Source organism: Ekhidna sp., assembly GCF_039940915.1.
Classification (GTDB): domain Bacteria; phylum Bacteroidota; class Bacteroidia; order Cytophagales; family Cyclobacteriaceae; genus Ekhidna.
In genome coordinates, this window is sequence record NZ_JBDVFO010000003.1 from 514,813 (window position 1) to 1,270,315 (window position 755,503).

Annotated in this window: 671 protein-coding genes, 5 tRNA genes and 3 pseudogenes (1 of these 679 cut by a window edge); 341 read left to right on the forward strand and 338 right to left on the reverse strand. The window is 40.7% G+C overall.

Going from position 1 to position 755,503, the window contains the following annotated elements:
• From ABJF57_RS17265 to ABJF57_RS17290, 6 genes are all read left to right on the forward strand, one after another.
• Positions 1-209 carry the final stretch of a DoxX family protein gene (locus ABJF57_RS17265; protein ID WP_462232587.1) on the forward strand. Its footprint begins 247 nt before the window's first position, so only the last 209 of its 456 coding nucleotides appear in the window; the start codon falls outside the window, past its left edge; it ends in the stop codon at positions 207-209.
• A 3-nt stretch (positions 210-212) separates the two neighbouring features.
• The gene (locus tag ABJF57_RS17270; RefSeq protein WP_462232588.1) at positions 213-761 is read left to right on the forward strand and encodes an NADPH-dependent FMN reductase; all 549 of its coding nucleotides are present in this window, start codon (positions 213-215) and stop codon (positions 759-761) included.
• Positions 762-823: 62 nt separating this feature from the next.
• Entirely contained in the window at positions 824-1,660 is an 837-nt protein-coding gene (locus tag ABJF57_RS17275; protein ID WP_462232589.1) for an NmrA family NAD(P)-binding protein, read from the forward strand.
• Between the two features lie 249 nt (positions 1,661-1,909).
• Positions 1,910-2,515, forward strand: coding sequence for a recombinase family protein (locus tag ABJF57_RS17280; RefSeq protein ID WP_462232590.1), 606 nt, complete (start codon positions 1,910-1,912; stop codon positions 2,513-2,515).
• 6 nt (positions 2,516-2,521) lie between these two features.
• Entirely contained in the window at positions 2,522-3,670 is a 1,149-nt protein-coding gene (locus ABJF57_RS17285) for a hypothetical protein (RefSeq protein ID WP_462232591.1), read from the forward strand.
• Positions 3,671-4,240: 570 nt separating this feature from the next.
• Entirely contained in the window at positions 4,241-4,735 is a 495-nt protein-coding gene (locus tag ABJF57_RS17290) for a hypothetical protein (protein WP_462232592.1), read from the forward strand.
• A gap of 274 nt (positions 4,736-5,009) precedes the next feature.
• Here the strand turns inward: ABJF57_RS17290 and ABJF57_RS17295 are convergent, their stop codons facing one another.
• Genes ABJF57_RS17295 through ABJF57_RS17305 form a run of 3 tightly spaced genes read right to left on the reverse strand, consistent with a single transcriptional unit; the run spans position 5,010 to position 8,522 of the window.
• Complete coding sequence (locus ABJF57_RS17295; protein WP_462232593.1) at positions 5,010-5,897, reverse strand: hypothetical protein; 888 nt, start codon at positions 5,895-5,897, stop codon at positions 5,010-5,012.
• Positions 5,894-6,598 carry an AAA family ATPase gene (locus tag ABJF57_RS17300; protein WP_462236340.1) on the reverse strand — a complete coding sequence of 235 codons (705 nt, stop codon included), beginning with the start codon at positions 6,596-6,598 and terminating at the stop codon, positions 5,894-5,896. The genes ABJF57_RS17295 and ABJF57_RS17300 overlap by 4 nt, the downstream gene beginning before the upstream one ends.
• A 4-nt stretch (positions 6,599-6,602) precedes the next feature.
• Positions 6,603-8,522 (reverse strand): integrase catalytic domain-containing protein, encoded by a 1,920-nt coding sequence (locus ABJF57_RS17305; protein ID WP_462232595.1) that lies wholly within the window; start codon positions 8,520-8,522, stop codon positions 6,603-6,605.
• 91 nt (positions 8,523-8,613) lie between these two features.
• Between ABJF57_RS17305 and ABJF57_RS17310 the strand changes: the two genes are divergently transcribed.
• A complete protein-coding gene (locus tag ABJF57_RS17310) occupies positions 8,614-9,084 on the forward strand; it encodes a helix-turn-helix domain-containing protein (protein WP_462232596.1) in 471 nt (156 codons plus the stop codon).
• Here ABJF57_RS17310 and ABJF57_RS17315 read toward each other — a convergent pair.
• Both ABJF57_RS17315 and ABJF57_RS17320 read right to left on the reverse strand, forming a co-directional pair.
• A complete protein-coding gene (locus ABJF57_RS17315; RefSeq protein WP_462232597.1) occupies positions 9,058-10,071 on the reverse strand; it encodes a helix-turn-helix domain-containing protein in 1,014 nt (337 codons plus the stop codon). The two genes, ABJF57_RS17310 and ABJF57_RS17315, sit on opposite strands and share 27 nt — an antisense overlap.
• On the reverse strand, positions 10,055-10,681 hold the full coding sequence (locus tag ABJF57_RS17320; RefSeq protein WP_462232598.1) for a recombinase family protein: 627 nt from the start codon (positions 10,679-10,681) through the stop codon (positions 10,055-10,057). Before ABJF57_RS17320 ends, ABJF57_RS17315 begins: the two co-directional genes overlap by 17 nt.
• 173 nt (positions 10,682-10,854) lie before the next feature.
• Here ABJF57_RS17320 and ABJF57_RS17325 point away from each other — a divergent pair, with 173 nt between their 5' ends.
• The 10 genes from ABJF57_RS17325 to ABJF57_RS17370 all read left to right on the forward strand — a co-directional run bounded on the left by ABJF57_RS17325 (position 10,855) and on the right by ABJF57_RS17370 (position 24,124).
• Positions 10,855-11,271: an HYC_CC_PP family protein gene (locus tag ABJF57_RS17325; protein ID WP_462232599.1), complete on the forward strand. Its 417-nt coding sequence runs from the start codon at positions 10,855-10,857 to the stop codon at positions 11,269-11,271.
• Positions 11,272-11,360: 89 nt separating this feature from the next.
• Positions 11,361-15,176 carry an efflux RND transporter permease subunit gene (locus ABJF57_RS17330; protein WP_462232600.1) on the forward strand — a complete coding sequence of 1,272 codons (3,816 nt, stop codon included), beginning with the start codon at positions 11,361-11,363 and terminating at the stop codon, positions 15,174-15,176.
• Entirely contained in the window at positions 15,173-16,396 is a 1,224-nt protein-coding gene (locus ABJF57_RS17335; protein ID WP_462232601.1) for a TolC family protein, read from the forward strand. The genes ABJF57_RS17330 and ABJF57_RS17335 overlap by 4 nt, the downstream gene beginning before the upstream one ends.
• Positions 16,397-18,190, forward strand: a complete 1,794-nt coding sequence (locus ABJF57_RS17340) for an efflux RND transporter periplasmic adaptor subunit (RefSeq protein ID WP_462232602.1) — start codon at positions 16,397-16,399, stop codon at positions 18,188-18,190.
• Between the two features lie 27 nt (positions 18,191-18,217).
• Positions 18,218-18,709: a DUF3347 domain-containing protein gene (locus tag ABJF57_RS17345; protein ID WP_462232603.1), complete on the forward strand. Its 492-nt coding sequence runs from the start codon at positions 18,218-18,220 to the stop codon at positions 18,707-18,709.
• Positions 18,710-18,711: 2 nt separating this feature from the next.
• Entirely contained in the window at positions 18,712-19,272 is a 561-nt protein-coding gene (locus ABJF57_RS17350; protein WP_462232604.1) for an AraC family transcriptional regulator, read from the forward strand.
• 71 nt (positions 19,273-19,343) lie between these two features.
• Positions 19,344-21,830, forward strand: coding sequence for a heavy metal translocating P-type ATPase (locus ABJF57_RS17355; protein WP_462232605.1), 2,487 nt, complete (start codon positions 19,344-19,346; stop codon positions 21,828-21,830).
• A 10-nt stretch (positions 21,831-21,840) separates the two neighbouring features.
• The gene (locus ABJF57_RS17360; RefSeq protein WP_462232606.1) at positions 21,841-22,437 is read left to right on the forward strand and encodes a DUF2911 domain-containing protein; all 597 of its coding nucleotides are present in this window, start codon (positions 21,841-21,843) and stop codon (positions 22,435-22,437) included.
• Positions 22,434-22,901, forward strand: a complete 468-nt coding sequence (locus ABJF57_RS17365; protein WP_462232607.1) for a TlpA family protein disulfide reductase — start codon at positions 22,434-22,436, stop codon at positions 22,899-22,901. Before ABJF57_RS17360 ends, ABJF57_RS17365 begins: the two co-directional genes overlap by 4 nt.
• Positions 22,898-24,124 carry an exo-alpha-sialidase gene (locus tag ABJF57_RS17370; protein WP_462232608.1) on the forward strand — a complete coding sequence of 409 codons (1,227 nt, stop codon included), beginning with the start codon at positions 22,898-22,900 and terminating at the stop codon, positions 24,122-24,124. Before ABJF57_RS17365 ends, ABJF57_RS17370 begins: the two co-directional genes overlap by 4 nt.
• A gap of 26 nt (positions 24,125-24,150) precedes the next feature.
• Here ABJF57_RS17370 and ABJF57_RS17375 read toward each other — a convergent pair whose 3' ends face one another.
• Positions 24,151-24,813 carry a metal-dependent transcriptional regulator gene (locus ABJF57_RS17375; RefSeq protein WP_462232609.1) on the reverse strand — a complete coding sequence of 221 codons (663 nt, stop codon included), beginning with the start codon at positions 24,811-24,813 and terminating at the stop codon, positions 24,151-24,153.
• A gap of 85 nt (positions 24,814-24,898) precedes the next feature.
• On the opposite strand from ABJF57_RS17375, the gene ABJF57_RS17380 reads away from it, so the two are divergent.
• The 14 genes from ABJF57_RS17380 to ABJF57_RS17445 all read left to right on the forward strand — a co-directional run bounded on the left by ABJF57_RS17380 (position 24,899) and on the right by ABJF57_RS17445 (position 38,025).
• Positions 24,899-26,092, forward strand: coding sequence for a di-heme oxidoredictase family protein (locus tag ABJF57_RS17380; protein ID WP_462232610.1), 1,194 nt, complete (start codon positions 24,899-24,901; stop codon positions 26,090-26,092).
• 2 nt (positions 26,093-26,094) lie between these two features.
• Positions 26,095-26,526, forward strand: a complete 432-nt coding sequence (locus ABJF57_RS17385) for a Rieske (2Fe-2S) protein (protein WP_462232611.1) — start codon at positions 26,095-26,097, stop codon at positions 26,524-26,526.
• A complete protein-coding gene (locus ABJF57_RS17390) occupies positions 26,523-27,755 on the forward strand; it encodes a hypothetical protein (protein WP_462232612.1) in 1,233 nt (410 codons plus the stop codon). The genes ABJF57_RS17385 and ABJF57_RS17390 overlap by 4 nt, the downstream gene beginning before the upstream one ends.
• Positions 27,756-27,758: 3 nt before the next feature.
• Positions 27,759-28,160 carry a Fur family transcriptional regulator gene (locus tag ABJF57_RS17395; protein ID WP_420575394.1) on the forward strand — a complete coding sequence of 134 codons (402 nt, stop codon included), beginning with the start codon at positions 27,759-27,761 and terminating at the stop codon, positions 28,158-28,160.
• A 47-nt stretch (positions 28,161-28,207) separates the two neighbouring features.
• Positions 28,208-28,606 carry a hypothetical protein gene (locus ABJF57_RS17400; protein WP_462232613.1) on the forward strand — a complete coding sequence of 133 codons (399 nt, stop codon included), beginning with the start codon at positions 28,208-28,210 and terminating at the stop codon, positions 28,604-28,606.
• Between the two features lie 203 nt (positions 28,607-28,809).
• Entirely contained in the window at positions 28,810-33,183 is a 4,374-nt protein-coding gene (locus ABJF57_RS17405; protein WP_462232614.1) for a CusA/CzcA family heavy metal efflux RND transporter, read from the forward strand.
• A 10-nt stretch (positions 33,184-33,193) separates the two neighbouring features.
• Positions 33,194-34,390, forward strand: coding sequence for an efflux RND transporter periplasmic adaptor subunit (locus tag ABJF57_RS17410; RefSeq protein ID WP_462232615.1), 1,197 nt, complete (start codon positions 33,194-33,196; stop codon positions 34,388-34,390).
• Positions 34,380-35,012 (forward strand): cation transporter, encoded by a 633-nt coding sequence (locus tag ABJF57_RS17415; RefSeq protein ID WP_462232616.1) that lies wholly within the window; start codon positions 34,380-34,382, stop codon positions 35,010-35,012. The genes ABJF57_RS17410 and ABJF57_RS17415 overlap by 11 nt, the downstream gene beginning before the upstream one ends.
• A gap of 2 nt (positions 35,013-35,014) precedes the next feature.
• Positions 35,015-35,902 (forward strand): cation diffusion facilitator family transporter, encoded by an 888-nt coding sequence (locus ABJF57_RS17420; protein ID WP_462232617.1) that lies wholly within the window; start codon positions 35,015-35,017, stop codon positions 35,900-35,902.
• Positions 35,903-35,981: 79 nt separating this feature from the next.
• Complete coding sequence (locus ABJF57_RS17425; protein WP_462232618.1) at positions 35,982-36,356, forward strand: ArsR/SmtB family transcription factor; 375 nt, start codon at positions 35,982-35,984, stop codon at positions 36,354-36,356.
• On the forward strand, positions 36,353-36,982 hold the full coding sequence (merTP, locus tag ABJF57_RS17430; RefSeq protein ID WP_462232619.1) for a mercuric transport protein MerTP: 630 nt from the start codon (positions 36,353-36,355) through the stop codon (positions 36,980-36,982). The genes ABJF57_RS17425 and merTP overlap by 4 nt, the downstream gene beginning before the upstream one ends.
• Before the next feature lies 1 nt (position 36,983).
• Complete coding sequence (locus ABJF57_RS17435) at positions 36,984-37,196, forward strand: GDCCVxC domain-containing (seleno)protein (protein WP_462232620.1); 213 nt, start codon at positions 36,984-36,986, stop codon at positions 37,194-37,196.
• A gap of 38 nt (positions 37,197-37,234) precedes the next feature.
• Entirely contained in the window at positions 37,235-37,651 is a 417-nt protein-coding gene (locus tag ABJF57_RS17440) for a hypothetical protein (protein WP_462232621.1), read from the forward strand.
• Between the two features lie 11 nt (positions 37,652-37,662).
• Complete coding sequence (locus tag ABJF57_RS17445) at positions 37,663-38,025, forward strand: glyoxalase superfamily protein (RefSeq protein WP_462232622.1); 363 nt, start codon at positions 37,663-37,665, stop codon at positions 38,023-38,025.
• 15 nt (positions 38,026-38,040) lie between these two features.
• Here ABJF57_RS17445 and ABJF57_RS17450 read toward each other — a convergent pair whose 3' ends face one another.
• On the reverse strand, positions 38,041-38,286 hold the full coding sequence (locus tag ABJF57_RS17450) for a helix-turn-helix domain-containing protein (RefSeq protein ID WP_462232623.1): 246 nt from the start codon (positions 38,284-38,286) through the stop codon (positions 38,041-38,043).
• Between the two features lie 87 nt (positions 38,287-38,373).
• Between ABJF57_RS17450 and ABJF57_RS17455 the strand changes: the two genes are divergently transcribed.
• From ABJF57_RS17455 to ABJF57_RS17510, 12 genes are all read left to right on the forward strand, one after another.
• Complete coding sequence (locus ABJF57_RS17455; protein ID WP_462232624.1) at positions 38,374-38,592, forward strand: hypothetical protein; 219 nt, start codon at positions 38,374-38,376, stop codon at positions 38,590-38,592.
• A 36-nt stretch (positions 38,593-38,628) separates the two neighbouring features.
• Entirely contained in the window at positions 38,629-38,802 is a 174-nt protein-coding gene (locus ABJF57_RS17460; protein WP_462232625.1) for a hypothetical protein, read from the forward strand.
• A gap of 3 nt (positions 38,803-38,805) precedes the next feature.
• Positions 38,806-39,507, forward strand: a complete 702-nt coding sequence (locus tag ABJF57_RS17465; protein WP_462232626.1) for a metallophosphoesterase — start codon at positions 38,806-38,808, stop codon at positions 39,505-39,507.
• Positions 39,508-39,580: 73 nt separating this feature from the next.
• Positions 39,581-39,730 (forward strand): hypothetical protein, encoded by a 150-nt coding sequence (locus tag ABJF57_RS17470; protein WP_462232627.1) that lies wholly within the window; start codon positions 39,581-39,583, stop codon positions 39,728-39,730.
• A gap of 795 nt (positions 39,731-40,525) precedes the next feature.
• Positions 40,526-40,753: a DUF2188 domain-containing protein gene (locus ABJF57_RS17475; RefSeq protein WP_462232628.1), complete on the forward strand. Its 228-nt coding sequence runs from the start codon at positions 40,526-40,528 to the stop codon at positions 40,751-40,753.
• A gap of 4 nt (positions 40,754-40,757) precedes the next feature.
• Complete coding sequence (locus ABJF57_RS17480) at positions 40,758-41,987, forward strand: cyclic GMP-AMP synthase DncV-like nucleotidyltransferase (protein WP_462232629.1); 1,230 nt, start codon at positions 40,758-40,760, stop codon at positions 41,985-41,987.
• Positions 41,971-42,423, forward strand: a complete 453-nt coding sequence (locus ABJF57_RS17485) for a hypothetical protein (protein WP_462232630.1) — start codon at positions 41,971-41,973, stop codon at positions 42,421-42,423. The genes ABJF57_RS17480 and ABJF57_RS17485 overlap by 17 nt, the downstream gene beginning before the upstream one ends.
• 18 nt (positions 42,424-42,441) lie before the next feature.
• A complete protein-coding gene (locus tag ABJF57_RS17490; protein WP_462232631.1) occupies positions 42,442-43,437 on the forward strand; it encodes an adenylate/guanylate cyclase domain-containing protein in 996 nt (331 codons plus the stop codon).
• The gene (locus tag ABJF57_RS17495; protein ID WP_462232632.1) at positions 43,434-43,949 is read left to right on the forward strand and encodes a Pycsar system effector family protein; all 516 of its coding nucleotides are present in this window, start codon (positions 43,434-43,436) and stop codon (positions 43,947-43,949) included. The genes ABJF57_RS17490 and ABJF57_RS17495 overlap by 4 nt, the downstream gene beginning before the upstream one ends.
• A gap of 9 nt (positions 43,950-43,958) precedes the next feature.
• Positions 43,959-44,990, forward strand: a complete 1,032-nt coding sequence (locus ABJF57_RS17500; protein ID WP_462232633.1) for a CBASS cGAMP-activated phospholipase — start codon at positions 43,959-43,961, stop codon at positions 44,988-44,990.
• Positions 44,991-44,993: 3 nt separating this feature from the next.
• Positions 44,994-45,590, forward strand: coding sequence for a cyclic GMP-AMP synthase DncV-like nucleotidyltransferase (locus tag ABJF57_RS17505; protein ID WP_462232634.1), 597 nt, complete (start codon positions 44,994-44,996; stop codon positions 45,588-45,590).
• A gap of 50 nt (positions 45,591-45,640) precedes the next feature.
• A complete protein-coding gene (locus ABJF57_RS17510; protein ID WP_462232635.1) occupies positions 45,641-45,976 on the forward strand; it encodes a hypothetical protein in 336 nt (111 codons plus the stop codon).
• A 133-nt stretch (positions 45,977-46,109) separates the two neighbouring features.
• Here ABJF57_RS17510 and ABJF57_RS17515 read toward each other — a convergent pair whose 3' ends face one another.
• Positions 46,110-46,268 (reverse strand): hypothetical protein, encoded by a 159-nt coding sequence (locus ABJF57_RS17515; protein WP_462232636.1) that lies wholly within the window; start codon positions 46,266-46,268, stop codon positions 46,110-46,112.
• A gap of 505 nt (positions 46,269-46,773) precedes the next feature.
• On the opposite strand from ABJF57_RS17515, the gene mraZ reads away from it, so the two are divergent.
• From mraZ to ABJF57_RS17605, 18 genes are all read left to right on the forward strand, one after another.
• Positions 46,774-47,217: a division/cell wall cluster transcriptional repressor MraZ gene (gene mraZ / locus ABJF57_RS17520; protein ID WP_462232637.1), complete on the forward strand. Its 444-nt coding sequence runs from the start codon at positions 46,774-46,776 to the stop codon at positions 47,215-47,217.
• A gap of 104 nt (positions 47,218-47,321) precedes the next feature.
• Positions 47,322-48,236 carry a 16S rRNA (cytosine(1402)-N(4))-methyltransferase RsmH gene (rsmH, locus tag ABJF57_RS17525; RefSeq protein ID WP_462232638.1) on the forward strand — a complete coding sequence of 305 codons (915 nt, stop codon included), beginning with the start codon at positions 47,322-47,324 and terminating at the stop codon, positions 48,234-48,236.
• Positions 48,237-48,291: 55 nt separating this feature from the next.
• Positions 48,292-48,654: an FtsL-like putative cell division protein gene (locus ABJF57_RS17530; protein WP_462232639.1), complete on the forward strand. Its 363-nt coding sequence runs from the start codon at positions 48,292-48,294 to the stop codon at positions 48,652-48,654.
• The gene (locus ABJF57_RS17535; RefSeq protein ID WP_462232640.1) at positions 48,651-50,750 is read left to right on the forward strand and encodes a penicillin-binding protein; all 2,100 of its coding nucleotides are present in this window, start codon (positions 48,651-48,653) and stop codon (positions 50,748-50,750) included. The genes ABJF57_RS17530 and ABJF57_RS17535 overlap by 4 nt, the downstream gene beginning before the upstream one ends.
• Complete coding sequence (locus tag ABJF57_RS17540) at positions 50,750-52,201, forward strand: UDP-N-acetylmuramoyl-L-alanyl-D-glutamate--2,6-diaminopimelate ligase (RefSeq protein WP_462232641.1); 1,452 nt, start codon at positions 50,750-50,752, stop codon at positions 52,199-52,201. The genes ABJF57_RS17535 and ABJF57_RS17540 overlap by 1 nt, the downstream gene beginning before the upstream one ends.
• A gap of 110 nt (positions 52,202-52,311) precedes the next feature.
• Positions 52,312-53,487, forward strand: coding sequence for a phospho-N-acetylmuramoyl-pentapeptide-transferase (gene mraY, locus ABJF57_RS17545; protein WP_462232642.1), 1,176 nt, complete (start codon positions 52,312-52,314; stop codon positions 53,485-53,487).
• Positions 53,487-53,855: a hypothetical protein gene (locus ABJF57_RS17550; protein ID WP_462232643.1), complete on the forward strand. Its 369-nt coding sequence runs from the start codon at positions 53,487-53,489 to the stop codon at positions 53,853-53,855. Before mraY ends, ABJF57_RS17550 begins: the two co-directional genes overlap by 1 nt.
• Complete coding sequence (murD, locus tag ABJF57_RS17555) at positions 53,855-55,234, forward strand: UDP-N-acetylmuramoyl-L-alanine--D-glutamate ligase (RefSeq protein ID WP_462232644.1); 1,380 nt, start codon at positions 53,855-53,857, stop codon at positions 55,232-55,234. Before ABJF57_RS17550 ends, murD begins: the two co-directional genes overlap by 1 nt.
• Complete coding sequence (locus tag ABJF57_RS17560; protein WP_462232645.1) at positions 55,231-56,382, forward strand: FtsW/RodA/SpoVE family cell cycle protein; 1,152 nt, start codon at positions 55,231-55,233, stop codon at positions 56,380-56,382. The genes murD and ABJF57_RS17560 overlap by 4 nt, the downstream gene beginning before the upstream one ends.
• A 26-nt stretch (positions 56,383-56,408) precedes the next feature.
• Complete coding sequence (gene murG, locus ABJF57_RS17565) at positions 56,409-57,488, forward strand: undecaprenyldiphospho-muramoylpentapeptide beta-N-acetylglucosaminyltransferase (protein WP_462232646.1); 1,080 nt, start codon at positions 56,409-56,411, stop codon at positions 57,486-57,488.
• Complete coding sequence (gene murC, locus ABJF57_RS17570; protein WP_462232647.1) at positions 57,488-58,885, forward strand: UDP-N-acetylmuramate--L-alanine ligase; 1,398 nt, start codon at positions 57,488-57,490, stop codon at positions 58,883-58,885. Before murG ends, murC begins: the two co-directional genes overlap by 1 nt.
• Entirely contained in the window at positions 58,878-59,636 is a 759-nt protein-coding gene (locus tag ABJF57_RS17575; protein ID WP_462232648.1) for a cell division protein FtsQ/DivIB, read from the forward strand. Before murC ends, ABJF57_RS17575 begins: the two co-directional genes overlap by 8 nt.
• A gap of 65 nt (positions 59,637-59,701) precedes the next feature.
• Positions 59,702-60,997, forward strand: coding sequence for a cell division protein FtsA (gene ftsA / locus ABJF57_RS17580; protein WP_462232649.1), 1,296 nt, complete (start codon positions 59,702-59,704; stop codon positions 60,995-60,997).
• A 70-nt stretch (positions 60,998-61,067) separates the two neighbouring features.
• A complete protein-coding gene (locus tag ABJF57_RS17585) occupies positions 61,068-61,397 on the forward strand; it encodes a four helix bundle protein (RefSeq protein ID WP_462235970.1) in 330 nt (109 codons plus the stop codon).
• Between the two features lie 73 nt (positions 61,398-61,470).
• On the forward strand, positions 61,471-63,027 hold the full coding sequence (ftsZ, locus tag ABJF57_RS17590) for a cell division protein FtsZ (protein ID WP_462232651.1): 1,557 nt from the start codon (positions 61,471-61,473) through the stop codon (positions 63,025-63,027).
• Positions 63,028-63,376: 349 nt separating this feature from the next.
• Positions 63,377-63,745: a hypothetical protein gene (locus ABJF57_RS17595; protein WP_462232652.1), complete on the forward strand. Its 369-nt coding sequence runs from the start codon at positions 63,377-63,379 to the stop codon at positions 63,743-63,745.
• Positions 63,746-63,861: 116 nt separating this feature from the next.
• Positions 63,862-64,215 (forward strand): hypothetical protein, encoded by a 354-nt coding sequence (locus ABJF57_RS17600; protein WP_462232653.1) that lies wholly within the window; start codon positions 63,862-63,864, stop codon positions 64,213-64,215.
• Between the two features lie 140 nt (positions 64,216-64,355).
• Entirely contained in the window at positions 64,356-66,572 is a 2,217-nt protein-coding gene (locus tag ABJF57_RS17605) for a DUF5916 domain-containing protein (protein ID WP_462232654.1), read from the forward strand.
• A 186-nt stretch (positions 66,573-66,758) separates the two neighbouring features.
• Here ABJF57_RS17605 and ABJF57_RS17610 read toward each other — a convergent pair whose 3' ends face one another.
• A complete protein-coding gene (locus tag ABJF57_RS17610) occupies positions 66,759-67,493 on the reverse strand; it encodes a lysophospholipid acyltransferase family protein (protein ID WP_462232655.1) in 735 nt (244 codons plus the stop codon).
• A gap of 110 nt (positions 67,494-67,603) precedes the next feature.
• Complete coding sequence (locus ABJF57_RS17615) at positions 67,604-70,063, reverse strand: ABC transporter permease (protein ID WP_462232656.1); 2,460 nt, start codon at positions 70,061-70,063, stop codon at positions 67,604-67,606.
• Positions 70,064-70,288: 225 nt separating this feature from the next.
• Here ABJF57_RS17615 and ABJF57_RS17620 point away from each other — a divergent pair, with 225 nt between their 5' ends.
• On the forward strand, positions 70,289-71,455 hold the full coding sequence (locus ABJF57_RS17620) for a thioredoxin family protein (RefSeq protein WP_462232657.1): 1,167 nt from the start codon (positions 70,289-70,291) through the stop codon (positions 71,453-71,455).
• Positions 71,456-71,527: 72 nt separating this feature from the next.
• A complete protein-coding gene (locus tag ABJF57_RS17625; RefSeq protein ID WP_462232658.1) occupies positions 71,528-73,906 on the forward strand; it encodes an ABC transporter permease in 2,379 nt (792 codons plus the stop codon).
• 38 nt (positions 73,907-73,944) lie between these two features.
• Here ABJF57_RS17625 and ABJF57_RS17630 read toward each other — a convergent pair whose 3' ends face one another.
• The 4 genes from ABJF57_RS17630 to ABJF57_RS17645 form a co-directional block, all read right to left on the reverse strand.
• Complete coding sequence (locus tag ABJF57_RS17630) at positions 73,945-76,347, reverse strand: ABC transporter permease (RefSeq protein WP_462232659.1); 2,403 nt, start codon at positions 76,345-76,347, stop codon at positions 73,945-73,947.
• Between the two features lie 171 nt (positions 76,348-76,518).
• Positions 76,519-77,262, reverse strand: a complete 744-nt coding sequence (locus tag ABJF57_RS17635; protein WP_462233166.1) for a succinate dehydrogenase/fumarate reductase iron-sulfur subunit — start codon at positions 77,260-77,262, stop codon at positions 76,519-76,521.
• 21 nt (positions 77,263-77,283) lie between these two features.
• Entirely contained in the window at positions 77,284-79,293 is a 2,010-nt protein-coding gene (locus ABJF57_RS17640) for a fumarate reductase/succinate dehydrogenase flavoprotein subunit (RefSeq protein WP_462232660.1), read from the reverse strand.
• Positions 79,294-79,305: 12 nt separating this feature from the next.
• Positions 79,306-79,974, reverse strand: coding sequence for a succinate dehydrogenase cytochrome b subunit (locus ABJF57_RS17645; RefSeq protein ID WP_462232661.1), 669 nt, complete (start codon positions 79,972-79,974; stop codon positions 79,306-79,308).
• A gap of 222 nt (positions 79,975-80,196) precedes the next feature.
• Between ABJF57_RS17645 and ABJF57_RS17650 the strand changes: the two genes are divergently transcribed.
• The 11 genes from ABJF57_RS17650 (at position 80,197) to ABJF57_RS17700 (ending at position 91,602) form a co-directional block, all read left to right on the forward strand.
• On the forward strand, positions 80,197-83,088 hold the full coding sequence (locus ABJF57_RS17650) for a T9SS type B sorting domain-containing protein (protein ID WP_462232662.1): 2,892 nt from the start codon (positions 80,197-80,199) through the stop codon (positions 83,086-83,088).
• On the forward strand, positions 83,067-83,483 hold the full coding sequence (locus ABJF57_RS17655; RefSeq protein WP_462232663.1) for a thiol-disulfide oxidoreductase DCC family protein: 417 nt from the start codon (positions 83,067-83,069) through the stop codon (positions 83,481-83,483). The genes ABJF57_RS17650 and ABJF57_RS17655 overlap by 22 nt, the downstream gene beginning before the upstream one ends.
• Positions 83,484-83,521: 38 nt before the next feature.
• Entirely contained in the window at positions 83,522-84,400 is an 879-nt protein-coding gene (gene fabD, locus ABJF57_RS17660) for an ACP S-malonyltransferase (protein ID WP_462232664.1), read from the forward strand.
• Positions 84,401-84,548: 148 nt separating this feature from the next.
• Positions 84,549-85,211 (forward strand): (d)CMP kinase, encoded by a 663-nt coding sequence (gene cmk, locus ABJF57_RS17665; protein ID WP_462232665.1) that lies wholly within the window; start codon positions 84,549-84,551, stop codon positions 85,209-85,211.
• Positions 85,201-86,091, forward strand: coding sequence for a 4-hydroxy-3-methylbut-2-enyl diphosphate reductase (locus tag ABJF57_RS17670; protein WP_462232666.1), 891 nt, complete (start codon positions 85,201-85,203; stop codon positions 86,089-86,091). Before cmk ends, ABJF57_RS17670 begins: the two co-directional genes overlap by 11 nt.
• Before the next feature lie 140 nt (positions 86,092-86,231).
• On the forward strand, positions 86,232-87,590 hold the full coding sequence (locus ABJF57_RS17675) for a Na(+)-translocating NADH-quinone reductase subunit A (RefSeq protein ID WP_462232667.1): 1,359 nt from the start codon (positions 86,232-86,234) through the stop codon (positions 87,588-87,590).
• Between the two features lie 6 nt (positions 87,591-87,596).
• Positions 87,597-88,787, forward strand: coding sequence for an NADH:ubiquinone reductase (Na(+)-transporting) subunit B (locus tag ABJF57_RS17680; protein ID WP_462232668.1), 1,191 nt, complete (start codon positions 87,597-87,599; stop codon positions 88,785-88,787).
• Positions 88,774-89,514, forward strand: a complete 741-nt coding sequence (nqrC, locus tag ABJF57_RS17685; RefSeq protein WP_462232669.1) for an NADH:ubiquinone reductase (Na(+)-transporting) subunit C — start codon at positions 88,774-88,776, stop codon at positions 89,512-89,514. Before ABJF57_RS17680 ends, nqrC begins: the two co-directional genes overlap by 14 nt.
• Before the next feature lie 3 nt (positions 89,515-89,517).
• Positions 89,518-90,231: an NADH:ubiquinone reductase (Na(+)-transporting) subunit D gene (locus ABJF57_RS17690; RefSeq protein WP_462232670.1), complete on the forward strand. Its 714-nt coding sequence runs from the start codon at positions 89,518-89,520 to the stop codon at positions 90,229-90,231.
• 99 nt (positions 90,232-90,330) lie between these two features.
• Entirely contained in the window at positions 90,331-90,942 is a 612-nt protein-coding gene (gene nqrE, locus ABJF57_RS17695) for an NADH:ubiquinone reductase (Na(+)-transporting) subunit E (protein ID WP_462232671.1), read from the forward strand.
• 105 nt (positions 90,943-91,047) lie between these two features.
• Complete coding sequence (locus tag ABJF57_RS17700) at positions 91,048-91,602, forward strand: porin family protein (protein ID WP_462232672.1); 555 nt, start codon at positions 91,048-91,050, stop codon at positions 91,600-91,602.
• A 211-nt stretch (positions 91,603-91,813) separates the two neighbouring features.
• Here the strand turns inward: ABJF57_RS17700 and ABJF57_RS17705 are convergent, their stop codons facing one another.
• From ABJF57_RS17705 to ABJF57_RS17810, 22 genes are all read right to left on the reverse strand, one after another.
• Positions 91,814-92,533, reverse strand: a complete 720-nt coding sequence (locus tag ABJF57_RS17705; protein WP_462232673.1) for a DUF547 domain-containing protein — start codon at positions 92,531-92,533, stop codon at positions 91,814-91,816.
• A gap of 104 nt (positions 92,534-92,637) precedes the next feature.
• Positions 92,638-93,270, reverse strand: a complete 633-nt coding sequence (locus tag ABJF57_RS17710) for a CPBP family glutamic-type intramembrane protease (protein WP_462232674.1) — start codon at positions 93,268-93,270, stop codon at positions 92,638-92,640.
• A 71-nt stretch (positions 93,271-93,341) separates the two neighbouring features.
• Positions 93,342-95,192 (reverse strand): PLP-dependent aminotransferase family protein, encoded by a 1,851-nt coding sequence (locus tag ABJF57_RS17715; RefSeq protein ID WP_462232675.1) that lies wholly within the window; start codon positions 95,190-95,192, stop codon positions 93,342-93,344.
• 108 nt (positions 95,193-95,300) lie between these two features.
• Complete coding sequence (locus tag ABJF57_RS17720) at positions 95,301-95,633, reverse strand: hypothetical protein (protein WP_462232676.1); 333 nt, start codon at positions 95,631-95,633, stop codon at positions 95,301-95,303.
• Between the two features lie 56 nt (positions 95,634-95,689).
• Positions 95,690-96,481 (reverse strand): cation transporter, encoded by a 792-nt coding sequence (locus ABJF57_RS17725; RefSeq protein WP_462232677.1) that lies wholly within the window; start codon positions 96,479-96,481, stop codon positions 95,690-95,692.
• Between the two features lie 60 nt (positions 96,482-96,541).
• Positions 96,542-97,258 (reverse strand): DUF2927 domain-containing protein, encoded by a 717-nt coding sequence (locus ABJF57_RS17730; protein ID WP_462232678.1) that lies wholly within the window; start codon positions 97,256-97,258, stop codon positions 96,542-96,544.
• A 220-nt stretch (positions 97,259-97,478) separates the two neighbouring features.
• Complete coding sequence (locus ABJF57_RS17735) at positions 97,479-97,955, reverse strand: hypothetical protein (RefSeq protein ID WP_462232679.1); 477 nt, start codon at positions 97,953-97,955, stop codon at positions 97,479-97,481.
• Between the two features lie 219 nt (positions 97,956-98,174).
• Positions 98,175-99,017, reverse strand: coding sequence for an NmrA family NAD(P)-binding protein (locus tag ABJF57_RS17740; RefSeq protein WP_462232680.1), 843 nt, complete (start codon positions 99,015-99,017; stop codon positions 98,175-98,177).
• Between the two features lie 17 nt (positions 99,018-99,034).
• On the reverse strand, positions 99,035-99,538 hold the full coding sequence (locus ABJF57_RS17745; protein ID WP_462232681.1) for an anthrone oxygenase family protein: 504 nt from the start codon (positions 99,536-99,538) through the stop codon (positions 99,035-99,037).
• Between the two features lie 2 nt (positions 99,539-99,540).
• The gene (locus tag ABJF57_RS17750) at positions 99,541-99,885 is read right to left on the reverse strand and encodes a hypothetical protein (protein WP_462232682.1); all 345 of its coding nucleotides are present in this window, start codon (positions 99,883-99,885) and stop codon (positions 99,541-99,543) included.
• A 106-nt stretch (positions 99,886-99,991) separates the two neighbouring features.
• Positions 99,992-100,978 (reverse strand): AraC family transcriptional regulator, encoded by a 987-nt coding sequence (locus ABJF57_RS17755; RefSeq protein WP_462232683.1) that lies wholly within the window; start codon positions 100,976-100,978, stop codon positions 99,992-99,994.
• A gap of 13 nt (positions 100,979-100,991) precedes the next feature.
• Positions 100,992-101,546 (reverse strand): hypothetical protein, encoded by a 555-nt coding sequence (locus tag ABJF57_RS17760; protein WP_462232684.1) that lies wholly within the window; start codon positions 101,544-101,546, stop codon positions 100,992-100,994.
• Positions 101,547-101,646: 100 nt separating this feature from the next.
• Entirely contained in the window at positions 101,647-102,147 is a 501-nt protein-coding gene (locus tag ABJF57_RS17765) for a hypothetical protein (protein ID WP_462232685.1), read from the reverse strand.
• Between the two features lie 296 nt (positions 102,148-102,443).
• On the reverse strand, positions 102,444-102,860 hold the full coding sequence (locus ABJF57_RS17770; protein WP_462232686.1) for a BrxA/BrxB family bacilliredoxin: 417 nt from the start codon (positions 102,858-102,860) through the stop codon (positions 102,444-102,446).
• Positions 102,861-102,894: 34 nt separating this feature from the next.
• Positions 102,895-103,227: an iron-sulfur cluster assembly protein gene (locus ABJF57_RS17775; protein ID WP_462232687.1), complete on the reverse strand. Its 333-nt coding sequence runs from the start codon at positions 103,225-103,227 to the stop codon at positions 102,895-102,897.
• Positions 103,224-103,655, reverse strand: coding sequence for a SufE family protein (locus ABJF57_RS17780; RefSeq protein WP_462232688.1), 432 nt, complete (start codon positions 103,653-103,655; stop codon positions 103,224-103,226). The genes ABJF57_RS17775 and ABJF57_RS17780 overlap by 4 nt, the downstream gene beginning before the upstream one ends.
• Positions 103,655-104,893 (reverse strand): aminotransferase class V-fold PLP-dependent enzyme, encoded by a 1,239-nt coding sequence (locus tag ABJF57_RS17785; RefSeq protein WP_462232689.1) that lies wholly within the window; start codon positions 104,891-104,893, stop codon positions 103,655-103,657. The genes ABJF57_RS17780 and ABJF57_RS17785 overlap by 1 nt, the downstream gene beginning before the upstream one ends.
• Positions 104,893-106,068 carry a Fe-S cluster assembly protein SufD gene (gene sufD / locus ABJF57_RS17790; protein WP_462232690.1) on the reverse strand — a complete coding sequence of 392 codons (1,176 nt, stop codon included), beginning with the start codon at positions 106,066-106,068 and terminating at the stop codon, positions 104,893-104,895. Before sufD ends, ABJF57_RS17785 begins: the two co-directional genes overlap by 1 nt.
• 2 nt (positions 106,069-106,070) lie before the next feature.
• Positions 106,071-106,826 carry a Fe-S cluster assembly ATPase SufC gene (sufC, locus tag ABJF57_RS17795; RefSeq protein WP_462232691.1) on the reverse strand — a complete coding sequence of 252 codons (756 nt, stop codon included), beginning with the start codon at positions 106,824-106,826 and terminating at the stop codon, positions 106,071-106,073.
• Positions 106,826-107,263, reverse strand: a complete 438-nt coding sequence (locus ABJF57_RS17800; RefSeq protein WP_462232692.1) for a four helix bundle protein — start codon at positions 107,261-107,263, stop codon at positions 106,826-106,828. Before ABJF57_RS17800 ends, sufC begins: the two co-directional genes overlap by 1 nt.
• A gap of 38 nt (positions 107,264-107,301) precedes the next feature.
• Positions 107,302-108,747 (reverse strand): Fe-S cluster assembly protein SufB, encoded by a 1,446-nt coding sequence (gene sufB, locus ABJF57_RS17805; RefSeq protein ID WP_462232693.1) that lies wholly within the window; start codon positions 108,745-108,747, stop codon positions 107,302-107,304.
• 100 nt (positions 108,748-108,847) lie between these two features.
• Positions 108,848-109,309: an Lrp/AsnC ligand binding domain-containing protein gene (locus tag ABJF57_RS17810; RefSeq protein ID WP_462232694.1), complete on the reverse strand. Its 462-nt coding sequence runs from the start codon at positions 109,307-109,309 to the stop codon at positions 108,848-108,850.
• 403 nt (positions 109,310-109,712) lie between these two features.
• Here ABJF57_RS17810 and ABJF57_RS17815 point away from each other — a divergent pair, with 403 nt between their 5' ends.
• The 3 genes from ABJF57_RS17815 to ABJF57_RS17825 all read left to right on the forward strand — a co-directional run bounded on the left by ABJF57_RS17815 (position 109,713) and on the right by ABJF57_RS17825 (position 113,296).
• Positions 109,713-111,401 carry an AMP-binding protein gene (locus ABJF57_RS17815; protein WP_462232695.1) on the forward strand — a complete coding sequence of 563 codons (1,689 nt, stop codon included), beginning with the start codon at positions 109,713-109,715 and terminating at the stop codon, positions 111,399-111,401.
• A 3-nt stretch (positions 111,402-111,404) separates the two neighbouring features.
• A complete protein-coding gene (locus tag ABJF57_RS17820) occupies positions 111,405-112,283 on the forward strand; it encodes a DUF3078 domain-containing protein (RefSeq protein WP_462232696.1) in 879 nt (292 codons plus the stop codon).
• 86 nt (positions 112,284-112,369) lie between these two features.
• Positions 112,370-113,296: a sterol desaturase family protein gene (locus tag ABJF57_RS17825; RefSeq protein WP_462232697.1), complete on the forward strand. Its 927-nt coding sequence runs from the start codon at positions 112,370-112,372 to the stop codon at positions 113,294-113,296.
• A gap of 283 nt (positions 113,297-113,579) precedes the next feature.
• Here the strand turns inward: ABJF57_RS17825 and ABJF57_RS17830 are convergent, their stop codons facing one another.
• From ABJF57_RS17830 to ABJF57_RS17840, 3 genes are read right to left on the reverse strand one after another with little or no spacing between them, the layout of a single operon-like run.
• The gene (locus ABJF57_RS17830; protein ID WP_462232698.1) at positions 113,580-114,482 is read right to left on the reverse strand and encodes a mechanosensitive ion channel family protein; all 903 of its coding nucleotides are present in this window, start codon (positions 114,480-114,482) and stop codon (positions 113,580-113,582) included.
• Between the two features lie 44 nt (positions 114,483-114,526).
• Complete coding sequence (locus tag ABJF57_RS17835) at positions 114,527-116,635, reverse strand: ComEA family DNA-binding protein (protein ID WP_462232699.1); 2,109 nt, start codon at positions 116,633-116,635, stop codon at positions 114,527-114,529.
• Positions 116,632-117,441, reverse strand: a complete 810-nt coding sequence (locus tag ABJF57_RS17840) for a PorV/PorQ family protein (RefSeq protein WP_462232700.1) — start codon at positions 117,439-117,441, stop codon at positions 116,632-116,634. The genes ABJF57_RS17835 and ABJF57_RS17840 overlap by 4 nt, the downstream gene beginning before the upstream one ends.
• A gap of 55 nt (positions 117,442-117,496) precedes the next feature.
• Here ABJF57_RS17840 and ABJF57_RS17845 point away from each other — a divergent pair, with 55 nt between their 5' ends.
• A complete protein-coding gene (locus ABJF57_RS17845; protein ID WP_462232701.1) occupies positions 117,497-118,111 on the forward strand; it encodes a toxin-antitoxin system YwqK family antitoxin in 615 nt (204 codons plus the stop codon).
• On the opposite strand, the gene ABJF57_RS17850 is transcribed toward ABJF57_RS17845, so the two are convergent.
• Positions 118,108-119,514 (reverse strand): POTRA domain-containing protein, encoded by a 1,407-nt coding sequence (locus ABJF57_RS17850; RefSeq protein ID WP_462232702.1) that lies wholly within the window; start codon positions 119,512-119,514, stop codon positions 118,108-118,110. The two genes, ABJF57_RS17845 and ABJF57_RS17850, sit on opposite strands and share 4 nt — an antisense overlap.
• 99 nt (positions 119,515-119,613) lie before the next feature.
• Here ABJF57_RS17850 and yidD point away from each other — a divergent pair, with 99 nt between their 5' ends.
• On the forward strand, positions 119,614-119,832 hold the full coding sequence (yidD, locus tag ABJF57_RS17855; RefSeq protein ID WP_462232703.1) for a membrane protein insertion efficiency factor YidD: 219 nt from the start codon (positions 119,614-119,616) through the stop codon (positions 119,830-119,832).
• 28 nt (positions 119,833-119,860) lie between these two features.
• Here the strand turns inward: yidD and ABJF57_RS17860 are convergent, their stop codons facing one another.
• From ABJF57_RS17860 to ABJF57_RS17900, 9 genes are all read right to left on the reverse strand, one after another.
• The gene (locus ABJF57_RS17860) at positions 119,861-120,685 is read right to left on the reverse strand and encodes a peptidylprolyl isomerase (protein WP_462232704.1); all 825 of its coding nucleotides are present in this window, start codon (positions 120,683-120,685) and stop codon (positions 119,861-119,863) included.
• A gap of 84 nt (positions 120,686-120,769) precedes the next feature.
• Positions 120,770-121,810: a hypothetical protein gene (locus ABJF57_RS17865; protein ID WP_462232705.1), complete on the reverse strand. Its 1,041-nt coding sequence runs from the start codon at positions 121,808-121,810 to the stop codon at positions 120,770-120,772.
• A 426-nt stretch (positions 121,811-122,236) separates the two neighbouring features.
• Complete coding sequence (locus ABJF57_RS17870; protein WP_462232706.1) at positions 122,237-122,719, reverse strand: VOC family protein; 483 nt, start codon at positions 122,717-122,719, stop codon at positions 122,237-122,239.
• A 153-nt stretch (positions 122,720-122,872) separates the two neighbouring features.
• On the reverse strand, positions 122,873-123,502 hold the full coding sequence (locus ABJF57_RS17875; protein ID WP_462232707.1) for a hypothetical protein: 630 nt from the start codon (positions 123,500-123,502) through the stop codon (positions 122,873-122,875).
• Positions 123,503-123,549: 47 nt separating this feature from the next.
• Complete coding sequence (locus tag ABJF57_RS17880) at positions 123,550-123,753, reverse strand: hypothetical protein (RefSeq protein WP_462232708.1); 204 nt, start codon at positions 123,751-123,753, stop codon at positions 123,550-123,552.
• Positions 123,754-124,017: 264 nt separating this feature from the next.
• Positions 124,018-125,844 carry an NAD(+) synthase gene (gene nadE, locus ABJF57_RS17885; protein ID WP_462232709.1) on the reverse strand — a complete coding sequence of 609 codons (1,827 nt, stop codon included), beginning with the start codon at positions 125,842-125,844 and terminating at the stop codon, positions 124,018-124,020.
• The gene (rnc, locus tag ABJF57_RS17890) at positions 125,841-126,566 is read right to left on the reverse strand and encodes a ribonuclease III (protein ID WP_462232710.1); all 726 of its coding nucleotides are present in this window, start codon (positions 126,564-126,566) and stop codon (positions 125,841-125,843) included. The genes nadE and rnc overlap by 4 nt, the downstream gene beginning before the upstream one ends.
• Positions 126,566-127,819, reverse strand: coding sequence for a beta-ketoacyl-ACP synthase II (fabF, locus tag ABJF57_RS17895; RefSeq protein WP_462232711.1), 1,254 nt, complete (start codon positions 127,817-127,819; stop codon positions 126,566-126,568). The genes rnc and fabF overlap by 1 nt, the downstream gene beginning before the upstream one ends.
• A gap of 28 nt (positions 127,820-127,847) precedes the next feature.
• Positions 127,848-128,084, reverse strand: a complete 237-nt coding sequence (locus tag ABJF57_RS17900; RefSeq protein WP_089358163.1) for an acyl carrier protein — start codon at positions 128,082-128,084, stop codon at positions 127,848-127,850.
• Positions 128,085-128,198: 114 nt separating this feature from the next.
• Here ABJF57_RS17900 and ABJF57_RS17905 point away from each other — a divergent pair, with 114 nt between their 5' ends.
• From ABJF57_RS17905 to ABJF57_RS17930, 6 genes and pseudogenes are all read left to right on the forward strand, one after another.
• Positions 128,199-128,627, forward strand: a complete 429-nt coding sequence (locus ABJF57_RS17905) for an IPExxxVDY family protein (RefSeq protein ID WP_462232712.1) — start codon at positions 128,199-128,201, stop codon at positions 128,625-128,627.
• Positions 128,628-128,640: 13 nt separating this feature from the next.
• Entirely contained in the window at positions 128,641-130,071 is a 1,431-nt protein-coding gene (pyk, locus tag ABJF57_RS17910; RefSeq protein WP_462232713.1) for a pyruvate kinase, read from the forward strand.
• A gap of 231 nt (positions 130,072-130,302) precedes the next feature.
• The gene (locus ABJF57_RS17915; protein ID WP_462232714.1) at positions 130,303-130,548 is read left to right on the forward strand and encodes a thrombospondin type 3 repeat-containing protein; all 246 of its coding nucleotides are present in this window, start codon (positions 130,303-130,305) and stop codon (positions 130,546-130,548) included.
• Between the two features lie 64 nt (positions 130,549-130,612).
• Positions 130,613-130,840, forward strand: a pseudogene (locus tag ABJF57_RS17920) (thrombospondin type 3 repeat-containing protein); the annotation flags it as partial.
• Between the two features lie 66 nt (positions 130,841-130,906).
• Positions 130,907-131,095 (forward strand): annotated as a pseudogene (locus ABJF57_RS17925) (thrombospondin type 3 repeat-containing protein); the annotation flags it as partial.
• Positions 131,096-131,122: 27 nt separating this feature from the next.
• A pseudogene (locus ABJF57_RS17930) lies at positions 131,123-132,379 on the forward strand (thrombospondin type 3 repeat-containing protein); the annotation flags it as partial.
• A 58-nt stretch (positions 132,380-132,437) separates the two neighbouring features.
• Here the strand turns inward: ABJF57_RS17930 and ABJF57_RS17935 are convergent.
• The 7 genes from ABJF57_RS17935 to ABJF57_RS17965 form a co-directional block, all read right to left on the reverse strand.
• The gene (locus ABJF57_RS17935; protein ID WP_462232715.1) at positions 132,438-132,596 is read right to left on the reverse strand and encodes a hypothetical protein; all 159 of its coding nucleotides are present in this window, start codon (positions 132,594-132,596) and stop codon (positions 132,438-132,440) included.
• Positions 132,597-132,971 (reverse strand): DUF423 domain-containing protein, encoded by a 375-nt coding sequence (locus tag ABJF57_RS17940; protein ID WP_462232716.1) that lies wholly within the window; start codon positions 132,969-132,971, stop codon positions 132,597-132,599.
• Positions 132,971-133,585, reverse strand: coding sequence for a hypothetical protein (locus ABJF57_RS17945; RefSeq protein WP_462232717.1), 615 nt, complete (start codon positions 133,583-133,585; stop codon positions 132,971-132,973). Before ABJF57_RS17945 ends, ABJF57_RS17940 begins: the two co-directional genes overlap by 1 nt.
• 106 nt (positions 133,586-133,691) lie before the next feature.
• Positions 133,692-133,880, reverse strand: coding sequence for a hypothetical protein (locus ABJF57_RS17950; protein WP_462232718.1), 189 nt, complete (start codon positions 133,878-133,880; stop codon positions 133,692-133,694).
• 94 nt (positions 133,881-133,974) lie between these two features.
• The gene (locus ABJF57_RS17955; protein ID WP_462232719.1) at positions 133,975-137,106 is read right to left on the reverse strand and encodes an ATP-binding protein; all 3,132 of its coding nucleotides are present in this window, start codon (positions 137,104-137,106) and stop codon (positions 133,975-133,977) included.
• 88 nt (positions 137,107-137,194) lie between these two features.
• Positions 137,195-137,875 carry a nitroreductase family protein gene (locus tag ABJF57_RS17960; protein WP_462232720.1) on the reverse strand — a complete coding sequence of 227 codons (681 nt, stop codon included), beginning with the start codon at positions 137,873-137,875 and terminating at the stop codon, positions 137,195-137,197.
• Entirely contained in the window at positions 137,876-139,513 is a 1,638-nt protein-coding gene (locus ABJF57_RS17965; protein WP_462232721.1) for a dipeptidyl-peptidase 3 family protein, read from the reverse strand. It abuts the gene before it with no gap.
• A gap of 118 nt (positions 139,514-139,631) precedes the next feature.
• Between ABJF57_RS17965 and ABJF57_RS17970 the strand changes: the two genes are divergently transcribed.
• The 5 genes from ABJF57_RS17970 (at position 139,632) to ABJF57_RS17990 (ending at position 144,967) form a co-directional block, all read left to right on the forward strand.
• Positions 139,632-141,254 carry a M28 family metallopeptidase gene (locus ABJF57_RS17970; RefSeq protein ID WP_462232722.1) on the forward strand — a complete coding sequence of 541 codons (1,623 nt, stop codon included), beginning with the start codon at positions 139,632-139,634 and terminating at the stop codon, positions 141,252-141,254.
• A 107-nt stretch (positions 141,255-141,361) separates the two neighbouring features.
• Entirely contained in the window at positions 141,362-142,576 is a 1,215-nt protein-coding gene (locus ABJF57_RS17975) for a thrombospondin type 3 repeat-containing protein (RefSeq protein WP_462232723.1), read from the forward strand.
• 61 nt (positions 142,577-142,637) lie between these two features.
• Positions 142,638-143,210 carry a RidA family protein gene (locus ABJF57_RS17980; protein WP_462232724.1) on the forward strand — a complete coding sequence of 191 codons (573 nt, stop codon included), beginning with the start codon at positions 142,638-142,640 and terminating at the stop codon, positions 143,208-143,210.
• Positions 143,211-143,257: 47 nt separating this feature from the next.
• Positions 143,258-143,878 carry an FISUMP domain-containing protein gene (locus ABJF57_RS17985; protein ID WP_462232725.1) on the forward strand — a complete coding sequence of 207 codons (621 nt, stop codon included), beginning with the start codon at positions 143,258-143,260 and terminating at the stop codon, positions 143,876-143,878.
• 9 nt (positions 143,879-143,887) lie between these two features.
• Positions 143,888-144,967: a BamA/TamA family outer membrane protein gene (locus ABJF57_RS17990; protein ID WP_462232726.1), complete on the forward strand. Its 1,080-nt coding sequence runs from the start codon at positions 143,888-143,890 to the stop codon at positions 144,965-144,967.
• Between the two features lie 16 nt (positions 144,968-144,983).
• Here the strand turns inward: ABJF57_RS17990 and ABJF57_RS17995 are convergent, their stop codons facing one another.
• From ABJF57_RS17995 to ABJF57_RS18005, 3 genes are all read right to left on the reverse strand, one after another.
• On the reverse strand, positions 144,984-147,338 hold the full coding sequence (locus ABJF57_RS17995; RefSeq protein ID WP_462232727.1) for an ABC transporter permease: 2,355 nt from the start codon (positions 147,336-147,338) through the stop codon (positions 144,984-144,986).
• 117 nt (positions 147,339-147,455) lie between these two features.
• Positions 147,456-148,889 (reverse strand): pyridoxal phosphate-dependent decarboxylase family protein, encoded by a 1,434-nt coding sequence (locus tag ABJF57_RS18000; RefSeq protein WP_462232728.1) that lies wholly within the window; start codon positions 148,887-148,889, stop codon positions 147,456-147,458.
• 44 nt (positions 148,890-148,933) lie between these two features.
• A complete protein-coding gene (locus ABJF57_RS18005; protein WP_462232729.1) occupies positions 148,934-149,728 on the reverse strand; it encodes a carboxypeptidase-like regulatory domain-containing protein in 795 nt (264 codons plus the stop codon).
• A gap of 194 nt (positions 149,729-149,922) precedes the next feature.
• Between ABJF57_RS18005 and ABJF57_RS18010 the strand changes: the two genes are divergently transcribed.
• Positions 149,923-150,279: a hypothetical protein gene (locus ABJF57_RS18010; protein WP_462232730.1), complete on the forward strand. Its 357-nt coding sequence runs from the start codon at positions 149,923-149,925 to the stop codon at positions 150,277-150,279.
• A 9-nt stretch (positions 150,280-150,288) separates the two neighbouring features.
• Here ABJF57_RS18010 and ABJF57_RS18015 read toward each other — a convergent pair whose 3' ends face one another.
• From ABJF57_RS18015 to ABJF57_RS18030, 4 genes are all read right to left on the reverse strand, one after another.
• Complete coding sequence (locus tag ABJF57_RS18015) at positions 150,289-151,677, reverse strand: mercuric reductase (RefSeq protein ID WP_462232731.1); 1,389 nt, start codon at positions 151,675-151,677, stop codon at positions 150,289-150,291.
• Between the two features lie 133 nt (positions 151,678-151,810).
• Positions 151,811-152,227 carry a hypothetical protein gene (locus tag ABJF57_RS18020; RefSeq protein WP_462232732.1) on the reverse strand — a complete coding sequence of 139 codons (417 nt, stop codon included), beginning with the start codon at positions 152,225-152,227 and terminating at the stop codon, positions 151,811-151,813.
• Positions 152,228-152,308: 81 nt separating this feature from the next.
• Positions 152,309-153,613: a DEAD/DEAH box helicase gene (locus ABJF57_RS18025; RefSeq protein WP_462232733.1), complete on the reverse strand. Its 1,305-nt coding sequence runs from the start codon at positions 153,611-153,613 to the stop codon at positions 152,309-152,311.
• Positions 153,614-153,989: 376 nt separating this feature from the next.
• The gene (locus ABJF57_RS18030; protein WP_462232734.1) at positions 153,990-154,403 is read right to left on the reverse strand and encodes a DUF1761 family protein; all 414 of its coding nucleotides are present in this window, start codon (positions 154,401-154,403) and stop codon (positions 153,990-153,992) included.
• A 393-nt stretch (positions 154,404-154,796) separates the two neighbouring features.
• On the opposite strand from ABJF57_RS18030, the gene ABJF57_RS18035 reads away from it, so the two are divergent.
• On the forward strand, positions 154,797-156,908 hold the full coding sequence (locus ABJF57_RS18035) for a M1 family metallopeptidase (protein ID WP_462232735.1): 2,112 nt from the start codon (positions 154,797-154,799) through the stop codon (positions 156,906-156,908).
• 67 nt (positions 156,909-156,975) lie between these two features.
• On the opposite strand, the gene ABJF57_RS18040 is transcribed toward ABJF57_RS18035, so the two are convergent.
• The 17 genes from ABJF57_RS18040 to ABJF57_RS18120 all read right to left on the reverse strand — a co-directional run bounded on the left by ABJF57_RS18040 (position 156,976) and on the right by ABJF57_RS18120 (position 183,877).
• Positions 156,976-158,601, reverse strand: a complete 1,626-nt coding sequence (locus ABJF57_RS18040; protein WP_462232736.1) for a serine hydrolase domain-containing protein — start codon at positions 158,599-158,601, stop codon at positions 156,976-156,978.
• Positions 158,602-158,666: 65 nt separating this feature from the next.
• Positions 158,667-159,806 carry a helix-turn-helix domain-containing protein gene (locus ABJF57_RS18045; RefSeq protein WP_462232737.1) on the reverse strand — a complete coding sequence of 380 codons (1,140 nt, stop codon included), beginning with the start codon at positions 159,804-159,806 and terminating at the stop codon, positions 158,667-158,669.
• 22 nt (positions 159,807-159,828) lie between these two features.
• Positions 159,829-160,185: a SiaC family regulatory phosphoprotein gene (locus ABJF57_RS18050; RefSeq protein WP_462232738.1), complete on the reverse strand. Its 357-nt coding sequence runs from the start codon at positions 160,183-160,185 to the stop codon at positions 159,829-159,831.
• A 66-nt stretch (positions 160,186-160,251) separates the two neighbouring features.
• Positions 160,252-162,471, reverse strand: coding sequence for a M1 family metallopeptidase (locus ABJF57_RS18055; RefSeq protein ID WP_462232739.1), 2,220 nt, complete (start codon positions 162,469-162,471; stop codon positions 160,252-160,254).
• 151 nt (positions 162,472-162,622) lie between these two features.
• Entirely contained in the window at positions 162,623-164,557 is a 1,935-nt protein-coding gene (locus ABJF57_RS18060) for a S9 family peptidase (RefSeq protein WP_462232740.1), read from the reverse strand.
• A 104-nt stretch (positions 164,558-164,661) separates the two neighbouring features.
• A complete protein-coding gene (locus ABJF57_RS18065; RefSeq protein WP_462232741.1) occupies positions 164,662-168,279 on the reverse strand; it encodes an ABC transporter permease/M1 family aminopeptidase in 3,618 nt (1,205 codons plus the stop codon).
• 23 nt (positions 168,280-168,302) lie between these two features.
• Positions 168,303-169,193 carry an ABC transporter ATP-binding protein gene (locus ABJF57_RS18070; RefSeq protein ID WP_462232742.1) on the reverse strand — a complete coding sequence of 297 codons (891 nt, stop codon included), beginning with the start codon at positions 169,191-169,193 and terminating at the stop codon, positions 168,303-168,305.
• 216 nt (positions 169,194-169,409) lie between these two features.
• Positions 169,410-169,811, reverse strand: coding sequence for a GNAT family N-acetyltransferase (locus tag ABJF57_RS18075; protein ID WP_462232743.1), 402 nt, complete (start codon positions 169,809-169,811; stop codon positions 169,410-169,412).
• Between the two features lie 94 nt (positions 169,812-169,905).
• Complete coding sequence (locus tag ABJF57_RS18080) at positions 169,906-173,040, reverse strand: WD40/YVTN/BNR-like repeat-containing protein (protein WP_462232744.1); 3,135 nt, start codon at positions 173,038-173,040, stop codon at positions 169,906-169,908.
• Positions 173,041-173,059: 19 nt separating this feature from the next.
• Positions 173,060-175,696, reverse strand: a complete 2,637-nt coding sequence (locus tag ABJF57_RS18085) for a M14 family metallopeptidase (RefSeq protein WP_462232745.1) — start codon at positions 175,694-175,696, stop codon at positions 173,060-173,062.
• A 105-nt stretch (positions 175,697-175,801) separates the two neighbouring features.
• On the reverse strand, positions 175,802-178,393 hold the full coding sequence (locus tag ABJF57_RS18090; RefSeq protein WP_462232746.1) for an ABC transporter permease: 2,592 nt from the start codon (positions 178,391-178,393) through the stop codon (positions 175,802-175,804).
• Positions 178,390-178,722: a PadR family transcriptional regulator gene (locus ABJF57_RS18095; protein ID WP_462232747.1), complete on the reverse strand. Its 333-nt coding sequence runs from the start codon at positions 178,720-178,722 to the stop codon at positions 178,390-178,392. Before ABJF57_RS18095 ends, ABJF57_RS18090 begins: the two co-directional genes overlap by 4 nt.
• Before the next feature lie 75 nt (positions 178,723-178,797).
• Positions 178,798-181,410 carry an ABC transporter permease gene (locus ABJF57_RS18100; RefSeq protein ID WP_462232748.1) on the reverse strand — a complete coding sequence of 871 codons (2,613 nt, stop codon included), beginning with the start codon at positions 181,408-181,410 and terminating at the stop codon, positions 178,798-178,800.
• Positions 181,407-181,745: a PadR family transcriptional regulator gene (locus ABJF57_RS18105; RefSeq protein WP_462232749.1), complete on the reverse strand. Its 339-nt coding sequence runs from the start codon at positions 181,743-181,745 to the stop codon at positions 181,407-181,409. The genes ABJF57_RS18100 and ABJF57_RS18105 overlap by 4 nt, the downstream gene beginning before the upstream one ends.
• Positions 181,746-181,945: 200 nt before the next feature.
• On the reverse strand, positions 181,946-182,365 hold the full coding sequence (locus tag ABJF57_RS18110) for a CBS domain-containing protein (RefSeq protein ID WP_462232750.1): 420 nt from the start codon (positions 182,363-182,365) through the stop codon (positions 181,946-181,948).
• Between the two features lie 21 nt (positions 182,366-182,386).
• A complete protein-coding gene (gene ppk2, locus ABJF57_RS18115; RefSeq protein WP_462232751.1) occupies positions 182,387-183,262 on the reverse strand; it encodes a polyphosphate kinase 2 in 876 nt (291 codons plus the stop codon).
• A gap of 105 nt (positions 183,263-183,367) precedes the next feature.
• A complete protein-coding gene (locus tag ABJF57_RS18120; protein WP_462232752.1) occupies positions 183,368-183,877 on the reverse strand; it encodes a metallophosphoesterase family protein in 510 nt (169 codons plus the stop codon).
• A gap of 53 nt (positions 183,878-183,930) precedes the next feature.
• On the opposite strand from ABJF57_RS18120, the gene ABJF57_RS18125 reads away from it, so the two are divergent.
• The 3 genes from ABJF57_RS18125 to ABJF57_RS18135 all read left to right on the forward strand — a co-directional run bounded on the left by ABJF57_RS18125 (position 183,931) and on the right by ABJF57_RS18135 (position 186,374).
• Entirely contained in the window at positions 183,931-184,461 is a 531-nt protein-coding gene (locus ABJF57_RS18125) for a thioredoxin family protein (RefSeq protein WP_462232753.1), read from the forward strand.
• Positions 184,462-184,541: 80 nt separating this feature from the next.
• On the forward strand, positions 184,542-185,288 hold the full coding sequence (locus tag ABJF57_RS18130) for a head GIN domain-containing protein (RefSeq protein WP_462232754.1): 747 nt from the start codon (positions 184,542-184,544) through the stop codon (positions 185,286-185,288).
• Positions 185,289-185,354: 66 nt separating this feature from the next.
• A complete protein-coding gene (locus ABJF57_RS18135) occupies positions 185,355-186,374 on the forward strand; it encodes a tetratricopeptide repeat protein (RefSeq protein WP_462232755.1) in 1,020 nt (339 codons plus the stop codon).
• Here ABJF57_RS18135 and ABJF57_RS18140 read toward each other — a convergent pair.
• A complete protein-coding gene (locus tag ABJF57_RS18140; RefSeq protein ID WP_462232756.1) occupies positions 186,359-187,069 on the reverse strand; it encodes a hypothetical protein in 711 nt (236 codons plus the stop codon). The two genes, ABJF57_RS18135 and ABJF57_RS18140, sit on opposite strands and share 16 nt — an antisense overlap.
• A gap of 74 nt (positions 187,070-187,143) precedes the next feature.
• Here ABJF57_RS18140 and ABJF57_RS18145 point away from each other — a divergent pair, with 74 nt between their 5' ends.
• From ABJF57_RS18145 to ABJF57_RS18190, 10 genes are all read left to right on the forward strand, one after another.
• The gene (locus ABJF57_RS18145) at positions 187,144-187,785 is read left to right on the forward strand and encodes an NUDIX hydrolase (protein WP_462232757.1); all 642 of its coding nucleotides are present in this window, start codon (positions 187,144-187,146) and stop codon (positions 187,783-187,785) included.
• Positions 187,786-187,852: 67 nt separating this feature from the next.
• The gene (locus ABJF57_RS18150; protein WP_462232758.1) at positions 187,853-188,002 is read left to right on the forward strand and encodes a hypothetical protein; all 150 of its coding nucleotides are present in this window, start codon (positions 187,853-187,855) and stop codon (positions 188,000-188,002) included.
• 282 nt (positions 188,003-188,284) lie between these two features.
• The gene (gene fsa / locus ABJF57_RS18155; RefSeq protein ID WP_462232759.1) at positions 188,285-188,941 is read left to right on the forward strand and encodes a fructose-6-phosphate aldolase; all 657 of its coding nucleotides are present in this window, start codon (positions 188,285-188,287) and stop codon (positions 188,939-188,941) included.
• 51 nt (positions 188,942-188,992) lie between these two features.
• The gene (locus ABJF57_RS18160) at positions 188,993-189,196 is read left to right on the forward strand and encodes a fructose-6-phosphate aldolase (protein WP_462233167.1); all 204 of its coding nucleotides are present in this window, start codon (positions 188,993-188,995) and stop codon (positions 189,194-189,196) included.
• Positions 189,197-189,205: 9 nt separating this feature from the next.
• Positions 189,206-189,916, forward strand: a complete 711-nt coding sequence (locus tag ABJF57_RS18165) for a cell division ATP-binding protein FtsE (RefSeq protein ID WP_462232760.1) — start codon at positions 189,206-189,208, stop codon at positions 189,914-189,916.
• Positions 189,917-190,024: 108 nt separating this feature from the next.
• Positions 190,025-191,266 (forward strand): DEAD/DEAH box helicase, encoded by a 1,242-nt coding sequence (locus tag ABJF57_RS18170; protein ID WP_462232761.1) that lies wholly within the window; start codon positions 190,025-190,027, stop codon positions 191,264-191,266.
• 3 nt (positions 191,267-191,269) lie between these two features.
• Positions 191,270-192,313 carry a saccharopine dehydrogenase family protein gene (locus ABJF57_RS18175; RefSeq protein WP_462232762.1) on the forward strand — a complete coding sequence of 348 codons (1,044 nt, stop codon included), beginning with the start codon at positions 191,270-191,272 and terminating at the stop codon, positions 192,311-192,313.
• Positions 192,314-192,398: 85 nt separating this feature from the next.
• Positions 192,399-193,625 carry a caspase family protein gene (locus tag ABJF57_RS18180; RefSeq protein WP_462232763.1) on the forward strand — a complete coding sequence of 409 codons (1,227 nt, stop codon included), beginning with the start codon at positions 192,399-192,401 and terminating at the stop codon, positions 193,623-193,625.
• A 276-nt stretch (positions 193,626-193,901) separates the two neighbouring features.
• On the forward strand, positions 193,902-195,497 hold the full coding sequence (locus ABJF57_RS18185) for a hypothetical protein (RefSeq protein ID WP_462232764.1): 1,596 nt from the start codon (positions 193,902-193,904) through the stop codon (positions 195,495-195,497).
• Positions 195,494-196,945, forward strand: coding sequence for a DUF5723 family protein (locus ABJF57_RS18190; protein ID WP_462232765.1), 1,452 nt, complete (start codon positions 195,494-195,496; stop codon positions 196,943-196,945). Before ABJF57_RS18185 ends, ABJF57_RS18190 begins: the two co-directional genes overlap by 4 nt.
• On the opposite strand, the gene dinB is transcribed toward ABJF57_RS18190, so the two are convergent.
• Positions 196,934-198,028: a DNA polymerase IV gene (gene dinB, locus ABJF57_RS18195; protein ID WP_462232766.1), complete on the reverse strand. Its 1,095-nt coding sequence runs from the start codon at positions 198,026-198,028 to the stop codon at positions 196,934-196,936. The genes ABJF57_RS18190 and dinB overlap by 12 nt on opposite strands.
• A gap of 210 nt (positions 198,029-198,238) precedes the next feature.
• Here dinB and ABJF57_RS18200 point away from each other — a divergent pair, with 210 nt between their 5' ends.
• From ABJF57_RS18200 to ABJF57_RS18235, 8 genes are all read left to right on the forward strand, one after another.
• The gene (locus tag ABJF57_RS18200) at positions 198,239-199,885 is read left to right on the forward strand and encodes a TldD/PmbA family protein (RefSeq protein ID WP_462232767.1); all 1,647 of its coding nucleotides are present in this window, start codon (positions 198,239-198,241) and stop codon (positions 199,883-199,885) included.
• 20 nt (positions 199,886-199,905) lie between these two features.
• The gene (locus ABJF57_RS18205) at positions 199,906-201,222 is read left to right on the forward strand and encodes a TldD/PmbA family protein (protein ID WP_462232768.1); all 1,317 of its coding nucleotides are present in this window, start codon (positions 199,906-199,908) and stop codon (positions 201,220-201,222) included.
• Between the two features lie 147 nt (positions 201,223-201,369).
• Positions 201,370-202,002: a DUF4159 domain-containing protein gene (locus tag ABJF57_RS18210; RefSeq protein ID WP_462232769.1), complete on the forward strand. Its 633-nt coding sequence runs from the start codon at positions 201,370-201,372 to the stop codon at positions 202,000-202,002.
• 21 nt (positions 202,003-202,023) lie between these two features.
• Positions 202,024-203,010, forward strand: coding sequence for an AAA family ATPase (locus tag ABJF57_RS18215; protein ID WP_462232770.1), 987 nt, complete (start codon positions 202,024-202,026; stop codon positions 203,008-203,010).
• A gap of 1 nt (position 203,011) precedes the next feature.
• Entirely contained in the window at positions 203,012-203,875 is an 864-nt protein-coding gene (locus ABJF57_RS18220) for a DUF58 domain-containing protein (protein ID WP_462232771.1), read from the forward strand.
• Positions 203,875-205,032 carry a BatA domain-containing protein gene (locus ABJF57_RS18225; protein WP_462232772.1) on the forward strand — a complete coding sequence of 386 codons (1,158 nt, stop codon included), beginning with the start codon at positions 203,875-203,877 and terminating at the stop codon, positions 205,030-205,032. The genes ABJF57_RS18220 and ABJF57_RS18225 overlap by 1 nt, the downstream gene beginning before the upstream one ends.
• Positions 205,029-207,260, forward strand: a complete 2,232-nt coding sequence (locus ABJF57_RS18230) for a hypothetical protein (RefSeq protein WP_462232773.1) — start codon at positions 205,029-205,031, stop codon at positions 207,258-207,260. Before ABJF57_RS18225 ends, ABJF57_RS18230 begins: the two co-directional genes overlap by 4 nt.
• On the forward strand, positions 207,257-208,921 hold the full coding sequence (locus ABJF57_RS18235; protein WP_462232774.1) for a hypothetical protein: 1,665 nt from the start codon (positions 207,257-207,259) through the stop codon (positions 208,919-208,921). The genes ABJF57_RS18230 and ABJF57_RS18235 overlap by 4 nt, the downstream gene beginning before the upstream one ends.
• 58 nt (positions 208,922-208,979) lie before the next feature.
• Here ABJF57_RS18235 and ABJF57_RS18240 read toward each other — a convergent pair whose 3' ends face one another.
• Complete coding sequence (locus tag ABJF57_RS18240) at positions 208,980-209,762, reverse strand: hypothetical protein (protein ID WP_462232775.1); 783 nt, start codon at positions 209,760-209,762, stop codon at positions 208,980-208,982.
• Positions 209,763-209,978: 216 nt separating this feature from the next.
• Positions 209,979-210,230, reverse strand: coding sequence for a helix-turn-helix domain-containing protein (locus tag ABJF57_RS18245; RefSeq protein ID WP_462232776.1), 252 nt, complete (start codon positions 210,228-210,230; stop codon positions 209,979-209,981).
• A gap of 31 nt (positions 210,231-210,261) precedes the next feature.
• On the opposite strand from ABJF57_RS18245, the gene ABJF57_RS18250 reads away from it, so the two are divergent.
• Complete coding sequence (locus ABJF57_RS18250; RefSeq protein WP_462232777.1) at positions 210,262-210,480, forward strand: helix-turn-helix domain-containing protein; 219 nt, start codon at positions 210,262-210,264, stop codon at positions 210,478-210,480.
• A gap of 161 nt (positions 210,481-210,641) precedes the next feature.
• Here the strand turns inward: ABJF57_RS18250 and ABJF57_RS18255 are convergent, their stop codons facing one another.
• Positions 210,642-211,331 (reverse strand): CPBP family intramembrane glutamic endopeptidase, encoded by a 690-nt coding sequence (locus ABJF57_RS18255; protein WP_462232778.1) that lies wholly within the window; start codon positions 211,329-211,331, stop codon positions 210,642-210,644.
• A 144-nt stretch (positions 211,332-211,475) separates the two neighbouring features.
• On the opposite strand from ABJF57_RS18255, the gene ABJF57_RS18260 reads away from it, so the two are divergent.
• On the forward strand, positions 211,476-211,973 hold the full coding sequence (locus tag ABJF57_RS18260; RefSeq protein WP_462232779.1) for a hypothetical protein: 498 nt from the start codon (positions 211,476-211,478) through the stop codon (positions 211,971-211,973).
• Positions 211,974-212,037: 64 nt separating this feature from the next.
• Here ABJF57_RS18260 and ABJF57_RS18265 read toward each other — a convergent pair whose 3' ends face one another.
• From ABJF57_RS18265 to ABJF57_RS18310, 10 genes are all read right to left on the reverse strand, one after another.
• Complete coding sequence (locus ABJF57_RS18265; RefSeq protein ID WP_462232780.1) at positions 212,038-212,415, reverse strand: hypothetical protein; 378 nt, start codon at positions 212,413-212,415, stop codon at positions 212,038-212,040.
• A 123-nt stretch (positions 212,416-212,538) separates the two neighbouring features.
• Positions 212,539-213,666, reverse strand: coding sequence for a helix-turn-helix domain-containing protein (locus ABJF57_RS18270; protein ID WP_462232781.1), 1,128 nt, complete (start codon positions 213,664-213,666; stop codon positions 212,539-212,541).
• A gap of 67 nt (positions 213,667-213,733) precedes the next feature.
• Positions 213,734-214,252: a GNAT family N-acetyltransferase gene (locus ABJF57_RS18275; protein ID WP_462232782.1), complete on the reverse strand. Its 519-nt coding sequence runs from the start codon at positions 214,250-214,252 to the stop codon at positions 213,734-213,736.
• A 29-nt stretch (positions 214,253-214,281) separates the two neighbouring features.
• Entirely contained in the window at positions 214,282-214,821 is a 540-nt protein-coding gene (locus tag ABJF57_RS18280; RefSeq protein ID WP_462232783.1) for a dihydrofolate reductase family protein, read from the reverse strand.
• Positions 214,822-214,824: 3 nt separating this feature from the next.
• On the reverse strand, positions 214,825-215,478 hold the full coding sequence (locus ABJF57_RS18285) for an NAD(P)-dependent oxidoreductase (RefSeq protein WP_462232784.1): 654 nt from the start codon (positions 215,476-215,478) through the stop codon (positions 214,825-214,827).
• Positions 215,479-215,582: 104 nt separating this feature from the next.
• A complete protein-coding gene (locus ABJF57_RS18290) occupies positions 215,583-216,335 on the reverse strand; it encodes a type 1 glutamine amidotransferase domain-containing protein (RefSeq protein WP_462232785.1) in 753 nt (250 codons plus the stop codon).
• Between the two features lie 78 nt (positions 216,336-216,413).
• Complete coding sequence (locus ABJF57_RS18295) at positions 216,414-217,445, reverse strand: helix-turn-helix domain-containing protein (RefSeq protein ID WP_462232786.1); 1,032 nt, start codon at positions 217,443-217,445, stop codon at positions 216,414-216,416.
• Positions 217,446-217,461: 16 nt separating this feature from the next.
• Complete coding sequence (locus ABJF57_RS18300; RefSeq protein WP_462232787.1) at positions 217,462-219,111, reverse strand: amidase family protein; 1,650 nt, start codon at positions 219,109-219,111, stop codon at positions 217,462-217,464.
• A 20-nt stretch (positions 219,112-219,131) separates the two neighbouring features.
• Positions 219,132-220,493 (reverse strand): M28 family peptidase, encoded by a 1,362-nt coding sequence (locus ABJF57_RS18305; RefSeq protein WP_462232788.1) that lies wholly within the window; start codon positions 220,491-220,493, stop codon positions 219,132-219,134.
• Positions 220,494-220,630: 137 nt separating this feature from the next.
• Entirely contained in the window at positions 220,631-221,260 is a 630-nt protein-coding gene (locus ABJF57_RS18310; RefSeq protein ID WP_462232789.1) for an alpha/beta hydrolase, read from the reverse strand.
• Positions 221,261-221,296: 36 nt separating this feature from the next.
• On the opposite strand from ABJF57_RS18310, the gene ABJF57_RS18315 reads away from it, so the two are divergent.
• Together ABJF57_RS18315 and ABJF57_RS18320 are read left to right on the forward strand one after the other, a co-directional pair.
• Entirely contained in the window at positions 221,297-221,872 is a 576-nt protein-coding gene (locus ABJF57_RS18315; RefSeq protein WP_462232790.1) for a porin family protein, read from the forward strand.
• A 33-nt stretch (positions 221,873-221,905) separates the two neighbouring features.
• The gene (locus tag ABJF57_RS18320) at positions 221,906-222,484 is read left to right on the forward strand and encodes a porin family protein (RefSeq protein ID WP_462232791.1); all 579 of its coding nucleotides are present in this window, start codon (positions 221,906-221,908) and stop codon (positions 222,482-222,484) included.
• 52 nt (positions 222,485-222,536) lie between these two features.
• Here the strand turns inward: ABJF57_RS18320 and ABJF57_RS18325 are convergent, their stop codons facing one another.
• Positions 222,537-223,778 carry a DUF819 family protein gene (locus ABJF57_RS18325; RefSeq protein ID WP_462232792.1) on the reverse strand — a complete coding sequence of 414 codons (1,242 nt, stop codon included), beginning with the start codon at positions 223,776-223,778 and terminating at the stop codon, positions 222,537-222,539.
• Between the two features lie 212 nt (positions 223,779-223,990).
• Between ABJF57_RS18325 and ABJF57_RS18330 the strand changes: the two genes are divergently transcribed.
• Both ABJF57_RS18330 and ABJF57_RS18335 read left to right on the forward strand, forming a co-directional pair.
• A complete protein-coding gene (locus tag ABJF57_RS18330) occupies positions 223,991-224,674 on the forward strand; it encodes an outer membrane beta-barrel protein (RefSeq protein WP_462232793.1) in 684 nt (227 codons plus the stop codon).
• A 19-nt stretch (positions 224,675-224,693) separates the two neighbouring features.
• Positions 224,694-225,731, forward strand: a complete 1,038-nt coding sequence (locus ABJF57_RS18335; RefSeq protein ID WP_462260601.1) for an alkane 1-monooxygenase — start codon at positions 224,694-224,696, stop codon at positions 225,729-225,731.
• On the opposite strand, the gene ABJF57_RS18340 is transcribed toward ABJF57_RS18335, so the two are convergent.
• Together ABJF57_RS18340 and ABJF57_RS18345 are read right to left on the reverse strand one after the other, a co-directional pair.
• Positions 225,728-227,998: a DUF5916 domain-containing protein gene (locus tag ABJF57_RS18340; RefSeq protein WP_462232795.1), complete on the reverse strand. Its 2,271-nt coding sequence runs from the start codon at positions 227,996-227,998 to the stop codon at positions 225,728-225,730. The two genes, ABJF57_RS18335 and ABJF57_RS18340, sit on opposite strands and share 4 nt — an antisense overlap.
• The gene (locus ABJF57_RS18345) at positions 227,985-228,407 is read right to left on the reverse strand and encodes a tellurite resistance TerB family protein (protein ID WP_462232796.1); all 423 of its coding nucleotides are present in this window, start codon (positions 228,405-228,407) and stop codon (positions 227,985-227,987) included. The genes ABJF57_RS18340 and ABJF57_RS18345 overlap by 14 nt, the downstream gene beginning before the upstream one ends.
• Positions 228,408-228,649: 242 nt before the next feature.
• Between ABJF57_RS18345 and ABJF57_RS18350 the strand changes: the two genes are divergently transcribed.
• From ABJF57_RS18350 to phhA, 9 genes are read left to right on the forward strand one after another with little or no spacing between them, the layout of a single operon-like run.
• Complete coding sequence (locus ABJF57_RS18350; RefSeq protein ID WP_462232797.1) at positions 228,650-230,038, forward strand: anthranilate synthase component I family protein; 1,389 nt, start codon at positions 228,650-228,652, stop codon at positions 230,036-230,038.
• A complete protein-coding gene (locus ABJF57_RS18355; RefSeq protein ID WP_462232798.1) occupies positions 230,035-230,607 on the forward strand; it encodes an anthranilate synthase component II in 573 nt (190 codons plus the stop codon). Before ABJF57_RS18350 ends, ABJF57_RS18355 begins: the two co-directional genes overlap by 4 nt.
• Complete coding sequence (gene trpD / locus ABJF57_RS18360) at positions 230,604-231,596, forward strand: anthranilate phosphoribosyltransferase (protein WP_462232799.1); 993 nt, start codon at positions 230,604-230,606, stop codon at positions 231,594-231,596. Before ABJF57_RS18355 ends, trpD begins: the two co-directional genes overlap by 4 nt.
• Positions 231,596-232,381, forward strand: a complete 786-nt coding sequence (gene trpC / locus ABJF57_RS18365; RefSeq protein ID WP_462232800.1) for an indole-3-glycerol phosphate synthase TrpC — start codon at positions 231,596-231,598, stop codon at positions 232,379-232,381. The genes trpD and trpC overlap by 1 nt, the downstream gene beginning before the upstream one ends.
• Positions 232,378-232,998 carry a phosphoribosylanthranilate isomerase gene (locus ABJF57_RS18370; protein WP_462232801.1) on the forward strand — a complete coding sequence of 207 codons (621 nt, stop codon included), beginning with the start codon at positions 232,378-232,380 and terminating at the stop codon, positions 232,996-232,998. Before trpC ends, ABJF57_RS18370 begins: the two co-directional genes overlap by 4 nt.
• Positions 232,995-234,179: a tryptophan synthase subunit beta gene (trpB, locus tag ABJF57_RS18375; RefSeq protein WP_462232802.1), complete on the forward strand. Its 1,185-nt coding sequence runs from the start codon at positions 232,995-232,997 to the stop codon at positions 234,177-234,179. The genes ABJF57_RS18370 and trpB overlap by 4 nt, the downstream gene beginning before the upstream one ends.
• 2 nt (positions 234,180-234,181) lie before the next feature.
• Positions 234,182-234,952 (forward strand): tryptophan synthase subunit alpha, encoded by a 771-nt coding sequence (gene trpA / locus ABJF57_RS18380; protein ID WP_462232803.1) that lies wholly within the window; start codon positions 234,182-234,184, stop codon positions 234,950-234,952.
• A gap of 3 nt (positions 234,953-234,955) precedes the next feature.
• Entirely contained in the window at positions 234,956-235,963 is a 1,008-nt protein-coding gene (gene aroF, locus ABJF57_RS18385) for a 3-deoxy-7-phosphoheptulonate synthase (protein ID WP_462232804.1), read from the forward strand.
• A 1-nt stretch (position 235,964) separates the two neighbouring features.
• A complete protein-coding gene (gene phhA / locus ABJF57_RS18390; RefSeq protein WP_462232805.1) occupies positions 235,965-236,693 on the forward strand; it encodes a phenylalanine 4-monooxygenase in 729 nt (242 codons plus the stop codon).
• On the opposite strand, the gene ABJF57_RS18395 is transcribed toward phhA, so the two are convergent.
• Entirely contained in the window at positions 236,690-238,021 is a 1,332-nt protein-coding gene (locus tag ABJF57_RS18395) for a SprT-like domain-containing protein (RefSeq protein ID WP_462232806.1), read from the reverse strand. The genes phhA and ABJF57_RS18395 overlap by 4 nt on opposite strands.
• Before the next feature lie 484 nt (positions 238,022-238,505).
• Here ABJF57_RS18395 and ABJF57_RS18400 point away from each other — a divergent pair, with 484 nt between their 5' ends.
• The 3 genes from ABJF57_RS18400 to ABJF57_RS18410 all read left to right on the forward strand — a co-directional run bounded on the left by ABJF57_RS18400 (position 238,506) and on the right by ABJF57_RS18410 (position 243,372).
• Positions 238,506-239,987 carry a dihydrolipoyl dehydrogenase family protein gene (locus ABJF57_RS18400; RefSeq protein WP_462232807.1) on the forward strand — a complete coding sequence of 494 codons (1,482 nt, stop codon included), beginning with the start codon at positions 238,506-238,508 and terminating at the stop codon, positions 239,985-239,987.
• Between the two features lie 176 nt (positions 239,988-240,163).
• Positions 240,164-242,476, forward strand: coding sequence for an ABC transporter permease (locus ABJF57_RS18405; RefSeq protein WP_462232808.1), 2,313 nt, complete (start codon positions 240,164-240,166; stop codon positions 242,474-242,476).
• 137 nt (positions 242,477-242,613) lie between these two features.
• Positions 242,614-243,372: a DUF481 domain-containing protein gene (locus tag ABJF57_RS18410; protein WP_462232809.1), complete on the forward strand. Its 759-nt coding sequence runs from the start codon at positions 242,614-242,616 to the stop codon at positions 243,370-243,372.
• A 98-nt stretch (positions 243,373-243,470) separates the two neighbouring features.
• On the opposite strand, the gene ABJF57_RS18415 is transcribed toward ABJF57_RS18410, so the two are convergent.
• Both ABJF57_RS18415 and ABJF57_RS18420 read right to left on the reverse strand, forming a co-directional pair.
• Entirely contained in the window at positions 243,471-243,908 is a 438-nt protein-coding gene (locus tag ABJF57_RS18415; protein WP_462232810.1) for a hypothetical protein, read from the reverse strand.
• Positions 243,909-244,074: 166 nt separating this feature from the next.
• Positions 244,075-245,430 (reverse strand): cell envelope integrity TolA family protein, encoded by a 1,356-nt coding sequence (locus tag ABJF57_RS18420; RefSeq protein ID WP_462232811.1) that lies wholly within the window; start codon positions 245,428-245,430, stop codon positions 244,075-244,077.
• 475 nt (positions 245,431-245,905) lie between these two features.
• Here ABJF57_RS18420 and ABJF57_RS18425 point away from each other — a divergent pair, with 475 nt between their 5' ends.
• Positions 245,906-251,257, forward strand: coding sequence for a T9SS type A sorting domain-containing protein (locus ABJF57_RS18425; RefSeq protein WP_462232812.1), 5,352 nt, complete (start codon positions 245,906-245,908; stop codon positions 251,255-251,257).
• 74 nt (positions 251,258-251,331) lie between these two features.
• On the opposite strand, the gene ABJF57_RS18430 is transcribed toward ABJF57_RS18425, so the two are convergent.
• The 3 genes from ABJF57_RS18430 to ABJF57_RS18440 all read right to left on the reverse strand — a co-directional run bounded on the left by ABJF57_RS18430 (position 251,332) and on the right by ABJF57_RS18440 (position 254,728).
• On the reverse strand, positions 251,332-251,667 hold the full coding sequence (locus ABJF57_RS18430; protein WP_462232813.1) for a hypothetical protein: 336 nt from the start codon (positions 251,665-251,667) through the stop codon (positions 251,332-251,334).
• Positions 251,668-251,737: 70 nt separating this feature from the next.
• Positions 251,738-254,395 carry an ABC transporter permease gene (locus ABJF57_RS18435; RefSeq protein ID WP_462232814.1) on the reverse strand — a complete coding sequence of 886 codons (2,658 nt, stop codon included), beginning with the start codon at positions 254,393-254,395 and terminating at the stop codon, positions 251,738-251,740.
• The gene (locus tag ABJF57_RS18440; RefSeq protein ID WP_462232815.1) at positions 254,396-254,728 is read right to left on the reverse strand and encodes a PadR family transcriptional regulator; all 333 of its coding nucleotides are present in this window, start codon (positions 254,726-254,728) and stop codon (positions 254,396-254,398) included.
• Between the two features lie 364 nt (positions 254,729-255,092).
• Between ABJF57_RS18440 and ABJF57_RS18445 the strand changes: the two genes are divergently transcribed.
• From ABJF57_RS18445 to ppk1, 3 genes are all read left to right on the forward strand, one after another.
• The gene (locus ABJF57_RS18445; RefSeq protein WP_462232816.1) at positions 255,093-255,926 is read left to right on the forward strand and encodes an ion transporter; all 834 of its coding nucleotides are present in this window, start codon (positions 255,093-255,095) and stop codon (positions 255,924-255,926) included.
• A 118-nt stretch (positions 255,927-256,044) separates the two neighbouring features.
• Positions 256,045-256,983: a malate dehydrogenase gene (gene mdh / locus ABJF57_RS18450; RefSeq protein ID WP_462232817.1), complete on the forward strand. Its 939-nt coding sequence runs from the start codon at positions 256,045-256,047 to the stop codon at positions 256,981-256,983.
• A gap of 83 nt (positions 256,984-257,066) precedes the next feature.
• Positions 257,067-259,163 carry a polyphosphate kinase 1 gene (gene ppk1 / locus ABJF57_RS18455; RefSeq protein ID WP_462232818.1) on the forward strand — a complete coding sequence of 699 codons (2,097 nt, stop codon included), beginning with the start codon at positions 257,067-257,069 and terminating at the stop codon, positions 259,161-259,163.
• Positions 259,164-259,218: 55 nt separating this feature from the next.
• On the opposite strand, the gene ABJF57_RS18460 is transcribed toward ppk1, so the two are convergent.
• From ABJF57_RS18460 to ABJF57_RS18495, 8 genes are all read right to left on the reverse strand, one after another.
• The gene (locus tag ABJF57_RS18460) at positions 259,219-259,617 is read right to left on the reverse strand and encodes a DoxX family membrane protein (RefSeq protein WP_462232819.1); all 399 of its coding nucleotides are present in this window, start codon (positions 259,615-259,617) and stop codon (positions 259,219-259,221) included.
• A gap of 79 nt (positions 259,618-259,696) precedes the next feature.
• Positions 259,697-260,086 (reverse strand): hypothetical protein, encoded by a 390-nt coding sequence (locus ABJF57_RS18465; RefSeq protein ID WP_462232820.1) that lies wholly within the window; start codon positions 260,084-260,086, stop codon positions 259,697-259,699.
• Positions 260,087-260,416, reverse strand: coding sequence for a PadR family transcriptional regulator (locus tag ABJF57_RS18470; RefSeq protein ID WP_462232821.1), 330 nt, complete (start codon positions 260,414-260,416; stop codon positions 260,087-260,089).
• A 48-nt stretch (positions 260,417-260,464) separates the two neighbouring features.
• The gene (locus ABJF57_RS18475; RefSeq protein ID WP_462232822.1) at positions 260,465-263,083 is read right to left on the reverse strand and encodes an ABC transporter permease; all 2,619 of its coding nucleotides are present in this window, start codon (positions 263,081-263,083) and stop codon (positions 260,465-260,467) included.
• A gap of 235 nt (positions 263,084-263,318) precedes the next feature.
• Positions 263,319-264,323, reverse strand: a complete 1,005-nt coding sequence (locus ABJF57_RS18480) for a hypothetical protein (RefSeq protein WP_462232823.1) — start codon at positions 264,321-264,323, stop codon at positions 263,319-263,321.
• Between the two features lie 165 nt (positions 264,324-264,488).
• Entirely contained in the window at positions 264,489-267,140 is a 2,652-nt protein-coding gene (locus ABJF57_RS18485; RefSeq protein ID WP_462232824.1) for a TonB-dependent receptor, read from the reverse strand.
• 8 nt (positions 267,141-267,148) lie between these two features.
• On the reverse strand, positions 267,149-268,027 hold the full coding sequence (locus ABJF57_RS18490; RefSeq protein ID WP_462232825.1) for a FecR family protein: 879 nt from the start codon (positions 268,025-268,027) through the stop codon (positions 267,149-267,151).
• Positions 268,028-268,030: 3 nt separating this feature from the next.
• Positions 268,031-268,546 (reverse strand): RNA polymerase sigma factor, encoded by a 516-nt coding sequence (locus ABJF57_RS18495; protein WP_462232826.1) that lies wholly within the window; start codon positions 268,544-268,546, stop codon positions 268,031-268,033.
• 106 nt (positions 268,547-268,652) lie between these two features.
• Between ABJF57_RS18495 and ABJF57_RS18500 the strand changes: the two genes are divergently transcribed.
• A complete protein-coding gene (locus ABJF57_RS18500) occupies positions 268,653-269,102 on the forward strand; it encodes a hypothetical protein (RefSeq protein ID WP_462232827.1) in 450 nt (149 codons plus the stop codon).
• Positions 269,103-269,148: 46 nt separating this feature from the next.
• Here the strand turns inward: ABJF57_RS18500 and ABJF57_RS18505 are convergent, their stop codons facing one another.
• Entirely contained in the window at positions 269,149-269,988 is an 840-nt protein-coding gene (locus tag ABJF57_RS18505; RefSeq protein WP_462232828.1) for a M57 family metalloprotease, read from the reverse strand.
• A 248-nt stretch (positions 269,989-270,236) separates the two neighbouring features.
• Here ABJF57_RS18505 and ABJF57_RS18510 point away from each other — a divergent pair, with 248 nt between their 5' ends.
• The 4 genes from ABJF57_RS18510 (at position 270,237) to ABJF57_RS18525 (ending at position 275,781) form a co-directional block, all read left to right on the forward strand.
• Positions 270,237-273,014, forward strand: a complete 2,778-nt coding sequence (locus ABJF57_RS18510) for a S8 family peptidase (protein WP_462232829.1) — start codon at positions 270,237-270,239, stop codon at positions 273,012-273,014.
• A gap of 143 nt (positions 273,015-273,157) precedes the next feature.
• Positions 273,158-273,790, forward strand: coding sequence for an RNA polymerase sigma factor (locus ABJF57_RS18515; protein ID WP_462232830.1), 633 nt, complete (start codon positions 273,158-273,160; stop codon positions 273,788-273,790).
• A complete protein-coding gene (locus tag ABJF57_RS18520) occupies positions 273,780-274,586 on the forward strand; it encodes an anti-sigma factor family protein (protein ID WP_462232831.1) in 807 nt (268 codons plus the stop codon). Before ABJF57_RS18515 ends, ABJF57_RS18520 begins: the two co-directional genes overlap by 11 nt.
• Before the next feature lie 25 nt (positions 274,587-274,611).
• The gene (locus tag ABJF57_RS18525) at positions 274,612-275,781 is read left to right on the forward strand and encodes a hypothetical protein (protein WP_462232832.1); all 1,170 of its coding nucleotides are present in this window, start codon (positions 274,612-274,614) and stop codon (positions 275,779-275,781) included.
• A gap of 65 nt (positions 275,782-275,846) precedes the next feature.
• On the opposite strand, the gene ABJF57_RS18530 is transcribed toward ABJF57_RS18525, so the two are convergent.
• Positions 275,847-276,182 (reverse strand): single-stranded DNA-binding protein, encoded by a 336-nt coding sequence (locus tag ABJF57_RS18530; protein ID WP_462232833.1) that lies wholly within the window; start codon positions 276,180-276,182, stop codon positions 275,847-275,849.
• Between the two features lie 179 nt (positions 276,183-276,361).
• Between ABJF57_RS18530 and ABJF57_RS18535 the strand changes: the two genes are divergently transcribed.
• A complete protein-coding gene (locus ABJF57_RS18535) occupies positions 276,362-276,721 on the forward strand; it encodes a hypothetical protein (protein WP_462232834.1) in 360 nt (119 codons plus the stop codon).
• Between the two features lie 62 nt (positions 276,722-276,783).
• Entirely contained in the window at positions 276,784-277,023 is a 240-nt protein-coding gene (locus ABJF57_RS18540; RefSeq protein ID WP_462232835.1) for a CDGSH iron-sulfur domain-containing protein, read from the forward strand.
• Positions 277,024-277,096: 73 nt separating this feature from the next.
• On the opposite strand, the gene ABJF57_RS18545 is transcribed toward ABJF57_RS18540, so the two are convergent.
• Entirely contained in the window at positions 277,097-277,462 is a 366-nt protein-coding gene (locus ABJF57_RS18545; protein WP_462232836.1) for a hypothetical protein, read from the reverse strand.
• 359 nt (positions 277,463-277,821) lie between these two features.
• Here ABJF57_RS18545 and ABJF57_RS18550 point away from each other — a divergent pair, with 359 nt between their 5' ends.
• From ABJF57_RS18550 to ABJF57_RS18560, 3 genes are all read left to right on the forward strand, one after another.
• On the forward strand, positions 277,822-281,667 hold the full coding sequence (locus ABJF57_RS18550; protein WP_462232837.1) for a S8 family serine peptidase: 3,846 nt from the start codon (positions 277,822-277,824) through the stop codon (positions 281,665-281,667).
• Positions 281,668-281,770: 103 nt separating this feature from the next.
• On the forward strand, positions 281,771-283,009 hold the full coding sequence (locus ABJF57_RS18555; protein WP_462232838.1) for a metal-dependent hydrolase family protein: 1,239 nt from the start codon (positions 281,771-281,773) through the stop codon (positions 283,007-283,009).
• Positions 283,006-283,461, forward strand: coding sequence for a methyltransferase family protein (locus ABJF57_RS18560; RefSeq protein WP_462232839.1), 456 nt, complete (start codon positions 283,006-283,008; stop codon positions 283,459-283,461). The genes ABJF57_RS18555 and ABJF57_RS18560 overlap by 4 nt, the downstream gene beginning before the upstream one ends.
• Positions 283,462-283,717: 256 nt before the next feature.
• Here the strand turns inward: ABJF57_RS18560 and ABJF57_RS18565 are convergent, their stop codons facing one another.
• The gene (locus ABJF57_RS18565) at positions 283,718-284,098 is read right to left on the reverse strand and encodes a hypothetical protein (RefSeq protein WP_462232840.1); all 381 of its coding nucleotides are present in this window, start codon (positions 284,096-284,098) and stop codon (positions 283,718-283,720) included.
• A gap of 152 nt (positions 284,099-284,250) precedes the next feature.
• On the opposite strand from ABJF57_RS18565, the gene ABJF57_RS18570 reads away from it, so the two are divergent.
• Entirely contained in the window at positions 284,251-284,607 is a 357-nt protein-coding gene (locus ABJF57_RS18570) for a SnoaL-like domain-containing protein (protein WP_462232841.1), read from the forward strand.
• A gap of 110 nt (positions 284,608-284,717) precedes the next feature.
• Here the strand turns inward: ABJF57_RS18570 and ABJF57_RS18575 are convergent, their stop codons facing one another.
• The 3 genes from ABJF57_RS18575 to ABJF57_RS18585 all read right to left on the reverse strand — a co-directional run bounded on the left by ABJF57_RS18575 (position 284,718) and on the right by ABJF57_RS18585 (position 290,058).
• Positions 284,718-285,674: a YheT family hydrolase gene (locus ABJF57_RS18575; RefSeq protein WP_462232842.1), complete on the reverse strand. Its 957-nt coding sequence runs from the start codon at positions 285,672-285,674 to the stop codon at positions 284,718-284,720.
• A 138-nt stretch (positions 285,675-285,812) separates the two neighbouring features.
• Complete coding sequence (locus ABJF57_RS18580) at positions 285,813-286,388, reverse strand: hypothetical protein (protein WP_462232843.1); 576 nt, start codon at positions 286,386-286,388, stop codon at positions 285,813-285,815.
• A 214-nt stretch (positions 286,389-286,602) separates the two neighbouring features.
• Positions 286,603-290,058: an amidohydrolase family protein gene (locus ABJF57_RS18585; protein ID WP_462232844.1), complete on the reverse strand. Its 3,456-nt coding sequence runs from the start codon at positions 290,056-290,058 to the stop codon at positions 286,603-286,605.
• A 261-nt stretch (positions 290,059-290,319) separates the two neighbouring features.
• On the opposite strand from ABJF57_RS18585, the gene ABJF57_RS18590 reads away from it, so the two are divergent.
• The gene (locus ABJF57_RS18590; protein WP_462232845.1) at positions 290,320-291,966 is read left to right on the forward strand and encodes a family 16 glycosylhydrolase; all 1,647 of its coding nucleotides are present in this window, start codon (positions 290,320-290,322) and stop codon (positions 291,964-291,966) included.
• A gap of 12 nt (positions 291,967-291,978) precedes the next feature.
• On the opposite strand, the gene ABJF57_RS18595 is transcribed toward ABJF57_RS18590, so the two are convergent.
• From ABJF57_RS18595 to ABJF57_RS18640, 10 genes are all read right to left on the reverse strand, one after another.
• Positions 291,979-292,866: a glycoside hydrolase family 17 protein gene (locus ABJF57_RS18595; RefSeq protein ID WP_462232846.1), complete on the reverse strand. Its 888-nt coding sequence runs from the start codon at positions 292,864-292,866 to the stop codon at positions 291,979-291,981.
• Positions 292,867-292,892: 26 nt separating this feature from the next.
• Positions 292,893-295,235, reverse strand: a complete 2,343-nt coding sequence (locus tag ABJF57_RS18600; RefSeq protein ID WP_462232847.1) for an MFS transporter — start codon at positions 295,233-295,235, stop codon at positions 292,893-292,895.
• A gap of 11 nt (positions 295,236-295,246) precedes the next feature.
• Complete coding sequence (locus ABJF57_RS18605; protein ID WP_462232848.1) at positions 295,247-296,746, reverse strand: glycoside hydrolase family 30 protein; 1,500 nt, start codon at positions 296,744-296,746, stop codon at positions 295,247-295,249.
• Between the two features lie 10 nt (positions 296,747-296,756).
• Complete coding sequence (locus ABJF57_RS18610; protein ID WP_462232849.1) at positions 296,757-298,037, reverse strand: glycoside hydrolase family 17 protein; 1,281 nt, start codon at positions 298,035-298,037, stop codon at positions 296,757-296,759.
• A 4-nt stretch (positions 298,038-298,041) separates the two neighbouring features.
• Positions 298,042-301,482 carry a hypothetical protein gene (locus ABJF57_RS18615; protein WP_462232850.1) on the reverse strand — a complete coding sequence of 1,147 codons (3,441 nt, stop codon included), beginning with the start codon at positions 301,480-301,482 and terminating at the stop codon, positions 298,042-298,044.
• A 100-nt stretch (positions 301,483-301,582) separates the two neighbouring features.
• Positions 301,583-303,535, reverse strand: a complete 1,953-nt coding sequence (locus ABJF57_RS18620) for an immunoglobulin-like domain-containing protein (RefSeq protein WP_462232851.1) — start codon at positions 303,533-303,535, stop codon at positions 301,583-301,585.
• 26 nt (positions 303,536-303,561) lie between these two features.
• Positions 303,562-304,413 (reverse strand): glycoside hydrolase family 16 protein, encoded by an 852-nt coding sequence (locus ABJF57_RS18625; RefSeq protein WP_462232852.1) that lies wholly within the window; start codon positions 304,411-304,413, stop codon positions 303,562-303,564.
• Positions 304,414-304,441: 28 nt separating this feature from the next.
• Positions 304,442-305,653 carry a hypothetical protein gene (locus ABJF57_RS18630; RefSeq protein ID WP_462232853.1) on the reverse strand — a complete coding sequence of 404 codons (1,212 nt, stop codon included), beginning with the start codon at positions 305,651-305,653 and terminating at the stop codon, positions 304,442-304,444.
• 18 nt (positions 305,654-305,671) lie between these two features.
• Complete coding sequence (locus ABJF57_RS18635) at positions 305,672-308,821, reverse strand: glycoside hydrolase family 2 TIM barrel-domain containing protein (RefSeq protein WP_462232854.1); 3,150 nt, start codon at positions 308,819-308,821, stop codon at positions 305,672-305,674.
• A 368-nt stretch (positions 308,822-309,189) separates the two neighbouring features.
• Positions 309,190-311,988: a helix-turn-helix and ligand-binding sensor domain-containing protein gene (locus ABJF57_RS18640; protein ID WP_462232855.1), complete on the reverse strand. Its 2,799-nt coding sequence runs from the start codon at positions 311,986-311,988 to the stop codon at positions 309,190-309,192.
• Between the two features lie 192 nt (positions 311,989-312,180).
• Here ABJF57_RS18640 and ABJF57_RS18645 point away from each other — a divergent pair, with 192 nt between their 5' ends.
• On the forward strand, positions 312,181-314,052 hold the full coding sequence (locus ABJF57_RS18645) for an alpha-amylase family glycosyl hydrolase (RefSeq protein WP_462232856.1): 1,872 nt from the start codon (positions 312,181-312,183) through the stop codon (positions 314,050-314,052).
• Positions 314,053-314,107: 55 nt separating this feature from the next.
• On the opposite strand, the gene ABJF57_RS18650 is transcribed toward ABJF57_RS18645, so the two are convergent.
• The 7 genes from ABJF57_RS18650 to ABJF57_RS18680 all read right to left on the reverse strand — a co-directional run bounded on the left by ABJF57_RS18650 (position 314,108) and on the right by ABJF57_RS18680 (position 328,587).
• Positions 314,108-314,512, reverse strand: coding sequence for a hypothetical protein (locus ABJF57_RS18650; protein WP_462232857.1), 405 nt, complete (start codon positions 314,510-314,512; stop codon positions 314,108-314,110).
• Positions 314,513-314,714: 202 nt separating this feature from the next.
• The gene (locus tag ABJF57_RS18655; RefSeq protein ID WP_462232858.1) at positions 314,715-316,568 is read right to left on the reverse strand and encodes a glycoside hydrolase family 13 protein; all 1,854 of its coding nucleotides are present in this window, start codon (positions 316,566-316,568) and stop codon (positions 314,715-314,717) included.
• A 3-nt stretch (positions 316,569-316,571) separates the two neighbouring features.
• A complete protein-coding gene (locus tag ABJF57_RS18660) occupies positions 316,572-319,397 on the reverse strand; it encodes an alpha-amylase family glycosyl hydrolase (RefSeq protein WP_462232859.1) in 2,826 nt (941 codons plus the stop codon).
• Positions 319,394-322,708 (reverse strand): VCBS repeat-containing protein, encoded by a 3,315-nt coding sequence (locus tag ABJF57_RS18665; protein ID WP_462232860.1) that lies wholly within the window; start codon positions 322,706-322,708, stop codon positions 319,394-319,396. The genes ABJF57_RS18660 and ABJF57_RS18665 overlap by 4 nt, the downstream gene beginning before the upstream one ends.
• Before the next feature lie 72 nt (positions 322,709-322,780).
• The gene (locus ABJF57_RS18670; protein WP_462232861.1) at positions 322,781-323,902 is read right to left on the reverse strand and encodes a SusE domain-containing protein; all 1,122 of its coding nucleotides are present in this window, start codon (positions 323,900-323,902) and stop codon (positions 322,781-322,783) included.
• A gap of 10 nt (positions 323,903-323,912) precedes the next feature.
• Positions 323,913-325,517, reverse strand: coding sequence for a RagB/SusD family nutrient uptake outer membrane protein (locus ABJF57_RS18675; protein ID WP_462232862.1), 1,605 nt, complete (start codon positions 325,515-325,517; stop codon positions 323,913-323,915).
• A gap of 4 nt (positions 325,518-325,521) precedes the next feature.
• Positions 325,522-328,587: a SusC/RagA family TonB-linked outer membrane protein gene (locus ABJF57_RS18680; protein ID WP_462232863.1), complete on the reverse strand. Its 3,066-nt coding sequence runs from the start codon at positions 328,585-328,587 to the stop codon at positions 325,522-325,524.
• Between the two features lie 211 nt (positions 328,588-328,798).
• Between ABJF57_RS18680 and ABJF57_RS18685 the strand changes: the two genes are divergently transcribed.
• The 7 genes from ABJF57_RS18685 (at position 328,799) to pfkA (ending at position 339,494) form a co-directional block, all read left to right on the forward strand.
• Positions 328,799-329,818, forward strand: a complete 1,020-nt coding sequence (locus ABJF57_RS18685) for a LacI family DNA-binding transcriptional regulator (RefSeq protein ID WP_462232864.1) — start codon at positions 328,799-328,801, stop codon at positions 329,816-329,818.
• Between the two features lie 134 nt (positions 329,819-329,952).
• Positions 329,953-332,352, forward strand: coding sequence for a glycoside hydrolase family 31 protein (locus ABJF57_RS18690; RefSeq protein ID WP_462232865.1), 2,400 nt, complete (start codon positions 329,953-329,955; stop codon positions 332,350-332,352).
• The gene (locus ABJF57_RS18695; RefSeq protein WP_462232866.1) at positions 332,327-334,651 is read left to right on the forward strand and encodes an alpha-amylase family glycosyl hydrolase; all 2,325 of its coding nucleotides are present in this window, start codon (positions 332,327-332,329) and stop codon (positions 334,649-334,651) included. The genes ABJF57_RS18690 and ABJF57_RS18695 overlap by 26 nt, the downstream gene beginning before the upstream one ends.
• A gap of 6 nt (positions 334,652-334,657) precedes the next feature.
• Entirely contained in the window at positions 334,658-335,992 is a 1,335-nt protein-coding gene (locus ABJF57_RS18700) for an alpha-amylase family glycosyl hydrolase (RefSeq protein ID WP_462232867.1), read from the forward strand.
• A gap of 11 nt (positions 335,993-336,003) precedes the next feature.
• Entirely contained in the window at positions 336,004-337,533 is a 1,530-nt protein-coding gene (locus tag ABJF57_RS18705; protein ID WP_462232868.1) for an MFS transporter, read from the forward strand.
• Positions 337,534-337,545: 12 nt separating this feature from the next.
• The gene (locus ABJF57_RS18710; RefSeq protein ID WP_462232869.1) at positions 337,546-338,511 is read left to right on the forward strand and encodes an ROK family protein; all 966 of its coding nucleotides are present in this window, start codon (positions 337,546-337,548) and stop codon (positions 338,509-338,511) included.
• An 11-nt stretch (positions 338,512-338,522) separates the two neighbouring features.
• Positions 338,523-339,494, forward strand: a complete 972-nt coding sequence (pfkA, locus tag ABJF57_RS18715; protein ID WP_462232870.1) for a 6-phosphofructokinase — start codon at positions 338,523-338,525, stop codon at positions 339,492-339,494.
• Here the strand turns inward: pfkA and ABJF57_RS18720 are convergent.
• The 6 genes from ABJF57_RS18720 to ABJF57_RS18745 all read right to left on the reverse strand — a co-directional run bounded on the left by ABJF57_RS18720 (position 339,491) and on the right by ABJF57_RS18745 (position 344,146).
• Entirely contained in the window at positions 339,491-339,868 is a 378-nt protein-coding gene (locus ABJF57_RS18720) for a hypothetical protein (RefSeq protein WP_462232871.1), read from the reverse strand. The genes pfkA and ABJF57_RS18720 overlap by 4 nt on opposite strands.
• 24 nt (positions 339,869-339,892) lie before the next feature.
• Entirely contained in the window at positions 339,893-340,222 is a 330-nt protein-coding gene (locus tag ABJF57_RS18725; RefSeq protein ID WP_462232872.1) for a tetratricopeptide repeat protein, read from the reverse strand.
• Between the two features lie 101 nt (positions 340,223-340,323).
• Positions 340,324-341,298 (reverse strand): beta galactosidase jelly roll domain-containing protein, encoded by a 975-nt coding sequence (locus ABJF57_RS18730; protein ID WP_462232873.1) that lies wholly within the window; start codon positions 341,296-341,298, stop codon positions 340,324-340,326.
• The gene (locus tag ABJF57_RS18735) at positions 341,295-341,792 is read right to left on the reverse strand and encodes an aspartyl protease family protein (protein WP_462232874.1); all 498 of its coding nucleotides are present in this window, start codon (positions 341,790-341,792) and stop codon (positions 341,295-341,297) included. The genes ABJF57_RS18730 and ABJF57_RS18735 overlap by 4 nt, the downstream gene beginning before the upstream one ends.
• Before the next feature lie 111 nt (positions 341,793-341,903).
• Positions 341,904-342,587: a response regulator transcription factor gene (locus ABJF57_RS18740; protein WP_462232875.1), complete on the reverse strand. Its 684-nt coding sequence runs from the start codon at positions 342,585-342,587 to the stop codon at positions 341,904-341,906.
• Positions 342,584-344,146 carry a sensor histidine kinase gene (locus tag ABJF57_RS18745; RefSeq protein ID WP_462232876.1) on the reverse strand — a complete coding sequence of 521 codons (1,563 nt, stop codon included), beginning with the start codon at positions 344,144-344,146 and terminating at the stop codon, positions 342,584-342,586. The genes ABJF57_RS18740 and ABJF57_RS18745 overlap by 4 nt, the downstream gene beginning before the upstream one ends.
• A gap of 26 nt (positions 344,147-344,172) precedes the next feature.
• Here ABJF57_RS18745 and ABJF57_RS18750 point away from each other — a divergent pair, with 26 nt between their 5' ends.
• Positions 344,173-344,580, forward strand: a complete 408-nt coding sequence (locus ABJF57_RS18750; RefSeq protein ID WP_462232877.1) for a DoxX family membrane protein — start codon at positions 344,173-344,175, stop codon at positions 344,578-344,580.
• A gap of 22 nt (positions 344,581-344,602) precedes the next feature.
• Positions 344,603-345,115 carry a GNAT family N-acetyltransferase gene (locus tag ABJF57_RS18755; protein ID WP_462232878.1) on the forward strand — a complete coding sequence of 171 codons (513 nt, stop codon included), beginning with the start codon at positions 344,603-344,605 and terminating at the stop codon, positions 345,113-345,115.
• Here ABJF57_RS18755 and ABJF57_RS18760 read toward each other — a convergent pair.
• The 5 genes from ABJF57_RS18760 to ABJF57_RS18780 all read right to left on the reverse strand — a co-directional run bounded on the left by ABJF57_RS18760 (position 345,112) and on the right by ABJF57_RS18780 (position 350,387).
• Entirely contained in the window at positions 345,112-346,443 is a 1,332-nt protein-coding gene (locus ABJF57_RS18760) for a hypothetical protein (protein ID WP_462232879.1), read from the reverse strand. The two genes, ABJF57_RS18755 and ABJF57_RS18760, sit on opposite strands and share 4 nt — an antisense overlap.
• Before the next feature lies 1 nt (position 346,444).
• A complete protein-coding gene (locus ABJF57_RS18765; protein WP_462232880.1) occupies positions 346,445-347,350 on the reverse strand; it encodes an AAA family ATPase in 906 nt (301 codons plus the stop codon).
• A gap of 116 nt (positions 347,351-347,466) precedes the next feature.
• A complete protein-coding gene (locus ABJF57_RS18770) occupies positions 347,467-348,105 on the reverse strand; it encodes a transglutaminase-like domain-containing protein (RefSeq protein WP_462232881.1) in 639 nt (212 codons plus the stop codon).
• 7 nt (positions 348,106-348,112) lie between these two features.
• On the reverse strand, positions 348,113-349,273 hold the full coding sequence (locus tag ABJF57_RS18775) for a methionine aminotransferase (RefSeq protein WP_462232882.1): 1,161 nt from the start codon (positions 349,271-349,273) through the stop codon (positions 348,113-348,115).
• 67 nt (positions 349,274-349,340) lie between these two features.
• A complete protein-coding gene (locus ABJF57_RS18780; RefSeq protein ID WP_462232883.1) occupies positions 349,341-350,387 on the reverse strand; it encodes a response regulator in 1,047 nt (348 codons plus the stop codon).
• 124 nt (positions 350,388-350,511) lie between these two features.
• On the opposite strand from ABJF57_RS18780, the gene ABJF57_RS18785 reads away from it, so the two are divergent.
• Positions 350,512-350,706 (forward strand): PLD nuclease N-terminal domain-containing protein, encoded by a 195-nt coding sequence (locus tag ABJF57_RS18785; protein ID WP_462232884.1) that lies wholly within the window; start codon positions 350,512-350,514, stop codon positions 350,704-350,706.
• On the opposite strand, the gene ABJF57_RS18790 is transcribed toward ABJF57_RS18785, so the two are convergent.
• Complete coding sequence (locus ABJF57_RS18790; RefSeq protein WP_462232885.1) at positions 350,687-351,979, reverse strand: PAS domain-containing sensor histidine kinase; 1,293 nt, start codon at positions 351,977-351,979, stop codon at positions 350,687-350,689. The two genes, ABJF57_RS18785 and ABJF57_RS18790, sit on opposite strands and share 20 nt — an antisense overlap.
• A gap of 123 nt (positions 351,980-352,102) precedes the next feature.
• Here ABJF57_RS18790 and ABJF57_RS18795 point away from each other — a divergent pair, with 123 nt between their 5' ends.
• Both ABJF57_RS18795 and ABJF57_RS18800 read left to right on the forward strand, forming a co-directional pair.
• Entirely contained in the window at positions 352,103-352,549 is a 447-nt protein-coding gene (locus ABJF57_RS18795) for a universal stress protein (protein WP_462232886.1), read from the forward strand.
• A complete protein-coding gene (locus ABJF57_RS18800; protein ID WP_462232887.1) occupies positions 352,530-354,899 on the forward strand; it encodes a heavy metal translocating P-type ATPase in 2,370 nt (789 codons plus the stop codon). Before ABJF57_RS18795 ends, ABJF57_RS18800 begins: the two co-directional genes overlap by 20 nt.
• On the opposite strand, the gene ABJF57_RS18805 is transcribed toward ABJF57_RS18800, so the two are convergent.
• From ABJF57_RS18805 to ABJF57_RS18820, 4 genes are all read right to left on the reverse strand, one after another.
• Complete coding sequence (locus ABJF57_RS18805; protein WP_462232888.1) at positions 354,892-355,728, reverse strand: sulfurtransferase; 837 nt, start codon at positions 355,726-355,728, stop codon at positions 354,892-354,894. The genes ABJF57_RS18800 and ABJF57_RS18805 overlap by 8 nt on opposite strands.
• Positions 355,729-355,737: 9 nt before the next feature.
• The gene (gene trxA, locus ABJF57_RS18810; protein WP_462232889.1) at positions 355,738-356,031 is read right to left on the reverse strand and encodes a thioredoxin; all 294 of its coding nucleotides are present in this window, start codon (positions 356,029-356,031) and stop codon (positions 355,738-355,740) included.
• A 92-nt stretch (positions 356,032-356,123) separates the two neighbouring features.
• Complete coding sequence (locus ABJF57_RS18815; RefSeq protein WP_462232890.1) at positions 356,124-357,215, reverse strand: adenylate/guanylate cyclase domain-containing protein; 1,092 nt, start codon at positions 357,213-357,215, stop codon at positions 356,124-356,126.
• Between the two features lie 41 nt (positions 357,216-357,256).
• Positions 357,257-358,645 (reverse strand): MBL fold metallo-hydrolase RNA specificity domain-containing protein, encoded by a 1,389-nt coding sequence (locus ABJF57_RS18820; RefSeq protein WP_462232891.1) that lies wholly within the window; start codon positions 358,643-358,645, stop codon positions 357,257-357,259.
• A gap of 135 nt (positions 358,646-358,780) precedes the next feature.
• Between ABJF57_RS18820 and ABJF57_RS18825 the strand changes: the two genes are divergently transcribed.
• On the forward strand, positions 358,781-359,236 hold the full coding sequence (locus ABJF57_RS18825; protein WP_462232892.1) for an OsmC family protein: 456 nt from the start codon (positions 358,781-358,783) through the stop codon (positions 359,234-359,236).
• A 38-nt stretch (positions 359,237-359,274) separates the two neighbouring features.
• Here ABJF57_RS18825 and ABJF57_RS18830 read toward each other — a convergent pair whose 3' ends face one another.
• The 3 genes from ABJF57_RS18830 to ABJF57_RS18840 form a co-directional block, all read right to left on the reverse strand.
• Positions 359,275-359,658 carry a hypothetical protein gene (locus ABJF57_RS18830; RefSeq protein ID WP_462232893.1) on the reverse strand — a complete coding sequence of 128 codons (384 nt, stop codon included), beginning with the start codon at positions 359,656-359,658 and terminating at the stop codon, positions 359,275-359,277.
• A gap of 82 nt (positions 359,659-359,740) precedes the next feature.
• Positions 359,741-360,475, reverse strand: a complete 735-nt coding sequence (ric, locus tag ABJF57_RS18835; protein ID WP_462232894.1) for an iron-sulfur cluster repair di-iron protein — start codon at positions 360,473-360,475, stop codon at positions 359,741-359,743.
• Positions 360,476-360,484: 9 nt separating this feature from the next.
• A complete protein-coding gene (locus ABJF57_RS18840; RefSeq protein ID WP_462232895.1) occupies positions 360,485-360,931 on the reverse strand; it encodes a hypothetical protein in 447 nt (148 codons plus the stop codon).
• A gap of 209 nt (positions 360,932-361,140) precedes the next feature.
• Between ABJF57_RS18840 and ccoS the strand changes: the two genes are divergently transcribed.
• The 17 genes from ccoS to ABJF57_RS18925 all read left to right on the forward strand — a co-directional run bounded on the left by ccoS (position 361,141) and on the right by ABJF57_RS18925 (position 377,901).
• Entirely contained in the window at positions 361,141-361,317 is a 177-nt protein-coding gene (gene ccoS / locus ABJF57_RS18845; protein WP_462232896.1) for a cbb3-type cytochrome oxidase assembly protein CcoS, read from the forward strand.
• Positions 361,293-363,461 carry a cytochrome-c oxidase, cbb3-type subunit I gene (gene ccoN, locus ABJF57_RS18850; protein WP_462232897.1) on the forward strand — a complete coding sequence of 723 codons (2,169 nt, stop codon included), beginning with the start codon at positions 361,293-361,295 and terminating at the stop codon, positions 363,459-363,461. Before ccoS ends, ccoN begins: the two co-directional genes overlap by 25 nt.
• 10 nt (positions 363,462-363,471) lie before the next feature.
• Positions 363,472-363,672, forward strand: coding sequence for a CcoQ/FixQ family Cbb3-type cytochrome c oxidase assembly chaperone (locus ABJF57_RS18855; protein WP_462232898.1), 201 nt, complete (start codon positions 363,472-363,474; stop codon positions 363,670-363,672).
• Entirely contained in the window at positions 363,650-364,723 is a 1,074-nt protein-coding gene (locus ABJF57_RS18860) for a cbb3-type cytochrome c oxidase N-terminal domain-containing protein (protein ID WP_462232899.1), read from the forward strand. Before ABJF57_RS18855 ends, ABJF57_RS18860 begins: the two co-directional genes overlap by 23 nt.
• 93 nt (positions 364,724-364,816) lie before the next feature.
• A complete protein-coding gene (ccoG, locus tag ABJF57_RS18865; protein WP_462232900.1) occupies positions 364,817-366,244 on the forward strand; it encodes a cytochrome c oxidase accessory protein CcoG in 1,428 nt (475 codons plus the stop codon).
• 180 nt (positions 366,245-366,424) lie between these two features.
• Entirely contained in the window at positions 366,425-366,847 is a 423-nt protein-coding gene (locus ABJF57_RS18870; protein WP_462232901.1) for a FixH family protein, read from the forward strand.
• Entirely contained in the window at positions 366,844-367,524 is a 681-nt protein-coding gene (locus ABJF57_RS18875; RefSeq protein ID WP_462232902.1) for a sulfite exporter TauE/SafE family protein, read from the forward strand. The genes ABJF57_RS18870 and ABJF57_RS18875 overlap by 4 nt, the downstream gene beginning before the upstream one ends.
• Positions 367,525-367,668: 144 nt before the next feature.
• Complete coding sequence (gene hemN, locus ABJF57_RS18880) at positions 367,669-369,012, forward strand: oxygen-independent coproporphyrinogen III oxidase (protein ID WP_462232903.1); 1,344 nt, start codon at positions 367,669-367,671, stop codon at positions 369,010-369,012.
• Positions 369,013-369,114: 102 nt separating this feature from the next.
• On the forward strand, positions 369,115-369,534 hold the full coding sequence (locus ABJF57_RS18885; RefSeq protein ID WP_462232904.1) for an RrF2 family transcriptional regulator: 420 nt from the start codon (positions 369,115-369,117) through the stop codon (positions 369,532-369,534).
• 135 nt (positions 369,535-369,669) lie between these two features.
• Positions 369,670-370,140 (forward strand): c-type cytochrome, encoded by a 471-nt coding sequence (locus ABJF57_RS18890; protein ID WP_462232905.1) that lies wholly within the window; start codon positions 369,670-369,672, stop codon positions 370,138-370,140.
• A 19-nt stretch (positions 370,141-370,159) separates the two neighbouring features.
• Positions 370,160-370,723, forward strand: coding sequence for a fasciclin domain-containing protein (locus ABJF57_RS18895; RefSeq protein ID WP_462232906.1), 564 nt, complete (start codon positions 370,160-370,162; stop codon positions 370,721-370,723).
• A gap of 19 nt (positions 370,724-370,742) precedes the next feature.
• The gene (gene nosZ / locus ABJF57_RS18900; protein ID WP_462232907.1) at positions 370,743-372,704 is read left to right on the forward strand and encodes a Sec-dependent nitrous-oxide reductase; all 1,962 of its coding nucleotides are present in this window, start codon (positions 370,743-370,745) and stop codon (positions 372,702-372,704) included.
• Between the two features lie 73 nt (positions 372,705-372,777).
• Positions 372,778-373,794: a nitrous oxide reductase accessory protein NosL gene (locus ABJF57_RS18905; protein WP_462232908.1), complete on the forward strand. Its 1,017-nt coding sequence runs from the start codon at positions 372,778-372,780 to the stop codon at positions 373,792-373,794.
• Between the two features lie 10 nt (positions 373,795-373,804).
• Entirely contained in the window at positions 373,805-375,196 is a 1,392-nt protein-coding gene (locus ABJF57_RS18910; RefSeq protein WP_462232909.1) for a nitrous oxide reductase accessory protein NosL, read from the forward strand.
• A 1-nt stretch (position 375,197) separates the two neighbouring features.
• Positions 375,198-376,427, forward strand: coding sequence for a nitrous oxide reductase family maturation protein NosD (locus ABJF57_RS18915; protein WP_462232910.1), 1,230 nt, complete (start codon positions 375,198-375,200; stop codon positions 376,425-376,427).
• Positions 376,424-377,122: an ABC transporter ATP-binding protein gene (locus ABJF57_RS18920; RefSeq protein WP_462232911.1), complete on the forward strand. Its 699-nt coding sequence runs from the start codon at positions 376,424-376,426 to the stop codon at positions 377,120-377,122. Before ABJF57_RS18915 ends, ABJF57_RS18920 begins: the two co-directional genes overlap by 4 nt.
• Complete coding sequence (locus ABJF57_RS18925) at positions 377,119-377,901, forward strand: ABC transporter permease subunit (protein ID WP_462232912.1); 783 nt, start codon at positions 377,119-377,121, stop codon at positions 377,899-377,901. Before ABJF57_RS18920 ends, ABJF57_RS18925 begins: the two co-directional genes overlap by 4 nt.
• Positions 377,902-377,906: 5 nt before the next feature.
• Here ABJF57_RS18925 and ABJF57_RS18930 read toward each other — a convergent pair whose 3' ends face one another.
• Positions 377,907-378,446: a cysteine dioxygenase gene (locus tag ABJF57_RS18930; RefSeq protein WP_462232913.1), complete on the reverse strand. Its 540-nt coding sequence runs from the start codon at positions 378,444-378,446 to the stop codon at positions 377,907-377,909.
• A 180-nt stretch (positions 378,447-378,626) separates the two neighbouring features.
• On the opposite strand from ABJF57_RS18930, the gene ABJF57_RS18935 reads away from it, so the two are divergent.
• The 10 genes from ABJF57_RS18935 (at position 378,627) to ABJF57_RS18980 (ending at position 400,364) form a co-directional block, all read left to right on the forward strand.
• Positions 378,627-379,541, forward strand: coding sequence for a universal stress protein (locus tag ABJF57_RS18935; protein ID WP_462232915.1), 915 nt, complete (start codon positions 378,627-378,629; stop codon positions 379,539-379,541).
• A gap of 7 nt (positions 379,542-379,548) precedes the next feature.
• Positions 379,549-380,394 carry a universal stress protein gene (locus ABJF57_RS18940; protein WP_462232917.1) on the forward strand — a complete coding sequence of 282 codons (846 nt, stop codon included), beginning with the start codon at positions 379,549-379,551 and terminating at the stop codon, positions 380,392-380,394.
• Positions 380,395-380,719: 325 nt separating this feature from the next.
• Positions 380,720-382,414: a tetratricopeptide repeat-containing sensor histidine kinase gene (locus ABJF57_RS18945; RefSeq protein ID WP_462232919.1), complete on the forward strand. Its 1,695-nt coding sequence runs from the start codon at positions 380,720-380,722 to the stop codon at positions 382,412-382,414.
• A 161-nt stretch (positions 382,415-382,575) separates the two neighbouring features.
• Entirely contained in the window at positions 382,576-384,444 is a 1,869-nt protein-coding gene (locus ABJF57_RS18950) for a tetratricopeptide repeat-containing sensor histidine kinase (protein WP_462232921.1), read from the forward strand.
• A 701-nt stretch (positions 384,445-385,145) separates the two neighbouring features.
• Entirely contained in the window at positions 385,146-388,460 is a 3,315-nt protein-coding gene (locus ABJF57_RS18955) for a hypothetical protein (protein WP_462232923.1), read from the forward strand.
• A 24-nt stretch (positions 388,461-388,484) separates the two neighbouring features.
• Positions 388,485-388,952: a lipocalin family protein gene (locus tag ABJF57_RS18960; RefSeq protein ID WP_462232925.1), complete on the forward strand. Its 468-nt coding sequence runs from the start codon at positions 388,485-388,487 to the stop codon at positions 388,950-388,952.
• Positions 388,953-388,965: 13 nt separating this feature from the next.
• Positions 388,966-397,599 carry an Ig-like domain-containing protein gene (locus ABJF57_RS18965; RefSeq protein ID WP_462232927.1) on the forward strand — a complete coding sequence of 2,878 codons (8,634 nt, stop codon included), beginning with the start codon at positions 388,966-388,968 and terminating at the stop codon, positions 397,597-397,599.
• Positions 397,600-398,099: 500 nt separating this feature from the next.
• Positions 398,100-398,648, forward strand: a complete 549-nt coding sequence (locus ABJF57_RS18970) for an REP-associated tyrosine transposase (protein WP_462232929.1) — start codon at positions 398,100-398,102, stop codon at positions 398,646-398,648.
• Positions 398,649-399,032: 384 nt separating this feature from the next.
• A complete protein-coding gene (locus ABJF57_RS18975; RefSeq protein WP_462232931.1) occupies positions 399,033-399,749 on the forward strand; it encodes a hypothetical protein in 717 nt (238 codons plus the stop codon).
• 135 nt (positions 399,750-399,884) lie between these two features.
• The gene (locus ABJF57_RS18980) at positions 399,885-400,364 is read left to right on the forward strand and encodes a hypothetical protein (protein WP_462232933.1); all 480 of its coding nucleotides are present in this window, start codon (positions 399,885-399,887) and stop codon (positions 400,362-400,364) included.
• 203 nt (positions 400,365-400,567) lie between these two features.
• Here ABJF57_RS18980 and ABJF57_RS18985 read toward each other — a convergent pair whose 3' ends face one another.
• Positions 400,568-400,987, reverse strand: a complete 420-nt coding sequence (locus tag ABJF57_RS18985; protein WP_462232935.1) for a c-type cytochrome — start codon at positions 400,985-400,987, stop codon at positions 400,568-400,570.
• Between the two features lie 391 nt (positions 400,988-401,378).
• Between ABJF57_RS18985 and ABJF57_RS18990 the strand changes: the two genes are divergently transcribed.
• A complete protein-coding gene (locus ABJF57_RS18990) occupies positions 401,379-403,730 on the forward strand; it encodes an ABC transporter permease (RefSeq protein ID WP_462232937.1) in 2,352 nt (783 codons plus the stop codon).
• A gap of 280 nt (positions 403,731-404,010) precedes the next feature.
• On the opposite strand, the gene ABJF57_RS18995 is transcribed toward ABJF57_RS18990, so the two are convergent.
• The 3 genes from ABJF57_RS18995 to ABJF57_RS19005 all read right to left on the reverse strand — a co-directional run bounded on the left by ABJF57_RS18995 (position 404,011) and on the right by ABJF57_RS19005 (position 407,364).
• Positions 404,011-405,084, reverse strand: coding sequence for a serine hydrolase domain-containing protein (locus ABJF57_RS18995; RefSeq protein ID WP_462232939.1), 1,074 nt, complete (start codon positions 405,082-405,084; stop codon positions 404,011-404,013).
• Positions 405,085-405,178: 94 nt separating this feature from the next.
• The gene (locus ABJF57_RS19000; protein ID WP_462232941.1) at positions 405,179-406,228 is read right to left on the reverse strand and encodes an AraC family transcriptional regulator; all 1,050 of its coding nucleotides are present in this window, start codon (positions 406,226-406,228) and stop codon (positions 405,179-405,181) included.
• An 89-nt stretch (positions 406,229-406,317) separates the two neighbouring features.
• Positions 406,318-407,364: a helix-turn-helix domain-containing protein gene (locus ABJF57_RS19005; RefSeq protein ID WP_462232943.1), complete on the reverse strand. Its 1,047-nt coding sequence runs from the start codon at positions 407,362-407,364 to the stop codon at positions 406,318-406,320.
• A 95-nt stretch (positions 407,365-407,459) separates the two neighbouring features.
• Between ABJF57_RS19005 and ABJF57_RS19010 the strand changes: the two genes are divergently transcribed.
• The 7 genes from ABJF57_RS19010 (at position 407,460) to ABJF57_RS19040 (ending at position 417,013) form a co-directional block, all read left to right on the forward strand.
• Positions 407,460-408,308, forward strand: coding sequence for a CPBP family intramembrane glutamic endopeptidase (locus ABJF57_RS19010; RefSeq protein WP_462232945.1), 849 nt, complete (start codon positions 407,460-407,462; stop codon positions 408,306-408,308).
• A 145-nt stretch (positions 408,309-408,453) separates the two neighbouring features.
• Positions 408,454-409,455, forward strand: a complete 1,002-nt coding sequence (locus ABJF57_RS19015; RefSeq protein ID WP_462232947.1) for a helix-turn-helix domain-containing protein — start codon at positions 408,454-408,456, stop codon at positions 409,453-409,455.
• A 79-nt stretch (positions 409,456-409,534) separates the two neighbouring features.
• The gene (locus ABJF57_RS19020; protein WP_462232949.1) at positions 409,535-410,689 is read left to right on the forward strand and encodes a pyridoxal phosphate-dependent aminotransferase; all 1,155 of its coding nucleotides are present in this window, start codon (positions 409,535-409,537) and stop codon (positions 410,687-410,689) included.
• A gap of 432 nt (positions 410,690-411,121) precedes the next feature.
• Positions 411,122-412,876: a tetratricopeptide repeat protein gene (locus ABJF57_RS19025; protein WP_462232951.1), complete on the forward strand. Its 1,755-nt coding sequence runs from the start codon at positions 411,122-411,124 to the stop codon at positions 412,874-412,876.
• A gap of 87 nt (positions 412,877-412,963) precedes the next feature.
• Positions 412,964-413,320, forward strand: coding sequence for a T9SS type A sorting domain-containing protein (locus ABJF57_RS19030; RefSeq protein ID WP_462232953.1), 357 nt, complete (start codon positions 412,964-412,966; stop codon positions 413,318-413,320).
• A complete protein-coding gene (locus ABJF57_RS19035; RefSeq protein WP_462232954.1) occupies positions 413,317-416,253 on the forward strand; it encodes a G8 domain-containing protein in 2,937 nt (978 codons plus the stop codon). Before ABJF57_RS19030 ends, ABJF57_RS19035 begins: the two co-directional genes overlap by 4 nt.
• Positions 416,254-416,365: 112 nt before the next feature.
• A complete protein-coding gene (locus tag ABJF57_RS19040) occupies positions 416,366-417,013 on the forward strand; it encodes a transglutaminase-like domain-containing protein (RefSeq protein WP_462232956.1) in 648 nt (215 codons plus the stop codon).
• A 111-nt stretch (positions 417,014-417,124) separates the two neighbouring features.
• On the opposite strand, the gene ABJF57_RS19045 is transcribed toward ABJF57_RS19040, so the two are convergent.
• Both ABJF57_RS19045 and ABJF57_RS19050 read right to left on the reverse strand, forming a co-directional pair.
• The gene (locus ABJF57_RS19045) at positions 417,125-419,026 is read right to left on the reverse strand and encodes a tetratricopeptide repeat protein (protein ID WP_462232958.1); all 1,902 of its coding nucleotides are present in this window, start codon (positions 419,024-419,026) and stop codon (positions 417,125-417,127) included.
• A 60-nt stretch (positions 419,027-419,086) separates the two neighbouring features.
• Entirely contained in the window at positions 419,087-419,884 is a 798-nt protein-coding gene (locus tag ABJF57_RS19050; RefSeq protein WP_462232960.1) for a helix-turn-helix transcriptional regulator, read from the reverse strand.
• Between the two features lie 190 nt (positions 419,885-420,074).
• Between ABJF57_RS19050 and ABJF57_RS19055 the strand changes: the two genes are divergently transcribed.
• Positions 420,075-420,470, forward strand: coding sequence for a hypothetical protein (locus ABJF57_RS19055; protein ID WP_462232962.1), 396 nt, complete (start codon positions 420,075-420,077; stop codon positions 420,468-420,470).
• Positions 420,471-420,487: 17 nt separating this feature from the next.
• Entirely contained in the window at positions 420,488-420,622 is a 135-nt protein-coding gene (locus ABJF57_RS19060) for a YgaP-like transmembrane domain (protein ID WP_462232964.1), read from the forward strand.
• 56 nt (positions 420,623-420,678) lie between these two features.
• On the opposite strand, the gene ABJF57_RS19065 is transcribed toward ABJF57_RS19060, so the two are convergent.
• Both ABJF57_RS19065 and ABJF57_RS19070 read right to left on the reverse strand, forming a co-directional pair.
• The gene (locus tag ABJF57_RS19065) at positions 420,679-421,821 is read right to left on the reverse strand and encodes a serine hydrolase domain-containing protein (protein ID WP_462232965.1); all 1,143 of its coding nucleotides are present in this window, start codon (positions 421,819-421,821) and stop codon (positions 420,679-420,681) included.
• A 187-nt stretch (positions 421,822-422,008) separates the two neighbouring features.
• Positions 422,009-423,055 (reverse strand): tetratricopeptide repeat protein, encoded by a 1,047-nt coding sequence (locus ABJF57_RS19070; RefSeq protein ID WP_462232966.1) that lies wholly within the window; start codon positions 423,053-423,055, stop codon positions 422,009-422,011.
• Positions 423,056-423,319: 264 nt separating this feature from the next.
• On the opposite strand from ABJF57_RS19070, the gene ABJF57_RS19075 reads away from it, so the two are divergent.
• The 5 genes from ABJF57_RS19075 (at position 423,320) to ABJF57_RS19095 (ending at position 427,682) form a co-directional block, all read left to right on the forward strand.
• Complete coding sequence (locus ABJF57_RS19075) at positions 423,320-424,432, forward strand: sensor histidine kinase (RefSeq protein ID WP_462232968.1); 1,113 nt, start codon at positions 423,320-423,322, stop codon at positions 424,430-424,432.
• A gap of 287 nt (positions 424,433-424,719) precedes the next feature.
• A complete protein-coding gene (locus tag ABJF57_RS19080; RefSeq protein WP_462232970.1) occupies positions 424,720-425,946 on the forward strand; it encodes a tyrosine-type recombinase/integrase in 1,227 nt (408 codons plus the stop codon).
• Positions 425,943-426,377, forward strand: coding sequence for a hypothetical protein (locus ABJF57_RS19085; RefSeq protein WP_462232971.1), 435 nt, complete (start codon positions 425,943-425,945; stop codon positions 426,375-426,377). The genes ABJF57_RS19080 and ABJF57_RS19085 overlap by 4 nt, the downstream gene beginning before the upstream one ends.
• A gap of 46 nt (positions 426,378-426,423) precedes the next feature.
• Positions 426,424-426,645 (forward strand): helix-turn-helix transcriptional regulator, encoded by a 222-nt coding sequence (locus ABJF57_RS19090; protein ID WP_462232972.1) that lies wholly within the window; start codon positions 426,424-426,426, stop codon positions 426,643-426,645.
• A 596-nt stretch (positions 426,646-427,241) separates the two neighbouring features.
• Positions 427,242-427,682, forward strand: coding sequence for a hypothetical protein (locus ABJF57_RS19095; protein WP_462232974.1), 441 nt, complete (start codon positions 427,242-427,244; stop codon positions 427,680-427,682).
• Here the strand turns inward: ABJF57_RS19095 and ABJF57_RS19100 are convergent.
• On the reverse strand, positions 427,679-427,909 hold the full coding sequence (locus ABJF57_RS19100; protein ID WP_462232976.1) for a helix-turn-helix domain-containing protein: 231 nt from the start codon (positions 427,907-427,909) through the stop codon (positions 427,679-427,681). The two genes, ABJF57_RS19095 and ABJF57_RS19100, sit on opposite strands and share 4 nt — an antisense overlap.
• Before the next feature lie 106 nt (positions 427,910-428,015).
• Here ABJF57_RS19100 and ABJF57_RS19105 point away from each other — a divergent pair, with 106 nt between their 5' ends.
• Positions 428,016-428,633 (forward strand): OB-fold protein, encoded by a 618-nt coding sequence (locus ABJF57_RS19105; protein ID WP_462232978.1) that lies wholly within the window; start codon positions 428,016-428,018, stop codon positions 428,631-428,633.
• Between the two features lie 109 nt (positions 428,634-428,742).
• Here ABJF57_RS19105 and ABJF57_RS19110 read toward each other — a convergent pair whose 3' ends face one another.
• From ABJF57_RS19110 to ABJF57_RS19130, 5 genes are all read right to left on the reverse strand, one after another.
• Positions 428,743-429,639: a haloalkane dehalogenase gene (locus tag ABJF57_RS19110; protein WP_462232980.1), complete on the reverse strand. Its 897-nt coding sequence runs from the start codon at positions 429,637-429,639 to the stop codon at positions 428,743-428,745.
• Positions 429,640-429,650: 11 nt separating this feature from the next.
• Entirely contained in the window at positions 429,651-430,064 is a 414-nt protein-coding gene (locus ABJF57_RS19115) for an acyl-CoA thioesterase (protein WP_462232981.1), read from the reverse strand.
• 1 nt (position 430,065) lies between these two features.
• Complete coding sequence (locus ABJF57_RS19120; protein ID WP_462232983.1) at positions 430,066-431,091, reverse strand: cupin-like domain-containing protein; 1,026 nt, start codon at positions 431,089-431,091, stop codon at positions 430,066-430,068.
• 15 nt (positions 431,092-431,106) lie between these two features.
• Positions 431,107-434,412, reverse strand: a complete 3,306-nt coding sequence (locus ABJF57_RS19125) for a P-loop domain-containing protein (RefSeq protein WP_462232985.1) — start codon at positions 434,410-434,412, stop codon at positions 431,107-431,109.
• A 148-nt stretch (positions 434,413-434,560) separates the two neighbouring features.
• Complete coding sequence (locus ABJF57_RS19130) at positions 434,561-434,686, reverse strand: hypothetical protein (RefSeq protein ID WP_462232987.1); 126 nt, start codon at positions 434,684-434,686, stop codon at positions 434,561-434,563.
• Between the two features lie 108 nt (positions 434,687-434,794).
• On the opposite strand from ABJF57_RS19130, the gene ABJF57_RS19135 reads away from it, so the two are divergent.
• The 8 genes from ABJF57_RS19135 (at position 434,795) to ABJF57_RS19170 (ending at position 448,422) form a co-directional block, all read left to right on the forward strand.
• The gene (locus tag ABJF57_RS19135) at positions 434,795-438,208 is read left to right on the forward strand and encodes a VIT domain-containing protein (protein WP_462232989.1); all 3,414 of its coding nucleotides are present in this window, start codon (positions 434,795-434,797) and stop codon (positions 438,206-438,208) included.
• Positions 438,209-438,295: 87 nt separating this feature from the next.
• A complete protein-coding gene (locus ABJF57_RS19140; protein WP_462232990.1) occupies positions 438,296-440,194 on the forward strand; it encodes an ATP-binding protein in 1,899 nt (632 codons plus the stop codon).
• On the forward strand, positions 440,184-444,368 hold the full coding sequence (locus ABJF57_RS19145) for an NACHT domain-containing protein (protein WP_462232992.1): 4,185 nt from the start codon (positions 440,184-440,186) through the stop codon (positions 444,366-444,368). Before ABJF57_RS19140 ends, ABJF57_RS19145 begins: the two co-directional genes overlap by 11 nt.
• Positions 444,369-444,531: 163 nt before the next feature.
• On the forward strand, positions 444,532-444,744 hold the full coding sequence (locus ABJF57_RS19150) for a hypothetical protein (protein ID WP_462232994.1): 213 nt from the start codon (positions 444,532-444,534) through the stop codon (positions 444,742-444,744).
• Positions 444,745-444,756: 12 nt separating this feature from the next.
• Positions 444,757-446,292 (forward strand): hypothetical protein, encoded by a 1,536-nt coding sequence (locus tag ABJF57_RS19155; protein ID WP_462232996.1) that lies wholly within the window; start codon positions 444,757-444,759, stop codon positions 446,290-446,292.
• 15 nt (positions 446,293-446,307) lie between these two features.
• Positions 446,308-447,093: a hypothetical protein gene (locus tag ABJF57_RS19160; RefSeq protein ID WP_462232997.1), complete on the forward strand. Its 786-nt coding sequence runs from the start codon at positions 446,308-446,310 to the stop codon at positions 447,091-447,093.
• Positions 447,094-447,117: 24 nt separating this feature from the next.
• Positions 447,118-447,774 carry a hypothetical protein gene (locus ABJF57_RS19165; RefSeq protein WP_462232999.1) on the forward strand — a complete coding sequence of 219 codons (657 nt, stop codon included), beginning with the start codon at positions 447,118-447,120 and terminating at the stop codon, positions 447,772-447,774.
• A 27-nt stretch (positions 447,775-447,801) separates the two neighbouring features.
• Positions 447,802-448,422: a DUF2441 domain-containing protein gene (locus ABJF57_RS19170; protein ID WP_462233000.1), complete on the forward strand. Its 621-nt coding sequence runs from the start codon at positions 447,802-447,804 to the stop codon at positions 448,420-448,422.
• Between the two features lie 109 nt (positions 448,423-448,531).
• On the opposite strand, the gene ABJF57_RS19175 is transcribed toward ABJF57_RS19170, so the two are convergent.
• Positions 448,532-448,605, reverse strand: a tRNA-Ile gene (locus tag ABJF57_RS19175).
• Positions 448,606-448,758: 153 nt separating this feature from the next.
• On the opposite strand from ABJF57_RS19175, the gene ABJF57_RS19180 reads away from it, so the two are divergent.
• Both ABJF57_RS19180 and ABJF57_RS19185 read left to right on the forward strand, forming a co-directional pair.
• A complete protein-coding gene (locus ABJF57_RS19180) occupies positions 448,759-449,394 on the forward strand; it encodes an HAD family hydrolase (RefSeq protein ID WP_462233002.1) in 636 nt (211 codons plus the stop codon).
• On the forward strand, positions 449,387-450,607 hold the full coding sequence (locus ABJF57_RS19185; RefSeq protein WP_462233004.1) for a site-2 protease family protein: 1,221 nt from the start codon (positions 449,387-449,389) through the stop codon (positions 450,605-450,607). Before ABJF57_RS19180 ends, ABJF57_RS19185 begins: the two co-directional genes overlap by 8 nt.
• On the opposite strand, the gene ABJF57_RS19190 is transcribed toward ABJF57_RS19185, so the two are convergent.
• Genes ABJF57_RS19190 through ABJF57_RS19215 form a run of 6 tightly spaced genes read right to left on the reverse strand, consistent with a single transcriptional unit; the run spans position 450,604 to position 457,937 of the window.
• Positions 450,604-450,903, reverse strand: a complete 300-nt coding sequence (locus tag ABJF57_RS19190; protein WP_462233006.1) for a rhodanese-like domain-containing protein — start codon at positions 450,901-450,903, stop codon at positions 450,604-450,606. The genes ABJF57_RS19185 and ABJF57_RS19190 overlap by 4 nt on opposite strands.
• Positions 450,900-452,735, reverse strand: coding sequence for a T9SS type A sorting domain-containing protein (locus ABJF57_RS19195; protein WP_462233008.1), 1,836 nt, complete (start codon positions 452,733-452,735; stop codon positions 450,900-450,902). The genes ABJF57_RS19190 and ABJF57_RS19195 overlap by 4 nt, the downstream gene beginning before the upstream one ends.
• The gene (locus tag ABJF57_RS19200; RefSeq protein ID WP_462233010.1) at positions 452,732-453,580 is read right to left on the reverse strand and encodes a PASTA domain-containing protein; all 849 of its coding nucleotides are present in this window, start codon (positions 453,578-453,580) and stop codon (positions 452,732-452,734) included. Before ABJF57_RS19200 ends, ABJF57_RS19195 begins: the two co-directional genes overlap by 4 nt.
• A 33-nt stretch (positions 453,581-453,613) precedes the next feature.
• The gene (locus ABJF57_RS19205; RefSeq protein WP_462233012.1) at positions 453,614-456,619 is read right to left on the reverse strand and encodes a choice-of-anchor J domain-containing protein; all 3,006 of its coding nucleotides are present in this window, start codon (positions 456,617-456,619) and stop codon (positions 453,614-453,616) included.
• On the reverse strand, positions 456,561-456,839 hold the full coding sequence (locus ABJF57_RS19210; RefSeq protein WP_462233014.1) for a NifU family protein: 279 nt from the start codon (positions 456,837-456,839) through the stop codon (positions 456,561-456,563). The genes ABJF57_RS19205 and ABJF57_RS19210 overlap by 59 nt, the downstream gene beginning before the upstream one ends.
• 3 nt (positions 456,840-456,842) lie before the next feature.
• Positions 456,843-457,937 (reverse strand): Mrp/NBP35 family ATP-binding protein, encoded by a 1,095-nt coding sequence (locus ABJF57_RS19215; RefSeq protein WP_462233016.1) that lies wholly within the window; start codon positions 457,935-457,937, stop codon positions 456,843-456,845.
• 107 nt (positions 457,938-458,044) lie between these two features.
• Here ABJF57_RS19215 and dnaG point away from each other — a divergent pair, with 107 nt between their 5' ends.
• Genes dnaG through surE form a run of 4 tightly spaced genes read left to right on the forward strand, consistent with a single transcriptional unit; the run spans position 458,045 to position 462,654 of the window.
• Complete coding sequence (dnaG, locus tag ABJF57_RS19220; protein ID WP_462233018.1) at positions 458,045-460,078, forward strand: DNA primase; 2,034 nt, start codon at positions 458,045-458,047, stop codon at positions 460,076-460,078.
• A 3-nt stretch (positions 460,079-460,081) separates the two neighbouring features.
• Positions 460,082-461,281: a bifunctional 3,4-dihydroxy-2-butanone-4-phosphate synthase/GTP cyclohydrolase II gene (locus tag ABJF57_RS19225; protein WP_462233020.1), complete on the forward strand. Its 1,200-nt coding sequence runs from the start codon at positions 460,082-460,084 to the stop codon at positions 461,279-461,281.
• The gene (locus ABJF57_RS19230) at positions 461,278-461,880 is read left to right on the forward strand and encodes a hypothetical protein (protein ID WP_462233022.1); all 603 of its coding nucleotides are present in this window, start codon (positions 461,278-461,280) and stop codon (positions 461,878-461,880) included. The genes ABJF57_RS19225 and ABJF57_RS19230 overlap by 4 nt, the downstream gene beginning before the upstream one ends.
• Before the next feature lie 3 nt (positions 461,881-461,883).
• Positions 461,884-462,654 (forward strand): 5'/3'-nucleotidase SurE, encoded by a 771-nt coding sequence (surE, locus tag ABJF57_RS19235; protein WP_462233024.1) that lies wholly within the window; start codon positions 461,884-461,886, stop codon positions 462,652-462,654.
• A gap of 8 nt (positions 462,655-462,662) precedes the next feature.
• Here the strand turns inward: surE and ABJF57_RS19240 are convergent, their stop codons facing one another.
• From ABJF57_RS19240 to ABJF57_RS19275, 8 genes are all read right to left on the reverse strand, one after another.
• Positions 462,663-463,115 (reverse strand): hypothetical protein, encoded by a 453-nt coding sequence (locus ABJF57_RS19240; RefSeq protein WP_462233025.1) that lies wholly within the window; start codon positions 463,113-463,115, stop codon positions 462,663-462,665.
• Positions 463,116-463,207: 92 nt separating this feature from the next.
• Positions 463,208-463,600 carry a helix-turn-helix transcriptional regulator gene (locus ABJF57_RS19245; RefSeq protein ID WP_462233026.1) on the reverse strand — a complete coding sequence of 131 codons (393 nt, stop codon included), beginning with the start codon at positions 463,598-463,600 and terminating at the stop codon, positions 463,208-463,210.
• Positions 463,597-464,880 carry a tetratricopeptide repeat protein gene (locus ABJF57_RS19250; RefSeq protein WP_462233028.1) on the reverse strand — a complete coding sequence of 428 codons (1,284 nt, stop codon included), beginning with the start codon at positions 464,878-464,880 and terminating at the stop codon, positions 463,597-463,599. Before ABJF57_RS19250 ends, ABJF57_RS19245 begins: the two co-directional genes overlap by 4 nt.
• A 71-nt stretch (positions 464,881-464,951) precedes the next feature.
• On the reverse strand, positions 464,952-466,472 hold the full coding sequence (locus ABJF57_RS19255; protein WP_462233030.1) for a bifunctional GNAT family N-acetyltransferase/carbon-nitrogen hydrolase family protein: 1,521 nt from the start codon (positions 466,470-466,472) through the stop codon (positions 464,952-464,954).
• 32 nt (positions 466,473-466,504) lie between these two features.
• Positions 466,505-467,440 (reverse strand): lipid A-modifier LpxR family protein, encoded by a 936-nt coding sequence (locus ABJF57_RS19260; protein WP_462233032.1) that lies wholly within the window; start codon positions 467,438-467,440, stop codon positions 466,505-466,507.
• An 11-nt stretch (positions 467,441-467,451) separates the two neighbouring features.
• Positions 467,452-468,330, reverse strand: coding sequence for a cation diffusion facilitator family transporter (locus ABJF57_RS19265; RefSeq protein WP_462233033.1), 879 nt, complete (start codon positions 468,328-468,330; stop codon positions 467,452-467,454).
• A gap of 13 nt (positions 468,331-468,343) precedes the next feature.
• Positions 468,344-469,669, reverse strand: a complete 1,326-nt coding sequence (locus ABJF57_RS19270; RefSeq protein WP_462233035.1) for a dihydrolipoamide acetyltransferase family protein — start codon at positions 469,667-469,669, stop codon at positions 468,344-468,346.
• A gap of 51 nt (positions 469,670-469,720) precedes the next feature.
• The gene (locus tag ABJF57_RS19275) at positions 469,721-470,965 is read right to left on the reverse strand and encodes a competence/damage-inducible protein A (RefSeq protein WP_462233037.1); all 1,245 of its coding nucleotides are present in this window, start codon (positions 470,963-470,965) and stop codon (positions 469,721-469,723) included.
• Between the two features lie 70 nt (positions 470,966-471,035).
• Between ABJF57_RS19275 and ABJF57_RS19280 the strand changes: the two genes are divergently transcribed.
• Together ABJF57_RS19280 and ABJF57_RS19285 are read left to right on the forward strand one after the other, a co-directional pair.
• The gene (locus tag ABJF57_RS19280) at positions 471,036-471,749 is read left to right on the forward strand and encodes a DUF4197 domain-containing protein (protein ID WP_462233039.1); all 714 of its coding nucleotides are present in this window, start codon (positions 471,036-471,038) and stop codon (positions 471,747-471,749) included.
• 26 nt (positions 471,750-471,775) lie between these two features.
• The gene (locus ABJF57_RS19285) at positions 471,776-472,336 is read left to right on the forward strand and encodes an EF-hand domain-containing protein (protein ID WP_462233040.1); all 561 of its coding nucleotides are present in this window, start codon (positions 471,776-471,778) and stop codon (positions 472,334-472,336) included.
• Here the strand turns inward: ABJF57_RS19285 and ABJF57_RS19290 are convergent.
• Positions 472,307-475,042, reverse strand: coding sequence for a triple tyrosine motif-containing protein (locus tag ABJF57_RS19290; RefSeq protein WP_462233042.1), 2,736 nt, complete (start codon positions 475,040-475,042; stop codon positions 472,307-472,309). The genes ABJF57_RS19285 and ABJF57_RS19290 overlap by 30 nt on opposite strands.
• Positions 475,043-475,095: 53 nt before the next feature.
• Between ABJF57_RS19290 and mtgA the strand changes: the two genes are divergently transcribed.
• Positions 475,096-475,767: a monofunctional biosynthetic peptidoglycan transglycosylase gene (gene mtgA / locus ABJF57_RS19295; RefSeq protein WP_462233044.1), complete on the forward strand. Its 672-nt coding sequence runs from the start codon at positions 475,096-475,098 to the stop codon at positions 475,765-475,767.
• Here mtgA and ABJF57_RS19300 read toward each other — a convergent pair.
• From ABJF57_RS19300 to ABJF57_RS19325, 6 genes are all read right to left on the reverse strand, one after another.
• Positions 475,761-479,858 (reverse strand): S8 family serine peptidase, encoded by a 4,098-nt coding sequence (locus tag ABJF57_RS19300; protein WP_462233045.1) that lies wholly within the window; start codon positions 479,856-479,858, stop codon positions 475,761-475,763. The two genes, mtgA and ABJF57_RS19300, sit on opposite strands and share 7 nt — an antisense overlap.
• Positions 479,858-480,652, reverse strand: a complete 795-nt coding sequence (locus tag ABJF57_RS19305; RefSeq protein WP_462233046.1) for an SDR family oxidoreductase — start codon at positions 480,650-480,652, stop codon at positions 479,858-479,860. Before ABJF57_RS19305 ends, ABJF57_RS19300 begins: the two co-directional genes overlap by 1 nt.
• Positions 480,633-481,034, reverse strand: a complete 402-nt coding sequence (locus ABJF57_RS19310; RefSeq protein WP_462233048.1) for a hypothetical protein — start codon at positions 481,032-481,034, stop codon at positions 480,633-480,635. The genes ABJF57_RS19305 and ABJF57_RS19310 overlap by 20 nt, the downstream gene beginning before the upstream one ends.
• A gap of 7 nt (positions 481,035-481,041) precedes the next feature.
• Positions 481,042-481,542, reverse strand: a complete 501-nt coding sequence (locus ABJF57_RS19315) for a dihydrofolate reductase (RefSeq protein ID WP_462233050.1) — start codon at positions 481,540-481,542, stop codon at positions 481,042-481,044.
• Positions 481,543-481,701: 159 nt separating this feature from the next.
• Positions 481,702-482,628: a methionyl-tRNA formyltransferase gene (gene fmt / locus ABJF57_RS19320; protein ID WP_462233052.1), complete on the reverse strand. Its 927-nt coding sequence runs from the start codon at positions 482,626-482,628 to the stop codon at positions 481,702-481,704.
• A gap of 27 nt (positions 482,629-482,655) precedes the next feature.
• Entirely contained in the window at positions 482,656-483,822 is a 1,167-nt protein-coding gene (locus ABJF57_RS19325) for an aspartyl protease family protein (RefSeq protein ID WP_462233054.1), read from the reverse strand.
• A 431-nt stretch (positions 483,823-484,253) separates the two neighbouring features.
• Here ABJF57_RS19325 and ABJF57_RS19330 point away from each other — a divergent pair, with 431 nt between their 5' ends.
• Positions 484,254-485,114, forward strand: coding sequence for an oxidoreductase (locus ABJF57_RS19330; protein WP_462233056.1), 861 nt, complete (start codon positions 484,254-484,256; stop codon positions 485,112-485,114).
• Here ABJF57_RS19330 and ABJF57_RS19335 read toward each other — a convergent pair.
• Entirely contained in the window at positions 485,111-486,016 is a 906-nt protein-coding gene (locus ABJF57_RS19335; RefSeq protein WP_462233058.1) for a LysR family transcriptional regulator, read from the reverse strand. The genes ABJF57_RS19330 and ABJF57_RS19335 overlap by 4 nt on opposite strands.
• A gap of 107 nt (positions 486,017-486,123) precedes the next feature.
• Between ABJF57_RS19335 and ABJF57_RS19340 the strand changes: the two genes are divergently transcribed.
• Positions 486,124-487,056 carry a DMT family transporter gene (locus tag ABJF57_RS19340; RefSeq protein ID WP_462233060.1) on the forward strand — a complete coding sequence of 311 codons (933 nt, stop codon included), beginning with the start codon at positions 486,124-486,126 and terminating at the stop codon, positions 487,054-487,056.
• 2 nt (positions 487,057-487,058) lie between these two features.
• A complete protein-coding gene (locus ABJF57_RS19345) occupies positions 487,059-487,433 on the forward strand; it encodes a hypothetical protein (RefSeq protein ID WP_462233061.1) in 375 nt (124 codons plus the stop codon).
• Between the two features lie 9 nt (positions 487,434-487,442).
• Here ABJF57_RS19345 and ABJF57_RS19350 read toward each other — a convergent pair whose 3' ends face one another.
• From ABJF57_RS19350 to ABJF57_RS19375, 6 genes are all read right to left on the reverse strand, one after another.
• Positions 487,443-487,622, reverse strand: a complete 180-nt coding sequence (locus ABJF57_RS19350) for a hypothetical protein (RefSeq protein ID WP_462233063.1) — start codon at positions 487,620-487,622, stop codon at positions 487,443-487,445.
• A gap of 7 nt (positions 487,623-487,629) precedes the next feature.
• Positions 487,630-488,313 (reverse strand): hypothetical protein, encoded by a 684-nt coding sequence (locus tag ABJF57_RS19355; protein ID WP_462233065.1) that lies wholly within the window; start codon positions 488,311-488,313, stop codon positions 487,630-487,632.
• 5 nt (positions 488,314-488,318) lie between these two features.
• On the reverse strand, positions 488,319-488,687 hold the full coding sequence (locus ABJF57_RS19360) for a VOC family protein (protein ID WP_462233067.1): 369 nt from the start codon (positions 488,685-488,687) through the stop codon (positions 488,319-488,321).
• Positions 488,688-488,700: 13 nt separating this feature from the next.
• The gene (locus ABJF57_RS19365; RefSeq protein ID WP_462233069.1) at positions 488,701-489,570 is read right to left on the reverse strand and encodes a pirin family protein; all 870 of its coding nucleotides are present in this window, start codon (positions 489,568-489,570) and stop codon (positions 488,701-488,703) included.
• 11 nt (positions 489,571-489,581) lie between these two features.
• On the reverse strand, positions 489,582-490,496 hold the full coding sequence (locus tag ABJF57_RS19370; RefSeq protein WP_462233071.1) for a glutaminase: 915 nt from the start codon (positions 490,494-490,496) through the stop codon (positions 489,582-489,584).
• A gap of 126 nt (positions 490,497-490,622) precedes the next feature.
• Positions 490,623-491,771, reverse strand: coding sequence for an exo-beta-N-acetylmuramidase NamZ family protein (locus ABJF57_RS19375; protein ID WP_462233072.1), 1,149 nt, complete (start codon positions 491,769-491,771; stop codon positions 490,623-490,625).
• A gap of 62 nt (positions 491,772-491,833) precedes the next feature.
• Here ABJF57_RS19375 and ABJF57_RS19380 point away from each other — a divergent pair, with 62 nt between their 5' ends.
• Positions 491,834-493,051, forward strand: a complete 1,218-nt coding sequence (locus ABJF57_RS19380) for an ABC transporter permease (RefSeq protein WP_462233074.1) — start codon at positions 491,834-491,836, stop codon at positions 493,049-493,051.
• Here the strand turns inward: ABJF57_RS19380 and ABJF57_RS19385 are convergent.
• Both ABJF57_RS19385 and ABJF57_RS19390 read right to left on the reverse strand, forming a co-directional pair.
• Entirely contained in the window at positions 493,048-493,782 is a 735-nt protein-coding gene (locus tag ABJF57_RS19385; protein WP_462233075.1) for a polyprenol monophosphomannose synthase, read from the reverse strand. The genes ABJF57_RS19380 and ABJF57_RS19385 overlap by 4 nt on opposite strands.
• An 81-nt stretch (positions 493,783-493,863) precedes the next feature.
• The gene (locus ABJF57_RS19390) at positions 493,864-495,249 is read right to left on the reverse strand and encodes a type III PLP-dependent enzyme domain-containing protein (RefSeq protein WP_462233077.1); all 1,386 of its coding nucleotides are present in this window, start codon (positions 495,247-495,249) and stop codon (positions 493,864-493,866) included.
• Positions 495,250-495,403: 154 nt separating this feature from the next.
• On the opposite strand from ABJF57_RS19390, the gene ABJF57_RS19395 reads away from it, so the two are divergent.
• The 7 genes from ABJF57_RS19395 (at position 495,404) to ABJF57_RS19425 (ending at position 505,004) form a co-directional block, all read left to right on the forward strand.
• The gene (locus ABJF57_RS19395; RefSeq protein WP_462233079.1) at positions 495,404-496,348 is read left to right on the forward strand and encodes a dimethylarginine dimethylaminohydrolase family protein; all 945 of its coding nucleotides are present in this window, start codon (positions 495,404-495,406) and stop codon (positions 496,346-496,348) included.
• Positions 496,329-497,264, forward strand: coding sequence for a citrulline utilization hydrolase CtlX (gene ctlX, locus ABJF57_RS19400; RefSeq protein ID WP_462233081.1), 936 nt, complete (start codon positions 496,329-496,331; stop codon positions 497,262-497,264). The genes ABJF57_RS19395 and ctlX overlap by 20 nt, the downstream gene beginning before the upstream one ends.
• Positions 497,265-497,279: 15 nt before the next feature.
• Positions 497,280-499,064, forward strand: a complete 1,785-nt coding sequence (argS, locus tag ABJF57_RS19405; RefSeq protein ID WP_462233083.1) for an arginine--tRNA ligase — start codon at positions 497,280-497,282, stop codon at positions 499,062-499,064.
• Positions 499,065-499,071: 7 nt separating this feature from the next.
• Positions 499,072-499,959, forward strand: coding sequence for a 1,4-dihydroxy-2-naphthoate octaprenyltransferase (gene menA, locus ABJF57_RS19410; RefSeq protein WP_462233085.1), 888 nt, complete (start codon positions 499,072-499,074; stop codon positions 499,957-499,959).
• A 97-nt stretch (positions 499,960-500,056) separates the two neighbouring features.
• Positions 500,057-500,902: a universal stress protein gene (locus ABJF57_RS19415; protein WP_462233086.1), complete on the forward strand. Its 846-nt coding sequence runs from the start codon at positions 500,057-500,059 to the stop codon at positions 500,900-500,902.
• A 3-nt stretch (positions 500,903-500,905) separates the two neighbouring features.
• Positions 500,906-504,061 carry a caspase family protein gene (locus ABJF57_RS19420; RefSeq protein ID WP_462233088.1) on the forward strand — a complete coding sequence of 1,052 codons (3,156 nt, stop codon included), beginning with the start codon at positions 500,906-500,908 and terminating at the stop codon, positions 504,059-504,061.
• Between the two features lie 55 nt (positions 504,062-504,116).
• The gene (locus ABJF57_RS19425; RefSeq protein ID WP_462233090.1) at positions 504,117-505,004 is read left to right on the forward strand and encodes a TraB/GumN family protein; all 888 of its coding nucleotides are present in this window, start codon (positions 504,117-504,119) and stop codon (positions 505,002-505,004) included.
• A gap of 3 nt (positions 505,005-505,007) precedes the next feature.
• On the opposite strand, the gene ABJF57_RS19430 is transcribed toward ABJF57_RS19425, so the two are convergent.
• Genes ABJF57_RS19430 through ABJF57_RS19440 form a run of 3 tightly spaced genes read right to left on the reverse strand, consistent with a single transcriptional unit; the run spans position 505,008 to position 507,351 of the window.
• Positions 505,008-505,376: a DUF1801 domain-containing protein gene (locus ABJF57_RS19430; protein ID WP_462233092.1), complete on the reverse strand. Its 369-nt coding sequence runs from the start codon at positions 505,374-505,376 to the stop codon at positions 505,008-505,010.
• Positions 505,373-506,062: a response regulator transcription factor gene (locus tag ABJF57_RS19435; protein ID WP_462233093.1), complete on the reverse strand. Its 690-nt coding sequence runs from the start codon at positions 506,060-506,062 to the stop codon at positions 505,373-505,375. Before ABJF57_RS19435 ends, ABJF57_RS19430 begins: the two co-directional genes overlap by 4 nt.
• Positions 506,059-507,351 (reverse strand): sensor histidine kinase, encoded by a 1,293-nt coding sequence (locus tag ABJF57_RS19440; protein WP_462233095.1) that lies wholly within the window; start codon positions 507,349-507,351, stop codon positions 506,059-506,061. Before ABJF57_RS19440 ends, ABJF57_RS19435 begins: the two co-directional genes overlap by 4 nt.
• A 144-nt stretch (positions 507,352-507,495) precedes the next feature.
• Here ABJF57_RS19440 and ABJF57_RS19445 point away from each other — a divergent pair, with 144 nt between their 5' ends.
• The 7 genes from ABJF57_RS19445 to ABJF57_RS19475 all read left to right on the forward strand — a co-directional run bounded on the left by ABJF57_RS19445 (position 507,496) and on the right by ABJF57_RS19475 (position 512,688).
• The gene (locus ABJF57_RS19445; protein ID WP_462233097.1) at positions 507,496-508,389 is read left to right on the forward strand and encodes a sulfurtransferase; all 894 of its coding nucleotides are present in this window, start codon (positions 507,496-507,498) and stop codon (positions 508,387-508,389) included.
• Positions 508,389-508,910 (forward strand): YeeE/YedE thiosulfate transporter family protein, encoded by a 522-nt coding sequence (locus ABJF57_RS19450; protein ID WP_462233099.1) that lies wholly within the window; start codon positions 508,389-508,391, stop codon positions 508,908-508,910. Before ABJF57_RS19445 ends, ABJF57_RS19450 begins: the two co-directional genes overlap by 1 nt.
• A complete protein-coding gene (locus ABJF57_RS19455) occupies positions 508,907-509,494 on the forward strand; it encodes a YeeE/YedE thiosulfate transporter family protein (RefSeq protein ID WP_462233101.1) in 588 nt (195 codons plus the stop codon). Before ABJF57_RS19450 ends, ABJF57_RS19455 begins: the two co-directional genes overlap by 4 nt.
• Positions 509,481-510,080: a rhodanese-like domain-containing protein gene (locus tag ABJF57_RS19460; RefSeq protein ID WP_462233103.1), complete on the forward strand. Its 600-nt coding sequence runs from the start codon at positions 509,481-509,483 to the stop codon at positions 510,078-510,080. Before ABJF57_RS19455 ends, ABJF57_RS19460 begins: the two co-directional genes overlap by 14 nt.
• A 16-nt stretch (positions 510,081-510,096) precedes the next feature.
• The gene (locus tag ABJF57_RS19465; protein WP_462233105.1) at positions 510,097-510,972 is read left to right on the forward strand and encodes a TolB family protein; all 876 of its coding nucleotides are present in this window, start codon (positions 510,097-510,099) and stop codon (positions 510,970-510,972) included.
• Between the two features lie 4 nt (positions 510,973-510,976).
• Positions 510,977-512,362 carry an aminotransferase class V-fold PLP-dependent enzyme gene (locus ABJF57_RS19470; RefSeq protein ID WP_462233106.1) on the forward strand — a complete coding sequence of 462 codons (1,386 nt, stop codon included), beginning with the start codon at positions 510,977-510,979 and terminating at the stop codon, positions 512,360-512,362.
• Positions 512,363-512,460: 98 nt separating this feature from the next.
• Positions 512,461-512,688: a hypothetical protein gene (locus ABJF57_RS19475; RefSeq protein WP_462233108.1), complete on the forward strand. Its 228-nt coding sequence runs from the start codon at positions 512,461-512,463 to the stop codon at positions 512,686-512,688.
• A 217-nt stretch (positions 512,689-512,905) separates the two neighbouring features.
• On the opposite strand, the gene ABJF57_RS19480 is transcribed toward ABJF57_RS19475, so the two are convergent.
• A complete protein-coding gene (locus tag ABJF57_RS19480) occupies positions 512,906-513,100 on the reverse strand; it encodes a peptide chain release factor-like protein (RefSeq protein ID WP_462233110.1) in 195 nt (64 codons plus the stop codon).
• A 273-nt stretch (positions 513,101-513,373) separates the two neighbouring features.
• Between ABJF57_RS19480 and ABJF57_RS19485 the strand changes: the two genes are divergently transcribed.
• Positions 513,374-513,712 (forward strand): PadR family transcriptional regulator, encoded by a 339-nt coding sequence (locus ABJF57_RS19485; RefSeq protein ID WP_462233112.1) that lies wholly within the window; start codon positions 513,374-513,376, stop codon positions 513,710-513,712.
• Positions 513,705-516,302, forward strand: a complete 2,598-nt coding sequence (locus tag ABJF57_RS19490; protein WP_462233114.1) for an ABC transporter permease — start codon at positions 513,705-513,707, stop codon at positions 516,300-516,302. Before ABJF57_RS19485 ends, ABJF57_RS19490 begins: the two co-directional genes overlap by 8 nt.
• Before the next feature lie 60 nt (positions 516,303-516,362).
• Here the strand turns inward: ABJF57_RS19490 and ABJF57_RS19495 are convergent, their stop codons facing one another.
• The 7 genes from ABJF57_RS19495 to ABJF57_RS19525 form a co-directional block, all read right to left on the reverse strand.
• Positions 516,363-516,575 (reverse strand): YgaP family membrane protein, encoded by a 213-nt coding sequence (locus tag ABJF57_RS19495; protein WP_462233116.1) that lies wholly within the window; start codon positions 516,573-516,575, stop codon positions 516,363-516,365.
• Between the two features lie 155 nt (positions 516,576-516,730).
• On the reverse strand, positions 516,731-517,354 hold the full coding sequence (locus tag ABJF57_RS19500; RefSeq protein ID WP_462233118.1) for a Crp/Fnr family transcriptional regulator: 624 nt from the start codon (positions 517,352-517,354) through the stop codon (positions 516,731-516,733).
• A 78-nt stretch (positions 517,355-517,432) separates the two neighbouring features.
• Positions 517,433-517,747, reverse strand: coding sequence for a hypothetical protein (locus tag ABJF57_RS19505; RefSeq protein ID WP_462233120.1), 315 nt, complete (start codon positions 517,745-517,747; stop codon positions 517,433-517,435).
• Between the two features lie 86 nt (positions 517,748-517,833).
• On the reverse strand, positions 517,834-518,568 hold the full coding sequence (locus tag ABJF57_RS19510; protein ID WP_462233122.1) for an SDR family NAD(P)-dependent oxidoreductase: 735 nt from the start codon (positions 518,566-518,568) through the stop codon (positions 517,834-517,836).
• A gap of 89 nt (positions 518,569-518,657) precedes the next feature.
• The gene (locus ABJF57_RS19515; protein ID WP_462233124.1) at positions 518,658-519,734 is read right to left on the reverse strand and encodes a flavin monoamine oxidase family protein; all 1,077 of its coding nucleotides are present in this window, start codon (positions 519,732-519,734) and stop codon (positions 518,658-518,660) included.
• 64 nt (positions 519,735-519,798) lie between these two features.
• Complete coding sequence (locus tag ABJF57_RS19520) at positions 519,799-520,662, reverse strand: helix-turn-helix transcriptional regulator (RefSeq protein WP_462233126.1); 864 nt, start codon at positions 520,660-520,662, stop codon at positions 519,799-519,801.
• 15 nt (positions 520,663-520,677) lie between these two features.
• Positions 520,678-522,417, reverse strand: coding sequence for an ABC transporter ATP-binding protein (locus tag ABJF57_RS19525; RefSeq protein ID WP_462233128.1), 1,740 nt, complete (start codon positions 522,415-522,417; stop codon positions 520,678-520,680).
• Between the two features lie 66 nt (positions 522,418-522,483).
• Here ABJF57_RS19525 and ABJF57_RS19530 point away from each other — a divergent pair, with 66 nt between their 5' ends.
• The gene (locus tag ABJF57_RS19530) at positions 522,484-523,134 is read left to right on the forward strand and encodes a lysostaphin resistance A-like protein (RefSeq protein ID WP_462233130.1); all 651 of its coding nucleotides are present in this window, start codon (positions 522,484-522,486) and stop codon (positions 523,132-523,134) included.
• Between the two features lie 24 nt (positions 523,135-523,158).
• Here the strand turns inward: ABJF57_RS19530 and ABJF57_RS19535 are convergent, their stop codons facing one another.
• Entirely contained in the window at positions 523,159-523,848 is a 690-nt protein-coding gene (locus ABJF57_RS19535) for a Dph6-related ATP pyrophosphatase (RefSeq protein WP_462233132.1), read from the reverse strand.
• Positions 523,838-524,161: a TraR/DksA family transcriptional regulator gene (locus ABJF57_RS19540; RefSeq protein ID WP_462233134.1), complete on the reverse strand. Its 324-nt coding sequence runs from the start codon at positions 524,159-524,161 to the stop codon at positions 523,838-523,840. The genes ABJF57_RS19535 and ABJF57_RS19540 overlap by 11 nt, the downstream gene beginning before the upstream one ends.
• Positions 524,162-524,254: 93 nt before the next feature.
• Between ABJF57_RS19540 and ABJF57_RS19545 the strand changes: the two genes are divergently transcribed.
• Positions 524,255-525,022, forward strand: coding sequence for a hypothetical protein (locus ABJF57_RS19545; RefSeq protein ID WP_462233136.1), 768 nt, complete (start codon positions 524,255-524,257; stop codon positions 525,020-525,022).
• Positions 525,023-525,070: 48 nt separating this feature from the next.
• Here the strand turns inward: ABJF57_RS19545 and ABJF57_RS19550 are convergent, their stop codons facing one another.
• From ABJF57_RS19550 to ABJF57_RS19580, 7 genes are all read right to left on the reverse strand, one after another.
• Positions 525,071-525,403 carry a cupin domain-containing protein gene (locus ABJF57_RS19550; RefSeq protein ID WP_462233138.1) on the reverse strand — a complete coding sequence of 111 codons (333 nt, stop codon included), beginning with the start codon at positions 525,401-525,403 and terminating at the stop codon, positions 525,071-525,073.
• A 3-nt stretch (positions 525,404-525,406) separates the two neighbouring features.
• A complete protein-coding gene (locus ABJF57_RS19555) occupies positions 525,407-525,877 on the reverse strand; it encodes a YybH family protein (RefSeq protein WP_462233140.1) in 471 nt (156 codons plus the stop codon).
• A complete protein-coding gene (locus tag ABJF57_RS19560) occupies positions 525,874-526,230 on the reverse strand; it encodes a hypothetical protein (RefSeq protein ID WP_462233142.1) in 357 nt (118 codons plus the stop codon). The genes ABJF57_RS19555 and ABJF57_RS19560 overlap by 4 nt, the downstream gene beginning before the upstream one ends.
• 16 nt (positions 526,231-526,246) lie before the next feature.
• Complete coding sequence (locus ABJF57_RS19565; protein ID WP_462233144.1) at positions 526,247-526,837, reverse strand: 3'-5' exonuclease; 591 nt, start codon at positions 526,835-526,837, stop codon at positions 526,247-526,249.
• Positions 526,830-528,320, reverse strand: a complete 1,491-nt coding sequence (gene nhaC, locus ABJF57_RS19570) for a Na+/H+ antiporter NhaC (protein WP_462233145.1) — start codon at positions 528,318-528,320, stop codon at positions 526,830-526,832. The genes ABJF57_RS19565 and nhaC overlap by 8 nt, the downstream gene beginning before the upstream one ends.
• Before the next feature lie 107 nt (positions 528,321-528,427).
• Complete coding sequence (locus ABJF57_RS19575) at positions 528,428-529,741, reverse strand: ABC1 kinase family protein (RefSeq protein ID WP_462233147.1); 1,314 nt, start codon at positions 529,739-529,741, stop codon at positions 528,428-528,430.
• A complete protein-coding gene (locus ABJF57_RS19580) occupies positions 529,741-530,397 on the reverse strand; it encodes a hypothetical protein (RefSeq protein ID WP_462233149.1) in 657 nt (218 codons plus the stop codon). Before ABJF57_RS19580 ends, ABJF57_RS19575 begins: the two co-directional genes overlap by 1 nt.
• Positions 530,398-530,537: 140 nt before the next feature.
• On the opposite strand from ABJF57_RS19580, the gene ABJF57_RS19585 reads away from it, so the two are divergent.
• Positions 530,538-532,331 carry an ATP-binding protein gene (locus ABJF57_RS19585; protein WP_462233151.1) on the forward strand — a complete coding sequence of 598 codons (1,794 nt, stop codon included), beginning with the start codon at positions 530,538-530,540 and terminating at the stop codon, positions 532,329-532,331.
• A gap of 205 nt (positions 532,332-532,536) precedes the next feature.
• A complete protein-coding gene (locus ABJF57_RS19590) occupies positions 532,537-536,223 on the forward strand; it encodes a beta strand repeat-containing protein (RefSeq protein ID WP_462233153.1) in 3,687 nt (1,228 codons plus the stop codon).
• Here the strand turns inward: ABJF57_RS19590 and ABJF57_RS19595 are convergent.
• Positions 536,215-536,289, reverse strand: a tRNA-Pro gene (locus ABJF57_RS19595). The genes ABJF57_RS19590 and ABJF57_RS19595 overlap by 9 nt on opposite strands.
• 545 nt (positions 536,290-536,834) lie before the next feature.
• Here ABJF57_RS19595 and ABJF57_RS19600 point away from each other — a divergent pair.
• From ABJF57_RS19600 to ABJF57_RS19620, 5 genes are read left to right on the forward strand one after another with little or no spacing between them, the layout of a single operon-like run.
• Positions 536,835-537,131, forward strand: a complete 297-nt coding sequence (locus ABJF57_RS19600) for a hypothetical protein (RefSeq protein ID WP_462233155.1) — start codon at positions 536,835-536,837, stop codon at positions 537,129-537,131.
• 5 nt (positions 537,132-537,136) lie between these two features.
• Positions 537,137-537,775, forward strand: coding sequence for a pyridoxamine 5'-phosphate oxidase family protein (locus ABJF57_RS19605; RefSeq protein ID WP_462233157.1), 639 nt, complete (start codon positions 537,137-537,139; stop codon positions 537,773-537,775).
• The gene (locus ABJF57_RS19610; protein ID WP_462233158.1) at positions 537,756-538,061 is read left to right on the forward strand and encodes a GNAT family N-acetyltransferase; all 306 of its coding nucleotides are present in this window, start codon (positions 537,756-537,758) and stop codon (positions 538,059-538,061) included. The genes ABJF57_RS19605 and ABJF57_RS19610 overlap by 20 nt, the downstream gene beginning before the upstream one ends.
• Positions 538,062-538,064: 3 nt before the next feature.
• On the forward strand, positions 538,065-538,490 hold the full coding sequence (locus ABJF57_RS19615) for a (4Fe-4S)-binding protein (RefSeq protein ID WP_462233160.1): 426 nt from the start codon (positions 538,065-538,067) through the stop codon (positions 538,488-538,490).
• A 28-nt stretch (positions 538,491-538,518) separates the two neighbouring features.
• The gene (locus ABJF57_RS19620) at positions 538,519-539,376 is read left to right on the forward strand and encodes a hypothetical protein (protein WP_462233162.1); all 858 of its coding nucleotides are present in this window, start codon (positions 538,519-538,521) and stop codon (positions 539,374-539,376) included.
• Positions 539,377-540,028: 652 nt separating this feature from the next.
• Here the strand turns inward: ABJF57_RS19620 and ABJF57_RS19625 are convergent.
• A tRNA-Met gene (locus ABJF57_RS19625) sits at positions 540,029-540,102 on the reverse strand.
• A gap of 136 nt (positions 540,103-540,238) precedes the next feature.
• Between ABJF57_RS19625 and ABJF57_RS19630 the strand changes: the two genes are divergently transcribed.
• From ABJF57_RS19630 to ABJF57_RS19660, 7 genes are all read left to right on the forward strand, one after another.
• Entirely contained in the window at positions 540,239-540,622 is a 384-nt protein-coding gene (locus ABJF57_RS19630) for an START-like domain-containing protein (RefSeq protein WP_462235222.1), read from the forward strand.
• Between the two features lie 62 nt (positions 540,623-540,684).
• Complete coding sequence (locus tag ABJF57_RS19635) at positions 540,685-542,364, forward strand: LptF/LptG family permease (protein WP_462235220.1); 1,680 nt, start codon at positions 540,685-540,687, stop codon at positions 542,362-542,364.
• 38 nt (positions 542,365-542,402) lie between these two features.
• The gene (gene rpsO / locus ABJF57_RS19640; RefSeq protein ID WP_462235226.1) at positions 542,403-542,672 is read left to right on the forward strand and encodes a 30S ribosomal protein S15; all 270 of its coding nucleotides are present in this window, start codon (positions 542,403-542,405) and stop codon (positions 542,670-542,672) included.
• Positions 542,673-542,754: 82 nt separating this feature from the next.
• Entirely contained in the window at positions 542,755-544,914 is a 2,160-nt protein-coding gene (gene pnp / locus ABJF57_RS19645; RefSeq protein ID WP_462235218.1) for a polyribonucleotide nucleotidyltransferase, read from the forward strand.
• 109 nt (positions 544,915-545,023) lie between these two features.
• Positions 545,024-545,974, forward strand: a complete 951-nt coding sequence (gene trxB / locus ABJF57_RS19650; protein ID WP_462235216.1) for a thioredoxin-disulfide reductase — start codon at positions 545,024-545,026, stop codon at positions 545,972-545,974.
• 242 nt (positions 545,975-546,216) lie between these two features.
• Positions 546,217-547,860 (forward strand): ATP-binding protein, encoded by a 1,644-nt coding sequence (locus tag ABJF57_RS19655; protein ID WP_462235214.1) that lies wholly within the window; start codon positions 546,217-546,219, stop codon positions 547,858-547,860.
• 92 nt (positions 547,861-547,952) lie between these two features.
• Positions 547,953-548,402 carry a globin domain-containing protein gene (locus ABJF57_RS19660; RefSeq protein WP_462235213.1) on the forward strand — a complete coding sequence of 150 codons (450 nt, stop codon included), beginning with the start codon at positions 547,953-547,955 and terminating at the stop codon, positions 548,400-548,402.
• 143 nt (positions 548,403-548,545) lie between these two features.
• Here the strand turns inward: ABJF57_RS19660 and ABJF57_RS19665 are convergent, their stop codons facing one another.
• A complete protein-coding gene (locus ABJF57_RS19665) occupies positions 548,546-549,544 on the reverse strand; it encodes a hypothetical protein (RefSeq protein ID WP_462235211.1) in 999 nt (332 codons plus the stop codon).
• An 81-nt stretch (positions 549,545-549,625) separates the two neighbouring features.
• On the opposite strand from ABJF57_RS19665, the gene ABJF57_RS19670 reads away from it, so the two are divergent.
• Positions 549,626-550,216: a hypothetical protein gene (locus ABJF57_RS19670; protein ID WP_462235209.1), complete on the forward strand. Its 591-nt coding sequence runs from the start codon at positions 549,626-549,628 to the stop codon at positions 550,214-550,216.
• A gap of 2 nt (positions 550,217-550,218) precedes the next feature.
• Here ABJF57_RS19670 and ABJF57_RS19675 read toward each other — a convergent pair whose 3' ends face one another.
• The 4 genes from ABJF57_RS19675 to ABJF57_RS19690 form a co-directional block, all read right to left on the reverse strand.
• Positions 550,219-550,983 (reverse strand): patatin-like phospholipase family protein, encoded by a 765-nt coding sequence (locus tag ABJF57_RS19675; RefSeq protein WP_462235207.1) that lies wholly within the window; start codon positions 550,981-550,983, stop codon positions 550,219-550,221.
• A gap of 92 nt (positions 550,984-551,075) precedes the next feature.
• Complete coding sequence (locus ABJF57_RS19680; RefSeq protein WP_462235205.1) at positions 551,076-552,368, reverse strand: amidohydrolase family protein; 1,293 nt, start codon at positions 552,366-552,368, stop codon at positions 551,076-551,078.
• A gap of 6 nt (positions 552,369-552,374) precedes the next feature.
• On the reverse strand, positions 552,375-553,727 hold the full coding sequence (locus tag ABJF57_RS19685) for an amidohydrolase family protein (RefSeq protein ID WP_462235204.1): 1,353 nt from the start codon (positions 553,725-553,727) through the stop codon (positions 552,375-552,377).
• A gap of 23 nt (positions 553,728-553,750) precedes the next feature.
• On the reverse strand, positions 553,751-555,460 hold the full coding sequence (locus ABJF57_RS19690) for an amidohydrolase family protein (protein ID WP_462235202.1): 1,710 nt from the start codon (positions 555,458-555,460) through the stop codon (positions 553,751-553,753).
• Positions 555,461-555,635: 175 nt separating this feature from the next.
• On the opposite strand from ABJF57_RS19690, the gene bshB1 reads away from it, so the two are divergent.
• Positions 555,636-556,352 carry a bacillithiol biosynthesis deacetylase BshB1 gene (bshB1, locus tag ABJF57_RS19695; protein ID WP_462235200.1) on the forward strand — a complete coding sequence of 239 codons (717 nt, stop codon included), beginning with the start codon at positions 555,636-555,638 and terminating at the stop codon, positions 556,350-556,352.
• Positions 556,353-556,356: 4 nt separating this feature from the next.
• Here the strand turns inward: bshB1 and ABJF57_RS19700 are convergent, their stop codons facing one another.
• Both ABJF57_RS19700 and pdxH read right to left on the reverse strand, forming a co-directional pair.
• A complete protein-coding gene (locus ABJF57_RS19700) occupies positions 556,357-557,544 on the reverse strand; it encodes a glycosyltransferase family 2 protein (protein ID WP_462235198.1) in 1,188 nt (395 codons plus the stop codon).
• Positions 557,544-558,188: a pyridoxamine 5'-phosphate oxidase gene (gene pdxH / locus ABJF57_RS19705; RefSeq protein ID WP_462235196.1), complete on the reverse strand. Its 645-nt coding sequence runs from the start codon at positions 558,186-558,188 to the stop codon at positions 557,544-557,546. The genes ABJF57_RS19700 and pdxH overlap by 1 nt, the downstream gene beginning before the upstream one ends.
• A 67-nt stretch (positions 558,189-558,255) precedes the next feature.
• On the opposite strand from pdxH, the gene ABJF57_RS19710 reads away from it, so the two are divergent.
• From ABJF57_RS19710 to ABJF57_RS19725, 4 genes are all read left to right on the forward strand, one after another.
• Positions 558,256-558,840: a MiaE family protein gene (locus ABJF57_RS19710; RefSeq protein ID WP_462235194.1), complete on the forward strand. Its 585-nt coding sequence runs from the start codon at positions 558,256-558,258 to the stop codon at positions 558,838-558,840.
• Positions 558,840-559,418: a YqgE/AlgH family protein gene (locus ABJF57_RS19715; RefSeq protein ID WP_462235192.1), complete on the forward strand. Its 579-nt coding sequence runs from the start codon at positions 558,840-558,842 to the stop codon at positions 559,416-559,418. The genes ABJF57_RS19710 and ABJF57_RS19715 overlap by 1 nt, the downstream gene beginning before the upstream one ends.
• A 50-nt stretch (positions 559,419-559,468) precedes the next feature.
• Entirely contained in the window at positions 559,469-561,571 is a 2,103-nt protein-coding gene (locus ABJF57_RS19720) for a DUF349 domain-containing protein (protein ID WP_462235190.1), read from the forward strand.
• A 67-nt stretch (positions 561,572-561,638) separates the two neighbouring features.
• Positions 561,639-561,712 (forward strand) — tRNA-Thr (locus ABJF57_RS19725).
• A gap of 270 nt (positions 561,713-561,982) precedes the next feature.
• Here the strand turns inward: ABJF57_RS19725 and ABJF57_RS19730 are convergent.
• Positions 561,983-562,690, reverse strand: coding sequence for a LytR/AlgR family response regulator transcription factor (locus ABJF57_RS19730; RefSeq protein WP_462235188.1), 708 nt, complete (start codon positions 562,688-562,690; stop codon positions 561,983-561,985).
• Complete coding sequence (locus ABJF57_RS19735; protein WP_462235186.1) at positions 562,690-563,700, reverse strand: sensor histidine kinase; 1,011 nt, start codon at positions 563,698-563,700, stop codon at positions 562,690-562,692. Before ABJF57_RS19735 ends, ABJF57_RS19730 begins: the two co-directional genes overlap by 1 nt.
• A 209-nt stretch (positions 563,701-563,909) precedes the next feature.
• On the opposite strand from ABJF57_RS19735, the gene ABJF57_RS19740 reads away from it, so the two are divergent.
• A complete protein-coding gene (locus ABJF57_RS19740) occupies positions 563,910-565,286 on the forward strand; it encodes a S41 family peptidase (protein WP_462235185.1) in 1,377 nt (458 codons plus the stop codon).
• 368 nt (positions 565,287-565,654) lie between these two features.
• Positions 565,655-566,092 carry a hypothetical protein gene (locus ABJF57_RS19745; RefSeq protein ID WP_462235183.1) on the forward strand — a complete coding sequence of 146 codons (438 nt, stop codon included), beginning with the start codon at positions 565,655-565,657 and terminating at the stop codon, positions 566,090-566,092.
• Position 566,093: 1 nt separating this feature from the next.
• Here ABJF57_RS19745 and ABJF57_RS19750 read toward each other — a convergent pair whose 3' ends face one another.
• The 8 genes from ABJF57_RS19750 to ABJF57_RS19785 all read right to left on the reverse strand — a co-directional run bounded on the left by ABJF57_RS19750 (position 566,094) and on the right by ABJF57_RS19785 (position 575,747).
• Positions 566,094-568,508: an ABC transporter permease gene (locus ABJF57_RS19750; protein WP_462235182.1), complete on the reverse strand. Its 2,415-nt coding sequence runs from the start codon at positions 568,506-568,508 to the stop codon at positions 566,094-566,096.
• A gap of 85 nt (positions 568,509-568,593) precedes the next feature.
• Positions 568,594-569,379, reverse strand: a complete 786-nt coding sequence (locus ABJF57_RS19755; protein ID WP_462235181.1) for a M48 family metallopeptidase — start codon at positions 569,377-569,379, stop codon at positions 568,594-568,596.
• Positions 569,376-569,861, reverse strand: a complete 486-nt coding sequence (locus ABJF57_RS19760; protein ID WP_462235179.1) for a DUF4870 domain-containing protein — start codon at positions 569,859-569,861, stop codon at positions 569,376-569,378. The genes ABJF57_RS19755 and ABJF57_RS19760 overlap by 4 nt, the downstream gene beginning before the upstream one ends.
• On the reverse strand, positions 569,858-570,442 hold the full coding sequence (locus ABJF57_RS19765; RefSeq protein ID WP_462235177.1) for a DUF4389 domain-containing protein: 585 nt from the start codon (positions 570,440-570,442) through the stop codon (positions 569,858-569,860). Before ABJF57_RS19765 ends, ABJF57_RS19760 begins: the two co-directional genes overlap by 4 nt.
• Positions 570,443-570,785: 343 nt before the next feature.
• Positions 570,786-572,954: a S9 family peptidase gene (locus ABJF57_RS19770; RefSeq protein WP_462235176.1), complete on the reverse strand. Its 2,169-nt coding sequence runs from the start codon at positions 572,952-572,954 to the stop codon at positions 570,786-570,788.
• A 128-nt stretch (positions 572,955-573,082) separates the two neighbouring features.
• A complete protein-coding gene (locus tag ABJF57_RS19775; protein WP_462235174.1) occupies positions 573,083-573,973 on the reverse strand; it encodes a 3-hydroxybutyryl-CoA dehydrogenase in 891 nt (296 codons plus the stop codon).
• 4 nt (positions 573,974-573,977) lie between these two features.
• Positions 573,978-575,042 carry a class II fructose-bisphosphate aldolase gene (gene fbaA / locus ABJF57_RS19780; RefSeq protein WP_462235173.1) on the reverse strand — a complete coding sequence of 355 codons (1,065 nt, stop codon included), beginning with the start codon at positions 575,040-575,042 and terminating at the stop codon, positions 573,978-573,980.
• A 372-nt stretch (positions 575,043-575,414) separates the two neighbouring features.
• Positions 575,415-575,747 (reverse strand): DUF6249 domain-containing protein, encoded by a 333-nt coding sequence (locus ABJF57_RS19785; RefSeq protein ID WP_462235171.1) that lies wholly within the window; start codon positions 575,745-575,747, stop codon positions 575,415-575,417.
• Between the two features lie 126 nt (positions 575,748-575,873).
• Here ABJF57_RS19785 and ABJF57_RS19790 point away from each other — a divergent pair, with 126 nt between their 5' ends.
• Complete coding sequence (locus tag ABJF57_RS19790) at positions 575,874-576,419, forward strand: RNA polymerase sigma factor (protein WP_462235169.1); 546 nt, start codon at positions 575,874-575,876, stop codon at positions 576,417-576,419.
• Positions 576,416-576,754: a hypothetical protein gene (locus tag ABJF57_RS19795; RefSeq protein WP_462235167.1), complete on the forward strand. Its 339-nt coding sequence runs from the start codon at positions 576,416-576,418 to the stop codon at positions 576,752-576,754. The genes ABJF57_RS19790 and ABJF57_RS19795 overlap by 4 nt, the downstream gene beginning before the upstream one ends.
• 6 nt (positions 576,755-576,760) lie before the next feature.
• Here the strand turns inward: ABJF57_RS19795 and ABJF57_RS19800 are convergent, their stop codons facing one another.
• Complete coding sequence (locus ABJF57_RS19800) at positions 576,761-577,153, reverse strand: VOC family protein (RefSeq protein ID WP_462235165.1); 393 nt, start codon at positions 577,151-577,153, stop codon at positions 576,761-576,763.
• 88 nt (positions 577,154-577,241) lie between these two features.
• Entirely contained in the window at positions 577,242-577,472 is a 231-nt protein-coding gene (locus ABJF57_RS19805) for a hypothetical protein (protein WP_462235163.1), read from the reverse strand.
• 278 nt (positions 577,473-577,750) lie between these two features.
• Here ABJF57_RS19805 and ABJF57_RS19810 point away from each other — a divergent pair, with 278 nt between their 5' ends.
• The 9 genes from ABJF57_RS19810 to ABJF57_RS19850 all read left to right on the forward strand — a co-directional run bounded on the left by ABJF57_RS19810 (position 577,751) and on the right by ABJF57_RS19850 (position 588,723).
• On the forward strand, positions 577,751-579,808 hold the full coding sequence (locus ABJF57_RS19810; protein WP_462235161.1) for a carboxy terminal-processing peptidase: 2,058 nt from the start codon (positions 577,751-577,753) through the stop codon (positions 579,806-579,808).
• Between the two features lie 48 nt (positions 579,809-579,856).
• Complete coding sequence (locus tag ABJF57_RS19815; protein ID WP_462235160.1) at positions 579,857-580,765, forward strand: DUF4097 family beta strand repeat-containing protein; 909 nt, start codon at positions 579,857-579,859, stop codon at positions 580,763-580,765.
• Positions 580,766-580,882: 117 nt separating this feature from the next.
• The gene (locus tag ABJF57_RS19820; protein WP_462235158.1) at positions 580,883-582,862 is read left to right on the forward strand and encodes an OPT family oligopeptide transporter; all 1,980 of its coding nucleotides are present in this window, start codon (positions 580,883-580,885) and stop codon (positions 582,860-582,862) included.
• Between the two features lie 138 nt (positions 582,863-583,000).
• Positions 583,001-585,430, forward strand: coding sequence for an ABC transporter permease (locus tag ABJF57_RS19825; RefSeq protein ID WP_462235156.1), 2,430 nt, complete (start codon positions 583,001-583,003; stop codon positions 585,428-585,430).
• Positions 585,431-585,554: 124 nt separating this feature from the next.
• Positions 585,555-587,039, forward strand: coding sequence for a sodium-dependent transporter (locus ABJF57_RS19830; RefSeq protein WP_462235154.1), 1,485 nt, complete (start codon positions 585,555-585,557; stop codon positions 587,037-587,039).
• Between the two features lie 20 nt (positions 587,040-587,059).
• Positions 587,060-587,143 carry a MetS family NSS transporter small subunit gene (locus ABJF57_RS19835; protein WP_462236345.1) on the forward strand — a complete coding sequence of 28 codons (84 nt, stop codon included), beginning with the start codon at positions 587,060-587,062 and terminating at the stop codon, positions 587,141-587,143.
• A gap of 83 nt (positions 587,144-587,226) precedes the next feature.
• Positions 587,227-587,697: a pyrophosphohydrolase domain-containing protein gene (locus ABJF57_RS19840; protein WP_462235151.1), complete on the forward strand. Its 471-nt coding sequence runs from the start codon at positions 587,227-587,229 to the stop codon at positions 587,695-587,697.
• A 32-nt stretch (positions 587,698-587,729) separates the two neighbouring features.
• Positions 587,730-588,326: an SGNH/GDSL hydrolase family protein gene (locus ABJF57_RS19845; protein ID WP_462235149.1), complete on the forward strand. Its 597-nt coding sequence runs from the start codon at positions 587,730-587,732 to the stop codon at positions 588,324-588,326.
• On the forward strand, positions 588,319-588,723 hold the full coding sequence (locus tag ABJF57_RS19850; RefSeq protein WP_462235147.1) for a DoxX family protein: 405 nt from the start codon (positions 588,319-588,321) through the stop codon (positions 588,721-588,723). Before ABJF57_RS19845 ends, ABJF57_RS19850 begins: the two co-directional genes overlap by 8 nt.
• Positions 588,724-588,755: 32 nt before the next feature.
• On the opposite strand, the gene ABJF57_RS19855 is transcribed toward ABJF57_RS19850, so the two are convergent.
• On the reverse strand, positions 588,756-589,220 hold the full coding sequence (locus ABJF57_RS19855) for a hypothetical protein (protein ID WP_462235146.1): 465 nt from the start codon (positions 589,218-589,220) through the stop codon (positions 588,756-588,758).
• A 132-nt stretch (positions 589,221-589,352) separates the two neighbouring features.
• Between ABJF57_RS19855 and ffh the strand changes: the two genes are divergently transcribed.
• The 3 genes from ffh (at position 589,353) to ABJF57_RS19870 (ending at position 593,618) form a co-directional block, all read left to right on the forward strand.
• Entirely contained in the window at positions 589,353-590,681 is a 1,329-nt protein-coding gene (ffh, locus tag ABJF57_RS19860) for a signal recognition particle protein (protein ID WP_462235224.1), read from the forward strand.
• Between the two features lie 107 nt (positions 590,682-590,788).
• Positions 590,789-591,637, forward strand: coding sequence for a universal stress protein (locus ABJF57_RS19865; protein WP_462235144.1), 849 nt, complete (start codon positions 590,789-590,791; stop codon positions 591,635-591,637).
• An 88-nt stretch (positions 591,638-591,725) separates the two neighbouring features.
• Positions 591,726-593,618, forward strand: coding sequence for an AAA domain-containing protein (locus ABJF57_RS19870; protein ID WP_462235142.1), 1,893 nt, complete (start codon positions 591,726-591,728; stop codon positions 593,616-593,618).
• 86 nt (positions 593,619-593,704) lie between these two features.
• On the opposite strand, the gene ABJF57_RS19875 is transcribed toward ABJF57_RS19870, so the two are convergent.
• A complete protein-coding gene (locus ABJF57_RS19875; protein WP_462235140.1) occupies positions 593,705-594,685 on the reverse strand; it encodes a pyruvate dehydrogenase complex E1 component subunit beta in 981 nt (326 codons plus the stop codon).
• 149 nt (positions 594,686-594,834) lie between these two features.
• Positions 594,835-596,598, reverse strand: coding sequence for a tetratricopeptide repeat protein (locus tag ABJF57_RS19880; protein ID WP_462235139.1), 1,764 nt, complete (start codon positions 596,596-596,598; stop codon positions 594,835-594,837).
• 147 nt (positions 596,599-596,745) lie between these two features.
• Here ABJF57_RS19880 and ABJF57_RS19885 point away from each other — a divergent pair, with 147 nt between their 5' ends.
• Positions 596,746-596,958, forward strand: a complete 213-nt coding sequence (locus tag ABJF57_RS19885; protein WP_462235137.1) for a PspC domain-containing protein — start codon at positions 596,746-596,748, stop codon at positions 596,956-596,958.
• Between the two features lie 3 nt (positions 596,959-596,961).
• Here ABJF57_RS19885 and ABJF57_RS19890 read toward each other — a convergent pair whose 3' ends face one another.
• From ABJF57_RS19890 to hisS, 4 genes are read right to left on the reverse strand one after another with little or no spacing between them, the layout of a single operon-like run.
• A complete protein-coding gene (locus ABJF57_RS19890; protein WP_462235135.1) occupies positions 596,962-597,948 on the reverse strand; it encodes a glycosyltransferase family 2 protein in 987 nt (328 codons plus the stop codon).
• Complete coding sequence (locus ABJF57_RS19895; RefSeq protein WP_462235133.1) at positions 597,949-598,281, reverse strand: YbaB/EbfC family nucleoid-associated protein; 333 nt, start codon at positions 598,279-598,281, stop codon at positions 597,949-597,951.
• Between the two features lie 7 nt (positions 598,282-598,288).
• Complete coding sequence (locus tag ABJF57_RS19900; protein ID WP_462235132.1) at positions 598,289-599,911, reverse strand: gliding motility-associated C-terminal domain-containing protein; 1,623 nt, start codon at positions 599,909-599,911, stop codon at positions 598,289-598,291.
• A gap of 29 nt (positions 599,912-599,940) precedes the next feature.
• A complete protein-coding gene (gene hisS / locus ABJF57_RS19905) occupies positions 599,941-601,296 on the reverse strand; it encodes a histidine--tRNA ligase (RefSeq protein ID WP_462235130.1) in 1,356 nt (451 codons plus the stop codon).
• Between the two features lie 142 nt (positions 601,297-601,438).
• Between hisS and ABJF57_RS19910 the strand changes: the two genes are divergently transcribed.
• On the forward strand, positions 601,439-601,789 hold the full coding sequence (locus ABJF57_RS19910) for a hypothetical protein (RefSeq protein WP_462235128.1): 351 nt from the start codon (positions 601,439-601,441) through the stop codon (positions 601,787-601,789).
• A 108-nt stretch (positions 601,790-601,897) separates the two neighbouring features.
• Here ABJF57_RS19910 and ABJF57_RS19915 read toward each other — a convergent pair whose 3' ends face one another.
• The 4 genes from ABJF57_RS19915 to ABJF57_RS19930 all read right to left on the reverse strand — a co-directional run bounded on the left by ABJF57_RS19915 (position 601,898) and on the right by ABJF57_RS19930 (position 605,187).
• Entirely contained in the window at positions 601,898-602,779 is an 882-nt protein-coding gene (locus ABJF57_RS19915) for a hypothetical protein (RefSeq protein ID WP_462235126.1), read from the reverse strand.
• Between the two features lie 108 nt (positions 602,780-602,887).
• The gene (locus ABJF57_RS19920; RefSeq protein WP_462235125.1) at positions 602,888-604,162 is read right to left on the reverse strand and encodes a hypothetical protein; all 1,275 of its coding nucleotides are present in this window, start codon (positions 604,160-604,162) and stop codon (positions 602,888-602,890) included.
• Positions 604,163-604,182: 20 nt separating this feature from the next.
• The gene (locus tag ABJF57_RS19925) at positions 604,183-604,689 is read right to left on the reverse strand and encodes a DUF4199 domain-containing protein (protein WP_462235123.1); all 507 of its coding nucleotides are present in this window, start codon (positions 604,687-604,689) and stop codon (positions 604,183-604,185) included.
• A 60-nt stretch (positions 604,690-604,749) separates the two neighbouring features.
• Positions 604,750-605,187 carry a helix-turn-helix domain-containing protein gene (locus tag ABJF57_RS19930; RefSeq protein ID WP_462235122.1) on the reverse strand — a complete coding sequence of 146 codons (438 nt, stop codon included), beginning with the start codon at positions 605,185-605,187 and terminating at the stop codon, positions 604,750-604,752.
• A gap of 35 nt (positions 605,188-605,222) precedes the next feature.
• On the opposite strand from ABJF57_RS19930, the gene ABJF57_RS19935 reads away from it, so the two are divergent.
• Positions 605,223-605,624, forward strand: a complete 402-nt coding sequence (locus ABJF57_RS19935) for a DoxX family protein (protein WP_462235120.1) — start codon at positions 605,223-605,225, stop codon at positions 605,622-605,624.
• Positions 605,621-606,196: a toxin-antitoxin system YwqK family antitoxin gene (locus ABJF57_RS19940; protein WP_462235118.1), complete on the forward strand. Its 576-nt coding sequence runs from the start codon at positions 605,621-605,623 to the stop codon at positions 606,194-606,196. Before ABJF57_RS19935 ends, ABJF57_RS19940 begins: the two co-directional genes overlap by 4 nt.
• Here ABJF57_RS19940 and ABJF57_RS19945 read toward each other — a convergent pair.
• Together ABJF57_RS19945 and ABJF57_RS19950 are read right to left on the reverse strand one after the other, a co-directional pair.
• The gene (locus ABJF57_RS19945) at positions 606,185-606,919 is read right to left on the reverse strand and encodes a VIT1/CCC1 transporter family protein (protein ID WP_462235117.1); all 735 of its coding nucleotides are present in this window, start codon (positions 606,917-606,919) and stop codon (positions 606,185-606,187) included. The genes ABJF57_RS19940 and ABJF57_RS19945 overlap by 12 nt on opposite strands.
• Positions 606,920-607,339 (reverse strand): hypothetical protein, encoded by a 420-nt coding sequence (locus ABJF57_RS19950; protein WP_462235115.1) that lies wholly within the window; start codon positions 607,337-607,339, stop codon positions 606,920-606,922. It abuts the gene before it with no gap.
• 54 nt (positions 607,340-607,393) lie between these two features.
• On the opposite strand from ABJF57_RS19950, the gene ABJF57_RS19955 reads away from it, so the two are divergent.
• Genes ABJF57_RS19955 through ABJF57_RS19965 form a run of 3 tightly spaced genes read left to right on the forward strand, consistent with a single transcriptional unit; the run spans position 607,394 to position 609,622 of the window.
• A complete protein-coding gene (locus tag ABJF57_RS19955; protein ID WP_462235113.1) occupies positions 607,394-607,594 on the forward strand; it encodes a hypothetical protein in 201 nt (66 codons plus the stop codon).
• A gap of 31 nt (positions 607,595-607,625) precedes the next feature.
• Complete coding sequence (locus ABJF57_RS19960) at positions 607,626-608,663, forward strand: D-alanine--D-alanine ligase family protein (RefSeq protein WP_462235111.1); 1,038 nt, start codon at positions 607,626-607,628, stop codon at positions 608,661-608,663.
• A 59-nt stretch (positions 608,664-608,722) separates the two neighbouring features.
• Positions 608,723-609,622 carry a sterol desaturase family protein gene (locus ABJF57_RS19965; protein ID WP_462235110.1) on the forward strand — a complete coding sequence of 300 codons (900 nt, stop codon included), beginning with the start codon at positions 608,723-608,725 and terminating at the stop codon, positions 609,620-609,622.
• Here the strand turns inward: ABJF57_RS19965 and ABJF57_RS19970 are convergent.
• Both ABJF57_RS19970 and ABJF57_RS19975 read right to left on the reverse strand, forming a co-directional pair.
• Positions 609,579-609,875, reverse strand: coding sequence for a rhodanese-like domain-containing protein (locus ABJF57_RS19970; RefSeq protein WP_462235108.1), 297 nt, complete (start codon positions 609,873-609,875; stop codon positions 609,579-609,581). The genes ABJF57_RS19965 and ABJF57_RS19970 overlap by 44 nt on opposite strands.
• A gap of 88 nt (positions 609,876-609,963) precedes the next feature.
• Positions 609,964-611,145: a cytochrome-c peroxidase gene (locus tag ABJF57_RS19975; protein ID WP_462235107.1), complete on the reverse strand. Its 1,182-nt coding sequence runs from the start codon at positions 611,143-611,145 to the stop codon at positions 609,964-609,966.
• A 575-nt stretch (positions 611,146-611,720) separates the two neighbouring features.
• On the opposite strand from ABJF57_RS19975, the gene ABJF57_RS19980 reads away from it, so the two are divergent.
• The 4 genes from ABJF57_RS19980 (at position 611,721) to ABJF57_RS19995 (ending at position 617,438) form a co-directional block, all read left to right on the forward strand.
• Entirely contained in the window at positions 611,721-613,589 is a 1,869-nt protein-coding gene (locus tag ABJF57_RS19980; protein WP_462235105.1) for a choice-of-anchor I family protein, read from the forward strand.
• Positions 613,590-613,612: 23 nt separating this feature from the next.
• Positions 613,613-614,683 carry a hypothetical protein gene (locus ABJF57_RS19985; RefSeq protein ID WP_462235103.1) on the forward strand — a complete coding sequence of 357 codons (1,071 nt, stop codon included), beginning with the start codon at positions 613,613-613,615 and terminating at the stop codon, positions 614,681-614,683.
• An 8-nt stretch (positions 614,684-614,691) separates the two neighbouring features.
• Positions 614,692-615,138, forward strand: a complete 447-nt coding sequence (locus ABJF57_RS19990) for a hypothetical protein (protein ID WP_462235101.1) — start codon at positions 614,692-614,694, stop codon at positions 615,136-615,138.
• Positions 615,139-615,251: 113 nt separating this feature from the next.
• The gene (locus ABJF57_RS19995; RefSeq protein ID WP_462235099.1) at positions 615,252-617,438 is read left to right on the forward strand and encodes a methyl-accepting chemotaxis protein; all 2,187 of its coding nucleotides are present in this window, start codon (positions 615,252-615,254) and stop codon (positions 617,436-617,438) included.
• A gap of 34 nt (positions 617,439-617,472) precedes the next feature.
• On the opposite strand, the gene ABJF57_RS20000 is transcribed toward ABJF57_RS19995, so the two are convergent.
• Genes ABJF57_RS20000 through ABJF57_RS20015 form a run of 4 tightly spaced genes read right to left on the reverse strand, consistent with a single transcriptional unit; the run spans position 617,473 to position 623,797 of the window.
• On the reverse strand, positions 617,473-618,219 hold the full coding sequence (locus tag ABJF57_RS20000; RefSeq protein WP_462235097.1) for a tRNA1(Val) (adenine(37)-N6)-methyltransferase: 747 nt from the start codon (positions 618,217-618,219) through the stop codon (positions 617,473-617,475).
• A gap of 16 nt (positions 618,220-618,235) precedes the next feature.
• Positions 618,236-620,860 (reverse strand): ABC transporter permease, encoded by a 2,625-nt coding sequence (locus tag ABJF57_RS20005; RefSeq protein WP_462235096.1) that lies wholly within the window; start codon positions 620,858-620,860, stop codon positions 618,236-618,238.
• Entirely contained in the window at positions 620,853-623,474 is a 2,622-nt protein-coding gene (locus ABJF57_RS20010; RefSeq protein WP_462235094.1) for an FtsX-like permease family protein, read from the reverse strand. The genes ABJF57_RS20005 and ABJF57_RS20010 overlap by 8 nt, the downstream gene beginning before the upstream one ends.
• Positions 623,471-623,797, reverse strand: coding sequence for a PadR family transcriptional regulator (locus tag ABJF57_RS20015; RefSeq protein WP_462235092.1), 327 nt, complete (start codon positions 623,795-623,797; stop codon positions 623,471-623,473). Before ABJF57_RS20015 ends, ABJF57_RS20010 begins: the two co-directional genes overlap by 4 nt.
• 119 nt (positions 623,798-623,916) lie before the next feature.
• On the opposite strand from ABJF57_RS20015, the gene ABJF57_RS20020 reads away from it, so the two are divergent.
• Both ABJF57_RS20020 and ABJF57_RS20025 read left to right on the forward strand, forming a co-directional pair.
• Entirely contained in the window at positions 623,917-624,339 is a 423-nt protein-coding gene (locus ABJF57_RS20020) for a hypothetical protein (RefSeq protein ID WP_462235090.1), read from the forward strand.
• A complete protein-coding gene (locus ABJF57_RS20025; RefSeq protein WP_462235088.1) occupies positions 624,339-624,545 on the forward strand; it encodes an RNA-binding S4 domain-containing protein in 207 nt (68 codons plus the stop codon). The genes ABJF57_RS20020 and ABJF57_RS20025 overlap by 1 nt, the downstream gene beginning before the upstream one ends.
• Positions 624,546-624,552: 7 nt before the next feature.
• On the opposite strand, the gene ABJF57_RS20030 is transcribed toward ABJF57_RS20025, so the two are convergent.
• From ABJF57_RS20030 to ABJF57_RS20060, 7 genes are all read right to left on the reverse strand, one after another.
• Positions 624,553-624,915 (reverse strand): VOC family protein, encoded by a 363-nt coding sequence (locus ABJF57_RS20030; protein WP_462235086.1) that lies wholly within the window; start codon positions 624,913-624,915, stop codon positions 624,553-624,555.
• A gap of 132 nt (positions 624,916-625,047) precedes the next feature.
• Entirely contained in the window at positions 625,048-626,247 is a 1,200-nt protein-coding gene (locus ABJF57_RS20035) for a BaiN/RdsA family NAD(P)/FAD-dependent oxidoreductase (protein WP_462235084.1), read from the reverse strand.
• A gap of 38 nt (positions 626,248-626,285) precedes the next feature.
• Complete coding sequence (locus ABJF57_RS20040; RefSeq protein ID WP_462235082.1) at positions 626,286-628,637, reverse strand: ABC transporter permease; 2,352 nt, start codon at positions 628,635-628,637, stop codon at positions 626,286-626,288.
• Positions 628,638-628,816: 179 nt separating this feature from the next.
• Complete coding sequence (gene pth, locus ABJF57_RS20045) at positions 628,817-629,374, reverse strand: aminoacyl-tRNA hydrolase (RefSeq protein WP_462235080.1); 558 nt, start codon at positions 629,372-629,374, stop codon at positions 628,817-628,819.
• Between the two features lie 60 nt (positions 629,375-629,434).
• A complete protein-coding gene (locus ABJF57_RS20050; protein ID WP_462235077.1) occupies positions 629,435-630,088 on the reverse strand; it encodes a 50S ribosomal protein L25/general stress protein Ctc in 654 nt (217 codons plus the stop codon).
• A 24-nt stretch (positions 630,089-630,112) separates the two neighbouring features.
• A complete protein-coding gene (locus ABJF57_RS20055; RefSeq protein ID WP_462235076.1) occupies positions 630,113-631,042 on the reverse strand; it encodes a ribose-phosphate pyrophosphokinase in 930 nt (309 codons plus the stop codon).
• A 61-nt stretch (positions 631,043-631,103) separates the two neighbouring features.
• A tRNA-Gln gene (locus ABJF57_RS20060) sits at positions 631,104-631,176 on the reverse strand.
• Positions 631,177-631,564: 388 nt separating this feature from the next.
• On the opposite strand from ABJF57_RS20060, the gene ABJF57_RS20065 reads away from it, so the two are divergent.
• The 3 genes from ABJF57_RS20065 to ABJF57_RS20075 all read left to right on the forward strand — a co-directional run bounded on the left by ABJF57_RS20065 (position 631,565) and on the right by ABJF57_RS20075 (position 634,264).
• On the forward strand, positions 631,565-632,425 hold the full coding sequence (locus ABJF57_RS20065; protein ID WP_462235074.1) for a helix-turn-helix domain-containing protein: 861 nt from the start codon (positions 631,565-631,567) through the stop codon (positions 632,423-632,425).
• Between the two features lie 96 nt (positions 632,426-632,521).
• Entirely contained in the window at positions 632,522-633,430 is a 909-nt protein-coding gene (locus tag ABJF57_RS20070) for a ligand-binding sensor domain-containing protein (protein WP_462235071.1), read from the forward strand.
• 108 nt (positions 633,431-633,538) lie between these two features.
• On the forward strand, positions 633,539-634,264 hold the full coding sequence (locus tag ABJF57_RS20075; RefSeq protein ID WP_462235069.1) for a dienelactone hydrolase family protein: 726 nt from the start codon (positions 633,539-633,541) through the stop codon (positions 634,262-634,264).
• 367 nt (positions 634,265-634,631) lie between these two features.
• Here ABJF57_RS20075 and ABJF57_RS20080 read toward each other — a convergent pair whose 3' ends face one another.
• From ABJF57_RS20080 to ABJF57_RS20100, 5 genes are all read right to left on the reverse strand, one after another.
• On the reverse strand, positions 634,632-635,939 hold the full coding sequence (locus ABJF57_RS20080) for an amidohydrolase family protein (RefSeq protein ID WP_462235067.1): 1,308 nt from the start codon (positions 635,937-635,939) through the stop codon (positions 634,632-634,634).
• A gap of 96 nt (positions 635,940-636,035) precedes the next feature.
• Positions 636,036-636,800: a LytTR family transcriptional regulator DNA-binding domain-containing protein gene (locus tag ABJF57_RS20085; protein WP_462235065.1), complete on the reverse strand. Its 765-nt coding sequence runs from the start codon at positions 636,798-636,800 to the stop codon at positions 636,036-636,038.
• A 161-nt stretch (positions 636,801-636,961) separates the two neighbouring features.
• A complete protein-coding gene (purL, locus tag ABJF57_RS20090; RefSeq protein WP_462235063.1) occupies positions 636,962-640,639 on the reverse strand; it encodes a phosphoribosylformylglycinamidine synthase in 3,678 nt (1,225 codons plus the stop codon).
• Positions 640,640-640,695: 56 nt separating this feature from the next.
• Complete coding sequence (locus ABJF57_RS20095; protein WP_462235061.1) at positions 640,696-641,226, reverse strand: TlpA family protein disulfide reductase; 531 nt, start codon at positions 641,224-641,226, stop codon at positions 640,696-640,698.
• Positions 641,227-641,234: 8 nt separating this feature from the next.
• The gene (locus tag ABJF57_RS20100) at positions 641,235-642,023 is read right to left on the reverse strand and encodes an alpha/beta hydrolase (RefSeq protein WP_462235059.1); all 789 of its coding nucleotides are present in this window, start codon (positions 642,021-642,023) and stop codon (positions 641,235-641,237) included.
• A 156-nt stretch (positions 642,024-642,179) separates the two neighbouring features.
• On the opposite strand from ABJF57_RS20100, the gene ABJF57_RS20105 reads away from it, so the two are divergent.
• The 6 genes from ABJF57_RS20105 to ABJF57_RS20130 all read left to right on the forward strand — a co-directional run bounded on the left by ABJF57_RS20105 (position 642,180) and on the right by ABJF57_RS20130 (position 651,721).
• Positions 642,180-642,803, forward strand: a complete 624-nt coding sequence (locus tag ABJF57_RS20105) for a TetR/AcrR family transcriptional regulator (protein WP_462235058.1) — start codon at positions 642,180-642,182, stop codon at positions 642,801-642,803.
• A gap of 7 nt (positions 642,804-642,810) precedes the next feature.
• The gene (locus tag ABJF57_RS20110) at positions 642,811-644,154 is read left to right on the forward strand and encodes a TolC family protein (RefSeq protein ID WP_462235056.1); all 1,344 of its coding nucleotides are present in this window, start codon (positions 642,811-642,813) and stop codon (positions 644,152-644,154) included.
• A gap of 4 nt (positions 644,155-644,158) precedes the next feature.
• On the forward strand, positions 644,159-645,334 hold the full coding sequence (locus ABJF57_RS20115; protein WP_462235054.1) for an efflux RND transporter periplasmic adaptor subunit: 1,176 nt from the start codon (positions 644,159-644,161) through the stop codon (positions 645,332-645,334).
• A 3-nt stretch (positions 645,335-645,337) separates the two neighbouring features.
• Positions 645,338-648,838, forward strand: a complete 3,501-nt coding sequence (locus ABJF57_RS20120) for an efflux RND transporter permease subunit (RefSeq protein WP_462235052.1) — start codon at positions 645,338-645,340, stop codon at positions 648,836-648,838.
• 158 nt (positions 648,839-648,996) lie between these two features.
• Positions 648,997-650,229 carry a metallophosphoesterase gene (locus ABJF57_RS20125; RefSeq protein WP_462235051.1) on the forward strand — a complete coding sequence of 411 codons (1,233 nt, stop codon included), beginning with the start codon at positions 648,997-648,999 and terminating at the stop codon, positions 650,227-650,229.
• Positions 650,230-650,401: 172 nt separating this feature from the next.
• Complete coding sequence (locus tag ABJF57_RS20130) at positions 650,402-651,721, forward strand: YihY/virulence factor BrkB family protein (RefSeq protein ID WP_462235049.1); 1,320 nt, start codon at positions 650,402-650,404, stop codon at positions 651,719-651,721.
• Here the strand turns inward: ABJF57_RS20130 and ABJF57_RS20135 are convergent.
• Genes ABJF57_RS20135 through ABJF57_RS20150 form a run of 4 tightly spaced genes read right to left on the reverse strand, consistent with a single transcriptional unit; the run spans position 651,716 to position 653,722 of the window.
• Entirely contained in the window at positions 651,716-652,210 is a 495-nt protein-coding gene (locus ABJF57_RS20135) for a thioesterase (protein ID WP_462235047.1), read from the reverse strand. The genes ABJF57_RS20130 and ABJF57_RS20135 overlap by 6 nt on opposite strands.
• A gap of 4 nt (positions 652,211-652,214) precedes the next feature.
• Positions 652,215-652,718, reverse strand: a complete 504-nt coding sequence (locus ABJF57_RS20140) for a hypothetical protein (protein ID WP_462235046.1) — start codon at positions 652,716-652,718, stop codon at positions 652,215-652,217.
• A gap of 14 nt (positions 652,719-652,732) precedes the next feature.
• Positions 652,733-653,122, reverse strand: a complete 390-nt coding sequence (locus ABJF57_RS20145; RefSeq protein ID WP_462235045.1) for a DUF1987 domain-containing protein — start codon at positions 653,120-653,122, stop codon at positions 652,733-652,735.
• A gap of 36 nt (positions 653,123-653,158) precedes the next feature.
• Entirely contained in the window at positions 653,159-653,722 is a 564-nt protein-coding gene (locus ABJF57_RS20150; protein WP_462235043.1) for a SiaB family protein kinase, read from the reverse strand.
• A gap of 415 nt (positions 653,723-654,137) precedes the next feature.
• On the opposite strand from ABJF57_RS20150, the gene ABJF57_RS20155 reads away from it, so the two are divergent.
• From ABJF57_RS20155 to ABJF57_RS20165, 3 genes are read left to right on the forward strand one after another with little or no spacing between them, the layout of a single operon-like run.
• The gene (locus tag ABJF57_RS20155) at positions 654,138-656,039 is read left to right on the forward strand and encodes a sensor histidine kinase (RefSeq protein ID WP_462235041.1); all 1,902 of its coding nucleotides are present in this window, start codon (positions 654,138-654,140) and stop codon (positions 656,037-656,039) included.
• Between the two features lie 29 nt (positions 656,040-656,068).
• Positions 656,069-657,316 carry a response regulator gene (locus ABJF57_RS20160; RefSeq protein ID WP_462235039.1) on the forward strand — a complete coding sequence of 416 codons (1,248 nt, stop codon included), beginning with the start codon at positions 656,069-656,071 and terminating at the stop codon, positions 657,314-657,316.
• Positions 657,317-657,323: 7 nt separating this feature from the next.
• Positions 657,324-657,563 carry a hypothetical protein gene (locus ABJF57_RS20165; protein WP_462235038.1) on the forward strand — a complete coding sequence of 80 codons (240 nt, stop codon included), beginning with the start codon at positions 657,324-657,326 and terminating at the stop codon, positions 657,561-657,563.
• A gap of 5 nt (positions 657,564-657,568) precedes the next feature.
• On the opposite strand, the gene ABJF57_RS20170 is transcribed toward ABJF57_RS20165, so the two are convergent.
• Entirely contained in the window at positions 657,569-659,506 is a 1,938-nt protein-coding gene (locus ABJF57_RS20170; RefSeq protein WP_462235036.1) for a SpoIIE family protein phosphatase, read from the reverse strand.
• A gap of 140 nt (positions 659,507-659,646) precedes the next feature.
• On the opposite strand from ABJF57_RS20170, the gene ABJF57_RS20175 reads away from it, so the two are divergent.
• Positions 659,647-660,090 (forward strand): DUF302 domain-containing protein, encoded by a 444-nt coding sequence (locus ABJF57_RS20175; protein WP_462235034.1) that lies wholly within the window; start codon positions 659,647-659,649, stop codon positions 660,088-660,090.
• Here the strand turns inward: ABJF57_RS20175 and ABJF57_RS20180 are convergent.
• Positions 660,077-660,637, reverse strand: coding sequence for a DUF2911 domain-containing protein (locus ABJF57_RS20180; RefSeq protein ID WP_462235032.1), 561 nt, complete (start codon positions 660,635-660,637; stop codon positions 660,077-660,079). The genes ABJF57_RS20175 and ABJF57_RS20180 overlap by 14 nt on opposite strands.
• Before the next feature lie 86 nt (positions 660,638-660,723).
• Here ABJF57_RS20180 and ABJF57_RS20185 point away from each other — a divergent pair, with 86 nt between their 5' ends.
• Positions 660,724-660,981 (forward strand): hypothetical protein, encoded by a 258-nt coding sequence (locus ABJF57_RS20185; protein ID WP_462235031.1) that lies wholly within the window; start codon positions 660,724-660,726, stop codon positions 660,979-660,981.
• Here ABJF57_RS20185 and ABJF57_RS20190 read toward each other — a convergent pair.
• On the reverse strand, positions 660,978-661,343 hold the full coding sequence (locus ABJF57_RS20190; RefSeq protein WP_462235029.1) for a DUF3127 domain-containing protein: 366 nt from the start codon (positions 661,341-661,343) through the stop codon (positions 660,978-660,980). The genes ABJF57_RS20185 and ABJF57_RS20190 overlap by 4 nt on opposite strands.
• Before the next feature lie 49 nt (positions 661,344-661,392).
• On the opposite strand from ABJF57_RS20190, the gene ABJF57_RS20195 reads away from it, so the two are divergent.
• The 7 genes from ABJF57_RS20195 to ABJF57_RS20225 all read left to right on the forward strand — a co-directional run bounded on the left by ABJF57_RS20195 (position 661,393) and on the right by ABJF57_RS20225 (position 666,283).
• The gene (locus ABJF57_RS20195; protein WP_462235028.1) at positions 661,393-661,533 is read left to right on the forward strand and encodes a hypothetical protein; all 141 of its coding nucleotides are present in this window, start codon (positions 661,393-661,395) and stop codon (positions 661,531-661,533) included.
• Positions 661,520-661,978, forward strand: a complete 459-nt coding sequence (locus ABJF57_RS20200; RefSeq protein ID WP_462235026.1) for a DUF2452 domain-containing protein — start codon at positions 661,520-661,522, stop codon at positions 661,976-661,978. Before ABJF57_RS20195 ends, ABJF57_RS20200 begins: the two co-directional genes overlap by 14 nt.
• A gap of 333 nt (positions 661,979-662,311) precedes the next feature.
• Positions 662,312-663,088, forward strand: coding sequence for a hypothetical protein (locus ABJF57_RS20205; protein ID WP_462235024.1), 777 nt, complete (start codon positions 662,312-662,314; stop codon positions 663,086-663,088).
• Positions 663,089-663,172: 84 nt separating this feature from the next.
• Complete coding sequence (locus ABJF57_RS20210) at positions 663,173-663,967, forward strand: hypothetical protein (RefSeq protein ID WP_462235022.1); 795 nt, start codon at positions 663,173-663,175, stop codon at positions 663,965-663,967.
• Between the two features lie 13 nt (positions 663,968-663,980).
• A complete protein-coding gene (locus ABJF57_RS20215) occupies positions 663,981-664,520 on the forward strand; it encodes a YceI family protein (protein ID WP_462235021.1) in 540 nt (179 codons plus the stop codon).
• Entirely contained in the window at positions 664,507-665,367 is an 861-nt protein-coding gene (locus tag ABJF57_RS20220; RefSeq protein ID WP_462235019.1) for a DUF5777 family beta-barrel protein, read from the forward strand. The genes ABJF57_RS20215 and ABJF57_RS20220 overlap by 14 nt, the downstream gene beginning before the upstream one ends.
• Before the next feature lie 49 nt (positions 665,368-665,416).
• Entirely contained in the window at positions 665,417-666,283 is an 867-nt protein-coding gene (locus ABJF57_RS20225; RefSeq protein ID WP_462235018.1) for a hypothetical protein, read from the forward strand.
• 24 nt (positions 666,284-666,307) lie between these two features.
• On the opposite strand, the gene ABJF57_RS20230 is transcribed toward ABJF57_RS20225, so the two are convergent.
• Positions 666,308-668,704 carry a TonB-dependent receptor gene (locus ABJF57_RS20230; protein WP_462235017.1) on the reverse strand — a complete coding sequence of 799 codons (2,397 nt, stop codon included), beginning with the start codon at positions 668,702-668,704 and terminating at the stop codon, positions 666,308-666,310.
• A 56-nt stretch (positions 668,705-668,760) separates the two neighbouring features.
• Here ABJF57_RS20230 and ABJF57_RS20235 point away from each other — a divergent pair, with 56 nt between their 5' ends.
• On the forward strand, positions 668,761-669,750 hold the full coding sequence (locus ABJF57_RS20235) for a YheT family hydrolase (RefSeq protein WP_462235015.1): 990 nt from the start codon (positions 668,761-668,763) through the stop codon (positions 669,748-669,750).
• Here ABJF57_RS20235 and msrB (ABJF57_RS20240) read toward each other — a convergent pair.
• The 6 genes from msrB (ABJF57_RS20240) to ABJF57_RS20265 all read right to left on the reverse strand — a co-directional run bounded on the left by msrB (ABJF57_RS20240) (position 669,713) and on the right by ABJF57_RS20265 (position 674,472).
• The gene (gene msrB / locus ABJF57_RS20240; protein ID WP_462235013.1) at positions 669,713-670,207 is read right to left on the reverse strand and encodes a peptide-methionine (R)-S-oxide reductase MsrB; all 495 of its coding nucleotides are present in this window, start codon (positions 670,205-670,207) and stop codon (positions 669,713-669,715) included. The genes ABJF57_RS20235 and msrB (ABJF57_RS20240) overlap by 38 nt on opposite strands.
• Positions 670,208-670,281: 74 nt before the next feature.
• Complete coding sequence (locus ABJF57_RS20245) at positions 670,282-670,800, reverse strand: DinB family protein (RefSeq protein ID WP_462235011.1); 519 nt, start codon at positions 670,798-670,800, stop codon at positions 670,282-670,284.
• A 34-nt stretch (positions 670,801-670,834) separates the two neighbouring features.
• Entirely contained in the window at positions 670,835-671,299 is a 465-nt protein-coding gene (locus ABJF57_RS20250) for a GNAT family N-acetyltransferase (RefSeq protein WP_462235009.1), read from the reverse strand.
• Positions 671,299-672,495 carry an L-2-hydroxyglutarate oxidase gene (gene lhgO / locus ABJF57_RS20255; protein ID WP_462235008.1) on the reverse strand — a complete coding sequence of 399 codons (1,197 nt, stop codon included), beginning with the start codon at positions 672,493-672,495 and terminating at the stop codon, positions 671,299-671,301. The genes ABJF57_RS20250 and lhgO overlap by 1 nt, the downstream gene beginning before the upstream one ends.
• Before the next feature lie 81 nt (positions 672,496-672,576).
• Positions 672,577-673,056: a hypothetical protein gene (locus ABJF57_RS20260; RefSeq protein ID WP_462235006.1), complete on the reverse strand. Its 480-nt coding sequence runs from the start codon at positions 673,054-673,056 to the stop codon at positions 672,577-672,579.
• Between the two features lie 105 nt (positions 673,057-673,161).
• Entirely contained in the window at positions 673,162-674,472 is a 1,311-nt protein-coding gene (locus ABJF57_RS20265) for a M24 family metallopeptidase (protein ID WP_462235004.1), read from the reverse strand.
• Positions 674,473-674,729: 257 nt separating this feature from the next.
• Here ABJF57_RS20265 and ABJF57_RS20270 point away from each other — a divergent pair, with 257 nt between their 5' ends.
• Complete coding sequence (locus ABJF57_RS20270) at positions 674,730-675,242, forward strand: RNA polymerase sigma factor (RefSeq protein WP_462235002.1); 513 nt, start codon at positions 674,730-674,732, stop codon at positions 675,240-675,242.
• Positions 675,235-676,119 (forward strand): hypothetical protein, encoded by an 885-nt coding sequence (locus ABJF57_RS20275; RefSeq protein WP_462235001.1) that lies wholly within the window; start codon positions 675,235-675,237, stop codon positions 676,117-676,119. Before ABJF57_RS20270 ends, ABJF57_RS20275 begins: the two co-directional genes overlap by 8 nt.
• A 66-nt stretch (positions 676,120-676,185) precedes the next feature.
• Here ABJF57_RS20275 and ABJF57_RS20280 read toward each other — a convergent pair whose 3' ends face one another.
• From ABJF57_RS20280 to ABJF57_RS20290, 3 genes are all read right to left on the reverse strand, one after another.
• The gene (locus tag ABJF57_RS20280) at positions 676,186-677,058 is read right to left on the reverse strand and encodes a LamG-like jellyroll fold domain-containing protein (protein ID WP_462235000.1); all 873 of its coding nucleotides are present in this window, start codon (positions 677,056-677,058) and stop codon (positions 676,186-676,188) included.
• 232 nt (positions 677,059-677,290) lie between these two features.
• Positions 677,291-678,160, reverse strand: coding sequence for an RDD family protein (locus ABJF57_RS20285; RefSeq protein ID WP_462234998.1), 870 nt, complete (start codon positions 678,158-678,160; stop codon positions 677,291-677,293).
• A 107-nt stretch (positions 678,161-678,267) separates the two neighbouring features.
• A complete protein-coding gene (locus ABJF57_RS20290) occupies positions 678,268-679,440 on the reverse strand; it encodes a retropepsin-like aspartic protease (protein ID WP_462234996.1) in 1,173 nt (390 codons plus the stop codon).
• A gap of 116 nt (positions 679,441-679,556) precedes the next feature.
• On the opposite strand from ABJF57_RS20290, the gene ABJF57_RS20295 reads away from it, so the two are divergent.
• The gene (locus ABJF57_RS20295; protein WP_462234994.1) at positions 679,557-680,015 is read left to right on the forward strand and encodes a winged helix-turn-helix domain-containing protein; all 459 of its coding nucleotides are present in this window, start codon (positions 679,557-679,559) and stop codon (positions 680,013-680,015) included.
• A 110-nt stretch (positions 680,016-680,125) separates the two neighbouring features.
• Here the strand turns inward: ABJF57_RS20295 and ABJF57_RS20300 are convergent, their stop codons facing one another.
• Together ABJF57_RS20300 and ABJF57_RS20305 are read right to left on the reverse strand one after the other, a co-directional pair.
• Complete coding sequence (locus tag ABJF57_RS20300; RefSeq protein ID WP_462234992.1) at positions 680,126-680,659, reverse strand: DUF5946 family protein; 534 nt, start codon at positions 680,657-680,659, stop codon at positions 680,126-680,128.
• Between the two features lie 11 nt (positions 680,660-680,670).
• Positions 680,671-680,892, reverse strand: coding sequence for a helix-turn-helix domain-containing protein (locus ABJF57_RS20305; protein WP_462234990.1), 222 nt, complete (start codon positions 680,890-680,892; stop codon positions 680,671-680,673).
• A 134-nt stretch (positions 680,893-681,026) separates the two neighbouring features.
• On the opposite strand from ABJF57_RS20305, the gene ABJF57_RS20310 reads away from it, so the two are divergent.
• Both ABJF57_RS20310 and ABJF57_RS20315 read left to right on the forward strand, forming a co-directional pair.
• Positions 681,027-681,206: a hypothetical protein gene (locus ABJF57_RS20310; RefSeq protein WP_462234989.1), complete on the forward strand. Its 180-nt coding sequence runs from the start codon at positions 681,027-681,029 to the stop codon at positions 681,204-681,206.
• Positions 681,206-681,553 carry a hypothetical protein gene (locus ABJF57_RS20315; protein WP_462234987.1) on the forward strand — a complete coding sequence of 116 codons (348 nt, stop codon included), beginning with the start codon at positions 681,206-681,208 and terminating at the stop codon, positions 681,551-681,553. Before ABJF57_RS20310 ends, ABJF57_RS20315 begins: the two co-directional genes overlap by 1 nt.
• Positions 681,554-681,643: 90 nt before the next feature.
• Here the strand turns inward: ABJF57_RS20315 and ABJF57_RS20320 are convergent, their stop codons facing one another.
• The 13 genes from ABJF57_RS20320 to ABJF57_RS20380 form a co-directional block, all read right to left on the reverse strand.
• Positions 681,644-682,099, reverse strand: a complete 456-nt coding sequence (locus ABJF57_RS20320; protein WP_462234985.1) for a hypothetical protein — start codon at positions 682,097-682,099, stop codon at positions 681,644-681,646.
• A 393-nt stretch (positions 682,100-682,492) separates the two neighbouring features.
• Positions 682,493-682,702 (reverse strand): hypothetical protein, encoded by a 210-nt coding sequence (locus ABJF57_RS20325; protein WP_462234983.1) that lies wholly within the window; start codon positions 682,700-682,702, stop codon positions 682,493-682,495.
• A gap of 204 nt (positions 682,703-682,906) precedes the next feature.
• On the reverse strand, positions 682,907-683,422 hold the full coding sequence (locus tag ABJF57_RS20330; protein ID WP_462234981.1) for a DUF4760 domain-containing protein: 516 nt from the start codon (positions 683,420-683,422) through the stop codon (positions 682,907-682,909).
• A gap of 224 nt (positions 683,423-683,646) precedes the next feature.
• A complete protein-coding gene (locus ABJF57_RS20335) occupies positions 683,647-683,937 on the reverse strand; it encodes a type II toxin-antitoxin system RelE/ParE family toxin (protein WP_462234979.1) in 291 nt (96 codons plus the stop codon).
• Positions 683,934-684,167 (reverse strand): hypothetical protein, encoded by a 234-nt coding sequence (locus ABJF57_RS20340; protein WP_462234977.1) that lies wholly within the window; start codon positions 684,165-684,167, stop codon positions 683,934-683,936. The genes ABJF57_RS20335 and ABJF57_RS20340 overlap by 4 nt, the downstream gene beginning before the upstream one ends.
• Positions 684,168-684,655: 488 nt before the next feature.
• The gene (locus ABJF57_RS20345) at positions 684,656-685,057 is read right to left on the reverse strand and encodes a RidA family protein (RefSeq protein WP_462234975.1); all 402 of its coding nucleotides are present in this window, start codon (positions 685,055-685,057) and stop codon (positions 684,656-684,658) included.
• 156 nt (positions 685,058-685,213) lie between these two features.
• The gene (locus ABJF57_RS20350; protein ID WP_462234974.1) at positions 685,214-685,660 is read right to left on the reverse strand and encodes a hypothetical protein; all 447 of its coding nucleotides are present in this window, start codon (positions 685,658-685,660) and stop codon (positions 685,214-685,216) included.
• Positions 685,661-685,771: 111 nt separating this feature from the next.
• Positions 685,772-686,110, reverse strand: coding sequence for a hypothetical protein (locus ABJF57_RS20355; RefSeq protein ID WP_462234972.1), 339 nt, complete (start codon positions 686,108-686,110; stop codon positions 685,772-685,774).
• A gap of 132 nt (positions 686,111-686,242) precedes the next feature.
• Positions 686,243-686,977, reverse strand: coding sequence for a lysostaphin resistance A-like protein (locus tag ABJF57_RS20360; protein WP_462234971.1), 735 nt, complete (start codon positions 686,975-686,977; stop codon positions 686,243-686,245).
• Positions 686,978-687,409: 432 nt separating this feature from the next.
• Entirely contained in the window at positions 687,410-687,940 is a 531-nt protein-coding gene (locus ABJF57_RS20365) for a hypothetical protein (RefSeq protein WP_462234969.1), read from the reverse strand.
• 470 nt (positions 687,941-688,410) lie between these two features.
• On the reverse strand, positions 688,411-689,424 hold the full coding sequence (locus ABJF57_RS20370; RefSeq protein WP_462234968.1) for a hypothetical protein: 1,014 nt from the start codon (positions 689,422-689,424) through the stop codon (positions 688,411-688,413).
• 243 nt (positions 689,425-689,667) lie between these two features.
• Complete coding sequence (locus ABJF57_RS20375) at positions 689,668-690,390, reverse strand: hypothetical protein (protein WP_462234966.1); 723 nt, start codon at positions 690,388-690,390, stop codon at positions 689,668-689,670.
• Positions 690,391-690,636: 246 nt separating this feature from the next.
• Positions 690,637-691,065, reverse strand: a complete 429-nt coding sequence (locus ABJF57_RS20380) for a hypothetical protein (protein WP_462234964.1) — start codon at positions 691,063-691,065, stop codon at positions 690,637-690,639.
• Positions 691,066-691,333: 268 nt separating this feature from the next.
• On the opposite strand from ABJF57_RS20380, the gene ABJF57_RS20385 reads away from it, so the two are divergent.
• Both ABJF57_RS20385 and ABJF57_RS20390 read left to right on the forward strand, forming a co-directional pair.
• Complete coding sequence (locus ABJF57_RS20385; protein WP_462234963.1) at positions 691,334-692,554, forward strand: parallel beta-helix domain-containing protein; 1,221 nt, start codon at positions 691,334-691,336, stop codon at positions 692,552-692,554.
• Complete coding sequence (locus ABJF57_RS20390) at positions 692,551-693,594, forward strand: SO2930 family diheme c-type cytochrome (protein ID WP_462234962.1); 1,044 nt, start codon at positions 692,551-692,553, stop codon at positions 693,592-693,594. The genes ABJF57_RS20385 and ABJF57_RS20390 overlap by 4 nt, the downstream gene beginning before the upstream one ends.
• On the opposite strand, the gene ABJF57_RS20395 is transcribed toward ABJF57_RS20390, so the two are convergent.
• Entirely contained in the window at positions 693,578-694,603 is a 1,026-nt protein-coding gene (locus ABJF57_RS20395) for a hypothetical protein (protein ID WP_462234960.1), read from the reverse strand. The genes ABJF57_RS20390 and ABJF57_RS20395 overlap by 17 nt on opposite strands.
• Positions 694,604-694,682: 79 nt before the next feature.
• Positions 694,683-697,796, reverse strand: coding sequence for a WD40/YVTN/BNR-like repeat-containing protein (locus tag ABJF57_RS20400; RefSeq protein ID WP_462234958.1), 3,114 nt, complete (start codon positions 697,794-697,796; stop codon positions 694,683-694,685).
• Between the two features lie 160 nt (positions 697,797-697,956).
• Between ABJF57_RS20400 and ABJF57_RS20405 the strand changes: the two genes are divergently transcribed.
• A complete protein-coding gene (locus ABJF57_RS20405) occupies positions 697,957-698,568 on the forward strand; it encodes a hypothetical protein (protein WP_462234956.1) in 612 nt (203 codons plus the stop codon).
• On the opposite strand, the gene msrB (ABJF57_RS20410) is transcribed toward ABJF57_RS20405, so the two are convergent.
• The gene (gene msrB, locus ABJF57_RS20410; protein ID WP_462234954.1) at positions 698,565-698,957 is read right to left on the reverse strand and encodes a peptide-methionine (R)-S-oxide reductase MsrB; all 393 of its coding nucleotides are present in this window, start codon (positions 698,955-698,957) and stop codon (positions 698,565-698,567) included. The two genes, ABJF57_RS20405 and msrB (ABJF57_RS20410), sit on opposite strands and share 4 nt — an antisense overlap.
• A 152-nt stretch (positions 698,958-699,109) precedes the next feature.
• On the opposite strand from msrB (ABJF57_RS20410), the gene ABJF57_RS20415 reads away from it, so the two are divergent.
• From ABJF57_RS20415 to ABJF57_RS20425, 3 genes are read left to right on the forward strand one after another with little or no spacing between them, the layout of a single operon-like run.
• A complete protein-coding gene (locus ABJF57_RS20415; RefSeq protein ID WP_462234952.1) occupies positions 699,110-700,303 on the forward strand; it encodes an efflux RND transporter periplasmic adaptor subunit in 1,194 nt (397 codons plus the stop codon).
• A 12-nt stretch (positions 700,304-700,315) separates the two neighbouring features.
• Entirely contained in the window at positions 700,316-703,525 is a 3,210-nt protein-coding gene (locus tag ABJF57_RS20420) for an efflux RND transporter permease subunit (protein WP_462234951.1), read from the forward strand.
• Between the two features lie 21 nt (positions 703,526-703,546).
• Positions 703,547-704,932, forward strand: a complete 1,386-nt coding sequence (locus tag ABJF57_RS20425) for a TolC family protein (RefSeq protein ID WP_462234949.1) — start codon at positions 703,547-703,549, stop codon at positions 704,930-704,932.
• 1 nt (position 704,933) lies between these two features.
• Here the strand turns inward: ABJF57_RS20425 and ABJF57_RS20430 are convergent, their stop codons facing one another.
• Together ABJF57_RS20430 and ABJF57_RS20435 are read right to left on the reverse strand one after the other, a co-directional pair.
• Entirely contained in the window at positions 704,934-705,305 is a 372-nt protein-coding gene (locus ABJF57_RS20430; RefSeq protein WP_462234947.1) for a hypothetical protein, read from the reverse strand.
• 42 nt (positions 705,306-705,347) lie between these two features.
• Positions 705,348-706,685 carry a D-alanyl-D-alanine carboxypeptidase gene (locus ABJF57_RS20435; protein WP_462234946.1) on the reverse strand — a complete coding sequence of 446 codons (1,338 nt, stop codon included), beginning with the start codon at positions 706,683-706,685 and terminating at the stop codon, positions 705,348-705,350.
• Between the two features lie 135 nt (positions 706,686-706,820).
• Between ABJF57_RS20435 and ABJF57_RS20440 the strand changes: the two genes are divergently transcribed.
• Together ABJF57_RS20440 and ABJF57_RS20445 are read left to right on the forward strand one after the other, a co-directional pair.
• Entirely contained in the window at positions 706,821-708,104 is a 1,284-nt protein-coding gene (locus ABJF57_RS20440; RefSeq protein WP_462234944.1) for a cation:proton antiporter, read from the forward strand.
• 82 nt (positions 708,105-708,186) lie between these two features.
• A complete protein-coding gene (locus ABJF57_RS20445) occupies positions 708,187-708,813 on the forward strand; it encodes a GOLPH3/VPS74 family protein (protein ID WP_462234942.1) in 627 nt (208 codons plus the stop codon).
• 31 nt (positions 708,814-708,844) lie between these two features.
• On the opposite strand, the gene ABJF57_RS20450 is transcribed toward ABJF57_RS20445, so the two are convergent.
• From ABJF57_RS20450 to ABJF57_RS20470, 5 genes are all read right to left on the reverse strand, one after another.
• A complete protein-coding gene (locus tag ABJF57_RS20450; protein WP_462234940.1) occupies positions 708,845-709,282 on the reverse strand; it encodes a hypothetical protein in 438 nt (145 codons plus the stop codon).
• 3 nt (positions 709,283-709,285) lie between these two features.
• Positions 709,286-710,365, reverse strand: coding sequence for a potassium channel family protein (locus ABJF57_RS20455; protein WP_462234938.1), 1,080 nt, complete (start codon positions 710,363-710,365; stop codon positions 709,286-709,288).
• A 73-nt stretch (positions 710,366-710,438) separates the two neighbouring features.
• On the reverse strand, positions 710,439-711,995 hold the full coding sequence (locus ABJF57_RS20460) for a glycine betaine ABC transporter substrate-binding protein (RefSeq protein WP_462234936.1): 1,557 nt from the start codon (positions 711,993-711,995) through the stop codon (positions 710,439-710,441).
• Positions 711,992-712,783 (reverse strand): ATP-binding cassette domain-containing protein, encoded by a 792-nt coding sequence (locus tag ABJF57_RS20465; protein WP_462234934.1) that lies wholly within the window; start codon positions 712,781-712,783, stop codon positions 711,992-711,994. The genes ABJF57_RS20460 and ABJF57_RS20465 overlap by 4 nt, the downstream gene beginning before the upstream one ends.
• Positions 712,784-712,873: 90 nt before the next feature.
• Positions 712,874-713,677, reverse strand: a complete 804-nt coding sequence (locus ABJF57_RS20470) for an exonuclease domain-containing protein (RefSeq protein WP_462234932.1) — start codon at positions 713,675-713,677, stop codon at positions 712,874-712,876.
• A 164-nt stretch (positions 713,678-713,841) separates the two neighbouring features.
• Here ABJF57_RS20470 and dnaB point away from each other — a divergent pair, with 164 nt between their 5' ends.
• A complete protein-coding gene (dnaB, locus tag ABJF57_RS20475) occupies positions 713,842-715,371 on the forward strand; it encodes a replicative DNA helicase (protein WP_462234930.1) in 1,530 nt (509 codons plus the stop codon).
• Positions 715,372-715,448: 77 nt separating this feature from the next.
• A complete protein-coding gene (locus ABJF57_RS20480) occupies positions 715,449-716,429 on the forward strand; it encodes a quinone oxidoreductase family protein (RefSeq protein WP_462234928.1) in 981 nt (326 codons plus the stop codon).
• A gap of 5 nt (positions 716,430-716,434) precedes the next feature.
• Here the strand turns inward: ABJF57_RS20480 and ABJF57_RS20485 are convergent, their stop codons facing one another.
• The 3 genes from ABJF57_RS20485 to ABJF57_RS20495 are packed head-to-tail and all read right to left on the reverse strand — an operon-like array spanning position 716,435 to position 717,765.
• Positions 716,435-717,022 carry a YdeI/OmpD-associated family protein gene (locus ABJF57_RS20485; RefSeq protein WP_462234926.1) on the reverse strand — a complete coding sequence of 196 codons (588 nt, stop codon included), beginning with the start codon at positions 717,020-717,022 and terminating at the stop codon, positions 716,435-716,437.
• A 9-nt stretch (positions 717,023-717,031) separates the two neighbouring features.
• Positions 717,032-717,355 carry a tetratricopeptide repeat protein gene (locus ABJF57_RS20490; RefSeq protein WP_462234924.1) on the reverse strand — a complete coding sequence of 108 codons (324 nt, stop codon included), beginning with the start codon at positions 717,353-717,355 and terminating at the stop codon, positions 717,032-717,034.
• Between the two features lie 23 nt (positions 717,356-717,378).
• Positions 717,379-717,765 carry a hypothetical protein gene (locus ABJF57_RS20495; protein WP_462234922.1) on the reverse strand — a complete coding sequence of 129 codons (387 nt, stop codon included), beginning with the start codon at positions 717,763-717,765 and terminating at the stop codon, positions 717,379-717,381.
• Between the two features lie 142 nt (positions 717,766-717,907).
• Between ABJF57_RS20495 and ABJF57_RS20500 the strand changes: the two genes are divergently transcribed.
• Positions 717,908-718,489: a DinB family protein gene (locus ABJF57_RS20500; protein WP_462234921.1), complete on the forward strand. Its 582-nt coding sequence runs from the start codon at positions 717,908-717,910 to the stop codon at positions 718,487-718,489.
• Here ABJF57_RS20500 and ABJF57_RS20505 read toward each other — a convergent pair.
• The 5 genes from ABJF57_RS20505 to ABJF57_RS20525 are packed head-to-tail and all read right to left on the reverse strand — an operon-like array spanning position 718,486 to position 722,306.
• Positions 718,486-718,734, reverse strand: a complete 249-nt coding sequence (locus ABJF57_RS20505) for a SemiSWEET transporter (RefSeq protein WP_462234919.1) — start codon at positions 718,732-718,734, stop codon at positions 718,486-718,488. The genes ABJF57_RS20500 and ABJF57_RS20505 overlap by 4 nt on opposite strands.
• A gap of 4 nt (positions 718,735-718,738) precedes the next feature.
• Entirely contained in the window at positions 718,739-719,707 is a 969-nt protein-coding gene (locus ABJF57_RS20510) for a YpdA family putative bacillithiol disulfide reductase (protein ID WP_462234918.1), read from the reverse strand.
• 20 nt (positions 719,708-719,727) lie between these two features.
• Positions 719,728-720,249 carry a hypothetical protein gene (locus tag ABJF57_RS20515; RefSeq protein ID WP_462234916.1) on the reverse strand — a complete coding sequence of 174 codons (522 nt, stop codon included), beginning with the start codon at positions 720,247-720,249 and terminating at the stop codon, positions 719,728-719,730.
• A 21-nt stretch (positions 720,250-720,270) separates the two neighbouring features.
• Entirely contained in the window at positions 720,271-721,500 is a 1,230-nt protein-coding gene (locus ABJF57_RS20520) for a serine hydrolase domain-containing protein (RefSeq protein ID WP_462234914.1), read from the reverse strand.
• A 5-nt stretch (positions 721,501-721,505) separates the two neighbouring features.
• Positions 721,506-722,306 carry a helix-turn-helix domain-containing protein gene (locus ABJF57_RS20525; RefSeq protein WP_462234912.1) on the reverse strand — a complete coding sequence of 267 codons (801 nt, stop codon included), beginning with the start codon at positions 722,304-722,306 and terminating at the stop codon, positions 721,506-721,508.
• Positions 722,307-722,793: 487 nt separating this feature from the next.
• Here ABJF57_RS20525 and ABJF57_RS20530 point away from each other — a divergent pair, with 487 nt between their 5' ends.
• The 5 genes from ABJF57_RS20530 to ABJF57_RS20550 are packed head-to-tail and all read left to right on the forward strand — an operon-like array spanning position 722,794 to position 727,249.
• Positions 722,794-723,531, forward strand: a complete 738-nt coding sequence (locus ABJF57_RS20530) for an electron transfer flavoprotein subunit beta/FixA family protein (RefSeq protein WP_462234910.1) — start codon at positions 722,794-722,796, stop codon at positions 723,529-723,531.
• Between the two features lies 1 nt (position 723,532).
• Complete coding sequence (locus ABJF57_RS20535) at positions 723,533-724,483, forward strand: electron transfer flavoprotein subunit alpha/FixB family protein (RefSeq protein ID WP_462234907.1); 951 nt, start codon at positions 723,533-723,535, stop codon at positions 724,481-724,483.
• Complete coding sequence (locus tag ABJF57_RS20540; protein WP_462234906.1) at positions 724,483-725,064, forward strand: bifunctional nuclease family protein; 582 nt, start codon at positions 724,483-724,485, stop codon at positions 725,062-725,064. Before ABJF57_RS20535 ends, ABJF57_RS20540 begins: the two co-directional genes overlap by 1 nt.
• A gap of 3 nt (positions 725,065-725,067) precedes the next feature.
• Complete coding sequence (locus tag ABJF57_RS20545) at positions 725,068-726,378, forward strand: NupC/NupG family nucleoside CNT transporter (RefSeq protein ID WP_462234904.1); 1,311 nt, start codon at positions 725,068-725,070, stop codon at positions 726,376-726,378.
• A 7-nt stretch (positions 726,379-726,385) separates the two neighbouring features.
• Positions 726,386-727,249 (forward strand): FKBP-type peptidyl-prolyl cis-trans isomerase, encoded by an 864-nt coding sequence (locus ABJF57_RS20550; RefSeq protein WP_462234902.1) that lies wholly within the window; start codon positions 726,386-726,388, stop codon positions 727,247-727,249.
• On the opposite strand, the gene ABJF57_RS20555 is transcribed toward ABJF57_RS20550, so the two are convergent.
• The 6 genes from ABJF57_RS20555 to ABJF57_RS20580 form a co-directional block, all read right to left on the reverse strand.
• Entirely contained in the window at positions 727,250-728,545 is a 1,296-nt protein-coding gene (locus tag ABJF57_RS20555) for a hypothetical protein (RefSeq protein WP_462234900.1), read from the reverse strand.
• Positions 728,511-729,044, reverse strand: a complete 534-nt coding sequence (locus ABJF57_RS20560) for a hypothetical protein (RefSeq protein ID WP_462234898.1) — start codon at positions 729,042-729,044, stop codon at positions 728,511-728,513. The genes ABJF57_RS20555 and ABJF57_RS20560 overlap by 35 nt, the downstream gene beginning before the upstream one ends.
• Positions 729,034-729,564, reverse strand: coding sequence for an RNA polymerase sigma factor (locus ABJF57_RS20565; protein WP_462234896.1), 531 nt, complete (start codon positions 729,562-729,564; stop codon positions 729,034-729,036). Before ABJF57_RS20565 ends, ABJF57_RS20560 begins: the two co-directional genes overlap by 11 nt.
• A 127-nt stretch (positions 729,565-729,691) precedes the next feature.
• A complete protein-coding gene (gene pckA, locus ABJF57_RS20570; RefSeq protein ID WP_462234894.1) occupies positions 729,692-731,305 on the reverse strand; it encodes a phosphoenolpyruvate carboxykinase (ATP) in 1,614 nt (537 codons plus the stop codon).
• Between the two features lie 110 nt (positions 731,306-731,415).
• Positions 731,416-732,909, reverse strand: coding sequence for a sodium:solute symporter family protein (locus ABJF57_RS20575; RefSeq protein WP_462234892.1), 1,494 nt, complete (start codon positions 732,907-732,909; stop codon positions 731,416-731,418).
• A gap of 31 nt (positions 732,910-732,940) precedes the next feature.
• Complete coding sequence (locus tag ABJF57_RS20580; protein ID WP_462234891.1) at positions 732,941-733,513, reverse strand: hypothetical protein; 573 nt, start codon at positions 733,511-733,513, stop codon at positions 732,941-732,943.
• Positions 733,514-733,735: 222 nt separating this feature from the next.
• Between ABJF57_RS20580 and thrA the strand changes: the two genes are divergently transcribed.
• Genes thrA through thrC form a run of 3 tightly spaced genes read left to right on the forward strand, consistent with a single transcriptional unit; the run spans position 733,736 to position 738,384 of the window.
• Complete coding sequence (gene thrA / locus ABJF57_RS20585) at positions 733,736-736,165, forward strand: bifunctional aspartate kinase/homoserine dehydrogenase I (protein ID WP_462234889.1); 2,430 nt, start codon at positions 733,736-733,738, stop codon at positions 736,163-736,165.
• A 9-nt stretch (positions 736,166-736,174) separates the two neighbouring features.
• Positions 736,175-737,098: a homoserine kinase gene (locus tag ABJF57_RS20590; protein WP_462234887.1), complete on the forward strand. Its 924-nt coding sequence runs from the start codon at positions 736,175-736,177 to the stop codon at positions 737,096-737,098.
• Positions 737,095-738,384 carry a threonine synthase gene (gene thrC, locus ABJF57_RS20595; RefSeq protein WP_462234886.1) on the forward strand — a complete coding sequence of 430 codons (1,290 nt, stop codon included), beginning with the start codon at positions 737,095-737,097 and terminating at the stop codon, positions 738,382-738,384. Before ABJF57_RS20590 ends, thrC begins: the two co-directional genes overlap by 4 nt.
• Positions 738,385-738,458: 74 nt before the next feature.
• Here the strand turns inward: thrC and groL are convergent, their stop codons facing one another.
• On the reverse strand, positions 738,459-740,093 hold the full coding sequence (gene groL, locus ABJF57_RS20600) for a chaperonin GroEL (RefSeq protein ID WP_462234884.1): 1,635 nt from the start codon (positions 740,091-740,093) through the stop codon (positions 738,459-738,461).
• A gap of 31 nt (positions 740,094-740,124) precedes the next feature.
• The gene (locus ABJF57_RS20605; protein ID WP_348278675.1) at positions 740,125-740,403 is read right to left on the reverse strand and encodes a co-chaperone GroES; all 279 of its coding nucleotides are present in this window, start codon (positions 740,401-740,403) and stop codon (positions 740,125-740,127) included.
• Between the two features lie 198 nt (positions 740,404-740,601).
• Here ABJF57_RS20605 and ABJF57_RS20610 point away from each other — a divergent pair, with 198 nt between their 5' ends.
• Positions 740,602-741,309, forward strand: a complete 708-nt coding sequence (locus ABJF57_RS20610) for a hypothetical protein (protein WP_462234882.1) — start codon at positions 740,602-740,604, stop codon at positions 741,307-741,309.
• A 120-nt stretch (positions 741,310-741,429) separates the two neighbouring features.
• Here the strand turns inward: ABJF57_RS20610 and secG are convergent, their stop codons facing one another.
• From secG to miaB, 5 genes are read right to left on the reverse strand one after another with little or no spacing between them, the layout of a single operon-like run.
• The gene (secG, locus tag ABJF57_RS20615; RefSeq protein WP_462234880.1) at positions 741,430-741,807 is read right to left on the reverse strand and encodes a preprotein translocase subunit SecG; all 378 of its coding nucleotides are present in this window, start codon (positions 741,805-741,807) and stop codon (positions 741,430-741,432) included.
• Entirely contained in the window at positions 741,808-743,709 is a 1,902-nt protein-coding gene (locus ABJF57_RS20620) for a hypothetical protein (protein ID WP_462234878.1), read from the reverse strand.
• A 38-nt stretch (positions 743,710-743,747) separates the two neighbouring features.
• Positions 743,748-744,272: an LptE family protein gene (locus tag ABJF57_RS20625; RefSeq protein WP_462234876.1), complete on the reverse strand. Its 525-nt coding sequence runs from the start codon at positions 744,270-744,272 to the stop codon at positions 743,748-743,750.
• The gene (locus ABJF57_RS20630) at positions 744,253-745,536 is read right to left on the reverse strand and encodes a sigma-54 interaction domain-containing protein (RefSeq protein ID WP_462234875.1); all 1,284 of its coding nucleotides are present in this window, start codon (positions 745,534-745,536) and stop codon (positions 744,253-744,255) included. The genes ABJF57_RS20625 and ABJF57_RS20630 overlap by 20 nt, the downstream gene beginning before the upstream one ends.
• Positions 745,533-746,990 carry a tRNA (N6-isopentenyl adenosine(37)-C2)-methylthiotransferase MiaB gene (miaB, locus tag ABJF57_RS20635; RefSeq protein WP_462234873.1) on the reverse strand — a complete coding sequence of 486 codons (1,458 nt, stop codon included), beginning with the start codon at positions 746,988-746,990 and terminating at the stop codon, positions 745,533-745,535. The genes ABJF57_RS20630 and miaB overlap by 4 nt, the downstream gene beginning before the upstream one ends.
• 77 nt (positions 746,991-747,067) lie before the next feature.
• Here miaB and ABJF57_RS20640 point away from each other — a divergent pair, with 77 nt between their 5' ends.
• Complete coding sequence (locus ABJF57_RS20640) at positions 747,068-747,583, forward strand: gamma carbonic anhydrase family protein (RefSeq protein WP_462234871.1); 516 nt, start codon at positions 747,068-747,070, stop codon at positions 747,581-747,583.
• Between the two features lie 2 nt (positions 747,584-747,585).
• Positions 747,586-747,933: a phage holin family protein gene (locus tag ABJF57_RS20645; protein ID WP_462234869.1), complete on the forward strand. Its 348-nt coding sequence runs from the start codon at positions 747,586-747,588 to the stop codon at positions 747,931-747,933.
• Here ABJF57_RS20645 and ABJF57_RS20650 read toward each other — a convergent pair.
• Positions 747,924-748,847, reverse strand: a complete 924-nt coding sequence (locus ABJF57_RS20650) for a PorP/SprF family type IX secretion system membrane protein (protein ID WP_462234867.1) — start codon at positions 748,845-748,847, stop codon at positions 747,924-747,926. The genes ABJF57_RS20645 and ABJF57_RS20650 overlap by 10 nt on opposite strands.
• 11 nt (positions 748,848-748,858) lie before the next feature.
• Entirely contained in the window at positions 748,859-755,425 is a 6,567-nt protein-coding gene (locus ABJF57_RS20655) for a T9SS type B sorting domain-containing protein (protein WP_462235985.1), read from the reverse strand.
• Positions 755,426-755,503: the final 78 nt, after the last annotated feature.

Consider the following 755,503-nt stretch of genomic DNA (forward strand, 5'->3'; position numbering starts at 1 on the left):
TATGGTCTTTGGCAATTGTCGGACTTTTTACAGGGATCGTTTTTACCACTCATTTAGAGCATGGGTTTTTCATGAACTGGTACGGAAATCAAGCTGGTGAAGGCTATGAATATGCGCTACTGATTATTGGTATTGCGGTGGCAGTGCTAATTAATGGAAGTGGAAAATATGCACTGGATTCTCAATTAGTAAAACTTTTAAACAGATAAAAAATGAAAAAGATCATAGCACTTGGAGCAAGTAGTAGTCGTAAATCCATTAATAAAACACTTGCCATTCATGCAGCCAGTAAAGTGGCTGATACTTTTATGACCGTAATTGATCTAAACGATTATGAACTGCCATTATATAGTGTTGATTCAGAAGAGGAATTTGGGATACCTGAAGGTGCGAATAAATTCAACGATATCATCGAATCCGCAGATGGATTAGTGATTTCTCTGGCAGAACATAATGGTACATACACCGCAGTCTTTAAAAACCTTATTGACTGGCTTACCAGAATTGATATGAAAGTATGGAAGGGAAAACCGGTCCTGTTGATGGCAACTTCCCCAGGGAATCGAGGTGGTGCAACTGTTCTTGCTGCAGCTAAATCTTACTTTCCGTTCATGGAAGGCAATATAATCGCTGATTTTTCCTTCCCCTCTTTTTACGAAAACTTCTCGAATGCAGGGATCACGAATACAGAGTTAGCATCAAAGTTGGATGAGAAAATAGTGCTTTTTGAGCAAGCATTAGCGGAAGTAGAAACTGTTTAATCTGTCAAACTAAAAAGAATCTGAACAACACAATTTTCTAACACTATAAATCATAATACAAAATGAAACACAACATCTTAGTAATCGGAGGTACCGGTAAGACTGGTCGCCGAGTAGTTGAAGGCCTAAATGAACTTGGCCACAATGTAAAAGCAGGTTCAAGAAACGGTACTCCATCCTTTGCCTGGGAGGACTATTCCACCTTTGCTCCAGCCTTGAAAGGGATGGACAGGGCATACATCGTATACTATCCGGATCTTGCTGTGCCTGGAGCAAAAGAGGCGATCAAGGCCTTAACGGAGGCAGCTCTTAAAGAAGGACTTCAGAAAGTAGTATTATTGTCTGGCAAGGGCGAAAAAGAAGCAGAGGCATGCGAAGAAATAGTGGCAAATTCAGGGTTGAACTATACACTAGTAAGAGCTTCATGGTTTAATCAAAATTTCAGTGAGGGTGCATTCCTCGATTTTATACTTTCTGGTCAGGTAGCATTACCTATGCCAGATGCAGAGATTCCTTTTGTAGATGCTGATGACATTGCAGAAGTGGTTACCAAAGTACTGGTAGATGACAGCTACGATGGACAAACCATTACGGTGACCGGCCCTAGAAAAATGACTTTCAAAGAAGTGGTGGATACCATGTCGAAAGGTATCGGACGAAATCTTCAATACATTCCAATATCTATAGAAGAATTCAAAGAGGGAATGAAAGCGGCTGGTCTTCCAGACTCTTACATTTGGTTGTTTGGCTATCTGTTTCAAGAAGTCCTTGGCAATCCCGATAATCAGGAAGTCTCCACTGACGTACAGAAGGTATTGGGACGACACTCTACCGATTTTACCGACTATGTTGAAAAAACGGTGGTCACAGGTATCTGGAATCTGGAAGTTGCTATTTGAAAATCAAGGAGGACTACTCAGAATGAGTAGTCCTCTTATCAATATAAGACTTTCCATTGGAATTTCTTCTAATAATTGGATCCATACATCTGCATATCTAGTTAAGGTGATATCCAATTTTTAACTCAATGTCCTTAAAAAACGGTGGTTTGATGAAACACTTTTAAACCATATCAAATCTTACTACCTTCTGTCTCATAAACTCGTCTCACGAATGAGTTTCACAAATAGACGTTTAATAAAACTCAAATGAAGGTAGGTTATGCACGAGTTTCCACTCAAGATCAAAAGTTGGAGCTCCAAACAAATGAACTCGAAAATTACGGATGTAAGAAGATCTTTAAGGAGAAAAAGAGTGCAATTAAGGATCGTCCGGAGCTGGATAAACTTCTGGCTCACTTGAGATCAGGAGATGTAGTAGTTGTTTGGAAGCTGGATCGACTTGGTAGATCACTTCGACACTTGATTGACCTTGTAGCTAAGTTCCGAGAAATGGAGGTAGACTTTGTGAGTCTCAGCGATAGCATTGATACAACTACCGCACAAGGAAGACTGATCTTCAACATATTTGCCTCATTTGCTGAGTTTGAAAGAGAACTCATTAGCGAACGAACTAAAGCAGGACTCAAAGCCGCTCGAGCAAAAGGTAGAGTAGGGGGTAGGAAACCAGGGCTTACCGATGAAGCTAAGACAAAAGCTTGGGCAGCGCATCAACTTTACGCGAATGGAGAAATGACCATTTCTGAAATTTTAAAACAGTTAAATGTGAGTAAAGCGACTTTTTATAGATATCTTGATTGGGCAAAAAATAATTTCAAAGACAAACCAAAAAGAAAAGCCAGAAGAACTAATTAATTGGATATGGACTGTCTTATCACCGAATATATGGGCTTTCTAGAGCAACCAATTAAGCTTAGTGATCATGTTACACTTGATAATCCGAAAGCTGATTACGAAATAAAGTTATTAGCGAATTACATTAAATATTCCCAAGAAAACGCATTTGTAAATCCAGGACTTAAATGGGAATTCCCATTGGAATCAAATGAAAATAATTCTGTTAGTTGGACGAGTTTGAAAAATCATTTGGTTGAGGGAAACTATAAGAACAGCCCTTTTATGGATGAGTTAAAAAATCTCAATCCATTCGAATTCTTAGCAAAGCATGTGGTCATACTTAGATATGATGATTTTGGGTTCTACAAATATCATCTTCAACACAGCAGTGAAATATCATCTGAGAATTCAGAAAGCCCTGTCACTAAAGAGTACATCAGTTTGCAAGAACTAAAGAATCAAAGCATAGAAAAAGCCATTTCAGAATCATATTTCGTTTCACTTTTAAAAGATGATGGCTTTCAAGATTATGAGTCTTTCATTTTAGGAGGAAAAGGAAGATCACTGGCAGCTCCTCGGATGGATTTTGATCTAAATATGCATCTGTATTGGTGGGTACGACATTTGAATAATCCTGTGGATGACCACTACCACAAAAACCATATTCATGATCAATTAGGAGAACTAAAGAAATACTACAAATTCTCAGAAAAAATAAGATCAGATAAAACTTTAAGATTTATTTCAAGATCACTTAAGTCAATTGATAACTCGAATTCGAGGCTCAATATAATTGCACTTGTAAGCATGTTAGAGGTTTTAGTAATTAAAACACCAGACGCTAATAGGTATCATATTGAGGATTCCATAAGAAAGCAGTTTATTCTTAAGATTGGAATATTAATGTCCGAATATGATAAGAGGATTCGTTTAGAAGAGTTGAAGTCAAAAGTAAAAATTCTTTATGATCAAAGATCCAATATAGCTCATGGTAATTTCGAATCTTTCGAAAATGTGGCTAAAAAGAGTAAAACGGCAAATAAGAACAGAATAGAGGTAGATATTGAAGAATACACATTTGAGTTGGAAAGATTTGCCAGATATTTATTGAAAGGTGTCTTATGGGTCTATTTGTCCAATAATGAGAAAATTCACTTCATTAAGAATAATTAGTCTCACAAAACGAATAAAAATTGAAAAATGAACAAACGATAATAGCATTCTACAATACAGCGAGAACAGAAATCTTGACAAGAATAAAGTTGCGAGATAATACTCTATTGTTTTTTATTGGAATATCCTCTACAATTTTCGCAATCCCACTAGTGTTTGGAGCGAAAAGCAATTTACTCCTAATAATACCGTACTTAAGTCTTGGTATATCACTAATCATTGCGCAGCATAATAATATAATAGGTTCATTAGCTGCGTATCTAAATACAGAATTCTCTAAAGTCAAAAAGAAGGTTGGGATTTCACACTGGGATGATTCAGTTTTTCTGCATGATTTTCATAGACATGCTATGCTATATCGTTCGTTTGGTCATCTAACAATACTACTTCTCCCAACAGTTATAAGTCTTTACCAAAACAAACCCATGATTAATGGTACATGTGGAGAAATGTTGTTGTTCTGGAGCTCAACACTATCAGCTTTCATGGTGATATACCTTTCAGTAGCTTCACATGTTACTAGACGGCGGCTAATCAAATTGAAAGGAAAAGTCTCATAAACGAACTAGTATGCCAGAAAATATTGCACCTCAACCCAAAAACTTGATAGCATTTAAAACAATATGTCAGTCTAAATATATTGGCTATAGTATGGCTAGTTATGGGATGACACAAGTGTCAAAGGATCTACAAGAACTAGAAGGATATAATCCAGAAGGAATGTTTCAAATAGGGAGTGATCCTAAAAAACCAATAGCAGAAATAAAGAATAGGAATGCAATGTTGGGAATGCAAAAGAATGGACCATTTAGCCAGATGATCGGTATGAATATCATAGTGTCGATCTACACCATGTGGGAGGAAGTTTGGAGAAAAAAGATTGCAGAAGAATTAAAGTTAGAAAATAAAAATGAAGTAGGCTGTGATGTTATGGGTGAAGTAAATAGAGTGAGGCAGGCAATTGTCCACCATGACTCTTTTCCTATTGACGATTTTAAGCCAACTATTTTTGAATGGCCTCTAACTGAAGAGGGACGCTTTTGGTTTACAAGTAAGAGAGCTTGAAAATTTACAGATAGCAATTAATACAATGCAGGTTTATAAAAGAGATTAAAAAATCAGTCTCACAAAACGAACCATCAGACTCCTTTCATCACTTTTTCTTAGATACACGACATTTCAATAGGTGATACACTACATTTTAATTGGTGCTCTACAGTGCTGTGTGGCTCCAATTGATTTGCCCTATAACTTGGCTAATATGTCATTTGATTTGCCCTTTTTCTTGGTTTGATATTCAAATGAATTGCCACTTATGATTTTTTCAAAAAAAAGAAGCTTATGATGTAGCCTCTCGAATTTCTGATGTCATACGGTTGAACTCGTCAGGGCTTATTTGTATTGACCTGTTTTTGATCAATTTTCTAAACAATTCGACTACCTCATATTTTCTATTGTATTCAGGCTTGTTTAATAGGTACATTCTTAGGTCATAAGCCCTATGCCAGACCTGCTGATTAAAAATCACTTGATGTTGAAAAAAAGCGAAAATGTAGTTTAACATACTCAAAATCCGGGTTAGAGACATTTTACTAATTTTAACTAATAGTCTGGGTTCAAGCTCTTTCCTTTTGGGAGAATTAACTAAATAGTCTGTGATCTGAAGCAGATAGGAACAATCATATTTTTCTGAACTAATAAGATCCATAACAAGCTCCTTTGCTCGCTTATAAGATAATGATTGAACCTTTGCCCAGGTCTCAGTGGTGCAAGAGTTCAGTGCACAGGCAAGTATCAGCTCATACATAATAATTCGATCTCTAGCTGACATTTTTTTATTCATAAAATGATCAGAAATAGAACCTAGTATTGATGGCAGGTTTGGTAAGTCCATAAGCAAAAATTTATCTGTTTTAAGAACTTGAATGCTGGAATTTTCGATGGCCCTTGGAACCTTGTATTTGGGTCCATTATAGAAATTATACAATCTGACATTCCACCCTTGGAAAAGGGCGAGATACATTTCGTAAATGAGGTCGAGATCCGCATCATCAACAAGATCTATTAGTTTAAATTGAGGTCTGAGATCGAGTGTTTTAATCTCTTTTCTCCATCTGTGATATTTCGGATTCTTAGTCACTCTATAAGGAAATTCACCAAACTCAGATTTGCTTATTGCTATTGGTGAATCAGTGATGGGACAAGTAATTAGATAAATCTCTTTCATTCCACTAATTCTATCCCTTCCAACTTCTTTTCTAATATGTCATCAGCGATTCGTAAGTCTCGTGTAGTTCTATAAAGATTAGAGATGAATTGAGAATCGTAAATTCCTTTATCATTACAAATTAGTTTTAGATCTCTGTGAGTGGTTTCTTTTAATCGGACCCTATTAGTACCAATCCGAGATAATAGCTCATTAATTCCAGGAATGCTCTCCTTTTGCCATTTGCTTAAATCCAATTCAATGGAAGGGGGTCCAACTAAAACTAATCCAGCTGTTGAATGAATATTGTCCCATATCTGCCTAAGAAATGGAAGATATAGTCTATTGAAATTCCCAAACTCATCTATTATTATCAGACTTATATCATTGCGGTCATTGATAATGTAAGATGATCTTTCAATTAAATAATGGATGTACTTGGTCTTTAACTTAGTAATATCAAGCCGTTCGTTTTCTGCCAACTCATGAAGAAATTTTGCATAGAATATCTTTGGTGGTTCTCCTACATCTACTTGAAAGTACTTTATGCCTTCCGATGTGATAGCAATATCCCTTGAAGCTGAAGACTTACCATAGCCATTTTGGCCGGTGATTAGACTTAAACACTTCTTCTTTATTGTATAGTTGATCCATTTATTAATAAGTAGATAATTGGAGGTAGGTAGCACTTCGTAGTCAAGTTCTAAATCAGTTACTAACATGTCATTAAAGTTTAGGAGTTGGTAAGGCATTTACTTCAGGAGTTTCACTTGCTTTTGAATCCTGATTCTCCAACTCTTCATAAAGGAATTTTTCGTATGCTTCATTAGCCTCTTCTTTGGAAGATGTTATGGCCGGAAATATTGAATTGGAAGATTCGAACTCATGAAGCTCTTGTCGGTTTTCTTTGACTTTGCTACCACAATATTCTCTAAAGTCTTTGTTCTTCTTTATTTGATTGAATTTGGATGGGTCATGTTCAGAATAATTGCGTTTTAATTGACATTTTTCTATGAACTCATCACCATCAAATAGAAACACGTGCTCAGGGTGATTTGAATGATAAAAGACCTGGATTACAGACCCATTCCATTTTGCACGATTCTGATTTTTGTCGATTGCGTATTCTTTATTGTTCTGGATAATTCGGGATCTTCTGACTTTCTTATCTACACTACTCCAACACAACCTTGCGATCTGTTCTTCATTAATAGTCTTTGCATCAAGTATTTCGCCTAGATTATGTTTTTGCTCAGGAGACTTCTCTTTGGTAATGGTACAATTCCACTTATTAATTATTGTAGAAATAAGATGTCTTAGTCTGTCTTCAGACAGCAGCTTCTTCTTCTTTTTTGTAATAGTTTGGTATTTGTCTCTACGCAAAACATGGTCTTTAGATTTAGCATGCATACTTAAACCGAGGTAATCGGGATGATTTCGAACAATTTGAACATTTAGATTAAAGTTGAAATTTTCAACAGTTCCCTTAGCATTCGGAAAATCAGGTAAATGTTCTCTCCAGAGGGTCCCGAAATACTTATTGCTTAGATCGCGAAATTCCTGAAAGTCATTCGATTGATGAGAAGAGGATTTATCTACAATCACACATGCTGGCATATAACTATGGACTTTTAGCATCATGTGAAATGCATCGAGAACGAGCTGGGTATCTTCTCTTTTTCCAATACTGTATCCAAGTATCATTGATGAGAACACATCAATAATGACATAAAGTATCAGAAACTTCGGATATTCTGAACCTTCTTCATAATATGGTATTTGGAATCTGGTACCATCGGCTTCTACCACTTGGAATTTGTATTTTGGTTTTTGTCTTCTGATATATGGTTCAAGGTTCTCCTTGAAGAATTTATAACCATACCTATCCTCAGCTGTTAGATTCTCCATCTTCTTGGTAATCAGTCTGAGTAAACTTGAATATGAAATTCTTTGTCCTGGACCACAGGACTTATTCATTATAGACAGAATTTCTTTTTTCAGATAACCTTGTGACAAGAGGTCCATTGCTTTTAGCTTATGCCATTTGGTTACTTTTCGAACTGACAGATTTGAATTTCCTTCGGATCCGTGAATGATCAATTCAGGGAACCTCTTTCGAGAATTAAGAATCTGGCGTAGCTTTCGTCTAAAAGAATCAAGATCTTCATAGTATTCAATTTTCAAGTTCCTTAGTGCTTTATATAACCAAAGCATTGTCCCTCTTTTTCCTTTATTTGATATATACATCTCACAGCATTTATGAAGGATGGAATGCTTCTTGGCGTATTTCTCACATTTGTCCTTTTTGAAATTCTGATAGTGAACTAGGAAATCCTTATACCCTTCTTTCAAAGCGGTAAGAAGATCAATGGTCTGCATCCCATTCAATGGGCTAAGTGGTTGAATGACATTAAGATCTACAGATAGATCGCACTTCAATTTTTTTCTAATCCTGTCAGGAAGCGAGACCAAATCAATGAATGTCTCATTTTGGTCAGTCTTCCAGAAGCATTTCCATTGCGCGGACTTTCCATTTAGATAATCTTGAATACCATTTTCTATTTCTTCAGAGGAAGAGCCTAGTTTTTCAAGTTCGTTTGAAGCTATATAATTATTGCCATCAATTGTGATTAGGGTTGGATTCATAACTATAAGTTTTGATTAGGGGAGTAAATAGTCCAAAACTTCTTTCACTTACAGTCAAATTGGTCGGCAAAGTATTTCCGAAAGCTAGCTATTGTCTACTGTAGTAGACAGAAAGTTGATTTATGACCTATTTTTGTCTACTATGGTAGACGAGGTGCTTGATAAAGAAGCGATTGGATTCAGGATTACAGAGGCTAGAGCTCGTTTGAGATTGTCCGTAGAAGAACTTGCGGATGTAGCTGGTTTAAATAGAGCTTCTATGTATAAATATGAAAGAGGAAAGTCTCCTGGGAAAGTTTATTTTGAAACATTGGCAAAAATTTCAAATGCCTTGCAAGTAGACTTGATGTGGCTTTGTTACGGTGATATTGATCGTTCGGGTGAAATTAGGTTACAGCTTGAGGATTCTTACAAGAAAATTTATGACCTTCCTTGGCCTTACCAAGTTCAGATATTGAATCTGATCGAAATGATGGATGATCACTCTAGTTCAAGACAAAGAAAAAATGATCATTATAGTAATATGTCTTCTTGGTTAACTTTCGATGGGAAGAAAACTTGAGATATCTAATTTAAGAACTGAGGCAAGTTTTCTTATTGTATCAGTATAATGGGAACATTTTTCATTTTCAACATTATAGATAGTTCTAACAGATAGATGGCACAATTTAGCCAATCTGGTTTTAGTCATACATTGTTTCTCTCTAGCTTTCTTGAAAACATCTCCTCTGTCAACCAACTCTATTTTAGTTTTTAGACTTTCTGAGGTTTGGGTGGAAAGTAATGGACTCTTATAGCCTAGCCTTTTACGTAGACTTTTTTTAGGTCCGCTTGGAAAGAATAAGCCATAGGGACTTTCCTCAACTGTTCCATTATAGACCGGGTAATTTTCAAAATTGTACTTAATGAAATTATAGGTTATTGGATCATGTTTTATCCAATTATCGAATTGTGAATAGCTAACAACAAGATCATTGTAGGATAGAAGGGATTCAAATATTGCTTCCATGTACAATTTCATGTTCTCTAGAGTTAAAAAGTATGAAGGATGTAAAAAACTAAATCCATCACACCACAACGCCTCAATTGAATATGTATCACTATCAAGTCTAAAGGACTGATCATATATTCGAGAATAAAAGTCGATCGGGTAGCTGAACATCAACCGAGTTTCTTTTCCAAGACTTATATTAAGGGAATAGGAACTTACATTTGAGAGGTTTGTGACTTCAATGTTTCCATGGGAAATTCCGGAACCATAAAAATGATGATTATCTAACTCTTTCTTTAGTGAATAGGCTTCACTAATGTCAATTTTTAGTTCATCAGCCAGAACAAATTCACTAAAGAAGCAACCGTTACGACTTTCGTATTCCTCTTCTACATTTTTGATATCATCGATTAAGTCACCATAGTCAATATATAATAGAGATTTTGCTAGAACATTTAGCGCTCGACTTGTAGAAAGATCAAATCTTTTCCTAATCTTATTCGCAGCAAAATTTCTGAGGTATTCTACGCAATCAAAATCTTTAAATGTATATATCAAGCCCATAATCTTTGACTTTCTTAATTGTATTAGGAGAACACTTGCATAACTTCTGGATCTCCCTTGAAGAATATCCCTTATTCAAGTACTTCTGTATATCAGAATGCTTAGACAGAAATTTCTCTTTTGATTCTATAGATCCAATTTTTCTACCGGTGGTTAGTCCATTCGCTTTTCGCGCTTTAATTCCAGACTTGATTCGATAGCTCATTTGCTCACTTTCCAATCTGGCCAGGTCAGCCATGATAGTAACTATTAGTTTAGTGAATATCTCACTTGAGGACTCTGACTTGTTTATTGTGGTACCCAAATTATGAATATAAATAGCAATCCCTAGTTGCTTAAGTTCTTCAATTAACCCTAGTACCTCATGAGTATTTCTCCCAAGTCTTGAAACTTCAGATACCATTATGCATTCAATATTGTTTGGCTTCAGGTAGGAGAGAGTCTTCTGAAGAATCGGACGATCAGAAACTGATACAGAGAATCCAGAAATTTTTTCAGAAAAAACTTTGGTTATCTCAAATCCAGCTAATGATTTCATTTCATTGACCTGACGAGAAGTGGATTGGTCTTTGGTTGAGACTCGGGTATATAGAATTGCTTTCATGTTATCATTTAAAGATAAGCTATAATAATAACATCGAAGTGTAGTTGAAATTTGTTTAAGTACTTTCTATGACACGTTTATGTAACAGAGTTTAATTGATAACGACAAAATCATATAACTCTCTTCCATAATTCTGTAAATCCTTCCTTTTTGCTTTTCGTATATTTGCTAAGTTGAAAAAAGTTGTATCCATATCACTCGCACTCCTGATGCTTACAAGTCATCTGGGTTTTGCTGTAGGCACTCACTACTGTGGGGGACTAGCAGTTGAAGCCAAATTGATGATTGGGCACGAGCATCTGGACTGTGGCATGGCAGATATGGATAAAGAATGTGAGAGCAAGTCAGATGGAAAGACCTATCTGGATAAAACTCCTTGCTGCGAGAATGAATACCTCAGCGTAGAAGTTGAGGATGAGTTTAAGCTAAGTGTAGAGCAAACATCTTTGAATATTGATTTTGCTGCTGTATTTGTTGTCTCATACCTACATGTCTTTTCTGCTGATCAGGAAAACCCACAATTAACGGAGTACGGCCCACCTCTGGTGACAGAGGACATACCGATCCTTCACCAGGTCTTCATCATATAATACGCTTAATATGTTCCTGACAAATATGTCAGGTCGGGCAGATCATGCCCATTTTGAACTGATGTCTCAGTTTCAACTCAAAACATATTATGCTCAATCGATTCATAAAATACTTTTTAGAAAATAGGCTAGTTACAGTCCTTATCCTTATTGGCTTCATTGCCTGGGGGATTGTGACTGCACCGTTCGGGTGGAAGGTTGGCTCATTGCCTTCTGATCCTGTGCCTGTGGATGCCATTCCCGATATCGGGGAGAATCAACAGATTGTATTCACCCAATGGCAAGGGAGGTCACCTCAGGATATTGAAGATCAGATATCCTATCCATTGACTACCTATCTCTTAGGTATCCCAGGTGTAAAATCCATCCGAAGCTCATCCATTTTTGGCTTTTCCAGTATCTACATCATTTTCAATGAAGACATTGAGTTTTATTGGAGTAGATCACGAATTCTTGAAAAACTCAATTCCATTCCATCTGGCCTATTGCCAGAAAGTGTTCAGCCAACACTCGGCCCAGATGCCACAGCTCTTGGTCAGGTGTATTGGTACACCATAGAAGGAAGAGACAAGAATGGCAACCCAACCGGAGGATGGGATCTGCATGAGATCAGAACCGTTCAGGATTTCTATGTAAAGTATGGGTTAAATGCAACCAAAGGAGTTTCAGAAGTAGCCTCCATAGGCGGATTTGTTCAGGAATACCAAATCGACGTAAATCCGGATGCGCTTTTGGCATATAACATCCCGCTGCATCGAGTCATGACGGCTGTAAAGCAATCCAACAAAGATGTTGGCGCAAAAACCATTGAAATAAACCAGGCTGAATATCTGGTCAGAGGTTTGGGCTACATCAAGTCTGTTGAAGATCTGGAGAAAGCAGTTGTTGCTGTTCAAGACAATGTACCTGTCCGGGTTATGGACATTGGTCGTGTATCGCTTGGCCCGGCTACTCGAAGAGGATTACTAGATAAAGACGGGGCTGAAGTGGTCGGTGGAGTGGTGGTCGCCAGATATGGTGCAAATCCACTGGAGGTCATCAACAATGTGAAGGACAAGATTAAGGAGATCGCTCCCGGTCTTCCAAAGAAAACACTCGCGAATGGGAAAGAGAGCCAGCTAACCATTGTGCCTTTCTATGATCGATCCCAATTGATTTATGAAACACTGGGCACACTTGAAGAGGCACTTTCATTGGAAATCCTGATTTCGATTCTGGTAGTGATTGTTATGGTGTACAATCTAAGAGCCTCATTCCTGATATCCAGTATTTTACCCATCTCGGTGCTTATGGTGTTCATTGCCATGCGCTATTTTGGTGTAGATGCCAACATTGTGGCACTGTCCGGAATCGCTATTGCCATCGGTACGATGGTCGATTTGGGGATTATTCTCTCCGAAAACATCATCAAGCATCTGGATGAAGCTCCGGCGGATCAAAAGTTAATCACCACGATTTACAATGGTTCAGCTGAGGTAGCAACTGCCATACTCGCAGCGGTCTCAACCACCATTGTCAGCTTTATTCCTGTGTTCACCATGCAGGCTGCTGAAGGTAAGCTATTCGGCCCACTGGCCTTTACCAAAACCTTTGCATTGGTTGCAGCGCTAATCGTGTCACTATTGATTTTACCAACGCTGGCTTACTGGTTCTTTGGAGCCAGAATTAAAAATGAGAAGGTGCAACAAGTCGTAAACCTTGGCTTGATCCTCATAGGGATAGTGGGGTTAGCATTCGGCCAGATTTGGGGTGGTATCATGTTGCTACTTTTCGGATCACTGGTTTTCTTCAAAGCTTGGTATAAAAGAAAAGAACGCCCTCAAAAATGGTACAATGGACTATTAAACAAGGCGGAGCTTATTCTGGCTGTCGTCGGTGTGGTTTGGTTGCTTGGTAAATATTGGTTGCCTCTTGGAGCAGGGAAAAGTGTATTTACGAACGTGCTTTTTGTTGCGCTTCTGATTGGTGTTATTCTGGGAGCATTCACGTTGCTTCAATATTACTACAAGTCGATACTAAAATGGTGCCTGGCCAATAAGGTCAAATTCATGCTCATTCCAACTTTTCTAATCCTCTTAGCAGCCAATATCTGGCTAGGATTCAGCTCGGTATTTGGCTTTGTATCCAAAGGATTTGAGGCGATGGGTGTTGAGGTTCAGTCCTCCAAAGTCTGGTCGACATTCGCTCATGCTTTTCCTGGTGTTGGCGAAGAGTTTATGCCATCACTTGACGAAGGAAGTTTCTTGCTTATGCCTACTTCCATGCCACATTCAGGCATTGAGTACAATCGAAAAGTGGTTGGCCAGCTGGATATGTTGCTAACCAATATTCCCGAGGTGGATCTGACGGTCGGTAAACTAGGTAGAGTTGAGTCAGCATTGGATCCTGCACCCATTTCCATGTATGAGAATGTGATCAATTATAAGTCGGAATACATGGTGAACCAAAGTGGTCGAAGGGTACGATTTAGAGTTGATGACGATGGGCGTTTTGAGTTGACCGATGGAACATTCATCAGCAATGAAGATGCGCTACAAAAAGGGATCAAGCAATCCCAACTGATTGAAGATGACAATGGAAAGTATTTCCGCAACTGGCGACCTGAAATTCAGTCTCCGGATGATATCTGGAATGAGATCATCAAGGTGACCAAAATACCTGGCGTGACTTCCGCTCCGAAGTTGCAGCCGATCGAAACCCGATTGGTTATGCTTCAAACAGGCATGCGAGCTCCAATGGGAATCAAAGTATATGGGCCTGATTTGCAGACGATACAAGATTTCGGTTTGCAACTGGAGGAGATCCTTAAACGAGTTCCATCAGTGAAAACAGAAGCTGTCTTTGCTGACAGAATAGTTGGGAAACCTTACATGCATCTCAACATTAACAGAGAGCAAATCGCTCGATATGGACTCAATATTGAAGACGTTCAACAAACAATTGAAACTGCCATTGGTGGTATGAAGGTCACCACGACAGTTGAGGGGCGAGAACGATTTCCTGTACGAGTTAGGTATCCTAGAGAGCTCCGAGACGATCCCGAATCTCTAGCCAAGGTATTGATTCCAACTCCGACAGGAGCACAAATTCCACTTGGGCAGTTGGTGGACATTGAATATGTGAGAGGGCCACAAGCCATCAAAAGTGAAGAGACTTTTCTGGTCGGGTATGTCCTCTTTGATAAGCGAGATGGCTATGCAGAAGTGGATGTGGTGAATGATGCTCAGCGTACTATCCAAGAGCGAATTGATAGTGGGGAGTTGGATGTACCCTCCGGAATCAGTTACAAGTTCTCAGGGAGCTATGAAAACCAGGTAAGAGCTGAAAAGCGATTGGCCATCATTGTTCCTGTGGTGTTGGGGATCGTATTCTTGATCCTTTATTTCCAATTCAAATCCACGACCACTTCACTGATGGTTTTCACCGGAATCGCCATGGCATTTAGTGGTGGATTTATCATGATCTGGCTTTACGGGCAAGATTGGTTTTTCAACTTCTCCTTGCTAGGAGTTGACTTTAGAGACCTTTTTCAGATTAAAACCATCAACCTAAGTGTAGCGGTGTGGGTAGGTTTTATCGCCTTATTTGGAATAGCCACGGATGATGGGGTCTTAATGGGCACTTATCTGGATCAAAGTTTTGATCGGAACAGAACAAAAACGATCCCTGAAATACGTGAGGCTGTTGTAGAAGCAGGGTTACGGAGAATCCGACCAGCTGTGATGACTTCTGCCACGACCATCATTGCCTTGCTTCCAATTCTTACATCTACCGGAAGAGGATCTGATATCATGATCCCTATGGCAATCCCAGCCTTTGGAGGAATGGCCGTGGCGGCAATCACATACTTCGTGGTGCCGGTACTGTATTGTATGCGTGAAGAACGAAAATTGAATAAGCAATGAAAAAGTATCTAATCATAGTGATGACCTTAAGTGTGGTGCTTCCAGGAAGTGCTCAAACTTTAGAGGAATACTTTCAAATTGCAGCGGAAAACAATCCAGGACTAGAAGCCAAATACAAAGCTTTCGAGGCAGCATTGGAACGCATCCCTCAGGTTAACAGCTTACAGGATCCAACCTTTTCATTTGGATATTTTATCTCTCCGGTTGAAACTCGAGTTGGCCCACAAAGAGCACGTTTCTCACTCACTCAAATGTTCCCTTGGTTTGGAACATTAAAAGCAAGCGGTGATGTAGCTACCCTGAATGCAGAAGCTCAATATCAGGTCTTTTTGGATGCTCGGAATAAGCTTTATTATCAAGTTGCGGCGGCCTACTATCCGCTCTATGAATTGGATAAATGGATTGTGCTGGAAAGTGAGAATGCAGAAATCCTTGAGTCATACAAGACCATTGCAACCACTAGGTTTGAAAATGATCAAGGGACATTGGTTGATGTACTTAGAGTGGACATCATGCTCAAGGATGCATTAACCAATTTGGAAATTCTCAGAAAGAAAAAGCAACCATTGGTGACCTCATTCAACAAGCTCTTGAATAGAGAAGAGCATGCTGAAGTGGTAGTTACAGATTCCCTATTGGTCACTGATTTGGCAGTCAATCGAGATTCATTACTGGCCAATAATCCTGTCTTGGATGAATTGGAAATTCGATTGGAAGCGAGCATGAAGCAAGAGGTGTTAGCTGAGAAGCAAGGCTTACCAAAGCTGGGAGTGGGTTTGGATTATGTGATTGTAAGTGAACGTACCGATATGTCAGTTCCAGACAATGGCCAGAATGCTTTGATGCCAATGGTCACTGTGGGTATCCCCATTTTTAGAGGAAAGTACAAAGCGGCAAAGAAAGAAGCCCAGCTGATGCAGGAAAATTATTCCCTTCAAAAGGAGGATCGAATCAATCAGCTCATATCCGGATATGAAATGGCTGATTTCGACAGAGTAAAACAAATGGAACTCCTTCAGCTCTATGACGCACAAATTGCTGAAACGCAGCAGGTGATTAATCTCCTGCTTTCTGCCTACGGGAACTCAGGAACAGCATTCGAAGAGGTATTGCGTACGCAACAACAACTCTTAAAGTATAAAAAAATGAAGGCTACAGCGATGATGGACTATCACGTTGCAGTGGCCAGGCTTAATTATTTGACAGCTAAAAAATATTAAATGAAAATTTCAATAAGAACACTAATCATTGTAATTGTAGCGACCCTCGCAGGTGGTTTGCTGCTTGGATGGGTTTTTTTTGGTGGAAGTTCGGAAGCAGAACATTCGCACACTGAAGTCATCAATGGAGAGACCGTTTGGACATGCTCTATGCACCCCCAGATTCGACAAAATGAAGCAGGCGCTTGTCCGATATGTGGGATGGATCTCATTCCATTAGAAGACGACAATGGAGAAGGTATTGATCCTATGGCCATTACCATGTCACCTACTGCGATGCAGTTGGCCAATGTTGTTACGGCAATTGTAGGTAGTGAATCGGCGATGAAAACCATTCGATTGAATGGCAAAGTGCAGGAGGACGAGCGATTAATCTTCAGCCAGACTACACACTTTCCCGGAAGGATTGAAAAGCTTGCTGTGAATTTTACAGGAGAGTATGTCGGTAAGGGAAGCGTGATTGCAAGTTTGTATTCACCCCAGTTGGTAACTGCTCAGGAAGAGCTGTTCGAGGCTTATAAAATCAGAGAAAGTCAGCCCAATTTATATCGAGCGGCCAGGGAAAAGCTGAAGAACTGGAAGCTGACCGAAACTCAAATAGATCAGATTATATCTACAGGGAAGACACAGGATCAGTTTCCAGTACTGGCGGATCAATCAGGATACGTAACCAACAGGAAGGTCAATCTTGGCGACTATGTCAATAGAGGGCAAACCCTTTATGAGATTGCCAATCTATCCAGAGTTTGGGTGCAATTCGATGTATATGAAAGTGACCTGTCTTGGATCAATAAAGGTGATTCAATTCAATTCAATATTAGTTCACTACCAGGGCAAACTTTTAAAGGCAAGATTGATTACATCGATCCTGCGATCAATCCCAAAACGCGGGTGACAAAAGCTAGGGTAGTTGTCCAAAACAGTGCCGGAGTATTGAAGCCTGAGATGTTTGCTTCCGGCGAGGTTAAAACTCAACTAGGGAAGATGTCAGATCAATTGACAGTACCTAAATCAGCAGTAATGTGGACAGGAAAACGATCCGTAGTTTATGTGAAACTATCCTCAGATCAGGGGTTGCATTTTAAAATGCGTGAAGTGACACTCGGCTCGGCACTAGGAGATGCTTACATCATTGAAAATGGATTGGAACTAGGTGAAGAAATCGCTGTAAATGGAACGTTCAGTATTGATGCTGCAGCTCAGCTTGCAGGCAAGCCATCGATGATGAGCCCGGAAGGTGGAGCTGCTATGACAGGTCATGATCATGGTGGAATGAGCCAAGGATCTTCTCAAAGCAAAAATCAAATGAGCGAGTTGCAAGTGAATGAATCCGAACAAACGTATGAAAGTGATCCTCTATTTAAGGAGCAACTTCAAGTTGTTTTTTCAGCCTATCTACCGGTAAAGGATGCGCTCATAGAAAGTGATGTGAATACAGCAGCCAAGAAAGTTGAAAACCTTCAGAAGGCTATTGATGAAGTAGATATGAAGTTGGTAAAAGATGAAGCACACATCGAGTGGATGAAAGACTTGGACATACTTCAGAAATCCACTGAAGGTATTCAAAATGAAACTGATCTGGAAAAAGCTAGAATGATGCTCTCGCCCTTGAGCGATCAATTATTTCATACCCTAAAAAAATATCAGGTAGAAGTAGGTGGCTATCGTCAATACTGTCCAATGGCCTTTGATTTTCAAGGAGCATTTTGGTTAAGTGACTCTGATGAAATCTTGAATCCTTATTTCGGGGACGCCATGCTCACCTGCGGGAATGTGGAAGAAGAACTTAAATAATGAATTAAACTTTTAAACTTAAATACGATGAAAACAACACTATTGACACTTGGGCTCGCATTGGCGATTGCTTCTTGCAGCTCTACAAAAAAGGAAGAGAAATCGGAAGCCAAAGAAGTGGCTAAAACTGAAGCAACAGAAGCATCTTCTGGCATTTCTGACTACATGTCGCTAAAAGATGCTTTGGTTCAAACGGACGCTTCAGCAGCAAAGAATGCAGCATCTAAACTCGCTGAATCTGCAACCAATGAGAACTGGAATGCTGACATTGTTGAGGCTGCAAAAACAATCGCATCCAGTGACGATGTTGAAGCCCAACGCACATCCTTCAAAACGGTGACGGATGGCCTGATTGCTTCACTGAAAGCCAATGATTCAGAAGATGGAGTCTATGTGCAGTACTGTCCAATGGCTTTTGACAATACAGGAGCAAGCTGGCTAAGTATGTCCGATCAAATAAGAAATCCATACTTCGGTGACAAAATGTTGAAGTGCGGAAAAGTAACTGAAGCACTGTAATCATGACTACTCTCCACATCAAAAACATGGTTTGTGATCGCTGCAAAAAAGTGATCAAAGACGAGTTGACCAATCTCGGTGTGGAAGTGCATGCTATTGAATTAGGAGTAATTGATATTGATTCAAAATCAGTTGATCTTGAATCCATCGTTAATGCCCTTGAAGCACATGGTTTTGAGCTAATTGAAAACAAAGAAGAGATTCTTGTTGAAGGGGTAAAGGTATTTCTTATCTCCATGATTGACCAGCTTCCTATTCAAAGAAAGAACAAGCTTTCGACCATGATTTCAGATGAATTGGGAAGGGATTATTCATCACTAAGCAAAGTCTTCTCTCAAAGGGAACACATTACCATTGAGAAGTATTTCCTAAGATTGAAACTCGAGAAGGTTAAGGAGCTGATTCAGGATGGTTCCCATTCCTTTTCTCAAATTGCTTCCATACTTGATTATTCCAGCATCAATCATTTATCTGGGCAGTTCAAACAAGAAACAGGACTTAGTATGTCAGAGTACAAGACCATGTTTCAATCGGATAGAAAACCTCTTGACAAGATTGTGTAAATCAAATCCATGATTATGAAATCGATTCAGTTACACACCTCCGAACTTTGTTTCATTAATCTACGAATAAGATGAAACACACATATCAAATTTCAGGAATGACCTGCAATGGTTGCAAGAGTCATGTAGAGAAAACGCTCAAAGCAGTTGAGGGTATCTCCGATGTTGCCGTTGATTTAGCAAATAAGGAAGCGGTTGTTCAAATGGAGTCTCATATTCCAATTGAAACACTTAAAGAAGCCTTGCAAAAGGAGGGAGATCGCTATGACATTCACCTTCCAGGGTCACATGAGCATCATCACCATCCAATGCCAAAAATCAAAAAAAAGAACACTGGAGGATCTGGCAAATACTATTGTCCCATGCTATGCGAAGGAGATAAGAAATATGACAAGCCAGGGGATTGTCCTAAGTGCGGAATGGATTTGGAAAAGGAAGAAAGTTCGAAAACCATTTACACCTGCCCGATGCACCCTGAAGTAGAGCAGGATCATCCGGGATCATGTCCGAAATGCGGAATGGACTTGGAACCGAAAAAAGCCTCTGCTGATGGTGGTTCGGAGGAACAGAAAGCATACAAGAAAATGCTGACCAAGTTCTGGATTTCGGTGGCTTTTACACTACCTGTCTTCTTCATTGCCATGAGCGAGATGATAGGTGTTTCTTTATCCGAAATCGCAAGCGAAAAGACCTGGGGTTGGGTGCAGTTTGCTTTAAGTACACCAGTGATCTTTTACTCGTGTTGGAATTTCTTTGTGAGAGGGTACAAATCAATCATCAACCGCTCGCCAAACATGTGGACTCTCATCACATTGGGAGCTGGAGCTGCATACCTGTTTAGCATTTTTGCCTTGCTGTTTCCTGACATTTTCCCTGATCAATTCAAATCTGAGGGAGGAGCTGTTCACTTATATTTTGAAGCTGCAGTTGTCATTCTTACCCTGATTCTATTAGGACAATTATTGGAAGCAAAAGCAAGAAGTCAAACCAATTCTGCCATCAAGGAGCTTCTCAACCTTGTACCACCTGAAGCAACGGTCATTAGAGATGGTGAGGAAATGACGATTCCATTGGAACATATGAAGCTGGATGATATCATTAAGATTAAACCTGGTGAAAAGATCCCTGTAGATGGTGAGATAACCGAAGGAAAAAGCAGTATCGATGAATCGATGATCACAGGTGAACCTGTTCCCGTTGAGAAATCGGAAGGAGATCAAGTGATAGGGGGGACGATCAATGGTACCAGCTCCTTTCAAATGAAAGCGCAGAAAGTAGGAAGTGATACACTACTATCCCAGATCATCGAGATGGTCAATAAAGCCAGTCGGACAAAGGCACCCATTCAGAATCTGGCTGATAAAGTGTCCAGCTATTTTGTTCCTATCGTCGTTACGATTGCCATCATAGCTTTTGCCGTATGGGCGATTTGGGGCCCTGATCCTAAGTTGGTTTATGCTTTCACCAGCGCCGTGACCGTGCTAATCATTGCCTGTCCGTGTGCATTAGGATTAGCTACTCCCATGTCCATAATGGTGGGAACAGGAAAAGGTGCGAAGCAGGGGATTTTGGTAAAGGATGCAAGAGCCATAGAAGAAATGCACAAGGTGACCACACTGGTCATTGATAAAACGGGAACGATAACACAAGGGAAGCCATCCTTGCAGGATGTTCAGTCAATTACTGATAAACATAATGCGGACGACATTCTTAAGAATGTCGCTTCACTCGAATCAAGTAGTGAACATCCATTGGCACATGCCATTGTTGAGGGTGCTGTAAACAAAGGATTGAAGCCTCAGAAGGTTGACGATTTTAACTCCATTACTGGTAAAGGCATTACCGGCAAAGTAGATGGACTCCATATAGCCATTGGCAACAAAAAGCTCCTGGAGGAATTTGATTTAACACTGGATAAGGAGCATGATGAAGATGTGAAGCAAAGACAGCTGGAAGGGCAAACGGTCATGTTTGTAGTGATTGATAAGGAGGTAGCCGGGTTCATCAGCGTGGCTGACCCAATCAAAGAATCATCCGCTGATGCCATTAAGCATTTGCAGGACCAAGGACTGGAGGTGATTATGCTCACTGGTGACAATAAGAATACAGCCAAAGCGGTTGCAGATAAGCTTGGATTAGATGGATACGAAGCGGATCTCTTACCGGAAAACAAATACGAGAAAGTCAAAGCGCTCCAAGAAGAAGGAAAAATTGTAGCTATGGCAGGTGATGGAATCAATGATGCCCCGGCACTTGCACAGGCCAATGTAGGAGTTGCTATGGGTACAGGTACGGATGTAGCTATTGAAAGTGCAAGTCTTACACTGGTTAAGGGAGAATTGGATGGGATTGTGAGGGCTCGGAAGTTGAGCACAGATGTAATGAGAAACATCAAGCAGAACCTGTTCTTTGCTTTCGTGTACAACATGCTAGGTGTACCAATAGCCGCAGGAGTGCTTTTTCCTGTATTTGGTCTTTTGTTGAGTCCGATGCTTGCTGCATTGGCCATGAGCCTCAGCTCCGTTTCAGTAATAGGTAATAGTTTAAGATTAAGATAAAATAAAAACCATGAAGACGACAGCACTAACACTTACAATTTTCGCATTGCTTTTTAGTTGTGGAAGCCCTGGTAAAGGTGAGCAAGAAAGCAGTGAAAAAGATTCTCATGCAAACCATGAGCATGAAGCTAAAAAAGAGGACACAAAGAAAAAACCACTGAGTCCCCGAACGGCTTCCATGGCGATGGTGGGTGGTAACCATGTCCACATTGATTATGGATCACCAAGTAAAAGAGGTCGAATGATCTTCGGAGGATTGGTCGGCTATGGCACAGTTTGGGCAACCGGAGCACACAAGGCCACCACCATTTCTTTTGATAAAGATGTGATCATCAACAGCGTAGAAATTCCAGCAGGGAAGTATGGACTGTTCACCATTCCTGGTGAAGAAGAATGGACAATCATTATCAGTAAAGACTGGGACATGCACCTTGCGGATGATTACGATCAGGCAAATGATATGGTTCGGGTGTCAACTCCGGTTCAAAAGCTGGATAAAGTTGTAGAGTCCTTAACTTTTGAGGTCAGTGAAATCGACGATAAGAATGGACAAATCACCATTAAATGGGATCAGACGGCTGTGGCGTTTGATGTTGAGAATCAATGAAAAAGCTGCTAATCATTTCGTTTTTACTAATTGGTTTGATTTCCTGTCAACCGGAGAAGGACACGTTTATCGGTAAAATCAAACTGGCAGATTTGAAAGGTGAAACGCTGGACAAAGAGCAATTCAAAAACAAAATTGTCATTCTTAATCTTTGGGCTACATGGTGCACTCCTTGCATCAGGGAAATGCCCGATCTGGTGAAGATGCAAAATGAATTGCCGGGTGACTTTGTGTTACTCCTAGCATCGGATGAATCACTTGAAAAGATTCAGCAATTCAACGAAAGACGACCTTTTGACCTCACGTTTGCTCAAATTCAAACTTCTGTAGAATCTTTAGGCGTCTATTCTTTGCCAACTACTTTCATTATTGGAAAAGATGGTAAGCTATTAGAAACACTTGTTGGCGCACGGAAATGGGATAGTCTTGAACAAATTGAACAACTTAAAACCTACCTGAAATGAAATTATTAAGCGCATTAATCATAGCTTCCTTACTGCTTTTATCTTGTCAGCAAAATCAAGAAAAGGCAACAGAAAACCCTTCACTCCAAAGTATTGAGTCCCCTACTGGGAGCAATGCTTCTTTGCCTTATTTGACCAAGGGAGGTGACAATTTACTGTATATGTCCTGGGTAGAGAAAGGGGATTCGGGTTGGATTGACCTGAAGTATTCTGTCTTGAGAGATGATGTTTGGCAAGATCCCGAGGTAATTGCCTCAGGAAACAACTGGTTTGTGAATTGGGCGGACTATCCCATGATGGCAGTGGATAAGCAAGGAAATATGATTGCTCATTTTCTGGCTAAGAGCTCTTCAGGAACCTATTCCTACGATGTGAATGTGGTCTATAAGCCAGTCGGGGGCGAATGGTCGGAACCGATTATTCCCCATGATGACGGCACACCAACAGAGCACGGATTTGTAACCATGCTACCTAAGAATGACGGAACGTTCCTACTTTCCTGGCTGGACGGTCGCAATACCGGAGGTGGTGATCACGATTCCGGCGATCACGGAGGTGGAGGAGCAATGACGATCCGGACAGCCACATTGGATATGATGGGTAACCTAACACAGGAAGCAGAGCTCGATTCTCGCGTATGTGATTGCTGCCAGACAGGAGGCGCAATGACCCCAGGTGGACCTGTAATCGTTTACCGTGATCGCTCAGAGGAAGAAATGCGAGATATGTCCTTTGTAAGATTTGTTGGAAATGATTGGTCTGAACCTAAGACGGTTAACTCAGATGGATGGAAGATTGCAGGATGTCCGGTAAATGGCCCTAGAATAGATGCTTATGAAAACACAACAGCTACAGCCTGGTTTACAGCTGCTGAGGGAATTGCCAAAGTGAAGGTTGCTTTTATGGATGATTCGGGAGCATCCTTTCAGGAGCCAATTATAGTGGACGATTCCGTTTCGGTAGGTAGAGTGGATATTGTTATGATTGACAATCAATCAGCCTATGTGAGTTGGCTTGACCTGGAAGGAGAAACACCATTTATTAAATTCAGAAAAGTATCAAGAGATGGTTCTCTGAGTGATAAGGTAGTTGTATCCGAAACCAGTGCATCCAGAGGAAGTGGATTTCCTCAGATGGAAATCGTTGATGATACGTTGTATTTCGCCTGGACGAGAATTGAGGAAGATAAAACTTCGGTCTCCCTTTCTCAGTTTAAATTCTGAAACATGTTCAACCAGTGTTGAAGCCGTTACAGGTTGGGTGAAACATACACATTCTCAGCAACCTTTTGAGAAACCATTCGAGTTTCTCCTTCGATTTCAACATCCAAAGATCCATCAAACTCGTGATGTGATTTGATAAGGATTTTACTATTGATCACAAGTCCCAATTGGGTGATGTGCTGAAGGAATGCCGGAGAATCATTCTTAACCCCAACAACTTTTAGCGGCTTGCCGACTGATTCATTTTCTAAAGTGGTTTTATGCATTCCTCTAATCTTGCCATTGGCATCCGGTATTGGATCACCATGTGGATCATACTCAGGAAAACCCAGAAGCTTATCTAACTGATCTACTAGTTTTTTGGACTTAATGTGTTCCAGTTGCTCGGCTACCTCATGAATTTCATCCCAGGTAAATTCCATTTTCTCCACCAGAAACGTTTCCCACAATCGGTGTTTTCTTATCACAGCAAATGCAATTGTTTCACCCTCTTTCAGCAGTGATATAGCACCGTATTTTTTGTAATCAATGAATCCCTTTTCTTTTAGCTTCTTTAGCATACTACTCACCGTAGCAGGAGATATTCCAAGATGACTCGCAAGTTCATTGGTACCAAGTTCCTTCCCGTTTCGATCCAGATTTAGGCTGTATATCGCTTTCAGGTAATTCTCCTCTGTGATAGTGATCATGTTTCAAAAGTAAGTATCGCATGCCTTATTTAAAAGTTTGATATGTCTAACTTTAATTAATAGATTTGTATAAAATTATTTTGAGATGAATAAAATAATAGTATATCTGAGCATTGTCACTTTTGTGTTGGTTATTTCATGTGAAGAAATGATACCAGCTGCTCCTGCTGAAAATGAGCTGCTGGATGGCCCTACAGAAGGTTTATCTCATTCAGAACAAAGACAATTTTTGGATGGAGATATTGCGTTTAATGACGAGGTGTTTTCAGTGGAAAATGGACTTGGACCAGGCTTTGTTGCCACGTCCTGTGGAAGCTGTCATGCAGGAGATGGCAAAGGTCATCCTTTTACCACGCTCACTAGATTTGGTCAATCACTACCAAACACATTGCCGGATTTATCTATTGGAGGTCCTCAACTTCAAAATAGAGCAATACCAGGGTTTGAACCCGAAAAGCTGCCAGATGGTGTTCCATTCATGAAGTTTACTCCACCGGCTGTCACTGGGTTAGGATTCCTTGCAGCACTGTCAGATCAACAGATTCTGCAGAATGTCGATTCTCTTGATGAAGATGGTGATGGTATTTCTGGTAAACCAAATTACATAACACCACCAGACTACTTTGAACAGAAATCATTTCATCAACCTGTCAATGGTAAAATAATTGGACGTTTTGGGAAGAAAGCTGCGGCTATTGATCTACTTCAGCAGACCGTAGGTGCCTACAATCAGGATATGGGAATTACTTCCACTTTTGAGCCCATTGATCCTTACAGCCAGCTTTCTACCGACCCGGAAGTTACGGATCAAACGATTCGTGATGTGGTCTTTTATCTCAAAACATTAAAGGCTCCTATTCCTAGATCAGAAGAAAACACAGTAGTACTACGAGGGAAGTCGATATTTACCCAAATTCAGTGCGCCTCATGTCATATCCCTGAATGGACAACCCCAGAGTCTGATATCGAAGCATTATCGAATAAGACATTCTACCCATACACTGACTTGTTGCTGCATGATATGGGTCCAGGGCTAGATGATGGTGCCACCGAAGGATCTGCTGAAACATACGAATGGCGGACTCCACCCTTATGGGGCTTGGGGCTTTCGCCCAATTCGCAAGGTGGATCATTCTTCTTAATGCATGATGGACGAGCTAGAAGTATTGAAGAAGCTATCCTGCTTCATGGCGGAGAAGCCGACAACAGTAAAAATCAATTTGTCTCTCTTTCTGAAGATGATAAAGAGGCACTCATTAAGTTTCTCAAATCCCTTTAGATATGGATCGCAGAGAATTTGTCAGGAAATGCGGAATGGGCTGCCTTGGGATAGCGGCGACAGGTTTACTCCTTGAAGGATGTGCTGGAACCCGCTACATTTCCGGCAACATAGATGGCTCCTATCTGAGTCTGTCTGAAGCAGCTTTTTTGAAAGAGGAAAACAACTATTTAAAGTATGTAGTGGTGCAGAATGAGTCATTACAATACCCGGTGGCTGTTTTCCGCTTCAATGCCAATGAATACAAAGCATTGCTCATGAAATGCACACACCAAGGCACGGAACTTCAGGTATTTGGAGACCGCCTACAGTGTCCTGCTCATGGAAGTGAGTTTACACAAGACGGGAGTGTTCAAAATGGCCCGGCGGATACATCGCTTAGAAGTTTCCCAATTATAAAAGAAAGTAAAACACTTAAAATCGATTTATCATGAGGAAGTTTGGTTGGATACTTATAACAATAACATCTCTGCTTTCGATAGATGCAAAGGCTCAAATAGACAGTACGTTACTCAAGCGTACACCAGTTGATACGGCAAAAAACCAGCTTAATATGGATGCTGTTTACAACAGACCTTTTCTGCAGGTTGGTAAGTTGCCGGTATCAGTAGGTGGATATATTGAGGCAGATTATGGATACATTGGTGAAGATGGTGTGACAGATGGTCATAGCTTCCGAGTCCCGCGAATGACGCTTTTTGTTGCTTCCTCAATACATAGAAAAATCAAGTTTCTTTCTGAGATTGAATTTGAGGAAGGCGGAGAAGAGGTAGCCATAGAGTTTGCGGCACTTGACATCAGTATGCATCCTCTTTTGAATCTACGTGGCGGAATAGTGATGAATCCAATCGGAGCATTCAATCAAAATCATGACGGACCTAAATGGGAGTTTGTGGATCGCCCAATAGCTGCAACGGATATGCTGCCAGCAACCTGGAGTAATGTTGGCTTTGGACTTTATGGTAAATATTACATGAAAGAATGGGCATTTGGATATGAAGCCTACCTGACCAATGGATTCAATGAAGCCATTATCAATAACGGAGAGAATCGCACCTTTTTACCCGCATCTAAAGAAAACAAAGAGCGGTTCGAAGAATCCTCTAACGGAGAGCCATTGCTGACAGGAAAAATAGCCGTAAGGCATAACAAGGTTGGTGAAATTGGCCTTTCATATATGGGAGGTATTTACAACACCTATGAAGAAGACGGTTTGATATTGGATGATAAAAGGAGACTGAACGTATATGCTATTGATTTTAATACGACAATTCCTGTAACCAAGACCTTTATTGTCGGTGAATGGGCGTGGATAAATATCGATGTGCCTAGTACTTTTTCTCAGCAATTTGGGGATCAACAAAAAGGAGGTTTTGTAGACTTTGTTCAGCCGATTCTTACAGGGGATTTGTTTGGCTTCAATAACGCTTCTTTCAATGTTGCTATGCGTTTGGAATATGTTGATTGGAATGAGGGGACATTCCGTGAAACAGGAGGAAATATCGGAGATGAAATTTGGGCAGTTGTTCCGGCGATAAGTTTTCGCCCCACCGCCCAGACAGTGATTCGATTAAACTATCGATTCATGGAACAAACCGATATTCTGGGCAATCCACCTTCTAAGATCTCAGGTATCCAGTTTGGCGTTTCTTCGTATTTTTAGTCAATGCTCGAACAAAAACTTGAAAATAGAGACATCAAACCAACAGCCATGCGGCTGTTAGTACTCAGAAAGCTCGTAGAATCAGGAGCAGCAATAAGTCTCAGTGATCTTGAAACAAAATTTGAACGGGCAGATAAAGCTACGCTTTACAGAACTCTTAAAACCTTTGAAGACAAGAAGCTCATTCACAGTATTGATGATGGAACCGGTGCGGTGAAATATGCGCTCTGTGAAGAAGGCTGTGAATGCGAACCACAAGATCAGCACATTCACTTTCATTGCGTGGGGTGTGGTGAAACGTATTGCCTAACTCAGTCAAAAATCCCTCAAACAAACATTCCAACAGGTTTCAAGGCAGCCAGTGCCAGCATGGTCTACAAAGGCACATGCGCGAACTGCTCCTAAAACAATGCAAACAGGTTGCATACCTAAATTATTACATTTGTTGTTAGATGAAGCGTGTGATATCCATATCATTGTCTCTGATTTTCGTGATCCAGATCCTTGCTCCCAACATGGACATGTGTTGTGAATTACAGAAACTCCCTGCACTTTTTGAGCATTTTGAAGAACATAAAGCTTTTGATGGAGATTCATTTTTTGAATTTATAGTCGAAGACTATGTTCACCATGATGATAATAGTGAGGGTCATCATGACCATGATAAGGATGACGATCTTCCGTTTCACGGTCAGCATCAGTGCAATCATGCACCCGTTTATGTTACCCATAATTTCTCAAACATAGAATTAGGGGACAAAACTTTTTCCATTCAATCTAAAGGTAGTTTTTACCAGTTTTCAGTTTCTTCTGAGTATCTGGAGAAGCCAATTCAGCCTCCTCAGGTCTAATTTTTCGGACACCTTATTTAGCCAAGCCAATCTGTATGCATTCGCTCATACAGTTGTAGTGTCCGCATGTCTGGTAATTAGCCAATAAACGATAGTAACCCTGAGAAATCTGCCCTCATTTTCCGACGCAGAGTATGGGAACTTCAGCCTAAAGGCTAACGCCCTGCGATTAAATCATTTAGAATTTCTAAATCCAAAATAAAATGCTGGATAAAATCATTCACTTTTCAGTGAAAAACAAACTGATTATTGGCCTACTTACTTTGGGGTTAATAATCTGGGGAGGCTATTCTCTTACCCAATTACCAATTGATGCTGTCCCTGATATAACTAATAATCAGGTTCAGGTCATTACGACATCACCTTCTTTAGCTGCCGAAGAAGTAGAGCGGCTCATTACGTTTCCCATTGAAATAACCATGGCAACCATACCTGATATTGACGAAATCAGGTCATTTTCCCGCTTTGGATTATCGGTGGTGACCATAGTCTTTAAAGAGAATGTAGATGTTTACTGGGCACGGCAACAGGTAAACGAACGCATGGCCGAGGTACAATCCCAAATACCACCAGGGGTCGGAACGCCAGGCATGGCTCCTATCACCACCGGTCTTGGAGAAATCTATCAATATGTGGTAGGTACATCTCCGGGTTACGAAGACGAATATGACGCTCGCGAGTTAAGAACTATCCAGGATTGGATAGTGCGCAGACAACTGCTAGGTACGCCAGGTGTTGCCGATGTGAGCAGCTTTGGAGGCCATCTCAAGCAATTTGAAATAGCTATTAAACCTGATATGCTCAAAGCAATGAATGTTTCCATTGCAGATATATTTCAGGCACTTCAGGAGAACAATCAGAATACTGGCGGGGCATATATTGAAAAGAACCTGAATGCTTACTTCATTCGAACAGAGGGGCTGGTTGGAAATCTTGAGGATATCAGAAATATCAACATTCGTACGAATGAAAATGGCATTCCAGTGCTCATTAAAAATGTTGCCACCGTGCAGCTGGGAAGTGCGGTGCGATATGGCGCCACTACCCGGGATGGAGAGGGTGAGGTGGTCAGTGCCATCGTAATGATGCTGAAAGGAGAGAACTCTGCTGAGGTAATAGAAAACGTCAAAACAAGGATCGAACAAATTAGAAAAACCTTACCAGAAGGAGTGACCATTGAGCCGTTTTTGGATCGTACCAAGTTGGTTAACACTGCCATTGGAACAGTCACAAAGAACCTGGCAGAAGGAGCCCTAATTGTCATATTCGTTTTGCTCTTGCTACTTGGAAATATGCGGGCCGGCTTAATAGTCGCATCTGTTATTCCCTTGGCACTTGTCTTTGCCTTTGGAATGATGAACTACTTCGGAGTTTCCGGCAACCTGATGAGTCTTGGAGCCATTGATTTTGGATTGATTGTAGATGGTGCAGTCATCATCGTAGAGGCTACTTTGCATCACCTTGGATTATTAAAATTTGGAAGAAAACTGACGCAGGATGAAATGGATTTGGAAGTCTATAAGTCCGCGAGTAAGATTCGGAATTCAGCAGCATTCGGTGAGATCATCATCCTTATCGTGTACCTACCTATTCTGGCTCTGGTTGGTACGGAAGGGAAAATGTTCCGGCCAATGGCACAAACTGTAAGTTTTGCAATCCTGGGCGCATTCATCTTGTCGCTTACTTATGTTCCAATGATGTCCGCCTTATTTCTAAGCAAAAAGACCGAATACAAGAAGAATATCTCAGATAAAATCATGGACTTCTTCCATCGGCTCTATGACCCCATTATTCGTTGGGCCATGCACAAGAGAATACCTCTCCTTGGGGTAGCGGTGGGACTTTTTGCAGGTTCACTTTGGCTTTTCTCTAACATGGGAGGCGAGTTTATCCCAACGTTGGAAGAAGGGGACTTTGCGGTGGAAACACGGGTAATGACTGGAAGCTCACTGGAAAACACTATAAAGGCAACCACTCAGGCGGAGAAAATACTGCTGGATCAATTTCTTGAAGTAGAGCAAGTGGTATCCAAGATTGGAGCTGGGGAGATACCAACAGATCCTATGCCCATTGAGGCCGCCGACCTTATGATTATTCTGAAAGATAAGAGTGAGTGGGTTACGGCATCCAATCGCGAAGAACTAGCTAACAAAATGGCGGAAGCTCTAGAGGTAATTCCAGGAGTAACCTTTGGTTTTCAACAACCGATTCAAATGCGATTTAATGAACTGATGACGGGTGTACGACAGGATGTAGCAGTAAAGATTTATGGAGAAAATCTGGACGATTTATCGGAGTACGCTAATCAAATTGGAAGTATTGCTTCAGGAGTAGAGGGTGCGGTTGACCTGTACATTGAAGAGGTAACAGGAATTCCTCAAATCGTCATCACCTACAAAAGGGATCAATTAGCCAAGTATGGATTAAGCATACTTGATGTGAACCGATCAGTTCAGGCTGCATTTGCCGGAGCGTCTGCCGGACTTGTATATGAAAATGAAAGGCGTTTCGATTTGGTGGTTAGATTGGATAAGGCCAATCGAAATGACCTAGAGTCGGTGAGAAACCTGTACATCTCACGAAAAGACGGACACCAAATTCCATTGTATCAGGTCGCCAATGTGGAGATCGAAGACGGGCCTTATCAAATTCAACGTGATGATACGAGACGAAGAATCTTAGTAGCCTTCAACGTTCGAAACAGGGATGTAGAAAGTGTGGTGACGGAGCTTAGAAAGAAGATTGATCAGGCAGTAGTATTTGCTCCTGGCTACTCTATCTCATACGGAGGTCAGTTTGAGAATCTGGTTGAGGCTCGTCAAAGACTCGCAGTGGCTGTTCCACTTGCGCTTCTGCTCATCTTTGTACTGCTATACTTCACGTTCAAGTCGGTTAAACAAGGAATTCTGATTTTCACAGCTATTCCTTTGTCGGCAATTGGAGGAATAGTGGCACTTTATCTGAGAGGAATGCCTTTTAGCATCTCAGCAGGCGTTGGGTTTATTGCCCTCTTTGGAGTGGCCGTGTTAAACGGGATCGTTCTGATTTCAGAATTCAATCACCTGAAGAAGGACGGTGTTTCGGATATCTTTGAACGAATCTACCAGGGCACAAAAACGCGGTTGAGACCGGTGATTATGACCGCCGCAGTTGCGTCTCTTGGGTTTCTACCAATGGCCTTATCTCAGTCAGGTGGTGCAGAAGTGCAGAAGCCATTGGCCACAGTGGTCATTGGAGGGCTGATTACAGCTACTTTCCTGACCCTGATCGTACTGCCGATACTCTATTACTATTTTGAAAAAGGATGGAAGGTGAAACCCGGAGCTGTGTTACCCATCCTGTTCGTAGGGGTTTTCATGCTCCAATCTCAGGTGCAGGCACAGGAAAGCCAGTCTCAATATTACACATTGGATGAGGCCATAGAGATTGCTGTAAAGAACAATCCAACACTACGGGCAGCAGACTTAAAAACCCAACAGGAAAGGACATTGAAGGGTGCTAGTTGGAACCTGCCTAAGACTGATTTCAGTCTAACGCACGGGCAGTACAACAGTGTGTTTAACAATGACAACCAGTTCAATGTGAATCAATCCATTGCTTTTCCAACTGTTTACTCAAATCAATCCAAATTGGCCAGTGCCAAAATTGAATCGAGTGAGTGGAGGGAAGCAATTACAAAAAATGAATTGGTTCAGAAGGTGAAATCTACCTGGTATGGACTGCTGATGGAAAAGAATAAAAGGAGGCTTCTTCTGGAGCAGGACAGTATCTATCAAAGTTTTTCACGAGCAGCCAATTTGAGATACCGGACAGGAGAAACCAATTTGCTTGAAAAGGCTACTGCAGAATCTCAGGTTGCAGAAATCAAAGTGATGTTGGAACAAAACAAATCTGACATTGAGATCTATCAAACGTCACTAAAAACGCTTTTGAATACCGATTTATTGATTGATCCGGCTGGTGATAGTTTAATCCAAAGGGAAGTCGAATCATTGATTGCTGAAGCAGATGTGGACGATAATCCTACATTGGCCTGGTTCAGGCAGCAAATAGCAGTTGCCGAGAAAGAGAAGTCTTTGGAGAAATCCAAACTGATGCCTGACCTGATGGTTGGTTATTTCAACCAATCCCTCAATGGCCCCAACCAGGACATCAATGGAAATCCGGTTAATTTCGGTTCAGGTGATCGTTTTACAGGATTTCAGGTAGGTATCTCCATTCCCATATTTGGTGCAAAATCCCAGGCATCTGCCATCAGGACGATTGAACTGAAAAAACAGGAAAATGAAGCATTGGTTCAATCCGCGAGCAACGAGTTGGAGGGACGTTTGCAATCACTGTTGCAGCAATACTATAAATTTCAAAATAGTCTCAGCTACTATCAGACGAATGCGCTTCCACAAGCGGAGTTAATTCTGAAGCAAGCGCAAAAAGGGTTTCAAAGCGGAGACATAGGGTACGTCGAGTATACCCAGGGGCTCAATAGATCCCTAAGTGTCCGGTTTAATTATCTGGACATCCTCAACCAATACAATCAGACAATTATCCAAATCGAATTCATTTCAGGAATTCAATAAAAAAGAAAAAATGAAAACTATATATCAATATATAAACAAGGCATTGGCGATCACTCTTATGGGTGCAGTCATCATTTCATGTAGTTCAAAGACAGTCGAGCAGACTGAAGAACATCATGAAGAGGAAAACCGCATAGAGCTAACCCAGACCCAATTTGATCAGGCAAATATCAAAATCGGATCGATTGAAAAGCGAGTCATGGGCTCAGAACTGCGCGTGAATGGCGTCATTGACGTTCCACCCCAAAGCAACATCTCGATTAATATGCCCTATGGTGGATTTGTGAAATACACAGAAATGCTTCCTGGAACTTCAGTGAGAAAAGGTCAGCTTTTAGTGACCATTGAAAATCCTGAATTCATTCAGTTTCAACAGGAGTATTTGGAAAGTCTGGCTAATCAGGAATTTCTAAAGGCTGAATTTGAACGACAGCAGGAGTTGTACAATGAGAAGGTTGCCTCCGGGAAAAGTTTCCAGCAAGCCAAGAGTGCTTTTCTTGCTAATGAAGCTCGAATAAAAACCATGGAAGCACGACTGAAAATGATCGGGTTAAATCCATCTAAAATCGGCGAGGGAAACGTGGCGTCATTTGTCAGCATCTACTCACCGGTGACAGGTCAGGTGAGAGAGGTGTACACCAATGTAGGCAAATACATCAATCCGCAGGATGTAATTATGGACATCACTAACTCAGATGATCTGCATGTTGAGCTGACGGTTTATGAAAATGATATTCCACTGATTAAAAAAGGTCAGAGAATTCGTTTTTCACTAGCCAATGCTCCTGATCAGTGGCGGGAAGCTGAGGTTTTTCTCGTGGGCAGTGGTGTGCGTGAAGACCGTTCGGTTACAGTTCACGGTCACCTGATGGAAAAAGATAAAGACCTGCTTCCAGGAATGTATGTATCAGCAAAAATTGAAACCGGCAGTAATGAGACCTGGGCAGTTCCAGAGGAATCAATTGTAAGATTTGGAGGCAAACATTACGTTTTTTCGCTGAGAAATAAGCGTATTGAAAACGAGGTGAGTATGTATGATTTCGAAATGATTGAGATTATCAAAGGGTTTGATGAAGATGGATTCACGCAGATAAGTTTGATAAACTCCGCCATTGATATCACCTCGATTGATTTGGTCACTCAAGGTGCTTTTACCGTACTGGCAAAAGCTAAAAATACCGAAGAAGAAGGAGGACATGGACACTAAGCTTCTAAATAGAGCATATGTACTTAGCCTGATCACCATCTTCTACAATCTGATAGAAGGTGGTGTGGCTACCTTTTATGGAGCACAAGATGAAACCCTGGCACTCTTTGGGTTTGGTCTTGACAGTTTTGTGGAAGTGCTCTCAGGTATCGGTATAGCTCACATGATCTGGAGGATGAACAGAAATGAGGTTTCCGAGAGAGATTCATTTGAAAGAACTGCATTGAAAGTGACTGGTTCAGCATTCTACTTATTAACAGCGGGCTTGATTTTCGGGGCAACCAATAGTCTGTATCATGGATCAAAACCTGAAACCACTATGATTGGAATTGTATTATCAGTTTTATCTATTCTGACAATGTACTTCCTTTATAAAGCAAAATTGGATGTAGGCCACAAACTCAATTCGGCACCAATTATCTCTGATGCCAATTGCACCAAAACATGCTTCTATCTTTCATTCATCCTGTTAGGCTCAAGTCTAGCTTACGAGATTTTTTCTATCCCTTACATTGATGCCATCGGAAGTTTGGGTATTGCGTGGTATGCGTTTAAGGAAGGAAAGGAAGCATTTGAAAAGTCAAAGGGTAATGGACTTAGTTGTAATGATAACTGTTGTTGAAAATGGGACATAATCACGATCATTCACATAATCAGAAAGAAGGCAATGTTAAAGTTGCCTTCTTCCTCAACCTGAGTTTCACCATTATTGAAGTCATTGGTGGGCTCTATACCAATAGTTTAGCAATCCTTTCAGACGCATTGCATGATCTGGGAGATAGCCTCAGTTTGGGACTCTCATGGTACTTTCAAAAGCTCTCCAAGAAAGGAAGAACAAAGAAGTTTTCTTATGGATATAAGCGGTTTTCTCTATTAGGTGCTATCATCAATTCTATCGTTTTAGTTGCCGGATCCATATTTATACTCACGAAAGCAATTCCTGAACTTTTCAATCCAGGAGAAACCAACGTTCAAGGGATGCTCTATCTCGCTATTTTGGGAATAGTGGTCAATGGAGCTGCTGTTTTGAAACTCCGAAAAGGTGAATCTCTGAATGAAAAGGTTGTTTCATTACATCTATTGGAAGATGTCTTGGGATGGTTAGCAGTGCTTATTGGTAGCATCATCATGATGTATACTGATGCTCCATTTATAGACCCGCTACTATCTGTTCTTATTTCCCTTTTTGTACTGTACAATGTCTATAAGAACCTACATAAAAGCATGCTCGTAATCCTGCAGGGTATCCCCGAGGATGTGTCTCTGGAGGATATCAAAGAGAAGCTGAAAGACATTTCGGAAATCACTGATGTGCATGATAATCACGTTTGGTCTTTGGATGGGGAATACAATATCCTTACGATCCATCTAAGGTTGGACAAAGACTACAAACTTTCCGAGCAGACCAAACTCAAGGAGAAAGTACGATCACAACTCAAAGATGAATCCATTAATCACATCACGATAGAGTTTGAAGGGCAGAACGAGAATTGTGAGCTGGAGGCTTGCTAATACCAATATTTTAGCATTCTCTTAAATACTGAACCTTTCCCTGTACCTTTCGTTTTAGTAATTACTAAAACATTAAAAGATGAGCAAGACCTGTATTAGAGTATTGGCGGATCCCGTCCAAATTAAGGAATGCAAGGAATCACTGAATCAACTTAATGATCAGCTTGATCAAGCAACTCAGATATTCAATCTTTCAGGAAACCCAATGAGGTTGAAAATTCTCTTTCTATTGCACAAAGAAGGAGAAATGTGTCCTTGCGACCTGAGCGACATTCTGGATATATCTGTGGGAGGAGTTTCACAGCATTTACGTAAGCTAAAGGACGGGAAGCTTGTCAAAGACAAGAAAGTAGGCCAAACGGTCTTCTATTCTCTGGTAGGAACCAATATTCAGATTATCAAACCAGTGTTGGATGGCTTGCTACAGCAGAATCAAAAAGAAGTAATCTCATGAGTACGACAAATCTATCTTCAAAAAGTGCCAGTGCAGGACTGTTTGCAGCAATCGTAGCTTCACTATGCTGCATCACACCTGTGTTTTCATTACTGGCTGGTATCGGTGGCATTGCAGCCACTTTCTCTTGGATGGAACCATTCAGGCCATATCTGATAGGCTTGACTATCGGTATTTTAGGTTTTGCCTGGTATCAGAAACTAAGACCCAAATCCGCAGAAGAAATAGCTTGCGAATGTGAAACGGATGAGCAATCATCTTTCTGGCAATCAAAAAAATTCTTAGGAATCATTACAGTCTTTGCAGGCTTAATGCTCTCGTTTCCCAGCTACGCACATATTTTCTATTCCAATGGTGGAAACCAGACACCTTCAGCCTTTATTGAACAAGACACAACCAAAACAAATAAGATTGTCTTAGACGTAAAGGGAATGACCTGTGCAGGTTGCGAAGCTTCAATCGAACATGAGGTTGGGATGCTTCAGGGTGTGAAGTCTGTGGATGCCATCTATGCGGAAGGTTCTGCAACCATTGAGTATTTACCATCTAAGCTCGAAGAAAAAACAATCATAGAAGCAATCAATAAAACGGGATACACAGTAATTGAGAAACCAAAAGATCAATAGGATGGAAGAAGAGATAACATTAGAATCAACGATCACTTGCCCTAACTGTGGACATCAGAAGGAAGAAACCATGCCTACGGATGCATGCCAGTACTTCTATGAATGTGAAAATTGCAACCAGGTGCTGAAACCTAAACCGGGAGATTGCTGTGTGTACTGCAGTTATGGGACTAAGAAGTGTCCACCGGTGCAAAATGGAACGTGTAATTGCTGATTATGGATGCAGGTCAAAAACCGGTTTACAAGGCGCGCATGATAGGACGAATTTTCAGATTCTGCCTTGGACTATTCTTTGTTACAGAAGTTTGGCCAGTGTATCGTGATGTTAGTTGGGAGGGGGTCTTTATAAGACTTTCATGGGCTATCGGCCTTCTTGCTTTTTATGCCCTGATTCATTTCGTTATCGTTCGGTTTACACCTAAAATAGATCGTGTGATCGGAGCTGTTTTGGCTTTTGGCCCCTTCCTTGCCGTTTTCTTTTTTGGATATGGAGGACCAGCCGCTACTGGGGCTTTAACTTTTCTATCCGCATCCTTGATACTAGCAGGTATCCGAGCAGATCCGGGCTGTGAAGTGATGACAATACCAGCTATCTTTTCAGGTAAGCATACGCATTTAGCATGCCTCCTTTTCTCTCCCATCGATTGGTGTGAGAGAAAGATGGATTAAAATAGATTGATATGGAAGCCTCTGAAGTAATACCAATACTCAGGATATTTGACTATCAAAAAACAATAGAGTTTTACGTAGATTGGTTAGGATTTAAGATTGATTGGGAACATCGCTTCCATGATGATGCACCAATCTACATGCAAGTTTCAAACGGTGGTATAATACTACACTTGTCAGAACATCATGGCGATTGTTCTCCTGGAGCGAAAGTATTTATAAACTGCAAAGGCTTAAAGGAATTCCATAAAGGCCTAAAAAAGAAGAAATACAAATACAACAACCCCGGCATTAGTAAGGCTCCATGGGAGGATTTGTGCATGGAGGTTAATGATCCTTTCCACAACAAATTGGTGTTTAACGAGAAGCAGTAAAGCAATTTCACGCTTCTATCTCTTTGATCTAACTTTTGAGATTAGTTCTTCAGGATTAATATCTAACCGATCAGCAATCTTGAAAAGAGTAGTTAAGGTTGGTTGTTTATGCCCATTTTCCAGTCTCGAAATATGAGTTGCGTGAGATTTTATGGCATGTGCTAGTGCTTCTTGAGAAAGCCCATTAACTTCTCTAAGTTCTTTCAAAACCTCACCAAATGCCTTTATGATTTGCTCATCTGTCACGAAAAGCAAATTCATTCTTATGAAGACTTTACACCATAGCCTAAAGGGCAAGATGTAATTTAGTTTTTATATATTGGGCGCTTTTTATAGACGGTTTACCAAATGCGATTTAAGAAATTTTTAAGTGAAAGATCAAGTCCCAAGAATGGAAAGTATAGAACCATCAATGTAGATGGAGACCTTCATCATTTCTTCAAACAAACAGCGAATCATTATAATATAGCCTTATCTGATTTGATCTATAACGTATTGGAAAATTGGAAACAGGAGTATCAGGATGATATTAAAAATGATATAAGAAAACGTTTGGAGAGTAAGTAAATGTCCACAAGTAAAGTTTTAAGACCGGTAATTATTATGCATAAGGGAGAGGCTTTGAATGGTTTCTTTCATCGATTTGTTTATTCTTATTCCAGCTATCACAGTGAAACGCAAGCGCTGATTGAACTCGACGATGGAAGACTGAGATACTTTGATCCGTACTTTGTCCGATTCACGGATAGAAAGGAGGAGAAGAATCAAAAAGGATAAGTTTTGAACAACCACTCAAGAACGTTGGTTTTAGGGGATATTCATGGAAATGTAAAAGCACTGAATCAGTGTCTCGAGAGATGCAACTTTGATTCTAATATAGATACTTTGATTCAATTGGGAGATGTGGCTGATAGGTTTCCTGATACAGCTAAAGTAGTTGAGCGTCTTCTGGAGTTTAAGAATCTCATTGCAATTCGAGGTAATCATGATGATTGGACCAACAAATGGTTCTCTACTGGAATACAAGATTCTTCATGGTTGGCCAATGGGGGACAGGATACAATTGACTCATATAAAATCGAGAAAGTTGATCTTGATACACATAAGAAATTCTTTAGGGAAATTCAAATCAACCATTACATTGACAGTGAAAACAGAATCTTTGTTCATGGTGGGTTTACTCAACCAAAAGGACCTGAATATGATCTAATAAAAACTCAATGTCTTTGGGATCGGAGTTTGTGGAATGAAGCAATCATTGGTCAAAAACTAAGTAGACAGCCACATATTCTATCCGGATTCAAGGAAATCTACATTGGCCACACCCCAACTCTAAATTGGCATCAAGAGGAGCCAATGAATATTTTCAACGTCTGGAATCTGGATACTGGAGCAGGACATTCTAATGGCAGATTAACAATAATGGACATTGACTCTAAGGAATTTTGGCAGTCTGATTTGGCAGGTACGCTTTATCAATAGCTTTGCAATTTTTTTACATATACCTAAATGAGTATCTTACTAGTAAATTATTGTTCACCAAATATTCATAGAAATGGCTGTAAAACATACACCTACAAACGAAGTTCATAAAGGATACAAAGGAGGAACCACAGGTTGTGGATTCGATACCAAAGAACATCCTGACCATTGGGTTAGCACAACTGAAAGAATTACATGTGCCAAAAATGGTTGTGCAAATTAATTTCTAAAGTAGCTAAAGGCTGATTTCTTATGGATTTCAGCCTTTTTTACTAGTCAGATCAGTACTCGAAAAACATATCGTATTGCTTTTCAAGCAATTGCGAAATATGGCCTTTGTTTTTACAAGACCATACTGGACAGGGTCATAGCGGTTAAGCTTACTATAATGGGTCTTGACACTAAGAAGTATTAGCAATCTGATTTATAATTGAGCCATGACTCAAAAAGAAGGGCGGATACAATATTACAAATCAATAATTCTAAGTTTGGCAAAAGCTAGTATGCTATTGCCCTTACTTATAGTTTTTGCTGCTACTAAAATAACTCATGTAAACAGACCATTTATCCACATTTTAATAGTTGGTTTGATTTTTCTGTTTGTACTCAGCTTATTATTTCTAATTAGAAATCTGATCAATTTGAGAAAGCTGGTGAATCAAAATCCCTGAATCGTATATGTGTTTCTTTAATATACGGTGACTAATTTGACATGACATTGCTAATATGTCATGCTATTTCCTCTGCCATTATGACGCAAAACGATTCTATATAAAAACATACAAAGATTAATTAGGAATATAGTAATAATTACTAGTTAAATCTAAGTATTGGCACGGGGTTTGGGAAATTTGGAACGACCCGTAACAACGTAAAGGGAGTCGACAAACTAGCCCTATACGTTGTGATAATTAGTTGATCCTACGGGCTTCATAACGAAGCGGCAAAAGTAATAGTTCTTCATACAATTACAAATCTTCTTCCTTATTGGATCAACTCTATTTGATCGAGAAGATTAATGAAAAAGAAAAACTATTATGTCGTAACCAATCCTCTAGGAGGTTGGTCGGTAAAACGCGAAGGAAGCAGTAAAGCTTCATCTGTAACAAAAACTCAATCAGAAGCAATAGAAATTGGTAGAAATCTTGCCAAAAAAAGCAAGGGAGAACTTACGATTCAGGGCAGAGATCGAAAGTTCAGAGAAAAGAATAGCTATGGAAATGATCCAAGAAACGTAAAAGGTTGACCTTATGGAGTATCTGAATTTTGAACAGAAAAGACAATTCAATGAGATACTTCAATTTCTTGGAGAATCATTGGATATAACACAAACTCAATTTGACGCAGCGGTTAGAAGTTATAATGTAGTGGGTGAATGGTTATCTAGCCCCGAGTCACAATTATATCGATATCGACCTGAGATTTTACCTCAGGGTTCATTTATGCTGGGTACAATGATTCGCCCAATTAATGAAGATGATGACCTGGACATTGACCTAGTGTGTAGGCTTGAAGGTAAGCAGTCATCCTGGACTCAGGCAGATGTGAAGGCGATTGTTGGTAATCGCTTAGCAGATCACGGAACACTAAAGAAACTCCTTGAATTACCGGATGGTAGAAGGTGCTGGACATTGCAATATTATGATTCTGCAAATTTCCACATGGATGTATTACCGTCGGTCACAAGCACTGGGTATAGGATTCTGATGGAAAGGACCTTAACCGAAGCAGAAGCAAGTGCAGAATCATTAGCAATTAGAATCACAGATAAATACGAGGATAACTACAAAACAGATTCAATTCCGAAAAATTGGCCAAAAAGTAATCCGTTCGGATATGGAATATGGTTTGAAAGCAGAGCTAGAATCTCCGGAAGGGAGATCAAGTTAATGACGGAAGCTGTTCAGCCAGTTCCCAAATACCAAAAGAACAAGTTGCCACTTCAAAGAGTGGTCCAGATACTTAAAAGGCACAGGGATATTATGTTTAATGGAGATGAGGACAAGCCAATATCTATCATAATAACCACCCTTACAGCGAGAGCCTACCAACAGGAAACGGACATATATGAAGCACTTCAAAATGCTCTAAATCGTATTCCTGCATTCATTGAAGAACGGTGGTCAGAAAAGCATCAACGAAATATCAAATGGATTCCAAATCCAGTGAATCCGGAAGAAAACTTTGCCGACAAATGGCCTGAAAAACCTAAGAAGGAAGAGAATTTTTATAAGTGGTTGTTCCAGGTTAAAAATGATATCTCTGAAGCAATAGGGCAATCCTCAATGACATCAATCATGGAATCACTGAAACAGCCATTTGGAGAGAATTTATTAAACGAGGCTTTGGGCGGATATGGTAAAAGCTTATTGCACCAGAGAGAAAGTGGAGCGATGAAAATGGCAGCCAGTACAGGAATAGTAGGAGAAGTAGGAAGAACAACAGTAACTCAACACAATCCATATGGGAAGAGCAAGTAGGATATCGTTGTTAATTCAAGCGGGGACATTGAAATCTTATTTCCCAAATTCTCAAATAATCAGAAAGGGAGAACAAGAATTGAGGTGGACCCATACTGTAACACCTACGCCCTTAAGTAAATCTTACACAATCTCCCTACACTATAAGTATGGCAAGGGTGCCAAGGTTTATGTTTTGCATCCAAAGCCCCTAACCCTAGCTCGAGGCAAGAAGTTGCTCCCACATGTGTATAGTACACCCGAACAACGCCTGTGCCTTTACTATCCGAAGTATCGTGAATGGACACCTTCGAGATTGTACGTGAGAACATTGATTCCATGGGCATGTGAATGGCTTATTCACTATGAGATCTGGTCGGTGACCGGAGAGTGGTACGGTGGTGGCATAGATCATGAAAATGAAGCCGAAAAAACAGAAATGAACAATGCCGCTTGAGAAACCAAATAGGATATAATGTCATTTAAAAACCTGATCGATGATGTGAGTAACACAGTGGATGATGTTGTGAATACCAATTTTGAGTATTACACAACTAAAGCTGTGCCTTCATCCGAGGATGGTGATTTGACATTAGAGAGGGGAGCCGCCAAGAAAGGAAAAGTGTTAGATACGTGCGTCCTATTCGTAGATATCCGTAATTCTGTTGCGCTTACTACCAAACACCATCGTCTAACCATGGCGAAAATTTACACCGCCTTTACAAAGGCGATGGTAAAAGCTGCATCTGCACATGGAGGCTTTGTTAGAAATGTGATCGGTGATCGGGTCATGATCGTCTTCCCTCCGAAGAATTGCTTTGAGAATGCAATGGACTGTGCCATTAGTATTAATCATATATGCGACAAGGTTATTAATCCAAAATTCCCAACCGTTGACTTTAAATGTGGCATAGGTATTGATTATGGAAAGATCCGAGTCATAAAAGTCGGTCAGAGCAAACAAGGGAAAGAGCGAGGTGAGAACAAAGGTCTGGTTTGGGTAGGGCCTGTGGCTAACCAGGCATCACGTCTTACGGACAGGGCAAATAAAGCAGAGGATAAAACAACCTATGAAGTCAACTACTTCGCATGGAATCCTGGTTCTCTTTTCAATTACATGACGCTACCAAACATTTTTGGTGGCTTACAGCCTCAAAGCGAATCCAAAATACCGCCACATTTTTCCAGTAGCGCCACCAAGAAAATTATGTCTCCAGCTGAATTTTCGGATTCAATTGGAGTTAATAAGGATGGAACAATCAGCATCTCCGGGGGTAAATATCTGAGTCACCAAAAGAAAACTAGAACGATCACTTATCCACCCATTCTTATGTCAGAGGCAGTCTATAAAGGGTTTGTAAAGGAATGTCCGAAGCGAAAGCATTCACTTTGGAAAAAGCAATCACATCGCATTGACGATGTAAATACTGATTTGTACGGTGGTAATATAATTTGGAAAAATCTACTATGAATAAGGAATTATTAGAAGTTTTTAAGAACGTAAATGATTGGCTCAAATTCGCTGAGGCAAAGAACGCAATGCTTATCGCATTGAATGGAGCAATTCTCATTGGAATTAGTAAAATAAGCGATTCGGTACTTTTTGACTTTACTCCATTTTTCTGGACAGGATATTTGTCGCTAGCTAAAGTTATGCTCCTTTTTTCCATGACTGTTTCGTTGCTCTCTTTTGTCCCACGCATTAAAATGAAGGGAGGACTTTACGAGCCAAACTCAGGGAGCAACCGCTGGTTCTTTGAATACTTGAAAACATTAGCCAAAGAGCAAATCGTTGAGGAGATAACAGGTCAAAAACCAAGTCGCAATCAGCTTGAAATAGATTTAGCTGAGCAGATAAGACAAAACTCTCTTATTGCCAGCAGCAAGTACTCCCTGTTTTCGATTGCTATATGGCTTACAGTAGCATCGGTGATTTCAATTCCAATTGCTGGGCTTTTCGCTCTGTATTTATATTTAAGTTAATAGGTTGCTATGGAAAAACCCTTTAAGATATTGTCAATAGATGGTGGTGGAATAAGAGGTGTATTTCCAGCCATGTTTCTAGCCAAGCTGGAAGCAGAACTGAAAGCCAATGGCAAAAAAGATTGGCAGATCTTCCAGAATTTTGATCTCATTTGTGGCACCTCAACTGGTGGCATTTTGGCAATCGCTCTGGCACTTGGCATTCCAGCCCAGGAATTGCATAAGCTATACCTAGAGAACGCACAATCAATATTTGGAAAAAACTGGAAGTTTTTACGGTTTTACAAGAGATGGATTAAGGGATTAGGATGGTCAGTTCACAGCAGGAATTCTCTAGAGACTTTAATTCAGGAAAAATTCAAATCGGCCAACGGTGATGAAGATCCAAGAATTGCTGATTGTAAAACTGCAATCTGCGTTCCTATTTATGACTTACTCAACGGCCATCCGTCTGTTTTGAAAACCAAACATCATGATGCTTTCAAAAGAGATTTTCACATTCCGGCATACAAAGCAGCTCTTGCAACTTCTGCTGCTCCTACATATTTCAATCCATACACTTCTGAATACAAGGACTTAAATGAAATTGAAAGTCCATTTTCAAATAAGGTGGATGGTGGTGTTGTTGCCAACAACCCAACCTTACTCGGAATACTTGAAGCCCAGGAAGCTTTTGACCAGAAGCTTGAAAATATTCGAGTGCTCTCATTAGGTACTGGGCATCAAAAATTTACAGATGGAAAGAGAAGGCATAGATGGGGTATTACCTACTGGTTAAGTAAGACCAGATTGATAGACTTGTTTATGCAGGCTCAGTCTCAATTAGTAGAGAATCAAATCAGTTTAATGCAGCTAGGTATTGATAAAAGGCTTCAAGAAAATCCAAGGTTTAAATACACTAGGATAAATACTGAACTATCGGGGTCGCTGAAAATTGCGCTGGATGAAACAAGTAAGGACAAACTCAAAAAACTTAGTGAGAAAGCAGCATTTGAGTTCGGAAATCATGGAAGTGACGTGATTAAAACTTTTTGTGAATAAGTTATGAGTAATAAAAGAATAGAAAATCTTATTGCGCTTGGAGTTTTGACTTTGCTTGGTGGTTTAGTGTATACAGCTACAAGAAAGAAGTTTGTAATCACCCATGAATCAAACTGTGACGAACTGCTAAAGAGATTCAATAAGCTAGTTGATATTCATCCGGAGAAAGTCGCCAACCTCAGGAGGGCGCATGAAACAATTCGAAATAAAATAGAGAGTTACTTCTATCATAAAACCAATCTGCCAATCCCCGAATTCTATATTCAGGGATCATACAAGATGAAAACAGTTGTAGAGAATAGAAATATTAAATGCGATGTGGATTTGGCCGTTATCTTTCCAGAATATCCTGGTGTCAAACTTGAAACGCTCCAAAATCATATCAAAAGTGCTCTCAGAAATCACACCTCAAGAGGGGTTGTCAATAAAACTCCGTGCGTCCGACTTACTTATGTGAGAGACTTTCATATTGACCTTCCAATCTACTTCAAGGATCGGTACGGCAAAATGTATTTTGGTTCTCGTGGAACTGGCATCCGTCTGATCCGAAAGCTTTTGTTGAGTGGTTCAAGCATAAAACTGCCAATACACCACAACTGATTAGAATCATAAGATATTTAAAGGCTTGGGCAGATCATACCAAATCAAAAATGGGGATTAAATTTCCGAGTGGTTTAGCACTTTCATTATGGGCAATAGAATATTATAAGCCTTCATCAAGAGATGATATTGCTCTTTTTAATACTTGCTCCAGTATTCTAAATTATTTGAATGAAAACTTCAAAAACCAATGGCAGGCCAAAATGCCAGTAGCTCCAGGTGATAATGTACTAAGTAAGCTTAACAAAGCAGATAGATCAGCTTTTTATAACGAACTTAAAGAGATGGTTGCTTTAATGTCAGAAGCTGTTAGTGCAATTAGCCAGGTAAAAGCTAGACCTAAATGGAATCGAATATTTGGTAGTAGATTCAGAGGGTTGAATTAAATGGTAGTCCGAGAATAGTGATTTCTTGGTCAACATTCTAACTGAGTTATTCAACATTCAATGATATGGTACACAAAAGTTGAAACAATACTCTTATTGAGTTCAATAACTTTTCTTTTGTTAACCGAGATGTCTAGACATTTTGACGATTGTCTTGATTCAGATTATCAACTCGGATTTTATTAATAGCTCTAGCTGCATTTTTTTGAGCAATGAGTTCCTTCTTAGAGTACTTTCTGGGTACTCTATCAGCTTTTAGATCTTCTATAGTGGAAAAGAATTCAATTTTCATTTATTGTGAAGTTAGCAAATCAACTTAGGCCTTTAGAATTTTAACCATTTTTTAGTGGACTCTCCTGTGTACGGAATCTATTGAGAATTAAGTGTGAATATTTTCTCCTAGTAAAGTGAACATTTTCATTTGTGCATGATATGTTATCATTTAAGCCTTGAAGTCGGCTTTTTTAAGAAACACTACATTTTAACTGGTGATACACTACAATTTAATTGGTGCTGCACAGTGCTCTACACTACACTTACCACCAAAAACCCCACGATCTCCCACCAAAATCTATTTCCCACACTTTTCCCTTAAATTTTCTTCGAAAACAGCCTGATCAGTAGATAAATCCATATCTCACTGACTTTCAATTCATTCCCCTATGCTATAAAATCAATGATTTAGGTGCAATAATGAACTTTTTTTACGTTCTGTGTATGAAAGTGGGAGAAAGTGGAGGAAAATAGGAAAAGTTGTTTACATTTGTCTCGGTGGTTTATATTTTTCAAGGCTCAGTATGACGTTTTTTACAAGCGAGTATGAGTGTAAGTTGGATACTAAAGGAAGGTTGGTCTTGCCTGCAAAGATCAAGGTCAACCTTCCGGAGGTCTCCACTGCAGAACTAGTAATTCGGAAGGGATTCGAGCCGAACCTAATCCTCTACCCAATGGTGGAGTATAAAAAAATACACCACAAGATCTCATCACTTAGTGAATTCAATCCTGAGCAGCGAAAGCTGAAAAGGAATTTTTTCAGGAGTATCGCCCAGGTGGAGTTGGATAGTGCAAGTAGGATACTGGTACCCAAGACGATGCTTGCTCATGCGCAGATAGACAAAGAAGCAATTCTCATCGGCATGGGCAACTATATAGAAATGTGGAATCCGGAAGTGTTCAATAAGCACCTCATCGAAGATGCAGACGAATACTCAGAGTTAGCACAAAAGTTCTTAGATGAATAATGTAGGGTCACAAGAAGCAAGTTGTAAGCTTCAATTTTTGAAGCTTGGTAATTTGTTGAGTTGGATCATCGAGTCTTGCAGCTTGCAACTAAAAACTTGCAGCTATGTATCATAATCCTGTCATGTTGCAAGAATGCCTTGGCGGATTGGATATAAAACCAGATGGAGTATATGTAGATGTGACCTTCGGAGGTGGCGGTCATAGCAAAGCAATACTCGAAAGATTAACAACCGGACACCTCATTGCTTTTGATCAGGATGCAGATGCTGAGAAAAATGCACGAACGCTCGAATTGTCGGGCAAACGTTCTTTTACATTTATTGAGTCGAATTTCAGATTTCTGAAAAAGTACCTCAAACTACATGGCATCACGGAAGTAGATGGCATACTGGCGGATTTGGGAGTAAGCTCCCATCAGTTCGATGAGCCAGCGCGTGGATTCACCATTAGGGCAGAAGGTGTGTTGGATATGCGCATGGATCAAGCCGCAACTAAAAGCGCCAGGGATGTAGTAAACGAGTACGATGAAAAGGATCTGATACATATTATGAGTGCATACGGCGAAATCAGAAATGCACGAACCCTCGCAAGAGAGATTGTGAACTTCCGAATGAACCAACCCATCGAGACCAACGAGCAACTGAAGGCAATAGCCATGAAGAATGCGCCTAAAGGTCGGGATCTCAAATACCTCGCACAGGTCTTTCAGGCCATTCGAATTGAGGTAAATGAGGAGTTGGAAGCACTCAAGGAATTTTTAATACAGGCTGGCGAAGTGCTAAAGGCAGAAGGCAGGCTGGTGGTGATGAGTTATCACTCACTGGAAGACAGACCGGTTAAAAATTTCATCAATAAAGGAAACATTAAAGGGGTCGATGAAAAAGACTTTTATGGGAATCCAATCAGGGTGTTGGACCCGGTGAACCGTAAGCCCATCGTTCCCGAAGCGGCAGAAATAAAAGAAAACAGCAGAGCGAGAAGCGCTAAGCTGCGTATTGGCAGAAAAAGAAGCAAGTAATAAGCCTTAAGCCACAAGCTTGACTTGGAACTTGCAGCTTGAACTTGTAACTAAGATGAAAAACACCTACAAATTACCCCAAAGAGAAGAGCGAGGAGGCTTATTCCGTCTCATTAATCGCTTTCTACGCATGGACAGCTCCATGAGCGAGGTGATACACGTGCGTTTTCTTCCCCAAATTCTATTTCTGGCATTCTTGTGTCTGCTATATATCGGAAACCGCCACTACGCGGAAAAGAAAGTTCGGGATATCAACAACCTGGAAACAGAAGTTGAAGACCTGAGAGCAGATTATACGACTCTGAAAGCGGATTTCATGTATGAAAGCAAGCAATCAGAGGTGGCAAAACGAGCCAAGGAGCTCGGTTTAAAAGAGAGCAAAGAGTCACCAGTATTGATAAGGGAAGTACAAGAGTGAGCATAAAAAAAGACATAGTACTACGCGTTCGCATCGCTTTTATCCTCACCTTTTTGGTGGCAGGATTGGTTGTGTTTCGCATCGCTAAGATCCAATACATAGAAGGAGATGAGTGGAGAAGCATGGGGGAGACCCTGGGCATTCAGGCGATGAATGTGAAAGCCACGCGGGGCAATATCTATGCGGACGATGGCAGCTTACTAGCTACCTCACTACCATTCTACCGATTGGCACTTGACCCATACCTACCATCCAATGGTCTTTACAAAAACAACATTGATTCACTCAGCTATTTACTCGCACGCTACTATAAAGATTTAACGCCCACCCAATACAAACGCAAAATTGATGATGCGCGTAAAAAAGGTAGACGATACCTCACGCTGAATAGAAAAGAAATAGGCTATCAGGATAAGAAGCTGATGGAAGAATGGCCTTTATTCAGAGAAGGACGTCTCAAAGGAGGAGTTTTATTCGAAAAAGTAGAAAAGCGCTTTCTACCATTTTCGCATTTAGGCATACGAACCATTGGTAGTGTAAATGCCAATGATAGAGGAGTGGTGGGACTAGAGTACAGTTTCAATAGGCAGCTTGCTGGTGTAAATGGGAAAGGACTGTATCAAAAAATGGCTGGGGGAGGCTGGAAGCCAATCTATGATGGTACGGAGAGACGTCCAGTCGATGGCTTGGATATTCAGACAACAATCAATGTAGACCTTCAGGATGTGACAGAGTCTGCGTTGCTCAACGAGCTACAAAAGCACGAAGCAGATTACGGCGTAGCAATTGTCATGGAGGTAAGTACAGGAGAAATCAAAGCGATATCGAACCTGAGTCGCAATAGCGAAGGCGATTACTACGAAAGATACAATTATGCGGTTGGTAGTCAGGGGTCTCGCGAGCCAGGTTCCACCTTCAAGCTGGCCAGCATGATTGCCTTGTTAGAAGAAACGGACATTAAGCTTGCCGATTCCTTGGATACCGGTGATGGTAAACTTGAGTTTTTTGATAAAACCATGCGCGACCATAAGCCAGGTGGCTTTGGAAAATTGACGATTCAGGAGGTGTTTGAGAAGTCTTCAAACATAGGAGTAGCTAAGCTGGTATCGCACTACTTTGGAAATGAACCAGAGAAATTTGTTAATTATTTGAAACGGATGAATCTTCATCAACCACTTGATTTTCAGATGGTTGGTGAGGGTAAGCCTTACATCAAAGACCCATCAGACAGCACATGGAGTGGAGTGAGTCTGCCATGGATGTCACACGGCTATGAGCTAAAAATGACACCCCTGCAGATGTTGACACTTTACAATGCAGTAGCCAACAATGGCAAGATGGTGAAGCCTATGATTGTGAAAGGTGTAATGAAAGCGGATCGGATGGTCGAAGAATTTGATACAGAAATTATCAACGAACGCATTGCTTCAAAAGAAACACTGGCGCAATTAAAATTGATGATGGAAGGCGTGGTGGAACGTGGCACTGCAAAAAATATTAATCACAGCCACTATAAAATTGCAGGTAAAACAGGTACTGCTAAAAAAGTAAAAAATGGCCGCTATGTGAAAGAATACTACACCTCGTTTGCAGGTTACTTTCCAGCGGAAGCACCAAGATATAGCTGTATTGTGGTGATCGACAACCCAAAAGGTTTCCAGATTTATGGTAGCGATGTATCTGCTCCGGTCTTCAAAGAAATCGCGGATAAAATCTACTCACTGGAACTGGATATGCATGAAATAGGTACGCAGGAAAGAACCTTCGTGACGGGAATTTTCCCTTACATAAAATCAGGAAAACGTGATGAATTGACAATGATTTGCAATGAATTGGGCATTTCCAATCATGCCAAATCAGAGGCTGAATGGGTGAAAACTTCTGTGATCAACGATGCAGTGTATTGGAAGGGCAATGACATCAAATATGAGGTAGTACCAGATGTGAGAGGCATGACATTGCGTGATGCAATATATGTATTGGAAAACCTGGGACTGGAAGTAAAAGTCAACGGTCGAGGACGTGTTTCCACGCAATCCATGACGCCAGGAGGCAAGATTACCAAAGGTGCCACCATTAAACTTCAGATGAGCTAATGCAGACGCTGAAAGACATATTGTTTGGAGTATCACTCAAATCCATCACTGGAAACAGAGATGAGAAAATTGAAGGGATAGCATTTGATTCTCGCAAAGTTCAGAAAGGTTCGCTTTTTGTTGCCGTAAAAGGTTTGACAGTAGATGGTCACGATTACATCGAAAGCGCTATCGAAAGCGGAGCTAAGGTGATTGTGTGTGAGCAAATACGAGAAGATCTCGGAAAAGATATTACAGTCGTTCAAACAGATGATTCAGCGGAAGCACTTGGAATCGTAGCTTCTAATTTCTATGGAAGACCGTCAGAAAAAATTAAGCTAGTAGGTATTACGGGCACAAATGGGAAGACCACTTGTGCTACGTTGCTGTTCGAGCTTTTCCAAAACCTGGGTTACTCAGTGGGCTTACTTTCTACCGTAGAAAATAAGATTAACCATAAGGTCCTATCTGCCAGCTTTACTACTCCGGATGCAGTGCAACTCAATGAGCTTTTAGTTGAAATGGTTAAAAGTGGATGTACGCACTGTTTTATGGAAGTAAGCTCACACGCCCTGGTGCAGCAGCGAGTTGCAGGCATTCATTTTGCCGGAGGTGTTTTCACTAACATTTCGCACGATCACCTGGATTATCACAAAACCTTTGATGAATACATCGCAGCGAAGAAACGTTTGTTTGACGGACTTACCTCAGAATCCTTTGCGCTTGTCAATGTAGATGACAAGCGAGGAGCGGTTATGCTCCAAAACACCAAAGCTGCTAAGCATCGAATGGGCATTCGCTCCATGGCAGACTATAAAGTACGCATCATTCACAATACACTCCAGGGACTGGAACTCAACTTTGACGGAGTAGATGTGTGGTTTAAGCTCATTGGCAAGTTCAATGCCTATAACCTACTTACAGCATATGCGGTTGCCATGCTCTTAGGTGAGGAAAAAGAAGACACGTTGAGTGCCCTCTCTACTACTTCTGGAGCAAGCGGTCGATTTGAGAAAGTAGAAAATAAGTCAGATGTGATGGCCATTGTTGACTATGCCCATACGCCGGATGCTTTGGAAAATGTGCTGAAGACAATAGACGACTTACGAACCAAAAACGAAACACTGGTAACTGTGATCGGGTGTGGCGGTGATCGTGACAAAGCGAAACGCCCGAAGATGGCTGATATCGCTTCACGTCTTAGCGATAAAATCATCCTAACATCTGACAATCCAAGAACCGAAGACCCCAAGCAGATTTTAGAGGAAATGAAGGCAGGGATCCCCAAGTCAAAAGAGCGAAATGTGATGGTGATTGAGGATCGCAAAGAAGCCATCCGTACAGCTTGCAACTTGGTGAATGATAAAGATATCATCCTGGTGGCTGGAAAAGGTCACGAAGATTATCAGGAAATAAATGGAGAGCGTCATCATTTTGATGATCGTGAGGTTCTGGGCGAGTTATTGAATTAAATGAAAAAGTTTTTAGAAAATATCTCTAGAAGTATATCCCCCTTACAAGGGGGGCGTGTTAGGTTGTGTGTTAGCTGGGGGATGTTTGACCTTAAACAATTTAATAAGGAATGCTGAACTACATATTTGAATATTTGGATCAAATAGACTTCCCGGGAGCGGGACTGTTCCAGTATATCTCATTCCGAGCAGGTATGGCAGCACTGTTTTCCTTGTTGATTACCATCACATTCGGAAAGCAACTCATCAATATGCTAAGACGATACCAGTTGGGAGAATCGATCAGAGATTTAGGACTTGAAGGCCAAATGGAAAAGAAAGGCACACCTACCATGGGAGGTATCATTATCCTCTCAGGAATCGTTGTTCCTACACTTTTATTTGCAGATTTAAGCAATATCTACATCCTGCTTTTAATCATTTCCGCAGTATGGATGGGTGCCATTGGTTTCCTGGATGACTATCTGAAAGTAAAAAAACAAAACAAAGAAGGCTTGCGAGGTAAGTTCAAAATCATTGGTCAAATAGGGCTAGGGTTATTGGTTGGCCTTGTGATGGTTTTTCATGAGGACATTGTAGTGAGAGACTTCTCAGGAGAAGCATTCAAAGACGAAAATTCATTGCTTACCACGATTCCCTTTGTAGCCAACAATGAATTTCAATACGATTGGTTGCTGCCAGAATTTCTAGCAGATTATTCATGGATACTCTATGTAGTCGTTGTGATCTTCATCGTGACAGCCGTATCCAATGGAGCCAACATTACGGATGGTCTTGATGGCCTGGCTGCCGGCACATGCGCAATCATTGGATTGACACTTGCCGTACTCGCATACGTTTCTGGTAATGCGATTTTTGCCGACTATCTGAATATCATGTTCATTCCTAACACAGGAGAACTCGTGATTTTTTGTACGGCTTTTGTGGGTGCATGCATTGGTTTTCTCTGGTACAATGCCTATCCAGCACAAGTGTTTATGGGAGACACCGGAAGCCTGTCGTTGGGAGGGATTATAGCCGTGCTTGCTTTTGTCATTAGAAAAGAATTGTTGATTCCGGTGCTCTGCGGGATTCTCGTAATTGAGAACCTTTCGGTAATCATTCAGGTCGCTTATTTTAAGTATACCAAAAAGAAATACGGTGAAGGAAGAAGAGTCTTTTTGATGTCTCCACTCCACCATCACTATCAAAAGAAGGGAATACATGAAGCCAAAATCGTAGGTCGATTCTGGATCACGGGTATTCTCTTGGCCATTTTCACACTTGCAACTTTAAAAATCAGGTAATGACAGTTACAGAAATTCATGAACTAAACGAAAAGTTTCAGAAAAGCGCAGTACAGCTTTCTGAGCTAATACCTTCCGGCTCATTGGTACAGGCCACCTCCATGGTGATTAGATGTGCTCGAAAAATTGACGATCAATTTTCAAAGCTACTTGCAGCATCTTCAGAAGCAGCATTTGGTCAGATTATGAGCTTGTTGGAGGACGAAACAGACGAAGTATTGTTCATCCTTGATCAGCTTGAGATTGCTAATAAAAAGCAGCAAATCAGCTTGATTAACGATTTTCTAAAGCAGGGGTACAACCTGATAGCATTGTACTCGAAATGCTTTGATTACATCATTGACAAAAAAGTAAAAGAAGAAGAATAATGAATGAACGCATAGTCATATTAGGCGGTGGTGAGAGCGGCGTAGGTGCGGCCATACTTGCTCAGCAGAAGGGCTATGAAGTATTCCTGTCTGATGGCGCAAACCTGGCTTCTGAGCGAAGAAGAGTGTTGAAAAGCCAAAGGATCGATTTTGAAGAAGGTGGTCACTCAGAGGAGCTTATCATGAATGCTTCTTTGGTGGTAAAAAGTCCTGGAATCCCTGATTCAGCACCTTTGATTCAAAAACTAGTTGCAAAAAACATTCCTGTCATTTCAGAAATTGAGTTCGCTTATCGGTTCATAGACAAAGCAAAAGTGATTGCCATTACTGGCACAAATGGTAAGACAACCACGTCTTTATTGACGTATCATTTATTGAAAACTGCTGGCTATAAAGTAGCACTGGGAGGAAATATTGGAAGAAGCTTGGCTGCATTGGTGGCTGAAGGTGGCTTTCACTATTATGTGGTCGAGGTAAGTAGCTTTCAGTTAGATGGAATTGTTAATTTTCGACCGGATGTAGCGGTGCTGTTAAACATCACACCTGATCACCTGGACAGGTACGATAATAACTTCAATAAGTACGTAACATCTAAGTTCCGAATCGTCGAAAATCTAACCAATGAACAAGCATTTCTTTATTGTGCTGATTCTGAGCCTGTTTCTGAGGAAGTAAGCCGTCGAAAAGTTGAAGCGAGCAAGTTTGCAATGACCGCTTCCAATAACGACAAGCTCAGCGCGTACCTCAAAGATGAACATCTGATTTTCAACTATCAGTTTAAGAAAGACGAGAGGCACTATCAGATCCCATTGTCTGAAATTTCGCTCATAGGTAAGCACAACATGGTCAATAGCATGGCTGCTGTGCTAAGTGCACTATGCATGGAAGTACCCATAGAAAAAGTACTCAAAGGGTTAAAGAATTTTAAAAATGCTCCTCACCGGTTGGAATTCGTGAAGGAAATCAATGGTGTTGCATACATCAATGATTCTAAGGCTACCAATGTAGATTCTGTCTACTACGCCCTTGATGGAGTAAAGGGCAATATCATTTGGATCGCCGGAGGCATAGATAAAGGCAACGACTACTCTCAGCTTGAGCAGCTAGTAAAGAAAAAAGTGAAAGCGCTTATCTGCTTAGGAAAAGATAATCAGCCGTTGACTAGCTTCTTCGGATCGCAGATTGACCAAGTCACTGAGGTAGATAGTGCGAAACAGGCCGTAGAGCAAGCGTGCCAATGGGCTGAAGAGGGAGATGTGGTCTTACTATCACCGGCTTGTGCAAGCTTTGATTTATTCAGCAACTATGAAGATAGAGGCGATAAGTTCAAACGAGCAGTCAACAAGTTGAACAAGACACTAAAAATGAACGAGGCATGAACGAAGTAAAAAATTGGGCATATCGAAATCTGAAAGGAGACCCGATGATTTGGTTCATCGTACTTATCCTTTCCTTGTTTAGCATATTAGTGGTGTACAGTGCTACCGGCAGCTTGGCTTACAAGCTCAGAGATGGTAACACGGAGTATTACCTGATAAAGCATTCAGCGTTGGTCATTGTCAGCTTACTGGCCGTTTGGCTGGCGAGTCGCATTGATTTTCGTTACTATTCCAGAATATCAAAACTAGTTCTATGGCTATGTGTGCCATTATTGTTATTCACGTGGGCTTTTGGAACAAACATCAATGAAGCATCCAGATGGTTGACCATACCGGTGATTAACCAGGCATTTCAGCCATCAGATTTAGCGAAGCTTGCTTTGTTGGTGACCTTGGCGAGTATGCTAGCGAAGCGCCAAAATTCGATTGAAGATTTTCAAAAAGCCATTGTGCCAATGCTTTTCTGGATAGGCCTCATCTGCGGGTTGATCGCATTAACGAATTTCTCTTCTGCGATTCTGCTATTCCTAACCTGTATGCTCGTTCTTTTCATCGGACGTGTGCCAATCAAATATCTGGCGATGCTAGTGGTGATTTGCGCCTCATTCGGATCCGTGGCCTTCATGGTGGGACAAAGAGGAGGTACAGCCATTTCCAGGGTAGAAGATTTCATCAATAATGACACGCCCTATCAGGCAAAGCAAGCGTACATCGCAATAGCTTCCGGGGGAGTGATAGGAAAAGGCCCTGGCCAAAGCGATCAACGAAATTTCTTACCCCATCCATATTCAGATTTTATTTATGCGATCATTTTGGAGGAGTACGGCCTCATTGGAGGAATCACGATATTGTTTTTGTACCTCGCCCTACTGTATAGAGGAATGAAAGCAGCGGAAGACAACGATCGGGCCTATGGCGGATTATTGTCTGCCGGACTCAGTTTTGCACTTGTGATCCAGGCATTGGTAAACATGGGCGTAGCAGTAGGATTGGGTCCAGTTACAGGTTTAACACTTCCTTTCATAAGCATGGGAGGTACCTCTCAGCTTTTTGCAGGTCTTGCATTAGGAATTATCCTTAGTGTAAGTCGAGGAGAGATTGATCAGTTTGGAAATATTATTGGCAATCAATATAAAGAAGCAGCATAATCGAAAAGGAACGAACATATCGTATCATGATTAGCGGTGGAGGTACCGGAGGGCACATATATCCTGCCATCTCAATAGCTCAGGCACTGAAGGACACACTTCAGCATGTAGAGATTCTATTTGTAGGAGCTAAAGGGAAGATGGAGATGGACAAGGTGCCGGCTGCAGGCTTTGAGATAGAAGGCCTCTGGATCAGCGGTATTCAGCGGAAGATTACAGCTGGTAATCTGATGTTTCCTTTCAAGCTGGTATCAAGCATCATCAAGTCATACGGACTACTGAAAAAATTCAAGCCGGATGTGGTCGTAGGTGTAGGTGGATATGCAAGTGGCCCATTGCTGTATGCGGCAACAAAAAATGGAGTGCCAACACTTATTCAGGAACAAAACTCTTACGCAGGATTGACGAATAAATGGTTAGCAAAAAAAGTACATACCATTTGTGTGGCTCATGGTGGCATGGAGAAATATTTTCCTGCTGATAAACTTGTGGTCACCGGCAACCCTGTTAGAAAAACCATAATGCTGAATCCCAACCGAAAGGATGAAGCATACAAATACTTTGAGCTAGACAGTACCAAACCGACACTTTTGGTCATTGGAGGAAGCCTGGGCGCACGAACACTGAACGAAAGTGTAGTTGCAGGATTGGAAAAGTTGAAAAATGAAGGAGTACAATTAATCTGGCAATGCGGGGGATTTTATCATGAGGAAATGGTGGAGCGCGCGGAGGGTCAAGGTGGAAAGGTCATTTTGAAAGATTTCATCTTCCAGATGGACTTTGCCTATGCATGTGCCAATGTGGTCATCTCAAGAGCAGGAGCTCTTTCCATTGCAGAATTGATGCTTACAGGCAAGCCGTCCATTTTGGTGCCTTCTCCGAATGTAGCAGAAGATCACCAAACGCTGAATGCAAAAGCACTTGTGGATAATGAAGCAGCTGAGATGGTGAAAGACAATGAAGCAATGGATCAGCTGATTGGTGAAGCAATTGAACTAGTAAATGATAAGAAAAGACAAGAAACTTTAGCCAAAAATATACATGATATGGCGCATGAAAATGCAGCCGTTGACATTGCAAATGAAGTAATTAAACTCATTGCCTAATGGAGTTAAAAGAAGTAAATAGCGTCTATTTTATCGGTATCGGTGGTATCGGAATGAGCGCATTGGCCCGTTGGTTCCATGCCAAGAAAACGCTCGTAGCAGGCTATGATAAGACCGAGTCTGACCTTACGAAGCAATTGGTTGAGGAAGGAATGGATGTACACTATGAGGATCAATTGGACCTGATTCCGGAGGCATTTCTAGAGAAAGAAGGCACGTTAGTGGTTTATACGCCAGCCGTTCCAGCTGACCATATGGAGTTGAATTACTTTCAGGATAATGGATTTCATGTGAAGAAACGTTCCGAAGTGCTCGGTATGATCACAGACAATCACTTCACAATCGCAGTAGCCGGTACTCACGGCAAGACAACGACCACTTCCATGATTGCTCATCTATTAAGTGTCTCAAGAAAAGGGTGCTCGGCATTTGTGGGAGGCATTATGACCAACACGGGTACTAACCTGATGATAGGAGATTCCAATGCTCCTGTAGTAGTAGAAGCGGATGAATACGATCGCTCGTTCATGCAATTGAATCCCAATTACACAATCATTACATCACTTGATCCAGATCATTTAGATATCTACGGCGATGAAACGGCAATGCTGGATACATACGAAGAGTTTGTAAAGAAAACACCTAAGGATGGGAAGGTATTGATGTATTCTGAGGCTGGGTTCAAAATCAATCCTGGAAATAAGTACACCTCTTACGCTATCCGGAATGGAGATGCTGTAGCAGACGCACTTCGAATCGTAAATGGGGCTTTTGTTTTCACCTACCGATACGGAATGGAGAAAATATCGGATGTCTATGTGGAATTGCCAGGGTATCACAATGTGGAGAATGCGCTGGCTGCCATCACCGTGGCTTTGGATTTGGGGATGGACGGCAAAGAAATTCGTAAGCGAATGAAAACCTATGCAGGTGTAAAACGAAGGTTTGAATATGTGTATAGAAGCCCACATATAACATTGATAGATGACTATGCGCATCACCCGGAAGAGATAAATGCGTTCTTAAAGTCCGTTAGATCATTGGCTGGAAAACGAAAGATTACTGCAATTTTTCAACCACACCTCTATTCCAGAACAAGAGACTTCAAAGCGGCTTTTGCAGAAGCGTTGGATAAATCAGATGAAGTGATCTTACTAGACATCTATCCAGCAAGAGAAGAACCAATCGATGGGATTAGCTCAAAAACCATTTTTGAGTTGATGGACAATGAAAAGAAAGTCATGGTTTCGAAAGAAAACCTCTTAGATGAATTGGACAAGCACAACCTGGATATCGTCTTGACCATTGGAGCAGGGGATATTGATCGTGAGGTTCCTAAAGTTGCGCAGTATCTGAAGAATAAGTTCGAACCTAAAACGGAAGAAGAAGATGAGTAAGGAAGAAAAGAAAAACATACTGATCTATTCGTTTAGTGGATTATTGTTGCTTTCGCTCATCACGTTTGCAGGGATCAAAAACAACAGCCGTAAAATCGATGAAGTAAATGTGGAAATCCTGGAACAGGACGGAATCTTCTTCACGGATCAGCTAGAGATCGTCGATTTGATGACGGACAAAAGCGCGGACTATGTGATAGGAGTAGAGATGGGAGATATTGAGCCGAAAGTACTGGAGGAGCGAGTGGAGTCAAATCCATTTGTGAAAGATGCTCAGGTATACAGAGACTTGAAAGGAAACCTTCAAGTGAGAGTGGAGCAGAGCAAACCAATCGCTCGACTGTTCATCAATGGTAAGAATGACAGATACATTGATTCTGACGGTAGAGTCTTACCCATCAATGCCAAGCATACAGCAAGAGTCCCCCTCATGGAAACGGACTTTGAGTTTGGATGGGAAAATAACCTGAACGAGAGCACGTACGGCACTCAAGTATTTGAGCTATTGATGTACATAGAGAAAAATGAGTTTTGGAAAGCTCAGATAGCACACATCCTCATTAAAAAGGACGGAGAGATTGAATTGTATCCGCAGGTAACAAAGCAAACAATCGAATTTGGAATGCCTGTGGATTTTGATAGAAAGTTTTCAAAATTGATGACTTTCTATAAAGAGATTTTACCCAAAAAGGGCTGGAACACTTACGACAGAGTAAATCTGAAGTTTGAAAATCAAATTATTTGCGAATGACCAGCATAGTTGGAAATATCATAATAAAGCTAATGACTAGTTACTAATAACTAATTACTAAAGAAATGGAAGATAAAATCATCGTTGGATTAGACATAGGCACCACAAAGATCTGTGCCATTGTCGGAAAGAAAAATGAATACGGAAAGCTCGAAATCTTGGGCATGGGCAAGGCTGTGTCTGATGGTGTGATCCGAGGAATCGTAACAAACATTGACAAGACCGTACGCGCAATCGAGAAGGCCATTGCAGAAGCAAGTGAGCAGTCAGGGATTGATATTGGAGTTGTCAATGTAGGTATCGCAGGACAGCACATTAAAAGTGCCGTGCATCATGGTGGAATTACGCGCGAAGACGCGGAAGGTGAGATCACAATAGAAGATTTGGCTCGACTCAATAGCGACATGCACCGCATAGTCACTCCTCCAGGCAGCGAGATCATTCATGTGATGCCACAAGACTACATCGTGGATTACGAAGATGGAATCATGGATCCTGTAGGAATGACTGGGGTGAAGTTGGAAGCCGACTTCCACATCATCACAGCACAGACCAATGCGATCAACAACATAAACAAGTGTGTGAAAAAGGCTGGGCTCCAGATTGAGAATCTCATTTTGGAACCACTCGCGTCCAGCCTTTCTGTTTTAAGCGATGAGGAAAAGGAAGCCGGCGTTTGTCTGGTTGACATTGGAGGTGGCACTACAGATGTAGCTGTCTTCTACGATAACATCATACGCCATACGGCAGTTATCCCTTTCGGGGGTAACATTATCACCTCTGACATCAAGCAAGGGTGCATGGTAATGGAACATCAGGCCGAACTACTAAAAACCAAGTTTGGTAAGGCCATTTCTGAGGAAGCAAGTCCAAATGAAATAGTATCCATACCAGGCTTGCGAAACAGGCCTCCGAAAGAGATCTCAATCAAGAATTTGGCTCATATTATTGAAGCTAGAATGGAAGAGATCATTGAGCTTGTGCATACTGAGATTATAAGCTCCGGCTACAACAAGAAGCTTGCAGCTGGTATTGTGGTAACAGGTGGTGGTTCACAACTAACCAACCTGAGCCAACTCTTCGAGTACATGACTGGGCTGGATACACGTATTGGCTATCCGAATGAACATCTGGGTAGAAGCAAGGTAGATGCAGCGAAGAGTCCAATGTTTGCGACTACAGTCGGTTTGGTGCTCTCTGGATTCAAGGCTTTGGATATCCGACAGGCTCGGTACTCCGAATCACCTGCTTTTAAAGGGGAAGGCAAAAAGAAATTAAAGCAAGGCAACAAGTTTTTTTCCAACATTTTGGAAAAAACCAAAGGCCTTTTAATCGATGATTTTGATGATAAAATTAATTAGTAACGAGTCTTTAGTTACTAGTTGCTATCGATGAGTTACTAGTTGCGAGATGAAGAATTTTAAACAGTTAATGATTTGGCAGAAAGGAATGGAGATTTGGAAAGAGACATATTTGGTTACACAACAATTGCCCACGGAAGAGAAGTTTGGGATTATATCTCAAATGAATAGAGCTGCAGCTTCAATTCCTGCTAATGTGGCAGAAGGAGCGAGTCGGGATAGCCAAAAGAATTTCAATCGATTTCTTCAGATAGCCTTAGGATCAAGCTTCGAACTTGAAACATTTGTTTCAGGAATCAAAATGCTTGCCTTCGTAGATCAAGAGGTGTCAATGAAACTATCTGATCTAATTGTAGAAGAACAAAAGATGCTAATGGCATTTATGAAAAAACTTAAATAGTAGTTGAGAGTCACTGGTTTTGAGCTGCGAGACAGCTAGAAACTAACAACTAACAACTCCAAACTTTATAACTATGGCAGAAAATATGTATCAATTCGACTTACCGTCACATCACAAGTCCATCATCAAGGTGGTAGGCGTAGGTGGTGGCGGCAGCAATGCAGTTAATCACATGTACAGCCTTGGGATCAAGGATGTAGAATTTGTGGTTTGTAACACCGACCATCAGGCACTCGAAAGTAGTGCAGTACCAAACAGACTGCAGATTGGCAACAATCTGACCAGTGGTTTGGGAGCTGGAGCGAATCCCGAGAGAGGCAGAAATGCAGCTATCGAAAGCAAAGAAGAAATTCGGGATCTACTCTCACAAGACACAAAAATGATCTTCATCACCGCAGGAATGGGTGGTGGCACCGGTACAGGAGCCGCCCCGGTCATCGCACAGGTGGCAAGTGAGCTGGATATCCTGACCGTGGGAATCGTCACTGCGCCATTTGCTTTTGAAGGAAAAAAGAAAATGAAAGCGGCTGAGGAGGGAATCAAGGAGCTGAAGAAGTACTGCGATACCGTGCTCGTAATCATGAATGATAAGCTGCGAGAGATTTACGGCAACCTTTCAATCAGTGAAGCATTTGCAGAAGCGGACAACGTATTGACCACTGCTGCAAAAGGAATAGCGGAGATCATCACCGTTCCAGGGTATGTAAATGTTGATTTTGAAGATGTGAAAACAGTGATGAAAAATGCTGGACCAGCTGTAATGGGATCATCTAAGACAATAGGTGATAACAGAGCAAGAAGAGCAGCAGAAGAAGCACTCAACTCTCCATTGCTGAACCAGCAAGACATCTATGGAGCAGAGAAAATTCTTCTTTCAATCATCTCTGGTGAAGAAGCAGAGCTTCAAATGGACGAGCTCACAGACATCACGGATTACATTCAAGAGTATGCAGGTGATGAAGCTGAGGTGATCTTTGGTCACGGCGTGGATAGCAGCTTAGGTGAAAACATTCGCGTAACAGTCATCGCTACAGGCTTTGGTAAGGTGGATGAGGAAGGTGAGTACATTTCTAAAGATGAAGAAGCTCGCAGGTTTGACCTTAACTCGCAACGTGAAATCGATGAAAGCAAGAAATCAGGAAACACCTCTGACTTCATGTTTGAAATCGAAAAAGAAAAGGATACGGAAGGAGTAGAGGATTGGAACTATGAATTCAGCTCGCTGAAAGACGAGATAAAACGAGAAGTAGAAGAAGAGGAGCAACGTCACATCCAACCCACTGAGCAATCTTCCTTTGAGTTCGATTTCACAAGTGCCTTTGACAATGAAGAGGAAAATCTACATGAGGATGAGGTAGATATTGAGGATGCTTTTGCATCAACTCCAAGCTCTAAGCAGGTGCGTTTAGCGCAGGAACGAGCGGAGCGGGAGGAGATATTTACCAGTAAGAAGTTCGAGATGGCTACCGAAGAGTTTAAAGAACGATTGGATGTTCCGGCGTATGAGCGTAAGCAGGTAAAACTTCAAAATGTCCCTCACTCAGCAGAACGTAATATTTCAAAGTTCAACTTGAACGAGGAAAATCAAATTTTAGGAAACAATAAATTCTTGCATGATAATGTGGATTAAAATCTGAAGGATTTTAATCCATCCCGAGCCTTTGCGAGGGATCTAAGAAATGGTTAACGTAGGTGTTAGTCATACCTGTCCCGTACTTGATACGGGATCAAGCCGGACGTGATCCGGTATTCTGCCAAGAATCAGCCCCGGCCAAGGTCGGGGCTTGATTATTTTATACACCTAATTTTTGCTACACTAGCAATTTTCGGATGAAAATGAGATTTTGCTTGAATTATTATGTGAGTCTTAGCATAACTAAAATGTGCGTGCTGTACTAATTTGCAACGGTCTTCTTAAGTTTGATTTCAAAATATAATTTTGAAAAATTGATATGGTTAAAAAACTAAAAACATCTTGTTTGTTTTTTATTTTCTTCATTTTAAGTTGTGCAGAGGACGATACGGTCAGTATTTCTATTGAAGATCGATTACCCGGAGGTGTACTACTTACCCGTGTAGAATTAGCGCTTGAGTCTGAAATTCTGAAAAGGGATTATATTGATTTGGAGTATAATGATGAAAATCGACCCATCAGAATTATTGACATTATTGAATCTGATAGTAATGAAGATGGAATTATTACTGATGATGAAAAATCAGTTATTGAATTTAGAATTACTTACGAGGGAGATCATATAGTGAATTATACACTCTCATCAAATTATTTATTAATTAATCTAATATCAACGACCTTCGAATACGATGAGCAGGGAGCACTTATTTTTTAGAGGAAGTTTATTCGGATCAGATAGGTACACACCGCGTATTTAGAGATACATATTCTTACACAGACGGATTGTTAAGCTCATTAAGCAAACAATCAGGAATAGGGGAGACCAAAACCTTGGCTATACAGGATCTAGAAAACGCAAATAATCAACCCGATATACAAAATTTTACATATAATGGAGAAAATATTTCTACGATGAAGGATGGACTTGATTTAGAGGTATATACATACGACAAAAGTGTGAACCCTCTCCAAGGAAATTTTGTGTTTACACTCCTTTTGGCTCGCGGCTATTCTCCACTAAGCGAAGTGTTGGAATTCGTCAATACAAATAATGTCAAATCAATAGCATATCCAAATTCTGCCGAGCTTGAGCGAACTTTCGACTATACATATAATGAAGATGGATTGCCGTTGGTGGTTAATTTTGGAAGAAATACTTCTGATGTAACTTTCACTTACGAATAGTTATATCCCTAGTCACCAAAGGACTCTTATTACAAAGGAGTAGTTAGATGATGGTAACAGTGATTGAACGATCCTCAATATTCTATGAACGGTCAAAAACGCACTTCTCTAAAAGCTACTTTTGCAGTTCTTAAGAAGTGATGAGGATACAACTACAACTAACCATTTTGCTTTTCTGTGGAGTGGTCACACACATTTTCGGTCAAAGCATAGAAATACGTCGCATATCGGAGGCAATCAAAATTGATGGAGTCGCGAATGAACCGGCATGGATAGAGGCAGATTCGGCTTTTCACTTCACCCAAAACTTCCCTACTGATTCCCTTCCTGCTGCCGCACAGACAGTAGCCAAAATAGTGTACGATGACGAAAACATCTATGTGTTGGGAATTATGCACAATAAGCCAGAACCAAGAGGATACGTAACACCTTCGCTGAGGAGAGATTTTAGAGGTGCGGCGAATGATAGTTTTTCTGTCATTTTTGATACATTTTCTGATAGAACGAATGGAGTACTTTTTGGAGTAAATCCTTTTGGCGTGATGAGAGAAGCGCTGATTACGAATGGAGGATCGGGCGGTGGAAGCTTCAGCCTTGATTGGGACAACAAATGGTATGCAGAAGCCAAACAGTATGAGGGGTACTGGGTGGTGGAGATGTCGATTCCGTTCAAGACACTCCGGTTTGCAGAAGACGAGGACTCATGGTTAGTAAACTTCTACCGAGTGGATAGTGAGTATGCAGAGCGTAGTGCATGGGCGCCTGTGAGGCTGAATTTTCCGATTTTTAACCTGGCCAATAACAGAGAGATGCTTTGGGACAAGCCAACGATGAAAACAGGTACGAACGTCTCTGTTATCCCGTATGTAGCAACAAACACCGAACGAGATTTTGAAGAGGGGACATCCAATGACCTGGATGCATCCTTTGGATTTGACTTAAAATATGCGGTCACTTCAGGACTGAACCTGGATGTCACGGTCAATCCTGATTTCTCTCAAGTGGAGGTTGATCAGCAGGTGACCAATTTAGATCGGTTTGAGATCTTCTTTCCTGAGCGTCGACAGTTCTTTCTAGAAAACGCCGATTTGTTTTCTGGTTTTGGAAATGGCCGAACCCGCCCTTTCTTCTCTCGAAGAATTGGTATCGCTATTGATACAGTCACTGGACAAAATATTCAAAATAAAATCCCAGTCGGCGCACGATTGAGTGGGAAAATAAACAACGATTTACGCATTGGTGTACTTTCAATGCAGGCTGCTCAAGACAAATCAATTGGATTGCCATCCTACAATTATTCCATGGTCAGTTTGCAACAGAAGCTGTTTAGCCGATCAAGTGTCAATATGTTTTTAGTTAACAAACAGACTTTCGAATCGAAAGAATCGTATGCCAGTAGCACTTTGAGTGAATACAACCGGACTTTAGGGATGGAATATGTACTAGCCAGTGCGAATAATGTTTGGAATGGTAGATTTTTCTACCACCGATCTTTTGATGTAGTGCAAGGAGAACAGCCATTCTCCGCGGGAGTCACCTTGAACTACAACATTCAACGATGGTCGGTGGATGTCTTCTCTCAGATGGTGGGTGAGGGATACAACCCAGAGGTTGGTTTCGTGAGAAGGAATGACATTAGACAATTAGCTACAACCGTCCAGTACCGATGGTTCCCTTCAAAAGGAAAAGTGCAGAGACATGGGCCGGGCTTTGATTTTGACATGGTAGGAAACGATTCATATGGTTTCCTGGATTGGGATTACAACCTTCTCTACAACATTGATTTCAGAAATACAGCAAACTTCAGAATGCGTCTAAGACGCCAATACACCTATCTGTTCAACTCATTTGACCCAAGCGGCTCAGACAGTGTAGAGCTACCAGCGGATTCTGAGTATACCAATTTTCAATTCATCGCCTCATACCAATCTGATCAGCGTAAAAAATTCTTCTACAACCTGAGCACCAGATCAGGTCAATACTTCAATGGAGATCGAATTAACCTACAAGGATCCATTGGCTTTCGATATCAGCCATTAGGATTTACATCCATCGATTTTGCATACAATCGAATCATCCTTCCTGAACCCTACACCACGACTTCCTTGTACCTGATAGGCCCACGGTTTGATTTCACCTTCTCTCGAAATATCTTCTGGACCACCTTTGTGCAATACAACAGTCAGATTGAGAACTTAAACATCAATACCCGCTTCCAATGGAGGTTTAAGCCCGTTTCTGACATCTTCCTGGTGTACACCGACAACTACTTCGCCACACACGAAGGAGGGTTCAGCATCGGTCAGCCGCGTACAAGAGCATTGACGTTCAAGATTACCTATTGGTTGAATTTGTAGGGTACGTAAAATATTGTGTTCATGCCTAACCTGATCCGGCATCTTCGAGAATGCAAGTGGCAAACTTCGTCAGGAAGAAATGCGTACCCATTCAGTTCGTTTATTTCTAAGTTCGGTAGTCAAGATGGTTCTACCTTCTTGCTCTTCCAGCGTTATATTCATCCAGACAACACTTTATTTGGTCGTTTATGACTCCTTCGGGTGATCCTCCCCAATCGCCACACCCATTTTCTTTATCAAGATCTCGACAGAGTCATTTTCGTAATCAATATCAAGTGGCTGGCCGAATTTCAGCGACAACTCAGAACCTTTTTGGAGCCTCTTCAAGCCTGTCTTGTCAAAGGCCTTACGAAAGCCATCTACACGAATCGGAATAACAATAGGTTTATGTTGCTTGATAATGTGAGCTGTCCCTTTACGAATAGGAGCACCGGCTCTGGTTGTTCCTTGCGGGAATGTAACCACCCATCCATCTTTGATGGCCATCCCGATGGATTTAGTATCGTCAGGTTTCACCTCTCGCTTGATCATCTCATCTCCTTTTCGCCACGAACGATCCACAGACACTGCTCCACCGATTGCGAGAATTTTTGGTAGGAATCCCTTTTCCATCGTTTCGCGTGCAGCTACATAGTACACATTGACTTTGGGGTTTTTTAAATAACTGCTGTCTTCTACGGAATCAATTTGTCCATTTAACGCCGCGAACATGGCATGAAACATTGCAATGACATCTGTAAAGATGGTTTGGTGATTGGCAATGAAAAGCACGTTTTCTTCAGGCACTTCGGTGAGCACCTGACTTCCGGAAATAATGACTCGGTTGGGCTTTAGCAAATGCCAGCGCACCAATCTTCCCACAGTCTGGAATATTTTTTTCTTGATCCATACGGATTGGCCAAACACATTTTTCTTCGACATGATATTCCTAATTCAAGGTTCGAAAATAGTTAATGGTTACTGATAAAAAGAAAAACCCCGCAATATGCGGGGTTCGCCCTAGTAGAGTAAGTCAGTGATTGGGCGTTTCTTTATTCCGATCGAAGCGAGTCTACCGGATTAGTTTTTATTGTTTGCAATACTTTGGTCGAAATGCTGAACAAGGCCAATCCAACAACAAAGGCTATGGGAATGGTAACAAACCAAAGTCCAAGGTCTATGCGGAAAGTATATTCATTGAGCCAACTCGACATGATGAACCAAGCGATAGGTGCACTAATCAGACAGGCCAGGCTTACCAAAGCCAGATACTCTTTCGAAAGTAGCATGAGCAAGTTCGAAGCGCTTGCACCCAGCACTTTCCGTATGCCAATTTCTTTGGTACGCTGCTGAACGCTAAAGGAGGTAAGCCCAAATAAGCCCAGACAAGCGATGAGGATGGCCAGTACAGAAAATCCCGAAAATATCTTACCAAAGCGAATGTCCTCTTTGTATTGCTGATCAAAGGCAGAGTCCAAGAAGAAGTAATCCATTTGATAATCAGTGTATACTTTGTTCCATTCAGATTTTACACTTGACACCAGGCTGGCCAATTGATCACCCTTGGAATCAGTTGATTTTTCATCGAGTCTCAACTTGATGAAATAGTATTCTGTCCAGGAGCTGAGGATGTAGGCAATAGGTGTATAGTCGTTGTGAAGTGAAGTATGGTGATGATTTTCAAGAACCCCTTGCACTTTTAGCGGAGGTCCGTAAAAACCTGCAATCTCAGCACCCAAAGCATCTTCTGGATTAGAAAAACCGAGCATTTCGGCAAGTTTCACATTAATCACCACATCTCCTTTGGTCCATGGATCATCTCCTTTTCTCAATGCTCTTCCGGCTACAACATCAATTCCAAAAAACTTAGGGAAATCTAAATCCATCGATACTAACCCTGTAGCTACAGTTGTTTCTTTGGATTGATTCTTTAAATACAGTCCGGCTTGCCACCCTACAGGTTCACCTGGGATTTCTCCAGCGTTGGAGATTTCTTTTATTCCCGAATAGTTTAATAATTCCGTTTTAAAGGTGCTGAAGCGCGCTAAATCCTCGCGCTGCTCTGATGTGACATTGCCTGGTGGCGATTTGATTACCAGAACGTTTTCAATATCAATTCCCAAATCTGCTTCACGCATGTAGTTGATTTGGTTGTACACCGTAACAGTGCCTGCTATTAGAATAAAGGTGATCATAAACTGCACAAAAACCATGCTTTTGCGCATCTTCACGCCACCTATTTTTCCACGGTTGCCTACCAAAATATTCACGATATTCATGGTCTTCAACAAAATGTATGGGTAGAAGCCAATAAGTAAAGTACCGATCGCTATCAAGCCGGATAGAAGTGCAAAAACTTCCATGTCCAGCAGCGCCGATACAGGAAGGCCAGTGACTTCAATCAAATACTTTTCTGCTGTCTGAGTCAATAATATGGCCAATCCAAAAGCAATGATGTTCATGACAAAAGCTTCCAGAATGAAAAGCTGCGTAATTTGACGCATGCTTGAGCCCATGCATTTACGAATGCCCATCTCTTTCAAACGCTCCATGGTTCTTACCAGAGACAGGTTCATATAGTTGATCCAGGCAATGATCAGGATAATAACAGCTATGAAACTAAGAACAAATACAGTTTTGCTATCGACACCTTCACCATATACCCACGCGCTTTGTGCATTCAAATGAATGTCAGTCAATGACCTTAAATAATAATCGACAGCATATCCACTGGCAGCATAGGACTCCTCAGAGTTTTCTTTGTGCAGTCGGGTAACGTCATCCATGATGGCCACCGGATCTGCATTTTCTGCTAGAAGCAAATACGTGATGAGGCTACTGGATACCCAACTGGTTCTGGCTTTGGTGTAGTTATCCATGGATGGGTAGGAGATGAGCAGTTCAAATTGAATATGCGATGATTCAGGAATATCTTCGATTACTCCCAGAAGCTCATATTCATGTGCCCCTGTATTTCCACTCAGCGTAAAAGTTTTCCCAATAGCAGCCTCAGGATCATCAAAATATTTTCTGGAAGCTTCCAAAGTAAGGATGGCTGTTTGAGGCTCATCGAAACGTGAGGCGCTCCCGGCAATGAAATCAAAACTGAACAGGTCAAAGACTCCTTCATCAGCAACAAATACACCTGGTTGTTCAAAGTTGACAAGCCGATCTAAATCTTTATAAATGATGGTATTGTTTGCATAGGTATAATCAAAAAAGCGTGCTACTTCCTTAACCAGGGGTGATTGATCACGCAAGGTTTCACCCAACATGGACGGAGCAGTAAATGACTGACCCAATTGCTCCCCATTTTTGAAGGCTTCTGCTTCTAGCCGATAAATACGATCCGCATTGGCATGGAAAGAATCAAATGAGGTGTGAAAATTCACATACTGGGTAATGACTAGACAAGCAGCCATCCCAAGTGCAAGCCCGAGTATGTTGATAAATGAAAAGATTTTGTTGCTCCGAATTTGACGGAAAATCGTAATCAAATAATTTTTTAACATGTCGATTTTGGTTTTGGTTAACCTTTAAATGCCAATCTGTGTGCCAAGGATTGTATTTGGTTGATAATCAGTATTTTATGTATTTTCTGATTTTATCGAAATGTGCGATTTTGAACAAAATAAACCGGATATCGAACAAGCCTAAATCGAAGAAGAGAAAATCATTGCATTTGAATTTGTAAGGATCGCCTTTTGAAATAACCTTAAAAGGATGAAATTTCCGGTATGAAGAAATTGATGTTCATTTTCTGCGCATTACCCATGGTGCTGCATGCTCAAATCAAGTTTGAAGAAGGTACATGGGATGAAGCTGTGGCCAAATCCCGAATGACAGGAAAGCTGATTTTTTTAGATGCATATGCTACTTGGTGTGAACCTTGCGCAGAGATGGAGGAATATACATTTACAGACTTGGAGGTCGCCAATTTTTTCAATGAAACATTCATAAATGTTCGGATGGACATGGAGAGTTACCCAGGAGTGGAGCTAGCAGAGCAATACGCCATTGGAGTGTTTCCTTCCTATCTTTTTATTGACTCCAATGGGGACGTTACGCACAGAGGTTGTGGAGCAATGGATGGCAATGAATTTTTACAACTTGGAAAGGAAACCACTGATCAAAACCTCACACTCGCGTCATTTGAAAGTAGGTACGGAGGAGGAGAACGATCAGCCAACTTTATGTTGAGTTACCTTGAATTACTTGAATACGCCTGTCTGGATGCAGAACGATTTGCTGTCGAGTACTTAAGAGGAGTTGAGCCAAGTCGACTAACAGAAGAAACACCATGGGAAGTATTTGCAGCATATCAGTGGGATATCTACGGACGTGAGTTTCAATACTTACTGGAAAATAGAGATCTGTATGAAAAAGAAATAGGGAAGGAACAAGTAGATGCCAAGCTCTATGATACCTACCTGGCACAATATCAAGAAATATTTGAGGCAGAAGAGCTCCATGATTTCGGCATGAGAGCCTTAATTCATGCCATTGAGGATGTTACATTCTCAGGATCTGATACGCTTAAATTGATGATGAACTTGCATCATGCTGAATTTACTGAAAACTGGAGTGACTATGCTGGCTATGCCATTGAGCTTGTAGGAATGACAGAAGTGGATGATCCTGAACAACTCAACGAACTGGCTTGGAAGTTTTATCTTTTTGTGGACAACAAGAATCAGTTAGAAATTGCATCTTCCTGGGCACAACAAGCTGTAGACAAGCAGCCTGAGCCCTCTGTCATTGACACCTACGCTTCGATCCAGTACAAGCTGGGGAATAGAAAAAAGGCGGTGGAGCTTGAGAAACGTGCGTTAGAACTTGCCAAAGAACTGTATGATGATATTTCGCACTACCAATATCAGCTGAAGAAGTTTGAGGGCGGCTAGTTAAAATTTACCCGCATGCAACATTCTGCAAATGGTTAGGTCTCTTATGTATTGATACCAACCATTAACGCAATGTTTAAAAATACATTTCTTACCTCTTTCAGGGCTTTATGGAACAGTAAAAGCACCTTTTTTCTCAACATTCTTGGACTATCCATCGGTATTTGCGCGTGCATTCTAGCCTACCTGCACGTCGATTACGAGTTGAGCTATGACACACACTATTCCCGAAAATCCCAACTTCATCGCGTAGTTGTTGGAAACATGGAGACCGGCGAAGGCTGGGTGAAGGTTTCTGCTCCTGTACCACCTATGCTAAAGAAAGACATTCCTGAAATTGAAGCATTTGCACGTCTAACAGAGTACTCTTACAATAAGAAAGTAGCGGTAAACTACGGCGATGTGGTCTTCAATGAGCCACAAGTATTCCTGGCTGATCCAGCCATTTTTGAAATGATGGATATTGAATTCATTCAGGGTGGGGTTAGCTCAGAGGTGCCAAAGAAATCCATGTTTATTTCTGAAACCATTGCGAATAAGCTGTTCAAGGATGTGAATCCGATAGGAGAAGTGTTGACTGTCAATGGGGATGCTGACTATACCATCAAAGGAGTATTCAAACCTTTGCCAGTCAATAGTCACCTAGAAATGGACTACATCGTACCTTTCTCTAACCTTGAAGATGTGTTGGCCTACACAAGTCTCACATCCAATTGGGGGCAATTCAATTACTTCGCCTATGTACAACTGACACCATCAGCCAATTTCTTTGAGGTAGTCAACAAAATTAAATCAACAGTTGTCGAATTTGGAGATGATCAGGAGATGCGTTTTGAGGAACTAACCCTACAGCCAATTGAAGATATCCACTTTCAAGCAAGCGATGGTAATGTCAAAGCTTCGTATGATACAAGATACTTATTCATCTATGTGTCCATTGCATTGGCGATTTTCATCATCTCAGTCATCAATTTCTTGAATCTATCCATAGCCAGCTCTACCAAACGCATAAAAGAAGTAGGAATTAGAAAAGTGATGGGGGCAAGCAGAAAGCAGATTGTAGGTCAGTTTGTAGTGGAGGGTCTCATCCTTTCTACGGTTTCCATTCTGTTTGGGATTATGCTCTCGGAAAGTGCACTTCCATTCATCAATAACTTGGTTGGCTCGCAGAGCTCACTGGATCTTACTGATCCATTGCTAATGTCTATGCTGGTGGGATTGGTGTTTTTTATTGCATTCATTGCTGGACTCTATATTACATTTTTTGTGATCTCCTTCCATCCGATTACAGCCTTGAAGGGAGCCATCAAAATGGGATCAAAAGGCAATGGATTTAAGAATGGGCTATTGATTGCTCAATTTGTAATGTCCAGTGTATTGATCATTTCTTCAGTGCTGATTTACAAGCAGTTGAATTACCTGCAAACTACGGAACTAGGGTTGGATGAAGAGCAAGTATTGACAATCGAATTGTTCGATGAAAAGTCAAGGACAAAAATGAAGGCGCTTGCCAGCGAGCTGGAGCAAATTCCAGGAGTGATTAGCACCGGCGCCTCGCGTTTTACACCTGGTAGCCCCAATTGGAATCAGACGGTTTCATGGCCTGGGCAAAAGGAAAACGTCAACTGGCACATCATTGAGGTAGGGCCGGGTTTTCTGGAGACTTACGGCGTGTCACTAGCAGCGGGCGATATCCAAGCTGTCAATGCGCAAATCGAAACTGCTTCGTACGTCTATCTGGTAAATGAAGCTGCCGTTGAATCAGCACAATTCGAAGAACCGTTGGGACAAGTGATTGCAGCACATGGAAGTCAGTCTAACGCACCGATTCAGGGTGTTGTTAAAGACTTCCACTATCAATCGCTTCACAGTTATATCGAGCCTATGGTGATGAGAGTGTTGGATGATTCCAGGCATAATATGCTGTCATTAAAGCTGTCGAGTAACGACTATACCCGGCTATTGAATGACATCAAAGAGGCCCATGCTGAAGTTTTGGGCAATGTGCCGTTTGAGTATGCTTTCGCGGATGACCAATTTGAGGAGCTCTACAAGGTAGAAGAACAGACTACACAATTGATTGGGTTGCTGACAGGTGTAGCGGTGATGCTCGCAATTTTAGGAATGTATGCGCTATTAAGTTTCGCTGTGAAGGAACGAACTAAAGAAATCGCCATTCGAAAAGTACTGGGGATAAGGCTGTATGGTACGCTGTTTTTACTAAGCAGTAAATACCTCAAGCTGTTGATGGTATCTAATGTAGTTGGACTTGCCGTGACTTGGTATTTGATTGATCAATGGCTGGCCAACTTCAGCTATCACATTCCACTGAACATTTTCAACATGGCACTCATCTCACTTTCTACGTTCATGATTGTGATTGGAGTGGTTTGCTCGAAGGCATTTCAAACGGAAAGAATCAATCCGACAGATGCATTGAGAAATGAATAAATGAAGAGCGCCCGAGTTGTCAGGCGCTCGATCTAGTCTCATTCGTCACGTAAGGAATTTACTGGATTGGACAATGCTGCACTGATGGATTTGTAGCTGACTGCTACCATCGCAACAATAAGGGCACCCAATCCTGCAAAAACGTATACCATGAGATTGTCCATTCCCCATAAGTCTATGCGATACTGAAAATCACTGATCCAGTTTTTAAGGAAGTAGAAGGCAATGGGCCATGCTATGATATTGGCCAGAATAATGAGTAGTACAAACTCTTTCATCAAAAGCTGCACGATTTGACGTATCGTTGAGCCAAGTACTTTTCTTACACCGATTTCTTTTTTACGCTGTTCCACCATGAAGAATGAAAGACCGAATAAGCCAAGCGCTGAAATGATGATGGAAAGCCCCGTAAAGACATTTACCAGATTAGCAAATAGTTCATCAGATGCAAAAATTTCGTCAAATTCCTGATCAAAGAATTGATAATCAAAAGGATAATTGGGAAAGGTACGGTTCCATTCTGCTTCCAGAAAATCCAAAGTCCCTCGCATATTTGTAGGGCTCACTTTTAAAACCAAAGTGTTATTTGGACCTGGGTTATAAAAAATCATCAAAGGTTCAATCTTGTGCCTCATACTTGAAAAGTGAAAATCTTTTATCACGCCTATTACTTTTCTGCTGGTATTATTATTGCCGAATAGGAGGTTCTTACCCACCGCTTCATCCCACCCGAGAGACTCCATCATTGCTTCGTTGATAATGATCGATTCTTGTTGGTCAGATGCAAATTCCGGATCGTAATTTCTTCCAGCAGCAAGCTCCATTCCCATGGCTTCAACGTAATGTTCATCCATAGACATAGCGCTCACAATCCATGGCTCATCCTGACTGCCTCCTTCCACATTGACTCCTGTACGACCAAATGTGCTTCCAGGCATATTGTTGGAGTATGCTGTGGCTGTGATATTGGAATTGTTATCCAATAGTTGCTTATAGCTATCCATCCCACTGTTAAGTCCAGGGTCACCAATGTTGATGTTGATTACCTGCTCCTTCTCAAAACCCAAATGTTTATTTTTGATGTAGTCAATTTGTTTTGAAACAATCAATGTTGTGCAGATCATCCCAATTGCAGCTACAAACTGTAGGACCACCAGGGTTTTCCTGAGCCAAATTCCTTTGGAGCTGGTCTGAAATCGACCCCTCAATATGTTCACAGACTTAATACTGGACAGGATGAAAGAAGGGTATACTCCTGCAAGTACGCCAATCACAATAGCCAGCAATGTGTAACCCACCATCAGCAGCGGTTCATTACTGATAAGTGTTAGAAAATCTATGTCCAGGTTTATGTCAGTGTAGGAGGTAATGATGAATACCAATCCCAGTGATAGTATCATGGCAGCTATAGCCATAAGAATAGATTCAATCATGTGCTGACCAATTAAGAGTGCTTTAGAGCTACCTACTACTTTTCTAATCCCTACTTCTTTAGCTCGTGTGGTCGATTGTGCGGTCGTTAAATTAACAAAGTTAAATGCAGCGATAAGCAGGATGAACAAAGCAACACCTGATAGTGCCATCACATAGACTTGATCCCCCTTATTGATGTGGTAGTAGTCGAATAAGATGCCCGCAGAACCTAGGTGAATCTCTTCAAGTGGCTGAAGCTGAGGTATCCAAAAGTCATTCACATCATTGGCAAGTGCAATATCTGCCATTTTCTTTTCCACCTCTTCTTCGTCTGCGCCTTTCGCTAGAACAGCATATCCGAGCATTCCTAAACCACCCCAGGAGTTGATGTACTGAGCGAAAGATGAATCCGACTGAGCTGGATACAATGATAATAATGCATCAAAACCCAGATGAGAATTTTGAGTAATATCATCCATGAGACCAACCACCTCCCACGATTGATCATTGATGGTTAACACCTGTCCTATGCTTTCCTGGTCAGTGCCGAAAACTTTCTCAGCGTAAGCATCAGTTAAGATTAGTTTGTGCGGCTGATTGAATTTTTCAAGTGCTTCTTCTCTATTTCTGACAGGCAAATCGAAAATTTCGAAGAAATCATTTTCTACGTATAGCGCATACTCTGAGTAATATCCCTGATCCCCTTTTTCCATGCGTTGCTCTCCCGCATACATCATTCTGGAAGCAATTTCAATTTCTGGAATCTCCAATTCAGCAGCTTCAGGCATTCTTGGATTTGAAATAGCTACTTGATTACTCGTCACCCCTAAAGCTTCGTCTACTGTCGTAAACCGATAGGTTCTGTCAGATTTTGCATGCCATCTATCGTAGGAGATTTCGTTGAATACAAACAACGAAAGCATAACAAATGTGGAAAAGCCTAAAATCAGGCCAAATGCATTGATTGAAGTAGAAAGCTTGTTCTTCTTAAAGCTCCTAATTGCGATGATGATAAAGGTCTTGAGCATAGTATTGATTATTATGGTTAGTTTAATCTACCCACAATACTCAAGCAGTGCAATGATGGTTACATAGATGGATTTGGCTTAGGATGGGGGGTGTTAAGAAAATGTTAAAGCCATTTGGACATAAAAAAAGTCTGCTCGATGAACAGACTTCAAATAAAAAACTTCTAATTCCTAGCTAATCCCGCTTTTCAAGTATTCGCGGTTCATACGCGCGATATTCTCAAGCGATATTCCTTTTGGACATTCCACTTCGCATGCTCCTGTATTTGAGCAATTCCCGAACCCTTCTTCGTCCATTTGCTTCACCATATTTTCTACACGTTCCTTAGCTTCAACTTTGCCTTGAGGGAGAAGCGCAAGTTGCGACACTTTCGCGGATACAAAGAGCATGGCAGACGCGTTTTTACAGGTAGCAACACAAGCGCCACATCCGATGCAAGTAGCTGCATCAAATGCTTTATCAGCATCGTGTTTATTGATAGGTATCGCATTTGCATCTTGGGTATTTCCAGAAGTATTCACACTTACAAACCCTCCAGCATTCATCACTCTGTCAAACGCACTTCTATCTACCACCAAGTCTTTAATAACAGGAAAAGCCTTGGCCCTCCAAGGTTCAATGTAGATTGTCTCTCCATTTTTAAATTCGCGCATGTGCAGCTGACACGTGGTGATTTCTCTCCCAGGACCATGAGCTTCACCGTTTATATACATTGAGCAGGTACCGCAAATACCCTCACGGCAGTCATGATCGAATGCTACGGGCTCTTTGTCTTCGGCAACAAGTTGCTCATTTAAGATGTCCATCATTTCCAGAAAAGAGCTGTCAGTAGAAATACCAGAAACCTGATACGTTTCCATATTACCCTTTTCCTTATCGCTTTTCTGTCTCCAGACCTTTAGTGTTAGATTCAATTCTGTTGCTGACATAATATCTTATTTATAAGAACGTGTTTTCAGTTCTATGTTTTCGTATTTCAAATCCTCTTTGTGAAGCTTAGCTTTCGATGGCTCTCCGGTATATTCCCATGCAGCCACATAGGTGAAGTTTTTATCATCACGCATAGCCTCACCTTCCTCGGTTTTATGTTCTTCCCGGAAGTGCCCTCCGCAGGATTCTTTTCTTTCCAATGCGTCCCGCGCAAATAATTCTCCCAATTCAAGAAAGTCTGCTACACGTCCGGCTTTTTCGAGCTCCTGATTTATACTATCTGCTGAACCAGGAACACTCACTTCCTTCCAGAATTGCTCACGAATTTCCTTGATCTCAGCAATAGCTTCTTTCAGACCTTTTTCATCACGCGCCATTCCTACCTTATTCCACATTACCTTACCAAGACGCTTATGGAAATAGTCCACCGAGTGCGAACCTTTGTTATTGATGAAAAAATCAATTTGTGCCTGGACACTTTTTTCTGCTTCTTCAAACTCCTGCGAATCGGTAGGAATTGCACCTGTTCTGATATCATTGGCTAAATAATCTCCGATAGTGTATGGAAGCACAAAGTAGCCATCTGCCAATCCTTGCATCAGAGCAGATGCTCCCAATCTATTAGCTCCATGATCAGAGAAGTTTGCTTCACCTATTGCATAGCATCCTTGAATGGTCGTCATTAAGTTATAATCCACCCAAACTCCACCCATGGTATAGTGAACGGCCGGATATATCTTCATTGGAGTTTCATAGGGATTGTCGGCAGTAATCTTCTCATACATCTGGAAAAGGTTGCCGTATTTGGTTTCTACGACTTTAGTACCCAGCTTTTTGATATCTGCTTCAGTAGCGTTATGAATACCCTTGACATTTACTTCTTCCTGCCCATATCGCATGATTGCAGCGCTGAAGTCAAGATAAACTGCTTCACCGGTTTCGTTCGTTCCTACACCGAAACCCGCATCACAACGTTCTTTTGCAGCTCGTGAGGCCACATCTCTTGGCACAAGGTTGCCAAATGAAGGATACCTTCTTTCCAGGTAATAATCTCTATCTTCTTCTTTCAGATCTGTTGGCTTCATCTTACCAGCTCTGATGGCCTCCGCATCTTCTTTTTTAGCGGGTACCCAAATTCGACCATCGTTTCTCAAGGACTCCGACATCAAAGTCAATTTGGATTGCTGATCACCGTGCTGGGGGATGCAAGTAGGGTGAATCTGTGTAAAACAAGGATTAGCAAAGTAGGCACCCTTCTTGTGTATTTTCCATCCAGCAGAAACATTCGATCCCATTGCATTGGTAGATAGAAAGAAGACATTGCCATACCCGCCTGATCCAACCACTACGGCATGTGCAGAATGTCTTTCTAGTTCTCCAGTAACCAGATTTCTTGCAATGATTCCTCTAGCTTTTCCATCGACCATTACTAGATCCATCATTTCATGACGGTTGTACATGGTGATTTTCCCTTTTCCTATCTGACGTGACATGGCAGAATAGGCTCCAAGAAGAAGCTGCTGTCCAGTCTGTCCTTTCGCATAAAAGGTTCTTGAAACTTGAACACCACCAAAAGACCTATTGTCTAGCAAGCCACCATAATCTCTTGCGAATGGTACGCCTTGAGCCACACACTGATCAATAATATTAGCAGACACTTCTGCAAGCCTGTATACATTAGCTTCTCTGGATCGATAATCCCCACCTTTTACAGTATCGTAGAAAAGGCGGTAGGTAGAATCACCATCACCTTGATAATTTTTGGCCGCATTGATGCCACCTTGAGCCGCAATTGAGTGTGCGCGTCTCGGTGAATCTTGATAACAAAATGCTTTAACGTTGTAACCAAGCTCAGCAAGAGTTGCTGCAGCTGATCCTCCAGCCAACCCCGTTCCTACAACGATCACATCTATGGATCGTTTGTTGGCAGGGTTAACCAATTTGATGTTGTTTTTATGATTGGTCCACTTTTCAGCTATTGGACCTTCAGGTATTTTAGAATCTAATGTTGACATGCCTCTTATTTCTTAAAGGGAATTGACGTAATGAAAAACAGCGATAAAAATGAAGCCTATCGGAATCAAGATCGCATAAGCACGACCAATTTTCAGGATGGCCGGAGTGTATTTATCGTGACGTGCTCCCATCGATTGGAAAGCAGATTGAAAACCATGCATTAAATGCAAAGCAAGAAACACGAATGAAAGACAGTATACAACCACTCGGCCAGGATTTGTAAACATGTGCACGACTTCATCATAGTAACGATCTGGGTTTTCAGGCTTTACCTCTATGTACTTATAGTTCATTTCAGGAATCCAGAAGTCGTAAAAATGGAAAAGAAGAAACAAAAGTATGAATAGCCCACTCCAAATCATGTTTCGGGACATCCAGGAAGAATTCGCCGCTCCATTGTTCTTTGCGTATTTTATCTCTCTTGAATTTCGATTCTTAATTTCCAATACAAATCCCATGATGAAGTGAAAAGTCACTCCTAGCATGAGAATTGGCTGCATCACAAATTGAATGATGGCATTAGTCCCCATAAAATGGGAAAGCTCGTTAAAAGCTTTTTCACTAAACACCGAAGTGAAATTTATTGTGAAATGCTGCAATAGAAATATGATCAGGAAAAGCGCAGAAAGTGCCATAGCGAATTTCCTGCCGATACTGCCTGAAAAAAGTTGCTTGCTCATTTATAATAGGGTTATTGGATTTTCATCAAAGGTAATTTCTCAAAGCTAGTCTGGCAATCTAATTTTCTTTTTTGACTCGTTCTAAATAATAATATCCTTGACAGCTAGGTAACAAAACATTTATATTGTTTAAAAAGATAACCAATGCAGCACAATTCTTGTTCGGTATTTGTTCGTTGTGTATCAAAAGCATTTAGTTTTACAAAGTTATAACTTACCAATATGCGGTATATTAAGTATTTGTTCGTTTGCATCTTCTCAATAGTGGCTATTACATCTAAAGCCACACACATTCGTGCGGGAGAGGTTATCGCAAGGCGTGTATCAGGCCTTACCTATGAATTCACTTTTTTTGGATACCGTGATGTAGAAGGCGTTCCATTTGGTCAGGGAATATTTGACTTTGGAGATGGGAATTTCTATGGGGACGACCCAGAAGAAGTCATTCCATGGTCAGAGGATAGAGAATTGTTGGGTAATGGAGTAGAGCGATGGAGGTTTACTTTGCGCTATACGTATGCTGGAGGCTCCAATTACCTGGTTAGCTATAAAGAGGATTTCAGAAACGCGGATATTCAAAATATCTCTGGCTCAATAAGCACTTCTTTTTATGTAGAAACATTAATAGTTGTAGATCCATTAATTGTAAATAGTACCCCATTTTTTACGGTCCCTCCAATAGATCAAGGGGTAGTAGGTGGAATATTCGAGCACAACCCCGGAGCATTCGATCCGGATGGTGACAGCCTTTCATATTACTTCACCACACCTAAGCAAGACGAAGGTCTAATTGTGAATGGCTATCGATCATTGATTAATTCAGAATTTTATGATGATTTTGAAGCGGGCAATCAGACAAAAGATGCACGCCCAACCTTAACAATTGATCCTCTGAACGGTACGTTGGTTTGGGATGCACCTGGAGGAGCAACCATTCCCGATCAGGAAAATAGAGAATTTAATGTGGCTTTTGTCGTAGAAGAATGGAGAAGGATTAATGGACAACTTGTGCGACTTGGCTTTGTCACACGGGATATGCAGATCATCATTTGGAATTATGACAATGATCCACCCGAACTTGAAATACCAGAGGATACATGTGTCGTTGCTGGAGAAACAATCACAGGTATCATTACAGGAACAGACCCAGATGGCGACCCTGTGAAAATTGAAGCCTTTGGAGGTCCGTTCGAAATAAGCCCGGGAGCAACTTTTTCTCCGGATCCAGCTACATTTCAAGGCCCTCCGGCGGTATTGGATTTTCAATGGACAACTGATTGTGGACAAGTCCGAATTGCACCGTATGAGGTTCAGTTCAAAGCAACAGATTCACCCACTATTCCAGGGATAGCTAATCCTCCCGGACAGGTAAATTTTGAAACTTGGCGTATTACGGTAGTAGGTCCCGCTCCAACAGGATTAATTGCAGATACCCAGCCCGGAAGAAGGATACAACTCAATTGGGATGACTATGCTTGCACAAATGCAGACTCAATACAAGTTTGGAGGAGGGTTGGAGAGTTTGATATAGATCCAACATGTAATCCGGGGATACCAGAAAACTCTGGCTATGAACTAGTAGAAACTCTCAATATTTCTGAGACTTCTTTTCTAGATGATAATAACAGCTTGGGGCTTTCGCCAGGGTCTAAATACTGCTACAGACTGGTGGCTACTTTTCCATTACCATCAGGAGGAGAGAGTATTGCGTCAGCGGAGGCATGTGATAGCCTGGTGGTCGATGTTCCAACAATCACAAATGTGGACATAAAGTCTACGGGAGCGACTGACGGAGAAATAGAGGTTAGGTGGACACCTCCATATGAAATAGATGCAAGTGCATTTCCGCCAACGTATACCTATGAAGTATTGCGTAAGGAAGGTCAGAGTTCGGGTGGAACATTTACTTCTGTAAGAGCGCCTTCAACCGACACCACTTTTATGGATGCTGGACTGAATACGGAGAATCTATCTTATTCGTATAAGATTGTACTCTATGATAATACAGATCAGGCGATAGATACTTCCCAACAGGCATCGTCTGTAAGATTGGAACCTGTCCCGCTTATAGGAGCCATAAGAATCAATTGGGAAGCAAATGTGCCATGGTCAAATACGGTGCAGGCATTTCCTTATCACTACATTTATCGAGACAATGTCTCAAGTGGAGACTTGAGTGCAATTCAGTTAATCGATTCAGTTGATGTTACCCTGGAAGGATTGTCCTATTTAGATGATGGGAGATTCAATGGCATAACATTGGATGAAGAAATTGAGTATTGCTATTTTGTTACCACCAATGGTTCGTATGGGAATGACATTCTACCAGAGCCTTTAATTAACAATTCTCAGATTATTTGTGCTCAGCCCAATGATACGATTCCTCCATGTGCACCCATATCTATAACATTTAATTCTAGCCTGAGTTGCGAAGTTCAAGCGGCTTGTCAGACACGAGCAGGTAGTGCCGGTGTTGGTCTTGTAAATGCCTTTTCCTGGAATTTTGATCTGGATATTGCCTGTGATAACGACATTCAATTTTTCAGGATTTATTCATCAAGCAATGGCGAGGATGGTGACTTCACACTATTAGAAGAAACCCAAGACACCGAATTTTTTCACAATGACTTAAATACGCTGGCCTTTTGTTATTACGTCACATCAGTTGATCGATCTGGAAACGAAAGCATGATAAGTGAAGTGATTTGCAATGACAATTGTCCGCGCTATGTTTTGCCAAACGTGTTTACTCCAAACGGAGATGGCAAGAATGATTCATTCATGCCAATGCAAACACCGGGAGATTGTCCTCGATTTGTAGAACGGGTCGTTTTTAAAGTTTACAACAGAGCAGGCACCGAAATCTTTAGCCATGATTCGTCAGAACCTGAAGAAAGTATATTTATTGAGTGGGATGGTTCGCTCAAAGGCGGCACCTACGTGCCAAATGGCGTTGAATTTCCGGATGGAACACAAGTAGACGGAGTAGTTCGAGATGGGAGCAATGAACTGCCAGCTGGCATTTATTACTATTCTGCTGAAGTAACCTATTCCGCACTGAACCCTGAAGATCGAATAGAAGTTATTAATGGATGGGTTCAAATCATCCGATAGCAAAACCTGTCATCCTTTTTGACGGAGTATGTAATCTTTGCAATACTTCCGTTCAGTTTGTGATTGATCGAGACAAAAAGGATCAATTTCTTTTTGCTTCACTGCAGTCGAGCTATGCAAAAGAAGTATTACCTGAAAGTCTTTCGGATTCTGATGCACTTCAAAGTATAGTACTCATATCTAAGGATAAAATAATTACCAAGAGCAGTGCAGCTCTCACGGTAGCCAAAAGCCTTTCCGGCCTCTGGCCAATGATGTACCTGTTTATGATTGTTCCACGTTTTGTACGGGATTGGATATATGATATTGTAGCCAAAAACAGGTACAAATGGTTTGGAAAGAAAGATATTTGCATGATTCCGTCACCGGAACTTAAAAGTCGATTTATTGATTGATTTGATTGCCTACTTTTGCATGCTATAAAAATTAACCTATGAGCAAAGCATACGTTTTCCCTGGACAGGGGGCCCAGTTTTCAGGAATGGGCAAAGAACTTTACGAAAACCATTCATCAGCGAAAAAATTAATCGATCAGTCCAATGATATTCTTGGATTTGATATTAAAAACATCATGTTTTCAGGGTCAGATGCAGAGTTGAAGCAAACCAAAGTGACTCAGCCTGCCGTCTTCATACACAGTGTTGTCGCAGCACTTACATCCGATGATTTTGAGCCTGATATGGTTGCTGGGCATTCTTTGGGAGAATTTTCTGCACTTGTAGCAAATGGAACACTAAGCTTTGAGGATGGCCTTTCGTTGGTTTCCAAGAGAGCCAAGGCAATGCAAAAAGCATGTGAGATGCAGGAATCTACGATGGCAGCTGTACTAGGCTTAGAAGATTCAATCGTAGAGCAAGTATGTTCAGAGACCGATGGAGTAGTAGTAGCCGCAAATTATAATTGCCCGGGACAGCTGGTAATTAGTGGGGAAGTGGCGGCAATAAACGCAGCATGTGAAAAGTTGAAAGAAGCTGGCGCTAAAAGAGCCTTGGTACTTCCAGTTGGAGGAGCTTTTCACTCTCCTTTGATGGAGCCAGCACGAGAAGAATTAGCAGAAGCGATTCAAAACACAACCTTCAGTAGTCCAAAATGCCCGGTGTATCAAAATGTAGATGCGAAAGGGTATTCAGAAGTAGATAGCATCAAGAAGAATCTTGTTCTTCAGCTAACATCTCCTGTGAGATGGACACAATGTGTACAAAATATGATCACTGATGGAGCATCAAGCTTTACTGAATGTGGGCCGGGCAAAGTATTACAAGGTCTTGTAAAGAAAGTAGATAGGGAAATGATTGTTTCAGGTATTTCGTGAGATTCTCAAGGATCATATTGATTCTATTTTTTGGAGCAATTATCATTGGTTCTGAAGGTTGCCGCAAGAGGCCCTCTTCTTCCCACCAAAAAAATAAAAAGAAGATAAAAAAAGGTAAACCAATACCTTGTCCCATAAAAGATTGTAGATGAATATAGTTATCGCCATTGATGGATACTCAGGTACTGGAAAAAGCTCTACGGCCAAACAAGTAGCCTCTCGCTTGGGTTATACATATATCGATAGCGGTGCTATGTATAGAGCTGTTACATATTTTTTTTTAAAGAATAAGGTTGACTTCAACAAGGAAAAGTACCTTGATGAGAGTTTGAGGAAATGTTCAATAGCATTTGAGGGAAGTTCCATACTCTTAAATGGTGTCAATGTTGATCACGAAATCCGGACGATGGAGGTGAATGAAAATGTGAGCGCTGTGAGTGCCATATCGGAGGTTCGATCCAAACTCGTTGAACAACAGCGAAAAATGGGCGAAGAGAGAAGTGTGGTGATGGATGGTAGGGATATTGGTACGGTTGTCTTTCCTGAAGCAGACTTGAAGATATTTATGACCGCTGATGTCGATATCCGGGCAGAAAGAAGAAGAAGAGAGCTAGAGAAAAAAGGAATTCATGAGTCAATCCAAACCATTAGGAAAAATTTGGAGGAGCGTGACCTGCTTGATAGTACACGAGAGGATAGTCCACTGACAAAGGCGAGTGATGCAAAAGAGATTGATACATCTCATCTAACTTTGAATCAGCAGATTGATAAAATTGTTGCATTAGCAGAATCCATAATTTATGCAAGTTGAAATAGACGAAAATTCCGGTTACTGTTTTGGAGTAGAATTTGCCATTCAGATGGCCGAAGATGAGATGGCGGAAGGACAAGAATTATATTGTTTAGGGGATATTGTCCATAACTCAATGGAAGTGGAAAGACTTTACAATAGGGGACTCCGAACAATTACCAGAGAAGAGCTCAAAGACTTGAAGGATTGCAAAGTTCTGATCAGAGCTCACGGAGAACCACCAGAAACCTATCAGATCGCTATTGAAAACAACATAGAGCTTGTTGATGCATCATGCCCAGTTGTCCTAAAGCTTCAAAACAGAGTGAAAAATGCTTATGATCTGGTAAAAAGTAAAGATGGGCAGCTTGTAATATATGGCAAACCAGGACACGCTGAGGTCATTGGCCTTACAGGTCAGACGTCTAATGAAGCCATAATAATCACTGATATAGATGATCTGGAGAAAATAGATTTTTCAAGACCAGTGACACTCTACTCGCAAACCACCAAAAGCACCAAGGGTTTCTATTTCATGAAAGAAGAGATAGAAAAACGCATTGAAAATAAGGGGACTCTTTCCGTAGCTGATGATTTCAATGCCAACGATAGTATTTGCAGACAAGTGTCGAATAGAGAGCCACACATGGAGAAATTTTCACAAAAGCATGATGTAATCATATTTGTTGCCGGTAGGAAGAGCTCCAATGGCAAAGCCCTATATAATGTTTGTCTTTCATTCAATCCCAGAAGTTACTTTGTAGAAAGCGAGAAGGAGATTGACCTGTCTTGGATACAATCAAATGATTCAATTGGGATTTGTGGAGCAACATCGACTCCAACTTGGTTGATGGAGCAAGTAGCCAGCTTCCTTAGAAATAATGAGCCTGTAACCGTTTAATTTATCAAACCAATTGCTAAAAAATTAGTTTCTTTTCCTAGAGCCAACGAATACACTATTTTATTGGAATTTTGACGGGGGTTAAATCTGATATTGATTAAGTTTGCCTCGTTTTTTAGACGTTCTCCCAAGTAAGAAATATGTCTCAGACAATTAAGCTGAAAAAAGGTTTTAACATAAACCTAGCCGGAAAGGCAGAAAATAAAACAATTGAAGTCACTCAGCCGGACACATTCGCGCTAAAACCAACCGATTTTAGTGGCCTAAGCCGACCCAAACTTGTTGTGAAGGAAGGTGATAATGTAAAAGCCGGAACGCCTGTTTTCTTCGAAAGAAATGTAGAAGATATCCTTTATACTTCACCAGTAAGTGGAGAGATTGTGGAAATCAAAAGAGGCGAAAAAAGAAAAGTACTTGAAGTAAAAATCTTAGCCGACAAGCAGATTGAATTTGAAAAATTCAAAACCTATTCTGCTTCAGAAATTGATGGTCTTTCGAAAGAAGACGCACTTGAGCAGTTGAAGCAGTCCGGCGGATGGGTGAATATCATCCAAAGGCCTTATGGATGTGTTGCAAATCCGGACGATAGCCCAAAGGCAGTTTTTATTTCAGCATTTGATAGTAGTCCATTAGCACCCGATTATTCATATGTCCTTCAAGGACAGGAACAATTTTTTCAAGCTGGTATAGATGTACTAAAGAAGTTTACCTCTGGTATCATTCATCTGAATGTTGATGGGGCAGAAGAGGTTTCGCAACTTTTCTCAAACACCAAGAATGTTCAACTAAATAAAATAAGTGGTCCGCATCCTGCGGGCAATGTAGGAGTTCAAATCCATCACATTGACCCTATTGCAAAAGGAGATATTATTTGGACATTGAACCCGATTGGAGTAGCGATGATTGGTAAGCTGTTCATCGAGGGTGTTTATGATACTTCCAGATTGGTAGCACTCACAGGTTCACAAATGAAGGAAAGAGGCTATGCGAAGTTATATGCAGGTGCGTGCTTGAATAAGCTTGAAGTAGAAGGAGAAGACAATCGATTCATCTCAGGCAATGTGCTCTCTGGTGAAGGAGTTGGAGCTGAGGGCTACCTTGGATATTACCAGAATCAAGTTACCGTAATCCCAGAAGGAAAGTATGAAGAATTCCTTGGCTGGATTTTGCCAAGTAAAAAGAAGCTCAGTTTCCATAAGGCATTCGGAATGTTGACTTTCCTCAATGGAAAAGACAAAGAATTTGAAGTAGATACTAATACGCATGGTGAAGAGAGAAATTTCGTGATATCCGGAGCATTTGAAGAAGTGATGCCGATGGATATTCTACCGACGTACCTATTCAAAGCGATCATGGCGGAAGATTACGATGACATGGAAGCTTTGGGTATTTATGAAGTGGTAGAGGAGGATGTAGCGCTATGTGAGTTTATTGATATTTCTAAAAACCCTCTTCAAGAAATACTTAGAGAAGGAATTGAATTAATTAAAGAAGGATAAGCAGGAATGAAATTTTTGCAGAACAAATTCGATCAGATAAAGCCACTTTTTGAAAAGGGAGGCAAATTCGAGAAGTTCCACACCATCTATGAGGGACACCGGACAATCTTTTTTGCACCGGATATCATCACTGGGAAGAAAGGAGCCCAAATCAAGGATGCCACGGACCTCAAGCGATTGATGTTTACCGTAATCATCGCCATGATTCCATGCCTGATCTTCGGAATGTGGAACGTGGGTCACCAACATTTCATAGCTACTGGTGTAGAAGCTTCAATTCTTGACAAATTCTGGATAGGCATCCTGAAGGTTGTGCCAATCATCGTGGTATCATATGGAGTGGGCCTTTTGACTGAATTCATTTTTTGCGTGATCTACAACCGTCCCATAGAGGAGGGTTTTTTGGTTACCGGAATGTTGATTCCATTGATCATGCCTGCAACAATTCCACTTTGGCAAGTGGCCATGGCCACAGTTTTTGCAGTGGTTATTGGTAAGGAAGTATTTGGTGGTACAGGAATGAATATTCTCAATGTGGCACTTACGGCTCGTGTATTCTTATACTTTGCATACCCTTCTCAGATATCAGGAGATGTTTGGACATATTTGGGTGACAAAACCCCAGTAGACGGATTTTCAGGGGCAACGATTTTGGCCTATGGCGCAGAGGCTGCCGCCAATGGAACCGATATGATGCAAGCAGTATCAGGGCATTGGTATGCAGGAATGTTTGATTTCTGGAACCTGTTTGTAGGAATCATCCCAGGAAGTATTGGAGAAACATCTGTGATCATGTGTTTGATCGGAGCATTTATTCTCATTGCCACTGGCGTAGGTAGCTGGAAGATCATGCTGAGCGTAGTGCTTGGAACATTGGCAATGGGCGGCTTGTTCAACCTTACAGGAGGAAATAGTTTCATGGAAATGCCAGCTTACTATCACTTAGTAATCGGTGGGCTTGCCTTTGGAGCTGTGTTTATGGCTACTGATCCGGTAAGTGCCTCGCACACAGAAACAGGAAAATGGATCTACGGATTCCTTATCGGAGTGATTACGGTATTGATTCGGGTTGTAAACCCGGCATATCCGGAAGGTATTATGTTGGCGATCTTGTTCATGAACGTGTTCGCCCCACTTATTGATTTTTATGTTGTAGAAGCAAACAAAAAACGAAGATTAAAACGTGCGACAGTCTAATTTATATGTGATTCTATTTGCCATTGGTCTTACCGTGGTATTTGGAGGTGCACTTTCCCTTACCTCAGTAGGGCTGAAGCCATTGCAAGACAAGCAAGTGGAATTGGATACCAAGAAGAAAATTCTTGGAGCTGTGATGGATATCTCAACCATCGAAGATCCCAATGAGATTCTTAGAATCTATGGCGAAAAAGTAAAATCAATAGTTGTCGATATCAATGGAGATGAAGTCACGACTGATGCTAAAGGAAATCCAATTATAGCTGAAAAGGTAAATATTCAGAAAAATTCAAAGTTGGATCCTGAAGATCGCAATTACCCTGTTTTCATATTTTTGGATGACTCTGGAGCGATTGAATCTTATATTTTTCCAACGTTTGGATCAGGCCTTTGGGATTGGGTTTCCAGCTACATCGCGCTTGAAGGAAATCTAAATACCATTAAGGGGATCGCATTCGATCATAAGAGTGAAACACCAGGTCTGGGGGCAAGAATTACTGAGCCAAAAGTGCAGAATCGATACATCGGTAAGCAGATATACAATGCACAAGGTGAACTTATGAGCATCACCATGGTGAAAGGTGAAGGAAATACAGGTCTTGGTGATCACGAAGTTGATGGAATGTCAGGTGCTACCATGACAGCAAAAGGACTCAATGCCATGCTGGAAAAATACCTGGAATGCTATTCCGCATTTATCGAAAAAACTAAATCTCAAAACAGCTAAAATATGAGTACTGAAGTAGCAGAAGTGTCAGAAGAAGCAGCTGTAGCATTAAAAACAAAAGAGCCTGCAGAGCCCTTATTCTCAAAAAGAAGAAAGCGAATTGTATCAGATCCTCTCAATGAGGATAATCCCATTACGGTACAAGTTTTGGGTATTTGTTCAGCTTTGGCTGTAACTGTTCAGTTCAAGCCGACAATGATCATGTCTATTGCGGTAATCTTTGTTATCGTATTTTCAAACCTCATTACCTCGGTAATGCGGAAGATCATACCAAACAGAATCAGAATTATCGTACAGCTTGCAATCATCGCAACTTTGGTAACACTGGTGAGTGAAGTGTTGAAAGCGTATAGCTACGACATGTATAAAATCTTAGGAGCTTATGTTGGACTAATCATTACAAATTGTATTGTGATGGGTCGTCTGGAAGCATTTGCAATGGCAAATAAACCATATGATTCCATCTTAGATGGATTTGGTAGTGGTTTTGGTTATGCATGGATTATTCTAGTTGTGGCCTTTTTCAGAGAATTACTGGGTGGAGGTACGGTATTCATAGGTACGCCACTTGAGTTTGATGTGTACGGATCATTAGGAGGACTCTTAGGAACCACACTTCAAACCAATGGTTTGATGGTTGATTCCATTGGAGCATTCATTCTTCTGGGAATGATCATTTGGATTCAAAGAAGTAAAAACGGTTACGTAGAGCACTAACCTAGCGCCTTCGGGTGCATTGAATGAAAATAAAACAGATATCTAAATAATTAGTATCAAAAAGAGTGACCTGAAAGTTGCTCAGAGAAAGACAAGAATATGGAAGCAATTAATATAGCTATTAAAGCGATTTTCATTGATAATATGATCTTTACATACTTTCTAGGTATGTGTTCCTTTTTGGCCGTGTCAAAGAAGGTAAAAACAGCCGTTGGATTAGGAATGGCCGTAATCTTTGTTCTTACGATTACAGTTCCAATTAACTGGCTGATTCAGGAAAAGGTATTGAAAGAAGGTGCGCTAGCCTGGTTGGGAGCTGACTTTACGAGCATTGACCTTACATTTCTTCAGTTCATCATATTCATTGCGGTAATTGCGGCAATGGTACAGCTTGTTGAGATGGTCATTGAGAAATTCTCACCATCTCTTTACGGCTCACTCGGTATATTCTTGCCATTGATTGCGGTAAACTGCTCAATTTTAGGATCATCACTTTTCATGGTTCAAAGAGACTATACAATCGTAGAAGCTACAGCCTTTGGCTTTGGTTCAGGTACAGGTTTCTTTCTTGCCATCATCGCACTAGCAGCCATCCGTGAAAGACTCAAATACTCACATGTACCTGACGGTCTGAAAGGATTGGGCATTACCATGCTTATCACCGGCCTCATGGGCTTAGCTTTCAAGTCATTTATTGGCGTAGCTCTTTAAAATCTTTATATTCAACAAAAAAGGGTGTCTTTCACCCTTTTTTTATGTCTTTTCTTTAGGTGTCTAGCACCTTTTATTTTACTAATACAAAACAAAAAAAACATTATGAAAAAGACTTTACTAACTCTTTCTCTTGCATTTATCTCAGTCGTGGCGTTTAGTCAGGCATCTGTATCTGTAGGAATCAAAGCAGGGGCAAACTTTGCAAACACCAATATTTCAGGGTCTGAGTCTATTACAGCGTTGCACGCTGGTGCTTATGGCTTATTTAAGTTTGCCAACCTTGGAGTACAGCCAGAAGTATTGTTCTCAAAGCAAGGTTCTAGCTTCAGCGGTGGAGGTGAAGTAAACCTGGACTATGTGAACATACCTGTGATGTTAAAATTTTATTTACCTGCAGGTTTAAATCTCCAGGCTGGACCTCAGTTTGGAGTTCTGTTAAATGCAGAAGACGAAGATGGAACAGACTTGAAGAATGGACTAAAGAATTCAGACCTTTCAGCAGCTCTAGGTGCAGGATGGGATGCTCCATTTGGATTACAAGTTTCAGCCAGATACGTATTGGGTTTATCTGACCTTAATGATGGCATTGGTAGCGAAGTGAAAAACAAAACTTTTCAACTTTCAATAGGCTACAGTTTATTCAAGCTAGGAAAATAGACGTTTAAAGAAAACTATCGAAGAGAGCCGGAGCATTTTGCTTCGGCTTTTTTTGTGAAGCAGGAATTACATCCGATTCTTCTCGGTTCCTGATATTAGATAGAACGAGGATGAAAGCTAGCACTATGCCTCCAATGACAATCAATATTTGCTTTCGGTTACTCAAGGTTAGGTTTCTTAGATAAACATCCAGGAATCCTAAACCCTTATTTCAACGATCATTTAGCGTCCAGTCGTATTCTTGAAATTCAACTTTGTAGTCAGTTGGGACTTTATAAAACCTGTACAGATTTACATATTGAAGCAAGGATCCTGCAGCTTCATTGAATTGGTCACTATACCAATCGAAGATTTTATTGAGCGTTACCTTTTTGTTTTGCTCATCTACATAGACGTAGTTTGGACGATCGATAATCAGTGATGCTCTAAACTTTAGCTGTTCTTGAAGTTTATCTGGATAGAAGGCGTTATCATACAAAAAGGGACAACTCCTTGCACCACAGCCCAAAGCAAAATGTATTCTGGGGTCTTTTGTTGGTCCTATAAGTCGCGTGAATTCGATACCATCGAGGGTGATCGCTTCGCCCGCTACCTTGAACGTTTTCACCTTAAAAAAACCCTTGACGTCCATTGGGCTGTTGATTGGGTAGTTGTCTGTGATCTGTTTTATTACAAGAATGTTATAAGCATTGATATAAAAGGCAGTTTGATGATCTTGCGTAGAATCTTTCGGGTTGTAGTTGGCGATTGCATTTACGAGTGCATTCAATCGCCCAGGATTCGTTTTCAGCTTTTCATAGTCCACCAGGCCGAATACAACCTCGTCTAAAAGGAAGCTATTGAATTTGTTAAATATTGTGGTAGTATCGCGGGATTGTCCGAAAGAACAAATCGAACATGCTGTACCTAAAATGAATAAAAACTTTCTCATACCTGTTAGCAATATAGAAATAAAACGGTGCAGGGAAAATTTGTTAGATGGCCTGCATACATTATGATGTGAAATGTATTTCACCAGACATCATGAAGGGAAAATTAATTTAATAAAGGGCTGAAAACCTCCAAAAATGGATCTTTATTAACAACTGTATAATAAAATATGGCACCCAGCCAACCATGAAATATCCCAAGAACGAAAAGATTTCGTTGCCTAAGGTGGATGTAAGTATAGAATATCGATAAAATAAACGTCCCAATCATCAGCCAGGTGTAAGGATAGTGAAGCGCTCCAAATAGTGCCGAGGTGACGATAATGATGGTAGTGCTTTTAAGATTTTTTAGTTCTTGCATATTTCCGGCTACCAGTGACATGAGCAGGAATTGCTGAAGGGTACCGAAAAGAGGGTAGAGGATTAGAATCGGTATGATGTGCCAATGAACGTTTAGCGTATGTTGAACACTCCCGATAATCAGACATGCAATTATGGCCGATATCCCAAACGGGAGTACTTTTTTTAGCACTTCTGTGAAATTATCTCTTCTAAAACCCCACTCTTTGGTTATGGTTGGGTTTTGTTTGATTCGTGTATATATGTAGGTCCCCCAAAAGGCAAAAAGAATGAGAATGAATAGTAGGCGCTGATCAAGTATGTCATAAAAGAGAAACTTGCCTAAGACAGTGATAATGACGGAAACTATTTCGAATTTTTGATACTTCCTGCGGTGCATAAAGTGTAAGCGTATCGTAAATGAGGCATTAAAAATTGATTAACGCAAAAAGATCATAAGGTGTATGGGATTTAGTCAGTAATCGAGTGAACAAAATCAGAAAAAACCTTTTTGTGCCGTTCAAGATCCATATGTGCTGAAAGTGCTACGCGAGCAATGTAGTCTTTATCGCCCTCCTTGGTTGTGCCTTGAGTAGATGTTGCAGGGATCGTCCAGTAGCACCCTTTTAATTGTCCATAACTCACACAATACTTACTTTCATGTGGAATTTGGGTGATCATTGAATTAATCAGTTGATGATTCAATGCTCTCTTATAAGCTTCTCTTTCTTCAGCGGTATTTCCCTTGGTAGGAAGATCCAGCGAAAAAACGGATGGGGTAAATCCTTGTTGGGCCAAACTTTCAGAAACAAAATTAATTTTCGCCTCTGGAAGTTTATCGCTGATGAAGTTTACAAATTCCCGAGTATGCTTATAGGCAGCACTTATTCTTTGATTCATAGATGGTAATTGCTTAGCTAGTATCTCCATTTGCAGATCGGTAGCTTCGTTATCACAAAGTCTAAGATGTAATCCGATTTTTCCCATCAATGCCTTGGCTTTCTCGTTTCCTACGCAATAGCCAGCAGTACACAGTCCACCACTTGGGAATTTGGATCCGCTTACATAGGATATAGCTCTGACGGATGATAGCGTTGCGTCTTTACCTAGAAAGTGCACATTTGGACAAAATGTTTGATCTAGAATAAATACTGGATCAATGGCAACATGATCAGTTGCAGTTTTTCGTTCTCGAGTTAAGACCTCTTTCAATTGAATCAGATCTGGAACTTCAACTCTGGGGTTGGTAGGGATTTCGGCAATGATGTAAGGGACGGCATCTTCGGCGGCAATGTCATCCAAAATGGTGTCAATACTTTTAGCCATGTCATTACCATCATCTACAGGTAGATCCACTACTTCCACATGATCGATGCAGGCAGCAACTCTTCTGGCTTGATCATTTGTGCCACCATAGCAGTTTGGGGGAACCACAACTTTGATCGCCTTCCCCTCATGATTTTCCAACGCATCTTGAGTGAGCCCCATCATTATCGCGTATTGAACAGAAAGTCCACTAGAGCCAACCAATGCATCAATGTCTACATCAGTAATGCTCTTGACTGAATCTAAAACCAATTTTTTATCAATCGCAATATCACCTGTGCTGTTGCTTAAAGCAGACTGTCCTGTTAGTAGTTTTAAAGCAGACAGGCAATTGGCTGGCGTCATGGCAATGGTTTCTCGCCTTCTTACATGCTGAATTTCGGAGATGTACTTTTCATTTAGCTCGCCATTGACGGAAACGACGCTTCCAAGATGAGCATAGCTGTTAATATAAAAGTCGATAGCAGGTGCAAGTCTGGTCGCGCCAATTGTATCTTTCTGTGAAAAGAAGATAATACTCCCATCAAATGGAGGAATTCCCTCTTGGCTTTCAATCTTTTCTAATTCACATCCATACCCATAAACGTTTCGTACTACTTCTATGTCAAAGTCGGCGGGTAGATCATCGGTATAAGCGAGAAGGGTGTTTTTTTTCTCAAACAAGTTCTTTCTTAGAATGGCTAAAATCGGAATGGTTTGAGAAGAAAAACTGATTACGTTTTCTGATTTCAGGCTATTTATGTGAGCAATACTCCATTCTAGGATACAGGACAAAGGATGACCCAGGCGAATATAATCGTAAGCTGTAGGTAATTCGCTGAGTGCGTGGGGTTGGGCATTGCCGGCGCTGAATAAATGCTCAAACTGATCTAGGAATTGAGTTTTAGCTAATGACTCATCATAGATATCCAATCTATGAGTCGTTAGATTAAGCCAGTCAGATGGCATATTATCTAATACCTCCTTGATGTAATTCAGTATTTTATCTTCTCTCATATTGTTCACCTTTTTCGAAAGGCCGAAATTATATATTAATTGTATTTTTTTTCGGAGAGTTAAGGCGTTTTGTCGCGTGGGATAAGCTGACTAAATCCAGTCTGTATTTCATCCGTCATCTTTGAAAATAGCCTTATCCCAATTTCTTAATTCATAATATTTGGCTTTAGGTTTCCCAGTCCAACCATTGATGCCTTTTCTTGGCAGAACAACAAGGTGTATCCATAAGACCGGCAGGTATAAAAGACCATATGTGATTAATGCGATTTTTTGTCCAAAGAAATGAGATAGACTGATGACAAGAATGAGAGCCACTACATATTTAATGAGCTTTCTTATTTTAGGTGTTCGCTCTTCAAAGTGACCCAAAAGAATATGTCCCAATGCGATGGAGCTACTAACTATCGAAATTTCAAACCAAATCGTATTTGTATCCCACATTTTGAGTTGTTCTTTATTGCCAAGTCCAGATAGTGCAAGCCGCTAGGCTTTCGTTATTATCCAAGTTTTAGAATGCGCCTTGCACCTTGAATGATCAAAAGAAACACAATGGTTCCAATGATCAAATCCGGTTTGTTCGAGTCTAGCCAGTTCACCAAGATTCCAGCCGCAATTACTCCTAAATTAATGATTACATCATTGGAAGTAAATATCATGGTTGCCTTCATATGTGCCTCTTCTTTGCTTTTCGACTGTTGGAGCACATAGAGACAAATCCCATTGGCGAGTAGGGCAAAGATTGAGATGACAATCATGGTTGTGAAGTTTGGTAGCTGCTCTGCTCCGAGAAACCGTCTAAGTACTTCTGCAAACCCGATAATTGCTAAGACTATCTGAAAGTATCCTGCCAGCTTGGCAATTCGTTTCTTCCTTATAATTGTCCCCCCTACTGCGAAAAGACTGATACCATAAACAAATGAGTCAGCCAACATATCTAAACTGTCTGCAACCAAACCCATTGATTTTGAAATCAACCCTGTTGTTATTTCGATTAGAAAAAAAACAAAATTGATGATCAGGACAGTCCAAAGTAGCCTTTTTTGGTTGGTGTTTTCTTCAAATTCAACTTGATGAGTTTTTTCAGTAGACAATTTATGCCCGCCTAAATTCAGTTCGAAGACGGATCGTTCGATTTGATCTAGTTGACCTCTATGGAATACCGTTAATCTCCGATTGGGAATATCAAAGTCCAGATTGGCAATGCTGGATATCCCATCTAAGTTGGTTCGAATCAAACTCTCCTCCGAGGGACAGTCCATTTTTGGAATTTCGAATATTGTCTTCTCCATTTACTACTTACTTCCAACTGGAACTGTCTGCATGAAGCCTTACTAAAGTGGAATCAAGGATTAATTCACAAACTTTTCAGCTGATAATATGCGTCGCAAGATACCATCTGTTTGACTCTCATTGAACCCGATTCCCATTTGTGGATGATAGAGTAGTCTGATTAGATCTTTATCAATTTGAGCATATTCTGTAACCTTAGTTGAGAAACTCTGCTGGAAAATGCTTTCCGAATATAAATGTGAATCTCTAGCTAAGCCCAATGATTGGGTTAATTCCTCTCTCAGCAGATGTTTTTGCTCAGTTTCATTAGCTCTGAAAATGTCAACGTACATATATCCTGTAAATAGCTGGTTTGACCCATTCCAAAAAACGCTGAATAAACCAAAATTGGATGAAATAAGATTTGACAATGATGGAAATATTTCAGCATAAGAATCCCCGGAACCGAAATAGATATAGTAGTTGGACTGAAGTGTGTCACTCACGAGTTCAATTTGAAAATCGGTGGTGGACAATTCATTAATCTCGCTGATTATTACATCCAATTCTGTCAGAAGTTCAGGTGTGGGACTCCCACCAACAAATACGTTCATGTCATTTTTCCAGCGCCTTGTAACCCTGGTTGCATTGCCAAATTCAAATCCCAATGCCACTTCTTTGAAGTAATCGATGACGCTTAAGTCATACGTGCTAAGGTTAACTGACGCCTCATCATCTTTGGAACAGGATACTAAAAAAAAACTTATTGATAATAGAACTAGTACACTCTTTTTCATTGTCTTTCCCTTTTAATGTCAATGTCTGATATGTCCACTACACATTCATGCCTTGCGATGATACTAAGCTAGCGGCTAGATCCAGTTACAATTATAAGAAAGGATGTCTAGAGGAGCAGACTTACTCTTGGGAATGCCTGACATCCGCGACACGAACATTTGTGATCATTTATGTTAAGGTTTTAATATTAACATTGGTAATCGCAGATACCCTAAATCATTACGATGAAGATTTACGATAGTGTATGAATGCAAGAGTCATCGAGCCTAATAAAAATCCGGGAATGATCTGAACTAAGGATCCGTAGATCACTTGGTTGAACAGTGCTTCTTGGAAGGTATTAAAATATAGACCGTAATGTGTCCCCATTTCCAGATGGGAGTCAAGCCACCAAAATAGGGCTACTGGAAATCGGGATATTGGTGAAAATAGTATTAAGCCTAAAAGTAAGACAAGATATGCCTGTTTTTCATCAGAAAGTTTTACTCCCCAGTAAATTGAAAAACCTAAGGTGAGCCAAAGTAAGCCCAAAAGGAAGATGGCATATTCAGGTAGTCCCAATACTTCCAGAAAGAAACGAACGGGCGTAAGAAACATGGCAATGACAATTGGCCACTTCACCAGATCAATGGCTTGCTTAAGCATGCTATTGACATTGCTTGATGGTGGTGTTTTAGATGCTATTCCTGAACTCATAATTTGATAGTTGATTTCAGGGTAAAGCTAATTTGTGAATTGATCAAGCCTTACGTAACCTTCATGACATCTTTACGACATCTTTCAAGCTAATTGTGTGGTAGCTTAAATTATGATAGAGGCTTTTTTAACCAATTTATTGTAGCTCAAAAAGACATTTATCGATATTTCAGTTTTTTGATAAAAAGGGGGCTACTAGATTAATAGCCCCCTCTCAGTCTAGGTTTGTTGCATTACTTCTTGATTCCAAACTCCTGTAGCCATTGTGCTTTCTACATATTCTTTGAAGTCTATCGCTTTTCTTCCAAGTACTCTTTCTACATCATCTGATACTACCTGATTGTCGGCGTTGCCTAAAACCTCCTTGAATAAATAACCAAACAGCCACACATAAGAGTCCGGTAGTCCAGCGGCTTTCATTCCTTCTTTGAACTCTTCAATGGAGATCGGAATGTATTGGATGTCCCTTCCAATCTCCTCGGCCATGATTCTTACGACCTCTTTAAAAGTCATTTTTCTGGGTCCGGTCACTGTGATAGTTTCACCATTGTAGGAGTCATCGATCAATACTTTCGTGACCACATCTGCAATGTCATCTACATCTACGAATGGTATTTCTGCGTCTGGCATGGGTAATGCTACCTGGCCTGCTAGTATAAAATCCAGGAATGCTCCTTCGCTGAAGTTTTGGTTGAACCAGGATGCCCTGACAAGTGTGTAGTTGAGGCCTGAGTTGGCAACAATTTGTTCACAGATCTCTGCTTCGGCTTCCCCCTTTCCAGAGAGCAATACTACTTTTTCGAGTCCTTCTTTTAGTGCAGCTTCTGTTAAAGCAGCGATCGCCTCTTTGGCTCCTGGTACTGCCAGGTCTGGATAATAAACAATATAAGCTCTATCCATTCCTTTTAAGGCAGGACCAAAAGTTGAGTAGTCTTCCCAATCGAAAGCAGGAGTGCCTTTTCGCGAACCGACTTTTACCTGGTGACCCAGCTGAGTCAATCCTTCTACTACTCGGCGACCAGTCTTACCGGTTCCTCCGATTACTAATACATTGTGTTTCATTTAGTTATTATTTGAGTTTATATTTTTTTTGTTTGAATAAGGAGCGCTAGCACAGCAAGCACGAAAGAAAGCACCGAAAATATTGTTCGGATCAAATGCAGTTTGTTCCAGCCAGTCTCATAAAATTGTCTGAATGCGGTTATCTTTTGAGCGCTGATCTCACCAGTTTTCAGAACATCGAGTTGATTATTTAATGGGACATTTCCCAATACAGTTACTCCAAATGTCCCTATCAGATAAGTCATAGTAGCTACCAGCATTAATCCAAATGTCCATTTATTAGTATGGAATTCGTAAATGCTTGAAGCGCTTAGAAATATCAGGCTACCAAAAAATATTAGGAAAAATGCAGGATTAAGTATCGCCCGATTGATTGATTGCATTGTTTCGAGATAGTTGACATCCATGACTTTTTTTGTTCCTGGTATTACGGATACTTGCCATGCATAGAATAAGCCTGCCGATAGTCCAGTGAGAACGACTGCTCCAAAAAAGACAATAGATTTTATTGATACATCCATGATTAGAATATTTGCTGAGTGAAAAGCCATTTTTCAAGTTTGCTGTATTCTTCGCCAGTAAGTTTGATCTCATTGCCCTTAGGCATTTTGCGTTCGATGAAGACCATCTTGTAGATTTTAGGTGCACGTTTCACCATATTCTTTTCTTTGAAAATCATAAGGGGATTTTTCTTTCGGTGGCAGACATTGCATTTGGTATCGAGAATTTTAAAGGCCTCTTTTTTTAGTAGGTCAGTCGCAAATGATTGTTCTAATGGATATTCCACTGTGCTATTAAAAGCACTTAACAGAATGAAGCCGGAGAGCAGAATTCCAAACCAGCGTATTGTTTTGAATCTTGTTTTCATTTTAGTTCGTCATTGATTACGACTGTAAAATTGAAAATCCAGGACTTCTTATACTTGACACTTTGTGCCAATCATTTGACACTTTAAGCCAATATGTGAGAAAAGATCAGCTTTTTCGGAATTCGACCGGTGCAAGACCCGTCCAACGTTTGAATGCACGGTTAAAAGCGCTTTGCTCGGAGAATCCGGTTTCAAAAGCAATTTCGGCAATGCTTCTAGATGAGTTTTTTAGGAGGTTTTTAGCAACGCCCTCTTGCGTTTTTTTGATAAGATCTCTGAAAGAGACACCAGCCTCGGAAAGTCTGCGTGTTAAGGTTCTATTACTCATCCCCATGTGTTCTCCAACTTGATGAATGCTGGGTATGCCACTCGGTAGTGAATCCTTTATCAGTTTTTCTACATCGAAGGCAAGCTTATTTCCAACAACTTTCAGTCCCTTGGTTTCTTCCTCTACTCTTTCTAAGAGGAAACGATTGATGCTAGTATCAGCCTTTGCTGTCCTGGTTCTTAAGTCTTCAGTTTTATAAGTGATTGAATAATACGGCTGATTAAAAAGCACAGGGCATTGAAAAGCTTCCTGATAGCTTCCTAAATCTTTTGGCGGTTTATGTTTGAAAGAAACTTGAATAGGGAGAATGTTCTTTTCAGTCATGGCTTGAAGTACCACAACTGTTGCTGATAAGCTAGCCTCCGTTGATAACTCCAAGCCTCGTCTATGCGCTTCTCTATTCAAATGAACATGGGAGAGGTCTCCAGCTTCTTCAATTTGCCATATAAACATATTTGAGAGAAGCCTAAAATAGCGTTCACTTCTTTCAAATATTTCACCAGCCCATGAACAAGTTCTCCAGGAAAGACCCAATACGCCATAATCTTCTATTTTCATTTGCTGACCAACTCTGACCGAAAATCCAGGTCCAAGTTTTTCATCAAGCAGTTCATGGATAGCGAAGAATTCATCTGCTGGAATGGCTTGTAAATCACCTATGGTGTCTATGGGTGTTGGAAGATGCATGAAATCATCTCTAGACATGCCTTCTGCAATGGCACAGTTCAGCATTTTACGATAAAGATTGATTGAGAAGTATTTCATTTCTCCTACTAAGTTATTTCAATAAATACCTTTCAGCATCATCAAGCGCATCTAAGAACTTTTCAGATGTGTCAAAATACTTAATGCTATTTTCTTTGCAGGAAATCTTTATTTGCCGACTATGAACCATCATGTTTTTCACATGATCTAAGATGTATTCATCAGATTCAGCTACCAGCCAATCTTTTTCTTTGTCACTGAAATTCCTTACTTCATGCAATTTTCTATAAACATCAACATCAGTAAAGCCAAGGAAGCAGATGGTCAGCTTATCGGGATGTTTTTTAGATAATTCTACGATTAGTTCGGGGAGTATGGCTTCTCCTTCAATGACACAATCGGTTTCCGCATGAATCATACTCTCCAGCATGGCTTTCAAAAAGCTCCATAATCTTTGAGCTATTTCATATGGAAATAGTTTGTCATGAATGCCGTACTCAGGGATGCCGTTGGTAAATCCCATCATGATCCAATCCAGAGAGATGTATGGAATGCGCTTGCGGACTGATATTTTTTTTGCAGTTATTGTCTTTCCCGATCCGGATGCTCCGCTGATGATGTATAGCACGATATGGTCTCTAGCTCTTTGTGATTTTCTATTTTATGTGCCATAACAGTTTGGCCATGTAACGTAGGCTTGTGTGTACCTAGAGTCTTAGCTACCTATTTTAACTCATCAAATCAACAGTCTCTAAAAATAGATTTCCTTTTATATAAAATCTACGACCTCCTATTGACATCATTGGCTCCCCTTCCAGGTATTCTTCCATTTCAAGCTTTGGAATAATTTCATTTCTTTTCTTGTCAAAAATTAAACAAGAACCATTCTCTAAATGGCTAGCTAATACATATATGCCATCATTAGGCCGTGTTAGGTAATCCGTCATCAATAAAACATCTTGATTATTTGAGTCTTGAATTGCCTGTAGTTTAATTTCATCATACCTTTTGAGTACGCCAAACGGATAGGAGTCAATGTATGTATTAAAATCTGTTTTAATCAAATACTCACTGTTTTCGAACAGAATAACTGTATTTGCGAAAAGAGTAGGGTTGTCATCTGTCAGAAGGTCAATCGACAGAAGGTTCAAATCATTCACTTCTTCCTTGTCACATCCTGCTATCAAAAGCGTCATCAATACAAGGAGAGATATTTTATTAATGCTCATCTTTAGCTGAATTATAATTTCACTTAATGGGTAAATTGATTTTGCGTGCCTCATCAAAAAAAATCAAAAACCATTATATCATTGGAATGATGTTCTTCAAGATACTTTAAAATTTTGATAGATTTTAAAAATCTTCTTTCAGAGAAAACACTCACCATTCAAAAGTAGAACTCTGATAAATCAGTAGACCCGTCCGTCTAAAAAAACAAAACCCCTCATCCGAAGCTCGAATGAGGGGGTAAATGTTTTAGCATTTTTTTGCTAAAACCTTAATATTATTGGCTGCCGCCTCGCGACTAGCAGAATTCGGCGTATACCTGCTCAAGGTGATCGGCGATCATCTCGGCAGACCTTCCTTCGATGTGGTGTCGCTCCACCATGTGAGCCAACTCACCATCTTTGAATAGCGCTATTGCAGGTGAAGAAGGAGGGAAGGGAAGCGTAAACTCACGCGCTTTTTGCGTGGCATCCAGGTCAAATCCAGCAAATACTGTTGTTAAGTTATCTGGCTTTTTCTCAGACTTGTCCAAAGACAATAAAACACCAGGTCTGCACGTGCCAGCGGCACATCCACACACAGAGTTGATCACTAAAAGAGACGTTCCTTTGTGATCAGTCAAGTGACCTTCAACTGCTTCCGCAGAAGTCAATTCTTCAAAACCATTCTGAGTAAGTTGAGCTTTCATCGGAGCTACTAATTCCGCAGGGTACATATTCGTATTGTTTAATTATTCAAATTCAAATTTTCTACATAAAACCCAGTTCCAGTTTTGCTTCTTCAGACATCATATCTGTAGCATAGGGTGGATCGAAGGTCAATTCTATATTCACATCGTTAACACCTTTCACTTCCTTCACGTTCATTTCTATTTCACTAGGAATACTTTCTGCCGCAGGACAGGAGGGAGAGGTTAGTGTCATCACAATCTCCACATTATTGATCGGTAGAATGTTGATTTCGTAGATCAGTCCAAGCTCATACACATCTACAGGGATCTCAGGATCATAGACTCCTTTGATCGCACGGATGATGTCTTCTTTCAATGCCAGGGTATCGTTCGTTGATTTCGTTTCGCTCATGATTCTTGTTTTGCTGAAAGCGCCAGTGCATACATTTTCATTTGCTTAATCATCGCCGCAAATCCATTGGATCGTTGCGTTCCGATAAAGCGATCCATTCCTATTTGCTTAGGAAAATAGATTTCTGCATTTAGAACACTTGCCGGAGACGATTGATTCAACGTCCGTACCAGTAAGCTTACTAAACCTTTGGTAATGGCGGTATTGGAGTCTGCTTTAAACTGAACGCGCTCATTGTCTAGTTCAGCTGTCATCCATACTTTAGATTGACAGCCTTTCACAATATGATCGTCAATATGATCCTCTTCTGGAAGTTCTGCAAGCTCAGCACCTAACTCCATGATATAGTCCAGAGTCATCTCCATATCTCCATCCAACATGGCAAACTCTTCGATGATCTCCTCCTGACGTTGCTTGATTAAATCCATTACTTGAAACGCTCTACAATTTTCTGCAAGGCATCACAGAAAATGTCAATTTCTTCTTTCGTATTGTAAACTGCAAATGAAGCCCTGACGGTTCCGTCTATTTTCAGAAAGTCCATCAAAGGCTGAGTGCAATGATGTCCTGTACGCACGGCTATCCCTTTTACATCCAGCAGTTGACCCAGGTCATATGGATGTACATTCTGCATGAGAAATGAGATAACACTGGCTTTATTGTCAGCAGTTCCGATGGGTGTGAAGCCTGGAATCTGTTGCAGCTTGTCCATCGCATACTCGAGCAACTCGTTCTCGTAGGCCTGAATGTTTTCATGCCCGATATCATCGATGAAATCCATTGCGTATTTGAAAGCGATGACTTCTCCGATGTTGGGTGTGCCGGCTTCAAATTTGTATGGGATATCGTTGAAAGTCGTGCCGCTGAAAGACACATCTTTAATCATTTCGCCACCTCCCTGGTACGGAGGTGTTGCTTCCAAAATATCTCTTCGGCCGTATAGGATGCCGACTCCTGTTGGACCGTACATTTTGTGACTAGAAAGTGCTAGAAAATCACAATTGAGTTCTTGCACATCCAGCTTGACATGAGGAGCAGCTTGTGCTGCATCTATCATCGTAGTAGCTCCGTGCGCGATAGCAAGGTCTATTATTTCTTTAATCGGATTGATGGTCCCAAGCGAATTGGAAACATAGTTGACAGCTACCACTTTTGTTTTAGCACTCAACAATCGCTTGTACTCATCCATCAAAATTTCACCCTTTGCATTGATAGGGATCACTTTGATGATGGCACCTGTTCGTTCAGCCGCAAGTTGCCATGGCACTATGTTGGAGTGGTGCTCTAGTTGCGAAATGAGTATTTCGTCTCCCTTTTTAAGGAATTTGGAACCCCAGGATTGAGCGACAAGGTTGATGCTTTCTGTGGTTCCTTTTGTAAAGATGATTTCATCAGCTTCTTCAGAGTTGATGAATCGGTGAACCCGCTCTCTCGTGGCTTCAAATGCTTTAGTGGAACGCTCGGCTAGCGTATGGATGCCTCTGTGGATGTTTGCATGATCCTTTTCATAGAACTCAACCAAAGCGTCTACTACGTTCTTCGCTGTTTGAGAGGTGGCTGCATTGTCAAAATAGATCAGTGGCTTGCCATTCACCTCCTGATCAAGCACAGGGAATTGTGCTCTGATTTTCGCAATATCTATCGCTGTTGTTGTTATTGCCGACATCAGGTAAGTTTTTTATCGATCAAAGATTGTATTTCATTCCTTACCGACTCAACCTTCACATGCTCCATGGTTTCCAGAGCAAATGCATTTAAGATCATTGCTTTTGCATTTTTCTCATTAATGCCGCGAGCTCTTAAGTAAAAAATGGCATCCTCATCCAACTGTCCGGACGTGCACCCGTGTGAGCACTTGACATCATCTGCCCAAATCTCCAGTTGAGGCTTGGTATGCAAGGTAGCATCCTCCGAAAGAAGTATGTTGTTGTTGGATTGGAAAGCATTCGTTTTCTGCGCATCCTGTCTCACATAGATTTTTCCATTGAATACACCGGTAGACTTTTCATCTAGAATGCCTTTATACAGCTCATTACTATAAGAATTGGGCTTCATGTGGTCCACAGAGGTATTATTGTCCACATGTGATTTCTTATCCAATAAGAACAAGCCATACATGTGACCTTCACAGTTTTCACCTTCCAGGTTGATGGTCAGATTGTTTCTTACCACTGCTCCTTCAAAAGAGAACGTGTTGTTGTAGAAATGAGAATCTCTTGAAACGCTGGCAACTACCGTTTCGTGGCTAAATGTTTCGGCATTGTAATTCTGTACTTTCGTATGATAGCCGAAGGCATTCTGACCAACAGAAAATTCAATGTACGAGTTAGTGAAAGTATGCGTATTAGTTGGAGTAATCAACTTTTCGATGATTCGAAAGGTGTGTCCATTCTCCACTTTCACCTTGATTCGCGGATTAGAGATTCCATTTGTATTGAAATGATATATAAATACTGGAGCATCGTACCCGGAGGTGAGACGTATCTCTTCTTTGGCATAGGCCGTATTCAGCAAACTAAACGGGTCATGTTTACCCTCCGTTACTTCACCAGTTTCAACATTGAGTTTATCAGAAATTCTAGATTGTTCTTTCGAAAGTTCCCCATTGATGAAAACGAGATGGCTTCCTTCTTCTTTGTAAAGTTTCGTAGCGTCTACTGCACTTTCACCACTCATCTCAAATGAGACATTCTTTTCGAGCAGTGAAGTGATGGGTGTAAACTTATAAGCCTCCGATTTTTTATGAGGCAACCCAACCTCACTGAGCATCTTGAAAGCTTCTTTCTGAACCTGATTGCCTTGAAAAGTGGCTTTTAGGTTTTCTAATATGGTCGATTCCATGATCATACCGCAGCTACTTCTTCTTTGATCCAATCGTACCCTTTCTCCTCGAGTTCGAGTGCCAGGCTTTTATCTCCAGACTTTACGATTCTACCTTTATACAGTACATGTACATAATCAGGCACGATATAATCCAACAATCGCTGGTAGTGAGTTACTACTATAGTTGCTGTTTTTTCTGTTTTGAGTTTGTTTACTCCATCAGCAACAATTTTCAACGCATCAATATCAAGGCCTGAATCGGTTTCATCCAAAATTGAAAGCGTTGGCTCAAGCATCGCCATTTGAAAGATTTCATTTCGCTTTTTCTCCCCTCCGGAAAAACCTTCATTCAGTGATCTGCTCAACAAAGCCTGGTCTATGTCCACAAGCTTCATCTTTTCTTTCATCATCTTAAGAAAATTTACGGCATCCAGTGCTTTCTCTCCCCTTGCTTCTCTCACTTGGTTGAGTGCAGTCTTTAGGAAGTTAGTTGTAGAAACTCCCGGAATTTCCACCGGGTACTGAAAGGCCAGGAAGATGCCTTTTTGAGCTCGCTCTTCAGGGCTAAGCTCCAATAAATCTTCGTTGTTGAAAGTGACTGAACCTCCGGTGACAGCATAATCTTCTCTACCAGCAAGTACGGATGCTAATGTACTCTTACCCGATCCGTTTGGACCCATGATAGCATGTACTTCACCAGCTTTGACTTCCAGATCAATACCCTTCAATATTTCCTTATCCTCTATCGAGGCTTGTAAATTTTTAATTGAAATCATTATTTCAGTTCAACGTTTTTTGTTTTCAGTTCAATTTTTTCCCGCTCCCTAGAAAATTTGGAACCCCTAAAATCAGAGTTCTTTAAATAATTCATAAAACCAGCTATCAATTTGCTGATCTCTAATGTTAAATCATGCAATTCCTGAAACTCATCTTCAGAAAGATAACTTCGATCTTTTGCACGATAAAGCTGTGATCTAACTTCACCGCAAGAAGCTTTGGCGATTGAAAGAAATTGATTAAACTCTCTATTTCCATTCCTTTCAAAACCCTCTGCAATATTGTCCATTACCGAACCTGAAGATCTGTTAATTTGATTAATCAACTCATAATCCTTAACAGTCGAATCATTAATTAGTTTTTCAGATATCAATAAGCAAAGTTCTCTTGATAGTTGCCAAGATTTTAAGTCTTCAAATTTTGTGATAGTTGCCATTACTTTTAACTATTAAACTTTAGACTTTGAACTTACGCTTATCCAACACTACCCTCAAGGGTCAATGCCAATAGTTTTTGTGCTTCTACCGCAAACTCCATAGGGAGCTTGTTCATTACTTCTTTTGCAAAGCCATTTACAATTAAAGCCACAGCCGTTTCTTCATCGATGCCTCGTTGCTGGCAATAGAAAATCTGATCTTCACCAATTTTAGAGGTAGTTGCCTCGTGCTCTACTTGTGCTGACTTATTTTTAATGTCTATGTATGGGAAGGTATGTGCTCCACATTTGTCACCCATTAATAATGAGTCACACTGGGAGAAATTACGTGCCCCTTCGGCTCGCTTCAATACTTCCACTTGCCCGCGATAACTGTTTTGCGATTTTCCCGCTGATATTCCTTTGGAAACAATCCTTGAGCGAGTGTTTTTACCGATGTGTACCATTTTGGTACCGGTATCTGCTTGCTGATAGTTGTTTGTAACGGCCACTGAGTAGAATTCACCTACGGAATGGTCTCCTTTCAAAATGCAAGATGGATACTTCCAAGTCACAGCAGATCCCGTTTCCACCTGCGTCCATGAGATTTTAGCATGATCGCCTGCACAGATTCCTCGCTTGGTAACGAAGTTGTAAATTCCGCCTTTGCCATTCTTGTCGCCCGGATACCAATTTTGTACGGTAGAATATTTTACTTCAGCATTTTTGGTAGCATAAATCTCCACCACTGCGGCATGCAATTGATTTTCGTCTCGCTGTGGAGCTGTACAACCCTCCAGGTAGCTAACGTAACTGTCGTCATCTGCTACGATAAGTGTTCTTTCAAATTGACCTGTATTTGCAGCATTTATCCTGAAATAGGTGGATAGCTCCATTGGACATCTGACACCTTTAGGAATGTAGCAAAACGATCCATCTGAAAACACTGCCGAATTGAGCGCAGCAAAGTAATTATCGTGTATGGGGACCACAGATCCTAAGTATTTTTTGATCAATTCAGGATGTTCTTGCACAGCCTCACTGAAAGAACAGAAAATTACGCCGAGCTCAGATAACTTATCCTTAAATGTGGTAGCCACTGATACAGAATCAATCACCGCATCTACAGCCACACCTGTCAATCTTTTTTGTTCTTGAAGGGAAATTCCCAGTCGTTCGAATGTCTTAAGCAATTCAGGATCTACTTCATCCAGATTTTGAGGCTTCTTACCCTGCTTGGGAGCAGAGTAATATCGGATGCCCTGATAATCAACCTTAGGATAGTTGATGTTTGCCCAATTAGGCTCTTTCATTTGCTTCCACTGAGCAAATGCTTTTAAACGCCAGTCAAGCAACCATTGCGGTTCTTCTTTTTTGGCTGAAATGAAACGAACAATGTCTTCGTTGATACCCAAAGGAGCCTCATCAGCTTCAAAGTCTACAGACCAGCCATGCTCATATTCTTTGGAGGTAAATTCTTCTAATATTTGATCGTCAGTACTCATTAAAATTTACTTCGTTTCGATGTGCAAAGGTACATCTTATTTATAGTAATTCTAAATAAGAACAAGGAACTTGCAATAAGGTTCAACGCAAGACAAATTTCTAAAAAATGAGGTGCTTATTGACACTCTCTTCTAGTGAAATGAAGGTTTCCGTACTCTCTATGCCATCTACTTTTTGAATTTTATCATGAAGGACATCTTTAAGATGAGAGGTGCCTTTGCAGTAGATTTTGCAAAAGATGTTGTAGTTGCCTGTGGTATATCTAATTGTGGCTATTTCTGGAATTTCTTTTAACTCCGCCACAACCTTATCATAGAGCGAGCTTTTCTCCAGGTAAATTCCCAGAAAACACGTGATATCGTAGCCCAGTTTTTCGTAATCTATTTTCAGTGTAGTACCCTTTACAATGCCCATGTCTTCGAGTTTTTTCATTCTCACATGCACAGTACCACCGGAGACAAATACTTTTTTCGCAACCTCGGTGTAAGGCATCTTGGCATCTTCTGAGAGAATATTCAAGATTTTGAGGTCTACATTATCAATCTCGTAATTTTTACTCATAATAGTTAATGTTAATTTCAATTTTTATAATAAAATAGATATTTAACTAAATTAAATGTATTTATTTCGCTAATTTATTGAATTATTTTCAATAAATATAGCATTATTGTACATTTGAATCATCAAACACACTGTAGAGTGGTGAAACTGGCAGACATGCCCTCCTCTCTCGGGGGTGGAGATAAGGGATAAATCCCAGTAAGTTCTCTCTCGATCTTGAATTGGGAGAGAGCGTCTGGGGCTAACTGCTCCGTGGAGGTTCGAATCCTCCCTCTACAGCTTTTGGGTTAATGTTGTTTATTTAGGTCTTGGTAGGGGTGCCAAGGCCTTTTTTATTCGCTAATGCTTTTTCAGTAAGACGCATACCTTATCTTTATCAGCTTTAAATCAACCCCGTCCCAATATGAAGACACAACCATGGCATGCGAGCTACCCTGAAGGTGTAAGCTTAGAGATAAACCCCGATAGCTACAGCTCTTTGTCAGAAATGGTTGATGAGCGCATAAGGCAATACAGTGACTTAGTTGCGTTTGAAAATATGGGCAAGGAGATGACTTTTTCGGAGCTCGGACAAGCCATTGATCAGTTTGCTTCTTATTTACAGAATGATACCAATTTAAAAAAGGGCGATAGAGTAGCCATCCAAATGCCGAACTTACTACAATATCCGGTAGCACTGTATGGCATACTGAAAGCTGGAATGGTGGTTGTCAATACAAACCCGCTGTACACGCCAAGCGAGATGCTTCATCAGTTCAATGATTCTGGAGCCAAGGCGGTGGTCATTGTTGAAAATTTCGCATCCAACCTGGAAGAGATTCTTAAAGAAACCCAGATCGAAACGGTCATCGTCACCAAAATTGGAGATTTAATTGGAGGGCTTAAAGGCAGCATCGTAAACTTCGTCGTGAAGAATATAAAAAAAATGGTGCCTCCATATAGCCTTCCTGATTCGATTTCTTTTAAAGAGGTTCTCAAACTAGGTGCTCAGAAAGCACCCTTAAAAGTGGATACCGAGAGTTCAGAGATCGCATTTTTGCAATATACCGGAGGTACCACAGGAGTGTCCAAGGGAGCCATGCTTACTCATAGGAATGTCATTGCAAATATGGAGCAGGTGTGTGAGTGGATGCTTCATGGTGGATTGGAAGAACGAAAGGAAATATTCATCACGGCGCTACCGATGTATCACATATTTGCATTGACTTGCAATGCGTTGATGACTGTTAGAATAGGGGCGAGAAATGTATTGGTGACGAACCCAAGAGACATGAACGCGTTCCTCAAAGATTTAGGAAGACATCAGTGGTCGATTCTGACAGGAGTTAATACTTTATTTAATGGCTTGCTCAATCAGCCTAAGTTTAAAGATTTAGATTTTTCAAAGGTTAAATTTTCGTTTGCCGGAGGTATGGCGCTCCAGAAATATGTAGCAGATAAGTGGATGGAAGTGACTGGAACACCGGTTTCCGAAGGCTATGGTTTAACCGAAACTTCACCAGTGCTGACGGCCAACCCGCTGAGAAAAGATGCGGAGCCAGGATATATTGGTATGCCGATACCGAGTACTGAAGTGGTGATATTAGATGATGATGGTAAAGAGGTAAAAACAGGGGAAAGGGGGGAGCTGTGTGCAAGAGGACCACAAGTATTTCAAGGCTACTGGAATCGGCCGGAAGAAACAAAGAACTGTTTTCATGAAGACTGGTTTAAAACGGGAGATATTGCTGTGATAAACGAACAAGGCTTCTTTAAAATAGTTGATCGTAAGAAAGAGATGATTTTGGTGTCTGGTTTCAATGTCTATCCAAATGAGATTGAAGACTGTATTGCGCTCAATGAAAAGGTGCTTGAGGTTGGGGCGATCGGAGTTCCTGATAAGAAGTCAACCGAGGCAGTCAAGGTTTACATTGTAAAGGCAGATCCCAGCTTGACCGAAGAAGAAATTCTGGAACATTGCAAAGAGAACCTAACGGGATATAAAAGGCCAAAATACATTGCTTTCACTGACGAATTACCAAAATCCAATGTGGGCAAAATTTTGCGAAGAATATTGAAAGAAAACGATTTAAAAACAAACACTTACGATTAAAAAATGAAATTAAAAATTACCGCCCTACTACTTTTTTTTGGCTCTGCCCTAATGGCACAAAATGCTCAAGACACTACCTATTGGACCATTGGAGGAACCAGTTCCTTGACTTTTTCTCAGGTCTCTTTGACCAACTGGGCAGCGGGGGGGCAAAACTCAGTGGCTGTTAATTCCAATTTCAGCATTTTCGCCAACCGTGTAAAAGGCAGAGGTAAATGGGAAAACTCAATGGATTTAGCATACGGATTGATTAAGCAAGGGTCCGCTGGGTTTAGTAAGTCAGACGACCTAATCAATATTGTGACAAAATATAGTTACCAGATAACCCGAGATAACGGGAAATGGTTTTACAGTGGCCTGATGGATTTTAGGACGCAATTTTATGAAGGTTTTGATGCAGAAACAGGGTTAACAAAAATATCCGATCTCATGGCACCTGGATACCTCACACTGGGACTTGGTATTTCCTATGATCCCAGCGACAAACTAAGCTTTAGTTATATTCCTTTAACCGGTAAATTCACTTTCGTCACTGATCAAGAGCTTGCTGATCAAGGAGCATACGGAGTTGATCCGGGGAGCAATTCACGAGCGGAATTTGGTTCTTTCTTTCGGGCAAAATATAAAAATGACATTTTCGAAAGTAAGCTTGAATTGTTTACCGGATATACAGAGAACGTGGGAGAAATAGATGTGAACTGGCAGAATGCACTCGTTATGCAATTAACTAAAGTGCTATCTATGAATGTCTTTACGCAGTTAATTTATGATGAAGATATTCTGATAGAAGGAGATGATGGAGAGACAAAGGCGCGTGTACAATTCAAAAGTGTGCTAGGAGTCGGTCTGACCTATGGTTTTGGTAAAAACCTATCAGAATAATTATTTAACATCTTAAGCTAAGCACATAGCAAAAAATAAATTAACCTTGTCGCCTGAATTGAAAACCAAGCTTTAAAAATTAAGATATGCCAGAATTTAATGTAGGGGATAACATGATCTATATATTCCCGATCCTTCTTCTTTTCATGGTTGTGGAATACTTTATGGCCAAGCAGGACTATGAGTTGAAGGATTCGCTAGCTGGATTCGGAATTGCTTTAGGAGCGGCCTTCATTTCTTTTTTTACAAAGGCATTCACAGTAGCGGTTATTTTTCAAGGCCTCTTCGAACTTTTCGAACCGCTGAGAGTTGAATACCTGGGATATGATACCATCGGTTGGGCTTGGTGGGCCTGGGTATTGGCCATCGTGGCAGATGATTTTAACTTCTACTGGCATCATAGATTGAGTCACACTGTGAGACTTCTTTGGGCAGCACATGTGCCACATCACTCATCTAAAAATTACAATTTTGCGGTAAGTATAAGGAATGGTTGGTTTATCACTTTTTATAAACCGATTTTTTGGATTTGGATGGCGTGCGTTGGCTTTGAGCCAATTATGATAGGCTCTGCACTTATCATAAATGCCACCTATCAGTATTTCTTACATACAAAGCACATTGGATCTCTTGGATTTATAGGGAAGATTTTTAACAACCCGCATGTTCATGCAGTACATCATTCAAGCAATGTTGAATACCTTGATAAAAATCATGGAGGCATCTTACTTATCTGGGATCATATATTTGGTACCTGGCAAAACACCATCAAAGGCGTGGAGCCACAGTATGGTATATTAAAGTCGCCAGATACTTACAATCCTATCCGATTAAATACGCACATATTTGAAGACATCTTTCATGATCTAAAGAAGGCAAAAAATGTGAAGGAAGTCTTTATGTACATATTTGGCCCTCCAGGATGGAGTCCGGATAATAGCACATTGACGGTGAAGCAAATACAGGCAGGGGAATCCCCAAATGAGGACGAGTCTGCCACGGCGGCAGCTTAATATGTAAAGTCAGAATCATAGTTGTGGCGTGTATACGAAATGTATACTCAATCCTCAAGGCTAAAATTTGAACAGAGCATATCTCTATCGAATTTTAGGCCATGATTGTTATTGACTTCTTGATTCAGATTTCCCAAAGGCTAACAAGTCTCTTAGCTAAATTGATGGAAGCTATATCATTAACTCTAGTGATGTTTTTACTTATTCTTTTGATGATACTCAATAAAATGGTTTCCTATGATAGGTTCCAGAAGAACATTAAGTAAGCATGGAATTGCACATCCTATTTACTTTGTAATACTATATCAGTATCGGACTTAATGTGAATATCACGCTGAGGGAATGGAATTTCTATTCCTTTTTCTTTCAGCTTTTCAAAAATGGAAAAATAAAGTTCACTCTTTAGTTTTCTAGGCTTATCTGTATAGGTAGATGTCCAAATGGCTAACGTAAAATTCAAAGAGTTATCACCAAACTCATCAAAAAACACGTGTGGTGCAGGGTTTTTGAGTACATGCTCATTTTCATCAGCCACTTTCATTAAAACGTCTCTGACCTCATCGGGATCCTCTTTGTAGCTCACACCTACAGGTATGTCGAAACGGATGTTGCGATCGTTGTGACTCCAATTGATTACCCTTGACGAGATAAACTCTGAATTTGGAACAATGATGGACACATTCTCATTTGTAAGTATCGTAGTTGCTCTAACGGAAATATTAATGACATCACCTTCTGTATCACCGACGACAATTCGATCTCCCACCTTAATGGGTTTTTCAAAAAGAATGATGATTCCTGAAATAAAATTGTCCGTAATGTTCTGCAATCCAAAACCAATCCCAACACCCAAGGCACCTGCCAGCAAACTCAACGAGCTCATATCTATTCCAGCGCTTTGAATAATGAAAATTGAGCCAATGAACATGATCATCACACGAGTGATCAAGCCAATTGAGTTTCGTGCGCCCCGATCCATGTTAGCCTTTGCGAGAATTTTATTGACTAAAAGGTTTCTAAATCGCTTCGCAATGAATGTCAGGAGGATGAAGCTTATCAGGAAGTATATAATCGTTCCTAAGGTGATTTTACTATCTCCAAGGTTGAAGAGGTTAGTGGTAAATATTTCACCAACCTTGCTTAAAAAGCTTATGATCTTATCCCAGAAAGTCTGTAATGATTCCATTTGGCATGTTTGTGTAAGTAAACCTAAGATAGAACAAGTAGAAATCAGAATTTCACTCGCAGCATTGCTTTGATTTCGGAAGCTGTGTCTCCAAATGAAGTGTCCAAAGAAGACCCTATGAGATTGGCTACACCGAATGCTCCAGGGAATGTGGTTTGTGCATAACGAATCCAAATGGAGATGTTTTTTATTGGATCATATCGCACCATGGCATAGGTTCTTACCCCAGAGCCATTGTAGGCTGGAATGGAAAAAGCATAGAGTACATCACTTTCATACACGTATTGTGCATTGTCAAAATCATCCGTTTCAAACATGGCCATGCGTGTATTAAATTTCAGCTTCCAGACGCTGAAATTTACGTCCTGAACAATAGCAAAACCTTTGGTAAATACACCGTTTTCGTCTTGCGTACTACTTTGCACTTTCGTTTTCAGCTTTAGCCATGGACGAAGTTCATAGTCTATGTTGAAAATGTAATTTCGTTTGATCTGATCTGCTAATATGTTCAGGTTTTCATCAGCAACAGTTACCTGCCTATTCTGCTGCCTTGCTTGCACATATACCGATATTTGCCGTGATGGGAAGTGAGAATATCTTACCAACCATTCCTGGCCTACCGAAGGTGCTTCTGTGCGAAACTTAAGCCATGGAAATTTAAACCTATCGTAATATGCATTCAACTTATGCCTTCGATTGGGTTTGATAGAAATACCCCAGTATGTACCTTTTTCATTGATGTTTCTTGAGTTTTCCGAAAAAGCATTGCCATAAAATGAGTGAAAATCACGGTCGTAGTTTCGCAGTACCATGGCCATATCTACCGTACGAGAAAGACTAGCAACTAATCCGCCGACAGCCCCAATGCCACCGCTTTTTGAGCGAGCTGCCTCTCCGAAGAACGTGAAGTTTTGCCAGGTATAATGTGCGTAAGCTGAGGTAATGTAATTGTGATCGCCTTTAAATTCAAATTGATTGTAATTATTGGGTCTCCTCTGAAGAGGTTTGCTGTACTGGCTATTAAGTCCAGAGATTCCAATGGTAAACCTGCGATGTGGTGAATATTGTATTACCGCGCCAAGTGATTGTTCCTCGATTTGATTTTTAGTTGCCAACTCTTGAGGTGTTCGATGAAATCCAGTGTTTTGAATAGAGTTTACAAATTCTTCGAAATCAGAAAAGGTGGTGTCGGTTTGAATATTGCCGTCTTGTCTAAGATTGGAATAGAATAGGGTAAACTCAAAATCTCCTTGCTTTCTGGTGACTCCTGCGCCTCTAAAAAAACCAGCTTCTAACACCGATGTGTATGGCCGAATGCCTAAGCTATTTCTTTTTGTAGTGTTGACTGTTTCTGCACCTTTTCCAGCGTTGAACCCAGCTCCAAAGACAACACCTTGGCCTATTTGCATTTGAAAATCTCCAAGCATGATTTTTTCAAATCCAAACTTGTTTTCTAGCATCAGGTGATAGGAGTAGAAATCGAAACCCTGCTGGCCATCATCGAATGTAAATTGCTCTCCATTGTCTTTCTCAAAGGTGAATCCAAGACTGAAATCATTGCGATGACTGCTTCTAAATCGTCCGTAAATTTTGTTCTGAGAGCCTTGATACCTTGTAGGTGGAGTCGTCACCGTATCAATGACATTATTATCCACGTCACGAATGAAAGTAGTATCTAGCGGCAAAGCCGCTGTGTACCCTATTTGCTCTTCCAATCGTCTGGAAAAGCGCAAAAGAAAATAATTATTTTCTTCCGTCAACATTCGTTTGATGAGGGGACGTGTATCAGTAAGTGATTCCTTTACGGTAACAAAAGGTAGGAGCAGACGAATGGTTTCGAGATCAATTTCAGGAACAGCTTGCAGCTCATTGATTGATAGAAAATTTCCAAACTTATCGCGATAGGAAAAAAAGCTGGACAGTTGGGCTGGACTGAGAACATACAGTGATGCAAGCTCTTCTGGTTTTACATTATTGAGGTTCAGCTTGTTACTATAATAGAGCAACAATGATTCATAAATATCCTCATAGGATACATCCTCATCCTGAACCTGAAACAAGCGTTCTGCGAAATCTTCTAGATTGATCTCTTCATTTTGAGCGAAAGAAAAAAATCCAAATGTAATCAGCAGTATGGTGAGCCATCTCCTCATTTTTTGAATGAAAAGGCTACTGACATTTCATGAATATTTCCCAGCTTAGAATCATTGGAAAAACCGTAATCAAACTTCAGATTTTTGGGATGGAACCCAACACCAAAAGCACCTATAAATGGCTGTGTACTGATTCCGGTTCTGACAAACACTTTTTCTACAATTCGATACTCAATCCCGGCTTTGAATACCTCTTCGAAATCCAAATCTTTTTCAACTTCCATGTTCAGCATCAACTCGTCGCTTGGGCGATAAGAGAAACCTCCTTTCATTACAGTGGGAATTCGCTCGCCTGTTTCTGAGTCAAATTTTGCTTGGTTGAGATTGAAAATGTGAGCGCCAAAATGTAGCTGTGGAGAGATTTCCGCAATCCCACCAAACTGTATAGCCAGTGCCTGACTCGTCCCAACAGTGGAAATGTTGTATTGGAGTAAGTCCACACCTAAAGACAGGCTCACCATCTGTATTTTATTCCCAACCGCAAGATGAATGCGTTGTTCGCTGTAGATATCGTCACCAAACTTATAGAATCCGACCCCTGCATTTCCAATGTCAGTAGTGTATATGGCTCCTGCCCCGACCACTTGAAACTGACTGACACCATAACGATTTTGGTATGCTGCAAAAGCGGCATGATCTTCGACACCACCTAGCCCACCAATATTATTAAATAGGCTGTATTCATCAGATAAGGTGAGGGAGGCTCCTGCCATCCCGGCACTTCTCCCACCAAGGTTGAAAGACCCAACCTGAGCATGGATTGAAATAGCAAACATGGTGAGCAGCAGCAGCAGGCTAGATTTCATAGATGCAAAATATGCATTTGGCAGCTTTAATTCAATAATAGTAAATTAAGTACCCATGAAAGTTTTAATGATCATCCTGATAAGTGTTACTGCAATTCGTTTGTATGCGCAAGTGGATACCATCCGTTTTGAAAATGGACAGGTAAAAGCAGTCGGAATATCCGGTGTTTCCGGTAAGTCGGGAGTTTGGAATTACTATTATCCCAATGGTGGGGTTAATAGTATACTCAGTTATCAGCGAAACGAATTGAATGGTCGTCAGCAGTATTATTCTTTTGATGGTAAGCTCATTGGTTTGGAATTCTATCAGGATGGATTGTTACAAGATACAGCTAAATACTATTATCCTTCAGGTCAATTGGAGAAGTATGGAATCTACAGAGATGGACTATATAAAGGTGTGTGGAGTTTTTATTACGAGAATGGTAACCTGAAGAGAAAAGGAGTGTATGAAGAGGGAATACCGATGGGACATTGGTCCTTCTATTTTGAAAACGGGGAGGTGAATCAAGTAGGAATGCTCATTGACGGATTAGAGGATGGGTTTTGGGTGTATCACGACGAAGATGGAAGCCAACTTTATGAAGGATTTTGGAAGAAAGGAGAGAAAGTAGGGCAGTGGTATCGCTATAAAAAAGGGAAGAAGAAGCCCTGGAAAAAGTTTAATTAGAGGAGTGACAGGAAGTTGATAAAGAAGTTGGTTTCACCCTGACCTGTCCGAGATAATTCAAATCTAAAAGTTAAGTCATTGACGATGACTAAGTCAATACCAGCTCCAAGGCTGTACAAGTATTGATCAGAGAGTAGATCGCTCCCATCATAATTGGGGTATCCAACAGCATAGCCCTGATCGAAATAAACCTTTCCATAAATAGCGATGGGAAAAGTTTGAAACTGTCTGACAGGCATCACTTTGCTGACGTCATATTTCCTTCTGAAAAGCTGATGTTTGAATTCATTTCTTTGCAAAACATAAGAACTTGCTTCAATAATTCTGAGGTCATAGCCACGAAGGACTTCCTTTAGGAAACCGATCGAATAATAATTGAAATAGCTACGGTCTTTTGCCGGAAAAGTGCTCAAGCCAGAAATGTCTGCAACCAAAAAGAAATTGTCTTTGAGCTCCCAATACTTTGTGAGACTTAACCGTGCCCTCCAAAAATCTACACCGTCATTGTATAAACCCAGGCCATGCTTGAATAAACCAGCCTGATACCGTTCACCATTTGTGGGATAATTTCGATTGTTGCGTTTGTCCCACACGTAAGTATATCCAAGCCAAAGGTGTTGCTGCTGCGTTCTGCCATCTCCAAGGTAGTTTGGGTTTATGCGCGCAATGGTGTCTGCAACATCCAGGCGAGTGTGTCCCAATGTAGTTAAGTGAAAGGAATAGAATGAGCTTCGGTAGGAGTGACGAACAGAAGTTTTATATGCGCGTCTTAGCACATCCTCTTGAGAGGAAGTGAATCGACGGATGTTTTCCCTCGTTATGACTGCCACGTTCTTGGTTTCGAAGTAACTTGTACTTACTCGCAAACCGTTTCTTTGCTTCTTGTCTATGTATGGAATGCTGTATCGAAGATTTACTACGGTTTCGAAACCTGTCTGTAGCCAGAGTCTAAGTACTTCACCTCTACCTCTAAAGTTGAACTGTGTGAGCTTAATTCCGTAATTGACACGGCTCAGGTCGCGATCGCGATTTACCCACCAATCATTGAAATTTCTATCAACCAAACGAAAAATGGGAAGCGGATAAAAGTACCAGCGTTCATCTACCGTTATTTTTATTTCAGTTGATCCACTCGAAGCATTGATCAGTTCAATTGATACCTCGTTGAAAAGATTGGTATTGTAGATGCGATTTCGATCCCATACGAACATACTATCCAACTGGTATCGCTGATAGGTTCCCCCTTTTTCAAAACTCAATTCTCGCGTGATCATTTGAGGTTTGGTCCGGAAGTTTCCCTCAATGATTATTTCATCGACGGTGAGGAGATCAGTAGAGTCTTGTTGACAGTAGATAAACTGACTGAAGCCACAGAAAACAAAAGTGAGTAGAAATCTTTTCAAATCATTCAATCAGAATTTGGACCGCTATTCTAAGCGGCTGAGGTGCAAACAGAATGATTTTTTAGTCTGCTTGCAAATTTGATTGCTACTTTTACACGCGTGAATAGAATCCTTAAGAAGATCCTTATTTTCCCGATCTTGGTGTATCAATACTCGATCTCTCCGCTATTTCCTCAGTCTTGCAGATATACACCCACCTGCTCACAGTATGCAAAAGAGGCGATTCAAAAGTATGGATGGAAAGGGTTTATCATGGGATTGAAGCGGATTGCCAAATGTCACCCATGGGGTGGAAGTGGCTATGATCCGGTAGAGTGATTAATCTCAGGCGTAGTAACCGAAATAGCTATTCGGTTATAATCTCTGTCTTAAGTATGCGTACATCCTTAAGCGGGCGATCCAAATCGTTGGTTGTTACTGCTGCAATGGAATCGATCACAGCAAGGCCTGAAACGACCTCTCCAAATACGGTATAGTTCTGATCCAAGTGAGGCGTACCACCGATGGTCTTATAAACTTCACGATGAGCATCGGGAATCTGGTATGGTTCGAAATCCTCATAATCCTTCGCCAACTCTCTGAATCTACTGTTTATGGTGCTGAAGGTTTTCCAATCTTCGGCTTCTATGGCAACAATTAGCGAATCTAGCTGATCCGTATAGACGGAATCATGTTTAATGTGGTATTCAGCTAGCCATCCATTTATTCTTGTTTCAGCCCGGTTGAGTAAGCTATCGTTGAAAACCTTTCCTTGCACAATATAGAATTGGGTGCTACTTGAAACACGATTCGGGTGTCCACCACGTGCAGCGGCTAACACTCCTTTTTTGTGAAATAGCTTAGGAGTAATTTCGGCTGGTATGTTATAAGGAAGGTCGCCACTACCTAATGTGTCTCCCTGCTGAGCGGTTTTGCTGTTGATATCTCCGCCTTGAATCATGAAATTCTCAATTATCCGGTGAAAAAGAACACTATCCAGCACTCCGTCAGATACAATTTTGATGAAGTTATCTCGGTGTAATGGTGTTTCGTTGTAGAGCTGCAAGACAATGTCTCCTTTGGTTGTGATCAATTTCACTTTTGTAAGAGGTGGGGTAGTCTCTGTTTCTTTGTTTTCTGTAGTACATCCAATCAATATGATTGAAATAGACAGGTAGGTTAGGAATTTCATAGGAGTAGAAAGTTTGGTACTCGAAAGATAGTATGTTAATTGATACAATCTCTAGTTCTCAGTTACCTCGGATTGAATTTAGGGCTAAAATGCCTGATTCATTGTCAATTGAACATGTTTGATTTTATTCAAAATGTATTTTTTGGGGAGATTCCACATAAAAGATATAAGCATAAAGAGGACAATGATTCTGTATGTTTTCTTGAAGTATTCTCTTTGAGATGAGTTACTAATCACCGCCAGAGCCATGATAAAAAGAGGAGATGTAAATGGAAATAAAATTCGAAAATCAAAATTATCAAAGGGGATAATGATCTTTAAAAGAACGATTCCTACCAGATACCCAACGCTAATATTTAATAATGCTTTGGCTCCTGAATTGAGCTTGAGGGGGCGATTCAAATAGCTTCTTTTTTTTACGAGTAAAAAAATTGTAAATGATTGGATGATGATTGATGAAACAAACAGAAAGTCGAGATTTTCATTGTTAAAATTGTAGTTGCGAGCAACATTAATTTCATTGAAAAGTGCTTGAAAGAGAAGTTTAGTAAACTCAAAAAAAGTCTGATAACCTAGATGGATTCGTTGAGTGCCTGTGAGATAGCCGCTCGATAATTTGTTATCGTACAAATACCAAAGCGAGAATATGGAGGAGGCTACAATGGCCGCAAAATAGGAATAGGATAATTTCCTTACACCATTCAGAAAATATTTTAGACCATATAGCGCAACAATAAAGATGTAAATGACTCCTACGTATCTAAATAAAAAAAGAAAGATCAAGCATATAGTGAGAGTAATTGAGGATCGAAAAGGAGAGTAGTTTTCAGATTTTGTAATTGTATAAGCAAGGAGGAAAACAAAAAAAATGAATGGAGTTTCTGACCATGTTTCGGATATCACCTCCAAGGATCCATATGAGAAAAAGGACAGAGCAAGAAACCATGCTTTCTTACCATGCCAATTATATAAAAGAATAAATAGCAGACCCAGAAATATAAAATTTACAATTTTTGATGAAACGAGAGGAGACGTTTTTGTGCAAAAACTAACCAATGCTATGCTCACTGGGTAACCTACTGGCCATGTGTAAAAGCCTTTCTTAATTTTACTTAGTCTTGACAAAGTAATGCTTTGCGACATCACGCTTCTAATAGCATTACACCGGTTTAGGTAATGTTCTGAATCGGGCGTAGTATAATGAGTTGGATGAACTGCAATTCGGAAGGAAACTATGGCAATTATTGCGACATAAACTAATGCAAGTAAACGCTTTTCGGAAGCTATTTTCATGAATCATTGCGGGTAGTATCATATGCATTACCTCACGGGATTGTGAATTTTTTGCTATCCGAAAGGGAGGAGAGATACTTTTACCTTTTATTAAGTTAAGTAGTGGTGTTGTCAACGAATTTAACAAGCAGAGGAAACTCTAAAAGTCTGAAATGAAAAGACTATGTATACAAAAAGTAGACACAGAAATTAAATCGCCGAAAAACCATCTTCATGCTCTTCCCTTGTTTCAAAATTGAATGTTTTTGTGAAGTCTGGCTACTTTTCGAAGATTTGAATCCTATTGCCGTCGGGATCAGTAATAATGACCATTTGTTTTCCACTAATGGGGTCATTCACGATGCCCCCGTAAAAATCAATTTTTGAATTATTAAAATGATCCATCCAAGACTGAAAATTGATGACGCGAAAACCAATCTTAAAGAATCCCTGAAGACGTGTTTTTGAGTTGTAGTCAGGGATTGCTTCTTGAGGATTTACAGCTCTACTAAGCTCGATTAATTCCAAAAGTGTTTCACCTTTCTTGAGGTTTGATTGCTTAAAACCTCTTTCCTCCATCATATCAATCTTGTTGAGCACTTCAAAGCCAAGGATTTTCGAATACCACACAATTGAGGTATCCATGTTTTCGACGATGACTGCAGTGAAAAGTGCTTTGAGTTCTAAATCAGAAACCTCCTGACAATAGTTGAGATAAGGCACACATGACAGCAACATAATGGTTAGTAGCTTTTTCATCATAAATAAGTTACTTATGAAAAGATAAACTCCTATTAAAAGTTAAGGTTCTATTTCAGAAAGCTCCTCCATATACCCACCACTCAAAATAGGGAAACGGTACCAGGGGGGAAAGCTGATCTGAATTAAAATTGACGAAGTTGATTGATGTTACTATTATTTTTTTGCAAAAACACCATAGCACACATTGATAGAATTTAAATTCCGAATCTTTAGTTCAGAAAATTCGATCCAGGAATCTCCATAAATTGATCCTCTGATAAATGTTGATTTAGAGTTGTATTTCTCTGATAGATAAACTTTAAAACGCAGCTTATCATCTTTACTTAATTCTGATTTAATTCTAGTCGACACAAATATTCCTTCCTTAGGAAACTCAATATCAATATTATCGCTAGTTGTTATGACCTGCTTCTTTTTACTCAAGGGTAGTACTTTGGCATTTACTGTATTGATCAGTTTGGTGGGGCGATCATTAAATTCATAAAAATTTAGTTCTATTTCGCACTTATCGGGCAGATCATTGTTTACCATGAGATAAACGTCACTTATTCTGGAATATTCGCTGGAATTTCTAATAAAAACTCCGATCTCGTAATTCTGATAAAGACTAAATGTGAAGTTCTCTTTTTTTAGATATCCGATTTTTGTGGTCCGCACTTTGTTTTCACCAAAAACAACAACCTCATCCAGAGTGACATTTGCGACATAGGTGGTGTCTTTTAGATTTTGAGATTGTGCCATATATGTGGCGCACAGGAAAATAAAAATTGTAGTATTTTTCATATTTATAAGGGTATGAACCCGAAATAATCGGGTTCAATGAATTGACTTTAATTGCAATCCGATTTCCAGCGAATCCAGAATCTATATGTATCAACACATTCTACGTATCCGAATTCATTTGGAATTCGCACAGTTTCCTTTCCCCAGAATTTAGCTTCTGCATTCACTGTAAATCCAAGCATAAATACTGAAGAAAAAACCCCGATAAGTACTCCCTTTTTTAGTTTCGATAGTGATTTAACTTTTTCCATTATAATTATTTTATGAGTGTTCTCTGCTCTTAGAGAGTAGAGGTTGGGATTTATTCCCAATGGTGCTCAGAATAATTATACTTCACTACTCATTAAGTTTAAATACTCGTTAAGCGAGTGACTTTTCCTTTCGGTTTAAAAATTCCCAAACTATAATTTTCATGATGTATTCTTGCAAAGACCACCGATTGAAAAATTCCATATAATTAATACAGGTACATAAGAAATAGTGTATACAAATGGTTTACATCTGTAATTATTCACTTAAAATTCTTCCAACTCCTCCATATACCCACCACTCAAAATAGGGAATCGGTACCATGAACGCGGGTCAATGTTGAAGTCATCGAAGTGGAAGCTTGGGGCATAGCGTTCACGTTTCCATTGATTCCTTGTCCAGAGACGAAAGAACTTCTTGATCCAGTCTTTGAGGTTTTCTGGATCATATTCATGGTTGAGTGATGCAAAGACTTGCCTGGGTGATTGACCTTTGAGAATCGCTTCGCGTTCTATTCGCATCAAGACTTCATAGGGCATCAAGTCTTCTTCATCCGTTTGGTGCTGATCTTCGGGTCTTAGCTCTGCAGTCGGAGTTAGTCTGTTTACGTCGTTGAGCCCATCAAAGCCAAGCTCATTTTCAGCATATCTCAACCATTGCAATACAAAATATTTATCTACTCCAGCAATGGGAGAGATGCTTCCGCTGGTGTCTCCATCCATCGTGGCATAGCCGACATCTCCCTCACTTCTATTAGAGGTAGCCAGCAATAGCTTGTGCTCCAGATTTGCCAACATCCATATGATCGGGGAACGGGCGCGTGCCTGGATATTTTGTAGGGTGATGTCGTCTTGCTCCCAAGTCAGGTTTCTGCCAATCGCAGCTTCAATGGTGGAGCGATATTGGTCCACTTCATCATCAATGTTCCAGTTGTAGAAAACAGCTCCTAAACTACCTGCAAGGTTTTTTGCAGAGTTGAAAGTAGCAGCTGACGAATTCCCTGTAGCCTGATATGCTGTTGTGAGCAATTGACTGGTGATTTCTTTTGCTGTATCGCCCATTAACTTAAATCCGAGCTTACCCTCCAATTTTTCTTTACCCAATTGATCAAGTCCTGTCCGAACAGCAAAACTTACCAGAGTTGCAATTGTACTGGAGTCGGCGCCACCGCTCAGGGATAGTACAAAGCCTTTGCTTCTACTTTTCCGACAGTAGTCAAACAGTGCCAAAGATGCGGCATGCGAGAATTCTTCGTTTTGATTTTTGTAGTCTTCCTTGATGTTTGCTGTTGCTGTATCAGCATCGAAATCAACTTCCACTGCCAGCAATCGATAATCGTGAAACCAAAGACGATGGTTTCTTCCGATCAAGGTTCCTTTTTGCGCAATGAGCACGTCTCCATCGTAGATCATTCTGCCAGCTTCATTACCTAGTAGGTTGGCATAAAGGTAAACACAATCAAAAAGCTGAGAGCTTTTGGTTACTAACTCTTCGCGAAATGTTGCTTTTTTAAAAGCAAAATGAGAGGCGCTTGGATTCAGAATTAAGTCAACTTTCGTGTTTAGGTGCTCACATGGACGGTCAGGCTGCCAGGCATCTTCACAAATTTCAAACCCAATCGTGAGGCCTTTAAAATTGGCAGTAATGTGTCCCAAAGGATACTTCTTGCCTCCGATCTCTATTTCTGATGTTTTGCCCGAAAGCCAGGGCGTAAACCATCTGTGTTCGTAGTGAACCCCATCGTTGGCTAGTTTTTGTTTGGCATAAAATCCGTGTATTTCGCCATCAAATAGGAGACAAGTGGTATTGAAGATTTGATTTTTGTGCCGCAGGGGAAGACCTACGGTCGCGGCGATTCCGTTGGTATATGGAATGATCTCAAGCAGTTTTTCGAGAGCAGTTTCTGGCAGCCATTGGCTAAGAAATAGGTCTTCGCACCCATAACCAGTAATGCACAATTCAGGTAAGCAAAGGATGTCAACTTTTTCTTCCTTCGCCTGTTGAATTGCTGAAGTAATGTTTCGAAGATTATTTGCCCAATCAATTGGGGTCTGATTGAGGCAAGCACCTGCCAGCTTTAGTCTACGACTCATTGGTCTAAGTTAAGGTCCACGTAGGTCTTTTGGGCTGCATCCTGCTCAGCTTTTTTCTTACTGAATCCAAAGCCTTTCGACATGGCTTGATCATTGATGAAAATTTGAGCAGTAAACTTTCGGTCTTCTTCGTCTATGATCTCAAATTTCAAATCTTTGTTTTCCTTTTGAGACCACTCCAATAATCTACTTTTATAATTGGTGATTTTGGAAACCAGTTCCTCTAAATCGTAGTGCGGTTTTATGAGTTTTTTAATAATGAAGCGCTTGCTGTACTCAAATCCATGATCTAAATAGACAGCCCCAATCAATGCTTCCATGCAATCTCCATATACTGAGCGATGTGCTCTTGAATTTTGATTGTACTGTACAAGCTCTTTCAATCCTATTTTTTGGCCAAGTCTATTCAGCGATTCACGATTCACGATTTTAGCCCGTATTTCGGTAAGAAAACCCTCCTCCTTAAAAGGATATTTCATGTAGAGGTATTCGGCGATAATCATGCCCAAAATAGCATCTCCCAGATACTCTAGTCGCTCATATGAATTTTTGATCCCTTGCTCATTGATGGAGGCAACGCTGCTATGACGCATAGCCTGCTTATAAAGCGCCAAATTGATCGGAGATCTTCCAGTGATCAATCTAAAGGACTGACGAAGTTTTTTTTCGGATTTTAGTGAATTGAGTAGTCGGCCCGATAATCTTTTCGGAAACGAAGACACTAGCCTTTGTATTTGCCGATGATGATGGAAGTATTGTGACCGCCAAATCCAAAAGTGTTACTCATGGCAATGTTTACTTCTCTTTCTTGGGCCTTGTTGAAGGTAAGGTTCAACTTAGGATCAATTTCAGGATCGTCTGTAAAATGGTTGATTGTAGGAGGTACAATCCCCTTTTCAATGGCCATTAGGCAGGCAATAAATTCTACAGCGCCTGCGGCACCAAGCAGGTGGCCGGTCATGGATTTTGTAGAGCTTATATTCATCCTTTCGGCGTTACCACCGAACACACGCTGTGCGGCTTTTATTTCACCAGCGTCACCCAGTGGGGTGGATGTTCCGTGTGTATTTAAATAGTCGATCTTATCCGCAGTAAGACCGGCATCAGCAAGTGCATTTTTCATGACCAGCTCAATGCCTGTACCCTCAGGATGTGGTTGTGTGATGTGATATGCATCAGCTGACATGCCACTACCCAGTACTTCAGCATAAATTTTAGCTCCTCGAGCTTTCGCATGCTCCAATTCTTCAAGCATAATTGCTCCGGCTCCTTCACCAAGCACAAATCCATCCCGATCTTTATCGTAGGGCCTGGATGCTGTTTCTGGAGAGTCGTTTCTTTCAGAAAGCGCTTTCATGGCATTGAATCCTCCAATACCAGATTCTATAACGCCAGCTTCTGATCCACCAGTCAAGATAGCATTTGCCTTACCCAATTGGATATAGGCGTAGGCATCTGTAATGGCATTGTTAGAAGAAGCACAAGCTGATACGGTAGCAAAATTTGGTCCCATAAATCCATATTTAATGGAAAGAAGACCTGGAGTAATGTCCGCAATCATTTTGGGAACAAAGAATGGATTGAAGCGAGGGGTGCCATCGCCTTTGGCAAAGTTCATCATTTCATCCTGAAACGTGCTGAATCCACCAATTCCTGACCCCCAGATTACACCAATACGCGATTTGTCAACACTGTCAAGATCCATTCCTGAATCCTGTATCGCTTGCTCACCTGTGACCATCCCATACTGGGTATTAGGATCCATTTTGCGAGCTTCTTTTCGATCTAGAAAATCTGTCGCTTGAAATCCTTTAACCTCACAGGCGAATTTTGTGCGGAACTTTTCGGTATCAAAACGAGTGATAGGAGCCGCACCGCTTACACCTTTGGCCAAAGAATCCCAATATTCATCTTTAGTATTTCCCAAAGGGGTAAGGGCACCAATTCCGGTTACAACGACTCGTTTTAATTCCATAGGTTTTTAATAAGCTAAGTTGGTTGACTTACTTAACGTTTTCTTCTAGATAAGAGATAGCATGACCTACAGTGGCTATGTTTTCTGCCTGGTCATCAGGGATAGAAATGTTGAATTCTTTTTCAAACTCCATGATCAACTCTACTGTATCAAGAGAGTCAGCTCCTAGATCATTGGTGAAGCTTGCCTCTGGAGTTACCTCAGACTCTTCTACACCTAGTTTGTCAATAATGATTGACGTTACTTTTTGTGCTATTTCAGACATTTTTGTAATGTTTGGTTAAAAATGAATTGCAAAGAAATATATTCTCAAACTAAAATCAAATTAGTCTTCGAACACTTTATCTGTTGCGAATTTAGGTCTTAGCTTGCACTTTCTATGAAGAAAAACAAATTAGATAGTGGTTATGCCATTGATTTTGAATTGTTTGGCCTTGTTTGCAACAAAAAAGAATACAAGCTTGCATGGAACTTAAACAAGGCTCTTGATATTACTTTGATCAAACAAGACGATATAAAAATCGAATATGCTGACAATACGTCCATTTTGATCTCCAATTATTCGTTTGAGACAGATTTTGTTTCGATCGAACTTCTTCAAAATAAATTGGTTGGAAGCGGGAACATTAAGACCAAACTACTGATGCCAGAACTCAAACAATTTGACTTCCTATTGAAATTCAGGGATCGGACGGATGAGCTTACTTTCGAAAACGTTAGCGTAAGAATTAAGAGTATTTCAGTTGTTGAGTATGCAATGAGGCTTAAATTTGATTCTTTAAAATCAAAAGAAAACCTCCTCTATTAATAATAATTACTATATGAGTTCAATCACAAAACGAACAAAAATTGTAGCGACTATTGGTCCTGCAAGTAATAACAAAGAGACCATTACTAAATTAATTGAGGCAGGAGCTAATGTTTTGAGGTTGAATTTTTCTCATGGCACACATGATGATCATAAGAAAGTGAAGGGATATATCCGCGAAATAGGCAAAGAGAAGGATTATCATGTTGGCATTCTTCAAGATTTGCAAGGCCCTAAGATTAGAATAGGACTCATGAAAGATGGCGGGGTGGAGATCAAAGATGGTCAGGAACTGATCATAACTACCAATGACCAAGAGGGCGATGATAAACAAGTGAGCACCGTATACAAAGAGATTGTAAATGATGTAAAGGCTGGCGATACCATTCTGATAGATGATGGAAATATTGAGTTGAAAACACTAGCTGTATCCAACGATAGGGTAGTGACAGAAGTCGTTCATGGGGGTGTTTTAAAATCTCGCAAGGGAATTAATTTACCAGATACTGCGGTGTCGGCTCCCTGCTTAACGGAAAAAGATTTAGCAGACTTAACCTTTGGACTATCTCAGGATTTGGATTGGGTGGCATTGAGTTTTGTTCGAAAGGCAGATGACATTAGGCAACTCAAAAAGATCATTGCTGATGCAGGAAAAGATACCAAGGTAGTAGCCAAGATCGAAAAGCCTGAAGCGCTAAAAAACATTGATGAAATCATTGAGGAGACGGACGCAATAATGGTGGCTCGTGGAGATCTAGGGGTTGAAATTCCTATGCATGAAGTACCGCTGTGGCAGAAGAAGATTGTTGAGAAATGCAATCAGGCCGCAAAGCCGGTAATCATTGCTACTCAGATGATGGAAAGCATGATTGAAAACCCTCGACCAACACGAGCAGAAACAAATGATATAGCGAATGCGGTGATGGACGGAGCAGATGCTTTGATGCTTTCAGCAGAGTCTGCCGCAGGTAAATTTCCAATTGAAGCCGTGCAGAAGATGTCTGAAACTATAATGGCGGTTGAGACAGAAGCTGATTCCATTTACAACAAGTATTACGATAAGCAGTTTGAATCAAGCACACGAGCAAACGACCTCCTCATCCGCGCAGCATGCAGATTGGCTGAGAATACGGGTGCACGAGCATTAGTCTGCATGACTAAATCAGGCTATACAGGATTTAGGACAGCTATGCATCGATCACGAGCTGGCATCTATTTATTTACGAATAATGAAAAATTACTTCATCAAATGTGTTTGGTATGGGGTGTGAAAACCTTTTATTATGATTCGCACGAAAACATTGATGATACACTGGTTGAAATAGAAAAGAAATTAATCGATACTGGAAATCTCAAAAAGGGAGATATTTTCATTAATACTTCTTCTATGCCGCAACATTGGCATGGCCACACCAATATGATGAAAATTCAGGTGGTGGAGTAGGCTTATTTTTCAAAATTCTTTTTGAACCCACTTTGGTTAATTCATTTGGTGTTGAGTTTGCACCAATGATCAATGCCTAAGAATAAAGTCCATTTTCTCTATTAGTATATGACTAGTATCATTTTAGGTAGACATTTAGTAAGCCTACCTTCTTAATCCTCCATTTAATAATGGTCGCGTTTGAAAGTTCTCTATCATTCGAATCTGAAATTGAACTTTATCAAATAAGCAATGAGAAAAAACTTAAAAAGATTCCTTTGGATGGTGACTTTTACTTCGATCATTATGTCTTGCAGTAAAGATGAGAATCCTGGAAATCCTGATACAGATGGGGACAAAATTGAAAATAATGAAGACAACTGTCCTGAGATAACCAATGCGAATCAGGCTGATGCGGACAAGGATGGGATTGGAGATGTGTGTGATGAAGACCTGGATGGAGATGGAGTAAATAATAGCGTGGATAACTGTCCTTGAAACACCCAACCAAGATCAGTCAGATATTGACAAAGATGGCATTGGTGATGTATGTGATAATGACATTGATGGCGATGGTATCGAAAATAGTGAAGACAATTGTCAAAACACACCAAATGCAGATCAGGCTGACACCAATAAGGATGGCATTGGAGACGCTTGTCAAGATGACCTGGATGGTGATGGCGTAAATAATGTTGAGGACAATTGTCCAGGAACGTCTAATGCAGACCAGGCGGATGCCGATCAAGATGGTATTGGAGATGTGTGTGATGACGATCTGGATGGAGATGGAGTAAGTAATGGTGAGGATAACTGCCCTGAAACAGCTAATTCTGATCAGTCAGACATTGATGGAGATGGTATTGGAGACGCTTGTGATGATGATGTGGATGGGGATGGAGTAGTCAATGCTGAAGACAACTGCCCCGAAATCCCCAATCCAGATCAGGCAGATACGAATGATGATGGTATCGGAGATGCATGTCAGGATGACTTGGATGGAGATGGAGTAATCAATGACGCTGACAACTGTCCTGATATACCTAACGCTGATCAGGCTGATTTTGATCAAGATGGAATAGGTGATGTATGTGATGAAGATTTGGACGGAGACGGAGTAAACAATGATATTGATAATTGTCCTGAGATGGCCAACGCAGATCAGGCAGATGCAGATGATAATGGCATTGGAGATGCTTGCGATTCTGGCTTAGTACTTCCTATTTCCTATACCTTATCTAGCTATTTAGACGTGAATATGGAGAAGCGATCAAATGAAAATAGTGCTTATGATCTTGTTTCGCCACTTCCGTCAGATTTGTTTTCAAGTACAACCTATGCCCCTTCTGAGGACAATGTTTTGGTGAAAGCTAGCTATGGCCCCAGGTTTCTGTCCTACCAAACCTCCACACTTCAGCAAGATTTGCATGGCGGGATTGATTTTAGTGATCAATTGACATTTAATGGGATTTCATATCATTGTCCAGATTCTGATGAACCATCAAACCCTACTTTTCCAGGGCCTATTTACAGTGCTTGTGCAGGAGTCGTTTACAACTTCAGAGAAGAGAAAAATGATATTTATATCAAATGCGATGAGCCTTTGCGCTATGCCGATGGTACGGAAGTAGATGTGAGGATGGTATACAGACACCAAAGTTACGTTGAGCCAAAGTTTAGAATTGATTCAGGCGATGATGATGTGCCGGTCGCGAAAGGAGAGATGCTTGGATACATGGGCTCTAAAGGAGCCTCAACTTGCCACCTTCACTGGGATTTGCGAGTAGATGGAGAATATATTCACCCCGGTCGCCTTCTTGATCCCAATGTGTCTGCGTACTATAAAGCGCTCAAGGATCCGAATGATGTATACATCACTTTGTTAGGGTATGATGAAACAAGGAAAGAGGCTTACATTCGTATTGCTCTTCGGGGTAACGTGCTTTCCCTAGTCGAAATTCGTGTTGACAATGAGCAAATGGGATTGAGCGGTGTTTTGAACTTTGAACAAAGACAAACCATTGATGCAGCCTCAGATAGAGATACGCCTCATGTAAATGCTTCATTGTCGATCTTTTCGTATCCGTTCAATGGTCACAGCAAAATCTCCAGTCTTTATGAAGGTCGCAAAGATGATTTTCATAAGGATTATCCTGGCAGCACAGATCACCCCAATCATTACTATCCCATCGCCGAAAGTGGGCATGAGCTTTTTGGGTTGCCTTCCAAAGTGTACGATGTTGTGGTCAGGAATGTAGAGGAGTCACATCTGTCGCATTTCAAAATAGCCCTATTGGATGTTTACGGGAATACAATTGAAACTGACTAGGTAATCTTTCTTTAGATAAACAAAAAAGGATTGGACTCACCAATCCTTTTTTTCTGTGCTAGAAAACGAAAAAGGCGAGAAGCATTGTAATAATCAATACAATGGCAATCCATCGGTAACCGATGCTGAATTCAGCAAATTCGTATTGACAAATAGGGCAGACCTTACTTTTGTTATCTACCTCCATTGCACAAGAAGGACATTCTTTTGTACTCATTTAGTGTGTTTTTAAAGCAGTCATTAAAAGGAAGAACCAGCCCAAAATAAAGAGAAGACCCCCGATAGGCGTAATGGCTCCAAGCCACTTCATGCCAGTAAAGCAAAGCAGGTACAATGATCCTGAAAATATCAGAATGCCAAATGTCATGCTGTACCCAGCATAATTGAGCCACTGACTTTCATACTTGATCATTAACAGTGCTACACCGACCAATGCCAATGTGTGATAAAACTGATATTGTACTGCAGTTTGAAAAGTGGCAAGTGTTCCATCTGTGGTCAATTTATCTTTTAGCGCATGCGCTCCAAACGCACCTATGCTAACGGCTAACATTCCAGAAATGGAAGAGATAATAAAAAAAAGTTTATGCATTATTCCTTTAATCGAAAGTAGTTGGGGATGCTGAAAAGAGCAGCTTCTGGCGAGATATCTACACTCACTTCAGTGGCAATGGTTTCGATGTTGCGATCACCTAATTTGGCTTTACGTTTGAGTACAAGCCCTCTCCAAATCCACATTTCCTTGATGGCCTTTCCTTCAAAAGTCCAGACCTGACATTTTCGTCCATCAAGCGTTGAATCAGCTTGTTGAGTGCCTCCCATAGAGAACAAAATAGCTTCAGAAACCTGACTTGGATCTTTATATGAGGCCTGCTGACTCCATTTCACATCTTTTCTGAGTAAATAAGTTGAATCATCTGGACTGAGGCGATATGCAAAATCACCGTCTATTATTTCATAAACTGTCTGTGTACTGGAGATCCCATAAAGTTCGAAAGTCATTTCCTGTTGGCGTAAACTCGTCCAACCATAATTGTCAAAAGTCATCATTTCTTGACCCTTTGCGTCACCAGATATTTCATACATGATCTGCGCGCTCCTTATTTCATATTTTTTTAAATCGTTGGCTCTAAGGTCACTTGCATTCCTTGCTTGAGAGAAGCTTAAAAACGGAATTAGCACGAGTAGAATGGTTAATATTCTCATGATGGAAAATGGGGTGTTTGTGTAAAGATAAAAAACCCTGACGTCCTGAAGATTTCAGGGGTCAGGGTTTGTCAACCAGCTATAGTCAAAATCCCTAGTCAGGGGATTATCTTAGTCTCGATAATTGACACTTATTCAATTCAGAGACAATTTTTATCAACGTTCTTTCAGAGGCGTCGCGGAATCGTTCGAGTGCGAGAATCTCGTTGGGTTTTCCGGACATTGTCGTTTGGAATTCTTCATAGCTTCCAAACTGATACGATTGAGCTGAGGTGTTGTACCAAATTACTTGCATGGTGGTGGCATTTATTTGATTTTGACATATCGAAGGTGAGAAGGTTTAATTTATGATTCCTGCCAACTTCCTTTCAATTCCTGCCAATCTGTACTTAAGAAGCTAAAACATCTTTAAATGAGTGCCCAAAGCGTTTTTTATATTGAGTAGAAAACGAACTTACATTGTTCATGCCAATTATTTGTGCTGCTTCCGTCGCTGTTCGTACCTTATTGTTCGTCAAATAGTTTTCCAAAAATTGCCAGCGCACTTCTTTAATCAATTCATAAGGAGTGAGGCCGGAAATCTTCTTGATCATCCGGTAGACTTTTCTTTCGCTGGCGGCCATTTCGTCGGCAAGGTCAAGCACAGAAAGGTGCGGATCGTCAATTCTTTTGATAATTAAATTTTCGAGCCGCGACATGATGTTCTTTTCAAATTCCTCAGCGCTTTCACCATACAGTTTGGAAAGTGTCTTGCTACTATCCCAATCGCGTTGCATGATATGCTGGATTTTTATCATAAGTTCATCCTTATCGAAAGGCTTACTTATCACATCTTCCGCTCCCTTTGATATTAAATCCAGCTTTTCTTTTCGATCTGTGCGTGCACTCACCACAACTATCGGAATTTTTTTCAATTCCTTGTCATTTTTCAACTGATCTACCAATTCAAATCCATCCATGTATGGCATCATCAAATCTGTGATGATCAGGTCAATTTTTTCTGATTGAAGTATGTCAAGTGCACTTGCGCCATTAGCAGCTAAATAGATTCGAAAATCAGTGTTGAGAATGCTTTGCAGGTAAGATCTTAGTTCTTTGTGATCTTCAACGATTAACACAGCTTGAGCTTCGCTATCTGTGTTTTTGATGCCAGGTACTTGCAAGCGATCTTTCTCTTCTTGCAAATCCATCCATAAAGAATTCCGCGTGATCACATCAAGTGAGCGTTCAGGAATAATGGCTTTGGATATCCAGTCACTCTTCTTGAAAGGAAAGCGAATGGTGAAAACCGAGCCATTTTCAGCGCTAGAGGCATTGATCGTTCCACCATGCAACTCCACCAGCTCCTTAACAAGCGCCAGACCTATGCCTACACCGGCTTGAGAGGTTGTAGTTGCTGAAGATTGATAATATCGATCGAAGATCAAGTTGAGGCTTTCTTTCGGAATACCAGGACCTGAATCTGAGATCACGATTTCCAGGTGCTGCTTATCTGTATTTACCTGCACATCTACAGCGCCATTTTCAGGAGTGAATTTGATGGCATTGGATAAAAGGTTATAGATGATTTTTTCGAACTGATGTGGGTCAATTTGAAGGGTAGTTTCATCTTCGGCGTGGGTTGTAAATTTCAGTTCGATGGATTTAATGTCCGCCGCACTGCTAAACATTTTCGTGAGCAACCTTAGGTATGGGACAATTTTGACGTATTGTAATTCGAGTGTGATTTTACCTTCTTCCAGACGAGTCAAATCCATGATTTCATCAGCTAGATAAAGCAAACGCTTGCCATTCTTGATGCCCAAGCGTAGAAGCTCTTTGGACTCTTTATCCAATATATCATAGTCACGTTCAGTGATTTTATCCAGCGATCCCAATATTAAAGTCAGGGGCGAACGAAGGTCGTGTGATATGTTGGCAAAAAAACGAGTCTTTGCTTGATCCAGTTCTTTTAGCTTGGCGGATTGCCCCTCAATTTTTAGGAGTAATTCCTTGCGGATAATTAGTTGTTTTCGAAGTATCAGCGCAATAGAAAAAAGAAGAACTACAATCGTCCCTATCGAGATTATGATGAAGTTTTGAGATCGAATTTTTTGCTGCTGCAATGCCGTTTCTGATGCTAATAGTTGATTTTTAGCTTCAACTTCTAGTAGCTCAAATTCATTTTGCATTAGTCCGATCTCAATGGATTTGTCCTCTGTCCACAAAGAATCTTGATATGAGCGATAGAGTTCATGATTTAATAGGGCATTTTCATGTTGATTCAATCCTTTATAGCTCTTATAGAGCAGGCCATAAAGCTGAACGATCCAATTTTTCACTCCTACGTCTAAAGCAATCTCCAATCCTTTTTGTGTTGACTGAATTGCCTCCCTATATTTTCCCAAGGCAACGAGCACTTCGCCTCTGTTTTTGTAATACTCATAATCTTCGCCAGATCCATCCTTGCCAATTATGCCAATTGCCTGATCATACCAATACAATGCACTATCATTCATAGCATGGTCTTGATAAACCCAACCTCTCCTGATTTGAAAAATCCATTTGAGCACATCATGACTGATGGAGTCACTTTTCGCCTCCATTTGATATGATAGATCTATAGCTTCTCTGAAAAGCCCTTGCTTGTTATGATTTTCAATTAATAGTACATGCGTGAAGAGGAAATCATCAAACTTGCTGTGTGTCCTGTCAATCTCAATGACTTCCAATATGGCCTTCTCAGATTCTTCAAAAGCATCTACCTCCTGATAAGCCATGGCCAAGTTAGTCAGTCGGTTTGCTAAAATTCTCGGATCCGAATTCTTACCAGCCTTTCTAAATATGCGTATTGACTCCAGGTAGTACTCTATGGCTTTGGGATAATTTTTTTGATTTTTGAAGATGATTGCAATGTTGTTATATGATTTAGACATCCGTGCTGAATCGTTGACCTTTAAGTATTGTTGCAATGCAGCCTTATAATACTCAAGTGCTTCTCTATGATTGCCTCTGTAAAAGTTTGCTACTCCTAGTGCATTGTTAGCGTCTGCTATCGATTGAGGAAGATCATTCGCACTAGCCAAATCCAAGGCCTTGTGATAAGATTCTTCAGCTTTTTGATAGTTGTCATCTGTGCGTCTGTAGTAATACCCCTGATCGATATAGCTCTTACAAGCGAAGGCAAAATCTTTAATTCTACTAGCCAATCGAACAATGGTGTCCGTTCTGATCGCCAAAAAAGATCCAGAACTACCATCAAAAAAATCAATCTCGTTTTTTAGCTGCAATGCTCGGATCCATCTGGCAGAATCTTTCCTTTCAACAAGCAGCAATGCTTGTTCTATGGCGGGGTTGGCGATCTTAAAATTTCTCACATTGTTGTCAGCAGAATCATACCAATATTCAAAATCCTGTGTGAAGGATAAAAATGGGATTATAATGAATGAAAGGAGTGTTAAACTTCTCATGACCATGGTGGCTTGCTGACTAAAGGTAAAAAAAGCTCCCATGAATAGATCAAGGAAGCTTATTCTACCCACGGTGTTATGCGTGATTAGGTGGATTTCGAAGTAAATGTATAAGTAGGAGTTTTAGCAATCCTGCCAACTTACTTCAATATCCTGCCAATCATTCGTAAAACACTGCGACATCTTCTAGCGGCTTTCTGGCAAGGTCTGGAACGTAAACCTCATCCTTCGGATATCCGATAGGGAGGAGGAGATACGGACGCTCATTGTCTGGGCGGTTTAGAATTTTTGTAAGAAAATTCATTGGAGAAGGTGTATGAGTAAGTGTAACCAACCCAGCTTTGTGAATCGCTGAGATAATCATTCCGCAGGCAATACCTACCGACTCGTTCACATAGTAATTGTTATTCTTCTCTCCGTTTTCCATCTCAAACACACGCTTAAAAATGATCACTAGCCATGGAGCTTCTTCCAGAAAAGGTTTGTTCCAATCTGTGCCTATTGGTTCCAAATCTTTGATCCATCGCTCACTCATGCGACCATGATAGCTGTCATATTCTTCTTTTTCGGCCGCTTCCCGTATTGCTTTTTTAATAGCTGCATTCGAAATAGCGCAAAAAGTCCAGGGCTGCTTATGTGCACCAGATGGTGCCGTTGACCCAGCCATTATCAGATGCTCGATTAGTTCCCTGCTTACCGGCTTATCAGAAATGTCCCGCACGGTTCTACGCGTGTCTAGCCATTTATAATAGTCCTTTGCTCTTTTTTCCGCCTCTTCTGGGCTGTAAATGTCACGCTCATACGAAACATGAGGATGACCGTTGATCTCTCTTTTTTCCATTTATAATCCTAATACTTCAACACCTTGTTCAAATACAATATCCACCGGGATGTTTTTTTCCGATAGCCTGTCTAATTCAGATTGAAGAACTTCTCCAATTTTTCCATTTTCTTCTACCAATTGAGCTACCCCATCATAGTCACCATTACCTTGAAGGGTCAGAATTTTTTCAGATAGTGCATCCATGGCTTCTTTCATTCTATCAAAGTCAACTTGGTAGGTCCCTGTTTCTGCATCTTTTGAGAAAGCTCCATATTCATTAAAAAAATTGAATCTAATCATATTGGCCTTGCCATGCGAACTAGCGGCTCCAAATCTGACGGATCTGAAAATGCCGGCCATAAAGGTGACATAGTAATCATTCAGGTCCCCTTCGATTTCTCCTTTTTCATGCAATTGTGTGATCATGTACAACCCGAGAATATCAGCTTTACCTTCTTCAAGCGCTGAGGAGTGTTCCTTCAGCGCACTACGAACCGTACCTTTTCCATTGATGGTGTTCTTGATTCCCAAACCATGTGCAACCTCATGAAACATGGTATTTCCAAAAAATGCATCAAAAGTGATGTGCTTGCGTTGATCAGCGTGAATTAATACATCAGCGATGGGAACAAGAATATTATCAAATTTTGCTTGCATTGCATTCTTAAGCTGAAGCCTCCTGGATCCTTTTGCTAGCTGGACTTCCTCGTCGTTTGGAAGGTTGATGGCGATGGTTTTCGACCCTGAATTACAATCGCCGGCGTAGTACACCACATCATATGCATTGAGGTCTGCATCAGTACCAGGTGTTTCAGCTTTGTATTCATCTGCGACAGGAAGTCCAGCCTGAAGTTCAGGCAAGAAAGCAGCATATTTTGCCAGCCTATCGCTCCAACTTTTATCTTTTATGAGCACATAGGCTTCATGTGCGGCTTTGTAGTTGTAGAGCTTGTCCTCATAGTTTTCAATGGGGCCTACTACGAAATCAAGCCCATTGTTTTTCATGTCCATCCATGCCATATCGCTCGGCTGATATTCATCATTCAATAGAGCGTTAGCTCTGAGACTTAAATATTTTTTAAGACCTTCATCTTCTGCAAGTTCGGCACATTGGCGAAGTAAACTTGAAGCTCTTTGTACCTGCTCAGAAAACATCTCATAAAAAGGGACAGCAATAAGGTTGCCTGATTTGTCGCGGCGAATAAAGGTGTAAAGACTTGCTTTTCCCTCAAGATCTGCAGCTTCAAATTCTTCTTTCGTCATATCTATGGGGTAGTAGTTTGCACCCTCAGGTTTAGCACCTACTCCATCCAGAAAGGGCTCATTGTTTGCGAGGCGATCCCATGGACCATAATTTATGTGCACATATTTTTTAGTGGCTGGATCTGTGAGCGAACTCAATAATGAATCTTTTTTACCATAAGCTTCATACCAGAAAAGCTCATTCATGATTTTCGAGACCTCAATCATTAATGGAATCATTTGCTTTTCATTCTCGCTCAATTGATCAAGATTACTTGTCAATTTAACATTCTTATAAATGGCCACCTTCTGTTGCATTGTAGTTAGCTCGGCAACTTTTTCTTCTGGCTTTTCTGGTGCAGCACATTGGCTTACGATCAGACCAATGAGTCCCAGTGTCAATATCTTTTTCATAATAGCTTTACTTGAAAGGTTAGGAACTTTCGAAGTTAAAAAGAATCTGGTTGCTCCAAGTTGTTCATCTCCCACTTCTTTTATTTGAATTAAATTGGCGGTTTGAAAATACCTAACTATGAAGAAAAAATTAGCTATTCTTTCTCTGGGAGCAGTCTTGCTTTCGTGTAAGACAAGTTCCGAAACATCAACGCCAGAAATATCCGAAGAATCACTTCAGACGCACATAGAAGTACTTGCATCTGATGATTTTCAAGGAAGGAAGCCTTTTACGGAGGGCGAAATTAAAACCGTGAACTACTTGGTGGATCAATTCAAGGCTTTTGGCTTGGAGCCGGGCAATGGAGATTCTTACACACAAGAGGTGCCGCTTGTTGAATTGACAGCAAAACCATCAGAAACCATGACAATCGAAGGAAATGGGAAGAAAATTGAGCTTGCAGTATTGGATGAATTTGTCGCCTATACTGAACGTGTAGTAGAAAACACTTCCATTGAGGCTTCAGAGCTTGTTTTTGCCGGTTATGGTGTTGTGGCTCCCGAATATAATTGGAATGACTATGAAGGACTGGATGTGAAAGGAAAGACGGTGGTTGTCTTGGTTAATGATCCAGGGTTTGCATCCGAAGATTCTACCCTTTTCAAGGGAGAAACCATGACCTACTATGGTAGATGGACGTACAAATATGAGGAAGCTGCACGTCAGGGGGCTGCCGGCTGCTTGATAATTCATGAGACAGTTCCTGCTGGATATGGATGGTCAGTCGTGAGAAATTCATGGTCGGGCGCCAGTTTATATTTAGATCAGACAGGTGGATCGTATCAACCGGAGGTTTTGGGATGGATTACCAGAGACGCTGCGATCAGAATTTTTGAAGCGTCAGATGTAGACATGAAAAACTATGCTGCAAGATCTAGGAGTGAAGATTTCAAGGCTATCAGCCTAGGGTTGAATGCTTCGGTAGCTGTAACCAATGAGATTAAAAGAGATCAGTCAAGAAATGTCGTTGCAAAGATCACTGGATCTGAAAAACCTGATGAATACATTATTTACTCAGCGCATTGGGATCATTTAGGTGTAGGCCCTGAGATAGATGGAGATACGATTTACAATGGCGCTCACGACAATGCATCGGGAACGGCAACCATGCTTGGTATTGCTGAGGCCATGGCTCAAATGGATCAACCGAAGAGATCGGTAATTTTTCTGGCGGTCACTGCTGAAGAACAAGGGCTTTTGGGTTCGAAGCATTATGCGCAAAATCCCATCTATGCACCAAAACAAACCGTTGGAAATATCAACATGGACGGAATCACTTCATTTGGTCCAATGAAAGATCTCACAGTGGTAGGGTATGGGCAATCGGAGTTAGAAGATATTGCGGAGAAAATTGCAGCTAAGCAGGGGAGATACATCATTCCTGATCCTGATCCAGGTAAAGGATACTTCTTTAGATCTGATCATTTTCAGTTTGCTAAGATTGGAATACCTGCATTATATGCTTCTGGATCTTATGAACATATGACCAAAGGAGTAGAATATGTGGATAGTCTGAATTTGATATACTTGAATACCCAATATCATCGACCTCAGGATGAATATCATCCGGAAAGCTGGACCTTTGACGGCATGGCTTTGGATGGAACTTTACTCATGGAGGTAGGCTTGCAATTGGCGAACTCCGATGAATGGCCGAAATGGAAGGAAGGATCGGAGTTTAAATCCATTCGAGAAAAATAGCATCAGTATACAAATCGTAATCAAAGCAGTATTGTCTATGATAGTACTGCTTTTTTGTGAAAAGGAAATCTATACTAGCAGAGTTGTATAACCCAACTAGTATTAAAATGAAAAAAACACTTTCTATCATAGGAATGGTAATTCTGTTTCTTAGCTCTTGCGGTGGTGATAATACGCCAACTGTGAAGATGGATGATGATGAGATTCCGATTCTTGATTCTGATGGTGATGGAGTTGGAGACGAAGTTGACAATTGCATAGATGTGCCAAATCCAGATCAAGCAGATTCAAATGGAGACGGAATTGGTGATGCATGTACTATTGTTTCAGAAAACTCAGCATACTTCTCAAACCCAATGCCCTGGACAACCGAGATTGGAGATGCTACTGTACATGCAAACTCAGCCAACATCATCAGTTTTTTGAGAGGACGGGCCGAATCTAATGATCTGTTCCCGCTTACGAATGGAGTATTCCAGATTGACTTTACATCTCTGCATATTGTAAAAGCAGATGCTAATTCACCAAAAATGCCATTTGATGAGTTTGTTGAATTACAATATGGTGATTGGTATGGCGATCCGCCGTGCGATAAGCTTAGGGAAATTCCAATACCTGCGTCTGCCCGAATTGAAGGAGTAGAAGGTCTGGTATGCGCTGAAAATTTGAGTGAGGATTGCCATTTAATTGTTCATGATGTCGATAATAAATTGCTATATGAGGTGTTTCACGCAACTGTGATTAATGGAGAACGAGTAGGAGGACTGTGTCCGGTGGTCTGGGATTTGGAATACGACTATAGCAGTAAATTAAGAGGCCTACAGTGCACAAGTGCGGATGCAGCAGGACTTCCAATAGCTCCTTTGCTGGTTACCGCAGATGAAATTGCAGCCGGTGAAATAAAGCATGCACTTCGAATAATTTTGAAGAACAATAACATGCGAGCTGGATTTTTTGTACCTCCGGCAACACATGCTGGGGGACCTTCTTCTCAGAATGATGACGCTCCTAAATATGGAATGAGGTTTAGGTTGAGATCGAATTACCCGCTTGATCAATTGGGAGAATCAGGGAAGGTCATTGCCAAAGCATTGCAGGAGTATGGTGCAATTCTAGCCGACGGAGGTAGTATTCCTTTTACATTTATGGCGGATCATTACAGCCAAAATAAGTACGATCAGTTTGATGATTTTGGACCTAAAATGTTTGAAGATTTATTAAGCATTGAAGATTTTGAAATTGTAGCTACAGAAGAACCAGTAGTGCTGACTCGCGATTGCGATGAGTTGTTCAGATCTCAAAAAATACTGGATTTACTTTAGTTATTCATACGGATTCGCAGATGTCGTGTAACTTTATTCGTACATAAAATACCTACAACCTATGAAACCTTTATTGTTTTTTCTTCCAGTGATCTTCCTAATAGTTTCTTGTGATCATCAGCATGAACATACACATGATGAAGTAAAAGAAGAGGTCGCAGAGCTTTACAACTATGATGTAGAGAATAGAATAGAGGAGATGGGAATTACTCTAAAGGAACCAGCTGCACCTGCCGGCAATTATGTGAACGCTGTTAGAACAGGAAATCTTGTTTTCATGGCGGGTAAAGGGCCTGGTCTTCCTGAGGGTGGATACGTCACAGGTAAAGTTGGAGGTGATTTGTCTGTAGAAGATGGATATGAAGCAGCTAAACTTGTAGCTCAAGCACAACTATCAGCTTTGAAAGCGGAGATTGGGGATTTAAATAAGGTGGTGAGAATAGTGAAAGTTTTAGGAATGGTTAACTGTGCCCCTGATTTTGGCAATCAGCCAGAGGTGATCAATGGCTTTTCCGACACGATGGTTGATGTATTTGGTGAGCGAGGAAAGCATGCTCGTGCCGCTGTAGGTATGGCATCTTTACCGCGGAATATCGCCGTAGAAATAGAGATGATTGTAGAAGTACGAGACTAGGTTTCAATATTTATTAAATTTGGAATTCAATCGCCAACAAAACTCATATGAAAGCTAAATATTTTATCGCCACATGCCTGTTTTTCTTTAGCGTAACGTTTGCTTCTGCGCAGAGTAAAGAAGAAAAGAGTAAGAAATTTTCACATAAAATGGGAACATACACCGACTCCAGAGATGGTAAAGTGTATCAGACAATCACCTTTATACGTGAGCATAATGGCAGAGAGATTACTCGAACCTGGTTTGCTGAGAATGTGAGATTTAATGTGCCAGGTTCTAAGGCTTATAGTAACACCAGCGAGTATGCAACCAATTTTGGTAGGCTTTACAATTATGAACAAGCCAATCTAGCTTGCCCTGATGGATGGCATGTACCCACTATTCATGAGTGGAAACACTTGTTCCATTTCTTTGGAGGATGGCATCATTCGGGTAAATATCTGATCGAAGGCAAAGCCAGTGATATGGATATGAAGTTTGGTGGCTTTGGACAACCGGATGGTACCTTCAAAGGAATTGGGGTACATGGCAACTGGTGGGATAATGAATTAAAGGATAGCAATTCTGCAGGTATAATCACGTTGAAGAAGGGTGATGAAAATATCTATCACTCGAAAGTCGGGGACAGCCACTACCTAAGCTGCCGATGCGTGAAATTTCATAATTAAAATCCTTTCGTGTACCGAGGTTTAATTGTTCTCTTGTTATTTCCTTTTTTTGGTTATTCTCAGCAGTCAGATTCCACTGCTAATGAAAGCTCTTTTGCTATTTTTCCGGCAATCAGCTACGCTCCTGAAACAAGTTTGCAGTTTGGAGGTGCGGCCATTTGGGTATTGGGAAATTCAGATACTTCACAGTCAAGCTTTCAACGCCAGTCAACTTTAACACCCTTTTTTATTTATACAATCAAGAAGCAAGCGATTGCTGCGGTGAATTTGGATTACTATTTTCCCAGTGGAAAGAATTTGACAGCATCCATGCGTTACTACAATTTCCCGGATTCCTACTATGGAGTAGGTAATGATAGAGACCCTGATGTTTCTGAGATGTATACGAATCGTTTTTTTCAGATTGAAGGACAATTGCTGCATCCCTTCAATGAAAAGGTATTTGTTGGAATAGCCTTTGATTTTCATTTCACTTCTTTGCGAGAAAAGATTCCGAATGGCATGCTCGAATCAGACGCACCTGTAGGATTGGAGGGAGGAAATGTCGCGGGAATAGGCCCTTCGTTCCGCTATGACACACGAGATTATACACTATATCCTACCAAGGGATACTTTATCTCCAGCCGTTTGTTATTCAATGAAATAGGTGATTTTAGTTTCACCAGCTACTTGGCAGATTTTCGAAAATATATCGATTTGAAAGACCAAAAACACATTTTGGCTTTTCAGTTTAGGACTCAGCTCACTTTTGGCACTGGCACACCCTTTTACAAGCTTCCACAACTCGGCGGAGATGAGCGATTGAGAGGAATTGCTAATGCCAGTTTGTATCGAGATCGACAAATGATGTATACCCAAGTTGAGTATCGAAGACCCCTGTTTTGGCGTTTTGGCATGACGCTATTTGCAGGAATAGGGGATGTAGCTTTCGATGTAGATGATTTTAATCCATCGGAGTTTAAGTATGTGGCAGGTATAGGTGGTCGCTTAGCAATTATTCCAGAACGCAGGCTAAACGCACGATTAGATATTGGAATAGCCCGTGGAGGTCAAACGGGTATTTACATTGGCATAAGTGAAGCTTTCTAGGGTCACCACAGCTCAATCACTCACTCCGAAGGCTCATAACTGGGTTCTTTAGTGCGGCTCGAATAGACTGCCAGGAGATAGTAATTAATCCCAAAGCCAGCGCAATTCCACCACCCAATACAAACGGCATCCAACTTAAGTCAACTCGATAGGCATAGTTTGACAGCCACTCCTGAACGACATAGTATGCAACAGGAGAAGCAATGATGAATGCGATGAGGATTGGCTTGGCAAAGTTCTTTGACAGTAACCTGGTCACGCTGGCAATGGAAGCTCCAAGCACTCTTCTAATTCCAATTTCTTTGGTTCTCCTTTCAGCAGTAAAAATGGACAAACCATATAGTCCCAAACAAGAGATAAACATTGCAAAGACCGTGAAAATTAAAACGGACTTTGAAAGCACTTTCTCTCGCTCAACAAGTCTTGCAAAGTTTTCATCTAGAAAATAGTAACTCGGATTTCCAGGTGCCTCCAACTCAATCCATAATTGATTGATATCAGCAATCAACTCATCTGAATGTCTTCCCGAAAATTTAATTGTCAAATTGTTTTTGTCGTCAGTGCTCAGACTCAACATTGCAGGCTCTACTTTCTTTTTCAAAGATTCATAGTTGAAGTCGCTAATCACGCCGATGATTTTGTATTGGCCATTGCTCAGTGTTTTACCAACAGGATCATCCAACTCAAGTTCTGCTACTGCTGATTCATTGAGGATTAGTGCGGCAGTATCTGAAGCAATACGCTCAGAAAAATTTCGTCCTTCTAAAAGACGAAAACCTATGCTCTCCATTAAGTCTTCGTCACCTGAAAACTGCTGTACGTACACCTCTTTTTCTTCATTGTTCTTAACTGAAGTTATTGAAAGGGTGCTGCTGTTTGCGGGAACGCGATCATTGATACTGATCTTATCTATGTAGGATTTCCTTAACAGTTCTTCTTTTAAAACTTTTCCCTGATTGGGAAGGGAGCGGATGTTGTCTACAACCATCACATTGTCGAAATCGAATCCCATGTCTTTGGTTTCGATGAATCTCAATTGATTATAAATAAAGATCGCCACGATAAGCAAGCAGATGGAAATTGAAAATTGAAAAAGGACAAGTCCATTCCTTATGTTACCCTTCTCACCCGTATCTAATTTCCCTTTCAGTACGTTTACCGCTTGAAACCTGGTAATGTATATCGCAGGATATACCCCTGCTAAAACACCAAGTACAACAGCGCCTACAAATACCAGCAAAAGCTGAGATGGATTTACGAATAGGGTTTTCAAAAGCTCTAACCCTGTTATCTTTTCGAATGTAATCAAGAATAATTCGCCTACCCCAAGAGCTAATACTGCTGCTATGAGACAAATTAAAATGGATTCCATGGTGAACTGTAAAATCAATTCACCTCGGTTCGTGCCAAGCGATTTTCTAATACCTACTTCTTTCGCACGTGTGGTGGCTCTGGCAGTAGAAATGTTAATGAAATTGATACCTGCCAAAAGCAAAATAAGCATAGCGATGCCTGCGAATACTTGAGTGGTCTGACTATTGCCGACTGGAGAAGGCTCAAACTTAAGCTCAGAGTTTAGGTGAATATCAGCAATCGCCATTGGTAAGAATTTGTATATCCCGCTGGCTGTGAACTCTTCCACCGATTGATCCGGTGCAAATTGGGCTTGTATTTCTTTTAGCTGATCATTCAATATTTCATTCAAACGTTCCGCAGGATTTTCTCCTTTCATTTTAACATATTGGTACGATGAAGCGGAAGTCCATTGAAGGTTTGATGGAAGTTGCAAAGAAAACCACATGTTTGCAGGGATGTGCGAACGACCTGTGATATCCACAACTCCAGTGACCCGGTAGGTTCTGGTGTCATCTTTTATTTGAAGTGTTTCACCCACTACATCTGTTCTGCCAAACAGCTTTAGCGCAGTGTTTTTTGTCAACACCACTGTGTTTGGCTGATCCATTGCTGTGCCAGCATTCCCATCTAGAAAATCGTATGAAAACACTTTGAAGAAATCTTTATCAGCCTTTAATCCCTTGTCTACGGCCATTTCCTGATCGTTGATTACAAAAACAACGTCTCCTTTTGAGCCCATAGATGTCGTGTACTCCACATCAGAATAAGCTTTGAGTTTTTCATTTAAAATATCTGGTCCTATAGACATGTCACCGATGTTGAAGAAATTAACCCCAACCCGAAAGATTTTGTCTGATTGCCTGAAATGATGATCGTAACTGTATTCCTGATGGACCCATATGCCGATGACCAGTGTGCAGGCCAGCCCGACCGTAAGCCCGAAAATATTGACGAATGAATAGGTAAAATGTTTGCGGATGTTTCTCAAGGAAACGAGTAGGTAATTTCTGAGCATGGCAGTTGAGTTTGGAGACTGTACGATTAAATATCTCCATGCGATGCTTAAAACGCTAATTATTAAGATTTTTTAACAGTGCGTTAAATTACAATACAGCACTTAACCAGGGCAAAATCATCTGCTGAGTAGCTGTTGAGTTTTTTCTTGTACAATCTCGAGAAGTAGTTCGATTTTTGATTTGTGCGTTCTGAAGACAACGACGGCCACACGTATCCAAAATATGCCATGAATAGTCGTAGACGACAAAAAAATGCGACCATCATCCTGGATCGCCTTTATCAGCCGCTCATTGAAATGGTTAGCATCACCCTCACTAGGAATATATCTAAAAATGGTAATGGATAGATCTGGAATAGGTCCCACTTCAAACCTATTTATCGCTCCCAACTCTTGTCGAAAATATTGAGCCAATAGCATTTTTTCTTCAAGAGCTGCACGAAAAGGTTTCAGCCCAAATAGTTTCAACGGTAGCCACATGCGAAGGCCTCTGAAATGTTTGGTGAGTTCGGGCGATACATCTGCAGCATTTACCTCACTATCTGAATCTATCAAGTCCTGCAAATAGTCAGCTGTATAGCGATGTGCCTTGTAAAGTGCCTTCAGGTTTTTAATCAAAACAGCACCAGTTCCAAACGGGAGGAATAGGCTCTTGTGAGGATCTAAAGTGATTGAGTCAGCTTTTTCTATTCCTTTGGTTTGCTCCCTTATCGTCGGCAATAGTCGAAAAAAGCCTCCGTAGGCAGCATCTATGTGAAACCAGATTTTATGCTTTTCTGCGATGGTGCTCATTTCTTCAATAGGATCAATGGTGCCCGTATTTGTGGTGCCTAATGAAGCGTTAATGAAAAAAGGTATTAAACCGTTGGCGATATCTGTTTTTATGACCTCACTCAGTTTTGATACATCCATTCGAAAAGAATCATTTACTGGCAAGTAGCGAAGCTGTGCTTCTCCCAATCCAGCTATTCGCAGTGCTTTTTGCAAAGAATGATGAGTCTGATCTGAAAGGTATACCACGAGTTTATCAAAATCCCGAGCTTTGACATCTTTGGCTTCTCTAGCGGTGACTACAGCGATGAGATTGGAGATGGATCCTCCGGAGGTAAGGTTGCCGGTTGCAGTTGATGGAAACCCCATGAGCTCATTCATCCACCCAATGAGCATATTCTCCATGCGTGCAGCACCCGGAGCTGGAAAGTAGATGCCCGCATACTTATTACTTATTGCTGCCAGGTAATCCCCAAGCGCAGAAGGGTAGAGGCCTCCACCGGGCACATATCCCATATGTCCACCAGATGCCGCATTGATCCCATCTTTCTCGACATGCTTATGAATGAATTGGAGTAGTTCATTCATAGCAGTAGGATGATCATGAATCTCATCTGGAATTGCCTGTGCCGGATTTTGAGTGAAAGCATCGGCTTCTTCCAAATCTGAAAGAAAGCGGTTGCTATGGTCAAAGACTTGTTGCGTGAGCTGAGTCAGCGAACTATCGCTAGGTTCTAGCTGGCGAGCAACTTCTTCAAGAGCTTGAATTTTTTTGATCATCGACATCAAATTTAGCCAAGAAGTTGATCTGCAGAGAACTTAAATCAAGCGCCTGGATTGTAGCGGTGATTGCCAGAGTCGCTCTTCTTTTCTTTGAATTCCTCGAGAAGTGCCATCATATTTTCATGAATATCAAAGAGTGAAGTTTCTATCAGATACTTTGGAGTGAACTTACAAAAAGCAATAAAATCGGTCAATTCATCTCCTGTCAATTCAGTTTCCGCTGCAACCCAATCCCGACTAAACTTGCGATAGGCGACACGCTCCATCTCCTTTTGCGCGAGGATTTTTTGTAATTTTTTCTGTTCCTTCCCTTTTTTGGTGAGACCTCCCATGTCGAAACTTATGGCAATGGCAGGGGCGTGATAATCAGGTGGTCTTACTTTTGTTTCGTTGGCAGGTAGATCATATGCATTTAGAGGGATGGCGTCCAACCCGAACACAACAAGGCTTGAATCAATGGGTTGACTATCGATGATCAATTGTTTAAATCTCCAGTATTCAGGAAAGACATTTACCTCAACCTCGGCCAGCTGGGTGGCTGCTGGAGAGAGATGAAAATAGATCACTTCGGTTCGCTCACCATTTGGAATTACATAGGTGAGGGATTTATATCCAACATAGGTTAATTCAAGCGAATCTCCTGGTTGAACTGGGATTTTGAAGGTTCCGTTTGGATTGGTATTGGTGAGTAGACCTGCTTGCAGATTTCTGATATGGACGCCAATCATTTCGTCCGCTGAAGCAGAATCAGTAACTACACCGTAGAGGTAATTCCGTTGGGAATACCCGCACAGCGAAAGGAAAATAAAGAATGAAATTAAGGTTATTCTCACCATTCAAATATCAATAACGAAGAAATGAAAGGCTAATTATTAAGATTATTTAACAAGTGATGAACCCAGCAATGAAAATTTTTCTCAAAAAAGAGTAGGGTAAAACACTTTATAATTTTTTATTGTTTATACTGTAAATCCATTATTTGTGTATTTTCATACCCGGATTTAATTGTCGCCAAAATAAAGTGCTCGCTATGGCTATATCTTACATCACTCATAATGATAAGCGTATTCTGTATGTTGATTTAACGGAATCGAAAACGGAAAAACGCTCGTTGGAATTATTGGAAGAAACCAAGGATGCTTACCTGGCGTCCAGTACCAAATTACTTGTATTGGTTAATACTGTGGGTGCCTTTGTAAATCCTGTGGTAAGCAATAAAATGAAGGAATACGGTAAAATGTATTTTAAAGATCGTGCCGAAAAGCGAGCTTTTGTTGGAATACAAGGGTTGAAGAAATTGATTCTGAAGGCATACATTACGATGGTTGGAGGCAATATTCGTGTTTTTGACGATATAGAAAGTGCCAAAGAGTATTTGGTGAGTTGAATTTAACTTTCACAAAGTCTCGTCTTTTTCTTTCACCTCTTTGATGCCATCTAAAATCCAAGGCATAAGTTCAGAAACTGTGGGATGTACCAATACAACCTTGCGATAATAGGCACAAGGTATGTTAGAATGCATAATAGTTGCAAACATATTGATGATCTCGTCTCCCCCAACTCCCAATATTGAGGCACCCAATATCATGTCTGTGTCTGCATCTACCAGCAACTTGGTAAATCCCTTGGTTTCTCCCATTTCTTTGGCTCTGCTGATTTTATCCATCGGCCGCACAGCTTTCAATACCCTTTTACCGCTTTTAATCGCTTCTTTTTCGGTCATTCCTACACGACCCAGAGGTGGATCTGTAAATAGGCCATAGATCAAGTTCCGCCCACTTAGCTTTCGATCCCCTCCGAAAAGCCTATCCAAAACAATTTCTGCATCGTTGACAGCCGTGTGTGTGAAGCCACCGTGACCGTTGACGTCACCCAACGCATAGACACCCTTTTCTGCAGTTTCACAATAGTCATCTACCTGAATGTACCCGCGAGCATTCACTTCTATCGATGTGTTTTCTAAGTTCAAAGTGTCGCTATTTGGGAGTCTACCCGCAGCGACTAGCAACTGATCGCCAGCCAAGGACTTGGATTGACCATTTTGCTCAATGGTGATTTCTTTGGAAGTTCCATTTTGACTGATGTCGAGTGTGTTGACGCCAGTATATACTTCTATTCCCTCTTCTTCAAGAAAGTCTTTCACAGCCTGTGCAATATCAGCATCCTCACGAGGCATTAATTGATCAGAACGTTGAATGAGACTGACCTTAGCTCCAAACCTCCTGAACACTTGTGCAAACTCAACGCCGATGTATCCGCCACCAATGATCATTAGATGATTCGGCACTTCCTTTAAGTCTAGTAAACCAGCACTGTCTAACCACTTTATCTGATCCAATCCTGGAATAGGAGGTGCGCTTGGACGGGTGCCAACATTGATGTAAATGTTATCTGCTGTATATCTATTACCATCCACCTCAACTTCTTTTGCACCGACAAACTGTCCTTTTCCACGAATTAACTCCACATTGGAAGTCCCTTTCATCCAGTTGGTGAGACCATTACTTCCTCCATTTCGGATTTCATTCATGCGAGCACTTACGCGAGCGAAATCTAACGTTAAGCCATCTAAGTCAAAACCATAAAAGTCCCCTCTTTGGGCTTGATGAAATACTTTGGCACTGGCTACTAGTGTTTTGGTAGGAGTACATCCATAGTTTACACAGCTGCCACCTACTTTATCAGCTTCGATTACACCTATGGAATCTCCGGTAGGTATAAGTTTCCCTAAAAGTGTTCCCAAAGCCTGTCCTGTACCAATAATGAGATGATTAAAGTGAGTCATGATTTGTATGTTTAGAATAGAAAGCTACGAATTAAATAGGTTTTTGCTATGGTATATAGCCATGCTAACAAATTGCAATTTTGCTTCCTGAACCCAGGTAGTGCCTCAAAATATCATGAAATAGCCAGAAGTCTTAATCGATGATATGATCAAACGATTGATAGATGAATTCAGTGGTTGAAGAGTCTTCCACTATGTCAAACTTTAAGTTTGTAAATTCTGCTCCTCGGTAAGTGACACCTTTTTTCTCTCTAACATCTCCTAACTTCGTCCAGTGATTCATAGTCAAATCAAGAATGGCGCATAATCCATCACCTTGGATGTAAAATGATAAATACTCTTTCCCATTCCTGGTTTCATATTTTTGAAGCCAATAGGTCAATTTGGCTTGATCCGTGCTTTGCAGTTGTTGAACCAGCTCCGCTTTGTATTCGCTTGATTCTGGCGTACTATTTTCAAATATGGAATTTGTGTTGGCGCAATCTGGACGCTCGCACGAAATAAAAACAAGTGTAAAAACAGTTAAAGTGATGTTGATTAGCTTTTTCATATCACATATAAAGCTACAAAAAAAAGCTATTTGGATAGTCGAGATGCTAACGATTGCCAGAAGCTTGGAAAATTGTACTGCTTAGATCTGAGAGATGCGTACTTTTTTCTTCTTAATGCGTGTGTTGTTGAGTGTGTCAATGGCCGCTTTCATTTTTGAAGCATCTATGGCAACAAATGCACAGTCTTGTTTGATTTCGATCACACCAAGTTGATCCTTGGAAAGGTGAACCTGCTTGAAAAAAATACCGGCTATATCTCCTTTAGATATTTTATCCTTCCGGCCGCCTGAAATGTATAGCGTCCGCCACTTTGAAGGTGAGAGTTGTTTGACCTGACTTAGCGTTTCAATTTTAGCGCTTGTAACGAAATCAGGGAGTGGCTCTTTTTCCCACTGCAAAATGTAGGCTGTTCCTTTGGTGTTCATTCTGGCAGTTCGTCCATTTCTGTGAGTGAATTCCTCGCTCTTTTGAGGCAGCTGGTAGTGTAGAATGAATCCCAATTCAGGGATGTCGAGTCCTCGCGCAGCAAGATCTGTTGCTACAATGAGCTGATGGGTGCCGTTTCGGAATTTTATAAGTGTGCGCTCTCGATCGATTTGTTCCATGCCGCCATAGAAGCATCCATGACTGATTTTATGAGCTTCGAGGTGGGCACTAACGCGCTGAATCGTGTCCTTGAAATTGCAAAAAATGATGCCTGGCTGGTTGCCAATATGGCTGAGCGCTGCAACGAGAGGGTTGAGTTTATCCTTATCTGGAGATAGGATTCGCTTGATTTTCAGTTGGGACGTGCCTTGTCCTAAGTGGTTGACTGTTATTGGATTTTTAAGTCCAACAAATGAAGGAATGGGTACTCCTTGCGTGGCGGAGGTTAGGATGCGTCTTTTTACGTTGTGCAGCGAACTGATGATTTCTTTCATCTCGTCCTCAAATCCAATTTCCAGAGACTTGTCAAATTCATCTAGAACAAGCGTTTTGATGTCTCTAGTAGGAAAGTTTTTGTAATGTATATGATCTGAGACCCTTCCAGGTGTCCCAATCAAAATAGCAGGCCGGTGCTTCAACTCGATTTTATCCTTAGAACCCGTGCGACCTCCATAGACTGAATTTACCTTGTATCCTGTTCCCATTTCTCGCACAACAGATTCTATTTGAATGGCCAACTCCCTGGATGGTACAAGAATCAATACCTGTACTTCGGTGCAATCAGCATCAAGATTTTTTAAAATAGGGAGAAGGAATGCGACCGTTTTACCTGTTCCTGTAGGAGAGAGCAGCACCAAATTGCTTGATGACTCCAGCGCCACAGAAGCTTCTTCTTGCATTGGGTTTAGCTTCTCTATGTTGAGCTTTGCAAGAATATCTTTTTGGCTTTTGATGGACATAGAATAACTGAAAAGGAATGATGATTACAGTAGGTGTATAATATGCAAAGATATGGATTAGTGCAGCTATATTTTTTGCAATCATATTTTCATTCGTCTCTCACAAGTTTGACAAACGAAGGATGATGCTGTTGCATGGAGGTGAGGAAGTTGAATCTTCAAGGAGGGAGGCAGACCTGTTATATAGAGCGCAAGAATCTACTAAAGATTATCCGGAGTGATACCACTACATTGGCGGGATGCTTAATGTGCTTGTCCCCAAGCTACCTGTGAGAGGAAAGGGACTAACTCCACAGTAAGTACCGTCATTCCAAACCTGATGAAGGAGAGTAAAGGAATCCCATAACCGTTTGGAGGAGATTGCTTAGGGGCAGACTTATTTCTTAATCATTCCTCCTACTATTGCTCCAGCTACTGTCCAACCGATAATTATCTGCGAAAGACCCACAGCATAGAGTTGTAAATCATGCAAAGGAGAAAAAACGAGTGGATACGAAACCAGCGGCAATCCAAAACCTATCACGGCCTTCAGGCTTGCAGAGATGCCTGCACGAATTCCTGGTTCTCCCTTTAAACGAATAATCAAGCTTATTCCCCAGGCAATAAGTAAGGAAATTAGAACTCCACCGATGTACCAAATAGGATTATCATTCGCATATTCTTCAGCGGTGTATCTGTGAGCTGAGATTTGAACGTCCCTAAAAAGAAGTCCATACCAAATACCGCCAAAAGTGCTGAGGAAAATGGAAGCTAGGATAATTGAAGAGGGACGTATGCTTAATTTTTGCATAATGAAGGTTTCTGATTAAGAACGAGTGATTACTTAGATGATAAGTTTGATACTAGATGCAGCTTGTATTTTGAAGGTTGCTTGGCGCGGTTGCAATTGTAAAAATGCCTAAAGCGACACAGTAATCTGTACCGTCCGAGCTTGAGAAAGGAGGGTGAAGGAATCCCATAACCGTTTGGATGAGATTGCTTCGGTCATGCTTCCCTCGCAATGACATGGAAGATTTTAATGCTGCCTTTTCAAAAGACTTAAGAAAAAAGCAAAATAGATGTGTATCAAATATGTCGTTTCTTGGATACTCTCTCACACCGCATTCAGCCTTTTTGATAAGCGGCCACTGCTATGCTGCAACAATTTGTTTTCTTTACGCCTCCTAATAAAAACTTAAACCCTATGAGATTACTAACAACACTTATCACCTTGACGCTTTGCACGTCACTCATGGCACAAGAGCAGCGCATGTTCATGCCTAAAGAGATGAAGCAAGCGTATGACAAAGGCACCCGATCGTATGACGGGAAGCCCGGCGCAAATTATTGGCATAACACTGTGGACTATGAGATTAAGGTTTCCATTGATCCTGAAACGCGGGGTATCGATGGTGAATCCAAAATCACGTACACAAACAATAGCCCAAATGACCTTACCAGAATCGTTGTGCGCTTGTATAACGATGTGTATCGTAAAGGAAATCCACGTGCATCAAGAGTAGACGAACGCGATATCGATGATGGCGTAACGTTAAATATGGTGCAGGTGAGAGGAGACTCTGTAGACATGGCCAGCAGAGCTTTTTCACGAAGTGGAACAAATATTTCTATTCGACTGACTGAGCCACTTAAGAGCGGCGAAAGCATTGATCTGGCCATCAACTGGGAACAGTTTGTGCCTTACACCAACAGAAGAACGGGAGTTGCAGACAGCACGTCTTTCTTCGTAGCATACTGGTATCCACAAGTAGCTGTATACGATGATGTTTTTGGGTGGGATACCCAGAACTACTCGTTCAGAACAGAGTTTTACAACAACCTGGCTAACTTCAATGTGGAGTTTAGCGTGCCTAAGTCTTTCACCATTTGGGCGACAGGAGTGTTGCAAAACCCGGACGAGGTGTTCAATGCTGATATTCTTGATCGATACAATACAGCTCAAACTGCCACTGAGCCAATGGACATCATGAACGGTGACGACCTTGAAGGTGGATTTGAGCATAAGTCCGGAACATGGAAGTTCAAAGCAGACGAAGTTCCAGATTTTGCCTTCGCAATGAGTGATCACTATGACTGGAATGCTGCTTCACAAAAAGTGGATGGCAAAGATGTATTGATCAGTTCGGTATATCCTTCTGGAAATCCTCAAGCATTTGCTGCGATGACACCCAATCAGCAAAAAACGATGAAGCATTTCTCTGAAGACATCCCAGGTGTACCCTACCCGTATCCAAGATTTACAACGTTCATCGGGCTCGGTGGAGGAGGTATGGAGTTTCCAATGATGGCATACAATGGTGGCCCTGGCCTAGGGGTAACGGTGCACGAAATGTACCACATGTACTTTCCAATGTATGTTCGAGTGAACGAACGAAGATTCGCATGGATGGATGAAGGATGGGCGGACTACATCACTTCATTGGTGACCAGCAGATTTTTCAGAAATGATAGCTCTGATCTTTTCACTAACTACAAAGGAAGCGTAGGAGGGATGCAAGGACAATACGAAGACGTGCCTTTGTTTACTTCCTCACAATTCATGGATGGAACAAATTATGGCTACTCTGCGTATCCGCTGCCTGCTTTCATTTACTCCATGTTGCATTATCACTTGGGTGACGAAATGTTCTTCAAAGCGTACAAAGAATACATTAACCGTTGGGCAAAGAAGTCTCCAATTCCGTTCGATTTCTTTTACACATTTGAAGATGTAAGTGGACAAGACCTGAGCTGGCTATGGAAGCCATGGTTCTTTGAGTATGGCTATCCCAACGTAAGAATTGATGGCTTCAAAAAGGATAAACTGACGGTTTCGAATTTGGGTAACCGACCTGTGCCTGTGAAGGTTGAGGTGAAGTATAACGATGGCACGGATTACGAAGTGTCCATGTCTGGAAAGACGATGGCTGGAAAAGATAAGTTTGAGGTTTCCATTCCAAATTATAAGGAAGTGGAATCAATCTCTGTGAATGCAAGCCTTCCTGATCTGGATGACACTGATAACTTTTATCCCCCATTAAAAGATCGAATGGCAAACGTGGAGGTACCTGATTATGTCTATGGGTCGTACAATATTGCGAACTTCAACATAACCGCAACCATGAAAAATGAAGATGGTTTGGTGAAAATGCAATTGCCAGCTGCAGGGATGAATGTAGTGGTAATGCCTAAGGAAGATACGTGGGAGTCATTGGATGGTCAAATTGTGATTAAGTTTGACAATAGCGGTGAAAAAACAGGCATGAGCATGGAATTGAAACAATTCGGTGTGACGGTGCAAGGAACAAAAGAATAGCTAAACTAACCTAAGCTAGAACGGCCCTCTCTGCATTGGCGGAGAGGGCTTTTGTGTTCTTCACACGCTATTCTGTTGTACGGGTAAAAAGGACGTTTCTATTCCGGTTGCTGTTTAGCAGCAGCTCGGAAACCCGGGTATCTTCCTGGCCGACTTTCGCCCGATAGTTACCAAACCAAAATACATCCGGTTCAAAAATCTGAATGCTATATTCATTCTGGCCTTTTGTAACCAGGTATTCCTTGTCTTTCACATATTTTACCTCTAAGCGCACATCCAATTCAGAGTTGTAATAGGTGCCGTTGAGTTTTTCATAATCATAACCTTCCCAGGTAATATCTTCCTTGGTGAGGGTATACGAATCATGGGTGGGGTAATACGCTGTGATTTGCATGCCCAATTTTGGGTCGATGGTAAATGCCTGCTGAAAGGCCGGGTCGTTGATTTCATGGTAGATGTTTCCTTCTTCATGCTCAATCGCGACAGGGTTCCGGTCTGCTCTTTCCAGGAAGAGTGTATCTGATCTCATGACGAAGCGATAGTAATAGCCACCGGGTGTCTTGTACGTACCCAGAAGGGAATCTATCGAAACAAAAGCTTCGACGGTTTGTGGCTTTCTTGGCTTAGGTGACGGAGCGATAGCACCGGTAAGGATCTGGTAGCATTGCTCAGTTACATAGCTTGCTAAGATGTTGGTGTAGTTGGTCATCACCACGATGGTGAGGTTTTCTTCGGTGTAGCGTGCAAATGTGGCGCCATAGGCTCCGGTCGATCCGTGGTGAAAGGACCTGCCATCTTCGAATTCAAGACCATAGCCATATCCCTCAAAGGTGCCGACTATCGGGCTTTGACTTTTTTCCATGGTTTTTGCAGTGAGGAAATCACTTTCCTGTTGTTGGATCATCACTTCCCAGGCCAGTTGATCCGGCAAGGTGGTGAATAACGCACCATCACCAATCAAATCTGTATTCCATTCATACATTCGGTACTTTTTCCAAAATCCGTAAGGAAGGACGCGGCGGGGAATATCAGTATGGTCCGGTTCAAAGCCCGTGCTGGTCATGCCCAGATTATTGAAGAGGTCGTCCGAATAGTCTTTGAATGATTTGGAGGTCACCTGTTTGATGATCTCTGTGAGCAGGAGATAGTTTGAGTTGCTGTAGATGTGCTTACTTCCCGGCTCAAAGCTGAGTTGTTGTTGCTTCATGAGCATGTCTATTGCGTCTTGGTTAGATAGCGTCTCTTCCCACCAGGTGATGCCTTGCAGGTTCCATAGTTCATACACATCCCTAATGCCACTAGTATGCGTAATTAGGTGCTGTATTTGTATCTCTTCATTGATATCCGGGTAGAAATCAGGCAGGAATTTTCGAATATCATCTTCCAGGTTGATTTTACCTTCCTCTATTAACGTTAAAACAGCAAGCGCAGTAAACTGCTTCCCGCTGGAGGCATAGTTGAAACGTGATTCTTTACTCAGCGACGTTTTCTTTTTCAGGTCGGCATACCCGGCATACGATTCGTAAATGATGGCTCCATTTTGTATAATACCTATCGCAAGGCCGGGAGCGATCTTTTCAGCGAGCTGTTCGTTGATCAATTTATCCAGCTTTTTCTTGGTTTTGCTGTCAATTTGTTGGGCTTGCCCAAGGAAAAGTAGTCCAGTGAATAATGTTAGTAGAATGAATTTCATGAGTTTTTTGAAGATAAAATTGATGTTCCTAGCTGATCATTTCGCTCCAAATCATGATTTGACACCTATTTGTTAGCCTTTTTCAGGTAATCATTTGGCGTGATTCCCATTCTATTCTTAAAAACCCGATTGAAGGTGCTCTTGGAATTGAAGCCACAATCCATGGCCAGAGCGAGCAATGTGAAATGTAGATGGTCCTCATTGTCAATTCTTGCCTTGAGAGCCTCCAGACGAGCTTCGTTCACATAGTCGTTGAAATTCATCTCAAAACCTTGATTGATGGATTGAGAGATGATACGTGGATTGGTTTTTAAGTGGCTGGCAACATCCTGCAGTGTTAACCTTGGATTTTTATATGCACTGGCGTCTACAACATAGGCATGAATTTTAGCTTTCCATTTCTCAACATCTGCAATGATCAGCTCCTTTGTTTGATTTTCCTCTAGACGTGGAGAGGGGAGTTGATAGGCAAATGAAGCAAGTATTCCATTGGTATAGCCAGCGAAGGTGATGTAGTAAAAAGTACATGCGAATATCAGGTAGTACCACCATTTTAGCCCAAAGTCTCCCCAGTTGGGAAGTGCTAGCATAAACAGCACTCTCAATGCCAAGATGAAAATGAGGGAGAGGAGGAATCGCTTAAGCCAACCGTAGGTAATATTTTCAGCAAAACTCACCTCGTCTAAAATCCGAGCCTTATACTTCTGATAATTTTGATAGCTGGACGTGGTGTATGCAAGAATGGAGATAGTTCCAGTGATTTGATACCAGGGAGAAAGATCTTTGTCTTTACCATCGGCATAAAAGTAAAACTCATCGAGTATGAAAAAGTCCACAACAAAGACCAGCAAGCTATACAGGAAGTACAACGTTGATGGCAGAAAATGGAGGTATGCTTTTCTGTCTAGCGTGAACCCTGGTTTGATGAGGCTTTGTACATAGAAGTAAATAACCGGGCCGATTAGAAAGAGCTGGTGAAATGGAAAAAAGAATAAAAACTCCCGGTAGCCGTCCATTGCATACCAACTTGAATGGCCAAGCATCCATGGGGCGATATATAGACAGGAAAGAAATACCAGTAGCGAAAGCCACTTTGATGAGCTTTCATTCGCTCTGCGAGACTGAATCAGAAGAGCCATGGAAAAAATGATTCCCTGACCAAAATAAATCAATAGTAAGGCTGTCTTGTAATAGATTCCTGGCATCCAACAGCAAGATAATGGAGGCTTACTTGTTGTCTACATACTGAAAAGGAATTCCAGCCTTATTTTCTAAATCTTCTCCCAGCTCTTTGTGGTCTTCGTCCCCTGCGTCGCTAAACCATCGGATCAGTAGCATAGCGCCCATGGCTTGCTTATCCTTTAGAGTCAGCATCAGCTGATACAGGCATTTCATGGTGCCTGTGTCAAAGTGTTCCAGTTTTAGTTCGACGACAAACGTAGGAACGGTCGTATTCTTAATTTGCTCTATGATTGGCAGGTAGAAATCCTGAACATCTCGCATGAGCGATCGGCCTTCAATTTTAAGCAATCCGGTTTGAGTATTAAATCTTATTCTTGGTAAAATATCTCCATCATCAGTCATAAGCGGGTGGTTTCTATCGGTTGATGTTTTATCTCTTCAAATAACCAGTAAGCGTAAAGTAACTTACTAATCCTTTTTCATTTCCTCAAATTTATCATTTTGCTTCGGTCTTGGGAAAACATTGTTCTCAAGATTTACATCCGGCAGCATTTGATTTGGATCTATTGCAACATTTACAACTTCCTTAGTCTTTAAAAAAGTCTTTGTCACTTCAGCTTCATTGAGTCTCCATATTTCTGCTGGGAGTTGCTGTACTTCTTTGGTGCCATCTGCATAGGTCCATTCGATTATCACTGGCATCACTAGCCCTCCTTTGTTCTGAAGTTTAAGTTCATAAATGTGTTTTCCGGACAGCTGATCTCTCATTTGTCCCTCATCCAGTCTGCTTAAAAATTGTCTATAGGTGCTACTGCTGGTAGGAACCATGGTGAATGGCTGTGGGCCATCAGAGAAACCTTCACCTTTTGCTCCACTTCCTGAACCCGATATGCGTTTACTATTCCCTTTTATTTGTTTGTTTTCAACAACGGCCTGTTCCTCTTTTAGCTGAAACCATTTCACATCTGCCAGTTCGATATCAACTGTCTCGGTGGTGAAAAACCATCCTTTAAAAAACCAATCCAAATCTGTGGCCGTGCCGTCTTCCAGTGTTCGAAAGAAGTCTGATGGGTTGGGGTGCTTGTATTTCCAGCGGTTAGCATACTCTTTGAACGCAGCATCGAAAAGCTCTTTTCCAACGATGGTTTCTCTAAGCATCTGAAGTCCTACTGTGGGCTTTTGATAGAAGTTGGCTCCCATTTGGAAGAGCAGGTCATTGTCTGAATTTGTCATGATTGGGCGGAGTGTTTTCTGATCGCCCATCATGAAAGGTATGATGTCTTTTGGGGTAGTGCTGGACCATTGGGGGTATCGCTCAGCTAGTGTTCGCTGGTGTAGAAATGTATTTAGCCCTTCATCCATCCACATCCACTTTCGCTCATCTGAGCTTACGATCATTGGAAACCAGTTGTGACCAACTTCATGGATAATCGTACTGGTCATGCCTCGTCTGGCCTGCTCGCTGATTTGACCATCTACGGGACGACCGCCATTGAAAGAGATCATCGGAAACTCCATTCCAATGTTGGAGGTGTTCACGGAAATTGCTACAGGGTATGGGTAGTCAAATGTTGCCTCTGAATAGACCTCCAAGGCTTGCTTTACACCATTGGTTGATTCCTCATTCCATACAGGCATTCCTTCATTCGGATAGAACGACATGGCCATTACTGTATTGGTTGGCAACTCAACTGCAATGGCATCCCAAATGAATTTTCGTGAGCTGGCAAAGGCTACATCACGCACATTCTCAGCCCTAAATTTCCAGGTTTTGGTACCTGATTTCTTCGTTTGCTCATTCTTTAGTGCTTCTTCAGGGGTGATGATGAACAGTTGCTCATCAAAAGATTTGCGTGCTTTTTCCATTCGATCTCTTTGGATCTTTGTCAATACTTCAGACTCATTGATAAGTGTACCCGTACCCGCTACGATGTGATCTTTTGGAACAGTTAATTCCACTTCATAGTCGCCAAATTCAAGGGCAAACTCACCCAGGCGTCTGAATTGCTTGTTTTGCCAGCCTTCTGTGTCGTTGTATACAGCCATTCTCGGAAACCAATGACCCAATAAAAATACCTTATTGTCATCCTCAGGGAAATATTCGTATCCTTCTCTGGATAGTAAAAATTGTGCACGATCGGTTATGTAGTTTTTCCATTTAATGGAAAAAATGATGTTCTCTCCTGATTTGAGTAACTCAGGTAGATTTATGCGTAACAGCGTGTTGTTTACGATATATGGTAAGTCAGCGCCATTGACATCTTTTATTGATTGAATATCCGTTCCGGCTGGAAAGTCGATCGGCCGAACCAGGTATTGCATCTGAAGTGAATTGATGGAATCACGAACCCCTCCCAAAACATCGCCGAAATCTTCATTTCCTTTTCGATTGACATTTTGTTCAATGTTTAGCCATAAGAAACTGAGGTCATGTGGGGAGTTGTTGAAGTAGGTGATGGTTTCTTCCCCAAGCAAATCGTTGGTGTTTTCATCAATGGATGCTTTTATTTTATAATCAGCTCTTTGCTGCCAGTAGTTTTCACCTGGAGCTCCTGATGCTGTGCGGTAAGCGTTTGGCGGAGCGAGTAAACGATCGATGGCATTGAATTTCCCAGAATATCCTGGTACATCCTGAGCGTTCGAAAGAATGGAAGTGGCCAGAATTGAAACTACGATTAAGAACCTCATACTTATAAATTTCTCGGAAGTTACACCAGGAAAGATTTTGTAAAAAGAAGGATTACACCGGTGGTCGTGCTGCACGTTCAATTTTTTGGGACATCACTTTTAAGCATAAAAAAAGGCAGCCATAAGCTGCCTTTCCTTGAGTCTTTGAGTTCTAAAGTCTTCCAGAAGCTGTTGCTTCACTAGTGCCTTCACCCTTAAGGTATTGGTCAAGAAATTCTTTGACTTGCCCATATCCCTTGATTTCATTTTCCTTTTTGCGGAAACCATGCCCTTCATCGTCGAATATGATGTATTCCACTGGAACGCCATTGGCCTTCACTCCAGCTACAATCTCGTCTGATTCTACCTGAAGTACCCGCACATCATTGGCACCTTGTAGCACCATGAGCGGCTTAGTCACATTTTGTGTATGAAAGAGCGGAGAGATATTATATAGACGAACTGAGTCTTCGGTGGTTGGATCTCCCAACTCATCATAGAGCGCTTTTCGGAAGCTTTCCCAGTATGGAGGGATTGACTTTAAAGTCCTTAACCAATTAGTTACACCAAAAATATTGACACCCACATCAAAAGCTTCTGGCTCAAAGGCAAGAGCTGCCATGGTCATATATCCACCATAGGAGCCTCCGATGATTCCCACCTTTTCCATGTCGATCACTCCAGTGGCAGCCAGGTAGTCTTTACCAGACACACAGTCTTTTAGATCCTTATCTCCATGGTTTTTATCATCCAGGTGATTGAACTCCTTTCCGTACCCACTGCTTCCGCGATTGTTAACCGCCAATATTGCATATCCATGATTTACCAAGTATTGGATCAACGCGAAATAGCTAAGCCTGGACTGTCCACCAGGACCGCCATGAACCCACACTAAAGCAGGAACCTTGTTGGCTTCAGACGCTTGCTTAGGTTGATAGTATATGGCCGGAATTTCCAGTCCATCAAACGATTTATAGCGAACTGCTTTTCCTTCTACCAGATCATTGGCAGCAATTTCAGGGTTGAGGGTTTGCGTTAGTTTTTTCAACTCTTCGGTCTCAAAATTGTACACGTAGATGTTGCTTGGAGAAGCAGATGTACTCACCGTCAACCGAGCCATTTTTTCACTTTTGGAAATGTTGACAGATGAAATGCTGCCGCCTTTTATTTCTGGAAGTGCTACTTCTTCACCACTTTCCTGGTTAATAATTTTGACAACCGTCTTCGCATCTTCATTGATGCCAATTACCCGATACTTTTCATTCCAGGAATCGTAGGCGTACCAAACGTCCCAATTGGACTCAAATTCTTTTTCTACTTCACCTGTTTCCAAATTTCTCTTGGCCAGGTAAACAAAGTCAGAACCTTCGTCGGTAGTGTAGAAGAGTGTTTGGTTGTCTAAACTGAAGAATTGTGGGCTGTATGTAGCATCGCCTTCATGTTCAGAAATATCTGTTTTCTCACCGGTTTCACGATCAAATAAGTACATTTTTCCATTCGCACTCGTAATGGTTTGTGTGAGCGCATAGAATCGTTCATTAGGAGAGATGGCACCTACATTCAATCCATCATTGTTTTGATAGATGATCTCGCTGATCGGAGATTCGTCATCTACAGATGAAATCTGCATTTCATAGATGTCCATGAATCGAGGATCACGCTTGTTAGAGGTCAGATACATGCTCTGTTCATCTCTGCTCCAACCCCAGAATCCATTTCGCACACTATCTCCAGGTGTTAAATCTTTGGACTGACCTTCAGTGGTGAGCATAAAAACCTTGAAGTTTTCATTCCCCCCTTCATCAAAGGAATAGACCATTCGATTGTCGTTAGGAAAATAAGACTGACCAAAATACGATTCTTGCGTTGAGTTGGTCATCTGGGTTTTTTCACCAGAGGCGACATCAATTTCATAGACATTGTATATGCCGGACTCATTGCTATTCACAAGTAATTTGGATTCGTCCGGAGAAAAACTTCCCCCACCAATATTCACATTTTCATAGAATTGATTGATGGTGTACTTGGTTACTTCAGGTACTTCATTGGATGGTGAGCTACAGCCAATGAGTACCGCAAAGGCTAGTAGTGATAGTGTTTTTTTCATGATTTAAGTAGGTTAAATGTGTGTATGAAGTTACGCATAATTTGAAGTGAAAGAAAAAAGGCAGCTAATGTGTAGCTGCCTTTTTAAACTAGTTAGTCCTTCCTTTAAGTTGAAGTACCTTCAGATACCCCTTTGGTATTGTCTGTTGGGTTTCTGTCTATCAGTTTATTTAATGGGTCTACACCTGCAGAAGAGGGCTTCTGATCAACTTCAATCTCCAGCGAGGTTTCATCTCCGGTAAACTTATGTTTCTTCAGATAGATGAGCTTTTCATCTCCATCTTCGCCTGTTGTATAAACCCCCACATCGATCCAATCGCTGATGTCCACTTGTGTAGAGAAGCCCAAGCTGTCAGATTCCATTTTCTTGGTGTTCAGGTCCAGTTTAACGAGATACTTATCGTCAGCTACTTCAGTATAAGTGGCTTCATCTACTTTGTTTTCATACAAGATGATGCGATCAAAGAAATCAGTAATCACGCTTTGCATGCTGTCCTGTGTCACCTCTCGCAGATATCCAATCAGGTCAATTGTGGTTGCGTAGCGACCGTTTCGTTCCAGCGATCCAAATCCCCAATCTGCAATCAATCGTTCCAGAGCAACATTCACACTATCTTCTCCAATGTAATCCTGTAGGGCATACATAATATTGGCACCCTTGCCATAGTGAATGTATGCTTGATTTTCAGCGAGTGCCAACGGCATTTCTTTCTTTTGCTCGGTTGTACGTCCCTGTAAGTATCTATTGAGCTCTTCTTTCAAAAACTCCTTAAGATGCTCTTGAGGATATTGCTGCTTCATCACCATCAGCGCAGAATACTGGGAGAGGGTTTCAGAGAGTACTGCACTTCCTTGAACATTAGCTGGAAACAATTGATGACCCCACCACTGATGTGCAAGCTCATGAGCCGTCACGAAGTAAGTGACATCCACATCATCTTCTTCCTCAATTTTTACCATGAAACCAATGGCTTCTGAGAATGGAACAGTATTAGCGAAAGATTGAGCGAATGAGGCATATCTTGGGAATTCCAAAATCCTCATCTGACGATACTGATACGGGCTAAAGTTTTCTGAGAAATATTTGAAGGAATGCTTCATTCCTTTCATCATACTTTCCAGGTTGTACTCGTGTCCTTCGTGATAGTAGATCTCCAGGTTTATGTCTCTATCAGTAGAATCATTCAATGCAATGGACGTTTGGTCCTGTACTTTCGTGTATCGTGCAGATACTATGTTGAAGAAAGGCATCATGTCCTGATCCATTTTATAATGGAAATAGCGTCTGCCATTTTCTTCCCACTCCATTTGCAAATATCCCGGCGCAATGGCAATCTGATCTGGCACTGTGCCAACGACGATTTCAAAGTCAATACCGTGTGAATCGTCACTGATGAAGTTTTGACCCAATCCAATCTGATTGTCACGTTGCATCATGCGCTCTTTAGGCTCTAGATCATTGTCTTTTCTGTCATCGTCGCTTGCCAATTCATTGCCCGAACCGTACCCAATGCTAGGGAAACTGGTGTTGTTTAAAAATGTGCCATTAAAAACAATGCTTGTGTTTGACCCTGACTCTTTGAATCCTACAGTATTGTAGGCAAACTTGAAGTTGAGTTCTAGTGAATCACCAGGCAGCAGTGGCTCATCTAATTCGTGTATATAATACCTATACTCATTGTAATTTTCTGCGATAGTAGTAGATCTGCTAAAGGTCACAGTTTCATAGGTGAGATCCTCATCCAGCCCTAACTGTAAGTGGATGCTACTAATGGGCCCATCCTCATAGTTTTTGAGTGTGTAGGTACCTTCCATGCTGTAATCTCTATCGTATGGATAAAGCTCAGCTTTGACATCCATTCTGGTTATTTTAGGCTGAGCGATGAACTCATATTTTTTGAGTGCGCGCTCATAATCTGCCTGCAAAGCTTCTTGTTCATCTGAGTTCCTATAGGTGTTCTCAATATTGGTGTTATAGAAAATGTAACAACCTGACATTAGGAAGGTTAAAAACGTGGTGATGATCAGTGTGAGTATCGGTCTAGATAACCTCATTTTACCCACATGCCATCTCCATTTCATTGCTGCTTCAGAGCCTCGCACAGCGAATACCACTGCCACCCCGAAAAGGAAAATACTGAATGCCATCCAATACACATCAAACCAGGAGAAACTCTTTACAAAATGCCCATATCCATTCATTTCTGAGTAGGTCCCTAAACTAGCACTGCCAAACTGGAACAGACTGTGCTCCAATCCTAGTAGGTCCATCACTCCAGTAGCAATAAAGAATACAATCACTACGGCATGTCCAAGGAATTTATTGTTGACCATCACCTGGACAAAGAATGCCAACAGCGAGAATAAAATCACAAAAGAGGTAGTCTCCGAGAACATCGTAGAGAAATATACAGGTAGGTCAAACTTATAGTATCCTTTGAAAGCTTGAATTACAACACCAGACCCAATAAGTAGGAGGTTAAGTATTACAAAAACCAACTGTAATCCCAGAAACTTGCTGATGAGGCAGATGAAATCAGGCATGGGTAATGCATCTTGAATGAGATTGATTTTCACATCTCGCTCTCGCCACACCAATTCTCCAGAGTAGAATACCAGTATAATCAAAAAGAATAGTCCGAATGCACCTGTTATTAATTCCACCATCAGATAGGTGGTAGGGTAGGTGTATGTGCCAAATACTCTTCCTAAGAAAAAGGAGTTAACAATCATTATGAAGAACCCAAATAGAACGATTGCCCTAAATGGGATGCCTCCAGTTACTGTTTTGAAGTAAAACCAGGTTTGCTTCCTCAATTGTAAAAGGTATGTTCGAAATCCGAAATTGAAGTTGACGGAAGGAATGATAACATCTGTTTTTGAGGCGCTTTCTTCTTTTGCAGTCTTCTTCTTGAACCATGATTTCCTCACTACATTGAAACTGAATGAGAAGTATCCAACAAGCAAGGTCACGATTCCCACCCCCATCCACATCAATCTGTTCCACATGACAACCCCGGTAAATGGAACGACCATGTTATTTTGTTCGGCGACAGTCCAGTATTGAATGCTGTTTCGAATAGTTCGTATTGCAAATGGATCGATTAAAGCTGCGATGGATCTATTGTCTACTTCTCTGGTCAAAATAATGGCTATCTGATATACTGCAAAGAGCAAAATCCATTGTGCATAAACGGTTACCATTTTTCTTGAAAGTGCACCTGTGATGAAGAAAAGTGCACTTGAAAAGAAAAGGTTAGGGATAACAATGGTTAGAAATGGATGCAGGTAGTTATATAGGTTGAAGGAGAGCATTTTATCCTTATCGGGATTGAAAAACTCACCAAGCATAAATCCCAGCATCATGCCTCCAAATACAAATAACACAACAAGGAATGACCCTAAGAAACGCCCGACTAAATAGTCAAACTTGGTAATTGGAGTAGTGAATAGCATGGACTCTGTATTGTGCTCAAAGTCTCTTAAAACAGCTACTCCCATTATTGCCGAAGTGATCATCATCATGATCCCTGATAAGATTGCCATCATATTCGCGATGGTAGTCGGTGAATTTTCCTTCACCAGACCTGATCCTCCACCTACCTGAATAATATCAGTACTCATAGTCAATACGGCCATGAGAAATAGAATCGCGAAGTAGACGTAAGTAGCAGGTCTTTTTTTGCGGTACTGAAGTTCGAATTTTAATATTTTAAACCACATGATTGTATTCTTTTAGTTGGAGATTACGCTGGCACAGCTTCTGTTTGAGAGGTAAGAATATGAGAGAAATACACATCTTCCAGGTCAGCTTCTACACTTTCAAATGATGAGTCTGGGCTAGCATCTGCTAAGACATGGATTTCTGGCTTTCCGGCAATCAATCGATCAGAAATCACCGTGTACTTGCCCTTGTACTCTTCCAATTCTGCCTTCTCTACTTTTTTTCTCCACACTTTTCCTTGAATCTCATTCAAGGCATTCGTTGGACTTCCTTGGTAGAGTACGCTTCCTTGATTGATGATGGCCATGTTAGTACAAAGCTCTTTCACATCATCAACAATGTGTGTACTCAATATCACCACAGTGTTTTCTCCTAATTCACTCAATAGATTTAGGAATCGGTTTCTTTCGGCGGGATCAAGGCCTGCTGTGGGTTCATCTACGATGATGAGCTTAGGGTTAGATAGCAATGCCTGAGCAATTCCGAATCGTTGCTTCATCCCACCTGAGTAGCCCCCCAGGTTTTTCTTTCGCGCTTGCCACAGATTTGTCTTGTGAAGGAGGCTTTCTACGAGTTCTTTTCGCTCCTTGTTGTTGGCAACTCCTTTTAAAACTGCCAGGTGATCCAATAGCACTTCGGCGCTTATTTTTGGGTATACGCCAAACTCCTGAGGTAAGTACCCCAAGATCTTTCTTACTTCATCTTTTTCTTTGAGCACATTCAGATCGCCTAGAATGATGCTTCCTGTATCGGGTTCCTGAAGGGTAGCGATGGTTCTCATCAAGCTTGATTTACCTGCACCATTGGGGCCTAAGAGACCAAACATGCCGGTTGGGATGTCTAGCGAGACGTCATTAAGCGCGCGGACACCATTTGAGTAAGTCTTTGAAAGGTTTTTGATAAGTAGATTCATAGGATAGCGTTTTTATTCTGATAATAGGATGCACGAAGCACTCGATAGGTATCAATTTATTTTATCAAATTGATAATTGGAGCATTTATATGATAAATGGCTGTAAAGGGGAGGGCAATAGCTTTTATCATCCCAGGGTGAGTGTGAATTAACTAAGCATCAGTTAGTTATAAATAGTGTTAAATAAGAATCTTTAATCCTGGTAATGTTATTTACTCAGAACGTACAGTTTAATATTCTCGGAACTATCTGGAAGTTTTGTGTATCCTGAGTGAACAAATCCCAGTTTTCAAGTACCCGGCAGGAACCAATATTTTCATCATTTGTGATGGCACTTACATAGGCTAGCCGATACTTCTCAAATGCAAGCTTGACCATGGTTTTCGCACCTTCGGAAGCATAGCCTTTTCCTTCATGCATGGCGCGGAAGGCATATCCAACATCAATGCCTTCCGCGCCATCACGGTCGTGGAGGCTGCACGTACCAACAGCTACGCCGGTCTCTTTCTCGATCATGACATGGTTTACAAATCCCTTTTTGGTTAAATCGGGATGCATACGTTCGTTCATGTATCTAAGTGCATCTATTTCCGAATAAACACCTCGATCGCCAATCATTTGATGTCACTTCGAGGTGTTCATAAGCTTTTGTAGAAATCCAGCAACTTCTGGAGTAATGTGCCTTAGGAGCAGTCGTTCCGTTTCCATGTTACTATTCTTCCAATATTACTGCTGGTAAGTTTAGTTGCTTATACAAATTATTGAAGGCTTTCAATTCCACATCGATCAGCTGTTCTCTACGCTCAGCATATGATTGCCACGCTACTTTCAGGTCTTCGTAGCGGTCCTTGGCTCCAGTGGTTACACGAGGGTCTGCAACATCGATGAAGCTTTTAAGACTCATCAGCTGCGTGTTGAGTTTGTTTTCAAAGTTGATTACATCCTGAAAGGTTTTTTGCTTCGGTTGAATCAATTCATTTTCCCACTTTTCAATCTTAGCAACCAATGCCTTAGCCGTATCCAGTAGATCTTTTGCTTCTTCATTTTCTTTTAGCAATTTCTGATATCCATTGAGTTGTTTTTTGGCTGAACGCATTGTGTTAACACTTTCATGCATATCCTTGATCATTAACTCTATGGATGTCAGCATATTCTGCTGTTCAGTCCAGACCGTTTCAGGATATTCTTGTCCGGGAACCTGTAAAACATTCACTGCAATGTTGATGGTATCGTTTTCTCCACTCAAACGAATACCATATATTCCTGGCGACACTCTTGAGCCTGTATAATCACCGAAGGCAAATACTCCATCGACAGCAGGCAAGGTCTCTCGCTTAAAATCCCAGGTAAAACGGTTGACTCCTTTTTTTGCCGGAAGCAATGAAGAGGTAGGAGGGCCACCTTGCCAGGTCTTGAATTCTTCATCCTTCTGGTTTGAATATTCCCTAATAACATCCTCACCATCTAGAATTTCTATTTTCAGCATGATGCTATCTGGAAGTTCATCAGATAGAAAATAATCGAATGTGACCCCTGATGGTGGGTTCTTACCGGCATCCAGTGGAGCACTTCCTGCAAGAATCCGGTACTGGTTTTCCTTTGCGTAAAGGCCACCAAATATCTTTCCTTGTCCGGCAGTCTGCTGAATGGCACTCAAATCATCCAAGATCCAAAAAGACCTGCCGGCAGTAGCTGCGATTAAGTCATTTTGCCGAATGGTTAAATCATTGATAGGCACCAGCGGAAGGTTTAGCTGAAACTTAGCCCAGTTGCTGCCGTCATCATCTGAGATATACAGTCCAGTTTCTGTTCCAGCATATAGCAAACCTTTGACTTTAGTATCTTCTCTGATTACCCGAACGAATCCATTGGAATCATCCAAACCATTCGTGATTTTGGACCAACTTACTCCATAGTCATTGGTCTTGTAGGCCAGTGGCGTTAGGTCGTTGAACTTGTATCTCATCACTGCGATATAAGCAGTAGCCGGATCGTGGGGAGAAACCTCTATTGAGTTAATGATTCCTTCTTCCAGGCCCTTTGGTGTTACGTTCGTCCAATTCTTGCCACCATTTTTGGTAATATGTACTAACCCATCATCAGAGCCAGCCCATAGAACTCCTTTTTCATGAGGTGACTCCACCAAATACATTAGTGTGTTGTAGTTTTCTCCACCAGCAGCTTCATTGGTATAAGGCCCTCCGCCAGGACCCTGCCTGGTGGTATCGTTTCTCGTGAGGTCCGGAGAGATGGTTTCCCAGTTTTGACCGCCATCGGTTGTTTTGAAAACGACATTACCAGCGTGGTAAATTGTATTTGGATCATGGGGCGATGTGATGATTGGTGCATTCCAGTTGAATCGATATTTGAAGTCTTTGGGAATGCCACTGAGTCGTTCCTCAGGATATTGCATGATTGGCTTTCCTTCGTCTGTCGCCTTTACCCATCGCTCGATGATGCCTTGGTAGCAGCCGCCATAGATTACTTCGGGTTTTTCGGGATCAAATGCCAAATAGGCACTTTCACATCCAGCCACCGAATACCAGTCTTTCCAGCCAATGCCCCAGCTGTTGGTTCGGCTAGGAACGGCAATAGCTGAGTTGTCTTGTTGGCCACCATACACATTGTAAGGAACCTGATTGTCGGTGATGACTCTGTAGAATTGTGCAGTGGCTTGATTTTGTTGTGTTGACCAGGACTTGCCACCATTTAGTGATACATTGCCGCCACCATCATTGGAGTTGATCATCCACTTGTTATTAGTAGGGTTGATCCAAAGATGATGATTGTCACCATGTGGGGTAGACATATTCTGAAAGCTTTTGCCACCATCTATTGACTTCATTGCTGGTGCATTAAGTACATAAACTTTGTTTTCATCCTGCGGATCAGCAAAGACCTCCATATAATACCACGAACGTGTAATCAATACTCGATTGCTATTGATCTGGCTCCACTTCTTTCCTGCATCGTCTGAGCGGTAAAGCCCGGATTTGCTTCCCTCTGCCTCGACTATTGCAAACACACGATTAGCATTTGCTCTTGATACAGAGATGCCGGCTTTCCCAAATTCTTCGGGAAGTCCTTCTTCCATCTTTTCCCAATTTTCGCCTGCATCTACAGACTTGTACAATCCGGAATTGGGTCCTCCAGAGGATACGGTCCATGGATAGCGCTGATGTTGCCACATAGCCGCATAGAGAATCCGCGGATTATTCATATCCATGGATAGGGATGATGCTCCAGAATTATCTGCAACGAAGAGCACTTTTCTCCAGGTCGATCCTCCATCGGTAGATTTGTAAATACCACGGTCAGGTGTCGGTCCATAGAGTGCCCCTTGCACCGCCACATAAACCACATTCGGATTGGATGGATGGATGACTACATCGGAGATGTGCATGGATTTTTCTAAACCTATATGTGCCCAGGTTTTACCCGCATCGGTACTCTTGTATATGCCATCTCCACTTGAAGTCATAACCCCACGAACGGCATGTTCGCCCATGCCTGCATAGATCACATTAGGATCTGATTCTGAGACGGCTATAGCTCCAACAGTTCCAGTATTTAACTGCCCGTCTGAAATGTTTTTCCAAGTAATACCTGCATCATTGGTTTTCCAGATACCTCCACCTGTTGTTCCCATATAGTAGGTCATGGGATCCGATACAACCCCAGTAGAAGCGACACTTCTACCCCCACGAGTAGGACCAATGTTTCGCCACTTCATTCCTTCGTAAAGCGAAGCGTCTAGTCCAGAAGGCTCTGATTTTTTTTTCTTTTTCTGAGCATCTACTGCGAGAATCGAGCAGCAGCTTAAAAGGATAATTAGTAATTTTTTCATGGTGTAGGTTAAGTTGTTTTTAGAATCCAGGTAAAATCATCACTGCATTTTGCATCATTCGTGATGGCCCCAACCAAAACATCCGATACTGGGTGTTGTCTATTAAGTAGACGATTTTCCCCTGACCCAAACTGGCCACACCAGCAAATGCTTGTCCAGCTATGTGATCTAAATTCTCATTTGAAGCATAGCCTGCAACGAGTAGCTTGGATGGGTCTTTATGGTAATATCCTACTGTCTGAAACTTGTCTGAAGGTTTTAATACATCAGTCCCAAACCTCAATGAATACAGCGTTGATTTGAGACCAAAGGCAAGTGGGTGTGTGGTGTCAATGGAGGAGTTTATCGCTGAACCGGGAACTCTTCGCTTACCAAAATAATCTTCTCTATCGGCATATTTCAGGTAGCTTCTTTCATCGCTGCTGTCCTTAGGAGACTTTTTCATTTCTACTTCCACGATTTTGGAGTTTTCTTTTGTGAAGAATGGTGCTGCACTTTCGGTCGCGATGAGTGTTCCACCGTTTTGCACCCATGCTTTTATTAGCTCTTGTTGTTTCTCACCAAAGAGTGCCTTTAAAGTTGCTCCGCCACCAGGTAGGATGAGTACGTCATAATCTTTCAGGTCAGCACCTCCGAACCTAAACCCTTGCTTCGGTAGGCTTGTTTGTTCCAGTGCAGTGGTTCTGATTCGCTCAATAGGTAACTCAGTGATCCAGTCAAAGAGGAAGTAGATTTGACCACCGGTATAAGAGCTGAATGGTGGATCTACCATCATCGCAATTTTTGGTTGTTTAACAGGTCGGTTACCTGAGTTGGCCAGGTCCTGACCGCTTAGCATTCTTCCGGAATTGAAACCGACAATTTTTACGCCTGCTTCTTTAGCTATTGCCACTATATCACGATCTATGGAAGCAGCTTTCTCACGATTTCTTCCTTTCAAGACAATCAAAGATCCGGCAGGGAAGCTTATATTCCCATCACTAAATGGCTCTTCAGCTGAGCGCACGTTGTATTTTTTAGCCCAAAGTTTGGCGAGTGCTTTTGGCGCATCTCTTTGTGACCAGTCAACGACATAGGCATAGCGAGCTTCTGGATTTATTACTTCTCCATTCGAAGCAAGCATTTCACTCACCTCCATCATATCCGCAGAAAAAGAACCGCTGGTAGACCATGCATCCAGATTGTAAGCAATTGGAGCTGACCAGGTGGCCATATCATACATGACAGAATCTTCAATGGCCATGTTTCGCTCCATGATGCTGTTGATGAAAAGTGTGCGAGGCTGATCTGCAGGGACGATGAAAGTCCCTTTAGTCAACGTTTTTTTGGATATGGATCCTGTTCTATAATCCTTTGCACTGCTTACTTGAAAGTTACTGTTCGCTTGATATACCTTCACTCCATTTCGTTTAAGCACATTCACTACTTCATTGGCATACATGTCCTGACCAGAGAAGAAATAGGCTTTGGTGTTGGTTTTGCTATTCGAAGGTTTCCAGGCATCATAGCTGTACTTTAGTAGGGATTGTCGATTCTCAGCCGAAGCTTTGATCGTCGCAATCGAAGTGGTGTAATGATCGAATATACGCTGGCGTAGTGTAAGGTTGTAGCCGTCATTTGTTTCCACGATTCGTCCACCTGCGGAATGACCGCCCTGTTCTGTCAGCATACCAATGGCACCCATTACACTCGGCCAGCTGGATCCATATCCGGGGTAGAAGAAGTCAAAAGCATCACGGGTAAAGTAATTGATCTGGTGTTTGTCAAATTGAGCGACATTGGCATCACCGAAAACTTTAGACCATGACTCATAAGAGTTTGGAAGAAGCTTATTTCTTGGAGTAGTGCCCGGCATGGTGAAGTAGTTGGAGTTATATCCTTGCTCGTGGTAGTCTACATGGACTTGTGGCATCCATTTTTGGTATTCGTCCGTGTGGCCTCTGGATTCAGGATGTACGCCCCAAATCCAATCTCTATTTAAATCAAACCAATAGTGATTGGTCCTTCCTCCAGGCCATCCTTCAAAGTGTTCCAAGTCTCTTGGTTCCACACCTGGTCGTTTGATACGTTTCATTGATTTGTACCAGTACACATATCGATCTCTTCCATCGGGATTGATACAGATGTACATAATGATCACAGAATTCTTTAGTACATCCATCGTTCCAGAATCTGTGGCTGCAGCCATTCGGTAGGCTACTTGCATCGCTGCTTCCGAGGAAGAAGCTTCATTGCCATGAATGTTGTAAGAGAATGAAGTGAAAACGGGTTGATCATCTAGAATAGTTTGTGCTTCAGCGGAAGTAGCATCGAGTAATTTTAAATGTGTTGCCTGAATCTGATCGATGTTTTGGATGTTTTCTTCTGATGAAATAACAAGATTGATTAGCGGTCGATCTTCGTAGGTCTTGCCGTATTCATTGTAAAGCACTCTTGGTGATTCTTTAGCCAGCTGCTTATAATAGGAAACAATATGCGCATATCCGGTAAAATTCTCACCCAGCTCATAACCTAGAAAATCTTCGGGTGAGCTGATAGATGAGTTGTTTGGTAAGTCAGGTTCGAACGAAAAACGCTTGTTATCTACAACCTGTGGTTGCGCTATAGCAATGGAAAGGACGCCTGAAAGCAGGAGTGAGGTGAGTATTCTCTTCATGATCTTTTAGGTTTTAAGAAAGATCATGAAGATACTAACACCACACGACTTAAAATTTATGATTGCCCTTGAGAAGTATAAAAATATGATGGGCGGTGAGGAAGGCTACTCATTCCTGATAACCTCAGTTGGATTAAGTCTGATAACTCTAAGTGATTGTATTGCCACAAGGAGCAAAATAATGGCAGCCGTGAGTATGAGATTGACAGGGAAAATCTCGTAGGGGACGTTGATTCGGTAGGCAAACCCCGACAGCCAGTAGTCCATTATCCAAAAGCTCAGCGGCCATGCAATGACATTAGAAATAAGGGCAATCCAGATAAACTCTGTAGAGAGTGTTCTGATTATTTGAGTGCCATTGGCGCCAAATATTTTTCTAAGTCCGATCTCTCGAAATCTCCTGATTGTATTGAAGGTGGAGAGACCGAGAATACCTATTGCAGCAATAATGATGGCAGTGATCATGGCAAAAATGGATAAACTGCTGATGACTTTTTCTTCCCGATAGAGTTTTGCATACTCCTCATCCAGAATTTTTGATTTCATCGTGAAAAAGGGCTCAAACTGATCGTACTTTTCTTCAATATAAGCGATGGACTCAGAAGGCTTGTTTTGGTCATATCGGATGTAAAAGGTTCCAGTGTTTTCTGGCTTTACTTGATATATGATGGTGGGAATTAATGATTCATGCAGTGATTGACTGTTGAAATCTGGAATGATACCAACAATCCTGCACTTCTGTCCATAGATTTGAATGTGCTGACCAATAGGGTTTGTCAGGTTCATACGTTCAAGTGCTGTCTCTGTAAGAATTATTTGTTCAGAGGTGTCAGATGGATTGAAATATGTTCCTTCTATGATGTCCAATTCAAAAACTCTCAAGAGTCCATTTTCTGCTCCAATGGGCTTGAATTGAGTTTTTTCATCAGGGTCTTTGCCGCCCCAGGATACTCTATCGGTAATTCTACTTGCAGCTATCATATTTGCATTACAGGCGCCAATTTCACTCACTAAAGGACTCTGTTTCAGTTCATCTACAAAGGCTTTGTAATTTCTAATGTGACTGAAGGTGGGCTCCATCACCAAAATACCTTTCCTATCATATCCGGTACTTAGGTTTTGCAGATAGTCAAGTTGCATGTAGAATACACTCGTTAGCAGAATAATTACACCAGAAATACTGATCTGAGTGATCGTTAACCATCTTCTGATGTTTCGTTTGCCTCCGCCTTTGAAAGGTATATTTTTCAATACACTTATTGGATTGAACCTTGACAATACCAAGGCAGGATAGATTCCAGAAAGAAGTGTAGTCACCAGGATGATGGTCAACACTTTTATGATGAATGCTTTATTTAGAATGAATTGAATCTCTTCATCAATAAGTTGATTTAAGTACGGCACAAACAAGTAGGCTACGAGCAATGCCACAGTGGAAGAAATGATAACTTTTAATAATGTTTCTATCAAAAACTGGAAGTGAAGAGACCTTTTACTAGCTCCATTGACTTTTCTTACACCAATTTCTTTGCCACGAAGTGAGGATTGAGCGGTAGTTAAATTGATAAAATTGACCATTGACATTGCCAGAATAAATATTGCGAACAGACCAATTATTCGAACATAGGAGGCAAGCCCGCCAGAAGCTTTCCCGTTTTTGAAGTTACTGAATAAATGAGCTTTAGTCAGCGGGTGCAAAATGACACTTTGGTTTTCATATTTATCCGAGATCGGCAGGGAGTTAATTTGCTCCTCTACCAACTGAGCATCATTGTTTTTTAAACTCATATAAGTGATGAAGGAATATTGTTTCATGTTTTCTTCCTTTTGCCCCCAGAGGGAGTAAGCAAGCTGAAGTGGTGCGATAAATTCGAATTGAAGAGAGGAAGTAGGAGGTACGTCTTTGTAAACGGCAGATATAGTGACCTTAAAATGATTATCGACTAGATACTCCATGCCAACAGGGTTAACATCTCCGTATAGTTTTTTTGCCACAGATTCTGACAAAGCAATACTTGTCGGGTTTGTCAGTGGACTTAATTCGCCACTAAGTATCTCAAAATCAAATATTTTAAAAAATGAAGAGTCTGCAAAGATCCCTTTGCTATAAACACACGGTTTGTTTTCATCTACTTTAAAACACTGTTCTGATGGCCATCTCCAATTTGAAATAATTCGCGTAACATGCTCAATATCGGAGATGCTTTGTTTTGCCTGTTCGGTCACCTCAAGAATAGCTCCCGTTGAGGTCTGTGTTTCTCCACTGCTGTAGCTATTGGTCATAACCTTGTAAATGCGATCTTTTTTGACATGAAATTGATCAAAGCTTTGATGGTAGTTTACCCACGTCATCGCCAGGAATACGACGATTAGTCCAAATGATAACCCAAGCATATTGATTGAGTGATGAACCGGTTTCCTTATTAGCTGACGAGAGAATGTCTTCAATGTATTTTTTAACATGGCTAAATGGTTGAGTGTAGTTGAGTTTCTTTTTAGTGCAAATGGTCGAATGAAATTGATTGTATTGATCCAGTACTTATAGTTTGATTTCGTCTTACTGTGCTTCTCTCTGTCCAATTGGTATTGCTCGAAAAGGTCACCTCTGATGGGCTCGACCCATTCCTCTTTGCAGAAAAATTCGAGAAATTTATCTGCTAGTCTTGGAGGGGTATGATTGGGCTGATGCCGACTCATAACTTTTTCCAGGCTAGCTCTGGTATTTGATTCCACAGTGTATTTCTGAGCGAGCGATTGTACTCTATTGCTTGCTTTCCGGAAGCTGTAATCTCGTAGAGCTTTTTCCTTCTGCCACCCCTTTCGTGCGTGGCATCAGCAAGGTGCGATTTAAGAAACCCTTTGTCTTCCAATCTGCTAAGCGCAGAATGAATCGCACCAATGGCTGGTGACCTTTTCGTTTGATCTGCTATTTCTTGCTTTATGGCAAGTCCGTATGCATTAGGGTAGAGGACACCTATGATTAATAGTACAAGTTCCTCGAATTCTCCTAGGTGGGTACCTTTCATTTTATATCAATTTTCGTAAATGTAGAATAAATACATTTCCTACAAATACGAAAATTGATAAAAGAGGTTTTATTGCTATTCGTCTTTCAGTGCTTTGGAAGGGTTTGCAATGGCAGCTTTATAAGATTTAGCACTTACCACCAGCCAGGTGAGAGCGAGTATTATTAGCACAGGAAGTGCTAATAAATACCATGAAAGCTCTATTCTGGTAGAATATCCTTGAAGCCAGTCTGTTAACCAATAGAAAGCTGCACCTATACCGATCAAACTACCTGCTAGAACAAGTTTTGTAAAATCTTTAATGATCATGTTTATCAAAGATGAAATGGTAGCTCCCATCACTTTTCTTACCGCAATTTCTTTGTAGCGCTTTTGGAGTACGAAGGTAGTGAGAGCAAATAGCCCTAAGAGCGCTATGAAAATTGCCATACCCGAAAAAGTGGTGAATATCATACCAAATCTTCGTTCGCTTTCGAATTGCAACTGAAAGGTGTCGTCAAGAAATCGAGCTTCGAATGGATAACCTCCAGCTACTTTTGACCATTCTCCCTCTACATCTTCAAATACCTTTTTAAGGTTTTTATTGGAAAACTGTACCAGAATATAGTTTTGATGATAAATTCCAATTTCATAGCTGGGTGAGCCATGTCGGATGATCAGTGCATCCACATTTCTTTTGAGGGAGGAGTAGTTAAAATCTTTAACGAGCCCAATCACGGTATATATTTTATCATCTCGTTTTAGTTTTTTACCTACCGGATCTTCCCATCCCAGTTCTTTTGCGAGTGCTTGATTGACAATGACGCAGGCAGTGTCAGGTACAAAATTTTCTTTGAAAAAGCGACCGTCAAGAAGCTCCATGTTAAATACTTGTTCCGCACCGGGAGCCATGAATACGTTATTTGGACTAAATGACAACCCACTCTGATTAGGTACGGAATACCCATAATCAGGAAAGCCGTAAAATGGAACATTGCTGGATTTACTTACGTGTTTGATGTAAGGGTTTTTCTCCAATTCCGCTTTCAATACATCGTATTTTCCTTCCAACTGGACACCATTTTTTACGACTAAGGTATTGCTTATGTCGATTCCAATATCCTGCGATTGCATATACTCTACTTGGAAATAAATAACCAATGTGATGGCTATGAGAAAGACCGATGTTGCAAATTGGAACGCAACAAGAATGTTTCTGAAGGTCTGTTTTCCAGCTTTAGCGACACCGCCTTTTAATGCCTGTATGGGATTGAACCTAGCCATAATATAGGCTGGATATCCACCTGCAAGAGGACCCACGATGAGCAAAAGAACGGCCAAAACAGCCATGCTTTCGAAAGTGAAAAGGTCAGAACTCACAAAAACTCGTTGAGTTAATTGATTGAAAAGGTTGACGGAGAGTATTGCTAAAATGCATGCAAAGATTACTGAAATGAGCGTGATCAACATGGATTCGGTGAGGAACTGTAAAATGATGTTTTTCTTCTGTGATCCTAAAGATTTCCGGATTCCTACTTCCTTGGATCGAACAGATGAACGTGCGGTAGACAGGTTGATGTAATTGATGCAAGCAATCAGAAGGATGAAAAGTGCAATCAAGCTAAATATCAAAATACTTTCTTGATCTCCTTGAGATCCCATGCTGAAATGGGGCTTTTGGAGATGTATATCCAAAACGGGAACCATGGTGAATGCAAAATTCCTGTTGGGATACTCTTTTTGTAACGCTTCAAAAGACTCATGCCCTGTGTATTCGATGTAATCAGGACCTACTTTTTCAGCATAGAGATCAGCCAAAAGAATGGATACATCACTAGGGTTTGACATTTCTTTTAGTTTGAGATACGTGAAAGTGTTGTTGCCACTCCAATAGTATTTCCCTTCAGGATCGACAGGATTTGCAACAATGTATTCGTAAGGAATATGAGTGTTTTTAGGAGGATCAGCAACAATGCCAACTACTTTGAATTGATCCCCATCAATTTCAATAACCTGATCCATTGCAGCAACGTCAGCAAAAAATTTAGCAGCCAGGGTCTCTGTGAGAATTACATGATCTGGTTCTGTCAAAGCATATTCCAAACTTCCTTGAAGCAGTTGAATATCAAATACTTTAAGAAAATTTTCATCAACCCATAAACCACCATCCTGGAGTATTCCTTGATCACCAACCTCCAAAAACGATTCAGATAGTCCGTTTAATTTGGTCGCAGCTTCAGTTTGAGGTATTTCTGCCTGAATGGTTTGTGCAAGTAGTGTAGGTGTCCAACTTCCATTGTCACCGTTGGCTACTCGATACATTCTGTCTACATCGGGGTAGAAGTTGTCATAGCTTTTCTCATGGAAAATGTACATGGAAATAAGCAGTGCAGAAGCGATGGCCACCGCCAGTCCTGAAATATTGATTGCAGTGTAGCTTTTCTGCTTTATTAATGTCCTTATGGCAACTTTTAAATAGTTTTTGATCATGGCAAGAGTTGTTAGTTGTTCGAAATCGTCTAGTCCTTTTAAATATCTTAATCTGAAAAACCGTATCGTATTCAATCCGAAGTGAAACTTGGCTTTTCGTGTTTCACCCTCTCTTTGAAAGAGCTCATATAAATCCCCTTCAATCTGTTCCAGGTATCTTTCTTTGTAGAAAAACTGAAGAAAACGCAATGCCCATTTTGGTGGTGAGTGTTTCTTCATGTATATCCTAAAATCGTTTTTGGAATTTGCTTAAATAGTTCATTTCGTGTTTCATGAACATAAGTGATAGCTTTTGATCCCTCAGCAGTGATTCTGAAAAGACGTTTGCGTCTGCCGCCCCGTTCAGCGCTGGCTCCTCCCATGTAAGAAGACACAAATTCTTTCTTTTCCAAACGGTCAAGTACAGTATGTACAGCACTTATATTCACTTTTCTTCCGATCTGATCCTGGATTTCATCCATCACTTTCACACCGTAAGCCTCTTCATTGAGTATTCCGACGATCATGAGCACCAGCTCCTCCAGCTCTCCCAATTGATATGATTTGGTTTTCATAGTTCTGGCTTGCTATTGATTTTTTTCATAAATGTAAATCAAATCAATACAAGATTGAAGTCTTATTTCTTTTATAGATGTAAATGAAATGTGAAGGTTGCACGAAATGCAAAAAAAAATGTGGCATTCCCCTTTTAAAGATGGAATGCCACAAAGCTTGCAGGCCGCTAAGCAAAGGAGCTTCTATGATTTAGCTTCTTTTAAAATTGATCAATGAAATAGTTGATAATGTCCGTAGTGGTAATTATCCCTACCAGTTTTTCATTTTCAACAACAGGAAGCGCATGAAACTCTCGCTTGGCAAAAACTTCCGCGGCGTCCTTTATGGTATCATGTGGGTTCACAGTTTCGGGGCTGTGCTTCATTACCTGATTAATGGATAGCATATCAAATATTGCTTCGTCTGATCCTGCCTGCTCATTCCCAAAAGTATTTCCGAAACTGATTCTTAGTATATCTGTTTGACTCAGAATCCCGATCAATTTCTCACCAGACACCACCGGGATATGCCGAATGTGATGCTTGTTAAACAAGTCATTGGCCTCCTTAAGTGAATGTGTAATATTTACTGTTTGAACGTCTTTAGTCATTACGTTCTCTACTTTTTCTCTTTTTTTCATAATTGTATTTGTTAAATCAGTTTAATCACTACTAGCCGCTGCCCGATGAAACCGGCTGGCAATTTCCGGATCAGGATCCAACGAAATGTTTGCCAAATCTTTTCCTTCATAGTTCAGATGATTCAGTACATACCGGATAGTTTCTAGACGTGCTTTCTTTTTATTATTGGCCTCTATAATGATCCAGGGGCTGTAAGACATATGGGTACGGGAAAACATTTCTTTTTTGTATTTGGTGTAGTCATCCCAGTGCTCCTGAGCCTTTTCATCAATTGGGCTGAGTTTCCATTGTTTGAGAGGGTCATCTTTCCGTGAATCAAATCGCTTTTTCTGCTCGGCCTTGGAAATTGATAGCCAGAATTTGATAATTTCTACTCCATCCTCATAAAGCATATGTTCAAATTCGGGAACCTGAAGTAGGAAAGTCCGGTACTCGTCCTCAGTACAAAAGCCCATCACCGGCTCTACCACAGCCCGGTTGTACCAGCTTCTATCATAGAAAGTAATCTCTCCAGGATTGGGAAGAGTGTTCACATATCGTTGGAAATACCATTGCCCTTTTTCTACCTCTGTGGGTTTGCTCAATGCCACCACTCGCATCGCACGAGGATTGAGGTGTTCAATGAACCTTCTGATGTTTCCGCCCTTGCCCGCAGCATCACGCCCTTCAAAAATGATGGCTACTCTGCGATTCTTTAAATGAACATCTCTTTGAAGCTTTACAAGTTCTATTTGTAACTGCTTGAGTTCATGCTCATAATTGAGCGAAAACATTAATTTCTCAATGTCATGATTTTTTTCTTTGAGAATTCTCTTAATTCCCTGGGCAGAATTTATTCGCTGTAAATCTTCTGCCGTAAGGTCGAGTTTTGCTGTCTCGCTATTTTTATCCGTCATCGCCTTATCATTGATTAATACAACCAAGATATGGATGGGCAATAGTGCTGGGAAGGATAAACATCACCTGCACCTTTGATTAAAATCAATGAAATCAATTTCGTGTTATTGATCGAGGGATTTCGCTCTTGGGCCCATCTCAATCACTTCAAGATTTTTGATTTCACCATTAACTAAATCGAATCGTAGCAGTGTTTTGATTTTGTGAAAGCCATGTTTTCCTGCTGCCCCAGGATTCATGAATAGTAGGTTGTTGACCTTATCGGGCATTACTTTCAAAATGTGGGAATGACCACATACCAACAGTTTGGGATGGTATTTTTTTACATAAGAGAGCACCTTTTTATTATACTTTGGAGGTTTATTGGCTATATGAGTGATCAGAATACGAACTCCTGATCTTTCAAATACCTCTCCTTCCTGGCATTCTTGTCGCAGTGCACCTCCATCAATGTTGCCCCACACAGCGATTGTTGGTTTAAATTTTTTCAGTTCCTCCAACACGTCCATGGTGCCAATATCTCCTGCATGCCAGATTTCATCTACCCCTTCAAAATACTTGAATATTTTAGGATCCAAATAACCGTGCGTGTCAGATAGGAGACCGATCTTCATTTTTGATATCTTTGTAGTGAAACTAATTCAGGGTGCTTACCCGTTTCATAGTTATGAGAGCACTAAAATATTTATTTGTTTCTTCAATTCTTTTGGGACTTTCATCTTTCGATATTCCCAAAACAGAAGAAGTAAAGTGGTTAACATTTGAGGAGGCCATTGCACTCCATGAAAATAATCCTAAAAAACTGTTAATTGATTTGTATACAGATTGGTGTGGATGGTGCAAAGTGATGGACAGAAATACCTACGGTAAAAATGAGATTGCCAAGTACATCAATGAAAATTTCTATGCTGTAAAATTCAATGCTGAGCAGAAAGAGTCTGTTGAGTTCAGGGGACATACCTTCAATTTTGTTTCACAGGGAAGGAGAGGAGTTCATGAGTTAGCCGCGGCATTGACAAGAAACCAGCTAAGCTATCCTACGACAGTCTTTATGGATGAGGACCTTCGAATCATACAACCCATTGCTGGCTATCTGAAACCCGAGCAGATGGAACCCATCCTTTTATATATCGGTGGCAGTCATTACACAACTACTGAGTGGGAGGAATTTAAGAAAAACAATAAAACCTCGCTCTAGCTGCAACCTTTCTGTTTTTTCTAAATCTATAGTGTTAGATTATGAGGGTAAAACTCACCTAACTTTAAAATAGAAAAGACATGAAAAAATCATTTTTAGTAACAATACTTGGAATTCTTGTAGCAGGAGCAACATTTGCTCAGTCTGAGGAAACAAGAAACTTGGGGTCATTTTCGGAAGTATCCGCGCACGAAGGAATTGATGTTTATCTGAAAGAAGGAAATAAGGAGGAGGCTCGCATTGTCTCAGATAGTCACGATTTAGACGAGGTATTGACAGAGATCAGTGGCGATCGGCTAAAGATTCACTTAGAAGGAAATAATCATAGAAACATTGATGTAAAAGTCTATGTGACTTATAAGTCCATCAATAGTATTTCATCTTCATCAGCGTCTTCCATTACATCGGAGGGAACCATTGATGCCAATGGATCAGATTTTGAGGTTGATGTATCAAGTGCCGGAGATATTGATGTGAGCATCGAAAATGCAGACGAAGTATCAATTGATGCTTCCAGCGCTGGAGATGCACGATTGAAAGTACAAGCCAATGAAATTGAAGCAGATGTTGCCAGTGCAGGCGATATTGAAGTAGAAGGAAAAGTAAAGAAACAAGATATAGATGCTAGCAGCTCAGGTGATTACGATGCTTACGATGTTGAAAGTGAAGAGGCTTATGCTTCTGCTAGCAGTGGAGCATCGATTAGGGTAAATGTAAGTTCTAAACTCGATGCAAGAGCTAGCAGTGCCGGCTCCATAAAATACAAAGGAAGTCCAAAATACCTGGATGCCAACTCTAGCAGCGGAGGTTCTGTAAGGAAATACTAGGAATCTAGTGAAAACAAAAAAAGGCCTGCATACTTTTGTGCAGGCCTTTTTTGTTTTCAACCTTACATGAAAAAACTACCATTCCTTTTTGTTTTTTTCTTTTGCCTTACTGGATGCGAATCCTCTGAGGAACGGACGCAAAGATTTTTCCACATGGGAAACAAAGCGCTTAGTGATGGAGCGCTTGATCAAGCCATAGAATTTTACAATCAATCGCTGAAAGAAACGCCCAACTATGCTGCCGCTTTGAATAACAGGGGTGTGGCAAGAATAGAATCAAATCATCCATATGAAGCAATATTGGATTACAATGCTGCAATTAAAATTGAACCGGAATACCTCGATGCACTATTTAATCGAGCGTATGCATATGAAGAAATTGGACAGTTTAAAAATGCCTTAAAAGATGTAAATAGTATTCAGGATATAAGGCCAGACTCCGCATTTGTTTATTTCTACAAAGGCCTGGTACATACGAAGATGCGGGATTATGAGGATGCGCTTATAAATTTTAACATAGCGGATAGCTTGAATCCTTCGAATCCAGAGACCATGATAAACATGGCCACCATCTACTACTTCCAGCAGAAGTATGAAACCGCAGAAGGTTTGGTGGGTGAAGCACTCACTTTGAGTTCGGAAGATGCAAACGCATTTAGCCTTTTGAGCTTAATAGAGCTTCAGAGGGAGAATTATGCATCTGCCCTGGCAGAAATCAACCGAGCATTAGATGTTGTTCCTGGAGAACCATATTTCTTGAACAATAGAGGGTTTATTTATTTGGAAATGGATAGCCTTGATGCTGCTATTGAAGACATCAATAGAAGCATTGTTATAAATCCAAAAAATGGATGGGCCTATCGAAATAAAGGAATCTACCTCTCAAAAAAAGGGGATGATAGTGGAGCGATAAGATTGCTCAATAGAGCAATACAGTCCAACGAGTTCATAGATGAGGTGTATTTCTACCTAGGCGATGCACACGAAAATATGGGTGATTTGTCTTCCGCATGCGAGTCGTGGAAAAAAGGAGCAGAACTAAATGAACACTCCAGCCAGAGGAAGGTTGATCAAAAGTGTGACTGATTCTTTTTAAAAAGCAACTGAAATAGCGACACGGTATGGCTAAAGAAAATAGCCGGAACTATGAAAGTTGGGAGCAGTACGTATGGAAAATAAAATATTCCTAAGTTGGCTACCTGACCGCCTGACGGAGTAAAAAAGTAGGGCATATACCCAATAGCCAACTGCACAATATGTATAAGCAAACCCAAAGCGACAACATTCCAAATAATTGCTCCAATTCTGTTTTTACTCGCTCCAACAAGAAAGACAGCAGCGAAAGGTGCTGATATGCCGGAAATGATATCCAGGTTCACGCCTTCAAACGTCATGTCCATTGGCATAGCTCTTGAAACAGCTAGCCACCAAATCACCATTTCTACAGGTACACGAACGATGTGTATGTAGTGAAGCGTGGTGATGGGCATATTAAGAAGTACAGTGCGTGATTTGCGCCACAAAAAAGCAATGACAATAGCGGCCAAAGGCACACCTGCCATTAAGGGAAGTCTGGGTACACCAGATAGGTTTGTGAAATACCCGTTCAAAGTTTGAACACTCACAAAAAATATCCAACCAACAAGTAAGACGATGACCAGAGTGGTAGTAATGTTTTTCTTCTTAGAAGTGGCAGCACTGATGGAGTAATACAAGAAGCCAAGTACTGCTATTACAATAGCAATAAAGGTAGCAGCAACGTAACTTGGCACATCTTCCATTGAGGTGATTAGGGATGGTAGTTCAATATAATTATAAAAGCGAAATGAACAAGTCATGCTTAATTTGCATCTAAATGAATTTCGATGAACTGACCAGATTCTTGGAGAAGCGTGTGCAATTATCCATGCCAGGAGAAAGTGCGCACCAAATAATGAAGCCCAAATTGCCCAATGGTGCTCCTTTGAAGATGAGGCATGAGGTTCCACCTCGCAAGGGGGGAGTGCTCATTTTATTGTATGAGGATCAGGGGTTGATACACTTCCCGCTTATTCAAAGACCAAATTATGATGGCATTCACAGTGGCCAAATGGCGCTTCCTGGGGGAAGATTCGAGGAAGAGGATCTCGATCAATATCAGACAGCCCTGCGTGAAACTCATGAGGAAATAGGAGTGCACCATGAGCAGGTGAAAATCATCGGCAACTTGTCAGAGTTTTTTGTGGCTGCCAGTAACTACATGGTTTTGCCAGTGATAGGTAGGATCGATTTTAAACCAAGATTTGTGCCTGAACCCAGAGAAGTGCATGACATTATTACGCCACCAATCACTGATTTGATCGATCCTAACAAACTCAAAGAAAAGGAGATCACTGTAAAAAATGGCTTCAAAATGCAATGCCCATACTTTGATTTAGAAGGACGCACGGTTTGGGGAGCCACAGCAATGATGTTAAGTGAAATGGTTCAAATTCTCAATGAATTTCCAGATAAGTAATAGTTCCATCATTAAAAGATAACTTTCAATTTCCAGTTGAATGATGTGCAGATCTTACTTTTGAATCATGGAAGCATTCGAGCGAGAATACCAGGATGAGTGCTCTGATTTTGATGATAGGTTGGAGCTGGAAGAGCTTTGCATTCAAGAGAAAGAAGAAGAATCAGAGCCATTAAAGGAGGAAGATTTGTTTTATCGACATCTGGAAGAATACTAATCCAAAATAATCCTTACATCATACTAATCTATTTACTAATTTTGCAGCGGCAAACGGGTACGACCAGCTCCTGTTTAATCCCCCAGGACCTGACGGTAGCAAGGGTAGACGGTTGTAGCGGTGCGATGCTTCGTTTGCCATTTTTAACTTCCTAAACGGATGAAATGTCCACCTTTCAATTTGTTTACGACATATTAAGATGCGAGAAGTCTCTTTCATTTATGAAGTCGCGTTATCTTATCTCGGACATTCCACGTGCCAACCTTTTAAAACAAAAAACACATGAAATTTTTCATCGATACCGCAAACCTTGACGAAATACGAGAGGCTCAGGATTTGGGCGTGCTTGATGGTGTAACTACCAATCCTTCACTGATGGCTAAAGAAGGCATCACTGGAGAAGCAAATATTTTGAAGCACTACAAAGACATTTGTGACATTGTAGATGACAATGTGAGTGCAGAAGTAATAGCCACGGAGTACGATAAAATGGTCATTGAAGGCAAAGAGTTGGCAAAGATTGATGACAAGATCGTGGTGAAGATTCCTATGATAAAAGACGGAGTGAAAACAATCTCTGCTTTGTCCGCGGAAGGAATCAGAACAAACTGCACCCTGATTTTTAATGCTGGACAGGCAATTCTTGCTGCTAAAGCAGGAGCGAGCTATGTTTCTCCATTTATCGGACGTTTGGATGATATTTCAATGGATGGACTTGCCTTGATAGAGCAAATAGTTGGCATTTATGATAATTATGGATTTGAAACAGAGGTATTGGCCGCTTCAATTCGTCATAACATGCATTTGATTCAATGTGCCGAAATAGGTGCCGATGTTGCTACATGTCCGCTGAGCGTCATAACCGGTTTGCTGAAGCATCCGTTAACAGATTCAGGACTTGAAAAGTTTCTAGCAGACTACCAAAAAACGAACAAATAATTTAATTCCTAGTTGATGATGGAAGCCCTAGATTTAATTAGTTTAGAAGAAATGTACATCATCAAGGTAAAAGGAAAAGCAAAAATTCCTGATTACATTCAAATACGTGATCGGGATTTCGTTTTGGTTGCCTATTTCAGAACAGATCGACCATTGAAACGAATGGATAAATTTGGCCTTGAAGGTAAAGACGAGGAATTGAAGACGCTGATCAAGAGCTTGCCGTATGGTAAGCTTCAAAAGCTAGAGATATAACTATTAAGAATGTCATTTTCTGAAGAACCAATCGTTAGAGTTTCAAATGCTTCTATTTTTCAGGAGGACCACACAGTTTTAAGCGAGCTCGACTTTACCATTGATAAAAGCGAATTCGTCTACCTGATTGGACGAACGGGAAGCGGGAAATCTTCCTTGCTAAAGACACTTTATGCCGACCTACCACTTCGCTTGGGACATGCAGAAGTGGTTGGGTTTCCAGTGAACCGTATTAAATCCAAAGATGTACCCTTTTTAAGAAGAAAAATCGGAATCATTTTTCAGGATTTTGAGCTCTTTTACGATCGAACCATAGCCGAAAATCTGACATTTGTGATGAAAGCCACAGGTTGGAAAGAGCCTGCCAAAATGAAGAATAGGATCGCAGAAGTACTGATGCGGGTTGGCTTGGGAGCTGTTTCGGCTAAGATGCCACATCAGCTATCCGGGGGAGAGCAGCAGCGTGTAGTGATCGCCAGAGCAATGATCAATGAACCGCAAATTTTATTCGCGGACGAGCCTACTGGTAACCTTGATCCGGACGTAAGTGACGGAATTTTAAAATTATTTGAGGAAATCAATAACAGCGGCACCGCTGTATTCATGGCCACTCATAATCATAAATTTATTGAGAAGTTTCCTCACCGGGTACTCAAATGCGAAAGTGGTCGCATGCTAGATTCTTCCAAAGAGAAATTCGAACTTAGTGGTTGGTATTGATATATCAGAACATAGTAACATAACATCTCCCTCATTTTTTTAGACGTACCTTTGCCATTCACTAGAAATGACTCTTGTCACTCAGAGGCGTTTCTTCAAACAGTCTTTATGTCGTTTAATTCATTGGGTTTGTCCCAACCCTTGCTGAAGGCCATCAGTAAAAAAGGATATTCGGAGCCTTCACCAATTCAGTCTAAGGTTATTCCAGTGATTCTGGAAAAAAGTGATGTGTTGGCATCAGCGCAAACAGGTACTGGAAAGACTGCAGGATTCACGCTGCCTTTGCTTCAACTTTTATCCGATGGGGAGATTTTCAGAAAGCGCCCTGTGAGAGCACTCATTCTTACACCTACGCGCGAGTTGGCAGCACAGATATATGATAATGTAAGAGCCTATGCTGCATATATGGATATTCGATCAGCAGTTATTTTTGGAGGTGTTAAGTCAAACCCTCAAATAGCGGCACTTAAGAATGGAGTCGATGTATTGATAGCGACTCCTGGAAGGCTTCTCGATCTGCACAACCAGCATGCTTTATCACTACATAAAGTAGAAATATTGGTTCTGGACGAAGCAGATCGAATGCTTGATATGGGTTTTCAGAGAGATATCAATAAGATTCTGAACCTGCTCCCACCTAAGAGACAAAACTTACTTTTCTCAGCCACTTTTTCAAAAGAGATTAAAGGCTTAGCGAATGCATTCATGAAGCGTCCGAAGTACGTGGAAGCGACGCCTGAAAATACAACTGTAGAAAAAATCAATCAACTGGTTTATCGAGTTGATAAAGTACGAAAGACGGAATTGATTTTGGATTTGATCGCTGGAGGCAAATGGCAACAAGTCCTTGTTTTCACCAGAACTAAGCATGGAGCTAACCGGTTGACAGAAAAAATGATCAAAGCCGATATCAGTGCAGCAGCAATCCACGGCAATAAAAGTCAAGGCGCGCGAACCAAGGCGTTGGATGGTTTTAAGAAAGGAAACGTAAGAGTTTTAGTTGCGACAGACATTGCGGCACGAGGTTTGGATATACCTTTACTCCCACATGTGGTTAATTTTGAATTACCCAATGTGCCGGAGGATTATGTGCATCGAATTGGACGTACAGGACGAGCAGGAGCTAGTGGAATAGCATTATCATTGGTAAGTTTAGAAGAGCTTGAATATTTAAGAGACATACAGAAACTAATAGAAATTCAAATTCCAACAGAGGAAGTCGAAGGGTTTGAACCCACAGAGAAGAATAGTGATTTGCCACCATCCACAAAAAAGAAGAACTTTAAGCCACCACGATCAAAACATAAGCACAAGAACTTTAGAAGTAAGAAGAAGCCCAAACACAACTAAACAATGAACAACCTCCTTATTTATGGCGCTTACGGATACACTGGTCGTTTGATTGTGGACGAATGCCTTAAGCATGGAATCAAGCCCATTATAGCCGGCAGAAGTGCTGATAAAGCCATGGCTTTTGCCAATAAACACGACTTGGAATATGATGTATTTGAGGTGTCAGAAAAAGAAAAACTCGAGAATTGGCTTAGACGAGGTAATGTAGTTATTCATTGTGGAGGACCATTTATTCATACAGCTAAAGAAATGGTGGAGGCTTGCCTAGCTACGGATACCCACTACCTCGATATTACTGGCGAGTTCCAGGTTTTTGATCTCATAAAGGAGTATAGCGAAAAGGCCAAGGAAAAGAATTTAATGCTAATGCCAGGAGCAGGCTTTGATGTAGTACCATCCGATTGTCTTGCAAAACATCTGCATAATAAGCTCCCGGACGCAAAAGATTTAAAACTAGCCTTTGTTAGCAAAGGAGGTAGGCTCTCCAGAGGCACGGCTAAGACCATGATTGAAAATCTGGGAGATCCACAGATGAGGAGAAGAGAAGGGAAGTATGAAGGCATTCCGATGGGAAAGTCCGTTCGAGATATTGACTATGGGGATTTTACGCAACTGTCAATGGGTATTTCATGGGGCGATGTTTCTACAGCCTATCATAGCACAGGTATCCCCAATATCGAAGTATTCTCTGGAACGGATCAGCAGCAAATCAATAAGGTGAAGAAAACTCTTCGTATGTCATTCATGCTGAAGTCTCGAATGATTAAAAACTTTCTGATACGCCAAATGGACAAACGACCTGATGGCCCAAGGGAAGAAAAAAGAGACGCCTCATGTATGTATTTGTGGGGAGAAGCCAGTAATGGTGACACGACGATTGAGGCGAGAATGAAAACCCCAAATGGTTATACACTTACTGCTAAGTCTTCGGTTTTGATTGCTCAAAAAATCTTTAACGGAAACTACAAAAATGGTTTTCAGACTCCATCTTCCGCTTACGGTGAGGGGCTTATTCTTGAGGTCGAAGGCTGCTTCTTTTTATAGAGAAAAATCAGAACTTGAGCATAGATGTAGCAGACTTTTGTCGAAAGATACAGCTGTTCAATTCGAAACTCCGTAACTTAAAGTCATGAGATGCACCCTTATCACCTTATTCGTTACGCTCTGTTCAATCACCCACGCCCAAGACATAAATATTTCTGGTACCTGGCTTGGTACATCCACCTTTCTTAAAGAGCATACTCAGCTCAAATATGAATTGACCCAAAAGGATAATCGAATCACAGGCTTTGTTTATGCAAAAAACCTAGAGAAGAAAGATTCCATCAAAGCAAGAGTAGAGGGCAGAATTAAAGAGGGAAAAATCACACTCGAGGGTAAGGAAATCATCTATAAAACAGGTGTTGCGTGTATGGCAAAAAATGAATTGACCTATCAATTAAATGAAGGTAGAGAAAGCCTCACAGGTAGATGGAAAGGAGATATCAAGCTGAATACATGTGCACCACTGGTATCGGGTAATGTTGCCCTTTTTAAAGAAATACCAGTTACGGAATCACCGCAGGTAGCTCAAAGTCAGGCAACCCCGACTACCCCAATGGCAGAAAAAGACGCTGTAGGTAAAGCACTGATCAATGAATTGGGTAAAAGAAAATATTACGCATTGATCATTGGTGTGAATAATTATCGAGACGATGAAATTCAGGACTTAGACAATCCAATCAATGATGCTGAACAGCTGGCAGGTGTGCTTACCTATCACTATGCCTTCGATCAGGAAAATGTAACTGTGCTGGAAAACCCGCGGAGAGAGGATATCATCAAAGCCCTGGACAACCTTACGGGTGTTGTTACAGAAAAAGATAACCTGCTGATATTCTATGCTGGTCATGGTATCTGGAATGAGCAATTAAATCAAGGGTACTGGCTACCTAGCGATGCTTCATTAGACTCCAAATCTTATTGGTTGTCCAATAGTACGCTTAGAGATTACGTGGGAGGCATCAACTCTAAGCATACGCTGTTGATATCTGATGCATGTTTTAGTGGCGGCATACTTAAAGAACGAGCAGTTTTTGGCAATAGTAGAGCTGTTTTGGAAGTGTATAAACTCCCAAGCAGAAAGGCAATGACTAGCGGAACACTAAAGACGGTGCCTGATGAAAGTGTATTCATTGAATATCTGTTAAAGAACCTGATTAATAATCAATCTCCGTTGCTTTCAGCGGATCAGCTCTTCCGACATTTTAAAACAGCCGTAATCAACAATAGTCCCAATGGTCAAGTGCCACAGTATGGACCCATTTCACAGGCAGGAGATGAAGGAGGAGATTTCATTTTCCTTAAGCGCCAGTGAAGTTTTTTATTTAATTTGCGTTTAAAGCTACCCCCAAATATTTTCTTCTCTTTTGAAATTCTCTAAGTCTAGATGACTAAGAAATAGAAATTCAATATTGAGATCTACCTTTCAGGACGAACTCCATATTAGGGACGATCAATAAGCGTTTTCTACTGCCCGTACGGAGTAGGGTTTTTCTAGTTTTGCTCTTCTATTTAGTTGAACTGAGGAAGTTCAAAAAAAAATTCACCACCTTTTTTTCCATGTTAAAATTTGAATTTATTTAAATCATTTATGAATAAATTTTTAAGAACATTCCTGCTTCTGTTGATAACTGAAGGTTGTGATTTTGGTTCTATAGAACTGGACAAAGTGAAGGGGCCTTCGATTGATAACGCTTTTGCTATTAACCTTGGTAATATTAAATACACTGTAGGCGAGCTCATTGATGATTTGGAGGATGAAAGCCTGGAGGTAACCGAAGGAAGTGATTTTTCTATGTCATTTATCTTCAGAGATACCTCCTTTTTTGATGACGTAGATTCGTTTGTTGAAGTAGGCGAAATCACAAATACGGATAGCTTTTCACCATTTGATGTTGATATACCCGCCATAGGGACCGAAGCGACAGTAACAATTCCAACGAAAAATTTTGAATTTGAATTTAACCCTGAAAATGGAGAACGATTGGATTCAACTTTTTTCAGTGGAGGGACGCTGACATACACGCTTTCCTCAGACTTTGATATTGAGATTGATTATATCCTCACATTGAAGGATGTGAAAAATTCGGATAATGAACCTCTTATTTTCGATCGAACGTTACCAGCAATATCCTCGTCAGATTCTCAATCCAGATCATTAGCCGGCCTTAAGAATGTATCGCGGCGAATAGGGTCTTCAAATATTTTTGAAGTGGCTCTGGACATGACGCTTCACATTCCTGCTGGTAAGACTATTAATGCTTCAGATGAGGTTGCTATAGAACTCGCATTTATTGATTCGCAGTTTTCAGCGCTTTTTGGAGATTTCGGGTCTGATCCTGTGGAGGTTCAAAAAGACAGTATCCTTATTTCTGCTTTCGACGAGTTCAGTGAAAATGGTCTTGCCCTAAATAATCCATCAATTACGATGGATTTTGTAAATACGTTTGGGGTCGAACTAGGGGTCTCCTTGGATGAAATCACTTCTTTCAACGCAGATAATTCAGAATTAACACTTGCTGGATCGGTCGTTGACAATAATCAGTTTGTTGATGCCCCCAACAATACACAGCTAGGACAAGGAGTAAAATCTTCATTCAGTATAGATAAATCCAATAGCAACATCGATGAGTTGCTGAATACTACCCCAAACAAAATGGTGTTTGATTTAACGGCAATACCAAATCCTCCCGCGTCTGATAACATAAACAATTATTTGACTGACAGTAGCTATGTTGAGATTGTGACGACTGTTGAAATTCCTTTAGATCTTAAGATGGATGGATTTTCAAAAGAGTTTGAGCTTTCGGTTTCGGGCTCTGACCTCAACGATGCAGACTCCTTAAAGATTAACATCGAGGTAATCAATGAAATACCCTTTAATGGATTGCTGAATCTATCTTTCATAGACGATGACGGAAATGCACTCTACACCCTTGCTGAAATTGCGCTAATTACGTCTCCTGAAATAGGAATAGATGGACGAAGCACGGAACCAACGATCACCTTGTCTTCGGTTGCACTTGATGAGGAAGGAATTGATGCTTTCCTTAATTCAACTGAGGTGATTGCCTCCATGAGCATATTTACTTTGGGACATCAGGATGGTGATTTTGTGAAAATCTACTCCGATTATCTACTCGAAATTCATTTAACTGCCGAAGGAAAAGCAAGTATTGATTTATGAAAAGAATAACTAGCGTACTCGCAATCGGAATCTTGATTGTAAATATATCCAATGCTCAATCGGACCTGGGATTTTATCATATGGGCTCTTTGACCCCACAATCAAGCATTAATAACGCAGCATTTTTTCCTGATGCTGAGTTTTATTTCTCCTTGCCGGTTCTTTCTGGGATCAATACAAAGCTGAACAGTGAGCTTAGCTACAATCAGCTAGTGAGACCAATAGAAGGCACTGATTCAGTTCAGGTTGACTTGCAAAGTGCCTTAGCTAACTTGAAAGAGGGTGATAATGTGCGATTGAGGGGAGATGTATCATTGTTTCAATTTGGCATTAGAAGTGGAAATAAAGCATTCACACTTTTTGCAAATCTTAGATACGAGGGAGGTTTTAATTATCCGGTCAATTTCCTAAACTACTTTGTTTATGGGAATGGAAATTTTATTGGTCAGCAAATAGAAGAAAAACAGCTCAAAGGAGGTGGAATAGCCTATCACGAAATAGGACTTGGCTATTCACAAGATATCGTGGTGGCAACTGACAAGCTATTGCGAATAGGAGGTCGAGTCAAATACCTACATGGAATTGCTCATGCAAGCGCAGCAGACAATGCGACGATGACAATGTTTACTGATCCCGATTCGTATGACATAAATGTACAGTTCAATAATGCGACATTCCGTACAGTGGGTTTCAATGAATTGGAAGCAAATGACCCAGCTGGCTACATTATTGGATTTGGAAGCAATGATAATAAGGGGTTTGCCATTGACCTGGGAGCAGAAATGCAAATAAATGAGAGACTTAGTGGATCATTGGCAATCAATGACTTAGGTTTTATCAATTGGAAGCAAGACATAGAAAATCATACGCTGAAAAGCAGTCAAATAACTTTGGGTGGTTTTGATGACATCAACGATATTGATCTAACAGAAGCATTGGAGGATAGTCTGGATGCATGGAAAGAAACCACAATCGATCAAACACAATTCAAAACAAGCGTTGGCGCCCGACTACTGATGGGAGCTAGTTATTCGATTAGTAATAAGGGGACAATATCAGGTTCGTTGGCATATAATCAATCTTCATACTTCTTGACAGAAGTAGGTTTCGGTGTAGGCTATACCCATCGGTTTGGAAAAGCTCTTACGCTATCAACCACCGTTTCTAAAGATCAATTTAGGCAAGTCAAAGTAGGTGGAGGCTTTGCTGTGAGAGTAGGGTCCTTGCAGCTATATGGAGCATTTGACGATGTGTTAAATGCTGCCAGAAGTGCTGGTGATTTAACAGGTATGGACGCAAGAATAGGGATCAATTTTCTGATAGGAAGAAGCAGCGGAGGCAAGGATCGAAAAGCCCCTACAGAAAAAGAAGAATTAAGCCCCTTTCCTCCCGAGTACGATTTGGATCACCTCATTGATGACTCAGAAGAATCAGATTCAAAACTCTAGTGTTAGTTGACTAGGTTCTACTGGTTCTTCATCTTTCCTGAAGTTAGAAATCCCAACTCCAATCAGTCGAATACCTTCGTCATTGAGGAGATCTTCCGTCATGAGCGAAATGGCTAAATCAACAAACTGAGCTTCTTGGTTTACGCTTTGCTCCAGCGTTTTACTTCTGGTAATTTGTCTGAAATCTGCGTACTTAAGCTTGAGTGTCAGCGTATGTCCATCACTAGCCTTGCTTCGCTGATACCGATCGAAAGAGATATGCGCTATGCGATCAATCTCATTTAAAATATCAGCCATTTCAAGGAGGTTATCTTCAAAAGTTCGTTCTGCACTTACGGATTTGGTTTCCCGCACAGGCTGCACACTTCTTGTATCTACTGCTCGCGAGATGTTGTAGTAATATTGTCCTGACTTCCCATAGCGAAGTTTTAGATCCTCTAAGCTTTTTTTTCGAAGATCTTTTCCAGTGAAAATTCCTGCCTTCACCATTTTTTCGGCAGTCACTTTGCCAATGCCGTAAAAACGATGCACCGGTAATGAAGCCACAAAGTCTTCTGCATCTGCTGGAAGGATCACATACAGCCCATCCGGTTTGTCCATGTCCGAAGCTGTCTTTGCAAGAAATTTGTTATAAGATATTCCGGCTGATGCTACGAGTCCCGTGCGCTCCATTATTTTCATTTTGATCTCTTTTGCAATGAGCGTCGCAGAGTTTAAACCAATTTTATTCTCAGTAACGTCAAGGTAGGCCTCATCCAACGAGAGAGGCTCTACAAGATCCGTGTATTCGAAAAAAACTTCACGTATTTGACTGGAGAACTCTTTGTATCGAGAAAATCTGTGTGGTACGAATATCAACTGCGGACATTGCTTTGCGGCTTTAGCAGAAGGCATCGCTGATTTCACGCCATACTTTCTGGCTTCATAACTAGCTGCAGCGACTACACCTCGTTGTGAGTTGCCACCTACTGCCACAGGTTTCCCTCTCAGCTCTGGATTGTCCAGCTGTTCTACTGACGCATAAAACGCATCCATATCAATATGAATGATCTTTCGGTAGTCCACAGGTGCAAAGTAAATCATGCGAGTGACAAGGGTATGTCACTCATGTGTAAGAAGTGAAGCTCTTTTATATCAATGGAATGCTTCGGGACGATGATGCCATATTTATTACCACTTACGTAAAAATGATTCCATTCTCTCATAAGTTTTTCTAACTTCCATACAAAGGGTCAATTAGATTTTTCTAATCAAACCAAATTAAAAAGTATAATCAACTTAAATAATAACGCTTTGAAAAGAAGAGATTTTATTCAGATTGCGGGTCTTGGAGCTGGTGCAGCAATGCTTCCTTTTCCAATGATGGGTCAATCCGTTCCGTTAGAGGCATTATTAGCTGATGGTATCGATGTTAGACAAAAGAAAATACTTTCTGATGTAGGACTAAATGCAGCTAAGTCAGCCGGTGCCAGCTATGCAGATGTAAGAATTGGGAGGTATCTCAATCAGTTTGTTTTCACTAGAGAAGACAAGGTACAAAATGTGGTCAACACCGAATCTTTTGGAGTCGGAGTACGCGTAATAGCCAATGGCACATGGGGTTTTTCGTCTACCATTGATGTAACACCGGATGGTATCAAGAAGGCGGCCGAAATTGCAGTGCAAATTGCAAAGGCCAATAGTAAAATTCAGAAAGAACCTGTAGTGCTAGCTCCGGTAGCATCACATGGAGAAGTTTCATGGAAAACACCAATCAAGCGAAATGCCATTGAAGTTCCAATTACCGAAAAAGCAGACCTTTTGCTGACTGCAAATGCTGCGGCTATGGAAAAAGGAGCCAATTATGTCAATTCGGCAATTTTTCAAGTAAATGAGCAGAAATACTTTGCATCTACAGAAGGGTCGTATATCGATCAGGATGTGCATCGTATATGGCCATTCATGCAAGTAACGGCCATCGACCCGAAAGCAGGGAAGTTCAAGTCCCGTCAAGGACTTAGTGCCCCAATGGGACTTGGCTATGAATACATGGAGCCCGATCCTAATGAAACCATAGAGGGTCCTGGTGGCGTGAAAATGTTTAGAAATAGATACGACATCATTGCTGATGCAACAGATGCCGCTATTCAGGCCAAAGAAATGTTATCTGAAAACACAAAATCCGTAGAGCCAGGAAAGTATGATTTAGTGTTAGAACCAAATCACCTCGGACTTACGATTCATGAATCTGTAGGCCATCCGCTTGAACTGGATCGTGTATTGGGATATGAAGCCAACTATGCCGGTACTTCCTTTGCCACACTTGACAAATGGAAAACCAAGAAATTTGAATACGGAAGTAAGCTCGTAAATCTGGTAGCTGACAAGAAACAGGTGGGATCACTTGGCGCTGTTGGATACGATGATGAAGGAGTCGCTTGCAGGGAATGGGATCTTGTAAAAGAGGGCGTGCTGGTAAACTACCAGGCTATCAGAGATCAAGTGCATATGATTGATCAAAAAGAATCTCATGGATGCTGCTACTCGCAATCATGGAATGATGTACAGTTTCAGCGAATGCCAAATGTCTCACTTCGTCCGGGTAAGGAGAAGTTATCAACAGCAGATATGATCAAAGATGTTGAGAAGGGAATTTACATTGCGGGCAGAGGATCATATTCCATTGATCAACAGCGATACAATTTCCAATTTGGAGGCACGGTATATTATGAAATTAAGAACGGAGAGATTGCAGGAATGCTAAACGATGTTGCTTATCAGTCCAATACACAAGAGTTTTGGAATTCGTGTGCAGCTATTTGCGATGAATCAGACTATCGAATGTTTGGTTCATTTTTCGATGGTAAGGGACAACCTTCCCAGATCAGTGCAGTATCACATGGGTCGTCTACCACACGGTTCAATGGTATTAATGTGATTAACACAGGTAGAAATATTTGATCAAATAAGACAATAAGACAATGGCAATATATACGAAAGAAGAAGCGAAACAAATCTTAGATAAGACGCTTTCCTATTCCAAGGCTGAAACCTGTGAAGTCAACCTTAACGGTAACAATAGCGGTAATATCAGGTATGCGCGAAATACAGTATCAACGGCTGGATATCAAAACAATCAAAACCTGGTTATTCAATCAAGCTTTGGCAACAGGGTAGGTGTAGCCACGCTGGATGAGTTTACGGATGATGCAATAGCAAGGGCAGTGAAAACTTCGGAAGAACTGGCCAAACTAGCTCCGGAAAATCCAGAATTCATGCCGCCCCTGGGACCACAGGCATACGATGAATCCAAGGAGTATTTTGAGTCTACGGCGAAAATCACACCTGATTATCGAGCAGAGGTAGCTTCAAAGAGTATCGAACCTGCAAGAGCTAAAGATGTAACATCTGCAGGCTTTCTTAACGATTCAGCGAATTTCGGTGCAATGGCAAACAGCAATGGCTTATTTGCTTACAACCAGTCTACAAGCTTGAACTTCACTGTGACCATGCGATCCAATGATGGCACAGGCTCAGGATGGGTGACAAGAGATGTAAACGATGTAAACAATTTTAATGGCGAAGAAGCTTCAGCTATCGCTATTGATAAGGCGCTTCAATCGAGAAATGCTAAGGCGATAGAGCCTGGTAAATACACAGTGATCCTTGAGCCGGCAGCCTCTGTGCAGCTTCTCAACAACATGTTCGGATCCTTCAATGCCAGAACGGCTGATGAAGGCAGAAGCTTCATGTCGAAAGAAGGTGGCGGAACGAAGTTGGGAGAGAAAATAGTTGATGAAAGAATCAATATTTACTCGGACCCTCAAAATCCTCTGGTACCAGCTCCTACATGGAATGGAAGCGGTCAGGCGGTTAAGAAGATGGATTGGTTGAAGGAAGGTGTGGTTAAAAACCTTGCTTATTCAAGATTTTGGGCGAAGGAAAAAGGAGTGGAACCCGTACCATTCGCACAAAATGGGATCATGGAAGGTGGAGATGCCTCCCTCGAAGACATGATTAAGGATACGAAAAAAGGCATCCTTGTGACACGTTTGTGGTACATCCGTACGGTAGATCCGCAAACATTGCTCTACACAGGTTTGACACGCGATGGAACATTCTTCATTGAGAATGGTAAGATCAAGCATCCGGTAAAGAACTTCCGTTTCAACGAAAGTCCCATTATCATGCTGAATAACCTGGAGACCCTGGGACAGCAAGTAAGGATCAATGGAAATTTGATTCCTTACATGAAGGTGCGTGATTTCACGTTCACCAGCTTGTCAGATGCAGTTTAATTGTATAATTCAATAGGTAAGGCTGCTCATGTCATGTGAGCAGCCTTTTTTAATGGCTAAAAATTGATCTTAATCCTTCCAATCAACCACTGGTAAATTTCTAAATGGAGATGGAATTTGAAACACGTAATTTGGTGTTAGATGGATATGCGAAAGATCAGTAAAAACAACCCATTCTTTTTCACCCGACTCCAATACGAGTCTGGGGATTGGGACGTAGATCAGCGCATGCCATCAAATATCCTGCATTCATTAGTGCAGTACACAACCATTCCGGTAGATACGGTTGAGAAAATTGTGCCGCTGAGTAGCAATGAGCTTTTCGAATCACCCTTCTGCTACCTGTCCGGCCATAAGCTGGTACAGTTTACAAGTGACGAAGCTGCCAACTTCAAGTCCTATGTTGAGAATGGTGGCTTTGTGTTCGTAGATGATTGCAATCATGACATTGAAGGTCTTTTTGCAAAGTCTTTTGAAACACAGATGGAAGACTTGTTTGGTGCTGGCGAGCTCAAAAAGATTCCCAACGATCACATCTTGTACCGAAGCTTTTTTGAGTTTGACGGCCCACCTGCCACCTCTCAAGAGCTGAATGGCTGGGGGGACGATCTAGTGCATGATTATTTGAAGGCCGTGGAAGTGAACGGGAGGATCGGAGTGCTCTATAGCAATAAAGATTATGGTTGCGAATGGGATTATGATTTTAGAAATAAACGCTGGTATAGAATTGATAATACACGATTTAGTGTCAATATCATCACCTACGCATTGACAAGCTGATGGCTTGAATAGATTTTAACGATGGATAAAAACTTAGATAAACTAGAAAAAGAAGTGAGCGGCCTTGTAGCCAAGCTTCAAACACTCAAGCAGGAGGTTCATAAGGTTGTCGTGGGACAGGAAGAGGTGATGGATCAACTCATAATCGGTATGCTTGCTGGTGGCCATGTTTTGCTCGAAGGCTTGCCTGGATTGGCTAAGACGCTGATGATTAAATCACTGGCCAAAGCACTGAGTCTCGATTTCAATCGCATCCAATTCACACCCGATTTGATGCCTACAGATATCTTGGGAACAGAAGTGATTGAGCAAGACGAGAGTGGCCATAAATCATTCAAATACATTCAAGGACCGGTATTCACCAATGTGTTACTGGCGGATGAAATTAACCGTACTCCGCCCAAGACTCAAGCGGCACTGCTGGAAGTGATGCAAGAGTATAAGGTCACCTATGCAGGTAAAGATTACCGGATGGATCGTCCGTTTTTTATGCTTGCAACACAAAACCCATTGGAACAATCTGGTACTTTCCCATTGCCGGAAGCCCAGGTAGACCGCTTTCTGCTGTATGTGAAGATTGGCTACCCTACGGAGCAGGAAGAAGAAGAAATTTTGAAGCTGACAACAGGAAAGATGCCTGACTCCATAAAAGCCGTGCTGAAGGGAAAAGAGATCATTCGTCTGCAAGAGCTCGTGAGAGAAGTATTTATTTCAGATGATTTGATCAAAGCGATCAGTCAGCTGGTAAGATCTACGCGTCCGGACACCAGTCAGGTGAAGCAGGTGATTGACTATGTCGATTTTGGAGCCGGTCCACGGGCAGGACAGGCCGTAATCATGGCAGCAAAGGCGCACGCATTGATGAATGGTCGTTTTTCAGTAACTCCCGGTGATATCAAAGCAATTCTATTGCCGGCGTTGCGACACAGGATACTGCTCAATTTCAAAGCTGAGTCAGAGAAAAAGACAGCAGACAATCTCTTAGAACCTTTCTTGAAGACTATTTAGAATGGCAGAGAGCCTGTTTCAGATCGACCCAGAGATTTTATCATCCATTCATGAATTTGACTGGGCGATTCGATCACTTGCAATGGGTGAGTATCATGGGATCAAACGGAGCAGACGGCTGGGTACAGGCATGGAATTCAGTCAGTACAGACCCTACAGTCAGGGAGATGACCTGCGGCAGCTTGACTGGAAAATGTATGCACGTTCAGATAAATTTTATATCAAGCAGTCCGAGGTAGAAACCAACATAGACGTCACGTTCATGATCGACACTTCTCGATCAATGAATTACGAGGAAAATGGCTGGTCAAAACTAGACGCTGCTAAAATGCTATGTGGTGTTCTGGCTTACGTCGCACTTCAAAACGGAGACTGGATCAGTCTGGCCGATGGAGTAAATATGAAATCAGGGAATGATAAAAAACATTGGAATCGCTTCTTGTTGAGCTTGCAAAACCTGACAGAGACTGTTCAGTTTCAGCAGCCATTCATCGAGCAACGCAAGTCCAAAGAATTGTTTGTATTCATAACGGACATGTATGACGAGGAAGAGGAGATGATGCAATTCATTCGATCATTGAAATCGTCGAGAAATGAGGTCATCATATTCCATCTTATGGGGGCCAGGGAAGAATCACTCGATTTCGGAAATGCTGTGAAGTTGAAAGATCTGGAAACCGGTGTAGCTACTCAATTGAACCCGCAAGTATTAAAGGATACCTATCAAAAGCGGGTGAAGAGTTGGAAGAAGGAATTGGCAGATGAATTTCTGTCCGCAGGTATCGACTATCATTCGATTGATTTTACGGTTCCGATTGCATTACTGATCAATGCATTCATCCATCGAAGAAAAAGTTTATTGTAATGTCATTTTTAACTCCATTTTTTCTGATTGGTCTGGGTGCCCTGCTGGTACCCATCATCATTCACATGTGGAGTAAGGATGCTAAGGAATCTGTGGCCTTTGGTAGCCTTCGTTTTTTAAGAGAAACAGAGACGAGAACCACGCGTTCCATTATGCCTAGTCAATGGTTACTGCTTGTTTTGAGGCTCCTGATATTGACCTTGATTGTTTTCCTACTTGCAGACATGCAGCTCGCATCAGATCAGGGTAAAGCATCACGAATGTATCTGGTAGATCAGTCTTACAAAGACAGTGAACTTGTTCAGCAGTTGATGGATACGGTGGAAGAGGGAGTGGAAGTACGATGGCTAGCAAATGACTTTCCTCACATTGTTGATCAACCCTCAAGTGCGTCAAATACAGATTATTGGAATTTGTTGAGCAATCTCCCAACGGCGAGTGCTGAATGCCTGATTGTTATTTCCCCGCTGCATCAAAGAGCTTTTGTCGGTAAGCGAAAGAATTTGTCCTCGATTTGCCAATGGATCAAGCCTCCAGATAAAGTGAAGACCAATCAACTGGCCGCATTGTCGAAGAGTTCGAATTCATATGCCTTGACAGCTTCATACGATGAATGGTCTACAGACTATGAATTAGTCAATGCAAACGGAGGGGAGCCGATTGAAATATCCTACTATTTGCAGGTGGACGAACCATACAGGAAACTCGGGCAAGTCTTTCGGGCAGCTTTAGCTGCTATTCAGAACGTATCCATGGTTACCGTGAAGCGTGTAGAATCAATGGAGCAAGCTGACTGGGTCATTTGGCTTTCCGATGTTCCTGTAGCGACTCCAGAACGCATCATTGTGGTGGATAATCGCGTATTCGGGATGAAACAGTTGGGCAAGTATTTACGAGTCAATGGAAGCCTTTCAAGTGAAGAGGCGATTCAAATGGAGCTTCCTCGTAAACTACTGAATGTCTTTGTAGACAACCATTTTGCTGGAGAAATTGATGAACGATTAACCATGGATTTAAAGGCGTTTGCGTATAAGAAGGATGAAGCTGGAACCTTGAATGAGACTGAAGATGCCTCTTCCTTTTTGTGGATAGTATTGATCACTATCCTTTTGCTAGAGCGATGGCTGAGTTTTAAATCAAGTGCTGCTTCAGTATGATTAACTCAGCACTACATATCATTCAAAAGCGTTGGAAAATACGAATTTTCCTGAAGTGCCTTGCCTGGACTTTACTTATTGTGGGACTTGTTGTGTTGATGAACATGCTTGGTGAAATTCAGTGGTATTGGATAGCGGGATTGAGCACTTTATTCATTCTCTTCATTGTACTCGAATTGCGACGACTTCCGTCACAGGAGGATCTGATAAGCCTGGTCAATAAGCAATACGATCCTGCAGAATACAGTACTGATCTTCTTTTTCAAACACCAACGGGAGAGCTTCAATCACTGCAACAGGCGCGAGTCAATGCAGCATTGGCGCAGCAACTGCCTACGTTTCAGTACCCGGTTTATTGGAGGGATTTGCTAATGGTTGGTGCATTGCTCATTGTTAGCTTAACGGGATACACACTGCTAAGTGGTTTTACTGGAGTTGAAGGCAATGATTCATTTGTCGACACAAAAACAACTGCGAATGGAGGTGTTGTTCCTTCATCGGATTCCACCTTTCTGTCCAGCTTTCGTCTTTACTCTTCTCCTCCGGCATACACGGGTATGCGAACTAAAAAGCATCAGTCGTTTGATCTATCCGTTCCGGAGCAATCGGCGATTAGTTGGGAATTAAAATTTAATGGTGAACCTCAAGCGGTATGGTTGCGCTTCAGTAGCGGAGATAGTTTGGTCGCTTCGTTAAATAAGGGAACGCATAAAGTCCGAATCAAAACCCTAAAGAGCAGTTTATATACCCTCAACTACATGGATAAGGATGGTCAGCTGATTTCTTCACCCTACTATGAGCTCAATGTGATACCGGATGAAAAACCGGAAATTGTTGTGACTGGCATCCCTCCATTCCAACGATTGGATTATCGCAAAAATCTCAGGATCGATTTGAACGTGTCAATTTCAGATGACTATGGGTTGACAAGTGGATACATTGTAGCAACCATCACCAAAGGCTCCGGTGAATCGGTAAAATTCAGGGAACAGAAGATTTCATTTCCTCGAAGAGTACAAGGTAGAAAGATTGTGTATCCGGTTTCATTCGATTTGGATGAGCTGGACATGGAGCCGGGGAATGAGCTGTATTTCTATGTTACGGCCTTCGACAACAAACAACCAACCAATCAGCAAGCCAGAACGGATACCTACTTCATCATTTTAACCGATACAACTGAAGTGGAGTTTTCCTTGCAAGGGGCCCTAGGTGTAGACTTGATGCCTGATTTTTTCAGGAGTCAGTTGCAGATCATCATTGACACCAAGAAACTCATTGAAGAAAAAAAACAACTGTCAGCTCATGATTTTAATTCTAAGAGTAACGCCCTTGGATACGATCAAAAACAACTGCGCTTGAAGTATGGACAGTTCATAGGCGAGGAAGAAGACAGTGGGTTGGAGGTGGCCGAAGAACCTGTGGAGCCTGGTGCAGGAGAAGATGTGCTCACTGAATTTGGTCACGATACCGATGCAGAAAACGAAGAAGGCCAGTGGATGGATCGTGGCACAGAAGCTGACGATCATGATCACGAGCATGAAGACGCAGCAGAAGAAAATAGTCTTCTTGAACAATTCATGCACAACCACGAGGATGAAGAAACCGCTACTTTTTATACACAATCCCTTAAGTCTAAGCTGCGAGCAGCGCTCAATGAAATGTGGGATGCAGAATTGTATCTCCGTTTGTATGAACCTCACAAGTCATTGCCCTATCAGATGAAGGCACATGAGCTGTTGAAAGAAATCAGGAATCATGCACGTATCTATGTTCAGCGCATCGGATTCGATCCGCCTCCGGTAAATGTGGATGAGAGTCGCTTGACAGGTAAGCTGAAGAAACTTAACCAAAACCCATTTGAAGATGTGATAGAATCAGAAATGAGCTATCCATCCATTCGCAAAGCCATCCAGTGGATAGATGAGGTAAGATTCAAGACGATTGTGTGGGACGCTAATGCCAAAGCCGTAATGCAAGCGGCAGGAGATGAACTTGCCGGGTTGGCGGTGGAAAACCCCGGAAAATACCTTACCGCACTGAATCAATTGAAAACACTCCTCGGCAAGGAACAGCTGGACGAGACAGACACCAATGGCTTGACGAAGCTGAAAAACGTAATGGAAGCCGCAATCCCACAAGAGAACACCTTACCGCTCGGTAATGATCGAGCAGAGGATGCGTATACAGAGGCATTCATCGAGTCACTCACAAACAGCGGCAGCCGATGATGTACGAGAACGTTCCAGAATGGTGGATACTTTTAATTGGTGTGGCATTGCTTTCGTTACTCATTTTCTGGGACGTTCAATCACTTGGAAAGAGACGAAGGGTGTGGCGCTTGTCCGCCAACGCACTCATTGTTGTTTGCTTTTTGGGATTGTATCTGAAACCCTATGTTGAAGCCAGAGCCGATCGCATCAAGATAGCGTTACACACAGCATCTGAGTTCCCCATTGAGGCCGATAGTCTTCTAAAAAGGGGATTCGAAATCATAGATTTTGACACGTACTTAAAATTCAAATCTACACGGGTGATTGAGGAAATGATCGTGTTAGGGGATGGACTAGAAACCTGGGAGCTGAGTCAGGTGGCACACACGTTTGAATATTTGGAGTCAAAACGGAGAAAGGAAGGACCGCTGGAAGTCAGTACGAATGAAGCTGTAACGAATACGCGCACACCAATCACTTTTCGAATTGCGGCAAATGATCCAATGGATATCCACTTGTCCGGGACAGGTATAGGACGTTCGATGAAACCACTCAATACCGATAGCGAAACGGTCACTTTCGATGTAAATCCTCAGGTGGCCGGCAATCTGACGTATGAACTCATTGGTGTGCGGGAAATAGACACCTTATTTAAAGAAATCGTACCAATGAAGGTGCGCGAACGAACGGGATTTAGTACGCTGATACTGACCAGTGCACCCTCTTTTGAAATTCGATTTTTGAAGAATCTTCTGAAAGAGGAAGGCTACGGTGTAGCGGAAAGACTGCAAGTGTCTAAAGAAACCTTTCGTGAGTCCTTTTCCAATTTGAATAACCGATCGTTGAAGCGATTATCCAGGTCGCTATTGCAGGACTTTAAGGTCCTGGTATTGGACAAAGAAAGTTACGATGAGCTATCGTACAGTGAGAGGCAGAACCTTAATGCCGCACTGAAAAAGGGGACTTTGGGCATTATCTGGCTGGATGATGCCTCCAATGCCTGGTTGAGAACACGAACGACTGCAACACAAACACTTACCTTAAAAACTAACCAGCAATCGGTTGAACTTGATAAATCTATTTCATCCATCGGATACGATCAGCAGGTTAAGGTTCAAGGAAATGTTATTGGGCATGTGCATACGGAAGGATTGGGCAAAGTGCTATTGCCTTTGCTGGATGCCACATATCAGCTACAGCTAAAAGGCCATGATCAGCTGTACAGGGAATTGTGGAATGCCTTGCTTCAGCCCATAGTAGGAGCGGAGATGGTGGAGGTGGACATAAGCATTCCTAACTTCCCCAGAGCTGATGAACCAACAACGTTTGCTTTTCGGACTGAGGGAGAAGAACAGGTTTACCTGGATTTCACGCGGTTAGCGATCAAAGAAAAATGGCATCAACCAGGAGTGTTTACGAGCATGGGCTGGCCGACAGGGCGAGGGTGGAGTGAACTCAAGGTAGGAGAGCAGACGCATACCTTCTTCGTGTATGGCTCAGCAGACTGGCAAGCACAAAAGGCGCAGCAAAAGCGTGAGCAAACGACAGTTTTTGTGAGTCAGAACAGTGATTCTGAAGTTCAAGTAATTAAAATTCAGCAGCCTGTTTCGAAATGGATCTTCTTCTCAGTGCTTGTGCTGGCGTTTGGATTTTTGTGGATTGAGGGGAGGCTGGGATAGAGCTTATGCTTCAGTTTTAAAGAGTAGTACATGTAGAAAATTGCATTGCTGAGAGTTATTATTCATAATATTCATATGAATAATACTTAAACCTAGAAAAGCCACTGTTGAAGGGGTAAAGCTCTCTGAGTTCTCGTATTGCGAGATTATTATTTTCATCATAGGTCTTAATAATTTCTTTTAAATGTGTTTCTACAGGTTCTAATCCTGGATAACCAAAAACATCTGTCCGTACATTCAATCCATTCTCAAAGGAATGTTGTTCGTACCAAAATGGCGTACTGTCTCTGGAGAACTTAGTTTCTCTTACTAAGTTTCCAGAATCGTTGTATTTGTTTAGAATATAATATTCCAGCTCATCAGAATCTTTTTCATACTTCTCAATTATTGATAATACATCATTTTCATATTTGAAAAGGGAGTAATCAGATGAACTTAATTGAGGGTATTCTCGGTGTTCTTTTTCCTTTTTACCATCATTTGAATACGCGTATGTGTAATTGATCAAACTGATAAAACCAGAAGGCGAATTATTATTTGCGCTAAAGTGCTGAATTCCTTCTAATTGTCCTTGAGAATTATATGTGTACAAATCGTAGTTAAACAACTTTACAATTTCCTCACCTTCATACGTTGAAAGCGAAACTTTGCTAATTCTACCTTCTTCATCATACACATATTCACTAACACTGCTACTTGATGCGGTAGTACTTACTCGTGTAATGATTCGTTTAAGTTTTCCACTATGTATGCCATTCTCCAAAGAGTCATCTTCCTGGCAACTTGAACCTAAAATTGCAATGGCAATGAAAACAGGAAGGAAGAGTTTTGATGGTTTCATTGGATTGATTCTTCAGTTGTCAATGAGAGGATTGCTATTGATTTTTACTCTTTCAGACTTATACGTAATGTCCTGATATGATGCTTTGACTTTTTGCCTTGTACTAAGGTAGCCGATTTGAGGATTAGTTTCAAGCATTAGGTATTCATTAGAATTCATACAAAAGTGACCGTATTTGCAGGCTAGAACGAGGGGGTGTAATCAGAAGAACTGCTGCTAATCTTCTGTTGATAGCAGCTCAGCTACTTGTATTTTCAAGCCATTGGCTATTTTCATTAGGGTAAGTAAACGTGGATTTGTCTGGCCTTTCTCAATCTTATACAATTGAGTTCTACCAACCTCACAAAATATTGCAAAAGCTTTTTGCTCAAAGCCTTTAGCTTCCCTTAAGCGTTTGATTTTCAAGCCTAAAGCGGTCAAATATTTTTGTTCTGTGTTCACTATTGCGAATATGGAGTTTTCTTTCATTACATTTGTTCGCTATAACGAACAAATAGAAATGGATAATTGCAATGACTTACTCAAGAGGATAGGAATTCAGGTAAAAAAGATAAGAACGTTGAGGCATTTAACTGTTAATCAACTTTCTGAAATGAGTGCTGTTGATGAGGGTTTAATCGTTCAACTAGAATGTGGAGAGCTTGACTGTGATTTGGTGACCTTGTTTCACATCGCAGATACACTCGGGGTAAAAGTCAAAGACTTAATGACTTTTTGATTTTAGAACAGAGCTAGGAAGCAAAAAGCATCTCTAATTTAGTTGGTTGAGATATGATCTTGACTTCTTTTAGCTGAATTGATAGGTGCAGGTTAGGAACCAGCGTCTACTCACGACATCAAATAGCACTCCTTATCAGAAGTATTATCGATCTTTCACGTTTAAAATTTATCAGCCATGGACATGGTATTGAGCATGATATGCGCAAAGATTAAGGGCCACAAGTTCCTGCCCGTTACTACATAGACGATACCAAAGACCAGCCCGATTAAGCCGGTAGTCATGGAACGCTCGGATAAATCGTACGAATGACGAAACCCGAATATGGCAGCCTGCATCAATACTGCCAATACAGCAGAAAAAGGCACTTTTGAGAACAAGGACTGGAACCGATTGAGTGAGAACCCCCGATCCTGCAACTCCTCCAGGAATGACTCAATCCACACGGCAGTAAGGATGGAAACAATAGCAATAACAGTGCTTTGTGCCTTACTCATGTTTGCACTTGCTGCTGATTCGCCGCTACTTGGGAACATATCTGCCAAGAAAATTTGGAAAAGCATTATGGAAAGAACCGTACCGGCAAGCGTTACTGCCACGATAATGAAAAGCCTTTGATAGTTTTTGGGTTTCGTCAAGCCAAGATCTTTCCAGGACTGCTTTCTATAGTACAGCAGCGCAGTGGCCAGACCTACCGTGGAGATTGATTTGAATAATCCATTGCCCCAAAAACCGAGGCTATCGAAATAGATTGTTCGCACGAAAAACATGAGGCCGAGAAAAAGAAGAAGGTCGATCAGTGCCGCGAATGGACTTACCTGATTTGTAGTTGGATTAGGTGTATTCCTCAAGGTTCAATTCTTTAAAGTGATCTTTGGAATTATTAGTCTAGCTAGATGCAGATTTATTACAATGGTTACATTTTTTGATTCTAAATCACACTTAGGGTGTAACCTTTTACTGGCACTCAAGTACTTCTATAAAACAAACTCAAGATGAAAAAAATCACATTACTGTTGCTCGTTGCTTGCATCTCATTTTACGGATTTGGACAAGACACCGAAAAGGAATCCAAAAAAGCAGGTCTGAAAAAGATCACAAACAATTCCCAGTTCTCCATATTCTCGGAGCTCGCTGAATTGGAAGAACTCGTTGAGCTATCAGCTTTGTCGGAGCTGTCTGAACTGTCTGAATTAGCGGAGCTTTCGGAGCTGTCTGAATTGGCGGAGCTGTCTGAATTGGCGGAACTGTCTGAACTTTCGGAATTGTCTGAGCTCTCCGAGCTTACCGAGCTATCTGTCTTAGCAACGGAAGCTGTGATTGTAGACCTTTCGAATTTACAGATTGAATTGAGTACGGAAATGATGGAGCTATTCGAAGACTTAGAGGATTATTCCACCTACGATGTAGATATAGACCTGGATGTTGATTTTGATCAAATAAATAAAAAGGTAAAAGAAGCCGTAAAGAAAGCAAAAGATGATAACGAGTAAGATTTAACCATCAAGGCATATCGCTTAGCTATGCCTTGATGGTATTTAGTTTAAAAAGAATTCATCATTCTTTCGTGGCTACCCAGACCGCTAAAAAAGCTCGATCAACAGCAAGGGTGGTTCCATAGAGTTTTCCATCTCTATAGTAGAACGAGCTGTTGTAATTGCCGCTATTGTCACCGGACATCAAAGCCCCATAGATTGTATCTGTTTGTGTGTTGATATGCCCGTTTTTGAGTTTCACACCTTGCCTGTAAAACGTTCCTTTCAGTTTGTTGTCCTTTACACTCGTGATCTCCATCATAGCGAAATTGTCATCTGTCGTGTTTTGCGGACTCATGTCGAGTTTCCAGGTTCCAATTAGTACGTCTGTTGATGTTTGTGCTTGAACGTCAATGCTGACAAATAGCAAAGTGATTGTCATTAAAATAATTGCTTTCATAATCGTTTTGAGTTTTAAAAATTATGAAGCAATGCTCATTCATGAGGATGTTAAAAACGTCCCAATTATCGAATTGAAACCTATTTAAGTGCTTGTTCTGGTCTCAATTTGGGAATTGACACCTTAGATTTTCCGTTTAAGCTCGCTTGGTGCAATGCCCAAATGCTTTTTTACCGCGCGATTAAAAGAAGATTTTGAGTTGAATCCAGCATCATATGCAAGTGAAAGGAGGGTGTATTTGTTATTCACAGGATCTTTGATCAATTGCTCTATTTCTTTCACCCGATATTCGTTTATGTAATCAGTGAACGACCTATGCAGTATTTCATTGAGCGTTTTGGTAAGCAGGTAAGCTTTGATTTCTAGCTGCTCTGAGAGTGTGGTCAAAGTCAGCTCCGCATCTTTATAAGGCTTCTCCTCATGCATCAATTTTTGCAACTGTTCGGCCAACTTCTCCAGTTGCGTTCGTTCTGGATCAGATAGTTTTTTTCGCACCTTTAAAACACGCTGATCACTTCGAATAATGCTTGATATACCAAACCAATAAATCAGGATGGCCATTCCAATAAAAAAGGGATAGAAGTAGAAGCGAGTAAAGTAATAGTAATCTGTGCTGACAGTCGTTACATAAATGACCAGGTCCAGAATCAGAATCAAAAGCACCACCGCGTAATAAGTACCAAATGATTTCACCAGATTCTTTACCCATTTAAAATTCTTTTGATCCACCTCATTCGAATCAAGCTGTCTTAAAAGCCGCATGGATCGGTAGGAGAAATAAATAATCAGTAGGCTTGCTATGATCGGAACTGTTGAATAGTTACGCCAGTAGGCGTATCCGTAGTATCCAAGCCAAGAGAGACTTTCCCTGGTACCGTCCCAAAAGAAGTTTTGAGAGCGAACATAAATACTGCAAATAATCTGAATGACAATGGGAGTAATTACCCAACGATCCTTTTTCTCAAATCGGTAGAAAGGTTTCGCCTGTGCTTTTACATAAAGAAACAATAAAGGGCCATATGCCCAACTAAGATCCAGTGTCAAATGATACCAGGTGTCGTAGTAGCCAATCCCGAAAAGCCTTAATACCTGATTTAACAGCCCATAGGAAAGCGTAATTAGGAGTAGGGCTTTATATCTGTTTGCAACCCAACCTTGGTTGGATTTACGCCAGAGAATTATCGCAAAGGCAACTCCTTGAGTAAGACCAATACAAAGTATAATGGCTAAAACACTGGTCAGTGAATCCATGCTTGTAAATATGCATGGAAAGGTTGATTTGAGCCAAAACAACCAATTCTTTTATCTTGGATTAAGATTACTTACTATCAGCTTTTCTTTCCAGGGAATACAAGCGGATGTGTTCGGAAAGGTGGGGCAGATCGGCGTAGCCTTGCTGAACAAAGCCTAATTTTTCCAGTAAGCGACATGAACCGGTGTTTTCCTCATTGGTAATGGCGTGTATTTTGGATTGATCATAGACATTGAATGCATGATTAACCATGGCCTTTGCCCCCTCAGCAGCATACCCATTGCCTTCAAATTGTGGTAGAAGAGCATATCCGACATCCATTCCTACTACACCCTCTCGGTTATGTAGACTGCACGTGCCTACCGATGCACCGGATGCTTTTTCGATCATTACATGGTTCACAAACCCTTTGACTTTTAGATCAGGATGCATGCGGTCTTGCATGTATTGGATCGCATCCGCCTCAGATTGAATCTTTCTATCGCCAATGTGCTGATGCCATTTGGACGTATTCATGAGCTGGTATAAGAAAGACGCATCTTCTTCTTGAATAATTCTCAGGTATAATCTCTCGGTTTGAATCATGGGTTGTGATGATAATATTCGAATCCTTCTTACCGCTTCCTTACAAAATGATTTTGGATCAGCTGACCGAAGTATACTTTAGACGCTACAAGATCAAATGCCAGCTCCTTGGGAAATTCAGAAAAAAGCGAAGGCCCACCTCCTAGAACGATGGGGAAGGTGGTGATGATCATTTCATCAATCAGATCTTCGGTAAGAAAACTTTGAATGGTGTGCCCACCATCAATGTAGAGCCTAAGGTGTCCTTGCGCATGTATCTGTTGTAATACTTCTCTCAACGTGCCTTTGACGAGGAAAGCTTTCCCCTCATGGCTTTTGGGCATTTCCTTCAGCGAATTGCTCAATACAAAAACTGGCTTTTGATACGGCCACTCTACATCAAATCCAAGCACCGTTTCAAAGGTATTTCTTCCCATTATCAGTGCATCGATATCATTGGTGAACGCATAGTAGCCCATTTCTTCCCCTTCCGGAATTGAGATGGAATCGAGCCAGGCGATTCCATCGTTTCTATCTGCTATCCTGCCATCCAGGCTTGTTGCGATGTAGACACTGTTTTTCTTTTCCATGATTTATGCTTTTGAGATTATTACTTTTTGGCCGATCAAATCATCCGCCTTTAGGCAACCTACCAGATACCGAGCGACACTCAAGCGATTGATGGTCAACGATGGTTTCGGCTGATTACCGTAGGTTTCCCGAATGTGTTGCTTCCTTTTTGAATTGGTTAAGCCGACCGGACGCACGATCGTCCAATCCATTTTAGAGCCTTCAAGCAGCTTTTCTTGTCTTTCGTGATCCGAATAAGCTACTCCAATGTTGCTATGGTCAATAAACCATCGAAACCAGCCTGGAAGATATTTTTTGGTTTCTGCGACTCCCCAGGCGGAGCATATGACGATTCGTTTTATGCTGTTTGCCTCTGCAACTAGCATCAGCTGACTCATTACCGTAGAAAGGTACTCCCGTGGTGTTCTCAGACTTGACCAAGGAAAGTCGGAAGTTCGGGAAATGTTCAATACACTGATGATCGAATCGCATGAATGAATGGCTTTTTTCAGGTCATCTGCGTTACTGGGATCTCCTTCAAATACAGTCAGTTCTTCCCTTTTCTCTATACGCTCAGGTTTGCGTGCAAGACAATGCACATGATATCCAGAACTGAGTGCATCGTCCAGCACCTGTTTTCCTGTTCTTCCTGTAGCGCCAAGTAGGAGTAGTTTCACTCACTAAAATTACGCAATTGACGGGTTAGAAATGAACGAAAAAGACCCCATTACAAATCACTTGCAACAGGGTCAGCAACGAACTTAAACCAATGTGTAATTCACTATTTTTCGAGTCGTGCGATTACAGCTTGTGCTACTAGCGCAGAGGAGGTAGGATCTTGTCCGGTGATGATCTTGTCATCCACTTCCAAATATCCATCCCACCCCTCCGTGGAGTAGTTGAATGTGCCTCCGTTCTTTTGTATTTGTTCTTCTATGGAGAAGGGAAACTCTTGAAAATAAGCAGCTTCTTTATTCTCAAAGAGATCTGGAAACCCATTGATGTTCTTCCCGGCAACCAAAAATGTACCATCCCCTTTGACGATGTTGGCAATGCCAGCAGTGCCGTGGCATACCGCTGAAACAATCCCCTCCTCCCGAGCATAAATGTCAACCGCTATTTTTTGAATGAGCTCATTGGAAGGAACCCCGAACATCGCACTACCGCCACCAGCGTAAAAAATGGCCGCATAGCTTTCAGGGGTTACCTCTGTGGGCTGTTTTGTGAATTCCAACTTATCCATGAACTCACCATCATAGAGGTATTTTTTCAGCAAGGTGTCGGAGTATATGTATCCAATGGGAACGGCACCACCTTCCGGACTGATGAAATCAACCGAATAGCCTGCCTGGTCAAATACATCATACGCGAATACAATCTCTGCAAAATGATTGGCAGTATTGATGTCAGAGGCTCCATAGTAATGTGCGTTGGAAACAACAAATAGAATTTTCTTTTCAGACTGCTCTGCTGAATCTACAGAACAGGCGCAAACCAATGCGGGAAGGAAAAGGAGATGCAGGTATGATTTCATGACTTTTTTGAAGCAAGGATAGCATTCCAGATATTGCAGGGCGCTTCGCTTTATAAGTCAGGAATACGGATTTATAAATCAAGACTCGTGTGATTCCTTGAATTTTGCAGGAGTGGTGCCGGCTATTTTTTTAAATGCCGTGTAGAACGTGGATTTAGAATTGAACCCACATTCATATCCTATGGATTCAAGCTTGAGGTGTGAGTCACTCTTGATTAATTTTTTTGCTTCTGTGATTCGATATTCGTTGATGAAGATGGTGAAATTCTTATTCAGGTTATCGTTGATAAACTGAGACAGGTAGTGGGGAAGGATGTTGAGTTTTTTGGCTACCTCGGACATCTTAAGGTTCGCATCTTTGAAAAGCCGCTCATTTTCCATCAACTCGTTTAGTCGCCGTTGAAGTTGTTGAGCTTCAGCCTCATCTATCTTCTTATTTCCATACTTGACATGTTTGTTCAGAAATCCTGGGTCTTTTTTACGAGTGAAAAACAGCAGGAGAATCAGTAAATAAAAAATAAAAGTGAAGGATAAAGCACCCACAATGTAGGAGGTGTAGTTTACCGTATTATACGCAATCCAAATGAGGGAATTGCCGATGTAGATGCTGACGATCCACACTTCCATGGTAGACAATCGGACGTTTCTTTTGAAAAGATTTTTAAGCGTCTCTCTTAATAGAAATCCTGAAAAGATCAAGTAGATGAGCCACACGAAATAGATGGTGTGAAAAAGGTAATACCAGAGGTCATCATGCCACGGAAATAAGACATCAATTGTCGAAATAATAATCAGAAGTGGGAGGTAGTGGATTTTCCAATTTAAAGTTTTGTCCGGTTGCATGATGGACTTTAAATAGAAATAGAGGGATGGACCAATGAATAGACATGCAGACATGCCAAATTGTAAGAAGCCTCCCCACATATGATCACTGAAGTATAAAAAAACCGATTTGCCAATGCGGATACTCAATGCCAGGAGTAGGACTCCAAGGAAATAATTCGAGCGGTGCTTAGGCTTAGCAAAAAAGAGAAAGTACAGTCCAATGACTAGCCCGTTAAAGGCGCCCAACGCGCTGAAAAAGAATAATATTTCGCGACTAAACTCCATTAATTAGTCTAGTTTGTCATTGATACTTAGTAGGCAACACTCTGGCTTTCGTCGCTTGCTCAAATGCGTACGCAACTTTTAGTAGCTCGGCCTCTTGGTAAGGTCGACTGATAAAGGTGAGTCCCATCGGGCGTCCGTTTTCCCGATAGCCCATGGGTATAGTTAGGCACGGGTAGTTAGCAGCTGCCGCATGCCCTGCATTCCAGTTGTTGATTGAGAGTACAAAATCCAACTCATTAGGAGTGATGGCTGCTTCAAAGAAGTCTTTTCCTGCTTTTCGTAAGCGAATGCGCAAAGAGTCGAGACCTTCATCGCTGTAATTTGCCTCAAGGATTCGTGCAAAACGTCCTTGCCCGTACGGGATACGAACGGTAGAGTCATCAGCATTGTAAGCTACAATTTCCTCAATGGACCTGGGACGGATCTCTGCCGGTGCATAGGAATTGAGGTAGTCTGGGAGGTCACGGCGCATGTCTGCGCTTAGCAGTTCGCCAAAACCTTCAAAATCCATTTCCACTGGTTCGAATTCAATCGCAATGCCACCCAAAGCAATGATCTGATCAACATTCGCTTGATAAAGAGAGTCTTCCATGAAGCTCTTGTTTACTCCAAATCGAATACCCTCCAATGTACCATTTGTCACTTCTTCCCAATAAGCTTTACCTGAGCGATTACCTTTAGTTGCTGGATCATCCATGTCTTCACCCGTCATGGCAGATAGAAAGATGGCGTTATCAATGACGCTTTTGGTCATGGGACCAGGAGTATCCAGTGTGCTGGAAAGTGGCACAATCCCATTTCTGCTGAGAAGACCTGTTGTTGGTTTCAACCCGACCAAAGAACTAGCACTTGAGGGGGAGAGGATGGAGCCAGAAGTCTCTGTGCCTACAGCCACAGCTGCATAGTTTGCGGCAATAGCTGATCCACTACCGGAACTTGACCCTCCGGTATCATGCACTTTACGTCCATAGGGATTTAGCGTTTGACCACCTACAGCACTGTACCCATTTGGACAGCCCAGACATAAAAAGTTGGCCCACTCACTCAGCGTTGTTTTGCCCAGAATGATACCACCTTTGTCTTGTATGCGATTCACAATGAAAGCATCTGCGGCCACATTTTGCTGAAGAAGGTGGGTGCCAGCAGTGGTTGGAAGTCGCTCGAAGTTGATGTTGTCCTTGAGGAGCACTGGTATTCCATAGAGTGGGTGGTCACTTTCCGACTTATTTCGATCACATTGACGTGCGGTTTCTACCGCATCCGGGTTGATGGAAATGATATTGTTGAGGTAGCTTGTAGAATCATTTTCGTACTTAGCTATTCGGTAGAGGTACCACTGGGTTAACTGCTCATAGGTGAGTGCGCCAGACTGGATGTGAGACTGTAGCGTAGGAATGCCCTGATCCAAGATTAAAGAAGACAACGATTGATAATCTTCAGCTGAAAAGTAAGCAATCTGATCTGCCACATTTTTCCAAATCTTGTTTTTATCTGTAATACGTGATTGAATTAGCTTATATCGCATGCGCTGCGATTCATGCGCACTGTTTGCTTCTATCTCTGATGACTGATCATACGGTACCCAAGGTTTGATAACCGTCTCAGGTTCGCTGGTACATGAGGCTAATATCAATAGAAGAATGAATGGAAATGGACTTTTTTTCATGACTTTACTTTTAAACATAACTACTTGAGACCTTCCTGATCCAATAAGTACATCATTGCGCTCATACTGGCTGCTCCGAGCTCTAATTCTCGTTGATCCACGGCTTCAAACACATCAGCGGGAGTATGATGATAGATGAAATATTTTTGTGTGCTGGGTCTCAATCCGATCAGTAATGTGCCTTGCGATCGAAGCGGGCCAATGTCTGCTCCTCCTCCGTTTTGCTCAAAATCCCACACACGATAAGGTAGGAAGTAGTCCCTCCATTGTTTGATTTTAGCTTTTTGCTCATCAGTGCCAGAGGAGGAAAAACCCAATGGCTGAAACCCTCCAGAATCAGACTCCAATGCCGCAATGTGGTTTTCACCTTTTTCTTTGGCTACTCGTGCATACTCTGTGCCACCACGAAGACCATTTTCCTCATTCATCCACATCACCGCTCTTAGGGTTCTTTTTGGGGAAATATTCAACGCCTTGAAAAGTCGCACAGCTTCGATGGCTTGCATACAGCCACTGCCGTCATCGTGCGCACCTTCTCCTACATCCCAGGAGTCCAGGTGACCACCCACAGCGATGATTTCATCGGGAAACTCGGAACCTCGAAGCTCCCCAATTACATTGTAAGAAAGGATGTCTGGCAGTTGTTGGCAATGCGTTTCTATGTAGACATTTAGTTTTTGTTCTTTTAGCACTTCACTCAATCTGTCAGCATCATTGGTGCTGATTGCGACAGCTGGTATTTGATTGATGAGTGCTTTGTACCTCAATGATCCAGTATGAGGGATGTCATCCTGACGGTTAGTCACCGAGCGTATAATGATCGCCTTAGCTCCATATTTAGCGGCTTCAGATGCTCCTGATGATCGTTGCACCACAGCGCCACCATATGCACCAAAGGTATTGATGATGGTGGGATCCATTTGCCCGTTATAGAATACGATCTTTCCTTCAACTTTTTTGCCCAGCTGGTTTACCTCATCGATACCACTTACTTCAATCACATCGGCGAGTACACCCGCTGTTCCTGTGCCTACGGAATTACCAAGTGCCAGCGCATTCATCTCGAATGTGCCATGCTTCTCAGAATTGATTGCACGCACCACCTCTTTTTTTCCTCGTACCCAGTGTGGTACCATGACCGGTTGCAGGTATACAGTATCAAATCCGTAAGATTCCATCAACTGCTTGGTGTATTCTACTGCCGCAGCTGCTTCAGGAGAGCCGGATAGCCGATTGCCAATCTCTTTGCACAGTACACGAAGATCTTCGTAAACCCGACCATTGGTCAAAGCTTCATCATAGATCTGTTTGATCTTATCCGTGTGATCCTGCGCAAATGTTACCGATGGAACTAAGAAAAATAGAATTAGAATTCGCTTCATGCTAAGAGGTTTTAGCGTGAATTTAATTCAAATGGAATTCTCTTAGCTATTCAAGTGCTTTTGTCCGATTTTCTTCATGCCTTGAGGGATTCCTTCAATCTGTCTTGGGCAATCTTTATCAATAAGATTCAACGCAATTATATGAAATTAAGTAAGCCTGGCATTACTCGATGACCTCCATCATACCAGTGCAATTCCGGAGTTCTACCTAAAGCCTTTTTCACTACTTCATTTTGTTGAGGTATCATTTCGTCTTTAAAGTAAATATCCTGTTTACTGGTATAGTAATGGACACCTTCTTCACCTGTAAGGTATTTCCAGTCTTCAGGTTGTGTATCGGGAGGGAAGGTGCCAGCCCAAATGATCATTTGACCGAAAGGAATTTTAGCATGAGCAGCATAGCGACCCATGGTAGCGGTACCTTGAGAGAATCCGAAATAAACCAGCTTCTTTCCTGAAATATCCCCAACAGTATTTAAAACCTCATCGATGTATGAATACTGATTTTCTATTTCAGTCAGACGATCTTCTTTGGTCATCCAGGAAGCACCGACACGCCCATAAACGCCCTCCAGGTAATACTTAGAAAGACCTTGAGGGGCAATAATGAAGTTTTTCTTGGGATCGAGATCTTTAAACTTCCGAATAAAATACTCTGCTAACTGTCCGTACCCATGGAAAACCAACCAAACCCTTTCGGTTTCTTCAGTCAAATCGTTGAGTGTGTAATAAGAGGTTTTGATTGAAATTTCGAGATGGTGTTGCATGGGTTTCTTATACTTGCTTAACTAAGCTGTGAAGCAATGAAAAATCTTTGTTTTATTTTAATGCTCGTCTCTTTTTGTGCTGCTGGTCAGCGCATGGGTTTGAAGGCAGGAGTAAATTTAGGCAAGCAAAAAATCATATCACAAGGGGTAACAATTAATTCAGAATCAAGTGTTCTCTACATGGGAGGATTTTTCATCAGCGATAAGATCTCTGATGAACTTTCACTAGGAGGAGAGCTTGTCTATAGTGTCGATGGCGGCAAATACAACTTTACCGGGCTAGGTTTTGGAGGTGTCATTACCCAGCGGTACCATTACCTATCCATTCCGGTTCTTCTTAAATACCATGCTTCAGAATATTTCAACATCAATGCTGGACTACAAGCAGGGTATCTGTTTAAGGCGGAGGAAGAGAGCCTTGGAACGACCGGAGACTTTACATCAGATGCCAGAAAAATCAATGTAAGTGTGGTTTTTGGCGCGGAAGCCAACCTCAGAGCATTCGATCTGGGCTTTCGTTATATCCTCGGACTGTCCAATATCAATGATACACCTGACCCTCTTGAAGTAAAACTATCAACCATTCAAATATATTTAGGACAAACGTTCTGAATTGATCACAACTAACCAATCAAAAATTCGCTTATGAAAAAGTTTATCTACCTAATCTGTTTATTGGTCCTGACCAGTCTCTCTTATTCGCAAAAATCTGGATTTAAGGGAGGATTGAATATTGGAAATGAAAAAGCAACACAAGGTGGTATTTCTGGTACCGCAGATCCTAAGCTGTCATTTATGCTAGGCGTTTATACGGAAATAGAGCTGAGTGATCAGTTGTTTCTGGGTCCCGAGTTGATATACAGTGTTGATGGCGGTCAAATAGGTATTTCAGGAACTACCGTGAGAGACAATTTCAGTTACTTGTCGGTTCCGTTTTTGCTAAAGTACTACGCCAATGAGCGATTCAATATTCATGCTGGCCCACAGTTGGGTTTTTTACTCTCTGCGAAAGTTAAAGGGAATGGGGGATCAGCGGATATCTCTTCGTCTTTAAAGAAAACAAATTTCAGTCTTGCATTCGGAGTAGAAGGCGACCTGGGAAATGTAAACTTGGGGGCAAGAATGATTCTTGGTTTGAGCAATATTGCCAATGATCCCAATGCATTTGGTGATGTAGAGTATACATTAAACACCATCCAACTCTATTTCGGCATTCCATTTTAGGTAGTACCGCAAAGAAGAAGAAAGGCTTGAATTTTCGTTCAGGCCTTTTTTATTACCCTGCTACCGCTTGCATCATAAGTCCACATAAGTAAGCACCATATGTACCTAGCACATATCCCAGCACAGCCATCAATACACCTACTGGTGCAAGTGAGGGGTGGTACTCCGAAGCAATAACGGGAGCTGAAGCCGCTCCTCCAACGTTAGCTGTACTGCCAATTGCGATAAAAAAGTACGGTGCCTTGATGAGCTTTGCCACAAGGGCTAGTAAGAGAACATGGAAGAGAATCCATGTGATTCCCAAAAAGAAATAACCAGGATTTGAAAAGATGGCTAAGATGTCCATGTTCATACCAATGGTTGCCACTAATATGTAAATAAAGGCTCGACCAATGCGCGAAGCTCCAACACCTTCCAGCTCTCTCGCTTTTGTGAAGGACAGAATAACTCCTAACGTAGTAGCTATGACCACAATCCAGAAAAATCCGGAAGTAAGACTGTATTGTTGCAGGCTGGGAAACTGCTTGAGATAAGGCACAATCAGATCTGAGCAAAAATGAGCGAAACCTGTGCAGACAAAACCAATCATAAGAACTTTCATTAAGTCTGTGAGATCTGGAATTCTTGTGACGCTTGCTTGGTAATTCTCCATTTTCTTTTTCAATGCGTCGATGGCAGATGAATCAGCCTTCAGTTTTCTATCAATAAACTTGCTGACAGCTACTCCGGCAATCAAAATACCCAGCCATGAAGTACCTACAATGATGTCTACAGTGATCATTGTCGAGAACAGTTCATCACTCACCTCAAATACTTCTTTCATGGTGGCTTGGTTTGCACCACCACCAATCCACGATCCGGCAATAGTCGTCATGCCACGCCAAACTTCATTGGGAGCTACGCCACCGACCAAATCAGGCGCTATCCATGAAAATAGGATGATCGTAAGAGGCCCACCTATCATGATTCCTACCGTTCCAGTAAAGAACATGATTAGGGCTTTGGATCCCAGTTTAGCAATTTCTTTTAAGTCCACACTGACAGTCAATAACACCAAACTAGCTGGTAGTAGGTACCTTGAAGAGACAAAATAGAGGTTGGAGTTGGAAGGGTCAATCAATCCAAAAGCCTTCATGAGTGAAGGAAGAAAATAGCACACAAGTAAGGCGGGCACATAGGTATAAAACTTTTTCCAGAATGGATGATCCAATGATGAAGTATAAAAAACTGCTCCAAGCATGAGCATAAGTATTCCGAAAATTACGGCATCATTTGTGATGAGTGCTTGATTCATAGTTAAGTGAATTAGGTTCAAGAATAAGCATTATACTTGAGCATATCCATCTTTATTATATTTTTGAAAAAAAAACACAATTGGTGTAAGGTAGGAGACGAAAAAACCAACCCTTGGAACCTTGAATGTTTTAGATGATTTGCTCAACGAATACTACCTGATTTTAGCTGCATGATGAATAGACAAAGAAAACGCTTAAAGAGAAAAGTTAAATGAGGATTGTATGGCTGATCTGTCTTGTATTGACAGTTAACGTAGGGGTGGCACAAACGACATATGTGGGAGTGAAAGCAGGGGGACATGTTTCAAATGCATTTATAGAGCACACCATCTTTAATCTCAACCTTAATTCTACTTTTCTGCCGGGCATCAATGGTGGAGCTTTCGTAAGATATGTGCCTAAGCCGGGCAAGACCGTCCTTAACTCGGGGATTCAATTGGGTGTCAATTATGTCCAAAAAGGGTGGAAGCAAACATTTTTAACAAACGAGCCTAGCTATACTGCTCGCATGAACTACCTCGAAATTCCCCTTGAAGGATTCGGGTATTTTGGTGGACAAAATAAATATTTCATTTCTGCTGGATTCTACATGGAAGTGCTGATGAGCGTAGATAAAGATGCTGAACCCGATGAAACCAATACAGGTGGGGCAGATTTCTATACGTATGATGAAAGCCGTGATCGTGACCTTGGATATGGAGCTAGACTTGGAGGCGGGGTTTTCAGAGATTTAGCTATCGGCACTTTTCAGGTAGAGGGATTCTTTAGCTATAGTTTCAGTAACTTTATTAACCCTGGTGACTTGACCACTGAAACTCCGGATCTTTCCAATCATTGGATGGTGGGGTTCACCGTCGGGTATATGATTGCCATAGGAGGAAATAAAGATGAATAGCCTTAGCTCACTTAAATACATGAACGTGCTTATTTTACCAGCACTGGCATGGATTAGTTTTAACACAACCGGCTGGCTTACCTATCTACCACTTTTCGAGTCCTTTCTTCTAATCCCGCTAATGGAATTGGCGTTTAAGCCCAATGCTGAAAACCTCACTCCTGGAAAAGAAGACCAATCAAAAGATGCTGCTATCTATGACTTGCAACTCTATGTCATGGTGCCGATTCAAATAGCATTACTGGTCACTTTTCTATTCTCAATGCAGGAAGCCGGCCTAACCCTGGTCGATAAGATTGGCCGCATTACTTCAATGGGTCTGATGTGCGGTGTCATAGGAATCAATGTAGCACATGAGCTGGGACACCGAAAAACTCGGTATGAACAATTCATGGCAAAATGCCTATTGCTCACCTCGCTGTATATGCATTTCTTCATAGAGCACAACCGTGGGCATCATAAAAATGTAAGTACCAAGGAAGATCCATCATCCGCCAGGTATGGAGAGATTTTATATACTTTTTGGGTGAGGTCGGTGGTTTTTGCCTATCTGTCCGCGTGGAGTCTTGAAGCAAAAAGGCTGAGAAAAAAAGGGAAACCTGCATTTTCGTTCCGCAATGAAATGCTGCAATTTCAGATCATCCAGGTACTGTTTACCGTTGCTGTCGGATTATTGTTCGGATGGATAGTGATGGGTTACTTCATTTTGGCAGCAGTGATGGGATTTTTACTGCTTGAGACCGTAAACTACATCGAGCATTATGGTCTTGAGCGAGATAAGAAAGGGGACGTGTATGAACGAGTAATGCCGCATCATTCATGGAACTCCGATCACAAACTGGGACGAATTATTTTGTTTGAATTATCAAGGCATTCTGATCATCACTACATAGCCAGTAGAAAATATCAAATACTCAGACACATCGAAGAAAGTCCGCAGATGCCTACAGGGTATCCAGGCATGATGATTTTAGCGATTATTCCCCCTTTGTGGTTTTCAATCATGAATCCACGCATTAGAAAGATAAAGAAGGAAAGCCTAGCTCAAGCCGCTTAGAGGCTTAGCCAATAGTTGATTTTAAAAACAATCGCTCGATTACGTGTTTGAAAGCCATCTGTGATGTAATTATCTGTGTAAACCAGAAAGATGTCAGATACCGGCTTAAATCTCCATTGAAATCGCGAGTTATGACCAAGATTCTCTGTCTGAGAATTGTATTGTACAAAAGTGGTAAAGAAGAGGTTATTGCTCAATGTCAAATCAAACCTTGGTCCAATCAAATACAAATCGACATTTTCGAAAGGATCTGGCAATGAGATGCGGTTGAATTCCCCATTTAGCTGGATTTGCATGATCGGTGGAAGTCTGAACGTTAACCCTAATTCGGCATTGAATCTCTTTACATTGAAGAAACCTCCATTTCTAACCGAAGCTCTTACTACGAAGTTTTTTCTTCTATCGGAACGATAAAAGATGCGATAACTCGTCCAGCTATGTTCCGTATTCTCAGCGAGTTCATTGTCCCCAGAGCGTGATGGATCAAAAGACGAAGTGAGTGAAACAAAATTCCAATTTCCTCCTATCTCTAGGTAAGAGGTATTGAGAAACGAAAATCGATACTCTAAACTCGCATCATTATCCAATCTGTCCCAGTCATTGGTTAATACACCGCCAAAATTAATCCTTGGTCCGTGGCGCTGAAGCTGATTTCCTTCTCGAGTAAAGAAATTGTACTCTGTTCCAGTACCGTAATTTGTTACACCAGTCCTTGGTACGAACCCCACTTCTGCATTGTGATTTTCGCCAACTCGCTGGAAATTTGCTCGCACACTGAATTCTGGCTTGCGATAACGTAAGAAAGCCCCGGTTGCATATTTTTTGTCAGCACTTACATTTGGATCTACTGACCTGTGGTAGAAAATATCACCTTCCCAGCTGTTATCAACTGTGGCAAGGTTATAATCCAATCCAAACACATAGTTGTATTCGCTTAGCGTAATCAATGTGTCTTCTGCGGCAATTGGATTACCAAATTCATCCTGCAATTCCCCTGTATTTATCAAGGTTGTCGTGTCGTATGCTACAGCGGAGTTGCCTAAATTATTCCTACCAACGAATATGGCGCTGAGCCTGGACCGATTGAAAATTTGCCGTTCAAGGACTGCTACTGCATAGTTTTGAGCTGGAGATATTTCAGCAGCGGTAGCGTCTTCATTAGTAACCATGTTCAAGGCACCAATGCGCCATTTACTACCTATCTTCCCACTCAATCGAGCTCCTGCTACAATGGGAACATTTCGGCGTGTATCACCAGAACCTTGGATTCCTATTCTTCTGGAAAAGAAAGGCCTGGATCGTCCAAATCCACCCTCAGCAAACAAATCTTGATTTTCGAGAAAGAATTGTCTTCGTTCTGGAAAGAAAATCTCAAAGCGTTGAAGATTAGTGACCTGCTGGTCGACCTCCACTTGCGAAAAGTCCGGATTGAAGGTCAAGTCTAAGTTGAGAGAACTAGACACCGCAACTTTCGCATCAAACCCTGCTTCAAAATCAGATTGGGTAGATTCATTTTCTTCATGGTTTTTGCCAGCACTCGCAGCGACGTAAGGGATCACTGTCACATTCGATCCTGCAGATTTTGGCGGAATATCCCAGTTGAGCTGACCCGAAAAAGTCATATTACTCGGCCGGTACCCTTGGGGTACTTGAACCCAGGCACTTTGTACGTTACTCTTCAGATTATTTCTAAGAACCTGAATATTCCATTGTGCCACGTTATTGTATCTGATGGTTTTAAATGGAATTGAAATCTCCGTTGACCAAAAATCCGCCCCTTGATGCACTTGACTATACCATTTGTTGTCCCAATCATCTCGTACTTGCCCACCTAGCAAGACAAGTCCTTCACGTTGAACATTGTTAGGCGTTACCTGAAATGTGAATCCATTGGTCTTATCATTATACGGGTCAATATAAACAGCTACATTATCGTTGGACCCCCAATTGAAATCTCTTCTAAGCGTAGTGGAGATGTAATTGCCGTCGCTGTAATCATAGCATACAATTCCGATTATGATGGCCTTGTCGGTATAAGTAACCATGAATTGGGTGCTGTCTTTTGCTAGCGTATTGTCCGTGGGAAAAGTTTCAACAAACCCTCCACCGCGAGGTAACTTAGACCAGATAGCCTCGTCTAGCTTTCCATCTATAATGATTGATTCATCAGCACGCGACACCTCATAAATGACCTTATCAGGTGCATTTTGAGCGTTACTTGTAAACCATAAAATAGATAGAACGAAAAGTAATTTACTCCTCGTCATTGCTATCCATAGGGATTAGATGCTGGTCGGCTATGGACCTTAGGAAACTTTTGTTTGAATTGATGCTCGGATCTTTATAAATATATGCAGAAAGATCAGCGATTACCCCTGGTTTGTATCCAAGATTCAATGCCAACTTTTCACAAAATTTAATTTCATTCGAATGAACCTTACCATCTGCCTTCATCATTCGGATGATGTTAAACAGGTAATTGAATTTTTCATCTGCCGGCAGACCTTTCAGTTTAGGAATAGGAAGTGGATTGTTAACAATCTCAGCAGTTTTTTCCTCAGAAACACCAAGTCCATCAGCAATGAACATGATCAATCTGAATTCTTCTTCAGCAACTACATTGTCGGCCTTAGATAAGTGAGCGAGTATACTTATTTGTTCTTCATGCGATAACATGACGGAAATTTAGTTTAAAAACATCAATAGCTGGAAGGTCTTTTACAAGTGGTTGTAAAAAGATAACAAAATTTTCACTCAACTTGTTTTTTAGAACAAAATACATTTAGCTTAGCGGTAGAATGAAAACAATCAAAACATATTGGTGGTGGAGAAGCAATAATCGTTGTTGACGAGCCACTGCTGTGTTTAAAAAAATATAAACCCTGACAGTTTCGTCAGGGTTTTTTTTGTTTATATCTATGAAGAAAATTCAGATTAATACGCGTGAACGCAAGATTTTGGCGGATACCATCACCCCGGTGAGTATCTACTTGAAGTTGCGTGATCGCTTTGCCAACTCATTTTTACTCGAGAGCTCTGATTATCACGGAGCAGAAAATAGCTTCTCGTACATCTGCTGTTCGCCCTTAGCTTACCTGAAAGCTGACGCAAAAAACATTGAGTGTAAGCTGCCCGACCAAAATCCAAAAAAATATGAATCGAAAGATTTAAAAGTAGAAATTGAAGGCTTTGTGAGTTCTTTTGAATCCAGCAATTCTTCCGGTTTTATTCGATCGGGATTGTTTGGGTATTTTAATTATGACGCAAAAGGCCAGTTCGGTGATTTAAAACTAGAAGAGGTAGATGAGTCAATACCAATTGCCCAATATCATTTATTTAAGTTCATCATTGCGCTTGATCACTTTAAAAACGAATGCCATATAATTGAGTCTTACGTAGACCAAGCGGATGACAAGCTCTTTGAAGAAGTGGTTGCTTTGATTCAGCAAAGAAACATTCCCGGATACCCTTTCAAAACTACGGGTGAAAAAACATCGAATAAGTCGGATGAGGAATACGTAGAAATGGTAAAAAAAGGTATCCATCATTGCCATGTGGGAGATGTATTTCAAGTTGTTCTATCAAGGAATTTCAAAATTCCATTTCAGGGAGATGATTTTCAGGTATATCGAACGCTGCGTTCAGTAAACCCGTCACCTTATTTGTTTTATTTCGATTATGGTGGATTTCGCATTTTTGGTTCTTCTCCTGAAGCACAAATTGTATTGAATGATGGAAAAGCAGAAATACACCCGATAGCGGGTACTTTTAGGCGAAGTGGGAATGATAAGGCAGATTCAGAGTTGGCTGAAAAGCTGCTCAAAGATCCAAAAGAAGATTCCGAGCATGTCATGCTTGTAGACTTGGCGCGAAATGACCTCAGCAGAAGTTGCGAAGACGTGAAAGTGGAAACTTATAAGGAAGTGCAATACTATTCGCATGTGATACACCTGGTATCCAAGGTAGTAGGAACGATAAAGGATGAAGCTTCATTTATGGATATTGTCGCAGAGACTTTTCCAGCCGGCACCCTTTCGGGAGCACCGAAAATTCGAGCCATGGAAATTATTGAAGAAAATGAGCATACCCCACGAGGGTTTTACGGAGGAGCGGTTGGTTTTATGGACTTCAAAGGCAATTTCAATCATGCTATTATGATCCGAAGCTTCATGAGTAAAGACAATACATTGAAATTTCAGGCGGGAGCAGGCATTGTAGCTCAGTCCAAACCTGAAAATGAGCTTCAAGAAGTGTTTAACAAAGTGAGTGCTTTAGAGCATGCAATTAAGGAGGCAGAACAATTATGAAAAAGGTATTAGTCATAGATAATTACGACTCTTTCACCTATAATCTGGTTCACATTCTGAGAGAGCTGGGGGTAGGAGATCATATGAAAATTGTCAGGAATGATCAATTTGAGATGGAAGAGGTTGATGCTTATGATCAGATTTTACTTTCTCCAGGTCCTGGACTTCCAGAAAATGCTGGACTGATGCCCAAAGTGATTGAGCGGTTTGCCTCATCAAAGAACATACTTGGAGTCTGTTTGGGACATCAGGGAATAGGCGAGGCTTTCGGAGCAAAGCTTTTCAACCTTCCACAGGTATATCATGGTATGGTTACACCAGTGGAAATCACATCGGAGGATCTTCTCTTTAAAGACTTGCCTAAATCTTTTAGTGTGTGTCGGTATCATTCCTGGGTAATAGAAAAGGGAAGCCTTCCAGATTCTTTGGAAGTGACGGGAGTCGCTGAAAATGGAAATATCATGGCGATAAAACATAAGGAGTACAATGTGCGAGGGGTTCAATTTCATCCAGAATCGATTATGACAGAGCATGGTAAAGTATTGATGCAAAACTGGATAGCGTTATGAGAGAGATATTAAACAGATTAATCAATAACCAGGCGCTTTCTCGAGCGGAAGCTAAGGAAGTACTGAGAGGATTAGCTACGGGTTTGTATAACAACAGCCAGATAGCTTCTTTCCTGACCGTTTATTTGATGAGAGCTATACGTGTTCAGGAGTTGGAGGGATTTAGAGATGCGATGTTGGAATTATGCAATAAAGTTGACCTTGATGGATACAACGCTATTGATGTTTGTGGAACGGGAGGGGATGGAAAGAATACATTCAATATATCTACCATCTCTTCTTTTATTGTAGCTGGAGCAGGAGTGAATGTAGCAAAACATGGTAATTATGGGGTGTCATCAGTCAGCGGGTCATCAAATGTTTTAGAATATCTCGGTGTGAAATTTTCGGGCGATACAGACCAGATGAAACGTTCGATCGACCATTCAGGTCTATGCTTCATGCACGCTCCTTTGTTTCATCCAGCCATGAAACATGTAGCTCCCATTCGAAAAGAATTAGGGATAAAGACCTTTTTTAATATGCTTGGTCCAATGGTGAACCCCTCTTTTCCACCCAATCAACTTGTTGGGGTTTTTAGTTTGGAACTGGCGAGGTTATATGGATACCTCTATCAAAATACAGACAAGCAATTTTCAATTGTTCATTCATTGGATGGATATGATGAAATTTCGCTCACGAGCGATTTTAAACTGATATCTAATAATACAGAAGAACTCATTTCTCCAGATGCACTTGGATTTGACACATTGCAGCAAGAGCAGCTGCACGGTGGGGAATCTATCAAGGATGCTTCGGATATTTTCCAGTCAATACTTGGTGCAGAAGGTAATGAGGCGCAAAATAATGCGGTATTGTCAAATGCCGGACTTGCAATAGCTACTGTGAAACAAATACCATTTGTCGAAGGTATTAACGAGGCGAAAGAGTCGCTATTCGGCAAAAAGGCACTTCAATCATTTGATAAATTTTTAAGCATAAACAGTTAATGGACATTCTTTCCGAGATAATCGAGACCAAAAGAAAAGAGGTTGCTACCAGTAAAGAACTCTATCCGGTAAAACTGCTGGAAAACAGCACATTTTATGAAGCAAAGTCGGTTTCTTTTAAGAAATACCTGCGGCGTGAAGATAAGTCAGGGATCATAGCAGAGATTAAGCGAAAGTCTCCGTCAAAAGGGGTGATTAATGGACATGTTTCTGTTGAGCGGACTTCCATAGGCTATATGCAGGCAGGAGCCTCGGGGCTCTCTATCTTAACGGATCAAACCTATTTCGGGGGTTCAGCGGAGGATTTAAAAGTGGCCAGGTCATATAACTATTGCCCCATTCTTCGAAAAGATTTTGTGATAGATGAATATCAGGTTGTGGAAGCAAAATCCTTGGGTGCTGATGCGATCTTATTGATAGCGGCAGTTTTGAATAAAGCCGAAATAGAAAAATTAGGATCATTGGCGCAAAGCTTGGGGATGGAAGTATTGCTGGAAGTGCACAACAAACTAGAACTAGAACAAAGCATCACCGATAAAGTGGATTTGATTGGAGTGAACAATCGGAATCTTAAGACTTTCGAAACGGACGTAAAGACTTCATTCGACCTGGCTGAATCTATCCCTTCTCAATTTTTGAAAGTTTCCGAAAGCGGTATTGCTGATCCGGAAGTGATCAAAAAACTAAAGAAACATGGCTTTGAAGGGTTTCTTATAGGTGAAACATTTATGAAAAGTGGCAGACCTGAAAAAGCTGCTAAAGAATTTATAAAGCAATTGTTATGAGTGAGCTAAAACTAAAAGTCTGTGGCATGCGGAATCCTGAAAATATTCAGGGTTTGGTAGAGCTAAAGCCAGACTTCATGGGATTCATTTTTTATTCCAAATCACCAAGATATGCTGATGAAATGGACGAAGACTTGATCATGCGCATACCATTGAGTATTCAAAAGGTTGGAGTCTTTGTGAATGAATCGCTGAGCCAGATTGTAGAAATAGCCGGTAAATACGGATTAGAATACATTCAACTGCATGGAGATGAAGATTTATCTTTTGCCAATGCGCTAAAGGAGAAAGGCCTTAAAGTGATTAAAGTCTTTAGGGTAATGGATTCGATCCCATTCTTCGCAAAGAATTATGAAGGAATCGCAGACTACTTTCTTTTTGACACTGCTTCCATTAATTATGGAGGTTCTGGCCGTCATTTTGATTGGAACATTCTGAAAAATTATAACCTAAAAGTGCCATTCCTACTGAGTGGGGGTATACAGTTGGAAGATGTTTCGAAAATAAAATCCATGGAGATCGAACAACTCATTGGTGTGGATGTAAACAGCCGTTTCGAAATCGAACCTGGGATGAAAGATCTAGAAAAACTTAGAGAGCTAAAGTCTGCACTATGAGTCGATACAATGTAGATGAAAAAGGTTATTACGGGCAATTTGGGGGCGCATATATTCCAGAAATGCTTTATCCCAATGTGGAAGAATTGCGGAAGAACTATCTGGAGATCATTAATTCTAAAGATTTTAAAAATGAGTTTGATCAACTGCTTAAAACCTACGTGGGACGGCCAACACCTTTATACTTTGCTTCAAGGCTATCAGAAAAATACAGCACAAGAATTTACCTAAAGCGTGAAGACTTGTGTCATACGGGTGCGCATAAAGTAAACAATACCATAGGCCAGATCTTGTTGGCAAAGAGGCTTGGCAAGTCGAGGATTATCGCTGAAACAGGAGCAGGTCAGCACGGAGTTGCAACAGCCACTGTGTGCGCATTGATGGGATTGGAGTGTGTGGTGCATATGGGAGAAGTAGATATGGCGCGACAAAAACCCAATGTCGAACGAATGAAAATTTTGGGTGCCGAAGTAAGACCCGCCACCTCTGGAAGCAAAACATTGAAAGATGCTACGAATGAGGCCATGCGTCATTGGATTAATCATCCAAATGATACGCACTACATCATTGGGTCAGTGGTTGGTCCACATCCATATCCCGATATAGTGGCCCGATTTCAATCTGTGATAAGCGAAGAAATACAAAAACAACTGCAAGAAGTGGAAGGCAGAAACACGCCAGATCATGTTATCGCTTGCGTGGGAGGAGGGAGCAACGCTGCAGGTGCTTTCTATCACTTCTTGGACGATGACGCTGTTAACCTTATTGCCGCGGAGGCCGCAGGAATGGGTGTAGCTTCAGGTAAATCAGCAGCCACAACCACATTGGGCAAACCCGGTGTTTTGCATGGAAGCAAAACGATCCTCATGCAGACAGAAGATGGACAGGTGGTCGAGCCATACAGTATTTCAGCTGGATTGGATTACCCTGGTATCGGACCAATGCATGCACATCTTTTTTCATCCGACCGAGGAGAATTTTTCGGGATTACCGATGAGGAGGCTATGATAGCGGGAGTTGAGCTCAGTAAGTTGGAAGGAATAATTCCAGCTATAGAGTCTGCTCATGCGCTAGCTGTTTTTGGAAATCGCAAATTTGGCAGAGACGAGGTTGTTGTACTAAACCTCTCAGGAAGAGGAGATAAAGATTTGGAGACCTATATCAAATGGGGAAAATATTGATCATGGATAATAGAATAGATCAAGTTTTTAAAGAAAAAAAGGATATCCTAAATGTGTATTTCACGGCAGGGTATCCAAATTTGGATGACACCATTCAAATAGCCAGGTCGCTGGAAAAAGCAGGTGCGGACATGTTGGAAATTGGTATGCCTTTTTCTGATCCTGTTGCCGATGGGCCTACCATACAGGAGAGTTCCCAACGCGCACTTGAAAATGGAATGAGCATCAAGCAGCTTTTTGAGCAGCTGCAAAGCTTGCGTAGCGAAGTGTCCATTCCTGTGCTATTAATGGGGTATGTAAACCCTGTTATTCAATTTGGGATCGATCGTTTTTGCGAAAAGTGTCAGGAAGTCGGTATTGATGGCTTGATCATTCCAGACCTTCCAATGCAAGCATATTTAGACAACTATTCATCCAAATTTAAGAGCGCAGGAATTCATAACATCTTTCTCATAAGCCCTAATACTTCGGAGGAAAGAATTAAGCAGATAGATGAAAAGTCTGGAGGATTCATTTATGTGGTTTCTTCTTCCAGCATTACAGGTGCTAAGTCTGGTGTACAAGAGGGACAAGTTGAGTATTACAAGCGAATCGAATCCATGCAACTAAATACACCGAGTTTAATCGGCTTTGGGATATCAGATCATGAAACATTCTCAACAGCATGTACATATGCGAGCGGGGCGATTATTGGCAGTGCATTTATAAAGCAATTAAAAGAAAACCCTAGCGATGAAGGAATCAGGGGTTTTGTAGAAAAAATAAAAGGTTAGCAAATGATCATACAGTTAGAAAAAGGAACAAATGGGGAATTGACAGCTTTGGTGGAAAAAGAGCTGCATGCCTTAAAGTACAAAACTACCAGAGTACAAACGCAGTACGGAAACTACCTCATTGGAACTGGAAAAAAGCAATTTGACATCCGAAAAATTGGTCATTTAGAGGGCATCAAAGACATACATGTAGTATCAGATGACTACAAACTCGTTTCAGCGAAATGGAAGGTTAATTCAACCGTCATAGATTTGGGCGATGATATTAAAATTGGTGGTGGAAATTTTTCATTGATGGCGGGTCCATGCAGCATTGAAGGAGAGGAGAATATCCTAGACACAATCAATTTTCTGAAAGCCAATGATATTAAGATCATGAGGGGCGGAGTATATAAGCCGCGTAGCTCACCGTACTCATTCAGAGGTCTGGGCATAGATGGGCTAAAACTTTGGTACAAGCTGGCGAAAGAGAATGGAATAAAGATCATCTCAGAAGTGATGCAGGTTTCTCAAATCGAAGCTATGCATGACTATGTAGATATCTTTCAGGTAGGGGCTAGAAATACCCAAAACTACAACCTGCTTGATGAATTGGGTAGGGTGGATAAACCCGTAATGATCAAACGCGGGATTTCCGGGACAATTGATGAATTGCTCTACAGTGCAGAGTACGTATTTTCGGGAGGCAATGAGCGTCTTCTTTTGTGCGAGCGTGGAATACGCACCTATGAGCGGGCGTCACGAAATACTTTCGATATAAATGCCATTCCAATACTCAAGGAGAAATCTCATCTTCCAGTAATTGCTGATCCTTCACATGGGATTGGGATCAGGGATCATGTAGGGTCAATAGCGATGGCTTCTACCATAGCTGGTGCAGATGGTGTCATCTTTGAGACGCACTGCCGTCCTGAAGAGGCTTTTTCAGATGGACAACAAACACTTGATTACCATGAGGCAACCCAACTAATAGATAAATTAAGAATTCTAAACAGCATGGCTGAGAACTAGCATGAGACAGATTTACGAAAACTATACGGAAGAGGATTTTGAAGTATGGAAGATATTGTATGACAGGCAAATGAAGCAATTTCCTACGCACGCGAGTCATGCCTATCGTGAAGGATTAGAAATTGCAAATTTCGAGACGGGAGTCATTCCCGACTTCAAGGAAACCAATGAAATATTACAGGATACAACCGGGTGGCAACTAGCGGTGGTTCCTGGAATCGTTCCTGATTATACTTTTTTTGAATTGATGGCCAATCGCCGATTCCCAGCGACCACCTGGTTGAGGAAAATGAAAGAGCTGGATTACCTGGAAGAACCAGATATGTTTCATGATGTGTTTGCACATGTCCCACTTTTGACCAATCAACATTTTGTTGATTTTCTGGAAGCATTGAGTAAAATCGGATTGAAGTATGTAGGCAATGAGTACGCAATTGAGCTACTCTCAAGAGTGTATTGGTTTACCGTAGAGTTTGGGTTGATACAAGAGAAAGAAGGCTTGAGAATATATGGCGCAGGAATACTTTCTTCGGCAGGAGAAACTAAGTTTTCATTGAGTGACGAACCACCTAAGCATGCATTTAGCGTGAGGCATATGTTGGATACAGCGTATCGAAAAGACAAGTTTCAGACCGAATACTTCATAACTGAATCGTATGAGCAATTATATGAAAGCATACCGGAGATAGAGCTCTTATTGAAAAAGCAGGTTGATTTGGTAGACGCTTAGGTTTTGTCGTCGGGATACTTTGTGATGCTTTCTTTCGGAAAATTCTTCTTGAAGTCCTTCTTAAGCTGCTTATTTTTATCCAGTCTGTTTGTTAACTCATGAATTCTGTAAAGTATCCTGTAATGATTTGGATTTGATGGGTCAAAGTTCTTCGTAGCAAACAAATAGCTTATTTCAGCAGCTTCTGATGCAGTAAGGTTGTAGAGGAAATTATTCAGTGCTCTGGTCTCGTCAGGATAACTCTTTGTATTACGCTTAACATATTTTGGAAGTATTTCATCATTTTTTGCCAATGCTATTTCATACATCATTCTGCTTATGTGAAAATCAATGTCGCTGATGGAGTCAGATATTTGCTTCAGTTGAAGAGCAGTGTGAACACCGAAATCATACAACTCATATTTATAAAAGGAATTGATCAATTCGAGTTTTGATCGATCGATTAAGGATTGGGGTAATGGCGTTGAAGCGACTTCAATTGGGTTTTTAAAAGCGCGTAGCTGCTCAAGTCTCAAATCCACATCAGGATGAGTGGAAATTGAATCACTATTCAAAAGGTGATTGAAGATGTTGTCGGTTTGCTGTTCTTTTTTAGTATTTAGCCAGCGTTTTTTAAAAGGTAATTCATCAAATATGAATTCGTCGAAAAGGTTTCTGTTTAGCGGGTAAGGAGCTTGATAAACAGATTTTAATTCTTCTAATACTTGCAAGCCACCCACTTTGCTGAATCCACAATTATAAAACATCTCCATCGCTAATGAATCTGCCTGCAATTCATTTCCTCGACTGTTTTTAAAAAAGTTAGTGAACCAGGACTGAACGAATTGCAAGTCCTCGAGGGTCATATTTCCTTCAGGAATCTTTTTCAAACGTTTCATTACAGGCCTATATGAATTTCTGTCAATGTGATTTTCAATTCTTTGTTTAAGGTGCTCTAAATGATAATGAGCCATTTCATGTGCCAAAATAAATGCAAGTTCCTCTTCACTTTGAGCACTTGCGATAAGACCAATATTCAGTATAATGGTGCCCTCTCCATAGGACGCAGCATTGAGTAAGCCATCTCTTTCAATCAAAATCTTCTTAACGGGCTTAATCGTTGGGTTGCATGCTGCCATTTTATGGTATAGAGAATAAACCAACTGGTTTATTTCTTCATCATTGATTAAATATTCGTTTAGAACAAGGTAGATCAGGTAGTTGGTTGTCTGTCTGTAGATGGATTCATGGCCGCTCCCGTCCGGATAATTCTGCGAGACCAATTCATCTCTTTTTTGTTTTCTAAGCTCAGCGATAAGTTCCTTCGAATCTTCATTGAACAATTTCATTGTTGAGCCTTGAGGAAAGGCGGTGGTGCTCACCAATATCAAAAAGCTAATCTTGAAAAACCGATGCAAATTCATGTGGATAAATAAGTGGAAAAGTAGGGTAAAACTTGTTGAAAACTAGGTAGTTACAATTTTTGGAAGCGTAAAATTATGAACTACATTAGTAATATCAAACAAGGGATAGGAAAGGGAAACGTAAGTTTCCAGTCGGACAAAGGGAAGTTGATTTTAAGTTTGGCTTGGGTCAGCGAAGTTTGAAAGACTGTGGAGGAAATGCGACCGCAGAGGCAACTCTCGGAAGCACGTCCAACAGCAACCGAACAGTAGTTTGAGGTATTGCAGTTGCTTCGGCAGTTGCAGTATTGAAAGGGTGAAGAATCAATCATGATTCCTCACCCTTTTTGTTTTTTATACTCCTCAGAAAAGTACCCTCCAATTAAATGGCTCAAATTCTTATCTTTAGGGAAACAATCGCCTAGTTATAATGAGGAAATTTGACGTCTGTGTCATAGGTGGTGGCCCTGCAGGATATGCAGCAGCCATGAGAGCCATCGATTTTGGGAAAAGTGTTGCGCTTATAGAAAAAGACAAACTGGGGGGTGCTGGTATTCACCAAGGGGCACTGTGGAGTAAAACTTGGTGGGAAATTTCGCGCGAGGCGAGAATGATCAACCTGCATGGAAATGCTCTCAACGTAGGAAGCACTGAATTTAGCTTTGAAAAGGTGAAAGGCGAAGTTACTGACGCTGTGGATGAGCGAGTGAACCTGCTTACTCATCACATGGAAAACATTAACCTTGGGTATAACGAGGAACTCTTTGAATACATTCACGGAAAGGCAAGTGTCAAAGGGAAGAATACCGTGGAGGTCTCTGGAAATGGACACGATCAAACTTTAGAAGCAGAGTACATTGTGCTTGCAACTGGGAGTGTCCCTAGAAAGCTACCTCATTTACCTATCGATGAAGAGCATGTCTTCACTTCAGATGGTCTTAATAATCTCTCCAAGTTTCCTAAGTCCATTGTGATTGTAGGGGCTGGGGTGATCGGTTGTGAGTTTGCGACCATATTCTCCAATTTTGGACATACCAAAGTTCACTTGATCGATAAAGGAGATCGTATTCTACCTTTCGAAGATGAAGATGTAGTGAAAGTCATTGAAAAAAATCTTGAGGAGAAAGGGGTTCTTATCCATCGCAATTCGAAACTCATTGAAATGAAAGTGGATGAAAATGAAGTAGTCTACATCCTTGAATACAATGATGGAACTAAAGAGAGTTTTAGGGTGGAGAAAGGTTTGATTTCCATTGGAAGAGTGCCTCAGTATGATAACCTACTCAACGAAAACCTGGGTGTAGAAGTAGACAATCGGGGAATCAAAGATGACCTTACGCAAACTTCCGTTTCAAACATATATGCCGTAGGAGATATCACTGCAGATATCTCATTAGTGAATGTAGCAGAGCTCGAAGGCCGATATGCAATCGAGCGCATTTTTGGCAAACCAGAACAACCCCTGATTTACAAGAATATTTCTACCATCATGTTTCTGGATCCAGAAGTAGCGGGGGTAGGAATGAATGAAATACAAGCCCAACAAGCAGGTCTGGAGTATAAATTGGTAAGCCTCAATTACGGCACGATCCCACGAGCCATTGCTATGAGAAATACGGAAGGATTTATTAAGGTACTTGTCACCAATGATGAGGAGATGAATATTTTGGGGATGAGGGTAGTTGGTGAGCATGCATCCAGTGCAATACAGGCTGTGGCACTGCTGATCTCTCAAGACAAAAGCATCAAAGAGCTTGCAGAACTCATTCATCCACATCCATCGATCATAGAAGGTATTCAGGAATGCGGGAGAATCCTGATGGGCAAACCGCTGTTCAAGCCACGTGTACTCAGAGATGCCATCAGGTGTCAAGTATGGGATGGCAAATCCTATCAGGATTTAGTAAAGTGATTGAATTTTTCCTGAACAACTCATCAGGTGGCACTATTGATTTTAGTACCCTTCAATCCTTCTAGGCCTCTCATTTATATTTTAGGATATAATTTCATCACATTTCAAACCATCCGTCACTGATGACTTGATCCGATGTTCAAAAGGGATGTTATTTATCTATAAACGTGAATCTTATGTTCAAGAATTTTATAGTAAGTGCCATCCGTAGCATCCGTAGGCAAGGTGTAGTATCGGGAATTAGCATTTTTGGCTTAGCTTGTGCCTTATCTGTTTCATTGCTAATTATTCTTTATGTAGTAAAAGAGTTTTCATACGATAAGTTTGAGCAATCCAGTCAAATTTATCGTCTTGAGCTTAAGCAGATTTCAGATCAATCCCCCAAATGGGCAATTAGTCATTACAATACTGTAAAGGAGATATCGTCCCGTTCTTTGGACATTACAGAAGTAATGTTTTATAAGAAGAGGTTTCAAGTCACTAAGGTCCAAGTTGAGGATAAGAAATTTTATGAGAGAAATGTAGTGGTCAGCAATTCGCAGTTTGCATCATTTACAGATCTCAAAATGCTGTATGGAGATAAGAAGAAAGTGCTTACTAATCCGAATGAAGTAATACTCTCAAAAGATTATGCCGAAAAATACTTCGGAAATGGGGATGTACTGGGGCAGGTTATTGTCGTAGATACAGCTTCATACCTAGTGTCTGGAGTATTTGAAACTACTAAACCATCCCATCTGTCAGCTGATGTGATAATCTCGGAATCTGAAAACGTAGATCTGCGATGGCTTCATACGTATATCAAAATAAGGGAAGGAGCTGACCTGGCTCAAGTTCTTGATGATATAAACAATAATGCGCCCGAACTATCTGGTGTGTTTTACAACGATACAGAATATGATATAATCAATATACAGGATATCCATTTTAAGTCGACCTCTAAGTTCCAGCTTGGGGCAGGAGGAAATATTGACACAGTTAATGTTTTACTTGGAATAGGGATATTGATATTAGTAATAGCGAGTATCAATTTTATTAACCTAACATCAGCGGTTTTTGCAAAGGCAGAAAAGGAGTCTGCAATTCGAAGGGTTTTGGGATCTAGCAAATTGCAGTTGCTTCATCGATTTTTTGTTCAATCGGGGTTATTGTTGATGGTTTCGATCTTCCTGGGTATTGGATTTTTTCTTCTGATGACACCCATGGCCAATAATGCATTGGATCTAAAGCTTGATTACAATGAATTGAATTTTTCGTGGCTGTCCTTAGCTGTGCTAGCAATGGTTATTGTGTTTGCATTCACTAATGTGCTTACGATAACATGGCGCTCGAAAGAAAACAGCTCTCAATTAATTGAGAAGAAACAGGTTGGTATGAACTTCTTAATGGTTTTCCAATTTGCATCTGCTATTATGCTAATAGTTGGTACATTTTTAGTTAGGGATCAATTGAACTACCTGCACAATAAATACCTTGGATACGGCGATGATGCTTTGTTGTTTGTCACTTTGGACGATCAATCACTTTGGACGAATACCACTGAATTTAGAAAACGTTTCGAAGCTCATCCTGCTGTGCTCTACACATCTTCGATTATGGGAGCCCCTGGTGATCCGTCTATGATGGGGAATCAAAATGCCTGGGCCGAGGGTATGGCGCAAGGAGAAAACATATTTATTCCCTTGTATGCCGGCGAAGAAGAATTTGTGGAAACAATGGGCCTGAATCTTATAGCAGGATCAAACTTCAATCAAGGAGTGAACGCCAACGACTCAATCGCAGGAATACTTGTAAACGAGACAGCGGTCCAGCAATTCGGTTGGGAAGAACCCATTGGTAAAAGAATGCGTATTTCAGAATCTCCTTGTCGTGTGGTTGGAGTTGTTGAAGATTTCCATTTCCTCGATTTACATCAGCCTATCGGTCCTCTCGTGATTGTTTTTAGGCCTAACAACCACAACATTGCAGTTAGGATTAACAGAAATGGACTTGATTCCGCCCTTGACTTTATTGAGGAGGAATGGAAGGGTATAGATCAAGAACATCCATTTAACTACTTTTTTCTTAAGGAAAATTTTGAAAGACAATACCAGAGCGAGGCCCGTCTCATCCAGGTGTTGAATGCGCTTTCAGTTTTAGCACTTGCTATATGCGCAATTGGAATTTTAGGCATGGTGATACTGATAATGGATGAGCGAACCAAAGAGATTGGTGTAAGGAAGGTGTTGGGTGCTAGCATATATCAAATCATCCTTTTGCTCAATAAGAAAGTATTGATTTTGCTGATCACGGCCAATATAATTGCATGGCCTTTCGCATATTATCTTGGTAACAACTGGTTACAGTCATTTGCGTACCGGACCAATATTGGGGTGATGGTTTTCTTGATCGCTTCGGTGATTATTGTTTCGATTGTGTTGATAACAATAAGCTTTCATAGTGTGAAACTTGCACTTAAAAATCCAGTTGAGTCATTGAGGCATGAGTAGGTGATTGGTTATTAGGACTGTTGAGGTTTTGTATAGGCGTCTTGCTGATTTTTTTGGTCTATCATGGATAGTTTTGAACTTCAGAATTACTCTTTGAATACTAAATCTGACTTGCTTATTACCATTCATAGGTTCAAATGAAAAAAGTATTACTTCTCTTACTTTTTCTCCCACTATTGCTCTCTGCACAAATAGATGAAAGTGATACACTTAAAATCAAAGCTGGACTTTCTTTGACCGGTTTTTGGCAAAGGGGGAATGTTCAAACTTCCATTTTTAGGGGAAGGACTGATTTTAGCGTAAGACCCTGGAAGAAATGGGTCTATAAAAACACCAATTCTTATGTCTATCAAGCGTTTGGGAAAGAAAAGGCTGATGAAGATATACTGAGTCTCAACTTCCTATATTTCAATCCACAACGAAAAGTCTACCCACTGGCCTTAGCTTTCATGAGCACTAATTTCCGAAGAGCCATTGATTCGCGTTACTTGATAGGTGCTGGAGCGACGTTTCAGGTGTTAAGAAAGGAAGAAAAGAGACTTAAATTTTCGTTGACCTTTGAGTATGAAGCAACCGCGTTTGATCAGACGAATTTCAATCAACCTGAATTTAATGGAAAGCGGAACATCAACACTGTTCGCGGCACTCTATGGATAAATGGTAAGTACCATTTATTTGATAAAAAACTCATATTAAGTCATGAGAGTTACTATCAGCCATCCCTAGAAGACAGGGAAAATTACCGATGGCGTGCAGAAGTGGGATTAGAAGTGCCCTTGTGGAAGTTTTTGAACTTTACGATCAATTACATTGATACATTTGAAAGTATTGTCATCGAGAATCAAGTGCAAGGAGATCAATTTTTGACTTTTGGTGTTAAGCTGAAGAGTTATTGATATCGACAAAGAAAGAGGCTTTCGCCTCTTATGTTGGTTCCTAACTTTATGTTTCTATAAGGATTTAAGCTTGCGCACAAGCCATGTTTATTAAATACTTAGCTTATGATTAATTCAATGTGATGCTGCTCAGCAGATGTTTTTAGCAAGTCTAAAAGCTCCTCAGATCGTTTGTAACCTGCGTTGTATTTAATAAACTTTCTACCCTTGCTCAACTTAAATTCAATTTTGGACGGTTTAAGTGTAATGCTTTTAATTTCCTTCCAATGCAGTGTTGTTAAAGATCCCATATAATATGGTCTGAATTCGATTACTTCTGCGGTTACTCGCAGAATTGCAGCATGTTTTGAGTTGGTTGAAAAACCGAATATTAATTGAGATCCATTCAGTAGGCTAAATACAATTATTAAAGTCCCTAAAATAAAATGGAACGATTGAGGTTGATTATTTGCTAAGGTTGCTATTCCTAGAGTCGTGAAAACCACGGTTGTAAATATGATACTACCCTTTGATTCTAAGAATATTGATTTTTCCATTCCAATTGGATTTTAAAAGCCAATGCTTTGCAAACAAGCAGTAAGCTAAATTATTCAAAATTTAATTCTTGATCCAATTACTTATGTTGCATTCCTTTTTGGGCTTCATTTAGTCCATCACTAATGATACTTGAGTAACAAAAAAAAGAGGCTTTCGCCTCTTACGTTAGTTTCCAAATTTTGCATTGTCTGCGGTCAACTGTTTTGCCATAGCCGCTCCGATAAGGGATTCCAGGGGAGTACCGCCGCTATCTTCTCCACCAATAATCATGGTAGAAGGGAACGTAAGTTTAGACAATTCAGCTGCCACCCCCACAGATGTTTTATACTGCCATTCAGCTCTTTCCTGAGGTGTGAGTCCAGCAATCACCAACTTCGCGTTTTCGTAAGCCTTAGCATCTGCTGAGACTTTTTTCTGCTGTGCTTTCAATCGTTCTGTCTCCAACGCAATCGCTGCTAATTGCTTGTTCGTACGCTCTTGCTTAAGCTTCGTTTCGATCGCAATCAATTGTTTTACTTGCTCCTTTTCCTGAGTTACACGCTCACCAGCCTTGTCTCGCTCACCTTCAGCAATAATTCTGGCCTGAGCAGCTTTTGCAGTTTCCACCTTCTGCTGTTCTATCTGTCGCTTAGCAGATTCATCCCGCTGTGCTTCCAATCTTTGCTTGAATATTGGCTCAAGTACCACATCGTCTACAATTACCTGAGAAACAATGATGTTGTTTTCTGTAAGTTCATGAGGGATACGTTTTGGGAGCCCATTCAAAAGAACTTTCTCTACCGTATAACTCGTACGAACTTCCTTGATGGCACGATCTGTATTCGATTGTTGTACATCATTAAATACAGTATCTCGATGCTCAATTTTAATTACGGCATAAGCACCATCTTTCAATTGCTCATCCAAGGTCTGACGGAAACTTTGAGCTTCACCAGAAATGTAGTCTTGAGCAGCGTACATATATCCCGTATTGTTGGTTTGCTCACGTATGGTAGGAATCAGGGTGTTTTGCACCAGATTATCCATCGTACGATACTTGATTGCTAGTGTTATGAAATCATTTTCGTTAGTAGGGAGTTGAAACCTGCCTGAGATTTTCACTTCTGCCGTTACCTGATCAATGAATCGAATAGGAATTGGCTTCATCAAGCCCTCAATGTCCTTTATTTCATCTCCGGGGTCTACCACTTTCACGTCAATGTATTTCTGCCAGGGCACCACTTTTGCAAATCCACGATACTTGATCCCCTGACTCATCACTACGTCGCTTTGCCCTGTTGGATATACAAGAAAGTACTGATATCCGGGCTCAGCCCAAAAGAACATGTAAGGAAGCATGGCAAACATGATCCCCATCGCTGCAATCACCAAGGATATTTTCTTGGTAAACATGAGAAAGAAGGGGGGAGCTTTTCGTCGTATTAAAACACTGTCTTCAAACTGATCTTTATCACTCAGTTGAGGGCGTAGATAAAACATAAATAATCCAAATAGGAGAATAATAATTCCAAGTAAGATCATGGTTTTCAAAATTTAAAGGTTAAACATCATTTTATAATTTGTATAGTTGCATTTACAAATACATAGTGTATCTAACGCGGAATAATTATTTATGGTTACATATTTTCAGAAATATATTTTGTTATTATTCAATAATCGAACTATAATTCTTAATTAAGCACATAATCAGTTTATAATTTCAATTATTAATATATGGCTAAAATATTCACTTGTTTAGGTTTGGGAGTGAAATTGAGAAACATCCACTAAGCTTCAAACTAATCACGCAGATGTGTAGTTGGATTAACGAATGTGTGATTATGAAACTCTCTAGGTGTGGGAAGTCTTTTTTTATAGTGAGTGATTATTAGATCATTTTGAGAAAATGATATGACTATGGCGTGAAAGAATTTGCAAATGTTTCCAATTCTTAATGATTGAAATTTAGACTTCTCATTGAATTTCAGTACTTTAACTGAGTATAAACTCACCAGTTATGATTTCACTTAATTCCACCAGCTTAAGTGATGCACTTTCTTCCGCAAAAACTACCGCACGATTTTCGGTAATGCGTATTGGAATGGCGTTACTTTTTCTTTGCATTTTTTCTTCACAAATTTTATCGCAAGTACTTATCAATGAGGTCGTAACAGATCCCCAGCAGGATTGGAGTACCAATGGTTTTGATGGTACCATCGGAGCAGGATCAATTGATTCTGACGATGATTGGATAGAACTCTATATCACCGCTAATGGATTAAATCTCACAGGATGGACGATCGAATTGATTGATGGAACAGATGTGTCTGGCACGATAGCCGCAGGCGGCGCTTTTACAGTTTCAAATTACATCTCTTCAACAGGTGGCTCATTTACGGATACAGATGCAGGCGATTACATCGTGTTAGGAGAGTTGACCACTGGTGCAATTAATGAAACGGTGACAGTGGTGTTAAGAAATAATTCCGCCACATTAATAGACCAAGTGATTATTGCCTCGGGATCGGGTACAATGTTTACAGGATCTGCAAGTAGCGTTACGAATGAGTCGGTTTGTCGTATTCCCAATGGCCAGGATACGGATGTGGAGGCTACTGATTTTGTAAAGACCAGAGCCACATTGGGAGCTAATAACTCTCCGACTGGAGTAGTTCTAATTAATGAAGTGGTTACGAATCCTAGAACGGACTGGAGTACTAATGGATTCGATGGCACTGATGGCGGGAGCACCATTTCAGCAGTAGATGAATGGATTGAATTATATATTGGAACAGCGGACTTGAACCTCACCAAGTGGACATTCACAATCGACGATAGTAACGGTTCTTTTTCAGGGGATTTGACAAGTACAGGTGCCTTTGATGTGGTAAACTATATAGGTAGTGGCGACTTTACACAAACGACAATTGGAGATTATGTGGTGCTGGGCAATCCGGATGGTTCTAACGACATGAATACCAATGTTTACATTCGTTTGTTTGATGCAGAAGGAACGCTGATTGACGATGTGGAGATAGGAGACAATGAGGAAGGGGATGCGGTGGACGATGGAGCACCCAACAGTTTAGGGAGCACCGTCGCAAATGAATCTGTCGCCAGAATCAGCAATGCATCGGATACTGATGTGGATGCTGTCGATTTTCAAGGTGTGGTATCTACGCTTGGCACTCAAAACGGATTAATGAATGTATTTGTAGACGCAGCAGCAGCTGATGATACTGGCCTTGGAACGGTTGGTGATCCGAAGCAGCTGATCCAGTCAGGCATAAACCTTGTGCTATCAACAGGAACAGTGACAGTCGTAGGCGGAGACTATTCCGAAAACTTGACTATTTCAAAATCCCTTACACTCAATGGAGCAAACCAGGGAACTGCCGGGAATGGAACTAGAGCAACGGAATCACGCATAGACCCTGGCTCATTGTCAACGGCCATGACAATCACAGCAAATGATGTGACGGTTGATGGTTTTCAAATAGGGACGGATGCGAGCACTTCAAATGCAAGCGAAGGAATCAATGCTACAGTGAGTGGAGGCATTACCATCTCCAACAACATTGTTCACGCCAATAGTAGAGGAGTATCTGTAGTTGGATCAGCCAGTGGCACCGTGGATGTATCGGCCAATCATGTGTCAATGTTAGCTGTCGAGGATGTGAATAATATTGGAACAGGAAGCATTGGGATTATCCTTGCATCTATATCGGGTGATGCAGATGCCAATGTGACAAGCAATGACATCTCCAACGCTGGTATAGGAATCTCCACCTACGCCTTAACTTCTTCTGTAGAAGCTGTAATAGATGGTGGAACTTATACAGGCTGTATGCTTGGCATACTTCCCGGTAACTTTGATGGAATTGGAGGATTTAGCGCTTCTACGCTGACCATTCAGAATCTGACCATGTCAGGTTTTGTAACAGATGTAACAGTGACAAGTCCGGATACCGAAGCTGGTATTTATGTGGTATCTGCCGGCGGAGCAGCAGCTGATGACCTCACAATCACAATAGACAATGTAGATATCTCAGGAGTTGGAAATGGAGCATCTAATAATTCTGGGATTATTATTGGAGACTTTCCGGACGCATCTAACGGAGCAGGAATAGATGCAACCATTACAAATAGCAATATTCACGACAATGAAAACCGTGGTATTTATTCAACTGGAGCTGATGCTGTTACCAGCGTCACGCAATGCACGATTACTGGAAATGGATTTGATCCACACGGTTCTGGGAGCCTGGGCTACAGTATTATAGCCAGAGATGATGCAACCATTAATGTTAGCAATTGTACGATTGCTAATGCAAGCAGTCAGACAAACCTATCAACAGAGGGAATTCATGTTTCTTCAGACCCTACTCCAGGGGATGGGGTTATTACAGTTACAAATTCAACGCTTAGTAGTAACGGAAATGGAACCATAGCTGGACAATCAGGAATTAATTTATCTGGTAATTACTTTAGCACAACAGATGAAGCTACAATTTTATCTCTCGTAGGAAGTGGAAATGATTTCACTCCTTGGCTTGCTTCAGGAACAGACACCGATTTGGTAACCAATGGATTCCAGGGAGATTTTAGTGACTTAATTGTTGGAGTTTCTGGTGCTCAGACAGGTGCTTCAGGCAGAATAGAGGAGGGTATAAGCCTGACAGATGCCGGAGGTACAGTGACAGTAAATGCAGGTACATATCCGGAATCGTTGACAATAGCTAAATCTCTTACCCTTAATGGTGCCAATCAGGGAACTGCTGGTTCAGGCACCAGAGTGACTGAGACCATCATCGAGCCTGCGAGCGCAAATGTTGGAATGACAATTGGGGCGACAGATATTACCATTGATGGGTTTCAATTTGGTACTGATAATGCAAATTCCAATCACACTACTGCAATTTCGAACACCGGATTCACTGGATTTACTGGAAACAACAATCGGATTTTTGCCAATTCAAGCGGTGTACTCATCATCGGTATCTCATCAGGTGCAGTGAGTTTGTCAAGTAATTACGTCGAAATGCTAGGACTTGCGAATCCATTAGTCGCCACCTCAGCCAGTATAGGTCTGGGTATGATAAATGTTAGTGGTACCGCTGATGTTGATTTTATTGACAATGATATTAACACAGCAACCTATGGCATAGCCACTTTTGGATTGACTTCAAGTACGATTTCGGAGATAAATGGCGGCTCATACAGTGGATGTACGATAGGAATTAGTTCCAGCAACTTCGATGGTTCAGCCTCCTTCAGTGCTTCTACTTTAAATATTTCAAATGTGACAATGGCGGGTTTTGCAGGGCCTGATGGTGGCATAACAGGAGCTTCTGGCATACCTCAAGCGGGTATTTATGCGTTTACCACCGCGTCAGCTCCATCTACAGCTCATGATTTGACCATTAGCGTTGATACCGCAGATATTTCGGGTGTGGGCAATGGTGCTACGGATTATGCTGGAATACTTGCGGCAGATTTTTTCGATACGGATCCTGCGCTGGAGGTTACGGATGACAAGGGTATTTCGTTGACGGTCTCAAACTCTAACATTCATGACAATACCAATAGGGGGGTGCATTCACGTGGTGCTGATGCTGTGGTTAATATCAATACTTCAACCATAGCCAGTAACACAAATGCTGGAGGAGTAGTTTTTGCTAAAGGCACTTTGAATATCAATAACTCATTTATTGTGCTCCCATCATCAGGTGCTACATCGGGCCTTCTTGCCCAAACAGGTGGTCAAATTACAGCCAATAGTTCCAATTTTGATTTGAATGGTAACGTAGACGGCTCCACGCTCATTGCAAATATTCAAGACCCTGCAGATGATGAGACAATAAATGTCTCTGGATCATGGCTTACCTCGACGGACGAGACCACCATTCTTTCACTCCTTGATGAATCCGATACGGACTTTTCTCCTTGGCTCACTTCAAGCACAGATACTGACGGAACCGCGCTCGGTTTTCAGCCAGATTTAAGCGGCCTGAACGTTGGGACAGGCGGATCTCAAGCAGGAGGATTGTTGACGGAGGCACATGACCTATTGGATGCTGATGGAACGATCAATGTTAATGCCGCTACTTATGCAGAAACACTCACAGTTTCTAAAAATATTTCAATTGTGCCTGCCTCAGGAACCAGTATTGATGATGTGGTATTGAATGGAGGAAACCTAAACGTAATGGGCAATACCATTACCGTTAACACCTCCCTAACCATGACTAACGGTGTTTTTGATATCGATCAGGAAGATAGTGATAAATCAGACGATCCGGTGTTTATTCTCCCCACAACTGTCAATGGCTCTTCATACGATGATAATACCCATTTCGAAGGCAGAATTGAAGCCTCAGTGACCGGAGCATCAAGCTTCACTTTCGAAGTTGGAGATGAAGGTGCTTATCGTCCCGCCACGCTTACACCAACCACTACCACTACCTTTCAGGTTGCCCATATAGCGGAAGCAACACCGGTAGGAGGGGGTGCCACTAATCCCGACATTATCAACTTGATTGGAGATGCGGGAAATCCATCAGGGACTATTGAAAGTGTACTTAACTTCAGGTATTGGGATATAGATGTAACAGCAGCTGGCCCACCGGGAGTAACCAATGTAGCGTTGCAGATATCCTCGGGGGATAATGCAACCGACCCAACTTTTCTCGGTATGACCCGTTTTGATGGAGCTGACTGGGTTGTTTTGTCTCTTGCAACGCCTTCAAGTGGATCTGACCCATACATTATTACTGGTCAGACAAGCAGTTTTAGTGAATTTTCTATCTATTCGACTAGTTCCACTGCCAATCCACTTCCTGTAGAATTAATTGACTTTGTGGGAAGCAAAGATGGCGGAGATGTCCAACTGAAATGGTCTACATTGACAGAAATCAATTCGCACTACTTCGAAATTGAAAGAAGCAGGGACGGAGTTGCTTTTGATCCGATAGGTCGAGTTTCATCCAATGGGAACAGTAATCAACGCCGTGATTATCGATTTTTAGATAATCAGGTAAAGTCTGGAGTTTATTATTACCGGCTGAAAATGGTTGATGTAGATGGGTCTTTTGAATACTCATCAGTTATTCTTATAGCACCGGACCTTTCAGACGCAAGAATTGTGATGTATCCAAACCCAGCGTCGGATTACATTCAAATGGAGGGTATTGAAGCCAGCCACGTAAGGCAGCTGACTTTCTATGATTTAAGTGGGAAAATTCATAAAATGATTACTTCACTAGAGACTCCTTCAATCCAAATCGCAGATATCCCTCAGGGACATTACCTTCTCAAACTTGAGATGGTAGATGGAAGTGTTTTTGAAGGAAAGGTTCTGAAAAAGTAGGATATCGTTCTGATCGCATTTTTAAATTAGTTCCAATTTGGATAGCCCATTGATGATGCTAACTGATGCCTATGTTATCTCTTCCGCTCAATATATTCATCCATTCTAGATAGCAGTCTCCACCATTCTGAGTTATCTGATCGGAAGTTTCTTATAGCTCCGGCGCGTACCAGAATTTTTCTAAGTTCATCGTCATCAAAGCCACCCAGGTGTTTTTTCAATGTTTCGAATGAACGATCGGTGTATGATTTATGATTCAGAAAATGCTTGACCGTACTTTCCGCCATAAACTCCGTTTTGTTTTCCTCCCTTTTCAATTTGATCTCCTGACCAAAGCGTTGCCTCTGCACAAGTAGTGTAATGAGACCACCTACAATTGTGCCAGCAAGTGAGAATAGTGCCGTTTCCATAATTATTCTTTCGTCAAAAATAATCCTCGACGCAATTCTTAATAGCTCTTTTGTGAAAAAGGTGTTGATTTCATTCCATTCTCAAAGCTTCGGAAGGATTGATGTGTGATATTTTCAGTGATTGGATGCTTATCGAAATGAAAGTAACGGCAATTACTGCTAGTCCTGACAATAGAAAAATGACTGGATTAAGATCTGTTTTATAGGCAAACTCATTTAACCAATCTCTGAGCAACCACCAGGCAATGGGCGATGCGATAATTGTGGCAATACCGATCAATAGAATGAATTTTTTAGCAACCAGTAGAATGATATTTAGAGAAGATGAACCAAGTACTTTTCTAATGCCCATTTCTTTGAAGCGCTTCTGAATTACCAGTCTCGTCAATGCTAGCAAACCAAGCCAAGCGATAAACAGTGAGAAACCCGCTGCATAATTGATGATGGAACTGTATCGCTTTTCTTCCTTATACTTTTGGTTCAAAATATCATTGACATAACGCATTTCAAATGGAAGATGACCCATGGTTTCTTGCCATGCAGACTTTAGAGTTGTTGCAATTTCAGAAGCGTTGCCTGGTGCTACACGAATGACAGCTGTGAAAAATTGCGGTGGCCATACGTAGGAAGATATTCCAGATATGCCTTCAGTAATAGGGCCAACTTCTTTCGCTAAAATAAGTGGCTTCACTTCACTATGGAGTGAGTTGAAATTGAAGTCTTTTACTACACCGATGATTTCATGCGTTCGTTTAAAGTCCTTCCCTGGAATTTGCATGCCTAAAGGATGCTCCCAACCCATCTCTTTGACGAGGGCTTCATTCACAAGGATGGATGTTCCGGTATCGTCTTTCCGAAAGTCTCTGCCTTCAACGATTTCCAATTGCATGGTTTTTATATAGTCTGAGGTTACAAGATTGAAATTCAACTTGAGCACTGGAGCATCTAGCTGATCAAATGAAAAAATTGTCCAATGAAGTACCGACATGGTAGTCATCGTCGCAGCAGTGCTGACCACTCCTGAGCTCTGCGCTAGTTCATGCTTGAATCGATCAAAAGCAAGTGCAGCTTCATCTTCGTTGAGGTTACTTGGTAGTTCAATCTCAACAAGTTGATCTTTTTCAAAACCCAGAGATTTGTTACTGATGTAGTTCATCTGCCCCCTAAAGACGATCGTGCCGATGATTAGGCCAACGCAAAAAGTAAATTGGATGATCACCATCACGTTTCTTGTAAGACTACTTCCTCCAACCGACAAAGTTCCTTTTAAGGCATGTGTGGTTTTTAGCCCTAGTATTACTCCAGAAGAAATGGCACTTGATGTAAGTGAAATGATACCAATTAACATCAGCATAAATCCTATCAATTCAGTGCTTAAATGAAAACTCAGTGAGGCATTGGTAAGAGCGTTGAAAACGGGTATGAAGTAATAGCTGCCGATGAGCGAAACAGCACCAGCCAATAATGTGAGAAGAAGAACTTCTAAAAACAGCTGGGCAGATAGCTGACGCTTATATGCCCCCATTGTTTTTTTTATTCCGAATTCCTTAATTCGATTGAGCGATTGACTGCTTGTAAGCATGATGAAATTAAGAACAGCAATGATTATTACAAGAAGGGAGAGCCCAGCTAATATGTACACATAGTCAGGATTGTAGGTGGTAGCTTCTCCATTTTTTTTACCAAACTTGGGACTCCACCAGTAGAGGGTACTTATGGGCTGAAGTTTGATGTCTATTTTGTTATCCTGCTCAGTGATCTGAGCCATCCGCGCAAAGGTTTCAGTGAGCAAATCTTCGTATGCCATAAGATTCGCGTTGGGCTCCAGTTTCAAGTAGGTTTCGAGGAACGAGATATCATAACCTTTTAGGAATTCGGGATCAGAGATCATCTTTTCCATGTGATCGATGTGAATGATCAGATCAAAGGGTAGGCTGTTTTGACCTTCTACAGGATCTACCACCGCGGAAACCACATACGTATGAGACGCTGCACCTGAAGTTATTTCTAGCTCCTTTCCAATGGGGCTAGAAATCCCAAAGTATTTTTCAGCCATCTTGGGGCTGATTACTACCTGGGAAATGTTGGTGAGTGGTTTTTGATCACCCTCGATTATGGGGAATGAGAAGATGTCAAAAAAATCAGGATCCACATGTGTGATCTTTTCTGTGAAGGTTTCAGACCCCTTTTTTACATATCCAGATCCAGAAATTAGGCGAGTGATGTGTTTGATGGATGGGACCTCATTCCTCAGATCTACCGTGAGCTGATTACCTGTGGTGTTATTCCATGATATGAGTTCATTCGTTTCTCTATTTTTTATCTGCTTTGTAAATCGGTAGATAGATTCATGCTCATCATGGAAAGAGTCATGATTGAGTGCATTTTGTACATAGAAAAAAACAAGGAGTCCAAACATGATGCTCAAAGCCAATCCTAAGACATTAATCAAAGAATAGAATTTGTGTTTTCGCATGTTGCGAAGTGCAAGAAGTAGATTGATTCGTAGCATAGCACTATTTATGAGTTGAGTTTTTGAGTTTCGTAATAAGATTCCTGGACGGAAAAATCGAAAAGCATTCCATAGTAAGCGTCTATTTGACTTGAATTTGGAATACTGTTCCTTATCTCTCAGGTACTGCTCCCAAACATCGCCAATGATACTTTCGGCAAGTTGCGGGGGACAGTAAGAACTTATCAGCCGGATGATCCACTTTGGAGGCTCCATCTAGGCAATAGAGAATTTTAAATCAGGAATAAGAGCCCACAACTCTTGACGTTGTGCCTTCAAAGATTGAAGCATCTGTAATCCAGCATTTGATGCTGTGAATATCCTTTTTCGCCTTCCGCCTCTCATGTTTGAGGCTCCTCCCATTTCGGAACTAACGTAGCCTTTATCTTCCATTCGATACAAGGTGACGTGTACTGCGCTAAGGTTGACTTCACGCCCTATTTTATCACGAATTTCATCAACAATGGCGTTTCCATAGGCATTTTCACCTAACAAAGCGACCATTGTCAATACCAGTTCTTCAAATTCTCCCAGGTATTCTTTCTTCATTACTATACATTTTGTCAAAGATATACGCATTTGTATATACTTTGTTATAGAAATGGTAAAACTTATCATTCAAAACTTTTAGATCGAGATGGTAAGCTCACCTATAAACATAAGTTTTAGTTATGCTTTTCATAAGAAATATAAATAATGATTTATGAACAATATTCACTTGTTTTGCGTCTAATCAGGAGGTTGGATAGAACGATAAGAAATAGGTGGAGCGCTTAAACCTGTATAAGATTACGGGAGGTCTGAAGTAGTTTAAATATGGACAATAAAGATAAGTTGTAGTAGAGTAGTAGGAGAGTGTTTCAATTTTTGATCACTCTCCTTTTTTAATTTTCTCATCACCTAAATCGTTTCAATGCATATTCTCACTATATCATACTCAGGTACACTTCGGGAAAGTCTTCGGATTTTCTTCGAATCAAGAATTTTTCAAACGGTTATTACAGCTATTATCATCATCAATTCCATTTTGATAGGGCTGGAAACATCAGAAGCTATCATGTTGAGTTATGGTAGAATTATTGACGTGATAGACCTCACCATTCTGGTTTTATTCTCCATAGAGATTTTGCTCAAAATTTTTGTCTACAAATTCGGTTTTTTTAAAAATTCATGGAATGTATTTGATTTTCTGGTGGTTGCCATTTCGCTGGTTCCGGCGGCAGGTTCATTTTCGGTATTCAGAGCCCTTCGAATTATTCGAACGCTCCGTCTGCTGCGGAGTATCCCAAAGCTGAGACTCATCATTGAGTCATTGGTAAAATCATTGCCAAGTATTGGTTGGATAGCGGTGTTGCTAGGCATTGTTTTCTATGTCTTCTCAGTGATTGGTGTAAACTTATTTGGTCAGCTTTATCCGGCTTATTTTGGAGATATGAGTAAGGCCATTTTCACACTCTTCCAGATAATGACGTTAGAAAGCTGGTCTTCCGCTATAGCAAGGCCAGTAATGGATGGGGTGGCATTTGCGGGTGTGTATTTTGTCACATTCATTCTTATCGCCACATACACGACCCTAAATATCTTCATTGCCATAGTGGTAAATACCATGAATGAGGTTTCGCTCAAAGACCTGAAAGAGGAGGAACAACATATCAAGGACTTTGTGACAGAACAAAACCTTAAGCTCGAACAAAGACTCATTCAAATTCAGAATGATCTATTGAAAATCGCTGAGAAGAGTAATTGACGGCAACCTTACTATTCGCATTATTAGAAGGCTAAATACCATTGTTTAGTCATTTTTCTCCCCTCAAATCACTACTTTTGCGCTTGAAAATTATATCCCAATTCAAAAAAAATAGATCATGAAAGTAACCGTCGTAGGCGCTGGAGCCGTAGGTGCAAGTTGTGCCGAATACATCGCAATTAAAGATTTTGCAGCCGAAGTTGTACTTATTGATATCAAAGAAGGCTTTGCGGAAGGTAAGGCCATGGATTTGATGCAAACCGCATCTCTCAATGGATTCGATACCAAAATCACAGGTACTACAAACGATTACTCCAAAACTGCCAACAGTGACGTTGCGGTAATTACCTCAGGTATTCCACGAAAACCTGGCATGACGCGAGAAGAGTTGATTTCTACCAATGCTGGTATTGTTAAGTCAGTGGCTGAAAATTTGATCAAACATTCACCAAATGTGATCATCATTGTTGTTTCCAATCCAATGGATACAATGACCTACCTGGCACACAAAGCGCTCGGACTACCCAAGCATCGAATCATCGGAATGGGAGGAGCACTAGATTCTGCACGATTCAAATACAGACTCTCTGAAGCATTGGATTGCCCGGCATCTGATGTAGACGGCATGGTGATTGGTGGTCATAGCGATACAGGCATGATTCCTCTAACACGATTAGCTACAAGAAATAGTGTACCTGTTTCTAAGTTCTTGAGTGAGGATAAGTTGAATTATGTATTGGAAGAAACGAAAGTCGGTGGTGCTACGCTTACCAAGCTTCTTGGAACATCTGCATGGTATGCACCTGGAGCTGCGGTTTCTGCCATGGTTCAGGCTATTGCCTGCGACACCAAGAAAATGTTCCCTTGCTCTTGCCTGCTTGAAGGCGAGTATGGATTGAATGATCTAGCGATTGGAGTTCCTGCGATCATTGGCAAAAATGGTATAGAGCAGATTGTGGAAATAGAGCTCGACGGTGCTGAAAAAGCAAAATTAGAAGAAAGTGCTGCTGCTGTAAGCAAAACCAATGGTGTGCTTACGGAGATGAATATCGTATAATTCATAGATACTGAGATAAGTTCAGAGTGACTATTTGGATTTTTTCTGATAGTCGTTCTGAACTTTTTTCAGATCTTTCCTAAATGCAAAATACACAAGAACTCATCGGTAAAAGTGATCTGATCAGTCGGGATCTTAGCTGGCTGCAGTTCAATCAGCGTGTATTGGATCAGGCAAGAAAGGAAAAGCGAAACCTTTTCGAAAAGCTCAAGTTCTTAGCCATTACTTCGAGCAATGCAGACGAGTTCAACATGATTCGTGTAGGTAGTTTGTATAATTACCTGGATTTCGGCAATGACCGGGTAGACTACTCCGGGCTTCAATCCATTCCATTCAAAAATGAGTTGCTCGCAGGTTTAAAAGAGTTTGGTAAGCAGCAAAATCAGCTTTTCCTTGACCTCAAGCCGTCATTTAAAGAGCACAATTTTGAGATCAAAGGGTATGATGAGCTAGACGAGAAGCAACAAAAGTCCGCGAGCAAGTATTTCGAGAAGACCATCTTCCCGATGCTGACGCCCATGGTTTTTGACCCTTACCATTCCTTCCCGATTTTGATGAACAACATCTTGATTTTTGGAGTGGTCACCAAGACATTGAGATCGAAGGAAAAAAAGAAGATGTCCTTCATTCAGTTGCCACAAAACCTACCCCGATTTTACGCAATCAACGATAAAGAAAAAGTCATCTTTGTTCCGATTGAAAGGATTGTGAAACAGCACATGGATCGCGTTTTCAAAAACGTTGAAATCATTTCCAGTTCCTTGTTTCGTGTAACGCGAAATGGAGATTTTACCCTTGAGGAATCTGAAGACATTGAAGCCAACTTTTTGGAGGAGATGAAGAAAAAACTCAAAACCCGAAAGACCGGCAGGGTGGTGAGATTAGAAGTAGGGGAAGAGGCTGACCCATGGTTGATAAAGCAACTTAAGAAGCGCTATGAAATAGATAACGAGAATGTCATTGTATCACCTGTAGGATCCATGGTAGACTTTACAGGTCTATGGCAGATTGTTAATCAAGAAGAATTCAATTCGTTTAAGCCCATCCGCTCTAAACCTACGGCTCCTATAAGCATGACAGATGTGGAGCATCAGGACATGTTCAAGATTCTCAAAGAAAGAGATATCCTGCTGCACCATCCTTACAATACTATTGAACCTCTGTTGGATTTGTTGGAACAAGCGGCCGAAGATCCACATGTGCTGTCGATAAAGCTCACCATTTATAGACTAGCAAAAAACAGCCGGGTTGTTGAGGCTTTACTCAATGCGGCAGAAAATGGAAAACACGTTTCAGTACTGTTCGAGGTGAAAGCACGTTTCGATGAGGAGAATAATATGAAGCAGGCACAAAAGCTTCAGAAAGCGGGATGCTTCGTGATTTATGGCGTGGGGTCTTTGAAGACACATACCAAACTCCTTTTGATTGTTAGAAAGGAAAAGGAGAAGGTGAATCGTTTTGTGCATATGGGCAGTGGTAATTACAATGAAGCTACCTCTAAGCTCTATACCGATCTGAGCTTGCTGACTTCTGATGAATCTTATGCAAATGATGTGCAGGAGTTTTTCAACGTAATCACTGGCCATTCCATGCCTGAAGATTATGATAACCTCATCACCGCACCTATGCAGATGCGTCGTGACCTTATAGCACTCATTAATCATGAGCGTGAAAATGCCCTTGCTGGTAAAGCAAGCGGTATTGTAATCAAACTTAATTCGCTGCAAGATAAAGATGCCATTTATGCATTGTACGATGCATCTAAAGCAGGGGTGCCTATCAAACTCATCGTGCGTGGGATTTGTAGCCTTCGGCCTGGTAGAGAAGGCTTGAGCGAGAATATTACCGTTCGATCTATTGTAGGAGAGTACCTTGAGCATTCAAGAATTTTCTACTTCCACAATGACGGAGATTCAAAAGTATATTGTGGCAGTGCTGATATGATGGTTCGCTCATTCGACAGGCGTTTGGAATCGCTATTCATCATCCGTGATCCGTTGCTTAAGCAACAAGCCGTTAATATACTGGCTTATAACCTTAAGGATAATGTAAACTCCTATGAGATGAATGAGGATGGTTCCTATATCCATTTAGAGCCAAATGGTGACAAGGCTTTTGATATTCATCAGGAATTTTATAAGGTGAAGCGAGAGTCTATTATGCAGGCGCAGCTGTTTTAAATAAACAAAGCCCACCTCTGGTGAGCTTTGTTCTTCGTTTAAAAACGTTCCGGTCTTACTTCTTTTGAAAAATACCTTTGAAGTTTTCCTTATATGCGTATGCTAGGAAGAGATTCGCTAGAAAAACGAAAATCGCAATAGGGAGTCCAGATGGTTCCATTGATGCATGGACAAAAAAGATGTTTAGTGTTATAGGCCCCAATACCGCAATTGCAAGGGGTACATAAAATCCACTTAGGAGAAGCACACCAGCTAGTACTTCAGTGGCCTTTAAGAGCGGGAAGAAATATCCTGATGCCATCAATCCACCCATAAACGTTACCAAGTCGCCCTCCATTGGAGGTGGTGGAAGGAAATTTAGAAAGCCATTTAGGCCAAATACCAAAAAGATTAGGCCCATGAGATAGCGAACTACTGTAGCAGCGATTCTCAATGATTTGTTTTCTGTTGTCATAATACGTGTTGGTTAAAGTATTTACATTAAATGTACATACATACAAATGATTTTGCAAGATCATTTCCAATGAGAAGTGCTAAAAGTTCTCACAATGCCGGATCATGCGATTGATAAATCGGGTGTTTTGAGGATCGTCGAACCGGATGAAACATCCATCGCTTTCCAATCTTAGCCTCCCATCGAATCTAATATTTAAAGATTCGAAAGGCATGATCCATGAATAGGATTGTAGTTTATGTCGAAAGTGAAGAATAATGCCTTTCGGTCTTAGTTCGATGTTTGCAGATGAGGTGTAATGATCAGCGTTCATATACTTCTTATACTGCTTACTTATGTCACTTATGGTCATTCGGCGCGAGCCAATACCACCCATCCTTAATCGTTGCTTCCATGAAAATGAATGGCCTAAAGTTGTGTCTATTTTTCGGGTAGTTTCTTTGTCTGAATAAGATGTATCGAATATCATCTAATTATTGAATGCCACTCCGGGTATTTCATCCCAAATAGCATTTCGTTGTTCCTTCACCTGTTGCAACACTTTTTGACCAGCTTTTGTTACTTGAAACAGGTGCTTTCTTCTTCCGCCTCTTTCCGATGTGGCTCCAGCATACCGTGAATCTACATAACCCTTGGACTGTAAGCGTGCCAAGGCTGCATGGACGGTACTTATGGTAATGGATCGATTGCAGCGTTTCCTAATTTCTTTCTGAATCGCAACTCCATAAGCTTCATCGTAGAGTAGCGCGACTGTTAGCATGATTAATTCTTCTAATTCGCCAAGATTTGTTCCTTTCATACAATGGTCTATTTATTGGTTGTATTTGAGCTGTACTACGTTCAAAAGCTATTCTCTATTTAAGGTCTTGGCCGGGTTTGTGTTGGCAGTTCGTATTGACAATCCACTAATTATGACAATGCTTATAAATAGGGTGAGCAGCCCGGCAATGACGAATGCAAACATGTCGATAGATATTTTATAAACAAATTGATCCAGCCACTGAGAGACAAGGTAATAGGCAAGAGGAGCCCCAATGAAGAAGCTAATGCCGATGATTAGCACAAACTGCTTGTTGATCAGTGAAACTATCGATGATACAGTGGCACCAAGTACTTTTCGGATGCTGATCTCTTTTTGTCTTTGTTGCAGAATGAGTGCAGTGAGACCATAAAGTCCTAATCCGCAAAGCAGAATACTTATGATGGAATAGATGGTAGACATACCCAGCAGTTGGGTCTCTTTTTGATATTGTTCATTAAACCATTGATCTACAAAGTAGAAATCGATTGGAGTTCTATTTGCCAACCCATCCCATACCTCAACTATGTATGCGATCGTTTCGCGCTGGTTGGTTCCGGAGATCTTCACGGAAGTATTCCAGATCGTGCTCGTATTTAGATACAATATGGACGGTTCGATTGAGGCAGTTGCTAATGAGTTGTAGTGGAAATTATTCACCACGCCTATGATGGTTGCCGGTTCTCCTTCCTCACTGAATCGAATATGTTTTCCAATTGGATCCTCCCATCCGAGATGATCCACCATGGCTTGATTAATGACCAAGTTGTTGGAGTCTGCCAGCGATCGCTTAAAGAATGTACGACCATAGTTCAGTTCCATGCCGTAGGTGTCAAAAAAGTCTTGATCTACCCCGAATATCCGAGTGGACACTTCGTCTGTATATCCTTCAGGAAAAATGGTGGTGGAAAAAGTCCCTGAGCCGATGGCGGATCTGGATGTTGAAACGTACTCAATGTTTGGGTTTTTCAATAATTCTGCTTCAAAGACATCAATTTTTTGATCAACCTCATTGTTAACATCTATTACCATCACTTGCTCTTTGTCAAAACCCAATGGCTTATTTTTCAGGTAGTTAGTTTGTCGGATAACGACGATAGTACAGACGATCAGAAAAATGGAAATTGCATATTGCAAGGTCATGAGTACTTTTCTGAACCACCCGGTGGAGCCAACCGATGATGATCTTTGAAGGATGATCGATACAGGCGGGGAAGAGAGCATAAGCGCAGGATATAAACCTACAAAAAGACTGATCACAAGAATAAATGATAAGGCGGCACCAATTACGATTGGCTGAAACAAAGCTGAAATAGCAAGGTCTTTGCCAAGCAGTGGATTTAGGTAGGGGATGATAATCACCAAAGCTATAAAGCTGGTGATCGTGGCAATGGAAGTGCTTATGAATGTTTCAGTTATAAAACGACCCAGTAGCTGTTGTCTGGTCGATCCCATCACCTTTCTAATTCCCACCTCGGTGTGAGATTCTGTCGATCGCGAAAGCATGATATTTACGTAGTTCACGCTAGCAATGAGAAATACTAGTAATGCCGAAAAAGCCAGGGTATAAACGAAGGTGATACTTCCAGCTTTCATTCCTCTTCCATTTTGAATGTCTTCCCCGTAGAGATACATTTTGTTTAAGGGTAGCAACTTTAGCGTATACACGTCTGCGCGTTCTTCAAAATGTTTATTCATCATATCAGGCAGTTGCGCTACCACTGATTCAGGGTTGGCACCTTCTGATAATTTGATAAAAGTGAAAATACCCTGAGCCAACCAATTGTTCATCCAGCGATAGGCAAGTGGGCCTACTCCAGGGACAGTTGTACTCCAGGATATAAGCGCGTCAAACTGCAACGATGACCGTCTGTCCACATCAGCGAAAACACCGGTGACGGTATAGTTCATATCATGAAGTCCTACCACGACCTCTCCTATTGGATTTTGGTTGCCAAAAATTGCCTTTGCTAACGATTCGCTGATGACAATGGATGAAGGTGCTGCTAGCACCGTTGCAGGATCACCCTTAAGCAGAGGGAAGTCGAAAAATCGGAAAAAAGAGGAATCAGCGAAGTACAGATTTTCTGTCCCAAAATTATTTTGATCAAAAGAGATGGTTGCTTTGGAAAACCAGGGACATAACCTTACAAATTCCTGAATTTCCGCATACTCTGCGGTCATTGTTGGCCCCATCATCCCTGACGTTTCATAGGTTAAACGATCAATGCCTTCAGCTGGATTTACATAGTGTTTATACAAGCGATATGTCTTATCAATGTCACCATGCTGCTGATCATATTGCAATTCATCAAAAATGTACACCATTGCAAATAGTGAGCAGGAGATCGCCGTGATCAATCCAATAAGGTTGATGGCGAAGAACGATTTATGCCTTTTCAGTGAGCGAAGGGATGTCAGTAGGTAGTTGGACCAGATTGCTTTCATGTTAGATACTCTTTTAGAACGTTTTTTGAATCGCATCCTAAAAAAACCAATGGCCTGCATGAGGTATATTATTCTGGCTTTTCTAAGACCTTTCAATTCTACATTTTCAAAGAATAGTTCTTCCAGATCGCCGGAAATACCTTCGAATAAATAAGGCTCGCAGTATCGATTGATTAATCGTTTAATCCAACCTGGAGGTCTGATTTTGTGCTGCTTCATGTCGTTAATAACTCTCCATTATCCGTAAGGTTACTAAATCTTTCGTATATGTAGAAATTGATATAGTGGATGTGTAACGAGTTAATTTTTAATATGTTTCGTTTTTGTAGAAATTGATCATAAAAAAAGACTCAGCATTTAGCCGAGTCTTTGATTTATGAGTTTACTTAATCAGTGAAGGTAAAAGAAAGGAGCCCTGGAATCAGACCAGGAGCTCTTTAACCAACCAATTAAATTAACTACCACATTCTTCTTCCCAATCTTTCCAGATTTGGCCTAAGTCTACTTCTTCTGATTTTCCATTTTCTGTCACAGTCACAATGTTGTCGCAGGTTCCATCCCCATAATTAATACTATAGGTTCCAGTCTGATCACCCACCGTATAACTTCCAGATTCTTGTCCGCTTACATATATCCAGGTATCTTCAGATTCACAACTAAAATCATAGAAAAGGGGAGTGTCAACTTTCGACGTGAATGATTGCCCAGTGCTTACAGATATGGATTCAGATCTGCTTTTCACAGTGTAACCATCCTGGTCAACTTCTTCTGATCCTTGAGCTACATAGTCCACTTCAACCAGTCGTTCGCCAGTTGAAACTTCCTCCGTTGAATCATGACCATATTCCATATAACTGGTACGTAAGTCTGCGCTGAATTCGTATGTCGCATTGTAGTTGGCAGAATCTGCAGGCTCGGATGTTTTAGTTGCTTCTCCCCATGTTCCACTGTAGCTATGTGTGCCATCAATGGTCCAGTCATGTCCACCAAAATTGGTATATGTAGCTGTGGAGCTAAAGCTGGATTCGTTGTAAGTCCCTTTTTCAACAAGCTTACCTTTCAGCCATTCTCCGTAGTAGTCACACCCATCACCAAAGTCTAAAGTAAATGTGTAGTTTCCGTTACCATCATCTTCCCAGGTTTCTATTAGGCAAGAAGGCGGAGTGTTTGTTGAGTCTGAAGAGGCTTTTGCCGAACTTCTGAACATTTTTGATGGAGATGACGATTGGTTGGCTCTTCCATTTCTTCCATTCTGAAAGTTTCCATAGAGAGCTCCCATTGGACCACCTATTCCATTTCCTCTCAATTTGTTTACTGCAGAATTTGAATTTACCAATAGGTTTTGAGCGACAATATTTTCTTGATCAGGATTTACCAAGTCCGTATTTTCTTCACATGACCAAACCAGCATAGCTACTGCGATCCATATTGAGGCGACAATTGTTTTTTTAGTTTTCATATGCAATTTTTTTTTGTTTAATGGCACACACTGTGGTCATGTTGAATTTCCTCTTTTTGTTTTAAGAAAACCATGTTGACTGCAGACATTTTCCGTGTGCTGATAATGGTACATGTAATCCGAAAATTACCCTACCGAAAAAATGGAAAAACAAGAAAACTATCCTTAAAAGCGGATATTAATGAAGAAATTAGGTGTGAAACCAAGTAAGTATGTGTCAAGAGGAACGACTACTAGTTCATCAGAAGCGCCGGCCACCTCACTTTGTTCGCCAAAGACATACCGAACCGTAAATTTTCTTGACCTGATGTTTCTATGATCCAGGACATTGAAGAATGTGACGCCAGATTCGCAGACTAAACTTCCAATATTGAACGTGTATTTGGCGGAAATATCTAACCGCTTATATGCAGGAAGTCTTGCTTGATTAATGCGCGTGAGATCGTAGAATGATACGGAGTCATTGGTTATGTTAAATTCTGGATTGGCAGGGGTATATGACTGTCCTGAACCAAGAAGAAGAACACTCGAGAATTCCCATTTTCCAAATTTGATAATATTTGTAAAATTCAGTTCATGTCTTTGGTCTTGACTGGAAGGATAGGGGTTGTTTTGATTGCGGTACCAAAATGAATTTTCGGAGCGACCCAAAGAGTAGCTGATCAATGATGTAAATGTTTTATCCCTATACTTTAGGAATACGTCCAATCCTTCGGAGTTGTTTTCTCCTGATAAATTTAGCTCCTGAAGCCTTAAGGCGTCAATTATTTCAGGTGGCAAGACCAGAAACTGACTTTCAATTATTCCTTCCGTTTGTTTATTGTAATATTCAACATCCAGCGACCATTTGTCCCAATTATAATTCCCTCCAAAAATGAAATGAGTACTTCTCTGTACAGGAATAATTCTGTCATCTGCTAAAATCCAGTAGAATTGATCAGAGTTTTGTAAGATGGATAGCGACGTTTGGGTGATGTACTGGTGATGAAAAGAAGCTGCCCCTTTGAGTGCAAAACGGTCAGTGACTTTTATGCCTAAATCAAACCTGGGTTCGAGGTACCACTTGTCGGTTGGTTCATAAAATGATGATCTTAAGCCAAGGTTGGCTGTGATGTCCTTTTTTCTAAATTGGTAGTTGCCGTAAAGACTCACAATATTGGCTTCTATTTCCAATGTGTCGCTGTAGCTCTCCGCTGATGAAAGCTCTTCGAAAAACCCCTGACTTGTTCGGTATTTCGTGGATAGAGAATTGAGCTCAATGCCTCCAGAAATAATATTTTGATCATCAATATCTATTTCATTGTGCGATTTAAGGGTTACATCACCCACAGAGCTTTCAACACCATAGTTGAAATAGGTGAGGGCAGAGTTGGCGGCAATGCTGTCCCCGACAAAGGCCACATCTTGAAAAAATGTCTGTGTGATCGATAGCGATTCTTCCTCTTTGTACTCAGAAGCACTCAAAGTAGTACTGTTAAACCATTGCGGGTTCAATTGACTTTTCAAATTCAAACTTATTCCCGCATTGCTCCAATCTGACAAATCCAGAACAGCATACTCTGAGAAACCGTCTCCGTCCACATAGTTTGCGGAGTAGTTGTCTTCGCTCACATAAAAGTTCACATCAAAAACAGAATTGTGACTGAATCGGTGTTGAACTTTTGCGTTGATATCATAAAATCTGAGAGAAGGAGATAGCCCTAAGCTGTTCAATTCCGGGCTTATTGACTCCAGGTAGTTTTGTCGGTTGGAAGTTAGAAATTCCTGATAGAGGTCGGAGTTGATTATATCCGTAAAAGATTGCCTAAAGGCGACTAGAGCGGAGGTCTTCCGGCTGATCGGGATTTTTAAAGTTGTATTAAATGATAGCATATTTAAACCGGCGCTCCCGTTGAACCCGTCGGCACCACCATTTTTGCCAGCTACGTCTACCACTGAAGAGACTCTCCCTCCATACCTAGGTCCAAATCCTCCTTTGTATATACTTACATTGTTAATGGCATTGGGGTTGAGGGTACTGAAAATGCCGAAGAAATGATCAAGGTTGTATAAAGTAAACCCATCCATCAAAATCAGGTTCTGCGAAGGTAAACCGCCTCTCACCACAAGGCCTGAGGAAGTCTCGTCAGTGGCTCTTACACCAGGTAAAAGCTGCAATGTTTTAAATACGTCTGTTTCACCTAGCATGGGTAGAGAGCTGAATTGTTGTGGGTTGAGACTGAAAAAAGAAGGCGCAGGATTGAAGTTGTCAACTTCAGCAGTCAAGACTACTTCAGGTAGCTCCTGCGGATTTTGATTCATCCTGATTTTTAAATTTTCTTGATTCGGATGGACCCGCAATTCAAGCTTTTCGTATCCTATGTAGCTGATTGTTAAGGTCAGCGTGTCTTCAGTAGGAGGTAGGTTGAATCGGCCATTTTGAGAGCTAAGTGTGCCATTCGAACTTGTTTGCACGTGCGCAAATGCCAGAGGCTCACCACTTGAGTCATCCAATACTTGTCCGATTATCGGACTCTTTGGTTTTACTTTTCTTTTGTTTGGTATAATTAAATAAATGCCATCTGTCAGCTTTAAATCGAATGGTTGATCTTCGAAAATTGCACTGATGAGTTCTGCACGTGTTTTAGCCTTGATGTTTTTTGTCAAGGTGTGCTTAGACAACTCTCGTGGACTGTAGGAGAACTTTAGATTATAATTCTTGGAAAGCGATTTAATGACACTTGTCAACGATTCATTCTCGATCGTTAGATCAAAATTTTGCTGTGCAAAGCAGATTGCAGAAGCAAATAAAAAAATTGTGGTAGTAAGTGGTCTCATAGGTGACCCTATTCAGGTTCCTTAATTGCATAAGTGCCGCGTGTTGTCTGCTCATAGTCCAGACCCAAAGGAAGGCATACCATATCAAGTGCGCCTTCAATATTCTTGTTTGTGAAGTATCCATCGAATAAGTAATCAATGGAGTCTGGCAATGTTACTTTCACATCGAACTGCCTTTCGACTTCAAGCAAAACACTCGAAAGCCTCTGGTCACTGAAATAGAAAATACCAGCTTGCCATCTTCCCACCAGCTCTTTGTCCAGGGAAGTACGTTTTACAGTGTCTGCATCTAATCTTATAGACTCTCCCGGAGTAATTGACTCGCTCACTGATTTAGAGGGGATTTCCACTCTCACCTTCCCGGTTTTGCAAGCGACCTCAAATGTAGAATCACGAGCAAACACGTTAAATGAAGTACCTAAAACTTCGACTGACCCGATGGCTGTGTTTACGGAAAACTTCCCACCCTTGACTACTTCAAAGAATGCTTCTCCCTGCAAACTCACCTTCCGATCCCAATTTTCTGCATAGCTAATAGTGGAATTTGCATTTAGAATGACTTGCGAGCCGTCTGGTAATTCTATTGTCTTTGACTCAGCAGCCAATGTGCTTGAATGGATAGCAGCTGGCACACTCTTCTCATTCGATAAAAACACAACCGAGGCAATCAGGAGTAGAGAAGCAGCAACACTTAGGTATTTCCAAAGAGGGATCGCCGTTTTCTTTTCTTCACCTAAATGCTCTTCTATTTTATTCCAAATATCTTCCTTAGTCTTACTTTGTGGCATGCGGATATGAGAAGACTTTTCGAGAAACTCGCCAATCTCATCATTCACGTCATTTGATTCGTGATTTAGTAGGTCCTTATATTTTTCTAAATCATCCATTCGTTAAATCTTCATTCCCAGACTCTCCCTTATGATACTTAGTGTTTTGCTCATCCGCTTTTCGATTGCCTTCACACTCAAATCAAGTCTCTCAGCAATTTCTGCGTATTTCAATTTATCTATTCTATTCATCAAAAACACTTCTCTACAATCAGCAGGTAGACGCTCAATGACAGTGTTTAACTTTTCCTCAAATTCAGCTTCTTCCATTTGAAATTGTGGAGATGCGGTATTTGAAGAGATTTGAACATTGGCTGATTTTTGATGCTCTCTTACTACCTTTTCATGGTTGAAATGATTCATCAGTAAGTTATTTGCTATGGTAAATAACAAACTCTTCACCGTTTCCATTTGAATATTATCTCTTTTGCTCCAAACCTTAATGAAGGTTTCTTGAACTAAATCATTTGCCAAGTCCATGTCACCACTTTTATAATACAAAAAACCACGTAAACTCTCGAAATACTCATCGTAGAGTTCTTTCAGTTCATTTTTGGTGATTGTGCGGGTGACTTTCATTTGAGTAATCCAACTCAAATATACATGCCTCCCCACATCATTTCTTTATAGATACAGTTCAAATGAATTTCACCCTACTGTTTTTTAGAATTAAGTTTGATTTTATATGATTTCTAAGACGAAAATTCGCAAGGCTTTCCTCGATTTGTTAACTCAAAAAATAACAGATATTAAAGTAGAGCTTGAGGCCATCAGAGAGTCTGCTACATCGGAGACTAAGAGCAGTATGGGCGACAAGTATGAAACCAGTCGAGAGATGATGATGCAGGAGCGAAATCGGTTAGGATCTCAGATGGAAGTCTTTTTGAACCAGATCGCAGCTTTGAACACAATTAACCTCGAAAAAAAGTATGATAAAGTGTCCTATGGTTGTTTGGTGCAAACAGAACAGGCAACCTTTTTCATCAGTGCAGCTGTTGGCCCACTTACGTTGGAAAACCAATCGGTTTTTGCGGTTTCTGGAGAGGCCCCGCTGGCAAAAGCAATGATGGAGAAAAGCAAAGAAGATTCTTTCTTTTTCAACGGTAAATCATTTAAAATCAAGGATATAGCATAAATAAGCCGACTCGAGAGCCGGCTTATTTGAGGGCGATCTTTGCAGATTAGTAAAGGTATTCCAAAGCTACAATGTCGAAGTTTCCAAACTCTCCATCTTCATTTGCAGCGAAGCAAGAAAGCATGATTGAGTTAGCATCAAAACCGGAAGGAGTTCCAGGAATTAGGATGGCTCCAACACCTCCGCTACCTTCATTTCCACCAGTTCCACATGAAAGGGATCTGTTGAAATAGTCGGTGTGACGAAGACCAACAGAATGACCCATTTCATGAGTGATTACATGTTCTGTTGTGTTGGTACCGAAACTGCTTGTGCCTGACTGAATTTGGATGAATTTGTGCGGGTTTCCACCGGAAGGAAATCCAGCAGATCCACCTCCACCTCCACTTACTCTATACACCACCATGTCATAAGACTGGAAATTGGTGCCAAAAGCAAGAGTGAAATTCAAACCGATATTCAATCTGTTATAGTTGTTTACGGCCCACTGTAGTGCAGTTCGCATGGTATTATCCAGCGCGTTTGACCCACCGGTGTACCCAAGTACGGTAATGGTTTGATTATTACTCACAAGGTTGTTGGTTCTGTATTGCTCACCAACAGCACCAATATGAGCAACATCGCTATCAAGCATGTCTCTCATTTGATGTTCAGGGATCAAGATATCGCCCTCCAGCTGATATTGCTTACTTGATTCTCCTGTAATAGGATTAAGATGATTGACTACTTGAATATCACTCACGTCGAATCCAAGGTCAGAAAACTGTGCCAAGACTTCATCAGAAATCTCCTCTGTTTGTGGTCCATCCTCTGTAGAACAAGAGGTGAAACCGAATGCTAGAAACATGACTAGCACGCTCCATAGCGCATAATTTAATCTTCTCATAATTATATTAGGTTAAACATTTACAGGCAATATAAAATTCTGTTTTTACAATTAAAAACAACATTCTATTTTTTTATCAACATTATCAGTTGATAATCAGAATATTATTTGGCTATTTAATATTTTATTCAAATTAATATTCTTCATTGATTCATATTTGAGCTTTTTTTATTACAAAATTTGATCTTATCGTAGAATTATATTCTTTCATCGAAGATATCCTGTCTTTTATCTAATTTGCCAAACCTATGAGAGGGATAGTTTTAAGTATGTTAGCGATTGTTTGGTCAATCGCTGGATTTACACAAAAACGTGATGATTGGAAGCTAGTTGTTGAGGATGAAATCACATCTTCAGACCTCATCGATACAGTGCGTACTTTTTTGATTGAGGCGAGCGGGCCAGTAATAAAGCAATCACAGATAAACTATGAGATTTTAAGATCGATTGACGAAAATCACCATGTGGTGAATGGAAGATATGCTGGAGAGTTTGGCAAAGCCTGGAAGGTTAATGATACATGGAAGTTGAATTTGGATGAACATGCTAAGGTTCCTTACTTCTATCTCGTCACTACTGAAAATTTCGATCGTTCGGCATTGAATTCTTTTGAGGTTGTCCACCAATATGCATCCCACAATACGATTTTAATTAAAGGAAATAGGGAGGAAATGATGCAGTTCCTTTCTAATCCTGATGTTATTCACATAACCAATAAAGTCTATGAACCATTTACGGAAAGCAGGGTGATTGATATGAACCTCAATCCCAATTTGGTAAACAAGATTCATCACAACTTCCCCCTGCTGAATGGTTCCACGGAAACAATCTCCATCCAGGAAAATAACTTCAATGTCACAGACATTGATCTTTTGGGGAGATCACGGGTGTCTGGTTTGGAAAGTGAAGTCGTAGATAATCATGCGACTGAGATGGCAACCGTAATTGCGGGTGCTGGCAACTCGTTCATCACGGGTAGAGGAGTCGCAAGCGAAATTACGATCACCTCTTCAGACTTTAGTGATGCCATGCCTGATACGGATCAGCACTATCAGGATTTTGGAATTAAAACACAAAACCACTCGTATGGAATTACCAGAGCAAGTGAATACGGTGTTGAAGCCAGAGCATTTGATCAGAGTGCGTTTCAAAACAGAAGCCTATTGCATGTGTTTTCAAGTGGAAATGAAGGATTACAGCTTTCTGCAGATGGTATGTACGAAGGAATTGAAGGATTTGCTAACCTTACCGGAAACATCAAAATGACTAAAAATGCATTAGTCGTAGGATCTGTGGATACAGTTGGGAATGTTCCCTCATTCGTGTCCAGAGGTCCCGCATACGATGGTAGAGTCAAGCCAGAAGTTGTCGCGTACAGTATGGTGGGTAGCTCAAACTCGGCAGCCTTGGTTTCTGGCATATCAGCCCTTTTACAGCAGCAGTATGCAGAAATAGAAGCTGGTGATTTGCCTTCTGCTTTGAATAAAGCCCTGCTGGTTAATGGAGCGAAAGATGTTGGACCACCAGGACTTGATTTTTTATCTGGATATGGTAGTGTGGATGCGTGGGGAAGTTTACAAGCACTGAGAGATCGTCAATTTGATGGAGGCACCGTGGGCATGGGGGCAGTTGAATCATTTACGTTGAATATCCCAGCTAATGCCATCAATCTGAAAGTCACGCTTTGTTGGACGGATTTACCGGCCAATGTAAATGATTTTCCAGCACTCGTCAATGACCTTGACTTAAGACTAATGGACGAAGACGGAGCGCCTACACTGCCATGGGTACTCAATGAGAATGCAAACGCTACTGATTTGGCAAAGGAGGCATCAAGGGGTATTGATGTGTTGAATAATGTAGAACAGGTAACAATTTCAGATCCGCTGCTAAGCTATACCATTGAGGTCGAGGGTACGAGTGTGTCAGAATTTCAGGACTTTTACATTGTCTGGCAATACGATACGGTCGATTCCTTTGAGTGGGATTTTCCAACAGGAAGTGACAACATGCCTTACAATGGAGAGACAGGCTCTTATTTTAGATGGAGCACGACCATGAATGGTATGGGGACACTCACATATTCAAACGATGATACAAATTGGACAACGCTAGCATCAGATGTTGATTTAGCAGCGGGCCATTGGCGATGGAATAATCCACCAATCGTAAATGATGAAGTAAGAGCCAGAATGGAAATAGGAGGAGAGGTTTTTGAAACAGATATTTTCACTATTTCCGAACCGCTCTCAGCTAAAGTAGGATTTAATTGCGGCGATTCTGTGATGTTAAGGTGGGATGTCTCACCAAATGCGATGGATTATACCATTTCGAGTCTTGGTGAAAAGAATATGGAAGAATTTGCAACGACTGCAGATACATTTTTAGTTATCCCTGATAAAGGAGTTTTTGCAAGTAGGCAATTTTCCATACAGCCTAACCTCCCCAGTGGTAAGCAGCTTTTACCAACACCAGCCTTTGATTATACACTTCAAGGTGTTGAATGCTATGTTTTCTCTTTCTTTCAATCAATTGCGCTTGATACGGGCATATACCTGAATTTATCTCTGGGAACTACCGCCGGGATTGAGCGGATTGTTTTTGAACGCTTTGAAAGTGATTCATATAAAGAGATTGGAGGCATACCGGATGTAAGTAAGGAGGAGTATGCTTTTCTGGACGAGATGCCCAATCAAGGATATAATGAACATAGAGCTACCATTTATTTCGCAAATGGGCGTGAACTGACACTTTCTGCTGGAACATCTTTCTATTTAACAGAAGTACCCCTACGAATCTTCCCCAATCCTATTCAAGCCGGCGAGCCATTGAATATCATAACCAAGGAGTTTGAAAATCGAATCTCAAAGTTGGAGTTGGTGGACCATCTAGGCGCTCTGGTATACAGTCGACTCATCAACGGCTCTCAAGATATCATTCCAACAGACGCTTTGAAATCGGGTATCTACTTTTATCGCCTGATTGCAGATGATAATACGTACTCCGGTCGTATCCTGATTCGGTAGAAAGTGAATATTTAATCACTGATTCACAGATGGTTACGATTTATTTTCATTTTTTTTGACTTAATTAAAACTTTTTTTGAATTAGGATTATCCTTGAATAAACCTAACAGTATGAGAAATAGTCAAGATAACAATCCGGAGTTATGCATGCGAATCAGATAAGTCAGGCAATGGTACCCCTGGAATCCCTGATAGAGAAAGCAATGACTGGTGATGAGGTGTCATTTAATCAGCTGGTGAACCTGTGGTATAAGCGTATTTACAATTATGCCCTTAAGCAATGTTCACACAATGATGTTGCAGCTGATATCACTCAACGAACCTTTATTGCGGTTTTCAAGAATCTCAAGAAGCTGAAGGACGTGGGGAGCTTTAAACCTTGGATTTATCGGATTGCCACCAACTTTTGTCACCAGGAAGGACGGAAAATATCCAATTCAAAAACGGTTCCATTCACAGTGACTCAGAACGATGAAGGTGATACTAGAATCAACGAAGAAGGGGAGGCAGAAGGAATTTATTTTAATCCGGAGATGAGCTACCAGCAGAAGGAATTAGAAAAGATATTGTTTGGCTGTTTACAGGAATTACCAAAAGACCAAAGAAGCGTGATTATCATGAAGGAATACGAAGGAATGAAATTTAGGGAGATCGCTGAAACGCTGGATACTTCAGAGAATACCATAAAGACCTGGCTATACAGAGGATTGAAATTATTGAAACAGCAGTTGGAAGAAAAGAATATTACGAAAGACACATTAAGCTATGAACTATAAACCAGAAGAATCGACATTGATCGCTTACCTCTACGGTGAGTTAACTGCTGAAGAGCAGAAGAAAGTGGAAGCATACCTTTCTGGAAATGAAGAAGCCAGAAAAGAACTAGATGAACTGAGTGAAACCCTGTCCATCATGGGGCAAGTGAAAGATAAGGAGGTGGACATTCCGACCTTTACTTTCGATCAATCATCAAAGATTGTTGTGAGTGGGGCATCGGCTTTCGGTTATTGGCAAAAATCATTAGCGATTGCCGCTAGCATAGCGCTTGTGTTATTCATCGGCTACATCACGCGGTTTAATGCCTCGTATGATGGTGATGGATTTCAGCTCGCATTTGGCAGTCAGAATGAAGGCTATAACCAAGAACAGGTTGAGTCTATGATTGAATTAGCCATTGCGAAAAATAATAACACTCTAGATCAAAAGTTTGCCAGCACAGAAGCTGGTATGAAGGAGTACGTGGCTGATAATAGTCAATCACTCCAAACCCAGTTTGTGAGCAATATGGATAAGCGATCGCTATCTGAGGCTGATTTTGAACAACAGAAAAGAGTGTATTTATCTCAATTGAAGCAGTTAGTTGAAAACTCTGAGCTCGCACAGAAAAAGTATACCGATGAGGTAATGACTGATTTTGCCATTTTCCTTGATATTCAGCGACAAAATGATCTACAGGTCATTCAAACCCGCTTTAATAATCTACAGGATAATGCGGAGTTGAATCAGTTTCAAACGAATCAGATCCTAGCAAATCTGATATCATCAGTAGATGGAGGCTCTAACCAATATTGAATTAAAGGATTAAAAAAATAAGAAAATGAAAATGACTAGAAAAATTGTACACATAATCATGCTATTCGCCTTCAGCGTAAGCATTTCTTTTGCCCAATCGATAGATGAAGAACGGATGGAGCGTGATTTGAAAGTTGCTGAAAACATCATCAACACCTTGTCAAGCAATGATGGCAGAAGGGGACTTTTTAGCAACATCGAAAGTAACTACATGGAAGGGTATGGAGTGATTTTTAACTTACCCAGGTCGAGATATATCTATGCCACTACCGTGAAAGGCACGTCCGTTTACTCAAGTCAAGGCATTGCTTACATTTCATCTGACGATGATGACGATGAAGATGATGAAGTTGTGGCTGTAGCAGAAGAGAATGAGAGGCGAAAATTACGCGAAGAACAAGATAGAAAAGCCCAGAAAGCTAAAGAAGATTATGAAGAGCAAAAGAAGAAATCGGAAGAGGAGTTTAAAAATCAAATCATTGTTTTCTTGGTAGACTATGCTGACTTAATTGGTCAGCTGAAACCTTCTGATAAAATAGTAGTCCAGTCAAATGGAAACAACGGTAGCCTGTATTTCTCTGGCAGACAATCGCGGAGTGAGAATAAGCAAAATGCATTTTCAGCGCAAATATTGAAAAGTGATTTGATTGCATATAAATCGGGGAAAACCAATCGGGATGCGACCATCAAAAAGATTGCTTTCACCTCTGATGAGAACAATGAAATGTCTAAAGATTTGGAGCTTTTCTCAACCATCTTTGCAAGACTCTACGAGCCGGACCTGTCATCTACGTACTATATCTCATCACGATCCATTGGGTATACAAACCTGGAAGGGTATGGAGTCACTTTCAATATGAAAGTATACTCATCTAGCAACAATGATGGCTTGCACACCATTCGAACAACCGGTGAAGGTGGTTTGACTCAGGAAGAACGCAACGATAAAGTAAACGCTATGTATCCTGATTTCGAAAAGTCATTCAAAGAAAACCTGCTGGATTATGGGCGTACAATAAAGAGCCTGGAGTCAGATGAGAACGTGGTTTTCAGAGTGAAACTTACCGAATGTAAAGGCTGTGATATGCCAAAAGAAATTGAAGTTGCTGTGAAGATGAAAACACTGCAGAGCTTTGATAAAGGTTCTATTTCCCGTGAAGAGGCGCTAAAGCAAATTTCTGTGAAAAGGAAGTAGACTTATTTCATACGCAAGTCAAAACCCATCAGAGAATAGCTGATGGGTTTTTTTTATGCTGGTAGCTAATCCTTTTTCCCGAGCATTAGTAACTCATTCAGACTGATTTCGGTGATGTATTTGTTCTCACCATCCTTCTCATAGGAGCGATTGATTAGTTTTCCTTCTAGAGCTATTTCGCTACCTTTTTTCAGGTAGTTTTCGACAACCTCTATCTTTTTTCCCCATACCACTACATTGTGCCATTGAGTGTCCGTGACTTTCTCTCCACTATTGTTGTAGTAGGTTTCATTCGTGGCTAGCGAAAAACTGGCCATCTTTTTACCACTTTCAAAGGTTCTTACCTCCGGGTCATTGCCCAACCTCCCAATTAACCGAACACTGTTTCTAAGATTTGTCATAATACTAAAATTTTGAATTGCTAAAACTCCACCCTGTATAAGCAGAGATGTCGATTGACAGATGCAAAGGTTTGAATGCGGATGATTATGAGTCGGTTCATAAGCGTTTGTAGTCGTTTGTATACCATTTGTAGTCGTTTGTAATTGAATTTATTTCAGACAACCGATAGTTTAGAATCATGGAAAATAGACATTGCCTGGAATGCGGTAAACCTGTTTATGGTCGTGTAGACAAGAAATTCTGTGCCGATTCTTGTCGGAATTCGTACAACAACAAAGCCAATGCCGCGTCCACAAATTACATGCGAAATGTGAACAATACATTAGCAAAAAACAGACGAATTCTTGCTGAGCTAAACGCCAATAAGAAAAGGGAAGTGCACAGAGATCAGCTCCTAAGAAAAGGATTTGATTTCGATTTGTATACACAGACATACACTACCCAGGAAAATGAGATCCATAGGTTTTGCTATGAGCAGGGCTATATGTTGCTTGATGATGGTCTGGTTTTTTTAATAAAACGTAAAGATGATAATTGAAGAAGGATGCCTTTTTTAAAACAAAAACCGGAGTTGTGGCTTTACTATATAAACAATCACAAGTGAAACCCATTATCTCCGACAAACAACCAAAGCCAATAGAATTAGAACAGGGCAAAACGTATGCGTGGTGCTCGTGTGGTCAATCCACCAGTCAGCCTTTTTGCGATGGTTCCCATGCTGGAACAGCATTCTCGCCCAAGATTTTTAAAGCGGAAGAAACCAAGACAGCATACATGTGTATGTGCAAGCATTCGGAGAATCCTGTTTTCTGCGACGGCACACATAAGACATTGGACTGAGGCTGAAGAAATTTTAGGAAATTAAGAAATGCAGCTATGAAAAGGGCAGTCTCAAAAAGGGGCTGCTTTTTTGCTACCACGTGGCGTGATCCAGCTCTGCGTCAATAACCGTTGTGGAATCTTTTACGATTTCAAAAGGATTGCAAAAGCAGGTGTTGGGACATTGCATCAATGTGCAGACCACACGATCTCCATCCCCTAGGAAAAGGCTGTATTTGCCAGGAGGTAGAAGAACTTCATATGTGCCATCATTGTTTGATTGAATTTGCTTCACCAGCAACTCCTCCGTGTAAGTTTCGGTGAGACTTGAGATAAATACCGCGGTTGAAATAGGTCTTGGTTCACACGGTTTTACACCCGGGCCAGGCATGCAATTTCCTTCATACACTCCAATGGTTCCTTTCAAGGTTCCGTAGGTATCCTGTTGGGGCTGTGCCATGCATGAAGAGAGTAACAATGTAAAAAGTGTCAAGTACCCTAGTGTAATTAAGCGCATACCGGTTTTATCCTTAAAAACGTTGATTATTTCATAATTTACCAATTTTCATCTATTTAAATCTATTATTCATCGATAGAACGAAACAATTATTATCAGTTGATAATCCACTTTATTCTAACTATAATACAAATTATCAATTGATGAATTCATTTTTTATAATTTAAAAGAATAAAATACTGTATTATATATATTATTTAAAATTTTATTTTAATTACGCATTTTTACAACGTAGGTTATTGGAAGTCCCTGCAAAATACCCTTATATTGGTGGGATTAATTAGAAACCTAATCGTTTTATTATGAGAAGAAACAAGCGACAGGTAAAGGCGTTGTTGCTCGCCTTTGCAGTGTCCACTATGACCTCTTTTGCCCAAACTCCACAGGAAAGGCAAGAGATTAGCAACAGATACGACAAATCAAAACTTACACAACTTCAAAGCGTCTTCAAGGATAAAGAAGATAAGCGACGAGCTCAGGCCATAAACATGGCATCCCTTCGAGGTTGGGAAATTTTAAAAGCAAATACGGATGGATCAGTAGATGAACTCATTGCAGTATCACGCGACGGTCAACCAATTTACTACACGGTATATAATGAAGATGCGGCCAGATCTACCCGGGCAAATCACCTTAACATTGGCGGTTCACTTGGCTTGAGTTTGGATGGTCAAAACATGACAGCCCATGTATGGGATGGAGGTCCTACTCGCGTTACGCATCAGGAATTTGATGGACCTGGAGGAAACAACCGTGTTTCCATCAATGATGGTGTTGCTGCGCTGAATGGAAATAGCTTCCATGCCCAGCATGTGACAGGAACAATCGTAGCCTCAGGTGTTCAAGCTGCAGCTAAAGGAATGGCTCCTCAGGCAGATGCGCTAACACACGATTGGAACAACGACCTATCTGAAGCTACAGCCGAGGCTGCTGCAGGAATGTTGCTGTCCAATCACTCCTATGGCTTTAGAGCCAGTTTGGTACCTGACTGGTATTTTGGAGCGTACATCGATGAGTCCAGAGACTGGGATAACCTGATGTACAATTCTCCTTTCTACCTGATGGTGGTCGCTGCAGGAAACGATGGAAATGATAATTCATCCAATGCTTCGCCATTGGACGGAGCTTCTGCTTTCGACAAACTAACCGGCCATTCCACCTCCAAAAACAACATGGTAGTTGCTAATGGGCAAGATGCGAATGTCAACAATGATGGTACCCTCAATTCCATAACCATCAACAGCGGTAGTAGCGAAGGACCTACCGATGATTACAGAATCAAACCAGACATCACCGGAAACGGGACAGGAGTTTATTCTACCTACGACAACAGTGATGTAGCCTACAATTCCATCAGTGGTACTTCCATGGCCTCTCCCAATGTGACTGGAACACTATTGTTGTTACAACAGCACTACAACAATGTCAATGGCAATTTCATGAGAGCTGCTACGCTCAAAGGCCTGGCACTACACACAGCTGATGACGCTGGAATTTCTGGCCCTGACGCAGTTTATGGGTGGGGACTAATGAATGCCAAAGTGGCTGCAGAAGCCATCAGTGATAATGGAAACGGTGCGGTTATCGATGAGCTTTCGCTGGCAAATGGTGCTTCATATACCTTGAATGTGGACTCAGATGGAAGCAGTCCATTGATGGCTTCTATCTCTTGGACTGATCCTGCGGGCACCGCAAATACTGGTACAGCGAATGTGACCACTCCGGTATTGGTGAACGACCTGGACATCAGAATCACCAAAGGGGGAACAACTTATAATCCATATAGACTCACTGGAGTCAACTCGAATGGAACTGGCGACAATACCGTCGATCCTTATGAGCGAATTGATGTATCAGGTGCTTCCGGTGCATACACCATTACCGTAACGCACAAAGGCTCACTTTCCAGTGGCAGCCAAAATTTCTCTTTGGTTGTGACAGGAGTAACAGGTACTCCACCAGTGTGTAATGCAACGACTCCTTCAGGATTGTCTTCATCTAGTGTAGGCACTTCTACTGCTACACTCAGTTGGAATGCGGTGGCCAATGCGACCTATGATTTGAGGTATCGACCAACAGGTGGATCATGGACAACGACTTCAGTAAGTGGAACAACAACAGACCTGAACGGTCTTGCCAGTGGAACTCAGTACGAAGCTCAAGTGCGCAGCACATGCCCGGATAATTCTACTTCGGCATACAGCTCATCTGTGAACTTCACTACCGGTACTGTCAGTCTTTCATGCACGACTACCATCAGTACTTTCCCGTATGGGGAAGGATTCGAATCCAATGACGGATGGAATCAACTAGGTGGTGACGATGGAAACTGGGTGAGAGACTCAGGAGGAACCCCTTCATCTAACACAGGACCAGGCTCAGCAGTGGAAGGCACTTTCTATATGTTCCTTGAAGCATCTACCAACAGTAGCCCGGGACAGATTGGAAACAATGCAACCGCGATTCTTGAGAGCAATTGCTTCGATTTGTCTGGAGCAACAGGAGCAACGTTCTCGTTCCAGCATCACATGTACGGGACAGACGTAGGTTCTTTGACCATTCAGGCATCCAACGATGGAGCAGTTTGGACCAACCTTTGGACGCTTTCCGGCAACCAAGGAAACCAGTGGAATGCTGTGGATGTAGATATGAATGCCTACGTAGGTGGCGATGTTAAGATTAGAATTGTAGGAACGACAGGAGCTGGATGGTCAAGCGATATCGCGGTAGATGACCTGGCGGTCACTACCAGTGGAGGTGGAGACACAGAAGCTCCATCGGTACCAGCAAATCTTGCAGCATCTAACGTTACACAGACTACATTGACATTAAATTGGGATGCTTCGTCTGATAATGTAGGAGTGACTGGATATGACGTTTATCAAGGGTCTTCCAACATAGGAACTGTTGCAAGTACCAGCGCAAACATTACTGGATTAGCAGCAGGAACATCTTACACTTTTTCAGTCAGAGCTAAAGATGCAGCAGGCAATGAATCTGCAGCAAGCGCGGTATTGAATGTGACGACTCAGAGTGCAGGCATGACTTGCTCTTCCACTGAGACGCTTCCTTACGCGGAAGGCTTTGAAACAAATGATGGATGGACACAAGCGAGTGGAGACGATGGAAATTGGGTTAGAGATTCCGGCGGAACTCCTTCATCAAACACCGGGCCGGGTTCGGCTGCTGAAGGCTCTTTCTATATGTTCCTAGAAGCTTCTAGCAATAGCAGCCCTGGACAGATTGGAAGTAACGCTACAGCGATCCTTGAGAGTCCTTGTTTTGACCTTTCTGGTGAAAGCGCTGCTACTTTCTCATTCCAGTATCACATGTATGGCAACAACGTAGGTTCGTTGACTGCACAAGCATCCACAGACGGAACTAACTGGACCAATGTATGGACACTTTCTGGAAATCAAGGAAATGCATGGGCGACGGTGAACGTGGACCTTGCCTCTTACCTTGGCGGAGATGTGAAACTGAGATTGGTAGGTACAACAGGGAATGGATGGTCGAGTGATATTGCCATCGACGACCTTTCTGTAAGTGCGGGAAGTACGGGTGGAAACGTAGATGTAACGCTGACAATCGTACTTGATGACTATCCTGAGGAAACCAGCTGGGAAATCAGAGATGGTGCCACCGTTGTGGCTTCCGGAGGTACGTATGGTTCGCAACCTGACAGATCAACGGTAACAGAAGTGGTATCACTACCTGTGGGATGCTATGACTTTGTGATTAGCGATGTATACGGAGATGGTATTTGCTGCACATACGGCCCTGGATCTTACAGCTTAGTGGATGGTAGCACAACGCTCGCCTCCGGTGGTTCATTTGGTTCAAGTGAAACAAGCAACTTCTGTGTAGGCGGAGCCACTACTTCGTCGTTTGTGACACAGTCGTCATCTGAAGGAACCCCTGTTAGCGTAACCATGTATCCCAACTACAACGTTGCTGATCGGTTGACGGTGACTTCTACTCGAAGAGAAGTTTCCTATTCGATTACCAATCTGAATGGTCAAACAGTAGACAGAGGAGAGTTGGTCGGAGGAAGAGTAGATGTGACTAACCTAAATTCAGGTATGTACATGATCCACCTCAAGGATGAGGGCGGTAAGTCAGTTACGAAAAAGTTTGTTAAAGATTAACCTTAGACTTAACCTAGTCGAAAGCCCTGTCTGCGTAAGCGGATGGGGTTTTTTTCTTTAAGATGAATGAATGGAGTTAACTTAGAATCAAATATTGAAAACGATGCGCAAAATCTTTCTTCTCCTCATTTGCCTATCTGCCATAGAAGGGTTCAGTCAGCGAACCAAAATCACCGCAGACCGCCTGTTTGATGGACAGCAGATGCACACGAATTGGGGGGTAATTGTGGAGGGAAATGAAATCGTGGAAGTAGGCCCCATTGATGGATTAGGTGCCTCAGATGCAGTGATGGATTTTCCCGGGGGTACCATCATGCCAGGTATGATTGAGGGCCATTCCCATGTATTGCTTTATCCATACAACGAGATGGGATGGAATGATCAGGTACTCAAGGAATCACGAAGCTTGCGTGCCATCCGTGGTGCTAAAATGGCCACACGAAACCTACATGCTGGATTCACAACGATCCGTGACCTTGGATCTGAAGGAGCTGGGTACGCTGATGTTGCTATTAAGCAGAGCATAGAAAAAGGCATCATTGATGGTCCACGAATGTTGGTCGCAGGCAGAGCGATTGTCGCGACGGGTAGCTATGGCCCCAAAGGGTTCCATCCGGATTTTGACGTACCTCTGGGAGCAGAGCCCGCAGATGGCCAAAACCTTGTAACGGTGACCAGAGATCAGATAGGAAAAGGTGCCGATTTCATTAAAGTATATGCGGACTACAGGTGGGGACCGAACAAACAGTCCATGCCGACATTTTCGGTAGAAGAATTGAAACTAATCGTGCAAACAGCTGCGAGTAGTGGACGTGATGTGGTCGCACACGCCAGCACAAAAGAAGGTATGCGAAGAGCTACGCTTGCTGGTGTCAAAACCATTGAGCATGGATCAGACGCAGATGCTGAAGTGCTGAAACTAATGAAGGAACAGAACGTTGCGCTTTGCCCAACTTTAGCAGCTACACATGCAACCACCCAATATTTTGATGGCTGGAATGGTGAAAATCCAGAACCAGAAAAAATCCTCAATAAACGCCGCATGATGAAGGAAGCCATAAAAAGTGGCGTTACCATCGTAGCGGGAGGAGATGTGGGGGTGTTTCCTCATGGCGAAAATGTAAGAGAGCTCCAACTGATGGTGGACTATGGGATGAATGAGACAGAGGTGTTGAAATCTGTCACCTCCATCAATGCGGAAGTTTTTGGATTGGAGCGGCTCGGCAAAGTCGAAAAAGGATTTCTGGCAGATTTGATTGTAGTAGAGGGAGACCCATCCCAGGCTATTGATGCTCTCTTCCAAATAGCATTGGTAATGAAAGACGGTAAACGATATAAATGATGCGATTAAAAATTCCTCCAGTAGTCATTCTTTTTCTTAGCCTGGGTATCATCTTCGGGATGTCATACGCATTCCCTGCGTGGGTGTATAAGTTTGAATATCAAACGTTACTCTCCAGGATCATATTGGCCATGGGTGTGCTAGCAGCACTTTCTGGCATCCTTTCTTTCCGAATGAAAGGAACGACAGTGGATCCTACCAAGCCTGACAAAGCATCTTCGCTGGTGACTGCTGGCATTTACAAATACACTCGAAATCCCATGTATCTGGGCATGGCGCTTATCCTTTTTGGTGGAATCATCCGCATAGGAAATCCATCAACGATTCTAGGCTTAGTATTCTTTGTGTGGTACTTGACGCACTATCAGATCAAGCCAGAAGAGGAGGCGTTGAGCGAACTGTTTGGCAAAGAGTATGAGGAGTTTTGCAGTAAGGTGAGGAGGTGGCTGTAGGTGCAAGGTGAGGGTGTAACCCTGCTACTGGCCTGTGCAGCGATGCAACTGTTTCATGCAAGGATGTACATTGATAGTGCAGCCCTGTGACTGCATCATGTACGGATGTAAGAGGCCAGTGCACTCCTTCGAATACTCCATGCATACTTGTAACCCGTTTATGCAGCGGTGTGGGTACTTCATGCATTGTCCCCACTCGTTCATGCAGTCTTGCCAGTGCTTTTAGCAGATTCCCACTTTGCTTGATGGTAGAAGTTTATTTGCCTTTTAGCCGGTGATGTTTCAATGTTAAAAAGCTCACAATTACGTACGGAGTTGCGAGCAGGGAAATCTTGATGTTGAGCGCTAAAACTCCGATGAATAAGACGAAGTAGATCAAAAATCCCAGAAATAGCATGCCGATAAGCGAGAGCTTTCGGCTAGGTTGGTTTTGAAACAAGGTGAAAAGCAGAAGGATTTGTCCAAATAGGGGTAAAACGGTGAAAGGGTGCAAAACACTTACCGGATCAACAAATAGCTTGGATGCCAACTCCCATTCAAGCAGTAAGAGAAAAGTGGAATGGTCACCTCCCCATTCAAAGTAAACCAAAAGCGAGGTAGCTATCAGGCCCATGTTGAGCAGCTTGGCCCTAGTCATGGATTTGAAATTCAATTAATGGACTAAAAAATGTTGAGCTCGCACCTTTCATGAAGTCATAAATGTACGTAGAGGAAAATTTGAAGTCAAATTGCGCAAGAGTAATTATTTATATATGTTTGTACATATATGTATATACATTAAAATATAATATGATGACTTTAAGAGAAAAAGCACAAGACATTTACAATCAAGTAGGTCAGGGAAAACTGTTGGAAGCATTTGATCAGTACTATGCAGACAATGTAGTGATGACAGAGCCGCGAGGCACGTGGGAAGGCAAAGCGAATTGCCGTGCACATGAAGAAGAATTTCTTGGAATGGTAAAGGAATTTCACGGCATGGAGGTAAAGGCAATCACGTCAGATGAGACGGCAGGAGTTGTGATGCACGAAACATCCATGGATGTAACCTTCCAGGACGGAACCCGCGTAAACATGGAGCAGGTAGGTGTGCAGCAATGGGAAAACGGACAAATCGTACATGAACGATTCTACTATCAGGGATAATTCTCAGGGATACTGAAAAGAGCGGAGATTTAGCTCCGTTTTTTTTGTATTTCGAATTTCTTAGATGCGATTCAGGTGAATACAAAGGGCGAAGTACGGATGCTTACCACTTAAGTGATTTTTTCAAAGAAGCGGAGTATTTGCTGTTCGTTCCAGAAGTATTTTTGGTTATGCATGATAAAGCCAACATGCCCGCCGTACCGTGGAGTCATTAAATTTAAATGTGGGTTCTCACGCGCTTCGTCAAACGGATAGCAGGATTTTGATAAAAACGGATCATCCAACGCGTTGATGACTAAGGTAGGCGTCTCAATCTGATGAAGAAACTGCTTGCTGCTGGACTTGGCATAATAGTCTTTAGCGTTATTGAAACCATTGATGGGACTTGTAAAGTGATCGTCAAAATCAATCAGTTTTTTTACCTTATCGAGCGGTTCAATAGCGAATGCATTTGGGTATTGTGCGTGTTTCAATTTGATCTTTTGTGCTAAAGTCTGCAAAAAATGCCTGGCGTATAATCGGTTCTTTAGCTTCGAGAGTTCTTGTGCAGCCCCTTCCAAATCCACAAGTACTGAAATACTAACTACGGCCTTTATTTTAGGGTGAACTGGGTAAACGCCATCTCCGATATACTTCAGTACAATGTTTCCTCCCAAGCTAAATCCTCCCAGGTAAATCTCATCATAGTTGGGAAGTACATGATCAATGACTGTATGTAAATCTTCCGTTTTACCACTGTGGTATGTTCTCAATTGCCTGTTTATTTCACCGCTGCAAAACCGATAGTTCATGGCAGCAATGTCATATCCATTGGAATGCAAAAGGTCACTCGTCGCTTGAATGTATTTGGATGCACTGCTTCCTTCCAGTCCATGGCATAGGATGACCACTTTTCTGTTTCCACCCTCAAGAAAATCGATATCCAGAAAATCATCGTCAGGGGTGTTAATTCTTTTACGAGTGAATGATACGGGATCAAACTTTCGAAATTGAGAACTGTAGATTGTGCTGATGTGCCCATTCCGGAACGGTAGTATGGGCAGATAGTCTGTTGTGAGAATTGGCATATTTAGTGAGCTGCAAAAAGCAGATACCAGCTTAATGATAGCATGGCGATGTTAAGATACACATACACGAAGTACCATCTTTTACAATTGCTATCCAATAGTTATTTGATCCGATAGTTTAGGCCAAACTGTAAAGTGTTAGTCTTTAATCTGTTTGAAGAAATAAACATTTGATAGGGAGCTTGAGTAGCTATACATGGAGTTAAAATTGATTTGACTGGTTATCTCAAGCGTCAAGCCTAGTCCCATCATACCTTCCAGAAAGAAATTTTTAGCTTCTATGAATTCTCGTTTAAGGTTAAAGTTGTTCACAAAACCTAATGCAATGACCGGCTTGATTCTGCCTTTTAGAAGTTCATATTCAATGTTGAGAGGGATGGAAAGATACCTCTGTTCAATGACTGTTGGGATACTTAGCGCCCTAAAGCCGTCGCATGAGGCGCAATTGAAATAGCCGCTAAAATCTTTATTGGAGAAGAGGACACCAGATTTAAGGTTGAGTCGATTCGTTATTTGTTTGGTAGCAGATACACCTAACCTAAAATTGAATTCAGATCTATCGATGATATAGCCATTAATGTTCCCGAGAGTCACTATGTAATTATCACTTTTGATTTCATCGTGGGAAAATTGCACTCCCAGAAGCAGGCCTTTGTCCTGTGCAATTGTAGAAATTGGAAGGATAAGCAACAGGAATAGTTGAATCTTGTTCATGCTTGAATTTTTTAGGTAAGCAATTATCTTGGTCTGAATTGCTGGTCAATCATATGACTCGGAATATGAAAGTGTGGTTGGAAGCTGTGCTCTGATAAGTGCTAGCGGGTATCTGGTATTGAGGGACTTAGCTAAGCATGCTGATCATTTCGAAATAGAAAAACCGAACCATATGGTTCGGCTTTTCGCACTGTACATGTTGTAGTGATTCAGATTATTTCTTCTCACCAGGAAGAGCCATGCTATCCGGTCCATCTTTCACCCAATAAAAGTCCGGTGCTTTCTTCTCACGAGGATACACTTCGTCGAGCGTGTTGCCATCGTAAAGGCGGCCGTTTTTCATTACATGCGAAATGGTATTGGTGTTGCGAATATTGTCCAATGGATTCTTATCCATGATGACCAGGTCTGCTAGCTTACCAGCTTCAATTGATCCAACATCTTTGCTTAGACCTATTGCTGTGGCACCTAAGATTGTTGCTACTTTAAGGGCGTCCAGTTCTGGCATGCCTCCGCTTTGCACAGACCAAAGTTCCCAGTGATATCCAAGTCCTTGTAGCTGACCGTGCGACCCAACGCCTGCCAGTCCACCTGCCTTCACCAAATCACCAACAAACTCACTGTGTCGAGGGAAGATGTGCTCATCATCAATGAACCATGCTCTTCTTCTGCGTGACTTCTGATCGAGCTCGCGCTTCGGTGTGAAGAAGTTGATTTTACCATCATTCTGAACATCCTCCGTGGAGTAGTAGTACTCTTCGGCCCAAGGTCCTCCATAAGACACCAAAAGGGTAGGTGTATATGCCATCTTAGCTTCGGCTGTTAGCGATAACACATCGTTGTAGATCGGATAGATAGGGAAGGAGTGTTCGTGTCCCGGATATCCATCGATCAATTGCGTAAGGTTCAGCTTCATATCCAGTGCTCCCTCGGTGGTAGGCATCAATTTTTGCTCTTTAGCAGCCTGGATGATCCATTGTCTGTGTTGACGATTTCCCGTGATGTACATCTTGATAGTCTTGGTGTTGAAGTACTCGGAATATTGTTTCAACACATCTTGTGCATGCTCAAGACTCTTGATGTTGTAGTACCAAAAACCGACACCAGGACCAGTGGAGTAGACTCTTGGTCCCAATAGATCTCCTGTTTCCACCATATCTGAGTAAGTCAATACATCGGTGGTGGCAGTTTGCGGATCACGCGTGGTTGTTACACCATAAGCCAAATTAGCCGCGTAAACCCAAACCTGATTTTTGTGCAGTCCCCAATTGGGCCACATGTGCGCATGTGTATCTACAAAACCAGGAGTGATGGTTTTTCCACTCATGTCCATCACCTTCGCATTGCCGGCAGCTATACTGCCAGAAGCACCTACCGCTTTGATTCGTGCGTTCTCGATGAGAATGTCGCCGTTTTCGATCACTTCATCGCCGTTCATGGTGATGATACGAGCGCCTTTCAAAAGAACCGTTCCTTTTGGCACATCTTTTTTCACTTCCACCTTAATGCGAATTTCATTGGGTTTATATCCTTCATCCTCTTTCTTTTCTTCATCTTCCTTGGCATCACCCGCTTTGCCTGAATCATCATCGCCTCCTGCTTCTTCAGTATCTCCGTCACTGTCCTCATCAGACTTTTCTTTGTTCTTCTCTTCTTCTTCCTTCTTCTTCTTTTCTTCTTCCTCTTTTTTCTTCTTCTCTTCCAGCTCCTTTTTCACACGCGCTGCTTCTTCCATGTCGTAGGCAAAGTATGCGTTGCCCAGGGTGAAGTTGACGGTATTTCCGTCTTTGTTCCAGTGAGCAAACTCCCCACCAAACTTGGTGAGTTTCCAACTTGGGAAAGCTGCATTATCGGGGTTGGATACTGATATTTTCACTGTTTCAGCACCAACGGGAGGTACGGTGACGACAAAGACATCATTGTTGATTTTAGCGAGCGCCTTATCACCTTGCGGTGCCATCAATACATATTGTGCATTGCTTGGCTGGCGTTGCGGCTCGCTTGGCCCACCATTCATCAGCATATTGTGATCATGGTTGAGTGCTGGATAAGTCATGATTCCTGATATCTTCAGGTGTTCCTTTTCATCTGTGCCATCCCAGCGCATGGAGATCAGTCCTTTGCCACCGTGGTACATGTAAATACGGTTGTCTTTTTCCACAAAATGAGGCAGATTTCTTCCGCCTGCTGCTTTGATCTTATTGACGCTTCCACCGTCAGCACCTATCCAACCAATGTTTTCGTTAGCTCTGAATGCAAATGGACCGATAGCATCGTCATAGGCTTTGGCTGTCCCATACAGGAAAGCAATCCGATTGGATTTTTCATCCCATGCCAGGTTGGTGTACACACCTCCTTGATTGGTGAGCTTGGAGACTCTGCCGCCTGAAGCGCGCACCTTATAAATGTGACCTTCAGTACCTTCCCATGTTGAGAAAGCAAGCATGGATCCATCAGGAGACCATACGGGCATTGCCTCGGTGAAATTGTTTTTTGTTACCCGTTTTGGTGTGCCATTGGGGTAGTCCATCACATAAAGCCTGTTCAGTACCGTGAAGGCAATCTTGCTGCCATCGGGTGATCTTTTGGCATCTCTGATCTGATTGGCTATCATTTTTGTACTATCGTAAATGGGATAGTCAAATTGAACCATCGGACCAAAGTCCAACTCCTCATCTACTTCGAAGGGTATTTCTGTGGCCTGACCTCCATTGATGGGAATTCGCCAGATCTTACCCCCGTAAGAGGCAACCACCGATTGATTGTCAGGAGTGAATGATAGTGCAGGGTAGACACCCAGCCTAGCTCTGGACTCCTGATCATCGCGACGAACAGGATATGCCAGCCATTCTTCTTCGCCTGTTTGCAGGTTTCTTTTTCTCAAGCCAGTCTCAGTATTGTATCTGGAGGCATACACCAACCATTTGCCGTCCGAAGAAAGGGTAGGTGCAAAAGCTGAACCATATTGATTGGTTTGTCCAGCTATTTCACCGGTTTCTCTGTCGTAGGTGGCCAGCTGATATTGTGGCATTTGTGCGTTGTAGTTCCATGCGCCGAATCTTCGCGAAAACCAGAGGTAACGATCGTTTTGTCCGAAGGCAGGCTCTATCGTTTGCAATCCGTCCGGCTTTTTGATGAGCTGGATTCCACCGCCACCATCTTTGTGGTACATGTGGATCTTAAGTGTGCGTATTCCCTTGGAAGCAAAAATGTAGTTGCCATCGTTGGACCATTCTGCGGCTTGATAGTATTTATCGCCATCCTTTGTTATTTGCTTTGGCTCGGCCGCTTCATCGGTAAGGTCAAGTGTCCAGATGTTTTCAGATCCGCTTCTATCCGAAGAGAAGACGATTGACTTTCCGTCCGGACTATATCGTGGATGGTCATCGAAAGCCATTCCTGAGGTGATTTGTTTTGCTTTTCCGCCCGCAATGGGGAGCGTATACAAGTCACCCATCATGTCAAAGATGATTTCCTGACCATTTGGATGAACATCCAGGGATATCCAGGTTCCTTCTTTGGTATTTAATCGGATTTTTCTTTCGGGCTCAAGCGGCAACTCTTTCGTTGCTTTCTTTTCTTTTGTGGTGTCTGCATCAGTCTTCTTCTCTTCCTGAGCAAACAGAGTAATGCTCAGTATGGAGAGCATGATCAGTATTAGGTTTCGCATGTTACTTTAGGATTGGTAAAAAAGCCAATTTATCCTAAAATATCAGGACGAGCCAAGGAAGTTACATGAATGGGGAGACTCTATCAAAACAAGCTAGAGGGTATTTCATGGAAAGACCAGGTAAATGAAATTACGATTGGCTAAAGTATTGGGTGCTTCGAATAGCATGCTCTCATTTAGAAAAAGTGATCTGTTGGGGTTTTGTATAGGTTGTTTATTCGTTGATAACCATTTTTTTTTTGACCTTTATACTAGATGCAGATGAGTCATTTTTTGCTTAGAATTATATTATTCATATATCCCCTAGTAATTGGGTTGATTGCTTACAGTCAAACGGAAGATGATATTAATTATTCTTTGGTCTGGTCGGATGAGTTTGACTATGAGGGGGTTCCAAACCCTGAAAAATGGCATCATCAAACAGTGTTTCCAGTTGGAAATTCTTGGTTTAATGGTGAACTGCAACACTATACGGATCGATTGGAAAACTCTTTTGTGGAAAATGGTATTCTGAAGCTGGTTGCTAAAAAGGAAACTTTTACTGATCAGGGAGTAATTAAGCAATACACTTCCGTAAGGCTCAATTCTAAATTTGCCTTCACAGAAGGGAAAGTAGAAGTAAGAGCTAAAATACCGGCAGGAGCAGGAACATGGCCAGCCATTTGGACGCTAGGAAAAAACATCATTGAGGATGGAGGATACTGGAATGATGAAAATGGTACTACTAATTGGCCGGCATGTGGTGAAATAGATATCATGGAACATTGGGGTAGCAATCAAAATTTCATTCAAAGTGCCATGCATACTCCTTCTAGCTTTGGAGGTACTGTTAATAAAGGTGGTCGTACAATTAGCACGGCAATTTCAGAGTTTTACGTGTATGAACTGGAATGGACGGAGACAGAAATGGTCTTCTCTGTCGATGGGATAGTTCACTACACTTATCAGCCTTCTTCTAGAAATGATGACACTTGGCCATTTAATTCAGATCAGTATTTGTTGCTCAATATTGCCATTGAAGGCAATATGCCATCTGTCAATCCTTCTTTCAGTGAGACGACCATGGAAATTGACTATGTAAGAGTTTATCAGGAGACAATGTCGACACCTCCAATTTTTGCAGCTCCATCACCAACGGAAAGTGAAGAAGAAGTAATCTCTATCTATAGTGACAGCTATGAAGATGTAAGTGATCTAGACTTTAGTAGCCATGGAACTGCCTTTTTTGAAGAGGTTAGTTTGAGCGAAAATAAGATACTTAAATATTCGCTTAACGCTGAGGAAGATGGAAATTTTCAGACAATTGAGTTTCCAATGGATCAAAAGCTGAACATTGAAAAATTGGGAGCGACCAACTTTCAATTTGATGCTTGGTTCTCTGATTTTTTGAGAGAAGAATCGACGTTCAAGCTTAAAATATTGAATGATTCAGGTGAAGAAAGTATTGCCGAATTATTAATTGATAAGAGTGCTAATCCTTCTATTTCTCAAGGAAAATGGATTGCCTACAATTTCACTATTGGGGAGTTAAAATTGAATGGTTTGACTAGCATGGATGCCATTTCACAAATTGTAGTGGATGTAGAGGGGTGTGGTACAATCTATCTTGATAACATCTATTTTTATGGTGCTACTCGTAAAATTCTTGGGAAAGAATCAGAATTTAGTAGCCTCAAAATCTATCCCAATCCAGTAGTAGATTTTGTTAAGATCGACTTAGATACTGAATTACACCATCAACTTCTTCGAGTATATGATGTGTTAGGGAAAGTGTATGATATTCCGGTCACTATGGATAGGAACTCCATGCAGTTGGATGTAAGTGAACTAGAAGATGGTAGTTACATTATTCATCTAGAGACTAATAAATCCATTGAAACTATGCGCTTTCAAAAAAAGAAATTTTGAAAGCGCTTAAACTTAACAAAATTTCAATTTTTCGTCTTTGTCCCAGATGCCCCAAAAAGCACCCACATCACCTTCTGCACCAACCTTCCAGGATTCATCAAATGAGGAGAAATAAAATATTTCAATGCCTTCTTCGGCAGACCACTTCTGCGTGTTGATGAAGTATTTAATGGCATTTTCTTTTGAAGGATAGGCACCTTCGAGATTGGTACCTTTATCCGGCCAACCTGTTTCGGTAATGATGACTTTCTTACCATTGCCCGCACGCAGCGCCTGATGGTACATGTCTTTCATGTATAGCAATGAGTAGTCCTGATCACAGCCTTCCCAGAATGGGTAACAATTGGCAAGAATGACGTCACATGCTTGCGTGATCTCAGGTCTTTCCCGAAACTCATAGTAAGCATCTACATATCCTACAGGCACGTCTTTGATTTGACTCTTTGCCCTGAAGATGAATTCGAGTAGTTCCTCTTCTGTGAGATCTCCTCGATACATGACCTCATTTCCTACAGCGGCAACATCTACGTAGCCTTCATTGGCCAGAGTGATTAACCCAGCCACTTCTTTTTCATTGATCTCTGCATTGTCTCCGAGCCAGGCACCTACGAGTGTCTGCATCCCATGCTCTTTGGCAATTTTCGGAATCAATTCATTGCCTTCGGTGCAGGAAAAAGACCTCACCCATTTGGTGTAAGGTTTGATGATTTCAATTCTTCTTCTGACCTGTTCTTCTGACAATTGATCTCCGGGTTTTTGCCCCTCCATGTAAGGACTGAAACACAATCCGTGCATTCCAGCTTTGAGTGTTTCGCAATAGAAATCGTTGAGCTCTTTTGGGCTTTTGCCCTCAAAGTCAATGGATGCTAGTGCTAGAAACCTTTCTGATCGTAATGACATATATCCTTTGTTTATTAAAGTAAAAATTATTGGAATTTAAGTTGGTCGTTTTTATCCCATAGCCCCCAGCTCTGACCTACATCACCTTCTTGTCTGATCTTCCATGACTCATCAAAAGAAGAGAAATAGAGTAGGTCTACTTTATTCTCTAGTCTCCAATTGTTCACATTGATGAAATATTTCATTGCATTTGCAGGAGTAGGCTGCGCTGCTTCGGTATGCTCTCCACGACTCGGCCATCCCGTTTCTGCTATAATGACTGGCTTTCCTTTTGCAGCTTCTTTCGTCACTTCATGCATATTGTGAAGATAGTTTGTGGCTTTGTCAATGCTCGCACCTTCCCAGAAAGGATAGCAGTTTGCAAGGACAACATCGCATGCATCTACTAATTCTGGATGTTGATGGAATTTGAAGTAGGCATCTACAGAACCGATCTGTAAATCAGGCAATTCTGCTTTCACCCTTTTGATATACTCAATAAGCTGACTTACTTCTATATCTCCTCGTAACAATACCTCATTACCAATAGCTGCAATATCCACATGACCCGCTTTTGCAAGTGCTATTAGCGCGTTTATCTCTTTTTCATTTTGTGCTAAATCTCCGCTTATCCATGCACCGACCATCACCTTTAACCCTTTCTCGTGTGCTACCGGAGGGATGAATTCATTTCCATCTATGCATGAGAAGGATCGTGCCCATTGAGTATATGGCTTGATGACGTCCATACGCTTACTTATTTGAGCTTTTGATAATTTATCTCCTACATTCTGACCCTCCAGGTATGGACTAAAGCTAACGCCATACATTCCTTTGTTTAGGGACTCCATGAAAAGTTTTTGGATCTGTTCTTCAGATTGAGAGCTGAAGTCAACGTCTGAGGCAATTTTGATTCCCAAGTTGGTTTGGAATTTATCCAGATGGAATCCAGCGTAGGAGGATGCTACAGGAATCAATCCTTTTTTTCTTTTTATTTCCAGCTGCACTTCCCTTGCAGACTCCTCGGTGACGTCATAATCCTTCATAATGTATATGGCGATCAATGTGCCAAATACAGGTAATCCGGAAAAGAAAAGCCTTAATCCATCAACGGCACCTTCCGGCTGAACTGCCAAGTTGCCATCAAATCCTACAACAGATAGGATCACTCCACTTAATCCACCGGCTATAGCAAAACCAAACTTCACCATATACCAGTAGATTGCTCCGAAAACACCCTCTCTTCGATCACCATATTTTAACTCATCAATGTCAATAACATCTGCCGTCATCGACATCATGAGCGTAAACAAACTTCCGATACCGAATGAATGAAAAGGAAGGGCGAAAAGAAATAGCCATGGCTTACCAGGAACGAAAAGAAACCATAGGGAAATATATCCAACGATGGATATGGCTTGAGAAACCATGAAAGCTTTTTTCTTACCCATCCTCTTAGACATGTTCGCTACTATCGGAATGACGATGAATGTGGTGACGATAGCTCCTGCACTTCCAAAAAGAGGTGTCCAATAGCCCGCTCCTGCGGCATCTCCACTATATAAATGCCATACGATAATGAAGAAAGCAAAGCCTGAGATGGTCATGAATGAATTGTAAATCAGGAATGTGGAAATACACAACTTTCTAAAAGGCTTGGATGAAAACGCCTCGACAAAGCCTCGTCCGATTTTTTTAAAACTACTTCCGATGGCCCTTATTGAGAGCTGGGCGTAATTTTCATTTAGTGTTGACTTGCTAGGAATGAGTGCTGGAACCATTGCACAAAAAGCGAAAATGACGCCTACCCATATGGCAAGCTCTCTTGTGGCTGTTTCAGTGTCTGGGAACCAACTTGGGTCGTACATAATCACCCAAAACCAGGGAGCGATTACCCATGCCCATTGACCGATCCATTGAGCAATTGCCATGATTTGTGTTCGTTCGTGAAAGTCATCACTCATTTCATATCCGATGGCTACATAGGGTACGCTGAAAATGGTTAGGCCAATGTAGAATACGAAGGACCACAATAAGAAGTAGGTAAAGTTATAGCTCACTCCATTGACACCATAAAGCTGCCACATAATGGCAAAAGAGACACCCATAACCACAGCTCCAACTAATACGTATTGCCTTCTTCGTCCCCACTTTGATTTGGTATTATCTGAGATAAAACCCATAATAGGATCTGTAAATGCATCCAGCATCCGAGGTAAAAAATATACGATACTCCACATCCAACCAGGGAAGCCCAAATTTTGGACAAGTACCACCATGAATATTCCTAAAGATGCCGGAAACATCTGATTGGCAAGCATACCCACACCAAAGGCTACTTTATGGCCGAAGGGAACAGTGTTACTTGTTGCTGAACTGGAATTACTCATATGGTTTGGGGTTAAGTTGGATTGCTTTCTTGGATTATGATCGTCTGAATAGCTTTAGGATTGATAGTAATAAGGTTTGATTTTTGACCTAATGAAAGGTTGAATGACGCAGGATCTTCAGTAGGATTAAAAACAACTACAGCAATGGTGCCGTCAGGATTTTGAGCAGCTGTCGCCATGATGGAGTCATTGGTCTTTTCAAGGCCTATTACAACGGCACCAGGTCGAATGTATTTACTGAAATGTGCCATGGTGTAATAGAGAGGAGTGAAGTACACTTCGTCAGCATCCGGATCTACAATCACTGGCGCTGCACACCAGTTTTCAAACCAGTTTGGTCCCCCTTGCCGATCAAGCACCATGTTCCAGTCTACCCATCCGTCAACCCAGTTATTCAAACAGCCGATTATGTCTCGTGCATAGCGATTGACTGGAGCGTATTTAGGATGTAAGTATTTTTCATCTTCTGCTGCCCAATCCCAACCCCAGTCTGTCGCTTCTTTTGACCAGTACCAAGTATCATCTTGCCACTTAGGTACTTCAGAATCAACACATCCCTCAGTCTCTATCAGGAACTTACCTGGTGCTTTATTGTGAGCATATTGCAATGCTTCCGGAAAAACTTCATAAGTACTTTCATACCAATGAATGGCGGTTCCATCATAGTATTTGGATGTGGCTTCATCTTCGAACATGACGTCTACCCATTCTTGTAAGCCAGCTCTGTTTTGGTCATAGCCGAGAATGATTTTATCGCCTTTACCGTCTGCTTCCAATTTTGGCCCCAAATGATTCATGACAAAATCAGTCATTTCTTCCGGAGTGTAGTGCATGCTCTCCCAGTTGTTTCCATTCCCGTGTGGCTCATTTTCTACCGTGAAGCCCCAGATGTCGATACCTTCTGCTTCATAGGCATCTACGTATTTAGAAAAGAATAAAGCCCAAGTGTCGTAGTATTTGGGAAGCAATTTTCCCCCGACCCATTCATTGTTGTCCTTCATCCATGGCGGGGCAGTCCAAGGGGATGCGAAAAGCTTAAATCCATCTTCTGAAGCATTCATGGCATCTTTTATCATCGGAATGAGGTCATCCATGTCGTCTTCGATCGTAAAGCTGTCCAAATTCATGTCTTCAGGAACTGGCGCATACGAATATTGACTCAAAGAGAAGTCGCAGGAATTCATGTGGGTTCGATTGAGCGAATAATTGGCTCCTTCGCGACTGAAGTAAGCGTCTATTACTTTCTTTCGATTTTCCTTCCCCAATTTGTTCAATAAATATGCAGATGACTCAGTAAATGCCCCTCCAAATCCAGTAATGGTTTGGAAGGTTTTTTCTGGGTTGAGTTGAATAGTAGAACTGTTATCAGCTGTAGGGAAGGAGGTCACTTTTTCTAGTTTCTTTCCGCTAGCAGAAGTCTCGTAAACATCTACGGCCAATGAATTTTCCTGAGTGCATCCCATGGAAAGTGTGATTAATGAAATAGTTAAACATTTAGAAAGTAATTTCATAAGCTTCCGTTTATTGTGCCACTTCAATTTTTTCCTTGAATGGAGGATCAAAAGACATCTCTAACAATTTTTCTACATCTCCGTTGTGTGTTTTTTCCACGGTTTTTCCAGCCCTGCTCAGCCCTTCAAATACGCCTGAATCTACCAAAGACCAAAGAGGAAACTTCGCTTGTCCGTCATTGGTGAAAAGGCCAAAGAAATTTTCTGAACCCTCTGGGTTTTGTGCATCTTTCCATGGTTCGTCAAATGCCTCAAAATAGAAACAAGTGATACCGTTTTCGTTGGTCCAATCTCTCACGAGCTTGTAATACAGACCTTCTTTGTATTCATCGGTTGCTTTGGATCCTTCAGCACCGTATAGGTGATTGTCCATACTTGCCCATCCTGTTTCACCGATGTGTATGGGTTTATTGGCTCCAACACTTTTCATGTAGTTTTTTACGCTATCATATTGCGATTTTGAAAATGCCAGCGAACGCTTCATAGCTGCTTCTATTTGCTCCTTTTTGGATAAATTTTCCTCTCCATCAAAAACACCCCAGAATTCAGGATTGTAATGTGTGTTGTGCATGGGGTAGGAGTGCATGGAAATGAAATCAACTGCTTTGATCAATTGGTTGAGATCTTCAACATGGTATTCCGGATCACCACCACCCCAAGAAGAAAAATCATCAGAGCTTGTAATCCAAAGATCTTTTGGTAGTTCCCCTTTTGCTTTGAGCTTTTGTAGGTGTTTCACCCATTTTAGAATAACGCCTGGCTGCACGTAATAGGATGCAGCCCATTTCACCATTGCTTCATTCCCCACAGCAATGATTTTGACAATGTCTGGATACTTTTTCGCTACTTCAGCTGCTCTTGCAATTTCATCAGCGTTTTGCTCACTTTCTACGTTGTGATCAGGTTCCATGTCAGTCCATGCATTTTTGCAGTCTATCCAAGCACCAAGCATGACATACATCTCAAAATTGGGATCTTCTTTTTTCAGTTCACTGATGGCCTTGACCACATTAGTTGCATGAGGCAATTGGACGTTATACGTTCTTAGCAATCGTACTCCCATTGCCGAAAGGAGTTTCATGTCTTCTTTTAATTGCTCAATAGTTGGCTGGATTTTTCTGCTATCCTGCCGGTATCCACCATATGAGATGGCTAAGTATTCAGAGTTTCCTAAAATTTCCTTTGCTGATATCTTCTCAGATTGCATGTTGTCTTTCTTTTTTGCTGTCCCACAAGACCAAGCTATACTGATCATTACAATACACGCCAATATGTTTTGTCTTAGGTCCATTCTTTTATTTTAAATCTTTTTGATCCACGAAAACGTGTACTTCTTTTATTTTTCCTGATCTACTAAAAAAGTGTCGACTCGTTGATTCATCCAGTGTGTTAGAGTCAAATGAGTACGAAGAGTCATCATTATTGAAAACAGTAATTTTATATTGACCTGCGAGGGTATAGGTAACGGGTATCTGACAGTAAGTAAAAACAAGACTGTTGGCTGATACAGTCAATGATTGTTCGCTTTGATCCGTTGCTATGTATTCAAACTGTTCATTCTTTTTAAGGAATTCTTCTGCTCTTAGCAGGCATGGTTTGAATTGTATTTTGCCATCAATCACTGTGATACCCAATTCCCCAACTCTACTCAAGATGTCTTCTTTCACCTGGCCTGTCATACCGGGCTGCTGAGCACCTTTCCCTAGCGGCGTATGTGAGTATGGATCTATTGGGAATGCACCATAGAGTTCAGGGGATTTATTCACACCTATGCCTTCGTTTATTTCATAGTAGTGTTCGAGATGTTTCCCAACTATCTCCGGTGATTCTCCATTGTGAACGGCTTTGAGCGCGCATTCTTCAGTAGCCAAAAGCAGTTTGGATACCATGTGCCAATAAATGGAACCTAGCCCTTCATACCCAAAGAAGGTACCTGAACGTCCCGTAAATGCCTTATGATCAAATACTTCTTCATAAATTTTAAGAATCTGTTTACGATCTTTCTTTGCAAGTTCAGCTTGAGAAGTATTTGAAAGAAGATCAAGCGCACTTTTTACATCACTGGCATTCCTGAAATTTCCATTGAAATGGCATTGATTTTTGATGTCTTTTATAACTATTCTAGTGTCCCCATCATTGATCATTTGACTCAATAGCTCAGATGATTCTATGCTTTTAGCGGGGATGACATTCTTTTCTAAAAACTTAGCCAACTCCTTATTTGGATAAAGCAAATAGGTGTATTGGTCAGGTCTAAAAAGCTTACTGCCTTTCATGGCATCAAGGACTTCAAGACTTTGGCGAGATGATAGGTACCCAGAGCTCAAGACGGCTACCTGGCCTTCAAGCATCTCGCTTAAGTGGCTGATACTTGCCTCACTTTCATTATCAACGGTCATCAGGTTGTATGCATGATACATCCCATCGGTTCGTTTATTGGCATCAATGGAGTGGTCTAGAAAATCCAGCACCAGCTTACAAAACGATTCCAATTCAGAGATAACTACTTTTCGTTTACCTCCAGAGAATAATTTGTTATAAATCTGGTTTCTGTATTGGCTTCCAGCAATACCCAGACCATCGAGAATTTCTTTCCTTGTATGATTAGAGATTGAGTTCTTTAAATCAGCATGGTGATGTTCAAACACCTTTCTGATTGCTACATATAACTCTACTAGTTCTATTGAAATAGCTATTTCCTTAGGCCCTCTTTGCTTTTTAAGCAATTCTTGAAGAAAGCTGAAAAAACGACGTAAATAGTAGAGTGTGACCATAGACACTCCGTTTCCAACCAGCGCATTGTTTGCATCATTCCATTCGGGGCGTTGCGTGTTTAACCATATGCCACCTTCAGGAATGAAATTGGATAATTTGGCAAGTGAGGTTGCTAAAATCTTTTCAAGGAAATTGACCCGATAGATGTCGCCATTTTTGGTTTGAAGCAATGCGCCATCAGCACCCTTCTCTTCTCTATTTTTTATTATTTTCTCATCCAATTCTTCATCGAAAATGATGGTGTCTTTGGGGTCTACTAAAATTTCCTCATGCGCCTTGATTTTATAAGGAACGTTTGCATACACAAAGATGTCTTGGGAGAAATAGTCGTGCAGTTTACCTGGAAAATGACTTTCAATAATTTCTAGAAACTTTTGAAGGTAAATGATCTGGTGATCTCCCCAATAGCCTATGTAGGACCAAGGATCGTCCGGTTCGATGGTTTCCCAGTCGAAACCGTCTTTGGTCACTCTGTAAGGGTTGTAACCATCAAAAGTGCTGGCATTGAGAAATTTAGCAATCATGCCTTCAATAAACTCAGGGTAGGAGATCGCCAGAGCTTCCCAATTTTGGAAAATGTCACGCCAATTTCCTTGATAATCTAAAATTTTAGAGCCATCTACTTCATTCCTGGTATTAATGGAAAATTGATTCCATGGACGACTGGGATCTCCGTGTCTTCTGCTGAATTTTAGTGGAAGGTATTCTGTGCTCAAACGGATAAAATCTACATTTTTTGAAGCCCTTGCTGCTTCTAATAATTGCTGATAAGTAAAGAGCTCGTCAAGCTTGGAGAGTACATCACTCATTCCTTGGGCAAGATCTCGATTGGCTTGTTTTAGGTACTTTCTAAAGTCCCATTTTTCAATCTGGTAGTTTTCATCAAAGATCCCACCTCTCATGATGTTGAAAAGTGTATTTGAGTAGTGACGAGCGTTTCTCCTGCTGTCTGCAGTTAGTTGCAGCCCATCTGAAGCACCTACCCGTTGGATGAGTCTTTTGGTGCCTACATTGATGTCTTCTGTAATTGCTTTTGCCAGCGTATGATCGTTTTGGATGCGATCAGATAGTACTTCAATCTGGCTGATGTCTTGATTCACATTGATGACTTGCATCCAAGTTTTGGCTTCCTTGGATGCTAGTTCAATTTCTTTGGAAAGGAGGTAAGCCCCTTTCTCGGCTTTAATGTCTGTTTCCTTTTTTACAATTCCCGTTTTTCTAAACTGGTCTAGTTGTAAAGAAGAGAGGAGGTGGTTAGGCTTTCCCAACCCAAGCGACCAAACCACATTTGCTTTTAAAGCTTCGCTTGGCTCTGCTCGATCTACAATAATGGCGCTCAAGGCAAAAATGCCGAGTCCGCTGCGTTGATCAAGTTCATTTCTTTTGTAAGCATCGACAAGGTTGCTGCTTTTCGTTTGTGTGTCGGAAGGAACTCCGCTTGGCAGGATGTTTTGGATGCCATCCAATAGATGGACTTTAATTTCTTTATTGGAATGGTTTGATAGCGTACTTTCCCGTATGAAGCCAAACTCATTGCTTGAACTCCATTTATACTTAAAAGTAACTTCAAGGTCATGGTTGACTTCTTCAAAGATGATTTTATTACCGTAAAGGTTTTTGTAAAGGTTTCTGGAGTAGCTGAATTTCCCTTCGTTTCTATTGGTGAAGGGTTCCCATAAATGATCTTCATTACCTTTTTGAATACGAAAAATGGATTTGGATCCAGTGTTTTCAGCTGATTCAGTGATTTTGTCATCTGTGTAATACGGAAAGATGGCATTCGCGGCATTCTTTCTACCTGCAGTTAATCCTCCGTTGCTAGAAATGAACATCCAATGATTGGAGTCACTCACCACACTCATAAAGAAGGGGCGCATGAGGTGATTGTTGCTGATTTTAAAATAGGTTTCTGAATCTATTTTGATTGATTCAAGATTGATCTGATCCATATTCTTGTCCATGGCACAAGGCATATTTGCCTGTACTATTAAAATGTCTTTTTTTATGATTGTATAAAACAAGCCGACCATTTAGGCCGGCTTGTATGATTATTGATTCTTATTAATTTGAAGAAACGATCTTGATGGATACGTTATCGAAGTATATATCCATTGTAGAGGAAGCATCTCCTCCAGTGGTGGAGGTGAATTGCAAAGTAATTCCTCCACTTACATCAGATCCTGCAGTTGCAGTGAATGAGAAAGATTTCCACACAGCAGGATCAGCATCTAAGGCTAAAGGTCCACCTCCCAAAATTTCATTACTTGAAGTACCGCCTCCATTGATTTCTGAGAAAAATTCAGCAAAGCTTACTCCTCCGGCTGCTCCTGCCCCCCGCGCATCAAATGTAATTTGAATTTCATCACCTGTCACAACTGTTCCAATTGCCAAGTTTGCTTGCTTGATAATAGCAGCAGAAGCAATTGTAGTATTGTTTAGTCTTCCAGAGTAGGTGCCCGAAGATGGGTTACTTGTTTCTGCTGTGAATGTACTTCCTGCAGTAGGAAAACTTGCCCATCCTGAAATATCCCCTGCTTCAAAATCTCCATTTGTTGCAAGTTCGTCTCCTGCGGAACCTCCGCCTCCGGAGCTCGCTTCTTGCTTGATGTCGTCCACATAAAATACTCCGGTGGTAGCACCAGGCCCATCAACAAATACAGTTATTCCGTTGAAAGTTCCTGAAGACGCACTAAAGTCAAACGTTAATTCTTGCCATCCGGTAGTAGCAGCAGTTGCAGTTAATTCTACAGGTGCGGTTCCTTCTAGTTTTAATAAAACTGGAACACTTGCGGCAGACGAATTGAATTGCATGGAAATTTGCTTGTCAGTGCTCAAGTCAATATCGGTACCTAAAGAGAATGTGACACCTTCAAAGCCGGCACCTATGTTGGTTATTTGACCAACTTTATTGGAAGCATCGGCAGGATCTTCAGCAAAAGCAAATGCGGCACCATTAAATGGACTTGCAATAACAGCCTCATTTTCGAAATCTAATGGTAATCCAACAGTGTACTCTGATACGAGTTCAAGTGTCACATTGTCAATTACCACTACGCCTACATCGGCACCCATGTCAAATATGATCCTGCTGTTATCCGAACCGAAATTGGCGGTTAGCTCATAGCTAAAGCGCTGTTCAGTAGCCGTCAAATCAACAGTTTCAGTTTTGTTGGTAAATGGTTGCTCATTTAATCCAATACCGGCAAGTATTGTTCTTGTGCCATCGGAAGAAGCATTGAAAGATAATCTATACGTATTGCCTGATCCCATTGGAACTACTTGACTTATGTTGACATCAAAGCCATTTCCGGCAGTTTCCACGTTAGCAAATGCAAAACTATTACCCCCTTCAGTTCTTACATCCAAAGCATTACCTATCCATCCTGTTCCATCACCCGTCTCAAAGTCGCCATTAGTCAATAGGCCTGCACTGTATGTAATGGTTACAGTTCTGATCACCTCTGTTGCTGCATTACCAGCAGCATCACTTACATTATATGCAAGTGTATAAACACCTGGTTGAAGGGTGTTAACCGTTCCCGTTACCTCAATGTTTGCAGTAACATTCCCATCAACATTATCATTGGCGGTTGCTCCTGCATCTTCGTAATCTGATCCGATTGCCAGCGAAATTTCAGATTCACCCACAAGTGTAATTACGGGAGCATCCTGATCCACGGCTCCTGCAGAAATCACTACCTCTCCTGTAGCAGTATTATTGCCTCCGTCATTAGTGGCTAATAAACTTATAGTGAATGTGCCTGCTTCTGTGTATTGTTTTGTAACAGTTGCATCGGAAGAGGTGGAGCTAGTTCCATCTCCAAAATCCCATGCATATGTATTGTCTTCTCCGGTAGAAGTATTGGTAAAGGTTGCCGTAGCTCCATCTACTGACACAGTGAAACTGGCTACTGGGGCTTCTATCACAGGATCTTTGTCCTCGTTACAACTAAATAAAAACACGACTGAGCCAAGTAAGGTCATCAGCAATGCATTTTTAAGTATTTGTCTCATAATATTTATTATTTAATGGTTAAAAATTATTGATATACACGTACATAATCCACGGTCATGGTTTGTGGAAATCTGGAGTTATCGTTAGGATTACCCACATAATTTCCACCAACCGCCACATTGAGGAGTATGAAAAATTCTTTATTAAAGACCCACTCACTTCCTTCAGGAAGGCTTTCAGGGGTCAGTTGCTGATAGAGCTGATCATCTACGAAAAAATCGATAAAATCTGGCCCCCATTCAACCGCGAACACATGAAATTCGGTATCGAATCGAGCATCATCTAAGATGAAATCTGAAGAGACCGCATTTCCTCCTGAGTACCCAGGGCCGTGGATGGAACCTGCAATGGTACTTGGCTCTTGACCTCTTAATTCCATAATGTCTATTTCTCCCGCCTGAGGCCAAACTACAGTTGTTTCATCATTGTCTGGCACTGTTTCTATGTCAGCTCCTAGCATCCAGAATGCAGGCCACAAGCCTTGGCTAAATGGAGTTTTTAAGCGCGCCTCTATTCTTCCGTATTGAAATTCTTGTTTGTCTTTTGTGATTATCCTTCCTGAGGTATAATTACTTCCGCCGAAGGATTCTTGAATGGCTGTAATTATAAGGTTCCCCTTACCATCGAGTGAAACATTTTCAGGTCTATTGGTATAATTCTGAAGTTCCTGATTGCCCCATCCATTTATGCCGGTTCCGGTTTCGAAATCCCAGTTTGCGGCATTTGGGGAATCGCCCGTAGTACCGTCAAAGTTGTCTTCCCAAACTAGCTCATATTGTCTATTGGGGAGTTCTACAGTTTCACCACAACTTATCGCAATACTAAGGGATAGTAGAAGCGTTAAGTTTTTGAATAGTTGATTTTTTATTGTTTTCATGTCTGCTTTTTTAAAACCTAGTTGATGATTACCTGTAGAAATACACATTGTCTACAAGTACATTGGAGATAGTTCCATCGGAAACGAAGAAGATCAGATCTACATCGTTTATTCCAGCCAGACCCCCAAAATCTGCTATTGGGATATCATAGCTTACCCATTGTCCTTCTCTCAAAGAACCATAACTCCCAAGTGAGACAAATCCATCGGATGGAGATGCACCTCCATCGTTGTTTATGATTGAAAGGTTGATGAAGTCTCCTGCATTAACAGCCTCTCTAACATTGACATCAACATGAATATGTGTCATTCCGCTTGCGTCTACATCGGGAGAATTAAACATATTGATGCTGACGAAATTCAAATCTGTATAGCTTATGAAATTTTCATCTCCTATAGATGTGGCACCACCTTGGGTGGTAGCGAATTGGAAAAACCCATTGTAATTATCTACCTGAACATTCGTATATGCATCACTAAAAATTGAGACAACATCTGCAGCATTTCTTGCTGGTGGTGTCGGTGCGAAATCGAAATCTGATTCATCAAAGTATCCTGCAGCAGCATTGACTGCTACTTCATCTCCGCCAACATTGAATACTACCTGGAGGTCCAACGCCTTTTTTAATGGCTGAGCAACAATGCCGAGGTTTTCGAAGCGGATTTCATCAAGCCAAATTGTAAATCCGGCTCCACCGGTGCTTTGGGACCCTATGGAAAACAAGAACATTCCTCGTTCATTCAATAATTTGGATGGATCAGGGATGGGGATGATCACTTTTTCCCAACCTGTAGATACGGGTATATCATTGAGGGATGCAGCATACGTATTTGATTGGAAGTCATCCCCAAATCCAACAGTTCCAATGGTGGCTGTTATGGAGCTCTTGGCCCAAAATGTCAATGCATTATATTCTGTAAGATTTCTTCCCACTCCTCGATCTTCGAAAATGCCGCCTATGAATGTCCCATCAGGATCATTGGCAGAAGGGACATCTATTCTTATGGAGGTCGTTCCTTCATAAGCTTCATTGTCGTCCGTTCCAAATCCACCTGTATTTGCTCCAGCAGCTGGATCAAATGAAACAAAGAATTGATCAGTTAAACCGACAGGGACATCTGTGAAAATTTCTGCGGTGTTGGGAAAGGTGGCTGGTTGCAAGTCTCCTTCGTCACGAGAGCAACTGAGAGATAGCAATGCAATGCACAAGAAACTGGTTTTGTATGTCAAATTTTTCATGTCTTTCAGTATTAATAATTATTGACCAAGATTGATGTGTAGATATGTTCTGAACTCCCATTCATTGCCTAATCCAAAGCCAGGAGCTTCTGGATCTGGTACTCTATTGCCTTGAAGGTCAGTGGTATAGGCTGGAGCATATCTTGGAGAGTATCGATCTAATGATCTCCAAGTAGCTCTTACACCTAATTGTGTGTTTGGAAGTAAAAACCAATCAGGTTTGGAAATAGAGGTTGAAATATCCGCTATCAATTGGAGAGGGAAGGTCAAGTTAAAATCTCTGTGATAGTCAAAAGGACCCCAATCGTTCACTTTGGCCTGGGTCTGTATTTTTAGCTTGTTGTAGATCATTCGAACATCACCACCAAATCGTTCAATGGTTCTCGCGTCATCTCCATTGGCCTGACCTTTACCCCCATAGAGGTTAGCTATAATGCCGAATTGGGTGCTTAGTTTAGAAACGATACGCGCATTCACTTCCCATAAATCTTGGGCGGGAGCTGCTCCTGGTGCTGCCACAGGCGTACGTCCATTGCCAGGGAAAATCACTCCTGCATCTTGTGATGTAGGAAGATGCCAATAAACAAAACCTAAACTCAATGCAAACTCTGCATCTTCAGATCTATCGTTGTCCCAGGCGTACATCCAGGTTCCCGGAGTGGGGTCGAAGGTTAGTAGCAGCTCACCCGCTACAGTTTCTCTATTGGATCGTACGACAAACGGATCATCTAAAATATTCCTCAATCTAGCTGGCGCTGCAGCATCTCCAGGAATAGGATCTACAAGAGGTTTTTGATACATGAAATTTGGCGCAATCTGGATTTTACCTATCGTATAGGTAAATCCCGTAAAGACGCTGTTTACGTTACCTGACCCAAAATCTTTCAATCTCCAGCCTGTGAACGTCTGAGTGTAGTCTCCTCCAGCATTGGCTACTAACCCTCTGGATGAAACTTGTCCGTACCAATTGATCTTTCCTTGATAAGTAAGCTTGATTTTACCGCCCCAAGTGTCAGAATTTCGTATTTGATCTGTAAATGCGGAATCTACTTCAGCAATAGTTTTGATTATTTGAAATTCTCTCCCTACCAGCGGCTGGCCACCCCAAAGACCGCCAACTTCAATTCCAAATTTTTTGTATTTGGTCTTAGCATATACAGAGGCTCTTCTTGTTCTGGGTTGTGGTACAGCTAATGAACTTAGCGCCGATCCTGGTTCTTCCAAATCTTCATGGAAGATGCCAGCCAACTCAATATTTTTTATCGTTTTCGTGTATTTCAACAATACTGCCGGATTGGCTCCCCACCAGAGCTCAGGACCATAGGCTACTTTCAAACCTTCTAGCTGCTTTTTACCTGTTATTTCAAATCCATTGGGAGCTACGCCATTATAGATATCGATATTAGGCCCATAGTTTGCTTCAGGATAAAGCCCAAAGAAGTCTCCTTCATATCCCCAATGGTAGTGTCCTGTTCTGTAGAAGCCATCTAAGCTGAAATATTTATGCTCCCAAGAGTATTCTGCCTGATATACTGCAACTCTGTCAGGGCTAGCCGCGACATTACCCGTTTGGGTCACAAAGCTTTTCGTTTGTCCTCTTCTTTCGTAAAATATTTCATTGATTGGGTTCTGAGCTACATTACCCAACACATTAAAAGTCACATTTGCCCTTACACTAGGCTCGGGATTTGCTTCAATGCCAATGAAATAAGATTCCATTCGATCAAATCCAAGTTTGTTAGGAGTAGTCGGGTTGGCAGGATCTGGATTTGCTGTAGTAATTAAATCTCCACCGGTTATAAATGTGGTGAATTCAGCCCTAACTCTATCAATGGATATTTTTCCTCCACGTTCTCCTGCTAAAGCTGCTTTATCTCCTCTTGCTCTCAAGACAGCATCGAATATTTCTATATCATTGAAATAGCCCGAAACGTACTCTTCAGTTATCCCCGGGCTGTAAGGATCCAATTGATGTGCTTCTTTGAGGGCATAATATGCTGCACGTGGATACAATTGATATAAACCTCTTCCATCAGTGGGCCCTTTAGCGCAAACGCCAAACCATTCTTCATTCATGTTGTTTTCACCTGGACTGGCCTGATCTCTGGCATAACCACCATTTGGCCATACGGCTATGTTATCGTGAACATCCAGGTTTTCTGTTTGCTTGTATTTCCACCATCCATCAGAAAATTGGAAAGTGAATCCTCCAATTGAGTTTTTAGCTCCGCCCACTCCCGCAGCATTGGCATAGATTTCTTTCCAGTTGCCGGTCATATAGTAGGCTTGAGAATATTGATCCTCTTGGTTATCTCTGGCATTGAATGCATCAGCTCCAAACTCGGCAAAGAGTATAGGCATGTTCAACTCATCCCTCACTCGGGTAAAAGCGTCACTGAACGAAATACCTCGGTACATATTTGTTCCATAGATATCAATGTCAGTACACTCTTGCTTCACAATATCAGCATACAATAAATCCCCATTACAAATGGCAACCGGATGAGATTGATCTATTTTTTTTACTTCTAATGTCGCATCGTTGAATGCTTTATATAATGCGCGAGCCGCTTTTATCTTTTCTGAATCAACCCCTTCTATTGGAATTGCTTCTGTTTCGGCACCCGTCCATGATAGGTGGTAATTGTTTTCATTTCCTATCATATATAATAGCAATCCAGGTGTATTCTTATAGGTATTTGCCATATCTATGGCTTCCTTCATAAGAATTTCTCTGGTTGCTGGATCTGCATAATCAGTTTGTGGTGTCCATGTGCCATTAATGGTGAGTCCATATGCACCAAATGTGATATTGAGCATCGTGTATATGCCGTAATTCTCATATATGTATGATACCCATTTGGGTTTTAAGCCATAAGTTCTAATGGCATTGACACCCATGTTTTTAAGCATGGACATTTCTGCATCTAGTGCTGCCATTATAACTTCATCAGATCTATTCCATATGCCCGGATCTGTAATGGTTGATCCTATGGGCACATAATCCCAATTCATACCATTTACCATGAAGTCTTTTCCGTCAACCTGAAGTTTGAATCCAAATTGATCATTTATGACTTTTACTTGATTGGCGCTTCCTGTGCTTGATTGAGCAGCCAGATACATGGCGGCCAAATAAAAGATGAGTAGTAGAAGGTTTTTTCTCATTTCGATTAAGTTTTGTCTTTTATCTTTTTAAAAGCTTGATGCTCTTCAAAAGTGAGTTAGCCAGAATCCTTTTTTGTTTAATTACTGCAATCCCAAATGGCAGTAATTTTTACTTTTCATACTGGAAATCTGAACCATCAAGTTATTTTAAGCTTTTACGAACTCCATAAAAACGACCCCAACAAAAAACATACAGGTGAAAATATTTCAACGTTTGAAGCTCAAATTTTCAAATTTTGTAACTCTGAGAAGTCAGAATTAAGTTTTACGAGTATGAAACATCCGGTAAGTAGAAGTGTTTTAAATCTTCCTTGTTTTCCCGCTTGTATGGGTAATGTTGAGGTGACTGGAATGGGGTTGTAGCACCCTTAGATGCCGAGGATGTAGTCTGTTAGGTTTGCATCACTCTCCAAATTGAGTTTTTTCCGTAATCTGTATCGTTTTACTTCGACGCTTCTGGGAGAGATATTGATCAGTTGTGCTACTTCTTTTGAGGAGAGGTTAAGCCTGAGGTAGGCACAGAGTTTTAAGTCGTTGGGTGAAAGCTTGGGGTGAAGTATTTTTAAATTTTTGAAGAACTCACTATCGGCATTGTTAAAAGCATCTTTAAAGAGTTCCCAATTCTCGTCTTGATTTAGACTTTTGTCAATGATTCTAACTACTCGCTTTGCCACCGGCTCATCTCTTATGTCAATGAGTTGTTCTTTCACCTGGGTAAGAAGTTCATTCTTTTTGATGATACTCATAGTGGAAGCCGCTAGTTCGTTGCTCTTATTTTTATAATCGTCTTGCAGCTGCTGGTTTTTTATCTTTATGATTTGCTTTTCATTTTGAAGTTTGGCGAGCTTTAATTCTCGTTGATTTTCTTCAATTAGCTTTCGCTGCTGTTTTCTATAATACCTTTTGTAGACGTTGTGCATGAAAATTGAAAAAGCTATCACTATCAGGAAATAGATGATTAGCATGAGGTTGGTAGCAAACCATGGTTTCGCAATCGTAAAGTTGTAAGAGGCAATATTTTTAGAGAGTGTATCGCCAATTTTCGCTCGCACATTGAAGATATATTTACCCGGGGGGATGTTTTCAAATAGAATGGAGGACTCGGAATCCCACTCGCTCCATTCATCATATTCCCCCAGAAGCTGATACTGATAGGTGGGTTCAAAAAATCTCAAATAGTGCGGTGAATAAAAAGTGAAGTTTAAATTGTTTTCATCACTGGCAAATTCTCCTTGATCATCAATGTCAATGAGTGTTTCGGAAACACTGTGATCTTCATTGATCCCTTTGCTAATGGTACCTATCTGTACGCTGAAGTCTGTAATTTTTATTTTAGCTAAATCAATAATGATATAGCCAAAACTGGTACCAATTAAATATTGATCACCAATTAGGTATGGGATGATATTTTCATATTCGACTACATTTCTTCGTGATGCTAAAACCAATGGTATGCTTTCGATTTTTGGCCCACTAGATAAGTTCCCAGATGAAACGTTTGTGATTTTACTTTTCGAAAAAATCCAAAATTCATCTTTTTGGTCATTCAAAATCATCTTTCCCGACACGTAATCTGTTTGGGTATAGCTAGTGCTGAGTAGGCTGTCTTTTGAGAATTTACCATTGCCCGGACTGAATTTGAATATTCCTTTTTTTGAGGCATACAGAATATCGTTTTTATATTTTATTAATCCTGAGTTTGGTCCTTTGAGCACTGTGTCAGCATGAATGGATTCAACTTTTGTAAATGAATTGTCAGCTTTGATGATGTAGACACCTTTGTACTCATGATTGACAATGATTGTAGTATTGATTAATTCGAAGTGACGCGCTGAATTATCAAACCCTTCAAGCTTATTTGAAAGAATCCATTTACCTCCATCCAATTTCAATGCGTATAATCCAGCATAATTGCCTTGAATTATCGTTTTGTCGTCTAAAGGCCGGATGTTCCAGGTACCTTGGATGTTGCTGATTTGCTCAAGTTTTTTACCCTTTAAAAGAAAGGTTCCGTTGTGATGCCCCACAAACAACTGATCATTTATTGATGATAGATGCCATACTTGCCCCTGCGACCCCTCAATGAAATCAAAGGTTGATGAATTTGAAATGGGTTTGCAAAAAAGCCCCTGATTTGTCCCAAGGTATAGATAGCCGTTGTGAATCGCAGTGGCATAAACGCTACCAAAAACTCCTGTTTGGTCAGAGTATACTCGTATTGGAGAAGTAATGTTTACAACACTGACTCCATTGTCCAACCCAATCCAAAGGTTGCTGTCTCTATCTTCAAATAGGCACAGAGCGGTATTGTTTTGAAGTCCAGCGTTCTGATTTACTTTGTATTTGACCTGTAGTGTCTCATCTAGCAAAAGAATTCCATGAGCGATACTGCCAAGGGCATAGCCTCTATCTCTGAGTTTTATAGCACTGTAGATCCCTATGTTATCGTAAGAGTCCAGTGCGGATGGAACGACTTTTAGTTGGTCATTTGCGTAGGCATAGAATCCATTATTCTTTGTAAGGATTATAAGTTCTTCTCCAACTAAAAACATACTGATGATCTCATCATCGTTGAATCTTGATCCATCAATTATGGGTATGCTTTCTCCATTGATGATTTGATACAACCCTTTGTTGTTTTGCTGAAAATATACTTCTCCTGCTATCGGGTAGATGTTTACAATGGATTCAGCTGCTTCAATAATTCTAGCGGTGTTAATTTTTGGATCATAGATGTATATGCTGTTGAGTGATTGAAAAATGATCAATTCATCAATTTTCAAGATGTTCCAAAACTCTTCATCCTCAACGAGCGCTAACTCTAAGTTTTCTGATATGGATGTATAGGTTAACCTTCCTTTTGAATTTCTAGTCCAGAAACCAAATTCCATGTAGCATCCTGTAAAGATTTTGTCATCAATTACCTCTACAGATCTAAGAATAGTTTCATTTGGAGAAGGGTAGAGTGTCCATTTAGCACCATTAAATTCAAGAAGACCTTCGTTGTTGGCGACATATATGTGCTTGCTATCTGATTGAGATATGGACCAATTTTGACTTCCGGCCTGATAGCTAGATGGATTAAAGTTTCGTATAGGCGGTACCTCTTGCGCTTTTGCGATATACAAGCTTAGAAGGAAGAGTATCGATGCAAATACTTTTATCATGAACGTTCGTCATTGACGAATTCCTAATTTAATAAGACTGATAAACCTAAATTTGTTTTCATCAATTTAACTCGGAATGACTTCTTTAGTTTTATATATGTTATTTCTTTCAAGTATATGATAGACTGTTTGGCCGTTTATGGGTTAAAATTGTCGCTGGATTAACCGTTTAGCTAGAAATTAATCTTGATTATGCCTCCGTATATCCTCATGTCTCTTCTATTGTTAGTTGTTTCCTGTAATGGCCTTGATGAAAATAAAATCGAAAACACCAATAGTGTACCAAAATGGTCTCGAAATGTAGTGTGGTATCAGATATTTCCTGAGCGATTTAGAAACGGTGATCCCTCGAATGATCCTACTCCAAGGGATATGCTGATGACGTTTCCAGAAAACATTCCTACTTCCTGGAATGTGACTAAGTGGGGCTCTGACTGGTACAAAGAAGATACCTGGATGGATGATTTGGAGGAAATGGATTTTAATTCAAAAATGCAGCTGAGAAGGTATGGTGGGGATCTGCAAGGTGTATTGGATAAGATTGACTATTTGGATTCTTTGGGAATTACAGGTGTTTATTTCAATCCGCTCAACGACGCACCATCCTTGCATAAATATGATCCACGACACTGGAGACATATCGACAGAAATTTTGGGCCTGATCCTACAGGCGATGTGGCATTAATGACTGAAGAAAACCCAATTGATCCGGACACATGGCAGTGGACAGCCGCAGATAAAATGTTTTTGGAAGTGATCAACCAGTTTCATGAAAGAGGTATCAAAGTAATTTTAGATTTTTCCTGGAATCATACAGGGTATGATTTCTGGGCAGTCAATGATATTAGAACCAATGGCAGTAATTCTGCCTTCAAAGATTGGTATGAAGTTAAGCAGTTTGACGATCCAGCTACTCAAAATGACGAAACTGACATTGAGGGTTGGTGGGGGTTTAAGTACTTGCCTTTGATAAAAGAAAAAGTTGAGAATGAGGAGCTTCGCCTTCCTCATGAAGGAAATGTTGGGTCAGAAAGTTTTAAGCAGCACATATTCAATGTTTCGGAGCGGTGGCTAGATCCCAACGGAGATGGTGATTTTGGAGATGGAGTTGATGGCTTCCGTTTAGATGTTGCAACAGAGATGACGTTGGGATGGTGGCGGGAGTATACAGCATTTGTCAAGTCCGCAAATCCTGAAGCCTTACTGGTTGCTGAAGCCTGGTGGTTTGATTGGCCGGATTTGACGGGTCCAGAAAAAATGATCAATGAAGGTCATTTTGATGCCTTGATGAATTACCGTTGGTTTGTTCTTTCTAGCGGATTATTCAAACAATCCAATCCAGCACTCAAACCTTCTGAGTTTGTAGCGTGGTACGATAGTTTGGTGGTTGATATTGAGCCGCAAAGTCAACAAGCTATGATGAACATTGTCGCAACTCATGATACACCACGATTGAGCACGATGCTTTTCAATGAAAATCGCTTCGACCAAGGTTCGAAACTAGCGGAAAATTCAACTTATAAAGTGCATCAGCCGGATGAAGGCACATGGAACCTGCTGAAGATGTACCTATTGCATCAATACACATTTGTGGGGTCACCACACATTTGGAATGGAGATGAGATTGGTATGTGGGGAGCAAACGATCCTGATGAGCGTAAACCTATCTGGTGGGATGATATTCAATTTGAGGAGGAAAAAGCACATCCGTATGGCGAACGAATTGTACCTCCTGATGAAGTTAAAGCCAATCGGGAACTCCTTGCTTTCTACAAGCAAATGATTCGAATGCGAACGCAAAATCCAGTTTTCGCCCTCGGAAGCATAGAATATTTTTTAATGGATGATGAAAGAATGCTTTTTGGATATTCACGTAAGCTTGGGGATGAGGAAGCACTGGCCTTGTTCAACCTGTCTGATAGATCTCAAACTGTAGGATTAGAAGTGAGTTACACAAAGTATATCGATGCTTTAAATGACAAGATCTATGAAAGAAAAAGTGATCAAATCCGAGTAAGATTGAACGGGGGTGAAGGGAAGATACTTCTAAGGAGTGTAGAGTGAGAAGCCTCAAAGAAGGGGAGTTGTTCCCCAAATTGAGTTCAGCAATAATTAGGTTTTAACTTTTCAGCTCTTCCATTTTAGTCTTAAGAGCGGGCCAATCAGCTGAGCCGTCTCGCTTTAGCATTTGAGACAATAGACCAATCGATTTCTTTTTAAATCCAAACACCTTTGCAACCATCTCGCAAAATTTAATCTCGCTGAGATACACTTTGCCATCGGACTTCATAACGCCCACCATGTCAGCTAAAATTTCAATTTTCGCATCAAATCCCAAATCGACACTTAAATCCATGTCAAACGTTTTCTTCTTTAATTCTTCAGTTATCACCTCATCCAGTTCTTCAGAAGAAATATTATTTGGCTTGGCTAAATCCTGAATAAACTTGCGCTCGGTATCTTCAAATTGATTATCAACCAGCGCCAATTGAATCATTATTCTAAGTTTTTCTGTGTTTTTCATGGTGCATCATTTTATGTTTAATTAGTGCATGCAAAGTCACAATTTTTAAAATGATTAGTAATGCAGGATAGTACCTAAACGTGGTTTAGCGTTTTTCGTAGTTATTTCTGGGGATATAGCTGCTTATTCAATTGAAAAGTAGAAAGCCTGCTCACGATCAACTTGTTCCTTTAAAAGTGCGAAAGTATTACTCAGCAATCAGCTACTTCTTCAACTCGAAAATAGCCGTTTGCTTAGGTCCGACTTGAAAATCTTTCGTGAGATCAATGGTTGAACCATCAATGATATTTGTACCTGTACTGTAGCTATTTAGAAACTCGGCAAATCGATCTCTGACGAAGTTTTGTGCTTCCTCATTTTTGTTCATCACCACCATAACGGCCTCACTGTCGGTGTGTCGAAAAAAAACATAGGTGTCGTTTTCAGGGATAAAGTGGGTAAGTTTTCCTTCATGGATAACACTGGCATCCTTTCTCCAATTAGTCACTTTTTGAACAAACTCAAATGCATCTTGCTCTTTTTCAGTTCTTCCTTCCTTGGTAAATACCGAGCGACTGTCTTCGGCCCATCCACCTGGCATGTCAGCACGTTTCATTCCCCAACCTCCTTCTCCTTCAGTATTGGCCCACATGAGTTCCGTTCCATAGTAAACTTGTGGGATTCCTCGAGTGGTCATAAGATAGCTGTAGCCCATCTTGAATAAATCAGTATCTCTTTTTACACGTCCATAGAACCGATCTAGATCGTGGTTATCTAGAAATATAACATTCTTCATCGGATCCGAATACAATCGATCTTGGGATAACACGTAATACAATTTCATTAATCCATCTGTCCAGCTAAAGTCACTGGTGAGAGCCTGTTCAGTCGCAAAAGCAATTTGAAAATCGGTTACGCTTGGTAATTTGGAATCAAATCCATCATTTTCTCCTGAAGCGTCTTCCTGCCAGTAGGCTTCATGAGCTACTTTCTCTACCCATGATTCACCAACAATATTAAAGTTTGGATATGCATCGATAACTTCTGAAACCCATCGTGTCAAGTAATCTTTGTAAGGATAAACGTATGTGTCCATCCTGATTCCGTCCACGCCGGAGTATTCTATCCACCAAATGGAATTTTGGATGAGGTAGTTAGCAAGGATGGGGTTTTGTTGGTTAAGATCTGCTAGTTCAGGCACAAACCAACCTTTAACTAACTTCTCTTGATCGTACTTAGAAGCATGCGGATCTGATTGAACTTCGCCTCTGAAACTGGTGGTTCCATACTTTTCAAAATCATGAAGCCAATCATCAGCAGGCATATCTTTGAGCCAATAGTGCTGATCTCCGATGTGATTATGAATCATATCCATGATGACTTTCATATCCATTGTGTGACACTTCTCTACAAATGCCTTGAATTCTTCATTTGATCCAAATCTCCGATCAACTTTGTACAGATCTGTGGCAGCATATCCGTGATATGCTCCATATGCTGGTGTTTGATCGTTCTCAAAGGTGGGTGTAAGCCAAACGGCTGTCATTCCAAGCGACTTAATGTAGTCCAGGTGCTCAACTACTCCCTTTATATCTCCTCCGTGTCTTGCATCGGGATTGGTTCTATCGACTCCTTCCAGCATACCAGCAATCACGTCATTTGCAGGGTTGCCATTTGCAAAACGATCCGGCATCAATAGATAGATTACATCACTGCTGTTGAACCCTTGGTTTCGGTTCGTGTCCTTGCTCCGCTCTCTGATTTCATAGTCAAACTTGAGACGTGTCTTTTTGCCATCCTTTAGCCGAATCTGAAAGGTGCCCGGTACCACCGATTCGCTGAATAACATGTTGATGACCAAGTAATTTAAGTTTTCCAATGGCTGAACCTCCTCAATAGTGATTCCTTCATAGCTAAATTCAGGAGTAAGCTCTCCAATGTTTTCTCCGTGAAGCATCAACTGAAGGTTGGAAACAGGCATGTCACTCCACCAAAATGGTGGGTCAATGTGTTTCAATTGTTTTTGAGCAACGGTTGAGATTGATATGAATAATAGAAGGATGAATAGTTTTCTCATTGATTATTTTTTTATGATCTTATCTAGCAATCTATTTCCTGAACGCGTAATCACTTCTAGAATCAAAGTGCCCTGGGGTAGTTCAGATACATTTATTTGCGCGCTTTCGATTGAAAATTTTCCCCTCTTCAGTTCTCTTCCGTTTAGATCGTAGATGAAATAGTAAAGTGGATTTTGATCAGATTGGATCGTAATTAAGTCAGTAGCAGGATTGGGGTAGGAGATGGATTTTTTAAATAATTCCTTATCTGAGGATAAGACTAATTTGGGAGTAGTTAATGGAAAATTTGTGAATATTTTGAAATCACCTGCCCGTAAATTCAGGAGACCAGTACCACTTGTGGCTTCAACTATGCTTTCGTCAAAATAACTATACCAAGAGCCATCAAATGGGAAATTAATCGTGATTTCTTTTGGTTCAAGTGTGAAATTGGCAACCACCACGGCACTCATTTCATCTGAACTTGTCGGATTTTCAATACTTGTATTTGATTCAAGTGCAAATTGCTTAATAAGACTGCTGCTGTTGGAGATGGTGGCGCTGCCACGGGAAAACAACAACGGGTAGTCAAACCGAAGTTTATTCATCTCTGAGACATAACTCCTCAAAATTTGTCTCGACTCCTTTCCATATAAATTATTACTCTCTGAATCGTCCCAGGGAGTTGGCTTCTGACCAGTTCTTCCATTTTCATTAATGCTTGTTTCAAACCCAAGCTCCCCAAATTGCCAGATCATTTTAGGCCCCGGAACCATTAACATCGTTGCAAATGCAGCTCTGAGTCGGTAAGCTGCAGATATTCTCGTTGAGTAGACAGGCGTGCTAATTCCAAAACTTTTCGTTTCTACCATTTGCCTTTCCTCATCATGACTTTCCATATAGCCAATGAGGTGCGGATTAATCCAGTTTCTATTTGAATGATAGATGCCGCTTATGTCCGTTCCTTCACCCTCGAAACCAAGCATGTTTTCTTTGTATGCTCCATGCATGTTCCCCCAAAGCATCATTCCAAATGCTGACAATTCTCTCTCTTCGGTGGCATCTCCAAAATGCTCAAGAATGACGTAAGCGCCTTCATCGTATGACCAAATTTTGCTAGCCATCCGTTTCAAAATAGCAATTCTTGAAGCATCGTATGAAGACCATGCACCGACGTTACTTCCTGAGTTTGTCTGGGTGAATCCTTTTGAAAGATCGAATCTAAATCCATCAAACTTGTATTCATTGATCCAGTAATTGTTCACCGTGTCAACAAAACTTTGGGTGTATTCACTTTCATGATTCATGTCATAAAAGACGTTGAATGGATGAGTCGCCTCAATATTAAAATATGGATTATCAGCCGTGACTTGAGAGGTGCTGGTGTTGAAGTCTAATAATATCAAAGGAGATGGTTGTTCTTGTTGATTGAGCACCATATCTAAAATAACCGCCATGCCAAGCTCATGCGAAGCATCGATGAATCTTTTTAGTTCGTTTTTATGTCCATAGGCTTTGTCAGGAGCAAACATGAATGTTGGATTATACCCCCAACTGTCATTTCCACTAAATTCTGTGATAGGCATTAATTCAATAGCATTTACGCCAAGGCTCTTGATGTAACTGAGGGTATCAATCAAGTTGGAATAGCTTTCTTCTCCATTACCAAAAAAATCCCTCACAAGGAGTTCATAGATTACGAGATCACTTTTTAATGGACGTTGAAAATCCGTGACGCCCCATTGGTAACCTGCTTGTCCTGTTTCTAAAACTGAGACGGTATTATAAAAACCGATTGCATTTTGAGCCTCTGTGGGATACGCCCGTAAATTTGGATATATGGCTTCTGGAATGAACTCATCCTGTGAATTCAGAACCTTATCGGAATATGGGTCCGCTATGTATATCGCCTCGTCAACTAAGTATTGAAAAGCGTATTCTGTGCCTGAAGCAAGCCCAGAAATTTCCAACCAGAAAAACTCACCATCTTTTTTCATTTGATAGTCAGCTTGTGGAGTCCAGTTATTGAAATCTCCCAATATGTATACAGAAGATTTATTTGGAGCCTGCAGGCACAAGGTCACCCTGCTATCATCACTTTGATTGTAATTGAGGCCTCTGATGATTCCATCTGGACGGATAACTAATTCAGATTCTTCTCTAACCAAATAGCTAAACTGTTTTTGGAGCGTTTCTTCACCATTGTTTGCTGTGATAATCACCGAATGATCCCCACCGCCAGCGGCCGTTACGGTTTCAACTAGACTTGATACATCTGTGGCACTTCGGATTTCATTCCCATCGATGGATATGGTAATTTCTGATGACTCAGAAGTTGAAACATCTATATCGAATGTCTCATCTTCATTGTAAAACGCAGGAAGGAGGGGAGAATTAATGGCAAGTTGGAATTCATCAGCAAGTCGAAGTTCTATAACGATATCCTCCGTTTGTGCCGATCCATTTGCATTCTTAAGGAGTAGTCCAAGTTTTACAATGTCTTTGTCAGCAGGTACAGAATAGTAAGTTCGGGGTGTTAATTTAATTTCCCATTTATCATTCCCTAGAGAGGTCATAGTTCCTGGCTCGAAGGGTAAGCTAAAATCATCTTGTCCTGTTGGCTCAAATTCAAAAGGGGCGCTATTTTCAGTTGTTCCCGCACCAGACCATAAGTATACACCATTGGTAAGGCCTAACAGATTTGCTGCTCTCGTATCAGTCATTTGTGCAACATCAAATACGAGAGTGATTTCTTCATCGCCCGTTGGAAATTCGGGAATGGTGGTCACTTTCTGTGCCTCTACAAAAAATCCAAGAAGTAGGAGTAGTGCTGCGAATGGTTTTTTCATAGTGATCCAGCTTGATTGTTTAATGGGTTTCTAGGTTGATAAATACTCACAGGCCCATCATTTCGAACAACTATGATGGACTTTCTATTTTTGATTGTGATTGGTGCAAGGTGCTTTACATCACCATCCGCAATAAATCCGGATTCTACTCCCAGGAGGTGATTAAAATTACCTTTACCGTCTCCTAGAAGTAGCCCTCCATAGGAAGCATCGTTTCGTATGGTCTCCACCTCCACAGGATAAAGATTACCTGCAAAAAGTAGGTCTAGCTTACCATCATCATTAAAATCATCGATATGGAATGCATTGATGGAAGAGAGTTGAGACATGCTGGGTAAGTTCTTACCCTCGAATTTCTTTCCTTGTGAGTTGATATATACCTTGCTCGCGAATGTATTCGCCGCATAGTGAACTGATTTTTCGAGCTTACTATCGCCATATACTTCTTCTAGTGTTGCTTGTCCGAATTCATCATACGTCTCAAATTTTTCGGCAATGGTGGGCATTTGCTGTGAAGAACATTGCCTCCCTCTCAAGGGAAATAAATCACCATCGTTGTAGTATCCGAGTACAATATCTCCCCGTCCATTTCCATCAAAATCATTGAAGTACACATGGAATGGCTCTTCATAAGTAGATTTGTATTTGTAATTCAGACCAAGATTGCCAGCGACAAGATCGTTGAATCCATCACCGTTGAAATCCGAAACCTCAATGGAGAACCACCAGCCGGTTTCTTCTTCCAGGCCATATGCTGAGGTTTTATTAATGAACTTACCTGCTGATAGCTCAAAGACAGTAATAGCAGTCCATTCTCCAACAACTACTAACTCAGGATTTGAGTCGTTGTTCAAGTTGGTCCATTCTGCATCGGTTATCATACCAAGTTTTTCAAACTCAGATGTAAAGTCATTGGTGCGATCACTAAATGAATTTTCATCATTGATTAAAATGTAGCTTTTAGCAGGAGTAGGGTATTGCATGGGATTAACTCTTCCTCCCACAAATAGGTCCAGGTCACCATCCTGGTCAATGTCAAAAGGCCTTACAACCGAATTACTACCTACGATTTTAGGTAATGCTACTTTTGAGAAGATTCCTCCATCGTTTACATATAATCTGTCTTGATAAAGATTGTTGTTTGGGAAGTATTCATTTCCTCCACTTGACACATAGAGGTCCAAGTCATTGTCGCCATCGATATCGAGGAAGGATGCTCCTACGTCTTCGTATTTTGCATCAGACCAAAAGTAGGGCTGATCTGAAGAAGAGAACGAACCAGCCTTATTTTGAATCATAACCTTGGCTGGTAGACCCGTAGCTCCACCCAAAAAGAAATCATCCAATCCATCGGCATTAACGTCGCCCACAGCCAGTGCCGGCCCAAATTGAGACATCTTGTGAGGCAACAAAACTTCACCCGCAAAGTCGTCGTGAAAATTTTCTTTATGTATGAGTTTTAGCCCCACTTCCTTCGTGACATCTGTTAGATATGAATGGCTCGTTTCACTCTTTTTTTCAATGGATACAGCATTTTGATAGTCAATAGACATCAGTTGATTTGAAGCTACCGATGCAATTTCTTGTGATTTACCGTCAGGCCATTCTACAAGAATGCGGTCAACTTTATCATTATTTCCTAGTCCGAAATGAACTCGATTCTCTTGTGAAGATTGATACCCTCTTGTGGTTACATGTTCACGATAAATGATGTTATCTCCAACGAAGGCCGTTAGTTTGGTGCCTATTCCGGAGGTGTTACCTTCTGGTCCATTTAGCTTTAATCGTAAATAATTGTTTGATGTGTTATTTCTGTAAATGAATGCCTTCTCGTCAATGTTATTGACAACCATATCCAAGTCGCCATCATTGTCAAGATCCGCTACAGCCGCGCCGTTGGAATAGGAGGGAGTGCTGAAGTTCCAATCTTCACTTTTATCTTCAAAATTTAGATCTCCCTTATTTCTGAAAATGAAGTTGCCAATTTTGGTTTCGGGCAGTTTTTCCAGAAGTTCCTCCATTACGGCCATTCGTTCTTTTGGCCCTTCTTTTATGGCTTTACCCATTTTTTTGTCCCGCATCTTAGAAAAATCTTTGTTGGTAAAGTCTTTTCTAAAACCATTTGTGACTACTATATCATTCCAGGTGTCGTTATCAAGATCTACTATTAAGGAAGTCCAACTCCAATCCGTGCTGGATAACCCGCCAAGTTGAGCTACCTCACTGAATGTCAAATCTTGATTGTTTAACTGTAGAGTATTGTACATGTATTGATGATGAAAGCCATAGTAGACGGCCTGATAAAATTGGCTTGGATCCATTGCTTTCATGTTCGTTTTTTGGCGATAATTGTCAGGTGCAGACATGTCAGCAACAAATACATCTGACCACCCATCGTTGTTGATGTCAGCAGCGTCCACACCCATCCCAAAATTTGACATGTGTTTTGTAGCTTTTCTTCCTATGTCGGTGAAAGTGCCATCTCCATTGTTTATATACATGTAATCAGGCTCTACATAATCATTGGTGACGTAGATATCTATGAATCCATCTTTGTTTAGATCGGATGCAACTACACCAAGTCCATACCCTAATCCATTTTGATATATACCAGCTTGAGCGCTGATGTCAACATATTTGCCACCGTCATTTCTAAAAAGGACGTCACCAGCCTCTGGGTCTACATGGCCTCTAAGGGCCAGAATTTCTGATGAGTTAAATATTGCTGTCGGCCTATTAAGCAAGAAGAGATCCAGGTCATTGTCATTGTCTATATCCAGGAAAATGGATTGGGTTGTGCACGTTTCGGAATCAATCCCATATGCCGCAGCCTTCTCCGTAAAGGTGAGATCTCCATTGTTTATAAAGAGTTCATTTCTCCGCAGTTCTGGTTTGCTTCGCCCAGAGTTACTCACATAAATATCCAATAACCCATCTGAGTTTACATCAGCCATTGTCACACCATTGGTCCATCGACCAGCGCCAGCGACTCCTGCGCGCATCGTTATGTCTTCAAATTGAAAATTGCCCTTATTTAGATATAGCTTATTTTCTTCCTGATTGGAGGTAAAGTAGATATCAGGTAACTCATCATTATTGATATCTCCAATTCCTACACCACCGCCATTGTACAAGTATTCGAATGTGAAAATGTTGAGAATAGAAGTCGCAGTGATGTTGTTAGAGAATTCCACTCCGGTTTTTTGTGAGGATACTAAATCAAACAGAGGAGGTACAGAATCAGGCACGCTATTCTCTAGTCCTGAGCAGCCTAGAAGAACAATTAGTGCTAGAAAGAGTAAGCGCTTCATAAGTAAGGGTCTTTTGGTAAGAAAAAAAAGCGTAAGATATCTTACGCTTTTTTTATTATAACTAACTAATACTTAATCGTTTTCAATCATGAAAAATCTACCCGAGATATCATTGAACCATACATCGTAGGTTCCTGGTTTGGCTCCAAGTGCCGCAGATGTACCGCTCTGTATCGTTTGTCCTGCAGGCCATCCATTGTTTCCATTTGATCCGCTGGTGCCATAACCTAGATCAAAATTATCGTCAGGTCTAAATTTGAAAATATTATCTGTAAATACGACATTCTCCAATTTCCAGATGTGCGGGTCAAAAGTGGACTGAACCATATCCAGTTCACTTCCATCGTCCCAACCTCCAATGGCATCTCCTATGATCCCCATGGCAGTGTATGTAGCATCTCCGCTAGCATCGTAGGTTGCAATTGTATAGGCGCTTGTACTTAGGTTAAAAGAAAAGTCATAATAACCTTCGGGCATATTCCAAGTTGGAGCATTATCGGAAAGGTTTGCAACTCCATTGGCGTTGTTTGGTTGGCCGTCTCCAGGCCCCCACTGTTCTGCCCATGAGCCTGGAATGACAATTAATTTCCATTCTCCGCTGAATCGTCCGCGATAATAATATTGCTTCGGATTAGCCGCATCAGGAAATAATGAGCCAAATGTTCCAGCATTGTCCCATCCGGCAGCAGTACCCGGCCCTACAAAGTAAAGTGGATCGGGAATAGCAGCGAAAGTTGTTACAACCCGTGTGATGACGTCAGAGTAGACCGCTGCAATGGCTGGGTTAGTAGCCACAGATTTTAGCCTTAAGTAAAAAGTTACTTGTTCGTTGACAGGGTATTCTGCAGCAACAAGGAAATCATTCAATGTGCTATTTGTGATAGCAAATTCAGTCATCCTTGTTGTAATGAGATTGCTTATGGTTCCTGAGAAGTCCTCAGTCGCAGATAGCTCCAGCGTATAATTAACTGCAATATCTACTCCATAAACTATGGGATCCCATTTGAATACTTCAAATGTATCTGCCAGCGTTTCTAACGTAATTACTTTGGCGTCAGCAGTTGCTGCACTAGTAAACGATGCTGGAGTTGAGACCGCATTGTCTGCATCCAGTATCGGTCTTTCAATATCTTCTTCGCAACCAAGCACTACGATCGATAGTGCTAGAATTGATAGTATTATGTTGTTCTTCATTTTCATAATTTTAATATCCATCGCTTGGTTTTAAGTTTGGATTGGCGTTTAAATCCTTAGCTGGAATAGGGAAGTAATCTCTTTCTGGTCCGGTCGCTGTTCCGTTTAATAAGTTCGCATCACCTCCTTTAAGAGGCCATGTATACGCACCTCCACTAAAGATCCCAAATCTGATAAGATCTGTTCTGCGATGAGATTCCCAGTATAATTCCCGTGCTCTTTCATCTATGATAAAGTCAAGAGTTAAATCACCAAGGGCAATATTCCCGCTATTATCTCCATAGGCTCGCTCCCTTACATCATTGACATATCCTAGCGCAATGGTCGCATCAGTATTAGCTGCGTTTCTCAAGAAAAGTTCTGCATACATCAAATAAGCATCGGCAAGTCTAAAGATTGGATAATCCGTATCAACAAATTCATTGCTAGCGCCTGGATTTCCGCTTCTGTCTACATTTTTAAATTTAGTGATTGCATACCCTCCGCCTTGGAACGAGCCAAGGTCAGTGATTTCTTTTCCACCTTGAGAGTCCACCCAGAAATTCGCTCGATTATCTATTGCAGCATCTTCATCAAAAGTATCGTCTACATTGTCATCCATGAATTTATCCACGAACGTAGATGTGGTACGAATACCTCCCCAGCCTCCAACACCAAATTCCGATCTAGGCATTGTTCCTCCGACTGAAGCATTGGCAAAAAATGCGGATCCACCGTAAGATGTTCCTGCTGTTCCGTCTTGAGCAACTACAAATATTAGTTCAGTTGACTGATCATTGTCTGCCAAGAAAAGGTGATCGTAATTTGGTTCAAGTCCATATGACGAGTGAGCAATCACGCTGTTTGTATAGGCAGCAGCTTCATCGAAGCGAGCTGTACCTGTATAAACTTGAGCGTTCAGGTAAAGCTTAGCCAAAAGCATTTGTGCTGCACCTTTGGTAGCTCTTGGATAATAGGTTACATCACCTGGATCCGGTAAAAGATCCTCTATAGCCAGCAATTCAGACTCAATAAAATCAAACGTCTCCTGAGGAGTAGCTTGCTCAGGAAGAAATGCACCAACCCCGTCTTCGTCAGTAATTAGCGGGATGGTTCTGAATAGATCTAGCGCATGCCAATAGCTGAGTGCTCGAAGAAATCTAGCTTCAGCAACATATCCCTGAATGGTGGCATTTTCGGAGCTACTTGCCTGTGCAACGAATGCGTTTGCATTGGCGATTTGATAGTAGAATCTTGAAAACAATTCGCCCATGGGGAAGGTATTTGCTGTCCACTGATGATTTTGAAAGTCTCTGATGTTCAAATCACCAAAGTTGGAGCCAACAAATGCTTCCTCTGTGGACAAAACTTGATGCCACTGATACATTCTGAGATATCCTGTAGCCCCCTCATCGGGGGTGTTGATATCGCCAGCACCTGCAGGGCCATCATTTCCCGTTAGATAAAGACCTCCATAAATTTTTGCTAAGGCTTGCTGATAAGCTTCTGGCGAATCAAAAAAATTAGCAGAGGTCGAAGCGTCCTCATCGATAGGCACTAAATCCAGATCTGTACAAGAGATAAACCCTGCTACTACTGGTATAATTAATATTTTATTGAATATTTTTTTCATCATCTTGTTATTTGAAATTGACGTTCAACCCTAATGTGAATACGCGTGGACGAGGATATATATTATCATCAATTCCATCCGCAACTTCAGGATCTAAGCCTGAATAATTCGTGATCACAAATGCATTTTGAACAGTGAAAGAAACATTTGCAGAGAATCTGTCATTGAGGAACTTCTCCAGAGAATACCCTACAGTAATGTTGTCCATTCTAAAGAATGAAGCATCTTCCAGGTAGTAATTCGACAACAGGTTGTTTAGGAATCCTGTCCCAACGAAACGCGTATCAAGAACTGATGAATGAATATTTCTGAGCGTATTGTTTGTATACAGTCCATTGATGTTCCCATTTGCAGAGGCAATGTTGTGATACACATAGTTCCCAGTTTGATATCTTCCATTCATAGTAAGACTTACTTTTTTATAGGATACGAATGAGGAGAAGCCCATAAACATGGTAGGATCAGGGTTTTTGGATCTAACACGATCTGCATTTGTATACTGTCCGTCTCCGTCCTGATCTACATACACCCCCTCAATAGGGTTGCCATTAGCGTCATACACTTGTTGTAACAACCAGAAAGTACTTCTGTTAAATCCAACGCTGTTAATTTGAGCGACATTACCTGTGCCACCGCTAATTCCGCCAGTTTCATTACCTAAGAAATCAGGGTCATTGGAATTTGTAAGCCTAGTGATTTCGTTTGTGTTTCTGGTCAGGTTGAAACCAAGATCAACTCTCCAGTCTGCATTGTCGACTACTATGCCGTTTAATGCAAACTCTAAACCATTATTCTCAAGGCTTCCAACATTCGTTAGAATCCTGTTGCTAAAGTTAGTTCCCGCAGGAATGTCAATGGTATTTAGGAGATCAGTTGTTTCTCTCTTATACCAATCGAATGAACCATTGATTCGTCCATTCCAGAAGCCAAAATCGACTCCAACATTGATTGTGGTAGTTTCCTCCCACTTCAAATTAGGGTCGAAAGCTTCGAACCTTGCCACATTGATGAATATTGGATTCCCATTGCCATCTCTTCCTAGTTGATACCTCGCGTCATCTTCGCCTATGGAGATTCTTGCCAAAGCAGGGTAGGACTCTCCAATGTTTTCTTGAGCGGTTACACCGTACCCAGCTCTTATTTTAAGATCAGATACAATATCAACATTAGTTAAGAAAGACTCGTCTTTGATTCTCCAAGCTAATGCAGCAGAGGGAAAAATACCCCACTGATTATCTCCAAGGAATCTACTGGAGCCATCTCTTCTTACGGTTACTGTGAGTAAGTACTTTTCCTTAAAATCGTACTTAAGCCTTCCATAGAATGAGATCAACTTGTTTTCAGAAGGATCTGGATTGATGGGCTTGGTTGTTACTGATCTGATAATGTCTGTTTCATAACTGCCAGTTTCTCTGAAGAAGTATTGATAGGAATAACCACCAATTACTTCGAATCGACTATCCAGACCTGGCAATTCTTTGGCATAATTCAAGTAGAATTCGAATAAATCATTTTGATACTGATTATCGTATTTATTGATTTTACCATAGATAACATTTCCAGCGAACAGTCTTCTCTCACTTTGAGCAAGCGAATCAACTACTTCCAGACCGTCAGTTGTGGTTCGATCGGTTGCTAGATTCAAGTTGGCAGAAAGACCCTCAATCGGAAGTTTGTAGTTGAAATTAATGTTACCAATGAACCTATTTACTCTGGAGTCATTATTGGTTTGCTCGAGGAGGCCTACCGGGTTTTTAGGTGCGTTGTTATCAGGAATCAAGAACCCTGGATCAGTTGGAATCAATGATTGTCTGTAGAAATAGTAGCCTCCAAATGGTGATTCAGAATCAAATACAGGTTGTGTAGGATCAAATGTAGCTGCCGACCCAATAACACCGTCATTGGTAAAACCATTATTTGTTTGACTTCCTTTTAAGTTGATACTCACTCTTAGGTCATCATTTAGAAAAGATGGATCAAGACCAAGAGAAATTGAAGTTCTCTCGAACGATGATGTCCTAAGTATACCTTCTTGGAAAAGGTATCCGGTTGAAACTCTAAATGGAACCCCTTTGAAAGCTCCGGAAGCTGAAATATTGTGATTTGTCCCCTGCGCCTGTTGATAAACTTCATTCTGCCAATTTGTTTGAGTGGAACCTAATAGGGTAGCTGCAACAGGTGAAATATCACCATTGCCTGAACTCTCATTAACCAGACTGGCAAATTCCTCAGGAGTTAAATTGTCGGCAATCTCCGGGAGTGTAGATAATGAAAATTGAGCCGAATAATTAACAGAGATACCCGCTCCGACTTGACCTCTTTTGGTTGTAACCAAAATAACCCCATTAGAAGCTCGAGCACCATAAATAGCAGTTGCCGATGCATCTTTTAAGACTGTAATCGTCTCTATGTCCTGGGGATTGATGGTGCTTAGAGGATTTCTAATCCCTCCAATTTCATCCGTAGTTAATGGTACTCCATCTACAACGATTAATGGATCATTACTGGCACTTAGTGAAGATCCGCCTCTTATTCTTATCTGTGCACCACTTCCAGGCTGACCATCCGAACTCGTTACGTTCACCCCGGCTATTCTACCAGTCAATAAACCTTGTGGGGTATTAATCTGTCCTTTGTTGAATTGTTTTGAATCAATAGCCGTGACAGCCCCAGTAAGATCACTCTTTTTGGTTGTACCATATCCGACAACTACAACTTCGTCAAGTTGGCCATAGTCTTCAGACATTATGATGCTTATCGTGTTTTGAGCATTAACATCAATCTCTTGTGTGGCAAATCCCACATACGTGAACACCAAAGTGGCTCCGCTTGGAACCGATAGTTGATAGTTCCCTTCAATATCAGTAACAGCTCCATTGAGTGTTCCTTTTATCAGCACATTTACTCCGGGAAGTCCTTCGCCTGAGCCATCCGTGACCTTACCGGAAACGGTCAAATTTTGAGCGGAGGCGGAGGCGATAGCCAGTGCCATTATAAGCACGTAGCTCATAACCTTTTTAAGCCTGAATTTTGGCTTAAAAAGACCACCTTTTTTAAGGTAATTTTGATCCATATTACTAGGGTTAATTTTTAAAATTATTTCACCAAATAGACTCTCAAAAAGCAATATTTTCAAAAGCCACTTTACCGAATTTTACGAATTCATAAATTCCAAACAACACTTTAGCGAAGTTTTTACGGACTTTTTTTTCTGCAAACGTTTGCGTTTCAGACTTTTACAACAAGGGTGAACCGGAATTAGCTCATTTAGCTATCTTTCTTTCATGAAAAGGCAGACAACAACCATTAAGGACATAGCAAGAGAATTGGGTATATCACCATCAACGGTTTCGCGTGCCCTGAAGGACCATTTTGAAATCAGTGAAGAAACTAAGAAAGCCGTTAGGCGTGTTGCAGAAGAATTAAACTATCAGCCAAACTCTTTGGCGCTTAGTCTGCGGTACAGTAAATCGAATACGATCGGAGTGATAATTCCGGAGATTGTACACTTCTTTTTTTCGACAGTTATCAGTGGCATTGAGGATATAGCTCAAAGCAGGGGCTACAATGTAATCATTACCCAATCCAATGAGTCGGTGGAAAGAGAGATGGTGAATATTCAAACACTTTTTAATAATCGCGTAGATGGAGTTCTGGTATCACTTTCCAAAGAGTCTTTTGACTACACGCATTTTGAAGCGATGATGCAAAAAGGATTACCCATTGTATTTTTCGACCGAGTGGCAGATAGCATTGAAACCAGCAAAGTGACCGTAGATGATTTTTTAGGTGGATATCAGGCTACTGAGCATTTGATCAAACAGGGTTATAAAAAAATTGTACACTTAGCGGGACCTGAAAATCTTGATATCACCAACGAAAGACTAAGCGGATTTCGAAAAGCACATGAAGATGCGGGTGTTGCTTTGGATGAGAATCTGATAATTTATAGTAAAGCATCTAACGAGAGTGATGCATATGCTGCAACTTTTGAACTATTAAAGTCTGAGAAAATAGACGCATTGTTCGCATCGAATGATCTTGCTGCTATGGGAGCGATCAAGGCCGCACAAAAACTTGGAAGAAACGTTCCTGAAGATTTTGGGGTAGTAGGATTTAGCAACTGGCAATTCACCGCACTTACAAACCCTTCCATTTCTACCATTGAGCAACCTGGGTTTGAAATGGGACAGCACGCAGCGGAATTACTGCTAAAACAGATAGAGAGTGAGGAGGGAGTTGCATATGAAAAGATGAAATTACCAACGACCTTGTTAGCACGAGATTCCTCCAGAAAATCGTAATTCTTTTACAAAATCTTCATTATCAGGAGCTTCCGCAACCGTTTGCGTTGTTTTTTTTGAAATAAACCTGCATTCTCCTCTAATAATATTCATTAATTTGAGCCTATCGCACAACTTAATGATGAGGAAAGAATATGTTGGAAACCGTCAAAAGTGAGAAAAAAAATAGAATCGTTTCTGGTGGAATTTTTAAATCATTTACGAATCATAAATACGGTATAGAGTTACAATCAGATCTCTATACCTACCGGATTACTTTTTACAATAATCGCACTGTTCGTGTACATCAATTCGAAGGAGAGGAAGATGTTAATCCATATTCTGTTGTACAGCAGCCTATGGAAACCTCGTTCTCCGTTGAGGAGCATGAGAACTCGCTGGTCATCACTTCCGATGCCTTGGATATTGCAATTAACAAGTCCCCGATATTATTCACTTTCCTTGATAAGAGTGGCAAGATTTTGAATGAGGATGATGCTGGTTTAGGCATGCAAACGCAGGGCGAGCAAAAAACAGCATACAAAAAGCTGCAGAAGGATGAGCGCTTTGTAGGGTTGGGTGAAAAAACAGGCCCCCTTGATCGGAGAGGCAAGGGCTATCAGAATTGGAATACTGATCATTTTGCGTACCACATTGAGGCAGATCCTCTGTATGCCTCAATACCCTTTTACATTGGTATACATGGGGAGAGTAGTTATGGAATTTTTCTAGATAATAGCTACAAGAGTCATTTTAATTTCGGTGCTTCAAACAATCGTTTTTCGAGCTTTTCCGTTGATTCTGGTGATTTAAACTACTATTTTATTGCAGGTTCAGTTATTGAAATCATTGAGTCTTATACCTCGCTCACTGGTCGAATGACCTTACCGCCGATGTGGAGTATTGGATATCAACAGTGTCGATACAGTTACTATCCTGATACGGAAGTATTGGATGTTGCGAAGAAATTTAGAGACAAAGACATCCCTGCTGATGTCATTGTGCTGGATATCCATTACATGGATAAATACAAGATTTTTAGTTGGGATAAAGAAAGATTTCCTCACCCTGATCAAATGGTCGATCAATTGAAAAAGATGGGGTTTGAGGTAGTGGTTATTTGCGATCCCGGTATAAAAAAGGAAGACAACTATTCACCTTATACATCTGGAAGAGATGAAGATGTATTTCTGAAATATCCAGATGGAGTTTACTACGAGGGAGAAGTTTGGCCAGGATGGTGTCACTTTCCTGATTTCACTAAGCCAGAAAGTCGTGACTGGTGGAAGGAGATGATGAAAAGCTACACTGAGATAGGGATCAAAGGTTTCTGGAATGACATGAATGAAATCGCAACGTGGGGACAAATGCTTCCGGATAATATTGAGTTTGATTTTGAGAATGAGGGAGCTACAACCAGAAAGGGGCGGAATGTTTACGGTCTCCAAATGGCGAAGAGTGCCTACGAAGGAGCTAAAGATAACCTGAACGGAAAACGTCCTTTTGTCCTCACAAGGGCTGGTTTTGCTGGTGTCCAGCGCTACAGTGCGTTATGGACTGGAGACAATGTTGCTAATGATGAACACATGCTTTTGGGTGTTCGCATGGTGAATAGTCTGGGTCTTTCAGGAGTGCCGTTTTCTGGATACGATGTAGGAGGTTTTGCGGGAAATGGCCAAAGTAACTTATTTGCCCGATGGATTCAGGTAGGAGCTTTCTCACCTTTCTTCAGAGGCCACTCCATGATTAATTCCCATGATTCAGAACCATGGTCTTATGGTGAAGAGGTTGAAGAAATATCCAAAAACTACATTCGTCTTCGCTACAAATTATTGCCCTATATCTACGGCGCATTCTTAGAGGCCTCCGAAAGAGGAACGCCGATCACCAGGAGTCTTTGCATCGATTATACCGATGATGAAAAAATCTACGATGCAGATTTTGAAAATCAATACTTGTTTGGAGCCAATATCTTAGTAGCCCCACTTGCGAGCGATCAGCCGTTTGGTAAAGTATACTTGCCGAAAGGTGAATGGTACGAGTTTTTCACAGATGAAAAGTTGCCTGGAGGAAAAGAGATGATTCGCGAGTATGCATTGGAGCATTTACCGTTATTTATCAAATCGTCATCGATCATCCCCATTTATTCAGAAGCCAAACAAAACTCAAAAGACATTGGGGAGCAATTGGAATTGCATGTCTACAACGGCTCAGAGCATTCTGAGATTGACTACTATGAAGATGACGGAGTTTCCTACGAAAATGAGACTGGAAATTATCACCGAAGGAAAATAGTTTTTAATCCTACTGAAAAGACCGTTTCTATGGAAGAGGCAAATGGAAGCTATAGAAGCCGAATTAAATGTCTAAAGCTTGTATTGCATGGTTTCGGAGAGTTGGAAGTGGATCAGTATCTGAAAGAGAGCTACTCTTTCGTTCAGCCGATTTCAAATTTTGATCCATTCGAAAAAGATAGAAGAGACAACCTCAAGTCTGAAACTGTATTTACAATTGAAAAAGACTATACCAATGAAGAAGTGGTTTTTAGTTGGTAGCATACTTGCTCTTTTTGCGGCATGTGAGCCAAACATTCTTTCGACGCATGAAGCATCACTAATCTTAGGGAAAGCAACACCAATCAAGCTCGACTTGGATGTGACTGAAATTCCAATTTCAGACTATGTAGTTGATAAGTCCAGAGTGGATTCTATCTCAACGGATGGCCCCTTTACAGTCAGTGTAAAAAACAACTTTTTGTCAATTGCGGGTAAGCCTCAAAAACCACTCTACAATCTCACTTTTTGGTCTGAAGGAATAGGAGAGAGCGTGCTATTGGAGCGCACTAAAAAGACAATGTATTCATTTGTTTACGAACCGAACGGAAATGAAAGAGAGGTTAAGATCAAGGGGGATTTCAATGCATGGAATCCGAATAACACGGTTCTTGATAAAAAAGGAAACAACTATTCGACCTATGAAATGCTGAGTCCTGGTACGTATCAATACCTTATGGTTGTAGATGGTAGAGAGTTACTTGATGCGCTGAATCCTGACTCAACGAGTAATGGGATGGGCGGATGGAATTCGGTGATTACCATTTCGGGACCTGATCCAGATAAGACACCTTCAATAAAGACCGATAGTTATCGTGGCAACAAAATCACTTTGAAAAGTAATAACCCATTGGAAAAAGTTTATGCTTATTGGGAAAACACCTTATTGCCTGAGGAGGGCATATCAATAAAAGGAGAGACCATTCGCGTGATCATTCCAGAGAATGCTGGCTCAAAAGATAGATCGACCATTAGACTTTGGGCTTATAACAGTGAGGGTGTTAGCAACGATGTATTAATTCCCTTAGAAAAGGATAAGGTGCTTTCATCACCTACACAGTTGAGCAGAAAGGATTATGAATCAATGATCATGTATTTCTTGATGGTGGATCGATTCAACAATGGGAACACCGAGAATGATCAACCGCTTAACATCCCCGAAGTACATCCAAAGGCAGACTATTTTGGAGGAGATCTTTCTGGGGTAACGCAAAAAATTGAAGAAGGCTACTTTACTGATTTGGGTGTCAACACAGTCTGGCTATCTCCAATCACGCAGAATCCCGAGGGTGCATATGGTAAATATCCAGAGCCAGAAACCAGCTTTTCGGCATACCATGGATACTGGCCGATCTCAAATGTGCAAGTAGATCATCGGTTTGGGACGGCAAATGAATTTCAATCGCTTGTGGATAAAGCGCATGATTCAGGTATGAATGTATTGCTAGATTATGTGGCAAATCATGTACATGAAGACCATCCGATCTATCAGCAAAATCCGGATTGGGCAACTGACCTCTATCTGCCCGATGGCTCACTCAATACAGAAAGATGGGATGATCATCGGCTGACCACCTGGTTCGACACATTCATGCCTACGCTTGATCTTTCAAGGATGGAAACAGTGGATCCAATGACCGATTCTGCTATGTTTTGGTTAACACAATATGGCATTGACGGTTTTCGTCATGATGCGACAAAACACATTCCTGAAATATTCTGGAGGACATTAACAAACAAGGTGAAGAAGCAAGTAGTTGCTGAAACAGGACAACCTGTTTTTCAAATTGGAGAGACCTATGGAAGTCACGAACTTATCAAAAGCTACATAGGAACCGGGATGCTTGATGCCCAGTTTGATTTCAATATGTATGATAGAGCAGTTTCTGCCTTTGCCGGAGCTGGTTCGCTTTCTGACCTTGCAAGTTCACTTAGAGAAAGCATTAAATATTATGGAGACCATAATTTGATGGGATACATCACGGGCAATCAAGATCGTCCTCGATTTATTTCCTATGCAGATGGCTCACTAGATTTTGGTGAAGATACCAAGCATGCAGGATGGAATAGAGAGATCAGCATTCGGGATACCGCAGCTTATCGAAAGTTGTCTTCATTAACGGCATATATGATGTCTATTCCGGGCATCCCATGTATTTACTACGGAGATGAGTATGGCTCGCCAGGAGGAAATGATCCTGACAACAGACGCCAAATGCAGTTTGATGAGCTGGATAAGCATCAGATGGCTACAAGAGAACGCACCAAGAAAATGATACAGATCCGAAACAGCAACTTAGCACTGATTTATGGGGATATCCAGATTTTGGAGCACGGTGAGCACCATCTGGTGATGCAAAGAGCATATTTTGGAAACAAAGTGATATCTATTTTCAACACCAGTGATCAAACTTTGAAGGTAGAGGTTCCTTCTAATGGACAAGCAAATTTTAATGGATCACTCAAAGGCGGAAGCGCATCGATCCCACCATATTCATTCGAAATGATTACTTATAACTAACCTGACATGAAAATATTTACGAACTCCTTGTTTTTGATTGCAGTACTTTTTTGTTCTTGCACAACACCCTCACAAAAAGAAACTGCCGTTTCAGCGGATGTTTCTTATCCTGAAAAAGCAAAGGACATGATCATCTATGAGGTGAATATTCGTCAATATACTCCGGAAGGAACCTTCAATGCGTTTGCTGATCATCTACCGAGGCTAAAGGATTTGGGTGTAGATATTTTGTGGATTATGCCGATTCAACCCATTGGAGAAAAGAATAGAAAAGGAGGACTCGGGAGCTATTATTCTATCAAGGACTACACAGCTGTCAATGCAGAGTTTGGAACATTGGAAGATTTTAAGTCTTTGGTTGAAAAAGCGCATAATCAGAATATGATTGTCATCTTAGATTGGGTTGCCAATCACACTTCATTTGATCATGCATGGACAGAGATCGTGGGATACCACAATACAGACTCTATGGGAAATGTGACATGGCCAGATGGTACCGACTGGACAGACGTAGCTGACCTCAACTATGAAAATATGGATATGCAAAATGAGATGATTGCGTCTTTAAGGTATTGGGTGAATGAAACAGATATTGATGGCTATAGATGCGATGTAGCAGGATTTGTACCCATGGATTTTTGGAATCGCGCCAAAGATTCGTTAGATGTGGATAAAGACCTGTTTATGCTTGCTGAGTGGGATGAGCCGAAGATGCATGAAGATGCTTTTCACATGACATATGGTTGGGGACTTCACCATTACATGAATGGTGTGGCAAAAGGAGAAATGAATGCAGATTCTTTGATTGCCTTCGTAAACAAAGATTTGGAAAGATATCCTTCGGATGCGATTCGTATGAATTTCACAACCAATCATGATGAGAATTCATGGAATGGAACTGTTTTTGAACGATTTGGGGATGGCCACCTGGCGTATGCCGTATTTGCATTTACGGCTCAGGGAATGCCGCTTATCTATAGTGGACAAGAAGCTGGCCTGGATAAAAGGTTAGTTTTTTTTGAGAAGGATACCATTGACTGGACAGATATAAAGTATCAGAAATTTTATAAGCAGTTGATAGATATTAAGCATGACAATAAAGCATTGCATAATGGTGAGTATGGTGGACAGCCTCAATTCATAGATACCAATAACTCCATGGTCATTGCGTACAAGCGAGTCAAAGACGAAAGCGAGGTTACCGTAATTATTAACCTTTCAGGAGAAAATCAAACAATCACGCTTCCCGAGTCTACTTCTTTTGTTGATTTCTTTTCTGGAAAGACAATAACGTCTTCCACGAGTGAATTGCCTGCCTTCCAATACTATGTCGGATCTTAAATAGTTTAATTATGAGTAATGTTTCTTTAAGCTCAGAAAAGCCTAGATTAAGTTTCTGGCAAATATGGAATATGAGTTTTGGATTCCTTGGAATTCAATTTGGCTTTGCACTTCAAAATGCGAATACCAGTCGAATTTTTGAAACACTAGGAGCTGATACTAAAAACCTGGCTTTTTATTGGCTTGCTGCACCAGTTACCGGACTCATCGTTCAACCTATAATTGGATATTTAAGTGATAGAACCTGGCATCCAAGGTGGGGTAGAAGACGTCCTTTCTTTGCAATAGGAGCTATTTTAGCAACTTTTGCATTGATCTTCATGCCCAATTCACCCACATTATGGATTGCAATTGGAATGCTGTGGATCATGGATGGATCCATCAATGTTAGTATGGAGCCCTTTCGAGCTTTCGTTGGTGATATGCTTCCGCCTGATCAGCGGACTAGAGGGTTTGCAATGCAAAGCTTTTTTATTGGAGTGGGTGCAGTTGTGGCTTCAGCTCTGCCATGGATCTTTACAAATCTTGTCGGTGTAAGCAACACCGCACCGGAAGGCGAGATTCCTGATTCAGTGAAATGGTCTTTTTATGTGGGAGCGATTGCATTCATTTCCGCCGTAATGTGGACTGTTTTTACAACGAAAGAGTACCCACCGTCTGAGGAAGATCTGAAAGAATCAAAAACTCCACCTCCATTAAAGATCAGATTTACACCTCGTCAATACATGCTTCGAGGATTAATATTGATAGCCATCGGGACAGCATTGGCATCCTGGTTTACCATTGAGTCATTTGATCCTCAATTATATGTTTTGTGTGGCATCTTCGGGTTGTTTGGCTTTTCATATGCCATTGCAGCTATTTTCATGGATAAAAATAAATACCACAACGGATTTGTTCAGATTGTGCGTGATTTCCAGAACATGCCGAAGACAATGGTCCAACTTGCCTATGTGCAATTTTTCTCCTGGTTTGCATTGTTCGCGATGTGGATCTACAGTACATCCGCGGTAACATCACATATTTATCAAGCCACTGATGCAACCTCGTCGGCTTACAATGATGGTGCTGACTGGGTCTCGCTTTTGTTTGCAGGGTACAATGGTGTTGCGGCATTTGCAGCACTGGCGTTACCATTGTTGGCAAAAGTTGTAAGTAGAAAAGTTACCCATATGATTGCGCTAACATGCGGCGGTGTTGGCTTAGCTTCGTTCTATTTTATTCAAAATCCGATGTGGCTCATCCTATCCATGGTTGGCGTGGGTATTTCATGGGCGAGTATCCTTTCCATCCCTTATGCGATGCTATCAGGATCTCTTCCACCTAAGAAAATGGGCTATTATATGGGGATTTTCAACTTCTTCATCGTGATACCTCAAATAGTGGCAGCAAGTATTCTTGGTTTTTTGGTAACAACTTTCTTCAGTAGCGAGTTTATCTATGCGATTGTAATTGGAGGAGCCTCTATGATCATTGCTGGAGTACTCTGCCTGAGGGTAGATGATCAAGATGAAGTTGTAATGAAGCAAGGAGAGGCTTAAATTCGGGACTAAATGACGAAACTAGCCATTGGCATAGATATCGGTGGAACAAATTCCAAGTTTGGAATAGCCGATAGAGACGGAAATATATTAGCTCAGTCGAGAATCAAAACTCAGCAATTTGCTGATTATGCATCTTTCCTTCGCACAATGAAGCAGGAAATAGAAAAGATTCATCCGATTGATGACGCAATAGGTATAGGAGTTGGCGCACCTAACGCCAACTATTACAATGGGACAATTGTAGATCCCCCTAATCTTCCCTGGAAGGGAGTATCCAAATTTGCTGAAGAAGCAGAAAAAGTCTTCGGATTAAAATGTGTGCTTACAAATGATGCCAATGCAGCGGCATTGGGAGAGATGGTTTATGGTAAAGCAAAGGATATGAAAGACTTCTTGGTCCTTACCGTAGGAACGGGTCTTGGAAGCGGAATTGTAATCAATGGAGATTTGGTTTATGGCAAGCACGGGTTTGCTGGCGAACTGGGACATACATTAGTTAATGCCAATGGACGATTTTGTGCATGTGGAAAGCGAGGTTGTCTAGAAACGTATGTGAGTGCCACCGGAATTAGAAGAACTGTATATAAACTGTTAGCGGATTACACCGAACCAAGCATGTTGAGGTCAATCAGTTTTGATGATCTAAGCACACGAACGATTACTGAAGCAGCAGCAAAAGGAGATAAAATTGCCATCGAAGCATTTAAATACACAGGTAGAGTATTGGGTATGAAATTATCAGACTTTGTAGTTCATACTGATCCTGAAGCTATATTTTTGTTGGGTGGACTAGCTAAGGCTGGTGATCACATCTTTACCCCGGCTCAAGAGAATATGGAGCGTTATTTAATGCCGCTGTTCCTTGATAAAAAGATACAACTACAACCCTCAGGACTCAAGGACGATGATGCGCCGATTTTGGGAGCATCAAGCCTTGTTTGGAAATATTTGTCCGGACCTACCGGAGCGATTTAATTGATAATGGAATGAAAAATATAGGAGTATTTACATCGGGAGGAGACGCACCGGGTATGAACGCATGTGTGCGTGCGGTAGTTAGATCAGGTATCAGCCTTGGGCTAAATGTGTATGGCATTAGATATGGATACAATGGAATCATCAGTGGTGACATGTATTTAATGAAATCATACTCAGTCAGCAATATTTTGCAAAAAGGGGGGACGATTTTGAAATCTGCCAGGAGCGAGGATTTTAGAACAAAGGAAGGAAGAAAGAAAGCCTATGAGCAGCTGAAAGCAAAAGGAATAGAGGGGCTTGTGGCCATTGGTGGAGATGGAACGTTTACCGGGGCTAATATTTTTTATGAGGAATATGGTATACCTACGATAGGAGCTCCTGGCACAATTGATAACGACTTGTACGGTTCAGACTACACCATTGGATTTGATACTGCGGTAAATACTGCGCTTGAAGCGATTGATAAGATTCGCGATACAGCTAATTCACACGACAGAGTATTTTTCATTGAAGTGATGGGACGGCACTCCGGATACATAGCTATTCATTGTGGAATAGGAGGTGGAGCTGAGTTGGTGATGGTGCCAGAAACTTCAACGACTATTCAAGATGTAATCGATACACTTAATAAAGGAAGAGATAAGGAAAAAACTTCTGCAATAGTGATTGTGGCGGAGGGTGATGAACAAGGAAATGCGCATGAAATTGCCAATAAAGTAATGACTAAACTTCCTAAATTGGATATTCGGGTATCCACATTAGGTCACTTGCAAAGAGGAGGTTCACCGACATCATTAGACAGAATTTTGGCGAGTCGCCTCGGGCTAGCCGCAGTTGAAGGATTAATTAATGGGAAATCCAATGTCATGGCTGGTATAATTGACGACAAGGTGACTTATACGAGCTTTAAACTTGCAATAAGCAAAAACAAGCCCATTAGCAATGAGCTAATGCGCTTGGTAGAAGTAATGAACAACTAGTTTAGAGGTATTATAAAGGAGGGCGCTTGAAATTGTTTCATTCTTTTCCTTCTTAGATCTGGCTTAGGAAATGAGATTTTGGTTTCACTCGATTTCGCCTCATTTATTAGATAATTGGGAATATGAAGTGTCTCAGTATTTGTTCGAATTCGCTCAAATAAGAGATTTGAATTGGTCATCTGAATGTCTACTGTCCTGATTCTCTCTTGATCGAAACTTTGCTCGCTAACGTATGAAAGCATCAAGTCCTGGGGAGTTGAAAACTTCTTTAGCATTTGTCCACTGGCCGAAAAAATGGACATCGCATAGATCATTATAATAAGTGCGAAGAGGAAAATGCCTTCTATTATTCTGCTCATTGTTCTGGTTTTCATGATCTTAGATGTTTGAGTTTATTTTTATTTCTGGTTGTATGACTCTGGTCGGTTCTTTCTTGTCTTCAAGAATGATTTCGTGAATTGAGGATCAATTTCAACCGCGCGTCTCATATCTTCAGCTGACTTTACAAGTTGGTTTGAGGCTCGGTATGCCTTTGCTCTTTTAATATAGCCTAATGCGTGTTTAGGGCTTTCTTGGATGGCTCTTGAGTAGAGTATTATTGATTCTTCAATGTTCTGTTTGCTAAGAGCAATGTCTCCTTGCTTAATCCAGTAGTTGGAGGTGTTGGCTTGCGCAGAGAATATCAAACTTACAAAGATGATATGTAAAGCTATTTTTTTATAAAGCATGACTATTGTTTTTGATAGTAATACTTTAATTAACGATAATGACTTTTTTCAGTTTGCTTTTTTGGATTAATAAAACTTATGGAATGTATAAGCGAATTGATTCACTTAGCTGATTTCTTCGACACTTGTGTGGTAAGTCCTATTGGCCCCTCATATATACCAGCATCTATACCAATATCTTCGACCTGCACCGCAATGACATTGTTGCCTTCTTGTTTAAGTAGTTCTTTAGGGATTTTGTAAATCCTAAATTCTTGATAGCTATTACTCTCTCCAAAAGGTTTGTAGTCTTTTGTTCTTCCTACAAGTTTCCCGTTTACATAGGTGTAGTCAAAGTCATCGATTTTGCCTAATACCATGTAAATATCTTGATTCTTCAGATTGTCTGGCAAAACGAATTCCTTTCGATACCATCCAAATCCATTGGAGCGTTTGATATGTTTACTCCTCCAAAAACTTGGAACAACAATATTATCCCATGCATCATCTTTGAATCCAACTTGCTCCCAGAAGGGTTTACGCTCTGTGGTGAATTTCCATATTCCTTCCAATGAGTAAAAAGATTTTTCAATAGTGGCGTTAAAATAGATTCCGACGTTCCCTTTCACAATCCCTCCATCTTTTACCAGGTCATAGACCTTTACTGCCAAGACATTCTTACCCTCACGATTAATTGTTTTCTCAGGGAGAGGGTACTCATTTAATGCATCATATGCTGTGTAATAATCGGGGGGGAATGATCCTTTAAATCCAATGAGGGTTTCATTGAGGTAAGCTTCATGAACATCGTCTATATAGCCAAGATTTACGAAGAGATTTGAAAATCCTTTTAAATCTGCGCCATCAAAAGTGAAGCGATACCATGCGAATCCATTATAATTGGCAAAACCTTCATTTTCCCAGGCTGACGGAACTTGAATTTCCTCCCAATTAGAATCATCATAATCGATAGTTGAATATTCTTCCCGATCACCAATAGTGAATCTCCAGTCTGTAGCCAGGTTTAAAACCTTGGCTTTTTGACCCATCCCGAGAAGAGGCAAGGTAATCAAAAGAAGAAGAGTAATCGATTTCATCGTGCAGCTAATTTCCGCTTAGTTCTACTATCTACCAAGATAATATGCCTTTGATTATAGTCTATGATGCAGTTGTATTTTGCCAGAAGGTCTGAACCCATTATTCCGCTTATTTTGATATTCGTTTTGGCTTCTATTGTTCGAATAATCTCTGAGATATTTAAGCTGTAAAATTCACTATGGTCATACTTTTGACCAAAAATCACCCGCGCATTTTTTACTTTCATGACCGCCGTTTTTCCTCCATTAAATCCTATTGCTCGTCGGTGATCACCATAAGCTTTAGCTTCTTCTAACTTGTATCTTTTCAGATCCGAGGTGTTAATAATTGAGATATCCGAACCTGTATCTACCAGGAAATATCCTTTTTTCCCGTTGATGTCGGCCTGTACGATGGGCTTCTTGATACTTTTCATTTTTATGTATTCAACCTCTTGACTAAAAAGTGAGATGGAAATGAGGAAAAGTGCGATAGTGGTTCCAAGTGCTTTCATTCTGAATCTTGTTTTGGGTTGTTGAAATTTGTGATGTAAATCAACTAAGCCAATTATCAGCAGATGTCACCCTGAGGTAAAGGAATGTAAAAAGTTGTCACGAATAGGGGATTATGATTGAATCAACTTATAACCAGTACCATGAACAGTAATTATGAGCTTCGGATTTGATGGATCTTCTTCGATTTTTTGCCTGAGCTTCACAATGAAATTATCAACCGTGCGAGTCGTGGGCTGCTCATTATATTGCCAGACATTTTTCAACAGTTCCTGTCGATCAACGATCTCATTTGCATGGTCGTGTAGGTATTGAAGGATTTCGAACTCTTTATGAGATAGCTTCTCTTCTTGACCATTTTTGATCGCTTCATATTTTTTAAAGTCTACGCTGAGCAGGCCAAAAGTGAAATCGGTTTGGTCACTTACAGGTTTGTTTCGTCTCAAAATTGCCTTGACTCGAGCTGTCAGCTCCCTCACAGAAAAGGGCTTTTGTACGTAATCATCAGCACCCATCTCAAGGCCAAGTACTTTATCAATTTCCTCACCTTTTGCAGTCAGAAGGATGATAGGTGTTTCGTCTCCAGACCTTCTTAGTTGCTTACAGACTTCCAAACCACTCAGTTTTGGCATCATTACATCTAAGATGATTAGATCAGGGGTGACAGTTTTTAGTATCTCCAAAGCGTCTTGGCCATCTTGGGCTTCAGAGACAGAATAACCTTCAAATTCAAGGTTATCCTTCAGTCCTCTTCGCATATTGGGTTCATCATCTACGACCAGTATGTGTTTGCTCATGCTTTCGGAAATTTAAGCGTGAAAGTGGTTCCTTTGCTCAATTCACTCGTTACTGAAATTTCAGCTTGATGTGCTTTGACTATTTCTAGCACAAGTGAGAGTCCTAGACCGGTTCCCTTTATGTTATGAACATTTCCACCTTCTACACGATAAAACTTGTCAAATATATTTTTTTGGTGCTTTCTGTCAATGCCCACACCTCTGTCGATGATTGTTAAGAAATAGGATGATTCATCAAAACTTGATTCGATTTTAATTTCTTTCACATCCCCACTATACTTCATAGCATTGTCTATTAAATTGATCAATACCTCTGAAAAAGCCTCAGGGTCGGCATTTATTTTTACAGATTCTTTAAGGTCCAGTTTGTAGTTAAAACCCTTGTCAGAAAGGTGATAAGAATATGAATTGATTACTTCATTGACTAAATCATCGGGGTTGATGATTTCGAAATGGTAAGACTTTTTGCCTGCATCAATCTGACTAAATGAAAGAATTTTATTCACAATGTTTTTAAGTCTAGCAGACTCCTTTGAGATGATTTCATAGTATTCTTTTTTCTTCTCATCTTTCACTCTATCCAACAGCAGCGTTTCGTTGAACATGCTAATGAGCGATAGGGGAGTTCTGATTTCATGAGAAACATTCGCAATAAAATCTGCTTTCGCCTTGTTGAGTTGCATTTGCTTTCTCAAGTTCCGAATTACCAACACCATGCCCAGTAGAATCACCAACACCATGATCCCGAGCGTTATTAGATTTCGTTTGGTTCGATAAGCTATTATGTCTGTAACTGACTGTGTTTGCAAGCTCACTGCAATTTCATAGCCTACTACTTTGATGAGGGTTTGAGTTTGAATTATTCCTACAGGTGCTTTCTCTGAGGAGTATACTAGCTGATCGGTATTTACATCTCGCACGGATACATTGATTTTTTGGGTGGTGATTTGTTGAATTTTTGGTGCCAATAAATCTTCTACAAAGGCAACTGGATCAATGAATACTAGACAAGGCGTATGCTCACCAACAACTATAAGACTCATTTGGAGGCTTCCAGTGTTTGATGGCTGTCCAATCACCTCTTGCTTGATGTAGTCAGTTGCTTTATATCTAATAAGCCTTTCTATGACATCTTGATTGGACTGAAAGACACTGTCAAGATTTAATTCTCCAAGCTGAGTCTGGTCATTAAAATCCACCAGCGCAACTGAATTGGCACCGGGTTGAAGTGCAATCAAATCTATGGCGAGATTACCTTTTATCGCATTGGGCAGACGTAGCGCTTCAATACCTCCTTGACTGTAGGTGTAATCAATCTGTTGTATATAAAAATCAAATAAATCAGCAGAGTACTGATTAATGCTAAAGATGATTCCATCTAGTTGCTCTCGATACACTTCCTCAAGCGTTTCCTCATTTTCGTTGAGCGAGGAAACCTCTATCGCGGAAAATATCGCGATGGGAAGCAAAACTGCCAGCATTAAAATGAGCACAATGTTTCTGACCGATGAAGACATAAAACGAAGATAAAGAATCAGTACTATTGTTTGCTTTTTCATATCTTAACTGCTCGATCAAATGACTTATGAAAACACTGATACTTTCCGCTCCTGTTCTTTGCCTGATTCTACTAGCCATTCTATTCTTACAGTCCGGTCTTGATAAAGTCTTTAATTATAAAGGGAATAAGGAATGGCTCACCGGTCATTTTGCTAAAAGCCCCTTAAGAAATACTGTTGGACTGCTTATGCCGCTTATTACCTTATTGGAGCTTGCTGCAGGTATCCTCAGCGCCGTAGGAGTGGTAATAATACTCGTCGATGGCGATGCAACCGTTGGATTGATCGGTGCTCAGCTTTCAGCTTTGTCCATTTTGGCCTTATTCTTTGGTCAGCGAATAGCTCAGGATTATGTAGGTGCGGCAACACTTACCACATACTTCATCATCTCCATCATGACCATTTACTTGTTGTGGAACATGATAACAATATGATCTTAAAATTCAATTGACCCATATGTCTATCAAAGTATCCATAGCAAGTGAAGGCGACTATCAAAAAATAGGTCGGTTGATGGTGGGTGTCTATGCTGATCTTCCAGAGTTTCCTTCACCTGAGCAACAACCAGCATATTACGACATGCTGGCAAACATTGGAGAATTTGCTCAAAAGGAAAGTGTCGATATTTTAATTGCAACCAAGGATGAAGAGATTCTGGGAGCAGTTGTTTATATCAATGACTTATCAGATTATGGCTCCAACGCTGATCTTAGTAAGGAAAATGATGCTGCAGCTTTTCGTTTATTAGCCGTTTCGAATGACGCGAGAGGATTAGGAATTGGAAAATTGTTGACGAACGCGTGCATAGATAAAGCCAAATCGAATAAGCTCAGTCAGATGATTATTCATACAACAGATTCAATGAAAGTTGCTTGGAAGATGTATGAAAAGATGGGCTTTATGAGAGCTCAGGATCTTGATTTTTTGCAAGGCCAATTGCCTGTTTATGGCTTTCGTCTAAAGTTTTAACCTTCCGTACTTTTTGAATTCATTTTCCTTACCGCCCGCTCTATGCCACTTGGGGTGAGTGGAAACATAGGCACTAGTTCTTTCATTACCTGAATGGTATATGTGCCTGGCCAGTATTTGAGGGGCTCTGGATTTAGCCATACAGTTTTCTTAAACTTCTTGGTGATGGCTTGAATGTTTCGAATACTTAGTGGACTCAGCTCGTAAGGAGCCATCGCAGAGTCACCGATGAAAAAGATTCGATAGTCTTTATTATGCATTAGCAGCTTCTCCATGGAGATGTAAGTTGATCTTCGTTCATCAATCCATACACGATCATAGACGGTGTTGTGGAAGTAGTATACTTCCAAATCATGTGCAAAACGAGTTTTCATCTTTCGAAACAACTGTTGGACACTTTTTATATATGGTGCCATTGAGTAGCCGCCGTTATCGATGAGGACAATGATCTTAAGCTCTTCAAACTTTTCGCTGGTCATTTCAGGAAGGAAAAGACCTCCTCGTTTCAATCCAGATTTTATGGTATGTGGGACATCCAATTTTTCGATTGCACTTTCTTCAATAACACCCTTGATGGAGGCGAGTGCTGCATCCACATTGTTGTCATTGAGCAAAGCATCACGATCCACCGGGAAGTAGTTCTTATCTCCGATGACCTTTCGGGCCATTCGCCCCCCACCTTGACCACCAACACGCAAGCCGTTCTTAGCGGCACCTCCGTGACCGTAAGGAGAGATACCACCCGTACCTATCCAATGACTACCGCCGCTGTGATTGGTGCGTTGTTGATCTTTCACTTTTTCCATTCGTTCCAACAACTCATCCAGGGATAAATCTGAGTAATCAGCCATTTTGTCTAGCACTCGTTCGGCAGGTTGACCTTCAATGTTTTGTCCATCTTCATCTTCCAAATCAGGATTGTCCTTATCCCAGATCTCTTTGCCGTTGACCACTTCCTTTATATCATAACTCGTCAGATGTACTTGATCTAGGAACGTGTTAACCAGATCTTCCTCTGTAAGATCAATGTCCTTGTCAGCTTCGTCTACATATTTTGTTTTCCACTTTTGGAATGTTTCTGATCGGAGAATAGCATCTTCCAGCGTCTGACCTGGTGCGATGGGGACATGAAGGAAATATTCGTAATAGGCTTTGGTAAAAGGGCCAATATCTTCCGGTTCTTTCACGACTATTCCCTTTAGCGCATTGTGAAGGTCTCCCAGCGTTCTGATCAATCCTTTCTGCATGGCCTTCCTTAAGGTAAGGAGGGTGCGTACGTCCGTTTTCAGGCCGTGCTTGCGAAAAGATGCTGGTAATGAGCTGAACATTTTAATTCAAGTAAGTTCCTAAATTATCGCCGGCGCCAATCATTCGATTGACCCGCTCCATATCTGCTTGCGTTTTGATCAAGGCTCCTACGCCTTCCAGTCCCTGTATCTTTTCGACGGCCTCTTTTGGAGATGAATCACTCATATACTTGAGCCAGTTCAATACTTCCCGAGTTGTTGGAGCCCTTTCTAATCCTAAACGTCTCAAGTGATAAAAGACATCCAACGCAACTTTGACTACTTTTTCATCAAGGTCTGGATGGTGTTTTTCCACAATCTGTCCCATGACTTCTTTCTCTGGAAAATGAATATAATGATAGATGCATCGACCTTTGAAGGCTGTGGGCAGTTCTTGTTCCCTATTGGAGGTAATCACAATTGCAGGCATAGCTTCTTCGGAAACTTCAATTACCTCACCGGACTCTGGCATAATGAATTTTCTGTGGCTCAATGCATACAGCAAGTCATTCGGAAATTCACGGGGAGCCTTATCAATTTCATCAATGAGCAGGACCGAATTGGGTTTGCTGTAAGCTACGGCAGCCGGACCTTTGACCACATAATCACCCAACTTTTCGGGATTTCTATTTCCGGTAGACAGTCTGCTTTCTAAGCCTTTTTCTTCTCGCTGCGCATTCAGGATTTCAATCTGAGAGTCTCTCAAGTATTTCACGTGATCAAAACGAGCTACGAATTGCTCCACATTGCTTTTGGAACCCACGGGATACACTTCTAAATCGAGTCCTCTGTCTTTAGCATAATGAATAGGGAGTTCTGTTTTCCCGGTGCCAGGCTCACCCTCAATGAGCAGCGGCATACCTAAGGTGCGCGCCATATGAAAAGCTTGCGCTAAATCTGGGTCACATAAATACTTCTCGGATCCGGTCCAATGTGTGGTTTCTGCCATATTTATCGTTTGGTCATTTTGAATCTGCCTGCCAAAAGGCTGGCTTGTTTCAGAATCTGTTCATACAATTTAGATACTGAAATAAATTCATCAAGACTTTCAATTTAACAATCTATTTACAATTTCAATTCACCAGCATCATTCATCAAACTCGCTAGCTTAGGATAATTCTCTTTCATGTTGCTTTCAATGAATTCCAAAGGAACATCATCAAATGAGCCGTAATCTTCAAGGTATTCCATGAATTCGTTGCCTTCTTTATCAAATTGTTGAAAAATGGAATCTTCTGATCCATCGAAATCAAGGGGCTCTACGCCTGTCATGCGACAAAGCTCTTTGTTGAAAGCTGGTGTAGCCTTGATCCATCGTTTGTTGACGTAAACATCCACCATGCCATGAGGAGTTAATTCATTGGTGCCAAATTTTTCCGTAAGTCGTTCCACGGCAATGTGATTTTTCACTTTGGCCAGATGAAGCTTAGCAGGAATTCCTAAGCCTCTCAAACCAGTAATGTAAAGCACCGATTTGTCAATGCAATGTCCATGGCTTTTTTGAGCAATGTTGCTTGCTTTCAAGGCATCTTTTCTGAATACGATATCGTATGGATTGTACCGCCAGCCATCTCTTACTTTTAAGTATAAACCGGTAGCTTTTTCTTGATCACTGAGCATTGGATTTTTGAACGCTTCAATGAGTGCCTGAATAGCAGGCGATTCGTAATCAAAGAAGTAAGTGCTGGATGTGCTGGCTAACATATTCAATTTAACGCTTCAGTTTCATCAATCGTTCTGCCGCCGATTCAATTGTCTTCTCCTCTTTGGCAAAGCACAGCCGGATCACTTTGTCTTTGGGTGCATGGGTATAGAATGGAGACATTGGAATGGCCGCCACGCCTATTTCTGAAGTGAGGTATTTAGCAAACTCCAAATCAGGCAAATCACTCACTTCTTCATAGCTATAGGCTTGGAAATACGTGCCTTTGGCTACTTTAGGAATGAGCGGAGTATCTGCTAAGAGTTCATTCATTGTATTTCTTTTCTTTTCAAAAAAGGAGGGAAGGTAATCGTAATGCTTGGGTTCCGCCAGGTAGTCGGCGATAGCAAACTGTACAAAGGAGTTGGTGCAAAATACATTCCACTGATGAACCGCTTTGAATTCATCAACTAAGTATTCTGGCCCGACTATGTATCCCATTTTCCAGCCTGTAGCATGGAGGGTTTTGCCAAAAGAGAAGACCGCCATTGACTGTTCAAACAGGTTGGGGAACCGCATGATGCTTTGATGCTTTTCACCATCGTAAATCAAGTGTTCATACACTTCATCACTTAAAACAATGATGTTCGTGTCTTTCACAATCGCTTCCAAACATTCCATGTCTTCCTTGCTGAGGATGGTTCCGCTGGGATTGTGCGGAGTATTGATGATGATCATGCGGGTTTTATCATTGACCATGTCTTTTACCCGATTCCAGTCGATGGAATAATCAGGATGAAGCATTTGATAGGGTTTTACTTCCCCTCCGGCAAGCCTTATTTGTGGTGTATAGCAATCGTAAGCAGGCTCAAAGATGATGACTTCATCTCCTGGATTTACAAAAGTCATGATTGCTGTATAGAGTGCTTGTGTAGCCCCTGCTGTGACACAAATCTGCTTTGCAGGATGGATTGGCATTTTGTAAAGCCGTTCCATTTTAGTACTTAGGGTTTGATTAAGCTGTGGCAGACCAGACAGAGGGCAATACTGATTTTTACCTTCACCAACGTATTTAGCTACTAGTTCTTTGAGTTTTTCATCACATTCAAAATCCGGAAACCCTTGCCCTAGATTGATAGCCTTGTGCTCTGTCGCTAACCTGGACATGATTGTGAAAATATTGGTGCCTCCCGCTGGAAGCTTGGCTTGAATACGTACTTGTTTTCCCATAAAATCAAAAATAGAGGGGAAATGGCGAATCGAACAGAAAAGTGTGATTGATTTGAGCGGTTGGGTGCTAATACCTCACCGCTTTTATTTTTTCTGGTTCAAGTATCGATATGGCACTTCCATTAATCTCAATCCAGCGATCTTTTTTGAACTCCGAAAGAATCCGAATTACGGACTCTGTTGCGGTACCTACCATGCCTGCTAGATCGGCTCTTGAAATATCAACAGTTACGATATCCTCATTGCCTGTGTAGGTTTCGTAGAGTTTATACAAAGAGTCTGCTGTTCGCTTTCTGACCGTATTGTAAGCCATTTCCATCAGCTCATGTTCCCTTTGAGAGAGGTTATTGGATAGCATTTTTATGAATTGGCCTGATACTTCCCGGTTTTTAAATATTAATTCCTGAAAATCACTTTTGGGAATCAAAAGCAATTCCGTCTCTTCCATTGCTTCAGCAAATTCCGTTCGAGAAGCGTCCTGAATCGTGGCTCGCTCACCCAGAAAGTCTCCTTCTTTTTTGATGTCATAGATAAACTCTTTGCCATCTTCGTTGATTCGGTAGGTCTTTACTTTTCCCTTTTTGATTTTGTAAACGAAAGAGCCTAAATCACCTTCTCTGTAAATAATGTCCTTTTTTTTGAAGTTTTGAGCCTTTCGCTCTTTATCCAGTGCTTCAATGTTGTCGTATTTTGATGCTTTCTCTACAAGTTCTTCTACTTCAGACACTTGACTAAGGTCAACATACTTCTTCAATCTCCTTTCGATCGCTCCCAAGAGTTCCATTTCTTCAAACGGCTTGGTGATGTAGTCATCGGCACCCATGTTCATGCCTTTTCTAAAATCAGACTTTTCAGCTTTTGCGGTAAGGAAAATAAAAGGTAGCGAAGAGGTTGATGGGTTTTTGGATAGCAGATACAGTACTTCGTATCCATCCATTTCAGGCATCATAATGTCGCATAAAATCAAGTGAGGAGGCGAAGCAAGTGCTTTTTTCACACCTTCTTTCCCATTCGAAGCAAAGGATACGTGATAGTTTGATAATTCCAATAACTCAACAATGTTTTCTCTTACATCTTGCTGATCTTCAATGACTAGAATATGTTGTCGGCTCATGTGTCAGGGTACTTCTTAAAGAAGCCAAATTAGTCAAAAGGAGTGATGATAATCAATTCTCTGACTAAGTATTGTCATGAAAGAAGTTGTTCATTCATGTTTTTTTTGAATAAAACTTATAACAATGAATATCTGGGTTTTCGTAGGTGTCTTTGCAGTGGCAGTAGCTGTCTATGCAATGATCAATATTTTGTTGGCGAGATTTTCTACTAACAAAAAAATGCTTTGGTTTGCCATAGTGGTACTTGTGCCGGTACTAGGGCCACTAGTGTACTTATTTAATAGAAAAAACATTGGGACTAGTTCTGAGGAAGTTTAAGCGTGAAGGTGCTGCCTTTGCCTTCTTCACTTTCAAAGAATATTTCACCATTGATCAACTGAACGTATTTCTGAACAATGTTGAGCCCTAACCCTGTACCCTGGATGTTGGTGGCATTACCCGCTCTGAAAAACCGCTGAAATAATCGCTTTTGTTCTTCTTTGGGTATGCCAATTCCCTGGTCTTTCACCTGAATGCAAAGTCCATCTTTTGAGTTTAAAACAACAGTGATGAATGTTCCATCTGCTGAATATTTAATGGCATTGGAAAGAAGATTGATGAGGATGTTTCTTAATATATGTGGATCAGTATGTATGGTCGAAGCTTTTCCTTCAACTTTGATTTCTTGGTTGTTTTTAAGATTGTGACCCATTTCATCGATCAGGTCATCAATGAGTTCACGGGGATTTATTTCCAAGTTTTCGACACTTTGTGATCCGCTTTCGAGTTTTTCAAGTGATAGAAAATCATTGAGGATACTTGTGAGATTTTGAACACTTTTTCTGATCCGCTCGATGTGCTTTTCTCTTGCTTTTTGTTGATCACTTTCCGTGTATTTGGCAATGAGGTTAGCAGAAGATAGCACAGTGGTGAGTGGTGTTCTAAATTCATGACTAGCCATGGAAACGAAACGCGATTTGAGTTCGCCGAGCTCTTTTTCCTTTTCCAATGATTTTAGAATTTCTCGTTCAGCTTGCTTTAGATCTGTTAAGCTTTCTTTGAGGGCATCCTCGGCAAGTTTCCTTTCTTGTATCTGACTTTCCAAACCCAGATTGAGATGCTCTAATTCACTTGTTCGGTCTTTGACTTTTCTCTCGAGCTCGGAGGTGTATTCTTTGAGTTTTTGTCGCTGTTCTTCTAGTTTTCGTTCATTTTCTTTTCGAATGGAAATGTCGGTAATGAATGCAACAACCATCTTTTGGTTCTTGTGCTCGATATAGCTAAGGCTTATTTCAAGTGGAAATGAGCTGTCATCTTTTCGGAGCCCGGAAAGGTCTCTACCTATGCCCATTCGTCTAGGTTCAGGTTTTTTTACGTAATCATCCCTGTATTGCTTGTGTTTATGCTGAACACGCTTAGGAACCAGGTTTTCAACCTTTAAACCAATAAGTTCTCCTTCATTATAGCCAAACATTTCTTGAGCTCGGGGATTTACCATTTCAATGCTACCGGTGGTGCTAAAGATCATTATACCTTCTCCTGAACTCTCGAACAGTTTTGCGAGTAGTTCCAGGCCTTGTTTAGAGACGATATCCTGACTGCTGAGCTTCATAGTAAGTTGATTAATATCGGTAAACCTATGCTGGAATGTGACAAAATTCAATATTCCGCTTGATGAATGTCAATATTGAACGCATAGAGACCGTATAGTTTTGAATCTTAAAACTACAACTGCGTGATCTCAAGTATACTTATTCCAACAGATTTTTCTCCCGCTTCATGGAAGGCCACCCAGGTTGGGCTGGAACTATCCAAACTGAATGGTGAGGCAATCTTGTCGCTTCTACACATTTATCCAATGGCCGCTCGCTATACGAACAAAGAAATTCAGGTCATTAGTCAGCAAAAACTGAAAGAGGTAGAGAAAAGGATGAATCAATTATCCGTTGATTTCATAGATCAACCAGAGAAACGCATCAAAAATTTGGTGCTTTCCGGTAATGTGGAAGAGACCATGATTCAGTTTATACGAGATAATGATTTTGATTTGGTGATCGTGGGGATAAACAGCAATGGACAAAATAATGAGATCGGAAGTCATACTGTAAGTGTCATCAGGGAGAGCGGAATACCCGTAATGATTGTGCCCAACAAAATAGCAGATGGAGACATTGCAAACTGAGGAATTGATTTGCCATCACTGCGGAGATCCATGTGATGAATCTATACTAAGTGAGGATCATCCTTTTTGCTGCTACGGTTGCAAGGCCGTATACGAACTCCTTGATCAAAGTAACCTCAATCAATTTTATTCAGAAACCTCTGTAGAAAATAAGTCAATGTCCGAACTAAAAGCAGAGCGAAAGTATGCTTTTCTGGACAATGAGGATATTCAAAAACAACTATTGAAATTTAGAAGTGATGAAGTATCTGTCATCAGACTTTTTCTTCCGGGCATTCACTGCAGTTCGTGTATCTATTTACTGGAGCATTTATCTAGGCTAGAAGCAGCCGTGCTTCGCTCGGAGGTAAATTTTGTGAAACGAGAAGTAGTGATCACGTTCGATCATAATGAAAAATCGCTCAAAGAGTTGGCTGTTCTGCTTTCGCAATTGGGTTACCCTCCTGGTATCTCTCTCGATAGCCTGGATAAGACAAAGAAGCAGGTATCGAAATCAAACGTGGGGACAAAGATTGCAGTAGCTGGTTTTTGTTTTGGTAATGCCATGCTCATGAGCATGCCAGAATACCTGGATCGGAACTTTTTACTTACTCATGATTTTAAGACAGTTTTCAGTTGGATCAACCTGGTGTTGGCTTTTCCAGTATTGCTGTATTCCGCAAGTGATTATTTTGAGAAGGCATGGAAGGGCTTAAAATATGGGAATCTCAACATTGATGTTCCCATTGCTTTGGGGATTCTAACCCTATTTGGAAGAAGTGTCTATGAGATTGTATCTGGAACGGGAATGGGATACGTGGACTCCCTTGCAGGCTTGGTTTTCTTCTTGTTGATCGGCAAATGGTATCAGGGAAAAACGTACCAGGCACTTGCCTTCGATCGAGATTTCACCTCCTATTTTCCAGTATCTGTTACTTGTGTGGTGGATGATGAGGAAATTCAGCGACCGTTGAGAGAACTGAAAAAGGGAGACCATGTAATCATTCATAACGATGAACTCATACCTGCCGATGGACTTTTGAAAAAAGGGAAGGGGCATGTGGATTACAGCTTTGTGACGGGCGAGTCTAAGCCCGAGACGAAAACAATGGGCCAAATGGTATATGCAGGAGGTAGACAAAAAGGTGGGGAGTTGATGATTGAGTTGACTCAGACCGTTAATAACAGTGAGCTGACCAGTGTTTGGAATTCACAATCTTTCAAAAAAAAGAATCAGGTGGATCTACATACCTGGGTAGACCAGATCAGTAAGTATTTCACGCTTGCAATAATCTTTTTAGCAATCTGTACAGGGATCTACTGGTGGTTGAATGATCCAGCTCTTGTTTGGAATTCTGTGACCGCCGTATTAATTGTGGCCTGTCCATGCGCATTGGCGCTTGTGCTACCCTTTGCTTATGGCCATGCGATGCGCAAACTTGGCAAAGAAGGCCTTTACTTGAAGAATGCAGAAGTCATCGAATCCTTAGCAAAAGTAGACTCGATTGTGTTTGATAAAACGGGAACATTGACTACCGCAGAGGCCGGTATTAGTTATATAGGAGAAGTGATTGATGGCAAAGAAATGATATGCCTTAAATCCGCTTTGGGAAATTCTGCTCACCCTTTGAGTAGACTGATCCACCATGAGCTACCAGCATGCGAGAAACTGCCATTGTCAAATTTTGAAGAGATTCCTGGAAAGGGATTTATAGCCAAAATTGATGAGATCGTAGTTAAGGTCGGATCAGCTGAGTTTTTACAGGCGACTTCAAACGGCAGTGTCAATGAATCCAATGTATTTGTGCAGGTAGGAAGTAGAAAAGGCCATTTCATTATCAGATCGTCGTATCGAAGAGGAATTTTTGAAATGCTCAAAGACTTGAACGCCAACTATCAAATGTCCCTACTTTCAGGAGACAATGATGCAGAAAAATCTAAACTAAAGCCGTACTTCGAGGAAGTGCATTTTGATCAAAAACCTGTTGACAAGCTGGAATACCTTAAAAATGATGAATGGAATCAGCTAATGGTTGGAGATGGCTTGAATGATGCTGGAGCTCTCAAAGAGGCTTCTGTAGGGATAGCTATTTCCGAAGATATTCATCAGTTTTCTCCAGCATGTGATGCTATACTGTCCGCTGAGAAAGTAACTGCTCTCCCCATAATTTTAGGCTTTTCCAAGCGGGTGATTTGGATTGTATTTATTGCTTTTGGTATATCATTTTTATACAACATCATTGGACTTTCATTCGCCATGACAGGCCATCTTACGCCGCTCATTTCTGCCGTATTAATGCCAATAAGTTCAGTTACAGTAGTTGGATTTGTAACGCTTATGGTGAGTGGGCTGGGTCGAAAATTTAATTAGTTTTCACAGGGAGATCATTGGACTGTCCCCATTCACTCCAGGAACCATCATAAATTGCTAAATCCTCATAACCAGAAAGGTGAGCTGCAAAAAGAATAATGCATGCAGTAAGGCCAGAACCGCAAGAGAATACCAATTTTTTGCCTTCAATATTGAGTGGAGCAAAGAGCTTCTTCAAATCACCTGAGGCTTTCATGCGATACCCTTCCAGGACATGCGGAAAGGGAAGGTTGATGGATTTAGGAATATGCCCACCTCTGAGCCCGACTCGCGGCTCGGGCTCTTTTGCATAGAATCTTCCTTCCGATCGGGCATCCAATACCAATACATCATTGTCGCTGATATGATTGAAAACATAGCTAGCGTCTACGAAACATTTAGAGTCGAACGCTGACTCAAAGTTGCCTTGACCTTCACTTGACCCTTGCTGTTCTTCTATTTCAAATCCTTTCTCAACCCATACTGGAAAACCACCATCGAGTACAGCAACGTTAGCCAGTCCCATGGATTTTAGCATCCACCAGGCTCGGGGAGCGGAGTATATGCCATGCTTATCATATACAACAACAATACTTTCTTTCCTTATGCCGAGTTTTCGAGCTTCAGTTTGGAACGGAACAGCGTCGCACATCATGTGAGGTAAGTCAGTCTCATGATTTGAGAATGCTCCATCAATGTCGAAATACTGGGAACCAGGTATTTGTAGATTGTGATGAGGAACTTCACCAGCTGATTTAGGCTTAGCCAGGGTAGCGTCTAAAAGGATTAAGTTCGGGTGAGCTAAGTTTTCCTTGAGCCACTCGGCAGATACAAGTGCGGGAATTGACATACCTGAAATTTAGGCACTTTCTATTGCCTGCTCTAGCATATGTTTTGGGATAGCTCCTGATTGCCTCCATACCTGCTGACCGTTCTTGAACAAAATGAAGGTTGGTACACCTTTTACATTGAACTGTCGAGCAGCTGCCTGATTTTTGTCTATATCCACTTTGATGATCCTTGCTTTGTTACCTATTTCAGTTTTTAGCTCTTCCAGAATTGGAGCCATCGTTTGACAAGGACCACACCAGGTGGCATGAAAATCAACAAGCACTGGCTGATCTCCATTGATTAATTCATTAAATTTTGACATATCATCACATTAACATCATTTTGAGCGCCGTGGTTCGTGTCTTCACGAACTATAAGGTTGACATATCATCATCATTTGCAGACCAATTAGTTCTATACTTCCTCAATGGCGTATAGTTTAATGCTTTTGGATTTGCCTCGAAGATCGATATGACCTAGACTTTTGGTTTGCTTTTTTGCAATATCCAACTGGGCAATCAATGCATCCGAAACCAGCATGTTTACACCATATTCATTGCATTTTGACTGAATTCTGGCGGCAGTATTGAGTACGTCTCCTGAGTAAGCAATTTCACGTTTAATAACGCCAATTTCACCGGCCATTACATGACCGTAATGCAGCCCTGCTTTGAATTCTGGCTGTATGTTGTATGTTGAGATAAAATACTCTTCCTTTTCATTGAGCAATCGCTGTGCATCAAAATAGCAGTTGACACACCGGTTGCTCTTTATTCCCTGATTCTTTTCCCAACTCACCACCATTTCATCCCCAACGTACTGGTATATCTCTCCTTTGTTTTTTAAAACTGCAGGAGTCACCGTTTGGAATACTTCCTTTAAAAAATGGAAGTATTGTTCCTCACCCAACTTTTCTGCAATAGTCGTAGAAGAGCGCAAGTCAAGAAACATAAACACACGCTCTTCGCGAGTGGGGTTAAAATATTTGCCCATCAGGAATTTGCTAAATACTCCAGGGCCGTATTTGTCATTTACCTGAAAAACAATCAGGGTGAGGAGTACAATGACTAACCAGAAGAAGAAAGGAACCAAGAGACTTGGACTTCTGTAGGCGTTTTCGACATGATTCCAACCTTCTGCGCTGAAGATGCCATAGGATTTGTCGTATGTGTTGTTGAATAATATAACAGGAATGGTAACGAGATTGAAAATGATCACATAGGAGATCAGAATACTCGTTAAAGTCCACCCATAAGGCTTACTCCTCAGCCAGCTTTCCCAGAGAAAGACAATGGCACTTCCGCCAATGATACCAGCAAATAGCGCAGTAAGTACACTGATATAGATGCCTTGTACATGATTGATCTTTCCAATGTCATAATTGGCATCCCAAATGAAATTGGCATCAACCACGGCTGCCCAGCCAATCATGTAGTTAAATATTGAAACAACAGTCCAGGCAATGGTTATAAAAATGATTTTTTTGAGCTGTTGATTAAGTCTCATACAGGAGCATTAAAGTCAAGCAATTATACATCCTGGCAACTTTAGATATGATCAAATAGCGTAAAACCTTCCAGGTAGTCTGGTATGGTGACATTCCATCCACGACCGGCGAGTCTTTCTTTTAAGACTGCCGCCTGCTCTTTTTCTCCATGAATCAGGAAAGTCATTTTGGGAGGCTCATGTATGTGGCTACTCCATTGAATCAATTCGTCTTGATTTGCGTGGGCAGAAAGGCCATCCAAAACATGCACTGCGGCGTTTACGCTCACATCTTCCCCAAAGATCTTCACGGATGCTTTTTTGTCAGCAATGTCTTTCCCCCTTGTACCTTCCGGTAAAAAACCAGTAAACAGGATGGTGTCTTGCTTATTGGGCAATCGATGGTAGAGGTGATGTAGAATGCGACCGCCTGTGGCCATACCACTTGCAGAGATGATGATGGCTTTGTCCTTAATCGTGTTTAGCATCTTGGATTTACTTTGCTCAGTCACGTAATGCACAAAGGGCGCGTCAAAAATGTGGTGTCCAAACTCACTGTCGCTATTTAGTCGATGATAACCAGTAAACTGCTTGTATAACCTAGTGACACTGATGGCCATGGGGCTGTCTACATAAATGGGCCTTGATCTTATATTCTGGAATATCTTCCATAGATAATACAAGACTAACTGCGTGCGACCAAGAGAGAATGCGGGTATCAATAAACACCCACCGCGCTCATCGCTTTCAATGATTACCTTCCTCAATTCATTTTCCAGGTTCTGATTGCTGTGATTTCTACCGCCGTAAGTAGACTCCATAAATAGAATATCAGCATTTGGTGGATTGGAAGGAGGAAGGTGCAATGGGCTGTGCATGGGGCCAAGATCTCCTGAAAACACGAGTGATTTGACACCCTGGCTTGTATAAATCTTGACTTCAACGCTGGCTGCCCCTAGAATATGACCCGCATGAAAGAAACGAATTTCAACCGTATCCTGAACGCGAAATGTGTGATCAAACGGGTGGGACTCAAATGCATGGAGTACTTCCAATGCATCCTTGACTTTATAGAGCGGTTTTGCAGGATGATGTCTTGAATAACCTTTCTTATTTGCAAATTCTGCTTCTTCTTCTTGCAACTTAGCACTATCAGTCAGCAGTATTTCTGCCAGCTCATGAGTAGGCTCAGAACAATGAACTTTTCCACCAAAGCCATTTTTGTAAAGCAAAGGGAGGTAGCCTGAATGATCGATGTGCGCATGTGTCAGAATTACAGCACCTATGGAAGAGGGTTGAATAGGTAAGTCATCCCAATTTCTAATTCGCAATTCTTTCAACCCCTGAAAGAGGCCGCAATCAATGAGCAAATTGTAATCGTTTATGGTCACCAGAAATTTGGAACCTGTAACCGAACCAGCTCCGCCAAGAAATTTTACTCGAATATTCACCTGTTGAAGTTAGTAATTTATGATTGGAGTATAGCCCTGAAAAACCTGATCATAATCCGTTTGGCGGCTGACTAAAATCACCATTTAATTCGGTTATATAGTTGTTTTTTGTGCTTCATCTTAAAATCAATGAGCATGGAGCCACATATGTATACGGTAGATATTAATTGGAGCAAGGATCGTAAGGGTGTCATGTGCTCGCCAGAACTTAACCAAGACTCCAACACTTGTGTGGAGGTGGCAACTCCGCCGGAATTTCCAAAAGGGATACCAGGAATATGGTCGCCAGAACATCTGTTTACTGCATCTGTTAGCAGTTGCCTGATGACCACTTTTTTGGCTATTGCGGACAATTCAAACCTGGCCTTTGAAAGTTTTAGCTGTAGCTCAAAAGGAAAATTGGAACAAGTGGAAGGAAAGTTCCTCATGACTCAGATCATCCTTGAGCCTGTAGTAACGATCATGGATGAAAAAGATCGTGAACGCGCTGTTCGTGTATTGCAAAAATCCGAACGTGCCTGTTTGATTTCCAACTCTATCAAATCCGAAATCGTCATGAACCCTGAGATTCATGTAAAGGCAATAGCCTAAATCTCTGCGGATATTAAATCCAGAGAGATTTTGCTGGATTAAGCAAAGAACCCGAAGTATCCAAAGATGAGGCCAAGCATAATTACGATCGGTAAAAAGTAGTTCTGAATTCCTCGCGGTGTAAACCACTCCTCAAACAGTCTGATTGCTCGTGGAAAAGCGAGAAGAGTTATTCCTTTTAGTAGGATGGTCCAACTGATAATGGTAATGAGCAATCGCCAATCATTGACCCATAAATTGTGAATGTGTACCAAAACGGCACCCATGCAAGTGGCTACCCATCCACCTAAGAAGAGATATGTTGAATCATTTACGATTTTCCTGAAAGCCTGATTATAGTATGCAGTGCTAAATGCAAAGCCCATCCCAACGGATAAGTAAACGACACAGATCATTCGTGCAATAATTACTGAAATGTCCATAGTTATACTGATTTGGTTGTTACCTAATATCCCTACTTTCAAGTCAGTTTGGAATGATGCCCGTCAGCCTAGATAGTGATATTTATTGGTTCGATTCCATCAATTCTTTTTCGAGCTTTAATGCCTTGGGAAACAAGATGTTATTCTCCAAATGAATATGTCTGTGTAGATCATTCTCAAACTCTTGAAGCATTGCATAACTCACTTTGTAAGTGTTGCAAGCATGTTCAGGAGGCGTGTAATTATTGCTCAACTCAGCCATTTCTCTAAAGCGATCGCCTTCGGTCGAATGTTCATGACGCATCATAGCGATTGGATTTTCACTAGTTCCAAAATGTGGAGGACCTAATGGACTTCCCGTTTCCTTTGCTTTCATCATTTTTCTGATGAAGGGAAATAGGATCATTTCCTCTTTTTTCATGTGAACAGCCAACTCACCAGCTGATGCTTCAAAGAGCTCATGTATTTTTATTACTTCGGGATTTGTAGCACCGTGCACTGCTGCAACTTTGGCTAGATAGCTTGTCAGTTCAGGTAGCTTCTTCTCAACATATGTGTGATGCTTCTCAATAATATAGTCGGCTAGCTTAGCTGGATTCCAATCTTTCAAGTTATCTATTGGCGCACCGTTTCCATTACAGATTTCTTCAAGTTCTGCTAAGACTTCATTTACATCGATATTTTGCAGCTTACAAGCTTCTGCAATGGTGCGATTGCCATTGCAACAAAAATCAATGTTTCGTTCCTTGAAGATGGTGGCTGCTCGATAATCATCCGCTACTAGCTGGCTAATTACGTGTGTGGGTAGTATTTTCATAAAATTGAATTAATGTGTTTTGAAATTGAATTGTTTGATGCCATAAATAAACAGGAGGGTCACTTTGATGAATTCAAGGATGATGTAGGTGAGATGGAGGTATGAAGAAGGGGGAGGTGTATTTTGAATAAACAACTCCGCTCGGGCATCAAGTGCAGGTAAGAGCCATGCAGTTTGCAGAAGTAAGATGAATACTGTGATCCCCAGTACAGCAAATGCTTTGGTCTTGATCTGCTTATCCGCTATTGAACTAATGATCAACGATATTGCCAATACAATTTCGACCTTATTGAGTGCGCTAAAAACTAACCTGCCAATACCTAAGCCTAGCGGAATAGTGATGCCAGGGGCTTGAAATTTCAACCATGCCTCCATGAAGCTGATGGCGCACACGAAACCAATCCATAGAAAAGTGACGCTGATGCTCAATGGGCTTTTAACCACAACTTTCTTCATTCGCTTGCATTAATTACCGCAATAGTCCAAATATGTGCGCAGTTATTGGATGATGATCGCTTTCATGGATAATGATCTTTGTCATGTCAAAAAACTGGAAGTCCAAGATTGATAGCCTGTCGCTGCGAGCCACCTGACAAAAATCATCCCTCGCCCTAACACGCCTCATTAGTCAACCTTCGGCACTCCGCTAATCTTGTCATCGGATTATGAGTGTAATATTTATCCTTATCGCATGTAGCCTGCTATTGGCAGGTAGTTTCCTCGGAGCTTTCCTATGGGCATCTCGCTCAGGGCAATTTGAGGATGATTATACACCATCTATCCGAATATTATTCGATGATGATAAACCTAGTGACCCATGTCAGAAAACAACCAAAAAGTAGGTCTTGAGACCTTTCATTATGACAACACCACGGTTCGCAATTTCCTGATCGCTACAACGATTTTTGGAATTGTCGGCATGTCGGTGGGACTTCTTGTCGCATGCCAGTTTGTGTGGCCAGAAGCCAACTTCGGATTACAGTATACCACGTTTGGACGGGTGAGACCACTGCATACCAATGCAGTGATTTTTGCATTTGTGGGGAACGGAATTTTTGCGGGAGTATACTATTCCCTTCAGCGTCTATGCAAGACACGGATGTATAGCGACCTCCTGAGTAAGATTCACTTCTGGGGATGGCAGTTGATCATATTAGCAGCAGCGATCACACTCCCATTAGGAATGACCTCAGGCAAAGAGTACGCTGAATTAGAATGGCCCATTGACATAGCTATCGCGCTGATCTGGGTGGTGTTCGGTTTGAATATGTTCATGACCATCATAAAGCGACGTGAGCGTCACTTGTATGTAGCGATCTGGTTTTACATAGCCACATTCGTGACGGTAGCCATGCTACACATTGTGAACTCTTTTGCGCTCCCTATTGATTTCATGAAAAGCTATTCATGGTATGCAGGAGTACAGGATGCGCTAGTGCAATGGTGGTACGGTCACAATGCAGTGGCATTTTTTCTTACTACACCATACCTCGGGCTGATGTACTACTTCATTCCGAAAGCATCCGGTCGTCCGATCTACTCATACAGACTTTCCATTATTCATTTCTGGGCGCTGATCTTTATCTATATCTGGGCTGGTCCGCATCACTTATTATACAATTCCTTACCCGACTGGGCTCAGTCACTGGGTGTTGTATTTTCCGTCATGCTGATCGCGCCATCATGGGGTGGTATGCTCAATGGTCTCCTTACATTAAGAGGAGCCTGGGACAAAGTAAGAGAAGATGCAATCCTGAAATTCATGGTTGTGGCGATAACATGCTACGGTATGGCCACTTTCGAAGGACCTATGCTGTCGTTGAAAAACGTGAATGCAATTGGACACTTTACTGATTGGATAGTTGGACACGTGCACATTGGTGGACTAGGCTGGAATGGCTTCCTGACATTCGCAATGCTGTATTATCTCATCCCGAAGCTTTACGGAACCAAACTTCATTCACAGAAGCTGGCAAACGTTCACTTCTGGATTGGCACCATGGGTATCCTGTTCTATGCGATTCCCTTGTACTGGGCTGGCTTTACACAGAGCTTGATGTGGAAGCAATTCAACCCGGACGGAACGCTTGTTTACAGCAACTTCCTTGAGACAGTTACCCAGATTCTTCCAATGTATGCGCTGAGAGCATTCGGAGGGCTCCTGTATCTGTCCGGTGTATTTGTGATGGTGTACAACTTGATTAAAACGGCACGTGCGGGCACCTTCCAGCCGACAACTGAGGCGCAGGCTGCACCATTGATGAAAGATTACAAGCCCGAGAAAAGCGAACACTGGCACAGAAGAATATTCGAGTGGAAACCCATGCGAATGCTTGTGTGGAGTTTGATTTTGGTAGCCATTGGTGGGGTCATTGAGATTGTACCAACATTCCTGATCCAAAGCAATGTACCAACGATCTCCACGGTGAAACCATACACTGCTCTGGAATTAAACGGGCGTGATATCTACGTAAGAGAAGGATGCTACACCTGTCACTCGCAAATGATACGTCCATTCCGATCGGAAGTGATGAGGTATGATCCGGTAGACCTGGAATACTCCAAAGCCGGAGAGTTTGTGTACGATCATCCATTCCAGTGGGGATCCAAGCGAACAGGACCAGATTTGCATAGAATAGGTAAGAAGTACCCGGATAGCTGGCATTTCTATCATATGCTTGACCCTACGAGTATGTCACCAGGCTCTATTATGCCGCCATACCCTTGGCTCTTTGAGCAGGAGTGGGACAAGGCACGAACGCCAGCAAAGATTCGAGCGATGCAGACACTTGGAGTGCCATATCCAGAAGGATACGATGCACAAGCAGTTGTCGATGCAGAGAATCAGGCAGCATTGATCTCTAAAGGACTCGAGTTGGAAGGAATCAAGATGAGTAGTGACGCGGAGATCATAGCGTTGATCGCGTACCTGCAAAGACTTGGTACTGATATTAAAAATGTAGAAGGAGTAGCTGAAGGGAACTAAACATACAACTATGCTGAAATTTATTAAACATCACATGGAGACCATCGCGGGGATAGAGATTTACCCTGTGATCTCCTTTATCATCTTCTTCGTCTTCTTCATTGCACTTACGGTGTATGTCTTCAAAGCGGACAAGAAGTTATTCAATGATATTTCAAATATTCCGTTGGACTCAAACGATACTGATCATGAAATCGACAATAAAAATTAAGAGCAATATTTCATTTAAAAAGCGTGGAATTTTTAATGGAAGATTCCGTATGTCAACTGGAAAAATTGCAATCGCACACGAAGGGCTTAAGTATATTCTTATTACCCTGATTTTTGCCTTACCTGGACTTTCGTTTGGGCAAGAGGCTGCCGAGCAACAAGGCTTTTTTGAGCAATACAAAGTGGAAATTGTGCTGGGATTAACGGTTGTGATAAGCATTGTGGCAGTTTCTGCCATGTATGTCCTTTTGATTGCCCTAAAAATGGTGCTCAGACTTAAGAGAGCTGAGATGGGTATTGAAGAGGAAAAGTCAGAATTGATTCCTGCCATCGAAGGAGAAGAGGGTGTTGGTTTTTGGAGAAGATTATGGAATCGAATGAATGCCTCTGTGCCTGTGGCTAAGGAGCATGAGATTGCTACAGACCATGAATATGACGGTATCAGAGAGCTAGACAACAAGTTGCCGCCGTGGTGGTTATATGGCTTTTATGTATCAATTGTTTTTGCGGTGGTTTACCTAATCAATTACGAAGTGTTAGGAACCGGGCAAAACCAGGATGAGGAGTTTCAGTCAGAAATGATGCAAGCGGAAGAGGATGTAAAGACATATCTGGCATCTCTTGGAGATTTGATTGATGAAAGTAATGTCACCCTAGCTACAGAAACCGCTAATATTAATGCTGGAAAGGCACTTTATGATGCAAACTGTGCCGTATGCCATGCGACGGATGGAGGAGGAGGTGTCGGACCCAACTTCACAGATCAATATTGGCTGCATGGTGGTGATATGCCATCCATATTCAAGACGATCAAGTATGGTGTTCCTTCCAAAGGAATGATTGCCTGGGAATCCCAGCTGTCCCCAAAGAAAATGCAGCAAGTAGCTAGCTACATCTATACCATGGAAGGCAATACAGCTGCTAATCCAAAAGAGCCACAAGGTGAACTTTTTGAGCGCACCGAGGGTGAAGAAAATGGAGAAGAAGATGCTGAATCAAATCCGAATTTTGTGGATGACGAAGCGGAATTGGAAGACGGTGAGTGCTGCTAACCCGATTGTCGGGATTTATATTGAGATAGAAGAGTAAAATCTAATTCATTTTAACGCTAACCACCAAAATATTTGGATGGCTAACACGCAGCAATGGCAGATGTAAAAGACATATATCAAGAGCAGGAAACGGCCGAAGAGACTTTTAGAGATCACCTGTCTACGGTAGACAAAGAAGGCAAGCGAGTGTGGGTCTACCCTAAGAAACCGAAAGGTAGGTTTACCAACTACCGTTCACTTGTGAGCTATTTGCTGCTCCTGTTTTTGCTGGGAGCACCATTCATAAAGGTGGATGGTCAGCCATTCCTATTGTTCGATATTTTCGAGCGGAAGTTCATCATCTTTGGTCAGGTCTTCTGGCCACAGGATTTCTTCCTTTTCGTCATAGGAATGCTCACATCCCTGGTTTTCATCATTCTATTCACAGTGGTTTTTGGCCGTATTTTCTGTGGTTGGATTTGTCCGCAAACCATATTCATGGAAGGTGTTTTTCGTCAGATAGAGTATTGGATTGAAGGAGACTATATGGCTCAAAAAAAGTTGGACAAGCAGCCATGGAATAAAGAAAAGATCTCAAAGAAGACCACCAAGCATATACTCTTTGTGTTGGTAAGTCTGCTTATCATGCACACGTTTATGGCTTACCTTGTCGGGGTGAATGAGGTCTGGAATATCATTCAAGGCGGCCCTGCAGAAAATACAGGCGGGTTCATTGCTATGGTCGTATTTACTGGCCTGTTCTATGGGGTTTTTAGTCAGATGCGAGAGCAGGTTTGCACAACTATTTGTCCATATGGAAGACTTCAGGGCGTTTTGCTTGACAAGCAGAGTGTTGTGGTAGCCTACGATCATGTACGAGGAGAAGAGCGAGGTAAATTCCGCAAAGACGAAGATCGGGAGGCATTGGATAAGGGCGACTGTATCGACTGCAAGCAATGCGTCTTTGTATGCCCCACAGGTATTGACATTCGAAACGGGACACAGCTGGAATGTGTGAACTGTACTGCATGCATAGATGCATGTGATTCCATCATGGATCGAATCGGAAAACCCAGGGGTTTGGTGCGCTATGCTTCGGAAGAAAACATAGCTGAGAAAAAGTCTTTTCAATTTACATCAAGGATGAAGGCGTACTCAGGAGTTTTGATTGCTCTGATGGGAGTACTGGTTACTTTATTGCTCATTCGAACGGATTTTGAAACGACGATTTTGAGGACACCTGGTATTCTGTACCAGGAACGAGCCGACGGTATGATCACCAACCTGTATCAGGTGAAAATGGTGAACAAAACCAACAACGCAATGGATGTAAGGTTTGAACTCTTGACACCTAAAGGACAAATAGAAATGGTAGGCGGTGAGATTGATCTCACCGAGCAAGGAATAGGGGAAGGGGCTTTTTTTGTGATCATAGATCCTTCTCAAATTACTAAAATGAGCACCATGATTTCCATTGGCGTGTATTCAGGGAATGAATTGGTTCAGACGGTTGAGACTAAGTTTTTAGGACCAACGAATTAATGGAGAATGGATAATTGACAATATAGATTAAGTAATTCCTTCTTTTTAAGAAGCTTGAGGAATGGAGAGTTGAAGGAGGAATGTACTAGCTAGGCAATAAAATGAATATAAGAATGAGTGATAGAGTAAAGTTTAGAGGCAAGAACTACTACTTACTCCGGACTCCTAACTACTAAAAACATGAACTGGGGACATAAAATTGTAATAGCATTCATACTCTTTGCAGCATTCATTGGGTATATGGTGGTGAGAGCTTTTCAGGAAGATTTTGATCTTGTTGCAGAAGACTACTATGCGCAGGAAATCAACTACCAACAAAAGCTCAACAAGCTATCCAATGCAGCTGAGGCAGGGAAAAGTGTCCTTGTAAAACAAAAAGGAGGTGAAGTAACGCTGACTTTCCCGGATAAAGAGGTCACTGGAAGCATTCACTTCTATCATCCTTCTCGAAAGATTTTTGATCGAACGTTTGAAATTTCGCTGACAAATCAGGTGCAAAAAATTGAGCGTTCCGAGCTTGTTGCAGGCAATTACCGAGTGAATATCACATGGAAAACAGATGAGCAGGACTTTTATCAGCAATCAAGCATTTACATTCAATGATAGGAGCGCTCATCATCGGACTCTTTGGAAGTCTACACTGCGTAGGTATGTGCGGGCCGGTGATGATGGCGTTCATGGGGCCAAAGCAATCTAAATCAGGATTTACCCTTTATCATACAGGAAGGATTTTAACGTATGTTTTTATCGGCACCCTGTTAGGTCTTTTAGGAGCAACCGCTGCATTGTTTCAAGTTCAAAAGGTGATGGCTTTTGTATTGGGTTTTGGACTCATTCTGCTCTATGGTATCCCATCCATTCGGCATGCAATCGAGCGCTTTTACTATGAATCTAAATTCTACAAGCTGCTAAAGTCGTTCATGTCCCAAAACCTTTCCATGCGAAAGCGTTGGTTTTTAAGTGGTGTAGCCAATGGTTTCTTTCCATGTGGATTGACCTATGTAGCTGCAGCAGGAGCCGTTGCTTTAGCCAATCCATTCGAAGGAGCCTTATTTATGGTATTTTTTGGACTAGGTACTTTACCAGCACTGGTGACACTTTCATTTGCAGGAAATATCTTCTCTCAACGACTAAAATCGATGATTCCCAGATCGGTTACAATCATCGCGATTCTTTCCGGTTTCCTACTGATTTTGAGAGGGTTGCTGACAACATTTCCTCAATTCAATCAGATGGTACAAGCCAATGCGGCAGGTTTAATAACTGTTTGCGGGCTGTAGGCGCTCCCTTGTCAGCATGATAATAGTAAGCGTGCGCCTTCCTGGGAGCAGCTTAGAGTCTCATGACATAAGTCATACATCCTCCTTTCGTTCATCAAGACTGAACACCCGGACTCCAAATAGCTTTGAGCCAAATTTTGATCCATGCAAGACCTGAAGAAATACAATCAGCCCGTTCCCAGATATACAAGCTATCCAACAGTCCCATTTTGGCAGCCTGAGAGCTTTACCTTAGAGGCGTATCAAAAAACACTTCAGTCCGCTTTTTGGGAGAGTAGCAAAGAGGTTAGTATCTACATCCATCTTCCATTTTGCGAAAGCCTATGCACCTATTGTGCATGCAATACCAGGATAACCAAGAATCACCAAGTAGAAGAGCCATACCTGGATCATGTATTGAAAGAGTGGCAGCTATACATAGCAATGCTCCCGGAAAAGCCTTTGATTAGAGAGATACACCTCGGTGGGGGAACGCCCACCTTCTTTGCACCCGAGAATTTGAATAAGCTTCTAACAGGGATTATTAGCAAAGCAACACTTTCGAAAGACTTTCAAATGAGCTTTGAAGGTCATCCGGCTAATACGACGGCTAAGCACCTCGAAACCTTACATGACATAGGTTTCAATCGCGTAAGCTTTGGTATTCAGGACTTTGACCTAAACGTCCAAAAACTGATCAATCGAATGCAATCATTCGATCAGGTGAAGGCCGTCACAGACAAAGCAAGAGCAATAGGTTACACTTCGGTAAACTACGATGTGGTATACGGGCTGCCGGGTCAGACCATCAAGTCTGTTCAAAAGACACTTGAGCAAATCATCCAACTCAAACCCGAACGCATCGCATATTACAGTTACGCACACGTGCCAACTTTGCGACCAGCACAGAAATCATATGAAGCCTATTTGCCAAATGGTGACGAGAAGTGGGGTTTCATGCAACTCGGTAAAGACGCATTTATTAAAGCAGGATACCAAGAAGTGGGAATGGATCATTACGTATTGCCGGGCGATGAGCTTCTGGAAGCACGAGAGGAAGGAGATCTCCATCGAAACTTTATGGGATATACGCCTTTCACAAGTAAGCTTTTAGTAGGACTTGGGGTCAGCGCGATTAGCGATAGTTGGTCAGGATTTGCACAAAACGAAAAGAGCATTCCAGCCTATTACGAATGTTTAGATAAGGAGCTGCTACCCATCACAAAAGGACATATTCATACCAGAGCTGATTTGTTCTTTAGAAAGCACATTTTGAACCTCATGTGTGATTTTAAGACTTCCTGGCATGAATCTGAATTCATGGAATATGGCGTTTTGCTCAACTATGAGTTACTCGATCAATTGCAAGCTGAAGGATTCATCATTTATAATGAAGATGGGATGAGTGTGCGGGAAGAAGGGAGGGAGATCATTCGGGTGATTTGTTCTGCCTTAGATGCAAGAATGTGCAGTGAGAATAAAACCCATCCATTTAGCAAAGCAGTATAAAGCAGTTGATTTGTTGACTACTGATTTAAATCACGCATAATAAAGGATAATTTTATCCGAAATAAGTAAAAGTGTTAGTTTAGCATAAACTAATCGGAAGGAATGTTTTCACGAGCTTGCGAGTATGCCATAAAAATCATGATTTATATCTCTGCCAATGAGAAGGAGAGGAGACGGACTGGGTTGAAAGAAGTGACAGAGGCCATTGCTTCACCCGAAGCTTTTACAGCAAAGATTTTGCAGCAATTGGTAAAAAGTAAATTATTGAATTCATACAAAGGGCCTACAGGTGGTTTCGAGCTAGTTGTTGGAAAAGAAATACGATTGCTTGACGTGGTATTGGCCATAGATGGATCTCAAATTTTGGATGCGTGTGTGTTAGGATTGGAGCACTGCTCCAGTGCACAACCATGCCCGGTGCATGAGCAATTTTTGCTTGTAAAAGAGCAACTGAAAGAGACCTTACTCGCCACCGATATTAGGGACAATGCCTTGAGAAATAGTACAATCAACTTAAAATAGATTTTCTTTTAATCTAATAAAGGATAAAAAGGTCTTTTAATCTTAAAATAAAACAAAAATCATATAAAACCTTGAAAATCATCAGTGTAATTGATGCCAATAGGTAGAAAATTTGAACCTCTAAACACAACAACTATGAAAAAGCTAACCTCTTTAATGTTAATCATACCGATAGTAATCCTGACGGCTTGCGGCGGAGGTGATGGTAAAAGTAAAATTGATCAAATCAAGGAGCAGGCCAAGATGGAACCTGCTGATCCATACGAAAATTGGGAAAGCAACAATGGGGTGGGTCCGATCAAAGCATTTACACTACCTGCTGAAATTGATCAGGATTTAGCACTGAAAGGTCAGGAAGTCTACGATGCTAAGTGCACAGCATGTCACAAAGCAGAGAAAAGGTTTATTGGACCAGCTCCAAAAGGCATTCTTGAGAGAAGAACTCCAGCATGGGTAATGAACATGATATTGAACCCGGAAGAAATGGTACAGAAAGATGCCATGGCCAAACAGCTTTTGATAGACTACAATGGTTCACCCATGGCGAATCAGAACCTGACAGAGGATGAGGCCAGAGCAGTACTCGAATACTTCCGAACACTTTAAACAACCAAACATCAGGAATATGAAACACCTAAAAAATCTATTGATGCTCATCATGACAGTCATGATAGCATCGTGTACCGTGCCGCAAGGTGAAACAGCTGGCGAGGAAGATCAAGCAGCCAGTCACCCCAAAGGTCAAGCTTCTGTACAGGACGATGAGTCTGCTAAAAACATCTTACAGGTAGCCATTTCATCAGACGCGCACACCACGCTCGTTGCAGGCGTACAAGCTGCAGAAATAGAACATGTATTGGTCAATGCAGGACCACTCACGGTTTTTGCGCCAACCAATGATGCCTTCGATGCACTACCAGAAGGAGTACTCGATAATCTACTGAAGCCTGAGAATAAAGGAGACCTAGCAACCATAATTACCCGACACGCAGCTCCTGGATCTTATAATGTGGAAGCATTAAAAAAAGAGGCTAGAAAAGGAAGAAAACTGTACATGGCCACCGGTGATTATCTGGAGGTAGTGGTGGATGGTGATGAGATCACAGTAGGAGGAGCCAAGGTGATTGGCACAATACAGACCTCCAATGGCGTCATCAATGTAGTAGACAAAGTGATTTTACCTAACTAATAAATAACAATTATCAATCATGAAGATTAAGATGCATATTTTATTCAAAGCATTTGTGATTGCAGCTCTTTTCGTTATCACATCTTGTGGTCAGAGCGGTAATCAATCAGGTGCACTCAGCAGCAATATGGCTGAGCGTTCTTTTGTACCACCCGGTGAGCATGACGAGTTCTATGCGTTTATCTCTGGAGGATACAGTGGTCAGCTTTCTGTTTATGGACTTCCGTCCGGACGTTTATTCAGAGTGGTACCCGTATTTTCTGTAGACGCAGAAAAAGGCTATGGTTTCAACGAAGAAACTAAGCCCATGCTAAACACTTCTTTTGGTCCTGTGCCATGGGATGATGCCCACCACCCGGATCTATCTCAAACAAACGGTAAAGTTGATGGCCGATGGTGCTTCATCAATGGAAACAATACACCACGTATTGCGAGAATAAGCCTTTCTTCTTTTGAAACAGAAGAGATCATTGAGATTCCAAACAGTGCAGGTAATCACAGTTCATCTTTTGTGACTGAAAATACCGAGTATGTGGTAGCAGGCACCCGATTTTCAGTGCCAGTGCCGCAAAGAGACATTCCCATTGATGAATACAAAGGCAATTTCAAAGGAGCCTTGACTTTTTTAAGCGTGGATCAGGAAAGCGGTGAAATGGATCTAGCTTTTCAGGTAATGATGCCGGGCTTCAACTTTGACCTTGCTCACCCGGGAAGAAAGAAATCACATGGCTGGATGTTCTTTTCTACCTACAACACAGAGGAGGCGAATTCATTGCTGGAAGTGAACGCATCACAAAATGATAAGGATTACATAGCTGCCATCAACTGGAAAAAAGCGGAAGAGCTCATAGCCAGTGGTCAGTTTGAAACGATGGAAACTGAGTACGCTCACAACATTTATAGTGAGTCTACACACATGGCTACTACCACGATGAAGAAAGAAGTGAAGATTTTGGATCCTTCCAAGTATCCAGGATTGGTTTACTTCCTGCCGACACCTAAGTCACCTCACGGCTGTGATGTTGATCCTTCAGGTGAGTATATCATTGGTAGTGGTAAGTTGGCCGCTGCATTGACTGCTCACTCTTTCACTAAGATGTTGGATGCCATTGAGAATGAGAAATTCGATGGAGAGGCATACGGTATCCCTGTGCTAAATTATGATGACGTAGTAGCTGGTGTAGTTCAAGGTGCTGGCTTAGGCCCACTGCATACCGAGTTTGATGCGAAAGGCAATGCATACACCACTTTCTTCATCAGTTCTGAAGTAGTAAAATGGAAGCTGGGAACATGGGAAGTATTGGATCGTCAGCCAACGTATTACTCCGTAGGTCACTTGATGATTCCAGGAGGAAACTCTCAGGAACCTTTCGGAAAGTATCTGGTGGCAATGAACAAGATCACAAAAGATCGATACTTGCCAACTGGACCGGAGCTGGCACATTCTGCACAGCTGTACGATATCTCCGGTGATAAAATGGAGTTGATCCTCGACTTCCCTACCATAGGTGAGCCACATTACGCAGCAGGGGCGCCAGCTGATTTGATAAAACCGAATCAGACCAAGTTTTATAAGCTGGAAGAAAACATGCATCCATATGCGACAAAAACGGAAAAAGATGCAAGGGTAGAACGTGAGGGCAATGAAGTGCACATTTACATGACGACCATCAGAAGTCACTTTGCGCCTGACAACATTGAAGGAATCAAAGTGGGTGATAAGGTGTACTTCCACATCACCAATCTGGAGCAAGATTATGATGTCCCTCATGGTGTAGGTATGATAGGAGCCAATACCTCAGAGTTATTGATTATGCCTGGCCAGACGGAGACGTTTATCTGGGAACCAAGAAAAGAAGGCGTTTGGCCTTTCTACTGTACTGACTTCTGCTCTGCGCTTCACCAGGAAATGCAGGGATATGTCAGGGTTTCTGCAAAAGGTGCAGACGTTCCATTGAAATGGAGCTTGGACGGAGAGTAGTAAGTTAGGTTTTGATGTGGCTGTCTTGCAAGCGCGAGGCAGCCCACCATTTCCCCCAAAATAAGAAAGCATTATGAAACGATCTCAGCTATACATGTTGATAGGGGCAATTTTGCTCAGCGGTCTTTTTTTATGGCCATTGTGGAACATCACTTTAGAGGCGCCTCAATATCCTGATGCCATAGGGATGGATATTCACATCAATAAGTTTGAAGATGCCAATCCGAATGACATCAAGAACATTAACATCATGAATCACTATGTAGGGATGAAGGATATTCCGGAGACAATTCCTGAGTTTAGCATCTTCCCCAAAGTAGCCATAGGGATGATCGTTTTAGGAGTAATCATCGCTTTCATTGGCAAGCGAAAGTTATACATTGGCTGGTTTGCACTGATGCTCATTTTAGGAACCATCGCCATGTACGATTTCTATCAGTGGGAGTACGATTATGGGCACGACTTAAAGGAAAATGCGGCCATCAAATTCACGGATGATGACGGAGAGCCGATGGCCTACCAGCCACCATTGATAGGGGCTAAGATGATCCTGAATTTCAGAGCCATTTCTATGCCGAGACTTGGTGCATACCTGATGTTTTTGGGAATGGCATTGTCTGTATTGGCTTTCGTAAAAGCAAAAAAAGAGAAAGCAAGTGTGCAGGTCATAACGGCACTACTTGCAATGGGATTAGTCGCTGGATGTTCATCCGGCCCACAGCCCATAAGCTACGGTCAGGATGCATGCGTTTTTTGCAAAATGACCATCGTAGACAAGCAGCATGCAGCGCAGGTGGTGATTACCACTGGCAAAGCATTCAAATACGATGCAATAGAATGCATGCTCAACGACCTAAAAGAATGGGAGCATCCAGAAGTAGCGCATTACCTGGTGACTAACTACACAAATCCAGGAAAATTGGCGGATGCTACTGCAGCCCACTACCTCGTTTCTCAATCAATTCCCAGCCCAATGGGAGAGTTTTTGACCGCTTTTGAAAATGAAAATGATCGAACTGAGACCATGAAAGATGTTGCTGGACAGTCGCTCAATTGGTCAGAACTCAAAGCAGAATTTGAATTAAAATAAACCCAATGTCATGAAAGTTTTAGTTTCCCTCATCACATGCTTTGCTGTGATCGGATCAATCATTGCTCAAGATGTAGTAAACCTTGGAAAAGATGTTTGCTCACATTGCAACATGTACATCAAGGATCAGCAATTTGTAGCAGTGGCAGTTGATGAAAACAGCACTTCACAAAAATTTGATGCCATAGAATGTCTCGTCAATTATTTGAAAGACGAAGATGAATCTACTTTCAAAAAACTACTTGTAGCAGACTATGAAAAAGCCGGCTCATTGATAGAGGCCAAATCGGCGAGCTATCTAAAAAGTAAAAAAATCGCAAGCCCGATGGGAGCATACCTTTCAGCCTATTCATCAAAGGAAATTGCGGAGCGCATTCAAAAAACTCAGGGCGGCGAGATTTATGATTGGGAAGAACTCAAGAAGCGGTTCAAAGATTCCAGGTTTGGGCTGTTGGATCACCCAACGCATCATCACAATCGACCGGACGCCTATGCGCCCATTGGTATCATGGGAGATCACTTACACCACAAAGGTGGGTTGATGGTATCTGCCAGATACATGCTGATGGACATGGAAGGCAACCTGCAAGGGTCAGACGATATCAATGATATGGCCATCTTTCAAGATTATATGGTTGCACCGCAGGCGATGCGTATGGAGATGCTGATGGTAGGAGTGATGTACGCACCTTCTGACAAACTGACCCTGATGCTTATGCAAAACTTCCAAAGAAATGAAATGGACTTGAGTACCAGGATGGGAATGAATTTCAGCACCCAAAGTCAAGGAGTAGGAGACATGAAAATCAGTGCACTATATGGCTTAATCAGTGAATCAAAAACATCGCTGCATTTAAATACTTCAGTCAGCATTCCGACGGGAAGCATCAAAAATCAGGATGATACGCCAATGGCTGAGGGCATGAGATTGCCCTATCCGATGCAACTTGGCAGTGGTACAGTTGATTTCACCGTTGGTGGAACCTACAAAGGTTCAAAGGAGTCCCTTAGCTGGGGATTTCAACCGCTCGTTACCATCCGTACAGGTGAATCATCCGAAGGATATAGATGGGGAAATGAGCTTGCAGTCCATTCATGGGTGGGCTATAAGCTGACCAATTGGATGAGCGCGGCGGCTCAGTTGACAGGAAAGAAGCAGTCTAGTATGACCGGAACCGATGACATGCTCAATTCGATGATGGTTACCACAGCCGACGCTCGAAATACGGGATTTACTAAGATGCACTCAAATTTTGCGCTAAATTTCTCTTTTGGACACAAACCTTTTTTACGCGATTTTAAAGCTGGTGCGTCTTATGGCAAGCCACTTTATCAGCGGGTGGAAGGAATCCAAATGAAAGACACCGATGCTTTTACGCTAGGTCTACGGTACGCGATCTAATATGAGAATACTGCTTGTTACAATCTTACTTTCAACCTTCACCGTGGGTAGCGCATCCATCACGCGCGTTTGTGAGGGCTGTGATGTGAAGAACCTGAAGCAAGCAGTTTCACTTTCCTCCGCTGGAGATACCATTCTTCTTGAACCTGGATCCTACATCTGCGAAAACCTGGAAATAACAAAGCCGCTGACGATTATTGGTAAGGACGGAGCTGTGTTGGATGGCAACATGACCGGATATGTATTGAAGCTGTTGGCAGATAGTATTCGCATTTCCGGGTTGAAAATCATCAACGCAGGCAGAAGCTACACCAAGGATTTTGCTGCCATTTATACATTCAGAGCCAATCACTTCATCATTGAAGACAACATCATAGTGGACCCTTTTTTCGGATTGCTCATAGAGAAATCTAAGCACGGTGTGGTGCGAAACAATGTGATTTACGGCACCTCTGTGAAAGAGGACGAGACAGGCAATGGTATTCATGGATGGCATTGTTCCAATCTACAGATCCACGACAATGAAGTCTACAATATGCGTGATGGAATTTACCTGGAGTTTGTGGATGAAAGCGAAATCAAGAACAATCATGCACATGACAATATTCGTTACGGCCTCCATTTCATGTTTTCCAATCACGATCAATATTTAAACAATCGCTTTGAACAGAATGGAGCAGGAGTGGCTGTCATGTTTTCCAAATTCATCGTGATGAAAGAAAATCAGTTTGTAAACAATTGGGGGCCGGCGAGCTACGGCTTGCTGCTGAAGGAAATTTACGATGCGGAGGTTGTGGACAATGAATTTATAGAGAACACCATGGCCGTTTTCATCGATGGTACCACGCGCATCAATTACACGGGCAATACTTTTCGGAAGAATGGCTGGGCAATCAAAGTTTCGGGAGGATGCTATGCCAATCACATCTATGGAAATGATTTTGCTGGCAATTCATTCGATGTGTCCTACAACTCAAAGATGAACGACAATACCTTCAATGGGAACTACTGGAGTGCGTATACGGGATACGACCTGGACAAAGATGGGGTAGGAGACGTACCTTACAGACCTGTGAAACTGTTTTCATACATCGTGAATCAAACACCCGAGACCATTATCTTACTCAGAAGTCTTTTTGTAGATATCATGAATTTTTCTGAGCGAGTTTCTCCTGTTTTCACTCCAGACAACCTGGTAGATCAATCACCTTCAATGCGATCTTTCAAATGATACAAGTAGCCAACCTTAACAAAAGCTTTGGAAAGCTTGAAGTACTGAAAGGTGTCAACTTTTCGGTAGACAGGCCCGGAGTATTTGCTATCCTCGGACACAATGGCTCTGGCAAGACCACCATGTTGAAAATCATTTTGGGGATGGTGATGACCAACAGCGGCGATGTGCAAGTGAATGGTGCGGCGATCAAGAAAAGCTGGGAGTATCGGAAAGATATTGCCTACCTGCCTCAGATTGCGCGATTCCCGGAAAACCTGACAGTCAATGAACTGATCAATATGATCATAGACATTCGCAATCAGCAAGGGAGGGAAAAAGAGTTGATCGAACGTTTTGGTCTGGAAAAATTTCTGGATAAGAAACTTTCGGACCTGTCGGGCGGAACAAGGCAAAAAGTAAACATCGTGCTGGCTTTCATGTTTGATGCTCGCATATGCATTTTGGATGAGCCAACAGCCGGGCTGGATCCGGTAGCACTCATTGAGTTAAAGCAACTGATCCAGGAGGAAAAGGAGAAAGGTAAGATGATCCTGATTACCACACACATCATGAGCTTGGTGGAGGAGCTTTCCGAGGAGATCATATTTCTTCTGGATGGAAAAATCCATTTCCAAGGAACCATTGAGGAGCTCACCACAAAGACCAAAGAAACAGATTTAGAACACGCGATTGCGGCAATACTCAAGCAATGATTAAGATCTTAAAATACAGCTTTTATGATTTGATGCGCAGCAGGTGGAGTTACGTATATCTGGTATTTTATATGGCGTTGGGCTTTGTGCTTCTTTTCCTTAATTCAGACTTGTCCAAGGCGACCATCACGCTCATGAACATCATTGTGGTGCTTACACCCATGATAGGTACCATCTTCGGCATCATGTATTTCTACAATTCCAGGGAGTTTACCGAGCTATTGCTATCCCAGCCGGTCAAACGATCCACTATTTTTGCAGGTCAGTATTTAGGCCTCTCGCTTTCCCTTTCCATGAGCCTGATCATCGGATTAGGCATCCCTTTTCTCATGTATGGCATTGGGCAATCGGATGCAGTGGAAAACTTCATCACCTTATTGATGTCAGGTACTTTTCTGACCTTCATTTTCGTGGCATTGTCACTGAACATTGGCCTCAGCAATTCCAATAAAATCAAAGGGTTCGGATACGCCATCTTGATGTGGCTCTTCTTTGCGGTGATCTACGATGGACTCTTCATGATTTCACTGATCGTTTTTGGGGATTATCCACTTGACAGGTGGGCATTGGGGGCATCTCTTTTCAATCCCATTGATCTCAGCAGAATAATGATCCTGCTGAAATTGGAAATATCCGCATTGCTGGGATATACAGGTGCGCTGTTTCAGAGATTTTTTGGAACCAACCTGGGTTTCATTGCCTCAGCAGGTATCCTGCTGGTTTGGATAGCCATTCCCTTCCTTTTGATCATCAGAAAAGCCAACAGAAAGGATTTTTAGATCCCTTAGATCCCCCCATTTAGCAAGTCGTAATTTTTGTTTTCCCAGGTCTCGGTCAGGGTACTATCGGATTTATCCGTATCATACACGCGCCATTCGGTCACAGGTTTACGATAGATATTTAAGCTGACAGACCTAGCAGAATAGGCATTGGAGTAGCGGTGTATGCCTACTTGCTTCATGTAGGAAAACTCATCCGTTCCGAGGAGGACGTTACTTACTTTTTCCAATCGATCATCATCCACGTTGATTTTAAAGCACTCTTCTCTCAGCATGCCTTCGATCGGGTGTACCCACGCTTCTTGCGCATTGAAATCATGAATAGGAGAGGATTGTCCTTTTTCCCAGCAAACAAGCAAAACCTCAAAATCTTCATTTCTGGCTAGCACATTTCTGGCATACTTGTCATCACTCCATGAATAATATCGCTCAAATTCTTCCTTGGGAATCTGTACACGACTCATCACATCAAGCACATGCGTGCCATCTTCTTTGCATCTATTTAACGCCTGTACCAGAGTTTCCACTGTTGTTATTGTTTCCATGATCCTACTTTTAGTTTACCGTCAATGTACTGCTGGAGGGCGACTAAAAGGATGACGATTCATAGACCTAAAAATGATCTTTATCAACCGGATGATGAAAATCAATCGACCAGGTTGTAAATGTCATACAGATCCTATTGAAGCACCAGTAGCTTTGAATGAATCAAAATTGTAAGTGCCATGAAAAAGATACTCGTACCCGTTGACTTCTCAACCGAAAGCACGCTAGCGACACGATTCGCTATTGAGCTAGCAGAAAAAAATGATGCGCACATCACGCTTTTGAATAGCGTCCATTTCGATTATTACACAGACTATCAATTCACCTCTTTTGCCAGCGCAAAGACCCTGATGCAGGATGTCAGAGATGCCATGGTGGACAAAATGAAGCAATTCGTTTCCAAGTTTAATACACAGGTAAATATCGATACAAAGATTGAAGAAATGTATTTGGTAACTGCGGTGAAAGAAATGACCAAAAACGATGAATATGATTTGGTTGTGGTTGGCACCAAAGGATGTTCTGGATTGGAGGAGGTGCTGATAGGCTCCAACACCGAAAAGATTGTGCGCCATGCAGCCTGCCCTGTTATTTCCGTCCCGGATAAGGTATCCACAGCGGAGATTAAGAAAATATTAGTCCCTTTGGACATTCGGGAGATTAAGCGTAGCTTTCTCCAGGAGGTGGCAAAGCTGCAAAAGAACTTTGGAGCAAAGCTGGAGTTTCTGTGGGTGAAAACACCTCACAACATTGAGAATGAAGAAATGGTAAGTACCGAGCTCACAAAACACATTCAAGCCCACGGTATCACAGATTTTGAATTTGCTATTGTGAACAACGTATTTCCTTCAGATGGCATACTCTACCGAGCTGATGAGATAGGAGCAGGCATGATTGCCATGCCTACACATGCCAGAAGAGGAATTGCTCATTGGCTTTCCGGAAGCCTCACAGAAGACACCGTTAATCACATCAATGTTCCTGTCTGGTCATTTAGGATGGATAAAAAGGAAAAATCCATCTCCTTGGATAGTGTAAAGAATGCGCACGGGAAGCCCGAGTATAAGAAAATTGAAGTATTAACCCATAATTAAAGTAGAAATGAAGAAGATATTAGTCCCTGTTGATTTTTCAGAATTAGCTTCACACGCGCTCAATTTTGCCATTGAGTTCAATGAAAAGGTGAAAGGTGAGATCCTGTTGGTTCACGTAGTAGACATTCCCGTAGGGCATGTCAATTTCACGGGTGAGGTAGATAATGCAGCAGCAGGAAGTTTCTACACTGGTGAGTTTATCAAAGCCACACACAACAAGCTAGAAGAGTGGGGCCAGCGAGTGAAGGATGCCGGGCAGCAAGTGACCGTGCACATGAAATATGGAAATGCGTTTACCAGCATCAGTAAGATTGTAGCAGAAGACAGCTCCACCTGGATAATTATGGGTTCCAAAGGAGCATCCGGTTTGCGGGAAGTATTCATCGGGTCCAATGCTGAGCGAATGATTCGGTATGCAAAGTGCCCGGTGATCATTGTGAAAGGGGAGACGCACTTGAAAGATATGAAGAGCATGGCCTTTGCCTCTGACCTCAGCGAGGAGCAAGACCTGATTGCCGATCACGCAAAAGACATGCAGGAATTGCTAGGCTTAAACATGCATCTGGTGAAGGTGAAGACACCTTACAATTGGCTCGAAGAAGGACAAGCAAAAAAACAGCTGGAACATTTTGCTGAGCGCAACTACCTAAAGGACTTTACAGTAAGTACGGTAGATGCAGACTTTGCAGATGAAGGAGCCGTGAAGTTTGCTGAGGAGGTAGGAGCGGGTTTGATTGTGTTGGGTACCCATGGTAAAAAAGGCATTGCCCATTTGCTGGGTGGATCCATTGCTGAAGATGTTGTAAACGAATCCAAAGTGCCTATTCTGGTATTCAAGATTCCAGATATGTAGTTGATACGTTTTCAAACCCTCTCGGAAGAGAGGTTTTTTGTTGGTATTTAATTGATCATGTTAGCTTCCGCTTCTATATTTTACAGCACTTAGTAAACCATTTGCTAATATTTTGCCACAAAAATTATTTCACATAACCCTCCTAGTTTACCTACTTTTTTCGCTCAAAACATTGGGGCAGACTTCTTCAGAGAACCAGCTATATGAAAAAATTCTTGAAGAGTTTCGACAATTGGAATATAGTAATGACACTTTGAATCTTTTTTTGAAGATCGATTCAGTTATTGTTAAGGCTAATCAAGAACATAATTGTATTGCTGAAACAATGGCTTATTACATAAAAGCGTATGTACTAAGAGATAATTTTTTAGAAAGTGTCAATCACTATTTGATAGGAAGCTATGTTGGAAGAAGTTGTGGTAATTCCGTAATTCACTTGAAGCAAATGCAATCAATTTTTAATAATTTGGGTAAAGTGGCCAGTAGGTATAATGAATATGATTTAGCGATTCATTTTTTTGAAGAGGGTCTTAGTTACGCTTACCAACTAAACGATACATCTAAAATACTTCAAGAACTTTATCAAATTGGTCTAACGCACTACCACAAAGGAAACTATCATCAGACACTTTTTATGTTAGATTTAGCGAAACCCTATCAAAGAAAATCTTCATGGAAAAGAACACAATCAGAAATTACAATTGCAAATGCGCTTCATAATTTAGATAAGCTTGATGAAGCACTAGAAATTGAAAAGGCTTTAATCCTAAAACTAAATAGTGATACAACCCACAATAGAAGGCAAGCGTATTTTGGCATACTTTATAATAACATTGGAAATATATTCAGGGACAAATCGGAAATCGATTCTGCAATCTTCTACTACAAAAAAGCTATTCTATTCAAAAAAAGTTTGGTTGGAACGAAACTCAATTATGGATTTTTGATGGGTTCAATTTCTAGCCTTTCGGAACTTTATTTAGAAAACAAGGAATATGTAAATGCAAGAAGAGTTCTACTAAAAGGAGTTAAATATATAGAAGGGGGAGACGATCAAAATTTAGCTAATAACAAATACAACTTAGAAGTCTATCAGCAACTAGTTCAATTATACAAAGCCTTGGAAAAGAAGGACAGTGTGGTGTTTTTCAAAGAAAAATACCGAAATCAACTCAATCGATATACTGACTTTAGCAAAAAAAGAAATGTCCAATTTCTAGTCGATAAATTCAATGCTGAAAGAGAGCGCGAAGAATTAGATGCCAGAAACGAAGTATATCTGTTTTGGTTTTTGGCGATGGTTTTTGCTATTTGTTTTTTAGGTATCATAATTTTCTTCTTTCACAGGAAGAAGTCAAAAAGAGTGATTGAAATGACAGAGCATGATAAACGACTGGCGGAGTTAAAAGCGCTCAAAGCACAAGTCAATCCACACTTCCTTTTCAATTCTTTGAACTCTATTTATAGTTTCATTCTAGAGGAAGACGGTGAACACGCAGAGGAATACCTCTTAAAGTATGGGAAATTGATGCGAAAGATATTGGATCATTCAAACTTGCTTACAGTACCTCTGAATGATGAGTTGGAGACATTAAGACTTTATGTGGATTTAGAAAGACTTAGGTTGGGATATGATTTTCATTATGAAGTTCATATCAACATACCTCTTTCGGAAGAGAACATATCATTCCCATCAATGATTATTCAACCTTTTATTGAAAATGCAATTTGGCATGGAATTGCTCATTTAGAGGACAGGGGTAGAATCTCACTTTCAATAGATCAAAAAAATGAAAACATTGAAGTGAAGATACGGGATAATGGATTTGGATTGAATGATAAAACTAAAACTAGCCACCATACAGTTCATGGTATTGACTTGATAAGAGAACGTCTCGAATTGTTAATGAATCGAGACGCTAATAAAGATGTTCTAAGTATCATTTCTGATAAGGAAGAAACTTGTGTCTCATTAATATTTCCTGCTGAGATACTTAAAGATATTTCACATGTGGAGTAAAGACTTAATTTCCTAAAGTCCATGATTAATAGATGGATGCTTGAGGTGGCGCCACATCTGATTAATTTTAGGCTGCCAAACTTTGTCTTTTGAAAAATAAAACCACCTTTAGACTATTATTCTTCCTTGGAATTACGTTTTGTTTCCTGAGCCCATTAAAGATGAATGGTCAGACTGCTACAGGAAATCCACTCTATGATACCATAAGTTGGTTTGGCAGTAGACTAACAAAAAATATAACAACAGATACCTTATTTTATTTAAAGAAAATAGACTCGCTCATCGAAAGCGCAAAGAAAGAAAGTAACTGTGAAGCAATAGCTCATGGTTATCATGTTAAGGGCTACATTTTGAGAAATTCCCATGAAGAGAGTCTTTACTGTTACTTAATGACTGCCTATCTTGGACAAAGGTGTAATGCATCCCCAGTTCATGCGAATAAAATGGCTTCAGTTTTTAGGCATTTGGGGTATTTGTCATCCAAGTTTAATGAATATGACTTAGCCATTCAATTTGCAGAGAATGGCCTCAATTATGCTTACGCTTTAAGTGACACTTCTCAGATACTTGGCTTGCTAAATAATATGGGTCACGCCTATTACAAAAATGCAAGTTATTATGATGTGTTATTTGTAGCGTATCTAGAGAAGTCTTATCAAAAAACATCTTCCTGGGAAAGGACACGTTCAGAAATAAGAATTGGAAATTCACTTTTTAGTCTGGGTAAACTTGATGAAGCACTAGAAATTGAAAAGGCTTTAATTCTAAAAGTAAAAAGAGCAACACATAAGAGACGGTCTGCATATATTGGCTATCTCCACAACAATATAGGAAACGTATTCAAGGAAAAACTGGAAAGCGATTCGGCGATTTTTTATTATGAAAAAGCGATTGCCTTTAAAGAGAGATTGATTGGGACAAATCTCAACCGTGGATTGTTGATGGGATCAATTTCCAGTCTTGCAGAACTTTATATGGAAAAGGAGGCCTATGAAAATGCAAGAAGAGTTCTACTAAAAGGAGTCAAATACATTGAAGGAGAAGATGATCAAAATTTAGCTATTAACAAATTCAATCTGGAAGTCTACCAGCAACTCGTTCAATTATATAAAGTCTTAGAAAAGAAGGATAGCGTTGAAATATTTAAGGAAAAGTATCAAAATCAACTCAATCACTACACGGATCTTAGTAAAAAAATGAACGTGCAGTCTTTGGTTGATAAATTTTACGCTGATCGTGAAAAAGAAGAACTAGATGCAAGAAATGAAGTGTATCTGTTTTGGTTTCTGATCACAGTATTTTCCATTAGTTTTTTAAGTACTTGCATTTTCCTTTATCAAAAGAGGAAAGCAAAAAGAATGATTAAAACGACAAAGCATGATAAGCGTCTGGCGGAGTTAAAAGCACTCAAAGCACAAGTTAATCCACACTTCCTTTTCAATTCTTTGAACTCTATTTACAGTTTCATTCTAGAGGAAGACAGTGAACGGGCAGAGGAATACCTCTTAAAGTATGGGAAATTGATGCGAAAGATATTGGATCATTCAAACTTGCTTACAGTACCTCTGAATGATGAGTTGGAGACATTAAGACTTTATGTGGATTTAGAAAGACTTAGGCTGGGATATGATTTTCATTACGAAGTTCAGATCAACTTACCTCTTTCGGAAGAGAACATATCATTCCCATCAATGATCATTCAGCCTTTTATTGAAAATGCCATTTGGCATGGAATAGCAGATTTGGCCAAAGAAGGCAAAATCAAGCTTTCGATAGAGCAAAAAGAAGATGTAATTCATGTAGAGATCTTGGATAATGGAAATGGAGTGCATTTTACAACAAAAGCAAAAAATCGAGAAGTTCGTGGCATAGACATTATTCGAGAACGTCTTCAATTATTGACGCCATCAAGTGTTCCATATCAAGTCCTTGAGTTAAGTTCTAATGCAAAAGGGACAAAAGTTTCGCTGAGGTTCCCAGCAAATGTCCTTGACATTAAATCACCTCTAAGCGATCTCAATTGGGGCTAGGGAATGCCTCTTTTGTTATCTCGTTAAAAAATCAATAGTGTCTTTTTTACAGATATGCCACTTGAATGAGATAAGTGTGATGAGACGGGAACGTTCAAGTTGGGTTGTGTTGGTTGAATTTAGGGACGCCATTAAATCAATTCTAGATGTCCACAGCGCTACAAGCAATTTTGGTTTCATGAACGACTTCATTTTCGCAGAAGAAGTTCCAGCTTTGAGTTTTGCTTCCTTTTTTGTTAATAAAAAGCAAGAGGAAAGAAAAATCATGCTACCTAAGACCCTAGCAGGTCGCTGTTGGTTCAATGAGATCACCCGTTCGTCCTCAGATAAACACCCCTCGTTCATTTGATGAGCAAAGGGTAGGCACTGATAGTCTTGATAGATATCTTTGAAACGTTATTAAGCAATTATGATTTCGATTGGCAACAAGATGAACGATTGCAATTGCGATTATTCAGAAAAGAAAATTCATCAATTACTCTGAAAAGATGCCACTTGCATCAAACCATTATAAAAAAATTATCATTTGATGAATTTTTTATAAACGGTTAAAGCTTTTTACAAAAGCCGTTTGAAATTAACGGTTCAATAGCAAGTGCCACTTTTGATACCGCCTATCGAAATCGTATTTGTGTTGTTCTTGGAGCGGAAGCTCCAGCTTATGTTAATCGTACTACTAGAATTTTAATCACCGCTTACCAATGGTAAAAAATTACCCGCGTTCCTACTACAAAAAATCATTTGTTTTTTTCACTCTACTGCTGCTCACTTTTTCGCTTCATGCGCAGGATGATGCCAAGAGCATTGTCCCTTTAAGTCCGAATGCAGCTTCAATTGCCAAATACGGCAATGTGCCAGTAAGCTTATACACGGGTGTTCCTCAAATTTCTCAGCCGCTATTTGAAGTGCAATCTGGTGTGTTAAGCATGCCCTTATCTCTTTCCTATCATGCAGGGGGAAATAAAGTTGAGAGTGTGGCATCATGGGTCGGGCTAGGTTGGTCGATTTCCGGAATACCTCAAATCTCCAGGTCGATTCGTGGACTTCCTGATGAGCATGGCTTCTTCACTAACCACGGTGGCAAAACAGTTGATCAGTGGATGTCAGAAGTGGGATCAACTGCATATAATATTTTTGTCCTAGATGTGGTCAACGGAGTGGCAGATTCAGAACCGGATGTTTTTAGCTATTCATTGATCAATGAGTCTGGTAAATTCTCATGGAGCCAGGAATTGCAGGAGTTTGTCACCTTCCCCTACTCCAAAACCAAAATTTCGTGGGATGGAATCAATTTTAAAATTGTCTCATCTGATGGGACTACCTATTATTTTGGAGAGAGAGAAACTCAGCAGGTTTCAGGCTCGAGTGGCGCAACACCAAATACCACAACTTGGAAGGCTTCTCTAATTTCTTCCAATACACATCCAGATACCATAAGGCTAGAATATGATGCTGAACTGCAGGTTTTTGATACTAAAAACTCTTTCACACGATACCAGTGGCTTTCTGGACACAACCTAGAGCAAATTAATAGTGGGGATAATAATAGCATTTTGAACGTAAACGAAATATCAGCTAAAATGCCCAGTAAGATTTTTTTCAGGACAGGTGTAATTGAATTTAAAAAAAATATCAGTTCTCAAAGAGAAGATTTGATCGGAGGTTATTCATTAGAAAGAATTCTTGTAAATAACATTCATGGACAGACAGTTAAAGAATTTGAATTTGGGTACTCTTATTTGGTTGGAGCAGGAGTTCAGAATGAGAGTGATCAGAATCGTAAATGGATGATCCTTGATACATGGAAAAATAAAGCATTAAACGGTGGCGATGATTTGGTTCATTCATTTGAATACAAACAAACCCAAATTCCTCCTAGCAGAACCAGTTCGGCACAAGATTTTTGGGGTTTTTATAACGGAAAAACCACCAATGTAGACCTTATACCACCCACTGTATTAATTAATGGCTTAAATCCTCCAATTCAGATTCCTGGTGCTGATCGCAGTGTGAGTGTTTCAGGGCATGCCAATTTTGGTATTTTGGAAAAAATAATGTGGCCTACGGGAGGGTCTACTCAATTCGAATATGAAAATAATGACCTCTCGGGAGATGCTGCCGATGTTAACTTGAACTACGAGCCAGCAGAACCAGTATATGTTGGCGGTGATTCTGAACCTGATGGTACTCCAAGCGATCCAGAAGTTACCGGAGATGGCACCCCGGCATCTCCATATAAAAAGCCATTTGAAATCAATAACCCGCCTGATGAAAATCTGAATGGAGGAAATCTGAATGGAGGAGCTTTCGTTTCTTTTGATGTAACCCCCCCACCGGGCTGTGATCTTTCAGGCGGATCTGCAGCCTGTGCAGTATATAGAGTGAATGGAATTACGAATCCTACCGAAATATACTACTTAAGCGTAAATACCAGTTTTTATCTCCCCAACGGTGAGTATGAGTTAAGTGCCTCCTTCGATCCAGCGATTTCAGACTATGGAACGTTTTGGCTGCAAGCCACTTGGGACAAGGTAGATTCTTCACTCGTGAATAAATTGGGTTCGGGTATTCGATGCAAGAAAATCACAAATAGAGATGCTTCTAACGATATTGTATCTTCCAAGGAGTACATATACAAAGACTCAATCGATAGTCCCATTTCCTCAGGAGGAGTGTTTTCACGTTCTGCAAACGTATTTACCGATGAAGTCACCTATCGAAGACAACAATCCAGTCTGCAGATTTTAACAGGTGTATATCTCAGAAGGAGAGCATATAATAATGCACCTCATGTATCCTCTAATGGATCGATTCAGGGATATAAGACTGTTTTTGTAAGAGAAATAGCCGAATCATCCAACGGTTTTGAGAGATTTGATTTTACGCACTGGATGGATGAAGGTGCTAATTTTATATTTCCTTATGCGCCTTCTACCAGCCTTGAGAATCAGCGAGGACATATTTCAAGGAAAGAAGTTCATCATAGTGATTCGACATTGCTTTATGAAGAAGTAAACCAATACTCTGAACTACCAAGAGCTGGCTGGAATGCCAATAAGAGCGTAAAGGGGATTAAGGTAGCCTCCTTGTTTTTTGATTACCAAACAGGAATAAATGGACACATTCCAACCCATTCAGAATTGTATGAATTAAAAAACGATGCTTTTGTTCAGGCAAACGCAGAGAAAAAACAGTTTTTTGATCAGGATATACAGTTGAGCTTTAGGACGATGGAGTATCATGGGGATCACAACTGGCCAACAAGTATTAAAACCCATCTAAGTGACGGTAGTGTCTCAGAAGAGAAATTAACTTATCCAATTGACTATACTGCGATTGTTTCAGGTTCACCTATTGACAGCCTTGTGGCAAAGAATGCGATTTCACAGCCTGTTGAAAAATCCTTTTGGAAAGATGGAACATTAGTGGATGCCAAGGCAACCGTTTTTCATGATTTCAGTGATGTATTGAGTGCTAAGGAGAATTTAGACTTCAATCGTTCCAATACATACATTCCTTCCACTGATGGTCAATCATTCGTTGGCTTTGAAAAGACTGCAGAAGTTAAGGTTCGCGATTCTTATGGAAACCCATTGGAAATTGAAAGTATCAATGGAATAACGACTTCTTATATATGGGGGTATAATTCATCATATCCAATCGCAAAGGTTGAAAATGTATCTTATTCGGCATTAACCACTTTCATAAGTAATCTTCAGGCGCTATCCAATGCAGACGATGATACATGCTGGGGGACAATCCCAACGGACTGCAATGAAAGCGAATTAAGAAATGCGCTCAACTCACTTAGGAATGAACCTACCTTGAGTGCAGCTTTCATAACGACGTATACCTACGATCCTTTAGTAGGAGTGACCAGCATTACAGATGTCAATGAGCATACGACGTTCTATGAATACGATGAGTTTAACAGGCTGCGGCAAATAGTCGATCAAGATCGTAATATCATTCAAGCTTATGAATACAATTATTACGAAGCTGCTCTTGGCAACTAATCCTCACCTACTAACACAGATACGATGAAAAAGACACATATACGCGTTCAAGCGCTGACGTTTACGATCACCTTTCTTTTGGGAATCGCAGCCTTTACAAATACAGCAGATGCTCAGACGACTTCCTCAGATTTGGAAGGCACCTGGAACACGGACTATCAAAAAATGATCAACGGTTCCAATTTTGCATCTGGTTTTGACTTTAGCGCTCAGCCAGCACAAACAAAAGCGCACATGAAAGAGACTTTCGAAAGCCGAACTTTCACTTTCAATGCCGACCAGACGGTTACGGTAGCGTTTTCAGTTCGTGGCAATAGCAAGCAAGTCGATGGCACATGGAGCTATGTAGCTTCCAACCGGCTGTTAACCATTCTGATCAACGGAGCATCAGTGGAATATCGTACCACCCTCCAGGGCAGCGCCTTATCGATGGAACCATTGGTGCTGGAAGCCAATGCTGTATTTAAATCACTCTCACTCACCAAAAACTAAGCTCGCCTAACCTATGAAGTCACTCATCACTTTCTTAACTCTTTCCTGCTTCACGCTACTAGCGTTTGGGCAGTCCGTTACTATTTCTGGGCCCACCACTTCAAGCTATGGACAGCAGAAATCCTATACCGTATCTGCTTCGGGCATCAACCTGAATCAGGCCGATACATGGTGGTATGCCTCATCTGGTAACTCAGTCAGCAACATGAGCACAACCTCGGCAGACGTAACTTGGAATCAGTCAGGTTCGCAATCTGTATCTTATGAGGCCACTACCTGGAATAACTTTTATACTGACACGCATAACGTGACGGTATCTGCACCGCCTACTGCGACACCTGGTGCACCAACTTTACAAACCAACGGAACATGCATCGGTCAGGCCACATTGCAAAGAAATGGAACTCCTCCGGCCGGCGTGACCTGGTATTGGCAAGGAAAAAATTCATCAGGAACCAGCACTTCGCTAGGTTCAGGTCAGTATTATTATCCCAACAGCTCTACAGGAGGCTCGGGTTACTATTACATACGTGCCAGAAACAACAGTTCGGGAACGTGGAGCTCGGGCTCAGGTCAATCACCGAATGTGACCGTTTCTTCAACTCCTGGTGCTCCCCAGACCGTTTCAGGTTCCAATAGCTGTAGCTCCAACAGCATTGTGCTTTCTGCGGTCAATGAGGACGATGTGACCCATAAATGGTACACGGGCTCGACAGGAACTGCTACGGTTTCTCACCAGGTGATCACCACCGGTTCTCAGACCGAAACCCGTGTGACGGTTACTTCGCAGAGTGTAAGCTACTGGGTGTCGGCAACAAAAAATGGATGTGAAAGTGGACGAGTTCAAGTGACCGCCACCCATTATTCCAATGCTGTACCTACGGTGGCTGTAGATGCTGATGAAGCCAAATGTAGCGGATCCACTTTCACCAATACGATCACTGGAGGTACAGGCAGTACTTTTCAATGGTACACGCATTCAAGCGGAGGTTCATTGTTACATACTGGAGGCACTTACTCGGCCGCTGTAAATTATAGCGAAACGAGCAGCGGTACAAAGACGTATTATGTTGGCGGTACACTCAGAAACTCCAGGGGATGTACCTTTCCGATCACCACAAGATATCCTGTTACTGTAACTGTTCAGCCGATGACCGGAGCAGCATCCATTTCATCCGGTGTAACCACCAGGTGCCAGGGTGGAGGAACTACAGACTACAATGCTAGTGCAGCGCATGCAAACTCTTATAACTGGTCCATAAGCCCTTCTTCAGCAGGGTCAATCAATAGTTCTGGTTTGGTAAGTTGGAACAGTGGATTTTCAGGCACAGCAACCGTGTCTGTGACGGCTGTTGGTACCTGTAACAACACAACGGCAAATAAAACAGTTACCGTAGATGCTGCTACGGTGGCAGGGAGCGTTAGCAGCGGCAGCAACCGCTGCGGTTCTGGTTCACAGTCCTTCACCCTTGCTGGCCATAGCGGTACAATACAACGCTGGCAGTCGAGGTACAAGAATGGCTCAGGCAGTTGGACTGGCTGGAGTACAATTACTGAGACGGACAACGTGTTAAGTGTTTCACCAACACTTAGTCAATGGAATAGTGGCGTTCGAACGTATGAAGTTAGGGCAGTAGTCAAAAGCGGATCATGCAGTACCCTTTATCCCACGAAAACGGTGACGGTAGATCCTGTCACAGTTGCTGGGAGCGTTAGCAGTGCCAGCACCCGATGCGGTTCTGGCTCACAGTCTTTCACCCTTTCTGGCCATACAGGTACAATACAGCGCTGGCAATCCAGATACAAAAATGGATCGGGTAGTTGGACTGGATGGAGTACGATCACCGAAACGGATAACGTATTAAGTGTTTCGCCGACTCTTAGCCAATGGAATAGTGGCGTTCGAACCTATGAGGTGAGAGCAGTAGTCAAGAGCGGATCTGGATGCAGTACTCTTTATCCTACGAAAACAGTAACGGTAGATCCTACCACAGTTGCCGGGAGCATTAGCAGTGCCAGCATCCGATGTGGTTCTGGTTCACAATCCTTCACCCTTTCTGGTCATACAGGCACAATACAACGCTGGCAGTCGAGGTATCAGAATGGCTCGGGTAGTTGGACTAGCTGGAGCACGATCACTGAGACAGATAATGTACTAAGTGTTTCACCAACACTGAGCCAGTGGAATGATGGCGTTCGAACCTATGAAGTGAGAGCGGTTGTGAAGAGCGGGTCAGGATGCAGTACCCTTTATCCCACGAAAACGGTGACGGTAGATCCTGTGACAGTTGCCGGGAGCATTAGCGGAGCCAGCACTAATTGCGGTTCTGGTTCACATACTTTCACACTTGCTAATCATACAGGCACAATACAACGCTGGCAATCGAGGTATCAGAATGGTTCAGGCAGTTGGACTAGCTGGAGTACGATCACCGAGACGGATAATGTACTAAGTGTTTCACCAACACTGAGTCAGTGGAATGATGGCGTTCGAACTTACGAAGTAAGAGCGGTTGTAATGAGTGGATCTGGATGCAGTACCCTATATCCTACGAAAACATTTACGGTAAATCGACTACCTACATTAGCCAGTGGCGGCAACCAGTCACGATGCGGCAATGGGACAGTGACATTGACAGCTAGTCCAGGAGGAAGTGGAAATACCATTCAGTGGTTCAGTGCTTCTACTGGAGGGACGCTGCTTCATACGGGTACCAGCTACACAACACCTAGCTTGAGCACTAGCACTATTTACTATGCGGCGAGTTACAATAACAGTACAGGGTGCATAGATACAGATCGAACGGCCATCACCGCTGTGGTGAACGACATCCCAACGTTAGCCAGCGGCAGCAACGAATCCAGATGCGGAAATGGAACGGTGACGCTGACCGCCAGTCCTGGCGGGAGTGGAAATACCATCCAGTGGTACAGTGCTTCATCGGGGGGGACGCTACTTCATACGGGTACGAGCTATACAACACCTAGTTTGAGCTCCAACACGACTTATTATGCAGCAAGCTATAATACCACCTCAGGCTGTTTAGACACAGATCGAGCTGCCATTGCAGCTCAAATTGTTGCTGAGTCCGTAGGCGGCACTGTTTCGGGAGGTGTTGAGAAATTTGGAGTGGCAACAGGATCACTTTCGCTTACTGGGCACACTGGAAGCATTGTAAAGTGGCAATATAATACCACTGGAAGCTGGGTAGACGTTGCAAATACGACAACTCAACTGAACTACACCAACGTGCAGACCACCACTCAATACCGCGCGGTGGTTGACAATGGTATTTGTACTGAAACTGAATCAACGATTGCAACCGTTACTATTCTGAACGTGCCTACTTTGGATTTGGGTATTACGCAAAGTATACGTCCGGGGAGAGGCACCACGCTCACAGCTTCACCGGGTCATGCCAGCTACCAATGGTTTCGAAACAATGTTCAGATTGCGAATGAATCAAGCAATCAATTGGAGGTTAATATGACGGGGACATACAAAGTGACCGTCACGTCATCTGGTAATGCTACCTATACAACTGGGGATGCAGTGATTACCAATCAATTGGAGATGAATGAAAATACGATCATTTCTTACACCTATCGTACACCTGTGACGAACGCTGACGACCGGTTTCTTTTTGATGTTTCAGAACAAACCATAAATGTTCAAGTTTACGATGGTCTGGGACGTCCCATTCAATCTGTAAGTCTTCAATCGAGCTCCTTAGAAGATGATATAGTGACACCCGTTGAGTATGACCCTTTTGGTAGAAAAGTAAAAGAATACCTGCCGTATGTGAGTGCGGATGTAGATAAAATTTTTCGGTCATCAGCTTTGGTAGATCAGCCAGGCTTTTACCAGACAAACAAAGGAACCAACAAAGCATACGCTGAAACACGCTATGAACCCTCCCCGCTCAACCGCCCGCAAGAACAGGGTGCTCCGGGAGAAAGCTGGCAAATTGGAGGTGCAAACACAGTTTCTTACGACTATGAAACCAATGGAGTTGGAGAGGTGATTGATTGGGATGAAAGTGATTTCTCCAACCTTGCTGGAACGTTCTTCCCAAAGGAACAATTGTCTAAGAACATTGTGACAGATGAAGATGGAAATCAAACCATAACCTACACAAACAAGCAAGGACAAACCATCCTGAAGAAAAGCCAGGTAGATGCCACCACCTGGACAAATATTTATTACATCTATGATGATTTCAACAACCTGAGGGTAGTCCTCTCACCGGAAGCGGTACGTCAAATGAACAATGAAATTGCGGATATAAATAACAACGGGGCGTATACATGGCTGACTGAAAACTATACCATTACTCAAGCAGATGCAGATGACAAGTTTGCCTATCTCTCAGGGGTAGTGGTGACTGTTCCCTCAGGTGTTACTTTGGGCACTAATTTTGAGTTACGCCTAGTTGATGCGGTAGTTGCTCCTCAGACACTTCAAGACTTTGCATTCTTGTACGATTACGACGGAAGAAACCGCATGATCAGCAAGAAAGTGCCGGGAGCTGACAGTGTATTCATGGTGTACGACAAATGGGATCGCCTCGTGTTGACTCAAGATGGAGTCCAGCGTGGCACCAATACCTGGTTATTTACCAAATACGATGTGCTGAACCGCCCGGTGATGACAGGTCTTGCCACCATCGCAGGAACTACAGCCGCGGTGCGAGACTCGGTACAAGCATCCAACGAGCGGGCAGAAGCCTTCAGTGCTGCAGGAACCAATGAGTACACAGACCTCACCTACCCACCCAACGATAGCATAGACAACTACTTAACGGTTACTTACTACGATCATTACGACTGGGACACTACTGGACTGGCCTATACCAACCCTGCTGGGCTTACTTTGGCTGGTGGAGTAAAAGGACAGGTGACAGGAACACTGACGAAGACGGGCGCAGGAGGGTGGATCAAGAGTGTGAGCTATTACGATGACAAGTACCGGCCCATCCAGACACAAAGTACCAACCACCTGGGTGGTATTGATGTGGTGACCAACCATTACGATTTCATTGGACAGGTGATGAAAAGCATCAGTTTGCACGATAATGACGACACGACTTTCACCACCACGCGTACCTTCAACTACGATCATGTCGGTAGATTGTTGAATACCTGGCACCGACTAAATAACGACGATTCTGTAAAAATTGTAGAGAATCACTACAATGAGCTAGGCGAATTAGTAAGAAAAGACTTGCACGGGGGGACCGGAGGCACTTTCGCTCAATCCCTTGACTATGCCTACAACATTCGAGGCTGGTTGACCAGCATTAATGATCCGGTGCTGACTGGCACAGATCTTTTCGGTATGAAATTGCACTATGATGTAAACCCACTCGACAATACAAAACAGTATTTCAACGGAAACATCTCTGCGATGGAATGGAGCAATTACGATACAGAGGATGTCGGTATAAACGAACGAGCATACACCTATAGCTATGATAAACTAAACCGCTTAGCAACAGCCAGTCACTTCCAGAATAATGTCTCTACAGATAATTACGGAGTACAAGGACTCACTTATGACCTCAATGGAAACATTGAAAGCCTGGTGAGAAAAGGAGCTGCAGGTACCGAAATGGACAACCTAACCTATGACTACATAGGCAATCAACTGCGCGAAGTGAGTGATGCAGCTGCAGACACTACGGGGTTCTACGATGGATTTACAGCGAATGTAGACACTGCTGACTATGCATATGATGCCAACGGTAACATGGTGAAAGACCGCAACAAAGGCATCGATACCATCTACTACAACAACCTGAACCTGCCTACTATGGTGGTATTCGATTCTATGCGTTTCATAGCTTACAACTACGATGCAGCGGGTATCAAACTTCAGCAACAGGTTTACGATAGCGGTGTATTAGTAAAGACTACTGACTATGTTGGTGAGTATATCTATGAGAATAGAAACCTGGAGCTGATTCAGCATGATGAAGGGAGAATTACAGCTAAAGATGATGTAATATCTATATCATGTATCGATTGTCAATCGGTGAAATCAGCATTAGATAGCTATGTTACAGCAAATGGCTCGTCCGCGCTTTTAAATAAGAGCCAGCGAACCACACATCTAAACACAGCTTTGTCTATGTCTCTGATTGAAAGTGAATGGGACAATCTACTTGATGAGTGTGATTTAATATCCACTTATTTAGACTTCAATGGAAGTGGTTATGTTGATTTTGGAGACCAGACTCAGTACCATGTTGGTACGGGCGATTTTACCGTTGAGGCGTGGGTAAAATTCGATTCTAATGTTTCAACTGGTGATTATACAATTCTTGCTAATCAAGACAATAAAAATGGTCAGTGGTCAGGTATAAATTTCACAATCCATGCTGGTAAAATAAAGCTTTTTGTTGCAGATGGAACAGGATATACTGGAGTTGTTGCGACACGTCCTTCTGATAATACATGGCATCATTTGGTCGCGCAACGTATAGGAAATAATGCACAAGATTTTAGAATATTTATAGATGGAGCAGAAGTGGCAACAACTGTGGAAACTAGTGGATTTACATCTGGAAACATCGAAAGTGGGGGCGTAGAGAATATGAAAATAGGAAGTAGAATAGGGAGTGCTAGTTATGTTAGCTATTTTGATGGAGAAATTGGAGAGGTAAGAATGTATAGTAGACTCCTTACTCTGAGTGAAATCTATTCTTCATTCAATGGAGGTTGTGGCTCTAATCCTATTAACTCCTCGAACTTGGTTTTATGGGCAGACCTTATTGAAGGAGCAGGAACAACTGTTGTAGATAAATCGGTACATGCTCAAACGGGTACAATAATGGGGACGAATGTAACATGGGAAGCTTCAGTGAAAGAGGAATGCTCAAGTACTGAAATGGTTAATTGTGATCAGAATTACGACTACCAGTATCACCTCAAAGATCACTTGGGTAATGTGAGACTGACATTTAGTACTACGCCAGACATTTATGAAAGAACTGCAACCATGGAGTTTAGTGAAGAACAGGATGCGTTTGATCCTTGGATTCAGAGTCCAAGGAATGGACTTTCTACCGTTGGCAATGCAAGTGCTAATGTGATGAGATTGGACACTGATGCCCAGGGAGATAGTACCTTGATAGAAGGTATAACAGGTTTATCATCAATGTACGCAGTACAAAAAGGTGATAAGTTTGACTTAGAAGTAAAAGCATACTACGAACAGGGACCTGCTTCAGACGGCTTCTTTGCTGCTAACTTGCTGTTCAATATGTTAGTATCAGGAAGCACGGGGTCTAGCACTGCAAATGAAAACTCTGTTACCAATAATTCTAATTTAGATGCTGCAGCAGTAGGCGGAATCCAGGCAAGCAAGGATAGCACGGTTGATACTACCGTGCCAAGAGCCTATTTGAATTGGTTGATCTTTGATAAAGATACTGTTTTGTTAAATGCAGGGTTTAAGCAGATTAGTAGTACAGCAAATTACAATTGGGAAACGCTGGCAACCAGCGAATCAATAAACATTGAAGAAGATGGTTTTTTCTATACTTATGTTTCAAACGAAACCAACGCATTAAGCATTGTTGATTTCGATGATTTTAAGGTAACGTTGACCAAGACGAACGTGGTGAGCACGCAGGATTACTATCCTTTTGGGCTGACGTTTAATGAAAGTGTGAGGGTGGCGAGTACAGTTAATAATTTTACCTATAATGGATTTGAAGAGCAGGTGGAGTGGGGAGTGTTTGACTATCAGGCCAGATATTATGATCCAGCAATTGGTAGGTTTATTAATGTTGATCCAATGGCTGATTTAATGAGAAGGCATAGTACTTATAACTATGCCTTTGATAACCCAATTAGGTATATTGATCCAGATGGGATGGTACCTGAACCAGTAGTGGGAGGATATGGAGAAGAATTAAGTGGGACAGCTTCATTCGATCATTATGATTTTAGTAATAGGAATGAGGATGAAGGAGGAAAGTCAGAAACAACCAACGGTGCTGCGAAACTTCAGCAAAAAGCAGAAAAAAGTAAGTCGAAGTTTAATTACTTGTTTGGATCTGGCGAAATGGAAGATGCTCTCAATGCGACCGATGTTGTTGCTGGGGGTCTCTCTTTGCTTGGAATTGCAAAAGCAACTCAATTAGGGGGTATTGCAGCTAAGATGCCCTCTGTATTTCTAGGATCAGCCACAGGGGCACATATTTTCGTAGAAGATCCTAGGTTGATAAGTGGTTTTAAAAATGCTGGATTAAAACTTAAATCAAATAACTTTTTAACCAGAAGTATGAGCTATTCAAATTTGGCAAGTGTAGCAAAATGGGTTGGAGTTGGAGCGGCTGTTGGGGGTACAATGTATGATATATATCAAACCGGTTCATACTATAGAAATGGTGGAAGCGATGGGGGACATAGAGGGGGAATAACAGGGCTCAATACTACATTTACAGCTATTGGTTTGTTTGGAGGCCCAATAGGTTGGATTACATCGGCTTCCTATTTTATAATGAGTAGAATTGCAATGCCGGATGCTGCTTCTATGGCTAGATTGGAAGTAAAAAGAATTATGGATACAGTAGAGTATGGAACTTCTAACCCTCGAAGAAGACCAGTGAAATTGAAAAATCCCAAATTTGAACCTTAATGTATATAACGGATCTAATTTTTTACTATGCGTATAAAGTAAATGAGTCTTATAAACATGAAAATGCTTTGATGTTGGGCTTTTATGCGATAGTTTTTTTGATTGGAATTAACATTCTTTCTATTCATATCCTTGTTGAAGCTTTAGTAGGTCAAGTTGTAATTACTAATCTTTCAGAAAATACATTTTTCATAAGTTTAATCTTGGTATTGTTAATAATTGCCTATTTGACAGCTATTAGAAATAGAAGGTTTAGTAAGATTATTCAACGATTCGACCAAAAAACAAGCAAAAAAAGATTCTATGATAAAATATTTTTTATAAGTTATGTATTTGCTTCATTCGTGCTCCTGATGATAAGCTTAATAACATTTTCCAGTTAGTAGAGCCCTATCTAGGCGTAGGATATAAAAAAGAGGAGTTGTTTACAAAAAACAGACCCTAGGCGTTAGCATTTGCTACGCCTTTTTTATTCTGTTTGCTTTCATAGCAAAAGAAGAATGGGTGACAGTTATCAAATCAAAGATCAGGAAGGATTGTATTTCTTGACATGCCAGGTTGTAGGATGGGTGGATATATTCAGTCGGAAAGTATATCGAGATATAGTTGTTGAGAGTTTAGATTTCTGCAAAAAGAATAAAGCACTTAAGATCTATGCCTATGTCATAATGACAAATCATGTACACATGATAGTACAAAGTGATTCAGGATATTTATCTGATACAGTTCGAGATTTTAAGCGATTCACATCGAATCGAATAATGGAAGAAGTTGAAAACAACAACCAGGAAAGCAGAAAGGAATGGATAGAGATGGTGTTTCGCTATCATGCGAAGTACAATGGAAGGGTTAATGATAAACAGTTCTGGACGCATGAGAATCATGCCGTTGAGTTGACAAGCAATGATATGATAGATAGCAAATTGGAATACATTCACTCAAATCCAGTAAGAGCAGGTTGGGTAGAGAATGCTGAGGATTATCTTTATAGCAGTGCTAGAAATTATTGTGAATTGAAAGGTCAATTAGAGATTGACATGATAGAGTAAGGCGTAGCTACAACCTACGCCCAGATGGGGTTGTGCTGCATGCTTTTGGGTATGAGTAAATTAAATCCCATCCATCGCTCTTTCCCAACCCTGTGATTTTGACATGTTCGATGCTATGCATCGATAGTGGGGGCATAGAAGCTATGAGCGTAGGAAAATGAAGTATTCTCAGATCATCTTACAAAACCACTGTTTGACCCTGAGGTACGATGGGGGGTTTGGTTTTGTGTGCAAGCGCAGCTTCTTTTTTCAGCGAAGAGATTCCAGCCTAGATTTTTTGTTTACTTTTTTATCAATGAAAAAAGTAAAAGCCCTGTGGCTCGAACATACCTTCTTCATCGTTGATGGTTTTTTGATTTTAAGGGGTGGGGTTAAATTGTGGTGATGGAAAAGACTTTTTCAACTTTCCTTCTTATTGCAGCACTTAGTTTGAGTGCTCAAGATACTAGGCTTATAAGTGAGCATGTAAAGAATGCGCTAAAAATGATAAGCCTCGAATCGTATTCGTATGACAGTACACTTTATGCTGGTGATTATGATTTTGTTAATTGTGAAGCTTCATCCAAAGGTGATGATTATAAGTTGTACTTAAGAGATGGTGAGGTAACAAAGGTCTCATGGGTTGAATTTGATTCAGATTTTGAAGTTTACTTATACACAGCAGATAATGTGAAGTATGGCTTTATGTCTATCAATGGCAATCGTGTGAGTAAAGGCCTAATTGTTAGATCAGAAATTGACGAACTATTTTATCTGAAATTGATAAACGGATTTCTAAAATGGCTTGATCGTGATTCAATATCTCATGAAGAGATCATCAATGAAATTGAATCCATTTATTTTCTTAATCAACAACTGCATCCTACAAATACAGCGAGCTTCAAAAAGGGAGTTATATCAAAACTTAAATTAGAAGAAGAATATTATGAGTTTGATGAGGAATGTGGTGAAGACAGTCTCAATATAAATAATATTGGTTTTGACTTGTTGGGACTATTACTAACTGATTTTGAATGTGGATGGATTGTAGAATCAGGAACGGAAGAAAAATTCAAAGATTGGTTGGCATATTATCAATTCGATAAACATAAACTGAAGTAAGATTCTTGAACACTTAAAAAACCACCTTCTTATCGTTGGTGATTTTTTGGTTTTAGGAGGGTGGGGTTAAATTGTGGTGGTCTTTGATAGATTTGTTTTCAAATTTGATAGAGTTAAGCCATTAACTAAAAACCAATGAATAATGAAGTCAACGTAACATATATTAAAAGAAAGGGGATTCTTGAATATATGTTGATGATTGTCTCGTTTATAAGCGTTCCAATTTTATTTGCGTCATCTATTGGAGGAGGAAGATTTGTTGAGTATAGCCAAAATTCTATTATTTACGACCTGCCAATATATCTCAGAGTGATTTCATTTTTGGTTTTTTTATTTATGGTAGTTGTATTTTTAGGAGTCTTTACTCATATCAGAAAGGCTCAAGTAACCTTTTATGATACAGAAATTGTATGGAATGATAAGAAGATTCAATTTGAAGAAATCAAGATCTTCAAGATTTCCTCACTTCCAGACCGAGGAGAGCCAATGTTACTTTTTAAATTTATTAAAACGAACTCGAAGAGTTTCACATTCAAACTCATTGGAGACAAGACTCAAAAAGATATGATAATTGATTTGTTGGGTAAGGAAAAATTCAGCTATGGCCTAATTTAGGTTATCCACAGCTACCGCAAGTCTTCCAACTAGGGCTGTGAGGTGGCGTGACTTGTTGTTAAGAACAAAACCCACCTTCTTCATCGTTAGTGATTTTTTTGGTTTTAGGAGCTCAGTAGAAATTAATACTATTGAATAGACGTAAGCGGACATTTACGCCATGGATGCAGCAAGGGATAGATAGGATTTACATGATCAGAATTCTACCCCTCTTTTTTTCTAACTAGCTCAACCTCCTCGGGTTGTATAATGTCATGATTATTTCCCCAGTTATTTCGGATATAGTTGAGGACATCCGCAATCTCTTGATTTGTCCAATCTATTTTTGGCATACTTTTATCATATTCAAGACCGTTCACAGTGATCTTACCTGTGAGTCCGAAACTGACTGCTTTGATACTATTCTCTTTACTTTTCAAGTAGTCCGATTTAGCAAGAGGGGGAACTAGGCGATCCTTGATATAGCCAGAGCCATCTATTTTGTGGCAACCGGCACACTTTCCATTGTATAGTTTTTCTCCACGTATTAACCCTTCTTCAAGTGTATTATCTTGACCAGAGGTTACAAAAGCACTTCCTAAAAAAGCTAAAAAAGCCAAGATCTTTAAAGACTTAGATTCCATTGATTTGATAGTTGATTTGTATGCATTAGCGTACGATTTTGCTGGTATCAAGAAATTTTATTTATGCCATCTCTAGGCACCTGTGTGTCAATGTCCATTTGAATTATGCAAAACTATCACTGCATCACTATGCAAGTTGAAGATGCTTATTATTAAGCTGAACAATCGGCATGACTTCACGCAGAAGCTAATGATGCTGCTTACATCATTACTTATTATTTCCGCATAATTCCCTGCTAATCTGGCATAAGAATCTTTTTAGATCGCTTAAAGCCGCGTAGTATTAATTGGGGTGGTTATGAGTTATGTTCTCTTTTAGGAGATTTTAACACCGCCCTCAAGTATCACTGATATCTAAGAAACGATTGTACAAAGTATTTAATTAAAGTAAATGATTCCTGATTACTTCAAGGTCACTCTTAGAAGAGCTAAAAAATATTGGCTTCAAAACCTCATCAATACTTTTGGTTTAAGTGTGGGTTTTTTATCCGTTATTTTTATTTACCTCTTCATCCATCATGAGCTGCGCTATGATCAATTTCATAGTAAAAGTAAAACCACCTACCGCCTCACCGATTCTTGGGGTGTCGATGCTCGGCCAGCTATAATACCACCTTTATGGGCCGAGGCACTAAAAGACCGGTTCCCGGAAGTATTGACTTTTACACGTATAGACAAACGAATCAGGTTCAATCCTCTAGTGGCTAATGGAGGTGTTAAGTTTTATGAAGACGGATTCATAAATGCTGACTCATCATTTTTTGATGTGTTTAGTTTCAAGCTAAAAAGTGGAGATTCACGGAGTGCATTGAATGAGCCCAACACCATTTTGATTACAGCTTCGAAAGCAAGGAAATACTTTGGCAATGAAGATGCCCTTGGTAAGACACTCGTCCTGGATAATAGCCAGTCATACAAGGTGACAGGAGTACTAGAAGATCTTCCTGATCAATCTCACCTAAATTTCAATTTTATATTGCCCATGGGCGATGTGCCGGATTTCAGATGGGTTTACTCATATTTTGTGGTAAACGAGGAGGTCAATATTGCAGACTTTGAGGAAAAAATTAATTCATTCTTAAAATCGGAATTTGAAGTTAAATACAAAAATCAAAAATTCGATACCAAATTTCAGGCATTAGAAGACATTCACCTCCAATCAAACCTTGAATATGAATTTCAAAGCAATGGGAATATCAGTTACTTGTATATCATAGCCTCAGTTGGTTTAATTATCCTCATTATCTCGGTCTTTAATTTTATCAATTTAAACGTAATTCAAGCTGCTGGCAGAGTGAAAGAATTAGGAGTGCGGAAAACGCTAGGAGATGAAAAGTCACAATTATTTTGGAAGTCTCTTAGTGAATCAATTGCTTATTGCCTTGCAGCCTTTTTACTTGCCTGCCTATTTTCTTATGCATTGCATGCTCCGTATGCATCCTTACTTTCTAGAAGTTTTAACTGGTCATCGTTTGCTACAAGCCATTTATTAGAAGGATTGATCGCCGCTGTGGTTGTAGGTCTCCTTGCAGGAATTTACCCGGCACTTCTTTCTTCGGAATTGCGACCAGTAGATGCACTGAATGGTAATTTCATTTTAAGAGGAGGCAAATTAAGAAACATACTCTTGATGTTGCAGCTCATTATTTCATCATCGCTAATTGTGGGCACAATTATTATTTATCAACAATTAGACCTGTTGAGCAATAAGAATCTGGGTTTTGACGGAAGTCAGGTTATTGCAGTAAATGGCAGGACTGCAGAGGGCCTTGAAAAACACCAGAAGACATTGAAGTCAAAATTGGAGCAACTGCCAGAAGTTGATTTGGTGAGTTTCTCTCAGACTGTGCCAGGAGATTATAGCAGCATGGCAAACATTGCATACAAATTTGAAGGAATCCTGGAAGATAGAGTCGGGGTGAGAACCATTTTTGTGAGCCCAAATTTCATAAATACGCTTGGTATCGAAATGAGGATGGGGAGAGTTTTTTCTGATGATTACGTCAGGGATTCCGCAACGTATATCATAAATGAAGCCTGCGCAAAGATGTTGGAGTGGGAGGAAGATGCGATTGGGAAAAAGATGAAAATGTCGATCATCGACCAAATGGAAGGAGAAGTAATAGGAGTGATGGAAGACTTTAATTTTGCGTCGCTTCATACACCCATTGAGCCCTTGGCTTTGATGATTTTTCCACCCGCCTTTCAAAAAGTACTCATTAGAATAAAAACAAGTAACGATGTATCCGAGTCACTTTTAAAAATCTCAGATCAATGGCAAGAGGTGTTGCCTAATTACCCATTTGAATATCAATTCTTGGATAAAAAATTTGACTTACTCTATTCAGCAGACAGGCAATTTTCATCTGCCTTTTTAATATTTACGATAATAGCAATTTTTCTCACCTATCTCGGACTGTTTATTTCAGTGGTATTTGAAATGAAAACAAGGCTTAAGGAAGTAGGAGTGCGACGTGTAATTGGTGCCTCGGTAAGCAATATTATATTCGTATTGAGTAAGAAATTTCTGATCATGATGTTCATATGTACCCTAATATGCATCCCATTGTCTTACATGGTTCTTGAAGAATGGCTCTTAAATTTTGCCTATTCGGTTGATATCAAATGGTGGGTTTATTTAGTGACCTTGTTTTCGGTACTACTCATTTTCATTCTCACGACCGGAGCTAAAGTGCTTCAGTCTGCGCGAGTAAGCCCGGTTAAAGTTCTGAGGGATGATTAATCTATGTAAAAAGAAGTCTCCTTGGACCTATGTAGTAAGTTAGACGAATGCTTTACCATCAAGGCGGCCCGCTACAAAACCCAGCTTCTTCACCGTTGGTGATCCTGCTTGCGGTAGGGGATGGGCGCTCAAGCCGCTGGGCTCCTCATTTTTTACTGTCCGACGTTTCGGGCAATGGAAAAGAAAGGCCTTGCGGCCCGAGCATACCTTCTTCACCGTTGGTGGGTTTCTTGTTTAATCTTTTTTGGTAACTAGTAAAGTATAGGTGAATAAATGAGCGTTAGTTTTGAAACAATTTCGCTATCTCATAAACTTCATTCACACCATAGTCTGCCTCTGTGTTGGTGCATATTGCGATCACTATTTGCTGATCGGGCAATGCCAGTAAAAATGACCTGGCTCCAACAATCCTACCTCCATGATGTACGATAAGCTGACCGGTAGATTGAACCTGAGAAATGCGAAATCCCATGCCGTAGCCTGTAGTGGAACCATCCGGAAGCTTTTGTGGTGTGATCAAATCTTGCAGCGTAGAAAAAGAAATGATCTTACCTGCCCGGTTAACCATCGATACAAGGTCTGAGGGAGTAGACAAGAATCCTCCACCTGGCCACTTTACACTCAGGTTTACTTCGCGAGTTTCCCGTTTCCCACCCTTGCTGTAGAATGTGGCTACTCCCGATTCATCAAATCCACCGTCGGCTAAAACGGTATTTTTCATTCCTAACACCTTTAACACTTCGGTTGACATATACGCTGCATATGATTGTCCAGAAAGGACTTCAATTAACCTACCCAGAACCGTATAACCATAGGTAGTGTATTTATATTCAGCTCCAGGTTCGAACAAAAGTTTGTCGTCTCTGAAAGGATCTAAGCTTTCTTCTACACTGTTGTATTGTTTGTTCGAATAGAACTCAAAACCCTTGTAGTGTCTAATCCCTGACTGGTGACCGGCAAGTTGGCGGATGGTATAGGAACTATTTGTTGCTTCTCCGATTGATAAATGCTTGTTGACGGGATCGGACCACTCTAACTCCCCTTCGTCATAAAGCTTTCCGATTGCCAATGCGGTCAAAGTCTTGGATATACTTGCAATTCTGAATTTGGTTGAAGTGGTGACCGCTGTTTCATTTTTGATATCAGCGAATCCAATCCCTTCCTTCCAAATGGTCTGTCCGGCCTTTCCAACGGCAATAGAAATTCCTGGTATTTTCTGATCTTCTTTCAGTTTAAGAATTAGTTCTCGCGCTGCGTGTATCTGTTGAGTAAAAGTTGAGTCAGCATAGTTTTGACTATTTCCAAAATGCGAAATAAATAAGCTGGCAAGTGTTATTAGAAAAATTCGTTTCATCGTTCCTTTTTTTTGATTCAAAAGACGGATAAAAACCACAGTATGGATGGGAAATTACGGTCGCAAACGACCCACCGCAGGGAGTGGAACCAAGTTACCTTGAGCTGAGGTACTCAGAAGGACGCATGCCGGTTATTTCTTTGAAAACGCGCTGAAATGTTGTCTTTGAATTGAAGCCACATTCTTTGGCTAAGCCCGCAAATGTCAAATGAAGATTTTCAGAAACTCTTGATTTGAATTCGTTTACGCGGTATTCATTAATGAAAGAGTAGAAGTTTTTGCCTAAACCTTTGTTCAGTGCCTCAGATATCTGCTTGGCGGTAAGATTTAGCTGGTCTTCCAGGTAGCGTACATTCAGGTCGGTTAGCAGATATAGTTTGTCGTGCTCCATGCTCCTTATCAGAATGTCTAGGTGTGATTGAAACTGGGAACCATCCTCTCCAGGATCGCTTGGGCTCAGGCCTCTAATAGCAATTTCCGGTTGGCGGATTCCTCCAATGCCAAGCCAAAAAATGATGATCACGTAGATTACTGGCGTCATTAATTGATTATTCACATTGTGATCGCTTGTGAGTACCAATATCCAGAATACCAGCGCTATGGGAATTAAGATCAAGAAAATGGTAAAGAATTGATTTAGCCAGTTTAATGTCTGCTGCTCAATGTTTGAAAGTTTTTCTCTAAGCTCACTCTGATAAGTCAAAATTGTTTTTCTTGAAATCAATAGATAGTAGATGATAACAATTATGGAGAGTGCTCCAAATTTATCAACGACCTCATGTAGTAAGTGATTGGGGAATGACCGGCCATAGTACCAATGATAGATACTGTGCGTATAATCACCAGCGAACCACAATAGGTGCCAATAATTCAATTTCGCATTAGATGTCAAGGATCTTATATAGAGATAGATGAGAGGACCAAGACCGTAACCGATACCATATGGGAGTAGATGAAGGATGGGGTATTCGTTGAAATAGGATCGAGAGAGAATCCATGCAGTTATCAGGTTGATCCCAATGGCAAGTATGATTGAAGCAAGGAATCTATTTGCGAATTGATTGCTCTTGGATGAAAGTAGAACGAGCGAGAAAATCGCGGAACAAAGACAACCAGTAAAAATGAGATAGGGAATAATATTCATACAGGACAATTCGCACTGAGACAGACGGAAGTTAATGGTAACTGTTGAATCTTGGAGTGCTCAGAAAGATTCATTGCAGGGAGTGGCACCTATTTAGATATCACTTGCTTCCTGAAAGCAGAAGGAGTTTGTCCCGTTTTATCTTTGAAAGAAGTGTTAAATACTGACTTGGAACTAAAGCCTGTCTCAAGCATTACCTGTTCGATGGATAAGTGCTTATATGTTTCATCCCTAAGCAAAAGAATTGATTCATCAATTCGCAAGTTGATAATGAACTGGTTGAAGTTCTGTCTTAATCCTTTATTTAAGTAGATAGTTAGATCATGAGGTTGTAGTTCTAGATGATTAGCCAATTTAGCTAGCGTTAATTCGGGATCTTTATAGAACTTGTCTATACGTATGGCGTGATCAAGTCTATTTTCTATAAGTTCCTTGAAACTACTTGATAGATGATTACTTAAGGGTTCGTTCTTTAATAACTTAGGTTTCGCAATAACTTTAACAAGAAAATAAGTCATTCCAATTGTGATGGAGGTCTCCGCAAGAATGAAGATTTTCCAAGACGTGACTTCAGAGATTAATTCTAAAAATTCGAATAAAAAGACCTCAGAAAGCCATAAAATATTCCAAATCAACAATGCGATTAAAAAGGGTTTAAACATGTGAATGATTCCTTTCTTTAGAAGTAAAATCGCTAACACAAAAATGAATACCACTCTTACGACCATAAATACCTCAATCAAACTTTGATTGAAATATGTGGCTAGAATAACGTTGAAAGGAGCTAATACAATTGACGGGAGATAGTAAAGAAAATCACGTGACTTGAATGATCGGTCTTGATCGTTTAGCGCATCCGACAGTAGCCACAAACTAGCGATCATTCCGGTTTCCAAAGAGCCCATAAGCATGCGATATATATTTAGAACATCTCTCGTGAGTATATTTTCAATCCAGAATGTATAATTAATAACGCCATAGAAATCTTCAAGGAATTTCAATAATAAAAATAGCGTGAGCATCTTTAGTGTGAGTGTGTGATGCTCATACTTTGTAAACAAGTAGATTAGGAACAAAACAGAAATAAATAATTGAATTATCTCCGTAAAGCTTTTAAGCCAGTAGTAGTCGATCATACAGAAATGAAATTAGTTCGGATTTAATAATTAGAACCCATTTCTAATGCATAGATAAGATTTTTACTAAAATTTAAATCAAAGGTTTATATCACATGTATTGGGAACACATTATTAAATTGTTGGAAAGACATAGGTTAGCATGTTTGCTTGCGGTCTTCCTTGGAATAAGCGTCATCGGCTTAGGTGTAGCGCAGGATTCTCTTCCAAAGGTACTTACATACTTATCAGTTATTATCTGTTGCTTTTTGCTTTCAGAGTTTATTTTCTACTCAGGAAAATTAATACTCCCTGATTGGAACATACGTCAGCAGAAAATTGAACTCATTGTAATTATCAGCTGCGAAATCGTCATGCTTCTTCTTCTTATCTATTGGTTTGTTTTTGTAGACCCAGGTGCAATTTCAAAAGGAGGTAGGATTGGACTTATGATTCTTCGCTTACTATTTGGATATCCCATATTCTTCTTGATTTATTTCCTCGGAATTAAAAGATACTCCTTAGCAAACTTGGGATTTAGATTAAAGCATTGGTATGTAGCCGCACCAATAATCATCTTGATTGGAGGATCGACCTACCTGACCTTTCCAGAGGGACTGAAGTTTCAGGATGTTCTGCAACATCAAGGGGTTATGGCCTTCTTGACTTTAGGATTACTAACCGCTTCTATCCCGGAGGAGTTGACTCGTCACTTATTTCAAAGTAGGCTGTCAGCATTAACCTCAAAGAGTATCGGATGGTTTGTAGTATCACTGGTGTGGGCTCTTACCCATATTCCGAGCTTTGGGAGCCAATCGGGTGATTACATTGGAGCTACGATTAGTGCGATTGGAATATTACCTATTGGGCTTTTATGGGGTTATCTTAATCAGAGATATCGATCCATTATTCCGTCAGTGATAATTCATGGAACCAATTTATGGGGACTTCAAAACATTTTTTAATTTCATCTTTTACCAATGTATGTGGTGATTTTTTTGGGGACACTCAAGCCGATAGGCTTCCGGAGAGCACTTTGCAAATGCAATTGTCTTTTGATGTATGCAGCTCAAAACACTCCAAATCCATTCGCTTCTCTATATTTAATGCATGGAAGGAATCTTGATTACGTCAATATTGAGCAGTGTGGGATTGGGCATCAGCTCGTTCTTTGGTTTTTTCTTAATTAAGAACAATAAACTCGAGAATCGCTTGCTCGCATGGTTGCTCATAGCTCTGTCCCTTCGAATCACTAAATCGATCTTTTACACCCACATAGATCTGCCACTTTTCATCAAGAATTTAGGTCTGGCAGCAAATCTTGCTGTTGGCCCCTTACTGTTTCTATACGTCAGCATGCTGCTTGGGAAGAAAAAGCTGCATCGGCTGGATGCACTTCATTTCATCCCGGTGGCGTTCTACTTTACTTTCTCTCCCGTTTTGCCCAATGGAGGAGGTAGTGATTTTTGGATGATCAGTTATTCCTTGATTTTGATGCAATCTTTCATATACGCCGGCCTATCAGCTGTTTGTTTAGCCAAGAGCCGGAGAAACTCTGGTAGTAAAGATTTGACATGGGCTACAGCCCTTACCACCGGGCTATCAGTCATGTGGTTGGTCTATGCTTTAATATTCTTGAAGTTCCTTCCGTTATATGCGTTGGGCTCTGTTTCCTTCTCCATTTTGATATTCATTCTCCTGTTCGTAGCGCTGAATCACTACAAGCTATTCAAGGGCTCTACCTCCAGGTACCTCAATTCAAGAATATCGGACAAGCAAGGGCAAGCTCATTTCTCAAATCTGCAGAAGCTGTTGTTTTCGGAGCACCTCTACAAAGAGCCCGATCTTTCACTGGCAACTCTGGCCAATAGGATGGATCTGCTGGAACGTGATGTTTCACTCATCATCAATAAATATGGGAATTGTAATTTCTCACAATTTGTCAATGAACTGCGGATTGAGGAAGCCAAAAAGTTGATTAAGGAAGATCCTAAAAAGAAAATCATTTCCATTGCTTTCGACTCAGGGTTCAGCAACCTGGGCACTTTTAATCATGTGTTTAAGGGAATCACAGGCGTTACCCCTTCAGCGTTTCGCAAAAATCTTGATTGATTGGCCTAAATCATTTCAGCATTCATGAATTCATAGGTTTCATAGCAAGGTAAGCGCCTTCTTTACCTCAAAAAACGCTATGAGTATAACTATAAAACGACGGGAGTGGCTGAAGATGTCGGCACTTGCTTCAGGGGCAAGCTTTGGATTACTTAGTGGGCTTGATGTTTTCGGAAAAACGACACCCGATGCATTATCCGCTATTGAAGGTGATGAAAATGTGAGAAGGCTTCTTTTCAACGAAAATCCGCTGGGACCCAGTGAGAAGGTCAAAGAGATCATTCCAGAGATGCTGCATAGAGCAAGCAGATATGCGACTTTCCATCGATATGATTTCATGACCCTCAAAGAATTGATTGCCGAAAAAGAAGGATTAAAACCCGAAAATGTCCTTTTAGGACACGGCTCTTTCGAGCCACTCATAATGATATCTTCGTACTTCTCAGAAAATGGCGGAGAGATTATCGTTCCGAGTCCCAGCTTTGATGTGGTTGGGAATTTTGGCCGAAAAATTGGAGCCCAGGTCAGGCAGGTAGAGGTGGACGCACAATTCAAGATGGATTTGCCGGCAATGGAAGCTGCTGTAACCTCCAAAACAAGATTAGTGACTATATGCAATCCGAACAATCCCACAGGGACAAGCTGTGAACCTGATAGTCTACGTGCCTTTTGCAGTGCACTAGCTGATAGAGCGCATGTCCTGGTAGATGAAGCCTACATTCATTACCTCAACGCATGGAGAAAACACACCATGGCACCATTGATAAAGGAAGGAAAGAATGTCTTGATAGCTAGAACATTCTCTAAAATATATGGCATGGCAGGTCTAAGAATTGGATATATGTTAGGCCCGTCCAAGCTCATGCAAGAGCTGGAAGCCAAATATACCTTGGGGTTTCCCGGAAACATGCCCAACTCTCTAAGCGTAGCAGCAGCAATTGCGTCGCTCGAAGATGACGACTTCATTGACAAGTCAAGAGCATTTAATGAACAAGGCAAATCAGCATTTTATCAATCCCTTGATGACCTGGGTATCCCATACATAAAGAGCGATGCAAACTTTGTCTTTTACGATGTTCAAAAATTCAAAGAGTACAAAAGCCTGATGTGGAAGAATAAAATTCTTCTGGCTGGTGGCTGGCCGAGCAAGCCAAGTTGGGCGCGTGCTACGATCGGTTCAGCTGAGGATATGCAATACTTGAGTGACCAGATGCAAGGCAAAAAGTGGCTTTAATAGGTCAAGGTATCATAGTAGAGTGTGGGCCCTATGCTTGTGAAAATAAGCTGTGGGTCCATTCTTACTTCTTTGCCCCAACTAGTGCCAGCGCCCGATTGCGTTGGTGGATTTTTAGTTTTAGGGGAACGCTCAAGCTGGGGGGCTTTCATTTTTGGCGCTCCAAAAACGAATCGGAGTGACGTTTCGCCAAAAAGAGCTACTAAAATCAATCCAGCCCCAACTAGCGCAAGCGTCCGCTTGTGCTTATTATGAATAACGATATTAAACCACCTTCCTCAGAGACAGCGCTATCCTTTTTCTATTTGGTTTTTGTAACAGCCAAAAGTTGATCACAGATAGATTTAGTATCGAGGTGTTGCGACAACCCACTTCAAGCAGCACTTTCGAAATTCTTTAGCCAAATACCTATGTTTGAGCTATAATCCACCTATGAAGAAATACTTGCATTTCCTATTGATGTTCACATCGCTGATTGTTAGTGGACAAAGTGAGCAACTTCAAGAACTCTTCCAAAAGGCATACAAGTATCGAGCTTCGTATGACAGTGGACTTTATTATTCCAGTCAAGCATTAATTCTTTCCAGGGAGACACGATTTGATAAGGGAGTGGAGTTGAGTAAGATGTATGCTGGCATGGCGTACTACAATGCTGGGCTTAGAGACACAGCTACTGTGTTGCTATATGAAGCACTTCCTGAACTAGATGACTTTGTTTTTGAGAAAGGAATGGCTCATTGGTACATAGGTAAAATTCATGTTCGGGCAAGAGATTTTAAGAATGGTGAAGAGCACTATCTCCATGCCATGGAAGCCTTTTTAGCGACTGACTCAATCGCATTGCAAGGTGATGTTTACAATAGTCTGGGTGTAATTCAAGGAATGCAAACGAATTATACACAAGCCCTGGAATGGTTCACAAAGGCTTATCAGCTAAAAATAATCAACGGGTTGGATCGTGAAACATCATCCGAATTGAATAACATCTCATTGGTTTATATGAGAATGGGCAGCTACGACAAAGCAATAGAATATGTCAGAAGATCCATTGAGTTAAATGAACAGGACAATGATCAATCAGGATATTCAACGTTGGGAGGTATTTATAATTTTGCTGGAAACTTGGATAGCGCACAGTATTACTATGAAAAAGCACTGTCAGAGGCTAAAAAAAGAAGTGACAGTAGCTATCAAGGTATGGCACTTTCCAACCTCTCAAACCTCCAATTTCAACAAGGAAATTTTCGAGAAGCCATTCTGTTGAATAGAAAATCACTAAAATTTCGCAAAGCGAATAAAAATGCACTGTTCGGTATTTATACGGAATTGGGGAAGTCGTATCGAGGGCTCCAAATGATTGACAGTGCTTCTTTTTTTCTGCGGGAAGGTTTCAGCTTGGCTGTTGAACAAAAAGATAAAGTATGGGCAAGAGAGTCTACCGTATTCTTGAGCTACCTGCTTGCAGAGCAGGGGCAATTCGATAGCGCATTTCATTACCTCACACTCGGTCTGGCGTATAAGGACTCTTTGAACAATGATCGCATACAGGAGATATTTGCCGATCAACGGGTAGCACTTGAAACAGCTAAAAAGCAACAGGAGATAGAGACCCTACAGAGGGAAAGAGAAGTCGATAGGTATAAGCAACGAACAATTATTATTGGCTGTATTTCACTACTTGCAATAGGCTTCCTCGGTTTTTTCAATTACCGATCTCGTCAGTTGATCAGGCAAAAATCATTGAGTGAAGAGAAGCAACTTTTAACCGAAAAGTTGGAAAAAAATCAAGCTGAACTTTCCGCATACACCCTAAGCATGATTCACCGAAAAAACAGCATCAAGGACATTGAGGATTTTGTTGAAAAGTTAGAAGGCAGCGAAAAGCAAAAAATCAAGAGTATCATAAACGTGAACAATGCGCTGGATAAAGACTGGGAAAATTTTCAAAAATACTTTAGCCAAGTCCATGCTACATTCTTTGAAATGCTGAGAAAGAAGTTTCCAGCGCTCTCGCAAAGCGAGGTAAGATTGAGCGCGTTGATCAAAATGAACTTGACCAATAATGAGATAGCCGTCTTACTTAACATTGAATCGAAGAGTGTAAGAATGGCTCGTTACCGGCTTAGAAAGAAATTCAACCTCTCAGAAAAATCAGATCTCAATTTATTCATTCATAACCTGGAATAGTTAACTCCTTGTAGACGGTTTGTATATCGTGCAAATTTGCATGGCGATCCACATAGAAGCATATTTGATTATTAGAATACTTCAAATATGACTAGATATATTACCATTGTTTTATGCTTTGTGATAGGCTATCATGTGAGCGCTCAAACGACACATGAGGTGACAGTTGCAATTAACCAGGGCGTTGATTGCCCCATTACCGGTTTAGACGAATCGGACGTTTTTTCGGTCTACCCCAATCCAATAGAATCATCCTTCACTATCAAGTCTGCAATCAAGGAAGCTGAAATCAAGCTGATAGATCTCAATGGAAAGAAAGTAAGATCAAGGAAGATGACCAATGGAGAACTTCAAGTTGAAGTGTCGGATTTGCCTAAAGGGATTTATATCATCCACTTTGAACATGTTTCAGGTTCAGATCGCATTAAAATTAAAATTCAATGAGAGCATTACTAACGAAACTCGCAGTTTTGATTTTGATCATCTCAACCAAACCTGCAGTCTGTCAACAAAGTCTTTCTGTGGCACTTGAAGATAGAGTGGTACTTACAGGGGATACCTATAGAGGCGAAATCCAGTGGCAATACTCCAACGACAATAGTGAATGGGTGGATTACAATGGAGGAGCGATCAATGGGCTTGAGGTGGTGATCGGTCAAGAGCGCATGTATTATCGCGCGCGGATTGAAGAGGAGGGCTGTACACCTCACTTTTCAGAAGTGATAGAGATCGAGTCTACTACCAGCACGAACCTATGGTCAGATCCCGCGACATGGGGAAGCGCGGGTAAACCACAAGCAGGTGATGAAGTTACCATTGCTGAGGGCGATTATATCATTTTAGATGAGACTCCGCCTGACTTAGGAGGATTGCTAATCAATGGAGTTTTATCATTCGATCGATCAGATCTGTCGCTGACCACCGAATGGATCGTGGTGAATGGGACACTACGTGTAGGAACCACAGAGAATCCATTCACACAAAAAGCCATTATCACGCTTAATGATCAGGATACTGAAGCAGAAATCATGGGAATGGGCACCAGAGGAATTATGGTCATGAATGGAAACTTGGAATTGCATGGAGCTTCACCTGATGTGATTTGGACCAAAATCAACGCACATGGAGAATTAGGATCGACCTCACTTACTTTGACAGAAGAAGTAGACTGGAAAGCTGAGGATCAAATCGTAATTGCACCGACGGACTACTATGAAGCTGGTGCTGGAATTTCTGTTACTCAAAGGGTGGGATTGACAGAGGTTAATGGCACTACCTTGACCCTAGCTGAAGGATTAAATGCGCATCGATGGGGTTTGCTCCAATACCCTACAACTGATGGCATGAGCCTATCTCCCAACGGACTAGTCACCGCGCCTTTACCAGATACGGGAAATGAGATCACTCCGCTCGTGTTGGACGAACGGGCTGAAGTTGGAAACCTTACGCGAAATATTGTCATTCAATCTGCAGATGATGAGTTATGGGCCCAAGGTTTTGGTGCCCACACGATGATAATGCCTTCGGCGACAGCTCACGTAGAAGGCGTAGAGTTTAGAAGAGTGGGACAGGAGGGGCGCCTGAGAAGATACCCTTTTCATTGGCATATGCTCAGCTACAGTGGCACAGAAACATTGGCTGACGCTACAGGGCAGTACTTTAGAAACAATACCATCAATAACTCGGCTAACCGTGGCATTGTTATTCATGGAACAAACGGCGTGCTCGTACAAAACAACATTGTTTATGATGTGAGAGGGCATGGTCTTTTTACAGAAGACGCAGTTGAGCGGAGAAACATCATTGATGGCAACCTAATCTTGCATGTGAGAAATCCAGAATGGGGAAGTCAGCTGATGATGCATGAGGTAGGGGATTTTGGATCATCCGGATTTTGGATTGCCAACCCTGACAATGTCGTTACAAATAATACAGCTGCCGATTGCCAGACATTTGGCTACTGGCTCGCCTTTCCGTCGAGACCATTTGGGCTAAGTAATGCCGTATTATACGATGATGGAATATTGATGCGTCCCAATCGGCTTGAATTTGGAATCTTTGATAACAATACGGCACACTCTAACAGGAACGATGGAATACACATCGATGATCCGCAATCGGATGATGAGGGTAATACGACTCCTCTCCAGTATTGGTCCACGACTGATGGCAGAACAGACATTCATACCAATTCCTTTGAAAACCTGAGAAGATTTGCCCTTTCAAGAATAAAGACCTGGAAGAACATGGACAATGGTTCTTGGGATAGAGGTGTTTGGACGGATATGTATGAGTTTGTTTCAGCAGATAATTGCGGAAGATTCTTTGCAGGCTCTGGAGCTGATGGGGTGATAGAGCGGAGCTTGATCGTTGGGACAAGCCTCAACTTTATGATGAACGGCACAGGAAGGCCCGATATAGCTGATTTTCAATTTTTTCCTTCTGCTGCACCGACTGCTTTTGCTACATATCACAGTGCATTCAGCATGAGGAACAACGTAGTAGTGAATTTTCAGGTGACAGCGCATGATCGAGCAGGAGTCTTTGCAACAGATGACTATTACTTCAGGCCAGTAGACAAAGGACAGGTACGGAATTATGACAACCTCTTGATAGCGTCAGATCCAGGCGTCAAACTTAAGGCGTCAAACTCCTACTTCACGTTAGCCAGCGCTCTTTGGGATCCATATGGGCACTGGGGACCTGAGGAAAACTACCTGGTGTACGATGACTCTTTTCTCACCTATGGAAAAGACGTAACCATCCCTGCGCTTGGGTCTGAAGTTGTTGGTGGGGTAAGTGTTCCTGGTCCTTTCTATGGTTTCTTGGGGTTCGTCCTGCATGGAGTTGGCCCTGGTCCTCCTCAAAATTACAATTTTGAAGATTTTATGGCCATTCATGTAGATAGATATGATCCCGCGGATTTGGCTACTCCGGTAGGTTCGTGGGCTGTGACTACATCACAACCAGAATGGGCACTCAACCACATGCGAGATTTTGCAACAAGTCCGGACGGGGTGTACGAATTAACGTTTCCGGATGAAATCATTGACCCTACAAATTTCAATATGGAAGTGGAGAGTATGATGGAAGAATCAGATTTGCAGGTTATTGGCATTCAGTTTGATGGCTCCATAGACCCGGTTGTTTTTATCCAGCAAATAAGTAACACAGCCAATTTTCACGTGTATGAAATGATGAATTCGTTGGAAGAAGTAATGAATTCCAATGGAGAAACCTGGTGGCAAGACAAAGTCAACAATCGAATGTGGGTCAAAATCCAAGGAGGCAGGTGGGTAGCTACACCTGATGATGAGGGTGAGTTTGAGGCAGAAGCGAATGAAACCATGAACCTCATAATCAGAGCTGCAAATTGAGATTGATAGCGATGGAATCGATGTAGACTGATTCAACTTTAGCAAAGGCTTTTTACAACCACATCTTGCGTGAATCGTTAAAACGCTTGAATCTATAGAAGTAATTTTAGTCATGCGTTTTAAATCTCGAGTACTATTAATTTCAGTTCTGTGCTTTACCAAGTTTCTGGGTACACCAGTGATTGCTCAGTCTGATGATGAACAAATGAGGTTATCTGATGCGCCCACAAACGCTGACCAGCAACGTATTTCTTCCGAGAAATCCTACCAGGAAATTTTAGAAAATTGGGATCATGTTGATAGCGTAAATCAATGGATTGGCAAGTACTTTGGATATGATATGTCAAGAGCGCTCAAGTTAGGAGAGGGCAGTGACTTACGCAGCAAAACAAAGATTCTGACACCTGAGGAGTTTTATGAAAACCCAAATGGTGTATGCCTGGATTTAAGTCGCTTTGCGGTAGAAACGCTTCGGAAGATGCCGCAAGAATATGAGGCGAATTACCTGATGATTGAATTTGAACCAATAACGATCAAAGGCTCCACCTTAAGCAAACATTGGATCGCTGTTTACAAGGATCAAAACGGCTTATTCAATTTCACAGCTGACTCAAAATATCCTGGCAGGAAGTATGAAGGCTACAGCGACGTAGCAAGTTTTGTAAGTGAATATGAAACACTAAGAGATAGAAAAATTCTGCGTTACCAGATCGTTCCGACCTACGAGAAGAAGAAGAAGAAGCTGAAGAAAGCAAAATAAAAACGAGTAGCAATTTTGAAATTTAACCTTACGAGCTGCCATTCTTCTAACTAGCGCAGGCATTTGGATTAATCTCCTATGCCCACACCGGCAGGGTTGGATACATCTAGCTCAATCCGCCATAGGGTCCAGTGATTTAACAGCTCTTTTCAATTGTGAGTCGGAAAGTTTATCAAGCTGTGGGAGTGTTGGTCTTGCAGCGTCATAGTCGACAATTTCTTTGCTGTTCTTTTCCATCCAATCAACCAATCCTTTGACCACTTTGAGGTTAGCCTTCCCGTGCGAAGTGTCATCTCCGATGTTTCTGGAAATCACCGCAGATACGGCCATCATTGGTTTAGAAGAAAAATATATCTCGGATAGTTTAGCGGTGTACTCGAGTTTTGCTGACTTTTTAGAGTAGTTGTTTTTCTTGTCAATGACATGCCTTCCTTCATGCGCATAGATTCCGGATTCCAGGTCTAGAAACTCGATGGTGTTGATGAAGGCAATTCGCAGCTCAGCAACTATTAGTCCACTACTTTTAAGTGAGTCCAATAGTGACTGTTCCTGCAATCGATCAAGCCTCAGACTTAAGCCTCTCAAAAATGCATATGGATTTTCTTGTGCTATGGAATCATCCTTGAGACTGTACTTTTCAATGTCCTCTTTCCATTCTTTGATCTGTACCGAATCCGTTTGCTTAACCCATTTATTGACTGGGCCAGACGTGTAGGCACTCCTGACTTGCAAAAATCCTTCATCATCTGCCCAACCTCCGGTTTGTGCCAGGCCGTCCCAAAACCATCCGGAGTATCCATTCGAAACCATATGATCTACCGCGATGTAGCTGAATACAGCTTCCTCACCATATTGTTTGATGGAGCGCTTATCATTCAAAACAATGTGCCCCATTTGCAGGCCAAAATATCCATTCGCACTGAAAGGACTAATGATTGCTTTGAAGCGTTTACGCAGTTCTCTTTCAAACCCTTCCTTTGTGAAGGTTGGCTGCCCGCTATTCCACTCCAAAGCTTTCCAAAGCTTCATGGCATAAGGTACCAATTGGTTGACATATATTTCCTTACGTTCATTGTTTGACCGTTCTCCATTGGCGATTATTTCTTGATAGAAGGCAAGTGTCATCGATTGTATGGATTCAATGAATTGGTGGTAAAGCAGGATTTCTTTGATGTCCTGATCGGAAGATGGGTTTTTATCAAAATATAGTGAGTGTACCAATGCAGCGTATTCGTAGAATCCGCTCTCAGCAAGTCCCAGAAGCACAGCCTCCTTAGTTTTTAGCGTGCTCGTGCTGCTGTATGATTTGGCTGCCTCCTGAAACTCGTCTATTTGCTCTATCAGAGAGGGGTGTACCTGATCAATGCGGGTCAACCTGAAGTAGGACATCCAGCCATTGAACAAATCTTCACCGCTTCCGACTAAAAGCGCGTACCCAATTTGCAGCTTCGCAATTGCCACATCGCCGGGCCTTGGATCAGCCAATTTTTTGAGTCTTGAATACCCTTCCAGCAGCTGCTGATGTTCAGGATTGAACGCTTGATTGTTAGTGCTGGCCAGAGATTTGTGTTTTTCAAGAATACTGTAGCAAAATGCAAATTCAGCATCGTAAAAATCTTTTTCTGATTCGCCTGAGGCAGACGCTAAGGTTGCTGCTTGCATTGCTTCATCGTACTTGCCTTGTTCGTTCAGAATTCGCGCCCTTAGTAAATGAAATTTAGCTTGATCTTCGTTCAGTTCTAGTCCTTTTGCAATGAGTAAAAATGCGCTATCTGGATTTTGATAAAACATCCATTGCATTTTGGCAGTGTAGAAAGTAGCAATGATTCGATCGTCGATCGTTTGCTGGCGGTCACGCATTACATTGGCAAATGTTGCATATGCTTTTTTGTGATCCATTTGGAAGTAGGCGTTTTGAGCATCATCGATGGAACGACTGCTTTGAGCGCAGGAGGTGCTTACCAGCCCACTGAATAAGACAATCTTTAGCAGTTGGATAAAATACAATTTCATAGTCCTTTTTTGATTTTTTGATCTAGCAAATCAACGGACTGATCAATGCGGATAATTGTATCAGATTAACTTTTGCAGATTTTTACTTTGAGTAGGCGTTTGATTAAAAGAGCCCTTGAAGGATTTAATGAAGTGAGCTTGATCAAAAAAACCGGTGGAGAATGCAGTATTTGTAAGTGTAGACTCCGCATTAAATAAATCAAAATAGGCAGATGTAATACGCTTGGACCGAATGAAATCGCCTATGGTACTATTCATTTTGTTTTTAAAAGCTCTGGCGAGATATACTGGATGTACGTTGGCAAATGCAGCAATTTCTTCCAATGAAAGCGACCGATGAAAATTTTCTGAAATAAAATCCACGGCTTTATTTACCACTACGGAATCTCTTACCCCTTGAGTCTGAAGAAGGAAAGAGGCGAAAAATTCCCCTATTAAGCAGTTGATTTCATCGTCTCTGTATCCCGCGAGTAAGGCATTGACTACCTTGGCAATTTCCAAGGTGGGTGGGGTAGTGTGATATTCTTTGAATAACAATGAGAAGAGCCCCAGCTTATCTTTAGATTCGTCATTCAATTCTATGTTGAGACACACACCACCAGTGTTAGAAAACTCATTGGCATGTTCGTATCCCATCTGACGAAAGACAACCTTGGAGGTACCAACTTCTGTTCCTTCGGAGCTGGATTTTCTTTTTTCTAAGTATTTGCCACGAAGAACAATACTTGCATAAGCAGATTCATGCGCATGGTGGGGTATTTTGTGCTGGTCTTGATAGTAAGTAAGCGTAACTAGATAGTCATCCAATACCCGAACCCTATCTTTTAATCCGAAATATGCGCCTTTGCTAAGAATCATATTGAATTAGACAGATAATCAGGCCAAGAGTTGCATTAATCTTAAGGATTTCAGATTTAAAACCATTTTTTTTACCACCCTTCCATCAGTCGCGTGCATTACTCGACCAATCCATTTATTCGATTGATTATTATCAAATGATAATTTTTACCTTCGTAGAAGCGAAAACCCTAAATAATTATCTATGCAAATGAGTGAGTCTATACCTTTTTCTGTACCCGTAGAGGGTGTTGAAGTCAAGAAATTTAGTCAAAATAGCCATAACTATCTTCATTTCACTTTCAATGGAAAATTCACACATGAATTATCATCTGATGCAATAGATGAATGGAAGAGTCAGTGTAAAATGAATCCATCTGAAAAATTCGTTCATATCTGGGACTGTCAGAACATGAGCGGATTCGATAAGCAAGCAAAAGATCTATGGATGGAGCAAATGAACTCCCTCTATGATCAAACCGAAAGAATTGTGCTCGTATCGGATAACATCATCATCAGAGGTGCAGCTAGGTTGATGTCCAGATTTACTAAACACACACTATGTGCTTATAGAACTTTGGTAGAGATGTCAGCAGCAGAATTATAAACCAACCATCGAACAACATGATCAATAGAATAGTACATGCAATCGCAGGAATTTTTATCTTGACAAGCTTACTTCTTTCCATTTATGTGAATCAAAACTGGCTTTGGTTCACGGCTTTTGTAGGAGCAAACCTTTTGCAAAATGGTGCTTGATGAATGATATACTGAAGAAACTGGGAGTTCAGAATTAGATAGGAGCGAATTCAAGGCTATTTAGACATATCATAATTCATAATCATGCGAACCATACCAAGGTAATCGGTGAAGAATCTCCTCAGCTGAGGCATTTCCGTTGAATTGATTTGCATGGTAAATACTTGCCGGGATTCCGCATGATAAAATCCTGCGGTGTTATATCCGGGAAAAAAGCCCGAGTGGCCGATGAAGGTACCCAAACCAGGGAATTCGTATTTGATAACCCCCAATCCATAACTACCTTGAATTTCAGGTGCATTTACGTAGCTGAAAAAATCAGCTCTGAGTTGCGTCATATCAAAAGCCTCTCCTTCATAGATGCTTTTTAGAAGTCTGGCATAATCTGCATTTTCATAGAAGTAGCCCCCACCGGTCCATTCAAATTGCATGTTATTCTGCGCCCTTCCATCTACTAAAAAAGGAGCCTTGAAGCCCAGAGCGTATTCGGATCCTTCGGTGTAATACCCTTGAGCCATCTTAGCTATCGCGTCGTTGCTGGTAGGAGAAAAGCTAGTGAGAGACAAAGGTTTCAAGACGCGCCTATTGGCCTCCGAATAAAAATCATTCCCACTGATCTGTTCGATAATCATACCCAGAAGTATATAATTGGTGTCCGCATAAGTAAACCCGCTTCCAGCTTCAAAGGGCGGTTCATCATCGAGTACGTAAGACAGCAGCTCTTCTGGCTTCCATACCCTTGTCGGATCTTTCTTAAGGTCTTCCAGGAATGCATCTTTAAATTCATAGCGTATTATTCCCGAGGTGTGCTGAAGCAAGTTTCGAATCGTGATTTCTTTCGCATTCGCAAGCCTGCCGTACCATGCGTAATCTCCCAGAAATTTGGATGATCTATCCTCCAGATTCAATTTGCCCTCTGAGATCAACTGCATCACTACAGCAGAAACTACCTTTTTGCCCGTACTTCCACCGTGTAGTTTGTGGCTTGTAGCCATCTCTACCTGGTTTTCTTTGTCAGCCCAACCACTGGCAAATGTGCGCACATGATTGTTGGAATCGATGTGGGTAAAAACAAGACCTGGATAATCTGAAGCAGACAGAATGCTATCCAGAGCAGATTGGATGATCTTATTGGGCTGGGTATAACCAAAGCCTAAACAAACAAGCGATAACAGGATCGAAGAAAGTAGCTTTTTCATAGTCGCAGAGATTTGTAAAGCAAGAAGCTAGAAATAGTGGTATTAGTCAAGCAATTAGTGGATGAGCGGCGAAACGAGAAATGATTTCGGAAAACTATTTCATCCAATGATCCTTGCTAAGACACATAAACCATTTGATGTTTGGTTTGTAGAAAAAGAAGGATCTTGAGACCGTTGGTGTTGTCAATTAATTGAGGCTGAGGGCTTTGGCGGTATTACCGGTTTCCAAGTATACACTATGCAGCAAGTCTCTTACCTCGGTATTTTTTGGCTCGAGTGCATAAGCTTTTTCAAAATATTTCAAGGCCAGGTTTAGATGACCTTCCTGATTGCTAAAGCGATAGTAATGCTTACCCAGTTCTCTATTGGCTTCAAAATGATCCTCGTTCATACGAGTGACCTTAACAAATGAAGAAAACGCTTCATCATGTTCGTTATGCTGTGCGCTTAATAGACCGTATAGATAAACAACGTCAAGGTTGTTTGGCTCTTCGGTTACCACTCGTTTAGCAAGCTGTAGTGCACTGTATTTCATGCCTTTGTCTGTGTACCGCATGATTTCGATTTTAGCAAAGCGATTGCTGTTTGGGCAATCATTTTTTGCATCACTTAGCAGTTGATCTACTTGATCATACTTTTCTAACTTATAAAGTATGGCGAGCAGCTCTTTATAGGCGAATTCTTTCTTGTGATTTTTTATAATCATTTGGTGCCAATAGCTCATCGCTCTAAGATCGCGTCCAAGTCTTGTAGCATCCTCCGCAAGTTTCTCTATAAAATCGCCCGTATCTTCTCCTATGGTCTCTAAAAGAAGCGCAATATGATCCATGGTGTAGAAGTATTCGCTGTGCTGTTCGGATTCATATTGCTTTGCAGCAATATCTACAAGCAGATGAGATAGCCTCACTAGGCCAGCTGCGATTTCGGTTTTTCTTGTTTGCTCTTTCTGAATATAGATCGTGTAAGCCTCTGCGATTTTTTCGGTGAGCTCCACATTGTTTTGCAATGCCTCTGTCGATCCATATATCTCCATATTGATCAAGAAATAGTAATACATAGCACTGGCAACCTCTTCATCTGATGTGAAAGGTTGTGTCAATGCTTGATTGATTTCTTTTTCAGCAATACCAAAATTCTGTGAATCGTAATGTTTGATGGCCTGCTTCAAATCAACATTTTGAGATAAAAGGTTGAAAGAGCAAAAGATAAGTAATGCACATACTAACGTTTTCATGGGGCTTGGTTTGATGGGGTGATGGGTTTCGTTCCAATTATTATATGTGAAGCAAGCTAAATCACTAATCAAAAGCTTTATCTAATATTCGTTGAACGACCCAAAACCTTATTTAGAAGTGCTAAAAATCAGATAAGCCAAATTGAGAGTAAGGTGAATTGCGTAAAGGATGATATACTTAATCGAGTTATTTGGCTGTTCACCCAATTTATTGAATCGCAGACTTATTGTTATCTATCATTGCGTGGCTAACAGATTCCGTTTATGGACCTGAATCAAATAAAAAATCAAATTCTCCATCAAAATATTCAAGCGATCATTCTTGACAAGAAAGGCGTTGCCTTGAGTTCAGATGACCAATTGATTGCATTGAGCCCTGGCACCTCCTTGATCAAAGGAAATGAAGTGTTTTTAGGGCTTAGTGAGATGGTGGAGGAGTTAGCAGTGGGAGAGGAGTTCAGGCTCGATTGCATTGAAGTCGAATTTCACGGACGTCATTCCATCTATGATTTTCTCATAAAAAGATTGCCAGACGAGGCTGATGAAATAAGGTATTTACTCCTTATTTATGATTTAGGAAATGTTTACAGAAAAGTAATTAATCTCCGACAAGAGCGTAATGAAACCGCCATTTACGCAGAAAAGCTGGCTTCCGCTCATGCAGATTTGAAGCAAGCACAGCTTCAATTGGTGGCCAATGAAAAAATGGCTGCCATCGGATTATTGGCTGGTGGTATGGCGCATGAAATCAACAATCCGCTGAACTATATTTTCAACGGAGTAGAGTTAATTAAGCGAGGTATCAATGAACCCACTGAAAATCAGAAGGTTTCAGAAATGCTCTCAATAATAGAGACTGGAGCAACTCGAATAAAAAAAGTAGTTAGCAACCTCAAAGTTTTTGATTCAAGTGGCCATAACGAGCAAAAGCTGGTGGATATCCATGCCGAGATCAATCAGACGCTTAATCTAGTGAAGCACAGGTTCAAGGACAATGCGGAGATTATCTTAAACTATGTTCCCCAAAACATAAGCTTGAAATGCAGTCCTGAAAAAATAAATCAGGCCTTGTTTAACCTGCTACTCAATTCTGCCACTTTCACAAATGATGTCAATAAGCCTAGGATTGAGATCAGTACCATCCGAAGCGAAAATCAACTTTCCGTTTATATAAAGGATAATGGAATTGGCATTCCGGATGCCATTCAGAAACAGATATTTGACCCTTTTTTCACCACGAAAAAAATGGGAACCGGTAAAGGATTGGGTTTGTCTGTGGCACATATAATAATCAAAGAGCACCAGGGAAAACTTACCTGTGAAAGTGTGGAAGGGCAGGGCACAACATTTTGCATTCAATTACCATTGAAAGCATGAAGCATTAATTATTGAATTGTCTCATTAAGCTATCACGGTAGGGCAATTTTACATGAGCCTTGATTTTCTCACACGATCTATCTACACATAAAAACAAAAAAAGCACAACTTACGCTGTGCTTTAATAGTGGGCCCACCAGTACTAACACCTTATTGAAACAGGCTGTAACATCTAGTCAAAAAATATCCTTATCATATCACATAGCCTTTATTACTTGATAGAAGACTGTAACTTCATGTAACACTGTGTCAATTTTTTATTTATTTTGTAGTACATATCGTAGTACATGCCTCGAACAAAACAATCTTTTCGTCTAAATCCAAGATTCTCTCTGGACAACAATAAAGCGAATGTTGTATTTCTCATTTCATCTCGATTGTTCCCTGGCGGAAGATTTAGTTATGCATTGGGTATTCCTGCTAAACCCTCAGAATGGGATACCAGTAAAGGAAAGTTTAGGGTAGGTAAGACTTTTCCGATGGGAGAGAGAAGGAACAAAATGCTCAATCGGATTTTGAGCAAGGTTAGAGAGGTAACGGAGAAAGCAGATGGAAGCCCTATTAACAAGGAAGTTCTGAGAAGGGAATTAGATAAGTTATTAGGGAGGATCCCAACATTAGTTGAGAAGGATTTTTTCGATTTTTATAATTCCGAGATTGAGATAAATCGGAAATCATGGAAGACCGGTTCTATCAAGGCTCTTAAAACAACATTCAATCAGTTAAAGAAATTCGAAAAGGAGACTAACTACTTTATAAGTTTTGCCACTATAAATCTGGATTTCCACGCAAAGTTTACTAACTGGTTGAATGCTCAAAACTATGCAAAGAACTATGTTGGAAAACAAATTAGAAATATCCGAACCATCCTTAATATGGCCGAGGATTTGAACTATCCGGTTAATCCTGATTTTCATAAGAAGTCTTTTAAGGTTCTAAGAGAGGAAAGTGATAACGTATACCTCACCACTGATGAACTGAATCAATTAAAGGAATTTCAGTATGATGATCCATCTCATGAGAGATGTAGAGATTTGTTCTTATTTCTATGCAATACCGCATTGAGAATTAGTGATGCAAAAAGAATCAATGAAAGTCATGTGTTTGATGACTACATAATGATCAAAGCGATTAAGACCTATCAGAATGTCACCATACCATTGAATAGGGAAGCAAAGAGGATATTAGGTAAATATGATAATAATCTCCCTTCATTTGCTGACCAATATTTTAATCGACTTCTAAAGGTAATTTGCAGGGCTGCCGGAATAGATAAGTCAGTAACAATAACTAAAACAAAAGGAGGGATGAGAGTGGACGCTGTAAAGAAGAAGTGGGAGTTAGTCTCAAGTCACACTGGACGAAGAAGTTTTGCTACTAACAGATTCCTGGAAAAAATGCCTATTCAAGAAATTATGGCTTATACAGGACATAAGACAGAATCTGTTTTCCGGCAGTATGTCAAAGCAGATCAACTTACTGTTATTCGGGAGATGACTAAAATGACATCATGATATTTCGGTACGATAGGGAGAAATTGCTAAAATGGACTAAGGATGAATTAATTGATAAAATCCAAGACTTAGCTAAATATGAACTTCTATTCCTGCAGGAAGAGGAAGAGGAACGATTAAGTATTAGTGCCTACAAGTTTATGGCTGGATGTATGATTGTTAGATGGTTTGATATTGTAAACTCAAAGAATCCAGATAAAAACACTAATGGACATCCAATGTTCACAAAAAAAGAGTTGAGAAGCCTAGCTCAGAATCACAGTTTTTCCTATAATGCAATTCATAGAGCTTACAATCGTCTTTTGGGTGACTTCAGAAAAGAGAACAAAAATATACTAGATAAACACGCAAATTTTTTTCTGCAGAGAGGATTTCTTATGGATAATTCGGCTAAGAACGAAGAAATATTCAGCACCTTCTTACGAAGGTGACATGTCACCGGCCCTGTTTGTGACATTATGATACAAGCTTTGTCCAATGACAGAGCAAGAAATAAGGCAAATCATTGATAGAGAGCTAAACAAGGCCTATCGACCTTCTCTGAACCTTATCTCCATTCAGGCAGCTTCAAATGCATTGGATATATCAAGAATGAGCATCTACAGGATGATCAAAAGAGGTCAATTACAATTGATAAAAATTGGAGACAGAAGCTATTTAAAGATATCTGAGATAAACGAGTTGGGAAAGAGGGAGTAATTGTGGAGCAAAAAACAGTTTCTTCGAGGGGAGGACAACTTGATACATTAGCACAAAGCGAGACAAACTCAGTCTTAATCAATGGTCAAGGGGTTGATGTTAAGAACAAAAAACAGCTCAAGAGTTGGCTAAAGAAAAAAACAATTACTCAAGTAATGATTCTAAACCTGATAGAGGTTGCTGAAAAGAAGGGGAAGCTAGAACAAGTCAAATCCTACTGGAACTCATATTATTGTTTTGATAGCATTTATGAAAAAAGTGGACGTCTTTACGGAAAATATTGTAAGAATAGAGTTTGTACTTTATGCAGTGCAATTCGGAAAGCTGATCTCATTAACAAATATTACCCCGTAATGAGCTCTTGGGATGATGCGCATTTTTTGACATTGACGATTAAATCCATCCCGGCTAAAGAGTTAAATCGATATGCGGATGGACTGCACAAGGTTTTACGAGATATAATAGGGAAACATAGGAAAAGACATCAGAGGGGAAAGGGGATTCGCCTCAAGGGGATTCGTTCATTTGAGTGCAATTTCAACCCCCGGAAAAGAACCTATAATCCACATTTTCATATAATAACCCAAACGGGCGAAATGGGTCAAATTCTTAGAAATGAGTGGATGGAAATATTTCCTTGGAAGCATGTTCAACCGTGGGGACAATCTTTTTCAAAAGTCAAATGTTTAGAAACTAATTTGATAGAAGTTATAAAATACGGTAGCAAAATTTTTACTGAACCTGATCTTGAGTCTAAATCGAAAAAAACTGTTTCTCCATACGTATATGTTTCTGCATTAGATAATATTTTGACAGTAATGTCAAAAAGAAGAATTTTCGATCGGTTTGGATTCAATGTTGGTAAAAAGAATGAAGCAACTGCAAGCTCTGTCGAGTTTAACCTCAAAGAATGGAAATTTGAAATGGCTGTTAATGATTGGTTAAGATCAGCTACCGGTGATCTATTGGTTAAACAAGATTTACCAAAAAATTTACTTTCGCTCCTAAAGAATAACCTTAATCTGGAATTGGACTAATCTTCAAAATTTTTCATTAATTGTTCCAGGTTAATATCAAGAACCTTGCAGAACTTCTTCAAAGTATAAATTGTCGGGTTAGTCTTACCAGTTTCCAGCCTGGTGTAATTCCCTGAATCCATAAACATTCTTTTGGCCATTTCGATAGTACTTAGGCCATATTTGGTTCTCAACTCTTTAAGATGTCCTCCAAATGATTTAAGAAATATTTCTTTATCTGCTTCCATGAATGCTTAGCAACCATGACTAAGCAACGATTTACTGTCATTAAAAACACTATCATATATGACAGTTTATGATATTATTCCTTAGCTTTAGGGAAACTCTATTCTTATGGAAAACTCAGACAAAAAATGGTATGACAACCAGTTTCTAACTCATCTATTACTGGTATTTATATTTCCAGTTGGGCTATATGCACTGTGGAAGTCTAGGACAATTGCGAAGTGGTGGAAAGTCACTGCTACGATAATAATTGCCATTATATTCATTCCGAGTCTGGGGCCAGAAAGTCCTAATGAAGGGGGAAATAAGGATATTAGTATACTTGAATCTCCACAAGTAGAATTGACACAGTATAAGCTTGACAGTATTCAGGAGGTTGAACGGTTAAAGGAAATTGAACAGCGTAAACAATCTACCATTTCGGCAAGACAGTTATTCAAACAGTATGAGGATAATGAAGTGCTGGCTGACAAGAGATACAAGGATAAATACTTCTACGTTGAAGGAGTCATCAGCGATATTGGTAAGGACATCCTTGACGATATTTATGTGGTACTTAAAACTGATAACGTCATGTTCGGTGTACAGTGCTACATAGATGATGAAGAGTTAGTTGCCCAATTGGAAAAAGGGATGAAGGTTACTTTTCATGGTAAATGTGATGGAGTCCTGGGCTCAGTTGGAATGAAGAACTGCACCTTCGTTGAGAATCTTGAATCTCTTTGAAGTATATATCAACCTAGAATATACCGCTTGAAGAAAACACTATGGAATAATAAGCCAAATTTAAAAACATGGCTAAAAACTTTTAATCCTATCAAATAGTATAGATAATTCAGCACCTAGAGAAATACTCTAAAGCCTTCATTGCCACAATATCCCCTAACTCAGGAACAAAATGACCTGAATATTCAATTTCAAGTGGTTCGGAACAATTGCGAATCGTATTTTGAATTGGAATCATTACTGAAGGCCCCACAATTTCATCCTTCATGCCAATAGCCATAAAGGTGTCTCCTTCCCACTGTGTCTTCCAAAAATTTATGGCCTGTTTTGATACTTCAACTCCAGGCATTTCCTTGTTGACCGGTAACAAATTTGGGAATGACCTAACACCTGCTTTATATCTTTTATCAGGAAACGGAGCCTCGTAAGCCAATGCTTCACTTTCACTTACTGTTGGCATCCAAGACTTTATCATCTGAGCAATATTTAAATCGTCCTTTATATTGTTATACTCTTTCCATCTAAGAAATTCCTCATTGATTATTCCATTGGCAAATCCTGTATTCATTATTATTAATCGCTTGAAGCGATCGGGCATAATATGTGGAATTGTTAAGCCAATAACACCTCCCCAATCCTGACAAACTAGAACGATATTTTTTAGATCAAGAGCTAGGATAAACTCTATCAATGCATTTCGATGAAAGTCGAAAGTGTAAATGCTGTCCTCAATTGGTTTATCCGATCGACCAAAACCAAAAAAATCAGGAGCGATAGATCTATATCCATTTTCTTGAAATACTTTGATCATTTTCCTGTATAGGAAACACCATGTCGGTTCTCCATGGAGACATAAAAAGACTTCATCCTCATTAGCTGTACCAATATCCAAGTAATGCATCCTAAGATTAGAATAGCCGGTTAGATTATCAATGTACTTCGGTTTAAATGCAAAATCCGGAAGATTTTCAAACCTAGAATCTGGTGTTCTTAATTTTTCAATCATTTCGAATCTGCTTAATTTTCAAAGAAGATTTGTTCCATAAATTTTGGAATTTCTATTGTCCTGCCCGCTTTAATATCTATCGTGTGACAAGTGAATGATCCGTAACAAAATACTTCACCACTTTCTGACTTAATCTCGAATGGAACTTTTATCAGAGTGTCAGAGATTTTCTCAACCCATGATTTTACATCAACATTAGATATCGTATTGACAATAGATTTTTTGAAATTCATTTCTGTTTTTGTAATGTAAAAGCCATAGCCCTTATTTAGAAAATCCCTTTGATTTAAGCCGTAAGTATTAGCTATATATTTAAATCTTGATGAAACAACATAATCTACATAATGCTTAGAATTGACATGCCCAAACATGTCAAAATCGGAAAAATGAAGATCTATATTTTGCTCATATATAATTGGAACCATATCATTTTTTTTCTTTTTTGTTCATCCCGGGAAAAGTATTTAATATCATAGAGTCTGGCAGTTTCCAACGTCTAGCACCTTTTTGTGATTCATTCCAATATGCACGAATCATATTTCTAATACCAAAAGGAGATGTTGCGGCTAATAAATTAAAGAAAGAGTTGTTTAAACCACCTACCATTGTTCTTAGCGGACATCCAATTGCTACTGATAAGTTTGTGACTTCATGCCACCACCATGAGGGATTAAATAATATGTCTCCTGGATTAAGAATTGCTTCATATTTTGAAACTTTATCATAAAGTAGATAATCACCGTTACTCTTGGCTGAATTTACAGGGGAACCAATAATAGCTGCGCTTGGATTCAGACCAATCATTGGGTACATCGCCAGTGAATCTCTTGGATCAACAAGTACCCACTTTTTTCTTCCTGTTACCATAATAAAAAAATTTGCACCAGCTGCACAATGGAAGGCAGAAGAAGCGTTCTTACCGCCAACAAAAAGCTCCTCTCTAAAGAAACTTATTCTAAATAATTCAGAAAGCTCCTCGCATCGAAGCTTATCAAGAAGCTCTGGATGTTCTTCAAAGAGTTGTGCACAACTAATTACACTCAGGTTTTCTCCATTCTCTATCCTTGAAATCACTTCTCTCATTTGGATAAGTTCTACTTTCTGCTCATGCCAACTTCGTCCCTTAATAGCTTTCCTATGAGTAGGGACCATAGTACTTCCATATTTAGTTTTTAAATCATTGATTTCAATTATTTCCTTTTTAAAAAAATTCGTGATTACCAGAGGCTTGGATGGTTTAGTGTGTACCATCTCTAAATTGAATTTATCAATTGAAATTCTTTCGACTGGAGTTGCAATCTGATTTGGAGTAGCACTTATGCTAACCTCGTATCTTTTATAGATTTTTTGTGCAAAATCACTGAACATATCCTCCCTTTTTAACAGGTGCCTAGCTAGATAAATAGGTTTTAATGAGTTTGGAATTCTGACTTTTGGAACTATTTCTTCCATATCTTCTCGGCTGTATTAATCTTGAACATTTCTTTTCTCATAAACTGAATAGCATGAATCAAATATTTCTCTCACCTCTTTGACCTCAAAAGAATCAACCCTCTCTCTTAAACCACTTTCTTCACTAAAAACTGTTTTGAGGAGAGAGTACACTTCTCCAACCGCAGCGTCGGCCTGAAGGGCTGCACAAGCCAAAAACAAGTAGTGAACCAGTGATATCTCTTCATCCTTAATATTCTTCACTACAAGGGCATAATGAACAGATGCGATTTGAAATGTTCTGTGAGGAGGTGTTACTTCTATTTTATTCTTAGACACCTTCCAAACACATTCACTTTGCTCAGCAATCCTTAAACCTTGCTTAGAAGTTGCATTAAGCGTAGGCCAAGGTGTAATTTTCAGTTCTTTTTTATTCTTAAACCTTATATTCAGAAGCATTAAATAGCACCAAGCCATGCTCGCAGATACTCTTCGACTTAAGGAGTCGTCAAGCGCAGCCATTTGCTCTAAGGTTTTCAAAGAGTCTTCAAAAAGAAAATCCCAATTTTTGTCATCCTTCTCGTTCCTTAGTAATCTCATGCCAAATGAGCTAATTACTGTGAGTCTTGACACCTCGGGATAATCATTCTTTATGGCCGCACCAGCAAGAAACTTATAACATGATCTCATTATTGGTACCGGGCCATTTCCTAAAGTTGCAGCCAAACTCATTAGAGCAATTGGAGAAGCACTTGAGATTCTCTCCCCGTACATATCTTTTATCCATCGATCATCAATTGCCGTTTCTTGTTTATTCATAATACCAGCTAAAAGCAGTGAAGCATCCCTGTATATTTGTTTGTTAAATGCCCTATACTCAAGCTCACTTCCCATTCGACCATAGACTGACAGCGCCAAATAATTAGCCACTAATGAGTCTTGCCATTCTCGGTGTAAAAATCTCATGCCTGCCGATCCGACTGCAGTAAGGACTGTTTTGAATCGAATTGCCCTCATCCCTTTTGAGTCAGAAATTAAATCAAAAGCTGATTTCATATCTTCTGAAAATGGTACCGAATTTCTATTCCAGTTGGATTTCAAAACCTCAGCGTCTTCCTTCAAGTCTTGTTGGTTCATAACTCCCTTGTTCGATCGATAAAAAATCCATGCAATAACACTCAAGGCATTAATCCATACATCCTCATGATATGACTCATTATTTGAAAGTCTTAGCATAGGCAATTGAGATGACTGGACTAGGGCTTTCAGTGCCGTTCTAAGTATTCCGATTCTGGTACTTATTTCACTAACTGAAATAGATTTAATAACAGGTCCTATTCTCCCTAGAATAAGTGGTGTTAACATTAGTATTCTCAATTCATCTTCCTCTATTTTAGAAAAGAGTTTACCTGTCCCTGGAAATAGTCTCTCCGCGTCCTTCTCAGCCAATGGGAGAATTTCAAAAGTATTTGAATTAGTGGTTAACAAATTAATTGTAGGCACTGTAGATCTGACACCAATTACAATCTGTGTCTTATCATAGTTACTAGACAACTTTTGTCTTATCCTCAAAAAAAAGTGTGTATCCGCATTGGGATTATTGACAAGCCATTCATCAATGGCATCAAACACCAGTACAGTCTTTCTCTTATAAATGCTTTCAAGCAAATAACTAGAATTAAGTTTGGCAATAATGTTACTCCAGTTATCAATATCAATTTTGCTTGATGGAGAGGAGCAAGCTTTTTCTTCATATTGATCAGAAAGTACGATTTTACCAAAGCTACTCCAGTGATCCATTAATAATTTAAGCTCAATTGTTCCAGTTTCATTAGAGTTTACAGAGTCCAATTCGTCATTTGTGAAGACCACCTGTTGAAGTGGTATTAGCATGCAAAGCGGAGTCGTTCCTCTAGATTCCAAATATTTGATTGAAAGATTTTTTGCTACGGTTCTTAGCAAAACGGACTTACCTACGCCGGCACCCCCAGTTACTATAAGGTCAGTATTATTGTCAGAGCTGAACGACTTATCTAAAGCATCATAAATATCAATTTGAGATCCCTTTACATCAGTTCTAGATCGATAATTACTTGATAATTCCTTAATTGAATCAGACTTTGAAACAAAATTATTCTCCGATTCTCTAGAGCTTAGCGATATATTTTCATCCAGAAGCCTTGATCTTCTTACTGTTGCATAAGAAATAGCCATAAGAGGATTATCAATATAAGGTTCTACCCTGTTGACAATCATTTGCAGTATTGAGCTATTTGTTGTTTTTGAGCTGAAATTATATTTAGCTATTTTTTCTACCTCCTGATAATGATGATCAGTTTGAGATGAATAGTTATCATCGAATACAAAGTCTGTTATTCTCGGAGTTGGAAGGTTGGAAACTGATATTTTCTTCAGAGCTGAATTGAACCTTCCATTCAAATCAGTTGTATATTGTCTATCGTATCGAACTTGATTAAACAATTCATTTTTACCAAGATTAGACCATTGTCGATTGATTGACTTCAACAGTTTCAGAAGTGGTTGTGAAATGATATTTATTATCCTCAAAACATCTAGGTATGATTTTAGATATTTTTTAATCCCAGAATGTGGAACTGAAAAATTTATTATTTCGCGAGTTCTTCCGACAATAGCAGGCAGTTTCGAATTAGACTTTTTCTTAGAAAGAACATTGCTATCTTCATAAAATAGTTCTTTCAGAATCAATCCGCCAACATCTTCAGCAATAAAGATGAGATGCATGTAGTTAGCGAGTGTTTCTGTCAGAAGTTTCCTCAAGTTAGTAGCAGCCGTTTCTATATCTGCTTGATGGAAAGCTCCTTTTTCATAACTAAATGAAAGTATATCAAAATCGGATCCAGTTTTATCTATGACTAGTTTCGGAAGTCCTCCCCATGTTTTAATTGCGCTTCCTCTAAGTCCATGAATAAAAACTACAAGGCTAGAACGATCTCCGGTCATCCCAGAATGAAATAGTGATTTATCTATTATCTCTGTCCAAAAGCCTTTAATTTTCTTTTTGTCCTTATTAAGTATCTCTGTGAATCTCTCTGATTCTGATGGGTGAGCATCTGCATTTATTTTAATAGATTTTTTAAAAATTGGAATCAGAGATAGAATAATTGAAAAGAAAGAAATTGGACCAATTATTTTTAATGCTTGACTTTGTCCAGGTGACAGTTCTGGGATTTTAAATACTCCAAAATCCAAGCCCGGAAAGTATGGGGCCAGACTAAGGGCAAGTGAAAGTGTCAGTAGGACACCAATAAAACTTGATGGCAAGTTTAAAAAACTAATAAGGCTTCTTCGTTCAGGTGACATTTTGAATTGCGTAAACTAGGCAATTCAATTTACGATAATTTTTACTTTAAACTTAACTCTTGTATCTACGGAAGAATTATTTGTAATATTATAATAAAGATGATTTTGTTAAGAGATTCTTTTCATTGATCATATTGCTTATTCTCATTCAAGTCTGCCAAATGACTATCAACCTGTCAAGGTTATACTTAATGGCAAACAGAATCATTCCCCAGATCAGGTAATGCTTTCTATTTATCTCCCCTTTCCATGAGAGTAATTGTGAGAGTTTCATAACTTCCAAGTTAGCAGGTGTATATGCCAAGATAAATACCTTGGATTGAAATTTGTGGAATTTGGAGATACGATGCATCTCAATGGAGATGAATATGATTGATTGCTTATGAAATACTTATTACCTATCCTCGTATTGTTTGCTTCCATTGATCTTCAGGCTCAGGAAACCTTATTAGCCGTGAAAGATAAGGAGGCTGAAGTGGAGCTACATTCGGTCAAAATAGATGTTGAAATTATTGGATCAATTGCCATTACCAATACTGAACTCACCTTCTACAATCCAAATGATCGGGTATTAGAAGGAGAGCTCAATTTCCCCTTAACTGACAATCAACAAGTATTTCGGTTTGCAATGGACGTAAATGGAAAGCTGAGAGAAGGAGTGGTCGTAGAAAAAACGCTTGGAAGGAGGGCTTTTGAGGGTGTTGTAAGGCAGGCTATCGATCCTGGGCTACTAGAACAAACCGAGGGGAATAATTACAGAGCAAGGGTATATCCAATTCCAGAAAAAGGCTTCAAAAAAGTGGCTATAGGATACCAGGAGGATTTGAGCTTGTCTAACAAAAACATCTACCAGCTGCTCCTCGAATATGGAAAGGTTAAGGAATTTTCACTTGTAATCAAGGTATTAAATCAGTCGAACGCTCCGCAGATTGATAAGTCAGATATTTCCAACTTTGATTTTAAGAGTTGGCAGAACGCCTATATCGCAGAGACGAGAAAGAAGAATTACAACGCTATTGGAAGTCTTGTTATTGATCTTCCGGTTGAAGCTGGAGTTGCGCAATACCGTCAAAGTCTAGCTGAGAGTTCAGACTATTTCTACCTGGTGGATAAGCCCACCATAGAACAGAATATAAATAGGGAAGCGCAAGAGAATTTACTGATTCTTTGGGATGCCTCTTTTTCAGCAAGAAATAAACACATAGAAAAGGAGCTTGCTCTTATTGAAAAGTATTCGGATGGGAATAAGAAAAAGGTGACTGTAGTTCGGTTTAGCAATCAGGCAATTGATACGGCTGATTTTGATAACAAGAAAAACCTGATTGAATATCTGAAACAGACCGTTTATGATGGGGGTACTAATCTTTCCTCCATTGATTTTTCTCAAATAGCTTCAGAAACCATCCTGTTTACTGATGGTCTTGATAATCTTACTGGTTCTGGTAGGTATAGCGCAAAGCACCCAATCCATTGCATTAGTTCTTCATCGAAAGCCAACAGTAAACAACTTGAATATATCATTAATGCTACTGGCGGTACTTATATAAATCTTCTCAACACAAGCGTCGATCAAGCATTGGCAAAGTTGACCCAATATGAAGTAAGGTTTATTCGAGCCGAGTACAATAGCAGGAGAATATCAGATGTGTACCCGAATACCTCGGTTAGTCTGCCTAATGAAACCTTGGCAATTTCAGGTAGGATAAAAGGTAAGAAAAAGGCAAAGATCACTTTGATATATGGAATTGGGAACAGGGAAACATTTAGGAGGGATGTGACCATTGAGGCCTCTAATCACAGTAGTTCCATTGGGCGACTCTGGGCTTCCAATACGGTAAGGTATCTCATAAGAGATCCGGAAGAAAGGAAAGATGAAATTATCAATTTGGCGAAGAAATACGGATTGGTTACGCCATATACTTCACTTATTATTCTGGATCGGGTGGAGGATTATGTAGAGTATGGTATTGAACCACCAGAAGAACTTTTAGAAGAATACAACGAATTGATTGCAGAAAGAGAAGAGGAAAATTCTTTAGAACTGTCAGAAATAAAAGATTTGGTTTTGGAAGATTACCTTGATTTTGAAAATTGGTGGAGTAAAAATCAAAAAGATACAGCAGTCTTTGTAAAGGAAAATAAACCAGAGAATCAAAGCCAACAAGATGTACCTCCACCTCCACCACCATTAGACAACAATTCAACCGAGACGGTGGATCGTGATACTATACAATTGGGAGGGTGGGAGACTGTACGTATTAATCAAGTTGACACCACAGTTTTTAGCAAGCTGATAAGAGGTACGATTACAGATGATATTGGAGAGCCATTACCTGGTGTGAATGTCATAATTAAAGGAACGACAAGTGGAACGGTTACAGATATGGGTGGTAGATACCAAATCTATGTAAGGCCTGAAGATATTTTGGTTTACTCCTACGTAGGTTTTGAGGCTCAGGAAATGGAGATTGGAGAGGAGGCAGAACTCGATATTATCATGGGCGGAGCTACGGAATTACAAGAAGTAGTTACACTAGCTTATGCCACAGAATTAAGAGGTCAGGCTGCAGGCGTTCAAATAACTCAGGCTTCTGGAGTGACAGAATCGCAAGAACAAGATGGAACTGTGATTGTAAGAGGTTCTAATTCTGTGACTTTAGGAAATAGCCCTCTCTTTATAGTAGATGGAGAGATCATGACAAGTGAGGAATATCAAGGGATATTAGCCGATGAAATTGCTGACATCAATGTGATCAAAAGCGAAACTGCGACAAGCCTTTATGGTTCAAGAGCCAGTGATGGGGTTGTGGTGATTACTACTAAGTGGGGTCTGGAAGATGATGTCGATTTACCGGATTCATTATCAGCTTATTTTGATAAATCAATTGAAGTCAAATCATGGATTCCAAATGAACCCTACATTGATTCACTAGATGCCTCAATAAATCATTTGAGATATGAGAAATACTTGGAGCTCAGGAAAAAGCATGAAACTAATCCATCCTTTTTCCTAGGAGTTGGTAACTACTTTCTGAATCAGGGCAATTCTACGATTGCAATAAGGGTACTTTCAAATATTGCTGAACTCGAATTAGAAAACCATGAATTGCTTAAAGTACTTGCAGCAAAATTCAAGAATGAGAAGCAATATAAAATCTCTGAATACCTGTATAAAAGGATCTACGAGATAAGACCAGAGGAACCACATTCTAAGAGAGATTTAGCTTTATTGTATGAGGAGATGGGTAAGTATCAAAAAGCACTTGATCTTATGGTGGAGATATTAACTTCCGATATAAAGGATGATGATGAGTTGTTCCCTTATTTCAAGTCAACCTTGTTGAGAGAATTAAACAGTCTTATTTCAAGAAAAGGTAAGGATCTAGCGTTGGGTGAAGTTCCAAAAGAGCTCATCAAAGATATGCCAGTTGATATCAGAATTGTGATTGATTGGAACTCACTTGAGACAGATATTGATCTTTGGGTGACGGAACCCAATGGAGAAAAGTGCTATTTCACTAATCCTCTAACTGTCAATGGAGGACGCTTGACTGAGGATTACACAGATGGTTATGGTCCAGAAGAGTATCTGATCAAAGAAGCTGTCTCCGGAGATTATATCATAGAGGTGGATTACTATGATGAAAGAGTTCAGAAAGTATCAGGTCCAGTTACTATTCAAGTTTCTGTTTTCAAGAATTACGGTCGCTCTAATCAAACTGTGGAAAAAACTGAGCTTCAACTAAAAGAGCCAGACCAGAGCTATAGGGTAGGAGAGGTTAAATGGAAAGAGTAATGAATACTTAGTGGAGATAATTTCAAGTGATTTTTCAATTAGATAGTATTATCATATATAACTAACTTACCTTATTTAAAGCCTGTAATGATTCTTAGACTCAATAATTTAAACGGATATGCTGACATTCGTTTGCTTGAAGATAAGCCCTTGGAGATTCGTCCTGGAATTAATCTATTAGTTGGTAGGAATGGTAGCGGAAAAAGTAATCTCATCAGGCTAATTCAATATTTAGTGACAAGCGATGGAGATATCCGCAGGGCGGTTGAATCTTCTGTTTTTAAAAAGTACGCTGAAAACACAATTAAGTCGGACAAAGAGATTCATAAAGCATTTGGTTCAATCGAACTGATTAAGTACTTATTCAAAAGAAAAAAACTTTCAGTAAGTGCTCATCTCTCAACAGAAAAACCCGTAGAGAAATTTGTGCTAGAAAATGTAAAAAACTCACCTGAGAGTTTTCATAGCTTTCTTTCTATTGATAAGCCCCCATTTGATTGTTCATGGAATTGGATTGGCAATAATGACGGGATTAGAAACATGAATATGTCGGGGCACCATTTTTCAAATCTTCTAAGCAAGCAACAAGATAAGGATATCACTAGATTATTTGATGAGCCTGTTGAAATGGTCAATGAATTTGTCAGAGCCAAAATGAGGGAATTTTTCAGTAGCTCAGATTTCAAGAATCAGCTTGATGAACTGGAGAACTCAATGAATTCCATTTTGGGGAAATTCTTGCTGAATACGAATAAAAGAATATGTCTGCTACATGATATGGAGAGACTTGGATCCATTAAGCTGACAATCAAGGATGGTGACAATTATATAGACCCACAAGTAATGAGTTCTGGGGAAAATGTACTATTGAACTTGATATACTCCTTAACCACTGCCAAGACTAACCAGTATGATTTTGTTGCCTTAGACGAGCCAGAATTACACATGCATGATGATATGATAGAGGTGCTTGTTGAAGAAATTGATTCACTCTCAAAAGAGGTTCCTAACTGCAGTTTCTTAATTGCAACTCATTCTACTTCGTTGATTGAACAGCTTGCAAACCTTGATAATAGTCCAAACCTTATTCTTTTCGATGAGAGCAGAAATGTTTCCAACTCCGAATATGATATCGATTTTATGAAGGCTCTTAAAAGGAATGGGGTGTGGTTCACCCCTCTTATGCTCTCTAAAAAACATAACCTGTTTATTGAGAATGATTTAAATAAAGGAGTAAAGCACAGAAACCTACTTCTTTCATTTTTTAAGCCCGGTTCCTCTGCTCCGAATATCATTCCTATCGGAACAAGCGATAATGTTTTGAAAAGCGATAATTTTTCTATGATCCTAGAAGATTTGATTCCAATCGAATCAATGAATTCAATTGGTATAAGAGATGGTGATCTTTGGTTTAAAAAGCATCTATTTTCATTCTTGAAAGATGAGCTAGACTTAAACTCACTTTTAAGCCTACTTCCGGATGATACTGGGCTATACATTAGAAACACCGAGGTGTCCAATCAGTATTATTTTAATTTTTGGGAGATTGAAAACATCTACTTATTTGATGAAATGCTCCCGTGTTGGGTAAAAAAAGAGAACTCTCTTAATCGTGAGATTTATGTAGAGCTATTGCAACGAAACCGATCAAAAATCACTAGGATATATCTTCATAATTTCTTTAAAAAACTTAGTTACAGCAGCAGGTTTGATAGACCATCATCTATAGAACAGGATGCGAAAAGAATTGAGGCCACAAATCTAGAGCTGGCTGAAAATGTTAAGAATATTAAATCCTTGGAAAATAAAATCTCACTTCTGATTGATAACCTTATCGAAAGGAATCTACTGAGATGGCTTCCAGGTAAAGAGTTAGATAAAATGCTTAGAGGAGAAGGATATGATTTCGATGATACTCATTTTGATCATGTTAATTCATCAATTGGTTTGAGGCTTCAAAGAATAATTGAATCAAATGGAAATTGATGGAAACGATCCAAATGGCGTAGAGAAGTTAGTTAACCTTTTAAAGACAGGGATTCAACTAGTCAATGGATTGAGATCACTGTGGCCAAAGGTCGACAAGAACAAAAATTTTGATCAAGCTTTAAATGATGCGCTTTCTAAAATCAATAAGCATTATGGTAAGAAATTATTTGGTGACAATATTCACCAGGTCTTCAAAAACCCTGAAGTAAGAGAACCCCTCAAACAAGTATTACTTGGCTATGGAGATCCTGACAAGGACTTATTAGCTCCACATATTGATTTTGACACCCTACCTGATGATTTCTTTGAAAAGCTACTCTCTTATCTGATAGAAGAACTTCTACAATATGAAGACACACGAAAGGGACTCGTGGATTGGTTGAATTCTCAAGACTTGACATTCATAAAAAAAGAGGTTTCTGAAACTAAGGAAGGAGTTAATGAAATTAGAGATGATGTTAAAGAGCTCCTCCTACTTATTCGGCCGGAAAAAGGTTTGATCAGTGATAGCATAGAATCGAATCAGTATGAATCAATTTCCGGCTACCTACAACGATCATTATTGAAGTTTGAAGAGTTTGATTCAGTAAATCTTGAAAGCAGCTTTAATAGGACTTTTCTTCTAGATACTAAAGCCCTTCAACTTGATGAGCTTGTTGATACTAGTTCCAAAATTGTGATCCTGGGAGTTGGAGGTTTTGGAAAAAGTACTGAGTTGAGACAAGTAGCCTACAGTTTATCGAAGAGGTCAAATTGTTATCCTCTTCTTATTGATTTAAAGAATTATTGGAATGAAACTATTGAAAATCTTCTCTTGGATGAATTCAAAGATTGGGAGAAAGTTCCAGAGGAAAACCTCTTTGTGGTTTTTGATGGATTGGATGAAGTTCATCAAAGCAAAACAGACGAGTTCATCCGAAAACTGAATCGTTTTTCTAAATACCACGATAGAATTAAAATAATCGTCAGTTGTAGAAACAATCAATACCCACTAGATGACGATCAGAAAGGAGCACTAGAAAATTTTGAAGTTTATTCTCTTGCTCCTTTAAAGCATGATCAGATCCAGGCTTTCTTGAAGGAACAACTTAGCGAAAAGGCGGAAGAGTTCTTCAATCATATTTGGAATAATAACTTGTATGATCTAATTCAATCGCCTTTTTATCTCATTAAGATCACAGAGCTTTACTCACAAGAAGGGTTTTTGCCAGAAAAAAAAGCGGATTTGTTCAACTATCTCATCACTGAAAAGATCAAGAGTGATTATAATAAATTCAAACTAGTAGGAATCGATCTTCTTAATTACGATAGTCGGATAAAAGGGCTGATAGCAAGCATAGCTTTTGTAAGCCAATGCTTAGGCATGAGCTATTTAAATGAGTCAGAAGAACTTCAATTGGTCGTTTCTGATATCGAAATGCTTAAAAGGATACAAAGAGCATTCTTATTTAACAGAGGATCTGAGGGTACTTGGGAGTTTGAACATAATAATTTCCGAGAATATCTAGCAGCAAAATTCTTGTCCGATAAGTCATTAGATTTCATAAAAAATGTAGTTGCTTTTGCTCCAAATTTTTCCAAGATAGAACCCAAATGGGTCAATACTTTAACCTTTCTTATTAGCATTTTACCAAAAGAGTCAGTGTTGAAGGGTCAGGTTTTAAATTGGATAGTAGATATAGAACCCGATCTACTTTTCCGAATGGAGAAGGAGAAGTTGGATCTCGAAGTTAGAACCATGCTTGCTAGAGATATTGTCGTAAAATATGAATCAAGAAATTTATGGCTGAGAAGTGAAAAATTCACTACTGGAGAGATATCAAAGTTTGTATCAGATAGTACTGAGATTTTTGATTGGATGATAGGACGATTATCTACTGCGGAAGATAGTGTCACTCTGACTCATACTTTGGAGATTTTGGAAGGCTTGAGCATTGATCTAAGGAAAAAAGATGAGGTTGTACAGAGTCTAATGTCTGCTTTGAAGAGGGATGGGTTTGATGAACATTGTTATTACAAGATTGCGAAACAGCTTATTACTTTAGATTTTAATGATCCTTCGATTATTGAAGTACTTCATACAAAAAGTGACTTCAAGGAGAGTCAATATATCAGAGCTTCGTTATATCTATATATTCATTCATTTGGCTATTCAGATCAGCACATTGATATCTTGATTGAAGGAATTTCTTTAGTGAAGAAAGTCAGAGCTTACATAAACTCTTCAAGGACAAAAAGAGCTCCAGTTATTGAGGCTGAATCGAGAAATCTGATTGACTCAGTTAACGGCATAAAAGATGTTGAATCGATAAAAAAACTACTGAAGTGGGCTCTTGGAATAGATAGGATATCTCCACCTCTTCACATTGAAAAAATCATTGAAATAGGTATAGAGAAAAGTATTGAGTTATTTTCTTCAGACCCTGATATACTAGAATTGATGGTTGAACTTTTCTTGAAAATCGATAGGATCTATGCCCCTGAAATTGAAGCAAAAATTTTAGAATTTTTTAGCGAGACTGGAAGCAGATTTAAGGCATTTGAAATTCTTTTTGATAGATGTAAAAATGATAAGGATGATCATTACTATTCCATGTATAAACTTGCTGATGTTGAGGCTGCTGGAGTAGTTTTCAAGAGCTATACTGAAGGAAATTTATCGGATGAATTTGTAAGAGGTTTTAGAAACCTTCTATGGAGGACCAATGATCAGGCGCACAATTGGTTTCATTCAAAAATTAATGAGTTTTCAAACGATAAGTTCCTGTATCCTCCTCCAGAAGTTTCTTGGGAAGAGAGAGTGAAGCATAAGCACAAACAAGACATTCACTTCCTTTTTAATAAACCAGAGTTGTTGTTGTTGGTAAAGGAAGTATATCAAGAATATGGTTTAACTGAGCTTGAAATAAAGGATACCTACAGATCCTATAGAAGGAAAAATCCAAGTTTGGAAATAGAAGAGAATCTTGCATTAGATATAATCAGAGATTTAGCGGAAGATCAGTCAAGTGTATCGGAGGAGGGTGTAATCAAATTCATAAATGATGAAAAGATTTGGGAGAGATACAAGGTGGGTACTCTTTTACAGAAAGACATACGAGGTGATTTAAGCCTTGAGGGAAGAGAGATTAATTTCCTAAAAAGTTGGTTTGAAAATAGACTGCCTGAGTGTGATTTCAAAAAAGGGATTTACAAGTTAAATGGAGGTTGGTACTATAATACTCTTGAGAGACGAATAGCCTATTTAGCACAAGAGTTTGATTTTTCTATCCCCTGCGATCTTACTCTGGATTTTGTGTATATGGATGATTCAAGCTATATCCTAAAGAAGCATTCAAAACTGGAAGAGGAGAAGAACCTAGAGGAGGCTCCAAAACTCACTGATTGGGTGGCTTCTCAGTGTGGTTTTGATAAGACAAGGGATAAAGTATTGGAATGCTTAGATGGTACACTTTTCAACCAAGTGAGAGTCAACCTGCTTTCATTTTGCGCTAAGAATGATATCAAAGAAGCCATTCCGTACTTTATTTCAACTATTAAAGATTCTTCGTTCCAGGATTACCATAGATATGGTCTACTCGAAGGGTATTTTAAATTGACTGATGATTATGAACCAATTCTTTCATTCCTAGGAGACTTTGACTCAGATACGCAACTTCATGCGATAGACCTACTTGGTAAAAACAATTACTCCGGATTTGAAGAATTATGCTTGAAATTCATTGAGGAGGAAGCAGACGAAAGGGAGAAGCTAAAAATTATAAATAAGCTTGGCAAGTATAAACATCTAAGTGGGTATCAGGAAATAGGAAAGTGGGTAGTCAGAAATAATGACTTACCAGATGATTTTTATCATAATGTTGACCCTCCTGTAGAACTTCTGGATCAGGTTCTTGAGCCATATATTGATATCTATGAAGCTGCAGTAGAGAATGACTTTGGCGATTGGGATTTCAGAAATAGGAGAGGATACTTGGAAGTTATTCTAAAAGCTGGAGCGCTTTCTGAGTCTAACTATAATCGTGTCAGAAGCAAATTCGAGGAATGGATAGAAAGATTCCAAAATCACTCATTCTTACATCTAAAGCTAGAAGAATTGGATACACTTTACTACCAGAACATTACTCCTGTTATGACAATAGATGAGGCAGTTAGGCTGATAGAAAGTTGAGCAGTTATTACTAATAGCTAATTAACAATTCTAATTGTCGAATCATTGTTTTCATAAGTGAAATGATTGAATACAGGGTAATCAAGATAAATGATCCATGAATCCGTAAGAATATAGTTGATTGGTTTTTAGTTTATATTTATTATATATAACGACTTATGATATGGGAGATTTATTTAGATGGACTGATTATTTAGCTGATAAGACCATAGATGATGGTCTTACTGAAAAAGATGTTAAAGAAAGTATATTTTCTTTTTATGATAAGGAAGGTAGTGCTATCCCATCCATTGAAAATATCGAGATTCTTGAGTATGGGTATTGCAAAGCTGAACCAAGGGGAATTATACTGGTAGTTAGGTGGAAACAGGTTTAAAGAGCAGTTCTTATGGCGATGTACTCTGAACCTGAAAAGCAAATTGCAAGAAATGAAGCTCTAAAATTTGGAGTAAATACACTCACCAAGAACCGACATAAGAGCACAATTGCAAGGAGATCGTATGTAAGGGATATAAAGGAGTATTTGAAGTCCAATGGTTCTAGCTATGACAAAGAAATCTTGTCATTCTTAGATGATTCCGAAATTTCAAAATGGGAAAAATTCTATGATTCAATAATAAGAAAAAAGGAGCCAGGAGAATTAAGAGTTGCATATTTAAGTGGCCCCAATCCAGAGAATGATATAGAAGTCTTTGTGGAAAATGGTGTTCTTCCAGAAAATATTTGGGCTTTTGAATCAGATAATAAGGCCTATTCTTCAGCTGTTATCGCTGCCTTGGAATCTAAGTTTCCATTTGTTAAAATTTATAAGGGTAGAATTGAAAACTACCTTAAAATTCTACCATTTAAGTTTGATATAATATATCTAGACTTTTGTGCTACTATAGCTAGTTCAAAAACACTATCGGTCATTCGTGATATTTTTCTCCATCAAAAACTTGAAAGTTTGGGAGTTCTTATCACAAACTTTTCTTTGCCTAACAATACAGATTCTCGAAATCTGGATTATCGAGAAAATATCAATTTATTAGCTGCGAACTATTTATACGCTAAACCATTTACAGAGAAGTTAACAGGATTGGGAGGTGGTTTTAGAGAGTCAGCACAATGTCATGGAATTGATCCAGAAGAATTTTTAAAAATTGCGAGAGAGGATGAACGAACTTTCTATAGTCAATTAATAACCAGAGTTCTTTTTGATCTTCCAAGTGTGTTAATCCCATATCAACGTTTAGCTGGTAATGAATCTCTAATTAAGTTGTTTTTTAAAAATTTCAACAGATCATCTTTTCACAAAGATTATCAAGAGGATCTAATGTGTTTCCCAGATGAAAACTCTCTGATCTGGGGCCTATCAGACTTTGTAGTCGAGAAAGAATCTTTTTCTTCATTTTTCGAGAAGTTCAAGAATCAAATTTCTATAGATTCAAATGCACAAAATCTTTTAGATAGCATAGAATTGGTTTCTTATTTTATTACTGAGAGGGGAGAGGAGGGACTACATAGTGACAAGCTGGATGTCATAAGGGAACGATGGAATAGTTTTGAAAAATACACTTTCTGTGATGTGTTTATGTTTCATCAACTTAAAGATATTTTAGTTGGTCAACTGACCAGCCCTTATTTCTATAACGTTGATTATACTAAAAGATGGTTATATAAAGCTAAGGCTACAGAAATGTATATGGATTTAGTTACCTATGATGAATGTAGATACGTTTTTGACTGGATGCCCACATTAGATATGCTGGAGGAGGGTGTTGAAGATTGGAATAGACAACTTTCTTTAAGATTTGCAATGGATAGTATAGCAAAGCAACGTAGGTGGTACAATAATGAATTTTTTTTTGGTACTGCCGTTGTTGACCAAGACACCAAGACCTTCGAGGCAAAGGAGTTGAGAAGAAGGAAGCTAATTAGCTAAATAACTTCCATGGCTATGAAATATGAGAATAGAATTGTTTTGTTTCTAGACATCTTAGGTTTTGAAGGGATAATTTCAAAAACAGTCGAAAAGGAAATTGATGATGAAGAAAAGATATCTGACCTCTATCAGGTATTGTCCTTAATTCGTTTTCAGAATGATGATGTTCCTAATACCAAATCTAAAGTCATAACCCATTTTTCTGACTCTTTAGTTGTGTCATTTCGTGAAGATGATGTCGGAGAATTTATAGTTTTCTTTAGAGAAATTCTTGATTTGGTCACCAAGCTCATAAGACATGGGATATTATGCAGAGGAGGAATTTCTCATGGTAAATTATATCATTCAGATGAACTACTTTTCGGGCCAGCATTGATAGATGCGTACCAGACAGAATCAAGAGCTGCACTTTATCCGAGGATCATTCTAGATAGACATACAGTTGATCTTCTCCATTCAAACTATCAAGAAAGAGTTACTGGCAGTATTGAGCAAATGCGGTTCGATCCTAAGGTTAGGTCAATACTGACTAGGGATACCGATGAAAAACTTTACATAGATTACTTTGAAGGTGCTTTAACCTTATTTCAGGATAAAACCTTAGTGTCTTATTTTAAGCAGTTAAGAAAAATCATTGTAGGAGGTCAAAGGTTTACTAAACCAGATGTTAAGGTAAAGTATGGCTGGATGAAAAATAAGTTTAATAAGTTCTTGAAAAATTTACCATCTACCGCTCATGAGAATATGTTTTGGCATGACCATTATGATCTTCTCTTAAAGAATATTGCACCTATCAAATAGTTCTTACCAAGTAAACGGCAAACTATGGAACCACTATCGATATGTAATGAAGTATCTCAAAATGCAACTACCTGGACCCTTCAAAACATAAAGGATCTAGTTTACATTGTGGCTGCCGCCGTTACTATGTTCCTTGCTTTTCGTGGATTCAGTCGTTGGAAGAAAGAACTACGTGGAAAAGCGTACTTTGATTTTTCGCATAGGTTTTTAAAAGTTACATATATCATTCGTGATACGCTTTATGATAAACGTGGGATTATGTATGAAAATTCTGAATACCTAGATCCTGGGCCACCATCAGAAGATCAAAAGGAAGCTGAGGTGAAACATTCATATAAGGTTTACAATGGTCGTCTAAAAGAGGTACTATCTGCTGCTCAAGAGTATAATAGCTTACTTGCTGAAGGGGAAGCCTTGTTTGGAGAAAATTTCAGGGAAATAGCTCAACAACTAATTGTTAAACTGAATAGCTATAGATATGCAATCGATCAACACCTGCAGTATAAAGCAAATTTCATTTATGATTCTAAGTTAGCTCCAATGCCTGAAGAATATCGTGCAAATATTTATCCTATTGTGCATAGACAAGGAGGAAATGGAAACGACCCATTTGGAGATTCGATTGATGCCATTATTGATGAACTTAATAAGATATTAGTTCCATTGATTAGGGCTAAATGAAAAGGCTTATCTTGTAAATTTTGATTTATGGAAACATTCCTTCACCTAAATAATACCAATTCCAATTGGAAAGAAGGTGATGAAATATTTATAGGAAAGGGATATAATAATTTCTGGAGAACTTACTTGGAGAGAGATGAATCTTTTAACATTCAGGGAGAAGAGCTAAATGCTTTTAAAGTACTAAATGCAGCATTTGAGGAGTATTCAAAGATTCATCCTCCTCCTAAAAAAATGGATAGCTATCATTTCCAACCAATAGATACTCTTAGAGAATCTATCGAGTGTCTTAGAAATGCGATTACTATTAATAGAGAATTAATTTTTGAATCAGTAAGGAAAGATATTTATCCACACTTGCCAAGTAGACAAAAGTGTATTTGGTTAATTCCAGAAGTTCAAGAGTCTCTAAGATTTTGGATGAGTGTTCTGAACAGAGGAGAAAGAAAAAGACTATTTCGGTTAGAGTTATTGGAGGGGAAATTTCATAGGGCAGCACAAGAGTGGTTGGTTGGTGGTACTTACTCAATTAACAAATGGAATCAATTAGCAAAAAATTATTGGGAAGGTGAGAGATCAGGAAATATTGAAGATGAAGTACTTTACGAAGGAATGATTAGAATAGTGGAAGAAGTTGTTATGCGCTGACTTCACTGAATCTTAGGCTTTTTAGAAGCAATTAAGTCTGTTTCGTATCCTATTTTGTAGCACATAAAAATAAAAAACCCCCACTTGAATAAGTGAGGGCTATTTATTGTGGGCCCACCAGGGCTCGAACCTGGGACTTACTGATTATGAGTCAGTTACTCTAACCAACTGAGTTATAGGCCCTTAACATTCATTGCGGTCTTTCGACTGGCTTCTGAAATTTTCGTTTTGGCAGACTATCTTGTGCCTTGCTTCAAAACTAATAATAAAAGCTGTTTACAACAGACTTTTAAAAGGGAGCGCAATATTACATATTTGCGATTTAATAGCCAACGAATGTCTGACCTACTGCAAGGCGTAGATGCCATAATTTTTGATTTCGGAAATGTTCTCATCGATTTAGATTACCCAAGAGTAATACGGAGGTTTTCGGAAGTAGCCAAAAAAAATACCGAAGAGATAGAAGAGATGGTGGTGACTGCCCCTGTGCTTCAGCAATTTGAACGCGGCATGATTGGCCCGGAAGAATTTAGAGCAGAGATCAATAAGCTGTTGGGTACCAACATGGGAGAGCGCCAGTTCGAGGATATTTGGAACAGCATGCTGAAGTCCATAACCAACGAGCGGATGAATAAAGTCTTGAAAATTGGTGAGAAATATGATACTTACATCCTCTCCAATACCAATATCATCCATGAGATCGCATACGAGGAGATGATTATGGAGGAAACAGGTCGTCCAAGCCTCCGTGATTTTGTGAAGGAGGTTTACTATTCACATGAAATAGGTCTTCGCAAACCGAACCTCAATTGCTACGAACATGTTATAGACGAGATAGACAATTATGCATCACGTATGCTTTTCCTTGATGACCGACTAGACAATGTTGAAGCTGCAAAAAAAGCAGGAATGAAAGCAGTACAAATTTTTGACGCAGATAGACAGCTAAACGAAATATTCGGGCTTGGATAAAAATTTAAAGACCAAACTCATACAACTGGGTTTATTTATTGTTACCCTCATCACCACCACATTTGCTGGAGCAGAGTGGACATTGGGTAAGTTTTTAATTGGTGGGATGACATGGGATGATTTTCAATTCGGATTGAATTTCTCGATTCCATTCTTGTTCATTCTTACCGTCCATGAGTTCGGACACTACTTCACTGCCCGTTATCACAAAATCAACGTAACACTGCCGTACTATATTCCGATGTGGTTTGGCTTTATAGGAATGGCCTCTTTGGGAACAATGGGCGCATTCATTCGAATTAAGGAAAGCATCATTAGCCGCGTCAAGTACTTCGATGTAGGTGTTTCAGGACCCATTGCTGGTTTTGTGGTTGCCGTTATCTTGCTGATTTATGGTTTTCAAAGCTTACCCGACACCGAATACATCTTTGAGGTGCATCCTGAATATGAAGTGTTTGGGGAAAATTTTGAAGAAAGAATGCAGGGGCTGGACACTGTGATTCTAAAGAAAGACCTGAACCCGGATCGGATGGCTTATGAGACGCTGAGTGACACCATCCATACAGGCAGGGTTGGGGCAGTCTTTTTTGGCGACAATATCTTGATGAATCTGGGTAGAAAATACTTAGCTCCAAATGATCGGTACATTCCTAGTTCACGTGAACTCATGCATTATCCAGTCCTCTTAGCAGCCTATCTCGCTTTCTTTTTCACAGCGCTAAACCTGTTGCCTATCGGTCAGTTGGATGGCGGTCACGTGTTGTTCGGATTGGTAGGACCAAAGAACCATGCCATCGTCTCTCGCATCTTATTTACAGCGTTTATGTTTTACGCTGGACTTGGATGGGTTACGACGACCGATTTATTGAATACTTCCCTGGAAGGGATAGGAAATTTCCTCATCAGCATTGCGGTGTATCTGATGGTTGTTTATTTGAGTGCGTATAGTGTTTTTAAGGAAAAAAGAGATCGATTACTCTATGCTACAGTGATGTTTACCGTGCAGTTTTTTGTTGCATCCATCTTCAAAGTAGAAGGGTATACCGGCTGGTTACTTTTCTCCATATTGATTGGCAGATTCATTGGTGTGGATCACCCACCAGTGGTAGACAATAGTCCGCTTTCCTCAGGAAGAAAAGTGCTGGGCTGGATAGCACTCGTTATTTTTATCTTATGCTTCAGCCCTGAACCATTGGTGGTAGAAGGTCTTTAAAGCTCCAGGTAAGCAGTGATTCCACCTTCCATGTTTCTGACATTGGTGAACCCTTGGGAATTAAGAAATTTTTTGGCCCTTCCTGACCGTCCACCAGACTTGCAGTGAACAATCAATTCTTCATGCTTCATGTGTTCGATCTCTGAAAGCCTTCCAGGTAAATCTCCCAGCGGAATCAACTGAGCTCCAATGTTCTGCTCCTCGTGCTCCCATTCTTCTCGGACATCTACAAAATGGAATTTCTCTCCACTATCCAGGCGAGATTTTACTTCGGCGCAAGTGATATCTTCGTTCATTTCTTAATGATTTTTAGCGTTTGATCACCTTCTTTTCGGTGAATTGTAAGCAAATATAATCCTGCCTTCAGATTTGAAAAATCATGAACCTTTGTTGCGGCCTCCTGTATCCAGCTTTTACCTGAGAAATCAATCACGGATATGGATTGGTAAGATCCTTCGATGCGAATGGGACCATCCGTGGGATTGGGATATGCCTTAACCGTCAATTCCTTTTCTCCTGCTCTCAAAACAATATCGCCCACATCTGCAAAGACTGGCCGGATCATTAGCGCACCGCGCAAACGTTCATTCTGTTCCCACAATCCTGTTTTGTTTTCATAAATGTATTGGGCAGCTTCGGGATTACTCGCGTCGAAACCTATACCAATGTATTCATTTTTACTTTGTTCATAGCCAAGGTAAAAAGTGTCAGAAAGGATGAGCGGCCTGAGAAATTCGTAACGTGTAAACTCATCAATCTTGGTCGCATTGACTATCGTGATGTCTTGCGTTTTGATGGGATCGTCAGCCAGGTTCTTGTATATCTGCAATTGCAAAACACTACCGCCACTCAGCGGATCGATGTTCGGAAAATGGATATCAACATGTGTAAGCGTATCCTTTTGTTCCAGCCAAAATTGCATCGCCACTTTCGCTCCATTGATATTGGTGCCTACTGCATACTCTGCCGTACCATCATCAAAGGCGTAGTAGTTGTGAAGTAGATATTCACTCCTTATCGTATCGTTGATTTTAAGATCGATGGATGTTCCATCTAAAAAGTCATCATCCGAGCTTTCTAGATAAACTTCAGACATCAGCCAAATGGAATCTTGGTTGGGTATTGCCGACAGGTCTAAGCCTCCCAAGTCAATGAATCGCTCCACAGATACCTTAACCGGATTGGGGTTATTGAAGAGTGGATCTTCTGAGCCATATTCTACAGAGTCGATTCGACTACCATCATTTTGATTTCGGATGACCAGGATGTATTCCGTGGGCTGGAGCTGTACATCCAGATTGAATGCTTGTACTCGCTGACTACTGCTGAAGGCAGATTCGTTTGCCTTAAACTGATGCGCTGGCATTGTTTTAAATGGAGCCAAGGGCGAGGTTAGCTGTCCCGTCAGGCCTCTGTCCAGGTAATAGTAATTGTCGTTTTGACGATTTTCATTGAGGTAAATCCAATCCACGTGCCAGGCGTCGAATGGACCATCTTTATCCCCAAAAGATTGAAATCGAAAAACAAATTTTTGTGTGAGAAATGGACCAGTTACATCGACTATCTCCTGCGTAAATATCGAATCTTGATTGGACTGAAGATTTTCACCATCCACAGACCAAACGGTTCTCCACTGATCAGTTGGATTATAGAATTGAAGCCTGAGCGAATCACCAGCATCCGGTATTTCTACATTGCCACCTGCCTGCCAATAGAATGAAAATACGACGTTGGCTTTCCCTTGCAAATCGATGGTGTCAGAGACAAGTTCATCCGCAAGCCCAATGTCTGAACCAGCATGGAAAGCACCATTTGCGTCCAAACCGTCAAATGTAGCGACCTTATAGGTAGGAGGATTGACAGCCATCGTCGCATTTATAAAGACGTTTTTACTCAATTCGTAGTTCCATTGGGATGTTGTATCCGTCCCCCAAATGCGTATGCTATCAGGGGAGTCTGTAGTGATCGAAAAGTCATCCCAAAAGGGGAGCGTAGCAGGATCTACCGTCGCAGTTTGTGAAACCCTTCCCTTTACAATATTTTGTGATTTTTGAATAGGCTTGATGATCAACTGAGCAACGCCAAGCTGAGCAATTAATAACAATATGACAATGAATAACTTTCTCATTGATCATCTAGAATAGTCGAGGTATTGCTGATGGAATCTGGCTTATAAATCCAAATATCTATGGGGTCACCTATTTTAACCCTTCGCTCGGAAGGAGGGTATTGCTGCTGCACAGTACCAGGAGCAATGGTTCTGTACTCCAGCATGTCATTGCCTAAGGAATCCACCGCAGCAAAGCCAGCCAATGATTTATCCGTAGCTCTGATTTTTCCAATCCTTAACCCAGAACCCAATATGGCAAATTCTGCTTCTTCTTGTTCCAGGCCTATAAGGTTGGGAGATTGAAAAATGGTATTTCCGTATCCATTACCTGCGATGAGATCGATTACGGATCCTTTTTCAATGCGCTCACCTTCCAGTACTACTCTGCCATCCATTCGAGCTTCAAGCACAATAAAAAAATCATCCGGGACAAAGGAAATTTCCCCAAATATTAGATCATAAGATTTCAAAGTCATTAAAGCACTTTTGATTGAGAGATCTTCCACTTTAGGCATTCGTACCTTTGGTGGACTTTCTGCATTCAGAGTAACGTAAATTTTTCTATTTTCTTTCACTTTCGTATTGGGTACCGGAACTTGTCTCAATACGGCTAGCGGAGGGTACTCGGGAGAATAGCTGGAATCAGCGGTCACTTCAAACCTTAGACTTCTTTTGTTTAAAAAGCCATCTAGTTCATCAACTGTCATCCCTTTGATATCAGGAACAGTGATGGTTTCGCCATGATTGGTGGTAATGGGTAGCCAGATGTAAAATACAATAATGACGATAAGAAGCGAAGCTCCGATAAGCACACCAAGGTGTATTAAATAATCTTTTAAGCTGGTTGGTTTTCGAAATGACATAACACTTTTAAATCAAGGGATAAACCTAAACAATTAGCGACTAATAAACAGTTTTTGCGTGCTCTTGAATTGACGCCCAATGATATTTAGAAAGTATAATCCTTCCTGTCCAGGTGCCTTATATTCAAGAATTTGATTGAAAGCATTTTCTACTTGTTCCTCGAAAACAATCCTACCACTCATGTCTATGAGTCTGACAGTGACTGATTCCTTCGAAGGAAGATTTAATCCCACATTGAATCTTTCAGTTGCGGGATTAGGGTATGTCCTCACAACGTCTTGATAGGTTGGTGGATCATTGCTCCGAATAGTGATGTCATCAATGTATAAGTCATTCCCGTTTCCATTTGTGAAGACGAATGCAATCCTGATATTGTCCTCGGCATTTATTTGCGCAAGATCAAGCTCGAATTCCTTCCAATCCTCATTGGCAAGTGGAACCCATTTTACATTTGTTTCTGTCATCGCCAACGAATCAGAATCGGCATCTAGCAGTACAACCGAATAGCTGTTGCCACAGTCCCTGGAAGCCAATACCCTTAACCGGTCCGTTTTACCCACGCGTGATGCATAGGAAGTACGAAAGAAAAGCCCTGCGCTATCCAGTCTTCCGGTGTTTAGTGCTGGGCTTACAAACCAGGATTCATTACCTATGGAAATTGCGTCAAAAGCATTGGCACGCAGAATGCCATTATTCGAAAGGGATGCTCTTTGCCAAATACTTGTATTCGTAGGAGATGTATTGATCCAACTATCCGCAGATTCAAAATCTATTACCAAGGGGTATTCGTCTTCCTCCGTATTTTTTTGGACAAGCGTGGTAATGGTATTTTGAGCTATTACCGTGTCTTCTTGCTGATTCACCTCCAGTACTTCTACTATTATATCATTTAAGTTGTTGGGTGTTGGAATTTCAATGGTAATGGTTCTGGAATCATTGAGCGGAATAGTGATGCCTTCCACCTCTTCAACGCTAGTGACTCCATTGGTTTGGTATTCCAGCTTTAATGCCTCGATAACTCGTGAGCCAGCATTTTTTACTAGTAAAGAAACACTGGAAGTGTCTGCGCAGATAACGCTGGGTGCATCTATCTCGGTCAGGCTGGCATTAAACGGTGCTCTATTGCTTACATCTATGGATATTTCATCCAGAAACAGGTTGTTCCCACCTCCACTGTAGGCAACAAAGGCAAGCACCACTTCGCTTCCATATGCATTTGTGAGTTGGTTTTTAGGGATGATTAGCTTTTCTTCATTCCAGTCCATAAAATTCGCAGGCAAAAATTCACTATCAGAAATGTCACCGACGGTGGCTAGCTGAGGTCCAAAAGCTGAGAACAAATCAAGACTCGCAAATGTATTCCCACAGTCGTAACTGTATTTTACCTCAAACCCATCATAGAACGAGTTTTGTCGGTAAGCGTAAGCATAGCTAAAGGATAACTCTACATCATCGAAACCTGAAAGGTCCAGAGGCGGGGTAAGTAAAACTTCGGTGCCGGTTGAGGAGGTATTATTGTAGGCGTTAAAAACCAATGCTTTATTGGTGGATACTTCTTTTGGAGCCTCGGCTATTTTCCATGTATTGTTCAGGGAAATCTCACCCAAGAGGATTGAGTTGTTCTCTAGATTATCTTCAAAAGGTAGGCTCATCGAGCTCGGTGCAGAGATTTTGAGAGATATAGCATCATTGGCGGGATTGCCATCCGTTGTGCCATTCACATTACTTATTTGGAAAGAAATAGTAGCTGAGCTGGATACTGATTGCATGCCGAAAGTGACCATGTTTTCCGCCAGTGGTTCTAAGGGCTGGGAGATGCTTTGAGGCCCACCGATAGGAGTGCCATCAATCAACAATTGAACGTCATATGTGGTAATCTCATTCGTACCATGGTTGGCAACTTTAAGTTCTGGAACGAAGGCAGATGCACATCCCACATGCTGCGGACTTCTGATCTCTGTAGCTGCTAAATCATTGAGAAACCTAACCGGTTCATTCAGGCCAGGGGACGACACCAGAGAGATTCGGTTCTGTGCATTATCCATTACAGTACGCATACGCGTTTTTTGCCCCACCGTAAAAAGATTCATACATATATCGTCTGTATAATCCATGTAATTCTGGAACATCTCAGGTTCACCTTCAACGCAAACTTGTGTATCATCAGGGTTAGGAAATGTACATGGCGATGTGTAATCTCCATTATCCGTATTGGCCAGCGGGGTATCACTTACAAAATCATCCACAGAGCAATTACCGTCTCCCCAAATGTGCCTCAAGCCCATGTAGTGACCTACCTCGTGTGTAAGAGTTCTTCCGAAGCTATCGAATGTAGGAGTAGAAAGGTTGACTCCAAAGTATTGAAAATCAACAATGACTCCATCAAAAATACTGTCTTGTGTGTCGTTGATTATGCCCTGCAGCGAGATCACGGGAAACGAGGCATAGCCGATAAACGATTGCAGGTCGGTTACATAAATGTTTAGGTAATTCGCTGGAGGCCAATAACTTTCTGAGCGCAGGAGTTGCCTATCTGTATTGGCACGATAAACGTCCTTGGTTCCTCTTAAGCGTACGATTCCATTCGTTGGGTTGCCAGATGGATCTTGCTTAGCCAAAACGAATTCAATTTCTACATCAGCAGCTACCGGTAGAAATTCTGAAGGTGTGTTGCTGGCATCTGCATTTCTTCGTCTGAAATCTGCACTCAGCGAGTCAATTTGAGCCTTGATCCGATCATCTGATAGGTTTACACCTGTACCTACCGGTTCACCTTGGTGAAAGACATGAACGACTACTGGTATTTGATAGAGGGTGGCTTGGGTGTTGTTAGCCCTGGCACTACGTTCAGTTATTTTGGTGCTTATCCAATTCTCAAATGCTCCGGTAGAAGGAGCAACGGTACCACACCTGTTTTGAGCAGTTAGGTTGGATGAAAGGAATGTAATAAATATTAGAAGGCCAACGCGCATGGCTTCATCAGTTTGCAAACGGAAGTTTAGCGTTTGGATCGTCTGGTGAAGTAACGTTGACTGCATGCACACTTTTAATTTCAGGGACCTCACGTTTTATTGCTTCCTCAACACCAGCCTTAAGTGTCATGGTAGACATAGGGCAGGAGCCACAGTTGCCCATCAGTTCCAGTACAACATTCATTTGATCATCTACCTCCAAAACTTTCACATCTCCACCATCAGCTTCCAGGTATGGGCGGATGTTGTTTAAAGCTTTTTCTACTCTTTCTTCTAGTTCTGACATATGCTAAACGGTCACTTCTACTTTTTTAGTCTCTACTTGCGAAGCATTTCTAATGGCCACCTGCTGAGCTACGCTTTCTGCAAGTTGCTTAAATGCATCGGATACTTCTCCTTCCTTCATTGCGACAGGATATCCATTGTCCCCACTTTCTCTGATGGACTGCACAATAGGGATGTGTCCCAATAGGTCTACATCATTATTTTCTGCAAGGCTTTTCCCGCCACCTTCTCCAAAGATAAAGTATTTATTATCAGGGAGTTCCTCAGGAGTAAACCATGCCATGTTTTCTATCAATCCAAGAATAGGGACGTTAATCTGAGGTTGTTTAAACATTGAAATACCTTTCTGGGCATCTGCCAGTGCTACTTTCTGTGGTGTCGTCACTACCAATGCGCCTGTCACGGGTACAGCTTGCACTAAAGTCAGGTGAATGTCACTTGTGCCCGGAGGTAGATCGATTAATAGGTAGTCCAAATCTCCCCACTTTGCGTCGGTAATGAACTGTCTCAGCGCCGAGCTGGCCATAGGACCTCTCCAAACAACCGCATCCTCGCTGTTGGTCAGGAAGCCAATGGAAAGCAGCTTTACACCGTACTGCTGTATTGGGACGATCTTATTTTTACCATCTTCCTGTACAATGCCAGGTTGCTCGAATTCACAATTAAACATTGTGGGAATGGATGGGCCATAGATGTCCGCATCAATTATTCCTACGTCTGCACCGGATCTTGCCAATGCAACTGCAAGGTTAGAAGCTACCGTAGACTTACCTACACCACCTTTTCCAGATGATACAGCAATGATGTTTTTAACACCTGGCAATACCGGACCATCGTCGCGTTTGGTCGTCACATTTGAGGTCATGTTGATGATGAGCTTCACTTCATCACCTAAATGCTTGTGAATCTTTTCCTCACAATCCTTCTTGATCACCTCTTTTAAGGGACATGCCGGAGTAGTTAATACCACGTCAAATGCGGCTTTAACCCCATCGATGTGAATGTTTTGGATCATGCCCAGTGATACTAAATCTTTTTTTAGATCAGGATCTATGACTTCACTGAGCGCTTTTAGTAGGTTTTCTTTCGTCAATTCCATTCGTGCTGCAAGTTAAGATTTCTCCTGCATTATTTTCTTCACATTCAATGTTCAAACCAACAATTATTCAGATCAGTTCGATCTCATCGGATTGGGAGTAAATTAGTTTGAGTAGAGTCGCTAACTGGGCTGAAAGCGCCTGGAACAGTTGGTTTAGAAAAGACTGTCATCATCGCTCATTTCTTGGTAATTTTGCCATTCCATTTTTATTTATGATCCATCCCTCAACCATTGATGAAATAAAAAATCGAATCGACATTGTCGAGGTGGTAGGGGATTTTGTAACGCTGAAAAGGTCAGGATCAAGCTACAAGGCGCTAAGCCCGTTCAGCAACGAAAAAACACCTTCCTTTTATGTAGTCCCTTCCAAAGGGATTTTCAAAGACTTTAGCTCGGGAAAGGGCGGTGACGCCATCACATTCGTGATGGAAGTAGATGGGCTTAGTTATGTGGAGGCACTGAAATACCTTGCTGGAAAGTACGGTATTGAAATTGTCGAGGAAAAGCAGTCTGATGAAGCCTTAATTGCCCAAAACAAACGCGAAAGTCTATTTATCGTATTGAACTTCGCAAAGGAATACTTTGAAGATGTTCTGCATAATTCTGAGGAAGGTAAGTCGATTGGGCTGTCATACTTCAAGGAGCGTGACTTTACCGATGAGACCGTAAAGAAGTTTGAGCTTGGCTATTCCAAGGAATTGTGGGACGGGCTGCTGAATGAAGCAGTAAACAAAGGCTATAAGAAAGAGTTGTTGTCCGAAGCTGGGCTAATCGTAGATAAGGACAACAAAACGTATGATCGTTTTCGGAGCAGGGTCATGTTTCCCATTCACAATGTGTCAGGCAAGACCATTGCTTTTGGTGGGAGAAAGCTTTCCAGCACAGATAAGTCGGCCAAATACATCAACAGCCCGGAGACCGAGCTTTATTTCAAGAGCAAGGTTCTGTACGGAATGTACCAGGGTAAGAACGCCATTCGGAAAGACGACAATTGCTACCTGGTAGAAGGATACACCGATGTGATTTCCATGCATCAAGCCGGTATAGAAAATGTCGTTTCTTCTTCGGGAACAGCACTTACCGAAGATCAGGTAAAGTTAATTCGCCGGTATAGCGAAAATGTGACGGTAATTTTTGATGGCGACCAAGCCGGCATCAAAGCTTCCATGCGAGGCATTGATTTGTTGCTCGAAGGAGATTTGAATGTACGTGCGGTAGCCCTTCCTGATGGAGAAGATCCTGATAGTTATGCAAGACAACTGGGCGCGGCTGGTTTTAGAGATTATGTAGCTGAAGAGTCACAGGACATTATCCGTTTCAAGACAAAAGTCTTACTGGACGAAACCGGGAATGATCCTGTTAAGAAAGCGGGTGTAATCAAGGATATCGTTTCTAGCATTACCAAAATAAATGATCCGGTAAAGCGCACGGTATACATCAAAGAATGCAGTGACCTTTTGGGTATCGCCGAATCTGTACTTATTTCGGAGCAGAATAAAATACTCATCGAGAATCGAAAAGGACAGAAAAAGGATGATCCCCCTATGCCGCTGGAGATGCCGCCTTTTCCGATGGAACAGGATGAATTGGTGGATAGCCTCGACATCAGTAAAATCATTGAATTTCAAGAAAGAGAGAGCGTACGCGTATTGGTTAATTATGGGAAGAATAAAATCCAGACACGCGAACTACAGGATCAGTACTTAATCGACTATTTTCTAAACGAGGCGGACGAAATTCAGTTTACGAATGAGACGTATCGAAAAATAGTAGAAGTTTTTCAAAAGAAATTGCGGGAAGGAGAGGTGATTGATGGAGAGTTTTTGTTAAATCACGAGGACGAAGATGTGAGGAAGACGGTCATTGACCTCAGCGCCGAAAAGTATGAGATAAGTCAAAATTGGAGTGAAAAGTATCAGATTCATGTACCTCGCGAGATCGAATTTCTAAAAGATGTCACATATAGTAATGTACTGCGATTGAAGTTTAGAATTGTACAGCAACTGATTCAGGAAGAAACAGAAAAACTGAAGCATACAACAAATGAAGTTGAGGTGGATGAACTTTTGGATGATATAAATGAGTTGAAGAAAGTATCGGTGGAGATCGCCAAAATATTAGGAAACGTATTAGTAGGATAAGCAATGCTTGATAAAATAGAAGAGGCCATTGAGGCCGTTAAGAATGGAGAAGTGATCATCGTAGTAGATGATGAGGATAGAGAGAATGAAGGGGACTTCATTTGTGCGGCTGAAAAGGTAACGCCGGATATCATCAACTTCATGTCTAAAGAGGGCCGAGGACTTATATGTGCCTCCATTTTGGAAGATAGATGCCAGGAGTTGGATTTGGATTTGATGGTGGGAAAGAATACCGCCACTTTTGAAACGCCATTTACGGTATCGGTTGATTTAATTGGTCATGGCACAACTACCGGGATATCAACATCTGACAGGTCAAAAACAATTAAGGCTTTGGTAAACCCTGATACCAAACCGGAGGATTTGGGACGACCTGGGCATATTTTTCCACTCAAGGCTAAGCAAGGAGGTGTGTTGAGGCGAGCGGGACATACAGAGGCCGCAGTTGATTTTTCCAGATTGGCTGGATTAAATCCTGGTGGCGTCTTAGTAGAAATACTAAAAGATGATGGAACGATGGCACGTCTACCGGATTGTCGGGAAATCGCAGATAAGTTTAACCTGAAGCTTGTTTCTATCGCTGACCTCATTGAATACCGCATGGAGAAGGAATCCATGGTGGAGGAACAGATAGAGGTGAAGATGCCTACCAATTGGGGAGATTTTGACTTAAAAGCATTTAAGCAAGTAAATACAGGTGAAGAACATCTCGCCTTAGTGAAGGGAACATGGGATAAGGACGAGCCTGTCATGGTACGTGTGCACAGCTCCTGTGTCACAGGTGATATTTTTGGATCATGCCGATGTGATTGTGGAGGACAGCTGCATGGAGCTATGAAAATGGTAGAAGAAGAGGGTAAAGGTGTGGTGTTATACATGAATCAAGAGGGTCGAGGAATCGGCCTTATGAATAAACTCAAAGCCTATAAATTGCAGGAAGAAGGCAAGGATACCGTAGAGGCCAATCTCGAATTGGGATTTAAATCAGACCAGCGCGATTATGGAGTGGGAGCTCAGATATTGAGAAAATTGGGAATCACCAAGCTTAGATTAATCACTAACAATCCGAAAAAACGTGTTGGATTGATGGGATATGGCTTGGAAATTGTAGAAAACATAGGAATTGAAATTACTCCAAATCAACACAATCAGAAGTATTTGGAGACGAAAAGAGATAAGTTAGGTCACGAAATTTTGAAATGAGATACCTACTCACATTTGTTTTTTTAACATTCTTTTTCAGCATTTCTGCGCAGCAGTTTTCTTCTGAAATATTTCACGAAGGATTTTTAATTACCGCTGATAAGGATACGATAAGGGGCAATCTTAAGTATGACCTTGAGGCCAACCTGCTAACGGTGATTCATCGAGGAAAAACCAAATCTTTCTCAAGTCACAAGGTGTTTTATTTTGAGATTTTTGATAAAATACTTAATAACTACAGGCAATTTTATTCGATTCCGTACAAAGTGAATTTTGACTATAAGATTCCGGTGTTCTTTGAGCTGGTGTATGAAGGTAAGCTCTCTTTGCTTGCTCGGGAGAAAATTGTGAGTCAGACTGTCAATAGTTCTTCCGCCTATTGGGGTGGAGGTGCTGGTACCAGACTGGTCATCAAGTACACTTTTTATTTTTTGGATAGCAAAGGCAAGATTACCTATTTCTCTGGTCGAAAGAAGGAATTGTTGAGCTTCATGGGAAGGAAGCAATCATACGTAAAACAATTTATCAAAGACAATAAGCTTGATACAGATGAGATGACTGATTTGGTAAGAATTACCTCTTTTTATAATTCAATCTAAGCAATGGCAAAACCTTTAATTCTAATAAGCAACGACGATGGGATCACATCTCGTGGCATTCGAAAACTTGTAAATGCTGTTAAAGAACTTGGCGAAGTAGTGGTGGTGGCACCGGATAGTCCACAATCAGGAATGGGTCATGCGATAACTGTTGGTGATACCTTGAGATTGACAAAGAATGACATTTTCGGAGATATAGAAGCTTATGAGTGCAGTGGGACACCTGCAGATTGTGTGAAGCTGGCCAAACACTATGTGCTTAAGGATCGATCAATCGATCTGATTGTTTCAGGGGTGAATCATGGAAGTAATAGTTCTATCAGCGTCCTATACTCTGGTACCATGAGTGCCGCTATTGAAGGGGCAATTGAGGGAGTACCCTCCATCGGATTTTCGCTTTGCGATTACGATCCTTCTGCGGACATGTCACACCTCGACGAACACATCAAGCAGATTGTGAAGGAGGCACTTAAAAGTGGGATCCCTAAAGGCGTGGCTTTAAACGTAAACTTCCCAGCCCTGCAAAAAGAAAAAATCAAAGGAATTAAAATTTGTCGCCAGGCCAATGCCAATTGGGAGGAAGATTTTGATGAACGAAAAGATCCATATGGACGTACCTACTTCTGGATGGTAGGCAACTTTGTCAACCATGATAAAGGTGAGGATAACGATGAGTGGGCACTCGCTAATAATTACATTTCCATCGTTCCGTGCCAATTTGATATGACAGCCCACCATGCCATTGCTCAAATCAATGAGGCCTGGGATTTCTAGCATATTTGCTATTGCAACGAATAGTAAGATTTCAGGATTTTGCTATCATCTCTGATTTTTATTGAAGCAAATCCCAGTTTTCTAGTTTGACGGGAATAACTATCAATTACTTTTTGCATTTTATTGGAAGCCGAAATATGGACAATGAGTCCAGTTGTTGAAATAATAGCTCCCAAAATTCCATTTAAAAAGGCGTCAAGATCTACTTCATGATTATATGCATTGTCATCGGATGAACTTGTAGCAATTATTAATACAGTACCAGCAATCAATAGAAATCCACCAACACCTTTCTGTACTCTGTATTTTTCCAGGCGTGTTCGAACTTCGTTATCCTTGTCGAGATTCATGATGAGGTTTTTTATTTCTTTCTTGCTGAGGGAGTCTATATTTTGCGTATACTGGCTTTGTGATGGTATAGATAGAGCTATCGTAACGATCAGGGTGATGAGTTTCTTCATTTGTTAGTGAAATGCGTGGTTTAGTGTTAGTGCGATTTACAGGCGTATACCCCTAAATCGAAAGCTGATAAGTAGACTTTAATGAAGCATACTCAGTCGGATATCACATCCTCGTCAAATTGTAGAAGAAAGTCGATCAAGTTGTCCTCGGTTTTTAAGCCAAGTTTTTTCCTTAACCTATACCGGGCAGTTTTCACACTATCTGGAGAAATACCTAAAAGCTCAGCGGCCTCTTTGAGGTTTTTGTTGAGACGTAGCAATGCGCATAACCTTAATTCTGAATTACTGATGCTAGGATAATATTTTCTCAACTTTCTGAAAAAACCATCATGCATTTGATCAAACGTGACATTAAACGCTTCCCACTCTTCATCAACTCGAAACGTTTTGTCAATGATGCGATTGATATGTGTCAGTTGCTTATTGGTGGCGCTATCGGCATGCTTCTTCAGTTCATTGATTTGTCCTTTTAGCTCATCAATCAATTGATTTTCTGTAAGAAATTGAGTGTGTATGAAGTGATTTCTTTGTTTTTAGCATTGATGTCGGTGGTTAGTTTTTGTAGGCGAAGGTTTGAAATTAATTTGTCCTTTCTCCTTTTTTGAGAGACATATAATATGAGGAGTATGGCAAGCAATGTAACAGATACAATAGCCATGATTAGCAGGTTTCGAACCCCTTGGTCAATTATCCTCAGTTGTTCCAGTTCTACAATCTCTTTTTCTTTTCTTTCCGTTTCATATTTAATGTTCAACTGATCTATTTGCTTGGCTACTTCTGCACTTCGTAACTCCTTATCCATGTTTGATTCCTTTATAAAGTAATCAAGTGCAGCTTTGTAATCCCCTTGTCTTTGATAGAACCATTTCAGGTTTCTATAGCATAATTGTTGACATGTTTTAGAATTGATCCTTATTCCTAAATCAAGCCCTTTATTGAGATAGGCTAATGCCTCATTGGTCCTTCCCAATTCAGAGAGAGTTCTCCCTAAGCCGGTATAAATTTTACTCAACAAGATATCTCGATCGCCTTCATTTATGAATTTCAATGCTTCCACAAAATTCTTATAAGCGAATTGGGCTTCCGATGTTTTTACGTCAATGTTAAACGTATCTCCGACATATATATTGGCGATGTTATTAAACGTACTGGCAATTCCTATGGAGTCATTCTGAGCTTGTCTGATTACAAGAGCCTTGTTATAGTAGAAGATCGCTGAATCTCTCAAACCGATATGGGAATAGTTAACAGCTACATTGCTGTAAGATTTCCCCAGATTTAAAGAATCATTTAAGGTTTCTAAGATTTTAATGCTTTCAAGCAAATAGTTTTTTGCTCGCTCGGGTTGACTAATAAGTCCATATATGATGCCAATATTTATTTTTATTAACGCCTGACCTCTTCTATTACCTATTTTTTCGTAGTACTTAAGGGCATCGATGTAGGATTCTAGTGCTCTTTCATATACACCTCTTTCATAATACGAGATCCCAATGACATGATAGGCGCGGGCTTTAGCTAAATCGGAATCAAGCTGTCTTGCTTTTTCTAAGGCCAATTCAGCTATTTGTTGTGTTATTTGAAGGTCATTGCCGGCAAAAGTAAAAGCCGTGTCGCAAAGCCAGATTGCTGTTTCTTCGGTGTGAGGTTTCGACTTGAGGATTTCTTTGATCTCATCTATCTGAGCTACCCCTGCTAGACTAACTAAATAGCAGATTGAAAAAAATAACTTCCTCTGGTGATACCCAATGAACAACATTATCATTTGATAATATAATTGAAAATAATGTTGATTAAAAGGACTTGAATCTATTTATGGATTAATAGGAATTACAGTTATCGTTTTTTTAGCTCGTAAACGTCCTTCCTGCGATCTTTCAGGTTGTTAACACTTCCAAATTCGTGTAGCTCTCTCAAGTCATCCACGTTTACATCGGCGATCAAAATCATTTCTGTATTTGGTGTTGCTTCTGCCTTTATACCATTCGTTGGGAAGGCAAAATCACACGGGGTAAAAACCATGGATTGGGCAAACTGAATATCCATGTTATGAACATTGGGCAGATTCCCCACACTTCCTGCAATGGCTACATAACATTCGTTTTCAATGGCTCTTGCTTGCGCACAGTTCCTAACCCTGGAATACCCATTTTGAGTGTCTGTAAGAAAAGGAACAAATAAGATGTCCATTTCTTCATCAGCCAGCAGGCGACTAAGCTCTGGGAATTCAACATCGTAGCAAATGAGCACGCCTATCTTACCGCAATCTGTATCAAATGTGTGAAGTTTTTTTCCACCTTCCATGCCCCAAATTTTAGATTCGTCAGGGGTTACATGTAGTTTTTCGTACCGTTCTATTGATCCATCTCTTCGGCATAAATATCCCACATTATAAAGTCGATCATTGAGTATTTCCGGCATGCTACCCGTGATAATGTTGATGTTGTAGGATACGGCCAAGCGCGAAAATCGGGTCACAATTTCCTGTGTGTGGCTAGCCAACTCTCTGATGGCATCCGGCTCAGACATGTGGTTATTGTCTGCCATGAGAGGAGCATTGAAAAATTCGGGGAAAAGCGCGAAATCAGAGCGATAGTCTGATACAGCATCGATAAAATATTCGGCCTGCTGCATGAGGTCGTCTAGTCCCTTGTAGGATCTCATTTGCCACTGAATAAGTCCCAGGCGAACAATCCGCTTGATGGAACTGGCTTGATCGGTTTCCTCTTCATAATAGATGTTATCCCACTCAAGTAGTACGGCATATTCTTTCGATTCCTGATCTCCTGCCAGATAACCTTTCAAAATCTTGGAAGCATGGAAGTCGTTATTTATCTGAAAATTCAGTACGGGATCTTCAATCTCCTTCTTTTTTACCTTGTCTATATATTGTCTAGGTGAAAGATCCTCTGCGTACTTGTGATAGTTGGGTATGCGCCCACCAAAGGCAATGCCACGCATATTCATCCGTTCGCATAGCTCTTTTCGATAATCGTACAATCGCCTGCCCAGCCGCAATCCCCTAAATTCGGGTTTTATGAATAAATCAACTCCATAAAGTATATCTCCATCCTTGTCGTGGGTACTAAAAGAGTAATTGCCCGTGACCTGTTTGTAAGTGTGCTTTTTTTGCGCAAGGCTATTTTTCACGATAAGCGAGAGTGCACATCCCGCCAATTTCCCATTGACTTTAATGACGACCTGACCTTCAGGGAATAAGCTGATGAGTTTTTCAATCTCATGCTTTTCCCAGTAGTTGTCCTCAACCTTCTGGTAGGACTCGATCATCGCTTTTTTAAGTTGCTGATAGTCTTTCAGACTTAGGTAGGTAAGCTCAATGTTGTCAATGTCTTGCATGCTTCAAAGGTAGGGAGGAAGCTGGCTACTTATCAAAACCGCTGGTTCATTCGAATACCCATGAACTTATGAAATCGAGCTTCTGTAGTTTCTTCGGTGCGTCGATAGTAGAGGAGCGCAAAGTCAAATTTAGTCCAGCTAGCCATGATGCCCGCCCGCATCTGAAAAACCCATGGTTCACGTGTTTCTGTATAGATGGATTCTTTTCCTATCAGGTTGCCTTCGATGGTGGCATTGTATGCTACATACTCCATGCCGGGACTTAAGAAAAAATAGAATTCGTGATTTCCCGGAGCTTTGTTTTCAATGCCTAAGACACCATTGTAGTGTGTCGAGTGCTGTATCGGTTTGAATGTTCCTAGACGCACGGTCAGTTCTTGTCTAATGTGTGTAAAAGTGGTTCCTAGAGCCAGGTTTGATTCCGACATCACATCCAATGACTTGCCTCCGAACAATGTATGAGCATAGGTTCCGTACGTGTTGATGATAGGAGCATCATTGATTTCATATTGCCAGCCCAGCGGCAACTGCATGCCAAAGGTTTTGTGCCAACCGTATTGCAATTCGGCAGTATTGAGTGAAGGCCCCATCCATCCCAATTCCAATTTTGCTTTGAGATAAGCTCCCTTTTTGTAGTAATACTGGTTGGAAACAGAGAGTGTAAGCTGGCCGGCATAGGGCCTGTCCATATCGGCAGAGTCTTCCCAGAAAAGATGTCTGGGGCTGTATATTCGATGATTTAGGTCGTAGGAACGAATTACTTTGGCCATTCCATTTTTCCATTTGGAAGAATCCATTAAAATCCGATAACGGATAGCTACACCATTGCTATAATATTGATCTCGTGTCAGATCAAGGGTGTAAGCGTCATTGTCGTTTTCAACCTGCAATTCCCGGATAAGGTATTTTTTTTGACTAAAACTTAGGGTAGCCAGGAGTAAAAGAAATAGGATGGTGGTCAATCTCATCAAAAGCGAAATTAACAAGGATCGCACTTTTCTTGGACAGTTTCGAACTCAATGGTCGCGTGGTTGATACCTAATTTAGAAACACGGTCTTTGGTTTCTTTTTTTATGCTTTGCAGATCAGATAGCTTAAGGTTTTCCTCAATGACCAAATGAATGGATAGAATGTGATATTCGCCATCCATGGACCAAGTATGACAATCGTGAACATCCGTCACCTTGGGTATCTCTAGTACTGCCGCATGAATCTGCTTGATATCGACATCTGAAGGTGTTCCTTGAAGAATGATTCTGAAGCTTTCCTTTAAGTTTTTGTAGACATTGAAAAGGATGAAGGTGGCGATCAATACAGATAGTATGGGGTCAATGATGGGTAAATTCCAAAAGTGCATGACTATGGCACCTATGAGGACAGCTACCCAGCCAAGTATATCCTCAAGCAAGTGTGTGAATACTACTTTCTCGTTCAGACTTCCTCCTTTGCTTAGCCGAAAAGCGGCGGCACCATTAACGATAACGCCACCAATTGCTAAGTAGATCATGCCTTCGGTATTGGGACTGATTGGATTCAATAGCCGGGGAACGGCTTCAATGATGATGAAAATCGACCCTGTTACCAGCACTATGGCATTGATCAACGCGCCCAGGACAGAGAAACGCTTGTAACCATAAGAAAAGCTTTGATTGCGGCCTTTCTTGGCAACCTTGGCGAAATACCAGGAGACGCCCAATGTCAAGCTGTCTCCAAGGTCATGAAGTGAGTCTGATAAGATGGCGACACTGTTTGTCCATAGGCCACCTATTAGCTCAATTATTGCAAAACTGAGGTTAAGAAAGAAGGCAACTTTGATGTTTCCTTCAGAATGATCGTGATGGTGGTGCGAATGCCCCACAGCGTTTGATTTTTTAAATTCCTCTATTCAGGTCGTATGCTTCCAGGTAGTCTGCTACTTTTCTCACAAACATGCCGCCCAGGGCTCCATCTACCACTCTGTGATCGTAGCTGTGAGACAAAAACATCTTACTTCGTATACCAATCATGTCACCTTCAGGAGTTTCAACTACCGATGGCTTTTTCTGGATGGCTCCAAGCGCCATGATTGCCACTTGCGGCTGCATGATGATTGGTGTGCCCATTACATTTCCAAAGGATCCAACATTTGAAACAGTGTAGGTTCCACCCTGAAGTTCGTCTGGTTTTAGCTTATTTTCTCGCGCTCTTCTTGCGAGATCATTTACTTTCTTGGTGATACCCACCAGGCTTAGTTGATCTGCATTGTGAATGACAGGTACGATCAAATTTCCGCTCGGAAGAGCAGTAGCCATTCCAATGTTGATGGCTCTTTTCTTTACGATATTGGTTCCATCTACCTGTACGTTGATCATGGGGAAATCTTTGATGGCGCGCACAATAGCTTCAATTAGGATAGGAGTGAAGGTCAGTTTTTCTCCTTCTCTATTCAAGAATTCGTTTTTCATCTTATTTCTCCAGGCTACCACCTTTGTGACGTCAGCTTCTACAAATGAAGTAACGTGTGGTGATATGTGCTTGGATGCCACCATACGTTCAGCAATCATCTTACGCATCCTATCCATTTCGATGATTTCGTCACCACCATCTACTGATACAGGCATTGGCTGATGTGAAGCGGATGGCATGGTTGGTGAAGTAGCAGGTGCCGCCGCTGAAGGTGTAGGAGCTCCCGATTTTCTTGCTTTTACATAGCTTAAAATGTCATTTTTGGTAACTCTTCCTTCTTTTCCTGAGCCGCTTATGGACTCTAGTTCAACAACAGAGATACCTTCTTCTTTTGCAATGCTTCTTACAAGCGGGGAAAAGAATTTCCCTGAATCAGAAGTTCGCGGAACAACAGCTCCGTTGCTTGCAGATGCTGTACTAATAGCTGTTTCTAAGATTTCTTCGGCTTTTTCAACGGGGTTGTCAGCTTGAGGGGCTTCAGCTGGCTGAGTAGTAGATTCACTTGCTTCTCCATCTATCTCGATAATGGCGATTGGTTTGCCAACTTCAATCACATCTCCTTCCTGGGCTAACACCTCTTTGAGTACTCCGGCATGAGTTGCAGGAATTTCTGTGTCAACCTTGTCTGTTGCCACTTCCAGGATGGATTCATCCTCTTCGATGGAATCGCCAACGTTTTTTAACCACGCCAGGACGGTTCCTTCCATTACACTCTCGCCCATTTTAGGCATGACCATCTCTACAGTTGCCATATTATATTCTGTTTAATGTTATTTATTTGGTTCTCAAAGATAATAATTTTGTTAATCCTTATCTAAGTTTATTCTAATCATGTTGAAGGCCGCAATAGCGCTATACTTGATGTTGATCTCTCTGTTTCTGATAAATCGAAACTTCTTTGCCACTGATTTATCCTTATCAGCATAGCCAATCCAAACTGTACCTACAGGCTTTTGTTCCGTTCCGCCACCCGGTCCGGCTATGCCGCTTACCGAGATTCCAATGTCTGCATTGATTGTCTTCCTCACATTCTCTGCCAAAGCTAAAACAACAGGCTCACTGACAGCCCCATCTTCATCAAGGATTTTTTCCTCCACGCCCAATTGATCTCGCTTGAGGTCATTGGAATAGGGGATCATCCCACCTCTAAACCATTCAGAACTACCCGGTACGGATGTCGTCAGGTGTGAGAGGTAACCGCCGGTACAACTTTCGGCAATTGCCAGTGTTTGTCCTCTTTCTTGCAGTATTCTGCCGATGGCATTGGGGATTTCTTCATCATCAAAACCATATACATATTTTTCAATGATGGGAAGTACCTCATCTATTTGCTTTTGTATAGATTCTTTGACTAGATCCGTATCACTGTCTGCCGTTAATCGGAGTTTTACTGCTCCCATTGTAGGCAAGTAGGCAAGCTTGATTTCGTTAGGCAACTGATCTTCCCAATCTTTGATGAGTTCTGCAAGTTTGGATTCACCAATACCAATGGTTCGAATCATCCGATGGTAGATTCCATCAGAAACAAACTGAGCTTTTAAACGAGGTAGAATTGAATCCGTCATCATTTGCTTCATTTCGAAGGGAACACCTGGCATGGAGACGATTACCTTGCCTTCCGTATCAAACCACATACCCGATGCTGTTCCAATGGAATTCTTAATTGCAGTACAGTTGGCTGGAAGATCTGCTTGTTGAAGATTGGATTCATTCATTTCCCAACCGGCTTTCTCAAAGATTTCCTTGATATTTTCATACGCATCTTCATTCCTAACCAAGTGCGTATTGAAATACTCCGTGAGGCATGGCTTAGTCAAATCATCGTTGGTAGGACCTAAACCTCCTGTTAAAAGAACAATGTCAGCCTTTTCTTCAGCTTCTTTTAGATTGCTCAGAATGTCAGTTTTTGTATCGCCTATTGTTATTTTTTTTAATACCCTAATACCCAAATTATCTAACTCTCCACTGATCCAGTGCGAGTTTGTATCTAATGTTTGACCGTAAAGGATTTCATCTCCAATGGAAATAACTATGGCTTTTGCAGGCATTTGATTTCGGTAATAGCGGTGAATAGAATATTCACTATTTTTATAATGCCTCAAAAATAAGATTTACATCATGAAGTCACGAGTTAAAGTTTTATCATTTGCATTCATTTTTCTAGGATGTACTGCTCAGCAGATTCAGTCCCTTTCTGATATAGTGGGGTATGAAGAAGGTCTCACTGCCGAGCAAGTAGGTGCCGGACTGAAAGAAGCGTTGGTGAAGGGTGTGTCTACCGGTACACAGAAAGTTGGGAAAGTAGATGGTTACTTTAAAAACCCTCAGATTAAGATTCCATTCCCAACTGATGTACAAAAAGTAGAGAATACCTTAAGAGACGTTGGGCTGGGAAGTCAAGTGGATCGATTTGTTATGACACTGAATCGTGGGGCAGAGGAAGCTGCAAAAGAAGCTAAGCCTGTTTTTGTAAGTGCAATAAAGCAAATGACCATTGATGATGCCTGGAACATTTTAAAGGGGAGTGATAAAGAGGCTGCTACGAATTATTTAAGAAGAACCACAAGTGCTGAGCTGAGAGCTAAGTTTGCACCAATTGTGAAAAATGCGCTTGATCAGACGAATGCAACAAAGTATTATTCAGATATCATAAATTCGTATAATAAGATACCACTGGTTGAAAAAGTCAATCCTGATTTGGAAGATTATGCAACTGAAAAAGCAATGGAAGGATTGTTTTTCATGATTGCTAATGAAGAAAAAGCAATCAGGGCTAATCCTGGAGCCAGAACCACCGAATTACTAAAAAAAGTTTTTAAAGAGCAAGATTAATTATTTTCGCAAAAAAAAATGCTGTTATGCTCACTGACCTGCAAATCAATAAGTTAGAACGTTTCTTTTATGTTTTGGACTATGACAGAAATGGAATTATAAATATAGAAGACTTCATTGGAATCGCTGAAAACCTTTGTATTCTCTGGGGAATCAAAGAAGGGGATGCAAAATACGATCAGGTCAAATCGAAATTTGAGGAAGGCTGGAATCACTTCAATTTATTTGTCAATAACAATGATGGTAAGGCTAATTGGGATCATTGGCTACACTTTGCCGAGCAAGTAATTGTCAATGGAGATGAAGCTGTTTTTAGTACATACGTGGACGAATTTGTTGGAGAAATATTTGACAATTTCGACACAGACAATGACGGATACATCAATTTAGATGAATACATTGATTTGCTAGTAGGCTACCGAATTGAAGTACGCTTTGCTGCCAAATCTTTCAGGAAGCTGGATCGCAATCACGATGACCTCATCAGTAGAGGTGAACTGATCAGTGCCGTCAAAGAATTCTTTAGAAGCAATGATCCAGATGCACCCGGTAATTGGCTATTTGGAAGAGCTGTCCTTTCGAACTAGCGGGATATTCTCTTTATTGATCTTCACCTTCACCTTCACTTTTCCTTTGGTCATGAGTTCTCGGAGCAGCCGCTCCAGAGGGAAGATCATAAAAGCTATGGAGGCATCCAGAAGAAAATCGGCTACTGGAGTGCTCTTGAAGCTAAAGAGTGATCCAATGGCACTTTGAAGAAATTCAATGACTAATACCAATGTGAGAAGTGTAAGTCCACCCCTTAACAACCTGTTTTTGGAGCTGTCCTGATTGAGTTTGGTTGAGAAATACACCAATCCACCAAAAAAGATAATTTGGATGGCGTAAAACCAAGGGGTCTGCCAGTAGGGTGGTTTTACTGAAAACGACAATACCTCTCCTTCTTCGGTTCTTCCGAATGCATCACGTGCTCGTACTCTCAGACTGTAATTCCCTTCAGGGAGAAAACTGAAATCAATGGACTTGCTACGAGTCCATTCTGACCAATCATTATGGAGCCCTACCAGCTTGTATTGAAATTCAGGATTGAGAAGTCCAAGAAAATCTGGTTTTGAAAGTTCTATGCTTAAGAAATTATCATCATACCCTAACGTAAATTTCTTTGATTGATCAAGCTCGCCGCTTTCATTTGATACGCTTTTCAGGAAAAAATCAAAGCTTCCCATTCCCCCTGTTTTCGATGGGTCGTACTTCAGAATGTCATTGTTTTGCGTGATTAGCCAGAGCTGATCGGAAGACTGATCTATTGAAATGGCTCGTAAATCTGGAAATAATCCCAAATATTCCAGGTTTTCAATTTTTCCATCACTCTTAAGGTTATGCCATATTTTTCCATTGAAAATCCAAACTCCAAGTTCTACAGGATCTAATAAGTGATGAATTGGGAGCCCAACCTTGCGTTTCAGATTGATGTCTTCTGTCACAATACCCAATGAGGAATTGTAGTAGAAATAGCCTTGTGAATTAATAAAGTACAGCGTGTCATTTCTATTTAAGATGCTGACTTCATCGAGAAAAATATTATCTAAGCTGAACTTTTGATCAATGGTGAAGGTAGAGTCGGTTGATGAGGTTTTGAAAATAGACCCAGAACCTGCCATCCACATGTTTCCGTTAGCATCTTCCTGCATGCTGACGATGATGTCATTCATTTGAGTACTTGTCTGCTCCACCCATACTTCGTTGCTTAGCTTATAAAATTTGAGAGCTAAATCTGAAGTGCTAATGACCAATTGATCTTGCTCGTTTACCATGAAGGAACGTACGCTCTCAGAGATAATGATTTGTGCACCCTCTTTGGTTAGCTCGTAAATGCCTGATGTACTGACCCCCAAGAGTTTGTTTTTGTACGGAATTACGGAAAGAAACTTACCATTGGCTCCATTGACTTGCTTGAACGAATAGTTGATGTCAACCGGAACCCGTCTCACCTTTCTTACATATTTGATGTTTTTGTCAAGCTTTCCTTTTACTTTATCTACTTTATCTTCGTTATCGAAGATGTTAGAAATGGCATTGAATAATCCCTTTTTCTTTTTGTCTTGAGTTTCCTCTTCTGCTCTCTTCTTTTTCCCAAACAGCCTTTTTAGTAGCGGTTTACTTTCAGTTTCCTCTTCGTTGGTGGATTTTTTTACTGTCCTGACCGGCTTGGTTTTCTTCTTACGCTGAACCTCATAGTAGACCTGGTTTTCAAAAACGGTATCTCGACTGAAATAGAAAAGCCCTAGACTGGTAGTAACCCAAAGGTCTTCTCCAATATTAGAAACACCAGTCAGATTGCCATTGAGTCCTAAAAAGTGCGAGTAACTATAAGCTGGAAATAGCGGAGCTATCTGCGTGATTCCAAACTGGTGGGCAGCCCAGATTCCATTGGATTGATCAGTATGAATGGTATAGATCTCATTGTCTGGAAGCCCGGCATTATAGTTCGTGATCTCAGCATACTTTGGATTATTCTTATTAAATAAAACAAGACCGTTTTCAAATGTTGAGCACACGAATAACGAGTCATTCAGCCATTTGATTTCTTGTACTTCAAAGCCTGTTTCTTCTAAGAACTTATTTTGAGGAAGAGCTTCGAATTCAAAGTTTTGATACGAATAGATGGCGTTATCAAAATCTAACACCAGATCCGATTGTCCTTTTATTCTGCTGGAGTAGGCTACTTTTTTAGCAGCATTGACAATGGTAAGAGAATCATTTATCAAATAGGTTTCTTCAGAAACTGTATTTACAAACATTTCTGAGTCTAATTCATAAATGTTAATGAAATCCCCACTGTGGTGTTTTGATTCTTTCTTGGCTATATCATAGACGATTAAGTTTTTACTCCCCATGAAGTATACTTTACCATTCAGGTGATGAGTCTCTAGAAATAAATCGTCTAGCGTATCGACTGCTAGCAAAGACTTATATTGAATTTTGCGATTATGAAAATCTATCATGCCGATATTACCAATACATCCGACATAAACAATATCAGTGGAATCCACGGCTATGGAAAGCGCAGCTGAAGGGGTTTGGTAAAAATCCCAGGCTTCACCATCGTATTTTAATACCCCTGACCGATTGGCGATGCATAGTCTTCCATAGCTATCGCTAGTGATTTCAAAGTTGGAATTATCTATATTAGAATGACGGGGGAAATGATGTGTCAGTAAAAAATCACCTTTTTGAGCAAAGGAGATTGATGAAAAGAGAAGACATGTAAAGGCGATTAGTAAGTGTCTCATTCCCCGAAATTAATAGATGTCTACTGAAAAAAATCATAAACCATATTATCAAATTGATTGCTGGCTTTGTGCTGGTTTTTAATGTGCTAGCTCTCTTATGGGTGGTGCTATATTCTTTCATACCTATCCCTCTCACAAAGCTGATGCTTATTGAGGGACAGTCAAAAGAAATAAACTATCAATGGAGAAGTTTAGAAAAGATATCAGACCAATTACAATTGGCAGTGATGTGCGCCGAAGATCAAAACTTTTTAGTACATCAAGGATTGGATTTTCAATCCATTAGTGATGCGGAAAAGGAAAATAAGCAAGGAGGAAGGATTCGTGGAGCTAGCACAATTTCTCAGCAAGTAGCCAAAAATGTCTTCCTTTGGCCTGGTAGAACATGGGTGAGAAAGGCTTCAGAATTGTACTTCACGTTACTTATAGAGATGATATGGAGCAAAAAAAGGATCATGGAGGTCTATTTGAATGTAGCGGAATTTGGTAACGGGATATTTGGCGCGGAGGCAGCTTCTCAAGTCTACTTCAAAAAGTCTGCGACTGAAATTAACAGAACACAAGCTGCAAGCCTTGCGGCAGTATTACCCAATCCGAAAAAGTATTCTGCTGTAGCTCCTGGTAGGTATGTCAATCGAAGGATTGTTTGGATCAAGGAGCAGATGAAGTATTGGGGAAATGAAATGACCTACGATGAAAAGCTAGTCAAGCAAAGAATTCAATGATCATATATACGTAGTTGTCGCTCCCATGTATCATCTCCCCCCTCAGCTTTGATGATGTAATGTCCGGACGGCAATTCAGATAAGTCGAGCGTCTTTTCAGGTTTCTTAAAATCGAGCAATACTTTGCCATCCAGGCTGAGAAGTTGAAGACGCTCAACTATTTCATTGGATTCGATATTGATAATGCCATTCGAAGGATTTGGATATATGACAAAATTCCGATCATCAGTAATTGCCAAAGGGGGGACAAAGTCCAATAGCAGTGTGTCGGAGGCTTGGCATCCATTAACATCACTTACTACCAGTACAATTTCGTATTCTGCAGGATCCAAAAAGAATGTTGGGCTTTGCGAGGTTTCAGATAAATCGCCATTTATATACCATGAGAATGAGGTAAGTTCCTCATCTGTTATGATGGATAAATCCACTTGATTTTTTTGTCCAATCGCGGTAACAATGTGCGAGATGTCAAACGCTACTACCTTGTTTGATATGTTCACTTCTATTGGCATACCAGGGAGACCATCATCCAGGTTTACCACATAAATTTTGTTGTGCGTATTGGTTTGAAGGTGAGTTCCCTTACTAATTAATGTGGTCAATTCGGCGTCCTCATAGAAACCAAAGTAGGTGCCATTTTCTGGACGTATATCTACAAATTCGTTTGCACATGACAGTAGGTCTGTTTGAAAAGCAAAAGGAGATGTACTGATGAGTATCTCTTCCTCGAGGGTTTTATTGCAAGCAGCTGGACTGATTATTTCAACAACTACATCTACTGTACCAGCAAGTGCTGGGATTATTATCTCCTCCTCAGACCCAGCAGGAAGTCCACCTACATTCCATTCAAGTGTTGAACCAACTTCCATATCCATGATTGAAATTACAATTTGATGATTTTCAGAGAGCGTGTCTGGTCGGTAAAACATGCGCCCCTGCACTTCCAATACATCGATATTTAAAGGGGTTCGCTCGCTTTCAAAAGATCCATAGACACCACTGATGTACAATGTGGTGTCCTGAGTAATGGATGTGATGGAAATGTTATTTCCGCTGAGGGTAGGAGAAGAGCTGCTTTCATGCACATATACATGGATTTTTTCAGCAGAAGGTTCATTGATGGTTACTTCTTCGCCCGGGCATATTGTCAAGTCGCCAAAAGTAGGAGGGGATGGGCGGTTAGCTACCACCAAATTTTTTGTAACAATGTCAATACATCCCAAGGCATTCCCTACTTCAAGTGTTATGGGATAAGTACCTGGTGTGGCAAATGAAAGTGAGGGATTTTGAATGGTAGCACTTGTTCCTTCACCAAAATCCCAACTCCATGAAGTCGCATCTAAGCTCTGATCTGAAAATTGCACAACGTTTGTGGAATTGTCGAGGTATAAGGTGTCAGTAGACATTTGAAAGTCAGCTATGTCATTAAATAGGCTTATGCGAAATTCAAAAATATCTGATGGATAATTATTGTCGACGTTTTTCAAGTAGAATACGGTGTCCTTGGTGATTGTGCCAGGATCGTAACTTGAGGCGGTAGTAATTAAGTCTTGCGCTAAAGGGTCTTCGTAAAATTCGTACATCAATCCATCACTGGGATCAATGGATATAGAGGCGCCATCACAAACCGACAAGGTTTCCAGTACCCTGGGTTTTAATAGAAACTCATCCAATCGCACTTGAGCATCAATGAAGGCAGCATCCAGGTTGTCTTTCGAATCGGATACGGCAAAAATGACATTTACAAATTCTTCGGAATAGGCATCCATTTGGTTTATGGTAACACCGTTCATAGTGGCAATGTCATTTCCACTCCCCAAACTTCCAGCCGTAGCGATTTCTTGATTTACTAGAAATTCATATTTTTCAGAATCACTAAAAACATCATTAATGTCTTGAGAATTTCCATTTAAGCCCGCCATATCTAACGCACTGAACTCTACTCCATTTCCCCCCAGCACTTGAACTCCTCCATATAGATCACTGCTACCATTTCTGGCAAACATGTAATTGTTGGAAAGATCGTATTCGGCGTAGTTGGTATACTTATCTGCTAAATCCCAATCCGCGAATATCCCTACGGAGAGATTGTTTAGGGCTGCCGCTGAGTTGTTGATGATTCGGTAGCGAATGATGATGTAGTCTTCATTATCCCAGGTGATGTTGGATTGTTCAACTATGAGAGGTTTATTCTGATCAATGAATTCGGAATAACCAAAATGATCAGCGGCAGAATGATGATAAAGCTTATAGAATTGCTGAACAGTGAAATCTTCATTTCTGGTTTGATTTGGATAGTTGCTGATAATATTGCTGGATACTGATGAGGCGTTTGAGGCCAAAAGAAGACCTGTGTAGGTCATGAGTGTGTCAAGTTGATAAATAAATCCGGATCCTTCAGGATCTGAGCCATATGTATTGAATCCCAGGTCACCGTCTCCACCTATGGTCATTGATAATTTATCGTTTCCGAAATCAGCATAATCTGGAGAGGTAGTTACTTCCAGAAACTGAAAGTCTGTATAACCTGTGGCAGCATAGTCCAGTCGAATTTCGATATCGGTTTCGGGTTGAATATCTTCATTTAGGATCACATTAAAAGAAATTTGTCGGCTGTCTTGGCTACTCATAAATCCAGGTAGAAAACTGCCTTCAGAAATAGTGAAATTGTCACCAGGCGACGAGATGGTCACAGATGGGTCATTGATAGCAGAGAGGTGATTGGTAAGTATTGCGCTTACCCGGACGGTATCACCAAAAAAAACATTGTCTCCAAATGCTGAAGTGAGTGTTGGATTTTCAGCTCGAAGGGATCTTACATTTGTTTCGCTCACAGCTCTCAGAACATTCAGCCTTCCTTTTCCCAACTTTCCTTCATAAATGGAATTGTTACCAATGTCGTAGATGTCATCGGCTGTTACCCGTAAACGCTCCATGATCTGCACTGCTGAAAGGTTGGGGAATTGATCCTTAACCAACGCTGCACTAGCAGCCACTTGAGGCGAAGCAAATGAAGTTCCTGGTCCACCATTTGAATATCCATTGTTATTAACTGTAGAAAACATGGACACTCCTGGAGCGGCAATGTCTACGGATCTGTTAAATGAAGAGCCAGAAGACTTGTTGTCAGTCGCATCTGATGCCGCTACCGATAAGACATTTTCATAGCTTGCAGGGTACCATTTGTTTTGTTCTGTAGCTTTTCCGCCTTCATTCCCAGCAGCTGCAACTACGACCATGTCATGATCCAGGACAGCATAGTTAATTATGTCTTGCTCCGATTGAAGAGGAGCACCCATTCTGCCCCATGAAAGATTGACAACATCAAACCCGTTTTCTGCTGCATAGATAATCGCTTCATACAATCCTCCGCTTTTGCCATTCGAAGACTTGAATCCTTTTAATGCAGCTACTTTCGTATTGTAGCCGACACCTGCAATCCCTTTTCCATTATTAGTGGCAGCCCCTGCTATACCTGCTACGATCATTCCATGATTTCCATTTTGAATGGAAGGATCAGTATCTATATCGGCAAAATCATATCCTAAATAGTCATCTATATATCCATTTTCATCATTGTCAACTCCATCGACGGGATCATCCGTATTTAGCCAAAGGTTGGCAACCATGTCTTCATGGTCAAGGTCAATGCCTGTATCTATGATGCCAATGGTAATGTCATCGTCGCCTTTAGTGATTTCCCATGCTTCATGGACTTTGATATTGTCTAAGTAAAACTGATTGCCAATAAGGGCATCTGAGGGCGATGCTAGTGGAAGGTATTGGACAATCGGATCGGCGTAAATAAGATCAGGTTTACTTCTTCTCAGTTCGTTGCAATAATCTATTGGATTTCTTCCTTGTGGTACTTTTAGTTTGAAAATATCGAAATGAATTGATTCATTTTTTGAATCTGTAAGTCGTTGAGATCGTGCTTGATTCGGAGTGCTGCCATTCTTGAATTTCACATAAATCCATTGTTCATCCAATTGCTGGTTTTGAAAATCAACAGCTTTAAGCAGCTTGGTCTTTTGTCCATGAGACGCTAGTCCGAGCGCAGAAAAAATAAATATGTAAATAAACCTTATCACTAAGTCACTCTCAATTTTCTAACCGCTTTAGCAGCGGCCTTTGGCCAAAACCTTTTCAAGTAGATGCCCATTTTCTCTTTTAAACCTCCTATATACGCCTCATGTTTGTTGGATTCAATTGCTTTGACGATCAAACGCGCGCACTTTTCCGGCGGCATCCCTTTCTCTTGTCCTGGATCCATCTTGTTTTGTTTACTGCCATCTCCTATGAGTGCATTGTAGGATATGTTAGTCTTAATATATCCCGGGAGTACTATGGTAACCTTTATGTTGTCATCATGATGTTCTGCACGCAAAGCATCGTAGAACCCGTGCAGTGCATGTTTGGATGCACCATATCCAGATCTGAACGGCGTATTGATTATGCCTACTGTAGAGGTAACAATGACGTGATGTCCCTGTTTTCTTTGCACCATGATAGGGAGCAGTTTTTTTGATAAAGTGATTGATCCAAAGTAGTTGACATCCATCAATTTACGATCTACGTCAAGGCTGGTATTCAAAATTGTATCTCTTTGACTGATGCCTCCATTGTTTATAAGGATATCCACCTCGCCGAAGATTGTTCCCGCTTCTTTTGCTTTTTGGGTCAATGAAAATGCGTCTTCTAAGTCAATTTTGAGGGTGGCTACTGTATCGGACTTACAAGTTGCTTTTACCCGATCCAACTCTTCTTGCCTTCTCGCTGAAATTATGAGTTTTGCACCCTTTTCAGCTAGTTGGTAAGCCAGTTGTTCTCCGATACCAGAGCTTGCTCCTGTGAGCCAAACCACACTATCCTTGATCTTCGTCACGCTTTGCTTTGTTATTTTCCACAAAAACGTAAATGCTATAAACCCCAACAGCTGTTCCGAATGGGAAACTGAAAATGGAGACACATCCGGCGATTAATGCAATAACGATCCCCCAGCTTCTTTTTTGAAGTAGACCAAACCCGGCAATGATGGAAGGTAGGGCTGAAAATACGAGCAGAAGAATAAATACTGTTCGAATAATTGACTCAACAAACAACAAAACTTTATCAGCATCATTACCTACCTCATCTGCGATTTCTTCTGCAATAAATGGAAAAAGCATGGTGACAAAACTTCCAATAAAAATGAAAGCAACGGCGATTAATGAGCCGTACACTAAATGAATAATTCCAAGGGTTCTTTTGTGTGATTGTATGTCCATTTTCTTATTATTTTCTAGAATATACTACGAAATCGAATGAAAATCTGTGACGATCATCAATGGGGTGATGTTTTCTCGACGTTTCTTTCCAGATGGTTTGATCAAAATCAGGGAATGTGACCTGGCCATCAAAATCTTCATTGATTTCTGTAAGATAGATTTGATCCGCATACGTAAGACCCATTCGGTAAATCTCGCCGCCTCCAATGATGAACGCTTCTGACTCATCATTTTCTTTGGCTATTTTGAGTGCTGCATCCAAAGAGGGTACCACCGGTTGACCCTTTGCATCATAGTCAGCTTGTCGGGTGATTACAATATTCGTTCTACCAGGAAGCGGTTGAAAGGAATCGGGCAGAGATTCCCAATTTTTTCTACCCATGATCACATGGTGACCCTTAGTCGTCTCCTTGAAGTATTTGAAGTCATCAGGAAGGTGCCATGGAATGTCATTATCTTTTCCTATTACGCGGTTTGTGCCCATCGCTGCTATCATTGATATGATCATAATTCCATTTTTTGTTTGTGCGTGCAACCAGATCTAAAATTAATCATGGTCTTGCTCTTGATCTTAAAACTTTACTTCCATTTCGATGAAGCGTATTTATTCGGCGTCTCAAAAAGTTGAGTTGGTGTGAAAGCGCAATATGTTTGATTGAAATTCTTACTAGCTATTAAACTGATACCCTCTTAAAAAATCTGCTACTGGCATCCTTTTTTTGCCCTCAAGCTGAAGGTCAAGGACATCAAGTGTTCCGCTTTTCGTATTTACTCGTAGATACGTTTTACCATCTGAGTAGAATTCACCTGCAGGTTTATTCGTGCCCATTGAGGATTCTTTTGCTTCAAATATCTTCACAGTCTTACCATCCATTTCTGACCATGCCGCTGGATATGGGGAGAGTCCACGTATGAAATTTAAAACTTCATGAGATGGTTGCTCCCATTCGATTCGACAGTCTTCTTTGAAAATCTTTGGTGCTGGCTTTAGTTCCAGATCTGTATTTTGAGGTAGCTGGGGATAATTTTCATTGGCAATGGCATTAACTGTTTTCAAGACTAAATCAGCCCCTTTTTCCATCAGTCTCACGTATAAGCTACCCACATTATCTTCCGGATGGATGGGCTCAGACTCTTGAAATATGATTTCCCCCGTATCAATTTCGTGTTTGAGAAAAAAAGTAGTTATCCCGGTCTGAGTTTCACCGTTCATTATTGCCCAATTGATTGGGGCGGCACCTCTATACTGAGGAAGAAGTGAGGCATGCAGGTTGAAGGTTCCCAAAGGAGGCATATCCCAAACAGACACAGGTAGCATTCTAAAAGCAACAACAATTTGTAAGTCGGCTTTAAAATTTTTTAGCTTCTCAAGGAAGTCAGCGGACTTAAGATTGGGCGGCTGCAATACTGGCAAGCCGGCTTCAAGGGCATATTCCTTAACAGCCGACATACCAAGCTTTTTTCCGCGTCCTTTGGGTTTATCAGGCGCTGTTACTACTGCAACAATGTTCACCTGATTTTCCACAAGTTTTTTCAAACTTGCTGCTGCAAAATCAGGTGTTCCAAGAAATATGATTCGAAGTTCTTTGCTCATACTGCTGCAAAGAAACCAAACCTTCTATTAATCTATGAGTGATCTAAGCTTAATAGAGAATGATTTTTCAGATCCGTCTTGATTGATAACTAAATCTACAGTTTCACCTTCCATCTTCAAAAGCTTTTTAACATCCGGAAGATTAATCTCCTGCATGGTTTTGCCATTAATTTTAATAAGCTCACTGTCTACTTTGATACCCGCCTCAGAAGCAGGACTCTCTTCAAACACCTGATGAATTAACACTTTCGAATTGTCTTTTGAAAGCTGTACGTCGATTCCGCTACAGTTTACTTTGAAGTTAGCATCATACGTATGATCTTTTTCCAGGTATAGCATTTTAGTCCCATAGTCTAAAGTAAAGTTGTACATCCTCAAAATCTGAGACCCGATGATGCCTGAAACTTTTTTATCTGCCTGAATGCCTGATTTAGCTGCGCTGATACCAATAGGTAAATCCTCAACGACCTGATTTCCGAATTTGAAAGATTTTACATGACCTTCATAGTGCGGGGTTTCAAAATCGCTTAGTCCCTTTACAAGGTAGGAATAATGCTTTCCTGTCTTGTGAATCACATCCCATTGCTCTGCATATGGTGAATTGAAATCTAAGGTAGTTCCGGCTCCTGTCATGACGAAAAAAGTACCATCGTGTGGTTCATCATTGTTAAGAACAACCGTTCCTTCAATGACCGGGATAGAAACGTGAAGGGTAAACGGAATGGCATCTCCTCGTTTAGGAGAGTTGCTGTGGTCGTAGATATTGATCACCATCGTGTCAAAGTTGACATAGATGGAATGGTGTCTAAGGAGATCATAGCCGATGATTCCATCCAGATCCATTCCTAAGCTTATTTCCAGATGATCCAGATCAGTCGAATACACTTTTGTGTTTTTCTCCATCAGGAAATGGTTAATGGCAATCGTATTGTGTTTAATCAAATGCCAGGCAGATGAAGCCTGATTCATTTCTATTTCTTTTCCTGCCAGACTTAGCTTTTCTGCGACATCATCGTCTATTACGGTATATCCAGAACCTGTATCAAAAATGAAATCGAGAGGTTCGGAATCGTCCACGCTCACTTTGATAATGATGTGATCTCCGAAAAGCTCAAAAGGTATGCTGGTAATCGGTGCCTGCGCAAATGAATTAAGTGCGAATACAAATGATAGTAAGTAGGTTAGTTTCTTCATGACATGGTTGTTTTGGAATGACTGGCTGAAGTTAAAAAGTTTAGCTGACAAAGATGTAAAATGAACATGATATGCTCAAATAAAGATTGCTTAGCAAATAGTTAATTCAGGCTTGAAGCTACAGTTTTATTACTTTTCTACTTTAGCTGCATCAAGAATCAGCTATAAAACATATCAAATTACTATTCGCAGTGCTTACATCCTATTTGTTGCTACGTTGCAGACAAGTCCAAACTTCATTAGCCCATCAAGCTTAAAGGGGGAGTGAATCGATGCAAGAGGTATACATTGAAGGTAGTTCTGAGGGAGGAGGTAGTCGAAGGGGCTTATGATTGATAGAACGAAAGTTTTTTGACAATCATTATTTGATTTCAAACCAAGCGAACATTCTTTAAGTAATGGATGTTACGCAAATCAAACAATAAGAAAATATGAGTAAAAGAGTATGGCTAATTACAGGGTGTTCAACTGGCTTTGGACGAGAACTGGTAAAGGTCGTGGCTAGTAAAGGTGAAATTGCTATTGGGACGGTTCGTAAGCAAGAGCAAATTGCTGAGCTTGAATCGATCAATCCAAACTTAGTGAAAGGAGTAGTGCTTGATGTGCAAAAGCAGGATGCAATCGATGAGGTTGCCAAGGTCATTGAAAGGGAGTTTGGGCAACTTGACGTCTTAGTAAATAACGCAGGCTATGGCACGCTTGGCTCAATTGAAGAAACCTCTGAAGATGAGATTCAGCGACAGTTTGATGTAAACGTGTTTGGATGTGTGAGAATGATGAAGCTGGCATTGCCATTTATGAGAAAACAGCGGAGTGGAAACATCTTAAATATTACCTCAATTGCAGGGTTGAACGGTTTTCCAGGGATAGGAATATATAACGGGAGCAAATTTGCTTTGGAAGGAATAGGAGAAGCATTGGCTGCTGAAACAAAGCATATTGGTATCAAGGTAACGAATATTGAGCCAGGACCATTCAGGACAGATTGGGCGGGAAGATCGGCGACCTTCAACGAATCTTCAATAGCGGAATACAATGAAAGTGCTAACAAAAACATGGATAGCATTCGCGAGGTGAGTGGAAATCAAATAGGAGATCCGGTACGCGCCGCAAATGCAATGTATGAGGTTACCATCTTGGAAACCCCGCCCGTTCACTTACCACTTGGTGGCCCTGCGTACAAACGAGTAGGAATTCGTCTTCAGGAGTTTAAAGAGGAAGTCGAAGAGTTCAGATATCTGGGAAGACCAACTGATTATACAGAAGAGGAATTGGATAAAATGAATGGCTAGTTTTCACAGCAGCGCAATCCACTAATGTTGCGTCTGAGGTGCTGAACAAAGTTTAGTAAATACTGAGGACTATTATCATCGGACATGGTAATTGCATGCCAAGTTCGATGAATGCCTCTTTTTGTCACCGGTACTAAGGCCAATTGATTGTCCTTTAAATAGGGTTCAACAATCCATTTGGCCATTACATTGATCCCCATTCCAGACTTTACCATTTCCACGACAGCCTCTGTAACTTGTACTTGCATTACCCTGTTAGGATTTATCCCTTCCGGTATTAATACCTGTGAAAAAAGGGAAACAGATTCAATTGGGTAGGAATGGATAATTACGTTTTGACCTTCAAAATCTTTGGCTTCTACGTAAGACTTTTTCGTCCAAGGGTGACCAACCGGAACCAATGCATAAACTTCATCTCTAAAGAGTTCATGGTAATCAATGTTCGCTCTTTCAGAACTTTCGTAAATAATGGCTAAATCAATTTTTCCATCCAATATTTGATCCTCTACATCCGCATCATTGTTATGGAATATTTCGATTTCTACGTTTGGAAATTCTTTTTTGAAATCCGTCATTAGAGAAGGCAGCCAATGGTAACAAGTGTAGCATTGAGTAGCTAGTCTAAGAGTACCTGTTGAACCCGACACATATTTCTTTATCGAAATCTCGGTTCGTTCCAAATCTTTGAGAATACGTTCTGCTGATTCCAGCACCATTTTCCCAGCATTGGTAAGGATCAACTGCTTGTTTACTCGATGGAACAGTTGCGTGCCCAACTGGCCTTCAATCTCTTTGAGTTGGTGGCTAAGTGCAGATTGGGAGAGGAACAGCGCATCCTTTGCTTTGGTAAGACTTTTGGTCTCCGCAACCTCCCGAATCAGTTTGAGGTGTCGTATTTCCATGAGGCTATATTAGTAAAATTAATTCTAATCATAAAATCAATTCATCCAATTAATAGTTAGTCCGATTGTTAATAGTGTTCATTTTGAAAGACGAAACATGCAACACTATGAAAATCAAGAATATTCATCTGCTACTTTTACTTGCGAGTCTTTGGGGTCCTTCGTTTTTATTTATCAAAATAGCTGTACGTGAAATTCCGCCAGTTATGCTGGCAGCCCTCCGCATTGGGATAGCTGCTATCATTCTGAATCTGTTGCTGTTGGTGATGAAACAAAGACTTCCTAAAGATTATTCTTTTTGGAAGAGAACCTTCATTGCTGGGCTATTTGCGCAGGCAATACCCTTTGTGCTGATCAACTGGGGTGAGCAATTTGTGAATAGCTCATTGGCATCAATACTCAATGGGTTAATGCCTCTGTTTACAATCATTTTTGCTCATTTCATGATACACAATGAGAGACTCAGTGGTCAAAAGATAGCTGGTGTTTTGATCGGATTCTCTGGGTTGATAATCTTGGTATGGCCTAGTTTAATCAAGGGAGTGGAGGGCAGCACGTTTGGTATTCTTTCAATAACTGGGGCAGCAGTGAGTTACGGAATAGGGCTCTCATATATACGAAAGTATTTCGCAAATACACCTTCTTTTAAAGCGCCTGCAGCTCAACTTCTATCCGTAACAATCTACCTGGCGCCTTTGGCATTTGCTATGCATCCGGAATTTAAATTCTCTGCGGTTTGCTTTTCGGCTTTCGGTTCTTTGCTGATACTCGCAATCTTTGGGACGGCCGCAGCCTTCATTGTTTATTTCAAATTGATCGAACGATCCAGTGCTGGCTATGCTTCTTTGGTAACCTACCTGATGCCCATTTATGGTGTAGTACTAGGAGTTCTTTTTCTGGACGAGCATATTTCAGCCTGGATGATTCTGGGAGCTTCGCTAATCCTCTTAGGTATCAGTGTCACCAAAAAAACCGCAAAGGCCACTCGGCAAAATTTTGAAGTAAATGTGGATGAAAGGCTATTCACCAAATTCCGATAGTCATGAGAGATTCTATCACAAAATTTATGCTTGTGATGATACTGATTGTTTTATGCCTACTGGCTTTTGGACAATCTAAAACTTCTCTTTATGAAAGAAAGAACCCAAGCAATGACGGTTACCTTGAGGTGGTGCTGACTCGGCTGTCTGTTTATGAGCAAGGAATAAGCTATGGTGAAATAGGAAAATCGATGAAATCAGTTCCTAAGAAAGAGCACGTAGGTATTACACATTTGCCTTCTTTAGACTTCAATATATATCTAACATTCTATCGTTCAATTAGTCCCCGAACGCTGACTTCATTGGAAATCTCGCTGAACTATACTGGGGTGATGAACGTAAGAAACCTGATCTTTTTAAGGAAAAAGGATAGGTAATGGAGGTGGCTAAAACTTTGACTTCAAAAAGCTTTCGATCGACTTTTGGTCAAGGTTCAAGGACTCAAGCATTTTGATGGCTGTCTCTCTGTTTTTCTTGAGGGCAGCTTTGAATGCTTCATATTGACCGGTTACTTTCAGTCTTTGCATGATAGTCATTCCGACGAAATTGGATTGTATGGTGCTCATTTTTCTACTAAGATTTAGTTTCGTTTTGGTAACTCATTTGAAAGCCGATTTTATTACCGGCACCCAATGATTGCGTTTTTTCAAGTTTCTCCCGCACCGTAATCTTACGGATATTAGGAAATGGTGGTACTACTAGATCATTATCTGCTGCTTGACTGATGATGAGCTTAATGAGTATATCCAAGTCAACTTTGTCTAGTGGCTTTGCTGAAATGGACTTAAACATAAAACCAATCTGTCTTTCACCTTCAACGATAAAGTAGTTTTCACTGTTTATCAAAAGGCGGGCAAGTAGATAGCCGGGATCATTTAGTCGATTAAACTCAAACGAATCGGCCATGAAATTGTATACATTAATCTGACCCAGGTATTTGCGAAGTGGTTGGTCTGCGACGTAATTACTTTTGTTGTATTCGTAATCTTCTGGTAGAGAGATGATATTGGTGTGCAAAACAAACACCAATAGATCTCCTGCAATACGGATGTGAAACTCCTGATCACTGACTGGTTCTACGCTCAATTTGATGTCTTGATCTCGTTCTGTAGTCTTTGCACTGATGACATCTATGAGCAGCTGAGCTTCTTGCTCTAGTTCTTTAAACGCCCGACAGACATTTCTGTAGGCCTTCTGCTTTACGGTTGACTTGCTGAGTAGAATTTCAACAATATTTTCAGTAGGATCTTGATGCATATCGATTAAGATGCTTGCTGGTGCAAGGCTACTCTATTTCCTTCACAATCTTCGAAATGGGCAACAAAACCATGTTCACCTATGCTCATCTTTTCATGGATAATTTGACCTCCTGCTGAGGTGATTTTAGGAAGTACCTCATTGATTTCACCAACGGAAAAATAGACCATGGTTCCTTCATGTGAAGGGATATAGCTTTCTTGCTTGATGAGGGAGCCGGTAGCGCCGCTTGCATCTGTCTCAAATGGGAAGAAAGACATCACAGAATTTCCGATTTCGATCGTATCTGCCATTTGAATGTCAAAGATGGAAGCGTAAAATTTCTTAGCGCGGTTCATGTCATTTACAGGAAGTTCAAACCAGTTTGCTCTCATACTTTATGATCGATTAGGGTAGGGGTATGTAAGTTTTGTCATTTGCAACTTTGGGAAAATTTTTGTTGCGCCACAGTTCCTTTGCAAGCTCAATTTTTTCTTTGTCGGAAGATACGAAATTCCAGAAAATAAATCGTTCTTCAGGGAAAGTCTCCCCTCCAAAAAGCAAAATTTTTGAATTGGATCGGACGGTGAGTTCACAGGCATTTTCTACTTTGGATACCAACATGTTTCCTTCCTTCACAATCTGACCACATGCATCGATGCTACCTTCAACAATGCAAAGTCCGATTTCTCCTTTTAGCTGATCTTTAACAATGAGCTTATAGTCAGCTTGTGTTTCTATTTCGATCATAAATAGGTGGCTATGAACCGGCAGAGGAGATTCCCTATCAAAACCTTTACCCGCGATCAGCTTGAATGCGGCAGCACCATCTTTCCATTGGGGGAGTTTGGATGCATCTAAATGATGAAATTCAGGCTCCATATCTTCCTTGTGTTTAGGAAGAGCCACCCAGATTTGGTACCCATGCATGATGAACTCTTGGCCCTGACGTAATTCCAACGGGGTTCGCTCGGTATGAGAAACTCCTTTACCTGCTGTCATCCAATTGACGGATCCTGCCTTGATGTGCTGATTTGTCCCTATGCTATCTTGATGCTGAATTTCTCCCTCAAGTAAATAAGTAAGGGTGGAAAGTCCGATATGTGGATGCTGGTCGATATCCATATAAGTACCAGGCTTGATCGCTGTTGGGCCCATATGGTCGATGAAAATGAATGGACCAACCATTCGTTTTTTGCGAAACGGAATTAACCTACCCACTAGGAAATCTCCAATATCTCTGCTTCTTTCTTCGATGATTAAGTCGGTGTTTGACATACTTTTTCAGTTTAAAAAATGGATGATCCTGTCATGTCAGTAAGAAACTCCAGGGCAAGCATACCAGCAGTTGAATTTCCCTTTGCATTTAGTTTTGGACTCCAAACAGCTACACTATACATGTTGGGATAGATGGCTACTATTCCACCTCCAACGCCGCTCTTTCCAGGAAGTCCTACCCTAAATGAGAATTCACCAGCTTCATCGTAGAACCCGCACGTCTGCATAAGCGCATTGATCCTCTTGGTTCTTTTTACACTTAAAACCTGCTCTCCTGTTTCTTGCAGACAACCATGATTGGCATAAATCATGAACGTATTGGCAAGCTCCTTACACGACATACTTACGGAACATGTATGAAAATAGAAATCAAGTACAGTGTCTACGTCATTGTGAATGTTCCCATATGATTTCATCAAATTGACCATCGCGGCGTTATTAAAACCATTTGCTTTTTCTGATTCTGCCACCTTTTCATTGTAACTAATGTGCGGGTTACCTGCCACTTTTATTACAAATTCGAGGTATTCCTTTTTTGGATCCTTGAGGTTAGAAATTAAGGTATCGCATACCACTAGCGCTCCCGAATTGATGAGCGGGTTTCTGGGAATGCCATTCTCATATTCCAATTGGACCAGCGAGTTGAAAGGATCACCAGATGGTTCTACATCCACTCTTTCCCAAAGCTTGTCATCTTCATACAGCAAAGCCAAAGAGAGAGAAAGTACCTTAGATATACTTTGTACTGAAAAACCTTCATTTGAATCTCCAAAGAAGAAATCGTCTCCACTGGTACTGCATAAATGCATTCCAAATTTGTCTGGTGAGACTTTAGCCAATTCAGGGATGTATGTTGCCACCTCACCTGATAACTGCCTACAGTCTATTTTATTTTTTATTTGATCTAGTATTCCTTGATAGTCCATGGTCTTGCATACATCCTATGCTTCAATTAACTCGGCGGTTCATATACATTTCATTATTTAAGTTCAGATTCAATACCTTTTGGAGATTGAAAAAGCATCTGTTATCGGTCAATAATCTTCGCTTAATTAATCGTATATTAAATACTTACTTCTGATTTCTTTGAAACGATCAAGGTCATCTTTCCATGTTTCGCGGATTTCTTTTTCAGTCATCCCGGATTCTATTTGCTTTTGGAGTTGATCTGTCCCGGCCAATCTCTTAAAATAGTCATTGAAAAACTCAACTTGATCCATCTTTTGATAGGCTTCAATCAGGGGCTCAAGTGTAAAACGATATTCCGGTTTTTCACCTATCCAGGATACCCCGTAGCACATAAGATCTTCATGGGGAGGCCATTTGGCACCTTCCCTGGATGTTGGAGTGAAGCCATGCTTTGCTTCTGGATACTCAGGATGACCGATTTGCTGGAATGCATGATCCGTACCTCGCCCCACTGACATTATTGTACCTTCAAAAAGGCATAAACTTGGATAAAGTGAAATGCTCAGATCGTTGGGAAGGTTTGGAGATGGCTTGATTGGGAGAGAGTAGGGGGTAGAATGATTCCAGTTTTGCATCGCTATTACTTTAAGATCGGGCGTTACACTCCCCTCTAACCAACCTTCGCCAGAAAACATTTTAGCCAATTCCCCGATGGTCATCCCATGCACAATAGGAATAGGAGCGATTCCTACAAATGATGAAAAAGCAGTATCCAAAACGGGACCGTCTACATAGCTGCCATTTGGGTTTGGACGATCCAGAACAATCACTGATATATTGTTTTCCGCACACGCCTCCAAGACGTAGTGCATTGTACTTATATAGGTGTAAAACCTTGTGCCTACATCCTGAATATCAAATACCATAACATCCAACCCCTCTAGCTGGGCGGTTGTTGGTTTTTTATTTTTTCCGTAGAGTGAAATAAGTTCGAAAGATATGTGAGATGAGTCATACGTTACTAGGGATCCATCGCTTGCCGTGCCAGTAAATCCATGCTCTGGCGTAAAAACTTTTTGAATGTTTATTCCACGTGCTAAGAGCGTATCCGTTAGATGGATGTTTGAAACTTGAGAACTATGGTTTACAGTGAGCCCTACGTTCCTGCCTTCCAATAATGGGAGGTATTCATTTAGTTGATCTGCTCCAGTCGATAGCTGCGACTGGGCTTGGTCTTGTTTGGTTGAGCAACCAAAGACAACGATGCAATAGAATAAAACGAGTCTAAACATATTTAAATCCCCAAGTTAACTTGTTCTTACAGTATTGAAAACCCTATTTTGCAATGAAATAAATGAATCTCCCTTTTTTCATATCAAAGCGCATTTCCAAAGAAGCTTCAGGCTCTTTTTCCAGTATCATCAATCGTGTGGCAGTGACGAGTATTGGGCTGGGCTTGGCCGTACTCATCATTGCGTTTATGGTGCTTTTCGGTTTCAAAAAGGAGATTAAAGATAAGATTTACAGTTTTAGTGGTCATTTAATTGTAAGCAAGTACACCCTTTCTACGTCATTTGAGGAAAGCTCAATTATTGTAAACGATTCCCTTATCAAGACATTGCAAGAGTATCCACTGACAAAGCGCATTCAACCATATGCCATGAAGGCGGCGTTACTCAAAACAGATGAAGAAGTGCAAGGTGTGATTATTAAAGGCGTGGATGAATCTTTTGATACCCTCGGGTTTGATAAACACATGGTGAAGGGACGATTCCCAAACGTATATGACGAAAAATATACAACTGAGGTCGCTTTGAGTAGGCGAGTTTCGAACTACCTGACGTTGGATGTTGGAGATGAAGTTCTTGTATACTTTGTACAAAACCCACCCAGGTTTAGACGCTTGCAAGTAACGGGTATTTATGAAACAGGGCTAGAGGAATTTGATGAAAAAATAATTATTGGAGACTTAGGCTTGGTTAGACGAATGAATAATTGGGCGGATTCTATTGCGGGTGGAATCGAGGTTTTTATTTCTGACACTGATCAGTTAGAAAAGGCTGAAACTGAACTTTTTAATACGCTGGGTATCGATCTCTATGTGGATAAGGTTACCGATCGGTACTTGCAGATTTTTGAGTGGTTGAATTTGCTAAATAGAAATGTGGTGATATTACTCACCATCATTTTGTTTGTTTCCGGGACAAGCATCATTTCGATCCTGCTAATTCTTATCATGGAGCGTACGCAGATGATTGGGATTTTAAAGTCGGTGGGAGCTCCTAATCAGTTGATCCGTAGGATATTTGTTTTTAATGGGCTACAGCTCATCGTGAAAGGTTTGTTCTGGGGGAATGCAATAGGTCTTTCTCTTGGGATGATTCAAAAACAGTTTAAACTGATTCCACTGGACGAAGCAAACTATTACATGAGTCATGTGCCCATCGAAATAGATGTACTGACGATTGTCGGATTAAACCTGCTCATACTTTTGCTGATTGGCTTGACACTTTTAATACCTGTTGCAATTATCTCTAGTGTAAAGCCAGTAAAAGCTATAAGATTCGATTAAGCGGCTGGCTCATATTTTTGAAAAAGACTCTTTATTTTCATTTGAAGCACTCCAAAAATGGCTTCTTTAAAGATCCCTTTCGACATTTTCGATACACCCTTGGTTCTGTCTGTGAATATAATGGGCACCTCAACAATCTTGAACCCATGCTTCCAGGCATTGAACTTCATTTCTATTTGAAAAGCATAGCCAATGAAATGAATTTTATCCAGGTTTAGTTTATCGAAAACCCTTCGGTGGTAACATTTGAATCCTGCCGTGCTATCCATGAAAGGCATTCCTGTGATTAGGCGAACGTAAAAACTCGCGAAGTAACTCATTAAAACACGTCCCATAGGCCAGTTTACCACATTTACTCCAGTTACGTATCTGCTGCCTATTGCCACATCTGCGCCATTTTTGCATGCTTCATGGAGACGTATCAGATCATTAGGGTCATGAGAAAAATCAGCATCCATTTCACATATGTATTCATACCCATGCTCCAGTGCCCATTTAAAACCAGTGATGTAGGCCGTTCCTAACCCAAGTTTGCCCGTTCTTTCGATCATAAAAATTCGATCAGGCGCCTTCTCCATTTCTTCCCTCACAATCTCTGAAGTACCATCAGGTGATCCATCATCTACCACAAGGACATCAAAAGAGGGTGAAATCACTCGGGACACCGTAAGGATGTCACGTATGTTTTCGCGTTCATTGTATGTAGGGATGACAACAAGGTTTCTAGACATTAATGTTTGATATTCTCAGGTTAATTATCAAAAATAGCTGGAATTAATAAACGGCGTATACGCATATGAGTTTACCTTGGATCAATACCCCAATATTTTCATCATAGCATCACTGTGCTGCTCTTGAGCAAATAGTTCATGCGTTATTTCTCCCTTTTCGTTTCTATCTATTATGATGTGTTTTGGTGCAGGGATCAGACAATGTTGGATTCCGCCATAGCCTCCCAAAGATTCCTGATAGGCTCCGGTATGGAAAAAACCAAAGTAGAGGGTCTCCTTTTCATCGTACTGCGGAAGAAACACTTCCCCAATATGGGCCTCAGAATCGTAATAGTCCATGCTATCGCAAGTAAGACCTCCTAAGTTAACGCGATGATATGGGCTTTTCCAATGATTGATTGGAAGCATGATATACTTTTCATTCGTACCCCAAACATCGGGCATGTGGGTAATGAAAGAACCATCCATCATGTACCACAACTCTTTATCATTCTGAAGCTTCTGATCAAGAACGGAGTAGATCGTAGCTCCACTTTCGCCGACCGTGTAACTTCCAAATTCCGTAAAAATGTTTGGTACAGGTACATGATTCTTTTTGCAAATCCATTGAATGTTTTCAACGATCTGTTCGGCCATGTATTGATAGTCGTACTCAAAGTGCAAGGAGTTTTTTATGGGAAAGCCGCCACCTATATCTATGGTGTCTAATTCTGGGCAGATTTTTTTGAGTTCGCAATACTTGTAAATAAATCGACTCAGTTCACTCCAATAGTATGCAGAATCTTTTATGCCCGTGTTTATAAAAAAGTGAAGCATCTTCAGCTTCGCTTTTGAGTCCTTTATTTCCTCACTGTAGTATGGGAGGATGTCGCTGTATCGTATGCCTAGTCTGGAAGTATAGAAGGAGAAATTTGGTTCTTCATCTGCGGCAATTCGAATGCCTACTTTGAAACCGTTTGCTGAATTTTCTTTATAATGTTTGAGCTCATTCAGATTGTCAAGGACAGGGATACAGTTTCTGTATCCCTCATTTAACAGGGCTGTAACTTCCTGAAGATAAAGCGGACGTTTGAATCCGTTGCAGATTATGTAATGATCCTTTGTGAGTTTTCCACGCTTTTCCATGCTCCTCACGATTGGGATGTCGTAAGCGGAGGAAGTTTCTATATGAGCTTGGTTGGAAAGAGCTTCTTCTACAACAAATCGAAAATGAGAACTCTTCGTACAATACGCGTAGGTGTAGCTCCCTTCATAATTGTGTTTTTTTATCGCCTCTTCGAAAATCTTGTATGCATTTTTTATGTTTTGCTCGATTTTAGGGAGGTAGCTAAGTTTTAATGGAGTGCCATACTCTTCAATGATCTCCATAAGATTAACCCCATGAAAGTGGAGGATGTCTTTTTCTACCTTAAATTCTTCGGTAGGAAAGTAAAAGGTTTGATCAATTAAATCTGAATATTTTCTCATTGGCTTGAATAGAAAATTCGTTGCAATTATCTATTAAAATTGGGATTCATGAAAGTAAATACAACTCGTTTTTAGATTTTAGCAGAAATGAAATTCAGCTCCCGAATCATTAAAGTTGAATGGCGGTTAGCATGAATATAAAGCTTAAATTTGCGTGAATTTTTCAACAGCCATGATCACTGTAAAAGTACTAGATGAAACAGCTCCGCTAGAGGCGGTTATTTTAGGAATTGCCGACAATATGGGAGGAGTTCCGGATATAAAACATACGTATGACCCGAAATCAAAGGAGCATATTTTGGCAGGGACTTTTCCAAAAGAAAAGGATTTAATTGCAGAAATAAATGCTGTTGCCAGGGTGTTTAAAAAGTATGGAGTAGAGGTTTACCGACCTGCAAATATCAAAGGTCTTAATCAGATCTTTGCAAGGGATATTGCTTTTGTAATAGGGGATAGCCTTGTAGTGCCGTGTGTTACTCCCGAGCGGAAGTTGGAGTCTGACGGAATCCAACACCTAATAGATGATGTGAAAAAAGTTCTGCTTCCTGATGAACATGAACGAATGGAAGGTGGGGATATCATGCCCTGGAAGGATCATATTTTTGTTGGTTATTCGAAAGCTGCTGACTTTGAAAAATATACAGTAGCAAGAACAAACGAAGATGCAGTTAAGTATTTAGAAAGGAATTTCCGAGGGTATACCATAAAAGCTTTCGAGTTGAAAAAATCGGATGACAATCCACGAGAAAATGCCCTACACCTCGATTGTTGCTTTCAGCCAGTAGGTAAAGACAAGGCGGTAATCTATCGTCAAGGATTTAAGAATGAGGAGGATGCGGATTTTCTTGTCAATTTCTTTGGAGCAAACAATGTCTTTGAAATCACAAAAGAGGAAATGTATGAAATGAATTCTAACTTCTTTTCCATAAGTCCAGAGGTAGTGATCTCAGATAGTAGCTTCACCCGGTTAAACCAACAGTTTAGAGAATGGGGAATCAAAGTAGAAGAGGTTGAGTATAGAGAAACAGCTAAAATGGAAGGATTGCTGAGATGTTCAACCATGCCATTAAGAAGAAGTTATGAGCAAGCAGATTACTAATAACATTATGATGATAAGACCGGTGGCTTTTCATATGAATGAGCAGACCGCAGTAAATAATTATTATCAACAGGCAGAAGAAGGAGCAAGTCAAAAAGATATTCAAAATGAAGCTCAGAAGCAGTTTGATGCATTTGTAAAAATTCTTAGAGCGGAAGGGGTCAATGTTACGGTATTTGATGACACGTTGGAGCCACCTACTCCAGACTCAATATTTCCCAATAATTGGATTTCTTTTCATCAGGATGGAGCAATCAGATTGTACCCAATGTATGCTGAAAATAGGAGATTGGAGCGAAGAGAAGATATCATAGATGGATTAAAAGATTCATTCAAAGTAGAGGAAGTCATAAGTTTCACACGATGGGAAGAAAAAAGTAGGTATTTGGAGGGAACTGGAAGTTTATTGCTCGATCGACAAAATAAGATTGCTTATGCTGCAATATCGGAACGAACGATGCCCGAAGTATTGGAAGATTTTTGCGATGAAGCTGGTTTTGATCCTGTGTCCTTCCACGCTTTGCAAACCGTGAATGGCGCTCGCTTGCCGATTTATCACACCAATGTGATGATGTGCTTGGGCGAGACGTTTGCTGTTGTTTGTCTCGATAGCATTGACAATGCAGACGAACGCAACAGACTCGTAGAGTCCCTTGAAAAAACAGACAAGGAGGTAATTGATATCTCAGAAAAGCAAAAAGAACAATTTGCAGGAAATATGCTTCAATTGATTGGTGATAATGATCAGCGGCTCGTAGTGATGTCTTCAGCGGCCTTCAATTCATTAAGTGATGGTCAAAGAGATCGTCTTTCCAATCATGGAAAACTTGTTCACAGTGATATTCATACCATAGAAAAACTAGGTGGTGGAAGCGCTAGATGTATGATGGCCGAAATTTTCAATCCTAAGAAATAAGAACCAAGCGAAGAGATGCTGGATAAAAAAATACAAGAAGCGATTTCAAAGGCATTTGCCGAGCTATATAAGCATGACTTACCCTCAATTGAAGTAGGGTTACAGCCGACCCGCAAGGAATTTGAAGGGAGCTATACGTTTGTCGTCTTTCCCTATTTGAAGGTGACAAAGGGGGGGGCGGAAGACTCAGGTGCTCAGATTGGAGACTGGCTTAAGGAAAACACTGACTTCATCACCGACTACAATGTAGTAAAGGGCTTTCTTAACCTGAAGCTAAGCGACCGTAGCTGGACGGAGACTTTGAGCGAAATCGCAAAGAATGAGTCTTATGGAACATTTGCAGCCAATGGACAGAAAGTTATGGTGGAGTTCTCTTCACCAAACACAAACAAACCTTTGCATTTGGGTCATCTTAGAAACAATTTTTTGGGAGACTCAGCGGCCAGAATTCTAGAGGCGAATGGGTATGAGGTGAAAAAAGTGAATCTGGTGAATGACCGTGGAGTTCATATTTGTAAATCCATGCTTGCTTATCAGAAAATGGGAAATGATGAGACTCCCGAAAGTGCAGGAATGAAGGGTGATCACCTGATTGGAAAATACTATGTGAAATTTGATCAGATGTATAAGGCTGAGATCAATGTTCTTGTAGAAGAAGGCATGGAGCCAGAGGAAGCCAAAAAGGAAGCACCATCCATTAAAGAAGCGCAAGAAATGCTTCAAAAGTGGGAAAAAGGAGATAGCGAAACAGTGGCTCTGTGGGAAAAGATGAATAACTGGGTGTATGATGGCTTTGATAAAACCTATGAAACAATGGGTATCCGGTTCGATACCATGTACAAAGAGTCCAATACCTATCTGCTTGGAAAAGAACTTGTGGAAGAAGGCTTGCAAAAAGGAGTCTTTTTCAAGAAAGATAATGGCTCAGTATGGGTGGACTTGACCGAAGATGGCATGGATGAGAAGCTCGTATTGAGAGGAGATGGCACCGCGGTATACATGACTCAGGATATGGGCACTTGCGACATGAAACACAAAGACTTCCCATTTAATAAGTCTGTGTTTGTGGTTGGGAATGAGCAAGATTACCACTTTAAGGTGCTTTTTACCATCATGAAAAAATTAGGCCGTACGTATGCAGATGGCCTATACCACTTGTCTTATGGGATGGTGGATTTGCCTACTGGTAAAATGAAATCAAGGGAAGGAACGGTAGTTGACGCGGATGATTTGCTACAAGAAATGTTTGATACAGCAGAGAGGCATACCCGTGAGCTTGGCAAAATTGAAGGGATGGATGCTTCCGAAGCGGGGATTCTTTACCGAACACTTGGCTTGGGTGCACTTAAATACTTCCTATTAAAGGTCGATCCGAAGAAACGAATGCTTTTCAATCCGCAGGAGTCAATAGAGTTTCAAGGACATACCGGGCCATTTATTCAATACACTCATGCGCGTATTTCTGCAATCTTGAGGAGAGGCAAGTCATTGGAAGTACAGACGAGCTTTGATGCGAAAAATGTAGGAGAGTTAAGTCAAAGAGAAGTAGATTTAATTTTCAAAATCACCGCATATTCAAATGCTCTGCAAGAAGCAGCCAAAGATTTTTCTCCAGCTATCATAGCTCAATACGTGTATGATTTAGCCAAAGACTATAATGGGTTTTATCAAGAGGTGCCCATATTCAATGAAGAAAATAAGGATAAACTTGCCTTTCGAATAGCGCTTTCGTCCATGACAGCAAAACTGATTAAGCAAGGCATGAGTTTACTTGGAATAGATGTTCCGGATCGAATGTAATTTTTAAATGAAGAATTGGATCAAGGCTTTTCGTTTGCGTACACTGCCACTGGCTATATCAGGCTGGTTGGTTGGTACATCCATTGCTGCCAATGTATCGCAGCTGAATTTCCTGATCGCTATTCTTACGCTGCTTACCGCCATATTTCTACAGATACTATCCAATCTGGCCAATGACTATGGGGATGCCTCGTCAGGAGTGGATAAGGAACGCAAGGGTGAAGAGCGCATGGTCAGTTCGGGCAAAATATCAGCATTGGCCATGAAACAGGCCATGATTGTATTTGGCCTCCTTTCGTTGACCTCAGGTTGTATTTTAGTAGCGCTTGCTTTTCCTGAAGACTGGGTGTCTGCAATTATTTTTCTGTCACTTGGAATCATTGGCATTGCTGCCTCAATCAAATATACAGTGGGTAAAAACCCTTACGGTTATGTTGGCTTTGGTGATGTGTTCGTGTTTATTTTTTTTGGTATTGTTCTCGTTTTTGGAACGTACTACCTTCAGATACAGGAACTCAATTGGTCGGTCTTGCTGCCGGCGACTTCACTTGGGCTATTTAGCGTAGGTGTCTTGAATGTGAATAACATTCGAGATATCGAATCGGACAAAGCAGCAGGTAAAAATTCGATACCTGTAAGACTGGGAAGGACAAAAGCCGTCGTTTATCATGGACTACTTTTAGGTGGCGGTATGCTCACATCTGTCCTTTTTGTTTTGCTCAATTTTGAATCATATTGGCCCATGATATTCCTCTTTATCAATGTGCTCTTTCTTAAAAATATTCAAGCAGTGAGCAATAAACCACTCGATGAACTCGATCCGTACCTGAAGCAGATGGCCATCTCTACTTTTCTTTTTTCAATCTTATTCTCCTTGGGTCAGGGACTGGCATAGCAGACTGATAAAAGATTTCTCTTTGCATGATTTTAATCAAAATACAGCGATGAATAGCATTTTTCGTTAAATTGGGTAGTATATAACATGCGATAAAATGAAAAGAATATTAGTACCATACGATTTTTCGAAAGTATCAGAACATGCACTTGATTTTGCTTGTCAGATTGCGGATAAAGTTGAAAGTGAGATCATGCTTCTCAACGTAATCGAGCATCCCACAGCGGACTCTTTCAAGACATTAGGAATGCAAAACGTAGATCCTATGGAACAACTCTACATCAAAAAGATGTATGAGATGGTGCAGGAGAAGTTAGCAGGAGTTGTTTCTGCTGCCAAATATTCGGATGACAAAATAACAACCAAAATTCAGCTAGGGAATCCTTTCAATACGATCATCGATCAGATTGTTGATGAAAAGATGAGCTTACTTGTGGTCGGTACCGAAGGAGCAGAGGGACTTGGTGAATTCTTTGCAGGATCAAATGCAGAGAAAATTGTTAGAAAGGCCTCATGTCCAGTGATTACTATTCAAGATAAATGCGAATTGGAACCTATTGAGAAAATTGTTTTTGCTTCAGACTTTCAACATACCGATGACAGCTTTGTAGCGCAATTGAAAGAGCTGCAACATACGTTTGAAGCACAGCTGAATATTGTGAAAATCAATACACCGGCAAGTTTCACATCTACCAGACACGATTTGAAGCAAATGAAGGAATTTGTTGAAAAATATGGCATTGACAACTATACCATCGAGATCTACAACTACAAGAATGAAGAAGATGGGATTATCCACTATGCCGAAGATATCAAAGCGGATATGATTGCTTTAGGCACTCATCAGCGAAAAGGTGTTGGTCATTTTCTGGCAGGAAGTATTGCTGAAGACGTAGTGAACCATTCTGAAGTGCCTGTGTGGACTACACATTTAAATGATTAAGATTTGAGAATACCTCACTTTATTGTATTTCTACTGAGCCTCTGTTTTGCAGAGGCTCAATCTTTTCAGGCCGTTATCCAAAAAGGTCATGGGGAGGTTGTTAAATCTGCTCAAATCACGGATGACAGCAAATATTTGATAACTGCCAGCAGAGATAAAACGGTCAAAATATGGGACGCAACCTCTGGAAAAGAAATAAGGTCCCTCATCGGGCATGACCATACGGTAAATGGTTTCTCTTTGGCAGGAAACCGTCTTGCATCGAGTAGCGCTGATGGTACTGTAGGAGTTTGGGATATCACTACAGGGAAGCTTATTTGGCAAAGTCAAAAGTTCAGAGAATACGTTACTTCTGTCGTTTTTAGTCCTGATGGTAAGCTCTTAGCAGTGGGGAGTTATGCCGATTCCATTGCTGTTTTCAATGTAACCGATTTTCAACTTCAAAAAAAGATTAAAGCCAATGCTGATCGTGGGGTAGGATATGGAGTAAGCGTGAATTTCAGCGACAACAGCGAGTATCTGGTGGTAGGAGAGGACAATCGTACAGCCAAAGTGTACAATGTAAAGGACTGGTCATTGAAATATGAATTTAAGCCAGAAGAAGGATACTGTGGAGGATGTGGCACACTTACGGCTATCCGAGGAGATGAAATATTGAAGCTCTCTAACGGAACCATTTTCACGAAGTATGATCTTTCCACGGGAAACAAAATATGGGAGGGAACAAGAGAGTTTAGAGACGTTTCAGCTGTTGACTTTCAGTACTCAGGCGAACATTACCTTGCTGCAAATGAGGACTCCATTTACCTGTATAAAAATGAAACCGGAAGACTAATGAGCAAATGGTCGATGGAAGGTGAGATCAATGACGCCTCGTTTGACCCAATTGAAAATCAGGTAATTACGGCAGTCGATAAGGTTGTTGTTGTGACTGATTTTAATGGAAAAGAAATCAAGCGCTACCATGGTATTTTGAATAGTTCCAGTACAGGCCTGGATTACGATTTGGGAAGCTATTGGGAGCATTACATAGCCAAGTGGGTCAAATACAAATCTGCACGTATGCTGGATGGCCAATCCGTGTTTATAGGCAAGACTGGAAGCAAGGCTCGCAAGTGGAATGTGAAAAACGCCTCCATTGCCATGGAATATTTAGGACATGAAAAAGGAATTCTCTCCTTCGAGCGAATTGATGATGAAACTATCGCTACGGGGGCAGGCGATGGGAAAATCATTATCTGGAATGAAGTGTCCGGAAAGGCCGTAAAAGAAATCAATGCCCATCGTGAGCCCATCTTTGATCTCGAGTTGAGTCACAATGGAAAACTATTGGCAAGTACGGGATGGGATGGCGTGATCAGCCTTTGGAACACCGATTCCTGGGATAGGTACAACTATGTCTACAATGAAGGTGCGTCTACTTACACACTCGCCTTTACACCAAACGATGCTTACCTGGTGGTCGGAATGTTGGATAAAACATTGAAATTGTGGGAAGTAGAGACCAAAAGGTTTGTAAAGGAATTTGTTGGTCACACAGAGAATGTGACAGCTATTGAAGTAGATGGGAACGAAATTTTATCCACAAGTTGGGACGGATCTATTATCCTTTGGGATCTGTATAGTGGACTAATAAAGCAACGGATGTTTTCAGGGAAGCCTGTGTTTGAAGGTTTAATCAATGGAGATGAAATTGTGACCGTCGGGGCGGATAGGTTGGTGAGTTTTTGGGACCGGAACACAGGAAGCAGGAACAGTATGCTCGAAGGGCATCAGGCAGAGATCAACGGGTTGGATATTTCCGATAACCTGATGATGACCTCAGATGTGGATGGTGTTACCAAGTTTTGGGAATTGTCTGGAAAAAAGGAGCTTTTTGAGCACATCCAGATTGGAAAGAATGATTGGATGGTGAAAACGCCTGATGGCTACTTTGATGCCACCGATGATGCGATCTCGAATATCCATTTTGTGAGGGGCATGGAAGCAGTAGGGGCAGACCAGCTGATGGATGAATTCTATGTTCCAGGATTGGTCGAGGATATCTTCAGTTCCAATAGAGCAGGAAAAAAATCGATGGGTAAGATTCTTGATCAGGAACCACCACCAGTACTCAAGTTATCTGGGTTGGTACAAGACGAAACTGCAAAGCTGTATTTGAAAGCTCAAGACATGGGAGGAGGGATCCATACTGTTAAACTCTTTCACAATGGAAGAAGAGTAGAGCTGGAACCGCAAATTCAAAAAGTACGATCTGATAAAAATGCCAAGATTTACAGCATTGAGTTTCCCTTGGTAGCTGGCCACAATGAATTCACGGCTGTTGCTTCCTCCAATGCAAATCTAGAATCGAATCGTGCATCTGTCACCTTGTTTTCTGATTCTAAAATACCGGGAAGCACTTGCCATATCTTAGCCGTCGGTATCAATGAGTATAAAAACAAAGAACTGAATCTTAATTATGCTACCAAGGATGCCAAATCTTTTGCCGAACAAATGCTGGCGCAAGGGGAGGAAATCTACTCAAACGTAGTTCTCCACGAAATTTTTGACCGTGAAGCCACCAAAGAAAATATTCTGAAGAAGGTGACGGAGCTGCAAAGCCAAATTTCAGTGAATGATGTTTTCATTTTCTACTATGCAGGACACGGAAGCATGATCGATGATAAATTTTATTTGGTGTCATCTAACGCGGTACGCCTATACGATGGAGATCGGATGAATGACTATGGTATTGAGGCATCCAAACTGCAAGAAGCAATGCTGAAAATAAAAGCACTGAAGCAACTGATTGTAATGGATGCTTGTCAGTCTGGTGGATCTGTAGAAGTATTGGCCAGGCGAGGAGCACCTGAAGAAAAAGCGATAGCTCAACTTTCGCGAAGCTCCGGGATTCATGTGATGGCAGCCGCTGGTAGCGAGCAGTATGCGACAGAGTTTGAATCTTTGGGGCATGGATTGTTTACCTATGCACTGCTGAAAGGCCTTTCTGGCGAAGCGGATGGCGCACCTAAAGATGGAAAAGTTACGATTTACGAACTCAAAGGATATCTTGACGATCAAGTACCAGAGCTGAGTATTTTGCATAAAGGAAGCCCTCAGTACCCAAGAACTTTCTCAAGAGGGCAGGATTTTCCAATCGTAATTGTTGAAGACTAAGTTTACGGTTCTTGTAATAAAATGACTGCATTAGAGACAAATAAGTCAAAACCTTATGATGGACAGTTTTAGACAAAAAAACATAAAAAGGACACTGATAACTGTTGGCCTCTTCATTGGAGTATTCATACTCAATAATGCTCAGGCGCAAGAACTTGAAAATAGCCTTCTATGGAGAATAGAAAAAGCTGACATAAAAACATCATTCGTTTACGGAACCTTTCACCTTTTGCCTCAAGAAGATTTTGAACTAAAGGAAAAAGTAAAGCGGGCATTTGAAAGTGTAGAGTTAGTAGTGATGGAGCTCGATATGGATGATGGGAACATGCAAGCTGAGATGATGAGAAATATGCAGATGAAAGGAGGAATGACGCTTGACCAATTGATGACAAAGGATGATCTGAAACTTTTGGATGATCAATTGTCTGCCACCGTTAATCTGACTGCCGAGCAAGTCAATACATTTAAACCCTTCATGGTGGAGACTTTTTTACTTCCGAGCTTTATTGAAGGTACGCCTGCAAGTTATGAAATGACATTTGTGCAAATGGCAATTAGTAAAACCATTGCTATCGAAGGATTGGAGGAAGTATCTGATCAAATCAATCTTTTTGACCAGATTCCCTATGAAAAACAAGCTGAAGACCTACTTGACATACTCAAAAACAGGCAGAATATGGAAAAGCTTTTTGCCAGGATGATCGACATATACAAGAAAGAAGACATCAACGGCTTGTACCAGGAGAGCTTAGACTATTTCGACGAAGAAGAAGTAAGCATTCTACTAAATCAAAGAAATGTTAAATGGATTGAAAAAATGGCCGACTTCTCGAAAGAAAAAGCAACTTTTTTTGCGGTTGGCGCAGGTCATTTAGGGGGTGAATTAGGTGTCATAACTTTGCTCAGGCAGGCTGGATACAAAGTGACTCCCATATTGGAATAGTGCTTACTTGATTTTAAGTATGCCACTTCGGTAAAGATCCAGTGCTTGGTTTAGGAGTAGCTCAATTGTTTCGATTGGCAAATCTTTGGAAGGGTTTACTTTGAAAATTTTCATGCGAGCACGCGTGCCTTGCTGCAGACCAGGATGATTCAAGCGTGTGCCTTCCACAAATAATACATAAGGTTCATTTGATTTCTTGTCTACCCATAGATAGCAAAACATTCTTTGCTTGTAGCAGAAGCAGGGCATGCCGTATTTCTTGGTTTCTGATATTTCTGCATCTTGTTTTAGAATGATGTCTCTCAAAGCGAGCAAGCAGCTTTTGTTAGGCTCATCCTTGCTGAAGTAAAAGTCGTCTAGTTCGTCAATCATCCTTGATTTGTAATGATCTCCAAAATATATCCTTTGCCATGTACGTTGGTAATCCTGACCTCAGGATCTGCTTCCAGGTACTTGCGCAGCTTTGAAATAAAGACATCCATGCTCCGCCGTTTGAAGTAAGAGTTGTCGCCCCAAAGCGATTTTAATATGCTATCTCGCTCAATCAACTCACCCATATCTTCACAAAGCATTTCCAGCACTTTGCTTTCCTTTTGCGTGAGATGGATGGAGGCTTCATTCAATGTTAAAACCTGATTTTTAGCATGAAAGTCAAAACGACCTATCGTATATCGTTCTTTTGAAGATCGAATATTGCCGCTTCTTCTTAGCACGGCCTGAATACGCGCTATTAATTCTTCCTCTTCTACAGGCTTCACGATGTAATCATCACACCCAACCTTAAACCCTTTAAGCTTGTCAATCTTCATGGATTTAGCAGTAAGGAATATCAAAGGCATCTGAGGATCAGTAGTTTTTATTTCCACTGCAAGTGAAAACCCATCGCGCTTGGGCATCATTACATCTACAATGCAAATGTCGAAATTTCCATTATTAAATTTCTCAAGTCCCTCTTCTCCATCTTTTGCCCAAACAACAAAAAAATCATGCATTTGCAGATACTCTTTTAAGATGTATCCTAAGCTATTGTCATCTTCTATGAGAAGTATTGTGATCATGCAATATTTGGTAAATGAATACTAAACTGGCTGCCTTGTCCCAATTCGCTTTTTAGCTCAATTGATCCATCGTGAAGCTCAACTATGCGCTTTACATAGCTCAGTCCAAGACCAAAACCCTTCACATTGTGGACATCTCCCTTTTGCGCACGGTAAAATTGATCGAAGACAAATTTTTGGGTGTCCATGTCCATGCCAATTCCATGATCCTCAATGATGAGCAAGACTCCCTGCTTTTCATCCAATGTAGTAATTACTATTTGAGGTTTTCCTTTCGTGTATTTCTGCGCATTGTCAATGAGGTTGAAAAGCGTATTGCTTAGGTGGGTTTCATCAGCTATTATTTCTTGTTGCTCAGCGTTCAACTTCAGATTAATGGATCCTTGTTTCTCTTCAATAATCATTGCAAACCCTTCAGTGACATTATTTATCAGCTCGTGCAAGTTGACTTTCTTTTTCTCCAAACTTAAGTTTCCAGAATCAAGCATCGCCATTTGCAATATTTTGTCCACCTGACCTTGCAATCGCTTAGATTCATTGCTGATTAGGTCTGCATAATTATCCATTTTAGAAGTTTCATTCTTCTTGCCAGATTCCTTGATTGATTTAGCGGCCAGCGAAATGGAAAATATGGGAGTTTTGAATTCGTGGGTAAGGTTATTGATGAAATCACGCTTAAGATCTGAAAGCTTTCGCTGCTTACGAATGGTGTGGATGGTGTACCAAAAAGAAGAAATGATCACAACAATGACTAAGAAACTAGCACGAAGTATCCCCGCCGAATCACCTATCAGAACTTCTTCCTTATTGGTGTAGGTCATCGATATATCCAGCGTGTTGTTTAGCACCATGCAAAAGCACATATGCTTATCTGTGTCTTCTAAATTATCAATCCTTGGTAATTCTGATCTATGTGTTCGATGAATGATACACCCATACTCTCCGGATACGAATCCGTCTACTTTATAATCCAGATCAGGATAGTTCAATGAGATTACCTCGTCGAGTCCATTTTTAAGTACGATCTGAAGGGAGTCAGTAGGATTGGAGTCGTTGGTAAACTCGAATCTTCCCGTACCTATGAATTCATCAGTGTACTTCGCCAAATCGCTATTAAACATCATGATGTCGTACAGGTCTGATAGTATTCCAGCAATGGATGACTCCAACATGGTCTCATTCTTTTGTATGTCTCGTTCAACAATCTGAAACTGCATAAAAAGTAAAACACCAAGGGAGCTTAACACAATCAAAAATAAGATGGCTAGTTTGTACTGATTGGTTTTCATTCAGGCATGAAATTAACTGAAATTGGCTTTTGAGCTAAAAAAATTAACGTTTCCTTAACCCTTTTAACGTTTCCTTAAGTGTGTTTAACATCCACTTAACGCCACCGATTCAGGCTATGGCGTAAACTGCATGAAAAAAGAATCATGCAAAAAATTAAACTACTCTGCCTGCTTTTTCTCGTGACATGCTTTTCTGCAATCGGCCAGAAAACACCAATTCTTCTAAGCTCAGATCAACTTTCTCAAAAAATAACAAGTGGAAATGTGGTAATTCTCCATGTGGGGACAAAAGAAGATTTTGAGAAGGAACACATTCCTGGAGCTCTTTTCGTTTCACCTGGAGACTATACATATGATGATGAAGAAAACAACATCGTATTTGATCGTCCGGAAGACAGCGTACTCAAATCTTATTTTGAAAGTTTGGGCATTAGCAATGACACCGAAGTAATCGTTTATACACCAGTCAATTGGATCCCACTCGTCACGCGCCTCTATTTTACCCTTGACTATCTGGGACACGGAGATATGACATCCATTTTAGATGGAGGTTTGGTTGCTTGGAAAGCCAGCGGACGTGAAGTGACAAAAGAAGTTATGGAGACTCAAAAAGGAAACTTTGAGATCAAACCGAATTCTTCACTGCTCGCTGATACCAAATACATGAAATCAAGCATTGAAAACCAGGGGAATACCATCATAGATTGTCGATCAGAAGCTTACTACAAAGCAATTAAACCTACCCATGGAGCGAGACTTGGAAGAATACCAAACTCCAGAAGTATTCCATACACAAGCCTATATGCGGCATCAGATATTGGCGCGTATAAATTCAAATCGCTCAAGGAACTTGAAAACATATTTAACAGTCAGGATCTGGATAATAAGGAACCCCTGGTGCTCTACTGTCATATTGGAATGCAGCTAACCGTCGTATACACGGCAGCAAAAATGCTTGGATACAACAATGTAAAGATGTATGACCCATCTTTTAATGTCTGGGGTAAGGATGACTCATTGCCTATTGAGCAGGAATAATGACAAAGCAACCTCAACCATACTGGAATCCCTATGCGTCTGGAGTGGGACTTGGCCTTGTTTTGCTTGCTGCTTTTGTGGTGATGGGTAGAGGAATCGGAGCTTCTGGAGCGATGACTTCCGTGGTGGCCACTGGAGTGCAAGTCGTTTCAGAAAGTCATGCAGAAGCGAACTCATTTTATGCTGGCTATCTGGGGGATGGGACGATTCATCCCTTGAAAGACTGGCTTGTTTTTGAAGTACTAGGTGTACTACTCGGGGGTTTTATTTCGGGCAAATTGGCTCATAGAACTAAGATTAAAATAGAAAAAGGAGCTGCTATTTCAAATAAACGAAGACTTCTCTTCGCATTCATCGGAGGAATTATCATGGCATTTGGAACCAAACTAGCGAGAGGTTGCACAAGCGGACAAGCGCTGACCGGAGGTGCAATGATGAATGTGGGAAGCTGGCTATTTATGATCACGCTCTTTGTCGGTGCCTACGCAGTTGCAGGTTTTGTAAAAAGACTATGGATATGAACGGACCATTTTACGATTACGGATGGATAGGGGAAGAGGCAAGCTTGATTTTTGCCCTTGTCATTGGAGTGGCTTTTGGATTCTTTTTGGAAAGAGCAGGGCTGGGAAGTGCAAAGAAGCTATCGGCTCAATTCTACCTCAAAGATATGACCGTCTTTAAAATGATGTTTACAGCCATAATCACTGCGATGATAGGTGTGTTTTGGCTCAATTGGATAGGGGTATTACACGCTGATATGATTTACCTGACACCCACTTACATCTGGCCTCAAATCGTAGGTGGGTTGGTTTTTGGTGCTGGGTTTATCATAGGTGGATACTGTCCGGGCACTTCCTGTGTGGCCTCTTCCACAGGTAGCTTGGACGGTATAGTGAATGTAATAGGATTACTTTCTGGCATCCTTTTATTTGGTGAGGTATACCCTTGGATAGAACCATTCTATACAGCGGGGTCAATGGGAGAGGCTACTTTTCCAGCGATCTTGGGTCTGCCAGAAGGAATCGTAGTTTTCATGCTTCTCATCATTGCATTGATTGGGTTTAAGGTATCTGAACAGTTGGAGGGGAGATATGCGGGAAAGTAGCACGAAGAATGATAAACTGGTCTTAGCTAGCCTTTCATTCGTTTTGGCCGGATTGGCACTGGCTATTGCATCTCCAAATGGATTAAATGGCGCAAATAGACAGCCAAACTTTATGGGGGTAATTGAATTGGCAGAGAAGATTAAGAACAGAGAAAATCTTCTCTTGATTGATCTAAGAGATGCTCAAAAGTTTGAAGAAATGCGAATTCCAACAGCCAAAAATATTCCTTTTGACAGTTTAGATCTTGGTGAATTGAAGGGCACCACGATTTTTTACTCCGGTGACGACTTGTTGTCTCGTAAGCTATGGGATTCTTTGCCTGATTCCCTCAGGGATCAAACGATTATTCTTTATGGGGGCATGAGAGATTGGTATGATCGGATGCTATACCCAACACTGCCTTTTGGTGATCAAGTGTCAGATTCCTCCTTGCTTAAACACCTTCATGAGCTGTGCGAATTTTATGGAGGATTTGCAGATTTTGAGCCTGATTCTTCACTGTTGAATTATTACCAATTGGACTTATCAACAGCTAAATGGCCTAAAATAAGAATGGGCAATAAGCTCATGCGGAAAGGATGTTAATCTTAAAATCAACACAATGAAATATTTTAAAACAGTAGCCGTACTGATACTGATGTCCTGCGCGAAGGAAAGCGATGAACAGTCGCAAAGCACGCATCCGGTATGGTCCCATGATGGAACAATGATTGCATTTATTAATAATGCGGAGGGAGTTGCGAAAAATAACGCAATCGATTTTGAAGTCTTTACCATGAATGCTGATGGAAGCAATCTTAGGCAGCATACATTCAATGATGCTTTTGAAGCAGACCTTGCATGGTCAAATGATGGAAGCAAAGTGGCCTTTAAGTCCTACAGAGATGAAAATGATGAGGTTTATGTCCTGAATTTGGAGGATGGGGTGCAAGTCAATGTATCCAATCATGCTGCTTACGACGGAAGTCCCCAATTCGTTAAGGGTGCGCTGTTTTTTGAATCTGAAAGAGATACTGAGATTGGTGAACTTTATCGGTATGATTTTATGTCCAACTCAATCATTCGGCTCACGAATAATGATTACCGGGAATCTGGAGCCGTTTGGTCTTCCGACGGTAAGCTGATTGTTTTTACATCCAATATGGATGGTGACGATGACCTATACCTGATGAAGTCTAATGGAGATAGCTTGGTCAAGCTAACGGACAATCCGCTAAATGACTGGTACCCACAATGGTCTCCGGATAATGAATCAATATTATTCACTTATGGAGACTGGGAAACTGATAAATGGGAGCTTAGAAGATTGGACTTGGAAACATTGGATGAAACGACCATTCTAAGTGGCAACGATAGTGGTAATGCGAGTTGCCACCCATTAGGAACCACGATTGCCTACGCATCTTCAAAACTTGGAGCTGGCCATGTCTTTTTGTTTGATCTGAATACGAAAGAAGAAACTCAGCTAACTGAATAATTCCATGCCTGCCTCTGCAAATATCGCTGTGCTGGAAAAAGTACAATCATTGGAAACTTATTTTCATCAATTTCGGGATAACATTATTGGAAAAGACAGCTTCATAGATGTTGGTGAAAGAAAAATGATCCGAATGCTTTATGCGGATTGGACGGCAAGTGGGCGGTGCTATCGGTTGTTGGAAGAAAAGTTGATCAATGACATAATGCCTTTCATTGCTAACACCCATACAGAGACCAACTATGTAGGCTCTTTTATCACAAACCAGTACTTGAGGGCTCGTGAGTCTATTAAGAAACATGTCAATGCAAGTTCTGAGGATGTGCTGATATCTTATGGATCTGGAATGACAGATGTGCTAAACAAGTTGCAGCGAATGCTGGGATTACGGGTTCACGAAAATTTTCATCATTCAGTCAAGGAAAGGCCAGTTGTCTTCGTTTCACATATGGAGCATCATTCCAATCATACCAGTTGGTTAGAAACCATTTGCGAAGTGATTGTTGTTCCACCTGATTCTCAAGGAATGGTTTCAGTAGCCCAATTCAACAATCAACTAGAGCGGTATCCCAATAGAAAGAAATTCATAGCTATCACAGCATGCTCAAATGTGACCGGAATAGAGACTCCTTACCACGAATTAGCAAGACTTATTCATGAGTATAATGGACATATCATTGTTGATTTTGCCTGTTCAGCCCCGTATGTTGATATAGATATGCATCTTGACTCTGAGGCATACTTAGATGCTATCTGTTTTTCACCTCACAAATTTTTGGGAGGACCCGGATCTTCTGGTATTCTTATTTTCAATAAAAAACTGTACAAAAACTCAATTCCGGATGTGTCGGGTGGAGGTACCGTAGATTGGACCAATCCGTGGGGAGGTAGGAGATACGTGGATCAATTTGAAGAAAGAGAAGACGGTGGAACACCAGCTATTCTCCAAACGATTCGTGCAGCGCTTGCCGTACAATTGAAAGAGCAGATGGGCGTAAGCAAGATTTTGAGGAGAGAAGAAGAGCTAATGGATATCATTTGGGATGGGTTTCAGGAAATTAAGGGTGTCAGCATTTTGGCTGGTAACGTACGTAGGAGGTTAGGTGTATTGTCATTTTGTTTTGATGATATTCATTTTGACGATGCTGTGCAGCTATTAAACGATCATTTTGGAGTTCAGGTGAGAGGTGGATGTTCCTGTGCAGGAACTTACGGACACTACCTTTTGGATATTGACGCTACACAATCAAAACAAATTACGGATCAAATTGATAGAGGAAATACTGTGGCAAAGCCAGGATGGGTGCGTTTATCCATTCATCCAACCATGACAAATGAAGAAGCATGCTATATGGTAGAAGCAGTTAGGGCGGTTTCAAAAATGACTTAAGCTTGTTTTATTAATCATTTAAAGAATCTTTAATCTTTTTTAGCCGTTAGTGTAATAAATTTGTTGTGTTTGGTACTAATACATCAAACACTTGTACAATGAGACAATACATCAAAAAATCAAGAAACATTCAACTGATAGCCCTGATACTTGGACTGTTGGTGAGTGGTGCTGTACTTACTCAGGACTTTAATTCTGATTCCGAAGGATTGGCTACAAAAGAAAACTCACTAGAGTCTTTTAAGAAGACAATTAAGAACAATAAAAACTTGATTGTTAATTCCTATCTGCTAGGGGTATCTATTTTCAAAGAAACATCTGACTGATATTCTAAATCGGTTTTTGACGCCATTTTTTCTTCTCACTGTGCTGTTTCTTCTCTTCCAGTCGCTTACGCTTCGATCCTTTCGTAGGCTGAGACTTTTTCCTCTTTTCTTTGTTATGAACGCCTCTGCCAAAAAAGCATCAAGTTTTTTAAAGGCAATCTCTTTATTCATCAATTGAGATCTTTTCTCATCTGCTGTGATTACTAGTTCACCATCTTTAGTCAATCTGGTTCCATGCGCCGCTTTGATAGCGTCTTTTTTCAAACTCCGTGAGGATTTGTGACTTCTCAACGTTAAATCGCAGCGTCACCTTCGTTTCTACCTTATTTACATGCTGACCTCCAGGACCACCGCTTCGTGAGGTGGTTAACTCAACCTCTTTTTGTATATGATTAACTGAAACTGGCTTCACGTCAGAATTTATGGTTTTCGTGTTGAGCTATGAATGAATTTCTCCGAACTCAGAAAAAGCTAAGATACGAAGATTGCTTGCGGACTCTTCTGAAAAGCTCTATCATCGAGCTATATTGATTACTTTCTACTTTATCGAAACAAATAGTGGCACACTTGCGTATGAATATCTGCAAAGTAGAAACTAATAAAATGATATTGGTATTGTTTATTTCAAAGCATGCATTAAGACAGAACTATCAAGTTCATACGATTGTAAAAATTATTTAGAAATATGAAAGGAACCAATCTCGGCGAGTTTGAAGAATTACTTCTGCTTGTCGTCCTCATTCTTCAAAAGGAAGCCTATATGCTCCGCATCAAGGATGAAATAAAAGATCAAGTAAATCGATCCATTTCCATGGGTGCGCTCCATACGACACTTAGTCGGCTTGAGAAAAAAGAATTTCTTAAATCGGAATTGGGCGGTGCAACAAAAGAGAGAGGAGGAAGGAAAAAGCGTATTTATGAACTAACAGCTGACGGCAGGGCAGTCCTCAATGAAGTAAAAGAACTCAGGGCAAGTCTTTGGAATCAAGTGCCGTCATTCGAATTAAAATTCATCAATGCCTAAAGCTTCACAGCCACCGAAATTTTCATTGAACCTTATCCGATGGTTTTGCAAAGATGAGCTTGTTGAAGAACTGCAAGGTGATCTGGAGCAGTACTACACAGAGACCAATCAAAGTACATACAAAGGACTAAAATATTGGTATCAGGTTTTCAATTACCTAAGACCATCTACACTTAAATCGTTTCAAAACTCAAATTCAGGACCTATGTTTATTTTCAATCCCATTCTGACCCTGCGAAATCTGTACCGTCACTTTTCCACCACACTGATAAGCCTTTTGGGATTCACGATGGGTTTAGTGGCCACCATTTTCCTGTACTTCTATATCTATTCTGAAGTATCGACAGATGATTTTCATTTGGAAAAGGATGAAATTTATCGAGCAGTGAGAGTATCTGAGATAAATGGAACACCCTATCGCATTGGTGTGACTTCAGCTCCTTACGCTCAAGCCCTCATTAATGATTATCCTTCGGATATTTCATCTGTTACCAGAGCACTACCCGAGTCCGGATTAGTAGCCGTTGGAGACAAGAGATTTCAGGAAGATGACCTTCTTTTCGTTGATCAAAATTTCTTCCAGTTTTTCTCATTTCCACTTGAAATTGGAGATAAAGAGTCCGTTTTGTCTACAGCGAACGCTGTGGTCTTAACTAAAGAGGCTGCGAAAAAGTATTTTGGAAATGAAGATCCAATAGGACAAATACTTGAAGTAGATAACACGTATGAATTTATAGTTACAGGGGTGCTGGCGGAGCTACCAGGAAACACACACCTGGAGTTTAGCGCCGTTTTGCCTATTGATTTATTTGAGCGTTTTGATTGGTTTGGCGGATGGTGGAATAATGGCTTGAATACGTATGTGAAAGTCCCTACGCCTGAGATTGCAGATAATTTGGAAAGTAAGCTTTCTCAATTTATGGATAAGTATATGGGGGACGATTTTGCTGCAGCAGGCAGCAGGGTGGACCTGGAGCTAGAGCCTTTGACCGAAATCTACTTTAACAATGAAACACGCTATGATTTTGCGCAGCACGGTAGTTTTTCTTCTATTGTCACACTCGGTGCGGTAGCTATTGCAATCCTATTCATTGCCTGTTTTAATTATGTCAACCTCTCTATAGCTCAGTCATTTATGAGAGCAAAAGAAGTGGGTGTAAGGAAAGTTCTTGGAGGATCTAGATGGCGTTTAATTGGACAATTTTTAAGCGAATCATTGATGATCTTGTTTTTCTCAATTCTCATATCCATCGGATTATGCGAACTGCTAAACCCTGTTTTCAATTCCTTTTTTGGCCTAGAAGTTGAGCTCAATTGGCTTGACCTGAATGTAATTACTTTCTTTTTCTCACTTGTGATTGCAATCTTACTAAGCTCGGGCGTTTATCCAGCTGTCTTGCTGTCGTCTTTTAGGTCAGTTGCTATTTTAAAAGGAAGTAAACTCACTTCTGGCAAGAATGTGGGATTGCGAAAAGCATTGGTGGTCACTCAGTTTGCCATATCCATCTTTCTAATTGTTGCCTCGCTGCTCATCTTTGTACAAACGAATTATCTCAACTCCAAAGACCTTGGATTTAGTAAAGAGGCCATCGTATTAGTCGATCTCAACAATTCCGAAATTCGCTCACAGCGCCAACAATTTAAAGATAGACTACTTTCCAGTGCAAATGTAAAAGGGGTGACGATGATGTCTGGAGAACCGGGAGGATTCCATGATGCGTCTAGTTTTGATGTAACAGGTTTGTCCGAATCACTTCGGATGCGTACGCTATTTACCGATACGGATTATTTCGATGTAATGGAGATCGACTTGGTCGCTGGTAGAGATTTTTCTCGGGAGCTTGATTCCGACGAGGGGTACACCGTGATTTTTAATCAAAAAGCAGCGGTTGACTTGGGACTTGAGCCCGATGAAGTGATCGGAAGAAAAATTTCCATGCCTGGTTGGGATATTTCAGATGTTCCGGTAGTTGGTGTTGTTTCTGATTACCATTTCAGCACGTTGAAGGACGAGGTTGAACCATTAGCTATTCTGGCAGGCGGTTTTCACCGAAAAATGGCTGTAAAAATCAATATGACGAATATGGAGGATGGACTGTTGCTGATCGACAGAACTTTCAAAGAATTAGCCCCGGAGTTTCCTATGTCTTATGAGTTTCTAGACGATAGCCTGAGAGATTTATATGAGAAAGAGCAGCAGCAAGCAAAAGTCTTTAGTGCATTTTCAGCACTCTCTATTTTCCTTGCTTGTCTGGGTATTTTCGGACTGGCAGCCTATGCATCTCAGCAACGACAAAAAGAGCTGGGTATTCGCAAAGTTTTAGGTGCTACCGCACAACAAATCATTGGTTTGATCTCCAGGGAGTTTGTCTGGTTGGTGGTGATAGCCTCGTGCATCGCCATCCCGATCGTCTGGTATTTTATTCAAAATTGGTTAGGAGAATATGCATACCGAATTGAAATGCTGGATTATTGGTATGTATTTGCATTTGGAGGTGTGGTGACAATCCTCATTGCATTGGTTACGGTTTCTATAAAAACGTACAAGGCAGCCATTTCCGACCCCACGGAGAGCATCCGGAGTGAGTAAACACTAAAGTGAAAATGGGTAGCTCAAAATGAAAGCTACCCTTTATTTCTTGTTACTGATTTACTTCTTTTCCTTAACTACGCACGTGCTTAGTCCAAATGGAGCATAAAGTGGGCAAAAACTCACAAAACTGGTAAGTACAAATACTACCGCTAGAATGAGTAATACAAGCCCCAATGTACCAGCGATCACATTTGTAAAGTATAGATACCCTATTACAGCAGCTATAATCAACCTGACAATTCGATCCGTGGATCCCATATTCTTTTTCATGGATGTAATGTTTAGTTGGACAAAAATTCAACGACGAGAACTATGCCATAAACGATGCTGATGCAAATGATGCACACTCCAACAAGTTTAGCGGCCTTTTCTCTGTTCATGTGATCAAAACTAGAGCGCCTGCCCGCTAAAAACAGTGACTTTGGTCACCACTGTATTATTTCTATGGTGTTGCTGTGCTGAAGTACTTTTCCTTCGATCTCCAACTTTTTCATAACGCGTGAAATAACTTCTCTAGCAGTACCAAGCTCATTGGCAATTTGGCGGTGGGATAGTTTGATTGGGTTTTGTTTTGTCAGGCTAGATTTTTCGGTCAGGTAATCCATAAGTCTAGTATCCATTTTATCAAAGATGACATGGCTAATCGTATCGAGTAGTTCGCTGTAGCGGAGGTTATACTGTTGATAAAACAATGTGTTGATGCTGGGGAATTGCTGAATCCATGATGCTACTTCATCGACTGGTAAAAGTAGAATTCTGGAGTCTTCTTCAGTAACTGCATGTACCTTACTCGGATCATTTTTAAAGCTAGCAGCAAAAGACATGATGCATCCTTCATTTGGTCGGATGTAATAGAGTAGGAGCTCTTTGCCCTTAAATCTTGAGTATACTTTCACGAGCCCGCTGAGTACAATGGGAATGACTTTTACAAACTGACCTTCGCGAAGTATCTCCGTGTCTTTGGGTATTTCCTTGACAACAGCAGATTCTTCAATTTTTTTCAACAATTCAGGAGCTAGAAAGGGGAGTGATTGATGTATCTCATTCATGCCTTAAATATAAGCTGAGCAAGACATTGCTAAGAAAGGCCCACATAGGTGAGCCTTTCGTTTGTTTTGCCTAAGCGTTTAATTGGTAGAAACGGAATAAATTCGAATTTCCAGATCGCTTGCTAGGTAGGGTTTTAATTCACGAACCACATCTTGCTGAAACAATTCTGAAGTTAGATAAGCCTTGGCATCTTCTTCCGTTTTGAATCCATGCAACACCTGAACATCTTCCGTTCTAAGAAGTAGCTGTTTTGAAACTGCTCCCTTGATTTGTTCTAAGAATGGTTGTTTGTATTTAGCATATACTGCACCTCCATTTCCACGGTTTTCTGCTTGAATATCCAATGTAATTTCCAGGTACGCTCCCGGATTATTTTGATCTGAATTTGTCATACTAGTTAACATTAAAAATGTGAACATGGCTATCGCCGATATTAAAAGTGTTGATTTAAAGAATTTCCTATTGCCGATTTTAGGTTTTAGTTTCTTCCGGCCATTACACCCCCATCAATGTCTAGAATAGCCCCGGTCACCCAGCTCGAATGATCCGAGAGTAAGAAGTAGATCGCGGATGCTATATCGGCAGCAGTGCCATTTCTTCCGATTGGATGAAAATTGTTGAATCCAACGAGAGCTTCCTTAGCTGCCTTTTCACTTCCAAATACTTCATGGTAAACTGGGGTGTCCACCACTGCCGGAGAAACAGCATTTACTCGGATGTTATAATCTGCCAGCTCCATCGCCAAATGTTGCGTGAGCGAATGAAGTCCTGCTTTCTGCATAGAGTACGCAGACGAAGGTGTGGCCTTCACAGCTTGCTTAGCCCACATAGAACCCACGTTCACAATGGATCCACCATTGCTATTCTTCATGATTTTTGCCGCTGCTTGTGTGATAAAAAAGAACCCACGGTTGAGAGCTAAATATGAATCATAATCAGAAGGTGTATGATCCAGGAAGGATTTGGGGCCAAAAATTCCTGAGGCATTGACCAGATAATCGAGGCTCTCGAATTGCGCTATTCGATTGATAAGTTCATTAGCTTCTTCGGGCTTTGTGATGTCCGTTTTGTACTTAATAAGATGCGCTGTATCAGCAATTTTTTCAGGATTTCTCCCTACTAAATGAACCAATACCCCTTCCGCTAGTAGTTGCTCTGCAATGGCTTTTCCAATGCCACTTGTGCCGCCAATAATTAATGCTTGTTTTGTCATTGTATCTATTGTTTGATTGACTCAAAGCTAGATTTAGACACAACCGATAAATGGTAAAATAGAGACTAAGAATGGTAAAATCGCCTCGACTATAAAAGACGTTTTTTGAGTAAATGAGCAATGTGCAGGGCACTTCGAAGAGCCCCTTCCATATATCCAGGGAATTGGGAAGCAGTTTCTGAACCTCCAATATGGAAAGTGCCATCAAAGAGTGGTTTCAAAAACGAAGGATGTCCATTGTTTTGATGGGGAAGCAGATCCGATTGATATGGGAGGAAAGTCAATGGATCATTTCTCCAGACTTTTTCTTCGTATCCAATGTATTGATCTGCTCGATCTCCAAAATATTTTCTTAGCTGACCCAATATCAAATCAAGTCGTTCCTGCTTATTCATGGAGTAGTATGCACCATTCATAAATCCTTTAAGTGCAAATCGAGCATTATCGAAATCGGAGTGATCGTACATTTCTGGAATAGGTCCGATGTTGCTGAAGATGGTTCCACTCAATTTGGACGCGCGCCAAAATGGCTCATCATAGTACAATCCTACTTTGATGGATTCACCCATCCAGGTATGTGTATTTTGTGACAGAGATGCAATGTTAGCAGGTAGCTCAGGTTTAAATTTTACAGAATTAAGCAGCAAATAGGGGGGCAGCGTGGAAACGACATGATTAGCCAGGTAGCGTTTCTTTTCTGTGTATATGAATGTGCCAGACGTTTGTTTTTCAATAGAAACTACTTGTTCGTTGGTGTCTATGGTACAGCTATCACCAAAGTTTTTGAGGAGACGATCAATTAGGGTGGAGGTTCCTTCTTTAATTCTAAAGCTTACATCTTCTCCGCTTGGAGGGAGGTTGACCAATTGAGGGGGACTTGTAGAAAGTGGCTCGTAGATGGCATTTTCTCCTAATGTTTGTTCGAACTGATCGATGCTTAAGTCAGACAGAAGTTTGTTGATTTCTGTGTGCTTTTTCCCAAACCATGTAGCGCCCATTTCGATGGGTGCCCGGCTTTCTTTCTTCAAGGTCAGAATTCTGCCACCAAGATGCGGACGAGCTTCGATTATGCGAATAGAGCAAGGCAAATCCCTTAAAAGGTAGGCCAAATAAAGACCAGTTAAGCCTGCGCCAATGATCACTACATCATCTTCTATTTCTTTCATTTGGCTGCAAAAGTGGATGTTCCAAATGAAACAAAATGATAGTATCGAGATAAAAAATGGTAAATCAGAGCAACTGCGACGAAAATTCTTTAGGCGTAAAACCCGTATGTTTTTTAAAATATTTGGTGAAGTAGGTGGGTTGATCAAAGCCGAGTTTATAGGCCAGTTCTTTAATGGAAATATTGGTGTTGGAAAGTAGCCGCTTCGCTTCTAGGACTTTTCTTTTGTGAATGATATTCAATGGGGTGTCATCAAGATAGGTCTTAGATATTTCGGTCAGTTTTTTCTTACTCACCCCGAGTTTTTCGCTGTATTGATCCACATTTAGTAGCGAATGCATATTGGCATGAATGGACTTTTTAAACTGGATTGCCAGTCTGTAATCTTTGTCTTTAGTATAGGAAAGACCAGTCTGTGAATGCTTGAGTCGCTCCACAGCAAGAATCAAAACCTGAAACAAATGGAAGACTTGTTTTGCATAATTGTGTTCCTGATTTTTCATTTCCTCTTCCAGCGTAGGTACCGTTTTTTCAAAGAGAGCGACTGTTAACTCAGGCAGGTGAATGTGAGGAGATCCCATGCCATTAAAGATTTTGTATTGTAGCCAATTATCGGCTTCCTGATCTTGTTGGTTTAGAAATGCATCATCGAAGTGGAATAACACTCCGGTGTTTGCTGAGTTTGAACAAAAATTATGCACTTGACCTTTGTCAAGGAAGAAAAGCGTGTTAGCCTCATGTGTGATCACTTCATAGTCTACGAAATGTTGCCCACTACTTTGAAACCAGATGAATTGATAAAATGAATGCTGGTGAGGCTTGTAACAATGAGTTTCATTCTTATCACAATAAGCTTCAGCATCATGCACTTGAAAGTGTAGCTTGGAATAGTCGTCTTTATACAGATGATACTTTTTGATTTTTTCCATGCGGAGTATGGGACGCTATATTCTACTTTGATAAGTGTAAAGCTCGAAGTATCTCCCTTCTTTCGCGATCAGTTCATCATGTGTGCCTCGTTCGGCAATCTGTCCATCCTCAATAACCAAAATTTGATCTGCTTTACGAATCGTACTGAGTCGATGAGCAATCACGAAAGTGGTGCGATCTTTCATCAAGTCATCCAAACTTTTCTGAATGAACGTTTCGCTTTCCGTATCCAGATTGGAAGTTGCCTCATCCAAAATGATGATCTTTGGATTAGCTAACAATGCGCGTGCAATAGAAATACGTTGCTTTTGACCACCTGAAAGCTTAACACCACGCTCACCTATTACTGTATTCAAACCATCCTCGAAACGGTCTGTAAATTCACTTACATATGCTCCTTTTACGGCTTCCTGTAATTCTTCTTCTGTGGCATCCGGCCTGGGGAAAAGAATGTTTTCACGGATAGTGCCTTCGAATAAAAAGTCGTCCTGCAACACCACTCCCAGATGCTTGCGATAACTGGAAAGGTTGACTTTCGTCATGTCTTGGCCATCGATTGTGACAGAACCTTTTTTAGTACTGAGAAAAGTAGCCGCTAAACTGGCTGTAGTTGATTTACCTGAGCCAGAGCTGCCAACCAGAGCGGTGACTGATCCCGGAGGAGCTTTGAATGAGATATCTCTGAGCACATCTTTACCCTCTTCGTAGGCAAAAGAGACATTGTTGAATTCGATATCTCCTATAACCTCTTGAAGTACAATCGGTCGATCATCCGTCATATCTTCCGGATCCATTTTCATGATCTCTTCGGTACGATCCAAACCTGCAAAAGCTTCCGTCAGCTGACTCCCTATGTTACTCATTTGAACAATAGGTGCGATCATAAAGGCGAGGAGGGAAATGAAGGAGATCAGTTCGCCGGAAGTAAGCTCATTTTCAATCATGAAGTACCCACCCATAGCTAATATGCCAGCACTGGCAAACCCAATGAGGAAGGTGCCAGAGCTTGTCACAATTGCGGTGGCAGTTAAACTCGACTTTACATTTTCGTATAGCCTGCGAGCGCCATCTTCAAATGTTTTATTTTCAGATGCTTCAGCATTGAATCCCTTAATTACTCGAACACCATTCAATGTTTCAGTAAGACGGCCGGTTACCTCAGCGTTTAGCTTACCTCGTTCACGAAAGATTGGACGTATTCTCCCGAATGCCTTGAGTGCGATGAAAGCGAATAGCCCAACAGGAACAAGTGTAAATATGGTCATCGAAGGACTTATGTCGAGGAGTAGAATCAATGCCAGCACAGAGGTTATTGTACCACCTATTAGCTGAACCAAACCTGTTCCTACAAGATTTCTAACACCTTCCACATCTGTCATTATTCTGGAGACAAGTGCACCTGATTTATTATTATCAAAGAAATTGATAGGTAGAGAGAGGATTTTCTTCTGAACCTTAACCCTTAGTTCTGAAATCAGGAATTGTGCCTCAACGCTCAAGATTCGAGTCAGTAGAAAGGATGAGACTGCTTGAACAGCGAGTGAAATTACAATGACTATTACAATGAGTTTAAGCATGGCAAAGTCTTGATTGGGGACAGCATCATCCAATAAGTATTTGGTAGCGGTAGGAAGTACCAACCCAGCTGGTCGACTAATGATGATGAGTAGAAGTCCTACGAAGATGGTTTTTCTTCTCGGCCAGATAATATTTCTGACAGCCCATGCGAAGGTTACATTTTTGTTCTTGCTCATTTGTTATATAGGTGAATTAAATTCGGACTTTTACTCTAACCCAAATAGAAGGAAAATAAATCCCACGTGAGCATTCTTGTTAAAATTAGAAGTATAAAAACAAATTTTATTGACTTCCTAAAGTCTCCAAAAGATTATAAATATCTCAATGTTGCCAATCTCGAGAAGTTGAAGGATGTGCTGGCGCTGGTTCTACTTGAACTCGCAATGATTATCCCTATAGGACTGCTGATTTATTTGCTGGAGGTATTTAAGATAATATCTCCCCCAGATCATCTTTTAGAAGACTCGTTTAAGGATATGTCATTTATAGAGCTCTTTTTTTATGCGGTAATTCTAGCGCCTTTTTTAGAAGAGATCATGTTCAGAGGATTTATTGTTTTGAAAAGATTTTACCCCCTACTTTTTTTCATTGAAGTGATGGCCTCCTTGGGAAAAAGGAAGTTCATACTTCTTAGACGGGTCAAAAGATTGTGGGGTCACATCTTTCCTGCTATGGTTGTTGCATCCAGTTTATTCTTCGGTTACGTGCATGTTTTCAATTATCAAGGTCAGGTAGATTCATTGCTTGTTCCTCTATTAATTGCACCGCAGGTTGTTTCTGGTTTTTTTCTGGTGTACGCCAGAGTGCGATATGGATTAGCTTGGAGTATGATCGCTCACGCGGCAACTAACCTCATATTATTGATACTGCAATTCACGATACCATTGGAATGATAGATGTTTCATGGTGGATTGTATCTATAGTAAATCTTGAAACCAAAAATCCACTTCGCCATCACCGGAGGGGTTGGGATAGGATCTTTTGGTTTTCTCGCCTAATCGAAAAGAGATTGGCTTTTTGAAAATAGGTCCGTCGTAGCAAAAGGTATGAAATTCTCCATGCTCTCCACATGGATCAATACCGACTGGTAAATCTTCTATGAACGATTGGTCAATGGTTCTACCCAAAAAACGTTCCCCAAGCCGGTCATTGGCACATACGATAACAGCCTTGAAGCCAAGAGATAGGAACTCATCAATCAAAATTGAGGTGTTTTTCTTCCAAAGAGGAAAGACAGTTTTGAATCCAAAGCGATTCATTTCTTTTTCACGATAAGACTTGAGGTCTTCGAGAAAGATATCACCGAAAGCTGATTGAGTGAACCCCTTACTCGAGAGTTGGTTCATCGACTCTTTCATTTGCTGTTCATACGCTTCCATGGAAGCAGACTGGGAGAGTTTGATCACATCGTGATCAATGCCCAGAGATTCAACTTGCTTTTCCAGTAGCGCTTGGGGTGTGCCATGCATGGTGACACGTCCATAATGCTCATTAATGGTCGTGATCAGCTTATCTACTTTATATCGCGAATCCTGCAAAAGATAGTAGAGCGCCAAAGCAGAGTCCTTGCCTGAACTCCAATGAAAGACTGTCTTATTAGCGGGCACAATTCACACATCTATTGCTTTCCGGCATTAATAGAATCCTTCCAAGTGGAATTGGCTGTTTACACTTGATACATAGTCCGAAATCCGGTTTACCCAGATTGTCCATTGCCTGGTTAAGTTTGCTGAGCTTTAGCTCTGCTTGTCGAAGGGCAGATTCTGTAATGCTCTTATTATTGATAGCATCCATGCGGGATATGCGCCCAATCGAATTATCCAATGTTACAGGTTTTGATTGCTCCTTGTAGTCTTTGATGAGGAGTTTTGTTTTAGCTATTTCTTCCTCGATCTTTTGCTTGATTTCGTCGACTTCCATAGGCGAAAGTATCAAAAATGTATTGGCAACGAGTTGATCTGATTATTTTAGTATTTAAGTAAGATAATTTTATATTATACAAAGACCAATTTTATGAAACACCCTAGAAAAATCGTTTTAATTTCATCCATCATAGCGCTGTTGTTTAGCGTTTCATGTGGGAAAGATGATGGAGATACCATAGACTTAAGCAATATAGAGTTTGCTTTCAGTCAATCAGATCCACCAATTGACCAAACTATAATAACGAACCTTGCGAATGCACAAGATCCGAATGCTTCGCAGATTGCATCACAGCTTTCAATAGCGAATCTCATGACCGCATTCCTCGGGTATTTTCAGGAAACGCCTGGAGCTGTACAAACCACAACGCCTATTGGAACATGCGGAGGAGATGCCGTGGTGTACACGTATACATCTACGGATGGATCTGATACGTATTCGATCGCATATCAAATTTGCGATTCTGGGGATAAATACACATTTCAGGTATTCGTTTCTGTCAATGGGGCTGATTTCAGTTTACTTGTTTACGCAGAAGAGACTAAAACGGAGCTTAAAGAAGGCTTAATGAATATTTATGCAGCTGACCCGGATGAGATTGCGGCAAGCACGGAAGTTGTACTGAAGTACACCTGGAAAGAAAATGCTGATGGATCACTTGATTATACAGCTTCAAATGATGATCAGGGATTCTTGATTTCCATGAAAATTAATGCAGATAATTCAGGTACATTGAGCTACACGTTTGATGGTCTTCTATCTTTTGAAGCAACTTGGAACGCTACAGGTACTGCTGGCACATTTACCAACTATGACAGTCAAGGTAATATTGTGAGCTCTGGAAGCTGGCCAGAATAATCGAAGTAAAAAATAGGTTAAAGGCAATCCCAAAAAGGATTGCCTTTTTTATTCGTTGGTGTTAAGATAATCTTCCCTTACCGGACAAAATACATCTAGTAATTTGCATGCTGTAATAGCCACACCAGAATGGGGAACATTTGATGGGATTACCGCAACATCACCAGGTTTCAATCTTTTGGTCTCGCCATTGACCGTTAATTCATATTCCCCCTCGAGGACATTTGCTACTTGCTCATGATGATGAGAGTGTTCGGGTAGGGGGCTGCCCTTTACTACATCCCAATAAGCAAAGGTCATTGTGTCTGTATGAACAAAGCGTACCGTATACCCCGGTAATATTTCTTTTGGATTGATTGTTTCTAGATTCTTAAATGGCATTTTCTATTCATTTTTGGTTGTCCACATGCGTGAGATAACTTCCCATCTGTCTTCAGATTTCTTTCTAAAGATAGAGCTGGCATATGAGGTTGTCTCTTTGGTCATGGTAACTTCTCCAAAAGTATATGTGAAGTTGATTGTGCCCTTCTCCAGAGAATAAGCCATGGAATCACTGACGTGAAGCTCCAGTAAATCAACTTCGTACGAATGAATGATTGTTTCAGATCCATTATTAGGAAACCAATATTTTTTGATTTCCCCCTTCCCGACAATTGGAGATACCCCACTTGGAATTATTGTAGCATCCTCAGCAAAAATACCTAAGACAGTTTCACTGTCGCCAGCTAACCAGCCATTGATATAATCTCTCCTTATTTGATTCACTGCGTCCAAATCTCTTTCGGAGAAAGCACTTTTTCTATCCCCGCACGACCCCAAAAGGGCAGCAATGCAAATGATTTGTATAACTCTCATTTCTTTTTGGTTGGCTTAGGCTTCAATGTTTCAATATATTGCCTGGATCGAATGAGGTACTCCTTGAGTTTGTCCGTATCCTTCAGAAGACTGTCAGGAATCATTACATACTCTTTCATCACAGCGCCATATGAAATGGCTGGCTTGGTGCCAAACTCCTTCTCGAATACTTCCTTCTCTTCTTTGGGTAGGCGAATAGCTACATAGCCTTCTTTTGCCACGAATGAAAACATATGACCATTAAGAGAGGTGTAGAAATTGTTTTTACCCTTCTTCTCTATGCCATCTACTGCCTCTATGAGTTGATCATAGTGTGCAAGGGTATCTTCTGGAATATTGTGCTTATTGGCCATCGTGGTTGTAAATTCTTCAAACGTACCCTAGATTTTTCAGTTGCTGATATATTGCCATGCATATCCACGCATCTGTAGCGGCATATTTTAATTGAGCCGGTGAGAGAATCTGATTTTCCCAATTAGATACTTGTTGATTTTTTGATATCCTTGATTCAAGAAAAACGGCAGCTAGCTTCTTTACGCCCATATGCTTTACGCCCAATTCACGGACTACATCATTGAGATCAGTGAAATTTTTGGGATTGAATTCGCGCGCTTTGTTCAAATCTTTTAAGTCGTCATCTATGCTGATGCCCAACTTCAGAATGGATTCATCTGCCATGAAATCAAATAGAGCGGTAGGATAGCCCATGTTATTCAGCCGAAAAAGGTAAGCGTTTTCCATTGTGGAAAGTTGAACCATAGCTGTATGGTTATATTCACCTTTAGTGAAGGTAGGTTTCTTTTCGGTATCAAATCCAACAACATCAAATCTACGGAGCTCTTTCACAGCTTCATAGCAATCTTCTTCAGTATCGAGCGTGTGAATTTTTCCTTCGAAAGCGAGTAGAGGGAGTGATCTTAAGTCTTCTTTTGTGATATGTTCGGCAAAACGGCTATTCACCTTTCTTAGCTATTTTTCTGATCTTATATCCGGTATATGCAACAAGAATGGTCATAAACGGACTGATGATATTAAAGAAACAATAGGGAAGGTAAGTTCCAGTTGAAACGCCAAGTACGCTGGCATGATATGCGCCGCATGTATTCCATGGAATGAGAACTGAGGTAACCGTGCCGGAGTCTTCAAGTGTTCTACTCAAGTTTTCAGGTGCAAGCCCTTTTTCGCGGTAGGTGTCTGCATACATACGACCGGGCACTACAATGGCCAGGTATTGATCAGCAGCGGTTCCGTTGAAAAAAATGCACGTACCTACGGTTGAGGTAATAAGTGAGCCCGTTGACTTTACTTTAGAGATAATCGCCCCGGCTATTCGCTTAAGCATGCCAGTACCTTCCATTACCCCTCCGAAAATCATAGCGGATAAAATTAACCAAATTGTGCCCATCATACCTGACATGCCCGAGCTGCTGAGCAACCCTTGGTCATCAAGGATGGCGTTGCCAGTAGTAAAGGAGGTACTACCAAACATGGCTTGCATTGTACCTATGAAATTGTTCGTGAGACCAGGAGATATACTGTAAAAATCATCATATAATATTCCATCAAAACTGGCTGTGGCAGCCACCTCAGCTACAAGGTTTGGCTGAAAAACAAGTGCAAAAACAGCACCAAGTAAAGTTCCGATAAGTAGTGCTGGAAGGGCTGGCATTTTCTTCACAATAAGTACAACAACAACAATCGGAACAATGAACAGCCAACCAGAAATATTGAACGTTCCTGCAATAGCTGCTAGAATTTCAGTTTTTCCTTCGATAGCCCCGCCAGAGGAGTTTGCAAACCCAATGATAAGGAAAATGATAAGGGCTAGAATGATAGAAGGTACCGTGGTTATAGTCATGTACCTGATATGAGTAAACAAGTCGGTTCCTGCCATGGCTGGTGCCAAATTGGTTGTATCAGATAAGGGAGACATTTTGTCCCCAAAGTAGGCACCGGATAAAATGGCTCCTGCAACAAGCCCTTCTGAAATTCCCAGAGCCTGACCAATTCCAATGAGTGCAATCCCAACAGTTGCGGCAGTAGTCCAGGAACTTCCTGTGGCAATGGAAACAATGGAGCATACAATGCATGCTGCTACCAAGAAGATGGTGGGGTTTAAAATTTGTAGTCCATAATAGATCATTGCTGGAACTACACCGCTCAACATCCATGTGCCTGCAAGCGCACCAATAAGCAATAGGATTAAAATAGATGCCATCGCAGAACTAATGCTCTTGACAATTCCATCCTGAATCTCTTGCCATCTATACCCAATACGGAAAGCGACAATTGCAGCAACACCGGCAGATAGGATTAAGACTATCTGATTGGATCCGCTTAAAGCAGAACTACCAAAGATTCCGACATTTACGATCAGAAGGAGAATAAGAAAAATAATAGGGATGAGGGCTTCAAGTAAGGTGGGTTCTCTTTTTGTTGTCATATTGTATCATTTCTCTAACCCTCGAAAATAGGGCTTTTCACAATACAAGGACAACTAAACCTACTATTATCCTATTTTCTTTCTAAACTGAGATCGATTTTAGCCCCCTAGGCCACGCGTAGGAAATCGATTTTTGAACAATCTACTTTTGCTTTCAATGAATGCAATATGTTGTATAAACCAAAAAATGTCCGATTGAAATAGATGAAATGACGAGAACCCCGAGCTTGCAATCGATTCATTTCAGGGTCCTTAGAAATTTGTTCCCCTTTCATATAAATTTCAGAAAAGTAAGCGTCATCACTGAAATCAAATATTCCATCATTGAAAGGCCTGGATAACAAGCGAATCAGATCAGTAAACATAGCGGTAACAGTTTTCACATCTTTTTCAGTGTCAGATGGTCGTATGATCTCTAATTGCTTAAAGAGTTGACTTACCCGCTCAGGGTTGTCCAAGGTTTCATAGTTAGCTAGTTCAAAATAAGCTTGGTAGAAATCGTTTGGAATATGTTTGATACACCCAAAGTCAATTACGCCAAGATCATTTTTGTCATCAATAATAAAGTTGCCAGGATGAGGATCAGCATGCATCATGCGAAGTTCATGCATTTGAAACATGTAGAAGTTCCAAAGAATTTGTCCCAAGCGATCTCTGCTTACTTGGCTTTGCTCGCCTTTCATCCAGTCTCCGATAGGCTCGCCTTCTAGCCAACTCATGGTCAATATCTGCGGTGCCGAAAGCTCAGGATAATATCTAGGAAAAAATACACCCTGCACTTGCTGACATTTCTCAGCGAAATCCATGGATTGCTTTAGCTCAAGGCCGTAATCAGCCTCTTCCAACAATTTTCCTTCCACCTCCTTCAAGTAAGGTTCTACTTCTTTTCCTTTCACATTCATCAATTTTAATGCGAAGGGCTTGGCAAGTTTTAAATCACTCTTTATGCTATCGCCTACTCCAGGGTATTGAATTTTAACGGCAAGTTTTTCTCCATTTAATTCTGCCTTATGTACCTGCCCCATGGATGCCGCATTGCTGGCACGCTTGCCAAACGTATCAAAAATTTCATTTGGATCTTTGCCAAGATTTGAAGTGAAGGTCTTTTTTACCAATGGATAGGAGAGAGGCGGGGCACTGTACTGAGCCATTGCAAACTTGTCTGAATATGCTTTTGGGAGTACATTTTGATCCATGCTAAGAAGTTGAGCCATTTTTAGCGCACTGCCTTTTAACTCACTAAGGGAGTCATAAATGTCGCGCGCATTATCACTATCAAGTTCTTCTTTATTCAGTTTACCATTGATTGCAGCCTTGCTGTATGCTTTCACATAATTAACTCCAACCTTAGCTCCAGTGGTAACAAACTTGCTTGCGCGTTTTACTTTTCCTATCGGAATTCTATCAAGTTCTTTAGACATTATGCTGTGGCTTTTGCAAAGCCCATTTTTTGTAAGAAAAATTTACTTAAGTCAATGAGTGAGTCTAATGCAGGCATTTCTCCAATATCAAAAGCGGTCCGTGTGGATTTTTCTATAAAAACATCCGTATCCTCTGCCGCTCCTGAATCATCTTTTACCCAAAAAAGAAGAGTTGCTATGCTGTGAGACCATAAAAATTTCTTATAAGCAGAATGAGAAACGCTTTTAGCTTTTTCTGGTAGGAATTCAAACGTCTTAGCCCAATCAATATCAGATTGCGTGATCAGTTTTTGGGTCTGATTCAATTCAGTAGGTAATTCATGAGGTTTTTTACCTTCGAGTTTGTATAGAATGTATGAACGATCTGGCTTTACAATTTCAAGCATTGTGTAGAGAAAAGAGAGGTGTTTCTCTCGACCATCCATTTCTTCAAAATCTGGATCATTGTTTATGACTTTCAAGGTTCGGGTGTAGTAATCTTCCCAAATTGTGGTTTCAATATTTTTTAAAGACCCAAAATGCTTATAAAATTCTTCATCGGATATTTTGAGATACTTGCATAATACTCTTACCGTTTCCGGTTTTTTACCTTCTTCCAGAAGATAATCCTGATATCCTTTTTGAATTGACGATTTCGTTATTGATTTTTTTGCCATGATCTAGGGTTTAATCTGCGTATAAAACCAAATATTCTAACTTATGGTTTTGATAATTTGATTTTTATTGAAAATTCTTGAATTATATTGAACGTTGTAAGTGAATTTTTCAAGAGCCATAAATTAACCATCTTTATTTAATGCACCGCCGCATCTGTTGTTTGATTATTTGTCTTTTTTCTTTTTTATCCAGTTTTGCTACGCATACCCAAGACGAGTCAACGGATACTATTGATATTATTTGGTACCCATCTGTGCCCTTTGTTTATGAGGACGATGAAAGTCAAATGGTGGGTATTGAGCCGGATATTATTCGAGCCTTCCAATCTTTTCTTGAATCAGAGAAGGGGCAGGTAATTTCACTAAACTGGGTCAAGACCGAAAGTTTTTCAGCTGTGCTTGAGAAAGTGAAAGACGGAGATAACAATACAATTGGGGTTTCCGCATTGTCAGTGACAGATGAAAGAAAAGTATATGCGGATTTTGTAACCCCCTACCTACCTGACATTACAGTGCTTATCTCTAGCAAGGGTACGCCGATTGTGAGATCTTATGAGGAAATGAATGAGATGATGAACTCATTGAATGCAATTACCATAAAAGATTCGAAGTATGATATGATGCTTTTAAATCTTAAGAAACAATCCGGAATAGATTTTGAAATTAGCTACATCGAAAGCGAAACCAATGCGCTTGAAGGAGTAAGCGCTGCGAATGATCGTTTTGGGTTTATTGATTTACCTGTGTACTTGATGTATGTAAAGAATGGCAGCAAGATTACACGTCAAAACTTTTTTACCGTAAAAGGAGAAGGTTATTCTTTCATGATGCCGAGAGGGAGTAAGTGGAAGGAGTCCTTTGATGAATTCATGACATCTGAAAAGTATAAAAATCAAATTTCTCAAATCATCTCCAAATACCTGGGAGAAGAACTCTATAGATTCATAGATGAAATTTATTCTGGAGAAGAACTTGGAACTTCAATTCTGACAAAAGAGAAGGAAATGCAGTTTGCCCTGGTGAGAAATGCAAACCTTCGTTTGAAACAGGAGCAAATGACGAGCAGGATACTAATTATTGGAATTGCAATCACCTCAATCTTTTTATTTGCAATCGGTTATCTCTTTTACAAGAATCAAAGAACCACGAACCTATTGATTGGACAGAAGGATCAAATAGATGATCAACAGGAAGATATTCGTTTGAAGAACGAACAACTGATGAATAGAAATGCGCAACTAGTAGCGCTTAATGAAGAAAAAAATAATTTAGTTAGAATTTTGGCGCACGACATTCGGTCTCCATTAAGTCAGATAATAATGGTGACAGATATTGTTAATCAAAATAAGAGTGAAAATTTTTCTGAAATGGAAGCAAAAATGCTTACTCAGGTCACCGCCAGTGCAGAGCGCATAAATCAGATGGTGACTAAAATTTTGGATGTAGACGGCTTGGAGCAGAATAGGATAAACGTACTTCAGGAAAGGGTAGATGTTCGGAACATCATGAAGGATATTGCGCAGCGCTATCGACCTATTGCAGCAAAGAAAAACATTGATCTAGCTGTTGAATTTTGTGAAAATCATAACATCATTCGTACCGACCATTTGCTGCTGTTGCTGGTGCTAGAAAACCTTACTTCCAATGCAGTCAAGTTCTCTGAACCAAATTCAACAGTGGAGTTGAGAGCAGAGTGTGCATACGATAGCGTGGTTTTCAAAGTGTCCGATGATGGGCCCGGGTTTTCTGAAGAAGATAAAAAGAAATTGTTTAATCGTTTCCAAAAGTTAAGCGCAAAACCAACTGGCGGTGAGGTATCTACGGGATTGGGTCTTTCTATCGTAAAGAAATATGTTCAGGATCTTGGAGGAAAAGTATGGGTCGAATCAGTAGAAGGTAAGGGGAGTACTTTTTTTGTTAAACTCACTGTATAACTGGTTCTAAGGAATAAGCGTGCGAGGTACACTCAAAATCTTCCAAAGTCGTTTTTAATTTCTTCTCCATGATCAATTTTAGTTAGCTGAAGCTAAAAATACGTTCAACTTATTTCATCCATGTACACCTTTTGACTACCTGCCAAATCCTCACTTACAGGTGTGATTCCGTGAAATTTGAAGCTAAGGTTTAAACTTTAATTTCATGCGAATTGATAAGTGTAATCATTGGAGATTAATCCTCACTTTTTTTTTGACTATATTCTTCCTTTCAGGCAGCGTAAGTGGGCAGGTCACCAAGACATGGAACGCTTCTTCGAATAGTAACTGGAACAATGCAGCCAGCTGGAGTCCGAGTGGAGTGCCAGCTAGTTCGGACGTAGTTATTTTTGACAACACCAGCGACTTTAACTGTTTGATAGATGCCAATGTTACCGTTGATTCCCTGAGTGTTGAAAGTACCTATGACGGAATCATAACTCAAAATACGGGTGTGACCCTTCAGTTTAATACTGGAGCAAACTTTGAAGGCGGCACGTTTGTCGGAGGCAATCAGAACATTACCGTACAGGAAAGCTTCACACTGAATGGTACAAACTTTACGAGTACTTCTGCCACCCTCAACTTTCTAGAAGGGGCAGACAATACAAGCCATGATATCCGATTTACCTCAGGTGCCTTTAATCATAACAATGGTCTGGTTCGATTTAGTTTGACAAGAGGCCCCACAGCGATTCATGGAAATTTTACTTTTTATGACCTTCTCCTAAATGGTAGGTATAGATCCATAGAAATGGTCAATGACGTATTAGTAGCAAACGACATGACAATCCATAATGGCAGTGGGTCAATTACTTTGGATTTGCACGACACATTGACGGTACAAGGCAAATTGGCGTATACTGGCACTAGCAGTCTTTCCATAGACATAGATAATGGAGACGCTGGTATTGGAGCCTTGAAATTTGAAGGTGCTACTATTGACTTGCTTTCAAATAGCGATGGTGGGGGAGGTTCTGCTTCATTATACATTTCTGGAAGTGCTCCCCAAACGATTAATGCTTCCAATGTTTCGGGTCGCTGCCCATTGCCCGATATAAAAATTGAATGCAATACACTAAATGTATCGGGTTATATAACTTTAAATAGTGCCAAGTGGGAATATATTTCAGGTACGTTGAATCATCCAAATCCGTTTGAAATTGTAATGAACGGGAGCTCTGAAATATCTGGGAGCGCACACACCATTGATAGCCTTACAATTAATGGAAACTTTAATACCCAAAGACTTGCTGCGCCGATTACATTGGATGGTGCTTTAAATATCATTCCAGCAAATAAGACAACCATTGAAGTAGAAGCACCTTTTACCCTCAATAATGACATGAATATAAATACTTCGGCAGAGGTGGTTTTCAATTTATCAGCAAATCAAAAATCAACCATTAATGGAAGCTTGTCAACAAGTGGAATAGACAATCTTCAAATAAATGGAGACACACTTGCAGTGAGCGGTGATATAAGCATCGCTCATTCTGGCACAAACAGCGGAGGCAGTGGCGTGTTGGAACTAAATGGAACTTCTCAATTAATAACCATTGATCCAAGTTTATCTGAAGGAGAAGGCGAATTGACAGACCTTTACATTAACATGACCGGGACACTGGATTTTGCAAATGATGGAACTTTCAACTTGGCCGGCTCCTGGCAGTATGAACAAGGAACGTTAGATTTATCTGGAGTGACCATAGCTGTTAATGCAACTAGCAATAGCTCTAATCATGCACTCATTGCTGGTAATCCGCACACACTCAATAGTTTATGTTTTTTTGGCACATATGGCTATTTGGACATTACAGCAAATATTTCTCTTGATGGTGATTTGAAGATACAATCTAATGCTACCGAAGGACCAGCAATTCTTACGCTTTCGGATCAGGTGTCAATTGCTGGAGATTTAGTAACAGCAGGAGCCAATAATATTACCATAGATGGTGACACCATCTTAGTGAGTGGAGATATTGACATAGGTCATACAGGAGTGGGTAATGGTACTGGAGCCATAGAAATTATAGGTATAGGAGATCAGCTTTTTTCAGGAGGAGATGTCCTTTCAACAGGCTCTGTTCCAGATATTATCATAAACAAAGCAAGTGGAACTTTAACCTTGGAGAAATACATTACGGTAAATGGGGATTGGACACTGGATGATGGGGTGGTGGATACCAGAACCAATGGTTCTTCTCTTGCGATAGTAAGTGCTGACGGAGAACGAAAATTAGATCTATCGAGCCCCGATGGCATAATGACACTAGACACGTTAATTGTGGATGTTGATAGCAATGACCAATTGCAGATAGCCGATGATTTAGCCATTAGGGGTGATTTGATTATCAATGAAGGAAGTGCAATCAACGTTGAGTCAAACAATGTAACATTAGGAGGAGATTGGATCAATAATAATTTAACCAATAATGGATTTGTAAGCTCGGGGTCAACAGTCACACTAAATGGTACCTTAAGACAGGTGATTTCATGCACCGCGTGTACAGAAGGAGAGGTCTTTTTAGATTTAGTAATAAATAATACAGCTGGAAGCGGAAGTGATGACATATTCTTTGCAGATACCGTTCAAATCACAAATAGTCTGACACTCACCAACGGTGTTATTCAGACGGATACTGATGCTTTGCTCTATTTAAGAGACGGATCTACCACCACAATCGGAACAGGTAATTCACATATAAATGGGCGAGTATCTTACGAGAAAGCTTCGGCAGGGAGTACAACCTTAAACTTCCCTGTAGGGAAGTCCGGGAATCACCGACCATTTGAACTAACTGTGAATCACTCGACTGCAACTTCTTATACATACACGGCCGAAGTTTTTAATACCTCAGCGGCAGCATTGGGGTATACATTGCCCACCTCAATTGCAAATGTTTCTTACCTAAGATATTGGGATATTGATAGATCAGTTACCGGGGGAGCTGATTCGCCATCTACTGACCTGGCAGGCAATGCTTCAATAACCCTTTACTATGGCACCTCAGATGAGGTTAATGACTATGAGAATCTAATTATCGCAAAATACGATGGAAGTAGTCAGTGGGAGAATCTAGGTGGAGTTGCAAGTGGAAACGGATCAGGGACAATTGTGTCACAATCTACTCCTGCCGCTTTTGCTTCTTTTGGAGGCGAGATAACCGTTGGTAATGATGAAGACGGGGCAAATTCCCTCCCGGTGGATTTGATAAAATACAGCGGGGGAATTGAAAATGACAATCCTGTAATTCGATGGGAGACTAGTTCTGAGTTGAACAACAGTCACTTTAGCATAGGTAGATCATCGGATGGACACTCTTTCACCAATGTTGGAAAGGTAATTGGAAATGGGACGGTAAATAAAAATCAATATTATAAATGGGAAGATTTTTCAACGAATCAACCTGTAAATTTTTATAAACTAAGTCAAGTTGATTTTGATGGATCAATCGAGGTATTAGGAATCGTGCGCATCGATGTTCTTTCACATTTCAATGATTTGAAAATTATGTTTGATAAAACAAAAAAACATTTTTCAATTCTAGGCTTAAGCCAAGCCGAAAATGTTGAATGGATAAAGGCTTATGCATTGAACGGAAAACTTATTCAGCAGCTAGATGATGAGTTAAACTTTTCAGAAATTCAAGGCTCAATTGTATACTTAGTAATTCACACCAACCTACGGCAAAATACATTTAAGGTATTAATGCATAAAACATCATATAGTCTAGTTAGTCAGATTCATACGCGCACGGCTAGTGCTACGACGGTCGTAGGTTCAGGAAAAATAAATGGCACAAAAAAACCTGAACTCCATAAAGAATTCAGGCTTCTAAAGTCGGGGTAGTAGGATTCGAACCTACGACCCCCTGCTCCCAAAGCAGGTACGCTAACCGGACTGCGCTATACCCCGATATTAAAAATCCATACTAAAATTTGCATGGATGGAAATCCGCTACTCAAAACGGAACGCAAATGTAGAAATTCAATTTTTAAATTTCTGCATAGACTAGGTTTTTTTTAATTCAAAAAGGTAACATTTTTAATACACCTCTTTATTCAGATTCAAATCTTCAGATTCAAGGGATTCAATTAATTTTAATCGTCTTACAAAATCATCTAAAATAATCGTTTATGAGAAATTTCAAATACCTAACTTTTATCTGTGCTTTTGTTTTGACATCTTTAGCTTCTGCAGCCGAAACGGATCCTAATAAAGGTGTTGATCCTCAAGAACGAAAACAGCAACTTGAGAATAGAATTCAGGAGATATAGAGAATGGATTTTTCAGAGATGGAGATGGATCAAAAGATATCCTTAAAGAAGGAAATTAAAGGAATAAAAAAGGAGCTGAAGCAAATTGGTTTGGATAGTAAGGTAACAATGTGCGTTGGCTTGATTATAATCATTTTGCTTTTATTAATATTACTTACTTAACACTTAACTAAATTTTCAACTATGATTAAAAGAAAAATAGCATTCTTCAGCGTTTTGTTTTGTATGATCGGAGCAGCTTCCGCGTCAGATACAAAGGATCCAAAAGAAGTACAAGAAAAGGTAGAGCAGCTTGAGTCTCGGGTATATGAAATCTGGAAGATGGATTTTAAGGATATGGAGAACGATGAAAAAATTGACTTAAAGAAAGAGGTTAAAAACATTAAAAAAGAATTAAAGGAAGCGAAGCGAAATAGTTCTGTAACATTATCTGTAGGCGCGATTATCATCATTTTGCTGCTCCTTATACTTCTTACATAAATCTCATGCCTGCTACGCAACCATCCAGGTACCCAAGTAGGGGTACAGAAGAAAGAAAGACCTTGTATCAAATAATCGATGAAGGTCTTTTTTGTACAATAGCTTTTATAAGAGAAGGGGTGCCACATCAAATTCCAACAGGATTTGCGCGTGTTGGAGATGATATTTATATACATGCTTCAGCGAAAAGTCATTTCATTGAATCCATTATTGATGAGTTAGTTAGTTTCTCGATAACCCATCTCGATGCACTGGTTTTGGCACCCACTGCCTTTGACCATTCGTTCAACTACCGCTCGGTTATTGGTTTTTCTGAGGTTGAGGAATTGGTTGATGAGGATGAGAAGCTTAAGTTTTTTAACCTTTTTACAGACCGCTACATTCCTGGAAGAATTGCTGATATAGGCGAACCAACATCTGAACAGATTAGAATAACCAAGATTGTACGACTCTCATTGAATAATGCAGCTGCTAAGATTCGTGAAGGTGATATGAATGTTAGGTTACAAGATGAGACTTCATGGTGCGGCATTATTCCGCTAGAAAAGAGATACGGGACTCCAGAAATTGATCAGCAGCAGCCAGCAGACTCAGAGCTGCCAAATTACTTAAAGGAATTAGTGAATGGATTTAGCAAACCTTAAAACAAAAGATAATGAATCGGAAAGCAGATTCGAGCTTTCTTTAGACGGTGAGATAGCTTTCATTGATTATAAAATTGGTAAATCAGGTGATGTATATTTCGTCCACACTGAAGTGCCTAAGCAGCTTGGAGGAAAAGGGATTGGTCATAAGCTCGTTCGAGAATCTTTGGAGATTATTGAACAAAATGATTGCCTAATAATACCATTATGTCCATTCGTCAAATCTTTTCTTAAAAGCCATATCTCTGATTATGAGCATGTTTTATCTGAAAGAGCTAAATTGTAAATCATGTCTGAGAAAATCAAAGAATACGAAAGTGAAGAATTGTCAGTGATCTGGAAGCCAGAGAAATGCATCCATTCAGAAATATGTTACAAAGGGTTGGCAGAAGTGTTTGATCCAAAATCTCGTCCATGGGTCAATGTAAACGGAGCAGATGATTCAGCAATTAAAGATCAGGTTGATAAATGTCCTTCAGGAGCGCTTTCATATAGACTAAATGGAGCCATTGAGAGCCAAGATCAGATCAATGATGAGCAAATTGTTGAAGTAACGAAGGGTGGGCCACTGATGGTTTACGGAAATATAAAAGTAAAGAATCATGATGGATCTGAAACTGCTAAACATCGTGTAACCGCTTTTTGCAGATGTGGTGCTTCATCCAACAAACCGTATTGTGATGGAAGTCACAAATCGGTTGATTTTGAAGAATAATACGCTATTTTAATACCAGCTTACGTCCATGAAACTCACAAAACCTAATCTAAACTGGGGAGACATATTTGCAAACCTATTAGCTATGTGCGCCTTCATTGCCATTGGTCTTGGACTTTGGCTATGTTACATCTTTATTGTAAAAATTGATGGATTTAGTCCTGAAGTTTGGCAAGATAGGACAGTGTTTGGAATGGCTGGAGAATTTTTGGGAGGCACGGTAGGCTCCATTTGGGCTTTAGCCGGAGTTATACTTTTCTTTTTAGCGCTCATATACCAAAAGAGGGAACTTGTTTTACAGAGGATCGAACTTCATGAAAGTAGAAAAATCATGGAAGATCAATCCAAAACAATTGCTATTCAGCAGTTTGAGAATACATTTTTCCAGTTGCTCAACTTCCATATAAATGCGGCAAATCATATCAGAAATACCAAGATCAACGCCAATTCAAAATCACAAAATGCTTTCGATGAGCTTTACCTGGATTTCAAAAAGGAGACTGTTAAATTGAAGAAGAGAAGGAAAGTAGATGCTGGAGCTCTCAGCCTTTCAGACGAGTCTTTTGAAAATACTTTCATTGCTGTTTTTGAAGGATATAAGAATACCTTCCAGCATTATTTAGAAAACTATAAAGCACTCTTGTTCTTTATCAAAAACAAAAGTCACGACCCGAGCTTTTATTACAATATTGTAAAATCTCACTTCACAGAGCAGGAGGTGCAGGTACATTTCTATTACATCATTCTTTTGTCAAAAAATCCAGAACTCATCAAGATTATAGAGCAATATCATTTATTTGAAAAAATAAACGAGAGAGCAGTATCTGAAATAGATTCTTATCACTTGCAGAAGGTGAATAAAGAAGCCTTCAAGAGAGAGTATTGAGCTGATGACTATTATTTTTTTTTCGGGCTTCCATTTCCATGTTGACTTATGTTGTTCGCTATTGACGATGCTTCTGCTTCCATTGAAGCTTTACAAGTTCAATGGATATAATTCCTAACATTCCTGTAATCAAAATGATTGTTGAAAAAAAGAAGATGAAAGGATGTGTTTGACCACTCCATACATCAGTGATTATTGCTACAACAATAATTATGTATAATGTGGTTTCAATTTTATTAAGTAACTGTTTTTTGCGAGTATTCATTCTAGCCTTACATTGAACCTGAAGCAAGGATAAAAGCTCCATCAATTGATGCCAAAATGAAAGGGTATACATAAGGTGAACAAGCGTTCAAGTCACACCTCTCGCCATTATTGCAATACAAAGTAGTGTAGGTTTTTCTAGAAACCACCAGTGAAAACGATATTGGAGGTCAGGGAAAATCAGAAAGATTGCATGAATTAAGAGTAGTGAGAGGGAGATTTGAACTCCCGACCTCCGGGTTATGAATCCGACGCTCTAACCAACCGGGGCGCGTAGCCTGAGCTACCTCGCCATTATTGCAATACAAAGTAGGGGTTTTTCTAGAAACCACCAGTGAAAACGATATTGGAGGTCAGGGAAAATCAGAAAGATTGCATGAATTAAGAGTAGCGAGAGGGAGATTTGAACTCCCGACCTCCGGGTTATGAATCCGACGCTCTAACCAACTGAGCTACCTCGCCATGAAATTTGAAGATATTTTTATCCGCCTTTTGGATACGCTCCTCAAAAAGGAACGCAAATCTATAAAAGATTTCTTTTCTGTCATGGCCTTGTTGAAATAGATTTTTTTTTTACCTTATCAAAAATTTCAGGAGTATGGCAAAGAACCAATATGTAGGAGAGTTTGAATTCAATGCATCGAAGAAAATGCTGTATCCATATTTTAGCACGGCCTCTGGTCTGGCGCAATGGTTTGCTGATGATGTAAACATCAATAACGAAGATAAAGTCTATACTTTCATCTGGGATGGAGATGAAACAAAAGCTAGGTTGACCTCTAATCGTACCAATCATCATGTCCGCTTCGATGTTATGGATGGTGATGACGATGGTAATTTTTTTGAGTTTAAGATCGATATGAATGAACTCACACAATCAGTGTATGTAAGAATTACCGATTATTCTGATATGGATGATGAGGAGGCTCATGAACTTTGGGAATCATTAATTCATGATTTAAAAGAGATTGTGGGAGGATAACTCATTATTGATGAGTCTGGTACCTTTCTTGCTACCTTCCAATTTTCTAATTTTGCAGTTCTATGAGAAAGTTGGATGTATTAATGCTTAAATCCTTTATTGGACCTTTTCTGCTTACGACAGCAGTTTCCAATTTCATTCTTCTAGTACAATATCTGCTAAAATATTTTGATGATTTTGTTGGCAAAAACCTTGGCTTCACGGTCTTTGCTGAGCTTCTTTTTTACTTTTCTTTAAACATGTTGCAAATAGCGCTACCCCTTGGTGTGCTGGTGGCTTCATTGATGACATTTGGAAATCTTGGAGAACAATTCGAACTCACAGCAATTAAGAGTGCTGGCATCTCTCTTTTAAGAACATTAAGGCCAATCTTTCTTTTTGTTTTCCTACTTTCTATTGGAGCATATTTTTTCAATAATTATACCATTCCTGCAGCAAACCTTAAAGCGTATAGTTTGCTATATGACATAAAGCATACCAAGCCTGCACTAGATATTAAGGCGGGAGCTTTTTACAATGGCATTCCAAACTACAGTATCAAAGCAAAAAATAAACTACCTGATGGAAAAACGCTGATTGATGTGATAATTTATGATCACACTGCTGGAAGAGGAAATAAAACTGTTATCATGGCAGATTCCAGTTTAATGTATACGATCATGGACGATCGATACTTGAAATTAGAATTATACGACGGGCATTATTATGCCGAAGAGCCTGTTTCGAGGAGCAGTGTTGATCGATTTTACCGTACAGAATACGATAAAATGGATATGGTTTTCAGTCTTGCATCATTTGACCTTAAAAGAAGAAAAGAAGAACTCTTTCAGAATAATCGGCAAATGAAAGATATAAGTGAGCTTTCAAGTGATATTGATTCATTTCAGAATATGCTGATCAAACAACGGGCAAGCTTTATCAAGACGACCCAGCGGTACTTTGAATATCATTTTAATAATAAAGAAAAGATACAAGAGAAAGGAAATCTGATTCAACCCGATAGTGTGCAGGAAATCAAACTAGATATGATAGAAGCATCTTTGATTCCTTCTTTTCTATTTGAACAAAAACAGGAAAAAGAGAAGGCTATAGAAATAGCTGAGGTTGAAGAAAAGGATTTAAATGAAGATCAACTGGGTGAGTATGTAGAAAAAGAAGAAGTACCCATAGTTGGGAAAGACTTAAAAAACAATGCTAAAAGGCTACGCGTAGCAACAGGGATGATTGATACGTTGACATGGAGCCATTTGGATGAATATTTAGAGGTGAAGTTCAAAAGTCATAAAGCAATTGTCACAGACGCGTTGAATAAATCCAGGAACATAAAAGTTAACTTGAATTCAACAAAAAGCCGCCTATACCAATATCAAAAAGATGCCAACCTGTATACAATAGAGATGCAGAAGAAATACGCACAAGCATTGGCTTGTCTGATAATGTTTCTAATTGGTGCTCCACTTGGAGCAATTATTAAAAAAGGAGGGCTGGGAGTTCCGACGATCATTGCCATCTTCTTTTTCATTATCTATTACGTTTTTACGAGTATAGGAGAGAAACAAGCAAAGGAAGGAGTGATGGATCCAATGATAGCAGCATGGATGTCCGATGCTATTTTACTCCCATTTGGTTTGTTTTTTCTGAAGCAGGCAAGAGTTGACGCCAGGTTGTTCGAGTTGGATGCCTACAGAATTGGAATAGAAAAGCTTACGCGTAGATTTGCGCGGAATAAGAACAAAGAGTAAATTTGCGCTTCAAATTAAAAGAGGTAGACGATTTTAGAATGTATCTAGCAAAAGAAAAAAAGGAAGAAATTTTTAAAGAACACGGAAAGTCAGCAAAAGACACAGGTGCTCCTGAGTCTCAAATTGCGTTGTTCACAACTCGAATCAACCATTTGACGGACCACTTAAAAACGCAGAAGAAAGACCACGCATCAAGATTGGGTCTTTTGAGATTGGTAGGTAAGCGAAGAAGACTTCTTGACTATCTACACAAAAACGATATTGAAAGGTATCGAAGCATCATCGCGAAGCTTAACATCAGAAAATAAAAAATAAAGGGGATCAAGTTTCTGATTCCCTTTTTTATTGTAAACCCTTAAGGGCAAAACGTGCCTTTATTATCAATATATTATGAACGTAATTACAAAAACCTTCAAACTATCGGACGGCAGGGAAGTATCCATTGAAACAGGAAAGCTTGCAAAGCAGGCAAATGGATCTGTTGTTGTTAGTATGGGGAATGCCAAGCTGTTGGCAACAGTGGTTTCATCAAAAGAAGCCAAAGAGGGAGTGGATTTCTTGCCGCTCTCAGTAGACTATCAAGAAAAATTTGCAGCTGCTGGTAAAATTCCAGGTGGCTTTTTGAAAAGAGAAGGACGGCTTTCAGATTATGAAGTGCTCATTTGTCGTTTGGTTGATAGAGCACTAAGACCTTTATTTCCATCCGACTATCATGCAGACACTCAGGTGTTCATTCAGTTGATTTCTGTAGATAAGGATATCATGCCTGATTCACTAGCCGCACTAGCTGCATCTTCTGCACTCTCGGTTTCAGACATTCCATTTGATGGACCAATTTCAGAAGTACGTGTGGTCAAAATTGATGGAGAATACAAAGTAAATCCGTCTCCTGAAGAACAAGAAAAATCATCGCTTGACCTTATTGTTGCAGGTACTGCTGACAATATAATGATGGTTGAAGGCGAATGTAAGGAAGTGGATGAGTCTGAGATGCTTGAAGGAATCAAGAAAGCCCACGAAGAGATCAAAGTACAATGTGCTATTCAGAAAGAGCTTGCAGAAGAAGTAGGAGCTACTGAGAAGCGTACATACGATCACGAACCAAAAGATGAAGAACTTAAGGCTTCAATGCATAAAGCAGTTTATCAAAAACTGTATGATGTGGCGGCAAAGAAAAACCCAAGTAAGTCAGAGAGGAAAGAAGATTTTAAAGCTGTATATGATGAATATATAAGCCAATTCTCTGAGGAGCAACTGGATGAGCTGAACGATTTCTTGCTTGGAAAGTATTTCCATGATATCGAAAAAGAAGCCGTTAGAAATTTTGTACTGGATTCTCAAGAAAGAATCGATGGAAGAAAGCCAGATGAAATTAGGCCAATTTGGTCTGAGGTAGATTACTTGCCTTCAGCGCACGGATCTGCTGTCTTTACCAGAGGCGAAACACAATCATTGACATCTGTTACATTGGGAACCAAGTTGGATGAGCAGATGATTGACGGAGCAATGTTCTCTGGTTATAATAAATTCATTCTGCATTACAATTTCCCGGGCTTTTCAACTGGTGAAGTAAGACCAAACAGAGGTCCTGGGCGAAGAGAAGTAGGTCACGGTAATCTGGCCATGAGAGCATTGAAACCAATGATCCCTACAGAAGACGAAGGTAACCCTTACACGGTACGCGTAGTATCTGACATTCTTGAATCAAATGGATCGTCCTCCATGGCAACTGTTTGTGCTGGAACTATGGCACTTATGGATGCAGGAATCAAAGTTAAGCGACCGGTTTCTGGTATTGCGATGGGGATGATTTCAGATAGTGAGAGTGGTAAGTATGCGATTCTTTCTGATATTCTTGGTGACGAAGATCACTTGGGAGATATGGATTTCAAAGTAACGGGTACCACCGAGGGAATCACTGCATGTCAGATGGATATTAAAGTAGACGGGCTTTCATACGATGTATTGGCTCAGGCCCTTGATCAAGCGAAGAAAGGAAGACTTCACATACTCGGAGAAATGGCTAAGTCGATCACCGAACCTCGCACAGAGCTTAAATCTCACGCGCCTAGAATGGAGCAATTGAGAATTGATCGTGAGCTGATTGGAGCAGTAATAGGCCCAGGAGGAAAAATCATTCAGGAAATTCAGAAAGAATCCGGAGCTACTGTCAACATCGAAGAAGATGAGAAAGGTGGAAAAGTGAGCATTTTTGCTGTAGACGGTGAATCATTAGATAATGCAATGGCACGAATCAAGGCCATCGTGCAGCAACCTGAAGTTGGTGAAGTATATGAAGGTAAAGTGAAATCAATCATGCCGTTTGGAGCCTTTGTTGAATTCCTTCCTGGAAAAGACGGGTTGCTTCATATTTCTGAGATCAAATGGGAACGTGTTGAAAACGTTGCTGATGTGATGGAAGAAGGAGAGGAAATCAAGGTCAAGCTTATTGATATTGACAAGCGAACAGGTAAATTCAAGCTTTCTAGAAAAGTTCTTTTACCACGTCCTCCAAAAGAAGAGAAGCCAGTTGAGAATACAGAAGAGTAAGCTGAAGGACACTTTAGATTTTTAATATGCCTTTGTGGCACAAAAGATAATAAGATGGTGTTCTGATAAGGACACCATTTTTTTGTAAAAGAATAGATAGAATAGACATATGCCAACAGAAAGAGTAAAAGTATTAATTGTAGGATCAGGTCCAGCTGGGTTTACTGCAGCAATATATGCTGCAAGAGCAGGAATGGAGCCTGTATTGTATCAAGGAGGCCAGCCCGGAGGTCAACTTACAATCACAAACGATGTGGAAAATTACCCAGGGTACCCTGACGGTGTGATGGGACCACAAATGATGGTGGATTTCCAGAAGCAAGCTGAGCGATTCGGGACTGATGTAAGAAGTGGAATGATCACATCAGTAGACTTTAGTGGTTGGCCACATAAGGTTACTGTAGATGAAAAAACAGAAATTGAAGCAGAGGCAGTCATCATCTCAACTGGTGCTTCTGCAAAATGGCTTGGTTTGGAAAGTGAACAAAGACTCAATGGGAAAGGTGTATCTGCCTGTGCGGTATGTGATGGATTTTTCTTCAGAGGTCAGGACGTTGTAATCGTTGGCGCTGGTGATACTGCAGCTGAGGAGGCAAGCTATCTTTCCAAGATTGTGAATAAAGTATACATGTTGGTGAGACGAGACGAGATGCGTGCATCGAAAATTATGCAACAAAGAGTTCAGAACGCACCGAATATAGAAATCTTGTTTAATACAGAAACTAAGGAAGTACTTGGAGATGAAGAAGTTGATGGAGTTAAAATAGTGAATCGCGAAACTGGTGAGGAACGAGTATTGGATGCTCAAGGATTTTTTGTTGCCATTGGTCACAAGCCAAATACCGATATTTTTAAAGGCTTGTTGGATATGGACGAACAAGGCTACATCAAAACCATTCCGGGTACGTCAAAAACGAACGTCCCTGGTGTGTTTGCAACAGGAGATGCTCAGGATAAAATATATAGACAAGCAGTGACCGCTGCTGGGAGCGGCTGTATGGGAGCATTGGATGCTGAAAAATGGATCGCAGAAAAAGAAGTTGAAATGCAGGAAGCGTAAAGCATCTAGTCTTGCTAAAAATAAAATGATCTAACCCTAGGCTAGCCTAGGGTTTTTTTATGCCTATGAATTACCTCCAGACTAGAACCGAATGAGAAGGGATGAAAGGGATGATTTAATAAGCATGTCTTGCAATAGGTTACTTTTCGTGAGTTGGGAGTACACCAATTGTACACCTTATAAATTTTGAATAGCCTAATATTCTGAGCCACTTTACATGAATGATTAAACCAGTCAATCTCATGAACTCTCAGTGTGTAGAACTATATCCGAAGAACTCTTCACTATTAGTTAGTTCTAAAATTGCCAACCAGGATTTAGCAGAAATTGTTAACTACAGTTTAACTGAAGCTGTCTTTAGATTTACTTCAGATGGAAGTATAGTCTATTTAAATAACGCTTTTGTTGCCTTGTTCGAGATTGATAAAATCGAAGAAGTAATTGGGAAAAAAGCAGGCATTCTTTACGCAAAAAAATCGAATGCCGATATAATCAACAAGTCCTTGAAAGCAAACAGTTTGTTTGAGGACGAAATTGAATTGAGGAAGTTTAGTGGCGATGTTTTTAGTGGTTATTTAAGTGCAAGACTTGTTCGAAAGGGCAAGGAGGAATTCATTGATGGTGTAATTCGGGACATCTCGGAAGAAAAAAAATCAAGACAGGAGATAGAAAAGAGGACGCGAATTCAAAATTTGCTTATAAAAATTTCTTCGAAGTTTTTGGACACAGACCCTGATGATACTGTTCAAAACATCAACGAGTCCATAAAAGAAGTGGGAACATTTCTTGGAGCAGATCGACTACAAGTTCATGAATATGATTTGGATAACTGCAAGCGAGTCATTACTTATGAGTGGGTGACGGATGATGTACAAGCTTCCATTGATACACACAGTGAGTTTTCATTGGACTTGATCCAGGATATGGTTGAGCTTCATGAAAAAGGAGAGCATCTTTTCATTCCAACAATTTCTAGACTTCCGGACTCAGCGTCAAAGGATATTTTGATGAGTCAAAACGTTAAGAGTAGCCTGACGATTCCGATGAAACTGGAAGGACGATGTGTTGGATTTTTATCACTGGATTCAATTCATAGTTTCTCTATTCAGTATTCTGAAAGTGTGATTTCAATGCTAAAACTATTTGCAAATATGTTAGCTGGCTTCAGTGTCAGAGCAAAAGGACATGTTCGCCTAAGGGAATTGATGGAGAAAGTAACAGCTCAAGGAAAACAGCATAAGGACTTTTCTTTCATTACCTCCCATAACATCCGCGCCTCCGCTGCAAACCTTGTCGCAATTACTAATCTGATGAATAAAGACTATTCAGAAAGATATCTCAGAATGCTGGATGTTACTGTAAGAAAACTAAATGAAAGCATCTGTAATGTTAATAGCATCCTTCAGCTCGACTATAAGGACCTCCTCAAATGGTCGGTATGTAATGTGGGTGAAGCGGTAAAGCGAATCTTAGAGAGCCTTAAGGTTGTGATATCAGATCATGAACTAAGCATTGATAATCAAGTATCCGCATCTATACTACTCAATACTATTCCAAGCTATTTCGATAATATACTCTATCAAATAATTTCTAACGCGATCAAGTTTGGAACCAATGATTCTAGCAAGAGGATTACAATCCGTGCTGAAAGGCATAGCAGAAAGGTAGAAGTTAAAATTATCGACTATGGCGATGGTTTTGATATTGCAAAACATAAGCATCAAATGTTTAAAGTAGGTTCAAGGTTTGATCGTAGCATTAGTGACGGCCAAGGACTTGGGCTGTATATCGCAAAACAGCAGGTTAATTCGCTCGATGGAGAGATCGAAGTAGATAGTTCTGAAAGAAGCGGTACGATAGTAAGCCTTTCATTTCCGATAAAATAAAGAAACCCTTTTCAAAAAAAACAGAAGTGAATCTTGCAGGGCTTCAGATGCCATGGAAGAATTCTATTTAACATAAATACAACCAAAATTTTATGACAAGTAAGCAAATTGATTTAATTATTAAATCATGGGAAAGAATATCTCATGAGCCACAGCTAATTCAAAAGTTCTATGATAAATTATTTGAGATAGCTCCTGAGACTAGAGTGTACTTCCAAGGTGATATAGCAAAGCAAAGTGAGAAATTTGCATATACGCTTGGTTTTGTTGCCGGCAATATTGAACGGATGGATAAAATCAAGAAAGATATTGAAGAGCTTGGACGCATTCATAGCAAATTGTTGATCAAGGAAGAAGAGTATAGTTATTTAAAAGAAGCACTTCTGATAACAATAGATGAAGCGCTCGATGGAGGTGATAATACTGAAACCATACAAGCGTGGGACCATGTATTGACTTACATATCTGATTTAATGATAAATGTTTCTAGGGGAGACAAAAACAAGAAAAAGACATTTTTCAGTAAGATATTCAGCACGTAAAAATTTGATTTTTTGCTTGATGGAATGACTTCTGAAAAGTTATTCCATTCGTTTCTACTCAGATGCATGATGGATTGTTATCCTTCGTTTTTGTAGATGAATCAGAAAAGTGGAATTTAACTAAATGGCAGAATCTTGAGCTCTTAATTCTTTGGAAGTACAATTAACCCTGCAGTGCCAGCAGCAATGTAAATGTCAGTATCGCCTAATGCAATTGATGTAGGGATGTTCCCTTCTGTTGGAAGAGATTCACTACTAACCAAAATGGGACTGCTAATATCGGAAAGATCTACTTTTACCAAAGTTGGAATTTCCCCCTGATATCCAATAATATATCCAATATTGGAATCCATCGCTAAAGAAACTCCACTTATGCCAATGTCAACATTTGTACTTGTATCAAAAACATAATTTTCTATCAGACTGATGATTGTTAATCCCCCGCCATGGGCTACAATTAGATTATCATTGTAGGTAGCCGTCTGAATAGGAAACCCAACAGGTCCTGTAACACCAATCGTTATTCCAGACTCCAAAATTCTAAGCTCAGATGCAATGAAAGGGATTTGAAGCTGATCTCCAATATAGAGAGAGGTTACCCCGAAACCGTTTACCCCACCGTCAAAGTCTGTGGAAATGAAGGCAGCCTGACCATCATCAGATAGCAAAACATCTGGATGTCCGCGATCCCTTCCAAAAGTCACGGGACCTTCTAGCTCACCATTATTTGAGTATTTAAAGCGATTAAGAAACGTAGTACCCCCGGAAACAACCAAATTGCCATTTGAAGCAGAAATCCCATTGAAAGGACCACCTTCAACTGTCAGAGGTTTCGTAACTAAATCTGCAGCTCTTCCATCGAAAGAAAAAACGGCCATGTAGTCTCTTCCTCTAGAATCAAGTACAAAAATTAAGTCACCATCTTTATCAAAATCATCAATGCTGTTCATTCCTTGGGGAGGGAATATCTGAGTGATAACTTCTCCAGAGTTTTCATTTGCTATGATCAAGCCCCCTTCGCCATAGGCAGTCATTAACAAACCATCGATTACTCTGACCACACCTGGTGTATGATTAGGTACTTCATAAGTTTCTTTGCAAGAGAATAATAGACTTATGACGAAGATGAAAACGTATCGCATTGCTCAAAGATATTCTAGTCTCTATTAATTGAATGTCATCATTATGACGCAAAAGATAGATTGCCAGTTATAAATTTGAGGATGAAAAAAATAGTATTGGCTGTTTTAGCGAGTTTTTCCATAATTGGCTATGCATCTTCGCAAGAAATCTCCTCGATTGATTTAAGTTTCAATAAACTTGATAAAGAAGATGCTTTGATTATTTCTACGGCCGTAAGGTTCGACTTTAACAACCATGGATGGAGCATTGGACCTGCATTCCTATATTCGTTTGGAGATCAAATTGAGGAAAGAGAGGCTCTTAAACTAACCGGATTTGCTTTAAGTTATGAAAATTTCCTCCACGGCAAAACTGCAAAATGGAACATGTTTCATTCATTTGATTTTGTGGCTCAACGGATTAAAGATGTTCAAGATTCTCAAATCTTTGACACAAACAGTAATTCATTTGTTCCCAATAAGATTGAACAAATAGATAAAAACATCCTGCTAGGCGCAAGTGCAGGTGTGCTTTGGAACTTGAATGAAAAATTAAGTATTAGTCAAACAATAGGAATCGGAGCGAATGTGATTTTCAGGAACACTACTTCAGATTTTGATCAGTTCGATGATCTGTTTTTAAATCAACAGTGGTCTTTGAAAACAGGTATCAGGTACAATTTAGGAAACTAGGATCACAATTTGATAGTTAGGTTTTTAGTGTAGCTATAACCTATGTCATAGATCTCTTTTGCGTGTTTCGTATCCATGATGTCATAGTTGGAGAGATCAGTCGGTTCGATGAATAAATGACACTTACTTTCTATTTCACTTTTCCTTGGATTGACGGCAAGCTGAAACATACGTGCTGATACCTGAATGAGATTAGTCATTTCCTCGATTTTTTGAATGGGACTGATACTAACGCCTATGACTCTTTTGCACTGAGCATTTAATACTTTGACAGGAACATTATCAAAAATACCCCCATCAGAATACAGTTGCCCATTCATTTTTACCGGGCTGAAAAGTACCGGAATAGATGCAGAAGCTTGGACAATATCTGCTAGAGGACCTTCAGTCATATATTCTGGCTTGCCATCGAGCATATTACTAACACATATCACCAATGGGATCTCTAGATCCTCGAGGTTTTTTGTGGATAATTTTTTTAGGAGAGAAGACTTCATTTTAGACGAGCTAAGAATTCCAGTCTTTGGAATAGTCAGACCTGAAATGCCCGTAAAATTGTATTGTTTGAGTGTCTCAAAGGCCTCAAGCGGAGTGTATCCTGATGCAATGAAAGCTCCTGCGATGGCTCCTGCACTAACTCCTGAAATAATATCTGGCTTTATCCCTTTTTCAGCCAGTGCTTGAAGAACTCCTAAGTGAGCAAAACCTCTGGCACCACCACCACCAAGTGCAATGCCTAATTTATATTTCTTTCTCCTCCCAAACATATGCGTAAAATAGGTATCGAAACTTTTATAAATAATAACCCCTCGAAAAATACTTTTCGGGGGGTTATTAAAAAGTAGAGGTCAATTGCTAATTAATCATCGACTCCCGGAGCTCTATTCAGATATTCCTCATATAGCTGTGTATGTCTGCTTACCATAGGGATATTCCAACCATCAATAAAGACATATTTGATTTGCGTCTTCGTCTCAAACGGATCTCCATCAGATATAAAGAGATTTGCTACTTTACCTTTTTCAAGAGATCCAAGTTGATCATCAAGCCCGAATATTTCAGCGGGTACGATTGTAACCGCTTTGAGTGCTTCATCTTTGCCCATTCCATAGGCAGCAGCAAAACCTGCATGATAGGGTAGGTTTCTGGCATTTTCAACCTCATTTGTACGAATCGCAACTTTTACTCCTGCCTTCTGCATTGCACCGGCATTAGCGTAAGGTCTGTCGTATCGATCATAACTTCGTGTTGGGTTACTTAGAACGGGACCAGTAATAACTGGAATACCAGCTTCAGCTATTTCTTCAGCCACTCTCCAACCTTCAGCTACACCACACAATACTGCGTTGGCACCTTTTTCATCAATCCATTTAAGGGCTTCCTTAATGTCATTTGCTGAATTCACATTCACAAGTAGTTTCATTTCACCCCGTACCACAGGTAGCATAGCCTCCATTTCTGGATAGTAAGGCTGATCTTTTCCTCCTGAAGCTGAATCGATCTTGTGGTATTGAGTGGCTTTGTTCCAAACATCATTTAGCTGTTTTAATGCTTTTTCAGCGGCCTTCTTGATGTCCTCATCAGAGCGCCGATCCCATCTGCCTCTTCTTCCTGTAGTAGGAAAATTCAATACCATACCCTTAAAGCCAGCATACATTTGATCGGGTGTATATCCGTGCAAATTGATTAAAGCTGCCGTGCCAGGGAAAAGCCCGCCTGATGGCATTGTTAAAGCCGTAGTAACCCCAGAAACTCTTGTAACCGGGTGTATTACGGAACTTGGGTTTACCGCTGTTAAGGCTTGAATATGTGGAATTACACTTCCGATTTCATTGTTATCCCTTGTTCGCGGATCAGAGTTGACTTCAACTAGTCCGATTTGAGTTCCTCCATCGATCATACCGGGATAGATTGTAAGCCCAGAGCAATCGATAGTTTTTGCATCTTGTGGAATAGTAATGTTCGTTCCAATATCCGAAATTTTCCCAGCTGAAACAATCAATGTTCCATTCTGAATCGTACCATTAGTTATCGTTTCAATGGTTGCATTGGTTAATGCAAAAGTGCCCGTTTCCGCACTTGATATTTGGCCAAAAGCGAATACGGTTAGTGCGATCAAACAACCTGTTAGTATATTTTTAATATTCTTCATGATATTTTATTTATCAGTGAACAAAAATTCTGTATTTGCCATACATCTATCGTGATCTTCTGCTTCCCAAAGCGTTACATCAATTTTCTCTTCAGGATCTGGATATATTCTCATATCTGCAGGGTCACTATTGCGATCAAATCGTACGATTCCATCCACAATTGTGAACATCGGTATGCCATATATGGATAGGGGATGATTCTTGAAAATTGCAACATCACCTTCTTTTCCTTCTTCCAATGAACCAACACGATCGGAGATTCCCAGCTGTTTTGCTGGATTGATCGTAATCAATGAGAGTGCTTCATCGTTTGTTAATCCTCCATACTTCTGCGACTTGGCTGCTTCATGGTATAAATGTCTGATCAGTTCACCCGAATCAGAATTGATAGATGTAGTTACACCATTCTTTGTTAGAATAGCTGCATTATAGGCGGTGCTGTAATAAACTTCAAATTTATAAGCCCACCAATCTGCAAATACTGAAGCACCAGCTCCCCATTTAGCTAGTTCAGGAGCTACTTTGAAGCCTTCGTTTACATGCTGAAATACCAATCGCGTAACTCCAAAATCTTTACATACCTGCATAAGCATGTATATTTCGTCTGCCCGATAGGAATGACAATGAATGATAATATTCCCTTTCAAGATATCCGCTAAGGTTTCTAATCGCAGGTTATATTCAGGGGCTTTTCCCTTGAAACGCTTATCGTTCTTTTTGGCATTGTATTCATCCCATGCTTCCATGTATTCTTTGGCTTGCTGGAATGAGCTTCGGATCACGTGCTCTACCCCCATACGTGTTCTTGGAAGTATCCCATTTCCGCTTCCATGCACACGAGTAGGATTCTCCCCCAATGCAAATTTGATTGTTCTTGGTGCACCCGACATTCTTAACTCATCTGGGTCAATTTCTCCATATCGAAACTTAACTGTCTCACATTGACCTCCGATTGCATTTGCGGATCCATGCATGGCATGCGCTGTAGTTACACCGCCTGCCAAAGCTTGATAGATGCCTACATCCAATGGATCCAGCGCATCACCAACCCAAACTTCAGCAGTTACCGGATTAGTAGCTTCATTCACTGCATCTAGTGCCAAATGTGAATGGGCGTCAATGATGCCGGGCATTACAAATAGACCGTTTGCATCTATTGTCTTCGCGCCACTTGGAGCATTTAGATTTTTACCGATCTTAGAAATTTTACCATCTCTGATAAGAACATCTGTGTTTTCAAGTGTGCCATTGGTTACCGTCAATACGGTTCCATTTTTAATCAGCACACTTCCTTTTTCCTGTGCCGTCACAAAGACGATCGAGAGGAGTAAGGCTATGATTATATTTATTTTTTTCATGTTATTTCTTTTGAAATTAGTCATTACTTAGGGTCACGAGATCCTTCCATGGGAAAGCTTCCGAATGCAGGCACCGATAGTGTTCCTTCAAAAGAATCACCGTCGATATCCATACTGATATCTACATTGATCTCTTCTCCCATATTCAATTTGAATGAAAAGGAAATGTTACTCCCATCTACGACCACATTATCAATGTCATTGGTGCTATCATTAAAGCTTACAGTAATTGTTCCGCTATAGTCACCAGAAGTTCCATTTATGGTGATGACTCCACTTCCATTTCCTTGTGGAGTTTCGGTTGTGTAGTTCCAGGTACCTGCAGCATCAACAGCTTCCTCACCATTACTTTTCTTCTTTTTCTTCTTTTTAGCCTCGTAATCGTACTTTTTTCCGTCCACGAATACGAACCTGACGTTAGCATCCTTGGTGAAATAAGCCGTGTCAGAAATGATTAGGTTGGCCATTTTGCCAGTTTCTATTGTACCCATCATACTTGAAACACCTAAAATGCTAGCAGGCTCAGTGGTTAGAGCTGCCAGAGCTTTATCCTCTGATAGACCATTTTCAATGACTTTTAGAAGATTGCCTTTGAAATCTTTAGACTTCACACCCAAAGTAGAGAAGCCAAACCGAACGCCATTGCTGCTGAATTTACCAGCCTGGGAGTAATAGTTATTTATCATGGCATTTTGACGCGACTTTAGAGCTATCTCTTCTATTTCTTCTGCTGTTGGTTCCTTATCACTTTCCTTGCCTTCATCTTTCTTTTCTTCATCCTTCTTTTTCTCATCATCCTTCCATTCAGGCAGGTCTAGTGAAAGAAAAACTGGAGCTCCAGTACCCTTGATGGCTGAGATCGCGTCCCATCCTTGTTTTACTTCACCAAGGATCATGTTAAAGCCCAAGTCTCTTTGTAATGCGATTACTCGCATCAAATCTTTTACACTTTCTGCTTTGAATGAAACACTAATCTGCTTAGAAACCACAGGATATAGTGCTTCGATAGTTGCATTTGGTATAGGTCGCTCCATACCATTGGGATTTAAATTGTACTTGCTTTGATAAGTTCTGGCTTGTGTGGCTTTCCGATATAAGTCTCTATATTTTGCCATTACTCCAATAACGGTATTTGGATAAACACCTCCTGCTCCGGATAGCTGAGCGAACATTGAGGCATTATCTTTTACTACCATATTATCACCGGTGGAGCCATCGAGCAAGACGATAGCACCTGTTCCCGGAAGCATACCTTTGTGTGGTACACTGTGAGAAGCAGTGAATCCTAGTTTTCTGAAATCGCCAATAGACTTTTCGCTTACATCCAAAAAATCTCTAACAGAATTTCCTGGTGTAATCCCAGCACGTTCGTCAGAAGGATTTCCTGTGAGCTTTCTGTCCCCACGATCATTATTATCTTCAGGCTTTTTTACGCCAATGTTGGATAAACCACTTATGAATCCAGCATACACAAACATAGAGTCCGCATTTACTATCCATGTGTCTGCAGGAATGGATATATTAGATCCAACCGCCTTAATAATTCCATCTTCTATCAGGATTGAGCCATTTTGAATGGTTTTACCTGGTGCCTGTACAATTGTTGCATTTTTAATTGCATACTTATTGGTTACAGGTTTCAGATCGCTATCCTGAGATACACTGATAAATGGCGCGATGCCCATCAATAAAATCAGGAAAACGCTTCTGAATAAGCTGTTACGTTTTCGCATAGGTTATTTACTTTAGGTTTTTAATAAATAGACTTTTGAAGATAGGAAATTCTATGGGCATGAATAACATTATTATATAAGTGGTTTTTCATGCGATTTTTTTCAATTTCATAGACGAATGAAACTAAAAGGGCGTATTACCAATTCTATCTGATAGAACTTTAAAAATGATCCAATGAAACTCGATATACTTGCCATTGTTGCTCATCCTGATGATGTAGAATTATCTTTTGGAGGGACGCTTTTAGCGCATCAAAAGAAAGGATATAAAACAGGAGTTCTTGACTTAACTAAAGGCGAGCTTGGAACTAGAGGTACTCCTGAGATAAGAGCGAAAGAAGCCAAAGATGCCGGTGAAATTTTGAAGCTTTCAGCGAGAGAAAACCTGGGTATTGCAGATGGCTTTTTTGAAAACAATAGAGAGAATCAGCTTAAAGTCGTTGAACAAATTCGACATTTTCAACCAAAAATTGTCATAACAAATTCTATTTACGATAGACATCCGGATCATACCCGGGGTGCTCAATTAGTTGAGACAGCCTGTTTTATCGCAGGATTGAAAGCAGTGGGAACAAAATGGAAGGGAGAGGTTCAGGAAGCATATCGCCCAGAAAAACTTTATTTCTCTATTCAAAGCACTGCCCATGAGCCTGACTTACTCGTTGATATATCTGACGTAATTGAGGAGCGAAGAGACGCCATTAACGCCTTTAAGTCTCAATTCTATGATCCCAATAGTGAAGAGCCAGAAACATTCATAAGTTCAAAAGGATTTATGGATATGCTTGAATCTCGTACAAGGGAGTGGGGTCAACGAATAGGAGTGGAGTATGCGGAGGGCTTTAAAGTGAAACACTTCATTGGGGTGAAGAGCTTGTTCGATTTAATTTAATGTTTCATGCTTTCCCTCGATCCAAATATCTCAGTTGAACCAGGTATGATTCTTTCTTACCTTTAAGAAAAAAGTGTTTGGTTCTCAACCATTCCAGCGCTTCTTCCAGTTCAACATTTTGATAAAATTCATCCCGGCAGAAGTGTACATATTTCAAAATCTTGAATGCGTCGAACCATTGATGAAAACGCTTCCTGAAAGCGTCCTGTGAGCTCACATGACTTTTTAGTTTTTTAATTTGATCAACCCAATCCTCACCCAGAAATGTCCTCACCGACATTGGAACCTTCCAGTCGTCTTCATTCCAAAACGAGTCGAGTTTATCAATGAAGAGTTTTAAGTCTTCAAATGTATTTGGATGATAAACTTCATATTCATCAATTGAATTTAGAAGTTCATTTACGGCTTTACCTGTACCAAAGGGCACACGATCTGAAACGCGATCCGACGGTCGAATGGTTGTGGAATTTATTTCTTCAAACCCTCCGTGAGGAATGGTTTTATTAAGGAAATAGAAATCCTCTCCTGCTTTACGAGTATTCATTCCTCCAACTTTCTCATACATAGAGGCTCGAACCGTGATACATGAACCCAGTGTTTGATGTGCATACGGAAACCGAGCAAATCGCAAAGCATCAATGTAGTAGCGCAAATACAACTCGTAATCTACAATTGCAGAATGATTATCGCGATGAAGCTGATGCTCATAAAAGATGATTCCTGCTTGCATACTTGGGTCAGAATAAGCTAGTTCTATTTCATCCAAATAATTTGTATCACATCTGCAGTCTGCATCGTAGCAAATAATTGCACCGTCATTACCTACTTTTCTGAAAATCCTGATGGCTTCATCCATTCCGATTTTTCTAGCTAAACCGACCCCTGCTTTTTTATTGGGAAGAATTTGATGGGTTACCAGTAATGGGTACTTGCTTTGATAGTTCTCTAATTGTTGAATGGTAAGTTGATTAACTTTTTTCACCTCTGAAGAGGCACTTTCAGATTCATTTACTACAACAATTAATAGAACAGCGTTTGTTGGCTCTTTGCAATCATTCAATGCATGTAAAGCTCCTAGTATATCTGGCTCTTTAAAGCTAGGTATCACCACAATCAAGGATAGATTATCAGGTGGCTGATAGCGAGGAAATAGTTCATGCGGCCAAGCATACCGCTCAAGGTATAACGACATTAAGGAGCAAGACGGCTAATGTTCCAAGATTCTTTTTGATCCTGTTGAAAAAGTATTCGATCATGGAGTCTACTTTTTCTTCCTTGCCAGAATTCTATTGAATCTGGCACTATGCAATAGCCACCCCAGTGATCGGGGAGGGGAATCTTTCCCTCCTTAAATTTTTTCTTCATTTGAGCCAGCTTGGTCTCCAGTATACTTCTAGAAGAGATTACTTTACTTTGATTGGAAACCCATGCCCCCAATTGACTGCCCTCAGGTCTGGATAAAAAATACTTTAAGGATTCTTTTTTAGATACTTTTTTTACCGTTCCGGTAATTGCTACTTGCCTTTCTAGCGAATACCAGGGAAATAGCAATGAAACTTTTGGATTGTTTTTTAGATGAATCGCCTTTCTGCTTTCGTAGTTAGTGTAGAAAACAAAACCCTCCTCATTAAATGTCTTTAACAACACGGTTCGCTGAAATGGTTGTCCTTCATCACTGACAGTCGACAGAATCATGGCCGTTGGTTCTATTATCTCACTGTTTAATGCTTCTTGAAACCATTTTTCAAATTGCTCGAATGGGTTTTTTAGCACCGAACGCTCATCTAACTCTGCTCGGGAATATTCTTTGCGAATCGAAGCAATATCTTCTTTCATGTTCAGCTTTCCTTTTACTTTTGAAACTCAACTAGAGCGAAGGTAAAAAGGTTAAAATCAAAAAGCGATGAAGTTTAGGATTGACTTGACGGTAGATTCAAAAAAGGAATGGTTAGAAGCTGTGATGTCAGATTTTGATTCCTTTTTGCAAGATCATGCAGATTGTGAACGTAAAGCTTCGGGGATGGCACTAAGTCTAGTGGCGAAATATCCTAATCGGACTGAGATCATTCCTGAGTTGATCGATACCTCTGTAGAAGAACTCGAACATTTCAGAGATGTGTATGATATCATGCAACGCCGTGGATTGCAACTTAACCACGAGATTCCGAAAGATATTTATATGCAAAAATTATTGAAAATTTGCAGGGATGGTCGAGAAGATCGTTTCATGGATCGACTACTCTTAGCCTCTTTGGTAGAAACACGCGGTGCAGAGAGGTTCAGAATGGTGTATGAGGGGTTGGAAGAAGGTGAACTGAAGCAGTTCTATCATAGACTATGGGCTTCCGAAGCTCGCCATGGCGAGGTTTTTGTTAGAATGGCTCTTAATTATTTTGAAGAACAAGACGTATACGATAGATTAGAAGAAATGAAGAAGAAGGAAGGAGTCATATTGGACGAACTGCCAATTAGACCAGCTTTACATTAATGGATTTTTTCTCATCAGATGAATTGATTCTTCCTGAAAAAGGGGATCTACTTATTTCAGAGCCTTATTTGCCAGATCCTAATTTTGAGCGAACAGTCATCTTTTTGTGTGAACATGATGAGAACGGAACGTTTGGGTTTGTTCTTAACAATAGAGCTCAGGTTGGTCTCAAAGATTTAATTGATGAAGTAGGAAACTATCCTGCCAAGCTGTTTGTGGGAGGGCCAGTACAGCACGACACACTCCACTTTTTACATCGCGAAACCGAATTAGCGACATCTTCTAAAGAAGTAGTCTCAGGAGTTTATTGGGGTGGAGACTTTAATAAATTGTCTGTGATGATGAACACCAGAGCGATTCAGCCGGAAGATGTCCGATTGTATATTGGATATTCGGGGTGGGAAGTTGGTCAGCTGATAGATGAAATGAAGGCAAAATCCTGGATTGTTCTTAAACAAGCTACCCCAGAAATGATTTTTGACTGGGACAACCAAGACCTATGGAAAGCGTGTCTAAATACCATGGGTGGGAAATACCGACTCATGTCAAACTATCCAAAAGATCCCAGATGGAATTAGGGTATTTGGTTAGCTTTGTGTCATAGAGATAAAAGTAACCGGTTCCAATAATGGATAACGCAGAAAAATTGCAGGACGTTTCTGATAATGTCACCAAAGAAACGCCTGAAGAAGTTCAGGAAAAAGCTGAATTAAGTAAGGAGAATCAACCAGAAGCTAGTCAAGAGATTGTTGAAGACTTAAGCGAAAGTGCTAAAGAGAATGTTTCCGAGGAGGGGGATGAGGTTGACGGTGAAAAAGGGGAGGAATCTTTATTAGAGGAATCTCCGGTGGGAGATTTAGATAGTCAAAAGGAGGAGCCTAAGCCTGAAGTTGCTGATCCGATCGAAGGAGGCTCTGCGGTTGAGGTTGCAGCTGTCACCGATTCAAAAGAAGAAGACACCGAAAGTTCTTCAGAAGATATCCAAGAAGGAACCCAAAGTGAAGAGGAAGAGCATGAAGAGGAATTGGACTTTGATCATGCTACCAGAGAAGAAATCATTGCTAAGATTCGAGAGGTAAAAAACGAAGAGAATATTCGATCGCTCGATCGCGTATTAAAAGCCCTAAAACCTCGATTTGATGAGCTGTATGAAGTTTCTAAAAATGAGGCTTTGCAAAAATTTGTTTCCGAAGGAAATGAAGCAGACTCGTTTGAGTATCATGGAGATGAGTCTGACAAAGAATTTTTCACGCTTTATGGTCAGTTAAGAACCAGGCGAAATAAACACTATAAGGATTTAGAAAATCAAAAAGAAAGCAACCTTAAAAAGAAGGAGCATTTGCTGGAAGAGCTGAGGGAAATTGTAGACGGTGAAGAATCTGCTAATAGCATCAATTCCGTCCGCGATCTTCAATCTGAGTGGAAAAAGATTGGACCAGTCTCAGGCGCTCAAAACAAAACACTTTGGGCAAATTATAATGCACTTCTTGATAGATACTATGACAATAGGAGTATTTATTTTGAACTGAAGGATTTAGACAGAAAGAAAAACTTTAAGCTTAAAGAGGGGCTTTGTGAAAAAGCGGAAGCTTTGAATGACTTGGAAGACATGAAGTCTGCAATTATTCAATTGAATGAGTTTCATGAAGAATATAAACACATTGGACCCGTTTCAAAAGAAGATCAAGAGCCTCTCTGGCAAAGGTTTAAAGCAGCCTCCGATGCAATTTATTCCAAGAGGAAAGACTACTTTGATGGCCTGAAAGTAGAGTTTGAAGCAAATCTTGTAAAGAAGCAAGAGATTATCAATCAAGTAGTTGAGTTTACCAAGTTCGAGTCTGATCGAATCACTGAATGGAATGGTAAAACTAAGGAGCTATTGGAGGTGCAGAAGCAATGGGAAACGATTGGAGGTGTGCCAAGAGAAAAGGCTAAGGAAATAAATAAAGCTTTTTGGAATTCATTTAAGGGGTTCTTTTCCAATAAGAATCAATTCTTCAAAGAACTGGAGTCTAAGCGCGAAGAGAACCTATTGAAGAAGCGTGAACTGATAGCAAAAGCGGATGAGCTTAAAGACAGTGATGACTGGAATTCCACAGCAGACAAACTCAAGCATTTGCAGGCTCAATGGAAGGATATAGGACCTGTTCCAGAAAAGGTTAGAAATGAAACGTATAAACAATTCAAAACGGCGTGTGATCATTTTTTTAATAAACGCAGAGACCAAAACAAGGAACAATTCCAGGCATATGAGGATAATCTTCAGCTAAAACTGCAGATATGTGATCAGCTAGAAACAGCATGTACAGCTGATGAAATCAATTTAGATGATCTCTACGATTTAATTGATAATTACACATCCATTGGATTTGTACCCAAGAATACAATTAAGAAAATTCGGAATCGATTTGATGAAGTGAAGGATAAGCTTTTGAATAATGATGCCATCAGTGAAGATGATAGATCAGATCTTCGAAACCATATCTCCATGGGGCGTTTGAAAAATTCCCCTGGGGGAGCCCAAAAGCTCAATCGAAAGGAACATTCTATTAAGCGCAAGATTTCCTCACTTGAAAATGACATTTCTACTTGGAATACAAACATGGAGTTTTTTGCGAACTCACCTACGGCAGACAAGCTAAAAGCGGACATGCAGAAAAGAATTGATAAGGCAATTGAAGAGTTGGAGGACTTAAAATCACAACTTGCAGTAATTTATTCACAAAATTGACAAATAGATTTGCGAAATAGCTACACACTGCTATTTTTGCAAACCGATTTTCAGCCTCGCTGAAAAGGCCTCCATAGCTCAGCTGGCCAGAGCAGCGCACTTGTAATGCGCGGGTCGTTGGTTCGAATCCGACTGGAGGCTCTCAAAACCCACTCAAAAGAGTGGGTTTTTTTATGCCCTTTTAAGGATGAGAACCAATGAAGGTTTGAAATCGAACCGTAGGGAGATTCACGAAGGGCGGTGCGGCATGGCTGAGTGTATGAGTAATCCGACTGGAGGCTCTCAAAACCCACTCAAAAGAGTGGGTTTTTTTATGCCCTTTTAAGGATGAGAACCAACGAAGGTTTGAAATCGAACCGGAGGGAGATTGACGAGGGATAGTGGGCATGAGCCAAATTCAGTGTATGCTTATCATGCCATAAACTTTTCCATAAACACTTTTCTATATGACTTACTTATGGATATTAAATGTTGATCTATTTGAATCTTGTAATTCTCTACACTTTTTATGCGCTTAACATTGACTATATAGGATCGATGAACGCGAATAAACCCACTTTCTGGTAAGAAATTAATTGCTTCTTCCATATTCATTAGCGTCATGATTTTTTCCTTGTCTGTGTGTACGATGAGATAATTACCTGAAGCTTCTAAGAAAAGGATTTCTTCATTACCTACCTGATAAACCTTTTGTCCGCTTTTAAATTTTATAAGACTTTTTTTGTCCCTTCTGCGCTCTTTATTACTCGGCACCTTATGGCTGTTCAAAGCTTTGTTGCAAGCTTTCAGAAATCGATCAAACTCAATTGGCTTTAACAGATAATCAACAACGTTTAATTCAAACCCTTCAAGTGCGAATTCTGAATAGGCTGTAGTTAAAATGCAGAGCGGTGGATTTGATAGACTCTTAAGAAGCTGCAAGCCAGATAAAAGAGGCATATTAATGTCCACGAAAAGGAGATCAACGCTGGTGGATTGAATAAAAGCTAGCGCCTCCACCGGGTTAGTAAATGCGCTTTCTAATTTCAGATAGGGAACTGTTTGAATATACTCGTTGATTAGAGCTAAAGCATTTGGCTCATCGTCGATTGCAACACAAGATATTATCCGCTCTGACATCAATTAGCTTTAAGGTATAAATTTAATTCAACGCCAAAGACTTCATTTGCATGGTTGATTTCCAGGGTATGCACATTTTGGTAGATTAGGTTGAGCCTTTTGGTCGCATTCTCTATTCCAAATCCACCAGTTTCAATATCATCAATTTTATTTATCCCATTTTTCACCATTAGGTTTATGCTCCCGTCACTTTCTGTGAGAGAGATATCAATGAAATTGGATGCTGATCCGAATTTGAAAGCATTCTCTATAAATGGGATGAATAGCATTGGCGCAATCTGAAGGTTTTTATTTGTTACGTCTACCTGTACACTGACGCTGGATGGATTTACTAATCTGATTTTTTGTAAGTCTACGTAATCATTTAAATATTCGATCTCCATGGATAAACTCACTTCATTTTTTGAAGTTTCATTGGTCATGTACCTCATTATTCGCGCAAGTTTAGAAATACTCTCAGGTACCTCTTGAATGTTACTCCGTTTTGCAATAGAATAAATATTGTTAAGCGTATTGAATAAGAAATGAGGATTTATTTGAGATCTCAATAAGTGTAGCTCAGTTTCTATATTGTGCTTTTCCAGCTCTTTGCGGTATTTATTAGAACTGAACCCGAAGCTTACAAATGGAATGATAAAATGGAATGCTATACTATATGGCATCATGTAATCAAATATTAACTCCCCGGTCGTTTCATCTATTGTGTATTGGTATAAGAGCCATAATCCCAATGAGATGATTAAGGTCATTGTTATGCTAAAGACCGTGCGGATGCTTAATCGAATTGTGCCATTTTTGCTAAAATGAATAATCAAATAGAACATAATGGCTTTCAATCCTACATCTATAATGATGACAGGGAGCATTAGATAATCATACTTCAAGTAGTATCGCAAACCATCAACTTCTGATGACTCATAGACTCTCAGACGTTGACCAAAAGCGCTGAAAATAAAGAATGCTAAGGTCAACCAAAGTGCTGTGTGAATAAGAATGTTTAGGCGCTTCATCTACCTGAAAATTATATATTCTAAAACCTAAAAGTCAGTGTTTGTTACGAATGAAGCCTTTAAGCTTATGAGTGACCCAATTCTTTGTCTTAGTTGATCCAAAGGAGATTCTTAGCCGTTGAGATAACCAGCATGGCCATCTATCAATTGAATTTTCATCTGTCTTTGTCAGCAGACATTTTTGATGGAGGACTAATAAATACATTGATATGAAATACAAATTCACTTTGTTGATTGTAGCTGCTTGCTTTTTGCTGAATGGTACTATCACAGCTCAAAAGAAGATGCCGGATGAAAGCATCAAAAAAATTGATCAGAACACATTAATTGCTAGCATTGGTAAGCTTTTAAAAGAAAGATATCTGTACGTAGACTCAGCAGCTAAAATGCATGATTTTTTACTTGAAAGACACAAAAATGGGGCTTACAAACATGTGAGAACAGCCAGGGAACTTGGAAGGGAAATCACCAAGGACTTACTGGCTAATTTTCACGACAGACACTTATCGGTGATGTATGCACCAAGACTGGTTGAAATGCTGAATGCCGGAACGCCAAGTGAGCCAAGTCAAGAAGAGATAGATGCTGAATTGAATGTAGAAGTTTATAAAAATTTCCAACTGCCAGAAATGAGAGTGATGAAAGGCAACATTGGATACTTAAGAATTGATACTTTTTTACCTCCTCGGTATGCTCGAGGGTATGCGGAAAAAATCATGGCATGTTTTGAGTTTTTAGGCGATACCGAAGCGCTCATAATTGACTTAAGAGAAAACCCAGGAGGCTACGGAGACGGTGTGGAATTCTTTTTAAGCTACTTATTGCCCCCAAACACTCACATCTCCACAGAAGTGTCAAGGATTCCCAATGGAGGAATGATGGAAACGTTAGGATATTCGGGATCAGTTGAGGGTAGAGCATACCTTGAGAAACCGTTATACATTTTGACAAGTCCAAGAACAGCGTCGGCTGCAGAGGCCACAGCTCATGCATTGAAATATTCAAATCGGGCAACTATTGTTGGAGAGTATAGCTACGGTGCAGGATATCTAGGAGATGACTTTCCTGTTGACGACAAGTATATAATGCGCATATCATACGCCGTTGGAAAACATCCAAATGCACCTGGCAATTGGGAAGGCGTAGGAGTTGAACCAGACATTCAAGCCAGCTATGGTCAAGCAGAGATTGTGGCACGCGAACGTATTGTTCAAGAGCTTCTCAATTTAGAAAGAAAGAAAAGCAAAGACCAACTGAGAGAATCAGTAACTCAAGCCCTCGAATGGGAATCTAAAAGACTAAAAGATATTCAAAATCCCCTGATCTTAGACGCTGAGCAAGTAGAGGAATATGTTGGTAAATATGAAAATAGAAGAATCTTGCTCATAGATGGAGTACTCTATTACTATCGGTCTAACCCAGATAGACCAAAGAGGAAGATGATTCCAATTGCTAAGGATGAATTTCTTTTAGAAGGATTGGACGATTATCGCATAGGTTTTGATAGGGACAAAAAGACTTTTTCAATAGGAACACTAAGATTGTATAGTGTGGATAGGCTTTTGATTTCTAAGAAGGATGATTAGAGTTTTTCAGTTTATTCTAAAGTCAGCAACTAAAACTAAGACTCTTCGCAATGTATTATGTTACTTTGCAATGCTCTGACGAGCAATATACAAATCTGAGAATGTAACAATAAATGAGTTTGTTCAACACGCTAAATCACGCCCTTCTAGGGATCATTGAACGTGCTGACTGATTCATAATCCTTCTAATAAGAGGTTTGATATAGGCTTGTCAGAGTTTTTTTTGTGTTCAATACTTGATCGCTACTTCCAAATTGTTGTAGTTTTATCTTGCATTGAAAACAGGTATGAAAACACGATCCATAAGTATACTCACTCTTCTGATACTCTTGAGCTTTAATTCCAAAGCCCAAATTTGCAAATATGTTGTGAATGAGAAAGACCCTATTACAGATGACATCATACGTACGGTAAAGACTCGTTTGACGGGACCTACTCCATTTTATTATTTTTCTTATGTTAGAAATGGAAGTGATTTTAAGTTCAATGTGGAAGTAGGGGACTATGGAGAGTTAGCCACTGTCATTCCACAAGGAAGTGAATTGGTGATGCGAGCAGGAAACGGATCGGTAATAAGAATGCAGTCCGTAGAAGAGGCGACTTCTCAGATTATAGATGACTTTGGAAGCAAGATCACCAGCTACAATATCACATTCCAAATGACAGAACAAGATATGCGAGCCATTGCCGAATCTGGCATTGTATTTATTCGAATAAAAGCGATGAAAAATACATTCAGCGATCAGCAAATCCCGATTGCTGTCGTTGAGATTTCAAAGGCCAATGCCGAATGTATTTTTAAATGATCTATTCCGCTCTAAGCGTTTCCGTCGGATTCTTGCTTGCATTTATCCAGACTTGCGTAAGGATGGTAGCAGCAGCTATACTCACAATTATTAGAGCTGTCGGAATGACAACCGAAGCATCTAAGGGTGCATGAAATGCCATTTGATTTACCCATAGACTATTCAACCATAAACCAAGTGGGATTGTCAAAATTGAAGTGAGTAATATCATAATGATGAATCCTTTCGACATTGAAAAGGTGAGTGATCTAAATGATGCACCAAGGACCTTTCGGATACCTATCTCCTTTATTTTGGTCTTTAACTCGAAGCTAACCATTCCTAAAAATCCAAGCCCAGTAATGGATAGTGCGATCATGGCTATGTAAGTAAGGATGTTTCCTAAATCATAAAAAAACTGATATACTTGGTCTAGCTGCTTGTTTAGAAATCCCCCTTCAAACTCTCGAGCAGGATCAAAGACAGTCCAGGCGTCTTCAAACCGCTTACCCTCTTTCACAAGGTTATCACTTTTGATTTTGAGGTATACATACGCAAATCGTTCTGGCTGTATCCTGAGAGCCAATGGACGGATGGACTTCATTAAAGGCTCCCAATGGTAGTCCTTCATTACGCCAATGATTGTCAATGAGAGGGTGTCCATTGTTAGTACCTCGCCAATGGCTGCATTCGCAGATTCAAAACCATAGGTGCTAACCGCAGTTTCATTGATGATGAGGAACTTTTCATTTTGATCGTTTACATCTTTCGAAAAATCACGACCCGCTACAAGTTCTAATTCCATTACATCTACATAGTGTGGATCTACGCTAAAATTGTATAAGGTTATTTCCTCCTGATCTTCTTTCCATCTGGCACCATTTCCATTGGATCGACCGATTGCAGGATGATGTGAAGTAAAAGTGACGTTTTCAACACCAGCCATGGTGCCGTAATGTTGCTTTAGCAATGCTGGATCATGATCATGCGTGTTCACATAAAATACTTCTGTTTCATTGAAGCCGTATTTTGCCTGTGTAAGAAAATTGGCCTGTTTTTTTAAAATCAAGATTGTTACCAGCATAAGAATAGAAAGGCTGAATTGAATGCTAATGAGGGTGCGTTTTCCGGAGATGTATGATAGAATTGAACGCTTCCTGGAATGGGTTTTAGAAGCAGATCCTTTCAACGTATTTATCGCCTTTAGCTTAGATAAAAACAATGCTGGTCCTATTCCAGTAAACAACCCTAAAATGACAGTGAAAAGAATAAAATATCCATAAGTGCCTATGGAGTCTTCCAGAGAAACACCGATCATACTAAATATCCATATTTCATTAAATGCCACGATCAAATAGCGATAGATGAAAACAGAGATAACCAAAGAAATAAGTGCGGTCAAAATTGATTCTGTCAAAAATTGAAAGATGATCTGGCGTCTCGTAGCACCATTGACTTTACGAATTCCAATTTCCTTGGCTCTGCTGAGTGATTTTGCTATTGAAAGATTTGTATAGTTAATGGAAGCCGTGATCAAGACGATCAAGCCGAGTAAGCCGAAAAACGCCAAAACGAACCACGGTAATGTAAAACCTATTTCATTGGACATTGTTCTGCCTGGGACAATTTCATTTAAAGCTTGTAATCTAAAAATCCAACCTGGATGCTTTTCAGATACTTCAAGGTTAGCTTCAGCGATCTCGTTGATTATTTGTTCGGTTTTAACTCTATCATCTTTACTATTGAGTACAAGGTAATTGTAGTTGTCCCAAATGTTCGTCCAGCTATCATAGGAATCAGAGAATACACCTTTCTCAGCAAGAACTGGAACAGTGCTTAGTGATCCCAGAGCTTCGAAAGTGATATGCGTATTGTCTTTGACTTCAGCTAGAACTCCTGTCACTTTATAGCTTCCGTGATCTTCAAAATCTACAGTCTGTCCCAGTGGCGATTGGTTTGGAAAAAGTTTGCTTGCCAACTCATAACTTAAGACGACACTGAAAGGATCAGTCAGAGCGGTTTTAAGGTCTCCTTCGAGCATCTTAAAACCGAAAACATCAAAGAAATTCTGGTCAGCATATAGTGATTCAATGTTAAGGATTTTATGCGGCGACCTGATTTCACCTCTAAAGTTGTTGTTGAGATTGGTAGCTGTCTGCACAAATGTGTAATTATCTATCAGATGCTTTTTGAAAAGCAAAGAAGAGGTGGCATATGCTTCATCAAATGTTCCTTCTTGGCCGTTGTAATAGGTGGTGATTCTATAGGTTTTGTCTGTCTCCGGGTGGAATTTATCGTACTGGTAATGATCATAAACCAGTAAGATTAGTACAAGACAAATCGACATGCTCAGAGAAAGGCCAAAGATATTTAGCCCGGTGAAGAGTTTATGCTTCCGAAGATTTCTAAAAGCAATAGTTAGGTAGTTCTTTATCATCCTTTTATTTTTTTGAGTTAGTAAGCTGTTAGACAACAATTACTAAAAGGATGTTACAAAGTCAGAAAGGTTGTATGCCTATTTGTTAAAGCACTGATGTTACAATTTCTTCCCAATCGAAATCAAATGGTTGCTCTTCAAAGCCTTCTGGAAGGTTGTAGGAGAGAGCCCCTTCAATTCTGTTTTTGGAATTAGGATGCGTCATAATAATTTCTAGATCATCAGGGTAGGACTTTTCTTCTGTCTTCAACTTGGTAAAGAAATGAGCGAGTCTTGATGGGTTTATCTGAGATTTAACCATTAATTGATAAGCGAACTCATCAGCTTCGCGTTCTTGCTTTCTGTCAAAACCCGATGAGAGGAGAAGCTTGGATATTTCCGAGATCATAACTGCATCTCCTCCAGTAAGAACAGCGGCCAACACGCTTAAGCCAAGCTCTTTCATTAGCCTGTCCACAAGGTCTCCATTTTCATGGTGCCCAATCTCATGTGCTAAAATTCCAGCGAGTTGTTCTGGATTGTCAACAAACTTCAAAAGGCCTGAGAAGACATAAATATTTCCATCCAAGGTGGCAAATGCATTGATTTCATGGCTATCGTCGAGCAGATGAAACTTGTATTCATATCTCTGAGGACTCAAAGAGTCGAGCAATCTTCGTGTGATGGGCCCAAGTATTTTGCTGGTTACGGAATCATCGTAAAATTCATACTGATCTTGTAAATCATCCATGATGAGCTCAGCAAGATCCTTTTCGCGCTCTTTGCTGAGCCTTAGGTCCGTTCCCGGAATGCTAAGGGGTCGCCAAGTAAAAGCAAGCCAGATAAGCCCAAAGATTATTACTAGAATGAGTAGCTCACGCCAAATTTTCATTTAGGAGGAAGGTTTTGAATTTTGTTGGTATCTGATTCTTTTTTCTTAAAGACAGCTTCATATGACAATCTTCCAAAGAAGAGGAAGTAGTACATGCGTCCTTTCTTGGCTTTGACGGCCCCAACAATGCTAAAGGCAAAATAGGCAAGATTGAAAATCAATGCCATGATAATATATCCCTTGAAATTGTCAGATAATTCCCAGTCAAAAAAGTAGATACGAATAGCCCAAAAAACACCTATGGCATTGATTATAGTTGTTGGTAATTGACTAATAAGTGATTGCAAGGAGTGAAAATGCACAAACAGGCCTTTCGACCTGTTTGTGAAATAATAAACTATTGCCGCGATTAGATTGATGATTGGCAAAGGAAGCCCTACGGCTACAGAAGCAAACATCATAAGGTATGACCCCATTGCATCATCTTTTTCACGATTCGTTAACTCCTCAGGTTGAGGGATTGGATGATATTGTTCACTCATGGTTTTCCAGAAAATGGCGGGTAATCGTCTGTCATAAATGACATATAAATATTTACTCGGGTAGACCAACGAATGGTTCCTACATTGAATTCATGCCAGCTTTGAGGATAGTTTGCAGTAAACAATACAACCCACCAGGCTAGAAATTGCAGCACTAATGACGCAATTGATCTAAATATCAGCAAGAATGCATGAGGTAAGATCACATATATTGGCCCAAAGAAAAGTCTAAGCAATAGGACACCTCTACTCAGTTTTTCAGGGTATGGTATTTCCACCGTGACGTATTCATCTTTTGCGTCAATCCCGAATGGAGGATAACCATCACATAGGTTATTCAATCGGGCATTTAATCTGAAGTTCCAACGAATAAGTCCTTCTTGAAATTCAAAAAAACTTTGCGGATACTCTCCAGTGAAAAGCACGATCCACCAAGAGATGAAGGATAGAATTGCTCCCCAAAGCGAGACGAAAATCAAAAGGAATAAGTGGGGGAGGGCAATATAAATAGGACCAAAAATGGATCTCAGCAAAAGCTCTCCTCTGGAGTACCGCTCTTGATACTTAATGTCTAATTTCATAATTTAAAATGGTTAGGTTAGACTGTAAGATAAGGACATAGTAGAAAAATTAGAAAGTATTGAAACTAAAAAAGCCTCGAAAGAAATCGAGGCTTAATTCTATCAACTCTTAATAGCTTAACCTAATCGTATTATGAGTGTGGCGATAGAATTGTCAACAGTGTTGATAATTTAATTGGTTTCTATCATATAGACGCTTCGAATACCTATTTGGTTGTGACAATAAAAAAATCATGGACTGTGGCTTTTGACTGACAACCCAAGATCCTCAACTAGAATAGCTAATGTAGGTTGATACCAAAAGTAAAAGCCTCGAATTTTCGAGGCTTTTACTATTTGTGGTTTACTGACCGATCTCTTCCAGATCGAGCAAGAAAGCGTATTGTAACGCAGTTGTTTTGTATCGCTTGAATCTTCCAGAGGCTCCTCCATGTCCAGCTTCCATATCTGTATCCAAGATCAGCGTGTTATCATCGGTTTTCATGTCTCGAAGTTTGGCTACCCATTTGGCGGGCTCCCAATACTGAACCTGCGAATCAAATAAGCCGGTAGTTACTAACATGTTTGGGTAGTCTTGCGCCGAAACCTGATCATAAGGTGAATAGGACATCATGTACTCATAAGATTCAAGATTTTTTGGATTTCCCCATTCGTCAAACTCATTGGTAGTCAATGGTATGGTTTCATCCCACATGGTTGAAACCACATCAACGAAAGGGACAGCTGCCACCACACCATTGTATAGTTCTGGAGCAAGATTTACAACGGCTCCCATCAATAGGCCTCCAGCACTTCCTCCCTGAGCATAGAGATGCTCTGCTGATGTATATTTTTCCTCAATGAGAAATTTTGAGCAATCAATGAAATCATTGAATGTGTTCATCTTCTTGAACATTTTGCCATCCTCGTACCATTGCCGTCCCATCAACTGTCCTCCTCGAATATGAGCAATGGCAAATGCAAATCCGCGATCTAAAAGACTCAGTCGCACTGAACTGAAGCTTGCATCAATGGTTGCGCCATAAGATCCATATCCATACTGTAGGACAGGACTATTTCCATCTTTTTTAAACCCTTTCTTATAGACGATTGAGATTGGCACTTTTTCTCCATCCCGCACTGTTGCCCAAAGTCTCTCTGTAACGTAATCATCAGGGTTATGACCGCCTACAACTTCTTGTTGCTTCATGAGCGTTTTTTCCTTTGTCTCCATGTTATAATCAAACGTAGAGTTAGGAGTTGTCATTGACGTGTATCCAAATCTGAGAATGTTGGTATTGAATTCAGCATTGACGGAGGTATAGGCATTGTAGGCTGGTTCTCCAAAGTCAAGATAGTGTTCATCCCCCGAAGTTTGATTGATGATTCTAAGATTACTCAACCCATTCTGACGTTCATCAACAACCATGTAATCATTGAATAATTCGATGCCTTCGAGCAGTACATCTTTTCTGTGGGCGATTACTTCTTTCCAATTTTCTTTTCCGGTTGCATTTGCGGGAGTTTCCATCAAACGGAAATTCGTTGCGTCCCAATTCGTGACTATGTAGAATTTATCTTCAAAATGAGCAATACTATACTCATGCGCCTTTTCATCTCTCGGTATAAATTGTTGAAAATCGCCTCTCGGGTTATTGGCATCTAATACATGATAATCACTAATGAGTGTACTGCTATTGTAAATAATGATGTAATCATCAGACTTAGATTTATATACACCGATATAATAGGAAGGGTCTTTTTCATGATACACCATCACATCTGCTTCTGACTGAGTTCCAAGCTCATGTCGGTAGATCTTTTCTGAGAGCAGAGACACCTTATTTTTAGCAGTATAGAAGAAGGTCTTGTTATCGTTGGCCCAAGCGCCCCCACCAGTGGTGTTGGCAATTTGATCTTCAATCATTTCACCTGTCTCTAAATTTTTAAATCGCAGCGTGTAAATCCTTCTACTTAAAGTATCCTCGGCGAAAGCGAGAATTTTATTGTCGGGACTCACGTTTAATCCCCCCGCAGCATAGTAGTCGTACCCCTCAGCCATTTCATTGACATTGAGTAGTATTTCTTCATTCGCATCTAATGTTCCTTTCTTTCGGCAATAAATAGGGTATTCCCCACCTTCTTCATATCGGGTATAATACCAATATTCATTTGATAGGTACGGTACTGACTCATCAGTTTGCTTAATTCGACCAACAATCTCATCATAAAGCTTTTCTTGCAGGTCTACCGTATGCGACATTACCGCTGAGGTGTAATCATTTTCCGCATTCAAATAGTTGAGAACTTCCGTTGTGTGATTGTCTGGGTTTTCAGCTCTTTTTTGCTCATCGGATAGGCGCATCCAAAAGTAAGGATCTACTCTTGTTTGTCCATGTTCTTTCAAAATTGTATCAGCCTTAGCTGCAACGGGTGCATCAGGTCTCATAGGTTTTTTTTCTGTTGTTTGATTGGTACACGCTCCTAAGAGAATTACTCCTGTAAGCAATGCAATTGATTGGATATATTTCATTTCCGAATTAAGTTTTTAAGATTGGAAAGTTGCCTAAACAATCAATAATTTCCTAATTCGTTTATATGATCGGTATCAATAAAAAAGGCAGGTTTGTGCCTGCCTTAAATCTTATTTGAAAGTTGTTTTCACTTGGTAAACATTTCACTCACTGCAAGTTCCTTAGAACCAGGCGTGTATTTGTAAAATCCTTCACCAGTCTTTGCGCCAAGGTAGCCTGCTGTCACCATATTTACTAATAGAGGACACGGAGCATATTTTGGATTGCCAAATCCTTCATAAAGTACGTTCATAATGGATAGGCATACGTCAAGTCCAATGAAGTCGGCTAAGTGAAGCGGCCCCATTGGGTGCGCCATTCCAAGCTTCATTACGGTATCTATTTCTTCCACTCCAGCTACACCTTCATGTAGGGAGATGATTGCCTCATTAATCATGGGCATAAGTATTCGGTTAGCCACAAAACCTGGGTAATCATTCACCTCCACGGGTACTTTCCCCAGCTTTGTACTCATCTCCATGATTGTTGAAGTAGTTTCATCCGAAGTTGCATACCCTCTGATTACTTCAATGAGTTTCATCACAGGTACAGGATTCATGAAGTGCATACCGATCACTTTGTCCGGTCGCTTAGTCGCGGCGGCAATTTTGGTAATGGATATGGAGGAAGTGTTGGTAGATAAAATAGCGCCACTTGGAGCATGTGCATCCATTGACTCAAATATCTTCTTCTTAATATCGAAATTTTCAGTAGCAGCCTCAACAACCAAATCAGCATTTTTTACTCCTTCTTCGGTTGAGGTAAATGTGCTAATGTTTTTGAGTGTCGATTCCTTATCTGTTTGAGTAATCTTTTCTTTCTGAACCATTCTGTCCAGATTTTTTGAAATAGTTGCTATCGCTTTTTCTAATGCAACATCACTTATGTCAATGAGCGAAACATTGAATCCACTCTGAGCAAATACATGGGCGATTCCATTACCCATAGTACCGCTTCCAATTACTGATATATTCTTCATTTGGCTATGCGTTCTTACCAATACAGTTCAGATCTTCAAACGCCAATTTCAAACGCTCAGTAAACGTTTTTTCCGCTCCTCTGATCCATACTCTCGGGTCATAGAACTTCTTGTTTGGCTTATCATCTCCTTCTGGGTTCCCAATTTGACCCTGTAGATATCCTTCGTTTTTCTGATAAAATGCTCTAACACCATCCCAGTATGCCCATTGAAGATCGGTGTCGATATTCATTTTGATTGCACCATAAGATATTGCTTCTCTTATTTCATCTCTTGAAGATCCGGATCCGCCATGAAAAACGAAGTTAACGGGATTTTCACCCGTGCTATGCTTCTGCTTAATGTGATCTTGAGAGTTCTTTAATATGATAGGAGTAAGTTTTACATTTCCAGGCTTATAGACTCCATGAACATTTCCAAATGCTGCGGCAATCGTGAAATTATCGCTCACGGCTTTTAGTTTTTCATAAGCATAAGCAACTTCCTCAGGCTGAGTATATAGCATTGAGTTGTCTATATCAGAATTATCAACTCCATCTTCCTCACCGCCTGTCACGCCAAGTTCTATTTCAAGAGTCATCCCCATTTTGTCCATACGCTTAAAATACTCAACACAAGTGCCAATATTCTCTTCGATAGGTTCTTCAGAAAGGTCAAGCATATGCGATGAATAAAGAGGCTTACCTGTTTGCTCAAAATGCTTTTCTCCAGCATCCAAAAGGCCATCAATCCAAGGCAATAGCTTTCTTGCTGCATGATCCGTGTGCAAGATGACCGAAACACCATATGCTTCTGCCATTTGGTGTACATGGTGAGCGCCTGACACACCACCTGCGATGGCTGCTGCCTGTCCGTCATTGGAAAGCCCTTTCCCAGCCATGAATGCGGCACCGCCGTTGGAGAATTGGATCATAACTGGAGAATTAATATCTCTTGCGGCTTCTAAAACGGCATTTACTGTGCTAGAACTTGTTACATTAACAGCAGGAAGTGCAAAGTCGTTTTCATTGGCATAGTTAAGAAGGTCTGTAACCTCCTGTCCGGTCAATACACCAGGTCTAAATTTCATTGTATAAGGATTTGAGAGTTATTAACAGAATTTTGTTCTGCAAATATAACTTCTAGGAATGGAATGAAAACGCTTGTTTAAGCCTGATTTAAAGCTTGCTGAATAGAAGAAGGATCAACCTTTGGATCAGAATCTATGAGCTGTGATTCTTTATTCCAGTTGTAAGTGGCCACCGCAAATAGGATGGTTATAATAAGAAGTTTGATTAGGATTTTCCACTTCATGACCCCTTAGACACACACTATGCTATAAAGGTTTAATAGGGTGTTCGAAAAATGATGAATTGTAGATGAAATGAAGAGAATTGGAGATGAAAAAAAGGCGCAACACATTGATTTTGAGTTTTTCGACCTTCGAGTTGCGCCCGATCCATTAGTCTTCCATTTCCTTTTTCATCATTGCATAGTAGATCAAAAATCCAATGGCAATGCTTACTGCTTCAATACCATAAGGCATTGCGTCATCATTATCTAATCCCATTGAGTCGATTACGATTAGGCCAAGACCTCCAAAGAGAACAATGAGACCCCATTTTAATGCATTTTGTCTACTGTCTTTTTTAGTAAACAGGTTTGTTGTGTCATTATTTACCATATCCTTATCTATTAGTTTCTTTTTAAGTGAATAGTTTGTGAGAATTGTTACGAAAAGAATAACCGATCCGAATACCGATATAATGGCTACTATAGGAATTAATTCGTCCATAATTGTTTAATTTTTAGTTTAACATCTTGCTCCTTTAGACAGGAGCTATATTCTTAAATGTTGCACCTTGAAAAAAAATTTTTTTTATGCAACATTTAAGCCTAGATGGCTGACTAATTAATATCGATGGATGAAAAACAACTTGTAAGTCAGATATTAAGTGGAAGTGATTCTGCGATTCGTCTACTCATTAGTAAATACGAACGACTGGTTATTCATATGGTCGCTCGTGTGGTCAGTGACGATATGGATAGAGAAGAATTATGTCAAGACGTTTTTGTGAAAGTGATAAGTAAGCTTAGTGGCTTCAACTTTGATTCGAAATTGTCGACCTGGATTGCAACCATCGCTTACCGAATGGCAGTTAATTTTGCGAAGAAGAAAAAATTAGATGTTGTTGAGCTGGATGAAGTTGCCTTCAAAATCGGAGAAAATGTTGAAATAACAGAGCAAGAGGATATGAAACAGTTTATTCTTAAGCTTGTGGATCAGCTACCTGTAAGTTATAAGTCAGTATTGACATTGTTTTATTTGGATGGATTTAGCTACCCAGAGATAATGGAGATAACTAATATGCCTGAAGGCACCGTAAAAAATTACATTCATCGAGCACGAGTTAAGTTAAAAAAAATCGTAGAAGAACACGCAGTTAAGGAAATAGCATTGATATGAAACAGGACATTGAAAAAATAATAGATGAAGCTTTAAAATCAGAACCAGCCTTTATGCTTCGAAAGGACTTCAAAGACCGGGTTGTTCAGATAATCAAAAAGCAGGAAAAAGCTAGCCAGAAGAGGTTATACTTCTGGATGGCTATTGGGATACTCACGATTTTTGGTTTTGGATTTGCCACCATCGCTTATTTTTTACCCACAATCTTCGAACAGTTTGGTAAAATGAATCAAAGTGTATCCGGCCTTGTTCCTCTGGCGGTTTTAATTGGCGTACTTGTTACCCTGGTACAATTTCTGGATAAACGTTTTGTGAAGAACAAGTTGCTGATTTAGCAACACCTATAAAAAGGGAGCATCTATGGGTTCCCAAAGTTCTATCTTGCGGCCTTCAGGATCCATTATCCAACCAAACTTACCGTACTCAAACTCTTCGACTTCTCCTACAACCTCAACTCCTTCTTTTCTAAGTTGATCCAGTAATTCTATCAGGTTTTCTACTCTGTAGTTGAACATGTATTCCTTCTGACTCGGACCGAAATATGTAGTGTCTTTGCTAAAAGGACTCCAAGCAGTAGTACATACTTGATTTTTGTCTTCCAAATCCCTCCATTTGAATAACCCACCGTATTGATCAGACGCTATGCCTAAATGTGATCGGTACCAGTCTTTCATTTTTTCAGGATCTTCTGTTTTAAAGAAAATACCACCAATGCCTGTAACTCGCTTTTTCATATGATTCTAGTTTTATGATGAATGATCAAATAAAACAAGAAAACGGAACCGTCGAAAACAGAAAACGAAAATCACCTGAAAGGATGAGTTATCTAGCTTGACAATCCTTAAGCTCTACAGCCAACTTAACGGCAAGTGCGGTTTGCCTCTGGGCTTCAGCTGCTGCTTCGGTTGCCATATTTTGAAGCTCTACAGCTCTCTCTCTTTCTACCTGTGCCTCAATTGCCGATTTTTCAGCTTCGTCAGCTTTTATAAAGGAATAGAGTAGGAAAAATATAGCTACTAGTGTTAGGATAACAATAAGAATGTTCTTTTTCATGATTGCTTTAATTTGAAATTCTATATCAACTGCCGCAATTCCTAATATGCACTAGCCCCTGATATATGTCCATTTTATCGTCCAATAAACTGAAAGCGATAAAAGAATCAAAAAATGAATATTCGGCGTGAGTGCATATTTGAATAAATGCTTCATTTAGCTTTAAAAATAGTGGTTTAATCTTTTAATGGATACCGCTCACAAAAAATCAACTATTTTTAAAATCAATTTTTTCATCATTGCGTTGAAGAAGTGAAGTAAGGTCTAAATATACATATATGAATAAGCTGTTGTTGATTGCCGGGTTTGTCATTCTTACCTCCTTTGGAGTTTCTACAGAATATGGAAATGATATTCAATCCTTTTTAGAAGGAGATACCCTAAAAGTTTTAAAGCCCAAAGAAGAACATCCAAGTGAGGCATATGTAATAACCAATTTGCTAAAGCGAATTCATTATCGAAAGCTTTCTCTTTCTGACTCCATATCCTCTGTGATTTTTGACAACTACTTTGAATCATTGGATCCTAATAAAGCATATTTCTTCGATTCTGACATAGCTAAGTTTGAGAAATACAGGTATGAGCTAGATGATCAAATACCAGCAGGTGAATTGCAATTTGCCTACGATGTTTTTGACATTTATCGAGAACGCGCGCTCGACCAAATTGACTATGTTTTCACCATACTCCAAACAGAATTTGATTTTTCAAAAGAAGAGATTTATGTTTTTGATCGCGAGAAAGCCAACTGGCCTGCCACTCAAGAAGAGCAGAATGAAATCTGGAGAAAAATCATTAAGAATGCCGCTCTTAATTACAAACTGACGGGTAGAGAATGGGAGGATATTTCTGAAAGCTTAACCAAGAGATATAAGCGGGTACAAAAAGCCATCTATCAATACAATAGCGAGGATGTATTTCAGAGTTATATGAATGCATACACCAACGCATACGATCCACATACAGATTATTTCTCACCACCGGACGCTGAAAATTTCCAGATAGACATGAACCTTTCTTTAGAAGGGATAGGTGCACGGCTGATGCAAAATCTTGATTACACACAGGTGGCTGAAATTATTCCAGGAGGTCCAGCTTACAAGAGCAAGCGTCTTCAAAAAGATGACAGAATTATCGGAGTAGCTCAAGGAGATGAGGGTGAATTCATAGATGTAATTGGCTGGCGACTGGATGATGTCGTTTCCAAGATTCGTGGATCAAAAGGCTCAATCGTAAGGCTTCAAATATTAAAAGCTAGTGAAGGAATCAATGCACTTCCAGATACTTTAAGATTGGTAAGAGATAAGATTAATTTGGAACAGCAAGCTGCCAAGGCAGAGATGATTCCAATTACAGAAGGAAATACCACGTATAACCTTGGGGTGATTACTGTACCTAGTTTCTACTTAAACTTTGAAGAGCTGAGAGCAGGAAAAGAAGATTATCGAAGCACAACTAGGGATGTGAAGAAACTGATAACTGAACTCGAGGAACAAGGAATGGATGGATTGATGATCGATTTGCGTTTCAATGGTGGAGGTTCTTTACAAGAAGCCATAGAACTCAGTGGACTTTTCATTCCTGATGGTACGATGGTTCAGGTTAGAAATTATGATGCGTCTGTTGATAAAATGGACGATGAAGATGGAGGGGAAGTCTTCTATGACGGTTCCTTGGCTGTTTTGGTGAATCGTGGGAGCGCTTCAGCTTCAGAAATTTTCTCTGGCGCTATCCAGGATTATCGCCGTGGAGTGATCATCGGAGAAAGCACCTTTGGTAAAGGAACGGTTCAGAACGTTATAGACTTAAGTAGATACATTCGGAATCCAGAGCTGAATCTGGGGCAGATAAAGATGACGCTGGCTAAGTTCTATCGAGTGACGGGCAGTAGCAACCAGCGTGTAGGAATTGCACCTGATGTACATTTCCCATCTATTTATTCACAAGAAGATTTTGGAGAAGCTAGCAGGGAAAATGCACTTCCTTGGGATGAAATTGCAAGTGCAAATTTCACACCTACAAATATGATCTCTGAAGAGCTTTTGGATCACTTAAATTCTCTTTATAGAGAAGATTTAAACAGCGACCCTGATTTGCAAAAACTTGTCAGAGATATTGAGAAAGCAAAGGAGAGCAGAAATCGAAAGTCAGTATCTCTCAATCTTGAGACTAGAAAGGCGGACTCAGATGAAGGTGATAATGATGATTTAGCAACAAGCGTTGACGATGGAGAGGTTTCTAAAAAGAACGCCATAGATGAAAAGCTAAAAAATGACCCATACCTAAAAGAAGGACTGAGATTGCTGGCAGCAATAAAAAAATACAAGGTAGGTTGAGCAACCATTTGCGAAATCCTTCATCTTTAAAATAAACTTGAATAAGTCATGAAGAAATGTATTGTAGTTCTACTTGCGTTGACGAGTACTTCCGTATTTGCGCAAAACATCCTCGCAAAAGCTGAGCTTGAAGCTGAGAACATTGAAGAGGTAAGAATAGAAGGATCATTCGTAGATGTCTATGTAGATACTGGTGATCGAGTTTATTTTAAAGGGATTATTACCGGAAGTGGTGACGAAGGAGATTATCGATTTGAAACAGATATCGTTGGAAAAACTTTAGTCATACGCGTGGATCGTCAAAGAGATAAGAATTGGAGAAACTATCGAATCAACGAATCCAGGATCGATTTAACAATATTGGATGGAGTGAAGTTGGATATTGATAATTCCTCAGGAGACGTAAGGGTAGCAAATCTTCGCGCATCATCATCCAAGATAGAAGCGTCAAGTGGAGATATTACGTTGAGAAGCGTAGTAGCCAATCTTGAAGTTGAAACCTCGAGTGGAGATATTGATATTGATGGGTTGACGGGGGACTCTGAAATTGAATCCACCAGTGGAGATCAAGACATCTTTAATACAAAAGGAAATATTGAGACTCGAGCAAGTTCAGGTGACATCACCATTTCAGGGTTTAGTGGTAAAGTTGAAGTACAGGCTACATCAGGCGATGTTGAAATTAGAAAAGGAGTAGGGGCAATCAAGGCGCGTACTTCGTCTGGAAATATTGACGGGTATGCTATCGAATTAAACGCGAACTGTTATTTCGATGCAACTTCTGGAAATATTGAAATCGATTTTGTCAACGACCTTGACGATTTAAGTTTTGATTTGAACGCTACATCAGGTGATTTAGAAGTTGGGAATAGGTCAGGTGAAAAACGCTTGATGATTGATAGAGGAGGAATAAAAGTGACTGGTACCACTTCAAGTGGAGATCAGGAATACGAATAAAGAAAAGAGTCAAATTAATGATAAGGGTAGCCATCGGTTACCCTTTTTTTGTTTTATCCATACAAATAGACATTTTTGTTGGTGATCAACTATTAAACCTAACCCAAAACCAACATAATGGAAAAACCATATATTGATTCAAATACCAGTTTGCCAGAGATTACGGTAAAGGCGGTCGTCCTTGGAGCCCTACTCTCTATTGTGCTGTCAGCAGCGAATGCATACTTCGGACTTTTTGCCGGGCTCACTGTCTCTGCATCTATTCCAGCGGCTGTAATTTCCATGGCCCTTTTGAAAGTTTTCAAAAATTCAAACATACTTGAAAACAACTTGGTGCAAACTGCAGCTTCTGCCGGCGAGTCACTTGCTGCTGGTGTGATTTTCACAATTCCTGCACTGGTAATCATGGGATACTGGGAAGAGTTTAATTACTTCGAAACAATGGCCATCGCCCTATGTGGAGGAGTTCTTGGGATACTATTCACAATACCTCTTCGAAGAGCCTTAATCGTAGAAGAAAACTTAAAGTTTCCGGAAGGCGTAGCTACGGCAGAAGTCCTTAAAACGGGTGAAGAAGGAGGTAAATCAGTAAAGTATTTGGTGTGGGGATCAATACTTGGAGGAGTCTTTAAACTAGCGGACTCCACTCTTAATCTATGGAGTGGACTTTTTGAAAAAGCCACTTTAGTAGGTCAGAAATTCTATGGATATTTTAGCTTAAACCTGTCTCCGGCTCTTGTAGCTGTTGGATATATCGTAGGTCTAAATATTGCATTTCTAGTATTTCTGGGAGGAGTAATAACGTGGTGGATCGGAATGCCTATTTACATTGGCTCCAATGGATTTGATGTTGTGGCTGCTGAGCTTGTGGAGCTGGGAAAATTCACGAGTGTCAGTGATGTAAATGCTGATAATATTGGAGGTGCACTTTGGAGCGCTAAAATGAGATACTTGGGCGTTGGTGCAATGGTGATAGGTGGGCTTTGGGCCTTAATGAGTCTGGCAAGTTCACTGGGAACCGCATTTAAAGCGGGAGTACAAGCTTTCAAGTCTGGTGGTACCTCCATGAAAGATCAAATAAGAACAGAAATGGATACTCCAATGTCGTGGGTACTCATTGGTATAGGTGTACTAGTTGTTCCCATTTTCATGATTTACCTATCAGCTATTAGCGATGTTACGGTGACCATAACGATGACTTTGATCATGGTTGTTGCCGGATTCCTTTTTGCAGCGGTTGCGGGGTATATGGCTGGACTCGTGGGAAGTTCAAATAACCCGATTTCAGGAGTAACTATCGCAACGATATTATTTGCATCCATTTTATTGTTGACGTTGATGGGTACGGGCAATGAATTATCAGGTGCTGCTGGAGCAATTTTAATTGGAGCTGTCGTCTGCTGCGCTGCTGCTATTGCAGGAGATAATATGCAAGACTTGAAAGCCGGACATGTATTAGGTGCGACTCCTTACAAGCAACAAATTATGCAAGTAGTAGGAGTTGTAGCTGGAGCATTGGTTATCCCGATCATATTGAATATTCTATTGATTGGAAATGGAATAGGAGCTCCAACACCTGAGCAACCGGAATCATTGGCCGCCCCTCAAGCGACTTTGATGATGAGCGTTGCACAAGGCATCTTCAGTGGAGGATTACCTTGGAATATTATTTATATCGGAGCTGGGATCGCGGTTGTTATTATATTGATTGATCTGTATTTAAAGTCAAAGGGGTCTGAATTCAGAATGCCTGTTCTTGCTGTTGCAGTAGGGCTCTATCTTCCATTCGAGCTTGATTCTTCCATCTTTGTTGGGGGTGTTTTGGCCTATTTTCTAACGAAGGCAACAAAGGGCAATAAAAATATTGAAAAAGGAAACAACGCAGGACTATTGTTGGCATCTGGGTTAATTACAGGTGAAGCGTTAATGGGAATTCTTGGAGCAGGGTTGACGGTTGGGATAATGAAATCTGGAGGAGATCCTAACTCTATGAGAATCTTAGAGGAATCTTCCAGCTGGCCTGGACTGATAATTTTCTGTGGGATCATCTATTTCATATACAAATCAGTCATAAAAGTATCTAACGAAGAAGAATAGCCTGTTCGAAACTGAACGTAAATAGTGTACACCTGAATTCACTTTTGAAAAGGAATTCAGGTGTAGTTTTTTGTATATCAGACAGTTAGGTAATCTGGCATGGTTTTAACACATGTTAGACTAGGAAAACCTCATGCCATGCTTAAAAATTATTTAAAGACTGCCCTCAGAAATCTTTCTAGAAATAAGGTTTATAGTATTCTAAATGTATTGGGCCTTGCACTTGGTATTGGCTGTGCATTGGTTATTTATAAAGTCATTGTTTTTGAAAACAGCTTCGATAAACATCAGGAGAACTATTCAAATATTTATAGAATAGTAGGGCAAGGAATCAGAGCAGGAGAAATAAGCAAAGGTTCGGGTACACCACATCCGGTGGGGCCTGCAGTAAGAGAAGATTATCCAGATATTCAACAGGTAACACGAACGCACTATGTAGGTGGTGATCAGATCAATATTAAGGAGGGAAGTGAAATAAAGAAATTCCTTTTAGAAGAGGGAGTGGTCTATTTAGACAACTCATATTTCGTAATTTTTACGGTAAACTTCTTAGCTGGGAATAGTGAAACGGCATTGACTGAGCCAAATACAGCAGTTATTTCCGAATCCCAATGCAAAAAACTGTTTGGCATAGAGGATGGAAACGTTGCGGAAGTAATTGGAAAAACGATCAACGTAGGTAATCTCCAGGATTACAAAATTGTCGGCGTTATTTCGGATCCACCTGAGTCAACAAACTTTCAGTTTACGGTTCTTTTAGATTATGATTCACAAGAAGCCAGCAATCCTTATTTTGGAGAAGGAAAAAGATGGAATTCTACAAGCTCAAGCACCAATACATACATTCTTGTGGGAAGTGGATTTTTACAGAAAGCATTCGATACTAAACTCATTGATTTTGTTGACAAGCACTACGAAGAAGGAGCATCGGAACGAAGAAGATTTGTTACGCAGCCTTTGTCTGCTATTCACTTTGATGATGAGTATGGCAATTACGTATATTCAACATCGCCAGCTTTGATGAAGGCTTTAGGAGTGATTGCTATTTTTCTTATCCTTACAGCATGCATTAATTTCATTAACCTGGCTACCGCGCAAGCAGCCAATCGCTCAAAAGAAATTGGAATTAGAAAGGCTATTGGTGGATATTCGGGACAGTTGGTTGCGCAATTTTTCACCGAGATTACACTTATTACACTCGTTTCATTATTCTGCTCACTAGCCATATCCGAATTTCTGTTTGTCCAGCTTGAGGATGTAATTGGCGTACGCCTTACCCTCGATCTATTCACCAGTTTTGAGACCATTGGATTTTTACTCATCCTTCTTGTTTTGGTAAGCTTTCTTTCCGGATTTTATCCATCCATTTTGCTTAGCAGTATGAATACAGTAAAAGCGTTGAAAAGTAAGATCACTGCCAAGAATCACTCGGGCGGACTCAACCTAAGAAAAACACTCGTGATAGCACAGTTCACTATCTCCCAATTCTTAATTATTGGAACCGTGATTATCGCAGCGCAGATGAGGTATTTCATGGAGAAAGACCTTGGTTTTGAAAAGGAAGCAATCATAAAAAGCTACCTACCTGAAAGAGAGGAAGTGAAAACAGCGCGATTTAAATCAATGATGCTAGAAAATCCGGCTATTGAGAATATCACTTTTTCGCTCAGTTCTCCTACGGGAAATTCAAACTCACATTCTAACTTCAACTATCCTCCATTAGATATTGAAGAAGATTTTAATGCTAGTTATAAACCTGCAGATGAAGAATATGTGGATCTCTATGGTTTGGAAATATTAGCTGGACGAAATATTCGAAAAAATGACAGTTCCAATCATGTAGTAATCAATCAGCAAATTGCCGATTTGATGGGCTTTAAAGATGACTATGCTGGTGCAATTGGTGAGAGCTTAACCACAGGGTGGACGATGGGAAACTTGAAGGTAATTGGAGTGATGCAAGATTTTCACTCGCAGGACCTGAGCCAAGGGTTTCAGTATATTATCCTGCTTAGAGACCCCAGGATTTATTACGAGCTTGCATTCAAAACCAAGGATGGGGCAAATGTGAATACGGCAATTACACATTTTGAAGACACTTGGGAAAAAGTATATCCAGAGTTTGTCCTAGACTGGGATTTTTATGATGAGCAGTTGGCAGAGAATTATCAACAGGAACAAAGTGTAGCCACTCTCATGAGTACTTTTTCAGCAGTATCTATCATCATTGGATGTTTAGGACTGTATGGGCTGATTGCGTTTATTTCAGCAAACAGAACAAAGGAAGTGGGTATTCGTAAAGTGCTAGGCGCATCCATTCTTAGCATTATAGGAAAGTTCACCAAAGAAGTATTTGTGTTGGTTATCGTTGCCTTTTTAATAGCCGCTCCTGTTGCCTACTACATTCTCAACGAGTGGTTGAGTGATTATGAATTCAGAATCAATATTGGTATCGGTTTTTTCCTTTTGGCTTTTCTTACGACTTTATTGATTGCTGCAATTACTGTAAGTCATCGTACGATAAGCACTGCTTTAATTAATCCTGCTACTACTTTAAAGGACGAATAGAGGGAGTTTTTAACTCATAAGTTTCGTTCACATATCAAAGACTTGTTCTTTATGAAAATTGGCCTCATTGGCCTGCTAAACTTTCCATATATTTGACGGATTCGCATTATGGAATTAGTCAAATATGAGCAAAGAACAGTTTAGCAACAGGTGGGGGATAGTACTAGCAGCACTTGGTATGGCGATAGGTGCTGGAAACCTCTGGAGATTTCCACGGTTGGCAGGTCAGTATGGAGGATCCTTTATTCTTCTATGGATTTTATTTCTCTTCATTTGGTCTATTCCATTGCTGCTTTCAGAGTTTGCCATTGGCAAGAAATTTAAGAAGGGAGTAATAGGAAGTTTCGCACTCTTTGCAGGAAAGAAGTACACTTGGATGGGATTCTTCATTACCATATGTACTCTAGGAATAGCATTTTACTATTCAATAGTTACCGCATGGTCGTTTAGATATCTTACATTTTCCGTGGGGAATTTGTTCAAAGAAGCGACACTACTTGAATCTTTACAGTCAGACCCCGATTATCTGACAAACTTTTGGAACGGGATATCTAATGGCGATTGGATCACCGTTTTCATATACATATGCGTGATATTTCTCGCCGCATTTATCCTTATCAAAGGGGTAAAGAATGGACTCGAAAAAGCAAATAAATTACTTATACCCAGCCTCTTCATTTTGCTAGTGATTATCGTATTTGTTTCGCTAAATATGGAGGGAGGAGTTAGAGGTTTAGAATACATGTTTGCAGTTGATTGGTCTCTTTTTAGTGATTCTACAATCTGGATAGAAGCCCTATCACAATCAGCTTGGAGCACAGGGGCAGGGTGGGGTCTTATGATGACACTTTCTGCTTTTTCAAGAGATAATGAGGATGTTACCCTAAATACCTTCATTGGGGCTTTTGGAAATAACACAGCCTCGCTGCTTTCGGGCATGGCGATTCTTCCAGCGGTATTTGCCTTGGCGGCATCTGATGCAGAAGCAATTTCCTATTTGCAATCAGGAAACCAGGCGTTAACATTCACCATTATCCCAATGCTATTTGCCAATGTACCTGGCGGTGACTACTTATCTGTGCTATTCTTTCTCGCGCTGTTCGTAGCTGCTTTTAGCTCGCTATTGCCGATGATTGAGCTTTTTATGCAGAATGTGGCCGATCTTAATATTTCTAAAAGAAAGACGCTGATATTCGTGATTATTTGTTTCATTGCCTTTGGTTTTCCTTCAGCTTGGTCACTAGACTTCTTTTCAAATCAAGACTGGGTTTGGGGGGTTGGATTAATAGTGACAGGACTGTTTATACTTATTGGTGTCGCCATGAATGACCCTTCTAAATTTAAGGCTGAGACAATTGACGTAGGATCTGATATGATTCTTCCGTCTGGTTTTTTTAGGTTTGCCATCTTTGCCAATATTGCCATTGGCTTCTTTTTGATCTATTGGTGGCTATCGCAAGATTACAGCTCAACCTGGTTCAATGAAGAGGGAAACTGGGATTTGTTTGGCATTTATAGCAATGCATCGACCATTACTCAATGGGGCATTGTTATCATAGCTGGACTTTTACTGAATGGATATTTGTACAAGAAATTTGTAAAAAAATGAGCACAAGCGCTATCATAAGTATGATTGTTATTCTCACTGTAGTAGTGGGTGGCTTCATGTATTTTTTAACCAGAGCAATTCGAAAAGAGAAAGACGAAGGGTAATTGATTTATTAGCAGGGACGTTGATTTGTTTATCTAACCTGTCTGGAAGTAATTACTGTTTACTATTTAACTAATCACTATATATGGATAAAATTGACCCATTAAATCAGGTAGCTGAATTTCACAAAACCTTTAAACATCCAATTCTAGATACACCTCAGATTCCCAACTCGGATAGATGTAAACTACGAGTGTCTCTTATTGCAGAAGAGTTAAGAGAATTGCAAGAAGCCATTGATGACCAAGATGTGGTAGAAATCGCGGATGCTTTATGTGACATACAGTACGTTCTTTCAGGTGCAATTCTTGAATTCGGTATGGGAGAAAAATTCAGAGATTTGTTTGAAGAAGTTCAACGATCTAATATGAGCAAGGCTTGCGACACAGAAGAAGAAGCACAGCGAACAGTAGAGCATTATAAAACCACAAAAAATACAGACGCCTACTACGAACAGCGTGATGGTAAATGGCTTGTTTATCGTAAAGAGGATAATAAAACGCTCAAGTCAATTAACTATTCGCCAGCAGATTTAAAGTCCATACTTGAGAGATAAGGATAGTTAAGAATAGTATTGTTTTAAACTAAATGCGATCTGTTCTCTTTACCCTTCTTTTAAGCTTATTAGTAAGCGCATCGGCACAAGCGAAGAAAATCTTATTTGTCGGAAACAGTCTCACCTACACAAATAACTTGCCCTCGCTTGTTGAGCAAGAAGCCAAGAGTAGGGGACTGAAAGTGAAAACAATTTCACTTGCCCATCCAAATTATGCCATTATTGACCATTGGAATGATGGAGAAGTACAGAAGTACATCAAAAGTCAAAAGTATGATTATCTGGTGGTACAGCAGGGTCCGTCTTCACAAAGTGAGGGAAGAAGAATGTTGATTGAAGATGGAAATAAATTACAAAAATTGTGCGAACAAAGTGGAGTCAAACTTGTGTATTTCATGGTATGGCCATCTCGGAAGTATTACCATACGTTTGATGGGGTCATAAAGAACCATAAAGAAGCGGCCGAGAAAAATGGCGCAATTTTATGTCCTGTAGGAGAGGCCTGGAAATCCTATTTTGAGAATACTAACGACTATTCACTCTACAGCTCTGACGGTTTTCACCCATCTCCAAAAGGAAGTAGGCTAGCGGCCGAAGTGATTGTGGATACACTATTAGAAAATGAATAAGTACGCCAAGTATGCCGACCTCCCCCTCAGATTGTCCGTTGGATTTCATTTGATCTATGGCACTCAGGATAATGTATTTTCTTGGGAGCGCATGCTTGAGTTTCGTGATTTTTTAGAAGCATTTGGTACTCCAATGCCTCTGGTAGCTGCTTTTTTATCGGTTTATGCACAGTTTATATGTGGCCTTTTTTTCATAGCCGGATGGAAGGTCAAGCCTGCGGGAGGTATCATGGTAGTCAATTTTGTAATTGCAATTCTGCTGGTTCACCTTAAAGACCCATACCCAGCCGTTTATCCCGCCATATCCATGCTGGCAGGATCAGTGTTTTTACTATTAAATGGTGCTGGTAACGTAAGTCTAGACAACTGGATAAAACAAAAAAAGGCGACCAGATAGCCACCTTTATTCGCTTAATAATTTTGATTGATCTAGTCTACTTTAGTCATGTAAACGTTCCGATCTTCTTCATGCTCATCACTAATTAACAAACCGTCAATTAGTTTCCATTCATCGTCATCGGTACTGATGCTAAAATCATCATTATCATCATCAATGTCTTCGATCACTAGGTAGCCACGCTTATTGATATACCAGCTCCCTGTTTCAGTTTCCACTTCATCGTAAGCATTTACCGTAATCTTTAAATCGTTATCGGGCTTGAATTCAAAATAGATTTCAATATCCTCCATGATTCCACCAACAAACCCAGAAATGGCCTTAATGAAGACTTCTTCCAGCATAGTGTCTGCATCTTCAGCTTCTTCCTCCATCTCTTCCTCGATGTCTATCACAAGCTTCCAGGTGCCGATGATATCTTTTTCTTTAACTTTTTGCGCTTGTGCAACTACTGAGAGGCACAATACTGCGACGAATAATACGATTGTCCTTTTCATCTTGTTTGGTTGTATTTTGTTATGCAAGGTACTAGTTATACTTCATTTGCTTATTAAAGGTTTCATTTGACTGAAACTATCGTTCACTGCCCACTATTTTATACCTTTGCCATTCGATTTTCTATAGATAATATGTTTGATAGTTTAAGTGTAAAGCTGGATAGGGCGTTTAAGACGCTAAAAGGACAAGGACAGATCACAGAGATCAATATCGCCACTACGGTGAAGGAGATCAGGCGGGCATTGGTGGATGCTGATGTGAACTACAAAGTAGCCAAAGATGTAACCGATAATATCAAAGAAGAAGCACTTGGGCGAGATGTTTTGATTTCTGTTTCGCCAGGTCAATTACTGACCAAAATTGTTTCTGAAGAGCTTACAAAGCTGATGGGTGACACCAATGTCCCCGTTAGTCTTGAGGGAAGCCCAAATGTCATTCTGATATCGGGCTTACAGGGTTCTGGTAAGACGACTTTCACCGGAAAACTTGCTAACCTGATGAAGAAGCAAGGGAGAACAGTTTTACTAGCAGCCTGTGATATATACAGACCCGCAGCAATTGATCAGCTTAAAGTTCTAGGTGAACAAGTGGGTGTAGAAGTGTATGCAGAACCGGAAAACAAGGATGCCGTTCAAATTGCAAAAAATGCTATTAAGTACGCCAAGGACAATGGTAAAAAGACGCTGATTATCGATACAGCAGGTCGTCTAGCTGTGGATGAGCAGATGATGAATGAAATTTCTGAACTGAAAAAAGCAGTCAAACCTGCCGAAACATTGTTTGTTGTTGATTCAATGACAGGACAAGATGCGGTGAATACTGCAGCGACCTTCAATGAGCGACTAGATTTTGATGGTGTTGTATTGACCAAATTGGATGGAGATACACGAGGAGGAGCTGCTCTTTCTATTCGAAAGGAAGTTGAGAAGCCGATCAAATACATTTCGACAGGAGAAAAAATGGACGCCATCGATCTATTCCACCCGGATCGTATGGCCAGTAGAATCCTTGGGATGGGCGATGTTGTCAGTTTGGTTGAGCGTGCTCAACAAAACTACGATGAGGAAGAAGCTCGGCGTATTAACAAAAAGATTCGGAAGAATCAGTTTGGATTTGATGACTTCCTAGCTCAGATGGAGCAGATGAAGAAAATGGGAAGCATGAAAGATCTACTGGGAATGATACCTGGAATGGGTAAAGCAATCAAAGATGTTGATATCGATGATGATTCATTAAAGCCGATTGAGGCGATCATTAAATCAATGACTCCAAAAGAGCGTACGCAACCTGAAATACTAAATGGTCCTCGAAAACAACGAATTGCGAAGGGAAGTGGAACCTCTATTCAGGAGGTAAACCAATTGCTTAAGCAATTTGAGCAGATGCGGAAAATGATGAAGATGATGAATAAGTCTGGAGGCAAACGAGCACTTGCCAATATGCTTGGTGGGATGAAATAAATTCATCACTACCCACTCTGATCAAAAGCAATATAATAGCTGATATATGTCCTGTGTAAGGATGTGATAGGTATCTACATTGGTCACTTGAACCAATTTGTAGAACCATGAAAAATATATTAGTACCCACTGACTTTTCCAGTTTATCAGAGCATGCATTGGATTTCGCAATTCAGTTAGCAAAGCCATTAGATGCTAATGTTCAAGTTATTCACTTTGAGGAAATACCGCTGGGTGATTTATCTCTTCATCTCTCGGGAGAAGCTGGAGGAAGCGCGGTTTCCGACGATTCCTTATTCAATGCTCAATTGTTTAGGGCGAATAAACAGAAGCTGAATACATTACGTCAAGCGTTTGAAGGAAATGATGTGGTTGTTAGTGCCTTTCAACATGGAGGAGGGTTTCTAAAAGGAATTCAACATTATGTGAAAGAAAACCCTGTGGATATGATTGTGATAGGAACAACGGGAGAGGAGAGTATCCAAGAGTTTTTTAGCGGGAATCACACGGAGCAGTTGATCGAGCATATAGGTGTTCCAATAATTTCACTTCAGGATCAGCAATTCCACCCGATAGAAGATATCGTACTTGGACTCGATATTGAGGACGAGAAGTATACAACAAAAGCCTTTGAAAAGATTGCCAGCATTTGTGAAGCTCTGGGTTCCACACTTCACATTATTGACGTTACAAGGTCTAAGGATGACGAAAAAATGATGGGAACGCTTAACAAAATCGCAAAGATTGCTGGCTTGACTAATTTTTTGGTGGATGTGATAGAAGATAAAGACACCAAGAGTGCCTTATTGGACTATGCTGAAGGTACCGATGCAGGCCTGATAATGGTTTTGTCAGAAGCAAAAGGAGGTTTGAATAGGTTTTTTCAGCATTCATTTGCAACTCAGCTTACAAAGAAATCTCATATTCCAGTACTAACAATCAATAAAGGCATATAAATAGGTTTTTATTTCATCCCAAAGAGACTTCCTAAACGGTGATAATTTAAATTCGATGATTGGTGCTTAATTATAACAAGTAGACGCCTTGAATTCGGAAGACATCGTCGATCAGATTCAATCACAGATAGCATTGCTTCAAAAAGAGAAGACTGCAGACTATGCTCAATTCCAAGAGCGGATGGCACTTACGACGATTTCTGATAGAGAAAAAAATGGAATAACCTGGTATCCAATTCAGATTGATAAGGACTTTATCAGTGCTGGAGATCGTCTCACACTGGAGTTATCTAAGACTAAGAATCACGAGCAAAAACATTCATTTCAGGTAGGAGCAGTAGTTGGAATATTTGCTGCTAATGACGAAAAAAAAACACTTAATGGAGTAGTGAGCTACCTAAAGGAACACACAATGCGGGTAGTTCTTAATCAGTCTTTCTTACCGGATTGGTTGAGCGAAAACAAGTTGGGAATTAACCTTCTATTCGATGATTCGACTTATCGAGAAATTAATAAAGCGCTCAATATGGTTCTCAATGCCAAAAATGATCGTTTGGCTGAATTGAGAGATTTATTTTACGGTAAGCGCAAAGCACATTTTGATTCTGGTCATGGCTATGAAATTGCGGACCTGAATAGTGGACAAAACAGGGCATTTGATAAAATTATCCATGCCAGGGATGTGGCGTTTGTACATGGACCACCAGGAACTGGAAAGACAACCACACTAGTCAAATGCATAAAGGAAATCGTCACAGTCGAACGACAAGTGCTCGTTTGTGCTCCAAGTAATGCCGCAATAGATTTATTGGTGGAGCGTCTGGGCAATGAAGGATTGAGTGTATTAAGATTGGGACATCCAGCGAGACTGACGCCAGATGTTATAGAAAACAGCCTTGATGTGAAAATTAGTAAGCATCCAGATTTTGGAAGACTAAAGGAGATGCGCAAGCAGTCTGAAGAGTATAGAGCTCTGGCTGGTAAATACAAGCGGAACTTTGGCAGGCAGGAAAAACAGCAGCGTGAGATGCTTTATAAAGAAGCGAAAGTCTTAAAGCGAGATTCTCGAACACTAGAAAACTACATTGCTGAAAGTTTGGTTGATCGTTCACAGGTGATTGCGTGTACGCTCACCGGATCAAACCATTCACTCATTCTGGAAAGGCTGTTTAAAACAGTTTTTATTGATGAATCTTCTCAAGCACTTGAGGCAGCTTGTTGGATTCCGCTTAATCGCGTGCAGCGAGTAATCATGTCGGGAGATCATCATCAATTGCCACCGACTATTAAGTCAAGAGAGGCAGCAAAAGAGGGGCTTGAGGAGACGCTGTTCTTAAAAGGCATCAGCAATCAAGAAGAGTCAAAATTTATGTTAGAAACTCAATATCGCATGGAGGTATCTATAATGAATTTTTCCAGTACTCAATTCTACAATAGTAAGTTGAAGGCCTCATCATCCGTCAAGTCAAGGAGTCCATTATTTAATAAGGCCGTCTACTTTGTTGATACAGCAGGAGCAGGCTATGTTGAGAAAATCAAAAAGGAGACACTCAGTACTTACAACGAAGATGAGGCAAATCTGCTTGTCAATCTCATTGTTGATGACAGACCTGTGGGGCTTTCAATTGGGGTAATTGCTCCCTACAAAGCTCAGGTGGGAATTCTTACAAAAAAGATAAAAGAGTCCAAAGAAATAGCTCAATATGATGACAATATTGATGTCAATAGTGTGGATGCATTTCAGGGACAAGAACGGGATGCTGTTTATATCTCTTTTACACGATCCAACATGGAGGGAGAGATAGGTTTTCTGAAAGAATATAGGAGAATGAATGTAGCGATGACGCGAGCGAGGCACCGTCTGGTATTGGTAGGAGATTCGGCAACTCTGGGATCAGACCCATTCTTTAATAGTCTAATAGAATACTGCCAAAAGTACGGAGAATATGCTTCGGTGTATGAATTGAACTATGGTATATAGCATAAACGAATTGGTTAGTCGTACTCCTCTAATAAACAGGAAAGGCAGACCTAAAGTCTGCCTTTCCTGTTCTGTTTTTTTCTTGATTAGCTCTTGTAAGTAACTGCTTTAATCGCTTCGATTGTTCGGGATACATTGGGCAAAACTTCCTCAATAAGCGTTGGTGCGTAAGGAAGAGAAACGTCCTTATTCGTAATCCTGTGGATAGGAGCATCTAGCCAATCAAATGCATTTCGCTGAACATGATGACTGATCTCAGAGGAGATTGAAGCCAATGGCCAGGCTTCTTCAAGAATAACCAGTCTATTCGTTTTCTTAACTGACTCTACTATTGTGTGATAGTCAATGGGTCTTACAGATCTTAAATCGATCACTTCAGCTTCTGTTCCTTCTTTTGCCAATTCATCAGCAGCTTGATAAGCCGTCTTCATCATTTTCCCAAATGACAATAGTGTTACATCAGACCCTTCTCTTACAACATTAGCTTGACCGATTTCAAGCAAGTATTCTTCTTCAGGTACTTCACCCTTATCTCCGTACATCAATTCGGATTCCATGAAAATTACTGGATTGTCATCTCTGATAGCAGTTTTCAGCAAGCCTTTTGCATCGTAAGGGTTAGATGGCACAACCACTTTTAATCCAGCGGTATTGGCATACCAGTTTTCAAAATTTTGAGAATGCTGCTGGCTGAGCTGTCCCGCGTTTCCGGTAGGGCCTCTGAAAACAATGGGGATGTTGTATTGCCCACCAGACATTGATAGCATCTTAGCCGCACTATTGATTACCTGATCAATAGCCACAAGTGAAAAATTGAATGTCATGAACTCAATAACCGGACGCAATCCATTCATAGCAGCACCAACTCCAACACCTGCAAATCCAAGTTCTGTTATTGGAGTGTCTATTACTCTCTTAGCTCCAAATTCATCTAGCATCCCTTGGCTTACTTTATAAGCGCCATTGTACTCTGCCACTTCCTCTCCCATAAGAAAGACATCTTCGTCTCGTCTCATTTCTTCACTCAATGCTTCACCAAGGGCTTCTCTAAATTGAATTTCTCTCATAGTTCACTACGTATTTTTCGGTGTGCTAAATTAATGATGAATGGCTGATTATCGAGTATTTATAACTGCTTTTTGAATTGAAGCTTTATGAGTGGAAATAAAAAAAGCCCTACCGAATGGCAGGGCTTTAAAATTTCGTTAAGCTATGATTACTTCACAGCTTCGTTAACAGCATCTGCAAAGTTGGTGAACTCAAGATCATTCAATGCCATGTCCTTGTAAGAAGGCTCAGCATCTACTGCTTTCTTAAGATTAGAACCAACGCCTGCAACATTGTTTTGTCTTGCAGCAGAAACCGCTAGTAGGTAATAAGCATCAGCTCTTTCTACTTGCTTGAATTCTGCATCAGCCATAGAGTTGTCACCACTTAGAAGGTGAGCAAGTCCTCTATCAATCATTACGTTTTCACTGTTGGTAGCAGAAGCGAAAGAAGCTTTAGCTTTAGCATATTCAGCCATTCTAACTTCAACTGCACCTTTCATTGCATTCACTTTACCATTGATGTCGTTAGATGAAGTGCTCACACCATTCAGAGTTTCGTAAGCAGCATCGTAATCACCTTGAAGCACCTGAACTGCAGCCATGTTTGATTGCACTTCAGGAGAGCTAGCCATTTTGTTCATAGCGATCTCAAGTTGAGTGGCAGCACCATCCAATTTAGAAGCATCACCTCTTTTAGCCATCTCGATGTGAGTAGCAGCAAGGTTGTTGTGAGCTTGCCACATGCCAGACTTATCAGCAGCAGCTTTGTAGATAGCAGCCTTTTCATCTAAAGAAGGAGTGAGTGTTGCACTGAACATCAACTCTTCGATAGAAAGCGTATCAGCATCTGCTTCACCACCGACGATTGACTTAGCAAGCACAGCGATTTCAGCATTTGATTTCTTAGGCTTAACTGTAAGAACTTCTGTTTTAGCAGACCTTAAACCAGGGTAAACATCTTTGAATACTTTCTTGTATGTTGAAAGCTTCTTCATTTCCTTTTCTTTCTCAACGAAAGATCCAGAACCATTGATGATGTTAGTGTACTGAGCTTTTTCATCAGCGCTAATGCCGTCATAAGAAGCTAAAGCACCTTTGAAAGCATTCCAGTCCTGAACAATAGGCTTCAAGATGAAGTCAATAGAATCAGCTGCTCCTTTGTAATCGTATCGATCCATTCTATTTCTGTAGTATTTCTCGATAGTCGCAGCTCTATCTTCAGATAAATCGCTGTTTATCGTTTCTGTACCTTCTGGTGAGTGAGTACCAGTGATTGTTACAGTTCGAGTTACGTTTTTCTCAGCAATAAATCCACTAAGCATGTCTCTTCTAGAGGCATTTGACTCTCCATCATAAGACAAAGAAGTTCTTAGATTAGATCTTCCTTGGTCAAAGTAGAAATCAACATTCGTAGGAACCAACTCTTCTTTATCGTTGTATCCGTGCTCTGCGTAAGAAGTAAGAGCAACATCTTTAACCCAAGCTGAAGTCATAACCAATCCCTGAGCAACCGCTAGGCGATCAGTGGTGGCAGTTTTGCCATTATTTAGGTCAGTAGCAACTCCTTGAACGTATAGCGTTCCTGGATTCATGCCATCTTGGTATGGAAATGTGAAGTTTGCAGTCTTCCTTGAAGTAGTAGTAGAGCTGTTAGGGAAATCAGAAGCCGTAAATTCCACCGATCCAACAGTGACTTCTTGATCACCATATACATATATAGTATTAAGTGTGAAGCTTGTCTTAGTAGGAAGCATTTTAGGAGGAAGAACTGCACTCATTTCGAATGGAACATTTCCACCATGAACTTCAAGTGGGTTAGGATTTACTTGAAGATCATTCTCCTGAGCCAATTTTATCATTTTATCAAGCTTACAACCCGAAAGCAAAATTACTCCGGCTGCAAATGCAATGGCTAGGTTAAATTTTTTCATTTGATTCTGTTTTTTTAATTGTACAAACAATAAATAGTATAATTCTTAGTTTATAGTGCACGCAAAATTAATCGAAAATATGATTTTAGTGTACTAAAAAACAAACTATCTATTGTATGTATTGTTTATCTTTGCTTTAATAATTGAATGATGCAGGATTATTTAGAAAAATATGCGTTTGGAGTTTGCACCCGATTAGGGGAAAAGCTTCGTATACCCACCTCAAGTATCCGATTATTCTTCATTTATACGTCTTTTTTGACTTTCGGATCCCCCTTGATAGTTTATTTGGGATTGGCCTTCATAATGAATTTCAGAAAATTACTGCGTAGACGTAACAACACCCTCTGGTATTACTGATCCTTATAGATCGCTGTATTTCTTATTTCTTTTCAAAAAATATTCATAAATCATCAACTTTGATTTAGGCGCGGCAGAAATCAAAGCTCTTTTTTTGATTGTTTTAGAAAAATTGCCAATGACTGAAAAATGAGCTTTCATTACAGCCAGGCTATGCTTTATATTTCCGTCGAAGAGAAATTTGATAGCTGCTACCCAATCCAGAAAGACACGTGCCGGTAACTTCACGAGGAGTTTAACAAGTGGAAGATTCTTAATGAGCAGGTATAAACCGTTTCGAAAATTGAGATAAGTTTTAAAAGGGCTTGATTTGGCGAGTGTCCCTCCACCCACATGATAGACTTCAGTATCAGGTAGGCATCTTATCAAATAGTTCAAACTATGGATTCTCCAACAGAGATCAATCTCCTCCATGTGGGCAAAGAAATCTTTATCGAATCCACCAGCTTGAAAGAAAAGCTCGGAGCGAACCATCATACATGCACCGGAGGACCAGAAAATATCAATCGCCTCGTTGTATTGCCCTTCATCGGATTCTGTATGATTAAAAATGCGCCCTCTGCAAAATGGATAACCTAAGAAATCAATAAACCCACCGCATGCACCAGCATATTCAAATAATGTTTGTTGATTGTAGGCCTTGATTTTAGGCTGACATGCCCCATAGTTAGGATGCGAATCAAGGAAAGCTTCCATCGGGTCGAGCCACCCTTGAGTTACTGCAACATCTGAATTAAGAAGGAGAAAGTATTCAGCTTCTATTTGCTTTAATGCTTCGTTGTATCCACCTGCATAACCAAAGTTCTTGTCAAGAGTAATGGTTCTTATAGTTTGGAAATTATTTTCTATGAATTCGATAGATCCGTCTGAAGAAGCATTATCCGCAACTACTACCTCGGCTCCAGTTGAATGTTCGATAACTAATGGAAGAAACTTTTCCAAGTAAGCTTTTCCATTGTAATTAAGGATGACTACTGCGGTCTTACTCATTTACATCATTCCTGATAAATCCATCCCAGGAATGTTTGGCATCAATCCTTCTGTGGATTTCTTAATGTGCTCTTTGGCTTTGATATCAGCCTCAACGACCGCCTTGTTTACGGCAGCTATTATGAGGTCTCGCATCATATCTTTATCAGTTCCATTCACTAAACTCTCATCAATCTCAAGCCCAATCAGCTCCTTGTTTCCGTTAGCTTTGGCCTTAACCATTCCACCACCTGATTCACCTTCTACTGAAATGTCTTTGAGCTGATCTTGAGCTTCTTTCATCTTGGATTGCATCTCCTTCACTTTGCCCATCATTTTCATCATATCGAACATATCCTTCTTATTTTTTGATCAAGGCAAAAGTACCTTTTTGCGTTCTTTTTTCTCCGTCTGCTGTTTCAAAGATTATTTCATATAAATAAGTTCCCTGAGCAGCGACTGTGCCATTTATTGTTCCGTCCCATCCTGGAGTGGGTTGCTCTGAAGAATAAACTAATTGGCCCCATCGTGAATAAATGTTTGTAGTGGCTATCAAAGTGGGCAGCCCAAATAACTCGAGTGTATCATTCAGGCCATCTCCATTTGGTGTGAATGCAGTGGGGACGTAGATAATCAGTTCATATCGAACGGTAAATGCATTAGAATTTAGAACTGTGCCATCGGGATAAGTTGATGTAGCAGTAATGAATTGTCTGGGACTACCATCCTTTGCATCTAATTGGAGTGAAAATTGACTCGCTGGAATCGTACTTTGTGTTCTGGAAAAATCATTTCCTGTTTGATATTCATTTTCCGGAGTGTCTACTAAGGAGTTGATTGGTGGTGTAAATTGAACCATGTATTGATTCGGACTTTCTTCGGTCGCATCTACGAGAGGTGGATTTGTTTCTGCAGAATAGAGAATTTGATTGCAACTATCCAGGTAGTCAATTTTATAGAAATATTTGCGTCCCCGAGAGCCAATTGCATCTGTAAACGATCCTGGCTGTTCAGAAAGGAGCTCAAATGCTTCCCCTTCAATTCTTCTATAGACAATGAAAGACCCAACGTTGACTGTGTCCAGGTTAATGAAAATACCAGCGGAGCTGTAGGAAGAATAGAGTGATTGAAAGGGGGAGAGTGAAAGGCTTGAAGATATTTGGCAGAAGTCTGTGCTGAAAGAAGAGCTACCGTTGCATGGATCATATGCTTCAATGTTTATGCAGTAATCTTCCCTGCTAAATGGAATACCTGTCAGTACCAATGATCTCTGACTTAAGAATCCTGCAAACAATTGAGAAGTGTTTCCTTGAATTAAATTGATGCGATAGTTGGTGAGCGTGTCTATTGCGTTTAATTCTAAATAAAGACTAAACTGATCTTTGCATGTTTCTTTGATGAAAGCATTTGAAATAGCGGGAACCTGCAAAGAGGGGAGAGGTGTAATGTCTTCAAAAAAACTGGTACATATTTCTTCTGCATTGTTGAAAAATCCTTTGCTTTCGATGACTTGATTTTGATTCGAGACATACGTGTGTTCTGCTGTCTCATTTAGTAAAAGAGTAGCAGAATCTGTCATGGTGAAGTACACTCGAATACTATCGTAGTAAGAGTCCCTAGAGGTAACGGAAAGCTGAAGTCCATTGCACTTCTGAATTTGAATTTCTGGCTTTCGTGATGCAAGTACTTCCACGAAAAGGGTGTCGGTTTTATCAGCTATGCCATCTACTCCTACTACCTGTACGATTTGATAGGTACCAGGATCTTGATAGGAGAACGATAGATTATTGGTAATCCCTGCACCATCAAAATAGTAATACTGACGGGTAACTACGCCAAAAGAGTCATGCTCTGATATATTGACGGTCATTGGATTGCACCCACGATCAAACTCAACAGAAAAGCGTCCTTTACTGCTAAAGATCTGTGCTTCTGCCAGAAACGGCAGTATGGTAAGGAAGAAAATGTATTTCCAACGGTGCATCAATCAGTATACAAACAAGTATCGTAAAGTTAACCTTTAAAATGCTGGATTATTTCATCCAGAGCCATAGGTTTTTGCTCTCCGGAAAGCATGTTTTTCAGCATGTAGGCTTTTGATTCCATCTCATCATCGCCGATGATTAAAGTGTAGGGCGTCTGAATTTTATCAGCATAATTAAATTGTTTTTTGATCTTGTCTGAAACAGGGTAGAGGTCTGCTCTTACACCTGCTTCTCTTAAGTTCATTACAAGCCGCTGACCATGTTTAAGGTTTTCTTCACTGAAGTGAACAAGTAAAACATCTAGGGGCTGAGTAATCTTTTCAGGAAATAAGCCCAATTCTTCCATTACGTCATAAATTCGATCCAGTCCAAAGGAGATACCGATACCTGAAATGCCAGTGAGCCCAAAAACACCCGTCAGGTTATCATAACGTCCACCACCGCAGATGCTGCCCATTTTGACTGAAGTAGGTTTCACCTCATAAATCAGACCGGTATAGTAGGAGAGGCCTCTGGCAAGCGAGAGGTCTAGTTCTACTTTTATGTTTCTCTCTTTGAATTGATCTAAGGTTTCAAAATAGTAAATGATCTCTTTTACGCCATCATTTTCTGGATCAATGGATTTAACCTTCTCGATTAACTTGTTTCGGTCGGTAATTGTGAGTAGCTCCATCACCTCATTAATCTTTGTGCTACTCCCACCTAGTTCAATGATGTTTTGGATGACAGTTTCTGCTCCTATTTTGTCTAGTTTATCTATTTCAGCACAGAAGGGGATGGCCTTTTCTTGAAGCCCTACATATGCAGCTAGCAAGAACAGGATCTCGCGATGATTGATTTTTATGATGTAGTCTTCCAGTCCTAAATCGCCGAATACATCACCGAATAATAGTGTAAGCTCTGCCTCATTCCAGATCCCCTTACTTCCAACGATATCTGCATCGCACTGATAGAATTCGCGGTATCGACCTTTTTGAGGTCGATCGGCTCTCCAAACCGGTTGAATTTGAAAACGCTTGAATGGGAAGGCAATATCGTTTTGATTCATTACAACAAAGCGCGCAAACGGGACAGTTAGGTCGTAGCGCAATCCTTTTTCTGATATCTTGGCAGTCAGATGTTTACTGCCTTCATTGTAGTCGTCAGTTGATGTCTTGTTTAGAAAATCTCCGGAATTAAGGATTTTGAAAAGCAACTGATCGCCCTCATCTCCATATTTACCAGTAAGAGTAGAAAGGTTTTCCATTGCTGGAGTTTCTAGCTGGCTGAAGCCGTACTTGATAAAATTCCTTTTTATTTTATCAAGTATATAGCTGCGTTTAGCTGAAACTTCTGGGCCAAAATCACGAGTACCTCGGGGAAGTGAAGGCTTACTTTTAGACATTGAGAATTCGTTTTGGACAAAACTACATAATAACCTAAATTTGCGGCTCATTTCACGTAAGAAGACCAAGAAAATGGCCGTAACAAGATTAGAAAGAAAAGGAAGAAAAAATAAAAATGTTGCTAAGAATAGAGTGAACACTATGAAGCGTCTAAACGCTGTTCCTTCTATCAAAAATGTAGACATTGAAGAGATAAAGGCTGAATTTGCGAATAAAGCTAAGTCTAAGAAAGAAGAGCCAAAAGCTGAAAAAGCTGCTGCTCCTAAGAAGGAAGTAGCACCAAAAGCAGAGGCTGTTGAGGCACCAAAAAAAGAAGCTAAGAAAGCTGCGCCTAAGAAAGAGGCAGCTCCAAAAGCAAAAAAAGAAGCAGCTCCAAAAGCTGAAAAGAAAGCTGCTACTCCAAAAGCGGAGAAGAAAGCTGCTGCCCCGAAGGCCGAAAAGAAAGCTGCACCAAAGAAAAAGGCTGCACCTAAGAAAACGGAGGATAAATAATTTTATCCCGCTGATTGTACAAATTAAACCTCTCGATTTTCGAGAGGTTTTTTTATATAAAAAAAGCACTGAATTTCAGTGCTTTTATGTGATTAAGTGGGTGAGTACTTATTCTCCGGTAATTCGTTCTCTTATTCTTTTCACCTCCAGCGTGATATCCCTCATTGCACTCTTGGTAAGTACAAAGTTTGGATCATTTTTCATTTTCTCCTCGATCTCTTGGAGATCACTCTTATACAGACGATCCAAAATTGAAAGCTCGACAATCATATCAGCAATGGTGTCGTCAAATGGAAGATCCTCCAATACATCTATGATATCTAAAAGTGGCTGTTCCTCATCTAAGACAATTTTCACCAACGGCTCCAGAAGTTTTTGATTTACCTCAGTATTTGGGTATGCATCAATGGTAATAACTGCTTGATAAAGTCCTTCAACAAAACTTCCTGTTAGCGCCAGGCCTGCCATGGTGAGGTGATGATCTTCTTCCATCTTCACACTGGTCTCCAGAAATAATTTACCAAGACTTCTTGCTATTTCCTCCTTATTTTGAGAGGAAATATGCGTTCTAAATTCTTCAACATCTGCATCGCTATATATTGCTGAATCTCCTAAAAATTCCGCCATTCCATGAGATGCTCTTAAGTAAGAAAGACAATTATCTTCATGTCCATAAGCAGCCAGGTAACTGATGTCTGAGGCATAAACGCCCATGTTTAGTGCCATTTTATCTCTATTACCCTTGTAAGACGCTATGTTGTCCAGAGAGTTAATGTGGGCTTTATCGAATTTAGCATCGATCGATTTTAATGTGAAAGGAACCAGAGATGGATCAGGAAAATCTTCCATCAATTTCTCGAGATCGTGGATTGTTTTTTCTTCGGCCAATTCTTCACTTGATTTCTCTTTTTCTCCGGAAGATGACCCACCGCAGCTAACTAAAAATGCGACTAAGGTGATAAAGGTTAGGACTCTGCTTGATGACTTCATGGGTTATTTATAAGGTTCTTATGTCAAGTTTAATGGTTTTTAAGCTAAATCCCCTCTTGTGGTGTCTAAAATAGCCAGTGTGTTGAAGCTTAAATCTTTACGATTCCCTCAGATGCCAATGTCGTATAAAACTCCTTTAGCGTCGTATTTCTCTCCATCCAAAAATACTTCTACCTTAGAAAGAAATGTGTTGGGCTGAATGAATATACTCGTGGCATAGGTGCCATTGTTGATGAAAAGATCGATTGTGGTATGATCTATCAGCAAATCAATTTGCAGGTTGGACAATGCTATGTCTGGTAGCATCAAAGGGTTTGAAGCATTTTCCTTAGCAAAAGCTGTCCCTGAAAGAGTCAATTCATTACTGGATTTGTTCCAACTCATTCGTAAATCAGATGAATCATCAGAGACCACAATTTCCAACTCTTCAAACTCTTGATCTATTGCTATTTTAAACCACGAAGGTCCGTCCGAATATAGCTTGCTGAGTTTTGCTCTTCTTTTGCCAACTATTTCATTCTGAATATGACTTGCGGGGAAAAGCGTTAGTTTATCCTTGATTAAATTGATGGAGAGTGGGGTCGTGAAAGTTGGAAATTGAGAACCTACCTTGCTGCCAAGCACTAAAAGACTTTCAGTTTCTGAATTTGAAACTGTAAATCCTGAGGCGGAGATCCCCAGATTTCCTGTCTGATTATTCTGCGAAACAAACATTTGTCCATCGAATGATCCTGTCTGATACGCTATACTTTCTCCTTGAGTCAAGAGTATCCAGTTTGGGCTTTTGTTAATCAATACCGCTTTACTCACCTCAGTGTCTAGCTGGACAGTAGAGCCTTTACTCCAGTTCGTTAGATTTTCTGAGGTGAAGAAGGAAAGCTCACTGTCATCAACAATGGTTAAAATCCATTGTTCCAATGCGCTATTCCAAGAACTCGAAATAGTACCTTCGGTTTTAAGTACGGGATTGTTATCATATGTTGTCCATTCTAAACCATCAGCGCTGTAGCTAAGGTTAAGCTCATCTCCATCACTTATCAAAATGTTCCATGGTGCATTTAGACCTGTTAAATTATTCTCATCCCAAATGACTTCACCATGGCCAGAATGGTTTAAAGGAAAAGATGTGCTTGGAGCCCAATCAACTAGATTCGAGCTTACTAGGTGACCCCATTCATTTACTCCGGTTGTATAGAAAAGATGAAAAGACGTGTCAATCTGAACTAAGCTAACGGGCGTGTTATCTTTTCCATGATTGATAAAGGCGTGAAAGCCAGAAGGTCTGTATGAGTTGTCTCTGACCTTCTGGCTTTGTTCTTTATCGGATTGACTACACCCAATAATGAATAAAAGAAGAGAAAGGATAGCTAGCTGTTTGATCATGAAGGGAAGTTAGACAGAATCTATTTCCGTTTCAATATCAAGGATGAAATAAGCGTGACAAGAAGCCCAATGGGGAAAATCTCAGTGAAAGTCATGGCTACCATAATCGGAGGTTTTTTATAGTTTTCTATCCATTGATTCATCTCATCGATTTCTTTGTTTTTTTCTTCATCAGAAGCCTCTGACTGCTCAATTAACTCCACTTGAGCTGCTTGATATTTATCAACAAAATCTGGAGCAAAATTGGGCATATAGATCATCCAGCCGATTACGTAAATAATTGACGCAACCAATGTGATTCCCAAACCATTTAAAAAAGCTTCTTTAAAGGATATGGTACCTTTTTCATCTCTGATTTTTTTAATACCTAGAAAAACTGCCGAGAGAGCCAAAATCATTATCGCATATCCTGCGATTTCTGCTATAGCAAAATCGGGATTATCCCCCAAACCAATAGTGATGAACCAAGAAACTACGATCAAGCCACCGCTGATCAAACCATATTTAAGTGCGATTTTCGTTTTCATGTTTTTTTGATTTCAAAGCACGACGAAATGTATCATTTTTTTTTCATCCTTTCGGGTGATTTACTCTATATCATCCTTTTGATGGATGATAAGGGCTAAATCACGTGCTTTCTGAATGGCTTGAGTTCTCCGTTTCACATTCAACTTGGAGTAGATGTTGGAAATGTGTGTCTTCGCCGTATTCAAGGAGACAAAAAGTTTATTCGCTATTTCTTGATTGGAAAGCCCCTGAGCTAGTAGCTCTAAGACTTCTAATTCCCGCTTACTTAAGCCAAGCTTGTTTCGATCATACTTATCTGGTGCTTTTTTGCGGTAGATGCTGGTACCTAGCCAAATTCCAAACACAAGAAAGAGGAATCCAATAAGACCACCATAGACATCCATTTCCAACTCCCTTACAAGTGTTTTGTAGTGGACAACTTGTAAAATGATCATTAATAGACCCATAACTCCACCGTATATCCAGTAGATTCTATTTAATTTCTGAAGCTTTTTCAAATTATATGTAAATTTTCCCTTTCAAAATCACACCTATGTTAAGAAAAACCGCCTACATCGTTGCCCGTCTTGCTGCTGCATTTATTATGGGACAAACACTTTATTTCAAATTTACAGGTTCTCCTGAGTCTATGTACATTTTTAAAATGGTTGGCATGGAGCCATGGGGAAGGTGGCTCGTTGGAATAATGGAATTAATAGCTTCCATTCTTTTATTGATACCCCGCACGGCCTGGGCTGGAGGAGTTCTCGCGGTTGGATTGATGATAGGAGCTATTGGAATGCACCTTACTATACTAGGAATAGAAATCATGGAGGATAAGGGACAATTGTTTTATTACGCTTTGATGGTTTTTCTATGTGGTTTGTATGTTGTAATCACTAACAAGGAAAAAATTCAGAAAGAGGTATTACCAAAAATTTTAAAAAGAAAATGAAAAAAGGATTTTGGATTTTAGCTTTAGTAATTGCCGCTTGCGGAGGCTCAAATTCGACAACCGAATATGACGATAGTCAGATTCCAGGAGGTGCAATTATGCAGGACTATGCGGGAATTTCAGGTTTGCAGAAAGGAACAGTTACCATTGATGGCATTACTGTGGGGGAGGGAGATTTTCTCAATGGACGATACCATGGTACCTGGACTAGCTATACAAATGAAGGTTGGCCTCAATCTATTACAACCTACAACAACGGAAAAAAGCAAGGCATTCAACTGCTCTTCGACAATATTGGATATGTCCAAGTAAAGGCTTCATATTATGATGATCAATTGAATGGAGAGTACATTGTGTATAACAGAAGGAAAATCTCAGAACGGAAGAATTATGTAAGTGGGGTTCTGCACGGGATTCAAGAACGATTTTACGTTGATGGAACCAAAATGGAAGAGTCTAACTATGTAAATGGAAAAATTGATGGCATGGCTCGGTGGTATGACGAGGAGGGTAATCTTACCATTGAATATGAGTATGAAATGGGGGAGTTGATTGAGGAATCAGCCAAGTAAACGCTCAAGCAAATCTCCTACGAAATAAGAAAGAGCAGCTGCTGCCCCACCTAGAAGCAATGTCTCTAATGCACTTTTAAGCCTACTGGTATTGGTAACCAGACTTTTTAGGAATCCGATGCCTATGAAACAAAAGGCCGTTAGTATGGACGAAATAAGAAATAGGTTACTATTAAGGGGGTTGAAGTAATCGATAACATAAATCCCCAACGGGATAAAACCAAGGAGAATAAAACTGAGAAAAGTAATGGCGCCCATTTTCAATGGGGACTTAGTTTCTTCGGCCATCTCTAATTCTTCTTTCATCATGGTGTCAACCCACCTATCCTTATCCTCTGTTATTACATTGACAACCTTTTCGAGTAATTCTCCTTCAAACCCTTTGGCAGCATATATTTCTCGAATTTCTTCCCGTTCCTTTTCAGGTAAGTTATCGACTTCCCAATACTCAATGGCTTGATGTTTTTGGTAGTTTTCTCTTTCGGACTTGGTGGATAAAAAGCTACCGACAGACATGGCAAAGCCATCAGCGATTAAGTTGGCAAAGCCTAAGATTATTACAATGGAGCTCTCCAAGCTGGCACCAGCAGCTCCTGCCACCACAGCAAATGTGGTTACACTCCCGTCAATGCCTCCATAAACAAACTCACCCAGATAGCCTTGAATCTTATCGAAGAAACTGTTTTCTCCGTGAATCTTAGCTTCTTGTTCCTGGTGATCCATCTATTGAGAAGTATCTGGAGCTTGAAGATTGAAAATGTAGCTAGTCACACAGCCAGAAGATGTTGAATCAGCCGTGAGTATCATACTTATGCCGCTGAATTGGGCCGCAAATCTTTCGCATATAATTTCACCTTCGCTATCCATGCATAGGTTGAGAAAATCACCGGCATCCCAATTGCCGCTTTCAACCGGAAGTCCTCTTTGAAAAGTGTATGTCTTATCACCATTTAGAACAAGCTTAAAGCAGGAGACATCATCACAGTCAAGAGCATCTGATCTGTTTCGAGCTGGTTCAGAACAATCTGAGACCGTAATGTTATCAGCAACCCATGTCCCAACAAATGAAGCAGAATTATCGTCATCGCCACATCCAAAGAAACAAATGCACGATATTAGAAGGAATGGAGTAATTTTTCTCATTTTGTAAAAGTAAATCAAAATCGTCGCAATAATATTGCTGCAGATATGAGTGGAATGGCATTTTCAAGCATGCGTATAGGTAAGAGGTACCGATTAATCAACTATGGAGAAAAGAGTGAGTTTATTCTTTTAGAAATAGTTGGAAGAAATGAATATAAGCTAAAAGACCTCTTTTCGATGGAGAGCTACTTGATGAGCGATCTCACTCAGTATGGAAGAGGAGATGATTTTGAGCTTCGTGAAATACATGATTGAAATGCATTAAGTTCGTTTGAAGATTTAGAAAATGAAAAGCTTACTTGTCCTTTGCGGAGGTCAATCTCCCGAACATAGCATATCCATAAGGTCTGCAAGGAACATCTTGAATGCCCTGGATCATTCGAGATATACGGTCACACTTGTTGGCATATCTCAAAAGGGCGCTTGGAGATTACTGGCCCCACATGAAATTGACGATATAGATGAGATTGATTTGCAAGGTGAGCAAGTATCTATTCAGCCTGGAGAAAAAGAGTCTTTCTATTGCAACGGGAAATCACTGGGTCATTTTGATGCTGCATTTCCAGTACTTCATGGACCTAACGGAGAAGATGGCACTATTCAAGGCCTTTTTCGACTCTTAAAAATCCCTTTTGTGGGACCAGATGTACTTGCTTCTTCAGTCTCGATGGATAAGGATGTAACCAAACGCTTGCTTCGAGAGTGTGGAATGAAGGTAGCCGAATGGGTATTGGTTAGAAAAGAAGATCAATTGCCTGTTTATACTGAATTGGTAAAGGAACTGGGTGGGGTCTTTTTTGTAAAACCTGCGAATATGGGTTCTTCTGTAGGAGTTCATAGAGTAGCTAGCGAGGATGAGTGGAAGCATGCGATCATTGATGCGCTGAAGTATGACAGCAAGGTTTTGGTAGAGAAATCGATTGAAGGAAGGGAGCTGGAATGTGCTGTTCTGGGTAATGCCAATCCAAAAGCGTCTGGCGTAGGGGAAGTTCAATCTGGAAATTTCTATTCGTATGAGGAAAAATATTATGCAACTTCTGATGCTGAAATTGTTATTCCAGCTAAAATAGATGTCAAGTATTTACCATCTCTCCAACACACAGCCATACAGGCGTATGAAGCATTGGGCTGTGAGGGTTTGTCCAGAGTAGATATGTTTCTTACAGACAAAGGCGAAGTTTATGTGAATGAGGTGAATACAATACCAGGATTCACAAGCATCAGTATGTATCCGAAGTTATGGGAACAAGCTGGTTTGAGTTATTCAGACTTAATAGATGAATTGGTCGACCTGGCAATCGGGCGAGAATCACAACGAGTTTGAGTTGATAATAGCATAACTGGATTGTGAACTTTATCATCCATTCCTAGATTTAACTAACCATGGAGTATTGGCAAATCATTAAAGAAGCTTATAGTGGATATGCAGGTTATTTGTGGAGGGAGATCACCCAACCGCACTGGCATAATTATTTTTATTGGCTTATTGGGATTTCTGTTTTTTTCCTTTTTGTTGAATGGATAAGTCCGTGGAGAAAGAATCAAAATCGTTTTAGAAAGGATTTTTGGTTGGATTTCTTCTACATGTTTTTCAACTTCTTTATTTTTTCACTCATTGTTTTCAATGCAGCTTCTGATGTTGTTGTTCATTTCTTTAACAACCTGTTAGGTTCTCTTGGGATTGACAATTTGCTGGCTTTTGAGGTGATGTCCTGGCCGATGTGGGCTCACCTTGTATTGGGTTTCTTCGTACGAGATTTTGTGCAATGGTGGACACACCGACTGCTCCATCGCGTTCCATTTCTTTGGGAGTTTCACAAAGTACACCATAGTGTAAAAGAGATGGGTTTTGCAGCACACTTACGGTTTCATTGGATGGAAACAGTCGTCTATCGTACCATTGAATATTTGCCGCTTGCATTGATTGGAATAGGATTGAGGGACTTTTTCATTATTCACATTTTCACATTGGCAGTAGGGCATTTTAATCATTCTAATTTTCAACTCAACTTAGGCCCTTTGAAATACATCTTCAATAACCCTCAAATGCACATTTGGCACCATGCCAAAGTTTTGCCTGAAAATCGTGCGTATGGTGTGAATTTTGGGCTGACACTGAGTATTTGGGATTACCTCTTCAAAACGAATTACATTCCGAAGAGCGGAAGGGATATAGCGCTAGGTTTCCCTGGGGATGAGGAATTTCCAGAAAACTTTGTAGGTCAATTATCTCATGGAATCACACCTCAAACTTCTGAAGACTCATCCAACCACCACCATTGACTACCTCAAACCCTTGAGCTTTTAGCATGCGCTTAGCAGATCCGCTACGCATACCAGATGCACAGCAGGTTATCACAGGTTTGTTTTTATCTAAATCCCCAATGTGCTTTGGTAAACTGTCTAAGGGGATGTTGATCGAATTTCTAAGATGCCCGCCGGCAAATTCTGTTTTGCTACGCACATCTACGATGATTGCTCCACTACTTATTAGCTTCCTGATTTTTTTGTTTTTCCCTGTGAATATTTCTAGCATGTCCTTTTTTTCTTAAAGCTATAAAAGCAATTGGACGGCACAAACTATTGAATGCGAGAAAAACTTGGTTGGCTTACCTTATGTAGACCTACTTAAATGGATCACTCCATTTTTCGTTTGTGTAAACATCAGTACCACTCAATGTCATTATGAAGGCTGTTACTGCTTCCTTTTCAGCAGTGGTCATAGCAAGGTTTTGGGGATTCCCGTTTTCATCCAACCTTCGATCCAGGCCATTACCTGTTGATTGTATCGTATTGTAGTGCTCTAACACTTCTCCAAAGTCTGTTGTAAAGCCTGTATGCATCATAGGTCCATTAGCTTGAGCCGATGTGTTGAAAAGGTCGCGAAGGGTTGGAGATCGCGTTACATCCGTGTCAAGTTCGTTGGGGTTCTGAAGAGAAGTGATGATTCCGTTGTTTCTACTATTGGGGTCTATGTCAAATTCAGGAGCGCGATGGCAAGCATCACAGCCCAACCCCCCTCCAATCCGAAGGCCATTATTGTTGAGGTTAGCTCTTTGCATGAAAAGATCTTTACCGTCATTCTCTTGTTCAGTAAAGTTCGGAAAGCCTGCATTGTTGTTGCCCGCTAGGGCTCTACCTACATCGTACTTAGCGTCAAATGATTGAATGCTTCGAATGAATTGTCCCAAAGCGTTTTGCATACGTTCCTCCGTGACTTGTTCATCACCATATACGAAGGTGAAAAGTTCATTATAATATTCAATGGATTCCAGTTTCTCAAACAGATCATTGATGGAATCGTCTCCATTATTTCCACTAAATCCCATCTCCACATGATCTTGAATCGGTTGAGTTGTTTGATCTTCAAGTGTGTTTGCTCTTTCATCCCAAAAGAAATTAGCCTCATCAGCAAATCGGGAATTCACCAAACGCATAGAATGTCGTCCTGTGGTGCCATTTACTCCGGATGAAGCCACAGCATCATCGCCAAAAGCTAAAGCTTGCTGATGGCAGTTTGCACATGCTACGGTATTGTTACTGGATAAATTCTTATCATAGAAAAGAACTCTACCCAATATTGCACCTTTATCAGTGATAGGGTTATCATTGGTATTGTCCTTTGATATATAACCTGGGACTTCTTGATTAGCATAGTTGGGAAGATTGGCAAGATCAATGTCGCCTCCAAATTGCGCCAACACAGCGTCTTGGTCAGTAGTAGATATCGTCTCTGGTTCTGTGTCTGAACTGCACGAAGTGAGAAAATAGATCATTGGAAGAAGAAGGAGCCATTTATTAGTCATATCATCTAGCGTTTAAAAATTAGACGAGTAAATGACGATTTGCCCGCCAGACGCATTTCTGCTTTCGATGAATCAATCCCCTAAGCCCACCAAATGTTATTTTCGTTCCATGAAGCTATTCAGGTCACCAGTCTCCTTTTTAAAGGGGTATTTGATCGCATAATATATCTCCAACAGACAATTTTTTCTTCTTGCGAGATTTTGGATACCTCAGTATGAGATTAATAATTATTGACTTGTTTCATTAAAAAACTAACCAAGTGTCATGAAAGATTTTCTCAAACCTTGAAGAATATTTTAATGATTTTTTTTGAAGAACCAGTTTGTCTAATTTTTGATATTATCAATTGATAATTTATAACTGTTTCAGTTGCATATTCTCATTTGATAAATCAATTTAATCGATAAAAAAAGATTGTTCATCCTTCATAATATATTGTTCATCGATGAATTTTAGGTATACAATACTTTGAATAATTGAAATTATAACTTTAAAAATGTGACTGGTAGAAATTGATTTCTCGCTGTTATTTCTCTCTATTTTAATTATTTCGTATACCACTAAAAGAATACTCATGTCTAAACTAACATTATCAAGTATTAAAAATTTTGTATACCTGCTTGGGGTATTAACAATTTATTCATCTTATGGACAACATTCAATTCAACTTGAATTAGTCTCTTCATATCATACTGGGCTGTTTGATGAAAGTGCTGCCGAGATATCAGCTTATGACGCTGAGACCATGCGTTTGTTCGTCACCAATGGAGGACTTAAAACTGTAGATATATACGACCTCTCGTCTGGCAGTATTTTGCCTTATTCGACAATAGATATTACGGTTTTTGGTGGAGGTGCCAATAGTGTATCAATTAAAGATGGGATTGTTGCTGTAGCTGTTGAGAACAACAACAAGCAGGACCCTGGATTTGCTGTTTTTTTCGATGTTGATGGCAACTACATCAATCAAGTAACTGCGGGAGCTTTACCTGACATGATCACTTTCACGCCCAATGGTAAATATGTCTTGTTGGCGAATGAAGGAGAACCGAATGATGATTTTACGATAGATCCAGAAGGAAGTGTCACCATTATTGATATCAGAGGAGGAGTTGAAAATATTAATCAGAGTGATGCTATTCAGATTGGTTTTACAGCTTTTAACAACGCCATCTTAGATGAAAGTATTCGAGTAAGTGCAAACCCTGGTAACTCAACTGTAGCACAAGACCTGGAGCCGGAATACATTTCGGTATCGAGAAACTCCCGGTATGCGTGGGTTGCTCTTCAAGAAAATAATGCCGTTGCTATTATTGATGTTAGAAGAGGAAAGATTCTGGACTTGGTTGGATTGGGCTTTAAAGATCATTCATTGCAAGGAAATGGTTTTGATGCCAGTAACAGAAGTGAGGGGATAGACATAAGGTCATGGCCGGTGAAGGGAATGTACATGCCGGATGCAATCGCCAACTATCGAAGATGGGGGAGAGAACTTGTGGTTATGGTAAATGAGGGCGACAGTCGCGACTACAGTGGCTATAGTGAGGAAACGAGAGTAGAAGATTTGGCTTTGGATCCACTTGCATTTCCAAATGCAGCAGAGCTTCAAGCTGAAACAGCTTTAGGCAGATTAAAGACAACAATTGCCACCGGTGACGCTGATGGGGATGGTTTATTTGAAGAAATATATGCTTACGGTGCACGATCCTTTTCTATAAGAAGGGCCAATGGATCATTGATTTATGATAGTGGAGATGAGCTGGAGCAATTGACGGCACAATTACTCCCAGAGGATTTTAATTCAACAAATGATGAAAATAATTCTTTTAAGGATCGTAGCGACGATAAAGGCCCAGAGCCTGAGGCGGTTGAGATTGCCAGAATTAGAGGAAGGCACTATGCCTTTATTGGATTAGAAAGAATAGGAGGTATAGCTGTTTATGACATCAGCAACCCATATCATCCCACTTTTGTGCAATACATAAATAACCGAAACTTCGATGTAGATGCACAAAGTATAGAGGCTGGAGACTTGGGTCCTGAAGATATTTTGTATATCAAAAAAAGAAATAGTCCCACAGGATCTCGGGCGATTGTGGTAGCAAACGAAGTGAGTGGATCTATCTCGCTTTTCAACGTTAAGGTTAAAAGACATTACTATTACTATGATGAGGAACCAGCTACTTCTAATGAACCAACTGAGGTTTTAGAAGAGGAACTAGCTGACGAATTAGTTACTTCAAATTTCCTTGTATATCCAAATCCAATTGAAGATGGCATCTTAAGGCTTAACGAACCCAGAGATATTTTCATTTACAATCTTGAAGGTAAGGAGGTATTGAGCTCTGTCGAAAAGCAAGAAGTAGATGTTTCTTCTCTGGATGCTGGTTTGTATGTCCTTAAAACAGGTGAAGGAGCTTCCATAAGAATTCAGATCAAATAGCCTGAACCATCAAAAGAATAACTATGAAGACAAGGAAATTATTAATCGTCTTTCTTCTTGCTATGACAAGTGCAGCGTATGCACAAATAAGTGAGAAGGTTAGGTTAAATGGATACTCCAGTTTTGAATATGAATACCTGCTTTCAAATGAAGGAGAAAGCGATCCCAATGGATCTTTTGATGCGGACTTAATTGACTTGGTGATCAATGTCGATCTAAGCTCTAAGTTGAGATTTTCTACTGATTTGACATGGGAGCACGGTGCGGCCTCTGAAGATAATAGAGGTAATGTAGCGGTAGAGTATGCCTTTCCCGAGTACACTGTGAAAAACTGGCTTAAGTTCAGGGTTGGGAAAATGTTTGTGCCGTTCGGAATTTACAATGAAATTCATACAGCCAAGCCAGCATTTCTAGCTGTGAAGGAGCCACTGAGTACCAATAAGCCTGACAAGCTTGGTGGGGATGAAAGGTTTTACCCAAGATGGGCAACGGGCATATCTGTATTAGGAACATTTCTCATAAAGTCCATGCAGTTCGAATATCATGTTCAGCTAAGCAATGGAAATCAAGAGAATACGAATCCTTTTGAGGAGGATGATAATGGGGAAAAAGCTTTGGCAACTAGGCTTTTAGCCTATCCAACGCCTGATTTGAAAATAGGAATTTCGACATATTCAGATAAAATTTCTGTGCTTGATGGAAGTGGCAATGATACCGGGGAAAGGGATAAGTTATTTAGCATGAGTGGACATATAGAATACAGCCACAATAATTACGGAGCAGAATTTGAATACATCATAGGTAAGACAGATTTTTTTGCAAGCCCTGAGTTGAAGAAGAACGGGTTGGAAACGATGGTTTACTATACGCTTAAAGACAAATTCACGCCATATGTGAGAGTTGAGTTTTTCGATCCGAATCAGGATGTTGATGATGATAATGTAAACATTTTTAGCCTTGGTTTAAATGCAGAAGTCGACAGAAATTACTTTGTTAAGCTGCAATACAATTCTGTGAATTCCGGTGATTTGAACTCGGATATTTTAGGGGTTGGTTTTAGTGAGTTTCAAGCAGCGGTTGTTTTAGGGTTTTAATGATAGAAATGATGAAGACAATAACAATAAAATCAGCAGTGAAGTCATTCATGTTTTTACTGCTTCTCGTATCCTTCTCATCGACCATGGCTCAAAAAAAGTTTGTGTTGATAGCAAATAATGATGTGCCTCTCTCAACAATTGACAAGTCAACTTTGAAAAGAGTTTACAATGGATTTACCACGCAATGGTCCAATGGATTAAAAGCTAAGCCAAGCTACATTTCTTCCAATGTCGAATCTTTCTGGGCCTACATTGGAACCAGTAAAGCAAACTTTGATAAGTTCTGGACAAAGCGTGTTTTTTCGGGGAATGGGGTTCCGCCCATTGAACATAAGGCAAATTCGGATGCCATTACCTATGTAAGTAGGGTGTCTGGAGCCATTGGGATTATTGAAGCAAGTGAGGCATCAAACATTGGTGATCAGTGCAAAATGATCTCACTGTCAGACTGATTTATAGCAAAGCGTGTTGCTGACGAAGTGGGAATATGCTACTTCGTCAGCTTTTCTTAAAATCTTTTAAAGGGTTTGAATAGACCCGTTACTTCTTCCTACCATTTACCACCATGAAATTCAGAAGTCGTTTCACCATAGGAAAAAAAGTTGCGCTCGGATACGCAATCATCATTTTGATCACAGGTTTTAGTAGTCTATATGGTCTTTACAAGCTTCGCGAGAGCAGAAGTGTGGATCGGGAGGTTACAGAAGTTTACATGTCTTTACTTGTGAAGATGGATGAGCTGGATTTTGTAGTGGATAGAGGAGGACAGCTAATCAATAATTGGATTTACGTTCCAAATAATACTGAAAAGAATGAACTGAAAGGGCTGCATAATAAGGAATTCCCAGCCTTAAAAAGTGAGATAGAATTGCTTATCGAAAATTGGGCTACCGGGAATGAAAACATTGATAGCCTGGACATCATCCTTAAGCTCATTGAGGATAATTTTTCTGAGCAAAAGCATGTGATGAACATCCTGGCTACTGATGAAGCCTACAACAACGATTCGCTCCTTTTTTTCGAAGCAATTCCTTTTTTTGATGAAAAGATTGAGCCTCATGTGAGTGAAATTCTATCATCTCTTGCAGGGTATACCACCAATTTGCAGCGCATGTCAAACGGCCTGATCGACCAAAAGAATGCTTCATTGGATTCCGTTGAGCTGCTGAGCATATGGCTGGTTGTTATTTCAATTTTATTGGCAAGCCTTGCTTCTTATTTGGTGAGTAGATCCATAACAAAACCCGTAGGACTCCTCAATGGATTAATTCAACAAATGGGAGCGGGGGAACTTCCGAATGTGGAGATGAAGGAGAGCCAGGATGAGATAGGTGATATGATCAAATCATTGAAAGACTTAAGGTGGGGATTATACAATACTGCTGCTTTTGCCCAAAACATCGGGGAAGGCGAACTATATGGTGAATACGCAATTTTGAGTGATCGTGATGTGCTAGGAAAATCGTTGGTAACCATGCGAGATCGATTACACGAGATTACCGAAGAGATAAAAGCTGTGGTAGAGAAAGCCGGGGCAGAAGGTGACCTAAACGCAAGAATCGAAACAGGTGAGAAGCGTGGAGCATGGTATGATTTGACCGATTCGATTAATAATTTACTCTCCTCAATTGTGCATCCAGTATTGGAGGTCAACAAGATTGTGAACTCGATGGCAGAAGGTGATTTGACTCTGAGATATGAAAAGAGCACCAAGGGAGATATACGAAAACTCACCGAAAGTCTCAACGAAGCACTGGATAACCTTAACACTTTTCATACGCAGATCCTTAGGAACGCAAATCTGGTTGAAGATTCGACTTCAGACATGAAAGTGGCAAGTGATGAAATGTTGAATAGTACCCAAGAAATTGCTACTTCCATTTCGGAAATGAGCACAGGAACTCAAAATCAAGTTGAAAAAACGGATGAGGTTATGGGGTTGGTAGAAGGTATATTGAACTTCTCTAAAAAAATGGGTGAGCATTCTTCTCAGATCAATGAAGCAGCGAAGCAAGGAGCAGAAAATAGCTCTACGGGATCGGCGCTTGTCAGAAACTTGGTAGCAAGCATGACAGAGCTGTCTGAACATTCAAAGAAAACCACACAATCCATCAATGTGTTGAGCGAACGCTCCAATCAAATATCACAAATGCTGGGAGTAATCACCGAGATAACATCTCAAACCAATCTTTTGGCACTTAATGCTGCAATAGAAGCTGCTCAAGCTGGAGAAAAGGGTCGGGGGTTTGCAGTTGTTGCAGATGAAATAAGGAAACTGGCTGAGAATTCTAAAAACGCCGCAGATGAAATTGAAAACCTCGTGAGGGACGTTCAGCGAGATACAAAGGTGGCGGTAAATGTGATTGGTTCGATGAATGGCATTGTTGAAAAAGGGGAGAAGACATCAGCAAAAGCCTTGGACGCATTTGGATCAATACAGGAATCATCTGATACAACGCTTGATTTTTCTGAAGAGATTTTATCGGCTAGCAAAGTGCAAATAGCGGATATTCATAACATTGTGAATATCACAGAGTCGGTAGTTGTCATAGCAGAGGAAACCGCAGCTGGTTCTGAAGAGGTGGCAACATCTACATCTCAACTATCTGCTGGTATGAATAACTACAATAAGAAATTTGAGGAGTTGCTCAATATTTCTCAGGAGTTGAAAGAAGGCGTATCTCGATTCAAACTATTGAAATCAGAGACAGATGAAGCAACGTCGATGGACATAAGCTATAAGGTTAGCTAAACCTTCAGGGTACAATGGCTGTAGCCAAATGAACCTAACCTGATGAAGCGTTAGGATTGTTGTATTCCAGGTAGTAGTCCTTGATCAGGTCCCAAAACCCATCTGTGTACTTGTGATCCTCCCTTCGAATAGCTAGTTCTCTCTGCTCACAATCCTTTATTTGAAATCCGAACTGAGCCACCTTTCTGAAAACCGATTCATCTGATCTATTTTTCACCGTTACTATTTGATTGAGAAACAGTTCTGATTTTTTGGACAAGTCAATGAATTGATCCATTTCTCTTTCAGGGTATAGAAGATAGAAAATACCATCCTTGGCCAATAATCGCCTGATGCTTTCAAGCAAGTCTGCTGCCGATAAAAATGTTGAATGCACCGCATCATTTTTATTGGATTCATTTCCAAGTTGGCTGCCTTGAAAGAAGGGAGGGTTACAGATGATTATGTCATAAGGCTGTTCTGAAAATTTTTGGATCGAAAGGTGTCTACACTGCAATCGTTGATTCCATGCGGAAGCACTAAAATTAGCAGAAGCTTCTTGAAACGCTTCTGCATTGATCTCTATTGCATCTATTTTGCTAAATGCTGATGCCTGCGCCAGCATCAGAGATAGCAGCCCAGTACCCGTGCCGATATCCAATATTCGCTTAGGCTCTGATTTTAATTCAGCGATTTCCTTAGCAACCCATGCTCCAAATAGGCAACCATCTGTAGTTACTTTCATTCCAGACCGTGCTTGCTCTACTCGAAATTCTTTGAATTGAAAATGCGTATTTGGCATTTAGCTAAATTAAAGGCTATTCATTCCGGAGGTTATCAGCGGGGTTTATTTTTGCTATTTTCGATACCATCCAAAGAATGGGTAAGAGACCGACGATTAGCATAAATAAGATACTCATCGTGATTTCGAACCAACCGACACCCACACTGAACTTGCTAATCATACGGACAAATATCCGGTCATAAAACACATAGGCAAGGGGAGTAGCAATCAGGGTGGCAATTACTATCAGCTTCATGAAAGATCCACCAAGTGACTGATATAGGTTTAAAATCGAAGCGCCCATGATTTTTCTAATAGCGACTTCTTTGATCCTATTCTCTGTGAAATAAGTAACCATGCCAAAGAGACCAATGACGGAAATGGTAATGGAGAGCGCTCCAAGAAATCCAAAAATCTTGATAATGCCGAACGTCTGCTCATAGGATTCCTGAATCTTGTGATCCAGAAAATAAGATTCGAAAGGTATATTGCTTTCAATGCTTTCCCATTTCTTTTCAAGTTGATCGACTGTAGAAATGATGTCTTCGGATTCCACTTTCATCAATGCATATCTTGCTGATTGAGGATTATATGCGATGACAAGTGGCTGCATTCCCATATTTAACTGCATAAAGTTGAAGTCGTTTACTACTCCCACAATGCTTTTTTTGACGCCATTCATCAGCATGGTAAGGGAGTCTAGATCAGGGTTTATCGTGCGATAAATCTTCATGAATTCTTCATTGACCAGAACCGAATGGTCAACGTTTTGTGTTTCAGCGTTCAAATTTTGTCCCCATTTTATCTTAAAGTCCAGCACAGATAAGAATTGGTCATCTATTTCAATAAGGTAGGAATCAATAGAGTCCATGCGATTTTCAGGATGGTAATTAATCGATCCACCCAATCCACTTTCTACGCCCGGCATAATGGAAGCAACTGTTGTGCTTGTGACACCAGGCACTGTAGAAAACTCATTTAACACGAGTTGATGATCTATACCTTTTAGTGGAACAGTTAACACATTTTCCTTATTAAAACCCAGGTCGTATTGGAGAATATCCTTGTGCTGTTTGGCAATTACTCCCACTCCAATAATGAAGATCAATGAAATCGCAAATTGAACCACCATGAGTGTTTTTCTAATATTTGATATGCTACCAGCTTTTGACTTGATCTCTGTTTTGAGAGAGTTGATTGGCGTAAGCTTTGAGAAATAAAGCGCTGGAAAAAGCCCCGCCATTACGCCCGTTAGGATAGCAAATAAGATGAATATAAGGATCATGGTGCCATTAAGCGAGAAATCAAGTGTATCCGAGTCAATCACCATAGAAGCAAATTCATTTTTGATCAAATTGAATATGAAGACAGAGCCAATGAGTGCGATTACCGAAAGAAGAATGGACTCGACAATGAATTGAGTTGCAATTTGATTTCGATTACTACCGACAATTTTCCTTATACCTATTTCTTTCGTTCGCTTCAGGGCTCTAGCAATCATTAGATTCGTATAATTGAAGCATGCTGGAATGAGAATGAGTAGACCCAGACAAAAAAGCAGAATAGTCATTAGCCAATCAAAAGGAGTGCTCTCGTTGTAGAAGTTTTTCCCGGGACTAATGGATGTAAAAGCCTGCGACTTGAATGAAACAGTTTTTTCACTGAAAAGTGCTTGTGCCCTTTGAGTTAATTGATTCAAAGCGGATTGGAGTTCGGCTTCCTTTTTGCCCAGGTCCATAAGCACATATACATAACTGCTTGTATAGTCTGTCCATTGGGTTACTGACTTATTATTCTGATCAATTGTGCTAAAAGAAACCAAAGCCTCATATTTTAAATGTGTTTGCCTTGGGTGCCCTTTCAAAATACCTGTGATTGTATATTCTATACCGTTTGTTGTGGTTAGTACTTTGCCGATAGGATCTTCACTTGGGAATAGTTTCTGAGCCAAACTTTGTGAAAGGACTATGCTTTGCGGTTCATTCAGCGCAGTAGATTCATTGCCCGCGGCTAAATCAAAAGAGAATACCTCAAAAAAACTAGGGTCCGTGTATCCTCCATCAATTTTGATTTCATTTTGTCGGTGATCGATGGTCAGCCTCAATCCATTGTTAATTCTAACCGTTCCTTTTATTCCAGGATAATCATTTTTTAGACCATCGTAAACACCCAAACTTGTGGTAGCGTAGTTTTTGTTGCTGTCTTCGCTTGACTCTGTTGTAGTTATGCGATACAACTGATCTTTGTTTTCATGGAAAACGTCAAACTGAAGAACTTGAGATAAAATTGCCAGTATCAATAAGCTGACTGACATTCCCATTGCCAACCCAATGACATTGATAGCTGTGAAGAGTTTTTGTTTGGCGAAGTTTCGCATCGCCACTTTTAAATAGTTTTTAAACATTGCTATTGAGTTTTTGTAATAGAATGAAGAATAGGCAGCTTGGGATTTCCTTTTCTTTAGTCCGTAAGAAAAGATCAGAGAGAAAACCTGATACCAATACTTAATGCCTGCCTTTAGTTTACCTTTTTGTTGATATACCTCCTGATATACTTCATCAAGATCGCCTTGGAGATCTTCTAGATCAGCACGTCCACCAAACCATTTTAGTAACTTTTGTGCCAATAACGGAGGCACTATAGAGTCCCTCTTATTCATTTCTTAAATTTATAGCCGGATTGATCTTTGCTACTTTATTGACCTGCCAAAAAATTGCAATTGCTCCAAGAGATAGTGTGATAAACACACTCAGTGCAATCTCTATAAATCCTACACCATCACTGAACTTGTTATACATTCTTATCAATACCAAATCGTAAAATGCATATGATATGGGAATGGCAAAGAGTAGGGCAATTCCCCAAAGTTTCATAAACAATCCTGCCAATGTCGCGAAAAGACTTTTCTTATTTGCTCCAAGAATCTTTCTAATTGCTACTTCTTTTGTTCTGCTTTCGGTGGCAAAAATGACCATGCCTAAAAGCCCTAAACACGAGATGGAAATGGCTAAAGCTGCTAAAAAACCGAATATTTTCATTCCAATTTGGAAAAAAGTATAAGCAGAATCTAACTCATTCTTCAGCAAGGACGCCTGAAATATCTGATTTGGAAAGAGTTCTTCCCATGCATTCTCAAGCTTAGAATAACTGCCGGCATTTGCAGGTGCATTCATAGTGACAATCGCGTAATTATTAAATTCCTGATCAACGCGAATTAACATGGGTTCTATCCTGTGATTTAGAGGCTCATGGTTGTAATCTTTTATGACTCCCACTATCTGTGCCTTTCTGCCGTCAGAAAGAACAATGTTTGTGCTGTCAGCGTCAGGGTTAAGAAGTTTCATGCGCTCCATCAGGCTTTGATTAGCAACGACTTTTTCAATTTGATAAGTTTCATTTGAAAGTTGATCTCCCCATATGTATTCTAAGTTCATGTGGTCCGTAAATTGCTCGTCCACATAGATTTGTCGAACTCTCATTGAGTCTTGCAATTCAGGAAAAAGTAGGTAGAGGTTATTGGTAAGCGGTGTTCCGGGAATGCTGGAACTGAAGCTTAGATTTTCAACTCCTGGTTGCCTTGTATATGTGTTCCTTATCAATTGAACGTCTTGACCTTGGGTAGGTATAATAAATGTGTTTTCAACATTGAAAGAGTATTCGTAACCGCGTGCTTCTTGGTATTCCTTTAGTAGTACGCCGATACCAATCATGAAACCCAATGTCAATGTGAATTGAAATACCAGTAGCCCTTTTCTTACCCCAGAGATGTTCACCTTTTGATTTGAAGAATCAGATCGCAATGCTTGAATGGGGGATATCTTGGCAAAGTAGATCGCTGGACCAATACCGGTTACAATTCCCGTTGCTATTGCAAATAGTATGAAGGTAAGAATCATCCATTCTGATAGATCTAGAGATAAAGCTGCCGACCCAGTCAACATACTTAAAAACTCCTGACGAATGAAGTTGAAAATGAAAGTAGATAGCCCTACTGCCATCATGCATATGATTATCGTTTCCACGAGAAACTGTCCCATGATTTGTTTGCGATGACTTCCTAAGACTTTCCTTACTCCTACTTCCTTCGCACGTTTTAAGGCCACTGCTATTGACATATTCGTGTAGTTGAAACACGCCGGAATCAGGATCAAAAGTGAAACTCCAAAAAAGAGAATCATGGTTGGACGATCGAATTCAATACCTATGGTATCACTCATCATGTCACCTGGAGTAATATCGGTTAACCTTTGCAGTTGATAGTTCGCTTTCTTTTCTTCACTCTGAAATACTGGATCTCCAGATTTTCCGATCACCTCAATTTGAGATGCAATTTTCTTTTTCTGATCAGGAGCTATGTTAAAATAGTAGTAATTACTTCTGAATTCTGTCCATTCAGCTGATCGCATATTTGCATTAAACTTATCTGCAGAGGAGAAGCCAATCAAAAAATCAAACTTGAGGTGTGTTCGTTTTGGGAAGTCTGTCAAAACTCCTGCAATTATCAACTGACCGTATTTCTTGGTTTCTATGATTTTGTTTAATGGAGAATCAGCACCATAGAGTTTTGTTGCCAATTCTTTAGTGATGATAATCTGATTGGGCTGGTTAAGTGCATTTGAGGTTCCTTCTTCCAGCGTAAAAGCGAAAACATCAAAAAAGCTAGGTTCAGTAAAATATCCCCATGAATCTACCTCATTTCCTTTATGTTCTATGATAGGAAAGAAGTGATCATTGATATGGACAGATGCCCGAATACCATCAATTTGCTCATCGATCGCATAGGTTAGAGCTGGAGGAGAGGAAGCATATCTATTTACATCACCAGATTCGGTGAGCTTCGTAGTTATTCGATAGGTGTTTTCTGCATTTGGATGGAATTCGTCGAATTGATTTAATTCCACAAACATTGCAAGTGCCAACAGGGCGATAGACATTCCCATGGCTAACCCTGCTACATTAATAAGTGTAAAAGTTTTTTGTTTTTTTAAATTTCTATAGGCTATCTGGAAATAGTTTTTAAACATAGTCATTGAGTTTTTGTAGTAATGAGTAGAATAAGAAGCATTTTTCTTACGCTTCTTTAGACCATATGAAAAGAGAAGCGAAAAGATTTGAATCCAATACTGCCATGCCGCTTTGAATCTTCCATCAGAGGAGACATTCAGTTGGTATACTTCATCCAAATCGCCTTCTATGTCTTCCATGTCCGCTCTGCCGGCATACCACTTTAGTATCCGCTGAGCAAGCTTAGGTGGATGGAATTCGTGACTCATTTGAGGGATAGATTAATTTTCGATCCAGCCCAAAGTTGATCTCTTAATGCCTTCATGTTGTTGAGTTCGGAAACTGCGCTGTCCGTTAATTCAAAGTATCGCTTGCGACGACCTCCTCGTTCATTCGTCGGCTCACCCAGGTAGGAGGAGATGTATCCTTTTTCTTCTAGACGTGTAAGCGTAGAATGCAAAGCACCAATGCTAAGCTTGCGACTGGCGCGTTCTGATATATCGTTCAATATGGCCACTCCATAAGCATCCTTGGCTAGGTTTGCTATGGTTAGGAGTACCAGTTCTTCAAATTCTCCAATAAATCCTTTCATATTACTTTCTACTTTTAAGAATTAATCATACGCAAGTCTATTCAATATGTTTCTATTTTTAAGAATTAATTGTTTTAAGACTATTTGTCTTTATCAAGTATCTTTGAAGGATGCCAAAAATGAAGAACGTATTGGTCTTATTTGTCTTCGCGATTCTCTGCGCCTGTTCGGATGATGATGCGCTTATTGGTGTTGATCCTTTACTTATTGGTACTTGGAGAAGTGTTGAAACTCGTTTATTGGATTCTGAAGGTGTAAACGATGAAATTGATCTTAACGCTTTTCCAATTAACAATCTTGCAGATTCCTTCATCTATAGATTCAACAAAGACAGGACGATAAACTTTTCAGTTGGTGCGTCTGCAACGTACTCCACTTCAGGAGATAGCCTGTTCATTCATACGACCAAAGATTTTGCGAGAGGGTTCCAATATGCTGTACGTGAGTATAAAGACATTCCTGATACACTATTATTGGTAGATAAGAATAATTTTTCTGGACTGGTGATTACTAAGCAAGTTGCATTTTATAAAACGAATTGATGATTTTCAAATTAGAAGGACACGAATACATTGAGCTCAATAAGTTGTTGAAAATCATGCAGCTGGTAGGTTCAGGAGGGGAGGCCAAGCAATTCATCGATGAAGGACTTGTACAAGTGAATGGCCAGGTAGAAAAGCAGCGTAGAAAGAAGCTGCGTGTAGGGGATAAAGTTTCCTTTGAAGGTCAGGAAGTAGCAGTAGAATAAATCACTGCTAGGTAAACTCTCCGATGTGCCATAGAACACCTGATGGGTCGTAAACAAACCCTTCATGCCCCCAATCAAAAGTTGTAGGTTCCACCAGTTTCACCCCTTCAAATTGTTTGTCCAGACTTTTACCTTTCAGTATTTCCCAGTAGTCTGAGAGATTTTCAACTTCAATGAATAGCATGGTATTTTCTATCCAATCTTTGACGTAATAGTCTTGCAAGTAGAAACCAAAGTTATCAATGAAGAAGTAAGACATCTTAGATGAAGTTACCACCTCGCTAAATCCCCAGGCTTTGTAAAATTCTCTTGACTGTTGATAATCTTTGGCTCCAACAAATGCCCGTATCGATTCAATCGCTGGTTTCATATTGGTTATTTTAAATGGTGAATACCGTAATTTCGTTTACTTTTTCGCAATTGCGAATTTTTTTGGACTAAGAATTCAGGAGTTTATTTCCTATTGTTTCACGGTTGACAATAGAATTGTCATCCTATTCTGTTAAATACTCTCCGAAATGATCCAACCAGCCGACCAACAGGCCTGAAAATTGAAGCCTCCTGTGAGTGCATCAATATCTAAAACCTCTCCTGCAATGTATAGATTCGGAAAGCGCTTACATTCGAAGGTTTCCAGATCGACCTCTGATAATTTCACACCTCCTGCGGTTACAAATTCGTCCTTGAATGTACTTTTTCCATGAACCACATATTTGCCCTGTGCGAGCTCCTCGACGAGTTTATTGAGCTGCTTTTTGGATAATTCTGAAAAGGGCGTTTCAGAAGCAATACAACAACAAGAAATTATGCTATCCCAGAACCGTTTGGGAACATCGAATAGTGGGTAGTTAATCACTTTTCGTTTAGGATTGGCCTCCCGATATTGTACGAGATGTTTTCGAACCTCATCTGGTGCTAAGCCGCCAACAAAGTTGACGAGAATATCAAATTGATAGGTTTTTGATTCAAGTTCATATGCTCCCCAAGCGGATAGTTTTAGAATTACGGGCCCACTTAATCCCCAGTGAGTGATGAGGAGCGGGCCATTCTCTTCCAGCTTGCTGCCTGCGATTTTCACCCGCGCTTCAGCAAATGAAATACCTGGTAGATGCTTAATCCGTTCATCTTTTATGTTGAATGTAAAGAGGGATGGGACAATAGGGGTGATCGCTAATCCTACTTGTTCCAAAACCTTCCAGGTTGAAGGAGAAGATCCGGTTGCTATCACAACCTTATCTGCTTCATAAATCTGATTTGTGGTAGTGACCTGCCATTGGTTTCCTGTTTGATTTAATGCAGTCAATGTTTCATTCTGAAGAATAGACACCTTGAAACGCGCTGCTTGTTTTAAAAAACAGTCTATGATGGTCTGAGAAGAGTTGCTCATTGGAAACATGCGCTGGTCTTCCTCGGCTTTTGTTTCAATTCCCCGTTTCGAAAGCCAGGTGACCATGTCAGTTGTTGAAAATCGTTTAAAAACCTGATGCAATTTTTTTGAACCTCGCGGATAGAAACGAACGAGTTCTGAAGGCCTACTTCTTTCATTGGTAACATTGCACCGACCACCACCTGATACCTTAACCTTGCTTAAAAGCTTCCTGGTTTTTTCAAGAATGCAGACGTTGTATTCTGGGTGTTTTTCAGCAATATTGATAGCTGTAAAAAAGCCGGCTGCACCTCCTCCGATGACAATGATTTTCACATTTCAAATATACACGTCATCGGAGGGGAAGCCTCAAACTATTCGTCTTTTAAGCATTTGGATGGATTCACATGCGCAGCACGCAGTGCTTGTGAGCTAACAGTTAGCCAGGCAATTAACAGTGAAATGGCTGCTGTTCCGATAAAAATACCATAGCCCAAATCAATTTTATAGGCGAAGCCCTCCAGCCATTTATCCATGAAATAGTAGGAAATTGGTACCGCAATGATGATGGAAACACCTACCAATCGAGTGAAGTCTTTTGAGAGCATCATTACAATGTTGGTAACGGATGCACCAAGTACTTTTCGAATGCCTATTTCCTTGAGCCTCCTTTCAGCCGTGAAGGAAGCCAGTCCAAACAGTCCTAAGCAAGAGATGATAATGGCAAATCCAGCGAAATAGGATGAGAGCGTGCCCACCCGCAATTCTGATTCATATAATTCTTGGTAACTCTTATCCAGAAATTCATATTCGAAAATAAATCCGGGAGCAAAAGTTTCATAGAGTTCCTGAATGGAAGTCATCGTTTCTACTTCCTTTCCAGCTTCGAGTCTAACGGCAACATTTCCTGTGTTTCTTAACCAGAAGAATGCTGGGGAGACTTCAGTATGAATGGACTGGTAGTGGAAGTCTTCCAACACACCAACAATTTCTAAATCGTACTCATTCCATAGTCGAATATTTTCACCAACGGCCTCTTCTGGAGTGAAGCCCATAATTCGTGCAGAGGCTTCATTGATTACCATTTTTGTACTATCCGCCCCGAAATCCTTACTAAACCACCTGCCAGCTATGAGATTCATTCCCATTGTTTCTTGAAATTCTTCATCCACACCAATATTCTCAAATAGAACACGCTCCTCCGGAGATTTATCTCGCCACTTCAATCCTGAAGTGTTGCTCATCTGACTGATCATTGTGTGACTGGTGCCAGTTGCATTGGCTACTCCTGGAATTTTTCTAAGTTCTGTGAAAAATGCTTCTCTGCTATCGCGAATGGAACCATCTTGATGGAAGAAGACCACATTTTCCTGATCATATCCCAGGTTCTTGGTGAATGCATATTGTGTCTGGCTGTGGATAACAATTACTCCAACAATCAGGATGATCGTAATCGTAAATTGAAAAATAACTAAGCCTTTTCGTGCCCACACTTCACCAATGGAGCTTTTAATGTCTCCTTTTAGAACTTTGACTGGATTGAAATGTGTGAGATAGAGTGCAGGATAGCTGCCTGCCAGTATTCCTGTTACAAGAACGGTTATTAAAGAAACACTCAGGATTTCTGGAGTTATTTGTAAAGAAATACTCTTGTCTGTGATGATATTGAACTGTGGAAGAACCATGAAAACAATCAGAAATGCAAGAATCATGGAGACCAGTGTGATCAAAATGGATTCACCAATAAACTGGCGAATAAGCATGCCTCTGTCTGCACCAATCGCTTTTCTGACTCCCACTTCATGCGCACGTTTGGAAGCACGAGCGGTTGATAAGTTCATGAAATTGATACAGGCAATGACTAGGATGAAAATAGCTATTATAGAGAAGAGATGGACATACTCAATTCTGCCACCGTCTGGGACACCATTCGTGTATTTACCATAGAGGTATTGTTCGGAATATTTTTTCAGGAATAAATCCACATTGCTGTCATCCTCCTTGCTTTTAATGTAGCCGGCTATCTTTTCAGTTACATTTTCTGCAACGGCTGCATTCTCTAAGATCACATAGGTATTAGGCCCATTATTGCCCCAGTCGGTTGCCCACTCATTTCTATCAAGATAGTCCTGAAGAGGTAGTACAAAATCGAAAATATAGGTGGAGTTTTTTGGGATGTTTTCGAATACACCCGTGACAATAAACTCACGATCGTCTTCATAGCGCATCGTTTTGCCCATCGCGTTTTCAACACTGCCAAAGAATTTGTTAGCAATATCTCTTGACAAACAAATAGACTTTTTGTCTTTGAGTACATTGTCTGGATTGCCAGCGATCAGCGGATATGAAAAAATATTGAAGTAGTCCTGGCCTACATGAAATCCATTTTCCTTGAAGAAGGTGTTTCCATGTGCCAGTAGCGCTTTGCCTATCCAGGTTGTAGTGGCAGCATATTTAATCTCAGGAAAATCTATTTTTAGATTCTCTCCCAATATGCCCGGGGTAGAGTTTGTGGCAAATGTTTCATTGGAGTAGGTCTGAAATTCCATTACTCGATACAGGCGATCATCTTTTTCATGAAATTTGTTTACCTGGAGCTCATCCTGTACCCATAGATATATAAAGAAAGCACACGAAAGTCCAGTGGTAAGCCCGATGAGGTTGATAAGGGATGAAACTTTATGTCTGAAAAAATTCCGTAAGGTTATTCGCAAGTAGTATTTCATTTTGAGTAGGTTTTTAATATGAGATAAGGACAAACTGCAACCGGATAGGTTGCAAGACGGATACTCTACCAATATAAAATGGTTACACCACGAACTTAAGTATTGAAAGATTTCTTAAAGTTTTAGGTCGAATTAAGTAGGAAATAAATGCAGATTATGAAGACTAGCTCTTAGAAGGGTCAGTTAAACTGATTCATGGTTCGTTCCAAACCGATGGTACAAACCGAAAATATTGCGGCTATTGCCTGATCCATATTCAAAACCAGCTCGTCCATTTCCTTTTTGGAGAAAGGGCTAAGCACGTAATCTACCTGACGACCTTTGGCAAATTCATCACCTACACCAAACCTTAGCCTGGAGTAGTTTTGCCCCCCTGTTAGCTGCTCAATGTTTTTCAGACCGTTGTGACCTCCGGCAGATCCTTTGGGTTTCAATCTTATTTTCCCGTAGGGTAGGGCAATGTCATCCGTTATTACCAAGAGGTTTTCCTTGGGGATCTTATGCTGTTGCAGGTAGTGATTTACAGCCTTACCACTTAAGTTCATGTAGGTTGTCGGCTTCACCAAATGAAGTGTTCGGCCTTTGTACTTTACTTCAGAAGTGAATGCCAGCTTGTTCATCTCAAATTTGACACCTTGCTCATCCGCAAGACGGTCCATAATCAAAAAACCAATGTTGTGTCTGGTGAGCTCATATTCAGCCCCAATGTTTCCCAGTCCGACAATTAAGTATTTCATTTTAAAGCAAAAAAAAATCCCGACGCGAAGGTCGGGATTAAAATTAAAGTTTCGAAATTTTTAAGATTCTGAAGACTCCTCTGCTGCTGGTGCATCTGCTCCTTCAGCTCCTTCTTCACCTTCTCCTTCTTCACCTTCTTCATCTTCCGTATCTTTTCCTCTAAGTGCTCTAGGTACTTCGATACCTGCTAGTGTTACCAGTGGGCTGTTTAGAATTTCGTATTCTCCTACTTCTAGCTCACCTACTTTGATTGATTTACCTAATCCAAGGCCTGAAACATCTACTTCGATGTATTCTGGCATGTTTTTAGGTAAAGCTTTCACCTGCAAGTACTTAACTTTTCTAATCAACTTACCTCCTTGCTGTATTCCAGGGGCAGAGCCTACCGGGTGAACTGGGATGTTCATTTTGATAGGTGTACCTCTAAATAATTGTAGGAAGTCAGCGTGCATGATAACTTCACTCACTGGATGGAACTGAACATCCTGAATGATAGCTTCGAATGGTTCTGGTTCTCCTTCAATTGTTAGTAAAGCAAAGTGCGCTTCGTCAGTGTATACAAGGTCTCTAAACAAGATCATTGGAGCGTAAAAGTGAATCTGATGATCACCACCGTAAACAACGCATGGTACCATTCCTTCTTCTCTTAAGCGCTTCGCTTCAGTCTTGCCGAGATTTGCTCTTTTATACCCTATAATCTCAACAGTTTTCATAATTGAATTTGATTTAAAATATGATTATTTAATGAATAATGAACTAATGGATTCGTGATCGTGGATCTTACGGATAGCTTTGGCGAAAAGCTCTGCCACAGTCAGTACTTTGATTTTTGAAGACTCTTGCTTCTGAGGTATTGTATCTGTAATGATCAATTCTTCTAGCGCAGATTCTTCAATGTTTTTGTGCGCATTTCCAGAGAGTACACCATGCGTTGCAATAGCTCTCACTGAATTAGCACCTTTTTCTTTTAAAAGCGTCCCGGCTTTACTAATTGTTCCGGCCGTATCGACCATGTCGTCTACCAGCACAACATCTTTTCCTTCGACATCTCCAATTACTTGCATAGATGCTACTTCATTGGCTCGCTTTCTGTGCTTGTCGCAGATCACCATGTCTACCTCAAATAGTTTTGCATATGATCGAGCACGTGCGGTTCCACCAACATCTGGCGAGGCAATGATCATGTTGTCAAGGTTGAGGTTTTTCAGGTAGGGATGAAAGATGGCAGAAGCATCTAAATGATCCACTGGGATATCGAAAAAACCCTGAATCTGACCTGCGTGTAAGTCGCATGTCATTATTCGATCAGCTCCGGCTGATGTCAGTACATTCGCCGCAAGTTTGGCAGCTATAGAAACTCTGGGCTTGTCTTTTCTGTCTTGTCTGGCATATCCAAAATAAGGAACAACAACCGTAACGTACTTGGCGCTAGCTCTTCTAGCAGCATCAATAAGTAAAAGAAGTTCCCAAATATTATCAGCTGGCGGTACTGTAGACTGGATTAGAAAGACGTCAGATCCTCGCACCGATTCGGTGAAATAAACACCCATTTCGCCATCACTGAAAGTTTGTTTTTCACTTAAACCCAGAGGCTTGCCGTAGTTGTTGGCAATTGCATTTGCTAATTCTGGATTTGCGGAGCCTGAAAATATCTTTACTGATGACATCTTTTTAAATTAAATCCCGCCAGTGTTAGCGGGATTAAATTGTCGTTCTCATTGGAACTAGTTGGCCTACTAGGGCTCGAACCTAGACTCTTCTGGACCAAAACCAGACGTGTTGCCAGTTACACCATAGGCCAATACAGGAATGTTTTTTAAAGTGTTAATCCCACACTTCCGTCTAAACGGAGGGCAAAATTAGTCCATTATCACAAAAATAAAAATGTTACTATCGATCTTTTGTGTAGTGCAAAATCTAAGGGTCGTTTTCTTACCGAATAGGAATTCTTATCGGAGATTTGGAGGATGTAAGTAGCTTTAATTTTTTATATCAATTTAATAGAGGTGGAGGGAGCTTTTCTGTATGCGTCAATCTTAGCTTTAACCTATTTGATAGCTATAAGCTTTCGAAGAAAAAGCTTGGACATCTCCGAAGTTAGTTTCAGGATAATTTTGCTAGTTCTGTTTGTCGAGGTTTTGGTGGAGTGGTTGTTTTTTAGTGATTTAATTAGAGTATACCCTCATTTCATGAGAGTCAATACGCCGATGGTTATTGTACTTCCATCTTCTTTTTACCTCTTCATTTCTTCTAGTCTTTCTGGAAAGCAAAGATTTAAACTCCTTGACGGACTGCATCTCATTCCATTCGTTTTTTTCATCATTTATTTAATGCCTTTTTACGTGTTATCAGTAGATGAGAAGGTGGCACTGTATGAGAAATACCTGCAAGGCCATAGGGTTGATTCACTTCCTGTAGCGACCATTTACCGTGTAGCCCAGTTTGCAGCACTGGTGGGAATCATTGTTCAATTGGCTAAACGGGAGGTGAAGGATTGGAGCATGAAAGTTTGGGTCATTTCTGTTGCCTATCTACTGTTATGGGCGCTTGATCTTAGTCGATACTTTGGCTTAGGTGATCGATACGCAAAGTACGATGGTTATTATTTAATTTCCTTTCTGTTATTGGTAGTCTATCAGGAACTGACGGGTGCTTTTGATAAAAAGAACATCAAGTACACGACCTCCGGAATGAGCAAGCATAAAACGGAGGAACTGGCTTTGAAGACTCACCATCTCATCGAATCAGAAAAGCTTTTTAAGAGCCCGAAACTTACATTGGCTGATTTGGCAAGCAAACTGGATGTTCACCACAATTATATCTCGCAAGCGATTAATAGCCATTTTGGGATAAGTTTTAAGGAATTGATCAATTCGCAGCGCGTAGAGGAAGCGAAAGACCTATTACTGCATGAAGAAAATGATCGACTTACATTTGAAGCGATAGCCGAGATGGCGGGGTTTAATTCGGTTTCAAGTTTCAATGCCTCATTTAAAAAAATAGTAGGAGAGACACCGAGTGCATTTAAGAAGAGAAGTTTAGGTAGCTAATATTGATTCTTTATCTTCCAAAGATGTCAATAAAGAAGTCAACTTCTACTTCAAAGTCGTTATTCCGTATATGTCATAAAATAAAGCATTAGCGATATGATGAAATCCCTCTTTTATTCCAGCCTCCCTGCATTTTTTGTTTTGTTATCATTTCATGGGCATGCACAAAAATTAACAGTAGAGGAATTATGGTTGACCGATGTTGAAGTCAGGACTATCCATTATTCTACTACATATGGTCTAATAGCCGGCTTGGGAGATGGAATTGTTCTCTATGATTCTACAAAAGCCACATCTCTAGCCGGTGCTTTTGAGAATGCTTTTCCTGTGTCAACCTTATTTGAAGATGGTGACGGTAATTTATGGATTGGTGGATTAGGCTTCCTCAGAAAAGTTTCTAATACAGAATCAATCACTTATGCCATAGTTGACGATATTGGCCTTGACGGTAGAGTGATATTCTCTGTGTTTCAAGATGAAAATCAAAACATTTGGACGTCTGCTCCTGGTGGCGCTGCGGTTTACAAAAATCAATCTTGGAAAACCTACCAAGTGAAAGATGGATTAAAACATCATGTGGTACATGATGTATGTCAAGATAAGAATAATAACATGTGGTTTGCGACTCGAAAAGGCGGAGTAAATATTTTAGGCAAGAGTTGGGAATATAAATTGCTGGATAAAAATTCTAGAAAGCTGCTGAAAGACGACAATGATCAAATTTGGGTTGGTGCAAGCGAGGGACTATTCACTCGAGACAACGATCGATGGATTTCTTATGAAAGCGGAAAGACAGTGCTTCCGATGTTTCAAGATGGTGATGGACGCATTTGGTGTGTTGCTGGCGGTACTGGTGTTTTGATTATTTCGGAAACAAAGGAAATCACTCGTTATGAAAAGCTGTTGGGAAATGAAGTGACAGAAATATATGCCATGACTGAGGGCCATAGAGGTGATGTTTGGTTGGCCACAGACAAAGGAGTATTTCGCTGCAGGCCTCAGTAGTGCTCGTATTCTTGCCAATATTTCAATTTGAGAGATATTAAGATATTATTAGTCGACTTTTAAGCTGACAATTTCGTCTTATTGGACTTTAAAGTAAAAAAACCTAATATGAAAACTATCCTTACAATCGCCGGATGCCTCTTTATAGGTATCTATGCTCACGCTCAAAAAACGGAGTTGCAAAAAAAAGAAGTTAAAACCGGTAATACTTCATTCTTCTATCATTTCTCATCAGAAAAGTCCGATGCTGTGGTTCTGCTATTCCATGACTGGTTTGGGGTCTCTGACTTGAGTTATGAAATGGCAGATAGAATCATTGCAGCTGGTATGGACGTGATAATCATGGATTTATATAAAGGAAAATCAGCATCAACCAATCAGGAAGCAGGAGGCCTAATGAATTCAATAGATCAGGCCAATATGTGGGAGTACATCGATGAGGTTCTTAAAGATGCTGGTAAAAATCATGATGACATATACATATGGGGTTTCAGTTTAGGCACAATTCCAGCATCACAAACAGCGATCAAGAACAATGAATTAGTAGATGCCTTGATATTGTTTTACGGGAATGTTACTCAGGATAAGGAGCAAATAGCCAAAATCACATTTCCAGCACTCATGGTCATGGGAGCAAACGACAACCCTGCTGGAGCCATCAATTTTTTTAACAATGTGAATGAGGCATCTGGAACTGCTCGACTATTTATTTATCCCAAGGCGCGACATGCGTTTGCACAGAAGCTGTTCAACGGAGGAGGTAATTACGATGAGAAAGCTAAAGAGGCAAGTTTTGAGGTTGCTTTTAGATTCTTGGAGGAAATGAACGATTAAATGGAAAGATGAGTGCGAATTAAAGAGCTACTCGTTTTGTATGCCTCATCGGGATATGATCGCGCTATGGATTCGGACGTTGATTAAAAGGCTAGGTTCGATACTCTCTAGAATACTTTTTGCAATGGTCACACTTGGATTGAGTGTACATGCACTCTTTCTTTTCTATTGGAAATTTGCTTAATAAGTGTATTGACAATCACAAATCGAGTCATTTCTTTAGCATTATTCACTCTTGTCTGTGCATTATCGCATTCGTCGCAGATTTAAGAGTAGCGAGAAAAGGTAAGCGCCTTTATGAATGGATTATTGAACCCATAAGAGCGCTAACCTGTCCCAACTACTAAAAGGATCATCAGTAAACAATCTACTTCATCACTTCGCCCTTCAAAATTACTGTTTGAATACTTTGGGTATTCGCGATGTTTTCTATTGGATTTTCATTTAAGATAATAATATCGGCCCTGTATGTTTCCTGAATTTTACCTTGATCGTGAAGTTCTAACCATTCAGCAGGCTTGTCGGTAGCCGTGCTTAGAACATCGTAAGTTGTAATACCACTTTCTGAAAGTAGTAATAGCTCTTCATGAAGTGATCTTCCTGGAAGTACATATGGGTTTGGTGTATCAGATCCAGCAAGTATTGTGCAGCCATTGTCATGTAATTTTTTCACCAATAGCAGTTTGTTTGATTTTCCCAGGTTCAAATCAGAATAATCATCGCTGGTCAAATTTTCAACAAAGTTGAATTTCTCTGGTCTCCAACTATCCTGTACCTCTTTAGGTAGTTTTTTTATTTCTGGATCCTGATATCTTTCTTTTATGACCTTCATGGAGGATATTTTGTCTCTAACAACAAGTGTTGGAACGTTAGCTACGCCATAGGAGCTGGTGATACTGACTAGTTTATCTATTTTGGAAGAGTCTATCGGAAAAGCAAAAAAGAGCTTTTTCCAATCCCATCTTCCTTTAAAAGGGGAGTGGTCTGCCTCAAGATGATCTGAGTATCCATCGAAGTGCTCTACACATGATTGCCCATTCTTAATTGCGTCTAATATGGAGATTTCATAAGGGACATGCCCAATTACTCTTATGTTTCGAATTGCACTTTCTTGGAGAATTGCCAGGTAGGATGATTTGCTTAACGTGTGATAAACTTTGATAAAATCATAGCCAGCAGTTACTTGATCATTTACTTCCTTTATCGCTTCTTTTTTAGACTTTACGACCCGCGTATCTTTCCAGTATGGGGCTGCTCCTTCAATTATTGGCCCTGCTGAAAAGATATCAGGTCCCAGTAATTCATTTTTTAATATTTGATCTTTCCAGTTGAGAATGTTTTGTCTGCCATCCATATTTCTGACTGTGACAATACCATATTCAACAAATGATCGGAGATTTGATTCCTCAAGGCGTTCAAGATGAACGTGCATGTCAAACAATCCTGGAATCAGGTATTTCCCTTTAGCATCTATCACTTTGTAGTGAGGTTTCGCAACCTGATCGGATGCGATTTTAATGATCCTTTGATCAACTATAAGAACATCGTGATTTTCAAGAATGTCTTTTTCAGAGGGTCTTACAATATTTCCATTCGTGATAAGTAAAGTATCTGAAGCTGAAAATGCATTTAATAAAAGCATAAGCATCAGAGCGGTAGAAAACATTTTTTTCATGACTTTTTTTTAGCCAAAGTGATGGTATAGGGAGCGTCCAAATGAAGAAAAAGAAATAAATGTTGGCTGAAATGATAAGAATTTTGACGTGAAATGCTATGTGCGTTTTATCCACTTTCTAAACTCTGAAGCTTTCAATCGACTAACCCTACAAAGCTCTGTTGGGATTTTTTCTGATCTCAAACTTAAGACCACCTTACCTCCGTCAGAACTTTTGAAGCTTTCAACGATTGAATAATGAATGATTAATTGCCGATTTACTCTCATAAATTCATTGGAAAGATCAGGTTCTATTTGTTCAAGTGATTGACTTAAAAGAAGTGATTTAGATTCAGTCAGCATGTAAATTTGCTCTTTCAAAATAAAGATTGCTCTGATATCGTCTACATTAACAAGCTCCTCTTTATTTCCATGTCGGGCGGCGTAATATTTTTTTCTAAAAAACTTATTGGTCAATAGTGCTTTACCTATAATGTAAATAAGGGTGATCAATAAAATGTATATGGTAATGATTGGGAAATCTTTCTCGTAAAAGTTAGTGTCTCGATAAGAAAGAAAAAGAAATTCTAATTCTATTAATACCAAGGCTATAAAAATGCCAACTGCCCAGTAAATGAATAGCGCCTTTCCTAAACTAAAAAATGAAGTATTGGAATTGTATTTAATTGGAAAAGCCTTAGAAACGAAATGTAGCGAGAGAAATACGGAAACAAGTTGCAGATAATCAATACATAGATTCTTTATCAAAAACCAGCCTTCCAGAGTTTCCTTATAAAAACTAAGGTAATTGGCGAAAGTCAGAGCCAATGAAAAAGCTAATATGATCCATATAATCTTCTTATTAAGCTTGGAGGCCTTCATCAATGACGCACATCAAATGTTTATTGATAAAATTATCAGGTCAAATATAGCTTACTAGAGCGTTGCACTATGGCATTTAGATACCAGCTGAAAAAACTTTATCAATTCTGGTTTTAATCAAATTGATTTTGTGTGTCCTGCTGAAGAAAATGGTAGCGAAACTACGAATGCTCTTTCACCCATTCAATAGCATTGGCGAAAGGTTCCATCCATGGAGATACTTCTGCACTTTCCAACCCTTCTTTATGAGGCCAATTCCATTGAAACAAGGAGCGCTCAAGGTGCGGCATAATAGCCAAATGCCTTCCATCTTTTGAAGCTAATGCTGCCGTACTGAAGTCACTGCCATTTGTATTGCCAGGAAATTCTGAATAAGAATATTTGACCGGAATTTGGTAATCATTTTCACTTCCACGCAATTCAAACTTACCTTCTCCATGTGCTAGCCAGATCCCCAACTTAGCCCCTGTCATGGACTGAAGCATGATCGAGTTCGTGTCTTGAATGTCAACGCTGACAAATCCGCACTCGAATTTACCTGAGGCATTGTGATGCATCTTTGGGTGATTTTCACCCATCTCCGGATAGATCAGGCCTAATTCCATCATGAGCTGACAACCATTACATACACCTAGGCTTAAGGTATCCTCGCGGGCATAAAATGCATCCAGCGCTGATTTTGCTTTTTCATTGAATAGGAATGAACCAGCCCATCCTTTGGCAGATCCAAGTACATCTGAATTGGAAAAACCTCCAACAAAAACAATCACATTGACTTCAATCAAATCCTCTCTTCCAGTAATCAAATCAGTCATGTGTACATCTTTCACATCAAAGCCGGCAAGCCAAAGCGCATACGCCATTTCACGATCGCTATTTACTCCTTGTTCGCGAATGATGGCTGCTTTGATTCCTGATTTCCCGTTGCGATTGAAATCAAGATTGAATGAAGAAGCCTTGCCATCGAAGCGTTTAGGGAATGAGTAGGAGAGCGGTTGATTGAATCGGTTGGCAGTTCTTTCTTTGGAAACCACCTCTGAGGTCTGCTTAAGGTCAAGTAGTGCGGATGTTTTGAACCAAGATTGACGAGCTTCCTCAATATCGAAAGTGTGAGAAAAATTGCCATTACGAACATTCACTTTTCTGTCGGCAATCAGTTCTCCGATTTCGATAAAACCTATTCCTTTTTCATTCAAAATCTCAGTCGCTTTCGAATCGGACACCTGAATGAGCAATGCTGGTTTTTCTGAAAATAGTACCCTGATGCTATCTGATTCATTCAGGTTTGATAGATCAATTGCTAATCCTCCCCTGGTATTTGCGAAATTCATCTCAAGCAACGCAGTAATTAGTCCGCCAGCAGATACATCGTGGCCCGCAATAACTAAACCTTCTTTAATAAGCTTTTGTACCGCTTCGAATGCATTGGCAACTACGCTGGCGTTTGCCTCAGGCGCTTTGTTCCCAATCTTGGATTGAGTCTGTGCGAAGGAAGAACCTCCCAATTCAAAATCACCACCTGAAAAATCAACATATACGAGTTTGGATTCTTTCTGTGTATAATCAATTACAGGACTCACTGTTAAGTTGATGTCTGATACCTCTGCTGCCGAACTAATGATTACGGTGCCTGGGGCATATACCTTTTCTCCATCCGGATACTTCTGGGTCATCGACATTGAATCTTTTCCCGTGGGTACATTGATTCCCAATTCACAAGCGAAATCACTGATGGCTTTCACACCTTTATATAACCGGGAGTTTTCACCTTCATTTTTAGCGGGCCACATCCAGTTGGCACTGAGTGATACACCCTTTAGTCCATGAGTAAGCGGAGCCCATACCATATTGGATAGTGACTCTGTAATGGATAACCTTGAGCCTACACCTGCATCAATTAATCCAGGAACAGGTGAATGGCCTATGGAAGTTGCAATTCCTTTATTCGTTTTAAAATCAAGGGCCATGACTCCAACATTGTTGAGGGGTAATTGCAATTCACCACAGGTTTGCTGAGTCGCGACTCGACCAGAAACACATCGGTCTACCTTGTTGGTAAGCCAATCTTTACAGGCCACTGCTTCTAACTGAAGGACAGCACTGAGGTATTCTTCAATCTCATCTTCAGTATAAGCTACTTCTTCAAAGTTTGAATTTTGAGTAGCGTCTTCCAAAATAGTTTTTGGAGAAGAACCAAAAAGATGGTGAAGCTTTAAGTCAAAAGGGGATGCCTCAGCATTGTTTTCAAACTTGAGTTCATTGTTGGATCCTGCTTCGCCTACTTCATAATAAGGAGCTCTTTCTCTTTCAGCTACTTTTTTCAAGTATGCTGCATCTTGCTCACCGATGACTAATCCCATTCGCTCTTGAGACTCATTGCCCAGAACTTCCTTGGCCGAAAGCGTTTCATCACCAACAGGAAGTTTTTTCAAATCAATGACTCCTCCGGTCTCTTCAACCAATTCCGAAAGGCAATTCAGATGCCCTCCAGCTCCATGATCATGGATAGAGGTGATGGTATTATCTTCGAGTTCGACCATTGCTCTTACTGCATTGGCAACCCGCTTTTGCATTTCTGGATTGGAACGCTGTACCGCGTTGAGCTCAAGTGATTGATTAAAGGCTCCAGTATCTACAGAAGAAACAGCCCCGCCGCCCATTCCAATGCGGTAGTTGTCTCCACCCATGACAATGATCTTTTCTCCAGCACTAACAGGTTTCTTTTGGGCTTCTTTTTTCTTGCCATACCCAATTCCGCCAGCCTGCATGATTACTTTATCATAGCCGTATTTTTTCCCACCTTCTTCATGTTCGAACGTTAAAACACTCCCACAGATTAAAGGCTGCCCAAACTTGTTCCCATAATCACTCGCACCATTGGAAGCCTTTGTTAGAATTTCTTGAGGAGTTTGGTATAGCCATTTTCGAGCAGGCTTCTCCCAGTTTTTTGGATTCGATAGTCGTGAGTAGGAGGTCATGTATACGGCTGTGCCAGCAAGTGGGATGCTGCCTTGACCGCCAGCCATTCGGTCTCTTATCTCTCCTCCTGATCCTGTGGCAGCTCCATTGAATGGCTCCACTGTTGTTGGGAAGTTGTGGGTCTCCGCTTTTAGCGAGATGACTGATTCAAATGCTTTTGTATCAAACCAGTCAGGTTTATCTTGTGTTGCAGGAGCAAATTGTTCAACCTTTGGGCCTTGGATAAAAGCCACATTGTCTTTGTATGCTGAAACAAGGAAGTTCGGGTTTTCCTTAGATGTTTTCTTGATCCATTGAAAAAGCGACAACTCTTGCTCCTCGCCATCGATGATGAAAGTGCCATTAAAAATCTTGTGACGGCAGTGCTCAGAATTGATTTGAGAAAAACCAAAAACTTCAGAATCTGTCAATGGCCGCTCAATTTCCCTAGCAACTCCTTCAAGGTATTCCACTTCTTCGCTACTTAGTGCTAAGCCCTCTTGCTGATTGTAAGAAGTGATATCATCAATATGGTTGATTGGTTCTGGCGTACGATCAAGGGTGAAAATAGATTGATCAAGACCTTCATAAACTTGCTGTAGCATGGGATCGAATGCACCTGCCGAAACTTCCGTTAGATAAGTTTCAATTCTTGAGATGGCATGAACTCCCGCATTGTGGGCTATATCGGTTGCATTAGTACTCCAGGGTGAAATCATTTCTTTTCTTGGCCCGATGAACTTACCCGATACAGAATCGTTGCTCAATGGCTTTGCTCCAGAAAAGAGCCATTCTAGCTTAGTGATTTCATCGGAAGTGAGTGGATGGGAAACGCCAACGGCGATAATAGCGTCTTCAGAATTTTGGAAGAATTGAATCATTGAAGGAACCTCTTTTTGAAGTCCGCAAAATTAACCTTTTTGTATGCTTTGGCTTACTAGGATTTCAACAATTTCCTTACAGATTTTCGTAAAGCTTTCATTGTGCCAAAATAGTAGCCAATTATAACCCTTTCAATAATGCCTTCACGATTAATAACAAAGTGGGTGGGGTACGACCTTACGTTTAACGCCAAACAGAAATCCTTAACGTCTGCAACAATCTCATAATCAAAATCTCGTCTGGTCAGAAACTTACGTACTCGCTCTTCATCGTCGAACGTAGGAGCTAAGAATACGATTTCCTCATTTTTATATTCTTCTACCAACTCATTCATTTCGGGCATTTCGACAATGCATGGCTTGCAACTCGAAAACCAAAAATTGACGACCAATACTTTTCCTTCGAAATCCTTATTGGTATAAGTTTTTCCATCAATAGTGGTGAGTTCAAATTCGGGGAATTTGCTTCCTTTCATTCTTCTTACTTCCTTTTTGGCTTCCTCAACCTGCCGCATTTGTTCTGCTGTTGGCTGTGAAAAGCTGAAAACTGGCAAGAGGAATATGATAAGAAATATGTTGTATCGCATTTTGGGAGTTATTTATTGGCAATCAATTTAGCAACTTCAGTTTTTATGAGTTGATGATGCTTCATTGGTAAGATGTCAACACTAAAATCCCCCATTTTTTCAATTAGAGGTAAAATTTGAGTTGGATGTATGATGTGATCTTTGCTTCCAAGTATAATTCTTCTGCCAAAAGCATGCCTATTGAAAAGCATGCTAAGTTGCTTCTTTGAATAGCCCAAAGATTTAAAGTGATTCCATGATAAGTAAACACGCTTTCGACTTTCAATGGTATTCATTTCTTTACGCACAAAATCACCAAGATAAGGACTAACTAAACCGTACTTATCATTGAATGTAACTAACCTATCCAATCTGTTTGGGTGAAACATGAAGTATCTGAAAACCCACTTGAAAACGGGGTTGGTTGCGAGTCTAAACCAAAGACTAAGAAATATTCCATCTGGCGCAATCAAGATTAATTCCTTTGTATGCTTGGGATAAGCTAACGCTGTAGATATCGCGAATCTTCCTCCAAGACTGAATCCAACCAGTGAAAATTCTTGAATGTTTTCCTGAGTAATGAAGGTTTGGATGTAGTGAGTCCATTCATTTTTTGTAAGCTTCTTATTGTCTCTGATGCTTTTTCCATGATGAAATAGGTCAAAGGCATATACGGTATACTCTTTGTCAAGAACTTCAATCCAATCGCTAAAAATTTCATTGTCCTGTCCAAAACCATGAAAGGCCAATAATATTTTATTGCCACCAGCATGTTTGGAATAATATAAATGTCCACTTCCTATTTGGATACACCTCATTCTGCTGAAAAATGCTCTAAATATTCCAGTAAGGAAAAAAAACCTCAGAAAACAGTAACAAATAAATATACAGTGCGTTCTTTTGCACGAAGGAAACTTTTAGCTTGCTGAAAGTTTCCATGGTTTTTATCTGGATTTGTAGTGTAATAGAAAGATTTGGAAGCAAAGGAAAAAATATTGAGTAGTGCTGAGGAGCTCTTCATCCAGTATGGGATACGAAGTGTTACCATGGACGATGTTGCCAGAGAAGCATCTATGTCTAAAAAAACTTTATATCAATATTTCGATAATAAGGATGGATTAGTCTTTGAAGTTGCAATGAATCATTTCGAGAAGGAGACAAAAGAATTCGAGGAAATATTCAATCAATCCAGTGATTCCATTCATGAGATATTGTTGGTGTCCCAATGCCTGAGAAAACATGTCTTTCGAATGAATCCATCACTGCTTTATGATATGCAGAAATATCATGGGCGAGCGTGGGATAAATACCTTGAGTTTAAACATTCTACGATCAGGGGGCACATAGAGCGAAACATAGAACGCGGGAAAAAGGAAGGATTTTTTAGAAAAGCGCTTGATGCGAAAGTCTTATCAATCCTTAGAGTAGAAGGGGTGCAGCTGGTTTTCAACACCAAGATTTTTCCAAGAGGCGAGTTTGACTTCCCTACTGTCCAGTTACAAATACTTGATCATTTTGTTCACGGCTTACTTACTGATAAAGGAAGAGAGAAATACGAAGAATACATAAATATGGAATCTACTAATCACATACTCTAATACTAATATGAGAAGCATATTACTACTATTAATAATTATTAGCACTTCTTCGGGAGTGCTATCGCAGGATAAGGCCAACCTTTCCCTGCAGGATTGCATCGACTATGCGTTGGGCAATAATGAGCAGCTGAAGATTAAGCAGTTTGATAAAGAGATTGCAGAAGCTGAGGTCAGGAAGACCATTTCAATGGGTTTACCGCAGGCGAAAGTCAATGGAGGCTTGAACTATAATTTTGAACCTCAAAGAAGCCTGATTGATATTAGCACATTTGATCCAAGCGTGCCAGTTGGAACAGAGCAAGAAGTTTCATTTGCTCAGAATTACGATGGAAACATTGGGCTATCTGTTGAGCAATTGCTATTTGACGGATCCTACTTTGTAGGCTTACAGGCCGCCAAAACTTACAGGGAGCTTTCGGTTAAGGAACACATCAAATCTCAAATTGATGTGGTAGAAGCGGTAAGCAAGGCATACTACAATGCATTAATCACCGAGGAGCAACTTAAGCTTTTGGAGAGGAATATATCAAGGCTAGATACGCTTCTAAGAGAGACCGGTGAAATGTACGAGGCAGGCTTTGCTGAGAAAATTGACGTAGATAGGATACGAGTCAACTACAATAATTTAAAAGTAGAATACAGTAGGTCTAAGCAGTTGAAAGACATAAGCCGCAAGCTTCTCAAATTTCAAATGGGGATGGATTTAAATCAACCCATTGAGCTTTCTGAGGTTCTGGAAGAGGTTGAAGTTACCATTCCTGCTACCCCGCTGGCAAATTTCGATTACAATCAGCGAATTGAATTTTCGCAGCTAGAAACCAATAAAAACCTTGCGTACCTGGATATGAAAAACAACAAGGTACAGTACCTGCCAAAATTGAATGCACGGCTTGGATACGGTTGGAATACGGCCGCTTCCAGTGGAGGTGATTTGTTTGTTTCAAGAAGATGGCTGGACAATGGAGTCGTAGGGATTACAGCTTCCATACCAATCTTTGACGGATTCTTAAAAAGCAATAAGATTCAGCAAAATAAACTTCAAGTAAAGCAGATTGAAAACCAGATGGCTTTTACGAAGAAAAACATAGATCTCGAGATTGAGCAATCACAAATAAGTCTCAGCAGTCTCTTAGAAACCTTAGATGTGCAGCAACAAAATGTGGAACTGGCTCAAGAAGTTTACGACATTTCAAAAATTAAATACCAGGAAGGTGTGGGATCAAACATTGAGGTAATCAATGCCGATGCTTCATTAAAAGAATCTCAAACCAATTACCTGAATTCGCTTTATCAAGCGATAACCTCACAAATCGAACTTAAGAAAGCATTAGGAACTCTTTATAACAACTAAGATCATGCAAAAGATCAATCACATACTAACACTATTCATCGTACTTACAATCGTTGCGTGCGGTGGCAATGAATCAACCATCAGCTCAATACTTGCTGAAGGAAACATGGAAAACATTCGAGCTAAGAAAAAAGAACTCTCGGCTCAGCATAAAGAATTGGAAGGCCAGATGGCTCTTTTAGATTCGGCCATTGCGGCAAATACAGAAAACGCTAACCTCCCGCTGGTAACGACATTACAGACCAAAGTGGAAGAGTTTTATCACTTTGTAGAGTTACAAGGTGACGTCACCACAAAGCAAAACTTGTTGATATATCCTGAGGCTGCGGGCACGCTGTTAAGAGTGCATGTTCAGGAAAGCCAACGAGTAAAGAAAGGACAGTTGCTGGGAACAATTGACAATGGTGGACTGGAAAGTCAACTGATTCAAATGAAGACTCAGCTTGAGCTTGCAAAGACCACATTCGAGCGTCAACAAAGATTGTGGGATCAGAAGATTGGTAGCGAGATTCAGTACTTGCAATCAAAAACAAATTACGAAGCTCAAAAGAATGCGGTAGATCAGATGCAACGCCAGCTTGAAAAGTTTTATGTAAGAGCTCCTTTCTCCGGAATCATAGATGACGTGATAAAAGATCAAGGAACGGTCGTTAGCCCAGGTCCAGGATCTGAGATTTTTCGCATAGTTAACCTGTCAAACATGTACATCGAGGTGTTGGTGCCAGAGTCATACATCACCAGTGTATTACTAGGTAAAGACGTGAAGGTGTTTTTCCCTATTCTGGGTAAATCTTTGGATGCTAAAGTGAAAGAAACTGGAAACTATATCAATCCAAACAACCGATCATTTACTGTAAGGATCCCTGTTCCAAATCAGAACGGGATGATCAAGCCTAACCTTACGGCTAAAGTAAAAATCAACGATTACTACAGTGAGCAGGCTGTTTTAATACCACAAAGCGTCATTTCTGAAAATGCCGAGGGAGAGCAATATGTGTACGTAGTGAGGGGAGTACAAGGTGATAAGACAGCAACTGCACAACGCGCCATCATCACAACAGGCAAAACCCAAGATGGAAAAGTGGAAATCCTCTCAGGAATCAATTCGAACGAAAACATCATTCTTGAAGGAGCCAGAAGTGTAAAAGACGGCCAACAAGTTAAGATTCTAAACGACTAAAAAATGGCAGATTCTAACAAGAAAAAAGTAGATAAGGAATTTAAATTATCGTCGTGGGCCATTGACAACCCGTCAGTTATCTACGTGATGATTGCCATCTTCCTTTACATCGGATTCTCTTCGTATCAAGCTATGCCAAGAGAAGATTTTCCTGAAATCAAGGAAACGAAAATCTATATAAGCACGCCATTTCCGGGAAACACGGCAGAGGATATTGAGCGCCTGATTACAGACCCGCTTGAAGACGAGCTGAAAAATGTAAGCAACGTTGTAGAAATCACTTCAACGTCTCAGGAAGACTATTCCATTATTACGGTTGAGTTTGATGAAGAAATAACCGTTGAGTCCGCAAAGCAGAAAGTAAAGGATAAAGTTGACGGTAAGAAAGCAGGGGAGGATTGGCCACTTTTCAATAGTGCCAAAGTAGAACCCAATGTTTTTGACCTTACGCTATCGGAGGAGATGCCAATCATGAACATCAACATCTCCGGTGATTATCCGGTAGGGAAATTGAAAGAGTTTGGCGAGTACTTAGAAGACGAAATCGAAGATCTGCCAGAAATAAAGGGAGTAGATATAAGAGGTGCTCAGGAAAAAGAGGTTGAAATTGCTGTAGATGTATACAAAATGATGGCAGCTAAAGTCAGCTTTAGTGATGTGCTTCAAACGGTCAGCAATGGCAACATGACCATGTCTGCGGGTAACATTAAATCTGGAGGACAACGAAGAACGATCAGAGTACTTGGTGAAATAGAATCGCCTCAGGATTTGGAAAACTTTGTTGTTAAGTCGGAAAATAACTCACCGGTTTATCTAAAAGACGTTGCAGAGGTTAGTTTCAAAGAAGAAAGTAGCACCACTTTCGCTCGTGAATTTGGGCACAATGTGGTGATGCTGGATGTGAAAAAACGCTCGGGAAAAAACATGATCAATGCGGTGAATGGTGCAAAAAGGATCGTGAAAAATGCGCAGGAAGATCTCTTTCCTCAAGATTTGGAAGTTACGATTTCCAATGACTCTTCTGCGCGAACGCTCAATCAAGTAAATGACCTGGTAAACAATATCATCTTCGGAATCATCTTGGTTGTGTCAGTACTCATGTTCTTCCTTGGATTCAGAAATGCCTTATTCGTTGGTTTTGCTATACCAATGTCGATGTTCATGTCGTTCGCCATTCTGAATACCATGGGATACACCTTGAATACCATGATCTTGTTTGGTATGATCATGGGGCTAGGAATGTTGGTGGACAATGGCATTGTGGTAGTTGAAAATGTATATCGGTTGATGGAGACAGAAGGGCTTTCGAGAACCCAGGCTGCCAAACGAGGAATTGCCGAGATAGCCTATCCGATCATTATTTCGACTGCTACTACAGTTGCAGCATTCGTTCCATTGGGTCTCTGGCCGGGGCTATTTGGTCAATTCATGATCTACTTCCCAATAACGCTTTCTGTGGTACTGGGATCGTCCCTGTTTGTTGCCATCTTCATGAACTCTATGCTTGTTTCCAAATTCATGGAAGTTGGAGATAAGGAACTTACACGGAAGCAGTTGATTAGGCTTACGATTATTCTTGGAGGTTTCGGTACGTTCATCTTGATCGTGGGAGGAGCAATGAAGGCGCTGGGTACCGTTATGATTTTTACCGTCATCATGTTTTGGCTTTACAAGTATGTGATCAAAAAGGCGGCCAATGGATTTCAGAAGAAAACACTTGTCAGGTTTGAAAATTGGTATGAGAGAAGACTAAAACATGCGGTAAGAGGCAATAATGTATACTGGTATTTCAGTATTACTTTTCTTATTCTGATTTCTGCTTTCATGTTCTTTGGAATGTCGGTTGGAGCACAGCGGACAAAAATTGAATTCTTTCCTGATAACATTCCCAATCAGATCATTGTCTATATCGAGTATCCTCAGGGGACAGCTATTGAGAAAACGAATCAAATCACTAAGGAAATTGAGCAGCGAGTTTATGGAGTCATTAACGATCCTGAATACATGGATGGTGATTCCAATTACTTAGTGGAATCCTCGGTATCACAAGTTGGTGAGGGCGCAGGAAATCCGCAAACAGATGGTGGTTCATCAGCGGAAATGCCCCACAGAGCAAAGATTACCAGTTCGATGAGGGAATTTAAGTACCGAAGAGGAAAAGATACGGAACAATTAAGGCTGAAAGTGCAGGAAGCATTGGAGGGTATCTATCCAGGGGTATCCATTTCGGTGGAAAAAGATGCCAATGGACCTCCCGCAGGATATCCAATTAACATTGAGATAGAAGGGAGTGATTATGATGAGCTGATAGGTGTTGCGGAGCAAATGAGGAATTTCATCAATTCCAAAAATATTGGTGGAATCGAAGAACTGAAGATCGATGTAAATAAGGGCAAGCCAGCGATGGAAGTATCCGTAGATAGGGAAAAAGCAGGAGAGCTTGGAGTGTCTGTTGGGCAGGTTGGAAGCCAGCTAAGGAGATCTCTTTTTGGAGAAAAGGCTGGAGTCTATAAGGTGGATGGCGAAGATTACGACATCAATGTTCGATTCAATGAAGATCTTCGATACAATAAAAGTGCACTTTTCAATCAGAATATCATCTTCAGAGATCAGTCAAGTGGTACCATTAAGGAGATACCTGTCTCAGCAGTAGCTTCTCAGAAAAACACGTCTTCCTTTAGTGCCATTAAGCACAAGTCCAATAAGCGAGTGGTTCTTGTCTATTCTGGACTAAAACCTGGCTTTACCGATGCAGCAGCTATTGTGGCTGAAATTCAGGAGGAAATGCAAGAGTTTGATGGATTGCCAGAGGGAGTGAAAATCGATTATACGGGACAAATTGAAGAGCAGAATAAGCAGATGATTTTCTTGGTTGGCGCTTTTTTCTCAGGTCTGGGTTTGATCGCCTTAATACTTGTATTCCAATTTGGAGGCGTTTCAAAGCCATTGATCATTATGATAGCTATCTTCCTATCATTCATTGGTGTATTCTACGGACTAATTATTACAGGATGGTCTTTCGTAATTATGATGACCATGATGGGGATTATTTCGCTTGCTGGTATTGTGGTAAATAATGGGGTAGTACTGCTGGATTATACTCAACTCCTGATAGATAGAGAGAAGGAGAAGAGAGACATGGAGAAAGATGACTATTTGTCCAAGGATGAAGCCAGAGACATTGTAATCAAAGGAGGGAAAGCTAGATTAAGACCCGTTATTCTAACAGCGATAACCACGGTGCTAGGGCTCATTCCTTTGGCCATAGGTTTGAATATTGATTTCTACACTTTGGTGACAGAATTCAATCCGAATATTTTCCTAGGAGGAGACAATGTGATTTTCTGGGGTCCACTTGCTTGGACGGTGATTTTTGGATTGATTGTAGCCACATTCCTTACGCTCATCATTGTTCCGGTTCTTTTCACCATTGTGTATCGAATGAAGTATTGGTTTCATAGCAGAAAAGAGGCTAGGAGTATTGGGCAAGTTGAAACAGCATGATTTTTAGCATGATAAATTTAGTATTCCACTTAACCTTTATTGCTGATTTTACGTTAATAGTAGGGACAGAAAATAGTTATTCTCTTAGAGAATATATCGTCGGTTAGGTTTAAGTTAATAGTATTCCCCTCGGATTTCCGGGGGGATTTTTTTTGCATATGAGTCGTATATATTTCGTTGTTTTTATTGTATCGATATACCTGATAATCGACGTTTATGTGTTCATTGCACTGCGTTCCATTACTGAGGGGATGAACCCTGTGTGGAGAAGAGCCACGCTAATCGGTTATTGGGTGATCAGCTTGGTTTCACTTACGGGAGTCTTGTTGTATCGCCAGATTGACCCGAAGCAGCTAGGCAATCTTCGACTTTATATTACAACCTTCTTTTTTGTTCTTTTCATAGGTAAGCTGTTTTCGACCGTTTTCTTGATGCTAGAAGATATCAGAAGAGGTGTGACCTGGTTGGTTAATTTGTTTCCATTTGTCGAGGAAAAACATTCTACATCCAGATCAGATTTCATGCATAAGTCTGCTCTCATTGCTGGAGCCATACCAGTGGCCACTATGTCTTTTGGCATCATTTCTGGCGCTCACGACTACCGAGTGAGAAAAAGAGTTGTCCATTCACCGAATTTACCCAAGGCTTTTGATGGTATTAGGATTGCACAAATATCAGATATACATACAGGTAGTTTCTTCAATAAAACAGCGGTTGCCGGAGGTGTTGATCTTTTGAACGAGCAAAAACCCGACCTTGCCTTTTTTACTGGAGACCTGGTCAACAATAAAAGTGAAGAGGCTAAAGATTACCTCGATATTTTTAAGAAGGTTGGAGCTCCACTGGGTGTGTTTTCAGTGATGGGCAATCACGATTACGGTGATTATAGCAGTTGGGCTTCTCCCGCAGCAAAGCAAAAGGACATTCAAAATATTCATGAAATGCACGGTTATATGGGATATGACCTGCTGCTCAACGAGAATCGCACCTTGAAAGTAGATGGTGAAGAAATAGCTATTCTCGGATGTGAGAATTGGGGTACTGGCAGATTTGCCAAGTACGGAGATTTAAGCAAGACGATTCAGGGGACAGAAGAGCAAGCATATAAAATTCTCTTATCGCATGACCCAAGTCATTGGGATGCTCAAATCAAACCAGAGCATAAAGACATTGATCTGACTCTTTCTGGGCATACACATGGGATGCAATTTGGTGTGGAAATAGGCAACTTCCGATGGAGTCCAGTGCAATACAGGTATAAACAGTGGGCGGACCTTTATCAAGAGGGAAATCAATCATTGTATGTAAATCGTGGCTATGGTTTCATCGGGTACCCAGGTCGAATCGGTATTCTTCCGGAAATCACGATTTTGGAACTCAAAAGATCTTAGATAAGGGATGTGAATTCATCGAGTGTTATTAATACATCTTCATGTCATACGACAATAGGTGATTTTACAGGTGATTAGGTGAAAGAGGGACGCAAGTCCCTCTTTTTTTGTTTAGTAGTAATTCCGCTGAAAGGTTAATTTTCCTTCTTATCTTTTCGCCTTAATCTATGCCATGACAAAAAAACTGAATCAGATACGGCAATTTATAGAAGTCGATTTATGGAGGATACGACTTAAATCCCTCCCTAAAAGAAAGCGAATATTTTTTGGTTTTATTCGAGTGTGGGTCATTGCTATCAAGGAATTTCTTCATGACAAATGCGCGGAGAAAGCTTCAGCATTGACATATTTCTCTATGTTGTCATTGGTGCCCGTGATTGCTATGGTTGTAGCAATAGCTAATGCGTTTGGTGTCAGGGGGCTGATGGAAAAAGAACTTGCCAAATACTTCAGCGGACAGGAAGCTGTCCTTGAAAATGTGCTGCCATTTGCTGATAAAATGCTGAGTGGCTCCAGTGGTGGTATCGTAACCGGTATTTCCATTGTCTTTTTGATCTTCACGGTTATCAGACTATTGATGAACATTGAGGCAGCTTTCAATGACATGTGGGATATTAAGAAAAATAGAAGGTGGGAGCGAAAAATTTCTGACTATGTAGCTGTTATTTTGCTTGGACCTGTACTCCTCATCGTTGCCAGCAGTGCGACGATATTCGTAAAAGACACCATACAAGAATTCATCACCAGTATTGAATTTTTGGGACAACTCCGTTCTGGAATTGTTTTTCTACTTAAGCTCCTGCCGTATACCATTCTCTGGTTTTTGCTTTTTGGTCTATACCTGATTTTCCCCAACACCAGAGTTAGATTTTGGCCAGCATTGTTTGCAGGGATTGTTGCAGGTACCCTGTATCAGCTGAATCAGCAAGCTTTTATTTCGTTGCAGTTTGCATTTGCTAGGTATGATGCAATCTATGGAAGCATAGCATTTCTTCCGTTATTCCTCATTTGGTTGCAAATCAGTTGGCTTATCGTACTGTTTGGTGCAGAAATATGCTACGGTGTCCAGTACATAGATCAGTGGGAAATGAATTCAGAGAAGCTAAGGATTAGTTTAACCCACAGACGAAAACTCATGCTACTTCTTTTATATCGAGTGGTCAAGAACTTTGAAATGGGAGAGGGGCCATTTTCTTTAAACGATCTGGCAGCAAGTGTGAACATACCTAGGAGATATGTAGTGGATATTTGTTACGAATTGGAAAAATCAAAATTGATCACTCGGGTTGATGGAGATGACACGGCATACCAGCCAAGCTTTGACATAAATAAGATGGATCTCCATGCTGTATTGACCAAATATGAATCTGAAGGAATGCGAGACTTTGATCCGAGAAAATCAAAAGCATTTCAAAATATAGAGAAAGCGCTAGAGGAAATACGAAATAAATGGAAGGAAAGTGACAGCAACGTGCTGATCAAAGACTTATGATTTACGCTGCTTGAATGACCAGGTGAATTCAAACTCAGATACAATCGTTCCATCTTTCATTTTGCCTACAGTCTTGAAGGTCTCCGAGGTAGCTTCGCCTGTTTCTATGCACTTTTCTACTGCTTGAAAAGCCTTGGCGCCATCCTCGCAAGTAAAGAATACACGATCGGTCGCTTTTTTTGTAAAATTCGCCTTTAGATCAACAATGATGAATGCTACAGAAGGTTTTTGACCCGTTATGGCAAGCAGGCAAGGTGAAGCCGTTGAAAGCTCTGCTGCCATACTTTGTACGGCAAAATAGATTGATTTAAATGGATTCTTATTCAAGTTTTTGAATGGAACAGAAGTAGTACACTTGTCCTTAGTAAGCTCTCGCACCCTTAGTCCAGCAATCCAGCCCATGGGGAGACTCTTCATTAAATAGAGTGGGAACTTAAATCCGCTTGTTACCTGATCGGCAAGTTTTTGCTGTTTTGAGTTCAACTCCATCAGGCTATTTCTTTTCTTCCTTTTGAAGAATCTTGTTCTTCTCCCGATTCATAAAGAATGATTCCATCGCGCCTTCCGAAAATTTAACAAGAATGAAAAGAAGACCTAATATCCCAATACTTATGTACTTAGTTTCAAAGTACGTTTCTATGATTGGCTCGAGCAGAAGCTGTTCCAACATGAAAAGAATAACTGCAACCGTAAAAAGGATAGTTGAGGCTCGCCTTCCTACCTTTGCTTTTGCTAGTTGATCAACAGTTTCTCCAAGTTGAACATTCTTATCCTTAATTTCTTCGTTCTGCTCCCTAATCTGAAGATTGGCATTGTCAAGTTTTTTCTGTAGGCGGTCAGATACGCGGGTTATTACTTTTGCTTGGGCTACAAGCTCTTCGTATTCATCAGAAAAGGAATCTAAGTCTTCCTTGTAGATCGCATGAGTCTCAATTTTGGCTCGGAATTTCCTGAGACTATCTACCTCATCGTAATAAAGCTCGTGGTTTTTCTCCATTTAACTGTTAGCAATCACAAATCGTCTTCTTCAATTTCAAAGAAGTTAAAATCTAAATCAAGTAAGTCACTGTAGTCTTCTCCAGCCTCCATCATATCATCATCACCCTCTTCATAGTACCAATTAATCGTAATTTTTCTTCCACTATCTTCAATTCTACTTAGACGTTTGAATACATCAAATAAGCACTTAGAGGAACTTGTGTTGAAATATTCGAATGCAATATTTGCTATAAACTCAGTACCACCAGAAACAGCGTATTCATCAAGGTTGTCCAATACCCGCTGATAAAACTGAATTGAGTTTTCAGGGCTGGAGCGCCCTTTCATTTCCAGTACTCCCTCATCCGGATCAAAATTGATCAGAGGGGTGGTGCGTGTTGGTTCGATGAATACTTTTTCCATAAATCTCTCTACGGTTTGTAAGTTAATCTTTTGGTACTATCCTTCAATTCGTGGTAATCTAATTTGAAAAGTGAAGTAACTCACTTTATCTGTTACGGGCTGAAACTTATAGCGAAGCTTCTGCCCACCAGTTTTCCTTGCGATATCTATAAATCCAAGCCCTCCTGTCCCTTTATCTGAAAACTCCTGCTCTGCAAGTACTTTCTTATATAACGCTCTTAATTCATCAGCATCTACTGCATTGATGTCATCAAGTCTCTTTTGAATTTCTTTTGTCTTTCCTGCAGGAATATAATTGCCTGTTTGAAGGCTATAAAAACGTTTCCTGGCGGCTATCATGATAAGCGCCGAGTTCGAATCGTAACTGCTCACCTTCATGTCATCTGCATTAATCTCATCTAGGTGATAGTAGAGATTTTGAATGCACTCCGTAGCTACATTATAAAACTTCTTTTTCACTTTCCTGTTCTCCTCCAACTCTTCCAGTCTTTCCTCCAACGTCCCTATCATGGCGGTTACCAAATCAAAGGTTAGCTCACCCTTGAACATTAGAATAATGTTTTGATCATAAATGTTTTTATAACTCCTCAGATAATCCATATAATAAGGGTAATATTCTTTGGGCTGGAAAAGTAAGAACTTATGACTAATTAAACCAAATGTTTAAGCACCTAAAACTTAGTGGTGATTATCAATCGATTAAGGTCGCCAGCATTCCAACCCTCAATAATTCTGATTGCTAAATTATGCTATGTCTTAGACTTAAAAAGGTTAAAGCAATACTAAAAAGCAAATTAGGGTTTTCTTTACTACCTTAGTACAGGAGGTGAATGCCGAAATATGTGTAGGTATTATTGCTAGCGCATACTAACGGGAAATCGGTATAAAAATGTGATATTTCCAATAATTGTATTTTTAGCCTAGATTTGAGGGTCTTGCTAATAGGATTTTTTTTATTCTTGAGGTAAGCATGAGATTAACTAGTTATGAGATTTTAACCAACTACGTCTAAGGTATGTTAAAGAAGGATTTATATGCCAATGTCTACATTCTGACTGCATTGGTCTTGATAGGTGCGGTAGCCTATTACGTCTTTGTCTTGCAGAAAGAAATTACCAATTCATTCAATCAGGATCCTAAAGTTGTTCAGGTATCTGCCAGTCAAGCGACATTAGGTCAGCAAATTGTTAAGACTGCAATGGGAATGAGGTATGCTGAGAGCCAGGGAAATTTTGATTTTTTCAGAAATGAATTGAGGAGAGTGTATCCACAATGGCAAAAGGGTCATCAGGCATTACTGAATGGAGATGCAGATTTGAATCTTTCGCAGCCTTCACAAACAGATGAATATTTAGCACTTCAAGAGGATATTAAATTCTTATTTTTTGATATCAACTCAAATACATCAAATATTCTTGATGTTAAGTTTACGACGAACAAGTCCGATGTAAACTTCAAATCCTTGCAAAGATCATTCGAAGCCCTTGTACGAACCATTAGAAGGTATGATACAGCGGCCGATAACATTACCATCTATTTTGTAGACAGAGCACAGAATCGAGGGACAAGCCTGGGTCTTGCAGAATATGTAGGTTTTTCTATTTTCATAGGCATCTTTTTGGTGCAAGGCTTCTTCATCTTTAGGCCGCTTGTAAAATTGGCTAGTGATAACTACCTGTCTGCGAATAAGGCATTCATTAAAGTGAAAAAATCTGAGCAACAACTCAAGATCAACTTTCAGAAGCAAAAACTCATTAACAAGAAACTATTCCTTTCGAGGAAAGAACTTGAAGAGAAGAACCTCAAATTGGAAGAGTCAGAGTCTAAGTTGCTGAAATCTTCTGAAGAGCAAATCAAGATTAACGAGCGATTGATATCTGCTCAGGATGAATTGAACTTAGCCTATAAGAAACTTCAAAACTCTGAAGTTGAAATTAGGGAGTTGGCGGATAAGCAATTGCAGGATAATGAGAAACTATTCCTGGCAGAGAAAAAATTACAGTCCCTACTTGAGAACGAACAGAAATCTAAAGAGGAACTTTCCAATGCACTTAACTCCCTGAAGGGTGCTCAGTCCCAACTGGTACATTCAGAAAAGATGGCGTCTCTAGGGCAACTTACTGCAGGTATTGCTCACGAGATTAACAATCCGATTAACTTCATTTCAAGTGGTATGGTTTCACTTAAAATGTCCATTGAGGCGATGCGTGAGATTGCAGAAGAGTATACCCGAATAGATGATGGGGACAATGCGGAAGAAGTGATAGAGTCTGTGAAGGAATTGAAAGAAGAGCATGAGTACGATGAGATTGTGGATGAGCTGGATGACTTAATAAATGACATTAACTATGGTGTGACGAGAACAATAGAAATTGTGAAAGGTCTCCGAGTATTCTCTCGCCTGGATGAAGAAGAGGCTAAGAATGCGAATGTTAATGAAAACATTGATGCCACGCTTACACTGCTTAGAAATAAGACAAAAGGCAAGATCGAAATTACGAAGCACTACGAAGAAAGTATGCATGATATCGAATGCTATCCGGGGCAGCTTAATCAGGTTTTCATGAATATTCTTAACAATGCTGTACAAGCCATGCCTGAGGAGAAGAAGGATGCAGAGATAACCATCTACACGGAAGAAGCAGATAATGAAGTATATGTAAGAATTAAGGATAATGGAGTAGGTATTCCTGAAGAACTTAAAAACAGAATATGGGAGCCTTTCTTTACTACCAAAGAAGTTGGTGTAGGAACAGGATTAGGGATGTCCATTACTTATGGAATCATTGAAAAACATGGTGGAAAAATTGACCTGTCAAGTGAGGTAGGGAAAGGAACAGAATTTGTAATTACTTTGCCGAAGAAAATTACCCCAATTAAGAAGAAAGAAGATAAAGAAGTAGCGGAGAGCAATTAATCATTAACAACATTAGATTTTAAGTGAGGATGGAAGAGATTCATGACCAGCAACAGATAGACAATCCAGTAAAAAAGAAGAAATTTTCTTTGCTATATGTAGATGATGAGGCAACGAACCTAAGGGTATTTAAAGCCAACTTTAGAAAGTTCTTCAATGTTCACACCTCAACAAATCCAATAGAGGCAATTGATATCCTTAATCAGGAAGACATTCAAGTGATCGTAACAGATCAGCGTATGCCGGAGATGACAGGTACACAGTTTCTAGAAAAAATCCTTCCAGATCATCCTGATGTTATTAAAATCATTTTGACGGGTTTTACCGATATCGAAGCAATTAAGGATGGTATCAATAGATGTGGTATTTTCAAGTACATCACCAAGCCATGGAACTTTGATGAAATGAAAGGAGTGCTTGAAAGAGCCATTGATACTTATCAGCAAGCAGCGGAAAGCGAAGAACATATCAAAGAGCTTGAGGACAGCAATGTAGAGCTGGAAAATAGGGTACAAGCTCGTACGCAAGAATTAAACAAAATAAACAAGCGACTCATTGATAGTATCAGGTATGCAGGATTGCTTCAGCAATCCATGCTTCCAAACGATCGCTATTTGAGCAGGCAGTTCAAGGATCATTTCGTAATATTCGAAACCAAATACCTGTTCAGCGAGGAGTTTGTATGGACCACAAGACTGAATTTTAGATCTGAAGACTATACAGTAGTTGCGCTGATTGAGTTTGATGGAAAAGGTATTGTAGGCTCACTAAAAACACTCATTGCAGACTCGGTTCTAAACTACCTTACGCACGATCGAAAAATCTTTCATTCAGGGGAGATAATCAATGAGTTGAAGTATGAGCTCGATGCAGCGGGTTCTGACGAATTGCAATGTGACCTTAAAGTATCAGTTGCTGTTTTTGACCATAATGCAGAGACACTTCAATTTAGCGGGATCAATCAGGATATGATTGTATTCAATGGAGCTAAATCTACCTTTCTTAAAGGTGATGAAGGCGATCACTTTGAAGATGCGATCGCTGACAAAATTTCAATTGAACCAGATGCCTCTTATTACATGTACTCAAACGGGTATTATAATCAAATGAATGAAGATGGGGCACAGTTCTCTTATGAGAAATTTGAAGAGATGCTTAAGTCAATACAAGGTAAATCTATGAACGAGCAGCGTCAATTTCTGATGAATACTTTACAGACATGGAAGTCAGGTTCAAGTTTAAATGATGATATATCGATCATAGGCTTTAAACTCTAATATTTGGATGGCGACAAAGGCTAGTAGTTTTAAGAATTGGTGTGCAGAAAATATCAGTCCTCAATCATGGACTAGGATATGCCTTAAGCGTGTAGATGACATTCGAGGCAAAGGCTATACGCTGAAAGAAATGGAAGACCTCAATCCCGATATAGAAATTGACGATGAACTGATGGAATCTCTTAATGTGGCACTATCAGAACTGTATGAAATGACAGTTGACGAATCGCTTTTAGCCGCACACTAATTCATTTACTTCACCTCAAAACCTAGTACGCAGATGTCATCCGTTTGGCTGGTGTTTTTAGACCATTCACGGAAGGTCTTTTCTATCGTCTTCTTCTGCTCTTCGATGGATTCAGATGATGATTTTTCAATAAGTTTATTGAAGTTCTTAGACATGAATTTTTTATCGTGAGCACCACCAAACTGATCTTGAAAACCATCAGAGGATAGGAATATTCGATCTTTAACATCTAACTGAATAGTCTCTTTCGTGAGTTGAGCAAATACTTCTTGTTCATCTCCATCAATTCCTCCTACCATTTGTCTCGGACTCTTATATATTGTGAGTTCTTCACTTCCGTGCTTCATCAATCTTAAAGGGATTCCAGCTCCGGCATATTCCATTCTCAATGTATCTAAATCAATCACACAAATTCCGATTTCCATTCCATCCCTGTTAACTTCTTCCGTTTCTCTTTGGAGTTCGAATTTGATAACCTTGTCTAACCGAGAAATTATTTTTTTCGGGTCAATATAGTTTTGATAGTAAATGATGTTCGTGAGTTGATTACTTCCCATAATGGACATGATTGCTCCTGGGACACCATGACCAGTACAATCTCCACAAGCAACAATCATATATTCGTTATTTCCACGTCGTACTCGCTCAAACCAATAAAAATCACCCCCGATAATATCTTTAGGCTTATAGGTAACAAATGAGTCCGGAAAAACAGATTGTAATGTACTTATCGGTGGAAGTGTAGAGCGTTGGATACGTTCTGCATAGCTAATACTATCGCGTATTTGAGAAGAGACAGAAACTAACTGATTTTTCTGCATTTCGATTTGCGTCTTCTGATCTATTAGCTGCTTGTTCGTTTGTCGCTGTTCTTCAATCTGACCTATCAGACTTTGAGATGTTTGGGTCATTTGTTTGGCCAATTTGCCAATTTCATCCCTTGATCCCGTGGGTAGTTCAATGTCTAAATTGCCTTTACTCAGTTCCTCCGCTGCTTGACTCAGTTTCACGATGGGCTTCACAAAGATATTTGCGGCAACCAGCGCCAATATGATGGTAAGGACTAAGACCGGTAGCACAGTCCATAAAATCTGTTCTCTAATTTGTCTCAAAGGAGCAAAAGCTTTATCCTTTGGGATGCTAAGAATAAGCGTCCAATCATTGCCAGTGAACGATTGGTAATTAGTCTCGCTTGTCACGAAATATAGTGCGTCTTGTGTCTCCAGAAAGTTGACGCCAGGCTCTTTTAGTGAAGAAATTAATTCGTAATTGGAATATGTAGAAGTTAAAATATTTGCAGGATCAGTGTTGGAGTAAAGAACCAACCCTTTGCTGTCAATTAAGTTAATGTCTAAATTTCGAGAGGTATCTGAACTCAGAGAATACTCGCCTACAATTTTGAATAACTCATCGACTAGAATTCTACCAACAAGAACCCCTACATCAGCGTTTCCACTAGCGTTGCTAACCGTACTGGCAAAATGCATAACTACTCGCCCTACTGATTCGGATTTAGAAACCTCAACAGCCGCCTCTTGTCCTTCCTCCTGGAGTTTAGTCCAAAACAAATCATTGGGCTGTTGTTTGCCAATGGAAATGCGCTTACTATCTGCTACCCTTACTCTATCCGTATTAAACAAGGAAAACGAATAGTAAAGATTATTGAGTTGTTCAAGCTCTTGAAGCCTTCTGGTTAATTCTTCTTGATCAGTATTTATATTTTTAAAATACGGATTCTTTGCAGCCATTCTGATATCATTAAGGCGCGAGAACATGAACCTTCCAATATCAGAGCTGATTCCTTTTGACTGTTGCGTCATGCTAGCCACAATCTCCTCTTTGAGCGTTTGCTCTACCTTTTGATCTGCAAAATAGGATAATACACCTGCGGTGAATAGAACGAAAAATAAGCAAAGAATTGTAAGCTTGGCGTATATGTTCATAGGTTGGGTTTGTACATTATCTCAGTAAAAATATATCTTTTCGCATTGCTAATCTATCAGATATGCTTGAAAGTGAATAGTGCTAAGATTTCCTTTCTTGCATCAAGGCATTATCTTAGCAGTGCAAATAACACCACCAAATGAGATTTCACATATTCGCCCTAGTGATTTTGTTAGCATTTAGTATTGATGCTCAAAACCTTACGATTTATCGGAGCCCTAAATCCGTAGATGAGACTGTCGATCGATTGGTCGAAATCATAAAGAACAAAAAACTGGTTTATTTTGAAACAGTGTCACACGATAAAGTCGCAAAAGACTATGGTGTAGACATTCCGCCTACCAGAATGATCTTGTTTGAAGATCCTAATCTTATGATTGAATTGGTCTCTTGCAGACAAACTACCGCACTTGATTTACCCATGAAAATTTTGGTTTGGGAGGAACATGAAGATGTATACATTGGATTCTTTGATCCTAAAGTAATGAAGAAAAGGTTTATGCTTCAAGAGTGTGATGACATCATATCTAGTATGTCACGACTCAAAATTCGTGTGGTCAATGAAGCACTTAAGGGCGGTTAATGGGAATTGCCCACCTTACCTTATCCCATCTGAATTTTAGGGAGTCATCGGCAAAATAGAATAGCATACGCTCCTGCGTTTGATCTGCATATTTGGGAATTATCTTTAGCCTAAAGGCATCCAATGTGTCTTTATAATCATAAGATCCCCATTGATCCCATTCTTTATTGAAAATTACCACCCAATGATCTTGATTAGGAATTGTGAAGATTGAATAGCTCCCACTATCAATCTGAAAAGTGTCTATGGCCAAATCCCCAGAGATATTAATGAAAGAAGCGTTATTAGCTCCAGTTCTCCACATCTCGCCATGAGGCACCAAATAGTCGGGACCATCACCAAAGATTTTGCGTCCCTTTACTGCGGGACTGCTAAACTCGATATAGGTGGCAATACCATGCACCGTTGCACTATCGGATCGGATCGGAGAAGGCCTCTTTTGAGGGTCTGAAGAACAACTCAGCAGCATAGCAACATTCATCAGCAAGATGGACTTACTGATTGATTTTGAACGAAAAAATGTCCGAAATTGAAATTCTGCTTTCATTAGGATAGACGATAACGCACTGAGAAATAGTAGGTTACAGATTTGGGTATATTATTTGCCGGTTGAATATAAAAACTATTCATCATATGGGAATTATAGGCATTGAAATACCTCAGCTTAATGAAGAACAAGACATAGAAGTCGAAGTTCGTGTAAATGGAATAAAGAAACAATATCAATACAGAGTAGAGATTTTCCGATGGGATGATTGCCCATACCCGACGGAAGACCGTGTTGAATGTATTCGCCAATTAGTAAACGGCTATGACCAGAGATGGAATCTGGCACATATTGGATTGCCAACTGACGAGTACATCCCAGTTACTTTCAAAAAGAAGCGCTAGAACGGTAAATCATCATCTTGTGAGAAGTCCTCCTTCGCCCATTCTTGAGTGCTAGGTGGAGGGGGGGCAGCTTCAGTTGCTCCAGACTTCTTATCTATTCTCCACGCCTGCAAACTGTTGAAGTATTTTACTTCACCTTTAGGGTCTGTCCACTTTCTTCCTTTTAGGTTGAAATTAACGGTGACATCATCGCCAGCGCTTAGGTCATCCAGCTGCTCACAGTTGCTTTGAATAAGTTCAAACTTTATAAACTCTGGATACTGAGGGTTCTCCGCATATTCAAGTACAAATTCCCGCTTTTTAAAAGTATCTTTAATTGTTTGTGTATCGTACTTCTCTACGATCTTACCTTCTACTATCATGTAAATTTTTCTAAACTATTGTACAAATTTGATGGTTCAATCTGCAATTATGACAAAGTCTAAGAAATATTTCTTAATCGGAGCAATCATTTTCGTAATTATTTTGATAATTGTCGCAGTGGACATAAGCAGTAGAACGGTTGCTCCATGGGAAAAAAATACAATTGAAAAGGAAAATGGCAAAGAATAAAGTTGATATCTCTTTAATTGATCTTGAAAAGGAAAAGGAGAAGATTACTGATTTGCCTGGACTCATCGAGTATGCGCATCATGCCGGCAGTGCTATTATTAAGCCAGAAGATCGGGGGAGAATTAAAGGCAATGCTGTTGCGGCAATGCACGATCAGACCGACAGACAGTTTCATCAACTTTATGAGCAGATGCAGACTTTGATTGATCAGGCCAAGTACCTTAAAAGTAGAGTGGAGGCATCAGAAAGGATATATCAGGCCGTTGTTCCTTTTCAGCCAGTCATTGGAAAAGTGTATTACCTATATAGCAAGAAGGATGGTACAGATTTGCTTTCCATGGTGAGTCCAGATGAATGGGGGAAGAGCTTTCCTTATGAAACTTTTGAAGCTGAAGTTAAATTGCTTTCCGATCACACCTGGGAAATTATAAAAACGCCTCAATAAAGAAGAAATCATTCTACTCATCTAAGGGATGTAAGACTGATCAAGGTTTAGGAATTTCACTCTGCATCAAAGATTCAGATGGGTACTCCAATCGATTCAATGTGTGTAGCGTCTACCTTTTGTCTATTAGGTAATCATTTCTTGCTTTTGATATCCTCTACTTTTGCCCCAATCTAAATACGATTCGAACGTATTTAAAATTCAGAGAGGTATTAGTATCAAAGATTTTTTTATTTCTGACGCAACCATTTTCAGCAGAGGTGACGTTCGGGTCTAAAAAGAAGATTAAGTAAGTAGTGATGATCTCTAAAAAAAGTCGTTATTAAGAGGAACATGAGTAGGCTCACATTTTTAGTTATTTCAATCTCGATTCTTATGTATGCTTGTGAGAGTAAAGATCCTGGAATCGATTGTTCTGCTTCTGATTTGTCCATAAAAGTAGTCTCTAGCATAAAATCTGATTGCCAGAAATCGGGACAAATAGTGGTGGAAGCTTCCGGGGGAGATGGTGAATATCAATACAGTAGTGACGGTGAAAATTTTCAATCCAGTACGATTTTCGAAAACGTTTTTGCTGGACAATTTGAACTTTTAGTAAAAGAGGGATTGGGCTGTACTGCAACCGTAAGTTTTACCTTGGAATCCGAACCAACGGGTATAACACTTGATTTGGAATCGACTAATTCCGATTGCACCGTTCCTTCAGGTACAATTACAGTCTTAGCGAGTGGTGGCGTTGGGAGTTTGCAGTTTTCGCTGGATAATGGAGCATTCGGCACAGAAGCTTTCTTTGACTTTATCCCTACAGGAAATTATACCATAACAGCAAAAGATGAAGGCGGTTGTGTGGTTACTAAGTTCATTACCGTTAATTCAAAGGTTAGCTTGGAAAATGATATTATGCCGATTATCAGAAAAGATTGTGCAATATCAGGATGCCACAACGGCACTCAGACTCCTCGCTTGATTACTAACCAAGAGGTAATTCAAAATGCTACAAGAATCAAGTCCGAAACTCAAGCAACGACAATGCCCAGGGATAGAACACTGACACAATCAGAGATTGACTTGATTGCATGTTGGGTAGATGATGGGGCAAGTGATAACTAAACAAAACACAGATATGGTATGCTTAAACAGTGCTACCTCAGATACAATTGAAAATCCAAATATGAAAACCTACAACAATTAGATATGAACAAAATTGCCTTATACATATGGATCGCGTCCGTCCTTTTTTTGACAGGATGCTCGAATAATAGTGAAGAAGATATTGGGATAGATTGCAGCCAATCTGATCTTGCGGTTGCTGTTTCCTCATCCGTTGAACCAACTTGTGATACTGAAGGAAGTATTTCGGTTTTGGGCTCTGGCGGTACAACTCCCTACTCTTATAGCTTAGATGGTATCAATTTCCAGACTTCAGGCGATTTTACAGGCCTAGTTGCTGGAGCTTTGGCAATCACAGTCATGGATGCCAATGACTGTTCTTTCACACTTAATACAACTTTGAATTCAAATGGCAGTATTTCCTTAGCCATATCAACAACCAATTCGGATTGTAGTAATGATACAGGAACCATTGAAATCATTGCTTCTGATGGAGATGGAAGCTACACGTACTCAATAGATGAAGGGACTGCACAGGCGTCTAATACCTTCAGTTCTGTGGGTGTAGGAAATCATAAGATATCAGTTGCGGATGGCTCTGGTTGTGAAGTTTCTACGGATGTTTATGTAAGTTCAAATGTGAGTTTATCTGGTGATATTATGCCATTGCTATTAGCTCAATGCACTTTTTCAGGATGCCACAACGGAGATAATGGATCTGATAGAAATTGGACTGAAAAAGGGGATGTTATTGCTAAAGCAGCCAGGATTAAAGTTCGAACACAGAGTGGTTCTATGCCAAGATCTCCAGGGGTTTTGACGCAAGCCGAAGTGGATATGATCGCATGCTGGGTTGATGATGGAGCTAAAGACAATTAAAAACAAATAACAAATGAAGATATTACTATATACACTGATCCTATTGAGCGGACTTTCTGGGTTTACTCAAAGATTTAAGACCTCTGAATCATATATCAAATTTTACTCGGATGCTCCGATGGAAGATATTGAAGCCATAAACAAGTCGGCTACAAGTATTGTTGACTTAACCTCTAAGGCCATTGTAATTGTTATCCCTATTAAATCCTTCGATTTTAAAAAGGAGTTGATGCAAGAGCATTTCAATGAAAACTACCTGGAGTCTGATAAGTACCCCAATGCGACATTCAAGGGAAAAATTACTGATTGGGATGAGTCAGAAGGTGTCTCAAAAGCCACTGCGAAAGGAACACTTGAAATTCATGGAGTGACAAGAGAGGTGACTATCGAAGGTGATATTGAGAAAAGTAAAAAATCTTTGAATCTATCAACAGTCTTCAATATTCGTTTGGAAGACTACAAAGTAAAAATCCCTAAGGCAGTCTTCTATAAGATTGCGGAAGAAGTAGAAGTAACTGCAAATTTTGATTATGCTCCCTATGAAAAAGATTAGTTCGATAGTATTGTTGGTATTTTCCTTGTGCGCTGTTGGGCAAGAGCAAGAACTCTTAGAGTTGCTCGCGTCAAGTCAGGCAAGCGATAAGGGATATGCATCCGCCACCTTTAAAAGTACAAGAGTCATCAATGGTCATTCCATAGAGACTCGTTCCAATGGTACATTGGAATTTATTATCAGTCATCGCTTTGGAAAAATAAATGATGGGTATGATGGGTTCTATGGTTTGGATTTTTCAACCATAAGACTTGGACTTGAATATGGAATTACGGATGATTTGAATATTGGCCTTGGCAGGGCTTCCTTTGATAAAGTTGTAGATGCATTTTTAAAGTATCGCTTCTTAAGACAGTCTAAAGACTTCCCATTTACGGCAACCGCTTTTGCCAGTGTTGCGAGAAAAACTGTAGATCAGTTGGGACTTGAGGGGGTTGATAGAAATGCATATACCGCACAACTTTTGATCGCTCGAAAGTTCAACTCAAACTTTAGCTTACAGATTGCACCTACGATAATTCAAAGGAATTTAGTAGCTACGTTGCAGGATGATAATCTACTCATAGCGATTGGCTTGGGAGCGCGGTACAAACTGTCCAATCGAATTGCAATTGTAACTGAATATTATCCACAGTTGTCAAATAAGTCAGCGCAATTTGAAGACTCTTTTGCAGTTGGTGTTGACATTGAAACCGGTGGCCATGTATTTCAGCTCCATTTCACAAATGCAGTTCAAATGAATGAGCGTGGATTCATAGGAGAGACTACTGATAGTTTTTGGGACGGAGATGTTCACTATGGGTTTAACATTACACGAGTATTTGATCTTCGACCAAATAAGAATTAATGAGCTATTATTGACGTATTCTCTTATATTCATGGGAGAATACGAATAAATGAGAAGGCATTTTATATTTTCCATACTGGTGTTTGCTTTTGCTTTTGCTAATGCACAAGATGTCATCGTAACAACCGAAGGCGATAGCATAGAATGTAAAATCACGCAAATTTCTGATGATTTCATTGATTTTTCGGTCTTTGATAAAAGCGGAATTCTCCTTTTAAAATCGAGTTTACCGCTTTCAAAGGTTAAATATTATAACCGGATTGAAACAGGCGTGAAGGATGATACTTTACGAATCGTTGAGTTGAAGGAGGAGGATCGGATCATCTTGGAGGATTTTGAACCAGCATCATTTAGATTGACTCTCAATACTGGATATACCTATCAATTCGGAGGGTATGATGGGCTACCCAATTCTTATAAAAAACAGATGCAATCTCTTTGGAATTTTGGTGGAGAGCTTTATTATTTTTTATCTGAAAATATCGGCGTAGGAGCGAAGTACAATCATATTCGCACAGAAGCAAACGAGGATTTTGTGCCGCCCTTTAACACAGTGTTCGGGTTTTCCAGTTTAAGGGATGAGCGAATAAAATTCAGTTATATGGGTCTAGCCATAGCTTACAGGAATTTTTTATACGATGATCAGGTAGTAAACTATTTTATATCTGGCGGAATCATTAAGTACAGAACGGATGGGTTTGGAGACGGGGTTCCTTTTTATCAAGAAGGAGATACTTTTGGCGTTGCAGTGGGTGTCAGTTACGACTTCATTTTGATGAAGAGTTTCGGTTTAGGATTTGGGGCAGAAATTAACATTGCACGATTGTCCGAACTTGATAATAATGGAGCAATGGTGCTTGCAGATTTTAGCTTGACCAGGGTTGACGTAACCATGGGTATCAGGCTATTTAAATAAGTTAGTAGAAAAACAGTCTGTAGCTTAAATACTTGCACGAACCGCGAAAACAAAGTTTCGACCAGGAGCACTAATCCCAGATGAGTAAGGTCGGTAATGCTTATCCATGATGTTTTCTACGCCGGCATTGACGTTTACATGTTCGCTCACTTGGTAGCTTGACTTCAGATTAAGCGTATACCAACCGGGGGTACCCGAAGCGGTATATAAATAAGGCTTTCTATCAATTTCTGAAGAAGGAATGTCTTCTCGATTTCTATTGCCATTGTATTCAATGTAAAATTCAGAGCGAAGTTTCTTCTCTTGAAAGGTGATGGCTGCTTTTCCAAAGACTGGTGTTGTGTGTCTGAGCGGTTCATCGTTGGTAATGTCTTTGCCCCCTGTATAACTGATGGTTTTTGATACGGCCCAATTGTCAGCTAATTCGGCTGTCAATAGAAGGCTACCTCCATATATTTCAGCATCACCTGCGTTTACTTTCGAAAAGACATCCAAGGTTTGACCATCAATTGATGTTGTACTGAATCCATTGAGTGTAAAAGGTCCATCTACTATTGCATCAAACAGTCGACTATGGAAAGCCACTATTTTAAACAATATTTTTTCTGTTTTACGCTGGTAGGCCAGCTCGTTACTGAGTGAGTATTCAGGTTTTAATGATGGGTTGGGCACAACAAGACTATTGCCAACATCGAATACCTTCCCAACATCGTCTACGTTAGGTGACCTAAACCCTGTGGAGATATTGTAACTTATTTTATTGGTCTCATTGAGATTGATGGCCAGTCCCAAAGACCCATTGATTGCAGAATTTTTTAAATCCAAATTCGCGACACTATTGGACAAAGCCTGAGTGTTGGTGGTTGCTGCCGTAAGACTGATGGTATTTAGCCTAAGGCCAGTATTGATTGTTACCTGATCTGTCAATTTGTACACAAAACTCCCGTACAAAGCTACAGAGGTGAAGTCGCTGCCTCCATCCGGATATCTACTACCCGTAGAGGTAACTTCATTCGTTTCCAGGTTCTGCCTATAGGCTTCCGATTTCACATCATTTCTGTAGAAATCAAAGCCGTAGTATAAATTGGACCTCAGATATTCTTTATCAAAGTCAACGGCTATGGAGTACATGTCAACAAACTCTGATCTAGTGCGCAAGCGATCATCTCCAAAGTCTCTATCATTTCTACTTTCTTTAAATTTTTGATAAGCTAGGGTCACCCGAGCTTGATCAAAAAATGCATTGCTATTGTAGACGTTTAAGCGCACATTATGCATCTGCCATTCTTGCGGCCCATAGTACCATTCAGCGGCACTTAATGAATCAATTCCAGGAGCGATTGTCTCTATTAGGTTATCATACCTGGGAATGTCTGATGTGGTGCTATAATAAAATCCGTAGCTTATATCTGCACTAGGGCTGATTCGGTACTTTACCTTGGATACGGTATTGAACAAGTTGTATCCTGAAAAGCGTTGAATGTCAATGTCATTGTTTCTTACAAGCTGATCTTCACCATTGATTCGTTGCACATAGAATTTCCGTTCAAACTCACCAACGTATCCGCCAGAACGCCTTCTTCCTGCGCGTAGATCATCAAATCCTGTGAATGATGAAGAATGGAAGAAAGTAAATTTTTGCTGCCCCAGAGCAATGTCGATATGTCCGGTTTTTTCATTAGCGGCGGTACTGTAGCGCGCCAGTGCGTTTGCGGAAATATCAGTCACACCATCTGTGGACCATTTAGGTTCGATCGTGTGAAAATCCATAACACCTCCAAGTGCATCACTACCATAAACAACGGACCCAGGACCAAAGATCACTTCAGAGCTTTCCAGTGCATTTGGATCTATGTTGATGATGTTTTGAAGATTGCCACTTCTAAAGATGGCATTGTTCATTCGGACACCATCGACTACTAGCAAAACAGAATTTGCGGCAAACCCTCTAATCTTGGGAGAACCTCCGCCTAACTGACTCTTTTGCACGAAAACCTGACCTGAATTAGCCAGTAAATCCGCTGAGGTTTGAGGGTTTTGAAATTGTATCGTCTTTTTGTTTATCGACATTATTTTCTGAGAAACACTTTCTTCTGCTTGTTCCCACTTGTTGGCGGATATCACAACTTCATTGAAAGACATGATTTTTTCCTTTAGCGAAATTTTTATATTGCTACCTAGATATGCAACCGATTGCAGGTAATAGGAGGGGTGCTGGAAAAAAAGTAACCCGCGAGGAAATGCTGAAATGTCTGCTAATCCCTTTTCATTAGTGTATGAGATGTCCTCTTTGTTTTCGTGGTAAATGAAGACATCAACTACTGGCTTTCCTGTAGCCTCATCTATGACGAAGACATTTTGCGAAAAGGAAATAGTTGAGGCAAGAAGAAGAAGAAAGGTAATCTTATGATTAAGTCTCATTCAGTCATTAATTTCGGATGCGAATTTCACATTTTAATGCAAAAATTGAGCCGTTCATGCCAATAATAAAATCAAAATACAGCAAGAGGCCCTGGTATTTTTTGAATGGTCACTTCGAAACGATCGTTCCTTCATTGTTTTATGACGCTGGAGCCATTCCTTATGAGCGTGAACGGTTGGAGTTACCTGACGGTGATTTTCTGGATTTGGACTGGATTAGAGAGGGGAATAAGCGCTTGATTGTGTTGAGTCATGGTTTGGAGGGAAGTTCTGATAGACATTATATCAAACGTCCCGCAGCGTTCTTTTCAAAGAAAGGGTGGGATATTCTGGCATGGAACAATAGAAGTTGTAGCGGAGAGATGAATCGTTTGCCTCGATTTTATCATCATGGAGCTACTGAAGATATTGCAGCTGTCATCGAGCGGGGTTTTGTTGAAGGCTATGAAGAAGTTGTCTTAATGGGATATTCCATGGGAGGAGGGATGCAACAGAAATACTTGGGGGAGCGTATGCCGGACGAACGTATAGTAGGAGCTATCTCATTCTCGGTTCCGTGCAACGTGCAGAACAGCGCTGATATGCTAAAAATCGGAGCAAATAAGATTTATGAAAACCGCTTCATCTCTAAACTCAAAGGGAAAGTCTTGGAAAAATCAGAGAAGATGGAAATGCCCGTAGACCTTGACGTAGTAAGGAAGGTGAAGAACTTTAAAGAGTTGGATGAAGCTTTCACATTGAAGGTTCATCCAGAGTACAAGGATGCGAATGATTTTTATACCAGAATCACCAGTGATCAGTTTCTATCAAATATCAAAATTCCGTTACTCATTGTAAATGCGGTCAATGATCCGATGCTTGGAGAACCTTGTTATCCCGTTGATCTGGCAGAAAAGAGCAAAAATATTTACCTGGAAATGCCTAAGAAAGGTGGTCATGTTGGTTTTACAATCCCTGGTAGCAGGTGGAGCTACATGGAGTTGGCTTCTGAAAGATTCATAGATGAAGTTATTTTTTCTCCTCAAACTTTAGCGAAGCACCATTGATGCAGTATCTGAGTCCTGTTGGTGCTGGTCCATCAGGAAATACGTGACCCAGGTGTCCGTCACAACGGGCACACAATACCTCTGTACGCACCATACCATAAGCACGATCGTCTTCTTCTGCCACGTTTACTTCATTGATGGGTTCGTAAAAAGAAGGCCAGCCAGTACCAGACTTGAATTTCGTGTCTGACGTAAAGAGTGGGAGAGCGCAAGCATTGCACACATAGGTTCCTTCTTTCTTATTGGAGAGGAGTTCACTGGTGAACGCACGCTCAGTTCCTTTTTCTCTGAGTACATAGTACTCAAAGTCCGAGAGTTGCTTTTTCCATTCAGATTCAGTCTTTTCTATTTTTTTGAAAGGGAGGTCTTGCTTTTTGGCAGTTTCCTTTGCTGGTTGTTGCTGAGCACAGGAAAATGAGGCAATTGATATTGCAATAACGGCGATTAAGTTTTTCATGTAATTCATGAGGTAATAAACGATTTTAATGTGGTTTTCAGTTTCAATGTTGAACCCAAACGTCTTGGATCGGACTATTGCAAAACACCCAGATACTTGGTCCAAATTCCTACTTCGCCTTTATACTGCTTGGCCATTACCCGAGTGATTTGCGAAATGTGACCCAGATCATGCACTACCCAACTTGATAATAAGTTTCTAAGGGTAACCTCTCCAAGCTCAGGATGTTTTCCCATTTTATCTAAATTTTGAGATACATTCAGGGATTTGAACTCCTCAAGGTTTGCTTCTCTCAATTCTTCAAATTCCACCAATAAATCTGGAATGGATTTGCCTTTACTTATTTCATTTTGCGCAAAACGATCAAATGGTTTAAATGGCATGTCTACTCCATATTCGAGAATGATTTTGGTTCGGGGAATCCAGTCTGTCTTCTCTCCATGAATGAGATGGCCGAGGACGTCAAATGGACTCCACGTATCCGGACCTTCATTATTGGTAGTCCATTCAGGAGATAACTCAGCTAGTAAAGCCCGAAGAACTTTAGGCGTTCTTTCTAAAATTTCAATTGATTTGTCTAAATCATACTGCATATGATTAAAGATATGAAACTAAGCGCGTGCTATGCTATGGCATGATTATTTTTTCCATTAAGGCATTTTTGAAATGCACGCCAGACAGCATCTTGTGCTCATCTTCGTAGTGTTCATATCCGTTTTTTGAAAAGAAGGGCTGTGCGGTAATGCTAACTGAAGCCCAGATTCTCTTTAAATCCATCTTTGATGCATGGCTTTCTATTTTTTCCAACAAAGCCGTGGCTACTCCTTGCCTTTGCAATTGATGATGGACATACATGAAGTCAAGATATCCTTCAGAATCGATCGAACTAAAACCTACGATCTGATTTTTGACTGCAGCCACATAAAACGATTGCTCCTTGATTTTTTGCAGCCATGCTTTTTGATTTTTCGAGCTTGACCACACGTTTAGGTGTGCTTCTGAATAATCTCGTATGTCAATGTGCTTAACCGTTTCTTCGAAAAGTGTCAGGATTTGATCAAGATCTTTGATTTGTGCTTCCCGTATGCGCACTACTTTAATTTTTCTATGGTCATCTGAGCTACACGCTCTCCGATGGCCAATGATGAGGTGGCGGCAGGGGAAGGTGCATTTCCGACATTGATGAATTTGTCATGCTCAACAACTAAAAAATCATCGATTAGTCCACCTTTTCTGTCACAAGCCTGGGCGCGTACACCCGAACCTCCTTTTATCAAATCTCTTTTTTGAATTTCTGGAATTAGTTCCTGGAGAGCCCTGGTAAATGCCCCTTTAGAGTAGGAGCGATACATTTCTCCAAACCCCGTTTTCCAGTATTTGTACGCTACACGCATAAATCCAGGGTAGAAAAGCGTCCCCAGCAATTCTTTCATGTTGATTTGAGATTTCGTATAGCCCTCACGTGCAAAGGCAAGTACGGCGTTTGGGCCAGCTTCAATGCCACCATCAATGTGACGTGTAAAATGAACCCCTAAAAAAGGGAAGTTCGGATCTGGTACCGGGTAGATAAGGTTCCTCACCAAGTTTTCTTTTGCGGGTTTGAGTTTGTAGTATTCGCCTCTAAATGGCACTATTTTAAAATCAATTTTCGCACCAGCTAGCTTGGCGATTTTGTCTGTATACAAACCAGAGCAGTTCACCACTACACGAGTAGTCAGGCGTTCGTTTTCGGTATTTACGTGAATAAATCCTCGCTCTTCTTTGAAGCTCATGAGTTTGTTTGAAGAGAAAATTTCTCCTCCGAAATGCTTAAATTTTTCAGCGTATTTATCGGCTACAAGCTTATAATCAATGATGCCTGTTTGCGGAACATACAATCCTCCAACACCTGCTACATGTGGTTCATATTCTGCCAGCTCTTCAGCTCGTAGCTTCTTTATGTCCGCCAAGCCATTGGCAACACCTCTTTCATGCAAGGTATTCAATGCATCGAGTTGTGTTTCTTTGGTAGCGACTACAATCTTGCCACATAGCTCGTAGGGGATCTCTTCTTCGTTGCAGAAATCAAGCAGCATATTGTATCCGTCCACACAGTTCTTGGCTTTGAAACTGCCGGGTTTGTAGTAAAGCCCTGAGTGAATGACTCCACTGTTATGACCAGTCTGGTGTTGAGCGATGGTTCGCTCTTTTTCAATTACCGCAACCTTGAAGGTGGGATTCTTTTCCTTAATTTTAAGTGCAGAGGCTAATCCAACAATGCCTCCACCTATCACAACAACGTTATACATATACCTGATTAAAGATCAGCAGCAAATATCGGTGCTTCACTTTGGATAGCGAAGGATTATTTCAAAATCAAATCGGGTTTCTTAGTTTGGCCATTGAATAGTCTCATCATCTAGAAACTGTGGGCCCCATTGAATCTCTTCCAGAATATCCTGATGCAACCAAAAGTTTAAGCCCAGCTCCTCGGAGGCGATTAGCTTCTGATCGGGATGATCTTCCGATGACATATCCTCTATTTCCAACTCTTTGATTCCGAGCATATCAAGTTCTTCCATCAGTTCATCTGTATTCAGTCCTATGAGGGAGGAGCCTTTGAGTTGATAATCTTCCGATGAAACGGAAATGATAACCAGCTTCCAGTCTTCGGCTTCCTCAAAACTGAGGTCCAGTCGCAGTGGATGATATTCCCACGCATCGCTTTGATCGTCTGCATCATCACCGTAGTGTGTGATCTCCTGGTGGTCAGGTGCTCCTAGGACTGCTTTCACATCATCTCTACTCATCCCAAACTTCAATTTCCCGAGTCCTACACCAGGCAGTATGTCTACATGCACTTTTTCCATTTCTGATTTTTTAGCAAAGGTAGGTATTGGCTAGTAAGTCTTCCTGATTCATTTTCAGTATTAAGGGAGAGGGAATGAGGCTAGCTACCATAGTAGGTCTGGTCTTTACTTAATTAAGAGCACGCCTGAATTTATGGGGTAAAGCCATTCTATACCTCTTTCAGTGATCACCGCATCATCTTCAAGGGCGATTCTTATTTTTCGGCCGCCCCATTCCGGAAGCTTGGTATAGGCAAAAAGTTCGATGGAAATGAGGTTACTGGATTTCAATTCATAACCCAACCTGACAGGGTTAAAGAAAGCGATTGAAGGCCCTATTCCATGGCCCCAGTTCCCAACTGAGTGACAGCCAATGATTATATCTGTTTTATCTAAATCAGTGTACTGGTTAAAGGCTTTCATTTTATTGAATCCGGCCTTGATCAGGGCTTCATAGATGGCCTCTTCCGCGGCTTGTGCTGTTACTCCCGGCTTGATGGTTTTCTTTATGATTGCTCGTGCTTTAGCTCCCTGGTCAAAGGCATTTTGAATGCCTGGTGGCAAACTCGCTTCACCATCTTTCAATACATAGGCCATGCGTTTCATATCGGTGAACATGTTCATGAGACCTACGCCCCAATCGATGGTAAGGAAGTCTCCTCGTTGTATGATTCGATTGGTTGATGTTGCTTCAATCCCGTCCGGCCCTGTGATATAGACGGAGGGCATGCCAAAGGAAGAACCCAGGTTATTTTTGAACTGTTGTTCTTTCATCCACCAAGCAACATCCTCAAGGGTGGTTACTCCAGGCGTGATTACTTCGTTTGAAAGTGCTCGCTCTGCGAGCGTGTAGGATAGCTCTCCAGCTTCAGCATAAATTGCCAGCTCGCTGGCTACACGTCTGGATCGGAAATCTGATACCAGTTTTTCTGCCGAGACAAACCTTTCAGCATATTTGGAGCCCAAAACCTCGGTAAGCTCCTGATGATTCGAATAGGTAAGCCCATCAGCTCCACCCATATTTTTCGAAATGTTAAGGCCAATGCGCTGAGGATTTCGAGCCATTACAAACGCTTTAAGTTCATCTACCGATCCGAAGTAATCATAGGTTCCACCTTCCTCCAAAAGATATCCGTTTATTCCTAACGCAGCTCGCTCAATACGATCTCCTCCGCGATCTGTGAAAATGTAGTACCCGGTCGAAAAGACGTATCCTTCGCCCATGTCGGAATACAACGGATCAAAATTTCCTTCGCGATTGGTGACAATCCACATGTCAATCTTGTTTTCACGCATAGCTTCCGGTAACACCAGATCGAACTTGTCATTTCTGACCTGATTCAATTTGCGCCACCTACGCATGGCTTCCTGGCCATATGTGAGAGTACAAATTATGAGAAGAAGGGAGGTGAAAAAGGTCTTCATATTGGTATTCATTGGTTTATGGAAAAAGATAAACTAAGCTAGCAAAGATCAACGGGAACGCCTAGCCATGTACTCTTAAGGATTTTCTTGTTAATTATCTCTTTTTCAGAGATCCATTATGGAACTGATGAGTCAGCCTGAATTTCGGCGATGTGGTATATCGTGAATCGTGGCAACAAGCTGTTCTTAATTGGCTTTCAAAATAAATTTTATTCAGCTGTCACTTTTTTGTTGTTCAAAACACTATTACCATTGGAGGCACTTGTTGAATGGTTAATACAAAACAGTCCGAATTTTTAAAACTCTACGAACCCGTACACGAGCGGTTTGAAAAATACTGCCGTGCCCGCACCTATGGTGGCTATCCGTACGAGGATTTGATGAACGACTGTTTGCTTGTAGCCTATGATAAGCTGGATTCTATCAAAGATCACGAGGCATTCTTGCGGTTTTTGATTGGCATCAGTCGCCGATTGTTGGCGAATGCTTCCAGAAAAATGAAACCTGAACCCATGGCCGAATCAATGGATCCATCAGAACGCGACAATGCGGAGACGTCCATGAAAGTTCAGTTTCTACACTGGTGTCTGTCCAAGTTACCTGAACCTCAGAAAGAAGCTTTGGTGCTCTATGAGATTGTTGGTTTTTCCATCAAGGAGATAGCCGAGTCTATGGAGGTCACTGAAGCGAATGTCAAGAAAAGGTTGAGTCGTGGGCGACAAAAATTGAAAGAAGTGGTAGCAGAAGAAATGCAAAACGAGAAAGGAGTGAAACATGCCTGATGAGAAATTCATAAACGATTTGTTTGAGGCGGCACGTCAAGAGCCAGCCGCACGCTCTCTGAAATCTGTAACGCAATTCGTACAAGCTACCGGCTCTGGCACCAGTACCAGTTTAATTGTACAATGGTTAAAACAACACAAAATGAACATTTTCATATCAACAAGTGGCGTCATAGTCGCTACATCAATCTTATTGTTTTCTAAGCCAGAAGCATCTGAGCAAAACACTTTAGTAGAGACCATTCAAACGCCAGCAGAGCGAGTCGAATTGGTTGAGACAACAGAAACGGAACCAGAGCCGGCAGAAGAAGCAACGAATGAACCAGCTAATGATGCTGGAGTTACCTCAATGGAAGTCGAAAAGGAAGAAGAAACGATAGTAGAGGAGGAAGCGAGTAAAGAAGAAGTTGTAAAAGTTTCTCCTTCGCAGGACAGCAGTCAGGCACAAATGCGACTGCTTGTCTCAAGTCAGGATACAGAACCAGCATCGACGAGTAATGAGCCAAAGAGGGCTCCGGTAGAAATTGTCTCTCAAGAGCATATGATTGTGCTGGAAAGCGCAAAAGGACGAAGTTCTGTGAAGGAATTTAGCGAGTATTTGACCAATAACTTACCTCAGCTAAAGCATGAATTTACCAGCACCGCTACAGATAGGGAAATCAAAAAATTCACTTTGAAGCTGGACAATGGATACAAAGCTAACTTCCGAATGCAGGTATCAGGCTTTGAGCAGTTAAAACTCCACTGGGAGACATCCGAGGACGGTGAAATCAAGAATGTGTGGTACCGATTGGATGACAAAGAGCTAAAAGAGTTGAATTTTTCAAAATCGACCAAGAGTTCAGTCAGGGTGAAATTTATACATAAGGATTTTTGAGATTTCAAAAAAGACCTTCAACTGGCACGAGCTTGCAGCTCGTGCTTTTTTTATTGCAATTCCAAATTATAGAATTGACTTGATACCCCCTTTTAATTGGTAGACCTCCATCGCTTGATTGTCTGTTAGAGGTTTATTAAATATTGCCATGTCATCCATTAAGCCTCTAAAATTCAATCCAAGGAAAATGTTTGATTTCTCCAACTCCCAGGTAAAAGGATCACCTATTCCGCTAATAGTGCCCACTTTTTCACCATTCAGGTAAAGGCTAGCCAAACTGTTTTCAGTACCTAAACCATCATAAGATATCAGGATATGTGTCCAGGTACTTTTGGTAAATGGGGGTGTCTCAACGGTAACAAGTCTCTTGTCGAATACCGCTTTTACAGATGAATTCAGCGTGTCTAGGGTCCAGGCATTTTTATCACCTATGACGCCCAATCTAAAGTTAGGGGGATCTTCATCTGTGAAATCTACCCAGATCGACGCATCATTGAAATTGGTATCAGTGATTTGTATTGGATCTGTGTACCCGTCGAGATCAGTTGAAGGATCAACACTTAACCAGAAGGAAATAGTGCCAGACCAGTTTTGTGGGTCATAGGCTATGTTGTCCTTGCTTTTATAAAAAATGACTTGACTACTCGTATTGCCAAACTGAAATGCATCACCAAACTGACCTTTTCCTTTGACGATTTGGTGATCATCGTTATTCATGCCAACCTGTATCCCTTCTAAAACCCTACTTGAGTTAATGTATGAAGAATTGGCAGTGTAAATGTAAGCGTCTCCCAATGCGAAATCGGCTGTAGTGCCGCTATCAAAAGAAACATAGAAAGTAAGGGCATTTTTCAGCTCCGAGTTAGAATCAGATTGACAAGAAAAAAGGAAGAAAAACAAGCCTCCAATTAGAATAGTATTGATATGCAGTTTTTTCATGTTTTGTATTTAGTAGAAAGGATCACTGATTTTGACAATCAAAGGACGAAGGTTTATTCGAATGCGGATGGTGTTATAAATGAGGATTTTTGAATGTAACCATTAATTTTTTTAATAACTATTTTTTTGATTCGAACGTCGAGCTAGTAGGCTTTTTGCTGACAATCCATGAACAGAACTAAGATTCTTTGCTAACCGACAGGCACAATGTCTAATCGCAACAATCCTAATTTCAACTACCAATGATCTTGGTGACTCCTTGGGTTTTGCTTTCAAGGCCAATGTTGTAGCCTGAGTAAAGGTTGATTGTTACTTCTTCTGCTTCTGGAAATTCTCTTCTAACAATCGCATTGATTTCACTGAAATGGGCAGACTCTTTATCTAGGGATTCCAATCCAGCATCAATTCTCACAGTAATATTCACATTACGAGATTCCTGCGATACTCTCATGTTTATAACCTTGATGACATCCTCCCTTTTTTCTATGGATTCCTTTACATGGAGAAACTGGGTCAACTCGGTTTCTGCGAAAGTAAAATAAACCGCACCACTTATTATCAAGACACCTAGAACGCCAACTGGAATCAGTTTTTTACTCCCCATATTGTTCGATGCTCCGATTTGAAAGTCGGTCACGCCTTTGTTCAATACAACACTTGAGACTAAGATGTCATGCAGCCCCCTGCGGGATTTGTTGACTAATACGAAGTAGCCAAAGACAAAAATAAAGTACAGGATCGCTGCTTGGATGATAAGAAAGAAAGAGCCGCTTGACAGCATTCCGATGTTCATCAAAGGGAAGAAAACCATCAACGATCTTAGCAATGATTTCCGCACAGTCAAATACTGTTTCGCTAAGCTCATTACTTGAATTTTTACTATACGTTTTCCAAGCGTTTGACCTTTCCCAATGTTGCTTTGCAGAGTGGTAAAGTAAACGATGACAAACGCACTCCCTGCGAGCGTCCCGTAACCAGCCAATGAAACGTAAAAGTCTTCTAGAAGGAAGCCGGATAAAAAGCCAATGAATGCCAGAAGGCTGAAGTCAATGGCAAGTGCCAGTAATCTCCTAATAATTGAAGACGTTGTTTGTTGATCCATCCAAAATAATGCCTAGCTAATCAGGAATTCAGTTACGTAATTCATTGTACTCTGTCAAGCCTTCTCTTTTCAGTAAATACAGTCCTGTGGGCTGTCATTCCTCCTAGCTACTTTTCTTTTTTGAATGGACCATCCTTTCTCCCATCAGCGTAGACGAGTTCAATTGCGGTTACTACTTTTTGCTCATTTCTTATAAATAGGATGTTGGGGATTCCCCCAGGGGCACGAACTCCTTCAGGGACTTTCATTTCGTAGAGATCTCCCTGAAGTAGGACCAGTTTCAAGGCCACAGGGCTTATGGCCCGCTGATATTGTAACTCTCCTGATTCATCTACCCAAATTTTTCTTTCGCCTTCGTAGACCCCCGCAAATGGCGAAGCTTGTGAGGCATTTTGTTCATTGGTCATTTCACTGCCTGAATTGGCAATCCCTACTTTTTCAAACTTGATCAGGTTGTTTTTTCTATCAATGGTTGTACGTAAATCCTTAAGAACCTCATAGCCCAGGTTAACAAATTCGAAACCCTCTGCTAACATCACTTTGGGATTTTCATAGGTGGCATTTCCAATCTTTATAGAACCAACCAGCTCCGCATCCCATCTGTTAAAACTGGCAACAGGAGTTCTGATGGGCGAGCCTTTCACTGGGGGTTCTTTGAAAGTAAGCTTATCCTTCATAGAATAGGGAAGTGTAAAGGCACTTGGGTTGCCTGTATCAAGATGTGCTTCAATACTATGTCCATCTACGTCTATGTTCAAGTTAAGAACTCTGGGATTTTGAATAAAGGAAGTAACATCATCATCGTCTTTAGATAATCCTCCAATTGTCAAAATGAGTTTTGAACCTGGATAATCCATTGTCACCAGGTAATCTTCTAGGAAGTACCCACCTAGAATTCCATCTACGGAAACCATGGCTTTGATAGCAATGACATTCATTTCTGCATCTTTGGAAATATTTGTGCCAGGGAAACTCACCTTCTCGACATTGACCCTTTGTGAAACGAGCTTGTTTTCAGACCCAGGGGTCCTCAATGGGTCTTCGCCGACCACTTCAAAGCCAAACGCTTCATTTAGACTTTCATCAATGACGTTCGCGGAAGATCCTGTATCGAAGATGAACTTGAAAGGACCTTTTCCATCGATCATTACTTCAACTATTGGACGTCTGGTTGTGACATCCATTGGGAGAACAATACTCTGACGCTGAACCCTCGTTGGTTGACAGGTAGACATTAGCGCTATTTGGCAGAGAACGACTGTAACTGCTATTTTTCTCATAGTTAAATACTGTTAAATGCTTGATTGATTGATTACTTTTAATTTGCTTGACAGCAACAGTCATGAGAAAAGCGACCGATTACCTGAAAGAAAAATGAAATTATTATCCAATTAATATGAAAGAAATTGTAGCGGATTCTCTGTCAGGAAATGTGAAAGTTGGTGATTGGAAGATATCTCCGACTTACGGAATATTGGCCAGCCCTGAAAGCAAGTCATTGGTACTTGAGCCGAGACTGGCTAAACTAATTTATCTCCTCAGCGAAAACGCCGATGCGATCGTGACGAGAGATTATTTGATTAAAAACATTTGGACGGAGACGATCGTCAATGATGAATCTTTAACCAGAGCCATCGCGGATCTAAGAAAGGTACTACGGGAGAATTTTATTCATGGCATAGGTATCGAGACCATTCCTAAAAGAGGGTATAAGCTGACTCTCTCGACGACAGGTCGAGTTCGCCCCATTCCGCTGAAAATTGGCCGGCCAAAGCGATATGTATTGTACGGTGCCACAGCCCTTTTTCTTACCTTTTTATGGTACATAGGTTTTCTGAAGATTGTGGTAATGTAACACTTTGAGTCAGGAGCTTTTGGAGTAGTCACAAGCGAGACGCTTGCGCTAGGGAGGGCTTTTAGAGTAGTCACACTTTTTTTCATCTGACTGTTAGCAGTTGATTTTTATCATTTCACATGTAAAAATCCTTTTACAATATTGTCTACTACGCTATGATGGACATTCCATTTATCATAAACTTCCTGTGCCCATCTTTTTATCAAATCCTTACACCTCTTTTCATTGATCGAATTCTCCAGAATATCGGTAGTCGTAATTTCCCCTCGTTCAAGGATAGGGGGTGGAGTTAAATACTCATCTTTCTTATGAGCTTTATACGTATTCAGATACTCACTGAGCTTCGGGGATAATTTGTAAGACCACTTAACATCATATTTGAAAATCAAATGCAGTCTGGAAAGGTGAAAATGGTTATTCCATCTGCCGTGAATTTCAGGATGTTGCAATGTGTGTGCATCAACAGTCAGAAATCTATAGATATGATTTTCAATGTTCGCAAAATCAATCTGATGGAATCCCAGATTGAAAATTTCCAAGCATTCGTGAATGCCTCTTTTTGTATTGGCACCGCAGAATTGACACTTCCCATTGTCTAAAAGTGTAACTCCATTCTTTTCAGCTAAATCAACATAATCTTGCATTATCGTTGATTTTATTCATGCTTCTTTAATTGTAAGTGACCACAAACAAATTCCAATAGCTCACAGGGGTTAGCCTCGATAGCTAAAGCAATCAAATAGATTTCATCTGCTCTTAATTTAGTTGACTCGTTAATTGAGAGTTCACTAAGTCTTTGTTTACTAATTCCAGTCCTTCTGGAAATATGAGATTTATTCACTGCTTTTTTATCAAGGTATTCACCAATTTTCGTCATGTTGTTCAATTTATTCTTAATAATTATAAGAATTAATGAGACTAATGTGCAGAAAATATTGATTTTAATTTGATTATGTCAATAAAATCTGTATAATTGACAATATTAAATTGATCGGTAAAATCATGTAAACAATGAACCGAAAAATCCTTATTCCAATTTCAAATCAAGAGTTGTATAATTCTCGCAAAGGGATTCTTGGCCTTTTAAGAAGAGTTGAACTTGACGAGTGCGACGAACGCTTGAAAGAAGATTTGAAATCAGTATTTGGGCTACTAAACCTTTTATTCGTCTTTGACCCAAATCAACCATAATGAACTCACATATCCAAGCAGAAAACCTACCGTTCTTCAAGTTGTCCGATAGTCAGGATTTGATCCTTTTCTTGATCAAGAAAGAGTTGCAAGGCACGAAATTCGTTCAAGAGTTGGATCGTGTTGGTTTTGACCCATCGGTTTTTTGTCCAGACTTGGGAGTTGTTATCCTGTCGCTTGTTGGATTCGAGAATCGAAGTGATGAGTTGTGGAATTGGTACAGTGAAGTTGTGGATGTTTTTGCTGAGAAAGTAGACCTATGGAACAGGGATACCGTCCAGGAGTTGGCCTTAGATGTTTACTTGGAATTGCGAGCTAAACTGAAATCGGAGAGGGGTTCAAGGTAATGATCAGCGATAACACTCCTGATTTAATTTATAACACAGCTTAGACGGTCACAAGCGAGACGCTTGCGTCAGCGGGGGTTTCTGCTTGCTTTATTTATCACCTCTAAGTAGTGCCATTAACCCAAAAGCTTTTTGCGTATAAAACTCAGAAGTTTCAGCGTCGGTTTTGATTCTTATTTGTTGAAAGTTTCCTGCAAAAGTCATCTGTGCGTCTGAAGCTTTTAGCTCTTGATTTAGTTTCTCAACAAATTTGTTTTTTGAGAAATTGAATGTGGTGTCAGATTCTTTGCTATTCATATCATTAATGTGAGTTGAAACCCGAACCGTTTCGTTTGAGTTCTCAATGATTGAATTCAGTTGGTAAACTCCATTATGTCTATTGATTATCTGGACTTCTAGTTTACTACTTAGACCACCCTGAACAATGTCTAATAATAGCTCAATTGGTTTGGCTGTGGATTTGGAATAGTCTGGCTGCCTGACTGCATTTGTGCATCCAGAGACCACCAAAAGAAAAAATGTTAAAATTCTGAATACTCTGCTCACTATAACTGCCAACGCCCAGATATGGCGCTGTGGCCTCCGAGCTTAATTAATTGCTATAAAAGTAGCTTATCTGTCCGCGCCGACAAGGGGGTGCATTCAAAGCCTACTTACCGCAGGCAGGTATCAGACTAGCACTGCGTCATACAGATAAAAAATTCCACCTTCGCCTTCGCGTAGCTTCAACGACGGCTGAAGCCTTTGGCGAAGGACTCAGCGGAGTAAAGGAGCAGAAGAAAGTAGAAATCACTTCAATTTCCTGGCGGCAGATGAGGTCACAAGCAAGACGCTTGCGCCAGCGGGGGTTAAAATCACGAAGCTAAATAGAAACTCTTTCTTAAGACGCTTTATATAACCAATTTGTTCAGTCTGATATTTCATGGATTAACTGCTCATTTAGCTATCTGATGGTAATGCAAATGCAATTCCAAATTCAAGTACGGTTAACCCAATGAGGATTCCGAACATTGTTAAGAATTGAATGAATGCTTTCCTCTTAGAAGTTGGGTCGTTCTTCTTAAATAGGTTCATTAATATTCGAGCAACGAAGTAGATTATTACCACTGCTTTGACCAGAGTTAGTACTATAAAAATTATTGATTTCATCTTATGAGTTTCGGTGTTCCAATGCCCCACAACGATCTTGATAAAAACCATAGGGATTGAATAGTACCCTTGCTTTGCGTGACCTACGAGCCAAGACCGATTTCTAAATTTAACTATACTTGGTGGTGGACTTGCCAGAATCCGATGATCTTTCGGATTGCAGAAAAGTTCTATGTTTTTTATCTATTGTTAGCATTAGTTTTTTCACTTTTCATGCAATCCTTTTCGTTTTACAATTTTATAAAGATCTTCAAATGAGTTGTAAATTTTTCGTGGGAGAGCTCTTTCTTGTTCTACTCGTATGAAGGTCTCCATTTTATCCCATGAGGAAATTACTACTGCCGCTATTGAAATAATTGCTTTTTTACTCCAAGCACCAGATTTGTAAGCAACTCCGAGTTCTGTGAACAGATTCACATATCGTGTCAAATGAAGGATCATTTCGATATCATTGTCTTTAGTAGAATCAATGAGTCGTTTCACATACTCTTTCCTTTGGTTATCATTTTCAAATGAGTTGAGTTGGTTCGTAAACATCTTGACATACTTCTTTGTCAATAGAAAGTCAGAACTATTATACCTTTCAATATATGACCAAGTTCTATTAAACCGGTAATGACGAATTGTATAAAGGAGTCCCGTTACGATCAAAACAGTGTTCAATACTGTTAGTAAAGGATATATAACTTTGAAAGTCTCTTCCATGAAGAATTGTCTCATTAATGCCAACAATTATTATAAACGCAATATAGGAATAGATCACTTTAGGCTTGAACAACTGAAAAAGGACACGTGTTGCAAACGCGCGCCAGCGGGATAATGGGTCAAAATAGTGATCATTTCTGATCCTTGTTGATTTGGGTTAATTACCTAATTACGAAGGTCACAAGCGAGACGCTTGCGCAAGCGGGAGGGATATTCTTACTAGCGACTGTTAGATAGCATTACCTCGGTTTATCCTTTGGGTCTTGACGACTGTCGAAGAATGTCAATAAGCTGATGTGATCTTTGTTAATCCTATAGAAAATTTTGGTTTGTTTAGAGATTTGAAACCCTCTGATGTGCTTCTCTGCAACCTCCAAAGTTCCAAGCTCAGGGAAGCGTTCAAGTAATTCCAGAAAGTCAAATACTTTATTTCTGAATTTTGTAGATGGTAGTTCACCGAATTCAGTTGAAATGTATGTGTTGATTTCTTGGAACCTTGATTGGGACTTCTTAGTCCAAAGTATTCTCATTTGAATTTGCGAAGAACTTCAGCGTGAGGAGTTAAGTTATTTGAATCTTCTGATTCTTGATAAGCATCCAATACCTCTTGTTTTTGTGAGTCAGTTAAGGAGTTCCAAAGATGTCCATCCTTAGAGTTCCTTCGTTCGGATAAGATATCATGAAGAGATTCAAGTAGGTTTGAATTCTGTATTCCATCAATTAGCTGATGAAGGCTAGCCTTAAGTTCAACTGTACTCATGTTGTAAAGTTACGAAGAATAACGCAAGAAAGTTGATCTGGCGACCATGCTATCTAACGCCCAGCTATGGCGCTGTGGCCTCCGAGCTTTGTTAATTGCGATGAAATTAGCTTATCTGTCCGCGCCTGGCAAGGGGGTTCATTCAAAGCCTGCCTACCGCAGGCAGGTATCAGATAGGCACTGCGCCACGAGGATTAAGAACTCCTACGAGCAGAAGAAAGTAGAAAGCACATCAGTTTCCTGGCGGCAGATGAGGTCACAAGCGAGACGCTTGCGCCAGTGGGGGAAATTCTTTTCAAAGCACTGCATTATGCTTGCCAAGAATTATATAAGCGCAATATAGGAATAGATAACTTTAGGCTTGTAACAACTCATTAAAGGACACGCGTTGCAAACGCGCGCCAGCGGGAGGCTTCTTTCAATTTAACAATTGCTCTCTTCAGTTACGTATTGAATATTGCTTTATGTGCTTTCTCTATATTGAATTTTCAGATGACAGCTTGAGCCTCTATCTCAATCATAAATCCCTCGTTTGCAAGTCCTTTTACACTAACCCATGTACTCGCAGGTGGATTTCTGGCACTAAAATTTTCCTTGAGTATTGAAGTGATAATTGGTGCATCTTCTTTCTGGTAATCCACTTTATAAATTCTTAGCATCATAATATTTTCCATAGTTCCACCTACGGATTCAATAGCAATTTTCAGGTTATCAATTGCTTTTCGAGTTTGTTTTTCTAAATTATTTCCTCCAATGATATTCTGGTTTTCATCCCATGCAACTTGACCAGAAATGAATACTATTTTCCCAGGCGTTGAAATTGTAATTTGTGAAAACCCGTATTGGGTTGAATTAAAAAGTGTTTCTGGATTAATTGTATTTCTTACCATATTGATTCTTTTCTTACATGTGCCTAACGCACAGCTAAAATCCGTAGGCTGACCGTTGCAATTTCGTATAAAGCTATCCGAATCAGGCACTTTTCACAAATAGCGCAGAATGACTATGGATATTTAGCGTTGGTTAGCAGCTTTCCTCCATATCTACTAATTAAACTGTAGATAATATAGAAGTAGGCTCTCCAATGCTCCGATAAAAACGCTTATTAGGATTTCCTTCAAAGACAATTTCCTTAAAGTAAATGGATTCGCATGAGCAACCCATAGGGCCACAATAGCGCAACATACAAACAGTATGGTTGTGTAAGTGCTTAGATTATTGGATAATATTCCCATCCAATCCAAAGCCACTATTTCGAAAATCGTATACCCAAAAATCGCCATCGCGAAATTCGATTTCTGATTTCTTCTAAATAGATACACTCCACTATAAAAGAGCATAATGCTAATAACATATGGAGAAAACTGAATGTAATAATTGAAGCTCATCCACACTTGGAGTTGAACACTAAATTCAGTTCTGATAATAAAAATGCCAAGAGTAATAAGTGCTACAACCGAGAATACTGTTCCAATAATTTTTCTTATTGTCATCTTTTGAGTTTTAGCTAAATAATATACAAAATTTGAATAGACTTAAAAGGTAATTGAGAGAAGCTAGATGCAGTTGACCGGCACGCGAAGTGATATGCACTTTAGCGTCTGTTAGATATTGTTCTTTCCCTTTGAATGGCTCTCTAAAAATTTCTTTAATCGTTTCTTTTTAAGCTCAATAAATATGGAAGCAACTGTTACTGAATTAGGGGAAACTATGTCTGTAGAGTCTTGCAGTTCAGTTACTACGTTGATGGCTTTAATCCAGTTTGGTGAGATAGTTCTTAGTTCGATACTATCCAGTTCAATATTACCCTCTCCTGTTATTAAGTAGAAAGTTTGAACATCAATTTGTCCATCCCGAACAGTTATTCTGAAAGGATCCTGTTCTTGTGCATGTGAGGGTAAAGTGAAAAGAATTCCGATCAGGACTAATAATAATTTGCTCATTGCTCCAAATGATATCTAACGATCTCGTGTATGGCACGTTTTAATGTGCTATACATATTGTTAGCCTTTCTTTTTTAAGATAATAAAGATATTACTTCTTAAATAAATCATAATTGACGTTGATAATTCAACCTAGGCAAGAATATCCCAGCCTGCAAAGCCTACAATAGCATAAAATAAGTTGCTTAGAACATGAATTAGGATCGCCATTTTTAAAGAGCCAGTACGTACCAAGATCCAACCCCAGGTAGCACTATACAGAAAATACATGGGCCACAATATCATGGGACTATGGCCAACAGTGAAAACAATAGACGTTATCAATATAGCTGCCCATAAAGGTATTTTTTTGGCTAATGAAGACTGCAAATACCCTCTAAATACAACCTCTTCCATAATGGGTCCAATAAGGAGTGCCAGCAATAATAAACCAGACATTTCAAGTACTCCTCCATTTGTTTGGATGAAGCTAAACATCTTGGAGCCGCCTGCAATGATTCCTTCGTGACCAAAGGAAGGTAAGATCACTGATCTATATATCCATGCTAAAAAGTGTGTTGATACCAATGCAGCTATAACCAATAATAGGCCTTTGCTTTTTTTAATCTTACTTGGTTGAAGTCCTATCTCCGGATAGAAAGTTTCACCTGATCTACGGATATCCCACCAGTAAAAAATAATTATCATAATGCCACTGAGTAAAGTAGAAGTCAGCCCCAAGATCTCAATAGAAACTTTATTAGTAGGCGAAAAGAACTTTAACCCATAAGAGATAGCTATTCCAGCTAGGAGTTGACATGCATACATGATCACAATGGCCAGAATACCCCTTTTTATTGTTAATTGCTGATGTTTAGTTTCTGTCATCCAGTTTAATTGTTTTTAATATTCATGAAGGCTAACGCCCAGATATGGCGCTGTGGCCTCCGAGCTTAATTATTTGCACTAAAAGTAGCTTATCTGTCCGCGCCCGGCAAGGGGGTGCATTCAAAGCTTGCCTACCGCAGGCAGGTTGCGCGATGAAGATAAAAACATCCACGAGCAGTAGGTGGTAAAAGAACATCAGTTTCTTGGAGGCAGATGAGGTCACAAGCGAGACGCTTGCGCCAGCGGGGGCCAGCGGGGGCACTAAACTAGAGAAACTGACCAACCCCCGCAACAGTATCTACGAAGCACTGCATTGTGAAAGTCTCAAGCCAGAAAGACGAAAAGGAGAGAGGGGGAATGCAAGTAGCAGAATGGGCAGTAGAGCGGTCAAGTTGCTCAGAAACCAGTAGAAAGCACTCTGGCATATGCCTGCTAGTGCTTGTTAGCAGCGGCATTAGTCCAGTTGTGGAAAAAATCAGAGTCAAACATTATCATTTCAGTTAGAAAGAAGAGTTCATCTTTGTCGGAAGGGTTACCCGTGTCAACTAGTTTGCCGTAGTTACCCCACCACGCAGCTTTTTCAATCAGGATTCCGAATTCAGGTGAGAAGAATACTAACATTTCTTCATCATCAGCGTTAGGGTCGTCAAATAGAAACTTATAAACAAGGTAGTTAGTTGGTTCATCCCCTTCGTAATAAATCGATTTCTTATCAATCAATTTAAAACCAAGTTCAGCAGTCGTCTGAGTTACACCTGCAATAGGAAGTTCGTAGCTCTGTGAATCTAGTTCCTCAGTATAGGTTAGATTGTAAACTGAGTCAATAAAAGTTAGTCTAGCTAGTTTCTTAGTTAGTGTGTCGGTTTGATTTCCTTTCCTGAAAACTGTTAAGTACTTATGTTCATTGGTGTTAGATTGCTCGTTATCAGAGTTCTGGCAGCTTGCAAGTACAAGAGTAATCACAAATATTATTGTTAAATGAGTTTTGTACATAGTTAAAGCTCAATCAAAAGTCAATTTATATTGAAGTTAAGTGACGGAAAATAGTTTCAATCACTGAAGTTATAAGCAGTACCAAGACAGACCAAAAAATAATGTTAACTGGTAGCCATATAATTGAGCTAGTAATAAGGTTGTCCCAGCTTATGGGCCAGGATAGCAGGAATATCATAGCTTTTTTATAAAAATTAGTTGAGCCCCAGGTTACTAGGAATATGGAACCAAAAGTGCATGCAATTGAATAAGCTATGAGGAAGGCGATCGTAAGACGGGATGAGATTTTGTACCGAATAATCATTTGTGAGTTCCTTCAGATAGTGGCTGCTAACGACCAGCTAAAATGAGTATGCGCCCCATTTGCTAGATCTTCTAATGATTCTGTTTTGCAAATACCTTTCAAAGTGCTCAGTTCGCATATTCATTTTTAGCATTTGTTAGGGTCTTTTCTGTATTAATACTAGTGATTTTCTATTGTTCAAAAAAGGTAGTTCGATCGTTTTATCAAACGAAGTGTTAGTCGCAAAATGCTTTGCTGTATTGATGTCACTTGACTCTTTTCGAGTGGTATAGATAATCCAGTCACCGATTACCTCCTTAATATGAGGAGTTTGACAATTGAGTTTATCAAGTTGATTTAATTCATTATCTACTTTCAATATTCCTGTCTTAGTCATCAAGTAGATGTTGTCTTCACTATCCCAGAAACTATTAAAGTTATTCAATTTCATTTTCTTCTCATTAGTAACCAGTGCATACAAACCGGCCTTTCGTAACTTCAGGGTGTGTGTTCCTTGTCCTTCAATAGTTAGGAGGTTTTCATTGTGAATACTTGAAAAGTTTGTGGTAGAGGCAAGGAAAATTTCTTCAACTTTATCTGACTCCAGGTTATAACTCAATGAAGATAAGTTTTGTCTGGCTTCAACAATAAAATCAATACTTGACTTTGAAGTCAATAGTTCCGTAGGTTGAGCGTAGTAGTTATAATCGAATAAAGTGTCATATTTTGCCTCCATCAAATTCACTTTTACGAGGACTCGCCCACTAACTCCCACAATTTGGTTATCATTCATCAAATGCCAAAATGAAATAGATGTTCCATCTAGCCTAATAAGTTCTTCAAGTTCATCAGTCTCTAAATTGTAACTCAAGAATTTAGTCCAATACGAGATGTCTTCCATTTCATCAACATTAATCAAGCTAACGAGAAGTCGATCTCCGTTCGCAGAAAATTGTATTGGGAAATGGGAATATGATGAGCTGTATTTGCTTGGACTAAGCCAGCCATCAAACTTTGAAACATCAATCTCTTTCTTCCTGGTTAAACCAAATTGAGAGTCTAAAAAATTAAGTGTTATGATATTGGATGAATACTCAGCTATTACAAGTTCATCTTCTTGGGCAAAGCAATTAGTACTTAGAAATAATATTAATAGGAAGCTATATTTCATGTGGAAGTAAATTGACCCTAACGTCCATGTATGAGGCGTGTGCTCACACTTGGATCGAAGTAGCAAAATAGTGAAATCTGCCGGTGCATCCAAAGTATCAGAAAGCTCTGCGTACAGAAAGATGAAAACTCCTGCGAACTGCACTCGATAGAAAGTACAATACTTTCCTCAACGGTAGATTCACGGTGATGTTTTTACTAAAATTTGCTAGAAGCACTCAAGCACATGCCTTCATACAGTCTGTTAGTAGCTTTTTTCCTTCAACAGTTGCTCCATTGCTGCTCGAGGAAGCTCATCATAATCCTTCGGCCGTTCAAGTTTTGACTTTAGTTCTTGAGTTGTTAAGCTAGAAAACTTGTTCTTCCAGTTGTTAAGTTGCACTGCTCTGAGTCGTTCAGTTCGTTCAATCTCAGGTTGAAAATCTTTATAGACAGAACTGATTGAAGGCCAAAAAGAATACTTGGTTTCAATTGGTTCAATCAGGAATTCATCCTTCGTTAATATTAGTGAGCTAATCCTAAATTCCTTATTATCAGGTGTTCTAATCTTAAGATATGAATAGTTAGACCAAGGAGTCGAGATACGTTTATTACCATCAACCTTATTCTTTTGATAAATTGATAAGTGTTGCTTCACCGTCAACTCGTCAAACTCATAATTGAACTTGATTTCTTCTTTTTCAAATTTGATCGTTCTAGAATCTGAATTGATTATAACAGTTAGTGACTTACTGTTCAGATAATGGTTTAAGTGCATGATCAAAGTTGGCAATAACTCAAAAATCAGGAAGGCTCCAATGGTAATAGGTGCGCCATATGTTATTGAAAATTCCCAAGTCTGCTCTTTTACGTAATGAAGGAAAGGAACAGAAACAAGAATTGTGATTGGTATTGAATAAAGGTGTCTTCTGAAATACTTAAGAGAATTGTGTCGACCTATTTTTGATATTTGATATGATTTTTCCAAGAGCTCAATTGCTACTAACGTCCATGTATGAGGCGTGTGCTCTCACTTTATGGATAGCACTAAAGTAGTGAAGTCTGCCGGTGCTTCCTAAGTTTGCAGAATGCACTGCGTCTCGTAAGTCAAAATTTCCCGAGCTAAACTTCGCAAATAGCACAAACCTTTCTCGGCGGCAGACGCACGGACGAGTTCTAATTCAGTTTGTAGAAAGCACGAAAGCACATGCCTCATACATTCGGTTACCTCACGTTAGTTTACAGCCTTATCAATGACTGATTTCAATTCAGGGTATTTGTAGGTCATAAAATAAGCTCTGCTTACTATGAAATATATGTGTTCATCACTTGCCCACCAGAGAATTCCTCCTTTGCTTATACATTCAGTCCGATTTCCAAGTTGATCTAAGGTTAACTTGAATTGATTTGCAGATCCAATACTTGCGAATTTCACTTCAATTAATTGAAAACTAGAGTAAACGTAATTGCCATTATGATGCGGTTGTTTTAGGTAAGCCGATTTACTACTCAATATTTCATCCAATTTGAGGTTCTGCAGCTCACTTTGATACTCTGAGCAAGTTTTAAACCTCTCTGCCAATTGTTCTTCAAGTTCAGATATCAGTTTGATTGAATCTTGAAGTTGGTAGTCAAGCTCATTATCCAAAAGTTCAATAGCCATTTCAAAGTTCTGACCTAAGCAGGAAAGAGTTGAAATTACTAATAATGTTAAAGTGGCTATGAAATGCATATGAATGTGAGGTAACAATTATATAAACGCAATATAGAAATAGATCACTTTAACCTGCTGAAATGGTAGGGTAATGCAGGTGTGACTCCTTTTAACCTGACGTATTTGGTAGGTTATACACTATTGCGCTTTTCGTGCCAGTTTGGGAAGTTAAAAATGACTTTGCAAATCATTATCTTTATACATATAAAACTCAGCTATGAAACATCTCATCTCACTACTCATCTTCCTGGGTTTCGCCTGTTCGGAGCCAGCAGAAGAACCCATTCAATGGCAGTCCATTGAGGCAGACCTGCAAACGTTATTGATTCAGGCACAGGATGGAGATACCATTGATGTCCCTGCAGGCAATTACATGTTTACCAATCCCTTAATTCTGGATGGCATTTCCAACCTGGTCTTTCAGGGCCAGGGAATGGATCAGACCATTTTGTCTTTCGAGATGCAGACCAGTGGGGCCGAAGGCATTCGAGCAGCTAACTGCACGAACCTGACTTTTCAGCACTTCACCATCCGGGATGCGCCGGGGGATAACATCAAAGTGACGGATACGGACGGTGTTCGGTTTGCCAACGTGAAGTCGGAGTGGAGCGGAGAGCCCAGTGAGGAGAATGGAGCATATGCATTTTATCCGGTGCTCTGCAAGCGAGTGGTGGTAGAAAACTGCTTAGCAATCGGGTCATCTGATGCAGGAATTTATGTGGGACAGTCAGACAGTGTGATCATTCGCAACAATGAAGTCTATCACAATGTGGCTGGGATTGAGAGTGAGAACAGCAGATGGGTGGAAATCTATGGCAACAATGCGCATCACAATACCGGCGGCATCCTCATCTTCGACATGCCCGGACTGACCCAGAGTGGGCATACCACGCGGGTGTATGATAATGAGGTGATATCCAACAACCACACAAACTTCGCCCCTGAAGGTAACGTGGTGGCAGTTGTGCCTCCGGGTACAGGCATCATGATGATGGCGACCCGCAACATTGAGGTGTTCAACAACCGCATCCATCACAACAGAACCGTGGGTACAGCGCTGGCCAGTTACATCCTCGTAGAAGCGTTAGGAGCCGAGGAAGGCTCACAGCTGGAGGACGCCAACAATCAGATCAGTGAAGACTATGATCCGTATCCCAACCTGGTCTATTTCCACGACAATGAATTTGAAAACAAACATTGGTTTCCAACCCTAGAGAACGATTTTGGGCTGCTTTTCCTAAGGTACTTTACTTTCAATCTCCCGGACTTTGCCATGGATGGCATCTTGCCGCCAGATAAGGAATTTGTCATGTGCCTGAACAACAACGGGGAGTTCAACTTTGCCAACATTGATGCAGAGAATGATTTTGAAGGACGCAGCACTGATTGGAGTCTGTACGACTGTGATTCAGGAACCATCGAACCGATCTTCCAATGAGGATACTTGTTTTCATATGGATCGCAACACTTATTTCATGCAGTCAGCCTGAGAAGAAACAACCGGAAATCCAGCGGGTAAGCTTGGGTGTTGAAGAGGTTTCAGATTACCCGAAGATGCTGAGCGAATGGGGCTTTTTCAAAATGCCGATGAGCGATTTAATTCCCAATGATGCGCGCACATTTTCGTATGAAATCAACGCTGCACTCTTTTCAGATTATGCACACAAGGCACGGTTCATCCAATTGCCGGCATCACAGAAAATTGGATACCATGACAGTGAAGCGTTGATCTTTCCGGAAAACACCGTCCTGATAAAGAACTTTTTCTATCCCTTCAATTCCCAGTCTCCAGAATCCGGAAGGCGAATCATGGAGACACGCTTGCTGATTCATGAAAAAAAGGGATGGAAAGCCATTGCTTATCAATGGAATGAAGAGCAAACAGACGCTAAACGAGTCATACTGGGGAAGAAGGTGCCAGTAGAATGGAAAGACACAAATGGAACGCTGCAGCGGATAGATTACAGTATTCCTTCACAACCTCAATGCAAAAGCTGTCACGATTTGGGAGGAAAGATGACGCCCATTGGCCCAACGGCTCGTCAGTTGAATAAGGGTGGGCAACTGACCCATTGGGTTGAAAAAGGGTGGCTGGATGTAGAAGCAGATGCAACATTTCCAAAGCTTGTCGATTATTCAAATGAAAATGAAGAACTGGATGCTCGGGCACGGGCATGGTTGGAAGTCAACTGTGCACATTGTCATAGGAGGGAAGGCCCAGCTAAAAACTCAGGGCTCTATCTTTTGGCATCACAGGCAGATCCTTATCGACTGGGTGTAAACAAGCCACCAATCGCAGCAGGAAAGGGTTCAGGCGGGCTTAAATACAGCATAGTGCCGGGCAATCCCAAGCAATCCATTTTGGTACATCGCATCGCATCTTTGGAGCCAGGCGAGATGATGCCGGAACTTGGACGAAAGATGACGCACAAAGAAGGCGTTGAGTTAATTAGCGCATGGATTACGTCGATGGAGTAATGGCTTGCGCTAGCTCATTAACAAACGCTTTAGGATCATCCAGATAAACAACAATTGTACTGTAGGTCTTTTTAAAACCGTAAAAACTTGCCAATTGAGCCGGGCGTTCTACTTCAATTACCACGTTGTGGCCTTCCATGTCTTTGAAGGGTGACAAGTAAACGATTTCCTTGCTGTCGGTCAGTGATTTGGTTTGCTCCCTGACTGCCTTGATTTGACTCAGTGGAATCATGGATTCACCCATTACGCCATATTTAAGGATAAGCGCATCGTCTTCGATAGTCACGGGGCGCTTGCTCAGTGAGCGAACAATTCCGAATACCTGAAGACATGCGTAGATACTGAGGATTGTCAAAATCCAGGCCACGGTGGCGCTCCAATGCTGAAGTGCAAGGTGCACAGCGAATGCTTCTATGATGATCAGAAAGACAAACACTCCAAGGATCATTCGGGTGCTGGTTGTTTTGTGGTACGAGAATTCATGTGCTGCCAGCTCACGCTTTTTCCAGCTGATAAATCCGTAGTAGAATATGGACAATTCAGTGGCGAATGCTGTGCTCAATGCTTTTGGCATAATGTCTTCAGCAGCTGTCTTGGCTGTGGTAAAGAAATCAATGGATGTGTGCTCATGCTGCTTGAATTTCCTGAACGCTTTGCGAATGGTGATGATCAGGTAGGTGACCACACCTATTTCTAAAAAGGGAAGGAACCATGTTTTTACCTGTGATAAATAGAACTGATGTTCACTGGGCAGAATGATGGAGGCAATAACAATTCCAAGAATAAAAACGGGCACAAGAGTCGTTTTTGGAATATTTCTCTTTCGGATGATGAGAAAGTAGATGACCGGTGTGGTGACCAATAGGTCAAAAGTGATCGCTAGAGAGAGTCCAGATGGATTGGCAGTGAAATGTGAAGAGTTTGCTGCGAAAACACAGGCAACAATGCATGCTATGGGAAGTAGGAAAACGACGTTTCTGAGCCTATGCAGTTGAAGATAATTTACCATCTCTTTAGAGTTGTTGTTCAAAGAGTAGGTAACAAAAGAGGGGTGTTTATTACACCCCTCTGTAAGATTTTTTAAAAAACTATTTGTCCAACTTCACAGCATCTACTTCTGCGTCTTTTACTTTTTGATTGAATTCATCAATTCTGGAATCTAGAATCTCATTAAGCATTTTCAACTGTTCATCGATCTGAGCGGTAACTTCCGCATAGAATGCAAGTGATGAATCAGTTGGCCTGTAGCTGCCAACCCCTGATAGGGAAGCCAGATGACCAAGCTTATTGTTCAATCGGATCGGGAAATTCAATGGATCCTGACCACTCTCATTCTTTGTTTGATAAAGCGCCTTTTCTATTTCAGACATGTCCTTGATGATGGCCTTACCCAGTTCGGAGATTTCATCGTTTTCTGCCTTTTTCATCACATCGTTGATCTGCTTCTTGGCTTTTCTGATATTGATGATTCCCTCGTGCGTCTCCGTTAGCTTATCGCGAACTTGTATGAGGAAGTCAAACTGTGCTTGATAATCTGCGGCAGTAGCCTCGGCTCTTGGATCAGCCACGATATTGAAGTCCTGCGAGCTTTCATTCCCATTGACATCCATTTTCAAGGTGTATGATCCGGGAATAGCCATGGGTCCGCCAGTAGTTGCCCACCATAAGATCATGCCATCAAAGGTTTTGGCACCATTGTATCGCATGCCCCAGTTCATGGTATTCAAGCCAGCTTTGACGTCAAGCATTTCTTCCTTCTCCTCCTTGTTTGGGTGTGTGGAGTATCGCTTAATGAGGTCTCCATCACGCTCATGAAAGCTGATGGAGATCGTATCAGTTTTGGTCGTGTCTTTCACAAAGTAGTTGACCAAAACTCCCCCGGGATGGTTTGTCCCTGTGGTCCTGGATGTTCTACCATTTCCACCACCCATTCGGTAGCTATCCAAAGGCTTAAACAAGTAATGTGATTTTCCTTTTGCTGCTGATAGCTGATGCAAGGGTGTTAAATCATCGAGCATCCAAAAGCTTCTTCCCTGTGTAGCAGCAATCAGGTTATTGTCCTTAATAGCCAAATCTGTTATTGGTACCGTTGGCAGATTCATTTGAAACGTCTTCCAGCTGGCGCCATCATCAAACGAGACATACATGCCTGCTTCCGTTCCTGCATACAACAGACCTTTTTGATTTGGATCAGCTCTTACCACTCGGGTGAAATGCTCTCCTGCAATTCCATTCGTGATCTTTTTCCATGTTTGGCCATAATCCTCGGTCTTGTAGAGGTAGGGAGTGTAGTCTCCGAGCTTGTAGCGTGTGCCAGCAATGTATAAGCCACCTTTGTTAAATGGATTGATCTCTACACTGTTGATCATCATCCATTCTGGCATTCCTGATGGGGTCACGTTGGTCCAGTTGTCACCTCCATCTTTAGTGATGTGTACAAGTCCGTCATCAGATCCAGTCCAGATCACACCTTCTTCGTGATACGACTCAGTAGCTGCGAAAATGGTGCAGTAGTACTCTACACTTGTGTTGTCCTTGGTAATGGGTCCACCGGAAGAGCCAAGCTTGGATGGATCATTTCTTGTGAGATCTGGACTAATGATTTCCCAGGTTTGTCCTTCGTTGGTACTTACATGAAGTTGGTTTGAAGCCGTATAAAGCCTGTTGGCATTGTGCGGAGAGAAGAAGATTGGAAAGTTCCATTGGAACCGGTATTTAAATCCTTCTGCACCATGTCCCATTGGATTGTCTGGCCACACGTTCACCGCTCTCACTTGATCTTTTGAGTGATCCACGCGTGTCAGGAAGCCATCGTAACTACCCCCGTATACTATGTCGCTGTTGTCTGGTTTTGGTGCAATGTGAGCACTTTCTCCACCAGCCGTAGATTCCCAGTCGTCATCGCTGATGAACCTGCCGCCTGAACGATGATCTATTCGAACGGTAGAGTTGTCTTGCTGAGCACCATATATGCGGTAAGGGAAAGAATTATCTGTTGTGACCCGGTAAAATTGGGCCGTAGGCTGATTGCGGTAGGTAGACCAATTCTCACCTGCATCGAAGCTCACCTGCGCCCCACCATCATCTCCAATCACCATGCGCTGATTATCCTCCGGAGCGATCCAGAAGTCATGATGATCACCGTGAGGTGCATTGTACGTTTCATAGGTACGCCCACCATCTGTTGATTTATGGTACCTCACGTTCATTACGTACACGCCATCTTCATCCTGAGTATCTGCGTAAATGCGGGTATAATACCAGGCTCTTTGTCTCAGCTTTCGCTCCTTGTTGATCAATTTCCAGGTTTTGCCAGCATCATCTGATCGATATACACCACCCTTATTATTTTCTATGATTGCCCAAACTCTGTTTGAGTTCACAGGAGAAACAGTCACCCCGGAAATGCCCCATAGACCACCAGGCAATCCTTCATTTGAAGAAATATTCGTCCAGGTATCACCACCATCTGTGCTTTTCCATAGTGCCGATCCTTCGCCACCGCTTTCAAGGCTATATGGTGTCCGTCTTATTCTCCATGTTGAAGCATACAAGATTCGAGGATTATTTGGATCAAAGGTTAGGTCTACTGCTCCTGCATCAGCATTGGCGAAAAGAATTCGTTCCCATGTCTGACCACCATCTTTGCTGCGATAAACACCTCTTTCACTGGAAGACTTGTAGAGGTCGCCCATTACCGCTGCATAAACTAAATCGGGATTTTTAGGGTGAATGCGGATGCGCGGTATGTGCCTGGAATTCTTCAAACCAATTTCTTGCCAGGTAGTACCTGCATCTTCAGATTTCCACATACCCCAGCCAGAAGAAACGTTTCCTCTGACGGTTACTTCACCACCACCGACATAGATTACGTTGTTATCCCATTCGCTCACGGCAACCGCTCCAATTGACCCTCCGAAGAATCCATCGGAGATATTTTCCCAGGTGCTTCCCGCATCACTGGTCCTCCAAACACCGCCTCCGGTTGCTCCCATGTAGTATAGGTTAGGTTTGCCAGGAACGCCGGTAACAGCCGCCGAACGCCCACCTCGAAAAGGGCCAATGTTTCGCCATTGCATACCGTCATAAAGCTTGCTGTCATAGCTGACAGTGCTACTTGCTGACTTACTCTTCCTGCGTTGTGCGGTCCCCTCAAAAGCAACAATTGCTACAAGCAAGAGAACGACTAATGTATTCTTCATAGATCTAGGTTTTAGTTTGATTTCAAGATAATGATTTAGTACATAGATTTTTTATATTAGGCTACACTAGAGGTTATTTATTCATTTGGATGGAGAGCGGAACTTTTCTTAATCATTTAATTTTATCTTCTCTAGTTTTGAAAGTGAAACGAAAATTATTGTGAGTAGAGGGAATTTATCTGAAGTACACCTGGAAATCATCGAAGAGATGATTTCAGAATCTATTCGAAAGGCAGCTCAATCCATGGAACAAATGTTGAGGATTCGGGTAAGCCCAGAACTCATTCAGTTTGGAGAGGGGCAATTGAAGAGTATTCGAGAGTTTGATGATTTGGGAAGGTTCAAAGTGAACTTAATGAAAGTAGCTTTTCATGGAGAAATCAATGGCGCGTTCTATTTTGTCATCAATAACCATGAAATGGACCTCATCAATAGTGTTTGCCTTCCGGATGATATCACGGGCTCCAGGAACTCTCATACGAAGATGATGAAACATGATTTCATGTCAGAAATCGAGAATTTGATTGCCAATATGTCCATTGCGGCACTCTCTGAGTTTTTAGGAGTGGAGGTTATTGGAGACGTACCTATCGTTCGAAATATGAAGGGAGAGCTGGTAAACGCTTATCTGGAGAATGAAAATGAAATCAATCAGACCGCATTTTTCGTCAACTCAACATTGAATGGCACAGTTGTCAATATCGCTCCTCATTTTCTCTGGATGATCGATGAACATTTTGTCCGAATCACCAAGCTCAACACGGTGGCTTAAGCTTTCTTAAACTTTAAAGCACCTGAATTCATGCAATATCGTTGGCCACTTGGCTGAGGGCCATCTGGAAATATGTGTCCCAGGTGACTTCCACATCTCCCACATTTCACCTCCGTCCGTACCATACCGAATGATTTGTCTTTTTCGAAATCTACTGCTTCGGCTCGGATGGGATCATAAAAACTTGGCCAGCCAGACCCCGAATCAAATTTGGTTTCAGAAGAATAAAGTTCATTTCCACATGCACCGCATTCATACACACCTGTTTCCTTATTTTCTAGCAGAGCTCCGGTCCACGGGCGTTCAGTTCCTTTTTCTCTGAGGATATGATACTGTTCTTCAGAAAGTTCATTTTTCCAATCCTCTTCGCTTTTATTGATTTTTTTCATTTTTTTCGCGGTTTTAAAGCTTCTAATTGTTACCAACTGATACGAAGATAAAACAGTTCAAGGACTGATTTGTCCACTTATCACATATGTAAAATTTAGTGCAACTAAATGCACGCTTTCACCTTTAAGTACTTGACACTATACTACTTATCATGAAGAGAAAACTAATTGTAATCTTGCTACCAGTGGCCATCCTAGGTCTCGCGTTTGTCCTTGCTGGAATTTTCGCAAATCAGAAGGAAGATCCGAAGGACCAAACCCCAATTGCGGTAAAAAAAGTGGTGCAAACCAAGAAGGTGAGCTATCAGACCTTACAAACAGATGTAGTTTCCTACGGAAGGGTGCAAACGGCCCAAACGCTCGATCTTCTTTCCGAGGTTTCTGGAAGAATGCATCAGGGCAGAGTTAGATTAAAGGAAGGGGAACGATTTAAAAAAGGAGATCTCCTTTTTTATGTAGATGATAAAGAGCCAGCACTCAATCTCAAATCTCAGAAAAGTAATTTCTTAAGAGATCTGGCAGGAATTCTTCCTGATTTGAAGGTTGACTTCAGTAATAATTTTGATGCCTGGAACACCTACTTCAATGCGCTTGATTTAGATGAAAAATTTAAAGATCTCCCTGAAGCGGGATCAGAAAAAGAAAAGATTTTCCTGGCGACCAAAGGCATTTATAGCTCGTATTATACAATTAAGAGTGCTGAAGCCAGGCTGGATAAGCATAAATATTATGCGCCTTTTGATGGTAGTATCATGGAGGTGAATTTGCAATCCGGTTCATTTATCAATCCGGGCGTTAGTATAGGCAAGGTGATGCGTAGGGGTGTGCATGAACTGAAAGTGGCAGTCGAAACCAAGGACATTCCATGGATTAAAGCGAATTCACCGGTAAAAATTTATTCGGATGAGATGGGACAATACTGGGATGGTCAAGTAACAAGAATTAGCGATTTTGTTAATCAGAATACGCAATCGGTGGACGTGTTCATTTCAATTCAAGCCTCAGGTAAGAAAATTTACGATGGACAATTCTTTCAGGCGGCTATCCCGGCCAGAACGGTGAAGGATGGGATGATCATGCCACGAAATGCAATCTACAATGGCAATGAGGTTTTTGTGGTTGAGGATTCGCTTTTGAAAGTTAGAAAAATCAATATCATAAGATTGGCAGATGAGGAGGCCATCATCAGCGGACTCGATAGAGGCGAGGATTTGGTGATAGATGCATTGATTGGAGGTTTTAACAACATGGTTGTTGAGAAACAGGAAGTTAAAGACATTGATCTGGAATTGAGTAATGCGCAAGAAGCAGCTAGTTCAGGTCAATCACCAGCCGCATCAAACTAAACTTGAGCAGAAATGACGTTTATTAAAAACCTGGTAGAGTATTTTGTTAAGTTTCCGATACTGGCAAACATCATCATAGCACTTACGCTTATTGGTGGAATTGTTTCCATTGTCAATACGAAGAAGTCGTTTTTCCCTACACGAAGTGATAGAAACATAAGCATAACAGTGTCTTACCCTGGAGCATCTCCTGAAGAGATGGAAGAAGGGGTCACGTTGAAAATTGAAGAAGCGATTAACTCAATTGCTGGCATAGATGAAATCATGTCAACCTCTTCTGAAAACTCTGCCAACATCACATTGGTCACGTTTGATAACTTCGATATCGATGACATCTACACCGAAGTTAAGAATGCAGTTGATGGAATTAACTCATTTCCTGTAGGGGCAGAAAAACCAATTGTTTTTAAGCAAAAACAGCGATCTACTGCGCAATGGCTTGGACTTACGGGAGATGTTGATCTGAAAACCCTTAAAAAGTTTGCAGAAGAAATTGAAGATGATCTCTTAGCCAAAGAAGCGATTTCGCAGGTGAATGTCAGCGGCTTCCCTGCACTAGAAGTGTCCATTGAAGTGAGCGAGCAGGATCTTTTAAGGTATAATTTGACCTTCGATCAGGTAGCTAATGCAGTAAGACAAAATAATCGGGACATATCTGCTGGGTCAGTTAAGTCCTCCAAAGAAGAAATTCTTATACGTTCAAAAGCCAAAGAAACGGAGGCTTCTGATATTTCAAACATCGTGGTGAGGAGTAATCCTGATGGTAGCGATGTGTTGCTGAAAGAGATTGCTGTCATCAAAGAGCAATTTGCAGATGTGCCTTCCAAAGCACTTCTACGAGGCAAGGAGGCGGTTTTTATTGAAGTAAGAAAACTTGAAACCGAAGATTTAGAAGAAATTTCCAAAGAGGTAAATGCCTATGTGGAGGATTTCAACGCTAAAAACAATGCAGTAGAACTACACATGACTTGGGACTTCATGAGTATGCTCAACCAGCGACTCGACCTGCTTACCAATAATGGAATAGTTGGTCTAATTCTCGTGCTGGTTTCGCTTGGGTTGTTCCTCAGCTTAAGGCTCTCATTTTGGGTAGCTTGGGGTATTCCTTCCTCTTTCTTAGGTATGTTCATTCTTGGGGCATTTGTAGGTCTCACGATCAATATGATCTCACTTTTTGGAATGATCCTGGTGATTGGAATCCTGGTGGATGATGGTATTGTAATAGCCGAAAACATTTATTCTCATTTCGAAAAGCATGGCAATCCCATTAAAGCTGCCGTGAATGGTACAATTGAAGTTCTTCCTGCAGTTTTCACATCGGTGACCACTACAATCGTTGCGTTTATGCCACTGCTTCTCTTGACGGGCGGGTTCGAGTTTCTCAGAGACATGGCATTTGTCGTATGTTTTAGTCTTGGTTTTTCATTGCTGGAAGCCTTTTTTGTACTTCCTGCCCACCTGGCAAGTAAAAGTGTTCTCAAGGTGAAAAAGGAGAACACCAGAAGCTACAAAGTACGCAAAAGCCTGAACGGGGTAATTGATTACCTGCGTGATAATATCTATGGCAGAGGGCTCAGATTTACGATGCAAAACAGATGGGTATCACTCTCAATGCTAGCTGGATTTTTGATCATCATTGTTGGATTGCTAGCTGGAGGACAAATCAAAGCTACTTTTTTCCCTCAAATACCTTTCAATAGTTTCAATGTAAACATTGCATTTAAACCAGGGGAGAGAGAGCAAAAGGTAGAAAAGTACTTGAGTATTTTTGAGAATGCCATTTGGAAGGTGAATGATGACCTGAAAACGGAGTTCGGTGTGGAGGATGATCTCATCAACAACACATTCACCAATGTTGGTTTTTCTCAGTGGGAGTCAGGTTCTCACACAGGCTCGATTAATATCTTTTATAAAGAACTGGATGATTACGGCATTAATCAATTTGATCTCATAGAGAAGATAACTGCCGAAATTGGACCCATAACGGAGGCGGAGAAGTTTGCCATTGGAGGAGGAAATCGGTTTGGAAAGCCTGTTTCTATTCGCCTGATGGGTAAAAATTACGCAGAACTTGGAGAAGCAAAGCAATTTCTGAAAGATGAACTTTCTGGTATCGCAGACCTCAAGGAGATTGAAGACAATGTTCCGGTGGGTAGGAGAGAGATGCTGTTCGATTTGAGACCTGAGGCATATTTTCTTGGACTCAACCACAATGACATCACAAAGCAGATGCGCCAGGGATTTTTTGGTGAAGAGGTTCAGCGTTTCATGAAAGGCAATGACGAGCTAAGAGTGTGGGTGAGGTATCCTGAGTCTGGAAGGAAAAGCATCAATCAATTAGAAGATATCAAGATCAAGACGCAAGGAGGTGAAGAATTTCCGCTAACTCAACTGGCGGATTATGAAATCGAAAGAGGAGTTTCAGGCATTAAGCACTACAATACTTCCCGTGCAATTACAGTAGAAGCAGAAATGATTGATCCTTTTGGGGAAGTACCTCCAATTCTTACAAAGATTAGGGAAGAGATTGTCCCTGAATTGAATGCTAAGTACCCATCTGTCATCGTGGACTATGGTGGTCAATCGCAGCAAAGCGCAAGAGCCGGAAAGGAAATTGGGTTGTACTTCGGAGGTGCATTCTTGCTTATTTTCTTCATTTTGATGATCACCTTCCGATCGTATTATCAAGCGGTACTTATCATCATGATGATACCATTGGGATGGTTTGGAGCCATTCTTGGACACGGAATTGAGGATTGGATCTCTCCTGCCAAGGAACTACCCGTTTCTTTGCTGAGTGTTTGGGGAATGGTAGCGCTTTCAGGAGTTATTATTAATGACGCTGTAGTATTTCTTTCCAAATTCAACATGCTGGTTAAGAATGAAGGCATGACCGTTTATCAGGCCGCATACAATGCAGGACTTTCCAGGTTCCGGCCGATCATGCTGACATCACTAACGACTGTTCTGGGTTTATACCCCCTGATTAAAGAAACCAGTTTTCAAGCTCAATTCCTTATTCCTATGGCTATTTCTGTAGCGTATGGCGTATTGATAGGAACTTTCATTATTCTACTCTTTTTCCCAGTATTCATTGTCTTGTTTAATGACATCAGAAGGGCCGCGAAATGGTTGTGGACAGGTAAAAAACCTTCCAGAGAAGATGTGGAAAGAGTTCTCATTGACGATCGCCGCATTGAGAAGTACAAGGAATCAGCTTAATCATCTATGCAACAACTTAACATGAAGAAACTAATTTTTTCACTTGGAATACTATGCCTTTTTCAGGCAAACAGCCAGGAAGTGCTTTCGCTATCTGATGCCATCCAAATTGGATTGCAAAGGAACTATGGAATTCAAATAGAGCAGGGCAATGTGCAAGTAGCCGAAAATAACAACAACTGGGGTGAAGCAGGAAGATGGCCTACGTTGACACTCAATCTCAATCAAAACAACAGCATTACAGACAATGTCAAAGTTGCCAATCCATTCTCCTTGCAGGGTCAAATACAATCGAACAGTGTCGTTCCATCCATAAACCTTAATTGGAATATTTTTGATGGGTTTCGTGCCAATATGTCCAAAAAGAGGTTGGAGCAGCTTCAAGCTGAAACGCATGGAAACGCCTCAATCGTGATAGCCAATACACTTCAGAGTATTATTCTAGGGTATTACCTGGCCGTCTTGGAAAATGAGAGACTTGAAGAGTTCGCAAAGCAACTCTCGCTTTCGAGGGATAAATATCAGTATGTAAAAATAAAATCTGACCTTGGAGGGGCAGTAACTACCGATGTTTTGTTGGAAGAGGGTAATTATTTGACCGATTCAATCAATTATATCAATCAAGAATTGGCGTACAGAAATGCCATTAGAGATTTGAACGTTCTCTTGGCTGAAAGAACAATTTCAAAACAATACCAGTTTGCGGATTCGCTAAATATCGCTGATGAGGCGTATCAAATAGAGCCTCTCAGGTCACGGATGTTGAATGAAAATGTCGACTTGAAAAAGCAATACATTACACAAGCTATTTTAGGCACGGCTACTTCGCTTTCTCGTGCTTCTCAATATCCCACTTTGACTTTTAATGCAGGTTTTTCTGAAAATAGAGGAAGAAATGATCTTTCGCGAACAAGTTCTGGAAGGTTTCAGCAAGATTCCCTGAGTAGAAACCCAAGCGCAGTTTTCATTCCAGATTTCACCAACCCTTTGAGCTCAGTTACCGATACTTATTTTGCCAATTTCACTTTATCGTTTACGCTCTTCAATGGAGGGAAAATTAAACGAGCCATCAACAATGCCATTGTCAACGAAAGGGTGGGAGAGTTGAGAGTTGAACAAATGGAGACTTCCTTAGATAGAGACTTGCATACAGCTTTGGATAGGTACAATAGCCGTCGACAATTATATGCGATCAACGCATTGAGAGAGTCTTCAGCAAGAACAAACCTTGAATTGTCTGAAGAAAAATTCAAAAACGGCAGCATCAACTCCTTCGACTATAGAGATGTGCAGAATAACTACCTATCGTCCTCGATTTTGAAACTTCAGGCTACCTACAACCTCATTAACTCAAAGGTTGAATTGATGAGACTCACAGGAGGATTGATTCGAGAGTATAGCCAATAGCTTACAATTCAAGCCTGTGGATTTTGATTTCTCCTGGTTTGCTTTGGCCAGCCTCTACGATTGCATTCCAATAGTGAACGATGATGACTTTGGTATTATCAGAGTACCCTGAAATGTCTGTGAGAGGGACTTTTATGGTTTGATTACCACTGACTTTTGGTTGATCTGCACTAACACTGGGAGCCCAATCTATTAAGGCAAGCTCCTCCTGATCGACGGCAAAATAGAAAACATCACTCCCGGATAAATTAGCCAATACCAATTTATCACCCTCTATTTTTGCTGAAAAAACATCGGTTTGTAGATCGTCATTGCTGCATCCGTAGGAAGCCACTAAGATGATGCCTATGGTGAGTAGAAGAATTTTTTTCATTTTCCTTTTTAATTAACTACCAGCTGCTATCCAAAAACCCTATCAGTATGCGTTTCGAATATCCAAAAGGAATTGTTCCATCGCCTTTTTCACCTCGTCAGTAGGTCGTATGTAATGGTTGTTCATAAAAGAGAAGATCATTCGTTTGCCAGAACGTGTGATTAGAAAGCCCGTGAGGTTGTGATTATTGCTGAGCGTGCCAGTCTTAGCAAAGATGTAGGGCGTTTCTTCTTCCTTGGGCAGGTACCATTCTTTTAGCGTTCCCTCTCCTCCGGTAGGGAGTATGCCAGTCATTCTTTGCCAGCCAAATTCGTCCAAACATTTTTTTAACAACCGTACTTGATCTACAGGAGCGATTAAGTTGTATCTAGACAGTCCTGAACCATCTACCCAAATCATTTCATTGAGATTTGAAAGCCAGGTGTTTTTTACGTTTTCTATGAATGGTTTTATTTCAGAATACCCATTCATCCTGGCGGTCATTAGCAAGAGTTGTTCTGCAAGGAAGTTATCGCTTGGCTTCATCATTCGAGCCAAAACAGAATCTGTAGCATGCCCATATAATGTATCGGGATTGGTAAGCCGCCGATCGGAAAATGCTATTTCGGTTGCCAAAGTGTCATTGAGTAATTGAATCAGAAGTTCCCTGGAATACTCGAATGGAATACTGCGCTCAAAGTCCAATGTATCGCTATCCAGATAAGCCTTAAAGACATTGAACTTGGCCTCCCGACCCACAAGCTCGTCTTTTTCCCTTTGCTCAAGTACCTCGACATATTCCTCAAAAAATGATGGCGTTACCGTGAGGGTATCGCCTGCTTTTAAGATCGTAACCGTATTGCCATACAATGGCCACCAGCTGCGCTGCGATTGGAAATTGTAGATGTAATCATCCCATGCCCATCCAGAGCCAAAAGTCGAAGGGTCTTCCGCTGGCCAGGAAATAAGCGTAGACTTATGTTGATTAATAAATTCGAGCGTTTTTTGCTGGGGAAATGGCGCATAGAGAAATGTTGGATCTCCTAAAGGTGACACTAAGAGCGCCGTATCTAGTTTTTCATAAATCACAGAAGGGATGGAATCTCCAAATGATTTCAGTGCGACATACATCGTTAACAATTTCGTGTTGGATGCGGGCGTGAATTTCAAGGTGGAATTGTGTCCGGCTATGTATGAATTGTTGTCTATGTCAAAAAGACTAAAGCCTGTAAATTGATTAGAAAAAATAGTCGATTGTTTCAGTAATTGCTCGGCATCATTGCCAACTGCTAATTGCTTAACACTCGTGCAGCCTGAGGTAAATAAGAAAACCAGTGTGAGCAATCGCAATTTGATATATTGGGTTTTAGCATTTTTAGATTGAAAAAAGTATGAATTCATAGGCAGATCATTGGCGACTTACACATTTTAAGAGCTGTTTTTTCTACTCTTAGAGCACTATTTTTTTCGTACTCTTTATTTATTTATTTTGCTCTCACTAATCTAAACCAAAAGAAACTTCTACCCGCTGAACCAATGAGCATTTTAGAACTAATCACGCTTCTCATTTTCCTTGCCGCCGCTTTTACGCTAATCAATATTACCGTACTTAAGCTTCCGTCTACCATTGGCTTAATGTTCATCGCATTGGTCATGTCGATTACGATTTTGATTCTTGGCTATTTCGCGCCTTCGATTACTGAAGGAGCCGAACACATCATTGCGGAATTTGACTTTGAAGAAGTGCTGATGAATGTCATGCTCAATTTCCTACTATTTGCAGGCGCTTTATCTACCAATTTGAATAAGCTGATCGAGGAGCGAGTGCCGGTAGTTATACTGGCCACTATAGGCACACTGATGTCTACATTTCTAGTTGGTTTTTTAGTATTCAAAATATTCCCACTGATACTCGGGTTTGAAATTGATTTGATCTACTGCTTGTTATTTGGAGCTCTGATTTCTCCTACAGATCCTATTGCTGTGCTGGCATTGACCAAACAATTCGGGCTTTCTAAAAAATTGGAAATAAAAATAGCAGGCGAATCACTATTTAATGATGGAGTTGGAGTAGTTATCTTCTTGACCATTTTAGGTATTGCAAAAGCGCAGGCGGGGATTCACGAGCCAGGAGGTCATGGAGCAGAAGAGATTACTGCTGCTAGTGTTGCGATGCTATTTATTGTAGAGGTCTTTGGAGGATTACTGCTCGGAGCAGCATTCGGATTCATCGGTTTTAAACTACTTGATTTCATTGACAATGATCATGTAGAACTTGAAGTATTGGTCACCCTGACCCTCGTGATGGTAGGAGGCCGCTTATCAGAAATTATTCATGTATCTGCTCCTTTGGCAATGGTGGTAATGGGATTATTCATCGGAAATCAGGGAAGGGACGAAAAACTGGCCAACGCCACAGGTGAATATGTATTTAAATTCTGGCACTTGTTGGATGAAGCACTGAATGCCATTTTGTTCATACTTATAGGACTTGAAATGCTAGTCATTGCAGAATCATTTACAATGAGTAACCTCGCTATTGGAGGAATTGGTATCATCATCGTTTTGACAGCAAGGTTCCTTGGGGTAAGCATTCCAATTACGCTAATGAAGCGATTCAGGACGTTTGAGCCAAAAACCATTCAAATACTAACTTGGGGAGGATTAAGGGGAGGTATCTCTGTAGCCCTGGCTCTTTCACTTACTGATTTGGCTTTTCCTGACCATGTAAAGGATACTATTTTATTCACTACCTACAGCGTGGTGGTATTCTCTATTTTGGTGCAGGGACTTACAATTGGAGCATTGCTGAAAAAATAGGGTTTTAGCTGTTCTCTTTTCAGTAAAATTTATGAAATTCGCTGATTAGAAACTTTGCATTTTTTTTAAACAACAACCAACTATGAAACTGAGTATTGCGGAAGGATTTTATCTAATAGCTTTAGATGATGAAGAAGGCCGAATTTTAGCAGCCGCTGAAAAAACTGTTGTGCCTGGTGTGATATCGGCATGTATTCTTGAGCTTTACCTTCTTAAGAAAATTAAGCTTGATGGTGGTAATATATCCGTTGTAGATACGATTGGTACAGGAAATGGGATTTTGGATAATGTCCTTAAAAAACTACAAACCGGCCCGTCACTTCTCGATCAAATCAAAACACTTTCTAGCAAATTCAAGGATATTCAAGAAGATTTGAATGCACTTTTAGCCCAGCGTGGCATCCTCAAGAAAGAAGAAACAAAATTGCTTTGGATTCCACTTTCTGATCGAATGGACAATGCCAACTATGCATTTGAGCAAGAAATTAGAAATAATTTAAAAGCGATTGTTTTCAAGAGTGCTAAGCCATCGCATGCATTTACTGTACTATATTCATTAATTGATGATTGCAATATCCTTAGCGAAGTGTTCAGAGATAAAGATGAACTAATTGACGCTGAGAAAGTAGGCAAAGAAATCATTGAGAGATCAGAAGTAGAGCCTGAACTAGCGGATGCACTTCGTCAGCTTAAAGCATATTTCGGATAAGATTTTCCTCATTGCAGAGAAGGAGAGTAGTTTACTCTTCTTCTTGTGATGAACCTTTGTTCACTAAATCTTCTCTTTGCAACTCTTCCAATTCTTTTGTTTCCACCGCTAGAAATTCAATCAGTTTAGACTCAAACTGGGCCTGTCCCGAATCTTCTGAGATTCCATACATACGCGCATATACTTTGTTTTGAAAGTGTTGCATTGTTCTCAGGTAAGAAATAATGGTGTCTTGTTTCTCCATTAATTTATTCGCTCTGAAAGCCATAAATCCAAACCCTTCATGGGGGTTGTTGTTGTCACGCTCGGTTAAGATATATTCGACTCCATCCACTACTACCTTAGTAAAGTGGGTATCTTCAAAACTGTCCTTTACAGCTCTGGGTCTAAACTCTTCCCCCTCATTGATGTCTTTGTTTTCACAACCTCCAAGTAGGAATATAGTTGCGATAATGACTAGCTTTTTCATGTCTCAGTCTTTTACAGTTCCTTCTTCAACACCGAATACTCGTTTCAGAAGCTTAAAAGCTTTTCCATTTAAGATGATGATTAGATAGTCTCCCGAATGGATTTTCAAATCACCTAAAGGATTCTTAATGAGTTTCTTATTCCCAAACTTGTCCCTTTTGGTGATACCTATCAAAACAGAGTTATATCTCTTTTTCAGGTCAAAAAAGACTTCCTGATATGCCTTGCCATTGTATGGATTGTTTGGAGTGATTAACAATTGCTTAATGTCATAGTCACTGTCTGACTTGGCATAAGAAAGTATGGATTCGCTATAAGTGGCCACATCAGGCTCAAACATATAGGAAGCGAGAAGCTTTGATGATATCTCTTGTGTTGATATTGTATTGCTTACTCCAGCAGATAGGAATGTATTCTTTAGATCGCCATTTTCTAAAGTCACAACAAATTCAGTCTCAGGAAAGACTTTCTTCAAGTTAAGCACGTACACAAGCTTATCTGTGTCATCCAGCATGTTTACGAATACAATGGTAGCATCATCTATATTCGATTTCTTGATCATCTCGTGATTATTGTAGTCGCTAAAAAGCACGAACACACTTTTGGCATTGTACTTCTCACGGATCAAGTCAACATCGTCTTTTTTATTAGTGACAACAGCTACTTGTCTCCCTACTCCAACGAGTTGATCAACCACATGCCATCCAAATTCATTCCAGCCAATGATGACCGCATGATTACTGAAGTTGGTGCCAGAATAGCCAAGCTTTTTGTTTTCTTTTATTGTAGTCATAAGCGTAGTAAGTTGTCCAATTAAAATACCGAAAATACCAATACTGGTAAGAATAAAAATGAGTGAAATATACCTACCATAGATCGTAGCTGGGAAGATGTCTCCATAACCTACGGTAGTAAGAGTCACCAAAGAATACCAGAAAGCATTTGAATAATTGTTAAGTGCAGATTGATCACTATCCTTCTCTACGAATACGAGTAGCCATACCAAGGCAAGGTAAATGACCAAAACGAACACGACAAGAAGAAATAGACGAAGACTTGCGTTCTTTTTGAAGGAAGTAGACATAGGCTAGGTAAAAGTCAAATATAACATATTAAAGATGTATTGTGACTCAGTGATTACAGTGATAATTTAACATTTATTCCCTCCTAAGATAATCAGATAATTGGCTGATTGAATAAATTTTTAGAGAATCTGCATGTGTTTTTCTCATCATAAGTGCAAAGGTGTTGTTAAACCCTAACGGAGACATAACCTCAATGCCATATTCAGACTTCAAGCTTGCAGTGGTACTTGCCAATACCTGCTGAGGGTCATTGAAATCGTCAATCTCATTTGGCTGCTTATTAAGTAGAACCAAATACGCGGTTCCAGTATATTCAGGATATATATCAATCTCTCCGAGCCTTAGTGCGTCAAAAACAAGTTTGGTGCCCCCAAATCCAAGTTGAAGTCTGGTTTTGAGACCTGTCTTGTTTTCAATGAGTTGGGAAAAGATGTGAGCCAACAGAAAATTTTCAGTAAAAGCTTTGGAACCAATGATGATATCAGGAGTGTCAGAAGATCCGGCATTCTCGTTGGCATATATATTTAAGGATTTCAGAAATTCATTTGCAACCCCGTTAAGCGGCCTTTGGTTGTAGTCAATTTCATAATTAAGTGCGGACATTAGCGAATCACTCATTTGATTGGCGATGAGATCGAAACAGTTAATGAGCTCTGGATATTCTTGTAACGTTTGTCCATTGACAAGTGGTATCGCGTAGTAAGGAGGGAAGTAACCTTTATCATCAGCAAGTAGGGATAGATCAAACGCTTGAACTCGTCCATCGGTACTGAAGCCATCTATGATATCCACGTCTCCCTCATGGAGGGCACGATACATAAGGGCTATTTCCATTTCCTTAATTTCAAAAGGCAGGTCATACAACGAATCAAGTCCAATATAGCCATCCGCCCGCTCGATGAATTCCGAATTGAATCCAGCTACAAGTTTAGTGTCTTTGGATGCTGAAGTAAATCCATTTCCTGCCAACAAAATGATACTTATTCCTAGCATGCCAACCCAAGTCTCTTTTCTTCTGTAATAACGTTGAATCAATCCCAAAACTCCATCTAGAAAAATAGCGAGTAAAGAGGCTGGAAGGGCTCCCGCAAGAATCATTGATGTATTGTTCAGTGAAATTCCTCTGAAAATGAATTCACCTAGTCCCCCAGCGGCGATTAAGGCACAGAGCGTAGCTACACCCACATTGATAACGGCAGATGTTCTAATGCCGGCCAAAATGATGGGAAAGGCCAAGGGTAGCTCTACGTATCTAAGCAATTGTCTTCTGGTCATCCCCATTCCAATGGAGGCTTCTTTTACAGATGCATCTATCTCCTTAATTCCGGTATACGTGTTTCGTACGATAGGTAAGAGGGCATATAAAAACAGGGCGATGATTGCAGGGGTAGTGCCAATGCCTACAAGTGGAAGTAAGAATCCCAACAATGCAAGACTTGGTATGGTCTGAATCACTCCAACAAATCCGAGGGTAACGGATGCTATTTTCTCAACTCGGGTAATAAGAACCCCAATGAACACACCGATAAATGACGCGAGTGCCATGGAGATCACCGTGAGCTTTAGATGCTGAGAGGTTTGGTCAACGACCTCATCCCAATGCGATATGATAAACTCCCACAAATTCATAGGTAAAGACTACTTAAGGCTCGTGTCAGGATGGTATGTTTTTCTTCTTGGCCTATGGATTCATCATTGATCAATTCTTCTATGGTTCTATTATCTATCTTATGATTTTGCAAGAAAAGCGCTAAACGATCCTTGTTGAGAAATGACCTGACAAAATCATTTATCGGATGGGTTAGCAATTCGAAAGGAGATCCAAACTGTTGAATTTGACCTTGATTCAGCAGAGCGATGCGATCACCAAGTTTGAAAGCCTCCTGCACATCATGTGTCACCAGAACAATGGTTTTTTCTTTTAAAGCCGGGATTCTTAAGAAGTCATCCTGCAGCTGATTTCTGGTGATATTGTCCAGTGCACTAAACGGCTCGTCCATCAAAATAAGGGAAGGGTCATTTGCCAGAGCTCTGGCTATTCCCACCCGTTGCTGTTGACCACCACTTAGCTGAGAAGGATGTTTTGAGAGCAACTTGGTAGATAATCCCGTGAATTGGACCAACTCAATTAGTCGATCTTTCTTTAGCGGATGTTGGTCAATTTGGTTGACCAAAGAAATGTTTTGCTCAATATTCAAATGTGGAAGAAGGCCTACATCTTGAATGACGTATCCAATCTTCCGGCGAAGTGTGTGTGGAGCCGTTGATAGATTCGATCTTCCATCTATTTCAATGACACCTGAATCTGGCTCGATTAACCTGTTGATAAGCTTTAGAAGTGTCGTTTTTCCACATCCACTCGGCCCGAGTAAAACAACAGTTTCAGAAGGTTTAATCTCCAATGATACACCACTCAATACGGGTTTGTCTCCGTATGATTTGTGGATGTCAGTTAGTTTGAGAGATTCGATAAGGCTAGTGTTGGTACTGTCCTAAACTTACTAAATCTACTGGTTAAACCCTCTTAGCTTTATTTTGGTCAGCTTGCGTTTGGTGTCTAAAGGAAAATCTCCTTTCATCATCCAATCATAGAAACTGGGCTCTTTCTTTAGGATATCCATAACGGATTTGCCGCGGTGTTTACCAAAATTGAATACTTCAATTCCATCCTTATAGATCATGCGCCCGGCAAAGTCAACACGTGAAGAGGTGGTGAGTTCATGCAAGACGCCCATGTCATTCTCAATGGTTGCCAGCTTTTTGCCCAAAGTATCAAAAACATCCTGGCCTTCGTATTTTTCAATCTGAGACACAAGAACTTCATGAGTGGCTTGAGTATCCGCCAACGCACTGTGGGCATTTTCCAAGTCTTTTCCGCAATAAAACTTGTAGGCAGCCGTCAGGTTTCTTTTTTCCATGAGGTGAAAGATTTTTTGCGCATCCACGATCTTTCGATTTTCTGTATCAAAATCCACGTTTGCTCTCAAGAATTCCTCAACTAGCATGGGGACATCAAACCCTAAGACATTAAATCCTGACAAATCGCACCCTTCAAGGTATTGTGCAAGAGATTTGGCCACTTGCGCAAAAGTGGGCTCATCTTTTACATCCTCATCATAAATGCCATGTATGAGACTGGTCTCATGTGGGATAGGTATAGACGGATTGATCTTCCTGCATTTTTCCTCTACGGTACCATCTGGCATGATTTTCACCATCGCCATTTCAACAATACGATCTTGTGAAATAGTGGTGCCGGTAGTTTCTAGGTCAAAGACGACTAAAGGATTTTTGAGATTTAATTTGAACAAAATATTGCGTTTAAAAGGTAAGACACCAAAGATACTATAAAGCACCAAAGAGGATATATTTTCGTTGTGGATAAGTGGGGAGAAAATGTGGAATACTACTCGGCATGTCGGGGAATGTCAGGCTAAGTTTGTATGACCAATCAAAACTTACAACGACACCCTAAATGGAAGGAGCAAAACAATCATCAACGACATCAGCTAAAAGCCGCCGAATTGGTCTTTCCACCGTCACAGAACATTTAGGAAAGCTGCCACCACAAGCCGTAGAGATTGAAGAAGCCGTCTTGGGTGCACTGATGCTCGAAAGAGATGCGCTTTCCAATGTGATAGACATTCTTCATTCCGAAAGCTTTTACAAAGACGCTCATCAGGAAATTTATGCTGCCATCGTTACGCTGTTCAATGACAGCCAGCCAATTGACATCAAGACGGTAACACATCAGCTCAGGAAGGAAGCTAAGCTGGAGGTCGTGGGTGGAGCTCATTTTGTAGCAGAACTTACAACAAAAGTGAATTCTGCTGCCAACATTGAGTACCATTCCCGGATCATTGCTGAGCAGTCAATCAAGCGTGAGTTGATTAGAATCTCTTCGGAAATTCAAAAAGACGCTTATGAGGACACGATAGATGTGTTCAAGTTATTGGACAGGGCAGAGCAGTCGCTTTTTGATGTTTCTGAATCTCACATCCGAAAAAATTACGACAAGATGAGTTCATTGATGCATCAGGCCATTGATGAAATTCAGATTAGAAAAGATCGAAAAGATGGATTGACTGGTGTGCCAAGCGGATTCTCTGCTTTGGATCGCGTGACTTCCGGTTGGCAACCATCTGATTTGGTTATCATCGCGGCTCGACCAGGCATGGGTAAAACAGCCTTTGTGGTTTCGGCACTTCGTAATGCTGCCATTGATTTCAATATGCCGGTTGCCATTTTCTCATTGGAGATGTCATCCGTTCAGCTGGTCAATCGACTGATATCTTCTGAAGCAGAATTGCCAAGTGAAAAAATTAAAAAAGGCGACCTGGCTGACTATGAGTGGGAGCAGATGATTCACAAAACGCGAAAGCTTTCTGAAGCACCCATCTTCATCGACGATACTCCAGCGCTAAGCATACTTGAGCTTCGTGCCAAATGTCGAAGACTTGCGGCGCAGCATGGAGTGAAATTGATCATCATTGATTACTTGCAGCTCATGAGCGGTGATAGCACGAAAGGTGGTGGAAATCGAGAGCAGGAAATTGCTTCAATCTCAAGAGCCTTAAAAGGAATAGCAAAAGAGCTGAATGTGCCGGTACTGGCTCTGTCACAGTTGAGTAGGGCTGTAGAAACAAGAGGTGGAGATAAACGACCGCAACTTTCAGATTTGAGAGAATCTGGGTCAATCGAGCAGGATGCGGATATGGTTATGTTCCTCTACCGTCCGGAATACTATGGATTAGATACTGACGAATCAGGAATGCCTCTTCAAGGATTAGGAGAAGTCATTATCGCTAAGCACAGAAACGGTTCGTTGGATACTGTCAATCTTAAGTTCATTGGTAAGTTTACCAAGTTTACCGATTGGGATGGAGATCAAGGAAATGGTTTTGGATCCTTTCCAACATCTGGCCCATCAAATTCTGATTTTACAATTACACTTCCTAGCAAAGCAAATGGGGAAGGAGAAGGAGGCGATGAAACGCCATTTTAAATGTTTCTATTAAGACCGCAGATCACCATTTGTTTAGTTGCTAACTACTTGTAACTGTTAACTTATAATTATTTTATATGCAAGCCATTACGATTACACAGGACTCAGAACCTGTTCAGTTGAATGACATTCCCAAACCGAAAATCTCGGGAGATGAGTGCCTTGTAAAGCTTTCTGCCTCAGCTTTGAATCGGAGAGATCAGTGGATCAGAGAAGGAATGTATCCGGGGATTGTGTTTGGTACGGCGCTGGGTTCGGACGGATGTGGAGTAGTTGAAGAAGGTTCTGCAGATTGGATAGGAAAGACGGTCATCATCAATCCTAATGTTGACTGGGGTGATGACCCTGACGTGCAATCCGATACGTACTCGGTATTGGGTATGCCGACAAATGGAACGCTTGCAGCATACATTAAAGTGCCTGCACATAGACTGCACAAAAAGCCGGATCATTTAAGTGACGAAGAGGCGGCAGCACTTCCTCTGGCAGGGCTCACCGCTTTTAGAGCTACGATCAAAAAAGGAGCTTCAAAAGCAGGAAAAAGGGTACTTGTTACGGGTGCAGGGGGTGGTGTTAGCCAATTTGCCATTGCTTTTGCCGTGGCCTCTGGTGCAGAAGTTTATGTAACAAGTGGCAGTCAGGAGAAGATAGAAAAGGTAAAAAAAGTAGGCGTCACCGATGGTTTCAACTATCGGGAAGAGAAGTGGTTCAAGGCAGCTGGAGCCTTGGGAGGTTTTGATTCCATCATCGATAGTGCTGGCGGAAACCAATTAAATAACTATTTGAAAATCATCAAGCCGGCAGGGCGAATAGTCATGTACGGAAGTACCGCAGGTCATCCAGAGAAGCTTGATGTTTTTCGCTTGTTTTGGTCCCAAGCCCAGATCATGGGATCTACAATGGGTAGCGATGATGAGTTTGAAGAGATGATTGAGTGGGTAAATAAATGTCAGATAAAACCAACGATTGACAAGGTCTATAGTTTAGATGATTACCTCGATGCTTTTGATCGATTCAAAGCCCCTGATTCGTTTGGTAAGATTGTTATCCGGTTTTAAGAGGACTACCTATATCTGTCGTTCAACCCAACGTGCTCCAATATCATTGGGATAATTTTTTCCAGTCGTTTCTGCTTGGTGTCCATGCGTTTGGCTTCCAATACATATTCAGCGTATTCTCGCCTGCATGAAAGCGATAGTGACTCAAAACTTTCAGAAAGCTGACTGCTTGAGGCAAGAGCTTCTTTGAGTTCATCAGGAATTATGAGGGGCTTTTTCTCAGGTTTTACTTCTTTGCCATCCCTTTGGTTTTGAATAGCTTCTTCTAGGTAGGAAACAATCAATGGCTCATTCAAGTCTTCCAATGAGGTAAACCTCCACTGACGCATCCCTTTGGTTTTACCTTCTTGGGCGTTGATCAAAACTTTTGCTTCATCTTTCAGAAATACGCCATTGAAGAACCAGAGACCTGCGTATGTTTTGAAGGCTCCAATTCCCACCACGTTTTTGTTGCCCAAGCAATACGTAGGAATGCCCCATTTCATTTTCTCTACCAATTCAGTGTTTAAGAGAATTGACCGGAGTTTTTCGAGAATATCCAATTGACTTGCTGTCGCTTCAAAATATTCTTCAGGAGTTTTAGCCAGTTTCATGAGTTAAAATTAATCTCTATCGAATTGAAAATTCTGATAGGCTGCTTTCAGTTCTTGTGCTGCTTTTTGATCTTTTTGTTTTTCGGCCAATTCAATTCCTTTGATAAAAACTTGGTCAGCTTCGGCCCAAAGTTCCTCTTCCCAAAGTAGATGAGCGGCTTTAAAGTAGGTGGGAAGATACTCAGGATGATCAGCCAGGAGTGAATTTAACAGTATGATTGACTTTTCTGGAAGCTCATCGTGGTATTCCATTGCAAGTGCATACGTGTTAAAAGGATCTGAGGGCTCCTGTTCGATGTATTTTTCAAGCAATTGGATTCGCGCGGAATTCATAGATGCGAATCTAGTAAATGCTGTCAAATGTGGATGCTACTTGGCAGTTCATTGTCGGAACGAGTGATTTTCGAGGGTATGCCGAAAAACTGGAGCATTACTTTAGCAGCACTGCGAATCATCAATTTGTCCGATACCACGTAAACTTTGGCTATTTGATTTTTATGATTTTGAATCGTATTGTACCATTCCTTACGTGCCTGTAGCTCAAAACCAGTCATTTCCAAACAGTCCCAAACAAATTCGAATGATGAACCTGCTTCCTCATTCATGTATTGCGACCATGCTTGTGATCCAGCTTTAGAAGCTTCTTGTGTCAATTTTTGCTTGAATTTGAAGTACAAGCACTGACTGCCCGTATGTGTGGTTTTTATGGATTGGATATCTAGTTGTGGTGAGATAAAATTCATAATGATGCAAAAGTTGTTATGTGTGAATATAAATTAATCAAAAGACTATTTATAACGGAATTGTAGATTATTTTTAATTACCATTCCTGTTCATTTGCATTCATAGCTTCCAATGCTTGGATGACTTGACTATGTTTATGTCATGAAATTATTACTAAGCATTGTACTGCCCTTGCTATTCATCTGCCAGGCCACTTGTCAAGGAAATAAGCTTGACTACTACTATGAAATCCCGACTGCCCCCACTGAGTATACCGCTGGATCGGTCGCTGCGCGTGTCGTTGACGGGCTTGGCTTTAGGTACTATTGGGGTACGGAGGGTTTGAGACAAGAAGATCTAGGATTTAAACCAAGTGATGAAGCCAGAACCATAGAAGAAACGATGGATCACATTGTTTCATTGACTCAAATTCTAGTTGATGCCGTCAATGAAAAACCTTTTGGTGGAGTGGATCTGGAAGGCAAGTCCTATGAAGATAAAAGAAATATGACCCTTAGAAATATTCGGGAAGCTGGCGAAAAGCTCAAAAAATCTTCCTCAGAAGATTTAGAAAGGTATGATATGATCTTTTCTTCTAGCAATGAATTTCCCTTTTGGAATTTGCTGAATGGTCCCATCGCTGATGCTATTAATCATGTAGGGCAAATCATTTCCATAAGACGTACCAGTGGAAACCCTTACAACCAGAACATCAGTGTTTTGAGAGGCAAAGTGAAGAATTAATCGCCGTGCTTTATTTTAAAAATTAAAATGGTTGCGCTAAGTATCAATGTGATGGCGTTTGCCATTATAATAGGCGAATTGTTCAGCAATACACCGTAAACCAGCCAGCATGCTATTCCAGCTGTAAATAGTATGTACATACCAAGGGATATCCCGTCGGTACTTTTTGTCCTTATGGTTTTGATTGCTTGCGGAGCGAATGAAATGGTAGTCAGTATAGCAGCTAAATACCCTATGAATTCCATTTACTTATTTTTTTGCTATATGATTGATAATTAACTCTGCATGTTCCCTTGAGTTCTCTATAAACCATGCATTGGTTTTCAATCCGCCGCAGATTACGCCGGCCAAAAATACCCCAGGCACATTTGTTTCCATTGTTTCATCATTATAAACAGGCGTCTGGAACTCATCAGTTCCTATTTGCGCACCCATACTTTTCAAAAATGAGAAGTCGGGTTGATATCCTGTCATCGCGAGCACAAAGTCATTGGGGATTGTGATGTCTCCTTTCGGCGTATTTACTTCCAAAGATCGTTCATCTATTTGAGTGATGTTACTTTCGAAATAAGCTTTGATTGATCCTTCTTTGATTCTGTTGTCAATGTCTGGTCGCACCCAATATTTCACGCGTGGGTTGATTTCTTCTTCGCGAATAACCATGGTAACACTTTTAGCTCCCTTTCGATAGACTTCCAGTGCAACATCAACGGACGAATTGGCTGCACCTACAACAGCTATATCCATGTCGAAATAGGGGTGAGGCTCGTCATAGTAATGTTTCACTTTTGGAAGGCTTTCACCTGGGACATTCAGCAAGTAGGGCAAGTCGTAAAAACCGGTTGCAATAATTACACTTTTGGAAACATAGGATTGTTTAGATGATTGAATTTCGAAACCTTCAGGAAGCTTCTTCACCTTTTCAATCTTTTCGTAAAGCCGCGTTTTCAACTTCCATGAAACAGCAACCCTTCGATAGTATTCCAATGCCTCCGATCGAGTTGGTTTGGGATTATGAGAAATGAACGGAACCTCTCCGATTTCAAGTCGATCGGATGTGGAGAAGAATGTCATATTCTTCGGGTAATTGTAAAGCGAATTGACCAAACATCCTTTGTCTATGATAGTATAAGACAACCCAGTTTTTTCCGCCTCAATTCCACACGCCAGACCAATAGGTCCGGCTCCAACGATCAATACGTCTACTTTTTCGCTCATTCAGCGAAGGTAAAGGTGGATTAATTAGGGGAGCAAAAATTGACAGTAAAGTTTCCGTTAACTGTATTCTCTGCGTCAAGAGTGGCATCTAATCTGCCGGTCACTTCAGAATCTGTTATCGAAAGAATTTCTATAGCTCCGATTGAAGCAAGACTAGTTAAAGGAAATCCATCAGTGCTACTAGGATTAATAAGACTTACGAATTCACCGTCAAAACTATTTATATCAAAGAAAAGATTGGTAACTCCAGTGGCTACTTTTGTTGTAAAGGTTACGCTTACACGCTCAGTAGAGAAGAAATCACATGCATCGTCAAAAAGTTCATCACTGTGGTACAAGCGGAAAGATAGAACACCTCCATCAAGGGTTAGTTCTTCAACAGTGCCTTCGCCAAACACAAATGGCAAGCCATCGATTACACCTTGCAGGTTTTGATCCTTAAAGTCAAAGTCCGGTCCTGAATCATCGCTACCGCAAGAGCTAATTAAGATTGCGGAACATAGACCGATGGCAAGTGCGATTGTTTTTAGCTGATTTTTCATTTTAGTGAGTTTTATGCAAAACTACAATATCGAATCATGACTATTAAGCTTCGAGATGAATACCTCGCCAATAGGGGTGATGTAGTCGAATAGCTGAAAATTACCTTCCGCTTCTCCTTTGTTAAGTGTAAGTGCCAATGTCAAATCATAGGCTGGGTAAACCACCAGCAAAGCCTGCCCACCCATGGCCATACCTCCATGATGAATGATTTCAATTGCTTGTTCACCATCGAAATACCGTTTGGAATAATTGTGACGCCAGCCCATTGCATAATTTTGGACATTGATGGAGTCATTATTTAGACGCTGAGGACTGGTCAATAAATCTATGGTCTCTGGGCCTAAGAAAGTTGAATTCAGCAAAACATTCCCAGCGCGTACGAGATCCGAAGGGGTGGATAGAAACCCTCCTCCAGCCCATTTATTGCTGAGGTTAACTTCAGCAGCTTCTCGGTACATGTTTTCATATACTTCATATGGAATGGACCGATCCTTTAGTTCTACATTCTGTTGATCTGGTAGCGTTTGATTCATTCCAAGTGTTTTGAAAACGTGTTCAGTCATGTAATCCAGGTAACCATTTATTGATACATTGTCCATGGCAAGGCTTAGCGCAGAGAAGTTGAAAGAACTGTAGGCGAATTCGTCTCCAGGAGCGAAAAGCAGTTCATCTGATTCAAAATCCGCAACGCTTTCTGCTATACTACCAAACTGCTTGTTTCTATAGTATTCCCAAATAGGGAAACACAAGCAAACATCGTAGTTTCTTAAGCCAGATTGATGAGAAGCTAGCTGACGAATTGAGATGTTTGGTTTATCCATAAATGCATGGGTATAATATTGAATAGAGGAGTCGGGATGGATTTCACCAACTTCAATCATTTTGCCTAACCCCAGGGATGTTAGCGCTTTTGAAGTGCTACCGATGCGATATTGTGTGCTGGTGTCTGCAGCTATCTGTCTAGCTATGTTTTGAAATCCTACAGCATAGGTCCATACCATTTTGCCATTGATCATGGCTGCAACGGAGATGGATGGTGCGCTAGATGCAGCTTGAATGCTGTCAATTAGTCTTTTGGATGCTTCAATCTCTTTCTCAAAACCTGTTTCTTCTACGCCCTCAAACTTTTGGGTGAAGACTTCTCTGGGTAGCGTATCCCATCCAAAAAATTGATCAAAAATGGGCTGAAAAAGGCAATAGATCAACCATCCCAGGCCAATGAGCCCGAGTAAGCAGCTTGATATTTTCATAGGGTTTAGGCTTTTAGTTCAGATTTGATGAATTCAAATCCCTTGTAGAGTAAAACGATTTCGATAATGATCGCTGGTACCAGAACCATGTACCCTAAGAAGAAGAGTATGACAACAGCAAAAAAGAATCCAGCCAATAGTTCAAGTATGCCGGCAATTTTAGCAAGTTGTCCCATGCCGTCCTGTAGCCGCATCAATCCAATACCGAATACAATGGTAAGTGCGCCGTAAGAAATGGACTCGCCAGCACCCAATGACCATAGGTTACTCTCACTCATCTCATAGTAGATCGTGAATATGTCAAAGAAGGTCCAAATGGCGAATAACCCAATCAGTAAGAAGGATGATATTTTGATCAGGTAATTGGAAAAGTAATCACCAAGCTTCACAAAGCCGAAAATGAAGAAGGAATAGAAAATGAAATAGAAGATTTTGGTAGCGATGTAAAAAGGAACAGCATCTACCTCGTATGAATTTTCAAACCGTTCATATTCAAGTATGCCATCTAAGAATCCCAAAACGAAATATACAATTCCTGAAATCCACGCTATTTGAAGCCATGTCTCAGTGGATCGGAGGTAGGAATCCGACTTATTTGATTCGATGGCTTTTTTAAAAGTTTCAAAGTCTGCATCGAGTGCGGTAAGCAGAATTTTTATCGTAGAAGTTCTGGGTGTCACTTCACCTGATTCAATTCGCTGAATTGTTCTTACGCTTACATTGCATGCTTCAACAAGCTCTTCCTGCGTCAAGCTCTTTTGCTGTCGAAGTTCGATTAATCGTTTTCCAAGTTCAGGTTGTCTCATTTCGTCCATTTTTTTCTGGCAATTCTATTCATATCGACCCGTGCTTGCCAAGAAAATCACTTGTAATATACCCGTCATTTACCCGTCAAATTAAATTCTGATGCTGAAAAGACAGGAACGTCACAAATCTGAAAGAGTGGATAACTGCCTGGTGAAAGTATGTTAACACTGACTGGAAGGTGCAGCTATGCAAAGAAGGAGAAAGGCCAATAGAGGCATTAATCATTAATGGTATAATTTAAAAAAATTCCATAAATATCTGATTATCATTGGTATTATAGATTACATTTAGAGTGTGTGAGATATCCACGCAATTGAATCCATCGTATTTGATGCATCCTTTGAGTTCTTGAATTTTTTTTGAATAAAAAGGCTATTCCTAAAGCTTCCCAAATTCGCCATTATTGCTAACTTCGAGGTTCGAAAAAATGAGAGACTGAACCGTTTCGTCTCCAGCTTGTTTGTTTTAAAAACGTTCAACAAATAAATGAAAATATTAGTGTGTATTACGCATGTGCCAGATACAACCTCGCGCATTGCATTCACAGATGGTGATACAAAATTTGACAAAAATGGAGTTCAATTTATCATCGGCCCATACGACGATTATGCGTTAGCAAGAGCAGTGGAGTTGAAAGAGCAGTCCGGTGGAAGTATTACGGTACTTAATGTCGGAGAAGCTGAGTCAGAACCAACGATAAGAAAGGCATTGGCAATTGGAGCAGATGATGCTGTTCGCATTAACGCTTTTCCAGAAGATGCCCTTTTTGTCGCAAAGCAAATTGCAGCGGTTGCCACGGATGGCGGATATGACCTTATTCTAATGGGTCGTGAATCCATTGACTTTAACGGAGGACAAGTGCATGGAATGGTTGGTGAGCTTTTAGGAATTCCTTCGGTTTCACCGGTAATGACATTAGATATTGAAGGACAGACAGCCAAGATTTCAAGAGAAATCGAGGGAGGCAAGGAATACATGGAACTACCGCTTCCATTCGTTGCTGGATGTCAGGAACCCATTGCAGAATGGAAAATTCCAAATATGAGAGGAATCATGAGCGCAAGGACTAAACCTTTGGAGGTGAAAGAACCTACAGGAGACGCACCAAAAACGAAAGTAAGCAAATTTGAACTGCCACCTGCAAAAGGAGATGTAAAGTTGGTGGATCCAGATAACATGGATGAGTTAGTTAATTTATTGAAAAACGAAGCAAAAGTTATATAAAATGGCAGCACTAGCATTTGTAGAAACGGACGAAGGTAAAGTAAAGAAATCATCGCTAGAGGCTGTAAGCTATGCACAAGCAGCAGCAGGTGGCGTTACAGCAATCGTGTTTGGTCAGGTTGCTGATCTGGATGAGATAGGGAAGGCTGGAGCCACCAAAGTGCTCCATGTGACAGACGAAAAATTGGCTTCACCCAATATCATGGCCTATGCTTCTGCGATCGCTGAAGCTATGAATCAGGAGGGAGCAGACCTTTTGATTTTGGCTAAGAGCTCTTTAGGTGATGCTGTATCAGCAAGAGTATCTATCAAAGTGGATGCAGCGCTTGCTTCCAACGTAACAGACCTGCCAGATACATCTGGAGGCTATTCTGTGAAGAAGAGCATATACACCGGCAAAGCCTTTGCTAATACAGATTTAGTAGGTGAGAAGAAAATCATCATCATTAAGAAGAATGCAATTGCCATTAAAGAAGATGGTGGAGTGCCGGAAGTGGCTGAATTTTCTCCAAGTGTGAATGATTCAGATTTCACAGTAAAAACAACGAAAGTAGAGAAAGCCGAAGGAGACATCTTGTTACCTGAAGCTGACCTTGTGGTCTCTGGTGGAAGGGGACTTAAAGGTCCAGAAAATTGGGGAATGGTTGAAGATTTAGCGAAAGCACTGGGTGCAGCTACAGGCTGCAGTAAGCCCGTTTCTGATATGGATTGGAGACCTCACCATGAGCATGTGGGACAAACAGGCATTAAAGTAAGCCCATCTCTGTATATTGCTATTGGAATTTCGGGAGCAATTCAGCATTTAGCTGGGGTAAACTCTTCGAAATACATTTTGGTAGTCAACAAGGATCCAGAAGCTCCTTTTTTCAAGGCGGCTGATTATGGTGTAGTTGGAGACGCTTTTGATGTTATTCCAAAACTTACAGAAGCAATTAAGAAGGCACAGGGTTAATGGCCGATGATAAAATAAAGCTAGAGATATTGGGACTGTCCTCGAGTCAGTCCCAGTCAGGCTCTTTTGCGCTCGTCTTAGGTGAATCAGGCGGAAATAGAAGATTACCCATAATAATCGGGATGTTTGAAGCTCAGGCGATAGCCATTGAGATTGAGAAAATTGTGCCCAATCGCCCGATGACACATGACCTATTCAAGGCCTTCTCGCATAATTTTGATATCGACATCAAGGAAGTTTATATCTCTGATTTAAAAGAAGGCGTTTTCTTCGCAAGAATCATTTGCGAGCAAAATGGCAAAACTTTTGAAATAGACTCCAGGCCATCAGATGCCATAGCAATTGGCCTGCGTTTTAACGTAGATTTCTACACGAATGAAAGTATTCTGACGGAAGCGGGCATTGTCTTGACGGATGAATATGAGGAAGAAATCACCCATGCTGATGTTCCTCAGACTGAAAAAACAAGCATTGAAGACCTTCCCTCAGCTGAATTAGAGAAACTCCTTACCGATGCCTTGGACAAAGAAGACTATGAAAAGGCAGCTCGAATCAGGGATGTGCTAAATAAGCGCAACTAAAACATGGAATACCTAAGAGGAATCGCTGGATTGGTAGGATTGGTGGGCATTGCCTGGGCATTGTCTGGTAATCGAAAGCAGGTAGATTTTAGGTTGGTAGGCATTGGCATAGCCATACAGGTGGTAATCGGACTCATGATTGCCAATGTTGATTTTGTCAATCAGTTATTTTCTTTGGTAAGTGCCGGGTTTGTCAAATTTCTAAATTTTGGGCTTAAGGGTGCAGAATTTTTGTATGGCGACTTAGCAAAGAATAGTGATGCTGTCAACGCCAACCATAGTCTAGGATTTCTATTTGTTTTTCAGGCGTTACCTACGGTTATCTTTTTCTCTGCGGTTACCGCAGGATTGTACTACTTAGGACTACTTCAAAAAATTGTCTACGGGTTTGCTTGGCTGATGGCCAAGACGATGAGACTATCAGGGGCAGAGAGTTTGTCAGCAGCAGGTAATATATTTTTAGGACAGACAGAGGCTCCACTGCTCGTTCGACCTTTCATTGGGAAAATGACGAATTCCGAGCTAAACTGCCTGATGACTGGTGGCATGGCCACCATTGCCGGGAGTGTGCTTGGCGCCTATGTTTCTTTTTTAGGAGGTGGAGATCCAGAACAGCAACAAATTTTTGCGACATATTTATTGAGTGCATCCATTATGAATGCCCCTGCAGCAATTGTAATGGCAAAAATTTTTCTACCTGAAAACGAACCAGAACGGATTGATGGGAGTCTTAAGGTAAATAAGGAGAATATTGGAGTGAATCTTGTAGATGCCTTAGCCAGTGGAGCCTCCGATGGAGTGAAGTTGGCGTTGAACATTGCAGGAATGCTACTTGCTTTCATTGCTGTAATATTCGCCTTAAACTGGATTCTTGTTGATGGTATAGGTGAGTGGACCGGATTGAATGAGTTTGTTGTGCGAACAACAAATGGAGCGTTTGATGGCTTTTCGCTTCAGTATATCCTAGGACAAGTTTTCAGAATTTTTGCGTTTATCATGGGGGTGGAATGGTCAGAAACGATAAAAGTTGGAAGTTTGCTGGGGCAAAAAACGGTTATAAATGAATTTGTAGCTTACCTGAGCCTAGCGGATATGAAGTCGGCTGGATTACTTTCGGAGAAGTCTATCATCATTTCGACCTACGCACTATGTGGCTTTGCTAACTTTAGCTCTATAGCCATTCAAATTGGAGGGATAGGAAGTATGGCGCCTGAGCGACAAGCAGACCTGTCTAAGTTGGGATTTAGAGCACTAGTGGCAGCTACACTGGCAACAATGATGACCGCAACAATTGCGGGAGCACTTTTTGGATAATACGATAATGATGAAAAAAATACAATTAGTTATATCAATTTCACTTCTGATCATGTTCATGGGGTGTGGTGAGGACAATGATGGGCCTACTTTCGAAGAGCAGTTGGCCTTCGATCAAGCCTTGATCGAAAATCACCTGACTTTCAATAATATTGATACTGAAATAGATGAATCAGGCATTCGATACGTGCTTAACAATCAAGGTGATGGTGAGCAAGTGCAATTGGGAGACCAAATTGTAGCGAAGTTCACGACTACTGATCTGGACGGCAATATTCTTTTATTAGATACCATAGGCTTCACCATTAATTTAACGAATCAGGTCATTAGATCATGGGCTTTGATGGTGCCCAAATTGATGGAAGGAGGTTCGATCACCGTGTATTCTCCTTCGGGATATGCGTTTGGTGTCAGTGGTAATGCCACGGTTGACCCGAATAAGATTGTTGTTTTTGAGATCGAAGTGGTGGCTATCATTGATAGTGAAGATGAGTTGTTAGAAGTTGAAGGGTTGCTCATTGATGAGTTGTTGACGGAGAGTGATATTGCATTTGAAACTCATTCATCCGGAATTCGGTATACCGTGATCAAAGAAGGTACAGGAGAATCTCCATTGGCTGATGGTGTTGTATCAGTAATCTATGAAGGTTCATTTTTAAACGGAGACGTATTTGATGGGCAAACGGAGCCTACGCTCTTCGGCTTGGACAACCTTGTTGAGGCTTGGCAGATTATGCTTCCCGAAATGAAAGAGGGTGGAAAAATCAAGTTTTTCGCACCCTCCAGGTATTGTTATGGAACGAGAGGTTCTAATACAATAGCTCCAAATGTTATTCTAGCCTTTGAAGTCGAATTAATAGAAATTCAATAATTAGTTCAACTTAACATCAACTTCATATCCCTTCACTGAGATAAGAATTGGATTCGTAGATTCGGTTTTTGACTTAGCTTCGATTTCTAATTGATCTCCATCTTTTATGTAGCGCTTTACTTCGACAGTCGATTCATCGTAGATGACCTTTCCGTACTTCACATTGGTCATTAGATTGAAGCTGGCAGTTCCAATTCCGATTGAGGCATCGATGTATTTACCATCGATTATTAATTCTGTGGCATTGTTCCCGAGATCATCAATTGCTATTTCATCTTCATATGCATAAAGTTTCAAGTTGCCTTTGAGTAAATCAATGGTATGGTTCCCATATTTAGAATTCTTACTTTCAAAAGAGTCAACGGTACCGATATCTGTTTCATCTTCATAAGATTGATCAAAAGTTATTGTGCTTACTGTACCAAATTCAAATTTGCTGTACTTGCTATCTTCTAACTCAATTGTCCCAGCTTCAGCTGCTTCGATACTCATTTCATAAAATTCAAATTTTGCATTTTCAATGCTCTCAGCAATATTTACTTCGCCGTACTTCATATTTCCCTTCATCTCTGTAATCATCCCAATTTCAAAATCTGATTCGTAAGCTACGACTTCCAGTTTATCGACTTTTTCAAATTCTAAGTTTGAGTACTTAGCATTTAGTTCTAAAACACCGAGAGTATTAATCTCAAGTTTTTGCTCATACAATTCCATTTCACCCTCATTGATGCTTTCAAAGGAAGCTGTTCCATACTTGAGATTCATGTTTGCAGATTTGATAATTCCAGCTTCAAGATCACCTGAATACTGAGTAAGATCTAATTTGTCAAAGCTTCCAACGAGTCGTACGTCCTGGTAGGAACTAGAGATGATATATTTATTGGCTTTTGGCGCTTTTATCTTATAGGTTAATTTGAGTTCCTTGTCCCCAAATGAAACGTTTATCCCAATATTTTTACTTCCAATCTGAATTTTATTAGGAATATCTAAATTGGCGTCAATTTCAAGCTCTCCGCCTGTCATTGAAATGTTGTTTTTGACATTTTCTTCAAACTCTGCTAGAAAGTTTTCCATTTTGTTGCTCATTTCACCATCAAATCGAATTGTAGCTACAATCTCCACTTCATTTTTATCCCATGTTTCTACGATAAGCTCGGTATCCTTGGCTCTAATGTTAATTATATCTGAGCCTGATATTTCAGTCTTTACTGTTGCCGTGCGTGTTTCGCCACTTTTTTTCGCAAATGCTGCTGCAGATAAACTACAGGCTAACGCTATGAGTATTAGTTTCTTCATTGTTTTCGAATTTATTAGTCCTTTTTATTTCTAGTTCTAGTTTTTTAAGCAAGCGTATTTTCTTCTCATAACAATCAATCAGAACGCCGATAAGCTGTTCCTCATTAATTTTCCCAATGTCTTTGCGGTAGAGGTTATTGATCTCATCAAGCGCATTAAGCTCTTCAAAAATCCAATAAAAGTCATCTTTCGATTTAACCTGATTTATTTCAATGCTTGATTCTAGTGCTTTGATCTGTGTTACATAGCTATTCTCCATTGAGCGATACTCTTCAGAAATGTCGCCAAGAGTCGCCAGTTCTTCCACACGATTTTGCAAAGAGATATTGTGAAGGAGGAGTCCCAAAGAAGTGGTGATAAAGATGACGGCAGCCACCTTCCACCATGACATTGTTTTCTCAGACTTCCAATCTTTCTTAATTTCGTCCCACATTTCAACAGGTGGGGTTTCTACATCCAGCTGTTCTTTTCGCTGTTTTATTAGTTCTTCAATATTCATAGTGATGTTGAAGTTTAGTTTTTAATAATTTTTTGGCGTGCCTATACTGCGTTTTAGAAGTTGACTCGGTAATTGCTAGTTGATCAGCTATTTCTTTGTGCTTGTAACCTTCCAAAAGGTGCAAGCAGAGCACTGTTCTGCAGCCATCAGGCAACTCTTTGATGGCGTTATGCAACGTGTTGTCATCAATGAGCGATCCGTCAACATCCTCACTTTCTATGACTTCCTGTCCTTCAATATCTTCGAAATGATATTTCTTTTTCCGAACATACGCTAGTCCCATATTTACGACTATTCGCTTCAGCCAACCACCAAACGCCTTTGGATCTTCCAGGTCATGTATTTTCTTGAATGCGCTTACAAATGACTCCTGAAGTAGGTCTTTTGCCACTTCTGTATCGTTTGTAATTCTTGCAAGTGTGTTGTACATGGCCTTAGAGTAGCTGTTGTATAAATTAAAAGCCGCCAATTCGTTCCCTTTCTTCAATTGCTTTATCCATACTATTTGTGTTTCGGTCACGGTTAATTGGCGTTTTCTATGTGTAGGATGGAGGTAATGTTTAAAGGTTGTATGAAGTTAATTTTTTTTAGACATAAAAAAACCCTGACCATTATGGTCAGGGTTTTGTGATAATAGAAATTTGTTATCAGTGACTTTCGCTTGGTTTTGGAGCTCCTGCCATGATTTCATCATTGGCAAAATTCTCAAACTTCTTGAAGTTCTCAACGAATCGTGAGGCAAGGTCATTTGCCTTTTCATAGAATGCAGAATCGTTTTTCCAAGTTTCACGAGGACTAAGGATTTCGTTAGGAACATTAGGACATGTAGTTGGAATTTCAGCACCAAAAATTGAGTGCTTTCTATATCCAACATTATCAAGCTTCCCTTCAAGAGCAGCGGTGATCATTGCTCGTGTGTATTTCAAGCTGATTCGATTTCCTACGCCATAAGGACCGCCGGTCCAACCCGTGTTTATCAACCACACATTTACTTCATGTTTGTCCATTTTTTCACCCAACATTTCAGCGTACTTTGTAGGATGAAGTGGGAGGAAAGGGGCACCAAAACATGCTGAGAAAACTGGTTCTGGCTCAGTTACTCCAGCTTCTGTTCCTGCAACTTTTGAGGTATATCCAGAAATAAAGTGATACATCGCCTGTCCTTTGCTAAGTCGCTGAATTGGAGGGATAACTCCAAAAGCATCGCAAGTCAGGAAGAAGATGTTTTTAGGAATACCACCAATGGATGGATCCATGGCATTTCTGATATGATGCAGTGGGTATGAAGCCCTTGTGTTTTCAGTAACAGAAGAGTTTTCATAGTCTACTTCGCGGCTTCCTTCTTTGAATCGCGTGTTTTCCAAGATGGCGCCATACTGAATAGCTTTGTAGATATCCGGTTCTTTTTCTTCAGTAAGGTCAATCACTTTTGCATAACAACCTCCTTCGAAATTGAACACATTTTGCTCCGTCCAACCATGTTCATCATCACCGATCAAGAGTCTATTAGGATCGGCAGATAAGGTAGTCTTGCCTGTGCCTGATAGTCCGAAAAATATGGCTGTGTCTTTTTCTTCTATCCCCATATTTGCAGAGCAGTGCATACTTAGCACGCTTTGCTCATGAGGGAGCATGTAATTGAGGACAGAAAAAATTCCTTTTTTCATTTCACCGGAATAGGCGGTTCCTCCAATCAGGATCATTTTCTTGGTGAAATTGATGATAGCAAAGTTAGACTGTCGTGTACCGTCTACTTCTGGATCAGCTTGAAATTCAGGAACACAAAGTATGGTGAAGTTGGGATCAAAGTCCTTTACTTTATAAGCCTCCGGTCTGAGAAACATGTTGTAAGCAAACAAATTGTGCCATGCCATCGTATTGATGACCCGTACTCTTAACCTGTGAGTCTTGTCCGCTCCAGCGTACGCTTCACGTACATATACTTTTTTATCCTCTACAAACTTTACCATTTTTTGGTAGAGCTTATCGAAATTATCCTCAGAGAATGGGATGTTTATATTACCCCACCAAACTGAATCTTCGGTATTTGCATCTTTTACTACAAACCGGTCCTTAGGTGATCTTCCGGTAAACTTACCCGTATCACACATTAAAGCTCCAGTGGATGTTAGTACACCTTCGCCGCTCTTAAGCGTCTCCTCAATGAGTTCTGATTGGCTCAGATTCCAATGAGCTTCTTTTACTTTGATTCCTAAATCTGAAAGATCACTTTTACTGGATTTTACGCCGTATTCTTGCATTTTTATTTTGTGAGGTTACAAATGATGTTGTCGGAAAAGGCTCTTTTTATGGTATTTAATTATTAATACACTTAATGCCTTCTCAAACGTTTGCGCGAAGTTACTTTAACTCAGTCTTTCTCGAAAAAAGGATCGACTATTTCTTTTGCCGTAGGCTTGGTAAGTAAACTAACGACTACCAATGCAACAACTGATGCAATCAATGCTGGAATGGCAATCATCTGGGAGTCAAACGGAAATTGCATGATACCAATATCTAGCTGACTTCCTTCGTATGACCTGTTCAACACCTCGATGATGATGACGGTAAGCATGCCAGCTAAAATAGAGGCTACTCCGCCTTGCTTTGTTACTCGCTTCCAGAAGAATGTGGCCAGGAGTGGTGGAGCCAATGCTGCACCAATCATGGTATATGAAATGAATGCCATCGCAAGGATTTCCTCGAACTGCGTCATGATGAGGTAGGCGATGAAGCCCAGTATCACAATTGAAGTTCGCTGAATAATTAGTTTAAGTTTATTTGAAGCACCCTTGATGAAATATTTCTCAATGATATCCCTCGAAAGGTTTGTGCTGGTAACCATCAGAAAGGTGTTTCCGGTGGAAAGAATGATTGCAGCACCTCCTGCAAAAAGTAAAGACCCTACAAACGCAGGCAGCTTTTCAAAACCGATTCGCAATATGATCTCCTCAGACATTGGAGCATTTACCGATCCATCAGGCATGAAGAATCTGGGATCATGCGCATAAATGGCAAAACCAACAACGGCCAGCAAGCACATGAGAAACTCAATCCCAACGACACCAATAAACATTCCCATCACAGCTTTTTTTGCCGATTTAGCGTCCTTTGCTGCAGAAAATTTTTGGTAAACACTGCTCTCACTTAACAGTAGTATGAGCGTGGGAAGCATGATCCCCACATACCACATGGGTTCATGTCCTTCAGTAATTGATAAATGATCAGGACTTACCTCGTTAATGGTGTTTACTACATTATCCCAGCCTCCAAATCCATTGATAGCAAAAGGCACAGCAAGTATGATGGCGGCTATCATGATGATGCCATTAAAAATATCTATTGATACAATAGAGACCATACCCGCTAACGCTGTGAAAACAATGATGATCAGAAAGGTAATGAGGGTTCCTTGTTCCACGGATATGGAACCTTCTGTGAGAATAGCGAGAAATCGACCCCCACCTTTGAACTGATAGCCGGCAATGATTAGGTATGCAACTATTATTGTAATAGTACCCAATAATCGAGCAATAGGAGAGTAGCGCTTTTCTAGAATATCAGTAAGCGTATACTGCGAAATCCTCCTTACTCGTGCGGCGATAAAATAAACTGCCAAGATTCCTATCCATGCACCCAATGAAAACCATAGCTCCGAGAAACCTACCTGAAAAGTGAGTCCTGCGGTTCCAAACAAACTTCCGGAACCTATCCATGTGGTTACTAAAGTGCCCACCAGCAGGTAAACGGGGACATTTCTGCCGGCTACTACAAAGTCCTCTTCACTCTTAACAGAGCGACTCTTATAAACGATAATTCCAGCTAGGATGAGAATATATCCAACGGTTACAATTAGGTAGGTCATATTGAGTTAAAATTTCGAAACGCCAAGTTAGTCATTCTGATTTTTGTTCCAAGTCCTTATTCTTATCCAAGAAATTCTGATAATCTTCTTGGAGATTCTTAGAGGCGGAAATCAAATTACTTAAATAATAATTACCCGTTTGAGTAAGTGTTCGTGGTTTGATATTGTCTACTTGCATAATCATATCTCCAAGATGCTCAAACATTTGGTTGGCAATTTGCATGTAATAATCCTGGTTTTCATAAACCTCAGCGGCTTCTGTTAAAAATACAGGATCCATATATTGGAATGATCGAGATGTCTTGGTGAAATTCCAAGATATGCTGGATAAAAGCTCATTGTTATAGCTAAAATGAAACCCTCTGATTTCGTCCGATTGAAGGAGTGAATCAATAAATAATTGAAAGTCTTCATTTTCTTGAATCGCTACTTCCAACTTTTCTAGATTCGATCTGCATTCTTTTAAAATATTCTTTTTTAGAAGCTGACTCTCACGCTGGAGATCCCAAGCTTGTTTATAGGAGTTAAGTCCTAAGGCGAGTAGTACCGCAAAAACGATGGATAAAGACTCGAATGCAATCTGGGTCAGCGCTTTTTTCTTCATCAGACTAAAATATAAAATTGTAGTTATTATGAATTATTTATTGGTATTTGTTTTGATTCACGAAACTCCCGATTAGTTTTAAACCCGAATGAAAAGAAGCAATCCAACTATTATTACGATTACCACCGGTATTTACCGATGGAAGGAATGGTAGTTGCTGCTTATTTAAAAAATAATTGAAACGCCATTCTAGAACAGGATGGCGTTTTTTATTGCATGAATATGAAGGTTTTAAAATTTGGTGGCTCCTCGCTTGGCTCCAGTGAGTCACTGCAGAGAGTTAGAGCTATTATTGGATCAGACAAGTTTCCATTGATAGTGGTAGTGTCAGCAACGGGAAATACGACTGATGAACTGCAACAGGTAAGTCAGTTGGCTTGCCATGGGGATTTATCCTACCTAAGTCTGCTCCTCCAACTGGAAGAGCATCATTTGAAATTGTACAGTGATTTGGTTGGAGAAACCGAAAATAATGAAATTCTGAGTGTCTTTGACCAACTAAGGCAAGTTTGCAAAGGCGTCTATCTACTGAAAGAACTCACCGACAAAAGCCTGGATTTTATACTAGGATCAGGAGAGCTGCTTTCTTCAATAATCTTATCGGCATTTTTGGTGAAGGAAGGAGTGGACGCAACTTTGTTTGATTCCAGACAAATAATCAAGACTGATAATTCATTTGGAAATGCGCTGGTTGATTTTGAAAGGACAAAGCGTAATCTGGAAGAGTCTAGTAGTCGCTTTACTGAGGTAAATGTATTTCCAGGGTTTATTGCATCAACAGATGGTGAGCAAACCACTACATTGGGCAGAGGGGGATCAGACTATACAGCATCAATTTTGGCAAGTATTCTAAAAGCTGAAGTAGTAGAAATTTGGACCGATGTAGATGGAATTATGACAGCTGATCCAAGGTTGGTAAATCGATCCCATACACTTAAGCATGTGTCTTACCGAGAGGCACTTGAATTGTCACACTTTGGAGCTAAAGTGTTGTATTTCCAAAGTATCCTTCCGGCTTATAAAGAAGGAATTCCTTTGAAGGTTAAAAATACGTTTTCGCCAGCCTTAGAAGGAACTCTTGTTTCGAATAGAATAGGCGATACTGATTTAATAAAAGGCATAGCCAGTACAGATGATATTTCTGTGCTCTCAGTAAGCGGTAATCATTTACATAGTAATGATGACTTTTTTTCCAGGCTGTTTAAGGTACTCGCGGACGAAAAAGTACATGTTGTTTTCACGACCTATGCGAATGCAGAGTATACCGTTACCCTCGGCTTAAGATCTACTGATTCAGCAAGAGCATTGAAATCAATCAAAGCTGAGTTTAAAAATTCTGAGAACAGCAAGACCATTCAATCATTGGTTGTCGATGAGGGCTATTCACTATTGGCATTGGTAGGAGATAATATGCGAGATCAAGTTGGTGTAAGTGGAAAAATGTTTAACGTATTAGGAAAGAATGGTGTTAGCATTAAAGCAATTGCACAAGGTTCTTCGGAGCGAAATATATCTGCGATTATTCCCAAATCTGATTTAAATAAAGCCCTTAATGTGTTGCACGAAAGCTTTTTTCTTTCAGAAGTAAAGCGGATCAACCTATTTGTAATTGGAACAGGAAATGTAGGGAAGGCATTTCTCAATCAAGTAACGAAACAGTTTTCTTACTTGAAAAAGCATCATCAATTAAACATAAAAGCCATTGGTGTCGCAAATTCAAGGAAAATGAATTTTAATAAGGATGGGATTCCGCTATCTAAATGGGAGAAATACTTGAATGAAGGGGAGAAGTTCTCCACGAAGGACTTCATCAATACAATGACCGAACTCAACTTTAGAAACAGTATTTTTATTGATATCACAGGTGCCCCGGATATTTCGAATCTTTATCTGGAGATATTAAAGAAGAGCATTTCAGTTGTTACACCTAACAAGATTGCCGCTACTCGATCCTATGAAGATTATTTAGCGCTTAAATCATCAGCCAAAAGGTACAGGAGCCAGTTTTTGATTGAAACCAATGTATGTGCAGGTTTGCCAGTACTATCTACTTTGAGTGACCTCATACGCAGCGGCGATAAGGTTATAAAAATGGAAGCTGTATTGTCCGGAACGCTTAATTTCTTGTTCAATGAGTATGATGGTAGTAAGCCGTTTAGCGAAGTGATTAAGTATGCCAAAGCACTGGGCTACACCGAGCCTGATCCCCGGTTAGACATCTCCGGTGAAGATGTCATGCGAAAGCTGCTAATCTTGATAAGAGAAAGTGGGCATGCCGTGGAAATGAACCAGCTAGAAGCTACTCCATTTCTTCCATCATCTTGTCAGCAAAGTGAGACACTGGATGAATTTTATGCGAAAGTTGAAGCGGAAGAGGAATACTTTAAATCGCTCTATCAGAAATCTTTAGATAGCAATACACGCTTAAAAGTAGTTGCCTCATATGCTAATGGCGTGGGAACCGTAAGTTTGAAAGAAATCGCTTCATCTCACCCATTTTATAACCTGGAAGGAAAGGATAATGTGGTGCTTTTCTATACTAATCGATACAATGAACAACCCTTAGTGATCAAAGGAGCAGGAGCGGGAGCGGAGGTAACGGCTTCTGGCATTTTCGCGGATGTATTGCGAATTGCTCAGTCAGACTTCTAATTTATGGATATGGAAAAAATAAAAGTTTTTGCTCCCGCATCTATTGCCAATGTAGGATGTGGTTACGATACATTCGGGTTTGCAGTGGATTCTATTGGAGAAGAATTGGAGCTCAGTAAGAGAACGGATTCAAAACTGGTAATAGCACAGGTTGAGGGTGCTGATTTGAGTAAAGACGCTGATAAAAATGTAGCGACAATCGCCATAAAAGCACTTCTTTCAGCACTAGAAATTGATCAAGGATTCGACATTTCAATACGGAAATTTTTCAAACCCGGGAGTGGATTGGGTTCCAGTGCAAGTAGTGCCGCTGGTGCTGTATTTGCAGTCAATGAACTGCTGGATAAGCCCTTTTCGAAAAAAGAACTCATTCCTTTTGCGTTAGAGGGAGAAGCATTTGCGTCAAAATGCTACCATGCAGACAATGTTGCACCATCGCTCTTAGGAGGATTTCAGGTAATAAGAAGCTACGATCCGTTGGACCTATTTGATATCAAAGCAGAAATCGATCTACAAGTGCTCGTAATCTTCCCGCAAGTGCAGATAAAAACGGCCGAGTCGAAGAAGCTGCTTCCAAGTAAGATCCCAATTTCATTGGCAAGGGATCAATGGGGTAATGTAGCAGGACTGATACATGCACTTTATGCAAAGGATTACAACTTGTTGAATCGATCAATAAGTGACTTTATTGCTGAACCGGTAAGAAGTGGGTTTATTCCTTTTTATGATGAAGTGAAAAGGACTGTTTCCGAAGCAGGTGCTGTTGGATTCAATATCTCTGGTTCAGGTCCTAGCATGTTTGCTTTGTTTAAAAGTGAGGCTGAGATTGAAACCGCTATCGATGGTATCGAAAGTTTATACTTGGATAGTGATTTTGATTTCAGTTTATACCGAACAAGTATTGATTTTCAAGGATGTAGAGTAATAGCATGAAGTTTTTTAGTACCAAGAACAAAACCAACGTTGCTTCTTTTAGAGAAGCCGTATTGAGTAGCTTACCTGGTGATAGTGGGCTATATTTTCCGATCGAAATTCCAAAATTGGAAGAAGGATTTTTGTCTACTTTAGAAGAGAAGACTTTACAAGAAGTTGCTTTTGAAGTATTAAATTCCTTTTGCCAGGACGATGTACCGAAAGAGAAACTCAAGGCCATTGTTAATGATGCGCTAAATTTTGATATTCCATTGGTTCAGGTTGAAGAGCATATCTCATGTCTTGAATTGTTCCATGGTCCAACAATGGCTTTTAAGGATGTAGGTGCTCGGTTTTTAGCACGGATAATGTCTTTTTTCAAAGAAACTGATGATCATGAGACGACCATTCTTGTTGCTACCTCTGGTGACACTGGTGGGGCAGTGGCTTCAGGCTTTCATAATCAGCCGGGCATCAACGTGGTTATCTTATATCCATCAGGAAAGGTTTCACCACTCCAAGAGCGCCAAATGACAACATTAGGTGGGAATATTCAAGCCTTAGAAATCGATGGCAACTTTGATGATTGCCAAGCACTGGTTAAGCAAGCTTTCCTGGATAGCGATTTGAATGATCTAGTCAATTTGTCTTCGGCTAATTCTATAAACATTGCAAGGTGGCTTCCACAGTCTATATACTATTATCTGCCTTACATGAAATCAGGATTCGAAAAAAGGCTGGTTTTCAGTATTCCTAGCGGGAATTATGGGAATATTACGTCAGGTATCCTTGCAAAAAGAATGGGACTGCCGATCCATAGATTCATTGCAGCATCCAATTCAAATGACGTTGTTCCAAGGTATTTGAAAAACGGTGATTACAATCCGATAGATACCATTCCAACAATTTCAAACGCCATGGATGTGAGCGTGCCAAGCAACTTTACGCGTTTACAAATGCTCTTTGACGAAACTTATCAAGCGATCATTGAAGATGTTGAGGGTTTTAGCTTGGATGATAATGAAACAAGAATGGCGATGCGAACATGTTTTGAAGAAAATAGATATGTCCTGGATCCGCATAGTGCTATTGGGTATAAGGCAATTCAAAACTCGTTAAAAGATGACGAGGAAGGAATCTTTTTGGGCACTGCACATCATTGTAAATTCCTAGATATTGTTAATGCAGCGCTGGATGAAAACATTTCTTTGCCCAGAGCGACCGATCCTTTGTTTGAAACGAAAAAGAAATCGCAGAAAATGGCAAAGGATTTTAAATTCTTCAAAGATTTTTTAGCAAGTCGCTAAATAAACAGCACTGGATTAAATAAAAAAAAGCCTCCCCGTTAAGGGAGGCTTTTCAAAATATCGTTGAGCGAGAATTACATCATTCCGCCCATACCACCACCTGGCATAGGAGGCATTGGTGCAGCTCCTTCTGCTTCTGGTTCCTCAGCAACTACACATTCTGTAGTCAAGAGGAGCGAAGCAATAGATGAAGCATTCTCCAAAGCAAGTCTCGTCACCTTTGTAGGGTCAATGATACCAGCCTTGAACATATTTACATACTCACCATTTGCAGCGTTAAATCCGTAATCAGCCTTACCAGCTAACACCTCATTCACAACTACAGAAGCTTCACCACCAGCGTTTTCTACGATGGTTCTCAATGGAGCTTGAATTGCATTTCTGACAATAGTAACGCCCGTATTTTGGTCTTCGTTTTCAAGATTCAGACCATCAAGTGCCTTGATTGCTCTAATCAGGGCAACACCACCACCAGCTACAATACCTTCTTGAACGGCAGCTCTTGTTGCGTGAAGTGCATCATCCACTCGGTCTTTTTTCTCTTTCATTTCTACTTCTGTAGCTGCTCCGATGTAAAGGATGGCAACCCCACCAGAAAGCTTAGCCAAACGCTCTTGAAGCTTTTCTTTATCGTAATCAGACGTAGTATTTTCTATTTGCTGCTTGATTTGATTTACTCGAGCAGTGATATCAGCTTTCTTACCAGCACCGTTTACAATAGTCGTATTGTCTTTGTCGATGTTGATTTTCTCTGCTGTTCCTAGATAATCAATTGTCGCGTTCTCCAGTTTGTATCCTCTTTCTTCAGAGATTACTGTTCCACCCGTAAGGATAGCAATATCTTCAAGCATAGCTTTTCTTCTATCACCAAAACCTGGCGCCTTAACTGCTGCGATTTTCAGAGATCCTCTGATTTTATTCACTACAAGAGTTGCTAGTGCTTCGCCTTCAACATCTTCAGCGATGATCAATAATGGCTTGCCAGTTTGCGCAGTTGCTTCAAGGATAGGAAGGAGTTCTTTCATGTTAGAAACCTTCTTATCGTAGATCAGGATATATGGGCTTTCCAACTCAGCTTCCATCTTGTCAGTGTTGGTTACAAAGTATGGTGAAAGATACCCTCTATCAAACTGCATACCTTCTACAGTTTTCACTTCAGTCTCAGTGCCTTTTGCTTCTTCAACAGTGATCACACCATCTTTTCCAACCTTTTCCATCGCATTGGCAATCATCTTACCAATTTCATGATCATTGTTGGCTGAAACAGTAGCTACCTGTGCAATCTCATCGTTGGTTTTGATGTTTTTAGATTGCTTTTTAAGGTTTTCAACAACAGCAGCAACAGCTTTGTCAATGCCTCTTTTCAAGTCCATTGGGTTCGCGCCTGCAGCTACATTTTTGATGCCATGTCCAAAAATAGCCTGTGTCAATACAGTTGCTGTAGTAGTTCCGTCTCCTGCATCATCTGCAGTTTTCGATGCTACTTCTTTGACTAATTGTGCTCCCATGTTTTCAATTGGCTCTTTAAGCTCAATTTCTTTTGCTACGGAAACACCATCTTTTGTAACGTTCGGTGCGCCAAATTTCTTGTCAAGGATAACATTTCTTCCTTTAGGTCCAAGTGTTACTTTAACAGCGTCAGCAAGAACATCAACACCTTTTTTAATGCTGTCTCTTGCGTCGGTATTAAAGAATATATCTTTTGCCATGATTATATTGATTTTTCAGTTTTTAGATTAATTATACTATGCCGTAAATGTCAGCTTCCTTCATGATCAAGAACTCTTTACCATCTATGGTAATTTCTGTCCCTGAATATTTTCCATAAAGTACTTGGTCTCCAACTTTTACATTGATTGGCTCGTCTTTCTTACCAGTACCAATAGCGACGATCTGTCCTTTCTGAGGTTTTTCTTTTGCAGTGTCAGGAATGATGATTCCCGATGCTGTTTTCTCTTCAGCCGCAGCAGGTTCTACTAGAACTCTGTCAGCAAGTGGTTTGAAATTTACTTTAGACATGTTTTGCAAACGTTTAAGTTTATTTGAATTTCATTTGGATTCTTCTACCATCATTTAGTGTGCCAAGACCTAGATGTCAGACTTCTTCGTATCAGGATATGACATATTTGCAGATTAATAAGTCATATTCCTCTAAATGTTATTCCTCAGTTTGACAAACTGACATCTGATGACTAATTTCTAGTAAAATGAAATTGCATGGACAGCTTGAAACACGATTGGTTGACTGAAGGGTTGATAGACTATGAGTATAAAAAATATATACTCCTGGCTTATTTGAAAGATGTAGGAAATAGGTTTAATCAATCTGAATTGTATCCATTTATGTCGGATTTAATCTTTCATTACAGAAACCTGCTCAAGGTTAAAGAAAGTAAGAAACTGATGTATGATAATTTTCCTGAAACGCTTACCAAAGCCGATTTCAATAAATTAAGACTGACGTATGACAAGATCATAGGGGACGATGAAGTCATGAATCAAATTGAAGAAATAATTGGTTTTGCGATACCTAAATTGAAAGGGATGCTTGAAGAAGGGAAGGAGTTGTATGAGTTCGTGGAAGAAAATATCGAACTAGAGCCTGTAGGACTATCTCCAATTTACTCGGACGAAGGCTACCTGTTCATTAATCAGGATGCTTCTAGTGATGTTTCTATTTTTCGATATCAGATGACTTTTTTCGAACATGCTGAAGAAAAATATAGAAGTATGACTACAGAGTTTCTGATGAACGAGATTAAAGGAATAAGTAAGACATTTGAAAATATTAAAGTTGACCTAACTCGAAAATTTGCAGAACTCCCCAATCCAGCAACTTATCTCGCAAGTAGTAAGCTGAAATTTCCTCTGAATGAAACTGTACTGCCCGTTGCTAAGCGAATGCTCGTGCGAAAGATTTCTTAGATTGTGCTTGCACCGGCTGATCAAAACACTAAGATGTTGATGTCAACATAAAAAAAGGCAATTCAATGAATTGCCTTTTCAACTATATCTTAAGTATCGTAAACTATTATCTACTACTGATCAATTTTCAGTACTGTCAGTTGAAGAACTTTCAGTCAAATCATTAAGGTCTGTAGACGAAGCATCTGCCGGCTGGATTCCTTGTGGAATTGCTGGTTGAGTAGTTTGCGCATTATCTAGGTTTGGACTGGAAAGGATATCCTGATTTACCTCAGGCTGAATGAAATTAGTAGAAACAGAAAGAACCAAAAGAGCAATTGCGAAACCCCATGTGAGTTTTTCCAGTAAGTCCCCTGTCTTTTTCACACCCATTAGCTGGGTAGTTCCTGATCCACCAAACTGACTGGACAAACCGCCACCTTTTGGATTCTGTGCAAGCACGACCAAAATCAATAGCACAGCTACGATGACAATGAGAGTAACAATTATTCCGTACATCTATTCAATTTTTGAAATTAAGTCCGCAAAGTAAGATTTTTTTTCTGGATATTTCAAGCTTAATGCTTCATAGATTTCAATCGCCCTTTTTTTATTTCCCTGATGCAGGTATATTTCAGCCAAATACTCAGAGGCTAGATTTGGATCCCAAGCAGCACTTTGCTCGGCTAAATCTTCGCTTTCTAATGGCTCTTTGCGTTGATACTTTATGGAAGGAGACTCCTTTATAAACTTGTCTATGATATCTTGTTGATCTTTGCGATCACTCGTATCATCTTCTTTTTTCTCTTCTTTAGAAGCGTTTGATTTTGCCTTGGTGGATGCTTTTGGCTTGGTCTTTTTGGCTGTCTCTTTCTTTGCAACGACCTTTTTCTTAGTAGTAGTTTTTTTGGCTACAACTTTCTTTTGGGTGGGTTTCTTCTCTTTTGACTCCTTTTCCTCCTTCTTTTTAGCGGTCGTTTTTGTGCTAACTTTTTTCTTTGTCGCTGGCTTTTCTTTAGCAGCTTTTGAAACGTTCGTTTCTTTAACAGCTTTAGCGTCTTCTTCGGGTTCTTTTACCGTTGCTTTCTTAGAAGACTCTTCATCCTTACGTTTACTCGACCGCCTACTTTTTCTAGCGACTGGCTTTGCTTTGGATAGGTCAGGTAGTTTTATCTCGCTTGAGCTTTCTTCCTTGTCAGTGTCATCCTTTATTTTATCTGCTGGTTTTTCTTTTAATTCGTCTTTGTCATCCTTAAGAAAACCCGCAGGATCTATATGATCGGTGGGGTTTAGATAGCTCCTAGAAGAAAAACGTGAGAATCTAGGTTCTCTAATCACACGTTCTGCCCGCTCAGAGTCAGATGTGGAATCTGTTTTCTCGCTTTTTTGCTTCTCTGCAATGGGCTTAACTTCTTTCACTTCTTCTTCAGGCGAAATTTCCGAATTTGAAGAAAGCTTTTCATCTGAGTCCACGGTATCAGCGGCAGGGGAGGGTTGTTCTTCAGAAGTGTCTTCCTGAATTAGAGCTCTATCTTCATTGTCAACTTCCTCTTTCGCTTTCTTGGCAGCTGCCAAAATTTGCATGGTAATCTCAGATGCGGACTTCTTAGCTGCTTCTGCTTCCTTTTCTTCTTCGTCCTCTTTTGAGTGCTCACTTTCACTTTCAGGGACCAGTTGATCAGAAGTAACCTCAACAGTAGGAGGTTTCGACTCTTCTTTTGAAGATGCCTTTTCAAGTGCAGCTGAAACGGCATCATCTTCTTCTATTTTTTGTTGTACCTCCGAGAACTTTTCACGCGAATTTTTGAGATTAGCCATGTCCTGTTGAAGTTCCTCGAGAATGGAGTCTAAATCTCCTGATGGGAGTTCAGGAACTTCCAGTTGTTTTTTTTCAACAACCTTTGTAATAGCTGCGGGTCGTTTATCTGAACGAGATGGTCTTTCTATGGATTTAGCGGTCTCAGAGCTTGAATCACCAGGGCTTTTAACTTTTGCGGTGTCTCTATTTTGTTCTTTTGATTCCTTTTTTGTCTCTTCCAGTCCTGAAGTATCTTTTTCTTTTGCGACTGGTGCATTTGTTTTAGATACAATCGGAATTTTCCCAGAAACTTCCGCACCTCGATCTGGAGTATGCTCTTCCGAATCATGATCACTTTCTGAGGCTTTATGTGGTTGACTTAAAAAGAAAAGATCTCCGTTTAAATACTTCTTGAGTAATACTCTATCGGTGGAATAAATTGCTGCTGAAGCAACCCTCTTTTTCGTTTCAGCGTGTTTTTGCTCTTTACTAGCCTTGGCAAGAAGTAGTCGAGCACTGAGAAAATATGGATTTTCATCAACAATAGCCTCCAATTCCTCCAATTGCTCTGAAGAAAGCTTAGTAGGATCTCTTAAAAAGGTGATTAACTCGCTCTTGTTCACAGGTTAGACGATGGTGTTTAAGCTAAAATTAACCAAAATCACCAATTTGCCACTGAAGCATTGAAGATATCTAAAACTATTTGATCGAATATTTCTTCCACAAACGCTTCTTCATTCGATGCTAAATTGGTTGAATTGTCAAAATCTTTAAAGAATGAAAAGCTCCTGTCAAAGTCAAAAGTTGCATCATTTACGTTTGTATAGGTGGCTGAAACCGTAATTGTAATTCTAGAAAGCGCTGAAAAATCCGCTTGCCCTTGACTGCCGGATGTTGCTGCTACCGGAGTAATGGTGTAATTAGTGATGAAGCCATCTAGCTGCAAATCACCATTGCTATCTACCAACTCCAGACTGGTGTTTTGTTGAAAATAATCTTTGATTGTTTCTGTGAATAGCGCGCTCATGTTGGAGGGACCCAAGGGCGCATTGTTGTAAAACTGTGAAATTGAGATTGTTTTTGTATCAGGAGATAGCGTGCCTCCGGTGAAGTTGTAAACACCACATCCAGAACTTAATCCAATGCAAATAAGTAATACTAAGAAACTAAAGGTTTTCAAGTTCATATTGCTTAATCTTCCTATACAAAGTTCGTTCCGAAATCCCCAAATCCTCAGCTGCATACTTCCGTTTGTTATTATTTTTTCTCAGCGCACGAATAATTAATTCTTTCTCTTTTTTCTCTAAGGATAAAGAATCTTCAAATTCCATTACGTGAGTGATATCTTCAACTTCTGAATCATATTGATCTTGATTTGAAGCAATGATGAGGGTAGGTTCCTCTTCTGGCTCATGTTCTTCTTGATGATATTCATCTAGCCTGGTATGCGACGAGTCGATGTTTTGAAAAAGAGATTTATGATCCTCTAGAATTTCTTTCTCATCATCATTACCATCCAGCATTTTAAATACCAGCTTTTTTAGCTCTGCCATGTCTGACTTCATGTCGAACAGGACCTTGTAAAGAATATCTCTTTCAGTAAAATTATCTTCAGAATCTTTCTTGTTGATCAGTGCTGGAAGATTACTCCCGGTTCTTGGTAGGTAGGTTTGAAGTTGATCCAATGAAATTTCACGCTCGATGCTTAAAACACTGATTTGTTCAACTAGATTTTTCAGCTGTCTGATGTTTCCTGGAAAACGATGTGACTTTAAGTATTCTTTTGCATCATCAGCAAGTTTGATAGGCTCAGTTTTATAATCTTCGGAGAAATCATAAGCAAACTTTTTAAACAACAGTACAACATCATCTCCTCGCTCACGAAGCGCCGGTACGTAAATAGGTACCGTACTAAGTCGATAGTAAAGATCTTCCCTAAACTTGCCTTTATTCACTGCGTCAAGCAAATCAACATTTGTAGCAGCAATTACTCTGACATCCGTCTTTTGAACTTTCGAAGATCCGACTTTGATGAATTCTCCATTTTCCAACACCCTGAGCAATCTGGCTTGTGTGCTCTGAGGCATTTCACCGATTTCATCAAGAAAAATTGTACCACTATCAGTTACCTCAAAATACCCTTTTCTATCACCTGTAGCACCAGTAAAGGCTCCTTTTTCATGGCCAAATAACTCCGAATCAATGGTGCCTTCAGGAATAGCTCCACAGTTAATGGCAATGAACTGACCATGTTTGCGGTGGGAAAGACTGTGAATTATTTTCGAAAATGATTCTTTACCTGCACCACTTTCGCCAGTTATGAGCACACTCATATCAGTAGGTGCTACTTGCATCGCCACACGAATCGCATTATTGAGTTTGGTAGAATTGCCGACTATCGCAAAACGTTGCTTTATGGCTTGTACTTCTGAATCAATCTTTAAGCTCATACCATTTTTCCAAAAAGAGTTGCTGGATTGCAGTCAGTCACTTCGACGTTGACATACGTACCGACGGGAACGTTCCCTTCAAATATGATCACCTTATTTGCAGAATTTCTCCCTTGCATTTTTTCATTTGACCGCTTGCTCTTCCCTTCAACCAAAACTTTAAAGACTTCTCCAACACTAGATTTATTTCTTTCGAATGATATTTCCTGCTGTTTGTCAATGACTTCTTGTAGGCGTCTTTTCTTGACTTCAAGGGATATATCATCAGGATATTTTTTAGCTGCTAAGGTTCCAGGACGTTCAGAATAGAAAAACATGTATGAAAAGTCATATTTGACGTAATCCATGAGTGAAATTGTATCTCTATGTTCATCCTCGGTCTCAGAACAAAACCCGGTAATCATATCTGAGCTAATTCCACATTCCTGCCCCAGAATTTTTCGAATGGAATCAACTCTGTTGATGTACCATTCTCGATCGTAGGTTCTATTCATCATTTCCAATACTCGGGAATTTCCGCTTTGTGCTGGCAAATGGATGTAATTACAGATGTTTTCATATTTCTTCATTGTATGAAGTACTTCATCTGTAATATCCTTAGGGTGTGATGTAGAAAACCGTACTCTTAAATCTGGATGTACTTCAGCCACCATCGCAAGCAGATTAGCAAAGTTTATTATTTCTTTAACGTCATCTTTCTTATCTAACCTTGCTTTGTTGTTTTCTTCAGAGGACCATTTATACGAGTCAACATTCTGACCTAAAAGAGTCACTTCACGATACCCCTTATCAAATAATTCTTGCGCTTCACCGACAATTGAGTGGGGGTCTCGGCTTCTTTCACGTCCACGGGTAAAAGGAACTACGCAAAAAGAGCACATATTGTCACATCCTCGCATGATTGAAATGAAGGCGGTAACCCCATTGGAGTTGAGTCGAACAGGGGAGATATCTGCGTAGGTTTCTTCCCTGGATAGGAAAGTATTAATTCCTTTTTCACCTTCTTCAGCTTGTTTCACAAGCTTAGGTAGGTCACGATAGGCATCGGGACCCAAAACAAGATCCACAATTTTCTCTTCTTCCAGCAATTTAGATTTTAGCCTCTCTGCCATACAGCCTAGAACTCCAACCGTAACATCTCTGTTTTTTTTCTTAACCCCTTTAAAAAAGTTTAGTCGATTTCTTACAGTTTGCTCTGCTTTCTCACGTATGGAACAAGTGTTTATCAGAATCACATCTGCATGTTCTGGAGAAGAGGTGGTGCCAAAACCTTCTTTTTTCAATATGGAAGTGACTATTTCACTATCCGAAAAATTCATCTGACATCCATAGCTTTCTATATAAAGCTTCCTTGTAGCCGATCCTCCGTCTTCCTCAGTTGTTTTAAAATCACAAGATGCATCACGGTTTTTTTCCTCTTCCAGTAAATCTATATCTGCTATCAATCCTTGCATGAGGCAAAGATATGAACTGCTGTGACATTTTGTCAGCATTTTTGATATTGATTTTTAATCTAGCTTTAAGGCAAAAAATGGCATATCTACAGGAAGTTCGAGGGTTCAAACCAAAGCACGGTACTGATTGCTGGTTTGCTCCCAATAGTACGCTGGTGGGAGAAGTAGAAATGGGAGATAGTTGTACTGTATGGTTCGGAGCTGTGGTGAGAGGTGATGTTAATTATATTCGAATAGGAAACAATACGAATATTCAAGATAATGTCACGATTCACGGGACCTATGAGAAATCTGGTACGACAATTGGAAACAATGTTTCAATCGGACACAATGCAGTGATCCATGGATGCACTATAGAAGACAATGTTTTGATTGGGATTGGAGCCATTATTCTGGATAATGCTGTTATTAAATCTGGATCTATAATTGGAGCTGGAACGGTAGTGTTGGCAGGAACGGTAGTCGAAGAAAATTCAGTTTATGGCGGAATACCCGGTAAGAAACTAAAAAGTATGGATAAGGAAAATAAGGAAATGCTAGGCAGAATTGCCGGAAACTATGCCATGTATGCATCATGGTTTAAATCGGAATAATTATGAACACATTAGTAAAGATTCTACTTTCATCAATTGCAGTCGTTATCGCGTCGTATTTATTGCCAGGTGTATACGTTGATGATTTTATTACTGCAGTTATAATTGCTGTCTTGCTTTCGCTGTTAAATATTACAGTTAAGCCACTGTTGATAATTCTGACAATTCCGATTACCGTTTTTACACTCGGGTTATTCCTACTTGTGATTAATGGAATAATAATAATGATAGCGAGTGCTATCGTTTCTGGATTTGTTGTTGATGGTTTTTTCTGGGCACTAATCTTTAGTTTGGTACTTTCTCTAATTAATGCCCTATTGGCAGATCTAACAAAAGAGGGTCAGAAATAAACTGGACACTGAGGGTCTTTGCGATAGTTTCTTAGCTTAACGCGATAGTTGAGCATAATTTCATGCGTACCTCTTGAATGATTGTTCAATGCATTTACAGTGGCATCATAGGCATAACCAATTCTGAAATTTTCATTTAGAATAAGTTGCGTAAGAAATACCAGAGCATCTCCGCTACGATAGGATACACCTGCATATGCTATCCCATCAAAAATAATGGTGGCATTTAAATCCCACCCGACACGACTCTGCTCTTGATACCTGATTAACGTGGATGGGCTGAACTTAATGTTTTGATTTATATCCAACACAACCCCACCGGTAAAATAATAGTATCTGCTCTCTTTAGCTTCTGAGGTAGTGCCATCTGCCTGGACTTGAAATAAACTATTTTCAATAATATAGGGTATCGATAGTCCAACATACATTTTTGGGTTTGCAAAATAGATTCCAGTACCAAAGTTTGGGGTAAATCGAGTAGGGGTGCCCGTGAGTAATTCGTCCTCCTGATTTAGAATATTCAGCTGTGTAAAATCAGAACGCCGATTATCAAACCCACCGGAAAGACCCATTGCTAAAATGCCAGCACTTGTTTTAATCTTATAGGCTCCGCTAACATATGCAGCAGATTCTTTATGAACGCCAATAACATCTTGCGATACTTGAAGACCCAAGCCTATTTGATTGCCATAGAATGAACTATGAACGGCGAAAATGTTGGAAGTTGGCGCTCCGTCTACATTAATCCACTGCTTTCTATGAAGAAAGCTTGCACTCAAAATATTCAAACTTCCGGCGTAGGCAGGGTTCAAAGACAATCCATTAAACATGTATGTAGACATAACAGGCCTTTGCTGAGCAATTGCATTGCCGACCGCTATGAAGAGAATAATTGCTACTAAGGACTTTTTCATTCTGTATAAAATTACCTAACTAATTCTAAATATCCTTGTACAGGATCCTCTCCATTACCTAAATCTATTATGTAGAAGTAAGTACCGGAAGGTAGTTTTAGACCTCCACCACCTACGTTGCTGAATCCTTCAAAACGAATTGAAGTGTTGTTGTAGCCATCTATATCGTATATTTTTTGACCTGCTCGGTTATAGACTTGTACGTTATTATTCGGGAAATAATCTATACAATCAATAAGGAAGAAATCATTTTTACCATCAGCATTGGCAGAAACTCCATTATAAATATTTAGTGAAGTCTCTATGGTAAACGATGCAGAGTAGCTGCATCCATTCTCAGCAGTAAATGTTACTGTATAATCTCCCGGATAAGCATCAATCAGTCTGGAGTCATTGCCAACAACCGTTCCGCTGGCATCTCTCCATTCGTATTCAGAAGCTAACTGGAATTCTTCAAAGCCAACGATTGCTGTCCCAGTAAACTGGTTGGTCGATCCATCTTCCGTTCGTAAGCAAACAGAATTGTTAAATATAACTTCATAAACAGGATCAACTACTTCATATCCAATGTCCACCGAAGTAAAAGCCGATTGACATCCGGTGGCAATATTAGTTGCTCTGACAAGGTATGTGGTTGTATCCAAATTGAATACTTCAGAACCAGTGGCATAAGGTGTATTCATGTCACTTGGATCAAACCATTCGAAAAGGAAATTATTCGTAACCCCGTCTACGTTTGCGATTGCACTTCCATTTGCGAATTGACAATTATTTCTGCCATTATTCACAAGCACGAACGGGTCATTCGGTGTTACTGCATTATTCAATATTTCAAATGATTCTTCGGAGATACATCCAGTTATAACATGAGTTAACTGGAGCCTATACATACCAGCATCAAGTGAATCAACAAAGAAGGTATTACCAATCAAAGTGTTGGTGTCATTGAACCACGCTATATCCACTGAGGATAAGTCCGGAACATTAACTTGTGCAAATCCATTCTTATCGTCAAAGCAAACCGTAACATCACTAGTTGTGAGTAAGAATGTTGGTCTTCTCGTACCATCCTCAACAGTTACTTCCTTAGCTTCAGATTGACAGAAATTATCGATTTGGTCAATAACAAGCACCACATAGTCCCCATCTGAAAGATTTTGAATAAGAGAACCAGTGAAATCAGCATTTGCTGGGTTTGGATTGGTACCGACAGTAGCCAAATCGCCAATAAACCAGTAGTAACTATAATCACTCACTGATCTGCCAGGTGCCGGCGAGACAACTGAAACAGCAACTTGCCCATTTGGATTGACACAATTCGTATTTGCCGATGTAGATGTCGAAATGACAACCGGATTCGGAATATCGTCAACCATTTCATAAGTTTCAATAGTCACACAGCCAGTGACATTGTTGGTCACTTCTACGGTATAGAAACCAGCAGCAAGGCCTGAGACTTCATTGGTAGAGGCACCTGTAAGATTAGCACCTCCCGTATAGTCATCCGGAGTAAGAGTGTTTCCAGTTCCTGTACCAAAATACCACTCAAAGTCATAAGTAGCGTTCTCGGCTTGACCATCTGCCAATACCAATAACCTACCGTTTGGATTGCTTGGATCACAGTTTGCCTGAAAGTCAAATGCATCAAGCTCTATTGCAGGGTATGCTAGATTTTCACCTACCTGAACTTCAAATGCAGGAGTTGTACAATTAACAAGTGTATTCGTTCCTACGACCCAGTAAGTTCCAGCAGTTGCGACAGTGTAAGCAACTCCCGCGTTTCCAGTAAATACAATTCCTGCCGCCCCAAGATTTGGATCTTGATTATAGTAATCAAAATTGTAATCCGTTACATTATCTCTGTTAACGCCTGTTACAGTAATAATTCCATTGCCAGGAGTACAGTTAGTTGCATCTACGATTGAGACAGTTGTTATTTCAACGTTTGTTGGAACATTTGGTAGTATAAATTCTTCAAGCGTAACACAACCAGTTGATAGCCTCGTTACCTCAACAGTATACGTGTCTGCTGAAAGTCCAGAAATACTAGAGGTAGCAACTCCAGCAGGGGTAGAGCCATTACCAGGATCAACTCCGTTTGCAAGCGGAGTTCCAGTGCCGGAACCGATGTACCACTGGAATGTGTAATCAGCATCTGCATCAGTTATACCCGAAGTGGCACCAACAGTAGCAGTAGCCAAAAGTGAACCATTAGGTGTTGCTCCAGCCGTACACGTAGAATCTGCTGCCTGAAGTGCAATGTTTACCACAGGTCTTAAGACATTATCGATGACATCAAACTCAGCAGGCTCGGAAGTACAATCGGAATCAAGTTTCCGAACGATTGCAAAATAGTTTCCGCCACTTAGCTCGGTATAGATGAAGTTCGTATTGTCACCGTCTCCATCAATCACAGGAGAGGTAAGCAATTGATCTTCATACACTTCCAGACGATAGAACCCTGCCATTGCTGCTTGATTCAAAGTAGCGCCATCAAAAGTTGCTTCCAGTAACTCAAAGGTTCCAGCATCAACAGGATTACCATCATTGTCATCATCGCAGATATTATTATCGCCTACTGTAAAGTTTGAGATACTTGGGTTTAATGGAACATTTGTAATTGTATATGTTCTGACTATAGAGCAGTTTGTGTTATTGTTTGTAACAGTTACTTGATAATCACCTGCGGCTGCACCTGAAAGTGTAGACTCACTATCTGTAACTCCAACTGCACCACCACCTGCAACTTCCCATAGGAATGTGAAGTGATCGGTATGATCAAACTGGCCGTCGACCAAAACTTCAAGACCTCCAGCATTGACGCCACCACCACAATCTTGGTCAGGGGTCATGCTTATTAAGGCTACCTGAGGATTTCTTGTAGAATCTTTAACATTTATGATAGCTGTTGCGGCCGCACATCCTCTAACATCATGAGTTGCTATGACAAAGTAATCATCAGCAGCTAGTCCATTGATTATAAGAGATGGAGAACCAGATCCAGCTGCATATGGAGATGCCCCGACATGTCCACCCGAAGCAGATCCTTGTCTAACCTGAATTACGTACTCATCCAATGTTCCGTCAATATCTGAATCGTTAATGGTTATTGTTCCTGTGTCTCCAATTCCAACACACGTAGAATCTGGTTCCGTTCTTGCCTGAATCGCAGATTCATTGAGTGTTGGGATGTTTAACATTGATCCCACATTATATACAGCGGTAGCTGCACATCCTACGTTACCATTAGCTGGCGTATCTCCAAGATCTTTCGTAACAACTACTGTGTAGTCACCTTTAGCTAGGTTAGAAATAGTTGTGAAATCAGCATTCGAAGTTGCTGAGCCTTGAGTTCCACCATCCGTTGGGAAAATTTCATTTGCGGCTGCAGCTGTACCTCTATACCAAGTGATTGTAAAGTCTGTTGGAGTTCCAGCAATGCCTTCATCTATAATTGAAATAGAGATTTCACCATCACCAACATTAGCTCCATTATCGCAGAAGGTATCCTCAATAATACCGCTTGCAAGGTTGATTATTGGGCTCACCCTTTCATCATCGATGATGAACTCAACGAATTCAGCAAGAGTTTGCGTACATCCAGTTTCGGCTGTGTTAGTGATCTGCACATAGTACGTACCATTTGGCAGTCCCGCGATTGCGCTAGCTCCATTGGAACCAGAAGCTCCATTCGGGAAAGTGACATCCGGGAATGTACCGATTGCGATGGTTGTAGCTCTATCACTTTCAAGCCAATCGAATTGGTAGTCAGCCATGGTTGTGTTTGTCACAGGACCGGCAGGTCTTGACTCAGTGATTCTTAAGATTTCATATGCACCATTAGAAGGTGAACAATCTTGGTTTGGCTGGATGTTAAAGTCTGTTGCAGCGATGTTACCCACTGAGATGGTAGAGGTAAACTGCTCAATGACCACTGTTTGCACTGCAGAAGTACATCCATCACCTGGGTTGGTAAGGTCTTCGGCCTGAACGAAGTATGTACCAGCAGGGAGTCCATCAATGATGTTTACTCCCGCCTGTGCATTGGCAGTGTTACCAGAAGCTCCATTTCCAGAGAATGTTACCTGTCCCATGCCAGGGTCAGTGATATCGATTACATCTGTAGGAGGGTTGTCGAGGTACCAGGTAAAGATATAATCGTCAATGTCTGCTCCACCGGTTAAGTTATCGATAGCAGCTGTTGCTTGTCCTGTAGCGGGGTTTGTAGCATCATCATCGCACGAGATATCTTGAGCAGTAGCTGCCACAGAGATTGCTGGATTGACTCTTTCATCATCAACAACAACAGAAGTAACAGGCGATGAACAACCTTTGGTCGCGTGTGTGACTTCTACGAAATAAGTGCCTCCTACTAAGCCAGATACACTATTTACACCTTGATCACCATTATTTCCTCCATCAACAAACCCGTTACCTAGTGGTGTATTGGTAATTGCATCCGTATAAGCAGTGTACCATGTAAAAAAATAATCAGCTGCATTATCTGTAAGGTCAGAATCATTTATCATGATTGCTCCATCCAATGGACTGCAATCTGAGTTAGCGGTTACAGATGGAGTGGTTATTTCATGGACTTCTTCATTTAAAGGAATGGTATAAGAAGCTGTTGTATCACAACCATTTGTAGCCGGACCTGCAAGTCCTAACCTTGTCACAGTAATGAAGTACGTTTCTCCTGCATTGAGATTGGTAAAGGTTGTGTTAGTTACATCACTTTGATTACCAGCATTAGCTAATGGAACCATTCCCGAATCAAATATTTCAAATTGGAAATTGTTTGGCTGATCATTTATCCCATCACTGTCTGCTGACTCCTTAGTTCCTGTAATAGCAATACTACCATTTCCTGTTCCAACATTACAGAAGGAATCAGAAGTAATATTTACTGCACTAATAATAGGTTTGTAAGCTTCTTGCTCAATAATGTCTGATGCTGATGTACTCCAACATTCGAAACCTCCACCAAAAGCGGCCGACGCTTTTTCACGTGCTATTGCAGTATATGGACCAGCAGGTAAGCTTGTAAACGTAACAGTGCCTCCTGTAGCAACGGCACCAACATTTACGACAAGATTATCATCTCCATCATCTATGTCTCCAGTTATTGGATCAAACTTGTAAGGAAATCTCAAAGTTGTCCCTACAGAATTTACTACATCATATGCTGCAAGTCTATTGACAGGAACCCCGCTTCCGGCATATAAAAAGATGATGTATTCCTCTATGTCATCTGCTTCATCTGCTATATATCCAACACTATTAACCACATCAATTGTAGCAGAAGCTCCACTTGATGTTCCAGTTATGGTATGAAGACCTCCACCAACTAAAGCACCAGATGTCAATGATAACTGAATGGTGCCACCTTGGTCTACACTAATGATTCCTGTAGCTCCATTGCTTGTTGTATACGGTTCTAGCGTTGTGAAAAGACCTCCAATTTGTCCACTTACAGTAATAACTTGGTTATCAGCGAGAGAAACATCAGCTTGACCATTATCAGGACATTGACTCACATTGATTACATTCAGAGTGGTTGTTGTTTGTATACCGTTGAATGGAAGGTCAAAGGAGGATTGATGGCGACACCCTGAGCCATCCTCAACAACCAAAGTATAAAGCCCGCCGACAAGATTATCTAATTCAATAGTTGGACTTGTTGTAACAGTAACAGTTGGATTTGGACTTGCAATTAAAGCAGATCCGTTAGTAAGAGCGGCCGCACCCGTGGGATCATCATTAGCAAAATCGTCGGACCCCTCGTACCAGAAGAAGTTAAACGGACCTGTTCCTCCAGAAATTGTGGCTGAAATTTCTCCGCCTGTGGCATTACAAGACCCTGGAATTGCGTCTGCTACTATGTTGATGGTAGGCGCAGCAGGTGTACTATCTAAAATCTCTATTGTTGCTGGATTTGAGATACAACCCGAAGATGTCTCTGTTACTACAACAGTATAAAAACCTGATGTCACTTGAGATAGAGTTGCATTAACCTCACCAGCGAGTGGATTGTTCGTGTTTTGGCCGGCATACCACTGGTATGTATAGCTCGCACTAAATCCAGTAGAGACACCTAATGGGAAATTGAAACTAGGTGCAACTGTTGCCTGACCATCTGCAGGAAAGCAAACGTTCTGATCACTGTTCTTTGTAATGTTTGCGCCTATTGTAGGATTATCTTCAGGTACTACAATAGTTGCTGTCTCTGTACATTGAGTAGTATTATCTCTTACTAGGATGGTATAACTTCCAGGAGCCAAATTAGAAATGGTATTTGCTGCATCTGTTGTGGAATTGATGATTGTTCCTGTAGCACTTGTACCTTGATACCATTCAAATGTAAATCCTGTATTACCAGCACCACCTCCAGTTATCTGACCTCTTAGGCTTCCAGTAGGGGTGACAGGATTACATGAATAATCAATGGAAAGTAAGGTCGTTTCGATACTGATAGGAGCTAATGTCTCACCTATTGTGACGCTGGAGGTAGCGCTAGTACATCCGGTGACATCATCAGTAACGATGAGTACATAGTTTCCAGCTTCTACATTGCTCAAGATAGCATCGGTGTCAATTGTAGCAGCTGGAGCTGACGCAAGTGCCCATGCATATGAGTATGTTCCCGACCCACCGGT

What these genes read in the sequence shown, in the direction of transcription:
- ABJF57_RS17270 (WP_462232588.1), top strand. Translation starts at nt 213, where the DNA reads ATGAAAAAGATCATAGCACTTGGAGCAAGTAGTAGTCGTAAATCCATT.
- ABJF57_RS17275 (WP_462232589.1), top strand. Translation starts at nt 824, where the DNA reads ATGAAACACAACATCTTAGTAATCGGAGGTACCGGTAAGACTGGTCGC.
- ABJF57_RS17280 (WP_462232590.1), top strand. Translation starts at nt 1,910, where the DNA reads ATGAAGGTAGGTTATGCACGAGTTTCCACTCAAGATCAAAAGTTGGAG.
- ABJF57_RS17285 (WP_462232591.1), top strand. Translation starts at nt 2,522, where the DNA reads ATGGACTGTCTTATCACCGAATATATGGGCTTTCTAGAGCAACCAATT.
- ABJF57_RS17290 (WP_462232592.1), top strand. Translation starts at nt 4,241, where the DNA reads ATGCCAGAAAATATTGCACCTCAACCCAAAAACTTGATAGCATTTAAA.
- ABJF57_RS17295 (WP_462232593.1), bottom strand. Translation starts at nt 5,897, where the DNA reads ATGAAAGAGATTTATCTAATTACTTGTCCCATCACTGATTCACCAATA.
- ABJF57_RS17300 (WP_462236340.1), bottom strand. Translation starts at nt 6,598, where the DNA reads ATGTTAGTAACTGATTTAGAACTTGACTACGAAGTGCTACCTACCTCC.
- ABJF57_RS17305 (WP_462232595.1), bottom strand. Translation starts at nt 8,522, where the DNA reads ATGAATCCAACCCTAATCACAATTGATGGCAATAATTATATAGCTTCA.
- ABJF57_RS17320 (WP_462232598.1), bottom strand. Translation starts at nt 10,681, where the DNA reads ATGAAAGCAATTCTATATACCCGAGTCTCAACCAAAGACCAATCCACT.
- ABJF57_RS17330 (WP_462232600.1), top strand. Translation starts at nt 11,361, where the DNA reads ATGCTCAATCGATTCATAAAATACTTTTTAGAAAATAGGCTAGTTACA.
- ABJF57_RS17335 (WP_462232601.1), top strand. Translation starts at nt 15,173, where the DNA reads ATGAAAAAGTATCTAATCATAGTGATGACCTTAAGTGTGGTGCTTCCA.
- ABJF57_RS17340 (WP_462232602.1), top strand. Translation starts at nt 16,397, where the DNA reads ATGAAAATTTCAATAAGAACACTAATCATTGTAATTGTAGCGACCCTC.
- ABJF57_RS17345 (WP_462232603.1), top strand. Translation starts at nt 18,218, where the DNA reads ATGAAAACAACACTATTGACACTTGGGCTCGCATTGGCGATTGCTTCT.
- ABJF57_RS17350 (WP_462232604.1), top strand. Translation starts at nt 18,712, where the DNA reads ATGACTACTCTCCACATCAAAAACATGGTTTGTGATCGCTGCAAAAAA.
- ABJF57_RS17355 (WP_462232605.1), top strand. Translation starts at nt 19,344, where the DNA reads ATGAAACACACATATCAAATTTCAGGAATGACCTGCAATGGTTGCAAG.
- ABJF57_RS17360 (WP_462232606.1), top strand. Translation starts at nt 21,841, where the DNA reads ATGAAGACGACAGCACTAACACTTACAATTTTCGCATTGCTTTTTAGT.
- ABJF57_RS17365 (WP_462232607.1), top strand. Translation starts at nt 22,434, where the DNA reads ATGAAAAAGCTGCTAATCATTTCGTTTTTACTAATTGGTTTGATTTCC.
- ABJF57_RS17370 (WP_462232608.1), top strand. Translation starts at nt 22,898, where the DNA reads ATGAAATTATTAAGCGCATTAATCATAGCTTCCTTACTGCTTTTATCT.
- ABJF57_RS17375 (WP_462232609.1), bottom strand. Translation starts at nt 24,813, where the DNA reads ATGATCACTATCACAGAGGAGAATTACCTGAAAGCGATATACAGCCTA.
- ABJF57_RS17380 (WP_462232610.1), top strand. Translation starts at nt 24,899, where the DNA reads ATGAATAAAATAATAGTATATCTGAGCATTGTCACTTTTGTGTTGGTT.
- ABJF57_RS17385 (WP_462232611.1), top strand. Translation starts at nt 26,095, where the DNA reads ATGGATCGCAGAGAATTTGTCAGGAAATGCGGAATGGGCTGCCTTGGG.
- ABJF57_RS17390 (WP_462232612.1), top strand. Translation starts at nt 26,523, where the DNA reads ATGAGGAAGTTTGGTTGGATACTTATAACAATAACATCTCTGCTTTCG.
- ABJF57_RS17395 (WP_420575394.1), top strand. Translation starts at nt 27,759, where the DNA reads ATGCTCGAACAAAAACTTGAAAATAGAGACATCAAACCAACAGCCATG.
- ABJF57_RS17400 (WP_462232613.1), top strand. Translation starts at nt 28,208, where the DNA reads ATGAAGCGTGTGATATCCATATCATTGTCTCTGATTTTCGTGATCCAG.
- ABJF57_RS17405 (WP_462232614.1), top strand. Translation starts at nt 28,810, where the DNA reads ATGCTGGATAAAATCATTCACTTTTCAGTGAAAAACAAACTGATTATT.
- ABJF57_RS17410 (WP_462232615.1), top strand. Translation starts at nt 33,194, where the DNA reads ATGAAAACTATATATCAATATATAAACAAGGCATTGGCGATCACTCTT.
- ABJF57_RS17415 (WP_462232616.1), top strand. Translation starts at nt 34,380, where the DNA reads ATGGACACTAAGCTTCTAAATAGAGCATATGTACTTAGCCTGATCACC.
- ABJF57_RS17420 (WP_462232617.1), top strand. Translation starts at nt 35,015, where the DNA reads ATGGGACATAATCACGATCATTCACATAATCAGAAAGAAGGCAATGTT.
- ABJF57_RS17425 (WP_462232618.1), top strand. Translation starts at nt 35,982, where the DNA reads ATGAGCAAGACCTGTATTAGAGTATTGGCGGATCCCGTCCAAATTAAG.
- merTP (WP_462232619.1), top strand. Translation starts at nt 36,353, where the DNA reads ATGAGTACGACAAATCTATCTTCAAAAAGTGCCAGTGCAGGACTGTTT.
- ABJF57_RS17435 (WP_462232620.1), top strand. Translation starts at nt 36,984, where the DNA reads ATGGAAGAAGAGATAACATTAGAATCAACGATCACTTGCCCTAACTGT.
- ABJF57_RS17440 (WP_462232621.1), top strand. Translation starts at nt 37,235, where the DNA reads ATGATAGGACGAATTTTCAGATTCTGCCTTGGACTATTCTTTGTTACA.
- ABJF57_RS17445 (WP_462232622.1), top strand. Translation starts at nt 37,663, where the DNA reads ATGGAAGCCTCTGAAGTAATACCAATACTCAGGATATTTGACTATCAA.
- ABJF57_RS17450 (WP_462232623.1), bottom strand. Translation starts at nt 38,286, where the DNA reads ATGAATTTGCTTTTCGTGACAGATGAGCAAATCATAAAGGCATTTGGT.
- ABJF57_RS17455 (WP_462232624.1), top strand. Translation starts at nt 38,374, where the DNA reads ATGCGATTTAAGAAATTTTTAAGTGAAAGATCAAGTCCCAAGAATGGA.
- ABJF57_RS17460 (WP_462232625.1), top strand. Translation starts at nt 38,629, where the DNA reads ATGCATAAGGGAGAGGCTTTGAATGGTTTCTTTCATCGATTTGTTTAT.
- ABJF57_RS17470 (WP_462232627.1), top strand. Translation starts at nt 39,581, where the DNA reads ATGGCTGTAAAACATACACCTACAAACGAAGTTCATAAAGGATACAAA.
- ABJF57_RS17475 (WP_462232628.1), top strand. Translation starts at nt 40,526, where the DNA reads ATGAAAAAGAAAAACTATTATGTCGTAACCAATCCTCTAGGAGGTTGG.
- ABJF57_RS17480 (WP_462232629.1), top strand. Translation starts at nt 40,758, where the DNA reads ATGGAGTATCTGAATTTTGAACAGAAAAGACAATTCAATGAGATACTT.
- ABJF57_RS17485 (WP_462232630.1), top strand. Translation starts at nt 41,971, where the DNA reads ATGGGAAGAGCAAGTAGGATATCGTTGTTAATTCAAGCGGGGACATTG.
- ABJF57_RS17490 (WP_462232631.1), top strand. Translation starts at nt 42,442, where the DNA reads ATGTCATTTAAAAACCTGATCGATGATGTGAGTAACACAGTGGATGAT.
- ABJF57_RS17495 (WP_462232632.1), top strand. Translation starts at nt 43,434, where the DNA reads ATGAATAAGGAATTATTAGAAGTTTTTAAGAACGTAAATGATTGGCTC.
- ABJF57_RS17500 (WP_462232633.1), top strand. Translation starts at nt 43,959, where the DNA reads ATGGAAAAACCCTTTAAGATATTGTCAATAGATGGTGGTGGAATAAGA.
- ABJF57_RS17505 (WP_462232634.1), top strand. Translation starts at nt 44,994, where the DNA reads ATGAGTAATAAAAGAATAGAAAATCTTATTGCGCTTGGAGTTTTGACT.
- ABJF57_RS17510 (WP_462232635.1), top strand. Translation starts at nt 45,641, where the DNA reads ATGGGGATTAAATTTCCGAGTGGTTTAGCACTTTCATTATGGGCAATA.
- ABJF57_RS17515 (WP_462232636.1), bottom strand. Translation starts at nt 46,268, where the DNA reads ATGAAAATTGAATTCTTTTCCACTATAGAAGATCTAAAAGCTGATAGA.
- mraZ (WP_462232637.1), top strand. Translation starts at nt 46,774, where the DNA reads ATGACGTTTTTTACAAGCGAGTATGAGTGTAAGTTGGATACTAAAGGA.
- rsmH (WP_462232638.1), top strand. Translation starts at nt 47,322, where the DNA reads ATGTATCATAATCCTGTCATGTTGCAAGAATGCCTTGGCGGATTGGAT.
- ABJF57_RS17530 (WP_462232639.1), top strand. Translation starts at nt 48,292, where the DNA reads ATGAAAAACACCTACAAATTACCCCAAAGAGAAGAGCGAGGAGGCTTA.
- ABJF57_RS17540 (WP_462232641.1), top strand. Translation starts at nt 50,750, where the DNA reads ATGCAGACGCTGAAAGACATATTGTTTGGAGTATCACTCAAATCCATC.
- mraY (WP_462232642.1), top strand. Translation starts at nt 52,312, where the DNA reads ATGCTGAACTACATATTTGAATATTTGGATCAAATAGACTTCCCGGGA.
- ABJF57_RS17550 (WP_462232643.1), top strand. Translation starts at nt 53,487, where the DNA reads ATGACAGTTACAGAAATTCATGAACTAAACGAAAAGTTTCAGAAAAGC.
- murD (WP_462232644.1), top strand. Translation starts at nt 53,855, where the DNA reads ATGAATGAACGCATAGTCATATTAGGCGGTGGTGAGAGCGGCGTAGGT.
- ABJF57_RS17560 (WP_462232645.1), top strand. Translation starts at nt 55,231, where the DNA reads ATGAACGAAGTAAAAAATTGGGCATATCGAAATCTGAAAGGAGACCCG.
- murG (WP_462232646.1), top strand. Translation starts at nt 56,409, where the DNA reads ATGATTAGCGGTGGAGGTACCGGAGGGCACATATATCCTGCCATCTCA.
- murC (WP_462232647.1), top strand. Translation starts at nt 57,488, where the DNA reads ATGGAGTTAAAAGAAGTAAATAGCGTCTATTTTATCGGTATCGGTGGT.
- ABJF57_RS17575 (WP_462232648.1), top strand. Translation starts at nt 58,878, where the DNA reads ATGAGTAAGGAAGAAAAGAAAAACATACTGATCTATTCGTTTAGTGGA.
- ftsA (WP_462232649.1), top strand. Translation starts at nt 59,702, where the DNA reads ATGGAAGATAAAATCATCGTTGGATTAGACATAGGCACCACAAAGATC.
- ABJF57_RS17585 (WP_462235970.1), top strand. Translation starts at nt 61,068, where the DNA reads ATGATTTGGCAGAAAGGAATGGAGATTTGGAAAGAGACATATTTGGTT.
- ftsZ (WP_462232651.1), top strand. Translation starts at nt 61,471, where the DNA reads ATGGCAGAAAATATGTATCAATTCGACTTACCGTCACATCACAAGTCC.
- ABJF57_RS17605 (WP_462232654.1), top strand. Translation starts at nt 64,356, where the DNA reads ATGAGGATACAACTACAACTAACCATTTTGCTTTTCTGTGGAGTGGTC.
- ABJF57_RS17610 (WP_462232655.1), bottom strand. Translation starts at nt 67,493, where the DNA reads ATGTCGAAGAAAAATGTGTTTGGCCAATCCGTATGGATCAAGAAAAAA.
- ABJF57_RS17615 (WP_462232656.1), bottom strand. Translation starts at nt 70,063, where the DNA reads ATGTTAAAAAATTATTTGATTACGATTTTCCGTCAAATTCGGAGCAAC.
- ABJF57_RS17620 (WP_462232657.1), top strand. Translation starts at nt 70,289, where the DNA reads ATGAAGAAATTGATGTTCATTTTCTGCGCATTACCCATGGTGCTGCAT.
- ABJF57_RS17625 (WP_462232658.1), top strand. Translation starts at nt 71,528, where the DNA reads ATGTTTAAAAATACATTTCTTACCTCTTTCAGGGCTTTATGGAACAGT.
- ABJF57_RS17630 (WP_462232659.1), bottom strand. Translation starts at nt 76,347, where the DNA reads ATGCTCAAGACCTTTATCATCATCGCAATTAGGAGCTTTAAGAAGAAC.
- ABJF57_RS17640 (WP_462232660.1), bottom strand. Translation starts at nt 79,293, where the DNA reads ATGTCAACATTAGATTCTAAAATACCTGAAGGTCCAATAGCTGAAAAG.
- ABJF57_RS17645 (WP_462232661.1), bottom strand. Translation starts at nt 79,974, where the DNA reads ATGAGCAAGCAACTTTTTTCAGGCAGTATCGGCAGGAAATTCGCTATG.
- ABJF57_RS17650 (WP_462232662.1), top strand. Translation starts at nt 80,197, where the DNA reads ATGCGGTATATTAAGTATTTGTTCGTTTGCATCTTCTCAATAGTGGCT.
- ABJF57_RS17655 (WP_462232663.1), top strand. Translation starts at nt 83,067, where the DNA reads ATGGGTTCAAATCATCCGATAGCAAAACCTGTCATCCTTTTTGACGGA.
- fabD (WP_462232664.1), top strand. Translation starts at nt 83,522, where the DNA reads ATGAGCAAAGCATACGTTTTCCCTGGACAGGGGGCCCAGTTTTCAGGA.
- cmk (WP_462232665.1), top strand. Translation starts at nt 84,549, where the DNA reads ATGAATATAGTTATCGCCATTGATGGATACTCAGGTACTGGAAAAAGC.
- ABJF57_RS17670 (WP_462232666.1), top strand. Translation starts at nt 85,201, where the DNA reads ATGCAAGTTGAAATAGACGAAAATTCCGGTTACTGTTTTGGAGTAGAA.
- ABJF57_RS17675 (WP_462232667.1), top strand. Translation starts at nt 86,232, where the DNA reads ATGTCTCAGACAATTAAGCTGAAAAAAGGTTTTAACATAAACCTAGCC.
- ABJF57_RS17680 (WP_462232668.1), top strand. Translation starts at nt 87,597, where the DNA reads ATGAAATTTTTGCAGAACAAATTCGATCAGATAAAGCCACTTTTTGAA.
- ABJF57_RS17690 (WP_462232670.1), top strand. Translation starts at nt 89,518, where the DNA reads ATGAGTACTGAAGTAGCAGAAGTGTCAGAAGAAGCAGCTGTAGCATTA.
- nqrE (WP_462232671.1), top strand. Translation starts at nt 90,331, where the DNA reads ATGGAAGCAATTAATATAGCTATTAAAGCGATTTTCATTGATAATATG.
- ABJF57_RS17700 (WP_462232672.1), top strand. Translation starts at nt 91,048, where the DNA reads ATGAAAAAGACTTTACTAACTCTTTCTCTTGCATTTATCTCAGTCGTG.
- ABJF57_RS17705 (WP_462232673.1), bottom strand. Translation starts at nt 92,533, where the DNA reads ATGAGAAAGTTTTTATTCATTTTAGGTACAGCATGTTCGATTTGTTCT.
- ABJF57_RS17710 (WP_462232674.1), bottom strand. Translation starts at nt 93,270, where the DNA reads ATGCACCGCAGGAAGTATCAAAAATTCGAAATAGTTTCCGTCATTATC.
- ABJF57_RS17715 (WP_462232675.1), bottom strand. Translation starts at nt 95,192, where the DNA reads ATGAGAGAAGATAAAATACTGAATTACATCAAGGAGGTATTAGATAAT.
- ABJF57_RS17720 (WP_462232676.1), bottom strand. Translation starts at nt 95,633, where the DNA reads ATGTGGGATACAAATACGATTTGGTTTGAAATTTCGATAGTTAGTAGC.
- ABJF57_RS17725 (WP_462232677.1), bottom strand. Translation starts at nt 96,481, where the DNA reads ATGGAGAAGACAATATTCGAAATTCCAAAAATGGACTGTCCCTCGGAG.
- ABJF57_RS17730 (WP_462232678.1), bottom strand. Translation starts at nt 97,258, where the DNA reads ATGAAAAAGAGTGTACTAGTTCTATTATCAATAAGTTTTTTTTTAGTA.
- ABJF57_RS17735 (WP_462232679.1), bottom strand. Translation starts at nt 97,955, where the DNA reads ATGAGTTCAGGAATAGCATCTAAAACACCACCATCAAGCAATGTCAAT.
- ABJF57_RS17740 (WP_462232680.1), bottom strand. Translation starts at nt 99,017, where the DNA reads ATGAAACACAATGTATTAGTAATCGGAGGAACCGGTAAGACTGGTCGC.
- ABJF57_RS17745 (WP_462232681.1), bottom strand. Translation starts at nt 99,538, where the DNA reads ATGGATGTATCAATAAAATCTATTGTCTTTTTTGGAGCAGTCGTTCTC.
- ABJF57_RS17750 (WP_462232682.1), bottom strand. Translation starts at nt 99,885, where the DNA reads ATGAAAACAAGATTCAAAACAATACGCTGGTTTGGAATTCTGCTCTCC.
- ABJF57_RS17755 (WP_462232683.1), bottom strand. Translation starts at nt 100,978, where the DNA reads ATGAAATACTTCTCAATCAATCTTTATCGTAAAATGCTGAACTGTGCC.
- ABJF57_RS17765 (WP_462232685.1), bottom strand. Translation starts at nt 102,147, where the DNA reads ATGAGCATTAATAAAATATCTCTCCTTGTATTGATGACGCTTTTGATA.
- ABJF57_RS17770 (WP_462232686.1), bottom strand. Translation starts at nt 102,860, where the DNA reads ATGTACCCTGCGGAATTAGTAGCTCCGATGAAAGCTCAACTTACTCAG.
- ABJF57_RS17775 (WP_462232687.1), bottom strand. Translation starts at nt 103,227, where the DNA reads ATGAGCGAAACGAAATCAACGAACGATACCCTGGCATTGAAAGAAGAC.
- ABJF57_RS17780 (WP_462232688.1), bottom strand. Translation starts at nt 103,655, where the DNA reads ATGGATTTAATCAAGCAACGTCAGGAGGAGATCATCGAAGAGTTTGCC.
- ABJF57_RS17785 (WP_462232689.1), bottom strand. Translation starts at nt 104,893, where the DNA reads ATGTCGGCAATAACAACAACAGCGATAGATATTGCGAAAATCAGAGCA.
- sufD (WP_462232690.1), bottom strand. Translation starts at nt 106,068, where the DNA reads ATGGAATCGACCATATTAGAAAACCTAAAAGCCACTTTTCAAGGCAAT.
- sufC (WP_462232691.1), bottom strand. Translation starts at nt 106,826, where the DNA reads ATGATTTCAATTAAAAATTTACAAGCCTCGATAGAGGATAAGGAAATA.
- ABJF57_RS17800 (WP_462232692.1), bottom strand. Translation starts at nt 107,263, where the DNA reads ATGGCAACTATCACAAAATTTGAAGACTTAAAATCTTGGCAACTATCA.
- sufB (WP_462232693.1), bottom strand. Translation starts at nt 108,747, where the DNA reads ATGAGTACTGACGATCAAATATTAGAAGAATTTACCTCCAAAGAATAT.
- ABJF57_RS17810 (WP_462232694.1), bottom strand. Translation starts at nt 109,309, where the DNA reads ATGAGTAAAAATTACGAGATTGATAATGTAGACCTCAAAATCTTGAAT.
- ABJF57_RS17815 (WP_462232695.1), top strand. Translation starts at nt 109,713, where the DNA reads ATGAAGACACAACCATGGCATGCGAGCTACCCTGAAGGTGTAAGCTTA.
- ABJF57_RS17820 (WP_462232696.1), top strand. Translation starts at nt 111,405, where the DNA reads ATGAAATTAAAAATTACCGCCCTACTACTTTTTTTTGGCTCTGCCCTA.
- ABJF57_RS17825 (WP_462232697.1), top strand. Translation starts at nt 112,370, where the DNA reads ATGCCAGAATTTAATGTAGGGGATAACATGATCTATATATTCCCGATC.
- ABJF57_RS17830 (WP_462232698.1), bottom strand. Translation starts at nt 114,482, where the DNA reads ATGGAATCATTACAGACTTTCTGGGATAAGATCATAAGCTTTTTAAGC.
- ABJF57_RS17835 (WP_462232699.1), bottom strand. Translation starts at nt 116,635, where the DNA reads ATGAGGAGATGGCTCACCATACTGCTGATTACATTTGGATTTTTTTCT.
- ABJF57_RS17840 (WP_462232700.1), bottom strand. Translation starts at nt 117,441, where the DNA reads ATGAAATCTAGCCTGCTGCTGCTGCTCACCATGTTTGCTATTTCAATC.
- ABJF57_RS17845 (WP_462232701.1), top strand. Translation starts at nt 117,497, where the DNA reads ATGAAAGTTTTAATGATCATCCTGATAAGTGTTACTGCAATTCGTTTG.
- ABJF57_RS17860 (WP_462232704.1), bottom strand. Translation starts at nt 120,685, where the DNA reads ATGAAATTCCTAACCTACCTGTCTATTTCAATCATATTGATTGGATGT.
- ABJF57_RS17870 (WP_462232706.1), bottom strand. Translation starts at nt 122,719, where the DNA reads ATGATGAAAAAGCTACTAACCATTATGTTGCTGTCATGTGTGCCTTAT.
- ABJF57_RS17875 (WP_462232707.1), bottom strand. Translation starts at nt 123,502, where the DNA reads ATGAAAAATACTACAATTTTTATTTTCCTGTGCGCCACATATATGGCA.
- ABJF57_RS17880 (WP_462232708.1), bottom strand. Translation starts at nt 123,753, where the DNA reads ATGGAAAAAGTTAAATCACTATCGAAACTAAAAAAGGGAGTACTTATC.
- nadE (WP_462232709.1), bottom strand. Translation starts at nt 125,844, where the DNA reads ATGAGTCGTAGACTAAAGCTGGCAGGTGCTTGCCTCAATCAGACCCCA.
- fabF (WP_462232711.1), bottom strand. Translation starts at nt 127,819, where the DNA reads ATGGAATTAAAACGAGTCGTTGTAACCGGAATTGGTGCCCTTACCCCT.
- ABJF57_RS17900 (WP_089358163.1), bottom strand. Translation starts at nt 128,084, where the DNA reads ATGTCTGAAATAGCACAAAAAGTAACGTCAATCATTATTGACAAACTA.
- ABJF57_RS17905 (WP_462232712.1), top strand. Translation starts at nt 128,199, where the DNA reads ATGAAGAAAAACAAATTAGATAGTGGTTATGCCATTGATTTTGAATTG.
- pyk (WP_462232713.1), top strand. Translation starts at nt 128,641, where the DNA reads ATGAGTTCAATCACAAAACGAACAAAAATTGTAGCGACTATTGGTCCT.
- ABJF57_RS17915 (WP_462232714.1), top strand. Translation starts at nt 130,303, where the DNA reads ATGAGAAAAAACTTAAAAAGATTCCTTTGGATGGTGACTTTTACTTCG.
- ABJF57_RS17935 (WP_462232715.1), bottom strand. Translation starts at nt 132,596, where the DNA reads ATGAGTACAAAAGAATGTCCTTCTTGTGCAATGGAGGTAGATAACAAA.
- ABJF57_RS17940 (WP_462232716.1), bottom strand. Translation starts at nt 132,971, where the DNA reads ATGCATAAACTTTTTTTTATTATCTCTTCCATTTCTGGAATGTTAGCC.
- ABJF57_RS17945 (WP_462232717.1), bottom strand. Translation starts at nt 133,585, where the DNA reads ATGAGAATATTAACCATTCTACTCGTGCTAATTCCGTTTTTAAGCTTC.
- ABJF57_RS17950 (WP_462232718.1), bottom strand. Translation starts at nt 133,880, where the DNA reads ATGCAAGTAATTTGGTACAACACCTCAGCTCAATCGTATCAGTTTGGA.
- ABJF57_RS17960 (WP_462232720.1), bottom strand. Translation starts at nt 137,875, where the DNA reads ATGGAAAAAAGAGAGATCAACGGTCATCCTCATGTTTCGTATGAGCGT.
- ABJF57_RS17965 (WP_462232721.1), bottom strand. Translation starts at nt 139,513, where the DNA reads ATGAAAAAGATATTGACACTGGGACTCATTGGTCTGATCGTAAGCCAA.
- ABJF57_RS17970 (WP_462232722.1), top strand. Translation starts at nt 139,632, where the DNA reads ATGAAGAAAAAATTAGCTATTCTTTCTCTGGGAGCAGTCTTGCTTTCG.
- ABJF57_RS17975 (WP_462232723.1), top strand. Translation starts at nt 141,362, where the DNA reads ATGAAAAAAACACTTTCTATCATAGGAATGGTAATTCTGTTTCTTAGC.
- ABJF57_RS17980 (WP_462232724.1), top strand. Translation starts at nt 142,638, where the DNA reads ATGAAACCTTTATTGTTTTTTCTTCCAGTGATCTTCCTAATAGTTTCT.
- ABJF57_RS17985 (WP_462232725.1), top strand. Translation starts at nt 143,258, where the DNA reads ATGAAAGCTAAATATTTTATCGCCACATGCCTGTTTTTCTTTAGCGTA.
- ABJF57_RS17995 (WP_462232727.1), bottom strand. Translation starts at nt 147,338, where the DNA reads ATGCTCAGAAATTACCTACTCGTTTCCTTGAGAAACATCCGCAAACAT.
- ABJF57_RS18000 (WP_462232728.1), bottom strand. Translation starts at nt 148,889, where the DNA reads ATGATCAAAAAAATTCAAGCTCTTGAAGAAGTTGCTCGCCAGCTAGAA.
- ABJF57_RS18005 (WP_462232729.1), bottom strand. Translation starts at nt 149,728, where the DNA reads ATGGTGAGAATAACCTTAATTTCATTCTTTATTTTCCTTTCGCTGTGC.
- ABJF57_RS18010 (WP_462232730.1), top strand. Translation starts at nt 149,923, where the DNA reads ATGGCTATATCTTACATCACTCATAATGATAAGCGTATTCTGTATGTT.
- ABJF57_RS18015 (WP_462232731.1), bottom strand. Translation starts at nt 151,677, where the DNA reads ATGACTCACTTTAATCATCTCATTATTGGTACAGGACAGGCTTTGGGA.
- ABJF57_RS18020 (WP_462232732.1), bottom strand. Translation starts at nt 152,227, where the DNA reads ATGAAAAAGCTAATCAACATCACTTTAACTGTTTTTACACTTGTTTTT.
- ABJF57_RS18025 (WP_462232733.1), bottom strand. Translation starts at nt 153,613, where the DNA reads ATGTCCATCAAAAGCCAAAAAGATATTCTTGCAAAGCTCAACATAGAG.
- ABJF57_RS18030 (WP_462232734.1), bottom strand. Translation starts at nt 154,403, where the DNA reads ATGCAAAAATTAAGCATACGTCCCTCTTCAATTATCCTAGCTTCCATT.
- ABJF57_RS18035 (WP_462232735.1), top strand. Translation starts at nt 154,797, where the DNA reads ATGAGATTACTAACAACACTTATCACCTTGACGCTTTGCACGTCACTC.
- ABJF57_RS18040 (WP_462232736.1), bottom strand. Translation starts at nt 158,601, where the DNA reads ATGAAATTCATTCTACTAACATTATTCACTGGACTACTTTTCCTTGGG.
- ABJF57_RS18045 (WP_462232737.1), bottom strand. Translation starts at nt 159,806, where the DNA reads ATGCCAGGAATCTATTACAAGACAGCCTTACTATTGATTTATTTTGGT.
- ABJF57_RS18050 (WP_462232738.1), bottom strand. Translation starts at nt 160,185, where the DNA reads ATGACTGATGATGGAGATATTTTACCAAGAATAAGATTTAATACTCAA.
- ABJF57_RS18055 (WP_462232739.1), bottom strand. Translation starts at nt 162,471, where the DNA reads ATGAGGTTCTTAATCGTAGTTTCAATTCTGGCCACTTCCATTCTTTCG.
- ABJF57_RS18060 (WP_462232740.1), bottom strand. Translation starts at nt 164,557, where the DNA reads ATGAAAAAAACACTATCACTACTAGCCTTTGCGGTACTCATTGGCTGT.
- ABJF57_RS18065 (WP_462232741.1), bottom strand. Translation starts at nt 168,279, where the DNA reads ATGTGGTTTAAAATATTAAAATTCGAACTTCAGTACCGCAAAAAAAGA.
- ABJF57_RS18070 (WP_462232742.1), bottom strand. Translation starts at nt 169,193, where the DNA reads ATGAATCTACTTATCAAAAACCTTTCAAAGACTTACTCAAATGGTGTC.
- ABJF57_RS18075 (WP_462232743.1), bottom strand. Translation starts at nt 169,811, where the DNA reads ATGATTGGCGATCGAGGTGTTTATTCGGAAATAGATGCACTTAGATAC.
- ABJF57_RS18080 (WP_462232744.1), bottom strand. Translation starts at nt 173,040, where the DNA reads ATGAAAAAATTACTAATTATCCTTTTAAGCTGCTGCTCGATTCTCGCA.
- ABJF57_RS18085 (WP_462232745.1), bottom strand. Translation starts at nt 175,696, where the DNA reads ATGAAGAGAATACTCACCTCACTCCTGCTTTCAGGCGTCCTTTCCATT.
- ABJF57_RS18090 (WP_462232746.1), bottom strand. Translation starts at nt 178,393, where the DNA reads ATGAGTCGGCATCAGCCCAATCATACCCCTCCAAGACTAGCAGATAAA.
- ABJF57_RS18095 (WP_462232747.1), bottom strand. Translation starts at nt 178,722, where the DNA reads ATGAAAGGTACCCACCTAGGAGAATTCGAGGAACTTGTACTATTAATC.
- ABJF57_RS18100 (WP_462232748.1), bottom strand. Translation starts at nt 181,410, where the DNA reads ATGAAGAAACACTCACCACCAAAATGGGCATTGCGTTTTCTTCAGTTT.
- ABJF57_RS18105 (WP_462232749.1), bottom strand. Translation starts at nt 181,745, where the DNA reads ATGAAAACCAAATCATATCAATTGGGAGAGCTGGAGGAGCTGGTGCTC.
- ABJF57_RS18110 (WP_462232750.1), bottom strand. Translation starts at nt 182,365, where the DNA reads ATGAAAAAAAGAGAAAAAGTAGAGAACGTAATGACTAAAGACGTTCAA.
- ppk2 (WP_462232751.1), bottom strand. Translation starts at nt 183,262, where the DNA reads ATGACGGATAAAAATAGCGAGACAGCAAAACTCGACCTTACGGCAGAA.
- ABJF57_RS18120 (WP_462232752.1), bottom strand. Translation starts at nt 183,877, where the DNA reads ATGAAGATCGGTCTCCTATCTGACACGCACGGTTATTTGGATCCTAAA.
- ABJF57_RS18125 (WP_462232753.1), top strand. Translation starts at nt 183,931, where the DNA reads ATGAGAGCACTAAAATATTTATTTGTTTCTTCAATTCTTTTGGGACTT.
- ABJF57_RS18130 (WP_462232754.1), top strand. Translation starts at nt 184,542, where the DNA reads ATGAAAAAATCATTTTTAGTAACAATACTTGGAATTCTTGTAGCAGGA.
- ABJF57_RS18135 (WP_462232755.1), top strand. Translation starts at nt 185,355, where the DNA reads ATGAAAAAACTACCATTCCTTTTTGTTTTTTTCTTTTGCCTTACTGGA.
- ABJF57_RS18140 (WP_462232756.1), bottom strand. Translation starts at nt 187,069, where the DNA reads ATGGAAGATGTGCCAAGTTACGTTGCTGCTACCTTTATTGCTATTGTA.
- ABJF57_RS18145 (WP_462232757.1), top strand. Translation starts at nt 187,144, where the DNA reads ATGAATTTCGATGAACTGACCAGATTCTTGGAGAAGCGTGTGCAATTA.
- ABJF57_RS18150 (WP_462232758.1), top strand. Translation starts at nt 187,853, where the DNA reads ATGGAAGCATTCGAGCGAGAATACCAGGATGAGTGCTCTGATTTTGAT.
- fsa (WP_462232759.1), top strand. Translation starts at nt 188,285, where the DNA reads ATGAAATTTTTCATCGATACCGCAAACCTTGACGAAATACGAGAGGCT.
- ABJF57_RS18160 (WP_462233167.1), top strand. Translation starts at nt 188,993, where the DNA reads ATGTACATCATCAAGGTAAAAGGAAAAGCAAAAATTCCTGATTACATT.
- ABJF57_RS18165 (WP_462232760.1), top strand. Translation starts at nt 189,206, where the DNA reads ATGTCATTTTCTGAAGAACCAATCGTTAGAGTTTCAAATGCTTCTATT.
- ABJF57_RS18170 (WP_462232761.1), top strand. Translation starts at nt 190,025, where the DNA reads ATGTCGTTTAATTCATTGGGTTTGTCCCAACCCTTGCTGAAGGCCATC.
- ABJF57_RS18175 (WP_462232762.1), top strand. Translation starts at nt 191,270, where the DNA reads ATGAACAACCTCCTTATTTATGGCGCTTACGGATACACTGGTCGTTTG.
- ABJF57_RS18180 (WP_462232763.1), top strand. Translation starts at nt 192,399, where the DNA reads ATGAGATGCACCCTTATCACCTTATTCGTTACGCTCTGTTCAATCACC.
- ABJF57_RS18185 (WP_462232764.1), top strand. Translation starts at nt 193,902, where the DNA reads ATGAATAAATTTTTAAGAACATTCCTGCTTCTGTTGATAACTGAAGGT.
- ABJF57_RS18190 (WP_462232765.1), top strand. Translation starts at nt 195,494, where the DNA reads ATGAAAAGAATAACTAGCGTACTCGCAATCGGAATCTTGATTGTAAAT.
- dinB (WP_462232766.1), bottom strand. Translation starts at nt 198,028, where the DNA reads ATGATTTACTTTGCACCTGTGGACTACCGAAAGATCATTCATATTGAT.
- ABJF57_RS18205 (WP_462232768.1), top strand. Translation starts at nt 199,906, where the DNA reads ATGGCAATATATACGAAAGAAGAAGCGAAACAAATCTTAGATAAGACG.
- ABJF57_RS18210 (WP_462232769.1), top strand. Translation starts at nt 201,370, where the DNA reads ATGCGAAAGATCAGTAAAAACAACCCATTCTTTTTCACCCGACTCCAA.
- ABJF57_RS18215 (WP_462232770.1), top strand. Translation starts at nt 202,024, where the DNA reads ATGGATAAAAACTTAGATAAACTAGAAAAAGAAGTGAGCGGCCTTGTA.
- ABJF57_RS18220 (WP_462232771.1), top strand. Translation starts at nt 203,012, where the DNA reads ATGGCAGAGAGCCTGTTTCAGATCGACCCAGAGATTTTATCATCCATT.
- ABJF57_RS18225 (WP_462232772.1), top strand. Translation starts at nt 203,875, where the DNA reads ATGTCATTTTTAACTCCATTTTTTCTGATTGGTCTGGGTGCCCTGCTG.
- ABJF57_RS18230 (WP_462232773.1), top strand. Translation starts at nt 205,029, where the DNA reads ATGATTAACTCAGCACTACATATCATTCAAAAGCGTTGGAAAATACGA.
- ABJF57_RS18235 (WP_462232774.1), top strand. Translation starts at nt 207,257, where the DNA reads ATGATGTACGAGAACGTTCCAGAATGGTGGATACTTTTAATTGGTGTG.
- ABJF57_RS18240 (WP_462232775.1), bottom strand. Translation starts at nt 209,762, where the DNA reads ATGAAACCATCAAAACTCTTCCTTCCTGTTTTCATTGCCATTGCAATT.
- ABJF57_RS18245 (WP_462232776.1), bottom strand. Translation starts at nt 210,230, where the DNA reads ATGAAAGAAAACTCCATATTCGCAATAGTGAACACAGAACAAAAATAT.
- ABJF57_RS18250 (WP_462232777.1), top strand. Translation starts at nt 210,262, where the DNA reads ATGGATAATTGCAATGACTTACTCAAGAGGATAGGAATTCAGGTAAAA.
- ABJF57_RS18260 (WP_462232779.1), top strand. Translation starts at nt 211,476, where the DNA reads ATGAAAAAAATCACATTACTGTTGCTCGTTGCTTGCATCTCATTTTAC.
- ABJF57_RS18265 (WP_462232780.1), bottom strand. Translation starts at nt 212,415, where the DNA reads ATGAAAGCAATTATTTTAATGACAATCACTTTGCTATTTGTCAGCATT.
- ABJF57_RS18270 (WP_462232781.1), bottom strand. Translation starts at nt 213,666, where the DNA reads ATGGATTCACTGACCAGTGTTTTAGCCATTATACTTTGTATTGGTCTT.
- ABJF57_RS18275 (WP_462232782.1), bottom strand. Translation starts at nt 214,252, where the DNA reads ATGATTCAAACCGAGAGATTATACCTGAGAATTATTCAAGAAGAAGAT.
- ABJF57_RS18280 (WP_462232783.1), bottom strand. Translation starts at nt 214,821, where the DNA reads ATGGAAAAGAAAAACAGTGTCTACATCGCAACAAGCCTGGATGGCAGG.
- ABJF57_RS18290 (WP_462232785.1), bottom strand. Translation starts at nt 216,335, where the DNA reads ATGAAATCATACCTGCATCTCCTTTTCCTTCCCGCATTGGTTTGCGCC.
- ABJF57_RS18295 (WP_462232786.1), bottom strand. Translation starts at nt 217,445, where the DNA reads ATGGAGTTTAGTCGCGAAATATTATTCTTTTTCAGCGCGTTGGGCGCC.
- ABJF57_RS18300 (WP_462232787.1), bottom strand. Translation starts at nt 219,111, where the DNA reads ATGAAAAAAAGTCCATTTCCATTCATTCTTCTATTGATATTAGCCTCA.
- ABJF57_RS18305 (WP_462232788.1), bottom strand. Translation starts at nt 220,493, where the DNA reads ATGAAGCGAATTCTAATTCTATTTTTCTTAGTTCCATCGGTAACATTT.
- ABJF57_RS18310 (WP_462232789.1), bottom strand. Translation starts at nt 221,260, where the DNA reads ATGCAACACCATCTCGAAATTTCAATCAAAACCTCTTATTACACACTC.
- ABJF57_RS18315 (WP_462232790.1), top strand. Translation starts at nt 221,297, where the DNA reads ATGAAAAATCTTTGTTTTATTTTAATGCTCGTCTCTTTTTGTGCTGCT.
- ABJF57_RS18320 (WP_462232791.1), top strand. Translation starts at nt 221,906, where the DNA reads ATGAAAAAGTTTATCTACCTAATCTGTTTATTGGTCCTGACCAGTCTC.
- ABJF57_RS18325 (WP_462232792.1), bottom strand. Translation starts at nt 223,778, where the DNA reads ATGAATCAAGCACTCATCACAAATGATGCCGTAATTTTCGGAATACTT.
- ABJF57_RS18330 (WP_462232793.1), top strand. Translation starts at nt 223,991, where the DNA reads ATGAGGATTGTATGGCTGATCTGTCTTGTATTGACAGTTAACGTAGGG.
- ABJF57_RS18335 (WP_462260601.1), top strand. Translation starts at nt 224,694, where the DNA reads ATGAACGTGCTTATTTTACCAGCACTGGCATGGATTAGTTTTAACACA.
- ABJF57_RS18340 (WP_462232795.1), bottom strand. Translation starts at nt 227,998, where the DNA reads ATGACGAGGAGTAAATTACTTTTCGTTCTATCTATTTTATGGTTTACA.
- ABJF57_RS18345 (WP_462232796.1), bottom strand. Translation starts at nt 228,407, where the DNA reads ATGTTATCGCATGAAGAACAAATAAGTATACTCGCTCACTTATCTAAG.
- ABJF57_RS18350 (WP_462232797.1), top strand. Translation starts at nt 228,650, where the DNA reads ATGAAGAAAATTCAGATTAATACGCGTGAACGCAAGATTTTGGCGGAT.
- ABJF57_RS18355 (WP_462232798.1), top strand. Translation starts at nt 230,035, where the DNA reads ATGAAAAAGGTATTAGTCATAGATAATTACGACTCTTTCACCTATAAT.
- trpD (WP_462232799.1), top strand. Translation starts at nt 230,604, where the DNA reads ATGAGAGAGATATTAAACAGATTAATCAATAACCAGGCGCTTTCTCGA.
- trpC (WP_462232800.1), top strand. Translation starts at nt 231,596, where the DNA reads ATGGACATTCTTTCCGAGATAATCGAGACCAAAAGAAAAGAGGTTGCT.
- ABJF57_RS18370 (WP_462232801.1), top strand. Translation starts at nt 232,378, where the DNA reads ATGAGTGAGCTAAAACTAAAAGTCTGTGGCATGCGGAATCCTGAAAAT.
- trpB (WP_462232802.1), top strand. Translation starts at nt 232,995, where the DNA reads ATGAGTCGATACAATGTAGATGAAAAAGGTTATTACGGGCAATTTGGG.
- trpA (WP_462232803.1), top strand. Translation starts at nt 234,182, where the DNA reads ATGGATAATAGAATAGATCAAGTTTTTAAAGAAAAAAAGGATATCCTA.
- aroF (WP_462232804.1), top strand. Translation starts at nt 234,956, where the DNA reads ATGATCATACAGTTAGAAAAAGGAACAAATGGGGAATTGACAGCTTTG.
- phhA (WP_462232805.1), top strand. Translation starts at nt 235,965, where the DNA reads ATGAGACAGATTTACGAAAACTATACGGAAGAGGATTTTGAAGTATGG.
- ABJF57_RS18395 (WP_462232806.1), bottom strand. Translation starts at nt 238,021, where the DNA reads ATGAAATTGTTCAATGAAGATTCGAAGGAACTTATCGCTGAGCTTAGA.
- ABJF57_RS18400 (WP_462232807.1), top strand. Translation starts at nt 238,506, where the DNA reads ATGAGGAAATTTGACGTCTGTGTCATAGGTGGTGGCCCTGCAGGATAT.
- ABJF57_RS18405 (WP_462232808.1), top strand. Translation starts at nt 240,164, where the DNA reads ATGTTCAAGAATTTTATAGTAAGTGCCATCCGTAGCATCCGTAGGCAA.
- ABJF57_RS18410 (WP_462232809.1), top strand. Translation starts at nt 242,614, where the DNA reads ATGAAAAAAGTATTACTTCTCTTACTTTTTCTCCCACTATTGCTCTCT.
- ABJF57_RS18415 (WP_462232810.1), bottom strand. Translation starts at nt 243,908, where the DNA reads ATGGAAAAATCAATATTCTTAGAATCAAAGGGTAGTATCATATTTACA.
- ABJF57_RS18420 (WP_462232811.1), bottom strand. Translation starts at nt 245,430, where the DNA reads ATGATCTTACTTGGAATTATTATTCTCCTATTTGGATTATTTATGTTT.
- ABJF57_RS18425 (WP_462232812.1), top strand. Translation starts at nt 245,906, where the DNA reads ATGATTTCACTTAATTCCACCAGCTTAAGTGATGCACTTTCTTCCGCA.
- ABJF57_RS18430 (WP_462232813.1), bottom strand. Translation starts at nt 251,667, where the DNA reads ATGGAAACGGCACTATTCTCACTTGCTGGCACAATTGTAGGTGGTCTC.
- ABJF57_RS18435 (WP_462232814.1), bottom strand. Translation starts at nt 254,395, where the DNA reads ATGGAGCCTCCAAAGTGGATCATCCGGCTGATAAGTTCTTACTGTCCC.
- ABJF57_RS18440 (WP_462232815.1), bottom strand. Translation starts at nt 254,728, where the DNA reads ATGAAGAAAGAATACCTGGGAGAATTTGAAGAACTGGTATTGACAATG.
- ABJF57_RS18445 (WP_462232816.1), top strand. Translation starts at nt 255,093, where the DNA reads ATGCATATTCTCACTATATCATACTCAGGTACACTTCGGGAAAGTCTT.
- mdh (WP_462232817.1), top strand. Translation starts at nt 256,045, where the DNA reads ATGAAAGTAACCGTCGTAGGCGCTGGAGCCGTAGGTGCAAGTTGTGCC.
- ppk1 (WP_462232818.1), top strand. Translation starts at nt 257,067, where the DNA reads ATGCAAAATACACAAGAACTCATCGGTAAAAGTGATCTGATCAGTCGG.
- ABJF57_RS18460 (WP_462232819.1), bottom strand. Translation starts at nt 259,617, where the DNA reads ATGACAACAGAAAACAAATCATTGAGAATCGCTGCTACAGTAGTTCGC.
- ABJF57_RS18465 (WP_462232820.1), bottom strand. Translation starts at nt 260,086, where the DNA reads ATGATATTCGATACATCTTATTCAGACAAAGAAACTACCCGAAAAATA.
- ABJF57_RS18470 (WP_462232821.1), bottom strand. Translation starts at nt 260,416, where the DNA reads ATGAAAGGAACAAATCTTGGCGAATTAGAAGAATTAATCATGCTAACA.
- ABJF57_RS18475 (WP_462232822.1), bottom strand. Translation starts at nt 263,083, where the DNA reads ATGAAGCAGCACAAAATCAGACCTCCAGGTTGGATTAAACGATTAATC.
- ABJF57_RS18480 (WP_462232823.1), bottom strand. Translation starts at nt 264,323, where the DNA reads ATGAAAACTAAAAAAACAATTGTCGCCTCAATATGGATCGCAGTAGCT.
- ABJF57_RS18485 (WP_462232824.1), bottom strand. Translation starts at nt 267,140, where the DNA reads ATGAGACCACTTACTACCACAATTTTTTTATTTGCTTCTGCAATCTGC.
- ABJF57_RS18490 (WP_462232825.1), bottom strand. Translation starts at nt 268,027, where the DNA reads ATGGATGATTTAGAAAAATATAAGGACCTACTAAATCACGAATCAAAT.
- ABJF57_RS18495 (WP_462232826.1), bottom strand. Translation starts at nt 268,546, where the DNA reads ATGAAAGTCACCCGCACAATCACCAAAAATGAACTGAAAGAACTCTAC.
- ABJF57_RS18500 (WP_462232827.1), top strand. Translation starts at nt 268,653, where the DNA reads ATGATTTCTAAGACGAAAATTCGCAAGGCTTTCCTCGATTTGTTAACT.
- ABJF57_RS18505 (WP_462232828.1), bottom strand. Translation starts at nt 269,988, where the DNA reads ATGAGAAGATTAAATTATGCGCTATGGAGCGTGCTAGTCATGTTTCTA.
- ABJF57_RS18510 (WP_462232829.1), top strand. Translation starts at nt 270,237, where the DNA reads ATGAGAGGGATAGTTTTAAGTATGTTAGCGATTGTTTGGTCAATCGCT.
- ABJF57_RS18515 (WP_462232830.1), top strand. Translation starts at nt 273,158, where the DNA reads ATGCATGCGAATCAGATAAGTCAGGCAATGGTACCCCTGGAATCCCTG.
- ABJF57_RS18520 (WP_462232831.1), top strand. Translation starts at nt 273,780, where the DNA reads ATGAACTATAAACCAGAAGAATCGACATTGATCGCTTACCTCTACGGT.
- ABJF57_RS18525 (WP_462232832.1), top strand. Translation starts at nt 274,612, where the DNA reads ATGAAAATGACTAGAAAAATTGTACACATAATCATGCTATTCGCCTTC.
- ABJF57_RS18530 (WP_462232833.1), bottom strand. Translation starts at nt 276,182, where the DNA reads ATGACAAATCTTAGAAACAGTGTTCGGTTAATTGGGAGGTTGGGCAAT.
- ABJF57_RS18535 (WP_462232834.1), top strand. Translation starts at nt 276,362, where the DNA reads ATGGAAAATAGACATTGCCTGGAATGCGGTAAACCTGTTTATGGTCGT.
- ABJF57_RS18545 (WP_462232836.1), bottom strand. Translation starts at nt 277,462, where the DNA reads ATGGCACAGCCCCAACAGGATACCTACGGAACCTTGAAAGGAACCATT.
- ABJF57_RS18550 (WP_462232837.1), top strand. Translation starts at nt 277,822, where the DNA reads ATGAGAAGAAACAAGCGACAGGTAAAGGCGTTGTTGCTCGCCTTTGCA.
- ABJF57_RS18555 (WP_462232838.1), top strand. Translation starts at nt 281,771, where the DNA reads ATGCGCAAAATCTTTCTTCTCCTCATTTGCCTATCTGCCATAGAAGGG.
- ABJF57_RS18560 (WP_462232839.1), top strand. Translation starts at nt 283,006, where the DNA reads ATGATGCGATTAAAAATTCCTCCAGTAGTCATTCTTTTTCTTAGCCTG.
- ABJF57_RS18565 (WP_462232840.1), bottom strand. Translation starts at nt 284,098, where the DNA reads ATGACTAGGGCCAAGCTGCTCAACATGGGCCTGATAGCTACCTCGCTT.
- ABJF57_RS18570 (WP_462232841.1), top strand. Translation starts at nt 284,251, where the DNA reads ATGATGACTTTAAGAGAAAAAGCACAAGACATTTACAATCAAGTAGGT.
- ABJF57_RS18575 (WP_462232842.1), bottom strand. Translation starts at nt 285,674, where the DNA reads ATGCCAATTCTCACAACAGACTATCTGCCCATACTACCGTTCCGGAAT.
- ABJF57_RS18580 (WP_462232843.1), bottom strand. Translation starts at nt 286,388, where the DNA reads ATGAACAAGATTCAACTATTCCTGTTGCTTATCCTTCCAATTTCTACA.
- ABJF57_RS18585 (WP_462232844.1), bottom strand. Translation starts at nt 290,058, where the DNA reads ATGCGAAACCTAATACTGATCATGCTCTCCATACTGAGCATTACTCTG.
- ABJF57_RS18590 (WP_462232845.1), top strand. Translation starts at nt 290,320, where the DNA reads ATGAGTCATTTTTTGCTTAGAATTATATTATTCATATATCCCCTAGTA.
- ABJF57_RS18595 (WP_462232846.1), bottom strand. Translation starts at nt 292,866, where the DNA reads ATGTCATTACGATCAGAAAGGTTTCTAGCACTAGCATCCATTGACTTT.
- ABJF57_RS18600 (WP_462232847.1), bottom strand. Translation starts at nt 295,235, where the DNA reads ATGAGTAATTCCAGTTCAGCAACAAGTAACACTGTTCCCTTCGGCCAT.
- ABJF57_RS18605 (WP_462232848.1), bottom strand. Translation starts at nt 296,746, where the DNA reads ATGAAATTACTTTCTAAATGTTTAACTATTTCATTAATCACACTTTCC.
- ABJF57_RS18610 (WP_462232849.1), bottom strand. Translation starts at nt 298,037, where the DNA reads ATGGACCTAAGACAAAACATATTGGCGTGTATTGTAATGATCAGTATA.
- ABJF57_RS18615 (WP_462232850.1), bottom strand. Translation starts at nt 301,482, where the DNA reads ATGGACAAGAATATGGATCAGATCAATCTTGAATCAATCAAAATAGAT.
- ABJF57_RS18620 (WP_462232851.1), bottom strand. Translation starts at nt 303,535, where the DNA reads ATGAGACAAATACTTAAAAATGCATTGCTGATGACCTTACTTGGCTCA.
- ABJF57_RS18625 (WP_462232852.1), bottom strand. Translation starts at nt 304,413, where the DNA reads ATGAAAACAATAAAAAATCAACTATTCAAAAACTTAACGCTTCTACTA.
- ABJF57_RS18630 (WP_462232853.1), bottom strand. Translation starts at nt 305,653, where the DNA reads ATGAAAAATTTGACATACAAAACCAGTTTCTTGTGCATTGCATTGCTA.
- ABJF57_RS18635 (WP_462232854.1), bottom strand. Translation starts at nt 308,821, where the DNA reads ATGAGAAAAAACCTTCTACTACTCATCTTTTATTTGGCCGCCATGTAT.
- ABJF57_RS18640 (WP_462232855.1), bottom strand. Translation starts at nt 311,988, where the DNA reads ATGATAAAAGTATTTGCATCGATACTCTTCCTTCTAAGCTTGTATATC.
- ABJF57_RS18645 (WP_462232856.1), top strand. Translation starts at nt 312,181, where the DNA reads ATGCCTCCGTATATCCTCATGTCTCTTCTATTGTTAGTTGTTTCCTGT.
- ABJF57_RS18650 (WP_462232857.1), bottom strand. Translation starts at nt 314,512, where the DNA reads ATGAAAAACACAGAAAAACTTAGAATAATGATTCAATTGGCGCTGGTT.
- ABJF57_RS18655 (WP_462232858.1), bottom strand. Translation starts at nt 316,568, where the DNA reads ATGAGAAAACTATTCATCCTTCTATTATTCATATCAATCTCAACCGTT.
- ABJF57_RS18660 (WP_462232859.1), bottom strand. Translation starts at nt 319,397, where the DNA reads ATGAAAAAACCATTCGCAGCACTACTCCTACTTCTTGGATTTTTTGTA.
- ABJF57_RS18665 (WP_462232860.1), bottom strand. Translation starts at nt 322,708, where the DNA reads ATGAAGCGCTTACTCTTTCTAGCACTAATTGTTCTTCTAGGCTGCTCA.
- ABJF57_RS18670 (WP_462232861.1), bottom strand. Translation starts at nt 323,902, where the DNA reads ATGAAGAACAACATAATACTATCAATTCTAGCACTATCGATCGTAGTG.
- ABJF57_RS18675 (WP_462232862.1), bottom strand. Translation starts at nt 325,517, where the DNA reads ATGATGAAAAAAATATTCAATAAAATATTAATTATACCAGTAGTAGCA.
- ABJF57_RS18680 (WP_462232863.1), bottom strand. Translation starts at nt 328,587, where the DNA reads ATGGATCAAAATTACCTTAAAAAAGGTGGTCTTTTTAAGCCAAAATTC.
- ABJF57_RS18685 (WP_462232864.1), top strand. Translation starts at nt 328,799, where the DNA reads ATGAAAAGGCAGACAACAACCATTAAGGACATAGCAAGAGAATTGGGT.
- ABJF57_RS18690 (WP_462232865.1), top strand. Translation starts at nt 329,953, where the DNA reads ATGTTGGAAACCGTCAAAAGTGAGAAAAAAAATAGAATCGTTTCTGGT.
- ABJF57_RS18695 (WP_462232866.1), top strand. Translation starts at nt 332,327, where the DNA reads ATGAAGAAGTGGTTTTTAGTTGGTAGCATACTTGCTCTTTTTGCGGCA.
- ABJF57_RS18700 (WP_462232867.1), top strand. Translation starts at nt 334,658, where the DNA reads ATGAAAATATTTACGAACTCCTTGTTTTTGATTGCAGTACTTTTTTGT.
- ABJF57_RS18705 (WP_462232868.1), top strand. Translation starts at nt 336,004, where the DNA reads ATGAGTAATGTTTCTTTAAGCTCAGAAAAGCCTAGATTAAGTTTCTGG.
- ABJF57_RS18710 (WP_462232869.1), top strand. Translation starts at nt 337,546, where the DNA reads ATGACGAAACTAGCCATTGGCATAGATATCGGTGGAACAAATTCCAAG.
- pfkA (WP_462232870.1), top strand. Translation starts at nt 338,523, where the DNA reads ATGAAAAATATAGGAGTATTTACATCGGGAGGAGACGCACCGGGTATG.
- ABJF57_RS18720 (WP_462232871.1), bottom strand. Translation starts at nt 339,868, where the DNA reads ATGAAAACCAGAACAATGAGCAGAATAATAGAAGGCATTTTCCTCTTC.
- ABJF57_RS18725 (WP_462232872.1), bottom strand. Translation starts at nt 340,222, where the DNA reads ATGCTTTATAAAAAAATAGCTTTACATATCATCTTTGTAAGTTTGATA.
- ABJF57_RS18730 (WP_462232873.1), bottom strand. Translation starts at nt 341,298, where the DNA reads ATGAAATCGATTACTCTTCTTCTTTTGATTACCTTGCCTCTTCTCGGG.
- ABJF57_RS18735 (WP_462232874.1), bottom strand. Translation starts at nt 341,792, where the DNA reads ATGAAAGCACTTGGAACCACTATCGCACTTTTCCTCATTTCCATCTCA.
- ABJF57_RS18740 (WP_462232875.1), bottom strand. Translation starts at nt 342,587, where the DNA reads ATGAGCAAACACATACTGGTCGTAGATGATGAACCCAATATGCGAAGA.
- ABJF57_RS18745 (WP_462232876.1), bottom strand. Translation starts at nt 344,146, where the DNA reads ATGAAAAAGCAAACAATAGTACTGATTCTTTATCTTCGTTTTATGTCT.
- ABJF57_RS18750 (WP_462232877.1), top strand. Translation starts at nt 344,173, where the DNA reads ATGAAAACACTGATACTTTCCGCTCCTGTTCTTTGCCTGATTCTACTA.
- ABJF57_RS18755 (WP_462232878.1), top strand. Translation starts at nt 344,603, where the DNA reads ATGTCTATCAAAGTATCCATAGCAAGTGAAGGCGACTATCAAAAAATA.
- ABJF57_RS18760 (WP_462232879.1), bottom strand. Translation starts at nt 346,443, where the DNA reads ATGTTCAGCTCATTACCAGCATCTTTTCGCAAGCACGGCCTGAAAACG.
- ABJF57_RS18765 (WP_462232880.1), bottom strand. Translation starts at nt 347,350, where the DNA reads ATGGCAGAAACCACACATTGGACCGGATCCGAGAAGTATTTATGTGAC.
- ABJF57_RS18770 (WP_462232881.1), bottom strand. Translation starts at nt 348,105, where the DNA reads ATGTTAGCCAGCACATCCAGCACTTACTTCTTTGATTACGAATCGCCT.
- ABJF57_RS18775 (WP_462232882.1), bottom strand. Translation starts at nt 349,273, where the DNA reads ATGGGAAAACAAGTACGTATTCAAGCCAAGCTTCCAGCGGGAGGCACC.
- ABJF57_RS18780 (WP_462232883.1), bottom strand. Translation starts at nt 350,387, where the DNA reads ATGAGCCGACAACATATTCTAGTCATTGAAGATCAGCAAGATGTAAGA.
- ABJF57_RS18785 (WP_462232884.1), top strand. Translation starts at nt 350,512, where the DNA reads ATGAATATCTGGGTTTTCGTAGGTGTCTTTGCAGTGGCAGTAGCTGTC.
- ABJF57_RS18790 (WP_462232885.1), bottom strand. Translation starts at nt 351,979, where the DNA reads ATGAAGCTCAGCAGTCAGGATATCGTCTCTAAACAAGGCCTGGAACTA.
- ABJF57_RS18800 (WP_462232887.1), top strand. Translation starts at nt 352,530, where the DNA reads ATGGAGACATTGCAAACTGAGGAATTGATTTGCCATCACTGCGGAGAT.
- ABJF57_RS18805 (WP_462232888.1), bottom strand. Translation starts at nt 355,728, where the DNA reads ATGTCAATTCCCGCACTTGTATCTGCCGAGTGGCTCAAGGAAAACTTA.
- trxA (WP_462232889.1), bottom strand. Translation starts at nt 356,031, where the DNA reads ATGTCAAAATTTAATGAATTAATCAATGGAGATCAGCCAGTGCTTGTT.
- ABJF57_RS18815 (WP_462232890.1), bottom strand. Translation starts at nt 357,215, where the DNA reads ATGAGACTTAATCAACAGCTCAAAAAAATCATTTTTATAACCATTGCC.
- ABJF57_RS18825 (WP_462232892.1), top strand. Translation starts at nt 358,781, where the DNA reads ATGGAGCCACATATGTATACGGTAGATATTAATTGGAGCAAGGATCGT.
- ABJF57_RS18830 (WP_462232893.1), bottom strand. Translation starts at nt 359,658, where the DNA reads ATGGACATTTCAGTAATTATTGCACGAATGATCTGTGTCGTTTACTTA.
- ric (WP_462232894.1), bottom strand. Translation starts at nt 360,475, where the DNA reads ATGAAAATACTACCCACACACGTAATTAGCCAGCTAGTAGCGGATGAT.
- ABJF57_RS18840 (WP_462232895.1), bottom strand. Translation starts at nt 360,931, where the DNA reads ATGAAGAAAGTTGTGGTTAAAAGCCCATTGAGCATCAGCGTCACTTTT.
- ccoS (WP_462232896.1), top strand. Translation starts at nt 361,141, where the DNA reads ATGAGTGTAATATTTATCCTTATCGCATGTAGCCTGCTATTGGCAGGT.
- ccoN (WP_462232897.1), top strand. Translation starts at nt 361,293, where the DNA reads ATGTCAGAAAACAACCAAAAAGTAGGTCTTGAGACCTTTCATTATGAC.
- ABJF57_RS18855 (WP_462232898.1), top strand. Translation starts at nt 363,472, where the DNA reads ATGCTGAAATTTATTAAACATCACATGGAGACCATCGCGGGGATAGAG.
- ABJF57_RS18860 (WP_462232899.1), top strand. Translation starts at nt 363,650, where the DNA reads ATGAAATCGACAATAAAAATTAAGAGCAATATTTCATTTAAAAAGCGT.
- ccoG (WP_462232900.1), top strand. Translation starts at nt 364,817, where the DNA reads ATGGCAGATGTAAAAGACATATATCAAGAGCAGGAAACGGCCGAAGAG.
- ABJF57_RS18870 (WP_462232901.1), top strand. Translation starts at nt 366,425, where the DNA reads ATGAACTGGGGACATAAAATTGTAATAGCATTCATACTCTTTGCAGCA.
- ABJF57_RS18875 (WP_462232902.1), top strand. Translation starts at nt 366,844, where the DNA reads ATGATAGGAGCGCTCATCATCGGACTCTTTGGAAGTCTACACTGCGTA.
- hemN (WP_462232903.1), top strand. Translation starts at nt 367,669, where the DNA reads ATGCAAGACCTGAAGAAATACAATCAGCCCGTTCCCAGATATACAAGC.
- ABJF57_RS18885 (WP_462232904.1), top strand. Translation starts at nt 369,115, where the DNA reads ATGTTTTCACGAGCTTGCGAGTATGCCATAAAAATCATGATTTATATC.
- ABJF57_RS18890 (WP_462232905.1), top strand. Translation starts at nt 369,670, where the DNA reads ATGAAAAAGCTAACCTCTTTAATGTTAATCATACCGATAGTAATCCTG.
- ABJF57_RS18895 (WP_462232906.1), top strand. Translation starts at nt 370,160, where the DNA reads ATGAAACACCTAAAAAATCTATTGATGCTCATCATGACAGTCATGATA.
- nosZ (WP_462232907.1), top strand. Translation starts at nt 370,743, where the DNA reads ATGAAGATTAAGATGCATATTTTATTCAAAGCATTTGTGATTGCAGCT.
- ABJF57_RS18905 (WP_462232908.1), top strand. Translation starts at nt 372,778, where the DNA reads ATGAAACGATCTCAGCTATACATGTTGATAGGGGCAATTTTGCTCAGC.
- ABJF57_RS18910 (WP_462232909.1), top strand. Translation starts at nt 373,805, where the DNA reads ATGAAAGTTTTAGTTTCCCTCATCACATGCTTTGCTGTGATCGGATCA.
- ABJF57_RS18915 (WP_462232910.1), top strand. Translation starts at nt 375,198, where the DNA reads ATGAGAATACTGCTTGTTACAATCTTACTTTCAACCTTCACCGTGGGT.
- ABJF57_RS18920 (WP_462232911.1), top strand. Translation starts at nt 376,424, where the DNA reads ATGATACAAGTAGCCAACCTTAACAAAAGCTTTGGAAAGCTTGAAGTA.
- ABJF57_RS18925 (WP_462232912.1), top strand. Translation starts at nt 377,119, where the DNA reads ATGATTAAGATCTTAAAATACAGCTTTTATGATTTGATGCGCAGCAGG.
- ABJF57_RS18930 (WP_462232913.1), bottom strand. Translation starts at nt 378,446, where the DNA reads ATGGAAACAATAACAACAGTGGAAACTCTGGTACAGGCGTTAAATAGA.
- ABJF57_RS18935 (WP_462232915.1), top strand. Translation starts at nt 378,627, where the DNA reads ATGAAAAAGATACTCGTACCCGTTGACTTCTCAACCGAAAGCACGCTA.
- ABJF57_RS18940 (WP_462232917.1), top strand. Translation starts at nt 379,549, where the DNA reads ATGAAGAAGATATTAGTCCCTGTTGATTTTTCAGAATTAGCTTCACAC.
- ABJF57_RS18945 (WP_462232919.1), top strand. Translation starts at nt 380,720, where the DNA reads ATGGCTTATTACATAAAAGCGTATGTACTAAGAGATAATTTTTTAGAA.
- ABJF57_RS18950 (WP_462232921.1), top strand. Translation starts at nt 382,576, where the DNA reads ATGAATGGTCAGACTGCTACAGGAAATCCACTCTATGATACCATAAGT.
- ABJF57_RS18955 (WP_462232923.1), top strand. Translation starts at nt 385,146, where the DNA reads ATGGTAAAAAATTACCCGCGTTCCTACTACAAAAAATCATTTGTTTTT.
- ABJF57_RS18960 (WP_462232925.1), top strand. Translation starts at nt 388,485, where the DNA reads ATGAAAAAGACACATATACGCGTTCAAGCGCTGACGTTTACGATCACC.
- ABJF57_RS18965 (WP_462232927.1), top strand. Translation starts at nt 388,966, where the DNA reads ATGAAGTCACTCATCACTTTCTTAACTCTTTCCTGCTTCACGCTACTA.
- ABJF57_RS18970 (WP_462232929.1), top strand. Translation starts at nt 398,100, where the DNA reads ATGGGTGACAGTTATCAAATCAAAGATCAGGAAGGATTGTATTTCTTG.
- ABJF57_RS18975 (WP_462232931.1), top strand. Translation starts at nt 399,033, where the DNA reads ATGGAAAAGACTTTTTCAACTTTCCTTCTTATTGCAGCACTTAGTTTG.
- ABJF57_RS18980 (WP_462232933.1), top strand. Translation starts at nt 399,885, where the DNA reads ATGAATAATGAAGTCAACGTAACATATATTAAAAGAAAGGGGATTCTT.
- ABJF57_RS18985 (WP_462232935.1), bottom strand. Translation starts at nt 400,987, where the DNA reads ATGGAATCTAAGTCTTTAAAGATCTTGGCTTTTTTAGCTTTTTTAGGA.
- ABJF57_RS18990 (WP_462232937.1), top strand. Translation starts at nt 401,379, where the DNA reads ATGATTCCTGATTACTTCAAGGTCACTCTTAGAAGAGCTAAAAAATAT.
- ABJF57_RS18995 (WP_462232939.1), bottom strand. Translation starts at nt 405,084, where the DNA reads ATGAAACGAATTTTTCTAATAACACTTGCCAGCTTATTTATTTCGCAT.
- ABJF57_RS19000 (WP_462232941.1), bottom strand. Translation starts at nt 406,228, where the DNA reads ATGAATATTATTCCCTATCTCATTTTTACTGGTTGTCTTTGTTCCGCG.
- ABJF57_RS19005 (WP_462232943.1), bottom strand. Translation starts at nt 407,364, where the DNA reads ATGATCGACTACTACTGGCTTAAAAGCTTTACGGAGATAATTCAATTA.
- ABJF57_RS19010 (WP_462232945.1), top strand. Translation starts at nt 407,460, where the DNA reads ATGTATTGGGAACACATTATTAAATTGTTGGAAAGACATAGGTTAGCA.
- ABJF57_RS19015 (WP_462232947.1), top strand. Translation starts at nt 408,454, where the DNA reads ATGGAAGGAATCTTGATTACGTCAATATTGAGCAGTGTGGGATTGGGC.
- ABJF57_RS19020 (WP_462232949.1), top strand. Translation starts at nt 409,535, where the DNA reads ATGAGTATAACTATAAAACGACGGGAGTGGCTGAAGATGTCGGCACTT.
- ABJF57_RS19025 (WP_462232951.1), top strand. Translation starts at nt 411,122, where the DNA reads ATGAAGAAATACTTGCATTTCCTATTGATGTTCACATCGCTGATTGTT.
- ABJF57_RS19030 (WP_462232953.1), top strand. Translation starts at nt 412,964, where the DNA reads ATGACTAGATATATTACCATTGTTTTATGCTTTGTGATAGGCTATCAT.
- ABJF57_RS19035 (WP_462232954.1), top strand. Translation starts at nt 413,317, where the DNA reads ATGAGAGCATTACTAACGAAACTCGCAGTTTTGATTTTGATCATCTCA.
- ABJF57_RS19040 (WP_462232956.1), top strand. Translation starts at nt 416,366, where the DNA reads ATGCGTTTTAAATCTCGAGTACTATTAATTTCAGTTCTGTGCTTTACC.
- ABJF57_RS19045 (WP_462232958.1), bottom strand. Translation starts at nt 419,026, where the DNA reads ATGAAATTGTATTTTATCCAACTGCTAAAGATTGTCTTATTCAGTGGG.
- ABJF57_RS19050 (WP_462232960.1), bottom strand. Translation starts at nt 419,884, where the DNA reads ATGATTCTTAGCAAAGGCGCATATTTCGGATTAAAAGATAGGGTTCGG.
- ABJF57_RS19055 (WP_462232962.1), top strand. Translation starts at nt 420,075, where the DNA reads ATGAGTGAGTCTATACCTTTTTCTGTACCCGTAGAGGGTGTTGAAGTC.
- ABJF57_RS19060 (WP_462232964.1), top strand. Translation starts at nt 420,488, where the DNA reads ATGATCAATAGAATAGTACATGCAATCGCAGGAATTTTTATCTTGACA.
- ABJF57_RS19065 (WP_462232965.1), bottom strand. Translation starts at nt 421,821, where the DNA reads ATGAAAAAGCTACTTTCTTCGATCCTGTTATCGCTTGTTTGTTTAGGC.
- ABJF57_RS19070 (WP_462232966.1), bottom strand. Translation starts at nt 423,055, where the DNA reads ATGAAAACGTTAGTATGTGCATTACTTATCTTTTGCTCTTTCAACCTT.
- ABJF57_RS19075 (WP_462232968.1), top strand. Translation starts at nt 423,320, where the DNA reads ATGGACCTGAATCAAATAAAAAATCAAATTCTCCATCAAAATATTCAA.
- ABJF57_RS19080 (WP_462232970.1), top strand. Translation starts at nt 424,720, where the DNA reads ATGCCTCGAACAAAACAATCTTTTCGTCTAAATCCAAGATTCTCTCTG.
- ABJF57_RS19085 (WP_462232971.1), top strand. Translation starts at nt 425,943, where the DNA reads ATGATATTTCGGTACGATAGGGAGAAATTGCTAAAATGGACTAAGGAT.
- ABJF57_RS19090 (WP_462232972.1), top strand. Translation starts at nt 426,424, where the DNA reads ATGACAGAGCAAGAAATAAGGCAAATCATTGATAGAGAGCTAAACAAG.
- ABJF57_RS19095 (WP_462232974.1), top strand. Translation starts at nt 427,242, where the DNA reads ATGGGTCAAATTCTTAGAAATGAGTGGATGGAAATATTTCCTTGGAAG.
- ABJF57_RS19100 (WP_462232976.1), bottom strand. Translation starts at nt 427,909, where the DNA reads ATGGAAGCAGATAAAGAAATATTTCTTAAATCATTTGGAGGACATCTT.
- ABJF57_RS19105 (WP_462232978.1), top strand. Translation starts at nt 428,016, where the DNA reads ATGGAAAACTCAGACAAAAAATGGTATGACAACCAGTTTCTAACTCAT.
- ABJF57_RS19110 (WP_462232980.1), bottom strand. Translation starts at nt 429,639, where the DNA reads ATGATTGAAAAATTAAGAACACCAGATTCTAGGTTTGAAAATCTTCCG.
- ABJF57_RS19115 (WP_462232981.1), bottom strand. Translation starts at nt 430,064, where the DNA reads ATGGTTCCAATTATATATGAGCAAAATATAGATCTTCATTTTTCCGAT.
- ABJF57_RS19120 (WP_462232983.1), bottom strand. Translation starts at nt 431,091, where the DNA reads ATGGAAGAAATAGTTCCAAAAGTCAGAATTCCAAACTCATTAAAACCT.
- ABJF57_RS19125 (WP_462232985.1), bottom strand. Translation starts at nt 434,412, where the DNA reads ATGTCACCTGAACGAAGAAGCCTTATTAGTTTTTTAAACTTGCCATCA.
- ABJF57_RS19130 (WP_462232987.1), bottom strand. Translation starts at nt 434,686, where the DNA reads ATGAAACTCTCACAATTACTCTCATGGAAAGGGGAGATAAATAGAAAG.
- ABJF57_RS19135 (WP_462232989.1), top strand. Translation starts at nt 434,795, where the DNA reads ATGAAATACTTATTACCTATCCTCGTATTGTTTGCTTCCATTGATCTT.
- ABJF57_RS19140 (WP_462232990.1), top strand. Translation starts at nt 438,296, where the DNA reads ATGATTCTTAGACTCAATAATTTAAACGGATATGCTGACATTCGTTTG.
- ABJF57_RS19145 (WP_462232992.1), top strand. Translation starts at nt 440,184, where the DNA reads ATGGAAATTGATGGAAACGATCCAAATGGCGTAGAGAAGTTAGTTAAC.
- ABJF57_RS19150 (WP_462232994.1), top strand. Translation starts at nt 444,532, where the DNA reads ATGGGAGATTTATTTAGATGGACTGATTATTTAGCTGATAAGACCATA.
- ABJF57_RS19155 (WP_462232996.1), top strand. Translation starts at nt 444,757, where the DNA reads ATGGCGATGTACTCTGAACCTGAAAAGCAAATTGCAAGAAATGAAGCT.
- ABJF57_RS19160 (WP_462232997.1), top strand. Translation starts at nt 446,308, where the DNA reads ATGAAATATGAGAATAGAATTGTTTTGTTTCTAGACATCTTAGGTTTT.
- ABJF57_RS19165 (WP_462232999.1), top strand. Translation starts at nt 447,118, where the DNA reads ATGGAACCACTATCGATATGTAATGAAGTATCTCAAAATGCAACTACC.
- ABJF57_RS19170 (WP_462233000.1), top strand. Translation starts at nt 447,802, where the DNA reads ATGGAAACATTCCTTCACCTAAATAATACCAATTCCAATTGGAAAGAA.
- ABJF57_RS19180 (WP_462233002.1), top strand. Translation starts at nt 448,759, where the DNA reads ATGTCTGACCTACTGCAAGGCGTAGATGCCATAATTTTTGATTTCGGA.
- ABJF57_RS19190 (WP_462233006.1), bottom strand. Translation starts at nt 450,903, where the DNA reads ATGAACGAAGATATCACTTGCGCCGAAGTAAAATCTCGCCTGGATAGT.
- ABJF57_RS19195 (WP_462233008.1), bottom strand. Translation starts at nt 452,735, where the DNA reads ATGAGAAAGTTATTCATTGTCATATTGTTATTAATTGCTCAGCTTGGC.
- ABJF57_RS19200 (WP_462233010.1), bottom strand. Translation starts at nt 453,580, where the DNA reads ATGTCATTTCGAAAACCAACCAGCTTAAAAGATTATTTAATACACCTT.
- ABJF57_RS19205 (WP_462233012.1), bottom strand. Translation starts at nt 456,619, where the DNA reads ATGCAGTCAACGTTACTTCACCAGACGATCCAAACGCTAAACTTCCGT.
- ABJF57_RS19210 (WP_462233014.1), bottom strand. Translation starts at nt 456,839, where the DNA reads ATGTCAGAACTAGAAGAAAGAGTAGAAAAAGCTTTAAACAACATCCGC.
- ABJF57_RS19215 (WP_462233016.1), bottom strand. Translation starts at nt 457,937, where the DNA reads ATGGAATTGACGAAAGAAAACCTACTAAAAGCGCTCAGTGAAGTCATA.
- ABJF57_RS19225 (WP_462233020.1), top strand. Translation starts at nt 460,082, where the DNA reads ATGCTTGATAAAATAGAAGAGGCCATTGAGGCCGTTAAGAATGGAGAA.
- ABJF57_RS19230 (WP_462233022.1), top strand. Translation starts at nt 461,278, where the DNA reads ATGAGATACCTACTCACATTTGTTTTTTTAACATTCTTTTTCAGCATT.
- surE (WP_462233024.1), top strand. Translation starts at nt 461,884, where the DNA reads ATGGCAAAACCTTTAATTCTAATAAGCAACGACGATGGGATCACATCT.
- ABJF57_RS19240 (WP_462233025.1), bottom strand. Translation starts at nt 463,115, where the DNA reads ATGAAGAAACTCATCACCCTGATCGTTACGATAGCTCTATCTATACCA.
- ABJF57_RS19250 (WP_462233028.1), bottom strand. Translation starts at nt 464,880, where the DNA reads ATGATAATGTTGTTCATTGGGTATCACCAGAGGAAGTTATTTTTTTCA.
- ABJF57_RS19255 (WP_462233030.1), bottom strand. Translation starts at nt 466,472, where the DNA reads ATGCAAGACATTGACAACATTGAGCTTACCTACCTAAGTCTGAAAGAC.
- ABJF57_RS19260 (WP_462233032.1), bottom strand. Translation starts at nt 467,440, where the DNA reads ATGAGATTGACCACCATCCTATTTCTTTTACTCCTGGCTACCCTAAGT.
- ABJF57_RS19270 (WP_462233035.1), bottom strand. Translation starts at nt 469,669, where the DNA reads ATGGCAACTGTAGAGATGGTCATGCCTAAAATGGGCGAGAGTGTAATG.
- ABJF57_RS19275 (WP_462233037.1), bottom strand. Translation starts at nt 470,965, where the DNA reads ATGCCTGCAAAAGCCATAGTTATTTCCATTGGAGATGAAATCCTTTAC.
- ABJF57_RS19280 (WP_462233039.1), top strand. Translation starts at nt 471,036, where the DNA reads ATGAAGTCACGAGTTAAAGTTTTATCATTTGCATTCATTTTTCTAGGA.
- ABJF57_RS19285 (WP_462233040.1), top strand. Translation starts at nt 471,776, where the DNA reads ATGCTCACTGACCTGCAAATCAATAAGTTAGAACGTTTCTTTTATGTT.
- ABJF57_RS19290 (WP_462233042.1), bottom strand. Translation starts at nt 475,042, where the DNA reads ATGAGACACTTACTAATCGCCTTTACATGTCTTCTCTTTTCATCAATC.
- ABJF57_RS19310 (WP_462233048.1), bottom strand. Translation starts at nt 481,034, where the DNA reads ATGGACATACAATCACACAAAAGAACCCTTGGAATTATTCATTTAGTG.
- ABJF57_RS19315 (WP_462233050.1), bottom strand. Translation starts at nt 481,542, where the DNA reads ATGATCATATCAATGATAGCAGCGATGGGCACAAACCGCGTAATAGGA.
- fmt (WP_462233052.1), bottom strand. Translation starts at nt 482,628, where the DNA reads ATGAGCAAAGAACTTCGAATCATATTTCTTGGAACACCTGATTTTGCA.
- ABJF57_RS19325 (WP_462233054.1), bottom strand. Translation starts at nt 483,822, where the DNA reads ATGAAGAAACTAACCTACTTACTATCATTTGTATTCGCACTTAATTCA.
- ABJF57_RS19330 (WP_462233056.1), top strand. Translation starts at nt 484,254, where the DNA reads ATGAGTAAAAGAGTATGGCTAATTACAGGGTGTTCAACTGGCTTTGGA.
- ABJF57_RS19335 (WP_462233058.1), bottom strand. Translation starts at nt 486,016, where the DNA reads ATGGAAATACGACACCTCAAACTGATTCGGGAGGTTGCGGAGACCAAA.
- ABJF57_RS19340 (WP_462233060.1), top strand. Translation starts at nt 486,124, where the DNA reads ATGAAAATCAAGAATATTCATCTGCTACTTTTACTTGCGAGTCTTTGG.
- ABJF57_RS19345 (WP_462233061.1), top strand. Translation starts at nt 487,059, where the DNA reads ATGAGAGATTCTATCACAAAATTTATGCTTGTGATGATACTGATTGTT.
- ABJF57_RS19350 (WP_462233063.1), bottom strand. Translation starts at nt 487,622, where the DNA reads ATGAGCACCATACAATCCAATTTCGTCGGAATGACTATCATGCAAAGA.
- ABJF57_RS19355 (WP_462233065.1), bottom strand. Translation starts at nt 488,313, where the DNA reads ATGCATCAAGATCCTACTGAAAATATTGTTGAAATTCTACTCAGCAAG.
- ABJF57_RS19360 (WP_462233067.1), bottom strand. Translation starts at nt 488,687, where the DNA reads ATGAGAGCAAACTGGTTTGAACTTCCTGTAAATGACATGAACCGCGCT.
- ABJF57_RS19365 (WP_462233069.1), bottom strand. Translation starts at nt 489,570, where the DNA reads ATGTCAAACACCGACTTAATCATCGAAGAAAGAAGCAGAGATATTGGA.
- ABJF57_RS19370 (WP_462233071.1), bottom strand. Translation starts at nt 490,496, where the DNA reads ATGGACTATCAAGGAATACTAGATCAAATAAAAAATAAAATAGACTGT.
- ABJF57_RS19375 (WP_462233072.1), bottom strand. Translation starts at nt 491,771, where the DNA reads ATGTTTAGACTCGTTTTATTCTATTGCATCGTTGTCTTTGGTTGCTCA.
- ABJF57_RS19380 (WP_462233074.1), top strand. Translation starts at nt 491,834, where the DNA reads ATGAATCTCCCTTTTTTCATATCAAAGCGCATTTCCAAAGAAGCTTCA.
- ABJF57_RS19385 (WP_462233075.1), bottom strand. Translation starts at nt 493,782, where the DNA reads ATGTCTAGAAACCTTGTTGTCATCCCTACATACAATGAACGCGAAAAC.
- ABJF57_RS19390 (WP_462233077.1), bottom strand. Translation starts at nt 495,249, where the DNA reads ATGAGAAAATATTCAGATTTAATTGATCAAACCTTTTACTTTCCTACC.
- ctlX (WP_462233081.1), top strand. Translation starts at nt 496,329, where the DNA reads ATGAGCAAGCAGATTACTAATAACATTATGATGATAAGACCGGTGGCT.
- argS (WP_462233083.1), top strand. Translation starts at nt 497,280, where the DNA reads ATGCTGGATAAAAAAATACAAGAAGCGATTTCAAAGGCATTTGCCGAG.
- menA (WP_462233085.1), top strand. Translation starts at nt 499,072, where the DNA reads ATGAAGAATTGGATCAAGGCTTTTCGTTTGCGTACACTGCCACTGGCT.
- ABJF57_RS19415 (WP_462233086.1), top strand. Translation starts at nt 500,057, where the DNA reads ATGAAAAGAATATTAGTACCATACGATTTTTCGAAAGTATCAGAACAT.
- ABJF57_RS19425 (WP_462233090.1), top strand. Translation starts at nt 504,117, where the DNA reads ATGATGGACAGTTTTAGACAAAAAAACATAAAAAGGACACTGATAACT.
- ABJF57_RS19430 (WP_462233092.1), bottom strand. Translation starts at nt 505,376, where the DNA reads ATGATTGACGAACTAGACGACTTTTACTTCAGCAAGGATGAGCCTAAC.
- ABJF57_RS19435 (WP_462233093.1), bottom strand. Translation starts at nt 506,062, where the DNA reads ATGATCACAATACTTCTCATAGAAGATGACAATAGCTTAGGATACATC.
- ABJF57_RS19440 (WP_462233095.1), bottom strand. Translation starts at nt 507,351, where the DNA reads ATGAAAACCAATCAGTACAAACTAGCCATCTTATTTTTGATTGTGTTA.
- ABJF57_RS19445 (WP_462233097.1), top strand. Translation starts at nt 507,496, where the DNA reads ATGCAAAAAATTAAACTACTCTGCCTGCTTTTTCTCGTGACATGCTTT.
- ABJF57_RS19450 (WP_462233099.1), top strand. Translation starts at nt 508,389, where the DNA reads ATGACAAAGCAACCTCAACCATACTGGAATCCCTATGCGTCTGGAGTG.
- ABJF57_RS19455 (WP_462233101.1), top strand. Translation starts at nt 508,907, where the DNA reads ATGAACGGACCATTTTACGATTACGGATGGATAGGGGAAGAGGCAAGC.
- ABJF57_RS19460 (WP_462233103.1), top strand. Translation starts at nt 509,481, where the DNA reads ATGCGGGAAAGTAGCACGAAGAATGATAAACTGGTCTTAGCTAGCCTT.
- ABJF57_RS19465 (WP_462233105.1), top strand. Translation starts at nt 510,097, where the DNA reads ATGAAATATTTTAAAACAGTAGCCGTACTGATACTGATGTCCTGCGCG.
- ABJF57_RS19470 (WP_462233106.1), top strand. Translation starts at nt 510,977, where the DNA reads ATGCCTGCCTCTGCAAATATCGCTGTGCTGGAAAAAGTACAATCATTG.
- ABJF57_RS19475 (WP_462233108.1), top strand. Translation starts at nt 512,461, where the DNA reads ATGAGACAATACATCAAAAAATCAAGAAACATTCAACTGATAGCCCTG.
- ABJF57_RS19485 (WP_462233112.1), top strand. Translation starts at nt 513,374, where the DNA reads ATGAAAGGAACCAATCTCGGCGAGTTTGAAGAATTACTTCTGCTTGTC.
- ABJF57_RS19490 (WP_462233114.1), top strand. Translation starts at nt 513,705, where the DNA reads ATGCCTAAAGCTTCACAGCCACCGAAATTTTCATTGAACCTTATCCGA.
- ABJF57_RS19495 (WP_462233116.1), bottom strand. Translation starts at nt 516,575, where the DNA reads ATGAAAAAGAATATGGGATCCACGGATCGAATTGTCAGGTTGATTATA.
- ABJF57_RS19500 (WP_462233118.1), bottom strand. Translation starts at nt 517,354, where the DNA reads ATGAATGAGATACATCAATCACTCCCCTTTCTAGCTCCTGAATTGTTG.
- ABJF57_RS19505 (WP_462233120.1), bottom strand. Translation starts at nt 517,747, where the DNA reads ATGACAAATTCAGATCAAAATAATCCGGGAGCGTACCTGGAAATTACA.
- ABJF57_RS19510 (WP_462233122.1), bottom strand. Translation starts at nt 518,568, where the DNA reads ATGACAAAACAAGCATTAATTATTGGCGGCACAAGTGGCATTGGAAAA.
- ABJF57_RS19515 (WP_462233124.1), bottom strand. Translation starts at nt 519,734, where the DNA reads ATGAAAGAAATAGAAGATGATGTAGTGATCATTGGCGCAGGCTTAACT.
- ABJF57_RS19520 (WP_462233126.1), bottom strand. Translation starts at nt 520,662, where the DNA reads ATGGAAAAAATCAAAAAGTATCATCTGTATAAAGACGACTATTCCAAG.
- ABJF57_RS19525 (WP_462233128.1), bottom strand. Translation starts at nt 522,417, where the DNA reads ATGAGCAAGAACAAAAATGTAACCTTCGCATGGGCTGTCAGAAATATT.
- ABJF57_RS19540 (WP_462233134.1), bottom strand. Translation starts at nt 524,161, where the DNA reads ATGGAAGTCGACGAAATCAAGCAAAAGATCGAGGAAGAAATAGCTAAA.
- ABJF57_RS19545 (WP_462233136.1), top strand. Translation starts at nt 524,255, where the DNA reads ATGAAACACCCTAGAAAAATCGTTTTAATTTCATCCATCATAGCGCTG.
- ABJF57_RS19550 (WP_462233138.1), bottom strand. Translation starts at nt 525,403, where the DNA reads ATGCCATTTAAGAATCTAGAAACAATCAATCCAAAAGAAATATTACCG.
- ABJF57_RS19555 (WP_462233140.1), bottom strand. Translation starts at nt 525,877, where the DNA reads ATGAGAGTTATACAAATCATTTGCATTGCTGCCCTTTTGGGGTCGTGC.
- ABJF57_RS19560 (WP_462233142.1), bottom strand. Translation starts at nt 526,230, where the DNA reads ATGGCCAATAAGCACAATATTCCAGAAGATACCCTTGCACACTATGAT.
- nhaC (WP_462233145.1), bottom strand. Translation starts at nt 528,320, where the DNA reads ATGACAACAAAAAGAGAACCCACCTTACTTGAAGCCCTCATCCCTATT.
- ABJF57_RS19575 (WP_462233147.1), bottom strand. Translation starts at nt 529,741, where the DNA reads ATGTCTAAAGAACTTGATAGAATTCCGATAGGAAAAGTAAAACGCGCA.
- ABJF57_RS19580 (WP_462233149.1), bottom strand. Translation starts at nt 530,397, where the DNA reads ATGGCAAAAAAATCAATAACGAAATCGTCAATTCAAAAAGGATATCAG.
- ABJF57_RS19585 (WP_462233151.1), top strand. Translation starts at nt 530,538, where the DNA reads ATGCACCGCCGCATCTGTTGTTTGATTATTTGTCTTTTTTCTTTTTTA.
- ABJF57_RS19590 (WP_462233153.1), top strand. Translation starts at nt 532,537, where the DNA reads ATGCGAATTGATAAGTGTAATCATTGGAGATTAATCCTCACTTTTTTT.
- ABJF57_RS19600 (WP_462233155.1), top strand. Translation starts at nt 536,835, where the DNA reads ATGATTAAAAGAAAAATAGCATTCTTCAGCGTTTTGTTTTGTATGATC.
- ABJF57_RS19605 (WP_462233157.1), top strand. Translation starts at nt 537,137, where the DNA reads ATGCCTGCTACGCAACCATCCAGGTACCCAAGTAGGGGTACAGAAGAA.
- ABJF57_RS19610 (WP_462233158.1), top strand. Translation starts at nt 537,756, where the DNA reads ATGGATTTAGCAAACCTTAAAACAAAAGATAATGAATCGGAAAGCAGA.
- ABJF57_RS19615 (WP_462233160.1), top strand. Translation starts at nt 538,065, where the DNA reads ATGTCTGAGAAAATCAAAGAATACGAAAGTGAAGAATTGTCAGTGATC.
- ABJF57_RS19620 (WP_462233162.1), top strand. Translation starts at nt 538,519, where the DNA reads ATGAAACTCACAAAACCTAATCTAAACTGGGGAGACATATTTGCAAAC.
- ABJF57_RS19630 (WP_462235222.1), top strand. Translation starts at nt 540,239, where the DNA reads ATGGCAAAGAACCAATATGTAGGAGAGTTTGAATTCAATGCATCGAAG.
- ABJF57_RS19635 (WP_462235220.1), top strand. Translation starts at nt 540,685, where the DNA reads ATGAGAAAGTTGGATGTATTAATGCTTAAATCCTTTATTGGACCTTTT.
- rpsO (WP_462235226.1), top strand. Translation starts at nt 542,403, where the DNA reads ATGTATCTAGCAAAAGAAAAAAAGGAAGAAATTTTTAAAGAACACGGA.
- pnp (WP_462235218.1), top strand. Translation starts at nt 542,755, where the DNA reads ATGAACGTAATTACAAAAACCTTCAAACTATCGGACGGCAGGGAAGTA.
- trxB (WP_462235216.1), top strand. Translation starts at nt 545,024, where the DNA reads ATGCCAACAGAAAGAGTAAAAGTATTAATTGTAGGATCAGGTCCAGCT.
- ABJF57_RS19655 (WP_462235214.1), top strand. Translation starts at nt 546,217, where the DNA reads ATGAACTCTCAGTGTGTAGAACTATATCCGAAGAACTCTTCACTATTA.
- ABJF57_RS19660 (WP_462235213.1), top strand. Translation starts at nt 547,953, where the DNA reads ATGACAAGTAAGCAAATTGATTTAATTATTAAATCATGGGAAAGAATA.
- ABJF57_RS19665 (WP_462235211.1), bottom strand. Translation starts at nt 549,544, where the DNA reads ATGCGATACGTTTTCATCTTCGTCATAAGTCTATTATTCTCTTGCAAA.
- ABJF57_RS19670 (WP_462235209.1), top strand. Translation starts at nt 549,626, where the DNA reads ATGAAAAAAATAGTATTGGCTGTTTTAGCGAGTTTTTCCATAATTGGC.
- ABJF57_RS19675 (WP_462235207.1), bottom strand. Translation starts at nt 550,983, where the DNA reads ATGTTTGGGAGGAGAAAGAAATATAAATTAGGCATTGCACTTGGTGGT.
- ABJF57_RS19680 (WP_462235205.1), bottom strand. Translation starts at nt 552,368, where the DNA reads ATGAAGAATATTAAAAATATACTAACAGGTTGTTTGATCGCACTAACC.
- ABJF57_RS19685 (WP_462235204.1), bottom strand. Translation starts at nt 553,727, where the DNA reads ATGAAAAAAATAAATATAATCATAGCCTTACTCCTCTCGATCGTCTTT.
- ABJF57_RS19690 (WP_462235202.1), bottom strand. Translation starts at nt 555,460, where the DNA reads ATGCGAAAACGTAACAGCTTATTCAGAAGCGTTTTCCTGATTTTATTG.
- bshB1 (WP_462235200.1), top strand. Translation starts at nt 555,636, where the DNA reads ATGAAACTCGATATACTTGCCATTGTTGCTCATCCTGATGATGTAGAA.
- ABJF57_RS19700 (WP_462235198.1), bottom strand. Translation starts at nt 557,544, where the DNA reads ATGTCGTTATACCTTGAGCGGTATGCTTGGCCGCATGAACTATTTCCT.
- pdxH (WP_462235196.1), bottom strand. Translation starts at nt 558,188, where the DNA reads ATGAAAGAAGATATTGCTTCGATTCGCAAAGAATATTCCCGAGCAGAG.
- ABJF57_RS19710 (WP_462235194.1), top strand. Translation starts at nt 558,256, where the DNA reads ATGAAGTTTAGGATTGACTTGACGGTAGATTCAAAAAAGGAATGGTTA.
- ABJF57_RS19715 (WP_462235192.1), top strand. Translation starts at nt 558,840, where the DNA reads ATGGATTTTTTCTCATCAGATGAATTGATTCTTCCTGAAAAAGGGGAT.
- ABJF57_RS19720 (WP_462235190.1), top strand. Translation starts at nt 559,469, where the DNA reads ATGGATAACGCAGAAAAATTGCAGGACGTTTCTGATAATGTCACCAAA.
- ABJF57_RS19730 (WP_462235188.1), bottom strand. Translation starts at nt 562,690, where the DNA reads ATGTCAGAGCGGATAATATCTTGTGTTGCAATCGACGATGAGCCAAAT.
- ABJF57_RS19735 (WP_462235186.1), bottom strand. Translation starts at nt 563,700, where the DNA reads ATGAAGCGCCTAAACATTCTTATTCACACAGCACTTTGGTTGACCTTA.
- ABJF57_RS19740 (WP_462235185.1), top strand. Translation starts at nt 563,910, where the DNA reads ATGAAATACAAATTCACTTTGTTGATTGTAGCTGCTTGCTTTTTGCTG.
- ABJF57_RS19750 (WP_462235182.1), bottom strand. Translation starts at nt 568,508, where the DNA reads ATGATAAAGAACTACCTAACTATTGCTTTTAGAAATCTTCGGAAGCAT.
- ABJF57_RS19755 (WP_462235181.1), bottom strand. Translation starts at nt 569,379, where the DNA reads ATGAAAATTTGGCGTGAGCTACTCATTCTAGTAATAATCTTTGGGCTT.
- ABJF57_RS19760 (WP_462235179.1), bottom strand. Translation starts at nt 569,861, where the DNA reads ATGAGTGAACAATATCATCCAATCCCTCAACCTGAGGAGTTAACGAAT.
- ABJF57_RS19765 (WP_462235177.1), bottom strand. Translation starts at nt 570,442, where the DNA reads ATGAAATTAGACATTAAGTATCAAGAGCGGTACTCCAGAGGAGAGCTT.
- ABJF57_RS19770 (WP_462235176.1), bottom strand. Translation starts at nt 572,954, where the DNA reads ATGAAATATATCCAATCAATTGCATTGCTTACAGGAGTAATTCTCTTA.
- ABJF57_RS19775 (WP_462235174.1), bottom strand. Translation starts at nt 573,973, where the DNA reads ATGAAGAATATATCAGTAATTGGAAGCGGTACTATGGGTAATGGAATC.
- fbaA (WP_462235173.1), bottom strand. Translation starts at nt 575,042, where the DNA reads ATGAAATTTAGACCTGGTGTATTGACCGGACAGGAGGTTACAGACCTT.
- ABJF57_RS19785 (WP_462235171.1), bottom strand. Translation starts at nt 575,747, where the DNA reads ATGGACGAATTAATTCCTATAGTAGCCATTATATCGGTATTCGGATCG.
- ABJF57_RS19790 (WP_462235169.1), top strand. Translation starts at nt 575,874, where the DNA reads ATGGATGAAAAACAACTTGTAAGTCAGATATTAAGTGGAAGTGATTCT.
- ABJF57_RS19795 (WP_462235167.1), top strand. Translation starts at nt 576,416, where the DNA reads ATGAAACAGGACATTGAAAAAATAATAGATGAAGCTTTAAAATCAGAA.
- ABJF57_RS19800 (WP_462235165.1), bottom strand. Translation starts at nt 577,153, where the DNA reads ATGAAAAAGCGAGTTACAGGCATTGGTGGTATTTTCTTTAAAACAGAA.
- ABJF57_RS19805 (WP_462235163.1), bottom strand. Translation starts at nt 577,472, where the DNA reads ATGAAAAAGAACATTCTTATTGTTATCCTAACACTAGTAGCTATATTT.
- ABJF57_RS19810 (WP_462235161.1), top strand. Translation starts at nt 577,751, where the DNA reads ATGAATAAGCTGTTGTTGATTGCCGGGTTTGTCATTCTTACCTCCTTT.
- ABJF57_RS19815 (WP_462235160.1), top strand. Translation starts at nt 579,857, where the DNA reads ATGAAGAAATGTATTGTAGTTCTACTTGCGTTGACGAGTACTTCCGTA.
- ABJF57_RS19820 (WP_462235158.1), top strand. Translation starts at nt 580,883, where the DNA reads ATGGAAAAACCATATATTGATTCAAATACCAGTTTGCCAGAGATTACG.
- ABJF57_RS19825 (WP_462235156.1), top strand. Translation starts at nt 583,001, where the DNA reads ATGCTTAAAAATTATTTAAAGACTGCCCTCAGAAATCTTTCTAGAAAT.
- ABJF57_RS19830 (WP_462235154.1), top strand. Translation starts at nt 585,555, where the DNA reads ATGAGCAAAGAACAGTTTAGCAACAGGTGGGGGATAGTACTAGCAGCA.
- ABJF57_RS19835 (WP_462236345.1), top strand. Translation starts at nt 587,060, where the DNA reads ATGATTGTTATTCTCACTGTAGTAGTGGGTGGCTTCATGTATTTTTTA.
- ABJF57_RS19840 (WP_462235151.1), top strand. Translation starts at nt 587,227, where the DNA reads ATGGATAAAATTGACCCATTAAATCAGGTAGCTGAATTTCACAAAACC.
- ABJF57_RS19845 (WP_462235149.1), top strand. Translation starts at nt 587,730, where the DNA reads ATGCGATCTGTTCTCTTTACCCTTCTTTTAAGCTTATTAGTAAGCGCA.
- ABJF57_RS19850 (WP_462235147.1), top strand. Translation starts at nt 588,319, where the DNA reads ATGAATAAGTACGCCAAGTATGCCGACCTCCCCCTCAGATTGTCCGTT.
- ABJF57_RS19855 (WP_462235146.1), bottom strand. Translation starts at nt 589,220, where the DNA reads ATGAAAAGGACAATCGTATTATTCGTCGCAGTATTGTGCCTCTCAGTA.
- ffh (WP_462235224.1), top strand. Translation starts at nt 589,353, where the DNA reads ATGTTTGATAGTTTAAGTGTAAAGCTGGATAGGGCGTTTAAGACGCTA.
- ABJF57_RS19865 (WP_462235144.1), top strand. Translation starts at nt 590,789, where the DNA reads ATGAAAAATATATTAGTACCCACTGACTTTTCCAGTTTATCAGAGCAT.
- ABJF57_RS19875 (WP_462235140.1), bottom strand. Translation starts at nt 594,685, where the DNA reads ATGAGAGAAATTCAATTTAGAGAAGCCCTTGGTGAAGCATTGAGTGAA.
- ABJF57_RS19880 (WP_462235139.1), bottom strand. Translation starts at nt 596,598, where the DNA reads ATGAAAAAATTTAACCTAGCCATTGCATTTGCAGCCGGAGTAATTTTG.
- ABJF57_RS19885 (WP_462235137.1), top strand. Translation starts at nt 596,746, where the DNA reads ATGATGCAGGATTATTTAGAAAAATATGCGTTTGGAGTTTGCACCCGA.
- ABJF57_RS19890 (WP_462235135.1), bottom strand. Translation starts at nt 597,948, where the DNA reads ATGAGTAAGACCGCAGTAGTCATCCTTAATTACAATGGAAAAGCTTAC.
- ABJF57_RS19895 (WP_462235133.1), bottom strand. Translation starts at nt 598,281, where the DNA reads ATGTTCGATATGATGAAAATGATGGGCAAAGTGAAGGAGATGCAATCC.
- ABJF57_RS19900 (WP_462235132.1), bottom strand. Translation starts at nt 599,911, where the DNA reads ATGCACCGTTGGAAATACATTTTCTTCCTTACCATACTGCCGTTTCTG.
- hisS (WP_462235130.1), bottom strand. Translation starts at nt 601,296, where the DNA reads ATGTCTAAAAGTAAGCCTTCACTTCCCCGAGGTACTCGTGATTTTGGC.
- ABJF57_RS19910 (WP_462235128.1), top strand. Translation starts at nt 601,439, where the DNA reads ATGAAGCGTCTAAACGCTGTTCCTTCTATCAAAAATGTAGACATTGAA.
- ABJF57_RS19915 (WP_462235126.1), bottom strand. Translation starts at nt 602,779, where the DNA reads ATGAAGTCATCAAGCAGAGTCCTAACCTTTATCACCTTAGTCGCATTT.
- ABJF57_RS19920 (WP_462235125.1), bottom strand. Translation starts at nt 604,162, where the DNA reads ATGATCAAACAGCTAGCTATCCTTTCTCTTCTTTTATTCATTATTGGG.
- ABJF57_RS19925 (WP_462235123.1), bottom strand. Translation starts at nt 604,689, where the DNA reads ATGAAAACGAAAATCGCACTTAAATATGGTTTGATCAGCGGTGGCTTG.
- ABJF57_RS19935 (WP_462235120.1), top strand. Translation starts at nt 605,223, where the DNA reads ATGTTAAGAAAAACCGCCTACATCGTTGCCCGTCTTGCTGCTGCATTT.
- ABJF57_RS19940 (WP_462235118.1), top strand. Translation starts at nt 605,621, where the DNA reads ATGAAAAAAGGATTTTGGATTTTAGCTTTAGTAATTGCCGCTTGCGGA.
- ABJF57_RS19945 (WP_462235117.1), bottom strand. Translation starts at nt 606,919, where the DNA reads ATGGATCACCAGGAACAAGAAGCTAAGATTCACGGAGAAAACAGTTTC.
- ABJF57_RS19950 (WP_462235115.1), bottom strand. Translation starts at nt 607,339, where the DNA reads ATGAGAAAAATTACTCCATTCCTTCTAATATCGTGCATTTGTTTCTTT.
- ABJF57_RS19955 (WP_462235113.1), top strand. Translation starts at nt 607,394, where the DNA reads ATGGCATTTTCAAGCATGCGTATAGGTAAGAGGTACCGATTAATCAAC.
- ABJF57_RS19960 (WP_462235111.1), top strand. Translation starts at nt 607,626, where the DNA reads ATGAAAAGCTTACTTGTCCTTTGCGGAGGTCAATCTCCCGAACATAGC.
- ABJF57_RS19965 (WP_462235110.1), top strand. Translation starts at nt 608,723, where the DNA reads ATGGAGTATTGGCAAATCATTAAAGAAGCTTATAGTGGATATGCAGGT.
- ABJF57_RS19970 (WP_462235108.1), bottom strand. Translation starts at nt 609,875, where the DNA reads ATGCTAGAAATATTCACAGGGAAAAACAAAAAAATCAGGAAGCTAATA.
- ABJF57_RS19975 (WP_462235107.1), bottom strand. Translation starts at nt 611,145, where the DNA reads ATGACTAATAAATGGCTCCTTCTTCTTCCAATGATCTATTTTCTCACT.
- ABJF57_RS19980 (WP_462235105.1), top strand. Translation starts at nt 611,721, where the DNA reads ATGTCTAAACTAACATTATCAAGTATTAAAAATTTTGTATACCTGCTT.
- ABJF57_RS19985 (WP_462235103.1), top strand. Translation starts at nt 613,613, where the DNA reads ATGAAGACAAGGAAATTATTAATCGTCTTTCTTCTTGCTATGACAAGT.
- ABJF57_RS19990 (WP_462235101.1), top strand. Translation starts at nt 614,692, where the DNA reads ATGATGAAGACAATAACAATAAAATCAGCAGTGAAGTCATTCATGTTT.
- ABJF57_RS19995 (WP_462235099.1), top strand. Translation starts at nt 615,252, where the DNA reads ATGAAATTCAGAAGTCGTTTCACCATAGGAAAAAAAGTTGCGCTCGGA.
- ABJF57_RS20000 (WP_462235097.1), bottom strand. Translation starts at nt 618,219, where the DNA reads ATGCCAAATACGCATTTTCAATTCAAAGAATTTCGAGTAGAGCAAGCA.
- ABJF57_RS20005 (WP_462235096.1), bottom strand. Translation starts at nt 620,860, where the DNA reads ATGAATAAGAGGGACTCTATAGTGCCTCCGTTATTGGCACAAAAGTTA.
- ABJF57_RS20010 (WP_462235094.1), bottom strand. Translation starts at nt 623,474, where the DNA reads ATGAGTCACGAATTCCATCCACCTAAGCTTGCTCAGCGGATACTAAAG.
- ABJF57_RS20015 (WP_462235092.1), bottom strand. Translation starts at nt 623,797, where the DNA reads ATGAAAGGATTTATTGGAGAATTTGAAGAACTGGTACTCCTAACCATA.
- ABJF57_RS20020 (WP_462235090.1), top strand. Translation starts at nt 623,917, where the DNA reads ATGAAGAACGTATTGGTCTTATTTGTCTTCGCGATTCTCTGCGCCTGT.
- ABJF57_RS20025 (WP_462235088.1), top strand. Translation starts at nt 624,339, where the DNA reads ATGATTTTCAAATTAGAAGGACACGAATACATTGAGCTCAATAAGTTG.
- ABJF57_RS20030 (WP_462235086.1), bottom strand. Translation starts at nt 624,915, where the DNA reads ATGAAACCAGCGATTGAATCGATACGGGCATTTGTTGGAGCCAAAGAT.
- ABJF57_RS20040 (WP_462235082.1), bottom strand. Translation starts at nt 628,637, where the DNA reads ATGAAATACTACTTGCGAATAACCTTACGGAATTTTTTCAGACATAAA.
- pth (WP_462235080.1), bottom strand. Translation starts at nt 629,374, where the DNA reads ATGAAATACTTAATTGTCGGACTGGGAAACATTGGGGCTGAATATGAG.
- ABJF57_RS20050 (WP_462235077.1), bottom strand. Translation starts at nt 630,088, where the DNA reads ATGAAAACTGTTGAGATTATAGGGTATAAAAGAGCAAATCTCGGCAAG.
- ABJF57_RS20055 (WP_462235076.1), bottom strand. Translation starts at nt 631,042, where the DNA reads ATGTCATCAGTAAAGATATTTTCAGGCTCCGCAAATCCAGAATTAGCA.
- ABJF57_RS20065 (WP_462235074.1), top strand. Translation starts at nt 631,565, where the DNA reads ATGAGAGTCAATACGCCGATGGTTATTGTACTTCCATCTTCTTTTTAC.
- ABJF57_RS20070 (WP_462235071.1), top strand. Translation starts at nt 632,522, where the DNA reads ATGATGAAATCCCTCTTTTATTCCAGCCTCCCTGCATTTTTTGTTTTG.
- ABJF57_RS20075 (WP_462235069.1), top strand. Translation starts at nt 633,539, where the DNA reads ATGAAAACTATCCTTACAATCGCCGGATGCCTCTTTATAGGTATCTAT.
- ABJF57_RS20080 (WP_462235067.1), bottom strand. Translation starts at nt 635,939, where the DNA reads ATGAAAAAAATGTTTTCTACCGCTCTGATGCTTATGCTTTTATTAAAT.
- ABJF57_RS20085 (WP_462235065.1), bottom strand. Translation starts at nt 636,800, where the DNA reads ATGAAGGCCTCCAAGCTTAATAAGAAGATTATATGGATCATATTAGCT.
- purL (WP_462235063.1), bottom strand. Translation starts at nt 640,639, where the DNA reads ATGATTCAATTCTTCCAAAATTCTGAAGACGCTATTATCGCCGTTGGC.
- ABJF57_RS20095 (WP_462235061.1), bottom strand. Translation starts at nt 641,226, where the DNA reads ATGCGATACAACATATTTCTTATCATATTCCTCTTGCCAGTTTTCAGC.
- ABJF57_RS20100 (WP_462235059.1), bottom strand. Translation starts at nt 642,023, where the DNA reads ATGAGGTGTATCCAAATAGGAAGTGGACATTTATATTATTCCAAACAT.
- ABJF57_RS20110 (WP_462235056.1), top strand. Translation starts at nt 642,811, where the DNA reads ATGAGAAGCATATTACTACTATTAATAATTATTAGCACTTCTTCGGGA.
- ABJF57_RS20115 (WP_462235054.1), top strand. Translation starts at nt 644,159, where the DNA reads ATGCAAAAGATCAATCACATACTAACACTATTCATCGTACTTACAATC.
- ABJF57_RS20120 (WP_462235052.1), top strand. Translation starts at nt 645,338, where the DNA reads ATGGCAGATTCTAACAAGAAAAAAGTAGATAAGGAATTTAAATTATCG.
- ABJF57_RS20125 (WP_462235051.1), top strand. Translation starts at nt 648,997, where the DNA reads ATGAGTCGTATATATTTCGTTGTTTTTATTGTATCGATATACCTGATA.
- ABJF57_RS20130 (WP_462235049.1), top strand. Translation starts at nt 650,402, where the DNA reads ATGACAAAAAAACTGAATCAGATACGGCAATTTATAGAAGTCGATTTA.
- ABJF57_RS20135 (WP_462235047.1), bottom strand. Translation starts at nt 652,210, where the DNA reads ATGGAGTTGAACTCAAAACAGCAAAAACTTGCCGATCAGGTAACAAGC.
- ABJF57_RS20140 (WP_462235046.1), bottom strand. Translation starts at nt 652,718, where the DNA reads ATGGAGAAAAACCACGAGCTTTATTACGATGAGGTAGATAGTCTCAGG.
- ABJF57_RS20145 (WP_462235045.1), bottom strand. Translation starts at nt 653,122, where the DNA reads ATGGAAAAAGTATTCATCGAACCAACACGCACCACCCCTCTGATCAAT.
- ABJF57_RS20150 (WP_462235043.1), bottom strand. Translation starts at nt 653,722, where the DNA reads ATGGATTATCTGAGGAGTTATAAAAACATTTATGATCAAAACATTATT.
- ABJF57_RS20155 (WP_462235041.1), top strand. Translation starts at nt 654,138, where the DNA reads ATGTTAAAGAAGGATTTATATGCCAATGTCTACATTCTGACTGCATTG.
- ABJF57_RS20160 (WP_462235039.1), top strand. Translation starts at nt 656,069, where the DNA reads ATGGAAGAGATTCATGACCAGCAACAGATAGACAATCCAGTAAAAAAG.
- ABJF57_RS20165 (WP_462235038.1), top strand. Translation starts at nt 657,324, where the DNA reads ATGGCGACAAAGGCTAGTAGTTTTAAGAATTGGTGTGCAGAAAATATC.
- ABJF57_RS20170 (WP_462235036.1), bottom strand. Translation starts at nt 659,506, where the DNA reads ATGAACATATACGCCAAGCTTACAATTCTTTGCTTATTTTTCGTTCTA.
- ABJF57_RS20175 (WP_462235034.1), top strand. Translation starts at nt 659,647, where the DNA reads ATGAGATTTCACATATTCGCCCTAGTGATTTTGTTAGCATTTAGTATT.
- ABJF57_RS20180 (WP_462235032.1), bottom strand. Translation starts at nt 660,637, where the DNA reads ATGAAAGCAGAATTTCAATTTCGGACATTTTTTCGTTCAAAATCAATC.
- ABJF57_RS20185 (WP_462235031.1), top strand. Translation starts at nt 660,724, where the DNA reads ATGGGAATTATAGGCATTGAAATACCTCAGCTTAATGAAGAACAAGAC.
- ABJF57_RS20190 (WP_462235029.1), bottom strand. Translation starts at nt 661,343, where the DNA reads ATGATAGTAGAAGGTAAGATCGTAGAGAAGTACGATACACAAACAATT.
- ABJF57_RS20195 (WP_462235028.1), top strand. Translation starts at nt 661,393, where the DNA reads ATGACAAAGTCTAAGAAATATTTCTTAATCGGAGCAATCATTTTCGTA.
- ABJF57_RS20200 (WP_462235026.1), top strand. Translation starts at nt 661,520, where the DNA reads ATGGCAAAGAATAAAGTTGATATCTCTTTAATTGATCTTGAAAAGGAA.
- ABJF57_RS20205 (WP_462235024.1), top strand. Translation starts at nt 662,312, where the DNA reads ATGAGTAGGCTCACATTTTTAGTTATTTCAATCTCGATTCTTATGTAT.
- ABJF57_RS20210 (WP_462235022.1), top strand. Translation starts at nt 663,173, where the DNA reads ATGAACAAAATTGCCTTATACATATGGATCGCGTCCGTCCTTTTTTTG.
- ABJF57_RS20215 (WP_462235021.1), top strand. Translation starts at nt 663,981, where the DNA reads ATGAAGATATTACTATATACACTGATCCTATTGAGCGGACTTTCTGGG.
- ABJF57_RS20220 (WP_462235019.1), top strand. Translation starts at nt 664,507, where the DNA reads ATGAAAAAGATTAGTTCGATAGTATTGTTGGTATTTTCCTTGTGCGCT.
- ABJF57_RS20225 (WP_462235018.1), top strand. Translation starts at nt 665,417, where the DNA reads ATGAGAAGGCATTTTATATTTTCCATACTGGTGTTTGCTTTTGCTTTT.
- ABJF57_RS20230 (WP_462235017.1), bottom strand. Translation starts at nt 668,704, where the DNA reads ATGAGACTTAATCATAAGATTACCTTTCTTCTTCTTCTTGCCTCAACT.
- ABJF57_RS20235 (WP_462235015.1), top strand. Translation starts at nt 668,761, where the DNA reads ATGCCAATAATAAAATCAAAATACAGCAAGAGGCCCTGGTATTTTTTG.
- msrB (WP_462235013.1), bottom strand. Translation starts at nt 670,207, where the DNA reads ATGAAAAACTTAATCGCCGTTATTGCAATATCAATTGCCTCATTTTCC.
- ABJF57_RS20245 (WP_462235011.1), bottom strand. Translation starts at nt 670,800, where the DNA reads ATGCAGTATGATTTAGACAAATCAATTGAAATTTTAGAAAGAACGCCT.
- lhgO (WP_462235008.1), bottom strand. Translation starts at nt 672,495, where the DNA reads ATGTATAACGTTGTTGTGATAGGTGGAGGCATTGTTGGATTAGCCTCT.
- ABJF57_RS20260 (WP_462235006.1), bottom strand. Translation starts at nt 673,056, where the DNA reads ATGGAAAAAGTGCATGTAGACATACTGCCTGGTGTAGGACTCGGGAAA.
- ABJF57_RS20265 (WP_462235004.1), bottom strand. Translation starts at nt 674,472, where the DNA reads ATGAATACCAATATGAAGACCTTTTTCACCTCCCTTCTTCTCATAATT.
- ABJF57_RS20270 (WP_462235002.1), top strand. Translation starts at nt 674,730, where the DNA reads ATGGTTAATACAAAACAGTCCGAATTTTTAAAACTCTACGAACCCGTA.
- ABJF57_RS20275 (WP_462235001.1), top strand. Translation starts at nt 675,235, where the DNA reads ATGCCTGATGAGAAATTCATAAACGATTTGTTTGAGGCGGCACGTCAA.
- ABJF57_RS20280 (WP_462235000.1), bottom strand. Translation starts at nt 677,058, where the DNA reads ATGAAAAAACTGCATATCAATACTATTCTAATTGGAGGCTTGTTTTTC.
- ABJF57_RS20285 (WP_462234998.1), bottom strand. Translation starts at nt 678,160, where the DNA reads ATGGATCAACAAACAACGTCTTCAATTATTAGGAGATTACTGGCACTT.
- ABJF57_RS20290 (WP_462234996.1), bottom strand. Translation starts at nt 679,440, where the DNA reads ATGAGAAAAATAGCAGTTACAGTCGTTCTCTGCCAAATAGCGCTAATG.
- ABJF57_RS20295 (WP_462234994.1), top strand. Translation starts at nt 679,557, where the DNA reads ATGAAAGAAATTGTAGCGGATTCTCTGTCAGGAAATGTGAAAGTTGGT.
- ABJF57_RS20300 (WP_462234992.1), bottom strand. Translation starts at nt 680,659, where the DNA reads ATGCAAGATTATGTTGATTTAGCTGAAAAGAATGGAGTTACACTTTTA.
- ABJF57_RS20305 (WP_462234990.1), bottom strand. Translation starts at nt 680,892, where the DNA reads ATGACGAAAATTGGTGAATACCTTGATAAAAAAGCAGTGAATAAATCT.
- ABJF57_RS20310 (WP_462234989.1), top strand. Translation starts at nt 681,027, where the DNA reads ATGAACCGAAAAATCCTTATTCCAATTTCAAATCAAGAGTTGTATAAT.
- ABJF57_RS20315 (WP_462234987.1), top strand. Translation starts at nt 681,206, where the DNA reads ATGAACTCACATATCCAAGCAGAAAACCTACCGTTCTTCAAGTTGTCC.
- ABJF57_RS20325 (WP_462234983.1), bottom strand. Translation starts at nt 682,702, where the DNA reads ATGAAATCAATAATTTTTATAGTACTAACTCTGGTCAAAGCAGTGGTA.
- ABJF57_RS20330 (WP_462234981.1), bottom strand. Translation starts at nt 683,422, where the DNA reads ATGAGACAATTCTTCATGGAAGAGACTTTCAAAGTTATATATCCTTTA.
- ABJF57_RS20335 (WP_462234979.1), bottom strand. Translation starts at nt 683,937, where the DNA reads ATGAGAATACTTTGGACTAAGAAGTCCCAATCAAGGTTCCAAGAAATC.
- ABJF57_RS20340 (WP_462234977.1), bottom strand. Translation starts at nt 684,167, where the DNA reads ATGAGTACAGTTGAACTTAAGGCTAGCCTTCATCAGCTAATTGATGGA.
- ABJF57_RS20345 (WP_462234975.1), bottom strand. Translation starts at nt 685,057, where the DNA reads ATGGTAAGAAATACAATTAATCCAGAAACACTTTTTAATTCAACCCAA.
- ABJF57_RS20350 (WP_462234974.1), bottom strand. Translation starts at nt 685,660, where the DNA reads ATGACAATAAGAAAAATTATTGGAACAGTATTCTCGGTTGTAGCACTT.
- ABJF57_RS20355 (WP_462234972.1), bottom strand. Translation starts at nt 686,110, where the DNA reads ATGAGCAAATTATTATTAGTCCTGATCGGAATTCTTTTCACTTTACCC.
- ABJF57_RS20360 (WP_462234971.1), bottom strand. Translation starts at nt 686,977, where the DNA reads ATGACAGAAACTAAACATCAGCAATTAACAATAAAAAGGGGTATTCTG.
- ABJF57_RS20370 (WP_462234968.1), bottom strand. Translation starts at nt 689,424, where the DNA reads ATGAAATATAGCTTCCTATTAATATTATTTCTAAGTACTAATTGCTTT.
- ABJF57_RS20380 (WP_462234964.1), bottom strand. Translation starts at nt 691,065, where the DNA reads ATGGCTATTGAACTTTTGGATAATGAGCTTGACTACCAACTTCAAGAT.
- ABJF57_RS20385 (WP_462234963.1), top strand. Translation starts at nt 691,334, where the DNA reads ATGAAACATCTCATCTCACTACTCATCTTCCTGGGTTTCGCCTGTTCG.
- ABJF57_RS20390 (WP_462234962.1), top strand. Translation starts at nt 692,551, where the DNA reads ATGAGGATACTTGTTTTCATATGGATCGCAACACTTATTTCATGCAGT.
- ABJF57_RS20395 (WP_462234960.1), bottom strand. Translation starts at nt 694,603, where the DNA reads ATGGTAAATTATCTTCAACTGCATAGGCTCAGAAACGTCGTTTTCCTA.
- ABJF57_RS20400 (WP_462234958.1), bottom strand. Translation starts at nt 697,796, where the DNA reads ATGAAGAATACATTAGTCGTTCTCTTGCTTGTAGCAATTGTTGCTTTT.
- msrB (WP_462234954.1), bottom strand. Translation starts at nt 698,957, where the DNA reads ATGAAAAAAATCAATAAAAGCGAAGAGGATTGGAAAAATGAACTTTCT.
- ABJF57_RS20415 (WP_462234952.1), top strand. Translation starts at nt 699,110, where the DNA reads ATGAAGAGAAAACTAATTGTAATCTTGCTACCAGTGGCCATCCTAGGT.
- ABJF57_RS20420 (WP_462234951.1), top strand. Translation starts at nt 700,316, where the DNA reads ATGACGTTTATTAAAAACCTGGTAGAGTATTTTGTTAAGTTTCCGATA.
- ABJF57_RS20425 (WP_462234949.1), top strand. Translation starts at nt 703,547, where the DNA reads ATGAAGAAACTAATTTTTTCACTTGGAATACTATGCCTTTTTCAGGCA.
- ABJF57_RS20430 (WP_462234947.1), bottom strand. Translation starts at nt 705,305, where the DNA reads ATGAAAAAAATTCTTCTACTCACCATAGGCATCATCTTAGTGGCTTCC.
- ABJF57_RS20435 (WP_462234946.1), bottom strand. Translation starts at nt 706,685, where the DNA reads ATGAATTCATACTTTTTTCAATCTAAAAATGCTAAAACCCAATATATC.
- ABJF57_RS20440 (WP_462234944.1), top strand. Translation starts at nt 706,821, where the DNA reads ATGAGCATTTTAGAACTAATCACGCTTCTCATTTTCCTTGCCGCCGCT.
- ABJF57_RS20445 (WP_462234942.1), top strand. Translation starts at nt 708,187, where the DNA reads ATGAAACTGAGTATTGCGGAAGGATTTTATCTAATAGCTTTAGATGAT.
- ABJF57_RS20450 (WP_462234940.1), bottom strand. Translation starts at nt 709,282, where the DNA reads ATGAAAAAGCTAGTCATTATCGCAACTATATTCCTACTTGGAGGTTGT.
- ABJF57_RS20455 (WP_462234938.1), bottom strand. Translation starts at nt 710,365, where the DNA reads ATGTCTACTTCCTTCAAAAAGAACGCAAGTCTTCGTCTATTTCTTCTT.
- ABJF57_RS20460 (WP_462234936.1), bottom strand. Translation starts at nt 711,995, where the DNA reads ATGAATTTGTGGGAGTTTATCATATCGCATTGGGATGAGGTCGTTGAC.
- dnaB (WP_462234930.1), top strand. Translation starts at nt 713,842, where the DNA reads ATGGAAGGAGCAAAACAATCATCAACGACATCAGCTAAAAGCCGCCGA.
- ABJF57_RS20480 (WP_462234928.1), top strand. Translation starts at nt 715,449, where the DNA reads ATGCAAGCCATTACGATTACACAGGACTCAGAACCTGTTCAGTTGAAT.
- ABJF57_RS20485 (WP_462234926.1), bottom strand. Translation starts at nt 717,022, where the DNA reads ATGAAACTGGCTAAAACTCCTGAAGAATATTTTGAAGCGACAGCAAGT.
- ABJF57_RS20490 (WP_462234924.1), bottom strand. Translation starts at nt 717,355, where the DNA reads ATGAATTCCGCGCGAATCCAATTGCTTGAAAAATACATCGAACAGGAG.
- ABJF57_RS20495 (WP_462234922.1), bottom strand. Translation starts at nt 717,765, where the DNA reads ATGAATTTTATCTCACCACAACTAGATATCCAATCCATAAAAACCACA.
- ABJF57_RS20500 (WP_462234921.1), top strand. Translation starts at nt 717,908, where the DNA reads ATGAAATTATTACTAAGCATTGTACTGCCCTTGCTATTCATCTGCCAG.
- ABJF57_RS20505 (WP_462234919.1), bottom strand. Translation starts at nt 718,734, where the DNA reads ATGGAATTCATAGGGTATTTAGCTGCTATACTGACTACCATTTCATTC.
- ABJF57_RS20510 (WP_462234918.1), bottom strand. Translation starts at nt 719,707, where the DNA reads ATGAGCGAAAAAGTAGACGTATTGATCGTTGGAGCCGGACCTATTGGT.
- ABJF57_RS20515 (WP_462234916.1), bottom strand. Translation starts at nt 720,249, where the DNA reads ATGAAAAATCAGCTAAAAACAATCGCACTTGCCATCGGTCTATGTTCC.
- ABJF57_RS20520 (WP_462234914.1), bottom strand. Translation starts at nt 721,500, where the DNA reads ATGAAAATATCAAGCTGCTTACTCGGGCTCATTGGCCTGGGATGGTTG.
- ABJF57_RS20525 (WP_462234912.1), bottom strand. Translation starts at nt 722,306, where the DNA reads ATGAGACAACCTGAACTTGGAAAACGATTAATCGAACTTCGACAGCAA.
- ABJF57_RS20530 (WP_462234910.1), top strand. Translation starts at nt 722,794, where the DNA reads ATGAAAATATTAGTGTGTATTACGCATGTGCCAGATACAACCTCGCGC.
- ABJF57_RS20535 (WP_462234907.1), top strand. Translation starts at nt 723,533, where the DNA reads ATGGCAGCACTAGCATTTGTAGAAACGGACGAAGGTAAAGTAAAGAAA.
- ABJF57_RS20540 (WP_462234906.1), top strand. Translation starts at nt 724,483, where the DNA reads ATGGCCGATGATAAAATAAAGCTAGAGATATTGGGACTGTCCTCGAGT.
- ABJF57_RS20545 (WP_462234904.1), top strand. Translation starts at nt 725,068, where the DNA reads ATGGAATACCTAAGAGGAATCGCTGGATTGGTAGGATTGGTGGGCATT.
- ABJF57_RS20550 (WP_462234902.1), top strand. Translation starts at nt 726,386, where the DNA reads ATGATGAAAAAAATACAATTAGTTATATCAATTTCACTTCTGATCATG.
- ABJF57_RS20555 (WP_462234900.1), bottom strand. Translation starts at nt 728,545, where the DNA reads ATGAAGAAACTAATACTCATAGCGTTAGCCTGTAGTTTATCTGCAGCA.
- ABJF57_RS20560 (WP_462234898.1), bottom strand. Translation starts at nt 729,044, where the DNA reads ATGAATATTGAAGAACTAATAAAACAGCGAAAAGAACAGCTGGATGTA.
- pckA (WP_462234894.1), bottom strand. Translation starts at nt 731,305, where the DNA reads ATGCAAGAATACGGCGTAAAATCCAGTAAAAGTGATCTTTCAGATTTA.
- ABJF57_RS20575 (WP_462234892.1), bottom strand. Translation starts at nt 732,909, where the DNA reads ATGACCTACCTAATTGTAACCGTTGGATATATTCTCATCCTAGCTGGA.
- ABJF57_RS20580 (WP_462234891.1), bottom strand. Translation starts at nt 733,513, where the DNA reads ATGAAGAAAAAAGCGCTGACCCAGATTGCATTCGAGTCTTTATCCATC.
- thrA (WP_462234889.1), top strand. Translation starts at nt 733,736, where the DNA reads ATGAAGGTTTTAAAATTTGGTGGCTCCTCGCTTGGCTCCAGTGAGTCA.
- ABJF57_RS20590 (WP_462234887.1), top strand. Translation starts at nt 736,175, where the DNA reads ATGGAAAAAATAAAAGTTTTTGCTCCCGCATCTATTGCCAATGTAGGA.
- thrC (WP_462234886.1), top strand. Translation starts at nt 737,095, where the DNA reads ATGAAGTTTTTTAGTACCAAGAACAAAACCAACGTTGCTTCTTTTAGA.
- groL (WP_462234884.1), bottom strand. Translation starts at nt 740,093, where the DNA reads ATGGCAAAAGATATATTCTTTAATACCGACGCAAGAGACAGCATTAAA.
- ABJF57_RS20605 (WP_348278675.1), bottom strand. Translation starts at nt 740,403, where the DNA reads ATGTCTAAAGTAAATTTCAAACCACTTGCTGACAGAGTTCTAGTAGAA.
- ABJF57_RS20610 (WP_462234882.1), top strand. Translation starts at nt 740,602, where the DNA reads ATGGACAGCTTGAAACACGATTGGTTGACTGAAGGGTTGATAGACTAT.
- secG (WP_462234880.1), bottom strand. Translation starts at nt 741,807, where the DNA reads ATGTACGGAATAATTGTTACTCTCATTGTCATCGTAGCTGTGCTATTG.
- ABJF57_RS20625 (WP_462234876.1), bottom strand. Translation starts at nt 744,272, where the DNA reads ATGAACTTGAAAACCTTTAGTTTCTTAGTATTACTTATTTGCATTGGA.
- ABJF57_RS20630 (WP_462234875.1), bottom strand. Translation starts at nt 745,536, where the DNA reads ATGAGCTTAAAGATTGATTCAGAAGTACAAGCCATAAAGCAACGTTTT.
- miaB (WP_462234873.1), bottom strand. Translation starts at nt 746,990, where the DNA reads ATGCAAGGATTGATAGCAGATATAGATTTACTGGAAGAGGAAAAAAAC.
- ABJF57_RS20640 (WP_462234871.1), top strand. Translation starts at nt 747,068, where the DNA reads ATGGCATATCTACAGGAAGTTCGAGGGTTCAAACCAAAGCACGGTACT.
- ABJF57_RS20645 (WP_462234869.1), top strand. Translation starts at nt 747,586, where the DNA reads ATGAACACATTAGTAAAGATTCTACTTTCATCAATTGCAGTCGTTATC.
- ABJF57_RS20650 (WP_462234867.1), bottom strand. Translation starts at nt 748,847, where the DNA reads ATGAAAAAGTCCTTAGTAGCAATTATTCTCTTCATAGCGGTCGGCAAT.